Raw genomic sequence first — 911607 nt, 5'->3', positions numbered from 1 at the left:
GGTAGTGCAGTGCGAGGCCATCGCTTTGGTTTTCACCATAGGCGATTGACAGCATGATGGCGCCACCATCCGCATTGACATAGGTGCGGGTCAGGATTTGGGAATACAGGCTCTCTAGCAGTGCGGTTTGCTGTGGGTTGACCACTTGACCCGCAGACTGCTGCAGTTGCCGCCATGGCCCGAAGGTGGCGGGCACGATGGCCTCCAGCTTGGGGTTGCCACGGTTTTGCGCCATCAGCTCAGTGGGCTTGCTGGCGTGTGCAATCCAGGCTGCACACACCATGAGCGCGAGCATCAACAGGCTCTTGAATTGCAGTTTCATGCCATACCCTTTGCTGCTACTTTGCGCTGGCTTTTGAACTGCTCAAAGGTGACCAGTAACCCGTCAAACCCAATGATCAGCAACAAGGCACTTAAAAACAAAACCATGCCGGCGAAGCCGTGCAAAAAGCCTTGTCCGGCCTCGTCGCCAAAGTGGTAGGTGATCAAGCTGAGTGCCATCACGCGAATCACGTTGGCGGTGAACGAAATCGGCACGATCAATATTGCAAGGCCCACGTTACGAAACAATGAATCGCGGCGCACCAAGTTCAGGTACAGCAGGCCCAAGGCCTCTAGGGTCAGCAGCGTGTGCAGGCCCGCGCAGGCGTCTGCCACCAGCAACATGTATTGCCCGATTTGCAAAATCACACCACTGCGGCCGATGGGGTAGCCGACCCAAAACAGCACATGCTCAGCTACATAAGACACGGCCATCTTCATGGGCATGGTCACGGTGTCGACTACAGCGCCGGGCAAGGGCACCATAAACAACATAAAAAACAGCGCAAACCACTGTGCCTTCAGCGCCTTGGGGCCAAAGTTGAGCAGGGCTAGCGCAATCAGCAGCCAGATGACCGAGCCGACTTCAAGAATCAAAATGTCTTGCGAGCGGCCCAGCGCATAGAGCAGCAGCCCGAATACAAACACCGGCCAACCCCAAGCGCTGGGTTGCTCGCCGCGGCTGGCCTCCAGCATTGCGGGCCAGTTGCGGTAAATGAGCCAACATGAAATGCCCAGCACGATGGGCCCGTGCATTTGCTCGTCTTTCGCCCAGATGCCGGTAAACAAGTCGTACAAGCTAGGCAAGTACAGCACCGACAGCCCTAGCATGACGGGTAGCCAGGCCAGTAGCTGTGCAGGTAGCGCGGGTTTGCCAGTGTGAATGTGGTTCATGGTGGAGCTCATGCGTCGTTGAGCACCGAGCCCACCAGCGCAACACCGCTGTCTTGCAAGCGGCGGGCCAGTTGGGTGGCGCGGGGCACCAGGCTCACATGCTGGCGGGCCACCAGCAGGGCGGCGCCGGCGCGGGCGGCGGTGATTTCAGCGTCGGCAAAGTCGCTGCCAGCGGGGGTGTCGATGATGATCACATCAAACTGCTGGCTGGCTGCGCGCAGCAAGTCGCCAAAGGCCGGGCGGCCCAGCAGCTCTTGCGGGTTGGGTGGGGTAGCGCCTGCAGGCAGCACCGCCAAGCCCGGCAGGCCGGGGATGAGTTGTGCGGACTCCAGGCCCGCGCGGTTAGCCAATATGGCAGACAAGCCCGCGCTCTTGCCCAGCTTGAACAGGGCTTGTTGCCCGCGCTCGGGCTTGGAGCGCATGTCGGCATCAATCAACAATGTGCGCTCGCCTTGCTGGGCAAACACAATCGCCAGGTTGGCTGCCACGAAGCTGCGGCCCTCGCCATTGCCGGGGCTCACGATGGCCATGACTTTGCGGGCGGGGTCGGTGTTAAACCAGCGCAGCATGAGCTGGCTGCGCACGGCGCGCAGGTTTTCGCCCACGCGGCTGAAGGGCTTGTAGGCGGCTACCAGCTCGGGGCTGACGCTTTGGTCTTGGTCGCTGAGGTACGAGTAGTCAAACTGCTTGCTGAGTGCAAAGTCGATGTCGTCTTTGCTCAGCACCTTCAGGGCGAGGGCTGCCTCGCCGAATTGCACCTGGTCTTTGCGCTGGCGCTCGACGATGCGGGCCGCGTCTTCCACCGTTAGGCGGCCGGTGGCAACCAGAATGTCGCCGATGGTCTTTGTGCTGTTATTCATTAGCGGACTCCCAAGGCGGTGCGTTTAAACATGCCTGATGCCGAGCTGATGGCGCCCAGCACAGGCAGCTCCAGAGCCTCGACCAGGTCGTCGGTAGAGCGGACTCGGCGATTCATCAACTCCAGCAGAAGTGCCAGGCCAACGCCTAACAACGTGCCCAAAAACACCGATACCAGCACGTTGATAAATACACGAGGCTTCGATGGTGCTGGTGGCGCGCTCGCAGGGTTTAGCACCGCTATATTGGTTTGGTTGGTTTGACTCTCGATATTGGTTTGCGAAGCGCGTTGGCTCACGATCTCGAAAGCGCGCTGGGCGGATTCGATGTCGCGGCGCAGCACATTGAGCTCGTCGCGCTGTTTGTTGAGCTCCAGCACGCGGGCTTTTTGGGCCGCCAGGGCGCCTTGCAGCTGGGCCTCGCGCTGCTTGCCGACCTGGTAGGTGGTGTCGATAGAGGCAGTGATTTTGCGGGTCTCTGCGTCCAGCTGGGCTTTCAGGGTGGCGAGCTCGGCCTCGCTGCGCTGGATTTGCGGGTGGTTTTTGCCGAGGTTGCCGCTGGTTTCGGTGATCTTGGCTTCCAGGCGGGCAATGTCGGCTTTCAGGCCGTTGATCAGCGGGCTTTGCATGACTTCGGCTACGGTGTCGGCTTTGCTGTTTTGGCGTTTGCTTTGGCTGTCAGTCGTCATGGCCTGCACGCCGGTGAGCTGGCTGCTGGTCTCATTGAGTTTGGCGGTTTCAAAGTCCATGCGCTCGTCGGCAGAGGTAATGCCGTTGGCCTGCTGGTAGTCAGACAGGGCTTGTTGCGCTGCCTCGAGGCGGCCGCGGGCGGTTTTGGTTTGCTCTTCAAAAAACGCAGCAAACTGGCGGGCCGGCGCGACACGCAAGTCAAGGTTCACATCCATATACGCCTGGGCGAATGCGTTGGCAATGGCTGCTGCAAACTCAGGGTCTGCGCCGGTGTAGTTGATGTTGATGACGTTGCTCTCGCGGCTGGGCTTGACGTCCAAGCTTTTTTGCAACGCAGTAGCCAGCCAGTCGCGCAGCAAGCCTTTGCCTTGGGTGGCTTCTTGCCACTGGGCTTGCACCGCGGGGCTGCTCTCCATGCGCAGGTTTTTCACCACGGCCTGGGCAACGCGGTCGCTGTTGATGATGTCCACCTGAGTGGCCATGTAACCGGGTGCCATCATGCCTTGCAGCATGAGGCCGCTAACCGGGTCGGGCGAGCGCACGTCGAGCACCACAGCAGCACTGGCGGTGTATTGCTTGGCCATAAGCAGGCTCACGGCCACAGTGGTGGCCACGGTGAGCGCAAAGGCGAGCAGGGCGATCATCCAGCGGGCCCGCAGGATGAGCAGAAATTGTTGGAGTGTCATGGTCAGTGGGGCCCGGTTTAGAAGATGCTTTCTTTGACGTAGAGCACGTCATTTGCTTGCACAGCGTCGGTCAGCTGGGGCTCGATTTGTTGCACGCTGCCATTGGGCAGTTTGCGGTGAAGGCGAAGGCGCTTTTCAGAGCCACGGGCGTTGGGTCCACCGCCTTGGGCTAGGGCCTGCATGATGGTCATGTCACGCTCAATGCGGAACGAGCCGGGGCGCTGCACTTCACCATAGATAAAGAACACCGGTGCGCGGTGCACATAAATGGTGTCGCCGCCCTGCAGCAGCAGGTTGTCTTGGGTCTTGTTGCCCAAGAAGATGTTGGGGATATCAATCTCTTTGCGGAAGGGCTTGCCATCGCGCACGCCACTCACTACCACCACATCGTCGCCACCGGCAGTAGCCCCACCAGCGTTGGCCAGCATGTCGCTCAGGCGGGTGTTAACGGTTTCCAGCGGAAAGCGGCCGGGCCGTGCCACTTGGCCCAGCACAGACACCTGGTTACCGCGGATCTGGATGAGTGCAATGTTGACCTGCGGCTTTTGAATAAAGCCGCCGTTTTGCAGGGCGTCGGCAATTTTCTTTTCAGCCGCGGCGACCGACAGGCCACCTAAGGGAACAGCGCCGATCAGCGGGTAGGTGATAACGCCGCTCTCAGACACGCGGGTCTCGATGGTCAGGTCAGGGTTTTGGAACACTTGCACCCGGATGGTGTCGCCCGCGCCCAAGGGGTAGTCGGCTTTGCCGTCTTGCGCGTGGGCCGTGAGAGCACCCAAGGCCAGCAGGCCGGCGTTCAGGAGTTGTAAAAGCTTGTTCATGGTGGGGGAAACCTCGGGTGGCAGATTTACAGGGCCGTGGGGGCTTATTTCAGGCCGGAGATGCCCTTGTCGATGACGGCTTTGGCCTTGTCATCCACAGCGGGGGCCAGCACGGGCTCTGCGGGCACAGCAGGTGCGGTTGCAGCGGCGGGTGCTGGGGCCGTTGCGGGCGCTGCAGCTTTGTCAAACTCACCCATGTAGCTGATTTTGGTATTGCTGCGCAGTTGCTTGAGGTTGGCGGCCACAGCTTCGCCAGCGCGCTGGTTGGTAAGAAACTGCTCAATGCGGGGGAGTGCAGCGGCTTCAGGCACTGCAGACTGCTGGGACGAAACCACCCGCACCATGGTGATGGCCTGGGGTGCCTCGATCACGGTGGATTGGCCGTCTTTGAGGGCGTGGATTTTGGGCAGCACATCCAGCGGAATTTGCTCAGCCGCGCGGGTGGCGCCACCGCCATTGAATTGGATGTTTTTTGCCTTCAAGGCTGCGGCCATTTCTTCGGCACTTTTGCCGGCGGCTACTAGTTCCTTGAGGGTGGCGGCTACGCCGGGAGCGTTGGGCGCCACGATTTCTTGCACATTGAAAATGCGGCGCTCGCTGAACAGCTGGGGGTTGCTGGTGTAGTAGTTTTTGATGTCTTCGGGGCTGGGCTTGGCCACGCCGGCACTCAGTTGCTGGATATAGGCACGGGCCAGGATGTCGCGGCGGGCGGCCTCGATCTGGGACACCACGTCGGGTGAGCGGTTGAGTTTGTTCTCGGTGGCTTGGTCGACAGCGAGTTGTTGGTCGATCAGCTTCTCGAGCACTTCGCGGCTCATGGCTTGCACTTGCTCGGGGTTGGCGCCGCTGGTGTTGGTGCGGCTCAGAACCTGGTTGATCTGGTGCACCGAGATTTCTTCGCTGCCCACTTTGGCGGCTACCTGGGTGGCTACTTTGGTGTCTTTTTTGTCGCCGCAGGCGACCAGGGTCAGGGCGATGGCGGCTGCCAACACGGTGGCGGTAAAGCGTGTGGTGTTCATGGTGCGGTCCGGTTAGTAGGTGAGTTGTGCGGTAAAAAACAGCATGGTGCTGTCGTAATCGAGGTTGGCTTGGTTCACGCCACGGCTGCTTTGTTGCAGGGATGCGCTTAAGGCCAGTTGTTCGTGGGCCTGCCAGTTCACAGACAAGGTGGTGTCACGGGTAATGTCTTGGCGGTTGCTACTGGCAGTGGTGCTGGGGCTGCCCAAGTAGCTGCGCTGTGCCCAGTCGTTTTTCAGGCGCAAGCCGACTTTGGGGCTGATTTGCCAGCCGGCCGACACACTGATTTTGTCTGTGCTGCTGTAGTTACTGTTACTGGCGGCATAGGCGTCGAGCGTGTGGCTGATGCTGGTGCTGAGGCTGGTTTTGCCGGTCAGGGCCCAGTCGACACCGGCGCCGAAATTAAAGCCGTTGTAGTCACGCTGGCCGTAGCGGGGGTGGGTGCGGTTGATGTGGGTCAGGTTAGCGTTGACCGTGCTGCCTGTGCCCATGAGCCAGCGCAGGCGCAGGTCGTTGTCGAGCTGGGTGTATTGGTCGTCAAACGCGCCAGTGTTGGGCACTGCCCGGTTGAGGTAGCTGCCCTTGTTGGTGCGCATCAGGTAGCTCAAAGAGCTGCCGGTAGCAAATTGATACCGCACGCCGCCGTCTATCGCGTTGGTGGTGAAGTCGCTGCCGGTGACCAGACCGGCTTGGTTTTCTTGGCGGGTGGTGCTGGCACCTGCAATCAGGCGCCATGGCCCGTCGAGCGCGTAGCTGGCGTCAAAGCGGGTGGTGGTATCCAGCCGCAGGTTGCGTTGTTTGACGTTGGTGGAGTCCGTAAAACTATTGAGCGTTTCTTTGCGGTCGGTGCTGAATTTGCCGGTCACTTTGGGGGTAATAGCCCATTCCCAAGAAGCGTTGTAGTTGTTGGCGGTGAAGCTGAGGTAGCTGAAATTTTGATAGCTGTAGTCCACCAGGTTCAGGTTGAGGGCCAGCGTTTGCAGGCTCTGGCGGGTGTTGAACCCCAGCCCGACGGTGGTGACGCCGATGGTTTCAGCAGCACTGCTTTTGCCGATGGTGTTTTGCAGGTTGGCGCTGGAGGGCAGGCGAAAGAGGTTGCTGTCGGTCTGCACTGAGTAGCCCGCGCTCAGGGTCAGCGGGTCTTGCTGAGAGAAAACCGGGGCCGAGCCCAGCAGTGCCAGGCTGGCTGGCAAGAGAAGGTAATGGCTGCGCATGGATTAATAGGCCTGTTGGTCTTTGGCCACCAAGCGCACGGTGCGCAAGATGATATGAATGTCCAGCCGGAGTGACCAGTTGCGGAGGTAGTCAAGGTCGTAGTCGATGCGGCCTTGCATTTTGTCGAGGGTGTCGGTTTCACCGCGGTAGCCGTTGACCTGCGCCCAGCCGGTGATGCCGGGTTTGACCTTGTGGCGGACCATGTAGCCTTTGATGAGTTTGCGGTACAGCTCGTTGTGTGCCACCGCATGAGGGCGGGGGCCCACAATGCTCATGCGGCCTTGCAGCACGTTGATGAACTGGGGCAACTCGTCGAGCGAGGTCTTACGCAAAAAAGCGCCCAAGGGCGTGATGCGGCTGTCGTTTTTGGTAGCTTGGGTGACAACGCCGTCGTCCTCGGTCACGCTCATGGAGCGGAACTTGTAGACCAGAATCTCTTCGCCATCTAGGCCGTAGCGGCGCTGCTTGAAGATGATGGGCCCGGGCGAGGTGAATTTGACCGCAGCAGCAATCGCCAATAGCACCGGCGCAATCAAGATCAAGATACCCATCGAAAACACGATGTCGCTCAGGCGTTTGACGATGCCGTTGGTCCCGCGGAATGGGGTTTCGCAGACCGAGATCACAGGCATGCCGCATACTGCGCCGGGCTGACCCTGGATCAGGTCGGTAACAAACATGTCAGGCACAAAGTAAATGGATGCCGTGGTGTCTTTGAGCTCATCTAGCACTTGCAGGATCCGGGGCTGGGAGGCCATCGGGAGCGACAAGTAAATAACCTGGATGCGGTTGCATTTGGCCAGGGTGGCGAGCTCATCGAGTTTGCCGAGCAGGGGGACGGGGGCGCTGGCGTTCAGGCGGTCAGTGCTGCGGCTGTCGACAAAGCCGGCGAGCTCCACCCTGGAGTAAGGGGAGCTTTTGAGCTTTTCGGCAAGGGCCAGGCCTTGTTCGTTCATGCCGACGATCAAGGCGCGTTGCTTGGGGCCTTGCAGGCTGATGATGATGGGGGCAGCAATGCGCAGGCCGAAGGTGAGTGCAATTTCGGTAGCCGGGGCCGCCCACAACCATGCGGTGAGGGCTTGCAGGTCGAACTGGCGGATGTAGCCGGTGGCGTAGCCGGTGAGCCCAAGCAGGACTGCGATCCAGACCCAGTTGAGGCAGATGTCGAGCACGCTGCCCGACTTGCTGGCTTGCAAGCGGGGCTCGCCGGGAAAGGTGAGTGCGAACGCGAGCACGGCGAGCAGCAGGTAGGCGGGGGGCACGCTGCCCTCGAACCAATACGCCAGCACCCAAAGTGAGCCGACCAGCGCGGTGGGGCAGAGGCAGGTCTCCAGGATGCCGAGCAGGTTGTCACGGCCCATGGAGGCGTGTTCGGTGCTGCGGTTGAACTCTGCCGCTGAAAAAGTAATGTGAGCCTTAGACATGGTTGACCCATGCCCGGAATTTGCCCACGGCTTGGGCGCGGTTAGAGACGTCGAGTTTTTTGAAAACACGCTGCATGTGGTTTTTGACGGTGAACGCGCTGATGTCGAGGATGCTGCCGATTTCGGGGTTGGTTTTGCCCAGTGCGACCCATTTCAGGATTTCGGCTTCGCGCTCGGTGAGGACATCGGGCTCGGGTATTTTTGTTTCTGCTGCCGGGTTGGCAGGGGCTGACGAGCTGACACCGGACTGGTGCGGCAGGTGTTCGACTTGGCGCAGCGCGGTATCTATATAGGGCAGAACCATGGCCATGGCGTTTCGCTCGAGGTCGGTGAACTGCTTGCGGGCGCTGAACACGACATAGACGCAGTCATGGCTGCCACGCTCATCGGTAATGCCGTGGATGGTGGCACTGCGCATTTTGAGCAATGCGCCGCCCAGAGCGCTCTTCAGGCCAAACTCGTCCAGCGAGAAGCCGGAATCGCCGGCATTGAGGCTGAACGGCTTTTTGCCGAACTCAGCCCAGCGGTTGAACAAGCTCACCATGAGCGGCGACAAAAACTCTGACTGCGCTGCATGCGAGCGCACGCCGGACAGGGCGGAGATGATGTCGTGCTGCACATGGCCGCTGCTGAAATCACCCCAGGCTGCGATCAGGATGTCATGTGGCAGGTACTTCTGCATGTCTCCCTGCAGCCAGATGAGCATGTCGAAATGGCTGCGCACCTCCACCGAGTGGGTGACCACGCGGTGGTAGTGATGGAGATCCTCGGTAGAGAGCGAGGGCAACAAAGACATTTTTTGTAACTAAATAACCGAGGGTTATTGCTAGGGTGACAGCGAAGCCGCGATGTTACGTAGTCCAAATGACTAGGCCTATCCCCCAAATGGGTGAATCCACTACTTTTTGACAATTGAAGTTCGTTCGGCGTGAAAAAAGTCACACTTGCCCAGAGAATTTTGGTTTTTGTGTACGCTTTGTATCGTTCCGGTATCGCCTTTTTAGGTACCAGATGTGGGCTGAGAGTGCGCAATTGGGGTCGAAAGAGCTATACCTGAGCCAGTACACTTTTAGGCTGTGAAACACGCGCTTTGTGGAGCGGGTTACATCAGATCACGGGAGTAAAAATGGCAAAAGGAATGATCCTGGCTGCAGGCCAAGGCACACGGGTCCGCCCGCTGACCAAAGACTTGCCCAAACCGATGGTGCCTATTTTGGGCAAGCCGGTGATGGAATATTTGATCGAGCATTTGGCGCGGCATGGCATCCGCGAAATCATCATCAACGTGGCGTACCACCACCAGCGGATTGAGCAGTACTTTGGCGATGGCAGTCGCTGGGGTGTGGAGATCGCTTATTCCTACGAAGGGGTGCGCGAGCATGGCGATATATTGCCGCGCCCCATGGGCTCGGCTGGCGGCATGCGTCGGATTCAGGATTTCAGTGGTTTTTTTGACGAAACCACTTTGGTGCTGTGCGGGGATGCGCTGATCGACCTCGACATCACCGCAGCGATTGCCGAGCACAAAGCCAAAGGCGCGCTGGCCAGCGTGGTGGCCCTCGAGGTGCCGCTGCAAGAGGTGCAAAACTACGGCATGGTTGTTGCGGATGAGGATGGGCGGATTCGCTCGTTTCAGGAGAAGCCCAAGCCGGAGGATGCCAAGTCCACCTTGGCCAGCACCGGCATCTACATTTTTGAGCCCGAGATCCTGGATAAAGTGCCCAAGGACACGATGTACGACATCGGCTCGGAGCTGTTCCCGCGACTTGCGCAGGATGGATCGCCGTTTTATGTACAGAACCGGCCGTTTCACTGGATTGATATCGGCCGGGTGAGCGACTATTGGACGGTGTTGCAGCGGGTTTTGAAGGGCGAGGTGGAAAACATGCCGATGCCCGGCAAACAAGTGCAGCCCGGTGTGTGGGTGGGCCTGAACACCAGCATTCCGTGGGGCAAAGTCAAGATTGAGGGACCGGTGTACATCGGCTCCAGCGTAAAGATTGAAGAGGGAGCCACCATCGTCGGGCCGGCCTGGATCGGGCACGGTAGTGTGATCCGCTCAGGGGCAAGGATTACCCGGGGCATTTTGTTTGAGTACACCCGGATTGCACCGGATATGCATTTCCACGAAATGATTGTTTCGCGCTTGTATTGCGTGAACCGCTATGGCGAGACGCTGTATGCCGGCGATGACACCTCGCGCCTGCGCTGGGGCGATGCCCGCGCTTGATCTTGATTTTTGACTTGTGAAGGATTTGTGATGTTGATTCAACCCGTGGTTTTGTCGGGCGGCTCCGGCACCCGTTTGTGGCCTTTGTCCCGCGAGAAGTACCCCAAGCAATTGTTGCCTTTGATTGGCGAAGATTCGCTGTTGCAAGCCACTGTGCGCCGCGTCGAGGGGATTGCCGGTGTGGAGCTGGCCGCTCCGATGGTGGTGTGCAACGAGGAATACCGTTTTGTGATCGCCGAGCAGATGCGCCTGATGGGCAAGCCGGGGACGGTGGTGTTGGAGCCTTTGGGGCGAAATACGGCTCCAGCCCTCACCATTGCTGCGCACGCCGCTATTAAAAACGGAGCGGACCCGGTGCTGCTGGTGATGCCGGCAGACCACGTGATCATGGATGGCGCGGCTTTCCGTGTCGCGGTGGTGAAGGGCGCGCAGTTGGCGCAAGCGGGTGCGGTGGTGACTTTTGGCATCACCCCGGATGCCCCTGAAACAGGCTACGGCTACATCCAGTCGGGCGCAGATTTTGGTACAGATGGCGCCAAGCAGATTGCACGCTTTGTGGAAAAGCCCGATTTGCAAACCGCGCTGGCGTACCTGGATGAGGGCACGTACTCTTGGAACAGCGGCTTGTTCATGATGAAGGCGTCGGTGTGGTTGGCGGCCATGGAGCGCTGCCGCCCTGATATTGCTCAAGCCTGCGCTACGGCTTGGAGCGAGGGGCGTGCAGACGGTGAGTTTATGCGTGTAGGCAAAGAGGCTTTCAGTGCGTGCCCCAGTGACTCGATTGACTACGCCGTGATGGAGCGGCTCGCGGGCCAAGGCGGTGCGGTGCTTGATGGCCTGCCCACGGGGGTGGTCATTCCCTTGTCTGCCGGTTGGTCGGACGTAGGGGCGTGGGAGGCTTTATGGAACGTGCTCCCCAAGGACGATGCCGGCAATGTGGCGCAGGGCGATGTGTTGATGCAAGACAGTCGCAACACCTTAGCTTTGTCGGAGGGGCGGTTGATTGCCTGCGTGGGCGTGGACGATTTGATTGTGGTCGAGACCGCGGATGCGATTCTGGTCGCCCACAAAAACAAAACCCAGGACGTGAAGAAAATTGTGGACCGCTTGAAACAAGCCGGCCGCAGTGAGGGTCAGGCGCACCGCAAGGTGTTCCGCCCGTGGGGCTGGTACGACAGCATTGACCATGGTGAGCGCTTCCAAGTGAAGCGGATCGTGGTCAAGCCGGGGGCTGCTTTGTCATTGCAAATGCACCATCACCGCGCCGAGCATTGGATTGTGGTGAGCGGCACAGCCAAGGTGACGGTCGGTGACAAGACCCTGTTGCTGTCGGAAAACGAGTCGACTTACATCCCCCTGGGCACGACCCACCGCCTGGAAAATCCGGGCAAGCTCGCTCTGGAAATGATCGAAGTGCAGTCGGGCAGCTATCTGGGTGAAGACGACATTGTGCGGTTCGAGGACGTGTACGGTCGCTGATGCTGCTGAGGGTCAAAAAGTGTGACTTTTTTCACGCTTTTGACCATCTTGTAGTCGGATCGGACTATCGATAGATTGGCGGATGTTTTTGATAATGGGCTTGCGAGCAGCGGCAAATTCTGTCGCTGACGCAATCAACATTACAGGGATAAACATGAACTTCACAAAAACTAGCGTGGCTTTGGCCATTGCTGTGTCCGCCTTGGCAGCTGGCTCCGCACAAGCTGCAACTTTCAATGCTGGCACGATCGGAAAGACTTCGAAATCGTTCATCCATACACCAGGCTCCTTTGAAGACACTATCAACTTCTCTATCGCAGCTCCTTCGAATCTGACGGCTGCTGCGACGAGCCTGACGCTGTCTTTTGCATCGTTCACCTTTTTGGATATCGCCAATTTGACCGTGAACTTGTGGAACAACAGTCACCCTAACGGCAGCGTCAACTACGGCTCGTTTGCTGGCAATGGCACCGGTTACACCTTCAACCTGCCGACTGCTGGCAACTACCACATCGACATCAAGGGCGTTGCGACTGGCATCAACGGTGGTACTTACGGTGTTGCCTTGAGCGCAGCACCTGTTCCAGAACCAGAAACCTACGCCATGCTGTTGGCCGGTTTGGGCGTGATGGGTGCCATCGCCCGCCGCCGCAAGCAAGCTGCTTAATTAGTACGCGCGCTTCATGTAAAAAGGGTCTGTCTTCTGACAGGCCCTTTTTACATGGTGGGTGCGTTGAGCGCAGCTCAGTGGTTGCGCTCCAGCAGTTGGCTGGCGAGGCTGACCAAGCAAGCGGAATATGCATTGGTAGGCAATTGTTTGGCCGCCGCAATGGCGCGCTCAGCTTCGATGCGGGCGGACGCTTTTGCAATATCGAGTGCGCCGGTTTTGTGCACGATAGCTACCACGGCGTCTAGCATGCTGATGTCGCCAGTTTCAATCGCAGTTTGAATGGTGGCGCGCTCTGCGTCGGTGCCGCGCTGCATGGCGGCAATCAGGGGGAGGGTGGTTTTGCCTTCGCGCAAATCGTCGCCAAGGTTTTTGCCCATGACAGCGGCGTCGCCCGCGTAGTCGAGCACATCGTCAATCACTTGAAACGCAGTGCCCATGGCCTGGCCGTATTCGGCGCAGGCGTCCTCCTGTGCAGGTGTGCCGCCCGACAAAATGGCGCCCACACGAGCGCTGGCCTCAAAAAGTTTGGCAGTTTTGGAGCGGATGACTTGCAGGTAGCCGGCTTCATCGAGCGCGGCGTTGTGCATGTTCATGAGCTGCATCACCTCGCCTTCTGAAATGATGTTGGTGGCATCGGCAAGTACCTGCATGATCCGCATGCTTTGGGCTTCAACCATCATCTGGAAAGCGCGCGAGTACAAAAAGTCGCCCACCAGCACGCTGGCAGGGTTGCCAAACCTTGCGTTCGCGGTGGGGGCGCCGCGGCGCAGCTCGGATTCGTCCACCACATCATCATGTAGCAGGGTGGCGGTGTGAATGAACTCGACCACAGCCGCCATGTTGAAGCGCTGGGTGCCTGTGTATCCCAAAGCTCCGCAGCACAGCAGCAGCAGGGCGGGACGCAGGCGCTTTCCACCGGCAGAAATGATGTATTGAGATACGCTGCCCACCAAGGGTACGCCGGAGTCCAATCTGTGAGCGATGACCCCGTCAACTTCGCGCATGTCGGGTTCGACGATGGAGAGCCCCGTCGAAGAAGCAGGAGTAGAGACTTGCAAGGCGTTAGACCGGTTTGTTTTGGTGGATTATAGGGACGCCCGATAGGGCTTGCTCTGCGCTGTTTTGTGCTGCTTTGACGAATTACAAGTAAATGTTATACTCCTAGGCTCTGTAAAAATTCATTTGCAGAATTTCCTAGTCGAAGAGGTCAACATGTACGCGGTCATAAAAACCGGCGGCAAGCAATATCGTGTTGCTGCTGGCGAAAAAATTAAAGTAGAACAGATTGCTGCGGACGTAGGCCAAGAGATCGTGATCGACCAGGTTCTGGCAGTCGGAAACGGCGCTGAACTGAAAGTCGGCACACCCTTGGTGTCCGGTGCGACCGTTACGGTCACAGTAATTTCCCACGGAAAGCACGACAAAGTGCGTATCTTCAAGATGCGTCGTCGTAAGCACTACCAGAAACGTCAAGGTCACCGTCAGCAGTTCACCGAACTGCAAATCGGCGCGATCAAGGCTTAAAGGAATAGGTCATGGCACAGAAAAAAGGCGGCGGCTCTACGCGCAACGGACGTGATTCCAAGCCAAAGATGCTCGGTGTGAAGGCTTTCGGCGGTGAGTTGATCAGCGCTGGTTCCATCATCGTGCGTCAACGCGGTACCAAGTTCCACGCTGGCGACAACGTCGGCATGGGCGTGGACCACACTCTGTTTGCACTGGTGGACGGCAAAGTGTCGTTCGCAGTCAAGGGTGCGTTGAACAAGCACACAGTGAGCATCACTGCAGCGTAATCTGCACTGGCTCCCCCGAGAAACCCTGCGCCTTCCGCGCGGGGTTTTTCATTTCTAACCTCGGTGTACGACCATGAAGTTTGTTGACGAAGCCTACATTGATATCTCCGCGGGAGACGGTGGCGCGGGTTGCGTTTCCTTCCGGCATGAGAAGTACAAAGAATTCGGCGGCCCCAACGGGGGAGACGGTGGCCGCGGCGGCCACGTGTTCGCAGTGGCGGACCCCAACCTGAATACCCTGGTGGACTACCGCTTTGCCCGTCGCTACGATGCCAAGCGCGGCGAGCACGGCATGGGCTCCGACATGTTCGGTGCAGCTGGTGATGACATCACCCTCAAAATGCCGGTCGGGACCATCATTACCGACGCCGAAACCGGCGAAGTGCTGTTTGAGCTGCTGCAGCCGGGCGAGGTAATCACCATCGCCAAAGGCGGTGACGGCGGCTTTGGGAACATGCGTTTTAAAAGCGCAATTAACCGGGCACCACGTCAAAAAACTCCGGGCTGGCCTGGCGAAAAACGCAACCTGAAGCTAGAGCTCAAGGTGCTGGCCGATGTCGGCCTGCTGGGTATGCCCAATGCGGGCAAATCCACCTTCATTTCAGCGGTATCGAATGCGCGCCCGCGTATTGCCGACTACCCCTTCACCACACTGCACCCCAACCTAGGTGTGGTGCGCGTCGGCCCCGAGCAGAGCTTTGTCGTAGCCGATTTGCCCGGTTTGATTGAAGGCGCTGCCGAGGGTGCAGGCCTTGGACATCAGTTTTTGCGGCATTTGCAGCGCACCCGCTTGCTCTTACACGTGATCGATATGGCGCCTTTTGATGAAGGTGTGGATACCGTTGCGCAAGCGAAAGCCATCGTCAATGAGCTTAAGAAATACGACGAAGAGTTGTACAAAAAGCCCCGCTGGCTGGTGCTGAACAAATTGGACATGATCCCCACGGATGACAGGGTTGCGTTGATCAAAGACTTTGTCAAACGCTACAAGTTCAAAGGACCGGTGTTCGAGATTTCTGCGCTGACCCGTGAGGGTTGCGAGCCTCTGATCAAAGAAATTTACAAGCACATCAAGGCACAGCAGATCGCCGAGATGCCGCACGTCGAGATCGATCCGCGATTTGCGCCGGGATCGACAGATTCAGACGCGCCGACGGAGTAATTCTGATCTTCGGATCCTTTGGTTATTGCTACGATATTTATAGCTTCTCACGCATATTCGATTAGGGCTACAGGCATCAATGAATCAAAAATTCAGCTCATCTGTTCTTCGTGATGCACGCCGTGTCGTGGTCAAGGTCGGCTCCAGTCTGGTCACCAATGATGGCCGCGGTTTGGATGAGCAGGCTATCGGTGAGTGGTGCCGCCAATTGGCACATTTGATTCGTGATGGCCGTGAGGTCATCATGGTGTCGAGCGGCGCCATTGCCGAAGGCATGAAGCGTCTGGGCTGGGCAACCCGGCCGAAAGCGGTGCAGGAGTTGCAAGCGGCTGCGGCCGTGGGTCAGATGGGCTTGGCTCAGATGTACGAGACCAAGCTCCGCGCTAACGACTTGGGCAGTGCCCAGGTGTTGTTGACCCACGCCGATCTTGCCGACCGTGAGCGCTACTTGAATGCCCGATCGACCTTGCTGACACTGTTGAAGCTGGGCGTTGTGCCGGTGATCAACGAGAACGACACAGTTGTCAACGATGAGATCAAGTTCGGCGATAACGACACCTTGGGTGCTCTGGTGGCCAATTTGGTGGAGGCGGATGCCTTGGTCATCCTCACCGACCAAAAAGGCCTGTTTACCGCGGATCCCCGCAAAGACCCTGCCGCCACTTTCGTAAGCGAAGCGAAGGCTGGGGACCCCGCCTTGGAGTTGATGGCCGGCGGTGCCGGTAGCAGCATTGGCCGTGGTGGGATGCTGACCAAGATTTTGGCGGCTAAGCGGGCTGCTGGTTCTGGAGCGTCGACCGTGATTGCCTGGGGGCGTGAGCCAGATGCCTTGATCCGTCTGACGCAGGGCGATGCGATTGGCACCTTGCTGATTGCCCAGACCCAAAAGAACCAGGCCCGTAAGCAGTGGATGGCCGACCATCTGCAGATGCGCGGCGCCGTGGTGGTGGATGCCGGTGCAGCTGCCAAAGTGCGGGATGAAGGCAAGAGCTTGCTGCCTATTGGCATGCTGCAGGTTGAAGGCAAGTTTTCGCGTGGCGATGTGATCGCCGTGCGCGACGAAACCGGCCTCGAGATCGCCCGTGGACTGGCCAACTACGCCAGTGCCGAAGCCCGTCTGCTGTGCCGCAAGCCTTCTGCAGAGTTTGAGCGCCTGCTCGGTTACGCAGCAGAGCCCGAAATGGTCCACCGCGACAACCTGGTGCTCACCCGTTAAGGGGCAAGTCTGCCCCGGCTGGCTGGTGCTGTGACTATTGCTCGCTGGGCGCCCGGTAGTTCGGCGAGTTCTTTCCGAATTTCAGTGCATTGAGAATTTCGGCTTTGCTGCCTGCGACCCGCGATTCGCACGCAGCTTGGCGGGCAAATACGCGGGCGTGGGGGGAAGGCAGATTGCCCATCACATCCCGCCAGACAGGTGTACTCACTACGGACCAATTTCCGGATGAGCCTGCTCGGGCGTAGGTTTTAACCTCACCGGTGAGGCAGCGAATACCTTCGTACATCGCATTGCTCGTTCCGCTGGCGTTGGTCATCACCGCTACGTAACGCACCACGCCGTCGCCCCCGACCATGATGGTGGACGGATCAATACCTACTTTGACGGTTACAAAGTTGGGCATATCCAGGGGCAGCACCTTGGACGTGGAAAATGCAGGAGCCGGGGGCTCCTTTTCTTCGGTCCAATCAGGGTTGTCCAGTGTGTTCTGGGCGCCAGCAAAGCCAATGCACCCTCCGAAAATCAGGAAGGCCAGGGCGGATCGCAAGTTAATCATGGTGTGTGGGCGCATTGGTCCCCGGATCCGGCTCGAAAGACGCCCCAGGTGGCAATTCCATATGGTTAGGCTGCAGGCGGTCGAAACCGCTGTCTGCATCGCGCGTGCGATTACCGCCATGCCGCAGATAGCGGTTGCGACTCTCGTGACGCGGCAAGTAGCGAGATAACTCGGTCAGCGCCATTTCATAGACGCCCCGTTTGAATTCCACCACGGCATCCAGCGGAACCCAATAGTCGTTCCACCGCCAGGCATCGAATTCCGGGTGGTCGGTGGCACGCAGGTTCAAATCCCAGTCGTGGCCCACCAGCTGCAGAAGAAACCAGATCTGCTTTTGCCCTTTGTAATGTCCGCGAGCATCTCTGCGGACAAATCGGTCCGGCACCTCGTAGCGCAACCAGTCGCGGGTACGGGCAACAATGCTCACATGCTCCGGTTGGAGACCCACCTCTTCATGCAACTCCCGGAACATGGCCTGCTCGGGAGTTTCCCCCCGGTCAATGCCACCCTGCGGGAACTGCCACGAGTGTGTGCGTATGCGTTTGCCCCAAAATACCTGATTTTTCTGGTTGAGCAGGACGATGCCGACATTGGGCCGAAATCCGTCCCGGTCAAGCATAATCAAACCCCAATTTTTAAACTTCATTCATTATGCACAGCGAATGCGGTGCATCAAGGTCTGAAGCTCCCTGTAGTTCACCGAGCGACCCATGAAAGCCTCCCAATTTCTGATTTCCACCCTCAAAGAAGCACCCACCGATGCCGAAGTGGTGAGCCACAAGCTGATGATGCGTGCGGGCATGATCAAAAAGTTGGGTGCCGGCATTTACAACTACATGCCCATGGGCTTAAGGGTGATCCGCAAGGTGGAAGCCATCGTCCGTGAAGAAATGAACCGGGCTGGCGCCGTCGAATTGACGATGCCCGTGGTCCAGCCTGCGGAGCTGTGGCAAGAGACCGGCCGCTTTGACAAGATGGGCCCTGAACTGCTGCGTATCAAAGACCGCCATGACCGCGACTACGTAGTGCAGCCCACCAGTGAAGAAGTGGTGACGGACATCGCCCGCCAGGAAATCAAGAGCTACAAGCAGCTGCCCAAAAACCTGTACCAGATCCAGACCAAGTTCCGCGACGAGCGCCGCCCCCGCTTCGGCCTGATGCGTGGCCGTGAATTCATCATGAAGGACGCGTACAGCTTTGACCGCGACCAGGACTCTGCCAAGGCCAGCTACCAAGTCATGGCCAAGGCCTACCGCCGCATTTTTGACCGCTTCGGGTTGACGTACCGCGCAGTTGCGGCAGACAGCGGCGCCATCGGTGGGGATTTGAGCGAAGAGTTTCAGGTGATCGCAGCCACCGGTGAAGACGCCATCGTCTATTGCCCGACCAGTGACTACGCTGCCAATATGGAAAAAGCAGAAGCATTGGCGCCTGTAGCGCCCAGAGCGTCTGCGCAAGCTGCTATGGAAAAAGTAGCAACACCCGGAAAGAGCACCTGTGAGGATGTGGCTGCTTTGTTGGGTGTGGCACTGAACACGACCGTGAAGTCTTTGGTGCTGGCGACAGACGAGAAAGATGAGCACGGCGCGGTCAAAAAGACCCAAGTCTGGCTCTTGCTGCTGCGCGGTGACCATGACATGAACGAGGTCAAGGTCGGCAAGTTGCCGGGTCTGGCAGAGTTCCGATTTGCCACCGTGGGTGAGATTGAAGAGCACTTCGGCTGCAAGCCCGGTTACTTGGGCCCCATTGGCCTGAAGCAGCCGCTCAAGATCGTGGCGGACCGGGATGTGGCGGTCATGGCCGACTGGATTTGTGGTGCCAACGAAGAAGGCTTTCACATTCAGGGTGTCAACTGGGGCCGTGATCTGCCAGAGCCCGACATGGTCGCGGATCTGCGCAACGTGGTCGAGGGCGATGCCTCGCCCGATGGTAAAGGCGTGCTGGCGATTGAGCGCGGCATCGAAGTCGGCCACGTGTTCTACCTGGGCACCAAGTACAGCAAGGCGATGAATGCCACCTTCCTGGATGTGAACGGCAAGCCCCAGTTCATGGAAATGGGTTGCTACGGCATCGGGATCACCCGCCTGCCTGCCGCGGCAGTTGAGCAGAACCACGATGACAAGGGCATCATCTGGCCCGACGCACTGGCACCTTTTGCCGTGGTGCTGTGTGCAATTAACCCAGACCGTTTCCCTGACGTCAAGGCAGCCGCCGACAAGCTCTACGAGGAGCTGTTGGCTGCGGGTGTGGATGTAATTCTGGATGATCGCAATGAGCGGCCAGGCGCTATGTTTGCTGACTGGGAGCTGATTGGTGTGCCCCACCGTGTGAACATTGGCGATCGCGGTTTGAAAGAGGGAGTGGTCGAGTATCAGCACCGCCGCGAAAGCGCGGCCACCAGCGTGGCGGTAGCCGATATTGCTGCGCTGTTGCTGGGCAAGTTGAAGGCATGAATAGGCCGGTGGCCGCATCCGGCATTACCCGCCGGATCGGGCTGCAGCGCTTATTTTTATTAGGCGGCTTGCTATCGTTCTCGCAGCAGAAGGCTTGGGCAGGCAAGCAGCTTGAGGAGCCCTTGGTGGACTCGGTGCGAACAGCGCTGTCGTCGGCCATCTCCAACTCAGCGCCGCCGATTCCTGAGTTCCAAGACACTGAGTCGCGCTTGAATTACTTGCGCTGGCTGGGTGCCATGAGCGAGCGACTCAAAAAGAAAAAGCCGGAGTGGGATGTGCGGCGGGAGTTCTTGCAGACCGTCTGGTACGAGAGCAAGCGCGCAGGTCTGGATGTGTCGCTGGTAATGGGCCTGATTCAAGTAGAAAGCAACTTCCGCAAATTTGCCGTGAGCAGCGTGGGCGCCCGGGGGTATATGCAAGTGATGCCGTTCTGGACACGGGTGCTCGGCGACGGTGATGCCGGCAAGCTGTTTCACATGCAAACCAACCTGCGCTTTGGCTGTGTCATCTTGCGCCATTACCTGGAGCGCGAGCGGGGCGATATGTTTTTGGCTTTGGGACGCTACAACGGCTCGCGTGGCAAGGCGCCTTATCCCAATGCCGTCATGGCGAACAAGCGCCTCTGGGATTGGGCCGGTTAGGCCCGGGCGCGCCAATAAGCCTCAAAGTCATCGGCGGGCATGGGCCTGGCATACAGGTAGCCTTGCCCCTGGTTGCAGCCCATGCCACGCAGGGCCTCGGAGGTCGCTTCGTTTTCCACCCCCTCTGCGGTGACCTTGAGTCCCAGGCTGTCAGCCAAATGGATGATGGCGCTGACCATGGCGACGTCTTTTTCGCCTTGCAGCAAGCGGCGAACAAAGGACTGGTCGATTTTGAGCTTGTGAACCGGAAACCGCTGCAAGTACGACAGGTTGGAATAGCCTGTGCCGAAGTCATCAATCGCCAGTCGGATCCCCGAGGACTGAATCCGCGACAGGGTGGCAATGAACTTCTCGGTGTCGGCAATCAGGGTGGACTCGGTGACTTCAAGCTCCAACTGACTGGGGTCCAGACCAGTGGTCTGCAGGGCGTGGGCAATCACCGCTTCAATATTGCCGCGACTGAATTGCACCGGCGAGAGGTTGACCGACACGAACAGCGGGCCTGCGCCCATGGTTCGCCATGCCTGCATCTGGCGGCAGGCCTCGTTGAGCACCCACTGGCCGATATCGACAATCAGGCCGGACTTTTCTGCCAAGGAAATGAACAGCCCCGGCGACACCATCCCCAACTTGGGGTTTTGCCAGCGGACCAGTGCCTCTGCCCCGATGAGCGCTCCGGTGCGCAGGTCCAGCACCGGCTGGTAGTGCAGCACGAACTCTTCTTGCGCAACCGCTTGGCGCAAGCTGGAGATCAGGTGAAGGCTTTCCGTGATGCTGCTGCGAATGTCTTCGCTGAAGATCCGGTAGGTGTTGCGGCCCGCTTTCTTGGCCTCGTACATGGCGAGATCCGCATGCCGCAGCAACTCGTCAAAAGTGGTGCCTTGAGCGGGGTAAATCGCCACACCAATCGAGCACGATGCCAGCACCTCTTCGCCCCGCAGGCGAAAGGGGGCTTGCATTTTGAGGAGCACTTGTTCGCTCACCAGCGCGATATCGTCGGCGCTGGTGAGTTCGGTCAGACCGATCAGAAACTCATCTCCGCCCTGGCGGCACACCACGTCGCTTTGCCGCACCGTCTCGCGCAGGCGCTGGGCGACCTGAACCAGGAAATCATCGCCCGCGGAATGACCCGCCGAGTCATTTACATCCTTGAAGTTGTCCAGATCCACAAAGAGCAGGGCGACATGGGTGCCGTTCAGTGCGGCTTGCCGCATGGCGTCGGTCAGCAGAGCATTGCCCAACAAGCGGTTGGGCAAACGTGTCAGCCCGTCATGCTGCGCAAGGTAGGTGAGGTTTTTTTCTGAGGCATGGAACCGCGCAATCTGCGAGCGCAGGCGGACTAGTGCGTTTTGCATGTCGTAGGTCAGAAACCAGATCAGAAAGCCGTTCACCAGCAAGATCGACAGGCTGTCCGAGAGCCGGTCCATATCGGTGCCCGGGGTGACGCCGGTTCGCCAGCCGTACAGCGTGCCCAGACCGAGGGCCAATACACACGCCAGCATGAGTGCCAGCAGTGCCCAAAAGTGCCGGGGTTTGAGCAACTGGCCGGCGCCGATCAGAATGACCGGGTAACCAAGGAGCGATGAGTCCCGCAGGCCATCGCTGAACCACATAATGCTGAACAAAGACAGGGTCGCGGTGCTCAACACCAGCCCTGCAGCGGTTTCATGATGGCCCCGGTAATTCAGCCACTGGCAGGGAGGCATCATGGCCGCACCCACAGTGAGCGCGATCACTACATCCCAACGGGACTGCATGCTGTACTGGATCGCCGTGCCCGTGAAGGCAATGAAAACCAGCAGCCCGAATTGAAAAACCCGACGGCTGCGAATCTCGATGTCTTCGATCTCGTCGGTGAAGGCGGTAGACACGGCAGACTCCCTGCAACACGCAATAAACCTGCAGTGCCCGGTCTAAGGTGCCGGGCTGTCCGCAGGTGAATTTAGCCGGCTTGGGTGCCCAGCACTTGCACCAGTTCGCCGGATTCGTACATTTCCATCATGATGTCCGAGCCGCCTATGAACTCGCCCTTGATGTAGAGCTGGGGAATGGTGGGCCAGTTGCTGTATTCCTTGATGCCTTGGCGAATGCCGTCGTCTTCCAGCACGTTCACGGTCTTGACGGTTTTGGTGTCCACGCCACACGCCTTGAGGATCTGAATGGCCCGGCCGGAAAAGCCGCACTGCGGGAAGCTGGCGTTGCCCTTCATGAAAAGCAGGATGTCGTTGGATTTCACCAGTTCGTCAATACGTTGTTGTGCGTCGCTCATGTCAGTACTTCCAAGTAGATAGTTAGATACCCCGATTATTTCACCATCGCATTTGCCTGTCGTCGGTACGGGCGAACGATGCACCCCCTTGACCGCTTTTTAGGATAATCAAGTCCATGAACATCACCAAAAACACCGCAGTCACGCTGCAATTCAAGATTTCCGACGCTACCGGCAAGTTGCTGGACCAAAGCCAGGAGCCCATCGCTTACCTGCACGGCGGCTACGGAAACACCTTCCCCAAGATTGAAGAGGCGTTGGAAGGCCAGGCTGCCGGATTTGCCACCACCATCGAGCTTGCACCCGCCGATGCATTTGGTGAGTACAACGAAGCGCTGTTGCAAACCATCCCCAAGACCCAGTTTCCCCCGGGCGTCAAGGTTGGCGGCCAGTTGGAAGGTCGTTCGGAAGATGGCCAGAGCATTGTCTTCAACGTGGTCAAGATCAAAGGGCCGGTCGTGCATTTGGATGGCAACCACGCTTTGGCCGGCAAAACGCTGCGTTTTGCGCTGAAGGTGCTGGAAGTGCGTGCTGCTAGCGAAGAAGAGGTGGCACACGGCCACGTGCATGGTGCGCACGGACACCACCATTGATTGCGGGATTTGAATTGCTGGCCTCCTTGAATTTCTTGAGGGGCTGGTTTGTTGGCACGATCTGCCAATAAATTTTAAAAATAGGCAAACTGCGCAATCGGCTGCCTGACCTGCGGGGCTAAGATACCAGTCTAGATATTGGTGTCATGCCCTTCAGGAGTTTTTGCCGTGTTGTCCAACCCCGCTACCAAATACCGCGCCTTCCCCGCCATTGACTTGCCGAATCGGCAGTGGCCCACGCGCTCTATCACCCAGCCGCCGATCTGGATGAGCACGGACTTGCGGGACGGCAACCAATCCCTGTTTGAGCCCATGAATGCGGAGCGCAAGATGCGCATGTTCCGCACGCTGCTGCAAGTGGGTTTCAAAGAGATCGAGGTGGGCTTCCCCAGCGCTTCGCAAACCGACTTTGACTTTGTGCGCGAATTGATCGAAGGCGGCCATGTGCCCGACGACGTGACCATCGAAGTGCTCACTCAGTCCCGCGAGCACTTGATCCGTCGCACCATCGAGTCCCTCAAGGGCGCCCGCCGCGCTATCGTGCACGTCTACAACGCTACTGCACCCGTGTTCCGCGATGTGGTGTTCGGCATGAGCAAGCCCGAAGTGAAAGAGTTGGCCGTGTCTTCGGTGCGCCTGATCAAAGAGATCACCGCCACCATGCCGGAGACCGAGTGGGTGCTGCAGTACAGCCCAGAGGTGTTCACCAGCACCGAGCTCGAATTCGCCTGCGAAGTGTGTGATGCCGTCACCGCCGAGTGGGGCGCCACGCCCGCCAACAAGGTGATCCTCAATTTGCCGGCCACCGTGGAGGTGTCCACCCCCAACATTTATGCCGACCAGATCGAGTGGATGCACACCCACTTGGCCCGCCGCGACAGCGTCATCTTGAGCCTGCACCCGCACAACGATCGGGGCACCGGCGTGGCCGCGGCTGAACTGGGCATGATGGCCGGCGCCGACCGCGTCGAAGGCTGCCTGTTCGGCAATGGTGAGCGTACCGGCAATGTGGACCTCGTCACCCTGGCCCTCAACATATACACCCAGGGTGTCAGCCCCGGCCTTGATTTTTCGGACATCAACGCCATTGCCCGCACCGTCGAGCATTGCAACCAGTTGCCCATCCACCCACGCCACCCGTATGTGGGTGACCTGGTGTTCACCGCGTTCAGTGGCTCCCACCAGGATGCCATCAAGAAAGGCTTTGCCGCCCAAAAGGCTGCCGGCCCGGATGCGATGTGGAATGTGCCCTACATGCCCATTGATCCAGCCGATGTGGGCCGCAGCTACGACTCGGTGATCCGGGTCAACAGCCAGTCCGGCAAGGGCGGTGTGGCCTACTTGATGGAAGCCGAGTTCGGCGTGGTCATGCCGCGCCGCCTGCAGGTCGAGTTTTCGGGCGAAGTGCAAAGCTACACCGACAGCCATGGCGGCGAAATGAGCGCGCAAAACATTTGGGACCTGTTTGACGCCACCTACCTGAACGCCGCAGACGCCAAAGTGCGCTATGTGGAGCACCACCTGTTTGACCACCCCGGCCAGACCGGCAAGGCCCATGTGCAGGGCATCCGCATCGGCGTTGAGGTGGACGGCCAGCCCATGCTGATCACCGGTGAGGGTAACGGCCCCATCGACGCAGCAGTGCACGCTTTGCAAACCATTGGCGTCAAAGTGCAGGTGCGCAGCTATGAAGAGCGCAGCACCAAAGCCAGCACCGACGCGGGTGATGCACAAGCCTGTGCTTTCCTGGAGCTGGTGGCTACGAACGGCGATACCGGCAAGGGCGGCGAGCGTTTCGGTGTGGGCATGGACACCAACATCGTGACCGCTTCGGTCAAAGCCCTGATCAGCGGCGTGAACCGCCTGGGCTTGGTGGATGTGGATGCTGCGGAGCCTGTCGCGGCCTGATCACGCTCACTGATGAATAGCCGGGGCAGCGAAAGCGCCCCGGCTTTTTTATGCCTTTTTCAGGAAGCAGGCCTTGAGCATGAAGCTGCCGCCGTCCATCTTGCAGTCCACCTCGTGGTCGCCGCCTACCAGCCGGATGCTTTTGACCTTGGTGCCCTGCTTGAGCACGGTGGAGCTGCCTTTGACTTTCAGGTCTTTGATCAGTACCACCGCATCGCCGTCCTGCAGCACCTGACCGTTGGAGTCTTTGACGACTGCGTTGTCTTCGTCATCCGTCGCTGCAACAGCCTGTGGCCATTCAAAGCCGCAGTCGGCGCAGACAAAGTTGCTGCCGTCGGGGTAGGTGTTTGCCAGAGTGCATTGCGGGCAGGCGGGAGTTGTGGGCATGGGTTCTTTCTATTTGCTATCAATTCAGTAGCTGCTAGCGCAATAAATATGAGCGCTAGAGCTCAATTTCTTATAAATCTGGGGCGGTCCACTGCCCGCCGCTGCAGCGCTCGATTCCGGCCAAGTCCTGGCGGCTTTGCACGTTGGCGAAGCCTGCAGCCTCCAAGAGCGCCCGCACATCAGCGGCTTGGTCATAGCCGTGCTCCAGCAGCAGCCAGCCGCCGGGCTGCAGGCGGGTCTTGGCTTGGTCAATGATGGTGTGAATGTCGTTAAGCCCGTCATTGCCCGCGGTGAGAGCCTGGCGCGGCTCAAAGCGCAGGGCGGGCAGGTGTTCGTCGTCCTCGCGTATATAGGGCGGGTTGGAGACGATGGCCTGAAACACGCCCTGTGTGCCACTGAGCCACGATCCTTGGCTGAAGGTCACCGCCAATCCCAGCCGCTGCGCATTGGCTTGTGCGACGGCCAGTGCGGCGTGGCTGTAGTCCACCGCTTCCACCTGCAGCGCAGGCCGCGTAGCCTTGAGTGCCAGCGCAATAGCACCGCTACCGGTGCCCAGGTCTACCACCCGGGCGTCGGGCGTGGGCTCCAACACATCGAGCGCCCAGTCGACCAGCGTTTCGGTGTCAGGGCGGGGTACCAACACATCGGAGTTGACCTGCAGGTTCAGCCCGTAAAACTCCTTGTGCCCCACGATGTAAGCCACCGGCTCGCCGGCTAACCGGCGCGCAACATAGCCCTGTAGCGAGGTGTTGACCGCTTCGCTCACCATGTCGGTGTCGTGGGCCAGCAACCAGGCCCTCCCTGCCCGCGGCTGACCCAGCGCGTGCAACAAGAGCAGGCGGCTGTCCGTCAGATCCAGGCCCCGGGTTTGCAGGGTGGCGATGGTTTGCGAAATGGAGGGCATATTTGCTCTAAATTTGATAGCGAAGGGTGCAGGGGAAACAGGGGCTAAACGCCTAAATGTCCCAAAAACCGGCTTATTCTGCTTTGCGTATGGGGGGCAAACAAAGTACATTGGATTCACAACAACATACAGGCCCATATTGGCCGGAGCACGCGTTGGTGAGGCGCATTTCTTCAGGAATCCGAGTGTATGAGCCTGCTATTGTCTTCCGGCACGTCTGGACCCTGGTCGGGTCGTCAAAGCTTTTCCCTCAATACCAAAATATGCGCGGCCGCCACTGCCTTGGTGGTGGCCAGCCTTGCCATCACCGCCACAGTGATTGGTTTTCGCAGTAGCGCCACCGCCGAGAGTGCCACGATGGAGCTGGCCCGAACGTCAGCGCGGGAGGCTGCGGGCTCTGTGCAGTCGCGGATCAGGGCCAATTTGTATTCGGTGATGGGGCTGGCGGGCGCCATGGCGACGACCAAGGCGGGCAATCTTCCGCTCCTGCGCCCGCAAATCGATGCGATGGTGAAGTCCACGCTGGTCAGTTCGCCGGATTTTGTGGGCGCGGCAGTCACTTGGGAGCCCAATGCCCTCGATGGCAAAGACGCTGAATTCGCCGGCAAAGCGCCCGAATACGACGCCACCGGTCGCCACATGCCCTACTGGACCCGAAAACCGGGCGGCGCCTTCCATGTCGACCCCATCGTGTTTGACCCCGCGCCGGGGGCAAACGACTGGTATGACATACCGAAGAAAACGGGCAAAGTGTTCTTCACAGAGCCATACGTGTACCCGATTGAGGGCAAAGACGTATTGATGGCCTCGCTGGTGTCGCCGATTGTGGTGGACGGCAAGTTCCTCGGCACCGCCAGTGCCGATTTCGCCTTGACCCAACTCAGTACCATCTTGGCGGAGGTGAAAGTGCTGGGTGGGGGCAGCATTGCACTGATCTCCAATGGCGGCCTGTACGCCACCAACCCGGACGCTGCGCTGGTGAACAAAAAGGCCGAAGACATCCCGGCTGCGGGGCTGGAGGCCGTGCAAAAGGGCCAGCCGTATGAGTACACCGATAGCAGCAACGTCAACCACCTGTTGCAGCCGGTTGCGATCTATCCCGACACGGCGCCATGGGCTGTGCGCATGAGCTTTCCGGACAGTGTGGCGACGGCATCTTCCCGGCAGCTGACTTTTTACACATTGGGCGTCGCACTGCTGTGTGCACTCGCCACAGCGGTCATTCTGGTGACCGTGGTGTCGCGCTTAATGCAGCCCCTGCGGGCTCTGAGCCGGGCCATGGCCGAGGTATCCAGCGGCGAAGCAGATTTGCGTACCAAAATCGCGGTTCAGGGCAACGACGAGCTGGCCGCCATCGGCAACGGCTTCAACCAGTTTGTGGGCAAAATTCACGGCGTCTTGGCGCAAGTGCGCGGCAGTGCTGACAGCGTGGCCAATGCCAGCGCCGAAATTGCCCAAGGCAATAACGACCTGAGCGCCCGCACCGAGCACCAGGCCAGCGCGCTGGAGCAAACCGCTGCCAGCATGGAAGAGCTCAACAGCACCGTCAAACAAAACGCCGATAACGCCCGTCAAGCCAATCAGCTGGCCATGAGCGCCTCCACGGTCGCGGTGCAGGGTGGCGAAGTGGTGAGTCAGGTGGTGGACACCATGAAGGGCATCAATGAAGCCAGCCGCAAGATCAGCGACATCATCAGCGTGATCGATGGCATCGCCTTTCAGACCAATATTCTTGCTTTGAACGCAGCGGTAGAGGCTGCCCGCGCGGGCGAGCAGGGCCGCGGCTTTGCGGTGGTGGCGAGCGAAGTCCGCTCACTTGCCGGCCGCAGTGCAGAGGCTGCCAAAGAAATCAAGAGCCTGATCAACGCCAGCGTGGAACGGGTAGAGCAGGGCACTGCCTTGGTCGACAAAGCGGGCGAGACCATGACCGAAGTGGTCAGCAGTATCCGGCGCGTGACGGACATCATGGGTGAGATCAGCGCCGCCAGCAATGAGCAAAGTGCCGGTGTCGCGCAAGTGGGTGAGGCAGTGACTTCGATGGATCAAGCGACGCAGCAAAACGCGGCCTTGGTGGAAGAGATGGCTGCCGCGGCCAGTAGCTTGAAGAGTCAGGCTAACGACTTGGTGCAGGTGGTGGGGGTGTTCAAGCTCTGACTTTTTTGAAAGTCCAAGCGGTTTTGCGATGGACCGATCGCTTGGGCGACATAGCGTTTTGCTCCGTGTCCCCCGCCCGCTTTGCGGGCTCCTCCTTGACCTGCGCAAAACTCTATGTCGCCCAAGCGCTCTCCGTTATTTGCGGTGAGCGCTCAGCCGCCCCAACTCCACCCCTCAAGCAACATCAATTCAAACTGTTTTCCAGCGCAGCCAACTGCTGCGCAGCTTCATAGGCTTGCAGTGCCTCGACTACATCGTCCAAATCACCTTCCATCGCGCGGTCCAGCTTGTACAGCGTCAAGTTGATGCGGTGGTCGGTCAGCCGGCCTTGCGGGTAGTTGTAAGTGCGGATGCGGTCGCTGCGGTCGCCGCTGCCTACCAGGCTCTTGCGTTCTGCTGCGTCTTTGGCGGCGCGCTCGGAGCGGTCTTTTTCATGAATGCGGGCGGTCAGCACTTTCAGGGCCTGGGCCTTGTTGCTGTGCTGGCTGCGGCCATCCTGACATTCGGCCACGATACCGGTGGGGATGTGCGTGATACGCACTGCCGAGTCGGTCTTGTTGATGTGCTGGCCACCGGCGCCGCTGGCGCGATAGGTGTCGATACGCAGGTCGGAGGGATTGATCTTGATGGCTTCCGCCTCGTCCTGCTCGGCCAGCACCGCAATCGTGCAGGCGCTGGTGTGGATGCGGCCCTGGGTTTCGGTGGCGGGCACGCGCTGCACCCGGTGGCCGCCTGATTCAAACTTGAGCATGCCGTAAGCGCCGCAGGAGCCCGCGCTGGTGGTTGTGCTGCCTTCGATGCGCAGCACCACTTCCTTGTAGCCACCCAGCTCGCTTTCAGACGCGCTCATGATTTCGGTGCGCAGCCCTTTGGCGTCGCAGTAGCGGGTGTACATGCGGGCCAGATCCGCGGCAAAAAGGGCGGATTCGTCGCCCCCCGTGCCGGCACGGATTTCCACAAACGCAGGGCGCGCATCATCCGGGTCCTTGGGCAGCAACATGCGCTGCAGCTCGGCCTCTAACTGGGCCATCTCGGCAGTGGCACCGTCAATTTCCTCCTGCGCCATGGCGAGCATGTCTTCATCGCCCGCCGCATCACCCAGCATTTCCTGCCCTGTGGCCAGATCAGCCTCGCGCTGCTGGAAACGCTCCCAACGCCCCGCCACGGCTGCCACATCGGTGTGCTCCCGTGAGAGCTTAAGGAACTGCTCCATGTCTTTCATGATGTCCTCGCGCGAGAGCAAAAACTCCAGCTCCCCTTGGCGGTCTTTGTACTTGGCAAGCTGTTGGCGAAGAAACGGTTTCATGAGAGTGCAATCTGGAAGTCGGGTTACGCAACGCCGGTAAGGCCCAAGTCGAAGCGAAAAAACAAAATGTGGCTGTTAAAGCCCCCCTCTCGCCCTATGGGGGAGAGGGGTTGGGGGAGTGTGGGCGTCCGCGCAGCTAACGCTTATTCCGCAAGAAAAAGTGCGAAATCGCGTTGCCCGCCCGTTCGCGGGCTGCAGCATCTCCGGCGTGCAGCTCGGCCATGGCGCCATGCAGCATCTTCTGGCTCAGACCTTTGGCCAGTGCTTCCAGCACTGCATCCACATCTTCGCCCTTGGCCAGCATCTTGCGGGCGCGGGCCAATTCCACGGCGCGCCATTCTTCGGCTTGGGCGTTGAGCTGCTGGATCAGGGGCACCGCGCTGCGCTGGTCCACCCAGTGCATAAAGCTTTGCACCCCCGCATCCACAATGGCCTCTGCTTGGGCCACGGCGGCTTGGCGGTTGGCTTGGGCGGTTTGCACCACGCCGGCCAGGTCGTCGACGGTGTAGAGGTACACGTCGCCCAAAGCTTTGACTTCGGGCTCGATGTCGCGCGGCACGGCCAGGTCGACCATGAACATGGGGCGGTGTTTGCGTTTTTTCAGTGCGCGCTCTACGGCGCCCAAGCCAATGATGGGCAGGGTGCTGGCGGTGCAGCTGATGACCGCATCAAACTCGTGCAGCCGCTCCGGCAAGTCGGCCAGGCGCATGACTTCACCCCCGAAGCGGCTGGCCAACTTTTCGCCCCGCTCCAGCGTGCGGTTGGCAATCGCGATGGCCTTAGGGTTCTTGGCTGCAAAGTGCGTAGCGCAGAGCTCGATCATTTCGCCCGCACCCACAAACAGCACCTTGACCTTGGCCAGGTCTTCAAACAAATTGCCGGCCAGGCGCACGGCGGCAGCGGCCATGCTGATGCTGTGCGCGCCGATCTCGGTGGAGGTGCGCACCTCTTTGGCGACGGCGAACGAGCGTTGGAAGAGTTGCGAAAGCGTGGTGCCCAAAGCGCCTGCCTCGTCAGCGGCGCGCACCGCGTCTTTGAGCTGCCCCAGGATTTGCGGCTCGCCCAGCACCATGCTGTCCAAGCCACTGGCCACGCGGAAGGCATGGCGGGCGGCTTCCTGGTCTTCCAGGCGGTAGGTGTGGGAGCGCAGTTCGTTGGCCGAGATGCCGCCGCTCTGGGCCAACCACGCGAGGGTGTGGTCCAGTGCGGCTTCATCGCCTGCGCAGTAGATTTCGGTGCGGTTGCAGGTGGAGACGATGGCCGCTTCTGGGGGGCGGGCCATGCTCTGGCGCAGGCCGTGGAGCTGCGGTGCGATCTGGTCACTGGCGAACGCAAACCGGCCCCGCATATCCAGCGGTGCGGTGGTGTGATTGATGCCTAATGCCCAGACTGCCATATGTTTAGACGCCGATTATAAAATCCAGCGTCTACCCACCCCGCCAAAGCCGCACTAAAGCCACACTTGGCCTTTGCAATGACCGCCATGGGCCCACTCGATCTCCTGAACCACCTGTTGAATTTTGCGGCTCCTGCCTTGTTTGTGGGGCTTCTGCTGGCCCTTCTGGCTCCACTTTTGTATAAAAAAGTGCCGCTAGCGCACGGTCTGCGTGCGCAGGTAGCTATCAATTTTGTAGCGGGTCTGGTGGCCTTGGTGGGCGGTCTCGTATTCTTCGGGCGTGACGGCAAGATGCTCAGCTACGCCGCCATGGTGCTGGCCTGTGCCGCCAGCCAGTGGTGGGCCATGCGCCGCTGAAGCGCTGCGGCCTCTTTTTTCTGTTTCTTTTTTCCCCGGAGTTCTATGTCATCACGGTTCAAGGCGGTTTTGTTTGACCACGACGGCACCTTGGTCGATTCCGAGGCGGTGCATCACGCTTTGTGGAACCAGGTGCTCCAGCCCTATGGCGTAGAGATTCCGCGGGACGTGTACATGCAGCATTACTCCGGCGTGCCCGCCTTGGCCAACGGGGAAGATGTGCGGCAGCGCTACGGCTTGTCGCCCAGTGCCGAGGCACTGGCAGAGGCCAAAAACAGCGCGGCAGCGGTGTATCTGCAAACCCACGCCTTCCCGCTGATGCTCGGCGTGCGCGAATCACTGGCTCGCCTGAACGCTGCCGGTCTGCGCAAAGGCGTGGTCACTGGCGCGCGCATGTTTGCCATTGCCGCCACCTTGCGCTCGCACGCCATGGCGCCGGAGTTTGAGGTGGTGGTGTCTGCCGATGAGGTGGTGCACAGCAAGCCGGCCCCCGATTGCTACCTGCTGGCATTGCAGCAGATGGGCCTGCAAGCCAGCGAGGCCGTGGCATTTGAAGACACCGAGCACGGCGTCGCGTCTGCCATCGCTGCCGGTGTGGCGTGTGTGGCTATACCCACCCCGATGTCAGCCGCCCAAGATTTCAGTGCGGCGACTGTGGTGGTCCAGGATATGGCCGCCGCGGTGGACTGGGTGCTTAAGCGGGGCTGAACAAGTCCACCCGGTCGGTGATGATGCCGTCGGTGTGGAGGTCCATCAGTCGCTGTGCGGTGGGCTCGTCGTTCACGGTGTAGCTCAGGGTGCGCATGCCGGCCGCTTTGGCTTGGGTCACTGTGCTGCTGTCCCAGAGCTTGTGGTTGCACACAACGGCCTGGCAGCCCAGACGCAAGGCGGTCTCCAGCCAGCCGCTCCAGAGCGTGTCCAACAGCAGGCCACGGGGCAACTCAGGCTGGGTCGCCAATGCGCCTTCCAGCGCTTCGGGGTTGAACGAGGTCAGCAGTGGCGGCACCGCCTGACCTGCCCACAGGCGGGCGGCGTGCTGGGCCACGACCTCGCCGGTGTAGCGCTCGGTACCCGGCGTGGGTTTGATCTCGATATTGAGCAAATAGCCGTTGCGGATGCAGTACTGCGCAATCGCGTCCAGCGTCGGGATGGTTTCACCCGCATACGCGCGGCTGTGCCAACTGCCGGCATCGAGCAGGCTCAGGGTGGACCAGCTGTGATTGCCCGCAATCGCTTCGTTCGCTACATCTTTGATAGCTACTCGCGCAGATTCCACCTGCGCTAGAGCCTGATTAGATGCATTCGTGGTACGGGTGAGGGTGGCGTCGTGCAGCAAGAACGGCACGCCATCCGCGCTAAGTTTGACGTCGCATTCGAACATGCGGTAGCCGTGGCTGGCGCCCAGGCGGAAGGCGGACAGCGTGTTCTCAGGCGCCAGCTTGCCGGCACCCCGGTGCGCCACCCAGCGGGGGTAAGGCCAAGCGGGGAGGTCGAACACGTTTTCTGCCGTCATACCGACTCCAACCGCTTGCCGGTCGTAGCGTCGAAGTGGTGAATGCGGTCAGCGCGCGGCGTCACATGCAGCGTGGTACCCAGAGCCGGTGCCGGCTGCGACTCTTCGATACGGATGATGACCGTCTCGTCTGCATCCGCGGCGTTCAATTTGTGCGCCCATTTGCCGTAAATCAGGCGCTCGGCGCCCAGCATTTCGACGGCTTCCACCTGCAGGGCCCAGCCGCCGGGGGTGATATCCAGATGCTCGGGGCGGATGCCGGTGATCACACCGGGCTTGGCGTCTGGTGCGTTTTTGAGCAGGTTCATGGGCGGCGAGCCGATGAAGCTGGCCACAAAGGTGCTGGCCGGGCGGGTGTAGACCTCTTCGGGGGTGCCGAACTGCTCCATCACCCCGCCGTTCATCACAATCATGCGCTGGGCCAGGGTCATGGCCTCGACCTGGTCGTGCGTGACAAACAGGCTGGTTATGCCTAGCTCGCGGTGCAGCTTCTGGATTTCCAGTCGCGTCTGGGCGCGCAGCTTGGCGTCCAGGTTGGAGAGGGGTTCGTCAAACAAAAACACCTGGGGCTGGCGCACGATGGCGCGACCCATGGCGACGCGCTGGCGTTGTCCGCCCGACAGAGCCTTGGGCTTGCGCTCGAGGTAGGGCGCGAGTTCGAGAATCTTTGCGGCTTTGTCCACACGGCGCTTGATCTCGTCCATGGGCACATTGGCGATTTTGAGGCCGTAGGCCATGTTCTCGAACACGCTCATGTGCGGGTAGAGCGCATAGTTCTGGAACACCATGGCAATGTCGCGCTCGCTGGGCTCCAGGTCGTTGACCACGCGCCCGCCGATAGAGATTTGGCCTTCGCTCACTTCTTCCAGGCCGGCCACCATGCGCAGGAGCGTGGATTTGCCGCAGCCGCTGGGGCCGACGATGACGATGAATTCACCATCCTGAATTTGGGCGTTCACCCCGTGGATGACTTGGTTGGCCGTTTTGCCGCTGCCGTAGCGCTTGATGATGTTGTGGAGTTCGATGGAAGCCATAAATTACCGTAATTGGGGTTGTAAGAGGGGGCGTCGGTGTGGCGAGGGCTTATTTCTCGGTGTCCACCAATCCTTTGACGAACCACTTTTGCATCAACATGACGACGAGTGCCGGGGGAATCATGGCCAACATGGCCGTTGCCATGACGATGTTCCACTCGGTTTGCGCATCGCCACCAGAAATCATTTGCTTGATGCCGATCACCACGGGGTACATGTTTTCTTCGGTGGTGACCAGCAGGGGCCAGAGGTACTGGTTCCAGCCGTAAATGAACTGGATCACAAACAAGGCGGCAATGCTGGTGCGCGACAGGGGGACCAGAATGTCCTTGAAAAAGCGCATAGGTCCGGCGCCATCGACCCGGGCGGCTTCGACCAACTCTTCAGGCACCGTCAAGAAAAACTGGCGGAACAAAAAGGTGGCGGTGGCGGAGGCAATCAGGGGAACTGTCAGGCCCGCGTAGCTGTTAAGCAGCCCCAAATCTGCCACCACCTGGTAGGTCGGGCCGATACGCACCTCCACCGGCAGCATCAGGGTCACAAAAATGGCCCAGAAGAAACCCATGCGGAACGGGAAGCGGAAGTACACGATGGCAAACGCCGAGAGCAGCGAGATCGCGATCTTGCCGATGGAGATGGTCAAGGCCGTGATCAGGCTGACCACCATCATGCGGCCCACCGAGGCGTGCGACCCAGAGCCTTGACGTTCGCCACCCAACGCGGTGGCGTAGTTGTCGAGCAAGTGGCTGCCGGGCAGCAGCGGCATGGGCGACTGCACCACCGCATCGGCGGTGTGGGTGGAAGCCACAAAAGTGATGTAGATCGGGAATGCCACGATGAGCACCCCGATGATCAGAATGGCGTGCGACAAGAAGTCCAGCCAGGGGCGTCGTTCGACCATCAGTAATTCACCTTTTTCTCTACAAACCTAAATTGCACCACCGTCAGGGCGATGACGATGATCATCAGCACCACAGACTGGGCCGCTGAGCCGCCGAGGTCCATGGCCTTGAAGCCGTCGAAATACACCTTGTAGACCAGGATGGCGGTGTCTTTGCCCGGGCCGCCTTTGGTAGCCGCGTCCACAATCGCAAACGTGTCAAAAAACGCGTACACGATGTTGATGACCAGCAAAAAGAAGGTGGTGGGGGACAACAAGGGGAGCTGTATCGTCCAGAACCTGCGCCAAGGGCGGGCACCATCCATGGAAGCCGCCTCTATCAGCGACTTGGGGATGGACTGCAGGCCCGCCAGGAAGAACAAAAAGTTATAAGAAATCTGCTTCCACACCGCGGCCATCACGATCAGCGCCATGGCGTGGTCACTGTTGAGCAGCGGGTCCCACGACATGCCGAGCTCCCGGATGCCATAGCTGACGATGCCGATGCTGGGCGCAAACATGAACAGCCAAAGCACGCCGGCCACCGCAGGGGCCACGGCATACGGCCAGATCAAAAAGGTACGGTAAACGCCAGACCCTTTGACCACCCGGTCGGCAAAAATGGCCAGGGTGAGCGACAGCGTCAAGCCCAGCACCGCTACCAGCAACGAAAAAATCGCCGTCGTTTTGAAGGAGGCGAGGTAGGAGGCGTCGTTCCAGAGATTGCGGAAATTGTCGAGCCCGACAAATACCACCGAGGTGCCGAAGGCATCGCTTTGCTGCACCGATTGCAGCAGCGCTTGCGCTGCAGGCCAGAAAAAGAAGATAGAGATGACGGCTACCTGCGGTGCGATCAACACCCAAGGCAGCCATGCGGATTTGAAAACGACGCGTTTTTCAGCAGCCATATGTCCCGATCAGAAATGCAAAGTGGCGGCATAAGCCGCCACTTGTGAGGAAGTGAAAAACCTTACTGGTTCGCTTTTTCGAAACGCACCAGGAGTTCATTGCCGCGTGTCACGACGGAGTCCAGCGCTTCTTTGGCAGTTTTTTTGCCAGCCCAAACTTGTTCGAGCTCTTCGTCCTCGATCGCGCGGATCTGGACATAGTTGCCCAAACGGATACCGCGGGATTTGTCAGTGACCTTGCGGATCATCTGGTTCACCGCCACGTCAGTACCGGGGTTCTCTTTGTAGAAGCCCGACTTTTCGGTCAGCTGGAACGCGGCAGTTGTGATCGGCAGGTAGCCGGTACGCTTGTGGCTGGCAGACTGGATTTCAGGCTTGGACAAAAAGTCGAAGAACTTGGCAATGCCTTTGTATTCCTCTGCTTTTTTGCCGGACATCACCCACAGGCTGGCACCACCGATAACGGTGTTTTGCGGGGCGCCGGGGACGTCTTGGTAGTGCGGCAGCGGGGCCAAACCGAAGTTGAACTTGGCGTTCTTTTTGACGTTGCCGTAGAAACCGCTGGAGGTGGTCATCATGGCGCACTCACCGGATACGAAGCTGGCTTCAGGCACGTTACCGCGGCCCTTGTAGACAAAAATGCCTTGTTTGGCCATGTTCGCCAGGTTTTCAATGTGGCGCACATGCAATGGGGAGTTGATTCGCAAGCGTGCATCCAAGCCAGCCAAGCCGTTTTGCTTGGTGGCAAATTCGACGTTATGCCAAGCGGAGAAGCTTTCCAGCTGGGTCCAGCCTTGCCACGCGATGGACAGCGGGCACTTGTGGCCATTGGCCTTGAGCTTGGCGCCTGCCAGTGCGACTTCGGCCCAGGTGGCAGGTGCTTTCTCTGGGTCCAGACCTGCGGACTTGAACGCATCCTTGTTGTAATAAAACACGGTGGTCGAGCTGTTGAACGGGAAGCTCAGCATCTGGCCATTGGGGGCGGTGTAGTAGCCGGCCACTGCGGGCACGTAGACCTTGGGGTCAAACTTGTAGCCTGCGTCGGTCATGACCTTGCCCACGGGCACGATCGCGTTCTTGCTCGCCATCATGGTGGCCGTGCCGACTTCGAAAACTTGCAGGATGTGCGGGGCGTTGCCGGCGCGGAAGGCCGCGACCGCAGCGGTCATGGATTCGTCGTAAGTGCCTTTGAAGGTCGGCAGGATGCGGTATTCCTTTTGGCTCGCGTTGAACTCTTTGGCCAAGTCGTTCACCCATTCGCCGTTGACGGCGGTCATGGAGTGCCACCACTGGATGTCGGTTTGGGCCTGGGCTTGTGTCGGAATGGAGAATGCTGCAGCGGAAATGGCTGCAATAGACAGTGCTCTGCGGGTAATAGACATGGAATCTTCCTGATGAACGAATGAGGCGACTTTATGGGTGCTTCATTTCAATTTTGTGTCACTCTAATTACACACCAAGGTTTCTGACCGATTGGTCAGGGGTTTCCATTAGAAAAGCCCGTGTATAGGCGGTGCGGTACCATCGCAAACCTATCAAAAAAGGCCTTTTTGGGGCCTATGGCAGCAACTACACACCCTGATGAACGCTCCCACCTCGCTCAATCACCTCCTCAGCGCTGCCCAGCCGGGCGCGCATGCGCAAGAGCGCATTCGTGAAATCCCGTACAACTACACGTCGTTCTCTGACCGGGAAATCGTGATTCGTTTGCTGGGTTCTCAAAGCTGGGAGTTGTTGAACCAGCTGCGCGGAGAGCGGCAGACCGGTCGTTCGGCCCGCATGCTCTATGAAGTGCTGGGCGATGTCTGGGTGGTGCAGCGCAACCCCTATCTGCAGGATGACCTGCTGGACAACCCCAAACGCCGCGGCCAGTTGGTCGATGCGTTGAACCACCGCCTTTCGGAAGTCGAAAAGCGCCGTACCCCCGAGGCCGATCCCGAGCGGGACGCCATGGTCGGCCAGCTGCTGGTGGCTGCCCGGGCGGCGGTTAAAGCGTTTGACGCCGCTTTTGTTGAAGTGGCCGCCCTGCGCAAGAAGACCCAGAAGCTGCTCTACAAGCTCACCGCCAAAGACAACGTCAAGTTTGACGGTCTGAGCCGTGTAAGCCATGTGACCGACGCTACCGACTGGCGTGTGGAGTATCCCTTTGTGGTGCTATGCCCGGATTCGGAAGAAGAGATGGCCCGTTTGGTCAAAGGCTGTATTGAGCTGGGGCTGACCATCATTCCACGTGGGGGCGGCACCGGGTACACCGGAGGCGCGATTCCGCTGACCTGGAAGAGTGTGGTCATCAACACCGAAAAGCTCGAAGCCATGACCGAGGTGGAGATGAAGCGCCTCCCCGGTTTGGACCGTGATGTGGCCACCGTGTGGTCTGAGGCCGGTGTGGTCACTCAGCGCGTAGCCGATGCCGCCGAGCGCGGCGGCTATGTGTTTGCGGTGGACCCGACCTCTGCCGAAGCCTCGTGTATTGGCGGCAACATTGCCATGAATGCCGGCGGCAAAAAGGCCGTGTTGTGGGGCACTGCGCTGGACAACCTGGCCAGCTGGCGCATGGTGACGCCGCAGGCCGAGTGGCTGGAAGTGACCCGTATCAACCACAACATGGGCAAGATCCATGACGTGGATGTGGCCAGCTTTGAGCTGCAGTACTACAAGGCCGACGGCAAAACGCCGATCCGCAAAGAGCGCCTGGACATTCCCGGTGCCACTTTCCGCAAAGAAGGATTGGGCAAAGACGTCACCGACAAGTTCCTGAGCGGCTTGCCCGGCATCCAGAAAGAGGGCACTGATGGCCTGATCACCAGCGCGCGCTGGGTGGTGCACAAGATGCCCGCCCACACCCGCACGGTGTGCCTCGAGTTCTTTGGCAATGCCAAGGACGCGGTGCCTAGCATTGTGGACATCAAGGACTTCATGTTCGCTGAGCAAAAACGCAGCGGCGTGTTGCTAGCCGGCCTGGAGCACTTGGACGACCGCTACCTGAAAGCGGTGGGATACGCCACCAAGAGCAAGCGCGGCGGCTTCCCCAAGATGGTGCTGTTCGGTGACATTGCCGGCGACAACGCCGACGATGTGGCCCGCGTCACCAGCGAAGTGGTGCGCTTGGCCAACGGCCGCAGTGGCGAGGGCTTTGTGGCCATCAGCCCCGAAGCGCGCAAGAAATTCTGGCTGGACCGCAAGCGCACCGCTGCCATCAGTAAACACACCAACGCCTTCAAGATCAATGAAGACGTGGTGATCCCTTTGCCCCGCATGGCCGAGTACACCGACGGCATTGAACGCATCAACATCGAGCTGAGCTTGCAGAACAAGCTGGCCCTGTGCGACGCGCTGACCGAGTTTTTCGAGCGCAGCGATTTGCCCTTGGGCAAGACAGATGACGCCAACGACATTCCGTCGGCCGAGCTGCTGGAAGACCGTGTGGCCCAGGCGCTGGACTTGGTCGCGCAAGTGCGTGGCCAATGGCAGGGCTGGCTGGATGGGGTGGAAACCCTGTTCCCTGAGTTGCAAGACCACCGCCTGCGCGCCAGCTGGAAGACACAAATCCGCACGCCGCTACAAGCGATATTTACGGGCGCAGCGTTCGATGCGATCTTGGCGGAGTGCACCGCCATCCACAAGCGCGTGCTCAAAGGCCGCGTCTGGGTGGCGCTGCACATGCACGCCGGCGACGGCAATGTGCACACCAACATCCCCGTCAACAGCGATGATTACGACATGCTGCAAGCCGCCCACGGTGCAGTCAAACGCATCATGGCGTTGGCCCGTAGCCTGGATGGCGTGATCTCCGGCGAGCACGGCATTGGTATCACCAAGCTGGAGTTTTTGAGCGAAGCTGAGCTGGCCCCATTTATTGCCTACAAGGCCAAGGTGGACCCTGAAGGCCGCTTCAACAAAGGCAAGTTGCTACGGAATCAGGAGCTGCCCGCGCAGCCTGGTAGCGGGTTCGCACCACATTTGACCGCAGATGGCTCGGCGATCTATGCCGATTTGACCAACGCCTACACGCCGTCGTTCGGCCTGATGGGGCACGAGTCTTTGATCATGCAGCAGAGCGATATCGGTGCGATTGCCGATTCGGTCAAGGACTGCCTGCGCTGCGGCAAGTGCAAACCGGTGTGCGCCACCCATGTGCCGCGTGCTAACCTGCTGTACAGCCCGCGCAACAAGATTCTGGCCACCTCATTGCTGGTCGAAGCCTTCCTCTATGAGGAGCAGACCCGCCGCGGCATTAGCGTGAAACACTGGGAAGAGTTTGAAGATGTGGCCGACCACTGTACGGTCTGCCACAAGTGCGAATCGCCCTGCCCGGTGAAGATCGACTTTGGCGACGTGACTATGAACATGCGCAACTTGTTGCGCAAGATGGGGCAGAAGTCTTTCCGCCCCGGCAATGCGGCCGCCATGTTTTTCTTGAACGCGACCAACCCCGAGACCATCAAGTTGATGCGCTCGGCCATGGTGGGCGTGGGCTTCAAGGCGCAGCGCTTGGCCAACCAGGTATTGCGCCTGGCCGCCAAAAAGCAGACCGCCAAGCCGCCGGCTACCGTGGGCACTGCGCCCATCAAAGAGCAGGTGATCCACTTCATCAACAAGAAGATGCCTGGTGGCCTGCCTAAAAAGACCGCCCGCGCTTTGCTGGATATTGAAGATGCGGATTACGTGCCCATCATCCGCAACCCGAAGTCGACCACTTCGGAGACCGAGGCGGTGTTCTACTTCCCCGGCTGCGGTTCTGAGCGCTTGTTCAGCCAAGTGGGCTTGGCGACCCAAGCCATGCTCTGGCATGCCGGCGTGCAAACCGTGCTGCCGCCGGGTTACCTGTGCTGCGGTTACCCCCAGCGTGGCTCTGGCCAGGCGGACAAAGCCGAGAAGATGATCACCGACAACCGGGTGTTGTTCCACCGGGTGGCCAACACCTTGAACTACCTGGACATCAAGACGGTGGTGGTGAGCTGCGGTACCTGTTACGACCAGTTGCAGGGCTACGAGTTCGACAAGATCTTCCCCGGCAGTCGCATCATCGACATCCACGAGTACCTGCTGGAAAAGGGCATTACCCTGGTCCCGGAGGGTGGCGCGGGTGCCGGCTATCTGTATCACGACCCCTGCCACAGCCCCATGAAACTGCAGGACCCGATGAAAACGGTCAAGGCCCTCGTGGGTGACGCTGTCTTGAAGAATGACCGCTGCTGCGGCGAGTCCGGCACGCTAGGCGTGACCCGCCCGGACATTTCCACCCAGATCCGTTTCCGCAAGGAAGAAGAGCTGCGCAAAGGCGAAACTGCATTGCGCGCCCTTACCGCGCCCGAGGGACAGTCGGCCAAGGCGGAAGGCAACGTCAAGATCCTCACCAGCTGCCCGAGCTGCTTGCAGGGCCTTAGCCGCTACGGCAACGATCTGAACAACGGCTTGCTGGAGGCCGACTACATCGTGGTCGAAATGGCCAACCAGATTCTGGGCAAGGAATGGTTGCCCGAGTACGTGCAAACCGCCAATGCCGGTGGCATTGAGCGCGTGCTGGTGTAAGGGGGCGCTATGGCAGGTTTGACCGCTGGCGCGCCGACCCCGCAAGACCTCACGGTGCACGGCCAGAGCCGTGTGCTGGAGGTGGGCTTTTCTGATGGGGCTCGGTTTCGCATTCCATTTGAGCTGATGCGCGTTTACTCGCCGTCGGCCGAGGTGCAGGGTCACGGGCCGGGGCAGGAAACCTTGCAAACCGGCAAGCGCGATGTCACGCTGGAAGCGCTGGAGCAAGTGGGCAACTACGCGGTGCAGCCCCGTTTCTCTGACGGCCATGACACCGGCATTTACACCTGGGACTACCTGTATTTTTTGGGTTCCCAGCAGACTCGCCTGTGGCAGGATTACGAAGACAAGCTGAAGGCCGCGGGCGTAGCGCGCGATGCAGTCATGGCCCCCAAGGGTAGTCATGGCTGTGCCAGCCACTGATGCCCCCAGCCGGATTGCTATTGTTTCAGGAGCTACTTGCGCATATTCCATGAGCGCTGGAGCCCAATTGGATTAAAAATATGAGTACTACCCATTTCGGTTTCAAGTCGGTCGATGAGTCGGAAAAGGCCAGTCACGTGCGTGGCGTGTTTGACTCCGTCGCCCCCAAATACGACCTGATGAACGACCTGATGTCGGCCGGCCTGCACCGTGCCTGGAAGGCCTACACCGTGCTGGTGGCCAACCTTAAAGAAGGCGACAAGGCGCTGGACATTGCCGGGGGTACCGGCGACTTGGCTATGGCCTTCTCCAAAAAAGTCGGCAAGTCCGGCCAGGTGGTGCATACCGATATCAACCAGGCCATGCTCTCCACCGGCCGCAACCGCCTGCTGGACGCCGGCATCGTGTTGCCCACGCTAGTGTGTGATGCAGAGAAGTTGCCTTTCCCTGACAACTACTTCAATGTGGTCAGCGTGGCCTTTGGTCTGCGCAACATGACCCACAAAGACGTGGCTTTGGCAGAAATGCAACGCGTCTTGAAACCCGGCGGCAAGCTGTTGGTACTGGAGTTTTCCAAGGTGGCGCCCCCCTTGGAGAAGGTGTACGACTGGTACTCCTTCAAGGTGTTGCCCCGTTTGGGCAAGATGATCGCCGGAGATGACGCGAGTTACCGCTACCTGGCCGAATCCATTCGCATGCACCCGGGCCAGAAAGAACTAAAGACCCTGATGCACAAAGTGGGCTTTGGTCATGTGGACTATCACAATTTGACTGGCGGTATTGCCGCTTTGCATGTTGGAATCAAGTGCTGAAGACAGTTACACCCAGGAGACAACTATGAAATTGTGGGCATTGGCATTGACACTCGCGCTATCCCTTTCGGGCTTTAACGCAGAAGCCGCCAAACGCCTGGGCGGAGGAAAATCGTTCGGCAAGCAGTCCAGCAACGTCACCCAGCGGGACTCAGCAGGTGCGTCACCGGCAAGCCCGGCTGCTCCTGCGCAAAACGTCAACAACACGGCGGCCAAGCCTGCCCCCGCGGCAGCGCCTGCTGCGGCACAGGCGCCCAAACGACCTTGGGGCGCCATGTTGGGTGGCTTGGCAGCAGGTTTGGGCTTGGCTTGGCTGGCGAACTCACTGGGTTTCGGTGAAGCGTTCGGGAATATCTTGATGTTCGGCCTGCTGGCATTGGGCGTCATGATGTTGGTGGGGTGGTTTATGCGCAGCCGCAAGACCTCAGTGCAACAGGCTTCTCCGTTTGCTTTTCAGGGCGCAGGAGTACCCGCAGGTCCGGCGCCGGTGCAGGATTTGAAGCAGTACCGCGCTGAGAATGTCGGCAACGACGCATCGGCTCGGCCATGGGAGCGAAACCATATGGGTTTTGAGGCACCTCAGGCCTCCAGCGGATCGATGATCGGCTCCGCGCTGATGGGCTCCCAGAATTGGGGCGTGCCTGCAGGGTTTGATTCCGAAGGCTTTTTGAAGTCTGCCAAAGCGAATTTTGTGACACTGCAGGCAGCCTGGGATCGGTCGGACGTGGCGGCCTTGCGCGCCATGATGACCGACGATATGACCCGCGAAATCCAGTCCCAGCTCGCCGAGCGGGAAGCCCACACCGGCACGGGTGCCAACCACACCGATGTGGTGATGATTGACGCCCGTTTGCTGGGCATCGAGGAGTTGCCTGACGAGTACATGGCCAGCGTGGAATTCTCCGGAATGATTCGCGAAGAGTTGTCGGCAGGCCCTAGCCCTTTCCGCGAAGTCTGGAACATGACCAAGGCCAAAAACGGCAGCAGCGGCTGGTTGGTGGCAGGGGTTCAGGCCCTGCAGTAAAGCCGGTCATTTTTCAGGCAGATAATGGGGGACTATGGCAACACAGTCCCCTTTTTCTATGCTGGAAGGCCTCTTCCAGAACTTTCCCCTTCCACTGACGCCGCCTGCTTGGGCGATTGAAGAAAGCCACCGTCGTGTGGTGCTTTTGCTCAATCACGTGCTGCAGCAGGAGCCCCAGGCTATCGAGCGGCTGGCGCGACAAAAAGGGCGCGTCATTCACGCGCAATGGCGTGAATTCACCTTCCGGGTTCAGGCGACAGCAGCGGGCCTGCTGGATCTGGCAGACGCTGAAGCCACCCCCGACCTTTCTCTCACGATCACCGAAGACTCCCCCTTTGTGATTGCGCAGGCGGTCATGCAAGGTGCCAAACCTTCGGTGCGGATTGAGGGCGACGTGCAGTTAGCCGCTGAAGTCAACTGGCTGGCTGACCATGTGCGCTGGGATGTGGAAGAGGATCTCTCCAAGATCATGGGCGATGCAGCTGCGCACATGTTTATGCAAACCTGCCGCACCGCCGGCCAGGCCTTGCAGCAGTTCGTAGCCAAACGCGCGCCTGCGGGTTCGACCGGCACCACGCCATGAGCCGCCTCGGCCGCGGGTTTTTTATCGTCTGGGTTGTCCTGCGCTACGGGCTCGACGAGCTGGTACTCACCAGCTTCCAGAAGCCTTGGCTGCGCTTGCTGGCCCGCATTGTGTCGGTCGGTCGCTCTCTCGATGAGCCCCGTGGTCAACGCCTGCGTGAGGCGCTGGAGCGTTTGGGCCCGATTTTTGTCAAGTTCGGCCAGGTCTTGTCGACCCGCCGAGATTTGTTGCCGCTGGATATCGCCAATGAGTTGGCCAAGCTGCAAGACCGTGTGCCCCCATTCGATTCAGCCATCGCGGTGGCCACGATTGAGCGTGCACTGGGCAAACCGGTATCGGAATTGTTTGTGTCGTTTGAGCGCACTCCTGTGGCGAGCGCATCGATTGCCCAAGTGCATTTCGCCGTGCTGCGTGACCGGCAGGGGCGGGAGCGCGCAGTAGCCGTCAAGGTATTGCGGCCTGACATGTTGCGGGTGATCGACAAGGATCTCGCGCTCATGCGCATGATGGCCGGTTGGGTCGAGGGGCTGTCTGCAGACGGCAAGCGCCTCAAGCCCCGCGAGGTCGTGGCAGAGTTTGACAAATACCTGCACGATGAGTTGGACCTGGTCCGCGAAGCCTCCAGCGCGGCGCAGTTGCGCCGCAATATGGAGGGCTTGAACCTGGTGCTGATCCCTGAAATGCACTGGGACTATTGCACCACCGAAGTGCTGGTCATGGAGCGCATGGTGGGTGTGCCCATCAGCCAGATCGATACCTTGCGTGCGGCGGGGGTTGATATTCCCAAGTTGGCGCGGGACGGCGTGACGCTGTTTTTCACCCAAGTGTTCCGGGATGGGTTTTTCCATGCGGATATGCATCCGGGCAACATCCAGGTGAGCTTGGCGTCTGAGACCTTCGGGCGCTATATCTCACTGGATTTCGGCATTGTCGGCACTCTCACCGAGGTCGACAAAGAGTATCTCGCGCAGAACTTTGTGGCGTTTTTTCGCCGCGACTACAAGCGGGTGGCGGAGCTGCACATCGAGTCTGGTTGGGTGCCTGCGGCTACCCGGGTAGACGAGTTGGAAGCGGCGGTGCGGGCTGTTTGCGAGCCGTATTTCGACCGGCCACTCAAGGAAATTTCGCTCGGCATGGTGCTGATGCGGCTTTTTCAGACCTCACGACGATTCCAGGTCGAGATTCAGCCGCAGCTGGTGTTGCTGCAAAAAACCTTGCTCAATATAGAAGGTTTGGGGCGAGATCTGGATCCGGACTTGGACTTGTGGGCCACTGCCAAACCCTTTTTGGAGCAGTGGATGCTGCAGCAGGTGGGTCCGCAAAAATTGCTGCAGGAGCTCAAGGCCCAGGCGCCCCGTTATGCCAAGCTGTTGCCGGAGTTGCCGGGTCTGCTTCACCAGTACTTGCAGCGACCCAACTCCGGCAATGACGCGTTGATCCGCGAGCTGTTGGTGGAGCAAAAGCGCATCAATCGTTTGCTCCAGACGCTGGTGGCGATAGTCATCGGGTTTTCTGTGGGGCTGGTGGTGCTGCAGCTGTGGGCTCGCTTCCGGTGGTTCTGACAGCGCACCTATAATTGAGAGTTTTGCAACTTCAGGTCTGAGCTCTACTTCCATGCCCATTTACGCCTATAAATGCGAGTCCTGCGGGTTTGCCAAGGATGTATTGCAGAAAATCTCTGATGCACCCCTGCAGGATTGCCCTCAGTGCAATGCCCCGGCATTCAAAAAGCAAGTAACCGCCGCCGGTTTCCAACTCAAGGGTTCCGGTTGGTATGTGACCGATTTCAAAGGTGGCAGTGCCCCAGCGACCGGTGTGGCACCTGCCGCCCCGGACAGCGCAGCACCCAAAACCGACGCAAAAACGGACTCGAAATCGGAAGCTCCGGCTGCCGCACCTGCGCCTGCTGCGGCGTCAACACCGTCTACCTCCACCTGAACCGGAGCACCTGTGCCCATTAAAAAATACCTGCTTACCGGCCTGATGGTGTGGTTGCCGTTGGCGATCACGATCTGGGTTCTTTTGTGGTTGGTGGGTTTGCTGGACGCCGTGTTTGCCAGCTTTTTGAGTGGCGTATCGGCGGTCGCACCGACCAGCAGTGCGCCGACCATTGAGCACCTGCACAGCATTCCCGGCTTAGGGGTGGTTTTGGTGTTTGCGGCTCTGCTGGTGACGGGCGCTTTGGTATCCAATGTGGCAGGGCGCTGGTGGGTCAAGCAGTGGGACAAGTTGTTTACCAACATTCCTATTGTTAAATCCATCTACAACAGCGTCAAAAAGGTGTCGGACACCTTGTTCTCCAGCAATGGAAATGCGTTTCGCACCGCGCTGCTGATTCAATACCCCCGCGAAGGCAGCTGGACTATCGGTTTCCAGACTGGTACGCCGGGCGGAGAGGTGGCCTCGCATTTGGGCGATGCTTTTGTCAGTGTGTATGTCCCGACCACGCCTAACCCTACCAGCGGTTTCTTTCTGATGTTGCCGCGTAAGGACGTCATTGAGCTCGACATGAGCGTGGACGAAGCGTTGACTTATGTGATTTCCATGGGCTCTGTGGCCCCCAGTGCACTCCCCGTGAAGCCGGGTAGCGCGCCTCAATAACCCTATTACTAACCCGTCGCAGGCACTGCGACGAATCGAAAGCACTCTATGGCTATGCGTACTCACTATTGCGGTCTTGTGACCGAAGCCCTGTTGGGCCAAACCGTAACCCTGTGTGGCTGGGTGAACCGTCGCCGCGACCACGGTGGCGTGATTTTTGTCGACGTGCGTGACCGCGAAGGCTATGTGCAAGTAGTGTGCGACCCCGATCGCGCGGACATGTTCAAGGTGGCTGAAGAGATCCGCAACGAATATTGCGTGCAAATCAAGGGCTTGGTGCGTGCTCGTCCCGAAGGCACCACCAACGACGGTCTCAAGAGCGGCAAGATTGAAGTGCTGTGCCACGAGCTGACGGTGCTGAATGCGTCGGTCACACCTCCGTTCCAGCTGGATGAAGACAACTTGTCCGAGACCACCCGCTTGACCCATCGCGTGTTGGATCTGCGCCGCCCCTACATGCAAAACAACCTGATGCTGCGCTACCGCGTGGCGATGGAAGTGCGCAAGTTTTTGGACGCCAACGGTTTTGTGGACATCGAAACCCCGATGTTGACCAAGAGCACGCCCGAAGGCGCGCGCGACTACTTGGTGCCAAGCCGTGTGCATGATGGCCAATTCTTTGCGCTGCCCCAGTCGCCCCAACTGTTCAAGCAGTTGTTGATGGTGGCGGGCTTTGACCGCTACTACCAGATCACCAAGTGCTTCCGCGACGAAGACTTGCGCGCTGACCGTCAACCTGAGTTCACCCAGATCGATATCGAAACCTCCTTCCTGACTGAAGAGGACATCCGTGACATGTTCCAGGGCATGATCACCACCGTGTTCAAGAACACCATCGGTGTGGACCTCGGTGAATTCCCGGTCATGACCTACCAGGACGCAGCCCGCTTGTACGGCTCCGACAAGCCTGACTTGCGCGTGAACCTCGAGTTTGCCGAGCTCACCGACGTCATGAAGGATGTGGACTTCAAGGTCTTCTCCGGCGCCGCCACCATGAAGGGTGGCCGTGTGGTGGCCTTGCGCATTCCCGGTGGCTCGGTGGAAGGCGGTGGTATCAGCCGTGGCGAAATCGATGCATACACCGAGTTCGTCAAGATCTACGGCGCCAAAGGCTTGGCCTACATCCGCGTGAACGATTTGTCCAAGGGCCGTGATGGCCTGCAAAGCCCAATCGTGAAAAACATCCACGACGCGGCTTTGGCCGCTGTGCTGGAGCGCACTGGTGCCAAGAACGGCGATCTGATCTTCTTCGGCGCAGACAAAGAAAAGATCGTCAACGACGCGATCGGTGCCCTGCGCCTGAAGGTCGGGCATAGCGAGTTCGGCAAGAAGAACGGTTTGTTCACGGCCGGCTGGCGTCCGATGTGGGTGGTCGACTTTCCCATGTTCGAATTCGACGAGGAAAACGGGCGCTACACCGCCGTGCACCACCCGTTCACTGCCCCCAAGGCCGGTCACGAAGACTGGATGGTCACTGCGCCCGAGAAATGCATCTCGCAAGGCTACGACATGGTGTTGAACGGCTGGGAAATGGGTGGCGGCTCTGTCCGTATCCACCGCGCCGACGTGCAGCAAAAGGTGTTCGATGCCCTGAAGATCACACCGGAAGAAGCCCAGCTCAAGTTCGGCTTCCTGCTCGATGCCTTGCAGTACGGCGCGCCTCCACACGGTGGCTTGGCCTTCGGTTTGGACCGTATCGTGACCTTGATGACCGGTGCAGAGTCCATCCGTGACGTGATTGCTTTCCCCAAGACTCAGCGTGCCCAGTGCTTGTTGACCCAAGCGCCGAGCCCGGTGGACGAAAAGCAGCTGCGCGAACTGCACATCCGCTTGCGCAATGTGGATTTGGCCAAAACAGCCTGAAACGTGGTGGGCCCGTCAGCGGGTCGTGCACAATGAAAGGGCGCCTCTATGGCGCCCTTTTTCATTGCGAGGCCCATGACGTTGCCGTACAAAATTCCTCAGTCGGTCTTGGTGGTGATCTACACGCCCCAGCACGAGGTACTGCTGATACGCCGTGTGGAGTCTGACCCCTTGGCGCCACCCTTTTGGCAATCCGTGACGGGGGCCAAAGACTTTCCAGAGGAGCGCTGGGCCGTCACAGCAGCCCGGGAGGTCTGGGAAGAGACGGGCCTCGACTGCCGACCCGGCGGGCCCTTCGAGCAAGGGCTGGTCGATTGGGGGCTGGAGAACATTTATCCGATTTATCCCCGCTGGCTGTACCGATACGCTCCCGGCGTCACGCACAACACCGAGCGGGTGTTTGGCTTGGGTGTTCCGCATAAGCCCGATGTTCATTTGAGCCCGACGGAGCACACGGACAGCTGTTGGCTGCCGATGGCTGATGCAGCGGACCTCTGCTTTTCTCCTTCCAATGCGGAGGCCGTCTTGATGCTGATGCACTGGGATCGGCTGCCATTGGGGAGGAGCAAAGCATGACAAATTTGCGCGTTGTCACTTACAACATCCACAAGGGTGTCCAGGGTTTTGGTCCGATGCGCCGTTTGGAGATTCACAACCTCAGCCATGCGATGGCCGGCATGGAGGCCGATGTGCTGTGTTTGCAAGAGGTTCGCAAAATGCACCACGGTGAATCCCGGCATTTCCCGCATTGGCCTGAAGCGCCCCAAGCCGACTTTCTGGCCCCCGAGGGCTACCACGCGGTGTACCGCACCAATGCAGTGACTCGCCACGGTGAGCACGGCAATGCCTTGCTGTCACGATGGCCGGTGCTGACGCATCAACACGAAGATATGTCTGACCATCGCTTGGAGCAGCGGGGTCTTTTGCATGTGGAGTTGGATGTGGCGGGCCGCAGTGTGCATGTGCTGGTGGTCCATTTGGGGCTGATCCGGACGAGTCGGGCACGTCAACTGCAGCAGCTGGCTCGCTATGTGGAGCGTGAGATACCGCGGCACTGCCCGCTGCTGGTCGCGGGCGACTTCAATGACCTCGGGCCTTGGGTGGCGAAGCAACTGACAGGTTCTGAACTGCAGGCCCCTGTGACCCGACGATGCGCGACCTTTCCCTCCCGGCTGCCGCTGGTGCAACTGGATCATGTGCTGGGCCGGGGCCTGTTGCCTGCGGCCTCGCATGTGCCGCGCGGCCCGCAGTGGGCGCGCATGTCAGATCACCTGCCCTTGGTGACGGAGTGGAATTTGCCCACGGAGTGGCCGGCATGCTGAAGCCTCCCGAGGTCAGATCAGGCCATGTGCTGCATTTGTTGAGTGGCGGTGATGAGTTTTTTCCGGCACTGGTGGGGGCTATCGACGCCGCCCAACACGAGGTGCGACTGGAGACTTACATTTTTGATTTCAACGGCCAAGGTGCCGATGTGGCCGAGGCCTTGGCCTGCGCAGCGCAGCGTGGGGTTGCGGTATTCGTGGTGATGGATGGTGTAGGCACCCCCTATCTGCCCGCCCATTGGATGGAGCGTTGGCGCCAGTGTGGAGTGCAGTGGCACCGCTACGCACCCTTCGGCTACACGGGGGTGTTGATTCCTGGCCGGTGGCGGCGTCTGCACCGCAAATTGTGTGTGGTCGATGGACAGCGGGCGTTTTGTGGCGGTATCAACATCCTGGATGACTGGCTGGACCCCCACTTTGGCGCACTCAGTGTGCCGCGACTCGATTACGCCGTGGCGGTGACAGGCCCCTTGGTCGCCCAATGCCATGCGGTGATGGCCCGGTTTTGGGCCCGCCTGCAAGCGACCCGGCAGTTGGAGTCTCTTCAGTGGGCCCGCGTGCGTCAGAGCTGGAAGGCCTTTCGGCTTTTGCCTCCGACAAGCGATGCGCCGGGCGCTTCCAAAGGGGATGATGGCAGCGTGCTGGCAGCCTTGCTCTTGCGCGATAACGTGCGCAATCGCACGACGATTGAGCGCAGCTATCTCAAGGCGATTGGTGCTGCCCGCGAACACGTGGTGCTGGCGAATGCCTATTTCCTGCCCGGTGGTCGATTGCGGCGGGCACTGATCCACGCTGTGAAACGTGGTGTGCGTGTGCAGGTCGTGGTGCAAGGTCAATACGAATATTTCATGCAGTACCACGCGGCCCGCCCGGTACTGAGCCTTTTGGCCGCGCGGGGGGTAGAGATCTGTGAATATATGCCCGGTTTTTTGCATGCCAAGGTAGCGGTGGTTGACGGCGTGTGGGCTACTGTTGGGTCGTCCAATCTCGATCCCTTGAGCTTGCTTCTGGCGAGAGAAGCCAATGTGGTGGTGCACGACGAAAAGTTTGCAGGCCGCTTGTCTGGCGCCCTGGAGCAGGTGATTCAGGGTCATACCCGGCCTTGGGATCTGACGGCAGATGCTCACCGCCCCTGGTTTGAACGGGTGTTTGATCGTCTGGCCTACGGGGTGATGCGACTGATCTTGCTATTTAGTGGGCGACGCTATTAAATATATAGCGCTAGGCGCAATGTTTATAAGGGCCTTTTGCTAAAAACATTAAAAGTCAATCACTGGTACCATGGCGAGACTTTCATGACATCAAAATCCCCTATGAGCTCTACAGACGCGCTGGAAGGAACTCCGCTTTCCACTCAAATTCGCCAACGATTGAAAGCCGCCCGCAAGCGCTTTCACGCAAACGACAACATTTCTGAATTCATTCAGCCCGGCGAGCTCGAGACTCTGCTAGATGAGGTCGAAGTGCAAATGCGCGGTGTGTTGAACAGCTTGGTGATTGACATTGAAAATGACCACAACACCGACAACACCGCGCGGCGTGTGGCCAAGATGTACCTCAATGAGGTGTTCCGCGGCCGTTATGTGCCGGCGCCCACGATCACTGAATTCCCCAACGTCGGTCACCTCAATGAGTTGATGATCGTCGGGCCCATTACGGTCCGCAGTGCATGCAGCCACCACTTTTGCCCGGTGATTGGGAAAATCTGGATCGGTGTGATGCCCAATGAGCACACCAATGTGATCGGTTTGTCCAAATACGCGCGTTTGGCCGAGTGGATCATGGGGCGTCCCCAGATTCAGGAAGAGGCTGTGGTGCAACTCGCCGACCTGATCCAGGAAAAGACCCAGCCCGATGGCTTGGCCATCGTGATGGAAGCCAGCCACTATTGCATGGCTTGGCGCGGCGTCAAGGACATGGACAGCAAAATGATCAACTCAGTCATGCGCGGCGTCTTCTTGAAAGACCCCAACCTGCGCCGTGAATTTCTCTCCCTCATTCCCCAGAAAGGCTAATGCCATGTTGGTTCGTTTGCTTTACGCCAGCCGCGCGATTGACTCTAATCCCGACGCGATTGAGGCCATCCTTTCACAATCGCGCAACTACAACCCGACGTGCGGCATTACCGGCATCCTGTGCTACGGGGGCGGTATTTTCTTGCAGGCCATTGAAGGCGGGCGCATGGCCGTCAGTGAGTTGTATGGCCATATCCAAAAAGACACCCGTCACAAAGACGTCGTGTTGCTGCACTACGAGGAAATCACCGAGCGCCGCTTCGGTGGTTGGACGATGGGACAGGTCAATATGTCCAAAATCAACACCAACATTCTGCTGAAGTACGCAGAGCGTCCAGAGTTGGACCCTTACTCGGTGTCTGGCAAAGTGTCTTTGGCACTTTTGGAAGAGCTCATGGCCACGGCTTCCATCATCGGGCGTGCTTGACTCCTGGTTGACGCTTGACAGGCCCGAGGTGGGCTTGTCGCGGTGTTGCATCGACCTGTTGGGATGCCAGCTACTGAGCTAGCCTGAGGGCGTCTTACATATTCGCTTGATGTAGTTGGACAAAGGCGTGGGCCGCTGCCCGGCTACCGCACTTGCAGGCCTTCCCACTTTCTAAATACTCAAGGGCGCAGTTAATAGCTCCGGGGTTCCTATGGGTGTACTGATCGGTTGTGATTTTTCCAGTAGCCCAACCAAGCGCAAAGGTATCGTGTGCGCCAAGGGGGCACAGGCCGGCGGTCGGTTGGTACTGCAGGGTTTGGAGAGACTTGCGTCTCTGGATGAGTTTTCCGCTTACCTTGAGAGTGAGCCGTCGTGGCTTGGTGCCTTTGATTTGCCCTTTGGCTTGCCGCGTGAGCTGGTCGTGGCAATGGGTTGGCCTCTGGACTGGGAAGCCTGCATACGGCATTACGCAGCGTTGGGTCGCGATGACATCCGTACGGCTTTTGCTGCGTTTTGTGACGCACGCCCTGTGGGTGGCAAGTTCGCCCACCGCGCGACCGACTTTCCCGCGCAGTCCAGCCCTTCCATGAAGTGGGTCAACCCACCCGTAGCATTCATGTTGCATGTCGGCGTACCCCGCCTGATGGCTGCCAACGCGTATTTCCCGGGCCTGCAAATACGGCCAGCAGGGGGAGATGCCGATCTCCGGGTTGCGTTGGAGGCTTACCCCGGCTTGATCGCAAAAGCAGTGTTGGGGAGCCGAAGCTACAAGAGTGATGAAAAAGCGAAGCAAACACCCGAAAGGTTGATTGCCCGCAAAGACCTCGTCAACGCGCTCGAAATGGGGCAGACCCGATGGGGCGTTCGTCTTAAGTTAAGCCACGCCCAGCGTGACGCGCTGGTGGATGACCCTAGCGGAGACAGCTTGGATGCCGTGCTTTGCTTGGTGTTAGCCGCTTGGGCAGAGCTGCGCCATGTGGCAGGGGAGCCTCTTTACGGCTTGCCGCCCACCATGGATCCACTGGAGGGTTGGATAGTCTCAGCCTAGCTTGTGCCAGGCCAGCGCAAGTCTTATTCGGCTTTGAGACCCACCGTCTCTTCGACCTTGACTGCCAGTTGAGAAATTGCAAGCGCAGCGGGGCTGCCGGGCATGGCCTGTAGCAACAGCTGACGTCGCATGATTGCCTGACGTACCGCGGGGTCCGCTGGGATGTCTCCCATGTGAACCAATTTCACATGTTTACCGGTGTCGGTGGTGACGAAGCGATCCAGCACCTGCTGCAGTTGGGTCGTGATTGCGCGCCCATCGCCCAAGCGGGCAGTCTGGTTGATGACAAGACGGATGGTCTGTCGTTTCTGCTGCCCCACCAGTACCTTGATGGTGGCATAGGCATCCGTGAGGGACGTAGGTTCCGGAGTAGCTACTACCATCACTTCCGCAGCAAGAGAGACGGCGAACAAGACCACGTCAGAAATCCCGGCGCCGGTATCGAGAATGACAACGTCGTAATGAGGCACCAAGCCATTCATGATCCGCAGAAAGTCGCCCCGTACCTCGGGTGTGAGACGTGAGTACTCCACCATCCCCGATCCAGCCAGCAGTACTGAAAAGCCTCCCGGGGCACGAATGATGGCCTCTTCCAATTTCGCCTTGCCGGTGAACACATCGTGCAAGGTGATTTTGGGGTAGAGGTTTAAAACCACATCAAGGTTGGCGAGACCGAGATCGGCGTCGAGCACCAAGACCCGCTGGCCCCGTTTGGCCATGGCTGCAGCCAAGTTGGCAGATACAAATGTTTTACCGACGCCGCCTTTACCGCTGGTAACCGCGATGACCTTGCCAGATGGTTGCGTCGGCAACCCGGTGTTGCCCTCGGCAGAATGGGGTGGGTTTAATACGTCAGACATCAGAATACCCTCTGCATGGGGCCTGCACCCGTATTGTTGGGTGGTTCATTTGAAACGCTTTCAATCCACGCGGGATCACCCAAAGACAGGTGACCGAACAAGAGATTTTTTTCTTCGGCACTGACATAGATCTCTTGTTGTTGGTCGAGGAAGATACGGTTGCGCCCCTCTTTTTTTGCACGATAGAGTTGCAAATCGGCGCGCTCTGACCACAGTGCGCCCGTAGATCGCACCCATTCAGGGGCGTAAGCACCACCAATACTCACAGTCACTTTGATACTCAGGCCGGGCGCAATTTGAATGGACAAATTTTCAATTTGTGCTCTGATTCGCTCCGCAACGACCTTGCCGTAACCTGTGTGGCAACTCGGCAGCATGACAGAGAACTCTTCTCCGCCCAATCTGGCGACCGTATCCATCGGTCGGACACATCCAGTCAGAGTTTTGGCAATGACTTGGAGCACTTGATCGCCAGCCTGGTGGCCGTAAGTGTCGTTCACCTTTTTGAAGTGATCAATGTCGAGCATCAACAACAGTGCGGGCTCCCCTGAGCGGGCGACTACGTCAATAGACCGCTCCAGAACCCCCGAGAAATGGCGCCGATTGGCCAGTCCCGTCAGTGGATCTCTCAGGGACAGCTCGCACAGGCCATCGATAACAGCCTGCAAATAAGCTTCTGGGGAATCCACTGCTGAGGGGAGTGACACGGTGGTGTCACGCGCAGTATGAAAATGACACGCAAACGCGGTGAGGAATTGATACACCTCGACTAACGTGCCAAGCCATCCGAACCATGGATGGGACTGGCAATGATTACGAACGAGGAGTACATGGAACTCAAGGTTTTAAGGAAGCACAGGCTGAGCTTGCGCGAGATATCGGCGCAAACTGGAATGGCAGTCAACACGGTGCGTAAGTATTTGGAGGGCGGTCCGCCGGCCATGAAGAAACTGCCGGAACGTAAAAGCAAGCTCGATCCATTCAAGGACTACTTGGCTGGACGTATTCAGGCGGCCAAGCCTGATTGGATTCCCGCAACGGTGCTGCAGCGTGAGATTGCCGCACAGGGGTATACGGGCTCCGTGCGCATCCTGCAGGAGTACCTCAAGGAGTTGCGTCCACAGGCGCGCCCGGATCCGGTTGTGCGGTTCGAGACCCAGCCCGGTGAGCAAATGCAGATGGACTGGATCGAGTTCCGCAAGTCTGGGCATAAAGACGGCATGTTGGCGGCGTTTGTGGCAACGCTTGGCCACAGCCGGGCGACCTTCGCGGAGTTTGTCACAGACATGAAGCTGGAGACACTACTGGCGTGCCATGTCAGGGCGTTCGAGAGCTTTGGTGGAGTCACCCGTGAAGTGCTGTACGACAACATGAAGACCGTCATCCTCAAGCGTGACGCCTACGGCAAGAACCTGCACCAGTTCCAGGGTGCCTTTGCTGACTTTGCGCACCACCATGGCTTTGTGCCGCGGGTGTGCAAGCCCTATCGGGCCAAGACCAAGGGCAAAGTCGAACGCATGAATGGCTACATCCGGCGCAGCTTCTGGGTGCCATTGGTGGCGAGTATGAAGCAGCAATGCTTGGTGGTGGACGCGGACACAGCCAATCGGGAAATGCGCACCTGGCTGCGTGACGTTGCCAATGTGCGGATCCACGGAACCACTGGGTGTGTGCCGGCACTGGCTTTGCAACAGGAGCGCACACATCTGCTGGCCATCCCCAGCGCCTACAGTGGGCGAACAGTGCGTCAATTGCAAAAAGTCACCGGTAGCGGCGCAGCAGTCCGGCCAATTCCAGCCGCGGCATGGCGAGGCCTGCAGCATCCTCTGGCGATGTATGACACGCTGGTGCACAACCAAGCCTCAGCAGGAGGACGACCATGAGCCTGCAAATGGAAAGACTGCGTGAACTGTGTGATCAGCTGCGCCTGCTCAACTTACCCGATCAGCTTGCCCACTTGGGGCAAATGGCGGCCAAGAAAGAGCTGGGGTACCTGGAGTTCCTGGAGCAAGCCTTGCGTGGCGAGGCTCTAGCCAGAGTGGAGAGAACACGCGCCATGCTCACGCGCATAGCGGGCTTCCCCGCCATCAAGACGCTTGATGAGTTTGACTTCCAGTTTGCCAGCGGCGTGCCCAAACCCCTGGTACAGGAGCTTGGCAGTCTGGCCTTCGTGGAGCGCAGCGAGAACGTGGTCTTGCTGGGCGCCAGTGGGGTGGGCAAAACCCACTTGGCCATCGCCTTGGGCTACAGGGCAACCCAGGCTGGAATCAAGACGCGTTTCATCACGGCGGCAGATCTGCTGATGACACTGAGCACGGCACTACGGCAGAACACCCTGGAAGAGGCTATCAAACGCATCGTGCGTCCCTACCGGCTGTTGATCATTGACGAGGTCGGGTACCTTCCCATGAATCGGGAACAGGCGAATCTTCTGTTCCAAGTCATTGCCAAACGCTATGAAGTGGGAAGTCTCATCCTGACCTCCAATCTGCCGTTTGGGCAATGGGACCAGACGTTTGCAGACGATGCCACGCTGACAGCGGCGCTACTTGACCGACTGCTCCACCACGCCCATGTGGTCCCGATTTCAGGAGACTCCTATCGCCTGAAAGATAAGCGGCGTGCCGGTGTGATTGCCGCCAGCAGCAATACCCTACTCAAACGAAAACGCAGTCACCTTGATACACAGGAGGAACAGGCAGCCTAAGGGCGCCAAGCAGTCAGTGGCGAGCCACTGACTGCTTGAAAGACAAGCAAAGACAAAACAGACAATCGCCCCACACAACGGTGTATCAAATCCACGCCGCGTTTGCGTTCGACAGCTGTATCAAATCGAAACTGCGTTTGACAGTGGTGTCGTGCTCCAAAAGCGCTCGTGCGTTCTCTAGCCGCAAATGATGCAGCTGTAAGGCAGGGGAGGGGTTTTGTTTTTCCACGATCAGGTTTTGGCGTGATTCAAAGTCTAACAGGAAGCGCTGATTTCCCCGCTCTCCACGGCGAACGCCTTGGGGTTAAAAAGACCGGTTATCTCAGGCTAGTTGTGGCCAATGGAGGTTCCGCAAACAGTGCAAGCGGTATTGCGGGGCAGTCGCATATCGCTCCATTCCATCGACAGTGCATCCAGCAACAAAATCCGGCCAGTGAGGGTGCCCGGAAGCTGTAGCAGCAGTTTGAGCGCTTCAGCCGCTTGCATGGCGCCGATGATTCCGACCAGAGGTGCGAAAACACCCATGGTGGAGCATTGAGTCGCCGGTGGCGCGTCGTCAGGTGGGAACGCGCACGCGTAGCACGGTGCGTTGTGGGTGCGATGGTCAAAAACGGTGATTTGCCCGGCAAACCGGATAGCTGCTCCTGAAACGAGCGGTACCCGATGATGGACACACGCCGCATTAACTGCTTGGCGGGTTTCGAAATTGTCACTGCAGTCCAGCACCACATCCATCTGCGCCACGTGAGCCAACAGCCAGTCGGTATCGGCTCGAATCTGCAAAGGATGAACTTGGGTCAGCGGGTTGATAGCAGCAAGACTGCCGGCCGCAGAAGCCACTTTGGGTCGGCCAATCGCAGCTGATGAGTGGATGATTTGCCGCTGCAAATTGGTCAGGTCTACAACATCGGGGTCTGTCAGTGTGATTTGACCGACTCCCGCAGCCGCAAGATACAGAGCAGCGGGGGCGCCTAGTCCGCCCGCACCCACTATCAAGACATGACTGTCGCAAATCCGGGTCTGTCCTTCGATCCCGATTTCATCGAGCAAGATGTGCCGCGAATACCGCAGCAGTGCCTCGTCCTGCATCGGCGGGTCAGTTGTCTTTGGCTTCTTCTTTGCGCTCCACCTGGGTCTTGCTGACCAAAACAGGCTTGCCCTTCAGGTGGTTGATGGCCTGGATCAGCTGGAAGTCTTTGTCCGAGCCAAACTCAGGCACTTTACGCTCCGAGGCGGGTTTGCGTGACTCTTCCTCCAGGCGCTTCAGTGCCTCCTCACGGGCTTTTTCGCGAGCGGTGTCCTTCTTTTCTTCGCCTTGTCCGCTGGAGAGGTGCTTTTCCAAATCAGCCTCGCGCATACGCAGCGCCGCGAAAGGACTGCCCTCTTCGGTTTCATCCACCATTAGGTCCGGCACGATGCCCTTGGCCTGGATGGAGCGTCCGTTGGGCGTGTAATAACGTGAAGTCGTGATTTTTAGACCAGTGTCAGGGCCCAAAGGCCGGAAGGTTTGCACCGAGCCTTTACCGAATGACTGGCTACCCATGATCGTGGCGCGTTTATGGTCTTGCAATGCGCCTGCCACGATTTCACTGGCGGATGCCGAACCTTCATTGACCAGCACCACCACAGGTACTTTCTTCAATGCAGCAGGCAATGTTTTCAAAGCCTCTGCGCCCGACAGGCCGCGAATATCACTGGCGGAAGCCCGCAGGACTTGCTTGCTTTCCGGGGTCTGGCCGTTGGTGGATACCACCGTCACGTTATCGGGCAAGAAGGCTGCCGACATGGCTACAGCAGCGGTCAGGAGGCCACCTGGGTCGTTGCGCAGGTCCAGCACCAAGCCTTTGATTTTGGGGTCTTGTTTGTAGATTTCGTCTACTTTTTTGGCGAAATCTTCGAAGCTGCGCTCTTGGAATTGACTGACACGTATCCAGGCGTAGCCGGGCTCCACCACTTTTCCACGGACGGATTGCTGCTTGATTTCTTCCCGGATGATCGTGACCGGGAAGGTGCGATTTTCTTCCTTACGGAATATGGTCAGCAGCACTTTGGTATTGGGCTCGCCCCGCATCCGCTTCACGGCTTCGTTCAGGGTCAGCCCTTTGACCGCGGTGTCATCGATTTTGGTGATCAAGTCATTGGTTTTGAGTCCAGCGCGGAAGGCGGGAGATCCCTCAATGGGTGAGACGACTTTGACAAGGCCGTCCTCTTGGGTAATTTCGATGCCGACACCCACAAACTTTCCGGAGGTACCTTCTCGGAATTCTTTGAATGCCTTTTTATCGAAATACTGAGAATGCGGATCCAGACTGGCAACCATCCCAGTGATGGCGTCGGTGATCAGCTTTTTCTCGTCTACAGGTTCCACATAGTCACTCTTGACCATTCCGAATACGGTCGCAAGCTGCTGTAGCTCTTCCAGCGGCAAGGGAGCGAGTGAATTGCGCGCAACGGTTTGCAACGAAACGGTGGTGAGTGCACCAGCAACAACCCCTAATGCAACCCAGCCGGTGATTTTTAGTTTGTGACCCATAGTTTTTCCTGTGTCGTCTCAATATACACCTTGGAGTTGCAACCCTCGTACCAGTTCCGCGAAGACCTGCAAAAACGCCCGCTGTAGCGGGCGTTTAATGAGAATCTCCAGGGATCAGGCCTTGCCCTGAGATGCAACTGCTGCCGCTGCCTTGGCTGCTGCCTCCGCATCGCCGAGGTAGTAGTGGCGAATCGGCTTGAGGTTTTCGTCGAGCTCGTAAACCAATGGAATGCCATTGGGGACGTTGACGCCGACGATGTCATCGTCAGAAATTTTGTCCAAGTACTTGATCAATGCGCGGATCGAGTTGCCGTGCGCTGCCAGCACGATGCGCTTGCCTGCCTTGATGGCAGGGGCAATCGATTCATTCCAGAAGGGAATTACACGGTCTACCGTGTCTTTCAGGCATTCTGTGAGCGGAATTTGTTCTGCAGGGAGCTTGGCGTAGCGGATATCTGAGCGTTCGCTGCGGGGGTCTGTGGCTTCCAGCGCAGGTGGCGGCGTGTCGTAGCTCCGGCGCCATACCAAGACTTGCGCGTCGCCGTACTGTTTGGCCATGTCGGTTTTGTTCAAACCCTGTAAGGCGCCGTAGTGGCGTTCATTCAGGCGCCAGCTGTGCACGACCGGCAGCCATGTGCGGTCCATTTCATCGAGTGTGTGCCACAAAGTGCGGATGGCGCGCTTGAGCACGCTGGTGTAGGCCACATCAAATTCATACCCCTCCGCTTTGAGCAGTCGACCTGCATTTTTGGCTTGTTCAACCCCGGTAGGTGTGAGGTCTACATCGGTCCATCCGGTGAAGCGATTTTCAAGATTCCAAGTGGATTCGCCGTGGCGTACGAGGACTAATTTGTACATGGGTGTGCGTTCAAACGTTGATAAAACCGGCCGGAGTGTCCGTCAGCTGGAGGAGCTCCATTCTAAAATGGCGTCTCCGAGCCAAGTAACCAAGAAGGAACAAAGTGAAATTTTTTATCGATAACTGGATGCTGATCGCGATCGCACTGTCGTCTGGCGGCTTGCTGCTGTGGCCCGTGTTCCAGGGCGCGACTGCAGTGGGCATTGACTCCGGCAAGGCCATTCAGTTGATTAACCGTGAAAAAGCCAACGTGGTGGATGTGTCTGACGCTGCCGAGTTTGCTGCCGGTCACATCGTTGGTTCCAAGAATCTCCCGCTCGCTGAGTTGGAGGCAAAGCTCGCAGGCGCCGTGAAAAACAAAGGCCTGCCCTTGGTGCTGGTTTGCCAAAGTGGTGCGCGGTCTGCCAAGGCAGTCAACATTGCCAAGAAACTGGGTTACGAGCAGGCCCAATCGATGCAGGGTGGGCTGAAAGCGTGGAAATTGGCTAATCTCCCAGTTGAAAAAGCCTGATCCGGGCTGACGATCTAAAGGAATGAGCTCCATGCAAGCCGTGAAGATGTACACCACCGCTGTCTGCCCTTACTGTGTGCAGGCCAAGCGCATTTTGAAATCCAAAGGCGTTGACACGATCGAAGAGATTCGTGTCGACGCCAACCCCGATGAGCGCATGAAAATGATGGAGCTCACCGGACGACGCACGGTGCCCCAAATTTTCATTGGCGATATCCACGTGGGCGGTTGCGATGATTTGATGGCGCTGGACAGCAGCGGCGGCTTGCTGCCTTTGTTGGGTGCTGTAGCCTGACATAATTCTCACCAACGAATTCTGTTTTCGTAGCCCGTCGGCGTTGTGCTGGCGGGCTTCTGTTTATCTAGAGAGACCTCAGACATGGCTGACCAAGATCCCGTTTTCCAGATTCAACGCGTCTACCTCAAGGAGGCGTCGTTGGAGCAACCCAACTCTCCTGCGATTCTGTTGGAGCAAGAGCAGCCATCCGTAGACATCCAGCTCGGCGTTGAGGCAGCTCCCGTCGCAGACGGCGTGTACGAAGTGTGTGTGACTGCTACTGTGCAGACCAAAATCAAAGACAAAACCGTTTTCTTGGTAGAAGCCAAGCAGGCCGGAATTTTTGAAATTCGCAACCTCGGCCAGGAACAACTGAGCCAGATCATGGGCATTGCTTGCCCGCAAATCGTGTACCCCTATTTGCGCGGTAACGTGGCGGACTTGATTCAACGCGGTGGTTTTCCGCCGGTCCATCTCTCGGAAATCAACTTCCAGGCCATGTACGAGCAGCAGCAAATGGAAGCTGCAGGCGCTGCTGCGGGCACTTTGCCGCAATAACGTGGTTCAGAGAGGTTTTGGCCTCTCGCCCACGTTTTATCAGCGCAAGTAGCTATGAAAATCATAGTAATCGGCGCAGGGGCCTGGGGTACGGCGCTCGCCATCAGCGCTGCCCGCAATGAACGGCAAGCGCACGCAGTGACCTTGTGGGCGCGAGATGCCGTTGCGGTGGAGCAGATGACGGCAGAGCGCGTGAATCATCGCTACTTGCCCGGTTGCGGCTTTCCGCCGGCTTTGAATGTCACGAACGAAGACATTTCCACGCTGTTGGCTCCGCCTGATGGTCGCGGCTTTGATCTTGTGATCATCGCTACGCCCATGGCCGGGTTGCGGTCGACCTTGCAACAAGTGGCCCACATGCAGTGCACTGTGGCTTGGTTGTGCAAGGGATTTGAAGCGCCCATGGAGCCGGGTGCGCCCGGTTTGCTGGGGTACGAGGTTTTGCAGGCCGTCGCTCCCCATTTGCAAGCGGGGGTATTGAGTGGACCTAGCTTTGCCCAAGAAGTGGCAGCCGGACAACCAACTGCTTTGGTCGCTGCCAGCCCGCATGAGTCGGTGCGGCGCTTGCTGGTCGAGGCCTTTCACAGCCCTGAACTTCGTGTGTACGCCAATGAAGACGTTGCAGGGGTAGAGGTTGGCGGCGCAGTGAAAAATGTGCTCGCAATCGCAACCGGCTTGTGCGATGGCCTTCATCTCGGGCTGAATGCGCGCGCCGCCCTGATCACCCGTGGATTAGCAGAAATGACCCGGCTTGGCATCGCGCTCGGTGCGAAAGCAGAAACCTTCATGGGCCTGAGCGGCTTGGGAGATTTGGTCCTTACCGCCACGGGTGACCTGTCCCGCAACCGCAAGGTGGGCCAAGCCTTGGCAGCCAACAAAACCCTGGAGCAGGCAGTGGCGGAATTGGGCCATGTGGCCGAAGGTGTGTACAGCGCGCGTACCGTATGGCAGCGTGCCAGCACCTTGGGTGTACCGATGCCGATCACCCAGGCGGTGGTGGGCTTGTTGGACGGGCAGTTAAAAGCCCATCAGGCAGTCGCTGCGCTGATGGGCCGGGGGCCGGTTTCCGAGATTTACTAAGCTCAGGTATCGCTCGCCACTTTGGCGGCGATATGGGCCATGGCCTCTTCGACCTGATCGACCAAAACCAGGCACAACTCTCCGGGCTGGAGTTTGTTCATGGCTGAGTCGATCGCAAGAAACTCCCCGAACACCTCGGATTGTTCTTTGGTTCGCTTGGCGTTGGCCAAGCCTTCGCGCAGCAAGGCAAGGACCTCGCCATCATTGCGGCCCCGTTGGCATTGGTCTTCGAACATCACGACTTCGTCGAAGGCATCGCCCAGGATTTCCGTTTGTTGGCGGATATCTTGGTCGCGGCGGTCGCCAGCGCCACTGATCACGACAGACCTGCGAGTAGCCGGCAAGGCTTGCACCGCTTGGACGAGCGCCAGCATCGCATCAGGGTTATGGCCGTAGTCTGCAATCACCGTCGCACCCCGGTACTTGAACAGGTTGAATCGGCCTGCGGCGTTGTGACTGTCATTGGCGAAATTGGCTAGGCCTTTGCGAATCACATCCCACGAAATACCTAAAGACCAAGCCGCTGCCACACTCGCCATCACGTTGTCGACCTGGAAGCCAATGGCACCGTTCAGGGTGATCGGCACTTCGCTCAGTGCGATCGTTTGCAGCGTGTCGCCCTTGCTGGCCACAATGTTTCCGCCCTCCACGTAGACGACGGCTTGGCCTTGTGCACGGTGGGTGGCCATCACCGGATGGGTAATGTCCGCCGCAAAGAAAATCACTTCTCCTTTGCACTTGGGTGCCATCTTCGCCACGATCGGGTCTGCGGCATTGAGCACTGCGGCACCGGTGGGCGCGACGTTTTGCACAATGACACGCTTGAGCACAGCCAGCTCATTGACCGTCGTAATGAAGTTCAAGCCGAGATGGTCACCGCTACCGATGTTGGTCACCACCGCCACGTCGCAGTGGTCAAAAGCCAAACCTTCCCGAAGAATGCCACCGCGCGCTGTTTCCAACACGGCGGCATCGACGTCCGGGTGTAGCAACACGCTCTTGGCGCTCTTGGGGCCGCTGCAGTCGCCTGAGTCGATGCAATCCCCGTTGACGTAGACACCGTTGGTATTGGTCATGCCGACTCGCATGCCGTTCTGATTCAGCAAGTGAGAAATGAGGCGCACGGTTGTCGTTTTACCGTTGGTGCCGGTCACGGCCACGATGGGAATGCGACCGTTCTGCCCTTTCTTGAACATGCTGCCAATGATGGCTTCGCCCACCGCGCGGCCTTTACCAAAAGAGGGCGACAAATGCATGCGCAAGCCCGGCGCTGCGTTGACTTCCACAATGCCGCCGCCCTGTTCTTCCAGCGGGCGGAGAATGGTGTCACACACCACGTCAACACCGCAGATATCCAAGCCCACCATGTGAGCGGCAGCGATGGCGCGAGCGGCCACGTCCGGGTGCACATCATCGGTCACGTCTGTGGCCGAGCCACCGGTCGAGAGATTCGCGTTATTGCGCAAATTCACTCGCTGGCCCTTGGCAGGCACCGAGTCTGCGTTGAAGCCTTGGTTCGCGAGGGTCGTTTTCGCGATTTCATCAAAGCGGATCTTGGTGAGCGAGGTGGAATGCCCTGAGCCACGCCTTGGGTCGGCGTTCACCTGGGCCACCAGTTCCGCAATAGTGTGCACCCCATCGCCCACCACTTTGGGCGGGTCCCGACGGGCGGCCGCAACCAATTTGTCGCCTACCACCAGCAAACGGAAATCATTGCCCGGCATGAAACGTTCGACCAGAACGTCATCGCGGAATTCTTTCGCGACCTCAAAAGCCCGGATCAATTGTTCCCGGCTGGTGATGTTGACGGTGACGCCTTTGCCTTGGTTGCCGTCGTTGGGCTTGACCACGACGGGCAAGCCGATTTCTTGAGCTGCGGCCCATGCGTCATCCGCATCGACCACAGAGCGCCCACCGGGCACCGGCACACCCGCAGCAGACAACAGCTTTTTGGTGAGTTCCTTGTCTTGCGCGATGGCTTCAGCGATCGCGCTGGTCACATCCATTTCAGCGGCTTGGATACGACGTTGTTTGCTGCCCCATCCGAGGCGCACCATGCTGCCTTCGGTCATGCGGCTGTAAGGGATCCCACGCGCTACTGCCGCGTCCACAATAGAGCCTGTGCTTGGTCCTAGGCGTACATCTTCATCCAGCTCTCGCAGGGCCTCAAGGGCAGCTTGCAAGTCAAAGGGCGTGTCGTGCAGCGCAGAGTTACAGAGTTTTTCTGCCCACTCCATCGCCAAGTGGCCGACTTCCTCTTCGCTGTATTCCACAACCACCTGATAAACGTGTTTGTCGACCGTGGGTGTGGTGCAGCTGAAAGTCACCGGGCAGCCGGCTTGCGCTTGCAGACCCAATGCGACCAACTCCAAAACGCGCGCCAAAGACACGCTCTCCAAGTGTCCTACCGGTTGAAAGGGGCTGACCTCCGGAAAACGAGCGCGGAGTTTGGCCTCAAAGCCCGGGATGGAGGACACGGCGTCCTCTTCTGAGGTGCAAATCACAACCGATTGAATGGCTGTGTGGTGGCTCCACAAGTTGGGGCCGCGTAATGCGCGAATGCGGGTAACTTCCATGGCTGAGCTCAGTAAGGTGTTTTCTTGGGGGTGGACTCGAAGGTGCGCAAACCGGCACCGATCAACTCCACCGGGATGTCGAGTGCCCACGCTGCGCCAATAGCTGCCATGACCATCTCCGGCTTTTCAGCCTTGGCGGGCTTGAGGGTCGATAGTGGGATCATCGAAATATCCTGTTCGCCTTGCGCCAAGACAATCTCGCCGGCGCGCAGAAACACGGTTCGCCCGCCTTTGCTGCGATGCGTTTGTATGGCGGGTGATGTCTCATCCAGGGCATAGAAAATGACCTTGCCGTCACACAGCTCAGCCAGTTCTACTACTTGAGCGTCTGCCGCATTGAGCACCGCAGTTCCGCTGGGCAGCACCACATCCACTTGTGTTCGCGCTACTTTGTACGCCTGCTCCGCGTCCAGGATATCGAACTCCACCAGATCTTGGGTGTTGCTGATGTCCGTCACCACGCCCACGGCACAGCGGTCATAAGCCAAGCCCTCTGCCAATATCATGCGGCTGCTGTTTTCAAACACCGCCGCTTGCACCGAGCGGTTGATCAGTACGCGCTGGCTCGGTTCCCAATGTGCACTATCGCGACTGTCGATTTGACGCCCGTCGAGGTACAGGCCCTCGCTGCACGCCAGGCCCACATGCTTGCCGCTAATGTGCACTAGCCAGGCAATCAAGCGCGCAAGCCTGCCTGTATGTTGGGTGCCGGTGACCCCGATTACAGGAATCCGCGCTTCCGCGTCCGGCGTGAACAGGTGCTCCACGATGGCCTTGCCGACATTGCGTGGAGTACCCACTGCTGGCTTGATGTGAAACAGCAGGCCAGGGCTGGCATTGACCTCGATGACCGCGCCGCGCTGGCTCTTGAGGGGCTTGGAGCAATCCTCCAGCACCATATCAATGCCGGCAATATCCAGGCCCACCACCCGCGCAGCCAGTGCCGCAGCGGCGGCAACTGTGGGGTGCACCTCGTCGGTCACATCCCACGCGACGTTGCCATTGCGCTGGATCAAAACACGTTGCCCACTCGCCGGGACCGACTCGGGTGTCAATCCGGCACGGCGCAACACCAGTTGGACCTCGGGGCTTTTGTCGGGTTCTATGGGGGAGAGTGGCAATTCTTCAGCTTCGCCACGGCGGGGGTCGCTGTTGATTTGGGTGTTCACCAATTGGGTGACGGTGGATTGGCCATCACCTGTGACCCACGCAGACTCTCCACGGGCTGCTGCAACTACCTGCTTGCCCACCACCAACAGGCGATGCTCATCGCCGGGGATGAACTTTTCGACAATCACACTGCCGCTGCTCTGCTCTTTGGCCACATGAAAGGCGGTCTCTACACTGGCTTGGTCGGATAGGTCCAGTGTGACACCCCGCCCATGGTTCCCATCGTAGGGTTTGACGGCGACGGGCAAACCGATGTCTTGAGCCGCTTCCCAGGCTTTTTCAGGGGAGTTCACCAAAGTGCCTTCCGGCACCGGCACACCGCAAGCCTTCAGCAGGCTTTTGGTCAGATCTTTGTCACTGGCGATTTCTTCTGCAATGGCAGACGTCTGGTCGGTTTCTGCTGTCCAGATCCGTCGTTGGGCAATGCCGTAACCCAGTTGCACCAGGTTGCCCTCGGTCAGCCGGATAGATGGAATGCCGCGATCGGTGGCCGCATCCACAATATTGGAGGTACTGGGTCCGAGACACAGGGAGTCGACCATGTCGCGCAACTCGGTCAATTGGGCTTCGAGGGCGTAGGCGGTGTTGTTGATGGCGGCCATGATCAAATCGCGGGCCACCACCAGCGCCTTGCGCCCGATTTGCTCTTGCCGGGTGCGGAAGGCTATTTTGTAGACCCCGGGCTTGGACATCTGGCGCGCTTTGCCAAAACTGGTCTGCATCCCGCTGAGGTTTTGAATCTCAAGGGCCACATGTTCCATGATGTGGGCGGCCCATGTGCCTTCACGCAAGCGCTCCAGAAAGCCGCCGCGCACTCCGGGACTGCATTTGTGCTCAATCAAGCCGGGTAGCCAAGTCGTCAAGCGCTCGTAAAAGCCGGGCAGCGTGTTGGAAGGGAAGTCTTCCAGCTCACCGATGTCCACCCAAGCCTCGATCACCGGGCGATAGGTCCAGATATTGGGGCCACGAAGGTGTGTGACCCGCAGGATTTCAATATTTTTCTTGGCTGTCATGGCTTATTGGGAAAGAGCGGTCCACCATTGTTACGCGCAATGCGTTGAGTATTCTCGCTCACAGAAGCGGCTCGCTTCGACTGCTGTGCGCTTGCGCGTAGTATCGACTGCCTGAAGATGGGCGGCCCGTGAGGCCTGCCACTTTGAAAAACTGACTCAAATTCATCCTTTTTTGCGATCCATGACTTCCGAAGCCTCTGCTTTTTCTGCGCTATCCGGCGATTTGCCTTCTGCCTGGCGGGAAGCGGTTCAAAAACAACTCCGTCCCCATGAGAACGTCTTGGCTGCGCTGGAGGTTGACCTTGACCAACAACTGCACTTTGTGAAGGGGCTGGTGCTGCTCACCAACCAGCGGTTGCTCGCCTGTGAGGGGGCAACGCAGATTTGGTCTGGTTGGGACTTGCAGGCCGGGCAGACGCTGTTGCACCACGATCATGCCGGCGTGGGGCACCTGAACCTGGTGGACGCCAGCGCATTGCGCGGTAGCTGGCGGTTTACCCTGGGACAGAACCTGCAGGCGATTCGCTTGGTCGATCAATTCCATTCCCAGCTGGAGAGCACCGTGTCGGGCAAGCCTCTTGCCCAAGCGCTCACCCAGGTGTGCCCGAGTTGCAAGGCGCCGCTGGACCCTGAGCAGGAAGAGTGCCCGGTGTGCACAAAAGTGGTTCACACGCCGCCCAGCACCTGGACTTTGTTCCGCCTGTGGCGTTTTGCGCGGCCCTACCGCGGGCAGCTCCTCCTCGGCTTTTTCCTGACGCTGTTGGGCACTGCGGCCAATTTGGTCCCGCCGTATCTCACGATGCCCCTGATGGACAACGTGTTGATCCCGTTCCAGAACGGCCAAAAAATTGATCCTATGTTGGTGGGCATGTACATGGGTGGCTTGCTCGGGTCGGCACTGCTGGCGTGGGTGCTGAGTTGGGCCAAGACGTACATCCTCGCGCTTGTCTCGGAGCGTATTGGCGCCGACTTGCGCACGACGACCTACGAACACCTTTTACGCTTGTCGCTCGAATACTTTGGTGGCAAGCGGACCGGGGATTTGATGTCGCGCATCGGCAGCGAAAGTGACCGGATCTGCGTGTTTTTGTCGCTGCATCTGCTGGACTTCGCGACCGATGTGATCATGCTGACGATGACCGCCATCATCCTCTTCTCCATCAACCCCTGGTTGGCGGTAGTGACCTTGGTGCCGCTTCCCTTCATTGCCTGGATGATCCACTTTGTGCGGGATCGCCTACGCACCGGGTTCGAGAAAATCGACCGTGTGTGGGGTGAGGTCACCAATGTACTGGCCGACACCATCCCCGGTATCCGGGTAGTCAAGGCGTTTGCACAAGAGACCCGCGAAGCCAGCCGCTTCCGCGAGGCCAACAAGCACAACTTGGTGGTCAATGACCGCATCAACAAAATCTGGTCGCTGTTTTCGCCCAGCGTTTCGTTTTTGACAGAGCTGGGCCTGTTGGTGGTGTGGGCGTTTGGTATCTGGCAAGTGTCCCAGGGTGAGATCACCGTGGGCGTTTTGACGGCATTCATTGCCTACATCAGCCGCTTTTACGGACGCTTGGATTCCATGAGCCGTATCGTGTCGGTGACCCAAAAGTCAGCCTCTGCAGCCAAACGAATCTTTGACATCCTGGACCACGTATCCAGCGTGCCAGAGCCGGTGAACCCGGTTCCAATGGGCAAGGTCCAGGGCAGCATTGAGGTGCGCGATGTGGGCTTCCGTTACGGCAATCGCGAGGTCAACCGCGGCATCAATCTGAAAATCGCACCCGGAGAAATGGTGGGTCTCGTAGGCCACAGTGGTTCCGGTAAGAGTACGCTGGTCAATCTGATTTGCCGTTTCTACGACGTATCAGAGGGCGCTATTCTGGTGGACGGTGTGGACATCCGCTCGTATGCCATTTCGGACTACCGGCAGAACATTGGCCTCGTGTTGCAAGAGCCATTTTTGTTCTTCGGCACGATTGCGGACAACATTGCATACGGCAAGCCTGATGCGACCCGTTCGCAAATCATCGCAGCAGCCCGCGCGGCCCATGCCCACGAGTTCATTTTGCGTTTGCCCCAAGGGTATGACTCCATGGTGGGGGAGCGCGGCCAAGGCCTGTCCGGTGGCGAGCGCCAACGTATCTCGATTGCGCGTGCGCTGCTGATTGACCCCCGCATATTGATCCTCGATGAGGCCACCTCGTCCGTGGACTCAGAGACCGAGAAAGAAATTCAAAAGGCGCTTGAGAACTTGGTGCAAGGCCGCACCACGATTGCGATTGCGCACCGCCTGTCGACCCTGCACCGTGCGGACCGCTTGGTCGTACTAGATCGCGGCAAGGTGGTAGAGGAGGGCGCCCATGATGCGCTGATGGCGACCGAGGGCGCGTACTTCAACCTGTACCAAGCCCAAGCCCGCAACAACCTGATTGAGGAGGCCGCATGAGCGCGCTTTACACCGTGACCGCCAGCCGCTTTGCACTGGAGCGCACCCCTTTTGGCAAGCTGGTGCTGACCAATGAAGCCGGTGAGCGCTTTGAAGGCGTGGTGCCCGTGCGCGCCTTTCCCATCCAGTCTCCCGAGGACGGTATCTCGATCGTGAGCCAGGACGGCAAAGAGGTAGGCTGGGTGGACCTGCTTGCCGATGTTCCACAACCCGCGCAAGACCTGATCCGCGCGGAATTGGCTACGCGTGAATTCATGCCGGTGATTGAGCGGATCGTGTCGGTGACCAGCTACTCGACGCCCTGCACTTGGTCGGTAGAAACCAACCGCGGGCCGACAGACTTTGTGCTCCGGGGTGATGAGGACATCCGCCGGATTGGCAAAGGCAACGCCTTGCTGATCTCTGATGCACATGGCATTCAATACCTGGTGCGGGACCAGTTCGCCATGGATGCCCAGGGTAAAAAAATACTCGACCGCTTTTTGTGACCGTGCCGACAGCACGATGGCTTGAAGCGGTGGTTGTGCACCGTTTCATCAAATCTTCATAGGCGTTGCACGAATTTGTCGCATTGACTCTTCAGACTCCGGCACCTGTTGCATCAGCTCGGATGCAGCGTAAAAAGTGCATCAATCTGGAGTTTGAAATGTTGAATAAATCTGTCGTTGCAATCGCAGTTGCAACCCTTGCAATGGGCGTTCAGGCGGGCGAACTGGCTACTGACAAAGACGTGAAGTTTGAAGTCAACGTGGACGTTGGCACCTACCACGTCAGCAAGCGCAACGCGGCTGGCCGTGATATCAATGAAGTGATGGGCAAGGGTCTGAACCAAGTCGAAATCAAGGCGACCAAGAACATCAATGAAGACATCTCCATCTTCGGTGAAATCGAAGTGGACTACGACCCCGTTGTCGACAATTCCAACTTTGTGTCTGACGACACCCGCGTAGGCATTGCCAGCAAGAAGTATGGTCGCTTTTCTGCAGGTCAGTTCGACAGCTACATTGAAGACAACGTGATGGAAGTGTTGGGCGTCGGTCACGGTGAAAACGGCTTCATGACTGAGCCGGGCTCTGCCAACAAAGGCCGTCACTTGCAATACAGCCACAAATTGGGTGATCTGACTTTTGCGGTCGACTACACCTCTGCGATTGGCCCCACAACCAACCCAGAGAACTCCAATGGTTTTGCCTTGGCAGCCAGCTACAAATTCGGCAACCTGACATTGGCAGGTGGCTGGAGCGAATTCGCCAAGTACAAGGCGGATGCCTCCAAAACCCAAGGTGAACTCAATACCGACCGCTATGCCACCGGTTTGGCCGCCACTTACCAAATGGGCAACCTCGGCTTGAAGGGCCTGGTCGCTGAAGTGGAAAGCACCACCAAAATCAAGACCAGCTACACCGGCGTGGCATTGACCTACGTGATGGGCCAGTTCGATTTTGGCGTGTCCATGCAAAAAGTGAAGCCAGAGAATGCCAACGGCCGCGATGAGTGGTCCGCAGGCGTTGGCTACACACCGTTCAAGAACATGCAGTTCTATCTGGACTTCGCTGGTTTGGCTAAACCCAAGGGCGAAGGCGATGTGGTGGAAATGGGTCTCAAGTACACCTTCTAAGCGCTTTCAAGGATTCCAAGGTTTTATGCCCGAGCGCAAGCCCGGGCTTTTTTCATGGTGGCCTTGCCGGGCGCCTGGTGAATCAGGCTTTGAGTTTGAACCCCGATAGGTGCTGCGCCAAATGCATGGCATGCGCCTGCTCGTAGTCCGGTTTACCTAGTGTTCCGTAGGCAAAATGCGGTTGGAGCGGTGCCGTCCAGGCGGTAAACGCAGCCATGGCATTTTGTAGCTGGGCCAGTGATGCGGCAGCGGGGGCGTCTGCCGCCAGTGGAGGCGCACCGGGTATGGGCTCTGCAAGGTCGTGGATCATGCGGCCCCGCCATTGAAAAAAGCGGAAGGCTGCAGCGCCAGCCGTGTTTTGGAACACGGCTGACTTGGGCTCCGGAAACCCGGTCATGGAGAACTCAATGCTCTGCGCGCAATGCTCGAGAGTCTGGCTCCAGGACCAAACCGCGTTGGAGTCCAGCGGTGCAGCACTCAACCGCTGGAGCTCGTCTGCCACCTGTTGCAGGGTGCTGAATTGCAGTCCCCGGTCCTCGCCCGCAGCGCACGCTGTCAGAGTGCCGCTGGCCACCAATACAGCCAGCTCGGCGCTGCGCTTCAAGCAACTTCTTCTCTGCAAATCCGGCGATGCGTGCATGGCAGGCGCCCTTTTAAACTTCCATGTTGTCGATGAGGCGTGTGCTACCCAAGCGGGCGGCCGCTAGCACCACTTTGGCATCGCCTGCCTGTGGGGCCTGCAGGTCTGACTGGCGGCGCACAGCCACATAGTCGGGCATCCAACCGGCGGCGCGCAGCGATTGCATGCCGTCGTTTTCCAGCCGCGCGAGGTCGGTCTCGCCGGAGCGCACGGCGTTCACGATGCCGCGCAAGATGCTGGACAACAACAAGGCCTCTTCCCGCTGTGCCGGAGTCAGGTAGCCATTGCGGCTGGAGAGCGCCAGGCCTGCCTCGTTACGCTGGGTCTCACCGCCGACCACGTCGATCGGCAAAGCGAACTGCTTGACCATATTGCGGATCACCATCAGCTGCTGGTAGTCTTTTTTGCCGAACAGGGCGGTACGCGCTTGGGTGACTGCCAACAACTTCATGACCACCGTACACACCCCGATGAAAAAACCGGGGCGGAAGTGGCCTTCCAGAATATCTGCCAGCTCAGTCGGAGGGTGCACCTTGAAAGTTTGTGCCTGAGGGTAAAGCTCGCTCTCTTTGGGGGCAAACACAATATCGCAACCCGCAGCTTCCAGGTGTTGGCAATCTGCTTCCAGGGTCCGAGGGTAGGTATCGAAATCCTCGTGCGGTGCAAATTGCAACCGGTTTACAAAAATGGTGGAAATCGTCACGTCGCCCAGCGGCTTGGCCTGGCGCACCAAGGCCAAGTGCCCGGCATGCAAGTTGCCCATGGTGGGCACGACGGCTGGGTGACGGTACTGGCTGAGTGCCTCGCGTAGCTCAGAAATAGTGTGAATCAGTTGCATCGTTTCTCACCACGCGTGAACAGCGTCTTCCGGAAAGCTGCCGTTCTTGACTGCGGCCACATAGGCTTCCATGGCTCCACGGATACTGGTGGCTTCCAGCATGAAGTTACGCACGAACTTCGGGTTTTTGCCGAGGTTCACCCCCAGCATGTCATGCAGCACCAGCACTTGACCGGCGGTGCCCTTGCCGGCTCCGATACCGATGGTGGCGCACTGCGGCAACTCACGCGTCAGCTCGGCAGACAAGGGAGCTGGCACCATCTCCAGCACCACCATGCTGGCACCCGCGTCTTGCAGTTCGTGGGCCTGCTTTTTCATGATGTCGGCAGCCGCATCACCGCGGCCTTGCACCCGATAGCCGCCGAGGGCGTGCACGGTCTGCGGCGTCAGGCCCAAATGGGCACACACTGGGATGCCGCGCTGCACCAAGAACTGCACTACTTCGGTGGTCCAGCCGCCGCCTTCGAGCTTGACCATGTGCGCGCCTGCCTGCATGAGCACGCTCGCACTGCGGATGGCTTGCTCTTTGGATTCCTGGTAGCTGCCGAAGGGCAAGTCGCCAATCAGCCATGCGGTGCCTTGGGCACGGCGCAGGCCGCGGGCCACGCTCTCGGTGTGGTAAGCCATGTCTTCGAGGGTGACGCCCACGGTGCTGTGGCGCCCCTGGCAAACCATGCCGAGGGAGTCACCCACCAAAATGCACTCCACGCCTGCCGCATCCGCTACCGCCGCAAAGGTGGCGTCGTAGGCGGTCAGCATGGTGATTTTTTCACCCCGGGTGTGCATCTCCTGGATGCGGGGCAAACTGATGGGCTTGCGTGTGGACGGCGCTGACGCAGGGGGCAGCGTGCCGTAGGGAGTCGCGTTGGTTGCGCTAGAGGCTTGTTCACCGGTCGGGTTCAGGGCCATGGGGGACTCCAAAAATCGGGATTACAAATCGGGCTTGCCGAGGGTTTGGCGAAAGTGGGGCGAATACTAACCGCAGTTGCGAGCCCTGAAATAGAGAGCCCGGTTCAGGTAGGTGCATAGGCCAGGCGCACATAGATCGGCGCGAAGGCCTCCGCCTGGGTGATTTCGATCAGGGTTTCTTTCGCCAGCTCCAGCAGGGCGATGAAGGTCACCACCAGCACCGGCGTGCCTTGGGTCGTGTCAAACAAGTCTTCGAAGCCAACGAAACGCTGACCCTGCAGCTTTTTGAGCACGATGCTCATGTGCTCGCGCACCGAGAGCTCTTCGCGGCTGATCTTGTGGTGCTGCACCAGCTTGGCCCGCTTCAAGATGTCACGCCAAGCGCTTTGCAGCTCTTCCACGCCCACATCCGGAAAGCGGGGTTTGAGGCTCTGCTCGATGTAAACGTTGGCTTTTAAAAAATCTCGCCCGTATTGCGGAATCGCGTTCAGCCGGGCGGCTGCCAGCTTCATTTGCTCGTATTCGAGCAAGCGGCGCACCAGTTCCGCCCGCGGGTCTTCTGCTTCTTCGCCCTCAGCCACCTTCTTGGGGGGCAGCAACATGCGCGATTTGATCTCAATCAGCATGGCTGCCATTAGCAGGTACTCGGCCGCCAGCTCCAGGTTGCGCTTGCGGATTTGCTCCACATAAACCAAGTACTGCTTGGTCACGCTCAACATCGGAATGTCGAGGATGTTGAAGTTCTGCTTGCGAATCAGGTAGAGCAACAAGTCCAGCGGCCCTTCGAAGGCCTCCAGAAACACCTCCAGCGCATCCGGCGGGATATAGAGATCCTGCGGCATGGCGAACAAGGGCTCGCCGTACAGGCGCGCCAACGCCACTTGGTCCACCACCTCGGGCATTTGCCCGAGTTCGGCGACTCCGGTGGGTGCGCCGGTGGTGTCGGTTGTCATTTTGCTATCAAATCAGGAGCTGCTGGCGCAGATAAGACGTGCGCTAGAGGCTGATTGGGCTCTTAATCGTGCTTGGTCTGGTAGACGTAGGGCTTTTGCGCAACTTGGGCGCTGCGGAAGCCTTTCCAAGCCATACGGTCCACGACTTTGTCCCACAACAGGGAGCGGCCCTTGCGCTGCTCGGCTTCCAGCGTGGGTTTTGCGACCTTGAGTTGGTCGATGAACTGGGTGGCTTCAGAGCGGTAATCGGGGCGGCGGAAGATGTTCATGGCGGGATCCTTAATGGCGGCATTTTAACGGCAGGGACACCAGACTCCGGCGAGCAGCCGTTACTGGGTGGTCCACACCTGATCCGCGTGGGGGTGCGGAGCCAACGGTTGCGGGAGGGTGCGCTGATTCATGCTGCTCTCCACCACCATCGTGTGCGCAAACATGGTGGGTTGCATATCGTAAGCGCTCGCCTGTTGGAGGGCGCGGCGCCGGCGCACCCGCAGGACCACCAAGCCGATGGCCAGAGCGAACGCGACCGCGATCAAAGCCCAATGTAGTTCACTCAGGCCCCACACCACGCCGGCAAGGCCCGTTTGGCCTGTTTGGGCGAAAACTGTGGCATGCCCAAAGACAGAGGCGGCAGCGAAAAGGGCATTCAAACTGGGAGTCATGCAGGTTTTCCAAAAGGCCGAGTGCGAAGGGGTGGCATTTTGGCACGCTTGTCCCCCTAGCCATCCGGCGCAAGGGTGGCCGGTTATCCTTCGGTGTATGAGCACTTTTGATCTTTCCTCTGCAGACATCGCTGCCCTGGCGCAGACCGATGTGGCTCGCGCCTTGTCTGAAGACGTGGGCGCCGGCGACCTGACCGCCTCTTTGATTGACCCCACCCGCCGGGCCCGAGCGCGGGTGCTGGCCCGTGAGTCGGCTGTCATTTGCGGCGAGCCCTGGGCCACTGCAGCCGTGCGGGCGCTGGATCCGTCGGCCGCTCTGATCTGGCATGTGCGCGAAGGCCAGCGCTGCCAGCAAGACCAAGTGTTGCTGGAGATTGAGGGCAACGCTCAAGCCTTGCTGACGGCTGAGCGCACCGCGTTGAACTTTTTACAGCTGCTGAGCGCAGTAGCCACCAAAACCGCTACCTTTGTGGCGGCGGTGAACGAAGTGCCCGGTAACCGTGCTGCCATCGTGGACACCCGCAAGACCATTCCCGGCCTGCGCTTGGCGCAGAAATACGCCGTTAAAACGGGTGGCGGTACCAACCACCGCATTGGCTTGCACGATGCAGTGCTGATCAAAGAAAACCACATCGCCGCCGCCGGTGGCGTGACTGCTGCCCTGCAACGGGCCACCCAGTTCGCCGCCACTGCCAAGTTCATTGAGGTGGAGGTCGAAACGTTGGAGCAACTGCGCGAAGCGCTGGACTGCGGCGCCAAGATGGTGCTGCTGGACAACATGACGCTGGCTCAATTGATGCAGGCGGTAGCCATCAATGCCGGACGCGCTATTTTGGAAGTCTCCGGCGGTGTGAACCTGGATACGGTGCGGGCGATTGCCTCTACCGGTGTGGACCGCATCTCCATCGGCGCGCTGACCAAAGACGTCAAGGCCACCGACTTCTCCATGCGATTTGAGGACCTGTGATGAGCGCCAGTGATGTGATCGACGTAGAGTACGAGCAACCGGCTTGCTCCACCAAGCATGCCTGGGCCCGTGTGCCTGTGGAGCCCACCCCGATGGAGCGCACCGCGCTCAAAGACAAGATCAAGCGCCTGCTGAAAGAAAAGAACGCGGTCATGGTGTCGCACTATTACGTGCACCCTGATTTGCAGGATCTGGCCGAAGAAACCGGCGGCCTGGTGAGCGATTCGCTGGAGATGGCCCGTTTTGGTCGGGACCACAGCGCACAAACGCTGGTGGTGTCGGGCGTGAAGTTCATGGGCGAGACCAGCAAAATTTTGTCGCCGCACAAGACGGTGCTGATGCCCGACCTGGATGCCACCTGCTCGCTGGACCTGGGCTGCCCCATTAGTGAATTCAACGCCTTTTGCGACGCCCACCCCGACCGCACGGTGGTGGTTTACGCCAACACCAGCGCTGCCGTGAAGGCGCGTGCCGATTGGTTGGTGACCAGCAGCTGTGCGCTGGACATCGTGAAAGCGCTCAAAGACAAGGGCCAGAAGATTCTGTGGGCGCCCGACAAACACTTGGGCGGCTACATCCAGCGCGAAACCGGTGCAGATATGGTGTTTTGGGAAGGCGCCTGCATCGTGCACGACGAGTTCAAGGCCTTTGAGCTGGAAGCGCTGATCCAAGAGCACCCGAAAGCCAAAGTGCTGGTGCACCCCGAGTCGCCCCAAGACGTGGTGGCCCTGGCCCACGCCGTGGGCTCAACCAGCGCCATCCTCAAGGCCGCGCAGACGCTGGACGCCGACACCTTCATCGTGGCTACTGACAACGGCATGCTGCACAAGTTGCGCACGCTCAACCCCGGCAAGACCTTCATCGAAGCCCCCACCGCCGGCAACAGCGCCACCTGCAAAAGCTGCGCCCACTGCCCCTGGATGGCCATGAATGGCCTGGCCGGTGTGGCGCGGGTGCTGGAGCATGGCCTGAATGAAGTCCATGTCGATCACAAACTGATTGTCCGCGCCCGTTTGCCGATTGACCGCATGCTGGCGTTTACCGCAGCACTGAAGAATGGTCAGCCCGTGGGTGGTTTGATTCCGAATATCGGAGCGGCCTGAGGCCGGGCCTGTAGTCCGCTAAAAAGTCACGCCCGACACCAACACCATGTTGGCGTAGGGCGTGCATTCCCCAGTGCGAATGACCGCCCGCGCACGCTGGCAGAGCGCTTTCAGTTCGGCATGGCTGATGGTTTGGATATCAAATCCGGTACGGTTTGCACACCAGACAGGCAGCGCTTTGTCTTCACCCTGCAAGGCTTCGTGGGCGATATAGGCGTGCTCCACCTGCAGCTCCGACAAGACTGCGGTCAGCGTTTGGTCCAGCGAGGGGACGCCGGGGCACAAGGCCAAGTCAATCCGCTGTGGGGCGTTTGGGCCTGTCGGAATCGGCAAGCCCGCATCGCCCACGACCACCATGTCACCGTGTCCCATGCTGGCCACCAGCATCGAGATCTCTGCATTCAACAACACACTTCGTTTCATAAATTTTGCCAATGGGGCGCAGTCAAAGCGACCTCGGTTTGAGCCCGGCTAGGGATGGATGTTTGCGCGCCCGCGGTTTGTACGCACAAACTGGCCGCAGTCATGCCCTGGTGCACGCAATCCGCAAATGGCAGACCCCTGGCCCACGCTGCCACCAAGGCGCCCAAAAATGTATCGCCCGCTGCGGTGGTGTCGACCACGTCGACCCGGGCTGCGGGGTGGTAGGTCACCGCGTCACCGTCCGCAGCGATTGCGCCTGCGCCGCCCAAGGTCAGCACTACCCGGCGGATACCCCACTGCTGAAAATGCCGAATGGCTTGCACGGCGGCATCGTGGCTGGCACCTACATCCAGCCCGCACAAGGCGAGCGCCTCGCTCTCGTTGAGTACCAGCAGGTCCACCAGCGCCCACAAGGCTCCGGGCACCGCTTCTGGCACCGGCGAGGGATTCAGCACCACCAGACAACCGCTGGCCCGCGCCCATTGGGCGGCCTTGAGCACCTCCTGCACCGGCGACTCGAGCTGCAGCACCAAGGCATATGCGCCACGCAAGACAGGCGCAAGGCGCGTGGCAATCCAGCGGAACGCCTGGTTGGCGCCACCCGCCACCACAATGCGGTTCTGCCCTGAGGCCTCCACCAGCACCATCGCCACGCCTGTGGGCTGGTGTGGGTTGGTCTCCACTGCCAGGGTATCGATGCCGTCGGCTTGCAAACTGTCCAGTAGCGCGAGCCCGTGGGCATCAGCGCCGACGCTGCCGACCATGCGTACGCGGGTGCCTTGCCGGGCACACGCCACGGCTTGGTTGGCGCCCTTGCCCCCGGGTGAGTAGCGCAGCGCATGAGCCATGACGGTTTCACCGGCCACAGGTGCGTCGCTCACATCGACACACATGTCCATGTTCAGGCTCCCCAGGCAGACGACGATCGGGGGCGCACTTTGCATATCGACCTGCATTACGCCACCTTCTGCGGGGTGCGCGGTGCCGGCCCGGACGATGCTCGCACCACCAACGTTGGCTGCAACAACACTTGCCGCGATTGCTCCCGCTTGCTTTGGATGCGCTCGAGCAGCATGTCCACCGCCATGACACCCATGCGGTGCTTGGGTTGCACGACGGTGGTGAGGGCGGGGCTGGTGAAATGGGCCAACTCGATATCGTCGAAGCCGACCAGCGACATGTCTTGCGGAATACGGACGCCAGCTTCATGCGCGGCACTCAGGGCACCAATGCCCATCAGGTCGTTGCACACGAACACGGCGGTCGGCTTGAGTTGGGACTGGAGCACCTGTTTCATGGTGTCACAGCCGCCCTGGCTGGTGAAGTCGCTGTGCCAGACCAGCTGGTCGGCGTCTGCTGCAGCGCCGGCTTTGGCAAGCGCATTGCGCCAGCCTTGAATACGCTGTGCGCTGGAGTTCAGGTCCTCAGGACCCGCGATACACGCGATCCGCGTATGCCCCAAGGCCAGCAGGTGTTCGGTCGCCAACATGGCACCTTGCATGTGCGCAGTTTCGACCAGGTCGCATTGCACATGGCTGATTTCACGGTCAAGCAGCACGGCCGGGATCGTCAGCCCTTGTACCAAAGCCAGCAACTCGCTGTCGTTGCCGGTGGAGATGATGATGAGCCCGTCGATCCGCTTCTCGCTCAGCACTTGCAGATACACGCTTTGCCGGTGTGGCTCGTCATCGGTGTTGCACAGAATCAGGGTGTAGCCTGCGCCAAAACAATGGTCCTCCACACTGCGCACAATTTCTGCAAAGTAGGGGTTGGTGCAGTTGGGAATCAACATGCCCAGTGTTTTGGTGGAGTTGCTTTTCAGGCTGCGGGCCACGGCGCTGGGCACATAGCCCAAATTGCGGATGGCTTCTTCCACCTGCTTGCGTGCGGACTCGCTGACAAAGCGGGTGCCATTCACCACATGCGAAACGGTGCTGATGGACACGTTGGCCCTGCGGGCCACGTCTTTGATGGACGACATGGTGGTGGGCTTGCTCTAGTGGCTGGAGGAACGGCGCTGACGTAGCGTGTCAATAATAACGGCCACCACAATGACGCAGCCTGTCACGATGCGCTTGCTGGGGTCGCTGACACCCACCTGCGCCAGACCGGCTTCCAGCACCGCAATGATGAGTACGCCAAACAAGGTACTGATTACCGAGCCACGCCCGCCCATCAGGCTGGTGCCGCCGATCACCACCGACGCAATCACTTGCAGCTCAATGCCCGAGCCGGCGTTCGGGTCCGCCGCCTCAAGGCGAGCGGCTTGCATCAGCCCGGCCAAGCCGGCCAACACACCGGTCATGGCAAACACGGCCACCCGGATCGGGCTGGGGTTAATGCCTGCCAAGCGCATGGCCTCTTCATTCGTGCCAATACCGACCACATAGCGGCCAAACACGGTGCGCGATAGCACCACTTGCGCCACGATGACCAGTGCGATCGCAATGAAAAACGCGGCAGAGACACCGGCTACCCAGGGCTTTGCCAGCTCGGAGATGGCGCCGCCCACATACTGGGTGCGCGAGTCTGTCATCACATAGGCGCCGCCGCGTACGGCTTCGAGCATGCCCAAGGAAACGATAAATGACGGCAAGCGCCACGCCACTGAGATCAGCCCGGTAACCGCGCCGCAGGTCAGCCCCACCAGCAAGCCCAATGCAGACGCCGGCAAGGGGCCCCAGTGCCACACCAGAATGGCATTGGCCGTGGCCGCTGCGGACAGCGCCAGCACCGAGCCCACTGACAGATCGATGCCGGCAATGATCAACACAAACGTCATGCCGATGGACATCACCAACAGGGCCGGAATCTCGTTGGCAATCGCCACAAAGGTGGCCTTGCTCCAGAAATAGTCACTCAGGGCGGAGAACAAAATCACCATGCCGATCAGCACGGCACACAGGCCCAGGTAGGTGCCCATGGCGCTGCGCGAAGTCGCAGTGTTTGGAGAAGTGGTAGCGGTTGTCATATCGTGAGGGGGTAGGGAGTGATGGGTTGGCGCTCTTTAGGCGCAGACGGCGGCTTCTGGGGTGTCTGCGCCGGTCTCGCTGAAGGCAGCATCGAGCAGCGATTTTTCGCTCCATTGGCCGCGCTCCAGCACGGTGACCAAGCGCCCATGGCTCATGACACCGATGCGGTCGCACATCTGCATCAGCTCCCGCAAATCGCTGGAGACCATCAGCACCGCTTTCTGGGCCTGGGTCATGGCTTCGATTTCCGCGTAAATGTCTGCGCGTGCGCCCACATCCACGCCGCGGGTGGGTTCGTCCAGCAAAAGCACTTCGCAGTTCTTGTGCAGCCAGCGCGCAAAAATGACTTTTTGCTGGTTGCCGCCGCTCAAGGTGCCCACCGCTTGGTCCACCGAATGGCTGCGCACCCGCAGGCGCTTCACCATGTCCGAGGCCAGGGTACGCTCCTTCCAAAGGTGCAGCCACCCCCGGCGGGACACGGTGTTCAATGCTCCTAGCGAGGTGTTGACCGCAATTGACTGTGTGAGCAACAGGCCCTGTGATTTGCGGTCTTCCGTCACCAAGCCAATGCCCGCTGCAATGGCCGCTTGCGGCGAGCGCCAGCCGGGCGCCCGCACTTGGAGGGCCGGCCGATGGGCATTGGCAGCCAAGGTGATGTCACCCGTGTCCGCGCGGTCTGCTCCAAAGAGCAGGCGCACCAGCTCGGTCCGGCCACTGCCGACCAAACCGGCCAGGCCAAACACCTCGCCTGCGTGCAGATCCAGGCTGACCGACTTCACGGCCGTGCCGCGCCCCAGGCTTTGGGCCTTGAGCAAACACGGCCCCTGGGGGCGCCGTGGCTTTTGCATGTCCTGCTCCACAGCCCGCCCCACCATGAGGGCGATGATGTCGTCTTCGGTCACGTCATTCATAGGGCAGGTTTTGACCAGCACCCCATCGCGCAACACCGCCAGGGTGTCGGCAATTTTGCGCAACTCCTCCAGCCGGTGCGATACATAAATAATGGCCACGCCCTGCGCCTTGAGGCGTTCAATTTGGGCAAATAAATGTTGTGTTTCCCGCGGCGTCAGCATGGCCGTGGGTTCATCCAGAATCAGAATCTTGGTGCCGTCCTGGAGGTTGCGTGCAATCTCCACCATTTGTTGCTGGCCGATACCCAGCTCGGACACTAGGCAGTCGGGCGCAATGCCCTGAATACCAATTTTTGCCAGCTGCTGGCTGGCCGCTTGGTGCAGTGCTTTGCGGTCAATCCAGTAGGCGCACCAGCGCCCGCGGTTCGGCAAGGCGTCGATCAACAGGTTTTCTGCCACTGTCAGCGTGGAGACCAGACTCAGCTCCTGCATCACCATGCGCACGCCTGCGGCTTCGGCCTCACGGCGATTTTTGGGTGCGAAGCTGCGGCCGGCCAAGTGCATCGTGCCCTCGGTGGCATCGACCAATCCCGCCACGATTTTGGACATGGTGCTTTTGCCCGCACCGTTTTCTCCGGTCAGCGCCAACACTTCGCCGGGACGCAAGCTCAGGCTCACCCCGCTGAGCACATTGCTCGCATAGCGCTTGGTGATGCCCTCCACCGTAAAGATGGGAGCGCCTTGTAGTCCGGGGGCTGTCATGGCTGTGCCTTGCTGAAATGGGAGGTACTTAAAGTGTGACGATGGATTCCCGATCGGCCAGCGCCTTGGCGTGTGCCGATCGGGGTGTTCCCTCAAAGGGCCGTCAATTTACTTGCTGGCTTTGGTGACCAGCACCACATCGGTCTGGATGGCAGCAGGCATGTCGGCTTGCTTTTTCTTCTCGGCCAGTGCCTTCAGTGCAATTTCGATACCGAATACCGCTTGCTTCGCACCAAACTGGTCGGCAGTCGCCAGCATGCGGCCATCGGCCAACATGGGCTTCACCGCGCCAATGTTGTCGTAGCCCACAACCTTGACCTGGCCTTCTTTGCCAGCGGCCTTGACGGCAGCCACAGCGCCCAAGGCCATGTTGTCGTTGCCGACCAACAGGCCCTTCAAGTCGGGATGCTCACGCAGCATGCCGGACGCCACGGTGTTGCCCTTGTCGATTTCCCAGTTGCCAGACTGCACGCCCACCACGGTGGCGCCCACAGCCTTCATGGCGTCCTGGTAGCCCAGGGTGCGCTGCTGCGCATTGAAGGTGGTGGAAACACCTTCGATGATGCCAACCTTATCACCCGCCTTCAGGCCCTTGCCCAGGAAGTCGCCCACCAGCTTGGCGCCGGCACGGTTGTCAGGACCTGCGAAGGGAATCTGGATGCCCTTTTCTTTTTGGGCAGCGGCGTCGAGCTGGTTGTCGATGTTGACGACCAAGATACCCGCATCGATAGCCGTCTTGAGCACGGGCACCAGGGCCTTGGAATCAGCGGGCGCAATCACAATCGCGTCCACCTTCTGGGCCATCATCTGCTCGATCATGCGGATTTGGGCCGCAGTGTCGGTTTCGTTCTTGATGCCGTTGGACACCAGGCTGTACTTGGCCGCGTTGGTCTTGGCATGGGCCTTTGCGCCGTCTTCCATGGTGCGGAAAAATTCATTGGCCAGCGACTTCATCACCAAGGCGACCTTGGGTTTGTCGGCGGCCAGGGCTGGGGTTGCAAAAAACCCAGCCATCAGGCTCAAAGCTAGGGTGGTTTGTACGGTACGGCGATTCAATTTCATGGTCTATCTCCTCTGAGTTGTTAACTTTTCATGCGTAGCAGAAAGGAACGCTGGAGGTCCCATGGCCTCGCCAAAGTACGTTTCTGCTCCTAAATGCTACCGTAGCAAACGTTTGCGCAAACGTTTTTCTCATTGGGAGAAACCCTAGATGTGTGCAAAACGCATCTCGCCCGAAAAGGCAAACCGCTCATGGACTGAACCACCGCTCCCCTTCAAAACCCCTAGATGTAACAACGTCATAAAACCTTCACAAACTAGTCATTCAATCAGCTTTGCCCACCCCGTCCGGGGTGTTTGTTTCCCAGAGGTTGTCATGCGCGTGTCCACCCGGCTGTTTGTGTTGGTTGCCAGTCTGGCGGCTTTGTTATTGGTGATTGGTGGCTTTGGTGTCTACGGTGCAAGGCAGTCCAACGACGCTTTGCGCTCGGTGTACCAAGAGCGCACCGTGCCTGCTGTGACGCTGGGGCAAATAGATGCCTTGACCTTCAGCAGCCGCATGCATGTGGCACAGGCCTTGGCCAACCCCTTGCCGGATGTGATTGCCTCCAGCGTTAAAGAGATCGCCGCTAACCAAAAGCAGATTGCTGAAACCTGGGCGCAGTACCGCGAGCATCCACTCGAGGGCGAGGCTGAAGCCCTAGCCGCTAACTGGGAGAAATCCTTCAAAGCCTATGACGAACAAGGCCTCAAGCCCGCCGTGACTGCTTTGCTAGAGAACGACATCACCACCGCACAAGCCGCCATGGTGGAAAAGATGACGCCCTTGTCTGCGCCCGTGAACCGCAGCATTCAGGCGCTGCAACAACTCCAGATCGAGGGGGCCAAAACCGAGTTTGAGGCTGCGGGCGGCCGCTACCGCACCCAGTGGTGGGGCAGCGTGGGCTTGATCGGTTTCGGGCTGCTTTGTGCCATCACGTTTGGTTGGAGCACGGTGCGCAACCTCACCGCGCAGCTGGGCTGCGAGCCGGCGCAAGCCAACGAGGTCGCACAGCGCCTGAGTGTGGGTGACTTCAGCGCGGAATTGGGTACCGCCGCTGCTCCGCACAGCCTGATGGCGCAGCTGGGCGAAATGCAACACAGCCTGAGCGAGGTGGTGGCGCGCGTGCGGCAGTCGTCTGAGGCGGTGTCGGGCGCGAGTGCGGAAATCGCCTCGGGCAACCACGACCTTTCCAGCCGTACCGAACAGCAGGCCGGCGCCATTCAGCAAACAGCTGCCTCCATGGAGGCACTGGGCGACACGGTGCGGGTGAACGCCCAACGCGCCGCCCGTGCCGATGCACTGGCCCGCACGGCATCAGACGCCGCCAGCCAAGGGGGCGAAGTGGTCGCCAATGTAGTGAGCACCATGCAAGAGATCAACGACAGCTCGCGCCGCATTGTGGACATCATCAGCGTGATTGACGGCATTGCCTTCCAGACCAACATCCTGGCTCTGAACGCTGCCGTAGAGGCGGCGCGCGCCGGCGAGCAGGGGCGGGGGTTTGCGGTGGTGGCCTCCGAGGTGCGCTCGCTGGCTGGGCGCTCTGCGGCCGCGGCCAAAGAGGTCAAAAGCCTGATCGACGCGAGCCTGGAGCGGGTGGAGCGCGGCAACGCGCTGGTGGCTAAAGCCGGGCAATCGATGTCGCAAGTGGTGGGCTCGATCCGCCATGTGACCGACATCATGGGCGAGATCAGCGCCGCCAGCTCCGAGCAGAGCACCGGTGTGCAGCAGGTGGGCCAAGCGATTGCGCTCATCGACCAGACCACGCAGCAAAACGCTGCCATGGTGGAAGAGATTGCCGCGGCCGCCAGCGGCCTGCGGCACGAGGCGCAGCAGTTGGTGGAGTCGGTGGCTTTCTTCAAACTGAGCAACCGCCACCCCACACTGCAAGCGCCTACAGTGCTCGCACTGCGCTGATTGTTCAGACCCTCAAGTCACTATTTCCGTAGGCAGGCCAGCAGCCTGCCAAGCAGCTAAGCCGCCTTCGAGAAAGCGGGCGTTTAGTCCCATCACCTGCAGTGCTGTGGTCAAGCCTTGGCTGATTTCACGTCCGTGGGCACAGTACAAAACCACCGGCAGGTCTTTGGGGACTTTGTCTTTCCAGTCCAGCCAATGGGCCGGGTCCTGCCACTGCGCATGGGCAATTTGGGTGCCATCGGACCGGCGCGCCATGTCGCGCCGCACGTCCAGCAGGGTAAGGGCTTGGCCGTCAGTTTGCAGTTGCGCGAGTTCGTGGCTGGTGATGGAGTTCATAGAGCATTCCTAGCGGATTAATGAGATCAGCACACCGGCAAGCGCACAGGCGGCGATAACGTGGATCACGTTGCGCTTGTAGCGAAACAAAGCAATAGCCGCAACCAAAGCAAGGCCAGCGGCCACCCTGTCAAAGGAGCCGGTGAAGCCCTGCGGCCACAACACGTGGTAACCGAAGAACAGAGCCAGGTTCACGATCACTCCCACGACCGCTGCGGTAATGCCAGTCAGTGGAGCGGTGAACTTCATTTCGTTGTGCGTGCTCTCAACCAGCGGGCCCCCGGCCAGAATAAAAATGAAGGACGGCAGAAACGTGAACCAGGTGACCAAGCCCGCAGCGATGGCTCCGGCAATAAACAAGTGCTCTTGGCCCAGCACCGCGTTCGCGTAACCACCCACGAAAGCCACAAACGCCACCACCATAATCAATGGGCCCGGTGTGGTTTCACCCAATGCCAGTCCGTCGATCATTTGGGTGGGGGTGAGCCAGCCATAGTGCCCGACGGCACCCTGGTAGACATAAGGGAGCACCGCATAGGCGCCACCAAATGTGAGCAGTGCTGCCTTGGTAAAGAACCATCCCATCTGCGTGAAAGTGTGGTTCCAGCCAAGGCTCCAGGTCAGCGCCCCCGTGGGGAGTGCCCATAGCAGGGTGCCTGCCAGCAGCACCAGGCCCAGCCGGCTCCAACGGAAGCGCGCGTGCTCGGGCGTGGCGGTGCGGTCGTCAATCAGTGCAGCGCCATAGTGTTTGGCAGCACCGCCGTGGCCACCCGCGCTATTGAACAAGGCCGGCGCCCATCGTCCGCCGGCATAGCCCAGCAATGCGGCGCCCAGCACGATGAGTGGGAAGGGAACTTGTAGTGCAAAGATAGCGACGAACGAAGCCGCCGCAATGCCCCACAAGGCATTGTTTTTCAGCACGCGTGAGCCGATGCGATGTGCCGCTTGCAGCACGATGGCGGTTACAGCGGGTTTGATTCCATAGAACATGCCGGCTACCCAATCCACATCGCCAAAGGCGATGTAGACCCAGGAGAGCCCCACCAAGATAAACAACGAAGGCAGTACAAACAGCGCACCCGCCACCACACCGCCCAGGGTCCGGTGCATGAGCCAGCCGATGTAGGTGGCAAGCTGCTGCGCCTCGGGGCCGGGCAGCAGCATGCAGTAGTTCAGCGCATGCAGAAAGCGCTTTTCCGAGATCCAGCGGCGCCGCTCCACCAGCTCGGTATGCATGATGGCAATTTGTCCTGCGGGCCCGCCAAAGCTCACAAAGCCCAGCTTGAGCCAGAAGGCGAAGGCCTGCCAGAAGCTCACAGGCGTCGGGCTCTCGGTGGTGTTTAGCGTGTCAGTTGCCATGGGGGGATACGGTGGGGTGTGCGGGTTCAAATTGGTGATGAAGCGCATCAAACACGGCGCTGGCAGCTTGCAGCAGCTCATCGTCATTGGGGATGGTGGCGCGCAAGCCGGCCAGCACGGACTCCACGCCGATGGCCTCAGGGGGCTGCACGCCACCCGCATCCAGAAAGTGCACCAGCGCGCCCAGACGTTGCAGGGCAGGCATTTCCAGCGCAAAGCTGGCAAGCAACACTTCAAAAGTTACGCGGCCATCTAAATGGCTGAAGGTTGCGCCGTCAAAATCAAAGCCCAATGCATCGGCAGGGCAGTCCTGAGGCTGTGCCAGCCACATGAAGCGGGCCTTCGGGTCGATATGGCGTCGGATCAGCCAAGCGCTGGCCAACCGGTCTACCCATGGCCTGGCTCGTGTAGCCCAAATGCGGCCTTGGTACTGCGCGCGCTGCAGCACTGTGATAGATCCAGCGAACGCTTGGGGCTCGTCTGGTGCCGCTGCGCGGGCGATGACGGTTTCCAGGGCCTGCAGTGCCGTGTCGACTTGGCGTTGTGCCTCACCTGGGAAGAAATCAGTGTCCGCCACCTGGACAAAAGCCTTGCGCGCTTTGCGACAGAGCCGCGTGGCTTCGGCCCTGTCGCCCGTAGCTAGTAGGGCCTGAATAGGCGGCAGATCCGCCAGCAGCGTGGCAAAGTCGGCGCTGCGGTCAAACAGGGGGGAGAAACTGGCATTGGCCGGCTCCTGCACGGCCATCACATACGCGCTGCCGCCGCCAGCCAGCACATCGGCGGCGACCGACTCCAGCACGAGCCGGCATGCGGGGCGTTCGGGCATGACATAGACGCCATCTTTCAGCACTGCCGCACCGCTGGCTTTGAGCGCACGCCAAGCGCGCATGCGGGCGGTTGCGTTTTCGGTAGGCAGGCTGGTGATGAGGGTGATCCAAGACATTGGTAGATTATTCTGCAAATTTGTAAAATATTCTACGTATTTATAGGTGGTGTCTGCATGGGCATTGAAATAGACTGCGTGGCACATAGGTAGTGCGCGAGCAGCTATTGTTTTTGTAGTAACCCGGAGCCTTCCTCCATGTCATCTGTCACTGATTTATCCGCCTTTCCCATCACTGCCAGGTGGCCCGCACAACACCCGGACCGCCTGCAGCTCTACTCGCTGCCCACGCCCAACGGCGTAAAGGTGAGCATTGCGCTCGAAGAGCTGGGCCTGCCCTACGAGGCGCACAAGGTCAACTTCCAGACCAACGACCAGACCACGCCGGAGTTCTTGTCCCTCAACCCCAACAACAAAATCCCCGCCATCTTGGACCCGCAAGGCCCCGGCGGCCAGCCGTTGGAGCTGTTTGAGTCCGGCGCCATCCTGATCTACCTAGCCGAGAAAACCGGCAAGCTGCTGCCTGCCGACCCTGCGCAGCGCTACCAAGCCATTCAGTGGCTCATGTGGCAGATGGGCGGCTTGGGGCCCATGTTCGGGCAGCTGGGTTTCTTCCACAAATTCGCGGGCAAGGACTATGAAGACAAGCGCCCCCGCGACCGCTATGTGGCTGAGAGCAAGCGCCTGCTGGCGGTGCTCAACCAGCACCTCGCGGGCCGCTTCTGGATGATGGGCGACGACTACACCGTGGCCGACATTGCCATCTTCCCGTGGGTGCGCAACTTGGTGGGCTTTTACGAAGCGGGCGATCTGGTGGGCTTTGCCGACTTCCCCGAAGTGGCGCGTGTGCTGGCTGCCTTTGTGGCGCGGCCTGCGGTGGTGCGGGGGCTGGCGATTCCGGCATGAGTGCCGGTGTCCCGGAGTTCACCGAAGACCCAGCATTTTCTGGCAATGGTTTTGAATAAAAAAAGCCGCTAGCGCAGGTAATATATGCGCTAGCAGCTCCTGATTTCATAGCATTTCAGCCGGAAATCAATCGTCCACAAAAGCCTCTTCCCGCTTAGCCTTGATGGAAGGCAGCATCACCACGACAAGCAAAGCCAAAGCCGCCAGCAGCAGGGATGCAGACAGAGGCCGTGTCACAAACACACTCCAGTCACCGCGGCTGAGCAACAGCGCCGGGCGCAAATACTCCTCCATCATCGGCCCCAGAATAAATCCCAAGAGCAGCGGTGCAGGCTCAGTACCCAGCTTGATGAACAAATAACCAATGATCCCGAAGATCGCCACCATCCAGATATCGAAGGTGTTGTTGTTGGTCGAATACACACCGATCGCACAGAACAGCACGATAGAAGGGAACAACCAGCGGTAAGGCACGGACAAGAGCTTGATCCAGATACCGATCAAAGGCAGGTTCAGGATCACCAGCATCAGGTTACCGATCCACATCGAAGCAATCAGACCCCAGAAGAGTTCCGGATTGGCTGTCATCACCTGCGGTCCGGGCTGGATGTTGTGGATCGTCATCGCACCCACCATCAACGCCATCACCGCATTGGGTGGGATACCCAGCGTCAGCAGAGGAATGAAAGAGGTTTGGCTGCCAGCGTTGTTCGCCGCTTCAGGAGCTGCTACACCACGGATGTTGCCCTTGCCGAAAGGTACTTCACCGGGCTGGAGCTTGGTCTTCTTCTCAATCGTGTAAGCCGCAAAGGCTGCCATCACTGCACCACCACCGGGCAAGATACCCAACAGTGAGCCCAAGGCAGTACCACGCAGAACAGCAGGCACCATGCGCTGGAAGTCTTGTTTGGTCGGCAAGAGGCCGGAGACAGAAGCGGTAAAGATCTCCCGCTCACCCGCACTCTTGGACAGGTTGCTGATGATCTCGCCGTAGCCGAAGACGCCCATGGCGATCACGATGAAGCCGATACCGTCAGTCAGCTCAGGGATATCAAAGCTGTAACGGGCCACACCGGAGTTCACATCGGTGCCTACCATCCCCAGCAAGAGACCCAAGAGAATCATGGCAATCGCCTTGAGCAAAGAGCCCGAGGCCAGCACCACCGCACCAATCAAGCCCAGAATCATCAGGCTGAAGTATTCGGCAGGGCCGAACTTGAAGGCCAGCTCGGTCAAGGGGCCTGCAAAGGCCGCAAGAATCAAAGTGCCCACACAACCGGCAAAGAAAGAACCCAGACCCGCTGCAGCGAGTGCAGGGCCTGCGCGTCCATTACGAGCCATCTGGTAACCGTCAATCACGGTCACCACCGACGAAGACTCGCCGGGCAGGTTCACCAAGATGGCTGTCGTTGAGCCACCGTACTGGGCGCCGTAGTAAATACCGGCCAGCATGATCAAGGCAGCTACCGGCGGGAGCGCATAGGTAGCTGGCAAAAGCATGGCGATAGTCGCCAAGGGTCCGATGCCGGGCAAAACGCCGATCAAAGTACCAAGCAAACAGCCGATGAAGGCATAAATCAGGTTTTGGCCGGTGAAGGCCACGCCAAAGCCGAGGGCGAGGTTGTCAAAGAGTTCCATGGTGTGCAGTTCCTGTCGATGGTTCAGTCGTGGCTTAGGCGGTGAAGTAAGCAGGCCAGACCGGGAACTGCAGTTTGAGGAGAACGATGAAGGCGACGTAGCTCAGGAGCGCCAGGATGGTGGCCAACACAGCGACTTCCTTGAACTTGTGTTCATCACCGGCGTGGCTGGCGATGTAGGTGAGTAGGTAGATGCCCACGATCAGGCCCAGAGGTTTCAAGCCAATGACTGGCAGTCCGCCGATGCAGGCTCCAAACACGAGGTTGGCGCTGATGATGAAGAACAGCGGCTTCCAGGCGAATTTGCCGACCTTGTCGCCGTCTTCGGTTTCTACTACCAGCGAGGTGAAGGTGACTGCGATGCCAATGATGGCAAGGAGCACTCCGAGCACGAGGGGGAAGTAGCCCGGTCCCATTTTTGCTCCGCTGCCCAGCGTGTACTGGCTGGCGCCGGCAGCAAAGCTGCCTCCCACCACCGTGAACATCAGTCCGGCAAAGAAGTCTTTTTGACTTTGGATTTTCACGTTATGTCTCGCTCATTATTTTTTGAAACGTGAAAGTTCTCAGTCCTTCAAAGAGTTCAGTACCCGGTCGACCATCACGCCAGCTTGACCGAGGTTGTTCATGGGGTCGCAGAAACCCTCCAGCTGTTCGCGGGTGACGTGTTTGTTGATCTCGGGATGCTCAGCCAGCAGCTCAATCAGGTGGCGCTTTTGCTTGAGTGCTTCGCGGCAAATGTCGTAGACCAGATCGTGCGCGTACTCACGGCCGATGTAGGGGCCCATGCCCATCATCACGGCTTCGGACATGACGAGGCCATGGGTCATGTCGATGTTGCTACGCATCTGGGCGGCGTCCACTTCCAGGCCGGCCAAGATGAACTTGGTTTGCTTGAGTGCTCCGGACATCAGGCAGAAGATCTCGGGCATGGCCACCCATTCAATTTCCCACGGGCCGGTGGATCGCTCGTGGTCAGCCACCATGGCGTCCATCAGGGACGCGGCCAACTGGCGCACCACCGAGATGTTGGCGTGGATGTAGAGGCAGGAAATCGGGTTGCGCTTTTGCGGCATGGTGGATGACGAGCCACGGCCGGGAGCATAGGGCTCGAACACTTCGGCTACTTCGGTTTGCATGAGCAGCTTCACGTCCATGGCGATCTTGCCCAGCGAGCCACCTACGATGCCGAGGAAGGCGCCCACTTCTGCAAAGTTGTCACGCACGGTGTGCCAGGAGATCAGCGGTTGGCCCAGACCCAGTTCTTTCATCAATCCGGCCTGGGTTTCCATGGCGCCGGTTTCCAGCGAGGACAAGGTGCCAGATGCGCCGCCGAACTCGCCGACCAACACGCGGGGCTTGAGTTGTTGCAAACGCTCGCGGTGGCGTTCAATGCCCGCCAGGATGCTCGCCATCTTGTAGCCGAAGGTGATGGGGGTGGCTTGTTGCAGGTTGCTGCGGCCGATGATGGGGGTGTCGCGGTGCGCTTTGGCCAACTTGGCCAGCGAACCCGAGATGTCTTTCAAGTCGGCTTCGACCAAGGCCAAAGCTTCACGGATCTGCAGCACGGCGGCTGTGTCGGTGATGTCTTGGGTGGTTGCTCCCCAGTGGCAGTACTCGCCCAGCTTGTCGCGGCAGTTGGCGTTGATCTGGTTGACCACCGCAATGATGGGGTAGCCGATCTGCTCGGTTTTGGCTTTGAGCTTGACCCAGTCGATCTGGCTGGGTTCGCAGTTCTTCACGATCTCGTCCGCCGCTTCTCTGGGGATGATGCCCAACTCGCCTTGCACTTTGGCCAGGGCGCGCTCGATGTCGAGGTACTTGGCCGTGCGGTTTTCGTCCGACCAGACTTGGCGCATCGCGGCGTCGCTGAACATGTCGGTGAAGATCTTGGAGTCGATGATGGTGGAAGACATTTTGTTGTTCCTTCTGTTGAGACGTAATGAATAGGGTTTGGGACGGCTTCAGGCGGCCGCATGTGAAAACTGTTGGAGGTCCAGGATGCGTTGGGCGCGCAGGTAGACAGGTTTGTCCACCATCTTTCCCTGCACCTGGAGCGCACCCGTGGGGCCCTTGCCTGCGTGCGCAGCATCCCAGGCAGTGACAATTTCCTGCGCCCAATCGACCTCCGCAGGCAGCGGAGCCAAGGCGCGGCGAACGCCTGCTAATTGGGCGGGGTGGATGCACATCTTGGCGCCGAATCCGAGGCGCAGGGCGTCTTGCATGTCGGCTTGGGTGTGCTCGGCCAGTACCGAGGGCGTAACGCCTGCCACCGGTGCGGCGAGCCCTGCGGCCCGCGAGGCCAACACCAGCTGAGAGGCTGCCAGCGTGAGCGTAGGGCTGTCGGCGGGGATGTTCAGGTCCACCATCAGATCCAGCGCGCCCAGCGCGAGCCGGGTGACCGATGCGTGGCTAGCGATGGATGGGCAGGCAGCGATACCGGCTGCGGTTTCCACCAAGGCCAGCAACTCTGTGTCAGCTTGCATGGCGTCACGGACCGTTTGCAGGTCTGCAGCGCGTTCTGCTTTTGCCAGCATGACGCCGCAGGCCGGCAGCGTGCGCAGAAGGGCCAGGTCGTCTGCAAAGAATTCGCTGCTAGCGTCGTTGATGCGCACCATCAGCCGCTGGGGTGGCAAGGTGGTGGAGGCGGCGTGCATCCAGGTGTGGATCGCCTGCCGTGCTGCAGCTTTGTCCGCAGGCGCAACCGCATCCTCCAGATCCAGGATGACGCGCTCGGCCTCGCTTGCTGCCGCTTTGGCGAAGCGCTCCGGGCGATTGCCCGGAACGAAGAGGTAGGTGTAGGGGGCCGGCGTGCTCATGCGGCGCTCACACTGCGGCTTCGGTGCGCAGGGCGTTTATCTGGGCTGCGCTGTAGCCCAGGTTGCCAAGAATGGCGGCGGTGTGCTCGCCCAATGCAGGCACCGGGTCCATGCGGGCGGCGCCGTGTTGCCAACTGCCGGGTGGTATCAGGGCAGGGACGGTGCCTTTGGCGGTTTCAACCGTCGTCCAGCGTTGGCGGGCTTTGAGCTGAGGGTGCTCCCACACTTCGGCCATGGTGTTGACTTGTGCATTGGCGATGCCGGCTTCTTCTAAGCGTTGGGCCACGTCAGCTGCTGTGAGGCTGGAGAACGCTTGCAGAATCAAGGCAGACAGTTCCGCCCGCTGTGCACTGCGCTTGCCGTTGCTGGAGAAGCGTTCTTCGCTGGCGAGTTGGGGCTGCAGCAAAACCTTGTCACAGAAGATCTTCCATTCCCGTTCGTTTTGCAGACCGAGCATGACGGTCTTGCCATCTCCGGCGGCAAATGGGCCATAGGGGTAAATGGTGGCGTGGCTGGCACCGGTGCGCGCAGGAGGTGTTGCACCTTCGAACGCGTAGTACAGCGGGTAGTTCATCCACTCGCCCAGAGCCTCGAGCATGGAAATGTCGATGCGTTGTCCTTGGCCGGTTTGCTGGCGGTGCATCAGTGCGCCCAGGATGTTGGTGTAGGCATACATGCCGGCCGCAATATCGGCAATGGATGGGCCGGCCTTGGACGGTGTATCCGGCGTACCAGTGACAGATACGAAACCCGCTTCGCTCTGGATCAACAGGTCATAAGCCTTCTTGTCGCGGTAAGGGCCGTCGCTGCCGTAGCCGGAGATATCGCAGACGATGATGCCGGGCTTGACCTTGGAGAGTGCCTCATACGACAAGCCTAGCCGTGCGGCGGCGCCCGGTGCCAAGTTTTGCACCACGACGTCCGCTTCTTCGACGATCAGGCGCATCAGGATTTTTTGCGCTTCAACGTGTTTGACGTCCAAGGTCAGGCTCTCTTTGGAGCGGTTGGTCCAGACAAAGTGCGAGGCCAGGCCACGCACACGCTCGTCGTAACCCCGGGCAAAGTCCCCGGTGCCCGGGCGTTCAATTTTGATGACACGGGCACCCATGTCGGCCAGTTGTCGGGTGGCAAAGGGCGCTGCAATGGCGTGTTCCAGCGTGACAACGGTGATGCCTTTGAGAGGTTGCATAGCGATGAGATAGAGGGATCAGGGTTTCAGGCAAGCGTCGCCGTGGCATCCATGGTCAGAAACCCTTCGTGGTCTCTGCCCCAGAGGCGCACCGTCTTGCCGTCTGCAGACGGCTCTCCGTGTACGGAGAAGGGGTGGATGTCAAACGTGGGCCGCACGGCCTTGAATTCGAAATTGCGCACCACCGCATCGGGCTTGTTGCTGCGCAACAGGTCCATCAGCAAGGTGGCAATCAGCGGGCCATGAACGATGAGGCCGGGGTAGCCCTCGACTTCGGTGACGTATTTGCGGTCATAGTGAATGCGGTGACCGTTGAATGTCAGCGCCGAGTAGCGGAACAAGAGCACGTCGTCGGGCACGATGTGGCGCTCCCACGCAGAGCTAGCGGGGGACTGTGTGGGTGCGGGCACCACGTCATCCGGCTTGGGGGCATCGCGGTACACGATGTTGTGGTGTTCGGTGAGTGCCGGATAGCCCTCGCCATTGCGGCTAATCTCGTGGCGTACCTTCACAAAGATCAGGTTGCCGGTGCGGCCTGACTTTTCCTTCACATCCATGATGGTGGAGGTGCGGCGAAGCTCATCACCTACCAACAAAGGTGCGTGAAAGGTGAAGTCGCTGCCCGCCCACATGCGGCGGGGTAGGGGCACGGGGGGCAAAAAGCTGCCACGTTTGGCGTGCCCGTCGGCGCCGATTTCTGATTGGGCGTACATCGGCAGGAAATACAGCCAATGCCAGAGGTACGGCAGCGGTGTGCCGGGGGCGGGGCGTTGCCCTGCCAGGGGCGCAGGCCAGTCCAGCGTGGCGGAGAGCGCGGCATACGGGGTAGCGGTGGCAATGTCGTCCACGGTTTCGCTGCGGCCGATCCAATCTTGCAAATTCATACTGTGTGCTCCCCGGCTCAATCGATTTGAATCTTGGCCGCGGTCACCACCGCTTTCCAATGGGCAGCTTCTTTCTTGACGAAGGCTTTGAGCTGGTCTGGGGTGCCTGTTTCGACTTCTGCGCCCTGGTCTTCAATCTTCTTCTCGGTCGCTTTGTCGGTCAGGATGGCGTTCATCTCCTTGTTGAGCTTGTCGATGACGGCCTTGGGTGTTTTGGCGGGTGCAAACATCGCGTACCACTGCGACATGTTCACGTTGGCAATGCCTTGCTCCGCCAGCGTGGGCAGTTCCGGCATCACGATGGAGCGTTTCTCGCCGGCAATGCCCAGTGCGCGCAGCTTGCCGCCCTTGACCTGCGGGTAGGCGGTAAACATGCTGGGGAACATAAGCTGGGTGCTGCCCGCAATGGTGTCCACGACGGCGGGTGCAGAGCCCTTGTAAGGAATGCCCTGCATTTCCAAAGCTGCGGACATCCGGAACAACTCGCCTGCAATGTGAGGTGCGGTGCCGTTTCCTGCGCTCGCGTAGTTGAAAGTGTTGGGTTTCGCTTTGATCAGCTGGACCAGCTCTTTCGCGTTCTTGGCCGGCACGTTGTTGTTCACGACTAGTACGGTAGGGGATGCAGCAATCATGCCGATGGGCTCGAAGTCAGTGACCGGGTCGTACTTCAGCTTTTGCAGGGCCGGGTTGATGCCATGGGTAGCTATGTAGCCGAGCATGATGGTGTAACCGTCTGGCGCAGCTTTGGCCACATGTTCAGAGGCAATGGCGCCGCCGGCACCGGCCTTGTTTTCTACTACTACGGGTTGGCCGAGTTTGGCACTGAGGCCTTGGCCGATGATCCGGGCAATCGCGTCATTGGCGCCGCCCGCAGCCGTCGGGACCACGATGGTGATGGTTTTTTCAGGCCATGCTTGGGCGAGTGCCTGTGAAAGCGGGTTAAACAATGCGCCAAGGGCAACCGTGGCGGTGAGCAAATTCTTCATGGGCATAGCCTTGTCTCCTGATCGTTATGAAGCGGATGTTGCGCTTTGCCGGTCGGTTTGTGAATTGCAACTTTTGCTAGTATTGGTGCATGGCACGCATCAATTTCGATTTGCAGCAACTTCAGGCTTTTGTGGCCGTGGCGGAGCGGGGCAGCTTTCGCGCAGCAGCGGACGAGATCCACCTGTCTTCTCCGGCGTTAAGCCGACGCATCGAGAGGCTGGAAACTATCCTGGGTGCCAAACTGTTTAATTGCACCACCCGCGATGTGAAGTTGACGCCGCTGGGGCGCACTTTTCTCGAGCGCGCCCGCGCGGCACTGGACGATCTGGAAGCCGCTATGCTCGGCATCTCTGACATTGCGGGAAGCCGCATAGGGCGGGTGACTGTGGCCTGCGTGCCCTCAGCAGCGCTGCATTTTTTGCCTTCGGTGGTCAGTTCATTCAGCGAGAAGTTTCCGAAGATCCGCATCCGCTTGATGGATGAGGCCGCCGGCCAAGTGGTGGCCAGTGTGCTGGCGGGTGAGTGCGACTTCGGCATCGCGTTTATGGGCAACCAGGTGCCGGGGGTGGACTTCCTGCCAATCCATGATGACGAGTTTGTGCTGGCCATGCCCCGCGGACACGCCATGGCCAAGCGCCGCTCCGTGGCGTGGGCAGATTTGGCCGATGAAAAGTTGATTGCCGTTGCGCGCAGCAGCGGCAACCGCCAGTTGCTGGACGATGCCTTGGCCCGTGCCGGCTGCAACCCCTCCTACCGCTTTGAAGTCAGCCACATTGCCACGCTGTTGGGCATGGTGGAGGCAGGTTTGGGCATGGCAGCTGTGCCACGGCTGGCTTTGCCCGCAAACCACCCCATGCTGGTGGGGGTGTCATTGCGACAGCCCGCGGTCTCCCGGCAACTGGGCCTCACTACGTTGCGTGGCGCGACCCTGAGTGCACCCTCGCAGGTGTTTTACGAGCACCTGCGCGCAGCGCTTCAGGCCAAGAAAAAGCCTAAGGCGTGAGGGTCGTGGGGACCGCCACATCCAGCATACCGGGGTAGTCGCGGCTGAAGTGCAGGCCGCGGCTTTCGTGGCGGGCTTGGGCGCTTTTCACAATCAGGTCGGCGACCTGCACTAGGTTGCGTAGCTCCAGCAGGTCGCGCGTGACATGGAAGTGGGCATAAAACTCGGCAATCTCGTCTTGCAGCAAGGCAATGCGGTGGGCAGCGCGCTCCAGCCGTTTGTTGGTGCGCACGATACCCACGTAGTCCCACATGAAGCGGCGCAGCTCGTCCCAGTTGTGGGAGATGACCACGCTCTCGTCCGCATCGGTGACGCGGCTGTCGTCCCAGGCGGGCAACTGGCGTGGTGCCTCTGAGCTGCCGCTGGCCAGCTCACTTGCTATCAAAGCGGTAGCGGATCGCGCAAACACCATGCACTCCACCAGCGAATTCGAGGCCAAACGGTTCGCGCCGTGCAAGCCGGTGCAGGCTGTTTCGCCCACGGCGTACAGGCCCTCTACATCGGTGCGGGCGTCGAGGTCGGTGACCACGCCGCCGCAGGTGTAGTGGGCCGCCGGCACCACAGGGATGGGCTGCTTGGCCATGTCGATGCCCAGCTCCAGGCAGCGGGCGTAGATGTTGGGAAAGTGCTCTTGGATAAAGCTCAGCGGCTGGTGTGAGATGTCGAGGTACACGCAGTCAAAGCCGCCTTTTTTCATCTCGAAGTCGATGGCGCGGGCCACCACGTCGCGCGGGGCCAGCTCGGCACGCGGGTCGTGCTTGGGCATGAAGCGCTCGCCGGTCGGCAGCAGCAGGCGGCCGCCTTCGCCACGCACCGCTTCGGTGATCAAAAAGCTCTTGGCGTGCGGGTGGAACAGGCAGGTGGGGTGGAACTGGATGAACTCCATGTTCTGCACCTGGCAGCCCGCGCGCCAGGCTGCGGCAATGCCGTCGCCAGTGGCGGTGTCGGGGTTGGTGGTGTAAAGGTAGACCTTGCCCGCGCCGCCGGTGGCCAAAATGGTGTGGGGCGCTTGGAAGGTGAGCACTTCGTCGGTGTCGTCGTCCAGCGCGTACAGGCCCACACATCGGTTGGGGCCAGCTTGGCCGAGTTTGTTGGTGGTGATCAGGTCCACCAGCGTGTGGTGCTCAAACAGCGTCACATTGGCGCTGGCTTTCACCTTTTCAATCAGGGTCTGTTGCACTGCGGCACCGGTGGCATCGGTCACATGGACGATGCGGCGCGCACTGTGGCCGCCTTCGCGGGTGAGGTGCAGCTGGCCGGCGTGGCCGGCTTCTTCTGAAAACGGCACGCCCAGCTTTTGCAACCAGGCGATGCTTTGGGGCGCGTTTTCCACCACGAACTGCGTGGCTTTGAGGTCGCACAGGCCGGCACCGGCAATCAGGGTGTCGTCCACGTGGGCGGCAAAGCTGTCGTCCTTGTCCCACACGGCAGCTATGCCGCCTTGGGCCCAGCCACTGCTGCCTTCGCGCACCGCGCGTTTGGTGAGGATGGCTACGCGGTATTGCTGCGAGAGCAGCAGCGCCGCACTCAGACCGGCGAGGCCGCTGCCAACGATGAGCACATCAAAGTGCAGCGAAGAGGGGAGTTGAGTAGACATTCGCAGAAAAGAAAAGAGGTCGGTGGCGATCAGCCCAGGGTCTGCGTGTAACGGCGCAGGTCGTTCAAGGCGGGGCGGGCTACCAGGTACAACAGAATCAAGGCCAGGGGCACCGTGGTGACAAAGCCCAGGGAGTTAAAGCCCAGAGCCCCGACCCACGCGCCGAGCACAAAGCTGCCTATCAGCTTGCCGAGCAGGCGGAGTTTGTCGGTGTTGGCCTGGACGGGGGCGGCTTGGGGGTCCAGGTTGAGGTAGACCATCTTACCCAGCTCAATGCCGACATCGGTCACCATGCCAGTCAAGTGGGTGGTGCGGATTTCGGCGCGCGAAATCTTGGTGATCACCGCGTTCTGTAGCCCCATGATGAAGCAGAGCAGGGTGACCGTGAGCGGGGTGAAAAAGTAATAGGCGTAGTTCATAACGCCCCCGAAAATGCCAAACACCAGCAGCAGAGCCGCTTCCAGCAGCAGCGGCAGGCCGTAGGCGACCTGCAGCCGGCAGCGCAAGCCCCAGTTGACCAGCACCGAACTGGCCATGGCGCCGAACACAAAGGCGATCAGCATGGCCATGCCGGTCAGGGCCACCTCGGTGTGGCCCAGCACCACCGAGTCCACCACCGACGAGACGATGCCCGTCACATGGGAGGTGTATTGGTGCACCGCCAGAAAGCCCCCCGCATTGGTGGCCCCGGCCACAAAGGCCAGTGCCATGCCGAGGCGGGTGTTGGCTTCAGGGGTGCGCTCGGTATCGATCCAGCCGTAGGTCCAAGGGAACATGGTGACGAGGCCCGGATCGCGCTGCGTGGGTTCAGTGGATGCGCATGCCAGGCTGGGCGCCGGGCCAAGGGTTCAGGATGTAGATGCCGGGGTTGGTACCTTCATCTGCATGGCTGGCCGCCATGACCATGCCTTCGCTGATGCCGAACTTCATCTTGCGCGGTGCCAAGTTGGCCACCAGCACGGTGAGCTGGCCCACCAGCTCTTCGGGCTTGTACATGCTGGCGATGCCGCTGAACACATTGCGCGTGGTGGGCTGGCCGTCAGCGTTCTTTTCACCCACATCGAGGGTCAGGCGCAACAGCTTGGTGGAGCCTTCCACGGCTTCGCAGTTCACTATTCTTGCAATGCGCAGGTCGATCTTGGCGAAGTCGTCAATGCTGATGGTGGGCGCTAGCGCCTCGCCACCGGGGGCATTGGGGTCGACCGGCACAGCGGCGGGCGCTGACTTTGCTACTTTTTTAGGAGCTGCTTGCGCAGGTTCTGCCTGCGCTAAAGGCTCTTTTGGTTCAAAAAGCGCTTCCAGCTGCTCGGGGGTGACGCGTTGCATGAGGTGTTGGTAGGGCTGGATGGCTTGTACATCGCCGGCCACGGCCCAGGTGTCCATGGGGCGGCCCACAAAGCTTTGCACCGCTTGCGCCAAGCCTGGCAGCACAGGGGCCAAGTAACGGCTCAAGGCGTCAAACGCGTTGATCAGCACCGAGCACACTTGGTGCAGTGCCTCGTTGTTAGCCACGTCTTTGGCCAAGTCCCAAGGCTTGTTCTGGTCCACATAGGCGTTGACTTTGTCGGCCAGCAGCATGACTTCGCGGGTGGCCTTGCTGTACTCGCGGGCCTCGAAATGGGCGGCCAGCGCGTCAGAAGCACTGCGGATTTCAGCCAGCAGTGCACCCCCTTGGGTGCCGAAGTTGCTGGTCAGCTTGCCGTCAAAACGCTTGGTCAAGAAGCCGGCTGCGCGGGAGGCGATGTTGATGAACTTGCCGATCAAATCGCTGTTCACCCGCAGCATGAAGTCTTCGGCGTTGAAGTCGATATCTTCATTGCGCGCCGACAGCTTGGCCGCCAGGTAGTAGCGCAGCCACTCGGCATTCATGCCCAGGCTCAGGTACTTGAGCGGGTCGAGGCCGGTGCCGCGGCTCTTGCTCATCTTCTCGCCGTTGTTCACGGTCAAGAAGCCGTGCACGAACACGTTGTTCGGCATCTTGCGGCCGCTGAACTTCAGCATCGCCGGCCAGAACAGGGTGTGGAAGGTGACGATGTCTTTGCCGATGAAGTGGTACTGCTCGGTGTCTTCAGCCTTGATGTATTCGTCAAAGCTGCGGGCGTCGCCGTGCTTGGCCTTGGGGCCGCCTTTGTCGAACCAGTTTTTGAGCGACGCCAAGTAGCCCACAGGCGCGTCCAGCCACACATAGAAGTACTTGCCCGGCGCATCGGGAATCTCGATGCCGAAGTAGGGCGCATCGCGCGAAATGTCCCAGTCGCCCAAGCCTTCGCTCTGGGTGCCGTCCGGGTTGGTGCGCACGCTGAACCACTCTTTGATCTTGTTGGCCACTTCGGGCTGCAGCTTGCCGTCTTGCGTCCAGTTTTCCAGAAACTCCACGCAGCGCGGGTCGGAGAGCTTGAAGAAGTAGTGCTCAGAATTCTTGAGTTCGGGCTTTGCGCCGGAGAGGGCCGAGAAGGGGTTGATCAGGTCAGTAGGCGCGTAGACCGAGCCGCACACCTCGCAGTTGTCGCCGTACTGGTCTTTGGCGTGGCACTTGGGGCACTCGCCCTTGATGTAGCGGTCGGGCAGGAACATGTTCTTCTCGGGGTCGAAGAACTGCTCGATGGTGCGCACTTCAATCAGACTGCCATCGGCGCGGTCGCGCAGGTCACGGTAAATCTGGCGGGCCAGCTCGGTGTTTTCGGGCGAGTGGGTGCTGTGCCAGTTGTCAAAGCTGATGTGAAAGCCATCCAGATACTGCTTGCGGCCGGCGGCGATGTTGGCCACGAACTGCTCGGGCGTCACGCCAGCCTTTTCAGCCGCAATCATGATGGGCGCGCCGTGGGTGTCGTCCGCACCCACAAAATTGACCGCATTGCCCTGCATGCGCTGATACCGCACCCAGATGTCGGCCTGGATGTATTCCATGATGTGACCGATATGGAAGTTGCCGTTGGCGTAGGGGAGGGCGGTGGTAACGAATAGTTGGCGGGGCATGGGGAATCGACTTTCACAGAGGGACCAGTGATTTTAGTCGGGCTGTGCTCGTGTTCCGTATTTGCGGGGGGATCAGGCGGGCTGGGCGCTTTGCTACGTGTCCCCCGGCCTTCGGCCTCCTCCTTGGCCTACGCAAAACGCCCAGCCCGCCTGATCCTGCGCGGATGGTTCGAGGCACGTTGTGAAAACAGTCAGCCGCCCCACCCCTCAAGTGATGTGACTTGCAAACATACAAAGTTCACCACGCCTCGCTTCGCAGCAGCAGGTTGGGGGTGCGTACCGCAGCGAGGTCAAGGAGGAGCCCGCTGAAGCGGGCGGGGGACACGAGCGGAGGTACGTACCCCCAGCCTGCTGCGAGCCCAGCAAAGACGCAAGCGCGATAAGAAGCTCAGTCCTTAAACACAGGCGCCCGCTTCTGCATGTTCGCGGTCATCGCCTCGGTCAGGTCCTTGCTCATCAGCATGGCGGCGTTCCAGGTGGCGATGTAGTTCAGGCTGTCAGCCACGCTGTGGTCGCGTGCATAAGTGATCATTTCCTTGGTGCCGCGGATCGAAAGTGGGGACTTGGCCGCAATCGTGGCTGCAATCTCTTGCACCCCGGCGTAGAGCGCCTCGCGGCTTTCAAACACGCGGTTCACCAGGCCGATGCTCTTGGCCTCCGTGGCATCCATCTTGCGGCCTGTGTAAGCCAGCTCGCGGGTAATGCCATCGCCCACCAGTTTGGGTAGGCGCTGCAGAGTGCCCACGTCGGCGGTCATGCCGATGTCGATCTCTTTGATGGTGAAAAACGCATCGGCACTGGCATAGCGCATATCGGCGCAGGTCACGAGGTCGATACCACCCCCGATGCAGCCGCCATGGATGGCAGCCAGCACCGGTTTGCGGCAGCGCTCCAGGCTGGTCAGTGTGTCTTGCATGTCCAGAATCATGCGGCGCAGGCTCTCGCGCATGCGGCCGTCGCACTCGTTGGCGATCTGCGGGCCTATGCCCATCATCATTTGCAGGTCGATGCCCGCGCAAAACAACTTGCCGTCGCCTTGCAACACCGCCACCCGCGCCTCGGGCGTGCGGTCCACCCACTCAAAGGCTTGGCGGATCTCTTGCCACATGGTGGCGCTCATGGCGTTGGCTTTGTCGGGGCGGTTCAGGCGGATGGTGGCAATGTGCGCGTCCAGCGTGACCTTCAGGGTTTCAAACTCCATGTGTGTCTCCTTTTATGTGCCAAATAGGCCGCTAGCGCAGGTGAAATGTGCGCGAGCAGCTATTATTTTTATAGTGTTGATGAGTCCGAAATTCAGGTCTTGGCTGGCTTCATCATGGCCATATAGGGCGCCAGTCGCTTGCCCATCTCGTCGCCCAGCGCTTGCAAGCCGCTCATGGGGCGCACCATCACTTCAAAGTCGGTGATCTTGCCCTCGGCGTCGAACTGCACCATGTCGATGCCTTTGAGCTCTTTGCCATTCACCTTGGCGCTGAACTCCAGCACCAGGCTCAGACCATCAGCACTAGCCAGCTCGCGGTGGTATTTGAAGTCTTCAAACACCTGCACCACGTTGGTTAAGATGACTTGTACCGCCTGCGCGCTGGGGTAGGGTGTGTGCGCCATGGGCGAGCGGAACACGGCCTTGCGGTGCAGGATGGTGGGCAGCTCGGCCAGGTTGTTCTCGGCAATCATCTGGTGCCATAGCTTGAGGCTGGCGGCCACCGGTGCAGGCAGGGTTTGCGCCAGCGTGGGGGCAGCCCCTGCTTCTGCCGTTTGAGCTGGCACAGCACCAAAGGCCAAGGCCAGTTCGGTGCCTTGCTTGATGGCGCGCTTGGCGTCCAGCTCGGCAGCCACATCGGCGCCGCCGATCAGGTGCACGTTGACGCCTGCGGCTTGCAGATCAGCCTGCAGCGCGCGCTGAGGGTCCTGGCCAGCGCAGACCACTACGTTGTCTACCGGCAGCACCATGTCCTTGTCGCCTACGGTGATGTGCAGGCCGGCGTCGTCCACCTTGCGGTAGGTCACACCGTTGATCATCTCCACTTCGCGGTTTTTGAGCGATGTGCGGTGAATCCAGCCTGTGGTCTTGCCCAGGCCATCGCCCACTTTGCTGGTCTTGCGCTGCAGCAGGTAGACCTTGCGCGGTGTCTTCTCGATGTGCGCGGGCTTCAAGCCACCAGCGCTGGCATAGGCAGTGTCCACACCCCATTCCGCAAAGAATTTGGCTTGGTCCAGGCTGGGGCTGGTGCCTTCGTGCAGCAGGAATTCGGCGGTATCAAAGCCGATGCCGCCTGCGCCAATCAGTGCCACTGTTTTGCCCACGGGTTTCTTGTCGCGCAGCACGTCCAGGTAGCCCAGCACTTTGGGGTGCTTGATGCCTTCAATCTCAGGCATGCGTGGTGTTACGCCGGTTGCCAGCACCACGTGCTTGAAGCCGGCGGCTGTCAGGTCTTGTGCGCTGACTTTTTGGTTCAGCTGCAGCTTCACGCCAGTCAGCTCAATCTGCTTGCCAAAGTAGCGCAGGGTCTCGTAGAACTCTTCTTTGCCGGGCACCTGCTTGGCCACGTTGAACTGGCCGCCGATTTCGCTAGCCGCGTCAAACAATGTGACCTCAAAGCCGCGCTTGGCCGCTTCCGTAGAAAAGGCCAAGCCGGCCGGGCCTGCGCCCACCACGGCGATGCGCTCTTTGCTGGGGGCCGGGCTGTCCACCATCAGGGTTTCGTGGCAGGCACGCGGGTTCACCAGGCAGCTGGTGATCTTGCCGCCGAAGGTGTGGTCCAGGCAGGCCTGGTTGCAGCCGATGCAGGTGTTGATCTGGTCGGCTTTGCCCTCGGCCGCCTTTTGCACAAACAGCGGGTCAGCCAGGAATGGGCGGGCCATGCTCACCATGTCTGCTTGGCCGCTGCTAAGAATTTGCTCAGCCACCTCCGGCGTGTTGATGCGGTTGGTGGCGATTAGCGGAATCTTCACCTTGCCTTTGAGCTGCTCGGTCACCCAGGCAAACGCTGCGCGCGGCACTTTGGTGGCGATGGTGGGGATGCGTGCTTCGTGCCAGCCGATTCCGGTGTTCAGGATGGTCACACCTGCTTTTTCAAGTTCCTGCGCCAGTTGCACCACCTCTTCTTTGGTAGAGCCGCCTTCCACCAGGTCCAGCATGGAGAGGCGGAAGATGATGATGAAGTTGGCGCCCACCCGAGCGCGCGTCTTGCGCACGATCTCCAGGGCAAAGCGGATGCGGTTTTCATAGCTGCCGCCCCACTCGTCGTCGCGCTGGTTGGTTTGTTTGGCAATGAACTCGTTGATCAGGTAGCCCTCAGAGCCCATGATCTCCACGCCGTCGTAGCCCGCGCTTTGGGCCAGGGCCGCTGCGTTGGCGTAGTCCTCGATGGTCTGGCTCACCTCTTCTGTGGTCAGCGCATGGGGGCGGAAGGGGCTGATAGGCGCCTTCAGCGCACTGGGCGCCACCAGTTCGGGGTGATAGGCATAGCGGCCGAAGTGCAGGATCTGCATGCAAATCTTGCCGCCTGCGGCGTGTACCGCGTCGGTCACTACCTTGTGTTTGTCGGCTTCCTTTTGCGTGGTCATGGCCGCGCCGCCGGGCATGGGGCGGGCGCGGTCATTGGGGGCAATACCGCCGGTCACGATCAGGCCTACACCGCCCTTGGCGCGCTCTGCGTAGAAGGCGGCCATGCGGGTAAAACCGTCTTTGGCTTCTTCCAGGCCCACGTGCATGGAGCCCATGAGCACCCGGTTTTTCAGGGTGGTAAAGCCCAAATCCAGAGGGGCGAGCATGTGGGGGTAGGTGAGCGTGGCAGTCATGGGTGTCTCCTGTTATGTGTTCGGGTGGCCGGCCGGCACCAAGGCACGCGCGGCTATGCAACCAGTTGCAGTGTAGAAGTCTAGCCAGATTTATGCAACTGGTTGCATAGTTAGAGTGCTGCCCTTAGACTCGCCCGCATGTCGCTTGCCCATGCCGTGCTCACATCGTTGATTGAAAAACCGTCCTCAGGGTACGAGCTGGCCAGGCGGTTTGACAAGTCCATTGGTTACTTTTGGCACGCCACGCACCAGCAGATTTACCGCGAACTGGCCCGCATGGAAGACAAGGGTTGGATCGTTTCTGACAGCGCGCCCGACGCGGGTGCTACCCGGAAGCGGGAGTACAAAGTGTTGCCAGCCGGACGGGCGGAACTCGTGCGCTGGACCAGCGAGCCCGCCGAGCCCATGGATTTGCGGGACGAGTTCACCGTCAAAATCCGCGCCGATGCAGCGTTGAATGAAGTGGACTTGAGTGATGAACTCCGCGCCCGCATAGCCCAGCACACCGAGCGGCTGGCGCATTACCGCGCCATCGAGGCCCGGGACTTTGGTAGGGGCGATGCGATGCCGCGGGCCAAGCGGCTGCAGCATCTGATCCTGAAGAAGGGGATCATGTTTGAAGAGGGCAGCATCGCTTGGGCGCAGGAGGCGTTGGGGGTGTTAGAAAGCAGCGATGGCTGACAGCTCGGGTGTTATGACTTGAACGACTAGGCAGCGTCTTTGCAGCGATAGTGGTCATTGAAAAACAACGCACTGAATTTTTGTGGAGCAGTTGAAGCCTGAACAGTGTGTCTTGTCTCATGGAAAGTAAACAAATGTGCGCCTGTTGGTCCAAATGGACTATTCACACTTGCCGCCTGCTTTATTAAATTGCGAAGCTTATTATTTGGGAGCAACTTTATGAAAAAGATTATTTCAGCCCATGTCATTGCATTGGTGGCAGGCTTTTCACAGGCTGGAGAAATTACTTCAGCCGGGACTGTTCTGACCAACACTTTAGGCAACTATGGGAGCGGCTATCCTGAAGTGATTGGAATGACTAACCAGTCTGGTTTGTCAGCAAACTACATCAGCGGTGTGACAGATTTTGATGCGTTCATTGCCTCTGGAGTTACCCACAGCGGTGGGGACCGTAACAGCTGGCTGGGTAGTTCTAGCGTTTTTAGCGGCTCTCTGACATTTGATTTGGGTGCAACTTATAGTATTTCCAAATTTGTAATGTGGAACGGTGCTAGTGGTATCAGTGCCAGTGTCAAAGGCTTCAGTATCACCACGTCCAACGACAGTACATTCAGCACTTTCACCAATGTAGGAAGCTTCACTGGTCAGCAAAACGACTATGCGGCCACTGTCTACGACTTGCTTGACACAACCGCCAGATATGTCAAGTTCAATATTGATGGTAATTTTGGAAACGGTTGCTGTATTGCAGTTGGAGATATCGCTCTTGAAACTTCAGTCACTGCTGTGCCAGAACCCGAAACCTACGCCATGATGTTGGCTGGTTTAGGCATGATTGGCGTCTCCTTCAAACGCCGCAAAGCCAAGCAAGCGTAAAGCAGTTTCAGCCCAAACAGATGGGGGCTTCTGCTCCCATTTTGCTGTGTAGCGAAAGACCACTTCAAGCCTTTAAGAGACTAAGCTTTTAGCCGTTGTGCGCACTCCGTATTCGCTAGAACTCAAACAACAAAGCCCGGCAGAGCCGGGCTTTGTTGTTTTTGCAGCGCCGGTTGATGTGGACCACCGCTGTTTTATCTGTCACTCAGGCAGCCAGCTTGGCAATTCCAATAGCCGCTTCAGCCAGTGCTTCCGCCTTTTTGGAATCGCCCATGGCCACCCCCTCAGCGCGCACAAAGCGCACATCGGTGATGCCCAAAAAGCCGAACACGGTTTGCAGATAGCTCTCTTGGTGTTCCGCAGCACGGCCCCAGTCGTTGGTGGAGTAGACGCCGCCGCGGGTGGACGCCACGATCACGGTTTTGCCACCGGCCAGACCTTGGGGGCCGGTTTCGGTGTACTTGAAGGTGCGGCCGACTTGGGCAACGCGGTCCACCCAAGCCTTGAGTTGGCTGGGGATGCTGAAGTTGTACAGCGGGGCACCCACCACGACCACATCGGCGGCCAGGAACTGGGTCACCAGCGCCTCAGAGATCACGTTCTCGCGCTTCTGCACATCCGTTAGTTCTGCACCGGCAGGGGCGCGGAAGCCCAGGGAGTCGGCAGACAGGTGGCTGGGCGTGTCTACGGCCAGGTCCAGGTACTCTACGGTGGTGTCGGGGTGGTTGTTGACCCATTGGGCGACGGTGTCTTTGGTCAGTTGGCGGGAGACAGAGTGGTCGCCCAAGATGCTGGAGTCGATGTGCAAGAGTTTCATGACAAGTCCTTGAAGGGGGGGGGTCGATAGGACTAGTTTCCAAGAAAGGCGAATGTTTGATAAGTCCGCATATTTGCGTTAGATTGTCCTGGGAATGGGACGATCAAGGGGCGCAAATGCAAGATACCAATGACATGCTGTACTTTGCCGAGGTGGTGGAGCGGGGCGGCTTTGCCGCTGCCGGGCGGCATTTGGGCATTCCCAAATCCAAACTTTCGCGCCGCGTGGCCGAGCTGGAAGCCCGGTTGGGCGTGCGCCTGCTACAGCGCACCACGCGCAAGCTTTCGGTTACCGAAGTGGGCGAGGTCTATTTGCGCCACTGCATTGCCATGCGCGATGCCGCGGAGGCAGCCGCCGAGGCAGTGGAGCAGGTGCAGACCGAGCCGCGGGGCACTATCCGGATTGCCTGCCCGGTGACGCTGGCCCAAAGCACGGTGGGGCCCATCATGGCGCTGTTTTTGGCGCGCCACCCGTTGGTGAAGGTGGACATGCGAATCAGCAACCGCGTAGTGGATCTGGTGGAAGAGGGTGTGGACGTGGCGCTGCGTGTGCGTACCTCGCTGGACGACAGTGGCAGCCTGGTGGTGAAGAAGCTGGGTGAGTCCAACACGGTGCTGGTAGCCAGCCCGCTGCAGTTGGCGCGGCAAGGGCAGCCTGCCTCGATCAATGATTTGGCGCACATGGACACAATTTCCATGTCGGCCATAGATGGCCGTGCCAGCTTGGTCCTGCTGGGGCCGGGTGGCGCCACACACACCTTGGTGCACCAGCCACGTTATGTGGCGGACGACTTGTTAACGCTCAAGTTTGCTGCTTTGCACGGTACGGGCATGTGCTTTTTGCCGGATTACATGTGCCGGCGCGAACTAGAGCAAGGCCGGCTGGTGCATGTGCTGCCGGGCTGGGCGCCGCCACGCGGCATATTCCATGCGGTGTACCCGTCACGCCGCGGCATGGTGCCGGCGGTGCGGCGGTTTTTGGACTTTTTGGGCGAACACACCAGTAATGAGGGCATGCCCGTGCTGCCGGCGGGCTGCCCGTCCATCGACTGAGGCCGTTTTGAGTCAATGCAAGCGCGGTGTGGGCTTGCTTAGTCCGGAACGCTGATACCCATTTCGGCCAGCTTTTTGGCCCAAGTGGCTCTGCGCTTTTCCGCTTTGGCAGCGGTATCCACCGCGGCTTTGATGGCGGCGGGCCCTTTTTTGGCCACGGTCTGGATCAACTCTTGTTTGTGAGCAGCATCGGCTGCGGCGCGGTGGTAAGTGGCCAGCAGACTGGCGGATGCGGAGGATGTGGTCACACGGGCCTCGAAGGCAAAACGCCTATTGTCTACGGTGCGCGACGGCGGGGAGTTACGGCAGGCGCAAGGGGTCTTTACGGCGTTCCACAAATTCTGTGTCGCCCGGTTCCGGGTCATTGTTGGCCGGGTCGTTCCAACCGAAGAACTTGCAAACCTCGGCGCGCTGCTTCTGGGCGTCGGCATATCCCAGCGCCATCAGCTCGGTGGTGTAGCCGCTCTCAAACAGCAGGTAGCTGGCGAGTGCGGCGCCTTTGACGTCGGCCTTGGCGGACGACACGCCCACGCCGCCCAGCATGGTGCGCACCGCATGCGGCAGGTCGCCCACGTGCCGCGAGGCGACCGCATCCAACCGTTGACTCGGCGCAATGACCAGCAGCTCAACCGGCCGCAAAGAGCTGCCCTTGCGCAAGTCCTCAGGAACCAGTTTGATGGTCTGGTTAATGCGCTGCACCCGTTCCACATCCACGGCCAGTGCATCCAAAAAGATATTCGACAAGGCGTGACCGGCGATCTGGGCGATGCTCGGGTAGCTGCTGGTGGTGTGGAGGTGCGCCTCTTCTTTGGGCTCGTACATGCGCCCGGCGCCGATCACCAGTATGCGTTCTGCTCCTAAATGGATAGCAGGTGCCACCGGCGCACTTTGGCGCATGGAGCCGTCGCCAAAGTATTCATCCCGCCCGTTGATGTGCAACTGCGTTGCCGGGAACACAAACGGGATCGCGCTGGATGCGAGCAGGTGTGCATGGGTGATCCGGTCCCGGACGGCGAATCGCTGGGTGCGGAACCAGGGCATGAGGCGCCTGTCACCTTCAAAAAAGGTCACGTGATCGCCGGTGCTGTAGCTGGACGCGGTGACCGCTAGCGCCTGCAAATGCCCTTGGCGTACCAGTTCTGGCAAGCGGTCCAGCGGCACCAGACCCTGCAGAAGTTCACCCAAAGGGCTGTTGTCCAGCAGAGAGCGCGGTTTGACGCGGCGCCATTTGGCCAGCACCCAGCCCAGCGAGAGCAGGGTCATCCAGGTCGCGCCGGAGCGCAACATACTCAGGTGGTCCGCGCGGTACACATCGTGCGCATGGAAGTTTTGCCAGGTGTGCGCGATTTTGCGGACGGTGCCGTCGAAATCATCCGACCCGCAGGCCAGGGCCGACGCGTTGATAGCCCCGGCAGAGGTACCGGCAATGATGGGAAAAGGGTTGGGTTGCCAGCCGGCACCGCAGGCCAGCCGCAAGTCGGCAATCGCTTCCAGGACTCCAACCTGGTAGGCGGCGCGCGCGCCCCCACCGGTCAGCAGCAGGCCGGTCATGGGTACGGGGGACATGGCAACGCTCATGCTCTTCATTATGAAAAGCCCACCGGACTTGTAAATAGCAAAGTGTGCGGGGTTAACCCTTGATTGGTGGCACAGACTTTGCACCTTGGGTAGCGGCGGGTATGCCCCCTTGGATAGACTCGCCCGATTCAGGAGTTTTTATGGCGTTTACCGAACAAGACATTACCCAGGCCCTGCAGAGCCTGATCGACCCGAACACCGGCGCCACGTTTGCCAGCGCCAAAGCTTTCAAAAACATCAAGGTCCAAGGCGCTGACGTGCAACTGGACCTGGAGCTGGGCTACCCCGCCAAGAGCCAATGGCCCGCGCTGGTGGCACTGGTCAGCGAGACCGCACGCACCGTGGCTGGCGTCGGTGCTGTGACCGTGAGCCCCAAGCTCCACATCGTGCCCCATGCGGTGCAGCGTGGTGTGCAGCTGCTGCCGGGTGTGAAAAACATTGTGGCCGTGGCATCCGGCAAGGGCGGTGTAGGCAAGAGCACCACCGCAGCCAACTTGGCGTTGGCCTTAGCCGCCGAGGGTGCACGGGTGGGCTTGCTGGACGCAGACATTTACGGCCCCAGCCAACCCATGATGATGGGCATTGAAGGCCGCCCCGACACAACCGATGGCAAAACCATGGAACCCATGGAAAACCACTGTGTGCAGGTCATGTCGATTGGGTTTTTGGTCGATGGTGACCAGGCCATGATTTGGCGCGGCCCCATGGCCACTCAGGCGCTGGAGCAGTTGCTGCGCCAGACCAATTGGAAAGACCTCGATTACCTGATCGTCGACATGCCGCCCGGCACAGGTGATATCCAACTCACCCTCAGCCAGCGGGTTCCTTTGACCGGCGCAGTGGTGGTGACCACGCCGCAGGACATTGCCCTGTTGGATGCAAAAAAGGGCATCAAGATGTTCGAGAAGGTCGGTGTGCCGATTCTGGGCATCGTCGAAAACATGGCAGTTCATGTGTGCAGCAACTGCGGCCATGTGGAGCACATCTTCGGTGCTGATGGTGGCAAGAAAATGGCGGCCGGCTATGGCATGGATTACCTGGGCGCCTTGCCTTTGGCTTTGCACATCCGTGAGCAAGCAGACAGCGGCACCCCGACGGTGGTGGCTGCACCTGAGAGCGAAGTAGCTGGCCTCTACAAGGGCATTGCCCGCCAGGTAGCGATCAAAATCGCGGCGCAATCCAAAGACTTCTCGAGCAAGTTCCCCACGATCACTATCAGCAAGAACAGCTGATAGCGCGTCGTTGGCATGAATCTGCTTTCGTCTCTGCGCTATCTGGTGGCTCTGGATGAGCACCGGCATTTCGCGCGTGCTGCGCAGGCCTGCCACATTACCCAGCCCGCACTCTCCAATGCCCTGAGGGCATTGGAAGAAGAGTTTGCCGTGGTCATCGTGCGCCGCGGCCGAACCTTTGTGGGTTTCACCCCTGAGGGCGACAAAGTGCTGGACTCCGCTCGCCGCATGTTGCACGAGCACAAGGTGCTTGCCCAATCTTTGCGCAGCACGGTGGACCAGCCTGCGGGCCGTTTTGTGGTGGGGGCAGTGCCGACGGCGGTGCCTATTGCCGCGCGGTTTGCTGCCATGCTCCATGCTCGGCACCCGGAGCTGATGCCGGTGGTGCTTTCGCTGAGTTCCAGCGAGCTTGAAAAGCGGTTGGAAAGCTTGTCCATCGATCTGGCGCTGGGTTACACCGAGCGCATGGATTTGCGGGCGGTGCAGCTGACGGCGTATCCGCAATACAACGAACACTACTTTTTGTTACGAAAATCCCGGACCCCGCATGCGTTCGAATTGCAGATCGCGGCGCCGGAGTCGTGGCTACAGGCGTCCGAGGTTTCTCTGTGCCTGCTGACCTCTGAAATGCACAACCGCACCATCGTAGATGCTTCGTTTGCGGCGGCCGGCTGCACTCCCAAAGTGGTGATGGAAACCAACTCTATTTTGACCATGGCCCTCAGCGTCGTGGCGGGCCAAGTGTGCAGCGTCATGCCCGGCGCGCTGGTGTCCACAGTTCGCGGCTACCGGGAGTTGGAGGCTGTGCCTTTGGTGAGCCCTCAAGTGCTCACCCCCATCAGCTTTATGGCGCAGACGGCGGTGCGGCCATCACGCGCCATGGAGGCAGCGCTGCAACTGGCGCAAGACAGTGCCTGGTTGCGCCATGTGGCGACGCATACGGGACTTTTAACCGCCTTTTAATTTGATTTGAATCAAGAAAATTGGTGTACAAACTGTGAGTTTCAAAGTCTTAAAACTTGCAGGGTCATTAGGTGTTGGACCGGCCATTGCAATCACAGAGAGTGACCTCCCATGCGCTTGTTCAATGGCCCCCAGCGGCGTGTCAATGCCGCTGCCCGAAAGTTTGCTGCAAGCCTGAGCGGTAGCTTTTCGCTGGACCCGCATGCGCGGATCGATGTGCAAGGGCGCTCCATGCCGGCGCTGCGCAACGGGGCTCGCACCCTCAACATGGACTTCGCACTGGCCGATGAGTTCACCCGCGAGACTGGCCTGGTCGCCACGGTGTTTGCAAGGGATGGCAGCGACTTTTTCCGCGTCACAACCTCGATTCGCAAGCAGGATGGTGAGCGCGCGATTGGCACCCCGCTGGACCGCTCCCAGCCCGCCTACACCGACGTGCTGCAAGGCCGCTCCCACACCGGCTATGCGATTGTTTTCGGCAAACAGTACCTCACCCGTTACGAGCCGATCAAGGATGGCCAAGGGCAGGTGATTGGCGTCTTGTTTGTTGGCTTGGACGTGACATCGTCGCCGGGCATGGGGCTGGCAGCATCGATGGCCTGGCGTGTCTCAGCGGTCTATGGCGTGGTGGAGCTGTTGTACCTTGCGGCAAACGGCCAGCTCGGGAGTCTCCAGGAAATGGGCATGAGTGGCTTCATGCTCGCGCTGCTGTGGGTGACCACTTACAGCCTGATGAATCACTACGTGGCCCAGCCCTTGAAGGCCGGTCACTCCGCCTCGCAGCGTATGGCCTCGGGGGATTTGACACGGCAGGTCCATGTCGGTACCAGTGATGACATCGGGCAAGTGCTGATGGCCATGAACAGCATCAACGTGGGTTTGACCCTGCTGATCGGCAAAGTGCGCAATGCCTCTGATGTGGTCGCTATGGGCACCAACGAAATCGCCGATGGCAATGTCGATTTGGCCAACCGCACCGAAAAGCAAGCCGGCGAGGTGAATGCCGCCGCGAGTGCAGTGCATCAACTCACCAGCACCGTAGCCCAGACGGCAGAGCAGACCCACAAAGTCAACCAGTTGGTCACCAGCGTGGCGGGCGTTGCCAGCAGCGGCAGCCAGGTGGTGCAGGATGTGGTGAGCACCATGGGGCAAATATCCACCAGTGCCAACAAGATCAACGACATCATTGCCTTGATTGAAGGCATCGCTTTTCAAACCAACATCCTGGCCCTGAACGCAGCAGTCGAAGCCGCCCGCGCTGGCGAGCAGGGGCGGGGTTTCGCCGTCGTGGCCTCAGAGGTCCGCAACCTCGCCAAGCGTTCGTCCACCGCGGCCCACGAAATCAAGGACCTGATTGCAGCCTCGGTGAGCAACGTATCTGCGGGCAGCCAGCTCGTGGAAAAGACCCGCGAGTCGATGGAAGAAATCACCTCGTCTATTGCCGAGGTGGTCCGCTATATCGAGGGCATCGCTCACGCCAGCCAGGAGCAGAGTGCCGGTATCGAAAGCGTGAACCGGAGTATTTCAGAAATCGACCAGATGACGCAGCAAAACGCCGCGCTGGTCGAAGAGGCCGCCGCTGCCGCCATGCGCATGCGTGATCAATCTCACACGTTGACGGATGCCGTCAACACTTTCAAGACCCCAGCCTAAATGCTGCGCAGCAGCATTTATTTTTTGAATCAATGCATGTGATGAATCCATTGGACTCATCCGGCTTGAACGGTGACACTGCGCCCGCCCCGTTGGACAGCGGTGGGTCAGTGTTTCTCTAAACCCCGAAGGAGACTTAATGTCTGGAATTCTCGACAAGGAACGGATCATCGCTGGTCCCGGCTTTAATCGTTGGCTGGTACCGCCTGCCGCTCTCGCTATTCACTTGTGCATCGGCATGGCTTATGGCTTTTCCGTGTTCTGGTTGCCACTCTCCAAAGCACTGGGCATCAAAGAAGCCATCAAGTGCGGCCCCGAAGTAGGTTTTTGGGCACAGCTCTTCACCACCAACTGCGACTGGCAAATCTCCACCCTCGGTTGGATGTACACCCTGTTCTTCGTGTTGCTGGGTTCCAGCGCTGCGATCTGGGGCGGTTGGCTTGAGCGTTCGGGCCCCCGTAAGGCAGGCGTGGTGTCGGCGGTGTGCTGGTGCGGCGGTATGTTGATTTCCGCCCTCGGTATTTACACCCACCAGTTCTGGCTCATGTTGTTGGGCTCCGGCGTCATTGGCGGCATCGGTTTGGGCTTGGGGTACATCTCCCCCGTGTCCACACTGATCAAGTGGTTCCCGGACCGTCGTGGTATGGCCACCGGCATGGCGATCATGGGCTTTGGTGGCGGTGCCATGATCGGCTCCCCCCTCGCGGCTGACTTGATGAAGTACTTCGCCACCCCCACCGATATGGGCGTGATGCAGACCTTCGTGGTGATGGCGCTGATTTACTTCGTGTTCATGATGGCAGGTGCCTTCGGCTACCGCGTGCCTGAAACCGGCTGGAAGCCAGCAGGCTGGAACCCCCCACCCGCGCAAGTGAACAATGCCATGATCACCCAAAAGCACGTGCATGTGAAAAAGGTCTGGGGCATTCCCCAGTTCTGGCTCATCTGGATGGTGTTGTGCATGAACGTGAGTGCTGGTATCGGCGTGATCGGCATGGCTTCCCCCATGTTGCAAGAAGTGTTCGGCGGCACCTTGATCGGTGTGCAAGCCAAGTTCGGCGAGCTCGACAAAGCCCAGTTGGCAGCGATTGCCACCGTGGCAGCCGGCTTTACTGCGTTGCTCTCGTTGTTCAACATCGGCGGCCGCTTCTTCTGGGCCAGCTTGTCCGACAAGATGGGTCGCAAGATCACCTACATCGTGTTTTTCGTGTTGGGCGGCCTGATGTATTTCAGCGTTCCCGGCAGCGCAGCCGCAGGCAGCATCGTGCTCTTCGTGGGTGCTTTCTGTGTGATTTTGAGTATGTACGGCGGCGGCTTCGCCACAGTGCCTGCGTATCTTGCTGACTTGTTCGGTACCCAGATGGTGGGCGCGATCCACGGCCGTCTTTTGACTGCATGGGCGACTGCCGGCGTGTTGGGTCCAGTGGTGGTGAACTACATGCGCGAATACCAACTCGGCTTGGGCATTCCGCGTGAGCAGGTTTACAACCAGACCATGTACATCCTGGTGGGCATGTTGGTTGTGGGCCTGATTTGTAACCTGCTGGTTCGTCCGCTGGACAACAAGTGGTTCATGACCGACGCTGAGTTGGCTGCTGAAAAGAAACTGGCTCACGAACGTGCTGCCGCTTCTGAAGTCGGCACCAGCACTGGCGGTGCAGACACGATCCCCACCTGGGTGGTGGCATTTGCTTGGGCGGCTGTGGGCCTGCCTTTGGCATGGGGCGTGTACCGCACCTTGCTGAGCGTTGCCAAGTTCTTCGCTTAACGTTCCTAGAACCTCAACAGGAACGCCATGACACCACCCGGCCTCTCTCCGCAGGCCTCCGCCGCGGCGGAGGGCCGGGTGTCGCAAGGCGCAGCGCCTCAAGCGCGCGACCTGTTGACTGAGTCTGCCCCCGCGGCCTGTGCCGCTGCTTGGACGCTGTCTGACATCACCGCGCTGGTGCTGGCAGGCGGCCGTGGCATGCGTATGGGCGGGGTGGACAAGGGCTTGCAGCCCTTCCAGGGTGTGCCCCTGGTGCAGCAGGCCTTGCAGCGCCTCGCTGCGCAACAAGCCGGTGTGCTGGCGGGCGTCATCGTGAATGCCAACCGCAACCCGGATACCTACCTCGCTCTGGGTGAAGCCATTTTTGGCGCCGGGCAGGTGCAGGTCGTACCCGACCGAGATACCGATTTTTCAGGCCCCTTGGCCGGCTTTCAGGCCGGGCTGGACGTGTGCGCCACCCCGTTGATGCTGACCGTGCCTTGCGATAGCCCGTTGTTCCCGCTGGATCTGGCGCAGCGCTTGTTGGCCGCTCTGGTGCAGGCCGGTGCAGATCTCGCAGTGGCAGTGGCCCCGGAGACCGGGCGCGATGGCCAGGTGGCCTTGCGCAGTCAGCCCGTGTTTTGTTTGATGCGCACCTCTTTGGCCCCCAGCCTGCACGACTATCTGCACAGCGGTGGTCGCAAGGTAGAGGCCTGGGCCACCAGTGTCCAAGGGGTGCAGGTTTCTTTCGATGCGCCGGGCGACGACCCGCGCGCTTTTGCCAATGCCAATACGCTGGACGAATTGCGCCAGCTCGAATCCTGATGCACTCGCTGGACGACATCGCCCGCACCCTGCAGGGTTACGACCCGCAGGCCTTGCGCATGGCGGATGCCACGACGTTTATCGACCGCCTGGTAGCGCCCGTGCAGGGCACCGAGGTCTTGCCGCTGCGCCAGTGCTTGGGCCGTGTGCTGGCCGAGGATTTGATTTCCGGCATGGCCGTGCCCGCGCACGATAACTCTGCGATGGACGGCTTTGCGTTCAACGGTGAAGCACTCCAAGGCCAGAGCACCTTGACGCTGCGCATCGCCGGCACCGCACTCGCCGGCAAAGCGTGGGCCGGTAGCTTGCAACCCGGCGAATGCCTCAAGGTGATGACCGGCGCTCTTTTGCCCGCTGGCTTGGACACCGTAGTACCCCATGAAATGACCACCGTGGAAGGTGATCAGGTCCAACTTTCCGCTGGCCGTTTGCGTGCCGGCGACAACCGCCGCCTGCGCGGTGAAGACCTGCAGCTCGGTGGCATAGCGCTATCAAAAGGAGAGCTGCTTGCGCCTGCTGCGCTTGGGCTGGCGGCCAGTTTGGGCCTGCAAAGCCTGACGGTGGTGCGCCGGCTGAAGGTGGCCTATCTTTCTACCGGGGACGAAGTAATGTCTCCCGGCGAGCCGCTGCGCGAAGGCGCAGTGTTTGACAGCAACCGCTACACCATTGCCAGCTTGCTGGAGCGACTGGGCTGCGACGTGATCGAGCTAGGGGTGGTGCGCGATGAGCCGGTGGCCCTTGAAGCCGCCTTCCGCAGCGCAGCCGGGCAGGCCGATGTGATCATCAGCAGCGGCGGTGTGAGCGTGGGCGAGGCCGACTTCACCAAAGCGATGATGGCCAAGCTGGGCGATGTGGCCTTTTGGCGCATTGCCATGCGGCCCGGCCGGCCCTTTGCGCTGGGCCGCATTGGCAGCACCGTGCTGTTCGGGCTGCCGGGTAACCCGGTGGCGGTGATGGTGACTTTTTTGTCGCTGGTGCGCCCGGCGCTGCTCAAGATGATGGGTGCCCACCCGAAGCCGCAGCCCTTGCTGCAGGCCCGCAGTGTGGAGCCCCTGCGCAAAAAAGCTGGTCGTACCGAGTACCAGCGCGGCATCGTGACGGCCAGCCCTGACGGGCAATTGCAGGTGCGCAGCACTGGTAACCAGGGTTCGGGCGTGCTGAGTTCCATGGTGCAGGCCAACGGCCTGATCGTGCTGGGGCATGAGCAAGGGAACTTGGCAGCCGGTGAGCTGGTCAGCGTGATGATGTTTGACGGCGTGATTTGAGGCCGTGCGAGGCCCCTCGTGCTGCAGGCACAAGAGGCTTGCAGGGCAGTAACAGTGTGACTTACGGAGTATCCAATGAGCGAACAAAAAATTGAGTTGTACGACGGCCCGGCCGGTGGTTGGGGCGCATTGCGCAGTGTCGGCAAAGCGCTGCTGCGCCAGGACATTCCGGTCAAAGGCGCCAAAACGCTGCTGTCGGCCAACCAGCCGGACGGTTTTGACTGCCCGGGCTGCGCCTGGCCCGATCGCAACCATGGCTCGACCTTCGAGTTTTGCGAAAACGGCGCCAAAGCCGTGGCGGCAGAAGCCACCGCACGCCGGGTCACGCGTGATTTTTTTGCGCAGCACAGCGTGGCCGAGTTGGCTTTGCAGAGCGACTTTGCCTTGGAAGACCACGGCCGCTTGACCGAGCCTATGGTCTACGACGCGCAGACCGACCACTACCGCCCCATCAGCTGGGACGACGCTTTCGGCCTGATCGCCAAGCACCTCAACGCCTTGCCGGACCCGAACCAGGCCGCGTTCTACACCTCCGGGCGCGCCAGCAACGAGGCGGCGTTCTTGTACCAGTTGTTTGTGCGCCAGTACGGCACCAACAACTTCCCCGATTGCTCCAACATGTGCCACGAGCCCAGCGGCACCGGCATGCGCGAGAGCATTGGCGTAGGCAAGGGCACCGTTACGTTGGACGACTTTACGCAGGCCGAGGCCATCTTTATCTTCGGCCAAAACCCCGGCACCAACCACCCGCGCATGCTGGGTGAGTTGCGCCAAGCCGCCAAGCGCGGCGCACGCATTGTGAGCATCAACCCCATGCGCGAGCGCGGGCTGGAGCGCTTTGCCGACCCACAAGACAAGCTGGAAATGGCCACCCTGGGCGACACCGCCATCAGCAGCCACTACTTCCAGTTGCGCATAGGCGGCGACTTTGCGTTCGTCAAAGGCATGATGAAAGCCTTGGTCGAGTGGGACGATGCCGGGCGCCAGGTGTTGGACCATGCCTTTATTGCCGAGCACACCACCGGTTTTGACTCGCTTCTGCAGGATCTGCGCGCTGAATCCTGGGAGCTGCTGGAGAAAGAGTCCGGCCTGAGTGCTGAGCACATGCGCAGTGCGGCAGATGTGTATGCCAAGGCGGGCAGCACCATTGCGTGCTGGGGCATGGGCATCACCCAGCACCAGAATTCGGTGGCCACGATTCAGATGATCGTCAACCTGCTGCTCATGCGCGGCAACATCGGCCGCCCAGGCGCCGGTCCGTGCCCGGTGCGCGGCCACAGCAACGTGCAGGGCGACCGCACCATGGGTATCTGGGAGCACCCGCCCAAAGCGCTGTTGCAAAACCTCGAGCGCGTGTTCGGCTTTACGCCTCCGCAGGAGCCGGGCCTTGGCACGGTAGACACCATCCGCGCCATGCTGGACGGGCAGGTCAAGGTATTCTTTGCGCTGGGTGGCAACTTCGCCGCCGCTACGCCCGACACGGTGCAAACCTGGAAGGCGTTGCGCCAGTGCGATCTCACCGTGCACGTCACCACCAAGCTCAACCGCAGCCACATCGTGCACGGGCGGGACGCCCTGATCCTGCCCTGCCTGGGCCGCACCGAAATGGACATGCAAGCCGGCGGCCTGCAGGGCGTGACCGTGGAAGACTCGATGAGCATGGTGCACATTTCCATGGGCATCAACCCGCCTGCAGCCCCCGATTTGTTGTCGGAGCCAGCCATCGTGGCCCGCCTGGCGGCAGCGACCCTGGGTGCACGCAGCCAAACCCCTTGGTTGTGGCTGGTAGAAGACTACAGCCGTATCCGCGACAAGATTGCCGATGTGTTTGTGGACTTTGCCGACTTCAACACCCGCGTGAGCGTGCCAGGCGGCTTCCGCCTGCGCAACACCGCGAGCGAGCGGGTCTGGATCACAGGGCCCGGCAAAGCAGTGTTCAAGACCCACGCGGTGCCAGTGGACACCCCCTTGCACCAGGCGCGCCAGCGCAAGGGCGACGCCAAGGTGTTTGCCTTGATGACCACCCGCTCGCACGACCAGTACAACACCACGATTTATGGCGACGACGACCGCTACCGCGGCGTGTTCGGCCAGCGCCGGGTGGTGTTTGCCAACGAGCAAGACATTCGCGACCTCGGCATGAAAGCCGGGGACCTGATTGACTTTGTGACCGAGTGGGCCGGTGGCGATGAGCGCCGGGCCGAGGGTTTCAAGCTGGTGGCCTACAACATCCCCCGTGGTTGTGTCGGTGCCTACTACCCCGAAACCAACCCCCTGGTGCCGCTGGACTCGGTGGCCATCAATGCCGGCACACCCACCTCCAAGTGCATTCCGGTTTTGATGCTCCCTCACAAGGCCGCTGCATGATGTCAGAGCTGCAGCAAACCTTGCTGCTGGCGCTGTATCGCGAGGCCAAGCCGGTCTCGCTGCCCAAGCTGGGCAAGCAGCTGGGCTTGAGCGGCAGTGTGGTGATGCGCGCACTGGCTCCTTTGGGCGATGCGGTTATTGCCGGCCAGCCCGGGCCGGGCTGGGTCCGGTTGGACATGGCCGACGCCCGCTGGACCGCCAGCCTGACCGAGGCCGGGCGGATTCAATGTGCGGAGCACGACCATGCGGCCTGACGATTTGCAGGCACCGTTGCGAAGCTGTGCCGTAGACCGTTGGCCGCAAGACGGCCAAACCACCGATGTGCTCGCTGCCGAAGTGCCGGTGGCGCTAGAGTTCAATGGCATTTCGCACGCGGTCATGCTGGCCACGCCACAGGACCTGGAGGCTTTTGCCCTCGGCTTTGCCTTGACGGAAGGCATTCTGGATTCGGCCGCCCAGTGTTATGGCATCGAGGTCGAGCCGGTGCAGACCGACGCGGTGCAAGGGCTTGCCGTCAAATTGGACATTGCGGCCTCGTGTTTTCAGCGGCTCAAGTCGCAACGCCGCAGTCTTGCCGGCAACACCGGCTGCGGGCTGTGCGGGGTGGAGAGCCTCGCCGCTTTGGGGCCCTCATTGCAAGTCATGCCACCGCAGCCGTGGCTGGCCGGCTTGACAGTCGAGACCTTGCTGCGCGCCTCCCGCGCGCTGCCCGATCACCAACCGCTGAACCGTGCCTGCGGCGCGCTGCATGCGGCCGCGTGGGTCAGCCCGGAAGGGGAGCTATTGGCCGTGATGGAAGACGTGGGCCGCCACAACGCGCTGGACAAGCTCTTGGGCCAGCGCGCCCGCGATAGCCGATTGCAGGAGCCCGGCTTTGTGTTCATGACCAGCCGGGCCAGCCATGAGCTGATCCGCAAATGCGTGCGCATGGGCGTGGGCGCCATGGCCGCTATTTCGGCCCCGACTGACTTTGCGGTGGATATTGCCGCGCGCAGCGGCCTGCAGCTGTGGGGCTTGGTGCGCGGGCAGCGGGCGGTGCGCTACACCCGCTAAAGCGCCGCAGAGGCCTTGCGAACAGAGGGGAAGCAGGGTCTCAGGAATAATGCCGGAGTGTTCGGTGGTGCCGGGAGGCCGTTTTGAAATTATCTTTTTTTGCGCTCGGTTGGCGCACTTTGTGGCGCGATGTGCGCTCCGGCGAACTGCGTTTGCTCATTCTGGCCGTCACACTGGCCGTGGCCGCGTTAACGGCGGTCGGCTTTTTTGCGGACCGGCTGCAGGGTGGCCTGCAGCGCGATGCGCGCCAGCTGCTCGGCGGGGATGCGGTCATCTCCAGCGACAACAAGCCGCCTGCTGCCTTTGAAGATCGCGCCCGCGAACTCGGTTTGCAGGTCGTGCACACCCTGGGCTTTCCCACCATGGCCCGCGCCAGCGATGCCCAAGGCGGGGCCGCCAAGTTGGTGGCACTCAAAACCGTCGAGGCCGGCTACCCGCTGCGCGGCACCCTGCGCATCAGCCCGTCACCCGACACCCCCGATACCCCAACCAAAGATATTCCTGCCCCCGGCCAAGCCTGGGTAGACGCTGCACTGCTGGACGCCATCGGCATTCAGGTGGGCGACCCGATTTTGCTGGGTGATGTGCAACTCAAGGTGGGCGCCATTCTGGTCATCGAGCCTGACCGCGGTGGCGGCTTCATGAACTTCGCGCCCCGTGTGATGTTGAACGAGGCCGATATTGCGGCCACCGGGCTCATTCAGCCTGCCAGCCGCTTGAGCTATCGCATGGCGGTTGCTGGCCCGGAGGCTGCTGTCAAAACGTATGTGGAGTGGGCGGATGCCCAAGTCAAAGGCAGTGTGCGCGGTGTGCGGGTGGAGTCGCTGGAAAGCGGCCGCCCCGAAATGAGCCAAACGCTGGACCGTGCCAACAAGTTCTTGAGTCTGGTGGCGCTGCTGGCCGCTTTGCTGAGCGCCGTCGCGGTAGCCTTGGCTGCCCGCGCCTTTGCCGCCAACCACCTGGACGACTGCGCCATGCTGCGGGTGTTGGGCTTGTCTCAGCGCACCATTGCCAGCGCTTACGCATTTGAGTTTGCGCTGGTGGGCCTGTTTGCCAGCCTCTTGGGTGTGGCCGTGGGCTTTGGCGTTCATTACTTGTTTGTGGCCTTGCTGGCAGGGCTGGTGAGCGCCACCTTGCCGGCGGCATCCATTTGGCCCGCACTGCTCGGTATCGGCATGGGCTTGACGCTGTTGATGGCCTTTGGCTTGCCGCCGGTGCTGCAGCTGGCCCAGGTGCCGGCATTGCGGGTGATCCGCCGCGATGTGGGTAATTTGCGCCCGGCATCTCTGGGAGTGCTGGCGATCGGTGTGGCCGGCTTTGCCGCCTTGCTGCTCACCGTCAGCAGCGATTTGACCCTGGGCCTGATTGCCGTGGGCGGCTTTGCCGGTGCGGTACTGGTGTTTGCAGGCTTGGGCTGGCTGGCGGTGAAATTGTTGCGCAAAGCCGTGAACGAGAGCACCGCGCCTCGCTGGCTGGTGCTGGCCACGCGCCAAATCTCAGCCCGCCCCATGTACACCGTGGTGCAGGTGAGTGCCTTGTCAGTGGGCTTGCTGGCGCTGGTGTTGCTGGTGCTGCTGCGCACCGACCTGATTGCCAGCTGGCGCAAAGCCACCCCGCCCGACGCGCCCAACCGCTTCGTGATCAACGTGATGCCCGAGCAGTCGGATGCGTTCCAAAAGGCGCTGGTCGACAAGGGTGTCGCCAAGTTTGACTGGTTCCCCATGATCCGTGGCCGGCTGGTGGCGGTGAACGACAAAGTCGTCTCCCCTGACGACTACACCGAAGACCGCGCCAAGCGCCTGGTGGACCGCGAGTTCAACATTTCGCACAGTGCCAAAAACCCGCAGCACAACCTGATCGTCGGTGGCAAATGGACCGAAGAAGAGGCCGGCGCCATCAGCGTGGAAGAGGGCATTGCCAAAACCCTGAACCTCAAACTCGGCGACACCCTGCGCTTTGATGTGGGTGGCGTGCAAACCGAAGCCAAAATCACCTCGCTACGCAAGGTGGACTGGGGCTCTATGCGGGCTAACTTCTTTGTGATGTTTCCGGTCAGCACCCTCAAAGACGTGCCCAGCACCTACATGGGCGCCTTCAAAGCGCCAGAGACCAAGGGGTTTGACAACTCCCTGGTGCGCGAATTCCCCAACATCACCAACGTCGACATGAGCAGCACCATCAACCAGGTGCAGCGGGTGCTGGACCAGGTGATCCGGGCGGTGGAGTTTTTGTTCGGCTTCACCTTGGCCGCGGGGCTGGTGGTGTTGTTTGCCGCTGTCACCGCTACCCGCGAAGATCGGGCCCGCGAGTTCGCCATCATGCGGGCGGTGGGCGCGGGCAGCAGCCTGCTGCGCCAGGTGCAGCGCACCGAGCTGGCGGGTGTCGGTTTGTTGGCGGGCTTTTTGGCTTCCATCGTCGCCGCTGCGGTGGGTTGGGCGCTGGCGCGCTTCGTGTTTGAGTTCGACTGGACGGTGCAGCTCTGGGTGCCCCTGGTAGGCGCACTGGCCGGTGCCGTACTGGCGCTGGCCGCCGGCTGGTGGGGTCTGCGCGATGTGCTGCGCCGCCCGGTCGTGGAAACCCTGCGCCGCGCTGCGAGCTGATTGCTCTTATTTTTATAGCAGATGGCGCACGTTCCATGAGCGCCAGAGGCACTTTTCGCTTGTAAGTCATGCAGATTCAAGAACCCAACGCCAAAACCCCGTTTGAATGGATTGGCGGCGAGCCCGTCATCCGCCAGATGGTGGACCGCTTTTATGACCTGATGGACCTGGAGCCCGGCTACGCCGAGCTACGTGCAGCCCACGGCACCGACCTCGACAAGGCGCGCGACCATCTGTTCTGGTTTTTGTGCGGCTGGATGGGCGGGCCGGATTACTTTGTCGAGCGCTTTGGCCATCCGCGCCTGCGCGCGCGGCACATGCCATTCAAGATCGGCATTCTGGAGCGTGACCAGTGGCTGGCCTGCATGGACCAAGCCATGGGCGATGCCGCTATCGACCCGGTGCTGCGCGAGCGGCTCAAGACCTCGTTTTTTCAGACAGCCGACTGGATGCGCAACGTCGGCACCTGAGGCCTGGCCTCAAAGGGGTTTAGCGGGGTTCAGGCCCGGTTCTGGGGCTGGAGCAGCACCACCAGTGCGCCCGCTCCACCCTGGGCCGGCTGGGCTTGCACAAAAGCCACCACCTCGGCTTTTTGCACGAGCCATTTGTGCACCTTCTCTTTGAGCACCGGCGCCTTGCCGGGCGAGCCCAGCCCTTTGCCATGCACCACCCGCACGCAGCGTATGCCGTTGCGGTGCGATTCGCGGATGAAGGCGCCCAGCGCCTCGCGCGCTTCGTCGCTGCGGTAGCCGTGCAGGTCAATCTGCTTTTGAATGCTCCATTTGCCCTTGCGCAGCTTTTGCGTCACATCCGTGCCCACGCCGGGGCGGCGAAAGCTCAGGTGCTCATCAGTGTCCAGCAGGGTGGTGACGTCAATTTCGTCGCTCAGCGCCTCTTGCAGGGCAGCCGCGTCATCCAGCATCTGCTGCTTGGGGATGGGTTTGGGGGGCTCGGGTGTCAGCTTGGCGCGTTGCGGCGGCTCTAGCGGTTTGACCTTGCCAATGGCCGCTTGAAACAGGTTGCTGGCAGCGGCTTTGCGCTTGGCCTCAGCGGCTTTGTGGGCGGCCAACGCAGCTTCGCGTGCGGCTTGGGCTTCGATGGCTTTTTTGACCTGCTTGAGGTCGGAAAGGGCGTTGATTTTCATGACTGCCCTTTAAATGAGTCCGGTCTCGGCCATGGACAGTGCCTGGCCGGGGCCTACGATGATGTGGTCCAGCACCCGCACATCGACCAGTGCGAGCGCTGCTTTGAGTGTTTGGGTCAGCGCCTCGTCGGCCCGGCTGGGCTGCACGCTGCCGCTGGGGTGGTTGTGCGCCAGCACCACGGCGGCCGCACTGTGGTGCAGCGCACGGATCACCACCTCGCGCGGGTACACACTGGTTTGTGTGAGCGTGCCGCGAAACAGCTCCTCCATGGCCAGCAGCTTGTTCTGGCTGTCGAGAAACAGCACCGCAAACACTTCATGCCCCTTGGCGGCCAGGTGCAGCTGCAGGTAGTGCTTCACGGCCTGCGGGTCGGCAAAGACCTCGCGCTCTTGCAGGCGCTGGGCCAAGGCGCGGCGGGCGAGTTCAAGCACCGCCACAATCTCGGCACGCTTGGCAGGCCCCAGGCCTTTGACACGCTTGAGGTCGTCGGACGTGGCGTGCAGCAAGCCGGCTATGCCTCCAAACCCGCCCTGGCCCCCGTCGATATTGCGCGAGGCGCTATCTTTTTTGAGTTGCAATAACTCCTCGGCCATCTGCAACACCCCTTTGCCCGCAATGCCGGTGCGCAACAAAATCGCCAGCAACTCCGCATCGCTGAGCGCCCCGGGGCCGCGCGCAAGCAACTTTTCGCGCGGTTGGGCTTCCAGGGGGAGGTCTTTGAGGGGCATGGGGTGATGTTATCGAGTTGGGATCTGCATCGCTACCGCAGCAGACGCCAAGGGTGCGCTTCGGCGGATGGCTGGCGCCCAGCGAGGGTGGAGTCGATATGTCTGATTTCGACAGCACTTTCGCAGTGGCACAAGTGTGCCATCGCCGGGTTATTCCAGTTGCCCGAAAGGCCATGCTTGGGCGAGCACACCCGGCAAGATGGAGGCTACAAACTCCTCGCCCGAGGCCCCGTCGAACAGGTAGCGGACTTTTCCGTCAATGACCAGATTGGCCATGCCATGGATGGACGACCACACGACAAACAGATCCGCCATGTGGTTATCCGCTTCGTTCTTGCGCCGGGCAATGCTTGCTGCGAAGCCAGACAGCGCAACCGTGCTGGCCTGCGTGTAGCGCGGGTCTTCGCGATTGACGAGGTCGGGGCGGAACATCAGGCGAAAACGCCCGGGATGCGCCAGCGCAAAGCGCACGTAAGAAAGGGCGAGCTGCTGCAGATCCTTGGCAGAGTCCTCGGAGGGGACCACCCCATTGAGCGCCTCCCCCAAGCCGTCATAGCCCAACAAGGCCACTTCGGTCAGCAAGCCGGTGACCGAGCCGAAATGATGGGCAGGCGCGCCTATGGATACCCCGGCACGACGCGCGCACTCCCGCAATGAAAACCCTTCGATTCCCTTCTCCCGAATGATGTCATCGGCGGCAGTGATCAGCGCGGATTTCAAGTTCCCGTGGTGATAGCCCGGTTTGCTCAGGGGTTCTTCGTTGCTCATCTATACAGTGTTCAGTTATCGTGCTATCTTATCGGTGTTCAGATAACGTTTTGAAGGAGAAATTCATATGAAACATTGGCTTATTACCGGCGCCAACCGAGGCCTAGGCCGCGAATTTACACGAGCAGCCCTTGCGCGCGGTGACAAAGTCGCCGCCACGGCGCGAGACCTGACATCGCTTGCCGATTTGGCAGCAGAGTACGGCGATGCTTTTGTGCCACTCACACTGGACGTCACAGACCGGGCGGCCTGCTTTGACGTGGTCAACAAGGCGAAAGCTGCGTTGGGGCAACTGGATGTCGTGGTCAACAACGCAGGCTACGGCCTGTTTGGCATGGTTGAAGAACTCACGGAGCAGCAGTTACGTGACCAGATGGAAGTGAACTTCTTTGGCCTCTTCCACATGACCCAGGCGGTGCTTCCAGTGCTGCGCTCCCAGGGCGCAGGCCACCTTGTGCAGATTTCTACCGTGGGCGGTGTCATGACGTTTCCGGGACTGGGGGGCTATCACGCCTCCAAGTGGGCGGTCGAAGGCTTGAGCGATGCGCTGTCGCAAGAGGTGGCTGGCCTCGGTATCAAAGTAACGCTTGTCGAGCCCGGCCCCTACGCCACGGACTGGGCAGGCGCATCGGCGACCCACGCGGAGAAAAATCCGGCCTATGACCCCGTGCGCGCCGCGTTGGCCGCCCGTCAAATGCCGGCAGAGATGTACGGTGAACCGGTTGCTGTGGGGCCGGCTATCCTTGCCTTGGTGGACGCTGACAAGCCGCCGCTGAGACTGTTCCTTGGCGTTTTGCCGACCCTGCTGGTTCCCGGCGCTTACCAAGCGCGTTTGACGGAATGGGAACAGTGGAAAAGCGTCTCAGTAGCCGCGACCAAGGTGACACCATGACCGGCCGCCAGAACATGGTCGAGTTGGGCCTCACCGCCGTCGTTGCCTTTGTGATGATCGGGGGCGGGGTGGCGCATCTTGCCGCGCCGCAGGGTTTCGCACCCTTGGTGCCTAACTTTTTGCCCGCCATCCCTGTCATTTTGGTGGCGGGCGTGGTCCAGATAGTCATAGGACTGGTAGCTCTCTGGCCACGTACACGCAAGTGGGGCGGGCTTGCCTTTGCTGCGCTGTGCTTGGGCTACCTGCCTTTGCATCTTTGGGATTTTTTCCGGCCTGATCCGGTCTTCGCTCCGCCGGTGGCGGCGACGATACGCGTGCTGGTTCAGTTGCTTTTCATCGCAGCCGGCGTGAGGCTATCGCGCGTATTGCGGGTTCGCACCTGATCTCTAGGGGCCGGGGCTTGACCCGTAAAGGGTGCAAGGGGGAAGCCGCCTTTCTACAATAGAGCCCAGTTCAACGGGATTTCTATGACTAGCACGCTTCCCCGGGTTCAGCCGGGCTCCTTTCTCACCTTGCATTACCGCTTGGGCGGCCCTGCCGGGGACATCATCAACACCTTCGACGGCAAGCCCGCCACCCTGAGCCTGGGTACCGGCGAGTTGTCGCCTGCGGTCGAGGCCTGCTTGATGGACATGGAAGAGGGCGCCCGCGCCACCTTTGAGCTGCCGGCTGGCGCTGCCTTTGGCGAGCGCAACCCCGATATGCAGCAATGGCTGGCCCGCAAGGTGCTGACCCAGATGGGCGACCCGCTCGAAACCTACAACGTGGGTGATGTGGTGCAGTTCCCCACACCCGATGGCCAAGGCCAGTTTGCCGGTGTGGTGCTGCAACTGCGTGGCGAAGGCGCCGAGCGCGCGGTGTTGTTCGACTTCAATCACCCGCTGGCCGGCCAGCCGGTGACCTTTGAAGTGCAGCTGATCGGGGTGCTATGACTGCGCCGGTATTGCCCCAAGAGATTTTGCTGGCCGAGCCGCGTGGCTTTTGCGCCGGCGTGGACCGCGCCATCGAGATCGTAGAAAAGGCACTCGCCAAGTTCGGCCGGCCCATCTATGTGCGCCACGAGATCGTGCACAACACCTATGTGGTGAACGATCTTAAAGAGCGCGGCGCTATCTTCATTGAAGAGCTCGATGACGTGCCCCCGGGTGCCACGCTGGTGTTCTCGGCCCACGGCGTGAGCCAGGCCATCCAGCGCGAGGCGGAGCGCCGCGGCTTCCAGATTTTTGACGCCACCTGCCCATTGGTGACCAAGGTGCACGTGGAAGTAGCCAAGCTGCACAAAGAGGGCTATGAGTTCATCATGATCGGCCACAAGGGTCATCCCGAAGTGGAGGGCACCATGGGGCAGCTCGATAGCGGTATTCACTTGGTGGAAGACGTGGCCGACGTGGCCCGCATCCAGCCCGGTCAGACCGACAAATTGGCTGTGGTAACCCAAACCACCCTGAGCGTGGACGATGCGGCAGAGATTACCGATGCAGTGGTTGCCCGCTTCCCGCTGATCAAAAAGCCCAAAATGCAGGACATTTGCTATGCCACCCAAAACCGCCAGGACGCGGTGAAGGTAATGAGCCCGCAGGTGGATATCGTCATCGTGGTGGGTAGCCCCACCAGTTCCAACAGCAACCGCTTGCGCGAAGTGGCCAAAAAGCTGGGCACCGAGAGCTACATGGTGGACAACGCCGATGAGCTCAAGCCCGAGTGGTTTGAAGGCCGCTCCCGTGTGGGCCTGACAGCCGGCGCCAGCGCCCCCGAGATTCTGGTGAAAGCCGTGATCGACCGCATCAAGGCGCTGGGCGCTGTGTCGGTGCGCAAGATGGACGGCATTGAAGAAACCGTGAAGTTCCCGCTGCCCAAGGGTCTGAAGCTGGACGCATGAGGCTGTGGTGAGTTGCTATGAAATACGTAGCTACTTGCGCAATAAAATAGAGGGCTAGAGCCCGATTTGATTTAAAAGTACGAGAACACCATGTTAGATATCAACCTGCTGCGCAAAGACCTGGATTCTGTAGTTGCACGCCTGCTGACCCGCAAGAGCCCCCAAGTCTTCCTGAATGTGGATGCCTTCAAGGCCCTGGAAGCCGAGCGCAAGACCATCCAAATGCGCACCGAAGAAATGCAAGCCAAGCGCAACGCGGTGAGCAAGCAAATCGGCATGCTCAAAGGCAAAGGCCAACACGCCGAAGCCGACGCTGCCATGGCCGAAGTGGGCACCCTCAAAGCCGAGCTCGAAGCCTCTGCCACCCGTCTGGATGCCATTCAGGCTGAAATGCAAACCATGCTGGAAGCAGTGCCCAACTTGCCGCACGACAGCGTGCCCGTGGGAGCCGACGAGCATGGCAACGTGGTGGTGCGCAGCTGGGGCACCCCCAAGACGTTTGACTTTGACGTCAAAGACCACGTAGATCTGGGTAACCCCCTGGGTCTGGACTTTGAGATGGGCGTCAAGCTCACCGGCTCTCGCTTCACCGTGATGAAGGGCCAAATAGCCCGTTTGCACCGTGCGCTTGCCCAGTTCATGCTGGATACCCAGACCGGCGAGCACGGATACACCGAGTGCTACACACCCTACATCGTCAACGGCGACAGCCTGCGCGGTACCGGCCAGCTGCCCAAGTTTGAAGAAGATCTGTTCGCTGCCAAAAAGGGCGGCCAAGAGGGTGGCGATGACAACACCGCGCTCTACCTGATCCCCACCAGCGAAGTGCCTTTGACTAACTTTGTGCGCGATGTGGTGTCTGCCGAGGCCGACCTGCCTATCAAGCTCACCGCGCACACCCCGTGCTTCCGGTCGGAAGCCGGCAGCGCCGGGCGCGATACACGCGGCCTGATTCGCCAGCACCAGTTTGACAAGGTGGAGATGGTGCAAATCGTGCACCCCGAGAAAAGCTACGAAGCGCTCGAAGACATGGTCACCCACGCCGAAGCTATCTTGCAGAAGCTGAACCTGCCCTACCGTGTGATGAGCCTGTGCACCGGTGACATGGGCTTTGGTGCCACCAAGACCTATGACCTTGAAGTCTGGCTGCCGGCGCAAAACACCTTCCGCGAAATCAGCTCGGTGTCCAACTGCGAAGCCTTCCAGGCCCGCCGCCTGCAGGCCCGCTTCAAAAACGCGCAAGGCAAAAACGAGCTGGTGCACACCCTGAACGGCTCTGGCTTGGCAGTGGGCCGTGCGCTCGTCGCGGTGCTGGAAAACCACCAAAACGCCGACGGCAGCATTACCGTGCCTGAAGTGCTGCGCCCCTACATGGGCGGTTTGGCAGTGCTCAAGGCCTGAACAACCGCGCTCGCTCGAAGCAGGCCTGCGAGCCTGCTAGAATCTCGGCTTCGTTTCGACCGATACGAACTCAGGAGAAGTGGCAGAGTGGTCGAATGTACCTGACTCGAAATCAGGCGTACCGCAAGGTACCGAGGGTTCGAATCCCTCCTTCTCCTCCAAACGATAAAGCCTGCATTCCCACCGGAATGCAGGCTTTTTTCATGGGCGCGGCTTTGTCATGTTGCTGCAACCCAGCTGTCGCATAGTTCGGTTATTCGAGTTTCATGCACAGAGGTGTTGACAATGCGCAGCAAGTTTTTTTCTCGTCGGACGGCTTTGGCAGCTTTGGTTGTGGGCGTGTCCAATGCCCTCCCGGCTTGGGCCCAAGGAAGTTTTCCGGACAGGCCGGTCAAGATCGTCGTGCCCTTCGCCCCCGGCGCTGGCACCGATGCCATGGGCCGCCTGATGGCCCAGAAGCTTGGCGAGGTCATGGGCGGCAGCTTTGTGGTCGAAAACCGCACCGGTGCTTCCGGTGCGATCGGCACCCAATATGTGGCCCAGCAGCCCGCTGACGGTTACACCTTGCTCCTGGTGGCCTCTCCGTTCACCACGGTTGCCGCCTCTTTGCCCACTGCGGGCTACGACCCTCTCAAGAGCTTTACCCCGGTGGGCATGATTGCCAGCGGCCCTCTGGTCTGGGCCACTACGCCGCAAACCGGCATCCAGTCCATGCAGGATCTGGTGGCCAAAGCCAAGGCCCAACCCGGTGCGCTGAATTACGGCTCCGCCGGCGCAGGCGGTGTGAACCATCTGGTGCTGGAGCTGCTCAAGGCGCGCACTGGTACTTTTATTACCCACATTCCTTACCGCGGTGTCGCGCCCGCCACCATGGACATGATCTCCGGCCAGGTGCAGTTGGTCACTGGCACCATTCCCGCCTTGCTGCCCATGATCAAAGACGGTCGCGTCAAGCCACTGGCCGTCACCAGTGCCAAGCGCTCCAGTGTCATGCCGGACGTGCCCAGCATGACCGAGGCCGGGTTCAAGGGTTTTGATGTGCAGAATTTCTTTGCGCTTGCTGCGCCGGCCGGTACGCCCGCTGCAGTGATTGAGAAGCTCAATACCGCCTTGAACAAGGTGGTGGCCTTGCCCGAAGTGCAGGCTCGCTTCAAGGTGGATGCGGTAGAGGCCATGCCCGGCACCCCGGCGGCGCAAACCCGCTTCATCGAGGCCGACTACCAAGCCTGGCGCGACGTGGTGCGCAGCCAGAATTTGAAGATCGATTGAGCCCGCGGGCACGCCGCCCCGTCTAGTGGGCGTGCTGCCGTAAAAATTCTAGGAAGCGCGGGAACACATCGTGTGCCGCGTTTTTACCGATGATCACATCCGCATGGCCGTAGCCCGGGATCACTTCTAACTGGTGGCGGCCCGGTGCAAGCTGCTCTAGGCGCTCATGGCACAGCACATTCGAGTCAAGGAACAGGGCGTTTTCTTGCCCTGCGACCAGCAGCATCGGGGTAGAGATGTCGGCAGCGTCTTGCAGGTAGTTGTCGGGCAGCTGGCGGTAGCGCACATCTTTGGGGTCGAACTTCACGGCGGTGTTGTTGGCGCTCACCATCTTGCGGATGTGGCGGTAGTAGTGCACGCCGCTGCCGCCAAACAGATCTCCAGTGCGGCGGTGGGTCACTTCGTGCAGGTTTTCATGTCGGAACAAGACCGGGTAGCCGTAGCCCCACATGAAGCTGGTCATGTGGCACTCGGGCACATCGCATTCGCGGTGCATCAGGCTCACACCTTTGGCCAAGAGCTTGCCTGGCGAGATGCCGGCCTGCTGGCTCCACTCGGGGTTGAGGTAGTCCACCCCCAGCACCGACTCCGCCAGAAAAGGGCCCACCGCCAGTTTGGCCTGGGCAAAGGTTCCCACCTTGGGTGTGAGTGACACGCCATTCACAATCACGCTGCGCACGCCCTCGATGGCTTTGCCGAACAGGCTCATGGCCACCGACAAGGCACCCAGGCAGTGGCTGATGATGTGGATGCGCGCCTGCGGACCCACCGCGCGGCGCACTACACCCAGTGCGGCCGGGTTGTCGTAAAGCGCCACGTCGTCCACAGTAAAGCGGTGGCGCGTGTGGTTGTAGGGCTGGCGCTTGCTGATGCGGCCGTCGAGCGTCCACACATCGGTAAAGCCCTCATCCAGCAGCACCTGGGTCAGGTTACGGTGCTCGGGCATGATGAACATGTCGCTGGATGCGGTGAGCCCCGGCACCAGCAGTACCACATCCTTGCAGGGCGCGCGCTGGAAGCGCAGCAGGCTGATGCCCAGACCATCACCGGTGCTGGCGTAGTGGGTACTGACCTCGGCGTCTTTTACGCCCTCCAAGCTGTGCAGCGGGATGGTGCGAATGCGTGGTTCGCGCCCGTGGCGGCGCGGCAGGCCATGGGTCTCCCACAGCCTGCCCATAAACAAGCGGCCAAAGCGCTGCACCGCGTGCAGGCGCTCCCCCAGGGTGGGGGCGTCTGCCTGAAAGGTGGTGAGCTGGTGCAAAAAATCGCGCACCTGAATATGCAATATGCCGCTGGCCAGCAAGGTCGCGGCGCCCTCGTCAGCAGCGCTCACATGCCCGGCGTAAAGGTTCACATACAAGGTTGTGGTGTCAGACCAGGTGTCAAAGCCAAAGTCGTCGCGGATGTCTTTGCGGCCGCAGAGCGTGAGCGCATGGCCTGCTGAGTTTTCAAACTTCAGGCGGTACAGCATGGTCTTGCGGTCGGCATCGCCGCTGTCGGCAAACAGGTTGAATTCCCCCGCCAACACCGGTTGCCGCCCACCGATGTAGCTCCCTTCCAGATACCCGACAGCCTGCGCATGGTGCGCCGGGTCGGCAATAAAGGTGTCCAGGTCGTCGATGCGGATGGTGAGGTGAAACATCAGCGCCAGACCGCCGGCTTTGCCCTCGTCATACCCTTGTTGGCAGGTGTGTTGGCCGGGGCTGATGTAGCCCTTCATTTCCTCAGTGAACTGAAAGGCGACCGGTTTAGGCAATGGCTCAGGCATGGGGTACTCCAAGGGTGTCGTCCGGAGCCAGGCCGGTGATGTCTTCTGCAATCCACTCCGCCAGCGCGGTGATGGTGGCGCTCGGGTTGGCCCCGACGCCGGTGGGAAGGATAGAGCCATCCGCCACATACAGGCCGTGGTAGCCGAAGGCTTGCCCCCGCACTCCGGGCAGGCTGCTGACTACACCTTGGGCAGGTTTTTCGGCCAAGGCGCAGCCACCCAAGGGGTGGACCGTGATGTTGTTGCGCACCGGCCAGGCCCAGGTGGGCTGCGGAATGTAGCTCGTCGCCCGGGTGAATTGCTTGAACCGTTCACCACAGGCCACCATGGCGTCGTAGAGCGGGCGGCTGGTGGTTTGTGGCCAGTCCAGCGCTAGCCTGCCGCGCTTCAGGCTGAGGGTGCCGTCGGCAGCGTCCTGCCCCATGAACAGGAGCACGCTGCTCCGGTACGACACATCGCCCTGCAGCACCGCATTGGCATAGGCGACCACCGAGCCGCTCCATTTGCCGGAAAACAGCTGGTCCACCCAACGCTGCTTGAAGATTTTCAGGGTGCGCGCAATCCGGCTGAACACATAGCCGGGGCTGGCGGCGGGGCGCAGTCCTTCGACATACCAGGCAGCAAAAGCGGGGTAGGCCGCGTCTTCCAGCATGAAGGCGGGCTGGCCTGGTTGGGGTTGTTGCAAGCCATAGTCGATGTACTGGGTAATCACCGGGCCGTAGTTGGGGTCGGCATCGCGCTCGCCGCCGGTCACAAACGACAAAAAGTCGCCGTTGCCTGAAAAGCCTTGCCCCAAGCGTTGGCTGAGGCGCGGCAGGGTGCCCAGCGCATCGCGGCAGCGCAGCAGCAGCTCGTTGGTACCCAAAGTGCCGGCGGACACCACCACCCGGCGGGCCAGGGCATGCCGTGCTGTGCCTGCGTCGTCGCGGTAGTCCACCCGGTAGCCGTGGCGGCCATCGGCTGTGCTGTCAGTGTCACCGGCTTCATTGAGGGGGGTGATACAGGTGACCTCGCTGCCGGTTTCTACCAAGGCGCCATGCTGCTTTTCTGCGGCGTACAGGTAGTTCAGGTCGAGCGTGTTTTTGGCGTGTACGTTGCAGCCCACATCGCACTCGCCGCAATAGGTGCACGAGGTTTGCACTGCGCCAAAGCGGTTGCGCTCCTGCTCGCCGATCGGCAAAGGGCCGCTCTGGCGATTCGCGTAGCCATTGCCGAAAAACACACAAATATCGGCAGCCCTGCTGGTGCCGCCATCGGCTTGGGCAAAGTCGGCATACAGACCGGTGCGCTGGATGGTCCGGCGGGCATCGCCTTGAGCCGGCGGCACAGGCCGGGCACCCAGCACACCTTGCGCTATCCGGTAGTAAGGGGCGAGGGTGCTCAGATTGATTTGTGCAGGCCAACGCTCCCCAAACACCCAGGCAGGTGCAGGCATGAACACATTGGCGTAAATCAGCGAGCCACCGCCCAAACCGGCGCTCACCACCGCGTCCATGCGGTGGTAGTTGCGGATATCAAACAAACCATTGAGCTTGCGTGGCTGGCCGGGCTCGGCATCGGCCCAGAGATTGTTGGCAAAGTCATGCGGGCTGCGCGCAAAGCTACCCTTGGGGTAGCGTTTGCCCCGCTCCAGCAGCAGCACCTTGCCAGGCCAGCGGGTGGCCAAGCGGCAGCACATCACGGCCCCGCCAAACCCGCTGCCGACAATGATGGCTTCCAGAAATCGTTTTTGTGTCATGGAATCCCCCTGAAAAGCGTGTCAGCATGGTGGACATGCAACCGCTAGCAGGTTAAGTTAGCACAGCAGGTGGATTTTGGGTACCGCAAAACCACGACCTGCACCACCACAAAATAGCGGTTCAGGGAGTAACACCATGGATCCACACACTTGCCCATTACCTGTTGGTCAGAGCCCGCCGCCTTCTGAGCAGGCGTTGCCTGCCACGCTCAAGCAATTGCTCGGGATCGGCGAGCAGGAGTTGGTGCCCGACGCCAGCCGCCGGAGCAACACCCTGATTTTTACCGTCATCGGCACCTTGACCTTGCTGGTATTCGGAGTTGCCAATGTGCGGGCAGGGCAAGACCACCGGCTGATGGTGATGGGCGTTGTGCAGTTGCTCGAGGTCGCGTTCCTGCTCGTGCCTGCCATCATTCTGGTCAGTCGCCGGGCGCCGCCGGTGCTGTCGGAAAACATGCTGGTGCTGGCAGGGTTTGCCATTTTTGCGTCAAACGCGGTGTTTGGCGGGCAAACCGGAGACGCGCCTTACTGGACCTTTGTGTTCCCTTACCTCGTGTTTTTCTTGCGGGGGCAAAAAACCGGCTGGCTGGTCGGCCTGGCATTTGCAGTGCTGGTGCCCTGCCTCATGCTCTACAGCTCACGGCACTGGGATTTTTGGGTCTACGACGATGCCCACGCCCTCTATTACGGGTTGGCCTATTTCTTTAACGTGGTGACCGCTGCGTATTTCAACCTGCTGCGCAGCCGCTTTCAGGCCCACCTGGCTGACCAGGTGGAGTACCACACCGGCGAGGTGCGCAAGCACATCGGGACCCTGCAGCACAACGCTTTGCACGACCTGTCCACCGGTCTGCTTAACCGGCAGGGGCTGACCGAGCGACTGGATTCCAGCTTGGCAGTGCTGTCAGGCGGGGGCGGGTTTTTGTTGGTGGCCCATGTCCGCTTCTTCAGGGTGCCTGAGTTGGCGAGCATTGTGGGCTCTGCCAAGGTGGACGAGTCATTGGGGCAGTTGGGGCGTGTGCTGCAGCAGCATTTGACCGGGCTGGTGGGGTTGGCACGTATCGGGCAGGACACCTTGGGGGTGGTGCTGCAAAGCGACACGGCCGATGCCAGTGCGGTGCAGCAGCTGCGGGCGATTGCGCACCTCCGCAATGTGACCCATCTCAGTGAATTCGCAGTCCATGTCGAAATGGCTTTGGGTGTGGCGGTGCAAAGGCTGGGCGAGGCGTCTGATGCCGAGGTGCTGATGCGCAACGCCGAGCAAGCCCTGTTGTTTGCGGTAGACCACCGACTGGACCACCAGTTTTTTGATGCCTTGCTGCACAAGCATTTTGTCGATCGCAACCGCCGCTATGAAAAGCTGCGCGAAGCTATTCTGCACAACACCCTGATGCTGCATTACCAGCCGCAGGTGGACCTGAAGACCGGCTTGGTGGTAGGGGCCGAAGCGCTGGCCCGGTGGAACGACCCGCAAGAGGGCATGGTACCGCCGGACAAGTTCATCCCCATCATCGAGTCCACCGGGCTCTTGCACCGGTTCTCGGTCTGGACGGTGGCACGGGCGCTCAGGGATTGTTCTGCGTGGCAAACCCGTTTGCCGGGCGTGAGTGTGTCAATCAACCTGTCGGCAGACGCCCTGCACGATCCGGAAGTGCTGCAAACCGTGGAGCAGCACTTGATGAGCAGCGGCTTGTCACCGGCCTTGGTGGTGATGGAGCTCACCGAGAGCGTGTTGTTGACCTCGCCGGAGACGGCACTTGATTGCATGGCCCGGTTTGTGGCGCTGGGTGTGAAGCTGTCGATTGACGACTACGGTGCCGGTTTCTCGTCGCTGACCTACTTGAAGCAACTACCCGCCCAGGAAATGAAGATTGACAAGTCCTTCATGGAAAACCTGGCTGAGGGCAGCAAAGACAGGGCGATTGTCTTGTCCTCCATTGAGCTGGGCCATGATCTGGGCCTGAAGGTGTTGGCCGAAGGCATTGAAAACGAAGCCACTTGCCATGCCTTGCGCGATGCGGGTTGCGACCTCGGCCAAGGCTGGTGGTTTGCCAAGGCCATGTCTAGCGCAGACTTTGAAAACTGGACGCTGGCACGCAACAGTGCCGCTACCGCGTCCGCCCCTACAGGACAAGACAGCTGATGCCTACAAGCACCCTAGCCCCTGCAATCCAGTGGCCCGCACACTTTCACCCCGACCACGCGCCGGTGCATGTGGTGAACGACTTGTTTATTCCGGCGCCGGCCGAGCACATCTGGGCTTGGCTGATCCGCGCGCCTTTGTGGCCCACGTGGTATGCCAACTCCAAAGTTGATTGGGCCCATGGCCGCAGCCGTGATTTGGCCTTGGGCCTAGAGTTCGAATGGAAGACGTTCGGGGTGCATATCCGCTCGTGCGTGCAAGAGTTTGTTCCGTGTGAGCGGATCGCCTGGAACGGCATCGGCCTCGGGGCCGAGGTCTATCACGCGTGGCTGATCATCCCGCAAGCCGGCGGCTGCAGGGTACTGACCGAAGAAACACAGCACGGCTGGGGCGCGCGCTTGATGCATTTTTTTATGCCCTATCGGATGTACGATGGCCATGCCTTATGGCTAGAAAGCCTGTCGATCCAGGCCACCGGCGGTATGCCACCGGCACTTTGAGGAGCTTGTATGCGTTTTGATTTGGCGTGGATGCCCCGTGCAGGCGTACTGCTCTGGGCCTTGGCGGTGGTGATGCCACTGGCCGCCCACGCGGCCCAGCCGGCCAAAGAGTCGAAGTTGCCTAAGCGGGATCTGACGGTCGAGTTGCGGCAGGTCGAAGAGGGCCGGGAAGACGGTGCCATGCGCATCGGCACCCAGCCGGACACGCCCGTTATGGCGCCCCAAAAAATCCAGGTGCGCAATGGCGAAAAAGGCAGCCTGCGCATGAACCAAGCTATCCCCGTGCAGTGGGTGCAATCCGCCAGCAGCCAAAGCAACAGCGTCAGCTCGGGTGGCACATCGGTCAGCAGCACAGGGGGCGGTGTGGCGCAGTCGGTGCAGTGGTTCGAGGTGGGCCAGAGCATGACCGTGTCCCCGCGCTGGGCGGGGGGCAATCAAGATGCCACGGTAGAGATCGAGCTACAGCAGGCGGACATGGCAGTGCGCCATAACCCTGACATGCCCAGCCAGACCCGCCAGCAACTCAGCACGACGGTTACCACCCCGCTAGGGCAGTGGGTCACGATTGCGGCCACGGGGAATGCGCCCGCCCGGCAAGGCACGTTCAGTAGCAAAGGCAGCACCGAGACCCGCCGCTTGCTGCAAGTGCGGGTGCTGGCACCGTAGGCGGGTTACATCAGGCCTTGGCGGCTTTTTCTTGGGCGGCCAGCGCAGCCGCTTCGGCCAGCGCGACCAGTGCCGCGCTTGCGGCAGTGTGGGCCGCAGTGTCCATGGGTTCGAGCACCTCTGTGAGTGCTGCCAGAGCCGCAGCACCGTCGCGCTGCAACTGTGCAATGGTTTGGCCTGCCACCTTGCCGGAGTCAAACGCCTTGCTTTGCAGTAGCACTTCGCCATCCGCGGCTGCGAGCTTGAAGTAAAACTGGCCGTCTTTTTCGCGGTATTGCTTGAAACTGGCGAGCGCCACCTTGTCTGCCTTGGCTGCTTGGGGCTGGGTGCTGGCACTCAACCGGCGCAGGCCTACCGCGCTGCGCAAGCGGGTCATGAAAGGCGTGGCAATGGCGCGTGCTTTGTCGGCACCGGCAAACAGCAGCGCCTCCACCTTTTCGGGGTGGGCCATGTAGTCTTCATAGGCGGCGCGCATCGGGGCGATTTCTTGGTCAATCCGCTCCAACAAGGTGTTTTTCGCATCGCCCCACGCGATGCCATCGGCATAGGCTTGGCGCAGTGCTGCAGTTTCTTCTTCGGTGGCAAAAGCCTGGTAGATCTGGAAGAGCGCGGAGCCTTCGGTGTCCTTGGGCTCGCCGGGCGCACGCGAGTCGGTTTTGATGCCGGCAATCAACTTCTTCAGTTGCTCGCGGCTGCTGAACAGGGGAATCGTGTTGTCGTAGCTTTTGCTCATCTTGCGGCCATCCAGCCCGGGCAGTGTGGCCACAGAAGCTTCGATCTCGGCCTCAGGCGGCACAAAGTGCTCGCCGTACCGATGGTTGAAGCTGGCGGCCATGTCGCGCGCCATTTCAATGTGCTGGATCTGGTCGCGCCCTACCGGCACTTTGTGGGCGTTGAACATCAAAATATCGGCGCCCATGAGCACCGGGTACATGAACAGGCCGGCGGTCACATCGGCATCCGGGTCCGTGCCAGCCGCGGTGTTTTTGTCGACCGACGCCTTATAGGCATGGGCGCGGTTGAGCACGCCTTTGCCGGTCACGCAGGTCAAAAACCAGCACAACTCGGGGATCTCGGGGATGTCCGACTGGCGGTAGAAGGTCACATGCGCCGGGTCCAACCCGGCTGCCAACCAGCTGGCGGCAATCTCCAGCGTGGAGCGCTGGATGCGCGCTGGATCTTCGGTCTTGATCAGGGCGTGGTAGTCGGCCAGAAAGTAGAAGCTTTCCACCCCAGGCGTTTTGCTGGCGCGGACTGCGGGGCGGATCGACCCGACATAGTTGCCCAAATGCGGTGTGCCGGAGGTGGTAATGCCGGTAAGGAAGCGAACAGTGCTCATGGGTGCAAATCAATCAGACAAAACAAGTGCGGCCTGCAGCTTAGCGCGCCAGCCAGGAAAAAGGAGTGAGGAGCAGGTCGATCAGGTCAAATGTCAAACCCATGACCGGCTGCATCCACACGGTGCTGAGGACGCCGGCAATCACCAGCGCCATCACAATAAAAAACCCCCAAGGCTCCACGCGGGACACAGCCATCGCTTGGCGTATCGGCAGCAAGCCGACCAGAATGCGCCCGCCATCCAAAGGTGGCAGCGGGAACAGGTTGAAGGCAAACATCACCACATTCACCAGCACACCGCCTTGGCACATTTTGAGGAAAAAGGGTTCGGTCACCCCTGCGCCCGACAGCAGGTACAAGCCCGCACCCCAGGCCAGCGCCATGGCCAGATTGGCGCCCGGACCGGCCAAGGCCACCCACACCATGTCGCGCTTGGGGTTGCGCAGATTGCCAAAGCGTACCGGCACGGGCTTGGCATAACCAAAAAGAAATGCGCCTGAGGTCGCGACATAGAGCATCAGCGGCATCAGGATGGTGCCGATCGGATCGATGTGCTTGGCCGGATTCAGGGTGATGCGGCCCAGCATGGCCGCCGTGTTATCGCCAAAGTACCGTGCGGCATAGCCGTGGGCGGCTTCGTGCACCGTAATGGCAAACAGCACCGGCAGTGCGTAAATCGCGATGGTTTGAATCAGGTTGGCAAAGTCCACAGGCGCAAGGTCTCGGTTGGGAATAAAAAAAGGATACGCCGCGAGGCTTAGAGCCCGAGCAGGGCAGGGTCTCCGCCGCCTTGGCGGATCAGCTCGGGTTCATCGCCGGTGAGGTCCACCACAGTGGTTGGCTCCTGGGCACAGGCGCCGGAATCGAGTACGCCGGCAATCTGGTGCTCGTAGCGCTCGCGGATATCGTGGGCGTCGTTGAGCGGTTCAGTCTCACCTTTTGCTATCAAAGTAGTAGCTAGAAGCGCAGATCCGTAGAGGGCTAGCAGCTCCTGGAGCACATGATGCTCAGGCACCCGCAGGCCGATGGTCTTGCGCGAAGGGTGGCTGACCCGGCGCGGCACTTCCTTGCTGGCTTCCAGAATGAAGGTGTAGGCCCCGGGCGTGGCGGCCTTGAGCAGGCGGTATTGTTTGTTGTCCACCCGCGCGTAGTTGGCCAGCTCGCTCAGGTCGCGGCACAGCAGGGTGAGGTGGTGCTTGTCGTCCACACCACGGATGCTGCGCAGCTTGTCGGCAGCCACTTTGTCATCGAGGTGGCAGACCAGCGCGTAGCTGGAGTTGGTGGGGACGGCCAGAATGCCGCCTTTTTCCAGCAGCGCAATCGCTTGTTTGAGCAGGCGGGGCTGCGGGTTGTCGGGGTGAAGCTCGAAATACTGCGCCATGGCATGGCGGCGCCGGGGCGCCGGTCCTCGGTGGTGGGTCGTTAAAAGTTACTGGATGCGGGCGCTTAACAGCTCCCACACCGGCGTCAGGCCGGCGGGCAGCGGGGGCAGGGTGCCCAGTTCGGTGTGGCTTTCGTCCGGGCTGTGGAAATCGCTGCCGCGCGACGCGGCTAGGCCGAATTCTTTGGCCGTGTTTGCGTAAATGCCGAATTCGGCCACCGAGTGGCTGCCTGTCACGACCTCGACGCCTTGACCGCCATGGCCTTTAAATTCGGTGAACAGGGCAAATTCTTCGTTGGGGGTGAATTTGTAGCGCGCCGGGTGGGCGATGATGGCCATGCCACCCGCGCCGGTGATCCAGTGAATCGCGTCTTTCAGCAGCGCCCAGCGGTGCGGCACGTAGCCGGGCTTACCTTCGGTGAGGTATTTGCGGAACACCTCGTTAGTTTCCTTGCACACGCCGCTTTCGACCAGAAAGCGTGCAAAGTGGGTGCGGGAGATCAGCTCGGGGTTGCCCACAAACTTCAATGCGCCCTCGTAGGCGTCTTTAATGCCGACTTTGGCCAAGCCATCGGCCATTTCCATGGCGCGCTCTTGCCGCCCGCCACGGGTACGGCGCAGGCCTTCGCGCAGATCGGTGTTATCGGCATCAAAGCCCAAGCCCACGATATGCACCGTCTGGTGCAAAAAGGTGACCGAGATTTCAGCGCCGGTCAGGTAGCCCATGCCTTGAGATTTGGCAGCGTCGCGTGCGCGCTGTAAGCCGCCGATTTCGTCGTGGTCCGTCAGGGCCCAGAGTTCCACGCCGTTGCCTTTGGCGCGTTCGGCCAGCGCTTCGGGGGTAAGAGTGCCATCGGACACCACAGAGTGGCAATGGAGGTCGGCATTGAGTAGTTGGGTCACCCGGCCATTTTAGGCGCTCACCCCGGGCACTCGCCGCAGGCAGGGCTTAAAAGGGCACCGGCGCGTGGAATTCCATCTGCACGCCGCTCACCGGGTGCGGAATCAACAGGGTGCGGGCGTGCAGCTGAAGCCGGTCGGACAGGGCCAATGCCTCGGGCGTGGCATACAGCGTGTCGCCGAGCATCGGGTGCCCCAAGGCCTGCATGTGGACCCGCAGTTGGTGGGTGCGACCGGTCACCGGCTCGAGCTCCACCCGCGAGCAGTTGCGCACCGTGTCGGCCGCGATGCAGCGCCAGCGGGTCAGTGCCTGCTGGCCTTCCGCATAGTTCACCGTGCGCTTGGGCCGGTTGGGCCAGTCCACTAGCAGGGGCAAGTCGATCTCTTGCCAGGCCTCGCTCGGGGGCAGCAGGCCTGCCACCACGGCTTCGTAGCATTTGTTGACCTGGCGCTTTTCGAAGGCAAGGTTGATCGCGCGCTGCGCCACGATGCCACGCGCCATCACCACCAAACCTGAGGTATCGCGGTCCAGCCGGTGGACGATTAAGGCCTCGGGGTACACATCCTGGGTGCGCTTGCTCAGGCAATCTTGCTTGGCCTCGCCCCGGCCGGGCACGGTCAACAAGCCGGCAGGCTTGTTGAGCACCACCATTGCATCGTCCACGTAAATAACCGGCAGCAGACCGGCGGGGGGCGGGTTGTAAATGTCTTCCGGGCTATGCATCGTGGTGGCTGATCAGGCGCTGCACGGTCTCGCAGAGCTCATTCACATCATTCGGTTTGTAAATCAGGGCGCTGGCGCCCTGTTCGAGGGCCTGTTGCTCGATTTCAGGCGTCACATAGCCGGAGGCCAGTGCCACCGGCAGGTCGGCACGGATGGCCTTGGCATCCCGCAGCAGGTCGAGCCCGCTATAGCCGGGCATGTTGTAGTCGGTCACCAAAAGGTCGAAGCTTTCAGGCTGGCTGCGCAAAGCGGCTTCGGCCTCGTGCGGGTCGCTGAAAACGGTCACTTTGAAGCCTTTGCGTGTGAGCACCCGGTTCACCAGAAACACCAGGGCCTGATCGTCGTCCACATACATCACGTGTTTGCCACGGCCTTCGACCACCTGCACCGGCTCGGGCTCCACAGTGGGGAGTGGCTTGGCGCCTGTGGCCGGGAAATACAGCGTGAACACGCTGCCTTGCCCTGGGGCGCTTTGCACATCAATGCCACCTTGGTGGGTTTGCATGATGCCGTGCACCACAGCCAGCCCGAGGCCCGTGCCCTGGCCGACTTGGCGAGTGGTGAAAAAGGGCTCAAAAATCCGCTCGATCGTTTCCTGCGCCATGCCACTGCCGGTATCACGCACCCGCAAGGTCACGTAGCGCCCCGGCGGTACGCCAATTCGGTCGTTGAACGGCAGCGACAGCTCGGTGGTCCCGAGTTCAATCGTCACAGAGCCTTTGTGCTGGCCTACGGCCAAAATCGCATTGGTGCACAAATTCAGCAGTGCCTGCTCGACCTGCGTTGCATCGGCCAGCACCAGCGGGCAGCCTTCGCTGATCGAGACTCGCAGGTCCACACCCGGCGGAATGGCAACCCGAACCAAGCGCTGGGTTTCTTGAATGACCTCTTTGAGTTGCAGCGGAACCCGTTTGGGCGGCTCGTTGCGGCTGAAGGTCAAAATCTGGCGCACCAGATCGCGCGCACGGCGGCCGGCTTTGTCGATTTCTTCCAGGCTGACCAGCGCGTGCGACCCCGTCGGGGTGTCTTGCTTGGCCAAGTCCACATTACCCAGAATCGCGCTCAGGATGTTGTTGAAATCATGGGCAATACCGCCGGCCATCGTGCCCATCGCCTGCATTTTTTGCGACTCGCGCAACTGGGTTTCCAGCGCAATACGCTGCGCCTCGGCCAGCTTCTTGGAGGTCAGGTCGCGGGCAAAAATAGTGGTGATGGAGCCCTGCCCGCCGGGCTGTCCGCGCAAGGCAATCGCGTTGGGATCGTCCGCCCGAAAGGGGGTGCGGGTGCGCAAGCGGCGCTCCAGCGATACGCTGATTTCCACGTAAATCTGTTTGCCGGACAGCGTGGTGGCGGTGAATTCACCCAGCATGGCTTGTGCCGATACATTGCCACTGCTCAGCGCCTTTTCGACATCCGGCAAAAAACGACCCAAGCTGGTGCCGAAGGCTTGCTCCACAGGGCATTCAAACAGCGCCGTAGCAGCGGGGTTGAAGACCGTGATCAGCTGCTTGTCGTCAATACACAAAATGGCATCGAGCGACGAGTTGATGATGGCGGCCATGCGGTTTTCGCTCAGCAGCAGGTCCTCATTGCGCTGGCGCAGAACCGCTGCGCTCTCCAGCAGCGCGTGGCGCTGGGTGAGCAAGGGGCCTTGGTCGATGATGGCGCAGCTGAAGTGGGCCAGGTCGTCACTGGGGTTCTCAATGCGGGCAATGTGCAGATCGCCGGTGAAAGTGCCTTTAGTGCCGGCAAAAAATTGCACTTCGTTGACCTCTGCCGTGCCTTCCTGGCGCGCACTCGAAAACGCCACTGCTACCTCGTCGGTGTGTTCAGGCCCTACAAAAGGCAGCAAAAAGTTCAGCGGCGGGTCGCTCTCCAGCGGCTGAAACAGGCGCAGTGCCATGGCGTTGCTGGCGAGTACCAAGCCGCCCTCGTCGACCACCATCAGTGCCAAAGGCACGCTGGAGAACAGGGTGGCAAAACGCTCCGAAGCGCCCTCAGCCTCTTGCTGCGAGTAGCGCAGGGCCTTGTTCTGGATTTCGAGTTCTGCCTGGTACTTGCGCAAGTCCTCGATCATTTGCGATGGCGCATAGCCATCAATGATGACGTGCTGGGCATTCGGGCCGCTGGACAGCGGGCCGCCCACCCGGCGGACATTGAAGTGCGGCCGGGGCTTCCGGGACAAAGCGCTCATCAGCGGCGAACGACCTGATCGCCCGGTGCGTAGTCAGCCGCCTTCAAGGGGCTGTTGGCCGCAATGTAGGCCCGCAACACGTCTGCATCCACAAAGCCGGTGTCTCTGTAGCTCGGATGTGCGGTGACCTTGGGGTAGCCATCGCCGCCCGAGGCCACAAAGTTGTTGATGGCAATCCGGTAGGTCGCGGCCGGGTCGATCGGCTTGCCACCCACGCTGGCTTTAACCACCACGCCCTTTTCAATCTCTAGACGAATGCCTGCGAATTGCGGGAATGCGCCCGAGCCTACGGTCATTTTGGCCACGGCAGCCAGGTAGTCCAGCGCCTCTTTGCCACTGAAGTCCACTACAGCGATGGTGTTGCCAAAGGGGTGCACCGTCAGCACATCCTTATAAGTGATTTTTCCGGCAGGCAGCGAGTCCCGCACGCCGCCCGCATTCACCACGGCAAAGTCAGCCTTGATTTTTTCCATCATGGATCGGCCGATCATGACGCCCAGCGCTGCGGGTTGGGCGCGGACTAAGGTGCGGTCACCTTCCAGCCGGGCATCGCTGCTGCCGACTTCGACCATCAGTTTCTGCTGGCCGAACTCTTGGAAGGGTTTGAGCAATTGCAGCATTTCGGGCGATTCGGCAATCTCCGGGCCGTAGTTCACCAGTGTGGTTTTGCCATCAGCCCCTTTGACAGGCCTCTTCAGATTGATGGGTACCAGCGTGTACTTCACCAGCTTGAACTCGCCGTTTTTGAAAGTGAAGTCGGCGCGCCCGACATATTTGCCCCATTCGTGGGCTTGCATGATCCAAGTGCCGTTTTGCTGGTCGGGCTTGCAGGCACTGCCGGGCACATAGGCGCGGTCGAGCACGTTCTCGGCCTTCATGCATGCGGGGTTCTGCGTGTGGCCACCCACCACCATGTCAAGGCCCTTGACAGCGCGGGCCAGCTCCACATCACCCGGTGCTTGGGTGCCGTGCATGCCGTTTTCGTAGTGCCCCATGTGGGTGGCTGCGATCACGATGTCCGCTTTGCTGCGGAGCTCGGGCACCACCTTGGCAGCTTCTGTCTGGACACTGCGGAACTCGACGTTGCGGATGTTGTCGGGGTGCACCATCTTTTGGGTGTCTTCGGTAGTCAGCCCCATGACCGCAACCCGCACGTCCCCCAAGTTGAAAATCTTGTAGGGCTCAAACATGCGCTTGCCATCGCGGTAGATGTTGGCCGACAGCATCGGGAAGGTGGCCAGTGCGCGCTGCATTTGCAGGACCACGGGCGGCTTATCGAATTCGTGGTTGCCCACGGCCATCGCGTCATAGCCTAGCAGGTTCATGCCCCGGAAGTCCGGCACGGCATCTTGCAGGTCGGACTCGGGCACGCCGGTGTTCACATCGCCGCCGTCCAGCAGCAAGCTGTAGCCACCGGCGGCAGCTACCTCTTGGCGAATTTGGTCCACCACGGTTTTGCGGGCCGCCATGCCGTATTCGCCATCGCGGTTCTTCCAGAAACGGCCATGGTGGTCGTTGGTGTGAAGGATGGTGATGGCATATTCCACATCCGCTTTGGGGCCGCCCGATGGCAGGCCTGCGCAGCCGGCCAGAACCAGGGCGCTGCACAAGGGAATCAGTCGGAAACAAAGCTGCATGGGAGGCCTATCGGATGGGTGAATTACGGATCTTGTTTATATCAAACTCAGTCACCGGCGCGGCTGCGTTCCCCCAGCTTTTGCGGATGAAACTCAACACCGCGGCCACCTCTGCGTCGCTCAGGCTGAGCTGGTAGGGCGGCATGCCGTGCGGCTGCGGTTTGCCGGCTGTAGACGGGCCGTAGCCACCGCGCAGCACTATCAGCGTGAGGTTGTTAGTGTTGCTCATTAGCACCGAGCGGTTGCCTGCGAGTGCCGGGTAGGCGTCAGCAACCCCTTCGCCTTGTTTGCCATGGCACTGTACGCATTGGTTCTCGTAAATTTTGGCGCCCAAGGGAGAGGGGGGCGTAGTGTCGGCACTTGCAGGCGATTTGACAGCCGTGGGGCCCGCTGGCGCCAATGTCTGCAGGTACAGCGCGATGGACTCGGCATCTGCGGCGTTCAGGTACTGGGTGCTGTTGCGCACTACCTCCGCCATTGGGCCGGCTATATAGGCCTGCCGCCGCTGCCCGTGTGTGAGCAGCGTGGCAATGTCTGCAGTGTCCCAGCCAGCGAGACCGGCTTCGGTGGTGTCGTTCAGGGCCGGGGCGTACCACAGGCCATCGGGCATCAGCGCGCCGCTCCACGCTTGTGATGAGCGCAGGCCCCCCAGGCGATTGCGGGGGGTGTGGCATTCGGCGCAGTGTCCCAGCCCTTGCACTAAGGCCGCGCCGCGCCGGGCGGAGGGGCTGGTGTCGGCTTCCGGAATACCCGGGCTGTCGGGGGCTTCGGAGAAATGCAGCCATCGCCAGGCTGTCAGCGCGGTTTGTGTGCCCAAAGGCCAGGGGAGCTCGTGGGCCCTGTGCGGGGCTTCCACGGCGGGAAGGCTGCGCAAGAACGCGAACAAGGCATCACTGTCGCTTTGAGTGATGCGGGTGTAGCTGGTGTAGGGAAAGGCGGGGTTCAGCACCCGCCCATCAGGCCGGATGCCTTGGTGCATAGCGCGCCGGAAATCTGCCGCGCTCCAGGCGCCCAGGCCTGTGGTGGTGTGCGGGGTGAGGTTGCCCGGGTACACCCTACCGAATGGGGTGAGCAGGGCATTGCCACCCGCATAGTCAGCGCCGCCACGTGCGGTGTGGCACTGCGCGCAGTTGCCCAGGCGCGCGAGATATGCTCCGCGCTGCACCAAAGCGGTATCGGGCGCCGCGGCAGGGGGCACCGAGGGCGCGCTGCCTTTCCGGACTGCGGGCGCAATGACCTCAGCAACCAGCACAAAGAGCAACAAACAGAGCCCGAGCCCCAGCACGAGCCATTGCCACGGTTTGGTAGCGGTGCGGTTGACAGAGGGTGTTGTTGTCATGGTGCACTCCCACAGTCCGGCAGTGCCAGTGTGCCACGCGGCTGGGCAGGTCGCATGGCTACAGCCGTGCTGTTGGCGGGGACCGGCTGGGAGGACAACCATTGCGAAATGGCGTTCACATCGGCATCGCTCAGGCGTTTGGCAATCGTGGCCATGCAATCGGGGCTATGGGCTTTGCGTTGGCCGGTTTGCCATCCGCCCAATTGGGCATTGAGATAGTCGCGCGGAAGGCCCAGCAACCCGGGCGTGAACGGTTGTACTCCCGTCAAGGCTTGGCCGTGGCAGCTGACGCAGGCCGGAAGGCCGCGTTTGACGTCACCCTCAAGCACCAAGGTTCTGCCGCTTGCCAGTATGGCAGGCGGGGCGGTGGCGGGTGCCGGTGGGGGGTAAGGAATATGCAGCTCTGAAAAATACACCGCCATGGCGCGCAAGTAATCGCGGCTTAGGGGGTCGATCAGGCCTTGCATTAACCCGTATTGGCGACGACCTTGCTGAAAATTCTCCAGCTGGTTGTACAGATAGCCGGCGGGCTTGCCGGCCAGGCGCGGGTAGTAGCCATCCGGCCCTGCCCGGCCTTGGTCGCCGTGGCAGGCTGTGCAGGCGCGGGTGCGCTCTGCCATGGTGTTCTCAAAGGCCAGGCTCGAGGTGGGTAGTGCCCCTAGTGCGAGCCACCCACAAAGTAGCGCCATGAACAGCTTGCGCTTGCGGGGACTGGGATTTGCTTGCATGAAGCAAGCTTACCGTAGCAGCTTCAGCTTGGCTGGTCTGCCCACACGACCTCTCGGTGTTGGTTCAACCACCGGTCATAGGATGGGGCGTATTTCGCTTCGATGCTGGCGCGTTTGACCTTCAGGGTCGGGGTAACCAAACCGTTTTCTGATGTCCATGTCTCTGCCACAGCGATCAGAAAATCCAGCTTTTCATGGGGCTCCAGATGGCTGTTGACCTGCTGCAAGTGCTGCTGGAGACTGGCCTCCAGCGCGTGGCGCCCCGTGACGGATCGGCTCTCCGCGGCCGCATCCGGCGACAGCATGACCAGTGCAAACGGCTGGGCATAGTGGGCGCCGGTGACCACACAGGCCTCGACCGCATCGTGGGCCACGAGCTTGTCTTCGATGGGTGCAGGCGCAATGTATTTGCCTTTGCTGGTCTTGAACAGGTCTTTGACCCGACCGGTAATGCTCAAAAACCCATGGCTGTCCATGACGCCTTTGTCGCCGGTGCGCAGCCATCCGTCCGGGGTGAGTGCAGCGGCCGTGAGCTCGGGTTCGCGGTAATAGGCTTTCATCAAGGCCGGGCAACGCATCTGGATCTCACCAGTGGCCGGGTCCATGCGTGTTTCAACTTCGTCGTAGGCCAAACCGACGGAGCCGGTTTGGCGCGAACCGGGCAGGGTGGAGTGCGAGACCCCGCTGTTCTCGGTCATGCCGTAAACCTCAACCAAGTTCAGCCCCAAGCGGCGGTACCACTGCAGGACATCGGCAGGCATGGGCGCTGCCCCGCCCGCAGCGATGCGGCATTGGTCTAAGCCTAGGCCTTTCAAAATCTTGCGGCGCACTAAATGGCCCACGACGGGCAGGCTGAGCAAAAACCGGAGCTTGGGGGCCGGCACCTTGCTGTGCACCCCTTGTTGAAACTTCACCCACAGCCGCGGGACCGAGAAAAACACCGTAGGCCGCGCACGCTGGAGATCTTGCAAAAACGTGTCCAGCGACTCGGCAAAAAAAATCCGTCCGCCATAGCGCAACGAGGCCTGCACAATCAGCATGCGTTCCGCCACATGGGCCAAGGGCAGGTACGAGATGTAGCGGTCGTTGATATCCATTGGGAAGCGGCGCGTCGCACAGCTCACCCCCCAGGCCATGCTGTTGAAGCTGTGCACTACGCCCTTGGGCGTGCCTGTGGTGCCCGAGGTGTAAATGATGGTGCTGATGCTCTCGCCCGCAGGCTCAGGGCAGGTTTTGAGCGGGCTGGTGGTGTTGATCAACTCCGTCCATTGGTGGGCGTGCATGGAGGGCGCCAAGGGCAGCGCAATCAGGGGTAGGCCGGGCGGCACACCGCTTTGCAGGTTGACGGTGTCATCGAGCTTGCCGATGAAAAGCGCCTTGCTCTCGCTGTGCAGCAGGATGTAGCTCAGGGCCTCGCCATTGAAGGTGGGGTAGATCGGCACCGACACATACCCCGCCATCTGGATTGCCAGATCCGCCAAGATCCAGTGGGCGCTGTTTTTGCCGATGATGGCGACCCTGCTGCCCGCGATCCAGCCCTGGCTTTGCAGCCATTGGGCCATGCGCCGCACCTGGCTGGCCGCTTGCGCCCAGGTCAGGTCCAGTACTTGCCCGCCTCGCATGGGTTGCGAGAGATAGACCGCATCAGGGCGCTCGTGCTCCCAGCGGTACAGGCAAGCCAAAGGAAGGTCGGCAGGCTGCAGTGCAATTTTTTGCATGGACTCCCCTCAATCGTTGAGTCGATTGTTGGGCTCGCACCAGTGCACCCGCAATGGTGGTGACCCTAGGTATCCCGGGGTGATGGGTTAGGGGTTACTGCGGGCTTAAGCCACGCGGGCAAACGGCTGGTCGAGCAGCAGATCGCTCACGGGAACCGCCACACACGGCAGGCACCAGCCTTCGCTCTTTTCATCGGCACTCAGACCCGGCCACTCAATGCGATAGCGCACCCGCCCCGACACCATTTTGCAAAGGCAGGCCCTGCAGGTCCCGTTGCGGCAGGAGCTCGGCAGCTCAACCCCCTGCGCCAAGCCGGACTCCAGCACGCTGCTGATGCCATCGCTCTCAAAATTCAGGCCGTCTGGCAGTACGGATACGGTGTAGATGGTGCTGAGAGGCGCGGTCATAGGCGGGATCTTTGGCGGTGTCAGCAAGCCGGTTTGAGAGGGGTGTGGCGGGCAAAAAATGGGGCCATGGGAGTCGATTCTTGAATGCTGCGACAATCACGCTCTTTTTTTCAATTTTGCTTGAGTTTGCGTTAGACATGTCCAGTACGACTACTTTCAAGGTTCGCCCCGCCACACTACGTGATGCCAAAGCCATCGCTGAGCTCCACAACTCTTCTGTTCGCGAAGCCTTCAAAAGCATGCTGGCCGATACACCGGTTCCCGTGACCCCTTTGGACAAGCGCCAGGCTTACTGGCGCGAAGCGATTGAGTACGCTGAACCCCAGGTTCAAGTGGCTCTGGATGACGACAAGATCGTCGGATTCGTGGGTTTTGACCGCTCGCGTGACAAGGGCACCCCACCGACCATGGGCGAAATTTGGGCGATTTACGTGGCCTCCAGCCACTGGGACAAAGGCGTAGGCCTGGCCCTGTGGGATGCTGCCCGCGAAGGCCTGCTCGAAGAGGGTTGCGCCAACGTGAGCGTGTGGCTGCCGATTGCCAACGAGCGCGCCATGCGCTTCCACGAGCTCGCCGGCTTCAAGCGCGAAATGAACACCGCCAAAACCGTGCAGATCGGTGCCGTCAAGATCGAGGAAATGCGCCTCAAGCGTCCCCTGAACTAAGGGGCGCTGTTCCGAAGCGTCTGGCCTTACAGGCGCTTCACCACCACGCTACCAATCGAGTAGCCTGCTCCGAATGAGCAGATCACTCCCACCTCACCCGCTGCAATGTCAGCGTGGTGGCGGTGGAAAGAGATGATGGAGCCTGCCGACGCTGTGTTGGCGAATTCGTCCAGAATCACCGGCGCATCATCCAGCGTCGCCTCCCGCCCCAAGAGTTTTTTGGCAATCAGCTGGTTCATGCCCAGGTTGGCTTGGTGCAGCCAAAAGCGGCGCACCTGCTGCGGCGCCAGGTCCAGCGAACTCAGGTGCTGCTCGATGTGCTCGGCAGCCATGGGGCACACCTCTTTGAATACCTTGCGGCCTTCCTGGCGGAAAAGCTGGTCACGGTCGTCCGGGTTGCGGTCTTCCGAGCGCGACATGAAGCCGTTGTTGTTGCGGATGTTGTTGCTGAAAGTGCTCAACAGCTTAGTGCCCAGCACCTCAAAGCTGCCGGCGGGTGCGAGGTCCAGCCGCTCCACCAGAATGGCGGTGCACACATCGCCAAAGATGAAATGGCAGTCCCGGTCAATCCAGGCCTGGTGGGCTGATGTGATCTCGGGGTTCACCACCAGCACCGCACGGGCACTGCCACAGCGCACTGCGTTCACCGCTTGCTCCAGCGCAAAGGTGGCGGAAGAGCAGGCCACGTTCATGTCAAAACCGTAGCCCTGCACGCCCAAGGCGGTCTGGATTTCGATAGCCATGGCCGGGTAGGGGCGCTGCATGTTGGCGCTGGCGCAAATCACGCCGTCTACATCGGCGGCGGTTTTGCCGGCAGCTGTGAGCGCGTCCTGACAGGCTTTGACGGCAATTTCAGCCATCAACGACAACTCGCTATCCGGGCGAGGCGTGAAGTGCGGGCGCATGCGCTCGGGGTCCAGCACCCCGGTTTTTTCCATCACATAGCGGCGCTGGATGCCTGAGGCTTTTTCAATGAACTCGACGCTGGAGTCCGTCAGAGCGATGCGGCTGCCAGCAGCTATTTCGTCGGCAAACTGCGCGTTCTGCCGCGCGGCATAGGCGTTGTAGCTGGCGACCAACTCCGCGTTGGTAATGACGTCCGGCGGCGTAAACAGGCCGGTGCTGCTGATGGCAACGCGATGCATAGAAGGGGCTTCTCAGGCTGGTGGGCGCGCGCGGCGGGTTGCCGGCGCCGGCCGGATTATCCGCCGAAGTGGGGCAGTCGCGAGGGTTACAAGCCCCCTGCCGCCGGGTAAGCCTTCGTTGTACCCTGCGGGCTCGCGCGTGCAGGCGCGCCCGCGACACCCCCTATTCAGGAGATTGATATGACCAACTTCCGCGGCTGGGCAGCCCCCGGCAAAAGTGCAGACCTGGAGCGCCTCGACTTCGACCCCGGCACCATGGGGGGTGAAGAGGTAGAGATTGCCGTGGAGTACTGCGGTATCTGCCATTCCGACCTCGCGATGGTCGATAGCGAGTGGTTTCCCACCCAATACCCGGTGATACCCGGCCACGAGGTGGTCGGGACAATTGTGGCGGTTGGCGCACAGGTCAAAGGTCGGGCCATAGGCCAGCGGGTGGGCCTGGGCTGGCACAGCAACAGCTGCCAGCACTGCCAGTTTTGCCAAGGGGGCGAGCAAAACCTGTGCGCGACCCGGCAGCCCACCATCATCGGGCGGCATGGTGGTTTTGCAGACAAGGTGCGCGCCCACTGGAGCTGGGCCTTGCCTCTGCCCGCAGGGCTCGACCCGGCGTCGGCCGGGCCCCTGATGTGCGGGGGCGGTACGGCGTTTTTGCCCTTTGTGATTCACGACATCAAGCCCACCGACCGGGTTGGCGTGGTGGGCATTGGCGGCTTGGGCCACCTAGCAGTCAAGTTTGCCAAGGCATGGGGGTGCGACGTGACCGCGTTCACCTCCAGCCCTTCCAAGCGCGAAGAGGCGCTGGCACTCGGCGCGCACCGGACCGTTTCCAGCGTGGATGTGAAAGAGCTCAAGGCCCATGCCGGCAAGCTCGACTTCTTGCTGGTCACTGTGGGCGCGAGTCTGGAGTGGGACGCCTTGATTGGCACCCTGGCACCCAAAGGCCGGCTGCACTTGGTGGGCATGGTGACCGAGGCCATGAAGGTCCGCACCAGCAGCTTGTTGTCGTGGCAGCGCAGCATCTCGGCATCGCCCACACCGTCGCCAGTGACCTTGATGAAAATGATGGAGTTTTGCGCGCGGCACGGCATTGCACCGCAGGTGGAGCACTTCCCCATGTCGCGAGTGAACGAGGCCGTTGCCCACCTGCGCAGCGGCAACGCCCGGTACCGGGTGGTGCTGGACGCTGATTTTGTGTAACCCCCTGCACAGGTATGCTCTGCCCCCATGCAACGTCCCCGCTTTCTCCCTGACAACTTCACCCTCATCCTGATCGCCGTGGTCACCTTGGCCAGCTTGCTGCCCGCTCGTGGCGCAGTGGCACAGGGTTTTGAGTGGCTCACCACCGCAGCCATTGCCTTGCTGTTTTTTATGCACGGGGCCAAGCTCTCGCGCGCCAATGTGGTGGCGGGCTTGAGCCATTGGCGGCTGCACTTGCTGGTGCTGGCGTTTACTTTTGCTCTGTTCCCTTTGCTGGGGGTTTTGTTAAAACCGGTGTTCGGCTGGTTTTTGAACCCTGAGCTGGCGTTAGGCATGCTGTTTTTGTGCGTCTTGCCGGCCACGGTGCAATCGGCTATTGCGTTTACCGGCATGGGGCGGGGCAATGTGGCGGCGGCGGTGTGCAGCGCGTCAGCCTCCAGCTTGATCGGGGTGTTTTTGACGCCCTTGCTGGTGAGCTGGTTGATAGTGCCCGGAGAAGTGGCGGGCACCAGCACCTGGGATGCGGTGTTGCACATCATGCAGCAGTTGATGTTGCCCTTCGCTCTGGGTCAACTCATGCAGCCTGTGATTGGCAACTTCGTCAAAAAGCACGCCGCTACTTTGCGGATGGTGGACCAGAGCTCGATCTTGCTAGTGGTCTACACCGCCTTCAGTGCCGCAGTGATCGAGGGGCTGTGGACCCGGGTACCCCTGCCCATGTTGCTGGTGCTCACGGTGGCGTGCTGCGTGTTGCTGGCGTTGGTGCTGTGGATTACCACCATGACCAGCCGCAAACTCGGCTTCTCCAAAGAGGACGAGGTCACCATTGTGTTTTGCGGCTCCAAGAAGAGTCTGGCCAGCGGTGTGCCCATGGCCAAGGTGCTGTTCGCCGCCCCGCAGGTGGGCATGATGCTGCTGCCGCTGATGATCTTCCACAAGATCCAGCTCATGGTTTGCGCAGTGCTGGCACAGCGCTATGGGGAGCGGGTAGACTGAAGTTGGGCAACTGATGGGCTAGGACGCGCCCTCTGAGAGGGATGGTGTACCGAAATCAGCCACAAAAAAAACGGGAGCGAATGCTCCCGTTTTTTTAACTCGCGTTTATTTACTTTGACTTTTTCCGTTTGATGGCAACACCCATCAATCCTAGCCCCGCCAGCAACATGGCGTAGCTCTCTGGCTCTGGCACAGCTGTAACGGCTACATCGGTGACCGACAGACCGCGGAACTGAGCTTGTCCGGGAGTGTCGTTCGCGAATTGCTCAAGCATCAGGTGACCGGTACCCGAAAACTGGATGCTGTAGGAGCGCCATGTTCCATCGTTGATCAATTTGAATGGTGTAGCGTAACGGCTGGATGAACCCGCCAGCCAAGTGTGGTTGCCCGGAAAACCTTGGCTGATACCAAAGTACCCACCGCCATCGACGTTGGCGACGCCTCGGTATTGAAAGTTCACGTATCCGTCACTGAAGGTAGCCAGGCTGAAAATGTCACCCGCGCTGTTACGACGACCGAAAGTGAGTACGTTCCCACTCACCATGGCGGAGGAATCCCCCTTGGTAGTCCACGCATTCAGATTGTCAAAGTTTTCGGTGAAGTAGGTTGTCGCAGCCATTGACTGCCCGAGAGCGCCGACCAACAGACCGAGTGTTAACAAGTACTTTTTCATCTAATCCCTTTCAAGTTGGAAAATTAATAGCTCTACAGGTTACAGGCGAGTGGTGGCGTTGGGGTTCATTGTGGCGCTAGTCCATTTGGACTAACGGACGCAAATTTTTTCACTGAGTGTGAATAAATTCACACTTTGACACATCTGTAACCCCAGCCAGGGTAACGGTTGGTAGTGGATTTATAAAAGGTCTACCCGCGCCTCACGACTGTGCTCCAACACCATTTGCGGCACCCCCAACTACTGACCTACGGCAAGTTAGCGATGGTCGTTTCCTACGCTTCCCCGCCAAAGTGCTTAGTCAGGTTGTCGATGTATTGCTCGACCATTTTTTCAAACTCAGCTTCGGCAATGGGGGCTGCCACCATCTTCATCAGGCCGGGCAGGGGCAGGGTGAGTTCGCCTTGGATTTCCAGCACGATATTGGTGGCTTTTTTGTTGTCGGTGATCTTCCAGCTGCCGGCTACCAGGGCGTTGCCTTCGCCTTTGATGGGCGTCCAGCTCACGGTGCCCTTGGCTTTGTTGCTGGTGTATTTAGATGCGTACACCGTTTGCAGCGTGATCGAGGCGATGCCGATTTTTTCCATTTCCCAGCGGTAGGCGCCGCCGCCCAGATCGACCAGCTGATCGACCTTGGGGAAGTGGCTCGCCGAGCTCGGTACATCTGACAGCACCGCGAACACTTCGCTGGCCTTGGCCTTTACGTCAAATTCATAACCCAGGTTGATTTCTACGGTCACGGCCATGGCTACTGTCTCCTTGTGATGTTGGGGGTGGATCGCCTCATGTTACTGCCTAAGACGCCGGTGAACCCGCCCTGATGCGCTGCAGTGTGAGCTGGATCAGCCGCGCATCAGAGCTTGCGCGGTGGCGCTGGGTGCCGCGCTCGCTGGCGATTTGGGCCTTGACGGTGTGCCATTGATCGGCCTCTTCGTCGCTCAGCAGGCTGCGCAGGTTTTCCAGCTTGAAGCGGGGGCTCATGCCAGCGGCCTCAAACAGCACATTGAGCCAAGTGAAGTCGTTGGCCCAGCCGTCGGTGTACACCGTGGTGCCGGCCAGCTGGGCATTGAGCAGCTTGGCCACATCGCGGGCACTCAAGCCGCGCCGCTGGAGCAGCTCGCGGGTGATGCGGTGCAGGCTGGCGGCACCGGCGTCCCAGTGGGTCCAATCGGCCTCGGGCTGCACCAGGGTGCAATAGGCATGGCCGTCCGGGAGCACATAGCCGATCTCGATGGGGTAACTATTGCGCCCCAGGCCGGACGCCTCGATATCCAAGACCGTGGGCGCTGTGAGGTGGGGTTGGCGGTCAACGGTCAAGGTGGGTGGCATAAGTGTCGGAGGCGTGGTTCCATTCTCCAGCAAGCTTTGCGCCAGCTCTGTAAGGGCTTGCCCTGAGCGGCATACGCCAAACGGGTGACAATCGCGGCCTTACCCACTCCAATTAACCACCCTATGGCCAGCAGCCTTCTTGCCCTTTTGGACGACATTGCCACCATCCTCGACGATGTGGCCGTACTCAGCAAAGTGGCGGCCAAGAAAACCGCCGGTGTTTTGGGGGACGACCTCGCCCTGAATGCGCAGCAGGTCACCGGCGTGTCTGCCGAGCGCGAGCTGCCGGTGGTGTGGGCGGTGTGCAAAGGCTCGCTGCTCAACAAAGTGATTCTGGTGCCCGCAGCCCTGGCTATCAGCATCGTGGCGCCGTGGCTGGTTACGCCGCTGCTGATGATTGGTGGTGCCTTTTTGTGTTTTGAAGGCTTCGAGAAGTTGGCCCACAAGTTTTTGCACCGCGCAGAGGACGACGCAGCCCATCAAGCCGAGCTGCTGCAGGCGCTACAGAACCCTGCGGTAGACCTGGTGGCCTTGGAGAAAGACAAGATCAAGGGCGCCATTCGCACCGACTTCATTCTCTCGGCCGAAATCATCGCTATCACTCTAGGCACGGTGCAAGACAGGGTCTGGACGACCCAGTTTATGGTGCTGGCCGGCGTGGCCTTTGCCATGACCGTGGGGGTGTATGGCCTGGTGGCCGCTATCGTCAAAATTGACGATGCAGGCCTGTACCTGACCCGCCGCCCCTCCGCCACGCCCCAAGGTGGCTGGGTACAGGCGCTGGGGCGTGGCTTGTTGTGGGCGGCGCCGGTGTTGATGAAGGTGCTGTCGGTGGCTGGCACTGCCGCCATGTTCCTGGTGGGTGGTGGCATTCTGGTGCATGGCCTGCCGTTTTTGCACCACCTGACCGAGGGGCTGCCCTTGGGCTTTGTGTGGGATGGGCTGATCGGGGTGGTGGCTGGCGCCTTGGTGTTGGCCGCGGTCACGCTGGTGCAGCGGGTGCGCGGCGGTTTGAAGGCAAACTAAGCGGTGGCCGGCGTAGCGCCTGCGCAAGCAGCTCCTCAATCGATAGCAACCGGCGTAGCACTGGCGATCGCCGGTTCGATCGCCTTTAGCGGCAAAGCGATCATCGTCAAACTGGCCTACCGCTACCCCGGGGTGGATGCGGTCAGCCTCATCATGCTGCGCATGCTCATGGCTTTGCCATTTTTTCTGGGCCTGGTGTGGTGGGCCGGCTACCGGGCCCGGAAGGCCGGTGCTGTGGTGGTGCCACTCACGAGTAAAGACAAGCTGGGTATTGTGGGGCTGGGTATTACCGGCTACTACCTGGCCAGCTACCTCGACTTTGCGGGCTTGGCCTATATCTCCGCGTCACTAGAGCGGCTGATTCTTTACCTCAACCCCACGCTGGTCGTGTTGCTGGGCGTGGCCCTTTACGGCAAAAAGGTGAGCCTGCCCCAAGCCGCCGGCATGGCGCTTAGCTATGGCGGCGTGTTGCTGGTCTTCGGGCACGAGGTCAGCTTTGCCGGGGGCAATGCGGCCCTGGGTGCCGCCCTGGTGCTGGGTAGCGCTATCAGCTACGCGCTGTACCTGTCTTACAGCGGGGAGCTGGTGCAGCGCCTGGGCTCGCTGCGCTTGGTGGGGTTGGCCACCAGTGTGGCGTGTGTGCTGTGTATCGCCCAGTTTGTGATTTTGCGGCCGCTGGACACTGCATTTGCGGTGGCACCGGAGGTGTTGTGGCTGTCGCTGCTCAATGCCACCGCCTGCACCGTGGTGCCGGTGATGCTGGTCATGATGGCGATCGAGCGCATCGGCTCGGGGCTGGCGGCGCAGGTGGGGATGGTGGGGCCTATGTCCACCATCCTGATGGGCGTGTTGCTGCTCGACGAGCCGATGAACCTGTGGGTGATCGGTGGCACCATTCTGGTGCTGCTGGGTGTGTATGTGGTGAGTACCCGGCGCTAAAGCGCGGGGGCTTGGATAACTTCAATCGCAAAGGACTGGGTATGGACTTGGGAATCAAAGGCAAATGGGCGCTGGTCTGTGGTGCCAGCAAGGGGCTGGGCCTGGGCTGCGCGCAAGCACTGGCCGCCGAGGGCGTGAACCTGCTGATCGTGGCGCGCGGTGCCGAGGCGCTGGAGGCTTCTGCTACTAATTTGAGAGCGACTTACGCAGCCAAGACGGGCGCTGAGGTGCTATTTTGTGCCCAAGACATCACCACCGTGGCCGGCCGCGAGGCGGTGTTTGCCATGCGCCGTGATTTCGATATCGTGGTCACCAACGCCGGCGGCCCGCCCCCCGGCGATTTCCGCGACTGGGACCGCGAGGCCTGGATCAAGGCGGTCGATGCCAACATGCTCACCCCGATTGAGCTCATTAAGGCCACGGTGGACGGCATGGCCGCGCGCGGGTTCGGCCGCATTGTGAACATCACCTCCAGTTCGGTGAAGTCGCCGATCGACATTCTGGGCTTGTCCAACGGCGCGCGCAGTGGCCTGACCGGCTTTGTGGCCGGCGTGGCCCGCAGCAGCCTGGCCGCCAAGGGCGTGACCATCAACAACCTGTTGCCCGGCAAGTTTGATACCGACCGCATTGCCACCACCGTGAAGGCGGCGGCTGCCAAGTCCGGCAAGTCGGTGGAAGAGGTGCGCGCCAGCCAGCAGGCGCAAATCCCCATGGGCCGCTATGGCACGCCGGCTGAGTTCGGCCAGGTGTGCGCCTTCTTGTGCAGCCAGCAGGCCGCCTACATGACCGGCCAGAACGTGCTGCTCGATGGCGGCGCTTTCACCGGCACGTTTTAAGGCAAGACCGTGCGCCCTGCCGCCTGCTGGCGGTAGGCTTTGGGTGTGACCCCGAAGCGCTGCTTAAAGCAGCGGATGAAATAGCTGGCGCTGGCAAAGCCGCTGCACCAGGCCACTTCTTTGACGGCGGCATCGCCCTCGGTCAGCAGCCGTGCGGCGCGGGCCAAGCGCTGTTGCAAGATGACTTGCCACAGGTGCTCCCCGGTCAGGCTGCTGTACAGGTGCGACAAATAGTCCGCGGTGCAGCCCAGGTCGTGCGCCAGCGCGGCCACCGTCAGGTCGGTTTCGCCCATGCGGTTTTGGATCAACATGCGCAGCTTGCTGAGCACCGGGGGCTCGGCAGACACGGTTTTTTGCGGCGTATCGAGCAAGCGGGCTACGCCGGTGAGGGCGCTGAGCAGCAAGGCGCGTTGCTGCACAGGCCACAGGCCCGCAGTGTCGTCGGGCGGGGGCGTGGCGGCGTCGCGCAGCCAGCCCTCGATGCGCATCGCGTCGGGGTGCTGGCAGGTCTCGAGGTAGAGGCTGGCGGGTACGCCGGGTCGCGCCTCATGGGCCAGGTGGCACGACATGCGCTGGCTGTCCGCCGAGATCACCAGGTTGCAAAAAGCCTGCGCGTCGTGCCCGCTGACCCATTCGTCGTGCAGCAATTTCGGGGGTACTACCAGCACCTGGCCCGGCGTGAGCGCAAGCTGCCCGTGCGGAAAGGTAAACCGCGTCTGCCCCGCCATCTGCAAAAACACCTCGGCATGCAAATGCATATGGCCTGCACCACGGGCTGTGCCGGCAGGTTGCGGCGGTGGGCTCTGCAGCGGCAAGGTGCCTTGGGCCGCTTCGCGGATAAAGCGTGCCACCGCCTCGCGCAGCTGGCGGGCGTAAGCCGGTGCCTCCGGGTGGTCGCAGGCGATGGCGGCCACACACGGCCCGACCCCGTGCACTGCATCTAAGATTTTTACTACTTTTGACATCGGATTGATATTGATCGCCGCCGGCACTACCGCAAAGGCTGGTTACGCTATAGCTATGAATCTGACTATTGTGAATGCAGGGCACCCGGGTGCCAAGCTCTTGTCATCCAAGAATTTCGCTATTTTTAGCGCAGGGGTGTGCCGTGGATAAAGGCTTTGAACATGGCAGCCCCTCGCAAATCCGCCGGGCGATCTGGGCTACCCGGGGCTTGTTTGCACTGCTGGGTGTTTTCAGTGCGGTGTGGGGCGTGCACATTCCATCGGTCAAACAGCGTTACGCCTTGGGCGAGGGCGCGCTCTCGCTGGTGCTGGTGGCTGCGGCGGTGGGCGCCGTGTCTGCGGTGATGTTTGCAGGCCGGGTGATCGGCCGGCTGGGTGCGCGCCAAACGGCCATGCTCTGCGCGGTGGTCATGGCCTGCATGTTGGGCATGGTGTTGCATTGGCCGGGTTTGCCATGGCTGCTGCTGGCAATGCTGTTTTTCGGGGCGTCGCTCAGCGTGTTTGATGTGGCCATCAACACCGAGGGCTCGGCCCTAGAGGTGGCCGGGGGCCAACCCATCATGGGGAGCTTGCACGGCATGTTCAGCTTGGGGGCCATGGGCGGGGCGGCGCTGGCGGCCGGCATGTTGGGTGCCGGGGTGTTGGCTGAGTGGCAGTTACTGGGTGTGGGGGTAGCGGTCGCGGTGGCGATCTGGATCGGTGCACGCTGGATGCTGCCCACGCCACCGCCCACCGACAAGCCCAAAGTCCACTTCACCTGGCCGCGGGGTGCGCTGCTGATCATGGGCCTACTCACATTTGCTGGCATGAGCGCGGAGGGGGTGATGTTTGATTGGTGTGTGCTCTACCTCCAGCAAGAGGTGCGCATGCCCCATGAGCAGGCCGCCATTGGCTACGCCGCCTGTGCCGGTGCGATGGCCGTCATGCGCTTTGCGGCAGACCGGCTGCGGGCGCTCTATAGCGAGCAGCGCTTGCTGCAAGTGAGCGGTGTGGTAACTGCGGTGTCGATGGCCGGTGTCTTGCTGACCGGTCATCCGGTGGTGGCGATCATCGGGTGCGGGTTGGTCGGTGCCGGCCTTGCGATGATCGTGCCGATTTTGTATGGTGCGGCGAGCCGGGTGCCCGGCACCACGCCAGCAGCCGCGATTGCGGCGGTCTCGTCCATCGGCTATGCCGGGTTCATGGTCGGCCCGCCCTTGATTGGCTTCATTGCCCAACACGCGTCGCTCACTGCTGCCATGGGTGTGGTGGTGGTGGCCGCCACGGTGCTTGCGCTCAGCGCACGCTTTGTGCCCGAAAAAGCGGCCTGATGCAGTGGCCGCGCTATTCCCGCCCGGGCGGCTAGGCTACTTGCGCGAAGAAATCACAATACCGGAGACGATCAGCACAAACGCGGCCGCATGGTAGGCGCGTGGTGCTTCACCGATAAAAATAGACGACAGCACCGCAGTGAACAGTGGCGTGAGGTTGATAAAGAAACCCGCAATCGCAGGCCCGGCACGCGAGACGCCTGCACCCCAGCTGCCGTAGGCAATCACCGCAGGGCCCACTGCAATAAACGCCAGTGCCGCAACCAGACCGGCACTCCAGTCGATATGGGCCGGCGTCAGGGCCCACTCGCCGGCCGTGAAGGCCATAGACCAGCCCAAGCCGAACACAATCTGCCCCATCAAAAACGTGGCCCAGTCGGCCCGGATCGCCGCCGACTCCGGCGTGGGGTGGGCCAGTAGCCAGCTGTAGGTCGCCCAGGCGATGGAGGCCAAGAGCACATACAGGTCGCCCGGCACCAAGCGCAGCTGGGTCATGACTTCCCAATCGCCGCGGCCCAGCACCAGCACCACGCCGGCAATCGACAACACCGCCCCCAAAATTTGCCGGCGGCTGACCGGCACTTTGAAGAACAGGCGCCCAATGAGCAACATCCACACCGGCGTGCTCGCGCCGACGAGGGTGACGTTGATCGCCGTCGAGGTGTTAAGCGCCAGGTACAACAGCGCGTTGTAGCCCCCGATGCTGAACAGGCTGAGCAGGGTAAACCGCTTCCACTGGGGCCACAGGTCACTGTTGCGCTGCAGCACCCGGCGGGCCAGGGGCAACAAAATCAAAAACGCAATCCCCCAGCGCAGCAGGTTCAGCGTCATCGGGGAAATGAGGGGGGCGACCAGGCGGCCTACGACTGCGTTGCCGGACCACATCAAGGGGGGAATCACGAGAAGAAGGGCGGCAGTCGGCGTCAGGCGTTGGGTCATCGCGTCGACTGTAACAAGGAAGCGATGCCCCGCGCAGGGCTGCGGGCGCGGCCGATTTCTGGCACCATGCTCCGGATTCATAACAACCCCATCGATGGAGACAAGACCATGCGTTCAGTGACATCCCGCGCCATCCACATCGCCCAGCACGGCGGCCCCGAGCAGCTGCAGCTGGTGCAGGTCACCGTGGGCGAGCCCGGCCCCGGCGAGGTGCGTATCCGCCACCATGCGGTGGGCCTGAATTACATCGATGTCTACCAGCGCAGCGGTCTGTACCCGATGAACCTGCCGGTGCAGTTGGGCATGGAAGCCGCCGGTGTGATCGAGGCAGTGGGCGAGGGCGTGAGCCACCTCCAGGTGGGCGACCGCGCGGCCTATGCCAGCCAACCACCGGGCAGCTACTGCGAAGTGCGGGTGATGCCTGCCAAGTGCGTGTGCAAGTTGCCTGACGGCATCAGCTTCGAGACCGGTGCGGCGATGATGCTCAAGGGCTTGACCGCCCAGTACCTGCTCAAGCGCACCTTGCCCCAGGGCGGCTTGCAGGCGGGTGACTTTGTGCTCTTCCATGCGGCTGCCGGTGGCGTGGGCCTGATTGCCTGCCAATGGGCCAAAGCGTTGGGATTGCGCTTGATTGGCACTGCTGGATCTGATGAAAAATGCGCCCTAGCCCTCGCCAATGGTGCGGAGTTTGCTATCAATTACAGAGCGGGTGATTTCGCGGCCAAGGTCAAGGAGCTGACCGGTGGCAAGGGTGTGAAGGTGGTCTACGACTCGGTAGGCAAAGACACCTGGGACCAGTCGCTCGATTGCATTGCCCCCTTTGGCTTGATGGCCAGCTTTGGCAATGCCTCCGGCCCGGTGGCGCCGTTCTCGCCCGGCATCCTCGGGCCCAAGGGTTCGATTTATGTGACGCGCCAGACTCTGTTCACCCACATTGCCACCCGCGAGAGCACCCAGGCCATGGCGGATGACCTGTTCGATATCGTGTTGAGCGGCAAGGTCCAGATCCATATCGCCCAGCGCTACCGCCTGGAGGATGTGCAGCAAGCCCACCAGGATCTGGAGTCGCGCCGCACCACCGGTTGCACCGTGCTGACGCTGTAAACAAAAAAGGGCACCCGATTCGGGTGCCCTTGGCTTGGCAGGTGTGCTGCGGTTTAGAACAAAAAGCCGGCCGACAAGACCTGCTCGTTCATCCAGATTTCCTGGTCGGCTGTGCCCTTGTAAACCGGCACCTTGCTCAGGCGGCCGTAGGCAATTTTGTTGGTCAGCTCCACATAAATCGCCTTGTAGACCCGGTAGCGCAGGCCCACTTCCACGCCTGCGGTCCAGCCGTTGATCTGCCACCAGTCGTTGCTCTTGAAGCAGCAGATGTTTTCGTTCTTGGGGCCGACCTGGTTGGCGTTGCCAAAAATCACGTTGTCTGCGTGGGGCAGCAAAATGCCTGCGCCCACCCGGCTGATGAGTTGCAGGTCGCCGGCTTTGTGCGCCGGGCCGCGCAAGCGGTGCAGCCAGACGGCATTGACCATGATGTGGTTCAAGCCGTTGTGCAAGGCGTAGTTGAAGTTCTGGGGCGACACTACCATGGAGGAGGTCGCACCCGGGGTGGTCACCGTGCCATCGACCGCCACCGTTTGCCCGTAATCGACGTTGTATTTGCTGTGGTCGATGTTCAGTTCCACTGCGAATGTTTTCTCGTCGTTGAGGAACTTGCCGATGCGGATGTTTTCCTGCGGATCGGTGAAGTCCAGGCTGAGCAGGGACTTGAAAGTGTCCGGCACACTGGACGGGAAGTCGCTGGCTCGCGCTTGGCGGACCGTGAAGTTGTTGCCCAGTTCCGGTTGCGAAACGTGGATGTCGGACGGCGCGTACTGCTGGCGGCTGTAGCCCCAGGAGAAGTACCAGTTTTCGTCCTTGTTGATCGCCTTGTCAAATTGGCCGGACACTGCGTTGGCTGCGGGGGCGGTATCGGCCGCCGGAGTGGCTGCTTGCGCCATCAGGACGCTCTGCGCCAAACTGGCTTGGCAAGCGCCCAAAGTCAAAATAGCGGCCAACAGGCCGCGTCGGAAAAAGGGTGTGCGCATGGTGGGGGTGTCGGTGCGAGACGCAGCGGGGCGCAGAGGGGTGCGCACGCCAAAGACCTCTATTTTAGGCGAGCGCCTTCTGGCGCCCGGCAGTCGCCTTGGAATCAGGTTTTTCGGACCCGCAGGAGTTCGTCGAGGATCAGGCAGATGGCGCCTACGGAAATCGCACAATCCGCCACATTGAAAGACGGGAAATGCATGCCGTTCCAGTGGAAGTCCAGAAAGTCCACCACGTAGCCGTACATCAAGCGGTCAATCACATTGCCGATGGCGCCGCCCAAAATGCAGGCCATGGCAAAGCTGAACAACTTTTGCCCCGGATGGGCGCGCAGCATCCAGATGATCACCGCGGCCGCCACAAATCCGATGCCGGTAAAAAACCAGCGCTGCCAGCCGCCCGCATCCGCCAAAAACGAGAACGCAGCGCCGGTGTTGTGCACCCGCACGACATTAAAGAAGCTGGTGACAAAGGTGCTGTCGCCCAGACGGTAGTTACCCACAATCAGGACTTTGGTGAACTGGTCAATCAACAGCAAGATCAGGGCCAAGCCTAGCCACTGTACCCAGCCGCTTTTGCCGCTGCTCTTGCTGAAGGTTTGTTTACCGCGGGCCATTAGGCAAACGTCCGGGTTTCGCCGGCGCCGTACAGGTTGGTGGTGCAACGGCCGCACAGGGTGGGGTGGGCGGCGTCGCTGCCAACGTCGGCACGGTAGTGCCAGCAGCGCTCGCATTTCACATTGCTTGAGGCTGCGACGCTGATGGATTGTGCGGCTCCAGCGACCAAAGTGATAGCGCTGGTGATGAATACAAACTTCAAGTCTTCGCCCAGGCTGCTGAGGATGGCGAATTCCTCGGCTGGTACCGTGAGTGTCACCTCGGCTTGCAAGGAGGCGCCCACCTGACCTGCAGCGCGCAGGGTTTCGATGTCTTTGTTGACCGCCTCGCGCACTGCGCGGATGCGGGCCCACTTGGCGAGCAAGGCCTCGTCCGGCGCGGCAAAGGTGGAGTAACCATCCAGGAAAATGGAGAGCTTGGTGGCCTCGGGTGTCTTGCCCTCAGCGCCCAACACGGCCCATGCTTCTTCAGCGGTGAAGCTGAGGAACGGCGCCATCCAGCGCAGCATGGCCTGGGTGATCTGCCACAGCGCGGTTTGCGCGGAGCGGCGGGCCAAGCTGTTGGCTGCGGTGGTGTAGAGGCGGTCTTTGAGTACGTCCAGGTAGAACGCGCCCAGGTCTTCACTGCAGTACACCTGCAGCTTGCTCACCACGGGGTGGAACTCGTAGACCTTGAAGTGCGCCAGGATGTCGGCTTGCAGCTGCGCGGCACGGGCCAGCGCATAGCGGTCGATCTCCAACAATTGGTCGACGGGCACCGCGTCTTTGACCGGGTCAAAGTCAGAAACGTTGGCCAGCAAGAACTTGAGCGTGTTGCGCACCCGGCGGTAGGTATCCACCACACGGGCCAGGATCTTGTCGTCGATGTTCAGGTCACCGGAATAATCAGTGCTGGCCACCCACAGGCGCACGATCTCAGCGCCCATCTTGCTCGTGATGGTTTGTGGCTCGACGGTATTGCCCAAGCTTTTGCTCATCTTGCGGCCCTGGCCGTCGGTGGCAAAGCCGTGGGTCAGCAGGCCGCGGTAGGGCGCACGGTCGTAGAGCGCGCAGCCCAGTAAGAGCGAGCTGTGGAACCAGCCGCGGTGCTGGTCGTGGCCTTCCAGGTACAGGTCGGCCTCGGGACCTTCGGCATGAAAGGGGGGCACCGCGTAGGCATCCTTGTGACTGCCGCGCAGCACGTGCTGGAAGGTGGAGCCGGAGTCGAACCAGACTTCCAGGATATCGGTGCTCTTGGTGTAGCTGGGCGCGTCGGCCGCGCCGAGGATGTCTTCCACCGACACGCGGCTCCAGGCCTCGATGCCACCTTGTTCGACGATGTCAGCCGCCTGGTCCAGGATTTCCATGGTGCGGGGGTGCAGCTCGCCACTGTCTTTGTGCAGGAAGAAGGGCACGGGCACGCCCCAGCTGCGCTGGCGGCTGATGCACCAGTCCGGGCGGTTGGCGATCATGTCGCGCAAACGGCTGCGGCCATTTTCGGGGTAGAAGCTGGTGTGCTCGATGGCGTCCAGCGCCAGTTGGCGCAGGGTTTTGGGTGCCTTGTCTTGGGTGAAAACGCCGGGGCCTTCATCCATGCGGATGAACCACTGGGCGGCCGCGCGGTAGATCACCGGCGTTTTGTGGCGCCAGCAGTGCGGGTAGCTGTGGGTGATGCCCACGGTGGCCATCAGGCGGCCGTGCTCACGCAGGGTGTCGATGACGTTCGCGCAGGCCTTCCAGATGTGCTGGCCGCCGAACAGGGGCAGCTCGGTGTCATATACACCATTGCCCAGCACGGGGTTCAAGATCTGGTCGTACTTCAGGCCATTGGCAATGCAGCTGTTGAAGTCGTCTACGCCATAGGCGGGTGAGGAGTGCACGATGCCGGTGCCGTCGCCGTCGCTCACATAGTCTGCCAGGTACAGCGGGGAGAGGCGCTTGTAGCTGTATTCATTGCCGGCTACGTTCACGTCTGCGGGCAAGTCGTACAGCGGGTGGCGGAACACCTGGCCGCGCAGGGCTTCACCCTTGGCGGTGGCCAGTACGGTGCCGGTCAGGCCGAAGCGCTCCAGGCATTTCTCGACCAGGCTGGCGCCCAGCAGCAGCACGCCCTTGGGCGTGTCCACCAGCGCATATTCCAGCTCAGGGTGGGCGTTGAGTGCCTGGTTGGCGGGGATGGTCCAGGCGGTGGTGGTCCAGATGACGGCGAAAGCCTGTTTGCCCGCAGGCAGGGCGCTCAGGCCGAAGGCCTGGGCCAAACCGGCCGCATCGTTGGACTCAAAGGCCGCATCCAGCGTGTCGCTTTTCTTGTCGGCGTATTCGATCTCGAACTCGGCCAAGGACGAGCCGCAGTCAAAACACCAGTACACCGGCTTCAGGCCACGGTACACAAAGCCACGCTCGATCACGCGCTTGAAGGCGCGGATCTGGCCGGCCTCGTTGGCGGGGTTCATGGTTTTGTAGGGGCGCTCCCAGTCACCCAATACGCCCAAGCGCTTGAAGTCTTCGCGCTGCTGGTCGATCTGCTCGGTGGCAAACGCGCGGCTCTTGGCCTGCATGTCGTCGCGGCTCAGGTTGCGGCCATGCAGTTTTTCGATGGCGTTCTCGATCGGCAAACCGTGGCAGTCCCAACCGGGGATGTATTGCGCATCAAAGCCATCGAGCTGTTTGCTCTTGACGATCATGTCCTTCAGGATTTTGTTCAGCGCGTGGCCAATGTGCAGCTTGCCGTTGGCGTAGGGCGGGCCGTCGTGCAACACGAACAGGGGCTGGCCTGCGCGGGCATCGCGCAGTTTTTTGTACAAACCTTCCTCGTTCCAGGTCTTCACCCAGGCCGGCTCGCGCTTGGGCAGGTCGCCGCGCATGGGGAAGGCGGTATCGGGCAGGTTCAGGGTGCTACGGTAATCAACGGGTTCAGTCATGGCCAACTCTCGGTTTGGAGGCTTTGTGCAAGCAATTCGGGTGGGGGGCTACCGGCGCATGGGCCAAGGCAACCCCAGAGGGAGACAGGTGACGCGGGGCAAGGTGCGTCGGGTGGCCGCAGGGGCCAGCCCCGTCAAATTCGGGTGCTGCCCGGCGCGTTGGTGTGCGAGGCGAGCCAGGCACGTGCGTCGTCGCGGTCTTTCTGTATCCCTTGGGTCAGGGCATCCAGGCCGTCGTATTTGAGCTCGTCGTGCAGTTTGTGTAGAAGTTCCACCCGGATGATTTTACCGTAGGCCCCCTCCGGGCCCAGTTCCTCCGGCCAGTCCAGGCAATGGGTCTCCAGCAGCACCCGGCCGCGGTTGACGTCGTTGGGGTCCAGCGAGGGGCGCACACCAAGGTTGGCCACACCTTGCAGGGGTTTGGGCGAGAGGCCGTGCACCAGCACCACAAAAATGCCGCTGGCGGCGGGTTTCCAGTGCGCAAAGCGCAAATTCAGGGTTTTGAAGCCTAAGGTGCGGCCCAGCTTGCGCCCGTGCACCACATGGCCACTGATGCAATAGGGCCGACCCAGCAGGCGAGCGGCATCTTGCATCCGCCCTTGGCCCAGTGCGTCGCGCACCGCAGAGCTGGAGACGCGCAGGCCATGCACCTCGTAGCTGTTCATGCGGGCCACGTCAAAGCCGTGGGCCTCTCCCGCCGCGTCGAGAAGAGCGTAGTCGCCCGCGCGGGCCTTGCCGAAGCGGAAATCGTCACCCACCAGCACATAGCGGGCACCCAGGCCGTCCTGCAGCACCTGCTGGATGAAGTCTTGCGGGCTCTGGTTGGCCAGGCGCGCATCGAAAGGCAGCACGATGGTCTGGTCTACACCGGCCTTGGCCAGGTCGTCCAGCTTGTCGCGCAGGGTGCCTACCCGGGCGGGTGCCAACTCCGGCTTTTGATGGAGTTTGGCGAAATAGTCGCGCGGATGGGGCTCAAAGGTGAGCACACAGCTGGGCACATGGCGCTGCTGGGCCTCGCCCCGCAGCAAGGCCAGCATGGCCTGGTGGCCCCGGTGCACGCCATCGAAGTTGCCAATCGTCACTGCGCACGCCTCGGCAACGCCGGGGTGCTTGAAACCGCGAAAAACCTTCATGGAGTTGTTATCTTTTTGATAGCAGGCTGCGCACATCGCATCGGCGCCTGAAGCCAATTTGTCATGGAAACACGGTATATTGTGACCGAGCAGGGCCCGGGCCGCTCGTCCGGTGCGCACTTGCAGACCTTTGCAGACTTGTGTTGGTGGTTGTTTGAACCGTTGATGGAGGCGTTGCGTGAAAGTCTTGAAGTTGTCGGCCCAAGGGCTGCCCCAATCCTGGATATCGCTTGAACAAGCGGTGATTCATTACGCTGCGGACGAAGTGCGCTGGGAAGCCGGCGGCGAGGTCGCGGTGTTCCACGGCGGCCACAACTCGGTCACCGGGCAGCAATCCATCATCCGGGTCAACAGCATCATTGGCACCCGCGGTGTGCCCCGCATCAATCCCTTTAACTTGCGCCCTGGCCTGACCAACGCCAAGCTGTTCATCCGCGACCGCAATGTGTGCGCCTACTGCGGTGGGCATTTCCATGAACCCGATCTGACCCGGGAACACATCATTCCTTTCGCCCAGCATGGCATCGACACCTGGATGAACGTGGTGACCGCCTGCAAGCCTTGCAATCACCGCAAAAGCCACCGCACCCCGGAGCAGGCCAACATGCCGCTGCTCTACACGCCCTATGTGCCCAGCCTGTGGGAAGACTTTATTTTGCGCAACCGCCGCATCCTGGCGGACCAGATGGAGTTTTTGATGGCGCATGTGCCCGCCTCGTCCCGGCTGGTGCTTTAGCATGCGGGCATGAGTACCAGCCCCGCCCAACGACCCGCCACCCGCACCCCTTCTGAGCGCCCACGCATCGCCCTTATCGCGCACGACCGCAAAAAAGACACCATGGTGGCACTCGCCCGTGAGTTCGCCCCCTATCTGCAAACCTGCACCTTGATGGCCACCGGCACCACCGGCGGCCGCTTGGTCGACGAGGTAGGCCTGAGCGTGGAGCGCATGCTCAGCGGCCCTTGGGGCGGCGACTTGCAGATCGGCGCCCGCCTGGCGGTGGGGGAGGTGGACGCGGTGATCTTCCTGCGCGACCCCATGACCCCACAACCTCACGAGCCCGACATCAATGCCCTGGTACGTGCCTGTGATGTGCATGACGTGCCGTGTGCAACCAACCTGTCCAGCGCCCGCTTGATACTCCAGCAATTGCTCCTGAAAGCATAGCTGCCCACGCATATTCCACGAGCGCTAGAGGCTGATTTGGTGCTTAACCCACCGTCGGCGGCACAAAATAACCCCCGGCGACCTTGCCTGACTCCATGTCACCCAGCGTGAGGCTTAGCTCCTTGAGCTTGCCTTGGCGCCACACGCTCAAGGCCGCTTTGCTGCCCGGCGCGGTGTCAGACACCAGCGGCGGTAGCTCGCTGGACTGGGTGATGGCGGTGCCGTTGAACTTCAAAATCACATCGCCTGCCCGCAAGCCGGCACTGTCGGCTGCGCTGCCCTTGTCCACCGAGCTCACCAGGGCGCCGGTGGGATTCATCAGCCCGAAAGACTCCGCCAGTTCCGGGCTCAGCTCTTGAATCGCCACGCCCAGGCGGCCGCGGCTCACCTTGCCGTGGGCCAGCAGCTGGCCTTCGACCTTCATGGCCACATCGATCGGGATGGCAAACGACAAGCCCTGGTAGCCGCCGCTGCGGCTGTAGATCTGTGAGTTGATGCCGATGACTTCGCCCGCCAGATTGAACAAGGGGCCGCCGGAGTTGCCGGGGTTGATAGCTACATCGGTTTGCAGGAAAGGCACATAGCCTTCGTCGGGCAGGGTGCGCGACTTGGCCGAGACGATGCCCGCAGTGACGGTGTTCTCAAACCCGAAGGGTGAGCCGATGGCTACCACCCATTCGCCCACGCGGCTGTTTTTCGGGTCGCCGATTTTGACGGTGGGCAGGTCCTTGGCATCGATTTTGAGCACCGCCACATCCGACAGTTTATCGATGCCCAGCACCTTGGCCTTGAACTCGCGTTTGTCTTTGAGTTTGACCGTCACCTCACTGGCGTCGGCCACCACGTGGGCGTTGGTGAGCACCACGCCATCGGCTTTCACGATGAATCCGGAGCCGGTGCCACGGGTGGGCGCATTGTCTGCCTCGGCAGGCGGCTGAAAGCGACGAAAGAATTCATAAAACGGATCGCGCGGGTCCAGCTGCGGCCCACCGCTGCGCGCGCTGGTCTTGACCGTGCCCTGCACGCTGATGTTGACCACGGCCGGCCCCTGCTGCTCTGCGATGTCGGCAAAGTTGGCCTGCGCGGCGCCGCGGGCATCGATCGCGCGGCTGATAGGTGTGGGTGTGGCATCGGCCGGTGTGGTGGCCGGGTGGCGCTGCGAGAGCGCATAGCCGCCCAGAAAGCAGCTGGATGCGAGCACGCCGATGAATGTTGCTTTGAGGTAGAGAGAACGCGCGTGGGTTTGCATGGTGTCATCCTTCAAGAAACAGACTAGACCTGCTTCAGATAAGGACGATTTACCCCGAGTTCCAGCGCGGAAATGCAAAGTAATGTGAAGTGCCCCAGGCGCAGGGGCTGCGCCCGGGACGGGGTTCAGAGCGGGTGGCTGACCAGCTTGAAGTCGGCGTCTTCTTCAAAGGTTTTGACGGTGAAGCCGAGGCTGCGCATCAGCTTGAGCATGCCCGGGTTATGGGTGAGCACCAGGCCTTCGATTTCGCTCAGGCCCTTGTCGCGTGCCACATCCATGATGGCCATCATCAGCCGCGAGCCCAGGCCTTTGCCGGCAAAGTCGTCCGCCACCACCAACGAGAACTCACAGCTCGATTTGTCGGGGTTGGTCACATAACGCGACACACCGATGATGCGCTCGGTCTCCAGCATTTCGCCGTCCTCGCCCGCAGTGCGAGTTTTGTGGATGGCCACCAAAGCCATTTCGCGGTCGTAGTCAATCAGCGTGAAGCGCGCCAGCATAGAGGGCGGCAGCTCATGCATGCTGGAGACAAAGCGGAAGTAGCGGCTCTCTTTGGAGAGGCCTTGCACCAGGTCCTGCAGCATCTGCGCGTCGTCGGGTTGCACCGGGCGCACCGTGTATTCGCCGCCACCGCGCATGGGCCACAGCTGCTCGTATTGGGCGGGGTAGGGCAGGATGGACAGGTGGTTGTAGTTGTGCACCCGGCTGCTCACGCCCTGTGGGGCATGGTCAATCACAATGCGCGCATCCACCGCCACGGCGCCGTGCTCGTCCACGATGATGGGGTTGATGTCCATCTCGCGCAGCTGGGGCAGCTCACACACCATCTCGGAGATGCGCAGCAATATCTGCTCCAGCAGGTCGATATTGGCGGGCGGGCTGCCGCGCCATTCGCCCAAGGTCTCGGCCACGCGCGAGCGCTCGATGAGGCGGCGGGCCAAAAACTGGTTCAGCGGGGGCAGCTCCATCGCCCGGTCGTTGATCAGCTCGATCATGGTGCCGCCGGCGCCGAAGGCAATCACCGGGCCGAAGGGGTCGTCGGTCACCAGGCCGATACAGATTTCCCGGCCATGGCGCGAGCGCACCATGCTCTGCACCGTGACGCCGTTGATGCGCGCATCGGGCCGCAGGCGCTTCACGGTTTGCATCATGTCGTTGTAGGTGTCGCGCACGCCGGTGGCGTTCATGATGTTCAGCGCCACGCCGCCCACATCGGATTTGTGGCTGATGTCGGGCGAGTCGATTTTCAGCACCGCTGGAAAGCCCAGTTGGGTGGCAATCATCATGGCCTCGTTGGCGCTGCGGGCCAGGATGGTGCGGGTTACCGGAATATGGAAGGCCGAGAGCAGGGTCTTGGACTCCATCTCGGTCAGCACCTTGCGCCGCTCGGCCAGCACACTCTCGATCACCAAGCGCGCACCTTCAATGTCGGGTTTGGCCAGGGTGGACAGGGGCGGCGGTGTTTGCTGCAAGAGCAGCTGGTTTTGGTAGAAAGAGGCAATGTTGCCGAAGGCGCCCACGGCAGCCTCGGGTGTGCGGAAACTGGGGATCTCGGCCGCCTTCAAGATGCCGCGTGCCGCGATGACACTGCTGTCGCCCATCCAGCAGGAGAGCAGGGGTTTGCCGATGGTTTTTTTGACCTCGGCCAGCGCCTCGGCCACCGCAGAGGAGTCGTGCCCTGCCTTGGGCGAGTAAATCGCCAATACGCCGTCCACACCGCGGTCTTTGCCGGCCGCTTCCAGTGCTGCCTTGAAGTGGCTGGCATCGGCCTCTTCAGACAAATCCATCAAGTCCGTGAGCGAGGCCAGTTCCGGCAAATGCGGCTTCAACGCGGCTGCGCTCTCGGCAGACAAGCGCCCGAGCTGCAGCTGGAGTTCGTTGATCCAGTCGGCGGCCAGCACACCGGGCCCGCCACCGTTGGTCACGATGGCCAGCCGCTTGCCCACCGGCCGGTAGCGCGAGGCCAGGCACTTGGCTGCTGAAAACAACTCGACAAAAGAGCGCACCCGCACGGCGCCTGCGCGGCGCAAGGCGGCGTCGAACACATCGTCGCTGCCCACAATGGCGCCGCTGTGGGTCTGGGCGGCCTCGTTGCCTGCGGGGCGGCGGCCGGCCTTGAGCACCACCACCGGCTTGGCGTTGGCTGCCATGCGCAGGGCACTCATGAAGCGGCGCGAGTCCGAGATCCCCTCCAGGTAGACCACGATGCTCTGGGTCTGCGCGTCATTGGCAAGGTAATCGAGCACATGGGCGATATCAATGCTGGTGTGCGGCCCCAGTGACACCACGCTGGAGAACCCCACCGCATTGTTGGCCGCCCAGTCGAGCATGGAGGCGGTGAGCGCGCCCGATTGGGAAACCAGCGCCAGGGGCCCCCGCTGGGCCAGGGGGCCGGCAGCACTGGCATTGAGCTGCAAGGCTGGTCGCTGGACCCCGAGACAGTTGGGGCCCAGCAGCAAGATCCCCTCGCGTTTGGCAATTTTGGCAAGGGCGCTGGCCTGCGCGGCACTGATACCGCTCGACACGATCAAGGCGGCCCGGCAGGCGATCCGGCCTGCAATTTCGAGGGCCGCGGTCACGTCTTGTGGCGGCAGGGCAATGATGGCCAGATCCGCCCGGGCCTGGGCCAGATCTGCCAGGGTGCCGGTGCTCTGAATGTCGAGAAAGCGCAGCGTGCCGGCAAATTCCTGGCTCTTGAGGGAGGCCACCAGGGTGCGGGCCTGGTGGGTCATGGTTTCGGGCGAATCGGTGCAGCCCGCAAATACGATGATGGATTGCGGTGCGAAGAGGGGGGTGAGATAGTGCTTTTCCATGGTCTCTCCAGATGGGTTTAGTCCGCGCCGATCAAGACTTTGACATGTTCCGCCACACTGCGGGCCAAGGGGTTAAGCACATAGCCGCCCTCCAGGCAGGAGATGATGCGCCCTTGACAATGCCGTTGGGCCACCGCCATCAGTTGCCGGGTGACCCAAGCGTAGTCTGCGTCCACCAGGCCGAGGTTGCCCATATCGTCTTCGCGGTGGGCGTCAAACCCGGCCGAGATGTAAATGAGCTGGGGCGCAAAGGCGTCTAGCGCCGGCACCCACTGGGTGGCCACTGCCTCGCGGAACTTGTCGCTGCCCGAGCGGGCGGGCAGGCCGATGTTCATCATGTTGGGGCCCACGGCTTTCTCACCGGTGTAAGGGTAGAGGCCTTGCTCAAAAATTGAGCACATCAGCACCCGGTCGTCCCCCCGGAAGATGTCTTCGCTCCCGTTACCGTGGTGCACGTCAAAGTCCACCAGGGCCACCCGCTCCAGGCCATGCACATCGAGGGCATGGCGGATTCCCACCGCCACATTGTTGAAAAAGCAAAAGCCCATGGCGGCGGAGCGCTCGGCATGGTGGCCCGGCGGACGCACGTTGCAAAAGGCGCTGGGCACCTGCCCCCCGAGCACCAGATCGGTCGCTTGCACCGCCGCGCCGGCAGCCCGCAAGGCGGCACGTACGGTGTAGGGGTTCATGTCGGTATCGGGATCGACCTTGTGGTAACCCTGGGTGGGTGAGGCGTCGATCAGCTCATTGACATAGTTGGAGGCATGCGCCCGGCCCAGCTGGGCGAGCGTCGCCAAGGGTGCCTCGTAGGTGTTCATGTAGTCCAGCAGGCCACGGATCAGCAACATGTCTTGAATGGCGCCCAGGCGCTCGGGGCATTCAGGGTGGTCGGGTCCCATCTCGTGGCGGGCGCAATCCGGGTGGGATATGAAGGCGGGCAGCATCGTGTCTCCTGCGGGTATGTTTTGCACAGTCTAGGCACCCAAGCTGACACCAGTCTTGATGTGGCGCAATAGGCGTGGGCCCTGGGGGACATCCCCGCAGTCTCTGGGGGTTCGAGCCGCTGCTGGCGCTATTGATACCATCGCGGCACTCATGAATTCCAAGTCCCACTCATCAGGCCCCGTGGCCGCGTTGTCCCGCTATGTGGCCGCCAGCTCTTTTGTGCTGGTCGGGCTGATCTGTTTGACGGTGCTGGTCTATGGCATGTTGCCCGGCCTGTTGGCGGTCTGCCTCGGGTTCATGGTGGCGCAGGCCCTGAGCACCAGCCAGCGCTTGGGGCGGTGGTGCCCCGGCCCGTTTGCTGCGGCTGGATGGGTCATTGTGGTGCCCCTGGTCTTGTTTGCGGTGGTGTTGTCGAATGCCAAGGGCATGGTGATCGGGGCTGGTGGTCAATATGCCGCTTTGCTGCACCATCTTGCCGGTACGGTGCTGGAGATCCGGCAAAAACTGCCGCCCGATCTCGCGGCCCACTTGCCCGATGGCCTGGCGGCTGCCCAGGCGTGGCTGGCGGCGTATTTGCAGAGCCAGGCACGGGCGATCACGGGTTTTGGTTCCGCAGGTCTTCAGGGGTTGTTGCTGGCGTATGTCGGGTTGGTGATCGGTGCCTTGATTGTGGGCACCCCCGGCGTGCCTCACCCCGCACCCTTGCGGGCGGCAGCGCGCACACGGGCGCGGCACTTTATCGGGGCGTTCCGCCAGATTGTGGTGGCGCAGTTCTGGATCGCGTCGTTCAATGCCGTTTGCACCGCCTTGTTTTTGTTCGGTGCGCTGCCCTTGTTTGAGGTTCAGGTGCCGTATTCGGGCATGTTGGTGGCCTTGACCTTTTTTGCAGGCTTGGTGCCGATTGTGGGCAACCTGCTGTGCAATGGTGTCTTGACTCTGGCGGGCATGTCGGTCGCACCCATGGTGGGTTTGGCCTGCCTGATTTTTTTGATCGCGATCCACAAGTTTGAATACGTCATCAATGCCAAGGTGGTGGGCAAACGCACCGGCACTACCGCCTGGGAGCTGCTGACCGTGATGTTTGTGGGCGAGGCGATTTTCGGAGTGGCAGGTTTGGTGGCTGCACCGCTGTATTACGCGTATATCAAGCGCGAGCTGCTGGAAGTCGGGCTGGTGTAGTTAGCCGGCTGGCGTGCTCGCGAAAGGCGCTTGGGTGTGCTCCCAGTCTTTGCGAAACGCCACAAACTCCTGCAGCGGCATCGGCTTGGCCACGATGTAGCCCTGCACCTCATCGCACCCGGCACGCTGGATCGCGTGAAGCTGTTCCGGGGTTTCCACCCCTTCGCAGACGGTGCGCATGCCCAGTGTTTGCGCCAACCCTGTGATCATGTGGACTACGGCCTCGGCGTCTTTCTTTTCGACCAGTTCGATCACAAATGCGCGGTCAATTTTCAAGGTGTCAAACGGAAAACTGCGCAGATACGACAGGGACGAGTAGCCGGTACCAAAGTCGTCCATCGCCAGTTTCACGCCGGTTTTCTTGAGGGTGTGCAGCATGGCCAAGGCCTGGTCGGCACTGTCCAGGAACACGGATTCTGTGAGCTCCAGCTCCAGTTGGGTCGGGTCGACCCGGAACTCTGCGATCGCATCCTGCAAGACCGCCACAAAATTTTCATCCCGCAGTTGAATCGATGACACATTCACCGACACCGTGAGCCCCCGGAGCGCGCTGGAGTGCATGCGGCAGGCTTCTAACAGGGCCCAGCTGCCGAGCGCGGTGATCATGCCGCTTTGCTCGGCGATCGGGATGAACTCGCCCGGGCTGATCCAGCCCAGCACCGGGTGCCGCCAGCGCATCAGGGTTTCTGCACCCACGATGGCGCGTGTGCGAAGGCATACCTTGGGTTGCCAGTAGAGCTGCAGCTCTTGCCGATGCAAAGCTTGCCGCAGGCTGTGCTCGAGGGTGGCGCGGCGCTGGTTGATTGCTCCGAGCTCAGGGGTGTAGGCCACGCACTGGCTGCGACCGGCACCCTTGGCTGCATACAGCGCAATATCGGCCTGGGCCATCAGCTCGTCCAAGGTGATGGGCTCGCCGCGGCTGATGGTAAAGCCCACACTGCCGCCCACGGTCAAGCGGCGTACCGCGAGGTTCAGGGGCTCTTGCAGCAGGTTCACGAGCCGCCGGCCTACCGCCGGTGCTTGTTCGATGTCCTCAGGGGTCCACAGGACCACCGCAAACTCATCGCCGCCCAAGCGCGCCACCATGGCGTCGGGCGCCAATTGCTGCTGCAATCGTTGGGCGATCAGGCGCAGCACCTCGTCCCCTGCGCTGTGGCCATGGCGGTCATTGATGGCTTTGAACCGGTCCAGGTCGATCGCCAAGAGGGCCAAAGGCTGCTGATCCGCCACCCGCTGCGCTAGCGACTCCCGCAGTTTGAAGCGGTTGGTCAGCCCGGTCAGGGAGTCGGTGTGGGCGAGTTGGCGCAACAGGTTGGTGCTTTGCACTTTCTCGGTCACATCAGACACCACGCCACGCCAACCGGAGAGTTGGCCTTGCTCGTCCAGCAGCGCTTTGCCGTTGATCTGGATGTAGCGCTTGCCTGCGGCGCTGTCAAAAGAGAGCGGCAACTCCTTGAACGGCTTGCCGCTGGCCAATGCCTCTGAGAGCGCCACAGCCCCATCCGCATCCATGGGCACAAAAACACCCATCCAGGTGGTGCCCGCTACTTGCGCTTCGCGCAGCTGCAGCAATTCGCACAGCTTGGGGGAGATGTGCACCAGCCGGCCTGCTGCATCGGTTTCCCAAAGGGCATCGCCGGCGTTTTGCTCAAAGTCGGAGAGCAGCACCGAAATCATTTGCTCCTGCCGCTGTGACTGGCTCTCTGCATTCATGAGCGCCGCGGACTTGCGCCAGGCAGACAAGGCGCCGAGCGTCACTAGCGGCGCGTACACACTGATGAAGGCGGCCACCGCGGAATACACAGGGCGATTACCGCTCAGCAAGGCAGCGAGGGTGGATGCACTGAATACCGCCACATAGGCCATGCTGGCCAGCGGTAAGGGGTTCAGCACAAAACCGCCGGCGCCGATCATCCCCGTCAGCAGGGTGGCGATGATCAGTTGTTGGCTGTCACTGGCGCCGGGGAACCAGAACAGTGGAATGAAAGCCCACACACCGCTCAGCAGCATGGCGTGCAGCGTGGCTTTGTGGAGTGTGCTGGGCGAGGCGTGGGTGAACTGCCGGCCCAAGCTCGCGCGCCAGCTGCGCAAGGCAAACAAACATAAAGTCAGGATGCCGGCAAACCAGAGCAGCAACTCCCAGCCGATGTCTGGTGCAAAGGTCCACAAAATCAGGCCGGCACTGCCGATATTGGCCAGCATGGTTTCGGGCGTCAGCCGCACCACCGCCGACACGTGGGCTGCGCGCAGCTTGCCCGCCTGCGGGGTGGTGGCGCTGTACATGTCCACCAAGCCGGCGCGAAAACTGGTGCCTGGTTGGGATGCGGAGCCTTTCAGGGGGGTGGGCACAGGATCAGACAGATGGTGCAGATAGGGTGAGCCACATCCTACACCGGAGGGCGCTTTTTTAAGCCTGAAAAAAAGCCCGGTACTTTGCAGCAACCGGGCTTCTGGGGCAGCGCTGGCGTATCAGGCGAACACGCCTGCCGTGTCCTGCATGCGGGCTGACACTTCACCCAGGTGGTGCAGGGTGTCGCCGAAGCTCATTTCCAGTTCGGTGAGCTTGCGGAAGTAGTGGCTCACGATGTACTCGTCCGTCACGCCAATGCCCCCATGCAGCTGCACCGCCTGCTGGCTGATGAAGCGCATGCTGGTGCCCAGCTGGTACTTGGCGCGGGCCATCGCGGCGCGGCGCTCGGGCGCAGGGGCATTGAGCTTGAGGCTGGCGTAGTAGCTCATGGAGCGGGCCAGTTCCAGCTGCATCTTCATGTCGGCCATGCGATGGCGCAGGGCCTGGAAGCTGCTGATCGCCACACCGAACTGCTTGCGGGTGTTCATGTACTCGGCGGTGATGTCCAGTGTCTTGTCCATCACGCCCACGGCCTCTGCGCAGGTGGCGGCAATGCCGATGTCCACCGCGTGTTCCAGCGCAGCCTGGCCTTGGGTGGTGATCAAGGTGGCAGGAGCATTTTTGAAGGCGACTTCTGCTGCGCGGCCACCGCCCTGGGTGTTGTAGCCCCGGGTGCTGACGCCCGCAGATTCGCGCTCCACCAAAAACAGGCCCATCACGCTGTTGACCTTGGCGGAGACGATGTACGCATCGGCCTTGTCGCCGGCAGCCACTATGCTTTTTGTAGCGTTCAGCACATAGCCACCGGGCGCCTGGTGCGCTTTTCCTGCAATAGCGTCCAAGGCGTAGCGGCTGCCGCGCTCCTGATAGGCCAGTGTCACCAGCTTTTCGCCACTGGCCACACCGGGCAGCCACGCAGCGCGGGTGGCGGCATCCGCATAGCCTGCCAACACGGCACCTGCGATCAGGCTCTGCGCCAGAGGCTCCATCACCATGCCGCGGCCCAGCTCTTCCATCACCACCATGCCTTCAATGGGGCCCATGCCCATGCCGCCATCGTCTTCCGGCACGTAGAGACCGGTCAAGCCCAGCTCTGCTAGCTCGGCATAGGCGGCAGCATCAAAGCCACCGGCTTTCTCGGCCGCGCGACGGCGATCGAAGGTGTAGCCCTTGTCAATGTACTTGCGCACCGCGTCGCGCAGTTGTTCCTGGTCGTCAGAAAAATCAAAGTCCATAACTCTCTCCAATAGTGAGCGAAGCTCTTTCTGGAGCCCCCTTCTGAGAGGGGGCTTGGGGGTGCTCGTCTTGTCGGCTGGGCCCGGGTTGTCCTATGGCGCTAGCCAAGGACAACTTGGGCTACGATGTTGCGTTGCACTTCATTGCTGCCGCCGTAAATGGTGGTCTTGCGCAGGTTGAAGTAAGCGGAGGCCAAAGGCGCATTCCCCACTTCACCACCGGGGAAGCCACCCAGGGCGCCAGCAGCGGCGTCGCCTTGCCAGCCGGCTTCCATGGCTTCGCGGATGAGCGGAAGGGCGAAAGGACCGGCGGCCAGCATCATCAGTTCGCTGTAGCGCTGCTGGATCTCGCTGCCACGGATCTTCAACAGGCCTGCAATGTCCAGCGAGTTCTTGCCGCTCTTCTCAGCCGACAGCACGCGCAGCACCATCATTTCAAGCGCAACGACATCGACCTCCAGCTTGGCGATTTCATCGCGGAAGCGGCTGTCTTCCCACACACCTTCGCGCTTGGCGATGCGCTTGAGGCGCTCCAGCTCGCGCTTGGAGCGGTTGATGTCGGCAATGTTGGTGCGCTCGTGGCTGAGCAGGTGTTTGGCGTAGGTCCAGCCCTTGTTTTCTTCACCGATGAGGTTCTCTACCGGGACTTCCACGTTGTCAAAAAAGACTTCGTTCACCTCGTGGCCGCCGTCCAGCATGATGATGGGGCGCACCGTCACGCCGGGGCTCTTCATGTCGATCAGCAGGAAGCTGATGCCGGTCTGTGGCTTACCTTCATTGCTGGTGCGCACCAGGCAGAAGATCCACTCGCCGTACTGGCCCAGCGTGGTCCAGGTCTTCTGGCCGTTCACGATGTATTTGTTGCCCTGGCGCTCTGCACGCGTCTTGACCGAGGCCAAGTCCGAGCCGGAGCCCGGTTCGCTGTAGCCTTGGCTCCACCAGACTTCGCCGCTGGCAATACCGGGCAAAAAGCGCTGTTGCTGTTCGGCGTTGCCAAAGGCCATGATCACCGGCGCCACCATCACCGGGCCGAAGGGGATGACCCGCGGTGCGCCGGCGAGCGCGCATTCTTCTTCAAACAAATGCTTTTGGATGGCGGTCCAGCCGGGGCCGCCGAATTCCTTGGGCCAGCCGAAACCCAGCCAGCCCTTGGCACCCAAGATCTTGGCCCAGCGCTGATGGTCCTCGCGGGTCAACTCCAGGGCGTTGTGCACCTTGTGGGCGATGTCGGCGGGCAAATGGGCGTGTACCCAAGTGCGCACCTCTTCGCGAAAAGCCTGTTCTTCAGGCGTGAAAGCCAAGTCCATTGCAGTCTCCTCAGTCTAGATATCCGGTTCAGCTGAACGTCATCCCGTGTTTTAGCACGATCGTTCTTTTATTCTTGTCCAGGTTGCGACATTCCGAGTTCGGCGCACAGTTTTTGCACCGTGGCGCGCAGGTCGGCAACCTCGGCCTCGAGTTGGGTGACCCGGGCCTGGAGCTCCGCGCCGGCAGGGCCCGCTGCAGCGCCGGACCGGCTGATGACCGCAGCGCTGGCGTCGACCGGCCCGCACAGCAGGTGGGCCCAGCGCTGTTCGCGGGCACCGGGTGCCCGGTCGAGCTTGATGACCAAGGGGCCGCCTTTCTCTTCACTGCGTTCTTGCAGCTCGTCCAGAAATGCTTCGACCGACGAGGTGTCGGCAAAGCGGTACCAGCGCTCGGCATTCAGCCGCAGCTCGGCAGCCGTCTGCGGGCCGCGCAGCATCAAGAGGCCCAGCAGCACCGCGCTTTGCTCGGGCACACCGATGCCGCGCTGGGCGTTGTGGGTGAACTTGACGGCCCGTCCGCCGCTGGTCTCGTGCACCAGGCCGGCCTCGCGCAAGCTGTCGACAGCGCTGCTGACTTCGGACTCGCTCAGCTCCATCAGCGGCTCCCGGCTGGTCTTTTGGTTGCAGCCCAGCAGCAGGCTGTTCAGGGTCAGGGGGTAGCTGTCGGGCACGGTGCGGGCTTTTTCCATCAGGGTGGCCAGCACGCGGGCTTCGACAGGGGAGAGCAGGAGGGGGGTGGTCATAATTCAGCCAGTTATGAAAAACATTGTGATTTTGATCTCTGGCGGTGGCTCCAACATGGCTGCCATCGTGCGCGCATCCCAAAAAGAAGACTGGGCAAGCCGTTATGGCGCCCGCGTGGCCGCGGTTATCAGCAACAAAGGCACCGCGAGCGGCTTGGTGTTCGGCAAAGAGCAGGGGCTCGATACCCATGTGCTCGACCACAAAACCTATGCCGACCGCGAAGCATTCGATGCCGCGCTGGCTGAGTTGATCAACCGCTACGACACGCCGCAAGCACCGGTGTTGGTGGTGCTGGCCGGGTTCATGCGCATCCTCACCGCGGGTTTTGTGGAGAAATTTGCCGGGCGCTTGGTGAACATTCACCCCTCGCTCTTGCCGGCCTTTGGCGGCTTGCACACCCACCAGCGGGCGCTGGATGCCGGTTGCAAGTTTGCCGGTGCCACCGTGCACCTGGTAACGCCTGAGCTGGACCACGGGCCGATTCTGGAGCAGGCCGTGGTGCCCGTGCTGCCGGGGGACACCGCCGAAACCCTGTCCGCGCGGGTGCTTACGCAGGAGCACCGCATTTACCCCCGCACGGTTGCGGCGTTGCTATCAAATAAGTAGCTTCTTGCGCAGGTAAATAGAGGGCCAGAGGCGTTTTTTGATCAAAACTCCTCTGCCCCAGTTCATTCGTGCCGCAGTGCCTCGATCGGGTCCAGCCGTGCGGCCCGACGGGCGGGCACAAAACCAAACACCACGCCAATGGCCGCCGAGAAGGCAAACGACATCAGGTTCACCCCGAGGTTGAAGCTGTAGGGGATCTGCATCAGCGCGGCCAAGCCCAAAGACGCGACCGTGGCCAGCGCCACCCCCAGCAGGCCGCCCAGCGAGGCGAGCACCACGGCTTCGATCAGGAACTGCAGCAGCACCTCGCGCTCCAGCGCGCCGATGGCCAGGCGCAGGCCGATCTCGCGGGTGCGCTCAGTCACGCTTACCAGCATGATGTTCATCACTCCGATGCCGCCCACCAGCAGGCTCACGGCGGCCACGGCGCCCAAAAGGGTGGTCATGATCTGTGTGGTGCCCGACAGGGTGTCGGCCAGTTGCTTGGTGTCCAGCACGTTGAAGTTGTCTTCCACACCATCGGCCAGCTTGCGCTGCTCGCGCAGCAGCTGGGTAATGCCCGCCTTGATGCGGGTGGCATCGCTGCCCTCGGCCATGGAGACCAGCAGTGTGTTGACCCGGGTGTTGCCGGTGATGCGGCGTTGCAGGGTTTTGAGGGGCACCAGCACCACATCGTCCTGGTCGTTGCCAAAGCTGCCCTGGCCCTTGGAGGCCAGAATGCCTACCACCTCGCACGACACCTGCTTGACCCGCAGGGCCTGGCCCAGGGCCGGGGTGCTGCCAAACATTTCGCGGCGCACGGTTTCGCCAATGATGCAGCTGGCGGCGCCGGCGCGCAGCTCGTCGTCGCTGAACTCGCGTCCCTCCTGGAGCAGCCAGTTGCCAGTGGTGAGCCAGGCATTGCTGCTGCCGACCACGCTCGACGTCCAGTTGCGGCCATTGGCCACCACCGTAGCGCTGCTGCGCGACTCGGGCGCTACCGCCGAGACCCCGCCGATCTGGCCGGCAATGGCGGTGGCATCGGCCTCTTTGAAGGACGGCGCTGCGCCACCCCCAGCACCCGGGCCCATGCGTTGGCCGGGGCGGATTTGCAGCAAGTTGGTGCCCAGGCTCGATATTTGGGTCTGCACCGCCTGTGTGGCGCCGTTGCCCAAGGTCACCATGGTGATGACGGCGCTCACGCCGATCACAATGCCCAGCACCGTGAGAAAGGACCGCATCAGGTTGCGCCGGATGGAGCGCAGGGCCAGCAATATGGTGTTGAGCAGCATCAGTGCACCTCTTGCGGGGCTGCTGCGTGCCGCTGCACAGGGTGGGGGTTGAGCACATCACTCTCCACCAGGCCGTCCACAAAACGCACCATGCGTTTGGCATAGGCCGCCATGTCGGGTTCGTGGGTCACCATGAGCACGGTAATGCCGTGCTGCACGTTCAGGTCTTGCAGCAGCTCCATGATTTCGGCGCTGCGTTTGGTGTCGAGGTTTCCGGTGGGCTCGTCGGCCAGCAGCACGGTGGGTTGGGTGACGATGGCGCGGGCAATCGCCACTCGCTGCTGCTGCCCTCCAGACAGTTCGGCCGGTGTGTGGTGCTCCCAGCCTTGCAGGCCCACCTGGGCCAGCGCCCGTGCTGCGGCCTGGTGGCGCGCTTGTGCCGACTCTCCGCGGTACAGCAAGGGCAGCTCCACATTTTCTTGCGCCGAGGTGCGGGCCAGCAAGTTAAAGCCCTGAAACACAAAGCCCAGGTAGTGGCGGCGCAGGCGTGCGCGCTGGTCGCGGCCCAAGGTTTCGACGTGCACGCCCTGGAACAAGTATTCGCCGGTGGTGGGTGTGTCAAGGCAGCCCAGGGTGTTCATGGCGGTGGACTTGCCCGAGCCGCTGGGACCCATGATGGCCACAAAGTCCCCGGCCTCAATGCGCAGGTTCACCCCTTTGAGGGCCTGCAGGGCGGTAGCGCCTTCGCCATAGGTGCGGGTCACGCCCTTGAGCTCAATCAGCGGTGCCGCACTCATGGTTTGGCCCCGGCGCTGCGCTGGTCGGTGATCACCAGCATATCGGGGGCCAGCTCGCCGCCGGTGACTTCGGTCATGCGGCCGTCGCTGATGCCGGTTTGCACCGGGACGGCGGTGGCCACGCCATCGCGCAGCACCCACACCTGTTTGTTGCCGCCGGCCGCGGTGCCTGCGGTTTTGCGGGCGGTGCCGCCGGGCATACGGGGCAAAAGGCTGCCCACAACGCTGCTGCCACCAGCACCGGCACCTGCACCGGCCTTGCCAGCCGTGCTGCTGGGGCTGTAGCGCAGGGCGGTGTTGGGCACCAACAGCACGTCTTTGCGCTCCGTGGCGGTGATGGTGGCGGTGGCTGTCATGCCGGGGCGCAGGGTCAGGTCGCTGTTGTCGACCTCCAAATAGGTGATGTAAGTGACCACATTCTCAGTCGTGGTGGAGCCATAGGCCACGCGGGTGATGGTGGCGGGAAATCTGCGCGAAGGGTAGGCGCTGACGGTGAAGCTGGCTTTTTGCCCCACTTTCACCGAGCCCACATCGGCCTCGTCCACATTCACCTGCAGGCGCAGCTTGCTCAGGTCTTCTGCCACGCTCAGCAGCGTGACGGCTTGCAGCGATGCGGCTACCGCATTGCCCGGCTCGACAGTGCGGGTGAGCACCACGCCGTCGATCGACGAGCGGATCGACGCCTTCGACAGGTTGGTAGCGTCGCTGGACACACCGGCTTGCGCCTCGATCACACTGGCGCGGGCGCTGGCCTCGTCGGCCTGGGCGCGCTCCAGGGTGGCGCGGGCGCTGTCGAGTTCGGTTTTGGACGGAACCTTGCCGCCCGAGAGGCGGGCCACCTCTTCCAGCCGGGCCAGGCTGAGCTGGGACTCTTTGACGGTGACCACGGTTTGCGCCACTTTGGCCTGGGTGGCACTCAGGGCGGCGCGGCTTTTGGTGAGCTGGTCGTTGAGTTTGGCGGTGTCCAGCTCGACCAGCAGTTGGCCTTTGCGCACACGGTCGTTCACATCCACCAGCACATTGCGTACCGTGCCCGAGAGCTCGCTGCCGATGTTGACCGAGCGGGTGGGCTGCAGCGTGCCATTGGCCGACACGCTGAGGGTGAGGTTACCGCGTTGCACGACCTCGCTCACATAGGTGGGCGCCGCTTGGGCTTGGCGCTGGTTTTGCCACGCATAGGCGCCTGCCAGGGCGAGCAGCACGGCGGCGGCGCTGCCCCACACCACAGGCCGGCGCCACCAGACGGGTGGGGGTGCGGTTTGCAGCAAGGCCTGAATATCGGCGGTGCTGGGCACGGCGGAAGAAATGGGTGCGGTGTCGGTGCTCATGGTTGTCCTGCAGAAAGTGGGGCGGGCGTGGCGGCTTGGGTGGCTGCAGCGTCAGGCTGCCAGCCGCCGCCCAGCGCCTTGTAGAGGCGCACATGGCCGGTGCCCAGGTCGGTCAGGGTGTTGGCCACGCTGTTTTGCGCGCTCAAGAGGGTGCGCTGGGTGCTCAGCACGGTTTGAAAGTCGATCAGCCCGCTGGTGTAGCGCTGGCTGGCTAAGAGTGCGGCCAGCTCGGCTGCACTGGCGGCGCTTTGCAGATGCTGCAGGCGTGCGCGCTGGCCACGCAGGGCGGCCAGGGCGTCTTCCACCTCTTGCAGTGCGGTGAGCACCGTGCTTTGGTAGCTGGCTTGGGCTTGCACCAGTGCGGCCTTTTGGGCCCGCAGGGTGGCGGCATTGGCGCCGCCGTCCAACACCGGCAGCGACACACTGGCCAGCAGGCTGCTGAGCACGCTGGCGCCATTGGTCAGCCCGGCCAAGGTCACTGCGCTCAGCCCTAGCGATCCGCCAATCGAAAACGTGGGGTAGCGCGCTGCATCCGCTACCTCGACACGGGCCAGGGCGGCGGCGATGCGCGCCTCCTCGGCGCGCACATCGGGGCGCTGGCGCAAGGTGTCTGCCGGAAAGGCCATGGCCAACTGCTCGGGCGCACGCGGAATGGGGGCCGCCGTGCCGAGCGGGCTCACTAGCGCGGTAGGGGTTTGCCCGGTCAGCACCGCCAGGCTGTGTTGGCTGGCTGCAATGCTGGCCTGCAGGGTCGGGATCTCGGCCCGGGTTTGCTCAACTGCCGTGCGCGCTTGCGCTACCTCCAGGCTTGTGGTCAGGCCGGCCTGGGCGCGCCAGTCGGTGAGCTGCAAGGTTTCTTGCTGGCTGCTGAGGTTGGTCTGCGCAATCGCCAGCTGGCTTTGCTGGCCGCGCAGTTGCAAATAGGCCAAGGCCACCTCGGCTGCCAGCGAGACCTGGGCATCGGCCAGCGTGGCTTGCTGGGCTTGGGCGTCGCCTTCGCTGGCATTCAGGGCGGCGCGCTTGGCGCCGAAGAGGTCTGGCTCCCAGCTGGCGTCCAGCCCAACTTTGAAGGCGTTGGTGGCCGGCAGCTCGTTGGTCTGGTTGCGCTGGCCGGAGCCGCTGGCGTTCAGGCCGGGCAGCAGGGCACCTTGTTTGGCATCGCGCAGGGCGCGCGCTTGCTGCAGTGCGGCCGTGGCCTTGCGCAGGCTGGGGTTGGCTTGCAGCGCTTGGATGACCAGGGCGGAGAGCTGTGGGTCCTGGAACAGCTCCCACCACCGGGCAAGGCTGTCGGGTGTGGCGCTGCTGGCCTGCGTCCATTGCGACGGTAGCGCCACCGGCGCGGCAGCAGGCACAGCATCTGGCGGATCCATGGTGGCCGCCTGGCTGCCCAGCGCGGCCACGGCCAGCAGGCATGCGGCTGCGCAATGCCGCAGCGGCAAACGACGTGAAGAGGAGGGAAAAGGTGCCATAGGCCGATGGTGTGGTGCTGGGGTGTCGCCTTCATGCTGTGCAGGTAAAGACGGGTAAAGACAGGCCGAGGCAGCAAAAAGGCCGGATCCACCGAAATGGCCCGGCCTTGTATTTGCTATGAATTCAGGAGCGGCAGGCGCAATGAATACCTGCGCTAGAGACCTAAATCATGCGGAAGTACTGAGGGTGCGGGTACTGTCGGTCAGGCCCTCGGCGACCTAGGCGTAGATCTTTTGGGCCAGCTCGGCAATTTGCTGGTTGGTGGTGGTGTTGCCGCTGGCATCGCTGCTGCTGGCTAGGCTGGCGACGGCCTCTTGGAGTTCGCCCACCATGCGTTCCATCTCGGACACGGTGCCGTCCTGGTTGGTGTCCAGCGTGTCGTAAGTGGTGGTGCTGCTGGACTCGGTCTTGCCGGCACCGCCGGGGCCGCCGCTTGGAGGAGGACCGCCCGGGCCGCCCGGACCACCGGGGCCTTGTGCGCCTTGGGGCCCTTGGGCACCCGCGGGCGGCTGGGGCCGGCCGGCATCGAACTCAGCCTGCGACAAAGAGCCGCTGCCATCGGCATCGAGCAGGCTGAAATCCTGGCTGACGTATTGGCCGGACTCTGACTTGATTTTGTCGGTCAGCACTTGCAGCTCGTCCTGGCTGACCGCGCCATCTCTATCCGTGTCGACCTTGCTGAACAGGTCGTCCTGGCTGCCATTGCTGCCGCCCATGCCGCGCGACTGTGCGAAGTCCATGGTCGATGGCGGAGGCATCAGGTCTTTCATGCCCTTGTCCAGCTCGTCGCTGGAGAGGCTGCCGTCGGCGTTGCTGTCCATTTTGGTGAACAACTCTTGACTGTCGCCCAGGCTGGCCCCGGTTTTGCTGGCGACGTCGCTCAACATACTGCTGAGTTCGGTCTGGTCGACGCCGCCACTGCTGTCGGTATCGACCTTGGCGAACATCTTCGCCTGGTGCTGCGCCCGCTGCGCACTGACTGCGGCCCAAGCGCTGCTGGAGCCACTGACCCCGCTGATGCTGCTCATGGTCATTTCCTTTCAAAATAGGTGGTTGGTGTGCCACCCGGAACCACAAGCACCGAGCGACCGCCCCATTCTTGAAAGCGCAGGTATCGCCGGTTTGTCTGCTTTGTACCGGGCCTGATACACAAGGCGGTTTCAAGCGGGGAGATGCGGGCGGCCCACCCGCCATTTCGGGGCTTTGCGGGGCGGGTGGTTTTCTACACTGACCGGGCCGCAGGGACTGTCCATGAATACCAAGATATCCATCCTCATCGTCGACGACGACGCCGAAATCACCGAGCTGCTGGGCGACTACCTCAGTCGCTTTAACTTCGAGGTGCACACCGCCTGTGACGCCGACAGCATGCGCGCCCAACTGGAGCGCCATACCGTGAACCTGGTGGTGCTGGATGTGATGCTGCCGGGCACCGATGGCCTCACGCTGTCCCGCGAAATCCGGGAGCGTTCGCAGATCCCGGTGATCATGCTCACCGCGCGGACCACCACCTTTGACCGCATCATGGGGCTAGAAAACGGGGCGGACGATTACATGGGCAAACCCTTTGAGCCGCGTGAGCTGGTCGCCCGCATCCACACCGTGCTGCGCCGTTCGCAAGGCGCCCACGACGCCGCCCCGAACCTGGCCCGCAGCGACGTGGTTTGTTTTGACGGCTGGGAGCTGCACCGCGAGGAGCGCACTCTGGTGTCGCCCACCGGTTTGGTGGTGGCCCTCTCCAATGCCGAGTTCCGGCTCTTGAATACCTTTTTGCAGACGCCCCGGCGCCTGTTCAGCCGCGACCAGCTGATGGAGCAAGCGCGCGGCCGCGCCATGGACGCGTTTGAGCGCAGCATTGACCTGCTGGTCTCCCGGCTTCGGCAAAAGCTGGCCGATGACCCGGACGAGCCCTCCATGATCAAAACCGTGCGCGGCGCGGGTTACATGTTCAATGTCCAGTCGGTCCAAGGGCGGATGGCATGGCGGGTGTGAGCCTGCTGCACACCTGGAGGGCGCGACTGGCTTCGGGCGCGGAGCGCTGTTTACCGGATAGTTTGTTCGGCCGCTTGGCCATGCTGCTGGCGGTGGCTGTGATCAGCAGCCATGTGCTTGCGCTCACCATGTTGTTTGAGATGCGGCCGGATTTTCCGCCCGGCATGCCACCACCTGGCTTGCCGCTGCCGCCCCACGGGCCACCGCCATTGGAGTTGCTGCTGGACATTGGGGTACGTCTTTCGGCCCTTTTGTTGGCGGCGTGGATCGGTGCCCGTTGGCTGTCAGACCCGGTGCGGCGCCTGGCCGGTGCGGCCCGGGAGCTGGGCCACAACATTCACCGGCCACCGTTGCCCGAGAGCGGCACCCGCGAATGCCGCGAGGCCACCCAGGTGTTCAACCGGATGCAGCAGCGCATCCGGGCCCAGCTGGAAGAGCGCGACCAGTTCGTGGCCGCGGTGTCGCACGACCTGCGCACGCCGCTGACCCGATTGGCTCTGCGCGCCGAATCCTTGAAGGATGCAGCCGACCGCCAGCGCTTTGCCAAAGATGTCGCGGAGATGGACACCATGATCCGGGTCACCCTGGACTATTTGCGGGGTGCCGCCGATGCGGAGCCCTGGGTGCCGATGGACATGGTGTCGCTGGTTGAGAGCCTGGCGCACGACCAGCAGGACTGTGGCCATGATGTGCAGGCCCTGACCCTGCCACCTGTGCCCCCGGTGCGGGCGCAGCCCACCGCGCTGCGGCGGTGCATCAGCAATTTGCTGGACAACGCGGTGCGCTACGGCGGCAGTGCCCGGGTGCACCTCGTACCGGCAGGGCCGATGCTGCGGGTGCTGGTGCATGACGATGGCCCCGGAATCCCTGAGGCCGAGCTCAGCAGGGTGCTGCAGCCCTTTTATCGGGTGGAGGGTTCTCGCAACCGGCACACCGGTGGGGTAGGTCTGGGTTTGGCTGCCGCCCACGATATTGCGCGCCAGCACGGGGGCAGCTTGCAGCTGCGCAACCGGCCCGGTGGGGGCATCGAGGCTGAGCTGGTGCTGCCTTTGGGCTAGTTTTGCTATAAAAAAGAGAGCTGCTTACGCTTACTAAGCGTGAGCTAGGTGGCTTTTTCTTGGGTAATGAGGGTGAAGCGCGGTTGGGTCACACCGTCAATCACCACGGTTTCCAAAAACATGGCGGCCGGGCGCACCCACAGGCCCTGTTCGCCGTACAGCGCGCGGTAAAGGGTCATGGGCTCGCAGGTTTCGCTGTGGCGCACCGTGTCCAGCACTTGGTACATGCCGCCCTTGTAATGGCGGTATGTACCGGGTGGGGTGACAACGAGTGGGGGGAGTTTTTCATCGAACATGGGACAATACTAGGCTATGCATCCAAAAGCTCTGCTTGACGCCTGTTCCGAATTGGTCCGGCTCACTCTCAAATTCGACCATCCCGCAGACGCCATCGTCTCCCGTTTTTTCCGCGACAACCGTGGCTTGGGGCCGCGCGAGCGCGCCACCCTCGCCGAAACGGTCTACACCGTTTTGCGCAAAAAACTGCTGTTTGACCACCTGGCGCCTTCCGGTAGCGGCCCCAAGGAGCGCCGTTTGGCGATTCTGGGTTTTTACGGCCCCGGTGATTTCCTGCGCAGCGCATTGACGGACCAAGAAAAGCGCTGGCTCGACCAGTGCGAAGCCGTCAAGCCCGAAGACTTGATGGAGCGCCATCGCCACAACCTGCCTGAATGGCTGGTGCAGCCCTTGAAAGACCAGTTGGGCGCTGGTTTCTGGCCTTTGGTGGAAAACCTGAACCTCGGCGCAGGCCTGGATTTGCGTGTTAACGCACTTAAAGCCAAGCGCGCCGATGTGCAAAAAGAACTCCAACAAGCGGGTATCAAGGCAGTGCCGACCCCGTTTTCCCCTTGGGGCTTGCGCATTGCGGGCAAACCCGCACTGAACAAGAACGAGGCGTTTTTGCGCGGTGATTTTGAAGTTCAGGACGAGGGCTCCCAGCTGCTCGCCATGTTGGTCGACGCCAAGCGCGGCGAAATGGTGGTGGACTTTTGTGCGGGCGCCGGTGGCAAAACTTTGGCCCTGGGCGCTTCGATGCGCAGCACCGGCCGCCTGTACGCGTTTGACACCTCCGCCCACCGCCTCGATGCGCTCAAACCACGCATGGCGCGCAGCGGTCTGTCCAATGTGCACCCGGCAGCCATCGCGCACGAGCGGGATGACCGTGTGAAACGCCTGACAGGCAAGCTCGACCGGGTGTTGGTGGACGCGCCTTGCACCGGCTTGGGAACTTTGCGCCGTAATCCGGACCTTAAGTGGCGCCAGACGATGGCCGGTGTAGAAGAGATGGCGGTGAAACAGGCCGCGATTCTGCAAAGTGCATCGCGCATGGTGAAGTCGGGTGGTCGCCTGGTGTATGCAACCTGCAGCGTATTGCCGCAGGAAAACGAAGCGATTGCCGAAGCCTTTGCTGCAGCCAACCCAGACTTTGTGCCTTTGTCGGCCGGAGAAGTCTTGGCAGCACAGAAGGTGGAGGGCGCCCCAAGCTTGTGCGCCGGCGGCGAAGACGGGCAGCTTTACCTCCGTTTGTGGCCTCATCGCCACGGAACGGACGGTTTCTTTGCTGCGGCTTGGCAAAAGAAGTGATTGTTTTGACGAAAGTTAATGTTTTTTAACTTCGTTTTGATTTAAGTCGCCCAAAATTGGCTGCCGCGTCTAAAATAGCGGTCTCACAAGGCGGTGTAGGTCGCCGCCTTGTCATAACTAACCAAACCTCGTTGAGAGATTGAGCAAACTATGTTGTTACCTGACTGGGCAGTTTTGAACGCAGCCATCGAGTGGCTGGCCCATGGCACGTGGGATCTGGCTTGGTGGCAAATTGTTTTGTTCACTTTGGCGTTGACGCACATCACCATGATCAGTGTGACGGTCTTCTTGCACCGCCACCAAGCGCACCGGTCTTTGGACCTGCACCCGATCGCGTCCCATTTCTTCCGTTTCTGGCTGTGGCTGACGACAGGCCAAGTTACCAAAGAGTGGGCGGCGATCCACCGCAAGCACCACGCCAAGTGCGAGCAGGCGGAAGATCCGCACAGCCCCCATGTGCATGGCATCAAAACCGTGTTGTTCCGCGGAGCGGAACTCTACCGCGCAGAGTCCAAGAACAAGGAAACTATGGCCCGTTTCGGCCACGGCACGCCCGATGACTGGATTGAGCGCAACCTGTACACCCGCTTCTCTTGGCAGGGCGTGGGTTTGATGATGATCATCGACCTGTTTTTGTTCGGTGCAGCTGGTCTTGCAGTCTGGGCTTTGCAAATGGCGTGGACGCCTATCACCGCTGCCGGCATCATCAACGGCGCGGCCCACTATTGGGGCTACCGCAACTTTGAGGCGACCGACGCTTCCACCAACATCTCTCCTTGGGGCATCATCATTGCTGGTGAAGAGTTGCACAACAACCACCACACCTACCCTACATCAGCAAAGCTGTCGGTGAAGCCTTACGAGTTCGATATCGGCTGGATGTATATCTCCATCATGAGCGCCTTGGGTTTGGCGAAAGTCAAAAAGACACCGCCTAAAGCCGCTTACGGTGATGTCCGCCCTGTGGCTGATGAGAAAACCCTCGAGGCGCTGATCGCTAACCGTTATGAAATCATGGCCGCCTATGCCAACGGTGTGCGCCAGGCAGCACGTGTTGAGCTCGCAGCCATGAAAGCGCGTAGCGCAGATGCCGCTGTGATCCAAGCCGCCAAACGCTGGATGCACCGCGATGTGGAGAAAGTGCCGGCCGCTGAGGCTTCGCAATTGGCTCAGGCCCGTGCAGCCTCGCCGGTTCTGGACAAGATGGTGACGATGCGCGAAGAGTTGCGCCAGTTGTGGCTGAACACTAGCGTCTCTCGCGAGCAGCTGACCAAAGATCTGCAAGCATGGTGCCACCGCGCTGAAGAGAGCGGTATTGCCGCCCTGCGTGACTTCTCTATGAAGCTGCGTGCTGCACGCGTCTAAGCGTTTGCCTTTCAGTATTGAAGCCCGCCTAGTGCGGGCTTTTTTACGCTTGTATGTTTCTCTATAGCGAGAGGTGGTGAGTGCGTCGGCTTTGCGTAGGTCAAGGAGGAGCCCGCAGGGCGGGGGACACGAAGCAAAGCCGGCGCACTCACCACCTCGTTCGGAGCGAAACAGCTCAAAAGTAATGGGCGTAAAAAAGCCCGCTCAAGGCGGGCTTTTCATCAAGGCAAGCGTGAATTACTTCAGCTTGATTTCCTTGTAGTCGACGTGCTTGCGAGCAACGGGATCAAATTTCTTGATCAACATTTTCTCGGGCATGGTCTTCTTGTTCTTGTCGGTCGTGTAGAAGTGACCGGTACCAGCTGTAGATTCCAGCTTGATTTTTTCGCGTCCGCCTTTGGTTGCCATGGTGTTGCTCCTTATGCCTGGCCACGTGCGCGCAAATCTGCGAGCACAACATCGATACCCTTTTTGTCGATCAGGCGCAAACCTGCATTCGAAATCCGCAGGCGAACCCAACGGTTTTCAGTTTCGACCCAGAAACGGCGATATTGCAGGTTCGGCAGGAACCGGCGCTTGGTTTTGTTGTTGGCGTGGGAAACATTGTTTCCGACCATGGGGCCTTTGCCCGTTACTTCACATACGCGTGCCATGTGGACACTCCGATTGATACGGCCAGTGCAAAAGTACACCGACCTCACCTCGCCAAAAAAAGGGTGGCGGTAACCCCCCGTCGATCACCTCAACGGAATCTGCTGAACCCCTTCCAGAAGGGCGGCCCCTCACGGGGCGAATTCAGCAAAGCCTCAGATTATAGCCGGTTCGAAAAATGCAGCCCTGAGGGCTTATTCCTGCTGCTCGAGGAAGCGCTGTGCATCAAGTGCCGCCATGCAACCGGTGCCAGCGCTGGTGATGGCTTGGCGGTAGACATGGTCTTGCACGTCGCCGGCTGCAAATACGCCGGGAATGCTGGTCTGGGTGGCAAAGCCCTTGAGGCCACCATTGGTGACGATGTAGCCATTTTCCAGAGTGAGCTGGCCCTGGAAGATGTCGGTATTCGGTGCATGGCCAATCGCAATGAAACAGCCTTTGAGTGTCACGTCTTCCGTAGAGCCGTCGTGCACGCTTTTCAGGCGAATGCCGGTCACGCCTGTGGAGTCGCCCAAAACCTCTTCCAGCGTTTGGAAGGTCTTCAGCTCGATCTTGCCAGCAGCCACTTTGTCCATCAGCTTGTCCACGAGGATCGGTTCTGCCTTGAATTTGTCGCGACGGTGCACCAGATAAACCTTGCTGGCGATGTTGGAGAGGTAGAGCGCTTCTTCGACCGCGGTGTTACCGCCGCCGACCACGCAGCACACTTCATTGCGATAGAAAAAACCGTCGCAGGTGGCGCAGCCGGATACGCCCCGGCCCATGAAGGCGGACTCCGAGGGCAGGCCCAGGTATTTGGCAGATGCGCCGGTGGCAATGATCAGCGAGTCGCAGGTGTAGCTGTCGGTGTCGCCTTTCAGTGTGAAGGGGCGCTTGCTCAAGTCGACTGCATTGATGTGGTCAAAAATGATTTCTGTTTTGAAGCGCTCTGCGTGCTCTTGGAAGCGCTGCATCAGTTCGGGGCCCTGAACGCCGTTCACATCAGCGGGCCAGTTGTCGACTTCGGTGGTAGTCATGAGTTGGCCGCCTTGGGCGATGCCGGTCACCAGGACGGGGTTGAGGTTGGCCCGAGCGGCATAAACCGCTGCGGTGTAGCCTGCAGGACCGGATCCGAGGATCAAAACCTTGGCGTGCTTGGAATTAGACATGTTGTAACCTTCTTCGACGAAAATCAGAGATCGAGCCGTGTACAGTTCGATCGGACCGCAACCTCATGGGGTTGCGCTTGCGGGTTCTTCTGGGCATTTCAAAGCCCGACCCCCGATTGTAGGAAATCGCATAAAAGCAAGCAGGAGCGCTTATCAATGGCAATGTTGAGTAACCAGGATTTAATCCGCCGAGTCCCTCTTTTCGCCAATTTGACCCTGGAGCAGGTAGAGGACTTGGCTGGCAATGTCACCAAGCGCAAGATCAAGAAAGGGGAGGATGTGGTGCAGCAGGGCGAAATCTCGAACGCCCTCTACCTGATCCTTTCCGGCCGAGCCCATGTCGTAAAGACCGACAGCAAAGGCAAAGAAGTCATCCTCGCGACCTTGAAGGCCGGAGACTACATCGGCGAGATGAGCTTGATTGACAACGAGGCCCACTCCGCTACGGTTCAAGCAGATACGCAAATGGATGTGCTGGTGCTGGGGCGAGAAGACTTTACCCGCGCAGTCAATGCCAACATCACCATCATGGCGGCTGTTATGCGGGGGCTGGTCCAGCGCCTGCGCACCGCCGATCAAAAAATTGTTTCATTGGCCCTGATGGGTGTGTACGGGCGTGTGGCCAACGTATTGCTGGACATGGCCGAGCCGGTAGACAAGAGCGAAATGCTGATCCGCGAAAAAGTGTCGCGCTCGGACCTTTCCAAAATGGTGGGCGCTTCCCGCGAGATGGTCAGCCGTGTCATGAAAGACTTCGAGGACCAGGGCTTTATCAAAACCAACAAGGACGGTGGTATCCGGGTGTGGGAGCGCCGCTCCAAACCCCGCTGATCTACAGCGTCTGCGCAGCCGGATCGGGCTGCGTGTCTGCACATGACCTATTCATTACACACACTTCATTCCCCGACACGTAAAAAGGTTTAAGAGCCCCCCGCGGGTGTGAGTCGCTTTGCGAGCGAAATTGCACTGGTGGTGGGCTTTGTGCTGCTGGCCTTGTGGCTGATCGCGCTGTTCAGCCATTCTGCGCAGGACGCTGCCTGGTCCACTTCGGGCTCGGGCGCGCCGACCAAGAACCATGTGGGGCGCTTGGGTGCCCTGTGGTCAGATCTGAGCTATTTCCTTTTCGGTTTCTCGGTGTGGTGGTGTGTTGCCGCTGCAGCGCGTGGTTGGTTGTCTTTGTTGGCCCAGCGATTGCGTGGAGATGGTCCGCAAGAGCCGGTGGCAGTTGCGCCGGTGAACCGCCGTTGGTTGTTCTGGTGTGGCTTGGCTCTGTTGATGTGTTCCAGCACCTCGCTCGAGTGGGCGCGCCTGTACCGCTTGGAGTTGATGCTCCCGGGTGCCAGTGGCGGTGCCATGGGGCAATTGATCGGGCCTTGGAGCGTGCGTTGGATGGGCTTTGCTGGGTCAGGCTTGGTGGCAATCGTGCTCGGCTTGGTGGGCGTTTCGATGGTGTTTAATTTTTCGTGGCCGCGGGTCGCGGAGCGCATCGGTGCCTTCTTGTATTCCTTGCTGGAGAGTCGCCGCGAGAAGAAAGAGGAAGCCCAAGATCGTGAATTGGGCCAATTGGCGGTTCGCGAGCGTGAAGAGGTTTTCCTCGAGGAGCGTGAGGAGACGGTGGTGTACCAAGCGCCGGCCCCGGTCGTGATTGAGCCTGTGCTGGTGGAGCTGCCGCCTAGCGTGCGGGTCGCCAAGGAGCGGCAAAAGCCTTTGTTCACTGAGATGCCCGATAGCAAATTGCCCCAAGTGGCACTGCTGGATGACCCGCAAGTGCGGCAGGAAACGGTGTCTCCCGAGACGCTGGAAATGACCAGCCGCATGATCGAGAAGAAGTTGAAAGACTTTGGCGTCGAAGTGCGTGTGGTGCTGGCCCAGCCGGGGCCGGTCATTACCCGGTACGAAATCGAACCTGCCACCGGCGTCAAGGGCTCGCAGATCGTGGGCTTGGCGAAAGACTTGGCGCGGAGCTTGAGCTTGGTTTCCATCCGGGTAGTGGAGACCATTCCGGGCAAAAACTACATGGCGCTGGAGTTGCCCAATGCCAAGCGCCAAAGCATCCGCCTCTCGGAGATTTTGGGTTCGCAGGTCTACAACGAAGCCAAGTCCATGCTCACAATGGGCTTAGGCAAAGACATCATCGGCAACCCTATCGTGGCTGATCTCGCCAAGATGCCGCACGTGCTGGTGGCGGGCACTACCGGCTCGGGCAAGTCGGTGGGTATCAACGCCATGATCTTGTCCTTGCTCTACAAGGCCGAGGCCCGTGACGTGCGCCTGCTGATGATCGACCCCAAGATGCTGGAAATGTCGGTCTATGAAGGCATCCCGCATTTGTTAGCCCCCGTGGTTACCGATATGAAGCAGGCGGCACATGGCCTGAACTGGTGCGTGGCCGAGATGGAAAAGCGCTACAAGCTCATGAGCAAGATGGGTGTGCGTAACCTGGCTGGATACAACGTCAAGATCGACGAAGCCAAAGCCAAGGGCGAGTTCATTTACAACCCCTTTAGCCTCACGCCTGAGAGTCCTGAGCCCTTGCAGCGCTTGCCGCACATCGTGGTCATCATCGATGAGCTGGCCGATTTAATGATGGTGGTGGGCAAGAAGATTGAAGAGTTGATTGCGCGGCTGGCCCAGAAGGCGCGAGCGGCTGGCATCCACTTGATTTTGGCCACTCAGCGTCCCAGTGTGGACGTGATTACGGGTCTGATCAAGGCCAACATTCCGACGCGCATCGCGTTTTCGGTAGGCTCCAAAATCGACAGCCGCACCATCCTGGACCAGATGGGCGCAGAGGCTCTGCTGGGTATGGGTGACATGCTCTACATGGCCAGTGGAACCGGGTTCCCGGTGCGGGTGCATGGCGCGTTTGTGAGTGACGACGAGGTGCACCGCGTGGTGAGCTACCTCAAGAGCCAAGGTGAGCCAGACTACATCGAAGGCGTGCTCGAAGGTGGCACGGTCGATGGAGAGGACGGCCCCGGCGGAGAAGAGGGCGGCGGCGAAAAAGACCCGATGTACGACCAGGCGGTTGAGGTGGTCCTCAAGAATCGCAAGGCCAGTATCTCGCTGGTACAGCGGCACCTCAAAATTGGCTATAACCGCGCAGCCCGGCTTGTGGAAGACATGGAAAAAGCAGGGCTGGTCAGTGCCATGAGCGGTAGCGGCCAGCGCGAGATTTTGGTACCGAGTCGTAACGAATAAGGTAGATATGAAGCGTTTTGCTACATTTTTAATAGCTGCTTGCGCAATATCTGCGTGGGCTAGCGGCATGAATGACTTAGAGTCCTTTGTGCGCAATGTCAAATCTGGCAGGGCGGATTTCACGCAGGTGGTCACGGCGCCGCCCCGAGATGGTCAAGTGGCGCGCAGCAAAACCTCCAGCGGGACGTTTGAGTTCGCGCGCCCGGGGCGTTTCAAATTCACTTACAAAAAACCGTTTGAACAACTGATCGTGGCCGATGGGCAAACGGTGTGGCTGTACGACGTGGACCTGAACCAGGTCACTGCCCGCAAGCAAGCGCAGGCCTTGGGCTCCACGCCCGCGGCCTTGATTGCATCATCGGCAGACATCAAGACGTTGCAAAACGATTTCAATCTTGCAGACGCCGCTGACCAGGATGGCTTGCAATGGGTATTGGGATTTCCCAAAGCCAAAGACAACCAGCTGCAGTCGGTGCGGGTGGGCTTTCGCCAAAACCAACTGGAAAAACTTGAAATAGTCGACACTTTCGGCCAAAAATCAGTTATCACCTTCAGCGGATTCCAGACCAACGCCGTTATAAATCCCGAACTGTTTCAGTTCAAGCCGCCTGCAGGGGCGGATGTCGTCCGCCAGTAGGCGGTATCACTATCGGGAGTACAGGTATGAATACGGAAGTTATTTGGAATTTTTTAAGCACCCAAGGTGCGGACTTCGGTTTGAAGCTCATGGGCGCGCTGGCCGCCTGGATTATTGGCCGCTGGCTGATTGGCATGGCACTGCGCCTCTTAGGTGCGGGTTTGCAGCGCGGTGGAAAAGTAGACCAGACACTGGCCAACTACCTGACCTCCATTATTTCGGTGTTGCTCAACATCGTTTTGATTCTCGCGATTCTTGATATTTTTGGTGTCAAAACGACCTCCTTTGCCGCGCTGCTCGCAGGCGCAGGCCTTGCGATCGGTACCGCATGGGGCGGCTTACTGACGCACTTTGCGGCTGGCGTGTTTATGCAAGTCCTTCGTCCGTACAAAGTGGGTGATTTCGTCACGGCCGGTGGTATCACCGGTACGGTGAAAGAGTTGGGCCTTTTCGGGACCACGCTGATCACGCCCGACAACGTGATCACCATCGTCGGAAACAACACCGTATTCTCCGGTTCGATTCAAAACTTCAGCGTGCTGCCGCATCGCCGGGTGGATTGCCTGGCCAAGGTTGCCAACGGTGTGAATGTGCAGGACGCTATTGCCCGCTTGCGCACCGCTGTGGCGGCGATTCCCAATGTGGCCACTTCGCCAGCGCCGGATATCGAAATTCTGCAGTTCACCCCCGAAGGTCCTCTGCTGTGCGTGCGCCCTTACACCCATACAGACCACTACTGGCAGGTGTACTTTGACACGCACAAAGCGGTCGTTGAGACATTTGGTGCTGCTGGCTACCCGGTGCCCGAAACACCCGTTGCACATCGCAACCTGTAATCTGTGAGAGGGCCTGCGCGGCACTGTGGCGACATCAACCAACAAGCACCAGCCGCTGGCTGAGTTACTCCGTCCCAGAACACTGGGGCAGGTGATCGGCCAGCAGCATGTGCTGGGCGAGGGCATGGCCCTGCGCCTTGCGTTTGAGTCAGGCCAGCCGCACAGTTGCATTTTGTGGGGCCCTCCGGGTGTGGGCAAAACCACGATTGCGCGCCTTATGGCCGATGCATTCGATGCCCAGTTCATCACGATCAGTGCGGTTCTGGGCGGTATCAAAGAAATTCGTGAGGCGGTAGACCAAGCCATCCTGGCCCGTGACGGGCTGGAGCAGCGCAGAACCATTGTCTTTGTCGACGAGGTGCACCGCTTCAACAAGAGCCAGCAGGATGCGTTTTTGCCCCATGTCGAGAGTGGCTTGTTTACCTTCATTGGCGCGACGACCGAGAACCCTTCGTTCGAGGTGAATTCCGCGCTGTTGTCTCGTGCCGCGGTCTATGTATTGCAGCCCCTAGATACCAGTAGTTTGAAGGAAATAGTGGAGCGGGCCCAGATGCAGCAAACGCTTCCTGCTATTGAAAGCATAGCAATTGACCGCCTGATTGCCTATGCCGACGGCGATGCTCGGCGCTTGCTCAATACCCTGGAGACCTTGGGTGTAGCGGCACGGCAAGAGCAGATGACCGACATCACCGATGCTTGGTTGTTGAAGGTGCTGGGTGAGCGTATGCGCCGCTACGACAAAGGCGGCGAGCAGTTTTACGACACCATTTCGGCGTTGCACAAAAGCGTGCGGGGTTCTGACCCTAATGCTGCCTTGTATTGGTTTACCCGGATGTTGGATGGCGGTGCTGAGCCCCGTTACCTGGCGCGCCGTTTTATCCGGATGGCGGTCGAGGATATCGGCCTGGCAGACCCCCGCGCTTTGCGCATGGCGCTGGATGCGGCGGATGTCTATGAGCGCCTGGGTAGTCCGGAAGGCGAGTTGGCCTTGGCCGAGTGCGTGGTTTATTTGGCTGTCGCCCCTAAAAGCAATGCGGTCTACAAGGCGTTTAACGAGGCCAAGGCCTTCGTCAAAAAAGACGGGACACGTCCTGTACCCTTGCATTTGCGCAATGCCCCCACCAAGCTGATGAAGGAGCTGGATTACGGCAAGGGCTATCGCTATGCCCACGACGAAGAGGGTGGTTTCGCCGCAGGTGAGCGCTATTTGCCGGAGGGCATGCCGGAAACCGAGTTCTACCGCCCCGTGGAGCGCGGTTTGGAGATCCGGATTGCTGAGAAGTTGCGCGATCTGAAAGCGCGCAATCAGAAGAAAAGCTAATAGTGCATGAAATAGGCCACGAGTTGCCGAATCTGCATAGTTCTCAAGGGTAAACCCACCCTGCACCCCCAAGACCCCTTCGCCCGACCTCGCTAGAATCGCGGCACTGCTTTTGGCCTGCACCGCCAGTGAACCTGACGTGGCAGGCTTATTGCTTTCGATGGTCTAACGCCACCAGTGTTGACGGCCATGGCCGTTCGCATATCAGAACAACGGAGTTTTTTATGGATATTTTTATACAGCAGATCATCAACGGTCTGGTGTTGGGTAGCATGTACGCGCTTATCGCGCTCGGCTACACGATGGTGTACGGCATCATCAACTTGATCAACTTCGCCCACGGTGAAGTGGTGATGGTTGGCGCCTTGACCAGCTGGACCATCATCGGTTTGATGCAGGAATCCATGCCCGGAACCCCTGGCTTTGTGATCTTGCTGATCTCTTTGATCATTGCCTGCGTTGTCGCGGCAGCCTTGAACTTTGTGATTGAAAAAGTGGCCTATCGCCCACTGCGTAACAGCCCCAAGCTCGCGCCCCTGATCACGGCTATCGGCATGTCCATTCTCTTGCAGACCTTGGCCATGATCATCTGGAAGCCTAACTACAAGTCGTACCCGACGCTGCTGCCCGGAGACCCGATCGGTATTGCCGGTGCGGTGATCACACCTACCCAAGTCATGATCTTGGGCGTCACGGCCGTGTCTCTTGCTGTCCTGATGTGGTTGGTCAATTACACCAAGCTGGGTCGTGCCATGCGTGCGACGGCTGAGAACCCACGTGTAGCCGCCCTGATGGGTGTGAAGCCTGATGTGGTGATTTCTGCTACCTTCATCATTGGTGCTGTGCTGGCTGCGATTGCCGGTGTGATGTACGCATCCAACTACGGTACCGCCCAGCACGCCATGGGCTTCCTGCCCGGCCTGAAGGCATTCACTGCTGCGGTGTTCGGTGGCATCGGCAACTTGGCTGGTGCGGTCGTCGGTGCGCTGTTGCTGGGTCTGATTGAGGCCATCGGCGCCGGCTACATCGGTGCACTGACTGGCGGCGTATTGGGCAGCCACTACTCCGATATCTTTGCTTTCATTGTGTTGATCATTGTGCTGACTCTGCGTCCCTCCGGTCTGCTGGGTGAGCGCGTTGCGGACCGTGCCTGAGGAGAACCCGCACATGAACCCCCAAAAACGTCTTTTGACCATGCTGGTGGCTGCCGCCGGCTTGATGATTCTGCCTTTCATCTTGCAGGGCTTCGGCAATGCATGGGTGCGCATTGCCGACATGGCTTTGCTGTACGTCTTGCTGGCGATTGGCCTCAACATCGTGGTCGGTTACGCAGGTTTGCTGGACTTGGGCTACGTAGCGTTCTTCGCTATCGGCGCTTATATGTACGGCCTGATGTCGTCGCCGCATCTGATCGAGACTTTCCCTGCCATCGCAGCCATGTTCCCCGATGGCATGCACACCCCTCTCTGGTTGGTCATTCCGCTCGGCGCTGCGCTCGCAGGGGTGTTAGGTGTGCTGCTAGGCGCACCGACATTGCGTTTGCGTGGTGACTATCTGGCGATCGTGACTCTGGGTTTCGGTGAAATCATTCGCGTGTTCATGAACAACTTGGATCACCCGGTCAACATCACCAACGGTCCTAAAGGTATCAACCAAATTGATCCGTTGCACTTCTTTGGTTTGAATCTCGGCAAGAAGCTGACGATTGGCGACTTTGAAATTGCTTCGGTCACCCTGTACTACTACCTGTTCCTCGCCTTGGTGGTGGTCAGTGTCATCATCTCGCACCGTTTGGAGTTGTCCCGTGTTGGCCGTGCGTGGATGGCGATCCGTGAAGACGAAATCGCCGCCAAAGCGATGGGCATCAACACCCGCAACATGAAACTGCTGGCGTTCGGTATGGGCGCTACCTTCGGTGGTGTGTCCGGTGCGATGTTTGCCTCGTTCCAGGGCTTCATTTCTCCAGAGTCGTTCAGCCTGATGGAGTCGGTGATGATCGTGGCCATGGTGGTGCTGGGTGGCGTGGGTTATTTGCCCGGCGTGATTCTGGGTGCCGTCCTGCTGGCTGCCTTGCCTGAAGTGTTGCGTTATGTTGCAGGACCACTGCAGACTATGACCGATGGCCGTTTGGACGCCTCGATTCTTCGTCAGTTGTTGATTGCCTTGGCGATGATCAGCGTGATGCTGTTGCGCCCCCGTGGCTTGTGGCCAGCGCCAGAGCACGGCAAGTCCCTGCAGAACACCAAGAGCTGAAATTTGTGAGCTTCCTGCCGCGAACCGGCAGGAACCTTCAACTGATTGGATAACCTATGACAGATACAGTATTGAACGTCTCCGGCGTCTCCAAGCGCTTCGGTGGCTTGCAGGCTTTGAGCGATGTGGGCATCAAAATCGAGCGCGGTCAGGTCTATGGCCTTATCGGGCCGAACGGTGCCGGCAAAACCACCTTCTTTAACGTGCTGACCGGCTTGTACACACCGGACAGCGGTAACTTTGAGTTGGCAGGCAAAACCTACCATCCGACTGCTGTGCACACCGTCGCGAAAGCCGGCATTGCACGTACTTTTCAAAATATCCGCCTGTTTGCCGAGATGACAGCGCTAGAGAACGTCATGGTGGGTCGCCATATCCGCACCCACTCTGGCTTGTTGGGCGCGATGTTTCGTACCAGCTCGTTCAAAGCCGAAGAAACTGCCATTGCCAAGCGCGCGCAAGAGTTGTTGGACTATGTCGGCATCGGTAAGTTTGCAGACTACAAGGCCCGCACCTTGAGCTATGGCGACCAGCGCCGTCTCGAAATTGCCCGTGCTTTGGCTACTGACCCCCAGTTGATCGCTCTGGACGAGCCTGCAGCGGGTATGAACGCCACCGAAAAAGTGATGCTGCGCGAGCTGATTGACCGGATCCGCAAAGACAACCGCACCATCTTGCTGATCGAGCACGATGTGAAGCTGGTGATGGGCCTGTGTGACCGCGTCACCGTGTTGGACTACGGCAAGCAAATCGCTGAAGGCACGCCCGCGGATGTGCAGAAAAACGAAAAAGTGATTGAGGCCTATCTGGGCACGAGCGGCCACTAAGGATTGACAAATGACTACTAAGACTCTGCTCAAAGTTAAAGGCCTGAAAGTGGCTTACGGCGGCATTCAAGCCGTCAAGGGCGTGGACTTCGAAGTGCACGAAGGCGAATTGGTGTCCCTGATCGGCTCTAACGGTGCTGGCAAGACCACCACCATGAAAGCCATTACTGGCACCTTGCCCATCAATGCCGGTGACATCGAATACCTCGGCAAAAGCATCAAAGGCCAAGGCCCTTGGGACTTGGTCAAGCAAGGCTTGGCGATGGTGCCGGAAGGTCGCGGGGTTTTCACCCGCATGACCATCACCGAAAACCTGCAAATGGGTGCCTTCATCCGTAGCGACAAAGCCGGTATCTTGGCGGACATCGAAAAGATGTTCACCATTTTCCCGCGACTGCGTGAGCGCAAAGACCAGCTGGCTGGCACCATGTCCGGTGGCGAGCAGCAGATGCTGGCCATGGGTCGTGCTTTGATGAGCCGCCCCAAAGTGTTGCTTCTGGACGAGCCATCCATGGGTCTGTCCCCCATCATGGTGGACAAGATCTTCGAAGTGGTGAAGGACGTGTATGCCCAAGGCGTAACGGTCTTGCTGGTTGAGCAAAACGCCAGCCGTGCTTTGTCTATTGCTAACCGTGGCTATGTGATGGAGTCCGGCATCGTCACGATGACGGGCGACGCCAAAGACATGCTCACGGACCCGAAGGTACGCGCCGCCTACCTCGGCGAGTAAGCTGTCTACCGGCCCCCGGACTGCCCGGCGTGTTCACACGCTTGGCAGTCCGGGGGCTATTTTTTTACATCAGCTATTGGCTTTGTCAGCCTCCGAGGTGAATGCGTCGGCATAAAACTCTTCAGGCGGTAGGCCTGCGTATGCGACAAAATCGCGACGGGCTGACTCCACGACGATCGGTGCACCACAGGCATAGACCTGATACTCGCGCATGTCTTGGAAGTCTTCAAGGGCGGCTTGGTGCACAAAGCCCACGCGGCCGGTCCATTGATCCTCGTCCAGCGCGTCAGATACGACGGGAACGTAGCGCAAGGATGGCATCCTGTTTTGGAGTTCTTTGACCCAGCCATCCATATACAGGTCAGCCGGGCGGCGTCCGCCCCAGTACAGCGCGACCGGACGTGTGGAACCCGCCGACTCCATCTGCTCCAGCAAGGCTTTGATAGGTGCAAAGCCAGTGCCTGAGGCAACCATCACGATGGCTTTGTCGGATTCTTCCCGCAGGTAGAAAGACCCGTGCGGGCCCTCCACACGCAAGATCTCTTTTTCTTTCATGCTGCCGAACACATGGTCGGTGAATTTTCCGCCCGGCATGTGCCGGATGTGCAGTTCTACGCTGTTACCTTGTGGGGCGTTCGCCATCGAGTAGCTGCGGCGCGCGCCATCGCGCAGCAAGAATTCAATGTATTGGCCCGCTTTGTATTGAAAAGAGTCGTTGGCCGGGAGCTGTAGCTGGATCAGCATCACATCAGCAGACACCTTCTGCAGGGAGGTCACTCGGGTAGGCATTTTTTTGATCGGCAGTGCGCCTTCTGCGGAGACCTGGCGCGACTCCAGCACCACGTCAGAGGTCGCTGTGGCACAGCAGGTCAGCACCAAGCCTTGGGACTCCTCTTCGGGGCTCAGGGCTTTTGTTTGGTGGGCGCCATGCACCACGCTACCGGACAGCATCTTGCACTTGCAAGAGCCGCACGCACCGTCTTTGCAGCCATATGGCAAACCCACGCCTTGGCGGATACCCGCGGCCAACAAGGTTTCATCACTTTGCGCGCTGAATTGACGGCCACTGGGCTGCACCGTGATGGAAAAAGGGGCCGCGGCGGAGAGGGTCTCGCTCATCTTGGGTATCCTAGCTAGCTGCTGTGTAGAAAGCCCTCGATTTTGCCCTCAAACCAATCCCCACTTGGCGCGCTCCCCGCGCGCTTCCGTCGTCCGCGTGTTCTGATCATCGGGTGTGGTGATGTGGGGATGCGGGTCGTACGCGCCATGGGCGCGCGCGTTCAGTGGATGGCGCTCACATCCAGTCCAGATCGCGTCCCGGCGCTCCGGCAAGCCGGTGTCAGGCCCTTACTGGGCAACCTTGACCGGCACGTGACGTTGCACCGTTTGGCGGGCTTGGCAGATCGTGTGCTCTACCTGGCACCCCCACCCACGGAGGGCTGGTCGGACCCGCGTATCCTGGAAGCTACCCAGGCCCTGCGCCGACGTAGCCCGCCACGCGCCTTGGTTTACGGGTCCACTACCGGCGTCTATGGCGATTGCCAGGGCCAGTGGGTGACAGAAGAGCGCGTTCTGGCGCCCCAAACTCCTAGGGCGCAACGCAGGGTTCATGCAGAAGCGGTGGTCCGCACGTGGGGCAAAGCCACGGGTACGCCTGTCTCCGTACTCAGAATCCCCGGCATTTATGCGCCGGATCGGGTCGGCGGTACACCGAAAACGCGCCTCCAAAAAGGCACGCCGGTCTTGCAGGCTGACGATGATGTGTACACCAACCACATACACGCAGAGGATCTGGCAGCAGCTTGCTGGCGTGCTCTTTGGAAAGGTGCGCCCCAGCGGGTCTATAACGTCTGCGATGACACCCGCTTGAAAATGGGAGACTACTTTGACCTCGCGGCAGACCTGTACGGGCTGCCCAGGCCACCAAGGGTGCCCCGTGGCACCGCGGTGGAGCAGCTACCTGTGATGCTGCTGACGTTCATGAGTGAATCCCGGCGCATCAACAACAACCGCATGAAAGCGGAGTTGGGTCTGAAACTGCGTTATCCGGATGTAGCCACCGGCTTGGTCTCGTCACCGGACGGCGCGTAAAGTCTGGACAAGACTTTCCAGACCAGCCAGCTGGTCATCAGGGTGATGGGGCCTGCCCACAAAACATCACTGAACCAGTGGGCAACCGCTGACATCCGCGAAAACCCAATGGCCAGGCCAGCGCTGGTTCCCGCTATCAGCCACCACCTGCGGCGACGCGCCTGAATCAGCATGAGGCTGCAGAAAAAGAATCCGCACGCTACATGGCCGCTCACGAAGGAGCAATTGTTGTCGCATTGATCGGTGATCACGGTCGCACGGGTGAACTGCTGAGTGCCACCGAAGATTTCAACCTGGTAAGGCCGCGCACGTTGCCAATTTTCCTTGAAGCCTAGGTTGACCACGGCACCGGGGCCTGCGATACCGGCACACACCACAAACGCCAGAGGCAGCCTCCAGGCTTTGTAACGCGAAAGAAGATGAGAGGTCAGCCAGCCCACAGCAGCCACCAGCAACATGACGCGGAATGCCGCAGGCGCCCATGCGTTGATCCATTCGACCCACCACCAGGTGCGGGAGGCAATGGCCGGTGTGTCGCCCACAAACAAGGCAGCGGCTTGTATATCCAGAGTGGGCCACAGCGTTGGCACCAGAGCGGCCACGATCATGGCAGCGACAAGCTGCCAAAACAGCAGTGGAGTGGAGTTCACAGGGTGCGACATGGCGTGGGCGCGTGCAATTCAAAAACCAAGGATTGTGAATCAAGCCGGCTCCAGCCCCCGGGGTCGCAGGGCTTTCCCGCTTGAGACGCACATAAAGAAAAAGCCGAATGTTCAAAGAACATTCGGCTTTAATCTGGTGCCCAGGGCCGGACTCGAACCGGCACGCCTTGCGGCGGGGGATTTTGAGTCCCCTGAGTCTACCAATTTCACCACCTGGGCAGGTAATTTGTGAAGCTCGAATTATGGCACATTTACGGGATGAAATATCCAACTATTGAAGAAGCAATCGGAAAAACTCCTTTGGTCGCGTTGCAACGCATCCAAAACACGGACAACCAGGCCCGAAATAACGTGGTTTTGGGCAAGCTCGAGGGCAATAACCCGGCCGGGTCTGTGAAAGACCGCCCCGCCTTGTCCATGATCCAGCGTGCCCAGGAGCGTGGCGACATCCAGCCAGGTGACACCCTGATCGAGGCTACCTCCGGTAACACCGGCATTGCCTTGGCAATGGCTGCGGCCGTCAAGGGCTACCGCATGGTGCTGATCATGCCCGAGGACTTGTCGATCGAGCGCGCCCAAACCATGAAGGCGTTTGGTGCCGAACTCATCCTCACGCCCAAGAGCGGCGGCATGGAGTACGCCCGTGACTTGGCCGAGCAAATGCAGCGCGAGGGCAAAGGCCGCGTGCTTGACCAGTTTGCCAATGGCGACAACCCGCGCGTGCATTACGAGACGACCGGCCCCGAGATTTGGGAGCAAACCGGTGGGCGCATCACCCACTTCGTGAGTGCCATGGGGACTACCGGCACGATCACGGGCGTCTCGCGTTTCCTGAAAGAAAAGAACCCGGCGATACGCATCGTCGGCGCACAGCCTTCAGAGGGTTCGCGGATTCCCGGGATCCGCAAATGGCCGCAAGAATACCTGCCCAAAATCTACGATCCCCGCAATGTGGATGAGCTGGTTTACGTCAGTCAGGCAGACGCGGAAGACATGTGCCGCCGTATGGCGCGTGAGGAGGGCATCTTTGGCGGTATCTCGGCAGCCGGCGCTTGCTGGGTCGCGCAAGAAATTGCCAAGCGCGAGCGGGATGCCGTGATTGTGTTTATCGTGTGCGACCGCGGTGACCGTTATTTGTCCACCGGCGTGTTCCCCGCGTAATGCACAGTTTTGAATGAAATAGGCCGCTAGCGCTCTACCCGAGTGCGGCGGAAGCTCCTAAAATAATAGCAAAGGCCGCTATGTCTGCAGTGTTCAAGTTCTGTCCGCAGTGTGCAACTCCGCTGGCCGAGATCACATTGCCTGAAGACGGTGGCGACAAAACACGCTGGCGTTGCACGGCGTGCGACTTCACCCACTGGAACAACCCGACCCCCGTGCTCGCGGCGGTGATTGAGTACAACGGCCAGATCCTGCTGGCTCGCAATGCAGCCTGGCCGGGCAAGATGTACGCCCTCATTACCGGTTTTATGGAGGCTGGTGAGACGCCCGAGGAGGGCATTGCCCGCGAGATTGCCGAAGAAACCAGCCTCAGTACCAGCGCGCTCAGCCTGTTGGGGGTGTATGACTTTCAGCGAATGAACCAGGTCATCATTGCCTACCACGCGGTCTGCCACGGCGAGGTGGCTTTGAGCCCGGAGCTGGTGGATTACCGCCTGTATGACCTGCAGGACGTGAAATGCTGGCCCGCCGGTACCGGCTATGCCCTGGCGGCGTTTTTGCGCTCACGCGGCCATGAGCCCCGGTTCATCGAACCGGTATGGCGCAAAGAGATTGAGCCAGCGGACGACTAAAATCAGCCCAACGCCAGAAAGCAGCCTGCATGAACTTCGACAAAGAAATTGACACCAGCGGTCTGAATTGCCCGCTGCCCATCCTCAAAGCCAAAAAAGCACTCGCGGAGCTGCAAAGCGGCCAAACGCTCAAGGTGGTGGCGACCGACCCCGGCTCGCTGCGGGATTTTCAGGCCTTCACCAAGCAGACCGGGCATGAATTGATTGACCAGCAAACCGCTGGAACTATTTTTATCCATGTGCTCCGCCGCCGTTAAGCCGCTTCACCCATGAAAAAAGCCGGTCTCAGAACCGGCTTTTTTCATGGGGCTGCCGGGGTGAGCGGCAGCATGCGAATGCGCGCAATCAGCCCAAGCGGGCCAGTTGCTCTTTCACCTTTTCCAGCGTGGCAGCAAAGTCCGCCACGCGCTTGCGCTCCTGCTCCAGCACCGCTGCAGGTGCCTTGGCCACAAACGCTTCGTTGCTGAGCTTGACGCTGGCTTTGGTGATTTGCTCTTCCAAGCGGGTCACTTCTTTGCCGAGACGGATTTTTTCAGCCGCTACGTCGACTTCCACAAACAGGCAGACACGCGCCTCACCCACCACCGCCACCGGGGCAGACTGGGCTGCGGCTTGCCAGCTGGCTTCGTCTGCAAACACCTTCACTTCGCTCAGCTTGGCCAAGGCCTGCAGAACGGCCGCAGACGACTGCAGGAACGCGGCCTCTGCGGCGGTTTGGGCCACCACATAAAGCGGCAAGCGGGCCGCGGGTGACACGTTCATCTCGCCGCGCAGGTTGCGGCAGGCATCCACCAGCAACTTCAGTTTGGCGACGTGGGCGATCGAGGCCTCGTCAATGCGCTCGAGCTGGGCTTGTGGATAGGCGGCAATCGACACCGACGGGCCGCTGCGGCCTGCGACCGGTGCCACCTTTTGCCACAGCTCTTCGGTAATGAACGGCGCGATCGGGTGCAGCAGGCGTTGGATGGTTTCCAGCGTGCGGATCAGGGTACGGCGCGTGGCGCGCTTCTGGGCGTCGTTACCGGTGTTGATCTGCACTTTGGCGATTTCCAGGTACCAGTCGCAGAACTCGTTCCACACATAGTCGTAAATCGTGTTGGCCACGTTGTCCAAGCGGTACTCTGCGAAGCCCTTGGCCACTTCGGCTTCGGTTTTTTGCAGCAGGGACACGATCCAGCGGTCGGCTTGGCTGAACTCGAGGTAGCTGCCGCTCGCGCAGGCGGCCGTATCGTGGTCTTGCAAGCCGCAGTCTTGACCTTCGCAGTTCATCAGCACAAAGCGGGTGGCGTTCCACAGCTTGTTGCAGAAGTTGCGGTAGCCCTCGCAGCGCTTGCTGTCGAAGTTGATGCTGCGACCCAGCGAGGCAAGTGCGGCAAAAGTGAAGCGCAGCGCGTCAGCACCGTAGGCGGGAATGCCCTCGGGGAATTCCTTTTGCGTGTTCTTGCGCACCGCAGGCGCGGTCTCGGGCTTGCGCAGGCCGGTGGTGCGCTTGTCCAGCAGGGGCTCCAGCGCAATGCCGTCAATCAGGTCCACGGGGTCGAGCACGTTACCTTCAGACTTGCTCATTTTCTTGCCCTGTGCATCGCGCACCAGGCCGTGGATGTAGACATGTTTGAACGGCACGCGGCCGGTGAAGTGCGTGGTCATCATGATCATCCGGGCGACCCAGAAGAAGATGATGTCGTAGCCGGTCACCAGCGTGCTGCTGGGGAGGTAGAGGTTGTAGTCGTCGGTGGCACCGGTGCCGGCGCCTTCGTTGCCCCAGCCCATGGTGCTGAAGGGCACCAGCGCGCTGGAGTACCAGGTGTCGAGCACGTCTTCGTCACGGCGTAGGGTTTTGCCAGGCGCTTTGGCTTGGGCTTCGACTTCGTTGCGGGCCACGATCACGTTACCGTCTTCGTCGTACCACGCTGGAATCTGGTGGCCCCACCAGAGCTGGCGGCTGATACACCAGTCCTGGATGTTGTTCATCCACTGGTTGTAGGTATTGACCCAGTTTTCGGGCACAAACTTCACGTCACCGCTCTGCACAGCGTCGATGGCTTTCTGGGCGATGGACTTGCCGGTGGCGTCGCCTTTGCCCACCTGGTTCATGGCGACAAACCATTGGTCGGTGAGCATGGGCTCAATGACCTGGCCGGTGCGGGCGCAACGCGGCACCATGAGCTTGTGTTTCTTGACTTCCACCAGGAAACCACCGGCTTCGAGGTCTGCCACCACTTTTTTGCGGGCCACGAAGCGGTCCAGGCCTTGGTATGCAGCGGGGGCGTTCTCGTTGATCTTGGCGTCCAGGGTGAGCACGCAGATCATGGGCAGCTTGTGGCGCTGGCCGACGGCATAGTCGTTCTGGTCGTGCGCGGGGGTGACCTTCACCACGCCGGTACCGAAGGCTTTGTCCACGTAATCGTCCGCAATTACGGGGATGGTGCGGCCGCATAGGGGCAGGGTGACCTGCTTGCCGATCAGCGCGGTGTAGCGCTCGTCTTCGGGGTGCACCATTACGGCCACGTCGCCCAGCATGGTCTCTGGGCGGGTGGTGGCTACGGTGATGTCACCGGAGCCGTCGGCCAACGGGTAGCGGATGTGCCAGAGCGAGCCGTCTTCCTCTTCGCTTTCCACTTCCAGGTCGGACACGGCGCTCATCAAAATCGGGTCCCAGTTCACCAGGCGCTTGCCGCGGTAGATCAGGCCTTGCTCGTAGAGCTGCACAAAGGTCTCGGTGACCGTTTGCGACAGCTTGGGGTCCATGGTGAAGTACTCGCGGCTCCAGTCCACGCTGTCGCCCATGCGGCGCATCTGGGTGGTGATGGTGTTGCCAGACTTTTCTTTCCACTCCCAGACCTTTTTGGTGAAGGCTTCACGGCCCAGGTCGTGGCGGCTGACTTTTTGCTCTTGCAGCTGGCGCTCCACCACGATCTGGGTGGCAATGCCGGCGTGGTCGGTGCCCGGAATCCACGCGGTGTTGAACCCGGCCATGCGGTGGTAGCGGGTCAGGCTGTCCATGATGGTCTGGTTGAACGCATGGCCCATGTGCAGCGTGCCCGTCACGTTGGGTGGCGGCAGCTGGATGGAGAAGTTCTTGCCCTCGGCAGCCGCAGCCGCATCCGGCGCGCTGGTGCCGCGGAAGCCGGCGATGCCGTAGCCGCGCTTTTCCCACTCGGGGCCCCAGTGCGCTTCCAGCGCAGCGGGTTCAAACGACTTGGAGAGGGATTGCAGACCCGGTTGTTCGGGGGCGGTGGGGGCGGCAATGGGGGTGTTGGCGTTGTCAGACATGGAGGTTCTTCTAAGAGCGAGCGGCGATTTTACCGGTGCAGGGCTATACCCCGGTATTTGCTATGCTTTTGATAGCTATTGGCGCATATTCAACGAGCGCTAGGGGCATATTTCATCGGTAATCCTGCGCGGGGCAGCCGGGGGCTGCATCTTCTACACTGTTGCCCAGCATTCCACAGGAGACAAACATGCCCAAGGGTTACTGGATAGGCCGTGTAGAGGTGTTCGATGTTGAGGCCTACAAGGCGTATCAGGCCGCGAACGCCGCGCCGTTCAAAAAATATGGCGCCCGCTTTCTGGTGCGCGCCGGTCGCTTTGAGACGCCCGAGGGTGAGAGCCGCAGCCGCAATGTGGTGATTGAATTCCCCAGCTACCAGGCGGCGGTGGACTGCTGGCATTCACCCGAATACCAAGCCGCAATCGCCCTGCGCAAAGACGTGTCGGTGATTGACCTGATTTTGATCGAGGGCTACGAGGGCGCGCAGCCGGGGGATTAAGCGGCTTGCAGCGCGGTCAGGCGGTGGGCGGGGCGAGGTAGGTGCCCGATTTGCCACCGTGCTTTTCCAACAGCTTCACATCGGTCATGACCATGCCTTTGTCGACCGCCTTGCACATGTCGTAAATGGTGAGCAGGGTGATCTGCACGGCGGTCAGCGCTTCCATTTCCACGCCGGTGCCGCCAGTGGTCTCGGCAATGGCCAGGCACTGGATGGCGGGCAGGGTGGTAGCAGTGGCGTGCACCACTTCAAATTCGATAGCCACGCGGGTCAGCATGATGGGATGGCACAGGGGAATCAGGTCGCTGGTTTTCTTGGCGGCCATGATGCCGGCCACACGCGCCACGCCCAGCACATCGCCTTTGGCGGCTTGCGCGTTCTGGATCAGGTCCAGCGTGTGCTGCTGCATCTGGATGCGCCCGCCCGCTACTGCTTTGCGGTGCGTCAACGGTTTGCCGGCGATATTGACCATGTGGGCATCGCCCTTGGTATCAAAGTGGGTCAGGGCGGAGCCTGCGTCTGCGGGGTTGCTCATGGTGGTGTCCTCGTTCGCAATCAATCATTCGTGTGGCGGGCAGCCTGTGTGCCGGGTGCTGTCTGTGCCTTACAGCCTGCGCAGCGCGCCTTCGATATGCGGCTCGCCGTGTGGCAGCACGTTCAGCACAAACCGTGTGCTGTCCGCCTCTTGCCGGGTATGTAAGGCCACTTCGCCCGGAATCAACAGGGGGCGCTTGAAGCGCAGGTCGATGTGCAGCGGTGCGCAGGCCGGCAGGTCGCGGCAGAGCAGGTCCACACAGCGGGCTGCGCTGAACATGCCGTGCCCGATCGCCCGCGGGTAGCCGAAGAGGCGCGCAGTGATGGCACTCACGTGGATGGGGTTCCAGTCGCCGGAGGGGCCGGCAAAGCGGCGCCCGGCATTGCCCGCCACCCCCCAGCGGGCTACGGGGGCGCCCCAGTCGGGCTGCGCGTCGGGTGGCGCGCGTTTGTCACTGCGGGGCAAGGGGGCCATGAAGGTGCTGGTCTCGGTCCAGACGGTTTCACTGCCCGTGTGCAGACGGGTGTGCAGGGTGAAGGTCTGGCCGCGCTCGGTCGCCTCCATGCCGTGCAGCTGGCAGTCCATGTCCAGCGTCTCGAAGTCGCCGATGGGGCGCAGGCACTGCATGCTGTTGGACAGATGCACTAGGCCCAGCAGGCGCAGGGGAAACTGCGGGTGGCTCATGATCGCCATGTGCAGGGGCATGGCCATGGCGTGCAGGTACAGCGGGGGCAGAAAGCCGGCGTTTGTGAGGCCGCAGACCTCGCGGTACTGCTTGAGGCGTTTGGCGTCGGCCTGGGCGCCATGCCAAGTGGCCTGAATGGCAATGCCGTGTTGTTCAGGCGCAGCCTGCGCCGGGCGGGCCGCCAACAGGCTCCGGAACAAGGCCCCGGCATTGCGGGGCCGGGAAGAAAACGCCAGAGAAATGGGGGGCGACACAGTCAGAGGCATGGTGCCGCCATTGTGCATGGCGGCACCGGCCTCAGCCCTCTGACGAGGGACAATTTTGCGCAGGGCCGACCCCAGCAAAATGCGCCCCCCGGGGGCAGCGACCCGCGCAGCGGCGGAGCGTGGGGGCCTTGTTTACTTCGCGTCAATGAGCGCCTGGATGTTGAGCAGGGTCAGCTCGTTGTCATCCGGCTTGCCCAGTGTGCGGCCGCTGGAGTAAGGGAAGTTGTTGTCGTTCACCACCACGATATGTTTAGCGTCTACCACCGTCAGGCCTTCAGGTCCGAGGTGGGGCAGCACAAAGGTTTCCTCGTTCGGCCCAAGCTTGGCCAAGCGCTGGGGATCAGCGATTTTGGTGAGGTCGATATAGGCCACCTTCTTCACAAAGCCATCGGCGTCCGCTTGGGCGAAGTCGATCTTGTAGACGCGCTTGAACTTGGCAGGGCGGGTGAAGCAGTCGGTGCGCGGCTCGTCCTTACACACGTTGCCGGAGCCTTCGGTCATGTCATCACGCTCAATAACAAGGCCGGTGGTAGCGCTCAGCATCTGGAAGTCGGCAGCCACATTGCCCGCCTCTTCAAACGCGTATTTCCACTGGCGGGTGCTGTAGGTTTTGCTGGCGGCATCCAGTTCCAGAATGCGGGTGTAGGGCTTGCCGTTGCGGCTTTCCTGGGCCTTGGTGGCACCGTCCCACAAGGGCCACTCAAACATGGGGTACAGGGTTTTGCCGTCCAGCGACTTGGCCATGGGCTCAAAGCCACCGCTGCGGCGTGCTTCAAAGCTTGCGTCGCCGGGGTAGTTGGGCAGGCGGCCGTTCATGTAGTGGTCGGGGCTGCGGTAGGCCTTCCCGCCCACCACGGTCTCCACCACGCCCAGCACCTTGCCTTGGGGGGTGACGCGCAGCACATAAGGGCCGAACTCGTCGCCGATCCACCACTCATCGCCCACCACTTGGATGGACTCAGGGTCGAAATCGATGCCGGTCAAAAAGCGCTCAGCGGTGGCTTCGTTCTGGATGGCGAAGGGCACTTTGCGGTCGGGGTCGTGCAGGAAGGTGGTTTTGAGGCGGGTGACTTCGCCCTTGGCCCAATCGGCTTTGACGTTGTGCACCATCAGCAGTGCGTCTTGCGAGTTGAGTTTGCTGCCGAAGCCGTTGTCGGTAAGGGCCAGAAACTCGGCGTTGCCCAAAGAAACGATGCCCGAGAACCCTTGCACTGATTGGCCCTTGATAGGCAGGGTGCCGCCGGATTTACGGGGGTACTTGGCATCGCCCACGAAGGTAACGCCTTCGATGCTGTTCAGCACTTCGGTGCGTTGGCGGTTGGCGGCGTTGAATTTGCCAGCGGTCTCAAAGAAGGGGCCTGCAGCCTTGGGGGCTTCCACCGTGGTGAAGGTAGACAAGGCCGCGTGGCCGGCCAACACGGCGGTCACTTCCGTTTGCGCGGACGCGCTCATGGCAGTCGCTGCCAAGGCGAGTGCAGCAGCGAGACGGGTGGGGGAAAAAGCGATCATGGTGGTCAAGACTCCCTGTTGAAGAAGGCGCCGAGACTAAGCCGCTCATATGAAGAAGCTGTGACGCTCAGCCGGGGCTTGCCACCCGTGCCCTGTGGGTAACCGGCCTTCGCGATAAACTGGCCGGCCCGCCCCGCGCAGTCCCGAATAGCCATGTTGTTTTTGATTTCTCCTGCCAAGTCTCTGGACTACGACACCCCCCTGAACGGCCAGCCACACACCGCGCCGATGTTCGTGAAGCAGTCGGCGGAGCTCATTGGCCTGCTGCGCGCGTATTCGCCGCAACAAATTGCCGAGCTAATGGATCTGAGCGACAAGCTCTCCACCCTCAACGTAGCGCGCTATGAAGCCTGGTCCCCTAAAGCCACCCAGAAGAACGCCCGCCAAGCCGTGCTGGCATTCAACGGCGATGTGTATGACGGGCTGGACGCCAAGACCCTGGGCGCTGAGGACCTGGCTTGGGCGCAAGATCATTTGTGTATTTTGAGTGGCCTCTATGGCGTGTTGCGCCCGCTGGACCTGATGCAGCCTTACCGGCTCGAGATGGGCACTGGCCTCAAGGGCCCGCACGGCAACAACCTTTACCACTACTGGGGCAGCCAGCTCTCGGACTACCTGAACACCCGCCTGAAAGCTGACACCACCCCGGTGGTGGTGAACTTGGCGTCGAACGAGTACTTCAAGTCGGTGGACCTCAAAGCCCTGAAGGGCCGGGTGGTGGAGTGCGTGTTCCAGGAATACAAAGACGGCAAATACAAAATCATCAGCTTTTTTGCCAAAAAAGCGCGGGGCCTGATGGCGCGCTACGCCATCGAGAACCGCCTGAGCACGCCTGAGCAGCTCAAAGGGTTTGATGTGGAGGGCTATACATTTGCCGCTGAAGAGTCCACGCAGGAGCGGTTGGTTTTCAGAAGAAAACAGGGCTGAGCGCCCGTTGATATTGCGCGAGGAGCTATGAAAATAAGAGCAAACGGTATCAATATCGAAGTCGAAGACAGCGCCCAGCGCGACCCCGCTTTTGCCGGCAAACCGGCGGTGCTGCTCATCATGGGGCTGGGTCTGCAGTTGATTGCATGGCCCGCCGATCTGGTGCAGGGTTTGGAGGCCGCAGGCTACCGCGTGATCCGCTTCGACAATCGCGACGTAGGGCTGAGCAGCCGCATCGAAGAGGCGGGCAAACCCAATATTTTTTGGGCCAGCTTGCAGCACAAGTTCGGCTTTACCCCCGCTGCACCTTACAGCTTGAGCGATATGGCGGCGGATGCGCTGGGTGTCCTCGATGCAGTGGGCGTGCAAAAGGCCCATGTCGTGGGCATGAGCATGGGCGGAATGATTGCCCAACGCGTGACCCTTGCAGCGCCTCAACGCGTGTTGAGCCTTACCAGCATCATGAGTAGCAGCAGTGCGAAAGGCCTGCCCGGTCCGGCGCCGGAGGTCTTGCGCGCCATGCTGCGGCGCCCTACTGGCAGCAGCAAAGCCGAGATGGTGGAGCACTCATTGCGCCTGTTTCAGGCGATCGGCAGCCCCGCCTTCCCTACGCCAGAAGACGATTTGCGGGCCCGGATTGCCCGGGGCGTGGACCGCGCTATGTACCCGGTGGGCACCTTGCGGCAAATGCTGGCCGTGGTGGCAGATGGTGCGCGCACCGCGCTATTGCCCCGCATCACGGCGCCCACCTTGGTCATCCACGGCACCGCCGACCCGTTGATTCCTTTTGCCTGCGGTGAAGACACAGCCCGTCGCATCCCGGGCGCGACCCTCTTGCCCATTGAGGGCATGGGCCATGACCTGCCCACCGAGCCTGTGCGCCGCATTCTGGCCGCGCTGCTGGCCCACTTTGACCGGAAACATTGAATGAACACCCCTGAGCAATCCCAACTTGGCAAATCTTCGGCGTATGTCGATCAGTACGACGCTTCGTTGTTGTTTCCTATCCCCCGAGCGGGCAAGCGCGCGGAGATCGGTATTACCGGTGCTGCTCCGTTTTTCGGCGCCGACATGTGGACGGCATTTGAGCTGAGCTGGCTCAACCTGCGCGGCAAGCCCCAGGTCGCGTTGGCGCACTTCACCATCCCTGCTGAGACGCCCAACATCATCGAAAGCAAGTCTTTCAAGCTGTATCTCAACAGCTTCAACAACACCCGTTTTGCCGATGCCTCCGAAGTGCTGGCCCGTTTGCGGGCGGATATTGCGGAGGCGGCGTGGCGGGGCGGCCCGGTGCAATCGGTCGGTGTGCGCTTGATTGCGGCCGAGCAGTTCGACCGCGAGCCGGTGTATGAGCTGGATGGCCTGAGCCTGGATCGCCTGGATGTGGAGTGCACCCACTACCAGCCCGCGCCTGAACTGCTGGTCACGGCGCCGGCGGCAGAAGGCATTGTGACCGAGGTGCTGGTGAGTAACCTGCTCAAAAGCAACTGCCTGGTGACCGGCCAGCCCGATTGGGGCAGTGTGCAGATCAGCTACACCGGTTTGCAGATCCAGCAGGAAGGCTTGTTGCAGTATCTGGTGAGTTTTCGCAACCACAACGAGTTCCACGAACAATGCGTGGAGCGCATCTTTATGGACATCTGGGCCCGCTGCAAGCCCGCCAAATTGACGGTGTATGCGCGCTACACCCGCCGTGGCGGGCTGGATATCAACCCCCTGCGCACCAGCCACCCGCAAGCTTTGCCGGGCAACACCCGCACCGCCCGACAATAAATTTGCTATAAAAAATATAGCTACCTGCGCAATATTTACGAGCGCTAGAGGCTGATTTCTTCAGCATGTAGCGCTTTGATGAATTCAGGGGCTGGCAGCGGTGGCCCGAACAAAAAGCCCTGTTTCAGGTGGCAGCCATGGGCGGAGAGGAAGTCGCGCTGGGCTTCTGTTTCCACCCCCTCGGCCAGCACTTCGAGCCCGAGGTTGTTGCCCATGCCGATGATGGTTTGGATGATGATCGAGTCGGTCGACTGCGAGCCGATATTCCGCACAAAAGACTGGTCGATCTTGAGCTGGTCCAGCGGCAGGCGTGTCAGGTAAGAAAGCGAAGAGTGGCCGGTCCCGAAGTCATCCATCGAGAACCGCACACCTAGGGTTTTGAGCGCGTTCATTTTTTGGATCGTGTCTTCCACGTTATCCAGTACCAGGCTTTCTGTCAGCTCCAGCTTCAAAAGGTCGGCCCGTGCGCCAGTCGCGCGCAAGATCCTGGCCACCCGGTCTACAAAATCCGCTTGCCGGAACTGGCGGGCGCTGACGTTGACCGAGAGCTGCAGGTCACGGCTCCGGGGCTGGCGCTGCCACATGGCCAGTTGCGTACAGGCTTGCTCCAGCACCCATTGACCCATGGGCAGGATGAGGCCGGTTTCTTCCGCGAGCCCGATGAACTGCCCGGGCAGCACCAAGCCGTTATCCAGATGGTGCCAGCGGACGAGGGCCTCGGCACCCACGACCTGGCCCTCTTCATTGACCTGCTGCTGGTAATAAAGCTCGAAATGTTGATCGTCCAGGCTCTTGCGCAGATCGACTTCCAGGCGGGCACGGGCCTCGATGGCGGTCAGCATGCCGGGGTCAAAGAAACAGAACGCGTTGCGCCCGTTGTTTTTGACCTGGTACATCGCAATATCCGCTTGCTTGAGCAGCTCTGCAGCGTCTTGCGCGGTATCCCCGAACAAAGTGGCCCCCAGGCTGCAGGAACTCCGGTGTTGCTTGTCTCCCAGCTCAAAAGGCTCGGCCATCGCCCGCAAAATGTTGTCGCCCACCAGGCGGGCTTGGCGCGCGGCTTCCATGGTCTCGGGGCTCAAGTCCAGCAGCATGACAACAAACTCGTCGCCGCCCAGCCGGGCGACGGTGTCGCCCTCGCGGACACAGGCTTTGATGCGTACAGCAACCTGCTGCAGCAGCATGTCTCCCACGTCATGCCCCGCAGTGTCGTTCAGGGTTTTGAAGTGGTCCAGGTCCATGAACAACAAGGCGCCACGCCGGCCGCTGCGCACGCTGGTCATCAGCGCTTGCTGCAACCGGTCTGACAACAAGCGGCGGTTGGGCAGGCTCGTGAGGGGATCAAAAAATGCGAGTTGCTCAATTTCCGCGCTCGCGCGCCGCAAGCGGGTCACGTCTTGGTAAGTGATGACAACGCCACCACCGGGGGTCGGCCGTTCGGTGATTTCAATGATCCGGCCGTTGGGGAACTCCCGTTCATGGTTATGCACCCCGTGTTGCAGCAACTCCATGCGCGTGGTGACCCACTGCTGCAGGGTTTCGCGGGGCACATCGCCTAGGGTTTCAACAGCGGTAATCATCAGCAGAGCCTCAAACGAGTGCCCCACCCGGATGTGTGGCGCCTGCCACGGGTAGATTTCCAGGTAGCGCCGGTTCCAGGTGATGACCTTGCGCTCGGCATCCAGCAGCAAAAAGCCACTTTCCATCGACTCCAGCGCCTGGTCTGTGGTGGCCTTGGCATGGCTGATCGAGCGCTGGGCACGGCCCATGCTTTCAACATAGCGCAAGCCCGCGTAGCCGGCCGCCGCAATCAAGAAGCTGAACAACAGGCTCAGCATGCCGATCAGCCGTGCCTGAAAGGTCCACTCTTCCAGCGCTGTGTCCATCGGGATGCTGACCGTGATCAGCAGGTCGTTGTAGAGCATGGGCCGTGAAGCGACCAGGGCGGGCCGGTTCTGGATGCGGGAGGGCATGGTCTGCACTGCAAACTGCGACTGGGGGCTCATCACCGGGCTCAAGGCAAGGCCGCTCAAGGACTCTTGGGGCGGCACACTGGCGAGCAGGTAGCCGTTGCTGCGTTCGATCGTGGCTTCGAGCTGGCTGATGTCTGCTCCTTGCACCAACACCGTCGTCAACAGGTTGACCGGAACCTCGGCAATCGCCAACAGCTTGCTGCCATCGGCCAAGGACAAATGGCGGGCAAACAGCAGCACCATTTCTGCACTGCTGGGGCTCAAGAGTGGCCGGCTGATCGCCAACATAGATACGGGGGGCTAAGCGCCTCATTGAGAAAGCCCTCTGGTATTTCCAGTGGCGCATCCGGCGCCGGGCTGCTGGAGCTGGCCAGAACCGTGCCTTGTGCATCGACGAGCCAGACATTGCGCACCAGCAGATTCTGGCGGGTCGCACCTTGAATCAATTTACCCGCCAACGGGCCTTCCAGCCAATCGGCTTGCATGTTCTCCAGACCCAGCAAACTGCCCATGCTCGCCAGCAGCACATCAATGCCCAGCAGGCTCCGGTTCACCGCGGCTTGGGCACCGGTCACAAAGCGGGTCGCCTGGGCTTGGGCTTCAGCGACGGCATTTTTGTGCAAATCACGGATCAGGACCGTGCTGGCTGCCAGAATCGCAAATATCAGCAGGGCGGTCACAGTCACCAAGGCATGGTGGACCTTGAACATGAATTTGGCCATCAGCGGCTGTTCGGAAAAGGCATGTCGCTGGGGACCGATCCGATGGTGCTCTCCCACATGTCGCGGCAGTGCTGATTGCAGCGTTGTTGCCAACGCGGCAAGACCGTGGTTTTGACGAGCTCCCTGACGAGTTTGATGTCGTCGGGGCTGGGGTTGATCTGGGTCATTTTGCCGGGGCGACCATGCTTGCAACTGGGGTCCCCGCGGTTGCAGGCAAGCCCGTCTGCGGTCTCACGTTCGCTGGCATTCCAGATGTCGGTCTCCAGCCTTGCGAGCTCTTTTCTGAGGAGCGCCCTCAGGTCTGAGGGCAGCGCATTCCAGGCCGTCGTATTGGCGCCGAAAATAGCCAGTCCCCAGGTAAACGGCAGGTTGTACATGTGGCTTGTGATGTCAGACAGGCCGATGGTGTTACCCGACATGGTGCCGGTGATGGCGCACTCGGTATGGCCGGATTGCAGGTGCGCCAGCATTTGCCCGAACCCCACCAAAACCGGCACGCCCCCCAAGCCTTGGATCAGGTCTGCCTGGCTGGGCGAGGAGATCCGGACACGCCGCTTTTCCAGCTCGCGGAGGCTGGCCAAGGGTTTTTTGCAGAACAAGATTTGGGCCGGATAGGTGTAAATCGCCAGGGCCTCGACGCCATGTTTTTCGCGCAGTGTTTTTTGCAGGAATGGGCGGAAACTCGTTACATGCCTTTTCAGACTGGCCATGTCCGGATTCAGGCCCGACAGGTCCATGGCGCCGAACATGGGGTACTGTGAAGTGGCGGCACTCAGCAGCGCTGTACCAAAGGGAATGACTCCCAGTGACATCAAGCGCAGCATTTCCTCGGCGGGAATGCCTGACCGGTCGAAGGGTGCAATTTCAGCGCTGTACTTGCCACCGCTCAGTCGCGCCAGCTCCTGCGACCAAAACGGCTCTTCATGTTGAACGTATTGATTTAATCCGGCCAGCCCTCCGACGACCCGGAGCTTGAGCTGGGGTGATGCCGCAGTGGTTATGGGCATCAATGCCATGGCCAACCCGAGGCAGGTCAAGAAAGCCTGGCCCAGCACCCGTGCGGCGTGGCGGCACAACTCAACGTGTAGCGTCAAGGGTGTACTCCTTCAATTCAGTCGAGGCAAGGTGACACCGAAGCGGCTTTGTGTGAGCTTTCATTATGGGGCAGGGAGTTGTATCGCCATGTCTGCCATGAGTGCCTCTGGTGGCACCGGCCTGCCGAAAAAATAGCCTTGAAAGGCATCGCACTGCATGGCCGCCAATGCGTCTCTTTGTTCCGGAGTTTCCACGCCCTCGGCAATGACGGTCAGGCCGAGGCTATGGCCGAGTGCCACCACGGTGCGGGCGATCACCGCGTCGCTCGGGTCGGTGAGCACATCCCGCACAAACGATTTGTCGATCTTGAGTTGTGACAGTGGCAAGCGCTTCAGGTAAGAGAGTGACGAGTAGCCGGTGCCGAAATCATCCAGCGAAAAGTTCACACCCAGTGCCTTGATGTCCATCATCTTCGTGATGATGCCCTCCACATCATTGGCCAGCATACTTTCTGTCAACTCCAGTTTCAGTTGGGTGGCGGGTGCTTGGCTGTGCAGCAAGGCCTTCTTCACGCTTTCTACAAAACCGGGTTGGGCCAGTTGTGCCGCGCTCACGTTGACGGCCAGGGTCCAGTGGGCCGTAGCGGGGTTGCGGCTCCATGCCGCCAACTGTTGGCACGCAGAGTCCAACACCCAGTAACCCAGGGGCAAGATCATGCCGGTTTCCTCGGCCAAGGGAATGAAGTGCGCCGGCGACACCAAACCCCTGACCCGGTGGTTCCAGCGCACCAAGGCTTCTGCCCCGGTGCAGTGGCCGCGGGCGTCAATTTGGACCTGGTAATGCAGCACAAATTCGTTCCGCTCGATACCGACTTTGATCTCCTGCGCCATTGCCGCATGGGTCGCGGCGGCGGCTTGCATCACGGGGTCGAAAAAGCGGGCCGTATTTCTGCCGGCCGACTTGGCCTGGTACATGGCAACGTCTGCTTTCTTGAGCAGCTCGTCAATCGTTTCGTGGTCTTCGAAAAACACCACGATTCCGATGCTGGGCGTGCTGTTGTGCAGGTGTCCGCGCATGCGGTAGGGTTGCGCCAGCAAATCCAGGATCTTGTGCGCCACAAACTCGGCATGGCTCGCCGCTTCGTTGGGGTTGGGGCTCAAGTCCTCCAGCAACACCACAAATTCATCGCCGCCCAGGCGTGCCACGCTGTCGCCCTCGCGGATACACATGCGCAAGCGGGTTGCCACTTGCTGCAAGAGCTCATCGCCCACGTCGTGGCCCAAGGTGTCGTTGAGCAGCTTGAAATGGTCGAGGTCCAGAAACATCAGCGCCCCATGGCGTCCGTGGCGTGCGCTGTTGATCATGGCTTGCCGGACCCGGTCCATCAGCAAGCGCCGGTTGGGCAGGTTGGTCAAGGGGTCATAAAACGCCAGTCGCCGGATTTCTTCCTCGTCGTGGCGTTGTTGGGTAATGTCCCGCAGCGTCACCACAAAGGTTTCGGGTTCTGAAAACGGGATTTTGGAGGCCGACAGGCTGATAGGCCGTAGCGCACCGCCCTTGTCGAGCCCGCCCACTTCAAAGTTGCCGCCTTGCGCGCTTTCTGCCGCATGCAGCAGTTCGAGGTGCCCCTGCCCATCTGCCGGCAGCGTTGTGCCCAAAAGGTCGTTCAGGTGCTGCGGTTGCTCGGTCACCGCATCCAACCCCATCATGCGGCACGCAGCATTGTTGAAGGTGTGAACCTTTCCTGTGCGGTCCACGGTGACAAGCCCGTCCACCATGCTGTCCAGAATGGCTTGCCGGTACAGGCCTGCAGCGACCAATGCGCGTTGGTCCCGCTGGATTTTTCGTTCGTTTTTATCGCTCTCGATCGCCAGGCTCAATAAATAAGCACTGCGTCGCGACGCTTGTAGCTCACTGTCGGTCGGAACGCGGGGCTCCCGGTAATAGTTCGCAAAAGTGCCGAGCACCCGGCCCTTGGTCGAGCGAATTGGCATGGACCAGCAGGCCCTCAGCTGATGCTTTGCGGCCAGTTCCCGATAGTCGGTCCAGAGCGGGTCGTTGGCTATATCGGACACCACCACTTCTTCACCGATGAACGCTGCAGTGCCACAAGACCCGGTGCGGGGACCAATAGGGGTGCCATGGATGGCTTGGTTGTATTCGACCGGCAGGCTGGGCGCTGCGCCGTGCAGCAGATGCCGCTCTTCCTCATCCATCAGCAACACTGAGCCGATAGCCCCCGGAAAGATATGCTCGAAACGTGCAATAAATTCCGACATGATGTCCACCAGAGGCACGCTGGAGGCCAGCATCTCCAGCAGGCTTCTCTCGGCCGCGTTTTGCTGCTGCAACTGGTGCTGCTCGGTGACGTCGATGCTGGTGCCCACCACAAAGGCGGGCTTGCCGGAGGGGTCAAATACCGGCGTCAGCGTTGTTTGGATATGCCGCGCAGAAAACTCGCTTTCCAGCTTGAACAAGTCCTCTTGGGTGATGGTTCGCCCTTGTTGAAAGGCCTGCTGGTCTTGCTCGGTAAAGAACCGGATTTGCTCCGCGTTAAACCCGGTTTGCGGGTTCCCGTTGCCCGCCGGAGCGCCCAGCTGGGTCTGCCACGCCTTGTTGACGTAAATCAGCTCTCCAACGGCGTTCTTGATGAACACCGGCTGTGGGATGGCATGCAGCAGAGCTAACAGCGCATCGTGATCCAGCGTCGCGAGTTTGGAGAAAGGCATATCTTCCAAATCATGGTGGTTTGCATCCCTATGGTAGCTGGAATACCTGGATGGCCCGGGCAACGGAAGCGGTGCTGTCTGTGAGTCCGTCCGCGGAGGCGGCAGACTCCTCGGCCAAGGCGGCGTTTTGTTGGGTCACGGTGTCCAGCTGGGTCACCGCCTCGTTGACTTGGGCGATCCCGATGGCCTGCTCCTTGGCGGCATTGGTGATCATGTTGATGAGGTTGCCCACTTCCTGGACCTGGGCCACCACATGGTCGATGGTTTCGCCGGCGCTGCGCATCTGGTTGGAGCCTTCAGAAATCTGCTCGGACGACTGGGCAATCAGCTCCCGGATTTCTTTGGCGGCTGTCGCGCTGCGCTGGGCCAATGCCCGCACTTCGCTGGCCACCACCGCAAAGCCCCGGCCTTGCTCACCCGCACGGGCTGCCTCAACGGCAGCGTTCAGCGCCAGGATGTTGGTCTGGAAGGCAATCCCCTCGATCACGCCAATGATGTCGCGCATTTTGCTGGAGGAGCGGTCGATCTCTTCCATGGACTGAATCACTTTGTGAACCACCTCGCCGCCGTTGGATGCGGCTTGGGTGCTGCGCGCGCTTTGCTCGGCAACACGGCTGGCGGTGTCTGCGGTTTGTTTGACCGTGCTCGAGAGCTCTTCCATTGAAGCTGCAGTTTCTTCCAGGCTGCTGGCCTGGGATTCAGTACGCCCTGACAAATCCATGCTGCCCGATGCAATCTCGCTGGCAGATTTGGTCAGGATGTCCACCTCTTCGCGCACATCCCCCACCACTGCGCGCAGGTTGATTTGGATCTGGCGCAGCGCACCGATCATGTCGCCCAAAGGCGGCGGATAGTCGCTGTTAACAGAGCTGCGCAGGTTGCAACCAGCAAGGTCATAAGCGAACTGTTGAGCCGCTCCCATTCCTGCGGATAAGCGAACCCTGAACCATGTGAGCACCCCTGTAGCCCCCACGACCAACGAGGCGAGCTGCGCCCAGAACAGCGTGCTGCCTTGTAGGCCCAGGAAATCCGGAACCATGCCAAGGCACACCATCCCGACGAGCGCCAGGCCCAGGCGGGTGGTCAAATTCATCCGGCCCAAGGCACCAGCCCAACCCCTGATTCCACGGTAGCGGACGTGTCCGCCCCGCAAATAGACGGTGGACTTTCCTGACTTTTCTTCATCCCGCAACTGCGCGTAAAGGGCCTCGGCCGCGGCGATTTCCTGACGGCTTGGTTTGACCCGCACCGACATATAGCCCTTGGGCTTGCCGTTTTCCAGAACCGGCGTGACGTTGGCTTGCACCCAATAGTGGTCACCGTCTTTGCGTCGGTTTTTCACCAGGGCGGTCCAAGGGTGGCCGTGGCCAATGGTGTTCCACATATCCCGGTAGGCAGCAGGCGGCATATCCGGATGGCGCACCAGGTTGTGGTTCTGGCCGATGAGCTCTTCGTAGGTGAATCCGCTGGTCTCCACGAAGGCGTGGTTGCAATGGGTGATGACGCCTTTGCTGTCGGTCATCGACACCAGCATTCGATCGGCGGGATAGTCGTACTCGCGCTGAGTCACCGGTAAGTTCACACGCATTGATCATTCCTCCTGGAGCTAGTGGTTTGGCTTCTGTCAATACAGCTTTATTTAGCATCCGTTGACCATTTGAAGTCAATGCAGATAAGCGTTCGATTCACTCGCTTTATGCGTTGACTTGATCTTGGTCAATTTCAAAAGCCGTGCACGCAAATTCCATGCAGCCAAAAGCTAAGATATGTGCTACCCGCAGCAGAACTCGTTAATGAGGTTGGCCAAAGACTGCGGCGTACTCAGTCGAAAAGCCAACCGGTCTCGGGGGTAGCTTCACTCTTCTCTGAAGCGGCGTGCGACGGGTCTAACGCAGCGAGTGCGCCCACTTTTACCCCCAACAGCCTGAGCCGGCGTTGCAGTGGAGCGCGTTTGAGGCATTGGCCGGCAATACGGCGAATTTCTGCCGCGTCGGCGGTGTAGTGCGCGATGGTCATGTCGCGGGTGACGCTCTTGAAGTCGTCAAAGCGCAATTTGATGCCGATGGTTTTACCCACGTAGCCTTTGCGCTGCAGGTCCTCGGCCACCTGCTCGCACAAGTGGGTGAAGATGGCTCCCAGTTCGGCCTTGTCGCGCACCGCATGCAGATCACGGTCAAAGGTCGTCTCGCGGCTCATGCTGACCGGTTCGCTCTCGGTTTCTACCGGCCGGTCGTCTTGCCCGTGGGCCGCGGCGTGCAGCCAGGCGCCGGTGCGGGGCCCAAAGGTGTCCATCAGCCATTGCAAATCTTTGGCGGCCAGTTGGCCAATGGTTTCGACGCCGTGTTTTTTGAGCTTCTCGTCGGCTTTGGGGCCGATGCCATTGATTTTGCGACAGGCCAAGGGCCAAATCATGGTTTCCAGGTCACTCTCCTGGACGATGGCAATACCGTTGGGCTTGTTAAATTCGCTGGCCATTTTGGCCAGCAACTTGTTGGGCGCCACGCCTACCGAGCAGGTGAGGCCGGTGTCATCAAAAATTGCCTTTTGGATCAGCTTTGCCAAGCTCCTTCCCCCTTGGCGCTGGCCGCCGGGCACCTCGGTAAAGTCGATGTACACCTCATCTACCCCGCGGTTTTCCATCACCGGGGCTATCTCGGTGATGATGGCCTTGAATCGTTGTGAGTAGTGCCGGTACTGCGCAAAGTCCACCGGCAACAAAATGGCCTGCGGGCACAGCTTGGCCGCTTTCATCAGGCCCATGGCCGAGCCTACGCCGAACTGGCGCGCGGCATACGTGGCGGTGGTAATGACGCCGCGCCCGGTGTAGCCCTCTAGAAGGGGGAACTCTGCGACCGGAATGTCGTGCAGCGGCGTGTCGGCATGCTTGACCAAGAGTGCGTCATCCGCATGCCGCCGCCCGCCGCCAATCACCACGGGTAGCCCTTTGAGTTGCGGGTAGCGCAGCAACTCGACCGAGGCATAAAACGCATCCATGTCCAGGTGCGCAACACGCCGCACAGATGCGGCAGGCGGGGCAGGGGTGGTCAGATCGTTCGGCATTTCGGCGAGCATAGCAAGCGATGGCGGGGTGCAAACCGCTCAGTGGTCTAATAGAGGGCAGGGAGATCCGGGGCCACTAAAACACAAAAACGCCCCAAGCACTGAAAAAGCGGTGTCGTGATTCCACAGTCTTTTTTGAGTACGCGACGCAGGCGTTTGATAGGCAGCGGTGCGCTTGCCGTGTTCGGCAGCGCTTTTGCCCGGGCCAGCAATGCAGCAGAAGACCGCTTTGCCCGGTTCAGTGGGCAAAGCGTGTCATTTTGTGTGCCTGATCACCCCCACTACGACGCGATGCTGCGTTTGCTGCCCCAGTTCACCGCAGAGACCGGCATCAAGGTGAACGTGGCCCGCGAAAACATCTTGCGCATGAAGCATGTGCAAATGGCGGGAATGGCCAAGCCCCAGTCGGAGTTCGACCTGGTGACTTACATCGTCACCTGGAAGAGCGAGTTTGTGAAAAAGAACCTGTTGTTGCCGCTGGAGCCCTTCTTCAAAGACAAGCAGCTGGCAAACCCCGACTACGCTTTTGGCGACCTGGTGCCGCGCTATGTGCAAAACATCGGGCTGGTGGGCGGCCCCAAGGGCTATTTGCCGGGTCCGGGGGCCCGCCTTTACGGTTTGCCGTATGGCGCTGAAACCTCGGTGCTGGCCTACCGCCGCGATGTTTTTGAAAAGCATGGCTTTGCGCCCCCACGCACTTATGCCGAGCTCTCGGCGCTGCTCGCCCCTTTGCGTGAGCGGACCGGCATGGCGGCACTCACCTCACGCGGGCAGTCCGGCCACAACTGTGTGCACGCGTGGTTGCTGCACCTCAATGCGCTGGGTGGCCAGGTGTTCGACGAGCGCTGGATGCCCCTTTTCCACAAAGCGCCGGGTGTGCAAGCGCTGCAATTGCTCAAACACATTGCAGACACCGGCCCCAAGGGCATGGCTAACTTTTCGTACAACGACATGCTCTCGAGTTTTCTGCAGGGCGAGAGCGCTATGTACCTCGACTCAACGGCCGTGTTCGGCGCGGTGCGCAACTCTCCGGCGTCCAAAATTGACGGCAAAGTCAGCTATGTCTTGCACCCTAAGGGGGTGCAATACGCCTCGCAATCCGGCGGGCTGGGCCTGGCGATTCCCCGCACCTCCGCCCGCTCGGAGGCCTCGTTTTTGCTGATGCAGTGGCTGACCTCCAAGGCCCAGGACAAGGCGGTGGTCAGGCTGGGCGGCGGGCCCACCCGGGTGTCGACGATGGAAGACGTGTCGCTGGTGCGCATGTTCCCTGAGTTCGTGACCCTGAAAGAGCAGCTCCGCTACGCAAGCCCTGATTGGCGCCCCATCATCCCCGAGTGGGACGAAATCAACACCGGCCCCTTGGGCGCCGCGGTGCACCAAGGCCTGACCGGCGCCAAGCCGGCCATCCTTGCGTTAGGTGACATTGTGCGGCGTGTCAACGAAATCATGACTGCAGCGGGCTACCGCTAAGCCGCACGCGCCAGTTTCAGTAGGTGCCCGGCACCAGAATGTTGCGGTCCACGTTTTGGATGTTGGTGTGGCCGCAGAAGGCCATGGTCACGTCCAGCTCTTTGTGGATGATCTGCAGCGCCTTGGTCACTCCGGCCTCGCCCATGGCGCCCAAGCCGTAAACCATCGCGCGGCCGATCATGGTGCCCTTGGCGCCCAGTGCCCAGGCCTTGAGCACATCCTGCCCGCTGCGGATGCCGCCATCCATCCAGACTTCGAGTTGGTCGCCCACGGCCGCCACGATGGCCGGCAGTGCGCTGATGCTGCTGGGGGCGCCGTCCAGCTGGCGGCCGCCGTGGTTGCTCACCACAATCGCATCGGCACCGCTCTGGGCGGCCAACACCGCGTCTTCTACATCCTGAATGCCCTTGAGGATGAGCTTGCCGCCCCATTTCTCTTTGACCCATTTCACATCGTCCCACGACAGGCGGGGGTCGAACTGTTCGTTGGTCCAGGCGGCCAGCGACTTCATGTCGCTGACCGACTCCACATGTCCCACCAGGTTGCGGAAGGTGTGGCGCTTGGTGCCCAACATGCCCAGGCACCAGCGCGGCTTGGTGGCCAGGTTGATGATGTTGCCAATCGTGGGGCGGGGTGGCGCGCTCAAGCCGTTTTTCAGGTCTTTGTGGCGCTGGCCGATGACTTGCAGGTCCAGCGTCAGCACCAGGGCACTGCAGCGCGCGGCACGGGCGCGCTCGATCATTTTGGCCATGGCGTTGCGGTCCCGCATCATGTAGAGCTGGAACCAGAAGGGGGCGCTGGTGTTCTCGGCAATGTCCTCGATAGAGCAAATGCTCATGGTGGACAGCGTGAAGGGAACGCCGAACTTTTCGGCAGCCCGCGCAGCATGGATCTCGCCATCGGCGTGTTGCATGCCGGTCAGGCCCACGGGCGCAATCGCCACCGGCATTTTGGCCGCGGTGCCCACCATGGTGGTGGCAGTGGTGCGGTTTTCCATGTTCACGGCGACGCGCTGGCGCAGCTTGATCTTCTGGAAATCTTCTTCATTGGCACGGTATGTGCCTTCGGTCCAGGAGCCGGAGTCGGCGTAGTCGTAAAACATGCGGGGTACCCGCTTTTGGGCCAGAACGCGCAAGTCTTCAATATTCGTGATCACAGGCATGCAAAGTCTCCTTCATCGTTGCGGCATCGTAGTCCGCAGGCGATGGTTTGCCCGTGAAATCCACCCCGCGGCGCGTGAAATTATTGAAATCACCCGCTTCGCACTAGTCTCGGGCCTGCTGTGGGGCGCCGTGGCGGCCGGTGCCGAGCCGCCTGCGGCAGCATCCCCACCATCACCTTCACCCCGTGTGTCTGAGTTCGCCTGGGTCGGCACCGTGGCTGGGGTGGAGCCCGGCGGCTTGGTGCGCATTGCCTTGCCGGCTGATGCGCTGACCCGCCTGCAAAGTCGCGCCGGCCACGATGTACGGGTGCTCAACGCCGCGGGCGAGGTAATTCCCTATGCCGTGACAGGCGGCGATGCGTCCCAGCGCCCCCGCCACGCGGTGCAGACCCGGGCCTTCCCCTTGTCATCCACGAGCATCCAAGCGATTGCCGACCTGCGCTCCGAGGTGCAGCTGCTCGCGGCCCTGGACCTGAAGGGCGTGTGGCCCCGCAACGCGCTGGTGCATCTGCAGCTAGCGGTCAGCCACAACCTGCAGGACTGGACCCCGGTGCCGGTGAAGGGGCCCGTGTACCGGTTTGACGGTGCCGACTCACCGGTCAACACCGTTCTCGAGTTGGAAGAGCCACTGGCCGCAGAGGGGCGCTACTTGCGGATTACCTGGCCGGGGCACACCGGCGTCAAGCTCGCGAGCCTGACTGGGCGGGTGGCGGGCTTACGCGTAGCAGCCAGCCCGGTGCGCGCCGAGTTAGGCGCAGGTGTTGCCGATGGCACCTCGGGGCTGGTGTGGGCTTTTCCGTTTGCCACACCAGTGAGCGCGGTGCACCTGCACATGCCCCCGGGCGGCGAGCCGGTGCCCCTGCGCATCTCGGCGCGCGTCGACCCTGCGCAGCCGTGGAAGTTGCTGGCCTCCACGGTGGTGTACCGCGATGCGCTGCCGGGCGGGCAAGGCATGAACCCGCCGCAGCCTTTGCCAGAGATGCCGATCGCGCAGATGCGCATAGAGGCGGGCAACGGGGTACCTTTCCCGGCAGGGGGCCTGCGGCTGACCGCCGAGCTGGCGCCCTTGCAGGTGCTGTTTCTGGCCACAGGCCAAGGGCCTTACACCGTGGTGGCGGGCAGAGCTGGCACCGCGCAGGCTGCGGTAGAGCTGGCGAGTCTGATTCCCGGGCCGGCCATGGTGCCTGACATCGTGCCGCTGCGGCCCGTCAAGCAGCTGCGGGCGGTGCTGCCGGGTGCCCCCCAGTTGTGGGCCGCATCGCTCATGCCTGCACAGTGGGTGCTGCGCGGGCCGGTGTTGTGGGCGGCACTTTTGGCGGCGCTGGCAGTGCTTATGGCCGCCGTGTTGGGGCTGTTGCGGCTGGCGCGCCGCCCTTGACGCCGGCGCCCCGCACCTCCAGGCGCACCTGGTCGAGCACCTTGCCTTTGGCGTCCACGATCTGAATCACATGCCGCCCCGGCCAGGGCAGCCACAGGGCGGTGTTGCCTTTGGCGACTTGTTTGCCGTCGATCAGCCAGCGCAAGTTGCTGCCTTCGGCCTCCAGGCTCAGTCGCTGGGCTTGGGGCGGGATGTCGGGGTCCAGCGCGAGGATGGTGCCGTTGGTGGGGGCCGTGATGCGGGCCGTGCCTGGGCCACTGATACTGGAGATTTTTGAATCATTTGGGCCTCTGGCGCTCGTGGAGTATGCGCGAGTAGCTCCTTTTTCCATAGCAAAACTGCTCTGCTCGGTGCCGCTGATGAACCACTCGCTACGGGGCGCTTCACCTTCCACCGTCACCGTTTTTTGTACCAGTCCCGCGGGTGGCTGGGGGGCGCGGCTGTTGCGTTGGCGGTGCAGCTGGTTCATCACCGCTGCCCAGATGGGAGCCGCGCCGGTGGTGCCACTCACGTCCCACATGGGCGCGCCGTTGGCGTTGCCCACCCACACGCCTACGGTGTAGCGCTGGCTGTAACCCACGGCCCAGTTGTCGCGCATGTCTTTGCTGGTGCCGGTTTTGACGGCGGCCCAGAAGCGGGTGGCTAACACGCTGTCGGTGCCGAAGGTACGGGCACGCGCCATCGGGTCACTGAGGATGTCGCCCACGATGAAGGCGGCCCGCGCATCCAGCGCCGGGCTGAAGGGCGGATGCGTGCGGCCCACGGTGAGGCGGGTGGGGCTGGCCCGGCCGCCATTGGCCAGGGTGCGGTAGCTGTTGGTCAGGTTGAGCAGCGTGGTCTCAGCACTGCCCAGGGCCAGGCTGTAGCCAAAAAAGTCGCCGCTCTCTTTGAGCGGCATGCCCAGTCGGGCCAGCTGTTTCTGAAAAGCGTCGGGCGACACCATGACCAGCGTGCGCACTGCAGGCACATTGAGCGAGGCGCCCAGTGCCGTGCGGGCTGACACCCAGCCTTTGAACTGGCGGTCGTAGTTTTGCGGGATGTAAAGGCCACCACTCGTCTGGATCTGGGTAGCAGAGTCTTCGAGCAGGGAGGCGGCGGTGATGCGCCTCTCTGCGAGCGCCTGCCCGTACAAAAATGGCTTGAGCGTGGAGCCGGGCTGGCGCAGCGAGGTCACAAAGTCCACCTCGGGCGCGGCGCTCAAGGGGCCGCTACTGTTGACCCAAGCCAGCACCTCGCCGCTGGCGTTGTCCAGCACCAGGGCGGCTGCATCTTCCACATGGCGACCGGCCAGCTCGCGCAGCTGGGTTTGCAGGGTGAGTTGGGTAAAGCGCTGCAAGGGCGCGCTCAAGCTGCTGCGCACCGTGGTCGGGGCCGAAGCACCCTCGGGGCTTGCCGCACTCGGGGGGCGCAGCAGCTGCCGCGCCACATGGGGGGCCAAGCCCTCGCTGGCGGCAAACTCACGGCGGCTCAGGGTGCCAGACACCATCAGCGCGATGGCGTCGCAGCCGCTGGCCGCGCTGGTAGTTGCTGCTGTCTTTGATGTTGACGTGGATGTTTCGGCAGGGGCCTCCAGGCTGCTGAGTACGCTGCAGGCGCGCTGTGCCACTTGGGTCTCTTTGGCATTGGGGGCGCGAATCAGGGCGGCCGTGATCGCGGCCTCACGGTTGTCCAGGCCATGTGGCGCTTTGCCAAACAGGCTGCGGCTCAGCGCATCAATGCCCACCAGCTCCCCGCGGAAGGGCACCAGGTTCAGGTAGGCCTCCAGAATCTGGTCTTTGCGCCAGCTGCGCTCCAGGCTTTGGGCCGAGAGGGTTTGCCCCACTTTTTGCACCACACTGCGGCCGCCACCACCGCGCCGCAAGTCCTCATCCAGCAAACCCGCCAGCTGCATGGTCAGTGTGGATGCACCGCGTGTGCGGGTGTTCCACAGATTGCCCCAGGCCGCGGCGGACACGGCCCGCCAGTCCACCCCGCTGTGCTCGTAAAAGCGCTTGTCCTCGGAGAGCACCAGCGCCGTGCGCAGGGCGGGCGACACATCGGCCAGCGCCACCCATTGCCCGCGGCGCACCGTGGCATCGGTGCGCAGGCGGTGCAGCACTTCGCCTTGGCGGTCGAGCAGCAAGGTGTCTGAGGGCCTGTAGCCAGCCTTTACTTGCTCAAAAGTGGCGTTGGCGCATGCGGATCCTGCGCTGGTAGCTATCAAAATAGTAGCAATAACCAGGCGCAGCTTGTCTGTAGCCTTGGTGACCTTGGGCACGGTGTGCCGTGGCCGGTCTGCGTAAACTGTGTTGATCTGCAACCCACCCACCTTTTGCTCTTATGTCTAACGCCGCACCCTTGTTCCAGCCCTTTGCCTTCAAAGGCTTGAAGTTGGCCAACCGCATTGTCATGGCACCCATGACCCGTTCTTTCTCGCCCGGCGGAGTGCCTACTCCGGCCGTTACCGAGTATTACTGCAAGCGCGCTGCTGCCGCGGTGGGGCTGATTGTTTCTGAGGGTACGGTGGTGCAGCGGCCGTCAGCCTCTAATGACCCGGATGTGCCGCACTTTTGGGGCGATGCCGCTTTGGGTGCTTGGCAAGACGTTATCAACTCAGTGCACCAGGCCGGTGGCGTGATGGCGCCGCAGCTCTGGCACGTGGGCGCTGCCCGCAACCCCCGCACCACCTGGACTGCGCCACCGCCGATTGACTCGCCGTCGGGCCTGTCCCGCCCCGGAAAAGCCTTTGGCGAGCCGATGACGGACGAAGCCATTGCCGACACCATCGCCGCATTCGCTAAAGCCGCCGGTGCCGCCAAGCGCCTGGGCTTTGACACCATCGAACTGCATGGCGCCCACGGCTATTTGATCGACCAGTTTTTCTGGGAAGGTACTAACCAACGCACCGACAAATACGGTGACGATTTGGTAGCCCGTGGCCGCTTTGCGGCTGAAATTTTGAAGGCCGTGCGCGCCGAAGTGGGGCCCGACTACCCGGTCATCATCCGCCTGTCGCAGTGGAAGCAGCAGGACTACAACGCCCGTATCGCCCAGACGCCTGACGAAATGGCCGCTTGGCTGCAGCCACTGGCGGATGCGGGTGCCGACATCTTCCACTGCTCGCAACGCCGCTTCTGGGAGCCGGAGTTTGAGGGCTCTGACCTGAACTTTGCCGGCTGGGCCAAGAAGCTTACCGGCCGCCCCACCATCACCGTGGGCTCAGTGGGCCTGAGCGGCGAGTTCATTGCCTCGTTTGGTGGCGAAAGCTCCAAGCCTGCTTCGCTGGATGAGTTGATGCGCCGTTTCGACCGCGGTGACTTTGATTTGGTAGCCGTAGGCCGCGCGCTCATCAGCGACCCGGACTGGGCTCTGAAAGTGCGCGACGGCCGCATGTCCGAGCTGTCGGACTTTTCGCCCGCAGCGCTGGCCAGTTTGGTTTAACGGGTACCCGCCCGGGGCTGCAGCCGTAGCGTTGCAGCCCCCGTGCTCACGCGTGGGCTTCTTGGGCGCTTTCCAACACGATGTCAATCGCCTCTGGCTTGTGCAGGTAGTAGCCCTGCACAAAGTCAATGCCGATCTCGCGCACGCGCTCCAGCACCTCGGCCCGGTCTACAAATTCCGCCACGGTTTTCACCCCGACGACTTGGGCCACCGCTGCAAAACAACGGACTGCTGCGTCGTCCAAAGGGTCGTCAATGACGTCGCGGATGAATTGCCCATCAATCTTGAGAAGATCAACGCTCAGGTTCTTCAGGTAGCCAAAGGATGACGCGCCGGCCCCAAAGTCATCCAGCGCAATGCGCAAGCCGAGCTTTTTGGCTTGCTCGACAAACACACTGGCATCCGCCATGTTGGTGACGGCCGCAGTTTCGGTAATTTCGAGGCAGATCCGCTGGCAGATGGCCGGGCCGGCGTTTTGCAGCATCTCAAACGCCTGGCGGTGGAATGCCCTGTCGCCGATAGATTGCCCCGAGAGGTTGACGCACAAGGTGTCAATGCCTGACAAATGCGGCGTCTCCCGCAGGCACTGGATGGCGTGTTTGAGCACCCAACGGTCGATGCGCGAGGCCAGGTGGAATCGTTCTGCCGCGGGCAGGAATGCGCCGGGTTGCACCAGGCTTCCGTCGGTCTCGCGCAAGCGCACCAGCACTTCTGCATGGAGACCATGCACGCCATCGTCCAAGGCGGTGATCCGCTGTGCGTACAAGACGAACCGGTTTTCGTCCAAGGCTTGCTCAAGGCGGGCGGCCCACTGCATTTCGCCATGGCGGGCGTGCATTGCGAGGTCGGTGTCAAACCAGGCGTGCACCCGGTTGCGACCTGCGTCTTTGGCGGCGTAGCAAGAGATGTCTGCAGCCTGCATGGCAGCGGCGACATTGGCCCAGCGGTTGTCCACCGGCACCAGGCCAATGCTGGTTCCGATGCGGAATCGTTTGCCGTCATGGATGAAGCGGAAATCGTCCATGCGCTCACAAATTTGCTGGGCCACGCGTTGCGCATGCTCTGCGGAGCAATGCTCCAAGATCACCCCAAACTCATCACCACCCAAGCGCGCCAATGTGTCACGGGTGCGAACCACCTCGCTCAATAACTTGCTCACTTGCTGCAACAGCTGGTCGCCCACGGAGTGGCCGCAGGCATCGTTGACGAGTTTGAATTGGTCCAGGTCAATGAACAAAAGCGCGTGGTTACTCCGGTCCTCGTGGGCCCGGTTGAGCACATTGCGCAGCCGCGTTTCAAACTCGGTCCGGTTGACCAGGCCGGTGAGGGCATCGTGGGTCGCACGGAAACTCATTTCGCCGCTGAGACGGCGCTGTTCGGTGACATCGTGAAACACCAACACAACGCCCAGAATCTCGCCGCTGTCGCTGCGGATGGGGGCGGCCGAGTCTTCGATACCGTACTCCTTGCCTTCGCGGGAGATCAGAAGAGTTTGGTGTGCCAAGCCGGTGGTTTTCCCTTGGGCAAGGCAGGTGGTCACCGGGTTTTCTGTAGGGGCGCGGGTCTCTTCATTGACGATATGGAACACATGCCCGATGGGCTTGCCCTTGGCTTCGGTGTTCAGCCAGCCGGTCATGCGCTCTGCCACCGGGTTGAGCCAGGTGATCTCGCCTGCTGCGTCGGTGGTGATGACGGCGTCGCCGATGGACTGCAGGGTGACACGCAACAACTCGTGCTGGCGTGCAAGGTCTGCGCTGATGTTGTGCAGTTTGGTGATGTCTTGAAACGTGCCGACCAAGCGCACCGGTGCGCCTTCGTGGAATTCAGCAGCGCCCACGGCGCGCACCCAAATCTCGGTGCCGTTCGCTTGGGTGAAGGGGAGCTCCAGGTCCCAGCCCTGGCCGGTTGCCATCGCCGTCTCGACGGCGGCTTGTATCACCGGCCTGGCTTCTGGCGCGTAGAAGTTGATGGCTGTGGCGACTTCCGGCACAAAGTCAGGGGGCACCCCGTGAATTTCATGGGTCTGGCCTGACCAGACGAGCGTGCCTGTGGCCAGGTCCATCTCCCAGCCGCCCACGCGCGCCACTTGACCGGTGCGCTGCAAGCGCTGCTCGCTTTGGCGCAGCGCGTCGTCCTGGCGTTTGCGTTCGGTAATGTCTTCTACTGAGCCCACATAGCCGGTTACGTGGCCTGACTCGTCTTGATTGGCCCGCGCCCGCGCGCGCACGGTGCGTACTTCTCCGTCGCCGCGCGAGATGCGGAATTCCGCGTCAAACTCAAGCCGCTGCAGGGCGGTTTGTTGCCACTCGGTGAACACCGCACCCTTGTCATCGGGGTGCAGGGCCTGCATCCATCCGTCGCCCAGGCTCTGGTAGTAGTCCAAGCCGTAAATCTCTTGCCAGCGGGAGTTGGTGTAGGTGCAGGCACCTTGCGCATCGGTTGCAAAGACGCCGAGGGGGGACACCTCGCTCAATGCCCGGAAGCGCAATTCGTTCTCGGCCAAGATTTGCGCCGTTTTTTGAGCTTCCAGATGCAGCTGCCGCTCGTGTTCAATGGCACGGCGCCCTTCGAGCGCATGCACGGCGGCGGCGGCCAAGTGGGTCAGAATTTCGCGCTGTTGCTCCGTGAGTTGGCGGGGTACGCGGTCAATCACACAAAAGGTGCCTGCACGGGTGCCGTCACCCAGCCGCAAAGGGGCGCCTGCATAAAACCGGATGTCCGGGTTGCCGGTGACCAAGGCGTTGTCGGCAAAGCGCACATCTGCGGTCGCGTCAGGAACCTCCAAAATCTCATCGGCCAAAATGGCGTGCGCGCAAAACGCGAGTGCGCGCGGCGTCTCCGTGACGCCGGGAAGCCCGACATTGGCTTTGAACCACTGGCGCTCTGTATCGACCAGGCTGATCAACGAGATCGGCACATTGCAGACCACAGCCGCTGCTTGCACCAAGGCGTCGAATGCCTGCTCGGGCGCAGTGTCAAGAATGCCGAGGTCGTGAAGGGCTGCGAGTCGTCGGGACTCGTTGTCCGGAAGGGGGGCTTGTGGCATGTCTGCAGTACTCGGAGAGCGACAACCCGAGGGCGTCGCGTTTGACTAGATTTGCGAATTTAACAATTTTTCAGAGACTTTGGGGGATTGAATGCCGACATCACCTTGAAGCTAGCTCTTTTTGTTTATCGGCAGAACCGCCCCTTCGCTGAAACACAGCGCCGAACTGCTCACAGCCAATAGATGGCTGCTAACCCCAGTACCGCGGGAACAGTCTGGATGTACAAAATCCGCACCATCACCGTCACCGCACCCCACACACCAGCCACCGCCACGCAGGCTAGCCCGAAAGTGGCAAATGCCTTGGCAATCGCCGGGTCAGGGTAGACCAAGCCTAACAAAAGGGCAGCGGCCAAAAAGCCGTTGTAACAGCCCTGGTTGGACATGGCCGCCTTGCGCGACTCCACCTCAGCGGGCGGAATGCCAAATACCTTGACCCCACGGCTCTTGTAGAGCACGGTTTCCAGCAGAAAGATGTACACGTGGATCAGGCAGACCAGCGCGATGAGAACTTGGGCGACTATGGGCATGGAGGTATTCCGGTCGATGGAGTAGATTGATGGAGTGAGTTGGAGAATACATAATCATGTTATGTTTGTAAAGCGCGCCCTTATCATCTTCGCTAGCCATGACTGAAATACCCACCAAACGCGACGGCCGCAAAGAAAACGCCAACGCCACCCAAGCCGCACTGCAAAGCGCCGCGTTGCGCTGGTTCAGCGAGCAGGGCTTTGAAAAAGCACCAGTGGGCAGCATCTGCGCGGATGCCGGCGTGACTGTGGGCGCGCTGTACCACCACTACGGCGACAAAAAAGGCCTGTTTGCTGCGGTGGTGGAGCAGGTGGACGCGCAGCTGGTGCAAGCTGCCATGGCAGCAAGCCAAGCCGTCATTCAAAAGGGTGGCGGTGCTTGGTATGCATTTTTGGCCTCCATCGACACCGTGTTGCAAGCGGGTACGAATGCGCCCATGCGCCGCCTGATGTTGGTGGACGCACCCGCGGTGCTGGGTGCACAGGTGTGGGGTGACATCCGCCAACGGCAGGGTTTAGGCGCCATGCGCGGCAGCATCGCCGCCATACAGGCACATGGCATTTTTCAGGGGCACGATGCAGAGCGCTTAGCCCGCATCGTGTTGGGCGCGCTCTATGGCGGCATGGACTCCCTGCCGGACGATGAAGCTGGGGTGCAAGACGCGTTGGCAGACACCCGGCAATGCCTGGTGGCCATGCTGGAAGGTCTACGAAACAAGGATGCTCTCGCTTAGCCCAACATTTTGAGCACCTGACAGGTCAGAACTGCAAGTACAGAGAGGCAGTGCGTTCAATGTTCGTTGGGTATCTGCTGACTCAAAGTAATTGTTTTCGGTGTGTTTGGTTGTATCCGATAGCAGGATCGTTACTTTTTAGATTGCGGATGAATTCGCTCTCCATTCTTCGAATTTCAAGTTTGTCCATCGATTCGAAGAGGATTTGCTTCCTGAGCACGAAATCTTGAAGTTCAGCTTTGGAGAAATCTTTCTCAACCAGTGAGTTGTCCCAACTACCAAAGTAACTCAGCGAGTGTCCTAAGCCTCCTTCGTCTTTGCCCACATAAATTTTCCCGTTTGGAAAAGTAATTTTGTAAGCCACGTAAAGAAAGAGCCTTGCTTGATCGCATGAATTCATTTCACCCCCACCACTTTTACCCGCGCATTCGGCGCCTCCCCAAACATCTCCGGCGCGTACATCGCTTCCACGCGTGAAGGTGGCAGCGAGAACTCACCCACGTTATTCAAACGGATGGTGTATTCCATCTTCACCACGCCCTTTGGCAAGTATTCGTAATAGCTGCGGAAGGACTCGAAGCTGCGTTCCTCAAATGCCGGCCAACCGTCGCCCTCGCGTTTCTCGCCTTGAGTGGCGATCTCGCTGTCCCGGCCCAGGCCGCTGCCCAGAATCGTGGCGCCGGCGGGCACGGGGTCGGTGATGGCGACCCAGGTCATGTCGGCGCTGGCGTTCACTTCGATGCTGATGCGCAGCACGTCACCGCGCGTGTAGCTGCCGGCGGGGAGGCTCTTGTTGGCCTGCTCCACGGGTGTGATGGTTTTCTTGATCTGGTAGCCCGCAAAGAACGGCGCTTTCAGTTGCACCGCTGCTACGGACTGCAGTGTGAGCCACGGCTTGCCTGCGCCCTGGTGGGTCACGTTCAGCGTGTCTTTGGCTGCAGTTTTGCTCCAGGGCAGGAACATGGTGTTGTTTTTCAGGTTACCCGGAGATGCGGGCGCGCCAAACATCGTGGTCTGGTGCGCAGCGCCGGATGCATCGGTGGTCTTGATGCGTTCTACCTTGCTCCAGTCCACGCTGGCGGTACCCGTGCTCATAGATGCCTTGGTGCTGCCTGCCACCGGCACCGCTTCAAACTTGGAGCTGAATCTCTCCAGTGCCAAGCCGCCCCACAGGTTGGCCGTGGTGGTGTGCCAGGCGCCGTTTTGCTGGCGGCTGATGAAGCCGTTGGCCAGGCGGCCCATGTCGTCTTTCCAGGCCGGGTCGTCGAGCACGCTCAAGATCAGGCGCGCGGTGTTCACGTCGCCGTTTTGCATCAGCCACCACCAGTAGTCGTCCTTCTCGCTGCTGAAGATCATCTTGGTGCCCTGGTAGCTGATGCGGCTGCGCAGGATTTGGTTGGCCTCCGCAATACGCTTGTCACGCTCGGGCACATCGGTCACGCGCTTCAAAATGTTGAGCCAGTCAATCACCGCATGCGTGGGCCACTGGTTGGGTGCGATGGTGATGCTGTTGACCATGCGGCCCTGTGCCTTGCCGTAGCGCGACAGGGCTTCGATAGCTGCCAGCTTGCGCATGTCCAGGTCTTTGCGTGGGCTCCAGAACTCACGCTGGATGCGGCCTTCCACAAAGGCAATCAGGCCACGCTCCATGGGCGCGCGAATTTCGTCGCTCAACGCAAACGCCGGATCAATGCTGGCTGCCTCATGGGTCGCGGCCAGCAGGTAGGCGGTCAGTGTGTCGCTGCCGCGGTTGGCCTCTCCATCGCGCGGCGGGAAGTAGTTTGCCAGGCCGTCGCTGTCCAGGTAGCTCGGTATTTGCGCTGCTACGGTTTGCCACAGCTTGCCGTCGCGCAGGCCCACGCTTTTGCTGGTCTTTTGCTCCAGGCAGGCAAAGGGGTAAAGCGCAAACCAGTCTTTCACGCCCGGCAGGCCTTCGGCCAGCTTGGGCTGCAGCGCCATCTTCAGGCCACCACGGCCGGGCAGGGCGTCGGCAGGCGCGTTGACGTCCATGGTGAGCGGGCCGTCAATTTGCACTAGTGTTGCTTGTTGCACGGTGAGCGGCACGGCTGGAATGATGCGCTGGCGCGCCTTCAGCGCATCGCGCGCGCCGCTGATGGTGTCCTTGGCTTCGATTTCCCACAGGATGGCTTCATTACGCGTCAGTGCAAGCTGGGCCGGTGCGGTCACATTCCATGCAACCTCACGGGCATCTCCCGCAGGTATATCCACGGTTTGTTGCTCTAAATTTAATAGCGTGGCGCGCGGAGTTACCAGTACCTTCATGGCCTGCTTGGTGGTGTTGCGCAGGGTCAGCTGGGCGCGGTACTGGTCGTCTTCGCGCACCAAGGGCGGCAAGCCGCTGATGATCTGCAAATCTTGTGTGGCGCGGATGCTGGTGCTGCCGGTGCCAAACAAGCCGGTGGAGGCATCGGCCACTGCCCCGATTTTGAAAGTGGTGAGCGCATCGTTCAGCGGCACCGTCACTTGGGCTTGGCCATTGGCGTCCAGCTTGACCACCGGCTTCCAGAGCAGCAGGGTCTCCAGCAGCTCACGCGCACCGCTATGGCCGCCACCGCCACCGGGTGCCACGGCCTTGCGGCCATAGTGGCGCCGGCCGATGATTTCCATTTGCGCGGTGGACGTTTCCACGCCCCAGCTGCGCCGCTGCAACATGGCGTCGAGCAGGTTCCAGCTGCGGTTGGGCATCAGTTCCAGCAGGGCCTGGTCTACCGCGGCCACGGCCACTTCGGCGTTGGCAGCCGGTTGGCCGTTGGGCAGCTTGACCGTGATGGTGACCTTGGCCTGGCTGCGCACGGCGTAGCTTTCTTTGTCAGCCTTCACGCTCACCGCCAGCTCATGGGCTTTGGTGCCCACGCGGATTTCGGCTACACCCAAGCGGAAGGCGGGCTTGCTCAAATCCACCAGTGCGGTGGGCGCCACGTACTCCCGCCCCTCGTACCAGAAGCTGGTCCACCATTCTCGCGGGGCCTTGTAGCCCCAGGTGAAAAAGCTGTACCACGGCACCTCGCGCAGGCGGCCGCGCAACACCAGTGCGCTCACATACACATTGGGGCCCCAGCCTTCTTGAATCTTGAGGTGGATGGTCGGGTCCTGGCCGTTGAGCTCCACCACCTCGGTGTGCACAATGCCTTCGCGCTCCACCGCTACCAACGCGGTGGCAAAGCGGAAGGGCATGCGCACCTGGAAGTTGGCCGTCTCGCCAGCTTGGTAGCTTTTCTTTTCGGGCAGCAGGTCGATGCGGTCGTTGTTGTCGCCACCGAACCACAGTTCGCCTTGCTTGGTCACATACACGCTGCTGGCCGCCTGAATGCTGTTGCCCGAACTGTCTTTGGCGGTCACCACCAGCTCGACCTGACCGGCCTCGTTGACCTCGGTTTCGCACAGCAGCAGGCCGCGGGCATCGCTCTTGCCGGAGCAGACGCTACCCAGTTCTTTGGTGCTGGTTTTGTTGTCGTAGGTGTAGAAGCCGCCCACCATGCGCTTGCGCGTGGTGGTGGTGGTGCGGGCGGTAGCTTTCACCTCCAGCGCCACGTCGGCTTGCGGCTTGCCGGACAAGTCCAGGGCCAGTGCGCGGAACTTGATCTTTTGCCCGCTGGAGACCCAGCCCTCGGTCTTGATGCCGGCAATCACGCTGGCAGGCCATAGAGTCTGGGTGCTGCGTATGGTTTGCACTTCGCCGTTGGGGTCGGAGTAGGCGGCTTCCAACAGCAGGTCTTGCGGCTGGCGGCTCTTGGGCACATCGGCAATGGTGAGTTTGCCGCCGCCGTTCTTGTCCAGGGTGATCGGCATTTTGTCGGCGATGACGCGCGCATCAGCGCTGGCAGTGTTTTCTTCTTCGCCTTCATCTGAGCGGGCTTGCTGCCCGGCCTGCGGTGGCGAAAAGCTGAACTCGTTGAAGTCCGCAAAGCTCAGGCCCTTGGCCCGCACCAAGGCCGATACGCGTACCGGCAGGTTGACCGCGCCACCACCGGACACATAGTTGATCTGCACATCCACCGGCACCTGGGTGGCGTTGACCAAGGGCTTTTTCTCGGTGGGGGTGACACGGCCTTCAAGCACCGGCAGGCGGAACTCTTCGACCCGGAATTCGCCGGTGTAAAAGTCCTGCCGCCCATTGCCACGGTTGCTGTTGGTGAGCTGCACCTGGTAGGCGCCCAGCTTGGCGCCTTGGGGGATGGAGAAACTGTTTTCTGCACTCAAGCCCCCGGTGGCGGTTTTACGCCACTCGAGTTGCAGCGCGTATTGCTGGCCGCTGCCCATGTGGGTGATGAGTAGGGTGTCCGGTTTGGCATCCGGCAATCCGAAGCCTTTGCTAGTCTGGGTGCGCAGCACGTGCTTCATGGACACGGTTTCGCCTGCGCGAAGCAGGGTGCGGTCGAAGATGGTGTGGGCGACTTCGTCGGGCAGGGGCTGGCGGCTGGTGGGCACGTTGAAGCGCCAGGGTTCAATGCCGCGGTTCCAGTCGCTCCAGGTAAATGCCAAGTCTTGCACCGTGCCTTTGCCATCGGCCGCAGGCTGGGCGGCGCGAGCGCTCACAAAATAGGCGCTGCTGTAGTAGCCGTCTTCCCCGTTGCAGCGGGGCGCTTGGGGCGACACGCCATTGAGGGTAGCAATGCCCCGGGCATCGGTCTGGCCACGGGCCACTTCTTGGCCCCGGCAATCGGACACCACGACTTGGGCACCGGCCACGGGCTTGCCCTTGTCCAGCGATGTCACCCAGGCGAGCGCATTTTCGCGGCCTAGCTTGAAGTGCACACCCAGGTTGGTCACCAGCGCAGCGGTGCGGACATACATGGTGCGGCTATCGCCATAGCGCGCGTCCAACAGGCTGGTGCCCAGCTTTTGGGAGGCGATCTCCACCACATGGAAACCTGGGGTGAGGGGAATGCCCACCACCTCGAAGGGGCGTGGGTCTTGGCTTTGGGGCTGGGGCAGGTCCAGCGTTTTGGCGCCGGGGCGGCCGTCTAAGAGCGAGAGCATGCGCGTTTGCACATAGTCACGGTCATAAGGGGTAGACGGCTTGGGCAGCTTGGCTCCCAGCTCGCGGGCGGCCTGGCTGCGGGAGATATTGGTTTCGTCGTAGCGCAGCACCTTGCGGTACCAGGCAATGATGTCGGCATCGGTCCCCGGCTGGAAGGTGCGCACCTTGCCGGTAGGCACCTTAGTCGCGGCGCCTTGTGCTGCAGATTTGTCCTGCTCGGCGTTCAGACCCTTGACCTTCAGCGCTGCTTCGATGTTGCGCAAAGTCACCGGCAGCATGGCCACGCCATCGGGCTCGGCAAAGCGCTCCACGATGCCGAAGGGCGAGGCCGCAAACTTGGCCAGCGGCGGCATGGCAGCGGTCGCGGTTTTGAGCGGGAAGCTATCCGCATTGCGCAGGGTGCGGCCGGACGCGTCTTTGAAATCTTTGGGCAGCGTCAGCGTCAGCTGGGCTTGTTCGGGCAGGCCGCCTTCAAAGCGCACGCTGTTGACCACGTTGTCTTCGTCACCGCTGTCTTCTGCCAGCACGGGCTTGAAACTGTTTTTGCCGTCACTCAGGCGAATGGCTTGCAGCAGCTTGGCTGACACGGGCGCATTGAAGCTGAGCTGCAGAGGGCGAATGGGCAGGCAGGCAGCCTGGGCGTTTTCCCGCTCGCAGCTGAAGTTGGCCGCAAAGGGCTCGCGCACCTGGTAGGCAAACTGGCGCTCCACCGTGTTGGGCACACCGGGGGTGGTGCCGTTGGCCGGCGTGGCCACACCCTTGCCGAACATCACACTCACTTTGGCGGATGACGACAGGCGGCGCGCGCAAGTCATGGTCACATACGACAGCGGGTCAGCCTTGGCGTACCCCTCCAATCCTTGGGCCTCCAAGAGCGCCGCGCGCTCTTTGCCCTCAAGCAGGCGGATGCTGATCTTTTCTCCCAGGTCGGATGCCTTGCACCACACATTGGCTTTCACGCTCTCCAGCGTGGCAGGGCCGCTGAGCTGGAGAATGAAAAATTGCTCTTCGTCAATTCGTACCCCTTGGTAGGGCTGGATGCTGCGTACAAAGGGGCCGCCGCTATTGAATTTATAGCTGCTGGCGCTCGTGATATCTGCGCCTTTGGGCGATTTGAACCCTGATTTGACTTGCACCGTGCAGCGCACCCCGGGCGGCAAATCGCGGTCGAAGTCGTAGGCCCACACCCGGTCGTTCACCCAGCGGCCGGTGCCTTGGGTGACTTGGGCGTCGCTGCAGCTCAGGGTGAGCGGGGCTTCGGCCTTGGGGTCGCCGAAGTTGACGGCACTCTCGTCAAACTTGGCTACCAGCTGGCGCACCTGCGCCACTTCGCCCTGTGGCGAAAGGCTGACGATTTGCAGTGCCTGGGCGCTCCAGGCAGAGGCCAGCAAGCCGCAGGCCAGGGCGATGTTTTTTATGTGCATGGTCGCTCCCCGAAAAGTGCGCTCAGCGTAGCCGAAAACAGAGGCTGTCAAGTAACCATCCGGCGCGGTTTGACGGCCGGTTTGGGTTAGATTCAAAATCAGTTGTAACGAGTTGAATCCAAGACGTACTTGGCTGCGTACTGGGCTCAAGAATTCATTTTTTTGTCTGAACCTTCAAACTGGACGCGCCCATGAAACATTTACCCACTGCCATCGCCCTCAGCGCTGCCGCCCTGTGCGGCAGCGCCTTTGCTGACACCGGCAAGCTCTTGCTGACCGGGGGCGTGAGCTCTATTGACGGCGCAGCCGGCGGCGGCCTGACCCCTTGGGCCACCATCGGCACCAACGCCACCGAAGGCGAAATGGGCATCTCTGCCCACGTCAGCCGGGCAACGGTGACCGACTACCAGCTCACCACCATGGGGGTGACGGTTGCTTTTGACGACCGGGTGGAGTTGTCGTACGCGCAGCAAGATTTCAATGCATCGCCCGTCACGGCGCTGAATGGCTTGGGCTTTTCGGTGCAAAACGGCCAGCGCATCAAGATGGATGTGCTGGGTGTAAAGGTCAAGGTCGCGGGCGATGCGGTGCTCAACAGCGACACCTGGATGCCACAAATCGCGGTGGGGGTAGAACAGAAGTCGGTAGATGCCGGCTCCATCAAGCCCGTGCTCGACTTTCTGGGTGCCAAAACCAGCGGTACCGACTTTTATGTAAGCGCTACTAAGCTCTTTCTGGCCAATAGCCTGTTGGTGAACGGCACCTTGCGCTACACCAATGCCAACCAAAACGGTCTGGTGGGCTTTGGCTCCAAAGACCCCGGCACCAACAGCGCCAGCTGGGTGCCCGAAGTGTCGGTGGCGTATTTGCTGAGCAAAAACGTGGCCATCGGCGCCGAGTACCGCGCCAAACCCAACAATCTGCGTGCACTCGGCATGGCTAACAAATTGGACGAGGGACTGCAGGAAGACGCATGGAAAGACCTGTTCATCGCTTGGGCGCCCAACAAGCACACCTCTGTCACCTTGGCCTATCTGGACCTCGGCCGCATCCTGCCGGGTGTGACCTCCAGCCGCAACCAAAGTGGTTACTACCTGTCTGCCCAGTTCGCGTTTTAAGCCGCACCCAAACACACGCAAGGAATCGTTATGAAAACACTCGCAATCGCCGCCCTGGTCGCCCTGAGCAGTTTGGCCACCTTTAACACCCATGCCCAAACTGCAGCCCCCGCTGCAGTGGCCAAAAATGACGCGCTGTACCAGGCACTGGGCGGCAAGCCCGGTCTGCAAGCTTTGATGGATGTGTTTGTGGCCGGTCTCAAGGCCGACAAACGTATCGGCGAACAGTTCAAAGACACCAAGTCTTCCTTCCTGGCCTCTCAACTGGTGGACCAGGTGTGCATGGTGACGGGCGGCCCCTGCAAATACGACGGTGCCGACATGAAGACCGCGCACGCTGACATGGGCATCACCCGTGCCAACTTCAATGCGCTGGTGGAAGTGTTGCAAGTCTCCATGGATGCGCGCAACATTCCTTTCAGCACCCAAAACCAGTTGCTCGCCTTGTTGGCGCCGATGCACCGCGACATCGTGACTGCCAAATAACATGCACATTGCCAAATTCAAGCCGTGCCTCCGGGCCGCAGCGGGTGCCATTTCTTTGCTTTGTGTGGGTCTGGCAGGGGCTGGCACCTTAGAGGTGCTGGTGCTCGACCGTGACGGCAAGCCCACGCCGGACGCAGTGGTCATCGTGCTGCCTGCCGCCAAGGGTGCGCCCCGCAACCCCTTGGCCATGACCGCCGTGGTCAACCAGGAGAAGCAGCAATTCACGCCCGCAGTCACGGTAGTGGGTGTGGGCGCGAAAGTGCGCTTCACCAACAGCGACCCGTGGAACCACCACGTGCGCTTGGGTACACCGGGCGCGCCGGTGGGGGCGTCGGACGGGCAATCGGTCATGCTGGAAGGCAAGCAAGACGGCAAACCGGCGAGTTCGGCGGTTTTCACCATGGACAAGCCGGGCGCCTTGGGCGCAGCCCTGTTGGGCTGCTTTATTCACAGCCGCATGGGTGGCGCCGTGTATGTGGCGGAATCGCCCTGGACCGTTAAAACCAACAGCCAAGGCATGGCCATCCTAGAAGACGTGCCCGAGGGCGCTGCCAGCATCAAGGTGTGGCACCAAGCCCAGTTGGTGGAGAAAGCGCCGCTGCAAGTGAATGTGCAGTCGGCACCCGCAAAGGCTACTTTTCAGCTGGATGTAGCGCCGAGGCGGCGTAGCTAGAGCCTGCTCCCGCATGACCCGCCGCCATAGAGCGGCGGCTCATGCAGTGAACTTGGTGGCGAAGCACCGGTTCACTCTTCAGCAGGCGTGTTGGTATCGAGGTCGTTGCGCACACAGTTACGGCCTGAACGCTTGGCCAGATAGACCGCGCGGTCTGCTTCCATGATGGACTCGGTCAAAGGGCGATGCGCCTTCACCTGCGCGACACCTATAGAGATAGTCACTGGGAGGGGGTCTCGGTTGGACTCCACGGCGATACGGAGTTTTTCGGCCACGATCATGGCTTTCTCGCGGCTGGTTTGCGCCAGGCAGACCACAAATTCTTCGCCGCCCCAACGGATCAAATCGTCGTCTTTGCGAAGCGTGGTTCGCATCAAATGGGCCGTCTTTTGGAGCACGGTGTCGCCCACTGCGTGCCCATAGGTGTCATTGACATTCTTAAAGTGGTCAATGTCGATCAACATCACAAAAGACGCCGGGCCGGTCTCAGACTGGCGCTCCATGCGCCGCTCGATACCGGGCATTGCGTGCCGGTTCATCGCGCCAGTGAGGGAGTCGGTGAGTACCGTGGTTTTGAGCGTTTTGACTTCGGCAGAGGAACTTAGCACCGAAGAAAACAAGTTGCCCAAGGCCTGAAACAGACCCACGCCCATCTGGTCAAAGTAGTCGGGCGTGCCGGTGTAGACCACAAAAATCCCGACCTCTTTGCCGTCTGGGGACGACAGCGGGACAGCGAGTGAATTCGCAATGCCGTACACCGTAGCTGCCTCCCGCCAAGGCGGGAAAGGGGAGTCCGGGGTGATGCTGAATGACTTGATCTGCTGCCCCGTGAGCACCGAGAAGGCGGGGCCGTTCTCGGTTAACGGGTCTCGCAGCACTTTGAGGTTTTTGGCGTATCCGTGGGCCGCACCCGCATAGACCTGCGGGAAGACAAGCAATGAATCCGGATGGCCAAACCAGGTCCACGCCAACAAAATATGCTGGCTGGACTTGCACAGGGTGTCGCAAAAAGCGGCCACCACAGACAACTCACCGCCGAACTGAATCAGATCCGCTGCGCTGGAGATGATGGTCTCCGCAATCGCGGAGCGTTCTGCCGATACGTCTAAGGTCCGGTTCATGGAAAAACCCTGCTTGCAGTTGTCTCGTTTTAGGCCACCTTACAGCATTTTTTGAATCAATGCACCTTTAAAGAGCACCGGGCCGGTCGGGCCGCCTTCACCCGGAACACCACCTTTGGGCTCTAGGCTGATGGCCAGGGTGGGGACGTCGCGCACATCGTTCTCACCGGCAGTCAAGCGCAGTAATTTTTCTCCGCCCAACACACCCAGCGATTTCGGGCCGCTGCCGGGCGGCAAGGCCCAGAGTTGCAGAGATTTGTCGCCCGCTTCCTGGAAGCCGCCGACCCGTTGCAGCGTCAATTTTTTGCTTTTCGGGTCAAAGGTCACCAGCATCGAAGCGGCAGCCTGGTTGTCCGCCAAGACCGCCACGTATTCGATCTGCGGAGTCGCTTGCAGCTGGGTTTGCAGTTTGGCAATCTCGCTGCCCATGTCTTGGCGCAAGTTGACGCCAACTGCAATGGCCGCCACCGTGGCAAACGCACTGGCCGCGCTGATGCCACGCCAGACGGTGAGACTACGCAGCCAGCCTGTGAACAGCCCCGGCTTCTCGTTGGCTTCGGCAGTTGCCGCTGCGGTGCGCCGGGCATAGAGCTGGGCTTGCTCGCGGTCGGCCTTGACGAGGTTGTCAATGCGCGTCCAAACGGCGGAGTCGGGTTGCACACTGGGTTGCAATTCGTTGATGCTGGCAAAGCGGCTTTGCCAAATCAGGGCAGCGGCGCGCACCGGCGCTTGTTCGCGGGCCATGGCCTCAAAGCGGCGGCGTGCACCGCCGCGCAAGGTGCCCAAGGCGTAGCTGGAGGCCAGTCGCTCCAGCAGTTCAGGGTGTTGATGAATTTTCATGGGGTGCCTTCAGGCAAAACGGGCCATGCACGCGCGGAGCTGGTCGAGCCCGCGGCGTATCCATGTTTTAACGGTTCCCAGCGGCAACTGCAGCTGGGTGGCAAGCTCGGAGTGGCTCATGTCGCGGATGTAGGCGAGGTTGACCACTTCCCGTTGCTTGTTTTCAAGGCGACTCAGGCACTGATTCAATGCCCACGCCTGCTCGCTGGCGAGTGCGGTGTCCATGGGCGTGGGGCCTTCACCGTCGAGGGTGTCGGCCAGCACATCGTCAATTTCCTGGGTGAGGTGAGAGCGCTCCGCAGCGCGCCGGCGCAAAAAGTCCAGCGCACGGCTGCGGACGATCAGCCCCATCCAGGCCATGGGCGGGCTCAGGGTGGCTGAATACCCGGGGGCAGATTTCCAGATGTTCAAGAAAGCCTCCTGCAGCACGTCTTCGGCGAATTCGCGCTGGGTGACCACGCGCAGTGCCAAGCCGTAGAGCTTGCCGGCGCATTCGTCATACAGGGCCTTGAGGGCTTGGGCGTCCTGCTGGGCAATGCGTTCCAGCAGACCGATGAGCATGGTGTCGTGGTTGTCAGCATTCATTCCTCCATTGTCAGCTAGAACTCGTTGCGGTTTGTGGCACCCATGTGGATGAGCACCTGTAAACAGTACGCACTAACCCTGAACCCGGATTCACGAAAGTTTTTTTAAAAAAGTTGAATCCGATCCATCAGGCCGGTGCGTATTCGACTCGAGAGCTAGAAATTCTGGTCTCACTGGATTGCACAACCATCAACCGAAAGGAATCCGACATGACTTCCATTATTCAAACTGTGAACGCGACTTCTATTGCATCCCGCCGTGGCTTCCTGGGCCGCACCGGCACCCTGTCCGCAGTAGCGGTGGCTATGTTGGCTGGCAAAGAATCTATGGCTCAAGGTATGGGCGGCGACACCTCCAAGGACGTGAGCATCCTGAACGTGGCACTGGGTCTGGAGCACGAAGCCATCAACGCCTACCAACTGGGCGCTGGCAGCGGCTTGCTGCAGAAGCCGGTGTTGGACGTGGCAGTGCGTTTCCAAGCGGACCACAAAGCCCACCGTGACGCACTGATTGCCACCATCCAAAAGCTGGGTGGCACACCGGTGATGGAAAAGAAGCTCGACGAATACGCCAAAGCCCTGAAGGCAGACACCCTGCGCAACCAAGGCGACGTGCTCGACCTGGCAGCCCGCTTGGAGCTGGGCGCGATCAACGCTTACCTGGGCGTGATCCCTGCGTTTGGCAACAAGGATCTGGCCAAAGTGGCAGGCCGCTTGGCTGCTGACGAGACCATGCACTACATCTTGCTGAACAACGCCATGGGCCGTCCGCTGCCTGCCGGTGCTTTGTCCTTCGGTGCCTAAATGAAAGCGCGCACCCTTTCGATGTGGTGCGCCTTGGCGTGGGCCTTTGCTGGGCCTGCGCTGGCGCAGGCACAAGCAATGGTCCCGTCGGTAAGCCGTGGGCAACAGCTGGTTGAAAGCCGTTGCTTCGGTTGCCATAGTGTGGATTCCAACCGCATTGGTCCCGCATTGGGTGGCGTGGTGGGCCGTAAAGCCGGTAAGGCCGAAGGCCACGACTATTCAAAAGCCCTTGCGGCAGCCACCCATACCTGGACGGTTGCGGGCCTCAAAGCATGGTTAACCGACCCCGAAAAGGTCGTTCCCGGTCAAGAGATGAACTATCGCTTAGACCTTGCGCAGGACAGGGAGGATGTGGTCGCCTACCTCGCCACATTGTCCAAACCCGCCCGTCCCTGATTTTTTAAAACGTTTCTTCTGTCACAGGAATTTTTATGCAAACACGTACCGCTCTCTCCCTGATTGCCTTGGCTGCACTCACCGCTTGCGCCACCCAGCCGATGCGCGCACCTTTTAACCAGGCAGACCTGCCCGCCGCGGTGCAAGTGCCCGCCGGCAACAAAGTGGCCCTGGAGCACGCTGCCGCTGGCGATGTGAATTACCAGTGCCGTGCCAAAAAAGACATGGCTGGCCAGTTTGAGTGGGTGTTTGTGGGGCCTGATGCCGGTCTGAAAGATCGCAACGGCAACATCGTCGGCAAATACTACGGCCCACCCGCCACCTGGGAAGCCAACGACGGCTCCAAAGTGACAGCTACCCAAGTAGCCGTGTCCACGAATGGCACCGCCAACCTGCCATTGCAACTGACCAAGGCCAACCCAGCCACCGGCATGGGAATGATGCAAGGCGTGACCTTTATCCAGCGCGTGGCGACCGTGGGCGGCGCCGCTCCAAGCGCTGCATGCACCAAGGCCAACGAAGGTGCCAACCAGTTGGTGCGCTACACCGCTGACTACATCTACTACAAGGCAATGTAAGTACGTTGCTATCAAAATAAGAGCTGCTGGCGCATATATGTAGTGCGCTAGCGGCTCTTTTTATGCCTGAAAAGAGGGGGCTTGTGTATGTGGAGTTGCCGGGTTTAAGCTGAGGTTTGGCGAACCCAGAAATGCATATCATGCGTTTACCCACCTCACTTCTCAAGCCGAATGTGACGCTGACCAGCAGCGAGCTGAGCATTTTGTTCAGCCGGCTCTTGCGCACGACGACGGCTGCCAGCGTCTTGTACCTGCTGGTGAGCCCCTTGCTCGGCAGCAACATCAACACACTGATTGCGCCAGCGCTCATTTCTATCGCCGGTCTGGTGTGCATCGGTTTGCAGTCCCGGGGCCGGTTCAAGACAGCCATCGCCATGTATGCGTGGATGCTCTGGAGCGTGGTGGCCCTGCAGTCCGCGATTCGTGGCGGGGCACTTAACCCGATACTCAATGTTGATTTGATCGTGATCTTGGTAGCCGGCTGGCTGCTTGGCATGCGCCACGCGCTGCAGTTAGCCATAGCTACGGTGCTGTGGCTCATTGCGCTGCCGGTGCTGCAAGAGGCCGGTTGGATTCACCCGGAGCCCGTGACCAACCCATGGGGCATTTTGTTGGCGCAGGTGGTCATATTGACGGGCGGTTTTTTGTCATTCCGGTTGGTGTTGGGCGCATACCAAGAGCATGTTCAGAATGTGCAGACGCTCAATGCATCACTCGCGGAAAAGTTGGGCGACTTGTCCCGCCAGGAGGCTGCGCTGCGCGAGAGCGAGCAGCGGGTCAACCAAATTTTGCAAGCCAGTCCGCTGCCCATGTTGGTGAGCGAGTTTGAGCAAGGCACCTGCCTCGAGATCAACCCCGCGTGGGAGCGCTCGTTCGAGCGGGCCCGCAAGGATGTGATTGGTCGCACCGCCGTAGAGCTCGGGATGTGGCGTGACGAGTCTTTGCGGCGCGTGTTCAAACAACAGTTTGCCGACAAGGGCCGGGTGGAGGGGTTCGAGGTTCGCCACGACTTGCCCGGTGGTGGGGTACGGACCTTACTGCTTTCGTCCGAGCGTTTTTCGTACGGTGGGCAGTCTTGTGTGCTCACCATTTCTGTAGACGTTACCGAACGCAAGCGGCTCGAGCAAGCGCTCATGGACCTGAATGCCAACCTCGAGCAACGTGTGTCAGAGCGCACCCGTGCCCTGGACGAGGCGAATCAACATCAAACCCAGACCATGGCGAATTTGCAACGCGCGCAAGACGAGCTCATCAGCATCGAGAAGTTGGCTTCTCTGGGGAGTTTGGTGGCCGGCGTTGCGCATGAACTCAACACACCCATCGGTAACGCGCTGATCACCATCAGTGCGTTGCAAGAAAAGAGTGAGCGCGCCAGCCGGGAGGTGATGGCCGGCAGTTTGAAAAAGTCCGCGTTTCAAGAGTTCATGCACAGTTTGGTGGAGGGCACCACACTCTCGCGCCGCTCTTTGGAGCGCGCGGTGAATCTCATTGGCAGCTTCAAGCAAGTCGCGGTGGACCAGGAGTCCGAGCGCCGGCGCACCTTCGATGTCCGCGAGACGGTGCACGAGGTGGTAGACATGCTCAGACCCAGTATGAAATTTCAGCGGCATCAGCTTTCCGTGGAGATACCCGAAGGTTTGCTCGTGGAGAGCTTCCCCGGCCCCCTGGGGCAAGTTGTCATGAATCTGGTCAGCAATGCCATGGTCCACGGTCTGGCAGATCGGGCGGATGGTGCAGTGCAGGTGAGTGCCGCAAGCGCGCCAGACGACAAGTTTTTTGTGTTAACGGTGCAAGACAACGGGTGCGGCATAGCGCCAGAGAATTTAGCCCGCGTGTTTGATCCGTTTTTCACCACACGCTTGGGGCAGGGCGGATCAGGCCTGGGCTTATCGGTCAGCCACCGCATCGTGACCCGCATTTTGGGTGGCCGCATCAAAGTGAGCTCGGTGCTGGGGGAAGGATGTGTCTTCGAAATGACCCTGCCCAAGGTGGCGCCGCAGGTGGTGAATTAAGCCGGTATACTGGTCAAAAAAACAGTATCCCAGCGCACCTAGCGGAGGCTCCATGCTCAACGACACTGCCGCGCCCAACGGGCTTTTTACCGACGATGGCCACACCGCACGTTGCGTCTGGTGCCGCAGCACGGCTGAATACCAGCGCTATCACGACCAGGAGTGGGGTTTTCCGGTGCACAGCGACACGCGCTTGTTCGAGAAGATTTGCCTCGAGGGCTTTCAGGCGGGCTTGAGCTGGCTCACCATACTGAACAAGCGCGAGTCCTTCCGCGCCGCCTTTGCAGGTTTTGACATGGACAAAGTCGCCCTGTTTGATGAAGCGGATGAGAAGCGCCTGCTGCTGGACGCCGGCATCGTGCGCCATCGCGGCAAGATTGCTTCCACCATCAACAACGCCAAAAAGGCTCAGGAGCTGCGAGCAGAGTTCGGCAGTCTGGCGGCCTACTTCTGGGGCTTTGAGCCTGTCAGCGGCAGCCGCCCGGCCACCATTACCCACCAAACGCTCAGCGGAGTGACCACCTCGCCGGAATCAATCGCACTGTCCAAAGACTTGCGCAAGCGCGGCTGGAGCTTTGTGGGCCCCACCACCATGTATGCCTTCATGCAGGCCATGGGGCTAGTGAACGACCACCTGGAAGGCTGCCACGCCCGCGAGCGAGCCCTGCAAGCCAGAGCGGCCTTTGTGCCGCCCCGCAAGGCTTAGGCCGCGGCTCCGGCAATCGCTGCCAACAGGGCGTCGTGGCCGTTGTAGAGCGCGTCGCCACGCACCAGGCGAGCGCCGCTCGCGCCGTGAACCACCATGGCCGGCACGCCTTGTGCGCCATGGGCCTGCATGAGGCGGCGGGCTTTTTGCACGCGGGCATCGTGCTGGAGTTGCAGGTCTGGGTCCTGGCGGGCCAGCAGGTCGGCCGCCGCCGTCAGGCCCTTGGCCCGCAAGATGGCCTCCACCCCTTGTGGCGTGCAGATATCCAGGCCATCCACGTAGCGAGCTTCTTGCAAGACCTTCAGGGTTTTCAGTTCCTCGGCCGGGGCCGTTTGTGCCACCGCAGTCAGGGCGGCAGAGGCAGCGGATGAGTCAAAGCGAGTGCCGTGCTGGCCCAGCACCTGGCTGCGGTAAGCGGCGCTGAAGGTCTGGCCGGTGAGCTTTCCGATGCGTATATCGTTCGACCACGCAAAGTTGGCGAAGTCTGCGCTCATCACGCGCCCGCCCCCACTGAACAAGCCGGTGGGCGCGAGCCCCAGGGTGATCGTCGCTTCCTGCCCCAGGCGCTGGATGGCAGGGGAGGCGCCGTAGCACCAGCCACACAAGGGGTCGAACAAATAGGTCACTGTGGTGGACATGGGGTGGAGTTCTTTCAATGGTTGTTAAGCGTGGCGGCTGCGAGCGCTTGCTCAAAAAGGACGATCTCTTCCTGCAGGCTACCGCGGCTGCGGAAGTGACGGGCGGCGCGGTTGTACCAGTTCTCGGCGTCTTCCAGATCGCCTTCCTGCAGGTGCAAGATGCCGTGCAACCAGGCGCCCAGCATGGAGTCGTCCTTCTGCACCCGGTCATGGGCGGCGTTCCAGCGACCCGCGTTCAGGTCTTGTAAAACTTGGTAAACAAGGGACATGTGGGCTCCTGGGTGCAGGGATGGATGCCATGCCTTACGGCATGGCGACGGGATTTACCACTTCATTTCGCCGGTGTTGACCTTGGCGCCGATGTCCAGCGACAGGCCACCGTCCGTCAGGGCAGGGTAGGCCTGCTTCATGGCGGGGATCAAGGTGGCGCTGGTCTTGTTGGCAGCGAGGTTTTTCTCGAAAGTCTGCAGATAGTCTTTGGTGAAGGCAATGGTGCTTGCGTCTACCTTGGTACCTGCCTTCATGTGGCCGGGAATCACCAGTTCAGGCTTCAAAGCGGCCATTTCGTCCAGCTGGGCTACCCATGCGGCGCGCTCTGCAGCGGTTTGTGTGTCAGCGGTCCAGACGTGCATGTTGCCGAACACGCCGATGTTGCCCACAACTGCCTTAATGGACGGAATCCAGGCATAGGGGCGGTGTGCCAGCAGTCCTTGGGTGCCGCGGATCTCGATGGTCTGGCCTTCCAGCGTCAGGGTGTTGCCTTCCAGCGCGCGGGGCACCATGGGCTTGCGGGGTGCATTGGCACCCATTTTGGGGCCCCAGAACGCGACCTTGCCAGCCAGCTTGGGAGCCAGTTTGCCCAGCACGGCGGGTGTGGTCACCACGTCGGCTTGGGGGAACACTTCTTTCAGGGCTTCCACGCCGAAGTAGTAGTCGGGGTCTGCTTGGCTCACGTAGATGGTGGTGAGTTGCTTGCCACTGTCGAGCACGTTGGCAGCGATGCGCAAGGCGTCGGCACGGGTGAAACCGGCGTCAATGACGATGGCGTCTTTCTGGCCATAAACCAGCGTGGAATTGACGTTGAAGCTGTTGCCGTCGGCGTTGTACACCTTGACGGTGAGTGGCTGCTGAGCATTTGCTGCCCCAGACAGTGAGGTAAACGCGATGGCCAGCGATGCGGCGATAACGGTAGTGCGGATCATGGTGAACTCCTGGTAGTGGTTAGACGCTTAGAGGTCCTCTCATCAGCGTTGGGTTGAACTTTAATTTCAATATCCGCGCAGATAAACCCGATAATTCGGCCATTACTGTTTCTTAAATTGAGCAAATCATGGACCGTTTAACTGCCATGCAAGTGTTTGTGGAGGTGGCGCAGAGTGGCAGCTTCAGCGCCACGGCCGACAAGATGGACATGTCCCGCGCCATGGTGACGCGCTATGTGGGCGAGCTGGAGCAGTGGCTGGGTGCACGCCTCTTGCAGCGCACTACCCGCAGCGTCACGCTCACCGACGCCGGCGAGAGTTGCCTGCGCCGCAGCCAGCAGATGCTGGCGCTCATGGAAAACGTGGAAGAAGAAACCAGCCGCCACGACGGCGCGCTGCGCGGGCAACTGCGGGTGACCTGCAGCATGTCGTTTGCCTATGCGGAAATGGCGGCGGCAATTGCCGATTTTCTGGCGCTCTACCCGCAGCTCAAGATCGATCTCAATGCCAGCGAAGGCGCACTCAATCTGGTGGAGGCGCGCATCGACTTGGCCATTCGCATCAGCGCCGAGCCGGACCCGGCGCTCATCGGCCGTGTGCTGGCGCCGTGTGCCTCGGTGCTGGTGGCTTCGCCCAGTTACTTGGCAAAACACGGCACGCCGCAGCTACCCTCAGACCTGCAGGCCCACCGCTGCCTGAGCTATGCCAATTTCGGCAAAAGTGTGTGGAAGCTGCAGCGCGGCGAGGAGCATGCTGAGGTGCATGTGGGCAGCCACTTCAGCGCCAATGAGGCCACCGCCTTGATGCGGGCTGCGCTCGCGGGTGGCGGTGTGGCCATGCAACCCACGTACCTGGCAAGCCCCCACCTGCATGATGGCAGCTTGCAACAGGTGCTGCCGCAGTGGCAGCTGCCCATGATGTCCATCTACGCGCTCTACCCCTCACGCAAGCACCTCTCGCCGGCAGTGCGGGCTTTGCTGGACTTTCTGGCGGAGCGTTTTGCGAGCGAGCCTTGGAAGCTGCAGCGCTGAGTTGCTATCAATTAAATAGCTACTCGCGCATATTTCACTTGCGCTAGAGGCCGTTTTTATTGAAAAGTCAGCCCAGGTGCTCCACCACCAGTACCGCCTTGGCCATGCCTTTGCCGGTGTTGCTGATGGCGTGCTGTACGTCCACCGCATAGCGCGCGCTGTCGCCTGCCTTGAGCACCTTGCTGCTGTCGGCCGCCTGTACCGTGAGGCTGCCGCTGAGCACCGAGAGGTGCTCTTTCGCGCCCACCTCGTGCGGCTCGGAGGCCAGCACGCCGCCGGGCTCCACGGCTAACTCGTACCACTCCACCCGGCCCGCCAAGGCGATGGGCCCCAGGATGCGCAGGGTGCACTTGCCGTCCGGGCTGGTAGTGACGGGAATGGTGTGGGCTGGCACCAGCTCCACCGTGGGCGTGGCCTTGTCTGCAGTGGTGTTGCCCAGCAGGTCAGTGAGGCTGATGCCCAGTGCCGTGGCCAGACGCCAGAGCACGCCGACTGTGGGGTTGGCCTGGTTGCGCTCCACCTCAGACAGCATGGACTTGGAGACCCCTGCACGTTTGGAGAGCTCGTCCAGCGAGAGCTGTTGCGCCTTGCGGGCGTCTTGCAGTTTGGAGCCTACGGCTGGGGGGCCGTCGACCAAGGGGGTAGGGTGGGGGACTTGCGCCATGGTGGTTTTGGTCGGTAAAATGGATTTTTGTTCGATATACCGGAAATATCCGCTAAAACGATATTACACCGCCATGACCACTTTGCCTACCTCCTTGTCCACCGTTGCACCCGGCCACTATTTGCAATTCGCCAGCGACAACACCTCCGGCATCTGCCCCGAGGCCATGGAGGCGTTCATGGCGGCCAACACCGGCTTTGCAGCGTCTTATGGCAATGACGACGCCACGCGCTTGGCCTGCGACCGCATCCGCGAGGTGTTTGAGGCGGACGCCGAGGTGTTCTTTGTGTTCAATGGCACAGCGGCCAATTCGATCGCGCTGGCCTCCTTGTGTCAGTCTTACCAGGCCGTCATTTGCAGCGATACCGCGCACGTGGAGACCGATGAGTGCGGTGCGCCCGAGTTTTTCTCCAATGGCTCCAAGCTGCTCTCCGCCCCGCACCGCCACGGCAAGCTCACCTCGGCCGGCGTGCTGGAAGTCATCACCCGCCGCACCGATGTGCATTACCCGCGGCCCAAGGTGGTCACGCTCACCCAGTCCACTGAGATGGGCTCGATTTACCAAAAGGGCGAGATCAGCGGCATCAGCCGCATCGCGCAGGAGCACGGCCTGAAGGTGCACATGGACGGTGCCCGCTTTGCCAACGCCGTGGCCGCCCTCAATGTGGCACCGGCCGACATCACCTGGCGCGCTGGGGTGGACGTGCTGTGTTTTGGCGGCACGAAAATGGGCCTGCCGATTGGCGAGGCGATTGTGTTTTTTGACCGCAAGCTGGGGGAAGAGTTTTCCTACCGCTGCAAGCAGGCCGGGCAGCTGGCCTCAAAAATGCGCTACCTCTCAGCCCCCTGGCTGGCCATGTTGACCGACGGCACTTGGCTGCGCCACGCCGCCCACGCCAACGCCATGGCGCACCGCCTCTCAGAGCGTATTGCCGGCATTGCCGGGGCCGAGTTGCTGCTGCCCACTGAAGTGAACGGCGTGTTCGTCAACTTGCCCGAGCCCGCCATTGCCCGTCTCAAGGCATCGGGCTGGACCTTCTACACCTTCATCGGCGGCGGTGCCCGCTTTATGTGTTCTTGGGCTACCACTGAAGAAGCTGTCGATCATCTGGCGGACGATTTGGAGCGGGTGTTGGCGGGCTGACACCGGTGCTATGGTGTTGCACTAACACTGTGGGAGCCTCGCTATGCAAAACAACGTGCGCGTGATTGAAGAAAAGGTGCTGTCCAACAACTGGTACCTGTTGAAGACCACGACTTTTGACCTCTTGCGCCGAGACGGCACTTGGCAGCGCCAGCAGCGCGAGACCTATGACCGGGGCAATGGCGCCACCATCCTGCTCTACAACCGCGCAAAGCAAACGATCATCCTGACCCGGCAGTTCCGGTTTCCCACCTTTGTGAACGGTTCGCCGGATGGCATGTTGGTGGAGGCATGTGCGGGCCTGCTGGACCAGGATGATCCTGTCACCTGCATCCGCCGCGAGGCCGAGGAAGAAACCGGCTACCAGATCAAGGATGTTCGCAAGGTGTTTGAGGCCTACATGAGCCCCGGCTCTGTGACTGAGCGCCTGTACTTCTTTGTGGGTGAATATGCCGACAGCGACAAGGTGTCCGAGGGCGGCGGGCACCACCACGAGGGTGAAGACATTGAGGTGCTGGAGCTCGGCCTGGACGAGGCCCTGGCACAGGTGGCCGCAGGCACCATCTGCGATGGCAAGACCATCATGCTCCTGCAATACGCCAAGCTGCATGGCTTGATGGCGTCCTGAGTATCAGACGCAGCTCTGATTACTAAATTCCCCCTGTGTGCCACAGCAGGGGGTTATTACCCACGACCAGCGCGAGTCGCTGGCAGCTTGCGCTATCCGGTGATGGACTCAGCCCAAGCGGCTGCGATGCCGCGCCACTTGCGCCCGTACCTGCGCCGGAGCTGTACCGCCCAAAATATTGCGGGCGTTGAGCGAGCCACGCAGGCTCAGGCACTCGTACACATCTTTCTCGATGCTGGCGTGGAAGCCTTGCAGCACTTCGAGTGGCAGCTCGGACAGATCGCATGCATGGGACTGAGCGGCCTTCACGGCGTGGGCCACAGTCTCGTGCGCATCGCGGAAGGGCAGGCCCTTTTTCACCAAGTAGTCCGCCAGGTCGGTGGCGGTGGCGTAGCCTTTGAGGGCAGCACGCTCCATGGCTTCGGTATTCACGCTGATGCCGCCGTCTTTTTTTCCGGTCGCTGCATTCACCTGGCCGCCAATCATCTCAGAGAAGATGCGCAGGGTGTCCTTCAGGGTGTCCACCGTGTCGAACAGCGGTTCCTTGTCTTCCTGGTTGTCTTTGTTGTAGGCCAATGGCTGGCCCTTCATCAGGGTGATCAGGCCCATCAGGTGGCCGACCACGCGGCCGGTTTTGCCGCGTGCCAGTTCGGGCACGTCGGGGTTTTTCTTCTGCGGCATGATCGACGAGCCGGTGGTGAAGCGGTCGGCAATTTTGATGAAGCCGAAGTTCTGGCTCATCCAGATGATCAGCTCCTCGCTCATGCGGCTGATGTGGATCATGGTCAGGCTGGCAGCGCTGGTGAACTCGATAGCAAAGTCGCGGTCGCTCACGGCGTCCAGGCTGTTCTGGCACACGCCGTCCATCGCCAGTGTCTTGGCCACGCGCTCGCGGTCCAGCGGGTAGCTGGTGCCGGCCAAAGCGGCGCTGCCCAGCGGCAGGCGGTTGGTGCGGCGGCGCACTTCGCTGAAGCGCTCAGCATCGCGGCTGAACATTTCCACATAGGCCAGCATGTGGTGGCCAAAGCTCACCGGCTGTGCCACTTGCAGGTGGGTGAAGCCGGGCAAGATGACTTCGGCATTGGCTTCGGCCACATCGACCAGCGACTTTTGCAGGTCTACCAGCAGCTCGCCGATCAAATCGATTTCGCCGCGCAGCCATAGGCGCACGTCGGTGGCGACCTGGTCGTTGCGGCTGCGGCCTGTGTGCAGGCGTTTGCCGGCGTCGCCCACCAGTTGGGTCAGGCGTGCCTCGATGTTGAGGTGCACGTCTTCCAGGTCCAGCTTCCATTCAAAGGCGCCGGATTCGATCTCGCCCCAGATTTGCGCCATGCCCTTTTGGATGGAGGCATGGTCATCAGCGCTGATGATGCCTTGGGCGGCCAGCATTTCGGCGTGCGCCAAGCTGCCGGTGATGTCGGCTTGCCAGAGGCGCTTGTCGAAAAACACGCTGGAGGTGTAGCGCTTGACCAAGTCGCTCATGGGCTCGGAAAACAGCGCGGACCACGCTTGGGACTTTTTATCGAATTGGTTTTGTGACATGGAAAGCGCTTTTCAGGAATGGAGTCAAAATCCGGTGGACATGAACGACAACCAAATATTATCGACGTTCCACGAACTCACCCCAACGGTGCCGGCTGCGCAACCTGCGCCGGTGCTGGTGTTTGATGCCTGCCACATCGGTGTGGTGCTGCGCGCGGTGTTGTTTGTGGAAGTGTCGCTTGCGGTGGTCTGTATGTATGGCGCGACCAGCCTGTGGGATTGGGTGGCTCGCGTAGCGCTGGTTACCGGCGCCGCACTGCCGGGCACCTTGGCATGGTTGCTATCGGCCTGTATTGCCAAGCGCTGGTTGGGCGCCATGCCCCGGGCAGCGCAGTACGCGTTGGCAATTACGCTAGGTGGTGTAGCCGGTTTGTATGGCTGCGGGCTACTCGCTTTGACGGGCCTGCTGGAGAGTCCGCCCTGGGTGTCCAGTCTGTTCTCCGGGGCCGTGTTGTCCAGCTTGCTGGTGGCGGCACTGGTGATGCGCGCCAAAGGCCGCACCCCGGCCGATACCGCGGCCCGCCTGGCGGAGCTGCAGTCGCGCATCCGGCCGCATTTTTTGTTTAACACCCTCAATAGCGCGATTGCGCTGGTACGCGCCGAGCCTGCCAAGGCCGAAGCCTTGTTGGAAGACTTGAGTGACCTGTTCCGCCATGCACTCAAAGACCCGAGCAGCTCGGTCACTTTGGGCGAAGAGTTGACGCTGGCACAGCGCTACCTTGCGATTGAGCAAGTCCGGTTTGGCGAGCGCCTGCGGGTGCAATGGGATTTGGACCCGCGGGCAGATCGCGCCCAATTGCCGCCGCTGATTTTGCAACCGCTGGTGGAAAATGCGGTTTGCCACGGCGTGGAGCCGAGCCCTGTGGGCGCTGATATCAAGATATCGACCCGTTGCAAGGGGACGGTGGTGGTGATCAAGGTCACCAATTCGGTACCCGCCGGGCAGGGCGCGCGCGGCCACGGCCTGGCACTGAACAATGTGCAGGAGCGCCTGGCTTTGTTGCATGATGTGCAGGGCCAGTTTAAAAGCGGCCTGATAGACGGGGTGTACCAAGTGCGTATGGAGGTGCCTTTATGACTGCAATGCAGCCTGACAACCCTCTGAGGATCATGCTGGTGGATGACGAGCCTTTGGCGCGGGCGCGCTTGCGCACGCTGCTGGGCGACTGCAACGACCCGGCGGTTCACGTGGCAGCAGAGGCACCCAATGCAGAAGTTGCAGCGCCCTTGCTGCGCGAACACCCGGTAGATGTGGTGCTGCTGGACATCCGCATGCCGGGTGACAGTGGCTTGAAACTGGCCAGCACCTTGCGCAGTTTGCAAAGCCCCCCGGCGATCGTGTTTGTGACTGCCCATGCCGAACACGCGGTAGCCGCGTTTGACCTCGAAGCGGTGGATTACCTGACCAAGCCGGTCCGCCTGGAGCGCCTGCAGCTTGCGCTACAAAAAGCAGAGCGATACGTGCAGGCCAATAGAGGGCTGCAAGCCAATTTGGCCACTGAAGAAGTGCTGGTGATTCAGGAGCGCAACCGCACCGAGCGGGTGCCTCTGTCGCGGGTGCTGTATTTCAAGGCTGAGCTCAAGTACATCACGGTGCGTACCGCTAACCGAAGCTACATCCTGGACGGGGCGCTCAGCGACCTTGAAGAGAAGTTTGGTCAACAATTCATCCGCATCCACCGCAATGCCTTGGTCGCCCGCAAAATGGTGCGGTCCTTGGAGAAGCACTTTGATGCCGAAGAGGGCGAAGGTTGGGCGGTGCGGTTGCAGGGGCTAGATGAGCTGCTGTCCGTATCGCGCAGGCAATTGTCGACCGTCAGAGGGGTGCTTTCTCAATGAGTCTTCGTCGTGCTTTGGTCTTGGGATCGTTAGCCAGTGTTTTGCTGCCAACGGTCCATGCGAAACCAGGCACGATCAAGGTGCAGATTGGCGCCGAAGACGATTGGCGCCCCTACGCCTACACCCTGTCGGGCAAGCCGATGGGCTTTTCGGTAGAGCTGGTGCAGGCCGCTTGGGCGGCTGCCGGCGTCGAGGTGGAGTTGGTGGCCCTGCCGTATGCCCGCTGTATGCGCGAGGTCGAGGCGGGCAAACTCCCGGCGTGTTTCAACACCCTGCGTGATTCGCGCACCGAAGACAAATACCTCTGGCACCGCCATCCCTTGTTTCGCGCCCGGATCGGGATTTACGGTCGCGCAGACGGCCCATCGGAGCCGGTGAATCTGCAAAGCCTCAAGGGAAAGCGCATCGGTGTCACCAACGGCTATGACTACGGTAGCGCCTTTGATGATGACCCTGCCATGGTGCGCGATGTGGCCAACTCGGATCTCACCTCGCTGCGCAAGCTGGTGGCAGGGCGGGTGGACTATGCCTTGGTATACGACCGGGTTGCCAACGAAATCGCGGTGAACAACCAGGCGCTGGGCCAGCAGTTCCGGTTGCGCGGAACGCTGCTGGAAACGGGGCTGTACCTGTCCTTCTCCAAGCGTTTCGAGGGCGCTGCGGCGCTGGTGCAAAGGTTCGATGCCGGTCTGGAGACGATTCGCAAAAACGGGGAATACGCGCGCATCGAAGCCCGCTGGCGTTAGTCGATGCGCCACCCCATAAAAAAAGGGCCCGAGGGCCCTTTTGCTTTTTGTCAAACACCGGTCAGCCGGTGTTGCGCAGTCCGGCGGCGATGCCGTTGATCGAGATGTGGATCCCGCGCTGCACCCGTTCGTCGGCTTTGCCCTCGCGGTAGCGGCGCACCAGTTCGACTTGCAGGTGGTGCAAGGGGTCGATGTACGGGAAGCGGTGACGGATCGAACGCTGCAACGCCGCGTTGTTGGCCAAGCGGTTTTTCTCGCCGGTGATGGTGGCGAGCGCCTGCGCGGTGCTGTGCCATTCGGCTTCGATGGCGCTGAAGATTTTCTTGCGCAGTCGGGCATCGCTGACCAACTCGGAGTAGCGCGAGGCCAGGGCCAAATCGCTCTTGGCCATGACCATGTCCATGTTGGAGAGCAGGGTGCCGAAAAACGGCCACTGCTTGTACATTTTTTGCAGGAGCGCGACGCGTTCTTTTTGCTCTGCGGCCGTGCCGGAGCCCACGAACTTTTGCACCGCCGAGCCAAACCCGAACCAACCGGGCAGCGTCAAGCGGCATTGGCCCCAGCTGAAGCCCCAAGGAATCGCGCGCAGGTCTTCAATCCGCTGTGAGGCCTTGCGCGAGGCCGGGCGCGAGCCGATGTTGAGTTCGGCAATTTCGCGCAAAGGCGTGGAGCTGAAGAAGTATTCGGTGAAACCGGGGGTTTCGTACACCAGGGCGCGGTAAGCCGCCATGCTGTTGCTGGAGAGCTCTGCCGCCGCTTCCAGGAAGGCCTTGGTGGCCGACTTGGTGGGTTGCAGCAAAGTCGCTTCCAGCGTCGCTGCGACCAAGGTTTCGAGGTTGCGCCGGCCGATTTCAGGGTTGGCGTATTTGGAGCCGATCACTTCGCCTTGCTCGGTCAAGCGGATCTGGCCACGCACGGTGCCCGGGGGCTGGGCCAAGATGGCCTGGTAGCTCGGGCCGCCGCCGCGACCCACGGTGCCACCGCGGCCGTGGAACATGCGCAACTGGATTTTGTGCTGGGCCGCCAGCACATCGAACAATTCGACCAAGGCGATCTCGGCGCGGTACAGCTCCCAGTTGCTGGTGAAAATGCCTCCGTCTTTGTTGGAGTCGGAGTAGCCCAGCATGATGTCTTGCTCGCCACCGCTGCGCTTGACCAAATCGGCCACACCCGTCAGCGCATAGAACTCACGCATGATGGGCGCGGCATTGCGCAGGTCTTCAATGGTTTCGAACAGGGGCACCACGATCAGGTCGGAAATACCCGCCGCATCCAGGGTGCCGCGCATCAGGCCGACTTCTTTCTGCAGCAGCAGCACCTCGAGCAAGTCGCTCACTGTTTCGGTGTGGCTGATGATGTAGTGCCGGATCGCCTCGACGCCAAAGCGCTCGCGCATGACCTTCGCCATGGCAAAAATGGCGAGCTCGCCTTGGGCGTGTGCCGAGTATTCCGCGCCGTGGACCCGCAGCGGACGCGCGTCGTTGAGCAGGCCCATTAGCAGGGCACGCTTGGCGTCTTCTGACAGGCTGCTGTAGTTGGCGTGCACACGGGCAGTGGCCAGCAGTTCCGCCACCACTTCTTCGTGTTTGTCAGAGCTTTGGCGCAAATCAACCGTGGCCAGATGGAAGCCAAACACTTCCACTGCGCGGATCAGGGGGTGCAGCCGCTGTGCCGTCAATGCACCACCATGGTTTGCCTTCAGGGAGGTTTCAATCACCCGCAAGTCGGCCACAAAGTCTTCGGCCAACAGGTAGGGGTTTTGCGGTGCCACCGCGTGGCGGGCTGCTTCTGTGCCGGTCAGGTCGGACAAGGTGGCGGCCAGGCGCGCATACATGCCGGTGAGTGCACGGCGGTAGGGCTCGTCTTTGCGGTGGGCGTTCTGGTCCGGGGAGCGCTCAGCCAGCGCTTGCATTTCGGGGGTGCAGTCGGCCAGCATCGCGGAAATGGAGAGCTCACCGCCTAGGTAGTGCACCTCGGTCAGGTAGTGGCGCAGTGCCACTTCGGCTTGGCGGCGCAAGGCGTATTCCAGGGTCTGGGCGCTGACGTTGGGGTTGCCGTCGCGGTCACCACCAATCCACTGGCCCATGCGCAAAAAGCTGTGCACCGGCTGGTTACCCAGCATGCTTTCGAGCTCGGCATACAACTTGGGAATCTCGCGCAAAAACGTGGATTCGTAATAGCTCAGGGCGTTCTCGATCTCGTCGGCCACGGTGAGCTTGGAAAAGCGTAGCAAGCGGGTTTGCCAGAGCTGCATCACGCGGGCGCGCATCTGGGCTTCGTTGGCGGCCAGCTCTTTGGGGGTGAGTGCGTCTTTCTTGCTGTCGACGGTACCGGCGCGCTGTTTGATCTCGTCGCGCTGGGTCAGCAGCTGGGCGATGTCGCGCTCTGCATCCAGAATGCTTTTACGTTGCACTTCGGTGGGGTGGGCGGTGAGCACCGGAGACACAAAGCTTTGGGCCAAGGTGTTCGAAATCGCTTTGGGTGCAATGCCGGCCCAGCGCAGGCGGGACATGGCGACTTCGATGCTGCCCTCTTGGGTATCACCCGCACGCTCGTGCACCGCACGGCGACGGATGTGGTGGCGGTCTTCGGCCAGGTTGGCCAGGTGCGAGAAATACGTAAAAGCGCGAATCACGCTCACAGTCTGGTCGCCAGAGAGGCTCTTGAGCAATTTTTTGAGGGCCTTGTCGGCTTCCTGGTCGGCATCGCGACGGAAGGCGACGGACAGCGTGCGGATTTTCTCAATCAGCTCGTAGGCATCCACACCTTCTTGCTCTCTAATTACATCCCCCAAAATGCGCCCGAGGAGGCGGATGTCTTCTACCAAGGGACGCTCGTTGTCTTTTGTGCGCTTGGCCGTTTCTGCGGCAGGTGCTTTATTCATAGGTCTGGGAGTGGGGTGGGGGAGGCTTCAGGTGAAGCAAGGAACGCGCCCATGCTAGCATCGAAGCCATATTTTGGATTACAGCCGAGTTACGATTTTGCCCACATTTACGATCGCCACCCGAGAGAGCCGATTGGCACTTTGGCAGGCTGAACATGTTCAGTCTTTATTAGAAAAAAACGGGTCAACGGTGGCCCTCTTGGGAATGACCACCAAAGGCGATCAGATCCTCGATCGCTCGCTCAGCAAAGTCGGTGGCAAAGGCCTGTTCGTCAAAGAGCTGGAGGTCGCCCTCGAAGAAGGCCGTGCCGACCTTGCGGTCCATTCCCTCAAAGATGTTCCGATGGAGCTGCCCGAAGGCTTTGTGCTGGCCTGCGTGATGGAGCGGGAAGACCCCCGCGATGCCTGGGTGTCCAGCACCTACGCCAGTGTGTTGGATCTGCCAACCGGCGCCGTCGTCGGGACCTCGAGTTTGCGACGTGTGGCCTTGTTGCGCGCCATGCGCCCCGATCTGAAGATTGAGCCTTTGCGTGGCAACCTCGACACCCGATTGCGCAAGCTCGACGATGGCCTGTACGACGGCATCGTTCTGGCGGCAGCTGGCTTGAAGCGTTTGGGTTTGGAGGCGCGTATTCGCGCGGTCTTTGAGCCTGAGCAGATGCTGCCCGCGGCCGGGCAAGGCGCCTTGGGCATCGAAATCCGGAGCGACCGTGCAGACGTGGCAGGCGCCTTGCAGCACCTGGTGCACATACCCACTTGGCTGGCGGTGTCCGCCGAGCGGGCGGTGAGCCGCATGATGGGCGGGAGTTGCTCGATGCCGTTGGCGGCGTATGCCCAGTTTGATGGTGAGCAATTGCGTATTCGGGCGGCTTGGGGCGATGCCGATGGCGTCCAGCCTGTGGTGTACGCCCACGCCAGTGGCCGTGTGGCCGACACCGCGTCGGCCATCGCGTTGGGTGAACAGGTCGCGCTTGCATTGCAAGAAGGCGTGCGGGCGCAAACCGCCTAAGGCCGCGATGCGCGTCGTCATCACCCGGCCTCAATCGGAAGCTGCGCCGTGGCTCAAGGCACTTGCGGACGCCGGCTTTCACGCCGAATCCTTGCCCTTGATTGATATCCAAGCTGCGGCAGCAGTTGCGCCGCTCAGCGCGGCCTGGGAGCGCTTGGGCAGCTTTGATGCCGCCATGTTTGTCAGCCGAAATGCAGTGCACTATTTTTTCGAACAAAAAACAATGGTGGCGCCCGTATTTACTGCGGATGCAGCTATCAAAACAAGAGCATTTGTGACGGGGCCCGGCAGCTACTCTGCGCTGCTGAAAGTCGGCGCCCATGCAGCATGCATTGATGCGCCGGACCATGACGGCGGCCAGTTCGACTCCGAGGCCTTGTGGGACGTGGTGTCCACTCAAGTGGTGCCCGGTTACCGCGTGCTGGTGGTTCGCGGCACCACGGTGGATGCAGGCGCCAGCGATGAAGGGTTTGGCCGGGATTGGTTTGCCCGCCAAGTGAAAAGCGCCGGAGGCGAGGTCGAGTTCGTCGTTGCCTACCAGCGACAACGCCCGGTGTGGGATGCTGATGCATTGGCCTTTGCGAAGCGCGCCGCCGCAGACGGCACAGTGTGGGTGTTTAGCAGCTCGGAAGCAGTGCGCAATTTGCAGGCCTGCTGCCCGCACGGGGATTGGAGCCAAGCCAAAGCCGTAGTAACCCATGCTCGGATTGAAGCTGCAGCCTTGGAGGCTGGTTTTGGTCAGGTTTTGCAGGCGAAACCTGTGCTGGGCGCACTGTTGGCCTCGATAGAATCCCTGCAATGAACTCTGAAGCCCCCGAGCCTTTTGCCAAGGATGCCGCACCTGCGGTTGGAGTGACTCCGATTGCGAAGCTGGCGGAGCCCCACCGTTGGTTGGGGGTTGTCGCCTTGGTGGCAGCCGCCGGCGCCATCGGCAGCGGGATGTTGTGGCAGAAGCTCGGCCATGTCCAAGAGCAGTTGGCCCGCCAGACGGCGGACTCCGGCGCGCAAGCCGGCGAAGCGCGGAGCACCGCCAAGCAGGCGCAAGAGCTGGCGATTGAAACCGCTGCCAAGATTGCCGTGCTGGATGCGCGCTTGAGCGAGGTGACACTGCAGCGCACGCAACTCGAAGAGCTGATCCAAAGTCTCTCGCGCTCACGCGACGAAAACCTGGTGGTCGACATGGAGTCGGGCTTGCGCCTTGCCCAACAACAGGCCCAGCTCACCGGGAGCGTCGAGCCTTTGTTGACGGCGCTGAAGTCCGCGGAACAGCGGGTCAACCGCGCCGCGCAGCCGCGCCTGGCACCGATCCAACGCGCTATTGCCAAAGACATCGCACGTATCAAAAACACTGCGCTCTCAGACACCCCGGCCATGCTGCTCAAGCTGGACGAGTTGGTGTCTTTGGCGGACGAGATTCCGGTCAGCAATGCGCTGCCCTCAACCAAAACCCCGCCGGTTTTAGAACGGCAAGCCCAAGAGTCTCTGCCAGGTTGGTGGGGGCGTGTCGGTGTCGTCATCCGTGACGAGGTACGGGGCCTGGTGCGGGTGAGCAAGATCGATAGCCCGGATGCCGCCTTGTTGTCCCCGGAGCAAGCGTTCTTCGTGCGCGAAAACTTCAAGCTGAAGGTGCTGAACGCGCGCTTGGGTTTACTGGCCCGCCAAACCGAAGCTGCCCGTGCCGATTTGTCCGCAGCGTCTGGTTCGCTGACCCGGTTTTTTGATGGCTCGTCCCGCAAAACACAGGCGGCCCAGGCAGCCTTGCAGGTGCTGCAGTCTCAAATGCGCACCCTTGAGGTGCCGCGGGTGGACGACACCTTGGCCGCCTTGGCTACGGCAGCGGCGGGGCGCTGATCATGCGGTTTGCGCTTTGGTTGATCGCCCTCTTTTGCGTGGCTGTGGTGTCTGCACTTTTCGCAGGAAATAACCATGGCACGGTCACCTTGTTCTGGCCGCCCCACCGTATCGATGTGTCGTTGAACCTCGTGTTGCTCGGCCTGGCGCTGCTTTTTGTGACCTTGCATCTGGCCTTGCGTGCCTTGTCGGGTTTGTTCAGCATTCCGCAGCAGGCCCGTCGCTGGCGGCTCTCGTACAAAGAGCGGAGCATTTACTCCGGCCTGCTCGACACCATTTCCCATTTGGTGGCGGGCCGGTTTGTGCGGGCCCGCAAAGCCGCGGAAGTGGTGGTGGCGATTGAAGACGCCATGCTGGCCAGTGGTGATGCCTTGCCGGATGCCGCGCGCTTGCGCACATTGGCGCACCTTCTGGCTGCCGAGAGTGCCCATGCCCTGCAAGACCGAAGCCTCCGTGAGGCGCACTTTGAAAACGCACTGGCAGAGGCCAGCAGCAAAGAGGCCGGTGACTTGCGGGATGGGGTTCAGTTGCGTGCAGCGCGTTGGGCTCTGGAAGATCGCGATTCAGCCGGTGCCGTGCGCTGGCTGGAGCAATTGCCCGTCGGCACGGCTCGGCGCACCATTGCGCTGCGGTTGCGCTTTAAAGCAGCGCGCCAGGCCCGAAATACCCGCGTGGCACTGGATGCAGCCAGAGTGCTGACCAAACACCGGGCATTCTCGGAAGTGGCGGGAGCAGGCATCGTGCGTGGGCTGGCCCTTGAGATGCTGCGCAACGCGCACGATGCTGCGCAACTGTCGCAGGCGTGGGCGTCTTTGGAATTGTCCGAGCGACAGCAGCCGGACGTGGCGCTGGAGGCTGCGCAACGCTTGCTTAGCGTTCAAGGTGATCCTGCGGTGGCGCGTCTCTGGGTGTTGCCACTGTGGGAGTCGCAAGGCCATAGCCTGACCACCGATCAACGGGTGCGGCTGACCGGTATTTTGGAAACCAGTTTCGGTGCCAGCGAGGCCGTGCCGGACGCGGCTTGGCTTGCCCGCATCGAGCAGGCGCAAATGGCGCTGCCTGGTGACCCCTTGCTGCAGTATCTGGCCGGCGTGATGTGTGTTCGCTTGTCGCTGTGGGGCAAAGCGCAGGCTTTGTTGAAACAGTCCATCCCGCTGCTCAAGGATGCCAGTTTGAAGCGTCGGGCCTTGTTGGCCTTGGCCGATCTGGCCGAACACCGCATGGATACCAAAGCGGCGGCAGAGGCTTACAAAGCGGCTGCAAGGGCGTAAACCCATGGTGACGCCGCAAGGCGTTGGGGCTATTATGGTTTCATGGCCTCACTTATTGAACACCTCATCAAGCTCACGGACCACCGCGACCGCGATCTGCTGGAGCTCACCCTCTCCAAAGCCCTGATTGACCTGGTGCCTATCCAGCGGGTGCTGGTATCCAAGGTCGTCAGCGAGGAGGGCGTCAAACGCTGGATGGATGTCACCGTGCTCGATGCGCGCGGTGGTGGTAAGGTGGTAGATCCCTTGCGCGTGGACTTTCAAACCCTGCCTTTGCTGGAGGACAACCGGGACCGTTTGCATTGCATCCAACGCCGCGAACGGGTCGAAATTGCCTGGGCGGGCGAGGACGGGCCGCGAATTACCTATTTGCCGCTATTTGCTGACCCGGTGGCCGACGTGGAGGGTGTACTGGAGATCCATTCGGCCAGTGCGCTGCTCGACGACCAACTCATGGTGATTGCGGATGTGTCGCGTGTTTTTCGCAATATGTACCGGTTGCTGGCCTACAGCGATCGGGATGCCTTGACGGGTCTGCTCAACCGCAAGTCTCTGGATGACACGTTTTACAGCGCCGTCCTCGAAGAGTTGGGCGAGATGCAGGACGCGGCAGCCGAGGCCCGCCAGATCGTGTTAGCGGCGGGGCAGGAGCGCCGGCATCGGGTGCCTCCCAACTATTGGCTGGGCACCATCTGTGTAGATAACTTCGGCACGATCAACGACCATCATGGGCACCTGATTGCGGAGGAGGTGCTGCTGCTGGTCGCGCGCATCATGAACAACACCTTCCGCACCTACGATCGTTTGTACCGTTTCGGGGGGGAGCAGTTCGCGGTGTTGATGCATTGCCCCGATGAGGCCTTGGTGCTGGCCGCATTTGAGCGGTTCCGGGCCAATATCGAGAAATTCAATTTCCCGCAGGTGGGGCATTTGACGATTTGCGGCGGCCTCACCCGGGTGACGCCTGATGACTCACCCAATACCGCCTTGGAGCGGGCAGAGCGCGCGGTTGACTATGGGCAGCACCACGGCCGGAACAAGGTGTTCAGCCATGCGGAACTCGTGCGCAAAGGCTTTTTTGCTGAGGCCCTGAAAATCGGCGCGGTGGATATTTTTTAGTGAGATCTTGCCGGTAATCCGGCATAAAAAAAGGGCACCTCGGTGCCCTTTTTTTATGAACAGTCACCGCGCATGGCGGTGACTGGACTGGCGGCTTAAGCCGTTTGATCGTTCTCAAACGGTAGCTTCATGTCACGCAGATCGCGACGGGTCTCGACCAACACCAAGGGGCGGTCGTCAAGCTCCACCGGGGCAGGACGCTCGCGGGGGATGTGCACCGGCTTGGGTTCGGCGGCAATCGCGGCTTGCACGGCTGCGATTTTGTCTGCATCCGAGTTCACCCATTGCAGGCCAGAGCTGTTGGCCACTTCCACCAAGGCAGCGGTCGGCAGGCTGTAGCCTGCCACTTTGGGCATGCGGCCGGCAGGTGCCGCATCCGCTAACGGGGCGGGCGCTGGAGCTACGGGTGCTGCGACAGGCGCTGCAGCTACCGGTGCGGGTGCGCTTACCTCAGCGGCCACGAGTGCGGCGGCTTCCGGTGCCACAGTCACGGCCACGGCTTCTGGCGCAGCACTCGCCTCGGGCGCCACTGCTGCGGCTTCTGCACCGTCGATCGCGATGCGCTGACCATTTTCACCACGGGGGCCGCGGTTACCACGGTCACGACCGTAGCGGTCACGCGAGCGGCGTTCACGCGGCTCCTGCGCAGCACCGTTGTCGGCGGCAACTTCGCCAGTAGCGACAGCTTCAGCGACTTCGTTGCCGGTGGCTTCAGTCCCGGCTGCTTGTGGCGCTTGACCTTCGTCCTGGCGTGGCGCCCGGTCGTTGCGGCGTCCACGGCCACGGCCATTGCGGCCTTCGCGTGGTTCGCGTCCTTCAGCGCTTGGGTCTGCTGCGGGCACTGCGCCCTCTGTCAGCGCTTGGGGCGCTACTACTTCGCTGGTGGGCTCCGTAGCGCGTACGTCCGTGCGCTCGCCGTTGCGCGGTCCGCGGTTACCGCGTTCGTTGCGGTTGCCGCGCTCCTGGCGACCTTCGCGGGGCTGCTGTTGGCTACCTTGGTCGGCTTGGACGCTGACCTCAGGGTTGACCGCTTTGGCTTGTTCGGCGTCCATGCGATCTTGGCGGGGGGCTTGGTTGCGTTCGCCGCGCTCATTGCGGGCACCCCGTTCGCCACGCTCAGGGCGCGCATTGCGGTCACCGCGCTCATTGCGGTTGCCACGGTCATTGCGCTCGCCGCGGTTATCCGGGCGGGCATCGGCACGCGCTTCGCCACGGCCTTCTGCATTGCGCTCGCCACGCTGGTTGCGGCCGCCGTTACGGCCACCGTCGCGGCTTGGACGGGCTTCGCGCTTCTCTTCCGTCTTGACTGGAGTCGGGGCCACAGGGGCTGGAGCGGCAGCGGGAGCTGCAAACAAAGACTTGAGCCAAGCAAAGAAGCCTGTAGGTTCCGGCGCTGCTGCAACGGGAGCTGCGGGCGCTGCTACAACCTTGACGGGCTCTGGCTTAGGAGGCGCGATGGGTGCGGGGGCATCAGGCAACACACCCTTGATCACAGGCGTTTGCTTGTTAGTCGGCTCTTGGGAGCGACGTGTCACGCCGGTGCCTTCTTCCATGTCGTCAGCCATCTTGTAGCTGGCTTCGATGTGGTCGAGGCGTGGGTCGTCGTGTTTCAAGCGCTCAAGTTTGTAGTTGGGCGTTTCCAGGGTCTTGTTGGGCACCATCAACACATTGATGCGTTGCTTCAACTCGATCTTGGCGATTTCAGTGCGCTTTTCGTTCAACAGGAACGAAGCCACTTCCACGGGAACCTGGCACAGCACCGAGGCGGTGTTGTCCTTGAGGGACTCTTCCTGGATGATGCGCAAAATCTGCAAGGCGCTGGACTCGGTATCACGGATGTGGCCAGAACCACCGCAACGCGGGCAGGGGATGGACGCACCTTCGGACAGGGCCGGGCGTAGGCGCTGGCGGCTCATTTCCATCAAACCGAACTTGGAGATGGTGCCGAACTGCACACGGGCACGGTCTTGGCGCAGCGCATCGCGCAAGCGGTTTTCCACTTCGCGGCGGTTGCGGGACTCTTCCATGTCGATAAAGTCGATCACGATTAAGCCACCCAAGTCGCGCAGGCGCATCTGGCGGGCCACTTCGTCAGCGGCTTCTAGGTTGGTGCGGGTGGCGGTCTCTTCGATGTCGCCGCCCTTGATGGCGCGGGCCGAGTTCACGTCCACCGAAACCAATGCTTCGGTGTGGTCGATCACGATGGCGCCGCCGGAAGGCAATGTCACGGTGCGAGCGTAGGCGGATTCGATTTGGTGTTCGATCTGGAAGCGGCTGAACAACGGCGCGTCGTCACGGTAGCGCTTTACGCGGGCAGCATGCTCAGGCATCACGTGGGCCATGAACTGCTGAGCCTGCTCGTACACGTCGTCGGTGTCGATCAGGATGTCGCCGATGTCGTTGTTGAAGTAGTCGCGGATGGCGCGGATCACCAGGCTGGATTCCTGGTAAATCAGGAAAGCGCCCTTGGCACCCTTGGCAGCGCCGTCGATGGCACCCCAGAGCTTCAACAGGTAGTTCAGGTCCCACTGCAGTTCGGGCGCGCTGCGGCCGATGCCGGCTGTGCGGGCGATGATGGACATGCCGTTGGGGTATTCCAACTGGTCCATGTTCTCTTTGAGTTCTGCACGGTCGTCGCCCTCGATGCGGCGGCTGACGCCACCGCCACGGGGGTTATTGGGCATCAGCACCACGTAGCGGCCGGCCAGAGAGATGAAGGTGGTCAGGGCTGCGCCCTTGTTGCCACGCTCCTCTTTTTCGACCTGAACCAGCAGTTCCTGGCCTTCGCGGATCGCGTCCTGGATGCGGGCATTGCTCGCAGACACGCCTTGCTGGAAATACTGTTTGGAGATTTCCTTGAAGGGCAGGAAGCCGTGGCGGTCTTCACCGTAGTCCACAAAACAGGCTTCTAGGGAGGGCTCTACGCGGGTAACGACCGCTTTGTAGATGTTGCCTTTGCGTTGTTCGCGGCCTTCAATTTCGATTTCGTAGTCGAGGAGTTTTTGTCCGTCGACGATGGCCAAGCGGCGTTCTTCAGCCTGCGTGGCGTTGATCAGCATCCGTTTCATGGATTGCATCCTTCTTCAATTAGTACATGCCCGGTGGGGGCTCACGAAGTCGGACTGACGAATTGAAGTGAGGAGGAATTGCCGGAGAACTTCAGGTCACACGAGGTGTCGAAGCGTAGGCGCGTGGATGGGGACGAGGGAATGCGTTTGTGAACTCGCTACAAAAATGCTAGCTGGTTGCGCAGGTAGTACCGGGGCTGCAGGCCGATTTGTGCCACCAAACGGGGCGTAAACGCTCCGCAGGCACAAGGTGATCAGGCTTAGCAACACAAACATCTCGTTTCATTCCGCCCGCCAACCGTGGGTTGGCAGACTTGGGGTATTCCGTATCAGGGTTTCAATTCGTCGGCTTGACCGTGTGGTGTCGCTGCCATCACAGGCAGGTGGCGTGTGATTTACAGCTGGCGCCAAACGGGGACTTCGACCTTCCAGCGCTGCGTTCAGTGGGGTGTGGACTAAACTCCAGACAAATCAACCACTTACGGCGCGTCGCTAGTGAAACACATTATAGGGGGCAAAGAGCCCTCAACGGCCCCCCTGGCTAACACCCAAGTCAAATCCGTGACGGTGGATGAAGACAGCGCTGGCCAGCGCCTCGACAACTTTCTGATGCGGGAGCTCAAGGGCGTCCCCAAGACCCACGTTTACCGCATCATCCGCAGCGGCGAAGTCCGCGTGAACAAAGGCCGCGCCAGCGCCGACACCCGGATTGCCGCGGGCGATCTTATCCGCCTGCCACCGGTGCGCACGTCCGAGCGTGCGGACCAAAAAACAGCTGCGATGGCCGAGCAGGCCCACCGCTTTGTGCCGGCCAAGGACTTCCCCGTGCTGTTTGAAGACGACCATTTTCTGGCGGTAAACAAACCGGCAGGCGTGGCGGTGCATGGCGGTTCAGGGGTGAGTTTTGGCGTGATTGAGCAATTGCGCATGGCACGCCCCAAGGCGACGTTTCTGGAGCTGGTGCACCGGCTGGACCGGGAAACCAGCGGCATTCTGCTGGTTGCCAAGAAACGCAGCGCCCTGAAAAATTTGCAAGACCAATTCCGCGAGCGCGAAACCGGCAAAACCTATCTGGCTCTCGTGGCAGGGCAGTGGCCGGCTAATAAGAAGGTCTTGGACAAGTCTTTGCAGAAATACCTGCTGCCGGATGGCGAGCGCCGTGTCCGCGTGGTGGCCAAAGACCATGCGGACGCCATGCCGTCCTTGAGTTTGGTCAAGGTGCATTCGGTCACGCCCGCGGCTTGCGTTGTGCAAACGCCGCAGCAAAAGGCCTATTCCTTGTTGGAGGTGACCATCAAGACCGGTCGCACCCACCAGATCCGGGTGCACTTGGCCTCGGAAGGCATGGGCATTGTGGGCGATGACAAATATGGCGATTTCGAGCTAAACAAGGCGCTGGCCCGTGACGAAGGGCTTGTGCCGCTCAAGCGCATGTTTTTGCACGCCTGGCGATTCCAGTGCAACCACCCGGCGACCGGTGAGCGCGTGGCCCTGCAGACCGACCTGCCGCCCGAACTTGCCCGTTTTCTGCTGCAGGCCATTCCTGAAGAACCGGGCGCGATGGCACCGGTTCAGGGTTAAATCGAGGCATGAATTCCACCGCTTTCCGCCCCCGCCGTTTTGACCTGATCGCATTCGATTGGGATGGCACTTTGTTTGACTCCACCGCCCTCATCACCCGTTGCATCCAGCTGGCGGTTCAGGATGTAGGGGGTACCGTACCCAGCGACAAGGATGCCTCCTATGTCATTGGCATGGGCCTGATGCAAGCATTGGCCCATGCCGCGCCGGATGTGCCTGCTGACAAATACCCGCTGTTAGGTGCGCGCTACAAGCACCACTACAGCGTGCACCAGAACGACATCACCCTGTTTACAGGTGTGCTGGAGATGCTGGATCGGCTCAAAGCCCGCCAGCATTTGCTGACTGTGGCCACTGGCAAGAGCCGTGGCGGCCTGAATGAAGCGTTGCGCGATGTGAACCTGCAAGGCATTTTTGATGGCTCCCGCACGGCGGACGAAACCGCCGGCAAGCCCCACCCCCTGATGCTGCAAGAGCTGATGATGGAGTTTGGGGTGGAGGCTGACCGGGTACTGATGATCGGCGACACCACCCACGACCTGCAAATGGCGGTGAACGCCGGATGCGCCAGCGTGGCCGTGAGCTACGGCGCGCATGAGCCGGACAGCTTCGAGGCGCTGGGGCCCTTGGCGATTGCCCACTCTGTGGCGGAGTTGGACGCCTGGTTGCAGGCCAACGCCTGACTTTGACACGCCAGATCAGGAGCCACCATGCCAGACACCCTTCCCGACACGCCCGGAATTGCCTTGTGCAACTCCGCTGATTTGGTGGATAGCGGGCTGGCGGTGCCTTTTGATGTGATCTATTGCGGGCAGACTTGTTACGCCTTTGCGATTCGCTATGCGGGCAAGGTGTATGCCTATTTGAATCGTTGCTCGCACGTTCCCATGGAAATGGACTACCAGCCCAACCGGTTCTTTGATTTGACCGGTCATTGGTTGATATGTGCTACCCATGGCGCCATGTACAGCCCCCAAACCGGCATGTGCCGCACCGGCCCGTGCCGAGGCGGGCTGGTCTCGATCGCATTGTCTGAGGTGGATGGCGTCGTCCACTGGCATACTTCCTCCCATCTCCAACCGGTAGTGTTTTAAATGACGGAACCCCATATGCCGACAGGTATGCCTGAAGATCCAAATATGCCTGTAGCCGGCAATGAGTCTGCGCAAGCAGCTCCTGAAAAGATAGCGAGCACCGCCAAAAATTCTGACGCGGGCTGGGAGCGCGCTACGCTTGAAAAGCTCGCAACCGCAACCTTGGTCGAGCAACGCAGCGCGCGCCGGTGGCGCAATGGCATCCGGATTGCCTGGCTGGTGTTTCTGTCGGTGGTGGTGTGGATGGGCTTGCAGCAAAGCGGCGCGCCCGCCGATATCGCCACACCCCATACGGCGGTCGTGAGCATCCGGGGCGAAATTGCGTCAGGCAATGAAGCCAGTGCCGATGTGGTCGTAGCCTCCATGCGCTCAGCCTTTGAAGATCAGGGGGCGAAGGCCGTGGTCTTGTTGATCAACTCCCCGGGAGGTAGCCCGGTGCAAGCCGGCATCATCAATGATGAGATCCGGCGTCTGAAAGCGCTGCACAACAAACCGGTCTATGCAGTGGTCGAAGAGACCTGTGCTTCCGCCGCGTACTACATCGCTGTAGCAGCCGATGAAATCTATGTCGACAAGGCCAGCATCGTTGGCAGCATCGGAGTGCTGATGGACGGTTTTGGTTTCACCGGCTTGATGGACAAGCTCGGTGTGGAGCGCCGTTTGATGACGGCAGGGGAGAACAAGGGTTTGCTCGATCCGTTCAGCCCCCAGACCGAGAAGCAACGTGCCTTCGCCCAGTCCATGTTGGACCAGATTCACCAGCAATTCATTGCCGTGGTGAAAGAGGGCCGCGGCAAGCGGCTCACCGAGACCCCGGAGATATTCAGCGGTTTATTCTGGACCGGTCAGCAGGCGATCGACCTCGGCTTGGCCGACAAGCTGGGCAATATTGATTACGTGGCCCGTGAAGTCGTGAAGGCCGAAGAGATCGTGGACTACACCCGCAAGGAAAATGTGGCCGAGCGGCTTGTCAAGCGTTTTGGTGCCTCGATCGGCGACGGTGCAGTGAAGGCGCTGCGCTCGTTGCCAGCGCTTCACTGAACGGGGGGGGCTAGCGGCCGAGGGCGAACACAGTTGGCGTGGCGTTGTCCAAGGCCCAGCCGCTGTGTTTCCAGTGCTTGACGGTCTGGCTATGGGTGCAAGCGGTTGCCAGTGTCAGGCCGCTGGAGGTGGCTAGCCGGGTGTTGGTTTGCAGCGTTTGCAGCAGGCTCTGCAGCAGGGCGGTGTTGCGGTAGGGCGTCTCGATAAAAATCTGGGTCTGCCCGGATTTAAGCGCCAAGGATTCCAACTCTTTGATGCGCTTGACCCGTTCTGAGGGTTCAGACGGCACATAGCCGACAAACGCAAAGTTCTGGCCGTTCAACCCACTGGCAGCCAGAGCCAGCAAAAGCGATACCGGTCCCACCAAGGGCACCACCGGAATCCCCAACTCATGGGCAGCACGCACCACCGACGAGCCCGGGTCGGCAATGGCAGGCATACCGGCTTCGCTGACCAGCCCAACGTCATGGCCTTGCAAAGCAGCGGCGAGCAGGGGTTTGGCGTCGAAGCCGCCAAGGTGGTCGCCTTTTTTATGCACCTCCCTAGGGAGCTCCTGGAGCTGCATGTCTTGAATCGTTGTATTCAAAGGGTGAGATTCACCCACGCGCTTGAGGTAGGCCCGGGTGCTTTTGGCGTTCTCGCAAATCCAGTAGCGCAAGGCGGCCGCACGCTGCAGGGTTTGCTGCGGCATGCTGTCGGAGAGGGCGCTTTGGCTTGCGCAGCCGAAATCCAGCGGCGCCGGCACCAAATACAGGGTGCCGGTCATGTTGCTTGCTCCCACAGGTTCAAGCCGGCTGCACGCAGCATGCGGCAGGTGCGAATCAGCGGTAGTCCGACCAGCGCCGTAGGGTCGTCGTTGTCAATCGCTTCCAGCAGGCTGATGCCCAAGCCTTCGCTCTTGGCGCTGCCTGCGCAGTCATAGGGCGTTTCCGCGCGCAGGTATTGTTCGATTTCTGCATCGCCCAAGTCCCTGAACTGCACCCTCACAGGTGCCAGGTCCTCTTGCACAAAGCCGCTGGCTTTGCACACCACGGCCACTGCAGTTTGAAAAATCACCGTTTGACCGCGCATGGCCTGCAACTGAGCCACGGCACGGTCATGCGTGCCCGGCTTGCCCAAGGGCTGGCCGTGCAGGTCGGCGACTTGGTCTGAGCCGATCACAATGCAATCGGGGTGCGTGTCTGCGACCGCGCGGGCCTTGGCCAGGGCGAGTCGGCGGGCAAGGGCAGCGGGTGCTTCGCCGGGAAGTGGTGTTTCATCTACATCAGGTGCCGCAACGATAAAAGGCAGGCGCAATCGCGCCAGGAGTTCGCGCCGGTATACCGAGGTGGAGCCTAGGACGAGTTTTCTGGAAGGGGAGCTTTGCATGTAGCGATTCTCTTACACTGCGCGGATGAAACATGAATACGTACCCCGCAGCCTTCCTGTCAAAGCCTTCGCACAAGCTTCAGGCGCATTGGAGGGCAGCGTCCCGTTGGCGGAAATGGAGCGTTTGCGCGAGGAATCCCTGGGCCCGATCGAGGGAACATTGGTGAGCTTCTCCGCGGACGGAGAAATGCAAGAAGATGCCGTCGGCCAGCCTGAACCATGGCTCCATCTAGAGGGTTCCACCACTTTGGTGATGACTTGTCAGCGTTGTTTGGGGCCGGTTGCAACGGAGGTGTCTTTCGAGCGTTCTTTCCGTTTTGTTGCCAGCGAGGCACTCGCTGAGGTGGAAGACGAAGAATCAGAGGAAGACGTCTTGGTGCTCAGCCGTGAATTCAATCTGCTGGAGCTGGTCGAGGACGAACTATTGATGTCAGTCCCGCCGGTTCCCAAGCATGAGGAGTGCCCCGCGCCGGTCAAGCTTCAGGCGGCAGACGCTGATTTCGTCGATGCGCCCACGGAAAAGCCGAATCCTTTTGCGGTGTTGCAGCAGCTCAAAAAGTAGGGGTTGGAGGCTGCGCGAAGTTTGGGCTATAATCTGAGGCTCCGCGTGCCAGACCTGCCGCGTTTTACTAACCCCAACCGTGTTGCCGCCTGCGCAGCACCTTTGCCCAGGAGCCGATCATGGCAGTTCAACAAAACAAAAAATCTCCTTCCAAGCGCGGTATGCACCGTTCGCACAATGCACTGAACGTGCCCGGTATCGCAGTGGAACCCACCACCGGCGAAATTCACTTGCGTCACCACATCAGCCCCACCGGTTTCTACCGCGGTCGCAAGGTGTTGAAGACAAAATCTGAAGCCTGATTCACCTGAATCCCGCAAAGCCCGAAGCTACAGTTTCTGTAGCGACGGGCTTTTGTCATTTTGGGGTCAGATAATTGCCCGCTTTATTGTTGTTGGATTGAATTGCGCATGATTACGATTGCCGTTGATTGCATGGGCGGAGACCATGGCCCAGAGGTAACGCTACCTGCTTGTCGTGAGTTTCTGGATCGTCATCCGGATGCTGCGTTGGTCTTGGTGGGCTTGGCCGATGCGCTGAAGGGCTTTTCCCATCCGCGCGCGACCGTGGTGGTCACCACAGAAGTGGTCACCATGGACGATGCCCTTGAGGTCGCCTTGCGCAAGAAGAAAGACTCTTCCATGCGGGTGGCGATTCAGCAAGTGAAAGACGGGGCAGCGCAAGCGGCTGTGTCTGCGGGAAACACCGGCGCGTTGATGGCTATCTCCCGCTACATCTTGAAAACGCTGGATGGTATCGAGCGGCCGGCAATTGCCGGACAAATCCCCAATGCGAAGGGTGGTGCAACCACGGTGCTGGATCTGGGGGCCAATGTGGATTGCTCGGCCGAACACCTGCTGCAGTTTGCGGTCATGGGCTCGGCGCTGGTGTCGGTGCTCAGCGGCGATGAGTCACCGTCGGTGGGCTTACTCAATATTGGTGAAGAGGTCATCAAAGGCAACGAAGTCATCAAAAAAGCAGGTGAACTTCTGCGAACAGCCGCGAAAACGGGTGATCTGAACTTTGTGGGTAATGTGGAAGGCAACGACATCTTCAAAGGCACTGCTGCGATCGTCGTGTGTGACGGTTTTGTGGGCAATGTGGCGCTCAAAACCAGCGAAGGCCTGGCCTCGATGTTTGGCACGTTTTTGAAGGCTGAGTTTTCACGCAATATCTTGACAAAAATGGCGGCTATTGCTGCTTATTCGGTTCTAAATGCGTTTAAAAACCGCTTTGATCATCGTCGTTACAACGGTGCAGCCCTTTTGGGCTTGCGCGGTCTGGTGTTCAAGAGCCATGGTTCTGCCGACAGTCTGTCGTTCGGCAATGCCTTGAACCGCGCGTATGATGCAGCCCGAAACAACTTGCTGGACCGCGTTCAGGTTCGCATTGCCAAGGCTGCACCACTTTTAGCGGTTGCTGAAGCAGAGGCTTAGTCTGAACGGGTGCACGCTACAACACCCATGACACGTTATTCCCGAATTACAGGCACAGGTAGCTATGTGCCTCCCCGCCGGTTGACCAACGCGGACCTGGCGGCGCAGCTGGCAGCCCAAGGGGTTGAGACCTCTGATGAATGGATCGTGGAGCGCACCGGTATTCGCGCTCGCCACTTTGTGGAAGCTGGTGTTTACAGCAGCGACTTGGCGCTGGAGGCCTGCAAAAGCGCTTTGAGCGCAGCGGGCTTGCAGGCGCAAGACATTGACTTGATCATCGTCGCCACCTCCACGCCGGACATGGTGTTCCCCTCCACCGCATGTATCTTGCAAAACAAGCTGGGTGCCAACGGATGTGCCGCTTTTGATGTGCAGGCCGTTTGCAGCGGCTTCGTTTACGCGCTGACAGTGGCTGACGCGATGATTCGCACCGGCGGTGCGAGCAAAGCGCTTGTCGTGGGGGCCGAAGTGTTTTCCCGTTTGCTGGATTTCACCGACCGTACGACGTGTGTGCTGTTTGGCGATGGTGCGGGTGCCGTGGTCTTAGAAGCATCGGAAACCCCGGGTATCCTCGCCAGTGACTTGCATGCGGATGGTAAGCATGTCGGTGTTCTTTGTGTGCCCGGACATGTATCAAACGGACACATTCTGGGCGACCCCTTGCTCAAGATGGATGGGCAAGCGGTATTCAAGTTGGCGGTTGGCGTGCTGGAAGATGCAGCACGGGCGACGCTGGCGAAAGCCGGCAAGACCGAAGCGGATATCGATTGGTTGATTCCTCACCAAGCCAATATCCGCATCATGCAAAGCACCGCCAAGAAGCTGAAGCTGCCCATGGACAAAGTGGTGGTGACGGTGGATCAACATGGCAATACCTCGGCGGCCTCTATTCCGCTGGCATTGGACTCTGCGGTACGTGCCGGTCGGGTCAAGCCGGGCCAGAACCTGATGCTGGAAGGCGTAGGTGGTGGCTTCACCTGGGGTGCGGTGCTCCTGACTTTGTAGCGCGTCGTGCAAGCAGAATCAAGGCTAGAGCTCAATTTGACGAAGAATTTTCTATGAAACCATTTGCTTTTGTATTTCCCGGTCAAGGCTCCCAATCGGTGGGCATGCTGGATGCATGGGGCGCACACCCCATCGTGTTGGAAACCTTAAAGGAAGCGTCTGACGCCTTGGGCGAAGATGTTGCCAAGCTGATTCACGAAGGACCCAAAGAGGCATTGGCTCTCACGACCAACACCCAGCCGGTGATGTTGGTGGCTGCAGTGGCGGCGTATCGGGTTTGGATGTCAGAAACCGGCGTAGCGCCCCAAGTGGTAGCGGGCCATTCACTGGGTGAGTACTCGGCATTGGTTGCTGCAGGTGCCTTGACCTTGGCGCAGGCAGCGCCGTTGGTGCGCTTGCGTGCCCAGGCGATGCAAGAGGCGGTACCGGTAGGTGTAGGCGCGATGGCAGCCATTTTGGGTATGGATGCTACGAAAGTGATAGCGGGTTGCGCAGAAGCTACGGCGGCTATGGCTGGTTCTGGCTCTGAAGTCGTCGAAGCTGTGAACTTCAACGACGCAGGTCAAACCGTTATCGCGGGTAGCAAGGCGGCGGTGGACAAGGCGTGTGAAATTTTGAAAGCAGCAGGTGCCAAGCGCGCTTTGCTCTTGCCGGTGTCGGCCCCGTTCCACTCCAGCCTGATGAAGCCAGCGGCAGAAAAGCTCAAGGCGAGCCTGGAAGAGATAGAGATTGCCGCCCCGCAGATTGCGCTGGTGAACAACATTGACGTCGCTGTTGAAATGGATGCAGACCGCATTCGCGATGCGCTGTACCGTCAGGCTTTCGGGCCGGTGCGCTGGGTGGAATGTGTCCAGGCCATCAAGGCGCGTGGCTTGACCACGGTGGTCGAGTGTGGCCCCGGCAAGGTGCTGGCCGGTATGGTCAAGCGGATTGACGCAGAAATGACAGGGGCTGCCCTGTTTGATCCTGCGACACTGGAAGAAGTGAAAGGATTGTTGGCATGAGCGAAATCAAGTTTGAGGGCCAAGTGGCGCTGGTGACCGGTGCCTCGCGAGGCATCGGCGCATCCATCGCATTGGAATTGGCGCGCAAAGGCGTCAAGGTGATCGGTACTGCCACCTCGGACGCTGGTGCGGCAAAAATCCGTGAGGCCTTGTCAGGCTTTGCAGGCTGTGATGGTCGCACTTTGGATGTGAATGATGGCGCTGCGGCTGAGGCGTTGGTAGATGCGATCGCCAAAGAGTTCGGTGGCTTGCATGTTCTGGTGAACAACGCCGGCATTACCCGCGACACACTGGCCATGCGCATGAAAGATGACGACTGGGATGCGGTGGTTGACACCAATCTCAAGGGAGTGTTTCGCATGAGCCGCTCTGTGTTGCGCACCATGATGAAGCAACGGTATGGCCGCATCATCAGCATCACCTCGGTGGTCGGAGCGTCCGGCAACCCCGGTCAGGCCAACTACGCAGCCGCCAAAGCGGGCGTGGCGGGCATGACCCGTGCGCTGGCCCGGGAGCTTGGCTCGCGCAACATCACCGTCAATTGTGTGGCGCCCGGATTTATTGAAACCGACATGACGGCCGGCCTGCCGGAAGAGCAACAAAAAGCCTTGCTGGGCCAGATTCCCCTCGGGCATTTGGGCAAACCCTCGGATATTGCGCACGCGGTGTGCTACCTTGCGTCCCCTCAGGCGGGCTATGTCACGGGGCAGGAAATGCACGTGAATGGCGGCATGTACATGTAAGAAAAAAACCGCCGATGTGTCCGAACGGCGACCCGGTTAGAGACTTGTCTCTAGGGCGGGTAAAATCTCGGATTCTTTTACAACCCTTAGAGGGAACCCATGAGCGATATCGAAGTCCGTGTCAAAAAAATCATTGCTGAACAACTCGGCGTGGAAGAGTCTCAAGTTACCAGCGAAAAGTCCTTTGTGGCAGACCTGGGTGCTGACTCCTTGGACACAGTGGAACTGGTGATGGCTTTGGAAGATGAGTTCGGAATTGAAATCCCGGACGAAGACGCAGAAAAGATCACTACCGTGCAAAACGCGATCGATTACGCGAACACCCACAAAAAGGCCTAATAGCCTTGGGCAATGCGCTAGTGCGCTTTGCCAACCCGGCCGGCAACCGCAGGATCATCGCCTGCAGGTGTCCGGCCGGTTCCTCCCCTATTCTCTGTATCGCCGCTATGGCGGTACTTCTTTGACGAACTATTGAATCCAGGTTTCTATGTCCCGTCGTCGCGTTGTTGTCACTGGTTTAGGTTGTGTCAGTCCCGTAGGTAATACGGTGACAGAGGCTTGGTCCAATTTGCTGGCAGGTAAGTCCGGTATTGATGTCATTTCCAAGTTCGACGCATCTGCTTTTGCCTGCAAGATCGCCGGGGAAGTGCGTAACTTCGAGTTGGAGGCGTACATCAACTCCAAAGAAGCCCGCACCATGGATACCTTTATCCACTACGGTATCGCGGCTGCCATGCAGGCAGTGGTCGACTCCGGTCTTAAGACCGGCGATGCCCTGAGTGACGAAGAGTCCACGCGCATTGGTTGCGTGATCGGCTCTGGCATTGGCGGCCTGCCAATGATCGAAAACACACACGCGGAGTACACCAACCGCGGTCCGCGCCGGATTTCTCCATTTTTTGTGCCGGCTTCTATCATCAACATGACTGCTGGCCATGTGTCCATGCGCTACGGCTTCAAAGGCCCGAACATTGCCATCGTCACAGCGTGCACGACCGGTTTGCATTGCATTGGTGAAGCGGGCCGCATGATTGAGTACGGTGATGCGGACGTGATGGTTGCTGGTGGTTCTGAAGCGACCGTATCCCCCTTGGGTATTGGTGGTTTCGCTGCCATGCGCGCCCTGAGTACCCGCAATGACGACCCGACAACCGCCTCCCGCCCTTGGGACAAAGATCGTGATGGCTTTGTTTTGGGCGAAGGCGGCGGCGTAATGGTGCTCGAAGAGTACGAACACGCCAAGGCACGCGGGGCCAAGATCTACGCTGAATTGGCCGGTTTTGGTATGAGTGCAGATGCTGGGCACATGACAGCCCCCAATATGGATGGCCCCCGTCGTGCCATGTTGAGCGCCATGCGCAATGCAGGTGTCAATGCCGACCAAGTGGATTACCTCAATGCCCACGGCACCTCCACGCCGCTGGGCGATGTGAATGAATCCAATGCCATCAAGGCCGCTTTGGGTGATCACGCCAAACGCGTGGTGGTGAACTCCACCAAGTCCATGACCGGGCACCTTTTGGGTGGCGCAGGTGGCTTGGAGTCGGTGTTCACGGTATTGGCTTTGCACCACCAAAAGAGCCCGCCAACCATCAATATCTTTAATCAAGATCCGGAATGCGATCTTGATTACTGCGCCAACACGGCCCGCGATATGAAGATCGATGTCGCTGTCAAAAACAACTTCGGGTTTGGCGGTACCAACGGCACGCTGGTGTTCAAACGCATTTAATACACACGGCCAGTCACACTGACCCTCCATGCAACGTCCACCGGCGACAAGTCTGCAGGTTTCGCGGTCAAAAAGGTTGGGCTGGCTTTTTGCCGGCCTGATTTTTTTGTTCTTGTGCGCGCCGCTCTACAGCGTTTGGAGTGGCCAAGCATGGGACCGAACGCTGGCTGTGTGGGCCGCTTGGGGCGTCCTGAGTGCAAATTTAGTGCTCTCGTGGCGTCGTATGCCTGAAGGGCGGTTGCGTTGGGATGGTGAGACTTGGTATTGGGGGAGCCTGTCCCAACCCATCAAGGCTGTGCGCATTCAGTACGACTTTCAGCGCACCTTGTGGGTGCTGTTGCAACCGGAGCATGGTCAGCAATTTGGTGTGTGGTTGGAGGCCGATGCTCTGAATCCCGAGCGTTGGCGCTCCGTCCGGCGTGCCTTGGTCTGGTGTGAGGAAACAGCTTGGGGCGCGGAGGTGTCAGTTGCGCCCGCGGTGGGGATGCACCCATGACAGACATCGTGGAACCCGCTCCCGACGCTGATTGGCCCTTGGTCGAACGCACGATCGCAGGTGATCAACGTGCGTATGGCCTGCTGGTCCTGAAATACCAGCGGCGTATCCAGCGGCTGGTTGGGCGCATGGTCCGGGATGTGGATTTGGTGGAAGACATCACCCAAGAAACCTTTATCCGTGCCTACCGGGCGCTTCATCAATTCCGCGGCGATGCGCAGTTCTACACTTGGCTGTACAGAATTGCCGTCAACACGGCCAAAAAGTCGTTGTTGGAGCTGAAGAGAGATCGCACTATTTCGGAGTCTTTCTTTGCCCGTGATGAAGAAGATGAAACTTCTTTCCGCCAAAACGAACCAAGTAACGAAGAAACACCCGAAACCGTGCTGGCCGCCAAGGAAATTGCCGGTGTGGTGAATGCTGCGATGGAGGCTTTGCCGGATGAGCTCCGGCAGGCTGTCGTACTCCGGGAAATCGAAGGTTTGAGTTATGAAGAAATTTCACTCTCTATGGCATGCCCGATCGGAACTGTCCGATCACGGATCTTCCGTGCTCGTGAAGCGATTTCTGCAAAGTTGAAACCTCTTTTGGATAAACAAACCGGCAAGCGTTGGTAAGTCATATGGATCGCCTTTCCCAAAATCAAATGTCTGTTCAGGAGCAACTGTCTGCGCTGGCAGACGGTGAACTCGACTCCACGGAGTTGGGGGCTTTGCTGGATGCCTTGGAGCGGGATCCGGCGCACTATGCCGCATGGACAGGCCTGCACGCTGGCGCGGCAGCTACGCGCGGTGAACCGCTATCCGGCGCCTCCGGCGATCTGGCGTTCTGGCAATCCATCCAGGGAAAAATCGCCTCCGAATCAATCTTGCAAGCCCAGTCGATGCCGACTGTTGGCGTGCAGGGCGCAGCGTTGCGCAGCGCGCCACCTGCTAACGCCTCTTTTTGGAAGGCACGTCGCTTTGCGTCGATCGCCTTGGTGTTGGCGGTGGGCGGTGTCGCCTCTTTGCTTTGGCCTATTGCCGGTACAGGCCCTTCCGACATGAGTGCGGCGCCCGCAGGGCCGGCACTGGCCGCAGCGACTACCGACGCGGGTGTCATGTTGCGCGATCCCCAGCTTGACGCCTTGATGGAAGCCCACCAGCAGATGGGCGGACATTCTGCTTGGCAAGGGCCTTCGGGCTTTCTGCGCAATGCGACCTACGAAAGGCCTTCCCGGTGAACTGGGTGCGTAGCTGCCGGCTGTTGTCACGTGGGCTCGTGCTGGCCTGTGTTTTGGGCCTGCAGGCTTGGGTGCCTGCGATAGCCCAAGAGAACTCTGTGAGTGCCTGGCTGACGCGTCTTCATGAGGCCTCCAAACATCGCACCTACACCGGCACTTTTGTGGTGTCTGCCGGTACGCAAATGGCAAGTGCCAAAATCTGGCATGTGTGTGAAGGCGAGCAGCAGTTAGAGCGTATTGAGCCATTGAGTGGTACGCCCCGCACCACCTTCCGGCGTAACTCCGAGGTGTTGACGCTCTTCCCGACGGCCAAGGTCGGTATTGCCGAGACGCGTGAGGCGACTAGCTTGTTCCCGGGGCTGTTGAAGTCCAAAGGGGCAGATCTTGATGAGTTCTATTCGCTCAAGACGATGGCATCGGAGCGCTTGGCTGGAGTGGATGCAGATGTGGTTCACATTCAGGCCAAAGATGGCCTCCGTTACGGATACCGGGTGTGGAGTGAGAAGAAAACTGGTCTGGTGATCCAGCTGCAAACACTGGATGTCGACGGAAAAACGCTGGAGCAGTCCGCATTCTCAGAGCTCAACATGGATGCCCAAGTGAGCTCTGCCAAGCTCAACCAAATGATGGGGCAAACCGAGGGTTATCGCATTGAGCGGCGCACCACGGAGAAAACGAGCGCCGCTGCCCAAGGATGGGCTATGAATGGGGGGGTGCCCGGATTCAAGCCCGGCGGTTGTTACATACGCCCGGTGGCCTTGTTGGCAGGTGCTTCCGGCAAAACAGATACCTCCATGCAATGGATGTTCTCCGACGGTTTGGCGACCGTGTCTCTGTTTGTTGAGCGATTTGATCCTAGCCGCCACGTACAAGTTGGCGCGGCAGATTTGGGCGGCGCTACCCGGACGCAAACACGCAAGCTCGGCAATTGGTGGATCACTGCGGTAGGCGAGGTGCCCGCTGGGACCTTGGCCGTGTTCACCCAGGCGCTTGAGCGCAAAAAATAAGACCCTATCTTTGTCTCATCAGTTTTTTCAGGAAACGTTCCACATGACACATCACATCTTTTCAATCCGGCGTTGGGGCCTAGCGGTCATGTTGGGTGCATGTGCCGCATCGTTTTTGCCTTTGTCGGCGGCCCACGCGCAAGTCCGCGGATTGCCGGATTTCACCGACCTCGTGGATCAGGTGGGCCCTTCGGTCGTGAATATCCGTACCTTGGAAAAGGTCAGCGCTCGCGCACAACAGGGCGGACCGAATGAAGAGGAAATGTTGGAGTTCTTCCGTCGTTTCGGCTTGCCGATTCCCAACATGCCGAAACAGAACCCTCGCCAAAACCGCCCACAGCAGCAAGAAGAAGAGCAGCCACGTGGTGTCGGTTCAGGTTTCATCTTGACTAGCGATGGCGTGATCATGACCAATGCGCACGTGGTGGACGGGGCAGACGAAGTCATTGTGACGCTCACCGACAAGCGGGAATTCAAAGCCAAGATTCTGGGGGCGGACAAACGCTCCGATGTGGCGGTGGTCAAAATTGACGCGACCGGTTTACCAGCAGTGAAGGTGGGTGATGTGAACCGCCTTCGGGTGGGCGAATGGGTCATGGCGATCGGTTCTCCGTTCGGGCTGGAAAACACCGTCACCGCCGGTATCGTGAGCGCCAAACAGCGTGACACCGGTGATTTCTTGCCTTTCATACAGACCGACGTGGCCATCAACCCAGGAAACTCTGGTGGTCCTTTGATCAATATGCGAGGCGAGGTGGTCGGGATCAACAGCCAGATCTATTCACGCTCCGGCGGTTTTATGGGAATTTCTTTTTCCATCCCGATGGACGAAGCGGTCCGGGTGAGTGACCAATTGCGCGCGTCGGGTCGCGTGTCTCGCGGGCGCATCGGTGTGCAGATCGATCAGGTGAGTAAAGAGGTTGCGGAATCTATTGGCTTGGGCAAACCCACCGGTGCCTTGGTTCGCGGCGTAGAGTCTGGATCCCCGGCTGAAAAAGCTGGCGTGGAGGCGGGCGACATCATCACCCGCTTTGACGGAAAGGCCATCGAAAAATCCAGCGACTTACCGCGCATTGTGGGTGGCACCAAGCCCGGAACCAAAAGCACTCTGACCGTATTCCGCCGCGGTGGCAGCAAAGAACTGCAAGTGGTGATCGCTGAAATTGAAGCGGACAAACCCGTTGCAAAAGCCCCCGCGAAAGAGGAACGTCCGGCGGCATCGATTGCCACCCAGGTGTATGGCTTGGCAGTGACCGCACTCACAGACGCCCAGAAAAAAGAAGCGGGTGTCCGTGGAGGCGTGCGCATAGAAGCTGCTACGGAAGCGGCGGCTCGCGCCGGCTTGCGTGAGGGGGATGTGATTTTGCAAGTAGCCAACGTCGAAGTGTTAACCGTGAAGGAATTCGAGGCAGTGCTGGGCAAACACGACAAAACCAAGGCTTTGAATGTGTTGTTCCGGCGCGGTGATTGGACGCAGTTCGCCGTGATCCGGGCTGGCCGATAGGCCAAGCAACCCTAAAGCACAGCAGGCTATGGGGTTGTTTGCAGCATAAAAAAGCCTGACTCATGGATTTTGCCGCCTAGCTTTGATGGGGGTGGGGGCCTAAATCCATGGGCTTTTTTAAAGCGGTGGTTAGAATACGGGCGGTCGATGGATCAAAGCAGGTATATGGAACTTGCGATAATCCATCATGTGGGAATCGATAGATTGCCCCACAGGCCTTCCACAGCTCTCCCACAAGTTGTTCAGCGGCGTCAAACACAATCTGTGGATAACTTGTGAATATTTGTGCTGTTGCCGTGTAGCAACGACCCCCGGTCCGGATTTTTCGGCTGTGCTTTTTGGACTTTTTGCCTACAATGAACGTCCAACTATCGCAGTTGCCAAAAGATTGTTGGTTCGGGGCGCGTCTCACCATGACGCGCCCTTTTTTCATGGCTGATCCTTTTAATTCAATTACTTGAAGCGCGTCGTTGATGAATCACATCCGAAATTTTTCCATCATTGCCCACATTGACCACGGCAAATCCACGCTGGCCGATCGCTTGATTCAGCGTTGCGGCGGACTGGAAGCGCGCGAGATGGAGGCACAGGTTCTGGACTCGATGGACATCGAGAAAGAGCGTGGGATAACCATCAAGGCGCAGACCGCCGCGCTGCAATACAAGGCGAAGGATGGCCAGGTTTACAACCTCAATTTGATTGACACACCTGGTCACGTGGACTTCTCTTATGAAGTGTCGCGATCGCTGTCGGCGTGCGAAGGTGCGTTGCTGGTGGTCGATGCCTCCCAAGGCGTTGAGGCTCAGACGGTGGCCAATTGCTACACCGCGCTGGACCTCAATGTGGAAGTGTTGCCGGTACTCAACAAGATTGACCTGCCCAATGCCGACCCTGACAACGCGCGCAGCGAAATCGAAGACGTGATTGGTATCGACGCGACCGACGCGATTGTCTGCTCGGCCAAGACGGGATTGGGCATCGACGACATTCTGGAGTCCATCGTCGCCAAGATCCCCTCGCCACGCGGCAATCCCGATGGCCCATTGCGCGCCATGATCATCGACAGCTGGTTTGACCCTTACGTGGGTGTCGTCATGCTGGTGCGCGTGGTGGATGGTCGTCTGGCCAAGGGCGAGCGTATCAAGATGATGGCATCGGGTGCCACCTACAACGCGGATAACCTGGGTGTGTTTACTCCAGCGAATCAGCCGCGGCAGTCGCTTGAGGCGGGTGAGGTGGGTTACATCATTGCTGGTATCAAAGAATTGCAGGCCGCCAAAGTGGGCGACACGGTGACGCTGATCAAGCCCGGTACAGGTGGCGCTTCCGCCACGGCGACTGAGGCGCTGCCTGGCTTCAAGGAAATTCAGCCCCAAGTCTTTGCGGGCTTGTACCCCACCGAGGCCAGTGAGTACGACTCCCTGCGCGACGCTCTCGAGAAACTGAAGCTCAACGACGCATCCTTGCACTATGAGCCGGAAGTTTCCCAGGCCCTTGGCTTCGGTTTCCGCTGCGGATTTTTGGGTCTGTTGCACATGGAAATTGTTCAGGAGCGCTTGGAGCGCGAGTTCGATCAGGACTTGATTACGACAGCCCCCAGTGTGATCTACCAAGTGGTCAAGAACGACGGCGAAGTGGTGATGGTGGAGAACCCGTCAAAGATGCCTGAGATTGGCAAGACCGCCGAAATTCGCGAGCCCATCGTCACCATGCATCTCTACATGCCGCAGGAATATGTGGGTGTGGTGATGACGCTTGCCAACCAAAAGCGCGGCGTGCAAATGAATATGGCTTACAAGGGTCGCCAAGTTGTGCTGACCTATGAGATGCCACTGGCCGAAATCGTGCTCGACTTCTTTGACAAGCTCAAGAGCGTGAGCCGGGGTTATGCGTCCATGGACTACGAGTTCAAAGAATACCGTGCGGCTGATGTCGTCAAGGTAGACATTTTGTTGAACTCTGAGAAGGTGGATGCGTTATCCATCATGCTGCACCGTGCCCAAAGCCAGTACAGGGGCCGCGCTGTGGTCGCCAAAATGCGCGAAATTATTTCCCGCCAAATGTACGACGTGGCGATCCAAGCGGCCATCGGCGCCAACATTATTGCGCGTGAGACAATCAAAGCGCTGCGCAAAAACGTGTTGGCCAAGTGCTATGGCGGCGACATTTCCCGTAAGCGCAAGCTGCTGGAAAAGCAAAAAGCCGGTAAAAAGCGTATGAAACAAATCGGCTCTGTGGAGGTGCCGCAAGAAGCCTTCCTCGCCATTCTCCAAGTGGAAGATTAATGCAAGCATTCACAGCAGCGGTATTGGGCGCCTTTGTTGCCTATGGAGCCTCTTGGTATTTCGGTTTGGTCGATGGCAACTTTGCGCTGCTGCTGTTCCTGGCCAGCGTAGTAACCGGTGTGTATTGGTTGGCTGAGCGCTTTTACTTTCTGCCCCAGCGCCAGCGTGCAGTGGCGGAACTGGAAGCACAAGACGCCAAGCGCCGCGAGGGCTTGGCCCAAATGGGGATCACCCAGGTCGACGGCGATATCCAGGAGGCCAAAGTCAAGTTGCTGATGCAACCTTGGTGGCTGGATTGGACCGCGGGTTTGTTTCCCGTCATCATCGTTGTGTTTTTGTTGCGCTCATTTTTGTTTGAGCCTTTCAAAATACCTTCGGGTTCCATGATTCCGACGCTGTTGGTCGGTGACTTGATCCTGGTGAATAAATTCACCTACGGCGTCCGCTTGCCGGTCATCAACCTCAAGATCACGGAAGGCAACAAACCCCAGCGCGGTGACGTGATGGTGTTTCGCTACCCGCCCAAGCCGAGCCTCGATTACATCAAGCGTGTCGTGGGTGTGCCCGGGGATACCGTGGCCTACTTGAACAAGCGACTCACGATCAATGGCAAGCCGGTGGAGACCAACGCCTTGCCGGATTTCCTGGATGAAGACGCAAGCCAATACTTCAAGCAATTTGAAGAGACCTTGGGCGAGAAGCCGCATCGGTTGTTGAACGACGCTCGCCGTCCGGCCTTTATTGCCGGCATCGAGAAGTTTGATGGCATGGAGAATTGCAGCTACACCGTCGAAGGCGTCACCTGCACAGTCCCCGAAGGTCAGTACTTCATGATGGGTGACAATCGCGATAACTCGCTGGACTCCCGTTACTGGGGTTTCGTGCCGGATAAAAATATCGTCGGCAAAGCGTTTTTTGTGTGGATGAACTTTACCAATCTGAAGCGGATTGGCGCATTCCACTGAGTGTTTCACCAACCAGCGTCCGGAAAATTCACTATGCCCAGCAAAGCTCAACAGCGCGGAATTTCTTTTATTGGCCTCTTGTTTGTGGGCGCCGTGCTCGCGATGACGGGCGTAGTCGCCGCGCAAGCCTTCCCAACCGTGATTGAGTATTTCGCGGTTGAAAAGGCGGTGCAGCGCGCCTCCACAGGGCAGTCGGTCGTGGAAGTGCGTGCGCTGTTCGACAAGCAGGCCGAAGTGGACACCATCAAGTCCATTACCGGCAAGGACCTCGAAGTCACCAAGGTGGGCGACAAAGTGGTAGTCGGTTTCGCGTACGAGCGCGAAATCCATTTGGCCGGCCCGGCCTACCTCACCCTTAAATACGCAGGACGATCCAAGTAAGTGACAGATGGTTTGACCGCGCTGCAGCAGCGACTGCAGCACCAGTTCTCGAATATTTCATTGCTGTCGAGGGCCCTGACCCATCGCAGCTTCTCTGCTGACCACTACGAGCGCTTGGAGTTTCTGGGCGACTCGGTACTGGGGTTGGCGATCTCCGATTTGCTCTACACCCGCTTGGGCAGTTTGCCTGAGGGCGATCTGTCGCGGGTACGTGCCAATCTCGTCCGCCAGGAAACCCTGCATGAGCTGGCCCTGAAACTCGGGCTCCCTGACGTGCTCAAGCTGGGTGAGGGGGAGATGCGCTCCGGCGGCCCCAAGCGGGCGTCTATCTTGGCGGATGCACTCGAAGCCATCATTGGCGCGGTGTATCTGGATGCCGGGTTTAACACCGCGCAGGCACTGGTCCACCGCTTGTTTGAGGCAGTGGAAATCAATCCGCATATGCAGGCTATCGGCAAGGATGCCAAGACCGAGTTGCAGGAGTGGCTCCAGGGTCGCAAAATGAAGGTGCCGGTCTACACCGTGGTGGGCACCACCGGTGCCGCACACAAACAAAGTTTTGACGTGGAGTGCGAAGTCCCTGAGCTGCGCCTGTCGGAACGCGGTATCGGCGGATCCCGCCGCGCCGGAGAACAAGCAGCGGCTGCGGCCATGCTGCAAACCATTAAAGCAAAGGTCAAATCATGAATGCTCCTAAAAAAGTAGCTGCTCGCGCAGAATCCACGGGCGCTAAGGGGCAAAAAGACTCTCAAACTCCAGTAGAGGCCGTCGAGGTGCAATCAGACTTGGACGCGATGCTCGAAGGCTTGCTCAAGAGCACGCCCAAATTGGCCACCCCTGGTACCGATGGTGCGGGTCAGCGATGCGGCTTGGTCGCGATCGTGGGCAAGCCCAACGTGGGCAAGTCCACCTTGCTCAACGCCCTGGTGGGGCAAAAGATCAGCATTACCTCGCGCAAGGCGCAAACCACACGCCACCGCATCACCGGCATGCGCACCGAAGGGCAGACCCAGTTTGTGTTTGTGGACACCCCCGGCTTCCAGACCATTCACGGCAACGCGCTGAACAAGTCTTTGAACAAAGCGGTGCAGGGCGCAGTGTCCGATGTGGACCTGGTGCTGTTTGTGGTGGAGGCCGGCAGCTTTACGTCGGCAGACGAAAAGGTATTGAAGCTGCTGGGAACAGGCATTCCGGTCGTGTTGGTCGCCAACAAGCTGGACAACGTGAAGGAGCGCGCTAGCCTGGCCCCCTGGTTGCAAGCCATGCAGGCCCGCGCCAAATTCACCGAAATGATTCCGCTGTCGGCCAAGAACGCCAAGGATATTGAGCGCTTGCTGGGTATCTGCGAGAAGTTCTTGCCCGAGCAAGCCTGGTGGTACTCGGAAGACGAGTTGACCGACCGCAGCGAGAAATTCCTGGCCAGCGAGTTGGTCCGCGAAAAGCTGTTCCGCCTGACCGGTGACGAGCTGCCCTACACCTCCACGGTGGTGATCGACAAGTTCGAAGAAGAGCCACCCCAGAAAAAGGGCCAGAAGCGCTTGTTGCGCATTGCCGCCACCATCGTGGTGGAGCGCGATGGCCACAAGGCCATGGTGATCGGTGACAAGGGCGAGCGCATCAAGCGCATCGGCATGGAAACCCGTGTGGAACTTGAAAAGCTGGCAGACGCCAAGGTGTTTTTGGAGCTGTGGGTCAAAGTGCGCTCCGGCTGGGCCGATGACGAAGCGCGCGTGCGCAGCTTCGGGTATGAGTAAATTCACCCCTAGGCTTCGCGCACTGCGTGTCGCTTCGCCACCCCCCTTGCAGGGGGCAACGCCTGCGGTCTGGCGGAGCCAGTCCCGCGGCGTTCGCTGGGTTTAGGCCCTCGCACACCTACGATTCATGGCGACCAAACGGATTGCGGACGAGCCGGCGTTTGTATTGCATCGCTACGACTGGAGCGAGAGCAGCTTGATTCTGGAAGTGTTCACCCGCCATTACGGTCGGGTAGCACTGGTCGCCAAAGGGGCGAAAAAGCCCACTTCGAGTTTCCGCCCCATCCTGCTGCCGCTGCAGCCACTGCACGTGGCCTTTGGAGGCGATGCCGAGATCCGCACTTTGCGCAGTGCGGAGTGGCAGGGAGGGCATGTGATGCCGACCGGGGATGCCCTTCTGTCTGGCTACTACCTCAACGAGTTACTCATCACCTTGTTGGCGCGGGACGACCCGCATGCCGCGCTGTTTGACATCTATGCCCAAGTGGTCCGCGTCATTGCCAGCGAGCACGACGAAGTGCTGCAGGCGGCCCTGCGGACCTTCGAGTTGCTGTTGCTGCGTGAGGTGGGTTTTCTGCCCCAGCTCGATGCACAAACCATGACGCTGGCGCCTTTGCATGCCGATGTGCGTTATGTGCTGGTGCCTGAGGGCGGACTTCGGCAGGCAGGGCCTGACGACCGTGTCGGCCTGCTCGGAACCCAGTGGGTGGCACTGCAAGATGCGATCGCGGACGACGCCCCCTTCACCACCACCCTACGGGCTTGCGCCGAGGTGATGTCGGAACTCAAACCTCAGCTACGGGCGCTGCTGCACTACCATTGCGGCGTCAAGACGCTGCGCACGCGGCAGATGATGATTGATATTCAAAACCTATGAAAACCCATCTCTCCGTCAACCTGAACAAAGTAGCGCTGGTGCGCAACACCCGCCACCTCGGCATTCCCAACGTCACCCGCGCAGCGACTTTGTGCCTGGAGGCGGGCGCAGCCGGAATCACGGTGCACCCGCGCCCTGATGCCCGCCACATCCGCGCGCAGGATGTATTGGACTTGGCGGAGCTGCTCAAAGCCTGGCCCGATCGTGAGTTCAACGTCGAAGGCAACCCATTTCACAACCTGATGGACTGCGTGCGCGACCTGCGCCAGCGCGGCTTGCCGGTGCACCAAGTGACGTTCGTACCCGACTCGGAAGGTCAATTCACCAGTGACCACGGCTGGAGCTTCCCCACGGATGCTGCACGCTTGCAACCCTTGATTGCCGAAGCCCACGCCCTGAACCTGCGCGTGAGTTTGTTCATGGACGCAGACCCGGCGGCCATGGCGGCTGCCAAAGCGGTGGGTGCTGACCGCGTTGAGCTCTACACCGAGCCGTTTGCCGCTGCTTGGGGCACCGCGGATCAGCAAGCGCAATTGGATCGCTTTGCCGCTGCTGCCCAAGCGGCACTGGACGCGGGCCTCGGCGTGAATGCGGGCCATGATTTGAACCGTGACAACCTCGCTGCGTTTGCGCAGCAGGTGCCGGGATTGCAAGAAGTGTCCATTGGCCACGCTTTAATAGCTGATGCGCTGGAGCTGGGCTACACCGCCACTATCAAGGCCTATCTGGCTTGCCTCGGGCAATAAAGGCGCGCCTTGATATACGGCATTGGCACTGACATCTGCGATGTGCGCCGCATACGCGCCAGCGTAGAGCGCCATGGCGAGCGATTTGCGGCCAAGGTGCTGTCCGACGCGGAACTGGCTACCTGGAAGGCCCGCAGCGCCCGCTGGCCCGAGCGCGGCTTGCGTTACCTCGCCACCCGCTTCAGTGCCAAAGAGGCCTTCAGCAAGGCCATCGGGCTGGGCATGCGCATGCCCATGAGCTGGAAGCTGTGCGAGATTGCCAACGAGCGCAGTGGCAAGCCGGTCATCGTGTTGCATGGTGAGCTGAAGACCTGGTTTGAAGCCCAAGGGCTGCAGGCCCACATCACTGTGACGGACGAAACCGACTATGCCGCCAGCTTCTGTGTAGTGGAAACCCGCTGAAAATATGAATAAAAATAGCCGCTGGCGCTCATAGAATATGCGCGAGTAGCTCCTGAATTGATAGCAATAAACACTATGACATTCCACGCCCCTCTGATCATCGATATCGCCGGCACCAGCCTCACCGCCGTAGACCGCAAGCGCTTGAAGCACCCGCTGGTGGGGGGCATGATTTTGTTTGCCCGCAACTGGCAAAACCGCGAGCAACTCACCGCGCTGTGCCGCGACATCAAGAAAGTGCGCGCGGATTTGCTGATCTGCGTGGACCATGAAGGCGGCCGTGTGCAGCGTTTCAAGACCGACGGCTTCACCCACTTGCCGCCCATGCGCGCCTTGGGTGAGATGTGGATGCGTGACATCGTGCCCACCACCTCCGCCAAGAAGGCGGGCGCCTTGGACGCTACCAACGCGGCCACCGCTACCGGTTATGTGATGGGCGCCGAGTTGCGCGCCTGTGGCGTGGATATGAGCTTCACGCCGGTGCTGGACCTCGACTACGGCGAGAGCAGTGTTATCGGCGACCGCGCGTTTGCGCGCGACCCGCGTGTGGTGAGCATGCTGGCCAAGAGCCTGATGCACGGTTTGCAAAAAAGCGGCATGGCCAATTGCGGCAAGCACTTCCCCGGCCATGGCTTTGTGAAAGCCGACTCGCACATCGACATCCCCGTAGACAAGCGCAGCCTAAAAGCCATTTTGGCGGACGACGCCGCACCGTACCGTTGGCTCAACACCGTGACCAGCAGCGTGATGCCTGCCCACGTGATTTACCCCAAGGTCGACAGCCGCCCTGCGGGCTTCTCGAGCGTGTGGTTGAACGACATCCTGCGTGGCCAGTTGGGCTTTACCGGCGCCATTTTCAGTGACGACCTGTCCATGGCCGGCGCCCGCTTGATCGACGGTAAAACCGTGAGCTACACCGAAGCGGCTGTGGTGGCGTTAAACGCAGGCTGCGACTTGGTGCTCTTGTGCAACCAGTCCATGGCCAATGCCGAGGGCGGTGGCAAAGCGGTGGACGAATTGATCGACGGCCTGACCGAAGCCCAGCTTAAAGGTCAGTGGCAGGCACTGGAGGCGAGCGAAGCCCGCCGCCGCGCATTGCTGCCTACCAGCCCTGCCATGGCGTGGGACGACCTCATGGTGCACCCCGACTACATGCAGGCACTGGACTGGATCGCCTGAAAGCCTGATCCGCGCCGGCCATGGACTTCGCCGCGCTGATCTATCACCGCCAGGCATTTCTGGATGGCCAGTGGTGGCTGCCGTTCACGGCACAGCTGGTGCACTTCAATCTTGCGCACGGCATGTCCAATGCGATGGTCGCGCTGTTGTTGGCCGCGCTATTCCGGCCGATGCTGGTTTGGGCACAGCAGTGCGCCTTGATTTTGGGAAGCGCATTCGCCGTTGCTATGGTCGTGGTGTCTGATGCGAACTGTGCCTACTACGCGGGTGCCTCTGGCGCGCTGTACGGGTGGGCCGCGGGCGGGTGCATGATGACGATTTTTTCCGAGAGCGTCACTTCCCAACCCCACCGGCGGATCGCACTTTTTGTGTTGTGCCTGTTGCTGGTGCGCTTGGTGGCGATGCAGTGGGCCGGGGTTGGCGCTACAGCGTGGGGCTTTCCAGTCTATCTACCCGCCCATTGGGCAGGGCTTGTTGGCGGACTTGCAATGGCGAGTTTCTTCATGCGCAGGAAGACGACGCCTGCGCAGACCACGCATCGCCAGCAAAGCGACGAGCGCTAGCTCCCATCCCGACATCGTGCCGCCCCCGCCACCCCCTCCGCTGCTACTTGCGGTGGCAAGGGTCGCGGAGTTGATGGTGAGCGTGACCGTTTGCGGCATGCCTGAGCGGCTGGTATCGCTGGGGGTGACGGTGAAGCTATAGGTTCCGAGCACGGGGATACTCCAACGGAAGCGGCCTGTGCTGCTGAGTGTCGCCCCTGCGGGTAACCCGGAGCTGGAGAACGTGACCGTATCCGAGTCTGCATCAACGGCGGTAAAGTCAAATTGGAGGTCGATGCCTTCGGTACCAGTTTGCGTGGGCGCCGACGTCATGGAAGGTGGAGTGTTTGACGCAGAGCCCTCACTCACCTGCAAGGCCTTCACCGCTGCAAAGGCATCCAACATGCCGGTGCCGCAGGTGGTCAATGATGCGCAAACAGTCCCCGACCGGAAGGGGCGCGTGTTGTTCTTCAACAGCGCTGCAATTTGTGCTGGTGTCAGGGTTGGCTTGATTTGCAGCAGGAGTGCGGCGGCCGCGGCAACATGCGGCGCAGCCATGCTGGTGCCGCTTTTGAGCAAGATCGCATCGCTCTGAGGCGTGGTCCGGCCCGTGTTGTCGGTGGAAAAAATGCTGGACCCGGGTGCACTGAGGGCGACTTGCGCACCGACGTTGGCGAAGCTTGATTTCTCCCCCGTGATGGTGTGGGCGGTAACCGCAATCACGCCGCTGCAATTCGCCGGCGAGGAGACGGGGCCCCCGTCGTCATTCCCGGCCGACACCACCACGGTGGTGCCTGCCGTCACAACTGCGTTGACGGCATCCCTATACGAGTCGGAGCAGCTTCCCGTGCTACCCAGGCTCATGTTGATGACTTTGGCGATATTCGGGTTGGTGACGCCATTCACTTGGCGAAGGCCTGCAGCCCAATACATTCCTTCCTGGATATCCGATGAGTAACCACCGCATACCCCCAACACCCGAACCGGCAGTATCTTGGCGCCGAAAGCACCCCCGATAACGCCGCTGCTGTTATTGGCAACTGCGGCAATGGTTCCTGCGACATGGGTACCGTGCCAGCTGGAGTCCTCCACTGCGCAATCGCTCACGTTGGAATTCCAGTCTCCGGGGTCTGTGGGGTTATCGTCACGCCCATCTCCGTCATTCGCCGTTGTAAACGTGGTGTTGATGGGCGGGTTATCGGCTGAAATGAAATCGTAGCCCTGCAACACGTTGGCTGCCAAGTCCGGATGGGGGCGATACCCCGAGTCCAACACCGCCACGATCACCCCCGCACCCGTCACCGGGGTGCTGGATCCGATCATCCGATCCCATGCGAGCTGGAAATTGGCCCCGCCGACCGCCCCAGCAGGTGATTTGAGGTTCCATAAGCTGCTGAAAAACGTATCGTTCGGCGTCAGGTGCGCTTGCACGCGCTCATCAATCTCGACATACTCCACCGCAGGGTCTTTGGCCAGCTTGGCGATGACCGACTGCATTTCCGGCCGGGTCAAGGGGGCGCCGGTACTCGCCACCTGGATGCCGTTGTAGATGGTTTTCAGGTGGCGCAGGTTCAATTCGTGCCCAGCCACAGTGCTGGCCGCGCGCTCTTTCAAACCTTGAACACGTTCCCTGTCGCTGGTCTCTGCGAAGAGGTGAGCGGCTTTGGACTCTTTGGGGGTCTTGAATTTGATGATCAACCGGCTGTACGTCGCCCCCTCCAGGGAGGCGGCGGAGCGGGCGACTTTGGCCGGTGGGCCCTCAGAGAGGGGCAGCGCAGCAAGCGCGGGTATCGCTCCGAGGGCAAGGGCGCTAAGGGTGGCGTTTTTGAGTAAACGCAAATAAGGTCTCATCGCAAGTGTCCCTCATTTCGCATGGCTTTGGCATCCAACTCGGCATACCGCACTCCGGGGGCCTTTGCGAGTTTTGCCACAAGGTCTTGGGTCGTCTGCCCGGGTTGTGGAGTGATGGCGAGCAAACAGCTGGTCGCTGATATCTTTGACACAAATACGATGGATGCGGCACCGGTGGATGCAGAGAGGCTACGCACCAGTGCTGTGGGATCCTCAGGGATGGCTTCGTGAGTGCCCACCATCAAGCGTACCGCTTGGGTGGCGACAGGTGTCGTTGCTGAGGCGACGCTTGGACTCATGGACGGGCCCAATCCGCAGCCTGAGAGGGCCGTTAAAAGCGCCAAAAAAATGCCAAAAGTGAACAGCTTCACAATGCTCCCTCGCATGTGCCGAAACAGAGTGGAATGCGTGAGTCTGCGGGCAGACATCACTTTTTCACATTGTAGGCACGGCCTGAAAGGGCGGCGAAAGACTAAGGAAAGCGGCCCGGTTGTCCGCCGAGTATCAGGGTGAGCGGTGCAGCCGGGGCGCCGAGAGGGCGACGATCTGGTCCCGGGTCGCTTCGTCGATCAGGCGGTGCTTGAGCAGGCTGCCGTCTGCGGTCATGAGCGCCCGCAGTTGTTGCAGGTCTTTGACGGTCGGGGCGACCTTGATCTGTGCAAGCGCAGCCTGGCTGTTGTTGCCTTTGATGAGTGCTGCCACTTTGGTGGCCCAAACGCTGGGACGAGACATGTGATTAAGTGGCCAACTTTGATAAAGAGGGTTATTTTCGCACAGCACCGCCAGAAACGCTTCATGGATTGCTACGAAAACAATAGCGCCAATGCGACCGTTGACCGCGATCCCTACATTCCTCCTGCTGGAATAGACCACGCCGATCCGGTACCATCGCCGGCTATGACTCAAGCACATACCGGTTTTAGAGCGTTGACGCGCAGCACCATGTTGGCCTGCACCCTTGGGCTGGCCCTTTGGAGTCCATCTGTGATGGCGCAAGAGGCCCGCAGTGGGACGTTTAAAACTGTGCAGGGCGGTGTCAAGGTGGTCCAAGGCGATGCCCAGCGCGCAGTCATTCCCGGTGCCGGTGTGCAAGAGGCAGAAAGAGTCCAAACCGATGCAAGCGGTTCTGCGGTGCTGATGCTGCGCGACGGTACCTCGATTGCCATTGGCCCGAACACCACCGTCGATATCAGCCGCTTTCAGTTTGACGGCACCACCCAGCAAGGCAGCCTCGCAGTCCGGGTGCTGCAGGGCACGATCCGGATGGTGACCGGCCTGTTAGGCAAGGTGCAACCAGACAACGTCAAAGTGACAACGCCCGCCACAACCGTCAGTGTGCGCGGCACGGATTTCATTGTGGAGGTGCTATGAGCGTGCGTTACCTAGTTGTTGTCGCATTGCTCGGCCTGCAAGCGTGTGCCCCTGTAAGCCGTGTTATTTTGTTGCCGGACAGTGCGGGCCGGTCTACCGCAGTCCAGGTGAGCAATGCCGGCGGAGTAGTGGATCTGACCCAGCCCTATCAAACCGCAGCGTTGCAGCAGGACGGCCGCTTGGAAGCAGGCGTACTCAGTGCTGAGGAAGTTCAAGATAAATACAAGGGGCTGCTGGCGTTGCCGATGCCCACAGCGTCTCAATTGACATTGCGGTTTGAGCCCGGCACATCCAATTTGACGGCGGAGTCTCAGGGCCAGCTCCCCGAGATCATTGCGTTGGCTTCAAAGCGGGCCGGCGGTGAAATTCTGGTGGTAGGTCATACCGACCGCACAGGGAGCCCGCAGGCCAACGACACTTTGTCATTGCAGCGAGCGCAAGCGGTGCGTGAGCTGCTGGTACAGCGCGGCTTTGCGCCTGAGCGGATTGAGGCGATTGGCCGTGGCGAGCGTGAGCCGGTGGTCCCGACCGAAGCCAACGTGAATGAACCCCGCAACCGCCGCGCAGAAATCATCATTCGCTGAGCGCGTTTGGGTCTTTGATGGTGAAAAAAACGCTCTCTGATCTTGGTGGTTTGGTGTATTCGACCGAGGTGGGGCGCACCTGTCCGGTGTGCCGTCAAGCCATTGCTGAATGCATGTGCCACACGCCCAAGCGACCTGCTGGCGATGGCATTGTCCGCGTGTCCCGCGAAACCAAAGGTCGGGCAGGCAAAGGTGTAACGCTGGTGAAGGGTGTCCCGCTGGACGATGAGGAGTTGATGGCTTTGGGCAAAAAACTCAAGGCGGCCTGTGGCTCCGGCGGTACCGTCAAAGACGGCGTGATTGAAGTGCAGGGCGACCATGTCGAGAAAGTCATGTCGGCTCTGGTCGCGCAAGGTTTCACCGTCAAGCGCGCGGGTGGCTGATGCAGGCAGAAGACCTGCAAAAGCTGGTTGAGCGCCCCATGCCTTTCGGTAAATACCAAGGGCGCTTGATTGCGGATTTACCCGGCGACTACCTGAACTGGTTTGCGCGCACGGGTTTTCCTAAAGGGGAGATGGGTCGCTTGTTGCAGCTGATGCATGAGATTGACCACAACGGCTTGAGCGATCTGCTCACGCCACTGCGCCAGCGCTAACGGCTAGAGCCCCAGCAATGCCGAGCGCAGCTCCGGTTTTCGAGCTTTGGGGTCCAGCCAGATTTTGAAAAATGCTTCGCTGAAGGTGGCGTCCGCGGTTTCACCCAGGAGCTTGCCGTTCAGGAAAAAGCGGGCGCCCGCACCGGGCACATGCACGCCCAGCAAACGGTCGCCGGATTTCACATCGACAAACAAGCCCGTCATGAAGTTGGACCAGGTTTGCACCTGCTCTGGCGTTGCAGCGCTGATGCGGGATATCTCAATCAGCGAAGTGTTGTTGATGTCGCTGGCTTTGACCGAGGTGTTGTACACAATCTCCAGGGCAAAAGTCCGGCTGAAGCTGAAGTCTCCTCCGCTTGCCGCGGGCAACCACAGCGTAGCGTCATACGCCTTGAACCCGAAGAACTTCAAGGGGCCGCTGCCCTTGGGCAGCCAGTTCGCACCATAGGCGCTTAGCGCGGCTGGGGCGCGGCTGGCAGGGGGCTGCTCTTGCGCCCAGCCGGGCACGCTGAGCGCCCCTAGCAAAGCAGCCATTACCAGCGGTCGTCGTCGCACTGCAGTAGTGTTGAAGGTGGTGGGGGCCATAGGGTTCAGTGCGTCGGACATGGCATGATTTTGGCTGAAGCGCGCAATAAAGCAACCCACTCGGATAAAAAAAGACTGAGTGGTATTTTTTGCGCTAACGGGCTATCCGGCTGATGCCGAAGCTTCTCGCCAAACTCCGGGTTGCAGGTTGTCCAAATGGTGCGGGCCAATGGCTGCACGTATCAGCCGCAGGGTGGGGTAGCCCACCGCGGCAGTCATACGTCGCACCTGGCGATTGCGCCCCTCGCGGATCACCAGCTCCACCCAACTGGTCGGGATGGATTGGCGAAAGCGCACCGGTGGGTTGCGCTCCCACAAGCCTTCGGGCGCCTGAATGCGCTGCGCGCGCGCCGGCAGGGTGATGCCGTCGTTGAGCTTCACGCCTTGGCGTAGCGCTGCCAAGGCGGCCTCGTCAGGTTCACCCTCCACTTGCACCCAATAGGTCTTTTCCATCTTGAAGCGCGGGTCGCTGATGCGGGCCTGCAGCTTGCCGTCGTTGGTGAGCAGCAGCAGGCCTTCGCTGTCGGCGTCCAACCGTCCTGCGACGTAGACCCCGGGCAAATCAATGAAGTCTTTGAGCCCGCGCCAGCGCCCTTCGGGCGTGAACTGGCTGAGCACGCCGTAGGGTTTGTTAAAGCAAATCAGGCTGGAGGGGCGCAGCATGGCTTACTCCGCCTCAGTCCAGAGCCGTTGGCCAGTCGCCTCCAAGTGGGTGAGGTAAATGCGCACCTCAAACTCCAGCTGGTGGTAGGCGGGCTCCATGTGGGTACAGAGCTTGTAGAAGGCCTTGTCATGCTCGCGCTCGCGCAGGTGGGCCAGCTCGTGCACCACGATCATCTTGAGAAAGGGCTCCGGCGTGTCCTTGAACAGGCTGGCCACCCGGATCTCGCGTTTGCTTTTGAGTTTGCTGCCCTGCACCCGCGAGATAGTGGTGTGGGTGCCTAGCGCGTTCTTGACGACATGCAGTTTGCTGTCGAAGGCCACTTTGGAGAGCGGCTCGGTGCTGCGCAGGTAGTCGGCCTTGAGGTCTTGCACATAGTCGTACAGCACCTTGTCGGTCCGCACGCCGTGCGCCTGCGGGTGGCGCTGGGTCAGCCAGCTGCCCACCCGGCCCTCGTCCAACATGCGCTGCACTTGGGCCAGCGTGTCTGCGGGGTAGCCATTCAGGTAGCGCAGCGCAGGCGTTGCTACCATTTTCATAGCTACTTGCGCAGATTCCGCCTGCGCTAGGGGCCTGTTTGGCTTCAAATCTGAATCAGATTTCGCGGCGGAGCGCGGGGAACAAAATCACGTCGCGGATGCTGGCGCTGTCGGTCAGCAACATCATCAGGCGGTCGATGCCGATACCGCAGCCGCCGGTGGGGGGCATGCCGTATTCCAGGGCGCGCACAAAGTCGTGGTCGAAGTGCATGGCCTCGTCGTCGCCGCTGTCTTTGGCGGCCACTTGGGCGTGGAAGCGGGCGGCCTGGTCTTCGGCGTCGTTCAGCTCGCTGAAGCCGTTGCCGAACTCGCGGCCCGTGATGTAGAGCTCAAAACGCTCGGTCACTTCAGGGCGGTCGTCATTGGCGCGGGCCAGCGGCGAGATTTCGGTGGGGTGCTCCATGATGAAGGTGGGGTTCCACAACTTCTCTTCCACCGTCTCTTCAAAGTACAGCACCTGCAGGCTGGCCAAGCTGCGGCCTTCCAAGCGGTTTTTGGCTTCGGTCAAGCCCAGCTTCTTCACCGCGTTGGTCAGCCAGGTGGCATCAAACACGTTGTCGCCAGCGTCGGTGTACTTCTGGATGGCTTCAACGATAGTCAGGCGCTCAAACGGCTGCTCCAGATCGACAGGCTTGCCAGCGTATGTGAGTTGCAAGCCTCCGGTGGCCTTCTGGGCGGCGTCGCGGATCAGCTTTTCGGTGTAGTCCATCAGGTCCTGGTAGTTCCAGTAGGCCGCGTAGAACTCCATCATGGTGAACTCGGGGTTGTGGCGCACCGAGATGCCTTCGTTGCGGTAGCTGCGGTTGATTTCGAACACACGGTCAAAGCCACCCACGATCAGGCGTTTGAGGTACAGCTCAGGCGCAATGCGCAAGAACATCTCCTGGTCCAGCGCATTGTGGTGGGTTTTGAACGGCTTGGCGTTGGCACCACCGGGGATCGGGTGCAACATGGGCGTTTCCACTTCCAGAAAGTCGTGGCCCACCATGAACTCCCGCAGGGCACTCACGGCTTTGCTGCGTGCCACGAAACGCTTGCGCGACTCCACATCGGTCATCAGGTCCACATAGCGCTGGCGGTACTTGGTTTCCTGGTCCGCCATGCCATGGAACTTGTCCGGCATGGGACGCAGGCTCTTGGTCAGCAGGCGAATGCTGGTCGCGTGGATGGACAGCTCACCGGTCTTGGTTTTGAATAGCGTGCCTTCGGCCGCTACGATGTCGCCCAAATCCCAGTGCTTGAAGGCGGCGTACAGGTCCACACCCACGTCTTCACCGCGCACATAGAGCTGGATGCGGCCACCACTGGGGCCGAAGGACGAGTCCTGCAGGGTGCAGAAGCTGGCCTTGCCCATGACGCGCTTGAGCATCATGCGGCCGGCAACCTTGGCGGTGGCGCCCAAGGCTACCAACTCTTCTGCGGTCTTGTCGTTGTGGGCCGCGAACAAGGCTTCTGCTTTGTCTTCGGGTTGGAAGTCGTTGGGGAAGGCAACGCCTTGACCAGCGGCCTGCTGCTCGCGCAGTGCCTTGAGCTTTTCACGGCGCTCTTGGATCAACTGGTTTTCGTCTTGCGGTGCGGGAGCTGCTTGGTTTTGGTCAGACATGGAGTGACTTGTGGGTTCGGTAGGAGAAATCGGCAAACCTCAAGGGGTTTTGGCCGCAACCCTCCATTGTAAGAGGGCAGGCTGCCGCTATGATGCGCTCGCACTTTACTTGGATCGCCCATGCTCTACAAAATCGTTGTTCTCTTGTTGGAAGTGGTGACCGGCTTGTTGACCACCACCTGTTTGTTGCGCCTGTACATGCAGCAACAGCGCATACCTTTATCTGCCCGCTCGGGGAACCCGCTGGGGCGTTTTGTGTTTGCTTTGACGGACTGGATCGTGCTGCCCCTGCGCCGCGTCGTGCCGGCATTGGGCCCTTGGGACATGGCCAGCCTGGTTGCCGCATTCTTGATCCAGCTGGCGCATTTCGGGGTGCTCTGGGCCCTGAACGGGTTTGGTGTGACGCCGCTGTCGATCGTGGTGCTGGCCTTGCTGGGCCTGGTGCGCCTGAGCTTGTCGGGTTTGACCGCGTTGGTATTGGTCTACGCCGTGTTGAGTTGGGTGCAGGCGCAGTCGTTTTTTTCAGAGCTCATCGGTCGGCTGGTAACGCCGGTGCTGGCACCCATCCGCAAAGTTGTGCCTCTGGTGGGCGGGGTGGATTTGTCGCCCCTGGTGCTATTGGTCTTGCTACAGATTTTGACGATTGTGCTGGGTGACCTGCAATACACCATGCTCTCAGCAGTAGCCGGATAAAAAAAGAGGCCCGATGGGCCTCTTTTTTTGGGGCGGAGCCGGATTCTCAGATCACGGCATCTGCAGGCTGGCGCTGCAGCATCGCCAAGGTCTCCGCAATGGTTTTGCGCAGTTCGCGGCGGTCAGAGATGAAATCAATCGCGCCCTTGGTCTGCAAGAATTCCGAGCGCTGAAAGCCTTCCGGCAGAGTCACTCGCACGGTAGATTCAATCACCCGGGGGCCCGCGAAGCCGATCAAGGCTTTGGGCTCTGCAATCACCACATCGCCCAGGAAAGCAAAGCCCGCGCTCACCCCACCCATGGTGGGGTCGGTCAGCACGCTGATATAGGGCAAGCCTTTTTTGGCCAGACGGGTGAGCGCTGCATTGGTTTTTGCCATTTGCATCAGGCTCAGCAAGCCTTCTTGCATACGGGCTCCACCGGTCGCGGTAAAGCAGACAAACGGCACTTTTTGTTCGATGGCCGTTTCCACGCCACGCACAAAGCGCTCGCCCACCACAGAGCCCATGGAGCCGCCCATGAATTCAAATTCAAAGCAGGCTGCCACCAAGCTGACGCCGTGCACTGCGCCACCCATGACGATCAATGCGTCTGTCTCGCCCGTGTTTTCGAGGGCTTCTTTCAGGCGCTCAGGGTATTTGCGGCTGTCTTTGAATTTCAAGGCATCCACTGGCAGCACTTCCTGACCAATCTCGAAGCGGCCTTCGTTGTCCAAAAAGGCATTCAGGCGTGCACGGGCACCGATACGGTGATGGTGGCCACAGCTGGGGCACACATTCTGGTTTTGCTCCAGGTCGGTTTTGTAGAGCACCGATTCGCAGCTGGGGCACTTGATCCACAGGCCTTCGGGTACGCTGCGGCGCTCCGTAGGGTCGGTGTGTTGAATCTTGGGGGGTAGCAGTTTTTCCAACCAACTCATGGGATTTCTCCAGTGCAGTGCCCGAATGGGCGTCCAACAGACAGGGGGTGATTATCCGTCAAACCGCCCCCGCCGTTTTTCAGGATCAGCCTTGGTCTAACGCGGTGCGGATTTCCTGCAGGAAGGCTTGCGCCACCGGCCCCACTTGGGCGCGTGGAGCGTCTTCCAGCAATTGGATGATCTTGCTGCCTATCACCACCGCATCTGCCACCTTGGAGATGGTCTTGGCGGTCGCGGCGTCGCGAATGCCGAAGCCCACGCCTACAGGGGTGCTGATGTGCTGGCGGATGCGGGGCAACATGGCTTCTACGGCATTGGTGTCCAAAGCGCCGGAGCCCGTTACGCCCTTGAGCGACACGTAATACACATAGCCGCTGGCTACGCGGGCCACTTGCTGCATGCGCTCATCGGTGCTGGTGGGTGCCAACAGGAAAATCAAGTCCATGTTGTGAGCCCGCAGGTCGGCGGCAAAGGCCTCGCATTCTTCGGGTGGGTAGTCCACGATCAGCACGCCGTCGACGCCGGCTTCCGAGGCGTCTTTCACAAACGCGCTGGCGACGCCGGGGCGGGCTTGTTTTTGGTCGTAGCGCTCTACCGGGTTCGCGTAGCCCATTAAAACCACCGGCGTGGTGGCGTTGGTTTTGCGGAACTCGCGCACCATGGCAATCACCTGCACCAAGCCGATACCGAAGGCCAAGGCTTTGTCGCCAGCCTTTTGGATCACGGGGCCGTCCGCGCTGGGGTCTGAGAAGGGCACGCCCAGCTCGATCACATCCGCACCGCCTGCGACCATCGCGTGCATCAGCTCGGGCGTAACGTCGGCATAAGGGTAGCCTGCGGTCACAAACGGAATGAGCGCTTTGCGGCCTTGGGCCTTCAGCGCGGCAAAGGTGGCGTCAATACGGCTCATGCTGCACCTCCTGCTTTGACTAACTGCACGGGCTGTTCGCCCCCTTTGACCGATTGGCCGCGGCAGCTGGGTCGGCAGTAAAAGTCGGCATTGCTCAGGTCGGCCACGGTGCCGATGTCTTTGTCACCACGGCCGGACAGGTTGACCAGAATGCTCTGGTCGGGGCGCATGGTTTTGGCCATCTTCATCGCGTAGGCCACGGCATGGCTCGATTCCAGCGCGGGGATGATGCCTTCGGTGCGGCACAGGTAGTGGAAAGCGTCCAGCGCCTCCTTGTCGGTAATGCCCACATATTCTGCGCGGCCGATGTCAGACAGGAACGCGTGCTCAGGCCCCACGCCAGGGTAATCCAGCCCGGCGCTCACACTGTGGGTCTCGGTGACCTGGCCGTTGTCGTCTTGCAGCACGTAGGTGCGGTTGCCATGCAGCACGCCGGGGCTGCCCTTCTGGATCGACGCGGAGTGTTTGCCGCTTTCCAGGCCTTCGCCAGCGGCTTCCACCCCGATCAGGCGGGTTTGGTCGTGCTGGATGTAGGGGTGGAAAATACCCATCGCGTTGGACCCGCCGCCCACGCAGGCAATCACAGCGTCAGGCTGTTCTGTATTGCAGCCGGCAGTGGCCAGCATTTCGGGCATTTGCACCAGACACTCGTTGCCGATCACGCTCTGAAAGTCGCGGACCATCATGGGGTAGGGGTGTGGGCCTGCCACGGTACCGATGATGTAGAAGGTGTTGTCCACATTGGCGACCCAGTCGCGCATCGCTTCGTTCAAGGCATCTTTCAGTGTCTTGCTGCCGCTCTCTACCGGCACCACGGTGGCACCCAGCAGCTTCATGCGGTAGACGTTAGGGCTTTGGCGTTTCACGTCTTCGCTGCCCATGTACACCACGCATTCCAGGCCATAGCGGGCGCAGATGGTGGCGGTGGCCACACCGTGCTGGCCGGCGCCGGTTTCGGCAATCACGCGGGGCTTGCCCATGCGCTTGGCGAGCATGGCCTGGCCGATGGTGTTGTTGACCTTGTGGGCGCCGGTGTGGTTCAGGTCTTCGCGCTTCAAGAAGATTTGTGCACCACCCATTTCGCGGCTCATGCGGGCCGCGTGGTACACGGGGGAAGGGCGGCCTACAAAGTGGGCCAGTTCTGATTGGAACTCCGCGAGGAACTCGGGGTCGTGCTGGTACTTGGCGTAGGCGTCTTTGAGCTCGTTGATGGCGTGGGTCAGCGTCTCGGAGACAAAACTGCCGCCGTACTGGCCAAAGTGGCCTTTGGCATCGGGTTGTTGGTAGTCGAACATGGTGTTTACATTCCTGCAAGATGCCGGTCCGCCGCGCGCACGGCGGCAACGAACTGGCGGATTTTTTCGGGGTCTTTGATGCCCCTGAGGGGCTTGCCGTGAGCGTCTTCGGCTTCGACGCCGGAGCTCACGTCCACAGCCAGCGACTTACAGCGCGGCCGTACCGACGTGATGCCATCGCCCACGTTTGCACTGGTGAGTCCACCACTCAAGACGAGGTGAGCGTTGACGCTTGGAGGAAGAAGTGACCAATTGAATGTTTTGCCACCGCCACCGTAGCCGTCCACATGGGCGTCTAACAGAATGGCTTGGGCGTTCGAATAATCGTGGGCAAATTGTACGAGGTCAAACGCTTGTGCGTCGTCGCCCAGCGGAATCCGTGCGGCGCGCAGGTAGGGGCGGGCAGCGTCTGCGGTGGCCGTCTGGCATTCGTGTGCCGTTTCATCTCCATGAAATTGCACGGTAGCGCCGGCCACCATTGCGCAAGCAGCTCCTATTTCTGTAGCGTCTGCATTCACAAACAACAAAACAGGGGTCACGAAAGGGGGGAGTCTTTTGGCCAGTTCTGCTGCCCGCTCAGGCGTGACTGCGCGGGGGCTTTTGGCGTACAGCACAAATCCAATCGCGTCTGCGCCAGCGGAGACGGCGGCGTCAATGTCCTGCTCGCGGGTCAGGCCGCAAATTTTGATTCGGGTACGGGGGTAGGTGTCGGTGTGCGTGGTGCGTGCGTTCATGGCAACGCATCATACGCAGGCGTGCGGTCCGGTATGCCCCACTGGGGGTCATAGCGGGGGCCCAGAAAATACAAGCCGTCTGGAGAGAAGGTGGGTGCCGCCACCTTGCGGTTGCGGGCCGCCAGTACCTCGGCCATCCACTCCGGCGGTTTTTTGCCTTGCCCGATCTGCACGAGACAACCCATGATGTTGCGGATCATGTGATGCAAAAACGCGTTGGCTTCAAATTCAATGCGCCAGTAGGCCCCGCGTTTGTGCAGCTCGATGCGCATCAAGTTTTTGACCGGGCTCAGTGCCTGGCACTGGGCCGCCCGGAAGGAGCTGAAATCATGCTCGCCCACTAGAAAGTCGGCGGCCTGCCGCATGGCGGCTTCGTTGAGTGTGTTGAATGTCCAGCCCACGCGCCCCGATTCCACGCTGGGCCGTATTTGAGACTCCAGCAGCACATAGGCATAACGACGGGACAAGGCAGACGCCCGGCAATGAAAATCTGTCGTGGTTTGCACCGCCCATTGCACGGCGATGTCTTTGGGGAGATTGGCGTTCGTGCCGCGAATCCAGGAGTAGGTGTCGCGTTCTAGGAGGGTGTCAAAGTGCACGACCTGCATCAAGCCGTGTACCCCAGCGTCGGTGCGCCCTGCGCAGAGGGTGGATACGCGTTGGGCCGTAAACGTGCCCAAGGCGTGTTCCAACTTGTCCTGGATCGTCAGGCCGGAAGACTGGCTTTGCCAGCCTTGGTATCCCTGCCCGTTGTAACTAAGGCCTAAAACTATCCGCACGATATCCAGAACCTCGATGTCTCATTGCACAAAGCGCAGCCGCTTAGCTCAGCTGCGCCAGTGCTTTCTGTGCTTTGGCCCGCATATCTCCGGTCGCTTCCGCCACCACTTCTTCGATCAAGGCGCGTGCACCGTCTTCATCTCCGATAGAGATGAACTCTTCCGCCAGCGCAAGCTTGGTGCCCAGAGGATCGTCGCTCAGGTTGTCAGGAGCCGAGGTGGGGGCTTCTGTAGGGGTGCCCAAATCCATGGACAGAGACTCGAGGTCAAACTCCATCAAGCCACCATGTGCGGTAGTTTCAGCAGCAGGCTCCTCCACAGGTGCGGGGCTCGTCGCCTCAAAGCGCATCGGCGTGGAGTTGCCCGTGTCCAACGGAACTTCCAGGTCGTCGAGCGAAAGCGAAATTTCCGGCATTTGGCTGACAGGCTCAAAACTCGGTGGCACCGTGGCCGGCATGTCGTCCGAAAGATCAAAATCCATGTCCAGTGAGTTACTGGCAGTCGACTTGGGTTCGGGCTGGCTCGCAATGGCCGTGCCGGTCACGTCGCTAATCGCGCTTGCTGCCGGCTCGTCGTCCAACGAAAAGTCGAGGTCTAGGTCGAGGTCCACGCCGCCCGCTGTCGCGTCGAGTTCTGCGTGTGCAGACTGTGGCACTGTGTTGTCGCCAAACGTCGAAGCCACGGCAGCGGCCGCAACCGCACCGGCAACCGGCATGGCGGGGATTCCACCCGGCTGGTACAGCGGATTGCTAGGGTCAATGCTGAGGCCCATTTCGCAAATGCGCGCCCAGTCGTTGCTTTCCGAGCCGGTGAGTTTGAAGGCTTGAGTCGCAGTGCTTTCAAAGCTGCGTGTGTCGCGGCGTTTCGCAAAAATTTCCAAGAGCTTGGTGTGGATGGCCAGTCGACCCGGGTTGGAGCGTACTGCTTCCTTCAAGATCTCTTCAGCTTGCAGATCGCGACCATAGGCCAGATAAACGTCTGCCTCGGCCACAGGATCCACGTCGTCGGCTGCATCCAGTTGACTGGCGGAGTACACCATCGAGGACGCGCTGGCCGAGCCGTTTTGGTTGGTATCCACACGCTGACCGCCGCTTGCACCAAAAAATGAATCCGGTTGCAGGCGGCTTTCCAGGAACGAGCTATCAATTTGAGCTGCATTCTTTTTGCGCTGACGCAAGCGGTACAAGCCAAAGCCACCCAGCAACGCAAGCAGGCCTGCTGCTCCGACGGGAATGGCAGGGTCCTCCATCAGGGTGTCCAGTAGCGTTGGCTCGTCGACGGTTGGTATTGGCGCAGGGGCCGCCATTTTTGGCGGTGCGGCAACAGTTGCGTCAGACGCGACAGGTGCCGGGACAGAGGCGGCCGCCACTGGAGCAGAAGCTGCTGTAGTCGGAGCTGCACTTGCCGCTGGTTCTGGCGGGGTGACCGCGGCCACCGGCACGGCTGGTGCTATGGCAGGAGTCGGGGTGCTGGCCGCAACAGCTGGCGCTGCAGCGGGAGGCGGTGTTGCTTTGTCTTTCAGCTGGTTGAGCTGGCTGATGGTTTTATTCAGTTCGGCTGCGCGTGCTGCGGCATCTTTTGCCTCGCGCTCCAAGGCAATCTTGGCTTCATCCGGTTTGGTGTTGATGGCGCCTTTGGACAGCGTCAGTTTGTCTGGCGCGGGTGCTGCCGGCTTCTTTTCATCCACCGTGGTGTCGATGCTGCCGCTGGCTTTGCGGTCAGCCGCGCTGACATTGGCTTGCGGAACGCTACCTGCCAAATTGCGTCGGAAATCGTTGAAATCTTTGCTCTGAGCCAAGACCGTTTTGCTGGCCTCTGCTGTGGATATGCTGGTGGCCTCTTGCGCTCCGGGCAGTGCCATAACCGCACCGGCACGCACACGATTCAGGTTCCCGTTCACAAAGGCATCAGGGTTCGAGCGCAGCAGGGCTACCAGCATCTGGTCCAGCGAGACGCCTGCAGGCTTGTTGGCGATGGCAATCTTGCTGGCGGTGTCGCCAGACTTCACGGTAATGCGACCATTCTCAGCATCAGGGGCTTTGGCTGCTGGAGGCGTTGCAGCCACTGGCGGCAGTGCCCGGGGAGCAGGCGCTGGGCGAACTGGCGCCTCATTACTTGGTCTGGGGGTTGGCTGTGGGGTCGTTGCAGGCACCGAGGGGGCTGGTGCTATTTGCGCAAGTGTTGGTGCAGGTGCCGTCTTCTTGAGGCTTGGTGGATCCAAGAGCAAGGTGTAGTCGCGCACAATGCGACCGGAGGACCAAGTGGCCTCCAGAATCAGGTCGACAAAGGGGTCATTGACTGCACGGTCGCTGGTAAGTCGCAAGTAGGCTTTACCGTCTGCCCGGCGCGCCAATCTGGCTTGTAAGCTGGTGAGGGCTGGGCTGTACTCCAGCCCGGCAGCGGTGAACGCCTCTGGCTGGGCCACTGCCGCTCTCAAAGAGGAGGCCTCTTCGGCGGTAATTTCAGGGATTTCCACTTCGGCTCGCAGGGGCTCACCGAGTGCGGACTGCACAGTCAAGCGCCCGAGTGAAAGCGCATACGCACCGGATCCCGACAAGCTGAGCAGCGCGAAAGATGCAGCTGCGACAGCCGTCCTCTGCCAACGATGTGACTTAACGATCAATTTAAAGGCCTCCGGTGCTCAGGGGGAGCTGCGATGTACTTCTCATTTCCCAGGCCAACGCCTGAGCTAGAAAACAAAAAAGTACCTTAACATCAATATCTTAGGCAGACAAGCTAAGGAAGCGCTTAACTTCCAAAGCCCGTCTAGAGGCCCTATTGTCGCTGTGACGCTTGTTGCCTTGCGACAACGAAGCGTAACTCTCTGTTACGCGTCCAGCAAGATGCGCAGCATCCGACGCAGGGGTTCAGCCGCTCCCCACAGCAGCTGATCGCCGATGGTGAAGGCACCCACGTATTCAGGCCCCATCGCCAGCTTGCGGATACGGCCCACGGGAATCGTCATGGTACCGGTCACTGCCACGGGTGTCAGATCCTGAATGGTGGCTTCACGGGTGTTGGGCACCACTTTGACCCACTGGTTGTCGGCCGCGATCATGGCTTCGATGTCTGCCACGGGCACGTCTTTTTTCAGCTTGAAGGTGAGGGCTTGGCTGTGGCAGCGCATAGCGCCCACGCGTACGCAGAAACCATCCACGGGGATCGCGGAGCTGCCGAAGCCTTCGCCCATGCCCAAAATCTTGTTGGTTTCGGCCATGCCTTTCCACTCTTCTTTAGACATGCCGTTACCCAGATCTTTGTCGATCCAAGGAATCAGGGAGCCGCCCAGTGGCACGCCGAAGTTGGCGGTTTCAGCGCCGGTCAGTGCGCGTTGCTTGGCGATGACCTTGCGGTCGATTTCCAGAATGGCGCTCTTGGGGTCGTCGAGCAAAGCTTTCACTTCCGCGTTCAGGGTGCCGTATTGGGTCAGCAGTTCGCGCATGTGTTGTGCGCCGCCGCCAGACGCAGCTTGGTAAGTCTGGGTGCTCATCCATTCGACCAAGCCAGCCTTGTACAGTGCGCCCACACCCATCAGCATGCAACTTACGGTGCAATTGCCGCCCACCCAGTTCTTGCCGCCTTTGGCGAGAGCGTCCTTGATGACGGGCATGTTGACCGGGTCGAGAATGATGACCGCATCTTTTTCCATGCGCAGTGTGGAGGCTGCGTCGATCCAGTGGCCGTTCCAGCCGGCTGCGCGCAGCTTGGGGAACACCTCAGTGGTGTAGTCGCCGCCTTGTGCGGAAATGATGATTTCGCAACGCTTCAGGGCGTCGATGTTGAAAGCGTCTTGCAGCGTGGTTTCGTTTTTGGCCCAAGCCGGTGCTTTGCCACCCGAGTTTGAAGTGGAGAAGAAAAGAGGTTCGATCAAGTCGAAATCCTTTTCCTGTTCCATGCGATCCATCAACACTGAGCCGACCATGCCGCGCCAGCCGACCAAACCTACCAACTTGCTCATATCAACGCCCTTTCAATGTAAACAAACGATGCCCGACCTGGGCTGTTTGCTCCGGCTCGTCTGGCCGGGGGGCGCACGACGATACCGGAGCTGGATCAGCCCTTAATGGTCGTGGTTTTGGAAATGATTGCGCGCGCGGCCATGACTGCCATGGAGGCAGTCAACAAGTTCAAAGAGAAGGGGCGGGCGGCAAACATGGATTTATTGTAGCGCAAAACAAGAATTTTTTGCTCCGCGCGGACTGAAATGATTTTGAAGTGCGAGGCGATATTGCGTGATATCGCCTCGCATTCCGGTCTTATGCCAGAGCCTTCAGCACGGCATCGCCCATTTCTTTGGTGCTGACGCGTTGGGTGCCTTCACTGTAGATGTCGGCCGTGCGATAGCCTTGCGCCAGTACCTTTTGCACAGCCGCTTCAATGCGCTGTGCGGCAGCTTCCTGGTTCAGGCTGAAGCGCAGCATCATGGCGGCACTCAGGATGGTGGCCAGCGGGTTGGCGATGCCTTTGCCGGCGATGTCCGGTGCGCTGCCATGGCTGGGCTCGTACAGACCCTGGTTGCTACTGTTCAAGCTGGCAGAAGGCAGCATGCCGATGGAGCCGGTCAGCATGGAGGCTTCGTCTGACAAGATGTCACCGAACATGTTGCCGGTGACCAGCACGTCAAACTTCTTAGGCGCTTTGACCAGTTGCATGGCGGCGTTGTCCACCAGCATGTGGTCGAGTTCCACGTCGGGGTACTGCTGGCCGACTTCGACCATCACGTCTTTCCACAGCTGTGAGGTTTCCAGCACGTTGTTTTTGTCGACACTGGTGACGCGCTTGTTGCGCTTCTGGGCTGCCTGGAACGCGACGTGTGCAATGCGCTCGATCTCAGGGCGGCTGTAGCGCATGGTGTCGAACGCTTCTTCCGCACCGGGGAAGTGTCCATCGGTGGCGATGCGGCGGCCGCGGGGCTGGCCGAAGTAAATGTCGCCAGTCAGTTCACGGATGATGAGGATATCCAGGCCCGCAATCAGCTCGGGCTTGAGGCTGGAGGCGCCCACGAGCTGCTCGTAGCAGATGGCAGGGCGGAAGTTGGCAAACAGGCCGAGGTTTTTGCGTAAGCCCAGAATGGCCTGCTCGGGGCGGAACTGGCGCTCGAGCTTGTCGTACTTCCAGTCGCCTACGGCGCCGAACAACACGGCGTCGGCTTCCTTGGCCAGCTTGAGAGTGGCTTCGGGCAGGGGGTGGCCGTGGGCATCGTAGGCGACGCCGCCCACCAAGGCCGTTTCCATTTCCAGAGGGAGGGCCAGCGCGTTCAATACCTTGACTGCTTCTGCCACGATTTCGGTGCCAATGCCGTCACCCGGCAACACTGCAATTTTCATGATGTCCTTTGAATACTATGAATTTGATAGCTGCTCACGCAGACATCGTGTGGGCTAGCCACGGTTTTGTTGCCAAACGCTGGGCTTCGAAGGCCTTTATTTTGTCGGCATGGCGCAGGGTCAAGCCAATGTCGTCAAAGCCGTTGAGCAAGCAGTACTTGCGGAAGGCTTGCACCTCAAACGGGATCTCTTCACCCTGCGGCTTCACGATGACCTGGCGCTCTAGATCAATGGTGAGCTGATAGCCGGGGAAAGCCAATGCTTCGTTGAACAGCTGGTCCACCTGCGCTTCGCTCAGCTGGATCGGCAGCAGACCGTTTTTGAAGCAGTTGTTGAAGAAGATGTCTGCGTAACTGGGCGCGATGATGGCGCGAAAGCCATATTGGTCAATCGCCCAGGGCGCGTGCTCGCGGCTGGAGCCGCAGCCGAAGTTTTTGCGGGCCAGCAGGACCGAGGCGCCGGCATAGCGGGGCTGGTTCAGCACAAAGTCCGGGTTGGGTTTGCGGCTGGCTGGGTCCTGGCCGGGGTAGCCCGCGTCCAGGTAGCGCCACTCATCAAACAGATTCTGGCCGAAGCCGGTTTTGCGGATGGATTTGAGGAATTGCTTGGGGATGATCGCGTCGGTGTCGACGTTTTCGCGGTCCATGGGCGCAACCAGCCCTTGGTGAACGGTAAAGTTTTTCATTTCTTGGCAGCGCCTTCAATTTTTTCGCCTGCTTTTTGCAGGTCCTGACCCATGCCTTTGACCGTGTTGCAGGCAGACAGCAACAGCAGGGTCGCGGCGCATGCGGCGATAAGTGCGGTTTTCATATTCAGTCCTTTCAATGGGTCAGGCGAATTTGCGGATGTCGACAAAGTGGCCGTGGATGGCAGCAGCAGCAGCCATGGCGGGGCTCACCAAGTGGGTGCGGCCACCGGCACCTTGACGACCTTCAAAGTTGCGGTTGCTGGTGGAGGCGCAACGCTCACCGGGCTCGAGGCGGTCGGCGTTCATGGCCAGGCACATGGAGCAGCCGGGCTCGCGCCACTCAAAGCCGGCGGCCTTGAAGATCTCGTGCAGGCCTTCGCGCTCGGCCTGTTCTTTCACCAAGCCGGAGCCGGGCACGACCATGGCCAGCTTGATGTTCTTGGCTACTTTCTGGCCCAGCTTCTTCACCACGGCGGCGGCCTCGCGCATGTCTTCGATGCGGCTGTTGGTGCAGGAGCCGATGAACACCTTGTCCACGAACAGATCGTTCAATGCCTTGCCGGGCTCCAAGCCCATGTAGGTGAGTGCCCGCTCAATGGCGCCACGCTTGTTGGCGTCCTTTTCCTTGTCCGGGTCCGGCACGATGGCGTCCACGCCCAGCACCATTTCGGGTGAGGTACCCCAGGTGACTTGCGGCACGATTTGGGTGGCGTCCAGCTCGACCACGGTGTCGAAATGCGCGCCAGCGTCGGAGTGCAGGGTCTTCCAGAAGGCAACCGCTTGGTCCCATTCCACCGCTGCGGCTTCAGGGGAAGCTGCGTTGGCGCCGGGTGACAAGGGGCGGCCCTTGACGTACTCGATAGTTTTTTCATCCACGGCCACCAGACCGGCGCGGGCGCCGGCTTCAATGGCCATGTTGCACACGGTCATGCGGCCTTCCATGCTCAACGCGCGGATGGCGGAGCCGCCGAATTCGATGGTGTAGCCGGTGCCGCCCGCGGTCCCGATTTTGCCGATGATGGCCAGCACAATGTCTTTGCCGGTGATGCCAGGGGCCACATGGCCTTCGACCTTGACCAGCATGTTCTTGGCCTTTTTGGCCAGCAGGGTTTGCGTGGCCATGACGTGCTCGACCTCGCTGGTACCGATGCCGTGCGCCAGTGCACCAAATGCGCCGTGGGTGGAGGTGTGGCTGTCACCACAGACCACCGTCATACCCGGCAGGGTGGCGCCGTTTTCAGGTCCCATGACGTGCACGATCCCTTGGCGCTTGGACAGGAAAGGGAAGAACGCGGCAGCACCGAATTCCTTGATGTTGCTGTCCAGCGTGGTGACCTGTTCTTTGCTGGTCGGGTCGGTGATTCCGTCGTAGCCCAGCTCCCAACCGGTGGTCGGGGTGTTGTGGTCGGCGGTGGCTACGATGGAGCTGATACGCCAGACTTTGCGACCTGCTTCACGCAGCCCTTCAAACGCCTGAGGGCTAGTCACTTCATGGACCAGATGGCGGTCGATGTAGAGGATGGAGGTGCCATCGTCTTCGGTGTGGACGACGTGGTCGTCCCAGAGTTTGTCGTAGAGCGTGCGTGCCATGAGGTTGCTTCCTTTAGAGATTTGATTTTAGGTGGTCGACCAGCAAGCGCGCGCTGCGTGGCAGGGTCGAGAAGTCGCGGGCCACCAGCTCAATGTGCCGGTGCGCCCATGGGTCGGTAAGGGGGACTGCGGTCAGCGTACCGGTGCTGTGCATCAGCGCAAAAGCCCGTTGGGGCATGACCCCCACGCCCAAGCCGTTGTGGATCATGCGGCACATGGCGTCCAGGCCGGTGACCTGAATGCGTAGCTTGATGTTTTGTCCCAGCGCCGCCGCTGCCTGCCGCATCGCCGTGTAAATGGAGCTGTTGGAGTGCAGGCCCACGTGGTCTAGAGCCAAAGTGTCGGCGAACGCCACTGACGATTCGCGCGCCAGCGCGTGGGTGCTGGGCACGATCAGGACTAATTGGTCCTGGCGGTAGGGCAGCGTCTGCAACTCACCCGCGCCATCTGCGGTGTTGCACACGCCGAAATCGGCGGCGCCCTCCTGCACGGCGCGGATGACTTCGCTGCTCAGGTGTTCTTCAAGGTCAATCCGGATGCCTTGGTGTGCGCGGATAAATGCGCCCAGGTCTTCCGGAAGAAACTGCACGGTAGCCGAGATGCTGGCATGCACCCGCACTTGGCCGCGCGCTCCGTCGGCGTATTCATGCAGCTCGGTGTGCATCCGATCTAAGGTGAACAGCACGCTGCGCGCATGGTGCAGCAAGCTTTGTCCGGCGGGAGTCGGGTGCACGCCGCGGGAGTGGCGTTGCAGGAGCGGACTGCCCAGGGTTGCTTCCAGATCGCTCAAGCGCTTGCTCAGGGCCGAGGCTGCTATGAACTCCCGCTCAGCAGCCTTGCCAATACTTCCGCACTCGCACACGGCCACGAACATCTGTAGCGATGCGAGGTCTATGCGGCGGGAAAAGTGACGGTCCTGAAGGAGCATGGTGTTGAGACATCGCGTTACTCGATGTCTATTCATATTTTCCCACTGCTTTGAGTGTTTGTCATCGCAATTGGCGATGCCAAGGGTCTTGGAAGGGCACGTGGACAGGCTGCTGAGCATTACCCAGTTGGTGGGGATGGATGGGTGCTATTATTTTTATATCGTCATACGCAGTCTCTGTTTGGGCTAGCACCCCAAAAGCCATAAAAAAACCCCGCGACCCTTTCGGGTGGCGGGGTTGATGCGCAGGCTAGGGCTTAGCGCTGGTCGAGCGGCTTGACGTCGCGCTTGACGGAACCGGTGAACAGCTGGCGTGGGCGGCCGATCTTGTACTCAGGGTCGCCGATCATTTCGTTCAACTGGGCAATCCAGCCAACGGTACGAGCCAATGCGAAGATACCGGTGAACAGGTTCACAGGGATGCCGATGGCGCGCTGCACGATGCCGGAGTAGAAGTCCACGTTGGGGTAGAGCTTGCGCTGGACGAAGTAGTCGTCTTCGAGGGCGATCTTTTCCAACTGCTTGGCCAGCTTGAACAGCGGGTCGTTTTCCAGTCCCAAGGCTTCCAGCACTTCATTGCAAGTCTCTTGCATGAGCTTGGCACGGGGGTCGTAGTTCTTGTACACGCGGTGACCAAAGCCCATGAGCTTGACGCCGGAGTTCTTGTCCTTGACCTGTTCCATGAACTGGCCGACCTTGGACACACCGCCTTGACGCTGGATGTCTTCCAGCATATTCAGGCAGGCTTCGTTCGCACCGCCGTGGGCAGGGCCCCACAAGCAAGCCACACCGGCTGCGATAGCAGCAAAGGGGTTGGTGCCGGAGGAACCGCACAGGCGAACGGTGGAGGTGGACGCGTTTTGTTCGTGGTCTGCGTGCAAGATGAAGATGCGGTCCATCGCACGTTCGATTACGGGGTTGACCTTGTACTCTTCGCAAGGAGTGCCGAACATCATGCGCAGGAAGTTGCCGGAGTAGCTCAGGTCGTTCTGCGGGTACATGAAAGGCTGGCCTACGCCGTACTTGTAGGCCATAGCCACGAGCGTAGGCATCTTGGCGATCAGGCGGATCGCTGCAATTTCGCGGTGCTCAGGGTTATTGATGTCAGTGCTGTCGTGGTAGAACGCAGACAGGGCGCCCACCAAGCCGGTCAACACAGCCATAGGGTGTGCGTCACGGCGGAAGCCACGCAAGAAGAACTGCATCTGCTCGTTGACCATGGTGTGGTTGGTCACAAGTTTGTGGAAGTCCACGCGCTCTGTGGCGTTGGGCAGTTCACCCTTCAGCAAAAGGTGGCAGGTGTCCAGATAGTCGACATTGGTGGCCAACTGCTCGATGGGGTAGCCGCGGTACAGCAATTCACCCTTGTCGCCGTCGATATAGGTGATGCCGGACTGGCAAGAAGCGGTTGAGAGAAAACCGGGGTCATAAGTGAACATGCCGGTCTGGGCGTAAAGCTTGCGGATGTCGATCACATCCGGTCCGATGTTGCCCTGGTAAACGGGCATTTCCACGCTGGGGCTGCCGTTACTGAACGACAGGGTGGCTTTGTTATCAGCTAGTTTCATCTTTCGCCTTTCAGAGAGGTTCTCTCAACATTTTCAAAACTTCATGGACGTCTGCGCGATCGAGGGCAGCGTCCACCTGCAACAGCGTTTTTCGTGCCAAGTGCACGTCGAGCAAGTCGTTGTCGCTCAGGTCCATGAGCGCAGACAGGGCGTCGGCATGGCGAACCGTCAAGGTGTCGCTGTACCGGCGGAAAAAGCGCTCGATGAACAAGTCGTTTTCCAGCAGACCGCGACGGCAGCGCCATTGCAGTTTGCTCAAACCTCGTTCATCGATTTTTTCGTCTGTCATGCGCGTTTACCGTAGCTTGCGTTAAACCGCACGCAGAACCATCATTTCCTTGATCTTGCCGATGGCCTTGGTGGGGTTCAATCCCTTGGGGCAGACGTCGACGCAGTTCATGATGGTGTGGCAACGGAACAATCGGTAAGGGTCTTCCAGGTTGTCCAGGCGCTCACCGGTCGCTTGATCGCGGCTGTCCGCAATAAAGCGGTAGGCCTGCAGCAAGCCTGCTGGGCCAACGAACTTGTCGGGGTTCCACCAGAAGCTGGGGCAGCTGGTTGAGCAGCTGGCGCACAAGATGCACTCGTACAGGCCGTTGAGCTCTTCGCGCTCTTCAGGCGACTGCAGGCGCTCTTTTTCGGGCGGCACGGTGTCGTTGATCAAGTAGGGCTTGATCGAGTTGTACTGCTTGAAGAACTGGGTCATGTCCACGATCAAGTCGCGGATCACGGGCAGGCCGGGCAGGGGTTTCAACACAATCTTGCCAGGCAAGGTCAGCATGTTGGTCAGGCAGGCCAGACCGTTTTTGCCGTTGATGTTCATCGCGTCCGATCCGCACACGCCTTCGCGGCAGGAGCGGCGGAAGGAAATGGTCGGGTCAATGGCCTTGAGCTTCATCAGGGCGTCCAGCAGCATGCGTTCGGAGCCATCGAGTTCGACCTCGATGTCCTGCATATAGGGCTTGGCGTCCTTGTCCGGATCGTAGCGATAGATGGAGAAAGTGCGTTTGGTCATGATCTTGATCTCGCTTTAGAACGTACGAACCTTGAGTGGCACCGAGTCCACGGTCAAAGGCTTCATTTGAACCGGCTTGTAAGAAAGGCGATTGCCTTCGCTGTACCACAGCGTGTGCTTGTGCCACTCTTTGTCGTTACGGCCGTTGGGGTGCTCGGCTGTATCGCCGTAGTCGTCCACCGTGTGGGCGCCGCGGCTCTCGTGACGCGCAGCGGCGGACACGATAGTTGCTTCTGCTGCCTCGATCAGGTTTTCCACCTCGAGGGCTTCAATACGTGCGGTATTGAAAACCTTGGATTTGTCCTTGAGGTTGAGCGCCTTGACCCGTTCGCGCAGTTCAGCGATTTTGACCACGCCTTCGTCCATGCTCTTCTGGGTGCGGAACACGCCAGCGTGTTGCTGCATCGAGGCGCGCAGGTCGTTGGCCACGTCTTGCGCGTATTCGCCGCTCTTGGCGTTGTCCAAGCGGGACACACGCTCGAGGGTGCGGTCTGCAGCGTCTTTGGGCAGAGGCTTGTGCTCTTTGCTGCCCTTGATGTAGTTGACGATGTGGTTGCCGGCTGCACGGCCGAAGACCAACAAGTCCAACAGAGAGTTGGTACCCAGGCGGTTGGCACCGTGCACCGAGACGCAGGAGCATTCGCCCACTGCGTACAAGCCGTTGACGACCTGGTTGTGCACGTCGCCGTTTTGCACCACGACCTGACCATTGACGTTGGTGGGGATACCACCCATTTGGTAGTGGATGGTGGGCACCACAGGGATCGGCTCTTTGGTGATGTCGACGTTGGCGAAGTTCACGCCGATTTCGTACACCGATGGCAGGCGCTTGTGGATGGTTTCAGCACCCAGGTGGTCCAGCTTCAAGAGCACGTAGTCCTTGTTCGGGCCGCAGCCGCGGCCTTCCTTGATTTCCTGGTCCATGGAGCGGGACACGAAGTCGCGCGGGGCCAAATCTTTCAGGGTAGGCGCATAGCGCTCCATGAAGCGTTCGCCGTTGCTGTTCAGCAAAATAGCGCCTTCTCCACGGCAACCTTCGGTCAGCAACACGCCCGCACCGGCCACGCCGGTGGGGTGGAATTGCCAGAACTCCATGTCTTCCAACGGGATGCCAGCGCGTGCTGCCATACCCAAGCCGTCGCCGGTGTTGATGAATGCGTTGGTGGAGGCGGCAAAGATGCGGCCTGCGCCACCGGTGGCCAGCAAAGTGGTTTTGGCTTCCAGAATGTGGATATCGCCAGTTTCCATCTCCAGCGCCGTAACACCGACCACGTCGCCTTCCGCGTCGCGGATCAGGTCAAGGGCCATCCACTCCACGAAGAAGCTGGTTTTGGCTGCCACGTTTTGCTGGTACAGCGTGTGCAACATGGCGTGGCCGGTACGGTCAGCCGCTGCGCAAGCGCGTTCCACGGCCTTTTCGCCGTAGTTAGCGGTGTGGCCGCCGAAGGGGCGCTGGTAAATCGTGCCGTCAGGGTTACGGTCGAAGGGCATGCCCATGTGCTCCAGGTCGTACACGACCTTGGGGGCTTCACGGCACATGAATTCGATAGCGTCCTGGTCGCCGAGCCAGTCGGAACCCTTCACGGTATCGTAGAAGTGGTAGTGCCAGTTGTCGTCGTTCATGTTGCCCAGGGAGGCACCGATGCCGCCTTGCGCTGCCACGGTGTGGGAGCGGGTGGGGAACACTTTGGACAGCACTGCCACGTTCAAACCGGCGCGAGCCAGTTGCAGGGATGCGCGCATGCCGGAGCCGCCGGCTCCCACGATGACGACGTCGAATTTGCGTTTAGAAACGGAGTAAGACATGAATTAGTGCCTGTTGGAAGGGATCAGAGACGCCACAGAACTTGGATAGCCCAGCCGGCGCAGCCAACTAGCCAAACGATAGAGAACACCTGCAAGGACAAGCGGATAGAGACCGGTTTGACGTAATCCATCCAGATGTCACGCACGCCTACCCACACGTGGTAGAGCATGGCGATGATGACCGCAAAGGTCAAAAACTTCATCCACTGCGTGGAAAAGATGCCAGCCCATTTGTCGTAACCGATAGGGCCTTTGGACAAGAGCACTTGCGCCAGCAAGACCACGGTAAAAAGTGCCATCAGCACCGCGGTGACGCGCTGAGCCAACCAGTCGCGCAGGCCGTAGTGAGCGCCAACAACGACGCGTTTGGATCCGTAATTAACTGCCATGAAGTGGTTCCTTTTTAGTTGTTGCTTAGTAAACGCCGAACAGCTTGAGTCCCAAGGCCAGCGTCAGCAAGCTGCCCAGGCTCAGGGTCACGATGGCGGAGCTGCGACCGAACTCTTTGCTCACTGCGTGGTTGATATCCATCCACAGGTGGCGCACGCCAGCGATGAAGTGGTGCAAATAAGCCCAGATGAGGGCCAGAGCTACGAGTTTCATGAACCAGCCGGGGATAAAGCCCACGCCGAGGCTAAACACACTGGTGAACTTTGCAAATGAGATTTCCGAGGATACGGAGGTGTCGAACATCCAGATAATGAGTGGCATCAGGATAAACATGATGGCGCCGCTGATCCGGTGGAGGATCGATACCCAACCCGCCGGAGGGAGGCGATACGTTGGGAGGTCGCTGAGCGCATTGATGTTGCGGAATTCAGGCCGCGCGCGTTTGGAGGAGGAGTTGAGCTCAGTCATGGATGGGCTTTCTTGGATGTAACGTGTTTGTAATTCTGGAAATCGCAGGCCAAAATTCTATTGCACCGCACCAATCTGACATTGGTCTTTCATGGTGCAACGCATCAATTTAGCGCATTTCGATAGTAGTGTGTGTCGGTCAGGTACAAGCCCCGACGGAGCTCCATGGGTAAATCGTTGTATGTGAACGCAGTTCGCTCCACGCTCAATAATGGCGTTTGAGCACCGGTTTGGAGCAGCCCGCGCTGTTCCGGATCGGGGAGGACTGCTTTGATTTTTTCTTCCGCCCGCACCATGCGGACGCCGAATTCTGTTTCAAAAAGCGCATACATCGCGCCGTTGTAGCTGTTCAGTCGCTCTGCCGTCAGCCCTTTGAAAGGACCGCCGGGGAGCCACAAATCTTCCAGAATGGTGGGTGTGCCGGCAAATGACAAGACCCGCCGCACTTGAAGTACCGCGTCTCCCGCCCGGAGCGACAGTGCGCGCGCGACATCCGCCGTTGCACGGGTGCGTTTGCAGTCAATGATGCGGCGCTCGGCCGGGCCTTCATTGGCTTGCTCGCCGCCTTCGGGTACCAGTCGCAGAAACCGGTACTGGGTGTGGCGTTCGGCATGGGTGGCCACAAATGTGCCTTTTCCCTGGCGGCGCACTACCAGGTTCTCTGCGGCCAGTTCGTCGATGGCTTTGCGCACTGTGCCTTGGCTCACCCGGTAGCGACCGGCCAGTTCTTGCTCGCTGGGGATGGCGGTACTGGGCTTCCATTCGCCGCTCTGCAGGCTTTGGAGAATGAGCGCTTTGATCTGCTGGTACAGCGGGCTGAAAGCCGGTGTGACAGCCGGGCCCGGCACCATGCCCTGATCGGCAGTCGCGCCAATGGCGCTGTCGTTCGATGGAGGGGTGTTTGCGGGCATGTAGAGGGCGTGAATGTCAGCTGCGAGTCAGACTCAAAATAGTCCCTAATCATATCTTATATAAGACATAAGACAAATTGACTGGGCGTCAAATTCGAGGGTAAACTCGGAGGCAATCTGCAGCGCAGCATGGCTTGTTGCGGGCGCTGCTTAGTCGCCGTTTTCTCAACACTTCCTGGAGTTTTACCATGAGCAAGAAACCCGTCCGCGTTGCCGTTACAGGTGCAGCAGGTCAAATCGGTTACGCACTTCTGTTTCGCATCGCCTCTGGCGAAATGTTGGGCAAAGACCAGCCCGTGATCTTGCAATTGCTGGAAATCCCCGACGAGAAGGCCCAGAACGCGCTTAAGGGCGTGATCATGGAGTTGGAAGACTGCGCATTCCCGCTGTTGGCTGGTATCGAAGCCCATTCCGACCCCATGTCCGCATTCAAGGACACCGACTACGCATTGTTGGTCGGTTCCCGCCCACGCGGCCCCGGCATGGAGCGTGCTGAACTGCTGGCCATCAATGGCGCCATCTTCACCACCCAAGGCAAGGCACTGAACGCGGTGGCTTCCCGCAACGTCAAGGTGCTGGTGGTGGGCAACCCTGCCAACACCAACGCCTACATCGCCATGAAGGCTGCGCCGGATCTGCCAGCCAAGAACTTCACCGCCATGCTGCGTCTGGACCACAACCGCGCTGCCAGCCAGTTGGCTTCCAAGACCGGCAAGGCCGTGGCGGACATCGAGAAATTGGCCGTTTGGGGCAACCACTCTCCCACCATGTACGCCGACTACCGTTTCGCCACCATCGCTGGCCAGTCTGTGAAAGACATGATCAACGACGAAACCTGGAACCGCGAAACATTCCTGCCCACCGTGGGCAAGCGTGGTGCAGCCATCATTGCTGCACGTGGTTTGTCCTCCGCAGCATCTGCTGCCAACGCGGCTATCGACCACATGCGTGACTGGGCTTTGGGCACCAACGGCAAGTGGGTCACCATGGGCATTCCTTCCAACGGCGAATACGGCATTCCCAAGGAAGTCATGTTCGGTTACCCCGTGACCTGCGCGAATGGCGAATACAAGATCGTCGAAGGCCTGGAAATTGACGCGTTCTCGCAAGAGTGCATTAACAAGACCTTGGCTGAACTCCAAGGCGAACAAGACGGCGTGAAACACTTGCTGTAATCCTTGGCCCACGCACCGGCGCCCACCGTGAAGCACCCTCGCGACATCCTTTTAGGTGCGCAGGGCGCTGCCGGCATGTTGCCGGTGTGTGACCATTACAGCGGTGTAGAAGCCCGCATGGTCAAGAGCCTGCAGCTGCAGGCGGACATGACCCAAGAGTTCGGCGCTTGCGTCTTTGACGTTACGCTGGACTGCGAAGACGGTGCGCCCGTCGGCGGCGAGCTGGACCATGCCAATATGGTTGTAGCCCTCGCCAAGTCTGCGCAAGACACTCCTGATTTGATAGCAAATGGCTTGCACCGTCGTGTAGGCGCGCGCTTGCATGCTGTCGACCATTCTGCGTTTTTGCAGGATGTTGAGTGTGTGGTCGGTGGTGCTGCCCACGCTTTAAGTTACATCATGCTGCCCAAGGTGGAGTCCGCAGCGGATGTTGATGTCGCGGTGCGAGCCATGGATGCCCTTGGCGCTAATGCCGCTGCAATTCCCTTGCATGTATTGATTGAGTCGCCGGCAGCCGTGCATCGCGCTTTTGAGATTGCCGCTCACCCGCGCGTCCAATCTATCAGTTTCGGTTTGATGGATTTTGTGTCCAGCCACGGTGGCGCCATTCCCGCCTCTGCGATGGGTGTGCGCGGCGCATCCGATGCGGCCACCTTGGACCAATTTCACCACCCCTTGGTGGTGCGCGCCAAAACAGAGATCGCCAGTGCCTGCCATGCCTTCGGCAAAGTGCCGTCGCACTGTGTGGTGACGGAATTCAAAGACGTTTCCGCTCTGGCCCGCTCTGCGCGCTTTGCGTCTCAAGCCCTGGGCTACACCCGGATGTGGAGCATTCACCCCGATCAAATCCGCCCCATCGTGCAGGCTTTTTCGCCTGACCGTCGGGCAGTGGACGAGGCGGCCCGTATTCTGGAAGCGGCAGCCGCTGCGCAGTGGGGCCCCGTGTCGGTGGGGGGGGTGCTACATGACCGGGCGAGTTACCGGTTTTTTTGGCAGTTGTTGGAGCGGGCGCACGCCACAGGCGTCGCGCTGCCGGACACGGTTGCCGCCTACTTTGTGTCTTCTTCCGTTCTGGAGGTGATGTGATGTTCCTGCGTCGTGCGTTGCTCGCTTTTTGGGGTCTAGGGTTGGTTGCCGCAACGGGCATGGCTTGGGCCAACCCTGTGGTCCGGGATGTTGCCGCCAAGCCCCCGGCGGGAATGTCGCCCGGAAAAATGCAATCTAAAGCAGTGCCCCTCACAGACGAGCAAATGGCGCTGGTTGGCGGTGTTACCACCGGGCAGTTGCCTTGCGAGTTGGCCCAACGGGTTTCGGTCCGTCCCCATTCGGCATGGCCGGGGCATTTTGATGTGCAAGCCGGCGCCCACAAATTTGTCATGGTGCCCGTGGCTACCACCACTGGTGCCATTCGTTTAGAAGATGCAGCCCGCGGTGCGGTGTGGCTGCAACTGGCCAACAAGTCCATGTTGATGGATCAGCGCAAGGGCCGCAGACTCGCCGATGCCTGCATGAGTCCGGCGCAAGAAGCCGTTGCACTGGCGATGCAGCAGAACCCAGCCCCCCACTTGTTGGACCCTGCGCTCGCGCCTGGCGGTCCGGAGTTGAGTGCTACTAAATAAATAGCAGCCTGCGCATATTTGGCGAGGGCTAGAGTCGGTTTATTGTTTTTGTGAAGGAGAGTGAAGATGTTGCAAGCTTACCGTGACCATGTGGCTGAACGCGCTGCGTTGGGCATTCCCCCCCTGCCTTTGTCTGCCAAGCAGACAGGCGAATTGATCGAGTTGCTCAAGGCGCCCCCCGCTGGCGAAGAAGCAACGCTCGTCGAATTGATTACCCACCGCGTGCCTGCTGGTGTGGACGATGCCGCCAAGGTCAAAGCCAGCTACCTGGCTGCTGTGGCCCACGGTACTGAAAAATGCGCCCTGATCTCCCGCGCCCGCGCCACCGAACTGTTGGGCACCATGCTGGGCGGCTACAACATCAGCCCCATGGTCGATTTGTTGGACGACGCGGCAGTGGCTGCGGAAGCCGCTGAAGGCCTGAAGAAAACTTTGCTGATGTTCGATCAGTTCCATGACGTGAAGGAAAAGGCTGACAAGGGCAATACCTTTGCCAAGGCTGTGCTGCAAAGCTGGGCCGATGCCGAGTGGTTTACCAGCCGCCCTGAAGTGCCCAAGTCCATCACCGTCAGCATTTTCAAGGTTGCTGGTGAGATCAACACCGACGACCTGTCTCCTGCGCCCGACGCCTGGAGCCGCCCTGACATTCCTTTGCATGCTTTGGCAATGCACAAGAATGCCCGCCCCGGCATTACCCCCGAAGAAGATGGCAAGCGTGGCCCGGTCAAGTTCCTCGAAGACCTGCGCGCAAAGGGCAATCTCGTAGCCTACGTGGGCGATGTGGTGGGCACTGGTTCGTCGCGCAAGTCTGCGACCAACTCCGTGCTGTGGTTCACCGGCGAGGACATTCCGTTTGTCCCCAACAAGCGTTTCGGTGGAGTCTGCTTGGGCGGCAAAATCGCCCCGATTTTCTACAACACCATGGAAGACTCCGGCGCGCTGCCGATTGAGTTAGATGTGAGCCAAATGGCCATGGGCGATGTGGTGGAACTGCGTCCCTATGACGGTAAAGCTTTTAAGGACGGCAAAGAAATCGCATCTTTCGAAGTCAAGAGCGAAGTGCTGTTTGATGAAGTGCGCGCTGGTGGCCGTATCCCCTTGATCATCGGCCGTGGCTTGACTGCCAAAGCCCGTGAAGCTTTGGGTCTGAAGCCTTCCACATTGTTCCGCCTGCCCCAGAACCCAGTGGATACCAAGAAGGGTTTTAGCTTGGCCCAGAAGATGGTTGGCCGTGCTTGCGGTTTGCCTGAAGGTCAAGGTGTGCGCCCTGGTACCTACTGCGAGCCCAAGATGACCTCCGTCGGCTCCCAAGATACTACCGGCCCGATGACCCGCGACGAGCTGAAAGACTTGGCTTGCCTGGGCTTCTCTGCCGACTTGGTGATGCAGTCTTTCTGCCACACCGCGGCTTACCCCAAGCCCGTGGATGTGAAGATGCACCACGAGCTGCCTGACTTCATCAGCACCCGCGGCGGCATCAGCTTGCGCCCCGGTGACGGTGTGATCCACTCTTGGCTCAACCGCCTGTTGCTGCCTGACACCGTAGGCACCGGTGGCGATAGCCACACCCGTTTCCCTATCGGTATCAGCTTCCCCGCAGGTTCCGGTTTGGTGGCGTTTGCTGCTGCGACCGGCGTGATGCCTTTGGACATGCCTGAGTCGGTATTGGTGCGCTTCAAGGGCAAGATGCAGCCCGGCGTGACCTTGCGCGATTTGGTGAACGCGATTCCCTTGTACGCCATCAAGGCCGGCCTGCTGACTGTCGAGAAGAAGGGCAAGAAGAACATCTTCTCCGGCCGCATCCTCGAAATCGAAGGTTTGCCAGACCTGAAGGTTGAGCAGGCGTTTGAGTTGTCCGACGCGTCTGCTGAGCGCTCTGCCGCAGGTTGCACCGTGCACCTGAACAAAGAGCCGATCCAAGAGTACGTCAACAGCAACATCACCATGATGAAGTGGATGATTGCCAATGGTTACTCTGATGCCCGCACCTTGGCCCGCCGTATCGCAGCCCAGGAAGCCTGGCTCAAGAACCCCGAGTTGCTCAAGGGCGACGCGGATGCGGAGTACGCAGCTGTTATCGAGATCGACCTGGCCGACATCCACGAACCTATCGTGGCATGCCCCAACGATCCGGACGATGTGAAGACATTGGCTGAAGTTGCTGGTGCCAAGATCGATGAAGTGTTCATCGGCTCCTGCATGACCAACATCGGCCACTTCCGTGCAGCGTCCAAGCTGATGGAGGGCAAGCGCGATATCCCGGTCAAGCTGTGGATTGCACCGCCCACCAAGATGGACGCCAAGCAACTCAGCGACGAAGGCCACTACGGTGTGCTGGGTGGCGCAGGTGCCCGCATGGAAATGCCGGGCTGCAGCTTGTGTATGGGTAACCAGGCGCAGGTGAAAGAGGGCGCTACCGTGTTCTCTACGTCCACCCGCAACTTCCCCAACCGTCTGGGCAAGAACAGCAATGTGTACCTCGGCTCTGCGGAGTTGGCGGCTATTGCGTCCAAGCTGGGCCGCATTCCTACCAAGGAAGAGTACTTGGCGGACATGGGCGTGCTGACTGCCGCTAGCGACAAGGTGTACCAGTACCTGAACTTTGACAAGATCAGCGACTACACCGAGTCCGCTGCAACTGTGAAGTAATCAGACCCCTAGGCGCTCCGGCGCCATGGAACACAAAAGCCTCGCAACTCCGGTTGCGGGGCTTTTTTTATGAGGTGTTTTGGTGGTCTTGAGGGTGGGTCTAACGCCCTGCAAACCGTAGGGCTGTAGGCGGTTAAACTCGTGGGCATTCTTCAATTAGTCACAAGACTGTCATATTTAACCGTTAGGAGCCCCCCGCATGTTCTTTGGAAAGCTGTTGCCTCGCGAAGGAAATTTTTTTGAGATGTTCAATCAGCATGCTGATCGCATCGTGGAGGCGGCTCAGGCGTTTTCCAAGTTGGTCGCCAATTACAGCGACGCGGATCTGCGCGCCAAATACAACCAGGAAGTCGACGACGCAGAGCGTGCCGCAGACCGTGTGACGCACGAAGTCAACAAAGCGATCCACATCACGTTCATCACGCCGATCGATCGCGAACAGATCCACTCCCTGATCAACACTATGGATGACGTGGCAGACCTGATTCAGGACTCTGCGGAGACGATGGCGCTGTATGACGTGCGCGTCATGACCGAAGAAATTGTTCGACTCACCGATTTGAGCGTCAAATGCTGTGAGCGCTTGCGGGATGCGGTGCGATTGCTGTCGGATATTGCGGACCATGCCACCGCAGAAGCTGCGCTGAAGACCTGCGAAGAAATCGACCGCTTGGAGTCAGATGCCGATCGCGTGATGCGCACCGCCATGAGCAAGTTGTTCCGTGAGCAAGAGGATGTGCGTGAACTCATCAAGCTCAAGGCCATTTACGAGCTGCTGGAAACCATCACCGACAAGTGTGAAGACGTGGCCAATGTGATCGAGGGCATCATCCTCGAGAACTCCTGATCGACAGCGCGGGTTCATAACGATGGAACAAGTCCAGACAGCCTTATGGGTGGTAGCTCTGTTGGTGGCGCTCGCCTTGGCGTTCGACTTCATGAATGGCTTTCATGATGCGGCGAACTCGATTGCCACAGTGGTCTCCACCGGCGTGCTCAAGCCGGGCCAAGCGGTCATTTTTGCCGCATTTTTCAACTTTATTGCGATCTTTATCTTCCACCTGAGCGTTGCTGCGACCGTGGGTAAGGGGATCGTGCAGCCCGGTGTGGTGGACACCCATGTGGTGTTTGGTGCCCTGGTCGGTGCGATCACATGGAACGTCATTACTTGGTACTACGGCATTCCCAGTAGCTCATCCCACGCCTTGATCGGCGGCATCGTCGGCGCAGTCATTGCCAAGGCCGGTGCTAGTGCACTGATATCAGCGGGGATTATGAAAACCGTGGCGTTCATTTTTGTCTCGCCGCTCCTGGGCTTTACGTTGGGCTCCGTGATGATGGTAGTGGTCGCTTGGACCTTCAGGCGCATGCGTCCGTCAAGGATCGACAAGTGGTTCCGTCGCTTGCAGCTGGTGAGTGCGGGCGCGTATAGCTTGGGTCATGGCGGTAACGACGCCCAAAAAACGATTGGCATTATTTGGATGATGTTGATCGCCACAGGCTATGTGCTGCCGACGGAGAGTGCGCCGCCTACATGGACCATCGTGTCCTGCTACGCAGCCATTGGGGCTGGCACCATGTTTGGTGGCTGGCGCATTGTGCGAACCATGGGGCAAAAAATCACCAAGCTCAAGCCGGTAGGGGGCTTTTGCGCGGAGACCGGCGGCGCTTTGACACTGTTTCTTGCAACCGCATTAGGCGTGCCGGTTTCCACCACGCACACCATTACAGGGGCGATTGTGGGTGTGGGTTCAACGCAGCGCGCGAGTGCGGTGCGTTGGGGTGTGGCAGGAAACATCGTGTGGGCGTGGGTGCTGACGATTCCTGCCGCTGCATTTGTTGCAGCTATTGCCTACTGGGTCAGTCTGCAGATTTTTTGACCGCAGCGGTGGGTGGCGTGCTCTGGCTAGGCTGCATCTGGTATTCAAAAGAGCGCTGAATGCCGAATGCCAGAGTCGCCATTAGCACCGTAGTCCCTAGGCCCAGAGCCGCTACCAGCCCTACCACCGTCATCCAATGGGTCTCACCTTGGGGTGCGTCAGGTGCCTGTGGATTGAATCGTTGATTCCATTTTTCAGCACTCATCAGCCCGTACACAATGGCATTGAGAGCACAGGCCGCGAGGGTGAGGCCTAGCAGTGGCATCAACAACCAACTCCCCTGGTCGTCTACCCCAAAGCTACGTGCCCGCCACACTCCGTAACTACCCAGCAAGGTGGGCAGGGGCAGTAGCTTGGCCCAAACGTCATATCGGCCGAGGTAAAGCCGGTGCAGGCCTAACGCGCCGACGGTCAGGGTCAGCCAAACAGCCCAGGTTTTGCTTTTCATACGCGGACGTCTACCGGTGCAGTAGAGTTCCCAGCGCCGATGCTTTTTTCCATGAGGACAATGTCCAGCCAACGTTCGAACTTCCAACCGCAAGCCTCGATCACACCCGCATGCCGGTAGCCGCAACTGGCGTGCACGCCAATCGATCCGCGGTTCTCAGAGTCGCCGATAACGGCGATCAACTTGCGAACGCCACAGCGCTCCGCCTGAGCCATAAGTTCGGTGAGCAATAACTTGCCCAGCCCTTTGCCGTGGGCCTCAGGCGCGAGGTAAATCGAGTCCTCCGCGGAGAAGCGATAGGCGGGCCGTGGTTTGAACCAGTTGCAATAGGCAAACCCTATGACTTTGCCATCGACTTCTGCAACCAGGTAAGGGAGTGCTTTGGATAGCACATCCGCGCGACGCCCCTTCATGTCTTCTTCGGTGGGTGGAGTGGTTTCGAAAGTCCCTGTTCCCGTCAGCACATGGTGCGCATAAATGGAGGTAATCGCGGAGATATCGGCTTCAGTGCTGGGGCGGATTTTGGTCATGAGTTGGAAAACGTTATAATGGAAGGCTATTCAGAGTGTCACTGGCCGGGTGGTCAGTTGCGTGTCTCAAGCTCTGAGTTCAAGGCTGAATTCTCTCAGCTACCCAAAGGATAAATCATGGTCGTCATTCGACTCGCTCGTGGTGGTGCAAAAGCTCGCCCGTTTTTCAATATTGTGATTGCTGACAAGCGTAGCCGCCGCGACGGCCGCTTCATCGAGCGCATCGGGTTCTACAACCCTATCGCCAAGGCAAACGAAGAAAGCATTCGTATTGCGCAAGACCGCTTGACCTACTGGCAAGGCGTTGGCGCACAAGCTTCTCCTACCGTGGAGCGTTTGATCAGCCAAGCTGCTAAAAAAGCCGCTTAATGATCACACCGGTGCGCTGCTGTGAAGCGGAGCACCGGTAGATACCTCTCATGACTATGCTCCCCGGACTCGAAGCCGCTAGCCTGCCAGCAGACGCTATTGAAGTCGGGCGGATTGCAGATGCGTGGGGTATCAAAGGCTGGTTCAAGGTCCTGCCCTACAGCGCAAACCCTGAGGCGTTGTTCGCCGCACGCCAATGGTTTTTATTGCCGACTGAAAAAGGCCCACAGCCTTTTACCGGTGCTGCAAGCATCGCAGTCAAAGAATCCAAAGTGCACTCTGATTCCGTGGTCGCTTGCGTCCAGGGCATTGGCGACCGCACCGATGCCGAAGCCTTGAAAGGTTCGCGCATCTTTATTTCCCGTGCCGCATTTCCTGCCGCCGCTATCGATGAGTTTTACTGGGTCGATTTGATGGGCCTGGAGGTCATCAACCGCGAGCAAGAGAGCTTGGGCACGGTCAAAGAGTTGCTATCCACGGGGCCACAAACGGTGCTGGTCATTGAGTCGGTTCAAGACGGTAAACCCGTTGAACGTATGATCCCCTTTGTGTCAGCCTACGTCGATGATGTGAGTCTGCCGACTAAGACCATTCGCGTGGACTGGCAACTGGACTATTGAGGCGCCCGACGTGCGCTTCGATGTCATCACTCTTTTTTCCGAGCTGTTCGCCCCGCTGTTGACGGCGGGTATCACCCGCCGGGCTTATGAAAGTGGCCTCGTCGAGGTGTGCTTGCACAACCCCCGGGATTTCGCGCAAGGTAACTACCGCCGCGTAGACGACAGGCCATTTGGTGGCGGTCCGGGCATGGTCATGATGGCCGAACCCTTGGAGGCCACACTCCTGCATATCCGGGCCCAGCGCTCGGATCAGGCGCCTGTGGTGCTGTTTTCTCCGATTGGCTCCCCGCTGAAGCACGAGGGTGTGGAGGCGTGGTCGCAGAGTTCGGGCGCTATTCTTCTCTGCGGGCGCTACGAAGGCATAGACCAGCGCTTTATTGACCGCTATGTCGACCAGCAAATCAGTTTGGGAGACTTCATATTGTCCGGTGGCGAGATTGCTGCCATGGCTTTGCTGGATGCAGTGGCACGTTTGCAGCCCGGTGTGCTCACGGATGCCCAAAGTCATCACCAAGACAGTTTTAACTCTGCTCTGGACGGCCTGCTGGATTGTCCGCATTACACACGCCCGGAAGTATGGTCAGGTGCCCCGGTGCCGGACGTGTTGCTATCAGGGCATCACGCCCGTATTGAAGCGTGGCGCCGTCAGCAGCGGCTGGAGCTTACGGCGAATCACAGGCCCGACATACTGGAACAAGCCCGCAACAAGGGTTTGATTACCAAGGCCGATGAGCGGCTTTTGCAGGCCAAAAACTGAACTTGCTATAATAGCTGGCTAACCGATCCTCTGCCCGGCCAGATAGCTAGCCTTTAGGCTTTGATATTGGCACCAATTCCGGTGCCGGCGCGAGCAAGATCACGAAGGAAACCATGAGCAACATCATTCAAGCGCTCGAGCAGGAAGAAATCGCCCGTCTCGGAAAAACAATCCCCGAATTCGCCCCTGGTGACACCGTCATCGTGAGCGTGAACGTGGTTGAAGGTACACGCAAGCGCGTACAGGCTTACGAAGGCGTGGTTATCGCCAAGCGTAACCGTGGCCTGAACAGCGGCTTTATCGTGCGCAAGATCTCCAGCGGCGAAGGCGTGGAACGTACGTTCCAAACCTACTCCCCTCTGATCGCCAGCATCGAAGTCAAGCGCCGCGGTGACGTGCGCCGTGCCAAGCTGTACTACCTCCGTGACCGTAGCGGCAAGTCTGCACGTATCAAGGAAAAACTGCCAGCGAAGAAGACAGCAGCGTAATCTGCCGTCCGTCTTCATGAGAGCCGCCCCGGTGACAAGCTGTGGCGGCTTTTTTCTTGCCTGCGTTGTATGAGTTTAAAAGCCAAAACATTGCCATCATTTGATCCGCAGCTGGTGCCTGTGGTGGGTGTCGACAGTCACCTGAAAGCGGTAGACGCAGAGGCGCTGACACCGCAAGCGCTGCGCCAGCGTTTTCTACGTCAGCCCGAGTGGTCGCCAGAGCTGCGCTCTGAACATCAATTTTCAGAGCGGGTTCCGTCGCATGCATCGGTACTGATTCCGGTGATGATGAGGGCAGAGCCCACTGTGTTGTTGACGCAGCGCACGGCACATTTGTCGAATCATTCCGGGCAAATTGCATTTCCCGGCGGCAAGGCGGATCCCTTTGATGCGGATGCGATCGCCACAGCTTTGCGCGAGGCGAACGAAGAAATCGGGCTGGAACCCCAGTTTGCTGAAGTGCTGGGCACCCTGCCGCACTACACCACGGGCAGTGCCTTTATCGTGACCCCTGTCATCGCCCTGATTTCACCGGAGGCTCGACTTTGCGCGAATCCGGACGAGGTGGCGCATGTGTTCGAGGTGCCCTTGGCATTCCTGATGGATCCGGCCAACCACCGTCGTCATCAGGTGGAGTGGGATGGTGCCACCCGCGAATGGTTTTCGATGCCATTCCGAGACTCACAAGCCGAGTGGTTTATTTGGGGGGCAACAGCGGGCATGTTGCGCAACCTCTACCGCTTCCTCCGTGCTTGAAACCGCTTCGCGCTGGGTATGATTGCTCCATGAGTTTTATCTCCATATTGTTGGCACTCTTGCTGGAGCAAGCGAAGCCCTTACCCCAAGTAAACCCGGTGCACAACGCAGTGCGCAATTGGGTGCGCTGGGTGATCAAGAACTTCGATGCCGGTGCCTCCAAACATGCGTGGCTGGCCTGGATTTTGGCGGCAGCCGGGCCTACGCTGATCGTCTTGGCGGTTCACTGGGCCTTGGTGTGGCAGTGGGGTTGGGCGGCCGCTGCCGTTTGGAATGTGCTGGTGTTGTATGCGACCCTGGGTTTCAGGCAATTCAGCCACCATTTCACCCAAATCCGCGATGCCCTGTTGGCCGGCGACGAAGAGGCAGCACGCGCTGCGTTAGCGCAATGGAAACGCATTGACGCCAGTGAGTTGCCTCGCAGTGAAATCGTGCGACACGTCATTGAGCACTCGGTGTTGAGCGCGCACCGCCATGTCTTCGGTGTGTTCGTCTGGTACTCGATGTTGGCTGCTTTGGGGTTGGGGCCTGCAGGCGCGGTGTTTTACCGGGTGAGCGAGTATCTGGCTTTGTTCGCCAAAAGAGCGCCCCGGCCGGAACTGCCGCCGGTAAGTGACGCCGTTCGCGCCCAGGCCTTGCGTTGCTGGGAATTGGTGGATTGGCTGCCCGCGCGCGTGACTGCATTGAGTTTTGCCTTTGTCGGCAGCTTTGAAGATGCGGTCGACAGTTGGCGCCGCCATTCCGCAGCACATCCGTTAGACAACGACGGAGTGGTTCTTGCCGCAACGGCCGGAGCTGTCAATGTCCGCTTGGGAGAGGAGGGCATCACCGAGGGCCTGACGCCGGAGCCTGCCCACCTGCGCGCGGTGGTTGGCTTGGTATGGCGCACCGTCGTGATGTGGATGGTGTTCCTGGCCTTGTTGTCCCTGGCGCGGTTGATCGGCTAGGCCGCTGTTGCCTGGCCGGCCACGCTGGCCGCCAGATTCAATAGCGGGTTTGCGACAGCTCTTCAAACAAATCGCTATAAATTTTGTAGCGATTTGCGGTGATTCCGCCAAGGCTGAAGGCCTCTTTGGTTTGTAAAAGCACGCCACAGCCCGGTTCGTGGAGATGGCTGCAGTTATAGAACTTGCAATTGCCTGCGTGGACCTTGATGTCGGGCATCAGGCCTGCCAAGTGCATCGGGTCAATGTGGTTCAGACCGAACTCCTGAAATCCTGGCGAATCAATCACGGCAGTGGTTTTTGCCGCATCCACCCAATACAAGCTGGTACTTGTGGTGGTGTGCTTGCCCGAGTTCAAGGCGGTGGAAATCTCGTTGGTGAGCACGTCCGCGTCCGGCAGCAAGCGATTGATGAGCGTGCTTTTGCCGGAGCCAGAGGGGCCGAGCACCAGTGTCGTTTTTCCTTCCATGAGCTCCAGCAATACGCTCAGCTCGGTGGCGTCCAATCCCTCTGCTTTGGGCTTGAGCGCCAAGGGGACCAGGGTGTAGCCCATGTCACGGTAAATGGTGAGCCGATCCCACGCCCGCCCGAAAGGCCCAGCCAGATCACTCTTGTTTAGGGCAATGATGGGCTTGATGCGCTCCGCTTCCGCTGCGATCAGGGCGCGTGAGAGCTGGCTCTCGGAAAACTCGGGTTCTGCCGCGATCAGGATCAGCACCTGGTCCAGATTTGCCGCAAAAGACTTGGTGCGAATCTCGTCCTGCCGGTAAAAAAGGTTGCGTCGTGGCAGCACTTTTTCAATCGTGCCCTCGTCTTGGGTGGCTTGCCAGAGTACCTGGTCTCCCACCACCGTCACACTTTTTTTGCCACGCGGGTGGCAGATCAGTCGGCGTCCATCCGGTGTTTCTACCCAGACATGACGACCATGTCCGGCCACCACAAGGCCGGGCTCCAAGCCGGGGCGGCTCAAGGGGCAACTTTCATGCGGAAGGGCCTGCAGGCGCGTAAAGCGCATCTACGAGAGCCGCGCACTCAAAGTCGGAGCGCGAGACGCCCTGCACATCATGGGTGTTGAAGCGGACGCTGCACGTGCTGTAGGTCAGCAAGAGTTCAGGGTGATGGTCTTGCTGTTCTGCAAGGTAGGCGATGGCGTTGACAAAGGCCATGGTTTTGAGGAAGTTCTCAAACTTATAGGTCTTTTCAATGGCGAGATCTGCGCCATCACCGTGCAGCTTCCAACCTTCGGTTTTGGCGAGGCTTGCTATGATTTGTGTAGCGCTTAGCGCAGTTCTGACGGTGGCTGATTGCATTTTTTAGGTCTAGACAGTGGTGGCTATTGGGTGAGCCTGTGGCATTCGGGCCAAACGCTCGGGCGCCGGTGGATGCGAATAATAGAACTTTACGTACACAGGGTCCGGGGTGAGTGTCGACGCATTGTCCTTGTAGAGTTTGAGCAGCGCTGACGACAGTGCCGCGCCATTGGCGTGGGCTACGGCGAAAGCGTCGGCTTCAAACTCGTGTTTACGGGAAAGCTGCGCGAACAGGGGCCCGGTAAAGCTGCCTGCCAAGGGCAATACCATCATGAACAGCAACAGTGACAAAGCCTCGTTGCCGCCTGCCATATTCGGGCCTACCCCGAGTCCGGTGTAGAACCACGCCTGCTGGCTCACCCAGCCCAGCAGCGCGAACGCGGCCAAGCTCAATGCGAACAAGGACGCCATGCGCTTGCGGATGTGCCCGTGCTTGAAATGCCCCAGTTCGTGTGCCAATACGGCGTCTACTTCGTCCGGGCTGAGTTGGGCGAGCAGGGTGTCATAAAAAACGACCCGCTTGGAGGCACCGAAGCCGGTGAAATAGGCATTGGCGTGGGCGCTTCGCTTGCTGCCGTCCATCACGTAAAACCCCTTGGAGGTAAACCCGCAGCGCGTCATCAGCGCGGCGACGCGGTCCTTGAGCGCGACATCCTCAAGAGGCTTGAACTGGTTGAACAAAGGTGCGATCCACGTGGGGTAGACCCACATCATCAGCAGGCTGAACCCCATCCACAGGCTCCAGGTCCATAGCCACCAGAGCGTCCCGGTCGTCGCCATGACCCACAACGCGCCAGCTGCCAGCGGCAAGCCAATCAAGGCGCTGAATGCCAGACCCTTCAGACCATCGATCAGCCACAGGCGCGGTGTCATGCGGTTAAAGCCAAAGCGCTGCTCCAAAACAAACGTGCGGTAGAGCGAGAAGGGCAGGTCCACGACCGAGCCAATCACCGAAAAGCAGACCAGCAATGCCAGTTGCTGCAGAAGGCTGCTTTCCATCGGGGCGTCAAACCACCCCAGCAGGGCCTGATTCAAGGCGTGCAGCCCTCCCAGCAGCGTCCAGCCCAAGATCACCACGGTGCCCCACACCAATTCGAGCAGGCCCAATCGGGCTTGCGCCATGGTGTAGTCCGCCGCTTTTTGATGATCTGCCAAGGCAATATGGCTCGCGAATGCGAGGGGTACGGTTTCCCGGTGTTGTGCGACATGGCGCACTTGCCGGGTGGCGAGCCAGAATTTGAGCGCTACGCTGGCTACCAGCGTGAGGGCGAACAGGCTCGTCATCCAAAGGGACGGTGTGAATTCAAACGCGGTGTCTTGCATGGCGGGAGAGTTTAGGTCATCGGCGACAATCCCCCCATGGACGAATCAAACACCCCCATCCCCGCCACGCTCATCAAATCTGACAAAAACTTGGTCTGGTTGGACTGTGAAATGACGGGTCTTGAGCCTGAACGCGACCGACTTTTGGAAATTGCAGTGATCGTCACGGACCCCCACCTCGGCCAGCGGGTAGAGGGCCCCGTGTTTGTGATTCATCAATCGGACGCGCTGCTCAATGGCATGGATGCCTGGAACAAAGGTACCCACGGCAAAAGCGGCTTGATCGACAAAGTCAAAGCATCTACCGTCACCGAGGCAGAGGCAGAAGCGGCATTGATTGCTTTCTTGAGCCCTTATGTGCCTGCGGGCGCATCACCCATGTGCGGCAACTCGATCGGCCAGGACCGCCGCTTTCTGGTGAAGTACATGCCCAAACTGGAAGCGTTCTTTCACTACCGCAATGTGGACGTCAGCACGCTTAAGGAGCTGGCCAAACGCTGGAAGCCCGGGGTTGCCGAGTCCTTCAAAAAGCAGCAAAAGCACACCGCTTTGGCCGACGTCACTGAGTCCATCGAAGAGCTAGCACACTACCGTGAGCACTTTCTCAAACTAAATTAGGTATAAACCCGAATTCATGCCATAATCGAGGGCTTCGCAGGTAACGCCATGATGGCGGCTTGCGAGATTTGTACATCTCCCTTCATTCACCGGGCACGCTTTTTCAAGCGATATACGCCCCCAGCACTGAGAAACCCCTTGGCGGGTCAGAGCAGGTTCCGTTTGATGGTTGATGTTTTTTAACCATTGACGGAGCAGCCGCACAACCTGCGGCGCTTTCGTGTGAGAAAAAATATGACTGACGCTTTTGAAGTGACAGGCGAATTCGCGCCTGCCGAAAACCTTTCCGTTTCCGCAACATCCGTGGAAACTTCCATCGAGTCCGAAGCTGTAGAAGCTGCGGCACCTGAGGTCCCTAACGGTTTCGTCGAGCTCGGATTGGCGCCCGCTTTGGTGCAGGCGTGTAAAGACCTGGGCTACACCCAGCCCACCACCGTGCAGCAAAAGACCATTCCCATGGCCATGGCAGGTGTGGGCTCCGACAAGGTCGGTAAATTTGTTGACCTGATGGTGTCCAGCCAGACCGGTTCCGGCAAGACTGCCGCATTCTTGTTGCCTGTGTTGCACACCTTGTTGACCCAGCAAGCCGAAGCTGAAGAAGCTGAGCGCGCTGAGTATGAACAAGCGTGCGCTGATGCAGCCGCCAAGGGCGAACCCGCTCCCAAGCGTGCCAAGCGCAAAGACCCTACCAACCCCCGCAACTTCAAGGCTCCTACTCCTGGCGCCCTGATCGTTTGCCCTACCCGCGAACTGGCCCAGCAAGTGGCGCACGACGCGATTGATTTGGTGCAACACTGCCGTGGCCTTCGCGTAGCCAACATTGTGGGTGGCATGCCTTACCAGTTGCAAATTGCCAAGCTGCAAAACGCCAACTTGGTGGTGGCTACTCCTGGCCGTTTGTTGGACCTGCAACGCTCCATGCAAATCAAGCTCGACCAAGTCCAGTTTCTGGTGGTGGACGAAGCCGACCGTATGTTGGACCTCGGCTTCTCCGATGACCTGGCTGAAATCAACCAGCTCACCATCGACCGCAAGCAGACCATGATGTTCAGCGCCACTTTCGCACCCCGCATCCAGCAACTGGCTGCCCGTGTGATGCGCGAACCCCAGCGCGTGACGATCGACAGCCCGCAGGAAAAGCACGCCAACATCAAGCAAGTGCTGTTCTGGGCTGACAACGCCCAGCACAAGCGCAAGCTGCTGGACCACTGGCTGCGTGACACCACTATTAACCAAGCGGTTGTGTTTGCCAGCACCCAGATCGAGTGCGATGGCTTGGCCAACGACTTGCAGCAAGACGGCTTCTCCGCTGTGGCCCTGCACGGCGCTTTGAGCCAAGGCTTGCGTAACCGCCGCCTGATGGCTTTGCGCCAAGGTCAGGTGCAGATTCTGGTGGCTACCGATGTGGCTGCTCGCGGTATCGACGTGCCCACTATCACCCACGTGTTCAACTTCGGTTTGCCGATGAAGGCTGAGGACTACACCCACCGTATCGGTCGTACCGGTCGTGCAGGTCGTGATGGTTTGGCCGTGACATTCGCCGAGTTCCGCGACCGTCGCAAGATTTTTGATATCGAGGCTTACAGCCGTCAGCCGATCAAGCCAGAGACGATTCCCGGCTTGGAACCCCAGCAGCGCGCTCCTGAGTCGCGCCCCAGCTTCGGTGGCCGTGGCCGCGGTGGTGACTTCCAGCCTCGCGAACGCAAGTTCGGTGGCCCACGTGAAGGCGGCTTCGGTGGCGGACAGCGTGATGGCGCTCCCCGTGAAGGTGGCTACGGTGCGGTGCGCGGTTTCGGCGGACGCCCTGAAGGCGGCGGCAACCGTGGTTTCGGTGAAAACTCCCGTGATTTCGGTGGCGCTTCTCGTGAAGGCTTCAGCTACGAGCGCAAGGGTGGTTTCAATGATCGCTTTGCCGGTCAAGGCGCGCCCCGTGGCGATGCACCCCGCGGTGATGCACGTCCTCCGCGTGGTGACTTCCAACCCCGTGGCGACTTCGGCGCACCTCGCGGTGACTTTGGTGCCCCGCGTGGCGACTTCGCAGCCCGCAAGCCTGCTGGCTTTGCCAAGCCTGGTAACGGCGGCAAGGTTTTCGTGCCCCGCGATGCCAAGAAGCGTCCCGCACGCAACTTCGACTAATCTGCCAAGCGGTAGATAACAAAAAGCCCCGCGGCGTGAGTCGGCGGGGCTTTTTTACGTCGGTACTGGGCGTTGTGTAGACCGGTGATGGTGGTGTTTCAGGACATGCCGTTGCGGCTGGCCAACTCCACAAACAAGCCGGCGTGGTCCAGGTCGGACAGGCCGTGCTCGATGCCTTCGGCATACAACTTTTCAAACAACGTAGTAATCGGCGCATCAAAGCCGACTTCAGAGGCCGTGGCCAAGGCGTTACGCAGGTCCTTGATTTGCACCGTCATGCGGGCGCGGGGTGCAAAGTCGCGGTCCACCATGCGCTGGCCGTGGACCTGCAGGATGCGGCTGTCCGCAAAGCCGCCGGTGATTGCTTCTTTCACCTTGCCCATATTGGCACCGCCGCGTTCACAGAGCAGCAGGGCTTCTGCCACGATGCCGATGGTGGCGCCTACGATCATCTGGTTGGCAAGCTTGGTAAGTTGGCCGGAGCCGATGGGCCCCACATGGGTGGGGCGGCCGAAGATTTTGAGCACCGGCATAGCCCGCTCGAAGTTGGTGGCCTTGCCACCGGCCATGATGGCCAGCGTACCTTGCTCGGCCCCCAGCGTGCCGCCGGAGACAGGCGCATCCAGGTAGTCCACACCGCGCTCGCTCAGGCGGGCGGCATGATCGCGGGCTTCTACGGGCTTGATAGAAGACATGTCCACCAGCAAGGTGCCCTGCTGAATAGCGTCTGCCGCGCCCAATTCAAACAGCACATGGCTGACGATGCCGCCGTGGTCCAGCATGGTGATGACCATGTCAGCTTCAGCAACGGCATGGGCGGCGGTGGGATGAACGATGGCGCCGAAGGCGATGAGGCGTTCCGCTTTGGCGGGGGTACGGTTCCAGACGTGGACAGTGTGGCCGGCTTCACAAAGGCGGCGCCCCATGGGGAACCCCATGAGACCGATGCCGAGAAGTGCTATTTTCATGGTGTCAGTGTGCTCCTGCACCTGAGAATAGCGCCGCCCCGTGAGGGGGGAGAGGGTTTGTACCGTGAAGGCTGTCGAGGTGCTGACAGCCTTCACGGCAGGGGCTTACATCAGCAGGTGCTCGCCCGCGTTGTCGCCGCCCAGGGTCACGTAGTTCACCTTGCGGATGTCCATGAGCTTCTTGCCACCGGCATAGCTGATGGAGCTTTGCACGTCCTGCTCCATTTCAATCAGCGTATCGGCCAGCTTGCCCTTGATTGGCTCGAGGATGCGCTTGCCTTCGACGTGCTTGTATTCGCCCTTGTTGAAGTCGCTGGCCGAGCCGTAGTACTCCTTGAACATGGCGCCATCGACTTCCACGGTCTTGCCGGGCGACTCTTCGTGACCAGCAAACAGGGAGCCGATCATGACCATGCTCGCGCCGAAGCGGATGCTCTTGGCAATGTCACCATGGCTGCGGATGCCGCCGTCCGCAATGATGGGCTTGGTCGCCACACGGGCACACCACTTGAGCGCGCTGAGCTGCCAGCCGCCGGTGCCGAAACCGGTCTTGAGCTTGGTGATACACACCTTGCCCGGGCCCACGCCGACCTTGGTGGCGTCCGCACCCCAGTTTTCCAGGTCGATCACCGCCTCGGGTGTGGCCACGTTGCCGGCGATCACAAAGCTGCCGGGCAGGTGTTTCTTGAGGTAAATAATCATGTCGCGCACGCTGTCGGCATGGCCGTGGGCGATGTCGATAGTGATGTACTCGGGTGTCAGGCCCAGAGCCACCAACTGGTCTACCGTGGCGTAGTCCGGCTTCTTCACGCCCAACGAGATGGAGGCAAACAGGTCCTTGGCGTGCATCTCCTGCACAAACTTCACGTTGTCCAGGTCAAAGCGGTGCATCACGTAAAAGTAGCCATTGCGCGCCAGCCATTCGCAGATGGACTCGTCCACCACGGTTTTCATGTTGGCGGGTACTACCGGCAGGCGGAATTTGCGGCTGCCCAGCTCGACGCCGGCATCGCATTCAGAACGGCTCTCCACCCGGCATTTGCGGGGCAGCAAGAGGATGTTGTCGTAGTCAAAAATTTCCATGGTCCAAGCTCCTATCCAAAGTTTCAATACAAAACACTGAGCACTTGGACTGGCACCGGCCATAAAAAAACCGGGTGCCAATTGCTTGGGCCCGGTGCTTGATTGTAGAAAGGTTGCGGCTGGCCCGGTATATGAATTTGCTTATGGCGGCCAAAACGTAGTGCGCAGGGGAATCGTCTTCCGTGCAGTTGGGGAGCCGCGGCCTTTCTACAATCGGAGCATGCATTCTTTCGCCGCCGCTGGCACCACTCCCCCCCTGTTACACAACCTGAACCCGGAGCAGCTGGCCGCTGTGACCCTGCCCGCCGAGCACGCGCTCATTTTGGCGGGGGCCGGTTCCGGCAAAACGCGGGTGCTGACCACGCGCATTGCTTGGCTGTTGCAGAACGGCTATGTCTCACCCGGCGGCATCTTGGCGGTCACTTTTACCAACAAGGCGGCCAAGGAGATGAAGACACGTCTTTCCGCCATATTGCCAGTGAATGTGAGCAGCATGTGGATAGGCACCTTCCACGGCCTGTGTAACCGGTTTTTGCGTGCGCATTACAAAAATGCGGGCTTGCCGCAGGCCTTTCAGATTCTGGACACGCAAGATCAGCTCTCCGCCCTCAAGCGGCTGTGCAAGCAGTACAACATCGACACCGAGCGCTTTCCGCCCAAGCAGTTGGGCTGGTTTATCGGTAACTGCAAGGAAGAGGGCCTGCGCCCCAAAGATGTGGTGGCCAGCGATCCGGACACGCGCAAGAAGATTGAGGTTTACCAGCTCTACGAAGACCAGTGTCAGCGTGAAGGCGTGGTGGACTTTGGCGAGCTGATGCTGCGCAGCTACGAGCTGCTGCGCGACAACGCGCCCATCCGCGAGCACTACCAGCGACGCTTTCGCCACATCCTGATCGACGAGTTTCAGGACACTAACAAGCTGCAATACGCTTGGATCAAGATGATTGCCGGCGTAGGGCAGGGCGGCAGTGACGGTGGCTCGGTGCTGGCGGTGGGCGATGACGACCAGAGCATTTACGCCTTCCGCGGCGCGCGCGTAGGCAACATGACTGACTTTGTGCGCGAGTTCGCGGTGCGCCAGCAGATCAAGCTGGAGCAGAATTACCGCAGCTACAGCAACATTCTGGACAGCGCCAACGCGCTCATCAGCCACAACAGCCGCCGCCTGGGCAAAAACCTGCGCACCGAGCAGGGCGCCGGCGAGCCGGTGCGCGTGTACGAGGCGCCCAGCGACTTTGCTGAGGCGCAGTGGATGGTGGACGAGATGAAGCAGCTCATCCGCGACGATGTGCCTCGCTCGGAGATTGCCGTGCTCTACCGTAGCAACGCGCAAAGCCGGGTGATTGAAACCGGGCTGTTCAATGCTGGCATTCCGTATCGCGTGTATGGTGGCCTGCGCTTCTTCGAGCGGGCTGAAATCAAGCACGCGCTGGCGTACCTGCGCCTTCTGGAGAACCCCAACGACGACACCAGCTTTCTGCGGGTGGTGAACTTCCCGGCACGCGGCATCGGAGCGCGCAGCATCGAGCAATTGCAAGACTTGGCCCGCGCCACCGGCTGCTCGCTGCACGATGCAGTGAGCACACTCACTGGCCGCCCTGGCGCCGTGATTGCAGGTTTTGTGGCCAAGCTCGACGTCATGCGTGAGCAGACTGCCAACCTGAACCTCAAAGACATCATCAAGCTCATGCTGGAGCACAGCGGCCTGCTGGAGCACTACCGCAACGAGCGCGAAGGCGAAGACCGTGTCGAGAACTTGGATGAACTGGTCAACGCCGCCGAAAGCTTTGTTATGCAAGAGGGCTTCGGTCGCGAAGCCCCCGGCATGGCGCCGCTGGTCAGCAGCCCTGAGGCCTTGCTGAGCCAGAGCCCGGCCAGCCAGGGCTTGAGCGGCGATGCCCTGAGCACCGGCCCTGAAGTGGCACCCGATGAATTCGGCGACACCGGCGAAACTCTCTCGCCCCTGCAAGCCTTTTTGACCCATGCCGCACTCGAAGCGGGCGACAACATGGCCGCCGCCGGGCAGGACGCCATCCAGCTCATGACCGTGCACTCCAGCAAGGGCCTGGAGTTTGACTGCGTGTTCATCACCGGCATGGAGGAGGGCTTGTTCCCCCACGAAAACTCGATGAGCGACCACGACGGTCTGGAGGAAGAGCGCCGCCTGGCCTACGTGGCCATCACTCGCGCGCGCAAGCGCTTGTACCTTAGCCATTCGCAAACCCGGATGCTGCACGGGCAGACGCGCTTCAACCTCAAGAGTCGCTTTTTTGACGAGCTGCCCGAGGAATGCCTGAAGTACCTCACGCCCAAGCAGCAGGCCATGCCTGCAGGTGGTGGCATCGGGGGCAGTTTTGGCGGTGGAAGCTATGGCGGCGGGTCCGGCAACAGCTGGGGTGGTGGTGGCTATGCTACAAATTCAGGAGCTGCTCGCGCATATTCTACGGGCGCTGGAAGTGCATTTGGCTCGTATTCGGCCCCGCAAAAAGAGGTGGTGCGCAAAGAGGAGCCCACCGGCCTGCGCAAGGGGCAAAAGGTGTTCCACGCCAAGTTCGGCGAGGGCACCGTGCTCACGTTGGAAGGCGCGGGCGACGATGCGCGCGCCCAGATCAACTTCCCCCGCCACGGCACCAAGTGGCTCGCCCTGAGCGTGGCCAAACTCACGCCGTTGCCTTGACTTTCTGGAGACCGCTATGAGCTTGGACATTGCGAACACCCCACCGGCGCCGTACTACGCCGTCATCTTCACCAGCCTGCGTACCGCCGTCGATGAGGGCTATGGCGACATGGCCGAAAAGATGGTGGCGCTCGCCGCGCAGCAGCCCGGTTTTCTGGGCGTGGAATCTGCGCGCGACGGGCTAGGCATTACCGTGTCGTACTGGAAAGATCTCGAGTCCATCCGCGCCTGGAAGGCCCATGCCGAGCATCAGGTGGCCCAGCAACTGGGCCACGAAAAATGGTACGCAGCCTTCAAGACCCGTATCGCCAAAGTGGAGCGGGATTACAGCCTTTAGCGCTCTCTGCGCCGGAAATAAAAAAGACCTGTCAAAGACAGGCCTCTCGCAATAAACAGCAATCGCAGCGGTTAGCGTGCTTTGCGTCGACGTGCTACCGCACCCATCAGGCCAAGGCCTGCCAGCAGCAGCGCATAGGTTTCTGGCTCAGGCACAGCGCTCACCGAAATGTTATCGAGTGCAGGGCCCGCAGGACCACTGGTCATGCTGGAGAAGCTCAGGGTCGTGCTAGTGCTCACAGCGGCAAACTGGGTGGTGTAGGTGGTCCAACCCATGTTGGAATAGGACTTCCCGGTGGTGTCAAAGGTGTAGGTGCCAGTAGGTCCCACGTTGACCGACAAGCCTTTGATGACATCGCCAGCGGCACGGTTGCCAGCCAGGTCAAAAGACAGGGTGTAGGTCTGGCCGATCACGGTGTGCAGCACCTGCGAAATCACGCCCTTGCCGAGGCCGTTCAGATCGAGGCTGTTCTGGCCATTTGAAGCGGCCCACAAAGTGCTCACTAGGTCCACCGAACGAAGATTCACGGTCCAGCCAGTCAGCCCCTGCCCTGCGGATGTAAATGTGTCAAAACCAATCCCCGTGTTCACAACGGATTGGGCTTCGAAGCTACCGTTCGCCACCAAATTGGCGGATTGGGCGTGGGCCGAGCCAGCTGCCAGTGCAACTGCCAGAGCGATCGAATGTAAATTTTTCATATGGGTCCCTGAGTTTTTGGTAGGCGCTTAGACCGAAGCAGCGTTGCGCTTGCGGCGCACTGCGGCGCCGATCAGGCCCAAGCCTGCAAGCAACATGGCAAACGACTCTGGCTCCGGAACTGCGGAGACCGAGATGTTGTCCAGCGCTACGCCGTAAGCAGACTCTTGCAATCCGGTGAAGTGCAAAGTACTTTGGCCGGTAACCGCTTGGAAGACAAAGGACTTGGTAGTCCAGCCCATGTTGGTGTGGCTTCGGCCGGTAGTGTCGAACTCGTAAATCGGCAAATTGCTCAGGCCGACTTGCAGATACTTAACTTTATCGCCGTCGTCCGGGTTGCCGGCCATGTCGAAAGACACCTTGTATGTTTGACCGACTACGGTTGCAAAACTCTGAGAGATCGTGCCATCGGTTTCGCCGCTGAGGTCAAGGCTGTAGTGGCCTTGGGAGGGGTTCCAATAGGTATTGATCAAGTCCACAGAACCTGAAGTGATATTCCAACCAGTCAATGCATTGCTGCCCGCGGCCAGAGTGCTGAAGCCGCCAGTAAAGTTGATGCTGTTGGCCTCGAAACTGCCGTTGACAATCAGGTTAGGCGCTGCAGATGCCAAAGGTGCCAGCGTAACAAAGGCCAAGCCAGCCAACCATTTTTTAGTAGTGTTCATCGGTTATCCCTGAAAAGATGAGCAGCCGGCGGCCGCTTTTCCACCCTCCTATTGTCGGGCCGGTAGCACCCTGTTGGCGATAGTCCGTCTGGACTACCTTTTGATGGGTTGTATCTTTACGCGCTGCAGATAAGCGTGTGTAGCTATAAAAAAAATAGCGACCTGCCGGATGGCAGGTCGCTATTTTTGGACTGCAGGGTCGCTCGCAGCCCTATGGATGTTGTAGCTTAGCTACCGATCACGCCGCCGTCTTTCTTGGTGATCACGATGGTGGCAGAGCGGGGGCGCTTGCCGGCGCCGTAGCCCGCATTGGCAGGCCACTGGCTGGTGTACTTGGCGGGGTTGCCAATGTCAGCCATCGGTGTGTTTTCGCCGGGGTGTTGGATGTTGATGAACAACGCCTTGCCGTCCGGTGTTTCGCACAGTCCGGTGATTTCGCAGTCCACGGGGCCGACGAGGAAGCGCTTGAGGATGTCAGGCGACTGGGACTTGCCCATGTAGGTATCAACACGCTTTTCGCTGCCGTCAGGGCGCTTGTAGCTCAGAGACTTCTTGCCGCCATCGCCCACCTTGCCGGGGATGCCGGCCAGCAACATGCAGTTGGTCTTGTCGGTGTAAGCACTGTCATCGGTTTGGATCCAGCACAGGCCGGTAGCAGGGCTGAAAGCCAAGCCATCGGGAGCAGACATGTCGTTCTCGTCGGTCAGGTTGGACAGGTTGACCTTGGTCTTGTCGGCATCAGCCTCCGACGCGAACAAGTAGATGTCCCACTTGAAGGCGGTGTCAGCCGGGTTGGCTTGCGCCACGCGGATGATGTGGCCGTTGACGTTGCCCTTGCTTTCCTTGCCGTTCTTCATGTCACTGTAAACGCGGGGGTTGGCAGCGTCTGCACCCATGTCGCCGTCTACGGTGCGGTTGCTGTTGTTGGTCAGCGTCATGTAGAAGTCGCCAGTGCGTGGGTTGATGCCACCCCACTCAGGGCGGTCCATCTTGGTTGCGCTGACCGCGTCGGCAGCCAAACGGGTGAAGATGGCCACGTCAGCGTCGGACTTGAATTCGAAGTCGGGGTTGGCAGCAACGATCGGGTTGTTCATGGACAACTCAATCCAGGTGCCAGTGCCGTCGTCCTTGAAGCTTGCGACAAACAAGGTGCCCTTGTCGAGGTACTTGTCGCCCACAGCGATGCGGTTGCTGGCGTTGGCGTCAGCAGCGTCCCACTTGGCTGCGGACACAAACTTGTACATGTATTCACCGCGGGAATCGTCACCCATGTAGGCCACGATAGGTTGGCCAGACACGGCCTTGGCAAAGCTCACGCTCTCGTGGGCGAATCGGCCCAAGCCGGTGCGCTTGCGCACCAATTGCTGGCCGTCGTAGGCGTCCATTTCCACCACGAAGCCGAAGGTGTTCATTTCGTTGCGGTAGTCGGCTTTGGCGTTGGCGGCCAACGCACCGTTGTTCCAGCGCACAAATTTGTCGTCAGCGCCTGCGCTCTCCCAGCCATGGCGGCTGGCAGCACCGGCAGGGCGGCCGTAGCGCACCAAGCCAGTGACTGCTTTGTCCTTCTTGCCACGGCGATCATCATCCTTGGCATCGCGGTGGAAGTAGCCGAACCAGTTTTCTTCGCCGGACACAAAAGTGCCCCAAGGTGTCTTACCGGTACCGCAGTTGTTCAGGGTGCCACGAGCGCGGGTAGCGTCTGGGCTGAATTTGGTTACCAGGTGCTCGCTGCCTTTGGCGGGACCGCTGATGATGACTTCGGTAGTGGGGGTGATGCGGCGGTTGTAGCTGGAGGCTTGCTTGTAGCTCCACTGGCCGGCTTTGGCTTCAATTTCCACGACCGACAGGCCGTGGATGGACAATTCTTTTTCTACTTCCGCAGCGGGGCGGGGCAGGGTGCTCACACCGCCGTTGGTGTGAATGAAGAAGGAGCTCAGTTTCTGATCGGTGGTGGCTTCGTGGTTCACCGCCAACAGGCCGCGGCTGATGCCGTTGGCAGAAGGCTTGCCGTTGGAATCCAAACCAAAGTACTCCATGCCGTCATGGTGGTCGCCAGCCCGGTTGTCCCAGTCGGTGTCAGTGCCGTCATTCTTGAACGCGGCGGTGCCAGCCTTCAGCGGGTCGCCCAGCGCGTAAATCACTTGCACGTCATAGCCAGCAGGCACCACCACTTTGTCGGCCAAGCTCTTGGCGACAGCAGTAAAGCCCAAGGTGTTCAGGGGTGCAGTCATGGCAGCTGCAGTACCCGCGCCGGTGGACGCTGTAGCGCAACCGGTCAGCGCGCCAGCACCAAAGAGCGATGTGGCTGCTGCGCCCATGCCGCCCAGCAGCAGGCCGCGGCGGTTCAGGCGGGCCGACATGATCTGCTCGATATGCGGGTTCGCGGTGGTGTTGGAGTCTTCGTTGTTGAAAATGTCGCTGGAGGAGCGGGTGTTGTCGGTCATGCTAGGTGCCTCAAGTTAAATTAGCTCCGTTAATGTGCGACGTTGATGTTTCAGCTTTGTGACACATCCACCTGTGCTCGGGTATTCCAAAATGGCTACATTGGAATTCCCCTTTCTGTTGGAGCACTCATGAAAAAGTTGTTGTTGGCAATGCTGTTGGTTAGCGGCTTCGCACAAGCCGCAGATACCCCTGTGATGAACGTACCCACCGTCAATCAGCGCATGAAAGCGGCGCGGGATGCTATTGCCAAATCGGATTGGCGGACCGCCAAGTTCGAAACCCAAAACGTGGTGTCAGAAGAGCCCGGTAACGCGGATGCTCACAACTTGCTGGCGTTTTCGTACCGCAAGCAGGACAAGCCAGACCTTGCCAAGGCCTTTGAGCACTACAAGATCGCGCTCAAGCTCAATCCCCAGCACAAGGGCGCCCATGAGTACATCGGAGAGGCCTACCTGATGGACCGCAAGCCCGCACAGGCTGCGCAGCATTTGGCCGATCTTGAAAAGATATGTGGCAATCGCTCGTGCGAGGAGTACCAAGACTTGGAGAAAGCCATCGCGGCTTATCGCAAGGCCAACCCTTGAGCCTTAGGTCCGGCAGGGAGGCCTGGCCCCCTGCCGTGTTGCCCTCATTTGAGCGAGAGAGCGTTAGAAATACGACTCAGGCCCCGGGTTCCGGCTCAGTCGTAGCGGGTGCTTCAAAGCAATCCCGGAAGGTGAAGTAAAACGAGGTGAAAAACATGGTCGCCAAGGCGAGGCCAGCCGGGAACATGATGGCGTTGATCAGGGCGGGGCTACCTAGCAAACTCACCAAAATCGCCACGCTCATGGCGACCCCGAGAAACGCGGCCATCCAAACCAAGCCGAAGACCGTAAAGGCCCAAAAGTTTCGCAAGCAGGCGACGGCACTGAAAAACAGGCTCTTCATGGGGGTGATGCCATGCCAATGCACCAACGCCGGCGCATGCCAAAACAGCAAGGACAAGGGCAGATACAGCACCATGGCCACCAAGGCGGCAGACTGAAAATCGCCTTGCAGCACGACCTCGGGAGACAGCTCACCGCCCAGCAGATACACGCGGGCAAACTGCCCGCCGTCCACCGTGGCAGAAATGCCCATGACCAATATAAAACCCACGGCATAGAGCACGCCCAACACCACCATGGAGCGCAGCCGGTCTTTGCCTGCGCGGAAGCCTGCGATCAGCACTTGGGGCATCGGGAATTGCCCTTGCTCCGCGATCTGCGTGGCTGCCATGAGCCCAAGGGTAGCTGCCGGCAACAGGGCCAGCGCCAAAGGTGTTCCGATCACCGGCAAAAGGCTCAAGAGCGATACCGCTGCCATGAACATAAAAAACAGGCCGGTGAACGCCAGTGGCTGCCGCAAAAAGGTGCGCACCCCTTGTTTGAACCACAGGACACCTTGGCGGGGAGGGACGATCTGGAGTTTCATGCGGTGTGCGGCTCTGGATTCATTAAAGTGGACAGCGTGAGGGGCGACGCAATACGTTGCTTCAGAACCCGCTCAAAGTGGGTCGGGTCGTGGGGTTTGAGCATCGAGGCTTCGCGCGGCAGGTACCAATCCCACAGGCGCGAGAGCCAAAAGCGCAGTGCGCCGGCCCGCAACATCGCGGGGAACAGTTCGCGCTCTTGGGGTGTCAAGGGGCGCACGCTTTCGTAGGCTTGGACAAAAGCGCGGCTACGCTCCAGATCGGCGACTCCGGTGGGCAGGTCTATGCACCAGTCGTTGAGGCACACCGCCAGATCGAACAGCCAGGCATCGGTGCCGGCAAAGTAAAAGTCAAAGAAACCGCTCAGGCGGGGTTCGCCATTCACCTTGTCAAACATCACGTTGTCGCGGAACAAGTCTGCGTGGATAGCGCCGCGCGGCAGTGCGGTGTAGGCGCTCTGTGCGGCGACATGGTTCTGGTAAGCCAGCTCACTCTGGATCAGCGCAGCTAGGGGCGCTTCAAGGTGTGGCAGCACAACCGGTACCGTCTCATTCCACCACGGGAGCGCACGCAGGTTGGGCTGTTGCATGCCGAAGTCGCGCCCTGCGAGGTGCATGCGTGCGAGCATGGCGCCGACTTGCTGGCAGTGGTCAACACCCGGGGCAAGTTCACTTTTGCCTTTAAGGCGGTTCACCACGGCGGCAGGTTTGCCGTTCAGGCTGTGCAACACATCGCCATCGCGGTTGGCGGCCGGGTCCGGCACGGGGATGCCATGGAACGCCAAGTGCTTCATCAGCCGCAGGTAAAACGGCAACTGCTGCGCCGTCAGCCGCTCGAACAGGGTCAGCACATAGGGCGCCTGGTCGGTAGTGACAAAGTAGTTGGTGTTCTCAATGCCGCCGGAGCAGCCCTCCATGGTTTGGAGAGTGCCCAATTGCAGGGAGGAAAGAAAAGTGCTGGCCTCGTCAAGCGAGACCTCTGTGTAAACCGCCATGGCGCAATTGTAGGGTGGCGGGGCACTCCGGCTTGGGGGAGACCTTGCCCGGCGCGGGGCACAACATCCGCCGCCGGGCCGCCCCAAGGCGGATGCGCCCCCTCGGGGGGCAGCGACCCGCAAAGCGGCGGAGCGTGGGGGCACAATACTATTTATGACCGAACCCAAGAAAACCCTGCTGCTGGTGGATGGCTCCAGCTATTTGTATCGCGCCTTTTTTGCCGGCGGGGACAGCATGAGCGTGACGCTGCCGGACGGCACCGTCCAGAAAACCGGCGCAGTGCGCATCATGATCAACATGATGAACAGCCTGCGCAAGGAATACCCGGCCGACTATGTGGCCTGCGTTTTCGATGCCAAAGGCCCGACCTTCCGCGACGAGATTTACCCCGAGTACAAAGCCCACCGCGACCCAATGCCCGACGATCTGCGCAGCCAGATCGCGCCCATCCACGAAATCGTGCGCCTGCTGGGCTGGACGGTGCTGGACGTGCCCGGTGTGGAAGCTGATGACGTGATCGGGACACTGGCTGCCACCGCCGCCTCGCAAGGCATTGAGGTGATTGTGAGCAGCGGCGACAAGGATTTGGCGCAGCTGGTGAACGAGCACATCACCATCATTGACACCATGAATGGCAAGCGCCGCGACTTGGCCGGTGTGGAAGCCGAGTTCGGCGTGCCCGCCCGCCTGATGCTGGACTACCAGACCCTGGTCGGTGACACGGTGGACAACGTGCCCGGCGTGGCCAAGGTCGGCCCCAAGACGGCGGTGAAATGGCTGCAGCAGTACGGCTCGCTGCAAGGCGTGGTGGACAACGCTGCCCACATCGGCGGTGTGGTGGGCGAGAACCTGCGCAAGGCGCTGGACTGGCTGCCCACCGGCCGCACGCTGCTGACCATCAAGACCGACTGCGACCTCACAGGTTGGGTTGATGGTCTGCCTGCTATGGATTCGATAGCTGCTGGCGCACAGGATACGCGGGCTCTGCGTGCTTTTTATGAGAAATACGGTTTCAAGGGGCTGGCCAAGTCGGTAGGTGGCGCTGAAACTTCGGCTGCCGCTCCAGCGCCCTCTGCGCGCACAGCCGAGCCGGGCTTGTTTGACGAGCCAGCTGGCGACGCTGCGGCACCCGCATCGCGCGTGAGCAAGGTGGAATACGAAACCATCTTTTCGTATGAGGCGCTAGACGCCCTGATCTCGCGCATTCAAGCGGCCCCGCTGACGGCTTTGGATACCGAAACCACCTCGCTGGATGAAATGCGTGCCGAGATCGTGGGCATTAGTTTCAGCACCGAGCCGGGCAAAGGCGCCTACATCCCGGTGGCGCACCGTTACCCCGGCGCGCCCGAACAGTTGGACCGCGACGCGGTGCTGGCCAAGCTCAAGCCCTGGCTGGAGAACCCGCAAGCCTTGAAGCTGGGCCAGCACATCAAATACGACCGGCATGTGTTTGCCAACCATGGCATCGAAGTGCAGGGCTACGCCCACGACACCATGCTGCAGAGCTATGTGCTCGAAGCCGACAAGCCGCACGGGCTGGCCAGCCTGGCCGAGCGCCACCTGGGGCGCAGCGGTATCAGCTTTGAAGACCTCTGCGGCAAGGGCGTAAACCAGATCAGCTTTGACCAGGTCGACATTGCCAAAGCCGCCGAATACGCCTGCGAAGACTCGGACCAGACACTGGATGTGCACCTGGCACTCTGGCCGCAGATCGAGGCCAACGAAAAGCTGAAGTTCATTTACGAGCTGGAAATCGCCAGCAGCGAAGCGCTGTACCGCATTGAGCGCAACGGCGTGCTGATCGACGCACCCACGCTGGCGGCCCAAAGCCACGAACTGGGCCAGCGCATCCTGCAGCTGGAAACCGAGGCCTATGAGATTGCCGGCCAGCCTTTCAACTTGAGCAGCCCCAAGCAGCTGGGCGAAATCTTCTTCGACAAGCTAGGCATGCCGGTGGTGAAGAAAACCGCCACCGGTGCGCGCAGTACCGATGAAGAGGTGCTGGAGAAACTGGCGGAAGACTATCCGCTACCCGCCAAGCTGCTGGAGCACCGCAGCCTTGCCAAGCTCAAAGGCACCTACACCGACAAGCTTGCCCAGCTGGCACTGCCACGCACCGGCCGTGTGCACACGCACTACGCGCAAGCCGTGGCGGTGACCGGGCGATTGAGCAGCAACGACCCCAACCTGCAAAACATTCCGATCCGCACCGCCGAAGGCCGCCGCGTCCGCGAGGCCTTTGTGGCACCTGCAGGCAGCGTGATTGCCAGTGCCGATTACAGCCAGATTGAGCTGCGCATCATGGCGCACATCAGCGGTGATGAGGCACTCTTGGGCGCCTTTCATCAGGGGCTGGATGTGCACCGCGCCACGGCGGCCGAGGTTTTTGGCGTGCCGGTGGATCAGGTGAGCAGCGAGCAGCGCCGCTACGCCAAGGTGATCAATTTCGGGTTGATCTACGGCATGAGTGCCTTCGGGCTTGCGCGCAATCTGGGTATCGACAACACCGCTGCCAAAAACTACATCCAGCGCTACTTTGAGCGTTACCCCGGCGTGAAAACCTACATGGAATCCACCCGCGAGCTGGCCAAGCGCCAAGGCTATGTGGAAACGGTGTTTGGCCGCCGGCTACAGCTTGCCGGCATCAAAAACGCGAAGGGCGCCCAATTGGCGGGGCTGGAGCGAGCGGCTATCAACGCACCTATGCAGGGCACCGCGGCAGATTTGATCAAGTTGAGCATGGTCAAAGTGCAGCAGGTGCTGGATGCGCAAAATAAGTCCACCAAGATGATCATGCAGGTGCATGATGAATTGGTATTCGAGGTGCCCGAAGCAGAGGTGGAATGGGTTCGCACCGAAACCCCTGCGCTGATGGCCGGGGTGGCGGCACTCAAAGTGCCTTTGTTGGCGGAAGTAGGGGTTGGTCCCAATTGGGACAAGGCGCATTAATGCCGAGGATACTGACAGCGGGTATTTACTAATTTATTGTTGCAAATGTTAAATTTGCCGCGATAATTGAATTGTTTAATAAAACGGGGCGTCGTATGGGACTCAGTGGAATGAAGATTGCAACCAAGTTGTGGTCATTTATCGTGTTGATCATTGTGGCCATTTGCATGGTGGCGGTGATCGGCTTGATGCGCAGCAACTCCATCTTGAATGACGGGCGGCAAAAGCAAGCGCTCGCCCAGGATTTGGTGCAACTTGCCACTGAGTGGAATGGGCTGACCAGCACCAATTCCGCGCGCAACACCGCCATCTTGATCAGCAGCGGCACGGCGGTCGCTGACACGTTCAAGGACGTGGTGACATCGACCTCGGCCGAAATCACCGAGCTGCAGAAAAAAATTGAAAGCATGGCCCAAACCGACGAGGACAAGGCCCAGCTCAAAAAAGTAGCTGACGCCCGCAAATTGGTTCTTTCCAGCCGCGAAAAGGCACGTGACCTTAAAAAAGCCGGCCAGGATGCAGAAGCGCTGCAGGCGATGACCGGCGAATACGAGCCGGCGCTGAAGGTGTACCTTGCCGAGCAACGCCGCTTTGTCGAGCTGCAAAAGCAGGAAATGGCCACTCTCCAAGCCGAAATCGTGGCCAAGCGGGCTATGAACACCACCGGCATTCTGGTGAGCTTGGCTGTGATTGTTGCGATCATTTTTGCGGGCACCACCTGGCTGGTGCGCTCGATTCGCGAACCCCTCACCATGGCCAACGAGTTGGCGGCCCGTATTGCGCAGGGTGATCTGACGCACTCGGTCCATTCCGAGCGGACCGATGAGTTCGGCCAGTTGCTGCACTCGCTGGAAGCCATGAATGTGTCCCTCGGCCGGATGGTGTCTGAGATCCGCGGTGGTACCGATAGCATCGCGATTGCGAGTGCCGAAATCGCCACTGGCAACAACGATTTGGCCCAGCGCACCGAGCACACCTCCAGCAACTTGCAGGCTACGGCCTCCAGCATGGACGGTTTGACCCAAATCGTGCAGCAGAGCACCGACAACGCCCGCCAGGCCAGCGCGCTGGCAGCCAGCGCATCCACTGTGGCGCAGCGCGGCAGCGAAGTGGTGACCCAAGTGGTCAGCACCATGCAGGAAATTGACGCCAGCAGCAAGAAGATCGCCGACATCATCAGCGTGATTGACGGCATTGCCTTCCAGACCAACATCTTGGCGCTGAACGCAGCGGTAGAGGCCGCACGCGCCGGTGAACAGGGGCGTGGCTTTGCAGTGGTGGCGTCTGAAGTGCGTTCGCTGGCCGGCCGCAGTGCAGAGGCTGCGAAAGAGATCAAGGCCCTGATCGGAACCTCGGTGGACAAAGTCGAGTCGGGTACCCAATTGGTGACCGATGCAGGCTCCACGATGGAGGAAATCATGCAATCAGTGCGCCGCGTGGCTGATGTGATCGGTGAGATTACCTCGGCCGCCAATGAGCAAAGCACCGGCATTGCAGGCGTTAACTCTGCCATCGGCAATCTCGACCAGATGACACAGCAAAACGCGGCATTGGTCGAGGAAAGCGCGGCCGCAGCCGAAAGTCTGCGCGAGCAAGCAGACCGCATGAAACAGGCTGTGGCCGTGTTCAAGGTTACAGGCAGCATGTCGGGCCCTTCGTTGGCACCGGTACCTGTGCGCTCGGGTAAACCCAGCACCGCTTTCAAAGGGCCTGAGCGCCGCACCGGCGATGCTGCCGGCCCCCAAGCCCGCACCACTGCATCGGCAAAAGCCAGCCCGCGCAAGCCCGCACCCGCACCGAAACCCGCTGCTGCCCCGATGCCAAGCTTGCAAAAACCTGTCGTGACTGCCTCAAACCGCTCAACACCTGCAGGTGGAGACGACGATTGGGAAACGTTCTAATAGTGGGCTGCCCTGATTTCCTGTAGTCTGCTTGTTGCGTCGCAAGGGTAGGTAATTGCCTACACTTGCGCTTGCGCTTCAAAAACTATGGAGACACCCATGCTGGAAAATTTAAAGAACGAATTGGACTCTTTGCGCCCCGGTCGCACCACAGAAGCAGGCGCCACACGCCGCACCGCTATCATGGCGGCACTCGGTGTCGGTTACGCGGCCACCGCGATGCCCATCATGGCGCAAACCGCAATCAGCACACCTGCTGACGGACTTGTCACCGGTTCCGAGATTTACGACGTGGCGGGAGAGAGCGTTCCCTTCTACTACGCCGCACCCGCCGACAAGACCGACTTGCCCATCGTGTTGGTGGTGCAAGAAATTTTTGGTGTGCATGAATACATTGCCGATACTTGCCGCCGTTTTGCCAAAGCTGGCTACTTGGCCATCGCGCCAGACTTGTATGCCCGCCAAGGCGATGCGTCGCAATACACCGACATCGGCAAATTGCTGGCCGAAGTAGTTTCCAAGGTGCCTGACGAGCAAGTCATGGCTGATTTGGATGGCGCATTGGCATGGGCGGCTGACAACGGTGGCAACACTAAAAAAGTGGCGGTTACCGGCTTCTGCTGGGGCGGTCGCATCACCTGGTTGTACGCAGCGCACAACAAGGACGTCAAGGCCGGTGTGGCCTGGTACGGTCGCTTGGTGGGTACCCCTTCCGAGTTGACTCCCAAGAATCCAATTGATCTGGCCGAGAGCCTGAATGCACCTGTTTTGGGCCTGTATGGCGCCAAAGACACGGGCATTCCTGTCACGACAGTCAACGACATGAAAAAGGCTTTGGCTGCTGCGGGCAAAAAGGGCAACAAAGCTGCCAAGGGTTCGCAGTTTGTGGTGTATCCCGAAGCCGGGCACGCCTTCCACGCGGACTACCGTCCGAGCTACCGTGCCAAAGAAGCTGCTGATGGCTTCAAGCGCACATTGGCCTGGTTCAAGGCAAAGGGCGTTGTTTGATTCTTCTGGCAATTGTGGCCGGCACATTAGTGGCCGGCATAGGGAGTGTGTGGTTGGCAGCGGCACTGAGCTTCGGTGCACTGGCCCGTTATACCCAGCATATGTTGAGTCTGGCGGCAGGGGCCTTGTTGGCCACTGCCTTCATGCATCTGCTCCCTGAAGCGTTCGAGAGCCAGGCTGGTGCCCATGACCTGTTCATGGTGCTGCTCATCGGTCTGGTTTTTTTCTTTCTCTTGGACAAAGCGGAGCTCTGGCACCACGGCCACGAGCATCACCATGGTCCTGCGGCGCATAGCCATGAGGCTCATCACGACCACGATCATGGTCACCATGCACACCACCACGGGCACAGCCATGGGGCGGATAAACCGGTCGGCAGTTGGGCCATTCTCACCGGCGACAGCGTGCATTGCTTTGGGGACGGTGTGCTGATCGCGTCTGCCTTTGTGGCGGATTTGCGCTTGGGTGCCATCGCGGCCTTGGCGGTGCTAGCCCATGAGGTGCCCCACCACATGGGGGACCTGATGGTGCTGCGCAATGGCTCTACCAACAAGCAGGCGGCGCTGATCAAGGTCACTTTGGCGGGTGCGGTGACCGCGTTGGGCGGCATCGTCGGCTATTGGCTGGTCGACCAGCTGCAGGACTATTTGCCTTACTTTTTGGCGGTGGCGTCTAGCAGTTTCATCTATGTAGCGCTGGCGGACCTGATTCCCCAGTTGCAAAAGCGCTTAAGCGCACGCGAAACGGCTGCGCAAATTGCCTGGCTGGGTGTGGGTATCGGTCTGGTGGCCTTGGTTAGCAGCCTCGGGCACGGGCACTGAGCGCGTCGGCCTGTATGGAGCCGCAAACCACCTTCGAGATGGAGTTTGCGGATTCCGAGATCCGCCAAGCCCTCTGGCAGGGTGATGATCTACATGTGCTGTTTTCCGCCGTGGCAGCGACCCGCCATACGCCCGGTGACACTTCGATCAGCGGCTTTTTGCAGGGCGTGGAGTTGGTGTTGCGCCAGTGCACGCCTGTGCACACCGCAGCCTTGTTCGGTCGCGTGCGGAGTGGGGCGTTACGCCTGGGAGGGCAGCCTTCCATCCTCAGAATTTCCGTGCCATCCACGTGGGATCAGCCACTCGCTTTGGAGCTTGAGCCCGCACAGAATGGCTTTCTGTTGCTACAGGCGCAGGGCATGGAGTGCCGCTTGCAGGCGGGTGGCGTCTTCCGTGAATCCTTGTTTTGCTGAGACTAAACCCTCTCTGTCATCATAGTTTAATCAAACGTTTGATTTATATGCTTAGAATCGGCACCTATGTCGATTCCTTTGTCTGAGACTATTTCCCCCAAGCCCACCCGCAGTGACGGGGTCGAGGCGCGCAACCGTCTGCTGGACGCTGCGTTGCAACTGTTTGCGGAGCAGGGCTTTGCCAAGACCTCCATCCGCGAGATTGCCCTAGCCGCGCAGGCCAATGTGGCGTCCATCAGCTATTACTTTGGTGACAAGGCCGGGTTGTACCGCGCCGTGTTTTCTGACCCGCGCACCAATCCGCCATTGCCCCCCGAGGCCTTAGAGGGCACCGACGTCACGCTGGAGCAGGCGATCCGCGGTTTGTTGTCCAGCTTTTTGGAGCCGCTCAAGCAGGGCCACGTCACCCAGCAGCAGTACATGAAGCTCTGCTTTCGCGAAATGCTGGAGCCCACCGGCGCCTGGCAGCACGAAATTGACGCCAACATCGCTCCCGCTCACATGGCCCTGACCCGCGGGCTCTGCCGCCATGTCGGGCTCGCTGAAGCAGATGACGATATCCACCGGCTCGCCTTCACCATCAGTGGCTTGGGCGTCATGCTTCATGTGGGCAATGACCTGTACACCCAGATCCGCCCCGGCCTGGTCAATACGCCGCAGGCCCTAGATGCCTATCTGGACCGTCTGGTGTCCTATGCCCTGGTGCTGGTGGATGCTGAAGCGCTCCGGCGCAGCGCCAAGGCTCCGGCTTCCGCCCATTTCCCTGAATCCACCTCACTTCAAGCCCCATGAACCCCATGCATTTACGAACCCCCAAGCCCGCCTATGTGGCACTGGCGCTCACACTGATGTTGAGCGGATGCGCCATCGTCATGCCGCCAGCCAAAGTCGATGCTGCTCCTGCCTTGCAATGGCAGGCTCCTTTGCCCCACCAAGGGGCCGTAGGCTCGCTGGCCCAGTGGTGGCAGAAGCAGGGCGACCCGCTGTTGGTGGAACTGATCGATGCCGCACAAGCCGTCAGCCCCAATGTGGCCCAGGCACTGGCGAGGGTGGAGTCCGCCCGCGCGCAGCGCACCACCGCCAACGCCGCTTTGCTGCCCAAGCTGGATGCGAGCGTCAGCGCCAGCCGTGGCGTGAGCCAGCCCGATGTGCCAGTGGCCACCACCCAATCGGTAGGTCTGCAAGCCAGCTGGGAGCTCGATCTGGTGGGCGCCAACCGCGCCGTCAGCAATGCGGCAGACGCGCAGTTTCAGGGCACCCAGGCCCAGTGGCACGACGCCCGTGTGTCAGTAGCCGCTGAAGTGGCCACCACTTATTTCAGCTACGCCACCTGCACCCAATTGCTGGGTGTGGCGCGCAAAGACGCAGCCTCCCGCCAGGAAACCGCACGTCTGACCGAGCTCAATGCCAAAGCCGGTTTTGCAGCGCCCTCGGTGGCCGCACTGGCCCGCGCCAGCGCAGCCGATGGCAGCAGCCGCGTGACCCAACAACAAACAGCATGCGATCTTGACGTCAAAGCCCTGGTAGCTCTGACCGGCCTGCCTGAGCAGGATTTGCGTAAAAAACTGGCTGTAGCGCCCATGGAACGTGCGCAAGCAGCTCCTGTTTCCATAGCAAGTGTGCCCGCTCAAACCCTGACACAACGCCCTGATGTGTTTGCAGCTGAGCGCGACGTGATCGTCGCCAGCGCCCAAGTGGGCAGTGCCAAAGCCCAGCGCTACCCACGCCTGACCCTGAGCGGTTCGGTGGGTGCGCTGCGCTACAGCAGCATGGGGCGCGAGACGAATCTGGACACCTGGTCCTTTGGCCCTTTGGCTGTCACATTGCCACTCTTTGACGGCGGCCAGCGCAAGGCCAATGTGGTGTCTGCGGAAGCGGCGTATGCGCAAAGCGTGTCGGTCTACCGTGGCAAGGTGCGCCAGGCCGTGCGCGAAGTAGAAGAAGCACTGGTCAACCTGCAAAGCACTGATGCCCGCAAGCTAGAAGCCGCTGTGGCCACCGCCGGCTACGCCGAGTCGCTCGCAGCCACCCAGGCCCGCTACGGCCAGGGCTTGGCCAGCTTGGTGGAGCTGGAAGACGCACGTCGCAATGCGCTGGCAGCGGAATCAGCCCAGCTCTCGCTGGGACTGGAACGCAACCGCGCCTGGGTGTCGCTCTACCGCGCCTTGGGCGGCGGCTTTGAGCCGGACCGCTTAAACGCGGACGCCACCTCAAGCGCCGCCGATCAGCCACGCCCCTAACTCCCGCATACCTCCCGCACAACTCCCCGATTTTTTGTTGTCACCTCTTTGAGAGCAAAACCATGAACCAATTTCACTTCAAACCCCTGACCCTGGGTCTCCTGACCGCCAGTGTGCTGACCCTTGCCGGCCTCGGCCTGTTTGCCACCCGCACCCAGGCGGCCGATGCCCCCAAGGCCGCTGCTGCGCCCAAAGCTGCGCTGACCGTGTCTACCGTGCAGGCCAAGAGCAGCCAGCTGCCTGTCAAGCTCTACGCCAACGGCGGTGTCGCCGCCTGGCAGGAAGCCAGCGTGGGCTCAGAGGCCAGCGGCCTGCGCGTGGCTGAGCTGCACGCGGGTGTGGGCGACAGCGTGAAGCGCGGCCAGGTGCTGGCGACCTTTGCCTCTGAAAGCGTGCAGGCCGATGTGGCGCTGGCGCGTGCCAGCCTGAACGAGGCGCAGGCCAATGCGGCCGAAGCGCTGGCCAACGGCGACCGCGCGCGCGCCGTGCAGGGCACCGGCGCCATCAGCGCCCAGCAGATCAACCAGTACCTCACGCAAGAGGCCACCGCCAAGGCGCGCGTGGCGTCTGCCCAGGCTCAGCTGGACGCCCAGCTGCTGCGCTTGAAGCAAACCCAATTGCTCGCGCCCGACAGTGGCATCATCTCTGCCCGCAGTGCCAGTGTGGGTGCGGTGGTGGGGGCTGGCACCGAAATGTTCAAGCTCATCCGCCAAGGGCGGCTGGAGTGGCGGGGTGAAGTGACCTCGGCGGAGTTTGCCCGTATCAAACCCGGCATGACGGTGCTGGTCACCTCGCCCGGTGGCGTGCAGGCCAAAGGCAAGGTGCGCATGCTTGCGCCCACCGTGGACGCTGCCACCCGCAATGGCTTGGTGTATGTGGACTTGTTGGCAGCATCGACGGCCGGCCAGTCGCTGGGTGGCGCGTTCAAACCCGGCATGTATGCCCGTGGTGAGTTCGAGCTGGGCAGCACCGGGGCACTTACCGTGCCGCAAACCGCAGTCCTCGTGCGCGACGGTTTCAGCTACGCGTACCGCGTGGGCAGCGACAACCGGGTGAGCCAACTCAAGGTGCAGACCGGCCGCGTGGTGGGTGAGCAGATCGAAATCCAAAGCGGCGTGAAGCCGGAAGACAAGCTGGTGGCCAGCGGCGGCAGTTTCCTGAGTGAAGGCGACATCGTGAAGGTGGTGGACGCTGCAGATTCCAAGCCAAAAGCGGCTGTAGCGCCTGTAGCGCCTGCGCAAGCAGCTACGAAATAAGGAGCAAAACCGATGAATGTCTCCTCGTGGTCGATCAAAAACCCCATACCGGCGGTTATGCTCTTTGTGATGCTGACCTTCGCCGGCATGCTGGCTTTCAACAGCATGAAGGTGCAGCAGTTCCCTGACCTGGAGCTGCCCAACATCACCATCTCGGCCAGCCTGCCCGGTGCAGCGCCGGCCCAGCTGGAAACCGAAGTGGCCCGCAAGCTGGAAAACGCGATTGCGTCCATCCAAGGTCTGAAAAACATCTACACCAAGGTGCAGGACGGTGGCGTTTCCATTACCGCCGAATTCCGCCTGGAGAAGCCTACGCAAGAAGCGCTGGACGAAGTGCGCAGCGCCGTGCAGGGCGTGCGCAGTGAGCTCCCTAGCGACGTGCGCGACCCGGTGATCAACAAGGTGAACCTGTCGGGCGCGCCGATTCTGGCGCTCACCATCCGCTCCGAAAAGATGGATGACGAAGCGCTGAGCTGGTTTGTGGACAACACCGTCTCGCGCCGCCTGCTGGGCGTGAAGGGCGTGGGCTCGGTGGTACGCGTGGGCGGGGTCACCCGCGAGGTGGAGGTCGCCCTCGACCCCATGAAACTGCAAGGCCTGGGCGCTACCGCGGCCGACATTTCGCGCCAGCTCAAACAGGTGCAAACCGAGAGCGCAGGCGGCCGTGCCGACCTGGGCGGCAGCGAGCAGCCGATGCGCACATTGGCCACTGTCAAGACCGCCGAAGAGCTGGCCAATCTGGAGCTGACGCTGTCCAACGGCCAACGTGTGCGCCTCGACCAAGTGGCCACCGTCAAAGACACCATCGCTGAGCCGCGCGCTGCCGCGCTACTCAACGGTGTGCCGGTGGTGGGGTTTGAGATCACCCGCAGCAAAGGTGCCAGCGAGGTGGAAGTCGGCGCTGCAGTGAATGCAGCGCTCGAAGAGCTCAAAGCCCAGCACCCTGATATTGAACTCACCTACGCGTTTGACTTTGTGAAGCCCGTGGCCGAAGAGTTTGATGCGTCCATGACCATGCTGTACGAAGGTGCGGTGCTGGCGGTGATTGTGGTGTGGCTGTTCCTGCGCAACTGGCGTGCGACCTTCGTGTCGGCGGTGGCTTTGCCTTTGTCTGCGATTCCCGCCTTCATCGGCATGGCCTACCTGGGCTTCTCCATCAACACCGTAACGTTGTTAGCGCTCTCGCTGGTGATCGGCGTGCTGGTGGACGATGCGATTGTGGAGGTCGAGAACATCGAACGCCACCTGAACATGGGCAAGACACCCTTTCAGGCCGCGATGGAAGCGGCCGACGAAATCGGCCTGGCCGTGGTGGCGACCACCTTCACCCTGATTGCGGTGTTTTTGCCGACCGCATTCATGAGCGGCATTCCCGGCAAGTTTTTCAAGCAGTTCGGCTGGACGGCAGCACTCGCGGTGTTTGCCTCGCTGGTGGTGGCACGGGTGCTCACGCCCATGATGGCTGCCTACATCATGAAGCGCAGCCCGCGCGAACACAAAGAGCCGTTTTGGATGGGTGCCTACATTCGCGCCAGCCGTTGGGCGCTGCGCCACCGCTGGATCACCATGGGTGCGGCGGCTTTGTTCTTTGTGGGCTCCATCATGCTGATCCCCTTGTTGCCCACCGGCTTCATTCCGCCGGACGACAACTCGCAGACGCAGGTCTACATCGAACTGCCGCCGGGCTCGACCTTGAAACAAACCCGCGATGCGGCGGAGCATGCCCGCCAGTTGCTGGGCAAGGTCGATCACATCCAGAGCATTTACACCACCATCGGTGGCGGTGCGGCGGGCTCCGACCCGTTTGCGCCTGCAGGTACCACCGAGGTTCGCAAAGCCACCCTCACGGTGTTGTTGACCGAGCGCGGCCAGCGCCCGCGCAAGCAGGGCATTGAAAACGCCATCCGCGCGGCGATGTCCGAAGTGCCCGGCATCCGCAGCAAGGTGGGCTTGGGCGGAAGCGGCGAGAAGTACCAATTGGTGCTGACCGGCGAAGACCCCCTGGCCCTGGCCAGTGCGGCCGCTGCGGTGGAGCGTGACCTGCGCACCATCCCCGGCTTGGGCAGCATCACCTCCAGCGCGAGCTTGATCCGCTCTGAAATTGCAGTGCGCCCCGACTTTGCCAAAGCAGCTGACTTGGGTGTGACCAGTGCCGCCATTGGCGAGACCCTGCGCATTGCGACGGTGGGTGACTACGACACGTCGCTGGCCAAGCTCAACCTTAGCCAGCGTCAAGTGCCGATTGTGGTGAAGCTGGATGACTCCGCGCGCCAGGACCTGGAGCTGCTGGGCCGCCTATCAGTGCCCGGCGTCAAAGGCCCGGTCATGCTCAGCCAAGTGGCGACGCTCGAAGTGGCTGGTGGCCCTGCGGTGATCGACCGCCTGAACCGCTCGCGCAACATCACCTTTGAAGTGGAGCTCTCCGGCGCGCCACTGGGCGATGTGACCGAGGCGGTGCAAAAGCTGCCCTCAATCACCAACCTGCCACCCGGAGTGAAACAACTCGCGCTGGGTGACGCCGAGGTCATGGGCGAGCTGTTTGCCAGCTTCGGCCTAGCCATGCTGACCGGGGTGCTGTGCATCTACATCGTGCTGGTGCTGTTGTTCAAGGACTTCTTGCAGCCTTTCACCATTCTGGCGGCGCTACCGCTGTCCTTGGGTGGCGCGTTTGTGGGCTTGCTGGTGGTGAACCAGAGCTTCTCCATGCCGTCCCTCATCGGGCTCATCATGCTCATGGGCATTGCGACCAAGAACTCGATTCTGTTGGTGGAGTACGCGATCTTGGCGCGCCGGGGTAGCGATGGCAGTGATGGTCACCCCGTGGCAGCTCCCATGAGCCGGTTTGACGCGCTCATTGACGCCTGCCACAAGCGTGCTCGGCCGATTGTGATGACCACCATCGCCATGGGCGCCGGCATGGTGCCACTGGCCGTGGGCTGGGGCGCTGCAGACAGCAGCTTCCGCAGTCCGATGGCGGTCGCGGTCATCGGCGGGCTGATCACGTCCACCGTGCTCAGCCTCTTGGTGATCCCATCGGTGTTCACGGTGGTGGACGATCTGGAGCACCTGTTGGGCCGATTCAAGCGCTGGGTGTTGCGCGAGAAGCCGGCTGCGGAGGCCTTGCCCTTACAATAGCCACTCTGTCATTGGGGAGTAGCCTCTCTTGCACCGCAAGAGGCTTGCGTCAACACACTGGGTCCGAAGACCCTGGCGCCAGCAGTTCAGTCTTGGCAAGACCTTTGACCACCGCACATCCGCCTTGGCCGGTGATGTGCCGTGGTCATTTGTCTTTTACCGGCCTTGGAACTCGTGCTCATGGAATCCCTTCTCGTCTCTACCGGTGTGGTCGCTCTGGCCGAAATCGGTGACAAAACCCAACTCCTCGCCTTCATCCTCGCGGCACGCTTCAAAAAGCCTTTGCCCATCGTGCTGGGCATTCTGGCTGCCACTATCGTGAACCACGGCCTGGCCGGTGCCTTGGGCGCTTGGATCACCTCCGCCATCAGTCCCGAAGTGTTGCGCTGGGTGCTCGGTGCATCCTTCCTGGGCATGGCGATCTGGACGCTGATTCCCGACAAGATTGAAGACGAAGAAACCCAGATTGCAGGCCGCTTCGGGGTGTTCGGCGCGACACTGATCACCTTCTTTTTGGCCGAAATGGGCGACAAGACCCAGATTGCGACTGTGGCCATGGCCGCCCACTACGCTGCGCCGGTGATGGTGGTCATCGGTACCACTCTGGGCATGTTGATTGCCGACGTGCCGGCAGTGTTTGCCGGAGACAAGCTCGCCAACAAGATCCCGATGAAGCTGGTGCACTCGATTGCGGCGGCCATCTTCGCGGTGCTGGGCGTGGCAACTTTACTGGGCGCGGGTTCCCGCTTCGGGTTTTAAAACCCGGGTGCGCCGGGCTACCCTGCGTCTTCTTCAGGGGTAGGTTGGGGCGCGGTCAATGGCAAGGTGATGGTGACCGTCGTACCTTGCCCGACCGTCGACTGCACCTCGAGGCTGCCACCCAAGGTGGCTTTTACGAGGTTTTCAACGATCGACATGCCCAGGCCCGTGCCCCCTTGGCCAATGCGGGTGCTGAAAAACGGCTGGAACATTTTTTCCAGCGTCTCCGGCGCAATGCCGCGACCGTTGTCGCTGATTTGCAGGGTCACCGTGGTGGTGCTCGGCGTTGCCTTGATGTGCACTTCGCCATGTTCCATGCCATCAAAGGCGTGCAAATAGGCGTTGTTGATCAGGTTGATGATGACCTGCCCGATGGGGCCGGGGTAGCTCTCCATCTCGATGCCGTCCGGGGCATCCAAATGCACCTTGTGGCTATGGCGCTTCAGGCTGGGTGCCAAGGTGGCCAGCACTTCTTGTAGACCCTGGCGCAAATCGAAGCTGCGGCGTTGCTCGCTGGCTTGGTCTGCGGCCACTTGGCGGAAGTTTTTCAACAAGGCCACGGCGCGCTCCAGGTTGCGCATAAGCAAGGTATTGCCGTCTTTGACGCCCGCCACGAAGGCGTTGAGCTCCGAGCGCCGCAAATTGCCAGCGGCCAGTTGCGCATCAAACTGCACCGCCTGCGCCATCAGCGTGCTGGCCGTCATCATGCTGTTGCCCATGGGGGTGGCCATTTCGTGCGACACGCTGGCGATCAAGGTGCCCAGGGTGGCACGCGCCTCGCTGCGGGCCAGTGCCTCTTGCATCTGGGCCTCGAGTGAAGCGTTCAGGGCATGGATCCGGATTTCCGCTTCTTTCTGCTGGGTGACTTCCAGGTTGATGCCTGCCACTTTGGTGACCACTCCGTCGGCATTTCGCTCAACCACGTGCGCCAGTGATTGCACCCACATCCATTGCCCGTTTTTCTGCCGCATCCGGTACTCGTACTCGAAGCGGTCGCTCCCCACTTCGCTCAAAGTTGCAAACCGGTTGGTGATCAACGGCCTGTCATCGGGGTGGACTAACGTGTACCAGGTATCGAAAACGTTCTCGCCCAACTCTTCTCGGGTGTAGCCGCTCACCACATGCCAGCGATCACTCACGCTCAGGTAGCGGCGGGTCAGGTCGTATTCCCAGATCGCCACACCGGTGCTCTCCACCACCTCTTTGAGGCGGGATTGTTCGGCCAGCAACTCATCGCGCAGCAGCTTTTCCTGCTCGGTAGCTTCCTCTGTTTGCCGCCGGCTTTGTTGGCTGCGGGCGAGCAAGAAGGTGAGCAGCGCGGTCAGCACCAACCCCACCACCAAGGCCAGTGTTTCGCGGTGCAGCGGGCCGGCGGCTTTTTCATCCACAGGGTGGATCAATACCTGCCAGTTTCTGCTGCCAAAGCTCAACTCCAGCAGGTGATCGGCCTTCTCGGGGCGTAGGCCTTCGTCATCATGCCCTGCGCGATGTTCAGGGTCACTCAGGCCGGAGTACACCTGTAGGTTGCGGTCTTCCTCGCTGCGTTCTGTGATCAGCAGTTCAGAGGCTGCGGACTTGGCTTGGAAGGTGGCGTGCCGGCTCAGCTCGGTGGTGTCGATCAAGGCATTGATAAAGCCGATGTGGCGGTTGGTGCCCGCGACTCCCGGCACTCGCTCGTATACAGGGACCGTCAGTGCAACGCCAGTCCGGGAGGTTTCCGGCAAAGCAAAAGGGCCGGTCGCGATCGGCGTGCCCACAATACGGGCGTCTTTTTGTGCCTCTTCCAGTTGCCCGGCAGCCCGCCCGGTCCAGCCCGAGCGGTTGGGCGGAAAAATGTAGCCACCATTGCTGGTGAACCGCTCCCACTGGAGTGAGGCAATCGAGGAGTGAATCCCCTGCAGTCTGCGGGCGTAGGCCTCAAACTGGAGGCCGGTCATGCCGGGCATCATTTCTGCGAGCAGCGCTGTACCGCGCACCGCCTCTAAGGTTGCCGTGGCGTCCCGGTCCAGGGCCGCGACTACGGTTTCGGCAAGTGCATTGCGCCGCTCGAAGCTTCGCAGCAGATCCGCCTCGCGGAGGTAGTCGTACACCGTAGCGGTCATCAATAGACCTGCCGATGCCAAGGCCACACACATGACCACATCGGTGGCCATGCGCTGTGCGGGAAGGCTGAGTTTGAGCAGGCTCATGGCGGCTCAGTGTAAGCCGTGGTTCAGCCTTGCGCTACCGGGAAGCCCGGCCGGTTGCACCACTCGCTCCAGCTGCCGGCAAACAAGGCACTACCCGGCAGGCCGGCAATTTCCATGGCGAGGATGTTGGGCACTGCACTCACACCGCTACCGCAATGGTGCACCACATGTTCCGGCTGGCGCTGGCCCAGCAGAGCCTCGAACTCGGCGCGCAGCACAGCTGCCGGCTTGAAGAAACCATCGGCGCCCAGGTTATTGCTGAACACCCGGTTCAAGGCGCCGGGAATGTGCCCAGCGACTGGATCAATCGGCTCAACTTCACCGCGGAAGCGAGGCGCGCCGCGGGCATCCAGCACCTGTTGGGTGGGCTTGCCTAGGTTGGCCAGCACCTGATCGCTGCTGCGCAAAGCGACCAGCGCATCGGCGACCGCAAAGGTGCTTGGTGTGCGCGCTGGCTCTTCGCCGCTGGCCACTGCACCGCCTGCGGCCTGCCAGGCCTGAAAGCCACCGTCCAGCACCGCCACGTTGGCGTGACCCAGCCATTTGAGCATCCACCACAGGCGGCCGCAGTAGTTGGCGCCCTGGCGGTCGTACACCACCACCTGGTCGGTATTTTTCAGGCCCACGCTACCCAGCCACTGGGCGAACTTTTCACGTGCGGGCAGCGGGTGGCGCCCGCCCGACTGTGCGCCGGTAACCTCCGGGTCGCCCTTGGCGCTCAAGTTGTTGTCCAAATGTGCGTAGAGCGCGCCTGCAATATGACTCTCGGCATATTGGGCCGGGCCTTGTGCAGGCTGCATCAGGTCGCAGCTGCAGTCAAAGACGACTGCGGGCGTAGCGCTGGCTTGCAGGGCTTGGAGTTGGGCGACGGAGATCAGGGTGGTGTAGGCCATGTCAGTGTTCTTCGGCTGGGGTGTGGGGCATCAAGCGAGTTCGCAGGATGGTAGCCAATATGCCGCTAGAGACTATCACTGCAATGCCGACCCAGCCCAGCACAGGGATTTGGTCGCCAAACAGCACCAAGCTGAAGATCACGCCAAACACAATGCCTGAATACTGCATGCTGGCCACCACCAGCGTGGCGCCCTTGCGGTAGGCGCGGGTCATGCACCACTGCCCCATGGACGCCAGAATGCCGATTGGCACCACCCAAGCGGCGTCTTGCCACGCGACTTCACTCCAGGGGGTGACGCCGGTAAAAATCATGCCGGCTGCACCCACCAACGCGCTGCCGACTGAAAAGTAAAACACGGTGCGCTCTTCGGGCTCGCCGGCTTTGCCCAACGCCGTGACTTGCATATAGGCCAAGGCAGCGCCCAGCCCCGACAGCAGGCCGATCAGCCCGGCAAACAGCTGGTTCTGGTCGATGGTGGGGCGCAGGGTCATGACCACACCCACAAAACCCATCAGCACGGTACCCAGGAGCGCGCCCTGGGGTTGCTCTTTGCCGTAGAGCAGCGCACCACCCACCACAAAGGCAGCCACCCACACACCGCTCATGTAGTTCAGGGTCATGGCAGTGGCCAGGGGCAAGTGCGCGATGGCGTAAAACCAGCTGCCCAGAGACACCACACCGATGGTGCTGCGCCACACATGCATCATGGGCACCGGGGTGCGCAGGCTGGAGCCGCTGGCCCGCACCACAATGCCCATGAACACAATGCTCACTAGGCCCCGGTAAAACACCAGCTCAAAGGTGCCGAAGCTGTTGGAGGCATATTTGATGCCCACCGCCATCAGCGCGAACCAGAACGAAGCCAGAACCATCCAGAGAGCTTGCATAGGTGTTTAGCAATAAAAAGAGCTGCTGGCGCTCATGGAATGTGCGCGAGCAGCTATGTTTTTGATAGTAAGTGTTCAGCCGCCGACCGCGCTGCCCAGCTTGCCCCGGTACCACTCGTGGAAGTGCTGCATGCCGTCTTCCATAGGGCTTTGGTAGGGGCCAACTTCGTTGTCGCCGCGGTCAAACAAGGCGCGGCGGCCTGCGTCCATGCGTTCGCCGATCTCGTCGTCTTCGATGCAAGTTTCCATGTAAGCGGCCTGCTGGGCTTCCACGAACTCGCGCTCAAAGGCGGCAATTTCTTCGGGGTAGTAGAACTCCACCATGTTCATGGTCTTGTTCACGCCCATCGGGAACAGGGTGGACACGGTCAACACATGCGGGTACCACTCCACCATGATGTGGGGGTAGTAGGTGAGCCAGATGGCGCCGTACTGCGGGGGCACGTTGTTGCGGTAGCCCAGCAGGGCCTTGTGCCAGCGCTCATAGGTGGGGCTGCCGGCCTTGCCGAGGCGGTTGGCCACGCCCACGGTCTGCACCGAGTAGTTGTCCTTGAACTCCCAGCGCAGGTCGTCGCAAGTCACAAACTGGCCCAAGCCGGGGTGGAAGGGGCCTACGTGGTAGTCCTCGAGGTACACCTCAATAAACGTCTTCCAGTTGTAGTTGCACTCGTGCATTTCCACCTTATCGAGCACGTAGCCCTCAAAGCTCAGGTCGGCACGCGGGCCCATGTTCGCGAGTTGGGCGGCCACATCCACACCGCCGTTGGCGCGGTGGTCTTCAAACAGCAGGCCGTTCCACTCTTGCAACTTGTAGTTGTTGAGGTTCAAGCATGGGTCGTGGGCGAAGTGGGGCGCACCGATCAGCGTACCGCTTTGGCTGCCGTTCTGGCCGGCGTGGGCGCCGCTGTAGGTCCAGCGATGCAGCGGGCACACAATGTTGCCGCTTTGCACTTGGTTGCCGCTGTGGGTGAGTGAGCCACGCCCCTTGAGCATCACAGCTTGGCGGTGGCGGCAGACATTAGAGATCAGTTCAATGCCACCGGCATTGCGCACGAGGGCCCGGCCTTCTTTTTCTTGGGGCAGGGCGTAGTAGTCCCCCACGTTGGGGACGCTCAAAGAGTGCCCCACATAACGGGGCCCTTGCTGAAAGATACTTTGCATTTCAAGCGCGTAGAGCGCCGGGTCAAAGTAGCTTGAAACTGGTAGTTGGCTGTTCGCCTGCTGCAGTTGAAGACTTAAATCAGACATGGGTGACCTGACCTAAAGACTCCCCACAGGGGGATGCACCATAGTGCGCGGTGAATGGGAGCCGGCCAGCCCAGATGCGGGTGGCCGGAAGCGGGAGGGGCGATTGTACCCATCCTCCGCGCTAGGCGGCTGTCTCTAGTTCCGTTGGCGGCAGTCTGATGCGCCTAAAATTGCACTTTGATTACAAGTACCTCTTTCATGCCCAAGGCCAGTACCCCCTCTCACGAAGCCCTGAAGCTGCCCCTCCCGGATACCTATGAAGCGTCCATGTTGGAGCTCGAAGCGTTGGTCGGCCGGCTCGAGTCCGGCGACCTGCCTTTGGACCAATTGCTCACCAGCTACCAGCGCGGTGCCGCGCTGCTACAGCACTGTCGTGACAAGCTGCAAGCCGTGGAGGAGCAAATCAAGGTCCTCGACGACGGGGTCTTGAAGCCCTGGAAGCCGCAATGAGCGCAGAGGCCAAACCCTTGAACCCTTTTGACCTGGACCTGTGGATGCGCGAGCGTCTGGACCGCGTGGAGCGCGCGCTGGACACCTGGATCACCGCAGAGGTGCCCCAAGGCGAAGACCATGGCGCGCCGGCCGCGCTGGTGGACGCCATGCGCTACGCGGTGCTCGATGGCGGCAAGCGCTTGCGCCCACTGCTTGTTCTGGCCGCCCACGAGGCCGTAGCGCCGCTGGGGCACCAGTGTGATGCGGGTGCCTTGCGGGCTGCCTGCGCGGTCGAGCTGATTCACGCGTATTCGTTAGTACACGACGACATGCCTTGCATGGACAACGATGTGTTGCGCCGCGGCAAGCCCACGGTGCATGTGCAGTTTGGTGAAGCCAGTGCCTTGTTGGCTGGTGACGCCTTGCAGGCCTTAGCCTTTGAGTTCCTGACCCCGCAAGACGGATCGGTGCCCTGTGTGGTGCAGGCCCGTTTGTGCGGTTTGCTGGCCCGCGCGGCTGGCAGTGCGGGCATGGCAGGCGGGCAGGCCATCGATCTGGCGAGTGTGGGTTTGCCCCTCACCGAGAGCCAGTTGCGTGAAATGCATCAGCTCAAAACCGGTGCCTTGCTGCAGGGCAGTGTGGTGATGGGTGCGCAGTGCGCGCAACCCCCGGCGAATGTGCTGGCCGCACTGGAGGCCTATGGTGCTGCCATCGGCTTGGCGTTCCAAGTGGTCGATGACATTCTGGATGTGACGGCCGACTCGGCCACCCTGGGTAAAACCGCTGGCAAAGACGCAGACAACGACAAGCCCACCTATGTCTCCCTGATGGGGCTGGAAGCCAGCCGCAATTACGCACGCTCCCTCCATGAGCAAGCGCTGCAGGCGCTGCAAACCAGTGGTTTGCACAACACCGCAGCGTTGCAAGCCTTGGCCGGCATGGTGGTGGACCGGGCTTATTGAATATGTAAAAAATGCCTCTGGCGCTCATGGAGTGTGCGCAAGTAGCTACTAAAAGAATAGCAAATGTCACCAAATAATCTCTCTGCAGCGCCCCTGTTGTCCACGATCAACGACCCCGCTGCCATGCGCCGTTTGCAGCGCCCGCAGCTGCAAGCCCTGGCCGACGAGCTGCGCCAGTTTCTGCTGCATAGCGTGGCCGGTACCGGTGGGCACCTGAGCTCCAACCTCGGTACTGTGGAGCTCACCGTCGCCCTGCACTATGTGTTCAACACGCCGAATGACCGGATCGTGTGGGATGTGGGCCACCAGACCTATCCGCACAAAATCTTGACCGGCCGGCGCGACCGGATGCAGAGCCTGCGCCAGTTCGGCGGGCTCTCGGGTTTCCCGCGCCGCGAGGAGAGTGAATACGACACCTTCGGTACCGCCCACTCCAGCACCTCGATTTCTGCGGCGCTGGGCATGGCGCTGGCCTCCCGCATCAAGGGCGAAGACCGCTACTCCGTCGCCGTGATCGGCGATGGCGCCATGACGGCTGGCATGGCGTTTGAGGCCATGAACAATGCAGGTGTGGAAGACTGCCGCCTGCTCGTGATCTTGAACGACAACGACATGAGCATCAGCCCGCCGGTGGGCGCGCTCAATCGCTATCTGGCCCAACTGATGAGCGGCCAGTTTTATGCAGCCGCCAAAAATGTGGGCAAGAGCGTGCTCAAGGGCGCGCCCCCCTTGTTTGAGCTGGCCAAGCGGCTGGAAGAACACGCCAAGGGCATGGTGGTCCCAGCGACTTTGTTTGAGAAGTTCGGGTTCAACTACATCGGCCCGATCGATGGCCACGACCTCGACTCTCTGATCCCGACGCTGGAAAACATCAAGCACCTCAAGGGACCCCAGTTCCTGCACGTGGTGACCAAGAAGGGCCAAGGCTACAAGTTGGCCGAGGCCGATCCGGTCGCCTACCACGGCCCCGGCAAGTTTGATCCTGCGGTGGGGCTGGTCAAACCCGCCACACCGGGCAAAACCACGTTTACCCAGGTTTTCGGCCAGTGGCTGTGCGATACCGCAGCGGCCGACGAGCGTTTGGTAGGCATTACCCCCGCCATGCGCGAAGGCTCCGGCATGGTTGAGTTTGAAAAGCGCTTTCCTGCGCGCTATTTCGATGTCGGCATTGCGGAGCAGCACGCGGTGACCTTTGCCGGCGGGCTGGCGACTGAAGGGCTCAAGCCGGTGGTGGCGATTTACTCCACCTTTTTGCAGCGCGCTTATGACCAGCTGATCCACGACGTGGCCCTTCAAAACCTGCCGGTGGTGTTTGCACTGGACCGCGCAGGCTTGGTGGGTGCCGATGGGGCAACCCACGCGGGGGCGTATGACATTCCGTTTTTGCGCTGCGTTCCCAACATGAGCATTGCCTGCCCGGCCGACGAAAACGAGTGCCGCCAGCTCCTTAGCACCGCGTTTGCCCAAAATCACCCGGTAGCCGTGCGCTACCCGCGCGGCAGTGGTGCCGGTGTGCCGGTGTCGCCGTCTTTGGAAGGCTTGCCTTTCGGCAAAGGTGAAATCCGCAAGCAGGGCAGCGAGATCGCGATTCTGGCCTTCGGCACCTTGCTCCACCCGGCTCTGGCTGCCGCAGAGGCGCTGGGCTTGACGGTGGTCAACATGCGCTGGGCCAAGCCCTTGGATGTCGATTTGTTGCTGCAAATCGCAGCCACCCACAGTGCGCTGGTCACGGTGGAAGAGGGCGCCACCATGGGGGGCGCAGGCTCTGCCGTGATGGAAGCCCTGCACGCCGCCGGTGTGACCTTGCCAGTGCTGCAACTAGGCCTGGCCGACGAGTTCATTGAGCACGGCGACCCGGCGCATTTGTTGCGTTTGCAGGGCTTGGATGCGGCAGGTATTCAGGCGTCCATCCGCCAGCGTTTCGGTCCTTTGCTGACCCATTTGGTGGGTATCGTGTAAGTTGGCCGTCATCTCCACGCACGAGGGTCGTCGCCAGGCTTGCAAGAAGCTGAAGACCCCGTGTGCCGAGGGCACTTGCCGAGGGAAAACCCCCACGATTGACGGCACCCGCCTTCCTACAATCGCGCTTGACTATCAGAGTCCTTGAGGGGCGACACTATTGCCCCCCAAGCTGGTTACAACACAATTACCGGAGTAAAGCGAATGGATCGTCGTTCAATTATCAAAAACGCAGGCATCGCCGGCGTCTTGGCTGCAGGCGCAGCCCCCGCAGTGCATGCGCAGGCCGCCATCCGTTGGCGCCTGGCTTCCAGCTTCCCTAAGGCGCTGGACACTATTTTTGGCGCAGCAGATGTGTTCGCCAAAAAAGTGGGCGAAATGTCGGGCGGCAAGTTCACCATCACTACCCACGCAGGCGGCGAGTTGATGCCCGCATTCGGCGTGGTAGACGGTGTGCAGAACGGCACCGTGGAAATGGCCCACACCGCTCCTTATTACTTCTTCGGCAAGGACGAAACCTTTGCCTTGGGTTGCGCGATTCCTTTCGGCCTGAACAGCCGTCAAATGACCGCCTGGATGTACGAAGGCAACGGCGGCAAGCTGATGCGCGAGTTCTACGCCAAGTACAACATCGTCAACTTCCCTGGCGGCAACACCGGCGCGCAAATGGGCGGCTGGTACCGTAAAGAAATCAAGTCTGCAGCAGACATCAAAGGCTTGAAGTTCCGCGTGGGCGGCTTCGCCGGTAAAGTGATTGAACGCATGGGCGGTGTGCCACAAAACATCCCCGGTGGCGAAATCTACACCGCGCTGGAAAAAGGCACGATTGACGCGGCAGAGTGGGTCGGTCCTTACGATGACCAGAAGCTGGGCTTCGGCAAAGTGGCTCCGTTCTACTACTACCCCGGCTGGTGGGAAGGCGGTCCCCAGTTGGACTTCTTCATTAACGACAAAGCCTTTGCTGCCCTGTCGCCTGAAAACAAGGCCATCGTCGAAACAGCTGCAGCCTACGCGCACGTGGAAATGCAAGCCAAGTACGACGCCCGCAACCCCAAGGCTCTGAAAGAGCTGGTGGGTGCCAAAGTCAAGGTCATGCCTTTCCCGAAAGACGTGCTGGACTTGGCGTTCAAAGAGTCCATGGCTCTGTACGCAGAAATCAGCGCCAAGAACCCCAACTGGAAAAAGGTCTACGACGACTACGCAGCCTTCCGCAAGGACCAGAACCTGTGGTTCCGCTTCACTGAAGCGCGTTTCGACAGCTTCATGCAGGCACAAAAGCTGTAATCCAGCTCGCGTTTGACCCGCTCCAAAAGCCCCGCTCTGCGGGGCTTTTTTTTGTCTGGTGGGGGCGACTGCTGCTACCAAAGTCACTGGGGTCCACCATGCCGTATGCGGGGCACGGGTTGGAGTGTTTGGCGCAGAGTTGCCTGAATGATTGCCCGCGTGTGGCGATCAGGTTATCTACGTAGTGCTGGTGTGTGTAAGCCTCAGCGCTGACCATTGCCCGGCCAGAGCCAGAGCCAGAGCCAGAGCCAGAGCCAGAGCCAGAGCCAGAGCCAGAGCCAGAGCCAGAGCCAGAGCGCAGCAGCTTGAAGCGGCGGGGTCTGGTAGCAGGGAGCAGGGAGCAGGGAGCAGGGAGCAGGGAGCAGGGAGCAGGGAGCAGGGAGCAGGGAGCAGGGAGCAGGGAGCAGGGAGCAGGGAGCAGGGAGCAGGGAGCAGGGAGCAGGGAGCAGGGAGCAGTTCCGGGACCCCAGTGATAGCAGAGCCTGATGGGCGCCCATGAAAAAGGCCGGAGCAGCGTGCGCTGCTCCGGCCTTGGGGGTTTGTGCTTCAGGGTGCGTTACGGCTTCTTCGCAGCGTCCTTGGCAGCATCCTCGAGTGCTTTCATCGGATCTTCTTCCGCAGCAGCATCAGCAGCAGGTGCTGCTGGTGCATCCTTGGCACCGGTGTCCATGCCGGCCAATGGGTCTGATGCTTCTTCCGCTTTCGGTGCATCAAGCTGTTCCATGATCTGGTCAGCGCTCAGTGACTCGACTTTCTCGATACCACCGGTCACCAAGGTCGGGAATGCAATCACCGCCACCACCATGATCAACTGCAAGATGATGAAGGCGATCGAGCCTTTGTAGATCTCGATGGTCTTGACCGACGGAATCAGTTTGCCGGTCACACGGTCTTTGTAGTCGAACTTGGCGGCCACGCTGCGCAAGTAGAACAACGCAAAACCGAACGGTGGCGTGAGGAACGAGGTCTGCAGGTTCATCGCGATGATCACACCAAACCAGATCATGGCCTGGTCAGGTGTCATGCCGGGCACCAAGCCGGGCAAGATCTTCTCGGCCACCGGTGCCAGCAACGGGATCACGATGAAGGCGATTTCAAAGAAGTCGATGAAACAGCCCAAGATGAACACCAGAATGTTCACCACCACCAGGAAGCCCCAGGCGCCGCCTGGAATCTTGTCAAACAAGTGCTCGACCCAGATGTGACCGTCGGCCGCGTTGAAGGTGAAGCTGAATACGGTGGAGCCGATCAAAATGAACAACACGAACGATGCGAGCTTGGCGGTGTTTTCCAGCGCTTGCTTCAACAGCGGTGTGTCGAGGCGCTTCTTGCCGAAGGCCAGAATCAATGCGCCCAAAGCACCCATCGCGCCACCTTCTGTGGGAGTGGCAACGCCCAAGAAGATCGTGCCCAGCACCAAGAAGATCAAGATCAGCGGAGGCATCAGCACAAAGGTGACCTGCTCTGCCAGTTTGGACAACAGGCCTAATTTGGTAACACGGTTGATGATGGCCAATGCCAAGCCGGTCAAAGACGCCAAAGTCAGCGACAGGATGACGATTTCATCGCCGGCAGAAGGGGTTGCACGCTCGAGCCACTTGGTCAGCAGGCCGTCATGCACTTGCGCCCATGCGTAACCCACACCAGCACAGACCAGCACCAGGGCCAGCAAAGACTTGTGGCCGGAGGCGCCGTTGTCTTCCTTGTACAGCAGGGCTTCAGGAGGCAATGCGGGCACCATGTCCGGCTTGAAGATGGCCACCGCAACAATGAAGGAAATGTACAAGCCCACCAGCAGCAAACCAGGAATCAAAGCGCCGGAGTACATGTCGCCCACCGAGCGGCCCAACTGGTCGGCCAGTACGATCAACACCAGTGACGGTGGAATCGCTTGGGCCAAAGTGCCCGAGGCGGTGATCGTGCCAGTTGCAATTGTGCGGCTGTAGCCGTAGCGCAGCATCACGGGCAAGGAAATCAAGCCCATGGAAATCACAGCAGCAGCCACCACACCGGTGGTAGCCGCCAACAAGGCGCCCACCAGAATCACGGCAATCGCCACGCCACCGCGCACGGGGCCGAACACCTGGCCTACGGTTTCCAGCAGGTCTTCTGCCATGCCGGAGCGTTCCAGAATAATCCCCATGAAGGTGAAAAACGGAATCGCCAGCAAGGTGTCGTTTTGCATGATGCCGAAGATACGCAGCGGCAAGGCCTGGAACAAGGCGGCCGGGAAAATGCCGGCCTCGATACCCACAAAGCCCAGTGCCAAGCCCGTAGCGGCCAGGCCGAAGGCCACAGGAAAGCCGGTCAACAGAACGATGAACAGCGTGATAAACATCAGGGGCACAAACTGTTGTGCCAAGAGCGTGGTTTGCATTTATTTGTCTCCAGCCAACAGCTTGGCGGTTTGGGCTTCGAGCTCTTCGAGCTTCTTCTGGTCGTCAGATTTGGAGTCTTCGCTGCTCAAGACATCGGGGCCGTTGCCGGTGAGGAATGCGAGACGCTTGATCAGTTCCGACACACCCTGCAGCATCAGCAGCGCAAAGCCCAGCGGAATCAACACATAGGCGGGCCAGCGGATCAGGCCACCGGCGTTTTGCGACATTTCACCGCTCGCCAAGGCTTGCATGAAAAACGGCCAGCCGAGCGAGATGCTGATGGCGCAGAAGGGGAACAGAACCAAAATGATTCCGCCCACATCGACCCAGTTGCGGGTGCGGTCACTCAGTTTGGTGGAGATGAAGTCGATGCGGACATGCGAGTTCTTCAACAAGCCATAGCCTGCGCCCAACATGAAAACAGCCGCAAACAGGTACCACTGGATTTCCAGCAAACCGTTGGAGCTGACGTTGAAGAACTTGCGGACCAGTGCGTTGCCAGCGCTGATCAAGGTAGTGGCCAAAATCAGCCACATGGTGAGTTTGCCGACCCAGGTGCTGACCATATCGATCAGCCTGGACAGTGAGAGCAGGGCTGCCATGGTGTCTCCGTTTGTAGTTATCCCAATGCCGTGCGCGGGCAAGCACAGGCGCGTATCAAGAACCTACGGAGTCTAAGCCTTACCCCCCCTTTTGCGGCTGAACAAACCCTGACAGACAGGCTAGGGGTAAACGATGGGGTAGCGGTGCCGACGAGGCACTGGATGGGGCTGGCGGTGCGCGTGTGCCAGCGCCGTCTTTTTCAATCAAAAGCAGCTGTAGCGCCCGAAAATCATGCGCGGGTAGCTATAAAAAATGTAGCGGTGCGCAGGCCGGCCAGTGTCAGGGCTAAAGAGCCCAGCAGGTGAATTGCCGCCGTGCCCAAGGCGAGCAGGTAGCGCTGTTGGCCGAGCATGGCCACCACCTCTGCAGAGAAGCTGGAGAAGGTGGTGAGTGCCCCCAAAAAACCGGTGACGAGCGCCAGGCGCCACGCCGGGTCCAGCTGTGGCATGGCTTGAAAGACGGCCACACAAATGCCGATCAAATACCCGCCGATCAGGTTGGCAGCCAGGGTGCCCCAAGGCAGCACCGTGCCCGCCGTGGCAACCGGGTTCAGCCAGAGGCCGAGTTGCCAGCGCGCCAGCGCACCGGTGCATGCACCCAGACAGATAGCGACTACCGACAACATCATTTCTCTGGCGCAGTAAAAGCGGCGCCGTTGACCGTCAGCCCTTGGCTGGACAGTTTGGTCGCAGTTGGCGGCTTGATGCCTTTGACCCGGGCCATGAAGTCGCCCCAGTCATGAAAGGCGCCGCTCTCACGGGCTTTCAGAATGCGGGCGGTGCTGCTGGGGCCGAGGCCGCGCAGGCCATCGAGTTGTGCCTCGGTGGCCTGGTTCAGTTCCAGTGCGTGGGCTGCGCTCGTTCCCATCAGCAACACCGTTAGCAAGCTGAGCGCTCCGCGCTGAAGGCGGGTGCGTGTGGGCAAGTGGCTCATCAGCAGTTCCAGTGCGGTTGTCAGGCTTTGCGGCTGGCGAGCCAGTCCACATACCGGCTCACGCCGGTTTGCACATCGGCGAAGGTGTGGTCGCAGCCGGTCGCGCGCAGAGCGGTCAGGTCGGCCTGGGTGTAGCACTGGTATTTGCCGCGCAGCGCATCAGGGAAGGGCACGTATTCCACCAGCCCTTGCTGGGCGATGTCATCCAATGGCAATGCGGATTCGCCGCGCAGGCGTCGCATGGCATTGACCACCGAGCTGGCTACGTCGTTGAACGGTTGTGCGCGGCCGGAGCCGAGGTTGAAGATACCGCTTTGGGCCGGATGGTCGAAGAACCAGAGGTTGACCGCCACCACATCGTCAATGAACACAAAGTCGCGCATCTGGCCGCCTTGCGGGTAGCCACCGTATTCGCCGAAGAGCTTGACCTTGCCTTCTGCGTTGAACTGGTTGAATTGGTGGAATGCCACACTGGCCATGCGGCCCTTGTGCTGCTCGCGGGGGCCGTAGACGTTGAAATAACGGAAGCCCACCACCTGGTGGGTGCGGCCAGCCTTGGTGCGCTCAAAATTCGCACCACACTCGCGGCGCATGCGTTGGTCGAACAGCAGCTTGGAATAGCCATACACATTGAGCGGCGCCTCAAAGGCGGGGTCTTCGCGGAAGGTGTCGGAGCCGCCATAAGTGGCGGCACTCGATGCATACAACAGCCGGGCGCCACGCTTCTGGCAGGCTTGGAACAGGTGCCAAGACAGCGTGTAGTTGTTGGCCATCATGTACTTGCCGTCTTGTTCCATAGTGTCGCTGCAGGCTCCTTCATGGAACACCGCTTCGACCTGGCCGTAGTGGCCGGCGGCGAACTCGTCGTAAAAGGTATCCATGTCGACATAGTCGGCAATCTTGAGGTCGACCAGATTGCGGAATTTGTCGCCTTGCTTGAGGTCGTCGACCGCAATGATGTCCGTCATGCCGCGGGCATTGAGCCCGGCAATGATGTTGCTGCCAATGAAACCGGCCGCGCCGGTGACCACGATGCGTGTCATACAAAAAGCTCCTCATAAGACACCGTTGCGGTGCCGAATTTACCCACCACAATGCCGCCCGCCCGATTGGCAAGGGGCACGGCGTCGCGCAAGCGCATGCCTGCGCCCACCAGGGTGGCCATGGTGGCGATCACGGTATCGCCTGCGCCGGTGACATCAAATACTTCCCGCGCTTGGGCGCTGACATGCAGATGGCCGTCGGCATCAAACAGGGTCATGCCCTCTTCGCTGCGGGTGAGCAACACGGCATCGAGTTGCAGTTGCTGGCGCAAGGCGTGTACTTTGGTGTGCAGCTCGTCTTCGGTGGCCCACGCGCCGATCACTTGTTGCAACTCCGCGCGGTTGGGCGTGATCACCGTCGCCTGCTGGTAGCGCGAATAGTCGCTGCCCTTGGGGTCGATAAAAATCGGCTTGCCTGCCGCACGGGCTCCGGCAATCATGTCGCTCACGTGGGCGAGGCCGCCCTTGCCGTAGTCGGAGAACAAAATTGCATCGTGCTCTGCCAACAGCCGGGTGAAGGTGGCGGTCTGGGTCGCCAGTACTTCGTTTTTCGGGGTGTTTTCAAAATCGAGCCGGATCAGTTGTTGCTGGCGCCCGATGACCCGCAACTTGACCGTGGTCTTGAGGTCGGAGTCCCGCCCGAAGTGGGTGCGGATACCGGTTTTGGCGACCAGGGCCTCCAACTTGTGGCTGGCTTCGTCATTGCCCACAACGGTCAACAGCGAGGCCTGTGCGCCTAGGGTGGCGGCATTAAAGGCCACGTTGGCGGCACCGCCACAGCGCTCTTCTTCATGGGTGATGCGCACCACGGGTACCGGAGCCTCGGGGGAGATGCGATCCACGGCGCCGTACCAATAGCGGTCCAGCATCACATCGCCAACGACCAGCACGCGGGAGGCGGAGAGTTTGTTTTTTGTCATGCTCATAGGGTTAAAGCTCTTCGACTCGCCGTGCCGGGTAGCTGTCCCAAGCTTGGCAGCCCGGGCATTGCCAGAAGTGCACCTTGGCTTCGAAGCCGCAGGCGGCACAGCGGTAGCGGGTCAGGGGTTTGACGGCGTGGTCCAGCGCCCGTTGCACCTGGGGGTGAAAGGCTTCGCGCTCCAGTTTTTCACCGGCAATCCATTTGGTGGCTGCGACCAGTGAAGGCTCTTTTTCGAGGTGGCGGGCATACCAGTCGCGTGCGGTAGGGGTGAGTTCGCTGCTGCTCGCTTCCAGGGTCACGATGGCGTCCAGCACATCGAGCGATGGCACGTCAAGGTAAGTGCTTTTGAGCAGGGCCAGCGTGGCTTCGCCTTCGCCGGCTGCCAAGGCGCTTTGCGCCAGCAGTGGCGCAATCAAAGGGATGGCCGAGGGAGCTGCGTACAAAGCCTCTGTGAGCGTTTTGCAAGCCTTGGCAGCCTGTCCTGAGCGCGTCCACAGCGCTGCCAAATCCATCCGCGGGCGGGGAACCTGAGGGGCACTCGCAATGGCCTGCTCGAGCAGTGCGCGGGCGGATGACTCGTCGCCTTGGGCGAGCAGGGTGGCCGCCTGTTCGCAGAGGTAGTGCGCCAAGCGACCGGTGAAGCTGCCTTGGCCGGACGCTTCGAGCTTGCGTGCAATGCCGGCGGCGTGTTCCCAGTCGCGCGAGCGTTCGTAATTGGCCAAGAGCGCCAAGCGGGCTTGAGCCTCAAAACGGGTGCCTTCGAGTTTGAGCAGGGCCTCTTCCGCGCGATCCAGCAGGCCGGCTTTCAGGTAGTCGAGCGCCAGGGCGTGTTGGGCGCGGTGCTGGTCGTCCTGGCTCAAGTCGCCACGGGACAGCAGGTGCTGGTGCACACGCACAGCACGCTCATACTCGCCCCGGCGGCGAAACAAGTTGCCCAAGGCAAAGTGCAGTTCCGAGGTGTCAGGGTCGCTTTGGACCGCCTCAATGAAGGCGTCAATCGCCTGGTCTTGCTGTTCGTTGAGCAGGAAGTTCAAGCCTTTGAAATAGGCTTTGGGGGCTTGCCGGTTTTCGATGCGCAATTGGCGCAAATCCAAACGGGAAGCGAGCCAGCCCAGCACGAAGGCAATAAGCAGGCCGATCAGCAGTAGCGAAATATCAAAGTCCATGCGGGGGCACTAAAGGCAGTGCATTGGATTCGGCGGCAAGCGTGGCGCGTGCGGAGTCTGCATCAGAGCGGGCCCGGCGGGCCGCTTTGCGGTGCCGCCACCAGCGGGGCACCATACCCAAGACACCGATCAACAAACCGGCTGCAAAGGCACACAGCACGACGAGCACCATGGGCGCTGTCCATCGCGTACCGAAGAAAAAATACACGGTCACATCGCCTTGGTTATTCAGGGCGAAAGCGAACAGGGTAAAAAAAATGGCCGCTTTAAGTAGCCACTTAAAGAGCCATGCGATCTGTTTCATTGATCTCCTCGTTGTCGAGGGATTCTACTCAGGGTTTTGCCTTGGATTCCAGCTCTGCGGTACGGGTATCCACCGCTTCGCGAAGCGCTTTGCCCGGCTTGAAGTGAGGGACTCGTTTTTCAGGAATGGCAACGCTCTCGCCACTGCGCGGATTGCGGCCCATGCGGGGCGGGCGGCGATTGATGGAGAAGCTGCCAAATCCGCGGATTTCGATGCGGTGACCTCGAACCAATGCGTCGTTCATCGCATCCAGAATAGCCTTGACGGCGAATTCAGCGTCGCGGTGCGTCAATTGCCGGAAGCGGTCGGCCAGTTCTTCAACAAGGTCGGAGCGGGTCATAGCGGTTTACACAGAATATACGAAGAAAAAACGACCGGTGCAGTGAAGCAACCGGTCGTTCAATCAGGTCAGCAACAACAGATTAGTTGTTGTTGTCCAGCTTGGCGCGCAACAAAGCGCCCAGGCTGGTGGTACCAGCGGAGCCGGTGTTCTGGTTCAGGGATTGCATGGCTTCGTTCTGGTCAGCCATGTCCTTGGCCTTGATGGACAACTGGATGTTGCGGGTCTTGCGATCCACGTTCACCACCACAGCAGTCACTTCGTCGCCTTCTTTCAGCACGTTGCGAGCGTCTTCAACGCGGTCGCGGCTGATTTCGGAAGCGCGCAGGTAGCCCAGGATGTCGTCGCCCAGATCGATTTCAGCGCCCTTGGCGTCCACGGTCTTGACCTTACCGGTAACGGTCTGGCCCTTGTCGTTCACGGACACGAAAGTGGTGAAAGGATCGGAATCCAACTGCTTGATACCCAAGGAGATGCGCTCGCGGTCCACGTCCACGGCCAACACGATGGCTTCAACTTCCTGGCCCTTCTTGAATTCGCGCACGGCGGTTTCGCCGGATTCGTTCCAAGACAGGTCAGACAGGTGCACCAGGCCGTCGATACCGGCAGCCAGACCCACGAACACGCCGAAGTCGGTGATCGACTTGATCGGGCCCTTCACGCGGTCGCCGCGCTTGGTGTTCTGAGCAAATTCTTGCCATGGGTTGGCCTTGCACTGCTTCATGCCCAAGGAGATACGACGCTTGTCTTCGTCGATTTCCAGAACCATGACTTCGACTTCGTCACCCAAGGCAACGATCTTCGAAGGAGCAACGTTCTTGTTGGTCCAGTCCATTTCGGAGACGTGCACCAAGCCTTCGATTCCGGGTTCGAGTTCCACAAACGCGCCGTAGTCGGCGATGTTGGTGATCTTGCCGAACATGCGGGTACCTTGTGGGTAGCGGCGGTTCACGCCCATCCATGGGTCGTCGCCCATTTGCTTCAGACCCAGAGACACGCGGTTCTTTTCGGTGTCGAACTTCAGGATCTTGGCAGTGATTTCCTGACCGGCTGTCACCACTTCGGATGGGTGACGGACGCGGCGCCATGCCATGTCAGTGATGTGCAACAGGCCGTCGATACCGCCCAGGTCCACGAACGCACCGTATTCGGTGATGTTCTTGACCACGCCTTGCACCACAGAACCTTCTTTGAGGGTGTGCATCAGCTTGGCGCGCTCTTCGCCCATGGAGGCTTCCACCACAGCGCGGCGGCTCAGCACCACGTTGTTGCGCTTGCGGTCCAGCTTGATAACCTTGAATTCCAAGGTCTTGTTTTCGTACGGAGACAGGTCCTTGGTGGGACGTGTGTCGACCAAGGAACCGGGCAAGAATGCGCGGATGCCGTTGACCAGAACGGTCAGGCCGCCTTTGACCTTGCCGGAAGTGGTACCGGTCACGAATTCGCCGGATTCCAGGGCCTTTTCCAGGCTCATCCAGGAAGCCAAACGCTTGGCCTTGTCACGGGACAGGATGGTGTCGCCGTAGCCGTTTTCGACGGAGTCGATAGCCACCGACACGAAGTCGCCCACTTGGACTTCGATTTCGCCCTTGTCGCTCTTGAATTCTTCGATTGGCACGTAGGCTTCAGACTTGAGGCCGGCGTTGACAACGACGAAGCTGTGCTCGATGCGGACGACTTCAGCGGTGATCACTTCACCGGTGCGCATTTCCGAGCGTTGTAGCGATTCTTCAAATAGGGCTGCGAAAGATTCAGACATGTGTTTTGCGGTTTGCACCGCGGGGTTAAGTTGTTGAACCCCGTCGCTCTTGGTGTGAACCGGTGCGCTGGCGCGCGATGAAAGCGATGGGGGCCAGTTTGCTTTTCAGGCCGGGGCTAGAAAGGCTGTTTGCTCTGCCACCAGTCCAGCACGGTTTGAACAGACGTATCGACTGTCAATTCCGAGTTATCAAGCAACAAGGCATCTTGTGCCGGCTTCAAAGGGGCGACGGTGCGGGAGGAGTCCCGTGCGTCGCGAGCCTCTAGGTCAGCGCGAAGACTGTCGAGTGTAGCTGGAATCCCCTTTGAAATCAACTGTTTAAGCCTGCGCTCCGCACGGCATGCGGCGCTGGCGGTGAGGTAGACCTTCAAAGCGGCTTCCGGGAAAATTACGGTACCCATGTCACGGCCATCCGCCACCAAGCCGGGCAGCTGCCGGAAATTGCGCTGCAAATCGATGAGTGCCGACCGTACCGCTGGGAACGCCGAGACCTTGGAAGCGTTCATGCCGGCTTCTTCGGTCCGGATCAGCTCGCTGACGTCTTCGTTGCCGAGCCAGATATGGCTGCCTTCGAAATGAATCGGCAATGTGTTGAGCAGGGTCACAATCGCGGCTTCGTTGGCGATGTCCAGGGTAATACCCGCGCGGGTGGCGGCCAACCCAGTGATTCGGTAGAGCGAGCCGGAGTCCAAAAAGTGGTAACCCAGCTTCTCAGCCAGTACCGCAGCCAAAGTGCCTTTGCCGGATGCGGTAGGGCCGTCGACACAAATTACCGGAATGGAGGATGTGGCGGATGACGCTACCGAGAACAGGGTTTCAAAATAATCAGGGAAGGTCTTGGCGACGCATTTCGGGTCTTCAATGCGCAGTTGCACGCCGGCAGGATTAAATGCTGCCAGTGAAAAACACATGGCCACGCGGTGGTCGTCATAGGTGTGGATGCTGGCGGGTTTCCAGTCTTGCAAGCTTGCAGGTGGGGTGACCTGAATAAAGTCAGCACCTTCGACCACGCTGGCGCCGAGTTTGCGCAGCTCTGTGGCCATGGCGGCGATGCGGTCGGTCTCTTTAACGCGCCAGCTGGCAATGTTGCGCAGGGTGGTGGTGCCGTCGGCATAGAGCGCCATCACGGCCAGGGTCATGGCGGCATCGGGGATGTGGTTGCAGTCGAGGTCGATGGCTTTCAGGGGCCAAGCGCCGCGTTGGATATGCAGCCAATTCGGGCCGCTGTCGATTTTTGCGCCCATGGCTTGGGCGGCTTCCATGAAGCGGATATCGCCCTGAATGGAGTCCGCTCCGACGCCTTGCACCTTGATGCCATTTTGGCTATTGGCCGCCGTGGATATTGCGCCTAGTGCTATGAAATAGCTAGCGCTAGAGGCGTCTGCTTCGACATGGATGTCTCCGGGCGAGCCCAGCTTGGCGCCTGCAGGAATGGTGAAACGCTGCCACTCGTCACGTTGGACCTGCACGCCAAAGCGCGCCAGCAGGTTCAAGGTGATCTCAATGTAGGGGCGGGAAATCAGCTCGCCCACCACTTCAATCACGATGTCTTTGGTGGCGACCAAGGGGAGTGCCATCAAGAGGGCGGTCAAAAACTGGCTGGACACATCGCCGCGCACCTTGATGGGTGCATCAAGCTTCAGTGCAGGCTTGCCTAGCTTGAGCGGTGGATAACCTTCGTTGCCCATATAGTCGATGGCGCAGCCCAGTTGGCGCAGTGCGTCCACCAGATCGCCGATGGGCCGCTCGTGCATGCGCGGCACGCCGCTGAGTTCAAAGTCGCCGCCGACCACCGCCAGAGCAGCGGTCAATGGCCGCATGGCGGTACCTGCATTGCCTAAAAACAGTTTGGCGGAGCCATTGGGGAGCTTGCCTGCCAGTCCGGTGATGCGCACGGTGGTGCCCGACTCTTCCACCAGGCACCCGAGGGTGCGCAGGGCGATCAGCATGACGCGGGTGTCGTCCGAGTCCAGCAGGTCGTGAATTGTGGTGGTGCCCTCGCTCATGGCGGCGAGCAGCAGCACGCGATTGGAGATACTTTTCGAGCCGGGGAGGGTGACCGCGCCGGCGGCATGGACCAAGGGGGGCAGGTCGAGGAAAACGGTAGAGAACATTATTTGTTGAGCTTGGTGGCCATGGTCCAGTTGGCGCGTGTGTGGCTGGCTTGTTCAATCAGCCCCTCAAGTGCGTCCGCATTGCCGCTGGAGATCATCAGCTCCATGGCCTGGAGTGTGCGTTGGAAGATTTTGCTTTGTTCGAGCAACTCTTCGCGGTTGGAGATCATGATGTCGCGCCAAATTTTGGGATCGCTGGCCGCAATGCGGGTGAAGTCGCGAAAACCGGGCCCGGCCAAGGATAAATAGTCTTTGCCCTGCGGCTGTCCTTGGATGCCGTTCATCAAGGCAAATGCAATCAGGTGGGGCAGGTGGCTCACGGCGGCAAACGCAGCGTCATGCTGTTCGGGAGACATCTTCAAAACCCTGCACCCCAGTGCAGACCAGACATCGACCGCCTTTTGCAGTTGGGTGGTCAGGGTGCGTTCTATGGGGGTCAGAATGATTTGCTTGCCGGCGTACAGGTCGGGGTCGGCATGTTCCACACCGGAGAGCTCTTTGCCGGCAATCGGGTGGGCCGGCACGAACGAGCCGATGTGCTCGCGCAAGCCGCGGCGGCCGGCATCGATTACATCGCGCTTGGTGGAACCCACATCCATGATCAGCATGTTGGGGGTGACCAAGTGCTTGATGGCCTTGAAGGTCGACTCAGTCGCCGACACGGGGACCGCAATCAGCACAATGTCGGCACCGGACACGGCCAGCAGAGCCGAGGGCGCTTCGATGTCGATCACGCCCAACTGGCGCGCACGTTCGGTGGTGGAGGGGGATTTGCTGTAGCCCACCACCCGTTTGACGAGTCCGGCCCGCTTCAACGCCAGGGCGAACGAGCCGCCCATCAAACCGCAACCAATCAGACCGAGTTGTTCAAACATAAATGGTGTCCTGCAGTCAGCTCAGTCTGCCAAGGGGTAGGTGCCCAGCACCTTGTAAAAAGCGCAAAGTCCGGCAAGGTCTTTCAGCGCAGCAGTCACATGCGGCTGCGATGGGTGGCCCTGCAAATCGATGTAGAAGTAATACTCCCACTGGCCGCTGCGGGCCGGACGGGACTCGAACCGGGTCATGGAAACACCATGCTGCTTGAGCGGCACCAACATGTCGTGCACTGCGCCCGGCTTGTTGGGCACCGAAACTACCAAGCTGGTGCAGTCTTTGCCGGAGGCCTGCGGCGCGGGCAACACGCTGGGCAGGCAGACCACCACAAAGCGGGTCCGGTTGAAGGCTTCGTCTTGAATGGCGTGTGCTGCAGTGTGCAGGCCGAATTCGGAGCCTGCACGCTCACTCGCGATGCCTGCCCAAGCGGGGTTGGTGGCAGCCAGGCGAGCACCCTCGGCATTGCTAGACACCGCGCGGCGTTCCGCATGGGGTAAGTGGGTGCTGAGCCATTGTTGGCATTGGGCCAAGGCTTGCGGGTGCGCGAGCACCACTTCAATGCCCTCCAGCGAGGCAGTGGTGCGCAGCAGGTGGTGGCGCACCAGCAGGCTGATTTCGCCCACGATATGCAGCGGCGAGTTCAGCAGCAGATCCAGCGAGCGGGTCACGACGCCTTCCGTGCTGTTTTCCACGGGCACCACGCCAAACTCGGCAGAACCTGCGGTGGCGGCGTGGAATACCTCGTCAAAGTTGGCACAGGGTACGTGGGTGATGCTGGAGCCGAAAAAGCGCAGGGCGGCTTCTTCACTGAACGTGCCTTTGGGGCCCAAGTAGGCCACACGCTGCGGTGCTTCCAGCGCCCGGCAGGCCGACATGATTTCGCGCCAGATCACCGCGACGCTGCTGTTCTTGAGCGCGCCGTCGTTGGCGGATTGCAGGGTCTGAATGACCTGGGCTTCGCGCTCGGGGCGGAACACCGCAGAGCCTTCCACCTTTTTGACTTCACCCACCTCGTTGGCCAAGGCCGCACGGCGGTTCAGCAGGGTGAGGAGCTCGATGTCCAGGGCGTCGATCAAGACGCGGAGTTCGGGGAGTGTTCGTGCCATGGTGCGCCTCAGCCGTGGGTGCGTTCAAACTCTTGCATGTACTGGACGAGTGCCTGCACGCCCTCGAGCGGAATCGCGTTATAAATGCTGGCACGCATGCCACCAACCGACTTGTGCCCCTTGAGTTGCAAAAGGCCGGCCTCTTTGGCGCCTGCGAGGAAGGCGTCGTTCAGGCTCTCGTTGCGCAAGAAGAAAGGTACGTTCATGCGGGATCGCGCATTGCGTGCCACGCCGTTCATGTAGAAGCCGGTCGCGTCAATCGCACCGTACAGCAACTTGGCTTTGGCGATGTTGCGGGCCTCCATGGCGGCCACGCCCCCTTGGCGCTTGAGCCACTTGAACACCAACCCGGCGATGTAGATCGAATAGGTAGGCGGGGTGTTGTACATCGAGCCGTTGTCGGCCACGGTTTTGTAGTCAAACGCACTGGGGCAGATCGACAAGGCATGGCCTAGCAGGTCTTCGCGCACTACCACGAGGGTGAGTCCGGCGGGGCCAAGGTTCTTTTGGGCCCCCCCAAACGCTAGGCCCACGCGGCTCCAGTCCACCGGACGCGACGCGACATGGGAGGAGAAGTCCATCACCAGTTCGGCTTTGGAGCCCAGTGCCTTCAGATCAGGCAGGCTCTGGAATTCGATGCCGTGGATGGTTTCGTTGCTGCAGATGTGCACATAGCTGGCGTCATCACGCAACTCCCAGCTTGCGGCAGGAGGGATGGCGGTAAAACCATCTGCCTTGCTGCTGGCCGCAATGTGGTTGCTGCAGTACTTGCCAGCTTCCTTGAACGATTTTTCACTCCAACTGCCCGTCAACACAAAGTCGGCAGCGCCTTGGCCATTGCCGGCGCGCAGTCCGCTCAAATTCAGCGGAACGATGGCGTTTTCGGCCAATCCACCGCCTTGCATGAACAGGATCTTGAAGTTGGCTGGTACCGCCAACAACTCGCGCAGATCCGCTTCAGCAGCTTCGTAGATGCTCAGGAACTCTTTGCCGCGGTGGCTCATTTCCATGACGCCCATGCCGCTCAAACGACCTTGGGCATCGGGCCAATTCAGCATTTCGGCGGCGGCTTGTTCCAGCACTTCAGCCGGCATGGCGGCCGGTCCGGCCGAAAAGTTGTAAGGGCGTTGCATCAGTGGCTTATCAATAAAATCGGGCTCTAGCGCTTATAGAACGTGCGTGGGTAGCTATCAAAATGATAGTCACTCGGCGGCGGGTGCGTCTCCGTCTGTACCGTCTGCTGCATCTTCCGCACCCTCTGCAGTGGCATCGGATGGGTTGGCGTCGTTTTCCACGATGCGTTGCAGTCCGCTAAGCTTGGAGCCTTCATCCAAGCCGATCAGGGTCACGCCCTGGGTCGCACGACCCATTTCGCGGATCTCGCTGACCCGGGTGCGCACCAGCACACCCTTGTCGGTGATCAGCATGATTTCGTCGTCGGCATGTACCAAAGTTGCCGCCACGACCTTGCCGTTCCGTTCGGATTGCTGGATGGCAATCATGCCCTTGGTGCCACGGCCATGGCGGGTGTATTCGGTGATGTTGGTGCGCTTGCCGAAGCCGTTTTCGGTGGCGGTCAACACACTTTGCTGCTCGTCTTCAGCCACCAGCATGGCGATCACGCTCTGGCCATCGTCTAGCATCATGCCTCGCACACCCCGGGCGTTACGACCCATGGGACGCACATCGTTTTCGTCAAAGCGCACAGCCTTGCCGCCGTCACTGAACAACATCACGTCGTGCTTGCCGTCGGTCAGTGCTGCGCCGATCAGGAAGTCGCCTTCGTCCAAGTCCACGGCGATGATGCCGGCCTTGCGCGGGTTGCTGAATTCGTCGAGCGCCGTCTTTTTGACCGTACCCATGCTCGTGGACATGAACACATACTGGTCGGCAGGGAAGGTGCGTTTCTCGCCGGTGAGTGCCAGCACCACGGTGATTTTTTCGCCTTCTTGCAAGGGGAACATGTTCACGATAGGGCGACCGCGCGAGCCACGCGAGCCCTGAGGCACTTCCCACACCTTGAGCCAGTACAAGCGGCCGCGGTTCGAAAAACACAGGATGTAGTCGTGCGTGTTGGCCACAAATAGCTGGTCTACCCAGTCGTCTTCCTTGGTGGCTGTGGCTTGTTTGCCCCGGCCGCCGCGCTTCTGGGCACGGTATTCGTGCAGGGGCTGGCTCTTGATGTAGCCGCTGTGGCTCATCGTGACCACCATGTCAGTGGGTGTGATCAGGTCTTCGGTGGACAGATCGAACGAAGAGTGCTCAACCAGGCTGCGGCGCGCGCCGATCTTGGTCTGGCCGAATTCCTGTTTCACATGGCCCAACTCTTCACCGATGATCACTGCCACGCGGGCTGGCTTGGCCAAGATGTCCAGCAGGTCTTCGATCTCTGCCATCACGTCTTTGTACTCGGCGACGATCTTGTCTTGCTCCAGCCCGGTCAGGCGCTGGAGGCGCATTTGCAGGATTTCCTGCGCTTGCGTTTCAGACAGCCGGTACAGGCCGTCGTTGCCCATGCCGAATTCTTTTTCCAAGCCGTCGGGGCGGTAGTCATCCGCATTCACCACGCCGCCGTCGGCACGGGTGCGCGTGAGCATTTCGCGCACCAGCTTGCTGTCCCAAGGGCGGTTCATCAGCTCCAGTTTTGCCACAGGGGGGGTGGGTGATTCACGGATGATGCGGATGAAGTCATCAATATTGGCCAGCGCCACCGCTAAGCCTTCCAGCACGTGGCCACGCTCGCGGGCTTTGCGCAGGTTGAACACGGTGCGGCGGGTCACTACTTCACGGCGGTGGTCCAGGAAGACTTCGATCAAGTCTTTGAGGTTGCACAGCTTGGGCTGGCCGTTCACCAAGGCCACCATGTTGATGCCGAAGGTGTCTTGCAGCTGGGTTTGCTTGTACAGGTTGTTGAGCACCACCTCGGGCACTTCGCCGCGCTTGAGTTCGATGACCAAGCGCATGCCGGACTTGTCGGACTCGTCCTGGATGTGGCTGATGCCTTCAATTTTCTTTTCGTGCACCAGCTCTGCCATGCGCTCTTGCAGAGTCTTTTTGTTGACCTGGTAGGGCAGCTCATCCACGATGATGGCCTGACGCTGGCCTTTGTCGATGTCTTCAAAGTGGCAGCGTGCGCGCATAACCACGCGGCCGCGGCCCGTGCGGTAGCCATCTTTCACACCTTGAATGCCGTAAATGATGCCGGCGGTCGGGAAGTCAGGTGCCGGAATGATGTCCATCAGCTCGTCGATGGAGGCTTCCGGGTTCTTCAGCAAGTGCAGGCAGGCGTCCACCACTTCGTTTAAGTTGTGGGGCGGAATGTTGGTGGCCATACCCACCGCGATACCGCCCGAGCCGTTGACCAACAGGTTGGGGATGCGGGTGGGCATCACCAGAGGTTCTGATTCGGAGCCATCGTAGTTGGGGCCGAAGTCGACTGTTTCTTTATCCAGATCGGCAAGCAACTCGTGGGCGATTTTCGCCAAACGGATTTCGGTGTATCGCATGGCCGCCGCACTGTCGCCGTCCACGGAGCCGAAGTTACCTTGGCCATCCACCAGCATGTGCCGCATAGAAAAATCTTGCGCCATACGGACGATGGTGTCGTACACCGACTGGTCGCCGTGCGGGTGGTACTTACCGATGACGTCGCCCACAATACGCGCCGACTTTTTGTAGGCACGGTTCCAATCGTTGTTGAGCTCATGCATCGCATAGAGCACACGGCGGTGCACGGGTTTTAAGCCGTCTCGTGCATCGGGCAGCGCCCGACCCACGATCACGCTCATGGCGTAGTCGAGGTAGCTGCGGCGCATTTCCTCTTCAAGACTGATGGGCAGTGTTTCTTTGGCGAACTGGGTCATAGTTGGTGTCTGTCTATCAATGTCGAGGACAACCTTGGATTCTACGGCCGCGCGGGTGTAGCACGATTGCAACAGCTTCAGTCATCGTTTGTGAATACCGGAACTAGTTGGCAAGGGCATTTATCTGGTTCCCCACGGTATGGCACAATCAGATCAACGTCTTCGGCGCTAAAGGCCTTGGGGCGTCACCAATCAATCGCAGCTCGCTGCAGTTACTGCCTAAATAAGGAAGGTTCTATGAAACAATTGAATAAAGTTGCAGCCCTGATCGCTACCGCTGTGTTGGCTTCTGCCGCTGGCGCACAAGAAATTCACAACTGGCGTAGCGCCGCTGGCGACGTTTGGAAGAACGTTGACGGCCAGTGCTGGCGCGATGCCAGCTGGACTCCAGCAACTGCTGCAGCTGGTTGCGACGGCGCAATCGTTGCTCCTGCTGCAGCACCTGCACCCGCAGCAGCTCCCGCTCCTGTTGCTGCTCCTAAGCCCGCAGCAGCACCTGCACCCGCAGCAGCTCCAGTCGCCGCTGCAAGCAAAGTAACTTACGCTGCAGACGCATTCTTTGACTTTGACAAATCCGTGTTGAAGGCCGAGGGCAAAGCTAAGCTGGACGACCTCGTGTCCAAAGTGAAGGCCATCAACCTGGAAGTCATCATTGCTGTGGGTCACACTGATGCCACTGGCGCTGACGGCTACAACCAAAAGTTGTCCGTTGCACGTTCTGAAGCTGTGAAGGCTTACTTGGTGTCCAAGGGCATTGAGAAGAACCGTGTTTACACAGAAGGCAAGGGCGAGAAGCAACCTGTTGCTGACAACAAGACCAAAGAAGGCCGTTCTAAGAACCGCCGCGTGGAAATCGAAGTGGTTGGCACTCGCGCACAATAATCAGTTCTTCTGAATGATTAGAAAAAACCCGCTCCGGCGGGTTTTTTCTTGCCCCTACATAATCACGCCATGACATCCACTATCAACGCCGACCCCGCCGAACTGGCTAAATTCTCCGAGCTTGCCCATCGATGGTGGGATTTGGAGAGCGAGTTCAAGCCGCTCCATCAAATCAATCCCCTGCGTTTGGGGTGGATCCGGAGTTTTGTGCCCTTGGCGAACAAGCGCCTGGTAGACATTGGTTGTGGCGGTGGAATATTGGCTGATGCTGCTGCACGTCAAGGTGCTGAAGTGTTGGGCATCGACCTGTCGACCAAAGCCCTGCGTGTCGCTCAGCTCCATGCGATGGAGGCTGAAACTACCGGGGTGACTTACCGCGAGGTCAGCGCAGAAACGCTCGCCATGGAGGCTCCTGCGGCATTTGATGTTGTGACCTGTATGGAAATGTTGGAGCACGTGCCTGACCCGGCCTCGGTAGTGATGTCGTGCGCACAGATGGTCAAACCGGGTGGGTGGGTATTTTTCTCGACCTTGAACCGCAACCCTATGTCGTTCATTCAGGCGATTGTGGGGGCTGAGTATGTACTTAAGCTTCTGCCAAAAGGAACCCACGAGTACGCCAAAATGATTCGTCCTAGCGAGCTGGCGCACTTTTGTCGGGCAGCCGGTTTGGACCTAAAAGCCACCAAGGGTCTTGGGTATAACCCCATCACCGGTAAATATTCACTTAACAACAGTACGCAGGTCAACTATTTGTTCGCTACCCAAAGGCCTTTCGAATGACCTTGCGTACATCGCGCGGCAACATCAAGGCAGTTCTTTTTGACTTGGATGGGACGCTTATTGACAGCGCTCCGGATTTGGGTGCCGCAGCAGACAAGATGCGCATGGATCGTGGCCTCTCATCTCTGCCCGATGAGGCCTATCGCCCCATGGCCGGTGCCGGTGCCCGTGGCATGCTGCAAGTTGCATTTGGCATGACGCCGGATGCGCCTGATTTTGCGGAAATGCGTGAGGAGTTTTTCCAGAACTATGAGAAAAGCATGACTGCGCGCACCTATGTGTTCGCCGAGGTTCAGGCATTGCTTGAGCAAATCAGTGCTGCCGGGTGCTTGTGGGGTGTGGTGACCAACAAGTCCAAGCGGTTTACCGAGCCACTGGTCGCCCAGCTGCCTTTGTTCTCCGAGGCTTCGGTAGTGATCAGTGGGGACACCACGCCGCATGCCAAACCGCACCCTGAGCCTTTGCTAGAAGCTGCCCGGCGCCTTGGGCTGACTCCTGCTGATTGCATTTATGTAGGCGATGATGAGCGCGACATCCAAGCCGCTCGCGCGGCTGGCATGTTCTCTGTTGCTGCATGTTATGGCTATTTGGGAGCTCAGGCCGACACGGGCAAATGGGGCGCGGACATCGAAATTAAATCACCCTTAGAGCTCTTGCAATCTCTCACAACCGCCTAAAATAGGACCCGAGGGGCTGCACTGGTTTCGACACGGGTTCGGACGCGCAGCAGGGCATGTCGAGCTGAATGCGCTCGTAAAACAGATTCAAACAAACTAACTGCAAACGACGAACGTTTCGCACTCGCCGCTTAATTGCGCGTGAGGCTCACAACAGCAAGCCGATAGGCTGGGCAAGGGTGGCGCAAGCTGTCCAGGCTGTGGGCTAATTTCATTCGGCTGGACTTGCCTTGGGTGACTTAGGGCAGGTCGAGACAATAGGTTACTGGCGTCTTGCATAGCGTGCCACTGCGCGATGTAAGGTGCGAGATTCAAATCAGATGGCTACACATGTAGAACTGTTCGAAGAAGGCTTGTGGACGGGGGTTCAAATCCCCCCAGCTCCACCATATGCGGGGGGACAGATTTTCTCTGTCCCCCTTTTCATGCCCGGAAAGCCCTGTATCAGCGGGCTTCCGCGTTTTGCCTTGTGGACGCGGCGGGGCACATTTCTCTAGTTTTTGGCCTCAGAGTCCGAATTTCTCTCTTTTTTCTCTGTTGCCTTGTGGACGTGTCCATAAGCTGGACACAGTATTCATGCGGGTTCCAGCGATTGGGTTGGACCATGTCAGTGGCCAAGCATAGGGGAGTTGAACCGGATAAATGTCGATCTCAGGCTGATTGCTGTCAGTTGGTTTCGAAGCACCAATGTCTGCTGCTACCGGCAACAGTCATCGAGCGGCTGGCCAGCTTGTAAGATATGCCATGAACAAGCCAGACCCAAAGGTCAGGGCAACACCCAGAGCCCTCCGTATCGCCTACGTGTTGGAGGACGGTGTCGATGCGCATGGCTGGCTCGATGCGATATTCGCCGACTGTTTTGGCCGCGATGGCGGACGTCAGTCGCTTGTCGTGCCATTGGTGAACGGAGCCATATCCGAGCCATTTCAGACATGGCTTCGCCTGCTTGATCCGGACTTTGTGCTGCTCCTGACGTACGATAACGCCGCCTTGGTGCCAGGATTGATGGCACTTCTAGCCGATACAACGCTGCTCGAACGGAAACGAGACCGTGCCACGCCTGAGCAACATCCACGGGTGGATCTCGAACGGCTATCTGGCCTCACATCACTATCGTGGCTGCCGTTCCTTAAAACCGTATCTGGTCTCCATAGCGCGGCGCCATCTCACATTCTGGATCGCTACCCAGCCTGGAATGACGATGGCCTCATCAAGGACAACTTCGGAACCCTTTTTGGCAGCGTGAACCCCTTCCCGCTGCATCAGCAGATCGGTGTGCGCGGCATGATGTTGACCCCTGAAAACCCGCCGGACAACCGCTGGCACTTTCGCCCCCTGGAGGGGGATGAGGTGCACGATTCCTATACAGTTCTGGAGAATCTTGGGAATCGTGGCGGCATAGCGACGCTCGGTCAACTCTCGAATCTTCGTGGCCAACCGCACAGACCAGAACACCGCTGGACGGATGGCTTCTGCCTCGTTGTTGGAGATACGCTCGAAGACCGCATTGCGTGCTGGAATGCGGGTCTGCTCTTCGATGACGCACGCAGTCAGCGCTACAAAACTCTTCGCATTCCAGCCGAAGCAGTCGTCAGCGTCGAAAAGGTCGACAAGATCGGCGCGTTTCTAAAGACCGGTAATTGGTTGGGGAGCAGCAACGGCCCAGCGCGGGTGTTCGTACGTTCCCGTTCGCTCGACGCGGCAACCCTTGAGGGATTTGTTAAGCGCCTGCAAGAATCGTCACGCGCGATCGTTACCTTTGATCCTATTGCCTCGATCGACGACTGTTGCCCGCCCGACGCTGCGCGGGTCTGGCGTGCCTTGCCTAGCATGACCGATGGCACGCCTACTGTAGAGACTGCAATTGCCGGTCCCAAAGTGGCAGTCAGTGTTCCCCAACCTTTGCAGCTCGCGTATTGTGCGGGCCTGCACCCGATCTTCACCCAAGGGGCTTGGTACATCGACTTGTCCGTCGACCGGTTGCACGACATAGGCCGCTTCAGCAACGTACGCGAAGCCTGGGCGCTGCCCAAGCGGCGGCAATTGGTGCGCCACTTCTCCGGCGAGAACGGCGCTCGCATTCGAGCAGGCGGTGGACTGGCGGTGCCGGTCAATATTGAGACTCGGACGGTCGAAATAAAGCAACCCGACGACAGCAATGTCTTCCAGAGCCTCATCACTGAGAACTCACGCTTTGACTATGGCGACCTGCGCGGCTTACACGCCAAGGCGGCACTCTACCGCTACACCAAGCCATCCGACAAAGGCAGCTACCTTCAAGGGTTGATTGGGATGTTTGGTTCACTGAGCGACATCGAGCACACAATGGAGACGCACTTCTGGCGTGCGCAGTTCGGAAAAATGGCCGCGCCTGCGCAAAGCCAGCATGACGAGGTCATTAGAGACATTCAACAGCGCATGCACGCGGCCGACGGAAGGCTTGTCATCGAAGACGACGCTGGATGGCAGAAACTAGCGCAGCGAATCGTACAGAAGGCAAGCAGACTGAAAGTTCCTCGACTTCGAACGCGCTACTCGCATCTCCTGAACGACTGGACCGAAGAGCTTACCGCCGCGATCGAGAAGGACCCTAATCTGAAACAACGCCAGGACGAGATCCTGGGTGAGCGCGAGGATGACCTCAAGAGGTCCTTGAGCTTCTTCTTTGAACGCGGTGTGATGTATCGCGGCCACGAATGGAGTTGTAGGGAGTGTCGGCATAGAAACTGGGTCGGGGTCGAAGCGTTGAAAGACGTGATGTCTTGCGATGTATGTGGTCGAGAGCATCAACTTCCCATTGATGTCGCGCTCGACTTTCGGATGAACGAATTCTTCGCCACCTGCCTTCGCGAACACGACACGATCTCAGTTGCGTGGGCGATCAGCGCCCTGAGACAACAGGCCAAGCACTCTTTCATGTTTGCCCCGCAGACGGCACTCTATCGGGATTACCCAGAGAATCAGGCCCAGCGAATCGACCGTGAGGTCGACCTACTTTGCATCATGGATGGACGACTTGTGATCGGTGAGGTCAAGGCTCGCTCTGAACTGATCACTAAATCGGATATCACGGACTTAGCTGCGGTAGCCCAAGAATTGGGCGCCGACTTAGCCGTTCTGGCTGCTGTAATGGGACAGCCCGCGGCCATGGAGGCGAAAGTTACGGAGCTTCGCGCCTTGCTCCCGGCGGGCATCAACGCCGAATTTCTGCTTTCGGATTGGAGCGATGAGCCGTCGAGCTTCCTTTGAATGCACTGTGCGAGTGTTGGTCGTTTCCGAATTTTGTGTAAGCGGGGCGGACTTTAGCTTGTGGCGAGACGCCGCGATGACCGCTTCCTGGATGAGACAGTGATCTGAAGGCGTGGCAGCAACTGACAGCAATCGCTGCACTCCGGTCGGCCGGTTTGGCAATGGCAACTGCAGGCTGGTTGCCGTCGCTCACGATGGGTACTGACGCAGGCGCACCCCACTACCGTTAATCGCCCTTTTTATGCTTGTGAGGCTTGAGGTCAGGCGTATTCTTTGGCGTTTCCTTGTTGTCACGTCGACGCTTATCAGGTTTGCCCGTTGATTTGGCAATTGGTTTGGGCCCAGGCTTGATTGGCATATCTGTCCTCCTTTAGCTTGAAGAAATGCTCTCCGAGTTTGGCCGCCCTACGTTAAGGCAAGTGGATACCGCAGTCAACTCGCGCAGCGACTTTCCTAGGCTTAGGAGGTATGAATCTTCAGGTGCGACAACATTGTCACGCGCAGTATGAAAATGACACGCAAACGCGGTGAGGAATTGATACACCTCGACTAACGTGCCAAGCCATCCGAACCATGGATGGGACTGGCAATGATTACGAACGAGGAGTACATGGAACTCAAGGTTTTAAGGAAGCACAGGCTGAGCTTGCGCGAGATATCGGCGCAAACTGGAATGGCAGTCAACACGGTGCGTAAGTATTTGGAGGGCGGTCCGCCGGCCATGAAGAAACTGCCGGAACGTAAAAGCAAGCTCGATCCATTCAAGGACTACTTGGCTGGACGTATTCAGGCGGCCAAGCCTGATTGGATTCCCGCAACGGTGCTGCAGCGTGAGATTGCCGCACAGGGGTATACGGGCTCCGTGCGCATCCTGCAGGAGTACCTCAAGGAGTTGCGTCCACAGGCGCGCCCGGATCCGGTTGTGCGGTTCGAGACCCAGCCCGGTGAGCAAATGCAGATGGACTGGATCGAGTTCCGCAAGTCTGGGCATAAAGACGGCATGTTGGCGGCGTTTGTGGCAACGCTTGGCCACAGCCGGGCGACCTTCGCGGAGTTTGTCACAGACATGAAGCTGGAGACACTACTGGCGTGCCATGTCAGGGCGTTCGAGAGCTTTGGTGGAGTCACCCGTGAAGTGCTGTACGACAACATGAAGACCGTCATCCTCAAGCGTGACGCCTACGGCAAGAACCTGCACCAGTTCCAGGGTGCCTTTGCTGACTTTGCGCACCACCATGGCTTTGTGCCGCGGGTGTGCAAGCCCTATCGGGCCAAGACCAAGGGCAAAGTCGAACGCATGAATGGCTACATCCGGCGCAGCTTCTGGGTGCCATTGGTGGCGAGTATGAAGCAGCAATGCTTGGTGGTGGACGCGGACACAGCCAATCGGGAAATGCGCACCTGGCTGCGTGACGTTGCCAATGTGCGGATCCACGGAACCACTGGGTGTGTGCCGGCACTGGCTTTGCAACAGGAGCGCACACATCTGCTGGCCATCCCCAGCGCCTACAGTGGGCGAACAGTGCGTCAATTGCAAAAAGTCACCGGTAGCGGCGCAGCAGTCCGGCCAATTCCAGCCGCGGCATGGCGAGGCCTGCAGCATCCTCTGGCGATGTATGACACGCTGGTGCACAACCAAGCCTCAGCAGGAGGACGACCATGAGCCTGCAAATGGAAAGACTGCGTGAACTGTGTGATCAGCTGCGCCTGCTCAACTTACCCGATCAGCTTGCCCACTTGGGGCAAATGGCGGCCAAGAAAGAGCTGGGGTACCTGGAGTTCCTGGAGCAAGCCTTGCGTGGCGAGGCTCTAGCCAGAGTGGAGAGAACACGCGCCATGCTCACGCGCATAGCGGGCTTCCCCGCCATCAAGACGCTTGATGAGTTTGACTTCCAGTTTGCCAGCGGCGTGCCCAAACCCCTGGTACAGGAGCTTGGCAGTCTGGCCTTCGTGGAGCGCAGCGAGAACGTGGTCTTGCTGGGCGCCAGTGGGGTGGGCAAAACCCACTTGGCCATCGCCTTGGGCTACAGGGCAACCCAGGCTGGAATCAAGACGCGTTTCATCACGGCGGCAGATCTGCTGATGACACTGAGCACGGCACTACGGCAGAACACCCTGGAAGAGGCTATCAAACGCATCGTGCGTCCCTACCGGCTGTTGATCATTGACGAGGTCGGGTACCTTCCCATGAATCGGGAACAGGCGAATCTTCTGTTCCAAGTCATTGCCAAACGCTATGAAGTGGGAAGTCTCATCCTGACCTCCAATCTGCCGTTTGGGCAATGGGACCAGACGTTTGCAGACGATGCCACGCTGACAGCGGCGCTACTTGACCGACTGCTCCACCACGCCCATGTGGTCCCGATTTCAGGAGACTCCTATCGCCTGAAAGATAAGCGGCGTGCCGGTGTGATTGCCGCCAGCAGCAATACCCTACTCAAACGAAAACGCAGTCACCTTGATACACAGGAGGAACAGGCAGCCTAAGGGCGCCAAGCAGTCAGTGGCGAGCCACTGACTGCTTGAAAGACAAGCAAAGACAAAACAGACAATCGCCCCACACAACGGTGTATCAAATCCACGCCGCGTTTGCGTTCGACAGCTGTATCAAATCGAAACTGCGTTTGACAACATCTTCCGAAAGGGTCATAGAACGACAGCTTAGGGCGCCAATCCTGTTCGACAGCTTCTGCCAAGAATCGCTAACCAGCAAATGTGAGCCGCTGACGGCTCCCGCTGCATACCGGAAATGGGACTGAAGAGTGAATCGCTTGCATCCTGTCAAAACGCCACTTTTCGTAAAACCAAGCCATGGCCGCGAAATTGGCTGAAGGTCGCACGGAGCATTATGAATCCCTTCAGGCGGCTTGCTGTGACATGAATTGCTCATGCCACAGGTTCGGTAGTGCGTTTCTGGTGAACCACATCATGTTGGCTTCATGAGGTGGCTTTCCCCCAAGGATGTCCATCACCAGGGCAGGGTCCAGCAGCGTCAGTCGCAGCAGCTCATTGACCGTGCTCGGATCTAGGCCCTCCAATTGGGCGATTTCAGAGCCGCTCTTGACCTCTCCGGTGTCGAGCAGCCACTGCCAGTAATGGGCCCTGGCCAGCCCGTGGAACAAGGCGACGTGGGTGCTCTTGGCTAACACCGCACCCATCTGTTGGCCTTCTGGCGCGTCCTGGGCCAGTACCAGGGTTTTGATGCCTGGGCGGCGTTTGAGCTTGAAGGGCTTGCGTGTGGAGATCCTAAGACCTTCGCCTTCCTTGCTGATTGTCATCTCGCTCATGCTGGCATCTCCATCTCCAGCATCTCTGCGCCGATTGTCCCGGGCTTCATTGCCTCCAGCAGAGCCAGCCAGTCAGTGGTGCGCCAGCTGACCTCGATCGTGTCGTCATCGTGCAGCGTGACTCGTTCGACCAAGCTGCGGATGATGTGGCTTTTGAGCTCATCGAAGTAGCTGTCCCAGATTTCCGCTGTGCGCTGAAGCACCAAATTCACAGCTTGGGCCTCGGGGATGCCGGGGTTGAGCTGCTGGATCTGGTGCCAGTATTGATTGAGCATCGTGCCCGAGCACAGGAAATCGAGTACCTGCCGGGTGACCTCCTGTTCCACCGGCTCGGCAGGCTGGTTGGCGACGGTGCTCTGGCTGGCGCCCTCGTGCATTTTCTTGTTGTGCACGTAGTAGCGGTAGACCTTGCCAGATTTCTTCTGACAGGCCATCGGAAGATACAGATCGCCTGCAGGGGTGTAGATCAAGCCGCGCAACAGAAACTGGGTCCGGGCCTTCAAGGACCAAGTGGCCTGGGTCTTCTCTTCGGGTTTGCGCGCAAGCATTTTCTGCACCTTGTCCCACTGGTCCTGATCGATCAGGGGCTTGTGGGCACCAGGGTAGAAATTGCCCTTGTGCGAGAGCATGCCCAGGTAGACGCGGTTTTGCAGCACCTTGTACAGCGACTGCTTGCAAAAATGCCGCCCCGTTTTGGTCAGGAGGTTTTGCTCCTTCATTTGCTGGACCATCTGCGTGGTCGATCCTGTGCTGGCGTAGGTGTCGAAGATCCAGTTCACAGTTTCCGATTCTTTCGGGTGGATCAGTAACTGGCGATCTTCCACACGGTAGCCCAGCGGCACCACGCCACCCATCCACAGCCCCTTGCGTTTGGAGGCGGCAATCTTGTCTCGGATGCGTTCGCCGGTCACTTCGCGTTCGAACTGAGCAAAAGACAGCAGCATGTTGAGCATCAGGCGACCGTTGGAGGTCGAGGAATTGATCTGCTGGGTGACGGAGCTGAAGCTGACCGTGTGCTGGTCAAAGACCTTCATCATCTGGGCAAAGTCGGCCAGCGAGCGCGAGAGGCGGTCGATCTTGTAGACCACCACCATGTCAACCTTTCCGGCCTTGATGTCTGTCATCAGGCGTTTGAAGCCGGGGCGTTCCATGTTGCCGCCGGAGAACCCGGGGTCTTCGTAGGTGTCCTGCACGGGCACCCAGCCTTCTGTGCGCTGGCTCATCACAAAGGCCAAGCCTGCTTCGCGCTGGGCATCGATGGAGTTGAATTGTTGGTCCAGGCCTTCATCAGAGGACACGCGGCAGTACACAGCGCAGCGTTTGATGGTCACTTCAGTCATACGGCCACCATATTTTTTACGCCAAAAAATGCGGGTCCGGACCAATGCGTGCCGGTGATGTTCTTGGCGATCGCCGATAGGCTGCGGTAGATCTTCTGGTTGTACTCGTAGCGGCCGTCGGCCAAAACCTCCACCCTGAACTCTTTGCCTTCGAACTCACGCACCAGTGTGGCCCCGGGCATGGCCACCGCTTTGGCCGGGGTCTTGGTCTTGATTTTGGAGAGGTTTTGGCCGTAGTCGACCAAGCGCTCGCGTGTGGACTGGGGCAAGGTGCCAAAGGCCAATTCCTGAATCCGGTAGCTCAAGCGTGAGGTCAGATATTTGCGGTTGGGGTGTACCGGGCGGCTTGCGAAATGCAGATCCCACACTTTCCAAAGATCGGGCATCTTCATTTCATGCAGGGCAGCCACTTCGCGTTGGACGGCATTGAGCTTTTCCAGACTGCGCTGCTCGCGCGGGGTGATGGATCGTGGCTTCATGGGTGAACTCCTTGTTCTGTAGACGGGTTCACATTCACGCTCTGCCAGGCATTGAAGTCCACGAACTCGTCCAGTTCAGTGGCGTAAACCTGACTGCTGTGGATTTCGGTGAGCTTCTGGTGTTGACTGAGGGCGCCTTTGGCCATCAGTGCGCTGATCTGTTCAAGGCAGAGGTAGCCACTCTTTTCCGAGCGATTGCCCAGGGGGCTTGTGGATTGGTTCAGGTGGACTTTCATGGGGAGGAATTGATTGAGAAAACCGTCCACAAATCGTATGAATGAACCCCTCCAGAAGTAACGTGTTTTGGCGGGCCAATGAGGTCCTTGAGTTGGAGAGCCGCATAAATCCTGGGTTTCTGAGACACCGGCCAGCATTCAAGCGGCCTGCAGCGGTGGCTTTGACAAACTTGCCAAAAGCTGTATATTTATCCAGCAATCCGGCAAAACCTCAACCCAAGCCCCCGGTCAACAGACTGGGGGTTGAGACGCCTCATTGCCGAAACAAACAACAACAAAGGAGACCCAAATGAGTCGAGCTCAGACCTACGCCGACATCCTGCTGAACTTGCCTGTCGACGACACCCTCAAAACATTCATGGAGCGCCATGCCTTGCCACTGCCCGAGGGCTGGTCATGGAACGACTCCGTTCAAACGTCCAAAGGCCTGATTGGCTTGATCCAGTCCCACCCTGTGGCTGCCATGCGTGACCGCATCGTGGCGGGTTTGCACGCCAGCACGCTGCTGGCTCACCCTTTGGGCAAGCAGGCCATGTTCCAGGCGGCGCATGATCGACCCTCCGAGTTGATGGGCCTGATTGGCTGCAAGAGTGACCTGCAGCGGGCGTTCTGGCTGTATGTTCACCACCCCGCGCTGTTTGAGGCGGCGGCCGAAATCGAATACCTAGACCACCATGGGCAGCAGGCCCAACAGCATGACCTTGGCATCAAGAGAGCCATACAACGAGACGAGGCCTCGATAGCTGCGTTCAGCGATGCCATCAAGGGGTTCTACCAGCGCGAGCTAGGCTGCGGTGAGGTGTGTGTGGTCAATGTGCTCGAACGTGCCCGGGGCACACAGCTCATCTCAATTCACGCCAAGGATCTGGCGACGGCCAAGCTCGAATTCGAGGGCAGCCAACTGCAGCGGCGCGTGGGCAGTCCCAATATCCACATGGTGCTGGAATATGCCCAGGCAACCGGTGTGGCACGCACCATCATCCGAGGTGGGGCCAAGTACCACGCCATGCTCTGTGAGGCCTTTGCCAGGCATTTGCTGGGTGTGGACGCGGATGCACAGCGCATTCAGACGCCTCGCCTGAACCTTACCTCCCTGCGCCTGGGCATGAACATCCCGGAAGCGATCGAGGACGGCTTCGTGGGCCTGCAGGTCAAAAGCGTGACCGTGGTCAGTGGCTGTGGACGGCTCAAGCTTGAATGCACCGCCAGTGCATCCAGCGATCAGCGCTGCGTGACCGATTTGCTGGCCAGCTATTTCAACTCGGAGAATCCACTCACTCGTGGTTGGATGATCCAGGCAGCGGTGCTCAATTTCTACCTCGCACCCATGCAGGGCAAAAGCCGCTGTCCGGTGGTCAGTGTTGAGGTTACGAGCAAGGGGCGGCTGAACCTGCACAAGTTCGATGAAAAACTTCGGACCCAGCTGGAAGGCTATCTGGTGCAGCTGGGCATCCTGCAAGGCCAGCAGGTCCTCTTGCCTGATCCAGAAAGTGCAGGGCAAGGGGTGCTCGCTGGTGGTTTGTTTGAGTGAGGGCTGTGAATGGAGATCACGCAGAACCAGCAAGCCATCAATCTGGCAGCCCTGTTGTTTGTGAGGGGCGGCTTTTCGCTCGAAAGCGGCCTGCACGACGGAGAAATTTCAGCTCTGCATGTACTCAAGCAGGTTAAGGCGGTGATTGCGGGCCAGGTCAACGCCAGCTGATGCCATGTGCGCTTTCTGTGGCTTGTACCGAGGTCCTATATTCCGAAGTGATGACGGCCTCATGGTGCAGTGCCCTGACTGCGGTCCGTTTCGGTTGGATCCGGCCAGTCAGCGCAGTTGGCAGCTGGACGACGAATGGCTGATCCGCAAGTTGCGCGGCGCACTGGGCATTGCGTCGCAGGTCTCAATCACCTGTATCGTCGATGGTGTGTGGGACATCGGCCGCTACAGGAAGCGACCGGTGGTGGTGGCACGGCGGATTGATCTGGTGGAGCGCCATGGGCTGCAGATATTTCACGGACACGAGCCTCGTACCCAAAGCTGGGTGATCACGCCCAGGCCTTTGGGGCGGATGCCGCAGGATCCGCTGGCGGGGGTGGCCACCTGGTGGCATCTCGAGGATCGATTTGCCTTGCATGGTATGGCGCTGCGTCTGCTCGACGATGTGCATGAAGATGCTGGCGATGTTTTGAGAGACGCCATCCCTGTGGCCATTAATGGGCCGTTCAGCGACGATTTCCAGTGGGTGTATCTGGATGACTGGCCGCATGGCCCCATCCGCTTGACCGAAGCTCAGGCGAGGTTGTTTGCTGCGCTCTGGAAGCATCGAAACCAAGCCCAACCAGCTGAATTCCTCATGAGGGCAGCTGGTCTATCCAGCGAAAAGCCAATGGATGTCTTCAAGATCAAGGCCGCAAATCGCGGGGATCCGTTGTACCTAGGGCCGCTCCAAGCTTATGAGCAACTGGTTAGCCGACAGCGCCGGTTGGGTTTGTACCAGCTGGCCTGGGATCAGAAGTAATTCCTGCGAGGTGCTCATCTAACAGGAAATCTGACTTCTAACATCGGCAATGTTGTATCAAGCCATGACCGCGCTATTTTCCGGTTCATGCGCGCCGCGACAGGTTGCGGAACGGCTGCTTATTGGATGTCGCTTTTGAATGCAGGCTTGAAGTCATTGAGTTCGTGCGCCTGCAGTCCAACCTCTGCTGAGGTCGCCACATCTCTCCATTGCTTGACTGCTGCGGCCACCTCTTCAAGGGTGGATTGCGCTTGGGGCTGAGACAACTCGAAGCGGGCGGCTTGACCCAACAGTTGCTGGATCGAGGTGATCGGTCCACTGTCTTCACTGAGCCAGGTTTTAGATTCCGACTCCTTGTCGGGAAAAGGGTTCAAATCAAAAGCAGGTGCCAGTCGCCACTGGTTGTTTCCGCTGTACAAGAACCCGATGTTCTGCAAGTGATCATCCACGTTCGTGATCATGTGATTGAACACCAACCGTCGCCACAACTGCCTAGCGTCATCCATGAAGTTCTCGCATTTGGAGCGCATCACATCGATGATTTCCGTGTACGAATGCTCGTCGTCGCGGTTGGCTTGTAGCAGCGTGGCGCCTGAGATGTAGGGGATGCGATTTTGTTCGGATGTGCGGTCAAAGCGGCGAATCATGGCAACCGGCTGGTCCTGAACCATCACGATCCGTGCTTGCGCACTGTCGATGCCTGCCAGCTGGGCCAGTCGCAGTGCCAACACCTCGCCACGCGTGATAGAGCGCTCATCGTTCACGCTTGGAAACTTGCCAAGCGACAAAGCACCATCTGAATCCAGGATGGTGCATTTGGGGCGCATGCCGCCCAGGGATGTTCCTTTGCCCTGAAGGTAGGCCAGGTCTTCGGCCGTTTCTTTGCTCACTTCCACTGCGCGGGATGCGAGGAGGATTTTTTCCAGCTCCAAAAATGCAGGCGTTGACCGCGCACCATCGGCCACGCTGCGCAGGTAGTGCCCGCTCTCATCTCGCAGCCGCAGTGCGCCCACTCGGCTGAAATCATCCACGCAAGCGAGGTAGTCTGCTTCGGTCAGTGGCCCAAGCGACGCATCTTTGGCACGGGCCTTGGCATGTGCGCGTGCGATCACTCGCCGTCCCCATGCATCCGGCTCGGTATCGGCCAAGGCCAAGAAGAAACAGGTGTCGTTCTTGGTCGGAGGCTTGCGCAGTTGGTAGCCGCTTTGGCGGTTGAGGTCGGGAGAGACATCGAAGAACTGGGCATCTGCCAGCCAATCTTCGCTGTAGGCGAATTGAGAAAACTCCCGCTGGCCGTCCTTGACGAAGATGAGCCGTCCCAGAGGCTTCTCCGCTTTGCCCAGAAAGACATCCATCTGGGTGCGGGTGGGGGCTGGCCTGGCGGCGGGTTTGACAGCAGGTTTTGTGGCCATCAAAACGCTCCGGACTCTGGTGATTTGCGGGACTTGCGCACGCGTTGGGGCAATTTTTCATCCATCAGGGTCAGGCCGATGGTGTCTTGAGGCGTGTCGAGCAACTGATTGAGCTTGTCCAACTCCCCGAACACCTGCAAGGCCCTGGCGAGATGAACCATGGCGGTGCCCGGGTGGCCCGCTTCCATCCGTCGCACGGTGTGAGCAGATGCACCAATCCGCTGCGCAAGATCTTCTTGTGTCAGGTGTCTGCGCCGACGCGCAAGCGAAATTGCCTGACCGAGTCGGGTCAGGCTGCGTGCAACTGGCAGTGGTGGCGGGGATAGGGATTTCATTTAAAGCGCATTTTATGGCGTTCTAAAAATTTTAGCAACGCATATATGAGTGCTTATTTTCCCATGGCTATGAAATTTACTCTGCTATTGGCAGGTGCTCGATCCAACGCGTCCAGCTCATCGAGCACCAGGTCGGGATTAAGGAACTGGAGATATCGCCAAAGTTCCTTGATCAGTTCCTTATCAGTTCCCCATTGATTTTCTGAAATAGCAGCGTTGTCCCTCAACTCTCTGAAAGGAGTGACCCATGCTGCTAGCAACACCAGCACGTTCAACGCTTAACCCTTTGAGCGCCATGGCCCCAGAGCCACATATGCCCCCACGGCAAGTCCTGAGCGAGGCCGATCTGGCCTCGCGTTGGGGTATGAGCCCCAAGACCCTTCAACGCTGGCGAATGGAGGGGCGCGGACCTCACTACTTGAAGCTCGGCAAGCGGGTGAACTACCCACTCAATGCCGTGATCGCCTTTGAGAACTGCGTCCAGCACGTCTCCACCTCGCAACGTTCCACCACCTGAGGAGTCCTCCATGAACCACCTTCAATTGCAACAGGCGGCGTTGCCCGACCTCTCCGAGAACCAGATCAGCCGTCTGCCCAAAGACCAGCTGGCTCACTTCAGCAACGCGGTGCAGCAGCTCCATGACTGGACGTTGCAGATGCGCGGCCGAATCAATCGGGGCATGGAAATCCGCTACGCCGACCAGGTCCGTCATGCCACAACGCTTGGTCAGGAAGAAGCTGCCAGATTCCGCATCGACGACGGTGACCTGCAGATCGATGTCTCGCAGCCTAAAGAAATCGTCTGGGACCAGAAGCACCTGTCTGAAATCGCAGAACGAATGGTCGTTGCCGGTGACCGCGTACAGGACTTCATGCAGGTCCAGTTCTCGGTGGCCGAGCAGGACTACGCCCGCTGGCATCCACTGTTGCGTGCGGCATTTCAGCCCGCCCGCAAGGAACTCATCACCGAGCCCACCTTCCAGATCCGCTGGGTAGGCGATGTTCAGCTCTGAGCGCCCAAAGCCTTCATCTTCACTCAAACACCACCAATCAAAGGAGATTTCTCAATGAACCTCGACAACTACTACCAGGCCGCTTGGTCTGATTTCAATGACGCCGATGCCCAGCAAGGCGAGTTCAACCTGATCCCCAAAGGTACCCAGGCCCTGGTGCGAATGACCATAAAACCCGGCGGCTATGACGACGCCAGCAAGGGCTGGACAGGCGGCTATGCCACGGCGTCGGACGAAACAGGCGCAGTGTTTTTGTCCTGCGAGTTCGTGTTGCTCACAGGCCCGTTTGCCAAACGCAAGATCTGGAGCAATGTCGGTCTGCATTCCAACAAGGGGCCGACTTGGGCGCAGATGGGGCGCAGTTTCATCAAGGCGGTACTCAACAGCTCGCGCAATATCCACCCGGATGACAACTCACCTGAAGCACAGCGTGCTCGTCAAATTCGCAGCTTCGGTGACCTGGATGGCGCCGAGTTCGCAGCCCGGATCGGCATTGAGAAGGATGGCCAGGGCGAGTACCGCAACATCATCCGTCTGGTGATGGAGCCTGACCACAAAGAGTACGCAGAACTGATGCAGGCCAAGCTGCAACGCGATGGTGGCATAGGTGGGGGCCACGGCTCCGGTGGTGCTCCTGCAACTGCGGTTCCCGCAGCAGCGGCGCCAGCCCCCCAGTCGGGGACCAGCTACACCCCGCGCCCCAGTAATGCGCAGGGTCGACCTGCATGGGCGCAGTGATGGCGAGGTTGCATGAAATGCTGGGTGTGTTTTCGTCAAGCCAAAGGCTTCGGTCATGTGGATCTGCGCTTCAAGGTGGGGCACCCCAAGCGGTATCCCATCGACTGGATCTTCTGCTCGCTGCGCTGCCAGGCCTGTTTCCACCGGCTGTACGCGGTTGGTGTGCGCTACCTCGAGCGCGAGGGACAGCTGCCAACGGGAGCAGACGTGATTGATCCATCCGACGCAGAACTGACCGCCATGCAGCAGTGTCTCAAGCCGCTGGGCGAGGCGGCCAGCGAGATCGGTATGGACCGAGCGCTGTCGAGCTACACCCAGCAAGAGGCCCTTGCATTGATCAATGCCGTGGTCACGACTTATGTCGAGGCCATGGTGCAGGAACACGAACGCAGCAAGTATCCGCCCGTTCGCATGCAACTGGATGCGCCGCCAATGAACTGAGTTCGGCGGAGCGTTTTCTTAATCTTCAAAAACCAACCGATGCGGGCGGCGAAAGCCGCCTGCAGGGAGGACTGTTTTCATGAACAACACCAATCCAACGATTTCTTCAACGCCGCAGCCAGTTCAATCGGTCGGCGATTTCACAGATGAGCCATTCGTGACGGCCGAGCAGGCCTCGACAGCACTGAATCTTCCCCTGTACTACTTCATCGATGCTCGCAAACGAGCTGAGATGGGGATCCCGTTCTACCTGATCAGTCGCATGGTGCGCTATCGCATCCGCGAACTGCACAAGTGGCAAGTTGGGTACGCAGCAAGACAAGCCGGGCATACGAGCACAACCCAGAAGGGAGGTGCACATGCTTGACTTCAATGATGCCCCCGGTGGTCACGCCCGCAAGGTGGCAGGGGACGGTGCTGACGCTGCCCGAGAGAAGGATGAAATCCGCGCAGCCTTGAATGACCAGCTGCCCTTGCTGGCTCTGGATATCTGGCCCTCAGGAAAGCGCCGCCAGAACAAATACCTGGTGGGCGATGTGATGGGAGGGCCGGGCGACAGCCTGGAGCTTTTGCTCTCTGGTCCTAAGGTGGGGCTGTGGACCGACCGCGCCACGGGTGAGGGCGGAGACATCCTCGACCTCATCGCCCGCTACTACAACCTCGATGTGCAGGCCCAGTTTCCCCAGGTGCTCGAACGGGCTAAAGGCTGGCTCGGACGCGTCTCGGCTATGCCCGCCAGCGCGGTGGCCGCGAGCAAAGCCAAAGCCCCTGCCGTGGATGAGCTGGGGCCTGCAACAGCCAAGTGGGATTACCAGGATGCCAGCGGAAAACTCATCGCCGTGGTGTACCGCTACGACCCAGAGCCGGGCCGCAAGGAGTTCAGGCCATGGGATGTGCGCCGCCGCAAGATGGCTCCACCTGAGCCGCGTCCGCTGTACAACCAGCCCGGCATGCTCAAGGCTGAGCAGGTCGTGATGGTGGAGGGCGAAAAGTGCGCTCAAGCATTGATTGATCTGGGTGTGTGCGCCACCACGGCCATGCACGGCGCCAACGCACCGGTTGAGAAAACTGACTGGTCCCCCCTGTCTGGCAAGCACGTCCTGATCTGGCCAGATCGTGACAAACCTGGCTGGCAATATGCCGACCATGCGTCGCAGGCCATCATGCAGGCTGGTGCCAAGTCCTGCGTCATCTTGCAGCCCCCAGCAGAAAAGCCCGAGGGCTGGGATGTGGCCGATGCGGTGCAAGACGGCTTTGACATAGCTGGCTTTCTTGCCGTGGGCGAGCGCGTGCCGGTCGTGCATCAGATTGACGCGCACACGCCCATGCAGCTGGTCGATGGGATCGACTACACGAACGAGGATGGCCTGGCCATGGCCTTTTCTCACCAGTTCGCCGAGGAATGGCGCTACTGCGCACCATGGAGCAAATGGCTTGTGTGGAACGGCGTGCGCTGGAACATCGACAAGGCCTTGTATGTCATGCACCTATGTCGCCTGATTTGCCGGGCAGCTTCAGTGCATGCCGATGGCACCAAGCTCAAAGGTCGCTTGGCCAGCTCTGGAACCATCTCGGCGATCGAGCGCATTGTGCGCTCCGAGCCGCGCCACAGCGCCTCGGTCGATGAGTGGGACTCAAGCGTTTGGCTTCTCAACACGCCTGGTGGCATCGTGGATCTTCGCACTGGTGCGCGTGGTCCGCATGACCGCGAGCGCCGGATGACCAAGGTGACCACGGCCACCCCTCAAGGGGATTGCCCGGTTTGGCGAAATTTCCTGGTCAACGTCACAGGGGGTGATGACGAGTTGCAGGACTATCTGCAGCGAGTGGTGGGTTACTGCCTGACAGGCGACATCAGCACCCACGCACTGTTTTTCTTGTACGGCACTGGTGCAAACGGCAAGTCGGTCTTCGTGAACGTGATCTCCACGGTGCTGGGCGACTATGCCGCCAACGCTCCTATGGACACCTTCATGGAGTCGCGCTCGGACCGGCACCCCACCGATCTGGCAGGTCTGCGTGGTGCACGCTTTGTATCGGCAACTGAGACAGAGCAAGGCAGGCGCTGGAACGAATCCAAGATCAAGGCGATCACGGGTGGGGACGACATCACGGCGCGCCTGATGCACCAAGATTTCTTCACCTACAGACCGCAGTTCAAGCTCTTGATTGCCGGTAACCACAAGCCTGCGATCCGAAACATCGATGAGGCCATGCGCCGCCGCATGCACCTGATCCCTTTCACGATCACGGTCCCTCCAGAAAAGCGCGATCCGCTCCTGACCGAAAAGCTGCTGGCTGAGCGCGACGGAATCATGGCCTGGGCCGTCCAGGGCTGCCTGCTTTGGCAAAGCCAAGGTCTGAGCCAGCCCAAGTCTGTGGTGAGCGCGACCGAGGAGTACTTCGAGGCTGAGGACGCTATGGGGCGGTGGATGACTGAGCGCTGCAATCTGGGCGTCAATCACAAGGCATTGACGGCCACGCTCTTCAACGACTGGAAGCAGTGGGCCGAACTCAGTGGTGAGTACATAGGCACGCAGCGCCGGTTCTCAGACGCCTTGTTGGCCAGACGCTTTGACAAGTGGCGCAACTCCATGGGTGTGCGTGGCTATCAGGGGATCGACCTCAAACAGCCCACCTCTTTGCCTGCCCGGTCCTATCCGTACAACGATGATTGAGAGGAAATTTCAATGAAAAAGATTTCAGATATTGGCTCTTTGACGCAACTGACGAGTCATTACATTGGTTCTTTACGCGGGCGCGTAGACGCGCATAAAGAGAAGGAGTGTTTTGTACCGTCAAAAGCGTCAGACCCATTGTCAAAACCGGACAAGTCCGTTTTTGACTTCCCAGCGGCGCATCGGAATATTTCGTTTGGAGGGCAGGTATGAAGATCCCTCCAGCACGTTATCCATCGCCCCTTGGGCGCATGCAGGCCACTCCCATGGACGTCGAGGCGGCCAAGCGCCAGGGGTGGCGCGAGCAGCACATCCTGGTCGTCTCGGAAGAAGACGAGCGGCTTGACTTCCTGGAGCGCCAGCTCATCCGTTCCATTGGCGAGCGACTATATGGCGATCGGCTTTCTGGCCAGCAGCCTGTGCAGACCAGAGGAGGTGGCCATGGTTGAAGCCTGGACAGTCGAGACGGTGGCAGACCGATTTGTCGATGCGGCCAGAACGGCCAGGCGCCTGCCACGCGTGATGGTGCAGGGCTACGCCAGCACCTGGCCCATCGTGATCCTGCCAAGTGATGCCTACCCGGATCCGCACAAGGTGTACCGATTGCCGCCCCCGTCCCCTCAGGATGTGGAACGCATGCTCGAAGTGATGCGCTGGGTGCAGATGCTCGAGCTCGATGAGCGGCACCTGGTGTGGATGCGGGCCAAGCGCTTTGACTGGGTGGAGATCAGCAAGCGCTTTGCCTGTGACCGTACGACGGCGTGGAGACGCTGGAAGCGGGACATGCAGGTGGTGGCTGATCTGCTCAACAGGCAGGCAGCGCAACCCAAGCAGTGAGGATTCGAACCAGAGAGGAAATTAGCGTGTTTTGGCGTGCATGCGCGGCGCAATTCAATCTGAAAAGTGAATGCGCGGTTTTTGAGGCCAAAACACGCTGCAACATTTCGGCGATTTGCAGCTACATTTTCATCTACGGTGGACAAACGAGTGCAGAGACAGTGATGACAGTCACACACAGTCGATGACACCCCCGAAACTTCCCCGAAACAGTCGAGGAATAGTCAAAGACAGTCGATGACATCGACGTCTACTGACTGTTGTCCGACTCCTATCGATGAACTTCGATTTCTCCTGCTGCCTCGTACTCCGCCAGCTTTTCCAGTGGCAGGTACACAGTCGGTTTTCCCTCGCGGAGAATTTCCAGACGGCTATGAATTTCTGATCCCACTTCGTAGGTCCCAGCAATCAGCGGCGTAAAGCCTGCTCCGGATGCTGTGGCCTCAGTCGGGCTTTTGCGGGCCAGAACCCCGCGAACTACTTTGATTTGCACTGCAGAACATTCTCGTTTTGCGGTCGATTTTACCGGTCACCCCTATGAATCATCCTGAGATCCGAATGGTCCCAGTGGACGCGCTCGTCCCCTACGCACGCAATGCCCGAACCCACAGCGATGCCCAAGTGGCACAGATCGCGGCCTCGATCACCGAGTTCGGCTGGACCAACCCGATCCTCACGGACGGTGCCAAGGGCCTGATTGCTGGCCATGGTCGCTTGATGGCTGCGCGCAAGCTCGGCCTCAAGGAGGTGCCGGTCATTGAGCTGGGGCACCTGACGCCCGAGCAGAAGAAAGCCTACATCCTGGCCGACAACCGGTTGGCCGAGAACGCTGGCTGGGATGACGAGCTCTTGAAACTCGAGTTGGCCGAGCTCAAAGCGGCCGACTTCGATCTGGATCTGATGGGTTTCACCGACAAGGAGCTCGAAGAGCTGCTCAACGGTGACGAATCAGGCGGTGGTTTGACTGAAGATGATGCAATCCCAGAAGCACCAGTAGATCCTGTTTCCAGACCTGGGGACTTGTGGATTCTCGGCAACCACCGCCTCCTTTGTGGCGACTCAACGGTCCTCTCGGATGTGGAGCGCCTCATGGGCGGTCAACTGGCCGACATGGCCTTCACCGATCCACCCTACAACGTGGACTACGGCAACAGCGCCAAGGACAAGATGCGCGGCAAAGACCGGCGCATCATGAACGACGATTTGGGTGAGGGGTTCTTCCAGTTCCTCTACGACGCCTGCCTGAACCTGCTCCTGGTCACCAAAGGCGCCTGCTACGTGTGCATGAGCTCCTCGGAGCTACACACCCTGCAAAAGGCCTGGATCAAAGCGGGCGGTAAATGGTCCACCTTCATCATCTGGTCCAAGAACACCTTCACGCTCGGACGCGCGGATTACCAGCGCCAGTACGAGCCGATCCTTTACGGATGGAAGCAGGGATCGGACCATTTCTGGTGCGGCGACCGGGACCAGTCGGATATCTGGAACTACAACAAACCCCGAGTCAATGACCTGCACCCGACCATGAAGCCGGTCGAGCTGGTCGAGCGAGCCATCAAGAATTCCTCGAAGAGCCGGGACATTGTTCTGGACCTGTTTGGAGGTTCCGGCACCACCCTGATCGCCAGTGAGAAGACTGGGCGTCAGGCTCGACTCATTGAGCTCGATCCCAAGTTTGTGGATGTGATCATCAAGCGCTGGGAGGAATATACCGGTCAGCAGGCCATGCGCGAGGACGATGGTGTGAAATTCGGTGAGCTGGCCATCAGTGCAGCTATTGCACAGGGGCAGGATGCCCCTGCGGTGGCTAGTGCCTGATCTCAGTTGCCCGAGAAATTCGGGTACAGGTCGCCACTCGTTATGTCGGCGTTGTAGGTGAGCTTGTCATACTCGCCGCGCTCGTCGGCCAGGTACACGCCACCGACCGATTGAATGGCCACCCCGTATTTGCGGGTGAGGGCGGTCAGTTCGGCGATGAAGCGGTCGTAGTTGTTTTCGACTTGCGTTGTGGTGTTGATGGCTGCCATTTGGTTCTCCTTGTTGCGATGACTGTATGAACGCTCTACCTGCGTGAAAAGTAAAGCGATTCATCCAATCTTTTCTGATCAGTTGCTTATTTGTGACTGATCAGCCCAGACGCGCGAGGTAGCGAACGCTGTCTCCTCCGGATGGATCGATGAACAAGTAGGGGCGACCAGGTGCGTGCACCATCACGCACAACCGGCCATCCCAGTAATCGCCTCCCTTGCCCTTGAGCCAGTCGCGAGACTTGCCCAGGTTCAACTTGAAGCCATCAAATTCTTCGGGGTCCATCTCCCGGATCTCGGTCACGTAGACCGCCTCGACGCCGCAAGCGGCAATGTCGGAGATGTCTGTAGGCTTGCGGCCAAAGGGCAGCGGGATGCTGAGCTTTTGAACCTGCAACTCGCGGCCATCGAAGTTGATGGTCGTGGGCTTGGATTCGATGGTGATGGTGATGGGGTTCATGAGGTCCTCAAACGGTTGTGGTGGTGATGCGGTAAACGCGGTCTGTGCCGGTCTGCTTCTCTGAGGTGATCTCCAGCCCCAGCTTCTTTTTGAGCGCGCCTGCCATCGCGCCGCGCACCGTGTGGACCTGCCATCCTGTGGCCTCGGTCATCTGAGGCAACGTGGCGCCCTCGGCGCGCTTGAGCAACTCGATCAGCACGGCCTGCTTGGTGCCTTCACGTGTTGTGTATGGTGGCTGCGTGGTGAAGCCGATCTCTTGCAACCCTGTGGCTGTGGCCACGTACACCTCGGGCTCTGACGCGCTGGCCTCAATCAACTGTGCGTTGCGCATGGCCGTGAGCACCTTGATGCGTGCGCCACCCTTTAGGGTGTCGGGGAAGTTGGTCAGTTTCTTTTGTGGATGCTTGGCAGCGGCTTCGAGCAGCGCGCGTTGTGTGTCCGCGATTTTCATTGTTTGCCTTTCGATGTTGTTGATTTGTTTTGTGTTGCTGCAGTGGCGGCAGCGTGGCCTGCGGCGTAAGCAGCCTCCAGTGCGCTCTTGACAGCCCAGACTGAGACGTCGTGGAAGTCCAGTCGGTCGCTGTGTTGTGTCTCCAGCGTTTCGATAAAGAAATGCTTCAGAGCGATCTGCTCAAAGAGCTTGTTGAGGTCCTTGTTTTGTTTCATCGGTTGACTCCTTTCGTTGATCCAATGTGATGCATTGACGCTCTGAATCAAGATGAAGCCAAGTCAATTTTTCGAGCTGTCGCTTATTCCTTGAAAGCCGATTGAGATGCCGCGAAGTGCGCCTACTCCATGCAGATATCCGGGTTGTGCGCAGGTGCTTAACGTGCCCGGCTACTGCACCAATCACCAGCCCCAAGTGCACCGTGAGTACGGGCGTGCACGGCGTGGGTTCGACACCGAGCTGGGCTTCTATCAATCGGCCAGGTGGCGCAACACACGTGCAGCGGTGCTTCGGGATAACCCGCTTTGCTGCAGGTGCCAGGCCAAGGGCTTGTTGCAACCAGCCAAGGTGGTCGATCACATCGTTCCGGTGAAGCTTGGCGGTGAGCGCTTTGAACGAGTGAACCTTCAGAGCCTGTGCGTGCCCTGTCACAACGCCAAGACCGCCTCAGAGACGGCATCCCTGCGCAACCAGGCCCCGTCCTGAGGGGGTAGGGGGTCTGAATCTCTACAGACTGGCGCCCAAGATGCGTGGGCTTGCGCGAATTTTTGTGCGTGCAAATTGAACAAGGGGGGGTATCTCCCAAACCTGCGCAGCAAAGGCCGTGCATCAGATGAACATCAAACCAAGCGGGTGATTTATGGGCGGACGCAAGCCACTGCCGACTCAAGTCAAGCAGATCAAGGGGACCTTGCAGCCATGCCGGACCAATTACCACGAGCCCGTCCCAGAGGGCTTGCTGGTCGAGCCCCCGGACTACATGCCTGAGGGTGCCAAGGCTGCCTGGCGCTACGCGCTTGAATGTGCGCCGCCCACCCTGATTCGCAAGCTGGACATGTCCGTGCTGGAAATCTGGGCCTGCGCGGCAGACCTGTACCGACAGGCCCAGGCGGGTATCGGCAAAACGGGGCTCTTGGTGAAGGCGCCCCACAGCGGTGTGCCCATGCAGTCGCCGTACCTGGCCATTGCCAACAAGCAGGCACAGATCATGACCAAGGCTGCGATCGAGATGGGGTTCACGCCTGCATCGCGTTCGCGCATCTCCATTCCAAACGAGCGACCGGGCAAAGAGCTCGATCTCTGGGAGGACATTGTTGGGTAGAACCGATGAGCACATACGCTGCGAGCGCCAAACAATATGCACAGCGCGTCGTATCGGGAGAGATCCTGACCTGTGAGTGGGTTCAGAAGGCCTGCAAGCGTCAACTTGATGACCTGATCCGCTTCAAACGCAAGAGCAGCATCTACCAGTTCAACCCGGAGCTGCTTGACCGGTACGGCAGGCCTTACAGACCAGCCGACAACTTGTGCGCTTTCATTGAGCGCCTGCCTCACGTCAAAGGGCCACTGGCCAGTCAGATGATCGTTCTGGAGCCCTGGCAGGTGTTCATCCTGTCCACGGTATTCGGATGGGTCAAATCGGACGGCAAGCGCCGTTTCAGGCGGTCCTACATCGAGGTGCCACGGGGCAATGCCAAGTCCACGCTGTCATCGGCGGTGGGTCTGTACATGCTCGCGGCCGACCGAGAGGGCGGCGCTGAGGTTTACTCGCTGGCCACCACCCGCGATCAGGCTCGCATCGTCTTTGGCGATGCCCAGACCATGGCGCGCCTGAGTCCGGGATTTAGGAACCGGTTCGCGGTGAACGTCGGTGCGCACAACATGCATGTCTTGCAAACCGGCTCCAAATTCGAAGCGCTCTCAGCTGAGGGCTCGACGCTGGACGGCCTGAACATCCACTTCGGTTGTATTGACGAGCTGCACGCCCACAAGACCCGAACGGTCTATGACGTTGTGGAAACCGGCACCGGCAAGAGGGACAACTCCCTGCTGTGGGTGATCACCACGGCTGGCAGCAACCGCTCAGGGATTTGTTACGAGGTCAGGAGCTTTGTCACCAAGCTGCTCAACCGAGTGTTCGAAGACGACTCTCAGTTCGGGATCATTTACGGCCTCGATGAAGGGGACGACTGGACGATCAAGGACTCCCTTATCAAGGCCAACCCCAACTGGGGCATCTCGGTGCGCGAGGAGATCCTGGTGCCCCTGCAGGCAAAAGCCATGCAGTTGCCCAGCGCGGTCAACAACTTCAAGACCAAGCACCTCAATGAATGGGTGAGCGCGGACAAGGCCTGGATGGACATGCGGGCCTGGGACGCGGGCACCAACCCCGATCTGGAGTTGGACCAGTTTCTCGGGCAACCCTGTTGGGTGGGCCTGGATCTGGCCAGCAAGACGGACATTGCGGCACTGGTCATGGTGTTCCGGCACCCTGACACACCAGACGCATATGCGGTGTTTGGCAAGTACTACCTGCCCGAGGACACGGTCCAGGCTGCGGGCAACAGCCAGTACGAGGGCTGGTCCCATACCGGACGCCTGTCTGTGACGCCGGGCAACGTGATCGACTTCAGCTGGATCGAGGCCGATCTGCTGGACATCGCGTCCCGGTTTTCGGTGGAGGCCGTGGCTTTCGATCCGTTTCAGGCCACACAGCTGTCCACCCGGATGCTCTCCGAGGGCCTGCCCATGATCGAAGTGCGTCCCACGGTGCTGAATTTCAGCGAACCGATGAAGACGCTTGAAGCCCTGGTCCTGCAAAAGAAGCTCGTCCATGACGGCGACCCGGTATTGGCCTGGATGGCCAGCAACGTGGTGGCCCACACGGACGTCAAAGACAACATTTACCCGCGCAAGGAGCGAGCAGAAAACAAGATCGACGGCATCGTGGCACTGATCATGGCCCTTTCACGGGCGATAAAACCGGGGGACTCGGTGGTGCTGGGATCCGACTACGAGCTGATGCTGCTCTAACGAGACGGCAGGCGCGTTTTCTGACACTACCGATGGGAATCTTCAACCTCTTTGACCGATTCAAAGCTTCCACAAGTGATCGCTCCCCATGGGGCGATTTCTTTTTTGAGCCTGTATCGGTGCGCAGTGTCTCGGGCATGCGCGTCTCGGCCGATTCGGCCATGCGCCTGGCAGCCGTCTATGCCTGCGTGCGCATCCTGTCTGAGACCATGGCCTCGCTGCCACTGGTGGTCTACCGCGCTCGAGCAGATGGCGGCAAGGACAGGGTGACGGACCACTGGCTCTACCGGTTGCTGGGCAAGAAGCCCAATCGGTACCAGAACCCGTTCGAGTGGCGCGAGATGCTGCAGGGGCACCTGGCCCTGCGTGGCAATGCCTTCTGCCAAATCCTGGCCAACGGCCGGGGCGAGATCACCGAGCTGATTCCCATCCATCCGGACCGGGTGCGAATGGAACTGCTCACTGAAGGTGACTACCGATATCGGATTCAGAACCAAGCAGGCCATGAGCTGGTCCTGCCCCGGGGCGAGGCCTGGCACCTGCGGGGCTTGTCCTCGGACGGTCTGTTGGGCCTGAGTCCCATCGAGCTTTCCCGCGAGAGCCTGGGCATGGCATTGGCCGCGCAGGACTATGGCGCCCGGTTCTTCAACAACGATGCCAAACCCACAGGGGGCTGGATCGAGTTCCCGGGCAACTTCAAGGATGCCGAGGCCAAGCGAGTGTTCAGGGAGTCCTACCAGGCCGCCCAATCCGGAGCGAACCGGGGCAAGGTGCTGGTGCTGGAAAACGGCATGAAGTTCCATGAGGTGGGTGTCACGAACAAGGATGCCCAGTTTCTGGAGCTGCGCAAGTTCCAAATAACAGATATTGCCCGATTGTTCCGTGTGCCACCGCACATGATTGCCGATTTAGATCGGGCGACATTCTCGAACATCGAGCAGCAGAGCCTGGAGTTCGTCATGCACACCATGACACCTTGGGCCGAACGCTGGGAGGCTTCGATCGAAGCGGACCTGATGCTGGACGGTGATGAGCTCGAAATCGAATTCGACTTCGCCAACCTGATGCGCGGTGACGCGGCCAGTCGCTCGGCCTACTACCAAAGCGGCATCCAAAACGGCTGGCTCACCCGCAACGAGGCCCGCATCGCCGAGAACCTCAACCCGATCAAAGGGCTCGATCAACCGCTCAGGCCGCTGAACATGGTTGAAGAAGAGGACGCCGAGGAGCAGGAGCCGCAAGATGAAGGGGAAGACCCGGCAGACGCAGCCGACGCAGACATGCAGGTCGAGCCAGATCAAGAGATGAGCCAGCGGTTGCGCAAGCTCATTGAAGCCAACGCCCAGCGCCTGGCCCGGCGCATCAGCAAGAAGGGTCGCCTGGACGCTCAGGAAATCGCCCTGATCGCCCAAGCCCTGGGCTTGCAAGAGCCCGAGGTGCGCGCCTGGGCGCTATCTCAACCCTCTACCGATGAACCAGTGCTGCTCAAGGCGCTGATCCAACTTGGAAACTCCAAATGAACAAACACCTTCTTGTCTCTGAATTCCTGACCACGCCGTGGGCGCTCATGCCCGAGCGTCTGCAGGCCTTGACTGCCGTACTCACTCGCTGGTCCTCGGATGAACCGCCAAGCGAAGAGGCCCTGTTTCAGATCAATGCGGACCGGGTCTTGCGTGACACGCGCAAACAGTTCGCCTCAGATCGCGCGGCCTCCAGTGCTGGTTTGGGCATCGTGGTCTTGCCCCTGTATGGGGTGGTCACGCAGCGCGGCAACATGGTCGATGACATCTCGGGGCCGGGCAGCACGAGCACCCAGAAATTCACAAGCGCATTGCGCCAAGTCCTGGCGGATGACACTGTGGGCCAGATCCTGATCGACATCGACAGCCCCGGCGGTAGCGTCTACGGCGTGGCCGAGCTGGCCACCGAGATCGTCAAGGCCCGTGCCCAAAAGCCCGTGGTGGCCGTGGCCAACAGCCTGGCCGCCTCGGCCGCCTATTGGATCGGTTGCTCGGCCGGTGAGTTCTATGTCACCCCGGGTGGCGAGGTGGGCTCAATCGGTGTCTGGCAGGCCCACTTTGATTACTCGAAGGCGCTGGAAGAGGAGGGGGTCAAACCCACCCTGATTTCGGCAGGCAAGTTCAAGGTCGAGGGCAACCCGTATGTGCCGCTGGATCCTGAGGCGCAGGCCTTCATGCAGTCCCGCGTGGACGACTACTACAACGCCTTCATCAAAGCCGTGGCCAAGGGCCGAGGCGTCTCTGTCGCCGATGTGCGTGACGGCATGGGCGAGGGGCGGGTGCTGGGTGCCGATGCGGCGCTTGCTGCCAAGATGGTGGACGGCATTGCCACCTTCGACGATGTCCTGGCCAAGATGCAAAAGACCGCCGTCTCTCAAAAGCCACCGGGCGCTTCCCGGCTTGGCCAGGCACGTGCAGCTCTTGCACTGATCTGATTCTTTTTCCCAAATTCAGCAGTCCTCCGTTGAGGGCTGCCGATCACCTGCGACCCGTTGGTCGCGCCTCAAACCGCCGCCCTGTGCTTGCTGCCTGGGCGGTTTTTTCATTTCTGGAGCAACACCAATGAGTAAGCAATTGCGCGAGCTTCAAGCTCGCAAAGCCACCCTGGTCAAGGACGCCCGTGCCCTGACCGATATCGCCGCTGCACAAGAGCGCGACATGACCGATGAAGAGCTGGCCGCCTTCAACGCCCTCAAGGCCAAGATCGAGGCGGCATCGGCTGCCATTGACCGCGAGGCTGCCCTGATCGCCGAAGAGGCGCACATAGCCAATGTCGCCCACTCGGCTCATTCGACTATCTCCCATGGCCAGATGGCCACGGTGATTTCCGTGACCGACAACCTCGAGGCCGATCCCAAGCATGGCTTCAAGAGCGTGGGTGACTTCCTCAAGACCGTGCGTCAGGCGCAAAACCCCGGTGCCGCGATCGATGATCGTTTGCTGATTGGCTCCGGCCGAAGTGCTGTGGCTCCTGCCTCGTTTGGCAGTGAAGGCTCGGCGCAGGATGGCGGCTTTCTTGTGCCCCCGCAGTTCGCGCAGGAAATCTTCCAGCTCTCGCTGGGCGAGGACTCCCTGCTGCCCATGACCGACAACGTCGAGATCACGGGCAACACGATGGCCTTCCCCAAGGACGAAACCACGCCCTGGGGCACCAACGGCATCCGAGCCTACTGGCAAGGTGAAGCCGCATCGGCCGTGGGTACCAAGCCTGTCCTGGGTCTGTCGACTCTGCGCCTCAAAAAGCTCATGGCGCTGGTGCCGGTGACGGACGAGCTGCTAGATGACACCAATGCGCTCTCCACCTACCTGCCCGACAAGATCGCCACCTCCATTCGCTGGAAGACCAACGAGTCGATCTTGTTCGGCTCGGGCACGGGCCTGCCTGTGGGCTGCATGACCAACGCCACCACGGTGACGGTGGCCAAGGAATCGGGCCAGACCACGCAGACCTTGCTGGCGCAGAACTTGGCCAAGATGATCTCGCGCCTGCCGCCGGGCTCGTTTGGCAAGGCCGTGTGGATCGTCAACAACGATGTGCTGCCCGCGCTCTTCACCCTGACGCTGGGCAACTACCCGATCTACCTGCCCACGGGCATGAACCCGGGTGGCATTCAGGTCTCGCCCTACGGCATGCTGCTTGGCCGCCCAGTCTTCGTCTCGCAACACGCCAACACCTTCTCGTCTGCGGGTGACGTGCTGCTGGCCGATCTGTCGTACTACCAGACCATCACCAAAGCCGGTGGCATGCAAACGGCCACCTCCATGCACTTGTACTTCGATGCGGACCTGACGGCTTTCCGCACCACGTTCCGCATGGACGGCCAATCCAAGATCGCTGCGCCGATCTCCCCCGCCAAGGGCAGCACGACCATGTCGCCCTTTGTCCAACTGGGCGCACGTTGATCGTCCCCGCAATCTGAAGGAGAACTCTGATGTTTCCCAATGCAAAAGGCAGCGAACTGTTCTCGGTTCTGGCCACCATCGATCCCGCCAGCCAGGCTGTGGGCACTGTCACCACCGGCTGGATTTCGGCGGGCAACCACCACACCCTGCTGGCGCTCGTGCAAAGCGGCGTCCTTGGCACCGGTGCCACGTTGGATGCAAAGCTGCAGCAGGCCACTGACGCCTCTGGCACGGGTGCCAAGGATGTGACGGGTAAAGCTATCACCCAGATCGTCAAGGCCACAGGTGACAACAAGCAGGCCCTGATCAACCTGCGCCCGGACGACCTGGACGTCACCAACGGCTTTGCCTATGTGCGCCTGTCGCTGACGGTGGCTGTGGCCGCCAGCCTGACTGCGGCGCAGTTGCTGGGTTTCAACCCCCGCTTCGCTCCGGGGGATGCCAGCAACCAGGCTGCGGTCGCGCAGGTGGTCTGAGCCTGAGGGTGGAGCCATCACATGCCCATGCAGTTGATCACTCCACCCGCAGGGGAGCCCATCTCGCTTGCCGAGGCCAAGCTCCACTTGAGGGTAGATTTTGATGACGACGACAGCCTGATCCAGGTCCTGATCTCGGCGGCCCGCCAGGCGGCCGAGACCCTGACCAACCGGCAATTCGTCACCGCGCGCTGGCGGATGGTGCTCGACAGCTTTCCCGGACCCAGCCTGATGGGGGTGCCCGCAGGGCAGACCTTCACGCTGCCCGGGCATGCTGTTCTGCTGCCCAAGTCGCCCGTGGCCTCGGTGGTGGAAATCCGCTATCTGGACATGGCGGGTGCCTGGCAGGTCATGCCAGCAGCGAACTACACCGTCGACAACGCCTGCGAGCCTGCCCGCATCACGCCCGTGTTCGGACAGATCTGGCCAATTGCCCTGCCTCAGATCGGGGCTGTGAGCGTGATCTTTGATGCAGGGTATGGCAATGCTTCAGCAGTGCCCGAAGGCATCAAGACCTGGATCAAGCTACGCGTGGGCTCTCTGTACGTACACCGCGAGGAGGTGGCATCGATGACACGAGGGCGTATTGACCCCTTGCCTTTCATCGATGGCCTGCTCGATCCCTACAAGGTACCCCTGATATGAACCCCATCGGAGCTGGAACGCTAGCTCGCCGCATCAAGATCCAGCGGCCCAGTACGGTCAAAGACAGCTTGGGCGCCCCCAGCCGTACATGGATTGATGTGGCCACCGTGTGGGCTGACATCCAGCCCCTGTCCGGCCGCGAAGCCGTGATCGCCAGCCGCATCTCGGCCGAACTCACGCACCAGATCACGGTGCGCTACCAGAGCATCTTTGACAACCCCCAGCAAGTCGCCCAGTACCGGGTGCTCTACCGGTCGCGGATCTTCAACATCCATTCGGCCCTGAACGAGGACGAGAAACGCGTCCTGGTAGTTCTGCTTGCCAGCGAGGGTCTGGACGATGGCTAAACACGAACGCTTCAAGGTCGAGGGCCTGGCTGAATTGGCCAAAGCCCTGCGGGAGTTGCCGGACAAAGTGGCCAAGAACGGCCTGCGTGTCTCGGTCTATGCCGGAGCCAAGGTCATCCGCGATGAAGCCCGTATGCGCGCGCCCAAAGCAGCCGAGGTCTTGGGACCCAATCAGCCGCCTCCCGGAACGCTCAGGCGCTCGGTGATCATGAAACAGATCCCCGAACTCTCCAGTCTCACGCGCCAGACCTTCTTTGTGACGGTGCGTCACGGCAAGAAGTACCGCAAGCAGGGCAAGAAGGGCAACCTGTCCCAGGACGCCTGGTACTGGCGCTTCGTGGAGTTTGGCACTCGCAAGATGCGCGCGCGGCCATTCCTGCGGCCAGCCCTGGAAGCCAAACGGCGCGAAGCGGTGCAGGCCATGAAGGACAGGCTGAGTGAGCGCGTTGAGCAGGAAGCCAAGAATCTCTACAGGAAATAGCCATGCAGGACTTCTTTGATGTCATCAAGGATCTGGCCGGTGGTGAGGTCTACGCGCTTGTCGCTGCAGAAAACACTCAGTACCCGGCCATCGTCTACACGCCCATCGTGCAAGAGCACATCTTTGGCATTGATGGGCCGCATGGCTTGCAGCGCGTGCGCGTGCAGGTCGACACCTATGCCAGAACGTACCAGGAGGCCTTGCACCTGCAAGACCAAGTCCTGACTGCGCTTCTGGCCGACAAGAGCACCGTCGCCGATGTGCGTATGGGGCTGTCCGAATTTGAAGATCAGGCCCGGCTGTACCGGGTGAGCGTGGACTACACCTACCACCGGCCGGTGGGTTCACCATGAAACAAGGAGCACGTGCATGAGCAGCACCGCAATCACCGCGCAGGGCATTGCCATTGCCCGGTTTGGCACCACCGCCTTTGAAACCATCCCCAACGTGGTCTCGTTCCAAGGCCCTGGCGGGCAGGCCGCCGTGATCGATGTCACCAATCTGGCCTCCACCGCCAAGGAAAAACGCGTGGGCCTGCGTGACGAGGGTCAGTTGTCTCTGACCCTGCACTACAACCCCGACGATCTGGTGCACCAAGGCCTGAGAACCGATCGTGCCAACCGGGTACGACGTCAGTTCAAGATCACTTTCACCGACACCAACCCTGCCACCTGGACCTTCTACGGCTATGTCACGCACTTCAGCGTGCAAGGCGGTGTGGATGCGGTTGTGCAGGCCTCTGTGACCATCGAAATCGATGGCGACATCACCGAAGCTTAAAGAGAGATATCCCCATGTTGACCCGTGAACAAATCCTGCAGAGTGACGATCTGCCCCGTGAAACTGTCCAAGTCCCTGAGCTGGGCGGTGAGGTGCAGGTTCGCACCATGACCGGTACCGACCGCGACGCCTTTGAGGCCAGCTTGATTGGCAAAGAGGGCCGCCTTGAGAACGTCCGTGCCCGCCTGGTGTCCCTGACCCTGTGCGACGAGACGGGCAGCCGCCTCTTCAGCGATGGAGACATCACAGCCCTGGGAGGCAAGAGTGCCAAGGCGCTGGACCGGGTGTTTGCCGTGTCACAGCGTCTGAACGGCATTGGCGCCGATCAGGTGGATGCCGCAAAAAACGCCTGATCGCCCATCCCTCGCGGCGCTTTGTGTTCCGGCTGGCGCTGGCTTTGGGCCTGCCGGTGCGCGAGATGCTCGCATCGATGGGCTCGGATGAGCTGACCGAGTGGATGGCGTACTACCAGCTCGAGCCCTTTGGGGACTACCGGGCCGATTACAGGAGCGGTGTGGTGGCCTCCACGTTTGCCAATGCCCACCGGGCCAAGGATGCCGGGCCATTCAGGCCTGAGGACTTCATGCCTTTCCTGGACAAGCCCAAGGCGACCCAACCCCAAGATGAAACCCAGCTCAATGTGGCCCGATTCAAGGCCATGTTCGCGCACAAAGTGCGTGCATAAGGTGATGAAACATGGCTGATATCGGCTCCCTGGTGATCAAACTCGCAGCGGAAACGGCCGATTTCCGGGAGGATTTGGGCAAGAGTGCGCTGCTTTTGGAGCGCCACGCCGAATCCATGCGTGGCTCCCTTGAGAAGGTGGCCGAAGTCGCCAAAACCACCTTTGCCATCGCCATTGGCGTGGAATCGGTGGGGGCACTCAAGGAGTTGGTGGCCCACACGCTGGAAACGGTGGCCGCCCTGCAGGATCTGGCCGAGCAGACCGGGGCGAGCGCCACAGCCCTGTCCGGCTTTGCGCCGGTGGCCACCATTTCAGGTGTTGCCATGGAGCAGATCGGGGTGGGCCTGACCAAGCTCTCCAAGGGGCTGGCCGGGGTGGACGATGAGACCAAAGGGGCCTCACAGGCCCTGCAGTTTCTGGGCATCAAGGCCAAGGATGCGGGTGGCAACCTGCGCGATCCTGCCGAGGTCATGAATGACATTGCCCTCAAGCTCTCGAACTTCGAGGACGGGGCGGGCAAGACGGCCATTGCGCTTGAACTGTTCGGCAAGTCTGGGGCAGGGTTGCTGCCTTTCCTCAAGGACCTGGCCGCCAACCAGGATCTGAACATCCGGCTGACCGAGGCTGAAATCGAGTCGGCCGAGAAAGCCTCCAAGGCCATGGGCCGGATGCGCGCCGAGCACAACTTCGTGGCCCAGACCATCGTGACGGCGGCGCTGCCTGCGCTCGAAGAACTGGTGGGTGAGCTCAAGGCCGTGATGCTGGGTACGCACAACACCGCTGATGCCATGGTCAAGCTGCGCGACGATGGCACGCTCAAGACCTGGGCGCAGGACACGGCCTACGGCATTGCGATCGTGATCGATGCGCTGCGCGGTGTGATCCAGATGGCCAAGGCGGTCATGGGTAGCTTCGAGGCGGTCTGGGCCGATATCGAGTTGCTCGGCACCTTTTTGGCCGGTGGCAAGGGCTTGAACCCGTTCTCCGAGGAGAACCAGGCCACCCTCAAGACCGCACTGGAAAAACGCAATGCGATCGTCGAGAAGGCCAACCAGACCTACGTTGACTTGTGGAGGATGCCGCTCCTGGCCGACGCGGTCAAGGAACGGTTCGATGCCATCAACCGGGGGGAGACCGAAGCAGCCGGTGAGGCGGCCAAGCCCAAACTGAACTACAACTCGGCCACTGGCGCGCTCACAGCTGCGGCCATGGCCAAGATCGAGAGCGACATCAAGCAGCTGCAAGGGCTGACGGATGTCGAGACGGGCCTCCTGAAGGACCGGCAAAAGATCATCGACCTGTACGAGGGCCAGGGTTACATCAGCTACAAGGAAGCCAGTGAAGCTCGCCTGAACGTTCAGCAGGAATTCACGGACCGTCTGGGCGAGTTGTATGCCCAGGAAGAGTCGATCTTGAAACGGGGCTTGGCCACTGTGGCCAAGACCACCCAGGACAAATTGAAGCTCCAGGACAAGCTCTCGGAGATCACCCTGCGCCGGGAAAAGCTCGAGCGCGAGGCGCAGCAGTCGAACCTCGAGCGCGAGATCAAGCTGCCCGGCGAAACGCTCAAGGACCTGCAGGAGCAGGTGGCCAGAAGCCAGGGCCAGTTGCGCTCGACCGAAGAGCAGATCAAGGTCCTGCGCGAGACCGGCTCGATCAGCGAGATCGATGCCCTGCGACGACTATCCGCTGCGCGCAAATCCAGTGCGGATGAACTGGCCGATTTCGCGGCAAAGGCCCGGGAATTGGTGGAGGCCACCCCGGGCAATGACAAGTTGGCCGAATCCTTCCGACGCATCGAAGAAGCTGCCCGTCAGGCGGCCGATGGCGCGAAGCTACTGGGTCAACGGGCGCTGGAGTTGTCAGACCCAGGCGCTGGATTTGCCAAGGCGCTGCGCACCCTCGGTGAAGAAACTGAGCAGGTGGGCAAGCAGATGGAGGCGGTGACCACCAAGGCCTTCAACGGCATGACCGATGCGCTCACCAATTTTGTGATGACGGGCAAGCTGGATTTCAAGTCGTTGGCCACCTCCATCATCTCGGACCTGATCCGCATCCAGATCCAGCGCGCGGTCACGCTGCCCATGGCCAAGGCGCTGGGCAGTCTGTTTGGATTTGCCGATGGCGGGGTCATGACTTCTTCGGGCCCTTTGCCGCTGCGCGCGTATGCCAGTGGCGGTGTGGCCACCACGCCGCAGTTGGCGGTCTTTGGCGAGGGCTCCATGGCCGAGGCCTATGTGCCGCTGCCCGATGGCCGCTCCATCCCCGTGACCATGAACCAGTCCTCATCCGGGGGCGGGGACGTATTCAACATCTCGGTCAATGTGGCCGAAGGGGGAGTGACCAGCAGTGCCGGTCAGGGTAAAGACCTGGGCCGGGCGATTTCCAGCGCGGTGCGCCAAGAGTTGCTCAACCAAAAGCGTGCGGGTGGTCTGCTGGATCCGCGTCGGCAGTGATGTGTTGAAGGATTTTTCATGGCGACATTTACGTGGATCGCCTCAATCGGGGCATCCCTCACCGTCAAACCCAATGTCCGCAAGGTCTCCTTTGGGGATGGTTATGAGCAGCGCGTGGCCTATGGCATCAACACGCAGCCCGAGGTCTGGTCGCTCGAGTTCCGGGGCAAGTCCACGGTAGAGGCTGCTGCGATCGACAACTTTCTGCGCGCACGGGGCGCGGTGCAGTCCTTTGACTGGATCACCCCGAGCGGCATTGCTGGCAAGTTCCTCTGTGAGGAGTGGAGCCGCAGCATCGATGAACCTAATCTGGAAAACATCCACGCCACCTTTCGGCAGGTGTTTGATCTGTCATGACCAGCCAAGCGATTACCTCGGAAATTCAGAAGCTGGCCCCGAGTGCGGTCATCGAGCTCTTTGTTCTGGACCTGTCTCTCTTCAGCGAGGGGGTGGTGCGGTTTCACGCAGGCACCAATGAACTGCGCCGTCAGGTGGTCTGGCAGGGCAACACCTTCGAGCCGTTTCCCATTCAAGCCGAAGGCTTCGAGTTCAACGGCAACGGTCAGGTGCCGCGCCCCAAGCTCAAGGTGGCCAACGTCACAGGCAGCATCACCGCGCTCATCCTGTCCTACCAAGACCTGGTCGGGGCCAAGGTCACCCGCAAGCGAACGCTATTGAAGTACCTGGACGCGGTGAACTTCGCCTCAGGCGCCAACTCCACGGCCGATCCTTCAGCCGAGTTTGCCGACGATGTGTATTTCATTGACCGCAAGTCGCGTGAAACCCGGGATGTGGTCGAGTTTGAGCTGGCCGCCGCTTTTGATCTGGAAGGGGTGTCTCTGCCCCGGCGGCAGATCGTGCAAAACGTCTGCCCTTGGCTCTACCGTGGCTCTGAATGTGGTTACACCGGCACCGCGTACTTCAATGCTAATGACGAAACCGTGAGATCCCGAGCGCAGGACGCCTGCGGTAAGCGCTTGGTGTCCTGCCAGAAGCGCTTTGGCGTGAACGCCGAGCTGCCCTTTGGCGGGTTTCCTGCAGCGGGGTTGATCCGGTGATGCTCGAAACCAACCAGACGCTGGCGCTGGCCCATGCTGCTCGGGAGTTTCCCCGCGAAGCCTGTGGCCTGCTTGTCATTCACAAGGGCAGGGAGATCTATGTCCCGTGCCGCAACATTGGCGTGGGGACCGATCAGTTCGTGATCCACCCCGAGGACTATGTGCGCGCCGACCAACTCGGCGAGATCGTGGGGGTGTTTCACTCTCACCCGAACCTGCCCGCCGAACCCAGTCAGGCGGACAGGGTGGCCTGCGTAGCCACGGCGCTGCCCTGGTTCATCGTGAGTTTCCCCTCCGGGAAATGGACCGAACTGCAGCCGCAAGGCTATGCCGCACCGCTGGTCGGCCGCGAATGGTCCCATGGTGTGCTCGACTGCTACTCGCTGATCCGGGACTGGTATGCCCAGGAGCGCGGCATCGATCTGCCCGATTTCCCCCGCTTTGACGAGTGGTGGAAGCGCGGCGGGAATCTGTACATGAACAACTTCGCTGGCGCAGGTTTTCATGCAGTGGAGCCCTCCGACATGAATCCGGGAGATGTCCTGCTGATGCAGGTCGCATCGCCTGTACCTAATCACGCTGCCATTTACCTGGGCGACGGACTCATCTTGCACCACCTGCAGGGCAGGCTTTCCAGTCGCGATGTCTATGGCGGCTACTGGCAAAAGATCACCACCCACACCCTGAGACATCAACTTCTGAATGGTCACGATTCTTCTACTCGGTGAATTGGGCAAGCGCTTCGGGCGACGCCACAGGATGGCAGTGGCCTCAGCGGCTGAAGCCGTGCGCGCCCTGTGCGCCAACTTCCCCGGCTTCGAGCGAGAACTGGTTGCCTCGGGCGAACGTGGGGTGGGCTACCGGGTGTTGGCCGGGCGTGACGCCTTGAGCCTGGACCAGTTGCACGAGCCCAGTGGCCAGCAACGCATCACCATCGCCCCGGTCGTATCCGGTGCCGGTGGCAATGGCTTGGGCCAGATTCTTTTGGGTGCTGCCCTGATCGCAGTGTCTTGGTGGAACCCAATGGGCTGGGCCGCAGCGGGCTCGTTCCTGTCTCAGGCCACTCTGTATTCGGTGGGCACTTCGATGATTTTGGGTGGTGTGGCCCAGATGATTGCTCCAACGGCCAAGGCGCAGGATCCGTCCGAGCGACCAGAGAACCAGCCCAGTTATGTCTTCAACGGGGCGGTCAACACCACGGCGCAGGGTCATCCTGTGCCAGTGGGCTATGGCCGTCTCATCGTCGGTTCTGCCGTGATCAGCGCGGGAATTGATGTGGACGAGATCGCAGTATGAACACCCCTGAGTCTGGATTGATCATTGGCGCAGGCGGTGGCGGCAAGGGTGGAGGCGGCAGCGCCCGTGTGGCGCAGGAAGCGCCGGACAGTCTGCGCTCCAAGGCTTATGCCCGGGTGGTGGACCTGGTCTGCGAGGGGGAAATTGAAGGGCTGGCCGCTGGCCTGCAGTCGGTGTACCTGGATGACACCCCCATCAAGAACCCTGACGGCAGCTACAACTTCACTGGCGTCACGCTCGAAACCCGACCCGGCACCCAGCAGCAAAGCTACATCCCCGGCTTTTCCTCAGTTGAAAACGAGGTAGCCGTGGGGGTTGAATGCAAGGCCAACCAGCCGGTGGTGCGATCCATCAACGACCCTGATGTGGATGCCGTGCGCATCAAGGTCAGCATCCCGACCCTGACGCTGCAAGACACCACCAACGGAGACCTCAACGGAACCTCGGTCAGCTACGCGATCGACGTGCAGGCGCGCGGAGCCGGGTATGTGCAGGTTCTGGCGGACACGGTGTCCGGCAAGACCACCTCACGCTACCAGCGCAGTTACTACATCCCTTTGACTGGCACTGGCCCCTGGGATGTGCGTCTGCGCCGCATCACTGCCGACTCGACCCAGACCAGCCTGCAGAACAAGACGTTTCTGGAGTCCTACACCGAGGTCATCGAGAGCAAGCTGCGCTACCCCAACAGCGCCCTGATGGCCCTGCGGGTGGATGCCTCTCAGTTCACCTCAATTCCTCGGCGCAGCTATGACCTCAAACTCCTGCGCGTTCGGATTCCCTCGAACTACTTTCCCGAGACCCGCTCGTATGCCGGGGTTTGGGACGGAACCTTCAAGGTGGCCTGGACGGACAACCCTGCCTGGTGTTTCTATGACCTGGTGACAAACACACGCTACGGGCTGGGCAGTTTCATTCCCGAGTCGCAGGTGGACAAGTGGGCGCTGTACCGGGTGGCCCGCTACTGTGACGAGCTTGTCCCCAATGGGCTGGGCGGCTATGAGCCGCGCTTTACCTGCAACCTGTACCTGCAAAGCCGAGAGCAGGCCTACAAGGTGGTGCAAGACATGGCCTCGATCTTTCGGGGCATGGCTTATTGGTCTGGCGGAGCAATCACTGTCACGCAGGATGCGCCCCAGGATCCTGTCTACCAATTCACGGCTGCAAATGTTCTGGGTGGCGAGTTCGCCTACCAAGGATCGTCCGCCAAGGCTAGGCACACCGTGGCTCTGGTCAGCTGGGTGGACCCTGATGATTTCTACCGCCAGAAGGTGGAATACGTCGAAGACATGGTAGGCATTGCACGTTATGGCGTGGTGCAGGCCGATGTGGTGGCCATGGGCTGCACGTCACGGGGCCAGGCCAACCGGGTCGGCAAGTGGCTGCTGTATTCGGAGCAGTCCGAATCGGAAATCATCACTTTCCGCACGGGGCTGGAAGGCGCTGTTGTTCGTCCCGGCGATGTTATCAAGGTTGCAGACAGCAGCCGGGGTGGCCTACGCTTGGGTGGACGCATCGCTGCGGCAACCACGGTAAGCGTCACGCTGGACCAGGACCTTCCCGCCGGTTCGTGGCGCATCTCAGTGCTGCTGTCCACGGGCGCGGTGGAGGAACGCCAAGTCGGATCCCTGTCTGGCCGAACGGTTGGTGTGACCACCGCATTCTCTTTGGCACCTCAGGTGGGTGCCATCTGGGTGCTGGCCTCCACCCAAGTGGAGACGCAACTGTTTAGGGTGGTGCAGATCGCGGAGAGCGAGCCAGGCGTCCATGAGGTCACGGCACTGGCCCATAACCCGAGCAAGTACGACGCAATCGAGCGTGGGCTGGCACTGCAGCCGCGCGACATCACGGTGCTTTCAACTACGCCGGTGGCCCCTACGGGTCTCACACTCACTGAGAGTCTTTACCGGGTCAAGGATCAGGCGCTGGTGCTCATTCAGGTGGGCTGGGAGCAAGTCTTCGGGGCCCTGGAGTACCAGGTGAGCTACCGGGTCAATGGTGGCAACACCGTCACGCTGCCCCGAGTCTCGGCAACCTATCTGGAGATCCGCAACGCCGACGCTGGGGACTATGTGTTCACCGTGCGGGCCATAGGGGTGTCCGGCAAGCTTGGGGCATCGGCCACGCTGAGTCAAACCATCTTGGGCAAGTTGCAGCCGCCCGACGATGTGCAGGACTTTGTGGTGCTGCGTCGCACGACCGATCTGCTACTTCGTTGGAGCGCCAATACCGATGCCGATCTGGCAGGGTACGAGGTTCGCGTGGGCACGGGCTGGGATGCGGGCACGCTGGTTGGGCAGACCGCTGGCACCCAGCTCGTGCATGACCAAAGCGAATCTGGCCAGTACAACTACTTCATCCGGGCCTTCGACACCTCGGGCAAGTACAGCCAGCATGTCACCACTTTTTTGTTGACTCTGCTGGCACCTGCTGCGGTTCGACAGTTCGATGTGGTGCAGTCTGCCAACCGGTTGGAGTTTCGGTGGCTGCCCAATGCCGAGCCCGAGGTGGTGGCCTATGAGCTGCGCGAAGGCACGGCCTGGGACACCTCGATCTTCATCGCGGAGGTCAAGTCCAGCAGCTTCACACTGCCCTCCGGTTTTGACGGAGAGCGCAGTTTCTGGATCAAGGCGATCGCATCGCCCGGCATCTATTCCGATGAGGCCACCTTTGTCTCTACCGTGGTGGCACAGCCGCAAAACGCCAACCTGCTGGTCACCATCGATGCCCAGGCCACCCGGTTCCCCGGGGTGAAGCACTTTGCATCGGTCGAGTCGGTCAACAGTGAGGATGTGCTGCGCATGGACAGCGGGGTGACGCAGTCGGAGTACCTCTTCGAGGTGAATCTACCGACCAGCTACCGGGCGCAGAACACGCTGCTGGCCAGCATCGGGGCCACTTTGGACGATCGAGAGACCTGGTCAACGACGAACTATGTCTGGAGCAGCAATGCGGCCAAGCGGCAGTGGACCTACGACGGTGCGCTCAAGAGCATCGAAGCCCGCTTTCAGATGGCGCGCGAAGACACGCTGCAGGCGGGTGAGCTATATGGCTGGCGTCTCAATGGGGCGCTGGCAGGCTATGGAAGTCCCGCCAGCGGTGAGGCCGTCGGTGTGAGCTATGGCGACGGTCGCTACGGCAGTGGGGTACTCATCAAGGACACAACCCGGATCTCCTGGGGTGTGAGCATTCCGGGGGTGTTCCATGTGAGCTTCTGGTTCATCCCGAACCAGATCACCACTTCGGTGATCTGGTCAGCTACTGGAGCCGCAGTGAGCTTGCTTGTCGGGTTTGATGCGGTGACAGGTAGCTTCTTTTTGGAAGACCACTTGTTCAACCGGATCGTAGTGCAATACCCTGTGAACGTGAGCGATCGAGTTTGCATTGGCGTGTGCCAGACAGCCACCGAGCGCAGGCTCTTTGTCGGAAAGATGGGCGCAGAAGTTCAAAGCGCAAGCAGTCCTCTGCTCCCCGCAACTGGGTACACGGCGCTCAAGCTGTACTGAACCAAAACTTAGTTCTCATTCCCACTATCCCGGGCGTTGTATCGAAAGGTGCAGCGCCCGTTTTGTTTAAAGAAACGGAAAACTCCATGATTGAAGAAGGCATGAGCATCAAGGGCTCGATCACGTTGCTGCTGGCCAAGCCCACGGGCGATGTCGAGGTGGTGCACAAGGACAACATCATCGTCAACGGCGGCTTTGACTTCGTGGCCGATGCCATTGGCAACTCGGCCAGTCGTCCTGGAGTGATGGGTTGGATCGCAATGGGTACTGGCACCACTGCTGCCGCTGCCACGCAGACTGCGCTGGTCACCGAGATCAAGCGCAATGCGGCCACCTATGCACACACGGCTGGGACCAAGGTGTTCACCTTCACAGCCAGCTACCCGGCCGGTGACGCTACTGGAGCGCTCACGGAAGCAGGTGTTTTCAATGCCGCTTCGGTGGGCATCATGTTTGACCGGGTTGTGTTCCCGGTGGTGAACAAGGGTGTGGACGACAGCCTCACGGCCGTCTTCACCTTCACCATGAGCTGATCGGGCGCCTGAGATGGCCGAGACCGTCAACGTCTCCAGCTCCCCAGGGGCCAACTACAGCTGGACCTCTGGCACGTTCACCTGGGGCAGTGCCACGGCAGGCAAGAACTGGTCAACGGCTTACCCGGCCGTCTACGCGCTGAGCGTGGCTACGGACCTGAGCTTTGCAGAGCTCGCCCAGAAGCTGGGTATCAAGCGAAGTTCCGAGACCCTGGCCTTGGCTGAAAAGCCCAGCCGGGCGCTCACTCTCAGCAAGTTCGAGACCCTGAGCTTCGTGGAGACCTACACCGACCTGATCGCCTTTGTGCTGCGCTTTGTGGAGTCGCTGACCTTCTCGGAGAAGTACGCCCGCTCCGGTACCAAGGCAGTATTCGAGGTGTTTCAGGTGGCCGAAGGTCTGGCCAGGCAACTGGCCCTGCGCAAGTACGAAACGCTGGCGCTGGCTGAGACCTACACGGACCTCATTGCCTACGTCCTGCGCGTCGCGGAAAACCTGAGCTTTGCAGAAAAGCCTTCCAAGGCCATGACCAAGCCTCAAAGCGAGAGCTTTGGGATGAGTGATGCGCTGGCCCGCTCAAATGTCAAACGGGTGGCCGAAGCCTTCTCGTTTGCTGAAAGCCTGGGCCGAACGGTTGCTTATCGGTTGGCCATCAGCGAAGGCTTTGCCATCGCCGAGGCGTTTCGCCGGGCCCAGACCCTGAAGCTCAGTGAAGCCCTGAGCTTGGCCGAGCAGTACCGGCGCCGGGCCAATGGTGTCATCAGCGACATGATCGTTGCCAGCACCGAGATCACCGAGCAAGACTTTATGGACATTCTGGAGTCAGGTCATCCCCCCGGGTACACCAACTTCCGGGATTTCATCCAGGGCGACTACACCTACCAGCGCGCGCTTTTCAGGGCGATTCTGACTTCCAGCAATGCCGACCGTGGCTACATCGATGGCCTGAGGGTGACGGTGGACGTGCCCGATGTCTTTGACCGGGGCACTGCGCAGGTGGTCACAGCCGCCAATGGCGTGACCGTAGTCTTCACCAGGCAGTTTCGTGTGGCACCGGAAGTCACGTTGACCTTCAAAGGCGGCACCACCATCGCCATTCCCCGAATCCTCGGTTCAGTCTCTTCCACCGGCTTCACCGCCATTCTTGAAAACACCTCTGGAACCCGCATAACGGGAGCCATTTCTTGGGTTGCCCAAGGGTATTGATAGGGTACTAAATGCAAAACTACACCGAAATTCCTTCCACGACGACGCTCTCGGACTCGCTGTCGCAGATCCTGAACAATGACAAGACGGCGTTGTCACTCTCCAGTGGAACGGCATTCCCAACTGTGAATCTGCAGCTGGGTATGCCGTGTTTCAGGACCGATGAGCAAAAGCTCTACATCCTCACCGTGGTCAGTCCCGTCACGTGGAAGATGGTCATTGACCTGTCGGCCACGGTGGGCAAGGTGGCCAATGCAGATCTGCTGGACGGCATTGACTCCACCGGATTTGCACTGAGTGGACACAACCACGATGCCGCATATGCGGCGCTGGGGCACAACCACAACACGACATACCTGGGTATCACGGCCAAAGCCGCCGACGCTGACAAGCTCGATGGTTATGACTCCACAGCCTTTGTGCGCTCAGTCAATGGCAACGCACCGGATGCCACTGGCAACGCCACCGTACCAATCGATTTGTCGAGTCGATTGGCCAAAGCCGGTGACACGATGACAGGTCATCTGTACATGGGCACTGGTGCAGTGATTTATTCGTCACAGTCTGGGGCGGCGGACAACGCTCGCAACACCGGCTATCGCATGAACGATGGTCAGGACATTGGCGAGATGGGACGCAGCAACCAGTACTACGACGATCTGGCAGGCAACTGCAACGGCATCTTGCCGACAGGAAACTGCGCAAGCAATACGTATTGGAAACCCTCCAATACCAACTGGTGGACCTGGGGTTTGGGGTTTAACTACTGTGCCAACTCGGCCCAATACGACGGCGCTGGAGGAACGACTTACGCCTACAACGCTGTGCCCAGCACCGGCTACAACTACGACGCCTACTACCTGGCCCAAGACGAAATTGGCGGGGGCGAGTATCACCGCTGGTACCGAGCCTGCAATTGCAACTGCAACTGTGGCAGCTACACCAACTGCAACTGCGGCAACACGGCCTTCAACTGCCGCACAAATTGCAATTGCAACTGTGCCTGTTGTGGTTGCTGCTGAAGGAGATGCACATGAAAGTCTTTCTTGTGCGCGCTGGCAAGCTCTCGACCACACTGGACTACGCCATCCATCTCCTGATCGACAAGACCGCCGAGCAGGTACGCATGCGTTTTGGTTTGCGTCACAGGCCTGATTCGGGACTGACCCCAGACTTTGAAGTCAATGGCAACTCCTACCAGGTGGTGGCAGAGCAGGTTTTCACTTATCGCGAACTGCGCAACAACCGAGGCTGGTCCGATCGCCAGTCCTTCATGACGGGTTACCGCTGGGCAGAAAAACGCCTCATCGACCCCTTGCCGCTGTACGTCTACACACTGTCCACGCGGTTCACCGCGCCTGAGGCTGCCGGGCATGTCTGGAACGGCAACTTTCTGACCGGTTTCAATGTGCCTTTTGCTGACAGCCCGTTTGACGAGTGCTTTGTCACAGTGAATCTGCATCCGACGCTCGGTGGCTGCCTGGTCGAAGGGGTTGATTCTTCGGATGTGGAGCAGACCGACTACCAGTCCTCGGCTCAGGTGCGTGAAATGCAGTTCCCGGACCTGCGGGTCACGGCCCCAACATCTGTGAAAGCAGGAGATCCGGCCGTGTTTACGGTCCACATGCTCGATGGCATTGGTGACGTGAGCACCCGCGATGCGGAAGTGTTCCTCGAAAGCATCAATGGCTACCTGCCCATCAGCCGTCGCCAGACACAGAGTGGCACCACAACCGCAACGGTCCTGACCACGGGACTTGCAGCAGGCGACACAGTGCGCCTCAAGGCTGGCTTTAAGTTCTACCCCGGATGCGCCGACGCGCAGGTGACGCTTTCATGATCCGCGAACTGTTTTCTGCAAGGATCTTCCAGGGATACCTGCACCTCGGTGATGTACAGCGCGATCAAATGATCGAAGTTGCCATGGGATTTCATGAAAGGCTCAATCGGGATGGACAACCCTGGGCGCGAAAGAGCCGAGAGTCGCTCATCGGAAACACCACTTGGCCTGATGCCTTGGACCCACTCATGGTTCGGGTTCATGCGGCCATCGAGCAAACCTTTAGCTGCGTTCCTGTCTGGCAAACAGCCCGTGAGGTGATCACCCAGCCTGGGCAATTCATCCCGCTGCATGCCGAAGACACGGACCTGTCGGCCATTTACTGGGTAGATGGCGATGCCAAACCTGATCCGGCGCGGCAGGACTATTCCGGGGCTTTTGTGTTGATCAACCCCAGCGGCGCCTACGGCAGCCGCAGGTTGCCATGGGAAGGCTGGCGATCGGAAATCATACATCCCAAGCCCGGGATGCTGCTGGTGTTCCCAAGCTATCTGGCCCACCACTCTTACCCCTACAACGGCACGCGAGCAAGCGTGGAAATCCATTTCGAGTTCCGTGTTGAAGCTATTCCCGGAGAACACCATGCGCATAGTTGACGACCTGATTTCACCGGAGCTGGCCTCCGAGTGTCGGCAGTGGTTGCTGAGCCAGACCCTGGTGTTCGGCTGGAAGGCCCATACTGAAGCCCCTGGTGTGTTCTGGCATCGCAACTTCGTGCTGCCTGGCACCCGCAAGCACCACTACGACCCGGGGGCCTGGCGTCCGGAGCTGACGTTCGATGCGTTTGTGGCCCGAGGTGGTCCCATGGCGATGGCAGCGCAGCAGGTCAAGGAGCGCTTTTTTCCTGACAGCTCGATAACACGGCTATGGGTCAATGTGCAGGCCTTCGGCGACGAGGCATCGCTGCACAGGGACTTCCCGGCCGAATTCCTGCAAACGGCCAGATCCGTGATCTGGTACCCCGTGGCCGAGTGGGATCCGGGCTGGGGCGGGGACCTGGTCGTGCTCGATGCACAGGGCGAGATCGAGTCAGCCGTGCTGGTCAAACCAAATCGGATGGTGGAGCTCAATGGCTGCATGGCGCATGCCGCGCGTCCCATGTCCCGTTACTGCAACGCTCTGCGCATCGCGGTGGCTTTTGGTTCGGAGGTGGGTGTCGGGTCGGGATCGGGAGGTGCAACTTGATTGACTACCTGTGGCCCACCCCGGTCCTGAAAGACACCGCGCCCTGGACGCCTGACGAGATGGATGCGCTTCGGCGCTTCACTGTCGAGCGGTTTCATAACCATAAGGCTAACCCGCCCGAGCACGGGTTGCCGGATGTGGATGTGCGGCTGCGCGTGCAGCTGAACCTGTTTCATGCCGAGCATGAATCGCATGCGCCCCCGGTCTGGCATCGGTTTCGGCGTTGGGTGGAAGACACCTACCGCGACTACCTGCTGGGAGCACATGGGGTGCGCAATGCCAGGGATCTCAGGATCGAGGCGCGCTGCATCCCCGTGCACTACCAGCCTGGCATGCGCGCGCAGCCCCATTACCACCATACCTGTGACCATGTGCTGTGCCTGTACCTGGACTGCGGTCAGGGGCGAAGTCCTCCCAGCGCACGCGACTGGACCGTCGGTGACGGTGAACTCATCTTGCAGGACCCCCGCCCGATGGCGGGGTTTCCATTTTGGGAAAAGGTTCACTACATCGAAACCGAACCAGGCCTGGTTGTCCTGCATCCCTCGCGCCTCTGGCACGAAACCAATCCCTTCAACGCTAAGGGGGAGCGAACCCTTCTGGTGGTCACCCTGCGGGTGGCCTCGCACAACTATGTTGACCTCTACACCGAGCTTAAAGGAGAGATCTCATGAATCTGAATCTGCAAACCCGGCCTGGCTATGACGTCGATGTCGTCCAGCTCGATGACAGCAATCTGCGCATGACGGTGCTGGTGACTAATCCCGATGGAAAGGTCTCCGGTCGTCATGTTTTTAACCTCAAGACGATGGCTGGCGCAGATCCTGCGCAGGTATTTCGCGAGGCATATCCAATCGCATTCGAGGAGCTCCTGGCATGAAATTCAAACTCACTCTCAATGGCAATGTCACGCGCAGTATGAAAATGACACGCAAACGCGGTGAGGAATTGATACACCTCGACTAACGTGCCAAGCCATCCGAACCATGGATGGGACTGGCAATGATTACGAACGAGGAGTACATGGAACTCAAGGTTTTAAGGAAGCACAGGCTGAGCTTGCGCGAGATATCGGCGCAAACTGGAATGGCAGTCAACACGGTGCGTAAGTATTTGGAGGGCGGTCCGCCGGCCATGAAGAAACTGCCGGAACGTAAAAGCAAGCTCGATCCATTCAAGGACTACTTGGCTGGACGTATTCAGGCGGCCAAGCCTGATTGGATTCCCGCAACGGTGCTGCAGCGTGAGATTGCCGCACAGGGGTATACGGGCTCCGTGCGCATCCTGCAGGAGTACCTCAAGGAGTTGCGTCCACAGGCGCGCCCGGATCCGGTTGTGCGGTTCGAGACCCAGCCCGGTGAGCAAATGCAGATGGACTGGATCGAGTTCCGCAAGTCTGGGCATAAAGACGGCATGTTGGCGGCGTTTGTGGCAACGCTTGGCCACAGCCGGGCGACCTTCGCGGAGTTTGTCACAGACATGAAGCTGGAGACACTACTGGCGTGCCATGTCAGGGCGTTCGAGAGCTTTGGTGGAGTCACCCGTGAAGTGCTGTACGACAACATGAAGACCGTCATCCTCAAGCGTGACGCCTACGGCAAGAACCTGCACCAGTTCCAGGGTGCCTTTGCTGACTTTGCGCACCACCATGGCTTTGTGCCGCGGGTGTGCAAGCCCTATCGGGCCAAGACCAAGGGCAAAGTCGAACGCATGAATGGCTACATCCGGCGCAGCTTCTGGGTGCCATTGGTGGCGAGTATGAAGCAGCAATGCTTGGTGGTGGACGCGGACACAGCCAATCGGGAAATGCGCACCTGGCTGCGTGACGTTGCCAATGTGCGGATCCACGGAACCACTGGGTGTGTGCCGGCACTGGCTTTGCAACAGGAGCGCACACATCTGCTGGCCATCCCCAGCGCCTACAGTGGGCGAACAGTGCGTCAATTGCAAAAAGTCACCGGTAGCGGCGCAGCAGTCCGGCCAATTCCAGCCGCGGCATGGCGAGGCCTGCAGCATCCTCTGGCGATGTATGACACGCTGGTGCACAACCAAGCCTCAGCAGGAGGACGACCATGAGCCTGCAAATGGAAAGACTGCGTGAACTGTGTGATCAGCTGCGCCTGCTCAACTTACCCGATCAGCTTGCCCACTTGGGGCAAATGGCGGCCAAGAAAGAGCTGGGGTACCTGGAGTTCCTGGAGCAAGCCTTGCGTGGCGAGGCTCTAGCCAGAGTGGAGAGAACACGCGCCATGCTCACGCGCATAGCGGGCTTCCCCGCCATCAAGACGCTTGATGAGTTTGACTTCCAGTTTGCCAGCGGCGTGCCCAAACCCCTGGTACAGGAGCTTGGCAGTCTGGCCTTCGTGGAGCGCAGCGAGAACGTGGTCTTGCTGGGCGCCAGTGGGGTGGGCAAAACCCACTTGGCCATCGCCTTGGGCTACAGGGCAACCCAGGCTGGAATCAAGACGCGTTTCATCACGGCGGCAGATCTGCTGATGACACTGAGCACGGCACTACGGCAGAACACCCTGGAAGAGGCTATCAAACGCATCGTGCGTCCCTACCGGCTGTTGATCATTGACGAGGTCGGGTACCTTCCCATGAATCGGGAACAGGCGAATCTTCTGTTCCAAGTCATTGCCAAACGCTATGAAGTGGGAAGTCTCATCCTGACCTCCAATCTGCCGTTTGGGCAATGGGACCAGACGTTTGCAGACGATGCCACGCTGACAGCGGCGCTACTTGACCGACTGCTCCACCACGCCCATGTGGTCCCGATTTCAGGAGACTCCTATCGCCTGAAAGATAAGCGGCGTGCCGGTGTGATTGCCGCCAGCAGCAATACCCTACTCAAACGAAAACGCAGTCACCTTGATACACAGGAGGAACAGGCAGCCTAAGGGCGCCAAGCAGTCAGTGGCGAGCCACTGACTGCTTGAAAGACAAGCAAAGACAAAACAGACAATCGCCCCACACAACGGTGTATCAAATCCATGCCGCGTTTGCGTTCGACAGCTGTATCAAATCGAAACTGCGTTTGACATAGGCAGGGGGCAGCAGTTGACCCGACAAAGCTTAGACTGGAGAGGGCAGGCTTGTCTACATTACCGGGAGCAGTCAAGCGGTGGATTGGAGTTCAATTCCCTCGACCGGATTTGAACTTGTGTCGGTGACGTGTGTCGATGTAAGATTTCCACATCGGTTGGGTCTAAGTCTCTACCTCGCATTCACGCTCTAGTAGCCGCTAGCATGATTGAGTGCGAATAGAAAGTTCCCGAGTGGTCAACCACCCACCACCATTACCTCTGACAAAGGCCGCTAGCTAGAGATAGTTAGTGGCCTTTTTCTTTGGGAAATCAAGCACTTACAGTGCAGCGTAGTACAAAGCGCTCTATTGACTGCTACTCTAAAGCGTCGTCCCTGCAAAATTCACTTCAAGCCACCCCCCAGCGCCGATCTGAGCCTTGCAGTCGGTTGAGGCCGATGATTTTGGCCAATTTCTCAAACAAGCCCGTCAAACCGCTCACCTGCAGCAGGCACAACAAAAGGCCCAGGCCTTTCCGGGCGATCATCCGCAGCAGCCAGCGGATGTTGTAGCCCGCCGCGCACAGCACCGCGTGCAGTGCATCGCCTGCTGAGCCTTTGAGGTGGCAGCGGTCCATGCGGTGATCCGCTTTGAGGTGCCCGATGATCGGCTCGATCGCTTGGCGCCGTTTGAGCAGTCTGCGCTCTTCATCGGTCAACCGCTTGTCCTTGCCCCGGTGTTTGATCTCAATGTCCGGGTTGTCTTTGTCCACACCCCGGTAGCCCAAGTCTGCGTACACCACCTCGGGCTTGACCCCCAAGCCTTGCATCAGGATAGCGCTTTGCTCGATCTGCTCGTGCATGGTGTGCCCGTCATACGGGTTACCGGGAAAGCTCCTGGCTCCCACGATCAAATTGCCCTTGAGCGTCATGGCCAGACCCACCTTCACGCCGAACTCGTACGGATTGCGGCTCTTGCCTTTTGAGATGCACTCCACCTCGGGCGCATGCCAGCTGTAGAGCTTGGCGCGGTTGTCCACTGCCTTGCGACTGCCGGTCTGCGTGACCAAGCGTTTGGCCTTGTCCAAGGTCTGGCCCAAGGTCTCTTGTATGGCTTGGCTGAGCGTGGTCATCTTGCGAGCCACCTCGCGCTGCAGCCGTCCAACGATGGTGCGCTGGCGTTTGATGGCTTTGCGCATGCGCTTGAACTGGCGGGCATGGGCATAGCGCCCAGCCTTGTAGCCCAGCAGTTGGCCTTCTTTGGCGTAGGTCTGTTTGAGCTCGATGCCATTGGCTTTGGCCAACTCGACCACCTTGGATCGGGCGGTCTCCAGCAGCTTGCTGTCGGTGGGATGTGCCACAGCTTTTTCTTGCACCGTGGAGTCCACGATCATGCGGGTCAATTCTTTCTTGGCAATCAGCTTGAGGGTGACCGCCACTTCCATGGTGCGGGCCAGCAGTTCTTCCACGCCTTCTTCGCCCAGAGCTTTACGAAAGCGCCCCAGTTGTGTCGGGTCGCACGGCCACTGGTGTTCAAAGTATTCGTTGCCAGAAAAGTACTGCCAAGTGGGGGTCTCACCCCAGCGCTGGATCACGTCCTCGTCGCTCTCATTGAACGCATGCTTGAGGTACAGCAAGGCAACCATTAACCGGGTGGGCAGACGGGGACGGCCGGCATTGGAGACGCCGCCACCGGCAACGGCCGAGACCGGACCAAACAAGTCCAAGTCTTCTATCTTCTTGCCAGACTTGACCTGGCGTGCCCAGCGCTGGACGAGGGAGGCTTCGATCTCTTGCCAAGGCATGCGGTTAGCAAGCACCGCCAGAGGGTGGCGCAAATCGATCATCTGATCCAGGCGGTTGCGGAAAAAGTCATCGGTCATGGCGCTGCTTTCAAAAACTCCCAGAAAACAGACTCCATTGAATATCTATTTGAGAGTTCTGACCATCCGGAATCACCCCAGATCACAAGCGTTCATGCGGGTTGCAGGGGTTTTGCAGGGACAACTAAAGCGGGGGTGCAAATGGGGGGAGATTCCGGAAAAACGGGGGGATTTTGACCCTGTACCCCCAAAAACCGTACCCCCATTGGGAGCCGTACCCCCATGCTGACTGATGTGCAGTGCAAAAACGCCGTGTGCCCGGCAGACAAAAAGCAAGCTAGGTTTGCAGATTTGGGTGGTATGTACCTACAGGTCAGCCCCATGGGGTCTAAGCGCTGGTTTTTGAAGTACCGGATTGACGGGAAAGAAAAGCAGCTCGCATTAGGTAGCTAGTCGTCCCTGCAAAATTCACTTCAAGCCACCCCCCAGCGCCGATCTGAGCCTTGCAGTCGGTTGAGGCCGATGATTTTGGCCAATTTCTCAAACAAGCCCGTCAAACCGCTCACCTGCAGCAGGCACAACAAAAGGCCCAGGCCTTTCCGGGCGATCATCCGCAGCAGCCAGCGGATGTTGTAGCCCGCCGCGCACAGCACCGCGTGCAGTGCATCGCCTGCTGAGCCTTTGAGGTGGCAGCGGTCCATGCGGTGATCCGCTTTGAGGTGCCCGATGATCGGCTCGATCGCTTGGCGCCGTTTGAGCAGTCTGCGCTCTTCATCGGTCAACCGCTTGTCCTTGCCCCGGTGTTTGATCTCAATGTCCGGGTTGTCTTTGTCCACACCCCGGTAGCCCAAGTCTGCGTACACCACCTCGGGCTTGACCCCCAAGCCTTGCATCAGGATAGCGCTTTGCTCGATCTGCTCGTGCATGGTGTGCCCGTCATACGGGTTACCGGGAAAGCTCCTGGCTCCCACGATCAAATTGCCCTTGAGCGTCATGGCCAGACCCACCTTCACGCCGAACTCGTACGGATTGCGGCTCTTGCCTTTTGAGATGCACTCCACCTCGGGCGCATGCCAGCTGTAGAGCTTGGCGCGGTTGTCCACTGCCTTGCGACTGCCGGTCTGCGTGACCAAGCGTTTGGCCTTGTCCAAGGTCTGGCCCAAGGTCTCTTGTATGGCTTGGCTGAGCGTGGTCATCTTGCGAGCCACCTCGCGCTGCAGCCGTCCAACGATGGTGCGCTGGCGTTTGATGGCTTTGCGCATGCGCTTGAACTGGCGGGCATGGGCATAGCGCCCAGCCTTGTAGCCCAGCAGTTGGCCTTCTTTGGCGTAGGTCTGTTTGAGCTCGATGCCATTGGCTTTGGCCAACTCGACCACCTTGGATCGGGCGGTCTCCAGCAGCTTGCTGTCGGTGGGATGTGCCACAGCTTTTTCTTGCACCGTGGAGTCCACGATCATGCGGGTCAATTCTTTCTTGGCAATCAGCTTGAGGGTGACCGCCACTTCCATGGTGCGGGCCAGCAGTTCTTCCACGCCTTCTTCGCCCAGAGCTTTACGAAAGCGCCCCAGTTGTGTCGGGTCGCACGGCCACTGGTGTTCAAAGTATTCGTTGCCAGAAAAGTACTGCCAAGTGGGGGTCTCACCCCAGCGCTGGATCACGTCCTCGTCGCTCTCATTGAACGCATGCTTGAGGTACAGCAAGGCAACCATTAACCGGGTGGGCAGACGGGGACGGCCGGCATTGGAGACGCCGCCACCGGCAACGGCCGAGACCGGACCAAATGTCACGCGCAGTATGAAAATGACACGCAAACGCGGTGAGGAATTGATACACCTCGACTAACGTGCCAAGCCATCCGAACCATGGATGGGACTGGCAATGATTACGAACGAGGAGTACATGGAACTCAAGGTTTTAAGGAAGCACAGGCTGAGCTTGCGCGAGATATCGGCGCAAACTGGAATGGCAGTCAACACGGTGCGTAAGTATTTGGAGGGCGGTCCGCCGGCCATGAAGAAACTGCCGGAACGTAAAAGCAAGCTCGATCCATTCAAGGACTACTTGGCTGGACGTATTCAGGCGGCCAAGCCTGATTGGATTCCCGCAACGGTGCTGCAGCGTGAGATTGCCGCACAGGGGTATACGGGCTCCGTGCGCATCCTGCAGGAGTACCTCAAGGAGTTGCGTCCACAGGCGCGCCCGGATCCGGTTGTGCGGTTCGAGACCCAGCCCGGTGAGCAAATGCAGATGGACTGGATCGAGTTCCGCAAGTCTGGGCATAAAGACGGCATGTTGGCGGCGTTTGTGGCAACGCTTGGCCACAGCCGGGCGACCTTCGCGGAGTTTGTCACAGACATGAAGCTGGAGACACTACTGGCGTGCCATGTCAGGGCGTTCGAGAGCTTTGGTGGAGTCACCCGTGAAGTGCTGTACGACAACATGAAGACCGTCATCCTCAAGCGTGACGCCTACGGCAAGAACCTGCACCAGTTCCAGGGTGCCTTTGCTGACTTTGCGCACCACCATGGCTTTGTGCCGCGGGTGTGCAAGCCCTATCGGGCCAAGACCAAGGGCAAAGTCGAACGCATGAATGGCTACATCCGGCGCAGCTTCTGGGTGCCATTGGTGGCGAGTATGAAGCAGCAATGCTTGGTGGTGGACGCGGACACAGCCAATCGGGAAATGCGCACCTGGCTGCGTGACGTTGCCAATGTGCGGATCCACGGAACCACTGGGTGTGTGCCGGCACTGGCTTTGCAACAGGAGCGCACACATCTGCTGGCCATCCCCAGCGCCTACAGTGGGCGAACAGTGCGTCAATTGCAAAAAGTCACCGGTAGCGGCGCAGCAGTCCGGCCAATTCCAGCCGCGGCATGGCGAGGCCTGCAGCATCCTCTGGCGATGTATGACACGCTGGTGCACAACCAAGCCTCAGCAGGAGGACGACCATGAGCCTGCAAATGGAAAGACTGCGTGAACTGTGTGATCAGCTGCGCCTGCTCAACTTACCCGATCAGCTTGCCCACTTGGGGCAAATGGCGGCCAAGAAAGAGCTGGGGTACCTGGAGTTCCTGGAGCAAGCCTTGCGTGGCGAGGCTCTAGCCAGAGTGGAGAGAACACGCGCCATGCTCACGCGCATAGCGGGCTTCCCCGCCATCAAGACGCTTGATGAGTTTGACTTCCAGTTTGCCAGCGGCGTGCCCAAACCCCTGGTACAGGAGCTTGGCAGTCTGGCCTTCGTGGAGCGCAGCGAGAACGTGGTCTTGCTGGGCGCCAGTGGGGTGGGCAAAACCCACTTGGCCATCGCCTTGGGCTACAGGGCAACCCAGGCTGGAATCAAGACGCGTTTCATCACGGCGGCAGATCTGCTGATGACACTGAGCACGGCACTACGGCAGAACACCCTGGAAGAGGCTATCAAACGCATCGTGCGTCCCTACCGGCTGTTGATCATTGACGAGGTCGGGTACCTTCCCATGAATCGGGAACAGGCGAATCTTCTGTTCCAAGTCATTGCCAAACGCTATGAAGTGGGAAGTCTCATCCTGACCTCCAATCTGCCGTTTGGGCAATGGGACCAGACGTTTGCAGACGATGCCACGCTGACAGCGGCGCTACTTGACCGACTGCTCCACCACGCCCATGTGGTCCCGATTTCAGGAGACTCCTATCGCCTGAAAGATAAGCGGCGTGCCGGTGTGATTGCCGCCAGCAGCAATACCCTACTCAAACGAAAACGCAGTCACCTTGATACACAGGAGGAACAGGCAGCCTAAGGGCGCCAAGCAGTCAGTGGCGAGCCACTGACTGCTTGAAAGACAAGCAAAGACAAAACAGACAATCGCCCCACACAACGGTGTATCAAATCCACGCCGCGTTTGCGTTCGACAGCTGTATCAAATCGAAACTGCGTTTGACACAAACAAGTCCAAGTCTTCTATCTTCTTGCCAGACTTGACCTGGCGTGCCCAGCGCTGGACGAGGGAGGCTTCGATCTCTTGCCAAGGCATGCGGTTAGCAAGCACCGCCAGAGGGTGGCGCAAATCGATCATCTGATCCAGGCGGTTGCGGAAAAAGTCATCGGTCATGGCGCTGCTTTCAAAAACTCCCAGAAAACAGACTCCATTGAATATCTATTTGAGAGTTCTGACCATCCGGAATCACCCCAGATCACAAGCGTTCATGCGGGTTGCAGGGGTTTTGCAGGGACAACTAGCTACCCGGCAGTCAGTCTTTCTGAGGCACGAAAGGCGCGTGACGCTGCAAAGCTTAAAAAGTCAGAGGGCGTCGATTCCGTGCAGGCGCGCAAGCTGGACAAGCTGAAAAATACCCGCTCCACTGGTGACACGTTTAAGGCTATTGCACTTGAGTGGTACCCAAGGCAGGCACCAAAATGTAGCGCATGCCGCGCCTATCGAACGCTGCGCCAATTGGAGCACGATCTCTTCCCGTTGCTTAGTTAGCGCCAGATCGCTGATATTAGTTCTATGGAGCTTTTGAGGACGCTTCACAGACTAGAGGGGGCGCGGAAACGTGCAGAGGACAGCAGCCCGGACGGTGCATTTGGATAGTTCCAAGTTGCAGGATCGGCAGAAATCTTTAAATTTCTTTCTATGAGAATTTGACTAACGCAGATTAGTTAATTGACTCGGTTCTGACTCAGAGTTAAGCAGAATAGGTCAACCGTTACAGATGCAATTTATATCAATTACTCACATACAGCGATTGCTCCCGCCTCTTGCTCCAAGTAAACCCAGTCTACGATGTTGTCGCTTGGGATGTATCCAGAGACAAGCTTCTGCATTATCGAGCGGATCATTTTTACTTCATTGTTACGCAGCGCCACTTCTAAGGCGCTGAGCGCGCCCTCGAATTCGGACCATGGAATGAATTCCTCATGGGCCTTTATAATGCGTACATGCGTTGTGGGCTCGGGGTTGTCGCCGATTAGCAGCTCTTCATAGAGCTTTTCACCCGGGCGTAGGCCTGTGATAGCGATTTCGACATCGCCTTCAGGATGCTCTTCATCTCTAATTGTCAAGCCCGAGAGTTCGACCATTCGCCGTGCCAAGTCCATGATCTTTACGGGCTGACCCATGTCTAACACAAATACATCTCCTCCTTTAGCCATGGCACCGGCCTGAATAACCAGTTGGGCCGCCTCTGGGATGGTCATGAAATAGCGCACAACCTCAGGGTGCGTGAGAGTTATTGGCCCTCCATTTCGAATTTGTTGTCGAAATTTAGGAACTACCGAACCCGAAGACCCAAGTACGTTGCCAAAGCGCACCATGCTGAACTTGGTATCGCGGTCTGAATCGGGCTGGTTGGCAGCAAGTGCTTGAAGTGCCATTTCGGCGAGACGTTTGCTGGCGCCCATTATGTTGGTAGGCCTTACGGCCTTGTCAGTACTGATCAGCACAAAATCAGACACACCATTTTGGGAGGCAGCTTGGGCTGTCCGCAGAGTGCCGATTACGTTGTTCTTGATACCCGCTGCTGGATTGTGCTCTACCAGTGGGACATGCTTATATGCTGCAGCGTGGTAAACCGTTTCCGGATGCCAAGTAGACATAATTTCGAGCATCCGGTCATAGTCATGTACGGACGCCAGAAGTGGGACTAGGACAGGCATTATGTCGCAATTCAGCCCCGCGAGCTTTTCTTCCAGCTCTTGATGTATTGCGTAGAGGGCATATTCATTTTGCTCTATCAGCAATAGCTTCGTCGGGTGGACCACCAAAATTTGTCGGCATAACTCACTTCCTATAGACCCTCCCGCGCCGGTCACCAACACCACTTTGTTTGCGATATTCTTCGCCAGCAATAATTGGTCGGGGGATACTGGTTCGCGCCCCAGCAGATCGTCTATGTCCAGTTCCCTTAGGTCTGAGATTTTGACCTTACCTTGTGCTAGGTCGGTAACGCTGGGCAGCGTTCGCACGGCCACGTGAGCTACGCGGATCTGACTCAATATTTCATTGCGGCGCCTGCGAGACAGCTTCGGCATGGCCAGCAGCACGTTGCTGATGTTCAGCGTTGAGACCAAGTTATTCAATTCGCTCAGGTTATAAACCCGCTGACCGTTGAGCACTTGTCCGTGCAGGCGCTTATCGTCATCTAGGAAGCCTGCCACTTGCATTTCGTGGCTGTTGTTCATAGCAGCGGCTAGCTGGCGACCGGTTGTGCCTGCGCCGTAGATGAGCACCTTTGGGCGTGAAGCGTGCTTTAAAATATTTTGGTAATCCTCGCCAAGCCAGACCCGAGCTAGCGCTCGTGAAGCACCGACGAACAGGAGCAGAAGCATGGGTTGGATAATGCCCACCGTGCGGGGCACCCCGACTACACCAATAGCTGTAAAGATAGATGCATAAAGCAGGCCGTAGATGCTTACTGCACGGGCAACAGCCAGCAAGGCAGGCCAGCCGCTGTAGCGAAAAATGGCTCGATATAGGCCTGACATAGCAAAAATGGGGAGAGCCATACCCACAGAGGTAGCCACTGCCAATAACGCCGTGCCATCAAGAGTGACAAGCTCACCCAGTCGCAAATAGTAAGCCAGCCATACTGTTAGGACGCACAGCCCCATATCAACTGAAAGAGCTACAAGTCGTTTCGCCGGTCGCGGCAGAGCCAAAATCGGGACTTTTAGGCTAGACCTAGACTGTTTCATAAAGCATGGCATTTACAAGAGCTTCGTACTTCGGCGCTTCTTTAATTTCTCTCAATGTGACACTCCATCCCTTGCTACAACCTTCAACAGCGTCATCCAAAGTATCTTCATGTCGAAAGATAGAGACTGATGCTTTAAATATTCCAAGTCAAATTGCACTTTTTGTGAGATTGGGATTTCATCCCGGCCATTGACTTGAGCCCACCCAGTCAAACCGGGCATTAGTTCATGCACACCCTTTTCCGTGCGGAGGCCTATCAGATCCTCTTGGTTGAAGAGCGCTGGGCGCGGGCCAACGAAACTCATATCTCCCTTCAGAATGCTCCATAGCTGAGGCAGTTCGTCCATACTCGATTTGCGCAAAAAAGAGCCTATGGGTGTGAGATACAGTTCTGGTTGATGCAGCAGGTGTGTGGCTACCACTGGGGTGTCGATGCGCATGCTGCGGAATTTGGGCATTTTGAAAATCTTATTGTGTCGACCCATTCGGTCGCTCCAATAGAGTGCGGGTCCGGGGGAAGTGAGTCGGATGCTTAGCGCCAGCAGCGCTATAGGCAGAGCCAGTAACATAGCCGCGATGAGCGCTAGTGTCAGGTCAGTCAAACGTTTCATAGGCGGTAGCCCTCAGCTGCGCGACGCAGACCCTCTTGCACCGACACTGGCGGGGTCCAGCCCAATAATTGTCGGGTTTTTGTAATGTCGAGCTGCAATGAGCCGCATAGACGCTGATAGGTGCTTGGTCGGTTCAAAAGTATTGTGCCCAGCTTTAACAGCGCAGATGGCAGATAAAACAGGCGTGCAGGTTTTCCCATTTCGGCCCCCATGCGCTCAAGTAATTGAGCTGTTGAAAGGTCTTCACCGTCAGATACCAGAAACGTTTGATTTGCGGCGTTAGGACTGTTCAAACAAGTCATTATCAAGTGCACGAGGTTGTCTAGAGCCACCAAGCTTCGGCGATTTTTAGTTATCGCAGCTAGTGGGATCGGAAGACCCATAGACAACCAGTGCATCATAGATTCAAAGTTGGCTTTCACCCCAGGTCCGTACACCAACGGCGGACGAATAATCACAACTTCCATGCCCGTTTCAGAAGCAATCGCCTGGAGTATTTTTTCTGCCTCGTATTTGGAAATTCCATATGGGTCCTCCGGCCGGGGCGCATCGTTGGCTGTGAAGGGTTGTCCCGATTCTGAATATTCGCCGTTTACTTTGATAGAACTCAAAAAGATGAAGCGCTTCACCCCAGCAGCAGCAGCCTGTCGTGCAAGTACGGCGGTCCCTTCGACATTTACACGGCGAAACTCAGTCATCGGGTCTGAGCTCTTCTCGTTCATCACGTGCACGCGAGCTGCCAGATGGATCACCACTCCGCACTTTTTTAAGGGTTCTTCCCAATTCGTTTCTGGTCCAATGTTTCCAACCACCACTGCATCTGCCTGTTCCTTACGAACTGCGCGGACTATTTCATGGCCTTTATGGCTCAATGCTTTTGCGACTGCCTGACCTACAAATCCGGATGCTCCTGTGATCAGTACCCTCATGATTGAAGGAGTCTTTCATAAACCTGTAGTGTCTGCAGGCAGACGATCGACGAAGCGAATTCGGTCGCTGCCATGGATCTACCTCGATTACCCATTTGGAGGCGTAGTTGAGGATTCAAGATCAACCGATGCAAGGCGTCAGCCAAGGCTTGATAATCCCTGGGGGGAACCAACAAACCATTTTTCCCGTCAATTACAGCCTCACGACATCCCGGCACATTGGTCGTCACGCATGGTAACCCAGCGGCCATACCTTCTAACAGAGCCTTTGGCAAGCCTTCTCTGTAAGACGGCAAGCAGACGATATCTGCTTGTTCCAGTACTTGAGGCATATTTGAGCAGAAACCCCAAAGTTCAACATCTGCTTCAGTCTTCCATTGCGCCAATACAGCAGGGGGGATACTGGCCCGGTTGTCAGTGTCCTCGCCCCCAGCGATCACAAAACGGGCGTTGACTTTACGATTGCGTAGCAAGCGCGCTGCCGCGACAAATTCGCCGAGACCCTTATCCCACAATAACCTTGCAGGTACCACGACCAATGGAGTTGAGTTTGTAGTCGATCGGTTTGGGTAAAGATTGAGATTGACTCCTGCACCCCTAATAAGTACCGCAGCGTTCGGGTGTACCTGTCGTGATTTGATGGACAGGGCCATATCGTCCCTGTTTTCGAAGACAACACAGCTCCTTGGTGGATTCAGGAGTAAGCGCATAGCTACTCCAATAACTGAACGAAGAAATGGCATAAAGGGCGACGTAGATGTATAGGTGTAGCCGCCTCCAACAACAGCATTAACTACTCGCTGTACACCAGCAATACGCGCCGCAATCCCCCCCAGCAAAATGGGTTTGATAGCCACTTGGTGAAGGATATCGGGATTTTCTTCTTTGAAGATAGTAACTAATTGCTTTACTGTTCTAAAAGCAGATATAAGACCTAAGCTTCGGCGATCAATGCCTAAGTCGATAACACGTAATCCTGCATCTGCAATATTCGAACGATGCCTCTCAATCGACGTGACTACAACTACTTCATAGCCAACATTTTGTGCTGCTTTGGCCCGCTCCAAAAAGTGGGAGCAAAAAAACCAGTCCACGGCTACAAAGAAAATCAACTTCCTAGAGTTGCATCGCATAAATAGTTCAATTATTCAATGGGCGATGCCCATAAGTCGGTGAGATTTTAACAAAGTACAATTCAAGGGCGATTCGCCAAAAAGATGCACTTTCCAACACTGACCGCAACTCCGACAAGCCAGCGGACATCTTTTGTAAGCAAAAGCTGTCGTAACTGAGCTCCTGCTACGTTAGCGTAAGCCGCTCTTGACCTTCGAGCCTGGCCGTTAGGGGAAATGTTATACGACAACAAAGGTAAGGGTAGGTTGGCGAATCTCCATCTATGCCCCATAGCAAGTCTGAGCCACAGGTCGTAGTCTTCTGCGTTTTTGCCGCCCAAGTAAGCTCCCTCAGCTAGCACGGCATCGCGGCGCAGCATCACCGAGGGGTGGCATATGGGGTTACCAAACCGTAAAGCTTTGCGAATCTCTTGATTGGTTTCAGGTAGATCTACTTTTCCATGGACATAATTGTCATTATCAATTAAAAAATATGAAGAGCCGAGGACCGCGACATCGTCGTTAGCTTCCATGTAGGCAAGTTGCATTTCCAGCCGCTTGGGATCTGCGACATCATCTGCATCCATGCGAGCTATAAATGGTGAGCGTGCTAAGTGGAGGCCTAAGCTAAGGCTGAAATTCAGTAAGTGAATTGGAGTTCCGTCAACCTTGACACGTTTGTCGTGGGCGAAGGCTTTGGTTAGTTTTGGCACGATTTCATCTGCATTTGGTCCGTTCACGATCAAATGTAAATCGAAGTCAGTCATGGTCTGAGTCAGACACGACTGTATTGCTCGATACAAGAGTTCATCTTCACGATGGGTGCAAATGAGCCATGCAGCACGAGGAGCTCGATCACTCATAGTACCCATATTCAATATTTCTCCTAGTCTAGTATTGTTAACGAATGGACAGACTGCATCGCACTTCCTAGATTCGCAAAGAATGACAAACCACCTTCAGGCATATAAAGGTTTGGCAGGATCCGAGCTCTTTCGAAAAGCTTCTCAGTTGAGTAGGTAGCAGCGCTGCACCGGGAAAACACAAACTGGTGAATTAGCACGACATGCTGCCAGCATTGGCGTCACGAAAAATTCGATGCAAAGGGATGATTGGGTCAAGTTGGCGGATCTAAAAATAGTTATTTCTTCGTTCCCTAAGCTAAAAGAAAACTAAGTATTCGTATATTTTCGAAATCAATTCAATTGCTTGGTTTTGAGGAGGATGCTAATTTCTAGTTAGTCTGCTTTATTAAAAAAATGACGCGACGGCGAAAAAATGCATGAGCGTTTTAGTTTGAAAGTAACTGGTATTTCTTTATCGTTACTAAGGCCTTAGCAATTGTTGGTAGCGTTGAACGATCTGGCTCCAAGTAAAACCCTTGTTCCAAATGGATGTTCTTGCGGACTCACCCATTTTTCGGAGTTTTTCTCTGTCGGCTAACATATTTTCCAGCTCGTGCATTAATCTGTCGATAGATATCTCGGATGAGTTTTTTCGGGCTTTGGGTAGCACAACCCCACCTCCTGTCCAGTCGGCAATCTCTTGGCTGTTGCCCGCGTCACTTGAAATGAACGGCGTCCCCGAAGCCGCAGATTCAAAGAGAACCAAAGGGGAATACTCCACATGCGAAGCTGAGATAAAAAGGTTGGCTGCCTTGTAGAGATTCACCACATCAGCACGCGATAAGTCCACGATCAACAAACGTTTACGTGTTTGGGTGAGATTACACCACCAAGCCAGACAGGGCAGGGGCAAGCGTCCCTGAATGAGGTGCTTGATAGTGCGTTTTATTTTTTCAGTGAAAATTTTCCCTGGCTCGTTCGCATTAATAACCAATACTGCTGGGCGACACAGTTTTGCTTTGTTGAAAGCTTGAACAACTTCCCAGTGTCCTTTATTTTTAATGCGGCTCCCGACGCTCAGTAGAAGATCATGCTCGGGATCAATTCCTAGTTGCTGACGGATATTCCCAGGGTTGAGGTCTTGGAACTCACGCTCGTCGACACCATTGGGCACGAAATAGAGGTTGGAAAGGCCATGAGCCTTAGCAAAAGCGATGTCTTGGTATTCGTGAGTATAAAATATCAGTCCATCAAACCATCTAAGCCATTGCGGCATTTTTGTAAAATAATCCCAATAAAGAGAATTATGTAAGCCTGAGAAGCCACAGGGGATGAAAAGTTTACGGCATTTTAAAATGGGGAGGATATCTATTGTTGCATCGAAGGTCCACTGCTGAGCAGCCTTGATCATCACTGTGTCGAAGTTATCTTGTAGCAAAAAGCGTTTGTATTCCTCGACCTGACCATGCATCCCTGTGGCCCAATTGCCAGTAATCTCAAAGGATACTACTCGCACCTCGTTTCTTATTGTGTCTGAGGTTCGGTCGGGATGTGGGCTCGTGGCGACAGTCACATCTATCCCTGCAGTCGCTAGACGCTCTGCGATCTGGCGGATAACTTCCTGAACGCCGCCGACGCTGGGAGGGTAGTGCTCACAACAAAGGAGTACGCGAAGTCTATCGCTCATCTCAAAGGTCCCGTCTTCCATGAAGCCGTCCACAGCTTGATTTTTGCCTTCAACCAGCGCGCGGGCTCATGTCTAAATTTTAAGTCGCGAAAATAGTGATTGGCGTTGGGCAAATTAAGGGCTAATGCATAACTGCCTAGCAGATACCCAAAATTACTTCGGGCACGATCGCGGTACCTCGGCGGCAGTAGAGTTATTTGACGTCTAAAAAGATTCCGCTGATGATCAAATTGCCGCGCGTTAAATATGCTGATCTGATCTGAGCCAACACAATAAGTGCCTAGTATTGCTGGCACATAGTGAAATCGCGCACCTCTTGCTGCGAGGCGCAGCCAAGCGTCAAAGTCTTCCACTAGCCCCGGGCTTTCGTCGAATCCACCGATCGCCATCATGAGCTCGCGTTTAACCGTTGTGCCTGAGGTGGGCAAGGGGTTGCCAAACCGGATCATGTGCATGATGGGATCGTTGGAGCGCAGTTGTTCGCCAATCTTGCCGGTATGGGGCGGCTTAGCTGCTGTGTCGAGGTCTGCCCGTTCAACCCGCAAAGAGTGGTAGACGATATCTCGGTCTTCAGTGAGCTGCGCTTTTAGATCAGCTATCCGCGATTTGTACCACCAGTCGTCTGAGTCCAGGTAACTGATCCAACGTGTCGTGGCAGCTTTGGTTGCCACGTTGCGCGGTCGTGCAGGTCCCCCCGAGTTATCAATCCGTAGCAAGCGCAGGCGAAGTTGGCTGTAGAAGCCGCCGATTGCGGCGGCTATATCCTCTGTGGAGCCATCATCACAAACGACAACATCAAACATATTGTCCGTTTGAGTCGCCAAGCTACTCAAGGCTCGAACAAGTTCCTCACTCCGATTGAATGTAGGGATAACCACAGTCAAATCTTGAGGGTTGTCGTTCTTCATGTTTTTATCCTGCCATCCGAATCCATCGCGCAGGAATAAGATCGGGAGTGGGTCTATCCACTGCATACCATTGCTCGGGAGCAATCACGATCTGATTTGCACTACGCGACAGCCATGCACCCCACCAGCTAAAGCTGCTGTTGGCTAAGATATGGTGCTTACATTTAGACATCATTCGCAAATCTTGAAATGCTTGTTCGGGGCGGTTGTGATCGACGAAATGAGTGGGATACGGTGATCGCAGGTTGGCTTTGGTCCATTCGGGATCGTCTGAGAAGACGAATAAAGTAGGAGAGTGAAGTCGCTCAGCCATTCGCTCAATCGCCTTCCGGTAGTATGCCAGTGAGCACAGACCATGATATTGCGATGCTGATGCCAAACTTACATAGTCACCACGGCGGACATGCACACAAACAGATTCGCTTTGCTCCATTTGCTCCATCAGAGTTAGATCTGCCGGCCCAGGAGGATCCAGCGGTGTTAGTTCGGTCAATAGTTGCTCACGAATCCCGGCGAAATATGCCTCGCTCTGCCAGAATCCTACCAAGTAGCTCTTGGGCGGTGCCGTAAATACATTGCTGTTGATACCGAAGCCCTCCTCGTGTATCACTTTCATCGATTGCAATGGCTTAAGGTACCGCCCCCAGCGCGAGCGGATCGGTGCCCAGCGAAATAATTCTGATCGTGTAGCCAAACGCATTCCCAATGGGTATCGCGTAAGCTCCAATGGGCGCGGCGTTTCACCTGGCCCGGGATGATCAAACCAGTGATGGTCAACAACTAACGCACACTTATGCTGCATAGCAAGACGTCGAGCGGCAGCGTATTGAAACAGCTGATTACCCAACCCCCCTTGTGCCTTAAAAGCAATCATTTAGGTATTTTCTTTCTCAGATGAAGTTTTAAGTCGGCAATCGCTTTATAAAGTGGAAGCATCCACAACCGTAACGTTGCTTTCCAGCTAATCGGGGGTCTGCTTGACGAATCAATCCCTCCGTGGCGCCATCGTCCGGAATAAGGGCAAACTCGACTAGTTCGAGTTCGGGAAACATCTCCAGCACCTGCTCATAGGTGTAGATACGATGTGCGTTGAACTCAATTCGCGCTTGACCACTGACTGGCACCACAAACAATAACGTGCCCCCGGGTGCCACCACTCGGACCAACTCGCGCGCCGCCTTGAGGTCTCCGTCGTAGTCCAAGGGATCACCATAGCGGCCTAGACCGATATGCTCGACTACATGCATGCAGGACAAAGATTCCACGCTATTGTTGGTGAAAGGCAGCTGCATCAACGTACCAGCGTCGCTGACCAAGCCAGAAAGGCCTAAATTTGCCGGGCGGAAGTCGATAAACTTTGTTAGCACAAAGGCGGACACCGAACTGACGAAATAGAGTGAACTTGCAATATCAATATGCTGGGCGGGGCGCAAATCGGCAACTACTCTAATAGCCCAAGCGGTATGGAAAACATAGTGTCTATCAAATCCGGTTGTAGCTGTAGCGTCTCGCAAATGCAACCATCGGTATTTCCAAGCCAACGAAAATCTAGGTCTTTCGTTGGCTTGAAGCTTACGAAATTGCATCAAAGCGGTAAAAAACTGTTGAAAAAGGACAAATGCACGGCGCGCTTTGTGCGAAAAATGTTTAATAAATTTGTACATAGATAATGTTATCTCTAGCATCCTTTTACGCTTATTGTTGGCTGGTCTTAAACCACCAAAGAATGCCTAGCATAAGTTGCGCTAGCGAGGTGGTGATCCATATGAAAGCTCCAAGCATGACTCCTCCGTCAGTTCCGTAGAGATATACCACCAATAAAGCTGAAGCTAGTGAAATAAGATTGAATTGCAAAATCTTGTGCGACTGTCCCTTGGCGACGATGACTTGATAAATGCAGCCATAGAGGCTGTTCAATACAACCGCAAAAAGCAGAAGCCGAAATGGGGCAGTGCCCAAGCTTACAACTGTTAGGTCTTGTAACCATAGTTCAAGAATTTGTGGCGCAAACCAGCAAGTCATTAACGCGGGCAAAATACAAATAACCAGAGTGCCGCCCACCAGGCGCTTCATGTGGGCGGCTGACACTTGCCCGTTAGTTTGAATATTCTTGACAATCACCGGGAAGTAAGCTCGCGTTACCGGTGCCTGCAATTGCAGAAAGGCAAAGGCAAAAGTTGATACGACTGTGTATATACCAAACTCCGCTACGTCTATCGTTCTGCTGAGAATTATTCGGTCGAGTTGGCTCACTAATAGGCCGACGAGAATGCCTGCTGAGAGAATAGACACCTCTTTCAACAGTAGGCCTAAAGTGATCTTATCCTGAGAGGCGGTGTCAGGCCCACGCCCGAGCAGGCGCCGCACGCTGACGGCGTTTACAGTGACCTCCAAAAAAGCGATAGAAGCGAAGGCTAGTGTGTACATCCATGCTTCCGGTACCAGGAACTGCAAGGACAGTAGGGCCGTCAAGTGCTTCAGAGTCCCGAAGCCGCAAGCCCTAAAGTTTGCGAGTACTTGGTGTTGTAGGCCGTGCCAGAGTCCAATGTGCAGATTGTTGAAGAATTGGAAAAAGAATTGAAGGCTAACAATGCGAATGGCCATCTCAAGCCCATCCATGCTTTCAGCGGGGACTTTAAACCAGCGGTGGGCCAAGTAGCCTGCGGATGCCTGCAATGTCAGAAACATCGTGAGGCCGAGGCAGATGTATATGCGCCGAAAAACTATCACATATTGGCGTAAACGTGCGGGATGATTTGCTACTAACGCTACCCATCTAGGTAGGATTTGGCTGAAGCCAGAATCGATAAAGTTCGAAAGGATTTGGAGGCTAGCACAGGCCGCGACTAGGCCCCACTCTGATACGCCCAGTAGACGAATATAGAAGGGAATCATGAGCATGGAAAGCAAGCTCAGCCAAGCTAGGGCGACAAAACTAGAAGCCGCATTGCGAGCGGTTAGGGACGCTAACAAGGTGGGCAGCCTTGCAATTGAAGACAGCAAGTTTCCTAAGCGGATCATAAAGCTTTGCTAAATACTGGCGCACAGTAACAAATTGTATTTTGGAGGCCTGAATCCAAGGTGATTGTGGGCTCCCAGTCGAGCGTCTTTTTGGCTAGCGTGATGTCGGGTTGCCGCTGCTTTGGGTCATCTGCAGGCAATAGATAACATACCAGTTTCGAGCTCGAACCGGTTAATTCAATGATGAGTTCACCCAGTTGGCGTATTGTGAACTCGCAAGAACTACCTAGATTCATGGGGCCTGGAAAACAGGGGTGGCCGTTCTCTCCAGCAGACATATCCATGAATCGCAAAAATCCTTCAATAAGGTCGTCCACGTAACAAAAGCTGAGTGTCTGCCCGCCATCACTATATAGAGTGATATCTTCGTCATTTAGTGCTTGTACTACAACGTTACTCACTGCACGGCCGTCGTTAGGGTGCATGCGAGGACCATAAGTATTGAAGATCTGAGCGAAACGGATGTCGAAGTTATGTTGTCGGTAATAATCAGAAAATAAAAATTCTGCATATCGTTTGCTTTCGTGATAACAGCTTCAGGGCCAATCGAATTTACATTGCTCCAGTAACTCTCTGGCTGTAGGTGAACAGAGAGATTCCCATATATTTTGCTCGTACTCGCTCGGAATATACGGGCACGAAGTCGTTTGGCCAAGCCAAGCATATTTATCGCGCCATGTACGCTAGTTTTTGTAGTTTGGGCTGGGTCGTACTGGTAATGAATAGGGCTCGCCGGGAATGTCAAGTTGTATATTTTATCCGCTTCGATATGCAAAGGGAACGTTACGTCGTGCCTGAGAAATTCGAATCGAGGGTGAGAGGTTAAATGTTCGATATTATATTTCGTGCCTGTAGAAAAGTTATCTGTGCAAACTACTTCATCGCCACGCTCAAGTAGTATTTTGATGATATGTGAGTCCAAAAAATATGCTCCACCGGTCACGAGGCTCTATTTCTCGATTTGTATTGTCGTAGGCTTTGCATATCTATGCTAATAGTTTGGTCTAAAAAATGTGTCTATAGACTCGTCAACATTATCCAACATGGAGGTGTGTGGGTTGGCAGCAAAGCAATGTGTACATTTAAAGGTCGCTACATTAACCCAAGCTCTTAAATCTCTCATAATTGGTATCGGACTTGAGTTCGATAGCTCGCAGTGCAGGGCACAGGTTTGCGAAATCGCCTAATCTAATCAAACACACAGGCGCGTGACTGTTCCGGAATTTGATGAGCTTTTGTTGCTGAGCATTCGATCTTGACCAAACTAAAGAATTATTCTATCCCTGAGTCACCTCAGAACTCGCCAGCTCGATACATTCAGTATGTGATGCATTGTTTCTAAAGCCGTTGCTGAATATTCCAGTTAGTGTACGGGCTACCTTGGTAAGTGCGATGCAGCAGCACTGTCGTTTTACTCATAGCCACACCGCAATTTTCAAGACATCTGGCGCCAGTCGCTAGGTCGTGTTGCCTTGCATCGAGCAGTCGCCAATTCAACGCGGGTGCAGGTCTAATACAGCCGCGCCATAACGCCCGCCGCCAGCTTTCTAGTTTTGGCTGAGTTACGAGACACGCTACGGCAGGGTCCATCGGCCTCGGCTGGGCGGTCAAAAACCTTATTAGTCGTCCCTGCAAAATTCACTTCAAGCCACCCCCCAGCGCCGATCTGAGCCTTGCAGTCGGTTGAGGCCGATGATTTTGGCCAATTTCTCAAACAAGCCCGTCAAACCGCTCACCTGCAGCAGGCACAACAAAAGGCCCAGGCCTTTCCGGGCGATCATCCGCAGCAGCCAGCGGATGTTGTAGCCCGCCGCGCACAGCACCGCGTGCAGTGCATCGCCTGCTGAGCCTTTGAGGTGGCAGCGGTCCATGCGGTGATCCGCTTTGAGGTGCCCGATGATCGGCTCGATCGCTTGGCGCCGTTTGAGCAGTCTGCGCTCTTCATCGGTCAACCGCTTGTCCTTGCCCCGGTGTTTGATCTCAATGTCCGGGTTGTCTTTGTCCACACCCCGGTAGCCCAAGTCTGCGTACACCACCTCGGGCTTGACCCCCAAGCCTTGCATCAGGATAGCGCTTTGCTCGATCTGCTCGTGCATGGTGTGCCCGTCATACGGGTTACCGGGAAAGCTCCTGGCTCCCACGATCAAATTGCCCTTGAGCGTCATGGCCAGACCCACCTTCACGCCGAACTCGTACGGATTGCGGCTCTTGCCTTTTGAGATGCACTCCACCTCGGGCGCATGCCAGCTGTAGAGCTTGGCGCGGTTGTCCACTGCCTTGCGACTGCCGGTCTGCGTGACCAAGCGTTTGGCCTTGTCCAAGGTCTGGCCCAAGGTCTCTTGTATGGCTTGGCTGAGCGTGGTCATCTTGCGAGCCACCTCGCGCTGCAGCCGTCCAACGATGGTGCGCTGGCGTTTGATGGCTTTGCGCATGCGCTTGAACTGGCGGGCATGGGCATAGCGCCCAGCCTTGTAGCCCAGCAGTTGGCCTTCTTTGGCGTAGGTCTGTTTGAGCTCGATGCCATTGGCTTTGGCCAACTCGACCACCTTGGATCGGGCGGTCTCCAGCAGCTTGCTGTCGGTGGGATGTGCCACAGCTTTTTCTTGCACCGTGGAGTCCACGATCATGCGGGTCAATTCTTTCTTGGCAATCAGCTTGAGGGTGACCGCCACTTCCATGGTGCGGGCCAGCAGTTCTTCCACGCCTTCTTCGCCCAGAGCTTTACGAAAGCGCCCCAGTTGTGTCGGGTCGCACGGCCACTGGTGTTCAAAGTATTCGTTGCCAGAAAAGTACTGCCAAGTGGGGGTCTCACCCCAGCGCTGGATCACGTCCTCGTCGCTCTCATTGAACGCATGCTTGAGGTACAGCAAGGCAACCATTAACCGGGTGGGCAGACGGGGACGGCCGGCATTGGAGACGCCGCCACCGGCAACGGCCGAGACCGGACCAAACAAGTCCAAGTCTTCTATCTTCTTGCCAGACTTGACCTGGCGTGCCCAGCGCTGGACGAGGGAGGCTTCGATCTCTTGCCAAGGCATGCGGTTAGCAAGCACCGCCAGAGGGTGGCGCAAATCGATCATCTGATCCAGGCGGTTGCGGAAAAAGTCATCGGTCATGGCGCTGCTTTCAAAAACTCCCAGAAAACAGACTCCATTGAATATCTATTTGAGAGTTCTGACCATCCGGAATCACCCCAGATCACAAGCGTTCATGCGGGTTGCAGGGGTTTTGCAGGGACAACTTATTAGCAATCGTGTTGCTTTGGCATCGGTCCTTCGCTTGTCCGAGACGCTTCGGGCATGTGCGCAATGACTACCCCCACATTAGGGGTCTGATCCTATGTAAGCCGCAGCTGTGTCATAAGGCCAGAAATTTGTCTTATTCGACGTGCACGATAGCCCCGATCGCTGCCTGTGGAGCTTTGACGCAACAGAGTGCTTATGGCTTCATCGGTTATTTATTCCTAGGCGATGTAGGTCGTGGCGCTTTTCAAGATGCTGCGCTCTATCTTGAGCGTAGGTTTTTCTTCGTGCAACCTACTAATTCTGGCTTGCTCAGTCTTCATGGCGCCCTTGCTAGGAAAAGCCTGCTGGGGCCCTTACGGTAGCACTGACATCCAGCGGCATAGAAGCATTTTCAAATCCAAATCCCTTTCTGCTTGGCTGGCGCCGACATCCTGTTCCGTTGTCCCCCGTGAATCATCAACCTTGAATCCCCGCCTGAACTGCCTTCTTGTTGCGATTGGCAATTTCTTGGTTCATTGCCGTCATGACTATGTGGCTTTGAAACCGGCAGGAGGCCAATTCGACGGAAATTTGGCTCAGTTTGACGCTGCACTAAACTGATTGATTTGAGAGTCTTTATGGAACACAGAGCGCAGGATTCCGCACTCGCGAACAAAGATCAAGGCTGACTGGACTGCATCGCCTCTAATTTCAAGTGACAACTGCATCTTCCGACCGATTTTTTGTTATTCCAGTCGATTCCCTCGCAACTGCTTTAACCTGCTGTGTATCGACTTCGATTCCAACCGGCGTTGGCGCGAGGCGTAAGTTGGCTTAGTGGCCTTGCGTAGAAGCGGTTCAATTGCAGCTGCCTCAATGATCCCGCGCAGGCGAGTATATGCATCTAGCCGGTTGAGTTCATGGGTCCGGTGTTGCTGTGCTTTGAGGACCAATACGCCGTCACGGCTAATGCGGTTGTCGGGGCTCGCCAACAGCCGCTCTTTGATCGCTTCAGGCAGAGATGATGCATGAATATCAAACCGCAAATGAATAGCGCTGGATACCTTATTGACATTTTGTCCGCCGGCACCTTGCGCGCGGATAGCTATCAACTGTGCTTCTGCGGCAATGCGATCAAAAAGAAATGCCACGATGTGTGCGTGTGAAGGTTAGACTGCCTTCAACCATAACACTCTCGTACAAGGACTCTCCTAATGGCCAAAGGTCAACAGAAATCAAATAAAGAGTCTAAAAAGCCCAAAAAAGACAACGCAGCCCCCAAGCCCTTATCGGGGGGGGGGACCCTGTGCGCCCCATGGTAACGACCGCAGTGATGCCGCGTGGAAAATTGAAAAACAAGGCCTGATATTCAAGCCTTGATGAGGCCTCAAAGAAGCGCCTGGGTTTCTTCGTAGGTTGGAGGTTGGCAACCTGCCCGTGCGCAATTTATCGCTGCGGCCTGCATAGCCTCAGTTAAGGTTTGCCGCACTCTGTCTTGTCCGTTTACGTTCAGGACCCAATCCCCAAGGCAGTTACCCCAGAACGTGTCTCCGGCGCCCACCGTATCAACCACCCGGGTCACCGGCACATCCGCCTCAGCATAGGCGCCATCGACTTCTAGCCACGCACCGTCGCCGCCGAAAGTGAGAGCGATTCGGCGTGCACCGTGGTCTCGGAACATGGCGGCAATATCTCTGCCTTTTTCACGGCTTGGCGCTTGAACACCCAGCAACTCCAAGTCCTCATCGCTGGCCTTGATCCAGTCAGCCAATTTGGCGACCTTTTTGACTGCCTCAACGTAGGCCCCCAAATCGGCTGCGAGCTTGGGGCGTAGATTGACATCCACGCTGATAGTCCAACCCATGTCTTTTGCACCCTGCAAGATCGACATTACCTTGGTGTGCTCTGGGGGCACCAGCAGCAATGACCCGGTATGCAGCACCCCCGGCGGATGGCCTTTGAGCATGGTCAGCACGCTGTCGACGGTGTAATCCCGGTCTGCGATACCTTCGCGGTAAAAGCCGTAGCTGGGTTGCCCATCTGTGATCTGCACCACCGCCAAAGAGGTGGGCAAGCGGCTCTCGCCAGCCAGGACCTGTACACCGTCTTTCAGCAATTGCTGGCCCAGTTGCTGTCCAAAGCGGTCGGTAGAGAGCGGGTTTACATAGCCCACAGGTGCTCCGCGCAACGCCGCTGCGCGAGCCATGTTGTAAGGGCTGCCTCCTATGAAGGGGCGCAGTGTTCCATCGGGCTGCGAGAGGCAGTCCATCAGCGCTTCGCCGAGTACCCAAATAGATGTGGTCATTTTTTCAAGAGTCGTTGACGACGGATCACATCAATCCAAACAGCCAAAATCACCACCGCGCCGATGGCCATCATCTGCTTGAACTGCGAAATCTCCATCAGGTTCATGCCATTGCGGATCATGGTGATCAGTACGGCACCCAAAAGGCTGCCCCAGATACTTCCACGTCCGCCAAAAAGTGAGGTGCCGCCCAAGATGACTGCCGCAATGGCATCCAACTCGAACATTTGGGCCATCTTGCCGCTAGATGAGTCCATGCGTGCCATCAGTACCAGTGCACCCAGAGCGCAGCTTAAACCCGACACCACATACACGCCTAACTTGTACCAGCGGATGTTGATACCGACTTGACGCGCACCCATTTCATTGGAGCCCATCGCATACACATAGCGGCCCAGTTTGGTGCTCGACAAAATAAAAGCCATGGCGACAAAGAAGACGCCGGTGATCCAAATGGGCATCGGAACGCCGAGGAACTGGCCGTAGCCGATAAAGGGCAGGGGATCCGGCATTCCGGAGTTGTCAAAGCCACCAGTGGATTCGAAAGCAAGACCCCGCCACAGAGTCAAGCCACCCAAAGTCACGATGAATGAAGGAATACCCACAAAAGCAACCAGGTAGCCGTTGAACAGTCCAACAGCGGCACCGATGGCAAAAGCGGCTGCGATACAGAGGTAGGGGTCAACGCCCAATTTGACCATCATGTGGCCGGCAACAGCACCTGCCAGCGCAGTCAAGGCGCCCACTGCGAGGTCGACACCACCAGTCAAAATCACAAATGTTTGGCCGCCTGCCAGCAGGGCAATTACAGAGGCCTGCACCAGAATGTTGGACAAATTGCCAGTGGTCAGAAAATAGGGTGATGCTGCACTCAGCAAGGCCCCCAAAACCAAAACGGCCACTAAGGCTCCATACCATTCTTGGCGGGTGATGGACTTCATGAAATCAATTCCTCAAATAAAAAAATGACGACCGCTCTGCAGCGGTCGTCCGGGCCCGGTGGTCACCCACTGGGCGGGTGCAAAAACTTATTTCACTTTCATGAACTGCGCCACGCCAGAGTCTTTGGCGAACTGGTCCACGTTGGATGGCAGCACTAGGAATGAACCGGTATCGATGCGAGCGTCTACCTTTTTGCCTTCAGCAGCGGCAATCGCTGTTTCGACACCTACTTGGCCGATTTTGGCCAACATTTGCGCAGCGTTGGCAGACTGCCAGCCTTGCTTCATCATGTCCAGACCGCCGGGGGAGCCGTCAAAACCAGCGATCTTGACGTCGCCGGCTTTCTTGCCTGCAGCCATCAGGGCTGCTTTGGCACCGAGCGCGCCGCCGTCCCAAGCACAGGCAATCACCTTGACGCCGGGGTTAGCGCGCATCGCAGTCTCAACGCCGTTTTGCGCCATGGTTTGATCCCATGTTGTAGAGACCTCTACCACTTTTACGTTCTTGCGCTTGGCATTCAGGCCGTCCAGAAAGCCCTTTTTGCGCTCTTGACCTGTCGATTGACCCAAATCGCCTGTGATGTAGATCACGGTGTCGCCGTCTTTGACCTGCTCGGCAGTCCAGTCACCTTGCACCATCGCGGCCTTGATGTTGTCGGTCGCCACATAGGAAGTGATTTTGGCGCCGGAAATGCCAGTGTCCACCGCCACCACCTTGATGCCGGCCGCCAGCGCTTTGTTGATGGCCGGTGCAATGCCTGCGCTGTCCACCGGAGCAATTGCAATCGCGTTCACTTTGCGAGTGATCATGTCCTCAACAATGGCCAACTGCTTGGAGAGTTCGCCTTTTTCTGCTGCCAATTCAATGAATTTCACGCCGGCCTTTTGACCGGCCTTCTTAGCGCCACCGTTGATCAGGGTCCAACCTTCGTTGGTATTGCCATTGGTGATGTAGGCAATAGTGGTTTCTGCGGCAGCGGCAGACATCAGGCCGGCGGTGGCCATCGCGATGGCCAAGCGGCCCAGCATGCGTTTGGTGATCATTCGTTATCTCCGTTGTGGTTTGAATTAGCAGCTGTGGTGGATTCCACGGCTTGCTGGAGCCAAATTACAGCAGAGTTTTATTTAATTAAATCTAGTAGTTTTACTAATACGATTCCGTGTCGGGTTCTGGCATGCTTGCACCCAATTTCCTGAAACAAGTCCACCATGACATCCAAACAACCAGTTCTGCAGATTACCAATCTGACCAAGCATTACGGTGGCGTGAAGGCCCTGACCGATGCCAGTTTCCGCCTGCTACCCGGCGAGCACGCCGCGATCGTCGGTGACAACGGTGCCGGCAAAAGCACTTTTGTTCGCTTGATCACCGGCGTAGAGCAGCCCAACTCGGGCGACATCAATCTGGACGGCCAAAGCGTCCACTTCAGCTCTCCCTTGGATGCACGCGACCAGGGTATTGAAACGGTGTACCAGACACTGGCCCTCGCCGAAGACCTTGACGTTCCCGCCAATATCTTTTTGGGCCGTGAAATCACGCGCTTGGCACTCGGGCCCTTGTCGGTTTTGAATCACAAGGCTATGCGGGAACAGTCCGCCTCGATGTTGTCAACAACCGGCGTCAAGATTCAAGACATGTCCGAGAGCCTTCGGGGCATGTCGGGCGGCCAGCGTCAATGTGTGGCGATTGCCCGTGCCGCCGGTTTTGCGAAGAAGCTCATCATTCTTGATGAGCCTACTGCCGCATTGGGGGTCGCGGAGACTGCGCGGGTCGAACAGATCATCAAGGGCCTGAAGCAACAAGGCATACCGCTGATCATCATCAGCCACAACTTGCGCCAGGTGTTCGATTTGGTGGACCGGATCTGGGTGTTCCGTCAGGGTCGCATCATTTGCAGCCGCTTGACCAGAGAGACCAATCCGGAGGAAATTGTGGGCCTCATCACAGGCGCTATTGATCCGGCCACACTGCAATCCGCGGAGGCCGTCGCATGCTGAAAGGTCTGGATTCCTTGTTGACCCCCGAGTTGCTGATGCACCTGTCTGCAATGGGGCACGGTGAGTGGGTTGCGGTGGTGGACGCCAATTTCACCGCAGATTTCTTGGGCAAAGGCAAAGCGCTAGTCCGCTTGCCCGGGCACAGCTTGGAGAGGGTAAGCAAAGCCGTTTTGTCGGTTTTCCCCTTGGCTGAGGACGTCGCTTGTCCCGCTGCTTATATGCAGGTTTGCCACAGCCCGGAAGGTCACCAGACCGCTGCACAGGCTTCTGTAGTGGCTTTGTTATCTCAGGATGGGCTGCCCGCCAGCAGGGTCGAGGCGGTAGAGCGCTTTGCGTTTTACGAGAAGATCAAAGGCGCCAGCGTCATCGTCCAAAGCGGCGAAGCCACTGCGTATGGAAATGCCATGTTCTGCAAGGGCGTTATCCTTTGAGTGCGAGCTGGCACCGCCAGCGCTCAGGGCAACTACCGTATGACTAAAATTTTTCTCGACTCCGCGCGCGCGGAATCGTGGGCTCTCCCGGCGGGGTGTCCACCGGTGCAAGGGGTCACTACGAACCCCAGCTTGGTGTTTCAAGCGGGGCTTCCGGTCACTCTCGCTACCTATGTAGGCTTGATTTCAGCTGTCGCAGACCACGGTTTCGCGGAACTGATGGTTCAGTTGCCCTACAGCCAACCGGAGCAGGCAAGAGAATGGCTCAAAGTGCTACAGCCGGCGGCGCAGGCCCGGGGCATTCAATTGACGATCAAGCTGCCCTGCGCACCGGATTGGGAGGCATGTATCGACGCAGTTCGGGCTGAGCAGCAAGACGTGTTGCTCACGGGGCTCTCCAATGCAGTGCAGCTCTTGTGGGCAAAACACAAAGGTGTGCAATATGTGGCGCCCTATGTGGGCCGCCTTGCGAACGATGGCCGCAATGTGTGGGCGCTGATGGAGGCATGCGTGGCAGTGCAAGCCAAGGGCCCGCAGCTTCTGGCCGCGAGTATCAAAACGCCCGAAGTGTTGGGCCAGCTGGTAGCCGTAGGCGCAGCCGCAGTGACTTTGCCTCCAGCGAGTCTCATTGCGTGGTGCACAGACGCACTGACCCAAAGCGCCATAAAGCAGTTTGATCTCGATATCCAATCCAGTCTCAAAATCGGACAACACTGATTGCTTTAGTGGGGCATAGCCCCACAGCCTGCTCAAGCGCGGGCGATTCGCGATACTCGCCACCCAGCTATGTTGCTGGGGCGCAGCATCCGGGTTTATGTCGTACAGCGTAGTTTGGTTCAAAAAAGATCTCCGACTGCATGACCACGCTGCTTTGCAGCAGGCTTTGGCGACTGGCCCAGTCTTATGTGTCTTCTGCGTAGAGCCCCGCCTGTGGCGCCAAGCGGATGCTTCAACTCAGCATTACCGGTTTGTGATCGAGTGTTTGCGCGATCTCTGGTCCGAACTTCGATCGGTGGGCCTGAAACTCCATGTGGTGACCGCAGATGCTCCCGATTTTCTGGCGCGACTTTTCGCGGCGTCGCCTTTTAAAAGGCTTTACTCCCACCAAGAAACAGGCAACGGTGCGAGTTTCCAGCGGGATATCGCCGTCGCTCGTTGGTGCCGCGCAAATGGAGTGGCGTGGCACGAGGTACCACAATTCGGAGTTCAACGCGGTAGCGCCAACCGTGACGCTTGGAGTCGCCACTGGCATGGCCATATGAGCCTGCCGCAGTCGACTTTGCCCACCGCGTCTGCGCATGACACTGTGCCATTGCCCTGGGTAGAGCCGCCTCCGCCAGATGCCCTCACCCTGGGCTTGCAGCAACCCGATAAGTCTCGTCGTCAAGCGGGCGGCCGTGCCATCGCGCTGCAGTTGCTACGCAGTTTCATTGCGGACAGGAGCCGGCAATACCGCGGTGGAATCTCTTCGCCGCTCAGAGCCGTGGATGCTTGCTCCCGCTTGTCGCCCTACCTGACTTGGGGTTGCCTCAGTGTGCGCGAGGTGTGGCAAGCGGTGCAGTACCGTCGAGCCAGTGAGGCGCCACCAGCGCCCAAGCACCTTGCGGGGCTGAATGCGTTTGGCAGCCGTCTGCATTGGCATTGCCACTTCATTCAAAAGCTCGAGTCTGAGCCCGGCATCGAGTTTCACAACATGCACCGTGGGTACGACGGGCTGCGCGAGAGCGAGCACAAGCCCGAGCATTTTGCGGCGCTTGTCTCCGGGCGCACTGGCTGGCCCTTGGTGGATGCCTGTGTTGCAATGCTTCGCGAGACCGGCTGGATCAATTTCCGGATGCGCGCGATGCTGGTGTCCGTCGCAGCGTATCCGCTGTGGTTGCATTGGCGTCCGGTGGGCGAGTGGTTGGCTACCGAGTTTTTGGACTACGAGCCAGGCATCCACTGGAGCCAAATGCAAATGCAGTCGGGCACCACGGGGATCAACACTGCGCGCATCTACAACCCGATTAAACAAGCACGCGACCAGGATCCGGAAGGCCGTTTTGTGCGTGAGTGGTTACCGGCGATGCGCAAGGTGCCCGACACCTGGTTATTTGAGCCCTGGCGCATGCCTGCGGAGATGCAACTGCGTTGCGGGCTCCGTGTGGGCGGTCCGGATGCGGACATTCCGACCCCATTGGTCGACTTGGAGCGCGCCACCCGGTTGGCAAAAGTCCGCTTGTTTGCGCTGCGGGCACAGCCGGAGGTTAAAGCTGCAAAAGCTGCCATTGTTCGACAGCACGGATCGAGGACGTTTGTTCGCAAACGGGGAGGCAAAGCGCCGCCGGTTGCGGTCCCTGCTCAATTGGAGTTGCTATGAAAATGCGAAAGAAAAGTGATTTGCCATCCAAGCAGTGTGCGACCTGTGGCCTGCCGTTTCAATGGCGCAAAAAATGGGAAAAGGTCTGGGCGGAAGTGAAGTACTGCTCTGAGCGCTGCAAGCGCGGCGGGCGGTGAGCACGGTGCAGCATATGACTCCTTCTGTGCCTCTTGTTTATTGGTTTCGCAGCGATTTGCGGCTGCGCGACAACCCTGCATGGGTCCAAGCATGTGCCTCGAATCAGCCACTCTTAGCTGTCGTGTTCGAGCCGCACATGGCCTCGACGGAGCAGCGTTGGGGTTGCTTGCAACCCCAGGCCCACCGGCTTGCATGGTGGCACGCTAATGTGCGGGCTTTGCAACTGGAGCTTGCGCAGCACGGCGTAACGCTGTTGGTGTTGTGTGGCAAGGCTGTCGAGGTTTTACAAACTGTCGCCAACAAGGTCGGGGCAGTGGCCATCCACTGCGAAGAGATTGCCGCGCCCTATGAGCGCGCAGAGGTGCAAGCTTTACAACACGCCGGCTTTGAGGTGCACACCTATTGGGGCAGTACCTTGTTTGAAGAGCAGCAACTCCCTTTCGCTGTGGACGAGTTGCCTGCTGTTTTCAGCCAATTCCGCAATTTGGTGGAGCGTGCCCGCACGCCGGTGCCCGTGCCTTTGGCAGCCCCGCAGCATGTCCATGGTTTCTTCATAGCTTCAGAAACAGCGGCTTCATTTGCGCCATGGGCTGCAATATCCCCTGCGGAGCAGCTCTATATCGACGCCCGTTCTGCATTTATTTGGGGCGGGGAGACTGGCTCAGCCGTACGAGCCGGGAATGCGGGTGCACGCGCCTATCTTGAGGCGTATTTTTCCTCAGATCGGGTGGCGCAATACAAGGCTACACGCAATGGCTTGATCGGGATGGCGTACTCCAGCAAGTGGTCTCCCTGGCTGGCTGTAGGCGCGGTCTCGGCTCGCGAGATTTTGGAGGCGCTGCGGGCCTACGAGCAGCGCCAAGGCGCAAACGACGGCAGCTATTGGCTCTGGTTTGAATTGTTATGGCGTGAGTATTTCCGGTGGTTGCACAAGCAGTACGGCGATGCGCTGTACCGAGGCCGCGGCTTGTCGGAAATAGCCCGGCCGGTGGTCGCTACCAAGCACCAGCGCGCTTTTGCGCATTGGACCCAAGGCCGCACCGGCTGCGAACTGGTTGATGCCGGAATGCGGGAATTGGCAGAGAGCGGCTATAGCTCTAACCGGATGCGTCAGATTCTGGCGAGCTATTGGATTTACGATCTTGGCGGAGACTGGCGTGCCGGCGCAGCGTGGTTCGAGGCGAATCTGGTGGACTATGACGTGTACTCCAACCAAGGTAATTGGCTCTACATTGCTGGCTTGGGTACAGACCCGCGAGGCGGGCGCAGGTTCAACGTGGCCAAGCAGACCGCAGACCATGACGCTGACGGGCAGTACCGGAATTTATGGAGTGCCTCGCCATGATGCAAAACACTGAAGTGACACATACCGTCCGGCTGATTTTGGGCGACCAGCTCAACCCCTTGCACAGTTGGTTTTCTGACGTCGACCCCCAAACGCTCTATCTGATGATGGAGATGCGCCAAGAGACCGACTATGTGCGCCACCATGCCCAAAAGGTGATCGCCATTTTTGCGGCTATGCGGGCGTTCGCGACTGCATTGCGGGAGCGCGGTCACCGGGTGCACTATCTCCAGATTAATGAGGCCGACAGTAAGTTGCCGATGGCAGAGAGTCTCGATGCAGTGATGGCCCGCACAGGTGCGTCTGTGCTCGAGTACCAGGAGCCGGATGAGTGGCGATTAGATGCTCTGCTCAAGGAGCACATGGCGCAAGCCGAGGCGTCTGGCAGCTATTCCGGGCGCATGGTCGCTAGCGAGCATTTTTATACCGAGCGTCATCAAGCGCAGTCCATGTTCAAGCCAGGCAGCCGTTGGCTGATGGAGACTTTTTATCGGCAAATGCGCAAACGCCATGCAGTCTTGTTGGACGCGAAACGGGAGCCCGAAGGTGGCCAGTGGAACTTTGACAGCGAAAACCGAAAGGCGTGGAAAGGCGTTCCTCCTGAGCCTGAAGACTTCCGGCCACAGCACGATCACACCTTGCTTTGGGCGCAAATTCAACGAGCGGGGGTGCAAACATTTGGTAACCCGTCGGCCCAGAGTTTCCGTTGGCCGCTAGACCGCGCAGAGGCGCTGGCGCAGTTAGAAACTTTTGCTACAGATGTGCTCCCGTACTTTGGCGATTTTCAAGATGCACTCAGCGGAAAAGCGCGGCGGCTGTTTCATTCGCTGCTCTCATTCGCTTTGAATACCAAAATGCTGTCGCCACAAGAGGTCGTCGAGCGAGCTGCTCGTGCCTGGCGCGACGGCGGGGTTCCCTTGCCTGCGGCAGAGGGTTTCATACGCCAGATCTTGGGTTGGCGCGAGTATGTCCGTGGGGTGTATTGGGCAGCGATGCCCGGCTATGAGGCGCACAACTTCTTTGATCATCAAGCGGACTTGCCTGACTGGTTCTGGACAGGCAAGACCCATATGGCGTGTGTGTCTTCGGCTATCACCCAATCCTTGGACATGGCACACGCCCACCATATCCAGCGTTTGATGGTGATTGGTAATTTCGCGTTGCTGGCCGGTCTTAATCCCAACGCCTTGCACCAGTGGTACCTGGGCATTTATATCGATGCCTTTGAATGGGTGGAACTGCCCAACACGGTAGGCATGAGCCAGTTTGCGGATGGCGGCGGACTGGCCACCAAACCCTATGTATCCAGCGCTGCGTATCTCGACCGCATGGGCGATCATTGCGCCGGTTGTCGCTACGACAAAAAGCAAAAAACCACGGCTGACGCGTGTCCGTTCAATGCCTTGTACTGGGAGTTCTACGACCGGCACACTCGATTGCTGAGCCACAACCCACGCATCGGGATGGCTTATCGGCAGCTCGAGAAAATGCAACCTGGGGCGAAAGAGGCGCTCTTCGACAAAGCCCGGAGTCTGCGCGCCAACTTGAATGCGTTGTAGTTCTCAGGCTTGCATCAGAGCTTGTCCATCCGGCTATCCAGCGGCGTGACAAAAGAGTTGAGTTCCCAACCGGAAGCGAGCCGGCTTTCCGGATGGCTTGCTAGGGGGCTGCTTGCGGTATCAGTCAGGTCCGGCCCCTTGCTCATCCGGCGGCGGTGAACGGCGGCATGCAAATGCTCCCGCATATTCTGGAAGCGGGTGTCGAGGGGCTTGTCTGCCGCGAGCATGGCCGCGTGTTCGCCTAGAAAAGCAGTCCTTATTTGCGTCAGGTGCGGCAGGTTGTCGGGGTCTACCACCCAGTAACGCACATCACATTGCTCCAGCAGCGAGTGTTTCAGTGTTTGATTGCCCAGCGAAAGCCCGGATGCCCCGGGTACATCGACACACCCGATGACTGTTCCATCCGGGCTACACACGGTAAACGTGCAATAAACACCGTTCAACAAACGGTACCAGTGTGCGGCTTCTGATTGCTCGGACGGAATCGTGAAGCGGGTCACTGGCAGCTTAATCAGCACCTGTTGGTCAAACATGACTTTGGTGAGCCACAACCACACCTTGCGCTCTCTGCTGTTGACGAGGCGGCGCACTTGAAGCGGCCACACGGACGGGATTCTGCGGCGTTGTTTGGCCCGGTAGTTTTGGAGCCCGTAAACGAAGCAAACCCCTAGTAAAAGCCCGCCAAGAAAATAAAGAAACATTGCTGCGCCCTGAATGTGTGGTCTCTGGATGGACCTTTTTTCACAAAGTTTATCGGGCTTTTGCAACGGGCGCTATGGCCCACACAGACCAACGGAGGGTCTGGTCAGACTATTGACCCGCGCTTATTCGCCCGTTTTCAGGGCTGCTGGTAAAGCGCTTTGACGGCTTCCACCTGGTCTTGGAGCCGCTGCACCAATTCCGGATCGAAGTGTTTGCCTTGTTCGTGGAACACATAGTCCAAAGCCTGATGGAGATCCCAGGCCGGTTTGTAGGGGCTGGCAGATACGAGCGAGTCCAACACATCGGCCAAGGCTGCAATCCGGCCCACCAGGCTGATCTCGTTTCCCTTTAAGCCGGCCGGGTAGCCGCTTCCATCCCAACGCTCATGGTGTTCTTGGGCGATTTGGGCTCCCATGGCATGCAAGCGTGAGCTCGATCGGGATAGCAAGGTGTGCCCCAAGGTCGGATGCGTGCGCATGACCGCCCATTCCTCTGCCGAAAGCGGGCCGGGTTTGCCCAAAATCTGATCGGGGATGCCCGCTTTGCCCACGTCGTGCAAGGTGGACGCTACCCGGATCATCTCGATCTCCGCATCGCTGCAACCACTGGCGCGGGCGAGCAGAGCCGCCAGTTCCCCCACGCGCTCTATGTGGCGGGCGCTCTCTGTGCCCCGGCGCTCGATGGCGCCACTCAAGGTGGCGATCGTGTCCCGTTGGGTGTTTTGGGTTTCTTCCCGCAACAGCAGGCTGTCGTAAGTGCTGGCCACATTGCGTGAAAAGAGTTCGAGCAGTTCGCGCGCCTGATTCGTAATCGGCTCCGGAAACTCCATGTAAATCAAACTCTCGCTGCCCGCCTTGGTTCGAAAGTAGCCCGCGTAATAGCGCTCACCATGGCGGCTCACTTTTTCGCCCAGCGACTGCAATATGGCTGTTCTTACGACTTCTGGCAGGTTTTCTACTTCATCTTCGAGCATCAGCTCCGAAAATGCATCTGTTGCTGCGAGTACCTTCAGCTTGCCATGCCCTGCGTTGGCGGTGTAGGCAGACAAGCGGCTGGCGCACAGGCCTTCGCCCTGCAGATCCAGAAGGTGGTTTAACTGCGAAAGCACGGCCGATGCGAAGCTGCGCAAACTGTGGGAGTCGCCCACCTCGCTGATGGCTTCTATCGACCGCACCAAGCCCCTTCGGGCGTTTTCAAGTCGCATCAGATCCCGATAAGCCCTTAAGCCCGCGTAAAAGACGGTAATCAACTTGCGACGGGTCAGGTCGGTTTTTTCTTTGTAGTCGTTGATGTCGTAATCGCGGATCACCTGTTCTTCGGGGGCCTGGCCGGGTTGACCGGTGCGCAGCACGATGCGCACATTCAGGTTGCCCAAGTCCTCGCGAATGTATTTGGCGAGGTCCAAGCCTGCGTGCTCAGACTCCATCACCACATCCAGCAAGATCAGGGCAATATCGTTGCGCTGGCCCAGCAAGGTGCGGGCTTCGGCGGCGCTGTAGCAATGGGTGAACTCCAGCCGTCGTCCATCCATTTCGAAATCGGACATGACCAGCTTGGTGACCTCGTGAACCGCAGGTTCATCGTCCACCACCAGAACCTGCCAAGGCTTGGCTGTGTGGCCGTGCGTCTGCTCTGCCTCTTGTTCATCGCTGAAAACCAAATCATCTGTCATGACACGGGTCCCGGTTGGAATCGAATCACAGCAGTCTACTGGAAGTGACTGCGATACTACGTCTATGCAGTTACAGGAAATACTCTATACCCAAGGGTTTGGCACCCGCCGTGTGTGTGCCGGATTGGTTCAGCAGGGCTTTGTGCAGGTTTTTATGCCGGAACAAGACTCAGCGCCCGTCACCATTACGCAAGCAGCTATGGAATTTGTAGCGGAAGGGTTGCGCTTCCGGGTGCAGGGCGTCGACTGGCCCTACGCTGAACGCGCCTATTTGATGCTCAACAAGCCGGCCGGTACCGAGTGCTCGCAAAAGCCCTCGACCTATCCCAGCATTTACACCTTGCTCCCCAGCCCGCTGCGCTTGCGGCCGCAAAAGGCAGCGGTGCAGGGCGTTCAAGCCGTGGGTCGACTGGATCAAGACACCACCGGCATGCTTTTATTGACCGACGATGGCAAATTCATTCACCGGATGAGTTCACCCAAGCACCATGTCCCCAAGGTGTATGAAGTCACGGTCAAGCATCCGCTCGATGAAAAGCAGGTCAGCAAGCTTTTGAGTGGTGTGGTGCTGGATGACGACCCCAAGCCCGTCCGGGCTGCCGCTTGCGAGGCGGTGAGTGAATTCCATCTGCGCATGACCCTCACCGAGGGCAAATACCACCAAGTGAAGCGCATGGTGGCCGCTGTCAGCAATCGGGTGGAGGGCTTGCATCGCTCCAGCATCGGTGGCGTGTCGCTCCCCGCGGACTTGCCCCCCGGCGGCTGGCGTTGGCTCACTGCCGACGAAATCGTGGCAGTGCAAACCAAGGTGTGATGCGATGAACGCCGTACTTGATGCTTTCTGGCGTTCCGTGGCCTATTGCCTGCATCCCAAAGTCATCTTGTGGTCGTTTCTGCCACTGGTCTTGATGGTGGGGGTGACGGCCGGGCTGGGGTATTTTTACCTTGACAGCCTGCTGAGCCAAGTGAACCTGCTGTTGGAGTCTATGGACTGGCTGCAAATGCTGTGGTCGTGGCTCGAATCCATGGGCGCCGGAAAGCTCAAGACGGTCTTGGTTCCGCTGCTGGTGATTCTGGTGCTGACGCCGCTCGTCGTAGTCGCCTGCTTATTGGTGGTGGCCACCTTGATGACCCCCATGTTGGTGCGCCTGGTTGCTCAGCGCCGCTTCCCCTTGCTTGACAAGCAAGGCTCCGGCTCTTTTCTGTTGAGCGCCGGATGGGCCCTGGGCTCGACAGTGGCTGCATTGTTTGCCTTGGTGGTGTCGCTGCCACTGTGGTTGATTCCGCCGCTTGTGCTGGTCATTCCACCCTTGATTTGGGGCTGGTTAACTTACCGGGTCATGGCTTTTGATGCGTTGTCCGACTTTGCCTCCCGTGCTGAGCGGCAAGAACTATTCAAACGCTATCGCTTGCCTTTGCTGGCGATGGGCGTATTCGCAGGCTATCTCGGTGCGGCCCCCAGTCTGGTCTGGTCATTCGGGTTTGTCGCGGTCGCTTTGGCCCCCATTTTGGTTCCGGTGTCGATTTGGCTCTACACCCTGTTGTTCGCCTTTTCGTCGCTGTGGTTCACCCATTTCGGTCTGAAGGCCTTGCAAGATTTGCGTGCAGAGCAAGCGATTGCAACCAAGGTACCAGACACACCGCTGAATGTGGTTGACGTGGAGATCTTATGAAGTTTGGCGCGATCATCATTGGGGATGAAATTCTTTCCGGCAAGCGTGCTGACAAGCACTTAGCCAAAATCATTGAATTGCTGGGTGCCCGTGGCATCCCATTGGCCTACGCGCATTACGTTGGCGATGATCCACAGCGTATTACAGCGACGCTGAGCGACGCATTCACTTCGGGCGACACCGTCTTTTCCTTCGGTGGCATTGGCGCCACGCCCGACGATCACACCCGGCAATGCGCCGCATTGGCGTCGGGCAAAGCCTTGGTGCTCAGTGACGCCGCACGGGATTTGATCCAAGAGCGCATCTTGGACGTTGCCCGGGAGCAAGGCCTGCCCTATGAGCCCGAGCGCCCAGACAATCTGCACCGCTTGCAGATGGGCATGTTCCCGGAGGGCTCCGCTTTGATACCCAATCCGTACAACAAAATTCCGGGTTTCAGTTATCCCGGTGTTGGGCAAGGGCGGGTCCACTTTGTGCCGGGCTTCCCCGTGATGGCCTGGCCGATGGTGGAGTGGGTTCTCGATAGCCAGTGCGCTCAATGGTTTCAGCAGGATGTGTGGCGCGAGCAATCGGTGATTGTCTTTGGTGCCATGGAGTCGATGCTGACCCCACTGATGGAGCAGCTGGAGCGGAGCCATCCGGTCAAGGTCTTCAGCCTGCCGAGCGTGGACCATCCACAATACGGCCGGCACATTGAATTGGGCGTGAAAGGGGATCCCGCTGTGCTGGCAGCCGCATATGCAGACCTGATGGTGGGCCTCAAGGCGCTGGACATGTCATTGGGCCCTGAATTGGTGCGATAACAAATTGCACCAATAAAGTGCGTCATTGATTGGTGCACCTTGGTGGTGCACCTTGGTGCGTTCATTGGGCTCTCACCCGTGACTTTCCGTATTTCGTGCTCGAATTGCCCGTTTAACGATGCAAAATAGAGTGGTTTGCCGAAATGCCTTTGGTGCGTGCTTTGGCACAAAAGCTGCATTAACTGCAGCGCAAATCTTTTTACAACCGTGCAACAGGAGTATTTGATGGCCAAGACCGTCGCAGATGTGATGAAGATGGTGAAAGAAAACGAAGTCAAGTTTGTTGACTTCCGTTTCACCGATACCCGTGGTAAGCAGCAGCACACCACCGTGCCTGTCTCGCATTTTGATGAAGACAAGTTCACCTCCGGCCACGCGTTCGACGGCTCTTCCATCGCCGGCTGGAAGGGAATCGAAGCTTCCGACATGTTGTTGATGCCCGATCCGGCCACCGCCAACATCGATCCGTTCTTCGAAGAAACCACCATCATCATGAACTGCGACGTGGTGGAGCCTGCTGACGGCAAGTCTTACGACCGCGATCCACGTTCCATCGCCAAGCGCGCTGAAGCCTACTTGAAGGCCTCCGGCATGGGCGACACCGCTTACTTCGGCCCTGAGCCAGAATTCTTCATCTTTGACGGCGTGCGTTGGTCCACAGAACCCAACAACACCTTCTACGAAATCGAAGAGTACGAAGCTCCCTGGAACACTGGTTCCAAGCTCGAAGGCGGCAACCGCGGCCACCGTCCTACTGTCAAGGGCGGCTACTTCCCAGTGCCCCCAGTGGACAGCACGCAAGACATGCGCGCTGAAATGTCTCTGATTCTCGAATCGTTGGGCATTCCAGTTGAAGTGTTCCACCACGAAGTGGCGGGCGCTGGCCAGAACGAAATCGGCACACGCTTCTCCACTCTGGTTGAGCGCGCTGACTGGACCATGTTGCAAAAGTACGTGATCCACAACGTGGCCAACGCCTACGGCAAGACCGCCACTTTCATGCCCAAGCCTTACCACGGCGACAACGGTTCCGGCATGCACGTGCACCAGTCCGTGTGGAAAGACGGCAAGAACCTGTTTGCTGGCGACGGCTATGCAGGTCTGTCTGACTTCGCGCTGTACTACATCGGCGGCATCATCAAGCACGCACGTGCCCTGAACGCCATCACCAACCCTGGCACCAACAGCTACAAGCGTCTGGTTCCTCACTTTGAAGCTCCGGTCAAGTTGGCATATTCCGCCAAGAACCGTTCCGCTTCGATCCGCATTCCTTTTGTGGCGAACCCCAAAGGCCGTCGCGTGGAAGCACGTTTCCCCGATCCATTGATGAACCCTTACCTCGGCTTCGCAGCCTTGTTGATGGCAGGTCTGGACGGCGTGGAAAACAAGATCCATCCCGGCGAAGCCGCCACCAAGGACCTCTACCATCTGCCTCCCGAGGAAGATGCAAAGGTACCAACCGTGTGCCACAGCTTGGATCAAGCCTTGGAGCACTTGGACAAGGACCGCGCGTTCCTGACCAAGGGTGGTGTGTTCACTGACTCCATGATCGATGCCTACATCGACCTGAAGATGCAGGAAGTGACCCGCTACCGCATGTCGGTACACCCTGTCGAATACGACATGTACTTCAGCCTGTAATCCCGGCGCTGCAAAGCACTGTGATGAGCAAAAAAGGACGGCGTGAGCCGTCCTTTTTTTATGGAACACTTGGACACATATCGCCACCTGAACCTCGGGGATACTCAGGGCCTTTGTTCCGGGGCACTTTTTGACGGATACTGAATCACAGCGCTTACCAAACCGAGCGTAGTTACTGACACAGCATGAAACCCACACTCCTGATTCTTTGCTTGACCGCCGGCACGTCGCTAGGAGCCTCGGCGCAGGAGCGTATCTACCGGTGTGGCAATGAGTACACCAATACCGTGACCGAAGCGCAGGCCAAGACCTGCAAGCTTGTCTCGGGCGGCAATGTCACGGTGGTGCAGGGTCAGAAACCCGCAGCAGCAGCGCCTGGTGTGAAGGTGGCATCGGCGCCGCCCGCAAGTAGCGCGCCGCGTATAGATAGCGCGGATCAAAAAGCCAAAGACTCTGATGCCCGTTTGATTCTCGAAGCCGAGCTCAAAAAGGCCGAGGCCCGTCAGATCGAGCTGAACAAAGAGTACAACAACGGAGAGCCTGAAAAGCTGGGCCCCGAGACGCGTAATCATCAAAAATACCTGGACCGGGTTTCCGAGCTCAAAGCAGCGCTGTCCCGCAACGAAAGTGACATATCGGGCATTAGGCGGGAGCTTGGTCGTTTGCCGGGCAGTAGCTCCAAGCAATAAGGCCCGGGCAAGTGCACGCCTTTCCGGGCGGAGCCATGGACCCGGTTAATCAATTTCCTTTTTCCGCGGACAAGCCTCATGGAGCGATTCCATTCTTTTGACCTGCTAGCGACCTTGGTGGCAGTGGTCACGGCCGACGCGTCTGTGCAGTTCTCCAATGCGGCACTGGAAGATGCCTTGGGCATTTCGCGCAGGACCATCATCGGCTCCAACTTTGCCGACGTCTTCACCGAGCCTGCACAGCTGCACAGCGCCCTCGAAGGTGCGTTGGACAATGCGTTTGCAGCACTGCGCTACGACGCGTGGCTCAAGCGTGCCGGGCTGGAGTCCATGCCGGTGCACGTCATCGTGACTCGGACGGAGGCATCCAACGACATCATTGTGGAAATGGTGCCCCAGGAGCAGCAGACCCGCCAGGACCGCGAGGAGCGCCTCGCCGAGCAGGCCCAGACTAACAAAGAACTCATCCGCAACCTCGCCCACGAAATCAAAAACCCTTTGGGTGGCATTCGTGGCGCGGCGCAGTTGCTCGAGATGGAGATGGAGTCGCCCGAGCTCACCGAGTACACGCAGGTCATCATCCATGAAGCGGACCGGCTGCAGAGCCTGGTGGACCGCTTGCTGGCACCGCACCGTCGGCCGCACCTGGTGGGCGATGTGAATATCCACGAGGTGTGTGAGCGGGTGCGCTCGCTCATCCTTGCCGAGTTCCCCAAAGGCCTGCGCGTGGTGCGGGACTATGACATCTCCATCCCCGAATTCCGGGGCGACCGCGAGCAGCTCATTCAAACCGTGCTGAACATTGCCCACAATGCCTGCCAGGCGCTGGCAGAGCGCATTGCGGCGGGTGACGGTTGTGTGACATTCAAGACCCGGGTGACACGGCAGATCACCTTTGGCAAACAGCGTTACCGGTTGGCATTGGAATTGCATGTCATCGACAACGGACCTGGCGTGCCAGATTCGATCAGAGACCGCATTTTTTACCCGTTGGTATCGGGCAGGGAAGGTGGTTCCGGACTGGGGCTCACACTGGCGCAAACCTTTGTTCAGCAACACCACGGTTTGATTGAAGTGGACAGCGTGCCGGGCCGTACGGACTTCAAAATCTTGATTCCGTTACCGTAACAGACCGACAAAAACATAGGGTGCCACACAACATGAAGCCGATTTGGATCGTAGATGATGACCAGTCCATCCGCTTCGTGCTGGAAAAGGCACTGCTGCGTGAGCACCTGCCCACACGCAGCTTTTCCAATCCACGCGATGTACTGACTGCGCTGAGCACCGCAGCAGACGATGAAGGCCCGCAAATCCTGGTCAGCGATATCCGCATGCCCGGTGGCTCCGGCTTGGATCTGCTCGAAAAGGTCAAAGCCAAACACCCCGGCCTGCCCGTCATCATCATGACGGCCTTCTCGGACCTGGACAGCGCGGTCAGTGCTTTCCAGGGCGGCGCTTTTGAATACCTTCCCAAACCCTTCGACCTGCCCAAAGCGGTGGAGCTGATCCGCCGTGCAGTGGAAGAAAGTCAGCGCGAAGAAGTGGCCGAAGAGCGCATGGCCGAGTCCCCCGAAATGCTGGGCCAGGCGCCCGCCATGCAGGACGTGTTCCGTGCCATTGGCCGTTTGAGCCAGAGCAATGTCACGGTGATGATCACCGGCGAATCCGGCTCCGGCAAAGAGCTGGTGGCCCGTGCCTTGCACAAGCATTCCCCGCGCGCGGACGGCCCGTTTGTGGCCATCAACACCGCAGCCATCCCCAAAGACCTGTTGGAGAGCGAACTCTTTGGCCACGAGCGCGGTGCATTTACCGGCGCGCAAACCATGCGCCGCGGTCGCTTCGAGCAGGCCGATGGCGGCACGCTATTTCTGGACGAAATCGGCGACATGCCGTTTGAGCTGCAAACCCGTTTGCTGCGGGTCTTGAGCGACGGCCACTTCTACCGCGTGGGCGGGCACAGTGCCGTCAAATCCAACGTGCGCGTGATTGCGGCTACTCACCAGAACTTGGAGCAGCGCGTCAAAGACGGCGTGTTCCGCGAAGACTTGTTCCACCGCCTGAACGTGATCCGCCTGCGCCTGCCCGCGCTGCGCGAGCGCAAGGAAGACGTGTCTATGCTGACCCGTCACTTTTTGCAGCAAAGCGCCAAGCAGCTTGGGGTGGAGCCCAAGCGTATTTCTGATTCCGCATTGGCCTGGCTGGAGGGCTTTGGCTTTCCCGGCAACGTGCGTCAGCTGGAAAACATTTGCCACTGGCTGACCGTGATGGCGCCGGCCCAGGTGATTGAGCGCAAAGACTTGCCCCCCGAGGTCAATCTGGGGCGTGCGGAAGCCGGCGATTCATTGCTGGCCAAGCCGGTGTTTGCCGCCACGCCCGAGGCGCATCTCAAAGAGTTGCCCCTCGATTCGCACGCCTCGGCGTCTTTGTCGCATGAGGGCAGTGAAGACCTGTCGCACGTATTGGCCCGTGCCGCCGCCGCCCAAGGCCCTTTGGAAGGCTGGGAGGCCGAGCTCGAAACAGAGGCGATTGCGCTACTCGGCTCCGGCAAAGCCGATGTGTGGGACACACTGACCCGGCGTTTTGAGTCCCGCTTGATTCTGGCGGCCTTGGCGAACACCAAAGGCCGTCGTATCGAAGCGGCTCAAAAACTGGGTATCGGCCGCAACACGATTACGCGGAAGATCCAGGAGCTGGGGCTGGGCTGATCTCTACCACCACCGGCGCGTGATCGCTGGGGCGCTCATTTTTGCGGGGCGTCTTGTCAATCACGCAGCCGGTAACCCGCGGTTTGAGCGCCTGGCTCACCAGAATGTGGTCAATGCGCATACCCCGGTTGCGGCGAAAGCCCGCATCCCGGTAGTCCCACCAACTGAAGCTTTTGGGCGGGTAGGGGAACAACCGGTAGCTGTCGCACAGGCCCAATGCCACCAGGGCGCGCAGGTGGTAGCGCTCTTCCTCGGTGCAGTGGATGGTGCCTTCCAGGTTCACCGGGTCCCACACATCGTCCTCGTCAAAAGTGATGTTGTAGTCGCCCATCAGCACCAGGTTCGGGTGCGCGGCCAGCTCGTCCTTCACCCAGCGGCGCAGGGCGGTGAGCCACTCCATCTTGTACTCAAACTTGTCGCTGCCCGGCTCTTGCCCGTTGGGGAAGTAAGCGCCAATCACGCGTATCCCCTGTGTACCGGAGGTGTCGCCTTCCGGCGCCACGGTGCCGGTGATCACGCGCGACATGTCGTCGTCAAAACCAGGGATGTTTTTGACTACGGCATCCGCCGGAGTCCGCGTTAGCAGAGCCACGCCGTTATAGGTCTTTTGGCCAAACCACTGCGCGTGGTAGCCGATGGCTTCAAACGCATCCGCGGGAAATTTGTCGTCAGTCAGCTTGAGCTCTTGCAGGGCAAGCACATCTACCGGGTTGGCTGCCAGCCACTCCAGCACTTGCGGCAGGCGCACGCCCAAAGAGTTGACGTTCCAGGTGGCGAGTTTCATAGGTGATTCAGAAAAAATAGATGCTGCGGTGCAGAGACCCGAGATTTTCTCACCGCTCCCGCCATTTGCGGGCCTTGCGAGGATGCCCCGAACGCAAAAAAGCCCTGCACTCTGGGAGAGGTGCAGGGCCCCTGTCTGACCGAGTCAGACGACGCAGCTTACGGTCGCACGGTGATCTCGTTCTTCACGGCCTTGACGCCCATGACGCTCCAAGCCAGGGTCGCTGCGGTGGATTTTTCATCCGGGCTTTTGGCGAATCCGGACAGCATCACGGTCCCGTTGAGGGTTTCCACGCTGATGGCGGCGGCGTCCACGATTTTGTTTTCGACGAAGCGGCTCTTGATGCTGGTGGTAATGGCGGTGTCATCGACATACGCCCCCACGGTAGATTGGCCACGCTGTACAGCGCAGCCAGTAGCGGTCAAGGCAAGGAGGGCGGCAAAAGCCAAGGCGAAGAGGGTGCGAATGTTCATGGTGAGTTTCCAGTAGTGAGGTGAATGGGAAGGAGAAGGGGGCGCTGTTTATTTCTTCCGGATGAATCCGAACAGGTAGCTCAGCACCGCGAGCACCAGGAAGACGAAAAACAAAATCTTGCCTATCTCTACGGCGCTGGCGGCAATGCCACCAAAACCGAAAAGCGCCGCAATCAGGGCAATTACAAAAAAAACAACGGCGTAATGCAACATCAGGGTTCCTTCAACAGATGCCCTAGTGTGCGTTTTCGCACACAGTGCGGCCATCAGCCACCTTGCCGTGTGGCCGTGGGTTAAAGGCGCGCCCGCTTGTAGGACGCCTCCGACACCCTCACCCCGCGTCTGTGGAGAGTGGTGGAAACTTGGCCAGAATTTGGGTGCCCTGCCCGGGGCGGGACTGAAGCTGCAAGCTTCCGCCTTCTGCTCCGACCCGGAAGCGCATGCCGACCAGCCCGTAGGCGGAAGTGGGCTTGGTGCTGGTGTCAAAGCCCACACCATCGTCGCGGACCGAGACTTCCACCTGGCCTGCACGGGTGCAGAGTTCAATCCAAATGTTGCGGGCCTGCGCATATTTGGCGATGTTGGTGATGGCCTCCTGCACGAGCCGGTACACCACCAGTTCCGCGGAGGGCCGCAATGCCACCGGTTCCAATTGGCAGTGAACGGCTACCCCGGACGGTGCCGCGTACTCGCGCGCCAGAATTTCAAGCGCAGCGACCAAGCCCAGGTTGCTGAGCGAAGAAGGGCGCAGGTCCTCAATAATGCGGCGGCCCAGCGCAATCCCAGTATTCAGGGTGCCGACCAGGTGAGCCAGCAAATCCAACGCCTCGGGTGCGGCCACCGCGATGCGTGATTTGATGCGCGCTGCATCCAGCTTGGCGGAAGTCAGCAAGGAACCCAGATCATCATGCAGGTTGCGGGCAAGGCGTTGGCGCTCGTCCTCGCGTGCGGTTTGCAAGTGCTGGGCCAGCTCGATCAGCTCCGCAGTCCGATTGGCAACCTCGACCTCCAGTCGGTCACGCTCCAGTTGCACCACCCGTTGCAGCTCCATTTGCTGGAGCTTGAGCGCCTGCGACTGGCGCAGGTACAAAAACAAAGCCAACAGGCTCACGAGACTGAGCACCGCCACACCCAACCGGTCCAACACCAGGGTGCTGATCAGCGCAGAGCGGCTCTCGCTGACTGCCCGGGTTTGGTAGGCCAACAACTCGGCGCTGGTCGCGCGAATGGCGTCCATCTTTTCGCGGCCGATATCGGTCATCAAAATCTCGCGCCCGGCTTTGCCGCGGCCTTCGTCAAACAGCTGCAGCGTCAAGGCCAACTCGGAGAGCTTGGTCTCTGTCAATGTGTGCAAGCGTTGCAGCAGCGCTTGTGACTCCGGATCACTGCCGTAATACGCATCCAACACCTTATAGGCATCTTCGATGCGAAGCAGCGCCGTGGCATAGGGTTCGAGGTACTCCTTGCGTTGGGTAAGCAGGTAGCCGCGCTGGCCTGTTTCGGCATCCAGCATGCTGCGCTCCAGCGTCTGGATTTGGGTGCGCGCTATGCCCATTTCGGTCAATTCTTGCAGTGTGGTGGTAGACCGCCAGTAAGAAGCCTCGCTCACAAACAGCACGGCTCCCGCGGCTGCGAGAGCGCAGGCAATGACCAGAGGGTGGCGCTGGAGGGCTGTGATTTTTTTCATGTGAAGGACCTGCTGAGAACTGTGGGATCATGGCGGATGACTATCTCTATGCGCCCATGATCAGGATTGCCATTGTTGATGACCACGCGATGGTGCGAGCCGGGCTGCGCCAGTTTTTTGCCGACCAGCCGGACTTTCAGGTCGTGGCCGAGGCGGTGAATGGCCGAGATGCGTTGGACATCGTGCGCCAGGGTGAGGTGGATGTGATGGTGATGGACATTTCCATGCCCGACCACAGTGGCGTCGACGCGTTGGTAGCCATCAAGGCGCGTGCACCCGACCTGCCGGTGTTGATTTTGAGTGGGTTTGCCGAAGTTCATTACGCCACGACTCTGCTGCGCCAGGGGGCCAGTGGGTACCTGAACAAAGATTGCGATCCCGAAGACATCGTCAAAGCCATTCGCACCGTGCACCGTGGACGCAAATACATCACCCCCGGCGTGGCAGAGTTGTTGGCAGACGGGTTGGGCGATGATGCGGACAAGCCTTTGCACACCCAGCTCTCTGAGCGCGAGTTGCAGGTTTTTTTGCGGCTGGCCCGCGGTGAGACGGTGGGGCATATTGCTACCAGCATGTCACTCAGTGTGAAAACCGTCAGCACCTACCGCACTCGGGTGATGGAGAAAATGCGCCTCGAATCGAACAGCGATTTGACCTATTACGGACTCAAAAACGGCCTGATCCAGTAGCTGCATCAAGCAGCTGGAGCAGGCTGCATGCCGCTTGCTGCCAGCGTTTGGCAGTAGAGAATCAGCGCGTCTATCTCGGTTGATTTATCAAATACCTGCTGTGCCCCCAGTGCCATGCAGGTGGCGCGCACGTCAGGGGTGGCGTAATTGCTCAACACCACCATATGCCGTGGTGGCTTGTTTTGTTGTGCTCCCCGCAGCACGCCGACGCCGGAGCCGCTGCGCAAAAAAATATCCACGATGACCAGCTCCGCCTCGTGCGCAGGGTCCGCAAGCCATTGCAGCGCAGCTTGCTCGTCCGCTGCCATGCCAACGACGGCCACAGGGGTGAGTTCTTGCAGCGTGGCAATCAGGCTTTGCTGAATGACCGGGCTGTCTTCGACGAGATAGGTGGTGAGCACGGTCATATCGTTGGTGGTGGGGTTGGGTTGTAGTGTGCCTGCGAACATACGCGTTCGCCATGGGCCATCCACCCGAATGTATGTAGGACTGTACCTACACGCCTTTGCGGCGCTGTCTGCTACCCAGCGCACACAAGCCTGCAGATACTTCGACCATCACATTTTGTTGATCAGAAAAAGGTCGTTCCATGAAAAATACATCCACTTCCCTCCGTAGCACCGCAGTCGTGTTGGCCCTCTTGGTTTTGAGCGGCTGCGCCGGTATGACTACCCGCGAGAAGAACACCGCCGTTGGCGCGGTGATTGGTGGCGTCGCGGGCAACGTGATCGGTGGCGGCGTGCTGGGTACAGCAGCAGGTGCAGCCGCAGGTGGCGTGATCGGCCACCAATCCAGTAAAAAATAAGCGCTTGCCTGCTTAGCGGCGGGTGTAGGTCACCAGGCTGAACCCCAGCCCGCTGGCTGCCGTATGGCGCTCGCGGGCCGTTTCCAGCCACGCCTCACCCAAGTGGGGGGCGTAGGCATCCCCCGCAAAGTCTTGCTCAATCTCCGTCACCACCGCGGTGGTGGCCAGTGGCTCGGCCAAGGCATAGAGCTGGGCACCGCCAATCACCCAAACGTCTGCAGCTTGCTCACAAATTTGTAGCGCCTCGCGCATGTCAGACGCGCGCTGGGCACCAGTTTCGTTCCAATCCGGCTGGCGGGTGACAACGATGTTGGCACGGCCCGGCAGGGGGCGGAACTTCGGGGGCAGTGAGTCCCAAGTCTTGCGCCCCATGATGACCGGGCAGCCCAGCGTGGTCCGCTTGAAGTGAGCCAAGTCCTCGGGCAAATGCCAGGGTAGGGTGCCGTTTGCACCGATCACGCCATTCGCAGCGCGGGCGTAAATCAAGTGAAGGCGGGGGAGTGTGGCGGTGGTGCTCATGGTGCCTGCCATCACACCGCAACCGGTGCCTTGATGGCGGGGTGGCACTCGTAGCCCTCGACCTCAAAGTCTTCAAACTGGTAGTCGAAGATGCTTTCAGGCTTGCGCTTGACATGCAGCGTGGGGTAGGCCATAGGCGCGCGGCTCAGCTGCAGTTCCACCTGCTCGCGGTGGTTGCTGTAGATGTGGCAGTCGCCACCGGTCCAGATAAAGTCGCCCACCTCCAGATCGCACTGCTGCGCCACCATGTGCGTGAGCAGGGCGTAGCTGGCAATGTTGAAGGGCACGCCCAAAAAGATGTCGGCACTGCGCTGGTACAGCTGGCAGCTGAGGCGGCCTTTTCCGCCTTCAGTTTCGGCGGGTGCCACATAAAACTGGAAGAACGCGTGGCAGGGCATCAGCGCCATCTTGCTCAACTCCGCCACGTTCCAAGCGCTCACGATAATGCGGCGGCTGTCAGGGTTGCTCTTGAGGGTTTTGATGACGTCGGCAATCTGGTCGATGTGGCCGCCATCCGGCGTGGGCCAGCTGCGCCACTGCACGCCGTAGACCGGGCCCAGGTCACCGGTTTCGGGGTTAGCCCATTCGTCCCAGATGGTGACGCCGCGCTCTTTGAGCCAATTGTTGTTGCTCGACCCGGTCAGAAACCACAGCAGCTCTTGGATGATGCTGCGCAGGTGCACTTTTTTGGTGGTGACCAGGGGAAAGCCTTCGTTCAGGTCAAACCGCATCTGGTGCCCGAACACGCTGGTAGTGCCTGTGCCCGTGCGGTCTGGTTTGAACACACCCGTCGTGTGCACATGGCGCATGAAGTCTTCGTACTGGCTGCGCACAGGGCGCTGGGGAGTAGGGCTGGTCATGGTTGAAATTGTAGGGTGGGCGGGGTATGTCTGCCCTGCATACGGTGAAGACATTTCCGCATGGAATTTGCCCATATTTTGCTGGCCGCGGGCGGGCAACACGCGCAGAATCTGGCGCTCCGCCGCCTTTGGCCTATTTTCACCGCGCTCACCGCGCCGCTTGCATGTCCCTCATCGAAACCCAGATGGCCGCCCCCACCGCAGCGGGCGCCGAGCAATCACCACAAGGCCAGGCTGCTGAAGCTGCCTTCAATCTGCACGAAGCCGCGCTGGCCTACCACCGCGCCCGTGATTCAGACGACATCGGCGGCAAGATTGAGATCCATGTCACCAAGCCCGTGGGCAGCCAGGACGACCTGTCCTTGGCCTATTCGCCCGGTGTGGCTGTGCCCTGTCTGGAGATTGAGCGAGACCCCGAGCTCGCTTACCAATACACCGCCAAAGGCAACCTGGTGGCTGTGATCACCAACGGCACCGCGGTGCTGGGCCTGGGCAACATCGGTGCGCTGGCCGGCAAGCCGGTGATGGAAGGCAAGGCCGTGCTGTTCAAGCGCTTTGCCGGCATCGATGCGTTTGACATCGAGATCGACGAGACCGACCCGCAAAAGCTCATCAACACCATCGCCAGCTTGCACCCTACTTTTGGCGGCATCAATCTCGAAGACATCAAGGCGCCTGAGTGCTTTGAGATCGAGCGAGCGCTGCGGGCCCGCTTGTCGATTCCCGTGTTCCATGACGACCAGCATGGCACCGCCATTGTGGTGGCTGCCGGCTTGATCAATGCGCTGCGCCTGCAAGGCAAAACCCTGGAAGCTGCGACCCTGGTGTGCAACGGCGCGGGTGCCGCTGCCAACGCCTGCCTGGAGTTGCTGGTCAGCCTGGGTGCCAAAAAATCCAACATCGTGGTGTGCGACTCCAAGGGCGTAATTTACGTAGGCCGTGGCGCCAAGGGCGATGACGGCGAAAAAGCCGCTTGGGCCCGCGACACTGCCGCCCGCACCCTGGCCGATGCGCTGCAAGGTGCCGATGTGTTTCTGGGCCTGTCCGGCCCTGGTGTGGTCAGCCAAGACATGGTGCGCAGCATGGCCGCCAAGCCGGTGGTGTTTGCGTTGGCCAACCCTGAGCCTGAAATCCGCCCCGAACTGGTCATGGCCGCCGCGGCAGACGCCATCACCGCCACCGGCCGGTCAGACTACCCCAACCAGGTCAATAACGCGCTGTGCTTCCCGTACCTGTTCCGCGCTGCGCTGGACGTGGGTGCGCCGCAAATCAATGAAGACATGAAGAAAGCCGCAGTGCTGGCGCTGGCCGATCTGGCGTGTGAAGACGCCGCCTTCAGCAAAGACAAGCTGCTGCCCACCTTGCTTGACAAGCGCTTGCTGCAAACCGTGTCTCTGCGGGTGGCGCAAGCCGCGGTGAACAGCGGCAGCGCCCGCCGCCCGTTTGATGCAGTGAGCTACCAAGCCCGCTTGGAGCAACTGGCCCGCAAACTGGCACGGACCTGATTGCTATAGGCCGGGTCAGGTCATCCGGTCCAGCGCTGCAGCCAGTACCAGCAGCGCCAGCAGGATGACCACTACTACCGGCATCACCGCGCCCAAGCCGGCCCAGGTAGCCAGCAACCCGAAACCTGCGGGAATGACCGAGCCACCGGCGTAGGAAAAGGTCATTTGCCGGCCAATGACGGTGCGGGCCACGTCCTCCGGAAAGCGGCGCGCGGTTTCGTGCATGAGCGAGGGGAATACCGGCGCGCAGCCCAATCCCATCAACACCAATCCGAAGCTGGCCGCACTGCCAAACACGCTGGGCAAGGCAAACACCAGCGCACCCGTCGCAGCCACCCAAATGCCCAGCCGCACCAGCCGGCGGTTGCCCAGCCGGTTGGCGATCAGCCCCACTGCAAAACGCCCGGCGGTGATAGAGCCGAAATACACTGACACCCAGATGCCGGCCTGCGCCTGCGCGAGGCCACGGTCGGTCACCAGAATACTGGCCGCCCACAGGCCGGTGCCCATCTCAGCCGCTACATAAAGCAAAAACAAGGTGGGCGCCAACCAGGTAGCCAGTGGGCGCACGGGTTTGAACGCCGCCTCGCCATGCGCATCGTCACCGGCGGGTGGCTTGGCGTGTTCTTTGGCCCAGAGCGCCAGCGTGGCAAAAAGTGCCACAGCGAGCGTCAGTTGCATCAGCCCGATGCTGCGCACCCCAAGCGCCCAGCCGCCACTGCTGGCCAGTGCCAAGCCCATGATCAATGGGCCGGTGGTGGCGCCCACGCCCCAGAAGCCATGCAGCCAGTTCATGTGGCGGGACGAATAATGCGCCGCCACAAAGTGGTTCAGGCTGGCATCCACCGCGCCAGCACCCAAGCCCAGCGGCACCGCCAGTGCAACCAGCCAGCCGAAAGAGGGCGCGATCGAAAAGCCCAGCAGCGCTAGCGCCGTCATCAAGCAACTGGTAGCCACCACGGCACCGGTGCCCATGCGCTTGGCAATCGCCCCCGCAAAAAAGCTTGCGGTAGCCGAACAGATGGTCATGGTGATGGTGATCGCACCTACCGCCGCCAAGGGCTGGCCCATGTCGGTTCGGATGGCAGGCCACGCTACACCCAGAATGCCGTCCGGCAGCCCCAAACTGATGAAGGACACATACACAATGCCCAAAAGAATCAAATGCGCCACAGGCTAGTCAACAGATAGCACCCGGCCCGGGTTCAACAGGTTGTGGGGGTCCAGCGCGCCCTTGATGGCGCGCATGGCGCCCAAGGCCACGGGTGATTTGTGGTGGGCCAGCTTTTCGCGCTTTAGGCTGCCGATGCCGTGCTCTGCCGAAATCGAGCCGTTGTAACGGTCCACCACTTCGTAAACCAGCGCGTTGATCGGGCCTTCCTGATCACGCAAAAACGCTTCGGCATCCGCGTTGTCAGGGGCCTGCACGTTGTAGTGCAGGTTGCCGTCGCCCAAATGGCCGTAGTTGACCAACCGCGCACCGGGAAAGTGTTGTTCCAGCAGCGTATCGGTTTCTGCCACAAAGGCCGGAATGCGTGACACCGCAATCGAGATATCGTGCTTGATGTTCAGGCCCTCTTGGGCCTGGGCTAGCGGAATGCTCTCGCGGATGTGCCACAGCGCGCGGGCTTGGGCGATGTTCTCGGCCACCACGGCGTCGAGCACACAGCCTTGCTCGAGTGCTGCTTCCAGCAAGCGCTCGAATTGTTCGCGGGCATGGCTTTCTGACTCGTGATCGGAGTTCTCGAGCACCACGCAATAGGGGGATAGGCCACCAAACGGCACGTTTTGCTGCGGAAAGTGTTTGCGCACCAGGCCCAGCGCAAAGTCGCCCATGACCTCAAAGCCGGTAAGTCCAGCGTTCAGGTGTTTGTGGGCCAAGCCCAGCAACTCCACCGCAGCATCTAGCGAGGGCACGGCCGCAAACGCGGTGAGCTGCGAAGCCGGCATCGGGTACATGCGCAAGGTGGCCGCGGTGATCACACCCAGCGTGCCTTCGGAGCCAATAAACAGGTGGCGCAGGTCGTAGCCGGTGTTGTCTTTGCGCAGGCCGGTCAGGCCGCTCCAGATTTCGCCTTGCGCAGTCACCACCTCCAGGCCCAGGCACAGTTCGCGGGTGTTGCCGTAGCGCACCACTTGGGTACCGCCGGCATTGGTGGCCAGGTTGCCACCAATGGTGCAGCTGCCCTCGGCAGCCAAGCTCAGGGGGAACAAAAAGCCTTCTTTTTCGCACGCCTCTTGCAGGGTTTGCAGCACGCAGCCGGCCTCTACCGTCACGGTCAGGTTGGCCGCGTCGATGGTGCGGATGCGGTTCAGTCGCTGCAGGCTCAACAGCACTTGGGTGCCGCTGGCATCGGGGATCGAGCCCACCACCATGCCGGTGTTGCCGCCTTGCGGCACCAAGCTCACACCGGCTGCCGCGCAGGCTTTGACCACTGCGGCAACCTCTTCAGTGGTGCCGGGGCGCACCACGGCCAAGGCGTGCCCGCGCTCGCGTTTGCGCCAGTCTTGTTCGTAAGCGGTGAGGTCGCCCTCGGTGAGTACATGCGCTTCGCCCACGAGGGTGCGCAGGGTGGCGCGCAAGGTATCGCGCAAAGTGTCAGTGGCAGTCATACAGAGGGGGAGGGGGGTTGGGTCGTATTGTCAAGAGCGGGTTGCAAGGCTTTGCCCGCCTTCAGCCGCAAACGGATATGGAAAGTGCAGGCTACAAACAGCACGATGCACAGTGCCACCTCGATCAAGGCCAGCCAATTGCCCGGCGCCTTGTCGCTCCAAGCGCGCACTACGCCCTCGGTGAAATACAGCCACACCATCAGGCTCAGCCACCGGTAGGTGTACATGCGGCTTTTGAGCAAGCCCGCCAGCGGGATGCACAGGGGTAGCACCTTCAGCGCCAGCGTGCCGCGGCCGGTGGGGGCCAGCCACAGTTCCCACACAAGGCCCAGCACGATCAGGCCGATCAGGCTGGCAACAGCAGCCCAGCGGGCAGCAACAACATAGGGAGCAGGGGTAGCAGCAGTCACGGGGCGCACCGATTCGTGTGGAGGCGCGTAGCTTAAGCCAAATGGCGCCGCCGCTTGGCGCAAGTGGGCTTGTTTGCCGTTGGTGGCACGCCCTATTGCCAGAGCTCCCCCACTGGTTTACGGTACGGGCAGCCTGATAGTCGGGCCTAGGGGTTTCATGGGGTTTGCCAAATGCATTTTTTACGCGGTGTTGGCCTGTGGGGGGCTGACCATGGGCGTTGCCGCGCACGCACAGTGCACCCGCATGGTGGTGGCGGCAGACCCGACCTACCCGCCATTGCATTGGTATGACGGCGAAACCCTGCAAGGCGCCAGCATCGAAATCGCAAAGCGGGTACTCACCGATTTAAAAATCGACTTTGAAATCCGCAGCCCGGGCCCTTTCCCACGGGTGATGGCGTTGGCCGAGCGTGGCGAGGTCGACATGGTGGCCACGCTCAAGAAAACCCCCGAGCGCGAAGCCTTTTTGCTGTACCCCAAAACGGTAGTGCTGCAAAACCCGGTGGCGGCTTTTACTTTGCGCAACCTGCCGTGGGTCTACCGCGACCGCGCTGACCTGATCGGCCGGCGCGGCGCCATTGCACGCGGCAACGTATTCGGCGGGGGGCTGGATGAATACATCCACGAAAAACTCACCGTGCAAGAAGTCAGCCGGCCCGAGGCCAGCTTCGGGCTCATGGAGCTCGGGCGCGTGGAGTACTTTATAACTGGCTACTACACCGGCATGGCCCTGCTCTGGAAGCGGGGCGACAACACCGGCTTTGTGGCCTTGGAGCCCTTTTTGGTAGATACCCCCAACTACCTAGCCCTGACCCGCAAAGGCAACTGCGCCGACAAACTCGAGCAAATTGACGCACGCCTGGCCGTGCTCAAAAAGGCCGGTGTGTTGGATGAGATTTTGCGCGCCAGCATCCAGCGGTGGAAGGCCCGCCCGGTGATGGTGGAGCGATAGCCTGCCGGCCGGTGGCATGATTCGGCCCATGCAAGCCAAACCCCTGTTTACCTCTTGGTTAAAAGACATCGCAAGCATTCCGTGGCGAGACGCAGCCGTCATGCTGCGCGAGCGTTTTCGTGAGGACCGGCTCGGCCTCACCGCCAGCAGCCTGACCTTTACCACCACGATTGCGCTGGTGCCCCTGATCACGGTGGCACTGGCGGTGTTTACCGCTTTCCCGATGTTTGCCAAGTTTCAGGATGTGCTGCAGCGCTGGCTGATCGAGAGCCTGGTGCCCGACAACATTGCCCGCCAAGTGCTGGGCTACCTGAACCAGTTTGCCGGCAAGGCCAGCCGACTGGGCGTGGCCGGGCTGGCGATATTGCTGGGCACCGCGTTGGCGTTGATATTCACCATCGACCGCACACTCAACAGTATCTGGCGCGTGAAAAAGCGCCGCCCGTTTGGTCAGCGTGTGTTGGTCTACTGGGCTGCTGTGACCCTGGGGCCCCTGTTGCTGGGGGCCAGCCTGTCGATTACCTCATATGCCATCACGGCCTCCAAGGGGGTGGTGGGTGGCCTGCCGGGGGGCATCACATTCTTGCTCGATAGCCTGCAGTTCGGGCTGGTGGCGGCTGGCACCGCGGCCATGTTCCATTACGTGCCCAACACCTATGTGCGCTGGGGCCACGCGTGGATGGGGGGGCTGTTTGTGTCCGCCGGCATGGAGCTGGCGCGCAAGGGGCTGGCCATGTACCTCGCCAAGGTGCCCACGTATTCGGTGGTGTACGGGGCGTTTGCCACCGTACCAATTTTGCTGATCTGGATCTATGTTGCCTGGGTCATCGTGCTGCTGGGTGCCGCACTCACCGCCTATTTGCCCAGCCTCTTGGCCGGTGTGCCACGCCGCAAGCTGGGCCATGGCTGGCAGTTTCAGCTGGCGCTGGAGGTGCTGCAGATGCTGGACACGGCCAAAGGCGCCGAAGACCGCGGGCTGACCTTGTCGACCCTGCGCTTGGCCCTGCGCGTGGACTCGCAACGCCTGGAGCCGGTGCTGCAAACCCTGCAAGAGCTGGACTGGGTAGGCCAGCTGCAAGAGTCCACCGACCGCGATGGCCAAGCCCGCTATGTATTGCTAGCCGATCTGGGCCAAACCGTGCTGGAGCCCCTGATGCAGCGCCTGCTGCTGACGCCCGAGCCGTTTACCGAGAATTTATGGAAATTAGGCCGCTGGCGCACGACTAGTGTGCGGGAGGCGCTACAGAAAGAGTAGCAAGCGGGGGTGTATTGAGTGCGCCTTTGAAGATGAGCAACCCTTGTCGTGCGTAGAGAAGAATCGGAAGCGGAGGTTCGCAGATTCACCCGAACAGGGGATATTCATAGATCGATATGAACGTAAGAATTGACCAATGTTCGCGCTATTGTCCTGGCGGAGTCCGCTGAGTTTGGAGAGGGATCATGAAATCCACGTTGGTATCGTTCAACTTGAGTTTGTTCATCATTGGAGCGGTTGTGAATGCAGTCGCCTCATACAGAGCTGAGAACTTTCACGTCGCCATCGGAACAGGCATGGCGGCCTTCTTTTTATTCTTGGCAGCGTTTAAGACATACAGGTCGCTGCGCCGCAAAAGTATGGAAGTGCCCAGCCGTGAAAGATGATTTTTTACTCGAACGGATCGCCTGCGGTGTCCGGTTACTTTTAGGTCGAGGCGCATGAAATCACGCTTCGCAATCGTTGCCGCAGCTAGTTTTTTGCTATGCATTGCATTCGCAAGTGGAGCATTCACGGCGATCAAACGTGGTTGGGGCTCACCAATGGTGTCTGTATCCATCAAAAACGATACCAAGTTGCCTGTTGGGCCAATAGCTCTTCGTTATTCCAGTTGCGGCGTTACCAACGCACTTACTGCACAACGTCTTGCACCGGGAAGTGATCACACTTTCTATTTCATGGTTTGCGGTGAAAGCGGTTACGAGGTCTCGGCCACACTCAATGACGGGAGCATTCTTTCGTCTGGCGCCTATGTCGAAAGCGGGTATGCAATCTTGGAGCAAATTGAACCAACGGAGATTCGCTCTTCGTATCGGTCCTACTGAGCAAGATTGTGCATAGTGCTACTAAAAATATAGCAAATTACTCTCGCGAGTCGAACCTAATTCGGTTCAGAACTTGATCTTCCCTGTCCAGATATCCGCATACATGCGCCAGTCGCCCATCAGGCTGTAGAGCGGGCGCTTGAAGCTGGCGGGCTTGTTTTTTTCAAAGCCAAAGTGGCCCAGCCACGCAAAGCCGTAGCCGCACAATAGCGCGTAAACAAAATATTGGGGCTTGCCCGTGATGAGCAGCATCGCCAGGCAGGCCAAGCTCAGCGTGGAGCCCACAAAGTGCAGGCGGCGGCAAGTGGTGTTGCTGTGCTCGCGTAAGTAAAACGGATAGAACTCGGCAAAGCTCTGGAAACTGCGAGGGTCCACGGATGTGTCGGTTGGCATGGGGGCTCCGGTGTCAATATGGTCTCCATGTTCCCCTGCCCGGGCATGCCGGGCAAGAGGGTGTGCCCCAGGGTTTCAGACGCTGCCGACCCGGTAAAAGTGCTTGGCATAAATCATCCAGCGGCCCTCGTGTTTCATGATGTTCAGGTGGTCTTCCATGATGTTGTTGAACAGGTGCAGGCGCACTTTCAGCACCGCCATGGTGGGCGACAAAAAGTCCACCAACAACAATTCTTCCTGGCGCGGATAGTTGCCCTTGGCCGGTGCCTCGCGCCCTTGCACCATGTCTCGGTAAGCGGCAAAGGGGCGGGTGACTTGTACGCCGTCTTGTTGGGAGAACAGCACGCAATCTTTGTGGAAGACGCGCTCAAAGAGCGCCATGTCTTGGGTTTGCAGCACTTCAAAATAGTCGTTCAGGAATGCGCGGATTTCATCGATGGGCATGGAATGCTTTCTGGTTTGTTTGAGGGAATAAGCGTCTTGTGGACGTGTTTGCAGTCTAGAAAAACAGGCCCTACCCATGTGCTAACCTTTTTCGCAGCTACAGCGAAATAAATTCACATGACAAGTCGCACACCTCCATTGCCCAGCTTGCGCGCGTTTGCTGCGTTGGTGCGACTGGGCTCCGTGAGTGCGGTGGCAGAAGAGTTGAGCCTGACGCCTGGTGCTGTGTCTCACCAGATCAGGGCACTAGAGAGTTTTTTGGAGGTTGCGTTGGTGGAGCGCACCGGGCGCCGCCTGGTGCTCACCGAGCAGGGGCGCATCTATGGCTATCAGGTGCGCCAGGCGCTGGACGATATTTCAGACGCCACTGAAAACACCCGCCGCCGCAGCCGGCAACGCAAGGGCGAAAAGTTGTTGCGTGTATCGGTGCTGCCATCGTTTGCACATGGTTGGTTGCTCCCCCGACTGCAAGACTTTTGCCGGCTCTACCCCGACATTCGTGTGGTGATACACGGCTCCATGGAGTATGTGGACTTGAATGCTGGCACGGTGGATTGCGCCATCCGCTTCGGACATGGCAATTGGGCTGATGCGCTCATCCAACCCCTGATGCCAGATTCTTTGTTGCTGGTGGCTTCCCCAGCGCTGCTGGGCAAACGCAAGTCTCATACGCTGGCGCAACTCATGCAGCTGCCACTGTTGCACTCCATCGAAAACTGGGCGGCTTGGGTGTCTTCCATGCCTGACGCTGAGCCGCAGTTTCAGCGGCCACCCACCCGCATGGAATTCACCGATTCGACGCATTTGCTGGAGGCCGCTAGGCAAGGCTTGGGCGTGGCTTTGACCCGCCGCTCGATTGCCGACAATTTGCTGCAACGTGGCGAGCTGGTGCAGGCGTTTGCCCATGTCTGCCCGCATGCATCTCACTACTATGCGCTGCAGCCCTCGGCGGTGGAGGCCAGTGAGTCGGTTGCGCAATTCTTGGGCTGGTTGCAGGTAGAGTGCGCTCGCTTTGCTTACAGCCTCAAGGTCTGAGATTTGTAAGAAATAGGCCACTAGCGCAGGTGGGATATGCGCAAGGCGCTACGAAATGTGTAGCGCCTTGCTTGTGTATCAGGGTTTGCCCAAAAACTGTCCCAGGGCCGACAGGGTTTCCTCTGGCGCCTCGGTCATCTGGTGGTGGCCTACCTCAATCCGCACGGTCTCTGTGCGCACGCCTGCGGCCTTGGCTGCCTGAACCAGCGTCTGCGCGGCTTTGGGCGATGTCATCTGGTCCTGATCACCCAGCACAAACAGCACCGGGCATTGCACTTTTGCCATGGCCGATTCGCCACCAGCGTAGCTGTCGCAAGCCTTGAAGCCGCGGTGGAACACATTGACAGCCGTGTTGCTGGCCAGCACCCGGCGGCCGAGTGCCATGCTGGCGCCATAGACCCAGGTGCCCGGGCCTAGCGCTGAGGGAGGCGCCGCCAGCGTGCTGCGCGAAAACACGTTGATCATGGTGAGCGCCTTTATGGGCTCTTGCAGCGAAGTCTCCAGCAGGGCGGGGGACACTTTCATGGGGTAGGCGGTGCCCACCATCACCAGGTGGGTGGCGCGTGCGCCGAGTCGGCTGGCGGCCTCCAGCGCAATCAGCGAGCCCCAGCTGTGGCCTACCAAAGCGGCTTTCTCTATGCCCGCCGCATCCAGCAGGGCCACGATGAAAGTGGCGGCTTGTTCCACGGTCTCCGGCGCCTCACCGCCGCTGCGGCAGTGGCCGGGCAGGTCCACGGCCAGCACGTTGTAGCCGTGGTGAGCAAGGTAGCGGCTTTGCAAAATCCAGACGCTGTGGTCGTTGAGCACACCGTGGATGAAGACCACCGTAGGCTTGGTCGCATCGAAAGGTTTGCCGCCGGTGTAGCAGTAGGCGTTGGCGCCGTTGACTTGGATTTCCATCACGCACCTGCCTTTTCTGCGGCTTTGAGCGCGCGCTTGAGGTCGTCAATCAGGTCGTCCGGGTCTTCCAGCCCGATGGACAGGCGGATGGTGCCCTGCGTGATACCGCCCGCGGCCAGCGCCTCATCCCCCATGCGGAAATGGGTGGTGCTGGCCGGGTGGATGACCAGGCTGCGGCAGTCGCCCACATTGGCCAGGTGGCTGAAGACCTTGAGGGTTTCAATGAATTTTTTGCCTTGCTCGCGGTTGCCCTTGAGGTCGAAGCTGAACACCGAGCCTGCACCTTTGGGTAGCAGCTTTTGCGCCAATTGGTGGCTGGGGTGGCTCTCCAGCAGCGGGTGGCCTACGCGGCTCACAAAGGGCTGGCTGGCCAGGAACTGCACCACCTTTTCGGTGTTGCTGATGTGGCGGGCCATGCGCAGGCTCAGGGTCTCTATGCCTTGCAGAATCAGCCAGGCGCTGTGCGGGCTCATGCAAGCACCGAAGTCGCGCAGGCCTTCGCGCCGGGCGCGCAGCAAGAAGGCGCCCACGGTGCTTTCCTCGCTGAAATTCATGTTGTGAAAGCCCTCGTAGGGCGCGGCTAGCTCGGCAAATTTGCCGCTGGCTTCAAACGCGCGCGCCCAGTCAAAGCTGCCACCGTCCACCACCACACCGCCAATCACCGTGCCATGTCCGCTCAAGAACTTGGTGGCCGAGTGGTAAACCAGATCGGCCCCTTGGGTAAAGGGCTGCACCAACCAAGGTGAGGTAAGGGTGGAGTCCACCAGCAGCGGCACCCCGGCTTCATGCGCGATTTGCGAAATAGTGGGGGTGTCCAGCACATCCAAGCCGGGGTTGCCCACGGTTTCCCCGAAAAACAGGCGGGTGTTGGGCCGCACCGCAGCGCGCCAGGCATCCACATCGCCGGGCTTCACAAAGGTGGTTTCAATGCCGAAGCGGGACAAGGTGTAGTGCAGCAGGTTGTGTGAGCCACCATACAAGGCGCTGGACGACACAATGTGCCCGCCCGCGCCCATGAGGGTGGCAATGGCCAAGTGCAGAGCGGCTTGGCCGCTGGCGGTGGTGATGGCGCCTATGCCGCCCTCCAGCGCGGCGACCCGCTGCTCCAGCACCGCGTTGGTGGGGTTGCTGATGCGGCTGTAGACATGGCCTGCGCGCTCCAGGTTGAAGAGGGACTGCGCATGTTCGCTGGACTCGAACACAAACGAGGTGCTCAGGTGGATGGGTACCGCCCGTGCGCCGGTGGTGGGGTCGGGGGCGGCACCTGCATGGAGTGCAAGGGTGTCAAAGCCCGGGTCAGCGTAACCAGCCATAGATGTCTCCAGTGATGAAACCTTGATGAAACCGCAATGAAACCCGCGCATTGTGGGCTATATTTGCTATACAAATTCAACCCCAGTGTCACGAGGAAGTCCCCATGAAAGTCAGCGATATCCTGCGCGTAAAAGGCGGAACGCTTTACACGACCACGCCGGAGGACTCTCTGGCCGATGCGGCCCAGCTGATGGCGGAGAAAGACATCGGCTCACTGGTGGTCATCTCGCACGGCCTGGTAGTGGGCATGCTGACCTTCCGTGAAGTGATTCAGGCGGTGGTCAAAAACGGTGGCACCTTCGGCACCACCAGCGTGTACCGCGCGATGGATCCCGGCCCGCTGACCTGCACCCTGGAAACCGAAATGGATGAAGTGCGCCGCATGATGCTGGAGCGCCACGCCCGTTACATGCCGGTGATCGACAACCGCATGTTGCAAGGCGTGATCAGCTTCTACGACGTGGCCCGCGCCGTGGTGGACAGCCAGAACTTCGAGAACAAAATGCTCAAGGCCTACATCCGCGACTGGCCCGAAGGCGAGGCCGAAAAGCCCGAGGCAGAGAACACCTAGCCTTCGCTGGAGTGAATCATCTCCCGCACCCGCGGGTAGATTTGCTGGTTCCACTTGCGACCACTGAACACACCATAGTGCCCCACACCGGTCTGCACATGGTGTGTTTTTTTATAGGGGCGGATGCTGCTGCACAGGTCTTGCGCAGCTACGGTCTGCCCCACGGCGCAGATGTCATCGCGCTCTCCCTCCACAGTCATCAACGCGGTGCGGCGGATGGCAGCTGGGTTGACCAGTCTGCCGCGGTAGCTGAGCTTGCCCAGCGGTAAGTCGTAGGTCTGGAAGACCTTCTCCACCGTCTCGAGATAGAACTCTGCGGGCAGGTCATTCACCGCCAGGTACTCGTCATAAAACACGCGGATCACATTGGCCTTTTCCACATCGCCATTCACCAGGTGCTGGTACAGGTCTTTGAACGACTGTTTGTGCCGCTCGGGGTTCATGCTCATGAACGCGCTAAGCTGCACAAAGCCCGGGTACACGCGGCGCATATAGCCCTTGTGGGGCAGGGGCACGTGGCTGATCAGGTTTTTCTCAAACCAGTCGATTGGCTTGCTCACCGCCAACTTGTTCACCTCGGTGGGGTTGACCCGGCAGTCCACCGGGCCGGCCATCAGCGTGAGGCTGCGGGGCTGGGCGGGGTCGTCGTCTTCGGCCATCAGGGCGGTGGCAGCCAGCGCTGCCACGCAGGGTTGGCACACGGCCACCAGGTGAGCGCCGGGGCCAATCGTCTGGGTGAAGCGGATCATGTGGTCGATGTAATCGTCTAGCCCGAACGGGCCGTGGCGCAGCGACACGTCTCGGGCGTTGTGCCAGTCGGTGATGTAGACATCATGGTGCTGCAGCAGAGTGCGGGCAGTTTCGCGCAGCAGGGTGGCAAAGTGACCCGACAGCGGAGCTACCAGCAGCACTTTGGGCTGGGGTTCCGCCAGAGCGGTGGTTTTGCGGAAGTGCAGCAGGCTGCCGAAGGGCAGGCTCAAGACTGTTTCTTCTTCAATCGGGTGGACCTCGTCGTCCACCGTCACAGAGTCAATGCCGTAGTCGGGCCGCGAATGGGTCAGGCGCATGCGGGAGATCACCTCCATGCCGGCGGACATTTTGCGCAGCCAGCTGCCCTCGGTCTGGTTCATCCAGAGCATGGCACTCATGCCCTGGGCCATGAGGCGCAAGGGGGAGCTCAGGTCGGTTTGGTTCTGGTAGGCCTGGTACAGCATGGGAGTCCTGTCTTGGTGCGGCAAAAGCCTGGTGATGTTCTCTAGGCAATTTGCGCGCCAAGACCGCTGATCAGGCTAGGGCCACAGCGCTTGGCACAACCCTTGCACGGTATGGGGCACACCGACAACCCCGAAAGCAGCACCATGGCCAAAGCGATTCTTACCATCAGCAGCAAAAACTACGGTGCTTGGGCTCTGCGAGGGTGGCTGATGGCCAAGCTGGCGGGGCTGGATTTCTCGGAAAAAGTGATCTCCCCGGACGACCCGGCCATGCGCGCCGAAATGCTGCTGCTGTCCAGCAGCATGCTGGTGCCGTTTTTGCAGCACGACGGTGTGACGGTGTGGGACACCCTGGCCATCGGCGAATACCTGAACGAAATCAAACCGAAAGCTGGCCTGTTGCCTGCCGACATTAAAGCGCGTGCCCATTGCCGCGCTGTCAGCGGCGAAATGCATTCCGGCTTTGCCTCCATGCGTGGTGCATTGCCCATGAACATCAAGGCGCATTTCCCCGACTTCAAGGTCTGGTCCCGAGCGCAGGCCGATATCGACCGGGTGCTGGCCATTTGGAAAGACTGTCTGGAAAACTACGGCGGGCCCTACCTCTTCGGCAAGCAGCCCTGCATTGCCGACGCCATGTATGCACCGGTGGTCACCCGCTTCATGACCTATGACGTCAAGCTGGACAAACAGGCCGCTGCGTACTGCAAGCTCATGATGGCCTTGCCGGCCATGCAAGAGTGGGTGGAAGCCGCCCGGGCGGAGCCGGACGAGATTGACGAGTTGGACGCCGAGTTTTAAGTCTTGGCGCCCTGCGTCTTCAGGCTGCCTTTTGCTCCGGCCATGGGGTTGGCGCAGGGATCTCGCAGACCGGCTCCACATCAATCGATTTGAAGTCCGCCGGGGACACGATTTCCAGGTACTCCATGTCGGGGGAATAGTCGAACAGGTAGTGGCGGATGCCGGGGCGCTGGTGAATCACATCGCCCGCCTGAACCAACGTTTCCTTGTCTTCGTACATGAAGCGCGCCCAGCCTTTGGTCATGATGACGATTTGAAAGTCCGCCTCATGCCGGTGCCAGCCGGTGCCTTTTTCTGGTGCCATATTGGCTTTGACCAGGTGCGCAATCACTTTTCCGTGCGTGGCTTTGGCGATGCCCAGATCCCGGTACAGGAAAAAATCACGCAGGCCCCCGGACACAAATTGCGTGTCTTCAGGTTTGACATGGGAGAACTTGGTTGCAGTGCGGTCTAGCATGGCTCACTCCTGGTTCAAAAAAGCGGTGAAACACTGAAATGGTGCACTGCAGCACGATGCATAAACTGTTCCAGCCCGGTTACCGGGTCCGGCAGTCGCGTCAGGGATAATCGGAGCACTATGAGCGGCAATACCTTCGGACACACATTCACGGTCACCAACTTTGGTGAATCCCACGGCCCGGCCATCGGCTGCATCATTGACGGCTGCCCCCCGGGCATGGAGCTCTCAGAAGCTGACATCCAGATCGATTTGGACCGCCGCCGCCCCGGCACCAGCCGCCATGTGACCCAGCGCAATGAACCGGACGCGGTGCAGATCCTGAGCGGTGTTTATCAAGGCAAAACGACCGGTACCCCCATTGCGCTGCTCATCCAGAATACCGACCAACGCAGCAAGGACTACGGCAACATCCTCGACACCTTTCGCCCTGGCCATGCAGACTACGCTTACTTTCAAAAGTACGGCATCCGCGACCCGCGTGGCGGTGGTCGCTCTAGCGCTCGCCTGACAGCGCCCATGGTGGCCGCTGGTGCAGTGGCCAAGAAATGGCTTAAAGAGAAATTCGGCACCGAGTTCCGCGGCTGCATGACGCAAGTGGGCGAATTGCCCATTGCCTTCGAGTCTTGGGACCACGTGCCCAACAACCCTTTCTTCGCGCCAGTAGCCGATGTGCAGGCCCTAGAGGACTACATGGATGCCCTACGCAAAGCCGGCGACTCCTGCGGTGCCCGCATCCGCGTCACCGCGAGCAATGTGCCGGTGGGTTTGGGTGAACCTTTGTTTGACAAGATGGACGCCGACATCGGCTACGCCATGATGGGGATCAATGCCGTCAAGGGTGTCGAGATTGGCGCCGGCTTTGCCAGCGTGGCCCAGCGCGGAACCACCCATGGCGATTCATTAACGCCTGAAGGCTTTGCCACCAACAACGCAGGTGGTGTGTTGGGCGGCATTACCACCGGGCAGGACTTGGAGGTGAGCATTGCCATCAAGCCCACCAGCTCCATCATCACGCCCCGCGCCTCGATTGACTCCCAAGGCAACCCTACCGAGGTCGTGACCAAAGGCCGCCATGACCCCTGCGTCGGCATTCGCGCCACGCCGATTGCCGAGGCCATGTTGGCTTTGGTGGTGATGGACCACGCCCTGCGCCACCGCGCCCAATGCGGCGATGTGGTGCCCACACTCAAGCCGATTGCCGGCAGCGCTTAGTTCGTAGCCAGCTCGCTGTTGGTGACTGGCTTGATGAAAGAAGCAAGCCGGTCTTCAAACTCCCGGGCCGATACCGGCTTGCTGAACAAATAGCCCTGGTAGGCGCGGCACCCTTGCTGCGCCAGGTAGCGCATTTGTTCGGCAGTTTCCACGCCCTCGGCAATCACATTCAGGCCCAAGCTGTTGGCGAGCGCCACGATCATGTTGACGATGGCGGCGTCGTTGCTGTCGACCAGCACATCGCGCACAAAACTCTGGTCAATCTTCAAGACATCAAGCGGTAGCCGCTTGAGGTAGGTGAGGGATGAGTAGCCGGTGCCGAAGTCGTCCATCGCAAAGCCGACACCGTGTTGCTGGAGTTCCTCCATCCGCGCGATGACCTCATCGACATTCGAGATCAACATGCTCTCGGTGATCTCAATCTTCAGGCACCGTGGCGGCACTGCAGAGCGCTCCAGCTCCGCCAGCACCTGCTGCACAAAGTCCGGTTCGTGGAATTGCTTGGCACTCACGTTGACCGCAATCGTGAGGTGCGCCAAGTCGGGCACCGTGCTCCACTGCGCGAGCTGCTTGCAGGCGGTGCGTAAGACCCATTGCCCGATTGGAATGATCATGCCGCACTCTTCCGCAATACCGATGAACTCCACCGGTCCGATCAGCCCGCGGGTGGGGTGCTGCCAGCGGATGAGCGCCTCGGCACCGGTCACCCGTGCCACGCCGTTCTGGCTGGAGATCTGCGGTTGCAGATACAGAACAAACTGCTCTTGCTCGAGCGCTTGGCGCAAAGCTGCTTCCAGCTCTGAGCGCAATGTGACTGCCGCCTGGGTTTGGGGGTCAAACATGCGGGCGGTGTTGCGGCCCGCCGCTTTCGCCTGGTACATGGCGAGGTCTGCGCGCTTGAGCGGCTCGTCAATCAGCTCATCCTGGTCTCCGAACAAGGTGATTCCCACGCTGGGGGTGCTTCTGCGCACCGCAGACCCGAGCTCATAAGGCACATTCAGTGCAGCCATGACCTTTGCCGCGACTTGCTCGGCTTGCCTGGCGGCGTCGGGGCGGTTGTCGCTCAGGCCCTCCAGCATCACCACGAATTCATCGCCGCCGAGGCGGGCGACGGTGTCTGCCCCGCGCACGCACGCTTGCAAGCGCTCTGCCACGAGTTGCAGCAGCCTGTCGCCCTGGTGGTGGCCCAGCGTATCGTTCAAGGTTTTGAAATCATCCAAATCCACAAACAACAGCGCGCCCAAACGCTGTTGGCTCAGCGCAGTGTGCAGCGCGGTGGTTAGACGGTCCATCAGCATGCGCCGGTTGGGCAGCATGGTGAGCGCGTCGTAGTACACCAGTGTTTTGATCTCGTTCTCAGCCGCTTTGCGGGAGCTGAAGTCAGAGAGGTTGGCCACATAGTGCGTCAGTTGCCCTGAAGCGCTCTTGACGGCGGTGATGGTGCTCCAGGCGGGGAAGGTTTCGCCGTTGCTCCGCTTGTCCCACACTTCGCCTTGCCAGCTACCGTGGGCTTTGATGGTTTCGTCCATCGTGTCGTAAAAGTCTTGTCGCTGCAGGTTGGAGCCCAGCAAATCGCGGGGTGTTTTGCCGACGGCGTATTCCGGGGTGTAGCCTGTCACTCGCTCAAAAGCACGGTTGACTTGCAGGATGCGCCACTGGGCATCGCACACAAACATCACATCGTTGGACTCAAAGGCGGTGGCGGCGATGCGCAAAGCATCCTTGGACTGCAGCAGCTCGCTTTCGCGCTGCTGCAGGGTGTCCAGCATGTTGTTGAACTCACGCGCCAGGCTTGCAGCCTCATCGGTGCCCCGCATGCTCACCCGCTGGCTGGTATCGCCGGTGCGCACCGCCTCGGCGACCCGGCTGATCGCACTCAGGCGGCGGGTGAAATAGCGGCCGGTCACCGACGCAAAAAACACAATCATCAAGGCGCCACTGAGCAAATAAATCAGACCGCTTTTCAGCAGCTCTTTGATGCGTGTGTCCAGTTGGGTGCGCCCAATCCCGATTCGCACCCAGCCCAAATGCTCCTGGTCCAGCATGACGGGGCTGGCCAGATCCAGGAGCGAGCTGGCATTCTGAATAATCGTGGTCTCGGCACTGGCGCTTGCCGGGAGATCGGGCATAAATTTGCCTAGAAACGCGGGGTCCGAGTGCGCCAGCACTTGGCCTTGCCGGTCCAGCAAAATCACAAAGCGCACATCCGGGTAGCCCGCTGAGTTAGTGGCGATCTCCTGGAGGCCGGCCACATCGCGCGAGGCAACCCAGACACTAGATGACAGCGCAATGCTCTCTGCCAAAGCGATGGCTTGCTCGGTTTGTTGGTTTTTGAGGTCGGCGTGCTGTCTGGCTGCCCACTGCCACACCAACATGGCCATCATCAGGCTGACGACGATCCCCATACCGGCCATGAGTTGACGCCGCAGACTGCCCAGCAACAGTGTGCGTAACGAGAAATGGCGGCTCATCAGGGCGTTGGCAGCATCACGGGCCGCACGGTTGTCTCGAACTCTTGCAGGTAATTGCGAACCACTTCGTAGCTCCGATCATCGGCTGCGGCAAACACCGCAGTCTCCAGGGACTGCAAGATCTGTTTGCCTTCCGGGGACTGGTTCAAGCCAAACAACAGGGCTTGCACCTCTTTGGCCAGCTTTTCGGGTACACGCGCATGCACCATAACCGAGTTGTTGATCAGGTGCGGTGTTTCCCATATTTGTTGCAGCTGGGCAGCTTCTTCTGGATGGTCTTTTTGGAAAACTCTCCAAGGCGGTGGCCAAGTGGCTGCGGCCGCTGAGGTGCCCATGTAGGTGTTCAAAATCGCAGACTCTTGGGAGCCGACGTATTGGTTCTCTATGTCTTGCATGACACGCAAGCCCTGGCTGTGCAAAAACGCCTGAGGCATGATCGCGGCCGCCAAAGCGGTGGGGGAGGGGTAGCTCACTGCCTTGCCTTTCAGGTCCTCAGGCTTGCGGATGCCCGAGTCTTTGCGAACGATGAAGATCCCTTTGAAGTCCTTCGGGTCGCCCGCCATGGCGATGACCCGGTAACCCGATTGCTGCGCCAGTAGAGTTTGCAAGGGGTTGGGTAGCAAGAAGGCGGGCCCAGCGTTGCGTATCTTTGCCTCATACGCGGCGTAGTCGCGGGACGCCTCGACCTCCATACGCACCCCAGGGATCCGGGCGTTGAGGTAGTTGATCAGGGGGCGATAAATTTCGGTCAGCTTGTGGGGGTTGTACAGGGGGTGCACTGCCAAACGGTAGACCGGCGCGCTGTCGGCGGGTGGTGTGTCAACGTAGGTCAGGGGGCGCTCGGTATCCGCAGGGGAGCACCCCATTAGCCCGCCCACAACGGTGAACATAAAGACTAGCCAAACGGAAACCCTGCGCATGAAGACTCCTTGGACCAAGCGCTAATTTAGCACTGCCCTCGCGGAAATGCCTAGAAATCAGCAGTTTGGGTCTTCAGGGCACGATGGTGGTGAACAGGTAGGTTGCCAGTAGCACCAGGTGCACGGTGCCTTGTAGCACCGTGGTGCGGCCGGTGCTCAAGGAGAGGCTGGTCACAAACAGTGACAAAAGCAGCAGCACCACCGACTTCAGATCAAGCCCCAGCGTGAGCGTCCAGCCCGTGGCCAAAGAAACAATCGCAACGGCCGGAATTGTCAGGCCGATGCTCGCCAATGCTGAGCCCAGTGCCAGGTTCAAACTGGTCTGCAGGCGGTTGGCTTGGGCTGCGCGGTAGGCTGCCAGCCCTTCAGGGAGCAGCACCACCATGGCAATGATGATGCCCACCACCGCCTTGGGCGCACCAGCGTGGGCCACTGCCGCCTCGATGGTGGGCGCCAGGCCCTTGGCAAGCAGCACCACGGCGACCAGGCCCACGATTAGCAATAAACCGCTCGCCGCCGCTATCCGGCCCGAGGGCGGGGGGGCATGGCTGTCAGAGTCGGCTTGGGCCGGCAAAAAATAATCGCGGTGGCGCACGGTTTGCACCAGCACAAAAGTGCCATACAGCACGAGCGACACAATCGCCACAAACGCCAATTGGCTGGCCGTGTAGACCGGCCCGGCAATGCTGGTGGTGTAGTTGGGCAAGACCAGCGTGAGCACCGCGATCGCAGCCAGTGTGGTGAGCGATGCACTGACGCCCAGTTGCCCGAAGGTCTGTTCCCGGTGGCGGCTGCCGCCGGCCAACAGGCAAATGCCCACAATGCCATTCAGAATCAACATCACAGCCGCAAACACCGTGTCGCGGGCCAGCGCGGTGGTGGCAGGGCCTCCGGCCAGCATCATGGACACGATCAGTGCCACCTCGATGATCGTGATCGCCAGCGCCAGCACCAGCGTGCCGTAGGGCTCACCCACCTTGTGGGCGACCACCTCTGCATGGTGCACTGCCGCCAACACTGCACCCACCAAGCCCACGGCCATGAGCCCGATGTAGATGCTGCCCGTCATGCCCGCGGCCTGGCCTGCTAGAAGCGCCCAGGCAACTAAGGGCCAAGCAATCGTCCAGTAGGGAAGGGCGGGTGTGGAAGTGGGCATGGGCGCAGCGTCGGGTTGGGTCAATAGCGAGAGGGTAGGACCCCTCGAATTTACCTGCTTATCGCGCGCGCCCTGCAAAACTGCGGTTTATCCATTCAGCCGCTCGGGAGTAACGGGTTTCAGCCCGGGCCCCCGGTGGTTGGGGGCCCAGCGTTACCCCCTGTTTTGCTGCGCTGGTTAGCGGAACTTGTAGCCGATACCCACGCTGTACACGTTCTCTTGCAGGCTGGCAGTGGTGCCATTGTTGTAGGTCACATCGCGGAATTTGTTCAGGTCGTAACCGGCCTGCACGTACAGATTTTTGTCCAGCATCTTGCGCACGCCGACACCGTAGACCACGCCTTGCACATCGTGGTTGTTGACGCCGTCGCTGGAAGCCGCGTTACCGTAAATCGAGGAGACCTTGCCGAACAACTGAATGTCGTTGGACAGGGCTACCGTGGGCACGATGTCAATCGAATAGCGGTTGTTGATGCTCGCTGCAGTGCCGTTGGCGTAGCTGCCGAACGCATGGTTGCCGGTGCTGTAGCTGGCGCCCAGGCCGACTGCGAAGGTGGGCGTCAGGGCCCAGTCGTAGCGGGCATTAATGCCGGCACTGGTGGTGGCCCCGCCGTCCGAGCTGCCGTCGTTGGCCGTCACGCTGCCGCGAGAAAACTCGGCATTGGTGCCGATGCTGAAGCCGGACAGGTCCGGGGCTGCCGTGGGGCCTGCGGCAAAGGCAGAGCCTGCTGTCAAAGAGCCGAGAACAAAAGACGTGATCAACAGTTTTTTCATGGAGAGGTTCCTAAGTGAAGGGACCTTCATGGTGCGCGTCGGCTGTGAAGCGCGTTTGCAGCTTTGGCAAACCTGGGTAAAGCTTTGTAATCTGCTTGCAAGCAGATGTTTGTTACACAGTGCTTATGCATCAAAAGTGCCTGTAGCGCCCATTTCTTGTGTGCATCCAGCTATCTATTTGATAGCAATCGGTGTGTAGGCGGCGCAGGGGGACTGTCGCGCTACAGTCGTACTTTGGTAAAGCTCTCCCCTCGCTCGTATGCAACGCAAACACATTCTGGTTCTGTTGGCCGTCATCCTCGTCGCGCTGGGCGCGGTGCTGTTGCTGCCGCACGGCGAGCTGGTGCAAACGCTGGCGGCCGTGCCCATCTTCGGCGCGCTGTCGGCGGTAGTGGTGGACATCCTGCGCGAGCAAGCCAAGCGCCAGCAGGAGAACCAGCTCGCTGAAACCCAGCAGCGGTTTTCTCTGGCTGCAGGCTCGCACATGGCGTCTATCGCTTTCGACAAGCACGTGGCCTTTTGCGAGGAATATGTGGCCGAAGTCTTGTCCGCATTGCGCACCTTGTTCCGCGAAGGCCCCACGCAGGAAGCCTTGGACCACTCCGACCGACTCCTGCAGATCAAACAGAAATATGTGCTCTGGATCACCCGCGATGTGGAGGCACGTCTGGAACCCTTTGAGCGGGCCCTGCGCCGTATAGGCGCCAACGACCGCGCCGAGCGCTTGTTCCCCGAAGGCGAGGGCAGTGTGCAGCGCATGACAGAAACCTATCGCCAGTTTGCCGAAGTGCTGGGCACCGAGCACATGGGTACCGAGTGGGAAGGCGAACCCATCACCGATGTAGCCGCCGTCAGCCGCGTCGTGGCCCAGCTGCGCGACATATTGGGTGTGGAAGAGCTGACGCGCTTGCGCACCGCCATCGTGCGCAACGCGCTGGCCTGATCTGCGGCCTCAAGGCCAGTCGCTCGCTGCGCTACACGCGCCCACATGCACGATGCCGGCTCGGCTGTCGTTGGGCACAAACACTTGGGTTTGGGCTGTCTTGGGGTAGATGCTGCCATCGGCACACTGCGCGCTTTGGGTGGTGCCTATCACCAGCTGGCTGCCGGGCCGCACCTGGCAGGACACCACCTTGTTCAAAGGGCTCCACTCCGGGCAGATGGCGTTATCCGCCCGGTATTGCTCTTTGGTGCCCGAAGGTGGCTGCAGGGACCACCAGCCGCCCCATTGGGTGTACGGCTTGTCGGCATCAAACACCCGGTACAGCGCCACCGGTGCGGTGACGGCCAGCACCTTGGCTTCGCACACGCCGCCCTTGTCGCTGGGCAATCGGGCCACGGCCAGCAATGCCGGGTTGTCCGAGGCCTGTACGCCTTGCGCAGGTACCTGCGGGGTGCCTACGCACGCCACGCCATCGACCCCCACAGACCCGTCGAGTGCGCTGGTTGGCAGGCTCGCACAGCCCGTCAAAACAACGGCTGTCGTTAACGCAAACAACGTACTTTTGAGCATGACCTAACTCCCTTGAAGTAAACAGGAATTGTGCCCTCGCCAGGGCGCTCAGTCGCTGCCGATCAGCACTCCACGATGTTCACCGCCAGCCCGCCGCGGGCCGTCTCTTTGTATTTGGTTTTCATGTCCGCGCCGGTTTCGCGCATGGTCTTGATGACCTTGTCCAGGCTCACGAAGTGGCTGCCGTCGCCGCGCAGCGCCATGCGGGCGGCGTTGATGGCTTTGACCGATGCAATGGCGTTGCGCTCGATGCACGGAATCTGTACCAGCCCGCCCACCGGGTCGCAGGTCAGGCCCAAGTGGTGCTCCATGCCGATTTCGGCGGCGTTCTCCACCTGCTCAGGCGTGCCGCCCATCACCGCGCACAAGGCGGCAGCAGCCATGCTGCAGGCCACGCCTACTTCGCCTTGGCAGCCCACCTCGGCGCCGCTGATGGAGGCGTTCTCTTTGTACAAGATACCGATGGCCGCAGCGGTCAGCAAAAAGTCGATCACACCGGCATCACTCGCGCCCGGCACAAAACGGCTGTAGTAGTGCAGCACAGCGGGGATGATGCCGGCTGCCCCGTTGGTGGGTGCGGTGACGACGCGGCTGCCGGCTGCGTTTTCTTCGTTCACAGCCAGGGCATAGAGGTTGACCCAGTCCAGCACCTGCAGCGGATCACGCAAGGCCTCCTCAGGTTTGGACACCAGCGCATCACGCAGGGCCTTGGCACGGCGCTTGACCTTGAAGCCGCCCGGCAGCACGCCCTCGGTCGCACAGCCGCGCTTCACGCAGTCTTGCATCACATTCCAGATACGCAGCAGGCCGGCGTCAATCTCCGCATCGCTGCGCCAGTGCTGTTCGTTGCGGCGCATCACCTGGGCAATGCTTAAGTCCTCGCGGCGTGCCACCTCCAGCAGCATTTCGCCACTGGTGAAGGGCAGGGGCAGCACGGTAGCGTCTGGAGCAATCACCTTTTGGCGACTGCCGTCGGCGGCTACCTCGTCACTCACGATAAAGCCGCCGCCTACGGAGTAGTACACCCGGTTGGCCAGCTCCTGACCTGCAGCATCCAGCGCCACCAAACGCATTCCGTTGGCATGGAAGGGCAGGGGCGCGCGCATGAAGAGCAGGTCGTCTTTTTCGTTGAAGGCAATCGTGTGCTGCCCCGCCAGCTGGATGCTTTTGTTGCCGCGTATGTCGGCCAGCGTGGGCGCAATCTGCTCCACCTCCACCGTGTCGGGTTCCAGCCCGGAGAGGCCCAACAGCACCGCTACATCGCTGGCGTGGCCCTTGCCCGTAGCGCCCAGGGAGCCATGCAGCCAGCAGCGCACGGTGGCGGTGCGGGCGAGCAGCCCCTCATGCAGAAGGCGGCCCACAAACAGGCGGGCGGCCCGCATGGGCCCCACCGTGTGCGAGCTGCTGGGACCGATGCCGATTTTGAACAGGTCGAATACGGAGACTGCCATGGTGGTTTCCTAAGGGCGGTGAGAAATGGTAGTTCAGGCCGGCAGCTGCTGGTGCACATGCCCAGCCAACTGGTGGGCGGTGATGGCCGAGAGCGTCCAGCCCAAGTGGCCGTGGCCGGTGTTGTAGAACACGTTGTTGCGCTTGCCGCGGCCCACGCGGGGCATCATGTTGGGCATCATGGGGCGCAGGCCGGCCCAGGGTTCGCAGCGGCGGGTGTTCACACCGGGGAAGAGCTGGTTCACCCAAGCAATTAGCGGGCGGATGCGGTCGGCGCGGATGTCGTAGTCAATGCCGTTGTACTCGGCGGTGCCTGCCACGCGGAAGCGGTCCGCGCCCAAGCGGCTGGTGACCAGCTTGGTCTCGTCGTCCAAGAGGCTGACCCAAGGCGCGGCTTGCTGGCTGGATTCGTCGTTCAGTTGCACGGTGATCGAGTAGCCCTTGACCGGATAGATGTTCAGCCGGTCGCCCAGTTGCGCCGCAATGCCGCGGCCGTGCACACCGGCGCACACCACCACGCCGTCAAACCGGTGGGTCTCTGTGCCGCCCTCGTGTTGCAACTCCAGGGTGGCAACCGTGCCGTCGGTGCTGGCGCCGGCGACCTGGTGGCCGTAAAGCGTGGTTACACCGAGGCGCGCACAGGCTTGCGACAGACCGTGGGTGAACTTGTGAATGTCGCCGGTGGAATCGCTCTCGGTGTAGTAGCCGCCGTAGTAACTGCCTTGCAGGGTGGGCTCGATGTAGCGCATTTCCTCCGGCGTGACAGTGCGGCGCGAGAGGCCACCGGCTGCCAGCATGGTGGAGACCTTGCCCGCGTGTTCAAAACCCGCCTTGTTGCGGTAAATGTGCAGGATGCCCTTGCGCTGGTGGTCGAAGTCAATGCCTTCGGCCTGCGCCCAGGCAAACAGGTGTTCGCGGGCCGCAATGGCCAAGCGGGTGGTGGCTTCGGTGTTCTCGCGGTACTTCGGGATGGAGGCCACAAATTCGGTCATCCAGCTCAGCTTGTGCCAGGTGGGCGCGGGGTTCATGAGCAAGGGCGCGTCCTTGGTGAACATCCATTTCAGCCCCTTCACGAGGGTGCTGGGGTGTGTCCAGACCTCGGCGTTGGAGGCCGAGAGTTGGCCGCCGTTGGCATAGGACGTTTCCATGCCCGCGTAGCGGTTCTTCTCGATCAGGGTGACCTTGTAGCCGGCCTTGGCCAGGGTGTAGGCGCTGGTAACGCCGGTGATGCCGCCGCCGATGATGGCTATGTGTTTCATGAGAGCTCTTTCAGGTGTGTCGCAAACAAGGGAACACGCCTGTGCACACTGCGTGCCAGGCGAGCCCCCTCTGTTTGAGACCTGAGAGATTCACCCGCTGCCTGGTGGGCAGCCGGCTTGCTCCTGCGGTGTGCCGGCGGACAAATGCGCGGCAGCTCTTCAGAGTGCAAACGATCACAGCGGTCCTGGGTGCCTGAGAGTTTCCGGGGTGGTTGCTCCTTCGGCGCTGCTGCCCGGGTGGGCGGCAGGCTCTCCCGCTGCAATGCCGGGGCCAGCCCGGCAAGGGCGGCGGCATGCAATGCACAGCCGCCCTGAAAACCATGGTTAGTGGTGTGAGACCTTCCTTTATGCGCTGGCGTAATCCGCCACTGGCACGCAGCTGCAGAACAAGTTGCGATCGCCATACACGTTGTCCACCCGGCCCACCGTCGGCCAGTACTTGGCCGCCTTCAGGGTCGCTACGGGGAAGGCACCGACCTCACGGCTGTAAGGGCGGTCCCACGCGGCGCCAATCACGCTGGCAGCGGTGTGGGGAGCATGCTTCAAGGGGTTGTTGTCCTGTGGCCAGACACCGCCCTCGACTTGCGCAATTTCGCCACGGATGGCGATCATGGCGTCGATGAAGCGGTCCAGCTCGGCCAGCGTTTCGCTCTCGGTGGGCTCTACCATCAAGGTGTTGGGCACGGGGAAGGACAGCGTGGGCGCGTGGAAGCCATAGTCCATCAGGCGCTTGGCCACGTCTTCGGCCATGACGCCGCAGGTTTCCTTGAAGTGGCGCAAATCCAGAATGCACTCGTGGGCGACGTGCCCGTTGGCAGATGCGTACAGCGTGGGGTAGTGGTCGGCCAGGCGGGCACTGATGTAGTTGGCGCTCAGGATGGCGACTTCGGTCGCTTGCTGCAGGCCGTCCGGGCCCATCATGCGGCAGTACATCCAGCTGATCGGCAGCACGGCCGCGTTGCCCAATGGAGCTGCGCTCACCGCGCTGGTGCCGGGCACACCGCCGGTGGCATGGCCGGGCAGGTAGGGCACCAGGTCTTCCACCACGCACACCGGGCCCACGCCGGGGCCGCCACCGCCGTGGGGGATGCAGAAGGTCTTGTGCAGATTCAGGTGGCTCACATCGCCGCCGAACTCACCGGGGGCGGCTGTGCCCACCAGCGCGTTCATGTTGGCGCCGTCCACATACACGCGGCCGCCGTGCTGGTGCACCAAGGCGCACAGTTCCTTGACCGAGGTTTCAAACACGCCGTGGGTGCTGGGGTAGGTGATCATCACGGCCGCCAAATTGGCGCTGTGCTGCTCGCACTTGGCAGAGAGGTCGGCCATGTCCACGTTGCCGTTGTCGTCGCACTTTGTCACCACCACGGTCATGCCGACCATCATGGCGCTGGCAGGGTTGGTGCCATGCGCGCTGCTGGGAATCAGGCAGATGTTGCGGTGGCCCTGGCCACGGGCCTCGTGGTAGGCCTTGATGACGAGCAGACCGGCGTATTCGCCTTGGCTGCCGGCGTTGGGCTGCAGGCTGATGCCCGCATAGCCGGTGGCGGCGCACAGCCAAGCGCGCAACTGTGCGTCGAGCTCGGCATAGCCTTCGCGCTGGTCAGCCGGTGCGAAGGGGTGGATGTTAGCGAACTCGGGCCAGGTGATGGGGATCATCTCGCTGGTGGCATTGAGCTTCATGGTGCAGGACCCCAGCGGAATCATGCTGCGGTCTAGCGCCAAATCCTTGTCACTCAGCATGCGGATGTAGCGCAGCATGCCGGTCTCGGAGTGGTGGGTGTTGAACACCGGGTGGGTCAAGAATGCACTGGTGCGGCGCAGCGCAGCGGGGATCAAAGGTTGTGCGCCGGCTTGGAGTGCTTCGACCGTGGGCAACGTCTGGCCCGGCTGCGCGAAAAGGCTCCACAGCAGCGCGACATCGTCGCGGGTGGTGGTCTCATCCAGTGAGACGCAGATGTAGTCATCCCAAGCAATTCGCACGTTAACGCCCGCAGATACTGCACGAGAAGCTATGGATTTAGTAGCGCCATCCGTTTTGAGGCACAAGGTGTCGAAGGTTTCGGGGCGACCGGTGTTGATGCCCAGTTGCTCCAGGCCCTTGGCCAGAATGGCGGTGAGGGTGGCTACGCGGGTGGCGATGCGCTTGAGCCCCTCCGGCCCGTGGTACACGGCGTACATGCTGGCCACCACTGCCGGCAGCACCTGCGCGGTGCAGATGTTGGAGGTGGCTTTTTCGCGGCGGATGTGCTGCTCGCGGGTTTGCAGGGCCAGGCGGTAAGCGGGGTTGCCGTGGGTATCGATGCTCACGCCCACCAAGCGGCCGGGCATGGAGCGTTTGAACTCGTCACGGCAGGCCATGTAAGCGGCGTGCGGGCCGCCGTTGCACAGCGGCATGCCAAAGCGCTGGGTGGTGCCCACCACAATGTCGGCCGCGCCTGTGGGGTCGCCCGCCCCCCACTCGCCCGGGGGGACTAGCAGGGTGAGGGCCAGCAGGTCAGCGGCCACGATGTAGGCGCCGCCCTTGCGGTGCACAGTTTTAACATCCTCGCCTTCTTCGCCCAAGCGGCCGCTGGTAGAGGGGTATTGCTCCAGCACGGCAAAGTAGTCGTCGCCGGCAATCAGTGCATCCCATTCTTCCTGGGAATTGGCCAGCTTGACGGTGATGCCCAGCGGTGCTGCGCGGGTTTGGATGACCTCAATGGTTTGCGGGTGCGCATCGCCCGCCACCACGAACACATTGCCTTTGGCCTTGACCGAGCGGCGGGCCAGCGTCATCGCCTCAGCTGCAGCTGTGGCTTCGTCGAGCATGGAGGCGTTGGCAATCGGCATGCCGGTCAGGTCGCACACCATGGTCTGGAAGTTCACCAGCGCTTCCATGCGGCCCTGGCTGATCTCGGCCTGGTAGGGCGTGTAAGCGGTGTACCAGGCGGGGTTCTCCAAGATGTTGCGCAGGATGACGCCGGGGGTGTGGGTGCCGTAATAGCCTTGGCCGATGAAGCTCTTGAGCACCTTGTTCTTGCCCGCAACCGCCTTCAGCTCCGCCAGTGCAGCCGCCTCGGTGATAGCCGCCGGAATCGCCATAGTGCTCTTGCGCGCAATGCTGGCGGGCACGATGCTGGCAATCAGGTCGCTGCGCGACTTTTCGCCGATGACCTGAAGCATCAGCGCTTCATCGTCAGCAAAGATGCCGATGTGGCGGGCCTGGAATTCGCTGGCGTTTTCCAGCTGGGCCAAGGTGGGCGTGGAGGTGGTAGCAGAAGTGGGCATGGCGGTAGCGTTCGGTGGTGGGCAGTTCACACAAACGGGTAGCCTGCTGGTTCAGGGCCGGCTCCCGAGGACTTTGCAGGCTGGGCCTGCAAAGCGGCTTTAAGCGTTGGCGGCGAAAGCGGTGTAGCTGGTTTCGTCCATCAGGCCTTCGAGTTCGGCCGGGTTGGACAGCTTGACTTTGAAGAACCAGCCGGCACCCAGCGGGTCGGTATTGGCCAGCGAAGGGTCGTCGCGCAGGGTTTCGTTGACTTCGGTGATTTCGCCGGTGACGGGCATGTACACGTCGGCAGCCGCCTTCACGGACTCGACCACGCCGGCCACGGCCTTGGCGTCAATGCTGGCGCCCACGGCGGGCAGATCCACAAACACCACGTCGCCCAGCGCATCCTGCGCGTGGTGGGTGATGCCGACGGTGGCGATATCGCCTTCGACTTGGAGCCATTCGTGATCGGCTGTGTATTTGATAGACATAACGTTCTCCTGAAACTAAAGATTAGGGTTTGCGGTAAAGGGTTGAACCACCGGAACTAGAACCTGCCAGACGCCACTGTAGCGGCTGAATCTGCGGTTTCCGGCTCGGTGGTGTCTCGGATCAGCCGCGGTAGTAGTTCGTAGGCACAAAGGGCATGGCGCTCACGACCATGGGCACCGGTTTGCCGCGGACTATGGCCACCACTGAGGTGCCCAAAGCCGCCAACGATGCGTCGATGTAACCCATGGCCACGCACTGGTTGATGGTGGGACCGAGCAGACCGCTAGTGACTTCGCCGATACGGTTGCCCGCGCCGTCTTGCAGTTCGGTGTGCTCCCGCACCGGAATGCGCTCTTGAGCAACCAGGCCCACCCGCTTTTTGGTGCCTTTTGTGCCGCTGGCGCCCGTGGAATCTGCGAGAGCAGCTAGGATTTTTGTAGCGCCAGGGAAGCCGCCTTCGCGTGCGCCACCGGTGCGGCGCACCTTTTGGATGGCCCAGTTCAGGCTCGCTTCGACCGGTGTGGTGCTGGTGTCAATGTCGTTGCCATACAGGCACAGGCCCGCTTCCAGGCGCAGGGAGTTGCGGGCGCCCAGCCCGATGGGCTGCACTTCGGGCTGCGCCAAGAGTGCGCGGGCCAGGGCTTCGGCATGATCGTTATGGACCGAGATTTCGAACCCGTCTTCGCCGGTGTAGCCGCTACGCGTGAGGAACACGTCAATTTTTTGGTTGCCGGTGTCGACCGTGAAGTCTCCACCCGTCATGAACACCAGCTTTTCCACGCCGGGCGCCAAGCGGGCCAGCGCCGTCACTGCTTGGGGGCCTTGGAGGGCCAGCAGCGCGTAGTCGGGCAGGGGGGTGACCTGACAGCGGCTGCCAATCTGGGCTTGGATGTGGGCGATATCCCCCGCCTTGCAGGCACCGTTGACGATAACGAAGAGTTCGTCTTGCGCTTTCTTGAAGAACATCAGGTCATCGATGATGGTGCCCTCTTCGGTGAGCAACAGGCCGTAGCGTTGCTTGCCCACGGGCAGGTCGATCACGTCCACCGGCATCAGGCTCTCAAACGCCGCGCAGGCGTCCAGGCCGCTCAGGCGCAGCTGGCCCATGTGGGACACGTCAAACAGGCCAGCAGCTTTGCGGGTATGGTGGTGTTCGGCCATCAGGCCTGCGGGGTACTGAACCGGCATGGAGTAACCGGCGAACGGCACCATGCGGGCGCCCAGCTCGATGTGCAGTGCATTGAGTGGCGTGGTCAACAAGGTTGTGTCAGAAGCGGACATGGCGGCGATCCAAACAATCCCGGCGCAAGGCGCCGAAGGGGCAATCCAAACCCGGATGCACGCAAGTCTGCGCCCATCCGGTGCTGCCCCCGCTGTCCGCTTTACCTGAGAGATTCGCCGGGCCTGCGTGCACGGTGAGGGGTGCGCAGACTGCGGGTTGCTCCTTCGGTGGTTTGCAAGCCGCTGTGCGGTGCAAACTCTCTCCAGTGGGGTGTTGCTGGCTATGCGTGCATGGCCAACACTTGTCAGTCCTTTTGCCTGAGCGTTCAGACCGCTGCAATCAGCCGTCCTGCGCCTTCGGCGGCCCCATGAAAGGGCTCTCTCCTGAACGGGCCAGATTCTAAACCAGCCATGGTCATTGGGAAGCTACTTGTTACCATTCGGCAGGCATTTGCCACATTTCACCTCCTTCGCATGCTCTATCTTTTACGGCTGGTGCTCATCAGCATCCAGTTTTTGTTGGCCTCTGTGGTCAACCTGCTGATCTGTTTTTCGCGGCCTTTCAATCCCGATAATTCGCGGCTCTCCGGATACACGTTTTCAGTCCCGGCGCTGAAGATACTGGGCTTGAAGATGCGGCTGGAGACGGCAGACTTTCAATCCCAGCCCAACCCGTTTGTTGTGGTGGCCAACCACCAGTCCAATTGGGACTTGTTTGTGCTGGGCTGCTCCGTGCCGCGCCGCACGGTGTCGCTGGGTAAGAAGAGCCTGAAGTGGATTCCCTTTTTCGGCCAGATTTACTGGCTGGCCGGCAACATCCTGATCGACCGGGGCAATGCTGTGAAGGCCAAAGCCGCCATGCTGCACACCACCAAGGTTATGCAGGAGCAGGACACTTCGATCTGGGTGTTTGCCGAAGGCACCCGCAACCTCGGCAAGGGTTTGCTGCCCTTCAAGAAAGGTGCATTCCAGATGGCCATCAACGCCGGCGTACCTATCGTGCCCCTGTGTTGCAGCAACTTTAAGCGCACCATGCGACTGAACCGCTGGAACAGCGGCAACATCATCATCAAGACGCTGGAACCCATTCCCACTACCGGCATGACGCTGGATGACATGCCAGCCTTGATGGACCTGTGCCGGTCGCGCATGGAAGCTTGTATCGCCGAGCTGGACGCCCGCGCCGCAGCCCTGTGAGTTCAGCGGGCGGTCTGGTGTTCGCCGAACCAGCGGAGCAAGTCGTCCCACAAAGGCTGTGCCTGTCTGCGGAAGTAGCCCATGTGGCCAATGGGCCCTATGCCCAACTGACCGGGGTGGATGTCCACCTTGCGCACCGTGGTGTTGCTGTAGCCGGCCATGAAGGCATCGCGTGACGCGGGTGGTGCCCAGAGGTCGTCGGTCGCATTGGCCGCGATGATGGGGGTGCGCACACGGGCGAACAGGCCCGCCACTTGGGGCATGCCGGGGTCGTCAAAGAAGTAGCGCGGAAACTTGCACCAGCGCTTCCAGTCCCGGTAGACGCCTAATGGCAAGTCCTCGCCCATCTGGAGCTTGCTCCAGGCGAGATAGCCCTTCCAGCGAGTGAGCAGCGGGCCGATGACGTGCCACATCAGCAGCACTTTGACTTGCTCGGCGCGCGGCATCCAGCCGTGCCAGCCCGCCCCGGTGGCGAAGGTATAAAACCGCGCGACCTTGTCGTGGTTGGGGAGCAGGCCAAACGCATGGCCACCGAACGAGTGCCCCACCATGAAAAGAGGAATGGTGTCACAAGCCATCGCATCCACTGCGGCCGCAACATCGTGAAAAGCCCAATCCAGGTAGTTCATCTCAAAGCCCCGCAGATTGGCGGGTTTGGAGAGGCCAATGCCGCGGTAATCCACCGTGAGGGTGGTGTAACCCTGTTGTGCGGCAAAGAGCGCGAAGTTTTTGTAAAACAGCTGCGGCACACCGGTGGCACCTGCAACCACCAAGTGCCCGCGCAATGGGCCCGTTGCGGGGTAGCGCAGGGCCTGCAAGGCGTAGCCGTCGCGGGTCGTTAGGGTCACGGCTTCTGGTGTGTTCATGGGCTGCCTCGATATCTAAAAAAACGGGACCCTGAGGTCCCGTTTGTGCTTTCAAGCGTGTTTTACATGCCCGCGTAGTTAGGGCCGCCGCCGCCTTCGGGCGTGACCCAGACGATGTTCTGGGTCGGGTCCTTGATGTCGCAGGTCTTGCAGTGCACACAGTTTTGGGCATTGATCTGCAAGCGGTCGGTGTTGTCTTCGTTCTTGACGTACTCATACACGCCCGCGGGGCAGTAGCGGGCTTCGGGGCCGGCGTACTTGGCGAGGTTGATGCTCACCGGCACCGAGGCGTCCTTGAGCGTCAAGTGGGCGGGTTGCTGCTCTTCGTGGTTGGTGTTGCTGATGAACACGCTGCTCAAGCGGTCGAAAGTGAGCTTGCCATCGGGCTTGGGGTAGACGATGGGCTTGCACTCGGCCGCGGGCTTCAGGTAGGCGTGGTCGGGCTTGTCACGGCGCAGGGTCCAGGGAATATGCCCGCGCAGCACGAATTGCTCGAAACCGTTCATCAGTGTGGCGGTGGTCAGGCCGTATTTGAACCAGTTCTTGAAGTTGCGGTCTTTGTTCAGTTCGGTGTGCAGCCAGCTCTTCTCAAAGGCTTCGGGGTAAGCGCTCAGCTCGTCGTGCTGGCGTCCGCCCACTACGGCATCAAAAGCGGCCTCAGCGGCCAGCATGCCGGTTTTGATAGCAGCGTGGCTGCCTTTGATGCGACCCACGTTCAGGTAACCCGCGTTGCACCCAATCAGGCAGCCGCCGGGGAATACGGTTTTGGGCAGGGCGTTGATGCCGCTGGCATTGATTGCGCGCGCGCCGTAGCCCAAGCGCTTGGCCGTGATTTCACCTTTCTCGTTTTCGAAGTAGTAGCGCACGTTCGGGTGTGTTTTCCAGCGCTGGAACTCTTCAAATGGGCTGAGGTAGGGGTTGCTGTAGCCCAAGCCGGTAACAAAGCCCAGAGCCACTTTGTTGCCTTCTAGGTGGTACAAAAAGGCGCCACCGTAGGTGTCTGATTCCATGGGCCAGCCGGCGGTGTGCATCACAAAGCCGGGCTTGTGGCGGCTGGGGTCAATTTCCCACAGCTCTTTGATGCCGATGCCGAAGCTCTGCGGGTCACGACCGTCGTCGAGCTTGTACTTGGCGATAACCTGTTTGCCCAGGTGGCCGCGCGCACCTTCCGCAAACACGGTGTATTTGCCCAACAGCTCCATACCGAGCTGGAAGCTTTCCATCGGCTCGCCGTCTTTGCCCACACCCATGTTGCCGGTGGCTACACCTTTGACTGAGCCGTCGTCGTTGTAGAGCACTTCAGCGGCTGTGAAGCCAGGGAAAATTTCTACGCCCAAGCTCTCTGCTTGCTCGGCCAACCATTTGGTGACAGCGCCCAAGCTGATGATGTAGTTGCCGTCGTTGTGCGCGAAAGGCGGCAGCACCATGTTGGGCACGCGGAAGCCGGATTTTTCGCTCAGAAAAATGTAGGCGTCGTCGGTCACTGGCTGGTGCAGTGGGGCACCCAGTGCGTTCCAGTCGGGAATCAGTTCGGTCAGCGCTTTGGGGTCCATGATGGCGCCGGACAGGATGTGTGCTCCAGGCTCAGAGCCTTTTTCGAGAACGACCACCGATATGTCGGTGCCTTTCTCTGCGGCCAGTTGCTTGAGGCGGATCGCCGTTGCCAAGCCGCCGGGGCCGCCGCCAACGACGACCACGTCGTATTCCATGGATTCACGGGGGCCGAATTGAGCCAGTATTTCCTGGTTTGTCATGGGGTGTCTCGCTTAATAATGGGTGGTCTTCTTGTCAGCGTTCGCGCGCCAGAGCGCACGCGAGCGGCACCAGATTTTATTCGCTGATTTTATAAAAAAGAACGACCGTTCTTTTTTAATTTGTGGAGGCACTCTAAATGGCTTATAGCATCGATCTTTCCGGGCGAATTGCATTCATCACCGGTGCATCTGGCGGGCTGGGGGCGCAGTTTGCCCGCACCTTGTCGGCCGCTGGTGCCGCGGTGGTGCTGGCCAGCCGCCGCATTGACAAGCTCAAGGACTTGCGTGCCGAAATCGAGGGGCAGGGCGGCGATGCTCATGTCATCGAACTGGATGTGACAGACCACGACTCCATCAAGTCGGCGGTAGCCCACGCCGAAACCGAGGTGGGCTCCATCGACATCCTGATCAACAACTCGGGAGTGAGCACCACGCAGCGACTGCAGGACGTCAGCCCTGAGGATTACGACTTCATCTTTGATACCAACGTCAAAGGGTCGTTTTTTGTGGCGCAAGAGGTCGGCAAGCGAATGATTGCGCGCGCCAAAGGTGCGGCACCCGGCAGCTACACCGGCGGACGCATCATCAACATTGCCTCGATGGCGGGCCTGCGTGTCTTGCCGCAAATCGGGACCTATTGCATGAGCAAGGCAGCCGTGATCCAAATGACCAAAGCGCAGGCGCTGGAGTGGGGCAAGTTCGGCATCAACGTCAACGCACTGTGCCCGGGCTATATCGATACCGAGATCAATCACGAACATTGGCATACCGATGCAGGGCAAAAACTGGTGCAGATGCTGCCGCGCAAGCGGATCGGTCGCCCGGCAGATCTGGATGCCATTTTGGTGACTTTGTGCTCTGATCAGAGTCACTTTATCAATGGAGCAGTCATTGCGGCTGACGATGGATTTGGAATTTAAGCGGCGTTTGACAAGCGGGTTTGGGTTGTCGGTTTTGGTGAAGTTTTGCTGAGCGGCGTGATGGCCGGCCTGGCGGCGGGCGCCTTGTGGGGTTTGGTCTTCGTAGCGCCGGCTCTGGCGCCCGGGTTGTTGCCTGTTGATCTCGCAGCGGGCAGGTTTGCGGTTTTCGGGCTGGTTTCGATCTTGATCGTCAGCGTGGGCTATCTCCGGGGCCGCTCGCGGATGCCGACGTGGCGCCAAGCCGGGGCCGCGGCCTTGCTCAGTGCACTCGGCTTCTCAGGCTATTACTTGTTGTTGGTGTATGCCATCCGTGATGCAGGCGTGGCAGTGCCCACCATGATCATTGGCACGGTTCCGGTGTGGGTGATGTTGCTGGGCAAGCCGGTTGGTTTGCGGTGGCGGAGCTTGATTCCCGGTTTGTTGCTGACACTCATTGGCGTCGCTTTGATGATGGCGGCAGATAGCGCCAGCGGCACCGACGCGCAGCCCCATGGCTGGGTGTTTTGGCGTGGGGTGTTGTACGGTTTGCTGGCGATGGCGAGTTGGGTCGTTTTCGCGATTCTGAACTCGGCCTGGTTGAAGCGGCATACCGGGGTCCAGCTTGCTGATTGGACCAGTTGGATGGGGGTGAGCTCAGGAGTCGCCGCCGTGGCCCTCTGGGGGCTTATGGGTACCCCGCTGGAATTGCTTCTGGCCCACACGGATATTGCGCGAGCAGCTATGGTTTGTATAGCAACGGGAGTCGGCTCTGCATGGGTAGCAACCATGCTTTGGAACTTCGCGAGTCGTCGCTTGAGCGCGAGCTTGTGCGGTCAACTCATCGTGTCAGAAACGCTTTTCGCACTCTTTTACGCATTTCTCGTGCACGGTGACTGGCCGCACCCTTTGCAGTGGTGGGCCAGTGGCATTTTCTTGTTGGGTCTGGTGGCTTCGGTACGTGCGCATCGCTAAGGTGCGGCGTCCCTTGGACGTCGCACCTGTTTGAGTGATGGGCTGGCTTTACTTCGGAGCGAGTCGGATCGCGCCGTCCAAGCGGATCACCTCGCCGTTGAGCATGTCGTTTTCAAAAATATGAACGGCTAATTTGGCGTAATCCTGCGGAGTTCCCAAGCGCGAAGGGAATGGAACACCTGCTGCCAGCGCGTCTTGCACATCTTGGGGCATGCTGAACAACATCGGCGTGCCGAAAATCCCGGGGGCAATGGTCATGTTCCGGATGCCGTTCCGGGCAAGGTCGCGTGCAATGGGCAGTGTCATGCCCACCACGCCGCCTTTGGATGCACTGTAGGCTGCTTGACCGATCTGTCCGTCATAGGCGGCCACCGAGGCGGTAGAAATCATGACGCCGCGCTCGCCGGTCGCTTCAGGTTCGTTTTTGCTCATGGCCTCGGCGGCGAGACGGATCATGTTGAAGCTGCCGATCAAATTGACGGTGATCGTTTTGCTGAAAGATGCGAGTGCGTGCGCGCCGTTTTTGCCCACCGTCTTCTCGGCAGGAGCAATGCCTGCGCAGTTCACCAAGCCCATCAGCTTGCCCATGGAGACTGCTTGGGCCACGACGGCTTGCCCGTCAGCTTCGTTACTGACATCGCACTTCACGAATGCGCCGCCCAGTTCTCGGGCAATGGCCTCGCCTTTTTCTGCCTGCATGTCTGCAATGACGACCTTGCCGCCTTTGGCTGTCAGCATGCGGGCAGTGCCCTCGCCGAGGCCAGATGCGCCGCCGGTCACGATAAAGACTTTTCCTGCGATTTCCATAGATTGCTCCTTGTAATGGGGATGGATTGACGTTTACGTAAACGTCAATTATGGCGTAGCGGTCTTTTGATCTATTTGAACTTTTTTCGGGCTTTTTCAAAAGAAGCGCATTTTTATGCTGCTATACTTCGGCCTCACGGATAAATGTAGGCGCATAGCTCAGCTGGTTAGAGCACCACCTTGACATGGTGGGGGTCGTTGGTTCGAGTCCAATTGCGCCTACCAACATTTTCCTTTAAGGCTTCATCTAGGGTATTCCTAGGTCGGTGCCAAGCGGTCTCTCTCTAGAATGTGCTGCACTGCAACACTTACTTGGCTCACACACCCGGTGCAGAGCGATCGACATGCAAAAAACTTCCAGTAAAGATTCCAAGGCTTCTCAGCGGGTCATCAAAAAATACCCCAACCGGCGTTTGTACGACACCGACACGTCGACTTACATCACGCTGGCGGAAATCAAGCAGCTGGTGATGGATAGCGAGTCTTTTGCGGTGGTGGATGCGAAATCGGGTGAAGACCTGACGCGAAGCATCTTGCTGCAGATTATTTTGGAAGAAGAGGCCAATGGGTCTCCAATGTTCACCGCGCCCGTGTTGTCCAACATCATTCGCTTTTATGGTCATGCCATGCAGGGCATGATGGGTGGTTACCTTGAGAAAAACATGCAAGCGCTGATGGATATGCAGGCGCCCATGGTGCAGGGCGTAATGGGTAACAACATGTTCCAGCAGATGCAGGAACATATGCAAAAACAAACTGAGCAATTCCTCGGTACTTTCGGCATCAAGCGTTGAGCTGGTTGGCGGGTCTCTGAGGGGCGGGCTCTGGAACTTCACACTATGACTGAAATTTTGAACTCCGTCCCGGCTACGAATGCTGCCCCCAAGGTAGGTTTTGTGAGTTTGGGTTGCCCCAAGGCGCTGACAGATTCCGAGCTCATCTTGACCCAACTGAGCGCCGAGGGATATCAAACCTCAAAGACCTTCCAAGGCGCTGACTTGGTCATCGTCAATACCTGCGGATTTATCGATGATGCGGTAAAAGAAAGCCTGGACACCATTGGAGAGGCGCTGGCGGAAAATGGGCGCGTCATCGTTACGGGTTGCCTTGGTGCCAAGACCACTGAAGGTGGTGAGAACATGGTTCGCCAGATGCACCCGAAAGTGCTCGCGGTGACCGGTCCCCATGCGACCCAGGAGGTGATGGATGCTGTGCATACCAATCTGCCAAAACCGCACGACCCATTTTTGGATCTGGTTCCGCAATCTTTTGGTGTGGCAGGTATCAAGCTTACGCCGCGCCATTACGCGTATTTGAAAATCAGTGAGGGTTGCAATCACCGTTGCACCTTCTGCATCATCCCCAGCATGCGCGGCGACTTGGTGTCCCGCCCGATTGGCGATGTTCTGAGCGAAGCGCGTGCCTTGTTTGAGGGTGGTGTGAAAGAGCTGTTAGTTATCAGCCAAGATACTTCGGCGTATGGCGTCGACGTGAAGTACCGCACCGGATTTTGGGATGGCAAGCCCGTGAAGACCCGTATGTTGGAGCTGGTGCAGGCGCTTGGTGATATCGCTGAGCCTTATGGCGCCTGGGTCCGGTTGCACTATGTCTACCCCTACCCCAGTGTGGATGAAATTGTGCCGTTGATGGCGACAGGTCGTGTGCTGCCTTACCTAGATGTTCCTTTGCAACACAGCCATCCTGATGTGCTGCGCCGGATGAAGCGGCCTGCCAGTGGTGAAAAAAACCTAGAGCGTTTGCAGCAGTGGCGCGAAGCTTGCCCGGAGTTGGTGGTGCGCAGTACGTTTATTGCGGGCTTCCCCGGTGAGACTGAAGAAGAGTTTGAGCACCTGCTCGACTTTGTGCGAGAAGCCCAGATTGACCGTGCAGGTTGCTTTGCCTACAGCGCAGTAAATGGCGCAACCGCCAATGACTTGCCTGGCATGTTGCCGGTGGAAGTTCGCGAGGAGCGTCGCGCCCGATTCATGCAGGTGGCTGAAGAAGTATCTGCAGCTCGCTTGCAGCGCCGTGTCGGATCCGTGATGCAAGTGCTGGTGGATTCTGCGCCAGCGTTGGGTCGCAAAGGTGGAGTCGGCCGTAGCTACGCGGATGCTCCAGAAATTGATGGCGTGGTTCGTTTGTTACCGCCCGAAAAAATCAGCAAGACGTTGAAAGTGGGTGAGTTCACCAAGGCGCGAATTGTGAGTGCGCAAGGTCACGATTTGGTCGCACTTCCCATCTGATTTTTAGCCACTGACCGATGCATCTAACGGTCAGTGGCACGAATCACACAGGCAAAAAAAAGCCGCTGTTTTCACAGCGGCTTTTCATTAACTACATTACCATTGTTGGTGCCCAGAAGAGGACTCGAACCTCCACGATGTTACTCGCTAGTACCTGAAACTAGTGCGTCTACCAATTCCGCCATCTGGGCATCTCAGGAAAGAGAGAAGTATATCAAACATTTAGGCCAAAACAGCAATTTGCTGGAAGAAGTTGAAGGAATTGTTCAAGGGCATCGGGATGGACATGGTTTTGTGTCCCGCGACGACGGTGCTCCTGATATTTATCTTCCCCCTAACGAAATGCGGGCTGTGCTGCACAAAGACCACGTCAAGGTCCGTATCGTGCGCAGTGACCGCAAAGGTCGCCCCGAGGGGCGTGTTGTTGAAATCACCGAGCGCTCTAACCAACCGATCATTGGCCGGCTTTTGCAGGAAAGCGGTGTTTGGCTAGTTGCGCCAGAAGACAAACGCTACGGCCAGGATGTGTTGATTCCGAAGGGCGCTACCAGTGTGGCAAAGCCCGGCCAGGTGGTGGTCGTTGAACTGATTGAGCCGCCTGCGCTGTTCGGACAGCCTGTGGGGCGCATCAAAGAAGTACTGGGTGAAGTTGATGACCCCGGTATGGAGATTGAAATCGCCGTGCGCAAATACAGCGTGCCGCATGAGTTTTCTGACGCTTGTGTAGCGATGGCGCGCACATTACCGGACAAGGTGCGTCCGCAAGACAAGCTGCAACGTATTGATTTGACAGACATTCCGTTGGTCACCATCGATGGTGAAGATGCCCGGGATTTTGATGATGCGGTGTATTGCGAACCCGCAACCAAAGGGCGTGGCAAGACGGCGCTCAAAGGTTGGCGTTTGTTGGTGGCAATTGCCGATGTCAGTCACTACGTGGAAACGGGCAATGCCATCGATGTGGATGCGTATGACCGTGCCACCAGCGTGTACTTTCCGCGCCGTGTCATTCCTATGCTGCCGGAAAAACTGTCTAACGGTTTGTGCTCGCTAAACCCGGAAGTCGAACGGCTGTGCATGGTGTGCGATATGTTCGTCACCGAGGATGGCGAGGTCGATGCCTACCAGTTTTACCCTGCAGTGATGTGGAGCCACGCTCGGTTCACTTACACCGAAGTGGCGGCCATCCTTGGCAATACACGAGGGCCTGAAGCTAGCAAGCGCAAAGATCGAGTGCAGGATCTCTTGAACTTGCATGGTGTTTACCAAGCATTGCTCAAATCCCGCCACAAGCGGGGTGCGGTGGATTTCGAGACTACGGAGACACAGATTGTTTGTGATGAAAACGGTCGGATCGAAAAGATCGTGCCGCGTACTCGCAACACAGCGCATCGGTTGATTGAAGAGGCCATGCTCGCAGCGAACGTCTGCAGTGCGGACTTCATTGCCCAGAACAAGCACCAGGGCCTGTTCCGAGTGCATGAGGGTCCGACGCCTGAGAAGCAGGAGATATTGCGTAGCTATTTGAAGGCCAGTGGCATTGGCATGACGATCAGTGACAACCCCGCACCGGGGGAGTTTCAGGCGATTGCTGAGGCGACTAAAGACCGACCCGACGCGCAGCAGATCCACTCGATGTTGTTGCGTTCCATGTCGCAGGCTATTTACACGCCGATCAATAGCGGACATTTCGGCTTGTCGTTTGAAGCCTACACGCACTTCACCAGCCCGATCCGGCGCTACCCGGATTTGTTGGTACACCGTGTGATCAAGGCCATTCTTGCCAAGACCAAATACCAACTCCCGGCACTACCTAAGCCCGGTGAAGCGCATGCCAAGCTGGCAAGGCGTCTGGAAAAAAATCTGGTTTCGAGGGTGAGCAATCCGGAAACCAAGCCCAAGAAGCTCAATGCGGAAGGCACTGCCTGGCAAGCGGCTGGTCTGCATTGCAGTGCCAATGAGCGCCGGGCGGATGAGGCCAGTCGGGATGTGGAAGCCTGGCTCAAATGCAAGTACATGCGCGAGCACTTGGGTGAGGAGTATTCAGGGGTTGTATCCTCAGCGACCACGTTTGGTTTGTTCGTGACGCTCGATGCGATGTATGTAGAGGGCTTGGTTCATATCACCGAGTTGGGCGGGGAGTATTTCCGTTTCGATGAAGCCCGTCAGGAGCTACGCGGTGAACGGACAGGTATCCGCTATGCGATCGGTACCCGGGTTCGTATCCAAGTGAGTCGTGTGGATTTGGATGGTCGCAAGATCGATTTCCGATTGGTCCAAGAAGGTCAGGGTCCTCTCCCCAAGATGCCTGCCGACAAAGGGCATTCCCGTGATTCAAAATCGGGGCGCGCTGAATTCGGTGATCGCCCAGATCTGGATCCGCCGCACTCGCCGATCTTCAAGGGCAAAGTCAGGCAGCAACGGTCAGCAGCAAAAGCGACCAAGAGTAGCCGTTCTGCAGACAAAATAGCACCTTCGGTGAAAAAAACGGCGAAGAAACGGCGATAAGAGCCGCTTACAACGCTGCTATAAAAATAGGAGCTGCTAGTCCTTGTTAAATGGGGGCGAGCAGCTTTTTTTTATAGGTGTTCGATCAGGCGACTGGCAGTCAAGGTTGTTTGCTGTGGCCATTGGTCTGCCAACAGCCCATGGATATAGCAAGCTTCTGACGCAGCTTCCCAAGCCGTGCTGCGCTGTGACAAGAGTGTGCCGGTCAGGCCCGCAAGTACATCGCCCGTTCCGCCAATGGCGAGACGGCCATTTCCTGTGGGGTTGATGCGTGGCTTTCGACCAGGGGCTGCGATCACACTGCCAGACCCTTTCAGTATGACCGTGCATTGAAACGTTTCCGCCAATCTCTGGGCCGCGTCTAGCCGGTTGGCTTGGATCTGGGTGGTCTTGCACCCAAGTAAGCGCGCGGCTTCCAGCGGGTGAGGCGTTATCACCGTGGTGTCGGCGCTGCGCTGGACAAGTGCCTGTGCAAGGTCTGGTCTGATTGCAATCGCATTCAGTGCGTCAGCATCGATGACCAAGCGCTCTGCAAGCTCTAGCCAGTGGGGTAACTGGTGGCTGATGTCGTGCCCACCCCCGCAGCCCGCAACGACCGTAAGGCCTTGGTGTGGCAGCGTGTTGTGGCTGCGCAGCATGATATCGGGCGGGATACCCAAGCCTTGTAGTCCTTCGCTGTTCAAGCAAGCGAGAAAGACCCGGCCGGCACCTGCGTGCAAGGCGGCGCAAGCCGCCAAAACTGCGGCACCTTGCATGCCAAGTGCCCCGCCCACGATCGCGACATCTCCAAAGCTTCCCTTGTGACTTGCGTGGGGTCTGGGGAGGGGCTTGGGTGTCGGGTTCAAGGTGCACCGGATGTGTTCAGTCGTGCTCTCCGTCCCTAGTTTGTGCAGCCAGATGTCACCGCATACATCCCGACCTTGGTGGGTAAACAATCCCGGTTTCAACCCAACAAGGCTCAAAGTGGCAGACGCTTGCACCACCGGTTCGAACGTAGAACCGGTGTCGGCATCCAGGCCGCTCGGGACGTCAATCGCAAAGGTGGGCTTTGCTGCTTGATTGATGCGTTTGATCCACTCCGCATAAGGTGGCTCAGGGTGGCGTTGAAGTCCGATGCCGAGGAGGGCGTCTATACAAACATCCCAGCTATCTGGCGCCTCATGGTGCACTGCGATACCTTCAGCGACCAAACGGGCCCAAGCCCTGGACGCATCAGCAGGAGCGCTTTTTGGGCTTTTGACAGCACTTACATAGACGGTTTTGCCCCAGCGATGGAGATGGATGGCAGCTTCAGCGCCATCTCCACCGTTATTGCCGTTGCCACATGCGATCCAAAAAAATTGCGCGTGTGGGGCTTGAGCGAGTACCCAGCGCGCAATCGCTAGTCCGGCTTGCTCCATCAAGCCAGGTTGACCAATGACCGGCTCGGTAGATGCTTCGATAGCACGTATCTCCGCGCTGGAGAGCAAAGGTATTTCTGTGGTCGGTTTGGCGCTTTGGTGGCTTGCGATCCACTCAAAACTCATAGGTATCACCTTCGCGAGCCAATCGTATGTCAAGCCCTTGTTGGGGTGCGCCGCGTTGGCTCAGTGCTTTTGCGAAGGCACTTTCCAGCGCATCATCGCTACGAGTGGGTTCGTGATGGGTGCAGAAAAGCACTTGGACTCCAGCCTGCTGGGCGAGTTCAATGCTTGTGGCGAAGGTGCCATGTCCCCAGCCTTTTTTGGCAGGGTATTCCTCTGCGGTGTACGAGGTGTCTGCGATCAGCACATCTACGCCGCGAATGGCCCCGACGATTGCACGGTTCTTTTCGTCCACAAGGCTCTGATAGGCCGCGTAGCCTTCATCTTGAGGGTCGTAGATGTTGTAGGGGGGTTCGTGGTCACCGGTAAAAAAGACCGATTTACCGTTGCAATCGATCCGATAGCCGAAATCCACTACCGGGTGATTGAGAAGACAAGGCGTTACCGTCGCGCTGCCGACTTGTACCGGCTCCCCCGGGGACAGGGTCACGTATTCAATCCGCCCTTTCATTTCCTCTTCGCGGACAGGGAAATAGCTGTATTGCAACTGAACAGACATCACTTGCTCAATGCCTTTGCCCGATACGGGGTCAAAGCCGCCGTGAAGGCGCAATGTATTCCCGGGGATGAAATTCGGGATAAAGAAGGGCAGCCCCTGGATGTGATCCCAATGTGAGTGGGTAATCAGCACGTTGGCCGTAATCGGCATCTCGGCGAGCAGTGTTTGCGACAAGGGGAAGATACCGGTGCCCGCATCCAGAATGATCAGCTCATTGTTGTCGGTGCGAATTTCAATGCAGGTGGTATTTCCGCCGTAGCGCACTGTGTGAGGCCCCGGCGAGGCAATGCTTCCCCGCACGCCCCAAAACCTGACTTTCATACGCGAGTCCTTTTACAACGTTGCGAACACTTGCGCCTCTTCGAAGATCACCCTCGGGTCGCCTAATGATGCTATGACTTCATCCAGTGTTCCACCCAGTCGCTTTTGCAGCGCTATGGGAAGTTCATCGATACGGTGATTTCCTGCAAATCCAAAGGCCAAGCGCTTACTAATTTGGTTGGCAGCAAATACACAGGCAATCATGTCAGTGTCTTTGAAGTCGTGGGGCGACAAATGCCTGATTGTTTCAACCAGTGCGGGGGCGAAGCGCCATTTCTCTGCCAGCATGGCGCCCACGATGGAATGGTCTGCCCCGATCGTGGCTTGCAACGCGGTATGCAATGAAGAACCATCATTTGCACTTCGCTCCAAGGCGAGTTTAAATTCTTCAGGCATAAATTGCGCAAAAACGACTTTCCCAAAATCGTGCAGCAGGCCGGCGATAAAGCAATCCATCGGATCAGCGTCCTGAACCCTGCTGGCGAGTTTCTTTGCGAGACCTGCCGTCGCAAGTGAATGGAGCAGGTAAGCCTGCGCATCAAACCCCGCCTTGTTTTCTTGTGGAAGCATTCCGATGGCCGCAATGCTAAGGGCAAGGTTCTTGATAGTGTTGAAGCCCAAATAGACGACCGCATGCCCGATGGAGGTCACTTGACGAGGCAGGCTGTAGTACACCGAGTTCACGACCTTTAGGACTTTGACGGTAACAACCGGGTCTTTGTCGATGACATCAACCAGATCCTTCGGTGTGCTGTCCACGTTGCGAGTGAGCACCAAGATTTTTTCAACGCTTTTGGGGAATGCGGGCATTTTGTCCACAGCCGCGGTGAGCTTTTGCGTAAGTTCCGGGCTCATGCGTTTCCCCTATGGTGTCTATCTTGTTGAGAGATTGGAAGCAATCGATTAGCGGTTGAACCTCAGCGGGTGAAGGAAATCGCCCGAAAGGCTGGCTGGACGCCCCTCTATCTGTTCGCATAGTAATCGAGCGGAGCCGCTTGCCATTCCCCAGCCATTGGCACCGTGCCCCAGGTTGATCCAGAGTCCCGGTGCACCTGCGTTCCCAACCAAGGGGAGACCATCTGGTGTGTATCCACAACTTCCGCGCCACACCTGACTGCCACCCGCATAGTTTGCGGCTCCAGGGAAGTATTGGTCCAGCGCGTTAAAAAGTCGAGCAATCACCCGTTTGTCATGGTCGCCTGCGCTGCCCCGATTGAGCTCTGCACCACCGCAGACGCGCAAGCGCTTGCCGAGTCTGCTGATGGTGATTCCAGTCTTGTGGTCCTGTACCGCACTTTTCGGAGCGTTCAGCGGCTCTCGAATGCCAACGCTCAGGGCGTAGGCGCTGAGCTCTGCAATGGCGCTGAGTGCAGGTGTTCTCAGAGTGATCTTGTTTCGCGCAGAGGACGTGCACAACACCACATGATCGAACACATGCTGCTCACCGCTTGCAAGCCGGAGCATGGGCTGGGCTCCTGCGACTACTTCCGTGACCTCGCTTTGGAATGCGAGTTTGCCACCAGCTTGGGTGAGTTGCTGCTTGATGGCTAAGACAAATTGCCGACAGTTCATGACGCGGTCTGTGGGCAAGCGGATAGCTTTGCGGATGTGGCCGTGGTTATGTAGCGAGGGCTCGGCAACCTCAAGTTCAGATGCCTCTAGCACTTGGTACGGCATCTCCAGCGCTTTCATACTGTCCAAAACTCTGTGGAATGTGTTGAGCTCTTCGTCATTCCGCAGAAGAATCAATTGCCCATCACTTTGTTCCAGCTCTAGCATGCCGTCTTTGATAGTGGCGTCGTTGATTTCGATGCTGCTTTGAATCAATTGTTGAGCGAACCGAATGCGACTTGCAACCGTCTCTTCGGACCCATGGCTGGAGGCCTGCCACAACCAGCGCAAGTCCGGTAATGAACCTTTGCGGAGCCGCGTGAGCTTTCGGGTAAGTTGGCTAAACCTGCTCAAGTGGTTCCCTGAAGCTCCTACGCCTGAAAAAGGAAGCGCGTACGCCGGGCTGCAAATGCCACCATTCGCAAAGGTGCTGCCTTCACCCGCGGCTCCGTTTTTGTCAAAAACGGTAACTTCGTGTCCCCGATTGCAGAGCTCATGCGCTGCTGCGAGGCCAACCACACCTGCTCCCACTACCGCAATTTTCATTTCAGCTTTCGACTTGTGAATCTCTTGTCCAGATCCTGTATTTTTTCATAGCTTTACTGAATTTTCCGCTGCAAACGCCGCCAAATTGCGATCGTTCTTGCGGCTGTTCGCACAGGGCGAGCAGGCTATTTATGGGTGCTGCATGCTATACTCGACGGGCTTAGGGGGTAAGTGCCCACTAAGTAATCACAAATCGCCCCCCAAAGGTGTTGTGCCAGCGAGTAGCTGCGCAATCAGCGGGGCGGATTTCAGACCCAACCTTCGGAGTTAAATATGGCAGTAACAATGCGCGAAATGTTGGAAGCAGGTGTCCACTTTGGTCACCAAACCCGCTTCTGGAACCCGAAGATGGCACCGTTCATCTTCGGTCACCGTAACAAGATTCACATCATCAACCTGGAAAAGTCTTTGCCGATGTTCCAAGAGGCAGCGAAGTTCGTTCGCCAATTGTCCGCAAAGCGTGGCACCATTTTGATGGTTGGCACAAAGCGTCAGGCCCGTGAAATTGTCTCCGCAGAAGCTCAGCGCGCTGGCGTTCCCTTTGTGGACCAGCGTTGGTTGGGTGGCATGTTGACCAACTTCAAAACCGTCAAGACTTCCATCAAGCGCCTGAAGGACATGAAAGTCCAGCAAGAAGCCGGTTTGGACAGCATGAGTAAAAAAGAGCAGTTGATGTTCGCTCGTGAGCTGGAAAAATTGGAAAAAGACATCGGCGGTATTCAAGAAATGAATACCTTGCCAGATGCGATTTTTGTGATCGACGTTGGTTACCACAAGATCGCTATCGCTGAAGCTCGCAAGTTGGGCATTCCATTGATCGGCGTTGTGGATTCCAACCACTCCCCCGAAGGCATCGACTACGTGATTCCCGGTAACGACGACTCTTCGAAGGCGGTTACTTTGTACGCCCGCGGAATCGCGGACGCGATTCTGGAAGGTCGCGCAAATGCCGTGGACGACGTGGTCAAGGCCGTTGCCGCTGAAGGCAATGATGAGTTCGTTGAAGTGAGCGAAGCTTCCGCTTAAGCCCTTCTGCACCCGGAAAAGGGGGCTTTGTTGCCCCTTTTTTTAGCCTTTATTTAAACTGTTTAGATTCGGAGAATACAAATGGCAGCAATTACAGCGAGCATGGTGGCAGAACTGCGCGGCAAGACCGATGCTCCAATGATGGAATGCAAAAAAGCACTTACTGAAGCCGAAGGCGATATGGCCAAGGCGGAAGAGATTTTGCGCGTCAAATTGGGTAGCAAGGCTGGTAAAGCCGCTGCCCGTGTGACGGCTGAAGGTGTTGTTGCCTCCAGCATTGCCAATGGCGTTGGCGCGTTGATCGAAGTGAACTGCGAAACTGACTTTGTGACCAAGAACGACAGCTTCTTGGCATTGGCTGCAGCCGCAGCGTCACTCGTTGCCCAGCACAACCCGGTTGACGTGGCTGCATTGAGCGCTTTGGCTTACGAGCAAGACGGCTTTGGTCCTACACTCGAAGACGTACGCAAAGGCTTGATCGGCAAGATCGGCGAAAACATGACCTTCCGTCGTTTCAAGCGATTCGACGGCTCTGCCAAACTGGCCTCCTACCTGCACGGCACCCGTATCGGTGTGGTTGTTGAGTTCGATGGCGACGAATCCGCTGCGAAAGATGTGGCGATGCACGTTGCTGCCATGAAGCCCGTGTCCTTGTCTGCAGACCAAGTTCCTGCTGAGCTGGTGGAGCGTGAGCGTTCCGTGGCTGCTGCAAAGGCTGCAGAAGATGCTGCAGTCGCAACTGCAGCGGGCAAGCCTGTTCAATCTGCAGAGATCGTGGCTAAGCGCATCGAGGGCGGTGTTCAGAAGTACCTGAAAGAGGTTTCTTTGTTCAACCAGCCTTTCGTGAAAAACGACAAGCAAACTGTGGAACAGATGTTGAAGTCCATCAATACAACCGTGAAGGGTTTCACGCTGTACGTAGTGGGCGAAGGCATTGAAAAGAAGGTCGATGACTTTGCTGCAGAAGTAGCAGCGCAAGTTGCGGCCGCCAAGCAGTCCGCTTAATTCCACAACACGAATCGTCCACCGAACGGGAGTCATCTATGAGTCAATCCAAACCTGCTTACAAGAGAATTTTGCTTAAGCTGTCAGGCGAGGCCTTGATGGGTGACGACCAGTTCGGTATCAATCGCGACACCATCGTCCGCATGGTGGATGAGATTGCGGAAGTGACGCGCTTGGGTGTTGAAGTGGCCGTTGTGATTGGCGGGGGTAATATTTTCCGTGGGGTAGCTGGTGGTTCGGTCGGCATGGACCGCGCAACAGCCGACTACATGGGGATGCTTGCTACAGTTATGAATGCACTGGCTTTGGGCGACACCATGAACAAAGCGGGTTTGACGGCTCGCGTGATGTCTGCGATCGGGATTGAACAGGTTGTTGAGCCTTACGTTCGTCCAAAGGCGCTGCAATATCTCGAAGAGGGTAAGGTCGTCATTTTTGCTGCCGGTACAGGTAATCCCTTCTTCACAACCGATACTGCAGCTGCGTTGCGCGGCGCGGAAATCGGAGCTGAAATGGTCTTGAAGGCGACGAAAGTGGATGGTGTTTACACCGCGGATCCGAAAAAGGATCCGGCTGCAACGCGCTATTCCAAAATCACCTTTAACGACGCGATGACCCAAAATCTGGGGATCATGGATGCCGCAGCGTTTGCCCTGTGCCGTGATCAAAAACTGCCAATTAAAGTCTTCTCAATCTTCAAGCATGGCGCTCTTAAACGTGTTGTGATGGGCGAAGACGAAGGCACCTTGGTGCACGTTTGAGCATTGGGTTGTAGATAGATACTGAGCGAGGAAAAAATGTCCGTTGCTGAAATCAAGAAAACGCTGGATACCAAGATGGAGCAGTCCATCGCAGCTTTGAAAAACAACTTGACGAAAATTCGCACCGGCCGTGCGAATCCTGCGTTATTGGATACAGTCCATGTGGACTACTACGGCTCCATGGTGCCCCTGAGCCAGGTTGCCAACTTGTCTCTCATCGATGCGCGGACTATCAGCGTGCAGCCTTGGGAAAAGAACATGGCCCAGAAGATCGAGAAGGCGATTCGTGACAGCGATCTCGGTTTGAATCCTTCCAGCTTGGGCGAGTTAATTCGCGTTCCATTGCCGGCGATGACAGAAGAGCGACGCAAGGAACTCACGAAGGTCGTGCGCGGAGAAGGTGAGGCGAGCAAGGTCGCCATTCGCAATCTGCGCCGTGACGCCAACGAAGCGGTGAAAAAGCTAGTTAAAGACAAACTCGCTTCCGAAGATGATCAAAAACGTTGTGAAGCTGATGTCCAAAAAGTGACAGACAAGCACATCACGGAAGTCGACCGTTTGGTAGCGTCCAAAGAGCAAGATTTAATGGCCGTTTAAGGCCTTGCAGATGTCATCATCCGGAAATCCATCTGGACTCCATGTCGCCATCGTGATGGATGGAAACGGCAGGTGGGCATCGAAGCGTTTTTTGCCGCGTTTAGCAGGTCACAAGCAAGGGGTAGAGGCGTTGAAGCGCACAGTCCGGGCTTGTCCATCACGAGGCATCGCGGCACTGACAGTGTTTGCGTTTTCCTCAGAGAACTGGAGTCGACCCGCTGATGAGGTTTCCGGCTTGATGGACATTCTCGTCGGTGCGCTCACCCGCGAGGTCGCTCAGCTGAGTGCAGAGGGCGTTCGAATCCGTTTTGTTGGAAGTCGCGCTGGTCTCTCTGAGAAGGTTCAGCAAGGCTTGAGCCAAGCGGAATTGGACACCTCAGGCAACACCTCACTGGACCTCAACATTTGCTTCAACTACGGCGGGCGATGGGATATCGTGCAAGCGGCGAATGCCTTGGTTGCCCGTGGTGCCGCAATTACGGAGCAAACTATGGGCGAGGCCATGGCATTGGCTCCGTCAACTGACCCGGACTTGCTTATTCGGACCGGCGGTGAATTCAGGATTAGTAATTTCTTGTTGTGGCAGTCCGCCTACTCCGAGCTCATCTTCAGCCCGAAGTTATGGCCTGATTATGCGGAAGCGGATTTGGACGCCGCGCTGGAGGAGTTTGCCTCTAGAGAGCGTCGCTTCGGCAAAACCTCGGCTCAGATTGCGTAGTCTCTAAGCCTCTCTTACCAGGGTACCTATGTTGCGCCTACGCATTTTTACGGCAGTAGCGTTACTTGCTGTGCTTCTTCCTGCGGTTTTTTATCCTCATCCCGCAGCGTTTGCCGTGGTCGCAGGTGTCCTGATGGCCTGTGGGGCATGGGAATGGTTTCGGCTGAATCAATCTTCTGATTCGGGGGCTCTTGCAGCGGGCGTCGCCTGTGCTGCGGTTTGTTTCCTATTCTGGTTCTTTCCATTGCCGGCAAAGGCCATGAGCGTTATTTGGTCGTTCTCGGCGCTTGCATGGGTGGTCGGTGGTGGTATTTTGTTGAAGGCGGGTGTTCCTGCGTGGTCCTTGATTCCATCGGCATTGCGTCAGCTGTTGGGTTTCGTGCTTTTGTGTTTTGCATGGCTGGCTGTCGTCAAAGCCAGGGCTCTTGGCATCAACTTCTTATTTTCTGCAATGGCTCTCGTTTGGGTCGCTGACATTGCAGCGTATTTCGCGGGCCGCAGATTCGGTGGACGTTTCTTTTCCGATAAGTTGGCACCAAGTATCAGTCCCGGGAAAACGCGCGAAGGTGCTATCGGTGGCTTGATTGGCGTGGTGCTCCTCGCCTTCGGCTGGTGCATAGCTGACCAGCATTTCTTGATGGACTCCAAAAGCATCTTCTCGATATTGGCCGAGCGTCATTGGCTGTTTATGCTGCTGGGCGCCATTTTCCTAGGGTTGATGAGTATCTGTGGTGACTTGTTGGAGTCTCTGGTCAAGCGTTCTGCAGGTGCCAAAGACAGCAGTCAGCTGTTGCCTGGCCACGGAGGAGTTCTGGACAGAGTCGATGCACTTCTGCCAGTCATTCCACTTGCCATGCTTTTGCAAGCGTTTTAGTTCGGGGCTTCCATGCAACAGGTTTCAGTTTTGGGGTCGACCGGTTCGATTGGTGTCAACACATTAGATGTATTGCGCAGACACACTGACAGGTTTCAGGTTTTTGCGTTAACAGCATCCACGCGCGTAGACCAGATGGTGGAGCAGTGTCTGGAATTCCGGCCGCGCTACGCTGTGATGGTGGATTCCTTGAGTGCCACTACTTTGCAGTCACGCTTAAGGGCTGAGGGCATGAGCACGGAGGTGTTATCGGGCGCCCATGCTTTGAGTGAAGTGGCATCTCACCCAGACGTTCACATAGTCATGGCCGCCATTGTGGGGGCGGCAGGACTAGAGTCTTGTATTGCTGCTGCGCTTGCTGGTAAGCGGCTGTTGTTAGCTAACAAAGAGGCCTTGGTAGTAGGCGGCAACGTCTTTATGTCAGCGGTGGAGCGAGGTGGCGCCACATTACTACCGATTGATAGCGAACACTCCGCGATTTTCCAGTCCTTGCCGGCTGACAAAAGCCTCTGGAAAGCGTCGGTGGACAAACTCATCTTGACAGCGTCAGGTGGTCCTTTCAGGACATGGTCACCCTCACAGATCACAGCTGCAACTCCTGAGCAGGCCTGCGCGCACCCAAACTGGGTTATGGGGCGCAAAATTTCGGTGGACTCCGCCACCATGATGAATAAAGCCTTGGAAGTGATCGAGGCTAAATATTTGTTCAGTGTCTCACCTCGTCAAATTGATGTCTTGATTCATCCTCAAAGCGTAATCCATTCAATGGTTCAGTATGTGGACCACTCTGTGGTTGCTCAGTTGGGTACTCCGGATATGCGCGGGCCCATAGCCTACGGTCTGTCGTGGCCTGAGCGCGTGGAGTCGGGAGCGGCGCCCTTGGACTTTTCGACCATGTCGTCGTGGACGTTCGAATCGATCCGAGATGAACAGCACCAAAGCCGCTTTCCCGGACTTTTCTTGGCCTGGGAAACTTTAGAGGGGCAAAGTGGCTCAACAGCCGTACTGAATGCTGCCAATGAAGTCGCCGTTGCAGCATTTTTGAACCGTGAGATACGCTTTGATCAGATTTATGCGGTAAATCGTGCAACCCTTAACGCTTTGTCCTACACATCACCTGACGATTTGGCTGCGCTTTTGGCGCTTGATGCTGAAGCGCGCGCGGTGGCTACCCAGCACTGCCGCGCACTCTCGACCTGAAATAAGAGGAAATCCATGCAAACCATAGTCGCCTTCCTTGTTGCGATAGGCCTATTGGTTGCTGTGCACGAGTGGGGGCACTACATCGTTGCGCGTGCCTGTGGGGTCAAGGTTTTGCGGTTTTCAATCGGCTTTGGCCCTAGGCTCTGGAGCAGGGTGAGCTCTCGGAGCGGTACAGAATTCGCCGTGAGCCTGATTCCTTTGGGCGGATACGTAAAAATGCTCGACGAGCGCGAAGCAGAAGTGGACCCTGCGGATCGCCATCAAGCATTCAACACCCAGTCCCTCAGCAGGCGAAGCGCCATCGTGGCTGCAGGTCCGTTGGTTAATCTGGTCTTCGCAGTATTGCTGTACTCCTTGCTGAATTGGCAAGCGACTCCGGCGGCTGCGCCTGTCTTGCCAGTCCCGGTCACGGGTTCTCAAGCGGAAATGGGGGGGTGGACTGGCGGCGAGCGCGTATTACGCGTTGGGACCTCACCGGATGCACTCGAACCAGTTCAAACTTTTGATGAATTTCGCTGGCGCCTGACATCGGCGGCACTGGCGCAATCGACACTTTTTATTGAAACCGTACCGGGCCAGGAAAAAACGTCTGGCTCACCGGTTGTCCGGCCGCTCAGTTTTGGCCAAACATCGACTAACGCAGCAGATGCGTCTATGTTTCAGAGAATTGGGTGGGTATCTCCTTTTTCCAAGCCGGTGTTGGGGGACGTAGCGCCTGATTCGCGCGCAGCTTTGGCGGGTTTGCAGTTCAATGATTTGGTCACATCGGTCAACGGAACTTCCATTGCTGATGCATCTACATTGCGTACGATGATTCGCTCCTCCCCTGAAAAGGCGATGGAGTGGGTCGTCGTCCGAGGCTCCGACAGCTTGAGTCTGTCCGTTACTCCTGCGCTTGATCGCTCTGGCGGGCAACCGATAGGGAGGGTAGGGGCCTTTGTGGGCTCGATACCTGAAATGGTGGAGGTTCAGTACGGGTTCTTCGAGGGCATATCGCGCGCCGTAAAAAAGACCGGCGATATCGCATGGATGTCGCTCACAACCATGGGGCAAATGCTGACGGGTCAGGTATCGCTGACCAACCTGAACGGGCCCCTGGCAATTGCGGACTATGCGGGTAAGTCAGCTGCACTGGGTTTTGTCTCTTTTGTAGGATTTCTCGCTTTGGTGAGCATCAGCTTGGGGGTGCTCAACCTTCTACCTCTGCCTGTCTTGGATGGCGGGCACCTGATGTATTATCTTTGGGAAGGTGTCACCGGTCGTCCGGTGCCTGAAAAGTGGTGGGAACGACTGCAACGACTCGGAATTGCGTTGTTGTTGGTGATGATGTCGGTTGCCTTGTACAACGACATCCAACATATCTTGGGTTAGGCCACCGTCGTGGCAACCTAGACCCTCGGAGATTCAAATTGAAATTAATGAAATCAAGCAGCCGCAAGGTCCGTTTTGCGGCCGTGGGTGGTCTTTTGGCGTTCCTGATCCAAAATGCTTGGGCCGTCGACCCATTTCCGGTGAAAGACATCCGTGTCGAAGGCTTGCAGCGTGTCGAAGCAGGTACCGTTTTTGCGTCTATCCCGGTCCGCGTGGGGGACACCTATACCGATGAAAAGGCAGCGGCGTCCATACGCGCTTTGTTCGCCTTGGGTTTATTCAAGGACGTGCGCATCGAGAGTAACAATGGCGTAGTCGTTGTGATTGTGGAAGAGCGTCCCAACGTGGCGGACGTCGATTTCTCTGGAAATCGGGAGTTCGACAAGGACGTTCTCAAACGCGCCTTGCGCGATATTGGGCTGTCGGATGGTCGCCCCTTTGACAAGGCGCTTGTCGATCGCGCTGAGCAGGAGTTAAAACGGCAGTACATCAGCAAGAGCATGTATGCCGTAGAAATTGTCACCACAGTCACGCCGATTGAGCGCAACCGGGTAAACGTGAGCTTCGCTGTCACGGAAGGTGAAGTTGCCAAAATCAGTGAGATTTCGTTCGTTGGCAATAAATCGTTTTCTTCAAGCACGCTGCGTGGTCTGTTCGATTCAGACACGGGGAATTGGCTGAGTTGGTACACCAAATCCAACCGGTACACGCGTACCAAATTGAACGCGGATGTAGAGACACTCCGTTCATATTATTTGGCGCGTGGTTTTTTGGAGTTCAAGGTGGACTCTACCCAAGTGGCCATCTCCCCGGACAAAAAAGACATTGCGATCACGCTCAGCATGACTGAAGGAGAGCAATTTGCGGTATCCAACATCAAGCTGGCTGGCAATTTTTTGGGTAAGGAAGCCGAATTTCAGTCCTTGGTAACGATCAAGGCAGGTGAGCCTTACAACGCGACAGACGTGGCTCAGACAACAAAGGGGTTCACTGATTATTTTGCGAATTTTGGCTATGCTTTCGCTCGTGCTGAAGCTCGCACAGAGATCGATCGCACTACCAATCGCGTGGAAATTACTCTCGTGGGCGAGCCCTCACGCCGTGTATACGTGCGGCGTATCAATGTTGCGGGTAACGACCGGACTCGCGACGAAGTGATTCGCCGCGAATTCCGTCAGCTTGAAGCCGCTTGGTACGACGGTGAAAAAATTCGCTTGTCCCGAAATCGTGTTGATCGGCTGGGCTACTTCACCAATGTGGGCATCGAAACCCAAGAGGTAGCAGGTGCTCCTGATCAGGTAGACCTCACCATTTCTGTGGTGGAAAAGCCTACAGGAAGCATCAGTTTGGGGGCAGGTATTTCGAGCGCTGACGGCTTGGGACTGTCTTTCGGATTCAAGCAGGAGAATGCTTTCGGGTCCGGCAATTCCCTCGGCATTGAAGTCAATACGAGCAAGTCCAACCGCACTGTAGTGCTCAGCACTTCAGATCCGTACTTTACGGATGACGGTGTGTCGCGAACCTTTGATCTGTATCAGCGGACCTCGCGCCCTTACGACGATGCATCCACCTACGCGATTGAGACTACGGGTATCGGTGTCCGTTTTGGGGTTCCATTTTCCGATTCAGACACCGTGTTTTTCGGGTTGGGTGCGGACAAGACGCGAATCATTCCAGGGACACTTCTACCCACGGTCTATCAAGACTATGCCAACGAGTTTGGTTACAGCGCAACTGCGGTGCCTGTGACGATAGGTTGGTCGCGTGACACCCGTGACAGCGCATTGGTGCCCAGTACCGGTCGGGTGATTCGCACCAACGGTGAATGGAGTGTGGGCGGTGACATGCGCTACGTTCGCGGAACGGCGCAGTACCAGCAATTTGTGCCCGTTACCCGCAGAGTGACCGCGGCTTTCAATAGTGAGCTGTCCATCGGAGCTGCGACTGGTTCCGGTTCCTATCCGATTTTTAAAAACTACTACCTGGGTGGACTCGGCTCGGTCCGTGGCTTCGAGCAGGGAAGTCTCACGACAGCAGCTCAACGAGCCGCTTCGTTGACTTCGACAGGCGGTGCGAAGAAAGTAGTGTTCAACGCGGAGCTATTGTCTCCGTTGCCCGGTGGTGGGAATGACCGTACCTTGCGCGGCTTTGCCTTCGTCGACGCGGGTGGCATCTACGCGCCTAATGAGGCTATTCAGCTCTCTGAAATGCGTTCTTCTTTCGGTGTGGGTATTAGTTGGATTTCACCGGTTGGACCTTTGCGTTTGGCTTTTGCCCGGCCATTATCCAAATTTGACGCAGATAAAATGCAGTCCATTCAATTTCAAATTGGAACCACTTTTTAATGAAAACAGCACAAATCAAATGGGTGTTGGTAGCTGCGATGGCTTTGACGGCCACCGGCGGTTTTGCCCAAGAGTCCAAGGTCGGTTACATCAATACACAACGCATTACGACAGAGTCTGCGCCCGCCAAGGCCGCACAGGCGAAGTTGGAGGCGGAGTTTTCCAAGCGCCAGAAAGATCTCGCGGACGTTCAGCAGTCGCTGAAGTCTATGAGCGACAAGTTCGAGCGCGACGCGCCGGCTATGTCCGAGGCTCAGCGGACCACGCGTCAGAAAGAATTTGCGGAGCAAAATCGCGACTTCCAGCGCAAGCAGCGTGAATTCCAAGAAGACTTGAATGGCCGCCGTAATGAAGAGTTGCAACAGGTGTTGGACAAGGCGAACAAGGCAGTGAAACAAGTTGCTACGGACGAGAAGTACGACATCGTGATCCAAGAAGTGGTCTACAGCAGCCCACGTCATGACATCACCGAGAAGGTGCTGAAAATCCTCAACCAAAGCGCCAAATAAACTTTGTCGCAAGCGTTATCTCATGTGAGTTCCCATTCGCTTTCCTCCTTGGTATTGAACCTTGGTGGAGAGCTTATCGGTCCGGGCGATGTCATGATTTCAGGCCTTGCGCCTTTGGAATCAGCCACGGCGCAAGACATCAGCTTCCTCAGTAACCCGAAGTACCAGCAACAGCTGTCTCTGAGTCGAGCAGGCTGCGTGATCGTGAGCCCGGCCATGGCGGCAGACGGCGCTCGTCGCGGCCCCTGTATCGTCTCGCCCAATCCTTATCTGTATTTCGCGCGATTGACGCAGCTTTGGCGGCAGCTAACAGCGCGCCCCATCGGTAACGAGCCCCTGGTTCACCCCAGTGCAGTGGTGCACCCAGATGCCCATATTGCGGCAACAGCTCGCATCGGCCCTTTGTGCGTCATCGAGGCGGGTGCTCGTGTCGGCGAACACACGGTATTGAAGTCACGGGTCACAGTGGGCGAGGATTGCCACATTGGTGATCGTTGTATCGTGCATGCGGGCGTGGTCATCGGTGCTGATGGTTTTGGCTTCGCTCCTGACGGTGCTCGCTGGGAAAAAATTGAGCAATTGGGCGCTGTCAGAATTGGCAATGACGTAGAAATCGGTGCCAACACCTGCATCGACCGTGGTGCCTTGCAAGACACGGTGATTGAGGATGGGGTCAAGCTGGACAACCTGATTCAGATTGGCCACAACGTCCGCATCGGCGCACACGCGGCAATGGCGGGTTGCGTTGGCGTTGCCGGATCTGCCACTATCGGCACGGGCTGCACGGTGGGTGGGGGGGCGATCATCCTCGGCCATCTGTCCTTGGCCCCAGGAGTGCATGTTTCTGCAGCCACTGTAGTGAGCAAGTCGATACACAAGCCGGGTCAATATACGGGGATTTTCCCTCTGGATGAAAACGCCAATTGGGAGCGCAATGCGGCTTCATTGAAGCAACTGCACAGCCTGCGCGATCGAATTAAAACCTTGGAAAAAGAGAAGAAGCCATGATGGATATCCATAAAATTTTGAAGCAATTGCCGCACCGTTATCCATTTTTGTTGGTGGATCGCGTGCTTGAGTTGGAAAAAGGCAAAACCATCAAGGCGCTGAAGAACGTCACGATCAACGAGCCGTTTTTTGAGGGGCATTTCCCTCACCGCCCCGTGATGCCGGGTGTGTTGATGTTGGAAGCACTGGCCCAAGCCGCCGCCTTGCTGGCTTTCGATGCGCTGGATACCTCTCCTAACGACCAGATGGTCTACTACTTTGCAGGGATCGACGGCGCACGCTTCAAGCGCCCGGTAGAGCCGGGCGACCAGCTCACGCTCAACGTGGAAATGCTGCGTATGAAAGCCGGAATCTTTAAATTCAAAGCCAGTGCCATGGTCGGGGATGAGTTGGCCTGCGAGGCCGAGTTGACCTGCGCCATGCGCGCCATTAGCTAAGGGCTAGACGTGTCAAACGTACATCCCACCGCCATCGTTTCGCCCGGTGCTGAGCTCGACAGCTCGGTCACCGTCGGTCCATACACTGTGATCGGCCCGCATGTGCGTATCGGTGCCGGCACGACGGTCGGCCCGCATTGCGTGATCGAGGGGCACACCACGATCGGGCAAGACAACCGGATCTTTCAGTTCAACTCTTTGGGCGCGATCCCGCAAGACAAGAAATATGCGGGTGAGCCTTGCGAACTGATGATTGGTGACCGCAATACGATCCGCGAGTTCTGCACCTTCAATATCGGTTCGCCGGGCGATGCCGGTGTGACCCGCGTGGGCAACGACAACTGGATCATGGCCTATGTGCACCTTGCGCACGACTGTGTGGTGGGCAATCACGTTATCTTCGCCAACAACTCCCAGTTGGCAGGTCATGTGCATGTGGACGATTGGGTCATTCTCGGTGGGTTTACCGTGGTCCACCAGTTCGTGCGTTTGGGCGCGCACAGCATGAGCGCTATGTGCTCTTTGTTGTTTGCCGATTTGCCGCCCTTTGTGATGTGCCAAGGGCAACCGGCCGCTGCGCGGTCGATGAACTTTGAAGGTTTGCGCCGCCGGGGTTGGACGCCGGAGCGTATCTCGGGCATCAAAGCGATCCACAAAGCGCTCTATCGCGATGACCTTGCGCTGGAGCAAGCCAAGGAACGCATCGCGCTCATGGCCGCAGAACGCCCTGAAACAGCCCCAGACGTCGCCATGATGAACACCTTCCTCGCTGGCGTGTCCGCGCAGCGCGGTATCGTGCGCTAAGCGCGTTTTTTGCTGGATGGCCATGGCGAGGAGTACGTGCCCCGGTTCAGAGCCATCCCTCGCGCTCGTTGCGGGCGAGGCTTCCGGCGATCTGCTAGCTGGCTTGCTGCTTGCCGGCATGCGTGCACGCTGGCCTGCCGCCACGTCGGGCGGAATCGGCGGCCCGCAGATGGCCAAGCAAGGCTTCGACGCCTGGTGGCCGCACCACAAATTGGCGGTACACGGATTCAGCTGGGAGTTGCTGCGGCGCTACCGCGAGATCGTGGGGATTCGTGCATCCTTGGGTGATCGATTGCTGGCGGACAAGCCGGATGTATTCATCGGCGTTGATGCCCCGGATTTCAACCTGGCCCTCGAAGCCCGGCTCAAACAGCACGGTGTCAAAACGGTGCATTTCGTTTGTCCCTCGATCTGGGCCTGGCGGCCGGAGCGGGTGGAAAAGCTGCGCCAGAGCACAGACCATGTGCTGTGCATCTTTCCTTTCGAGCCTGCATTGTTGGCGTCCCACGGCATAGCGTCTACCTATGTGGGACACCCGCTGGCAAACGTCATTCCTATGGACCCTGACAAAGCCGCCGCACGACACGCCTTGGGCTTGCAGCCGGAAGATGAGGTGGTGGCTATCTTGCCGGGTAGCCGTCAATCCGAGATCCGGCACCTCGCCTTGCGATTCTTTAAGGCTGCAGCCCTCATGCTGAATGCGCGAGCTGCTATCAAATTTATAGTGCCTGCAGTACCCGGCTTGTTACCCGAAATCACCGCTATTGCAGAGCGCAGCGGAATCGGCAGCCGCTTGCAGTTGTTGACCGGGCAGAGCCATACGGCCTTGGCTGCATGCGACGTCACCTTGATTGCCAGCGGTACCGCCACCCTGGAGGCCGCTCTGTTCAAGCGGCCCATGGTGATCGGCTACCACATGTCCTGGTTATCGTGGCAAATCATGCGGCGCAAACGCTTGCAGCCGTGGGTAGGCCTGCCCAATATTTTGTGTCGGGATTTCGTGGTGCAAGAGATCCTGCAAGACGACGCAACCCCTGCTGCATTGGCGCAGGCCACGCTCCAGTGGCTGGACGCGGCGCGCAGCGAGCCTGCCAAAATAGCGGCCCTTCAATCCACTTTCCGCACGCTGCACACTGATTTGCGGCGTGATACCGCCACCCTTGCGACCGATGCCATCGAAAAAGTCCTCCAAAGCTAAAGTTGCTGTGCCCGGGGTGCAGCAAGTAGCCTTCAGTTGGGACCTGCCCGGGCTCATGGCTGGTGTGGATGAGGCCGGCCGTGGTCCGCTGGCTGGGCCTGTAGTCGCCGCGGCGGTCATTCTGGATGACTTGCGTCCTATCGCCGGGTTGAATGACTCCAAAAAACTGACGGCAGCCCGTCGCGAAAAGCTGTTTGACGAAATCCGCGCCAAGGCTCTGTGCTGCTCGATTGCACAGGCCTCTGTCGAGGAGATCGATGAAATCAATATCCTGCAAGCCACCTTGCTGGCCATGCGCCGTGCGGTGGAGGGCTTGCGCTTGAAGCCTGCCAAAGTGCTGGTCGACGGCAACCGCTTGCCGGTCCTTGACGTGTTGGCCGAGGCAATCGTCAAGGGGGATGCAACCGTGCCTGCGATCTCAGCCGCCTCCATTCTCGCCAAGGTGACCCGTGACCGCTGGTGCGCTGAGCTGGATGCTCAGTATCCCCAGTACGGTTTCGCCGCCCACAAAGGCTATGGGACCGCGGTGCATCTTGCCGCCCTTGAGGCCCATGGTGCGTGTCCCGCGCACCGTAAAACTTTTGCGCCGGTCACCCGGGTGCTCTAAACCGCTATGACCGAACCTGTATTCATCAGCTCCCGTGAGAACGCACTTCTTAAAGAATTGCGCAAACTCAGCACCGACAACACCGCCTATCGCAAAGCCGGGCGATTCTGGATCGAGGGAGACCACCTGTGCGGAGCCGCCTTGACCCGTGGTGTGAAGCCTGCAGTGTTGGTGGCTTCTGAGTCATTTTGGCCTCTAGCCCCCGTCGAATATGCGCGAGCAGCTATCAAAATCGTAGTGATTCCGGATGGGGCGTTCCACGAGATCAGTGGCTTGGAGTCGCCGGCCCGTGTTGGCTTTGTGGTCGATTTGCCGGCCGCTGCCGCCATAGACCCCGATGCCGCCACCGTCATTCTCGACCGGGTGCAAGACGCGGGGAATGTGGGCTCCATCCTGCGCAGTGCGGGCGCATTCGGCTTTCGCCAAGTGTTGGCGCTCAAAGGGGCGGCCGCTTTATGGAGCCCCAAAGTTTTGCGCGCTGGCATGGGTGCACATTTCGGACTCCAATTGGTCGAGGGCTTGGAACTGGCAGACCTAGATGCCCTGCGTGTGCCCTTGGTGGTGACCAGCTCACACCAAGGGGATTTGGTGCAGCGACTTGATTTGCCGCATCCCTGTGCCTGGGCGATGGGGCATGAAGGGCAGGGTGTCTCTGAGGCCCTGATGGCGCGCGCCACCGTCTTTGCCCGCATTGGCCAGCCGGGGGGCGAGGAGTCTCTCAATGTGGCCGCAGCAGCAGCCATTTGTCTGCATGCCAGCAGTTTGAAGCTTGCCTGAAACTGAATTCGGGTTTGCCCTCGGTTATAATCAGAGGCTTTCCAGAAAACAGCCGTCCCAAGCGCAACTCTGCACATTCCCTCGTAAAAAGCATCCGCAAGGACTCACATCCTGCGCGGCACCCGCCAAGAGCCTGTCTTGAGCGCGTTTGGGCGTACCCGTAAAACATTCGGAGAAACCAGTGCTTTTGTCTCTCAAGGGAACTACCCCACCCGCCATCCTGGCGCTCGCAGACGGCACGGTCTATATTGGCAATTCCATTGGGGCCGCAGGCTCCACGGTCGGCGAGGTTGTGTTCAACACCTCCATGACCGGCTATCAGGAAATCCTCACGGATCCTAGCTACTGCCAGCAGATCGTCACCCTCACTTACCCCCACATCGGCAACTACGGTGTCAACCCCGAAGACGTGGAGTCCCACAAAGTCTTTGCGGCAGGTTTGATCATCAAAGACCTGCCCTTGGTGGCAAGCAATTTCCGTAAAACCCAAACGCTGACCGAGTACTTGGTGGCAGAGGGCACGGTGGCGATTGCCAATATCGATACCCGTCAGTTGACCCGCCAGCTGCGTACCCAAGGTGCGCAAAACGGCTGCATCATGGCACTGGCGGCCGGCGAATCGGTCACCAAAGAGGCGATCGAAAAAGCCGTCGCTGCGGCCAAAGGTGCGCCCAGCATGGCTGGCCTGGATTTGGCTAAAGTGGTCTCCAGCCAAGAGAGCTATGCCTGGACCGAAGCCGAGTGGACGCTGGGCCAAGGCTATGGCCAGCAAACCGCTCCCAAGTTCCATGTGGTGGCCTACGACTTTGGCGTCAAGAAAAACATCCTGCGCATGTTGGCCCAGCGGGGTTGCAAGGTCACGGTCGTGCCGGCGCAAACGCCAGCAGCCGATGTGCTCAAGCTCAACCCCAACGGTATTTTCCTGTCCAACGGCCCCGGTGACCCGGAGCCTTGCGATTACGCCATTGCAGCAGCCAAGGAATTGATCGAAACCGGCACGCCGACCTTCGGTATTTGCTTGGGCCACCAGATCATGGCGTTGGCCAGCGGTGCCAAAACCTTCAAGATGAAGTTCGGTCACCACGGTGCCAACCATCCGGTCAAAGACCTCGACAGCGGCCAAGTGTCTATCACCAGTCAAAACCACGGTTTTGCGGTGGATGAAAAAACCTTGCCTGCCAACCTGCGTGCCACCCATGTCAGCTTGTTTGACGGAACCTTGCAAGGCTTGGAGCGCACCGACAAACCAGCGTTCTGCTTCCAAGGGCACCCTGAAGCCTCTCCAGGTCCGCACGACATCGGGTACCTGTTTGACCGGTTCATTCGCGAGATGGAAAAGAAAGCAGCCTGAGCACCATGAGCTTCTATGGCGTGACTGACCTCTGGACCTATGTGGTGGGCGCTTTGGGCATCATTTTGTTGCCCGGGCCTAACTCATTGTTTGTCTTGTCAGTCGCGACCGTGCGGGGCGTCAAAGCCGGCTACCAAGGCGCCATGGGCGTTTTTGTGGGCGACACCATATTGCTGTTGCTCACGGCGCTTGGAGCTGCTGGTTTGTTGCGTACTTATCCCGCGCTATTCATGGTGGTGAAATACGCAGGTGCCGCGTACCTCACCTGGGTCGGGGTGAATCTGGTGATCGCCGCGATCCGCAAGTGGCGCAGCCACCAGCCCATGCAAGCTGCCGCAGATGGCGCTGTGGCAGAGGCCTCGGCCCATTTGCAGCAGCCTTTCAAGCGGGCGTTGGTCATCAGCCTGCTGAATCCCAAGGCGATTCTTTTTCTGCTGTCGTTTTTTGTGCAGTTCATTGACCCTGCCTACGAAACGCCTGCGGTGCCTTTCTTGATATTGAGCGCCATCATCATGGTGTTCAGTGCTGTGTATCTTTCTGCCCTGATTTTTGCAGGTGCCCGACTGGCCCAGGGTTTCAGCCGCCGCAAGCGGCTGAGTGCCACCCTGTCCAGTGCCGTGGGCGGCCTGTTCGTCTGGTTCGGTGCCAAGCTGGCAACAGCCAGCCTGAACTGAATCCGATTGATTTGATTAAAAACTAAAAAGCCCTAAAGCTAAGAGTCCACCATGCCAAAACGTACCGACATTAAAAGCATTCTCATCATCGGCGCCGGCCCCATCATCATCGGGCAGGCCTGTGAGTTCGACTACTCCGGCGTGCAAGCGTGCAAAGCTTTGCGTGAAGAGGGCTACAAAGTCATTCTGATCAACAGCAACCCCGCGACGATCATGACCGACCCTGCCACCGCCGATGTAACCTACATCGAGCCTATTACCTGGCAAACGGTCGAAAAAATCATCGCCAAGGAAAAGCCTGACGCGATTCTGCCCACCATGGGTGGCCAGACTGCGCTGAACTGTGCGCTGGACCTGTGGCACCACGGCGTGTTGGACAAGTACAAGGTCGAGCTGATCGGTGCAACGCCCGAGGCCATCGACAAGGCGGAAGACCGCTTGAAGTTCAAGGACGCCATGACCAAAATCGGTCTGGGCTCCGCGCGCTCCGGTATCGCCCACAGCATGGACGAGGCGTGGGCGGTGCAAAAGACGTTGGGCTTCCCCACCGTTATTCGCCCCAGCTTCACTTTGGGCGGTACTGGCGGCGGTATTGCCTACAACTCCGAGGAGTTTGAAACCATTTGCAAGCGCGGCTTGGAAGCCTCGCCCACCAATGAGCTGCTGATCGAAGAATCGCTTTTGGGCTGGAAAGAGTACGAGATGGAAGTGGTGCGCGACAAGGCGGACAACTGCATCATCGTGTGCTCGATCGAAAACTTGGACCCCATGGGCGTGCATACCGGTGATTCCATCACTGTGGCGCCTGCACAGACCTTGACCGACAAGGAATACCAGATTCTGCGGAACGCCTCTTTGGCGGTGCTGCGTGAAATCGGTGTGGACACTGGTGGCTCTAACGTGCAGTTCTCGATCAACCCGGTCGACGGCCGCATGGTGGTGATCGAGATGAACCCGCGCGTGTCTCGCTCTTCCGCTTTGGCTTCCAAAGCCACAGGCTTCCCGATTGCCAAGGTCGCAGCCAAGCTGGCCGTGGGCTTCACCCTCGACGAGCTGCGTAACGACATCACCGGTGGTGCTACCCCCGCGTCGTTCGAGCCTTCCATCGATTACGTGGTCACCAAGATTCCGCGTTTCGCGTTTGAAAAATTCCCTGCAGCCGACAGCCGCCTGACCACCCAAATGAAGTCGGTGGGCGAGGTGATGGCCATGGGCCGTACTTTCCAAGAGTCCTTCCAGAAAGCCCTGCGCGGCCTGGAAGTGGGCGTGGACGGCATGAACGAAAAAACCCAGGACCGCGAAGTGCTGGAAAAAGAGCTGGGCGAGCCCGGCCCCGAGCGCATCTGGTACGTGGGTGACGCTTTCGCCCAGGGTATGAGCGTGGACGAGGTGTTTGCGCTGACCAAGATCGACCCTTGGTTCTTGGTTCAGATCGAGCAGATCGTGAAGCTGGAGCTCGAAATCGAGCGCCTGCCCCAGCCCGCCAGCGGCTCTGCGCTAGACAAGATCGATGCGCCTACGCTGCGCGCATTGAAGCAAAAAGGTTTCTCGGACCGCCGCCTGGCACGCCAGTTCAAGACCACCGACAAGGCGGTGCGCGAGAAGCGCCGTGCTTTGGGTGTGCGCCCGGTCTACAAGCGCGTGGACACTTGCGCCGCCGAATTTGCGACCAACACGGCTTACATGTATTCCACCTACGAGGCCGATGGCTCCGAGTGTGAAGCTGCGCCTACCGATAAGAAAAAGATCATGGTGCTGGGCGGTGGCCCCAACCGTATCGGCCAGGGTATCGAGTTTGATTACTGCTGTGTGCACGCCGCTTTGGCCATGCGCGAAGACGGCTACGAGACCATCATGGTCAACTGCAACCCTGAGACCGTGTCCACCGACTACGACACCTCTGACCGCCTGTACTTCGAACCCTTGACGCTTGAAGACGTGCTGGAAATTGTCGACAAGGAAAAGCCGGTCGGCGTGATCGTGCAGTACGGTGGCCAGACGCCTTTGAAGTTGGCGCTCGACCTCGAGGCCAACGGCGTGCCCATCATTGGCACCACGCCTGACATGATCGATGCGGCTGAAGACCGTGAGCGCTTCCAGAAACTGTTGCACGCCCTGAACCTGCGCCAGCCGCCGAACGCGACCGCCCGCACCGAGCCCGAAGCGCTGGAAAAGGCCGCTGCCTTGGGTTACCCCCTCGTAGTGCGCCCCAGCTATGTGTTGGGTGGCCGCGCGATGGAAATCGTGCACGAGCAGCGCGACCTGGAGCGCTACATGCGCGAAGCCGTGAAGGTGAGCAACGACAGCCCCGTGCTGCTGGACCGCTTCTTGAACGATGCGATCGAGTGCGATGTGGACTGCATCCGCGATAACACTGGTGCGACGTTCATTGGTGGTGTGATGGAGCACATTGAGCAAGCTGGCGTGCACAGCGGTGACTCTGCCTGCTCGCTGCCACCTTTCAGTCTGCATGCGGACACGGTCGCCGAAATCAAGCGTCAAACCAAGGCCATGGCGGGTGCTTTGAATGTAGTCGGATTGATGAATGTGCAGTTTGCCATCCAAAACGTTGACGGCAAAGATGTCATCTACGTGCTGGAAGTGAACCCCCGCGCAAGCCGGACTGTGCCGTTTGTTTCCAAGGCGACTGGCATTCAGTTGGCCAAGGTTGCTGCGCGTTGCATGGCAGGCCAGTCATTGGCAAGCCAAGGCATTAGCAAGGAAGTGACCCCGCCTTACTTCAGCGTCAAAGAAGCGGTGTTCCCCTTCGTGAAGTTCCCCGGTGTGGACACCATCCTCGGACCTGAGATGAAGTCTACGGGTGAAGTCATGGGCGTGGGCAAGACCTTTGGCGAAGCGTTTGTGAAGAGCCAACTCGGCGCAGGCGCCAAGCTCCCACGCGGCGGCAAGGCGTTTATCTCGGTAAAACAAGCGGACAAGCCCCGTGCGGTGGAAGTCGCACGCAAGCTGGTCGGCCTGGGCTTTGAAGTCGTGGCTACCAAAGGCACCGCCGCGGCTATCAACGCAGCGGGTGTGGCCTGTGGCGTGGTGAATAAGGTCACCGAAGGTCGCCCGCATATTGTGGATACCATCAAAAACGAAGAAATTTCGATGGTGGTGAACACGGTGGAAGAGCGCCGCAATGCGATTGCAGACTCCCGCCTGATTCGCACTTCCGCATTGCTGGCCCGTGTCACCACGTACACCACGATTGCGGGTGCAGAAGCAGCCGTCGAAGGCATGAAGTACCTCGACAACCTGGGTGTGATTTCTGTGCAGGAGATGCACGCAGAACTCCTGGCCTAAAAGCCCTCAATCGTTGGCATAATCGTGTCAACCGCAAAGGACAGTGCCGCGCGCAAGCGCCGCACTGTCCTTGTACTTTGAGGCTCTGTAAAACCTAGCTAGAGACACCATGGCAACCTATCCCATTACCAAGCGCGGCGCTGAAATGCTCAAAGCCGAACTGCACAAGCTCAAAACCGTAGAGCGTCCTTCGGTGATCCAAGCTATCGCTGAGGCCCGTGCCCAAGGCGATTTGAGCGAAAACGCCGACTACGACGCTGCCAAAGAGCGCCAGGGCTTTATTGAAGGTCGTATCCAGGAAGTGGAGGGCAAATTGTCCGCTGCGCAGGTGATTGACCCCGCGTCGATCCAAGCGGATGGTCGTGTCGTTTTCGGTGCGACCGTGAAGTTGGAAGATGAAGAAAGTGGCCAGCAGGTCAAGTACCAGATCGTGGGTGAAGACGAGGCAGACCTCAAGCAAGGCCTGATCAACATCAGCAGCCCTATTGCCCGTGCCTTGATCGGCAAAGAGGTGGGTGACACCGCAGTAGTACTCGCACCCGGTGGTGAGCGTGCCTACGAGGTCGTGGCCGTCGACTACATCTGATGCGGCAACTCCCTGTCTGGTTGGCGGCTGCGTGGGCCATGAGTCTGAGCATGTTGGGCTTGCTGGTCGTGCCTATGTTATTTGTGCACTTGCCCACACCCGCCATGGCCGGGCAAATGGCGGCTAAGTTGTTCAGCGCCCAGACATGGATCTCCGTGGCCTGTGGCGCGATGTTGCTGATTGCATTTCGGTCAAATCGGCGCCTGGTGCCCGTGGAATCCGCGCAGTCTGCTACGCTTTTTGTAGTGGGCGGGGTTCTGTTGGCACTCATGGTCGAACTGGCCATTGCCCCGCGCATCGTGGCGCGGGAGAACCTTGCCTTGTGGCACCGCTTGGGCACCGGCCTGTTTGTGGTCCAGTGGATTTGCGCCTTGGTGGTCCTGCGCCAAATGGTCGCTGCACTATCGGGCAGCCGCGATACACCGGACGCGCAGGCATAAAAAAACCGGAGCTTGAGGCTCCGGTTGTCAGTTTTCTTTGGGTATCAGGTCTGGCTGCGTTTTTTGACGCTGGTCTGTGGCTTCGGCTTGGCGCGCTTGATGTTGCCGCCGGGCGTGAGGCGCTGGTTGCCCAGAACGCGCAGTGTCTTGACTTCGGGGCGGGTGCCGGGACGGCCGAACTTCAACACCTTGAAGTCGCGGGGGCCGGGCATGCGGTCTTCGTCAACCGCTTTTTCCTTTGTGGCCTTGGGGCGCCAGAGCACCAGCAATTTGCCGATGTGCTGGATGGGTGCAGCATTGAGCTCATCCGCCAGGGTTTTGAACATCTCGTCGCGGGCTACGCGGTCGTCCGAGAACACGCGGACTTTGATGAGTCCGTGGGCATTCAGGGCGGCGTCGATTTCTTTTTTTACGTTGGCAGTCAGGCCATCGCCACCGACCATAACAACAGGGTCAAGGTGGTGGGCTTCAGCGCGGTGATCTTTGCGCTGAGCGGGTGTCAATTGGATTTGAGGCATGTGGGTATTATCAACGCAATGAAAACGCAGAGCAAAAGTAACAAGCCCGATAACAAGGCCGGCAACAAAAAGGTCAATAAAGCGTGGTTGCACGACCATATTAACGACCCCTATGTGAAATTGGCCAACAAAGAGGGCTACCGCGCGCGCGCGGCCTACAAGCTCAAAGAGATCGATGAAACCCTGCACTTGGTCAAACCGGGGCAGTTGGTGGTGGATTTGGGGTGCACCCCCGGTGCCTGGAGCCAGTACCTACGGCGGCGCATGTCCCCTCAGGGGGCGGCGGCAGGGGCCCTGAACGGCACCTTGATCGGCTTGGACCTGCTTCCTATGGAGCCGATTGAAGGGGTGACCTTTATTCAAGGCGATTTCCGGGAGGCCGAAACTTTGACGAAGCTGGAGGCCGCGCTGGGCGGGCACAAGGCAGATCTGGTGGTCTCGGACATGGCGCCCAACCTGTCGGGCATTTCATCTGCGGACGCGGCCCGCATTGAGTACCTCGTTGAACTGGCCATCGAATTTGCCCAAAACCACATGAAACCCCAAGGCGCACTCGTCGCCAAAGTGTTTCATGGCGGGAGCTACAACGCCGTGGTGCAAAAGTTCAAAGAGGCCTTTGTCACCGTGAAGCCCTTGAAACCCAAAGCATCACGAGACCGGTCTTCTGAAACCTTCCTGATTGGTATGGGCCTGAAGGGCTTTTGAGACTTAGTTGATCAAACCCATGCTATTTCTATGGATGTCCGCAAGCAAAAAAGTATGCGACATCCTTGAAAGGCCTAAAATGGTTGCCATGTATGCGGGGCAAGGGCCCTCGCGTCCTGAATGGAGCTTCGCTTGAATAATCAGTGGTTTTCTAAAGTTGCAGTGTGGTTGGTGATCGCCTTGGTGCTTTTCACCGTGTTCAAGCAATTTGATTCGCGCGCCTCTGCGTCTGGCATGGTCGGCTATTCCGACTTCCTGGAGCAGGTCCGCAACAACCAGATCAAAAGCGCCATCATCCAAGAGGGGCAAGGCGGCACAGAAATTCTGGCCATCACCTCTGATGACCGCAAAGTCCGCACGACAGCGACTTATCTCGACCGCGGCCTGGTGGGCGATCTGATTGCCAACAACGTCAAATTCGATGTCAAGCCCCGCGAAGAAGGCTCCTTGCTCATGACCTTGCTGGTGAGCTGGGGCCCGATGCTGCTGTTGATCGGCGTGTGGGTGTACTTCATGCGCCAAATGCAAGGCGGCGGCAAGGGCGGAGCTTTTAGCTTCGGCAAGAGCAAAGCCCGCTTGCTTGACGAGAACACCAACACCGTGACCTTCGCCGACGTGGCAGGTTGCGACGAAGCCAAAGAAGAAGTCAAGGAGGTGGTTGACTTCTTGAAGGACCCCAGCAAGTTTCAAAAGCTGGGCGGCCGTATCCCCCGCGGTTTGTTGCTCGTGGGCCCTCCCGGTACCGGTAAAACGCTGCTGGCCAAGTCGATCGCCGGTGAAGCCAAAGTGCCGTTCTTCAGTATTTCCGGTTCTGACTTTGTCGAAATGTTTGTGGGCGTGGGTGCATCCCGCGTGCGCGACATGTTCGAGAACGCCAAAAAGAACGCGCCGTGCATCATCTTTATCGATGAAATTGACGCTGTCGGCCGTCAGCGTGGTGCTGGCCTCGGCGGTGGCAATGACGAGCGCGAACAAACTCTGAACCAGATGCTGGTGGAGATGGACGGCTTTGAAACCAATGTCGGCGTGATCGTGGTAGCTGCTACCAACCGCCCTGACATCTTGGATGCCGCTTTGCTGCGCCCCGGCCGTTTTGACCGCCAGGTGTATGTGACGCTGCCCGATATCCGTGGCCGTGAACAGATTCTGAACGTGCACATGCGCAAAGTGCCCTTGGGCCAGGACGTGAGCGCCAGCGTGATCGCCCGTGGTACTCCCGGTATGAGCGGTGCCGATCTTGCCAACCTGTGCAACGAAGCAGCCCTGATGGCAGCCCGCCGCAATGCGCGCTTGGTCGAAATGCAGGACTTCGAGAAGGCCAAGGATAAGATCATCATGGGACCGGAGCGCAAGTCCATGGTCATGCCCGAGGAAGAGCGCAAGAATACGGCTTACCACGAAGCCGGCCACGCCCTGATCGGCAAAATGCTGCCCAAGTGCGATCCGGTGCATAAAGTGACCATCATTCCCCGTGGCCGTGCCTTGGGGGTGACCATGAGCCTGCCTTCGCAAGACCGCTACTCCTATGACAGCGAGTTCATGCTAAACCAAATCAGCATGTTGTTCGGTGGCCGCATCGCCGAAGAAGTGTTCATGAATCAAATGACCACCGGCGCGTCGAACGACTTTGAGCGCGCTACCTCGATCGCCCGTGACATGGTGACCCGCTACGGTATGACCGACGCCTTGGGCCCTATGGTGTATGCCGAAAACGAAGGCGAAGTGTTTCTGGGTCGCAGCGTAACCAAGACTACCAGCATGAGCGAGCAAACCATGCAAAAGGTGGACTCAGAGGTGCGCCGCATCATTGACCAGCAATACACCCTGGCACGCAAGCTGATTGAAGACAACCAGGACAAGATGCATGCGATGGCCAAGGCCTTGCTGGAGTGGGAAACCATCGACAGCGACCAGCTGGACGACATCATGGCCGGCCGCGAGCCCCGTCCACCGAAGGACTGGACCCCTCGCACTCCGCCCAACAGCGGCGGTGGCGGTGGTGCAGCAGCAGTTGCTGCAGAACCAGCGCCAAACGCGGCGTAACTAAATCGCGTTTGTGTGAAAAACAGGGCCCTCGGGCCCTGTTTTCATTGGGGATAATGGTGTTCTATGCATTGGCAGACCTCCCGCTTTTCGATTGACCTCAGCCGTCCCCGAGTCATGGGGATTGTCAACGTCACTCCGGATTCGTTTTCGGATGGTGGTCAGCATGCCACCAGCTCTGCAGCCATGGCGCACTGCGAAGCGTTGCTCCAGGATGGGGCGGATATTCTCGATATTGGCGGAGAGTCCACCCGCCCGGGCGCGCCACCGGTGAGCTTGGAGGAAGAGCTTGCCCGGGTATTGCCGGTCATCCGTCATGCAGTGACTTTGGGTGTGCCGGTGTCGGTGGATACCTACAAGCCAGCGGTGATGCAAGCGGCGTTGGACTTGGGTGCAGACATCATCAACGACGTGTGGGCTTTGCGTTGGCGTGGTGATGCGAGCGGCAAGACTGGACAAGACGTGGTGGCGGCTCACCCGAACTGCGGGGTGTGCCTGATGCACATGCATCGTGATCCGCAGACCATGCAGTCGGCGCCGATGGCGGGTGATGTCGTTCCCCAGGTGCTTTCATTTTTGCAGCAGCTCGCGCTTGATTTAAAAGGGCTGGGAGTCGATTCGACACGTATTTGTCTGGATCCGGGCATAGGCTTCGGCAAAACAGTGGCTCAGAATTTTTCACTGCTCGCACGCCAGGCGGAGGCCGTGCCGCAAGGCTATGCGGTGCTGGCGGGCTGGTCGCGCAAATCGTCACTGGTGGCGGTGACCCAAACGGGTTCGCCGCAGGGGGCAGGGCTCGGTATCGAACAGCGCCTTGCACCTAGCGTGACGGCGGCGGTGCTGGCAGTCCAAAACGGCGCGCATGTGGTGCGGGTGCATGATGTGCGCGAGACCATCAGCGGACTCCGGGTGCTGGCTGCCATGCAGGCAGAGCAGGTTCCTCAGGCGCCAGCCCGGGACCTCGGCAGCTAGTCCATTCATTTTTCACTGGTATTTGCCGGTGGCTGATTCATCAATTACAAAACCAACAGAAAGAACCTATGGGAAGACAATATTTCGGCACTGACGGCATTCGCGGCACGGTGGGCCAAGCGCCCATTACCCCCGACTTCGTGTTGCGCCTCGCGCATGCAGTGGGCCATGTGCTCAAGGAAACCGAGGCGCGCCCCACGGTGCTCATCGGCAAGGACACCCGGATTTCCGGTTACATGCTGGAGAGTGCCCTGGAGAGTGGCTTTAACTCCGCAGGGGTGGATGTGGTGCTATTGGGCCCGCTGCCCACGCCGGGGGTGGCCTACCTGACCCGCGCCCAGCGCGCGTCGTTGGGCGTGGTCATCAGCGCCAGCCACAACCCGTTTGCAGACAACGGCATCAAGTTCTTTAACGCCAAAGGCAGCAAGTTGCCCGACGCTTGGGAGCTGGCTGTTGAGGCGGAACTCGAGAAACCCCCGGTGTGGGTGGACTCCGCCAGTCTGGGCAAAACCCGCCGCTTGGAAGACGCTGCCGGCCGCTACATCGAGTTTTGCAAAAGCACATTTGCCAACGACCTGACCCTGAAGGGCATGAAGCTCGTGGTCGACGCAGCACACGGCGCGGCGTATCACATTGCCCCCAAGGTGTTCCATGAGTTGGGCGCTGAAGTGATCGCTATCGGCTGCACGCCCGATGGCCTGAACATCAACAAAGGCGTGGGAGCCACCCACCCCGAAGCGCTGGTGAAGGCGGTCCAAGAGCACAAGGCCGACTTCGGCATTGCGCTGGACGGCGACGCTGACCGCCTGCAACTGGTGGATGCCGATGGCCGCCTCTACAACGGTGACGAGCTGCTATACCTGATGGCCGACGACCGCTTGGGCCGTGACGAGCATGTGCCCGGCGTGGTGGGCACGCTCATGACCAACATGGCGGTGGAAGTCGCCCTCAAATCCCGCGGCGTGCAGTTTGTACGTGCCAAGGTTGGCGACCGTTATGTGCTCGAAGAGCTGGAAAAGCACAAATGGATTTTGGGTGGTGAAGGCTCGGGTCACCTGCTAGCGCTGGACAAGCACACCACCGGCGATGGCTTGGTGTCTGCCCTGCAGGTGCTGCAAGCCTGTGTCCGCAGCGGCAAAACCATGGCCGAGTTGTTGGCCGGCGTCACGCTGTTTCCGCAGACCCTGATCAATGTCCGTCTGACCCCCGGTCAGGATTGGAAGAGCAACACCCGCATGGCCGAAGAAACCAAGGCTGCCGAAGCTGCACTGGGCGACAGCGGCCGCGTACTCATCCGCGCCAGCGGCACCGAGCCTTTGGTGCGCGTGATGGTGGAAGCCCGCGATGCCACTATGGCGCAAAGCTGCGCGCAGCGCATTGCCGACACTTTGAAAGCGTGAGGCCATGAGCACAGCCATTCGAGTGACGCAGGCGGATTACGCCAACCCGGTCCATGCAGCCGCCTTGGTCATGCTCTTGGACGCCTATGCCAGCGACCCCATGGGCGGCGGCGAGCCCTTGAGCGACTTTGCCAAAGGGCACATCGTGCCCTCGCTGGCCGCGCGCCCGCAGGCCTACAGCGTGCTGGCGTTTGCGTCTGCAGACGACTCGGTACCCGTGGGCTTGGTGAATTGCATCGAAGGTTTTTCCACCTTCAAGTGCAAGCCACTGGTCAATGTGCACGATGTGGCGGTGCTGGCGGGTTACCGCGGCCAGCGCATCGGTGAACAGATGTTGGCCTTGGCCGAGGCCATCGCGCGCGAGCGCGGCGCCTGCAAGCTCACGCTGGAAGTGCTCTCGGGCAACACCGGCGCCGAAAAGTTGTATCGCCGCGTAGGCTTTGCCTACTACGAGCTGGACCCTGCGATGGGGCAGGCCGGCTTCATGCAAAAGTGGCTGGACTGAGCAGCCAAGCGCTGAATGGAAGAGGGCTCCCCATGTTCAAAATCTACTGGACCGACACCGAAGGTCAATCCCACGGTGCAGAAACCGCAGACCTGGTGCAGGCCTTGCAGATCACCAAGGAAAAGCGCGATGCCGGCTACACCTTTGTGACCATGGCCAGCGAGAACCCGCAAAACGTGGGCAAGCAGGGCGTGGACGCCGTGGTGGACGGCAAAACCCCGGACGGCCAGGACTACGATTGGTCCAAAGCCGGTCGCGCGGGCAAGCCGCGCAGGGGTGACAAGGTCATCACGAACAAAGACCACTGAGCGCTGCACCTCTGATGTCCAACAGCCAATCGTTGACCGTGGCGGATGCTTTGAAGTCCCTGCAGGACGCGGTACAGGCTGAAAACACCCTCATCGCCAGCAGAGTGACCTGGTACGTGACCTCGCAGGCTTTTTTGCTGACTGCCTACGCCACGTCTTGGAATGCCAACTTCGGCTGGCCCGGTTTCTTTCATTGGGCCCTACCGATTGCCGCCATCGTGCTGTCGGGGATCATCTTCACCTCCATTTACGCAGCCACCTGGGCGCAAGACGTTTATCTGCGGGAACAGACCCACCTCATTCGCCGTGCTCGTGGTGAGCTGGGGCTATCTGCTGCCGAGTTATTGGCGCTCGATGTCTACGAGCGCACCACCGTGCCGCAGCGCACGAACGCCCGTGGCCATATCGTTGGTGCCCGCGTGCACGGGCTGGTGCGCATCACACCTTTGCTGCTCCCTGTTGGATTCAGTCTGATCTGGCTCTACGCCTTGGTGCTGGCGCCAAGACTCGGCTGAGCGATGGCATCAGCCTGAAAGCGTTTTTTTCTATGCAACTGTTGTTTGCCCTCTACACACTCGCCAGCCTCACGCACTTCGCGCACAACGCCGAATACATCGCGTTCTATCCTGGCTTGCCGGTGTGGATGACGCGGGAGTCGGTGTATCTGGCCTGGTTGGCGGTAGCTGCGGTGGGTGGCCTGTCCTTGATCGCCAGCAGACTGGGTTGGTCTCGGTCGGCATGTGCTTTGTTGGTGGCTTATGGTTTGCTGGGCGCAGACGGACTGTTGCACTACACCCTGGGCCTGTGCTCGGAACACACACTGGCAACTAACCTCACGATCTGGGCGGAAGTGCTGCTCGGGGTGACACTGGCTTGTGCGGCAGCGCTACGCTTGAACCGGCTGGGTTTCCGCAAGGCGGCTGCCAATTTTTGAGTAAGAACTGCCTCTAGCGCTCGTGGAATATGCGCGAGCAGCTATTCTTTTTATAGCGTAGTCAATTTGCCAAGCGCAGCAAGGCCCACCGGCCGCTCGGCCATCCAGGGCACGACATAGCCGTGCTGTGACAGACCGTGGGCAATCCGGTTCATCTGCTTTTCTTCTCCGGCGAGTCGTGCAGCTAACAGCGGATCGCGGGTGCCTGCCGCGGCCATGCTTTTGTTGATGACCCAAGCGTAAGGCTCAATCTTGGCGCGGCGCAGGTCGTCTTGCAGCGCGGCCGCTTGCGACACGGGCGTGATTTCGGGCAGTGTGACCAGCACGATCTTGGTGTGGTCGGGGTCTTGCAGGCGCATCAGCGGGGTGACAAGGCGGCCGGGGTTGGCGTCGCCGTACTCACGCAGCATCTGGCGGTGATAAGCGCCGGTAGCGTCCATCAGCAGCAGGCTGTGGCCGGTGGGAGCCGTATCCAGCACCACGAAAGCACTGCGCGCCTCACTCACGATGCGCGAGAACGCGTGGAACACGGCCACCTCTTCGGTGCAGGGTGACTGCAAGTCTTCGCGCAGCAGGGCAATGCCCTCAGCATCCAGGCCCGGGGATTTGGCGGCCATCACCTTGGCGATGTACTTTTCAGTCTCGGCCTTGGGGTCTATGCGGTCCACCTTCAGTCCGGGCAGGCTGCCGTGCACGGTCACTTGCAGGTGGTCGGCGGGGTCGGTGGTGCTCAGGTGCACCGAGTGACCACGTTGCACCAAGCCCGCAGCGATGGCAGCCGCGATGGTGGTTTTTCCCACACCGCCTTTGCCCATGACCATGATGAGCCCGCGGCCTGGTGCGGCCAGGGCGTCGGTGAGTGCGGAGAGGGTATGGGTAGGGTGGATGCCTGCATGCTCCGGTGCCGGTTGCACGTGATCTACGGGTTCTTCGGTGGACAGGAGTGCGCGCAGAGCAGACAGGCCCACCGTGTCAAACGCCCGCAGGGCAATTCGGTCTTGCGGCAAGGCCTGCAAGTGCGTGGGCATAGCGGCCAAGGCTTGAGCGCCCAGTGCTTCAAAAGCAGTAGCGACCGCATCGCCCGCCACGCTGGCGTGGAACACGCCGTTGATAGCCAGTCGCTGGTTGTGCAGCCCCAAGTCTTGTAGCTCCAGCGAGGTGCGCGCGGCCTCGGCAATCGCACCCACATCCGGCCGGGTAACCAGCACCACGGTGGTTTGCGCCGGGTCACTCAAGGTCTGCAGCGCTTGGGCAAAGCGAGCCTCTTGCATCTTCAGGCCCGAGTGCGGCCCGAGACAGGACGCGCCGCGGTCGTTGTCCGCCAGAAAGCCGGTCCATGCTTTGGGAAGGCTCAAGAGCCGCAGGGTGTGGCCGGTGGGCGCGGTGTCAAACACCACGTGGTCAAAGCCCGCAGCGTCGCCACTGAGCAGGTTGGCGAATTCGTCAAAGGCGGCAATCTCGGTGGTGCAGGCACCGGACAGCTGCTCTTGCACCTGGCTGCGCTCGGCCTCCGTACTGGTAAGGTCCATCTGCGCCAGCACGCGGGCGCGGTAGCTTTGGGCCGCGTTGTCGGGGTCGATGTTGAGCACCGACAAGCCGGGCACACCGGGCACCGGCACCGGGGTGTTGGCCAAGGTGATGCCCAGCATCTCGTCCAGGTTACTCGCCGCATCGGTGCTGACCAGAAGCACTTTTTTGCCGCTGTCGGCCAGTGCAATCGCGCAGGCGGTGGACAGCGAGGTTTTGCCCACTCCCCCTTTGCCGGTGAAGAACAGGTGGCGGGTGGGTTGCTGCAGGAGCTGGAGTGGGTTCATGGCTTAAAGGCTACGCTGATTCACCCGCTTCATCAGTTGCTCAGCGCTCTCTTTGCGTTCGCTGTAGCGGTCCACCAGGTAGTCAGACGCATCGCGGGTGAGCAGGGTGAACTTCACCAGCTCTTCCATCACATCGACCACGCGGTCAAAGTAACTTGACGGCTTCATGCGGTCGTCGTCGCCGAATTCCATGAAGGCCTTGGCGACCGAGCTTTGGTTGGGGATGGTGACCATGCGCATCCAGCGGCCGAGCACGCGCATCTGGTTGACCGCATTAAAGCTTTGCGAGCCGCCGCTCACCTGCATCACCGCCAGCGTTTTGCCCTGGGTGGGACGCACCGCGCCGCTGTTGAGCGGTATCCAGTCGATCTGCGCTTTCATGATGCCGGTCATGGCACCGTGTCGCTCGGGAGATGTCCAGACCATGCCCTCAGACCACTGCGTCAGTTCGCGCAGCTCTTGCACCTTGGGGTGTGTGTCGGGCGCGTCGTCGGGCAGGGGCAGGCCGCTGGGGTTGAAGATGCGGGTCTCGGCGCCCATGGCCTGCAGCAGGCGGGCGGCTTCTTCGGTCAGCAGCCGGCTGAAGGACCGGGGCCGAAGCGAGCCGTAGAGCAGCGCTATGCGCGGCGCATGGGTGGAGGTTGCCGGGCGCAGCGCGGCGGCATCCGGCAGGCGAAAGTGCGCGGCCTCCAGTTGGGGCAGGTTGGTGGTCAGCTCAGACACGTTGGCCCTTGTCGTTCACCACCGCTTCGCCGTCTTCTTTGGTGAAGGCAGCTTGCTGGGCCTGGGGCAAGATGTCCAGCACCAGCTCGGACGGGCGGCACAGGCGGGTGCCCAGGGGCGTTTCCACCACGGGGCGGTTGATGAGGATGGGGTGGGCCAGCATGAAGTCCAGCAGCTCGTCGTCGGTCCACTTTTCGTTCGCCAGATCCAGCTCGGCATAGGGCGTGCCTTTTTCGCGCAGCAAGGGGCGGGGGCCGGTGCCCATGGCGGCCAGCAGTTCTTGCAGGCGGGCCTTGGTGGGTGGGGTTTGGAGGTACTCGATGACCGTAGGCTCCACGCCGCTGTTGCGGATCATGGCCAGTGTGTTGCGCGAGGTGCCGCAGGCGGGGTTGTGAAAAATGGTGATGGTCATACAGAGGTCTTTTTGGGGGAAAGTGCTTGGGCCAAGGCTACGCCCAGCGCAGCGCCTACGGTTTGCGCCAGCACAAAGCCGAGCGCACTGGCCGGTGCAATACCGGCAAAGGTGTCGCTGAACATGCGGCCCATGACGGCCGCCGGGTTGGCAAACGAGGTGCTGGCGGTGAACCAGTAGGCTGCGCCGATGTAGCAGGCCACCAGCGCGGGGGCTTTTCCTTCAGGCGCGCGCAGAATGGTGAACAGAAGCCCGCCGGTGGCCACGGCTTCTGCCACCCACTGGCCCCAGCCGGTGAACTGGCCGGTAGCGTCCCAGCCGCCGCGCAGGTGCTGGCTGAAGTGCAGCAGGGGCAGCTCGAACATGGCGTTAGCCAGCGCTGCACCCGCCACGGCTCCAGAAAGTTGGGCTGCTATAAAAAGAGTAGCTGCTCGCGCACTATTGGCGAGCGCTAGCTGCCCTTTTGACCACATAACGAGCGTAACCAGCGGGTTGAAGTGGGCGCCGCTGATGGGCCCCAGGCTTTCGATCAGCACATAGAGCGCGAACACGGTGGCCAGGGTGTTGGCCAAGAGCGCTACGCCGTCGTTGCCGCCGCTGATGCGCTGGGCCATGATGCCCGAGCCAATGACGGCGCAGAGCAGGGCGGCGGTGCCTGTGAACTCTGCAAGCAGTTGCTTGGGCAGTGGAGTCGGTTCGCTCATGCTGTCGCCAGGTCTTTCGCGGTTTGCTGGAGGGTCATGGCTTCTAGCTTGTCAGCGGGCAAATTCACCAGCAGGTCCAATCGGCGGCGGATGGCGTGCAGGGTGTGCTTGAAGGCTTCGGCCTTCTCTTCGTCGCTGCCATCGCCGGCAGAAGGGTCGGCATAGCCCCAGTGGGCGGTGGCAGGTTTGCCGGGCCAGAAGGGGCAGACTTCGCCGGCGGCGTTGTCGCACACGGTGATGATCAGGTCCATGTGCGGTGCGTCGGGCAGGGCGAATTCGTCCCAGCTTTTGCTGCGCAGGCCCTCGGTGCTGATACCGGCATTGCGCAGGGTTTGCAGGCCGATGGGGTTGGGTTGCTGGTTCTCTCGCGGGCTGCTGCCGGCCGAGAAGCCTTGAAAGCGGCCGCCACCGATGTGGGTGAGCGTAGCCTCAGCCAGGATGCTGCGGGCCGAGTTGTGGGTGCACAAAAAAAGCACATTGATGGGTTTGGCAGACATGGTGGGTTCCTTGGTGAGTGGAAAGTGATGTGAAGTTTTTGCTATGAATTTAGTAGCTGCTTGCGCAATATCTATGAGCGCTAGAGGCCGATTTGGTGCCGATCCTGCTAGCAGCTGGTGCAAGCACCGGCTGTGGGGCTCACTTCGCAGCTAGCGCCTTGGCAGCAGTGCTCGGTCAGGTAGGCCAGCAGCCCGTTCATCCGGGCGAAGTTGGCGCGGTAAATCAGGTTGCGGCCGCGCTGTTCGCTGTCAATCAGGCCGGAGTGCGCCAGCTCTTTGAGGTGAAACGACAAGCCGCTGGGTGTGGAGCCGAGTTGCTCAGCCAGCACGCCGGGGGTTAAGCCGTCCTGCCCGGCAACCACCAATGCTTTGAAGATGCGCAAGCGTTGGGCTTGGGCGAGGGCGGTCAAGGCCTTCAGGGTCAGGGCTTCGTCGGCAGTAGTTTCGGTGGCTTGGTCCATATTTCAATATTACTTGAAATATTGAAATAAAAGCCGTGGCGGGTGGCATGTCACGAAAACTTCATGCAACTGCCACGGTCGGGTCACGGCGGTTTTCCACACTTCAGGCTCATTGAAACCGCACTCACAGAAGGGGAGAACAATGACACACCTCGCCGCCGCCCAGACGACACCCACCCTCGCTTCCCCCACCATTCAGGCCCCTGCCATCGCGGCAGTGATGTCGCCTGTCGCCCCGCTGGTCATCCGCAGCGCTGCGCCGCAAGAGCGCTCGGCCTCCGGTATTGAAGTGCAGTGGGCGCGCCACCAGGATGAAGTGCGCGCGGCCCAACGCCTGCGGTTTGATGTGTTTGCCGGCGAAATGGGCGCCCGCTTGAACACCCCATTGCCCGGCCACGATGTCGATTTGTTTGACAACTATTGCGAGCATTTGCTGGTGCGCGACCAGGCCACCGGCCAGGTGATTGGCACCTATCGGGTGCTGACGCCGACCCAGGCCAAGCGCGTGGGCAGCTTTTATAGCGATACCGAGTTCGACTTGACCCGCCTGCGCTCTTTGCGTGAGCGCATGGTCGAGCTGGGGCGCAGCTGTGTGCACCCGGATCACCGCCATGGCGGCGTCATCATGGCGCTGTGGGGCGCATTGGCTGAGTTCATGGTGCGCAACCAGCTGGACACCATGATCGGCTGCGCCAGCATCCCGATGCTGCACAACGGTGTGGTCAGTGGCGATGTGGCGGCCAGCATCTGGCGCCAAGTGCAGGCCACGCACCTGGCACCGATTGACTTCCATGTGCGCCCGCGTCTGCCACTGCCGATCGACCAGCTCGACAGCACCCTCGATGTGGAGCCACCCGCACTGATCAAGGGCTACCTGCGCTTGGGCGCCAAAGTGCTGGGCGCTCCCGCCTGGGACCCGGATTTCAACACCGCCGATCTGCCGATGCTCATGCGCATTGCCGACCTCCCGGCCCGTTACCGCAAGCACTTTCTGGGGGCATGATGCGCAGCACCTTCGACGCCATGGGAGCCAACATCCACGGATTGGTGACAGGCGCCGAAGGCCCTGACACCGATGACGATGTAGGCCACCGCCGTTACCGCGCGGTGTTTGTGTCCGACATCCATCTCGGCACCGCGGGTTGCCAGGCCAAGCCGCTGCTGGATTTTTTGAAGCACCACCCCAGCGACCACCTGTACCTGGTGGGCGACATCATCGACGGCTGGCAACTGCGCCGCCGCTGGTTCTGGCCGCAATCCCACAACGACGTGGTGCAGAAGCTGCTGCGCCGCGCCCGCAAAGGCTGCCGGGTAGTGTTCATCCCGGGTAACCATGACGAGTTTGCCCGTGCATTCGTCGGGCAGCAGTTCGGTGGCATTGAGGTGCACGACGACACGGTGCACACCACCGCCGATGGCCGCAGGCTGTGGGTCACCCACGGCGACTACTTTGACGCCGTGATCCAGCGCGCCAAGTGGCTGGCCTACACCGGCGACTACGCTTACGAGTTCACCCTGCGGATGAACCGCCACTTGAACAATTTCCGCGCGCGGCTGGGGTTGCCGTATTGGTCGCTCTCGGCCTACCTCAAACACAAGGTCAAGATGGCGCTGAACTACGTGACCGACTTTGAAAAGGCGGTCGCCCAAGAGGCCCGTAACCGGGGCCACGATGGGGTGGTGTGCGGCCATATCCACCGCGCCGAAATGCGCACTATCGACGGTACCCTGTATTGCAACGATGGCGATTGGGTGGAGAGCCGCACAGCGCTGGTCGAGCACCTCGATGGCCACCTGGAGCTGGTGCACTGGGGAACCCAGCCTGCACAACCAGCAGCCGCTTTGCTACCCGCCTCTTTGCAGGAAACCCACGCATGAAACTGGTACTGGTGACCGATGCATGGCTGCCGCAGGTCAATGGTGTAGTTACGACGCTGGTCGAATTGGTGCGCGAACTCGAGGCACTGGGCCACGCCGTGCAAGTGATTCACCCCGGCCTGTTTCGCACCCGCCCGTGCCCCGGCTATGCGGGGATCGACATTGCGGTGCGTCCGGGCAAAGCCCTGGCGGCCTTGCTGGATGCGTCGGGTGCGGATGCGATCCATTTGGCGACCGAGGGGCCCTTGGGCTGGGCTGCGCGCAGCTACTGCCGCAAACACCAGCTGGCGTTCACCACCGCGTATCACACGCGCTTCCCCGAAATATTGAAGGCGGCCTTGCATATCCCGCTGTGGATCGGCTACGCGCTGTTCAGGCACTTTCACAAACCATCGTCCGGGGTGATGGTGCCGACTTCGAGCATGCTGCGCCTGCTGCATGGCAAGGGTTTCGGCCGCCTGCGCAGCTGGACCCACGGGGTCGACACCCGTCTGTTTCAATACGCCGAGACGCCGCAGCCGTACCCTGCGTGGGGTGCCTTGGCGCGGCCGGTGTCGTTGTTCGTGGGGCGGGCGTCTTACGAGAAAAACATCGAGGCTTTTTTGAAGCTGGATGTCCCCGGTACCAAAGTTGTCTGCGGCGTCGGGCCGCTAGAGAAAGACTTGCGCGAGCGCTACCCCACGGTCCGTTGGCTGGGGGTGTTGCCCCGGGCCGAGTTGGCGCAGGTGTATGCCGCTGCGGATGTCTTTGTAATGCCGAGCCAGCACGAGACCTTTGGCCTGGTCATGCTCGAATCCATGGCCTGCGGGACCCCGGTGGCGGCCTATCCGGTAGAGGGGCCGACCGAGGTGATTGGCGTGCCGGCCGAGGGCGGTGTGACCGATTCTGACCTGCACAAAGCGTGGTACCGTGCACTCAGTGTGCCGCGCCACGAGGCCCGCCAACGCGCCATGCAATTCAGCTGGTCCTATGCCAGTTTGATGTTCGCAGGCCACTTGGTGCCAGCCCGCCCGGGCGCGTCGTTCCAGACCGCGCGCACCGTGGAGCAGAATGTCATAAATGCGTCATCTGCGCAGTCAAGAATCTGACATCGATACGTCATCATTGAGACTTTATGTGGACATCTTTTCAGGATCGGGCCTCCCTGGCTGACCCTCGCCTGCTGGACCGGGATCTCAGCCTGTTGGCATTCAATGAGCGGGTGTTGGACTGGGCGGTGCGCGAAGACGTGCCGCTCTTAGAGCGCCTGCGCTTTCTGTGCATTGTGTCCAGCAACCTCGACGAATTTTTTGAGGTGCGGGCTGAGCCGCATTTGAGCGCTGCACAAGCCAAAGACAGCAAGGGCCAGTACTCGGTGGCCAGCTTCGAGCGCTTGGCCCTCGCCCTGCACAAGTTGGTGGAGCGGCAGTACACGTTGTACAACGAGCAACTGATGCCGGCGTTTGAAGCCTTGGGCATTCATATCTTGTCGCACGGTGAGCGCAACGCCGCTCAACGGGCTTGGGTGCAGCAGTACTTTGAAAAAGAAGTGCGCCCCTTGTTGATTCCGGTGGGGCTGGACCCGTCTCATCCGTTCCCGCAGGTGGCCAACAAATCGCTCAACTTTATTGTGCGACTCAAGGGCAAAGATGCCTTCGGCCGCGAGAACGATATCGCCATCGTGAAGGTGCCCCGGGTGCTGCCGAGGCTGATACGCCTGCCGGACAAACTGGCCGGCGGCAAGGCCTTGTTTGTGTCATTGTCCAGCGTGATCCGCGCGCACTTGGCTGAGCTGTTCAGTGGCCGTGAGGTGTGGCAGTTCTCGCAGTTCCGCGTCACACGGCACTCGGATCTGGCGGTCGATGAAGACGATGTGCAGAACCTGCGCATGGCCTTGCGCCAAGGGCTGGAGCACCGGCATTACGGGCAGGCGGTCCGTCTTGAAGTGTCTGCAGGCTGCTCGGAGTATTTGTCAGAGTTTTTGCTCAAGCAGTTCGGGCTGCCCGCGCGGTCTTTGTACCGGGTGCACGGACCGGTGAACCTCGTGCGCTTGACGCAGCTGATTGATTTGGTGAATCGGCCGGACCTGTGCTTTGTGCCGTATGTGCCGAACTTTCCGGTGCAGATGCACCCCGGCCGTTCGGTGTTTGAGCAGCTGCAAGAGCGTGACATCCTGATCCACCAGCCCTATGAGAGTTTTGACGGCGTTTTGTCCTTTTTGCGTCAGGCGGTGCACGATCCCAAAGTACTGGCTATCAAACAGACGATCTATCGCACCGGTGCCGACTCCGAGTTGATGGAGTTGCTGCGCGAGGCGGTGCGCAGGGGCAAAGAGGTCACCGTGGTGGTGGAGCTCAAGGCCCGCTTTGACGAAGAGGCCAACATCAACTGGGCGGAAATGCTCGAGTCCATCGGCGCGCAAGTGGTGTATGGGGTGGTGGGCCTCAAGACCCACGCCAAGATGATGCTGATCACCCGGCGCGAGGGCAAGTCGCTCAAGCGCTATGGGCATCTTTCTACCGGCAACTACAACCCGCGCACAGCTAAGCTGTACACCGACATCAGCCACCTGACGGCGGATGCCGGCATTACGGCTGAAATGGACCAGGTGTTTGTGCACTTGGCCAGCCAGAGCAAGCTGCCGCGCATGCGCCATTTGTGGATGGCGCCGTTCCATTTGCATCGCAATTTGATTGCCAAAATCGATGCGCTGGGCCGCGCCGCAGAGGCGGGCAAAGACACCCGCATCGTAGCCAAAATGAACTCCTTGACTGACGAGGCTTTGGTCCGCAGCCTGATTGCTGCGGGGCAGCAGGGCGTCAAGATCGATTTGATCGTGCGCGGAGCGTGTGTGCTGCCTGCGCAAGTGCCGGGTTATACCGACAACATCCGGGTGCGCTCGGTGATCGGGCGCTTGCTCGAGCATTCGCGGGTGTTTTACTTCCGCCTCGAAGAGACCGACGAGCTGTACCTCTCCAGCGCAGACTGGATGAACCGCAACATGGTCCGGCGCGTGGAGCTGGCTTGGCCGGTCACCGATGCCGGCTTGCGCCAGCGCCTGGTGGACGAGTGCCTGGTGGCCTATTTGCACGACGGTATCGATGCCTGGGACATGGGCGCAGACGGCGCGTATGCGCATGTGGCCCCCAAAGAGCATCAGGTAGCCCATGGGGCCCAACGGGCCCTTATGGAGCGCTACGGCCGCTTTGAAAAACGCTAGGGGAGAACCAAGCCATGGACTTGATTTTGTGGCGGCACGCAGAGGCCATTGACGTAGAGATGGTGGGCGACGACATGTTGCGCTCACTCACTGGTAAAGGGGAGAAGCAGGCCGCTCGCATGGCTGCTTGGCTGGACCGGCAGTTGCCCGAAGGGGCCAAGATTTGGGCGAGTCCGGCATTGCGCACCGAGCAAACCGCCAAGGCCCTGCAACGGAAATTCAAAACCCATGCGGCATTGGCCCCGCTGAGCGGGGTGGATGATTTGCTGGGGCTGGTGCAGTGGCCGAATGCCAAAGGCTGCTTGGTTGTCGTTGGCCACCAACCGACGTTGGGGCAAACCATATCCAAGCTGCTGGGCTTGAGCGAGAGCGAGTGCGCCGTGAAGAAGGGCGCACTCTGGTGGCTACGCTACCGCGAGCGCGATGGCATCGGGCAAACCGTGGTGGTCACGGTTCAGTCGCCCGAGGTGTTGTAGAGCCTCCGGGAAGAGGCCCAACATCAGGCCTTCTTGCCTTTGGCAGGGCGGCCGGTTTTCAGGCTCGGCACTGCAGCCAGAGCGGCCTTGAGCGCGGCATCGGTGAATGCAGCAATCGCCTTCATGCCGGCGCGGACCAATTCGGTCTTTTTCACAGGCAAACCCATTTTCGCGGCGCGCAGCTTCAAGGCAGCGAGCACGTCGTATTCATTTTTGGGGATGGTGAAGCTGTCGCGCACCATCTTTGGCTTCTTCGCTTTTTCGACCTTGGCTGCGACCGGCTTGGCCACCGTTTTTGCAGCAGGCTTGGCGATGGTCTTGGCTGCGGGCTTGGCGGCTGGCTTCGCTGCGGCTTTCACTGCAGGTTTGGTGGCTGCGCTTTTGGCTTTTTCTGCAGGCTTGGCTGCGGCTTTCGGTGCTACTTTGGCTACAGGCTTGGCGGCCGGTTTGGCAGCTGGTTTTGTTTCAGCCTTTTTGGCAGGCTTTGCGGCCTTGGCAGCGGTGCTTGGCTTTTCGCTGGCGGCCACAGGTGCCGGTGCTGCAGGTTTGGCCACGGCCTTGGCGGCTACCTTGCTCTTGGCTTGTGGTGCGGCTTTGGCGGCAGGCTTGCTGGCAGCGGATTTGGTCGCTGTGGCTGCGCTCGGCGCGGGAGTTGTGGCAGCAGGCGCGGCTGCAGGGGTGGCAGCTGCCACGGTGGTTTCAGGGGTGTCGGTGGGGGTCGCGGTATTGGACATGAAGGTCACTCCTTTTATTAAACGGTATATATAGTTTATACCGTTTAAATTCTTTCAGAATTGTGTCATCCAGATGTCACGTTGGCTGGGCAAACTGGCGTCCCTTTTGTCGTTTGGAAGCTCGCCATGTCATCAATTCCTTTGAGATTGGTTCAGGGCAGTGTGCCTAAAAATAGCGGGCCAAGACCCCTCAAGGCGGTATTGCAGAACAAGTCGCTGTACCCGGTTTTTCAACCCATCGTCAAACTCGACGATGGGTCGGTGTACGCCCATGAAGCCTTGATACGCGGCCCGCAAGGCACCGCGCTTCACACCCCCGATGCCCTGCTGCGCGCTGCAGACGAGGAGGGCTTGGGCTATGAATTTGAAACTGCCTGCGTCAGATCCACCCTGCGCTCGTGGGGGCGCATGCAAACGGCTGGTCGCTTGTTTGTGAACGTCAGCGCGGAAGCGCTGATTACCGCTTACGAGGGGCGCGGCCAGCAGGGGCTGCTGGAGTGGATCCAGGACTTCCATGTCACGCCCCGTATGCTGGTGCTCGAGATCACCGAGCACGAGCGGGTGGATAACATGGACCGTCTCGCAGAAGTGGTGCAAGAGGTCCGCGCCGCCGGTTTGGCTCTGGCACTGGATGATTTCGGAGATGGCCGCTCCAGCTTGCGGCTCTGGTCGCAGATCAAGCCCGAGGTGGTGAAGATCGACAAGTACTTCACCCGCAACATCAGCGCCCATGGCGACAAGCTTAAAACCATTCAGGCCCTGCAACACATTGCCACCATCTTTGGTACCGCGCTGGTTGCTGAGGGTATTGAAACGGCAGAGGACCTGCGGGTGTTGCGCGATGTGGGCATCGAGTACGGCCAAGGCTATTTTCTCGGCCGGCCGGATGCCGTGCCCCTGCAGTGGCTGCCGGCACTGCCTAAACAGGTGCTGCAAGAGCGCCAGGTAGCGGTGTTTCCGGAGCTGGGGCGCTTGTCGCAAGGCGGGCATTTGCGCAGCCTGTCGCTGGTGCGCGCACCCACGGTGAGCCCTGAAACCCACAATGACACGCTGGCCCGGATTTTTCTGGACAACAGTAATTTGCATGCGGTCGCGGTGGTGGAAGGGGAGCGCCCGGTTGGCATCATCAACCGCGCGCACTTCATGAACGAATACAGCAAGCTGTATTACCGTGAGGTGTGGGGCCGCAAGCCTTGTGTGGTGCACGCCAACATGGAGCCCCGCCTGATTGAGCGTGAACACAGCGTGGACGAGTTGGTCGGCATTCTGACCTCGCAGGATCAGCGCTACCTGAGCGACGGATTCATTGCCACAGACAATGGCCGCTATGTGGGGATCGGCACCGGCGACCAACTGGTCCGGTCGGTCACCGAAACCCGGATTGAGGCAGCCCGCCACGCCAACCCCCTGACGTTTTTACCGGGCAACATCCCCATTACCCAGCACATCGAGCGCTTGTTGAAAAAGCAGGCGTGCTTTGTGGCGTGTTATGCCGATCTGAACCATTTCAAGCCTTACAACGACTATTACGGGTACTGGCGGGGCGACGAGATGATCCGCCTTTTGGCGCGCATTGCCATGGAGCAGTGCGATGCCCAGCGCGACTTTTTGGGCCATGTGGGCGGTGACGACTTCATTTTGCTGTTTCAAAGCGAGGACTGGCGGGCTCGCTGTGAGCGCTTGGTGGCCGAATTCGGAGAGCGCGCCCGCGCCTTATTTGATGAAAACGCGCGTCAGGCGGGGGGCATTGAAGCCGAAGACAGGCACGGTGTGCGCCGCTTTTTCCCTTGCACCACCTTGTCGATCGGTGCGGTGGTGGTCGATGGCCACCAGTTCACCCGTGCGGAGGATGTGGCCAACCTGGCGGCCATGGCCAAGCATGACGCCAAGTTGTCCCCCACCGGGTTACACGAAACGGTGCTGGCTTAAATCCCGCTGATATGCAGGGTCCACGGGGCCTTTTGCCACGCCAGCTCTTCTTCCCGCAAAAGGTGCGCACTTTGGGGGTAGGCGACTGCCCAGCTGGTGCGGCAGGCCAGATGCAGGCGGTGTGTGCCCTGCGGGCCGGTGGTGAGCGCCATGCCCTTTAGGTCGGGGTCCCGCCGCGCATGGCACAAGATGACTGCCAGGCGCAGACAAATCAGTTGCAGTACCAGATCGTCTTGGGACAGTGCCGCTTCCAGTTTGCGCAATTTGCCTCGGTGCCCCAGCACCAGCAAGCTCAGGCGGTGCATTTCTGAGAGCGAGAAGCCTGCAGCGTCTGCATTGTCCAAAATGTAGGCGCCGTGCTTGTGGTAGTCGCTGTGGGCAATATGGCTGCCGATTTCATGGAGCTCAGCCGCCCAACCCAGCTTGCGCATCAAGCGCTCGGGGTCTGCGGTTTCATAGGTGCCCAGCACCTGTTTGAGCAGGTGTGTTGCCACTTTGCTGACCCGCGCGCTTTGCACCAAGTCCACGGAAAACTTGGTGGCCAGCCGCTGCACGCTCTTGGCGCGCAAGTCGCCATAGTCGCGGGCACCGCCGGTCAGGTCGCAAATCAGGCCGTGGCGCAGGCCGCCGCTGGCCTGTTGCATCTCGGTAATGCCCAGCAGGCTGAAAATCGCCCGCATCACGCTCAGGCCACCGCCGATGATGGCGCGGCGGTCTTCGCGCATGCCGGGCATGCGGACACGGTCCGCGCTTTGGGCGGCAATCAGGCGTTCCAGCAACCAGTCCAGTCCCTCTTGTGTCAATACACCCTCGGGCCAGCCGGCCGCAACCAGCACATCGCCGATAGCGCTTACGGTGCCTGCAGAGCCGTAGGCCGTGTCCCAGAGGTCGGGGTGATAGGCATCAAACGCCTCATCGAGGACCGCTTTGGCTGCGACCTCTGCAATCTCGAACGCCTTGGCGGTGAATTGCCCGTCTGGGAAATACCGTTTGGACCAGGCAATACTGCCGACCCGGTATGACTCCATGGTGCCGGGCGTCATGCCTTGCCCCAAAATCAGCTCGGTCGAGCGGCCGCCCACATCGATCACCAAGCGGCGCTCTGTGGTCACCGGCAGCATGTGTGCAACGCCTTGGTAGATCAGCCGGGCCTCTTCACGGCCGGAAATGACGTCGATCGGAAAGCCCAGTACTGCGTTGGCCTTCTCCAAAAACACATCGCGGTTACGGGCCTCGCGCAGGGTTTGGGTGGCGACTGCCTTGACCTCATGCGGCTTGAAGCCGGCCAGCCGCTCGCCGAAGCGGGCCAGGCATTCCCAGCCGGCTTGCATGGCGGCCGGTGTGAGGTTGCGGTCTTCGTCGAGGCCGCCGCCCTGGCGTACGGTCTCTTTGAGGTATTCGGTGCGTTGAAATTCGCCGTGGTCTACCCGCCCGATTTCGAGCCTGAAGCTGTTGGACCCTAAGTCCACGGCAGCCAGGCGGTTTCCATTTGTCATGTGTGTGTCAGGTGAGAAGTTGTTCGGCTTAGATTGCATGGTACCCCCGCTGCAATGAGGGGCTTCGGCTTACCCCACTATTTTGCCGTCTGCGCCGAGCATGCTTTGGGTCACGAGCACGCTGGTGCGCTTGCGCGTGTCGGGGTTCAGGCGCAGCCCTGCGAGATCGACAGCGTTTCGTTTGCTGAAGGCTAGCATGGCATTGTTACGGGTGATGTTGCCCTCTACGCCCTGCAGCACTTCGGCGCAGTAGCGTGCGGAAATAAAGCCGGCCAGGCTCTGGGCGGTAGGCGGCTCGTCATACAGCCGCCCCATGACGTCGCGGTAAGCCCGCACCAGCGGGAGGTTGCTATTGACAGGCGGCACACTTTGCGTAGAGATGACCGGGCTGAAGCGCGAAACGCCGAGCTGCTGCAGGGCCACCACATTGACATCAGACATGGCGACCAGGTAGCGCTGGGCGGCCTGCTTTTCGATACCCTGGGCAAATTGCGCCAGCTCGGGCGTGCCACCCAAAAAAATAAGAATCCGCGGGCTTTGGGCGTTCAGGGTGCCGGCGAGCTTGTCGAGTGAGGTGCTGGGCGAATAAGTGTGCAATTTGAGCTGCAGCTCGGCCGCTGCCCGGTCCATGTCTTCGCGGTACAGCGCCATCTCGAGGGGGCTGGCGTATACCGCACCGACATGCTGCACGCCCATGACGGCGAGGGACTTGATGGCATAGGCGATTTGCTCTTGGCGGGTCGCAAAAATGCCGAAGGTGTTGTCGCTGCCATCTCCCGGGTTGTGTAGCCAGGGGGCGACATGAGGGAGCTCGGGCATTTCGCGCCTCAGGATGGCGGCCAGCTGACCAGCTGTTTTGTCGCCCACGGTGCCCACTGCTGCGACACATTCGGGCATGGCCTTGAGGGTGTCTGCGACCCCGCGGAGGGCCTTGGGGCTGCCATCCACTTCGAGGACCAGATGCCGCACTGGCTTGCCCCGCAGGCCACCGCGGGCATTGAGGTCTTGCCACGCCGCACGCGAGCCCACCAAAAAGTCTTTGGACACGTCGATTTGTGTGGGCGACGTATCCACGATCTGCACCACGGTGGCTCCGGCCACCACTGCGCCCGCTTTGCCCGTCTGGGAGAACGCGGACGTGGTACTCAAGGCGAAGCCACCCCATGCGAGTTGGCGAAGGGTGGTCCGGCGGGTTTGGCACAACGACGTGAAGGGCATGGTATTTTTTGTAATGCTATAAAAATAATAGCTTCTAGCGCACTATTTATGTGCACTAGCAGCTGATTTGATTGAAGGCGTGGGGCGCTTATTTCGCCGGGGCAGGGGGCAGCAGGACGGTGTCCACCACATGCACGACGCCGTTGGTCGCGGAGATGTCTGCGGTGGTGACGGTGGCTGTTTCCACGATCACAAAGGTACCGGCCTTGGCGAGGGCCAGGTTGGATCCCTGCACGCTCTTGACGTTGCTGTTTTTGACGTCGGCGGCCATCAGTTTCCCGGGGACTACGTGGTAAGTGAGCACCGCCTTGAGCTTGTCAGGGCTGGCGGCCAGTTCATCGAGGGTTTTGGCAGGAACGGCCTTGAATGCCTCGTTGTTGGGCGCGAAGACGGTGAAAGGGCCTGCGGACTTCAGGGTTTCGGTCAAGCCTGCCTTGGTGACCAGGCTGTTCAGGGTGCTGAGCTCGGGTGTGCGGGCAATGGTGTCGGCCACATTGCTGGGTTGGGACACGGTGGCGCAGCCACTCAGAGCAGCTACGAGCGCAGCTGCGACCAACAGAGAACGGCGGGGGTGTGCAAAAGCAGACATGGTGAACTCCTAGGTTGAAAGCGGCAAAGCGTAGGAATTTTTTATGACGGAAATATGACAAATTTGTGCAAAATACCGCGTCAGTTCGTGCCGCCAGCGCTTCTTGGATTGGCGTCACAAACTTGTCACAAAAGGTTCTTAAAGTTCAACCTGTCTGAGTTTTCCCAAACCTGCTTTTAAAGGCTTCCCATGACAATGACTTTCCACCGAATCGCTCTGGCAGTCGCTGCCGGCACCCTGTTGACCACCGCTGGCTTTGCTGGCGCCCAAGAAATCACCGGTGCCGGTGCGTCGTTTCCTGCGCCTCTTTACTCCAAGTGGGCTTCGGACTACAACAAAGCTACAGGCGTGAAAGTGAACTACCAGTCCATCGGCTCCGGTGGTGGTATCAAGCAAATCGACTCCAAGACTGTGGATTTCGGCGCTTCTGACGCTCCATTGACAGACGAAGTCTTGAAGTCCAAAGGCCAAATGCAATTCCCCACGGTGTTGGGTGGCGTGGTGCCGGTGATCAACGTGAAGGGTATTGAGCCCGGCCAGTTGAAGCTTACAGGTCAAGTGTTGGGTGATATTTACTTGGGCAAGGTTGCCAAGTGGAACGACCCAGCGATCAAGTCGCTGAACCCCAGCCTGAACCTGCCTGATGCGCCGATCGCCCAAGTGCGCCGCGCAGACGGTTCCGGCACTACCTTCATTTTCACCAACTACCTGAGCAAGGTGAATGCTGAGTGGAAATCCAAAGTCGGTGAAGGTACAGCCGTGAACTGGCCCGTGGGTGCCGGTGGCAAGGGTAACGAAGGCGTTGCTGCATTTGTGGCCCGCTTGCCCAACTCCATGGGTTATGTCGAGTACTCGTACGTCAAACAAAACAAGCTGAACTACGCCATCATGCAAAACTCTGCAGGCAACTTTGTGAAGCCTGATGACGAAACATTCAAGGCTGCAGCCGCAGGCGCTGACTGGGCTAAGAGCTTCTACCAAATCCTGACGAACCAGCCCGGCAAAGATGCATGGCCCATCAGCGGCGCGACTTTCATCTTGATGCACCTCAAGCAAGACAAGCCTGCCAATGCAGCTGAAACCCTGAAGTTCTTCAACTGGGCCTATGCCAACGGCGCCAAAGCAGCTGCTGACCTGGACTATGTGCCCATGCCTGCACCCGTGATCGCCGCTATCCAGAAATCCTGGGGCGAGATCAAAGACGGCGCTGGCAAGCCCATTGCGTTCAAGTAAGCCCTTGTTGAATCGATCTTGACGGAGGAAATCCCCATGTCATCTACACTCGTTCGTGGGGATTCCCCGAGTCAAACGATTGTTCAACCGCCTTCCCGTGCCATGACCACACCACCACCGATAAAGAGAGCCCGCTCAGGGCCGATGGCAGACCGTTTATTTGGCTATGCAGCCAAAGCGTCTGCACTCATCACCCTGATTTTGCTCGTAGCTATCCTCGTCACCCTCACCATGAGCGCGTGGCCGGCCATCAGCAAATATGGCTTGTCTTTCCTCACCAGTACCACTTGGGATCCTGTGCAGGAAGACTTTGGTGGCTTGGTCATGATCTACGGCACCTTGGCGACCTCGCTGATTGCGCTCTTGATTGCAGTGCCGGTTAGTTTTGGTATCGCCCTGTTTTTGACAGAGTTGTCGCCCGCTTGGCTCAAGCGCCCTCTGGGTACCGCTATTGAATTGCTGGCTGCTGTGCCATCGATCGTGTACGGCATGTGGGGCCTGCTGGTGTTTGGCCCGGTGCTCGCAACGTATGTGCAGCAACCGATCCAGGCAATGACTGCAGGCGTGCCCTATGTGGGCGCGTTTTTCTCGGGCCCACCGGTCGGTATCGGCATTCTGTCGGCCGGCATCATCTTGGCCATCATGATCATTCCGTTCATCGCATCGGTGATGCGTGACGTGTTTGAAGTAACCCCACCCATGCTCAAAGAGTCTGCGTACGGCTTGGGCGCAACAACCTGGGAAGTTGTCTCCAAGGTAGTGTTGCCTTACACCAAGACCGGCGTTATCGGCGGCATCATGCTGGGTCTGGGGCGTGCGATTGGTGAAACCATGGCGGTCACTTTTGTGATCGGTAACTTCAACCAGTTGGATTCACTCAGCCTGTTCCAGGCTGCAAACAGTATTACCTCTGCACTCGCCAACGAGTTTGCGGAAGCCGGCGAGGGGCTCCACCAGGCTGCCCTGATGTACCTCGGCTTGGTGCTGTTCTTCATCACCTTTGTGATTCTGTCTTTGTCTAAAGTTCTTTTGGCGCAATTGCGCAAATCGGAAGGTGCCAAGTCATGAGTGCCACACTCGCCCAAACCCGCTCCGCACGTTTCGCTCAGCGCAAGCGCGTCAACGTGCTGGTCACTGGCCTGGCGCTGGCCGCCATGGCATTCGGACTGTTCTGGTTGTTCTGGATTTTGTGGGAAACCGTCCGCTTGGGTCTTGGTGGCTTGTCGATTGCCACGCTGACCCAGATGACACCTCCACCCAATGAAGCCGGTGGCTTGGCCAACGCGATTTACGGCTCGTTTTTGATGGTGTTTCTGGCCACCTGCTTGGGTACGCCCATCGGTGTGATGGCTGGTATTTACCTCGTCGAGTTCGACAGCAAGAGCTGGCTGGCAGCCACCGTGCGGTTTGTGAACGACATTCTGTTGTCTGCACCTTCCATCGTGGTCGGTTTGTTCGTCTACGCAGTGGTGGTATCGCGGTTCAAATCCTTCTCAGGCTACGCTGGCATTTTGGCGTTGTCCCTGATCGTGATTCCGGTGGTGATCCGTACCACGGAGAACATGCTGCAACTGGTACCTGCCGGTTTGCGCGAAGCGGCCTACGCCTTGGGTGCCCCGAAGTGGAAAGTGATTTTGAGCATCACCCTCAAGGCGGCCCGTGCCGGTGTGATTACCGGTGTGTTGTTGGCTGTGGCCCGTATTGCTGGTGAAACCGCGCCGCTGCTGTTTACTGCTTTGAGTAACCAGTTCTGGACATCGTCGTTGAGCGAACCCATGGCTAGCTTGCCGGTCACGATCTTCAAATTTGCCATGAGCCCGTATGAGAACTGGCAGCAACTTGCCTGGGCAGGGGTCTTCTTGATCACCCTGACTGTGCTCGGATTGAACATTCTGGCGCGGGTACTGACCCGTTCCAAGGCCTGATGCGCGCAGCGCACTGACGTTTAAAGGATTACTTGTATGTTGAACACACCTAGCGCCCCGACCAAGTCCAAGATTTCCGTCAAGGACCTGAACTTCTACTACGGCAAGTTCCACGCCCTCAAAGGCATCAACATGGAAATCCCCGAGAAGCGCGTCACCGCCTTCATCGGCCCCTCCGGTTGCGGCAAGTCCACTCTGTTGCGTATCTTCAACCGCATGTTCGAGTTGTATCCCGAGCAGCGCGCTGAAGGTCAAATCCTGCTGGACGGCCAGAACCTGCTGACCAGCAAAGAAGACGTGGCCTTGTTGCGCGCCAAGGTCGGTATGGTGTTCCAGAAGCCGACACCGTTCCCGATGTCTATTTACGACAACATTGCCTTCGGTGTGAAGTTGTTCGAAAAGCTCAGCGCCACCGATATGGAAGAGCGCGTGGAATGGGCGCTGCGCAAGTCGGCACTGTGGACTGAAGTGAAAGACAAGTTGCACCAGAGCGGCTCCAGCCTGTCGGGCGGCCAACAGCAGCGTTTGTGTATCGCCCGCGGTATCGCGATCAAGCCTGAAGTCTTGCTGCTCGATGAGCCTTGCTCGGCGCTCGACCCGATTTCGACTGCGAAAGTGGAAGAGTTGATCGTCGAACTCAAGAACGATTACACCGTGTTGATCGTGACCCACAACATGCAGCAAGCCGCTCGTTGCAGCGACTACACCGCTTACATGTACCTGGGCGACCTGGTGGAGTTTGGCCCGACAGAGCAGATGTTCTTCAAGCCGACACGCAAAGAAACAGAAGACTACATCACCGGCCGTTTCGGCTAAGCAAGGAGAGGACGATATGCCCGATAAACATCTTTCTACGCAGTTCGACAGCGAACTGACTTCGGTTTCCTCGCAGGTGATGGAGCTTGGTGGCTTGGTGGAGTCACAAATCCGCCAAGCGATTTACGCCTTGTCCCAATTCAGCGTGGAAGTGGCCGATGAGGTGACTGCTCGCGAGGCTCGCGTCAATGCGATGGAGTTGGAGATTGACCGCGACTTGTCCAGCATCATTGCGCGTCGCCAGCCGACTGCCCGTGATTTGCGCCTGTTGATTGCGATTTCTAAAACCACCGCCAACCTGGAGCGTGTCGGTGACGAGGCAGAAAAAATCGCCCGCATGGTGCGCTCCATCATCCACAGCGGTGCACCACGCTCCCTGCCATCGTTGGAGTTGCGGGTGGCGGCCGACTTGGCCTCCGGGCTGCTCAACAAGGCGTTGGATGCATTTGCGCGTCTGGATGTGAACGCAGCGGTCTCGATTCTCAAAGAAGACGACTTGATCGACGCAGAGTTTGACGGTTTCGTCCGCAAGCTGGTGACCTACATGATGGAAGATCCCCGCATGATTTCGCCAAGCCTTGACTTGCTGTTCTTGGCCAAAGCCATTGAGCGCATTGGTGACCACTCCAAAAATATTGCAGAGTTCATTATCTATGTGGTGAAGGGCGAAGATGTGCGCCACTCCACGATGGAGAAAATTGAGTCGGTTGTGAAATGAAAAATATGCCCGCCGTGCTGGTGGTCGAGGACGAGTCGGCCATCGCTGAATTGATCGCCGTCAACCTGCGACATAACGGGTTCCGCCCGCGATGGGCGATGGACAGTGACTCCGCTCAGCGCGAGATTGATGACGGAGTCCCCGATCTCATTTTGCTGGATTGGATGTTGCCTGGTGAGAGTGGCTTGGTGTTGGCCAAGCGCTGGCGCGCGGATCCCCGGACCAAAGAAGTACCCATCATCATGCTGACGGCGCGTGGCGATGAGGCAGACCGGGTTGCCGGTCTGGATGCGGGTGCTGACGATTACATTGCCAAGCCATTTTCAACGAAAGAGTTGTTGGCGCGGGTGCGTGCGGTCTTGCGTCGTCGCACTCCCGAGAGCACGGGCGAGGCGCTGACGATTGCCGGTTTGACCCTAGATTCATCGACCCATCGTGTGTCGTTTGAGGGCGCTGCGCTCAAACTCGGACCCACAGAGTTCAAACTGCTGCACTACCTGATGGGTCATGCCGAGCGGGTGCATAGCCGTGCCCAGTTGTTGGACAACGTGTGGGGCGATCACGTCTATATTGAAGAGCGGACCGTAGACGTTCATGTGAAGCGTCTCCGGGAAGCCTTGTCCCATGCCGGCGTAATGGTGGAAACCGTGCGGGGTGCTGGTTATCGCTTGACTGCCAAGCCTGCAATGCCGATTGTTTCTTCACAACCCTCAGCTGATCGCGCCAGCGCCTGAGGCGTCACGGTTTCTGCATGTTTCTTCGTTTCGCTTCTTTCCTGTTGTTGCAGGGGCTGGGTGGTATTTCCGGCTATTTTTTAGTCCAACGGTTCGAGCCGCTCTGGGGTGCTTTGGCTGGGGCGCTCGCAGGCGGTTTCCTGTGGATGCTCTTGGACTCCGCACGCGGTTTTCGCCTGATGCGATGGTTACAGGCCGGTGAGTCGACCGAACTGCATTTGGGTTTTGGCTTTTGGGGCGAAGTCGCGGACCGTACGCGCCGGCAAATGCGCTCACGGGAGCGCCGCGTCGCTGAAGGTGACACCAAGCTCCAGGACTTTCTGGCCGCGTTGCAGGCCTCGCCCAACGGGGTGGTGTTGCTAGATGCTGCCGGTCGTATCGAGTGGTTCAACCAAATGGCGGGCCAACACTTCGGTTTTGATGCACGCCGTGACATGCTGCAGCATTTCGGCAATCTGGTGCGTGATCCGGGCTTTGCCAGCTATTACGCGGGTCAGGAATTCAGCCACGGGCTTGTGATGCCCGGGCGGGAAAACACAGGTTCCAAGCCTGTTCAGTTGTCGGTGCATTTGCACCCCTACGGCGAAGGTCGCAATCTGCTGCTGTCACGCGACATCACCGCCCTCGAGCAAGCGGAGGCCATGCGCCGAGATTTCGTGGCGAACGTATCCCACGAGATTCGCACCCCCTTGACGGTCTTGGCGGGTTTTGTTGAAACGCTGCAGACTTTGCCCTTGGACGAGACTGAGCAGGGGAAGTACCTCGGCTTGATGTCTCAGCAGGCCACGCGCATGCAGAGTCTGGTGGACGATTTGCTCACACTGTCGCGCTTGGAAGGAAGCCCCGCACCTTCGGGCGCTGATCTGGTCGACATGGTGCAGCTCTTGCAGCAGTGCAAGCAGGAAGCCCACAACTTGTCGGTGCTGCTGTGGGGCAGAGCCCAGGACATCCAGTTCACAGTAGCGGATGCAGTGGCCGTGACAGGTTCTGCGACCGAAATTCACAGCGCGGTGTTCAACTTGATCGGCAATGCGATCCGGTATACCCCCGCAGACAAAACCATCGTGGTGCAATGGCGCAAAACTGGTGACGGGGAAGCAGAGCTGTCAGTGCAGGACACCGGCCCCGGCATTGCGCCTGAACATCTGCCCCGCCTGACCGAACGTTTCTACCGGGTGGACCGGAGCCGTTCACGCGACACAGGCGGCACGGGACTTGGCTTGGCCATCGTGAAGCATGTTGCCCAGCGGCATGGCGCAGAGCTCTTGATTGAAAGCGTGCCGGGCCGTGGTTCTACATTCCGATTGCGTTTCAAGGCAGCCCGTTTACGCATGCACTGAGTGGGTCGCACCCCTCGGTGTCATTGCCGTTTCAGAATCCAGAACATTTCGGAACCCGCTACCGGGTGCTGTACCAAGGTGTGAGCACCCCAAATAGTGCGATCAACGCCTGCGGGCATTTCTGAATTTCGGGCAGGTTCGGTCAACATCCATTGACAGGCTTTGGTGGTGTTGATCGGCTGGAGATCGATGCCACCATACCAACCTAAGGCGGCGGTTTGCGCTGGGTCCAGGTTCAAAACGATGGCACATTCTCCGGCTTGAATCGTGGCCCGTGTCTGTTTCACCATGGTCTTGGCACTTTGCGCATAGTCGAGTAAAGGCATCCAGAGGGTCATCAGCAACAGCCAGCACAAGGACGCGCCGCTTGCTGGCAGGACGAGACTTTTCCAGATGGCAGCGCGGTGCCTGCCGGCGCGCCACCGCACCAGCCAACCCCAGGCTAAGGTAGCCAACACGGCAAAGGCAAAGGGCAAGATCTGGAACTCGGCTTCATAGCCTGGTGCCAACCGGGCCACGTTGGCTGCCGGTTGTGGCGGAGTACCTGTTTGCATGGCAATCCATACGACCCAAATCACAATACCGCAGCCGGTAAAGAACAAGAGGGTGAACCAGTCAATCAGGGCGGCGACTTGGCGTCGAAGAGTGGGCAAAGCGAATGCCGCCATTGCCGCAAAGGCCGGCAGTGCCAGCAGCAGCGTGCGGTCGGGTGCGCCGGAGAGCAACATGGTGCCTACGCTGGTCACAATAAACCAAGCTGGCAAGGACAAATGGCGGCTGATGTTCAGGTTGAAGAGGTGCTTGCGCCAGCGCCATGCGCTGTAGAGCGCCAAAGGCCATGCGGGCCAGGTAAACCAAAGCAGCAGCTGGATATGGCCGTTCCAATAGTCCCAAGTCAGGGTGGGCCACTCGACTTTCCACACCCATAAGCCCAAAATTTTTGCGATCCAGGCGACTGCAAGGGCCATCACCAGCAACAGGGCTGCGTCCAGGGTCTGATGGCGGAGCGGGTTGCCCTCATCATTCGCAGAGCGACGGTCCACACCGTGGATGCAAGCGCCGCCAACTCCGAACATCAGGGCCAGTGCTGGTGCTCCGCTCAAGCTCATGCCGAGCATCCCCAGTCCCGCGCAGAACATGGGTGCGGCCCGATGGTAGGGCAATGCACTCAGCGCATAAAACAGGAGCGCACTGAACCCCAACTGGGCCAATGCGGGGGTGGTCTCGTGGCTGAGTTGCGCGAGCCCCAGCGAGGCCATGAAGGCGAGCAAACCGCCGTCCGCCATGGCGCGGGCATAGTCGGTGGGGTGGGCTTCGCCGCCAAAGGCGAAAGCCACTGGTTGCGCCGCGGGTGTGCGGGCGAGGTAATAGCTGCCATACCAGGTGCTGACAAAGGCTAGGGTCAGCAAAAGAATAAAAGGAATACGGACCCAGAAGTCTGAGTTGACTCCCGGCGGTGCGAGTTGCAACGCCCATGCGCCCAGCCAATAGGGCAGTAGCGAGGGGAAGTCAGGGGCAACTCCCAGCATCGTGGGATACCACCAGGAGGCTTCACCATGGCTTAGGGCGGCCATAAAGCCCAGTGCACTGAGATCCGCGCTTCGCCATGCGTCCCGACCGATGAAGCCCGCTGCAATGAACGCAAGACAAAGCAGTAGCAACGCGAGGCGGGGAAGGCGCCTGACAGAGGTTTGCGCCACGATAGCAGGTGTCGGATGGTTCACGCGGATCTTGAGAGGTTGAGAACAGTGATCAAAAAAAAGCAGCCCGGATGTCCGTGCTGCTTTTATACCAACCCAGGCCAAAGCCTGAACGGCGATTACTTCGCTGCGGTCTTGCCGAAACGGTTGCGGAACTTTTCCACGCGTCCGCCCATGTTGTCCACCGACTTTTGGGTGCCGGTGTAGAAGGGGTGGGATTCGCTGGTGGTATCGAGCTTGAAGAGGGGCAGCTTACGGCCATCTTCCATGTCGATCATTTCCTTGGTGTTTGCGCAAGAACGTGTCACGAACTTGAAGCCGTTGGACATATCCTGGAAGCAAACTTCGCGGTAGTTGGGGTGAATGCCTTCTTTCATACTCTTCTCCATCAGTTGCGCTAGCCGCGCCGGTCCTTGCGCAAACCCTGCGCAATATAAAAACTCGGCGTACTTGTCGCGAAAACCCTAAATTATAGCCTATCGACTTCAGCCGCCTCGACGCATCATGTCGAAGAACTCGCTGTTGTTCTTGGTGGCCCGCATTTGCTTGAGCACCATCTCCATGGATTCGATTTCATCCATGTTGTAGAGGAACTGCCGCAGGATGCGAGTCTTTTGCAGAATTTCCGGTTGCAGCAGCAACTCTTCACGGCGGGTACCGCTGCGGTTGAGTTGGATGGACGGGAAAATTCGCTTCTCATAGAGGCGACGGTCCAAGTGCACTTCGCTATTGCCTGTGCCCTTGAACTCTTCAAAAATCACTTCGTCCATGCGGCTGCCGGTATCGATCAGCGCAGTGGCAATGATGGTGAGCGAGCCACCTTCTTCTACGTTACGGGCTGCACCGAGGAAGCGCTTGGGGCGCTGCAAAGCGTTGGCATCGACACCGCCGGTCAACACCTTGCCGGAGGAGGGCACCACGTTGTTGTAAGCGCGGGCCAATCGCGTGATGGAGTCCAGCAGGATGACCACATCCTTTTTCAATTCCACCAAGCGTTTGGCGCGTTCAATCACCATTTCGGCCACGTGTACGTGGCGTGCAGCCGGCTCGTCGAACGTAGAGGCAATCACCTCGCCCTTGACGGTGCGCTGCATTTCGGTCACTTCTTCGGGGCGCTCATCTACCAGCAAGACCATCATGTGGCTGTCAGGGTAGTTGGCAGAAATGGCGTGGGCGATGTGCTGCATCATCACGGTCTTGCCGCTCTTGGGCGGTGCGACCAGCAAGGCGCGCTGGCCTTTGCCGATAGGCGCAATGATGTCGATCACGCGGCCGGTGATGTTTTCGTCGGTCTTGAGGCCATCCTGCTCCAGGCGCATCTGCACCTTGGGGAACAAAGGCGTCAAGTTTTCGAACATGACCTTGTGCTTGTTACCTTCAGGGGGGCCGCCGTTGACCTTGTCGAGCTTGTTCAGTGCGAAGTAGCGCTCGCCGTCTTTGGGGGTGCGCACTTCGCCTTCAATCATGTCACCTGTGTGCAGGTTGAAACGACGTACCTGGCTGGGGCTGATGTAGATGTCGTCGGTGCTGGCGGTGTAGCTGGTGTCCGGGCTGCGCAGGAAGCCGAAGCCATCCGGGAGAATTTCCAAAACACCGTCGGCAATGATTTGCTCGCCGGCACGCGCCCGCTTCTTGATGATCGCGAACATCAACTCCTGCTTGCGCATGCGGCCCGTGTTTTCGATCTCAAGTTCTTCAGCTTGCTTGAGCACTTCAGACACGTGCAGTGCTTTAAGTTCGTTTAAATGCATGGAGTGGGTCCCGTCAGGGCGTTAACCGGAAATCGGCAAAAAACCAGAGTGGTCTAAAAATTCAGGGGAGTGGGGATTGAGGCAAGACCGTGAGCTTGGCCTCGGTGTCCTGAGCCTGATCTGGCTAACCGCCTTCAATCTGGCGGGTGGACACAATGATTATGACAGGAAATTGCAACCGCACTGCAGCGGCGCGGTTGCAATGGTTTATGGGCGGATCAGGCCAGTTGCTGGTCGATGAAGGCAATGAGCTGAGCCTTGCTCAACGCACCGACCTTGGTGGCAGCCAATTGACCGTCCTTGAAAAGCATCAAGGTGGGGATGCCGCGGATGCCGAATTTGGCAGGAATGTCGCGGTTTTCGTCCACATTCATCTTGGCGATTTGGAGCTTGCCTTCGTAGGCGGCAGACACCTCATCGAGAATCGGGGCGATCATTTTGCAGGGGCCGCACCACTCTGCCCAGTAGTCCACCAGAATGGGTTGTGCAGATTGCAGAACGTCGGCTTCGAAAGTCGCGTCTGTGACGTGTTTGATGAGTTCGCTAGCCATGGTGATTCCTTTGGAAGAGTGCTAATGCAGCTAAAGTTGCGGCATTGTGACAGAAACCAAGCCCCCCCATGATGCCCCGCCGGCTATCGAATCCATAGCCAAAAACGATGCAGCCCGTGGGCTGCGGGCCTTTTCTTATCCACCCACCCATCCGGCTATGGCCCTGTGGTGCGCGCCTGAGATGGGCTTGTTGGACCGTCTCGCCATCTGGATGCAGGCCTGCAGCGCCCACCCCGGCCGCACGCTGGTGTTGCTGCCTTATGCCCAGCTCTTGCCGCTCGCGCGGCGCTTGTGGTCTGACCGTTACCCCCAAGGCTTTGCGCCCCGGTTTGAGACCACATCGAACTGGCTGGCCTCTTTGGGCGTGGCAGAGCTGCAAGCCACTGATATCAGCCACGACATGGCGCTCGACAGCCTGACTGCCCAGCAGCTATTGGTCCACAGCGGCATGGCCGACCGCGCTTCTTTGGCGGACTTGCTGGCCCAGACCGCCCAGCAGCTAGCCCCCTGGGCGGCGGCGGCGGGCCCGCAAGGTCGATCGGCCTGGGCCGCCAGTGCCCGAAGCGCAGTCGGGATCGGTATGGAGTCCCAGGCCGTGGCCTGGGAGGCACAGGTCATGCGGGTTGCTGTCGAGTGGGCCGCCGTGTCGGCTTACAACACCGATGGGCTGTTTGCCCCGGACGTCTTGGAGCCATGGGACGCGGTGGCTTGGGTCCAGGGCATTTCAGCCGACCCTTTGGCGGCCGCCTTGCAGGCGCACTGGGGCGACAAAGCGCAGCTTTTCCGGCTGGACGAATCGATCCACGACGAAGCGGCTCAAGGTAGCGCGATACCGCAGGCCGACAGCCTGTGGCAGCTGCATGCCTGCGCCGATGCAGAAGACGAGGCCCAGCGGGCCGCGGCGTGTGCCGTAGCTCACGTGCTGGCCGATCGCTACCCCGTTGCCCTGGTGTCGTCTGACAGGGCCTTGACCCGCCGCATGCGCGCCATGCTGGAGGCAGCTGGCATTGCCATGCGGGATGAAAATGGTTGGAAGCTCTCCACCAGCCTGGCCGGTGCCGGGCTGATGGCCTTGTTGCGCGCAGCGGCCTGGAATGCCAGCACGGACGAGGTGCTGAACGCTTTCAAACTCGCCCCCGCCTTTGCCCCAGAGATGCCGGCGCTGGAGCAGGTGCTGCGCCGCGCCCAGATCCGCGACTGGCGGCACGCGGTGAGCTGCCCGCCGGTGCAAAAAGTACCGGCATTGCAGGGCTTGTGTAGCCGTATCGAGTCGGTGCGCAGCACCTTGTCGGGCAATCGCCCATTGCCGGCCTGGCTGGCTGCACTGCAGGCAGCACTCCACGCCACCGACGCGTGGAATGCGCTGCAAGCCGATGAAGCGGGCGCCGTCATGCTGGCCGCCCTGCGCTTGTTACCTGCGGAGCCGCAGGTGTGGGCTGATTATTTGGATGCCGCCCTGTGGGCGGGCACCCGTTTGGATGCCAGCGACTTCACCGCCTGGGTGAATCAGGTTCTGGAGTCGCAAAGCTTTCAGCCGGCATACCCGGACGAAGAGCAGGTAGTCATTCTCCCCATGAGTCAGATGCTGGCCCGCCCGTTTGCCGCGGTAGTGTTGGCCGGGTGCGACGAGGTGCGCTTGAACCCTTCTCCCGAGCCGCCCGGGGTTTGGACACCTGCACAACGCGAGGCTTTGGGATTGCCTTCCCGCGCAGTGCTGGAAGCCCGGTTGCGCGCCGCCTGGTGGCAAGCTTTGCGGGCGCCGGTGTGTGATGTGCTCTGGCGCACCAGTGACGACGCCGGCGAGCACATGGCACCCAGCGCGCTGGTGCAGTGCCTGTCATGGGCCGGCGAGGGGGCAGCCCACACAGCCAGCGACCCCCGGCTCGACCAGCGAATCGCCCTGGCACCCTTGTTGCCGCCGCAGCCCCAGGGGCAAGCGCTGCCTTTGAAGCAGCTGTCTGCCAGTGCCTATGAAGACATGCGCACCTGCCCTTACCGGTTTTTCGCGTTGCGCCAATTGGGTTTGAGTTCGGTTGATGAGTTGGAGGCTGAGGTTGACAAGCGCGACTTCGGCGTCTGGCTGCACGCGGTGTTGGCGGCCTTTCACGCTGAATTGCAGGCTGCTCCCACCAGCGATGCAGCGCATCGCAGCGCGCTGCTGCAGTCAGCCGCAGATGCGGTGACCGCGTCGATGGAACTACCGGACGGCGAGTTCTTACCCTTTGCGGCCGCTTGGCCTGCCGTGCGCGATGGCTATCTTGTCTGGTTGCGCAAACACGAGGGCCAAGGCTGGGCGTTTGCAAGTGGTGAGACCTCGCACACCCAGGCCGTGGGGCCGGTCACCCTGGCGGGGCGTATCGACCGCACCGATACCGGGCCGGAGGGCGCTATTTGCGTGCTGGACTACAAAACCGAACCCTTGGGGAAAACGAGGGAGCGGGTGAAGAACCCGATGGAGGACACGCAAATCGCCTTCTACGCTGCCCTGTTGCCGTACGACACGGTGCATGCGGCCTACATCAATATCGGCGAGCGCGAGGGTACGCAGCCCCAAGTGCAGACCCATATTGTGGAAGCGCGAGATGCCTTGATCGAAGGTATTGCCCATGACATGCAGCGGGTGGCCGAGGGCCATGCGCTCCCCGCCTTGGGCGATGGCCCGGCCTGCGACTATTGCCAGGCACGGGGCCTATGCCGCAAAGATTTTTGGAGTCCCTTATGACGGCGCGGATGGATGCAGCCTACGAAATCAACGGCCGTCACGTCGATCGGGCTGACTTTTATGCGGTGGCTTGCGACCCGCGACGCAGCGTGGCAGTCGAGGCCTGTGCCGGTGCCGGTAAGACCTGGATGCTGGTGTCGCGCATGGTGCGTGCCTTGTTGGATGGGGCCGCCCCGCACGAGATTCTGGCGATTACTTTCACCAAAAAAGCGGCCGGTGAAATGCGCGAGCGCTTGCAGGAGTGGCTGCGCGACTTCGCGCAGGCGGACGACGCTACCTTGCGCCGCGAGCTGCAGCTGCGCGGCGTCCGCACCGAAATCACCGAGGCCCAGCTCCAGACCCTGCGTGGCCTGCATGCTGCGCTGCTGACCACCGGCCGGCCGGTGCAGGTGCGCACCTTCCACAGTTGGTTCGCCGCCTTGTTGCGCAGCGCCCCTCTGGGCTTGCTGCACCAGCTGGGCTTGCCCACCACCTACGAGCTGCTGGAGAACGATGCCAAAGCCATTGCCCAGGTGTGGCGCCGGTTCCATACCCGGATTGCGCAAGACCAGGCAGCGCGGGCCGACTACCTCGAGGCCGTTGCCGTCTACGGCAGGCACGGCACCCTGAAGGCCCTGGAGGCCGCGATCCACAAGCGCACCGAGTTTGCGTTGGCAGATGCGCAGGGCGTGGTCGATGCGTCGGTGGCGCACTTCACGGTGCAGTTTCCGGCCATGGCCGCGTGGGCGCACCCCGATGACCGGCTCCAGAGCGAGCCGGTGCAGGCGTTGCTCTGGGCTAGTGCCAAAGCCTTGGGCGGAAGTACGCTCAAAACCTGTGTGGAAGCCGGTGCAGTGCTGGAGCAGGCGCTCAGCGCTGCAGATACCGCAGGCATCTACAAGGCACTGTTTACCGAGAGCGGGAGCCCACGCAAGCTCAGCGAGAAAGTCGTGGGCATCGCCACCGTGCGAGAGGCCCAGGCCCTGCTGGTCGACACCCGTGCTGCGCTGGAGCAGCATCAGGCCTGGCTGCACCAGCAGCGCATGGCCCGCCTCAGCCGCGGGGTGCTGCAAGACTATGCGGCGCTTAAGCGCGAGCGCGGCTGGATTGATATGGCCGACCTCGAGCAAACCGCATTGCGCTTGCTCTCTGACGAGACCGTATCCGGTTGGGTGCAGGAGCGGCTCGACGCGCGCATCAAACACCTGCTGATTGACGAGTTTCAGGACACCAACCCCCTGCAGTGGCAGGCCCTGCTTGCCTGGCTGGAAGGCTACGGCGGCAACGGTGCCAAGCCCGGGGTGTTTGTGGTGGGGGACCCCAAGCAAAGCATTTACCGCTTCCGGCGTGCCGAGCCGCAGGTGTTTGAAGCGGCCAAAAACTTTGTGCGCGATGGCTTGCAAGGCGATGTGCTCAGCTGTGACCATACCCGCCGCAATGCGCAGGCCATCATCCAGCTGGTCAACACCGCGATGCTGGGGGCGCAGGCGGCGGGCGAGTTCAGTGACTACCGGGCCCATACCTCCGAGTCTGCAGACACCGGTGCGGTGCTCAAGCTGCCGCGCATTGCGCGGGCTGCCAAGGCAGCAGAGGGTGAGGAGGATGCTTCTTGCGAATGGCGAGACAGCCTCAGCACCCCGCGCCACGAGGCTGAGGACACCATCAAAACCCTGGAGTGCCGGCAGGCCGCGGCCTGGTTGGCCGGGCAGCTGGTGGCTCAAGGGGGGCCTTGGCGGCCGCAAGACATCATGGTGCTGGCGCGCCGCCGCGAGCGCTTGGGGCTGATGCAACAAGAGCTGGCCGCCTTGGGCATTCCTGCCCAGCAGCCGGAAAAAAATGAACTCGGCGACATGCCCGAGGTGCAAGACCTGGTGGCGCTGCTAGATGTGTTGGTGTCCCCCGCCCATGACCTGTCTTTGGCGCGGGTGCTCAAGTCCCCGGTTTTCGGGGCGACCGATGCCGATCTGGTGGCTCTGGCCCTGGCGCACCGCCGTGCCCGAAGCGAAGCCCGCGCCACAGACCCCGAGGCGGTGGTACCTGCGTGGTTGGCCGTGCTGTGCCAGCCACTTTCGCCTTGGCACGCAGACAGTGTGCTCGCCGCCGCAGCTGCGCAGTTGCAACAGTGGCAAACCCGCGTGCTCACCCAGCCGGTGCACGATGCGCTGAGTGCCATCTACGAAGAAGGCGCCGTGCTGGCCCGCTATGCGGCGGCCAGCCCGCCGGTGTTGCGCGAGAGTGTGTTGGCCAATGTGCGGGCGCTGCTCAATGCGGCGCTGCAAGTCGATGGCGGGCGCTACACCACCGCCTACAGCCTGGTGCGGGCCTTGCGGCAAGAGGGCAACAAAGCGCCGGTGCGTGCAGACGCCGCTGCAGTGCGCTTGCTGACCATCCATGGCGCCAAAGGGCTGGAGGCCCCATTGGTGCTGATGCTCGACACCGATGCCGAAAGCGCCCGCCCTGAGAGCATGGGCATCCTGGTCGACTGGCCCGGTGAAGACGCCTACCCGCGCAAGCTGGTGTTCATGGCCAGCGAGTCGCGCCCGCCTGCGTGCGCAGCCGCAACGCTGGCCATCGAGCAAGCGGCCCGGCAGCGGGAAGAGCTCAATGCGCTGTATGTGGCGCTGACCCGCACCCGCCAAACCCTGGTGCTCTCCAGTGTGGAGCCCCACCGTGAGCGCGAAGGCAGCTGGTGGAAGCGCCTCGAGGCCTTGTCCACGGCCTGCACCTTGCCCGAGCCAGGTGCGGCCGGTGGGCTGCCAGGCGAAATAGTGGAGCAGGGCGCGGAGCCCAAGGAGGTCTTGCTGAAAGTGCTTCCGTCGCTTGGTTTGCAGCAAAATATGCCTGTAGCGCCCGCTAATAGTGCGCGACCAGCTATACATTTGGTAGCGAAAACTGCGGCGGAGGCAACAGACTCTCTCGAATCCCGGGTCGGCCAGGCCATGCACCGGCTGCTGGAGTGGGTGCCGCTGCAAGAAGGTCCCCAGCGTTCGGAGTCGCGTTGGTCTGCAGCGCAACGCGCCCAGGTCGCACGCGCCTTTGGTTTGGGGCCGGATGATGTGGCCCGTGCCGAGCGCATGGCGCAAGGCATACTCGCAGGCGAAGCAGCGTGGGCCTGGCAACGGCCGTCCGTGGTGTGGCATGCCAACGAAGTGGCGCTGGCCCACGCGGGGCGCACCTTGCGACTGGACCGCCTGGTGCAACACCGGGCGACCCGGGCGTGGTGGGTGCTGGACTTCAAGTCCACCGCCACCCCGCAAGACCAGCCCGATCTGTGCGACCAGCTGCGCGAGTACCGCACCGCACTGCAGCTGATCCAGCCGGGCAGCCAGGTGCACATTGCCTTTTTGACGCCGCAAGGCCGACTCATTGAACTTTTTGATTGACTACTTTGACTGAACTGAATTCTTCCGCCGCTCCTGTTTCTGCTCTGCCTCCCTTGACGGTGGACGTGGCCATCATCGGCGGTGGGCCGGCCGGCTTGATGGCTGCACAGGTGCTGTGCGATGCCGGCGTTGCCGCCCATGTGTTTGACGCCATGCCCTCGGTGGGCCGCAAGTTCCTGCTGGCGGGCAAGGGGGGGCTGAACCTGACCCACTCCGAGGGGGCTGATACTTTTGCCGGCCGCTATGGAGCGCGCCGCAGCGCCATCGAATCTTTGCTGGCCGGGCTCGATGCCACCGGCTTGCGCGCCTGGGCCGAATCGCTGGGGGTGGAGACATTTGTGGGCAGTTCCGGCCGGGTGTTTCCGGTGGACATGAAAGCAGCGCCCCTGCTGCGGGCCTGGTTGCACCGGCTGCGCCACCCGGCAGAGGGTCACGGGGTGCAGTTTCATATGCGCCACCGCTGGACCGGTTGGACCGATGCAGCAGCAGGCCAGGCCACCTCCGCACTGGTGTTCGAGACGCCGTCCGGGCAGCGGCTTGTGCACGCCCGTGCCGTGGTGCTGGCCTTAGGCGGCGGCAGCTGGGCGCGGCTGGGTTCCAACGGTGCCTGGGTGCCCTTGTTGGCCGCCAAGGGTGTGGCGGTCGCGCCGTTGCTGCCCGCTAACTGCGGTTTTGATGTGCAAGGCGGTTGGACCCCGTTTTTCAGCGACAAGTTTGCCGGGCAACCGTTCAAATCGGTGGCCATCTCGGTCAGCCATGCGAACGGTGTTGCGTTTCAGCGCAAGGGCGAGTTTGTGGCCACTGCCACCGGCGTGGAAGGCAGCTTGATCTACGCTGCCTCGGCCTTGCTCCGCGACGACATATTACGCACCGGCAGCGCCACGATCCATCTCGATCTCTTGCCCGATATGTCTGCCGAAAAGGTGTTGGCTGAGGTGCGCCACCCGCGTGGCACCCGCTCCCTGAGCAGCCACCTGAAGAGCCGCCTGCACCTGGAAGGCATCAAAGCCGCCATGCTGTACGAGCGCCTAGGCAAAGAGGCGGTCAACGATCCTGTGCAACTGGCTGCTGCCATCAAAGCGCTGCCCATTACCCTGCAGGCAGCACGCCCGATTGACGAGGCCATCAGCACCGCCGGTGGAGTGTTGTTTGAGGTGCTGACACCGCAGCTGATGCTGGAGCAACTCCCCGGCGTGTTCTGCGCCGGCGAAATGCTGGACTGGGAAGCTCCTACCGGGGGCTATCTGTTGCAAGCCTGTTTTGCCAGTGGCAAGGCGGCGGGGCAGGGCGTAGTGGAATACCTGCGTTCAGCATAAAAAGTGCCGTTGGCGCAGGATTTACCTGCGCTAGTAGCTCCTGATTTAATAGCAATTAGGGCCGTGTCTGTGGCCGGGGCTCAGACCGAGTCAGTGGCCTCGGTCTTGCGCAGCCGGGGAGATGCGGCCCGCACACAGTTGCGGCCGCTGTGCTTGGCCTCGTAGAGCGCGCGGTCCGCATCGCCCACGAATTGCGAGGGCGTGAACAGCATGTCGGGGACCGCACTGGCGACGCCGAAGCTGGCGGTAAAGCGCAGGGTGCGGCCTTCAAATGGCACTTCCAACGCTGCTATATCGGACCTGAATTCTTCGGCCAGCTCCAGCGCGTCGCCCAGGGTGCTGTTGATCAGTAGCACCACAAATTCCTCGCCGCCGTAGCGGGCCAGCAAATCGCCGGCGCGCTGCACTTGTTGCCGCATGAGCTGCGCCAGCGCCTGTAAACAGGCATCGCCCGCGGGGTGGCCATAGGTGTCGTTGATGGCTTTGAAGTGGTCAATGTCCAGCAGTACCAGGGCCAGTGGTTGCTTCAAGCGGCTGGCGCGCTTGTGCTCGGTGACCAGAGACTGGTCGAAAAACGCCCGGTTGCCGACCTGGGTCAGGCTGTCTGTCATGGAGAGGCGCTGCAATTGCTCGTTGGCCAGGCGCAGCTGATCGAGGGTCAGGTTCAGCTCGGTGGTGCGCTCGCGCACCCGCTCTTCCAGTGCACGGTTCGCGTCGGCGGTGGCGTCGAGCAAGGCCTGCTGCGAGGCGCGGGCTTTTTTGGCGTGCGCGAGCGCCGCGCTTTGAGCATCAATCCGCAGGCCGCGGTCGGTGTTGATCCGGTCGGCCAAGGTGAGCGACAGCAGCACCACCAGCATCAAGATACCGATTTGCGAGGCGTTGTCGACGAGAAAGTTGCTCGGCAGCCAGCCGAATTTACTGATGGTCAGCACGCTGACCCCCACAAAAAGTGCGGTCCACGACAGGCAATAAAAGCGGGCGAACCGCGCGCCCAGCCACCAACGCCAATAGCCGATCGAGAGTGCGGCAACGGACACCACCAAGATGAAACCCGACGTGACCCGGATCACCCAGCTGTAGGGCAGCACAAACGCGCTCAATATCAGGCCCACGCTGATCCAAGCCATGCCCATCACCAGCCGGTGGGTGGTCGGCGAAAAGCGCTCCAGCTTCAAAAAGCTCGCGGCAAACAGGCTGGCCGACAAGCAAGCGCTCGCAATGGCCACCGGAACTGCCACACTGTTCCAGCGAATCGCTTCGGGCCACACATAGGCAAATGCATAGCCATTGAGCGTTCCCCAAAACATGAGGTAGCTGGCGACAAAGAAGATGTAGTGCAGGTAGCTCCGGTCGCGGGTGGAGAGATACACAAACAAGTTGTAAACAATCATCACCACCAACATGCCGAACACGGCGCCTGACATCAGGTGCCCGAGGGCAGATGCTTCATAGAATGCCGCCGGCTGCCACAGGCGCAGTGGGGCTTCTACCGTGCCACTCGATGCGATCCGCAGCACCAAGAGGTTGCGCCCGGGCTCCAAGTTCAGCGGCATCACAAAGTTTTGGTGCTGGACCGCCCGTTGCACATAAGGCTGCTCATCGCCCAGCGCATAGCGGTTGACCATGCGGCCCTCCGACAGGTGAAACAACCGCACGTCATCCAAGAAGGGGCGCGGTAGTTCCAGAACGCGTGCCATGGGCTTGGCCGTCTGGTTGTCCAGTACCAAGCGGAACCAGTACGCATGGTTGGTAAAGCCGAAGTTCGGGATGGTGCGGGCCACCGGCATCCAAGGCTGGCCCTCCGCCATGGCTTGATCGAGTTGGAGCTGGCGGCTGTCATCCAGCAGATAGGCCACATTCGCGCCGATGTCCACGGAGGTCGGGCTGTCGGCAGTGAGGGGAATAACGGGGAGCGTGGCAGAAACGCCGGCAGGTTGGGCACCTGCAGACCCGCTCAGTACAACACAAAGGGCAAGGGCCCATCGCAGGAAACCCAAAACCATGGTGGCGTGGCCGACTGAGTTTAAGAAAGGGTAGTTGACGAGCCTGACCCCGGCACTGGCTCCACAGTTAGGGCTGCTTGGTTCCCCACCTGACCCGGTTGGCCGCTTCACCATGCGGGAAGGCCCGTCAGCGACTATTGTAACCCTGCCGAGACCTTAGAATCCCCTCATGTCTTATCTCGTGCTCGCCCGCAAGTACCGCCCCCGCAATTTCACAGAAATGGTAGGGCAGGACCACGTGGTGCAGGCCTTGACCAACGCACTGACGACGCAGCGTCTGCATCACGCGTATCTGTTTACCGGCACGCGTGGTGTCGGCAAAACCACCGTTTCCCGCATTCTGGCCAAATCCTTGAATTGCCAAGGTGCTGACGGGCAGGGCGGTATCACGGCGACCCCGTGTGGCGTGTGCCAAGCATGTACCGACATCGATAGCGGCCGTTTTGTCGATTACACCGAGCTCGACGCGGCGTCCAATCGTGGCGTCGATGAAGTGCAGGCCTTGCTGGAGCAAGCGGTTTACAAACCGGTGCAAGGGCGCTTCAAGGTTTTCATGATCGACGAGGTGCACATGCTCACCAACACCGCGTTCAACGCGATGTTGAAGACGCTCGAAGAGCCGCCCGAGTACCTCAAGTTCGTGTTGGCCACCACCGACCCGCAAAAAGTGCCGGTGACCGTGTTGTCGCGCTGTCTGCAGTTCAACCTGCGCCCCATGGCGCCGGAAACCATCCGCGAGCACTTGACCAAAGTGCTGGATGTCGAGCAAGTGCACTCCGAAACCCAGGCCCTGCGCCTGTTGGCCCGTGCGGCGCGCGGCTCCATGCGTGATGCCCTGAGTCTCACCGACCAGGCGATTGCATTTGGCTCCGGGCAGTTGCAAGAGGCTGCGGTGCGCCAGATGTTGGGCAGCGTGGACCGCTCTTACGTGTTCCGCCTGATTGAGGCGCTAGCGGCCGGTGACGGGAAAACGGTGGTCGACACCTGCGAAACCCTGCGGATGAATGGATTGAGTGCGGCCTCTACCCTGGAGGAAATGTCCTCGGTGCTGCAGCGGATGGCGGTGGCACAAGCCACCGGGCATTCCGGCTTGGACGACAGCGATCCGGAGGCTGCCGAAACTGCCCGCCTGGCCCAGGCGATGCCGGCAGACGAGACCCAGTTGCTCTACAGCATGTGCCTGCATGGCCGTGCGGATCTGGGTTTGGCTCCTGATGAATACGCAGCGTTGACGATGGTCTTGCTCCGTTTGTTGGCCTTCAAGCCCGCGGCTGAAAAAAAAACTCTAGCGATTCCTGAACGCCCGGCAGTGCCAGTGCCTGCAGCCGCAGCTGTAGTGGCACCCGTAGTTTCTTCGGTACCTGTAGCCTCGGCAGCACCGGTGCCCGCTGCTGTGGCGCCTGCCATCCCCGTTCGTGTGGTACCTGCTCCACAACTGCAGACGCCTGCAGCGTCCCCGGCTGCTGAGTTGCCGCCTGGCCGATCTGCAACTCCGCCTCCAAGCAAGGTGGTTGTCCAGCCTTGGGAGGATGCGCCGGTACCGGCTCATTCGCCTGTATTGGCGCCTGCGGGGGCGGCTCCAGCCTCTACAGCTTTTGCAGCAACGCCTTCAGTGATTCCCCCGGGGCAGGTGCTCGCGGTGCGTGACAGCAGTCCCGTATCTGCGACGATCGATTCCTCGGACAACGAAGACATCGTGGACATAGACCCCGCAGAGGACGATGCCTATGAGGCGCCGTGGGTCGATGATGTTGACGAAGATTATGACCAAAATGCGCCTCTAGCCCCGTTGAATAGCGCGCCAGTAGCTACAAAAATTGTAGCGATACCCGTGCAGGAAATTCAGGAAAGCTCGCTGGATGAGCCCCCGGCTGCGGTCGGCTTTGAGCCGACCGAAGAAGGTGATTTCTGGCATCAAACGGTGCAGCACTTGATTGCGACGGAGGCGATCACCGCGATGGTGCGGGTCCTGGCTTTGCAGTCGCAACTGATAGCGCGTGACACCGACCAGTGGCACCTCCGGCTCGAGCGGGAGTCTTTGAACCAGGCCAGCACCCGGGAGCGTTTGACGCAGGCCTTGCACACCGCTGGCTATCCGGTGCAACTTGCCATCGAGGTCGGCCGGGTGGTGGATAGCCCTGCGCGGCGCAACGCGGCGGCCACGGCGGAAAAGCAACACGCCGCGGAGCAGATAATCCTGCAGGAACCATTTGTACAGGCCATGATGCGCGACTTCGGCGCCAAGATTGTGCCCGGCTCTATCAAGCCGCTGTAAGCGGCCTCCCCATTTTCAATCCAACTCTTTTTAAGGAAAACCATGTTCAACAAAGGACAACTCGCAGGCCTGATGAAACAAGCCCAGACCATGCAAGACAACATGAAAAAGGCCCAGGACGAGTTGGGCAATATCGAAGTGACCGGCGAGTCCGGCGCTGGGCTGGTCAAAGTCACCATGACGTGCAAGCATGACGTGAAGCGCATTGCGATTGACCCTAGCCTGCTGGCGGACGACAAAGACATGCTCGAAGATTTGGTGGCTGCCGCCTTCAATGCCGCAGTGCGCAAGGCGGAAGAAACGTCTGCTGAAAAAATGGGCAAGATCACAGCCAGCATGCCCGGTTTGCCCGGCGGTATGAAGTTCCCGTTCTAATCATCGGCGCCGCACCGCATGTCTGACCTGAACGCCCTTGACACCTTGATCCAGGCCCTGCGCGGCTTGCCGGGCGTGGGCGTGAAGTCAGCGCAGCGCATGGCTTTCCACCTGTTGCAGCACGACCGGCCTGCCGCGCAGTTTCTCTCCAGGGCTTTGAAAGAGGCGGCGGACGCGGTGCACCACTGCGAGCGGTGCCATACCTTCACGCAAGATGCTGTATGCGCCACCTGTCTCGACGATCGCCGCGACCGCACGCAGCTCTGTGTGGTGGAAACGCCTGCGGACCAGAGTGCGATGGAGCGCACCGGCGCCTACAAAGGCCTCTACTTTGTGTTGATGGGCAAGCTCAGCCCCCTGGATGGCGTTGGACCCAACGACTTAGGTTTTAAAAAGCTTTTTGACCGTGCTTGCGATGGCTTGGTACAAGAGGTGATCCTGGCGACCAACTTCACCGCAGAGGGGGAGGCCACCGCCTATGTGATCGCCGAAGGACTCAAGGCTCGCGGCTTGCGCCCGACCCGGCTGGCACGCGGTGTACCGGTGGGCAGTGAGCTGGAATATGTGGACCTGGGCACCATCGCCCACGCGCTGGTAGACCGACGCTAGCGCATTTTTAAATTCATTTGAAAGACAGTTTGTTCATGCAATTCGCCCACTTCACCGTCGCTTATTGGTGTGTTCTGATTGCGGCGCTTTTGCCCATCGTATGTGCCGGAATTGCCAAGTCCGGCCGGATCGGAGTAGCCCGCAGCAAAGGCGGCTACGACAACGTGAATCCCCGCGAGTGGTTGGCGCGCCAGACCGATTGGCGGGCCCGTGCCAACGGTGCCCAGGCTAACAGTTTCGAAGCGCTGCCCTTTTTTATTGGCGCGGTCATCATTGCCCACCAACTCGGCGCCCCGCAAGCCCGGTTGGACGTGCTGGCATTTCTGTTCATTGTCCTGCGCTTGCTCTACATCATGATGTATGTCGCAGGCATGGGCAACTTGCGCTCAGCGGTGTGGTTTGCCGCCTTGGCAGTGAACGTCGGTATCTTGTTGGTCGGCTACCGCTAAGCGCTTATCCCTGCTTTTTGCTCGGGGCCTTCGTGGCCCCTTTTTTTGCGGGTGTGCTGGGCTTGGCGGCCTTTTGGCCGCTGCTTGCTTTTGACTTTGCCGCAGCGGGCTTTGCCGCCTTCGAGGTAGTAGGCGCTGCTTTGGTACTTTTAGCCTGTGGCGGCAGCATCAACATAACAGACTGACCCGGCTTGAAGCGGGCACTGGCAGATACCTTGTTCCACTCTGCGACTTGCGCGGGATTGGTTTTGTAGCGGCGGGCAATGCTGGCCACCGTATCGTTTTTACCGGCTTTGACGGAGACCCGCTTCAGTACGATCTCGGGGGCGACAGACAGTTGGCTGTTGTCTGCCACCTTGATGGGCACGTCTGGCATCTGGTGACTGCGCGGTACCAACAGAGTGGAGCCTGCCCTGACGACCATTCGGGGCGGGATGTTGTTCATGCTGCGCAGGTCGGACTCGCTCATGCCCACTTTTTTCGCAACCTCGGCCGGGCGCATGGTGCTGGGGACCACCCAGGCTGTCCAGCTGGCAAGGCGCCCGCTGTAGCTCTCCAGGTTCGATTGGAAAACCTCTGCATTGTCCCAAGGCAAAAGAATTTGCGGGGTGCCGGCGGCCAAGATGACAGGGCGATTCAGCGACGGGTTCAAGGCTTTGAAATCGTCCACGCTGACCTCGGCAAGCCTGGCTGCCAGCGCAACGTCGATGTCGCGCCGGATTGTCACGCTTTGAAAATAGGGGTGGTTTTCAATCAGGGGAAGCTTGGAATTGAATTGCGCCGGGTTCGACACAATGTTCTTGACCGCTTGGAGTTTGGGCACGTAAAAGCGGGTTTCCATGGGCATGTTGAGGTCGGGGTAACCCGTTGGCAAGCCCGCGCGCTGATTTTTTGCAATCGCCCGTGACACGCTACCTTCGCCCCAGTTGTAGGCGGCGAGCGCCAAATGCCAGTCGCCGAACATGCGGTGGAGCTTTTGCAGGTAGTCCAGCGCAGCACGCGTGGAGGCGAGTACGTCGCGCCGGTCATCCCGGAAGCTGTTTTGCTTCAGTTCGAAATATTTGCCGGTGGCAGGCATGAATTGCCACATACCAGCCGCTTTGGCGCTGGACACGGCTTGGGGGTTGAAGGCACTTTCAATAAACGGCAGCAGGGCCAACTCCGTCGGCATGTTGCGGACTTCCAATTCCTCCACGATGTGGAACAGGTATTTTTTGGAGCGCTCTGTCATCCGGAAGATGTAGTCAGGGCGACGGGAGTACCAGACCTCCCGGTCTTGTACCAGTTCGCTTTGGAGGTCATTCATGCCGTAGCCGCGGCGGATACGCTCCCACAGGTCTACAGGAGGGGCAACGGCAGCCACGCTCCGGGAGCTTCTTCCGAGCTCTATCGAGGTCAGTGGAACCGTCTCGCCCGGCCGAGCTGTGCTGGCAGCCGGCGGCGCCTTGATGGGGGCGCCAGGGCGTGCAATTTCTCGACTCGGACGCAGGATCAGGTTGTTTGGATCGTTAGGAGTGGCTTGCGCAGCATTACTTGCGGCGGGAGATGGAGCCGGTGAGTGCAGCCCGTCTTGTGGCATCGGGCTGTTGAGTGTGCCTGCACATCCTGATAGGAGGGCGACGACACCCACTGCAAATAGGTGAAAACGGATCATTAAAAATTGTTTTTCCATTGGCGCAGAGTGGCAAAAACGCCCTCTGCGGAGACTCCTTGGGCGTCATGCCTGATGACTTCGTGCATGACGCTGTCCAAGTGAGTGCGTAAAAAAGGGTTGATTAGCCGTTCCCGGGCAATGGTGCTCGGGAGTGTGGGCTGACCGGCGTTGCGCAATTGCTGGCAATGGGTTTGGTACTCTGCGATCGCTTCGTTGCCAGGTTCGACAACCCGGGCAAAGCGCAAGTTACTCAAAGTGTACTCATGGGTGCAGCAAACCCGTGTCTCGGGGGGCAAGTCTGCCAAGCGACTTAAAGACTCCAACATTTGTGCGGGCGTTCCTTCGAACAAGCGGCCGCAACCTCCGCTGAACAAGGTGTCGCCACAAAAAAGCAAAGGAGGTTCGCCTGAAGGACTGGCGAAAAAAGCGATATGTCCGCTGGTGTGTCCGGGCACATCCATCACTGTGAAATTTATCCCAAGAGCGAATACTTGATCTCCGTCACTCAGGCGTTCAATCGGCTCCGGCATTTTTTCACGCGCCGGCCCGTAGACACGGGCTCCGGTGGCTTCGCGCAAAACATTCACGCCGCCGGTATGGTCGGCATGGTGATGGGTGACTAGAATGCAGCGCAACGTCAGGGAGTTGCGTTGCAGGGCCTCCAGCACAGGTTGCGCGTCCCCCGGGTCTACCACCAGTGCGTCATGCCCGTTGTGCAACATCCAGATGTAGTTGTCAGTGAAAGCGGGTAGTGGTAGCAAGGTCATGAGCGATCAAATTATAGGTTTGCAGGAATGGTTCAAGTCTCCGGCAGGCAGCTATCTGCTGGAATGGGAGCAGGCGCAACTGGATGAGGCGGTTGCAGACCTTTTTGGCTACCATGCTTTGCAGTTGGGCGTGCCGGAGCTTCAGGCATTGCAGCTCAATCGCATGCCGCATCGATGGCTTGCCACCGCAGGGCCGGATCCCCGATATGGGGTCGTCGCGTTTCACTCCGACTTTACGGCCCTGCCTTTCCCCGCGAACAGCCTTGATCTTGTGATCCTGCCCCATGCCTTGGAGTTCAGTCCGGATCCGCACGCCACACTGCGCGAGGTGGAGCGCGTCTTGGTTCCAGAGGGCAAAGTGGTGATTTGTGGCTTGAATCCTGTGAGTCTGTGGGGCTTGCGCCAACGGCGAAGCTGCTGGTACCACCGCGCGGGCTGGGGTCAGGTTTTTTTACCTGAGTGGGGTGACTTGATTGGCTACTGGCGTTTGCGGGATTGGTTGCGCTTGTTGAGTTTTGAGGTGGAGGTCGGCCGATTTGGTTGTTACCGCCCTGCGGTGGAGTCTGCGGATTGGCTAAGGCGATTTGCCTGGATGGACCGCGTCGGGCCGAGGTCATGGCCGATTTTTGGCGCCGCGTATTTCGTGGTGGCGACCAAGCGTGTGCGCGGCATGCGGCTGTTGGGAGCGCATTGGAAGTTGTCGACCAAGCGCAGCGCCGCCGCAGTGCCGGTGGCGCAGCAAACGCATGCCTCGGTGAATGAGAGAAATGGGAAGGAAATCGTGTGACAGAGTTGATGGCGAAAGTAGTGATTTACACCGATGGGGCCTGCAAGGGCAATCCGGGGCCCGGGGGCTGGGGTGTGCTGCTCCGGTCTGCCGACGGCGCTGAAAAGGAGCTGTCAGGCGGCGAGCTGGGTACCACCAATAACCGCATGGAAATGATGGCAGTGATCGAGGCGTTGACCGCCTTGAAGCGCCCCTGCGACGTGACCTTGCATATTGACAGTCAATATGTCCTGAAAGGCATCACGGAGTGGCTGCAAGGCTGGAAGGCCAAGGGCTGGAAAACAGCTTCCAAGCAACCCGTAAAAAATGTGGATTTGTGGCAGCGCCTCGACACCTTGGTGAGTACTGCAGGCCACAAAATTGATTGGCGCTGGGTCAAAGGGCACGCCGGAGATCCGGGTAACGAACGTGCCGATGGATTGGCCAACCGTGGCGTAGAGCAGGCGCTGCGCCAGCGGAGCTAGCCTCCGATATAGCTCATCTCGACGCGGCGGGTGGCCGTACCGGCCCCTGTGGACTCGGCCCCCCGTTGTGCGGAATACTGGTCTTTTCGCGCGCCCCACACGCGGGCAATGGCGTCTTGTAGCTGCTGGTCATCCGCTCCAGAGCGCAATAGTGACCGCAAATCATGGCCTTGGCCGGCAAACAGACAGAGGTAGAGTTGCCCTTCGGTAGAGAGGCGCGCCCGGTTGCAGTCCCCGCAGAACGCTTGCGTTACGCTGCTGATAAAGCCCACCTCACCGGCTGTCGCGTCGTGCCGTCCGGCGGCATCTGTGTAGCCCCAACGCTGCGCGGTTTCGCCCGACTGTGTGCTCTCAAGGGCGATGAGGGGCATCTCTGCCTGAATTCGCTTTAGCACTTCGTTGCTCGGCACTACCTGGTCCATTTGCCAGCCATTGGTTGCACCGACATCCATGTATTCGATGAAGCGGAGTGCAACACCTGTGCCCTTGAAGTGCCGTGCCATGGGCAAGATCTCTTGTTCATTGGTGCCGCGCTTGACTACCATGTTCACTTTGATTGGACCCAAGCCCGCTTTTTGCGCTGCTTCAATGCCCAAGAGGACATCCCGGACCGGGAATGCCACGTCATTCATGGCTTGGAAGACGTGGTCATCCAGACCATCGAGGCTCACGGTGACTCTTCGCAGGCCCGCACGCTGTAGCGAAGCGGCTTTCTTTGCAAGCACAGAGCCATTGGTGGTGAGGGTGATGTCCAGGGGCTGGCCCGATGGAGTGGGTATGGCCGCCAGTTGTTCGATCAGCGCTTCGAGATTTTTACGCAAGAGCGGCTCTCCGCCCGTCAGGCGTAATTTTTGAACTCCCAGTGCCACGAACTGTCGGGCGACTCGCGTGATCTCCTCAAAATTCAGCAGATCGTGGTGGGGGAGGTAAGGGTAATCTTTGTGAAATACTTCCTTCGGCATGCAATAGCTGCATCTGAAGTTGCAGCGGTCAGTGACGCTTATTCTCAGGTCCCTCAGCGGCCGGCCGAGGGTATCCAAGGTCGGTGCTGCAGTCGCCGCCCGGGGTGTGCCAGCGGGTTGCAACGGCATGGGGAGCCCGAGGGTTCGTTTGTCAATCAGAGGGAAAACGCGTTGGGTAGAGCTTGCCATGCGGTTTGTAGGAATGTTCGTCAAAGTCGCCGTAATCAGGGCAAAATCTGCTGCAGAAAGAATAGCAACCGTTGTTGGATCGAACACCATGAAGCCATCTATCACCGTAATGTTACTGACATTGGTATCCCCTTGGGTTGCTGCAGAGCAAACCGGACCCGTGGCGGTGTCCGAACGTGATTTCATGAGTGATATTCCGGTCGTTTTATCGGTATCCCGCCTCGCACAGCCGGTGGACGAAGCGCCTGGCGCAGTGACTATCTTGGACCGCCACTTCATCCGTATTTCGGGCGCGCGCGACATTACGGATTTGCTGCGCCTCGTTCCGGGTTTCCAGACGACTACATCGTTTGAAACGGATGCGCCCATGGCCAGCTACCACGGTCGCAATGACGACTGGGCCAACCGCATTCAGGTATTGGTCGACGGCCGTTCGGTGTATTCGGGCCACCTGCAAGGCTCGGCAGGTCTGGGTCTGCAGGCATTGGCTATGGACGATATCGAGCGCATTGAGATACTGCGGGGTTCCAATTCCGCCGCCTATGGTGCGCGCGCGTTTTTAGGCGTGATCAACATTATTTCTCGCGATGTTCGCGAAACAGCCGGATCACGAGCGAGGGTGACTGCAGGGGACAGCGGTGTGGCAGACGCATTTGTCAGCACCGGTTGGGGCGATTCAGACCATGCATATCGTGTGTCCGCGGACACGCGGGGTGACATGGGCTTGCGTTCGGCCTACGGGGTGAACCGTGTCTCAAGGGTGAATGTCACTGGTGCGCTGGCCCTCGAAAGCGGTTTGGAGTTGGAGTTACGAGCAGGCAGTGCAGGGATAGATGCCGGACGCGGAAATGCGGACTCGCCCGGCAACGCAGAGCGTAGTCGATTTATCGGGGCGCAATTTGTGCAAGCAGATTGGCACAAAATTTTGACACCCGAGCAGGATTTGAAAGTTTCGCTTTCCCATACCGAAAACACCCACAGGGATGTTTTTCCTTATCTCAGTAACAACGCGGGGACCAATTACTTCGGGATTCCGGTGGACTTTAGTGGCTACGAAGTAAACCAAGCGGTCTCCCTTCAGCACACCACCGTGTTGAATCCGCAATGGAGATCGGTATGGGGGGCTGAGCTCCGCAAGGAAGTTTTGACATCCCCGTCGACCTTTGATGGTAGGGGTAGCGTCTCTACAGACTTCCAACGCCTGTTTGGCAACTTGGAGTGGAAGCCCTTGCCTGCCTGGATACTCAATAGCGGGGTCATGTTGGAGCAAAGCGAACTCGGCGGGAAAACCGTGTCTCCGCGCTTGATGCTGAACTGGCATGTATCTCAAGGGCATACCTTGAGGGCCGGCGTGTCCACTGCGTTCCGGCCCCCCAGTGCTTTCGAGAAATATGCTGCCGTTCGGTACTATGACCAGAGCGGGAAAAACCCGATCACTACCGTGTTGAGCAGCGGCAATGTGGGGCCCGAGAAAATTGAGAGTCGTGAACTCGGATACAACCTGGCACTGCCTGCACGCGGGTTGTCTGGAGACGTGAGGGTTTTTGATGAGCGGATTACCGACGGTATAGAGCGGCCAAGGCTGGTAGGTCAACCGGATGACTTCGTAAGTCCCAATGACCATTTGAATATCCAAAACTATCGCATCCAAGGGTTGGAACACCAGCTTCAATGGAAGCCATCGGCCCCCTCCTTCCTCATGGTGACCCAGACCTGGACCCATATTTCCGGGGTAGAGCAGCTGCGGGTCCTTCGAGGTGCCGCACGGTATGCTATGTCTTTGACCGGGAGCTACTCCCTAGGCAATGGCTATGTGGTCTCACTGATGCACGCCCAGTCAGAAGATATTGCCCTGATGTCCGACAACAAGCGGCTCTACAACATCGTCCGGACAGATCTACGGATTGCAAAACCCTTTCGCTTGTCCGGCCGCAAGGCCGAACTATCCCTGGTGATCCAAAATCTGGATCAGCCAATTCGTGATGGAGATCAGAAGTTTTTCTTCGATCGTCGGGCGTTCGTAACCGTGAAAACCGAGCTCTGAACATATGGGTTTGCGCGTTATTCGCTGGATCGTTGGCTGGGTTCTTTCGATCAGTGTGTTCGCGCAGGTGCAAGCGGCTGATTTGGTCATCGTCAGCAGTGAAAAGACGGCAGGCCATGTAGAAACTGCCCAAACTATTGCGCTTGAATTTACGCGCGCTTACCCTGAGCGCGCCCAGCCGTCGATCACTTACCTTAGCGATAGCCGCCTGCAAGAGGCTGAGCTTCTTCAGGGTGCACGTGTTGTCATGACGTTAGGCAGCGATGCTTTGGCCAGCGTTTTGGCGCTCGATGTGCGGATACCTGTGGTGGCCTCGCTGATTCCGCGCGCTGGCATGGAGCGTATCTTGCGGGAGGCACCCTCCAAATCGCAAGCCTCTGTCAGCGCGGTGTACCTGGATCAGCCTTTCAGTCGTCAAGTCGAGTTGATGCGTCTTGCGCTCCCCAATACAAGAAGGGTGGGCGTTCTGTTCGGTTCGGAGTCCAGTCAACAGAGCCCGACACTACATTCGGCTCTGCAATCAAAGGGCATGGAGTTGGTCAGTGGCTATGTTGGTGGCTCGGGAACTCTGTTTTCCGCTTTGAAGGCGGTTTTGGACGATACCGATGTGCTATTGGCTGTTCCTGACTCCAAGGTGTCACGCGCAGTATGAAAATGACACGCAAACGCGGTGAGGAATTGATACACCTCGACTAACGTGCCAAGCCATCCGAACCATGGATGGGACTGGCAATGATTACGAACGAGGAGTACATGGAACTCAAGGTTTTAAGGAAGCACAGGCTGAGCTTGCGCGAGATATCGGCGCAAACTGGAATGGCAGTCAACACGGTGCGTAAGTATTTGGAGGGCGGTCCGCCGGCCATGAAGAAACTGCCGGAACGTAAAAGCAAGCTCGATCCATTCAAGGACTACTTGGCTGGACGTATTCAGGCGGCCAAGCCTGATTGGATTCCCGCAACGGTGCTGCAGCGTGAGATTGCCGCACAGGGGTATACGGGCTCCGTGCGCATCCTGCAGGAGTACCTCAAGGAGTTGCGTCCACAGGCGCGCCCGGATCCGGTTGTGCGGTTCGAGACCCAGCCCGGTGAGCAAATGCAGATGGACTGGATCGAGTTCCGCAAGTCTGGGCATAAAGACGGCATGTTGGCGGCGTTTGTGGCAACGCTTGGCCACAGCCGGGCGACCTTCGCGGAGTTTGTCACAGACATGAAGCTGGAGACACTACTGGCGTGCCATGTCAGGGCGTTCGAGAGCTTTGGTGGAGTCACCCGTGAAGTGCTGTACGACAACATGAAGACCGTCATCCTCAAGCGTGACGCCTACGGCAAGAACCTGCACCAGTTCCAGGGTGCCTTTGCTGACTTTGCGCACCACCATGGCTTTGTGCCGCGGGTGTGCAAGCCCTATCGGGCCAAGACCAAGGGCAAAGTCGAACGCATGAATGGCTACATCCGGCGCAGCTTCTGGGTGCCATTGGTGGCGAGTATGAAGCAGCAATGCTTGGTGGTGGACGCGGACACAGCCAATCGGGAAATGCGCACCTGGCTGCGTGACGTTGCCAATGTGCGGATCCACGGAACCACTGGGTGTGTGCCGGCACTGGCTTTGCAACAGGAGCGCACACATCTGCTGGCCATCCCCAGCGCCTACAGTGGGCGAACAGTGCGTCAATTGCAAAAAGTCACCGGTAGCGGCGCAGCAGTCCGGCCAATTCCAGCCGCGGCATGGCGAGGCCTGCAGCATCCTCTGGCGATGTATGACACGCTGGTGCACAACCAAGCCTCAGCAGGAGGACGACCATGAGCCTGCAAATGGAAAGACTGCGTGAACTGTGTGATCAGCTGCGCCTGCTCAACTTACCCGATCAGCTTGCCCACTTGGGGCAAATGGCGGCCAAGAAAGAGCTGGGGTACCTGGAGTTCCTGGAGCAAGCCTTGCGTGGCGAGGCTCTAGCCAGAGTGGAGAGAACACGCGCCATGCTCACGCGCATAGCGGGCTTCCCCGCCATCAAGACGCTTGATGAGTTTGACTTCCAGTTTGCCAGCGGCGTGCCCAAACCCCTGGTACAGGAGCTTGGCAGTCTGGCCTTCGTGGAGCGCAGCGAGAACGTGGTCTTGCTGGGCGCCAGTGGGGTGGGCAAAACCCACTTGGCCATCGCCTTGGGCTACAGGGCAACCCAGGCTGGAATCAAGACGCGTTTCATCACGGCGGCAGATCTGCTGATGACACTGAGCACGGCACTACGGCAGAACACCCTGGAAGAGGCTATCAAACGCATCGTGCGTCCCTACCGGCTGTTGATCATTGACGAGGTCGGGTACCTTCCCATGAATCGGGAACAGGCGAATCTTCTGTTCCAAGTCATTGCCAAACGCTATGAAGTGGGAAGTCTCATCCTGACCTCCAATCTGCCGTTTGGGCAATGGGACCAGACGTTTGCAGACGATGCCACGCTGACAGCGGCGCTACTTGACCGACTGCTCCACCACGCCCATGTGGTCCCGATTTCAGGAGACTCCTATCGCCTGAAAGATAAGCGGCGTGCCGGTGTGATTGCCGCCAGCAGCAATACCCTACTCAAACGAAAACGCAGTCACCTTGATACACAGGAGGAACAGGCAGCCTAAGGGCGCCAAGCAGTCAGTGGCGAGCCACTGACTGCTTGAAAGACAAGCAAAGACAAAACAGACAATCGCCCCACACAACGGTGTATCAAATCCACGCCGCGTTTGCGTTCGACAGCTGTATCAAATCGAAACTGCGTTTGACAAAGGTCTACAACGGATCTACTATCTCCAATGTGTTGCTGGCGACTTATCGGGCTCGTGTGCCGGTCATTGCTTTTTCGCCGGCCTATGTGCGGGCCGGGGCACTCATGTCTTTGCACAGCACGCCGCGGCAAATCGGAATTCAAGCTTTTGCAATAGCCAAAACACATTTGACTGGCAATACCGGAATTTCGCTGCAATATCCGACGGATTTCACCGTTGTATTGAACGAGCAAGTCGCCCGTTCGCTGGACCTGGTGCTGGACGAGCGCTCTTTGACAGAGCGGCTCAAGCGTTCGGAGCGTCGCCCATGAGATTCCAGGGGATCCGCTTTCGCATGCTGCTGGCAGCCATCACCCCTGTGTTCCTGGTGGTGTTGGCCTTGATGGCCGTTTTTTGGACGACCCGTGTCTCTGATCTGGATTCGGCGCACACCACCCGTGCGCGATTGATCGTTCAACAACTGGCGCGGGCCAGTGAGTATGGTTTGTTCTCCGGGAATGCTGCGAGTCTGCAAGCTATTGCGAACGGTTTGAAAACCGAGCCGGATGTCCGCTCGATTGCTATTTTCAATGGCAACGGGCAGGTCTTGGCGAGGGCGGGGGAGACCCGCTATGCAGAGCTGCCCGAGGCTATGGGGGCCAATTACATTGCGCGCCAGAAGCGGCTCGGGGTCGATGTGTTCTGGGAGCGGGTGTGGCCGAGCAATGTCGCGTTGGATGACTTTTATTCCGGGCCGACACAAGGGTTGAACAGCAACGTTTTGGGATACGTGGTGCTGGAGGTGTCACGGGATCGACTGGATCAAAGCGGCCAAGAGACTTTGCTGGTCGCACTCGGTATCGGGCTGGTGGGGTTGATGCTGGGCGGCTGGTTGGCCTCCCGACTTGGGGAGGGGGTGATCGGACCCGTGATGCGTGTGTCGCGCGCGATTGAGCGCATCGGCGAGGGTGATTTGAACCCGAGCTCTGAGGCGCTGCCTTCAGACCCTTTGTTCGATTTGCAGACCCGTCTCAATCAAATGGCCCAGCGTTTGGCTTGGGGACGCGAGGAGTTGGAATACCGCGTGGAAGTCGCGACCCGCGAGCTGCGACTCAAGAAAGAAGAAGCGGAAAGCGCCACCCTGGCCAAATCGCGCTTTTTGGCCGCAGCAAGCCACGACCTGCGCCAACCCACGCACGCATTGGGCATGTTTGTCGCTCGCTTGGGTCAATTGCCCTTAGATATATCTGCCCGCCAGGTCGTAGACAGCCTGGAAGCGTCGGTGTCTTCCATGCAGGATTTGTTGGATGGGTTGCTGGATGTATCCCGTTTGGATGCGGGGGCTGTTCAGGTGCACCGCACCGAGTCGCCCTTGGACAAGCTGTTTCAGGCAGTGCACAAGGCTTTGATTCCGTTGGCCAGCAGCAAAGGGCTGCGCTTGCGCATTCGGCCCACGCAGGAGTGGTTTCTCAGTGACCCCGTTCTTTTGCAGCGGGTGGTGATGAACCTTGCCAACAATGCGGTGCGCTACACCGAGCAAGGCACTGTGTTGGTGGCATGCCGGGTGATCGATGGCGGTAGCAATTTACGGATCGATGTGGCAGACAGCGGTATCGGTATTTCGCCTGAGCACCAGCAAGAAATCTTCCGGGAGTTTTACCAAGTCGGCAATAGCGGCCGCGACCGTACACAGGGCTTGGGCCTCGGCCTGAATATTGTGGAGCGTACCGTCAAGCTACTGGGCCACAGCATCAGTCTGCGTTCTGATTTGGGCTGCGGGACCCGGTTTTCCATCGTCTTGCCAAGGGCTCTGCCGCAAGAGTTCTCAGCTCCTGCGCCACTAACGCTTTCTGCCCAAGGGGGTGAGCTCGAGGGGATGCGGATCCTGATCGTTGAGGACGATGGCTTCGCACTGGAGGCGCTGCAGAGCTTGCTGCAATCCTGGGGCTGCGTGGTCAATGCGGCGGCCAACGTTCAGCAGGCATTGGATTTTGTGAACGCCTACCCGGCGCCTGACTTGGTCTTGTCGGATTTCCGCTTGGGCGAAGATCGCAACGGGATGGACGTTATCGATATGGTCCGCGCACATTCGCGCAGGCCGATTGCCGCTTGCCTCATGAGTGGCGATACCGACGCCAATTTGTTGCATGCAGCCAAAGCCCGTAACTTGACCCTATTGCACAAGCCCGTGCGGCCGGCCAAGCTTCGCAGCTTGATGCGTCGTTTGGCGATTAGCAATGCCTCGGACGCCGAGGCCAGCACTCAAGAGCTGGTGGCAGGGCGGTAGCCGCTGCGAGCTGCTGCAACGACAGCTTGCGTCCGGTTTTGCACATCAAAATAGCGCAAGATGGCTGCCACGTGGGTTTTGACCGTTTCGTCGGATACGTTCAAGCTTGTTCCGATCTCTTTATTGGAGCGGCCATCCAATAGCTCGCGCAACACCAGCTCTTGACGTTGCGTCAGGGGCGGCTTGTTGTTGAGGTCTTCCTGCAGGACCACCGCTGGAGGTGCGTCCAATTCTCGTGGGGAGTACACATCGCCATTCAGTACCAAGCGGACGGCGTGGAGCAACTCGTCGCTCAAAGTGGATTTGGTCACGAAGCCGGAAGCACCGTTTTGTAGTACTTGCCGCATGATTTGTGTATTCGCGGAGCCGGACAGCATCACGATCGGGAGCTCAGGGTGGCGCTTTCCGAAGATGTCGAGCGCAGCCAAGCCTGTCATGTCGGGCAGGTGATAGTCCAACAAAACCAGATCCAAATCGGCATGTTCTGCAGATAACTCGAAACCGCGAGCGCAAGTACCCGCTTGGAGCACCACGGCGTCCTCGTCCAGTCCCTTCAGAACCTGATGCAGTCCTTCACGCACCAAGGCGTGGTCGTCGATCACAAGAATTTTCACTTCAGTCTCTTCGTCGATGCTTAAATTGGTTCCCTTTACATATTAGCGCAAGGTAGGCATCTGCCTGTCTCTTGAAGAACAGTTTTGCGCAGAGCAACACAGGTATCCAATATCAACCGCCGTGTATTTTCATCATCAAAGGGACGATCAGTAAAGCGACGATATTGATGATCTTGATCAGCGGGTTAATGGCAGGACCAGCGGTGTCTTTGTAGGGGTCGCCGACGGTGTCTCCGGTAACGGCAGCCTTGTGCGTTTCGGAGCCCTTGCCTCCGTGATGCCCGTCTTCGATGTATTTTTTGGCGTTATCCCAGGCGCCACCGCCGGTGCACATGGAGATGGCCACGAACAAGCCGGTCACGATGGTTCCCATCAGCAAGCCGCCCAAGGCCTCGGGCCCCAAGGCCAAGCCAACCACAATGGGTGCTACCACCGGTAAGAGAGACGGGATCATCATCTCTTTGATAGCGGCGGTGGTGAGCATGTCTACGGCCGTGTCGTATTCGGGTTTGCCGCTACCGTCCATGATGCCCTTGATCTCTTTGAACTGGCGGCGAACCTCGACCACCACCGAGCCTGCCGCCCGCCCGACCGCCTCCATGGCCATAGCGCCAAAAAGGTAGGGGATCAGCCCACCGATAAACAGCCCGATGATCACCATGGGGTTGCTCAGGTCAAAGCTGATGTGTTTGCCATAGGCATCCAGCTTATGAGTGTAGTCGGCAAACAGCACCAGTGCGGCCAAGCCTGCGGAGCCGATGGCGTACCCCTTGGTGACCGCTTTGGTCGTGTTGCCGACAGCGTCCAGTGGATCTGTCACATCGCGTACGCTGGCGGGTAGCTCCGCCATTTCAGCAATACCGCCTGCGTTGTCGGTGATGGGGCCATAGGCATCCAAGGCCACCACAATGCCGGCCATGCTGAGCATGGAAGTGGCTGCGATGGCAATGCCATACAACCCCGCCAGCACATAAGCCGTGTAGATCGCGATACACACAAACACCACCGGCCAGGCCGTAGAGCGCATGGACACGCCCAAGCCCGCAATGATGTTGGTGCCGTGGCCGGTCGTCGAGGCCTGTGCAATGTGCTGCACCGGCGCGTATTGTGTGCCTGTGTAGTACTCGGTGATCCAGACCAGCGCTGCGGTCAATACCAAGCCGACCGCACAGGCGCCAAAGAGTTTGCTGGCAGCCCCGGTGCCGCCCAAGGCGTTGTCTGCAATCATTGATTGGGTCACAAAATAAAACGCAATCAGCGACAACGTGCCGGCAACGGCCAAGCCCTTGTACAGGGCAGGCATCACGTTTTTCATGGCCGGTGACGCTTTGACAAAGAAGCAGCCGATGATGGAAGCCACAATGGACACTGCCCCCAAAACAAGTGGGTATAAAACAGCGTTCGCGCCCGCACCGCTTGCGAGGAGTGCTCCTAAAACCATAGTAGCGATCAGCGTAACCGCATAGGTCTCAAACAGGTCGGCGGCCATACCTGCACAGTCACCGACGTTGTCTCCCACATTGTCGGCAATCACGGCGGGGTTGCGCGGGTCGTCTTCCGGGATACCCGCTTCCACCTTGCCTACGAGGTCGGCGCCGACGTCAGCGCCTTTGGTGAAAATTCCACCACCAAGGCGCGCAAAAATGGAAATCAGCGACGAGCCGAATGCGAAGCCGATCAGCGGATTGAGCTTGGCCGCAGTCACTGCACCATCCGGCACCAAAAACCAATAGAAACCGGTCACCCCCAGCAGCCCCAAGCCCACCACCAGCATGCCGGTGATGGCGCCACCCCGGAAGGCCACTTCCAAAGCCGGGCCTATGCCACGGGTGGCTGCCTGTGCAGTGCGTACATTGGCCCGCACGGACACGTTCATCCCGATAAAGCCACACGCTCCCGAGAGCACGGCACCCAGGACAAAGCCGATCGCCGAAAGACTGTCCAGAAAAACACCGATGAGGATCGCCAGCGCCACGCCAACCCACATGATGGTCTTGTATTGGCGTGCAAGGTAAGCGGCCGCGCCGGTTTGGATAGCGGCTGCAATCTCTTGCATGCGCGCATTTCCCGGGTCTTGGGAAAGAATCCAGCGTCGTGCCCAGATCCCGTAAATCACGGCAATCAGGCCAGAGCCAAACGCCAGTACCAGCGCAGTGTTGCCTGTCATGTAGAGCACTCCTTGATGGCTGAGTCGCAAAGGTGGGAGCAACGCCAGGGTTGTCCCCGCTGCGTTGCTTCCTCATTGCGCCTGGACGGCAGGTCAAGGGGCGTTGATTGGCCAACGGGGTCAATGTAGCGCGCTTTGGGGCCGCTGGGGCAAAAACGAAAGTGCCAAGTCAGTAAAATCCGTGTTAATCCACCCGTTTCCTGTTTCAACTCAAACAAAGAGAGATTGCATGTCCTTAGACAACGTGACCCCCGGTAATAAAGTCCCTGATTCGTTCAACGTGATCATCGAGATCTCGATGAACGGCGACCCCATCAAATACGAAGTGGACAAGGCCTCCGGCTGCATCTTTGTGGATCGTTTCATGAACACCGCGATGCATTACCCCACCAACTACGGCTATGTGCCCAAGACCATCGCCGGTGACGGTGACCCGGTCGATGTGTTGGTGATCACCCCGGTTCCCTTGCCTCCAGGCGTCGTGGTGCCTTGCCGCGCTATCGGCATCTTGAAGATGGAAGACGAAGGCGGCATGGACGGCAAGGTGTTGGCCGTGCCCACCGACAAGATCCTGCCCCTGTACTCCCGCTGGCAATCGCTGGAAGATTTGAACCCGATGCGCCTGAAGGCGATTGAGCACTTCTTTGAGCACTACAAAGACTTGGACGCCGGCAAATGGGTCAAGGTGCAAGGTTGGGGCGGCAAGGACGAGGCCCACAAAGAAATTCTGGACGGCATTGCCGCATACAACCAGCAATAAGCCTGTTCACTCCCGCGTAAACGACGCGGGGTGCTACTAAAAAAATAGCGCCCCACAGAGTGATCTGTGGGGCGCTATTTTTTATGGCGTTGACCTGCACACGCGGCGCAGGGTGTCAATTACCAGGCGCTCAGCTGCCGCTGTATTCCAGCGAAGAGTGGTGCAGCGTGATGCGCAGTTTGCCTGCGTCGTCTCTCACGTAGCCCCAGGTCTTATCCACGGTGGTGACTTTGCCGTCCTTGCCGGTGAAGCTCACTTTGCCCATGCTGGTCGCGCTGTTGCCCGTGATGAAAATGCCGGCATTGGAGATTTCACACTGGGTCCAGCCTTTGAGGGCAAATCCGGTGTCTTTGGGGTACGCAGCATCCCCGCCTACAAAATAGGCCAATGCCCCAGCCCGGGTCGTGCGGAAGGTTTGCGGATTGACCGTCAGGGTGGGTTTGAACAGCACGGCACCCATTTGGTAGCCGTAGGCGGAGTTGATCACTTTTTCAGCCAGTGCTTTGGCGGCGGGTTGGCCGCTGGTGGCGTGTGTCTTGCTGATGTCGACCAAGGCCTTGCACCACGCCTGCTGTGCGGCTTGTACTTCGGTGGGACTGATGGTCTGGTTCACGATGGCGATTTGCGCCTGGGCGGTGCCAGCCAACATCAGGGCGCTGATACCTGTCAAAAGCATGGTTTTCATAAAGCAACTCCGGTTATGTTCAAAAAATGGTGCATGTTGCAGCGCCTTACGCTGCCACGGAGTGATTGGAGCCCCACCACTTGAAACCGGTCTGACGGTCAGATGAGCAATCGCTGACGCTGAGATGAACGCCAGATGAACACCACCTCGCATCCCCGCCATCGCTGACAATTCCGGCATGTTCCGGCGCCGTCTTACTCTTGTTCTCTCTCTTTTTGCGTCCATCGTGGTGTTTGCCGCGCTGTTGGCGGCGGCTTCGCTGGCAGTGAGCGAGCGGCAAGTGCTGCGCGGCCGTGTGGCTAGTGATATCGCCACGGGGTTTATTCAACTGTCGGCGCAAAAGCAGCGTCTGCGGACCTGGGTCGCCCAAGTTCAGCTGGGTGTCAAGGTGGACGACGGAGCCCGTGCTGAGTTGCAATCCGCCATGCAAGGGACATTGCAGCGCTTGAAAGTTCTCACCGTGCAGGCGATGGAGCTCGACAGCGGCAGCTTTGCAGTCGACGAATACCGGCGCCGATCAGCGGCCTTGGCCAAGCTGGAAGAAAGCATTGCAGAGCTCGGTCGCACAGCCGCCAAGGCCCAGGCACAAGTCACTGGCCGTGAGTTGCTATTGGGCCAGGACAGCCTCATGTTGGCCCGGGTTTTTGACATGGCAGACGATGGGGAGATGCGCATGTTGATTGCCGAAAACATCGCCCGGGAGGGGGCTGCCGTGCAACGCGAGCGTGCCGCTGCTGACACCACCCTGGCGTGGGTGCGCTGGTTGTGGTTGGGCGCTGCGGCGGTGCTCGCGGGGGCCACACTGATCGCTGCGGTCTACTTTGGCCGCGCATTGCGCTACCCCTTGCTGCAGCTCAATGAGGGGGCGCAAGCCCTTCAGAGTGGAAAGCTGTCTCACCGCATACCCCTGGTGGGACACGACGAATTTGCCAGCGTGGCTCAAAGTGTGAATGCCCTGGCCGCAGAGCTGGAGCAGCATCGCGAGCGTGAGTCGGTGCAACGCCAGCGACTCGAAGACTTGGTCGCAGCCCGCACGGCTGAATTGGCCGACGCGTTGGCGTCCTTGCGCAAGGTCGATAGCCAGCGGCGCCGGCTATTTGCTGATATCAGCCACGAGCTGCGCACGCCCACTACCGTGATCCGCGGGGAGGCGGAGATCACCTTGCGCGGTATTGACAAGCCTGCCAGCGAATACCGCGAAGCTTTGGGCCGAATCGTCAGCACTGCCCGACAGTTGGGGGCGGTGATTGACGATTTGCTGGCCATGGCGCGCAGCGATATGGACGGCTTATCCTTGGTGCGCGAGGCCGTAGACATGGATGAACTGGCGGCCGATGCACTGGCGCAGGTGAGCGCAACAGCCACCCGGTTGGGCCTTCGGCTGGGCCCGCCACCGGCTTCGACTGGGCAGCACATCGTGTCAGGTGACTCGCTGCGCCTGCGTCAGCTTTTGGGTGTCTTGCTGGACAACGCCACGCGCTACTCACGCCCCGGCGGGCATGTCACCCTGATGGTGGAGTCTGAAGCTGACAGTGCGGGCCATACCAGTGCGGTGCAGGTGGTGGTGTCGGACGATGGGATTGGTATCCCGCCCGACGAGTTGGGGCGGGTGTTTGAGCGCCGCTTTCGCGGGACCGCTGCGCGCCAGCATTCGCCGGATGGAAGCGGACTGGGCTTGTCGATTGCCCGGTCTTTGGCCGATGCCCACGGCGGCCAATTGCAGTTGCACAGCACCAAAGCGGGGACCCGGGCGGTGTTGCGTTTGCCGCTGGCCTCGCAAGCGTTGATGGGTGGGCCTTTGGTATGAATATTTTTGTGATTGAAGACGATCCCCGGATCGCAGATTTTTTGAGCCGTGGCTTGCGCGCTGAAGGGCACAGGGTCGAGGTCGCATCGACGGGCCCCGAGGGCTTGGAGCTGGCGCGCCGGGTCGCACGCGAGCGGAACGCTCACGGCCCTTCTTGTGTATTGGTTTTGGATTTGATGCTGCCCGGCATGAGCGGCCTCGAGATCTGCCAGACCTTGCGGGCAGAGGGTGTGGCACTACCGATCCTGATGTTGTCGGCACTGGGGGCCGTCGAAGACCGGGTGGCCGGCCTGCGCTTGGGTGCGGATGACTATCTGGCCAAACCTTTCGATTTCGATGAATTGTTGGCCCGCTTGGAGTCCCTATCACGTCGGGGGCGGGAAGTCGTGCCTGCTGTGAGCGCTCGGCTGGTAGTGGGGGACTTGGTGTTTGACCGGGAGCGCATGCAAGCCAGCCGGAGCGGGCAGATCCTGGCGCTCACTGCACGCGAACTGGCCCTCTTGGAGCTGATGATGAGTGCACCGGGCCGCCTCTTCAGCCGGGAGCGCATTCTCTCGAATGTGTGGGGGGCCAGCGAGGATCCGCTGACCAATGTGGTGGACGTCTACATTCGCCGCTTGCGCAGCAAAATTGACGACGGCCATGCAGATCCGATGATTCACACCGTTCGCGGTCTGGGGTACCGATTGGAGTCGCCAGCCGTTAGTCCCACGGGGCACAGGCCTGCTGGCTGACAGAGTATCTGCCAACCACGCTCCTGACACGGATAGCGCGATTCACACGGCTTCTTTTGCTTTAGGCGCTAGGGCAACGGTCGATATGAACACGAACGTGATGCGTCAAGCTTTCCAAGATTTTGTCTCCGGTGTATCATAAAACAAAATATTTGTTAAAAAACATTTAAATTAAATTTGGGGTTTTATGGATGCGACGCTCACTCACACCCTGACGCAGGGAGCCGGCCCGGTTTTATCGGGCGAGTATTTGACCCTGCGCTTGGGCACCGAGGAATATGCGATCGATATCCGGCAAGTGCAGGAGATTCGCTCCTATGAAATGCCGACCAAGATGGTCCATTCCCCGAGCTTCGTCAAGGGCGTGATAAACCTCAGGGGTGTCATCGTGCCCATCGTCGACTTGCGATTGAAGCTGCAACTCCCGACAGTGGCCTATAACGACGCCACGGTGGTGGTGATCTTGAACATCTTGGGCAGCACCATGGGCGCTGTAGTGGACGGCGTGTCGGACGTGGTGAATCTAGAGCGAGAGTCGGTGAAGCCCGCGCCGCAATTTGACGGGGCCATGGAGGCTCCGTTCATTGTCGGGCTGGTGACTTTGCACGAGCGGATGCTGATCGTGATGAACATAGAGACACTCATGGGCCACAGCGGCCTCGCGGTATTGCCAAAAATGGTGTGAATTGGCGCGCAGTGCGTTAAATTGCGGCTCAGCAAGCTGCTTAAACAAGAACGGAGTAAGCGATGTCCTTTGTGTTTTTGAACTCATTGCGCGGGAAGATTGTGGCCCTGGTAGGGCTCCTGGTGTTTCTGGGCTTGGCGGCACTCTCGATCACCAATGTCCAGACCGCACGCTCCCACGCATTGCGCACCTTGGACAGCCAGACCGGCGCGCTCGCCAAGGCCCACGCCTCGGAGATCGCCGAATGGGTTGCAGGGCGTCACCAGATCGTCAAATCTTTCGGTTTTGCGGTGAGTGAGCCGGATCCGCTCAAGTATCTGGTACAGGCCAAGGTGGCAGGGGGTGTGGATTCTGCCTACATCGGCTTTCCTGACAAGCGCACGGCATTCTCAGAACAGCAAAATCTCCCGCCGGACTACGATCCTACCGCTCGCCCGTGGTACCAATTGGCGGCCGCAGCGCAAGGGCCAGCACTGACGCCGCCTTATGTGGATGCGGGGTCCAAAAAATTGGTGATTACCTTCTCCGCGGCGGTGCGGGAGGGCGGGGCCATCAAAGGCGTGACGTCGGTCGACGTCTTCATGGATGCCGTGGTGCGCAATGTGGCATCCATCCGCCCCACGCCAGGGACTTATGGATTTATCGCGGACAAATCCGGAAAAATCATGGTCCATGAGGACACCGCCAAGGTCCTCAAGCCGGTGACTGATATTGCGCCTGACCTCGGTGGTGGCGCGTTGGAGGCCTTGAGCAAATCGGGATCTGTGCGTGACATGACGATCGCCGGAGAGCGCCGTTTGGCGTTTGCGACACCGATTGCCGGTACCGACTGGATGCTGGTGATCGCCTTGAATCGCGACGAGGCACTGAGTGGCATTTCTGCGATGGTGTGGTCGTCGATTGTGGGTGGAATCGTGATTGCCGTGATTGCGGTGGTGCTCATCAGTGGCGTGTTGACCCGCTTGTTGGGCCGCCTGGTGTTGCTGAAAGATGCCATGCAAGACATTGGCTCCGGTCAAGGAGACCTTACCCGCCGTATCGAGGCGGGCGGTTCGGATGAGCTCGCGGTCATTGCCACGGGCTTCAACCAATTCGTCGAAAAAACGCAGGGTGTTTTGCGGCAGGTGCGCTCTAGCGCCGATGCGGTGGCGACCGCCAGCTCAGAAATCGCGCAGGGCAATCATGACCTTAGTGCCCGTACCGAGAGCCAAGCCAGTGCTCTCGAAGAAACCGCGGCCTCGATGGAGGAGCTTGGCTCCACCGTCAAACAAAACGCGGACTCCGCCCGCCAGGCCAACCAACTGGCGATGAACGCCTCTACCGTGGCCATTCAAGGCGGTGAGGTCGTGGGCCAAGTCGTGGAAACCATGAAGGGCATCAACGAGGCCAGCCGCAAGATTGCCGACATCATCAGCGTCATTGACGGAATTGCTTTTCAAACCAACATCCTAGCCCTCAATGCTGCCGTAGAAGCCGCCCGTGCTGGCGAGCAAGGCAGGGGTTTTGCCGTGGTGGCCTCGGAAGTGCGCTCTTTGGCCGGGCGCTCTGCGGAAGCCGCCAAAGAGATCAAGACACTTATCAATGCCAGCGTCGAGCGTGTTGAGCAGGGCAGCACCCTGGTCGACAAGGCTGGTGAAACCATGACCGAAGTGGTCAGCAGCATCCGCCGGGTGACCGACATCATGGGTGAAATCAGCGCGGCCAGTAACGAGCAAAGCGCCGGGGTGAACCAGGTCGGTGAAGCGGTTACCCAAATGGACCAGGCCACTCAGCAAAACGCAGCCTTGGTGGAGCAGATGGCAGCAGCAGCCAGCAGCCTCAAGAGCCAGGCTAACGACCTGGTGCAAGTGGTGGCGGTCTTTAAGCTAGGCAATGAAGGCCACACCGGTGGCTACAGCGGCGCAAGCCATCTGGCAGCGCCAGCCAAACCAGCTGCAGTGCGCAGCAACCCTCCAGAGCAAAATAATTTTGCCGGACCGGAGCGGCGCGCCGTCACGCACACCACCCCAAAAGCCTCAACTGCCAAGCCAGCGGCTGCACCAGCCGCCAAACGGCCTCCTGCCAAAGCACCCCCTGTCTTGGTAGCGCATGCGCCGACCCCGCCCAAAACCAGCAGCAAGGTCACCCCTGCTGGCGGGGATGATGATTGGGAAACTTTTTAAGGCGACTGCTTGAGGGGGCTGCGGTGCTCGAGGTGCTCTAGGTACTGGGCAATGCCGTCCCCCTCGCGCTCCAAAAAGCGCTGCACGGCATCCGCAAAAGCCGGGTGTTGCAACCAGTGGGCACTGCTGGTCCGGGTGGGGAGCAGGGCGCGGGCCATTTTGTGTTCGCCTTGTGCGCCACCTTCAAACCGCCGGTAGCCGTTGGCAATACACCATGCAAGCGGTTGGTAGTAGCAAGCCTCAAAGTGGAGGCAATCCACCTGTTCCATGGCCCCCCAATAGCGCCCGTAGGCCACACGGTGTTGAGGCTCAAATGTGCCATCAGCGCTCATGGATGCTGCACCAATTGCTATCAAACTGCTAGCAATTGGCTGCCCGTCTCGCTCCGCCACAAACAAGAGCCAATGCTCCGGCAGCTGCGTAGCCATGCGCTGAAAGAAGTCTGGCGTCAGGTAGGGTGGGTTACCGTGTTCCCTGTAAGTATTGGCATAGCAGCGGTAGAAAAAAGCCCAATCTTCAGGGCTGATCTCAGCGCCACGGCTGTGCCTGAACTGCACGCCCGCTTCTGTTACCTTGCGGCGTTCTTGTTTGATTTTTTTGCGCTTCTCCTGGTTCAGGCTGGCCAAAAAATCGTCAAAGTCGGCATAGCCCTCCGCACGGTTGTGCCAGTGGAATTGCACGGTGTGCCGCTGCATCCAGTGGGCGGAGTCTGTGGCTTGCAGATCAGCCTCGGCACCGAACAACATGTGCGCTGACGAAATATGCTGCTCTGCGCACCAGCGCTGCACCGCTTGGGTCAGGGCAGCTCTGGCGTGTGCGTCTTTGGCGAGCAATCGGCTGCCCGGCACCGGGGTGAAAGGCACCGCAATCACTGCTTTGGGATAGTAGGGAAGGCCATGCTGTTCATAGGCACTGGCCCACGCCCAGTCGAACACGTATTCCCCGTAGGAATGGTCTTTGAGGTAAACCACGCAGGCGCCTGCCAGCTCCGCGCCTTGGTGCAGGGTGAAGAAATGGGGGCGCCAGCCGGTGGCAGGTGTTGCGCTGCCACTGTCATGCAAGGCTGCCAGGTAGGCGTGCCGCATGAATGGCGTCGGGTGGCTTTGGCTGAATAGCAGGGCGTCCCATGCGGACGCGTTGACCGCAGAGGGCGCTTCTGACACCCGGATGACATAATCAGCGTTACCCATTTAGCGCTCCGCGCGGCAGCCGCAAAGGGTCTGCAATGCAGGCCTGGCTGTGAACTTCCTTCTGCTGGTTCATGACTCTCAAACTGTGCGTTGCGCAACTCAATTTCATCGTCGGTGACCTGAACGGTAATGTCATAAAAATCGTCGATGCGGCCAACCGGGCTTATGCGGACGGCGCGCGCTTGCTATTGACGCCAGAGCTTTCCATCTGCGGTTACGCCGCGGAAGATCTGTTTTTGCGCCCCGCATTCATGCAGGCCTGTGATGATGCCGTGAAATCGGTCGCGCAGCAGCTTGCCGGGTTAAAAGGGATGGCGGTGGTGGTGGGGCATCCAACGGGGGGTGATAGCCGCACACGTTCTGTTGCCGTGCAAAGCCGCTTCAATGCAGCTTCGGTGCTTTGCGAGGGGCAGGTCGTTGCCACTTACGCCAAGCGCGAATTACCCAATTACCAGGTGTTCGATGAGCGCCGCTACTTCACGCCGGGTCAGGGTGTGTGTGTGTTTGAAGCGGGCGAGGGCGAAGACCGCGTCAAAGTAGGTCTGCTGATTTGCGAGGATGCCTGGTTTGAAGAACCCGCCCGCCTAGCCCAAGAGGCGGGCGCTGAGTTGCTGGCGGTCATCAACGCGTCTCCTTTTCATGTGGGCAAGGGTTACGAGCGCGAGGCCCGCATGGGCGAGCGTTGCAGGGCTACCGGTTTGCCCATGGTCTACGCACATCTGGTAGGTGGGCAAGACGAGGTGGTTTTTGAAGGCCACTCCTTCGCCTTGAATGCAGACGGCTCCGTCGCTGGCCGGGCACCGAGTTTTCAAGAGAATGTCTTTCCGGTAACCGTAGATAGAGCGGGTAGTGCTATTCAATTAATAGCATCTATTGAGCCTGAGCGCTCTGCGGAGGCTGATCTGTGGGATGCCTTGGTGTTGGGCGTGCGCGATTACATTGGCAAAAATGGTTTTCCCGGCGCTTTGTTGGGCCTGTCTGGTGGCATTGACTCGGCCCTGGTCTTGGCGATCGCAGTCGATGCGCTCGGTGCCGACAAGGTGCGCACGGTCATGATGCCTTCTCCGTACACCGCGGACATCAGCTGGATCGATGCCCGGGACATGGCGGCCCGCATGGGCGTGCGGTACGACGAAATTTCCATCGTGCCGGAGTTCGAGGCTTTCAAGGCCTCATTGGCTTCAGAGTTTGCGGGGCGTGCAGAAGACACGACCGAAGAGAACATCCAGGCACGCATCCGTGGGACCTTGCTGATGGCCTTGTCCAACAAATTCGGCAGTATTGTGCTGACGACTGGAAACAAGTCCGAGATGGCGACCGGCTATTGCACGCTCTACGGAGACATGGCGGGCGGCTTCGCAGTCATCAAAGACCTGGCCAAAACCACGGTGTTCAAGCTCGCGTGGTGGCGTAATACCCATGACCCTTACGGCACCGGTCTGGCCCCGATTCCAGAGCGCATCATCACCCGTCCGCCCAGTGCCGAGCTGCGGCCTGACCAGAAAGACCAGGACAGTCTGCCACCCTATGAGGTGCTGGATGGCATTCTGGAGCGCTACATGGAAAATGACGAGAGCATCGAGGGGATCATCGCCGCTGGCTACCGTGTGGAAGATGTAGAGCGGGTGACTCGACTCATCAAAATCAATGAATACAAGCGCCGCCAAGCGCCTGTCGGAATCCGCGTGACGCACCGCAGCTTCGGCAAAGATTGGCGTTATCCTATTACCAACCGTTTTCGGGCCTGATTTTTTAACTGGACAAGCAGATGAAACAAATTACCGCAGTCGTCAAACCTTTCAAACTAGAAGAGGTCCGTGAAGCTTTGGCTGAATGCGGCGTGACAGGTTTGACAGTGACGGAAGTCAAAGGCTTTGGTCGCCAAAAAGGTCACACCGAGCTGTACCGTGGCGCTGAGTATGTTGTCGACTTTCTGCCCAAGATGAAGGTGGAAGTGGTGGTGAAAACCGAAGATGTGGATCGCTGTGTAGACGCCATTGTGAAAGCCGCGCATACCGGCAAGATCGGCGACGGAAAGATCTTCGTCACGAGTGTAGAGCGAGTAGTGCGTATTCGTACTGGCGAACAGGACGAGTCCGCCGTCTAAGTTTTCAGCTCAAGTGAGGCGCAAAGCGCGCCCACAGAGCGGCACCCCATATCGCGGCGCACAGCAACAAGCTCAGCAACACTGCAGCGCTGCCGATATCCTTGGCCCGTTTGGACAGCGAATGCCATTCGGGGCCGACGCGGTCGACAACAGACTCGACCGCCGTATTGAGCAATTCCACGACCATCACTGCGACGACGCTGGCCGCTAAAACTGCGCATTCAACCCAAGTTTGCCCGATAAAAAATGAGGCGGGCAGAAGCACCAACGCAAGGATGCACTCCTGCCTGAATGCTGTCTCGTTCCACCCCGCCTGCAATCCGGCCCATGAGTAGCGGGTAGCGTGAAGCACGCGGCTTAAACCCCGGCGAAGCTTCTGAGGATTTACCGCAGGATCAACAGGGGGCAGGGATGGGGCTGGCATAGATGGATGTCTTTGTATTCAGCGGCTCATGGGCGCGGAATGGACCAGGCGAGTGCCCGCCAGCACATCGTGCCAGAACTGGTTTTGGGGGTGAAAGCGACTCAAAATCGCCCAGACGGCTACCCAGCCTATGCAGATCACCGTAATCTCTGGGCCAGACAGTTGAAATGGATACACCGCTGCCAACGGTGGCAAAAACCAGACCCAGCTCAATACGTAGCGCCCCAGTGCCCGCAGCTGGGTGATTTTTTGGCCATCGACACCCACCACGCGGATGTTCCAGGTTTTCATCGCGAGCGTTTGGCCGTGCGCCCAAAACCACACAAAGTAAATACCCAGCACAAGGAACAAAAAGCCTTGAAGGGCATGGCGGTTGTCCAGTGCATACCGGGTCTGGCTCAGAGTACCAAAAATGTAACCCGCCAAAAACACCACGCCGAACAACAAGATACCCTCATAAATCCAGCAAGCCATGCGTCGCCAGAGTCCTGGGGTTATCGCACCATTGATCATCCCGAGCCCGTTCTGTTTTCAAAGAAGCTGCGATTGTAGGCAGGCGCAAGCACCAAAGAGCAGCAGCTGGATCAAACCGCTAATTTGCGCTGCTTGTTTTGGAAGCTGGGGCGAGGGGCAGGAGTGTGTTGCGATCAACGGGCTGCTGAGCAGCCAGTCGTTCCCGGTGGGTTTCCGGTGAATTCCGGGTCACGGGTACAGGCGTTAACTTCTGGGGCGGAGGCGCTTTGGCGGCTACCGCTGCACCTGCTGGTTTGGCAGCCCCTTTGCGCGCTAGAGCGTCTTTTTCCTCTTGGCTCAGTGCTTGGTAGGCTTCCCAGTTGGACAGTCGGTCCGCTGCAGGTGTCTTCTTTGTTTCAGCAAAATTTAACCGTGCTTGCTGCCGTTCCTTCGGCTTCAGTGCTGCCCATTCGGCCATCCGGCTGTGCAGTGTCTCTTTGTCTGCCGCGGACATGGCAGAAAAATTTTGCGACAAGGCGATCCACTTCCTGCGGTGTCCGTCGGCCAAGGTGTCCCAGCTATCCTTTAGAGGAGCTAGTGCAATTTTTTGTCCCGCACTCAAGGCCGTCCAGTTCAAATTGGTCGAAGCGGGCACACTCGGCAGCACTGATGCGGTCTGACCATGGGCGGGAGCGCTGATACCCAGGCAAGTTGCTACGAGACATGCAGCGATCAAGCCCACAGGTATGAGGTTGAGTTTGCTGGAGAAGTGCTTCATAAAGAGTCGGGTGCTCTCTGACTTATTTTTCTTGGTTCGTACGTAAAAATTGTGCAAAACCCGGGTCGGTGTAGGCCGCCGGAGGCAAAGGATCTGTCAGCAGTTGAATGTCCACATCGGCGATTTCCTGGGCGCTGAACTCGTCTTGCAAGGTGTCGATGACCAACATGCCGGCGATCAAAGCGAGCAAAGGCAACCAAGAACCCAACTGCATCCAAAGATTTTTGAATCCGGATCCCATCTGCATGCCGGCTTGCCCGGCAGACGCCAATACAGCTTGGCTGGCTGATACTGGTTCGAGAACGATTTTGCGTTTTGCCACCGCTTGAACACGGGCCGCTTTGAGCCGCTCTGTAATGTCGTGAGGCAGGTCTTGTGCGCCCTCATGGAGGCGCGAAGCAATTGCACGGGCCACGGCTTTCTCAATATCAGCACCGGAACGGTGCGCTACAGTTTTTTTCATAGCCGGATTCCCTTTCCTCTTAACGCATTGCCCAAGGCTTGCACCGCTCGGGAACAGTGTGTTTTTACGCTGCCTTGTGAACAGCCCATCGCAGTCGCAGTTTCCGCGACATCCATATCCTCCCAATAACGCATCAGGAAGGCTTCCCGTTGACGGGGCGGCAGTCGTAAAACCTCTTCTTCAATAGATCTTAGGGTTTGTGCCCGTTCTGTCTGGGTCTCTGTGCTCTCTGCCTGTTCGCCGCCTTGGTCGGTGACCAGAGATTCGAGTAGATTGAAATCTTCGTCTTCAGTTCCTGATTCAAAGTCACTGAGCGTCGAAAACAATGCGCTATAGGTCTTTTGCCGGCGAAACCAGTCGAGGGTGCTGTTGGACAGGATACGTTGAAACAGCATAGGCAGCTCTTCCACGGGCTTGTGTCCGTAGTGTTCAGCCAGTTTCATCATGCTGTCTTGAACAATGTCCAGGGCGGACTCATCGTTGCGGACATGGTATGCCGCACGTTTGAAGGCCCGTTTTTCAACACTCTTCAAAAAGTCGGAAAGTTCTTTTTCGGTTGCCAATTGACAAGGCCATTGCTGGCAAAAAAGGGGGCGCACCGTGCACTTGGAGCGTGCATTCGGCGGCATCTACGTCGCAGATTATTGCACTTCAAGCTTGTCTGCTCGTTGCCTTCTCAGGGATGGGGTGCCAGCAATGCCATAATAGGGGTGCAATTAAAAGGCAAACGGGTCCTGGTCCGGCGCAACATTCAATGCGCTCATGGCTTTGATCTTAAGTCCCGACGCGACTCCACAAGTGTTTGCGAAGGGGCACCCAAGGTTTTTCGTCAGAGAAATTCACAAAGGTTCATCATGGAAATTTCTAAAGCCGAAATCGCTTCGGCAGCATCCGCATCCAAATCCGCCGCTGTTCCCGAGTTGAGGGGCGCGGAAGTCCTCGTCAAAGCGCTTCAAGCCGAAAACGTCAAGTACATCTGGGGCTACCCCGGTGGTGCAGTTCTTCACATTTACGACGCTTTCTACAAACAAGACACCATTCAGCACGTCCTGGTACGTCACGAGCAAGCAGCTGTGCATGCTGCAGACGGCTATGCCCGTGCGACCGGTGATGTCGGCGTGGCGCTGGTGACATCCGGGCCGGGTCTGACCAATGCAGTGACCGGTATTGCTACCGCTTACATGGACAGCATCCCCATGGTGATTATTTCCGGTCAGGTGCCTACGCACGCGATCGGACTGGACGCATTCCAAGAGTGCGACACCGTCGGTATTACGCGCCCCATCGTGAAGCACAACTTCTTGGTGAAAGACGCCAAGGACATGGCGGACGTGATGAAGAAGGCTTTCCACATCGCGCGCAGTGGCCGTCCCGGCCCTGTGGTGGTGGATATTCCGAAGGATGTGTCCTTCAAGAAGGTGCCCTACCATGGTTACCCCGAGAGCGTGGAAATGCGCTCCTACAACCCGGTGCGCAAGGGCCATGGCGGACAAATCCGCAAGGCCTTGCAACTGTTGTTGGCGGCTAAGCGTCCTTACATCTACACCGGTGGCGGCGTGTTGCTGAGTAACGCTTCCAACGAACTCCGCACGCTGGTGGACATGCTGGGCTACCCCTGCACCAACACTTTGATGGGCTTGGGCGCGTACCCGGCGAGCGACCGTAAGTTTCTCGGCATGCTGGGCATGCACGGTACCGTCGAGGCCAACAACGCGATGCAGAACTGCGATGTGCTGCTGGCTGTCGGTGCACGCTTTGACGACCGCGTGATTGGCAATCCCAAGCACTTTGCCCAGAACGAACGCAAGATCATCCATATCGATATCGACCCATCCAGCATCTCCAAGCGGGTGAAGGTGGATATCCCGATCGTGGGCGACGTTAAAGACGTGCTCAACGAAATGATCGCCATGATCCGCGAGGGTTCCACCAAGCCTGACGCGAACGCATTGGGCGGTTGGTGGGACACGATTGAAGGCTGGCGCAAGCGCGATTGCATGAAGTACAACCCCGGCAATGGGGATGTGATCAAGCCCCAGTTCGTGGTGGAAACGCTTTGGAACATGACCAAAGATGCGGACACCTACATCACGTCCGATGTGGGTCAGCACCAGATGTGGGCTGCGCAGTACTACAAGTTTGACGAGCCACGTCGCTGGATCAATTCCGGTGGTCTGGGAACCATGGGCGTGGGCATTCCCTATGCCATGGGCATCAAACTGGCCAAGCCGCAAAGCGAGGTGTTCTGTATTACCGGCGAAGGCTCGGTGCAGATGAATATCCAGGAGCTTTCCACCTGCCTGCAGTACAACACGCCGATCAAGATCTGCTCTTTGAATAACCGCTTCCTCGGGATGGTGCGTCAGTGGCAAGAGGTGGAATACGAAGGCCGCTACAGCCACAGCTACATGGACGCACTGCCGAACTTTGTGAAGTTGGCGGAAGCTTACGGTCACGTCGGTATGTTGATTGAGCGCCCTCAAGATGTGGAGCCCGCTCTGCGCGAGGCCCGCAAACTGAAGGACCGCACGGTGTTCATGGACTTCCGCACGGACCCGACTGAAAACGTGTTCCCCATGGTCCAGGCCGGCAAGGGCATCACAGAGATGCTGCTTGGTTCTGAGGACCTTTAAGCGGATTTACGTCAAATAGTGCTCTAGCGCACACCCCGTGTGCGCGAGCTGCTATCATTTTTGAAGAATCTATTGTCTGCCAAGCTGTGCGGTTACCGCCGTACGGGGAGGGCAGCGAAAAGAGGAATCGGTATTTATGAAACACATCATTGCAGTTTTGCTGGAGAACGAGCCAGGCGCCTTGTCGCGTGTCGTGGGTTTGTTTTCGGCCCGTGGTTACAACATTGAATCCTTGACCGTGGCTCCCACGGAAGATCCGAGCTTGTCGCGCATGACGATCCAGACCCATGGTTCGGACGACGTGATCGAACAAATTACCAAGCACCTGAATCGCCTGATTGAAGTGGTGAAGGTGGTGGACCTGACGGAAGGCGCCTACATTGAGCGTGAACTCATGATGGTGAAGGTCCGTGCGGTGGGCAAGGAGCGCGAAGAGATGAAGCGTATGGCGGACATCTTCCGTGGCCGCATCATCGATGTGACTGAAAAGAGTTACACCATCGAGCTCACAGGCGATCAATCCAAGAACGATGCGTTCCTGGAAGCTATCGAGCGCACCGCCATTCTGGAGACGGTGCGAACCGGCTCCAGTGGCATCGGTCGCGGCGAGCGCATTCTGCGGGTTTGATGAAGGTTTTCCTGTGTGCGCTTCGGCTGGCTCAACACACAGGGATTGTTTGGCGACAGTGTTTACCGTTCGCCCCGAGCTTAGGTAGTTTTTGCAACAGGGCGCTTTTCGCCAATATTTATTTCGGAGAGAAAAATGAAAGTTTTTTACGACAAGGATTGTGACCTGAGCCTGATCAAGGGCAAGACAGTTGCCATCATCGGTTACGGCAGCCAAGGCCACGCACACGCGCAAAACTTGAACGACAGCGGCGTGAAGGTCGTGGTCGGTCTGCGCAAGGGCGGAGCTTCTTGGGACAAAGTCGGCAAAGCCGGCTTGACCGTGATGGAAGTGAACGATGCAGTCAAGGCGGCTGACGTTGTCATGATCTTGTTGCCTGATGAGCAAATCGGCGAGGTGTACACCAACAACGTCGCTCCTAACATCAAGCAGGGCGCTTCTTTGGCCTTTGCCCACGGTTTCAACGTGCATTACAACCAAGTCGTGCCCCGCGCCGATCTGGACGTCTGGATGGTGGCTCCCAAGGCTCCCGGCCACACTGTGCGTAACACCTACACCCAAGGTGGTGGCGTGCCTCACTTGGTCGCTGTCCACCAGGACAAGTCCGGTAAAGCCCGTGACTTGGCTCTGAGCTACGCGATGGCCAACGGTGGCGGCAAGGCCGGCATCATTGAGACCAACTTCAAGGAAGAAACTGAAACCGACTTGTTCGGTGAGCAGGCTGTCTTGTGCGGTGGCGCTGTCGAGTTGATCAAAATGGGTTACGAGACTCTTGTGGAAGCCGGCTACGCACCTGAAATGGCGTACTTCGAGTGCTTGCACGAACTGAAGCTGATCGTGGACCTGATCTACGAAGGCGGCATTGCCAACATGAACTACTCCATCTCCAACAATGCGGAGTTCGGTGAGTACGTGACAGGCCCTGAGGTCATCAACGAAGAATCCCGCAAGGCTATGCGCAACGCTTTGAAGCGTATCCAGAACGGTGACTACGCCAAGATGTTCATCCAGGAAGGCCGCTTGAACTACCCAAGCATGACCGCACGTCGTCGTAACACTGCTGATCATTCGATCGAAGTGGTGGGTGCGCAGTTGCGCGCCATGATGCCTTGGATCGCCAAGAACAAGCTGGTTGACCAGACCCGCAACTAAGCCGCTGTGGCTTAACGCAAAAGGCCACTTCGGTGGCCTTTTGCTTTGGGGGTTCTTCTATGGATGGATCGCGCACTGGCTTACACTGCGTGCCTGACTTTGTTCCGGTTGTTTTGGAACGTATTGGGCCTCAAAGGCCCTCCCTGGAGATGGCATGCATGATGGAATAGAAACCCAAGGTTCGACCGGTAATGGTGGCGGTGTTAAAAACCGGCGCAAAGGCATCTATGTGCTGCCGAACCTGTTTACTTTGGCCGCCTTGTTCGGTGGCTTTTACGCCATTGTCATGGCAATGAATGGGCGCTTTGATCTTGCTGCTGCAGGTATTTTTTGCGCGATGGTGCTCGACAGCTTAGACGGCCGGGTTGCCCGGATGACCAATACCCAAAGCGCTTTTGGTGAGCAAATGGATTCGCTCTCCGACATGGTGTCTTTCGGCGCTGCACCTGCGTTGATTTCCTATGAGTGGGCGTTGCGGGGGCTCGGGCGTTGGGGCTGGTTTGCTGCCTTTGTTTATTGCGCTTGCGCGGCACTCCGTCTGGCCCGCTTCAATGTCAACACGACGGTCGTGGACAAGCGTTACTTTCAGGGCCTGCCGTCTCCAGCAGCTGCAGCGTTGGTAGCGGGTTTTATCTGGGTTGCTACAGACCAAGGTATATCGGGCCCATCGGTGGCTTGGCCGGTATTCGCATTAGCCTTGTATGCGGGTCTGACCATGGTGACCAACGTTCCGTTTTACAGTTTCAAGGACGTGCAAATGAAGCGCAGTGTCCCATTTGTCGTGATTGTTTTGATCGCTCTGGGCATTGCGGTGATCAATATCCACCCGCCGATTGTGATGTTCGGCGTATTCGTGGTCTACGGATTTAGCGGCTACGTGGTGTATCTGGTGCGTCGCGCCCGTGGTGTGCGAACCAGCGTGATCAGCACGTCGACCGACGAGCCTGAAGAGCGCGGCTTGCATCGATAAACAGAGGGGAATTTCCATGTCTGACAAACTGATTATTTTTGACACCACTTTGCGCGATGGCGAACAGTCGCCCGGCGCCTCGATGACCCGTGACGAGAAGTTGCGTATTGCCCGTCAGCTGGAACGCTTGCGCGTGGACGTGATCGAGGCCGGTTTTGCTGCAAGTTCAAATGGTGATTTCGAGGCAGTGCAGCTGATTGCCAACTCGATCAAGGATTCCACCGTGTGCTCGCTGTCGCGTGCAAACGACCGTGATATTGCCCGAGCTGCCGAGGCGCTCAAGGGCGCCAACAGCGCGCGAATCCACACCTTTATTGCGACTTCTGCACTGCATATGGAGAAAAAGCTCCGCATGTCGCCTGAGCAAGTGCTGGAACAGGCCAAACAGTCCGTGCGCTTCGCGCGTAACCTGGTCGCTGATATCGAGTTCAGCCCGGAAGACGGTTACCGCAGCGACCCTGACTTTTTGTGCCGCGTTCTCGAAGCTGTGATTGCTGAGGGGGCCACCACCATCAACGTACCCGATACGGTCGGTTATGCGGTGCCTGAGCTGTATGGCAACTTCATCAAATCATTGCGCGAACGCATTCCGAACTCCGACAAAGCGATCTGGTCGGTGCACTGCCACAACGACTTGGGTATGGCGGTCGCCAACTCCTTGGCCGGGGTGAAAATTGGAGGAGCTCGTCAGGTGGAGTGCACCGTGAATGGCTTGGGTGAGCGGGCCGGAAATTGCAGTCTGGAAGAGATTGTGATGGCCGTCAAGACCCGTAAAGACTATTTCGGGCTGGAACTAGGTATTGACGCGACGCACATCCTCGCAGCAAGCCGCATGGTGAGTCAGACCACCGGTTTTGTTGTACAGCCCAATAAAGCGGTGGTCGGTGCCAACGCGTTTGCCCATGCCTCTGGCATTCACCAAGACGGCGTTTTGAAGGCCCGTGATACCTATGAAATCATGCGCGCGGAAGATGTGGGCTGGACGGCCAACAAAATCGTGCTGGGCAAGCTGAGCGGCCGCAATGCTTTCAAACAACGTCTGCAGGAGTTGGGGGTCCAACTCGGCAGCGAGACTGAGATCAACGCAGCGTTTTCCCGTTTCAAGGAACTGGCCGATCGTAAAAGCGAAATTTTCGACGAAGACATCCTTGCGCTGATTGGCGACGAGAGTGTGTCGTCGGAGATCGAGCAATATGGTTTCGTTTCATTGTCTCAGCACAGTGAAACAGGGGAGCGGCCCCAAGCCACGATTGTGTTTACCTCTGGAGGCAAGGAGATGAAGGGTGCTTCTGATGGCAATGGCCCCGTCGATGCGTCGCTGAAAGCGATCGAGTCTCTGGTGCAAAGTGGGGCTGAGATGGTCTTGTACTCGGTGAACGCGATCAGCGGGTCGACGGAAAGTCAAGGCGAAGTGACAGTACGACTGCAAAACAGCGGTCGTGTGGTCAACGGAGTCGGGTCTGATCCGGACATCGTGGTGGCGTCGGCGAAAGCTTACTTGAGTGCTTTGAATAAGCTGCAAAGCAAGTCAGACCGTGTTGCGGCACAGGGGTGAGCGAGTTAAGTTGAAAATAGTTGAGGTTCAGCGCGCAAGTATTTGATCTATTTGAAGTTTTTTGATTAAACTGGCGGGGAACACTATAAAAAGCGTCTGCAAATGCATTGCAGGCGTTTTTTTCAAAGGAACTATGTTGAAACGCATCATTATTCAACTCAGCGCCGCAGGTCTTATGGCTTCCGTGCTGCTACTTCCTTTCTCAGCACTTGCCACAACGCAGAGCAAGAAAGCTACAGCCAAAACTTCGCAAGTGAAGGCTTCGCAAAGCAAAAAGGTGGCAGTCAAGGCGGTACGCAAACAAAAGGCGGTTCCCGCTACCAAGCGGGTCTCAACCAAAAAGCCTGTAGCCAAAAATATCAAAAAGGCCGTAGTCGCCGTCGCTCCGAAACCTTCTTACGGGCAGCTCGCAGGCTTGCATGGCAAGCAAGACGCCTTGGACTTGAAGTCGAGCGTCGCCTTCGTGGTGGACCAAGACACCAAGGAAGTGCTTTTCAGTAAAAACGAGAACGCAGTGCTTCCGATCGCGTCGATCACTAAATTGATGACCGGAGTGCTCATTAGCGAAGCACGGCTTCCGATGGAAGAGTCCATCGAAATTACCCAAGCTGATGTAGATACCGAGAAAGGCAGCTCCTCGCGTTTGCGCGTAGGCACTGAGTTGTCACGCGGTGAGCTACTTCACCTTGCCTTGATGGCGAGTGAAAACCGAGCTGCGCATGCACTGGGCAGGACGTACCCTGGTGGCTTGCAGCATTTTGTCAGCTTGATGAACCGCAAAGCCAAGCTATTGGGCATGGCAGACACGCAGTATGTGGAGCCCACAGGGCTGAGCAGCCGCAATCAGTCCAGCGCCAAGGATTTGGCTACTCTGGTGAGTTATGCCTACAGCGATCAAACTTTGCGTGAACTGTCTACCTCAACCGGCTATCAAGTTGAAGTGGGCAACCGTACCTTGCAATACAACAACACCAATCGCTTGGTGAAAAACCCTGCGTGGGAAATCGGACTGCAAAAGACGGGCTACATTGCTGAAGCAGGGCAGTGTTTGGTGATGCAAGCAAAAATATCAGGCCGAAAACTTATCATGGTTTTTCTGGACTCTGCGGGTAAGCTGACGCGAATTGCTGACGCGGAACGTGTGCGCAAGTGGGTGGAAACAGGTCACCCAGTCGCTACGAAAGGCTCACCGCTCGCCCTCAAAGGATTCGATAGTCGTATCGCGACAAACTGATAACAAAAAAGCCTGCTCTTGCAGGCTTTTATCTTTGGGGGGATCTAAACCCCAATGTCTCCGAGATGTGTCGCGCGGTCTCTTTGAGTTTGGGTAGCCAGTCGTCTTCCAAGCGACCGGAAGGCGCAGAAATGGATAGGCCCGCGATCAGCTTGCCTTGATCGTCGTAAATGCCTGCAGCCATGCAGCGGACGCCGAGTTCGAGTTCTTCATTGTCACTTGCCTGGCCATACTGACGGACCTTGGAGAGCTCACGCTCCAACACGTCCAAGTCGGTGATGCTGTTTTTGGTGTGGCCTTGCAGGCCTGTTCTGGTGGCATAAGAACGAATGCGCAGCGGATCATCAGCGGCCAAGAACAATTTGCCCACTGAGGTGAGGTGTAGCGGTGCGCGTCCGCCAATCGCCCTGACAACCTGCATGCCGCTACGTTCACTGTAGGCACGCTCGACATAGATGATTTCATCGCCCTGGCGCATGCTCAGGTTAACGGGCTGCTGAATTAACTTGTGCAGCTCGCGCATAGGCCCCAGCGCCGCGTCACGGACGTTTAGGCGGGCCTTCACAAGATTACCCAGCTCCAACAGGCGCATCCCGAGGCGGTAGCTGCCTGATTGGGGGCGATCGACAAACCGCCCGGACACCAGGTCATTCAAGATCCGGTGCGTTGTAGAGGGATGCAGACCAGCGCGTTCACTGATCTCTTTCAGCGGGATCGCCTCTTCTCTGGAAGCGAGAACGTCAATCAACGTGAACATGCGCTCCAGCACTTGAACTGCGGGGGCGGATTGGGGGTCGTGTTCTTTTTTAGTCATGGTGCTTCTTGGCCGATGTTAACCCGTCAAAGCCCCTACACCTGTGGGTTCAATAGCCCTGTTGCATTCCAGTTGCCATTCACCAAAATTTCATGCGGTTTGAAGTTGGCCTTGTATTGCATCTTCGGGCTGCTCTCAATCCAATAGCCCAAGTAAACATAAGGCAGGCCAAGCTGTTTGGCCTGCTCAATCTGCCACAGCACATTGAAGGTTCCATAGCTGGCGCCTTCATCAGGAGCAAAAAACGTGTACACCGCGGATAGGCCGTTGTCCAGGACATCCAAAATGGACACCATTTTGAGTGCACCCAAGCTTTGCTGGCTATCTGTCGCTTCCCGAAACTCAACCAAGCGGGAGTTCACGCGACTCTGCAGCAGAAACTGCACATACTGATCGATGCTGTCCTCATCCATACCGCCTCCGGCATGTCTGGCGAGTTGGTAGCGCAGATAGAGGTCGTAGTGTTCTCTCGAAAAGCCGAGGTTTAGTACGCGGGCCTGCAAGTTGGTGTGTTGTCTTGCCGCTCTTTTCTGGCTCTTGTTGGCTTGGAATTGTTCCACCGGAATGCGTAGCGGGGTGCAGGCCTGGCACCCATCACAGTAAGGGCGGTAGGTGAACATGCCGCTGCGCCGGAAGCCCCTCTCAACGAGGCTGGAGTAGGTCGCCGTGTCAATGATGTGGCTGGGAGTGGCTACTTGGGAGCGGGCTTGTCGGTCCGAGAGGTAACTGCAGTCGTACGGCGCAGTGGCATAAAACTGCAGTGTTTGGATGGGGAGATCCGTCAGATCGGTCATGGCAGAGTTTCGCAAGCTGACTACAAGTAATTCCAGTATAGGCTGTCAAAGTCCCACTGGATGGGCGGCTTCGGTATGGCGGAGTCTAGGCACTGCTGGAATGCCTTTTTGTCGATCGGCCGTGCGCCCATGAAGGCCAGATGTGAGGTGACCTGCTGGCAATCAATCCATGCGACCTTGTGGTAGCGGGCAATCGCCATTAATGCGGCCAAAGCCAGTTTGGATGCGTCGGTTCGCCTTGCAAACATCGATTCGCCAAACACGGCGTGACCGATGCAGACGCAGTACAAGCCGCCAACCAATTCACCATCTTGCCAAGTCTCAATGCTGTGTGCATGTCCTGCATGGTGCAAGCGCAGATATGCCGCCCGGATTTCCGGCAGTATCCATGTGCCATTTTGTCCATCGCGAGGGGTCAAAGAGCAGGCTTCAATGACTTTTTCGAAAGAGCTGTCCACCCGTATTTCAGAACCCGGGGTGTCCCGGAAACGCCGGATGGTTTTCTTGAGTGACCTGTGGAGCCGGAACTCATCCACCCACAACGTCATCCGTGGGCTAGTGCTCCACCAAAGTGTGGGTTGGCCTTCGTTGTACCAGGGAAAGATGCCATTGGAGTAGGCGCGGAGCAATGTCGCGGGCTCCAGATCGCCGCCGGCTGCGAGCAAGCCTGGGGCAGGTGAGTCCTCTCCCCAAGCTGCAGAGGTACTCGGAAATGATTCGCCGGGTTCCAACCAAGGCAGCAGGGGTGACGATGTAGGCATGGAGGGGAGGTGCAAAAAAACGATGACGAAGCTGGAAACAGCAGTTTTATCAGGTTAGAATACCAGCTGTCGGGGTGTAGCGCAGCCTGGTAGCGCATCTGCTTTGGGAGCAGAGGGTCGCGAGTTCGAATCCCGCCGCCCCGACCACTTTTTAAAAATCAAAGGCTCTGAAGTTTTAACGCTTTGGGGCCTTTGTTCTTTGTGCCCGTAGCTCAGTCGGATAGAGCAACAGCCTTCTAAGCTGTGGGTCGGGGGTTCGATCCCCTCCGGGCACGCCAAGTCGCTCTCTTTCCCTAAATCCTCAATTCATGCGCGGTATCTGAGATCCCGAGCCAGTGCTCAGCCGCACGGGCTAATGTTTGTGGATCGCCAGTGCTGTGGAAGTCAATCCGGCCTGCATCGGGAGATTCTTGGGTCTGCAGAAGATCGGCTTTTGCTAGCAGTCGTCGTGTCTGGCGAGCGACCGGTGCGCCGCCTTCCAGATAGCGCACCTTGTCTCCGGTTCCCATGCGCAGTGGAGACTCGGCAAATGGGTAGTGTGTGCAGCCCAATACCAAGGTGTCCATCTCGCCAGTTTGAGTGCCAAAAGTGCCCATGGCCCCCGTAAATGTTGCGCAGGCCGCTCCTGTTTTTGTAGCGTCTAGCTGTTCGATGGCCAGTGCAAGTCCGGGGCAGGGTTGAAGAACAAATCGTGCTTGGCCTTGCAGGCTGGCCAGCAAACGTTGGAACTTCTCGCTCTTCAGGGTGCTTGGCGTTGCCATCACCCCGATCACGCCTGTTTGGCTCGCTGCCACGGCGGGTTTGAGTGCCGGCTCAATGCCGATGATGGGCAAGCCAGGGTGCTCTGCCCGCAGCACATGGATGGCTGCCGCAGTTGCCGTGTTACAGGCTACGACCAGTGCTTTGATCTGGTGCTGACTTTGCAGCCAGCGGCTGATCGTGCCGGACCGATGGATGAGGTAATCGTCATCCCTCTCACCATAGGGCGCATGGCCACTGTCGGCGACATAGACAAACCTCTCGAGCGGCAACTCGGCCCTGAGCGCCCGCAGGACGCTCAGGCCACCCAGGCCGCTGTCAAACACCCCGATGGGGTGCATGCTCTCGATCGGCAATGGCTTAACGCGAGGTGACAGGAATGGACTTGAACTCGCCGGTAGCGATCTTCTTTTTCCACTCCTCAGGCCCTGTGATGTGGGCACTGGTGCCACCAGCGTCCACCGCTACGGTAACAGGCATGTCAACGACGTCAAACTCGTAAATCGCTTCCATGCCCATGTCTTCAAAACCGACCACTTTGGCGGTTTTGATGGCCTTGGACACCAGGTAGGCCGCACCGCCCACCGCCATCAGGTAGGCGCTCTGGTGTTTCTTGATTGCTTCGATGGCAACGGGGCCGCGCTCTGCCTTGCCGATCATGGCAATCAGTCCGGTTTGCGCCAGCATCATCTCCGTGAATCCATCCATGCGGGTGGCGGTTGTCGGACCGGCGGGGCCCACGGCTTCATCGCGAACCGGGTCAACGGGTCCCACGTAATAGATCACCCGGTTGGCAAAGTCCACAGGCAGTTTTTCGCCCTTGGCCAGCATGCCCTGGATGCGTTTGTGCGCGGCATCACGGCCGGTGAGCATCTTGCCGTTCAACAACAAAGTCTGGCCTGGTTTCCAGCTGGCGACTTCTTCCTTGGTCAGGGTATTGAGGTCCACTTTTTTGCTGGTCTCGTAGTCGGGTGTCCAGTTGACGTTGGGCCAGAGGTCCAAGCTGGGTGGATCCAGATACACAGGGCCGCTGCCGTCCAACACAAAATGGGCGTGGCGGGTGGCGGCGCAGTTCGGGATCATGGCGACCGGTTTGCTGGCTGCGTGGGTCGGGTACATCTTGATCTTGACGTCCAGCACGGTGGTCAATCCGCCCAAGCCCTGTGCGCCAATGCCCAGCGCATTGACCTTCTCCATCAGCTCCAAGCGCATTTTTTCCACATTGTTGAGTTCGGCGCCGGTTGCGGCTTTGGTCTGCAGTTCATACATGTCCAAATCGTCCATCAGGCTCTCTTTCGCCATCAGGACTGCCTTTTCAGCGGTGCCGCCGATGCCGATGCCCAGCATGCCGGGCGGGCACCAGCCAGCGCCCATGGTGGGAACGGTCTTCAAGACCCAGTCCACCACCGAATCGCCGGGGTTCAGCATGACCATTTTGCTTTTGTTCTCGGAGCCGCCGCCTTTGGCTGCCACGGTCACTTCGACCGTATTGCCGGGCACGATTTCCGTGAAGATCACCGCCGGGGTGTTGTCTTTGGTGTTCTTGCGCAAAAACTCAGGGTCCGCAACCACCGAGGCGCGCAAAGTGTTGTCGGGGTGGTTGTAGCCTTGGCGCACACCTTCGTTGATGGCGTCGTCCAAGCTTCCGGTGAAGCCCTCCCATCGCACATCCATACCGACTTTGAGGAACACGTTCACGATGCCGGTGTCCTGGCAAATGGGGCGGTGGCCGGTCGCGCTCATTTTGCTGTTGGTCAGGATTTGGGCGATCGCGTCTTTGGCGGCCGGGCTCTGCTCGCGCTCGTAGGCGCGGGCCAGGTGGGCGATGTAGTCGGCGGGGTGGTAGTAGCTGATGTACTGCAGCGCGGCAGACACGGATTCGATCAGGTCAGCCTGGCGGATAGAGGTGGTCATGGTCGGTCTTTTCAGAGATTGGATAGCAGTGAAGGGCAAACCCGCTGAGTTTATCGAATCACACCTGCACCAGCCTGACGGCGGGCCTTGACCGATATCAGTCAGTGATTTGTAAGTGCATGGGATAACCATGCGCGCAGTTTTCAAAAAATCCGAGGAGACAAACCTGTGAGCGCATCATCTTCTGCTATCGAGTCCATGTTGGTTGAAAACCGGGTGTTCCCACCCAGTGAAGCCACGGTCAAAGCGGCCCGCATCTCCGGCATGGAGGGCTACAACGCCCTTTGCGCCGAAGCCGAGAAAGACTTCGAAGGTTTCTGGGCCCGCTTGGCCAAGGAAAACGTGGTGTGGAACAAGCCTTTCACCCGCACTTTGGACGAGTCCAACGCACCGTTTTACAAATGGTTTGATGACGGCGAGTTGAATGCGTCCGCGAACTGCCTGGACAAGCACATCGGCACGCCCACCGAAAACAAAGTGGCAGTCATTTTTGAGGCCGATGACGGCACTGTCACCAAAACCACCTACAAAGAGCTGTTGGCACGGGTCAGCCAGTTTGCCAATGCACTCAAGGCAGACGGCATCCAAAAGGGCGACCGGGTACTGGTGTACATGCCCATGACCCTTGAAGGCGTGATTGCGATGCAGGCCTGCGCCCGTATCGGCGCCACCCACAGTGTGGTGTTTGGCGGCTTCTCGGCCAAGGCTTTGCAAGAGCGCATCATTGACGCAGGTGCGGTGGCGGTGATCACCAGCAACTACCAGATGCGCGGCGGCAAAGAGTTGCCCTTGAAGTCCATCGTGGACGAGGGCATTGCCATGGGTGGCTGCGAGTCCATCAAGAATGTGTACGTGTACCAACGCACCAAAACGGCTTGCAACATGGTGGCAGGGCGCGACAAAACGTTTGATGAAGCACTTGCCGGCAAAAGCACCGACTGCGCACCGGTGCCCGTGGGCGCTGAGCACCCCTTGTTCATCCTCTACACCTCGGGTTCTACCGGCAAGCCCAAGGGCGTACAGCATTCCACAGGCGGCTATTTGCTGTGGGCCAAGCTCACCATGGATTGGACCTTTGACTTGAAGCCTGAGGACGTGTTCTGGTGCACGGCTGACATCGGCTGGATCACGGGCCATACCTATGTGGCATACGGCCCTCTGGCTGCTGGCGCTACCCAGATCATTTTTGAGGGTGTGCCCACCTTCCCGAACGCCGGTCGCTTCTGGCAAATGATTGAGCGCCATAAGTGCACCATCTTCTACACGGCGCCGACTGCGATCCGTTCGCTGATCAAGGCCGCTGAGAGCGATGCCTCTGTGCACCCCGACCGCTCCGACCTGTCGAGCCTGCGCATTCTCGGCTCGGTGGGTGAACCCATCAACCCCGAAGCATGGATGTGGTATTACAAAAACGTCGGCCATGAGAAATGCCCCATTGTGGACACCTTCTGGCAAACCGAAACCGGTGGCCACATGATGACCCCGCTGCCTGGTGCCACGCCGCTGGTTCCCGGTAGCTGCACACTGCCCCTGCCCGGAATCATGGCTGCCATCGTCGATGAAGTTGGCAATGACATTGCCAATGGAACCGGTGGCATCTTGGTCGTCAAGCGCCCGTGGCCTTCCATGATCCGCACCATCTGGAATGACCCTGAGCGTTTTAAAAAGGCCTATTTCCCCGAGGAGATGGGCGGCAAGCTTTACCTGGCCGGCGACGGCGCGGTGCGCAGTGCAGACCGTGGCTATTTCCGTATCACCGGCCGTATTGATGACGTGCTCAACGTGTCCGGCCACCGCATGGGAACCATGGAAATTGAGTCCGCGCTCGTGTCCAAGTCCGATCTGGTCGCAGAAGCTGCCGTGGTCGGCCGCCCCGATGATTTGACGGGCGAGGCAATTTGCGCTTTTGTGGTGCTGAAGCGGGCCCGCCCCAGCGGCGACGAAGCCAAAGCGATCGCCAAAGAACTGCGCGACTGGGTTGCCAAAGAAATTGGACCTATCGCCAAGCCCAAAGATATCCGCTTTGGTGAAAACCTGCCCAAGACCCGTTCCGGCAAGATCATGCGCCGCTTGCTGCGCTCCTTGGCCAAGGGTGAGTCCATTACCCAGGACACCAGCACCCTGGAGAATCCAGCCATCCTGGACCAACTGGGCCAAGCTTACTAAGCCAGCTTAGTTTTTCGATACGGTGGGCGCCTGTGGCGCCTGCCCATAAAAAAAGCCGCTAGTTTTTAGCGGCTTTTTTCGTGGTGAGTGACCAGCTTAGTTCAGCGAGAGAACCCAAGCCGCCAATTTCTTGGCCTCGGCTTCACTGACCTGCGAATTCGCCGGCATGTAAGCGGTGCCCCAGGCGCCGCTACCACCTTTCATGATCTTGGTGGCAAGCCGGTCTGCGGCTGTCTTGTCCCCCTTGTACTTGGTGGCCACGTCTTTGAACGCAGGGCCGAGCACTTTTTTGTCCATCATGTGGCAGGTCATGCAGTTTTTGGACTTGGCCAAGCCCTGATCCGCCCAAGCGAGGGGGCTGAGCAACACCAAGGAGAGCACCCAACTACGCGATAGAAAATGATTCATCTGAAGCCTCTGTTGTTTCGCTAACATCTCTACAACGGGATTGTAGTAACGCAGGTTGACCCCCCCAATAGAAACAGGGGCAACACATTGGAGCAAATACTATGTATTTTCTGGGTTTGGGTTTGATTCTTCTGGCCATGAAATACCTGCTGATCGAGCCGGTAGCCGCGTGGGCTTGGTGGCAGGTTCTGGTGCCTTTTGCACTGGCAATTGCCTGGTGGGCGTGGGCGGACAGTTCCGGCTACACCAAACGCAAGGCCATGGACAAGGAAAATGCCCGCAAGCAGGCCCGCATAGACCGCCAGCGGGAAGCCATGGGGCTGCAGGGGTCTAAAAAACGTCGCTGAGGGGCTGGAGGATAATCTCTGGCGCCCCCACTCTGTTCAACCGAATATCTATTTCACACCATGCCAGCTTACCGTTCCAAGACCTCCACTGCCGGCCGCAACATGGCCGGTGCACGCTCTTTGTGGCGCGCGACCGGCATGAAGGATGCTGACTTCAGCAAGCCCATCATCGCCGTCGTGAATTCGTTCACCCAGTTCGTGCCGGGCCACGTGCACCTCAAAGACTTGGGTCAGTTGGTCGCGCGCGAGATCGAGGCAGCGGGCGGTGTTGCCAAAGAGTTCAACACGATTGCCGTGGACGACGGTATCGCCATGGGCCATGACGGCATGTTGTATTCGCTGCCTAGCCGCGACATCATTGCTGACAGCGTGGAATACATGGTTAACGCGCACTGCGCCGATGCCATGGTGTGTATCTCCAATTGCGACAAGATCACCCCCGGCATGTTGATGGCCGCTATGCGCCTGAACATTCCCGTGGTTTTTGTGTCCGGCGGCCCGATGGAGGCCGGCAAGGTCAAGTTGCTCAACCCCACGACCCAGAAAATTGAGTTCCGAAAGCTCGACTTGGTCGATGCCATGGTCATGGCCGCAGACGACAAGGTCAGCGATGCGGATGTTGCGGAAGTCGAGCGCTCTGCCTGCCCCACCTGCGGCTCTTGCTCTGGCATGTTCACCGCCAACTCCATGAACTGCCTGACCGAAGCTCTGGGCTTGTCTTTGCCCGGTAACGGTACCGTGTTGGCAACCCACGCCGACCGCGAGCAATTGTTCAAGCGTGCGGGTCATCTGGTGGTGGAGCTCTGCAAGCGTTACTACGAAGAGGAGGACAGCAGCATCCTGCCGCGCTCCATGGGCTTCAAGGCCTTCGAGAACGCGATGGCGCTGGACATTGCCATGGGCGGCTCCACCAACACCATCTTGCACATTCTGGCCATTGCCCAGGAAGCGGAAATCGACTTCACCATGGCCGATATCGATCGCATGTCCAAGATCGTGCCGCAGCTGTGCAAAGTCGCCCCGAACACGGACAAGTACCACATTGAAGACGTGCACCGCGCAGGCGGCATCATGGGCATTCTGGGTGAACTGGACCGCGCGGGCCGTTTACACACCGACTTGGCTACTGTGCACAGCAAAACCATGAAGGACGCGCTCGACCAGTGGGATATTGCCCGCAACCCGTCGGACGCGGTCAAGACCTTTTACAAGGCTGGCCCCGGCGGGATTCCTACCCAGGTGGCGTTCAGCCAGGCCGCCCGTTGGCCCAGCCTCGACACCGACCGCGCTACAGGCTGCATCCGCTCTGTGGAGCACGCCTTCAGCAAAGAAGGCGGTTTGGCGGTGCTGGTCGGCAATATTGCGCTCAATGGTTGTGTCGTCAAAACCGCGGGCGTGGATGACAGCTTGCTGGTGTTTGAAGGCCCTGCCCACGTGGTGGAGTCGCAAGACGAAGCGGTCGCCAATATTTTGGCCGACAAGGTGGTAGCGGGTGACGTGGTCATCGTGCGTTACGAAGGCCCCAAGGGCGGCCCCGGCATGCAAGAGATGCTGTACCCCACCAGCTATATCAAGTCCAAGGGCTTGGGCAAGGCCTGCGCGCTGTTGACCGATGGCCGCTTCTCTGGCGGTACCTCAGGTCTGTCCATCGGTCACGCTTCGCCTGAAGCGGCTGCGGGTGGTGCTATCGGCCTGGTTCGCAATGGCGACCGTATCCGCATCGACATCCCCAACCGTTCGATCAACGTGCTGGTTTCGGATGAAGAGTTGGCAGCCCGCCGCGTAGAGCAGGACAAGCTGGGCTGGAAGCCTGCCCAACCACGCCCCCGCAAGGTGACAGCCGCTCTCAAGGCCTACGCCAAGTTGGTCATGTCTGCCGACAAGGGCGCCGTGCGCGACCTCTCGTTGCTCGATTAAGCAGCCCGCACACCGGGGCAGTAGGCTGCTCCGGTGTGCTTTTTAGGTTTTCATGCTGATTCATCCTCAAATTGACCCGATTGCGCTGCAATTGGGCCCGGTCGCTGTGCATTGGTACGGCCTGACCTACCTCGTCGCTTTTGGGCTATTCCTGTACTTGGGCGCGCGCAGGCTGCGTCAGCCTGCATTTGCGGCAGGGCAGGGTGCTTGGTCGTTCAAGGACATTGAGGACATTTTGTTCCTCGGTGTTATGGGCGTGGTGCTCGGTGGGCGCATAGGCTACTGCCTGTTCTACAAGCCCGGCTACTACGCCAGCCATCCGCTGGAAGTCTTGTACGTCTGGCAAGGCGGCATGAGTTTCCATGGCGGCATGCTCGGGGTGATCGGCTCCATGTTGTGGTTTGCCCACTCGCGCAAAAAGTCCTTCTGGCAAGTCGCAGATCTGGTGGCTCCCTGTGTACCCACCGGGCTGGCCTTGGGGCGGGTCGGCAACTTCATCAACGGGGAGTTGTGGGGGCGGGTGGCGGACCCCACGTTGCCATGGGGAATGGTGTTCCGCGATGGGGGCCCGCTGCCGCGCCATCCATCGCAAATTTATCAGTTCCTGCTGGAGGGGCTGCTGCTCTTCGTGTTGCTCTGGTGGTATGCCAACAAGCCGCGCAAGCAAGGGCAAGTGGCTGCGGCATTTTTGTTGGGCTATGGCGTGTTCCGTTTCATTGCCGAGTTCTTCCGGGAGCCGGATGCCCACCTTGGTTTACTGAGTCTGGGCATGAGCATGGGGCAGTGGCTCTGTGTGCCGATGATTCTGGGTGGCGCAGCCTTGTGGCTTTGGGCAGATCGCCGTAAAGCCTGATTTCACGGTCTACTGACCGAAGAACTCCACTTAAGCACCCCACGGGTAAGTACCGGGGGTGCTTTTTTGTTTTGCGCTCTATGATTTTTCGTAATTACCGGTAATTATGAAAAATTGCCGGCTTGGAAATGTTCCTCAGGAGTGTGTCTGCCGATGCGTGCTGTTCCCAATTCCTTGCATGACGACGTAGCCGACCGGCTGCGGCATCGCATTTTTGAAGGGGCATTGCCGGCGGGCGCTTATGTGGATGAGGTTGCACTCTGCACCGAATGGTCCATCTCACGCACGCCCTTGCGCGAGGCGCTCAAGGTGCTGGCGGCCGAAGGGCTGATCCGGCACGAACCGCGGCGCGGTAGTTTTGTCAGCGAGGTCACCGAGCGGGACTTGGACGACATATTTCCGGTCATTGCCTTGCTGGAAGGCCGCTGCGCCTTCGAGGCGGCGCGCAAGGCCACGGCGGCAGACTTGGCGGCCCTTGAGGCACTGCACCTGAATTTGCAGGCGCACGCTGCGGCAGGGCGGATCCCCGACTACTACGCTACCAACTACACGATCCACGAGGCCATCATCACCCTTGCGGACAACCGGTGGCTGGCCCAGTCGATCGCGGATCTTCGAAAAATTCTCAAGCTCGCGCGCTTGCAGCAGTTGCGTGCCCCCGGGCGCTTGGAGCAGAGCCTCAGTGAGCATCTTGCTGTGTTTGCCGCCATCCGCGCAGGTGACGCAGAGGCCGCCGATGCCGCCATGCGCAACCACTTGCTGCGCCAGCGTGAAGCTTTGCGGGAATTGGCTCATTACGGAAAGAGCAGGTTATTGGCATGACACAAGATTCCTGGATCAACCGCAACGTCGTGCGGCTACTGCCGCGGGGTTTTAAGCAAAATGTGCCGCAGGCGCCCGTAAATAGTGCGCAAGATGCTCCTGATTTGATAGTGGTGAAGGCGGCATCCAGCGTTTTCAAAGGGCGCCCGCAGGTGCGCAGCACCCGTGAGCGTTTGCAGGGAACGCTGCGCCAAAGTAACGAGGCCTTGTCGCCCAGGGTGCTGCGTCGCATTTTGCAAGAGCTCCAGGCGGTGATTGACGGGCGGGTGAGCGAGGTTGAAGGCGGGCGTCGGGCAGCGGCCCTGATGGCCTGGTATGCCGGCGCCACCCTGCCACGCCGCCTCGATATGTGGCTGCTGATGAGTGAAATGTTTGTGGCGGACCCGGTGAAAGCCCAAGCGGCGCAGGCACAGTTTGCTGCGGCGCTCGGCACCCCTGATGAAGCCGCCGCCGAAGTCCACTACCGCCGGGCCACGGTGTCGCCGCGCCGGCGCTTGCTGCAGCGCTTCAGCGCCGATGCGGCCGGCATCCGCTTTCTGGTGAATCTGCGGGCGGAAATGCAGAGCGCATTGAAGTCCGACAAGCGGCTGCAGGCGCTGGATGTGGAGATGGAGTACATGTTCTCCACCTGGTTCGACGTGGGCTTTCTGGAGCTACGCCGCATCAGCTGGGACTCTCCGGCCTCCCTCGTCGAGAAACTCATCAAATATGAGGCGGTGCACGACATCAAAAGTTGGGCCGATGTGAAAAACCGGCTCGACTCTGACCGCCGGTGCTACGGTTTCTTTCATCCCCGCCTGCCCGATGAGCCGCTGATTTTTGTGGAAGTGGCTTTGGTGGATGCGCTGGCGGACTGCATCACCCCACTGCTGGACGAGTCTGCGGATGCGGTGGATTTGAATGCGGCCACCACGGCGATTTTTTACTCCATCAGCAACACGCAGGATGGCCTGCGGGGTGTCAGCTTTGGCGACTCGCTCATCAAGCGTGTGGTGGAAACACTTAAAACCGAGTTTCCCCGCCTTAAGACCTTTGCCACGCTGTCCCCGATTCCCGGCTTCAGGAGCTGGCTGCAAAAAAACGCGGCTGCGCAGTTAGAGCGGCTTGACGCCTCTGCGCGCGAAGAGCTGGGCCGCGCGGTCGGCTTTGAGCCGGTCACCGCGGCCCATTTTCTGGCGGCCTGCGAGACCCCCTTGGCGCTGAAGCCGACGTCGGCAGTGCGCCTGATGCTCATGCGCTGTGCCGCCCAGTACCTTGGCCGCGAAACGCTGCACGACAAGCCCTTGGACCCGGTTGCCCGGTTCCATTTGGGCAACGGTGCACGGGTGGAGCGCCTCAATTGGGCCGGTGACCCTTCGGGCAAGGGCCTGAAGCAGTCCTACGGGCTGATGGTCAATTACCTCTACGACCTGCAGCGGCTCGACAAATACCGGGAAGGCCTGGCCCATGGCCGGATTCCGGTGGCTAGTGCAGTGAGTACCTTGTATTTTTAGTCAGCGACAGTGTGTAACCCCAACAATAAGCAGGAGACAGACATGGCACATGAAAAAGACTTTTCCACCCCCGACCAGGCTTGCGGCACCAGTCGCCGCCGTATCTTGGGCGCCGGCTCGGCCCTGGCGGCTGCATGGGCGTTGGCCCCTGCAGGCGCTCTGGCACAGTCCAAATGGCCGGCCAAGCCGGTGACGCTGGTGGTGCCGTTCCCGGCAGGTGGCGGCACCGATGCCTTTGCCCGCCCGATGTCGGCCCAGTTTGCCAAGCTCACAGGCACCCAGCTGGTGATTGACAACCGCGGCGGCGCCGGTGGCACCTTGGGGGCCGGTATCGCGGCCAAGGCCGCGCCCGATGGCTACACCTTGTTTATGGGTGCGGTGCACCACGCGATTGCGCCCAGCATGTACCCCAAGTTGGACTACGACATTGAAAAAGACTTTATCCCCTTGGCCCTAGTCGCCAACGTGCCGCAAGTGCTCGTGGTGAATCCCAAGAACGTGCAAGGCGACTTCAAGGCATTTTTGGCGCAGGTCAAGGCCAACCCGGGCAAACTCAACTACGGCTCCGCAGGTGGCGGCACCTCGCACCACCTGGCAGGTGAGCTGTTCAAACAGCAGACCGGCACCTTCATCACCCATATTCCCTACCGCGGGGCCGGCCCTGCGCTGCAAGACCTGATGGCGGGCAGTGTGGACATGATGTTTGACGGCCTGGGTTCTTCCGCTGCGCACATCAAGGGCGGGCGTATCAAGGCCCTCATGGTGTCCGGCAGCAAGCGCAGCCCGGCGTTTCCCGATGTGCCCTGCGCGGCCGAGTTGGGGCTGCCCAACTACACCGTGACCACCTGGTACGGGCTGTGGGCTCCCAAAGGCACACCGGCTGACATTCAGGCGCGTGTGGTGGAAGAGGTGAACCGCATCTCCATGGCGGACGACATCAAAACCAGCTGGGCCAACAACGGCGCCGAATTCGGCAAACTCACTCCGGCGCAGTTCGGCGGCTTTGTGAGTGCCGAGGTCAAGCGCTGGGCCACAGTGGTCAAGGCCTCGGGCGCCAAACTCGACTAAGGAGCACCATGGCAGGCGGGATTGCAATCGAGCGGGATGCCTACGGAACACCCGGTGTATGGGCTCTGACCCTCACCCACACCGGCAAATTCAACGCCATGTCCCGCAGCATGTGGGCGGAGTTGAAAGCAGTGTTCGAGGCGGTGCAGGCGGACCCCGGCGTGCGCTGTGTGCTGCTGCGTGGCGACCAGGGCCACTTCTGTGCCGGCGGCGATATTGCCGAGTACCCTGGCTTCCGTTTCGATGCCGCCCAATTGGAGCACTTCCATGAGCGGGAGGTGTGGGGTGGTTTGCAGGCCATGCTCGATTGCGACGTTCCCATCATCGCCCTGATCGAGGGCAACTGCATGGGGGCGGGCATGGAGATCGCCAGCTGTTGCGATCTGCGCCTGGCAGCCGACACCGCCCGTTTTGGCGCCCCGATTGCCCGCTTGGGTTTTCCGATGGCGCCGCGCGAGGCCGCACTGGTGGGGCGGGTGGCCGGAGCCACCGTCGCCCGCGCCATGCTGCTGGCCGCCGAGGTGTTTGATGCCCCGGCCATGCTCGTACACGGCTTCCTCACCCGCGTGTGCATGGCAGCAGAGCTGGGCAGTGCGGGCCATGAGTTGGCCGTGCGCATCGCGGGGCTGGCCCCACAAGCAGCCCGCTTGAACAAGCAAACACTTCGTAGGCTAAATGAGCCTGTAGCGCCCGCAGAATATGCGCATATAGCTCCTGATTTGATAGCAAGTGAGCTGCGAGATCCCTACGCCTATGCCGACTCTTCCGAGCACCGCGAAGGCATCACTGCCTTTCTCGACAAGCGCAAGCCGGTGTTTTGACCGGCTCCTCTTTTCCTTTTGATTTCACGCACCCTATGAGCAACAACAAAACCCTTGCGGCACCTGACGCGAATTTGTTCACCGCATTGCGCGCAGCTTTTCCGGCCGACATGACCCGCACCGCGGTAGAGACTGATAGCGGTTTGCACTACTCCTGGCGCGACCTCGACGAGGCCACCGCCATGGTGGCCAATCTATTCGGATTCTTGGACCTAGCACCCGGCAGCCGGGTGGCGGTACAGGTGGACAAGTCGGTCGAGGCCTTGGTCTTGTATCTCGCAACGTTGCGTGCCGGGCTCGTTTACCTGCCGCTGAACACCGCCTACCAAAGCGCGGAAATGGAATATTTCTTGGGCGATGCCAAACCCGCGGTGCTGGTGTGCGCAGGCCGCAACTTTGGCTGGCTCAGCAAGATGGCTTTCCTGGCCGGCACCCGGCATGTGTTTTCGCTCAATGACGATCGCACCGGGACGCTGCTGGAGCGCGCCTCGCACTACCCGCGCACCCACACACCGGTACCGCGGGCCCCGGACGATCTGGCCGCCATCATTTACACCAGTGGCACCACCGGCCGCAGCAAAGGTGCGATGCTGAGCCATGGCAACCTGCTGAGCAATGCGCAGGTGCTGCAGCAACACTGGGACTGGAAGGCTGGCGACGTGTTGATCCATGCACTCCCAATATTCCATGTGCATGGATTGTTTGTGGCCATTCACGGCGCGCTCATTAACGGCAGCACCATGCTTTGGTGCGCCAAGTTCGAGCCCGCCACCGCCTTGCGGCTCATGGCGCGGGCGACTGTGTTCATGGGCGTGCCCACCCTGTATGTGCGCTTGCTGGCCGAGGCAGGGCTGGACGCCCAGTCCACCCGCCACATGCGCCTGTTTATCTCGGGCTCTGCACCCATGCTGGTCGACACGCACCGCCAATGGCAGGCGCGCACCGGGCACACGATTCTGGAGCGCTACGGCATGTCAGAGACGGTGATGCTGACCTCTAACCCGTGCAAATCGGCAGACGGTGAGCGCATGGTGGGCACCGTGGGCCGGCCCTTGCCCGGCGTGCAGCTGCGGGTGCGGGATGAGGCGGGGCAGCCTGTGCCCACCGGAGAGACCGGCGGCATCGAGGTCAAGGGCTCCAACGTGTTTCAGGGCTACTGGCAAATGCCCGAGAAAACGGCCCAGGAGTTCACTGCAGACGGCTTCTTCAAAACCGGTGACGTGGGCTTTGTGGATGCCAAGGGCTATGTCACGATCGTCGGGCGCAGCAAAGACTTGATCATCAGTGGGGGCTACAACGTTTACCCGGCCGAGATCGAGGGCTACATCAACAACCTGCCCGGCGTAGAAGAGAGCGCGGTTGTGGGCGTGCCGGATGCCGATTTCGGCGAAGTGGGCGTGGCCGTGGTGGTGCCGCTCAAAGGGCACACCCTGGACGGCCCGGCAATGGTCACCACGCTCAAAGGCATGCTGGCGAACTTCAAGGTGCCCAAGCGCTGTGTGATCGTGGATGCGCTTCCCCGCAACGCCATGGGCAAAGTCCAAAAAAATCTTTTGCGTGAGCAGTACAAAAAATCATAAAATACGAAAAATATGTTTTTAATAGTATTTGTGTGATTTTGAGTAAAGCTCTGTAGGCTGGCGTATCATCCGACCTGGCTTCAGATGAACCCCCAAGGGAGCGCCGGTATGGATATTTTTCAAACCACGACGCAAGGCGGAATTCCTGACCCCTCTGGTCTGAATGCCTTGGCCGCCTTTAAGCCCACATGGGTGCTCGCTTTCGGGCCTGAGCCGCTTTTGCGCCAGGCCCACGCCGCCTTGCTCCAGGCGGTGCCGGGTGCTGTGGTGATGGGTTGCAGCACTGCTGGCGAAATTTCTTCGGGCGGGGTGGGTGACGATTCCTTGACTCTCTCAGCCGTGCGCTGGGTGAATGTGCGCACCCTGCAGTCATCCACCGAACTCCGCGACATGGACGACTCGTTGGATGCAGGCATCCGCCTGGCAGGCGGCCTTCCGCGCGCCGGGCTGCGGGCGGTGGTGGTGCTGGCCCAAGGTGTCAAGATGAATGGTACTGCGCTGATCGCGGGCATGACACGGGTGCTGGGCGACCAAGTGCCGCTGGTGGGGGGCATGGCCGGCGACGGCGGGGCGTTTCAGCAAACGGTGGTCATGGACAACCAAGGCGTGAGCGACAACCGGCTGGTCTGTGCCGGCCTTTACGGCGACGGTTTGTCGGTTTCGCATGGGGTCTTTGGTGGTTGGAGTGCCTTTGGCCCCACCAGGCGCGTCACCCGCGCTGACCGCAATGTGCTGTATTCGCTGGATGATGAGCCGGCCTTGAGCACCTACAAACGGTATTTGGGCGATTACGCCAAAGACCTGCCGGCTTCCGGCCTCTTGTTCCCTTTTTCTGTGGTGGCTGCGGACCAGGCGGCGGACGGCTTGTTGCGCACTATTTTGAGTGTGGATGAATCGGCTGGCAGTATCACTTTGGCGGGCGAGGTCGAGGAGGGGAGTTACGTGCGCATGATGCAGGCTGGCACGGATGCGCTGGTTCAAGGGGCAGAGCAGGCGGCGCAAAGCCTGGCGGTGGCCCAATGCCCCGGGCTCGCGTTGATGGTGAGCTGCGTCGGTCGCAAAGTCGTGATGGGTGGTCGGGTCGAGGAAGAAATCGAGGCGGTTGCCTCGGTACTGGGTGATGAGGCCACATTGGCCGGCTTTTATTCGTATGGCGAAATCAGCCCGGCGCACAATGGGGCAGCCTGTTTGTTGCACAACCAAACCATGACGATCACCTATTTCTCGGAAGCGGCATGACTGAGGCCTCCCGCCCCCTGCAACACAAATTATTGGCGCGCCAGGTCAAGCGCCACTTCGGGCTGGACGGAGATGCTTGGCCCGCTGTCCAGCAGGAGCTCGAGGCGCTGGCAAGCGCAGGGGGCGTTTCCCCAGCGGTTGCGAAGGTTCTGAGTGGCTTAGGCCCGTTGATGAGCCGGGTGGAGGACGCTTACCGGCAAAACGACCGGGACTTGGCCCTCAAGGCCCTGAGCCTGGAGCTCAGCTCCCAAGACCTGACAGCCAGCAATACCCGCCTGCGCAACGAGCTGGAAAGCCGCACCCGGGCTATGGACTCCTTGCGGGCCACCGCCACCGAGCTGATGCTCCAGTTGGATCCGCATCACCCGCCCTTGAAGGGCGACTCGCTTGAAGATTTGTCCGAGCTGATGGGGACACTGGTGCGCCAAAAGGAGGAAAGTCAAAAAGACCTCCAGTTCGCACTCACCGACCTTGCCAACCAGAAATTTGCACTCGACCAACACGCCATCGTCAGCACTACCAATGCGGCGGGCGACATTCTGTATGCCAACGACCGCTTCTGCCAGATCAGCGGTTACACCCGGGCGGAGTTGATCGGTCAGAACCACCGCATGATCAACTCCGGGACGCAAGATCAGGTGTATTTCACCAACTTGTGGGGTGTCATTTCCGCTGGACGGGTCTGGCGGGGCGAGATTTGCAACCGCGCCAAAGACGGGCACTTGTACTGGGTCGATGCAACGATTGTTCCGCTCAAAGATGAGTCCGGTACCCCGACCATGTATATCGCGATCCGCACCGATATTTCGGCGCGCAAACGCATGGAAGTGAATATCAAGGCCGCTGAAGCCCGGCTGCGCCACATTACCAACACCTTGCCCGGTGTGGTGTTCCGTGTGCACGTGAACGACAAGGGCATGCACTACACCTTTGTGAATGACAAGGTGATGGAGGTGCGTGGCTTCAGCGTGGATGAACTGCTGGCAGACCCCCATGTGGCGACGCGCCAGGTCTTGGCCGAGGACTGGCCCGTGGTGCGCGATGGCATTCACCAAGCGGCCCAGGAGCGGCAGCCGTGGCAGGGCGAATACCGCATTTGCATGCCGGACAAGTCGATACGCTGGATCCGCACAGAAATCAGCCCGGAACCCGATGACGACCCCAACGGCGACCGCGTATTCACCGGCATCTGGCAGGACGTGACGCGTGCGAAAGAGGCCGATGAGCGGCTCAAAGAGGTGACCCGGCAAATCCCGGTGGCGGTGTTTCAGTACTACGTCACCAAGGGTGGTTTGTTCCGGATTCCGTTCATCAGCCAGGCGGCGGAGAGCATGACGGGCGTTCGCCCCGAGACCATGGCGGAGGACTCCAACATCTTCTTGCAGTCAGTGCATCCGGATGACCGGGACGAGGTAGCCCAGTCGCTGATTGCGGCGTCCCGCTCCGGCGCACCCTGGGGCATGGACTTCCGCATGATGAATATCGAGACCATGGAGATCACCTGGGTGCGCGGGGAGTCGCAGCCCCAGTACAAGCCCAATGGCCATATCGTCTGGAACGGCTTTCTGACTGATATCACCCAGGCCCGTCACATCTCGCAGGAGCTGCAAAAAGCCAAGGATGCTGCCGAGGCGGCCAACCGCGCGAAATCAGACTTTCTTGCCAACATGAGCCACGAAATCCGCACCCCGATGAACGGGGTGATCGGCATGACGGAGCTACTGCTCGACACCACGCTGGACGCCGAGCAACAGGAGTACCTGAATATCGTGAAGTCCTCGTCCGAGGCCTTGCTCCGGGTGATCAACGATATTCTGGATTTCTCCAAAATCGAAGCGGGCAAGATGGACATTGAGGCCATCCCGTTCAACCTCGAGCGCACCATCGCCGACACCCTGAAAGCGGTTGCATTGCGCGCCCACGACAAGGGCTTGGAGGTCGTGTGGGATGTGGCCCCCGATGTCCCCAGGGCCTTGGTCGGGGACCCGGGCCGCTTGCGGCAGGTGCTGGTCAACATTCTCGGCAATGCCATCAAGTTCACAGCCAAAGGCGAGGTGGTGCTGCGGGTGCGTCAGTCGAAAACGCCGGAAGGCCAGCCTTTGCTCCATCTGGCGGTGAGCGACACCGGTATCGGTATCCCGGCTCACAAGCTGAGCAGCGTGTTTGATGCGTTCTCTCAGGAAGACAGCTCCACCACCCGCAAATACGGCGGTACCGGCCTCGGGCTCACCATCTGCGCCCGCCTGGTGGAAGGGATGGGCGGTGCGATCTGGGTGGAAAGCACGCCGGGAGTAGGGAGTACCTTTCATTTCACCGTGGCGCTGGTCCCTGACTTGGCCGCGCCCCTTGAGCCGACCGCCGCCATACGTTTGGATGGCTTGCACCTGCTGGTGGTCGACGACAACCAGGTCAACCGTGAAGTCTTGTGCGGTCTATTGGCCTCGTTTGGCGCCCGCACTTCCCAAGCCGAATCGGGCAGTGCCGCCATTGCGTGGTTGCAGGCCCAGGACACAGCGACTGGCACCGCTGCGTGCGACTTGATTCTGCTCGATGCCCAGATGCCGGAATTGGATGGGTTTGCGACGGCTGCGCGCATCAGAGCGCTGGCGCATTGCCAGGAGCTGCCCATGGTGCTGCTGTCCTCAGCGGGGCTCAAGGGCGATGGCCAGCGTTCGCGCGAAGCGGGTATTGCGGGGTATCTCTCCAAGCCGATTGCCCGTGATGACTTGCTGCAACTGCTGTCAGATGTGTTGAAGCTGCACAAGGTGCGGCCGGAGGTGCTGGTTACCCGCCACTCGATCCGAGACACCCATCCGATGCTGGACATTTTGCTGGTCGAAGACCATGCGATTAACCAAAAACTGGCGGTGACTTTGCTGGAGCGTTGGGGGCACCGGGTCGATGTAGCTGACAACGGCCAGATTGCCCTGCAGATGCTGCCCCAGCGTCACTACGACCTCGTGTTGATGGACATGATGATGCCGGTCATGGACGGCCTGGAGGCCACCCGGCGCATCCGTGCGGGGGAGCTCGGGCGGCGGATTCCCATCATCGCCATGACTGCGAACGCTATGGAGTCTGATCGCAATTTATGCCTTGCGGCGGGTATGGACGACTACGTCTCCAAGCCGATACGGTCTGAAGAGCTCCAGCAGAAGATCACCGAGTTGACGTTTTTGGCTTCGGCGAAAACTGATCCCGCGCCTCTGAGCCCTGAGACTGAGGTAGCCGTGTTGGCGCCACAAGCTACCCGTTTCGACTATGCCGCTGCGCTGACACAGGCTGACCAGGAGATGGTGGATATCGTGGCCGATGTGTTTTGCGAGCAGTGGGAGCAAGACAAGGCCCGTCTGGAAGCCGACCTTGCTGCGGGTGATTTCCACGGCATGTTGCACGCGGCCCATGCCCTGAAGGCGACTTTGTCCTTGTTTGAAGCGCAACCGGCCAGTGCGCTGGCTCAGCGTCTGGAGAGCATGGCCGCTTTCCGGGATGCCGCAGCTGTCGCGGCGCTGATCCCCTCCCTGGTGCGCGAAGTCGAGTCTCTGGTGCAAGCGCTGCGCCAACGTGCCGGCAGCTACGGACAGAATATTTAAGGCCATACTGTGACCATGCAGGACGTACTCATCATCGACGACACGGAAATCAACCTGATTCTTTTCAGTGCGTTGATCAAAAAGCTGGATAACTGCCGCAGCCACAACTTCGAGAGCCCCCTGCAGGCACTGGATTGGGCAGCGACCAAGCAGCCTGATCTGGTCATCGTGGATTACATGATGCCGGGCATGGACGGTTTGGAGTTCATCCAGCGCTTCCGGTCGCTGGAGGGCTGCGAGGAAGTGCCTATCCTCATGATTACCGCCAATGATCAAAAGCAAGTGCGGTATCGCGCCCTGGACTCCGGCGCCAACGACTTTTTGGCCAAGCCGGTTGACAAGGTGGAGTTTCTGGCGCGCGCCAAGAACATGCTGAGTTTGAGCGCTGCGCGCCGCAAGCTCGCTGATCGCGCGGAGTGGCTGGACTCTGAGGTCAAAAAAGCCACCGCAGTGATTGTGCAGCGCGAGCAGGAGACCGTATTCAGGCTGTGCAAGGCAGCGGAATATCGCGACCCCGAAACGGGGGCACACATTCTGCGAATGGCGCACTATTCCCGCTTGATTGCGAAACACCTGGGGTTGCCGGAGGCGGATCAGGATTTGATTTTGCAGGCCGCACCGATGCATGACATTGGCAAGGTGGGCATTACCGACAATATTCTGCTCAAGCCCGGGCGGCTGACCGGCCCCGAGTTCGAGATCATGAAGCAGCACGCTGAATTTGGATATGAGTTGCTACACGGAAGTACCTCCAAGGTGCTGCAGGCAGGTGCTGAGATTGCACGCGGCCACCACGAAAAATTCGACGGGAGCGGTTACCCCCAAGGCAAGAAAGGCGAGGAGATACCGCTGTTCAGCCGCATCGTGGCGGTTGCTGATGTTTTTGATGCCTTGACCTCCGAGCGCCCGTACAAAAAAGCGTGGACGCTGGAGCAAGCCGTTGACTTTTTGAATACCGGGGCAGGTACCCATTTCGATCCGGCGTGTGTTCAGGCCTTCTTGAATGGATTCGATGAAGTCCTCGAGATCCGGGACCGGTACCAGGAAGAGGAAGAGGCTCCTAGCCCGCAGCTATAGCTATATTTTTAATAGCTACTAGCGCAATGAATACCTGAGCTACAGCCTCTTTTGATCTAAAAATTACTTCAAAACCAGCACCGGCACGGTGGCGTGGGTCAGCACATGTTGGGTCTCGCTTCCCAAGAGCAGCCGCTTAATGCCCTTGCGCCCGTGAGAGGCCATCACTACCAAGTCGCAGCCTTGTTTTTTGATGGTGCTGAGAATCGCGTCCGACACCACATCCGAGCGCACCACTACCGCCTTGGTTTTGATGCCGGCATCCTCTGCCGTTTTTTTGACGGCGTTCACCACCTTCTGGGCGGCATCTCCCCAGGTTTTTTCGACCTGTTTCACATCTTCGCCCACCAAGGCCATCCCGCCTTCAAAGTAGGACTGGGGGTAGCGCTGCACGACTTTGAGTGCGACCAGCTCCGCGCCGGTGAGTCCGGCCAGTTTGATCGCTGTAGCTATTGCTTTTTGGGAGAGCTTGCTGCCGTCGGTGGTGACCAGAATGCGTTGGTACATAGAGTTGCTCCTATAGGTTCGTAGGCCTTCAGATTACGCCGCCCATTGCGGTCTGTCTTGATGTGTATCAAGGTTTATTGCGGACAGGGATCGCAGAATTCCGGCCATGCCTTCCACGCCTATTCCATTGCCTGTCGCATCCCCTTGGGAGGCGGATACCCTGAGCGTGGTGGACCATGCGGCCGAATGGAGTGCCTTCAGCCGCGAGGACCCTGCAGCCCCCGGTCACTGGGAGTCCAACCTGGTGATCGAGGGCATGCACTGCGCAGCATGTGCCTTGACCATTGAAGATGCCTTGCTCAAGGTGCCGGGTGTGGAGTCGGCGCGGGTGAGTGCGGCGAACCGCCGCGCCCGCGTGCGCTGGGCGCAGGACAGGGTAGTGCCCTCCCAGTGGATGCAGGCCCTTCAGAGCGCGGGCTACCGCGCGGTCCCGGCCAACGATGTGTTTGCTGCCGAGCGCCGCAAGGCCGAGTCCCGCAAGGCCTTGTGGCAATGGCTGGTTGCCAGCCTTTGCATGATGCAAGTGATGATGTACGCCTGGCCGGCCTACCAAGCCCGCCCGGGGGATCTTGCGCTGGAGTACGAGCAGCTGTTGCGCTGGGCCTCTTGGGTTTTGTCTTTGCCAGTGGTGCTGTTTTCGTGCGGGCCTTTCTTTCGCAAGGCCTGGTCTGATGTGCGCCATTTGCGGGTCAGCATGGACCTGCCGGTAGCACTGGGCATGCTGATCACCTTTGCGGCCAGCACCGCGGGCACCTTTGATCCTGCAGGCATGTTTGGCCGGGAGGTGTATTTCGACTCGCTGACCATGTTTGTGTTCTTTCTTCTGACCGGGCGTTGGCTGGAAGCCCGCTTGCGTGACCGCACCGCAGGAGCGCTGGATGCATTGATGAACCGCATGCCTGACAGTGTGTTGCGGCAAACCCCGGACGGCGGCTGGGAGCGGGTGGCGGTGCGCCGTTTGCTGGTGGGTGACCTGATGCAGATCCGGGCCGGAGAGGCCTTTGCCGCAGATGGGGTGATCGTGCAGGGCCGCACCTGCGTGGATGAGTCTTTGCTGACGGGTGAATCCGAGGCTCTGGCCCGCAGCGTGGGCCAGTCGGTGATTGCGGGCAGCCACAACCTCGAGGGCACGGTACAGGTGAGGGTGGTCGCATTGGGCGAGGCCACCCGCTTTGCCCAGATTCTGGCCTTGATGGAGGGAGCCTCGCTTTCCAAGCCGGGTGCCGCATTGCTGGTCGATCGTTGGGCCAGCCCTTTCTTGATCGGCGTGCTGCTGGCGGCTGGGGCTGCAGCGGTGTGGTGGTGGCCGCAGAATCCGGCCCATGCGGTCATGGTGGCGGTGTCGGTGTTGATCGTGACCTGCCCTTGCGCTTTGTCCCTCGCCACCCCCGCGGCCATGCTGGCCGCCGCAGGCAACCTCGCGCGGCAGGGTTTGCTGGTGCGCAGTCTGCCCTCGCTCGAGAGCTTGGCTGCTGTCGATACGGTGGTGTTTGACAAAACCGGCACGCTCACGCGCGATGCCATGACATGTAAGGCGGTACACACCCGCCCCGGCGTGTCGCGCGAAGCCGCGTTGGCCTGCGCAGCCGGGCTGGCAGCGCATTCGCTGCATCCACTTTCCCGGGCGATTGGACAGCTCGCTGTGCAAGAAGGGGTGACACCGGTGGCGGTGCAGGCGCCTCAGGAAATAGCCGGGCAGGGCGTGCAAGCCCAAGCGCTGCCGCTCGCGGGATCGGCAGAAGGCTCCGCCGGCATCTCTGAAGGCCGTATGCGCCTGGGGTCGGCCACTTTCTGCGGCGCTGCACCGGACGCGCCCGACGCCACTGCCCCAACCGGACCTGTCGTCCACCTGCAGGATGCGCAGGGCTGGTTGGCCAGTTTCTACTGGCAAGAAGAGTTGCGCAGCGATGCCCTGACCGTGATTGCGGCCTTGCAAGCGCAGGGGGTGGCGGTGCATTTGCTCTCGGGCGACCGCGTTGCCGCTGCAAGAGCGATGGGGCAACGTCTTGGCATCACGCACGTGGCGGGCGGCTGCTCGCCGGTGGACAAGTTGGACTATGTGCACCAGTTGCAAGGTCGCGGCCACGTGGTGGCCATGGTCGGCGATGGACTGAATGACGGCCCGGTGTTGGCGGGGGCCCATGTGTCCTTTGCATTCGGGCGGGCGGTGTCGATCACGCAGTCCCGTGCCGATTTTGTGGCACTCGGAGACCAGTTGCACAGCGTGTACACCGCGCTGATGCTGGCCCGCAAAACACTCCGGGTGGTGCGGCAAAACCTGTGGTGGGCACTTGCCTACAACGTGGCGTGCATACCGTTGGCGATCGCCGGCTATTTGCCTGCATGGCTGGCCGGTCTGGGTATGGCGGCCAGCTCTTTGCTGGTCGTGCTCAACGCCTTGCGCCTGTCATCCGGCAGCAGCCTGCAGACCTCGGGCAGCGGTCTGCTGCCAGCGGTCACTTTTTCAACCCGGGGGGCGTGATGGACATCCTGTATTTGTTGGTGCCGCTGTCGGTGGTGCTGGTGTTTTTCATTCTGGCCGGTCTCTGGTGGGCCATAGACCGGGGGCAGTTTGAAGACATCGAGTCTGAAGGGGAGCGCATTTTGCGCGAACCCTGAAAAAGGTTCCCCGCTTTTTCTCCGCCGGTTGATGTGGGTCAACTCGCTCAAGTAAAGCCCGACAGACACTCGCTGTGAAGCAATCCAAGAAGAGGTAAATATGGCATTTCCAAATCAGCAGGCGACGGCGTACAACGATACCGTTGTGCGCCAGTTCGCCATCATGACGGTGGTCTGGGGAGTGGTCGGCATGTTGGTGGGCGTGATCATTGCCGCCCAACTCGCCTGGCCCGAACTCAACTTCGGTATCCCCTGGCTCAGCTACGGGCGGCTGCGCCCCCTGCACACCAACGCGGTGATTTTTGCGTTCGGCGGTTGCGGCTTGTTCGCCTCGGCCTACTACGTCGTGCAGCGCACCTGTCACGTGCGCATCTTCAGCGACAAGCTGGCAGCATTCACCTTCTGGGGCTGGCAGTTGGTCATTCTGGCCGCCGCCATTTCCTTGCCCCTGGGGTACACCTCCGGCAAGGAATACGCCGAACTGGAGTGGCCGATTGACATCCTGATCACCCTGGTCTGGGTGTCGTTTGCCGTGGTGTTTTTCGGTACCGTGGGTACCCGTAAGGTCAAGCACATTTATGTGGCCAACTGGTTCTTTGGCGCCTTCATCATTGCGGTAGCCATCCTGCACTTGGTGAACAGTGCTGCGATTCCTGCAGGCTTGATGAAGAGCTACTCGGCTTACGCCGGTGTGCAAGATGCGATGGTGCAATGGTGGTACGGCCACAACGCGGTGGGCTTCTTTTTGACGGCCGGCTTCCTGGGCATGATGTATTACTTCATTCCCAAGCAGGCGGAGCGGCCTGTGTACAGCTACCGCCTGTCGATCGTCCACTTCTGGGCGCTGATCTTCACCTACATGTGGGCGGGCCCACACCACCTGCACTACACGGCGCTGCCTGACTGGACGCAGTCAGTGGGCATGGTGTTCTCGCTGATTCTCTTGGCGCCCAGCTGGGGCGGCATGATCAACGGCATCATGACCCTGTCGGGTGCTTGGCACAAGCTGCGCGACGATCCGATTCTGCGTTTCCTGATCGTGTCCCTGTCCTTCTACGGCATGTCCACCTTCGAGGGCCCGATGATGTCCATCAAGACGGTCAATGCCCTGAGCCACTACACCGATTGGACTGTGGGCCACGTGCACTCCGGCGCTTTGGGTTGGGTGGGTCTGGTGACCATGGGTTCGATGTACTACCTGATTCCCCGCCTGTTCGGCCGCAAAGAGATGTACAGCGTCAAAGCGATTGAGCTGCACTTCTGGACTGCCACGATCGGCATCGTGATCTATATCGCGGCGATGTGGATTGCCGGTGTGATGCAAGGCCTGATGTGGCGCGCTATCAACCCTGACGGCACTTTGACCTACACCTTCGTTGAGTCGGTGAAAGCGACCTATCCCTTCTATGTGCTGCGTTTGTTGGGTGGACTGCTGTACCTGGGCGGCATGTTGATCATGCTCTGGAACACCCTGATGACGGTCACTGCCGGACGCGCCAACACGGTGGCGATCCCCGCGGCAGCCCACGCTTAAAAGGAAATTTGTATGGCAAACGAAAAAAGTGCATCCGGTCTGTCGCACGAGAAGATCGAGACCAGCAACTTTCTGATGATCGTGTTGATCCTGCTGGTGTTGCTTGCAGGCGGCATGGTGGAGATTGTTCCGCTGTTCTTTCAAAAGTCGACCACGGAGCCGATCAAGGGTATCCAGCCTTACACCGCACTGCAGCTGGCTGGGCGTGATGTGTATATCCGCGAGGGTTGCTACAACTGCCACTCGCAGATGATCCGGCCATTCCGCGCCGAGACACTGCGCTACGGCCACTACTCGGTGGCTGGCGAGTCGGTATATGACCACCCATTCCAATGGGGCAGCAAGCGCACCGGCCCGGACCTGGCTCGTGTGGGCGGCAAATACAGCGATGAGTGGCATCGCATCCACTTGGTGAACCCGCGTGATGTGGTGCCTGAGTCCAACATGCCGGCCTACCCCTGGTTGGAGAAAAACCTGGTGGACGCGGAAAGCCTGCCATCGCACCTGCGCGCCCTGCGCAAGGTGGGCGTGCCCTACACCGACGAGCAGATCGCCAAGGCGTCTGAAGAGGTCAAGGGCAAGACTGAACTCGAAGCCACGATCGCGTATTTGCAGGTCTTGGGCCTGGCGCTGAAATAAGGGGATTCACATGGATATGGATGTCAACACCCTGCGCTCCGTCACCACGGTCATCAGCTTCGTGGTCTTTATCGCGATTGTCCGTTGGGCCTGGTCGAAGAGCCGTGCCCACGACTTTCAGGACGCCGCCAATCTGCCGTTTGAGCAGGACTGAGCCTCGTAAGGAATCAAAATGAGTGACTTCACAAGCAACTTCTGGTCGGTCTATGTGACCGCCGTTACGGTCATCGGCATTGCAGCCTGCCTGTTCCTCTTGTGGTTCAGTGGCAAAGCCAAAGCCATGACCGCCCACGACAACACCACCGGCCACGTGTGGGACGGTGACCTGCGCGAGATGAACAACCCTTTGCCACGCTGGTGGGTCGGGCTGTTCGTTATCACGATCATTTTTTCGGCGATTTACCTCGCTTTCTACCCGGGCCTCGGCGCTTCAGCCGGCAAACTCGGCTGGACCTCTACCGGTCAGTTCCAAGCGGAGATCGCCAAGGGGGAGGCCGACATTGCGCCGATTTATGCGCGCTTTGACGCCATGTCTGCAGAGGACATCGCCAAAGACCCGCAAGCCCATGCGATTGGCGAGCGTTTGTTCATGAATAACTGCTCCCAGTGCCATGGCTCGGATGCCCGGGGTTCCAAGGGCTTTCCCAACCTGACCGATGCCGATTGGCTGCATGGTGGTTCGCCCGAGAAAATCATGGAGACGCTGAACCAAGGCCGTGTCGGCCAGATGCCTCCCATGGCGGCGGCAGTGGGTTCGGGTGATGACGTGAAAAACCTGGCCAACTACGTGTTGAGTTTGTCGGGCAGTCCGCACGATTCGGTGCGGGCCAACTTGGGCAAATCCAAGTTCGCAGCTTGCGCGGCCTGCCACGGCTCCAACGGAAAAGGCAACCCTGCGTTGGGTGCGCCCAACCTGACCGATGACATCTGGCTCCATGGCTATGGCGAGAGCGCCATCATCAATATCGTGACCAACGGCAAGGTCAACCAGATGCCTGCACAGGCGCAGAAGCTCTCGCCCGCGCAAATCAAGGTGTTGTCGTCCTATGTATGGGGCTTCTCCAACACCGGTGCGGTCAAGTAACGCTGGCTGAACCCTGAAGGATATTCCTTGAACGCACCTGCCTCCACTGCTGAGAAGAAGATCATCCCGATCGTTGCGTCACCGGACAAGGGGCCTATCGCCCCCCCACCTGGTGCCGACGAGGAGACGATTGCCCTGTACGAAGCGCATCAAAAGATTTACCCGCGCAGCGTATCGGGCTACTTCTCGAAGTGGCGGTGGGCGCTGGTGTTTCTGACCCAGCTGGTGTTTTATGGATTGCCGTGGCTGGAGTGGGGGCAGCGCCAGGCGGTGCTGTTCGATCTCGGGGCACGGCGGTTCTATATCTTCAACCTCGTGTTGTATCCCCAGGACTTTGTATACCTCACCGGTATTCTGGTGATCTCGGCACTGTCTTTGTTTTTGTTTACGGCGGTGGCCGGGCGTTTGTGGTGTGGCTACGCCTGCCCCCAAACGGTGTACACCGAAATTTTTCTCTGGCTGGAGAAGCTGGCCGAGGGAGACCGGTCTGCCCGCATGCGGCGTGACGCGGGCCCATGGAATGTCGACAAGGTCTGGCGCAAAACTGCCAAGCAGCTCATGTGGATTGCTGTGGGCTTGTGGACCGGTTTTACCTTTGTGGGCTACTTCACCCCCATACACAGTCTGGCCGGTGCGGTCATGGCCATGTCCATGGGGCCGTGGGAGACCTTCTGGGTACTGTTTTACGGCTTTGCCACCTATGGCAATGCCGGCTACATGCGTGAGCAGGTCTGCAAATACATGTGCCCGTATGCGCGCTTTCAGAGTGCCATGTTTGACAAAGACACCCTGATCGTGACCTATGACGAATTGCGCGGGGAACCCCGTGGCGGGCGCTCCAAGAAAGCCGATCTCTCCACCCTCAAGCTGGGCGCGTGTATCGACTGCAGCTTGTGTGTGCAGGTCTGCCCGACCGGTATTGATATCCGCAAGGGGCTGCAGTACGAGTGCATAGGCTGTGGTGCCTGTGCCGATGTGTGCGACACCGTCATGGACAAAATGGGCTACGCCCGTGGCCTGGTGAAGTACTCGACCCAGAATGCAGTGAACCAGCGCTGGAGCGGCGCCGATATCTTGCGCCATGTGCTGCGCCCCCGGGTGCTGGTGTACAGCAGTGTCCTGCTGGCGGTGGTGCTGGCGATGCTGGTCAGCCTTTGGATGCGCGCGCCTTTCAAGGTGGACGTGGAGCGCGACCGCAGCACACTGGCCCGCATCGTGTCGGGCGGCCGGCTGGAGAATGTGTACCGCCTGCAGATCATGAATGCCCGGGAGACCCCGCAAACTTTTGAGGTCAGCGCCGAGGGCTTGCCGGGCCTGACGCTTTCCACCGATTCCAGCATGGAAGTCGGCCCGACCGAATCCCGCTGGATTGCGATTCGCGTGCAGCTGCCGTATGAAGGTGCAGCTCCGGGATCGCATCCCATCCATTTCACGGTGAAATCGGCCCCTGACGCTGCAGTGGTGACCGAGAAGTCCGTATTCATAGTTCCGCGTTAAGAAAGCCACTGTATGACCAACCCGACAAGCTCATCTACCCCCGCAGCCCCCTGGTGGAAGTTCGGCCATGTGTGGCTGGTGGTGTCCGGCCCGCTGATCGTGGTGGTGGCGAGCTTCCTGACTTTTTATCTGGCCGCCCGCGGTATGGACCCGGTCGTCGATGAAAACTATTACCAGACGGGCCTGGACATCAACAAGACCCTGGCCACCCAACCAGAAAGCCTGGCACCCGCCATGCAGGCCCGCAACCATGCAGCTACTGGCATCGTGCCAGCCGCTGCGCCTGCCCGTTAAGCGGTTGGCAAGGAGCAATGTGATGCCAAGAGCCCCATGGATGGCTGTCGTGTGGCCCGCTTTTCTGGCGGCAGGCGTGCTGGAAATCGTGGTGTTCGCATTCATAGACCCCCACGATCTGCATTGGAACGACGCGGCTTTGCCGCTGTCACGCCAAGGGATTTACACCGTTGCGTTTTTTGTATTCTGGGGGGTGACGCTGGCTTCCAGCGCGCTCACGGCTTTGCTCGCCATGAGCGCTGCAGACGTCAACAACTAGCGAGCGTGGTCTCGCTCAGTTGCAGACTTTGGGGTTGACGATGTCTTTGAGGGCATCGGTGTTCAGGATGCGCACGTGCCGTTGCTTGACTTCCACAATTCCGTCGTCCACGAACTTGGAGAAGGTGCGGCTCACGGTTTCGAGCTTTAAGCCCAAGTAACTGCCGATTTCTTCACGCGTCATCCGCAGCACCAGTTCTGACTGCGAGAAGCCGCGGGCGTGCAGGCGTTGCACCAGGTTCAGCAGAAATGCGGCGAGTCGCTCTTCGGCCCGCATGCTGCCCAAGAGGAGCATGACGCCGTTTTCGCGCACGATTTCGCGGCTCATGATTTTGTGGACATGGCGCTGCAGCGAAGTCACCTCGCGCGACAGCTCTTCAATCCGGTCAAAGGGCATGACGCAAACCTCTGCGTCTTCCAGAGCCACGGCATCGCAAGTGTGGTGGTCGTTCACGATGCCATCGAGTCCGACGACCTCTCCCGCCATTTGAAAACCGGTGACCTGGTCGCGCCCGTCTTCAGACGCTACGCAGGTTTTGAAGAAGCCGGTGCGGATGGCATAGAGGCTGGTGAACTTTTCACCGTTGCGAAACAGGGTTGCGCCGCGTTTGATTTTGCGGCGGCTGGCGACCACGTCGTCGATTTTCTCGAGCTCGGTAGGGCTCAGGCCCAAAGGCATGCACAGTTCGCGCAGGTTGCAGTTGGAGCATGCGACCTTGATGGTGTGGGAATTCAATGCCCCGGCTCCCACCGGCGTGATGGCGATAGAAGCGTGGGCGTCCTGAGACTTGGCGGTAGGCATTGCGTGTTCGAGCATGGTGTTCCCCTGATGCAAGTCAATTATGGTCCGGGTCATCCTGAAACTCCTTGATGTAAATCAAGGAGCCTGAAGGCTGTTTCGTTCACAGTCTGTGCGCTAGCTTGGAGTATTCATGAACGCAGCCCTTGGTTCCGCACCCATTTCAGAACAACTGTTGACCCGCTTCGATGTTTCCGGGCCACGTTACACCTCGTATCCGACCGCGGACCGCTTTGTAGAGGCGTTCAGCGCGGACGATTACTCCCAAGCACTATTGCAACGCCGCTCCGGTGCTGCCGCGCTGGCCTTGCCTTTGTCTTTGTATGTGCACATTCCGTTTTGCGAATCGCTGTGCTACTACTGCGCTTGCAACAAAATTATCACCAAGCACCATGACAAAGCGGCCACGTATTTGCGCTACTTGACGCGGGAGGTGGAGTTACACACCCGGCTGATGGGTACCGGCCAGTCCGTCAGCCAGTTGCACCTCGGGGGCGGGAGCCCTACCTTTTTGAGTGACACAGAGCTGCGGGAGCTGATGGCGATGCTGCGCCGCAACTTCAGCTTTGTCGCGGGTGGTGAATACTCCATTGAGGTTGACCCCCGGACGGTAGACGCCGCGCGCCTGGATACCCTGGCCGAACTCGGCTTCAACCGCCTGAGCTTTGGGGTGCAAGATTTTGACCCTGCGGTGCAAAAAGCAGTTCACCGGGTACAACCTGCCGAGCAGGTGTTTGCCTTAGTGGAAGCGGCGCGCGCACGCGGGTTTGAGTCCATCAATGTGGACCTGATATACGGCTTGCCCCGTCAGAGCCCCGAGTCCTTTGACCGCACATTGGCCCAAGTGAACGCCTTGAGGCCGGACCGTATCGCGCTATATGCCTACGCCCATTTGCCTGAGCGCTTCAAACCTCAGCGCCGTATTGCGACCGTGGAGTTGCCGGGTGCGGCTTCCAAGGTCTCCATGTTGGCGCATTCGCTGGCGTCTTTCATGGGAGCGGGCTATGTCTATGTGGGCATGGACCACTTTGCGCTGCCAGACGATTCGTTGGCAGTGGCGAAGCGGCAAGGGCGCCTGCACCGTAACTTTCAGGGCTACAGCACCCAGCCCGACTGCGACTTGATCGCTTTGGGCGTCTCTGCCATCGGCCGCATTGGCGCCACCTACAGCCAGAACGCCAAAACGCTGGAAGAGTATTACGACTACCTGGACCAAGGCCGCTTCCCCATCGTGCGGGGAATGGCGGTTACGCGGGACGATCTGGTTCGTCGTGCGGTGATCATGGCGCTGATGTGTCAGGGACATTTGCAGTTTGAGTCGATCAATCTTGCCTATTTGCTGGACTTCAAAAGCTACTTTGCCGCCGAGCTCGAAACCTTGCGGGGGCTGGAAGAGCAGGGGTTGGTGTCCTTGGACGACACGGGAATCCAGGTCACCAGCCAAGGCTGGTTTTTTGTGCGGGCTGTGGCCATGGTGTTTGACCGTTATCTCCAGACGGACCGCACCCGCGCACGCTTCTCCAAAATCATTTGAAGCGTCCGGATGCAATCTTCTCTGGCAGTAACCGCGTTGCTGATGGGCCTGGTGGGAGGCCCTCACTGCGTTGCCATGTGCGGGGCTGCGTGCGCCGGCATCGGGCAGGCCGCTGGACCCCGGCGGACACCGGCCATGCTGAGCTTTCAGGCCGGCAGGGTCATTGGCTATGCCGCACTCGGTGCCTTAGCCGCAGCATCGGTGCAGGGCCTGGGTTGGCTCACCGTGCAGTCTGCTGCGCTCCGGCCAGTGTGGTCTTTGCTTCATGTGGCCGCCACTGTATTGGGCTTGGTGCTTTTGTTTTCAGGGCGTCAGCCTCTGTGGCTACAGGCAGGGGCGCGTAGCGTCTGGGCCGGGGTGCGCAAAGCCGGGGCAGGGGGCGTGTTGGCTGCGCCCCTGGGGCTAGGGGTGGTGTGGTCCCTGTTGCCTTGCGGCTTACTGTATTCGGCGTTGCTGCTGGCATCCCTGTCGGGCGAGCCCTTGTCCGGTGCAGCAACCATGGCACTTTTCGCCCTCGGCACCTCGCTGACCATGATGGCGGGGCCTTGGTTGTGGCTGCGTTGGGGTTTGTCCCGCATGGGCGATGGAACATGGGGTATCCGCCTGGCCGGCGCGGCCTTGGCACTAGCCTCAGGGTGGGCTTTGTGGATGGGATTGGTGCACAATAAAGCTCCGTGGTGCGCCACCGGCTAGCCCTGAACAACACCGGTTTCAGGCGGCCGACTGCTTACGCAGACCCAACGAAAGTCCGCCTGCATGCTAGACCCCTCCCACTCGGATGAGAAGCTTCGGATCGAAGACCTGCGCAGCTTCAAGATTCTGGATACCCCTGCTGAGCAGGCCTATGACGATGTGGTCAAACTGGCCTCTTACATTTGCGACACGCCGATCGCCCTGATCTCCCTGATCGATGAAGACCGCCAGTGGTTCAAGGCCCGTGTGGGCCTGAATGCGATGGAAACGCCGCGTGGCCAGGCTTTTTGTGCCCACGCCATCATGGATCCGGACCGGGTCATGGAGGTGCCGGATACCCAACAGGACGCGCGGTTTGTGGACAACCCGCTGGTGACTGGTGACCCCGGCATCCGTTTTTATGCCGGTGCGCCACTACTCACCCCTTCGGGTGCAGCACTCGGCACGGTATGCGTGATCGACAGGGTGCCCCGCAAATTGACCGAGCGCCAGTCAGAGGCCTTGCAGGCCCTCTCCCGCCGGGTGGTGCAATTGTTGGCGTTGCGCCGGGTGAATGCTGAGCTGGAGCTTGTGACCAAGGCGCAGACCTTGCGCCACCAGCAACTGGAGAACCAGCAGCGCCGCATTGAAGAGCTTAACCATGACCTGCAGGAGCAAACCCTGACGGATCCATTGACGGCTTTGAAGAACCGCCGCGCTTTTGATACCTTGTTGTCCCATGAGTTTGCGCGTTCCCTGCGCTCCAAATCGCCGCTGTGCCTGTTGATGGTGGATGCAGACCATTTCAAAGCCTACAACGATGCGTTTGGCCATGTGGCGGGCGATCAGGCCTTGATGTTCATTGCACTGGCGATCAAAAGCCAGGCGCGTGCCTATGACCATGTGGCCCGCTATGGCGGCGAGGAGTTTTGCGTCATCCTGCCCGATACCCAGCTGAACGAAGCGCTGGTGGTGGCCGAACGCATCCGGGATTCGATCAAGTCCATCCATGGCCTGCGCCGGCCCATGTCTGCCAGCATTGGGGTGGCGTATTCCGAAGGCATCAGCAGCCCCAAGCGGCTGGTCGAGCTGGCGGACCGCGCCATGTACCTGGCCAAGCAGGGCGGCCGTGACCGGGTAGAGATTTTTCTGCCTCCGACCTGAACCCGCGGCAGGGTGGGCGCGGGGCTGGGATAATCCGGCCATGCCCGCTTTAGAAAACAAGTCTGCTATGCCGGACACGATGTGGCGCCTGTCCGTAGCGCCGATGATGGACTGGACCGATAGACATTGTCGCTATTTCCACCGCCTATTGAGCCGCCACGCGCTGCTGTACACCGAGATGGTGACCACCGGCGCGCTCATCCATGGCGATGTTCCGCGCCATTTGCGCTTTAACGCCGAAGAACACCCCGTCGCCTTGCAGCTGGGCGGGAGCGAGCCTGCTGATCTGGCGCGTGCTGCCAAGCTGGGCCAGGACTGGGGTTATGACGAGATCAACATCAACTGCGGCTGCCCGTCCGAGCGGGTGCAGCGCGGCGCATTTGGCGCCTGCCTGATGAACGAAGCCCCGCTGGTGGCGGACTGCGTGAAGGCCATGGTGGACGCGGTGGATGTGCCGGTGACCGTGAAGCACCGCATTGGGATCGACAAGGAAGAGAGCTACGGCTTCGTCCGCGACTTTGTAGGCACCGTGGCAGATGCCGGTTGCACTGTGTTCATTGCCCACGCGCGCAACGCGTGGCTCAAGGGCCTGAGCCCCAAAGAGAACCGCGAAATCCCGCCCCTGCGCTATGAGCTGGTGTACCAGCTCAAAAAAGATTTTCCGCACCTCACCATTGCCATCAACGGTGGTATTACCAAGACAGCCGAAGTGGCGGGCCATCTGGAGCACGTGGACGGCGTGATGCTGGGGCGCGAGGCGTACCACAACCCCTGGTGGTTGGCCGAATGGGACAGCGCGTTTTGCGGCGCCACTGAGCGGGACATTACCCGCGAGACGGTGGAAGCCCAGATGGTGGACTACATGGAGCGCGAGGCCGCGCAACACGGTACCCACTGGTACAGCATTGCGCGCCATATGCTGGGTTTGCGCCACGGCCTGCCCGGCGCCCGGCGTTGGCGGCAGGTGTGGACGGACCACCGCCTCAAGCACCTAGGTGCCCGCGAGGTGATGGCCCTGGCCCACGATTCAGAGTCAAATCGGGCTCTGGCGCCCGTCTGATATGGGCAGGGTGCTACTAATTCAGTAGCGTCTCAGCCAGTTCCATCGGTTGGGTGCCGGCCAGGATGGACTTGGCCCGCGCCACTTCGTCGTCGCTGCCGTGCACCATCAGCACGTATTTGTCGGCCTTGAGGGCTGTCTCGTATACGATGACTTGGTCCTTGGGAACACCCAGCTGGCTCAGGGCTGCGCCCACGGCCGAGAGGCCCCCAACCAGCACCGCGCCTTCGAGCGCGCTGATGACTACCGACACAATCGGCCCTGCCATGGCGATCATGCCCAAGGGCGGCAGCATGAAGACGGCAGGTGCCATCAAAATGCCCCACATGCTGCCCCAGAATGCGCCGGTGCTACCCCATGCGCGGATTTTGTCGCCGGTGCTGTAGAAGCCCACCGGGTGCTCTTCGCTGTGGTAGCCCTTGCCGATGAGCGAGAGTTTTCTCACATCAAAGCCGAACTTCTTGAGCGTCTGGATGGCGGTCTCTGCCTCCTCGTGGGAGTTGCAGATGGACACCGAGGCGTTGGTATGGGCTTGCATGTGCTGCCCTCAGAAGGTCATGGTCATTTTGTCGACCACGCTGGTCACACCGGGCGTGCTCCAGGCGGCTTCTTTGGCGGTGTCGCGCTCGGTCCAGTTGCTGACATTGCCGGTCAAGGTGAGGGTGCTGCCGTCAATGTCGATGTTGATCTTGCCGGCGTCCGTGTGGGCGCGGCGCACCAGCGCGGCTTCAATGTCGGCTTTGGCTGCGCTGAGCTTGGTACCGGGCTGCAGAATGATCTGGTTGGACACCCCATTCACGCCCATCAGGTAGCGCACCGCCACCGCTGCGGCCAGCTTCTGGAACTGCCATTCGGTTTGCCCGGTCAAGGTGATCCAGCCTTTTTCGACGGTGACGTTCACCTTGTTGCCCAGTGGGGTGGACATCCATTGCAGCGCGTTTTTGGCGGAGTTGGCAATGTCGCTGTCGTTGCGGATGCCGCTGGAAGCCAGCTTCACATCAATTTCCACCGCCAGGGCGCGCACGCCCACTACGCGGCGCGCGGCTTTCTCGGCGTGGTATTTCTCTTGGTAAGTCATCACATGGCCGGCCAGGGTGACGACGCCGTCTTTGGCTTCCACGCCGATGTTTTCGGCGTGGACCGAGGGTTCCCAGTGGAGTTCAGCCAGCACGTCTTGTTGGAGTTGGAGATCGGTTTTCATGGGTTTCCTTGGGTGGTTGGAGGAGGGGGCAAGGTCAGGAGGTTCAGTAGTGGTAGCGCAGGCCGAGCTTGGTGGCGCTGATGCGGTCGGTGCTGCCGCCGGGGAACTTCATGGTGTGCTCCTCGTACATCAACACGCCGGACCATTGGGCTGCCAGCTGCAGCTCCACGCCCAAGCCATAGCTCCAGCCAAAATCACGCTCGCTGCCGGACTGCACGCCGGACGTGGGCGCGCTGCTGACATCGGTGCGGCCATAGGTGGTGCCCACCTTGCCCAGCAGGTTCCAGGCGGGGTTGAGCGGCATGCGGCCGATCAGGTTCAGGTTGATGCCATCCGCAGTAGTGCGGCCGCCGGCACGGTTCACCGAGCCGAAGTCGGTGTAACCCACCTCCAGACCCCAGTTGGGGCTGAATACATAGTTGCCCATGCTGACGCTGTAGGCGGTGGCCCGTTGGTCGTTGTCGAAAATGCCGAACCCGTTGCTGGGTTTGGAATAGTCGGATGAGCCGACACTGATGTCGACATAGCCCGGGCTGTAGGCGTTGCCGCGGGCGGGTGACATCTGGGCGGCGGCGGGCGCCATGGCAAACGGCGCGGCAAGACACAAGGCCAGTCCTGCCAACGTGGCGCCTCGAGCGCGCGGGGTGTGGCGGGGGGCGGGGATACGGGGTGTGTGCATAGTGAGCAGCCTTTAAAGAGAAAAAAACCGGATCACTCCGGGAGACAACCTCACTGTGGGCGACTTAAGCGCCGCCATCTGTGCGCAAGCGCGCCTAGGCAGCACGGATCCGGTAAATCGACACACCCGTGACAGGCGGCTGCCAACAGGTGCGGCACTATGTACTTTGCAGCTGGTGATTTTTAAGCCAAATTGGCATGTGGCGCAGGCAGAATATGCGCGAGTAGCTATTAAAAAAGGAGCAAATTCCGATGGCAGATAACCCGCAGAAACCCGCGTTCGATGGCGACATGGCGGCCTACACCGCATTGGGCGGCGCGGTGTACCGTGCATCTGCGCTCACGCGCGGCCCCTGGCACCCGCAGCAGCAACATGCCGGCCCGCCGATCGCCTTGGTGAGCCACGCCTTGGAAGCCGCGGCCCAAGCGCATGGGCTGCACCACCTGGCCCGCTTGACTGCCAATTTGTTACGCCCCGTGCCGATTGCCGATATCGAAGTGAGGGTGCAAGAAGACTATGTGGGTCGTAATGCCGGCCACTTCTCTGCGGTCGCACTGGCGGATGGCAAAGAGCTGATTCGCGCCACCGCGCTGTTTCAGCGCGAGGACGAGGTAGGCCTGCCCGATGGCCTGCCCGGTCACCCCTTGCCGCTGGCACCGAACCAGCCGGATGCGTCGCCCGTGCAGCGTTTCCCGTTTGCGCACCATGAATGGGGCTACCCCGATCTGGTGGAAACGCGCATGGCCCAGGGCCGCATGTTTGCCGGCCCGAGTGCGGTGTGGTTTCGCATGAGCCATCCGCTGGTGATGGGTCAAACGCCCAGCGCCTACCAGCGCGTAGCGGTGGCGGCTGACTCGGGCAACGGCATCAGCGCGATTCTGGATTTGTCGACCCATGTGTTTGTGAACTCCGACCTCACCATCAACCTGCTGCGCAAACCGGTGGGTGAGTGGGTGTGCCTCGATGCCCGCACCCATTTGTCCAGCCACGGCGGGGGGCTGGCGGAGTCGGCTCTTTACGACGAGCAGGGCCTGATCGGGCGGGCGACGCAGAGCTTGTTTGTGAGGCGTCGCTAAGCGAGGGGTGTGTTGGTTTGCGGATGACTGGAGACAAATGATGCAAATGCGTCGGCTGGCATGGGCCTTGCAAAGAAAAAGCCCTGCGCCTCATCGCACCCGAAGCGTTGCAACAACTTGACGATGTCGGGGGTCTCCACCCCCTCTGCGATAGTTTTTAAGCCCATACTTTTGGCCATCTGGATGATGGCATTCACGATGGCGGTGTCTTCGGGGTCGGCTACGAGGTCCCGGACAAAACTCTGGTCGATTTTGAGTTTGTCGATGTCAAATCGTTTCAGGTACGACAGGCTCGAATAGCCTGTGCCGAAATCGTCAATCGCCAGCTGCACGCCTAGCCCTTTCAGGCGCTTGAGGGCGGCTAGTACGTGGTCCACATTTTGAATCAACAGTGACTCGGTGAGTTCCAACTCCAGGTTCTGCGGATTCATTCCGGACTCGAGCAAGACCTTAACCAACGCCTCTTCCAGGTTGCCACGGTTGAATTGCGCCACAGACACGTTGACCGCCATGAGCAGAGCGGGCAGGCCTTGCCGGTACCATGACATAGCCTGGCGACAAGCTTCAGACATCACCCAGTCACCAATAGGAACAATCAAGCCGCTATCCTCGGCAACCGGTATGAATCGGGCCGGCGAGACCATGCCCAGGTCGGGGTGGTTCCAGCGAATCAGAGCCTCGGCCCCAAAAATCCGACCCGTGGGCAAGTCGATTTGGGGTTGGTAATGGAGAACCAATTCATTGCGTTCCAACGCGCGACGCAAGCCGTTTCGCAGGTGCAGATGTTCCTTGGCCTCCGCGTTCATGGCTTCGTTGAAGTACCGGTAGGTGTTCCGCCCGGCTTCCTTGGCGCGGTACATGGCCATATCCGCCTTTTTGCGCAAGGTATCGAAGTCTTGGCCGTCATCCGGGTACACCGTAACTCCGATGGAGGCGGAGGTCGCGAGTTCGTGCCCATCGGTGTAGAACGGCTCGTCGAGCCGATCCAGCAATTTGGCAATCACCGGGAGTGCGGCGTCTTTGTCTTTCAGGGCATTCAGCAGCACTACAAACTCATCGCCACCCTGGCGGCTGATGGTGTCACTCTCGCGCACGCAAGTGCGCAGCCGCTGCGCCACTTCTTGCAGCAGGCTGTCGCCGACGGCGTGCCCCAGCGTGTCGTTGATGCGCTTGAAGTTGTCCAGATCCAGAAACAGCAAGGAAACCTTGGTCTTTGCGCGGTCTGCTTGCGCCATGGCGACCTCCAGGCGGTCCTCCAGAAGTTGTCGGTTGGGCAATCCGGTCAGTGCATCGTGGTAGGCCATGAAGGCCACCTTGCGTTCGTTGGCTTTTCTTTCGCTGATGTCCGAGGCCATAGTCAGCACGCCATAGGCCTGGCCGGCCTGGCCTTGCAAAGCCACGATGTTCAAGCTCAATTCCAAGGCCTGCCCGCCGGGCAGATTCAGCTGCAGTTCGGTGTTGACTACTTTGCCTCCCTCAAACGCTTGCTCGCGCAGTGCTTGCAGCTCGGGGGTCTCCAAGCGCTGCGAAAAAACGGATGGGTCGTCGAGCGTCTCTTGGCGCAGCAGGTTGAACATTTTTTCTGCAGCCGTGTTCCAGCTCAGGACGCGGCCTTGCTGGTCTTGGGTGTAAATGGCCAGCGTGGAGCTGTCAATCACCACCTGCATGCGCTGGTGCGCATCCTGCAATTCGCGGGTTCGCTCTTCTACCCGTTGCTCCAGCACCTGATGGGCTTGCAACAAAGCGTCAGCCGCAGCCTTCTTTTCACTGATGTCTTCCGTAATCCAGATGGTGGTCCGGTTATCGGCGGTTGTGGTCACCGCTTTCGCCAGGTGTCGGCACCAGACTTGGCTCCCATCCTGGCGGCTGTTCAGCCACTCTGCCTCCATGAGTGCGCCGGACGCCAGCGTGGCTCCTGCATGCTCGGCAAACGCCTGATGGTCCTCGTCGGAACTGAAAAACACGCGTGTTTTCTGCCCTAGGAGTGCACCGGGGGGCCAACCAAGGATCGCATCAAAGCGTGGATTCGTCAGCTCTATCAGTCCGTTACGGGTGAACATGATGCCCACCGAAGCGTTTTCTAGTATCGCGTCCTGCCGGTGGATCAGCTGTTGCAGCGCGGATTCTGCTTTCTTGCGCTCGGTGATGTCTTCAAAAATCCAGATCGTGCCTTCTGCCGAGTTATGGGGGTTCACCGGCTTGATGCGCATGTGGCAATCGATGGGTGTGTCATCTTTGCGCCGCATGGTGAATTCAAGACTCACGGGCTCCCCACGCGTCAGGCGCGGGCCTGCCACTTCGCCCATGCGGGTGTAGTCGGTGTCACTCAAGTAGAAAACCCGGCCGGGTTGTCCTTGCAATTCGCCCTCGGCGTAGCCAAATATCTCGTTGAAACGCGGGTTGCAGTGCAGAACCTTGCGGTCCCGGGTGAACAGAATTCCGACCGACGCATTCTCCAGAATCGCGCGGTATTCCAGCAGAGTTTGTTGATCCAGCGAAAGGGACATCAAGCGATCAGCCATGCCCCATTCTAGGGAGTTCAGGTGGCCGCTTCGAGCCCGTTGGCAAAGTGTTCAGCCATACGCTGTGCGGTGAGCGCAGGGTCGCGTGCCGCCAGGGCGTCCATGATGGCACGGTGTTCAGCCAAGGACTCTTCGATGCGCCCGGTCTTGAGCAGGGAGTTGTGACGGTTGAGTTTCATGACCTTGCGCAGGTCGGCCACCATCTGGTCGCGCCAGCGGTTGTTGGCAATCTCCAGCAGGCGCATGTGGAACTTCTCATTCACCGCAAAAAACTGGTCGGTGGTCGCGGTTTTGTCTTTGCCGTGCTTGGCCGCTGCCTCCAGCGCTTTGTGCAAAGCCTGCAGTTCCTTGATTTCTGCATCGGTGGCCTTGGTGGCCACTACGCCGGCCGCGTCGCTCTCCAACAAGCTGAGCAAGTGGTAGACGTTGGCTAGATCCTGCTGCGACACCTCGGTCACATAGGCGCCGCGGCGCACCTTCATGGTCACCAGGCCTTCGGCAGCCAGCACTTTCAGGGCCTCGCGCAGGGGGGTGCGGCTGATGCCGAACTCTTCGGCAATCTTCAGCTCGTCAATCCAGCTGCCGGGCTCCAACTCGCGCTTGAAGATGCGCTGGCGCAGCAGCTCGGCCACTTCCTCATACAGAGGGCGGGGGGCCAGCGATAAAGCGGGGCGGGCATCAGACATCAAGGCGGACATGCGGTAGGGGTCAAAAAGTGGGTGGATTGTAAGCTGCAACCAATATTCTGAATCAATAATTATGAATAATGTAGACTTGTTGCGCTGACCACGCCACCGGTAACCCCCTTTGATCGACTTCGATTGCGACCCCGCCATGACCGACAAGACGCCTGAATTTCAATCCGCCACACTGGAAGCCTGGGCCAAGGCTGCAGCCAAATCCGCCCCCGGCGGCAATGTGGACGCGCTGAACTGGATCACCCCCGACGGCATCGCGGTCAAGCCCCTTTACACCGCAGCAGATACGGCAGACCTGAAGCACGCCGACACGCTGCCAGGCTTTGAGCCTTACCTGCGCGGCCCGCAGGCCACCATGTATGCGGTGCGCCCCTGGACCATCCGCCAATACGCCGGCTTCTCCACCGCTGAAGAGTCCAATGCGTTTTACCGCAAGGCATTGGCAGCCGGCGGGCAGGGCGTGTCTGTCGCGTTTGATTTGGCCACCCACCGTGGCTACGACTCCGATCACCCCCGCGTAACGGGCGATGTGGGCAAGGCCGGCGTGGCGATTGATTCGGTCGAGGACATGAAGATCCTGTTCGACCAGATTCCGCTGGACAAGGTATCCGTCTCCATGACGATGAACGGCGCGGTGCTGCCGGTGTTGGCCGGCTACGTGGTCGCCGCGGAAGAGCAAGGCGTGAGTCAGGACAAGCTCTCCGGAACGATTCAGAACGACATTCTGAAAGAGTTTATGGTGCGCAACACCTACATTTACCCGCCTGCGCCCAGCATGCGCATCATCGGCGACATCATTGGCTACACCGCCAAGAACATGCCGAAGTTCAACTCGATCAGTATTTCGGGTTACCACATGCAAGAGGCGGGCGCCAACCAGGCGCTGGAGTTGGCCTTCACGCTGGCCGACGGGAAAGAATATGTGAAGACCGCCATCGCCTCAGGGTTGGACGTGGATGACTTTGCCGGGCGCCTGAGCTTCTTCTGGGCGATTGGCATGAACTTCTATCTGGAGGTGGCCAAAATGCGGGCCGCGCGCCTGCTGTGGTGCCGCATCATGAAGGGCTTTGACGCCAAGGCGCCTAAGAGCCTGATGTTGCGCACCCACTGCCAGACCAGCGGCTGGAGCCTGACCGAGCAGGACCCCTACAACAACGTGGTGCGCACCACCATCGAGGCGATGGCCGCCGTGTTTGGCGGCACGCAGAGCTTGCACACCAACAGCTTTGACGAAGCCATCGCGCTGCCCACCGAGTTCAGCGCGCGCATTGCCCGCAACACGCAGCTCATCATCCAGGAAGAAACCCACATCACCAACGTGATCGACCCCTGGGCCGGCAGCTACATGATGGAGAAGCTGACGCAGGACATGGCGGACGCGGCCTGGAAGATCATCGAAGAAGTGGAAGCCATGGGCGGCATGACCAAGGCCGTGGACAGTGGCTGGGCCAAGCTCAAGATTGAAGCTGCGGCTGCTGAGAAGCAGGCGCGTATCGACAGCGGCCAGGACGTGATCGTGGGTGTGAACAAGTACAAGCTCAAGAACGAAGACGTGATCGAAGCCCGCGACATCGACAACGTGGCCGTGCGCGAAAGCCAGATCGCCCGCCTTAAAGATATCAAGGCAAAACGCGACTCCGCGCTCGTGGAATCTGCGCTGGCTGCTATCACTTCTGCAGCAGAGTCCGGTAGCGGAAACCTGCTGGACTTGTCCATCAAAGCGATCCGCCTGCGCGCCACGGTGGGCGAGGTGAGCGATGCGCTGGAGAAAGCATTCGGTCGCCATCGCGCCGATACCAATAAGGTCAGTGGCGTGTACGCCGCTGCCTACGACAGCGCCCAAGGAGACACCATGGAGTATTGGAATGCCTTGAAGGCCGACATCGCCGGATTTGCCGACAAACAGGGCCGCCGCCCCCGCGTGATGATCAGCAAGCTGGGCCAGGACGGCCACGACCGCGGCGCCAAGGTGGTAGCCACCGCGTTTGCCGACTTGGGTTTTGACGTGGACATGGGCCCGCTGTTCCAGACCCCCGAAGAATGCGCCCGCCAGGCGATCGAAAACGACGTGCACGCGGTCGGCGTATCGACGCTGGCCGCAGGTCACAAGACACTGGTGCCCGCCATCATCGCCGAGCTCAAAAAGCAGGGCGCGGACGACATCATCGTTTTCGTAGGCGGTGTGATTCCGCGACAAGACTACGACTTTTTGTACGCCGCAGGCGTCAAAGGCATTTACGGCCCGGGCACGCCGATACCGGTGAGTGCTCGTGATGTACTGAGCCAGATCGAAAAGGCGCTCGGGTGACCCCTGAAGCCGTGCAGGCCGGTCTGCTGGGGGGCGAGTCCCTCCTGCAGCGCAGGTCAATAGCCAAAGCCATTACCCTGCTGGAGTCCACCCGTGTGGACCACCGGGCGCAGGGCGACACGCTGCTCACCGCGCTGCTTCCCCACACCGGCAAGTCGTTCCGGCTGGGCATCAGCGGTGTGCCGGGCGTGGGCAAGAGCACCTTTATTGAAGCGCTGGGCTTGTACCTGATTGGCCAAGGCCACCGCGTGGCGGTGCTGACGATTGACCCCTCCAGCTCGGTGTCCGGTGGTTCCATCCTGGGTGACAAGACGCGCATGGAGCATTTGTCCATGCACGAGAAAGCCTTCATTCGCCCCAGCCCGTCCAGCGGTACGCTGGGTGGTGTGGCCGAGAAAACCCGCGAGGCCATGCTGGTCTGCGAGGCTGCGGGTTACGACATCGTGATTGTCGAAACCGTGGGCGTGGGCCAGAGCGAGACAGCGGTGCAGGGCATGACCGACATGTTCGTCTTGATGCAGTTGCCCAATGCGGGCGACGACCTGCAGGCCATTAAAAAAGGCGTGATGGAGCTGGCTGATCTGGTGGTTATCAACAAGGCCGATATTGACGCCGATGCCGCCACCCGCGCGCAAGCCCAGATAACCTCCAGCCTGCGCTTGCTGGGCATGCACGGGAATCCGAATGATCCGCACAGCGACAAGCACTGGGCGCCCAAAGTGATTTCACTGAGTGCGTTGCTAGGGCAGGGCGTGGACACCTTCTGGAAAGCCGTGTGTGAATTCCAAACTCTGCAAACTGCCAACGGCCTGTTCAGCCAGCGCCGCCAGAACCAATCGCTGGCATGGATGTGGGAGCGGATTGACGCAGGACTGAAGCAAGCCTTCAAGCAAAACCCGGCGGTGCGCGAGCAGCTACCCCAGCTCACCGCGGCGGTGCAGGCCGGTCAGTTGGCCGCCAGCACTGCAGCACGAAATCTGCTCTCAGCGCTCGAATTTACTGCGCAAGCAGCTCCTAAATAGATAGCAAATAGCAACCCATTTTCTGACCTGAAGGAAGACAAGCATGCAAGACATCCTCGTACAACTGGAAGCCAAGCGCGAGCTGGCCCGCATGGGCGGTGGGCAAAAGCGCATCGATGCGCAGCACAAAAAAGGCAAGCTCACAGCGCGCGAGCGCCTGGAAGTGCTGCTGGACGAAGGCACGTTTGAAGAGTGGGACATGTTTGTCGAGCACCGCTGCGTGGACTTCGGCATGGACGAGCAGAAGATCCCCGGCGACGGCGTGGTCACCGGCTACGGCATGATCAACGGCCGCCTGGTGTTCGTGTTCAGCCAGGACTTCACGGTCTTTGGTGGTGCGCTGTCCGAAGCCCATGCCGAGAAAATCTGCAAGGTGATGGACCAGGCCATGAAAGTGGGCGCTCCGGTCATCGGCCTCAACGATTCGGGCGGTGCCCGCATTCAGGAAGGTGTGGCCTCTCTGGGCGGCTATGCCGATGTGTTCCAGCGCAATGTGATGGCTAGCGGTGTGATTCCGCAGATCAGCATGATCATGGGGCCCAGCGCCGGTGGCGCGGTGTACAGCCCTGCGATGACCGACTTCATCTTCATGGTGAAAGACAGCTCCTACATGTTTGTCACCGGCCCCGAAGTGGTGAAGACCGTGACGCACGAAGAAGTGACCGCTGAAGAGCTGGGCGGCGCACTCACCCACACCACCAAGAGCGGCGTGGCCGACCTGGCGTTTGAGAACGATGTGGAGGCGCTGCTGATGCTGCGCCGTCTCTACAACTACCTGCCCCTGAGCAACCGCGAGAAGGCGCCGGTGCGCAAGAGCGGCGACCCTATCGACCGCAAGGACCTGAGCCTGGACACGCTGGTGCCCGACAACCCCAACAAGCCCTACGACATGAAGGAGCTGATCGTCAAAACCGTGGACGATGGCGACTTCTTCGAGATTCAGCCCGAGTACGCCAAGAACATCATCATCGGCTTCGCGCGCATGGACGGCCAGACCATCGGCATCGTGGCCAACCAGCCGCTCGTTTTGGCAGGTTGCCTGGACATCAAGAGCTCCATCAAGGCTGCGCGTTTTGTGCGCTTCTGCGATGCGTTCAATATCCCCGTGGTCACGTTCGTGGACGTGCCCGGCTTCATGCCCGGTACCTCGCAAGAGTACGGCGGCATCATCAAACACGGCGCCAAGTTGCTCTACGCGTACGCCGAGTGCACCGTGCCCAAGATCACCGTCATCACCCGCAAGGCCTACGGCGGCGCGTATGACGTGATGGCCTCCAAGCACCTGCGCGGCGACGTGAACCTGGCGTGGCCCAACGCAGAAATTGCGGTGATGGGTGCCAAGGGCGCGGTGGAAATCATCTTCCGCGAAGACAAGGGCGATCCTGCGAAATTGGCGGCCAAAGAGGCCGAATACAAAGCCCGCTTTGCCAACCCCTTTGTGGCTGGTGCGCGTGGCTTTATCGACGACGTGATCCTGCCGCACGAAACCCGCAAACGCATCTGCCGTTCGCTGGTCATGCTCAAGGACAAGAAGCTGGAAAACCCGTGGCGCAAGCACGGGAACATTCCACTCTGATCGCCGAAGAACAAGAAAAGGACAAGCACCATGTTCACCAAAATCCTGATTGCCAACCGTGGCGAAATTGCCTGCCGCGTCATTGCTACCGCCAAGAAAATGGGCATCAAGACGGTTGCCGTCTATTCGGACGCCGACAAGGAGGCCCGCCACGTGGCGCTGGCGGATGAGGCCGTCAACATCGGCCCCGCACCTAGCCGCGAGAGCTATTTGCAGGCCGAGAAAATCATTGCTGCTTGCAAACAAACCGGCGCACAAGCCGTGCACCCCGGCTACGGCTTCTTGAGCGAGAACGAAGCCTTTGCCAAGCGCTGCGAAGATGAAGGTATTGCCTTCATCGGCCCCAAGGCGCATTCCATTGCCGCCATGGGCGACAAAATTGCCTCCAAAAAGCTGGCCAACGAGGCCAAGGTCAACACCATCCCCGGCTACAACGACGCGATTGCGGGCCCGGAGCAGGCGGTTGAGATTGCCAAGGGCATTGGCTACCCCGTGATGATCAAGGCCTCGGCCGGCGGCGGTGGCAAGGGCCTGCGCGTTGCCTTCAACGACAAAGAGGCTTTTGAAGGCTTCTCCAGCTGCCAGAACGAAGCCCGCAACAGCTTTGGCGATGACCGCATCTTCATCGAGAAGTTTGTGCAGGAGCCGCGCCACATCGAGATCCAGGTGCTGGGCGACAGCCATGGCAATGTGATCTATTTGAACGAGCGCGAGTGCTCCATCCAGCGCCGCCACCAGAAGGTGATTGAAGAGGCGCCAAGCCCCTTCATCAGCGATGCCACCCGCAAAGCCATGGGCGAGCAGGCGGTGCAACTGGCCAAGGCCGTGAAGTACCAGAGCGCCGGCACCGTGGAGTTTGTGGTCGGCAAAGATCAGGACTTCTACTTCTTGGAAATGAACACCCGCCTGCAGGTGGAGCACCCGGTCACCGAATGCATCACCGGCCTCGATTTGGTAGAGCTGATGATCCGCGTGGCGGCCGGCGAAAAGCTGCCGCTGACGCAAGCCGACGTGAAGCGCGATGGCTGGGCCATTGAGTGCCGTATCAACGCCGAAGACCCGTTCCGCAACTTCTTGCCGTCCACCGGCCGCTTGGTGCGCTTTGCGCCGCCTGAGCAGACCATGTGGCAGGGCGACACCGAGCACTTGCAAGGCGTACGCGTGGACACCGGCGTTCAGGACGGCGGCGAGATCCCCATGTTCTACGACTCGATGATTGCCAAGCTCATCGTGCACGGCAAGGACCGCAATGACGCGATTGCCAAGATGCGCGAGGCCCTTAATGGCTTTGTGATCCGCGGTGTGTCGAGCAACATTCCGTTCCAGGCAGCTCTGCTTGCCCACCCCAAGTTTGTGAGCGGCGATTTCAACACCGGCTTCATCGCCGAGAACTATGGCAAAGGCTTCTTTGCGGAAGACGTGCCGCATGACGATGCAGCGTTCCTGACCGCGCTGGCCGCCTTTGTGCGCCGCAAGTCGCGCGAGCGTGCAGCGGGCATGTCCGGCCAGTTGCCGGGCTATGCCGTGGATGCGGGCAAAGACTATGTGGTGGTGACGCTGGATGCTGCGGGCAACAATAGCTACACCGCAGTGCATGTGGATGAGTTTGAAGGTGAAACCGGCTCCGCCCAAGTGCGGGTGGGCGCGAGCAGCTATGTTATTCGTAGCAAATCACGCTTGAACGACATCGCCATTACCGGCACGGTGAACGGCAAAGCCTTCACGGCCCAGGTGGAGCGCGGCACCCCCAAGAACCCGTTGGCCTTGCGTGTGCAGCACAACGGCACCCGCATCGACGCACTGGTCATGTCCCCCCGCATGGCTGAGCTGCACACGCTGATGCCGCACAAGGCGCCACCCGACATGAGTCGCTACGTGCTCTCGCCCATGCCCGGCTTGCTGGTCGATGTGGCAGTGGTGCCCGGCCAAAAGGTGCAGGCCGGTGAGCGTGTGGCCGTGATCGAAGCCATGAAGATGGAAAACGTGCTGTTTGCCGCCGCAGACGGTGTGGTGGGCAAGGTGCTGGCCGCCAAGGGCGAGAGCCTGAGCGTGGACCAAGCCATCGTGGAGTTTGTATGACCGGTTCTGCAGCGAAACGCCCCTTCAAGGTCTTGGGTATCCAGCAGATCGCCATTGGCGGTCCCGACAAGAAACGTTTGCAAACTCTGTGGGTGGACATGCTGGGCCTGGAGGTCACGGGGACCTTCCAAAGCGAGAAAGAGAACGTGGACGAGGACATCTGCGCCATGGGCTCCGGCCCGTACAAGGTGGAAGTTGACCTGATGCAGCCCATGGACCCCGACAAAAAGCCAGCGGTGCACACCACGCCCTTGAATCATGTGGGCCTGTGGATCGACAACCTGCCGGTGGCGGTAGATTGGCTCACTGCCAAAGGCGTGCGCTTTGCCCCCGGCGGCATCCGCAAAGGGGCAGCGGGCTACGACATCACTTTTTTGCACCCCAAAAGCAATGACGAATTCCCGATTGCAGGGGAGGGCGTGCTCATCGAGCTGGTGCAGGCCCCCGCTGAAGTGATCGCGGCATTGAGCTGACCCGCGCTCTTGGCGTGGCAGTTTGAGGGGAAACACGGGGGGCAAAGCCCCCCTTTTTTCTACCATTTATCCGTGAAAAAGCGATAAAGTCAAAGCAGTTGAAGAATTTCCAAGGAACGCCCGTTATGAGCTTTGTGAAGTTTCTGTACCCCGGCATGTGGGGCATGCGCAAGATGCGTTTTGGTGCCAAGCTGGCCATCGTGTTCCTGGTTGCTTTGCTCCCCATGATCTTGATGGTTTCGCAGCTGCTGCGGCAAACGCTGAGCGATACCGCAATCATTCGGGCCGAGGTTGACGGCGTGGTGGTGGTGGAGCAAGCGACCGATTTGATCCGCTTGATTCAGTCGCACCGCGGTCAAACCAATATGCTGCTGCTGGGCAATGCAGCAGCCCAGACCCCCCGTGACAAAACACGCACCCAACTCGCAGAGGCGCGTACCGAGTTGGAAAAAGTGATGGGCGAGAAGCTCGCACTGGACGTGCCCAATGAATGGGCAGATTTGCGCAGCCGTTTGGATGCCCTGTTTGCCAGCCTTGACGGCAAAGATGCGCCCCAAGCGTTTGCTGTCCACACCGCATTGGTTGAAGACTTGACCCGGTTCGTTTACGGCGTGGCCGACAAATCTGGCTTGCTCTATGACCCCGTGCCAGTGACTTATTTGCTAATGGATATGTCGGTGTCACGCTTGATCCCCCTGCGTGAGCAGATCGGCCGTTTGCGCGGCGCGGGAGCCGGTTTCCTGAGCCAACCCACGGTCAGCGACACCGCGGTTGCGCGGGTCAATGTGTTGGCTGATGCCCTGTCAGCTTGGATGCGGGATGTGCAGTATTCGCAAAAAATTCTTGCCGGTGTCGGTTTCAAGAACGCAAGTGGTGACGCCGCTGAGTCCGCGGTGAACGCGTTTGTCGCCCTCACTAAAGAGCGGTTCAAGCCGGGTGCTGCCAGCGGGGACTCCGAGGCGTATTTTGCTGCCGGTACCCAAGCTATCGATGCCATTGGCGCCTATCACAAGGCCGTCAATACAGAAATGGTGCGCCAACTCCGTGAGCGCGAGGCCGACCTGAACACCTCGCTCTACCTGTTGATCGCCGGGAGTGCATTTGCACTCACGATGCTGATTTACCTGATGCTCTCGTTCAATCTGAGTTTTCTCTCCGATTTGCGCCAGGTGCTGTTGTTCATGCAAGAGACGGCCAGTGGCAACTTGCGCCACCGGGTTCGTATCCGGGGCAATGACGAGCTCTCAGACATGTCCCATTCGATGGATGTGATGGTGAACAACATCTCGGTGATGGTCGCCAGTGTGCGGAGCAATTCGGCGCTGGTTGCCAATTCAGGTGAAGTGCTGGTCATGGGTAATCGCAACCTGTCTGACCGCACCGAGCAGCAAGCCGCGAATCTGGAAGAGACCTCTGCCAGCGTTCAAGAGCTAGCGTCGACCGTCCGGGACAACGCCAACTCTGCGCAAGAGTCAGACCGGGTGGCACAGGGTGTGCGCCAAACCGCAGAGCAAGGCGCCGTCGGCATGAGTCAGGCCATTGCGTCGATTGAGGCGATTGAAGCCAGTACCCGCCGGATGGATGAAATCGTCGGCGTGATTGACGGCCTGGCCTTCCAGACCAACATCCTCGCGTTGAATGCGGCGGTGGAGGCTGCGCGCGCCGGGGAGTCTGGGCGGGGCTTTGCGGTGGTGGCAACCGAGGTGCGCTCCTTGGCGCAACGGTCTGCAGCCTCTGCTAAAGAGATCCGGCAGCTCATTTCCACTTCGTCACAGCAAGTGGCCGCCGGGGTGCAACAGATCCGGGCAGCTGGCAGCAATATCTCCGCGATCGCAGAAGGCGTGCGTGGTGTGGCAAGTCACATGTCGCTGATTTCAGCGTCCAGTTCAGAGCAGAGCGCGAGCTTGACGGAAATCACCACGGCCATCCGTCAACTCGATGAGATCACTCAGCAAAACGCATCGATGGTCGAGCAGGCCGTGGGGCAGGCCACCGCGTTGCAAGACCGGGCCAGTGTGCTAGCCGATGCGGTTGCGGTGTTCAAACTCCAACAAGGTTCTGCCGATGAGGCCCGCCAGCTGGTAGATAGGGCCTTGGAAGTACGGCGCAGCCACAGCGGGCGCGATTCCTTTGTGCGAGAAGTCACCGCGCAACACACCGGCCTGTTCGATCGGGATATGTATGTTTTCGTGCTGGACCGCAGTGGCCAGTATCTGGCTTTTGCCGGCAATCAGGCCAAAGTGGGCACGCGGGTGCAAGACGTGGCGGGTATTGATGGCAACGCGCTGATCGCCGCCATCGTGAACCAGGCGGACCATGCACCAGGCTGGGTGGAGTACGAGATCGCGAACCCGCTGACGGGCTTGGTACAAACCAAGATGTCTTATGTGGTGAAGGTGGACGATATGTACGTGGGCTGCGGCGTCTACAAGAGCCTGATGGCCAGCGTCTAATTCCTTTGTGCTCTCACTGGGCGGCAGGGCGACTGGTAGATTCAGTCAGCCTTGCCAGCTTGTCGAGCCCGGGCCTTGGCGAGCACGGCTTGAATGACCGCACGTTTTTGGTCTAACACCGCTTCATCGGTGTGTTGGGAATGGGTGGCCATATCTGCCAGCTTCATGCGCGCTTTGGCTTCCAACGCTTGGGCGTGCTCTTCAGCCTCGCGGGCCTGCCGCACTTGGCGGCTTTCGTAGCGCTGGCGCGCCTTCAAGGCGTCTTCCACGCTCCAGGCATCCCACCCGGTGCGATCGCCTGAGACAGTTTCCACCAACATGCAATCCACAGGGCATACCGGCAGGCACAGGTTGCAGCCGGTGCAGTGTGCCTCGATCACCGTGTGCATGCGCTTGTTGCTGCCGATGATGGCATCGGTCGGGCAGGCCTTGATACACAGGGTGCAGCCTATGCACCAGTCTTCATCAATAAAGACGACGGTGCGCGGCCCTTCCTGCCCGAACTCCGGGTTCAGGGGAATGACGGGATTACCGGTGATGGCCGCCAGGCGCGCAATACCCTCTGCGCCTCCGGGCGGGCACTGATTGATGGGGGCTTCGTTACGCGCCATTGCGCCGGCATAGGCGGCGCAATCGGGATACCCGCAGCGGGTGCACTGGGTTTGCGGCAGCGCGTCCAGCAGCTGCTGCGCCAGCAGAGGCGCAGCCTCCAGGACCGTACTCACTTGGTAGTGCTGACCCGCTTGCGTGCTACCTTTTTAGTAGCTGCTGGCGCAGTCTTTACGGGCGCTGGAGTCGCTTTTGGCTCTGAAATGGCGGCAGGCGCGGCTGCAACAGCCTCTACGACAGCAGTCTCTACCACAGCCGTCTCTGTAGACGCAGGTGCACTCGCTTGGCTGTTGTGGCTCTTGATGAAAGCCTTGACCTGCGGGTACACCATCTCGCGCCAGCGGCGGCCGGAGAAGATGCCATAGTGCCCGGCACCCATGGCCTCGTAGTGCTTTTGTAGCGATTTGGGCACGCCACTACAGATGTCGTGTACCGCGCGGGTCTGGCCGGAGCCGGAGATATCGTCCAGCTCGCCTTCCACCGACAGCAGGGCGGTGGTGGTGATGTCGGCAGGCTTGACGCGTTCGATCTTGCCGTCTTCACCCCGCACATCCCAGGTGCCGCTGACCAGCGCAAAGTCCTGGAACACCACCCGGATGGTCTCGAGGTAGTAGTCCGCGTCCATGTCTAGCACCGCGTTGTACTCGTCGTAGAACTTGCGGTGGGCTTCGGCCGATGCGTCGTCGCCCTTGATCAGGTCCTTGAAGTAGTCGTAATGGCTCTTGGCGTGGTGGTCGGGGTTCATGGCCACAAAGCCGGTGTGCTGCAAGAAGCCGGGGTACACGCGGCGCCCGGAGCCGGGGAAGTTGCTGGGCACACGGTAAATCACGTTGTTTTCGAACCAGCTATGGCTCTTGTTCATGGCCAGGTTGTTGACCGCGGTGGGGGATTTGCGGGCATCAATCGGTCCGCCCATCATGGTCATGGTCAGAGGCGTAGTCTCACCGCGGCTTGCCATCAGCGACACCGCGGCCAGCACCGGCACGGTGGGCTGGCAGACGCTCATGACGTGGCAGTTGCCGTACTTGCCTTGCACGTGGCGGATGAACTCCTGCACGTAGTTGACGTAGTCGTCCAAATGGAATTCGCCGTCCGACAAGGGCACTAGACGGGCATTTTTCCAGTCGGTGATGTAGACCTTGTGGTCTTTCAACATGGTCTTGACCGTGTCGCGCAGCAGGGTGGAGTAGTGGCCCGAGAGGGGTGCCACGATTAGCACCACCGGCTGGCCCTTGATTTTTTCCAGGGTTGCGGTGTCGTCGGTAAAGCGCTTGAAACGGCGCAATTCGCAGAAGGGTTTGCTGAGTTCTACCCGCTCATGGATCGCGATGTCCACGCCATCCACGTCAATAGTGCGCAGGCCGAATTCGGGCTTTTCGTAGTCCTTGCCGAGGCGGTGCATCAGGTCGTAGCTGGCGGACAGGCGTTGGGCAAAGGGGTTTTGTCCGGCCACGGACAGCGGGTTGCTATACAACTTGGCCGCCGCCAGTGCCAGATCGGAAAACGGCTCCATCAGGGAGCGTTGGGTTTCGTAGAGCTGGTACAGCATGAGAGGCTCGCTTTCGGGAAAATGTTGCAGTGCAATATAACAGGAGTGCGCAAATCAGCGGTTACTTGCCTTGAGAATCCCTCGGACCGCATTGCGGCTGTGGGCGCCGAAGTTGGCGAGCAACTCCGCGACGAGCGCGTCCAGCCGGAGTTTGGCCTCGGTGGGGACGTTCACCAGTTCCTTCACCAAAGTCACCCGTTCTTCATTGGCGCCGAAGTCGTAATTCGGGTCGGACACGAATCCCGGGGGCATGCTGTCCACGAGTGTTTGGGCGATGCGATTGCCATACGAGGCCGCCTGTGCAGACACCACGTTGCGAAGGTACAAGTCGTGCCATTCGGGGTAGCTGGCGTCTTTGTCTATTTGACGCAGGGCCTGATCAATCGGGGTGTCTTGCTTGGCCAGCGCGGAGTTCAGCAGTACTTCAGACTGGTATTTTTCCAGTGCCAAGTGCCGGTTCGACAGCAAGGTCACCATGTCGTTTTTCATGCCGGAGAGCCCCGCCATGGCCATGGCGTTGATGGCGAGCAGTTTCAGCGTCGAGTCGCCGGGCGACAGGCTCGCGTGGTAAGGCTGGGTCAGGTCCTGGATGTAGTGAAGTGCCAGGCCGGTAAAGCGCCAACCCCAATAAGGGTGGCCGGTGCGGAAGGCCAGCGAGGCGAGGGTGGAGTACTGGTACACCCGCAACTGGGGAAAGGTCCGCTTGATGAAGGGCGCCGCGGTGTACAGCACCTTGTTTTCATGCATGAAACCCATGTGGAATGGCGCTTGGCTGCCATACACCAGCAAGGGGTTGCCGAAGGGAAGGGTGCCGAAGCCGTACATCTTGCCCCACTCGGAGGGGCTGTCTTCAAACAGGTTGATGTCCAGCCCGTAGTCCGGCTCGTCAGCGGCACTGGCGGCAACCGCCAAGGGCGCTACGGTGTCACCCACCTTGAGGGGTTGAAATTTTTGGCTGGCATTGCCCAGCATGGGCAAGGTGGTGACAGTCTCCGAGGCCAAGCGTGGTGCGGGCGAGGCGTTGAGCTTCGGGTCGGGCTGAATGAAAAGTGCAAACCGGCTATTAGGGGCGATTCGCAAGGCATGGGTAAATGCCAAGCGGCGCGCTTCGTCACTTCGATTAGGGTTGGCAACAAAAGCCAGCTTGGAGGGGCGGGGTGGGTAACTTTGCAGATTGGCCGCCGCCCAAGCCTCATGGCTTGCCAGCAAGGCCTCGATGGTCTTTTCTTCGGCCTTGAGGAAGCTTTCCAGGGCCTCAACAGTCACAGGCGCCGCGTTGGCGACTTCGGGCATCGCCTCCAGTGCCCGGTAGGCTGCGAGGGTGTGGTTGCCCCATGCACCTGCGGTGGTGGAAATCAGCCCAAGCAGGGCTCCCAACGCATAGGCTATTTTCTTCATGCACTTGTCTCCATTGACGCCCGTGGAATATGCGCAAGCAGCTATCAAAAAGATAGCTGCTTCAGCGGAGCATCCGCCCCGCATAGGGTCTTAGACGACCTTGGCGATCGCCTGGCAGACGTAGTCGATGTTCTTGCTGTTCAGGGCAGCCACGCACATGCGGCCGGTGTCGGTGCCGTACACGCCAAACTCGGAGCGCAGGCGCACCATCTGGTCCTTGGACAGGCCGGAATAGCTGAACATGCCGATCTGGGTGGTGATGAAGGACATGTCCTTGGTGACTCCAGCAGCCTTCAGGCCGTCCACCAGTTTCTGACGCATGGCCTTGATGCGCACACGCATTTCGCCGAGTTCCTGTTCCCACTGGGCACGCAGCTCGGGGTTGTTCAGCACCGCAGCCACGATGGCGCCACCGTGGGTGGGTGGGTTGGAGTAGTTGGTGCGGATGGCGATCTTCAGTTGGCTCAGGACGCGGTCAGTTTCTTCCTTGCTGCTGCCGACCACGCTCAGGGCGCCCACGCGTTCGCCGTACAGGCTGAAGCTCTTGGAGAAGCTGGTGGACACAAAAATGTTCAGCTCAGCGGCCACAAACTTGGCGATCACGGCGCCGTCTTCAGCGATGCCGTAGCCGAAACCTTGGTAAGCCATGTCGAGGAAGGCGGTCAGCTTGCGGGCCTTGACAACAGCGATCACCTGGTCCCACTGGGCGGGGGTGATGTCGTAACCGGTAGGGTTGTGGCAGCAAGCGTGCAGCAGCACGATGGTGCCTTCTGCGGCGCCGTTCAACTTGGCCAGCATGCCGTCAAAGTTGATACCGCCCAAACCGCCGTTGGCGCTTTGGTCGAAGTAGGGGTAAGTGTCCACGGCGAAGCCGGCGTTGGTGAACAGCGCGCGGTGGTTTTCCCAGCTGGGGTCCGAGATCAGCACGGTGGCGTTGGGGCTGATTTTCTTCAGGAAGTCAGCGCCGATCTTCAGGCCGCCGGTGCCTCCGATGGCTTGCACGGTGGCCACGCGGCCGCTCTTGACTACGTCAGAGTCTGCGCCGAATACCAAGGCTTTCACTGCTGCGTCGTAGGCTGCAATACCGTCAATCGGCAGGTAGCCACGGGCAGTGGGCTTGTCCATCATGGTCTTTTCAGCGGCTTGCACGCACTGCAGCAGGGGTAGCTTGCCGTTGTCGTCGAAATACACGCCCACGCCGAGGTTCACTTTGCTGGGGTTGGTGTCAGCGTTGAATTGTTCGTTCAGACCCAGGATAGGGTCACGGGGAGCCATTTCGACGGCAGTAAAAAGAGACATGAATAAGTCCTGAACGGAGGGGGCGATGAACGGTTCTGTGGAGAGCCGCGGAGGAAATGCGTATTTTAAACGGCACCGAGATGGTGCCCGCTCTTACGATGCGATCGTGTCAAAGCCTTTGGCGAGCCTGCGGGTGGTGTCCGCTGCGGATTCGCTCAAGCAGCCTTGCATGTTGGTGCCGGCCCACAAGGGGCTGAAGTCGTCCGAGCCGGCTGCCTCGGCACGGGCCCTAAGCGGGGCCATCGCCGCCGTGGCCAGCGGAAATGCGGGTGCCTCAGGGTTCATGGGGCCCAGGCTTTGCATGGCGTGGTTCACGATGCCGCGGGCTGGCCTGCCGGTGAAAATGTTGGTGAGCGCGGTGGTGCGCGGTGGTGTCGCTTGGAGTGCCCTCCGGTGCAGCGCGCTGGTCGTAGCCTCGTGACAGGTCAGATAGGCTGTACCTACCTGCACACCCGCAGCGCCCATGGCCATCGCTGCGGCGACATCGGCATCGTTTGCAATGCCGCCCGCAGCTAGCACCGGGACGCGCAGTGATTGGACCAATGTCGGCAGCAATTCCGCCAAGGGGCGCTGGGTACTGAGGTCTGTATGCAAGAACACCCCCCGGTGCCCACCCGCCTCCAGACCCTGTGCAATCACGATGTCGGCACCGTGGTTCTGCAACCAGAGACCTTCTTCCACTGTGGTGGCGGACGACATCACCAAGCTACCCATGGCTTTGACCCGCGCGAGCAACGCAGGAGCCGGCAGGCCAAAATGAAAGCTGACCACTGCGGGCCGAAACGAGTCTAGCACCTCAGCCATGGTCTCTGAAAAAGGTGCCCGGCCCGGCCCGGGCACCATGTCTTGGCCGGTCAACTGCCATTGCTGGTAATGCGGATGCAGGGTTTCCATCCAATGCGCCTCGGTAACCGGGTCCGTTACAGGTGGCGAGTGGCAGAAGAAATTGACATTGAATGGGTGTGGTGTGAGCGCGCGTAGCCCGGCGAGCTCGCGCTCCAGCGACTCAGGTGTGTGCATGGCCGCTGGCAAAGAGCCCAGTGCGCCTGCGTTGCAGACGGCAGCGGCCAAGGCGGCACCTTGTGCGCCCGCCATGGGTGCCTGAACAAGGGGTAGCCGTACCCCGGGAAACAAAGTGCTTTGCAAGTCAAACCCCCTACAGTTGCGCAGCTAGTCTACAGTCTTGGGTTTCGTGCTTTTTCTGCTGTCCGGACCTACTCTCATGCCTGCCTCCAAAAATCCCGTGCCCCTCGCCGTCGTGGAAAACGATGATTCGGCGCAAGTGCGTACCGGTACCTTTGTCAGTTTCCCGGGGTCGCCTTTTGAGCTGTACCAGCCCTATCCGCCTGCGGGGGACCAGCCGGAAGCGATTGATCAGCTGGTGAGTGGTGTGGAAGATGGCGAGGTTTTTCAAACCTTGCTGGGCGTGACCGGGTCGGGCAAGACGTTCACCATGGCGAACGTGATCGCCCGTTTGGGTCGTCCTGCGATCGTGTTTGCCCCGAATAAGACACTTGCCGCCCAGCTGTACAGCGAGTTTCGCGAGTTCTTTCCGAAGAATGCGGTGGAGTATTTCGTCAGCTACTACGACTACTACCAGCCCGAGGCCTATGTGCCGCAGCGCGATCTCTTCATTGAAAAAGACAGTGCGATCAACGAGCACATTGAACAAATGCGCCTGAGTTGCACCAAGAGCATCATCGAGCGGCGGGATGTGGTGATTGTGGCGACTGTGTCGGCCATTTACGGTATCGGCAAGCCAGAGAGTTACCACCAGATGGTGATGACCCTGCGCACCGGCGACCGTATGGGCCAGCGCGACATGATTGCCCAATTGGTGCGCATGCAGTACCAGCGCAATGACATGGATTTCAGCCGGGGTGCCTTCCGGGTGCGGGGTGACACCATCGATATCTTTCCGGCCGAGCACAGCGAGATGGCGATCCGCGTCGAGCTGTTTGACGACGAGATTGAGAGCCTGCAGTTGTTTGACCCGCTGACAGGGCGCATCCGCCAGAAAATCCCCCGCTTTACCGTCTACCCCAGCAGCCACTACGTGACGCCCCGCGACCAAGTACTGGCAGCGGTGGAGACTATCAAAACCGAGTTGGCGGGTCGCTTGAAAGAGTTCGTCGGCATGGGCAAGCTGGTCGAGGCGCAGCGCCTTGAGCAACGCACCCGCTTTGACCTGGAAATGCTTAGCGAGGTGGGGCATTGCAAAGGCATTGAAAACTACTCGCGCCATTTGAGCGGGTCTGCCCCTGGCGAGCCACCGTCGACCTTGACCGACTATTTACCCAAAGACGCGATGATGTTTTTGGACGAGAGCCATGTGTTGATCGGTCAGTTCGGTGGCATGTACAACGGCGATCGGGCGCGCAAAACCACGCTGGTGGAGTACGGATTCCGCTTGCCCAGCGCCTTGGATAACCGGCCGCTCAAGTTTGAAGAGTTCGAGACCAAAATGCGGCAGGTCGTGTTCGTGTCAGCTACGCCTGCTCAATGGGAAAACGAGCATGCCGGGCAGGTGGTGGAGCAGGTGGTGCGCCCCACGGGCTTGGTGGACCCTGAGGTCGAGGTGCGTCCGGCGGGTAGCCAAGTAGATGATGTGCTGCAGGAAATCCGGATCCGGGTCGACAAAAACGAACGCGTGTTGATCACGACCCTGACCAAACGGATGGCGGAGCAGCTCACCGATTACTTGACCGATAACGGCGTAAAGGTGCGTTACCTGCATAGCGATGTGGACACCGTAGAGCGGGTTGAAATTTTGCGCGACCTGCGTTTGGGCACGTTTGACGTACTTGTGGGGATCAACCTGCTGCGGGAGGGATTGGATATCCCGGAGGTCTCGCTGGTCGCAATTCTGGATGCCGATAAAGAAGGCTTTTTGCGCTCCGAGCGTTCATTGATCCAGACCATCGGCCGTGCTGCCCGGAATCTGGAAGGCAAAGCCATCTTGTATGCCGACAAGATCACGGACTCCATGGCGCGCGCCATCGGCGAAACCGAGCGTCGCCGCAAAAAGCAAATCGCCCACAACCTGGAGCGAGGCATTACGCCAAAAGCCATTGTCAAAAAAGTACGCGACCTGATTGATGGCGTCTACAGCGAAAAAGCGGGCAAAGAGGCCGAGCGCCTGGAGCGCGATGCCCATCAGCGTGCCCAAGTGGAAGACATGAGCGAGAAGGATGTGTCGCGTGAAATCAAGCGCTTGGAGAAGCTCATGATGGAGCATGCGCGCAATCTCGAGTTCGAAAAAGCAGCACGGGTACGCGACCAATTGACCATCCTGAAAGAGCAGGCTTTTGGCGCGCCAGGGACAGACAACATCGTCAATCTGTAAAGTTGATTATTCCTATCGGGTAAATAGACTGATCAGTCTGCTTACCCGACTGATATGCGGGGTTTAGTGCTATACTTGAGTCCGCTAGTCAACAACCCTGCCACCAAGGAGCAAGCGATGCGTCTCACCACCAAAGGCCGTTTTGCGGTCACCGCGATGATCGATCTGGGCCTGCGTCAAAGCTCGGGGCCTGTGACTCTGGCTGCGATCAGCCAGCGCCAACAAATTTCCCTCTCTTACCTTGAGCAGCTGTTCGGCAAGCTGCGTCGCCACGATTTGGTAGAGTCCACCCGCGGCCCCGGCGGCGGTTACACCCTGGCCCGCAAGGCGTCTGACATTACTGTGGCAGAGATCATCACGTCGGTAGACGAGCCGATCGACGCCACTCAATGCAGCGGCAAAGAAAACTGCTTGGGCGAAGGCGCCCGCTGCATGACGCACGACCTCTGGGCCTCTTTGAACACCCGTATGGTGGAGTTTTTGGACTCAGTCACCTTGCAAAAGCTGGTGGATGATCAACTCGCCAAGGGTTTGCAAATCGAAGACAAGCCGAGCATCAAGCGCGCAATTTCTGCAATGCCAGTGGTTAAGCCGATTCGGGTGAATGCGCCGAATTCGGTGTTCGCCCTAGGCAATGCTTTCTCTAAATCCTGATTTTTTACTGCAGCCAGCACTGAGCCAGCTATGGACACAACACCTCATTTCCCGATCTACATGGACTACAGCGCAACCAACCCCTGCGACGAGCGGGTGGTGGATGCCATGGTCCCTTGGCTGCGTAATCACTTCGGCAATCCAGCCTCCAGAAGCCACGCCTGGGGCTGGGAGGCCGAAGCTGCTGTCGAGAAGGCCCGCGAGCAAGTCGCATCTTTGATCGGTGCGGATCCTCGTGAAATCGTCTGGACCTCGGGTGCCACCGAGTCCAACAACCTTGCAATCAAGGGTGCCGCACAGTTCTACAAGACCAAAGGCAAGCACATCATCACGGTGAAAACCGAGCACAAGGCGGTGCTGGACACCTGCCGCGAGCTGGAGCGCCAAGGGTTTGAAGTCACCTACCTTGATGTGCAGGACGATGGGCTGGTCAACCTCGACACGTTCAAAGCCGCCATCCGCCCCGATACCATTCTGGCGAGTGTGATGTTTGTGAATAACGAGATCGGCGTGATCCAGGACGTAGTGGCTTTGGGCAACGCATGCCGCGAAAAGGGCGTGATTTTCCATGTGGATGCAGCGCAGGCTACCGGCCGCGTGGACATTGACATGACCCAGTTGCCCATCGATTTGATGAGCCTGACCTCCCATAAGACCTACGGCCCCAAAGGTATTGGTGCCTTGTTTGTTCGTCGCAAGCCGCGCATCCGTCTGGAAGCCCAAATGCACGGCGGTGGCCACGAGCGCGGTATGCGCAGTGGCACCTTGCCTACCCACCAGATCGTGGGTATGGGCGAGGCGTACGCCATTGCCAAGGCCGAGATGCATGAAGAAAACAAGCGAATCAAGGCGCTGCATGACCGCATGTTGGCGGGCTTGGAAGGCATTGAGCAAGTCTTTATCAACGGTCATAAAGAAAAGCGCGTTCCCCATAACTTGAACATGAGCTTCAACTATGTGGAAGGCGAGTCCTTGATCATGGGTATCAAGGGCTTGGCAGTCTCCAGTGGTTCGGCTTGTACTTCCGCATCCTTGGAGCCCAGCTATGTGTTGCGTGCTCTGGGGCGCAGCGATGAGTTGGCGCACAGCAGCTTGCGCATGACGATCGGCCGATGGACCACCGAGGCGGACATCGACTACGCAGTCGACACCATCAAGCAAAACGTGGCCAAGCTGCGTGATTTGAGCCCGTTGTGGGACATGTACAAAGAAGGTATTGACCTGTCCACTATCCAGTGGGCGGCGCACTGATCAAAGTTACGAGGTATAGCAAATGGCATATTCAGACAAAGTCGTTGATCACTACGAAAACCCCCGCAACGTTGGCTCCTTTGACAAGGGCGATGACTCGGTGGGTACCGGCATGGTGGGTGCGCCCGCCTGTGGTGACGTGATGAAACTGCAAATCAAGGTGAACGCTGAGACCGGTGTGATCGAAGATGCACGATTCAAAACCTACGGATGCGGCTCTGCGATTGCGTCCAGCTCCCTGGTGACCGAATGGGTCAAAGGTAAAACGCTGGACGAGGCTGCGGCCCTGAAAAACAGCCAGATCGCTGAAGAATTGGCGCTTCCACCGGTCAAGATCCATTGCTCGATCCTTGCGGAAGATGCGATCAAAGCAGCCGTGGACGACTACAAGAAAAAGCACCTGAACTGATATGGCCGTCACCCTGACAGAGGCCGCTGCTCGCCACGTGACCCGCTACCTGACCAAACGTGGAAAGGGAGTGGGGGTGCGCTTGGGCGTAAAGACCACAGGCTGCTCCGGACTGGCATATCAGCTGGAGTACGTGGATGAGTTGGCGCCGGAAGATATCGTGTTTGAAGGCCATGGCGTGAAAGTCCTGGTCGATCCCAAGAGCTTTGCCTATATTGACGGTACCCAGCTGGATTTTGTCCGCGAGGGTTTGAACGAAGGTTTTCGCTTCAATAACCCCAACGAGCGCGACAAGTGTGGGTGTGGTGAGTCCTTCCGCGTGTGAACCTGCAAGACGATGACTTTGCCCTCTTCGGTTTGACTAGGGCGTTCGCGCAGGATCGTGCCTCCATCGATGCGCGCTGGAAGGAGCTTCAGAGGGAAGCCCATCCGGATAAATTTGCATCTCATGGTCCTGCAGCCCAGCGGGTGGCATTGCAATGGTCTGTCAGGGTCAACGAGGCCTACCAACGCTTAAAAGATCCCCTGAAGCGTGCTGCCTACTTGTGTGAGTTGGCCGGAAAGCCCATTCAGGCGCACAGCAACACCGCCATGCCCGCTGCATTTCTTATGCAGCAGATGGAGTGGCGCGAGGCGCTGGATGATGCGAATGGCGCAAGCGCACTGGAGGCTTTATTGGCCAAGGTGCAACAAAGCCGGCAGGAGCTGCGGGGCGCCTGCGAGACTGCGTTGGACCAAACAAAAGACTTTGAAGCCGCGGTGAGTCACGTGCGGGCTTTGATGTTTATCGATAAGTTCGCGCTCGACCTGCATCAGCGTTTAGATCAATTTGAATAGTGTGAGATGTCATGGCGCTTTTGCAAATTTCAGAACCCGGCCAATCCCCCAATCCGCATGAGCGCCGTATTGCCGTTGGTATCGATTTAGGGACCACCCACTCCTTGGTGGCCGCAGTGCGCAGCGGTGTGGCGGAGTGCCTGCCTGACGCGCAGGGCCGGGTGGTGTTGCCCAGTGTGGTGCGGTATCTGGATGCCGATCGCCGGCAGATCGGCTTTGACGCCTTGGCGAATCAAACCACCGACCCGGGGAACACGATTGCATCTGCCAAGCGCCTGATGGGGCGCGGTTTTGCGGATATTGCGCACGCCGACAAGCTGCCGTTTGCCTTGGTGAACGAGCCGGGGATGGCCCGAATCCGCACGATTGCAGGGGTGAAGAGCCCGGTGGAAGTCAGTGCTGAGATCCTGGCGACCTTGCGGTTTCGGGCTGAAGACAGCTTCAATGATGACATTTACGGTGCCGTCATCACGGTACCGGCGTATTTTGATGATGCACAGCGCCAAGCCACCAAAGACGCTGCCCAACTTGCGGGCCTGAATGTCTTGCGTTTGATCAACGAGCCGACTGCGGCCGCCATTGCTTATGGTTTGGACAATGCCTCGGAAGGGGTCTACGCCATTTATGACTTGGGCGGCGGTACCTTCGATATTTCTATTCTTCGTTTGTCGCAAGGCGTTTTTGAAGTGTTGGCCACCGGCGGCGACTCCGCCTTGGGGGGCGATGACTACGACCGCGCATTGGCGGAGTGGTTGCTGCAAACTTCCGGCCTTGCAGCCCCCACCCCTGAGGACCAGGCGGTGTTGATGGCAGAGGCACGCTCTTGCAAAGAAGCCTTGTCGGCTGAAGAAATTGCCAGCGTGGAAGTGGATCTGTCAGCAGGCGCTATCGATCTGGGTGTCCGGCGTGAGGATTTCGAGGCGGTCACCAAAGACCTGACGGCGCGCACCTTGCAAGCCGTACGCAAGGCTTTGCGAGATGCGTCGCTCAGCAAAGAAGATGTTCAGGGTGTGGTTCTGGTGGGCGGCTCTACGCGCATGCCCCAGATCAAGGCTGCCGTGCAGGCCTTTTTTGGTCAAGAGCCGTTGACCAATTTGAATCCGGATGAGGTGGTGGCGCTGGGTGCCGCCATTCAGGCTAACCAGCTGGCAGGCAACAACCCCGGTGGAGATTTATTGCTGCTGGACGTGATTCCCTTGTCGTTGGGGGTGGAAACCATGGGGGGCTTGGTCGAGCGCATTGTGCCGCGCAACCAAACCATCCCTACTGCCATGGCGCAGGATTTCACAACCTACAAAGACGGCCAGACCGCATTGGCCTTGCATGTCGTCCAGGGTGAGCGGGACCTCGTCGCCGATTGCCGCAGCCTGGCGCGGTTTGAGCTACGAGGCATTCCCCCCATGGCAGCAGGCGCAGCCCGCATCCGGGTGACCTTCACCGTGGATGCCGACGGCTTGTTGAACGTCTCTGCCAAAGAGCAAGTCAGCGGTGTGGAGGCCCGGATTGATGTGAAGCCGTCTTACGGACTCACTGATGATCAAATTGCCGCCATGCTCAAAGACAGCTTTGCCACTGCCGAGGCCGATATGCGAGCCCGCGCCTTGGTGGAAGCCCGGGTGGACGCCGATCGCTTGATCATGGCGACGCGCAGTGCGTTGGAGGCGGATGGTGAGCTTCTCAATGCCGCAGAGCGCACTGCCATTGATGCCGCAATTGCCGATGTGACCGCTGCCACGCAGGTTACTGACCCTGCCGTGATTGAAACCGCGATCAAGGCGCTGGCCGATGTGACAGAGCCCTTTGCCGCCATGCGGATGAACAAAGGTATTTCAGAAGCACTGGCCGGCAAAAGCATTGAATCCATTTGAAGTGAACTGACCATGCCTATCATCAAAATTCTGCCGCACCCTGAGTATTGCCCTGAAGGGGTTGAGTTAAAAGCGGCACCCGGCACTTCCATTTGCGAGGCGTTGCTGGAAAACGGTATCCAGATTGAACATGCGTGCGACATGAGCTGCGCCTGTACTACCTGCCACGTGATCGTGCGCGAAGGTTTGCAAAGCTTGAATGCGGCGGAAGAAACAGAAGAAGACCTGTTGGACCGCGCCTGGGGCCTGGAGCCACAGTCCCGATTGAGTTGCCAGGCTTACCTGGCGCAGCAAGACCTGGTGGTACAGATTCCCAAATACACCATCAACCACGCCCGCGAAAACCACTGAGACAGACCATGCGCCAGATTGTTCTTGACACGGAAACCACCGGTTTTTACGCCAACCATCCGGACCATCCGGACCGCATGGTGGAAATCGGCTGCGTGGAACTCGTCAACCGCAAGCTCACCGGGAACAATCTGCACTTTTACCTGAACCCTGGGCGGGACAGCGACGAGGGTGCGTTGCGGGTCCACGGGCTGACAACCCAGTTTTTGAGCGACAAGCCCCGCTTTGAGGAGATTGCCCAAGAGCTGGTGGACTATGTAGCGGGCGCCGAAATCATCATCCACAACGCGCCTTTTGACCTGTCCTTTCTGGACATGGAGCTCAAGCGCACTGGCAAGAAGCCGTTCAAGAGTTTTGTCGGCAGTGTCTTGGACACCTTGGTGATGGCCAAGGAAATGTTTCCGGGCAAACGCAACAGCCTGGATGCTTTGTGCGATCGCTTGGAGGTAGACAACTCAGGGCGCACCTTGCACGGGGCGCTGTTGGATGCCGAGCTGCTGGCCGACGTTTACATCAACATGACCCGGGGCCAAGATGCCTTGTTGATGGAGAGTAGCGATACCCAAGAGCCCGGCTTGGTAGTGGAGCAGTTGGACTTGCGTACCATGCAACTGCCAGTCTTGGAAGCGAATGCCCAAGAAATGGCCGCGCACGATGATGTTTTGGCCCAGTTGGACAAATCTAGCGGCGGAAAAACGGTCTGGAAGCAAATGGCCTAAAAAATGGTATATAATTTGAGGCTTCCTTGATACGGGATCACAGTTTCAAGGGCGATTAGCTCAGGGGTAGAGCACTGCATTCACACTGCAGGGGTCGCAAGTTCGAAACTTGCATCGCCCACCAGATAAAAAGCCTTCCAAGTTCGCTTGGAAGGCTTTTTTGTTTGTCAGGACGGCGTGCGCAGGCGTTCGGGCTAGGCCCCGGTGTTCACCAAATAGTGCAGCCGCACGATGTCCTCGGCGCTCAGTTGCTGAAACGCCAAACCCACAATCCAATGGTCGAGGCCCGTGGGGCGGCTGTGATGGCATATTTTGGCTTGCAGCTCCAGCTGGACGAGTGTGGACCCCACCTGGGCCACCAGCTTCCAGGCGATGGTGTCGCCTACACTGCCCAATGCCTCCGCGCTCAGAACCATGGAGCCGTAAGGGCTCAAATCCGCTAGGGTGACAGGGCGGAATGCACCCTCCGATGCGCTGCGCACCTGCGCAGGCCAAGCAACTTTGGTTCGCATGGACTGGCGTACCCGTTTGGCATCGACTTGCGCAGGGTAGGCCAGCAACGCGTAGGCAAAGGGCGCCTCAAAAGTCTGCAGGACTTTGCTGATGAAAGAAAACTCGTACTGCCCCGTGAAGCCTCGCACGATGCACACCTCGCCAGTGGTCAGCCCGGTTTGCACCGCATCCGAGTTGGCGGGCCCTACCATCACGCCCTTGCCCTCGATCGCACCAAAAAACTGGGCCTCTGTTTTGCTGGTGCCTTCTACCAAGCGCCGAGTCTGCAGCGCCATGCCGGAGCGCAGGCCCAGTTGGCGCAGCGGCAGGCGCAAAACCTCGGGGGTATCGCCGGTGGTGGGGGCCTTGGCTGTCATGTCAGGTGTCATGGTGCAAGCGGGCCGAGTGTGGCGACCCATTGAAGAATGCTTTGTGCCATAGGGGCGGTGGCTGCCGGGGCCCGGATCTCGCCTGCCAGTACATGCTGGCCTTTGGCTTCGCTGTAGTCGACTTTTACCAGATTTTTGTTGCTTGAACTGAAGCGGTCCAACGCGGCTTGCGAGAGGCGGGGTTCTACCGTTTTGTCGTCGGCGCTGTACAGCATCATGACGGGCGCCGAGAAGCGCTCCAGCGGGCTCTCGCGGGTGGCTTTGACCAGTGCCATCATGGGAAACAGGCTGCGGGTCGGGTAGCTGCTGGTCCAGGCTTGGCTTTCAGCATCGCTGGCGGGCGTGTGGGTACGCTCCTGGCCGAGCAAGGCAAAAGCGATCTGGTGGCCCCATGGGCCGTTGATCAGATCTGCGCGCTCGTCTTTAGGCCCGAAGTTGGGGGATACAAACACATGTCCGGCTACACCGGTTTTGGGGCCGTTGACTTCGAGCCAGGTCGCCAGCGTTGCACCGGTAGAGCAGCTGATGACCAACACCCGATCGCCCAACTGACGCCCGATATTCAGCGCTTCTTGTGCGTCTGCCAGCCAGTCTTGCACCTTGGCGTCGCCCATGGCTGCGCCAGGCACGCCATGGCCCGTCAGACGGGTGTAGAACACGTTGGCGCCCAGACCCTGCGCCACTTGTCCGGTGAGGGGGGCGGTTTCCAGCCTGCTGGCAGAGAAACCGTGCAGGTAGACCACAGCCCACGGTGTTTTCTGGCCGGGGTTTTTCGCCCAAACGATGCCCTTGGCATTTCCCGTTTTGATACCGGGCACGGTGGCCTCTTGTACTGCCAGCCAGGCATCCAAAGCGGCCAAGTCCTGGGGGGCTTGGGCGCGCGGTGTCGCTGTTGGGGCACCAAATTCGTTGCGGGGGCCCACCAGATAGACCGCCACCAGCACGGCCAAAACAGCGAGTGTCCCGGTGATCGCTTTGAACCAACCTTGCTTGGCAAAAGCAGGAGCCACGGCCGTCGCGGCTGAATGGGCAGATGGATAAGCAGGCTTCAAGAAAAGGTCTCCTGGGTACGGGGGGAGCTCGCGGCGCGGGAAATGCCCTGTCAGATCCGCGCTTTTGTCAGGGTCAGAGCCGCGCTGCGTCGCTAAGATAGTACAACGGCTCCTCGTTGGCCGGACTGAAGGAATGACGATGCAATTTACCCTGGGGCCACAGCTGATGCGCGTTTGCCGAGTGCTCGCCACCCTCGGGATGGCGGCGTGGCTCACCGCTTGCGCCTTGGTAGAGCACGTGGGGTGGCGCCTTGTCACAACCCCACGGCCTGCATTGTTGCAAACCGGAGGGCAGCGCTTGGAGGGCGTGGTGAGTTTGCGGCCCGACCGCACGGGCGATATGAGCCTTTCCGGCACGGGCAGCATCGCCAGCTGTGCCGGCTCGCTCCGGTTTACCAGCGTCACCGGGGGTTCCATGGACATGCGCTGCAGCGATGGTGCGATGTTCTCCATGCAGTTTGTCATGGTCAATGAAGTCAAGGGCTACGCCTTTGGGCTTCATGGTGAGGCCACCGCCGCCTTGACATTCGGTATGGATGCCAACGAAGCACAGGCCTACTTGTCGCGCGCCACTCCACCCGCGAGCCCCTAAAACGATGGAGCGCGTAGATTGCGTGGTGGTGGGGGCGGGCGTTGTAGGCTTAGCAGTCGCGCGGGCTATTGCCCAAACCGGGCGGGATGTGTGGGTGCTTGAGGCCTGCGATGCGATAGGCACCCAGACCAGTTCGCGCAGCAGCGAGGTGATCCACGCCGGCATCTACTACCCCAGTGGCTCGCTCAAGGCACGGCTGTGTGTTCAAGGCAAACAGCAGCTGTACCACTATCTCGAAGAGCGGCAGTTGCCTTTTCAGCGGTGTGGCAAGTTGATGGTGGCGACCCGGCCGGAGCAGATGCTGCAGCTGGAGAGATTGCACCGGCAGGCAATTGCCAATGGCGTATTCGACCTTGAGTTTTTGAGTGCCGCACAGGCAAGCGCCAGGGAGCCCCATCTTCACTGTGTGGGTGCCTTGTGGTCACCCAGCACCGGCATTCTGGATAGCCATGCGCTGATGGTGTCTTTGTGGGGCGATCTGGAGGCGGCGGGCGGTGTTGTGGCATTGAATTCGCCCTTGGCCGGCGCAATGTATGCGCATGGCGCTATAAATTTGGTAGCAAATGATGGCACTGAATTTCAAGCCGCGCTGGTCATCAATGCGGCGGGTTTGCAAGCCTGTGCGGTAGCTCGCCACTGCAAAGGAATGTTGGTCGACACCATCCCACAAGCACGTTACGCCAAGGGCAACTATTTCACCCTGGCAGGGCGCAGCCCCTTCACCCATCTGGTGTACCCGATGCCGGAGGCGGCGGGCCTAGGCGTGCACCTCACCCTGGACCTCGGCGGGCAAGCCCGCTTCGGGCCGGATGTCCAGTGGGTGGATGATCCTGCGGATTTGGACGTGGAGCCCGGCAGAGGCGAGGCTTTTTACCAGGCGATTCGCAGCTATTGGCCGGCTTTGCCTGATGGTGCCCTTCAGCCCGCGTATGCCGGAATGCGACCCAAGATTTCCGGTCCCGGTGAGCCCGCTGCTGACTTTTTGATCCAGACCGCGGAGGTACACGGCGTGCCCGGTTGGATCAATTTGTTCGGCATCGAGTCCCCGGGCTTGACCAGTGCACTGGCAATCGCCGACCATGTGGTCGGACTGATTCACGCAACCTGAGCCACAGCGCTATTGCGCCGGCCAGGGCTTTTTTCACCCACAGAAAGGACCCATTTCATGAAAATATCGCCCACACTGCGCCGCAGCGCGTTAGCCGGTAGTGCGTTTATCGCCTTAGCCTTGAGCGGATGCACCGCGATGCAAGAAGGCGCCGGCACGCCGAGCAAAGAAACCTTGCAAGTGGTGACTGACAAGCTGGAGCTCTTGACGCTCAATGCCGGCCAGCCGACCAAGGTCTTGAAGCGGGTGCAGCTCTCCGGGCTGGCCACGGGCGATACCCTGGTCGGGATCGACTACCGCATCGCCAAAGGGGTGCTGTTTGCGTTGGCCAAGTCCGGCCGGCTCTACACCGTGGATACCGCTACCGGCGTTTTGAAGCCGGTGGGTGCGGCGCCAGCGGTGGCCTTACAGGGCGACGCCATCGGCATGGATTTCAACCCGGTGGCCGACCGTGTGCGGGTCATGAGCACCAGTGGCCAGAATGTGCGGCTGCACCCCGACACCGGTGCCCTGGCCGCGACAGACCCTGTGCCGTTTTATGCCGCAGGCGACCGGCGTGCAGGTGTGAAGCCAGAGGTGGCCGCAGCGGCCTACACCTACAACAAAAAAGACGACAAGCTGACCACCAACTTTGCGATCGACCGCAACGGAGGCTTCCTGGTCACCATGGGTAGCGCGGAAGGCGTGCAGCCCGTGGTGTCATTCAACACGGGCCAGCTCTACACCGTGGGTGCCCTCGGTGTGACCGACATGTCGGATGCGAGCATGGACATTGCAGACGTCAGCGGTGCCGCATTTGCGGCAGTGCGCCTGAAGTCCCACGCCACCACACGCCTATACAGCGTAGATTTGCAGACAGGCAAAGGCACCTTTATCGGCACCATCGGAGATGGAGCCAGGGTCTTGGGCTTGGCCGTCGAGCCCTGATTTGCTATGAAAAATATAGCTGCTGGCGCACGCGGAACGTGCGCTAGCGGCTTATTTCTTTAAGTTTTTGATGGCCACGGCTACGTCTTTCACCAGCTGCGGTCCGGAGTAGATCAAACCGGTGTAGATTTGCACTGCATCCGCACCCGCTTTGATTTTGCTCACCGCATCGGCTGCGCTCATGATGCCGCCCACCCCGATGATCGGGAAGTCTTTGCCCAGCGCTGCACGCAGTTGGCCAATGACAGCGTTGCTTTTCTCCAGCACCGGCGCGCCTGACAGGCCGCCTGCCTCGTCGCAGTGAGGCATTCCCTTGACGGCTTCACGAGACAAAGTGGTGTTGGTGCCGATCACACCCCAAGCATTGTTGACCTTGCCACTGCTGTCAGTGCCATAGCGTTGGAGGGTGGCGGCGATCACGGCGACTTGGTCGGCCTCCAGATCCGGGGCGATTTTCAAAAAGACGGGTTTGCGCTGGCCATGCTTCTGGGCCAGTTGCTCACGGCGTTCGGCAATGGCGCCCAGCAGGGCGTCCAGCGCCTCGTCGCTTTGCAGGCTACGCAGGTTCTTGGTGTTGGGGCTGGAGATGTTGACGGTGATGTAGTCCGCATGAGGGTACACACCGTCCAGACAGATCAGGTAATCGTCGGTGGCTTTTTCGATCGGGGTGGCTGCGTTTTTGCCGATGTTCAGGCCCAGCAGCAGCGACGGATTTTTGCTCTGGCGCAGGGCAGAACGCTGCACATTCGCAATGAAGGCATCCAAGCCGTGGTTGTTAAAGCCCAGGCGGTTGATGAGCGCGTTGGCCTCTGGCAGACGGAACATGCGGGGCTTGGGGTTGCCCGGCTGGGCCAGCGGGGTGACGGTGCCCACTTCCACAAAGCCGAAGCCCATGGCGCCCAGGCCGTCAATGCAGCGGGCGTTTTTGTCCAGGCCGGCGGCCATGCCTACGCGGTTGGGAAACTTCAAGCCGGCGATGGTGACAGGGTCGTCCACCCGGCTGTTGCAGTAGGCCAGTTTGAGAGGGTTACCCTGGCTGGCAGCGAGGCCTGCCATGGTGATGTCGTGGGCGACTTCGGGGTCCAGATTGAACAAAACGCGGCGGGCGAGGGCGTAGGGCACCAGAGACATCGGATAATTCCTGCTTTCAGATTTCAACTTCCCCGATTGTCCGTCAGGACGCGCTCATCACTTACCGCCATGACCACATCCACACCCCCCGCACTGACCCAAGACGAACTCAAAACCCTGGTAGGCCAGGCCGCCCTGCAGTACGTGGTGCCCGGCGAGATCGTGGGCGTGGGCACCGGCTCCACCGTGAACAAGTTCATTGACGCGCTGGCCACCATCAAAGACCAGATCAAGGGCGCAGTATCCAGCTCTGTGGCCAGCACCGAGCGCTTGCAGGCGCTGGGTATCCAGGTGTTTGACAGCAACGAGGTGGACAAGCTATCGGTCTACATCGACGGTGCCGACGAGATCGATGGCGCCGGCAATATGGTCAAGGGCGGTGGTGCTGCACTGACTCGCGAAAAAATTGTGGCCGCCCAAAGCGCCAAGTTCGTGTGCATTGCCGACGAGTCCAAGCTGGTGCAAACGCTGGGCAAGTTCCCCTTGCCGGTGGAAGTCATTCCCATGGCGACACAGCGTGTCATCGCCCAGTTCGCGGCCCAAGGCGGCAAGGGCGCCATCCGCCTGAAAGACGGCAAACCGCTGGTGACCGACAACGGCCAGTACATCGTGGATGTGACCGGACTGCAGATCACCGACCCGCTGGCGTTTGAGGCCGAAGTCAGTCAGTGGCCTGGCGTGGTGACGGTGGGTGTGTTTGCCTACCAGCGCGCCCAGGTGTGCTTGCTAGGCACTGCCACTGGCGTCAAAACGTTGTCGTTTGAGTAAAACGCGGACGTTTTAAACCGCGGGCGCAGACATCATGCGCTCCACATAGCGCGCCACCGTATCAATCTCCAAATTGACGCGGCTGCCTTGGGCGAGAGTGCCCAAGGCAGTGTTTTCCACCGTGTGGGGGATCAGATTGATACTTATCTCGCATCCACCGGGCAAGTCCGCTACGCGGTTCACCGTCAGGCTCACACCATTGACCGTGATCGAGCCTTTGTAGGCCAAGTACTTGGCCAAACTAGGGGGCGCCATCACCCGCAGCTCCCAGCTTTCACCCACTTGGGCAAAGTGGCTGATGCTGCCCATACCGTCCACATGGCCCGACACGATGTGCCCGCCCAAGCGATCGTTGGCGCGCAAGGCCTTCTCAAGGTTGACGGTGCCCAGCCCGTCGAGGCCCGCTGTTTTATCGAGGGACTCGGCAGAAATGTCGATGGTGAATTTTTGCGCCGCTACATCAAAGGTGGTGACGGTCATGCAGGCGCCGTTGAGCGCAATGCTGTCGCCGAGGCCCACATCGTCGAGGTAGCCTACCGGCGCCTCGATCGTCAAGCGCTTGCCATGGGTGGTGGATTCGCCCAGAGCTTGGACGGCGGAAATGCGGCCTACGCCGGTAATGATGCCTGTAAACATGCCTGCATTTTGGCAGGGAAAGGGCAGGGCCGAGATGGCCCCACCCGCAAAACCCTAGAACCGGTCGCGCCCTTGCACCCGCGCGACTACGCGCAAGTCAGGGCCCACCATATCAGTAGACTTGAATTCCAGTTCTACGCCTTGACCCAACTCGCTGAGTGGGCCGATATGGAACATTCCAGCGCCCTGGCCCAGCAGTTTGGGCGAAAGATACACCACAAACTCGTCTACCAAACCAGCGCGGACCAGCGAGCCATTGAGTTTGAAGCCAGCTTCTGCATGCAGCTCGTTGATTTCGCGGCGGCCAAGGTCAAACATCATGGCCGCTAGGTCGACTTTGCCCGTGAGCGCGCCTTCGGAGTTGCGCTCCGGCATATCCACGATCGTTGCGCCAGCCTGCTCTAGAGCGGCTCTTTTAGAGGCGTTTTGGCCGTTGGTGTAGATAAATACTGCACGACCCGCTATAAAAAACGGAGCATCCGGCGGCGTTTCCAACTTGCTGTCCACCACCACGAGATGCGGCTGCCGCGGGGTGTCCACGAGGCGGACATCCAATCGGGGCCGGTCTGCCAACACGGTGCCTATGCCGGTGAGTATGGCGCACGACCGGGCACGCCATGCATGGCCGTCCGCCCGCGCATCAGGCCCGGTGATCCATTGGCTTGCGCCATTGTCGAGCGCGGTAGTGCCATCCAATGACGCAGCCACCTTCATGCGCACCCAAGGGGTCTTGCGGATCATTCGGCTGAAAAACCCGATATTCAATTCGCGGGATTGAATTGCCAGCGGATGGTCAGGTGTTAGCACTTCGACCTCAACACCCGCCGCGCGCAGCTTTGCAAAGCCGTTGCCCGCCACCAAGGGATTGGGGTCCAGGTTGGTAGCCACCACTTTTTTGATACCCGCCTGTATCAGCGCATCGCAGCAAGGGCCGGTGCGGCCATGGTGGGAGCAGGGCTCAAGAGTGACGTAAGCGGTGGCCCCTTGGACTGAGTTGCCTCTTTCAGCCGCGTCGCGCAAGGCCATGACTTCGGCGTGGGGGCCACCGGCTTTCTGGGTGTGGCCCTGGCCGACTGCTGAGCCATCTGAGCTTGTAAGCACGCACCCTACTCGGGGATTGGGGCTGGTGACCCAAAGTGAGGGGAGCGACGCTACAAGTGCAAGTTCAATCAAACAAACTCCAAACTGTCATTTTTCTCTGAGAAATCTCTGTTACGGGCGCACTTATCTCATCGTCCCCAGCAATCAAGTGTTTGAGCCGCACGTGATACACCAGCAGTGTTTGGGTCAGTTCCATTGCTTGCTCTTAGATTACGTTCATTCAATGCAAGCACGCCGCACCTATCATTGACCTGAGAACCTGCGGGGGTAGCTTGTAATGTGTAAGTTGCGTTGCCAAGAGAGTTTGCGACAAAAGTAATGTTGTATCTAGCAGCACCCGCTGTGGGGGATTGATTTAAACCCCATATGGTTATCATCGCGTCGTCAATAGCTACACCATCTTGTGTTTGATCATAGCGGCCTGATAACGTGTAATTCTGCTCAAGTCTTTGAGCTACTGACAGTAACAAATTCTTCGCGTCAGCGCGAGCAGCACGTCTCGAGTACTCTGTGTAGCCAGGAAGCGCTATCCCCACCAGAATTCCGACAATGGCTACAGCGATTATTAACTCGATCAGAGTAAAACCCTTTTGTTTGGTTTTATAGAAATTCATTTGAATTACCGTGTGAGAATTTGTCGCCAAGAATACCTGCCGGCTGGACTGCCGGTGGAATTTAAGGTTGGCGGAATACTCCGCTGACAATCGGGCTGATTACAGACAATAGTTTGTCTGTTGTTCGTGTCTGTGTACGTGTTACTCACCTTCAAGATGCCCGAGGCCGACACACCGTAGCCACCCACGTTAACTTTATTTGCACCTTGGCCGACTGTTATTCCACCAATGTCACCTGAACAAACTTTTACCGCCATAAGGTAACCAGAGCTACCGGCCACACACAAGTCCCCACTAGGCCTTGCTGTACCAAATAGAACGGCACCCGTATCCGGAGGCAATGACGGGTTTGACAGGACGCGCTCCCCGGCAACTAAATTAAGCTTCCAGCCTTTTTTCCCTGACATGCTCGGGGTAGACCAATTTCTAACCGTACCTGCAATTACAGTGGAAGTGGTTGGTGTGATTTCTGCAAGGCTACTTGAAGAGACGGTTAGAGCACTTGAGGTTCCACCATCCAATACGCTGAAAAATGCATTCGTATCTGTATTGGTGAAGTCGGCGTTCTCATTGAGCTTCCCAGTTCCAAACATTACTTGCCATCCACTATTTCCGTTGCATGCTTGGGTAACCACAGGCGCTGCGGTCACTGGTCGTCCTGCCTCGTAAACCGCACCGATGTGACGCCAAACTCCATTTGCATCACCAGAAGAGGCTAAAACAAAGTTTGTGTTGGATGCATCTGGCTTTGAGAACTGAAACTTGTGCATACGTCCCCGAATATCTCCTGCATATACGGTGTCTATCAAGCCGTCTCCGTCTGTATCTACTGGTGTTGGTGACGACAAGCCATTATCCCCGGAGCCGCTACTGGTGGCAGTCATCTTGGTTGCAACTGCACCAGTCTCAGTGTTGAGAAGAAATAAGACAGCGTTGTTTCCAGTAGATCCATAACCATTATTTAAAATGGCTCTCCAGACGCCAGTAGCTACAGAGCTGCTGGCCACTTTAGCAATCTGATTGAACCGCCCTGTTATAGAGTCAATCGACGGCTCATAGTACGTGTAGCCCAAATCGCTATCTTGTGCCGATGTGAATTCCCACATTGGAATATTCGCTAACTGGGCTTCAGTCATATTCGAAAACTTTTCGCCAGCCAGGTTGGCTGTTTGGCGTGAGATATCCAGAGCGTAATAAGCCTTGCCACCGCCACCTAGGCCACCAATCAGCATAGTCCTCCATGGATTGTTGGTATCGCCTGTTTGGGTGTCACCAACCATCGCAGTAGCGTCAACCAAGTACTCATGAGAAAAGCTATTGCTGGTTAGTCCGGGCAGTTTTGAATAGACCGAGCCGGGTATATAGGCCCATAATTCTTTGCCGTTTGTTCCGTCAAAGGCATGGAGCATTCCATCGTTGGTACCTACGTAGACTACGGGCTCTCTTGTCGCATTTGCAGCTCGGTAAGTGGCATGACCACTGAAATTAGTACCTTTGAGTAGGGGACCAGAACCCGCAAGATAGGTAACGTTCGAGTTGACCACATCGGCGAGAAGACCATCGCCACGCTTCCTAAACTTGCTTGTTTCATGAGTCCTGCTACCTCGGAGATAACTCAATCGGTCAGCCCCATCGGAATCACTGGAGTTGAGTGCTTGAGTTTGGCTTGCTTCCAGTGAACCCCAAATAAACGCTGATTTGCTAAAAACGCCAGCGTTATTAACTGATGTAAAAATTTTACGAGTCGAGTTTGTAAGCTTTGGGGTAGCACCTGCGGTGTAGTTCGCGTTAAACCAGCGTGAGGCTTCCCATGTGGGTGAGGCGTCGCATTGAGCCGAGTTTTGACCCGGTGAACAAGCTCGAATCGACCCTGTCCAGTCTTTTGGGTTGTATCCAGCGTATATGATCTGGCTACTTGATGTCTGGCGATTGGATGTAACTGCAGCACTGGATGCAGAGCTATCATCCGCTCGGGCCAAAATATCAGCGAATGCTGCGCGAAGTCCAGCTTTGAGTGCTTGCGGATTATTACCCGCAAACAAAGTGTCTGGTACTCCGCGGCCAGGAGCTCCTACCGCATCTTTATCCCAAGAGGCCCGCGCGTCGTTTGGGTTCACACTGTTGCTTGGCAAGAGATCCTGCCGAAAGCCACCATATTTTGTGGCCAGCCAATACTGCGATCGTGCCCCAATTCCTTGGCCACCATTGTTATTTTCTAGTACGTCGACCCAGTATGTCGAAATGGTTTGCTTGCCCGTGAGGTCTGATCGAATATCGGTAGTGTTCGCCCACCAAGCGAGGCCCGCCATATATGGGCGGCCTCCAGTAGAGCCTCCGACCCACGTGGTGTCATTTTCCATCGTAGTTATGCTATCCCATAAACTGGAGGTGTTGATGGATGAATCGCCGGGATTAGGATTGTTATTGCAAGTGCCTGCCCCGTTGTTTGGGGAGTTCGGTAGATTGCCATCGCAATGCGTATAGATGTCTCCCAGCCCAAGAATAAAGTTCTTTTGACAACTCCGGATTATTGGATCAGCTGGGGATGTGATCACAGGAAATCCATCTTTCCTGCTGGTTGTTAAATCATCAGTGTACTGCGAAGGAAACGGGATATTTCTAAAATATAACTGAGCTGCATAATAGAGCTCACCGACTGGGTCATTTCCTTTGTATCCCGATGTATACCCAAATTTATTCAAATAATTAATAACGCCTGATTGACTAACCGAGGAGTTTGTTGCATCTGTTGGGTCGGGATTTGAAACCAAAGTGCCATCGTCATTCCATTCCCTATTGGTGTTAGTTATACCGTTTTCGCCAATTTTGATCGCGCCAACGCTCTTCATGCGAGCCCTGAGTACCCCGCCATCGCGGACTTGCCCGTCCTGATTTAGATAGCCCATCGCACCAAAGCGAATAGAGTTGGAGTATTCCTGAATCAAGCCTTGAGGCTTGTAATAGGTGTTGGGCGACGTACCATAAGGGCCGACACAGTTACTCTCCCTATCAACTGCAGGCGAATTTCCAGTTGCCGGCACTGCTACACAAACTTCCACACGGACATTAAAGCACGCATGGTTAGCGATGGGTGAGTCACTGCATCTTTGAAGTCTCGTGGCGTTATCTCCATTGTTCGATGGGTCCTGGCCAGCGGTATCATGAACATAGAACTTCGAACCATTTCCGCCGGACCGAGCAATCCTGCCGTTAAATGCGGTTGGAATGCCGGGCCAAGCACTGTTCAAAGTTTTTTGTGTGAAATAACTATTTCGATCGCTGAATGATCGTATGAGTACCGTTTTGGCACTGGCTCCAACAGTATCGCCTGGTTGTGAGGCGTTCATTGAAGAAAAATTGTCACGTGTTCCGCCTGTCATGACGCTTCGGAATTGATCCAAGTTGGTCATGGTCATCCAATTCAAAACATTACCGCTCCAGTGGTCGATATTTGGGCACGCAGTTGTATTGGTTAGTCCAGAAGTTGGCTTGAATATTTCATTGCTAGTCTGGTACTCATAGCATTTTCGATTGTCGAAATATCCTTCGTAACTAATATTTACATCGTATCCTCCAGAGTAAGATCCCTGTAGTCCGGTTGGAAACTCAACAGAAAGTGCAAGCAGCATATTGCCAGGCACTGACTGTGTTTCTGCAGGTTTCCTGCTTGCGTCAAAAGCCCACGAAGAAAAGGGGTGAGCAATTGAGAAAATAATCAGAGTTGCTGCGAATAAATAATGGTATTGAAGAATCTTATTTGGGGTTGTCATATGAGACCTCATGCTTTTTTCTAAAGGGCAGAGAACACGGATTGCAGTGTCACTGAAGTAGCGTTGCCATCATCTTTTGCAGATCTTCCAAATCCAACGGCAGTCACTCGGAAAAACACCTTGTTGGAAGCCGAAATCCCAAGATCACTTGCTTCAAAGACTTCGATGAGATAGCGAGGTAGTCGTGTTCCATTTGGAAAAATATCGGCTCCAGTTGGAGCGCCTGTAAAGCTGCCGTACACCACAGTTCTTACCACGGATGAACCGTCGGTGCATTTTTTTGCTGCCGGTGGGGTATCTGTATCCCAGTCCGCCGCAGACCACAACGGCTTACCGCATGCGCTAGTGGCTCCGCGTCCCTCGTATACACCAATGTTGGTAAGGTTTGGGGCAGTCGGTCGCGCACTCGAAGTTGGAGCAATCGCATAAACATTGTTTACGGACGAGTTGGAAGCAATCCAAAAATTACCCGCCTCAGTTGCATCGGCTGGTCTGGTTCCTGCAATTCGTTTGTTACCACCGCAAGTACTGGCAGCGATTCCAGCTGGGGCGCAGTAAGTATTATCAAAGCGTAGTCCACGTATGTCTAATTCAGCGTCACGTAGAGCCATTTCTGCGGCCTCTTGGGCAAGAATTTGATCTTTCTGGTTCCCTGAAATTTGCTCATCAAAAATAGAACCGCGCATCGCTGCGAGAGAAATTATTGTGAGTACTACTAAAAAAATCAAGGCCGTTATCAGCACGAATCCACGATTCTTTGTGGTATTAGGTTGGCGCAAGCGCCGGAATTCATGGCACTTCATGTTTAGGAAGAAAATGCATAAATTGCATTTTTAACGGCAATGGTGTATGTGAACCGTTTCCAGAGTCTTAGGTCTCCGGCAGCACGATTTATGTTGTTATTGAATGCGCCAGCGTTAGTACGAGTGCAGGTGGGGCGAGTTGGTTGCAACTGCGCTGTACCAATTGCTGCGGGGCCTTTTGTCTGAGGCGTGGCCACAATGATGCAGAGCTCTACTGCACTCACGCCGGGCCAGCCTACTGGATCCGCAGCTACTTGTGTAGCATTAAGAAACTGTGACTTTACTCCGCCCGCACTTACGATGGCGGCCGATCCTGCTTGTGCGATTTGGTACCGTACGACGAATTCCTCAACGCCTCTCGCAATGGGTTGTGTTACCGTATTGCCGGATCCCGAGCAGTAAAGTTCATTGGTATTGTCGCCGGCGTTAAGTTGCATAAAAAATCTGTTTATTACGATGCCGCCTGTCGCTTCGGCCGGAAGTTCCTGTTGTAAGCAGTCACGACCTTCTCCCGTGTTGCCGTTAGATGCAACTAAACTATTTACGGTACTTGAATTGGTACTGCTTGGAATAGCTTGATAGGCAACTTGTAAAGTGTGTTGGGTATTACTCACGGCTGCTGAGCAACCTAATGCAAGGGGAGGTGTTCCTCTAGATAGAGCATTGGGTGTGCTATTCATTGCGCCGTTACATCCAAAAACTGGGAATAGTCCTGGCACAACGCGCTGCAACGGAGTAATTGGTGTGGATATAGTGGTGTTTCTTACAAATGTATTTTGGAAATCAGGGTTATCTAACCTGAAGATTTGGCTTCCGTAAGAATTGCCGCCTGGCGCATCCATCAAATCCACGTATCCTGCTTGGGCAACGTTTGTTCTTATCAAGCTTGACACCATCTTCATAGGGTCATTTACTTCGTTGTAATCCTCTCGCTGGCGCTGGATAGATGTTGAAGTTTGATAAACGGTGCCAATTGCAACCATGATCACTAATCCAATTGAAATACTCACGAGTATCTCAATGAGCGTGAATCCTGATTCCGACTTGAATCGAAAATTAGTCATGGATTCACCGCAAGTGTTAAGCATCGAACTCCGGCTACTCTTGGAGCAGGACAATTGGTGTCCGTGGGAGCCGCGCCGACGTTGTCATCAGAGTCTTTGGGCTTTTCCATCCACATGATGATTAACCGACGCCCGGTAGGGCTGGTTAGTGCCCCGCTAGCGATGGGCTGTATAGCTCCCCGACCGCCCGGTAACTCTTGTTGCAGCGCCTGACGCCATTCTCGCAAATCTCGTTGCGCTGATTGGGCCGCGGTACAGGCGGCCCCTCCAAAGCCGCAAGCGGGGTCAGCGGGGATAGTCGCGGCAGCGGCATAGGCATTATTCGCACGGTAGGCTGACGAGTCATCCGCTTCGGCCAATGCTGATGTGTTTGCCTTGATTCTTTCAGACATCGTTTGGCCTAGATTTGCTGCAGCGTCTCTAAAAACTGATGCTTGGGAGTATCTAATGGAAGTCAGTTGCATTCCTGCAATCCCTAGCAAAGCGAAAGAAACTATTAGCATGGTCACCAATATTTCTACTAGGGTGGCGCCTTGCTGTCTAAATAATGACTTTTGCTTGTTATGGATGACTTTGATCATACTTATTCACAATCATTGTTTGGTAATGAGAGATATTGGTCTTCATTAAAAACTCTAGCGCGTCCGGTACGCGCGATGCATATGTATCTGGTAAGGTTGTCGCGAGGGTCCTGAGCATCTTCCATCACAGTAATTCTCATGCCTGCAAAGTTGCCTATTGGCACACCATTTGGTAGATAAGTAATTGCAGCAGCATTGGCCTTATTGGACGTCATGGTTAGTCGTCTCAAAGGAATATAGTCTGCAATAATGCGGTCACCAGCAACCCATGCTGTCGTCCCGGTTTTTATGATCCAGCCTCCCTCGTAAGCGGAGGTCGCTGTGCATGCAGTGCCTGTCGAGCTTGGGCATAACGTTACTTGCCTGTTTTGTTTAATTGCTTCAGACTTTGTGCGTTGTAGCGCGAATGTCCAGTCATTAACTCCACTGCGAATTTCCGCACTGATAAGGAACTGTTGCAAGTTAGGGACTGCAATTGCCGACACAATCGCAATCAATGCGATAACGACGAGCAATTCGATAATACTGAAACCTTTTTCAGTAAATAGGCCGTAGCCGCTGGGAAAGTTCGTCATGCGGGTCATCCTAGCCTACATTGAACTGTGCGGTGACTTTTGCCGACCAACGTTCGTTTGAGGTGGATGATCGGGTGTTAACGACTCACCTCATCCACCAGCGTCTTGAATTCGTCAATGTCTTCAAAGCTGCGGTAGACGCTGGCAAAGCGCACATAGGCTACCTTGTCCAGTTTCTTGAGTTCGCGCATCACGAGTTCACCGATGCGAGTGCTCTGGACTTCGCGCAGGCCCAGATTCAGGAGTTTTTCTTCGATGCGCTCGATGGCGCTGTCGATCTGCTCGGTACTCACTGGCCTTTTGCGCAGGGCCAGGTTCATCGAGGCCAGTAGTTTGGCGCGCTCGAATTCGATACGACGGCCATCTTTCTTGACGATGGCCGGAAAGTTGACGTCCGGCCGCTCGTAGGTGGTGAACCGTTTGTCGCAGGAGCCGCATTGACGCCTGCGACGGATGAAGTCCCCGTCTTCAGAAATTCGTGTCTCCACCACTTGGGTTTCGGAATGGCTGCAGAAGGGGCACTTCATCGTAAATACTGACCTTGCTTACTTGTAAACCGGGAAGCGTGAGGTCAGGGCATGGACCTTGGCGCGAACGGCAGCAATGTTGGCTTCGTCGCGGGGGTTGTCCAGCACATCGGCAATCAGGTGAGCCGTGGCGCGGGCTTCTTCGTCTTTGAAGCCGCGTGTGGTCATGGCAGGGGTGCCTACCCGGATACCACTGGTCACCATGGGCTTTTCGGGATCGTTGGGAATGGCGTTCTTGTTGATCGTCATGTGGGCAGCGCCCAAGACCGCTTCAGCTTCTTTGCCAGTAATGCCCTTGGAGCGCAGGTCCACCAGCATCACATGGCTTTCAGTACCGCCGCTGACGATACGCAGGCCACGTGCAGTCAAGGTTTCTGCCACGATCTTGGCATTGCGCACCACTTGAGCTTGGTAAGCCTTGAACTCGGGGGTCAGGGCTTCTTTGAAAGCTACAGCCTTGGCGGCAATGACGTGCATCAAAGGGCCACCTTGCAGGCCTGGGAAGATTGCGCTGTTGATGGCCTTCTCGTGCTCTGCCTTCATCAAGATGATGCCACCACGGGGACCGCGCAGGCTCTTGTGAGTGGTGGAGGTCACTACGTCAGCGTAGGGTACTGGGTTGGGGTAAACGCCTGCGGCAATCAGGCCGGCATAGTGGGCCATGTCTACCATGAAGATGGCACCCACGTCTTTTGCCACTTTGGCGAAGCGAGCAAAGTCGATGGCCAAGGAGTAGGCAGATGCGCCGGCAATGATCAGCTTGGGCTTGGTTTCGTGGGCCTTGCGCTCCATGGCTTCGTAGTCAATGGCTTCATTAGCGTCCAAGCCGTAGGACACGACGTTGAACCACTTACCACTCATGTTCAGAGGCATGCCGTGGGTCAAGTGACCGCCTTCAGCCAAGCTCATGCCCATGATGGTGTCGCCAGGCTTCAAGAACGCCAAAAACACAGCTTCGTTGGCTGATGCGCCGCAGTGGGGCTGTACGTTGGCTGCATCCGCGCCAAAGATTTGCTTGATGCGATCGATAGCCAGTTGTTCGGCTACATCGACGTGCTCGCAGCCACCGTAGTAGCGGCGGCCGGGGTAGCCTTCGGCGTATTTGTTGGTCAGCTGGCTGCCTTGGGCGGCCATGACGGCGGGCGAGGCGTAGTTTTCGCTGGCGATCAGCTCGATGTGGTGTTCCTGGCGAGCGTTTTCAGCCAGGATGGAGTTCCAGAGTTCGGGGTCGGCTTGTTCAACAAGAATGTTGCGGTCGTACATGGCAGTCCTTTGAGGAGATCGGGCCTGTGGGTCAATGGTGACAACAGGGCTGCCCAGGCGAACGGCTGATCGCACAAACCGTGAAGGTCGTGCGGCACGCTTCCCAGTGGTGTCCCACGTCAGCAACCGACTTCCTGAGGAAGACGGCGCCTATCGCCAGTCGCGTGCGGGTAAGAGTTTAACCGACTCGGGGCGCCCCCCGCGTCTGGTCAGGAAGGTTGAGTCAACGCCGCCACATTCTCAACGGAGGGTGGAGCGGAGGGTTCAACTACGGGTGTTATTACCGCCGGGTTAGGCTGAATGCTCTGGATAGGTTTGCCGGACACGACACTTTGTAAGCGCGCGTATTCGGCCAAAACTTTGGCTGTATAGCCGCCATCTGATTCCATGTTGCCGGCTCCTACATACAGCTTGAGGCCACCCTCGACCGAGCCAGCGCGGGCTATGCACTCTTTCAAAACCTTGGCACCAACCCGCAAATTGGAAACAGGATCGAACGCTGCCAACTTGCCGCCATAGCCCTCGTATTTTTCGCTGTGTACTTTGGTCATGACCTGCATCAGGCCTTGGGCGCCTACATGGCTTTGTGCGAAGGGGTTGAAGCCTGATTCCACCGCCATGACCGCCAGAATCAAAGTGGGGTCCACCTTGGCTCGTCGACCTGTTTCAAAGGCTTCTGCCACCAGTGCACTCAGGGGTTCCGGTGCAACGCCATACTTTTTGCTTAACCAAAATGCAACTGCTGCCTGTTGTTTGGGCAGTTCTTGGGGGTTGGTGGCTGTTGCACGCTCGATAGCCTCTGGCTCCAAGTTAACGCTGGCTGTTGGCGCGTGGCGGTCTTGGAGCCAGCCCATCAGGCGAACTTCGCTTTCGGTGCGGATTTCGGGGTGTGCAACCAAAGTAATGATTGCGAACATGACGGCTAAGCCAAGAAGTGCAAAACCGTTGTGTGTAATTTCAAAAAAACCTTGGGCGATGTCGTTCGCAACAGTGCGAATGCCTTTGGTGATGCGGGTAGTCGCTGTCATAGCTCTTCCTTCTTTGGCGGGGGTGGCCGGCCAGGTTTGCCAAGTCGGCAAGTCCTTGCAGGTCCCCTCGTTTGGGTTGGTACGCTATCAATATCCTGCGGCGTCGTCTCGACATGTGCAGCGATTTGAATATGCCGGGTTCGGCAGCGGGGCGGGTAATCCCTAGGCGGGATTTGAATTGGGCGGATTCTATGGGTGCTTTATATGCCAAGTCAACCATATCAATCTTATTTGATATGGTTGACAGATTCTAAAAGACCGATTTTTCTCCGTTTTTTGGCTTGGATCTACCTTGGGGCAGGGTACTTGCAATGCAAGTCCAAAGGGTGCAAGAAAGGCTTTGCTTTTTCATCGGGTGTGTTTCTGGCGACCTATGCAGCATCTATATATAGAGCACCCGCCGCTGCAGTGCACTTACCCCAAGGGGAGGTCGGAGTGTCCGAATGATGCCGCCACCCCTTTGCATTTTTGGTCTGCAAAAACTCACGCCTAAGGCACGCTCTTCGGTCAAGAGAGGAGGGGCAAAACATGCTGTCGTCGAGGACTTGCTCCCCGGCTTTTTCGGTTCCTGCGTGCAATGCGCCAAAAACAATGCGGATTGTGTTGAAAACGCAGCGAAAATACGAGGTTGCTTATTTCATACCCACTTTACTCTGAGCTCGCTGTGACGTCGAACCAATCTGCTAAAAACACTGATATCGCCTCTCTGGACCGTCTGACTGGCGGAGCCTTTACCGCTGCCACTGCGGGGGAGCGTGCGTCCCGCATTCGTGACTGGTTGTTGACCCAGCCGGGCCACGAACAGTTGGCCGACGTCTTCAAAGAGCTCAGCGTGAAAGACAAGGGCGCCGCCAAATTGGTGCGAGAAAAGCTCGATGAGGCCCGCCGTGCCAAAGGTCAGGAAGCACTGGGTGCTGAATGGTCTGCCAAAGCGCAAGCCCTGATCGACACCGCCAAACTCAATATTGCAGACGCCCTTGCTTGGCAACGTGATGCCGCCAAAGCGGGTGCACCGTTGAGTAAAGAGCCATTGCTCACCCTGAAGGGGCAGCTTTCTGAGCGTGTAAAAGGGATCGAAGACCTGCAACACCAGGTGCAGGTCCAGCGCGAAGCGGCAGTATTGCTGGCTCAGCGTATTGAAGTGCTGTCCACCAAAGCATTGGCAGATGCTCAAACGGCAGTTGATGCCCTGCGCACCGATGTGCAGCATTGGCAGAGCCAAGCCGAAACCTTGGTATCCAACAGCAACTGGGTAAGTGTGGATGCCAAATTCCCGGCTTTGCTGGATGCGTCCAAAGGCCAGTTGTTGGTGGTGTGGGACGCTTTCCAGGCCGCATTGGCACTCGCCCTGACTGCGGCGCAAGATGCGGCGGCACCTTTGCCTCCAGTGCCGGTGTGGGCCGACGAGATCCGTGCGCTGCGCGGCGTCCCGGCAGAGGTGGCCCCCAAGGTTTCCAAGCCCAAGGTAGATCCCGAGTTGCGCGCACAAGCGCAAGCTGCGGTCAAGGCAGCGTTGGCCACCGTTGAGCAAGAAGTGGGCGAAGGCCATGGCAAAGCCAGCGCCGGTGCCGCTGCAGGCTTGCGCAACGCCCTGAAAGAATTCGGCAAGCTGATTGATGCCAAGCTTGAAAACCACGCCCACGCCGCTTTGTCGGCCGCGGGTGAGTTGGAGGGTTGGCAGCGCTGGCGTGCAGACCAGATCCGTGAGGAGCTCGTGGGCAAGGCTGAAGGCCTGCTCAAGCGCCCTGATGGTCAGGCGATCGGCGGCCGCAAGATGCAAGAAACCTTGCGCAGTCTTCGTGACCAGTGGAAGCAAACCGACCAAGGCGGTGTGCCCAACCATGCGCTTTGGAAGCGTTTTGACGAAGCCTGCAACGAAGCCTACAAAGTGGTGGAGAGCTGGTTGGAGAAGGTCAAGGCGGAGTCTGCCGAGCACCGTGCCCAACGATTAGCACTTATTGACGAGGTGAAGGCATGGGCTGCGGCAAACCGCACCGCATTGGATGACGACTGGAAAGGTTTCAATCGCATCCTGTATCAGTTTTCCGATCGCTGGCGTGAAGCAGGCCATGTGGGCGAAAAAATGTTTGCGGAGCTGCAACCCTTATGGAAAGCTGCTTTTGCAGAAGCCGCGGCTCCACTGGAGGCGGTTCAGGCACAAAGCCTTGCAGCCCGCCAAGCGATGATCGAAGAGGCCAAGCAGCTTGGTGCCATGCCGGTACTGCGGATCGATGCGGTCAAATCCTTGCAGCAACGCTGGCAAGCCCAGGCCCACGCGATCCCGGTCGATCGCCGCCAAGAGCAAAAGCTGTGGGATGCCTTCCGTAAGCCCATTGACGATGCCTTTAATCGCAAAAGTGCTGACCGTGAAAAAGCAGAGGCTGCCTTGGGTGCGCGCGACCGTGCGGTGCTTGATGCAGCCAAGGCGTTGGAAGCTGCTAACGCCTCTGGCGATGCAACCGCCATCCGCGCAGCCATGACAGCGCTCGACGCTGCGCTGCATGGTCAAGCCCAAGCCCAGGCGGATGTGGCCGCGGCAGGCGCCGGTGAACAGGCAGCACAAGGCTTGATTCAACAAGAAAATCCGGTGTCTACCCAGGCGGAATCTGCGTCGGTAGCTATCGAAAGTGTAGCAATCGAAGCAGCTGCTGAAGAGGGTGAGTCCTCGGCCGCCATAGCGCCTGTGGTCGCTCCCAAGCCAGCGCCCAAGCCGGTGGTGGCGGTGCGCGGAGATGACCGTCCCGGTATGAAGAAGGAAACTCCTGCAGATCCCCGCGCGTCCAAATTTGGCGACCGCAAAGATGCAGGGCGCGGTGGGCGTGATGCCGGCAAGCCCGGGTTCGGCGACCGTACGCCTCGTCGCGATGACCGCGCCGGCATGGGCGACCGCAATCGTGCGCCCATGAGCAGCGCGCCACGTTTGGGTGACACCGCTTTCCGTGCGCAACGCGAAGCGATGGAAAACGCCCAATTCGCGCTCAAAAAGCTGGCAGCCCAAGCTCATGGCGAGGCCTTGGTGCAGTTGTTGTCTGCGTGGGAAAAGCGCGATGCTGCGTTGTTGCCTACGGCTCAAGACCTGGGTGGCCGTGCCGCGGGTCAGGCCCGTAATGCATGGGTGAAGGCTGTCAGTGCCTCGGCTGCTGTGAAGTCCGAGGTGGCTTCGCAACACTTGTTGCGCCTGGAAATGGCAGCGGAGGTGCCGACTCCCGCCGAGCATTTGGATGCCCGACGCGGCATGCAGTTGCAACTGTTGACCCGTCGCAATGACCCCGCACCAGCTCAAACCTGGGCTGAAGATACCGCCCAAGTATTGGCAGCAGCGTACGACGCGACACAAGCGCGCCGTTTGCAAAATGTGTTGAAAGTTCTGTTGAAGCGTTAAAGAAGCGGATCCGTGCCGCTCAGCTCTGCGGCACGGAGAGCGCTACGAGCCTGCCTGATTGATCAGCAGGCGTTGTGCGGGGCGAGGCGGGTCCACATGAGCGAGTCCGAGATCGGCTGCAGCTCTAGCCTCAGCACCTCTGCTCTGTCACTAGCTTTCCCCTGGATGTGCCAGTCGCTCAGGACCCAGCGCTGTGTTCCGTGTTCCATTTCGTGGGTCGCAGGCTTGTGCGTGTGGCCGTGGATGAGATAGGTTGCGTCGGCGGACGCGAGCGCCTCTTGCGCTACGGAGTGGTCCACATCTGCGTAGCTGGCCACTTCTTTCTTTTTTTCACTCTGCAATCTGATGTCGCTCGCGATGGCCCTGCGTTCCGGTAGCGGGCGCTTCAGAAAGTTGGCTTGCCAGTCGGCAGACCTTACGGTGCGGCGGAATGCTTGGTAATCCACATCATCCACACACCAAGCATCTCCATGGGTCAACACAATCCGGTGAGATGCGAAAGTCAGCGTAGTAGGGTCGGGCAAGAGCTGAGCTTGTGCCGCAGCAGAGAACGTTTGGCTGAGCAAAAAATCGCGATTACCGACGATGCAATACACCGGTATCCGCGCTGCGGTGCTGCGAATAGTCGATACACAAGCAGACTCAAAACTCTGTGCATCCGTGAGGGTGTCATCGCCCACCCAGACTTCGAACAAATCGCCGAGGATGAAGAGTGCGTCTGCTTTGGTGTCCCGCATATAGCGGGCCCAAACTGCGTGTGTTTGGGGCTCGCTGGAGTGCAGGTGGAGATCCGAGATGAAATCCACCCGCCGCCAGTGGGGCTGTGCAATCAGTTCCACTGGCATTTTTCCATTTACAGCGCCACGGCTTTTTCGATGATCACGTCCTCTTTAGGCACGTCATCATGGAAGCCTTTTTTGCCGGTTTTGACAGCCTTGATTTTGTCAACCACTTCAGAGCCGGCGATCACTTTGCCGAACACAGCGTAGCCCCAGCCTTGCATGCTGGGTGCGGTGTGGTTCAGGAAGCCGTTATCCGCGACGTTAATAAAGAACTGTGCAGTCGCAGAGTGCGGGTCGCCAGTGCGCGCCATAGCCAGGGTGTACGTCGAATTCTTCAAGCCATTGTTGGCTTCATTTTCGATGGGAGCGTCGGTTGGCTTCTGGGCCATTCCCGGCTCCATGCCGCCGCCCTGGATCATGAAGCCCGGAATCACGCGGTGGAAAATCGTGTTGTTGTAGTGGCCTTTGTTCACATACGCCAAAAAGTTGGCGCTGGACTTGGGGGCTTTCTCTTGGTCCAGCTCGATGGTGATAACGCCGTAGCCGGTGATGTGGAGTTCGACTTGAGGATTGCTCATGATTTAAGGGGCCAAAGTGGCCGAGTTGATAACGACAGGGGTTTGTGGCACATCTTGGTACATGCCTGCATTGGTGGTCGGAACACCACGAATTTTGTCAATCACATCCATGCCCTGGACGACTTTGCCGAAAACAGCATAGCCATGGCCATCAGGGCGAGGTGCATTCAGGTTTTGATTGTCCACCACATTGATAAAGAACTGCGCGGTCGCGCTTTGCGGGTTGGCTGTGCGCGCCATCGCGATAGTGCCCCGGTCATTCTTCAAACCGTTGTTGGCTTCCAGGGGGATCGGGTCCCGGGTCGTTTTTTGCTGCATATTGGCCGTAAAGCCGCCGCCTTGCACCATGAAATTGGGGATAACGCGGTGAAAGACAGTGCCGTTGTAATGCTTGTCTTTCACATACCGCAGAAAGTTTTCGACGGTCTTGGGTGACTTGTCTGGATAAACCTCCACCGTGAAATTGCCTTGGGTCGTTTGAAACACGACTTTAGGGGCAACATCCTGCGCCACCGCTGCTTGTTGCAAGAGCAGGGCGGTGCAAACGGTCAGGGCCTTGAGTCCTCGTTGAATCCACACGTGCATCAGAGTATTCCTTCGTAAAAAATTTTCCATTGACCATTCTGGTAGCTCCAGTACTGCCGCTTTGTCCAGCCAATACGGGAGCCTTCGGCCACCTCGCCGAAGGTGGTCACCATGGTTTCGTTGCTATCAATCCAGTGGAGGTAAGAGACATCCTTTAGCTGGATCGTTCTTCCCCTGATTTTTTCCATCTCTCCGCGCAACAAAGGAGTCCATTGCTGGAGCGTTTTCCCGTTGCTGTTGAAGTCCGGGGTGTAGAAACTCAGCACCTGCTGTACATTGCCGCCGGTTTTCGCATTGCGCCAGGCGAGAAGGGCACTTTCAAATCCCTTCGCGGCGTTTTTTGCGTTCACTGCCGGCACCCATTGCAGTTGCGGCGCGATGACGACCGGTGTTGCCCGGATCGCGACTGTTTTGATGATGCGCTCCAAGTCCGGATTTGCAAGGACGATACAGCCATCCGTTGCCAGGGGGGCACGGGCGAACTGGGTGGGCGGGGTTCCATGCAGCCAGATGCCACTGCCGGTTTTCCCGCGTTTCGTATCCAAAACATTCGGATAGTTGATGGGGAGAGCACCGGACCCGTAAAAGTCTTTGAGTGTCTTGGGGTCCAAATTGCTGGTGATGTAGTAGACGCCTAAAGGCGTTCTCTGGTCACCCTCTACGGCTTTGGAGATTCCCGCTTTTCCGACAGAAATGTAATAGTCCGCAATCAGCGTTAAGCCGTTCCCTGCGTTCTCAAACAAATACAGGCGTGACCGGGAGGCGTCGACTGCAATCGCGTGGCGGGTGGTCGGAGCGAGTTGCAGAAACTGCGCAGGAACCATGCCTGTCGGTGGCCGTTCTTTCAGCGCCTTCACCCGCTTGCTGGATTCCTCACGCAGTTCTTTGAGCGCTTCGCTCGCGCTTTTGGCCATCGCAGGCGGAACGTCGCCCAGCGTGGTCACCTGCCGTACCCGTGAAGCCAGCAGGTCGCCGTAGACCAGTTGTGCAAGCTGGAAAGTGGGGAAGTCGGCCGCAAGGCGTTCTGCTTTAAGAAGCGCCGACCGATTTTCACCCCGCCCTATGAGGCCGTAGACCTCAATCAGCCGTGCTTCTGCAGCGCCAGTGTCGTCCTTGGCAGGATTTTTAGAAGCTGGGCTAACTGCCGGCTTTTGGGCCGGAATAGTCTTAACAGGATTTGCCGATGCATCGCCTGGATACAAACCCAGTCCTGCGGCAAACAACGGGAGGGTCCACAGAAAGGCGCGGATATGGGGCACATTGGATTTCAATGTGCGCAAAAGGCTATCGAACACGTTCCGACAGTGCTCCGACGCCTCAGTTGCCAACAGATTCGCGAACAATCAGCCAGCGATCACCAGTTTTGGTGAGCTCCAGAACTTTCCGGCTGGACACTGCCAGCTCGTTGGCTTTGTAATCTTGGCGAAATTTCGCGGTCGCCTTCGAGCCGTTAACAGTGATGTTGAGGTTGCTGACCGTAACCGTGATTTTTGACTTTCCGGTAATGCGTTGGCGACGCTCTTCTTCCCAGGCAGACCGCTTCACACCACCCGGTGTATCGAAGTCCCGTCCGTAGGCTGACAAGTAGCCTTTCATATCGCGGGCAGCCCACGCTTTCGCCCAATTCCGTATAGCAGTTTCGACGTCTTTGCGTGCATCGGTACCTGATGCTGGTTCGGCTTTAGGTTGGGCAGCAGGGGCGGCTGCCGCTGTTGCCGTCTGCGCCGGTGTTGCGTTCGCTGCCGACACAGCGGGGGTTGCGGGCTTGCTGGCTACAGGCTCTGGGGCCGGCTTTGCCGGCGCTGCCACGGGTGGAGGCGCCGCGGGTGCCGGGGTAGACAGTGTTGACGCCGGACGCTGGCCTTTGGATGTAGCCGGATTAAACAGTTCGCGGATCAGAGCGAGCTTTGGCGGCACCGCCGCGTTGTTCGCATCGAGTTGCAATGCTTTCCCGTACGCTTGGCTAGCCAACTTGGCATACACATCCCCCAGGTTCTCGTGGGCCGTGGTGTAGCTGGGGTTGGTGCGGATCGCCATTTCAAGGGCCGTACGCGCTTTGTCAAATTGACTTTGACCGGCGTACAGGACTGCCAAGTTGTTATAGGGCTCCGGGAGCTCAGGATAGTCTTCAGTTAACCGTGTGAAGGTTGCGATCGCCTCGGTGTTTTTGCCGGAATCACGTTGGATCACGCCCTTCAGGAAGCGCATTTGTGGGTCACGGGGCTTGGCTGCAAGATACTGATCCGCCTTGGCCATGGCCTCCGGGAGCTTTCCATTGCGCACCAGTTGCGCAACATCTGTGTAGTCGTCGGCATGGGCTACTCCAAACGACAAGGTAGCGGCCAGTGCAACCCAGCGGATTGCGGAAAAAAGCGGGGATGGGGCTTGCTTCATAGTGCCTTTGAAAACTTGCTCGGTGAGTCACCCTCGGCGCAGGGCTTTATACTGCGGGCATTGTAGCCGAGGGGTTAGCGTGCAGCCCCGAGGACATCCCCCCCAATTTGATTGTTTGCGAGCCCTCTTTGCGTCCTTCTGTGATGTAGCGGGCTCGTTGTTTTTGTGTTCAGGTTTTTGATACCCATGAGTTTGCGCATTTTCAACACGCTTACGCGTTCGTTGCAACCCTTCACTCCTCTTGAGCCCGGTCACGTGCGCATGTATGTCTGTGGCATGACGATCTATGACCTGTGTCATATCGGTCACGCACGGATGATGATGGCTTTTGATGTGGTTCAGCGGTGGCTGAAGGCCAGCGATTTGAAGGTGACGTATGTGCGAAACATCACAGACATCGATGACAAGATCATCAGGCGTGCTCTGGAGCGCGGCATCACGATCCGCCAGTTGACTGATGAAATGATCGAAGCCATGCATGCCGACATCGGCGCGCTGCGCATTGAGGCGCCTACGGTGGAGCCTCGCGCCACTGAATATGTGCCGCAAATGCTGTCACTGATTGGCGAGCTGGAGGCCAAGGGCTTGGCTTACCGCTCGGGCAATGGCGATATGAATTACTCCGTCCGCAAGTTTGAAGGCTACGGAAAGCTGTCCGGCAAGTCTCTGGATGAACTGCGCGCCGGTGAGCGAGTGGCGGTTCAAGACGGAAAAGAAGACCCCTTGGACTTTGTGCTCTGGAAGTCTGCCAAACCCGAAGAGCCACCTGAGGCGAAGTGGGAGAGTACTTTTGGTACAGGCCGACCCGGTTGGCATATTGAATGCTCGGCCATGAGCTGCGCCACGTTGGGCAAGACCTTTGATATTCACGGTGGCGGCGCGGACTTGCAGTTCCCCCACCACGAAAATGAAATTGCGCAAAGCGAAGGCGCCCACGGCCAGCCGCTGGCGCAGTTTTGGATGCACAACGGCTTTGTGCGCGTGGACAACGAAAAGATGAGCAAGTCGCTCGGAAACTTCTTCACCATCCGCGACGTCTTGAAGCAATACGATGCTGAAACCGTTCGCTTTTTCATCGTGCGGGCCCACTACCGTAGTGCCCTGAACTACAGCGACGCGCATTTGGATGATGCCCGCCAGGCACTCAAGCGCCTGTATACCGCACTGACCGTCGCTGCACCGTTGGACATGGCCATTGATTGGGCCAACCCCTTCGCAGCCCGTTTCAAGGCTGCGATGGACGAGGATTTTGGGACCCCTGAAGCCATTGCTGTGCTTTTCGATTTGGCGGGCGAGGTCAACCGCACACGCTCGGTGGAGAGTGCTTCGCTCCTCAAGGCGTTGGGCGGCTGCATCGGCCTGCTGCAAGCGGACGCCAAAGCGTACTTGCAATCCGGAGCAGGGCTGGACGAGGCGACCATTGCGCAGCGAATCGCGGAGCGCGCCGCTGCGAAAGCCGCGAAGGACTTTGCGTTGGCAGACACGATCCGCAAGGAGCTGCTCGCCCAGGGCATTGTGCTGAAGGACTCCGCCGCAGGGACGACTTGGGAGGCGGCAGCGTAATGGCGGTTGCAATTCCTGCGACTGCCGAAGCAGTCATTACCCCCTATTTTTGGGAAGAGGCCTGCAAACACCTGATGAAAAAGGATCGGGTTATGAAGCGCCTGATCCCGCAATTCGGGGATGCGTGCCTCCAAACCCGGGGCGACGCCTTTGTGACCTTGGCGCGCAGCATCATCGGTCAGCAGATTTCGGTGAAAGCTGCCCAAACCGTGTGGGACCGGTTTAGCCTGTTGCCCAAGAAGCTGACGCCCGCCAATGTCTTGAAGCTCAAGGTGGATGACATGCGCGCCGCCGGCCTCAGTGCCCGCAAGGTCGAATATCTGGTGGACCTGGCTTTGCACTTTGACAATGGTGCCTTGCACGTCAAAGATTGGGACAGCATGGACGATGAAGAAATCATCGCAGAGCTGGTATCCATACGCGGTATAGGCCGCTGGACGGCAGAGATGTTCATGATTTTCCACCTCATGCGTCCCAATGTGCTGCCATTGGATGATGCCGGTTTGATCACTGGCATCAGCCAGAACTATTTTTCGGGTGATGTGGTGAGCCGCAGTGATGCACGCGAAGTCGCGGCAGCCTGGGCGCCATATTGCAGTGTTGCAACTTGGTATATTTGGCGGTCTCTCGACCCCTTACCGGTCGCGTACTAACGGGTGGGGCGCTTGGGCGCTCGTACCGCAAGAAGGAGAAAAACGTTGGCAAAAAAGACTTTCCTCGATTTTGAGCAGCCCATTGCGGAGCTCGAAGGCAAGATTGAAGAGTTGCGCTACGTGCAAAACGAGTCCGCGGTCGATATTTCTGCGGAAATCGACCAGCTGAGCAAAAAAAGCCAGCAGCTGACCAAAGACATTTACAGTGACCTGACCCCTTGGCAGATCACCAAAATCGCTCGCCATGCAGAGCGCCCCTATACCCTGGACTATGTGGGCGAAATCTTCACCCACTTCGTGGAGCTCCATGGTGACCGCCATTTCGCGGACGATCTGAGTATCGTGGGTGGCTTGGCCCGGTTCAATGGCACGCCTTGCATGGTGGTCGGCCAGCAAAAAGGGCGTGACACCAAAGAGCGCGGCTTGCGCAACTTCGGGATGAGTAAGCCCGAGGGATACCGCAAAGCTTTGCGCCTCATGAAGCTGGCGGAAAAATTCAAACTCCCGGTCTTCACCTTCGTCGACACACCCGGTGCCTATCCGGGGATTGATGCCGAGGAGCGTGGACAGTCCGAGGCGATCGGCCGCAACATTTTTGAAATGGCGCAGCTCGAAGTCCCGATCATCACGACCATCATCGGCGAGGGCGGTTCAGGCGGTGCACTCGCGATTTCGGTGGCCGACCAGGTCATCATGCTGCAGTACTCGGTGTACTCGGTGATCAGCCCTGAAGGATGCGCCTCGATCCTCTGGAAAACCTCTGAAAAGGCGCAAGAGGCGGCTGACGCATTGGGCATTACGGCCCACCGCCTCAAGGCATTGGGCTTGGTGGACAAAATTGTGAATGAACCAGTAGGCGGCGCTCACCGCGATACCAAGCAGGCAGCCGCTTTCTTGAAGCGGGCGCTGGCCGATGCCTATCGCCAAATCAGTGACTTGAAGGTCAAAGAGCTGCTGGATCGCCGTTACGAGCGTCTCCAGAGCTACGGCCGATTCACCGACACCAAGGCTACTGGGAAGTAAATGCCTGGCCGTGTTGCATGACACATGACACAGTCTCTTGAACACGCAATGCGGGCCTTCGGGCCCGCATTGCCTTTGGGGGTAGCCTATAGCGGAGGCGCAGATTCCACCGCGCTGCTGTTGGCGTGTGTAGCGCGGTGGCCGGGGCAGGTGGTCGCAATTCATGTGAATCATGGCCTGCAGTCTGCAGCGCAACAGTTTGAACAGCATTGCCAAGAAACCTGTGCGCGTCTGGCGGTGCCTTTGCACATTGCGAAGGTGGCCGCCCATCCGGCACTGGGTCAAAGTCCTGAAGATGCAGCCCGCATCGCCCGGTATAAGGCTTTTGAGTCTCTAGCCGGCACCAGGATCGCGGGAGATACTATTCAATCGATAGCGCTGGCTCAACATGCGGATGACCAGGTCGAGACCATGCTGCTGGCGCTGAGCCGCGGGGCGGGCATGGCAGGCCTCAGTGGAATGCCGGCACACTGGCAGCGTGGCGGTTTGCATTTTCACAGGCCGCTGCTTCAGGTCGCCGGCAAGACACTGCGTGAGTGGTTGGCGCAGCAAGGCGAGTCATTTGTAGACGACCCCACCAACGCGGATGTCCGTTACACCCGCAACCACATCCGGGCCCAAGTGATGCCGGCACTGGAAGCGGTGTTTCCGCAGTTTCGCGATACCTTCACCCGCAGTGCGCGACACGCTGCGCAAGCGAACACGCTTTTGGAGGAGCTGGCATCTGAAGACTGGAGCCAGATTGCGCACGCCGAGATGCAATTGCCGCTGATCCGGCCTTTGCAAGCCATATCTGTTGCGCGCCAAGCCAATGTCATTCGCCATTGGCTTAAAACGCTGTATGGCGAGATACCGCAAGCGGCACAGCTGTCCGAGCTGTTGCGTCAGATCAAGGCCTGCACCACCCGAGGCCATCGCATTCATTTGAAGGTCGGCTCTGGCCACGTCCTGCGGCGGGGAAGCATGTTGGTCTGGTTGAAAGAGCTTGAATAGGTCCTTGTGCGCCGATGAAATGTGGCTCTCAGGCAAGCTTTTGTGATGAAGGTACGCGAGTTTGGAAAAAAGCGCCCAGACTCATGCGATAATTCTGGCTGCTAGGAAACGTGACCGAGTGGCCGAAGGTGCTCCCCTGCTAAGGGAGTATGGGGTGTAGAGCCTCATCGAGGGTTCGAATCCCTCCGTTTCCGCCAAAAATGAAAAAAGCCCATGTCAATCATGGGCTTTTTTTTGTCCGAAATTCCGGATGGCAGGAGGTATTCACCATGCGCATTATTTTTCTGGACTTCGATGGCGTACTCCACAAAGCGACAGAGATCGTCGATTGGCCGACCTCCGGGCTCAGCCTGAGTGCGTTTTCAGAACGGTTGCAGCTCTTTTATTGGGTGCCGCATCTGGCCGGGCTCTTGGAAGCGCACTCTGAGGTGCAAATCATCATCCACTCCACCTGGCGCAAACAGTGCTCTGTGGAGCAAATGCAGGTCTTGTTGGGCCCACTGGGCCCCCGTGTGTTGGGAATGACCCACCGTGGATTGTTGCGGGTGGAGTCGATAACTGACGCCATCAAACGCCACGATATTCGGGACTACCTTATCCTGGACGATGACGCAGGCGCCTTTCCCGGGGGCACGACCGGTTTGGTTCTGTGTGACCCACTCACCGGTGTTTCAGATCCTCACACTTTGGCGCGCATCGAAGCCTGGTTGAAACGCGCATAGCGCTTCTCCGGCAGCGATGCCGGCATTCAGCCGAGGTTTTGCCGGCTACTTTTAAAAGGTGATGCCTGCCGGGTTAGAGGGGGAGGGCGCCGTTGGTCTCGGCGCTACTTCCGGCTCCACGGGAGGCTTGGCCGCTTCAGGCGCTTTCGCCGGTGCTGCTTTCTGGATGCTCACCAGAGGCGTAGCTGCTGGATAGCGGTAGGTTTTTGGCAGGATGGAGTCTTTCGGATAGCCTGCCGCATCCAGATATTGCACCCATTCCGCGTCTGAATAGCCTTTGAGTTTTTGCCCACCGATGGTGGCAAACGGCAACGTGGATTCGCCTGAGAGCCGTTGCAACGCCTCGTTGTCTTCCGCGTTGGAGACGGTTTTTTCGTTGAAGGGAACACCGCGGGACTTCAGCAAGGTGCGGCCAGAGTCACACGGAGCACATTGTGCAGAGGTATACAACGTGACAGGGAATTTGGCCACGATCTGGCGCAGTTCATAAGGCAGGCCTGCGGTGCCAGCCGCTCCCCCCGCATTGGCCGCTTGTACATTTGCACCACTTGCTGCCTGTGCTGCGCTGGGGGGCTTGTCGGAGAAAGTCACCTTGCCATCCGGCCCCACAATTTTGTACACCCCTTGTGCCTGTGCCAGTCCGGTTAAAGACACGGCGATCAATCCGATGGCGATGGTAGTTCGAGTCTGCATGATCGTATAGGGCATCAAAAGGTGTAAAAAACTAAAAAGGCAACAGGGGAGCGGTGTTTACTGTACGGACATTCCTTGGTGCCGCAACAGCGCATCGATGGACGGCTCCCGCCCCCGGAATGCTTTGAAGGACTCCATCGCCGGGCGACTTCCACCGGCTTCCAGGATCGCGGTGCGGTAGCGTTCGCCAGTTTTGGGGTCGGCTGTTCCATCCTCCGCAGCGGTTTCCTCGAAAGCCGCATAGGCATCTGCACTGAGCACTTCCGCCCACTTGTAACTGTAATAGCCCGCAGCGTATCCGCCCGCGAAGATGTGACTGAATGTGTGCGCCGAGCGGCTCCAGCTCGGGGAATGCAGCACTGCGACTTCGGCGCGCACCTGCTGCAGCAAGGGCATGATGTCGTCGCCGGGTGTGTGCTGCGAGTGCAGCAGCATGTCGAACAGTGCGAACTCGATCTGGCGTAGCGTCTGCATGCCACTTTGGTAGTTCTTGGCGGCCAACATCTTGTCAAACAATGCGCGGGGCAATGGTTCACCAGTGTCGACGTGGGCAGTCATGTGCTGGAGCACATTCCATTCCCAGCAGAAGTTTTCCATGAACTGGCTAGGTAGTTCCACGGCATCCCACTCGACACCGCTGATGCCTGACACATCGCGCTCGTTCACCTGGGTGAGCATGTGGTGCAGTCCATGACCGAACTCGTGGAACAGGGTGGTCACGTCGTCATGTGACAGCAAAGCCGGCTTTTTGACGCCATTCACTTCAACACCATCGGCAAAGTTGCAGACCAAGTGGGCCACCGGGGTTTGCAGGGTGCCGGTGTCCGGGCGCAGCCAACGGGTGCGCACGTCGTCCATCCAGGCGCCACCGCGCTTGCCGCTGCGGGCGGTCGGGTCCAGGTAAAACTGGCCGATCAGGCTGCGGCCTTGTGGGCCGACGCGTTCCATGCGGTAGAACTGGACGCCGGGATTCCACACCGGTGCGGTGTCAGGGCTGATTTCTACATCGAACAGCGTTTCGATGATTTTGAACAAGCCGGCCAGCACTTTAGGGGCGGTGAAGTACTGTTTGACCTCCTGCTCGCTGAAGGCGTAACGGGCTTCTTTGAGCTTTTCCGAGATGTAGGGCCAGTCCCAGGGTTGTGGGTCGTTCAGCTGCAACTCATCTTTCGCAAACGCGCGCAGGTCGGCCACATCTTTTTCGGCGAACGGACGGGCCTTTCGGGCCAAGTCGCGCAGGAACTGAATCACGGTCTCTGGGGAGTCCGCCATCTTGGGCACTACTGACAGCGTGGCAAAGTCGGGGTAGCCCAGCAACTGGGCCTCTTCTTTGCGCAGGGCCAGGATGCCGTTAATGACCTCGGTGTTGTCGAACTTGCGGAATTCCTCGGCCGCTTCTTGGGACGCACGGGTTGCATAGGCCCGGTACAGCATGCCCCGCAGTGCGCTGCTGGTAGCAAACTGCATGACCGGCAGGTAGCACGGCATTTTGAGCGTGAGTTTGTAGCCTTCCTTGCCTTCGGCTTCTGCGGCACTGCGGGCGGCTTGCACCACATCGGCCGGTACACCATCGAGCTCTGCCAGGTTGGCGTAGTAGCTGAAGGCGTCGGTGGCATCGAGTGTGTTCTCGCTGAACTTTTGGCCCAGTTCTGCCTGCTTTTCCTGGATTTCAGCAAAACGTTCACGCGCTGCGCCTTGCAGGTCCGCGCCGCCCAGTACAAAGTTGCGCACTGCGTTTTTGTGGGCCTGCAGTTGCTCTGGATTCAAGGTGGCTTTGTCAATGGCCTTGTACTTGGCAAACAGGCGCTCGTCTGCACCCAGGCGCGTCCAGAACTCGGTCACTTTGGGCAGCGCCTCGTTGTAGGCCGCGCGCAGCTCAGGGCTATCAGCGACGCTGTTGAGGTGGCTCACGGCGCCCCAGGACAAACCCAAGCGCTCGGTAGCGACATCGAGTACCGATGCGATAGCTTTCCACTCGGCAGGAAAGTCGTCTGCTGTCACCTGCTGCAACGCCGCGTCGGCCTGTGCCAGCAGCGCATCCACCGCAGGGCCGACTTCCGCCGGGGCGATGCGGTCAAAAAGGGGCAGGGGCGCGTTTTGGAGCAGTGAATTCATGGTGCCAGTGTGTGTAAAGTGAATACGGGTTAGATGCGGGCGAGGGCGGATTAAACAAGCCCCCGTACAGCCGCATCCCGCTCGGCCGACTCCATGGTGTTGACGAGCAGCATGGTGATGGTCATCGGGCCGACGCCGCCGGGCACCGGGGTGATATGGCTGGCGATGGTGCTCACGCCGGCAAAGTCGACGTCGCCGCAGAGCTTGCCTTCGTCGTTGCGGTTCATGCCCACATCGATCACCACTGCGCCGGGTTTGACCATATCGGCAGTCAAAACATTGCGTTTGCCCACGGCAGCCACCACCACGTCGGCCTGCAGGGTCATGGCTTTGAGGTCGGGTGTCGCGCTGTGGCAGATGGTGACGGTGGCATTTTTTTGCAGCAACATCATGGCCATGGGCTTGCCCACGATATTGGAGCGGCCGATGACCACGGCATGCTTGCCGCGCAGGTCGTAGCCGATGCTCTCGAGCATCTTCATGCAGCCATAGGGCGTGCAAGGCCAGAAACCGGGCTGACCGACCATCAAGGCGCCAGCGCTGGCGATGTGGAAGCCGTCCACATCTTTGGCGGGGGCAATGGCTTCGATCACCTTGTTCGCATCAATATGGGCGGGGAGTGGCAGTTGCACCAAGATGCCGTGGATAGCGGGGTCGTTGTTCAAGGCTTCGACCCGCGCCAGCAACTCGGCTTCGGTCATGGTGGCCTCGTATTTTTCCAGCACCGAGTGCAAGCCTGCGTCTGAGCAGGCTTTGACCTTGTTACGCACATAAACCTGGGAGGCCGGGTTGTCACCGACCAGCACTACAGCCAGTCCGGGCGTGAGCCCCTTGGCTTTGAGCGCTTCGGTGCGGCGCGCGACATCTGCGCGGAGTTGAGCGGCGAGGGCGTTGCCATCGATGATTTGGGCAGTGTGGGAGGTGGTCATTCCGGATCTTGAAGTAAAAACGCCCGCAGCGGAGGCAGAGCGGGCGCGAGTGGCTATAAAAATAATAGCGTCAAGTTTTGGGGGCGTTTTGGCCGAGTGCGATTTTCAGCAGATCGGCCACGGTGTTGGCACTGAGCTTTTCCATGATGTTGGCGCGGTGCGCCTCCACCGTCTTGATGCTGATGCCCAGGTCGTCGGCGATTTGCTTGTTCAGGCGACCCGCAACAATGCGCTCTAGCACTTGGCTTTCACGCAAGGTGAGTTTAGCCAGCAGGGCGTCGCGGTTCACGGCCAACTGGTAGTCGGCAAAGGTGTCTTTGGCGTGTTCCAGCATGCGCTCAACCAAGCCCACCAGCTGCTCTTCATTGAACGGCTTCTGGATAAAGTCCATGGCGCCTTTTTTCATGCTGTCGACCGCCATGGGAACGTCGCCGTGGCCGGTAATGAACACGATAGGCAGAGGCGACTTGGTCTCGATCAGGCGGGTTTGCAGCTCCAGCCCGGTCATGCCGCCCATCCGGATGTCGACAATCAGGCAGGCGACTTCGCGCGCGTCGTAGCGGCTCAAAAAAGATTCTGCGGAGTCGAAGCAACGTACCCTGTACCCCTTGCCCTCCAGCAACCATTGCAGCGAATCGCGCACTGCTTCGTCATCATCGACTACGTAAACCGTTCCTTTTTTAGGGATCAAGCTCATTCAGTTATCCGAGGTTGGGTTGGGAGGGCGGCTCCGAGAAAGTCAGCGTGCCGTTGTCGTTCAAGGGCACCCAGAAAGAGAATCTGCAGCCCACAACGTCGGAGCCATTGTAGATGTTCTCCGCCGTCATTCGGCCCAGGTGCGACTCCACGATGGAGCGACACAAAGACAGCCCGATCCCCATGCCATCGGCCTTGGTGGAGTAGAAGGCTTCGTACAGCCGCGCCATGACTTCCGGTGCCAAGCCCTTGCCGGTGTCCTGGACCGAAAACTCGACCACAGGCTTGCCCTCAATGCGCTTGGGCCCGACCCGCAACTCGACGATGCGGTCGGATGTTTGGCGCAGGGCCGAGTCAATCGACTCTGCCGCGTTGCGCAGCAGGTTGACCAGCACTTGCTCAATCAAAATCGGGTCCACCATCACCATGGGGATGCGGGCTGCGACATAGGGGTTGAGCCGGACGTTGAAGCGACGCAACTCAATTTCAGCCAACTCCACCGCCTCCGCCACCATGGTGGTGACCTCGGACAAAGTGCGGTTGGGCTCGCTGCGTTTCACAAAGCTGCGGATGCGCTGAATGATTTGCCCGGCTCGCTGGGCTTGCTTGGCGGTCTTTTCAAGGGCGACCAACAGATCCGGCTCCGAGATCTGTTTGTCTTTGATGCGGGAAACCATCCCGTTGCAGTAGTTGTTGATCGCGGTGAGTGGTTGGTTGAGCTCGTGGGCCACACTGGAGGCCATCTCGCCCATGGTGATCAGGCGGCTTGCGGTTTGTGCCCGTTCAGTCTGGATGGCGGCTTGCTCTTCGGCCAAGCGACGCGTTGTGATGTCGGTGGCAATCACCATTTGGGCAAGGCGGCCATCGACCCAGCTCAGGTAGCGGGTGCGCACCTCCAGCCATTTCCCAAGGGCGGTGATAAAAATCTCGGCGCTTTCGGAGTCGCTGTCTTGCAGGGTGGTGGTGGGCAGGCCCGCAAAAGAGTCCACGCTGTCGTCGGAGTCGTGATTGGTCGGGCTGCTGGGCATGCCTGCTTCCGCCACCAATTGCAAATGCCCGCCGGCCTGCACGCCAAACCATTGGCGGTACAGCTTGTTGGCAAACAGCAGCTCATCACTGCCCAAGGGGGCGACCGAGATGGAGGCGTCCAAGGCTTCCAGCACCGTGGTGAACCGCTGGTGCGAGGCGGTAAGTTGCTCGCGCACCCGGTTTGGCTCGGTGATGTCGGTCATCGATGTCACCCAGCCGGTCTGGGTGCCAATGGCATCAATCAGCGGGGAGACATAAAGCCGCGCATCAAACAAGCTGCCGTCTTTGCGCTTGACGCGCACTTGGATGCCGCCCGGGGTGGCGTTTCCGGTCAGCTCTTCCTCCAAGCGGGCTGCCACGTGTTCACGTTCGCTATCCGGCCAGTAGGGGAACGGCGCGGTGCGCCCGACCAGATCGGACTCTGTCCAGCCGGTCATCTGGCAGAAGGCCGCATTCACATAGGTGATGCGTCCCTGCAAGTCCATGGCCCGCATGCCGGTCAGCATCGAGTTCTCCATGGCGCGGCGGAAGTTGGTTTCCGACATCAAGGCTTGCTGGGCCTGCAAGCGGCGGCGGGTGTGGCGCCAGTTGGCGATCAACATCCAAGCCGTCAAGATACTCAGGGCACTCACCAGCCAAAAAAGTCCGCTGCCGATGACGCCCAGAGAAGCGCGGTAGGCCTGCGCCCGGATCACCAGGCCGGACCCGACAGGCGAGACCGGCATGGAGTACTCGTTGCTCGGGGCAGCCCAAGGCAAGAACCGGCTGACCAGCTTGCGGGTGGGGATGCTGGTTCCAGCCAAAAGGCGACCGCTGGAGTCTTGGAGGGAGATCGCGTAGCGGGCAGACACCTCAGACGGAACGCCGTAACGGTACAAGCCATCGACCGAGTACTCGGTAATCAACACGCCCGAAAAACGATTTTTGGCATTCAGCGGGATCAGCAGCTGTAGCAGAGGCCCTTCGTCTTTGTTCTGAGGCGGCTGCACATACAGCAGCTGGTTCAGCTGGCGGGCGAGTGTGTAGCCGGCATCGCGGTCTTCCTTAAGCAAGACATCACCCGGCATTTGGTAAGGACCTGACGAGTTAGCGCCCATGCCCAAGCTGGCACGGGTGCGCTTTCGGTCGTCCACCCAGGCGAGTGCTTGCACTTCCGGGTACTGGTCTACCAGGTTGGATGCGCGGGATTTGAATTCCGAAACATCCAGTTCTCCGGTACTGATTTCTTGCGCGATTCGGCTGATTTGTTCTTGCCGCTCCAGGAGCCGCAGGCGCAAGCGCTGCTGGGTGTATTCGACATCGCGTTGAACGGCCTCTTGCTCGCGGTCCATCTCTTCGAGCCGCAGGTAGCCCAAGGCGGCAACGATGGCCGCAAAAAACAACATCACAGCGGCCAAAGGGGCCAGCATGGCGACCCGGTCTTGGCGGTGGGGTGTTAGCCGGTGCCACCAGCGTTTGGCGCCATCCACCGTCGGGATGCTGAGCGGTTTGGGTAAAGAAATCACTTTGGAAAAAGGCATTTCCCGAGTGTAGGGGAGGGGGCTGGCGTGACACGTAAGCAAGTGCTGCAAAGCAGCATAAATATTTCAACAGGTGAAACGCATGGGCATGATTTGAAATCATGGCGTAAATATGCGAAACTAGATAACTCGCACTAAATTACGCCAAGCATTAGGAGGCATCGATGGCAGCAGTTCCCCAGAATCCTTTGGGCGTGTCCGATATGGACAGCCAGGAAACCCGCGAATGGATGGATGCGCTCAGCGCTGTCATCGAGGCCGAAGGCCCCGAGCGCGCGCACTTCCTGCTGGAGCAACTGCTCGAGCACGCACGTCAGAAGAGCATCGACATGCCTTTCTCGGCCACCACCGGTTATGTGAACACCATCGAGCCCCAGGACGAAGAGCGCTCCCCCGGCAACCTCGAAATTGAAGAGCGCCTGCGCGCCTACATGCGCTGGAACGCCATGGCCATGGTCGTAAAGGCCAACCGCCACAACCCCGCAGATGGTGGGGACTTGGGTGGTCACATCGGCTCTTTTGCCTCGCTGGCCAGCCTGTTCGGCGCCGGCTTTAACCACTTCTGGCACGCTGAAAGCGAAAACCACGGTGGCGACTGCCTCTACATCCAGGGCCACGTGTCCCCCGGTGTGTATGCCCGCGCGTACCTTGAAGGCCGCCTGACGGAAGAGCAGCTGCTCAACTTCCGCCAGGAAGTGGATGGCAAGGGTCTGTCGAGCTACCCGCACCCCAAGCTGATGCCCGAGTTCTGGCAGTTCCCCACTGTGTCCATGGGTCTGGGCCCATTGATGGCGATCTACCAAGCCCGTTTCCTGAAATACCTGCACGCCCGTGGCATTGCCAACACCGAAAACCGCAAGGTGTGGGTGTTCTGTGGCGACGGCGAAATGGACGAAGTGGAGTCTTTGGGCGCGATTGGCCTGGCGGCCCGCGAAGGCTTGGATAACTTGGTGTTCGTGATCAACTGCAACTTGCAACGCTTGGACGGCCCGGTGCGCGGTAACGGCAAGATCGTGCAAGAGCTCGAAGGCGAGTTCCGCGGTGCTGGCTGGAACGTGATCAAGCTTCTGTGGGGCTCCGGCTGGGACGCCTTGTTGGCGCGCGACAAGGATGGCGCGCTCAAGAAGATCATGATGGAAACCCTGGACGGCGACTACCAGGCCATGAAGGCCAACGATGGTGCCTACGTTCGCAAGCATTTCTTCGGCAAAGACCCCCGCACCCTGGAAATGGTGTCCAAGATGTCGGACGAAGAAATCTTCGATCTGCGCCGTGGCGGCCACGATTCCAAGAAGGTGTACGCCGCCTTCCACAAGGCCGTGAACCACAAGGGCGAGCCGACTGTTTTGTTGATCAAGACCGTCAAGGGCTTCGGCATGGGCAAGGCCGGTGAAGGCAAAAACACTGTTCACCAGACCAAAAAGCTGACTGACGAAGACATCAAGGCCTTCCGCGACCGCTTCAACATCCCTGTGCCGGACAGCGAATTACCCAAGGTGCCGTTCTACAAGCCCGCAGACGACACCCCGGAAATGAAGTACCTGCACGAGCGCCGCAAGGCCTTGGGTGGCTACCTGCCGCACCGCCGTACCAAGGCGGACGAGAGCTTCACCGTGCCTTCACTCGAAGTGTTCAAGGCCGTCATGGAGCCGACCGCCGAAGGCCGTGAGATCTCCACGACCCAAGCCTATGTGCGTTTCTTGACCCAGTTGCTGCGCGACCAGGCCTTGGGCCCACGCGTGGTGCCAATTCTGGTGGACGAGGCCCGTACCTTCGGTATGGAAGGCTTGTTCCGCCAAGTGGGTATCTACAACCCCGCAGGCCAGCAGTACACCCCGGTCGACAAAGACCAGGTCATGTACTACAAGGAAGACAAAGCCGGTCAGATCCTGCAAGAAGGTATCAACGAAGCCGGCGGCATGAGCAGCTGGATTGCAGCGGCGACTTCCTACTCCACCAGCAACCGCATCATGGTGCCGTTTTACGTGTACTACTCGATGTTCGGCTTCCAGCGCATTGGCGACTTGGCCTGGGCGGCTGGCGACATGCAAGCCCGCGGTTTCTTGTTGGGCGGCACTTCCGGCCGTACCACCCTGAATGGTGAAGGTTTGCAGCACGAAGACGGCCACAGCCACATCATGGCCGGCACCATTCCGAACTGCATTTCTTACGACCCGACCTTCGCCCACGAAGTCGGCGTGATCCTGCACCACGGTTTGAAGCGCATGGTTGAGAAGCAAGACAACGTCTTCTACTACCTGACCCTGTTGAACGAAAACTACCCCATGCCCGGCCTGCAGCCTGGCACGGAAGAGCAGATCATCAAGGGCATGTACCAGTGCAAGGCCGGCCCTGCGCTCACCGCCAAGGCACCTCGCGTGCAGTTGCTGGGCTCCGGCACCATCTTGCGCGAAAGCATTGCAGCGCAAGAATTGCTGGAAAAAGACTGGGGCATCGGCGCTGACGTCTGGAGCTGCCCAAGCTTTAACGAACTGACCCGCGACGGCCAGGACGCTGACCGCTGGAACCTGTTGCACCCGCTGGAAACACCACGCGTGCCTTTCGTGGCCGAGCAACTGAACAAGTCCACCGGCCCTGTGGTGGCATCCACCGATTACATGAAAGCGTACGCCGAGCAAATCCGTCCGTTCGTGCCCAAGGGCCGTACCTACAAGGTGCTGGGCACCGACGGCTTCGGTCGCTCTGACTTCCGCAGCAAGCTGCGTGAGCACTTCGAGGTGAACCGCCACTACATCGTGGTTGCCGCCCTGAAGGCCCTGAGCGAAGACGGTACCGTGCCCGTGGCCAAGGTGGCGGAAGCCATCGCCAAGTACGGCATCAACACCGACAAGGTCAACCCCCTGTACGCCTAAGAACTCCGGAGACAACAACATGGCATTGGTAGAAGTAAAAGTCCCGGATATCGGTGACTTCGACGAAGTCGCAGTCATCGAACTGCTGGTCAAAGTGGGCGACACCGTCAAGGTCGAGCAGAGCCTGATCACCGTGGAGTCTGACAAGGCCTCCATGGAGATTCCTTCCAGCACCGCCGGTGTGGTCAAGGAAATCAAGATTGCGCTGGGCGACAAGGTCAAGCAAGGCTCCGTGGTCGTCATGGTGGAAGCCGCTGGTGCTGCTGCAGCTCCGGCTGCAGAGCCAAAAGCGGCTCCAGCGCCCGCAGCATCTGCGCCAGCAGCTCCTGTTTCTGTAGCAACTGCTCCGGCGGCGGCACCGGCGGCCTCCGGCCCCGTGAATGTGCTGGTGCCTGACATCGGCGACTTCAAAGATGTGGCCGTTATCGAACTGCTAGTCAAGGTTGGCGACACCGTAAAGGTGGAGCAGAGCCTGATCACGGTGGAGTCTGACAAGGCCTCCATGGAGATTCCATCCAGCACCGCCGGTGTGGTCAAAGAAATCAAGGTCAAGCTGGGTGACACCGTGAACATCGGTGACTTGGTGGTGATTCTGGAAGGCGTGGCTGGTGCCGCAGCCGCCCCTGCTGCGGCACCCGCAGCGGTTGCCGCCGCGCCGGCTGCTCCCGCCGCAGCTCCGGCACCTGTGGCTGCCGCCGCAGCAGCACCCGCCGCTTTGGCTGTGCCCGCGCACGCGCCCGGTGGCACCACGCTTGGTTTGCCTCATGCATCGCCTTCTGTGCGCAAGTTCGCCCGCGAACTGGGCGTGCCTTTGAACGAAGTCAAGGGTTCCGGCTTGAAGGGCCGTATCACCGAGGCGGACGTGCAAGGCTTTACCCGCTCCGTGATGAGCGGAGCGGTGCAAACCTTGGCCATTGCAGCGCAAGCCAAGGCTTCCGGCAGCAACGACGGCGCAGGCTTGGGCCTGATCCCTTGGCCGAAGGTGGACTTTGCCAAGTTCGGCCCGATCGAGCGCAAGGAAATGTCCCGCATCAAGAAGATCAGCGGTGCCAACCTGCTGCGCAACGCGGTCATGATTCCGGCCGTCACCAACCACGACGACGCCGACATCACCGACCTCGAAGCCTTCCGCGTCTCTACCAATAAAGAGAACGAGAAGTCGGGCATCAAGGTCACCATGCTGGCCTTCCTGATCAAGGCCTGCGTGGCCGCGCTCAAGAAGTTCCCCGAGTTCAACAGCTCGTTGGACGGCGATGCGCTGATCTACAAGCAGTATTACCACATCGGCTTTGCGGCTGACACGCCCAACGGTTTGGTGGTGCCCGTGATCAAGGACGCCGACAAGAAAGGCATCTTCCAGATCAGCCAGGAAATGGGTGAGCTGGCCAAGAAGGCCCGCGACGGCAAGCTCGGCCCTGCCGACATGAGCGGCGCGACCTTCACCATCTCTTCATTGGGTGGCATTGGTGGCCGTTATTTCACGCCCATCATCAACGCGCCTGAAGTCGCCATCCTTGGCGTCTGCAAGAGCCAGATGGAACCTGTGTGGGACGGCAAGGCCTTCCAGCCACGCCTGATGCTGCCCTTGTCGCTGACTTGGGACCACCGCGTGATCGACGGCGCAGCTGCGGCGCGCTTTAACGTGTACCTGGGCCAAATCCTGGGTGACTTCCGCCGCGTGCTGCTCTAAGACAGGAACCTCAATATGGCAATCGTAGAAATCAAGGTTCCGGACATCGGTGACTTCGACGAAGTCGCGGTCATCGAGTTGCTGGTTAAGGTTGGCGACACCATCAAGCCCGAGCAAAGTCTGATCACCGTGGAGTCCGACAAGGCCTCCATGGAGATCCCGGCTAGCCACGGCGGTGTGGTGACCGAACTCAAAGTCAAAATCGGCGACAAGGTCAAGCAAGGCTCTGTGGTCGTGATGCTCGAAGCTGCTGGTGCAGTTTCTGAAGCAAAACCGGCTGCAGCGCCCGCAGCGTCTGCGCCAGCAGCTCCTGTTTCTGTAGCAGACCCGGCGGCTCCGGCCCCTGTGGCCAGCAGCTTTGGCGGCAGTGCAGACCTGGAGTGCGACGTGGTCGTCATCGGTGGCGGCCCCGGCGGTTACTCCGCAGCTTTCCGGGCTGCGGATTTAGGCCTCAAGGTCATCGTGGTCGAGCGTTACGCGACTCTGGGCGGCGTGTGCCTGAACGTGGGTTGCATTCCCTCCAAGGCCTTGCTGCACGTGGCAGCCGTCATGGACGAAGTCAGCCACATGGCGGACTTGGGTGTGGACTTCGGCGCGCCCGTGGTCAACATCGATAAGCTGCGCGGCCACAAAGAAAAGGTCATCGGCAAGTTGACCGGCGGCTTGGCCGCCATGGCCAAGATGCGCAAGGTGACGACTGTGCGCGGCTACGGCAACTTTGTGGGTGCCAATCACCTCGAAGTCGAAGAAACCAGCGGCACAGCCCAAGAGAAGACCGGCAGCAAGAAGGTCATCGCCTTCAAGCGCGCCATCATTGCGGCCGGTTCACAAGCCGTGCGTCTGCCTTTCATGCCCAACGATCCGCGCGTGGTCGATTCCACGGGCGCCTTGGAGCTCAAGGAAGTGCCCAAGCGCATGTTGATTTTGGGTGGCGGCATCATCGGCCTGGAAATGGGCACCGTTTACAGCACGCTGGGCGCCCGCCTGGACGTGGTGGAAATGATGGACGGCCTGATGCAAGGTGCCGACCGCGATCTGGTCAAGATCTGGCAGAAGATGAACGCCAAGCGCTTCGACAACATCATGCTCAAGACCAAGACCGTGTCCGCACGCGCCTTGCCTGAAGGCATTGAAGTGACGTTTGCGCCAGCGGAAGAGGGCGGTACCGCCCCCGCACCGCAGGTGTACGACCTGGTGCTGCAAGCCGTGGGCCGCACGCCCAACGGCAAGAAGATCAGCGCCGAGAAAGCCGGTGTGGCGGTGACCGACCGTGGCTTCATCAACGTCGACATCCAAATGCGCACCAACGTGCCGCACATCTTCGCCATTGGCGACATCGTGGGCCAGCCCATGCTGGCGCACAAGGCGGTGCACGAGGCACACGTGGCGGCAGAAGTAATTGCAGGTGAACTGCAAGGCAACAAGGAACTTGCCGCTGCGGCGTTCAACGCCCGCGTCATTCCAAGCGTGGCCTACACCGACCCCGAAGTGGCATGGGTGGGTCTGACTGAAGACCAGGCCAAGGCCCAAGGCATCAAGGTCAAGAAGGGCTTGTTCCCCTGGACCGCATCAGGCCGCGCCATCGCCAACGGCCGCGACGAAGGCGTCACCAAACTGCTGTTTGATGACTCCCCGGAAGCACACGGCCACGGCAAGATCCTGGGCGGCGGCATGGTCGGCACCCACGCGGGCGACATGATCGGCGAGATCGCTTTGGCGATCGAGATGGGCGCAGACGCGGTGGACATTGGCAAGACCATCCACCCGCACCCCACACTGGGCGAGAGCATCGGCATGGCGGCGGAGATTGCGCACGGCAGCTGCACGGATGTGCCGCCGCAGAAGAAGTAAGCCAAACTAATTGCTACCAAATCAGTAGCTAGCCGCGCAGATCCCGTGAGGGCTGTGCGGCTTTTTTACATAAACAGAGCTGCTTTGATTCCAACTGACACAGCGATTCAGGTTCACACTGAACTGCGAGCAACAATCTTGGTAAGGGGCAGATAAGGCCAACAAAAAGGGCACCGAAGTGCCCTTTGTAGCCTCTTGCAGAAGTAGCTTACTGTTGCTTGCGGCGCCGCGCAACCGTACCCAACACGCCAAGCCCTGCCAGCAGCATGGCAAAGGTCTCTGGTTCCGGAACGGCAGCCACCGTGGCAGAGAAGTAAGCTTTGGCACCTGCGGGTGCTCCATTTTGAGCGTTGGAGCTCCAAATCCACTGGGCAGAAGGTGAGTTGTTTGTCCGGTTTCCCCATGGGCTCACACCATTGGCGCCGCCAGAAATCACCGCTGGTGAAAAAGCTCCGCTAAACCCAGTAGTGCTCACTTTCCAATCACTCGCGTTCGTAGTGAGTGTGTTCGTGCCATTCGCAAACTTGAAATTGGAGTCGGAGAGCGAGAAACTGCCAAGAAAGCCAGCGGGACCGCCCAAGTTAGTACCGACAACGTGGATGTAGTTCGTTACGCCGTTAGTTAGGACAGCATCAAATGTATAGGTGTATTCCCAGCCTTGTGCGCTTCCCACCAATGTACCCAATTGGGAGTCGTCTGTACTGATATACAAACTGAACTTGTCGTCAACATTGAGTGATGAGCTTAAAGTTGTGGCGTGAGCAAGATTGCCCGCACCTGCAGTGAGAAGAAGTGCGGCGACTAAAGCGTTGATTTTCATGTGTTCCTCGTGGATCGATGCGATTGACTCCCGATTAGTCAATACATGTGTAAATTTTCACTGCCTGCGCTGTTCTAGCCAATAGTTCATTGGAACTAATCGTCCAAGATAAAGCGTGACATTTTCCGCACTTTTTATTCTGGAAAAGCCTAAGCGTCGGCGCCCGCAACCGCTCGGGTTCATCTCGGATGTTGGCCTTAGATCCGAACTGGAGATTTGGGCTGTGTAGACTTCATATAAATGCAGTAGCCTGCGGGTAAGACGTTGGCCAGCGCGACGACCACACCCTAGTCTTTGGCGGTGGCTTCTACCTCCGCTTTGCAATACTCTGCGTTCGCTTCCCTTGACCGGTTAATCAGGTCTGCCCGGCCGCGCGATTGCCAACGGCCGCGACGAAGGTGTTACCAAACTGCTGTTTGATGACTCCCCCGAAGCACATGGTCACGGCAAGATCCTGGGCGGCGGCATGGTCGGCACCCATGCGGGCGACATGATCGGCGAGATCGCTTTGGCGATTGAGATGGGCGCAGACGCAGTCGATATCGGCAAGACTATCCACCCGCACCCGACGCTGGGCGAGAGCATCGGCATGGCGGCGGAGATTGCGCACGGCAGCTGCACGGATGTGCCGCCAGCCAGGAAATAAGCAAAGCTTAGTCAGCTAAAGAAAAAGCCCGGACCGACAACGGTTCGGGCTTTTTTTCGTCCGGCAGCCTGAAAGTGATATCAGCGTTAGCGGCATGCAAATAGCATCACGCGAAAAGCCTTAAAACAAGGTGGCTTCGTTTACGCTTTAGTAGCTAGCCAGCGGGGCCAGCTGAGTGTTCTTGAACGTAAACACGGTAATGGGGGCTTGCTTCATGTTGCCCTTGTCATCGTAGACGTAGTTCGCAGCTACGCCTTTGTAGCTGCCTTTCCGCATTTCCATGGACACTTTTTCGGGCTCGATGGAGCCCGCTTTGCTCATGGACTGGGCCACAAACATGGCTTGGTCATAGAACGAGGCAGCGTATACATCGGCATCTTGGTTGAAGCGCTTCTTGTATTTGGCCTTGAATGCCGGGCCGTCGGTGGACTTGTCCAGCATGGCGCCGCCTTGGGCACAGAACACCATGTCGTTGATCGCCTCACCACCGATCTTGCCCATTTCGGGGCTGCATAGGGTATCGCCACCCAGCATCTTGGCTGTCACGGCGAGTTGCTTCATCTGGCGCACCATCGGAGCCGCTTGCGGAGCGTAGCCACCGTAAAAGATCACTTCGGGCTTTTTGGCTTTGATGCTGGTCAAGATGGCAGAAAAGTCAGTCGATTTGTCCGTGGTGTACTCTTGCGCCACGACGGTAAGGCCTTGGTTTTTGGCTTCCTTCATGAACTCAGCAGCTAAGCCTTGGCCAAACGCGGTGCGGTCGTCAATGACGGCCACCGTCTTGGCTTTGAGTACTTTGGCGGCATAGGTTGCCATACCAGTGCCGATTTGGTTGTCTCCAGCCACGATCCGGAAAATATTTTTGTAGCCGCCATCCGTCACCTTGGGGTTGGTGCCCACAGTGGAGACCAACACACTGCCGTCGTCATATACGCGCGAGGTCGGAATCGCAACGCCGGAGCAGTAAGGCCCCATGACGTATTTGATGCCGCTGTCCACCATTTTTTGTGCCACAGAGACCCCGGACTTAGGGTCGCACTGGTCATCTTCAGACACCAGCTCGAACTTCAGGGTTTTGCCAGCCACCTTGATCTTTTTGGCATTGAGCTCTTCTACGGCCAGGCGGGTGCCGTTTTCGTTGTCTTTGCCGGCAAAGGCATTGGGACCGGAGAGGGGGCCTGTTTGGCCGATCTTGATGACCTGTTCTTGTGCAAAGGCACTGCCGGCCAAAGTCAGCATGATTGCTGCGAGCACGGGGGATGACGTAAGGTTACGTTTCACTGTCTTATCCTTGTGAGATGGTGTGTTTATGAAAAGAAAACTGCATGGTTATGCGTTTTCCTGCGCACACGCGCTGCCGTAACTTTGTGGGCTCTGACAATCTGCGCGTCGCATCGGGGATGGTAGCAAACGAGAACCTCACTTTTTCGAAGCGCAAGGGACGACTGCACAGTCTTCACCGCCCAGCAGTCACCGCAGGCTCTTAACTAAATCTAGACCATTGCTATTGATTCAGTAGCTAGCTGCGCATATTCCGTCTGGGCTGTACGGTTTTTTTATGATCCGATGACCGGAACTTGTGCGGGGCTTCTTGTCCCTGCGCGGGTCGTCGGCGGTGTTGTACGCCGATCATTGCTCTGCTTCGATCGACGACAATAGTGGGCCTTCGGCGCGCTCTGCGCAACGCACTGACCTTCTGAGCGAGAACCACCGCCCCATGACCCCTCTGATCCGCGAATTAGCCCACACCGAGTTGTTGTGCAATTTGCCTGACGCTGTTCTGGAGCAGGTGGCCAAGCATGCGAGCCCCCGTTTGCTGGCACTCGGAGAAGTGTTGTTGGCCCCAGAGCAAAACAATGAGCATGTGTTCGTGCTGCTGAGCGGTGCACTGACCATCCATTTTGGAACCGCGGACTCTCCGGTGATCCGCGAGGTGGCTCCGGGTGGGTCGGTGGGGGAAATGTCTGTGATTGATGGCACCCGTCCGTCTGCTTATGTGGTGGCCAAAATGCCGAGCCGTGTACTGGGTATCCACCGCGATTTGATTCAGGCTTTGGTGGCACAAACCCAGTCGGTGGCGGGCAACCTGCTCAAGCTGCTCACCCGTTGGATGAAAGAGAACACGCACCGTATCGTCAGCGACCGCTTGCAGATTGAGGAGCTGAGCGACCACGTTCATGTGGACGCATTAACGCGGCTCTACAACCGGCGCTGGCTGGACAATGCACTGGAGCGGCTGCTTGCGCAAGCCATCAAAGCGCAGCAGGGTCTTGGCGTCTTGCTCATCGATGTGGACTACTTCAAGCAATACAACGATACCCATGGGCACCCGGGGGGCGATCAAGCGCTGGTGGCCTTGAGCAATGTGCTCAAAACCACTCTGAGGCCCTATGACTTCGCCACCCGCTACGGTGGCGAAGAGTTTTTGGTGCTGCTACCTCACACGACGGAGGAAGAGGCCATCGCGACTGCGCAGCGCCTTTGGGACGCTGCGCGAGGCGTCGCCATCGTTTCGCCGACGGGCACAGCACTCCCGGGTATTACTGTATCCATCGGTGTGGCGGTGAGCGATGTCCACTCCACAGTACATTCGCTGGTCGCTGCGGCGGATGAAAAACTCTACCTAGCCAAGAACTCAGGCCGCAATTGCGTGAAGTTTTGAATTCGCAGGTTCTTTTGGAGGGCGGTAAGCCCTGTTGTGCATGTCATTTTTTACCCGCCCTCGAAATGTGTTTCTGCTTGCAGGCCTGTGTTGCCTGCTGTGGGGGAGTGCCTATCCGGCCATCAAGCAGGGCTATGCTTTGTTGGAGATCAGTCGCAGCGACTTGGCTGCGCAGATTTTGTTTGCGGGCTACCGGTTTGTAGGGGCTGGCGCTTTGCTCCTGATGTTCGCCAAGCTCACTGGTAAGGACTTGCGATTGCAACGTGCGCAGGTGGGTGAAATGGCTGCACTGGGGGTGTTCCAAACCACGCTGCAGTACATCTTTTTCTACATCGGCGTAGCCAACACCACGGGGGTGAAGGCATCCATTCTCAACACCTCCGGCGTGTTTTTCAGTGTGCTGCTGGCGCATTTTCTGTACCACAACGACACCCTGACTTGGCGCAAGATGTCAGGTTGCGTGCTGGGCCTCGCAGGGGTGCTGGTAGTGAACGCGGGCGGGCTGCTGGGTGATGTCCATCCGGCCGACACAGGTTTCTCCTGGCTGGGAGAAGGCTTTGTGGTGCTCGCCGCGCTGGTGTTGTCGTCCGCATCCCTCTACGGAAAGCGGCTTTCACAGCGTATGGACTCGGTGGTCATGACAGGCTACCAACTCGGTATCGGCGGGGTGGTGCTGGTTGCCATAGGGTTGGGCGCTGGCGGCCAGATCGTTGGCTTTACGTGGCCAGCGAGCTTGCTGCTGGTCTACATGGCGTTTTTGTCGGCGGTGGCATTTGCACTCTGGGGCGTGCTACTCAAACACAACCGCGTGAGCACGGTGGCTTTGTATAGCTTCCTGGTGCCGGTGTTTGGGGCAGGCCTGTCCGCACTCTTTTTGGGCGAGTCACTTCTCGAGTGGAAGTACCTCGCCGCTTTGGTGCTGGTGAGCCTGGGCATCTACCGCGTTACCCAAGAGGCCTGAACACCGCCATCGAAATCACTCGAGGGTGGCGCCAGACACCTTGACAACGCGCTCCCACACCGGTGCGTCTTTCTTGAACTGAGCGTTGAACTGTTCGGGGCTGCTACCCACGGGGATAAAGCCCATCTGCAAGATGCGGTCACGCACATCGGGCAGCGCCAGGATGGCTTGCACCTCTGTGCCCAGGCGGGCCACCACCTCGGGCGGCGTTTTGGCCGGCGCGCTCATGCCCAACCAACCGGTGACCTGAAATACCTCGTCCTTGATGCCTTGTTCGGCCATGGTGCTGACTTTGGGCAGTGCGTCCATGCGCTGGCCACCGGTAACGGCCAGCGCTTTGAGCTTGCCTGAGTCAATATAGGGTCGGGCAGACTGCAAGCTGGCAAAAGCCATCTGGAACTGGCCGCCCACCAAATCTTGCAACATCGGGGCCTCGCCCTTGTAGGGCACATGGTTCATGTCCGCCTTGAGCTTGTCAGACAGCCAAGCACCGGCGAGGTGAGAGTAAGAGCCCATACCCCACGACCCGTAAGCCACCTTGTTTTTGTTCTTCTCAATGTAGGCCAACAACTCGGGTGCGTTGGACACCTGCAGCTGCGGGTTCACCAGCAATACGACCGGGGCCAGGGCGATTTGCGTGATCAGCGCTTGGTCTTTTTGCGGGTTGTAGGGCAGCTTTTCGTACAGGTACTGGTTGATGAGCATCGTTGTGCCCAGTGACAGCAGCAAGGTGTGGCCGTCTGCAGGGGATTTGAGTGCCGCATCGGTGCCGGTAACGCCGCCGGCACCGCCACGGTTGTCTACCAGCACCGGTTGGCCCAAGCGGGCTGACAGCTTTTCGCCGATCGCTCGGGCCGTGATGTCAGTCGCACCACCGGCTGCGTAGGGCACGATTAGTTTGATGGGTTTGCTAGGCCAGCTTTGAGCCAAGGCGGTGCCCGCGTGCCCGAGAGTGGCCAGTGCTGTTGCAGCCACCAGGGCGGTAACCAGTGTGCGGCGTGGGATGGGTGTTGTCATGTCGATGTCTCCTCGTTGTGGTTTGGGTGAAAGGGTTTTATTCGGGTAGCGTCAGCACACCCCGGGCACGCAGCGCCTCCAGTTGGGCGTCGGTCATGTGTAGCAGTTGCGTCAGCACCTCGCGCGTGCCTTCGCCCAGGGTGGGCGGCGCATTCCGGATCGGCAGGCGCTGCCCGTCCAACCGGTAGGGCGGCGCAAATACGTGGGTGGTACCTGCCACAGGGTGCGGCATGTTCTGCACCAGCCCGCCACGTTGGGTGCGCTCGCTGGTGAGCGCTTCGTGCAAGCCAGCCACCTTGCCGCAGGGGATCCCCTGGGCCATCAAGCGCTCCAACAGCACGTCGCGCGGGAACTGGCAGATCAGCTCGGTGAGCAGGGGAGCCAAGGCCACCCGGTTGCGGGCACGTTCCACGTTGGTGGTAAAGCGGGGGTCTTCGACGATGTCAGGTCGCATCACCACCTGGCGGCAGAATTTGTCGAACTGGCTGTTGTTGCCCACGGCAATGATCAACGGGCCGTCGGCCGCTTCAAACATGCCATAGGGCATGATGGACGGGTGGGCATTGCCATAGCGGGCAGGGTCTTTGCCCAAGATCAGCGCGTCCAGACCGTAGTAACCGGTGACCATCACGCCGCAGTCGTAGAGCGCCATCTCGATCAGCTGGCCTTTGTGCGTGCGCTCACGGCGGAACAATGCGGCCAGCACGGCCTGTGCAGCGTACATGCCGGTCATCATGTCTACCACTGCCACGCCGAACTTCAGTGGCGGCATGCCGGAGTCGCCATTTAAAGCCATCAAGCCGGCCTCGCCTTGAATAACGAGGTCGTATCCCGGGCGCTTGGCCTCGGGGCCGCTCGTGTCGTAGCCCGCGATGGCGCAGTAGATCAGGTCTGGCTTGATGACCTTGAGCTGCTCAAAGCCCAGGCCCAACTTTTCGGCACCACCGGTCTTGAAGTTGTGGATGACCACATCGAACTGCGGCAGCATCTCCCGGACGATGCTGATGGCCTCGGGGCTTTGCAGGTCCAGGGTGATGGACCGCTTGTTGCGGTTCATGCCGTTGTAGTACGTGGTCTCGGTTTTGCCAATGCGAATACCCCAGTCCCGGGTGTCGTCGCCGCGACCGGGGTGCTCCACCTTGATAACTTCGGCGCCAAAGTCGGCTAACACCTGGCCGCACAGTGGCCCGGCAAATACGCGTGAGAGGTCCAGCACCCGCACGCCGCTTAAGGGCAGGTCGGGTTGGTCAGTGCCGGGGTTTGGTAGGGTGGGTTCCATGTCGGGTCAGGTACTCAGTAGGTTCAGGCCGCGGGGCTGCGCAGTTTGACGAAATCGGCGGTGCGCTTGTCAAGAGCGGCACCGATGCCCCGGTAGAACTCCGGGGTCAGCGCGTTGCGGGCTGCCGGGTTGTGGTTTGACAGAATGAGCACCGCCCCTTCACGGCGGGTCAATAGGGCGTGGGTCATGATCGTCATGGCTTAAGCGCAGACAGCTGCCTGCCCTAGAGCGATAAAGCGGGCCAGGTGATGGTCTTCGTCGCCAAACTGGTGGTCGATCATCACCAGGCGTTTGGCATAGTGCGCCAGTGGCAGCTCCCAAGTCATGCCGATACCGCCATGCATCTGGATGCTTTCTTCCGCCACCAGTGTGCCGATGCGGCCTACGCTGTATTTCGCGGCAGACAAGGCTCTCTCGCGTGTGGTGCGATCGGTGTCGTCCACCGCTGCGGCGGCGTTGATCACCGCCGAGCGGGCTTGCTCCACTTCCAGCAGCAAGTCGGCCATGCGGTGCTGCAGCGCCTGGAAGCTACCGATCGGTACCCCAAATTGTTTGCGGGTGCGTAGGTATTCCAGTGTCTGGTCTTTGGCCATGTCCATGGCCCCCAAGCTTTCAGCTGCCAGCGCTAACAGCGCGTAGCCACTGATGCGTTCCAGCACAGCCAGGCCTTGGCCCGGTGCGCCTAGCAGGGCGCTGGCATCTACCGCCACGTTTGTAAATGTCAACTCGGCGGTGCGGCCGCCGTCGATGCGGCCGTTCCCACGCCGGCTCACACCCGGAGCATCGCCCTGAACAAGGAACAGGCTGATACCGTCGGCGTCCAGCGGCTGCCCCGCGGTGCGGGCGGACACCAACAGCAGGTCGGCCGCATCGCCCATGGGTACCACCGCCTTGCGGCCATTCAGCACCCAGTCGCCGGCTGAAGGGTCGGCCGCTGGGGTTGCGCTCAGGGTGACATGGCTCAGTTCGTAATGGCTGCCGGGCTCCTCGTGCGCCAGTGCCGCAACGCTCGTGCCCGCCATGATGGATTCCAGAGCGGCCCGCTGTGCGTCGGTGCCCGCTGCGATCAGGGCTTGCCCGACCACCAGCGCGCCCAGCAAGGGCTCTACCGCTAGGTTACTGCCCAGGCATTCAAACACCACGCTCACGTCAAAACCGGTGCCGCCAAAGCCACCCGCATCTTCCGGAAACAGCGCGCCGATGGTGCCCAATTCCGCCAGACCGGCATAGACCTCTCGGGAAAAGCCAAGCGCGCTGCCAGCGCTCTGGTGGCGGATCTCGATGCCATTTTTTTCCGACAGAAAGCGATTCAGTGAATCCGCCAGCATGTGGCGGTCTTCGGTGTGTTGGAAGTTCATGGGTGAGTCCCTCTCGCCAAGGCTCAAAGGCCCAAAATCATCTTGGAGATGATGTTTTTCTGGATTTCGTTGGAGCCACCGAAGATCGACAGCTTGCGGTAGTTGAAGTAGTGGGCCGCTGCGGTAGCCGCCTCGGGCTCGCCCAGCAGGGGCTCGGCATAGCCGGCGTATTGGGCTTCTTCTTCAAATGGAAGGGCATAGGGCCCCATGGCGCGGCGGATGAGCGACAGGATTTCTTGCCGGATCTCGGTGCCGCGGATCTTGAGCATCGAGCTCTCCGCGCCAGGCACACCACCGCTGGCGGCAGCGGCAATGACCCGCAGATTGGTGGTTTTCATGTTCTCGAGATCGATGTCTACACGGGCCATACGGGCTGCGAACAGCGGGTCTTGGTCGAGGGGTTTACCGTTTTTCAAGACCCGCGCGGCAATCACCTTGAGCTTGACCAGCGCCGCAATACAAAAGCCCACGCCCGCGATACCGGTGCGCTCATAGGTGAGCAGGTATTTGGCGTAAGTCCACCCCTTGTTTTCTTCACCGACCAAGTTTTTGGCGGGCACTTTCACGTTGGTGAAAAACACCTCGTTCACCTCGCAGTCGCCATCCAGCGTGCGGATAGGGCGCAAATCCACACCCGGTGAATTCATATCCATCAGCAAGAAGCTGATGCCTGATTGGGCTTTGGCCTCGCGGTCGGTGCGCACTAGGCAAAAAATCATGTTGGCGTGCTGGCCTTGGGTGGTCCAGGTCTTCTGGCCGTTGACGATGTAGTGATCGCCACTTGCATCGGTGACCCGGACCGCAGTGGTCTTGACCGATGCCAGGTCTGAGCCCGCGCCGGGCTCGGAGTACCCCTGACACCACCAGTCTTCGCCGCTCAGGATGCGCGGCAGCCAGTGCGCTTTTTGCTGCGCATTGGCATATTTGATGAGCACTGGGCCCAGCATATTCACGCCAAACGGCACGATGCGCGGGCCACCCGCCAGTGCGCATTCGGTATCGAAAATAAACTTCTGCACGGTGCTCCACCCGGGGCCGCCATGGGCCTCGGGCCAGTGGTTGGCCAGCCAGCCGCGGGCGTTGAGGATGGCGTGCCATTCTTCCTGGTCGGCTTTGCTCAGGCGTTGGCCGGCTTTCACCTGGTTGGCAATGCGGGCGGGCAGTTGGTCTTTCAGGAAGGCCCGCACATCGTCGCGGAAGGCTTGCTCTTGGGGGGTGAATTGGAGATCCATATCGATGCTTCGGCTAGCCTGCTCAGAAAATTTCAAACAGTCCGGCGGCACCCATGCCACCGGCAATGCACATGGTTACCACGCCCCATTTGACGCGCTGGCCCTCTGCATTGCGGCGGCGGCCTTCCAGCAAAATGTGACCTGCCAGCCTTGCACCTGTCATGCCAAAGGGGTGACCGATGGCGATGGCACCGCCGTTCACGTTCAGGCGGTCGGCCGGAATATCCAGCGTTTGCTGGCAGTAAATGGCTTGTGAGGCAAATGCCTCGTTCAGCTCCCACAGGTCGATGTCGTCCACCGTCAGGCCGTGGCGCTTCAGTAGTTTGGGCACGGCATAGACCGGGCCGATACCCATTTCATCCGGCTCGCAACCCGCTATGGCCATGCCACGGAAGGCACCCAGCGCTTGCAGCCCCAGGCGCTCGGCCTCTCCAGCCTCCATCAGCACGCAGGCGCTGGCACCGTCGGACAGTTGCGAGGCATTGCCGGCGGTGATGAACTGGTCCGCCCCTTTCACAGGCGCCAGTTTGACCAGGGATTCGTAGGTGGTGCCCGCGCGGTTGCAGGTGTCCCGGTCGACCTTAGCCTCGCGTTGGCTTACCGTGCCGGTGTCTTTGTCCGTCACTGCCATGGTGGTGGTGATGGAGACAATTTCATCGGCATACCGGCCGGCGGCTTGCGCTTGGGCCACTTTGCGCTGGCTTTCGACCGAGAAACGGTCTTGCGCTTCGCGGCTGATGTGGTATCGGCGGGCCACGATATCGGCGGTGTCGATCATTTCCATGTACAGCGCGGGTTTGTGCTCCTGGATCCACGGGTCCAGGCCGCTTTGGCCATCCTGGCGCGAGCGGATGCCTGAAATACTTTCCACACCACCGGCAATCATGGCCGGTGCTCCGTCCACCACGATGCGCCCGGCAGCGATCGCAATGGCTTGCAAGCCCGATGCGCAGAAGCGGTTCACCGTGGTGCCGCCGATGGACAAGGGCAGTTGCGAGCGGATGATGGCCTGGCGTGCCACATTGCGCCCGGTGATGCCTTCGGGGTAGCCGCAGCCCAGAATGGCGTCCTCGATCAGCGCGGGGTCAATCCCTGCGCGGTCGACCGCAGCACGGACCGCAAAGCTGGCTAGCGTGGGGCCCGGCGTGATGTTGAGCTCGCCACGGTGCGATTTGGTCAGTGGCGTGCGAGCGGTCGAGACGATAACGGCCTGGCGCATAAAAAGGGTCTCCTCAGGTGCGGTGCGATGTGGGGGCAGGGGGGGTGAGTGTGTTGGCTGCAATCAAGTGGGCAGCTGGTTCAGGCTCGCGAAATCTTGGCCCTTGGCCACCAGTTTTTCCAGCAAGGGTGCGGGCTGCCAGAACAGCGGGTCTTCTTGGGCGAAGGCCCGTATATCGGCCAGGATGTTGGCAAGACCCACGGTGTCGGCGTATTTCATGGGGCCGCCCCGAAAGCGTGGGAAACCGTAGCCGTAAAGAAACGTCACATCAATGTCCAGCGGCCGCAGTGCGATCCCATCGGCCAGCACCTTGGCTCCCTCGTTAACCATGGCGGCCATGTAGCGGCGCATGATTTCCTCGGGGGTGAAGCTGCGTGGAGTGATGCCTTTTCTGGTGCGTTCGGCGTCCACAATGGCGAGCACCTCCGGATCAGGCTGGCCGGTGCGGGCGCCTTGCGGGTAAAGGTAAAACCCGCGGCCGGTTTTCTGGCCGAACCAGCCGCGCTCGCAGATGCGGTCAGCGATTTCGACATAACGGGCTTTCGGGTCGCGTGTGGCTGCACGGCGTTTGCGGGTGGCCCAGCCGATGTCTCCACCGGCCAGATCGGTCACTTGGCACGGACCCATGGGGTAGCCGAAAGCCCGCACTGCCGCATCGATCTCGTAGGGGCTGGCACCGTCTTCCATCATGTAATCAGCTGCCTGCTTGTAGCTCGCTAGGATGCGGTTCCCGATAAAACCGTCGCAGACCCCTGCGCGGACCGGCACTTTTTTCATGCGTTTGGCCAGTTCAAAGGCCGTGACCACCACATTCGGGCTGACGCGGGCGGGCACAACAATTTCCAGCAGCTTCATGATATTTGCCGGGCTGAAAAAGTGCAGACCGATCACGTCTTGTGGGCGGCGGGTTGCTGCAGCGATGGCGTCGATATCGAGGTACGAGGTATTGGTTGCCAGCACCGCGCCGGGCTTGCACACCGCGTCCAGTTGCTGGAAAACGGCTTTTTTGACTTCCAGGTCTTCGAACACTGCTTCGATCACCAGGTCGGCGGCTGCAAGGTCGGCAAAGTCAGTACTGGGCCTGAAGCGGGCGAGGGTGGCCATCTTGTGCGCCTCAGTGAGGCGGCTTTTGGCGATCAAACCGTCGTAGACCTTGGTCACATTGACGACGCCACGGGCAAGCGAGTCCGCATCGCGCTCCACCATGGTCACCAGCAGTCCGGCATCCAGCGCCGCCACGGCAATGCCTGCGCCCATGGTGCCCCCGCCGACGACAGCCACGCTATCCACTGTGCGTGGCGCGGCGCCACGGGCTTCGGGCACTTTGCTCACCTCGCGCTCGGCGAAAAATGCGTGGATCAGACCTGCACGTTGCGGGCTGTCGATGCAGCCCATGAACAAACGGCGCTCCAGGCTCAGTCCCTCGTCAAACGGCAGCTCTACTGATGCGCGTACCGCTTCAAGGATCTTGAGTGGTGAGAACAGCCCGGGCGACTTTTTGGCCGTATCTTGTTCCAGAGCACTCAGCTCTGACAGGGCGATCTTAGGGTTGGTAATTGCGATATCGCGCACACGCCGTACCGGCGCACCTTGGGCCAGCAGTTCGTTGGCATAGGCCAAGCCGGCATCCAGGGCGGTGAGGCTGCTATCCGTGACGCGGTCCACCAAACCGGCTTCAAGTGCGGCGTGCGCGTCCACCGGTTTGCCACTGAGCATGAACGCCGAGGCAGCTTTCGCGCCCATGAGGCGGGGCGCGCGTTGTGTGCCACCGGCGCCGGGCATCAGGCCTAGGTCGACCTCCGGCAAGCCCACTTTGGCGCCGGGCAGGGCTAAGCGGTAGTGCGCACTCAGCGCTACTTCCAGGCCACCACCCAATGCGGCGCCTTGCAGGGCAACCACTACTGGTTTGCTGCACGCCTCGATGCGGTTGCATACGTCGGGCAGCGACGGTGACACGAGGGGCTTGCCAAATTCGCGGATGTCTGCGCCGGCGATAAAAGTTTTGCCCTCGCTCACGATCAATACCGCGCCCACCTCCGGCTGGGCCTCGCCCTGTTCGATGGCGTCAAACAGGCCCAGGCGCACCGCTGCGCTCAGCGCGTTGACGGGCGGGTTGTTGACGGTGATGACCCACACGCGGCCATGCCGGTGGCCGGTCACTGCGGGTGACGCGTTGTCGTGCTCCATGCGTTTGTCTCCGTTGTTGTTGTTGTCGTGAGAGCAAAGGCTATTCTTTTGGAGCGGCTCTTTTTTTACAATCACAAAATTTATTGACAAACTGTCAAATATGATTTGACGCTTTGGCCATCGGATGACCCGTATGCTGTTTAACGCCACCACACCAAGATACCGGCAGGTCCATGAGTCTTGACCTTTCTTCCCTGACCCTGCTGGTGGAAATCATCGACGCGGGCAACCTGAGCCAGGCGGCCCGCAAGCTCAAGATGACGCGGGCCAATGTGAGCTACCACTTGAGCCAACTTGAGAAAACAGTGGGCCTGCAACTGGTGCACCGCACGACCCGCAGGGTGGAGCCCAACGAGGTGGGCTGGCGCCTCTACGAGCACGGCCGCGCCATCAGCAACGAGATCCTTGCCGCCAAAGAAACCATCAGCAACTTGGGACAGGAGCTGCAAGGGCGGGTGGGCCTCAGCATGCCCAGCGGCTTCGGGCAGATGGTGATGTCGCACTGGCTGATCGAGTTCAAGGGGCTGTACCCCGGCATCGTGCTCGATGTGGTGTTCGAGAACCGGGTGGAAAACCTGCGCGACGAGGTGGACATTGCCATCCGCATCCTGCCCGAGCCCCCTCAACAACTGGTTGCGCGTGACATGGGCACCGTGCGCTACTTGGCGTGTGCATCCCAAAGTTATGCCCAAACCCATGGCCTGCCGACCCAGCTGGACCAACTGCGCACGCTCCCAGTGATTACCGCCAATGTGGTGGGGCGGCAGCTTTCATTGCGCGGCTACAAAGACAACGAACGGCACGATGTGCTGTTGGCCCCCACCTTGATCTCAGACCATTACCCGTTTTTGCGGCAAGGCGTTCTGGCGGGCTTAGGCATCGGACTGGTACCGGACTATGTGGTGCAGGATGTGATCGCCAGTGGCGAGGTGGTGACCGCGCTCGATGACTACCGCCTGAGCATATTCGGCACCCAGATGTACCTTTTGTACCTTCCGAACCGCCGCCAGACGCGCGCAGTGCGCACCTGCATTGACTTTCTCTTGGCCAAAGCGAATGGAAGCGCTGAGTGAGGTGTGAGGCCCTTGATAGGGTTACTCCACGCCTAGGAGTTTCCCTTAGCTACTAGGCCCGGAGCTCACTTCTATGAGACCTATTTGCGCTGTCAGCGTCTCGTCAGGCTGTTATGGGCGCCGAGTGGGCGGGGCTTTTTGACGGTCGCTTTTTCAGCACTTTTTCGAGCGGGATAACAGCATCGCCCCGGTACATTCAGGGGTTTGGATGCGACGTGCTTGCTCCATAGAATCCGCCGAATTGACTTGATCAAGGAATCGGAAGCTATGTTGTTGACCGTCGTCATTGCAAAAAGTCTGGTGGAGCTTTCGCTGATGTTCATCATCGGAAGATTCGTTTTGGGGCTCCTGGCCGGCCCCAAGCGGGACCACAACGTTTTCTGGCAGTTGCTGGATGTGGCATCCAAACCGGCCTTGTGGCTGACTCGCAAAGTCAGCCCGAGGTTGATTCTTGATCAACACATTCCCTTGGCAGCCAGCAGCTGGCTCCTGATCGCCTGGGTGGCGCTGGTGCAACTGAAGGTTGACATGTGCCTGCAGATGGGAGCCAACGTATGCCAATAAAAGCAGGCTCCCTTGCGGCTCAGCCCCGCAGTGCAACGCGCGCCACGCTGCTCCTGTTGAGGCTGAAAGCCAAAGCATTACTCGTCCTGGGTTTGCGCAGTTCCGCCCGGGCCGTGTTTGAAGAGATCGCGACGCTCTTTCCTTCGGATGTCTTGGCGCTCAATAGCTTGGGTTACGAAGCACTCAATACTGGCGACCTTCAGACAGCTCTGACCTATTTTGAAAAAACTGTGCAGCTCACGCCAGCGAGCACCCACGCCCACTTCAACCATGGCTTTGTGCTCGAGGCCCTGGGCCGCAGCGAGCAGGCGGAGCGGGCGTTCCGGCAGTCTTTGCATCTTGACGACAAGATGGACCGTGCCTGGTACGGCTTAGGTCTTGCCTTGGTCCGTCAGCGTCGCTTTGTGGAGGCCATCGAGGCCTTCAAACGCAATACCACCTTGCAGTCCATGAGCCCCTTTGCCTGGTACCAGATGGCACGGGTTTATATGGAAATGAATCAACCCGACGAGGCCTTGACGGTGATGCGGCACCTGAATGGATTCGAGCCGAAAGTGGCCGCACAGCTGGAAAGGGAAACCGGGTTGAGCTTGAGCGCAGTGCATTAGCGGAGGGGCTTCGCAGTTGCTGCGCCAGGTGAAGGAGCGAGAGAAGGTCAATCTAACTTCAACAAGAAGGAGACAAGGATGCAACTCACTGAAAAGCACCGGGAATACTGGCGCAAAAACCTAAAGATCACGGGAGCCTTGTTGCTCTTGTGGTTCTTTGTCACGTTTGTTTTGGGGTATTTCGCCCGAGATTTGACGTTCAGCTTTTTTGGCTGGCCGTTCTCTTTCTGGGTGGCAGCGCAAGGCGCCCTCGTGGTGTATTGCCTGATTATTTGGTTCTACGCCCGCTACATGAATAACCTGGACAAAGAGTACGGGGTCGCCGAAGGAGAATCCACATGAGCATTTTTGCTGGCGCTGGCCAAACCCAAAGCCAATTTCAAAAATCCCTGAACAAAGTCTTCATTTGGTACGGAGGTGGTTTCGCCGCTTTCGTCCTGGTGCTGGCTTTCCTTGAGCAGATGGGCATGCCCAAGGAGTACATCGGCTACGCCTTCTTGGCCGCCACCGTGCTGTTGTATGGCGGCATCGGTGTGATGAGCCGTACCAATGATGCGGCCGAGTATTACGTCGCGGGCCGTCGCGTTCCAGCCATGTACAACGGCATGGCCACGGGCTCCGACTGGATGTCTGCGGCCTCGTTCATCGGCATGGCAGGTACCCTGTACCTGACCGGCTACGGCGGCTTGGCCTTCATTCTGGGCTGGACGGGCGGCTACTGCCTGGTGGCGCTGTTTCTGGCTCCTTACTTGCGCAAGTTTGGCCAGTTCACCATCCCAGACTTTTTGGGGGCCCGCTACGGCGGCAACATGGCACGCCTGATCGGCGTGTTTGCGGCCATCCTGGTGTCTTTCGTTTACGTGGTGGCTCAGATCTTTGGTGTGGGCTTGATCACGGCACGTTTGACCGGCCTGTCGTTTGACGTGGGTGTGTATGTGGGCTTGGCCGGGATCCTGGTGTGCTCGTTCCTGGGTGGCATGCGGGCAGTGACCTGGACCCAAGTGGCCCAGTACCTGATCCTGATCGTGGCCTACATGATTCCGGTGGTCTGGCTGTCGGTGAAACACACCAATATGCCCGTGCCACAGGTGTCCTATGGCTACCTGTTGGAAAAAGTGTCTGCCAAGGAAGAGCTGTTGCTGAAGGACCCCAAGGAACTCGAAGTCCGTGGCATCTTCAAGGCACGCTCCGACGAAGCGGTTGAAAAGCTGAAGGATGTTCCTGCTGCCATGGCTGCCGACAAAGCGGCTGCGACCAAGAAGTTGGAAGACCTGAAAGCGGCCAACGCGCCAGCATCAGATATCAAGGCGGCAGAAACAGCATTGGCTGCACTGCCTAAAGATGAGGCTGCCGCCAAAGCTGCTTACACAGCTGCACGGACCTCCAATGCAGCCCGGGCCGCACCACCTTTGCGCCATGCTGAACCTTTCCCCGGTAAAGATGATGCAGCGCGCGATGTTGCTCGCAAGAACTTCCTGGCGCTGGTGTTCTGCTTGATGATTGGTACGGCCGCCTTGCCGCACATCCTGATGCGCTTCTACACCGTGCCCTCGGTGCGTGAAGCGCGTGAATCGGTGGCGTGGTCATTGTTCTTCATCTCACTGCTGTACTTCACAGCGCCTGCCTTGGCGGTGTTGGTGAAATTTGATATCTACACCTTGTTGGTCGGCACGCCGATGGATCAGCTCCCGGGCTGGATCGCGCGCTGGAACGTGGTGGACCCGACGCTGATGGCGGTGTCTGACATCAATAAAGACGGCATTCTGCAACTGGCAGAAATCCGCTTGGGTGGAGACATTGTGGTGCTGGCTACGCCAGAGATCGGTGGCTTGCCATTTGTAATCTCCGGGCTGGTGGCTGCGGGTGGTTTGGCTGCGGCTTTGTCCACAGCGGATGGCTTGCTGCTCACCATCGCCAACGCCTTGTCACACGACGTGTACTACAAGGTGGTGGATCCCAATGCTTCTGCCACTCGCCGTGTGGCTATTTCCAAGTCCATCCTGGTAGTAGTGGCGTTGGCAGCAGCCTATGTGGCGGCGTTGCGCATGGCGGACATTTTGTTCCTCGTGTCTGCAGCGTTCTCGTTTGCTGCGGCTGCGTTCTTCCCCGCTTTGACACTGGGTATCTTCTGGAAACGCGCTAACAAGTGGGGTGCATCGCTGGGCATGTTGGCGGGCTTGGGCATATCGTTCTATTACATGGTGCAAACCCATCCATGGATGTACGGCCTGTTCCACGATCATGCAATCACCCCTGAGATTCTGAAGGCCAACACCTGGTGGGACATCGCCCCCATCTCCGCCGGCATCTTTGGTGTACCGCTGGGTTTTGCCGTGATCATTGTGGTGTCCCTGCTCACCAAGGCACCTGAGAAGGAAGTGCAGGACCTGGTGGAGCATGTTCGCTTCCCCAGTTTTGACGGAACCACTTCGCAAGGCAGTGCGGCGCATTAAGTAGCCCCATAGAGGATTGCGGCGCCGTGCCGCATCTTCCTGTATTCGACATAAGCCCCGCTGTCTCCCGACTCCGGGGCTTTTGTGTTGGTGAGTACCGATCCGCCTCAGGAGTCGCTGGACGCAGACTGTCGGTGGATTGGCCTGCGCGGGCCAAACCTATCGGCAGAACGGTGCCACCATCGCTTCGCTTTGCTCCCACAAACTGCGCGCTGCGCTGCCATCAGCATCCTGAAAACGCAGTGGCATGGGTTTGGTTTTGTTGTACATCTCACCGGGTTCCCAGTCGGTACCGGGCTGTCCTTCGGCAAGCGCAGTCAGGCGCTGCCCGCTGGACTCCGGGCTGATGGTGAAGAGGTATTTCAAGGGGGTGTGGTACAGCACCCGCATGAGGTGGCTGGTCTCGCTGGCAAAGTTGCTGCGCACCACGCCGGGGTGAAATGCCACTGCCGCAATACCGTCGGCACCATGCCGGCGCTGGAGTTCGCGGGTGAAGAGAATGTTCTCCAGCTTGCCGTTGCCATAGGCCTGCTCCGGCCGGTAGTGGCGTTCGTTGTTCAGGTCGTGGATATCAAAGCTGCCGCCAAAGACATTTGCCGCAATACTGGCGGTTTGAATCACTTTGGCTTTGCCCGCTATCAGCTGCGGCATCAGCAGCTTGGTTAAAAGGAAGTGGGCAAGGTGGTTCACTTGAAAGGTCTTTTCGAACCCGTCCTGGGTGAGCTCCCGCGGGCCCATGATGCCGCCAGCGTTATTGGCCAGCACCTCGATGCGCGGGTGATGTGCAAGCTCTAGGGCCAGCCGCTGCACATCGGCAAGTCGGGTGAAATCGGCCACATGAAATGGCGCCCCCAGCTCGCGGGCCAGCGTTTCGGTTTTGTCGCGCGAGCGGCCCACGAGGATGACGTGGTGCCCTTTGGCCTTGAGCTGCCGTGCACTGGCGGCGCCGATGCCATCGCTGGCGCCGGTGATAAGAATGGTGTTCATGCACTCACTGTGCCACAAGCGCAAGGTGGCCCATGGGCGTGTTCAAGCGTCACCGGTGGCTAGCGCAAAGCCTTCATCCAGCCAGCCGGTGATGCCACCGGCCATGATCTTGACCGGTCGTCCCAAGCGCGCCAGCCTGAGCGCGCCACGGGCGGCACCATTGCAGTGGGGCCCGGCGCAGTAAGTCACAAACAGCGTGCCCTCCGGCCACTGGGCCATCTTGCTCTCTACGATCTTGCCGTGGGGCAGGTTGATGGCGCCCGGCACATGCCCGCGTGCAAACAGGGCAGGGGAGCGCACGTCTAGCAACACAAAGTCGGCGCCTTGTGCCAGGGCATCGTGCGTATCCCAGCAGTCGGTCTCAAAGGTCAGTTCGGCAGCAAAGTGCGCCTCGGCAAGAGTGGAGCTGGCGGCGGGTATAGCGGTCACTGCGGTGGGCATGGAGTTCTCCGGTGTGTTGTAAGAGCCTCTATGGTGCAAACAGGCGCAAATTTCTACAATTGGCGTAAAAGACATATATGACAAAAATCGCGCCAAACTCTGCCCGCTCAAACTCAAGTGCGTCTTGGTCAACCACCGGGCCGCTGGTAGTGGTGCCCGTGTATGACGGCCTGTGTACTTTTGAGTTTTCTATTGCGGCCGAGATCTTTGGCCTTTCCCGGCCTGAAATGGGTCCTGGCTGGTACCGCTTTGCCAGAGCGGCCATCGAGCCCGGCCCGCTGCGCGCGCACGGAGGATTGCAAGTTACGACCGATGGCGATGCCCGTTTGCTGGAGCAGGCGGACCTGATCGTGATGGCCGGCTGGAAGGGTGCCCTGGTGCCTGTGCCTGATGCACTGGCTCAGCAGTTGCGGGCTGCATGGCAACGCGGCGCGCGGCTGGCGTCTATTTGCTCAGGCGCTTTTGTGCTGGCCGCTACCGGCTTGCTCGATGGCCACCGCGCAGCCACCCATTGGCGCTACGCCAAAGCGCTGCAAGCCCAACACCCAGGGGTGGAGGTGGACGCCAGCGTGCTGTATGCCGAGGGCGATCGCGTCTACACCTCTGCCGGTAGCGCCGCTGGCATTGACCTGATGCTGCACATTGTGCGCAGTGACTTTGGGGTAGAGGCTGCCAACAGCGTGGCGCGCCGGCTGGTCATGCCACCGCACCGCAGCGGGGGACAAGCCCAGTTTATGGAACGCCCGGTGCCGCAAGAGGGTGACTATCGCTTGGTGCAACTGCTGGACGACGTGCGCAACGATCTGCAAGCGCCGTGGACGGTGCAGCACATGGCCGATCGCGTTGCCATGAGTCCGCGCACATTTTTGCGCCGCTTTGCCGAACTCACCGGCCAGTCCCCCGGCCAGTGGGTGGTGGCTGAACGGGTAGAGCATGCCAAGCGCCTGCTGGAGGGCAGTGCGCTGCCGGTAGAGCGCATCGCCACCGAGGTGGGTTTGGGCAGCATGCAGGCCCTGCGCCACCACTTTCAGCAGCAGCTGGGTTTATCGCCTAGGCAGTATCGGGCGATGTTTTTAGGTTAAATCGGCCTATAGCGCTCGTATTGATTGTGCGATTAGCTATTGATTTGATAGCAATTCGAATGGCGACTGAGGGCTTCCAGTGGGTGACAGCTGGCTCTCCGGTGTCTTAACCGCAGATGGAGTTTCGCGAGCTGAACACCGCTGCTAGCGCACTGCACGGCGTGGGCGGGAACTTTTGCTGGCCCCGCGATTCCGATACGCACTTTTGCTTCACCACCCAAAACGCCTATGCACCCACCTCACTCCCGCCGGTCCCTGTTGGTTCGTGGTGCCGGCATGCTGGCTGCCACCGGTGCGCCGGCCTGGCTTGCGCCAACGGTTGCACAAGCCCAGTCGGTTTTGCGGCCCACACCCCGGCAGACCGAGGGGCCGTTTTATCCGGTAGCACTGCCCGGCGACCAAGATTTTGACCTGCTGCGCAATGGGGGTGCGGTGTACTCCAAAGCCCAGCCGGTCTGGGTCGAGGGGCTGGTGATGGACACCCGTGGCATGCCAGTCGCTGGCGCGGTGGTTGAAATCTGGCAATGTGACCACGAAGGGCATTACCACCACCCACAAGACGGCGGCAAAGCGGACCCAAAGTTCCAGGGCTTTGGCCGGGTGGCGGTGGGCAAAGATGGCCGCTACCGCTTTCGGACCATGCGGCCGGCCCCCTACAGCGGGCGCACGCCTCACATCCATGTGAAAGTCAAGTTAGATCGTAAGGAGCTGCTCACGACGCAACTTTATGTGGCGGGCGATCCGGGTAACCCGCGCGACGGGCTCTGGCAGCGCCTGGATCTGCAAGACAGGGCGGCGCTGACCCGCGAGTTCAGTGCTTCAGCGGATGGGCTGCGTGTCGACTTTCCCATCGTGGTACAGGTCTAAGCGCTAAAGCCAACTCTGCAATGGATTCTTTAACCCAGATAGCGCTTGGTTCAGCGGTGTGTGTGGCCGTCATGGGCCGGCGCACCGCGGTGTGGAAATCCGCTTTGTGCGGGGCAGTGGCCGGCACCTTGCCGGATTTGGATGCCCTCATCGACCATGGGGATGCCATTTCCAATATGGTGCTGCATCGGGCGGAAAGCCACGCCTTGTTCTTTCTGACTCTGGCGGCCCCTGTGTTTGCCTGGTTGGTGGCGCGGGGGCGCGACTTTATGCGCTGGTGGCTGGCACTTTGGCTGGTGTTGGTGACCCATCCCTTGCTAGACACCATGACGGTGTACGGCACCCAGTTGCTGCAGCCGTTTTCCAATTACCCCTTCGGGGTAGGTAGCGTGTTCATCATCGATCCGGCTTACACCTTGCCGCTGATCCTTGGGGTGGCGGCGGCCTGGCGCTGTAGAGATCTGGCGCGCGGGCTTCGGTGGAACATGGTGGGCTTGGCCTTGTCGACAGCCTACCTGGGCTGGAGTGTGTTGGCGCAACAGCATATCGAACAACGTGCGCGCGCATCCTTGAGTGAACAGGGTGTGTCTGCCCAGCGGGTGCTGGTGACGCCGGCGCCCCTGCAAACCTTGCTCTGGCGGGTGGTCGCCTTGCCAGACGATCCGGCTGATCCGAAGTTTCATGAAGCTTATGTATCGGTGCTGGACGGCCAGTCCCCGGTGCAATGGGAAGCGCATGCGCGGGGCAGCGAACTGCTGATCGAACACGCAGCCTCCGCACCGGTGGCGCGTTTGACGGCGTTCAGCCACGGGTTCGTGAAGGGCGCAATCGCGCCTGACGGACAGCTGCGGATTACGGACCTGCGCATGGGGCAGGAGCCGCACTATGTGTTCAGCTTTGACCTAGGACTGCCTGAGGCCGTCGGCCAGACGCCCGCCACACAGGTCAGTGCCCGCCCGCCCGTAGGTCCTACGCTGCGTTGGATCGGACAGCGGATGTGGGGGCCAGCAGCACGGCAATAGTGCTTGGGTCGATCAAGGACATCAGGCGGCGCACCAACGCAGTCAACTTCTGTCCGCGGCAGCTATGATGCAGCCAACGATGGAACCAAAGATTGCCCCGCATCTCACGCCGGTCAGCAGGAGTGACGAAGAGGTCTACCGACCCGTTACTTGGGAGCCTTCTTTTTCTTTTCTCAAAGCCGCAGTGGTCGCCATCTTTCTGAGTGGTGTGCTGGTTACTGCGGCAATCTATGTCTTCATCCCCCATGGCCTGAGCGCAGCGCTGCGCACCAGCACTATCCTGCTAGTGGGCGCTGCGGGATGGTTCTTCTTGTGGCGGAAGAGATTGCAGACCACGGTTACCGCTCTGGGTGTGGGCATGTGGCTTTACGTTGCCTTGATGATGTTTGTGGGCGGCGGGATTACCGCACCCGTTCAGTTTGTGTTTCCGCTGATCATTTTCATGCTGGGTTGGCTGGTCAGTACCCGGGTCGCGCTCATCGTCGCGGCCCTGACGGCGGGTGTCACCATCCTTACTGTTGTCGCCACAAAAGGCGGGTGGCTGCCGCAATCCGCCGACTCCCCCCCTTGGTTGCATGCGCTGGTGCAGATTTGCGTGTTTTTGATGGCGGCAGTTTTGGTGCATTTTCTGGTCCTGGCTTATCAGCGCCGATTGCGTGAGCTGGATCTGACCAATATCCGGATCGCTCTGCGAAGTCGTGATTTGGAGTTTGCAAAGTTGGAGTTGCACCAAGCGCAAGCGCAAGCCCAGGTCGGGAGCTGGGTGTACACGGTCGAGTCCGACACGATGCAGCTGTCTGATGAGGCCTGCCGGATTTTCGGATTACCGAATGGCGCTACGTTGAGCCGTGATTCGTTCCTCGACCTGATACCGGTCGACGAGCGTGAGGCCGTCTTTGCCCTCTGGCGTGACGCGGCACGGACTCAGCCTGTCTTTGAGGCTGAGCACCAGGTCAGGGTGCATCGGGGGCTGCACTGGGTTCTGCAAAAAGCGAGATTTGAGCGGGATGACCAAGGTACCGTGTTCCGGGTGACCGGTACCACCCAGGACATTCACACCCGTAAATTGGTGGAGCTGAACCTGCGGCAGTCTGAGCAAAAGTTCGCGACTGCATTTCAATCCAGTCCGGTGGCGGCTTCGATTGCGACGCTGGCGGAAGGGCGATTCGTTGAGGCCAACGAGAAATACCAGCGTGACTTCGGTTGGGCCCGTGCCGAGTTGTTGGGCAAGACCGCGCTGGAGATGGGCTTCTGGCCTGAGAGCGAGATGCGGCTCCAGTGGCTGCGCGCGCTGAAGGCCAGGGGCAGTGTGGTGGACTACGAGACGAGCTGGGTGCACAGGAATGGCGATATCCGCAAGGTCAGCATTTCGGGGGAAATCATTGACCACAGTGGCGTCCCGTGCATATTGGCTTTTGTCACTGACATTACGGAGCGCAAGGCGGCCGAGGCCCAGATACACAGCTTGGCATTTTTTGACGCACTGACAGGTCTGCCGAATCGCAGACTGTTGCTCAACCGGCTGGAGCTCGCGCTGGTAACGACCCAGCGCAACCACCGATTGGGGGCGTTGCTGTTTATTGATCTCGACAACTTCAAAACACTGAACGATACCTTTGGGCATAACAAGGGGGACCAGCTATTGCGGCAGGTTGCGGAGCGCCTGGTCGCCGCAGTCCGTGACGGCGATACGGTGTCGCGTTTGGGGGGCGATGAGTTCGTCATCTTGCTCGATGACTTGGCGGACGACGCGTTGCTGGCCGGCCGGCAAGCCGAGGTCATTGCAGGAAAAATTCTGCTGGAGCTTGACCGCAGTTACGAGATTGGAGAGATCCAGTTTCACAACACGCCCAGCATTGGCGTGACCTTGTTCGGGGACCGGCTTGAAGGCACTGAAGAGCCACTCAAGCGGGCGGATACGGCCATGTATCAGGCTAAGTCTGCGGGCCGAAACACGGTGCGGTTTTTTGATCCGATGATGCAAGCCGCTGTTTCCGCCCGCCTGCAGCTGGAGACGGACTTGCGGTCCGCCATGGGCGGGGCAGAGCTTTTTTTGCTGTACCAACCTCAGGTCGATGAGCGCGGCCTGATCATTGGCGCGGAGGTGTTGGCACGCTGGGAGCACCCGCAACGTGGGTTGATTTCGCCGGTTGACTTTATTCCCGTGGCAGAGAGCAGCGGGCTGATTCTGCCCTTGGGGGAGTGGATCATTCGCAGCGCGTGTGAACAGCTGAGGTTGTGGGCCGATCAGCCCGACCTAGCATCACTGGAATTGGCTGTAAATGTCAGCGCCCGGCAGTTTCGGGATCCGGAGTTCGTGCCCATCGTTCTGAGGATCCTGCAAGAAACGGGCGTCAATCCCCAGCGCCTCAAGCTGGAGTTGACCGAAAGCATGCTGATTGAAGGTGTTGATTTGGTGATTTCCAAAATGAAGCTGCTCAAGGCCCATGGGCTGGGCTTTGCTCTCGACGATTTCGGCACGGGCTACTCTTCGCTGGCCTATCTCAAGCAGTTACCTTTTGACCAGATCAAGATCGACCAGAGTTTTGTGCGCGACGTGCTGGATGACCCGAACGACGCGGCCATCGCCCGCATGGTGATTGTGTTGGCGGAAACGCTGGGCCTGAAGGTGATCGCGGAGGGGGTAGAGACCCAAGCGCACTGCGCACTGTTGATGGAGCTGGGGTGCAAGGGTTTTCAGGGCTTCTATTTCAGCCACCCGGTGAGCGCCAGTGCGATGGAGCAGGTCATGCGCCATCCACGGCTGTCATGAGCAACTCTTTCTAGCTGGCACCATTTCCGTTTTTTATGCGCTGAATGGCCAGCGCTTGCTCCACGTCAGCTGAAAAACTTTTGTTCCCTCGGACCCAATATGCGCTTGAGAGCCTGCCTCTGGCAAAGTAGGCGAAAATAGAGGGCTTTTCGTAACCGGCACTACCGGCATTCATTTCCGGCCGGGTTTATTCATCTTTTGCCCACCCCAAGCTTGTCCATGCACGACGTAAATTCCTCGAAGATCTCTGTTGAGAAGATCGGCGGCACCTCGATGACCGCCTTTGGTGATGTGCTGCGCCACATCATGCTGCACAACACCGCACGCATTTACGGCCGTATCTACGTGGTGTCTGCCTACTCCGGCGTGACTAACCAGCTGCTGGAGCACAAGAAAACCGGCGAGCGCGGCATCTACGCCCTGTTCGCTGAGGGCAAGGGCTACCAGGACGCACTGACCGGTTTGGCAGCCAGCCTTAAAAAGCTGAATGCCGCCTACGCCGACATTGGCTTGCCTTTAGCGGTGGCAGATGCCTTTATTGACCAGCGTATTGCCCAGGCGCGCGAGTATTTGGGCGCCATGCACCATGTGCTGGCCAGCGGCTACCTGAGCCGCAAGGATGTGCTTTTGGCTGCCCGCGAAGTGCTGGCCTCCATCGGCGAATCGCACAGCGCGTTCAACTCGGTGGAAATCCTCAAGGCCAATGGCGTAAACGCGGTCTTGATGGACCTCGCCGGTTTCGACGACAACGAAGCCTGGAGCATCGATGAGCGCATCGCTCACAGCTTCAAAGACCTGGACCTGGCCAACAACGTGATTGTGGCCACCGGTTACACCAAGGGCACCGAAGGCATCATGCGAGAGTTCGACCGCGGCTACTCTGAGGTTACCTTCAGCAAGATCGCGGTGGAAGTGCGCCCCGCCGAAGCGGTGATCCACAAAGAATTCCACCTGTCGTCTGCCGACCCCAACCTCGTGGGTCTGGAAAACGCCATCGTGGTGGGTGCCACCAACTACGACGTGGCTGACCAGCTGGCTGACGTGGGTATGGAAGCCATCCACCCCAAGGCGGCCAAGCCCATGGAGTTGGCCGGTATCCCGATCCGCCTGAAAAACACGTTTGAGCCAGACCACCCCGGTACTTTGATCACCAAAGACTTCGTGGGTGAGCGAGCCCGCGTGGAGATCGTGACCGGCACGGACAAGGTCACGTTGATTGAGATCCATGACCCCAGCATGGTGGGCACGGTCGGCTTTGACGCCAGCTTGATGCAGGTGTTCTGCAAGCACGACATCAGCTACATCCTGAAAGCCACCAACGCCAACTCTATTGCTCACTTGGTGTGGGACAACCAGGTCACCCCTGAACTCGTGGCCGAGTTGGAAGAGCTGTACCAGGTGGTCACCGTGAAGCCCAGTGCGATCGTCTGCACCATCGGCTCCAACATCGGCATTCCCGGTGTGCTGGCCAAGGCAGCCCAGGCATTGGCGGACGCACAGGTCAACGTGAACTGCGTGTCGCAAACCCTGCGCCAAGTGAACATGCAGTTTGTGATTGAGCGTGCAGACTACAAAACCGCCGTGATCGCGCTCAACATGGCGCTGTGTGTTAACTCGGGTACGCCAGTACCTCGCGTTTAATCACATTTCAATTCGCTATATATTTAATAGCAAGCTGCGCAGCTCTGACAAGGGCTGCGCAGCTTTTTTGCGGGTCAGGTGAAAACCCGTTCCCAGACCCAGTAGGCGGCCAGTGCGAACAGTGCGATAGACCCGCCGCGCACCACCACGCTGCCGTACCAAGCTTGCCGCACAAATAGTTGGGACACAGCAACCCACAGCAACACGGCTAGTAGTTGACCGGCTTCGACTCCGAGGTTGAATCCAAACAAGGCCCAGCCCAAGAGGGCAGAGGGTGCCGCCGCTTCGGTGAGCAGGCCCGCAAACCCGTAGCCATGAATCAGCCCGAAGCCCAACGCAAGCCGCCATGGGCTGAACACTTTTACCGGAAACACGTTCAGCAGTGCAGTCACGCCGATAGAGGCGGCAATAACGGGCTCCACCCATTCTGGTGATGCGGACGTGATGCCCAAACTAGCCAACGCCAGCGTGATGGAGTGCCCGACTGTGAAGGCTGTGATAGTGCACAGCAAAGCCCACCACGGTTTGGTATCGGTCAGCTGCCCTGGGGCAGCTTTGCGGCCCAGAACAAGCTGTAGTGGCAAAACCAGCGCGAGCAAAAACGCAAGGTGGTCGTAGCCCTCCAGCAGGTGGTGCATGCCTAAGCCAAAGTAGCTCAGCACAGTCTGACCTACGCCGGTAGGTGCCGCTTGGCTCGCTTCATTGCGACTCACCAGCATGATGGGCTCGGCTTGCTGGGGGGAGGCGGTCGTCAGCAGGTCACGCCCGTTGACCTTGCCGCTCACGAGCAGGCGGTGGTTTTCGTCTTCGTTTTTGAAGAGCGTGTAGCGGATGCTTTCTAGCGCTGCACAGTTTGCTGTGCTTTCAAGCTTGATATAGGCCCCGTCGCTGTAACGTTCCAGTCCTGCATATCGCCATTGCAGCGGGCAGCCCCCGCTGGCTCCCTGGATCAATGCGTTGCTTTGGATGAGAGCTTCCACCGCAGGCGTGGCATCTTGTACTTCACCGAAGGTGACGAGTCCGTCTGCATTGGCGTCCACGGGTAACACGACATCCAGGTCTTTGATGGCCACTGCCAGTTGCAGTGTCACTTGATCAGCGGTCTGCTTCATATCGAGGTAGGCATCACTACCCTTATGCGCCAAGGCGGGTAGGGCGATGAGCGCACTGCACAAGAAAGCGATCAGGTGCTTCATGATTTTTCTCCCTGGACGCGCGCATCCACAATGCCAATGCGTTGCATCTCACCGCGCAAGCGGGCCAGAGCAGGCAGGTCGCTGGCGGCACGTGCACTCTGGATAGCTACCCACCAGTCAATCGGCTCTCTTTGCAGGTCAAGGTTTCGCTCAGCCATCGTCACAGCGCCCGCGAAATCTTCATCCAGCCACAGGGCTACCAAGGCCTCTTCCCGGCCATGAAGTTCCAGTTTGTCACCGCGTCGCTTCAGCTCGGCCTGCCGCTCGCGCAATGTTTGCCGTAACTCTGTCCAGGTTGGGTCACCCGCCCGCTTTTTCGCAGTCGCTTGCCTGAGCAGGACTGCGTCTGTTGCAGGCAGGCCTGTTAGAACCTTGAGTGCATCTTGGTGTTTTCCGGTGCGCAGCAGCAAATCAGACAGTGCGATGCTGGTGTACAGGTCAGATTCTTGTTTCAGGCTGATTTGGTAGGCCTTGAGGGCTGCGCCATCCTTGCCAGCGCGCTCTTCGCTCTCTGCCAAGAGCGACAAGAGCCAGCTGCGGGTTGATGCGTTATCGGCGGCAGAAATCAGCGTTTGCAGACCCGCGCGCGCCTCGTTGGTTTTGCCTTGGAGCGACTGGGTTTCCAATTGGCAAGCCTGGGCGTACAGCGCTTGTCCAGCCTGGCCCACTGCCTCGCAAGCCTGCAGCGCACGTGCATAGTTGCCGGCGAGCCGCTCAAGGGTCGCCAGATTGAGCCAGCCCTGAGCTTGCGCGGGGTTGAGTTTGAGCGCTCGCGTCAGGACACTGCGGGCTTCGCTGAATTCATGGCGGCCTTGCTGAATAGTGGCTTGCAGCACCATTAGATCGGTGGGGGCATCTGGCTTGTTCCACCATGGCGTCAGCATGGCTTGGGCGCGGCCCCAGTAGCGGGTGTCGCCCGTCTGGCGCGCGGCCGTGATCAGCTCGCGGGCTGCTGATGCTGCAGCCTCAGGGTTGGCCGAGGTGGCCGTCTGGCTAGCGGCCCGGTTTTTGGTGATGAGAGGCAGCTTTTCAATGACCTGATCACGCTGCGTCGCGGTGATCGGTGTTGCGGCATGCGCCGCGTGCAGTGTCACGACAGCCCCTAGGCAAACCCACCAAATCTTGTTCATCTGAAGACTCCCTGAAGTCGCACACACATTGTGGTTTGAAATGAAAACGGGAACAAGAAGTTCCCGTGACGCAGGGCACAGCGTGTGCTGTGCCCTGGTGATTTGAGTGCACTCAGTGCATCAAATGTCGGCAGGTTCGTCGGTGTCGCTGGTTGCCAGTGTTACCGAGCCCAGCGCTGCAGGTTCGGATGTGTCGTCGGTGCTCGTTGCAATTAGCCGTTGAGTTTCTGAAATGACGACCGCTGTGTTTACTTCTACGCCTGCGAGGATATCTGCTCCGGGTGCGTTCTGAGTCAATGGATCCACACTGCTACCGCCTCCGCCACAAGCACCCAGCAAGCCGAGAGCCACAACAGCGGATAACGCCCATTTGTTAATACGCATGGTCTTAACTCCTTAGTTCACTGCGCCTGGGTTTGGCGTATTGAGGTAGGGAAAGCCGGACAGGAACGGCACGGTAGCTTGGTCTACAGCGTCGTGGATCTTGGCTGAGTCAGCACCGAGCGGCACGCTGGAGGGCTTGCACTGGGAGGTCAGGCTAGGCACCCCGGGAACCCCGTTCAAGCCCAGTGCATTAGAGTCACCGTTGATCACGCACAAGCCACCCAAGACCGCGACCAAGGCGATGTCAACCACGTCGTCCTTGGGGCGACGGCCATTCGGGAATCCGGCGTTGTCAGTACCACCTGGCGTCAGTGCATTCCCAGCTACACCCAAGCGGTTTTGGTCCGCAAAGGGCACAGGGGCCTTGCTGGTGTCCAATCGCAGCATCTCGGAAGGTGTGACATTGGTCGGCTTGTTGATGCCGTTGATACCGGTCAAGAAGACAGTCGCTAAATCTGTGCGGGGCAGATTGGTCGGCGCCACAGCCGTATCGCTGCCCTTCAACACACGGCCTAGCAACGCTGGCAATGTGGGGTTGGTGACATACGTCAAAAACTGTGTGTCGTCCTGCGGCTTGGAGGCATTGAACGCGTCTTTGTCTTTCACACCAATGACCAGTTCGTTGACGAGCGGGTTACCCAAGCGGGACACCTGCACCCAAGCGCCACCGGCCTTTTCGCTTGCCTGATGGCCAGAGGCAGGCTTGCCGTTGAGCAAGCGGGCTTGGCGCATGCTGGCGGTAGTCCAGCCGCCGATGACAGGGTCTGTGCCGGCAGTCAAACAGCTCTTATGGATTTCCATCGCGATGCTGGTGACGTTTGACTTTTGGATGATGTGGTTACCACCCATACCTGCGGCATCTTTGTTGGCGGGGTTCAGCAAAACGCCCGTCGTCGAATTCACCAGGTCAAAAACGGTGCCAAGGTTGACCGCAAAGCCCTCCTGCCGCTGACCGACGAAGACTTTGCCCGGTGTGTTGCAGCCTGGAATCGTCATCTCGTGGATGTGCTTGTTGGCGTATGTTTCGTAGCTGGATTTTGTACCCAGTGTTTTTTCACCAATGTAGTCGACTGGTTTTTCGAAAGTTGCGCTACCACCGCTGGCCTTCACGATCGACGAGGAAGTGCCCTTGCGACGGTCTCCGCGGACTACTTTAACTGTGTAGGTTTCGTTCAAGTTGAGGTTGGCATCGTTGACGTTTGCCACTGTGCCGGCCTGAATGAGGGGAATCGCGACATTTTTGGCGCTGCCGATATCCAAGCCGACATTGTTGAGCTTGTTGTTGAACTTGAACTGGAAGGTCAAGTCCTCTTTGGCGTCACCGTTGTTGTCGATGTGGATTTCGTACAGCGCGTTCGGATCCATCGAGAAGTAGTTGGGGCCGCCATACGGTGTCTGCAGGGGCTGGTAGTTGGCAATCAGCGTGACATAGTCAGAGCGACCCCCGGTCCCGTTAGCGGCCACACCTTCGTAGCTGCGGAACATATAAAAGTCCGTGCCATCCACTTTGGGGCTGGTGGTGATGAAAGGCGCTTCACGATGGCTGGAGGCCATTGCGCTGCCTGCTACTGTGGCCATTAAGCAGGCCATGACGATGCTGCTGCGTTTGAATTTCATGCGTTGCTCCGGTGTGTTAGACGAGTTCGTGCCGACTGGCACACTGGATACGCGACACGCAGCGTAGTGGATTCAGCTTTTTGTTACATGAGCCAAAAAAGATTTTTTTGGTAGCACAAACCGTCACTGAGCCACTGGCTTCGTATTTCGACCAGTTGGCTCAAATATACCGTTTATTTGTGATTTGTGTTTGAAATTGTTAAAAAATCAAACTCTGTGCTTTTCCAGTTTCCGGCTGAGTGTCCGCCGGTGCATGCCAAGTCGCCGGGCTGCTTCGGAAATATTGAAATCACTCTCGGCCAGCACTTCGTGGATGCGCTCCCATTCCAAGGTCTTGATTGAGCTGGACCGGTTGGTCAGGGCCACCTCGGTGTTGCCTTCGTCCAGACCAAAGGCGGCCTCAATGTCATCGGTATTGGAAGGTTTGGCCAGGTAATGGCTTGCGCCCAGTTTGATCGCCTCGACGGCCGTGGCGATGCTGGCAAATCCGGTGAGCACCACAATGCGCATGGCCTCGCTGTGGGCGTGAAGCGCGCGGACACAGGCGAGCCCGCTGGCCTCGCCTTTGAGCTTGAGGTCGACCACAGCAAACTCCGGGGTGTGTGCAGCTAGCAAGACCTCCACGCCCTGAAGACCATCCGCACGCAGCACCCGGTAACCGCGTCGCTCGAAAGAGCGGGTCAGGGTGCGGGCAAAGGCTTCGTCGTCTTCAACGATCAGGAGCAGGCGGTCAGTGTCCATGGGGTACTTCGGTTACGGTTTCGGGCATGGAGAGTTCGTTCATTGACAGCGTAATCGTGACGCGGGCACCGCCGGACGGTAGGTTTTCGGCGCGCAAGCTGCCGCCCAAGGTGCGTGCGACATTCATGGACAAAAAGAGCCCCAGTCCGCCGCCTGGCTTGCCCTTGGTGGATTGGTAGGGTTGCCCAAGTTGGGATAGCACATGGGCGTCAAAGCCGGGTCCGCGGTCGGTAATGGTGATGCACAGCACATCTGCATCGCGGCTGGCATGGAGTTGCACCCAGTGGGGCGAAGCATCGCGCGCGTTGTCCAGCACGTTGAACACCATTTGCTCAAAGGTGGTGTCCGCGACCATGGCCGCGTTGTCGTTGATCAGGTTGTCGTACACAAAGGTCCCGACATTGCGGGTGGCTCGCCACTCGCGCACCAAGTGATCCAGGAATTCGCGTGCAGTGGTTTGGCTGGAGTGCTCGCCACGCGTTTCGCCTGCAGAGAGCAAGATGCCGCTCACAATGCTTTTGCAGCGTTGCACCTGGGCCTCCATTTCGGCAATGTCTTCCTTGAGGCTTGTATCCCGTATGACGGCGGGCATGTGCTTCCAGTCCCCCAGGATCACGGCGAGGGTGGCTAAAGGGGTGCCCAACTCATGGGCGGCGCCGGAGGCGAGCAATCCCATGCGAACAATGTGCTCTTCCTCAGCGGCGCGTTGCCGGGCTGCAGCCAGGCGCGCATCGCGGCGACGCAGGTTGGTGTTGATGCGGGTGATAAACACCACTACAAGCACTGCGTTGAGCAGAAAGCACACCAACAAGCCCAGCACGTAGGGGCTGGACAATCCATCCTGCAAGTTCGGTGCAAGTGGCAACGGCAGGCTGGAGGTCGCCAAAAACGCGACGCAGGCCGATGCGATCGCGACGATGGAGCCGATATACCCACCCCTGAGCAGCATCGCCCCCACCGCGATTTGCAGCAGATACAAAAAGACGAATGGGTTGCTGATGCCTCCGCTCAAATAGAGCTGGGCGGTCAGTGCCGCTACATCGACCAGCAGCCCGATGAACAGCTCCACCTCATGCACCGCTTGTCGGGTGTGCCAGCGCAGCAAACAAGCGAGATTGAAAAACGCCATGGCTCCCACGATGGCCAGCATGGGCTCCACCGGGATTTTCATGCCCAGGCTGTAATGCGTGGCTTGAATGGTGAGTAGCTGTCCGGCTGCAGCAATCCAGCGCAGCTGTATCAGCTGGTGGAGGTTTCTCAGGCCGGCGTAGGCATCGTTGCGCGGGGAGGGCGCGGTCGGCGCTGCGGTGGGGGAATTAGCGCGGGTATCCATGGGCGGTATTGTGGCCCCCGCGGCGCAAGCGCCGCTCATAACGGACCACAAACCCTCCAGCCACCATCACCATCAGTGCCAGACCGAACCAAGTGATGGCGTATACCAAGTGGCTGTTGCTAAAGCGAACTACTGTCAACCCTTCCCGCGGCCATGGGCCAGCGGAAGAGGGGCGGGCTTCAAGGTTGCTATTCAGGGTGGTATCTGGCAAGCCGGAATCCAGGAAAAACGGCGCAGGACCTTTGAGTTGTTGCGCTTGGGCAATCGCGGTAACGTCGCGTGAAAACCAGCGTTGCGACGCAGGGTCGTTTTTCCGCAAAAAGCCACCGTCGGGTTCTGATTTGCGCAGCAAGCCCTGAATGTTGACATTCCCCACAGGGGCACCGCTCGCACCGGAAGGTGGCTGCCACTGCGCGCGTTGGGCGGCAGGAATGAAGCCCCGGTTCACCAGCAGGCTAGACCCGTCTGATAGAGCCAGCGGGGTCAGGACCCAAAACCCGGAGCCCAGCGCGGTGGTAGCTTGCGTTAGCACCGTTTTGTCAGTTAGCCATTGGCCAGTGGTTTTGACATAAAGATATTCAAAGTCAGCCGGTTGAAGGCCAGCCCACTGTCGGCTGTCGGGCAAGGCCAGAGGGGGTTGCTGCAAGCGCTGAGTCACCTGCTCGATCAGCGCCAGTTTCCAGGTGCGGCGCTCCAGTTGCCAGGTTCCCAGCCGCAATAAGCCCACTACAAGCACGAGGCATAGCACTGCCACCAAAGCCAACCGCCACCTTGAGCGTTCGCCGACCTGCGGTTGAAGCGGCGAATCACTCAAGATGCGGTTCTTGGGTTAGGTTTAGAGGCCGGTCTTGGGCGCTGCGGCTGGTGCCGCTTGCTCCATCGCTGGCATGTCGGTGTGGCTCGGCATCATGTTGGTGTTCATGTGGAACATGACCCACAGAGTGCCCGCAATCGCGATGGCGACGAACACCACGGTGAAGATGGTGGACAGCAAGGTCCAACCGCCCTCCACCTTGCCGTTCATGTGCAAGAAGTAGAACATGTGCACCAGAATTTGAATGACCGCAAAGCCACCCAGCACCATGACAGCAGTGGGGCGGTCGGAGATGACCTTGGCCATGACCAACCAGAACGGTATAGCCGTCAGGATGATGGACAGCAAGAAACCCGTCATGTAGCCCGAAAAGGTGCTGTGGGGTTCATTGGCATCGTGGCCGCCGTGCGCGTGGTCATCGTGCCCGTGCGACGCATGAGAATTGTGTGCGCTCATTTACAGCACTCCCATCAAGTAAACGAAAGTAAAGACACCGATCCAGATCACGTCCAAGAAGTGCCAGAACATGGACAAACACATGAGGCGCCGGTTGTTGGCTGGTGTGAGGCCGTGCTGCTTGATCTGGATCATCAGAACGACTAGCCATACCAAACCGAACGCCACGTGGAGGCCGTGGGTACCCACCAGGGTGAAGAAGGCCGACAAGAATGCGCTGCGTTGCGGTGTAGCCCCTTGGTGAATCAAGTGATAAAACTCGTACAACTCCAGAGCCAGGAAGCACAGGCCGAAAAGGCCCGTCACTGCTAGCCAAATCAGGGTTCCTTTCACATCGCCGAGTTGCTTGCGCAGCATGGCAAATCCGAAGGTGATGGATGAGAGCAGCAGGAACGCCGTGTTGATGGCTACCAGCGTCAGGTCAAACAGCTCCGCTCCGGTAGGGCCGGCCGCATAGCTGCGGCCCAGGACGCCGTAAGTCGCGAACAGGGCTGCGAAGATGAGACAGTCGCTCATCAGGTACAGCCAGAAGCCTAGGGCCGTTCCGTTTTCAGGATGAGGCTCATGGGCCAGGTGGTACTCGCGGGGCGAGAGCGCGCCGGCAGCGGCGCCGTGTGAGTTGTTCATGTTAGACATGGCGGGCCAATTGGAGTGTGCGGGCTTCTTCGGAGGCATTCACTTGCGCAGCCGGGATGTAGAAGTCACGCTTGTAGTTGAAGGTGTGGGCGATGGATACCAAGAGCAGCGCAGCAAACGATGCACCGGCGAGCAACCACATATGCCAAATCAAGGCGAAGCCGAATACCAGAGACAAAGCAGAGATCACAACGCCTGCAGCGGTATTGGCCGGCATGTGGATCGGCTCAAAGCCACTCAGAGGGCGCTTGTAAGCGTGCTTCTTCATGTCCCACCAGGCATCAATTTCGTGCACCACGGGTGTGAATGCAAAGTTGTAGTCAGGTGGTGGAGATGAGGTCGCCCATTCCAAGGTGCGGCCACCCCATGGGTCGCCGGTCCAATCCCGCAGTTCTTCGCGCTTGAGGTAGCTCACCAGCAGTTGGATGAGGAAGCAGGCGATACCGCCGGCAATCATGGCAGCGCCGACAGCTGCGATCACAAACCAGATCTGTAGGGATTGGTCTTCGAAGTGGTTCGCGCGGCGGGTAACACCCATCAGGCCCAGCACATAGAGCGGGGTGAATGCTACCCAGAAACCGACGACCCACAGCCAGAAGGAGCGGACACCCCACTTGTGGTCGAGTTTGTAGCCAAAGGCCTTGGGGAACCAGTAGTTGATGCCTGCGAACATGCCGAACACCACACCGCCGATGATCACGTTGTGGAAGTGTGCAATCAGGAACAAGCTGTTGTGCAACACAAAGTCAGCGGGTGGCACAGCCAACAACACGCCAGTCATGCCGCCCAGGGCAAAGGTGATCATGAAGGCAACCGTCCACATCATGGGCAACTCGAAGCGGATCCGCCCCTTGTACATGGTGAACAGCCAGTTGAAGATCTTCGCGCCCGTGGGGATCGAGATGATCATGGTCGTGATACCGAAGAAGGTATTCACGCTTGCGCCGGAGCCCATGGTGAAGAAGTGGTGCAGCCACACAACGTAAGACAGGATCGTGATACACACCGTCGCGTACACCATGGAGGTGTAGCCGAAAAGGCGCTTTTTGCTGAAAGTAGCCACGATTTCCGAGAACACACCGAAAGCCGGCAGGATCAGGATGTAGACCTCTGGGTGGCCCCAGATCCAAATCAGGTTCACGTACAGCATGGGGTTACCGCCCAGCTCGTTGGTGAAAAAGTTGGTGCCTACGTAGCGGTCTAGGGACATGAGCACCAAAGCCGCTGTCAGGACCGGGAACGATGCCACGATCAAGGCGTTGGTGCAAAGTGCTGTCCAGGTGAACACGGGCATGCGCATCAAGGTCATGCCGGGGGCGCGCATTTTGATGATCGTGACGATCAAGTTGATGCCGGAGAGCGTGGTCCCGACCCCTGCAATCTGTAGCGCCCAGATGTAATAGTCCAAACCGGTGCTCGGGCTCTGTGCACCCAAGTTGGAGAGAGCCAACCATCCGGAAGTAGAGAACTCACCCAAGAACAGCGAAAACATCACAAGAATGGCTCCGGCGGTCGTCATCCAGAAGCTGAAATTGTTCAGGAATGGGAACGACACGTCCCGCGCGCCGATTTGCAGCGGAATCAGGTAGTTCATGAGCCCGGTGACCAAAGGCATGGCCACGAAGAAAATCATGATCACACCGTGGGCGGTGAAGATCTGGTCATAGTGATGCGGCGGCAGGTAACCCATGTTGTCGCCGAAGGCCATGGACTGTTGCAACCGCATCATCACGGCATCTGCAAAGCCGCGCAATAGCATCACCAAACCGAGCACCATGTACATGATGCCGATCTTTTTGTGGTCGATGCTACAAACCCAATCGCGCCAGAAAGGGCCCCAAAGGCGGAACTTGGTCATCAGGGCAAACACGCCCAAACCACCCAATACGACCATGATGAACGTCCCCAAAATGATGGGGTCATGCGTCATGGGCACGGCATCCCAGCTCAGCCGGCCTAGCGCCCAGTGGGTATCAGTCAAAGTTTGTGAGGACATATAAAGTCTCTTTAGCAATGCACCCGTGGCCACAATAGGCCACCGGAGCGAAAGTTATTGTTGGATGACGGCGCGGTTGGCGTTGCGTGTCTCGAGTGCCGCGATCACTTGGTTCGCGTTTTGCACGGTGCAAACATCTTGCGGCATGCTCAGCCCCATGGCTTTCACGTAGGTCTGGCCACCACGGGCGTCGATCGCCATCATGTGGTGCATGCACATTTTTCCGTCTTCGACACAACGGTTCAGCACCTTGTCATACAGGCCGGCTTCGACGCTGGCAAAGCGCTGCACCGGGTCACGTTCGCTGGGCTTGACCAAGTTTTGGTAAGTGGCGCGATCCAAAGCCTTGCCTTCGGTTTTGGCTTTGTTCACCCACTGCGCAAAGTCTTCATTGCTCAAACCGTGAAATTTGAAAGTCATCCCCGAAAAGCCAGCGCCGCTGTAGTGCGAAGACATGCCTTTGAAGACGCCAGGGCGGTTGATCACAGCGTTCAATTCGGTTTGCATGCCGGGCATGGCGTAAATCATGCCGGCCAGATCCGGCACATAAAACGCGTTCATGGTCGATGTGGACGTCAGCTTGAACAGAATGGGTCGGTCCACAGGTGCAGCGAGCTCGTTCACCGTGGCAATGCCTTGCTCGGGGTAGAAGAACAACCATTTCCAGTCCATCGCCACCACTTGCACTTCCATGGGCTTGACGTCAGCCGGCAGGGCGCGCTGTGCGTCAATACGGTCCAAGGGACGGTAAGGGTCGAGTTTGTGGGTGCCGATCCAGGTCAAGGCGCCCAGCGCGATGATGATCAAGAGGGGAACTGTCCAGATCACAAGCTCCAAGGAAGTGGAGTGGTGCCAATCGGGCTCGTATTCCGCCTCGGTATTGCTCTGGCGGTACTTCCAGGCAAAAAACAAGGTCAGGAAGATGACCGGAACGATGATGATCAGCATCAGCAAGGTGGCTGTGATCACCATTTGACCTTGCTGCGCTGCAATATCTCCAGCGGGGTTCAGCACTACAGCCTTGCTGCAGCCCGAGAGCGCAGCGGCCATTGCAATGGTCGCCAGCGCAGAGCACCTTTTCAATGCTTTGATTTTGAACATGTTGTTAATGCCTGGGTGAGGCACCCTTGTTAAACACTTTATTGACAGCTTCTGACTGTAATTTCGTTAACAAATTTGTCCATTGGACATTTTGTCCAAGGTCAACCGATCCGCTTTTGAAGTTGCAATCAGGGTTTTCCTGAGGAGGAGATTAGTGCAAGCCGAGGTTTTCTGCCTCGCGCGGGTGTAAAACATGGCCGTAGAAGTTGATTTAAGGACGGCATCATGTACACACCAGCATCCACAGCCCCCAGCGGGCACGGGTTCGAGAGCTCGGTATCGCTTTCAGGAGCACACACCGACGAAGATGTCACTCCAGGTGAGATTGCGGTAGGCGTCATCATCGGGCGAGCATCTGAGTATTTCGACTTCTTTGTATTCGGCATCGCCTGTGTGCTGGTCTTCCCGGGATTGCTATTCCCGCAGATGGCGCGCTTGGATGGCACATTGATGGCCTTTGCCATTTTTTCTCTGGCATTTGTTGCGCGGCCGGTCGGCACAGCGCTCTCCATGGCCATCCAGCGGCGCTGGGGTCGGGGCACCAAGCTCACGATTGCACTCTTTTTACTGGGATCCAGCACCGCTGGCATGGCCTTCTTGCCAAGCTATGCAGACGCCGGGCTCACCGCTATCGCCGCCATTGTGATTTTGCGGATCGGCCAGGGGCTGGGCATGGGCGGCTCGTGGGACGGATTGCCCTCTCTGTTGGCCATGAGCGCACCCAAGGAGCGCAGGGGCTGGTTCTCGATGGTGGGCCAACTGGGCGCGCCCGTAGGTTTCATCTTGGCAGCGGGCTTGTTTGCCTATCTGCACAGCAGTCTGACACCGGCAGAGTTCCTGAGCTACGGCTGGCGCTATCCGTTTTTTGTCGCGTTTGCCATCAACGTCGTGGCGCTGTTTGCCCGCTTGCGCTTGGTAGTGGGGCAGTCTTATGCCGAACGCTTGCAAGAGTTGGAGCTTCAGCCGGTGAGCGTGCGGCATGTGTTGCGCGATGAAGGGGGCAACGTGGTCTTGGGCGCATTTGCCGCGCTGGCCAGCTTTGCACTGTTCCACTTGGCGACGGTATTCCCCTTGTCGTGGATTGCCATGTACTCGGAGCAGGCTATCGGCGACGTGCTGCAGATCCAAATCATCGGGGCTATTTTGGCTGCTGGCGCTATCGTGTTTTCCGGTTGGTTGGCTGACCGTATCGGACGCCGCAACCTTTTGGGCACCATGGCCCTGTTGATCGGTCTTTTCAGCTTCGTGACCCCATGGCTATTGGGTGCCGGTGAAGTCGGCAACAACCTCTTTTTGCTGACCAGTTTCGTGTTGTTGGGGCTCTCCTATGGCCAAGCCTCCGGCACGGTGACATCCAACTTTTCTCCCAAGTACCGTTACACCGGTGCAGCCTTGTCGGCTGACCTAGCGTGGTTGCTGGGTGCGGGCTTTGCACCGTTGGTGGCGCTGGGGCTCTCTGCCAAGTTCGGTCTGGGTGCGGTATCTTTGTACCTGCTGTCGGGAGCGATCTGCACGCTGTTGGCTCTGCGCATTAACCGCCTGATTGAACAAAAAGAGTAAGCCACACACCCCGGTTGGCGCGTTCAACGCAGACATTTTTGTGTTGAATAGGCCCGGCACCTCCAGGTGGCCGGGCCTTTTTGTTGGTGACGGCAGGGGCGCGCAAACTTATTGGGTAGAAATAGACAACAAAAAAGGGAGTTTCTATGCCGCAATATCGTTTCGGGGCGGGTGAGCCGCCCCACCAACGCTGGCCTGTCGCTTGGTACAACCCCGCCGTACTGCTGCAATCTGCGCGTGAGTTGGTGTCCAGCTCCGATGTGATTCGCAATGCGGATCCCCGGGAGCTGTGGACCGGTGTGTTTGAAGCGGTAGATCACACCGCAGAGGTCGGGCCGGATGGCGAGTTCTGGTTCGACTTTTTGTCCGATACCGGCGATGGCGGCAATGCAACCTATACCGTTGCGCGAGCCGTGCAGACTGAAGCCATGGACGATGGCGAAGGCGAGCTCTGCCCCCGGGGCCGCGTGTTGTTTTTGGGTGGCGATCTCAGCTACCCGGGCGCCAGCGCCTATGAATATCAATATCGTTTTCTGGAAGTGTTCGAGGGCGCCCGCGCCACGCCTGGCTCAGACACCGCTGGCCGCAGCAGCTATGCGATTGCGCAAAACCACGATTGGTTTGACAGCCTTTCCACCTTCAAACGCTACTTTGTAGACCGTGACAATGGCGAAGTCTTCGGACTGCGCACGCCACAAAAGCGCTCGTATTTCGCCACACGCCTTCCGCAAGGATGGTGGGTATTGGGGTTTGACTTTGCCTTGACGGGTGACCTGGACCGCGGCCAGTACGAGGCCTTCCGGCGACTGGCGGGCGACACAATCAACGGAGCGGCCAATCCTAACCATGTGATGGCTCCCGGTGATCAGCTGATCCTGATCTACCCTGAGCCGTATTGGACGAGACCGCTGGGCGATGGTGCTCCCGAAGGCTACCCCAAACGCTACCAGCGGCTGGAGGCCATTCTGGAGGCCAAAGGTCTGCACATCCGTATGCGTATCGCGGGGGACGTGCATCATTACTGCCGGGAGGCATCTCCCAGTCCCGATCCCACAGCGGCCGATCTGCTGGTGACCTGTGGCGCAGGCGGGGCGTTTTTGCATCCCACGCACGCGGTATCTTTGTCGCAGCCCAAGGTTCGCCAAGCGCTCCACGACCCGAATGCCATCAGCCCCGAACTGGGGCACGCGACCTGCATCGGCACGGTTCCGTCAGAGCGCGATGCAGCTTCCGCCTATGCAGCCCAGTGCCGCTATCCCGCACCGGACGTCTCGCGCGCCTTGGGGCGCCAGATTTGGTGGTCGTTGTTCAAGTTCGCTTGGAACAGTCTCGACCCGCGAGGCGGCTCTTTGCTGCGCGGTGTAGGGCAGGGCAACCTGATGTTTCCTTTGGTGCTCGGCCTGGCGTATGCCGCCACCTTCTGGCTCGCGTGTTCAGACGGTGCCCGGCTGGCCGTGTGGGCGGCAATCGTTGCGATGTGCTTCAGCTTGTCTAAAGACGAGCCGGGCAAGCTCGCGCGATGGGGGTCGCCAGTGATCCACGCAGCCCTCCAACTGGGCGCTATATGGTGGGTCACGCAATTGGTGTCAGACCTCGGCTGGCGAGGTTCCGCCGCCAGGGTCTGTTCAGCACCGGGCGTATCGGATCTCTTGGCCGCGCTCTGTTGTGCAGTTTTAGGCACGGTCGCAGGCGGGCTGATTGCGGGGGTGTACTTCTGGGCCATGGCGCGGTGCGGTCTGATGTGGAACAACGCCTTTTCACCGCTGGCCTGCGGAGACTACAAAGGCTTTCTGCGTTTTCGCCTGGATGCCAGGGGTGACCTGACGGGCTACTTTTTCGGGTGCGACGAAGTGCCCAAGCAATGGGCCTTGAACCGGGCGAACCCCGGCGATCTGCCCGGCCAGGCCCGCCCGGTCTGGGTAGAAGCTGCCGGCACACCGCCCGCGCGTTGGAAAGTGGTGGATCGGTTCACCCTTCGCCGTCACACCGCACGCTAGGCTGCCACCCCGCGCGGGTTGGGCCGTGTCCAAGTGGTCTGGCTTGAGTGCATAAAGTGGCTCCTATGGCGCAGCCTCATTGGGGGTATCGTAGGGGCCACTTTCTACTCCAGTCGCGCACAACCCACTTGGGCACTACCCTATGACAAAGCTTGACACTTCTTCGCCTTGGCACGCCCGGGCCGCCGCACTGCAACCCGATGGTCGCTTGTTTATCAATGGCGCTCGTGTGGCAGCGGCAGATGGCCAGACCTTTGACAAGCATTCCCCGCTAAATGGACTTCGCCTCGGCACCGTGGCTCGGGGTCAAAAGGCCGATGTGGATGCCGCCGTCGCCGCGGCGCGGAGCGCATTTGCCGATCGCCGGTGGGCCGGTAAACCCCCGCGTGAGCGTAAACGCATCATGCAGCGCTGGTCGGAGTTGGTGTTGGCGGCGCGTGACGAGCTGGCGCTTCTGGAAACGCTGGATATGGGCAAGCCGATCGGGCACAGCCTTGCGGTTGACGTGCCTGCCACCGCCAATTGCCTGGCCTGGTATGGCGAGGCCGTCAACAAGCTGTACGACGAAATTGCCCCTACGGCAGATACCGCGCTGGCCTTGATTACCCGAGAGGCAATGGGCGTGATCGGTGCCATCGTGCCGTGGAATTACCCCCTCATCATGGCCGCCTGGAAGCTGGGCCCCGCCTTGGCGTCGGGCAACAGCGTGGTGCTCAAGCCCAGTGAAAAGTCTCCCTACACCGCCTTGCGATTGGCCGAGCTCGCAGTAGAAGCCGGCATTCCTGAAGGGGTGTTCAACGTGGTGCCCGGCTTCGGCCACGAAGCAGGCGAGGCACTCGCGTTGCACATGGATGTGGATGCCATCGGGTTTACCGGCTCCACCCGTATCGGCCGGCGGATGCTGGCCTGCGCCGCTGAGTCCAACCTCAAGCGGGTGTACAACGAGTTGGGTGGCAAGTCTGCCTTTGTGGTGTTCAACGACGCCAAAGACGTGGCTGCCGCGGCCCGCGCGGCTGCAGGCTCGGTTTTCTACAACCAAGGGGAGTCGTGCAACGCCCCCACCCGCCTGCTGGTGCAGCAAGACGTAGTGCCCGAATTCATGGCCGCGCTGCAAGACGAGGCGCGCAAATACCTGCCCGGCGACCCGCTGGATGCGGCCACCGAGATGGGCGCTTTGGTAGATGCGGGGCAAATGAGCACCGTGCTGGGCTATATCCACCAAGGGCAGGCGGAGGGCGCAAACCTGGCGTTCGGCGGTCGCCGTGTGCGCACTGAAACCGGTGGCTATTTTGTGGAGCCCACCATTTTTGAAGGCGTGCGCAACGACATGAAAATCGCACGCGAAGAGATTTTCGGCCCCGTGCTGGGGGTGATTCCGTTTACCACCGAAGCCGATGCCCTGACGCTGGCCAACGACAGTGTCTACGGGCTCCAGGCCAGCGTGTGGAGCGGGCAGATCGATCGTGCCCACCGCGTAGCGCGCGGGCTCAAGGCTGGCACGGTTCATGTCAACCAATATGACGAGGACGACATCACCGTGCCCTTCGGTGGCTTCAAGCAGTCTGGCAATGGCCGCGATAAATCGCTGCACGCCTTCGACAAATACACCGAGCTTAAGACGACTTGGTTGCGCATCGACGCCTAACGTTCTGCAAAGGTTTTGCCCATGTCTCAGTCTGTCCATGCGGCGGCACCGCCCGCGCACGCTCCTTCTTACTACGCAGCGAGTGGGCTGCCCCAACCTCAGCGCGCTCCTCTGGGGGGCAGCGTGGAGGCGGATGTGGTGGTCATCGGCGCCGGCTACACCGGTCTGTCGTCCGCTTTGCATCTGGCGGAGGCCGGCTTCAAAGTGGTGGTGCTGGAGGCTGCCAAAGTAGGTTGGGGCGCATCCGGCCGCAACGGTGGTCAATTGGTGCACAGCTACTCGCGGGACATGGACGTGATTGAGGCGCGCTATGGCGCCACCACCGCCCAGGCCTTGGGCAGCATGGCCTTTGAGGGCGCCAAAATCATCCGCGAGCGGATTGAGAAGTACCAGATTGACTGTCACTTCAAGCCGGGTGGCATGTTTGCCGCCATCACTGCCAAGCAGGTCAAGCAGTTGGAGCACCACAAACAGCTCTGGGAGCGCTACGGTCACCAGCAGCTGAGCCTGTTGGATGCGACTGAAAGCGAAGCCGCCATCGGCACAGGGCGCTACCGCGCCACTTTGCTCGATCACAGTGCCGGACACATGCATCCACTGCGCTTGGCACAAGGCGAAGCTGCTGCATTCGAGTCACTGGGGGGTGTCGTGCACGAAGGATCGCCGGTGCTGCGCATTGAGCGCGGCGACCCTGCCGTGGTGCATACCGCACAGGGACAAGTCAAAGCGCGTTTTGTGATCGTAGCCTGCAACGCCTATATCGGCGGGCTGGAGCCGCAACTGGCCTCACGGTCCATGCCCTGCGGCACCCAAGTGATTGCGACGGAGCCCCTGGGCGATCGCTTCCCTGAAATCCTGCCCACCGACTACTGCGTCGAGGACAGCAACTTTCTGCTGGACTATTTCCGCCTCTCCGGTGACCGGCGCCTGCTGTATGGCGGTGGCGTGATTTACGGCGCCCGGGACCCGCAGCATGTGGAGTCCATCATCCGACCCAAGCTGCTGAAAACATTCCCTCAACTGAAAGACGTGCGCATTGACTATGGCTGGACGGGCAACTTCCTGCTGACCCTGTCGCGCCTGCCGGAAGTGGGGCGCTTGAGTTCCAACATTTACTACTCGCAAGGCTGCTCAGGTCATGGGGTTACTTTCACCCATTTGATCGGGCGCGTACTCAGCGAGGTGATTCAAGGGCAAGCCAACCGCTTCGATGCCTTTGCCAATCTGCCGCATTACCCCTTCCCGGGCGGGCGCTGGTTCCGGGTGCCGCTCACCGCGCTGGGCGCCTGGTACTACGACCTGCGGGACAAACTGCAAATCTAGAGCTTCACGGCGATGCGGGAGTGGCCCGGGCCACGAGGCGGAACTTGATCTTCACCGTGTCCTGCACCGTCAGCGCCCCCATGGCGATGCTCAAGGGGGTGATGCCGAAATCCGACTGTCGGATCTCAAAACTGCCCTGTACCACCAAAGCGCCTTCTGCCTCAGACAGGGTGATGGGCAGTCGGACCTCGCGGGTCTGGTCTTTGATGCGCATGCTGGCCACCACATCTGGGCTGGCGGTGTTTCCGGTGATGCGGGTGGCGCGAATGCTGATCTCCGGGTAGCGCTCGCCGTCTAGCAGGGTGGGGCGCAGCATGTTGGCCTTGGTGCCCGCTTTGGCATCCTCACTCACGTTGAGGGGAAAGTCTTCTCCCTCGTCGGCCCGGGCAGCGTTGTCATCCACGATCAGGGTGTTCACAGGCACCGCAATCTCAAAACCTGAGCTCTCTGCAGTGGCACCACGCCATATTTGCCCCTGCAGGTCGGCAGAGCTGATGACATGGTTGTGCCCCAGCCGCGCCATGGTGCCGCCCCGGAACACCAGAATGCGCACGCTGGATTGCTGCGGGTCCACGCGATAACGTGTCGCCAAAGTTGCGTAGGGTGCTGCAGCAGCCGGACGCGCTTGGGTGGCATCCGCAGACACCGGTGTCCTGGGCGGCACACGATCCGGCCCGCCCGAACAGGCGCCCAGTAACAGCGCTAGCGCCATGGGTGAGGCCGCGCGTCGCAGCAGCGAGGGCACAGAGATAGCGCTACCGCAGTGGCTCGAATGGGGGGGCTTGTTAGGATTCATGGGCAGCTCCTTGACGTTGGCAGCAGCGTAGCAGGATTGTCTGGCTGCGCTATTTTGCTATGAGTTTAGGAGCTGCTAGCGCATATTCCATGAGCGCCAGAGGCAGATTTGACTACAAATCCAGCACCAAACGCGCGCTCTTCGACCGCGAGCAGCAGGGCAGAAACTGGTCGTTCGCCGCCTGTTCTTCGGGCAGGAGGTACTGGTCGCGGTGGTCAGGCATGCCGGCTTTGACGCGGGTGAGGCAGGTGCCGCACACGCCTTGCTCGCATGACATGGGGATATCGATACCGCCTGCATGCAGCGCTTCCAGCGCTGTCTGGTCGGGCAGCACCTTGATGACCTTGCCAGTGCTGGCTATCTCCAGCTCAAAGCTGCCGTCGTCTGCTTTGGCGGTGGGGGCGGCACCAAAGTACTCGCGGTGCAAGCGTTCTTCGGGCCAGCGGGCGGCGCGGCCTGCGCTGAGCACCGCGTCCATAAAGCCTTGCGGGCCGCACACATACAGGTGGGTGCCTGCGGGGGCGCTTTGCAGGGTGGCGGCAATGTCCAGCTTTTGGGCCGCATCGCCATCGTCAAAGTGGTGGTGGCTGTGTGCTGCAAATGGCGCTGCAGCCAGCCGCTCCACAAACGCCGTGCGCGCTTGGCTGCGGTTGCAGTGGTGCAGGGTGAAAGCGCCGCCGGTCGCCGCCAGATGTTCCGCCATCGCCAGCATGGGCGTGATGCCAATGCCCCCGGCCAGCAGCAGGTGGTGGGGTGCCGCGCCGTCCAGGGGGAACAGGTTGCGCGGGGTGCTGATGGTGAGCGTGCTGCCCTCGGCCACCAGGTCGTGCACGGCGGTGGAGCCGCCGCGTGACGCCGCATCGCGCAGCACGCCAATCACATAGCGCTTCGTTTCGCTGGGCGCGTTGCTCAGCGAATACTGGCGCACCAGTTCATTGGGCAGGTGCACATCAATGTGCGCACCAGCGGTAAAGGCGGGCAGGGTGCCGCCGTCTGCGGCCACCAGCTCCAGGCTGCAGATGTCCTGCGCTTCAGTGCGCTTGGCCGCTACCTTGACCTGCAACGTTGCAGGCGTGCTCACTGGGGTCTGGGTGGGCCCGCTCATGCCGCCGCCTCTGCCTCAGCCAGGTTGCGCTCTGCGGCCACCACGCGGTCAATCACCTTGCGGGATTGCACGCCGCCGGTGTCGATGTTGAGCATCAACAATTTGCGCTCGGGGTAGGCCAGCAGGTTTTGTTGCTGGCGCTCCAGCATTTCCTGGTCTTCCGCAAAAATCTTGCCTTGGCCTTCGCGGATTTGCGCGGTCAGCTCGGCGTCTTGCGGCTTGAACTTGCGCGCCATGCCCCAGAAGTAGTGGATGGATGTGTCTGTTTCGGGGGTGATGAAGTCCACCACCCAGCTGGCGGCCTTGAACTCGTCCGGCGCTTTGTAGCCGCCATGACCATGCAGCGCCACACCTACCTCAATCATGATGTGGCTGGGCGGCGTGAAATGGCAAATCTGCCAGCGGTCCACCAACTGGTCGTCGGGCAGGCCGTTCATGCGCAGCGCCATCTTCCAGAAAGGGGGCGCCTCAATGCCTTGCATGTGGCGCTCGGTGATCACATGGTCGCCGTCCACGCGGGTTTGGCAGGGCACTTCGTCAATTTCCTTCTGGCCGATGCTGGTGCTGTGCACATAGGTTTCGTGCGTCAGGTCCATCAGGTTGTCGATCATCAGGCGGTAGTCACAGGCAATCTCGTACAAGCCGCCGCCGTAGCCGAACTGCGGATTGCCCAGCCATTCGAACTTGGGGATGCTGGCCACATCGGCCTGGGCAGCGTCGCCGGGCCACACCCACACAAAACCATGCTCCTCATGCAGCGGGAAGCTGCGGTTGGCCGGAAAGCCGCGCACGCGCTGGCAGGGCATGGACACGGTTTTGCCGTCGCAGCCCATGGCCAGGCCGTGGTAGCCGCAGACCAGCGTGTCGCCCTCTACTTTGCCCAGCGAGAGCGGGGCGCCCCGGTGCGGGCAAAAGTCTTCCACCGCGGCGGGCACGCCCGCGCTGTTGCGGAACAGCGCCATGGGGATGTTGCAAATGCGGCGGCCCAAGGGGCGGTCGGAGGGGATCTCTTCGCTGCGGGCGGCAACGTACCAGGTGTTGAGAGGAAACATGGCTTGGCTCCTTGGATGGAAAATCTTCATTCAGTATGCTGAATGACGCAAATCATAGACCGAAGTCAATTCCACGGCTAGGAGCTGGGGATGAGGGTTTTCCCTTGAAATGGGATGTATCCGACGGCTGGTCGGGGTTGGGGTCGGGGGGCTTGGGCTATGCGCTGTTGGATGGCTGGTCAGGCGTATCGGCGTGGTCTTCTGGGGCTGGCGTGTTCAAGTGGACAAACTTGCGCAGCAGGCGCAAAAACTCCGCGCGCTCTGCGGGCTCCAGCGCGTCCAGCAACTGCCCGTACATGGGCGCTACGCGCGGCAGCATCTCGGCCAGCACCGCTTCGCCCTCAGGCGTGAGGCGAAGGGCGCGCTGGCGGCGGGGCAGCAGCTCTCGCACGATCCAGCCCTTGGCATCCAGCCGCGCAGCAATGTCGGCAGTGGTCGATGTGTCCAGAGCCACCCGGTCCGCCAGCGTCACTTGGTCCATGCCCGGAGTGTCCTGCAAGGCCCGCAGCACCGCGTATTGCACTGGCGTGATCTGCTTGCCATGCGTCTTGGCAAAGGTACCCACCGCCAACTGGTGCGCCCGCCGGATCAGGTGGCCGGGTTCGGCCTGCAGGGGGATGGAGGAGGGTGGAGTCTTGGCGGAAGAGGTCATGGAAAGAACAAAAAATCAGGGCATCGGATCTTGTTAACTGGGTTATCCGCAGTTTGTTGTCGGTTTAGCTGAGAACTCAATAAATCGTTGAATATTCAGTGTGAATTTGCGACTAAGTTTCTGATGGTTAGCAAGTGCAAGGTAAATCGCCGACATGGCCTCCTTGGTGATGTCCGCTTCGATGTATCTGTCCTCATGGGAATCTAGATGCTTGATGCTGTTTTTTAACGCAACCGAAGCAGTCCAAAGTTCTTTTTGTGTAGTGTTTGCAGCGCCGTCAGCACGCGCAATTACTTCCGCCAATTGAATCAATCCACTTTGTGAGTTTTGACCTCCGCACAGGCGGATGTGTTGCCCATACAACTCTTCTGCAACACAGGCTAGATTTAGTGCCACAAAGAAATGTTTTGATTCAATCAACGACTGAATGGCTGAATCAAGCATCTCGTCCGCAATGTCGAGCTTGTCGTGAGTTTCGTACATAAGAGGCTTAACAACTTTCTAGACTTGAAGTTCGTTGGCATTCTATGGATCTTCGTTGCTATTTTTTCAGTAGCTGCTGGCGCATATTCCATGAGAGCTAGGTGCTAATTTGATACCTAAACGCCTTCCACCCGGCTCCCGGTCCGGCCCCAGCGCCGCGCAGCTTCTTCGGGCGTTTGGCCTTGCGTCATGAGCGCGCCCAGTGGCGCAAGCAATGCTTGCAAGTCGGCCTCGTCAAATTTGGGCGCTCCTTCAGCGTCGTGGCCGAGCACGCTGTCGGACAGGGCGAGCTTGCGCATCTGCAGTTCCAGCATGCGTTCTTCGATGCTGCCTTCCACCACCAGCTTGTAGACGAACACCGGTTGGTCTTGGCCGATGCGGTGGGCGCGGGCGGTGGCTTGTTCTTCCACGGCAGGGTTCCACCACGGGTCCATGTGGATGACGGTGTCGGCGGCGGTGAGGTTCAGGCCTACGCCGCCTGCTTTCAGGCTGACCAGCAGCACCGGCACCTCCAAGTCCTGAAAGCGCTTCACGACTTCGCCGCGCTGGACGGGGCGGGTGTTGCCGGTCAGGCTCAAGAACGGCAGGCGCAGCGCGGAGAGCGCATCGGCAATCAGCTCCAGCAGCTCGGTGAACTGCGAGAACACCAGCACGCGGCGGCCCTCATCGACTAGCGGGACCAAAAGGTCTGTGAGCGCATGCAGTTTGGCGCGCTCCATGTCGGCCCCAATCTCACTGCCCTTCACCAGATGGGGGTCGCAACACACCTGCCGCAGCTTGAGCAGGGCATCGAGGATGCTGATCTGCGCGCCTGCAAAGTTCTGGCGTTGCAGCACTCGGCGCACCTGTTTGTCGGCGGCCACGCGCACGCTTTCGTACAGCTCGCGCTGGCGACCCTGCAGTTGCACGCGCTGGATGACTTCGGTGCGCGGAGGCAGCTCGGTGGCCACCTCTTGCTTGCGGCGGCGCAGGATGAAGGGGCGCACGCGCTGGGCGAGCAGGGCGGCGCGCACGGTTTCGCCGTTCTCTTCAATCGGCTTGCGCCAGCGGGCGGCGAAGCTGCGCTGGTCGCCCAGAAAGCCGGGCATCAGCCAGTCGAACTGCGCCCAGAGTTCGCCCAGGTGGTTTTCCAGCGGCGTGCCGGTCAGGCACAGGCGGTGGCGGCTTTGCAGTTGGCGCAGGGCGCGGGCGCTGCGGCTGGCCGCGTTTTTGACCATCTGCGCCTCATCCAGAATGACCAGATGAAAGGGCTGGGCGGCCAGAGCTTCGATATCGCGCCACAGCAGCGGGTAGGTGGTGAGCACCAGGTCGTGCGCGGGCATGTCGGCAAACAAGGCGGCGCGGTCCGGGCCGTGCAGGTTCAGCACCCGCAAATCCGGCGCCATGCGCTTTGCCTCGGCCTGCCAGTTGAACAGCAGCGAGGTCGGCAGCACCACCAGCACCGGGCGGTCAAGCCGGCCAGCCTGTTTCTCCAGTAGCACATGGGCCAGCGCCTGCGCGGTTTTGCCCAAGCCCATGTCGTCGGCCAAGATGCCGCCCAGATGTTGCGCGCCCAGGTATTGCAGCCAGGCCAAGCCTTCCAGCTGGTAGGGGCGCAGCTGCACTTGCAAGCCGGCGGGTGCCTTTACCGGCTGGGGTTGGCCTATGCTGTGCAGGCGCTTGGCGAGAGCGGCCAAGCCCGCATCGCCCTCTAACTGCCAGCCTTGATGGGCGCCCACGCGCGAGGCGTCCAGCAGGCTGGCGCGCAGGGCGTTGATGCGGCGGGCTTCCCACGCGCCCAGTTGGATGGGGCCCTTGGGCGCCATGCGCTGCGGGTCGGTCAGCAAATCCACCATGGCGCCGACGATGGCTTTGAGCGGGCCTGCCTCGGCGTCGATGCGCTTGCCACCCGGCGCGCGCAGCGACACCGTGGCCAAGTCGTCCAAGGTGTCGAGGTAGTTGCGGATCAGCCAGCGCGGGTCGCGCTTGATGAGGTTGGCCAGCATGGGGGCGAGGTCCAGCGTTTCGCCGTCAATCTCAATCCCCAAGCTCAGCAGCCATTCGCCCTCGCGCCCGGGCAGGGCCAGCTTTTCCACGCCGCGTGCGGGTTTGACGAGCGGGCTGTCCAGCTCCTTGCCCAGCACCTCCCCGGTGTCGGGGCTGAGGATGAGCTTCCAGCGCTCCACGGGCACGCTTTCGTGCGCAAAGCCGGGTTGCACCACCACCGTCCAGCCTTGGGCTTGAAGTTGGGGCACCTGGTCGGCCCAGAAGTCGCCAAAGTGGTCTTCCTGCGGCAGCGTCCACACGCTGCCCAGATGCGGGCGCTGCTTCTGGCTGCGCCACTGGAAGGTGGCGTCTGCCAGCGGCACAAAGCCCATGTCCCACACCGCGTCCATGGCGTCGGCCTCGGCCACGAGGTTGCGTTGCAGGCGCAGCACCGGGCCGCCGGTGTCGAACAACTCTTCAAACTCCGCCGGGCGGCTGTTGAGGATGGAGCTGGGGGCGGGCGTTTCCCAGCGGTCGCCGGCCGGGGTGCGGTAGGTCCAGTCGAACTGCGCCAGCGTCACGCTGTCGCCACGCGGGCCCAACTTGCCCTGGGGCTTGAGGCCCAGCAGCCCCTCGCCCCGGCCCAGCGTCATCAGCGTGATGCGGGGGCGGAACTGGCCGATGACGGCGCCATCAGCGTCGGACTCATAGTCGCTTGGGTCGGCAGGCAGAGGCGATGTGCGCTTGCGGTTCATGGTCAAAATGGCTGCTAGCGCTCGTGGAATTTACGCGAGTAGCTATCAAAAGAAGAGCAAATCTTCGTCAACACCCGCAGGTTAAAGGCCCATGCTCTGCAGCGTGACCAGGCCTTTGGGCGTCTTGAGGGTGGCGCTCAGGTTGGCCGGGCCCTCCGTAATGGCCACGCCTTCCAGACCGATGGCTGCATAAGCCGCTTGCAGTTTGGCCGCACTCGGGTGGCTCACCGCGATGCTGTCCAGGCTCACGCGGCTGCGCGGCAGGCTGTTGCGCGGGTGCAGGCGCAGGGGTTCGGCGTCGTCCGGTTTGCCCCATTGGATGAGCGTGGGCAGGCAGCCTTCAAACAGGCGGTAGCCGTCTTCCCGCACGGTGATTTGCCAGTGCAGCACGCCTTTGCGCGAGTGGCGGCTGGCCGGCATCGCCGGGCCGCGGTCGATGCCCAGGCCCTTGAGTGCGATGCGGGCGGGCAGCATCTCGTCGGTGCCGGCCACAAAGTGCACCAAGCGCGGCTCCTTGCCTACTGCTGCACGCAGCTCAGGGTTGTCCAGGTCAAACCAGCGCTTGGCGTTGGGGTTGGCCGGGCCCTTGGCGCCGGGGTTGATGGCAATGATCTCTAAATACGCCAGCGGGTGGGCCGGCGTGGCGATCTTGAAGAGTTTGTTATGGGTGCCGAACTGGCTGTGTTCGCCGCCGCCTTCCGGGGTGATGCCGAGCGTGGCTTCGCACCACTGCACACCCTGCTCCAGGGTGTGGGCTGCAACGACGAGGTGGTCTATCTGTGTTTTCATCGCCGCACGATACCACCCCGGCGCCGTCTCAAACCTCTAGCGGCTGACCCACTTAACCAAGAAGTTCAGCAGTTTGGTGCGGCCTGCCGTGTAGGGCGGGAAGAACATGCGGATGCTGGGCAGCCAGCCGCCCTTGAGAACCGCACGTTCATGCGAGAAGGCCTTGAAGCCGTAAATGCCGTGCGAGCTGCCGATGCCGGAGTTGTTGACCCCGCCGAAGGGCAGGTTGCCGTGGGCCACGTGCAGCACGCAGTGGTTCACACAGGCGCCGCCGGAGCTGGTGTTGGTGAGCACGGTGTCAATGTTGCTCTCATTGCTGCTCCAGATATACAGGGCCAGCGGCTTCTGGTCGGCGTTGATCGAGGCAATCACCCGCTGCAGGTCGGTGTAGGGAATGATGGGCAGCACCGGGCCGAAGATTTCCTCCTGCATCAGGGTGGAGTCCATGGGCACGTTATCGACCAGTGTGGGGGCGATGTAGTTGCCGGCGGTGTCCACCTCGCCGCCACTCAGCACCCGTGCACCGCGCGACGTGGCGTCTTTGAGCAGGCCTTCGATGCGCTGGGTGTGGCGCTGGTTGATGATGTGGGTGAAGTCCGCGTTGCTGCGCTGGCTTTGGGCGCTGTCGCCATAGCGGGCCTTGATGACAGCCTGGCAAGCGGCCACAAAAGCATCGCGCACCGAGGCGTGCACATACAGGTAATCCGGCGCCACGCAGGTCTGACCGGCGTTGACGAACTTGCCCCACATGATGGTTTCAGCCGCTTTTTGCAGGTCGGCGGTCTCGTCCACGATGGTGGGGGACTTGCCGCCCAGCTCCAGGGTCACGCTGGTCAGGTTCTTGGCCGCAGCCGCCATCACCACCTTGCCCACGGCGGGTGAGCCGGTAAAGAAGATGTGGTCAAACGGCATGGCGAGCAGGGCTTGCGAGGTGGCTAGGGCCCCTTCAAACAACGCCACTTCATGCGCCGGAAACGCCTTGGCCACAATACTGGCCAGCACCTGGGCCACGCGCGGCGCCATCTCCGAGGGCTTGAGGATGGCGGTATTGCCAGCCGCCAAGGCGGACACCAGCGGGCTGAGCATCAGGTACAGCGGGTAATTCCAGGGCGCGATGATCAGGCAGCGGCCGCGGGGTTGGTACTGCACATGGGCGCTGTTGCCCATGGTGAGTTCGGTGGCGCGAATGCGGGTAGGGCGCATCCAGCCCTTGAGGCATTTGATGTTGTGGCGGATTTCGTCCAGGCTGGGCACGATTTCGGTGCCATCGACTTCAAAGCGGGACTTGTGGAAGTCGGCGGCAAAGGCTTCGTAAAGCGCCTCTTTGTGGGCCAACAGGCTGGTGCGCAGCCGCTCCAGACGTTCAATCCGCTCGGCCGCGGTGGACTGGCGCCAGGCCAGCGCAGTGGCCCGCTGAGCCTCGAAGGTGGTTTGCATCAGTTGCGGGTCGGCGTCTTGATTGGCTTGGCTCATGCGATGGCTCCTGGCTGTAGAGGGGATGGGCGCGTGCACTTATTGTGTGGCGCCGCGCCTTGGCAGCAGGCATTGTGGGGGCAAGTGCAGGGGCATGCTGTCGCTGGGGCGCAGTTTTGAGCCGCCACTCCAAACCAGATGGGGGTTGACCCTAGGCCGCTTGGCGAAACGTCAGGTTGATGCGGCAAGCGCCCGTCACGGTGTGGTTGCCATGCGGCACAGCGCGCACTCCGTGGTAGCGCAGCCGGGCAGGGCCACCCCAGACCAGCACATCGCCGTGGTGCAACAGCACGGTTTGCACCGGCTCCCCCCGCTCCAGCCCGCCCAACTCGAACACGGCCGGAAGACCCAGCGACACCGACACGATGGGCGCCCCGTAATCCACCTCGTTTTTGTCCTGGTGCAGGGTCATGCGGGCGCCGGGTGCATAGCGGTTGATCAAACACGCATCCGCCTCAAAACCGGGGTAGCCAGCAAGCGCTGCCATGCGGCTTGCCAATGTTTGGAAGACAAGTGGCATGGCCGGCCAAGGCGCGCCGGTGAGCGGGTCAAGGTGCTGGTACCGATAGCCCGCTGCATCGCTCACCCATCCCCAAGGTCCGCAATTGCTCATGGCCACTGACATGCGAAGCCCGCCCGGCGTGCTGAGGTGTCGCCACGGGCTGATTTGGGTGATGCGTTGTACCTCAGCCCACAATGAAGATGCCTCTGAAACGGCCATGCCGGCCAAGGCGTAAGCGCCAGGGCAGAGCATGTGGGGCGGTGCAGAGGGGGGCGACGAGTCGCCAAATAGATCGAGGTTCATGGTGAACCTAACCAAGGTGCGCCGATGTGGCGACTTCACTTTTCAGGGCTGCTGCTCGGTGTTGACCCGGCGGGCGCCGTCAAAGCGCTTTGCCCAATAGCTGATGCCCATGTCTTCCACCCGCACTTCGGCACCGGGCTTGGGGGCGTGGATGAATTTGCCGTTGCCGACATAAATGCCGACGTGGCTGAAAGTACGGCGCATGGTGTTGAAGAACACCAGATCGCCGGGTTGCAATTCGTGTTTGTCAATTTTTTGAGTGGCCGCAGCTTGCTCAGAGGCTTGGCGTGGCAGCAGCAAACCCGCAGTTTGCTGGTAGATCGCGCGCACAAAGCCGCTGCAGTCAAAACCGATGTCGGCCTCGGTGCCGCCGCGCTTGTAGGGCACACCCAGAAACGCCATCGAGTTCATCACCAGTTCGGTGGCACGGGTACCAACTTTGTTGCCGACATCACCAATCCGGGACAGCAAGCCGCGCTCCGCCAATAAGCGGGACATGTCGTCGCTGGGGGCAGGGGATTGTTGGGCATGGGCGACGCTCAAAGTGAGCATCAGGGCACAGGCAAGGAAAAAACGCATCGGCGCACTCTAGTGGGGGAGGGCCAGTGTGTCAAGCGGTCTGACACATTTGATTTCAGCTCTAACGCATTGATTCGCTTGGATATTCTGTAGGGGACGGGGTATCCCGAAGGGCCTGAGTGCTCGGCAGGTTATGCTCGCGCTACGTTTTTTGAGAAGGATTTCGCTATGTTGATGGATGTCGACACAAGCCAGTTGGTGCTGGTGGACTACCAGGCGCGTTTGATGCCCGCCATGTTTGAATCTGAGTTGGTGCTGGGCAATGCGGTGCGTTTGGCCAAGCTGGCGGCTTTGATGGAAGTGCCTGCTTTTTATACAGAGCAAAACCCGGGCGGCCTGGGTCATACGGTGCCGGATTTGGCAGCCGCGCTGGCCGACGCGCGCGCCAAGGTGCTGAACAAAATGCAGTTCAGCGCGATTGAAGAGGGCTTGGGCGAATGGTTGCGCCCACCGGCCAAGCCGGTGCAGGGTAACGCCCGCAGCCTGCCCAAGCATTTGCAGAAGCCGCCGGCATCTGAGCGCGGTGCCATTGTGATTGCCGGCTGTGAAGCCCATGTGTGTTTAATGCAAACCGCGCTCGATCTGCTGGAAGACGAGTTTGAAGTGTGGGTGGTGACCGATGCCTGCAGCTCACGCACTGAGCGCAATCGTGACGCCGCCTTCGACCGCCTGGCCGGCGCCGGTGCCGAACTGGTAACCACTGAAATGGTGGTCTTTGAATGGATTCGTACTGCGGAGCACCCGGTATTCAAAGAGGCGCAAGCGCTGATCAAGTAACGGGCGCAGCACAGCGCTTTGGATGCCCGGCAAAGGCGGACCCACCAGCGTGGGCCGCCTTTTTTTATGGCCACACGGCTAGCGGGGCTTGGGCGGAACCGGAGTCAGCTTGCCGCAAGTTGCTTATCCATAATTATGAATTCAGTTTTACGGACCCGACTGGAGACAAACAATGACAGGCTACGCCGATTTTTACCGCCGTTCCATCGATGACCGCGATGGCTTTTGGTCTGAACAAGCCGGGATGATCGACTGGCGCACCCAGCCCACCCAAGTGTGCGACTACAGCCGCCCCCCCTTCGCCAAATGGTTTGTCGGCGGAACCACCAATCTCTGCCACAACGCGGTCGACCGGCACCTGATAACCCGCCCGGACCAGCCTGCGTTGATTGCCGTCTCTACCGAAACCAACACCGAGCAGGTGTACTCGTTTGCGCAACTGCACGCGGAAGTGCAGCGCATGGCTGCCGCATTGCAAGCCTTGGGCGTCAAGCAGGGTGACCGGGTTCTGATCTACATGCCCATGATTGCCGAGGCATCGTTTGCCATGTTGGCGTGTGCCCGGATTGGTGCGATCCACACGGTGGTGTTTGGCGGCTTTGCTGCAGGCTCGCTCGCTTCACGCATTGAAGACGCTTCACCGGTGGTGATTGTGAGCGCAGATGCCGGGTCACGCGGTGGCAAAGTGGTGGAGTACAAGCCCTTGCTGGATGAGGCGATTGCAACCTCCAGCCACAAACCCGCTGCGGTGCTGATGGTGGACCGCAAGCTGGCCCCGATGCAGCTGGTCGCCGGGCGGGATCACTTATGGGCTGATTTGCGCCAAGCCCACTTGGAAACCCAAGTTCCGTGCGTCTGGCTGGATTCAGCCCACCCCAGCTACACCTTGTACACCAGCGGCACCACCGGCAAACCCAAGGGGGTGCAGCGCGACACCGGGGGCTACGCAGTGGCCCTGGCGGCCAGCATGAAGCATATTTTTTGCGGCAACCCGGGGGAAACCTTCTTTTCCACCAGCGACATCGGGTGGGTGGTGGGGCACAGTTACATCATTTATGGCCCCTTGATTGCCGGCATGGCAACCATCATGTACGAAGGCCTGCCGACCCGGCCCGACGGTGGAGTGTGGTGGAGCCTGGTCGAGAAATACAAGGTGACCGTCATGTTCAGCGCGCCTACCGCGGTGCGGGTGCTAAAGAAACAAGATCCAGCGCTTTTGAGCAAATACGACCTGTCAAGCCTGCGGGCCTTGTTTTTGGCCGGTGAGCCGCTCGATGAGCCGACCGCCCAGTGGATCAGCCAGAGCCTGGGTAAGCCCATCATCGACAACTACTGGCAAACAGAGACCGGCTGGCCGATCCTGACGATTGCGAACGGGGTTGAAAAAGCACCGAGCAAGTTCGGCAGCCCAGGTGTCGCCATGTATGGCTACAACATCAAGCTGATCGATGAAAACACCTCGGAAGAGCTCACCGGTCCTGACCAAAAAGGCGTGGTGGCGATTGAAGGCCCCTTACCGCCAGGGTGTATGCAAACCGTGTGGCGTGATGACGAACGTTTCGTGAAAACGTACTGGAGCAGCATTCCCGGCAAGCAGCTTTACAGCACCTTCGACTGGGCTGTTCGTGACAAGGATGGCTACTTCTTTATTCTGGGTCGCACCGACGATGTGATCAACGTGGCGGGCCACCGTTTGGGCACCCGGGAGATTGAAGAAAGCATTTCCAGCCATCCCAATGTGTCTGAAGTTGCCGTGGTGGGGGTGGCAGACGCGCTCAAGGGGCAGGTAGCGGTGGCCTTTGTGGTGGTGAAAGATGCCAGTGGCTTGGGCAATGAGGCTGCGAAACTCAAGCTGGAAGGCGACATCATGAAAGTGGTGGATCAGTCGATTGGTGCCGTGGGGCGCCCGGCGCGGGTGCGGTTTGTCTCGGTTCTCCCCAAAACCCGTAGTGGCAAGTTGCTGCGCCGCGCCATCCAAGCAGTGTGTGAGGGTCGCGACCCCGGTGACCTGACCACCATGGAAGATCCCGGCGCACTGCAGCAGATCCGCGAGCTGTTGGCATAAATCGGCATGAGGGTATGCACGAAGTGCATACCCTCGCCAAGTCTTTACTATCCCTCAAAATCATTCAGTGGCACAATTCGCGCTGCAATGAAGGCCCTTCCCATGCCACAGTCGCATCCGCCAACCGGTTCAGCCGTGTCGCGGAAGGTTAATTAACCAGCTTTAACCAGCTTATGTTCCCTGAAGGGGAACGGAGGTCAGCGCAAGATGAGTGATTCAAACTCCAAAGGGGCGAACACGGGTTCCACCGTGTACCAAACCTATCAAAACAACACCTACCTGTTTGGTGGCAATGCTCCTTACGTCGAAGAGATGTATGAGAACTACCTGGCCAATCCCGGTAGCGTTCCCGACACCTGGCGCGATTACTTCGACGCGCTGCAACACGTTCCCGCTTCTGACGGCAGTACAGCCAAAGACGTAGCCCACATGCCCGTGATCAACGCATTTGTTGATCTGGCCAAAAAAGGCGTCAAGCAGACCGTGGTGGCCACCGGTGCCGATTCCGAAATGGGTCGCAAGCGCACTGCAGTGCAGCAGTTGATCGCGGCCTACCGCAATGTGGGCGCACGTTGGGCTGATTTGGACCCTTTGAAGCGCATCGAGCGCGATGACATCCCCGAACTGGAGCCCTCGTTCTACGGCTTCAGCGATGCAGACCAGGAAACGGTCTTCAATATCAGCAACACATTCTTCGGCAAAGAATCCATGAGCCTGCGTGAGCTCATGAACGCTTTGCGCGAGACCTACTGCGGCACCATCGGTGTGGAGTACATGTACACCACCGATCAGAACCAGAAGCGCTGGTGGCAGCAAAAGCTGGAGGCAACCCGTAGCAAGCCCCAGTTCAACGCAGAAAAGAAAAAGCACATCCTCGAGCGCCTGACTGCAGCTGAAGGCTTGGAGCGCTACTTGCACACCAAGTACGTGGGCCAGAAGCGCTTCTCCCTGGAAGGTGGCGAGAGCTTTATTGCCGCCATGGACGAGCTGATTCAGCAAGCCGGCGCCAAGGGCATCCAGGAAATCGTGATCGGCATGGCCCACCGCGGCCGCCTGAACGTGCTGGTCAACACCCTGGGCAAGATGCCTGCGGACCTGTTCGCTGAGTTTGACCACACCGCCCCTGAAGACCTGCCTGCCGGTGACGTGAAGTACCACCAAGGTTTCAGCTCGGACGTGTCCACTGCTGGCGGCCCCGTTCACCTGTCCTTGGCGTTCAACCCATCTCACCTGGAAATCGTGAACCCGGTGGTCGAAGGTTCTGTACGCGCCCGTATGGATCGCCGTGATGACCCCAAGGGTTCCCAAGTGCTGCCGGTGCTGGTGCACGGCGATGCGGCCTTCGGCGGCCAAGGTGTCAACCAGGAAACATTGGCTTTGGCCCAGACCCGTGGCTACACCACTGGCGGTACGGTTCACCTGATCATCAACAACCAGATCGGTTTCACCACTTCCGACCCCCGCGACATGCGCTCCAGTGCGTTCTGTACTGACATCGTGAAGATGGTCGAGTCGCCCGTGTTACACGTGAACGGTGATGACCCGGAAGCCGTGGTGCTGGCGACCCAACTGGCATTGGAATTCCGTATGGAATTCGGCCAAGACGTGGTGGTGGATATCACTTGCTATCGCAAGCTGGGCCACAACGAGCAGGACACACCGTCCCTGACACAGCCTTTGATGTACAAAAAGATCGGCGCCCACCCCGGCACCCGCAAGTTGTACGCAGACAAGCTGGCTGCCCAAGGTCTGGGTGCAGACCTTGGCGACTCCATGGTCAAGGAATACCGTGCTGCCATGGATGCCGGCAAGCACACCGTAGACCCCGTGCTGACCAACTTCAAGAGCAAGTACTCGGTGGACTGGTCTCCGTTCCTCGGAAAGAAGTGGACGGACGCTGGCGACACCGCCATTCCATTGACCGAGTGGAAGCGCCTGTCCGAAAAGCTGACGACCATTCCTGAGAGTGTTACCCCCCACCAGTTGGTGAAAAAGGTCTACGACGACCGCGCAGCCATGGGCCGCGGCGAAGTCAATGTGGACTGGGGCATGGGCGAGCACATGGCCTTTGCATCCTTAGTGGCCAGCGGCTACCCTGTGCGTTTGTCGGGCGAAGATTGCGGACGCGGTACCTTTACCCACCGCCACGCCGTGATTCACGACCAGAAGCGTGAGAAGTGGGATGCCGGTACCTACGTGCCTTTGCAAAACGTGGCCGACAACCAGGCTCCGTTTGTCGTGATCGACTCCATCCTGTCCGAAGAGGCTGTGTTGGGCTTTGAGTACGGCTACGCATCCAACGACCCGAACACCTTGGTGATCTGGGAAGCCCAGTTCGGCGACTTCGCCAACGGCGCTCAGGTGGTGATCGACCAGTTCATCGCGTCCGGCGAAGTGAAGTGGGGCCGTGTGAACGGTATCACTTTGATGCTGCCGCACGGCTATGAAGGCCAAGGCCCTGAGCACAGCTCGGCGCGTCTGGAGCGTTTCATGCAATTGGCGGCTGATACCAACATGCAGATCGTGCAGCCGACTACGGCCAGCCAGATCTTCCACGTGTTGCGTCGTCAGATGGTGCGCAACCTGCGCAAGCCGTTGATCATCATGACGCCCAAGAGCTTGTTGCGTAACAAGGACGCGACATCTCCGCTGTCCGAGTTCACCAAGGGTGCGTTCCAAACCGTCATTCCTGAGAGCAAAGAGCTCAAGGGCGACAAGGTCAAGCGCGTGATCGCCTGTTCCGGCAAGGTGTACTACGACTTGGTCAAGAAGCGCGAAGAAAAGGGTGACACCGATGTCGCCATCATCCGTGTGGAGCAGCTGTACCCGTTCCCGCACAAGGCATTTGCGACCGAGCTGAAAAAGTACCCCAATGCCACCGACGTGGTGTGGTGCCAGGACGAGCCGCAAAACCAGGGCGCGTGGTTCTTTGTGCAGCATTACATCCACGAAAACATGTTGGACGGCCAAAAGCTGGGCTACTCCGGCCGCGCTGCTTCTGCATCGCCGGCAGTGGGCTATTCCCACCTGCACCAAGAGCAACAAAAGGCTCTGGTCGAAGGCGCTTTCGGCAAGTTGAAGGGCTTTGTTCTGACGAAGTAAGTCAGCAGCTCTTCACACCTACAACACATTACGGAAAGAATTTGATATGGCAATCGTAGAAGTCAAAGTCCCACAGCTGTCTGAATCTGTGGCGGAAGCAACTTTGTTGCAGTGGAAGAAAAAGGTCGGTGACGCGGTCGCGGTCGATGAGATCCTGATCGAAGTGGAAACCGACAAAGTGGTGATGGAAGTCCCCGCACCCTCCGCCGGCGTGCTGGTCGAATTGGTAGTGGCCGACGGCGCTACCGTGGCTGCCGAGCAGCTGATCGCTCGCATTGACACTGCTGCAGTGGCCGGTGCTGTGGCACCCGCTGCGGCTCCTGCTGCTGCGCCCGCAGCTGCTGCTCCGGTGGCTCCTGCTGCGGCGAACAACTCCAAGGCAGGCGTTGCCATGCCGGCTGCAGCCAAGTTGCTGGCCGACAACGGCATTGCGGCTTCGAGCGTTGAAGGCACAGGCAGAGACGGCCGCATCACCAAGGGTGACGTGTTGGCTGCTGCCGCTGCTCCTAAGGTGGTAGCAGCTGCCGTAATCCCCACAGGCGCTCCCACCAAGTCTTTGCCTCAAGTGGCTGCACCTTCTGTGAATCTGGGTGACCGTCCTGAACAGCGCGTGCCCATGAGCCGTTTGCGTGCGCGCGTGGCTGAGCGTTTGCTGCAGTCCCAGTCCACCAACGCCATCCTGACCACCTTCAACGAAATCAACATGGCTCCGGTCATGGACATGCGCAAGCGCATGCAAGAGCGTTTCGAGAAGGAACACGGCTGCAAGCTGGGCTTCATGAGCTTCTTCGTCAAGGCCGCTGTGCACGCCCTGAAGAAGTTCCCGGTGCTGAACGCGTCTGTCGATGGCACCGATATCGTGTACCACGGCTACTTCGACATCGGTATCGCCGTGGGCTCGCCCCGTGGCTTGGTGGTGCCCATTCTGCGCAACGCAGACCAAATGAGCTTCGCCGATATCGAGAAGAAGATTGCCGAGTTCGGCCAGAAGGCCAAGGACGGTAAGCTGGGCATTGAAGAAATGACCGGCGGTACCTTCTCTATATCCAACGGCGGCACTTTCGGTTCCATGATGTCTACCCCCATCATCAACCCGCCCCAGTCCGCCATTTTGGGTGTGCACGCAACCAAAGACCGCGCCATGGTCGAGAACGGCCAAGTGGTGGTTCGCCCGATGAACTACTTCGCCATGTCCTATGACCACCGCATCATCGACGGCCGCGAAGCCGTTCTGGGCTTGGTGGCCATGAAGGAAGCGCTGGAAGATCCTGCACGCTTGTTGTTTGACATCTGATCGGGTTCACCCCCGGGCGGCTTTGCCGCTTCCCCCTTGCAGGGGGCAACACCAGCGGCCCGGCATAGCCGGTTCCGCGGTGTTTCTGGAAGCAGGCACTGTGGTCCTGCTGAATCTCTGGAACTAGAAGCGAGAAATTCATGAGCAAACAATTTGACGTGGTCGTCATTGGCGGTGGCCCCGGTGGCTACATTGCCGCTATTCGCGCTGCCCAGCTGGGCTTCAATGTGGCCTGTATCGACGAGTGGAAGAATGCCGCTGGCGGCCCCGCTCCCGGCGGTACCTGCACCAACGTGGGCTGCATTCCTTCCAAGGCTTTGCTGCAATCTTCTGAGCACTTCAACCACGCCAACCACCACTTTGCCGAACACGGCATTACGGCTACCGGCGTGAGCATGGATGTGGCCAAGATGCTCGCCCGCAAGAACACCGTGGTTAAGCAAAACAACGACGGCATCTTGTACTTGTTCAAAAAGAACAAGATTGCGTTTTTCCACGGTCGTGGCTCTTTCGTCAAAGCCGCTGAAGGTGGCTACGAAATCAAGGTGGCCGGCGCTGCCGAAGAAACCATCACCGGCAAGCAAATCATCATCGCGACTGGCTCCAATGCCCGCGCATTGCCCGGTACGCCTTTTGATGAAGTCAATGTGTTGTCGAACGACGGCGCTTTGAACATCGGCGAAGTGCCCAAGAAGTTGGGCCTGATCGGCTCCGGCGTGATCGGTCTCGAAATGGGTTCCGTATGGAAGCGTTTGGGTTCCGAAGTCACTATTTTGGAAGGTCTGCCGACCTTCCTTGGTGCCGTGGATGAGGGCGTGGCGAAGGAAGCCTTCAAAGCTTTCACCAAGCAAGGGCTGAAGATTGAGCTGGGCGTGAAAGTCGGCGAGATCAAAAACGGTAAAAAGGGCGTGTCTGTTGCTTACACCAACGCCAAGGGCGAAGCCCAGACACTGGATGTCGACAAACTCATCATCTCTATCGGCCGCGTGCCCAACACCATCGGTCTGAACACTGAGGCAGTGGGCTTGGCGCTGGACGAGCGTGGCGCGATCGTGGTGGATGGCGACTGCAAAACCAATCTGCCCGGTGTTTGGGCGGTAGGAGACGTGGTGCGTGGCCCGATGTTGGCGCACAAGGCGGAAGAAGAGGGCGTTGCCGTGGCTGAGCGCATTGCCGGTCAGCACGGACACGTCAATTTCAACACTATCCCTTGGGTGATCTACACCAGCCCTGAAATCGCATGGGTCGGCCGCACAGAGCAACAGCTCAAGGCAGATGGCGTGGCTTACAAGGCCGGTCAGTTCCCATTCTTGGCGAATGGTCGCGCACGCGCGTTGGGCGACACGACCGGTTTCGTGAAGTTCCTGGCCGATGCCACGACCGACGAGATCCTGGGCGTTCACATCGTTGGCCCGCAAGCCTCTGAGCTGATCTCTGAAGCCGTGGTGGCCATGGAGTTCAAGGCCAGTGCGGAAGACATCGCACGCATCTGCCATGCGCACCCCTCCTTGAGTGAAGCCACCAAGGAAGCGGCGTTGGCCGTGGACAAGCGTACGCTGAACTTCTGATCGGTTTTTTTGCCAAATAAGCTGCTAGCCCGCATGAATAGTGCGCTAGCAGCTTCTCTTTTTGTAGCATACCGGAGTAAGCCTTGAGCGTTAAAGAAGCCTACGAGGCGGAGTTGAAGGTCCGTGGATACACAGCCGACCCCGCACAGTTGCGTGCCGTGGAGGCTCTGGAGCGCTGTGCCAGCGATTGGGCTGCTTACAAAGCCAAGCGCTCGAATGCCCTCAAGAAGCTGATCAATCGGCCCGAGATCCCAAAGGGCGTGTATATGTTCGGTGGGGTAGGGCGGGGCAAGAGCTTCCTGATGGATTGCTTTTTCAATGCCGTTCCGCTCAAGCGCAAAACCCGCTTGCATTTCCATGAGTTCATGCGCGAGGTACACCACGAACTGGTGAACCTGCAAGGCACGGTGAATCCGCTGGATGAGCTGGGTAAGCGCATGTCCAAGCGTTACCGCTTGATTTGCTTTGACGAGTTCCACGTGGCGGACATTACCGATGCCATGATCCTTCACCGTTTGCTCAACGCCTTGTTCGACAACGGCGTAGGCTTTGTGACGACCTCGAATTTCAAGCCGGATGACCTCTACCCCGGCGGCCTGCACCGGGACCGCATCTTGCCGGCCATTGCTTTGTTGAATGCGAAGCTGGAGGTGCTCAACGTGGATAACGGGACCGATTACCGCCGGCGCACCCTAGAGGATGCCAAGCTTTACCACGTGCCCAATGGCCCGGTGGCAGATGCCGCGATGACGGCCACCTTCAATGCATTGGCCGAGCAGCATGATGAAGACCCTCTGCTGCATATCGAGTCGCGCCAGATCGGCGCGGTGCGCAAGGCAGGGGGCGTGGTGTGGTTTGACTTCAAGACCTTGTGTGGTGGTCCCCGCTCGCAAAATGATTACCTCGAAATCGCTTCACGTTTCCACACCGTCTTCCTGAGTGGTGTACCGCACATGCCGGTGCGTATGGCCTCCGAGGCAAGGCGCTTTACTTGGTTGGTGGATGTGCTGTACGACCGCCGCGTGAAACTAATCATGTCTGCAGATGTGGCCCCGGAGCAGTTGTATACCGAAGGCCCTATGTCGCATGAGTTTCCGCGCACCGTGTCCCGCTTGACAGAAATGCAGTCCAAAGAGTTTTTGGAGCTTGAGCGTCGTACAGTGGATACCCGATTGACATGAAAATTTTGTCCTTCGTGATCCGCTTGGTCTTGCTGCAGGCAGTTTTCTTACCCGCCTTTGCTGACTCGCTGGAGGCAGTAGAGGCAGAGCGACAGCAGTTGCAGTTCGAAGGTTCTCGTATCGAGTCGGCGTGCTATGACCGGTTTGCGGTCAATGCCTGCTTGTCAAAGTGGGGCGCCGAACGGCGTGCTCGCGCTGCCGCCTTGCGCAAGCGTGAACTCGCTTTGCGTGATGCAGAGCGGACGGAGCGTACACGCGAACAGCTGGAACGGCTTGAAGACAAGAAAACCGAGCAAACCAAGCGGCTGGAAGAAATGGCCAAGGACCCTGTCGCGGAGCGCGTACCCAAAACAGCGCCAGTGCCACAGCCCGTCGACCGATCAGAGGTGAATGATTCATCGTCTGCGATCAGCCCGGAGCAAGCCCAAGCCAATCGCGCTGCGTTCGAAGCCAAACTGGAAGAAGCCGCACGCCGCAAAGCCGAGGTAGAGAAGCGCATCCAAGACAAGCCCGACAGGGCAGAGCCGCTTCCGATCAATCAGTGACCTCGAAGGCCGGTCAAGAACCCCTCTTAATGCTGAAGGGTTTCGACTTTGACAATCACGACAGACAAGTTATCACCGCCGCCATGGGCCCGAGAACGCGCTTTCTCGATCAAAAACTCGGTAGCCTCGCGGGCGGAGAGTGTGGAGAGCACGGAGCCCAGTTCGCCATTGTTGAAGTAGTGCCAAACTCCGTCGCTGCACGCCATGAGTACATCACCAGCCCGGAGCTGCGGGATAAAGTGAAAATCGATGGGTGGATCGTTATCAGTACCGAGGCAGCCCATCAAGATATTGGACTGGGGGTGGGTAGCGGCCTGTTCTTCCGTGATTTCCCCACGATTGATCAAGGCCTGCACGTAAGAATGGTCCATGGTTCGTTTAACGAACCGGTTTCCATGGAACTGGTAAACCCGGGAGTCGCCGGTATGGGCCCAATGACAGTCGCCGCCGGGATTGATCAAGAATGCTGCAAGGGTACTGTGCGGCTCTTCTTCTGAGGAAATCGCGGTCAACTTGATCACGATATGCGCTTCTTCCACCACTTGGCGCAATGTAACGGCCGCGTCGTCTGTTGCGGGATCGTAGCGCTCAAAGAGCTGCTTCGCTGTGAGCATGACTTGGTCTGAGGCTTTCCTGCCGCCACTTCGTCCACCCATGCCGTCAGCCACGATCGCCAAAATGCATCCGTTCACCCTCGGATGCTTGAATAGCGAGACTTGGTCCTGCTGATATTCGCGGTCACCCTTGTGGATGCCGGTAGAGGCGCTGAGGCGGTAACCAGAGGACATGGAGTGGTGCTTGCGAAAAAATCGGTCGTGTGCCGGTATGGCAGGCCGTATTATCGAGCGGCCGTTGCTTCTGGCGGTCAGTTTAACCACCTTGTCGGCCGCTTTTACCTTTGGAAACTAATCTACATTCACCTGAGCGTCGGCTCATTGAGCTCCGTATGGCGCACAGCGATCTTGACGCATGCATTGATCTTGCATCCTCGCAAGGTGGCATCAAAGATGAGTTGCTGCTTCAGCGCCTCAAGAAACGGCGCTTGGGGTTGCGCGATGCCATTTTCCAGCTGCAGCGCAGTTTGGGTCCGAACGAATCCGCCTGATGTCTCAAGTGGTTGCTGCCGTTGAGGCTGTGTTCAGTGATGTGGGCGCGCTCGCACAATCCGTCCCGGAGTACATGCCTCGCGTAGGGCAGATCCAAATGGCGCGAGCGGTCGCTCAAACTATGGAAACCGGCGGAACACTTGTTGTGGAAGCCGGCACGGGGATTGGTAAGACCTATGCCTATCTCGTTCCCTCGCTGCTCAGCGGGCATAAGGTGTTGATATCCACCGCTACCAAAGCGTTGCAGGACCAGTTGTTTGGTCGCGATATTCCGGCGGTCATAGCCATGCTAAAAAGTCCGGCCAGAGTGGCACTGCTCAAAGGTCGTAGCAGTTATCTTTGCCTGCACCGGCTGACTAATGCGCGGCATGACGGCATGCTGCAGACCGCGGCACCGTTGCGTTTGTTGGGGCAAGTGGAGCAGTGGGCGGTATCTACCCGTTTCGGGGATGTTGCCGAGGTGCCTGCTTTGGAGGAGTCTGCCCAAGTTTTACCGTTAGTGACCTCCACCCGGGAAAACTGCGGAGCATCCAAGTGCCCCCGTTACACCGATTGTTTTTTGTACAAAGCGCGGCGTGACGCCATGAATGCCGACATGGTGGTGATCAACCACCATTTGTTTTTTGCTGATGCGAATGTGCGTGAGTCCGGAGTGGCCGAATTACTGCCCACCGTAAACACGGTGGTCTTTGATGAAGCACATCAACTCAATGACATCGGTGTTCAGTTTTTGGGGCGTCAATGGTCTACAGGCCAGGCCTTGGCCTTGGGGCGGGATATGGTCTTTACCGGTGCACAGTGCGCGCGCGGACTTGCCGATTGGCCATACCTGGTCGAGCAGATGGAAATGGCCGTAGTTGCTTTGCATGCGGTGTTCACGGAGCAAGGGGGTGCGCCGCAGCGTGCCTTGTGGGCGCTGGGAGTTCCAGACGGTTTGTCCCCTGCGATTTGGACTTCGCGGATGGCTCGCTTTGTGGACACTATCCGGACGCTCACGATGGCGCTCCAGGGGGTGTGCGATGCGCATCCTGATTTGCGAACCCTTTTTGAACGTGCAAGTGCGCTCTTGGAGCAGGTCGAGCGTGCGCTTCTTCCGGTTCAGGACGGGCTGATTCGCTGGGTGGAGTCGGGTGCACGTTTGCGGTGCGTAGAGTCTCCGATGGATATCTCTGAGGCGATGCAAGCCAAGGTGGTCTCTGGTGGTGGGGTTGATTCGCTCAAGTCGTGGGTCTTTACATCGGCCACCTTGGGTGTGGGCAACGACTTGGACTGGTTTCTTGCATCTAGCGGATTGCAAGATGCGGCTTGCTTGCGGATCCCGAGCCCATTCAACTATCCGGAACAAGCGGCTTTGTATGTTCCCAAGTCGTTTGCGCTTCCGTCCTCTCAACAACACAGCAGCGCCGTAGCGGCACTGGTGGCGCAGTCGGCGCAGTTGCTCGGGGGGCACACGATGGTACTGACCACCACATTACGTGCCATGCGACACATCGCAGACAGCATACGCAAGCTGTTGCCTGCGCACCTTGATATTCGTGTGATAGTGCAAGGCGAAGCTTCAAAGCGTGACTTGCTCAATCACTTTCAGTCAAAGCATGGGTCTGGTTTGATCTTGGTGGGGTCGGCTACGTTTTGGGAAGGCGTCGATATTGCCGGGCGCGCTTTGCAACTGTTGGTCATCGACAAAATTCCATTTGCACCGCCCGACGACCCTTTATTGCAGGCGCGCTGCGCCAAGGTGGAGGTCGAAGGGGGAAGCTCGTTCAATGAGGTTCAGCTGCCGATGGCAGGAATCGCCCTAAAACAAGGGGTCGGCCGCTTGATACGCCGGGAATCCGACCGTGGCGTTTTGGTGGTCTGTGATCCCCGCTTGCGCACGATGGCGTATGGTCGAAAGCTGCTCTCTGCTTTGCCCGCCATGCGCCCCTTGTCTGAAGAGGCGCAGTATTACGCAGCGCTTGGTGAACTTACCAAAGCTTCCACCACGGATTGGAGTTAGCTTTTCCGCCGCCAGCAACAAATTCCGATTGCGGGTAGTTTTTGTCGAGGATTCGCTTCGCATCGTCCCGCAACTGGACCATGCCGAGCGCGTCGTACGATTTGTACAAAATAAACAATGCTTCTTCGGTGGCGGGCACATCCCGGTAATCTGTCAGGCATTGTTGGGCGCGGTTTGCGGCTGCCAGATAGGCGCCCCGCTTGTAGTAGTAGCGTGCCACATGCACTTCAGACTGTGCCAGCGAGCCCACGATGTAGTTCATGCGTTGGCGTGCATCGGGGGTGTATTTCGAGTCGGGAAAGCGTGAGGTCAATTCTTTGAAAGATTCGAACGATTCTTTGGCCGCTTTTTGATCACGTTCTGCCAGATCCTGGCGAGTAACCGCCGATAGCAGGCCCAAATCATCGTTGAAGTTCACGATGCCCTTCAAATAGATCGCATAGTCCAAAGCCGGGCTGGCTGGGTGGAGTTTTATAAATCGCTCTAGTGTGGCGAGAGACTGCGCCTGTTCGCCAGCCTTGAAGTGCGCGTAGGCTTTGTTGAGCTGGGCTTGCTGTGCCAATGGAGTTCCTGCTGCGCGCGCTTCCAGCTTCTCCAGTAAGGGCACCGCTTTGTCCCATTGTGAGGAGCCCATTTCGTCTTTTGCTTCCGCGTACAAGCGATTCGGGCTCATGCCTGCGGTTTTGTCGACGGGAGCACTGGAGCAGGCCACGAGCAGACTGGCCAAAGCCGCCAGCATGGGGGCATAAACGACCGATAATTTCGCACGCAGCATTTTGGGGACCTTCTTGATACAAACCACGAGAATTATATCGACGCACTCTGCGGAACAAGAGGCGGAAGACCCCTCGGATATCGCGGGTGAAACGGAGCTGCGTCACCTCGTTTTCTCGGCGGATGTCCATGGCGAGCGCTTGGATCGCGCGCTCGCTTTTCATGTGGAAGAATTCTCGCGCAGCTATTTGCAGCAGCTGATAGAGCTGGGGTTGGTGCAACTGAATGGTCGCGTGGTCTTGAAGACTTCAGTCAAGGTCAAGGTAGGCGACTCTGCAGTGATTGAACTGCGCCCCACACCTCAAAGCCAAGCTTTCAAGCCTGAGTCCATGTCTCTGGATGTGGTGTACGAGGATGAGCATGTTCTGGTGATCAACAAACCACCCGGTTTAGTGGTTCACCCGGCGCCGGGCAACTGGAGTGGAACTTTGTTGAACGGCTTGCTGGCTTACAGTGCTCACGCGGCTTTGGTTCCGCGTGCCGGTATTGTCCATCGCTTGGACAAGGACACCAGTGGCTTGATGGTGGTGGCGCGCACACGGCTTGCCATGGATTTTTTGGTGAAGGCAATTGCAGCCAGGGAGGTCAGTCGCCAGTATTTCGCGATCGCCCACAAGGCATGGCCTTGGCAGGGACTAAAGACTGTCAGCGCGCCGATCGGTCGGGATCCGCGAAACCGGTTGAGAATGGCGGTGGTGGATTTGGGTTTACACGCGGGCAAAGAAGCCAGAACGGACTTTGAATTGCTGTCAACCAGTCAGGTCGCTTGCTGGGTTCGCTGTATTCTGCACACCGGCCGCACGCACCAGATCCGGGTCCACATGGCGCACCTCGGGCACCCTTTGGTCGCTGACCCGGTTTATGGTGGTGCCCCAGCGGCGGATATGGGTCGACAAGCCTTGCATGCCTGCCGACTGGCATTTCAGCATCCTGTCACAGGGGCCAATTTGACTTTTGAGTCGCCACCGCCGCCCGATTTCTTGGCACTTTCTGTTCAATTGGGGCTCGGTTACAATCCGTCCACCAAACCGGGAGGTTTGTAACTACGTTTCACGTAGGGTAGTCGATCCAAGCAAGCAGCTTCTCCTACCTAGTGCGGTTGACTCCGGTCCGCAACAAACACCGGTTTCCATCTTTGAGTCCAGACTATGAACATGGTCGATGCCAAGCGTGTGCTCGAAACCGCTTTGATTTGTTCACCTCAGCCTTTGACGGTTCGCGTGCTGAGAGAGCTATTTGCCGATGAAATCGGTGCAGATACGGTCAAGTCCCTGTTGCTGGAACTCCAGATGGAGTGGGCTGAGCGCGGTGTAGAGTTGATGAGTGTGGCGTCTGGCTGGCGATTTCAGAGCCGTCCCGAGATGCGGGAGTTTCTGGACAGGCTCCATCCGGAGAAGCCCCCCAAGTACACCCGTGCGACGCTGGAGACTTTGGCCATCATCGCTTACCGGCAACCGGTTACGCGCGGGGACATGGAAGACATTCGGGGAGTCACGATCAGTTCACTGTTGATCAAACAGTTGGAGGATCGGGGTTGGGTAGAAGTTATCGGGCATCGTGAGGCGCCCGGGAGACCGGCGCTCTATGCGACAACGCGGCAGTTTTTGGACGATTTGGGCTTGAGCTCGTTGGATCAGCTTCCTTTGTTGGAGTCGCCAGATCGCGGCACAGACCCCGTGAAGGATTTTGGCGATATGTTGGGGGTTGCGGATCAGGCCTCCATGAAAGCCGAACCGACCGAAGGTCAACAGTTAACTATGCCATTGCAAGCGACTTCGCATGCAGTGGAAAACGGAACATCACTATGAACGATAACGACAATATCAATGACGCTGAAGCTTCTCATGCCATTGAAGCCCCAGCTCCATCGGAAAGCACTTCTGTGAAAGTGGGAGGGAACCGCTTTGATGATGTGATCTCCGGCCAATTCGATGCAGATGAAGCCGCAGAAGATGTCAGCTTGCCCAAGCGGGTCTTGGCGCCGCTCGCCGAGACCCCGAAGTTGCATAAAGTACTTGCCCAGTCGGGGATGGGGTCGCGGCTTGAAATGGAGCAGCTGATTCTCGAAGGGCGGATTTCGGTGAACAACGAACCTGCCCACATCGGGCAGCGGATTCAGTTTGGTGACAACATCAAGGTCAACGGTAAGCCGATTCGCTTTCGAATCGATCCGCCACCCGCACGCGTGATTGCTTATCACAAGCCAGTCGGTGAGGTAGTGACTCATGATGACCCCCAAAATCGGCCCACCGTGTTTCGCCGTTTGCCAAAGCTCCACCAAGGGAAGTGGCAATCCGTCGGGCGATTGGATTTGAATACAGAAGGCCTGTTGTTGTTTACTAGCTCGGGCGAGTTGGCTAACAATCTGATGCACCCGCGATTCGGCTTGGAGCGCGAATACGCAGTGCGTGTTTTGGGCGCCCTCACGAAAGAGGAAAAGCAAGCCCTGATAAGCGGCGTTCAGCTGGACGACGGAATTGCACAATTCGGCTCTATTGAAGACGGCGGTGGTGAAGGATCCAACTGTTGGTACCGCGTTACCATTTCTGAAGGCCGTAACCGCGAGGTTCGCCGTATGCTGGAGTCTGTCGGGCATGCGGTAAGCCGACTCATCCGCATTCGCTACGGCGCCATGGTGCTTCCACGGGGTCTTAAGCGCGGTGCTTGGATGGAATTGGATGAATCTGACATCCGCTTGCTGATGCAGGCAGCCGGAACACCCAAACCCCGTCTCCATGAAGACGCGGCTGCCGGTGGTGGCGGTGCGCGCTCGCGTGGGCGCGGGGGGCGGCAGGGCGGGCGTGGTCCGGCGTATCCGAGGGATGCTGCGCCACCAACACCTCCAGCCCGTCAAGGACGGGGAAAACCCCCTCGTCAAGCCACACGCCAAGAGGGTAGTGGTCAACCTGATCCGATGAAAACATCTTTAGGTTACATCGGTGCAGACAGCTTTTCGCGACAGCGGCAAGAGGCAAGCGGCCGAGGTCGCCCGGGTGGCGGTCAGCGCCGTTCGGGCGGCAGAAGTCGTTAATGCGAGTGTTAAACTCGCCGGCTTTGTCCATCTAGGGCAAATACAATTTTTTTCTAATCGGGAATTACTATGGCAATCGAACGCACACTCTCTATCATCAAACCTGACGCAGTCGCCAAGAACGTGATCGGTCAGATCTACGCTCGTTTTGAAGCCGCTGGACTGAAGGTTGTGGCTGCACGCATGGCACACCTGTCGCGCGGCGAAGCAGAAGCTTTTTACGCTGTGCACAAAGAGCGTCCTTTCTTCAAGGACTTGGTGGACTTCATGGTCTCCGGTCCCGTGATGATCCAAGCCTTGGAAGGCGAAGGCGCAATCGCTAAAAACCGCGACCTGATGGGCGCAACTGACCCTAAAAAGGCTGCTGCAGGTACCATCCGCGCTGACTTCGCTGACAGCATCGATGCCAATGCAGTGCACGGCTCTGACGCTCCAGAAACTGCAGCGGTGGAAATCGGCTTCTTCTTTGCCGGTATGAACGTTTACTCGCGTTAATTCAGTATGGCGGTCAACCTGCTCGATTTTGACCTCGAGGGTCTGGCCGCCTTCTGCGAAAGCTTAGGCGAGAAAAAGTTTCGCGCAACTCAACTATTTCGTTGGGTCCATCAAAAAGGCGCAGACCAATTTGATGACATGAGCGACCTCGCCCGATCTCTCAGAGACAAATTAAAAGGCAATGCTGAAATCACCGCATTGCCAGTAATGACGCAGCATATATCTGCTGACGGAACCATCAAATGGCTGTTTGATGTCGGTGGTGGTGACGCTGTCGAAACAGTTTTTATCCCGGAGTCCGATCGAGGAACGCTTTGTATTTCCTCGCAGGCGGGTTGTGCGGTGGGTTGTCGTTTTTGCTCGACAGGCCACCAGGGATTCAGTCGAAATTTGAAGACGTGGGAGATTTTGGCGCAGCTGTGGTTTGCTGAGCACTTCCTGCGCAAACATCTCGGGGTTCAAGAGCGCGTCATCTCCAATGTGGTGATGATGGGCATGGGGGAGCCGCTCCAAAATTACGCCGCCTTGGTGCCTGCACTGAGGACCATGTTGGACAACCATGGTTACGGTTTGTCGCGACGGCGAGTGACGGTCTCAACCTCTGGCGTGGTTCCAATGATGGATCGTCTCAAAGACGATTGTCCAGTGGCGTTAGCCGTGTCTTTGCACGCACCTACAGATGTACTGCGCGACAACTTGGTGCCCTTGAACAAGAAGTATCCCCTGGTGGAGCTTCTGAGCGCATGCAAGCGTTACCTCGAAAGAGCGCCGCGCGATTTCATTACGTTTGAATATTGCATGCTCGATGGCGTTAACGACAGCCCCGAACACGCGCGAGCCTTGCTGACACTGGTTCGCGAGGCTGATGTTCCCTGCAAGTTCAATCTGATTCCGTTTAACCCTTTTCCAGCGTCGGGGCTTTTGCGCTCGAAGAACAATGTGGTCCAGGAGTTCGCTCGGATTTTGCTGGATGGTGGTCTTGTGACTACGGTTCGCAAAACGCGGGGGGATGATATCGACGCGGCGTGCGGACAGCTCGCCGGTGACGTCAAAGATCGCACGAATGTGAGCAACCGGATAAGCAAGCAACGCACGATCATGCTGCAGCAAATCGGTGAGCAAAAAAACTTCAATTGAAATGGGGCCCGCGATGACTGAAAGTAGGCAATCGACGGTGAAAGTCGCTGCACGTAAGCTCGCCCTTATGTTGGGGGGGGCTTTGGCGATTGCTGTGTTGGGTTTCCTTCAAGGCTGCTCATCCGCTCCCTCCATTTCACCGGGTACGGACATTGCAACCGATTCCGACGAGACGCCAGCCCGCAAGCGTGCCAAGATTCGATTGGAATTGGCGGCTGGCTACTACAGCAATGGTCAAACGCGGGTTGCGCTTGACGAGATCAAGCAGTCCATTGCTGCCGATCCGGGAATCTACGAAGCGCACAATTTGCGCGGTTTGATTTACATGCAACTCAATGATTTTGGGTTGGCAGATGAGAGCTTTAGGCGTGCGCTTCAGTTAAGCCCGCAGGCGGCAGCTGTTCAGCACAATTATGGTTGGATGCTCTGTCAGCAAGGGCGGATGCCAGAGGCCTACGCTAATTTTTCTGCAGCAATTAACAACCCCTTGTACCAAGAGCGCGCCAAATCGTGGATGGCGCTTGGCGTTTGTCAGAAAACTGCGGGCTTGCGAGACGAGGCACTGGTCAGTCTCACTCGGGCTCTCGAGCTGGAGCCGGGCAATCCGGTTGCAGGCTACAACTTGGCTCTGTTGTTTGTCCTGCGCGGAGATTTATCGAGAGCGCAATCTCAGATCCGTCGCGTGAATAACAGCGAGTTTGCGAATTCTGAGACGCTATGGCTGGGCGTAAAGATTGAGCGCAGGTTAGGGAACCGAGATTCTGCGGCCCAGTTGGGCACACAGTTGGCGAAAAGGTTCCCAGTATCTAAAGAGGCAAGTTTGCTTGAGCGAGGGGCGTTTGATGAGTGAAGCGGGTGGCGAGGCGGCAGAGCAGGGCAGTGTTGTGACCAACAATCTGCCCAGTGCCGGTGAAATGCTGCGCAATGCGCGCGAAGCGGCTGGGTTGCACATCGCTGCGCTTGCTGTTTCCATGAAGGTTCCAGTCAAGAAGTTGGAGGCGCTGGAGTCAGACCGGATAGATTTGTTGCCAGATGCGGTATTCGTGCGGGCTCTGGCCTCCAGTGTTTGTCGTGCGCTGAAAATTGATCCGGCCCCCATTCTTGAGCGCTTGCCGCATGTGGTGGCTCCCCAGTTTCAAGTGGCGGATCGAGGAATTAACGAGCCTTTTAAAGATCAACAAAATTGGGTCAAATCTTCGATGCTGGATATCGTGAAGAGACCGAGTGCATTGTTGGTACTTGGGCTGTTGACATGTGCGGTGTTGGTTTTTGCTATTCCAAGTGTGCAGTTGCCCGGCTGGCTCACCACTTCGGAGACTGAGCCCACAGAGCTGATGCCTCCTGCGGATTCAGTACCTGGCATGAGTGCACCAAAGCAAGAGTCCAACGATAAGGCGGCTAGCGTTGAAGTTGTTCCAAGTGCTGCTGTTCCCCCGCAAAACACGGCAAGTCAGGTAGCGGCAGTTGCGCCCGAGCCGATAGTTCCTGCCAGCGGTAGTCAAACCGGCGAGGATTTTTTACTCGTCCGTGCCAAGGGAACTACCTGGGTACAAGTGGTTGATGCCAATGGTGCGGTTTTATTGCGCAGGACATTGCAAGGTGGTACTACCACTGCAGTGAATGGAGTACCGCCTTTGGCAGTTGTTGTGGGTAAAGCAGACCTTGCAGAGGTCGAAGTTCGGGGTAAGCCGTTTGTGATGACGGATGTTTCAAAAGATAACGTTGCTCGTTTCGAGGTGAAGTAGTGGACCAAGGATTACCTATTGCATTAGCGCAGCCCTTGCCTCGCAGGAGTTTGCAGTCAGAGGTCAGGTGGGGCAGTCATGTCGTCACTGTGGGCGGCGCTGCTCCTGTGCGTATTCAATCCATGACGAATACCGATACCGAAGATGCGATCGGTACAGCGATTCAGGTGAAAGAGCTGGCAGCGGCGGGCTCAGAGCTAGTCCGAATCACGGTGAACACACCCGAAGCAGCCCAAGCAGTGCCTCATATTCGGGCGCAATTGGATCGTATGGGTGTCAATGTCCCGTTGATCGGTGACTTTCATTTCAACGGTCATCGGTTGTTGACTGACTACCCGGAATGTGCCGAGTCGTTGTCCAAGTATCGTATCAATCCCGGGAATGTGGGTAAGGGTGACAAACGTGACCGTCAGTTTGCACAAATGATCGAAGCGGCTATCCGTTGGGACAAGCCGATCAGAATCGGAGTGAACTGGGGTAGCTTGGATCAAGAGCTCTTGGCATCTTTGATGGATGAAAACAGCCGCAGGTCTCAGCCCTGGGATGCCAAGCAGGTCATGTATGAGGCCCTGATTACCTCGGCCATTACTTCCGCAGAGAAAGCCGAAGAGATCGGCTTGCCCGGGCATCAAATTATGTTGTCCTGCAAGGTCAGTGGTGTGTCCGATCTGGTCGCTGTGTATCGGGAGCTCGCCCGACGCTCAAAGTATGCGTTGCACCTGGGGTTGACCGAAGCCGGAATGGGCACCAAAGGTACGGTGGCCTCTGCCACGGCCTTGGGTATTCTTTTGCAAGAGGGCATTGGCGACACCATTCGTGTATCACTGACACCCGCTCCCGGTGAAGCGCGGACTCAGGAAGTGATCGTCGCTTCCGAGATCATTCAATCACTCGGTTTGCGTAAGTTTGTGCCCAGTGTTACGGCCTGTCCGGGTTGCGGCAGGACCACTAGCACCACATTCCAAGAGCTCACCAAGCAGATCGACGATTTTTTAAGAGATCAGATGCCTGTTTGGCGCAAAGAGTATCCTGGTGTCGAAAACATGAAGGTGGCCGTGATGGGCTGCATTGTCAACGGGCCAGGAGAGAGTAAGCACGCTGATATCGGCATCAGTCTTCCTGGCACTGGCGAGGCCCCCGCGGCCCCGGTTTACATCGACGGTGAAAAGAAAATGACCTTGCGCGGGGATTCCATCGCCAGCGAGTTCCAAACAGTTGTTGAGAATTACATCAAGGCGCGCTTCACGCCTCCATCCCCTCAAGCTTGAGAATTTATGTCAGAGAAAAATAGTCCACGCAAGGTGGACAAAATCGTTGCAGTCAAAGGCATGAACGATATTCTCCCGCCGCAATCTGCGTCGTGGGAAGCGCTGGAGTCATTGGTTCGCAACGTGATGCGCAGGTTTGCTTTTGAAAACATTCGCACCCCCATCGTCGAGCCCACCGCATTGTTTGTGCGTGGGCTAGGCGAAGTGACGGATATTGTTGAAAAGGAAATGTATTCATTCGAGGATCGCTTGAATGGTGAAGCGCTGACTTTGCGCCCTGAAAACACCGCAGGTGTTGTGCGCGCTGTGGTCGAGCATTCTTTGCTCTACAACGGTCCCAAACGCTTGTATTACATGGGCCCTATGTTCCGGCATGAACGCCCGCAGCGGGGTCGCTACCGTCAATTCCACCAGATCGGCGCCGAGGCCCTAGGTTTCGGCGGACCTGAGGTGGATGCAGAGGTCATCCTCATGGCGCACATGCTATGGCAAGAGCTGGGTCTGACAGGTATCGAGTTGCAGATCAACAGCTTAGGCCAGCCGGAGGAGCGACACCGGCATCGAGCGGCACTCATTGAGCATTTTGAGGCTCATATGGACGCTCTTGATGAGGAGGCCAAGCGCCGTTTGCACTTGAATCCACTGCGTCTGTTGGACTCCAAGAATCCTGCTATGCAGCCCGTGATTGAGGCCGCGCCCAAGTTGATTGATTTTCTTGGCAGCGCTTCCAAGGCACATTTAGATTCGGTCCTCCGACTCCTAGAAAGCCACGGTGTTCCTTACACCATCAATCCTCGCTTGGTCCGCGGTATGGACTATTACAACTTGACTGTTTTTGAGTTCGTGACAACCAAACTCGGATCACAGGGGACTGTCTGTGCCGGCGGTCGCTACGACTACTTGATTGAACAAATAGGCGGCAAGCCGGCTCCCGGCGTGGGCTGGGCCATGGGGGTCGAACGCGTCCTGGAGCTGATTCAAGAATCTGCGCGCCCACTTCCGACGCCTGTCTTGGATGTGTTTGCGGTCATTCTGGACTCTGACTATTTGCCGTCTGTGATGCCGGTTTTGTCGTCGCTGCGCCAGGCTGGTTTATCAGTACAGATGCAGGCCAGCACGCCAGAGGGCATGCCCAGTCTCAAGTCTCAATTCAAGCGTGCAGACAGTTCTGGGGCGCGCTACGCATTGGTATTCGGGCCCGATGAAATATCCTCGGGACAAGTCACTATCAAATCACTAAGAAACGCGGATGTTCCGCAAGTCACTATTGCGCTTACTGAACTGGCGCAATGGGCGTCGCATCAAGCGTCATAAGCATAAACAGGCACACCATGGCAAACCATTTAGATCTCGAAGAACAAGAGCAACTTGACCAGTTCAAGCATTTTTGGAAGCAGTACGGCAATGCAATCACTTGGGTGTTGATCGCAGTCCTCGGGAGCTTCGCCGCATGGAACGGATACCAGTGGTGGAATAAGCGCCAAGCGGAGCAAGCATCAGCAATGTATGAAGAGGTTGAACGTCTGATCGGAACAGGAGATCTGGTTGCGTCTACCCGTGCCTTTGATGATATGAAGCAACGCTTCCCTTCTGTTTTTTACACCCAGCAATCTGGTTTGAATTTGGCCAAAGTGGCCTATCTTTCCGGCAAGCCGGACGTAGCGAAAACTGCCTTGACTTGGGTTGCAGGTAGCAAGGCAGATGCCGGTCTTGCCGCTTTGGCTAAAGTGCGTCATGCGGGTCTGTTAATCGAGTCGAAAGAGTTTGATGAAGCGGGTAAGTTGTTGTCTACCGACTTTCCGTCCGAATTCGGCGGATTGGTCGCTGACAAACGAGGGGACTTGGCGCTATCTCAAGGAAAGAGTGACGATGCGGCCCAAAGATTTAATGAAGCGCTCAAGCTATTGCCCCAGCAAGACCAGTATCGGCGCTTGGTTGAGGTCAAACTCGCAGCGCTAGGCTCTACCGAAGCGAAGTGAAACGTATGGTCAAGCGGTATTCCCCTCTCAGTCTCACCATCGCGCTTATCAGTTGCGTGGTGTTGTCGGCCTGTTCTGGTCCGACCAAGCAAAAGCCAGCTGAGCTCGCGCCCTTGGTTCCCTCTTTGGGTGTCAAGAACGTCTGGAAGGGCGCCGTTGGTGAAGTTTCTTTTCCCTTGGAACTCAAAAGTTCAGGGAGCGAGATCTACTTGGCTACTACCGCGGGCTCGGTTGTTTCCTTAGACGGAGAAAGTGGTGCAGTGCGCGCAACCGGCAATGCCGGAGCAAGGATTTCTGCAGCCATTGGGGCCGGCGACGGACGTGTTGCGCTCACCACGGTCACGGGTGAGGTGGTTGTAATGCAGGGTGGCAAGTCTCTCTGGCGGCAGAATCTAGGTGCGGTGGCAATCACTCCGCCTTTGGTTGCCGGTGGGCGCGTGTTTGTGATGACACCTGATCGCACCCTGTCTGCCTTTGATGGCGAAACTGGAAAGCGGCTGTGGCAACAGCAGCGTGGCGCGGACACGCTGGTTTTGGATCGGCCGGGTGTTTTGTTTCCCGTCGGAGACACGTTGGTCGTCGGGCTCGGCGGTCGCCTCGTGGGACTCAATCCCAGTAACGGGAGCCAGAAATGGGATGTGCCTGTAGCACTGGGGCGCGGTACCAATGAGGTAGAGCGCTTGGTGGATGTTGTCTCCGGCATAAGCCGCAGGGGTGCCAGTGTCTGCGTCCGAGCTTACGCGAGCGCTGTGGCCTGCGTAGACACAGGGTCGGGTAAATCTGTGTGGTCCAAGACCGCCAATGGATTTACTGGCATTGGTGGCGGAGACACTGCGGTCTTTGGTTCTGAATCCGACGGTACGCTCATTGCGTGGAGTCGCAAGGACGGTGAGAGGCTTTGGCAATCCGATAAGTTCAAGTGGCGTGAGTTGGGCACTCCTGTCCTGTTGGGCTCTACACTCGTTGTCCCGGATAATGCAGGTCTGTTGCATCTGCTCTCTGCCGCAGATGGTGCGATAGTCGGGCGCCTTCAGCTCGACGGTTCGCCACTTGCCGCTACGCCAGTCCTTTCAGGCAATACCCTGGTCGCAGTGACTCAAAAGGGGGGCGTATTTGCCTTCCGTCCCGAATAAAAAAGGTCATTCATGAAGCCAGTTATCGCCCTCGTTGGTCGTCCCAACGTCGGTAAATCCACACTATTTAACCGCCTGACCAAAACGCGTGATGCGATCGTGGCCGACTTTGCGGGTCTTACCCGCGATCGCCACTATGGCAACGGCAAGCACGGCAAACACGAATTTATCGTCATTGATACCGGGGGCTTCGAGCCTGACGCCGGCAGTGGCATTTTTAAAGAAATGGCCAAACAAACGCGCCAAGCGGTTGCAGAGGCTGATGTTGTGGTGTTTGTGGTTGATGCGCGTGCCGGCTTGTCTGCGCAAGACCATGACATCGGGAACTATCTTCGTAAGCTGGGCAAACCTTGTCTGGTGATTGCGAATAAAGCAGAGGGCATGAAGGCCGGAGCCCAGCTCTCGGAGTTTTTTGAACTCGGGCTGGGTGAGGTCTATCCCGTCTCCGCAGCCCACGGTCAGGGCATGCGATCACTGATCGAACTGGCCCTCGATGCCTTGCATTTGGAGGAGCCCGAAGACGACCCAGAGGCGGCCGACCCCAGCATTATCAAACTCGCTGTTGCAGGCCGGCCGAATGTTGGTAAGTCGACGTTGATCAATACGTGGCTGGGTGAGGAGCGACTGGTTGCCTTTGACATGCCAGGTACCACTCGTGATGCCATCTCGGTACCCTTTGAGCGCAACGGGCAAAAGTTTGAACTCGTGGATACAGCCGGTCTTCGTCGCAAAGGGAAGGTCTTTGAAGCGATAGAGAAATTCTCAGTGGTGAAGACCCTGCAGGCCATCGAGTCCGCCAGTGTCGTGTTGCTGCTGATCGATGCCGAGCAGGGCGTGACAGATCAAGACGCCCATATTGCGGGATACATCCTAGAGTCGGGACGTGCGGTGGTTGTTGCTGTGAACAAATGGGATGCAGTGGATGAATATCAGCGCGAATTGGTAAAAAGATCCCTCGAAACCAGATTGGGGTTTTTGAAGTTCGCGTCTTTGCATCTGATCTCTGCCAAAAAACGGCAAGGGCTCGGTCCTGTATGGGATGCCATTGCCCAGGCCCACAAGGCCGCTAATTGCAAAATGCCGACGCCGGTGTTGACGCGTTTGTTGTTGGAAGCCGTTCAATTTCAAACGCCAAAGAAAACTGGTGCCTATCGCCCCAAGCTTCGTTATGCCCACCAAGGGGGGATGAATCCTCCCATCATCGTGGTGCACGGAAACTCACTGGAGCACGTCACAGAGGCTTACAAGCGCTTTTTGGAAGGTCGTTTCCGTAAGGAATTCAATCTTGTGGGTACGCCCCTGAGAATCGAAATGAAATCGTCGGCGAATCCTTTTGCTGATAAGGATTAAAGGGTTTCCTTACCCTTAAGAAGCGAATAGCTTGGCCAAATAGGCTCCGCACTTATGTGTGGTATCGTCAAACCCTCATCATTTTTGAACACGGAGAATATCGTGAGCAACAAAGGCCAACTCCTCCAAGACCCATTCCTGAACGCATTGCGTCGGGAGCATGTGCCGGTCTCCATTTATTTGGTAAACGGCATTAAGCTGCAGGGTCAAATCGAATCCTTTGATCAGTATGTTGTGCTCTTGCGCAACACGGTGACACAAATGGTTTACAAACACGCAATCTCTACGATTGTTCCAGGCCGCGCGGTGAATCTGTCTGCTGTCGCTGAGGATGCACCAGCTGCTTGAGGCCGGGTGTACGGGCCAAGTTCCGCTTGGCCCTTTTAACTTTTGAAAACTACTTCCGCTTTTGAGTAATTCGATGGACAGTCAATCGGCTCCGACTATTTTGGTGGGGGTCGATTTAGGTTTGCCCAATTTCGATGCCGAGTTGGAAGAGTTGGGTCTGCTCGCCCAAACCGCCGGTTTACAGCCGGTAGGGCGTGTGGTTTGCAAGCGCAGAGCACCGGATGCCGCCTTGTTCGTGGGGTCCGGCAAGGCAGAAGAAATCCGCCAGTTGGCTCTGCAAACGGGTGCGACCGAGATCCTTTTCGATCAAGCCCTGAGCCCCGGGCAGCAGCGCAACCTTGAGCGCCACATGCAGATGCCGGTCAATGACCGGACATTTTTGATCCTTGAGATTTTTGCTCAGCGGGCCAGAAGCCACGAGGGTAAGCTGCAGGTAGAGCTTGCCCGCTTGCAGTACCTGAGCACGCGTTTGGTGCGACGCTGGTCTCACTTGGAGCGTCAGCGCGGTGGTATCGGGACGCGCGGTGGTCCCGGAGAGACTCAGATTGAGCTGGATCGCCGGATGATCAGTGAGAACATCAAGCGAACCAAAGAGCGCCTGAGCAAGGTCAAGCGCCAACGACAAACCCAGCGGCGTCAGCGTGAAAGACGCGATGCTTTCAATATCTCCCTGATCGGCTATACGAATGCAGGCAAGTCAACGCTTTTCAATGCGTTGGTAAAAGCGCGTGCCTATGCCGCTGACCAACTGTTTGCTACGTTGGACACAACGACCAGACAGCTCTACCTTGGAGAGGCCGGGCGATCAGTGTCGCTGTCGGACACCGTCGGTTTTATTCGTGATTTGCCACACGGCTTGGTTGACGCATTTCAAGCGACTTTGCAAGAAGCCATTGACGCAGATTTGTTGCTGCACGTGGTCGATGCAGCGAACCCCGAGTTTGCCGAGCAAATAGCCCAGGTCCAGATGGTTTTGAAAGAAATCGGCGCGGCTGATATTCCGCAGCTTTTGGTATTCAATAAGGTGGATGCCATCGCGTTAGAGGCACAGCCTATTCGAATCGATGATTTTTATGAGATCGAAGGGGTTCAAACTCCGCGCCTATTTGTGAGTGCGCGGACGCTGGAGGGAATGCCCTTGCTACGTCAAAAGCTGGCTGAAATCGCGAAACCTGAGCCTGAATTGATCCAGAATTCGGCTATTCACCCTGAGCCCCTAGGGGATGAGACCTGAATTGGCACAATGCGCCTAACTGCACTTAAGAAAAAACCATGAAACTTACTGCGATCCGTACGAAAAACCGGGACTTCATGTCCTGGCTGCGCGTGGTTCTCAATCTCAACGATTCCCGTTGGGGGCGTGGAGACGACAAGCAAGAGCCACCAAGTACAGAAGGTGGCCCCAAGCCTGAGAGTGACATCGACAGACCGTCAAACCAACCGGGATCGTATGGGCGGCCCCCAAAGAATACCGCGCAGTCCGGCCCCCCTGACCTCGACGAGTTGTGGAGGGATTTCAATCGCAAACTTGGCGGCTTGTTTGGTGGCGGCCAGAAGCCGCCCGCAGGTAATGGTGGAGGCGGTGGATTTCAGCCAGATATGAAAAATGCCGGCATTGGCGCGGGATTGATCATTGGGGTTGTGGCGCTGATTTGGTTAGGCACTGGTTTTTTCATCGTGCAAGAAGGTCAGCAAGCGGTCATTACGCAGTTCGGCAAATACAAATCGACGGTGAACGCCGGTTTCAATTGGCGCTTGCCGTATCCGATTGAAAAGCACGAGTTGGTGTTTGTGAGCCAGATCCGTTCTGTGGATGTAGGGCGTGACGTGGTCATGAAAGCCACCGGGCTCAAAGAGTCCGCCATGCTGACGGAAGATGAGAACATTCTGGATATCAAGTTTGCAGTCCAGTACCGTTTGAGTGATGCCCGGGCTTTCTTATTTGAAAGCAAGAATCCGAGCGAGGCAGTGGTGCAAGCCGCAGAAACGTCTATCCGCGAGGTCATGGGCAAAATGAAGATGGACGCAGCACTCTCTGAAGAGCGCGACCAGATCGCACCGCGTGTGCGTGCATTGATGCAAACCATTCTGGACCGTTACAAGGTCGGTATTGAAGTGGTGGGTGTGAACCTGCAGCAGGGCGGTGTTCGTCCTCCCGAGCAAGTGCAGGCATCTTTTGACGACGTACTGAAGGCTGGCCAAGAGCGTGAGCGCGCCAAAAACGAAGCGCAGGCTTACGCCAACGACGTGATTCCGCGCGCTGTGGGTTCTGCCTCCCGACTCAAGGAAGAGGCGGATGCTTACAAAGCACGCGTTGTGGCTCAGGCCCAAGGTGATTCGCAGCGTTTCCGCTCGGTGTTTGCCGAGTACCAAAAGGCGCCTCAGGTCATGCGCGATCGCATGTACCTCGACACCATGCAACAGATCTACAGCAACGTAACCAAGGTGATTGTGGATTCAAAGCAGGGTTCCAACATGCTGTACCTGCCTTTGGACAAGGTCTTGCAAATGACAGGCTCGCAAGCTTCCGGTGACGGTCCTGCAGCGAACCCTGCCGCCGGTGGCGCTGCTCCTGCAGCACCCGCTGCAGCTACCGGTGCAACGATTACTCCAGACCCCCGTAGCCGTGATGCGGCCCGGACCCGCGAACGCGATGTGCGCTAGGACATGACTATGAACCGCATTGGATTGATTTTTTCTTCGCTATTGGTGCTTTTGGCACTGGCGAGCTCGACCTTGTTTGTGGTGGACCAGCGCCAGTTTGGTGTGGTCTATGCACTGGGCCAGATTAAAGACGTGATTACCGAGCCTGGTCTGAACTTCAAGCTGCCGCCACCATTTCAAAATGTGTCGTACATCGACAAGCGCTTGCTGACTCTCGACAGCACAGATGCGGAGCCGATGTTGACCGCTGAGAAGCAGCGCGTCGTCATCGACTGGTATGTGCGTTGGCGCATCACTGAGCCTTCGGAGTACATCCGCAATGTGGGCTTGAATGAAGGTGCTGGTGCCAGTCAGCTCAACCGTGTGGTGCGCAACGCATTCCAGGAAGAGATCAACAAACGCACCGTGAAAGAGCTGCTCTCGCTCAAGCGCGAAGATTTGATGGCAGACGTCAAGGCAGAAGTGCTCGACAAAGTCCGCGGTGCCAAGCCTTGGGGCGTAGATGTGGTGGATGTTCGCATCACCCGTGTGGACTACGTAGAGGCTATTACGGAATCGGTTTACCGCCGGATGGAGGCTGAGCGCAAACGCGTCGCCAACGAACTGCGCTCAACGGGTGCCGCCGAAGGCGAAAAAATCCGTGCTGACGCTGACCGTCAGCGTGAAATTACGATCGCCAATGCCTACCGCGATGCGCAGAAAATCAAAGGCGAGGGCGATGCAGAGGCCGCGCGCGTGTATGCCGAGTCGTTTGGTAAAGATCCGCAATTCGCACAGTTCTATCGCAGCCTCGAGGCCTACAAATCCACTTTCGCCAACAAGAGCGACGTGATGGTGCTGGATCCGAACGGTTCTGAATTCTTCAAAACCTTCCGCAATGGGGGCGGTAGCGCTCCAGCAGCCAAGAAGTAAACGTGAGTGGAGACACGTTGTGGGTAGCACTAGCCCTTGTGCTAGTGCTAGAAGGTTTGTTTCCTTTTGCGTCACCCCGCGGGTGGCGCAAGCTGTTTGAGCAGCTCTTGCAGTTGCAGGACGGACAGATCCGCTTCTATGGCTTGTGCAGCATCGTTGTGGGTTTAGTCAGCATTTGGTGGATGCTCTCCTGAAATTTAGGGCTCAAGGCCGGTAAAATCTCCGTTTTAACAGCCTCCCCTCAATTCCATGTCCGCTTGGGTCCTCCCGGATCACATTGCCGATGTACTGCCGTCCGAAGCACGTCACATCGAAGAAATACGTCGAGATCTCCTGGACATGGCCCGTTGCTATGGCTACGAGCTCGTGATGCCTCCGTTGCTGGAGCACTTGGAGTCTCTGCTGTCCGGTACCGGCAAAGCGCTGGATCTGCAGACCTTCAAGTTGGTGGATCAGCTCTCCGGTCGCACTATGGGCTTGCGGGCTGACACCACGCCGCAGGTTGCCCGGATTGATGCACATTTGCTGAACCGCCGCGGTGTTACCCGCTTGTGCTATTGCGGGCCGGTGTTGCATACGCTGCCTGCAGTGCCTCATGCCACCCGTGAGCCTTTGCAGTTCGGTGCGGAAATCTATGGTCACGCAGGCCTGGAGGCTGACCTCGAAATTTTGACCCTGGCTTTGGATAGCCTCAAGGCGAGCAAGGTAGGCAGCCTAACTGTGGACATGGCCGATGCGCGCATCGTCAGCAGCTTGCTTGCCGAGTCGGGTCTGAACAGCAGCCAACGTGCCGACGTTCTGGCTGCCCTTGCATCTAAAGACAGCAGTGCTTTGAGCGAACTCACAGCGGCTTGCCCAGCCCCTATTTCTGCGGCGCTCAAGTTGTTGGTGACGCTGTACGGCGGGGCCGGTGTGTTGGCGCAGGCCCGTGCAGCACTCCCTCAATTGCCCGGTGTGCTCGAGGCCCTTGACCATCTCGAATGGATGGCCGGTCACCTTGATGGTGTCAAAGTCACTTTTGATCTTGCGGATTTGCGTGGCTATGCGTATTACACCGGCATGCGTTTTTCCGTTTACGCCCAAGGTGCAAGTGATGCGTTGGCCCGTGGCGGGCGTTATGACGAAGTGGGCTCGGTCTTCGGTCGCAAGCGCCCGGCGGTCGGCTTCAGTCTGGATGTGAAAGTTCTAGCCCATGCGGCACAGGTGCGGCCACTGCGGGCTGCCATCCGTGCCCCATGGGGCGAGGCCACGGCCTTGCGAGCAGCGATTGCGGGTTTGCGCCAACAGGGTGAAACCGTAGTGTGTGTCCTCCCCGGGCACGAAAGTGAAGTCGATGAGTTCCATTGCGACCGTGAGCTGGTGCAAGCCGCTGGTCAGTGGGTCGTAACAGCAATTTAATCCTGAGCGAAATGAATACAACCAAAGGTCGAAATGTAGTGGTCGTCGGCACCCAGTGGGGTGATGAGGGCAAGGGAAAACTGGTCGATTGGCTCACCGAAAGCGCCCAAGGCGTGGTGCGCTTTCAAGGCGGACACAACGCGGGCCACACCCTGGTGATCAACGGTGTGAAAACCGCGTTGCACCTGATCCCCTCCGGCATCATGCGCCCCGGCGTCAAGTGCTACATCGGTAACGGTGTGGTGCTGTCGGCTGCCAAGTTGTTCGAGGAAATCGAAGGCCTGGAAAAGGCAGGCGTAGAGGTTCGCTCCCGCCTGCGTGTGAGCGAAGCCTGCCCGTTGATCCTTCCATTCCATGTGGCATTGGATGTCGCGCGGGAAGCCTTCCGTGAAAAAGGCGGTACCGCCAAGATCGGCACTACCGGTCGCGGTATTGGCCCGGCTTACGAAGACAAGATCGCACGCCGCGCGTTGCGTGTGCAGGATCTCAAGCACCCTGAGCGTTTTGCTGCCAAGCTGCGCGAGCTCCTCGATTTGCACAACCACGTTCTCGCGACCTACTTGGGGTCTGAGGCGTTTGACTTCGGTCCTCATCTGGCGCCCTTCATGGCCAACGGCCGGGTTCAGTTTGAACCCGTGTTCCAGCAAGCGATGGAACACGCGGCGCTGCTCAAAACCATGATTGCCGACGTGTCCCGCGAGTTGAACGAAGCCAATCTGGCTGGTGCCAATCTGCTGTTTGAAGGTGCTCAGGGCACCTTGCTGGATGTGGATCATGGCACCTACCCCTATGTGACTTCCAGCAACTGCGTCGCTGGCAATGCGGCGGCTGGCTCGGGCGTTGGTCCCGGCATGCTGCACTACATCCTGGGCATCACCAAGGCCTACTGCACCCGTGTCGGCGGCGGCCCGTTCCCCACCGAGTTGGATTGGGAAGTGCCCGGTACCCCCGGATACCACATGAGCACCATTGGCGCCGAAAAGGGCGTGACTACCGGTCGCTCACGCCGTTGCGGCTGGTTTGACGCGGCGTTGCTTAAGCGCTCCGCCCAGGTCAACGGTTTGTCGGGCTTGTGTATCACCAAGCTCGATGTGCTCGATGGCCTGAAAGAATTGATGCTCTGCACCGGGTACGAGGTGGACGGCGAAAAAATCGACATCTTGCCCATGGGCGCCGATGAGATTGAGCGCTGCAAACCCATCTACGAAGTGATGGAAGGTTGGAGTGACAGCACCGTGGGTGTGACCCAATACGACAAGCTGCCGGTAGCGGCCCGCTTGTATCTGCAGCGTATCGAACAAGTGACTGGCGTGCCGATTCACATGGTGTCTACCAGCCCGGACCGGGACCACACCATCATGATGCGCCACCCTTATTTGCCTGAGTAAGCTGTTTTATGCATTTTGTGCCTCTAGCCCACGTAAATACTGCGCAAGCAGCTATCCTTTTAGGAGCAATTTGATGTTGACTGAAGACGGTAAACACCTCTATGTAAGCTACGACGAGTACCACAACCTCATCGAAAAGCTGGCTATCAAGGTCTTCCAGTCCGGCTGGGAATTCGACACTATTTTGTGTCTGGCCCGCGGTGGCATGCGTCCTGGGGACATTCTTTCCCGGGTGTTTGACAAGCCTTTGGCCATCATGTCGACCAGCTCTTACCGCGCGGAAGCCGGCACCCAGCAAGGCAACCTTGATATCGCCCGCTACATCACCACGCCCAAGGGTGAGATCGCAGGCCGGGTGTTGCTGGTGGATGACTTGGCTGACTCCGGTCATACCCTGAATGCGGTGATTAACCAGCTGCGTAACAACTACGCCCCGATCACTGAGCTGCGTAGCGCGGTAATTTGGACCAAGGCCGTCAGCGTGTTCACACCTGACTACTCGGTCGAGTTTCTGCCGACCAACCCTTGGATTCACCAGCCGTTTGAGAGCTACGACTCTTTGCGTCCACAGCAGCTGATTCAAAAGTGGAGCGTTTGACGCATTGTTTGTTGCTGGCGTAGTTGCATGACCGACCGGATTACTCACCTCATTCACCATCCTTATCAGCCGCCGGCTGGTTTTGAGGCGCCCCAACCGGGTGTGTTCAAGGCCTCGACGGTTTTCTTCCCGAGCGTGGCTGCCATGCGCAGTCGCGAATGGAAAGACAAATCGGCGTATACCTACGGGCTGCATGGCACGCCCACCAGCTATGCGCTGGAGGAGCGCCTCGCCACCCTGGAGGGGGGCGACGAATGCCTGTTGGTTCCCAGTGGCCTGGCTGCACTGGGTTTGGTGGCCATGTCGCTGCTCAAAAGTGGCGATGAAGTGTTGGTTCCGGACAATGCGTATGGCCCCAACAAGGCCATCGTAGAAGGCGAGCTGCAAGGTTGGGGCATTACCCATCAGTACTACAACCCGATGGACCCGGAAGACTTGGAGGCCCAAATCTCCAGTCGTACCAAGCTGGTGTGGTTGGAGGCTGCAGGGTCCGTCAGCCTTGAGTTTCCCCATTTGGTGGAGATGGTGCGCATCTGCCAGCGGCGCCGGGTAAACACTGCACTCGACAACACCTGGGGCGCCGGCCTGGCGTTCTGCCCGTTTGATTTGGTGCCGGGTGCGGCGGAGCGGGTCAGCGTCGATATCTCGGCCCATGCACTGACCAAATACCCCAGCGGGGGTGGCGACGTCCTCATGGGCAGTGTGATCACCCGCAATCCGGGCCTGCACCTCAAGCTCAAGCTCACCCATATGCGGTTTGGAATCGGTGTGGGCATGAATGACGTGGAGATGGTGCTCCGCTCATTGCCGACCATCGACCTGCGGTACAAAGCCCACGATACCGCTACGCGTTCTCTGGCGGCCTGGGCACAGACCCAAGCCGAGTTTGTGCAAGTGCTGCATCCTGCATTACCGGAGTCGCCCGGTCATAGCTATTGGAAGGCGCTGACCGGAGGCGAGGTCGGCACCGCCGCTGGCCTGTTCAGTGTCATGCTGGATCCACGCTTCACCCAAGCCGAGGTGGATGCCTTCTGCGATGCGCTGCGCTTGTTCAAGCTGGGTTACAGCTGGGGCGGGCCTATCAGCTTGGTAGTGCCCTATGAGCTGGAAACCATGCGCTCCGGTTGGCCCGAGCATCTGCTGCGCGGCACGCTGGTTCGCTTTTCGGTTGGTCTGGAAGACGTGGCTGATCTACAAGCCGACATTGCACAGGCGCTCGAGGTATTGCGCTAACTGCGTGTTTTCCTGAGTAGGCAAGGCATGGAGGAGGGCGTACGCTGCTCCCATGACCTCGCCGCTTGATGCCGAACCGGCACCCTACATTCCACCGCCGTCTGAGGCGCCCCGCAAGTCTGTGGCGACCTTGGCATGGGGCGAACCCTTGCAATGGTTGTTGCGCGGTCTGCAGGACATGCAGGCCCATCCCGGAATCGCCTTGTTTTATGGCGTCGCATTCACCACCATGGCCTTGGTGCTGGGTGCCGTATTCCGCAGCAGCCCCGAATACACCATGACGATCGCTTCGGGCTGCTTGCTGGTCGGCCCCTTTCTAGCTATGGGCTTGTATGAAGTCAGTCGCCGGCGTGAGGCGGGTACACCCGCCTCCTTGGGTGGCTCCATCACCTGCTGGGACCAGCATCTGGGCAGTATGGCGATGCTGGTTCTTGTGTTGATTGTGCTGGAGCTGCTGTGGGGGCGAGCCTCTTTGGTGGTGTTTGCCGTGTTTTTCAACACCGGCATGCCATCGACGACAGGCGTAGTCCAAGCGGTGTTCAACCCGGACAATCTCGAGTTCGTGCTGGCTTATGGGGTTGTCGGTGGCGGGTTCGCCTTGCTGGTGTTCGCCTTGAGCGTTGTGTCCATTCCCATGATTCTTGACCGCGACACCGATGCGGTGTTTGCTGCGATCACCAGCATCGAGGTGTTTCTGTGTAACCTGGGCGTCATGCTGTGGTGGGGGGCCTTGCTCAGCGGTTTGTTGGTGGGGGCGCTGATGCTTCCGTGGCATGCGGGCTTGTTGGTCGTGGGGCCCTTGTTGGGCCATGCAACATGGCATGCCTATCGTGCGTCGGTGCAGTGGCCGGGGCAGGAAAGCCCGAGTGATAGCCTCGAAAACAGCAGCCCGCCTGCGTGAGCGCAGGCCGAGGTGGTAAAGTGGCTCCAATTAACGAAAGCACACTTTGGCAACACCCAACTACGGATACGAAAAACGTCAGAAAGAACTGGCTAAAAAGAAGAAAAAGAGGAAAAGCTCAAGCAGAAAGCCGAGCGCAAGACAGGTGATGAGCCTGAGTTAACGCCCAACGAGGCTGCTGAATTGGCCGCTGCTGATGGTGCAGCTCCTAGCGCCGAAACTCCAGCGGCTTGAGTTTGGCGGCATCGCCGCCCGATCCCGGACAACCTCCCCAAGTGCACGTCATTTGAGGAGGTTTTTTATTGCCGGCCACATGGTGTTCAGAATCGTGGGGTGTGCTTCTTCCCGCGGGTGAATCCGGTCCGCTTGAAACATGGCCGCAGCGTTGGGGCCGTCGGCCACGCCTTTGAGTAAAAACGGCACCAAGGCCGCCTTGGTGCTCTTGGCAACCGTGGCAAAGGTCTCGCTGAATCGTTTGGTGTAGTCCTGCCCGTAGTTGGGCGGCACCTGCATCCCTGCCAATAAAACTTTGGCGCCCGCCTGTTGGGCTGCGCGCGTCATTGCGGTCAGGTTGTCCTGGGTCATGGTGAGGGGCAGGCCGCGCAATGCGTCATTTCCCCCTAACTCGATAACCACCACGGTAGGTTTGTGCTGGGCCAACAGCGCCGGCAGGCGCGAGCGCCCTCCGGAGGTGGTGTCGCCGCTGATGCTGGCGTTCACCACGGTCGCGGCCAGCTTTTCCTGACCCAAGCGCTGCTCCAGGAGTGCCACCCAGCCGGTGCCGCGTTTGAGGCCATATTCGGCACTCAAGGAGTCGCCCACAATCAGGATCTTGGCGCCGTTGGCTGCCCGGGGTGCCGCATCCTTTGCCATCGCCGGGTTTAGCCCTGCAAAAGAGGCCAGAATGAGTACCGCGATACAGTGTCTACGAACTAGAGAGAGCCCCATGAGTGATTCTGTCAAACGCAGTTTCGATTTGATACAGCTGTCGAACGCAAACGCGGCGTGGATTTGATACACCGTTGTGTGGGGCGATTGTCTGTTTTGTCTTTGCTTGTCTTTCAAGCAGTCAGTGGCTCGCCACTGACTGCTTGGCGCCCTTAGGCTGCCTGTTCCTCCTGTGTATCAAGGTGACTGCGTTTTCGTTTGAGTAGGGTATTGCTGCTGGCGGCAATCACACCGGCACGCCGCTTATCTTTCAGGCGATAGGAGTCTCCTGAAATCGGGACCACATGGGCGTGGTGGAGCAGTCGGTCAAGTAGCGCCGCTGTCAGCGTGGCATCGTCTGCAAACGTCTGGTCCCATTGCCCAAACGGCAGATTGGAGGTCAGGATGAGACTTCCCACTTCATAGCGTTTGGCAATGACTTGGAACAGAAGATTCGCCTGTTCCCGATTCATGGGAAGGTACCCGACCTCGTCAATGATCAACAGCCGGTAGGGACGCACGATGCGTTTGATAGCCTCTTCCAGGGTGTTCTGCCGTAGTGCCGTGCTCAGTGTCATCAGCAGATCTGCCGCCGTGATGAAACGCGTCTTGATTCCAGCCTGGGTTGCCCTGTAGCCCAAGGCGATGGCCAAGTGGGTTTTGCCCACCCCACTGGCGCCCAGCAAGACCACGTTCTCGCTGCGCTCCACGAAGGCCAGACTGCCAAGCTCCTGTACCAGGGGTTTGGGCACGCCGCTGGCAAACTGGAAGTCAAACTCATCAAGCGTCTTGATGGCGGGGAAGCCCGCTATGCGCGTGAGCATGGCGCGTGTTCTCTCCACTCTGGCTAGAGCCTCGCCACGCAAGGCTTGCTCCAGGAACTCCAGGTACCCCAGCTCTTTCTTGGCCGCCATTTGCCCCAAGTGGGCAAGCTGATCGGGTAAGTTGAGCAGGCGCAGCTGATCACACAGTTCACGCAGTCTTTCCATTTGCAGGCTCATGGTCGTCCTCCTGCTGAGGCTTGGTTGTGCACCAGCGTGTCATACATCGCCAGAGGATGCTGCAGGCCTCGCCATGCCGCGGCTGGAATTGGCCGGACTGCTGCGCCGCTACCGGTGACTTTTTGCAATTGACGCACTGTTCGCCCACTGTAGGCGCTGGGGATGGCCAGCAGATGTGTGCGCTCCTGTTGCAAAGCCAGTGCCGGCACACACCCAGTGGTTCCGTGGATCCGCACATTGGCAACGTCACGCAGCCAGGTGCGCATTTCCCGATTGGCTGTGTCCGCGTCCACCACCAAGCATTGCTGCTTCATACTCGCCACCAATGGCACCCAGAAGCTGCGCCGGATGTAGCCATTCATGCGTTCGACTTTGCCCTTGGTCTTGGCCCGATAGGGCTTGCACACCCGCGGCACAAAGCCATGGTGGTGCGCAAAGTCAGCAAAGGCACCCTGGAACTGGTGCAGGTTCTTGCCGTAGGCGTCACGCTTGAGGATGACGGTCTTCATGTTGTCGTACAGCACTTCACGGGTGACTCCACCAAAGCTCTCGAACGCCCTGACATGGCACGCCAGTAGTGTCTCCAGCTTCATGTCTGTGACAAACTCCGCGAAGGTCGCCCGGCTGTGGCCAAGCGTTGCCACAAACGCCGCCAACATGCCGTCTTTATGCCCAGACTTGCGGAACTCGATCCAGTCCATCTGCATTTGCTCACCGGGCTGGGTCTCGAACCGCACAACCGGATCCGGGCGCGCCTGTGGACGCAACTCCTTGAGGTACTCCTGCAGGATGCGCACGGAGCCCGTATACCCCTGTGCGGCAATCTCACGCTGCAGCACCGTTGCGGGAATCCAATCAGGCTTGGCCGCCTGAATACGTCCAGCCAAGTAGTCCTTGAATGGATCGAGCTTGCTTTTACGTTCCGGCAGTTTCTTCATGGCCGGCGGACCGCCCTCCAAATACTTACGCACCGTGTTGACTGCCATTCCAGTTTGCGCCGATATCTCGCGCAAGCTCAGCCTGTGCTTCCTTAAAACCTTGAGTTCCATGTACTCCTCGTTCGTAATCATTGCCAGTCCCATCCATGGTTCGGATGGCTTGGCACGTTAGTCGAGGTGTATCAATTCCTCACCGCGTTTGCGTGTCATTTTCATACTGCGCGTGACAATTCCATTATTTCGGTTGAGCATGTTTTCAAGGCGGTGACTGATTCCACCGGCACGCTGGAGATCCTGCGTGACATCGATTTTGCACTCAATACCCGTGAGACCGCAGCCATTGTGGGGGCATCGGGTTCCGGCAAGAGCACCTTGCTCTCCATCATTGCGGGCTTGGATACACCGACCGGCGGCACCGTGCGGGTCGCCGGGCAAGACATTTTTGCGCTGGATGAAGACGCCCGTGCTGCACTGCGCGCCCGCCAGGTGGGTTTTGTGTTTCAGAGCTTTCAGTTGCTGGGTAACCTCACCGCGCTGGAGAACGTCATGCTACCGTTGGAGCTCGATGGCCGTAAAGACGCCCGATCTGCGGCAACCGAAATGCTCTCACGCGTAGGCCTGTCGCAGCGCTTGAACTCTTACCCCAAGGTCCTGTCCGGCGGCGAACAGCAGCGGGTGGCGCTGGCCCGTGCGTTTGTAGTCAAGCCCGCAGTCTTGCTGGCCGACGAACCCACCGGCAGTCTGGATTTCGCCACCGGCGAAAAAATCATGGAGCTGATGTTCGACCTCAACCGCGAGCAGGGCACCACACTGGTCTTGGTGACGCACGACCGCAGCATTGCAGCCCGCTGTGACCGGCGGATTTTGATCGAAGCCGGCCGGGTCGTTCCTGAGGCGGTGGCCGCCTGATGGGCGGACTTTGCGCCGACACGCCCGCCGCGTAAGCGCCTACGCCGGCAGCCGTTTGCTATAAAAAATATAGCTAATTGCGCAGATCAAACGTGCGCTAGAGCCCGATTTTCCTTAAATGTCCCCTTGGGGGATCTCGATAGACACCACCGTGCCTGACTGCGGTGTGCTTTCAATGCTGAGTCGGGCCTTGTGCAGGTCTGCAATCAATTTGGCGGTGCTCAAACCTAGCCCGAAGCCGGGGTGTTTGCCCGAACTGTCTGCCCGGTAGAAGCGCTCGAAGATGTGCTGTTGCACCTCGTGGGTCATGCCTTGGCCGTGGTCTTGCACGCGTATCCGTACACCACCCGGGTTTTCAGCGTCGTCGTTCAGCGGCCCTACGGTCAGGGTGACCTGCGTGCCCTGTGGGCTAAAGGCATAGGCGTTATGCAGCAACTCGTTGACTGCCGTGGTGATCGCGACCGGGTCAACACGGCACCAAGGGATCGGGTCGTGGTGGACCAGCACCGGCGGCTCACGCCCATCGGGCAGGTCGAGAAGGCGCGCGGCAGTGGCACACAGGGCTCCGAGGTCGGTGTTGCGGGTGCGCTTCACATCGAGGCCGTTCAGATCCATCTCTGACAAGTCCAGCATGCGCTGCAGCAATTGGTTCAGGCCCTGGGACTTGCGCAAGATGTGCTGGCCCATCTCTTTCGCCATGGCGGCACTTTGCTCACGCGTGGCCAGCAGGTCTGCGTAACCGTGGATCACCGTCAGTGGAGTGCGAATTTCGTGGGCGGCAAACGACATGAATTGCGACTTGGAGCGTTCGAGTTGTACCTCCGGCGTGGTGTCGTGCAGCAGCACGATAGTGCTCAGCTGGGGGTCTTCAAACGCATGGATGCGCATGTCCAGGTAGCGGGCAGGCAAGTCCGCTCGGGCCGGTATCAGATCCCGGTACACATGGTGTTGCTTGTGGTTGCGCACGCTGAGCATGCTCTGGGTGACGGACAGCGCCTGGGCCTGGGCCAGTTGAAAATTGCGCCCGATATGGCGTGCCACCGTGACATAGCTCTGCCGGTCCTCGCCGGCGGGCAGGGCGATCAGCTCAAACCCTTTGTCATTGCCTAGTACCAGCAGGCCGTCAGCATCAAAGCCCATGTAGCCCTGATTGGTAGCCTCGAGTACCGATCGCAGTTGCACCGATTGCTGCTCCAGGCGCAGGTTGGTGTGCTGCAGCGCGGCGTCTGTGGCCTGCAATTCCCGGGTGCGCCTTTCAACCGCAAGGGTGAGCAACTGGGTAGAGCCACTGAGCACTAAGCTGGCTGCGAGCGTCACCCAGGTGAAAAAGATGCCCACCGCCATCGCAAGAAACGGGGTTTTGCTGAGTTGCTGACGCCAGAAGTGCCCACTGGGTTGGGCCTCGAAGCGGTATTGGCGGTCGCTGAACGACAGCACCTCGGCACTGGGCCCCGGTGCCGGTAGCGCCAATAAGGGCCAGGTGTGCAAGGGGTTGCGGATGGGCAGCGCCAGCACGGCGCTGTCTTCAAAAAGAAGTTGACCGTTGGCAGAGGGCGTTTGGTCGACAAAGCGGTAGGCCACCACTTCCGGGCCGTTTGCGCCGCCATCCGGCACCCTGAATTGGCTAAATCGCAGCGCGGCAATCACGCTGCCCACCAGGCTTTCCATGCGCAACACCGCCACAGCAAAGCCGACCGGCAAGCGCGTGCCGGCCCCGGGTGCCGCGTCGTACAGTGGGCTCAGGTACAGCGCACCCCATGACTTGCCGTGTTCTTGGGCGAGCTGAACCCGGGCCGTTGTGGCAGGCCGGCCTGTGGCAATCGCCTGGTCGATGGCGTCGCGGCGCACCGGGTTGGCATGGATATTCAAACCTAGCGCTGGTCGGTTGAGCTCGAGCGGGGCGATGTGCTCCACTGCCACATAGAAAGCTGCCTGCACGCTGGGCACCAGAGTGCCCTCTGCCGTGCGATCCCGCAAACCGGCGTCCGGGCCATAGGCCTTGCGAAGGCGCGCCTCGAACGGCGCTCGGTCAGCATCGGCAATCAGCGGGTTCCAGCTCAGGGCCTGCACATGGGGGGAGCCGGTGCGGATGGCGGCTGCCATGTCCGCAAAATCGTCGGGTTGCGTCCGCAAGCTGGTTCGCAAATGGCTTTGCAAGATACCTACAGAGGTTTCGACACTGTGCAAATCGGTGGTGATACGTTGGGCTAGGGCGGTGTTGGAGTCTTGCAAGCGGGCCAAGGTCAACCGCTCATCGGTCCACAGCGCCCGGGCGGTGAGTGCCAGTGTCAAGCCGGCGGCTAATCCCACCAAGAAGGTGACGCGCCATTTGCGCGCTTCGCGCCAGCTGTCATCCTGGAGCCAAAGAATGGTCATGGGCAACACAATCGCAATGCCCGCCCATTCAGGCAACAACAGGGCAGCCGCCTGCAGGCCCCAGTGGCTGACCGAGGGGGCGGTGGGCAGAAAGACCAGACCCAGCAGATAAACCCCGGTGCCGATACCGGCACCCAGCAAGCCAGCGCCGGCAATCTGCATGCTCTTGCGCAAACGACGCAATTTGCTGGGCAAAATTTGCAGGATCAGCACCGCCAGCCTTGCCACTTCGGTCTGGATCACCAGCGCGGTGGCCCCCAACGCCGCCAGCCAGAGTGCTTGGTGATCCGGGTTGCCGTCGTTCAGGCACAAGTCCCAGGCAAAGCGAGCGAGCCACAGGCCGGGCAACACTTGGCGACCGCACATCAGCGCACCCGCTACCGCCACCCCCGCTGCCGCTGAGCCCGCAACCGGGAGGGGATGCGGCAGCGCAAACAGCAGGTGCATGAGCACCGCTACCACCAAGTAGCTCAATGCGCACACACCATTGGCGGCCCAGGGGGGCAAACCCATGAGCCAAGCAGCGGGCTTACTCACCGTGAGCGCGGAGATGTCGGAGTAGGGCATGGATTTTGTTTTAAATTTTTATCACATTAAAACATTTTAAATAATAAAAATGAATCTTTTTCTGTTGAAATTCTGCGGGTCTGGTCGGAGCGTCAGGCGGCGATGCGAAGGCATTCGGGCGCCACCCCCGATAATCGGGGGATGTCATCTCCCAAAGTTCTATTCGGCTTTCACGCCGTCGGTGTGCGTTTGAAGACCGCGCCCAAGTCCATCGTTGAAATTTATTACGAGCCCACCCGCCGTGATGCCCGCATGCGCCAGTTTCTGGAGCGGGTGGCTGAGGCAGGCGTGCGTGTGATTGAAGCCGATGGCATGCGCCTGGCCAAACTCGCCGGCAGCCACGGCCACCAAGGTGTAGCCGCGCGGGTGCATGAGCTCAAACAAGTGCATTCGCTGGATGAACTGCTCGAAAACCTCGAAGCCGCCAACGCCGAACTCCCGCCGGAGCAACGTACCCAGCCCCTGATTTTGGTACTGGACGGCGTGACAGACCCCCACAACCTGGGTGCCTGCCTGCGGGTGGCTGATGGCGCCGGCGCCCACTGCGTGATTGCCCCCAAGGACCACGCCGCCGGCATCAACGCCACGGTCGCCAAGGTCGCCAGTGGAGCCGCCGAGACGGTGCCTTACTTCATGGTGACCAACCTGGCGCGCACGCTCAATGAGCTCAAGGAGCGCAACATCTGGATCATCGGCACCAGCGACCAGGCCCCCAGCAACCTGTACCAGGCCGATCTCAAAGGTCCGGTGGCTCTGGTGCTGGGTGCCGAGGGCGACGGCATGCGCCAGCTCACCGCCAAGACGTGCGACCAGTTGGTCAGCATTCCGATGCAAGGCGCGGTAGAGAGCCTGAATGTGTCCGTGGCCAGCGGCGTGTGCTTGTACGAGGCGCTGCGTCAGCGCTCTGTGGCAGCCCCTGCATTTTCTAAACCGGGAGTGTGACGATGTTTGCTACTAAATTGAGAGCAGCTTGCGCAGTTTTAATGGGCGCTGCGCTCTTATTTGGCTTGGCCGCCTGTACCCAGGAGCAACAAAACAAGCTGGGTCGCGAGATCCAGAACTGGACCGGCACCAATGGCGTGTTGGAGTTCTACGCCGGGGACAAGCTGGTGCGTCGTTTCATCAAAATCGACAAGCTCAGTACCGCCATGGGAACCGACGACGGCAAGCCACGGCCTTACCGCTTTGGCTATGGGGTGCTGGACGAAAACCTGAACTTCATCGCGGACAGCGGCGAGAAGAAGGTGTATTTTGAAATCAGCGACTACGGCTCCAACTACCTGTTCTTTGAGAACCCGCGCTAAATCCAGCCCATCCACCCGGCTATGGCACCTGCACCCAGCAGCCATAGCAAGTGGATCTTGGTTTTCCACACCAGGAGGGTGCTCACCGCCGTGACGGCCCATAGCGCCAGGTGGTGGGTGTCGGCTTTGTGGTTGGCCGCCAGAATCCAGCCGGTGGCCACCAGCAGCGCAATGACCAGGGGCGCCATGCCCTGCTTGAAGGCGCGCACGGCGCGCAGCTCCCGGTTGCGGTGACCCCATCGGGATGCTGTGAACGTGAGGATGCTGCTGGGCAGCATGATGCCCAGCATCGACAAAAATACGCCCAGCATGGCCAAGCCCAAGCCATACCAGCCGGCGCCGAGGCCGCCTGCGGCGTTAAGGCCGATAGTCCAGCCCAATAGCGGCACAAACAAAATATTGGGCCCCGGCGCCGCTTGTGCGAGCGCAATGCTGTTGCTGAACTGCTCGGCGTCCAGCCAACCCTTCTCGACCACCAGAAAGCGCTGCATATCCGGTGCCGTGGTGATCGCACCGCCCACCGCAAGTAGCGAGAGCGAGGCGAAGTGCGTGAAGAGCTCGAACCACTGGGCAGCAGTCAGGGTGATGCTCATGAGGCCTCCTTTTGGGCCGTCAGACGGCCTAGGCATCGGTAGGCCCAGATGCATCCCCAGCCGCCCAAGCCCAGCAAGACCCAAATAAGCGGTACGCGCAGCAAGGCCACGGCTATAAAGGTGGCCGCCATTAATGCAAGGCAAGCGCCGAGGCCCATGACATTGCTTTTGAGGGCCGGCACCAGGCGCAGGCCGGCGGCGATGATGAGTCCGGCCGCTACCGCGCCCATGCCGCGCAGTGCGCCTTGGGCTTGCGGGTTATCGGCCACACCGGCAAAGGCGGCGGCCAGTATCAGCACCAGAACCAGCGGAAAGCTCAGCATGCCCGCCACACCGGCCAGCGCGCCGCGCCACCCGAAGTAGCGGTCGCCCAGCATCAGCGAGAGGTTCACCACATTGGGGCCGGGCAGGATCTGGGCCACGGCCCAGTCTTCCACAAACTCTTCGGCGGTAAGCCATTGTTTGCGATCGACCAGTTCGCGCTGGGCGACTGCGAGCACGCCGCCAAAACCCTGTAAGGCGAGCAGCGAGAAAGAAACAAACAGATCCGTTTTAGAGCGGGGTGCCGCGCGCGAGGTGGGGCTTGGGGTGGTGGTCGGGCTGGGCGGCATGCAGGCGGGTTAGGTGGGTTGCCCCACCACAGTGAACTGGGAGCTATTGTCGCGCAGCCACTGTTCCGATCGGGCGCCATCCTGCTGGCCCGGGTGAAAGTCTTCGCGCAAATACTCGCGCCATTGCGCGCGGTTGCTGCGGATAAGCCCCCGGGCGCCAAACAAAAAGCTGGCAGCACTGCGCCAGGTACTCCAGCGGAACAAGGCCTTGTCGTGCCAGAGGTTGCGCACGGTTTGCCGCGCCACATCACTGAAAAAGGTGATCGTGATGTAGCGGAACAGGCGCAGCCGCCATTCATGGTTGCCACCGATCGCGTGGTACACATCAAACGCGGTGCTGCGGTGTTCACTTTCTTCAGCGCTGTGCCAGAGCCACAGGGTTTTGAGGCGCTCTTCGCTGCCCTCCAGGGCCTCGGGGTGGCTCAGCATCCAGTCGGCAAAGATGGCCGTCAGATGCTCGGTGGCCGCCGTGGCCGCCACATGGATGCGAACATCGCGGTGGGCATTGGCCTCCAAGCGCCGGGTGGCGCGCCGCTCCAGCGCATTGTCAAAACCCTGCTGGGTCAGTTGCGCATTGAATAGGCTGTGGATGCGGCGGTGGGTGGCCTCTTGGCCCACAAAGCCCTGCACCTCGGTGGCAAAACGTGCACGCTCGTCCTCGGGCAGGGTTTTGAGGCCGGCGCGGACCGAGTCCATAAAGTACTGCTCACCCAGCGGGAAGCTCATGGACAGCGCATTAAAAAACGCACTGCGAAATGCGTCGCCCCCATTCCAGCGCACCGCAAACGGGGTGTTGAGGTCGATCAGAATTCTGCGGACAGTCAGGTCGGTCATACGGTGGCTTCAGAGGGTGTGGGTTGTGCGGGCAAGTCGTGGAGCTGGGTGGCCACCCAGTCCATCACGGCAGGTGTGCTCACCATTTGCACATGGCCGATGGCGTCGAACACCACCGGCTTCACACCGGGCAAGACCTGTGCCCGCTGGGGAAACACAATGTTGTCTTGCGGGGTGAGCGCAATCCGGATCAAGGCGCGCCGATCAGGGGTTTCAGATTCCGCCAGGCCTTGCAGCCAGGCGCTGTCAAACAGCATTTGGCGGCCGTTGAGGGTCGTGGCCTTTTTGGCGGCTTTGGTGCCGGCATGGGGCGTTCCCAACGTCAGGACACGGGCCACCCGCTCACTGCCGTGTTGCCGCATCCAAGCCCGAATCGCCAGACCGCCCATGCTGTGGCCGACCAAGGCCACCTGTGTTTGGCCGCTGTGCTGCAACAGGTGTTGAACTGACTTCTCGATGTGGGCCGCATAGTGGTCTATGGAGACAAACAAAGGCTCCAGATTGATCGCCAGCACGGTGTGCCCTTGGGCCTGCAGGCGGGGGGCTATATCGTCCCAGAGCCGGTGATTGCACAAGTAGCCATGCACCAGCAGCACCGGCACCCGAGTGGGGCCCGGGTCTGCAGGCAACAGGGGCGGGCGCTTGTCAGCCCAGGGTTGGCGCAGCACAAAGGTGCGGAAGTTGGCAACGGTCTCGCCCCACCAGGCCCGGTAAAACGCGCCGGCCGGTTCCGCCGGGGCGCGGCTCTTCAACATGGTGTACGCCGTGCTCAGCACCACGGCCAGCCATGGCAAAAGCACAGTGGCAATGAGCATATCGCCCGTAGCTCCATGCCAGAGCATGGCCAGACCCACGCCGGCAATCACCAAAGCGAGTAAAAAACGTTGCAGCAGTTTGGCGAGCATGGGTAGGTGGTTTTACGGTTGTCAGTACACCGGCTCGAAGCGCCGGATGGCGGCGCGCACATCATCGCTCAAGGCAAAACCGCCTCCGAATTGTGTGGCCAAAGCGGCCGCCCGAGTCTCAAATGTGTCGATGCCCATGCCATAGATGAACTGCATGGCGCCACCGGTCCACGCCGGGAAGCCGATGCCGAAGATTGAACCGATGTTGGCATCGTGCACGCTGGTCAGCACGCCCTCGACCAGGCAGCGCGCTGTCTCCACCGCTTGGCGGTAGAGAAGACGATCCTTGAGGTCGGTGATGTTCCAAGAGACGTCGGGCTTTTCAAACAGGCCTTTGAGTTCGGGCCAGAGGAACTTCTTGGCACCTTTCTCAGAAGGGTATTCGTAAAAGCCTGCACCACCGGCGCGGCCGGGGCGGTTGTGCTGCTTCACCATTTTCTCGACCACGAGTTCACCAGGTGTGGCGACGTAGGTCTTGCCCTCGGCCTCAAAGTCCTTTTTGGTCTGGTCCATCACGTGCAGGCTCAAGGTGAGGGCGGTTTCGTCCAGCACGGCCAATGGGCCCACCGGCATGCCGGCCTGTATGCCTGCGTTCTCGATCGCCGCAGCGGGAATGCCTTCACCCAGCATGGCCGCACCTTCCATCACAAAGGTACCGAACACGCGGCTGGTGAAGAAGCCCCGCGAGTCGTTCACTACGATGGGGAACTTGCCCAGTGCCTGCACGTAGTCAAAAGCGCGGGCCACGGTCTCATCGTCCGTGGATTTGCCTTTGATGATTTCGACCAGCTTCATCTTGTCGACCGGGCTGAAAAAGTGGATGCCGATGAATTTCTCGGGTTTGGCGCTCGCTTTGGCCAGACCAGTAATCGGCAAGGTAGATGTGTTGGACGCAAAAAATCCACCCGGTGCCAAAAGCGGCTCGGCCTCTTGGGTGACCTTGGCTTTGAGTTCGCGGTTCTCAAATACGGCCTCGATGATCAAGTCGCAGCCTTGCAGGTCCGCCACGCTGCCGGTGGGGTGGATCAGGTCGAGGATCTGTTGCTGGGCCTCGGCTTTCATGCGGCCCTTGTCGACACGGCCTTGGGTGATTTTGGCGCTGTAGCTCTTGCCGAGGTCGGCCTTTTCCTGGCTTACGTCTTTGAGCACGGTGGCGATGCCTTTGCTGGCCTGGCTGTAGGCAATGCCGGCACCCATCATGCCGGCTCCCAGCAGGCCCACTTTGGTGGGTTTGAAGCGGGGCACGCCAGCCGGGCGGCTCTGGCCGCTCTTGATGGCGTTCAGGTTGAAGAAGAAGGTGTTGATCATGGCCTTGGCCTGTGGGCCGGACATGAGCTTGGCCAGGTACCGGCTTTCAATGCGCAACGCGGTGTCGAGGTCCACCTGCAAGCCCTCGACCATGCAGGCGATGATGGCTTCGGGCGCGGGGTACAGGCCCCGGGTGTTTTTCTTGATGACCGCGGGCGCAATCGGCAACATGCCTGCCACTGCCGGGCTGCTGGGCAAGCCGCCGGGCACTTTGTAGCCCTTGGCCTCCCAGGGGTGTTGGGCTGTCGGGTTGGCGGTAATCCAAGCCAAAGCCTTGGCGCGCATCTCGCCTGCGGCGTCGGGGCCGGGCGCTACCAGCTCGTGCACTAGCCCCAGGCCTTTGGCCTCGGTGGGGTTGAAGGTTTTGCCTTCCACCAAATAAGGCTGTGCGCCCATCAGCCCCAGGTGGCGCGTCATCTTGGTCACGCCACTGGCACCGGGCAGCAAGCCCAAGGTGACTTCGGGCAGGCCGAACTGGGTTTTGCGGTCGTCCACGGCGATGCGGTAGTGGCCCACCAGCGCCACCTCCCAGCCGCCGCCCAAAGCCGTGCCGTTGAGCAGGCTGACCACGGGCTTGCCCAGGGTCTCAATGGTGCGGAAGTTGCGCTTCACCCGCTCTATTTCTTCAAAGATGCGCGGCGCATCCGCCGGGGTCAGGCGCATGGCCGCTTTGAGGTCCGCGCCGGCGAAGAAGGTGCTTTTGGCAGACGCCAGCAGGATGCCGGTGATGCTGTCTTTGTCCTGCAGCACCTGTGCGGCCACGGCATCCATGTCCTGCAGCCATTGCAGGCACATGGTGTTGACGGGGGAGTCCGGTTCATCAAAGGTGATGGTGGCAATACCGTGGTCCAGGGAGTAGCGAATGGTTTTCATGGTGTGGGTGAAAATGCTATGGAATTAGGAGCTGCTCGCGCAATATCGATGGGCGCTAGAGGTCGAAAAGACTTCAAAGTCTCTCGACGATGGTGGCAATACCCATGCCACCGCCCACACATAGGGTGGCCAGCCCGTAGCGCAATTTGCGGCGGTGTAGCTCGTCAATCAGCGTGCCCAGAATCATGGCGCCCGTAGCTCCCAGCGGGTGGCCCATCGCAATGGCGCCACCGTTTACGTTGACCTTGTCGTGCGGCACCTTCATCTCTTTCATGAAGCGCATCACCACCGCGGCAAAGGCTTCGTTCACTTCAAACAGGTCGATGTCGTCCACAGTGAGCCCGGCTTTGGCCAGCGCCTTGCGTGTGGCGGGCATGGGGCCGGTGAGCATGATGGTGGGGTCAGCGCCGCTCAAGGCCGTGGCCACGATGCGGGCGCGCGGGGCAAGGTTGTGGGCTTTGGCAGCGGCTTCATTGCCGATCAGCACTGCAGCTGCACCATCCACAATGCCCGACGAGTTGCCGGCGTGGTGCACATGGTGAATGCGCTCCACCTGCGGGTAGCGGGTCAGCGCCACGGCGTCAAAGCCCATGCCGCCCATGTCACCAAAAGCAGGCTTGAGGCCGGCCAGGCCTTCGAGGGTGGTGCCGGGTTTGATGAACTCATCGCGCGCCAGAATGGTCTGGCCCAGGCTGTCTTTGACCGGCATGACAGAGCGGTCGAAGTAACCAGCAGCTTGTGCCTTGGTGGCGCGGCGTTGCGATTCGAGCGCATAGGCATCCACATCCGCGCGGGTAAAGCCTTCCAGCGTGGCGATCAGGTCGGCGCCTATGCCTTGGGGCACGAAGCAGGTCTGGCTATTGGTTTCGGGGTCCATGGCCCAGGCACCGCCGTCGGAGCCAATAGGCACGCGGCTCATGCTTTCCACGCCGCCGGCCACCACCAGGTCTTCCCAGCCGGAGCGCACTTTTTGCGCGGCCATGTTCACCGCCTCCAGGCCGGAGGCACAGAAGCGGTTGATCTGCACACCCGCGCACTGGAAGTCCCAGCCGGCTTTCAGGGCAGCCACTTTGGGCAGCACAGCGCCCTGGTCACCTACCGGGGACACCACGCCCATCACCACATCGTCCACCTGCGCGGTGTCGAACTGGTGGCGCTGTTGCAGGTCAGTCAGCAGCCCTGCGAGCAGGGTGACGGGTTTGACTTCATACAGGCTGCCGTCTTTTTTGCCCTTGCCACGGGGCGTGCGGATGGCGTCAAACACATAGGCTTCGGTCATGGGGTCTCCGGTGTTGTCTGGGGAATGCGGGTGCGCACGCTGGCGCCTGCAAGCTGTTTTGCAGTATATTGTTTTTACCAAGCAAACGCTTTGTAAAAATAACTAATGACTTTCCCTAGGTGACACCATGATCGAACGCACCCTGTTCACCCCGGACCACGAATCTTTCCGCGATAGCTTCCGCCGCTTCATGGAAAAGGAAATCGCGCCTTTCCATGCAGATTGGGAAGAGCAGGGCTATGTCGCCCGCGAGGTGTGGAACAAGGCCGGCGAGAACGGCTTTTTGTGCATGACCATGCCGGAGGAGTACGGCGGCTCCGAGGCGGACAAGCTGTATTCGGTGATCCAGATGGAGGAGCTGGCCCGCGGCGGCTTTACCGGCATCGGCTTCGGGCTGCATAGCGAAATCGTGGCGCCATACATCCTGCACTACGGCACGCCCGAGCAAAAAGCCAAGTACCTGCCCAAGCTGGCCAGCGGCGAGATGGTGGGCGCGATTGCGATGAGCGAGCCGGCGGCCGGCTCGGACCTGCAGGGCATCAAGTCCACCGCCATCCAGCAGCCTGACGGCAGCTACCTGCTCAATGGCAGCAAGACCTTCATCACCAATGGCTGGCATGCCGACCTCGTGGTGGTGGTGGCAAAAACCAACCCGGCGGCCGGCGGCAAAGGTACCAGCTTGCTGCTGGTGGAGCGCGGCATGCCCGGATTCAGTGTGGGCCAACGCCTCAAGAAAATGGGCATGAAAGCCCAAGACACTTCCGAGCTGTTTTTTGACAATGTGCGCGTACCCGCCGAGAACCTGCTGGGCGGTGCGGCCTATGAAAACAAAGGCTTCATCTGCCTGATGGAGCAGTTGCCCTGGGAGCGTTTGCAGATTGCGATCGGTGCGGTGTCAGCGTCCCAGGCGGCCATCGACTGGACGGTGGACTATGTGAAAGAGCGCAAGGTGTTCGGCCAGCCTGTGGCCAGCTTCCAGAACACGCGCTATGTCCTGGCCGAACTGCAAACCCAAGTGCAAGTGGCACGTGTGTTTGTGGACAAATGCTGCGAGCTGATCGGCAAAGACCAGCTCGACACGGCCACTGCCAGCATGGCCAAGTACTGGACCACCGACCTGCAGTGCAAGGTGATGGACGAATGTGTGCAACTCTTCGGCGGCTACGGCTACATGTGGGAATACCCCATCACCCGCGCCTATGCCGATGCCCGGGTGCAGCGCATCTACGGCGGCACCAATGAGATCATGAAAGAAGTGATCACCCGGTCCATGGGGTTGGGCGGCAAGTAAGGCCGAATACGGGAGGGCGCCACTATCATCTGTGCATGACATTTGATGCACTGTTTCTGCTGGCCGGCTTGGCTGCTTTTCTGGTCGGCTCGTCCAAAGGGGGGTTGCCTGCGGTCGGCATGTTGGCGGTGCCTATTTTGTCCATGGCGATGTCGCCGGTTCAAGCCGCGGTGTTGTTACTGCCCATTTTTGTGATTTCGGACGTCGCTGGCGTATGGCTGTACCGGCGTGAATTCAGTGCACCGAATTTGAAAATTCTCATCCCTGCAGGAATCTTGGGAGTCGGTGTTGGTTGGGCTACGGCGTCCATGGTGTCGGACCGCGCGATCATGTTGATGATCGGCTTGGTGGGGGTGGGGTTCTGTCTCAACCTCTGGCTGCGAAACCAGAATGCAGCCATCGCACAGCCACCGCACCTGGCCAAGGGCTGGTTCTGGGGGACTTTGGCCGGCTTTACCAGTTTTATTTCACACGCCGGTGCGCCGCCATATCAGGTGTACATGCTGCCCCAGAAGTTGCCGAAGGCTGCGTTTGCAGGCACCTCCACCATCGTGTTTGCAGTGATCAATGCTGCCAAAATCATTCCGTACCAAAACTTGCGGCCCTATTCGACCGCATCGTTGCATTACGCCGCGTGGCTGGTACCGTTTGCGCTGGTGGGGGCGCTCGCAGGCGCTTACCTGACACGGCGCTTGGCTGACCAGTGGTTTTATCGCATCGTGCAGGTCAGTTTGTTTGTGGTGTCGGTCAAGCTCATTGCCGATGCGGTGTGGATGGCGGCGTGACCTATGTTGCCATCCACTGAATATCAAAAGCCCGCTCGATAAACCACACCAAAGCCAGCAACAAGGTGAGTACAGAGCCTCCGATAAACACGCCTTGCTTGTAAAAGCGCGTCTTGCGCATGACGTAGGCAAGTGGCAAAAAGACCACCACGATGGCCAGCTGCCCCAGCTCCACGCCCACGTTAAACCCGACCAGGCTTAAGACCAGGGCATGGCTTGGCAGGCCCAAGTCTGCCAGCACACTCGCAAAGCCAAAGCCGTGGATCAGCCCGAACACAAAGGCTGCGACCCACCGCCGCTCGCCGACCATCGGGTAAATGTTGTTCAATGCCGCCAACACTACCGAGAGTGCAATCACCGACTCCACCCAGCGCGAAGGCAACTCAATCAACTGCAAAGCCGCGAGTGACAGGGTGATCGAATGGGCGATGGTGAAGGCGGTTACGACCCACAGTACTTCACGACTCGCATCCCGGAAGCGGGCGACCGGCACCCAACGCTTTCCCTCCCGAACCAGCACCACAGGCAAGAGCAATGCGAGCAAGAAAAGAATATGGTCAAACCCGATCCAGATATGCCATACCCCCTGCACCAAAAATCCGCCTAACTGGCGCAGACCGGAGAGGGCTTTGGGCTTGAACTGCTGCTGGGGTGTTTCCGGCGAAAAGATGGAGGAGGTGGTTTCCCCATCCAGATCCAGGCGAAGTAGGCCGCGATGCAGGGCATCCACACCAAACAGCAGCCGGTAGTTCACCGACACGTCGGCATCCGCTGCAGGGCACTCCCCCTGCAAACGCATGACCGCATAGGCGCCATCGGTATGCTCATCAATCAAGTGCTCGGTCACGCGCAGTGGGCAGCGCCCGCCACGCTCCACGGTCAGTGCATTGGTGCTCCAGGCGTCGATTTCGCCGTGTTTGGCTCGCACTTCACCCCACGTGATGTCGCCATCCCCATTGGCATCGAGACCCAGGGCAAAGTCGATGTCGCGCAGTGCAATATCCCACTGTCCGCTGACCTGGCTACCGTCTACCTTGAGTGCCAGATAGCTATCGCTGGCTTTGTGAGCCTGTGCCGGGAGCCAGCCAAGGCTCAGCAGCAAAACAAGAATCAAGCGCCACTTCATTTCAGCTCCTTGGCGAGTTGCTTCATCCGGAGGTCTCCGAAATTACTGGCGCTCAACCAGTCCACAACAGGTTGGGCCGCTGGGGCTTGCTTAGCCACCACAGCGGCCTCCAGCAACACCCGCGCATCCCGGGGTTCGCGCTGGTACGCATAGTTTTCTTGGGCCAAGCGCAGGGCTGTGGGTGCATCTTTGCGGACCTGTAGCTCGAACCGTGATTCTTCGGCGAGGTGGGTGGTATCGCCCCTTGCGCGGGCCGCGGCGAAGCGGTCGGCCAGCATCTTGACGTGGACAGCAGCCTTGGGGCTACCGGTCAGTGTTTCCGCAATAGCAAGGCGGACCAGCAAGCTGTCGGCTGACTCCCAGGTAGACAACAGCTTGACAACGTCGGCAGCCTGACCGTTGTCCAGCAAAAAGTCGGACCAGGCGGCCAGCAGGTAAATATCGTCCTGACCCAGTGCCAGCGCTTGCTGGTAATGCTGCCGGGCGATGGCCGTCTGCCCTTGCCAGGCGGCTACTTCGCCCATTCTTGTCAGCAGCCACAACTGGCTAGCCGTCGAGCGGGCCTGCGCGAGCGCTTGGCGCAAAGTTTCGTACCCTGCTGGCAGATCACCGGAGTAACTTTGGGTTAAGCCTAAGCAGGCGCCGTGCAGGGCGTCGCGGCCGAGTTGCTTCAAGGCGGTGCATTCTTTGCGGGCGGCGCTGTAGTCTGCTTGCACCAGATAGATGGCGCCCCGCCAGGCGTGGGCTTGGGCGTAGCTCGGGTCTAAGGTCAGCGCCTGGGCAAAATCCTGCAGGGCTCCTTGAAAATCATGTCGGTACTGGCGCAATACGCCTTTCAAGGTGAGCAATTCGGGGCTCAGGGGGCCTGCGAACGCAGACACCACCGCATCGGCGTAACCGATGTAGCGCGGGTCACCCTGCGCATTGGCAAGGTCCACATAGCGCTGTACCAACGCAGCTTGGGTGGCCGGGTCTTTGGGGCGCTGGCTTGCGGAGCTGCGCAGGGTGGCCAGCTCTTTTGCAACCGGGTCAGCGGCACGAGCCGGCAGCTTTTGCAGCACTTGGTTGTCGGAGGTCGGGACAAAGGGGGCTGCTATTGCCGCCTGACTTGCCAAACCGCCCGCGAGGACTGCAGACCACATCCATACCGTTATTTGTATTAGCTTAGGCAAATTTTTCATAAGTGGCGTATATTTGGCAGGCCATCTATCCCGGTGGTTCAAAACCTGTCATTGGAGTCTAACCATGAACAAGATTTTTAGCGTAGTAGTTGCTTCCGTCCTTGCCACAGCCTCTTTCGGTTCTTTCGCTGCCTCCCACGGCGGTGCCATGAAAGACGACAAAAAAATGGAAGAGTGCAAGAAGATGGACGCTGCCAAAGCCGACGACAAGATGAAGGCAGAGTGCAAAGCCATGATGGAGAAGAAGTAAACCCTCTGCGGTGTTTGCTTTCCAAAACGGGCCTTCGGGCCCGTTTTTGTTGGGTGGCTTGTCTCGGTTGAGCGGGCTACACTCGGCCGGCTGCTTGAATTTCCGGAGTCCGTTATGTCGATTTCGTCACCCGCTTACCCCTTGCTTCTTGAACGCACCTTGGCCGCGCCACGCGCTGCGGTGTGGCGCTGCTGGACAGAGCCAGAGCTCCTGTGTCAGTGGTTTTGCCCGAAACCCTGGGGCGTTAGCCATGCTGAGATGGAGCTGTTCCCCGGCGGCCGGTTTTTCACCCACATGGTGGGCCCCAACGGAGAGCAGGTGCCGAATCCCGGTGTTTTTTTGACGGTAGATGCGGGGCGCCAACTGGTTTTCACCGATGCGTTTGTGAGTGCATGGGTTCCCAGTGCGAAGCCGTTCATGGTAGGTGACATCGCCTTTGCGGATAGCGCAGACGGCGGCACCCACTACATCGCCCGTGCCCTGCATTGGACGGAGTCAGACCAAAAACAGCACGAGGCCATGGGTTTTCATCAAGGGTGGGATGCAGCTACCAAGCAGCTCGAGGCCCTTGCCGCCTCGCTGTGAGTACGTTTACTTTTCCAGTCCGGGTGTATTGGGAAGACACCGACGCGGGTGGCGTTGTGTTTTATGCCAACTACCTGAAGTTTTTTGAGCGGGCCCGCACCGAATGGTTGCGCGCAGCCGGCGTGGAGCAGCAGCGCTTGCGTGACGACACCGGCGCCATGTTTGTGGTTGTCGAGGTGCAAACCCGCTATCTGGCGCCAGCCCGTCTGGACGACTTGCTGCACGTAACGGTGCGTGTCGAAGAGCAAGGTGCTGCCAGCATGGTGATCGTGCAAGAGGCATTTCGGGGCGACATGTTGCTAGCCAAGGGCCGCATTCGGATCGGTTGTGTGCATGCTGAAAGCCTGAGGCCCTGCCGAATACCGGCAAGGGTTGTCAACGCCTTAGCCGGGCCAAGCGGCGACTAATTAGGTCGTACCGGCGGTGCGTCGGGATGAGGCGCTTGAGGTGGGGCAGGGGCGTGTGTCATCTTCGACAGTGCGGTGGCCAGCCAGGTTTGTACCAGTCCGGACGCCAAACCACGGGTGAGCAGGGACGGGCCGAGTGCGCTGAGCACGGGATGCTTGAAAGTCCAGCGCCATGGTCGAGCCCATACCAAGGTGGCGCCAAGCGCTAATGCGGTGGCCACGGCAGCCACCGGGTGGCGTTGAACCATCGGACGCACCCAAGCTTGGATGACGTCACCTACCAATTCGCTGCTGGTGTGCAAGGGGTGTTGTTCCCACCAGTGCCTCAAGCTCGGGCCGACTGCATCCCACAGCATAGTGCCGCCAGGCAAGATGGTTTTTAAAGCGTCAAAGAGTCCGGGGCTGGCGGCATCGCTGCGTCTGTTGGCATCGCTGGTGCTGCTTGTCGCGAGTGCTGCCCGAAGGCACTCGCGCGAAATGGTCAGCTTCTCTACGGCACTGAGTGTGGCGTTGTTCATGTCGGCAAACTACGGAGCAAGGCGATATCGGCCTGCGCTTGGCGGCGCAGTTCGGCAAATGCCGGTTCAGTGCGAACGTTCAACAAGATCACGCCACACACTGCCGCCATGACAGCCGGCACTGCGGGTACCGACGCCAGTACCCACAAGGTCGCCGATGGATTGGCATTCATTTGGGTGATCCAGAACATCATGGCAACGCCAGCCAGCACCACTGACACACACAGCAGGCCCAGCATGACCGCACCGAGCAGTGCCCGGCGTATCCAAGCGGTGCTTTGGAGCGCCAGCTCGGTGCCGATGAGTTCACTGTAGGCCTGCGCATGGTTGCCCAAGAGCTGTGGCTGGTTGGCGATTAAATGAAATATCGGGTGCAGCATGTTGGGTCTGAACGTTGCGCAGGTGCGTTCAATGGCTGCGCGAGCGGCTTAGTAGGCTGATCACACCCATCAGTACCGCGCCTGTTGCAGCAGCCAGCAATACCGACTTCACCGGTTCTTGCTGGATGTATCGCACTGTGGCTTCGCCTGTACGACTGGCTTTCTCGCGCAGTTGCAGCGCACCGTCCTGCACGGCGTGCAGGCCGCGTTGGGTTAACGCGTTAGCTTCGTCTGTTGCACGGTGCAGCAAGGGGGCCACCTGGTCCGCTGCATTTTGGATAGAGGTGGTGATGGATTCTGTTTTCATGGATTTCCTGAGGTAGTGGCGTTGGAGTCGCCGGGTTTTTTGACAGCGCCCAGTGTGCGACGGTCTGGCAATACGAGGCATCGGCCAGTCGCTCGACATGCTGCCGGTAAGGACGCTGCAGCGATGTAGGAGGGCACTGACAGGTGCTGATGACGTAGGAGAGGGACTACGGGAACTAGCGGTCTCGGCCGCTTCGCAACAGGGTGCTAGGGCATCAAGCTTCATTCATCGCAACACCGCTCTTCGCAGTGTTGTTTATTACCACCCACAGGGGGCCACGAGCACCCGGTCTACCGGAGATAACACCATGACATTCCACCTCACATCCCACCCCACATCCCGTTTACTGCTGATTGCCGCTCTGGTTGCAACAGCCGGCGCGGGCTGCGCCAACCAGCCCCAAACCAGTGCCACTGCACAAATAGCCGTGTCTCGCGAGGCGGTCAGCAACGCGGCCGGCGCTGATGGGATGCAGTTTGCACCCGCTGAAATGACGGCAGCCCGTGAAAAGCTAACCCGTGCTAACAAGGCCATGGTCGACCGCGACTACCAAGCGGCCTCGGAGCTGGCAACCCAGGCGCAAGCGGACGCCAAGTTTGTCACGCGCAGTATGAAAATGACACGCAAACGCGGTGAGGAATTGATACACCTCGACTAACGTGCCAAGCCATCCGAACCATGGATGGGACTGGCAATGATTACGAACGAGGAGTACATGGAACTCAAGGTTTTAAGGAAGCACAGGCTGAGCTTGCGCGAGATATCGGCGCAAACTGGAATGGCAGTCAACACGGTGCGTAAGTATTTGGAGGGCGGTCCGCCGGCCATGAAGAAACTGCCGGAACGTAAAAGCAAGCTCGATCCATTCAAGGACTACTTGGCTGGACGTATTCAGGCGGCCAAGCCTGATTGGATTCCCGCAACGGTGCTGCAGCGTGAGATTGCCGCACAGGGGTATACGGGCTCCGTGCGCATCCTGCAGGAGTACCTCAAGGAGTTGCGTCCACAGGCGCGCCCGGATCCGGTTGTGCGGTTCGAGACCCAGCCCGGTGAGCAAATGCAGATGGACTGGATCGAGTTCCGCAAGTCTGGGCATAAAGACGGCATGTTGGCGGCGTTTGTGGCAACGCTTGGCCACAGCCGGGCGACCTTCGCGGAGTTTGTCACAGACATGAAGCTGGAGACACTACTGGCGTGCCATGTCAGGGCGTTCGAGAGCTTTGGTGGAGTCACCCGTGAAGTGCTGTACGACAACATGAAGACCGTCATCCTCAAGCGTGACGCCTACGGCAAGAACCTGCACCAGTTCCAGGGTGCCTTTGCTGACTTTGCGCACCACCATGGCTTTGTGCCGCGGGTGTGCAAGCCCTATCGGGCCAAGACCAAGGGCAAAGTCGAACGCATGAATGGCTACATCCGGCGCAGCTTCTGGGTGCCATTGGTGGCGAGTATGAAGCAGCAATGCTTGGTGGTGGACGCGGACACAGCCAATCGGGAAATGCGCACCTGGCTGCGTGACGTTGCCAATGTGCGGATCCACGGAACCACTGGGTGTGTGCCGGCACTGGCTTTGCAACAGGAGCGCACACATCTGCTGGCCATCCCCAGCGCCTACAGTGGGCGAACAGTGCGTCAATTGCAAAAAGTCACCGGTAGCGGCGCAGCAGTCCGGCCAATTCCAGCCGCGGCATGGCGAGGCCTGCAGCATCCTCTGGCGATGTATGACACGCTGGTGCACAACCAAGCCTCAGCAGGAGGACGACCATGAGCCTGCAAATGGAAAGACTGCGTGAACTGTGTGATCAGCTGCGCCTGCTCAACTTACCCGATCAGCTTGCCCACTTGGGGCAAATGGCGGCCAAGAAAGAGCTGGGGTACCTGGAGTTCCTGGAGCAAGCCTTGCGTGGCGAGGCTCTAGCCAGAGTGGAGAGAACACGCGCCATGCTCACGCGCATAGCGGGCTTCCCCGCCATCAAGACGCTTGATGAGTTTGACTTCCAGTTTGCCAGCGGCGTGCCCAAACCCCTGGTACAGGAGCTTGGCAGTCTGGCCTTCGTGGAGCGCAGCGAGAACGTGGTCTTGCTGGGCGCCAGTGGGGTGGGCAAAACCCACTTGGCCATCGCCTTGGGCTACAGGGCAACCCAGGCTGGAATCAAGACGCGTTTCATCACGGCGGCAGATCTGCTGATGACACTGAGCACGGCACTACGGCAGAACACCCTGGAAGAGGCTATCAAACGCATCGTGCGTCCCTACCGGCTGTTGATCATTGACGAGGTCGGGTACCTTCCCATGAATCGGGAACAGGCGAATCTTCTGTTCCAAGTCATTGCCAAACGCTATGAAGTGGGAAGTCTCATCCTGACCTCCAATCTGCCGTTTGGGCAATGGGACCAGACGTTTGCAGACGATGCCACGCTGACAGCGGCGCTACTTGACCGACTGCTCCACCACGCCCATGTGGTCCCGATTTCAGGAGACTCCTATCGCCTGAAAGATAAGCGGCGTGCCGGTGTGATTGCCGCCAGCAGCAATACCCTACTCAAACGAAAACGCAGTCACCTTGATACACAGGAGGAACAGGCAGCCTAAGGGCGCCAAGCAGTCAGTGGCGAGCCACTGACTGCTTGAAAGACAAGCAAAGACAAAACAGACAATCGCCCCACACAACGGTGTATCAAATCCACGCCGCGTTTGCGTTCGACAGCTGTATCAAATCGAAACTGCGTTTGACAAGTTGGCACAAAGCAAGGCCAACACGGCCAAGGCTCAGGGGGTTGCCAATGCGCTACAGGACGATATACGCGTGCTGCGCGACGAGTTGGACCGCGCTAACGCCGCCAAATAAATGGCTCACAAAGCCCACCCCGAATTTTCAATTCCATCAAAGGACACCCCCATGAAACACCACTACCTGACCCCCGCTGCATTGGCCATTGCTATTTTGTTGGGTGCCTGTGCGTCTGCGCCGACCAGTACTTCCTTGCTGGAGAGTGCCCGCAGCGATTACGCCCAAGCCCAGCGTAACCCCAACGTGAACAACTTCGCCCCGCTGGAAATGAAGCAAGCCAGTGACGCGATGCAAGAGGCCAATCTCGCTGCAATGCAAAGCGCTGATTCCGATAAGGTCGACCAATTGGCCTATGTGGCCCGACAAAAAATTGCGATCACCCAGGAGGTCGTCAAACAAAGAACGGCCGAGGTAGATATGGCTCGAAGCGGCCGGGAGCGCGATCAGTTGCAGCTCACCCAACGCACCAACGAGGTCAATCAGGCCAACGCCAATGCGCAGCAGGCCCAAGTCAACGCCGACATGGCGCAACGCCAAGCCAACAACGCCGAGCGCCAAGCGATGGATGCGCAGCGTGCCACGGATGCGGCCCGCCAAGCCACGACAGATGCCAACCGCCGCACCGCGTTGTTAGAGAGCCAACTCGCCGATCTGGCTGCGAGGAAGACGGACCGTGGCATGGTGATCACTCTGGGCGATGTTCTTTTCGGTAGCGATAAAGCCAGTCTCACCGCCGGCGGTCTGCGTAGCGCGCAGAAGCTGGCCGAAGTGCTGCAGCAAAACCCGACGCGCAATGTGCTGGTCGAGGGCTTTACGGACAGCACGGGTGCAGACCCTTACAACCAACAGTTGTCAGAGCGTCGCGGTCAAACCGTACGTGATGCACTTTTGCAAATGGGCGTAGGTAGCGAACGCATCACCGTGCGTGGCTATGGCGAGTCATATCCTGTGGCTTCCAATGACACCGCCGCTAATCGACAGCTCAACCGCCGTGTGGAGATTGTGCTGTCCGACGAAACCGGAAAAACACCTCAACGCTGAATAAATTTGCTATCAAATAGATAGCTAACTATGCAGGATTTAAGGGGGCTAGCTGCCCCTTTTTTCTATGGATTGATGATCCGCTTTCAATCGGGCCAACTCGGTGTCTTTGGTGCGCCACAACTCGGCAACCCAAGCGGAGAATCCCGCTCGGAACTCGGCGTCCTCACCGTAGTTTCCGTTGAGCAGTTCCGGAGGAATTTCGATAGACCGGGCGCGCACCACCACGCGGCGCATACGCCCGCACAGAAAGTCTCCAAAAGTGGGAATGCCATCGGGGTAGTAAATCGTCACGTCCAGAACACTGTGAAACTTGTCACCCATCGCCTGTAACGCGAGGGCCAATCCCCCCGCTTTGGGTTTGAGCAAGTGGGTGTAGGGGGATTGTTGCTGGGCGTGTTTGGCCGGCGTCATACGTGTGCCCTCCAGAAAGTTCATGACGCTGGTGGGGATGAGTGCAAACTTTTCACAGGCTTTACGGGTGGTTTCCTGGTCTTTGCCACGCATTTCCGGGTGCTTTTTCAGATAGGCCTCGCTGTGGCGGCGCATAAACGGGAATTCGAGCGCCCACCATGCCAGGCCCATCACCGGGACCCAGATCAGCTGTTGCTTGAGAAAGAACTTGAGTAAGGGAATGCGCCGGTTTAGCAGGTGCTGCAACACAAAGATATCGACCCAGCTCTGGTGGTTGCTGCTCACCATGTACCACTGGTCGGGGCGCAGGCCCTCAAGGCCTTGCACATCCCAAGTAGCGCGCTGGGTCAGCTTCATCCAGCCACTGTTGCCACTGATCCAATTTTCAGCGATGGACAGAATGACGGGGTCTATGCGAAGGCGCACTGCCTTGAATGGAAGTACCAGTTTGATGATCGCAAAGACCAACAGGATCGGCACCCAAAACAGGATGTTGATGGTCAGGAGGAGTCCAGCGATCAAACCCACCAAAGCAGAAGGAAGAAAATTCAACATACGATTCAATGTCTCAGGGTAGGGGGCCGCTGACGTGCCAAGAGCCCGCCTAAGCGGCTCTCGTGGGGGTGTCGGGCGCAGTATCTTCGTAAAACCACACGTTGTTGCGCCCTTTTTGCTTGGCAACATACATGGCAGTGTCGGCGTTCTTCAGCAGGTCTGCCGGGGAGTGGGTCTCACCCAAGAACAAACAGACGCCAATACTCGGCGTGGTGCGGTAAGTGGTGTCCGGTAGCTCGTAGGGCTCATTGAGGCTTGACAGTACTTTGAAGGCCACGATGGAGGCGTGTTTGCGCGCAGCGGTTGCGTCTTCCCCGACGTCTTGGAGCAAGAGCACAAATTCATCCCCGCCGATACGCGCAATGGTGTCCACCTGCCGGACAATTTTTTGCAAGCGACGGGCCACTTCTTGGAGGAGGAGGTCGCCCACGTCGTGCCCGAGGGAGTCGTTCAGGCGCTTGAAATGGTCCAGGTCCATGAACATCAAGGCCCCGTGCTCTTTGCTGCGCTGGCTGTAGGCAATCGCGCTGTGAAGCCGATCGGTCAGGAGCCTGCGATTTGGCAAACCGGTCAGGGGGTCATGGAATGCCAGATGGCGGATCGCTTCCTCCGCTTCTTTGCGCTCGGTGATGTCGCGCGCAATCGCAATACAGCGTATTTCTTCGTCGGTCACGGTGGGCTTGCGAACCACTGAGAGCTCAAACCATTGGCGGCTACCGTGACGGTCGAGGTAGTACTGGACTCCGCTTGAGCGACCTTTTTGAATGGCTTGCGAGAGTGCGGCCATACAGGCGGTGGCAGCTTCCTGGGGCAGGACCTCTTGGATGCTGCGGCCTATCAAAAAGTCTGGCTCCACGAAAAGTGCATTTTTGTTTCCGCTGTGCACCGCTCGGTAATGGCCTTTTTCACCGATCTCGAACAAAAGGTCGGGTAACGCATCAAGGGTGGCTTGCAATTCGACCTGGGCGGCGCGCAGCGAGTCTTCCGTTTGCTTGCGCGCGGTGATGTCCATCAGGGTACCGACCATACGCAGGGGTGTGCCGTCTTGGCTGGTCTGCACCACTTTGCCGCGGCTGCTGAGCCAGATCCAGCGACCATCGGCGTGCCGGGCCCGGTACTCCGCCCGGAAGGAGGTGCTGTGCCCCTTGAGGTGCCGTAAAACCGCCACACCGAGAGGTGCCAAGTCGTCCGGGTGAATGAATTCGCTCAAAGAGCGGGGGGATTGGGCATCGCCCGGCATATAGCCCAGCATGGCGAATGCACGCAAATCCATCATGTACCCCGGCTCTTGCCGCAGGTCATGGTCCCAGCGCCCAAGATCTGCCCCCATGATGGCCAACTCGAGTTGCTCGGTGGTGTCGCGCAACATCGCTTCTGCGTCTTTGCGGTCCTGGATGTTGCGCGAGACACCGAGAACACCGATGGTCTTGCCTTGCGCATCCCGCATGGGTGTTTTATGGACTTCGAAGGTGGCGCCGCTCGGGTTGATTTTGGTGGCGCTGCCTTCTTCAAACGTGACGGTCTTGTCGCTTTTTAACGCCCATTGGTCGGACAGCGCGAATGCTTCGGCCGCTGAGTCTTCGACCCAATTGGCATCGCGGGTGCCGATGATGTCTTCGGCCTGTACGCCGAGTGCCTGGGCAAATGCGTCGTTGCACAGAAGATAAACGCCTTGGAGGTCCTTGACCCATATCTGGTCGGGGATGGTTTGCAGCACATTGCGGAGCATCACCTCGTTTTTGCGCAGCGCTACGCGGGCGTTGCGTTCACGGGTGATGTCTTCAATCGTGCCTTCAAAGGCAACGACCTGCCCCAGTTTGTCATGGAGGGCGTGGGCGTGTTCCCGCACCCAGATTCGCTGTCCTCCTTGGAGTCGGAACATTTCCGACACAAAGTCTTTGACTTTGCCGTGCCTGCGCATCTCATCGAGGAAGTCTTTGCGACGCTGGGGCTGAACGTAAGGGTTGAGGCTTCGGGCCTGGAGCAGCTGGCCGAGCTCCTCTTCATTTTCGCAACGGTGAAGCCGCAAAAAAGCGTTGTTGGCTTGGAGAATGCGGCCGTCCAAAGCTGCGCGATAAGCACCTATCGGAAGGTGCTCAAAAAGGGTGGAGTTGTTGCCTTTGGAAGTCACAACTGCAGCCGCGCAGTGTTATTTCAAACTGCCCGAGAGAAACTGCGCCAGTCGTTCGCTCCGGGGGGCTGTCAGGACTTGCGCGGGATGCCCTTGTTCTTCAATCAAGCCCTTGTGCAAAAAGATCAGGTGATTGGAAACTTCACGCGCAAAGCCCATTTCATGGGTCACTACCACCATGGTGCGGCCTTCTTCGGCCAGGCTCTTCATAACCCGGAGTACCTCCGACACCAACTCGGGGTCTAGCGCGCTGGTCGGTTCGTCGAACAACATCACCTCGGGTTCTACGGCCAAGGCACGGGCAATGGCGACTCGCTGTTGCTGGCCCCCGCTCATGTGGGCCGGGTAGCGATCTTCCACCCCGGTCAAGCCGACTTTGGCGAGGTATTTTTGTGCGGTTGCAACCGCCTCATCTTTGGGGACGCCCAGCACATGCACTGGCACCTCAATGATGTTCTGCAACACCGTCATGTGGGCCCAGAGATTGAAATGCTGAAAGACCATGGCCAACTTGGTGCGCAAGCGTTGCAGTTGCTTGGCATCTTTGGCCATCAGTTCGCCGGTCGGGCCGGCAATCAGTGCCAGCTCTTCACCTGCAACATTGATGCGCCCTTGGTTGGGCTTTTCCAGCATGTTGATGCAGCGCAAGAAAGTACTTTTGCCGGAGCCGGAACTTCCGATGATGCTGATCACATCGCCGGCATGGGCGGACAGCGAAACGCCTTTAAGCACTTCGTTGCCGCCGAAGCGCTTGTGGATGTTCTCAACCTGGAGTTTCAGGGGCTTGTTATCGGTCATGTTCTGAGCAGTCGTATCAGGTTCAGTAGCGGGCGATCGGGCAATTAAGCGCCCAGGAGTTCGCCCGTCCGGAATGCAGTGGCACCGGCAATCTTGCCGATTTCGGCACCGGCGTGGGCGTAGCGATCGCGCACCCGGGCATAAAACACACCGGCCACGCCAGCGTAAATCGGATGGCTGGTGTTGTCGATGGGATTAATGACTTCGGCGACAAGGTCGCCTTTTTGCAGGGTCTGGCCCACATCGGCGATATACGCCACCACACCGGGGCAGGGGGTATGGAGTGTTTCAGAGCCCGCCAAAGGGGTCGCTTGGGCCAAAGCCGCAGGTACCTGAACTGGTGTCGCTGAATGCACCGCGCCGGCAATGCACAAAAAGTCAAAAACAGCCTGCGCATCTGCCTTGGCCCAAGCGTGGGACACGTCAGACTCGCCGCGCAGCTCCACCGTCGTGCTGTTGCAGCCTTGTGGCAAGGGCACCTCGATGCCATCTTGCTTCAGCCGGTCGGCAAGTTGCCACCATGCGCCGGACAGGCATTCATCAAACGGACCGCTGCCCGAGTTGCGCGCCAGCAAAATGGCCCGCGATTGCAGCAAGTGCGAGAGTGGCTCCAGCTGTGGCCAGCAAGGCTCCTCGGTATAGAAGTGCATCACGCCTTCACAGTCGCAATGCAGGTCGATCACATGGTCCGCATCGTGCGATAGCAGCAGCAGCGTACGGCGCAGGCTTTGCAACTCGGTATCTGGTTTCCACTGGTCCAGAAACTGGCCTATGGCCTTGCGCACCGCCTTCACGTTTGCGGTAGGGTCTGAAACCATCAATGGTTTGATGGTGTCGTATACGGCCTTGGCCAGGTCCGGGTAATGGCGGTTGAAGTTCTCCGAGCTGTCGAGCTCAAAGCGGCCCATGGGTTTGTGGTCGATGCGCTGCGCCAGTCCGATCGGGTTGGCCACAGGTACCAGAACGACTTCGCCGCGTAGCCGGCCGGCTGCCTCAGCCTGGTCCAACAAGGCACGCAAATGGAATGCGGCCAACATGCCGGGCAGTTCTTCGGCGTGCAGGCTCGCCTGCACATACACCTTGGGCCCCTGGCCTGGCGTACCGTAGTGAAAGCTGCTCAGGGTGCGTAGGCTGCCCAAACTGTTGGACAGCAGGGGGTGGTCTTTGCGTTGCATGGTGGTCAGTGTTTACGGGGGGCAAGGTATGCCAAAAAGTGCTTCTCTGCCAAGCGGAACAAACCAATCAGGCAGAACGACGCTACCAGATAGATGGCTGCGGCCGCAAGGTAGGCCTCAAAAGGCAGGTAGTAGTCAGAGTAAATCCGGCTCGCTGCGGCAGTGACATCGAGCATGCTCGGTACGGCACTTGCCAGACTGGTACTCTGGAGCATCATCACCACTTCGTTGCTGTAAGCGGGCAGGGTGCGGCGCAACGCACTGGGCAGCACAATGCGGCGCATGGCTTGAAAGCGGCTCATGCCGTAAGCCTGTGCCGCTTCAATCTCGCCCGCAGCCGTTTCACGGATGGCGCCCGCCAACATTTCGGCGGTGTAACCTGCAGTGTTCAAGCTGAAAGCAAGCAAGGCGCAGAAGAATGGCTCTTTGAAGTGCGTCCAGGGCCAGACGTCATCCCAGCGTGCCTGAATCCATTCGAGCTGGCCCAAGCCGTAGTAAATCAAGTACACCTGAATCAAAAGCGGCGTGCCGCGAATCACGTAGGTGTAGGCGCCGACGATCCAGCGCAGAACAGCCCAGCGGCTGGTCAGCGCCAGCGCGAATAGCAACGCCAATACGGCCCCAATGGCCAAGGACGACAAAAGCAGCCCCAAAGTGGTGCTGATACCGGTCAGGTAGAGCTGCAGGTTCTGCGGCTCAAAAATCACGTGCCATTTCATAGTTCACCCCGCTTGGTACCGAGGCTGTAACGGGTATTGATTTTGCGCAGCACGAACAAGGAAATGCTGGTGTAGATCAAAAACAAGGCTGCAGTGAACAGGAAAAATTCGAAAGGCGAGCGTGTCGCAGCGCTGGCTTGTTTGGAGAGATAGGTCATCTCCTTGAGGCCGATCAGGCTGACCAGCGCAGTGGCCTTGATGAGCACCAACCAGTTGTTGGTGAAGCCCGGCAAGGCGTAGCGCACCATTTGCGGTGCCGTGATGCGCACAAAAGCTCGGACACGTCCCATGCCGAAGGCCCAAGCAGCCTCCATTTGGCCTTTGGGAATGGACAGGATGGCCCCCCGGAAGGTTTCTGTCATGTAGGCGCCGTAGATAAAGCCGATCGTAAGTACGCCGGCCAGAAAGGGATTGATGTCGACGGTTTTTTTGCTACCAGCGAGTTCCAGCAAGTGGTTCAGACCTATCGTGCCACCGTAAAACACCAGAAGCATCACGACCAGATCGGGTACCCCCCGGATGACGGTGGTGTAGGTCGTGGAGATGGCGACGAGCACGGGACGACCGGAGAGCTTGGCCGCCGCGCCCAGCAGACCGAGAACAATGGACACCAGCAGGGCACACAGCGAAACTCCAACCGTGAGTACCGAGCCCTGCAATATGGCGACGTAATAAGAATTCATGAAAGCCTGTGGGCGCATGGAACGCAAAGGGGCGCACTACTGCGCCCCGATGCGTGGGTTTTACAAGATTTATTCGCCGTAAACGTCGATGTTGTACTTGGCAAAGTACTTGTCGTTCAGGGTCTTGTAAGTGCCATTGGCGCGGATGGCCTTGATGGCTTCGTTCAACTCGCCCTTGAGTTGGTCTTCACCCTTACGCAGGGCAATACCAGCGCCGTAACCGAAGTACTGGGGCATTTTCAAGTCAGGGCCCACCAATTCGTATTTGGCGCCTTCAGGCTTGGACAAGAAGCCACCGGTGACTTCCATGTAGTCAGCCACGGTACCGTCCAGACGGCCGGACTTGATGTCCAGGTACACCTGGTCTTGCGCTTCGTAGGAGTTCACGATCACGCCAGCAGGCTTCAGGTCGCCCATGGCGTATTTTTCTTGGGTGGAACCCTTCAAAACACCGATCTTTTTGCCCTTGATGGAGGCTGCGTCGGTGAACTTGACGCCCTTTTTCAGAACCAAGCGGCTGGGGGTGTTGTAGTACTTGTCGGTGAAGTCCACTTCCTTCAGGCGGTCATCGGTAATGGACATGGAGGAGATGATGACGTCGTACTTCTTGGCGTTCAGGCCGGGGATCATGCTGTCCCAGACTTGTTCCACGAACTCGCACTTGCGCTTGATCTGCTCGCACAGGGCGTTGGCGACATCGACGTCAAAGCCGGTGGGCTGGCCGTCTGCAGACTTGAAGGTGAAGGGTTCGTAGGTCGGATCAATCGCGACCTTCAGGGGACCTACTTCTGGCGCAGGAGCGGCTGCAACGGGTGCGGAAGCAGGAGCAGCGGGTACTGCGGGAGCGGCTTCTTCTTTTTTGCCGCAGGCGGCCAAAACGGAGGTTGCTGCCAGTGCCAGCAGGAGTTTCTTCATGGAAAAGTCCTTTGATGTACCGGACAGAGCCGGTGGTTGCGTAAAGAAAAAATCATTCTACGGGGTAACCACAGCAAATTTGATGCCGCCCCTTCATGGGGCATGGGGGTTTGTACCGGTAAAAAACATGCTTTTGGCGGTTTCGGAAGCTGTTGAGCAAGGAAATTTCCGAATGCGCACAGTCCCGCTGGAGACTCGCTCTTCAAAATCGGAATTGCCAGTGGGGCGAAGAAGCCCCACCTAGTGCGCTGGGAAGCGCAAAACCTTACACTTACGGGTTATCCCCCGGACTCCCATGAACGCTCCCCTCGACGTCTCTTTCTTCGCGCGCGCCGCCAAACCGATCACCAGCTACCGCAAGTACTGGGCATCGCGCTTCGGCACGGCCCCTTTCCTGCCCATGAGCCGTGCAGAAATGGACAAACTCGGTTGGGACAGTTGCGACATCATCATCGTCACGGGCGATGCTTATGTGGACCACCCGAGTTTCGGCATGGCGGTGATCGGCAGGATGCTCGAGTCGCAGGGTTTCCGGGTGGGCATCATTGCCCAGCCTGACTGGACCAGTGCTGAGGCCTTCAAGGCCTTGGGTAAACCCAATCTCTTCTGGGGTGTGACCAGCGGCAACATGGACTCCATGATCAACCGCTACACCGCAGACCGCAAGATCCGCAGTGACGACGCCTACACCCCGGGCGATGTGGGCGGCAAGCGCCCCGACCGTGCGGCCATCGTCTACAGCCAGCGTTGCCGTGAGGCCTTCAAAGACACGCCGATCGTGTTGGGCGGTATCGAAGGCAGCCTGCGCCGAATCGCGCATTACGACTACTGGAGCGACAAGGTCCGCCGCAGCATCGTCGTAGATGCCAAGTGCGACCTGCTGTTGTACGGCAATGCTGAGCGTGCGATCGTGGAGATTGCCCACCGCCTGGCGGCCAAAGAGCCTGTGGAGCAAATCACCGATGTCCGGGGCACCGCTTTTGTGCGTCGCCCTGATGACGAGTCCGCCAAAGACTGGTTCGAGATCACGTCGACCACGGTGGATGAGCCCGGCCGCGTGGAGGCCCATGTCAACCCCTACATGACGACCAGCGAGTTAGCTGCCGAGAACGGTGCCACTTGCGCCAAAGATGACGAGGCCCAAGCGACTGCGGCAGCAGCTGAGGCAGCTGGTGCTATGAAATCAGGAGCTGCTCGCGCAGATTCCACGAGCGCTACAGGCCAAAAAGACGCTAAACCCGAAGTCAATGCGTCTATTGCACCGTTGACCTTCTTCGCCAACCCTGCGCTGTCGAGTGGCAAAGGCAAGCTCAAAGTGCCACCGCGCGAGCGCTCCGTGATCCGTTTGCCCAGCTATGAGCAGGTGAAAAGCGACCCGGTGCTCTATGCACACGCCAACCGGGTGCTGCACCTGGAGACCAATCCCGGTAATGCACGGGCCTTGGTGCAGGCGCACGGGGAGGGCGTGACCGCGCGTGACGTGTGGATCAACCCGCCACCGATCCCGCTCACCACTGCGGAGATGGACTTTGTGTTCGACCTGCCGTATGCCCGCAGTCCCCACGCAGCCTATGCCGATGAAAACGGCGGCCATGACGGCGCAACCAAGATCCCGGCCTGGGAGATGATCCGCTTCAGCGTGAACATCATGCGCGGCTGTTTTGGCGGCTGTACCTTCTGTTCTATTACTGAGCACGAGGGCCGCATCATCCAGAGCCGCTCCGAAGAGTCCATCATCAAAGAAGTGGAAGATATCCGCGACAAGGTGAAAGGCTTCACCGGCACGATTTCTGATCTCGGTGGCCCCACCGCCAATATGTACCGCTTGGGCTGCCGCAGCCCCGAGATTGAAGCGGCCTGCCGCAAGCCCAGCTGTGTGTACCCCGGCATCTGCCAGAACCTGACCACCAACCACGACCCGCTCATCAAGATCTACCGCCGCGCCCGTGCGCTCAAGGGCATCAAGAAAATTTTGATTGGTTCCGGCCTGCGTTATGACCTCGCGGTGAAGAGCCCAGAGTATGTGAAAGAGCTGGTGCAGCATCACGTGGGCGGCTATCTGAAGATCGCGCCTGAGCACACCGAGCAGGGCCCGCTCACCAAGATGATGAAGCCGGGCATCGGCAGCTACGACAAATTCAAACAGCTGTTCGAGAAGTTCAGCGCCGAAGCCGGCAAAAAGCAGTACCTGATTCCGTATTTCATCGCAGCCCACCCCGGCACCAGTGATGAAGACATGATGAACTTGGCCATCTGGCTCAAGAAAAACGGTTTCCGTGCCGACCAGGTCCAGACCTTCTACCCGAGCCCGATGGCCACGGCCACGGCCATGTATCACTCCGGCCGCAACACCCTGAAGCGTGTGCATCGCACCGCCCAGAGCGAAGAGGAAACCGTGGACATCGTGCGGGGTGAAAAGCGCCGCCGTTTGCACAAGGCGTTTTTGCGCTACCACGATGCCAACAACTGGCCGCTGTTGCGCGAGGCGCTCAAGACCATGGGCCGCTCCGACCTGATTGGTAATGGCAAGCATCACTTGATTCCGACCTTCCAGCCGCTGGTGGATGGTGGCTATCAGAGCGCCCGTAAAAAGAACTCCACCGTGGCGCCGGTCAAGGCGGCTGCGGGGCGGGTACAGCCTTTGGGTAAGGCCGCTGCACCGGTCAAGGGCCGATTGCTGACACAGCACACCGGGCTGCCCCCGCGCGACACAGGTGCGCCGAAGCCGGCGTTTAAAGCGGCCCGTAAGCCGCGCTAATACGGAGTCAGGCGATTTTCTTCAGGTCTTTTGGGGTGCTGGCCCCCGCTAAGCTTGCGCAAGTTGCTCTACTTTTTATAGCGCTTTTCGCAGGTTTAGCCTTTGTCGCACGGGATGCTCGTGCCCAGGACGGGCTCGTTGATTGCCCGCCAGAGAGCAAGCCCTTGAGCGCCGAGATGTTCGCTGCATCCCGGGCGCAGGCGCGGGATCGCGGATTTCTCTGGCGCCTTACTCGGGACGGACACAGCTCTTATCTCTACGGCACCTTGCATGTAGGTCGCGACAACTGGTTGGCGGCAGGCCCTGCGATGGCAAGCGCTTTGCAGAACGCAAGCACCTTGGCGCTGGAGCTTGATCCTCTGGATCCTGACAACGCCCGTCGCATGGGGGTAGCGCTGGCGCAGGCGCCATCGTGGCCACTCGCCCCTGAGTTGCGGCAGCGTTTGGTTCGCCAGCTGCAAATGCAGTGCCTGCCGGTGAATTCGGTGGGTACGAGCCCGTCGGAACTGCTGTTGTCGGGCGTCGCCTTGGCGTTGGCACGCCGGGATGGGTTCGAAGCGCAGTTCGGATCCGAGACATACTTATCGCTTTTTGCCCGGCAACGTGGCATGCCCGTGGTATCCCTGGAAACCGTCGAGCTGCAGTTACAAGCTTTGCTGTCCGCTAACGCAGCAGAAGCTCACGGGATGCTGGAAGACGGTTTACGAGAGCTCGAGGCCGGTACCGCGCGTCAGAGCCTGCGGGACCTGGTGCGCATGTGGGAGTCCGGCGATCAGCAGCGCCTCGACACCTACCAGCAATGGTGTGAATGCGTGGTAACTCCGATGGAGAAGTTACAGATGCAGCGGCTTCTAGACAAACGAAACCCCGCCATGGCGCAGCAGATTGACGCCATGCACCGTGCAGGACAGCGCGTGTTTGCTGCGGTCGGGAGTTTGCACATGGCGGGAGATCGGGGTTTGCCCGCAGTGTTAGGCCGAATGGGCTATCAGGTCGAGCGTTTACCCTGATTGGCAAGCCTTTTTAGAGGCAACTCAGCCTTCACAATGTTGGTAACTCTTGGTGGTAACGGTTACAAAATTCCGCTTTTGGTGCGGCTTGCCATCCGGTGACCGGTTTTTTGCAGACTTATGCAATAAGCTGTGATTTAAACCAATGACAAGCCCGCGGACTCGCCACGGGTGAATGTGAGAGACATATGCTGACAGACCACGACCTGGGTGCCTTGATGCGGGCCCAACATGCCGATCCTTTCAGCATTCTCGGGCCCCATACCGTTGAGGGCGGTGTGCAAATCACTGCGCTGTATCCCGCTGCGCGCACGGTCCGCGCTATGGATCGCGTGTCGGGCCAACTGCTGGGCGAATTGCAAAGGCACGAAGGCACGGATGTCTTCTCACTGGTGCTGCCTGGCGCAGCGTCTTTCCCTGATTACCGCCTGGAGGTCTCTTGGCAGGATCCAGAGGCGGGCGTTTCCTTGCTGGAGGATGCTTACCGCTTTCCGGTGGTCCTCCAGGACATGGATTTGTGGCTGCTGGCGGAAGGCACCCACCTGCGCCCCTACGAGTGCCTCGGTGCCCATCCGGTCCAGATGTGCGGTATTGACGGCACTAGCTTCGCGGTATGGGCGCCGAATGCCCGGCGTGTTTCGGTGGTCGGCTCCTTCAATGGGTGGGACGGGCGCCGTCATCCGATGCGCTTGCGCCGCGAATGCGGTGTGTGGGAAATCTTTGTGCCCCATGTCGGCAAGGGCGATGCCTACAAATTTGAACTGTGGAACGCACAAGGCGCGATCACCACCAAGGCCGATCCGTTTGCATTTGCAGCCCAACTCCGGCCTGATACCGCCAGCATCGTCGCAGGTTTGCCGCCCCAGTTGCCGATGCGCGTAGACCGGCAAAAGGCCAATGGGTTGCACCAGCCCTTGAGTGTGTACGAGGTGCACTTGGGCTCCTGGCGCAAAGCCGACGGCTGGCGGTGGCTGAGCTACCGTGAGTTAGCGGACACCTTGGTGCCCTATGCGCGCGAGATGGGATTCACCCACCTGGAGTTGTTGCCGGTCAGCGAGCACCCCTTTGACGGATCCTGGGGCTACCAGCCCTTGGGCCTTTTCGCACCCACGTCGCGCTTCGGGTCGCCTGAAGACTTTCAGTACTTTGTGGATGCGGCGCATCACGCGGGCCTCGGTGTGATTTTGGATTGGGTGCCTGCGCATTTCCCTAGTGATGCCCACGGACTGGCCGAATTTGATGGCACCCACCTGTATGAGTACGCCGATCCCAAAGAAGGTTTTCACCAGGACTGGAACACCCTGATCTACAACTTCGGCCGTACCGAAGTGCGCAACTTTTTGGTGAGCAATGCTTTGTACTGGCTGGAGCGCTTCGGCATCGATGGTCTGCGGGTGGATGCGGTCGCCTCCATGCTTTACCGCGACTACAGCCGCGCCGCAGGGCAGTGGATACCCAATAAACACGGCGGTCGCGAGAACCTGGAGGCGATCGAGTTTCTGCGCCGCATGAACCATGTGGTGGGCACTGAGCGGCCGGGCGCCATCACCTTGGCAGAGGAGTCCACCGCCTTCCCCGGCGTGAGTCGGCCGCCATCGCCGGGCTTGCAAAGTGGCGGCTTGGGCTTTCACTACAAATGGAACATGGGGTGGATGCACGACACCCTGCAATACGCTTCCATGGACGGCGTGCACCGTAAGTACCACCAGAACCAGCTCACCTTCGGGCTGATGTACGCCTTCACAGAAAACTTTGTACTGCCACTCTCTCACGACGAGGTAGTGCACGGCAAAGCGTCTTTGCTAGGCAAGATGCCCGGTGATGAGTGGCAAAAATTCGCCAATCTGCGCGCGCTGTACGGTTTCATGTGGGCCTACCCCGGCAAGAAATTGCTGTTTATGGGCGGTGAGTTGGCCCAGCCCACCGAATGGGCCGATGGCGCCCAGTTACCGTGGCATCTGGAGCAGGACCCTCGGCATCAGGGCGTGCAAAGGCTGGTGCGTGATCTGAACCGGGTGTATCGCGCATTCCCTGCGATGCATGAGCAAGATATCGAGCCAGACGGCTTTGCCTGGATTGCCCACGACGACGCAACCCAATCCGTCATTGCCTTCCAGCGCCGTGCCCTGGACGGTCGGGTCGTGGTGGTGGTGTGCAATTTCACGCCCGTGCCCCGGCCGGGCTACCGCATCGGTGTGCCGGTGGCCGGCGCGTGGCGCGAAGTCATCAACACCGACAACGGGGTTTACGGCGGTAGTAGCCTGAGTTCGGGTGCTCGCAGCACCGAGCTGGTAGCGGCGCACCACCATGGGCAGTCACTGGTCATCACTTTGCCGCCCTTGGCATGCCTTGTGCTCTTTCCCGGAGAAGAATGAGTCTTTCTATGCCTTTGACGACTTTGTTGCCGGGCTCTGCCCCTGCGTGGGGCGCGAGCTTCACTGCAGACGGTGTGAACTTCGCGTTGGCTGCACCAGATGCCACTCGCGTGGAGCTGTGCCTGTTTGATGACACCGGCACCACCGAGCTGCAGCGCATCGCGTTGCCGGCGCGCACCGGGCCGGTCTGGCATGGGTTATTGCCCGGCGCAGGGGCAGGGCAAGTGTACGGATACCGGGTTCACGGCCCTTGGGCTCCCACGCAGGGACACCGGTTCAATCCGGCCAAGTTGTTGCTCGACCCCTATGCCTGGGAGGTCGTGGGCCGTTACGACGGGTCCGACCTGCACTGGGCCCACACCCCTGAAAGCGCACGCGGCGTGCAGCAACCCGACCCACGGGACAACTCAGCTACCGCGCTCAAGGCGCGGGTGGTGAGCGCCTTGCCGCCCGCAAGTGCAGGGCCAAAGATTGATCCCGCGCAGCGGGTGCTGTATGAACTGCACGTCAAGGGCTTCACCCAGTTGCACCCCGAAGTGCCGCTGCACTTGCGTGGCACCTATGCCGGCTTGGCGCATCCGGCAGCCATTGCACATTTGAAAGCCTTGGGCATTACCACCGTGAGTGTGATGCCGGTGGCCGCGCGCGCCGACGAAGAGCGCTTGCAGCACCTGGGGCTCAGCAATTATTGGGGCTACAGCCCCATTGCCTGGAGCGCGCCTGAGCCTCGCTATTGGAGCGGCACACCGGGCAGCAGCCCGCGCTCGGAATTCCGCGCCATGGTCGATGCTTTGCACGCTGCAGGCTTGGAGGTGATTCTTGATGTGGTCTACAACCACACGGCTGAGACCGATGAGTTCGGCCCACTGCTGAGCTTGCGCGGAATAGCCAACGCCACCTATTACCACCTGGAGCCCGAAGATCCTGCCCGCTACATCAATTGGACAGGCTGCGGCAACTGCGTCAATCTCAACCACCCGATCGTGCTGCGCACCGTGATGGATAGCTTGCGCACCTGGGTGCAGGACTTCGGGGTTGATGGTTTTCGCTTTGACCTTGCGCCCGTCATGGCGCGTGGCACCCAAGAGGCCGGCTACCGCTTTCAGCCCCACGCCCCGTGGTTGTTGGCTGTGGCCCAAGACCCGGTGTTGCGCAATCGCCTGATGGTGGTGGAGCCTTGGGACATCGGGCCCGGTGGCTACCAGCTGGGCGCTTTTCCGCACGGGTGGCTGGAGTGGAACGACCGTTTCCGCGATACCCAGCGCAGCGCATGGCTGCGACATAGCGCCAGCCGTGGTGCCTTGGCCCATCACTTGGCCGGCTCAGCCGATGCATTTGCCCACGGGCAGCGTGCTGCGCACAGCAGCGTGAATTTTGTGACAGCCCACGATGGCTTCAATTTGATGGACGTCGTGAGCTACTGTGAACGCCACAACCAGGCCAACGGCGAGCACAACCGCGATGGCCATGGCCACAACTTGAGCGTGAACCACGGCGTCGAGGGCGCCAGCGACCTGCCTGCGGTGCAAGAGGCCCGAGCCCGGCACCGCCGCACCTTGCTGGCAGCCACGGTTTTGTCCCTGGGCACCCCCATGCTGCTGGCGGGCGACGAGCTCGGCCACACCCAGGGCGGCAACAACAACGCCTATTGCCAAGACAATGCCACGACCTGGTTGCGCTGGGACGCCTTGGCCCACCATGAAACTGCTTTCTGGGCCCGCGCGATTGCCTTGCGCCGGCAACTGCCGGCATTGCAAGCCAGTGGTTGGTGGCGCAGTAGTGCAGAGTCCACTGGTTGCGGCCAGGTAGCTACTTGGGCCTTGCCGGACGGCCGCACCTTGCAGCCCGCTGATTGGGACGCGCCCCACGGCGGCGCCATGGCGGTCGCCCGTCAGGCCGGCACGCCGGATGCGGTGTTGCTGCTCCTTAACCCCAGTCCCCACGAGCAGGTGTTTTGCCTACCGCAAGGCGCGTGGCGCGTGGTGTTGGATTCCGCCGTTCCGGAGTTGCCCTCAGAAGGCGTCCCGGTGGTTAGCACTGTCATAACGCTGCAGGCAGATAGCCTCATGCTTTTGACTTGGTAACCATTTTTTTAACCGTATTTCCACCTCTGTCACACCACCATGCCACGCATCACACTGCCCACTTCGCCCTTTGATGGCCAGCGCCCCGGTACTTCAGGTTTGCGCAAAAAAGTCACCGTCTTCGAGCAGCCCCGTTATCTGGAAAACTTTGTGCAGGCACTGTTTGATGTGTTGCCGGATGCAGCCGGACAGACGTTGGTGGTGGGGGGAGATGGCCGCTTCTACAACCGCGTAGCCATTCAAACCATTCTGCGCATGGCAGCCGCCAAGGGCTATGCCCGGGTGCTGGTGGGGCAGGGCGGCATTTTGTCGACACCCGCAGTCAGCGCTGTCATCCGCCGCCATGGCGCCAGCGGCGGCATCGTGCTGTCGGCCAGCCACAACCCCGGCGGTCCGGATGGCGACTTCGGCATCAAATACAACGTAGCCAACGGCGGCCCCGCGCCTGAAAAAGTCACCAACGCCATCTACGAGCGCACCAAGCTGGTCCGCGAGATCCGCACCATGAGCACGGCGGATATCAGCCTGGACACTCTGGGCAGCCAGCACATCGGCAGTACCGAGGTGGTGGTGATCGACCCCGTGTCGGATTACTCCGAGGTCATGCGCGGCTTGTTTGACTTTGACGCCATCCGCAAGTTGTTTGCAGGCGGCTTCACCCTGCGCTATGACGCCATGTGCGCCGTGGGTGGCCCCTACGCTAAAGCCTTGCTGGAGGGCGAGCTGGGTGCTCCCGCAGGCACGGTGGTCAATGGCACCCCACTCGAAGATTTCGGTGGTTTGCACCCGGATCCGAACCCGGTGAATGCCGAAGACCTGATCGCTCATTTGTTTGCCACCGACGCACCCGACATGGGCGCCGCGAGTGATGGCGATGCTGACCGTAACATGATCGTCGGCCGCAAGTTTGTCGTGTCGCCCAGCGACAGTCTGGCTGTGATCGCTGCTCATGCCACCTTGGTGCCGGGCTACCGCTCTGGCATTGCCGGTGTGGCCCGCTCCATGCCCACCTCTACCGCGGTGGACCGCGTAGCCAAGGCGCTGGGCATTCCATGTTTTGAGACGCCTACCGGCTGGAAGTTTTTCGGTAACTTGATGGATGCCGGCAAAGTCACTTTGTGCGGCGAAGAAAGCTACGGCACAGGCTCCAGCCATGTCCGTGAGAAAGACGGCTTGTGGGCGGTGCTGTTCTGGCTCAACCTGATTGCCGCCAGCGGCAAATCGGTGGAGGCGCTGGTGCGTGAGCTCTGGGCGCAATACGGCCGCTGCGTATATTCGCGCCACGACTATGAAGGCATTCCCATTGAGCAGGCCGACGCGCTGATGCGCGACCTGCGTGCGTCTTTACCCACCTTGGGTGGCACCACCATCGCCGGATTGCCGGTGGCCTTTGCGGATGACTTTGCCTACACCGATCCAGTGGATGGCAGCGTGAGCCAGAAGCAGGGCGTGCGCATTGTGCTGACCGATGGTTCGCGCGTAGTGTTCCGCCTCTCTGGCACCGGCACCGAGGGGGCCACCTTGCGCGTCTACCTGGAGCGCCACGAACCGGACGCCAGCCGCCAGGACATCCCGGCCCAAGAGGCACTGCAACCCCTGATTGCCTTGGCTGAAATGGTGGCCCGCATCCGCCATTTCACCGGCATGAACCAGCCCACCGTGACGACCTGAGCCACAGAAGCACAGGCCCTAATTTTTTCAAAAAAACCTAAGCGACAGGAGACAAACCCATGAGCACCACAGACAACACCCGTAACCTCGCGCTTCAAGAGCGCCACATGCAGCCCCACATGCTGGTGCGCCGCACCATCGCCTTGGTGCTGGCCGGTGGCCGCGGCTCCCGCCTCAAGCAGCTGACCGACCGCCGCGCCAAGCCGGCGGTGTACTTTGGCGGCAAGTTCCGTATCGTTGACTTTGCGCTCTCCAACTGCGTGAACTCCGGCATTCGCCGCATCGGCGTCATCACCCAGTACAAATCGCACTCACTGCTGCGCCATTTGCAGCGTGGCTGGAGCTTCTTGCGTGCCGAACTCAACGAGATGGTGGATTTGCTGCCCGCCCAGCAGCGGGTGGACGAAGAACACTGGTACCGCGGCACGGCCGATGCGATCTACCAGAACCTGGACATCATCCAAAGCAGCAAGCCCGAGTACGTGGTGGTGCTGGCCGGCGACCACATCTACAAGATGGACTACTCGCTGATGCTCAAAGACCACGTGGAGAGCGGCGCAGGCTGCACCGTGGGCTGTATCGAAGTGCCCCGCGACGAAGCCAGCGCTTTTGGTGTGATGGCCGTTGATGGCAGCCGCAAGATCACCGAGTTTGTGGAAAAGCCCGCCAACCCACCTGCGATGCCCGGCAACGACGCGGTGTCCCTGGCCAGCATGGGCATCTACATTTTCGATTCCAAATATTTGTACGACTTGCTCGAAGACGATTTGGCCAACCCCGAGTCCAGCCACGACTTCGGCAAAGACGTGATTCCCCGCGTGGTGCGCGAGGGCAGGGCGGTGGCCCATCCCTTCTCCATGTCCTGTGTGTCGTCCACCCCGGACGCCGTGCCCTACTGGCGCGATGTGGGTACCATCGACGCCTTTTGGGAAGCCAACCTCGACCTTGCTTCAGTCACCCCGGAGCTGGATATTTACGACACCAACTGGCCCATCTGGACCAGCCAGCGCCAGTTGCCACCTGCCAAGTTTGTGCAGGACGCCGATGGCAAGCACGGCCAGGCCATCAACACCATGGTGTCGGGCGGCTGCATTGTGTCGGGCTCCATCGTCAGCAACTCGGTGTTGTTCAGCAGCGTGCGCATCCATTCGTTCTGCGTGATTGACCAGGCAGTGCTTTTGCCGGAAGTCACCATCGGCCGTGGCTGTCGCCTGAGCCGTGTGGTCATTGACCGGGGTGTGGAAGTGCCTGATGGCTTGGTCATCGGTGAAGACCCGGTGGCAGATGCGGCACGCTTTGAGCGCACCGACAACGGCGTGGTGCTGGTCACCAAAGACATGCTGAAGAAGTTAAGCACCCCCTGAGCCGCTGCGCGTCTCCCCCCTCTCTCGCCTCTGGCGGGAGGGGGGCGCACCCAGCAGCCCGGCAAAGCCGGTTCTGCGGGTGCCCTGAGGCGGGGCAGCAATATTAAAAATGATTGTGAAGAAAGAGCGTATGCGCATCCTGCAAGTCAGTGCCGAAATTTTCCCTCTGCTCAAAACCGGAGGGCTGGCTGACATTGCCGGTGCGCTGCCGGCGGCTTTGCATGAAGCAGGCTGCGATGTGCGGGTGCTGCTGCCGGGTTTTCCGGCCATCGTGGCGGGCCTGCGCAACCCCAGCCCGGTGGGTGCGTTTGTGATGCCTTGGGGCGAAATGGTGGAAGTTGTCTATGGCGACTTGCCGGCACTCGCCCGCGGTGACATGCAGCAGGGCGCTTATGTGCTGATCGCGCCTGGGCTCTACGAGCGCCCCGGCAACCCGTATGAAGATGCCAACAAGCAGCCCTATGGCGACAACCACCGCCGTTTCGCAGCGCTAGGCCAAGCCGCAGCCCATCTGGCGCATGGCATGGACAGCCTGTGGCGCGCCCAACTGGTGCACAGCCACGACTGGCACGCAGGTTTGGCCAGTGCTTACCTCAAACTCTGGGCCGATCGCGGCGCCACGCGGGTACCTTCGGTATTTACCGTGCACAACCTGGCGTACCAAGGCGTATTTGGCCCGCAGTATTTCGGCGATTTGGGTCTGCCGGGCGAGGCTTTTCACGTGCAAGGCATGGAGTTTCATGGCCAGCTCTCCTTCATGAAGGCCGGCTTGTTTTATGCCAGCCACATCACGACTGTGAGCCCCACCTACGCCCGCGAAATCCAGACGCCTGAGCAGGGCTGCGGGCTGGATGGCTTGCTGATGGCAAGGCGTGATGCCTTGAGCGGCATCCTGAATGCAGTGGATGACACGGTTTGGAACCCGACCAGCGACGCCTTGCTAGAGCAAAATTTTGACGCCCGCCACATGGCAGGCAAAGCAATTAACAAGGCCATGCTGCAAGGCACCATGGGCCTGGCTATCGAACCTGATGCGCCGCTGTTCGCCGTGGTGAGCCGCCTCACTGAACAAAAAGGTCTGCCGCTGGTGCTGGCCGGGCTGGACGAAATAGTGTCGCGAGGTGGCCAATTGCTGGTGCTGGGCAGTGGCGACACCTGGATGGAGCAGGCCTTCACCGAGCGCGCCAAAACCCACGCCGGCCGGGTGGCCGTGAAACTGGGCTATGACGAATCCTTTGCCCACCGGGTATTCGCCGGCAGTGACGTAACCCTGGTGCCCTCGCGCTTTGAGCCCTGTGGCTTGACCCAGATGTATGGCCTCAAATACGGCAGCTTGCCTTTGGTGCGTCGCGTAGGCGGCTTGGCTGACACCGTGGTGGACAGCGACCTCGAAACCCTCGAAGACCGCACCGCCACCGGCTTTGTATTCGATGTGTTTGACGAAACCGCCTACCGCAAGGCGGTGCGCCGCGCATTTGCCCTCTACCACCGCAAGGCGGAATGGAACCGCGTGCGCCAAACCGGCATGAAGCTTGCCTTCGACTGGGCTACCGCCGCCGGACACTACACCCACCTTTACCAAAGGTTGATTCAAGAATGACCAACACCTCTTCCCCTACTGCGAGTGCCCCTGTGACTTTTGAATTTGATGCGCCCGGGCGCGACCTCGAATCCCTGAAACGCTCCATCGCCAACAAACTGATGTTTGTGGTGGGCAAAGACCCTGAAGCTGCGCGCCCTGAAGACTGGTTGCACGCCGCCGCCTATGCCGTGCGCGACCAGCTGGTCGAGCGCTGGATGACCACCACCCGCGCCCAGTACGCCCAGGATGCCAAGCGGGTGTACTACCTCAGCATGGAGTTTTTGATCGGCCGCACCTTTAGCAACGCCATGCTCGCCGTGGGCCTGCGCGAGCGGGTCAAGCAAGCCTTGGCGGACTTTGGGGTGGACATCGACGCGGTGACCGAGCTGGAGCCCGACGCTGCGTTGGGCAACGGTGGCTTGGGCCGCCTGGCCGCTTGCTTTCTGGACTCCATGGCCACGTTGAACATTCCCGGCTTTGGCTACGGCATCCGTTACGACTACGGCATGTTCAAGCAAACCATTGTGGATGGCCGCCAAGTGGAAGTGCCGGACTACTGGCTCACCCACGGCAACCCGTGGGAGTTTCCGCGCCCCGAGGTGAACTACCGCGTGCAGTTCGGCGGCCATGTGGTGAAAGTGGGCGACGTCTACCAATGGGTGGACAGCCACGACGTGCAGGCCATGGCCTATGACACCATCATTCCCGGCTACGCCACCAAAGCCACCAACACCTTGCGACTGTGGTCCGCCAAGGCTACGCAAGAGATTGATTTGGGCGCCTTTAACCGCGGCAACTACTTTGCGGCAGTAGAGACCAAAAACCACTCCGAGAACGTGTCCCGCGTGCTGTACCCGGACGACTCCACCGCATCCGGCAAAGAGCTGCGCTTGCACCAGGAGTATTTCTTCTGCAGCGCTAGCGTGCAAGACTTGTTGCGCCGCTACCTGCGCACCCACGACAACTTTGAGAATCTGCCCAACAAGGTCAGCATCCACCTGAACGACACCCACCCCGTGTTGGCCATCCCCGAGCTGATGCGCTTGCTGCTCGACGAGCACCACCTGTCCTGGGCCGACGCTTGGCGCCTGTGCCAGGGCGTGTTCAGTTACACCAACCACACCCTCATGCACGAGGCGCTGGAGACCTGGCCGGTGGAAATGATGGGCCGCATCCTGCCGCGTCACCTGCAAATCATTTACGACATCAACGCCCAGTTTTTGCACCAGATCTCGCTGCGCGGCGGCAGCCCCGAGCTGTTGCGCAAGGTCAGTTTGGTAGACGAGGGCGGAGAGCGCCGTGTGCGCATGGCCTATTTGGCCGTCATCACCAGCCACTCGGTGAACGGCGTGTCGGCGCTGCACTCGGAGCTGATGAAAGAAAGCATCTTCTTCGACTTTGCCAACCTCTGGCCCGAGCGCTTCAACAACAAAACCAACGGCATCACCCCGCGCCGCTGGTTGGCGCAGGCCAACCCCGCTTTGTCGGCGGTGCTGGACAAGCAGGTCGGCACCGGCTGGCGCCGTGACCTGACGCAGCTCAGCGGCCTGAACGCAGTGCTGACGCAGCCCAAAGTGATCGAAGCATTCCAGGGCGCCAAGCTCGCCAACAAGCAGCGCCTGGCTGACTGGGTGCAGGCGAACATGGGCCTGACCATTCCCACGGATGCGCTCTACGACGTGCAAGTTAAGCGAATCCACGAATACAAACGCCAGCTGCTCAATGTGCTGCACGTGGTGACCCGCTACTTGCGCATCATCAACAACCCCGGCTCGGTGACCGTCCCCCGTGTCGTAGTGTTTGCGGGCAAGGCCGCTTCGGCGTATCACATGGCCAAGCAGATCATTCACCTGATCAATAACGTGGCCAGCGTCATCAACAACGACCCGCGCGTGGGTAACCTGCTCAAGGTGGTGTTCATCCCCAACTACAGCGTGAGCTTGGCAGAGCGCATCATCCCTGCGGCCGATTTGTCGGAGCAAATCTCCACCGCGGGTACCGAAGCATCCGGCACCGGCAACATGAAGTTCGCCCTGAACGGTGCGCTCACCATTGGCACGCTGGACGGCGCCAACGTCGAAATCCTGGAGAACGTGGGTGCCGACAACATCTTCATCTTCGGCCTGACCACGCCGCAGGTGGCCGCCACCCGCGCCGCTGGCTACCAGCCACGCGCCATTGCCGAGGGCAACGCTGAGCTGACTGCGGTGCTGGAAGCCGTTCGCGATGGTGTCTTCAGTCCCGACGAGCCCGGCCGCTTCCAGAGCATTTACGACCTGCTGGTGAACTGGGGTGACCACTACCTGCTGCTGGCTGACTACGCTGCCTACATCACGGCGCAAGAGCAGGTGGACGTGGCCTACCAGAACAAAGAAGCGTGGTCCGTCAAAGCCCTGCGCAACGTAGCCGCCATGGGCCTGTTCTCTGCCGACCGCACCATCGGCGAATACGCCGACAAGATCTGGAAGAGCAAGCCGCTGGAGTTGGCTTCCTGATAGTGTTTTAGAGGCGGATTTAGGTCAAATCTGCCTCTAGCGCCCGTGGAATGTGCGCGAGTAGCTATGAATTCAGGAGCGATTTGATCCGGTCCCAGAACACGTAGGCGACCAGTGCAGCGAGGTGCGCCCACACCGTCAGCCAATACATCGCCTGAAAACCGGGCTTGACGGTCTTGTGTCGCAACACCTGCTGCGCCAGTCGCGCGGCGGGCCAGCCGCCGGCAAGGGCCAGCAAGTGCATGGTCTTTTCTTGAATGCGCCATTGGCGGGCGCGGGCAGCGCGCTTGTCCAACCAGTAAGCGACAAAGGTCGCGACATTTAGCGCAAGAGCGAGCACCAAAACCAAGGGCGGCAGGCGGTGTTGGAAGATGCCCCAACCCAGCCCCGCCGCCCAGAGTGCCGCCAGAGCGGCGGCAGTTAGCTGCTTCAACCCGCCAGCGCCACGTACACGTTTTGCACGTCGTCGTTGCCGTCGATGGCGGCCAGGAAGGCTTCCACTTCTTCCAGCGCTTCGGCGCTCAGGCTGGTGGGGTCGACAGGATTTTTGGCCTTGTAGCCCAGCTTCATCGACAGCACGTTGAAGCCGAAGTTGGGCAGGGCGCGGGCCACCAAGTCCAGGTCGGCGGGGTCGGTGTAGAACACGGTGTTGCCTTCTTCGTCACCGGCTTCAAAGTCTTGTGCGCCGGCTTCAATAGCGGCCACTTCAGCGTCCGAGTCGGCCGCGGTAGGGGAGGCTTCGATCATGCCCAGGTGGTTGAAGTCCCATGCCACCGAGCCACTGGTGCCCAGCTGGCCTTTGCGGAACAACACGCGCATTTCAGGGGCGGTGCGTTTCACGTTGTCGGTCAGGCACTCCACCATCACCGCTACCTGGTGAGGCGCAAAGCCTTCGTAGATAACGTGTTCGTAGTTGATGACCTCGCCTGTCAGGCCGGCACCTTTTTTGATGGCGCGCTCCAGCGTTTCTTTGGGCATCGAGACCTTGCGGGCCTGTTCGACCACCAGGCGCAGTTTGGCGTTGGCAGCCGGGTCGGGGCCGCCGCGGGCGGCTACCGTAATTTCTTTCACCAGTTTGGTAAACAGCCGGCCTTTGGCATCGGCCACCAGGGCCTTGCCCTTTGCTTTCCATTGCGCGCCCATAGCGAGTCTTTCTAGATGTTGAAGGGATAGATTTTACTTGGCGCTCTGAGGCGCTACGCCGCTGCCAGGCGCACTGCGCCAGAGGGCGATGCGTTGTTCCACCTGGGTATGAAACAAATGGCTGGTACCCAGCGCCACCAACCAGCTGGCGGCCATGAACAAGAGGGCAGCATCGCCATCGTCGGAGCCTATTTCGGCCCAAGCGGCATTGGCCAGTAAGAGCACGCCGTAGTGGACCAAAAAGAGCGCATACGACGTGCGGCTGAGCAGGCTCACTGCCGCATCGAGCCAGCGCGGCAGGCGCAGTTGCCAGGTGCCGAAGCTGGCCAGCAAGGCCGACACACTGATGGCGAGGGCAATACGCTCGCGAAAATTGATGGCCAGTGACGCCAATCCGACGCTGAGGGCCGTGGCGTACAGCGCCACGGCATACCAGCCGTGCCGTGCGCGCAAACCTGCCCACCAGGCCAAGGCGCCCAAGCCGTAGGCCCCGAAAAAGTACACCGACCAGATGTCCCAATCCGCATCGGCATTGAACCAAGTGAGGGATGCGGCACACAGCAAGGCCACCAGCGCAAGGCTCAGCCAGCGCTTGCCACCGCCCAGCCACAGCACCAGGGCCAGGGTGGCGTAGAGCTGAAAGTCGATGGCCACATACCAGACACCGGCAGACAGAGACTCGACATTCAACACGCTGTGCAACAGGCTGGCATGGGCGAGCAACTGGGGCAGGGTAGGCGCAGCCGGCACCACCTCGGCCGGCAGGTAAGGCCGGGCGATGGCCGCGCAGACCACCGTGAGCAGCAAGGCTGCGACAAAGGGAAGTGCGAGACGCTGGTAACGCTGCCAGATCGCGCTGAACACGCTACTGGCCGGCCGCTTGGTGAGGGCGAAGCTGCGGGCGGCCAGATAGCCGGCAATCACCAGAAACACTTGCACCGCGATGCGGGCGTTGTCGTACAGCCACTCAAATACCTCGGGCAAGGCACTAGAGGCTGCTTCTGACAGCGGGCCATAGGCCGAAAAGTGGTGCAGCACGATGCATTGGGCTGCAATCACTTTCAAAATATCAATCAGCCGGAACGAGGTAAGAGCGGGTAGGCGGGCAACAGTCATCAGGTCTGGCAAAGTGGGCTGCGCCAGCCCGAGAGGCTCAAGCCAGCGTGAACAGCGGTATATCTTGGGTGTGTGCAAGCAGGTCTAGCTGCTCGCGGGTTTGGCCGGCCACAAAGGCGGCCACAGTGGCGTGGGCCTCTGGGGTCATCATCGCCAAGGGGTGCGATTGTCGCAGACCAGCCGCCGCGCCCAAGCGGCCCGAAAAATGGGGCTCCAAAGCCGCCATGGCGACCCTTCCGTCTTTGCAGGGGTAGACCCGGTATCCGGCATGGCCACCACCCACGGCGGCACCCGTTTGGGTCAAGCCCCAGCTGCGCGGCAGCGCGAGGTAGCCCGCAGCATCAGAGAGCGCGATTTCAAGGAAGACCCCTTTCCCTTTGGCTTGGCTGAGGATGCGGGTTTGCAGCACGGCCTCGCTGGTCATCAGTGAGCCGCCCATGTCTGCATAGAGGGTGGGGGGCATTTCCAGGCCGGTGACGAGGTCGTTTTCAGCCAGGTAGGTGAGGTCGTGCCCGGGCTCTTCTGCGCGGGCACCCGGTGCCCCGACGATGGCGACCATTGATAGCTCGGGGTATTGTTTGCGCAGGGCTTTCCACTCCAGCCCCAGTTTTTTGAGGGCGCTGGGGCGGAAGGAGGTGAGCAGCACATCCGCCTTGACCAGCTCTTTGTGCAGGGCGCGCTGACCGGCTTCGGTCTTCAAGTCCGCGGCAACCACCCGCATGCCCTGGTGCATGACGTCATAAGCCTTGCGGTTGTAAAGCCCCATCGGATCGCCGGAAGCGCCTGCCCGTGAGCCTGCCGGTGCGGGCGGCTCCAGCTTGATGCAAGTCGCCCCCATGTCGCGACAGCGCATCAGCGCCGCAGGCCCGGGCAGATTGAGCGCAAGGCTCAGGATGCGGGTGCCTTTGAGGGGACGCAGGCGCTGTGCAGGGGATGCGGCTTGGAGGTGCATGGTTTGCTATCAAAAAAGAAGCTAGAGGCGCTTATTTTGCCTGCGCTAGCGGCATATTTGTTACTTAAGTGTCGCCCACTCGACCGTCCAGCTCTGGAGCCAGGCCACGGCATCGTCTTCTGGGGTCATGGTTTCCATGGCGTCGAGCACACAGATGTCGCCCATTTTGCGGGCACCCAGGTCTTGCAGCTTGGCGTCGAATTGTTTGCCGCCGCCCAAAAAGCTGTCGCCATAGCTGCTGTCGCCCAGCGCAACCAGGCCGTAGCGCACGTGCCCGAGGTATTTGGCTTGTGCATCCAGGCTACTGAGCAAGCCCACTGCATTGCCCGGCACGTCACCGGCGCCGGTGGTGGAGGTGCAGATGATGAAGGTGCCGGGCGTGTCGAATACGCTGATGTCGAGGCCGTCCATCGGCAGGACATCGATGGTGGCGCCGATATCGTCGGCACAAAACTGGAGCGCCTCGGCCACGCTTTGGGCGTTGCCATTGACGGTGCCGACAAGAATAGTGATTTGCATAGCGAGATTCAGAGGGTCTTCAAGAGGGTGCGAGGGATGATAGGGGCAATAATGTCGGCCTCTCCCGGCAACGGGATTCCCGTTTTTCTCAGGCGCACCGTGACCCAAGCTTTTAACCCCCAACTCGGCTTCGCTTTTTTGGCTGATCTGCCCACGTTGGACCTCGATCCACCCAAACGCGCCAGTCGCAGTCCCAAGGCTTCGGCCGCCAAAAGGCCCAAAGCAGTGCCCGCCACTCAGGCCCCCTTGATGGACGCCGAGGCTATGGCCCGCGCCCTCGAGGCCCATGCCGATTACAAGGTGCAGCGCCGTCTAAAGCCATGCTTGCAGTGGCCCGGCGAGGCGCACAGCGGCGTGAAAACCATCCTGGTGCTGGATACAGAAACCACCGGCCTGGATCAGGCCAAAGAAAAAATCATCGAACTCGCGCTGCTGCGGGTTTCGGTCGATACCGAAACCGGGCTGCCGGTCGGGCCCGTGCAGGTGTATGACGGTTTGGAAGACCCGGGCAAGCCGATTCCCCCTGAGATAGTTGCCATCACCGGTATTGAAGATGCCCAGGTGCAAGGCCAGGCACTGGACGAGGCCCGCATTGCCGATATGCTGCAGGGCGTGGATGTGGTGATCGCCCATAACGCAGGATTTGACCGCCCGTTTGTGGAGGCGCGGCTACCGGCGTTTGCCGGGCTGGCGTGGGCATGCTCTTTTGCTGACATCGATTGGAAAGCCCAAGGACGCGGGTCTGCCAAGCTGGAGAGCCTGGCGGCGGAGCTGGGCCTGTTTTACGACGCTCACCGTGCGGAGATGGATTGCCATGCGCTGTTGGCAGTGCTGGCTGCCCCTTTGCCAAAGGCCGCTGCAGACACCACCCAGACTGGCCTTGCACACCTGCTCTATGCCGCCGGCAACCCTAGCTATCGATTGAGCGCGACCAACGCCCCTTTTGAGGCGAAAGACCTGCTCAAGGCCCGCGGCTATCGGTGGAACGGAGACCAGCGTGTGTGGGCCACCCGCCTGAGCGACGATGCCGCGCTGCACACCGAGTTCGACTGGCTCCGCCAGCAGGTGTATGCCGGCCGCCATGCGGCGGTACAGGTGGAGCAAATGGACGCCAAAACCAAGTACTCCAGCCGCAGCGGCCACACGGTGTACCAGCAACTCTAAAGGGCCCGGTCATGACGCGACAGCTGCTCAGTGTTCAGGTGGGGCTCGCCCGCAAGGTGCAGATCCAGGGTCGCAGCATCTTGACGGCGATTCACAAAACCTCGGTTGACGGACCCACCCCGGTGACGCCGCTGGGTTTGCTGGGAGATGAGCAGGCGGACCCCTCAGTGCACGGCGGGCTGGACAAGGCGGTGTATGCCTACCCCTCGGAGCACTACGGTTTTTGGCAAGAAGCGCGCCGGGCGGCTGGCGCCAGCGGTTTCGATGACAGCTTGCCCTTTGGCTCTATGGGCGAGAACCTGACGCTGGCAGGCCTCTTAGAAAACGAGGTGTGGGTGGGCGATGTGCTGCGATTTGGCGATTGCGCGCTGCGGGTGGTGCAGCCGCGGGAACCTTGTTTCAAGTTCAATGCGGCCATGGGTTTTGCAGGCGCTGTCAAAGCCATGGCGCTGAGTGGCCACTGTGGCTTTTATCTGGCGGTTGATGAGCCCGGGCAGCTGCGTGCCGGTGAGCCGTTTGAGTTGGTGCCCGGTTCACGGCAGACCTCGATCGCCGAGCTGTTCAAGGCCCGGCTTTACAAGCACTTGCGCTAGCCCCTGCAGCGGTTGCGGCCCTGAAATCAGCCCCGGCTCAAGGTGGTGCTGATGGCGTCGGCCAGCTCGTGGGGCTCAAACTTGGCGACATAGGCGTCAGCGCCCACGCCGGTGGCATGGCCTTCGCTGGCACTGCCGGTCAGGGATGAATACACAATCACCGGAATACCCGCGAACCGGTTGTCGTTTTTAATACTGCGGGTAAGGGTAAAGCCGTCCATTTCGGGCATTTCCAGATCGGTCAGCACCAACGCGACTTTGTCGCTGGCCCGCTTACCGTGGGCGACCGCATCGCTGTGAATCTGGGCCAGACGGTCCCACGCTTCTTTGCCGTTTTTGACGGCGACGTAAGACACTCCCATGGACTTGAGGCTTTCCTCCACCAGCATGCGGGCGATGGCGGAGTCGTCGGCAAACAGGATGGTGGAGCCTTCGGGCAGCTTGATTTTCTGGATGTTGCTTGAGGACTCTGTTTGGCTGTTGGGGAACACGTTGCGGATGATTTGCTCCACATCGAGGACCTGTGCCAAGCGGGAGTCTGTGGCATCGCCATCGATACGGGCAACGCCTGAGAGCAAGCCGGAGCTGTTGTTGTCAGAGGCGATCAGGTGTTTCCAGTCGAGCTGGATGATTTCGACCACTTCGTCCACCAAAAACGCCTGGGTTGTGCGGGCAAACTCGGTCACGAGCACGATTTTGGAGTCGGTTTTCGGGACACAGCCCGCGAGTGCAGGCAGGTTGATCACCGGAATCAATTGCCCGCGCACATTGGCCAGCCCGAGGGCGTGTTGTGGTGCATTCACGATGCTGGTGATTTCAGGCGCCACCACGATTTCGCGCACCTTGAACACATTGATGCCGAATAGCTCGCTGCGCTCGCTGCCGGTCGAGTCCCCGAGGCGGAACAGCAGGAGCTGGAATTTGCTCTCAGCCGCCTGGCTGCTGTGTGTAGATGGTTTGCTGTTGAGTTGGGGGCTCATGGTCTCGCCGGAAAAGGGGTTGAGTGTCCCTCACTTTACCCCTTATCGTGGGGGTACTACAAGGAGCGGAGCCCGAGTCCGAAATTTTGGCAAGAGCGGGGCAGAATACCCCGATTGTGTGATGTGTTAACCAAGGAATGTCATGAAGCTTGTTCGTTATGGTGCACCCGGGCAGGAAAAACCGGGCTTGCTGGATGCGGCAGGGCGTGTGCGGTGCTTGTCAGAGCACCTGACTGATGTCGGCGGCTTGGCCCTTGCGCCTGAGACTCTTGCGCGTTTGGCGCTGCTGGAGGTGGAACAGCTACCCACGGTGCCGGGCGTGCCCCAAAAGGATTTCCGATTGGGGGCTTGTGTGAGTGGGGTGGGCAAGTTCATATGCATTGGTCTCAATTATTCAGACCATGCCGCCGAAAGTGGAATGCAAGTTCCACCGGAGCCGGTGGTGTTTAGCAAGTGGACTAGCGCCATCACAGGGCCCAATGACCCGCTGCAGATCCCTCCTTGGTCGCGCAAAACCGATTGGGAGGTCGAGCTAGGCGTCGTGATCGGAAAAGGGGGGCGCTATATCGACGAGTCTGATGCTCTGTCTCACGTTGCCGGGTACTGCGTGGTCAACGATGTCTCCGAGCGCGAGTATCAATTGGAGCGAGGCGGCACCTGGGACAAGGGTAAAGGGTGTGATTCTTTCGGCCCACTTGGCCCGTGGTTGGTAACGACTGACGAGGTGCCAGACCCGCAAGCGCTCTCCATGTGGCTGGATGTGGATGGCAAGCGTTTTCAAAACGGCAGTACCGCCACCATGGTGTACGGGGTTCGTTTTTTGATTGCTTATCTGAGCCGCTTTATGAGCTTGCAGCCCGGTGATGTGATCTCGACTGGCACCCCCCCTGGGGTGGGGATGGGGCAAAAGCCGCCCGTCTATTTGCGTGCCGGGCAAACGGTTTGTGCCGGTATCGATGGCCTCGGTATCCAGACGCAAATTACCATTCAGGTGTGAGCGGGCTCTACCTCAGCCGCGGACGTTGCATTCGCGGCGCACTAACGCCACTGCATCGTTGAAGGTGTAGTCGTGGTCACTCGCTAGGGTGGCGCTCGACTCTTCGATAAAGTTGTTCCACAGGCTTGCGTAGTCTTCCAGGTGTTCAGCAGGCGCGTTGGCTTCGATGAACTGCAAGGGCAGGGCGGGCTGCAATCCAGATTTCCGGATCTTCTTTACCAAGGTCGAGGCTGCCTTTTCGGTAAGCACTGTTTTGGCCGGGCTACCAGCGGCCATGCACAAGAACAGGGTGAGCAAGGAGCTTTCGTCATCATTGCCACCGGTGGCCTTGGCCCAAGCCTTGGAAACATTCTTGTCGAATTGATCCACCTCTAGGATGGCGTCCTCGAGCCAAAAATACCGGCCCATGAATGCGGGCGTCTGGTCAAACAGCTTGCGCACCGACAGGTCAGATTCCAGCCATTTGACGGAGTCTGCCCAGACTGAGTCGCGTATGGACTCCACCAGTTCTGTCCATTCGGCAGGAAGATCGGCGGGCACGGTCAACGGCAACTTGCCAGGTTTGGCCAGATAGCGCTTGCGCAAGGCCAGAATCATTTTTTCGAAAGTAACCCAGTCGGGCAGGCTGCTGCGTTTGCAGGCGCGGGCCAATAAGGCGGTGCGGATGACGGCTTCTGCGTCTTTGCCAGCCTCTTCGAGTTCTTCAACATCCATGCCCATTTGCCCGGCCATCCAGATGGCCGCATCCACCACCGCGGCAGCCCGGCTCCGGCTAGCCAACTCCATCTGGTATTCGGTCAGGGTTTTGAGGCTCCATTTGGCGAGCAGGGGAATGTGCTCATCGCGAAAGCCGCTGCGCTCGTTCATCCCGAAGTGGGTCGTCTGCGGCATGGTGATCAGAGCTTTGAGCATGTCGGAGCCCGCTTTGGAGCGGGAGAGAAAGCTGTGGTCCCGCAGCAGCTCGGCCGCACGGTGGAGGTCGCCCTCAGTGCTATGGGCCAGATGCAGACTGACCAGGTTGACGATGCGGTCTCTGGCAAGCTCCAATTCGGGCCGCAAGTACTCGGTCCCGAAATAGCGCGCGATCTGCACCATGCCCTTGGGCGCATCGGCCCGGATGGCATCGAGTTTGTCTTGCCCGATCAGGCCGTGTTCTATGCCATGCGTGAGCGCCTTTTCAAAGAAAGGGCGGCTATCAAACAGGGATACGGATTGGGGTGCAACGGACATGGCGCTGGAGCAAATGGATTAAATGGCGGACTCTTCGTCGTCTTCGCGGGCAGCGGGTGTGGCTTTGCCGCGGTCGGTGTCACCGGTTTCGACTTTGCCGTCGTCTTCCTCTTCGGCCACTTCTTCTTCGTCAAGGCCCAGGTCAAACGCACGGGCCTTGGCTCGCAACACAATCAGCATTTCGATGAAAAGGTCGGGGAGCTCATGGCGTAGCAGCCAAGCCATTTGCATCCAGTCCTGGTCCGCCACCTCATCCAGATCGACGCGCGGGCGCACGTAGGCAGATTGGTACAGCGCCTGCTCCGACAAGATTTCGCCGTCATCTTCGACGGTGTCAAACGTGCCACTGCGGGCAAACGCCTCCACGCGGCTCCACTTTTCAGTGAAGTAATCGGCCAGCGCTTCGCTGCCACCTTCCAGATCACCGATAGCCGTCAAAAACTCAATGGCATCCACCGCGTCATCCCGGAAGATCACCGAGTTCATCATGCCGCGCAAGTGGGTGCGCGTCAGGTCTTTGTATTGCTTTTCGATGACTACCGCATGCGCAAACTGCTGCGGTGTGATGAGCAAATTCACGATGGATTCTTTGGAGTCGTCGTACTCGCGGATCACCGCCAGAATGTCTTTGGCAGGCAGCTGCTCCAGCACCACCATCAGGGCGCCGTCGCCCTCAGAGTCGGCAAGCTCCGTCAACACGGACTCAGCCCCCACGATATCGCCGGCAGCGATCAGGGCTTGGGTTTTTTCAATCAGGGCTAATTGGCTCACAGGGGCGTCCTCTTGGTGCGGGCTCGGGTTTTATTCTTTGTGGTCGAAGCCTTGCTCGACCATCCAGGCAGCGCCTTCTTCTTCGTTCACACGGCTTTGGCGTTCGTCTTCGTCCATGCCTTCGGGGTCACGCTCGATGTCGTCGCGGTCATCCTCTTCGTCATCAGATTCGTCCGCTGCAGCGAATCGCGCATCTGGCTTGTTCAGCAGATATTCCAGTGCGGCCGCCACGCTCATAAACCAGGCGCCTGCTGGTTGTTGCAGCACCTGCTGGGCCAAGGTGTGGGCCCATGGGGCGAGCTCTACAGCGTCGGCCAGCGAGTCCCATTCCGGCAGGTCCTCCGACTCCTGGCGTACCAGTTCTTCCATCACAGCAGGGCGCTTGAAACGGAAGCCCTGATGGAACACAACTGCCACCATCTCAGGGCTCAACTCCAGCATGCTCAACAAAAACTTCAGTTCTTTGCGGCGCTCTGCCAGTTTCTTGGCCAGGATGTTGCTGCCTTCGGAGTCCGAGGTCAGGTCGTCCAGTTCGGCTTGGTAGGCGCTGCGCAGGTGATGAAAGAAGGGGGAGAGGCTCATGCTATTTGCCTTTTCAAAGAATGCGGGAGAAATAGGTGGACCAGATGTCGCGTGCAGTGTCCAGGGGGTTGTCGAGCAAGCCTCGTCTGCGATTGTCGTCATAGGCCTGACGCTTGTCGGTGTCCGAGAGCACATCGTAGGCTTCTTGGACTTCACGGAAATAAGCGCCCGCGTTGGGATCTGGATTGCGGTCGGGGTGATACTGCGCAGCCTTTTGACGGAAGGCTTTTTTGATGTCAGCCAGTGTGGCTGCACTGTTCAATCCGAGACTGGCGTAATGGTCTTTCATGCAGCACGTTTCCTGCCGGAAAAGAAAAAACCCCACTGCGATCGCAGCGGGGTTTTTAAAGACCCTTGCGGGTTAATTTGGCTCCTCAACCTGGGCTCGAACCAGGGACCTACGGATTAACAGTCCGGCGCTCTACCAACTGAGCTATTGAGGAATGAAGCCTCAAATTATAGCGTGTTTTTTAAGTGATTTTAGAAACACGCTAAATTTTTAGATTCTGTCGCTAACTTTTTTCTTGGGTTCCAACACCGAGAAGCTGATGCAATCGCGGGCTCGTGGTGGTGTACTGCAAGAGCACTTTTTTCTCGGGAGAAATAAAGGCCATCGCTGCGAAAGTCGCTAGTGTAGCCTCATGAAAGCCACTCAAAATCAATTTTCGCTTTCCTGGATAAAAATTTATATCGCCGACTGCAAAAATTCCTGGAATTTCGCTCTGGAAGGTCTCTGTACTCACCGGCACCTGCTTGCGCTCAAGGGTCCAACCCCAGTCGGCAATCGGTCCCATCTTTGGTGAAACTCCCAAGCGCACCAGCACATGATCAGCGGCCACAGATATCTCGGTGCCTTCCGCCGTCAATACGCGCAATGAATTCAAGCGCGAACCATCAGTCCCGCATCCGGTGACCTGCGCTGGCAAAACCCGGATGGTGCCGCTCGCGCGAGCGGCATCGAGTTGCTGCAGTGTGGCGGGCTCACCCGTGAAAACATCGCGCCGGTGGATCAAGGTCACACTGGCAGGACGATGGGCATCCACTGGCGCATGTGCCGCTTGCAAAGCCGCAGCAACGGCTGATTCATCACCACCGAGTACCACGACGTGGGCACCCTGCAAACTGCCTTCCGGCAGGGCGGCGTCGTGGGGGTAATGCACCTGGAGGTTCTCGAAAGGCTCAAGCTCCGGAACAGCCGGTTTGCGCGGGACGAAAGCACCTACACCGGCGGCTACAAACAAGGCTTTGGTGATGAATGTGGTGCCTGCGTCGGTGACCACGTGCAAACGACCATTCTCCAAACGGGTGACCGATTCGACCAACTGGGAGAAATGCATTTGCGCCTGAAAAGGCGCTATCTGCTGCAGCAGACTTTGCGTGAGGCCGCGGCCGGTGGTGACCGGTGTGCCGGGGATGTCGTAGATCGGCTTGTCGGCATAGAGCTCCATGCATTGGCCGCCAGCGTAGGGCAGGGCATCAATGACATGGGCCTGCACTTC

Annotated in this window: 849 protein-coding genes, 9 tRNA genes, 2 other RNA genes, 10 pseudogenes and 6 riboswitches (2 of these 876 running past the window's edge); of the genes and pseudogenes, 472 read left to right on the top strand and 398 right to left on the bottom strand. The window is 59.5% G+C overall.

What is annotated here, in order from left to right; translation table 11 throughout:
• The 9 genes in view from epsI to epsA are tightly spaced (at most 44 nt apart) and all read right to left on the bottom strand, a layout consistent with a single transcriptional unit that may run on beyond the window.
• Positions 1-322, bottom strand: the start of a protein-coding gene (epsI, locus tag RAE21_RS11150) for an exosortase-associated protein EpsI, B-type (RefSeq protein ID WP_313881430.1). It extends 356 nt beyond the left edge of the window; the window shows 322 of its 678 coding nt (coding positions 1-322); its start codon is at positions 320-322; the stop codon falls past the left edge of the window.
• Positions 319-1215 (bottom strand): exosortase B, encoded by an 897-nt coding sequence (xrtB, locus tag RAE21_RS11145; protein WP_313881429.1) that lies wholly within the window; start codon positions 1213-1215, stop codon positions 319-321. Before xrtB ends, epsI begins: the two co-directional genes overlap by 4 nt.
• 8 nt (positions 1216-1223) lie before the next feature.
• Positions 1224-2075, bottom strand: a complete 852-nt coding sequence (gene epsG, locus RAE21_RS11140) for a chain length determinant protein tyrosine kinase EpsG (protein ID WP_313881428.1) — start codon at positions 2073-2075, stop codon at positions 1224-1226.
• Positions 2075-3448: a chain length determinant protein EpsF gene (epsF, locus tag RAE21_RS11135; RefSeq protein WP_313881427.1), complete on the bottom strand. Its 1374-nt coding sequence runs from the start codon at positions 3446-3448 to the stop codon at positions 2075-2077. The genes epsG and epsF overlap by 1 nt, the downstream gene beginning before the upstream one ends.
• 17 nt (positions 3449-3465) lie before the next feature.
• Positions 3466-4269 carry a polysaccharide export protein EpsE gene (gene epsE, locus RAE21_RS11130; RefSeq protein ID WP_313881426.1) on the bottom strand — a complete coding sequence of 268 codons (804 nt, stop codon included), beginning with the start codon at positions 4267-4269 and terminating at the stop codon, positions 3466-3468.
• Between the two features lie 44 nt (positions 4270-4313).
• Positions 4314-5288: an EpsD family peptidyl-prolyl cis-trans isomerase gene (locus tag RAE21_RS11125; protein WP_313881425.1), complete on the bottom strand. Its 975-nt coding sequence runs from the start codon at positions 5286-5288 to the stop codon at positions 4314-4316.
• Between the two features lie 12 nt (positions 5289-5300).
• A complete protein-coding gene (gene epsL, locus RAE21_RS11120; protein ID WP_313881424.1) occupies positions 5301-6500 on the bottom strand; it encodes an XrtB/PEP-CTERM-associated polysaccharide biosynthesis outer membrane protein EpsL in 1200 nt (399 codons plus the stop codon).
• 3 nt (positions 6501-6503) lie between these two features.
• On the bottom strand, positions 6504-7925 hold the full coding sequence (locus RAE21_RS11115) for an undecaprenyl-phosphate glucose phosphotransferase (protein ID WP_313881423.1): 1422 nt from the start codon (positions 7923-7925) through the stop codon (positions 6504-6506).
• Positions 7918-8721 carry an XrtB/PEP-CTERM-associated transcriptional regulator EpsA gene (gene epsA, locus RAE21_RS11110; protein WP_313881422.1) on the bottom strand — a complete coding sequence of 268 codons (804 nt, stop codon included), beginning with the start codon at positions 8719-8721 and terminating at the stop codon, positions 7918-7920. The genes RAE21_RS11115 and epsA overlap by 8 nt, the downstream gene beginning before the upstream one ends.
• A gap of 330 nt (positions 8722-9051) precedes the next feature.
• On the opposite strand from epsA, the gene RAE21_RS11105 reads away from it, so the two are divergent.
• From RAE21_RS11105 to RAE21_RS11095, 3 genes are all read left to right on the top strand, one after another.
• Positions 9052-10155, top strand: coding sequence for a nucleotidyltransferase family protein (locus RAE21_RS11105; RefSeq protein WP_313881421.1), 1104 nt, complete (start codon positions 9052-9054; stop codon positions 10153-10155).
• A gap of 30 nt (positions 10156-10185) precedes the next feature.
• Positions 10186-11634, top strand: a complete 1449-nt coding sequence (locus tag RAE21_RS11100; protein ID WP_313881420.1) for a mannose-1-phosphate guanylyltransferase/mannose-6-phosphate isomerase — start codon at positions 10186-10188, stop codon at positions 11632-11634.
• A gap of 154 nt (positions 11635-11788) precedes the next feature.
• Positions 11789-12301, top strand: a complete 513-nt coding sequence (locus RAE21_RS11095; RefSeq protein ID WP_313881419.1) for an FxDxF family PEP-CTERM protein — start codon at positions 11789-11791, stop codon at positions 12299-12301.
• 77 nt (positions 12302-12378) lie between these two features.
• Here the strand turns inward: RAE21_RS11095 and RAE21_RS11090 are convergent, their stop codons facing one another.
• Positions 12379-13308 carry a polyprenyl synthetase family protein gene (locus tag RAE21_RS11090; protein ID WP_313882698.1) on the bottom strand — a complete coding sequence of 310 codons (930 nt, stop codon included), beginning with the start codon at positions 13306-13308 and terminating at the stop codon, positions 12379-12381.
• Between the two features lie 208 nt (positions 13309-13516).
• Here RAE21_RS11090 and rplU point away from each other — a divergent pair, with 208 nt between their 5' ends.
• From rplU to proB, 4 genes are all read left to right on the top strand, one after another.
• Positions 13517-13828, top strand: a complete 312-nt coding sequence (gene rplU / locus RAE21_RS11085; protein ID WP_087496570.1) for a 50S ribosomal protein L21 — start codon at positions 13517-13519, stop codon at positions 13826-13828.
• An 11-nt stretch (positions 13829-13839) separates the two neighbouring features.
• Positions 13840-14097, top strand: coding sequence for a 50S ribosomal protein L27 (gene rpmA, locus RAE21_RS11080; protein WP_087496571.1), 258 nt, complete (start codon positions 13840-13842; stop codon positions 14095-14097).
• 73 nt (positions 14098-14170) lie between these two features.
• A complete protein-coding gene (gene cgtA / locus RAE21_RS11075; protein ID WP_313881418.1) occupies positions 14171-15259 on the top strand; it encodes an Obg family GTPase CgtA in 1089 nt (362 codons plus the stop codon).
• A gap of 79 nt (positions 15260-15338) precedes the next feature.
• A complete protein-coding gene (gene proB / locus RAE21_RS11070) occupies positions 15339-16475 on the top strand; it encodes a glutamate 5-kinase (protein WP_313881417.1) in 1137 nt (378 codons plus the stop codon).
• Between the two features lie 34 nt (positions 16476-16509).
• Here the strand turns inward: proB and RAE21_RS11065 are convergent, their stop codons facing one another.
• Both RAE21_RS11065 and RAE21_RS11060 read right to left on the bottom strand, forming a co-directional pair.
• Positions 16510-17031, bottom strand: a complete 522-nt coding sequence (locus RAE21_RS11065; RefSeq protein ID WP_313881416.1) for a CNP1-like family protein — start codon at positions 17029-17031, stop codon at positions 16510-16512.
• On the bottom strand, positions 17024-17650 hold the full coding sequence (locus RAE21_RS11060) for an RNA pyrophosphohydrolase (protein WP_313876239.1): 627 nt from the start codon (positions 17648-17650) through the stop codon (positions 17024-17026). Before RAE21_RS11060 ends, RAE21_RS11065 begins: the two co-directional genes overlap by 8 nt.
• A 91-nt stretch (positions 17651-17741) precedes the next feature.
• On the opposite strand from RAE21_RS11060, the gene RAE21_RS11055 reads away from it, so the two are divergent.
• On the top strand, positions 17742-19484 hold the full coding sequence (locus RAE21_RS11055) for a proline--tRNA ligase (protein ID WP_313881415.1): 1743 nt from the start codon (positions 17742-17744) through the stop codon (positions 19482-19484).
• Positions 19481-20125, top strand: a complete 645-nt coding sequence (locus RAE21_RS11050) for a lytic transglycosylase domain-containing protein (RefSeq protein ID WP_313881414.1) — start codon at positions 19481-19483, stop codon at positions 20123-20125. The genes RAE21_RS11055 and RAE21_RS11050 overlap by 4 nt, the downstream gene beginning before the upstream one ends.
• On the opposite strand, the gene RAE21_RS11045 is transcribed toward RAE21_RS11050, so the two are convergent.
• Positions 20122-21996, bottom strand: coding sequence for a putative bifunctional diguanylate cyclase/phosphodiesterase (locus RAE21_RS11045; RefSeq protein WP_313881413.1), 1875 nt, complete (start codon positions 21994-21996; stop codon positions 20122-20124). The two genes, RAE21_RS11050 and RAE21_RS11045, sit on opposite strands and share 4 nt — an antisense overlap.
• A gap of 71 nt (positions 21997-22067) precedes the next feature.
• Positions 22068-22394, bottom strand: a complete 327-nt coding sequence (grxD, locus tag RAE21_RS11040) for a Grx4 family monothiol glutaredoxin (RefSeq protein ID WP_313875365.1) — start codon at positions 22392-22394, stop codon at positions 22068-22070.
• Positions 22395-22510: 116 nt separating this feature from the next.
• Here grxD and RAE21_RS11035 point away from each other — a divergent pair, with 116 nt between their 5' ends.
• Both RAE21_RS11035 and leuA read left to right on the top strand, forming a co-directional pair.
• Positions 22511-22987 carry an FKBP-type peptidyl-prolyl cis-trans isomerase gene (locus RAE21_RS11035; RefSeq protein ID WP_313881412.1) on the top strand — a complete coding sequence of 159 codons (477 nt, stop codon included), beginning with the start codon at positions 22511-22513 and terminating at the stop codon, positions 22985-22987.
• Between the two features lie 168 nt (positions 22988-23155).
• A complete protein-coding gene (gene leuA / locus RAE21_RS11030) occupies positions 23156-24895 on the top strand; it encodes a 2-isopropylmalate synthase (RefSeq protein WP_313881411.1) in 1740 nt (579 codons plus the stop codon).
• Positions 24896-24943: 48 nt separating this feature from the next.
• Here the strand turns inward: leuA and RAE21_RS11025 are convergent, their stop codons facing one another.
• Together RAE21_RS11025 and prmC are read right to left on the bottom strand one after the other, a co-directional pair.
• Positions 24944-25282, bottom strand: a complete 339-nt coding sequence (locus RAE21_RS11025; RefSeq protein WP_313881410.1) for a zinc ribbon domain-containing protein YjdM — start codon at positions 25280-25282, stop codon at positions 24944-24946.
• A 70-nt stretch (positions 25283-25352) separates the two neighbouring features.
• On the bottom strand, positions 25353-26186 hold the full coding sequence (gene prmC, locus RAE21_RS11020) for a peptide chain release factor N(5)-glutamine methyltransferase (RefSeq protein ID WP_313881409.1): 834 nt from the start codon (positions 26184-26186) through the stop codon (positions 25353-25355).
• A gap of 189 nt (positions 26187-26375) precedes the next feature.
• Between prmC and RAE21_RS11015 the strand changes: the two genes are divergently transcribed.
• Entirely contained in the window at positions 26376-28340 is a 1965-nt protein-coding gene (locus RAE21_RS11015) for a methyl-accepting chemotaxis protein (RefSeq protein ID WP_313881408.1), read from the top strand.
• A gap of 184 nt (positions 28341-28524) precedes the next feature.
• On the opposite strand, the gene prfA is transcribed toward RAE21_RS11015, so the two are convergent.
• Entirely contained in the window at positions 28525-29646 is a 1122-nt protein-coding gene (gene prfA / locus RAE21_RS11010; RefSeq protein ID WP_313881407.1) for a peptide chain release factor 1, read from the bottom strand.
• 136 nt (positions 29647-29782) lie between these two features.
• Entirely contained in the window at positions 29783-31042 is a 1260-nt protein-coding gene (gene hemA, locus RAE21_RS11005) for a glutamyl-tRNA reductase (RefSeq protein ID WP_313881406.1), read from the bottom strand.
• 66 nt (positions 31043-31108) lie between these two features.
• On the opposite strand from hemA, the gene RAE21_RS11000 reads away from it, so the two are divergent.
• Both RAE21_RS11000 and RAE21_RS10995 read left to right on the top strand, forming a co-directional pair.
• Positions 31109-31399, top strand: coding sequence for a hypothetical protein (locus tag RAE21_RS11000; protein ID WP_428984019.1), 291 nt, complete (start codon positions 31109-31111; stop codon positions 31397-31399).
• A 45-nt stretch (positions 31400-31444) separates the two neighbouring features.
• Positions 31445-32107, top strand: a complete 663-nt coding sequence (locus tag RAE21_RS10995) for an HAD family hydrolase (RefSeq protein WP_313881405.1) — start codon at positions 31445-31447, stop codon at positions 32105-32107.
• Here RAE21_RS10995 and ugpQ read toward each other — a convergent pair.
• The 5 genes from ugpQ to ugpB all read right to left on the bottom strand — a co-directional run bounded on the left by ugpQ (position 32094) and on the right by ugpB (position 37116).
• Positions 32094-32912: a glycerophosphodiester phosphodiesterase gene (gene ugpQ / locus RAE21_RS10990; RefSeq protein WP_313881404.1), complete on the bottom strand. Its 819-nt coding sequence runs from the start codon at positions 32910-32912 to the stop codon at positions 32094-32096. The genes RAE21_RS10995 and ugpQ overlap by 14 nt on opposite strands.
• Positions 32909-33946, bottom strand: coding sequence for a sn-glycerol-3-phosphate ABC transporter ATP-binding protein UgpC (ugpC, locus tag RAE21_RS10985; RefSeq protein WP_313881402.1), 1038 nt, complete (start codon positions 33944-33946; stop codon positions 32909-32911). Before ugpC ends, ugpQ begins: the two co-directional genes overlap by 4 nt.
• Before the next feature lie 49 nt (positions 33947-33995).
• Positions 33996-34847 carry a sn-glycerol-3-phosphate ABC transporter permease UgpE gene (gene ugpE / locus RAE21_RS10980; RefSeq protein WP_313881401.1) on the bottom strand — a complete coding sequence of 284 codons (852 nt, stop codon included), beginning with the start codon at positions 34845-34847 and terminating at the stop codon, positions 33996-33998.
• On the bottom strand, positions 34847-35734 hold the full coding sequence (gene ugpA / locus RAE21_RS10975; RefSeq protein ID WP_313875377.1) for a sn-glycerol-3-phosphate ABC transporter permease UgpA: 888 nt from the start codon (positions 35732-35734) through the stop codon (positions 34847-34849). The genes ugpE and ugpA overlap by 1 nt, the downstream gene beginning before the upstream one ends.
• Before the next feature lie 62 nt (positions 35735-35796).
• A complete protein-coding gene (gene ugpB / locus RAE21_RS10970; RefSeq protein ID WP_313881399.1) occupies positions 35797-37116 on the bottom strand; it encodes a sn-glycerol-3-phosphate ABC transporter substrate-binding protein UgpB in 1320 nt (439 codons plus the stop codon).
• A 199-nt stretch (positions 37117-37315) separates the two neighbouring features.
• On the opposite strand from ugpB, the gene RAE21_RS10965 reads away from it, so the two are divergent.
• The 16 genes from RAE21_RS10965 (at position 37316) to RAE21_RS10895 (ending at position 53384) form a co-directional block, all read left to right on the top strand.
• Positions 37316-41266 (top strand): FAD/FMN-binding oxidoreductase, encoded by a 3951-nt coding sequence (locus tag RAE21_RS10965; RefSeq protein ID WP_313881398.1) that lies wholly within the window; start codon positions 37316-37318, stop codon positions 41264-41266.
• A gap of 9 nt (positions 41267-41275) precedes the next feature.
• Positions 41276-41689, top strand: a complete 414-nt coding sequence (locus tag RAE21_RS10960) for a gamma-butyrobetaine hydroxylase family protein (RefSeq protein ID WP_313881397.1) — start codon at positions 41276-41278, stop codon at positions 41687-41689.
• Positions 41690-41769: 80 nt separating this feature from the next.
• Positions 41770-42501 (top strand): bifunctional demethylmenaquinone methyltransferase/2-methoxy-6-polyprenyl-1,4-benzoquinol methylase UbiE, encoded by a 732-nt coding sequence (ubiE, locus tag RAE21_RS10955; protein WP_313881396.1) that lies wholly within the window; start codon positions 41770-41772, stop codon positions 42499-42501.
• Between the two features lie 25 nt (positions 42502-42526).
• Entirely contained in the window at positions 42527-43525 is a 999-nt protein-coding gene (locus tag RAE21_RS10950) for a Tim44 domain-containing protein (RefSeq protein ID WP_313881395.1), read from the top strand.
• 34 nt (positions 43526-43559) lie between these two features.
• Positions 43560-44108 carry a hypothetical protein gene (locus RAE21_RS10945; RefSeq protein ID WP_313881394.1) on the top strand — a complete coding sequence of 183 codons (549 nt, stop codon included), beginning with the start codon at positions 43560-43562 and terminating at the stop codon, positions 44106-44108.
• Complete coding sequence (gene ubiB, locus RAE21_RS10940; protein ID WP_313881393.1) at positions 44105-45670, top strand: ubiquinone biosynthesis regulatory protein kinase UbiB; 1566 nt, start codon at positions 44105-44107, stop codon at positions 45668-45670. The genes RAE21_RS10945 and ubiB overlap by 4 nt, the downstream gene beginning before the upstream one ends.
• Before the next feature lie 52 nt (positions 45671-45722).
• Positions 45723-46046: an FmdB family zinc ribbon protein gene (locus RAE21_RS10935; protein ID WP_313875384.1), complete on the top strand. Its 324-nt coding sequence runs from the start codon at positions 45723-45725 to the stop codon at positions 46044-46046.
• Positions 46047-46064: 18 nt separating this feature from the next.
• A complete protein-coding gene (locus RAE21_RS10930) occupies positions 46065-46709 on the top strand; it encodes a DUF502 domain-containing protein (RefSeq protein ID WP_313876240.1) in 645 nt (214 codons plus the stop codon).
• Between the two features lie 48 nt (positions 46710-46757).
• Positions 46758-48572, top strand: a complete 1815-nt coding sequence (gene aspS / locus RAE21_RS10925) for an aspartate--tRNA ligase (protein ID WP_313881392.1) — start codon at positions 46758-46760, stop codon at positions 48570-48572.
• Positions 48547-48651, top strand: a complete 105-nt coding sequence (locus RAE21_RS19345) for a hypothetical protein (RefSeq protein WP_428984016.1) — start codon at positions 48547-48549, stop codon at positions 48649-48651. Before aspS ends, RAE21_RS19345 begins: the two co-directional genes overlap by 26 nt.
• Complete coding sequence (gene nudB, locus RAE21_RS10920) at positions 48648-49148, top strand: dihydroneopterin triphosphate diphosphatase (RefSeq protein ID WP_313881391.1); 501 nt, start codon at positions 48648-48650, stop codon at positions 49146-49148. Before RAE21_RS19345 ends, nudB begins: the two co-directional genes overlap by 4 nt.
• Entirely contained in the window at positions 49145-49894 is a 750-nt protein-coding gene (locus RAE21_RS10915; RefSeq protein WP_313881390.1) for an endonuclease/exonuclease/phosphatase family protein, read from the top strand. Before nudB ends, RAE21_RS10915 begins: the two co-directional genes overlap by 4 nt.
• Positions 49888-51105, top strand: a complete 1218-nt coding sequence (gene clsB / locus RAE21_RS10910) for a cardiolipin synthase ClsB (protein WP_313881389.1) — start codon at positions 49888-49890, stop codon at positions 51103-51105. Before RAE21_RS10915 ends, clsB begins: the two co-directional genes overlap by 7 nt.
• A 102-nt stretch (positions 51106-51207) precedes the next feature.
• On the top strand, positions 51208-51909 hold the full coding sequence (gene folE, locus RAE21_RS10905) for a GTP cyclohydrolase I (protein WP_313875389.1): 702 nt from the start codon (positions 51208-51210) through the stop codon (positions 51907-51909).
• A 4-nt stretch (positions 51910-51913) separates the two neighbouring features.
• Positions 51914-52336 carry a BLUF domain-containing protein gene (locus RAE21_RS10900; protein ID WP_313875390.1) on the top strand — a complete coding sequence of 141 codons (423 nt, stop codon included), beginning with the start codon at positions 51914-51916 and terminating at the stop codon, positions 52334-52336.
• Positions 52337-52547: 211 nt separating this feature from the next.
• Positions 52548-53384, top strand: coding sequence for a DUF429 domain-containing protein (locus RAE21_RS10895; RefSeq protein WP_313881388.1), 837 nt, complete (start codon positions 52548-52550; stop codon positions 53382-53384).
• Between the two features lie 23 nt (positions 53385-53407).
• On the opposite strand, the gene RAE21_RS10890 is transcribed toward RAE21_RS10895, so the two are convergent.
• Together RAE21_RS10890 and RAE21_RS10885 are read right to left on the bottom strand one after the other, a co-directional pair.
• A complete protein-coding gene (locus tag RAE21_RS10890; RefSeq protein ID WP_313875392.1) occupies positions 53408-54244 on the bottom strand; it encodes a MinD/ParA family protein in 837 nt (278 codons plus the stop codon).
• Entirely contained in the window at positions 54244-54951 is a 708-nt protein-coding gene (locus RAE21_RS10885) for a GGDEF domain-containing protein (RefSeq protein WP_313881387.1), read from the bottom strand. Before RAE21_RS10885 ends, RAE21_RS10890 begins: the two co-directional genes overlap by 1 nt.
• 102 nt (positions 54952-55053) lie before the next feature.
• Between RAE21_RS10885 and istA (RAE21_RS10880) the strand changes: the two genes are divergently transcribed.
• Together istA (RAE21_RS10880) and istB (RAE21_RS10875) are read left to right on the top strand one after the other, a co-directional pair.
• A complete protein-coding gene (gene istA / locus RAE21_RS10880) occupies positions 55054-56127 on the top strand; it encodes an IS21 family transposase (RefSeq protein WP_428984048.1) in 1074 nt (357 codons plus the stop codon).
• Positions 56124-56951: an IS21-like element helper ATPase IstB gene (gene istB, locus RAE21_RS10875; protein WP_313879687.1), complete on the top strand. Its 828-nt coding sequence runs from the start codon at positions 56124-56126 to the stop codon at positions 56949-56951. The genes istA (RAE21_RS10880) and istB (RAE21_RS10875) overlap by 4 nt, the downstream gene beginning before the upstream one ends.
• 327 nt (positions 56952-57278) lie before the next feature.
• Here the strand turns inward: istB (RAE21_RS10875) and RAE21_RS10870 are convergent, their stop codons facing one another.
• From RAE21_RS10870 to gpmA, 3 genes are all read right to left on the bottom strand, one after another.
• Positions 57279-58040 carry a HesA/MoeB/ThiF family protein gene (locus RAE21_RS10870; protein WP_313881386.1) on the bottom strand — a complete coding sequence of 254 codons (762 nt, stop codon included), beginning with the start codon at positions 58038-58040 and terminating at the stop codon, positions 57279-57281.
• 7 nt (positions 58041-58047) lie between these two features.
• Positions 58048-59484, bottom strand: a complete 1437-nt coding sequence (locus RAE21_RS10865; protein ID WP_313881385.1) for a S41 family peptidase — start codon at positions 59482-59484, stop codon at positions 58048-58050.
• Positions 59485-59598: 114 nt separating this feature from the next.
• The gene (gene gpmA / locus RAE21_RS10860) at positions 59599-60342 is read right to left on the bottom strand and encodes a 2,3-diphosphoglycerate-dependent phosphoglycerate mutase (RefSeq protein WP_313881384.1); all 744 of its coding nucleotides are present in this window, start codon (positions 60340-60342) and stop codon (positions 59599-59601) included.
• Positions 60343-60446: 104 nt separating this feature from the next.
• On the opposite strand from gpmA, the gene RAE21_RS10855 reads away from it, so the two are divergent.
• The 4 genes from RAE21_RS10855 to RAE21_RS10840 all read left to right on the top strand — a co-directional run bounded on the left by RAE21_RS10855 (position 60447) and on the right by RAE21_RS10840 (position 62769).
• Positions 60447-60854 carry a rhodanese-like domain-containing protein gene (locus RAE21_RS10855; protein ID WP_313881383.1) on the top strand — a complete coding sequence of 136 codons (408 nt, stop codon included), beginning with the start codon at positions 60447-60449 and terminating at the stop codon, positions 60852-60854.
• Between the two features lie 31 nt (positions 60855-60885).
• A complete protein-coding gene (grxC, locus tag RAE21_RS10850; protein ID WP_313882696.1) occupies positions 60886-61149 on the top strand; it encodes a glutaredoxin 3 in 264 nt (87 codons plus the stop codon).
• 84 nt (positions 61150-61233) lie between these two features.
• Positions 61234-61689 (top strand): protein-export chaperone SecB, encoded by a 456-nt coding sequence (gene secB, locus RAE21_RS10845; RefSeq protein WP_313875397.1) that lies wholly within the window; start codon positions 61234-61236, stop codon positions 61687-61689.
• 54 nt (positions 61690-61743) lie between these two features.
• A complete protein-coding gene (locus tag RAE21_RS10840; protein ID WP_313881382.1) occupies positions 61744-62769 on the top strand; it encodes an NAD(P)H-dependent glycerol-3-phosphate dehydrogenase in 1026 nt (341 codons plus the stop codon).
• A 2-nt stretch (positions 62770-62771) separates the two neighbouring features.
• Here the strand turns inward: RAE21_RS10840 and cphA are convergent, their stop codons facing one another.
• The gene (gene cphA / locus RAE21_RS10835; RefSeq protein ID WP_313881380.1) at positions 62772-65345 is read right to left on the bottom strand and encodes a cyanophycin synthetase; all 2574 of its coding nucleotides are present in this window, start codon (positions 65343-65345) and stop codon (positions 62772-62774) included.
• 8 nt (positions 65346-65353) lie between these two features.
• Positions 65354-67528, bottom strand: a complete 2175-nt coding sequence (locus RAE21_RS10830) for a cyanophycin synthetase (protein ID WP_313881379.1) — start codon at positions 67526-67528, stop codon at positions 65354-65356.
• A gap of 181 nt (positions 67529-67709) precedes the next feature.
• On the opposite strand from RAE21_RS10830, the gene RAE21_RS10825 reads away from it, so the two are divergent.
• The 3 genes from RAE21_RS10825 (at position 67710) to RAE21_RS10815 (ending at position 71586) form a co-directional block, all read left to right on the top strand.
• Positions 67710-69968: a cyanophycin metabolism-associated ABC transporter gene (locus RAE21_RS10825; RefSeq protein ID WP_313881378.1), complete on the top strand. Its 2259-nt coding sequence runs from the start codon at positions 67710-67712 to the stop codon at positions 69966-69968.
• A complete protein-coding gene (locus tag RAE21_RS10820; RefSeq protein ID WP_313881377.1) occupies positions 69965-70456 on the top strand; it encodes a cyanophycin metabolism-associated DUF1854 family protein in 492 nt (163 codons plus the stop codon). The genes RAE21_RS10825 and RAE21_RS10820 overlap by 4 nt, the downstream gene beginning before the upstream one ends.
• 158 nt (positions 70457-70614) lie before the next feature.
• Positions 70615-71586: a porin gene (locus tag RAE21_RS10815; protein WP_313881376.1), complete on the top strand. Its 972-nt coding sequence runs from the start codon at positions 70615-70617 to the stop codon at positions 71584-71586.
• 82 nt (positions 71587-71668) lie between these two features.
• On the opposite strand, the gene RAE21_RS10810 is transcribed toward RAE21_RS10815, so the two are convergent.
• From RAE21_RS10810 to RAE21_RS10785, 6 genes are all read right to left on the bottom strand, one after another.
• Complete coding sequence (locus RAE21_RS10810) at positions 71669-72190, bottom strand: DUF1569 domain-containing protein (protein ID WP_313881375.1); 522 nt, start codon at positions 72188-72190, stop codon at positions 71669-71671.
• Positions 72191-72239: 49 nt separating this feature from the next.
• On the bottom strand, positions 72240-73064 hold the full coding sequence (gene panC, locus RAE21_RS10805; RefSeq protein ID WP_313881374.1) for a pantoate--beta-alanine ligase: 825 nt from the start codon (positions 73062-73064) through the stop codon (positions 72240-72242).
• Positions 73065-73070: 6 nt separating this feature from the next.
• Positions 73071-73973, bottom strand: coding sequence for a 3-methyl-2-oxobutanoate hydroxymethyltransferase (panB, locus tag RAE21_RS10800; RefSeq protein WP_313881373.1), 903 nt, complete (start codon positions 73971-73973; stop codon positions 73071-73073).
• A gap of 104 nt (positions 73974-74077) precedes the next feature.
• Positions 74078-74926: a segregation and condensation protein A gene (locus RAE21_RS10795; RefSeq protein ID WP_313875405.1), complete on the bottom strand. Its 849-nt coding sequence runs from the start codon at positions 74924-74926 to the stop codon at positions 74078-74080.
• 62 nt (positions 74927-74988) lie between these two features.
• A complete protein-coding gene (locus RAE21_RS10790) occupies positions 74989-75195 on the bottom strand; it encodes a DUF3460 family protein (protein ID WP_313875406.1) in 207 nt (68 codons plus the stop codon).
• 60 nt (positions 75196-75255) lie between these two features.
• Positions 75256-75588, bottom strand: coding sequence for a hypothetical protein (locus RAE21_RS10785; protein WP_313881372.1), 333 nt, complete (start codon positions 75586-75588; stop codon positions 75256-75258).
• A gap of 97 nt (positions 75589-75685) precedes the next feature.
• On the opposite strand from RAE21_RS10785, the gene nadC reads away from it, so the two are divergent.
• Both nadC and nadA read left to right on the top strand, forming a co-directional pair.
• On the top strand, positions 75686-76555 hold the full coding sequence (nadC, locus tag RAE21_RS10780; protein ID WP_313881371.1) for a carboxylating nicotinate-nucleotide diphosphorylase: 870 nt from the start codon (positions 75686-75688) through the stop codon (positions 76553-76555).
• Entirely contained in the window at positions 76555-77658 is a 1104-nt protein-coding gene (nadA, locus tag RAE21_RS10775; protein ID WP_313881370.1) for a quinolinate synthase NadA, read from the top strand. The genes nadC and nadA overlap by 1 nt, the downstream gene beginning before the upstream one ends.
• Positions 77659-77676: 18 nt before the next feature.
• Here nadA and rbsD read toward each other — a convergent pair whose 3' ends face one another.
• The 6 genes from rbsD to RAE21_RS10745 all read right to left on the bottom strand — a co-directional run bounded on the left by rbsD (position 77677) and on the right by RAE21_RS10745 (position 83728).
• A complete protein-coding gene (gene rbsD, locus RAE21_RS10770) occupies positions 77677-78081 on the bottom strand; it encodes a D-ribose pyranase (protein ID WP_313881369.1) in 405 nt (134 codons plus the stop codon).
• Positions 78078-79037 (bottom strand): ribokinase, encoded by a 960-nt coding sequence (locus RAE21_RS10765; protein ID WP_313881368.1) that lies wholly within the window; start codon positions 79035-79037, stop codon positions 78078-78080. The genes rbsD and RAE21_RS10765 overlap by 4 nt, the downstream gene beginning before the upstream one ends.
• Positions 79037-80062: a LacI family DNA-binding transcriptional regulator gene (locus RAE21_RS10760; protein ID WP_313881367.1), complete on the bottom strand. Its 1026-nt coding sequence runs from the start codon at positions 80060-80062 to the stop codon at positions 79037-79039. Before RAE21_RS10760 ends, RAE21_RS10765 begins: the two co-directional genes overlap by 1 nt.
• Before the next feature lie 15 nt (positions 80063-80077).
• Positions 80078-81052 (bottom strand): ABC transporter permease, encoded by a 975-nt coding sequence (locus RAE21_RS10755; RefSeq protein ID WP_313881366.1) that lies wholly within the window; start codon positions 81050-81052, stop codon positions 80078-80080.
• Between the two features lie 36 nt (positions 81053-81088).
• Positions 81089-82666: a sugar ABC transporter ATP-binding protein gene (locus RAE21_RS10750; protein ID WP_313881365.1), complete on the bottom strand. Its 1578-nt coding sequence runs from the start codon at positions 82664-82666 to the stop codon at positions 81089-81091.
• Between the two features lie 108 nt (positions 82667-82774).
• Complete coding sequence (locus RAE21_RS10745) at positions 82775-83728, bottom strand: sugar ABC transporter substrate-binding protein (protein WP_313881364.1); 954 nt, start codon at positions 83726-83728, stop codon at positions 82775-82777.
• Positions 83729-84041: 313 nt separating this feature from the next.
• Here RAE21_RS10745 and RAE21_RS10740 point away from each other — a divergent pair, with 313 nt between their 5' ends.
• A complete protein-coding gene (locus RAE21_RS10740; protein ID WP_313881363.1) occupies positions 84042-85625 on the top strand; it encodes a methyl-accepting chemotaxis protein in 1584 nt (527 codons plus the stop codon).
• A 12-nt stretch (positions 85626-85637) separates the two neighbouring features.
• Here the strand turns inward: RAE21_RS10740 and RAE21_RS10735 are convergent, their stop codons facing one another.
• The 3 genes from RAE21_RS10735 to RAE21_RS10725 are packed head-to-tail and all read right to left on the bottom strand — an operon-like array spanning position 85638 to position 88263.
• Positions 85638-85961, bottom strand: a complete 324-nt coding sequence (locus RAE21_RS10735; protein ID WP_313881362.1) for a rhodanese-like domain-containing protein — start codon at positions 85959-85961, stop codon at positions 85638-85640.
• 9 nt (positions 85962-85970) lie between these two features.
• Positions 85971-87320, bottom strand: a complete 1350-nt coding sequence (gene chrA, locus RAE21_RS10730; RefSeq protein WP_313881361.1) for a chromate efflux transporter — start codon at positions 87318-87320, stop codon at positions 85971-85973.
• On the bottom strand, positions 87310-88263 hold the full coding sequence (locus RAE21_RS10725; RefSeq protein WP_313881360.1) for a chromate resistance protein ChrB domain-containing protein: 954 nt from the start codon (positions 88261-88263) through the stop codon (positions 87310-87312). The genes chrA and RAE21_RS10725 overlap by 11 nt, the downstream gene beginning before the upstream one ends.
• 138 nt (positions 88264-88401) lie before the next feature.
• On the opposite strand from RAE21_RS10725, the gene RAE21_RS10720 reads away from it, so the two are divergent.
• Positions 88402-89109 carry a glutathione S-transferase N-terminal domain-containing protein gene (locus RAE21_RS10720; protein WP_313881359.1) on the top strand — a complete coding sequence of 236 codons (708 nt, stop codon included), beginning with the start codon at positions 88402-88404 and terminating at the stop codon, positions 89107-89109.
• Positions 89110-89235: 126 nt separating this feature from the next.
• Here the strand turns inward: RAE21_RS10720 and RAE21_RS10715 are convergent, their stop codons facing one another.
• From RAE21_RS10715 to RAE21_RS10685, 7 genes are read right to left on the bottom strand one after another with little or no spacing between them, the layout of a single operon-like run.
• A complete protein-coding gene (locus RAE21_RS10715) occupies positions 89236-90747 on the bottom strand; it encodes a tripartite tricarboxylate transporter permease (protein WP_313881358.1) in 1512 nt (503 codons plus the stop codon).
• Between the two features lie 34 nt (positions 90748-90781).
• Positions 90782-91270, bottom strand: coding sequence for a tripartite tricarboxylate transporter TctB family protein (locus RAE21_RS10710; protein WP_313881357.1), 489 nt, complete (start codon positions 91268-91270; stop codon positions 90782-90784).
• A 39-nt stretch (positions 91271-91309) separates the two neighbouring features.
• Entirely contained in the window at positions 91310-92659 is a 1350-nt protein-coding gene (locus tag RAE21_RS10705; RefSeq protein ID WP_313881356.1) for a class-II fumarase/aspartase family protein, read from the bottom strand.
• Between the two features lie 48 nt (positions 92660-92707).
• Positions 92708-93562 carry an HpcH/HpaI aldolase/citrate lyase family protein gene (locus RAE21_RS10700; RefSeq protein ID WP_313881355.1) on the bottom strand — a complete coding sequence of 285 codons (855 nt, stop codon included), beginning with the start codon at positions 93560-93562 and terminating at the stop codon, positions 92708-92710.
• Positions 93563-93569: 7 nt separating this feature from the next.
• Positions 93570-94751 (bottom strand): CaiB/BaiF CoA transferase family protein, encoded by a 1182-nt coding sequence (locus RAE21_RS10695; RefSeq protein WP_313881354.1) that lies wholly within the window; start codon positions 94749-94751, stop codon positions 93570-93572.
• A gap of 26 nt (positions 94752-94777) precedes the next feature.
• A complete protein-coding gene (locus RAE21_RS10690; RefSeq protein WP_313881353.1) occupies positions 94778-95635 on the bottom strand; it encodes an HTD2 family dehydratase in 858 nt (285 codons plus the stop codon).
• Positions 95636-95652: 17 nt separating this feature from the next.
• The gene (locus RAE21_RS10685; RefSeq protein WP_428984062.1) at positions 95653-96621 is read right to left on the bottom strand and encodes a Bug family tripartite tricarboxylate transporter substrate binding protein; all 969 of its coding nucleotides are present in this window, start codon (positions 96619-96621) and stop codon (positions 95653-95655) included.
• Between the two features lie 89 nt (positions 96622-96710).
• On the opposite strand from RAE21_RS10685, the gene RAE21_RS10680 reads away from it, so the two are divergent.
• Positions 96711-97625 carry a LysR family transcriptional regulator gene (locus tag RAE21_RS10680; RefSeq protein ID WP_313881351.1) on the top strand — a complete coding sequence of 305 codons (915 nt, stop codon included), beginning with the start codon at positions 96711-96713 and terminating at the stop codon, positions 97623-97625.
• Here RAE21_RS10680 and nadB read toward each other — a convergent pair.
• The 5 genes and pseudogenes from nadB to RAE21_RS10655 form a co-directional block, all read right to left on the bottom strand.
• On the bottom strand, positions 97615-99222 hold the full coding sequence (gene nadB / locus RAE21_RS10675; RefSeq protein ID WP_313881350.1) for an L-aspartate oxidase: 1608 nt from the start codon (positions 99220-99222) through the stop codon (positions 97615-97617). The two genes, RAE21_RS10680 and nadB, sit on opposite strands and share 11 nt — an antisense overlap.
• A 29-nt stretch (positions 99223-99251) precedes the next feature.
• On the bottom strand, positions 99252-99998 hold the full coding sequence (locus RAE21_RS10670) for a YoaK family protein (protein WP_313881349.1): 747 nt from the start codon (positions 99996-99998) through the stop codon (positions 99252-99254).
• 31 nt (positions 99999-100029) lie between these two features.
• Complete coding sequence (gene metG / locus RAE21_RS10665) at positions 100030-102198, bottom strand: methionine--tRNA ligase (RefSeq protein ID WP_313881348.1); 2169 nt, start codon at positions 102196-102198, stop codon at positions 100030-100032.
• Positions 102199-102586: 388 nt separating this feature from the next.
• The gene (locus tag RAE21_RS10660) at positions 102587-103399 is read right to left on the bottom strand and encodes a crotonase/enoyl-CoA hydratase family protein (protein WP_313881347.1); all 813 of its coding nucleotides are present in this window, start codon (positions 103397-103399) and stop codon (positions 102587-102589) included.
• A 581-nt stretch (positions 103400-103980) separates the two neighbouring features.
• A pseudogene (locus RAE21_RS10655) lies at positions 103981-105999 on the bottom strand (oxidoreductase); the annotation flags it as partial.
• A 138-nt stretch (positions 106000-106137) separates the two neighbouring features.
• Here RAE21_RS10655 and RAE21_RS10650 point away from each other — a divergent pair.
• Positions 106138-106680: a PadR family transcriptional regulator gene (locus RAE21_RS10650; protein WP_313881346.1), complete on the top strand. Its 543-nt coding sequence runs from the start codon at positions 106138-106140 to the stop codon at positions 106678-106680.
• A 219-nt stretch (positions 106681-106899) separates the two neighbouring features.
• Positions 106900-107556: an FxDxF family PEP-CTERM protein gene (locus tag RAE21_RS10645; RefSeq protein WP_313881345.1), complete on the top strand. Its 657-nt coding sequence runs from the start codon at positions 106900-106902 to the stop codon at positions 107554-107556.
• Between the two features lie 205 nt (positions 107557-107761).
• Here the strand turns inward: RAE21_RS10645 and RAE21_RS10640 are convergent, their stop codons facing one another.
• Entirely contained in the window at positions 107762-108373 is a 612-nt protein-coding gene (locus tag RAE21_RS10640; RefSeq protein WP_313881344.1) for an FMN-dependent NADH-azoreductase, read from the bottom strand.
• A gap of 116 nt (positions 108374-108489) precedes the next feature.
• Here RAE21_RS10640 and RAE21_RS10635 point away from each other — a divergent pair, with 116 nt between their 5' ends.
• Positions 108490-109425 carry a LysR family transcriptional regulator gene (locus tag RAE21_RS10635; protein WP_313881343.1) on the top strand — a complete coding sequence of 312 codons (936 nt, stop codon included), beginning with the start codon at positions 108490-108492 and terminating at the stop codon, positions 109423-109425.
• A gap of 38 nt (positions 109426-109463) precedes the next feature.
• On the opposite strand, the gene RAE21_RS10630 is transcribed toward RAE21_RS10635, so the two are convergent.
• Together RAE21_RS10630 and RAE21_RS10625 are read right to left on the bottom strand one after the other, a co-directional pair.
• The gene (locus tag RAE21_RS10630) at positions 109464-109673 is read right to left on the bottom strand and encodes a hypothetical protein (protein ID WP_313881342.1); all 210 of its coding nucleotides are present in this window, start codon (positions 109671-109673) and stop codon (positions 109464-109466) included.
• A gap of 52 nt (positions 109674-109725) precedes the next feature.
• Positions 109726-110991 (bottom strand): patatin-like phospholipase family protein, encoded by a 1266-nt coding sequence (locus tag RAE21_RS10625; RefSeq protein ID WP_313881341.1) that lies wholly within the window; start codon positions 110989-110991, stop codon positions 109726-109728.
• A 152-nt stretch (positions 110992-111143) separates the two neighbouring features.
• Between RAE21_RS10625 and apbC the strand changes: the two genes are divergently transcribed.
• The 11 genes from apbC to RAE21_RS10570 all read left to right on the top strand — a co-directional run bounded on the left by apbC (position 111144) and on the right by RAE21_RS10570 (position 125178).
• Positions 111144-112235, top strand: coding sequence for an iron-sulfur cluster carrier protein ApbC (gene apbC / locus RAE21_RS10620; protein WP_313881340.1), 1092 nt, complete (start codon positions 111144-111146; stop codon positions 112233-112235).
• A gap of 15 nt (positions 112236-112250) precedes the next feature.
• Positions 112251-113198, top strand: coding sequence for a LysR family transcriptional regulator (locus RAE21_RS10615; protein WP_313881339.1), 948 nt, complete (start codon positions 112251-112253; stop codon positions 113196-113198).
• 111 nt (positions 113199-113309) lie between these two features.
• Positions 113310-114851 carry a methyl-accepting chemotaxis protein gene (locus RAE21_RS10610; protein WP_313881337.1) on the top strand — a complete coding sequence of 514 codons (1542 nt, stop codon included), beginning with the start codon at positions 113310-113312 and terminating at the stop codon, positions 114849-114851.
• 139 nt (positions 114852-114990) lie between these two features.
• Positions 114991-116619, top strand: a complete 1629-nt coding sequence (locus RAE21_RS10605; RefSeq protein ID WP_313881336.1) for an OFA family MFS transporter — start codon at positions 114991-114993, stop codon at positions 116617-116619.
• A 27-nt stretch (positions 116620-116646) separates the two neighbouring features.
• Complete coding sequence (gene mobA, locus RAE21_RS10600; protein WP_313881335.1) at positions 116647-117423, top strand: molybdenum cofactor guanylyltransferase MobA; 777 nt, start codon at positions 116647-116649, stop codon at positions 117421-117423.
• A complete protein-coding gene (moeA, locus tag RAE21_RS10595; RefSeq protein ID WP_313881334.1) occupies positions 117423-118688 on the top strand; it encodes a molybdopterin molybdotransferase MoeA in 1266 nt (421 codons plus the stop codon). The genes mobA and moeA overlap by 1 nt, the downstream gene beginning before the upstream one ends.
• Positions 118689-118763: 75 nt before the next feature.
• Complete coding sequence (locus RAE21_RS10590; protein WP_313881333.1) at positions 118764-121055, top strand: FdhF/YdeP family oxidoreductase; 2292 nt, start codon at positions 118764-118766, stop codon at positions 121053-121055.
• The gene (locus RAE21_RS10585) at positions 121052-121309 is read left to right on the top strand and encodes a hypothetical protein (RefSeq protein WP_313881332.1); all 258 of its coding nucleotides are present in this window, start codon (positions 121052-121054) and stop codon (positions 121307-121309) included. The genes RAE21_RS10590 and RAE21_RS10585 overlap by 4 nt, the downstream gene beginning before the upstream one ends.
• Positions 121299-122108, top strand: a complete 810-nt coding sequence (gene fdhD, locus RAE21_RS10580) for a formate dehydrogenase accessory sulfurtransferase FdhD (protein WP_313881331.1) — start codon at positions 121299-121301, stop codon at positions 122106-122108. The genes RAE21_RS10585 and fdhD overlap by 11 nt, the downstream gene beginning before the upstream one ends.
• Positions 122109-122191: 83 nt before the next feature.
• On the top strand, positions 122192-124708 hold the full coding sequence (locus RAE21_RS10575) for an ABC transporter permease (RefSeq protein WP_313881330.1): 2517 nt from the start codon (positions 122192-122194) through the stop codon (positions 124706-124708).
• Between the two features lie 68 nt (positions 124709-124776).
• The gene (locus tag RAE21_RS10570; RefSeq protein WP_313881329.1) at positions 124777-125178 is read left to right on the top strand and encodes a group II truncated hemoglobin; all 402 of its coding nucleotides are present in this window, start codon (positions 124777-124779) and stop codon (positions 125176-125178) included.
• 29 nt (positions 125179-125207) lie between these two features.
• Here the strand turns inward: RAE21_RS10570 and RAE21_RS10565 are convergent, their stop codons facing one another.
• The 3 genes from RAE21_RS10565 to RAE21_RS10555 all read right to left on the bottom strand — a co-directional run bounded on the left by RAE21_RS10565 (position 125208) and on the right by RAE21_RS10555 (position 127349).
• A complete protein-coding gene (locus RAE21_RS10565; protein WP_313875447.1) occupies positions 125208-125852 on the bottom strand; it encodes a Smr/MutS family protein in 645 nt (214 codons plus the stop codon).
• A gap of 9 nt (positions 125853-125861) precedes the next feature.
• Complete coding sequence (gene radC, locus RAE21_RS10560; RefSeq protein WP_313881328.1) at positions 125862-126581, bottom strand: RadC family protein; 720 nt, start codon at positions 126579-126581, stop codon at positions 125862-125864.
• Between the two features lie 150 nt (positions 126582-126731).
• Positions 126732-127349 (bottom strand): TetR/AcrR family transcriptional regulator, encoded by a 618-nt coding sequence (locus RAE21_RS10555; protein WP_313881327.1) that lies wholly within the window; start codon positions 127347-127349, stop codon positions 126732-126734.
• Between the two features lie 67 nt (positions 127350-127416).
• Here RAE21_RS10555 and RAE21_RS10550 point away from each other — a divergent pair, with 67 nt between their 5' ends.
• From RAE21_RS10550 to RAE21_RS10520, 7 genes are all read left to right on the top strand, one after another.
• A complete protein-coding gene (locus RAE21_RS10550; RefSeq protein ID WP_313881326.1) occupies positions 127417-128241 on the top strand; it encodes an SDR family NAD(P)-dependent oxidoreductase in 825 nt (274 codons plus the stop codon).
• Positions 128238-128624, top strand: coding sequence for a hypothetical protein (locus tag RAE21_RS10545; protein WP_313881325.1), 387 nt, complete (start codon positions 128238-128240; stop codon positions 128622-128624). The genes RAE21_RS10550 and RAE21_RS10545 overlap by 4 nt, the downstream gene beginning before the upstream one ends.
• Before the next feature lie 84 nt (positions 128625-128708).
• Positions 128709-129173 (top strand): FKBP-type peptidyl-prolyl cis-trans isomerase, encoded by a 465-nt coding sequence (locus RAE21_RS10540; protein WP_087496686.1) that lies wholly within the window; start codon positions 128709-128711, stop codon positions 129171-129173.
• Positions 129170-130120: a 4-hydroxy-3-methylbut-2-enyl diphosphate reductase gene (gene ispH / locus RAE21_RS10535; RefSeq protein WP_313875449.1), complete on the top strand. Its 951-nt coding sequence runs from the start codon at positions 129170-129172 to the stop codon at positions 130118-130120. The genes RAE21_RS10540 and ispH overlap by 4 nt, the downstream gene beginning before the upstream one ends.
• Positions 130121-130210: 90 nt before the next feature.
• A complete protein-coding gene (serS, locus tag RAE21_RS10530; protein WP_313881324.1) occupies positions 130211-131521 on the top strand; it encodes a serine--tRNA ligase in 1311 nt (436 codons plus the stop codon).
• A 73-nt stretch (positions 131522-131594) separates the two neighbouring features.
• A tRNA-Ser gene (locus RAE21_RS10525) sits at positions 131595-131682 on the top strand.
• A gap of 157 nt (positions 131683-131839) precedes the next feature.
• On the top strand, positions 131840-132790 hold the full coding sequence (locus RAE21_RS10520) for a tripartite tricarboxylate transporter substrate binding protein (RefSeq protein WP_313881323.1): 951 nt from the start codon (positions 131840-131842) through the stop codon (positions 132788-132790).
• Between the two features lie 22 nt (positions 132791-132812).
• Here RAE21_RS10520 and RAE21_RS10515 read toward each other — a convergent pair whose 3' ends face one another.
• Together RAE21_RS10515 and RAE21_RS10510 are read right to left on the bottom strand one after the other, a co-directional pair.
• Positions 132813-134558, bottom strand: a complete 1746-nt coding sequence (locus RAE21_RS10515; RefSeq protein ID WP_313881322.1) for an alpha/beta fold hydrolase — start codon at positions 134556-134558, stop codon at positions 132813-132815.
• Positions 134551-136296, bottom strand: coding sequence for a GMC oxidoreductase (locus RAE21_RS10510; protein ID WP_313881320.1), 1746 nt, complete (start codon positions 136294-136296; stop codon positions 134551-134553). The genes RAE21_RS10515 and RAE21_RS10510 overlap by 8 nt, the downstream gene beginning before the upstream one ends.
• Before the next feature lie 136 nt (positions 136297-136432).
• On the opposite strand from RAE21_RS10510, the gene RAE21_RS10505 reads away from it, so the two are divergent.
• The 3 genes from RAE21_RS10505 to RAE21_RS10495 are packed head-to-tail and all read left to right on the top strand — an operon-like array spanning position 136433 to position 139605.
• Positions 136433-138439: a putative bifunctional diguanylate cyclase/phosphodiesterase gene (locus tag RAE21_RS10505; protein WP_313881318.1), complete on the top strand. Its 2007-nt coding sequence runs from the start codon at positions 136433-136435 to the stop codon at positions 138437-138439.
• Positions 138439-138939 (top strand): SRPBCC family protein, encoded by a 501-nt coding sequence (locus RAE21_RS10500; RefSeq protein WP_313881317.1) that lies wholly within the window; start codon positions 138439-138441, stop codon positions 138937-138939. Before RAE21_RS10505 ends, RAE21_RS10500 begins: the two co-directional genes overlap by 1 nt.
• A gap of 9 nt (positions 138940-138948) precedes the next feature.
• Complete coding sequence (locus RAE21_RS10495) at positions 138949-139605, top strand: hypothetical protein (RefSeq protein WP_313881316.1); 657 nt, start codon at positions 138949-138951, stop codon at positions 139603-139605.
• A 10-nt stretch (positions 139606-139615) separates the two neighbouring features.
• On the opposite strand, the gene RAE21_RS10490 is transcribed toward RAE21_RS10495, so the two are convergent.
• The 11 genes from RAE21_RS10490 to RAE21_RS10440 all read right to left on the bottom strand — a co-directional run bounded on the left by RAE21_RS10490 (position 139616) and on the right by RAE21_RS10440 (position 151972).
• Positions 139616-140944, bottom strand: a complete 1329-nt coding sequence (locus RAE21_RS10490) for a tryptophan--tRNA ligase (protein WP_313881315.1) — start codon at positions 140942-140944, stop codon at positions 139616-139618.
• A gap of 40 nt (positions 140945-140984) precedes the next feature.
• Positions 140985-141653, bottom strand: coding sequence for a site-2 protease family protein (locus RAE21_RS10485; RefSeq protein ID WP_313881314.1), 669 nt, complete (start codon positions 141651-141653; stop codon positions 140985-140987).
• 47 nt (positions 141654-141700) lie between these two features.
• Positions 141701-142324, bottom strand: a complete 624-nt coding sequence (locus tag RAE21_RS10480; protein ID WP_313881313.1) for an L-threonylcarbamoyladenylate synthase — start codon at positions 142322-142324, stop codon at positions 141701-141703.
• 48 nt (positions 142325-142372) lie between these two features.
• Positions 142373-143227, bottom strand: a complete 855-nt coding sequence (locus RAE21_RS10475) for a 3',5'-nucleoside bisphosphate phosphatase (protein WP_313881311.1) — start codon at positions 143225-143227, stop codon at positions 142373-142375.
• 46 nt (positions 143228-143273) lie between these two features.
• On the bottom strand, positions 143274-143948 hold the full coding sequence (locus tag RAE21_RS10470) for an RluA family pseudouridine synthase (RefSeq protein ID WP_313881310.1): 675 nt from the start codon (positions 143946-143948) through the stop codon (positions 143274-143276).
• Positions 143941-146142, bottom strand: coding sequence for an ATP-binding protein (locus RAE21_RS10465; RefSeq protein ID WP_428984015.1), 2202 nt, complete (start codon positions 146140-146142; stop codon positions 143941-143943). The genes RAE21_RS10470 and RAE21_RS10465 overlap by 8 nt, the downstream gene beginning before the upstream one ends.
• Complete coding sequence (gene ushA / locus RAE21_RS10460) at positions 146142-147779, bottom strand: bifunctional UDP-sugar hydrolase/5'-nucleotidase UshA (protein ID WP_313881309.1); 1638 nt, start codon at positions 147777-147779, stop codon at positions 146142-146144. Before ushA ends, RAE21_RS10465 begins: the two co-directional genes overlap by 1 nt.
• 7 nt (positions 147780-147786) lie before the next feature.
• Positions 147787-149118, bottom strand: a complete 1332-nt coding sequence (locus RAE21_RS10455) for a c-type cytochrome (RefSeq protein ID WP_313881308.1) — start codon at positions 149116-149118, stop codon at positions 147787-147789.
• Positions 149115-149846, bottom strand: a complete 732-nt coding sequence (locus tag RAE21_RS10450; RefSeq protein WP_313881307.1) for a c-type cytochrome — start codon at positions 149844-149846, stop codon at positions 149115-149117. Before RAE21_RS10450 ends, RAE21_RS10455 begins: the two co-directional genes overlap by 4 nt.
• Positions 149847-149869: 23 nt before the next feature.
• Positions 149870-151564, bottom strand: a complete 1695-nt coding sequence (locus RAE21_RS10445; protein WP_313881306.1) for an AMP-binding protein — start codon at positions 151562-151564, stop codon at positions 149870-149872.
• A gap of 105 nt (positions 151565-151669) precedes the next feature.
• Positions 151670-151972, bottom strand: a complete 303-nt coding sequence (locus RAE21_RS10440; RefSeq protein ID WP_313881305.1) for a 2Fe-2S iron-sulfur cluster-binding protein — start codon at positions 151970-151972, stop codon at positions 151670-151672.
• Positions 151973-152109: 137 nt separating this feature from the next.
• Between RAE21_RS10440 and RAE21_RS10435 the strand changes: the two genes are divergently transcribed.
• Positions 152110-152637, top strand: a complete 528-nt coding sequence (locus tag RAE21_RS10435) for a GNAT family N-acetyltransferase (RefSeq protein WP_313875467.1) — start codon at positions 152110-152112, stop codon at positions 152635-152637.
• Positions 152638-152663: 26 nt separating this feature from the next.
• Here the strand turns inward: RAE21_RS10435 and RAE21_RS10430 are convergent, their stop codons facing one another.
• Positions 152664-153782, bottom strand: coding sequence for a beta-ketoacyl-ACP synthase III (locus tag RAE21_RS10430; RefSeq protein WP_313881304.1), 1119 nt, complete (start codon positions 153780-153782; stop codon positions 152664-152666).
• A 180-nt stretch (positions 153783-153962) separates the two neighbouring features.
• Between RAE21_RS10430 and ahr the strand changes: the two genes are divergently transcribed.
• On the top strand, positions 153963-154979 hold the full coding sequence (gene ahr, locus RAE21_RS10425; RefSeq protein WP_313881303.1) for an NADPH-dependent aldehyde reductase Ahr: 1017 nt from the start codon (positions 153963-153965) through the stop codon (positions 154977-154979).
• Between the two features lie 27 nt (positions 154980-155006).
• Complete coding sequence (locus RAE21_RS10420) at positions 155007-155975, top strand: bile acid:sodium symporter family protein (RefSeq protein WP_313881302.1); 969 nt, start codon at positions 155007-155009, stop codon at positions 155973-155975.
• A 109-nt stretch (positions 155976-156084) separates the two neighbouring features.
• Here the strand turns inward: RAE21_RS10420 and RAE21_RS10415 are convergent, their stop codons facing one another.
• From RAE21_RS10415 to RAE21_RS10405, 3 genes are all read right to left on the bottom strand, one after another.
• The gene (locus RAE21_RS10415) at positions 156085-156648 is read right to left on the bottom strand and encodes a PEP-CTERM sorting domain-containing protein (protein WP_313881301.1); all 564 of its coding nucleotides are present in this window, start codon (positions 156646-156648) and stop codon (positions 156085-156087) included.
• Positions 156649-156923: 275 nt separating this feature from the next.
• A complete protein-coding gene (locus tag RAE21_RS10410; protein WP_313881300.1) occupies positions 156924-157394 on the bottom strand; it encodes an SRPBCC family protein in 471 nt (156 codons plus the stop codon).
• 49 nt (positions 157395-157443) lie between these two features.
• Positions 157444-157977, bottom strand: coding sequence for a 3'-5' exonuclease family protein (locus RAE21_RS10405; protein WP_313881299.1), 534 nt, complete (start codon positions 157975-157977; stop codon positions 157444-157446).
• 123 nt (positions 157978-158100) lie between these two features.
• Here RAE21_RS10405 and RAE21_RS10400 point away from each other — a divergent pair, with 123 nt between their 5' ends.
• Genes RAE21_RS10400 through RAE21_RS10390 form a run of 3 tightly spaced genes read left to right on the top strand, consistent with a single transcriptional unit; the run spans position 158101 to position 160778 of the window.
• Positions 158101-159003 (top strand): DUF808 domain-containing protein, encoded by a 903-nt coding sequence (locus RAE21_RS10400; RefSeq protein ID WP_313881298.1) that lies wholly within the window; start codon positions 158101-158103, stop codon positions 159001-159003.
• Between the two features lie 3 nt (positions 159004-159006).
• Positions 159007-159942, top strand: coding sequence for a DMT family transporter (locus RAE21_RS10395; RefSeq protein WP_313881297.1), 936 nt, complete (start codon positions 159007-159009; stop codon positions 159940-159942).
• Positions 159943-159983: 41 nt separating this feature from the next.
• Positions 159984-160778 (top strand): SDR family oxidoreductase, encoded by a 795-nt coding sequence (locus RAE21_RS10390; protein ID WP_313881296.1) that lies wholly within the window; start codon positions 159984-159986, stop codon positions 160776-160778.
• Here RAE21_RS10390 and RAE21_RS10385 read toward each other — a convergent pair.
• The gene (locus RAE21_RS10385) at positions 160775-161743 is read right to left on the bottom strand and encodes a helix-turn-helix transcriptional regulator (protein ID WP_313881295.1); all 969 of its coding nucleotides are present in this window, start codon (positions 161741-161743) and stop codon (positions 160775-160777) included. The genes RAE21_RS10390 and RAE21_RS10385 overlap by 4 nt on opposite strands.
• Positions 161744-161886: 143 nt before the next feature.
• On the opposite strand from RAE21_RS10385, the gene RAE21_RS10380 reads away from it, so the two are divergent.
• The gene (locus RAE21_RS10380) at positions 161887-163053 is read left to right on the top strand and encodes an MFS transporter (RefSeq protein ID WP_313881294.1); all 1167 of its coding nucleotides are present in this window, start codon (positions 161887-161889) and stop codon (positions 163051-163053) included.
• 36 nt (positions 163054-163089) lie between these two features.
• Here the strand turns inward: RAE21_RS10380 and RAE21_RS10375 are convergent, their stop codons facing one another.
• Positions 163090-163992, bottom strand: coding sequence for a DMT family transporter (locus RAE21_RS10375; RefSeq protein ID WP_313881293.1), 903 nt, complete (start codon positions 163990-163992; stop codon positions 163090-163092).
• A gap of 108 nt (positions 163993-164100) precedes the next feature.
• On the opposite strand from RAE21_RS10375, the gene RAE21_RS10370 reads away from it, so the two are divergent.
• A complete protein-coding gene (locus RAE21_RS10370) occupies positions 164101-165096 on the top strand; it encodes a quinone oxidoreductase family protein (RefSeq protein ID WP_313881292.1) in 996 nt (331 codons plus the stop codon).
• 53 nt (positions 165097-165149) lie between these two features.
• Here the strand turns inward: RAE21_RS10370 and RAE21_RS10365 are convergent, their stop codons facing one another.
• The 4 genes from RAE21_RS10365 to RAE21_RS10350 all read right to left on the bottom strand — a co-directional run bounded on the left by RAE21_RS10365 (position 165150) and on the right by RAE21_RS10350 (position 170723).
• The gene (locus RAE21_RS10365; RefSeq protein ID WP_313881291.1) at positions 165150-166076 is read right to left on the bottom strand and encodes a hypothetical protein; all 927 of its coding nucleotides are present in this window, start codon (positions 166074-166076) and stop codon (positions 165150-165152) included.
• Between the two features lie 104 nt (positions 166077-166180).
• Entirely contained in the window at positions 166181-166690 is a 510-nt protein-coding gene (gene lspA / locus RAE21_RS10360; protein ID WP_313881290.1) for a signal peptidase II, read from the bottom strand.
• Complete coding sequence (gene ileS, locus RAE21_RS10355; RefSeq protein ID WP_313881289.1) at positions 166690-169590, bottom strand: isoleucine--tRNA ligase; 2901 nt, start codon at positions 169588-169590, stop codon at positions 166690-166692. Before ileS ends, lspA begins: the two co-directional genes overlap by 1 nt.
• Before the next feature lie 134 nt (positions 169591-169724).
• Entirely contained in the window at positions 169725-170723 is a 999-nt protein-coding gene (locus tag RAE21_RS10350; RefSeq protein ID WP_313881288.1) for a bifunctional riboflavin kinase/FAD synthetase, read from the bottom strand.
• A 178-nt stretch (positions 170724-170901) separates the two neighbouring features.
• Between RAE21_RS10350 and RAE21_RS10345 the strand changes: the two genes are divergently transcribed.
• Positions 170902-171459 carry an HNH endonuclease gene (locus tag RAE21_RS10345; RefSeq protein WP_313875484.1) on the top strand — a complete coding sequence of 186 codons (558 nt, stop codon included), beginning with the start codon at positions 170902-170904 and terminating at the stop codon, positions 171457-171459.
• Between the two features lie 9 nt (positions 171460-171468).
• Entirely contained in the window at positions 171469-171891 is a 423-nt protein-coding gene (locus RAE21_RS10340) for a methylglyoxal synthase (RefSeq protein ID WP_313881287.1), read from the top strand.
• A gap of 43 nt (positions 171892-171934) precedes the next feature.
• Here the strand turns inward: RAE21_RS10340 and RAE21_RS10335 are convergent, their stop codons facing one another.
• From RAE21_RS10335 to RAE21_RS10325, 3 genes are all read right to left on the bottom strand, one after another.
• Positions 171935-173140, bottom strand: a complete 1206-nt coding sequence (locus RAE21_RS10335; protein ID WP_313881286.1) for a Do family serine endopeptidase — start codon at positions 173138-173140, stop codon at positions 171935-171937.
• Positions 173141-173265: 125 nt separating this feature from the next.
• The gene (locus RAE21_RS10330; RefSeq protein ID WP_313881285.1) at positions 173266-175956 is read right to left on the bottom strand and encodes a bifunctional acetate--CoA ligase family protein/GNAT family N-acetyltransferase; all 2691 of its coding nucleotides are present in this window, start codon (positions 175954-175956) and stop codon (positions 173266-173268) included.
• A gap of 17 nt (positions 175957-175973) precedes the next feature.
• The gene (locus RAE21_RS10325; protein ID WP_313881284.1) at positions 175974-176900 is read right to left on the bottom strand and encodes a histone deacetylase family protein; all 927 of its coding nucleotides are present in this window, start codon (positions 176898-176900) and stop codon (positions 175974-175976) included.
• Positions 176901-177051: 151 nt separating this feature from the next.
• Between RAE21_RS10325 and RAE21_RS10320 the strand changes: the two genes are divergently transcribed.
• Positions 177052-178080, top strand: a complete 1029-nt coding sequence (locus tag RAE21_RS10320) for an AI-2E family transporter (RefSeq protein ID WP_313881283.1) — start codon at positions 177052-177054, stop codon at positions 178078-178080.
• Here RAE21_RS10320 and RAE21_RS10315 read toward each other — a convergent pair whose 3' ends face one another.
• The 4 genes from RAE21_RS10315 to RAE21_RS10300 all read right to left on the bottom strand — a co-directional run bounded on the left by RAE21_RS10315 (position 178081) and on the right by RAE21_RS10300 (position 183715).
• A complete protein-coding gene (locus RAE21_RS10315) occupies positions 178081-180429 on the bottom strand; it encodes a putative bifunctional diguanylate cyclase/phosphodiesterase (protein WP_313881282.1) in 2349 nt (782 codons plus the stop codon). It abuts the gene before it with no gap.
• A 120-nt stretch (positions 180430-180549) separates the two neighbouring features.
• Positions 180550-181665, bottom strand: a complete 1116-nt coding sequence (locus RAE21_RS10310; RefSeq protein ID WP_313881281.1) for an acyl-CoA dehydrogenase family protein — start codon at positions 181663-181665, stop codon at positions 180550-180552.
• Positions 181666-181766: 101 nt separating this feature from the next.
• A complete protein-coding gene (locus RAE21_RS10305) occupies positions 181767-182972 on the bottom strand; it encodes an acyl-CoA dehydrogenase family protein (RefSeq protein ID WP_313881279.1) in 1206 nt (401 codons plus the stop codon).
• 68 nt (positions 182973-183040) lie between these two features.
• Positions 183041-183715, bottom strand: coding sequence for a YceH family protein (locus RAE21_RS10300; RefSeq protein ID WP_313881278.1), 675 nt, complete (start codon positions 183713-183715; stop codon positions 183041-183043).
• A 13-nt stretch (positions 183716-183728) separates the two neighbouring features.
• On the opposite strand from RAE21_RS10300, the gene purN reads away from it, so the two are divergent.
• Positions 183729-184322, top strand: a complete 594-nt coding sequence (purN, locus tag RAE21_RS10295) for a phosphoribosylglycinamide formyltransferase (protein WP_313881276.1) — start codon at positions 183729-183731, stop codon at positions 184320-184322.
• Between the two features lie 62 nt (positions 184323-184384).
• Here the strand turns inward: purN and RAE21_RS10290 are convergent, their stop codons facing one another.
• The 5 genes from RAE21_RS10290 to xopAW all read right to left on the bottom strand — a co-directional run bounded on the left by RAE21_RS10290 (position 184385) and on the right by xopAW (position 190156).
• Entirely contained in the window at positions 184385-185593 is a 1209-nt protein-coding gene (locus RAE21_RS10290) for an ABC transporter permease (RefSeq protein ID WP_313881275.1), read from the bottom strand.
• On the bottom strand, positions 185593-186330 hold the full coding sequence (locus RAE21_RS10285) for an ABC transporter ATP-binding protein (protein WP_313881274.1): 738 nt from the start codon (positions 186328-186330) through the stop codon (positions 185593-185595). The genes RAE21_RS10290 and RAE21_RS10285 overlap by 1 nt, the downstream gene beginning before the upstream one ends.
• A complete protein-coding gene (locus RAE21_RS10280) occupies positions 186327-187658 on the bottom strand; it encodes an efflux RND transporter periplasmic adaptor subunit (protein WP_313881273.1) in 1332 nt (443 codons plus the stop codon). Before RAE21_RS10280 ends, RAE21_RS10285 begins: the two co-directional genes overlap by 4 nt.
• A complete protein-coding gene (locus RAE21_RS10275; RefSeq protein WP_313881272.1) occupies positions 187655-189127 on the bottom strand; it encodes an efflux transporter outer membrane subunit in 1473 nt (490 codons plus the stop codon). Before RAE21_RS10275 ends, RAE21_RS10280 begins: the two co-directional genes overlap by 4 nt.
• Before the next feature lie 219 nt (positions 189128-189346).
• Positions 189347-190156 (bottom strand): XopAW family type III secretion system calcium-binding effector, encoded by an 810-nt coding sequence (gene xopAW / locus RAE21_RS10270; RefSeq protein ID WP_313881271.1) that lies wholly within the window; start codon positions 190154-190156, stop codon positions 189347-189349.
• Between the two features lie 223 nt (positions 190157-190379).
• Between xopAW and RAE21_RS10265 the strand changes: the two genes are divergently transcribed.
• Both RAE21_RS10265 and RAE21_RS10260 read left to right on the top strand, forming a co-directional pair.
• Complete coding sequence (locus RAE21_RS10265; RefSeq protein WP_313881270.1) at positions 190380-191120, top strand: response regulator; 741 nt, start codon at positions 190380-190382, stop codon at positions 191118-191120.
• Positions 191108-192178: an ATP-binding protein gene (locus tag RAE21_RS10260; protein ID WP_313881269.1), complete on the top strand. Its 1071-nt coding sequence runs from the start codon at positions 191108-191110 to the stop codon at positions 192176-192178. Before RAE21_RS10265 ends, RAE21_RS10260 begins: the two co-directional genes overlap by 13 nt.
• 44 nt (positions 192179-192222) lie before the next feature.
• Here RAE21_RS10260 and RAE21_RS10255 read toward each other — a convergent pair whose 3' ends face one another.
• Complete coding sequence (locus tag RAE21_RS10255) at positions 192223-192474, bottom strand: DUF1653 domain-containing protein (RefSeq protein WP_313881268.1); 252 nt, start codon at positions 192472-192474, stop codon at positions 192223-192225.
• Between the two features lie 16 nt (positions 192475-192490).
• Here RAE21_RS10255 and RAE21_RS10250 point away from each other — a divergent pair, with 16 nt between their 5' ends.
• Both RAE21_RS10250 and RAE21_RS10245 read left to right on the top strand, forming a co-directional pair.
• Positions 192491-193762, top strand: coding sequence for an RsmB/NOP family class I SAM-dependent RNA methyltransferase (locus RAE21_RS10250; protein ID WP_313875494.1), 1272 nt, complete (start codon positions 192491-192493; stop codon positions 193760-193762).
• A gap of 150 nt (positions 193763-193912) precedes the next feature.
• Positions 193913-195127 (top strand): DesA family fatty acid desaturase, encoded by a 1215-nt coding sequence (locus tag RAE21_RS10245; protein WP_313881267.1) that lies wholly within the window; start codon positions 193913-193915, stop codon positions 195125-195127.
• A 237-nt stretch (positions 195128-195364) separates the two neighbouring features.
• On the opposite strand, the gene rpmG is transcribed toward RAE21_RS10245, so the two are convergent.
• The 3 genes from rpmG to trxB form a co-directional block, all read right to left on the bottom strand.
• Positions 195365-195535 carry a 50S ribosomal protein L33 gene (gene rpmG / locus RAE21_RS10240; RefSeq protein WP_087496788.1) on the bottom strand — a complete coding sequence of 57 codons (171 nt, stop codon included), beginning with the start codon at positions 195533-195535 and terminating at the stop codon, positions 195365-195367.
• A gap of 11 nt (positions 195536-195546) precedes the next feature.
• On the bottom strand, positions 195547-195780 hold the full coding sequence (gene rpmB, locus RAE21_RS10235) for a 50S ribosomal protein L28 (protein WP_105260014.1): 234 nt from the start codon (positions 195778-195780) through the stop codon (positions 195547-195549).
• A gap of 192 nt (positions 195781-195972) precedes the next feature.
• Positions 195973-196926 (bottom strand): thioredoxin-disulfide reductase, encoded by a 954-nt coding sequence (gene trxB / locus RAE21_RS10230; RefSeq protein ID WP_313881266.1) that lies wholly within the window; start codon positions 196924-196926, stop codon positions 195973-195975.
• Between the two features lie 156 nt (positions 196927-197082).
• Here trxB and RAE21_RS10225 point away from each other — a divergent pair, with 156 nt between their 5' ends.
• The 9 genes and pseudogenes from RAE21_RS10225 to RAE21_RS10185 all read left to right on the top strand — a co-directional run bounded on the left by RAE21_RS10225 (position 197083) and on the right by RAE21_RS10185 (position 206731).
• On the top strand, positions 197083-197757 hold the full coding sequence (locus tag RAE21_RS10225; RefSeq protein ID WP_313881265.1) for a Crp/Fnr family transcriptional regulator: 675 nt from the start codon (positions 197083-197085) through the stop codon (positions 197755-197757).
• Between the two features lie 42 nt (positions 197758-197799).
• Positions 197800-200127: pseudogene (locus tag RAE21_RS10220) on the top strand (DNA translocase FtsK).
• A 7-nt stretch (positions 200128-200134) separates the two neighbouring features.
• Positions 200135-200764 carry an outer membrane lipoprotein periplasmic chaperone LolA gene (gene lolA / locus RAE21_RS10215; RefSeq protein ID WP_313881264.1) on the top strand — a complete coding sequence of 210 codons (630 nt, stop codon included), beginning with the start codon at positions 200135-200137 and terminating at the stop codon, positions 200762-200764.
• A 26-nt stretch (positions 200765-200790) separates the two neighbouring features.
• A complete protein-coding gene (locus RAE21_RS10210; protein WP_313881263.1) occupies positions 200791-201600 on the top strand; it encodes a mechanosensitive ion channel family protein in 810 nt (269 codons plus the stop codon).
• A gap of 25 nt (positions 201601-201625) precedes the next feature.
• Complete coding sequence (locus tag RAE21_RS10205; protein WP_313881262.1) at positions 201626-202921, top strand: replication-associated recombination protein A; 1296 nt, start codon at positions 201626-201628, stop codon at positions 202919-202921.
• A 224-nt stretch (positions 202922-203145) separates the two neighbouring features.
• Positions 203146-204075 carry a branched-chain amino acid ABC transporter permease gene (locus RAE21_RS10200; protein ID WP_313875502.1) on the top strand — a complete coding sequence of 310 codons (930 nt, stop codon included), beginning with the start codon at positions 203146-203148 and terminating at the stop codon, positions 204073-204075.
• A gap of 13 nt (positions 204076-204088) precedes the next feature.
• A complete protein-coding gene (locus RAE21_RS10195) occupies positions 204089-205174 on the top strand; it encodes a branched-chain amino acid ABC transporter permease (protein WP_313875503.1) in 1086 nt (361 codons plus the stop codon).
• 56 nt (positions 205175-205230) lie between these two features.
• Complete coding sequence (locus RAE21_RS10190) at positions 205231-206001, top strand: ABC transporter ATP-binding protein (RefSeq protein WP_313875504.1); 771 nt, start codon at positions 205231-205233, stop codon at positions 205999-206001.
• A 10-nt stretch (positions 206002-206011) separates the two neighbouring features.
• A complete protein-coding gene (locus RAE21_RS10185; protein WP_313875505.1) occupies positions 206012-206731 on the top strand; it encodes an ABC transporter ATP-binding protein in 720 nt (239 codons plus the stop codon).
• 69 nt (positions 206732-206800) lie between these two features.
• Here the strand turns inward: RAE21_RS10185 and RAE21_RS10180 are convergent, their stop codons facing one another.
• A complete protein-coding gene (locus RAE21_RS10180) occupies positions 206801-207850 on the bottom strand; it encodes a CDP-6-deoxy-delta-3,4-glucoseen reductase (protein ID WP_313881261.1) in 1050 nt (349 codons plus the stop codon).
• A gap of 42 nt (positions 207851-207892) precedes the next feature.
• Here RAE21_RS10180 and RAE21_RS10175 point away from each other — a divergent pair, with 42 nt between their 5' ends.
• Positions 207893-208822: an SDR family oxidoreductase gene (locus RAE21_RS10175; protein ID WP_313881260.1), complete on the top strand. Its 930-nt coding sequence runs from the start codon at positions 207893-207895 to the stop codon at positions 208820-208822.
• On the opposite strand, the gene RAE21_RS10170 is transcribed toward RAE21_RS10175, so the two are convergent.
• Together RAE21_RS10170 and RAE21_RS10165 are read right to left on the bottom strand one after the other, a co-directional pair.
• Positions 208774-209484 carry a phosphatase PAP2 family protein gene (locus tag RAE21_RS10170; RefSeq protein WP_313881259.1) on the bottom strand — a complete coding sequence of 237 codons (711 nt, stop codon included), beginning with the start codon at positions 209482-209484 and terminating at the stop codon, positions 208774-208776. The genes RAE21_RS10175 and RAE21_RS10170 overlap by 49 nt on opposite strands.
• Before the next feature lie 134 nt (positions 209485-209618).
• Positions 209619-209703 (bottom strand) — tRNA-Leu (locus RAE21_RS10165).
• A 39-nt stretch (positions 209704-209742) separates the two neighbouring features.
• Between RAE21_RS10165 and cysM the strand changes: the two genes are divergently transcribed.
• The 3 genes from cysM to RAE21_RS10150 all read left to right on the top strand — a co-directional run bounded on the left by cysM (position 209743) and on the right by RAE21_RS10150 (position 211534).
• On the top strand, positions 209743-210645 hold the full coding sequence (gene cysM / locus RAE21_RS10160) for a cysteine synthase CysM (RefSeq protein WP_313875509.1): 903 nt from the start codon (positions 209743-209745) through the stop codon (positions 210643-210645).
• Between the two features lie 80 nt (positions 210646-210725).
• Positions 210726-211277 carry an NUDIX domain-containing protein gene (locus RAE21_RS10155; protein WP_313881258.1) on the top strand — a complete coding sequence of 184 codons (552 nt, stop codon included), beginning with the start codon at positions 210726-210728 and terminating at the stop codon, positions 211275-211277.
• Positions 211278-211306: 29 nt separating this feature from the next.
• Positions 211307-211534: a sulfurtransferase TusA family protein gene (locus tag RAE21_RS10150; protein WP_313875511.1), complete on the top strand. Its 228-nt coding sequence runs from the start codon at positions 211307-211309 to the stop codon at positions 211532-211534.
• Between the two features lie 88 nt (positions 211535-211622).
• Here the strand turns inward: RAE21_RS10150 and RAE21_RS10145 are convergent, their stop codons facing one another.
• Positions 211623-214550, bottom strand: a complete 2928-nt coding sequence (locus tag RAE21_RS10145; protein WP_313881257.1) for a valine--tRNA ligase — start codon at positions 214548-214550, stop codon at positions 211623-211625.
• Between the two features lie 188 nt (positions 214551-214738).
• Here RAE21_RS10145 and RAE21_RS10140 point away from each other — a divergent pair, with 188 nt between their 5' ends.
• Positions 214739-215047 carry a DUF1330 domain-containing protein gene (locus tag RAE21_RS10140; protein WP_313881256.1) on the top strand — a complete coding sequence of 103 codons (309 nt, stop codon included), beginning with the start codon at positions 214739-214741 and terminating at the stop codon, positions 215045-215047.
• Between the two features lie 16 nt (positions 215048-215063).
• On the opposite strand, the gene moaC is transcribed toward RAE21_RS10140, so the two are convergent.
• The 3 genes from moaC to RAE21_RS10125 form a co-directional block, all read right to left on the bottom strand.
• Positions 215064-215582: a cyclic pyranopterin monophosphate synthase MoaC gene (gene moaC / locus RAE21_RS10135; RefSeq protein ID WP_313881255.1), complete on the bottom strand. Its 519-nt coding sequence runs from the start codon at positions 215580-215582 to the stop codon at positions 215064-215066.
• Positions 215583-215651: 69 nt separating this feature from the next.
• On the bottom strand, positions 215652-216551 hold the full coding sequence (locus tag RAE21_RS10130; protein ID WP_313881254.1) for a MaoC family dehydratase: 900 nt from the start codon (positions 216549-216551) through the stop codon (positions 215652-215654).
• 114 nt (positions 216552-216665) lie between these two features.
• Complete coding sequence (locus tag RAE21_RS10125; protein WP_313881253.1) at positions 216666-218042, bottom strand: esterase-like activity of phytase family protein; 1377 nt, start codon at positions 218040-218042, stop codon at positions 216666-216668.
• Positions 218043-218195: 153 nt separating this feature from the next.
• Here RAE21_RS10125 and yaaA point away from each other — a divergent pair, with 153 nt between their 5' ends.
• The 3 genes from yaaA to queF are packed head-to-tail and all read left to right on the top strand — an operon-like array spanning position 218196 to position 220742.
• The gene (yaaA, locus tag RAE21_RS10120) at positions 218196-218969 is read left to right on the top strand and encodes a peroxide stress protein YaaA (protein ID WP_313881252.1); all 774 of its coding nucleotides are present in this window, start codon (positions 218196-218198) and stop codon (positions 218967-218969) included.
• A gap of 27 nt (positions 218970-218996) precedes the next feature.
• Positions 218997-219896 (top strand): alpha/beta fold hydrolase, encoded by a 900-nt coding sequence (locus RAE21_RS10115; RefSeq protein WP_313881251.1) that lies wholly within the window; start codon positions 218997-218999, stop codon positions 219894-219896.
• On the top strand, positions 219897-220742 hold the full coding sequence (queF, locus tag RAE21_RS10110) for an NADPH-dependent 7-cyano-7-deazaguanine reductase QueF (protein ID WP_313881250.1): 846 nt from the start codon (positions 219897-219899) through the stop codon (positions 220740-220742).
• A gap of 44 nt (positions 220743-220786) precedes the next feature.
• Here queF and RAE21_RS10105 read toward each other — a convergent pair whose 3' ends face one another.
• From RAE21_RS10105 to dinB, 6 genes are all read right to left on the bottom strand, one after another.
• The gene (locus RAE21_RS10105; protein ID WP_313881249.1) at positions 220787-223003 is read right to left on the bottom strand and encodes a bifunctional diguanylate cyclase/phosphodiesterase; all 2217 of its coding nucleotides are present in this window, start codon (positions 223001-223003) and stop codon (positions 220787-220789) included.
• Positions 222976-223437, bottom strand: coding sequence for a hypothetical protein (locus RAE21_RS10100; protein WP_313881248.1), 462 nt, complete (start codon positions 223435-223437; stop codon positions 222976-222978). Before RAE21_RS10100 ends, RAE21_RS10105 begins: the two co-directional genes overlap by 28 nt.
• A complete protein-coding gene (locus RAE21_RS10095) occupies positions 223437-224531 on the bottom strand; it encodes a TRAP transporter substrate-binding protein (RefSeq protein WP_313881247.1) in 1095 nt (364 codons plus the stop codon). The genes RAE21_RS10100 and RAE21_RS10095 overlap by 1 nt, the downstream gene beginning before the upstream one ends.
• 63 nt (positions 224532-224594) lie before the next feature.
• Positions 224595-227201 (bottom strand): sensor domain-containing protein, encoded by a 2607-nt coding sequence (locus RAE21_RS10090; RefSeq protein WP_313881246.1) that lies wholly within the window; start codon positions 227199-227201, stop codon positions 224595-224597.
• Positions 227202-227229: 28 nt separating this feature from the next.
• Positions 227230-228789 carry a methyl-accepting chemotaxis protein gene (locus tag RAE21_RS10085; protein ID WP_313881245.1) on the bottom strand — a complete coding sequence of 520 codons (1560 nt, stop codon included), beginning with the start codon at positions 228787-228789 and terminating at the stop codon, positions 227230-227232.
• A 233-nt stretch (positions 228790-229022) separates the two neighbouring features.
• Positions 229023-230273: a DNA polymerase IV gene (gene dinB, locus RAE21_RS10080; protein WP_313881244.1), complete on the bottom strand. Its 1251-nt coding sequence runs from the start codon at positions 230271-230273 to the stop codon at positions 229023-229025.
• 105 nt (positions 230274-230378) lie between these two features.
• On the opposite strand from dinB, the gene RAE21_RS10075 reads away from it, so the two are divergent.
• On the top strand, positions 230379-231731 hold the full coding sequence (locus RAE21_RS10075; protein ID WP_313881243.1) for an ABC transporter substrate-binding protein: 1353 nt from the start codon (positions 230379-230381) through the stop codon (positions 231729-231731).
• Positions 231732-231747: 16 nt separating this feature from the next.
• On the opposite strand, the gene RAE21_RS10070 is transcribed toward RAE21_RS10075, so the two are convergent.
• Positions 231748-232893, bottom strand: a complete 1146-nt coding sequence (locus RAE21_RS10070) for an alpha-hydroxy acid oxidase (RefSeq protein WP_313881242.1) — start codon at positions 232891-232893, stop codon at positions 231748-231750.
• On the opposite strand from RAE21_RS10070, the gene RAE21_RS10065 reads away from it, so the two are divergent.
• Positions 232892-234271, top strand: a complete 1380-nt coding sequence (locus RAE21_RS10065) for a DUF3999 family protein (RefSeq protein WP_313881241.1) — start codon at positions 232892-232894, stop codon at positions 234269-234271. The two genes, RAE21_RS10070 and RAE21_RS10065, sit on opposite strands and share 2 nt — an antisense overlap.
• On the opposite strand, the gene pbpC is transcribed toward RAE21_RS10065, so the two are convergent.
• Positions 234225-236498: a penicillin-binding protein 1C gene (gene pbpC, locus RAE21_RS10060; RefSeq protein ID WP_428984061.1), complete on the bottom strand. Its 2274-nt coding sequence runs from the start codon at positions 236496-236498 to the stop codon at positions 234225-234227. The two genes, RAE21_RS10065 and pbpC, sit on opposite strands and share 47 nt — an antisense overlap.
• 92 nt (positions 236499-236590) lie before the next feature.
• On the opposite strand from pbpC, the gene RAE21_RS10055 reads away from it, so the two are divergent.
• Positions 236591-237691, top strand: coding sequence for an NADH:flavin oxidoreductase (locus RAE21_RS10055; protein WP_313881240.1), 1101 nt, complete (start codon positions 236591-236593; stop codon positions 237689-237691).
• A gap of 46 nt (positions 237692-237737) precedes the next feature.
• On the opposite strand, the gene RAE21_RS10050 is transcribed toward RAE21_RS10055, so the two are convergent.
• Together RAE21_RS10050 and RAE21_RS10045 are read right to left on the bottom strand one after the other, a co-directional pair.
• Positions 237738-240737 carry an EAL domain-containing protein gene (locus RAE21_RS10050; RefSeq protein ID WP_313881239.1) on the bottom strand — a complete coding sequence of 1000 codons (3000 nt, stop codon included), beginning with the start codon at positions 240735-240737 and terminating at the stop codon, positions 237738-237740.
• 170 nt (positions 240738-240907) lie between these two features.
• Complete coding sequence (locus RAE21_RS10045) at positions 240908-241267, bottom strand: DUF1304 domain-containing protein (protein ID WP_313881238.1); 360 nt, start codon at positions 241265-241267, stop codon at positions 240908-240910.
• 98 nt (positions 241268-241365) lie between these two features.
• Between RAE21_RS10045 and RAE21_RS10040 the strand changes: the two genes are divergently transcribed.
• The gene (locus tag RAE21_RS10040; RefSeq protein ID WP_313881237.1) at positions 241366-242001 is read left to right on the top strand and encodes a TetR/AcrR family transcriptional regulator; all 636 of its coding nucleotides are present in this window, start codon (positions 241366-241368) and stop codon (positions 241999-242001) included.
• 82 nt (positions 242002-242083) lie between these two features.
• Here the strand turns inward: RAE21_RS10040 and RAE21_RS10035 are convergent, their stop codons facing one another.
• Positions 242084-242365, bottom strand: a complete 282-nt coding sequence (locus tag RAE21_RS10035) for a GIY-YIG nuclease family protein (RefSeq protein WP_313881236.1) — start codon at positions 242363-242365, stop codon at positions 242084-242086.
• 32 nt (positions 242366-242397) lie between these two features.
• Positions 242398-248427 (bottom strand): alpha-2-macroglobulin family protein, encoded by a 6030-nt coding sequence (locus RAE21_RS10030; protein WP_313881235.1) that lies wholly within the window; start codon positions 248425-248427, stop codon positions 242398-242400.
• Between the two features lie 191 nt (positions 248428-248618).
• On the opposite strand from RAE21_RS10030, the gene RAE21_RS10025 reads away from it, so the two are divergent.
• Genes RAE21_RS10025 through RAE21_RS10015 form a run of 3 tightly spaced genes read left to right on the top strand, consistent with a single transcriptional unit; the run spans position 248619 to position 250704 of the window.
• Positions 248619-249545, top strand: a complete 927-nt coding sequence (locus RAE21_RS10025; RefSeq protein WP_313881234.1) for a DUF3034 family protein — start codon at positions 248619-248621, stop codon at positions 249543-249545.
• A 30-nt stretch (positions 249546-249575) separates the two neighbouring features.
• Positions 249576-250031, top strand: coding sequence for a group I truncated hemoglobin (locus RAE21_RS10020; RefSeq protein WP_313881233.1), 456 nt, complete (start codon positions 249576-249578; stop codon positions 250029-250031).
• Between the two features lies 1 nt (position 250032).
• Positions 250033-250704 (top strand): cupredoxin domain-containing protein, encoded by a 672-nt coding sequence (locus RAE21_RS10015; protein WP_313881231.1) that lies wholly within the window; start codon positions 250033-250035, stop codon positions 250702-250704.
• Between the two features lie 71 nt (positions 250705-250775).
• On the opposite strand, the gene RAE21_RS10010 is transcribed toward RAE21_RS10015, so the two are convergent.
• Genes RAE21_RS10010 through RAE21_RS10000 form a run of 3 tightly spaced genes read right to left on the bottom strand, consistent with a single transcriptional unit; the run spans position 250776 to position 253250 of the window.
• Positions 250776-251825 (bottom strand): sensor domain-containing diguanylate cyclase, encoded by a 1050-nt coding sequence (locus RAE21_RS10010; RefSeq protein ID WP_313881230.1) that lies wholly within the window; start codon positions 251823-251825, stop codon positions 250776-250778.
• 39 nt (positions 251826-251864) lie between these two features.
• Entirely contained in the window at positions 251865-252665 is an 801-nt protein-coding gene (locus RAE21_RS10005; protein ID WP_313881229.1) for an anti-sigma factor, read from the bottom strand.
• Positions 252666-252674: 9 nt separating this feature from the next.
• A complete protein-coding gene (locus tag RAE21_RS10000; protein ID WP_313881228.1) occupies positions 252675-253250 on the bottom strand; it encodes an RNA polymerase sigma factor in 576 nt (191 codons plus the stop codon).
• Positions 253251-253459: 209 nt separating this feature from the next.
• On the opposite strand from RAE21_RS10000, the gene RAE21_RS09995 reads away from it, so the two are divergent.
• The 5 genes from RAE21_RS09995 (at position 253460) to RAE21_RS09975 (ending at position 257745) form a co-directional block, all read left to right on the top strand.
• On the top strand, positions 253460-254053 hold the full coding sequence (locus RAE21_RS09995) for a ferritin-like domain-containing protein (RefSeq protein ID WP_313881227.1): 594 nt from the start codon (positions 253460-253462) through the stop codon (positions 254051-254053).
• Complete coding sequence (locus RAE21_RS09990) at positions 254054-254449, top strand: c-type cytochrome (protein WP_313881226.1); 396 nt, start codon at positions 254054-254056, stop codon at positions 254447-254449.
• Between the two features lie 35 nt (positions 254450-254484).
• Positions 254485-255027 carry a DUF3455 domain-containing protein gene (locus RAE21_RS09985; protein ID WP_313881225.1) on the top strand — a complete coding sequence of 181 codons (543 nt, stop codon included), beginning with the start codon at positions 254485-254487 and terminating at the stop codon, positions 255025-255027.
• 140 nt (positions 255028-255167) lie between these two features.
• Entirely contained in the window at positions 255168-257039 is a 1872-nt protein-coding gene (locus RAE21_RS09980; protein WP_313881224.1) for a sensor histidine kinase, read from the top strand.
• A gap of 52 nt (positions 257040-257091) precedes the next feature.
• Positions 257092-257745, top strand: a complete 654-nt coding sequence (locus tag RAE21_RS09975; protein WP_313881223.1) for a DNA-3-methyladenine glycosylase I — start codon at positions 257092-257094, stop codon at positions 257743-257745.
• Here the strand turns inward: RAE21_RS09975 and RAE21_RS09970 are convergent.
• From RAE21_RS09970 to RAE21_RS09960, 3 genes are read right to left on the bottom strand one after another with little or no spacing between them, the layout of a single operon-like run.
• A complete protein-coding gene (locus RAE21_RS09970; protein ID WP_313881222.1) occupies positions 257742-258383 on the bottom strand; it encodes a DsbA family protein in 642 nt (213 codons plus the stop codon). The genes RAE21_RS09975 and RAE21_RS09970 overlap by 4 nt on opposite strands.
• A gap of 14 nt (positions 258384-258397) precedes the next feature.
• A complete protein-coding gene (locus RAE21_RS09965; RefSeq protein ID WP_313881221.1) occupies positions 258398-258652 on the bottom strand; it encodes a hypothetical protein in 255 nt (84 codons plus the stop codon).
• Positions 258653-258706: 54 nt separating this feature from the next.
• On the bottom strand, positions 258707-259585 hold the full coding sequence (locus RAE21_RS09960) for an MBL fold metallo-hydrolase (RefSeq protein ID WP_313881219.1): 879 nt from the start codon (positions 259583-259585) through the stop codon (positions 258707-258709).
• A 128-nt stretch (positions 259586-259713) separates the two neighbouring features.
• On the opposite strand from RAE21_RS09960, the gene RAE21_RS09955 reads away from it, so the two are divergent.
• The gene (locus RAE21_RS09955) at positions 259714-260616 is read left to right on the top strand and encodes a LysR family transcriptional regulator (protein ID WP_313881218.1); all 903 of its coding nucleotides are present in this window, start codon (positions 259714-259716) and stop codon (positions 260614-260616) included.
• Between the two features lie 67 nt (positions 260617-260683).
• On the opposite strand, the gene RAE21_RS09950 is transcribed toward RAE21_RS09955, so the two are convergent.
• Positions 260684-261280: a helix-turn-helix domain-containing protein gene (locus RAE21_RS09950; protein ID WP_313881217.1), complete on the bottom strand. Its 597-nt coding sequence runs from the start codon at positions 261278-261280 to the stop codon at positions 260684-260686.
• Between the two features lie 73 nt (positions 261281-261353).
• Here RAE21_RS09950 and RAE21_RS09945 point away from each other — a divergent pair, with 73 nt between their 5' ends.
• Together RAE21_RS09945 and nudK are read left to right on the top strand one after the other, a co-directional pair.
• A complete protein-coding gene (locus RAE21_RS09945) occupies positions 261354-262424 on the top strand; it encodes a threonine aldolase family protein (protein WP_313881216.1) in 1071 nt (356 codons plus the stop codon).
• A gap of 43 nt (positions 262425-262467) precedes the next feature.
• A complete protein-coding gene (gene nudK, locus RAE21_RS09940) occupies positions 262468-263052 on the top strand; it encodes a GDP-mannose pyrophosphatase NudK (protein ID WP_313881215.1) in 585 nt (194 codons plus the stop codon).
• 108 nt (positions 263053-263160) lie between these two features.
• On the opposite strand, the gene argH is transcribed toward nudK, so the two are convergent.
• Positions 263161-264594, bottom strand: coding sequence for an argininosuccinate lyase (gene argH, locus RAE21_RS09935; RefSeq protein WP_313881214.1), 1434 nt, complete (start codon positions 264592-264594; stop codon positions 263161-263163).
• Between the two features lie 40 nt (positions 264595-264634).
• On the opposite strand from argH, the gene RAE21_RS09930 reads away from it, so the two are divergent.
• The 3 genes from RAE21_RS09930 to RAE21_RS09920 are packed head-to-tail and all read left to right on the top strand — an operon-like array spanning position 264635 to position 267179.
• Positions 264635-265672 (top strand): sensor histidine kinase, encoded by a 1038-nt coding sequence (locus tag RAE21_RS09930; protein ID WP_428984060.1) that lies wholly within the window; start codon positions 264635-264637, stop codon positions 265670-265672.
• On the top strand, positions 265669-266433 hold the full coding sequence (locus tag RAE21_RS09925; RefSeq protein WP_313881212.1) for a LytR/AlgR family response regulator transcription factor: 765 nt from the start codon (positions 265669-265671) through the stop codon (positions 266431-266433). Before RAE21_RS09930 ends, RAE21_RS09925 begins: the two co-directional genes overlap by 4 nt.
• Entirely contained in the window at positions 266430-267179 is a 750-nt protein-coding gene (locus RAE21_RS09920; protein ID WP_313881211.1) for a substrate-binding periplasmic protein, read from the top strand. The genes RAE21_RS09925 and RAE21_RS09920 overlap by 4 nt, the downstream gene beginning before the upstream one ends.
• A gap of 61 nt (positions 267180-267240) precedes the next feature.
• Here the strand turns inward: RAE21_RS09920 and ppc are convergent, their stop codons facing one another.
• Complete coding sequence (gene ppc / locus RAE21_RS09915) at positions 267241-270063, bottom strand: phosphoenolpyruvate carboxylase (protein ID WP_313881210.1); 2823 nt, start codon at positions 270061-270063, stop codon at positions 267241-267243.
• A gap of 97 nt (positions 270064-270160) precedes the next feature.
• On the opposite strand from ppc, the gene hemC reads away from it, so the two are divergent.
• The 5 genes from hemC to RAE21_RS09890 are packed head-to-tail and all read left to right on the top strand — an operon-like array spanning position 270161 to position 275313.
• Positions 270161-271072: a hydroxymethylbilane synthase gene (hemC, locus tag RAE21_RS09910; protein WP_313881209.1), complete on the top strand. Its 912-nt coding sequence runs from the start codon at positions 270161-270163 to the stop codon at positions 271070-271072.
• A gap of 7 nt (positions 271073-271079) precedes the next feature.
• Complete coding sequence (locus RAE21_RS09905) at positions 271080-271874, top strand: uroporphyrinogen-III synthase (RefSeq protein WP_313881208.1); 795 nt, start codon at positions 271080-271082, stop codon at positions 271872-271874.
• Complete coding sequence (locus RAE21_RS09900) at positions 271871-272923, top strand: uroporphyrinogen-III C-methyltransferase (RefSeq protein ID WP_313881207.1); 1053 nt, start codon at positions 271871-271873, stop codon at positions 272921-272923. The genes RAE21_RS09905 and RAE21_RS09900 overlap by 4 nt, the downstream gene beginning before the upstream one ends.
• A 2-nt stretch (positions 272924-272925) precedes the next feature.
• A complete protein-coding gene (locus RAE21_RS09895) occupies positions 272926-274194 on the top strand; it encodes a heme biosynthesis HemY N-terminal domain-containing protein (protein ID WP_313881206.1) in 1269 nt (422 codons plus the stop codon).
• 42 nt (positions 274195-274236) lie between these two features.
• Positions 274237-275313: a GGDEF domain-containing protein gene (locus tag RAE21_RS09890; protein WP_313881204.1), complete on the top strand. Its 1077-nt coding sequence runs from the start codon at positions 274237-274239 to the stop codon at positions 275311-275313.
• A gap of 95 nt (positions 275314-275408) precedes the next feature.
• Here RAE21_RS09890 and RAE21_RS09885 read toward each other — a convergent pair whose 3' ends face one another.
• On the bottom strand, positions 275409-278381 hold the full coding sequence (locus RAE21_RS09885) for an Rne/Rng family ribonuclease (protein WP_313881203.1): 2973 nt from the start codon (positions 278379-278381) through the stop codon (positions 275409-275411).
• 495 nt (positions 278382-278876) lie between these two features.
• Between RAE21_RS09885 and RAE21_RS09880 the strand changes: the two genes are divergently transcribed.
• Genes RAE21_RS09880 through RAE21_RS09865 form a run of 4 tightly spaced genes read left to right on the top strand, consistent with a single transcriptional unit; the run spans position 278877 to position 282097 of the window.
• A complete protein-coding gene (locus RAE21_RS09880; RefSeq protein WP_313881202.1) occupies positions 278877-279962 on the top strand; it encodes an RluA family pseudouridine synthase in 1086 nt (361 codons plus the stop codon).
• Between the two features lie 8 nt (positions 279963-279970).
• Entirely contained in the window at positions 279971-280645 is a 675-nt protein-coding gene (locus RAE21_RS09875; RefSeq protein WP_313881201.1) for an HAD family hydrolase, read from the top strand.
• 27 nt (positions 280646-280672) lie between these two features.
• A complete protein-coding gene (locus tag RAE21_RS09870) occupies positions 280673-281056 on the top strand; it encodes a Rieske (2Fe-2S) protein (protein WP_313881199.1) in 384 nt (127 codons plus the stop codon).
• Positions 281057-282097, top strand: a complete 1041-nt coding sequence (locus RAE21_RS09865) for a S49 family peptidase (RefSeq protein WP_313881198.1) — start codon at positions 281057-281059, stop codon at positions 282095-282097. It begins immediately after the preceding gene.
• A 10-nt stretch (positions 282098-282107) separates the two neighbouring features.
• On the opposite strand, the gene RAE21_RS09860 is transcribed toward RAE21_RS09865, so the two are convergent.
• The gene (locus RAE21_RS09860) at positions 282108-282863 is read right to left on the bottom strand and encodes an SAM-dependent methyltransferase (RefSeq protein ID WP_313881197.1); all 756 of its coding nucleotides are present in this window, start codon (positions 282861-282863) and stop codon (positions 282108-282110) included.
• Complete coding sequence (locus RAE21_RS09855; RefSeq protein WP_313881195.1) at positions 282860-283465, bottom strand: Maf family nucleotide pyrophosphatase; 606 nt, start codon at positions 283463-283465, stop codon at positions 282860-282862. Before RAE21_RS09855 ends, RAE21_RS09860 begins: the two co-directional genes overlap by 4 nt.
• 25 nt (positions 283466-283490) lie before the next feature.
• Between RAE21_RS09855 and RAE21_RS09850 the strand changes: the two genes are divergently transcribed.
• The 23 genes from RAE21_RS09850 (at position 283491) to RAE21_RS09740 (ending at position 303328) form a co-directional block, all read left to right on the top strand.
• The gene (locus RAE21_RS09850) at positions 283491-284027 is read left to right on the top strand and encodes a YceD family protein (protein WP_313881194.1); all 537 of its coding nucleotides are present in this window, start codon (positions 283491-283493) and stop codon (positions 284025-284027) included.
• Between the two features lie 119 nt (positions 284028-284146).
• Positions 284147-284329 (top strand): 50S ribosomal protein L32, encoded by a 183-nt coding sequence (gene rpmF, locus RAE21_RS09845; RefSeq protein WP_293662562.1) that lies wholly within the window; start codon positions 284147-284149, stop codon positions 284327-284329.
• Positions 284330-284437: 108 nt separating this feature from the next.
• The gene (gene plsX / locus RAE21_RS09840) at positions 284438-285463 is read left to right on the top strand and encodes a phosphate acyltransferase PlsX (RefSeq protein ID WP_313881193.1); all 1026 of its coding nucleotides are present in this window, start codon (positions 284438-284440) and stop codon (positions 285461-285463) included.
• Between the two features lie 27 nt (positions 285464-285490).
• Positions 285491-286468 (top strand): beta-ketoacyl-ACP synthase III, encoded by a 978-nt coding sequence (locus RAE21_RS09835; protein ID WP_313881192.1) that lies wholly within the window; start codon positions 285491-285493, stop codon positions 286466-286468.
• A gap of 53 nt (positions 286469-286521) precedes the next feature.
• Positions 286522-287472: an ACP S-malonyltransferase gene (fabD, locus tag RAE21_RS09830; RefSeq protein ID WP_313881191.1), complete on the top strand. Its 951-nt coding sequence runs from the start codon at positions 286522-286524 to the stop codon at positions 287470-287472.
• Positions 287469-288215: a 3-oxoacyl-ACP reductase FabG gene (gene fabG, locus RAE21_RS09825; protein ID WP_313875581.1), complete on the top strand. Its 747-nt coding sequence runs from the start codon at positions 287469-287471 to the stop codon at positions 288213-288215. Before fabD ends, fabG begins: the two co-directional genes overlap by 4 nt.
• Before the next feature lie 99 nt (positions 288216-288314).
• Positions 288315-288554, top strand: coding sequence for an acyl carrier protein (acpP, locus tag RAE21_RS09820; protein WP_296508934.1), 240 nt, complete (start codon positions 288315-288317; stop codon positions 288552-288554).
• A gap of 148 nt (positions 288555-288702) precedes the next feature.
• A complete protein-coding gene (gene fabF, locus RAE21_RS09815; protein WP_313881190.1) occupies positions 288703-289947 on the top strand; it encodes a beta-ketoacyl-ACP synthase II in 1245 nt (414 codons plus the stop codon).
• A gap of 223 nt (positions 289948-290170) precedes the next feature.
• Positions 290171-290443, top strand: a complete 273-nt coding sequence (locus tag RAE21_RS09810) for a hypothetical protein (protein WP_313881189.1) — start codon at positions 290171-290173, stop codon at positions 290441-290443.
• Positions 290440-291060, top strand: coding sequence for an RNA polymerase sigma factor RpoE (gene rpoE / locus RAE21_RS09805; RefSeq protein ID WP_313881188.1), 621 nt, complete (start codon positions 290440-290442; stop codon positions 291058-291060). The genes RAE21_RS09810 and rpoE overlap by 4 nt, the downstream gene beginning before the upstream one ends.
• A gap of 5 nt (positions 291061-291065) precedes the next feature.
• Complete coding sequence (locus RAE21_RS09800; protein ID WP_313881187.1) at positions 291066-291665, top strand: sigma-E factor negative regulatory protein; 600 nt, start codon at positions 291066-291068, stop codon at positions 291663-291665.
• A 23-nt stretch (positions 291666-291688) separates the two neighbouring features.
• A complete protein-coding gene (locus tag RAE21_RS09795) occupies positions 291689-292672 on the top strand; it encodes a MucB/RseB C-terminal domain-containing protein (protein WP_313881186.1) in 984 nt (327 codons plus the stop codon).
• 88 nt (positions 292673-292760) lie between these two features.
• Entirely contained in the window at positions 292761-294176 is a 1416-nt protein-coding gene (locus RAE21_RS09790; RefSeq protein WP_313882693.1) for a Do family serine endopeptidase, read from the top strand.
• A gap of 473 nt (positions 294177-294649) precedes the next feature.
• Complete coding sequence (gene lepA / locus RAE21_RS09785) at positions 294650-296461, top strand: translation elongation factor 4 (protein ID WP_313881185.1); 1812 nt, start codon at positions 294650-294652, stop codon at positions 296459-296461.
• A complete protein-coding gene (gene lepB / locus RAE21_RS09780; RefSeq protein ID WP_313881184.1) occupies positions 296461-297426 on the top strand; it encodes a signal peptidase I in 966 nt (321 codons plus the stop codon). Before lepA ends, lepB begins: the two co-directional genes overlap by 1 nt.
• Positions 297427-297459: 33 nt before the next feature.
• Positions 297460-297807, top strand: coding sequence for a DUF4845 domain-containing protein (locus RAE21_RS09775; protein WP_313875589.1), 348 nt, complete (start codon positions 297460-297462; stop codon positions 297805-297807).
• The gene (gene rnc, locus RAE21_RS09770) at positions 297808-298494 is read left to right on the top strand and encodes a ribonuclease III (protein WP_313875590.1); all 687 of its coding nucleotides are present in this window, start codon (positions 297808-297810) and stop codon (positions 298492-298494) included. It begins immediately after the preceding gene.
• A 107-nt stretch (positions 298495-298601) separates the two neighbouring features.
• On the top strand, positions 298602-299561 hold the full coding sequence (era, locus tag RAE21_RS09765; RefSeq protein ID WP_416221282.1) for a GTPase Era: 960 nt from the start codon (positions 298602-298604) through the stop codon (positions 299559-299561).
• A gap of 127 nt (positions 299562-299688) precedes the next feature.
• The gene (recO, locus tag RAE21_RS09760; protein ID WP_087496867.1) at positions 299689-300438 is read left to right on the top strand and encodes a DNA repair protein RecO; all 750 of its coding nucleotides are present in this window, start codon (positions 299689-299691) and stop codon (positions 300436-300438) included.
• Positions 300435-301184 (top strand): pyridoxine 5'-phosphate synthase, encoded by a 750-nt coding sequence (locus RAE21_RS09755; RefSeq protein ID WP_313881181.1) that lies wholly within the window; start codon positions 300435-300437, stop codon positions 301182-301184. The genes recO and RAE21_RS09755 overlap by 4 nt, the downstream gene beginning before the upstream one ends.
• A 9-nt stretch (positions 301185-301193) precedes the next feature.
• A complete protein-coding gene (gene acpS, locus RAE21_RS09750; protein ID WP_313881180.1) occupies positions 301194-301586 on the top strand; it encodes a holo-ACP synthase in 393 nt (130 codons plus the stop codon).
• Positions 301587-301661: 75 nt separating this feature from the next.
• Positions 301662-302765, top strand: coding sequence for a beta-N-acetylhexosaminidase (gene nagZ, locus RAE21_RS09745; protein ID WP_313881179.1), 1104 nt, complete (start codon positions 301662-301664; stop codon positions 302763-302765).
• Positions 302766-302785: 20 nt separating this feature from the next.
• The gene (locus RAE21_RS09740) at positions 302786-303328 is read left to right on the top strand and encodes a rhomboid family intramembrane serine protease (RefSeq protein WP_313881178.1); all 543 of its coding nucleotides are present in this window, start codon (positions 302786-302788) and stop codon (positions 303326-303328) included.
• Here RAE21_RS09740 and RAE21_RS09735 read toward each other — a convergent pair.
• The 3 genes from RAE21_RS09735 to RAE21_RS09725 all read right to left on the bottom strand — a co-directional run bounded on the left by RAE21_RS09735 (position 303215) and on the right by RAE21_RS09725 (position 305890).
• Complete coding sequence (locus tag RAE21_RS09735) at positions 303215-305158, bottom strand: S8 family serine peptidase (RefSeq protein ID WP_313881177.1); 1944 nt, start codon at positions 305156-305158, stop codon at positions 303215-303217. The two genes, RAE21_RS09740 and RAE21_RS09735, sit on opposite strands and share 114 nt — an antisense overlap.
• On the bottom strand, positions 305155-305457 hold the full coding sequence (locus RAE21_RS09730; protein WP_313881176.1) for a hypothetical protein: 303 nt from the start codon (positions 305455-305457) through the stop codon (positions 305155-305157). Before RAE21_RS09730 ends, RAE21_RS09735 begins: the two co-directional genes overlap by 4 nt.
• A gap of 205 nt (positions 305458-305662) precedes the next feature.
• Complete coding sequence (locus RAE21_RS09725) at positions 305663-305890, bottom strand: hypothetical protein (RefSeq protein WP_296508917.1); 228 nt, start codon at positions 305888-305890, stop codon at positions 305663-305665.
• Positions 305891-306055: 165 nt separating this feature from the next.
• On the opposite strand from RAE21_RS09725, the gene RAE21_RS09720 reads away from it, so the two are divergent.
• From RAE21_RS09720 to RAE21_RS09705, 4 genes are read left to right on the top strand one after another with little or no spacing between them, the layout of a single operon-like run.
• Positions 306056-306529: a FecR family protein gene (locus tag RAE21_RS09720; protein ID WP_313881175.1), complete on the top strand. Its 474-nt coding sequence runs from the start codon at positions 306056-306058 to the stop codon at positions 306527-306529.
• Positions 306526-307113 (top strand): OmpA family protein, encoded by a 588-nt coding sequence (locus tag RAE21_RS09715; protein ID WP_313881174.1) that lies wholly within the window; start codon positions 306526-306528, stop codon positions 307111-307113. Before RAE21_RS09720 ends, RAE21_RS09715 begins: the two co-directional genes overlap by 4 nt.
• Before the next feature lie 17 nt (positions 307114-307130).
• Positions 307131-307496: a translation initiation factor Sui1 gene (locus tag RAE21_RS09710; protein ID WP_313881173.1), complete on the top strand. Its 366-nt coding sequence runs from the start codon at positions 307131-307133 to the stop codon at positions 307494-307496.
• A complete protein-coding gene (locus tag RAE21_RS09705; RefSeq protein WP_313881172.1) occupies positions 307496-307708 on the top strand; it encodes a DUF3820 family protein in 213 nt (70 codons plus the stop codon). Before RAE21_RS09710 ends, RAE21_RS09705 begins: the two co-directional genes overlap by 1 nt.
• Positions 307709-307711: 3 nt before the next feature.
• Here the strand turns inward: RAE21_RS09705 and RAE21_RS09700 are convergent, their stop codons facing one another.
• The 4 genes from RAE21_RS09700 to lysS form a co-directional block, all read right to left on the bottom strand.
• Positions 307712-308314, bottom strand: a complete 603-nt coding sequence (locus RAE21_RS09700) for a chalcone isomerase family protein (RefSeq protein ID WP_313881171.1) — start codon at positions 308312-308314, stop codon at positions 307712-307714.
• A gap of 81 nt (positions 308315-308395) precedes the next feature.
• Positions 308396-308956, bottom strand: coding sequence for an rRNA large subunit pseudouridine synthase E (locus tag RAE21_RS09695; RefSeq protein ID WP_313881170.1), 561 nt, complete (start codon positions 308954-308956; stop codon positions 308396-308398).
• A 3-nt stretch (positions 308957-308959) separates the two neighbouring features.
• Positions 308960-309493, bottom strand: a complete 534-nt coding sequence (locus RAE21_RS09690; RefSeq protein WP_313881169.1) for a YgjP-like metallopeptidase domain-containing protein — start codon at positions 309491-309493, stop codon at positions 308960-308962.
• A gap of 55 nt (positions 309494-309548) precedes the next feature.
• The gene (gene lysS, locus RAE21_RS09685) at positions 309549-311096 is read right to left on the bottom strand and encodes a lysine--tRNA ligase (protein WP_313881168.1); all 1548 of its coding nucleotides are present in this window, start codon (positions 311094-311096) and stop codon (positions 309549-309551) included.
• Between the two features lie 120 nt (positions 311097-311216).
• On the opposite strand from lysS, the gene RAE21_RS09680 reads away from it, so the two are divergent.
• Positions 311217-311789, top strand: coding sequence for a YggT family protein (locus RAE21_RS09680; RefSeq protein WP_313875607.1), 573 nt, complete (start codon positions 311217-311219; stop codon positions 311787-311789).
• Between the two features lie 46 nt (positions 311790-311835).
• Here RAE21_RS09680 and accD read toward each other — a convergent pair whose 3' ends face one another.
• The 19 genes from accD to RAE21_RS09585 all read right to left on the bottom strand — a co-directional run bounded on the left by accD (position 311836) and on the right by RAE21_RS09585 (position 331057).
• The gene (gene accD, locus RAE21_RS09675; RefSeq protein WP_313875608.1) at positions 311836-312708 is read right to left on the bottom strand and encodes an acetyl-CoA carboxylase, carboxyltransferase subunit beta; all 873 of its coding nucleotides are present in this window, start codon (positions 312706-312708) and stop codon (positions 311836-311838) included.
• 85 nt (positions 312709-312793) lie between these two features.
• Positions 312794-313618: a tryptophan synthase subunit alpha gene (gene trpA, locus RAE21_RS09670; protein ID WP_313881167.1), complete on the bottom strand. Its 825-nt coding sequence runs from the start codon at positions 313616-313618 to the stop codon at positions 312794-312796.
• Positions 313615-314913, bottom strand: a complete 1299-nt coding sequence (gene trpB / locus RAE21_RS09665; protein WP_313881166.1) for a tryptophan synthase subunit beta — start codon at positions 314911-314913, stop codon at positions 313615-313617. The genes trpA and trpB overlap by 4 nt, the downstream gene beginning before the upstream one ends.
• A 5-nt stretch (positions 314914-314918) precedes the next feature.
• Complete coding sequence (locus tag RAE21_RS09660) at positions 314919-315647, bottom strand: phosphoribosylanthranilate isomerase (protein ID WP_313881165.1); 729 nt, start codon at positions 315645-315647, stop codon at positions 314919-314921.
• A complete protein-coding gene (truA, locus tag RAE21_RS09655) occupies positions 315644-316426 on the bottom strand; it encodes a tRNA pseudouridine(38-40) synthase TruA (protein ID WP_313881164.1) in 783 nt (260 codons plus the stop codon). Before truA ends, RAE21_RS09660 begins: the two co-directional genes overlap by 4 nt.
• Before the next feature lie 43 nt (positions 316427-316469).
• On the bottom strand, positions 316470-318983 hold the full coding sequence (locus RAE21_RS09650; protein ID WP_487392462.1) for a motility hub landmark protein FimV: 2514 nt from the start codon (positions 318981-318983) through the stop codon (positions 316470-316472).
• A 270-nt stretch (positions 318984-319253) separates the two neighbouring features.
• On the bottom strand, positions 319254-320384 hold the full coding sequence (gene asd, locus RAE21_RS09645; protein ID WP_313875614.1) for an aspartate-semialdehyde dehydrogenase: 1131 nt from the start codon (positions 320382-320384) through the stop codon (positions 319254-319256).
• A 298-nt stretch (positions 320385-320682) separates the two neighbouring features.
• Positions 320683-321753: a 3-isopropylmalate dehydrogenase gene (gene leuB / locus RAE21_RS09640; RefSeq protein WP_313875615.1), complete on the bottom strand. Its 1071-nt coding sequence runs from the start codon at positions 321751-321753 to the stop codon at positions 320683-320685.
• Positions 321754-321787: 34 nt separating this feature from the next.
• Positions 321788-322438, bottom strand: a complete 651-nt coding sequence (leuD, locus tag RAE21_RS09635; RefSeq protein ID WP_313881162.1) for a 3-isopropylmalate dehydratase small subunit — start codon at positions 322436-322438, stop codon at positions 321788-321790.
• Positions 322435-322563 carry an entericidin A/B family lipoprotein gene (locus RAE21_RS09630; RefSeq protein ID WP_296508898.1) on the bottom strand — a complete coding sequence of 43 codons (129 nt, stop codon included), beginning with the start codon at positions 322561-322563 and terminating at the stop codon, positions 322435-322437. The genes leuD and RAE21_RS09630 overlap by 4 nt, the downstream gene beginning before the upstream one ends.
• A 19-nt stretch (positions 322564-322582) precedes the next feature.
• Complete coding sequence (gene leuC, locus RAE21_RS09625; protein ID WP_313881161.1) at positions 322583-324031, bottom strand: 3-isopropylmalate dehydratase large subunit; 1449 nt, start codon at positions 324029-324031, stop codon at positions 322583-322585.
• Positions 324032-324044: 13 nt separating this feature from the next.
• Positions 324045-324959, bottom strand: coding sequence for a LysR substrate-binding domain-containing protein (locus RAE21_RS09620; RefSeq protein WP_313875619.1), 915 nt, complete (start codon positions 324957-324959; stop codon positions 324045-324047).
• A gap of 257 nt (positions 324960-325216) precedes the next feature.
• Positions 325217-326527 carry a citrate synthase gene (locus RAE21_RS09615; RefSeq protein ID WP_313881160.1) on the bottom strand — a complete coding sequence of 437 codons (1311 nt, stop codon included), beginning with the start codon at positions 326525-326527 and terminating at the stop codon, positions 325217-325219.
• Positions 326528-326537: 10 nt separating this feature from the next.
• The gene (locus RAE21_RS09610) at positions 326538-326816 is read right to left on the bottom strand and encodes an FAD assembly factor SdhE (protein ID WP_313875621.1); all 279 of its coding nucleotides are present in this window, start codon (positions 326814-326816) and stop codon (positions 326538-326540) included.
• Between the two features lie 21 nt (positions 326817-326837).
• Complete coding sequence (locus RAE21_RS09605; RefSeq protein WP_296508893.1) at positions 326838-327542, bottom strand: succinate dehydrogenase iron-sulfur subunit; 705 nt, start codon at positions 327540-327542, stop codon at positions 326838-326840.
• Between the two features lie 15 nt (positions 327543-327557).
• Positions 327558-329348: a succinate dehydrogenase flavoprotein subunit gene (gene sdhA, locus RAE21_RS09600; RefSeq protein WP_313881159.1), complete on the bottom strand. Its 1791-nt coding sequence runs from the start codon at positions 329346-329348 to the stop codon at positions 327558-327560.
• 23 nt (positions 329349-329371) lie between these two features.
• On the bottom strand, positions 329372-329737 hold the full coding sequence (sdhD, locus tag RAE21_RS09595; RefSeq protein WP_313875623.1) for a succinate dehydrogenase, hydrophobic membrane anchor protein: 366 nt from the start codon (positions 329735-329737) through the stop codon (positions 329372-329374).
• Between the two features lie 25 nt (positions 329738-329762).
• The gene (gene sdhC, locus RAE21_RS09590) at positions 329763-330206 is read right to left on the bottom strand and encodes a succinate dehydrogenase, cytochrome b556 subunit (RefSeq protein ID WP_313875624.1); all 444 of its coding nucleotides are present in this window, start codon (positions 330204-330206) and stop codon (positions 329763-329765) included.
• A 104-nt stretch (positions 330207-330310) separates the two neighbouring features.
• The gene (locus RAE21_RS09585) at positions 330311-331057 is read right to left on the bottom strand and encodes a GntR family transcriptional regulator (protein ID WP_313882692.1); all 747 of its coding nucleotides are present in this window, start codon (positions 331055-331057) and stop codon (positions 330311-330313) included.
• 248 nt (positions 331058-331305) lie between these two features.
• On the opposite strand from RAE21_RS09585, the gene RAE21_RS09580 reads away from it, so the two are divergent.
• The 6 genes from RAE21_RS09580 to RAE21_RS09555 all read left to right on the top strand — a co-directional run bounded on the left by RAE21_RS09580 (position 331306) and on the right by RAE21_RS09555 (position 338440).
• A complete protein-coding gene (locus RAE21_RS09580) occupies positions 331306-332292 on the top strand; it encodes a malate dehydrogenase (RefSeq protein ID WP_087496903.1) in 987 nt (328 codons plus the stop codon).
• A 75-nt stretch (positions 332293-332367) separates the two neighbouring features.
• Positions 332368-333378, top strand: coding sequence for an HpcH/HpaI aldolase/citrate lyase family protein (locus RAE21_RS09575; protein ID WP_313882691.1), 1011 nt, complete (start codon positions 332368-332370; stop codon positions 333376-333378).
• Positions 333378-333911 carry a hypothetical protein gene (locus RAE21_RS09570; RefSeq protein ID WP_313881158.1) on the top strand — a complete coding sequence of 178 codons (534 nt, stop codon included), beginning with the start codon at positions 333378-333380 and terminating at the stop codon, positions 333909-333911. Before RAE21_RS09575 ends, RAE21_RS09570 begins: the two co-directional genes overlap by 1 nt.
• Positions 333912-333977: 66 nt before the next feature.
• Positions 333978-336560, top strand: a complete 2583-nt coding sequence (acnB, locus tag RAE21_RS09565) for a bifunctional aconitate hydratase 2/2-methylisocitrate dehydratase (protein ID WP_313881157.1) — start codon at positions 333978-333980, stop codon at positions 336558-336560.
• Positions 336561-336759: 199 nt separating this feature from the next.
• A complete protein-coding gene (locus tag RAE21_RS09560; RefSeq protein WP_313881156.1) occupies positions 336760-337407 on the top strand; it encodes a DUF47 domain-containing protein in 648 nt (215 codons plus the stop codon).
• A gap of 22 nt (positions 337408-337429) precedes the next feature.
• Complete coding sequence (locus RAE21_RS09555) at positions 337430-338440, top strand: inorganic phosphate transporter (RefSeq protein WP_313881155.1); 1011 nt, start codon at positions 337430-337432, stop codon at positions 338438-338440.
• On the opposite strand, the gene RAE21_RS09550 is transcribed toward RAE21_RS09555, so the two are convergent.
• Both RAE21_RS09550 and RAE21_RS09545 read right to left on the bottom strand, forming a co-directional pair.
• Positions 338421-338888, bottom strand: a complete 468-nt coding sequence (locus RAE21_RS09550) for a TM2 domain-containing protein (RefSeq protein WP_313881154.1) — start codon at positions 338886-338888, stop codon at positions 338421-338423. The genes RAE21_RS09555 and RAE21_RS09550 overlap by 20 nt on opposite strands.
• Complete coding sequence (locus RAE21_RS09545; protein ID WP_313881153.1) at positions 338885-339418, bottom strand: GNAT family N-acetyltransferase; 534 nt, start codon at positions 339416-339418, stop codon at positions 338885-338887. The genes RAE21_RS09550 and RAE21_RS09545 overlap by 4 nt, the downstream gene beginning before the upstream one ends.
• A 117-nt stretch (positions 339419-339535) precedes the next feature.
• Here RAE21_RS09545 and rpsP point away from each other — a divergent pair, with 117 nt between their 5' ends.
• From rpsP to RAE21_RS09515, 6 genes are all read left to right on the top strand, one after another.
• On the top strand, positions 339536-339787 hold the full coding sequence (gene rpsP / locus RAE21_RS09540) for a 30S ribosomal protein S16 (protein ID WP_313875632.1): 252 nt from the start codon (positions 339536-339538) through the stop codon (positions 339785-339787).
• Positions 339788-339837: 50 nt separating this feature from the next.
• The gene (rimM, locus tag RAE21_RS09535; RefSeq protein ID WP_313881152.1) at positions 339838-340407 is read left to right on the top strand and encodes a ribosome maturation factor RimM; all 570 of its coding nucleotides are present in this window, start codon (positions 339838-339840) and stop codon (positions 340405-340407) included.
• A 10-nt stretch (positions 340408-340417) separates the two neighbouring features.
• Positions 340418-341164: a tRNA (guanosine(37)-N1)-methyltransferase TrmD gene (gene trmD / locus RAE21_RS09530; protein ID WP_313881151.1), complete on the top strand. Its 747-nt coding sequence runs from the start codon at positions 340418-340420 to the stop codon at positions 341162-341164.
• A 113-nt stretch (positions 341165-341277) separates the two neighbouring features.
• Positions 341278-341652: a 50S ribosomal protein L19 gene (gene rplS, locus RAE21_RS09525; protein WP_296508876.1), complete on the top strand. Its 375-nt coding sequence runs from the start codon at positions 341278-341280 to the stop codon at positions 341650-341652.
• Between the two features lie 69 nt (positions 341653-341721).
• Positions 341722-342408, top strand: coding sequence for a CoA pyrophosphatase (locus RAE21_RS09520; protein WP_313881150.1), 687 nt, complete (start codon positions 341722-341724; stop codon positions 342406-342408).
• A gap of 29 nt (positions 342409-342437) precedes the next feature.
• Complete coding sequence (locus tag RAE21_RS09515; RefSeq protein WP_313881149.1) at positions 342438-343355, top strand: cobalamin biosynthesis protein; 918 nt, start codon at positions 342438-342440, stop codon at positions 343353-343355.
• A gap of 37 nt (positions 343356-343392) precedes the next feature.
• Here RAE21_RS09515 and rsgA read toward each other — a convergent pair whose 3' ends face one another.
• From rsgA to RAE21_RS09500, 3 genes are read right to left on the bottom strand one after another with little or no spacing between them, the layout of a single operon-like run.
• Entirely contained in the window at positions 343393-344367 is a 975-nt protein-coding gene (rsgA, locus tag RAE21_RS09510; protein WP_428984009.1) for a ribosome small subunit-dependent GTPase A, read from the bottom strand.
• Entirely contained in the window at positions 344333-344662 is a 330-nt protein-coding gene (locus RAE21_RS09505) for a 4a-hydroxytetrahydrobiopterin dehydratase (protein WP_313881147.1), read from the bottom strand. Before RAE21_RS09505 ends, rsgA begins: the two co-directional genes overlap by 35 nt.
• Before the next feature lie 9 nt (positions 344663-344671).
• Entirely contained in the window at positions 344672-345985 is a 1314-nt protein-coding gene (locus tag RAE21_RS09500; RefSeq protein ID WP_313881146.1) for a M48 family metallopeptidase, read from the bottom strand.
• A 36-nt stretch (positions 345986-346021) separates the two neighbouring features.
• Here RAE21_RS09500 and orn point away from each other — a divergent pair, with 36 nt between their 5' ends.
• Together orn and RAE21_RS09490 are read left to right on the top strand one after the other, a co-directional pair.
• Positions 346022-346603 carry an oligoribonuclease gene (orn, locus tag RAE21_RS09495; RefSeq protein WP_313881145.1) on the top strand — a complete coding sequence of 194 codons (582 nt, stop codon included), beginning with the start codon at positions 346022-346024 and terminating at the stop codon, positions 346601-346603.
• Positions 346604-346837: 234 nt separating this feature from the next.
• Positions 346838-348739 carry a DEAD/DEAH box helicase gene (locus RAE21_RS09490; RefSeq protein ID WP_313881144.1) on the top strand — a complete coding sequence of 634 codons (1902 nt, stop codon included), beginning with the start codon at positions 346838-346840 and terminating at the stop codon, positions 348737-348739.
• A gap of 98 nt (positions 348740-348837) precedes the next feature.
• On the opposite strand, the gene RAE21_RS09485 is transcribed toward RAE21_RS09490, so the two are convergent.
• Together RAE21_RS09485 and RAE21_RS09480 are read right to left on the bottom strand one after the other, a co-directional pair.
• Entirely contained in the window at positions 348838-349707 is an 870-nt protein-coding gene (locus tag RAE21_RS09485) for an NAD(P)-dependent oxidoreductase (RefSeq protein WP_313881143.1), read from the bottom strand.
• A gap of 105 nt (positions 349708-349812) precedes the next feature.
• Positions 349813-350790, bottom strand: coding sequence for a GMP reductase (locus tag RAE21_RS09480; protein ID WP_087496927.1), 978 nt, complete (start codon positions 350788-350790; stop codon positions 349813-349815).
• Between the two features lie 220 nt (positions 350791-351010).
• On the opposite strand from RAE21_RS09480, the gene RAE21_RS09475 reads away from it, so the two are divergent.
• Entirely contained in the window at positions 351011-353467 is a 2457-nt protein-coding gene (locus RAE21_RS09475; RefSeq protein ID WP_313881142.1) for a UvrD-helicase domain-containing protein, read from the top strand.
• Positions 353468-353489: 22 nt separating this feature from the next.
• Positions 353490-353804 carry an antibiotic biosynthesis monooxygenase family protein gene (locus RAE21_RS09470; RefSeq protein WP_428984059.1) on the top strand — a complete coding sequence of 105 codons (315 nt, stop codon included), beginning with the start codon at positions 353490-353492 and terminating at the stop codon, positions 353802-353804.
• Between the two features lie 71 nt (positions 353805-353875).
• Here RAE21_RS09470 and RAE21_RS09465 read toward each other — a convergent pair whose 3' ends face one another.
• The 3 genes from RAE21_RS09465 to RAE21_RS09455 all read right to left on the bottom strand — a co-directional run bounded on the left by RAE21_RS09465 (position 353876) and on the right by RAE21_RS09455 (position 357609).
• Positions 353876-354502, bottom strand: coding sequence for a choice-of-anchor C family PEP-CTERM protein (locus tag RAE21_RS09465; RefSeq protein ID WP_313881140.1), 627 nt, complete (start codon positions 354500-354502; stop codon positions 353876-353878).
• 27 nt (positions 354503-354529) lie between these two features.
• A complete protein-coding gene (locus tag RAE21_RS09460) occupies positions 354530-355165 on the bottom strand; it encodes a choice-of-anchor C family PEP-CTERM protein (RefSeq protein WP_313881139.1) in 636 nt (211 codons plus the stop codon).
• Positions 355166-355392: 227 nt separating this feature from the next.
• Positions 355393-357609: a PhoX family protein gene (locus RAE21_RS09455; RefSeq protein WP_313881138.1), complete on the bottom strand. Its 2217-nt coding sequence runs from the start codon at positions 357607-357609 to the stop codon at positions 355393-355395.
• A 129-nt stretch (positions 357610-357738) separates the two neighbouring features.
• Between RAE21_RS09455 and RAE21_RS09450 the strand changes: the two genes are divergently transcribed.
• Positions 357739-358194, top strand: a complete 456-nt coding sequence (locus RAE21_RS09450; RefSeq protein WP_313881137.1) for a tetratricopeptide repeat protein — start codon at positions 357739-357741, stop codon at positions 358192-358194.
• Between the two features lie 76 nt (positions 358195-358270).
• On the opposite strand, the gene RAE21_RS09445 is transcribed toward RAE21_RS09450, so the two are convergent.
• The gene (locus RAE21_RS09445) at positions 358271-359062 is read right to left on the bottom strand and encodes a BPSS1780 family membrane protein (protein ID WP_313881136.1); all 792 of its coding nucleotides are present in this window, start codon (positions 359060-359062) and stop codon (positions 358271-358273) included.
• A complete protein-coding gene (locus RAE21_RS09440; RefSeq protein WP_313881135.1) occupies positions 359059-360054 on the bottom strand; it encodes a homoserine kinase in 996 nt (331 codons plus the stop codon). Before RAE21_RS09440 ends, RAE21_RS09445 begins: the two co-directional genes overlap by 4 nt.
• A gap of 154 nt (positions 360055-360208) precedes the next feature.
• Here RAE21_RS09440 and polA point away from each other — a divergent pair, with 154 nt between their 5' ends.
• From polA to RAE21_RS09390, 10 genes are all read left to right on the top strand, one after another.
• Positions 360209-363004 carry a DNA polymerase I gene (gene polA, locus RAE21_RS09435; protein WP_313881134.1) on the top strand — a complete coding sequence of 932 codons (2796 nt, stop codon included), beginning with the start codon at positions 360209-360211 and terminating at the stop codon, positions 363002-363004.
• 110 nt (positions 363005-363114) lie between these two features.
• Positions 363115-364905, top strand: a complete 1791-nt coding sequence (locus RAE21_RS09430; protein ID WP_313881133.1) for a methyl-accepting chemotaxis protein — start codon at positions 363115-363117, stop codon at positions 364903-364905.
• A 99-nt stretch (positions 364906-365004) separates the two neighbouring features.
• Complete coding sequence (locus RAE21_RS09425; protein ID WP_313881132.1) at positions 365005-365913, top strand: dienelactone hydrolase family protein; 909 nt, start codon at positions 365005-365007, stop codon at positions 365911-365913.
• Positions 365910-366734: a ZIP family metal transporter gene (locus RAE21_RS09420; protein ID WP_313875651.1), complete on the top strand. Its 825-nt coding sequence runs from the start codon at positions 365910-365912 to the stop codon at positions 366732-366734. Before RAE21_RS09425 ends, RAE21_RS09420 begins: the two co-directional genes overlap by 4 nt.
• A 14-nt stretch (positions 366735-366748) precedes the next feature.
• Positions 366749-367147 (top strand): hypothetical protein, encoded by a 399-nt coding sequence (locus RAE21_RS09415; RefSeq protein ID WP_313881131.1) that lies wholly within the window; start codon positions 366749-366751, stop codon positions 367145-367147.
• 66 nt (positions 367148-367213) lie between these two features.
• Entirely contained in the window at positions 367214-367939 is a 726-nt protein-coding gene (locus tag RAE21_RS09410) for a CerR family C-terminal domain-containing protein (RefSeq protein ID WP_313881130.1), read from the top strand.
• A 5-nt stretch (positions 367940-367944) separates the two neighbouring features.
• Positions 367945-369387 (top strand): efflux transporter outer membrane subunit, encoded by a 1443-nt coding sequence (locus RAE21_RS09405; protein ID WP_313881129.1) that lies wholly within the window; start codon positions 367945-367947, stop codon positions 369385-369387.
• A 62-nt stretch (positions 369388-369449) separates the two neighbouring features.
• Positions 369450-370643, top strand: coding sequence for an efflux RND transporter periplasmic adaptor subunit (locus tag RAE21_RS09400; protein ID WP_313881128.1), 1194 nt, complete (start codon positions 369450-369452; stop codon positions 370641-370643).
• 12 nt (positions 370644-370655) lie between these two features.
• On the top strand, positions 370656-373778 hold the full coding sequence (locus RAE21_RS09395) for an efflux RND transporter permease subunit (RefSeq protein ID WP_313881127.1): 3123 nt from the start codon (positions 370656-370658) through the stop codon (positions 373776-373778).
• A 1-nt stretch (position 373779) separates the two neighbouring features.
• Positions 373780-373952: riboswitch (yybP-ykoY riboswitch) on the top strand.
• Positions 373953-373958: 6 nt separating this feature from the next.
• Entirely contained in the window at positions 373959-374537 is a 579-nt protein-coding gene (locus RAE21_RS09390) for a TMEM165/GDT1 family protein (protein WP_313881126.1), read from the top strand.
• Positions 374538-374554: 17 nt separating this feature from the next.
• Here RAE21_RS09390 and RAE21_RS09385 read toward each other — a convergent pair whose 3' ends face one another.
• The 4 genes from RAE21_RS09385 to RAE21_RS09370 form a co-directional block, all read right to left on the bottom strand.
• Positions 374555-376726, bottom strand: coding sequence for an ATP-binding protein (locus RAE21_RS09385; RefSeq protein ID WP_313881125.1), 2172 nt, complete (start codon positions 376724-376726; stop codon positions 374555-374557).
• A gap of 23 nt (positions 376727-376749) precedes the next feature.
• Positions 376750-377619, bottom strand: a complete 870-nt coding sequence (locus RAE21_RS09380) for a sulfurtransferase (protein WP_313881124.1) — start codon at positions 377617-377619, stop codon at positions 376750-376752.
• A 1-nt stretch (position 377620) separates the two neighbouring features.
• On the bottom strand, positions 377621-378508 hold the full coding sequence (locus tag RAE21_RS09375; protein ID WP_313881123.1) for a DMT family transporter: 888 nt from the start codon (positions 378506-378508) through the stop codon (positions 377621-377623).
• A gap of 75 nt (positions 378509-378583) precedes the next feature.
• Positions 378584-379756, bottom strand: coding sequence for an aromatic ring-hydroxylating oxygenase subunit alpha (locus RAE21_RS09370; RefSeq protein ID WP_313881122.1), 1173 nt, complete (start codon positions 379754-379756; stop codon positions 378584-378586).
• 198 nt (positions 379757-379954) lie between these two features.
• Between RAE21_RS09370 and xseB the strand changes: the two genes are divergently transcribed.
• The 4 genes from xseB (at position 379955) to RAE21_RS09350 (ending at position 384393) form a co-directional block, all read left to right on the top strand.
• A complete protein-coding gene (gene xseB / locus RAE21_RS09365) occupies positions 379955-380206 on the top strand; it encodes an exodeoxyribonuclease VII small subunit (protein WP_313876249.1) in 252 nt (83 codons plus the stop codon).
• Positions 380203-381150, top strand: a complete 948-nt coding sequence (locus RAE21_RS09360) for a polyprenyl synthetase family protein (RefSeq protein ID WP_313881121.1) — start codon at positions 380203-380205, stop codon at positions 381148-381150. The genes xseB and RAE21_RS09360 overlap by 4 nt, the downstream gene beginning before the upstream one ends.
• Before the next feature lie 63 nt (positions 381151-381213).
• Positions 381214-383109: a 1-deoxy-D-xylulose-5-phosphate synthase gene (gene dxs, locus RAE21_RS09355; protein WP_313881120.1), complete on the top strand. Its 1896-nt coding sequence runs from the start codon at positions 381214-381216 to the stop codon at positions 383107-383109.
• Positions 383110-383313: 204 nt separating this feature from the next.
• Entirely contained in the window at positions 383314-384393 is a 1080-nt protein-coding gene (locus RAE21_RS09350) for a TRAP transporter substrate-binding protein (protein WP_313881119.1), read from the top strand.
• Between the two features lie 556 nt (positions 384394-384949).
• On the opposite strand, the gene RAE21_RS09345 is transcribed toward RAE21_RS09350, so the two are convergent.
• The 15 genes and pseudogenes from RAE21_RS09345 to gyrA all read right to left on the bottom strand — a co-directional run bounded on the left by RAE21_RS09345 (position 384950) and on the right by gyrA (position 401797).
• On the bottom strand, positions 384950-386770 hold the full coding sequence (locus RAE21_RS09345) for a TRAP transporter large permease (protein ID WP_313881118.1): 1821 nt from the start codon (positions 386768-386770) through the stop codon (positions 384950-384952).
• Positions 386771-387373, bottom strand: coding sequence for a TRAP transporter small permease subunit (locus tag RAE21_RS09340; protein WP_313881117.1), 603 nt, complete (start codon positions 387371-387373; stop codon positions 386771-386773).
• 230 nt (positions 387374-387603) lie between these two features.
• Positions 387604-387999: a fluoride efflux transporter CrcB gene (gene crcB, locus RAE21_RS09335; protein ID WP_313875673.1), complete on the bottom strand. Its 396-nt coding sequence runs from the start codon at positions 387997-387999 to the stop codon at positions 387604-387606.
• A complete protein-coding gene (locus tag RAE21_RS09330) occupies positions 387999-388307 on the bottom strand; it encodes a ComEA family DNA-binding protein (RefSeq protein ID WP_313881116.1) in 309 nt (102 codons plus the stop codon). Before RAE21_RS09330 ends, crcB begins: the two co-directional genes overlap by 1 nt.
• Positions 388308-388327: 20 nt before the next feature.
• Positions 388328-389350 (bottom strand): ADP-glyceromanno-heptose 6-epimerase, encoded by a 1023-nt coding sequence (gene rfaD, locus RAE21_RS09325; RefSeq protein WP_313881115.1) that lies wholly within the window; start codon positions 389348-389350, stop codon positions 388328-388330.
• The gene (gene rfaE1 / locus RAE21_RS09320; protein ID WP_428984008.1) at positions 389347-390270 is read right to left on the bottom strand and encodes a D-glycero-beta-D-manno-heptose-7-phosphate kinase; all 924 of its coding nucleotides are present in this window, start codon (positions 390268-390270) and stop codon (positions 389347-389349) included. Before rfaE1 ends, rfaD begins: the two co-directional genes overlap by 4 nt.
• Before the next feature lie 10 nt (positions 390271-390280).
• Positions 390281-391438, bottom strand: a complete 1158-nt coding sequence (gene lapB, locus RAE21_RS09315; RefSeq protein WP_313881114.1) for a lipopolysaccharide assembly protein LapB — start codon at positions 391436-391438, stop codon at positions 390281-390283.
• Positions 391428-391742, bottom strand: coding sequence for a LapA family protein (locus tag RAE21_RS09310; RefSeq protein ID WP_313875678.1), 315 nt, complete (start codon positions 391740-391742; stop codon positions 391428-391430). Before RAE21_RS09310 ends, lapB begins: the two co-directional genes overlap by 11 nt.
• A gap of 28 nt (positions 391743-391770) precedes the next feature.
• Positions 391771-392082, bottom strand: coding sequence for an integration host factor subunit beta (locus RAE21_RS09305; protein ID WP_313875679.1), 312 nt, complete (start codon positions 392080-392082; stop codon positions 391771-391773).
• Between the two features lie 82 nt (positions 392083-392164).
• Positions 392165-393865: pseudogene (gene rpsA / locus RAE21_RS09300) on the bottom strand (30S ribosomal protein S1); the annotation flags it as partial.
• A 92-nt stretch (positions 393866-393957) separates the two neighbouring features.
• Positions 393958-395955 carry a bifunctional 3-phosphoshikimate 1-carboxyvinyltransferase/cytidylate kinase gene (locus RAE21_RS09295; protein ID WP_313881113.1) on the bottom strand — a complete coding sequence of 666 codons (1998 nt, stop codon included), beginning with the start codon at positions 395953-395955 and terminating at the stop codon, positions 393958-393960.
• A complete protein-coding gene (locus RAE21_RS09290; RefSeq protein WP_313881112.1) occupies positions 395955-396830 on the bottom strand; it encodes a prephenate dehydrogenase in 876 nt (291 codons plus the stop codon). Before RAE21_RS09290 ends, RAE21_RS09295 begins: the two co-directional genes overlap by 1 nt.
• Before the next feature lie 21 nt (positions 396831-396851).
• Entirely contained in the window at positions 396852-397934 is a 1083-nt protein-coding gene (gene pheA, locus RAE21_RS09285) for a prephenate dehydratase (protein WP_313875681.1), read from the bottom strand.
• A gap of 8 nt (positions 397935-397942) precedes the next feature.
• Positions 397943-399067, bottom strand: coding sequence for a 3-phosphoserine/phosphohydroxythreonine transaminase (serC, locus tag RAE21_RS09280; protein ID WP_313881111.1), 1125 nt, complete (start codon positions 399065-399067; stop codon positions 397943-397945).
• Positions 399068-399136: 69 nt separating this feature from the next.
• Complete coding sequence (gene gyrA, locus RAE21_RS09275) at positions 399137-401797, bottom strand: DNA gyrase subunit A (RefSeq protein WP_313881110.1); 2661 nt, start codon at positions 401795-401797, stop codon at positions 399137-399139.
• Between the two features lie 237 nt (positions 401798-402034).
• On the opposite strand from gyrA, the gene ompA reads away from it, so the two are divergent.
• From ompA to RAE21_RS09250, 5 genes are all read left to right on the top strand, one after another.
• Entirely contained in the window at positions 402035-402679 is a 645-nt protein-coding gene (ompA, locus tag RAE21_RS09270) for an outer membrane protein OmpA (protein WP_313881109.1), read from the top strand.
• 69 nt (positions 402680-402748) lie between these two features.
• On the top strand, positions 402749-403462 hold the full coding sequence (gene ubiG / locus RAE21_RS09265) for a bifunctional 2-polyprenyl-6-hydroxyphenol methylase/3-demethylubiquinol 3-O-methyltransferase UbiG (RefSeq protein ID WP_313881108.1): 714 nt from the start codon (positions 402749-402751) through the stop codon (positions 403460-403462).
• Entirely contained in the window at positions 403459-404139 is a 681-nt protein-coding gene (gene gph, locus RAE21_RS09260) for a phosphoglycolate phosphatase (protein ID WP_313881107.1), read from the top strand. Before ubiG ends, gph begins: the two co-directional genes overlap by 4 nt.
• 12 nt (positions 404140-404151) lie before the next feature.
• Positions 404152-404528: a transfer-messenger RNA gene (gene ssrA / locus RAE21_RS09255) on the top strand.
• 355 nt (positions 404529-404883) lie between these two features.
• Positions 404884-407388, top strand: coding sequence for a hypothetical protein (locus tag RAE21_RS09250; protein ID WP_313881106.1), 2505 nt, complete (start codon positions 404884-404886; stop codon positions 407386-407388).
• A gap of 226 nt (positions 407389-407614) precedes the next feature.
• Here the strand turns inward: RAE21_RS09250 and RAE21_RS09245 are convergent, their stop codons facing one another.
• Positions 407615-407746 carry a hypothetical protein gene (locus RAE21_RS09245; protein WP_313881105.1) on the bottom strand — a complete coding sequence of 44 codons (132 nt, stop codon included), beginning with the start codon at positions 407744-407746 and terminating at the stop codon, positions 407615-407617.
• A 231-nt stretch (positions 407747-407977) separates the two neighbouring features.
• On the opposite strand from RAE21_RS09245, the gene istA (RAE21_RS09240) reads away from it, so the two are divergent.
• Complete coding sequence (istA, locus tag RAE21_RS09240; protein ID WP_428984048.1) at positions 407978-409051, top strand: IS21 family transposase; 1074 nt, start codon at positions 407978-407980, stop codon at positions 409049-409051.
• Positions 409048-409875: an IS21-like element helper ATPase IstB gene (gene istB / locus RAE21_RS09235; RefSeq protein WP_313879687.1), complete on the top strand. Its 828-nt coding sequence runs from the start codon at positions 409048-409050 to the stop codon at positions 409873-409875. Before istA (RAE21_RS09240) ends, istB (RAE21_RS09235) begins: the two co-directional genes overlap by 4 nt.
• Positions 409876-410246: 371 nt before the next feature.
• Here the strand turns inward: istB (RAE21_RS09235) and RAE21_RS09230 are convergent, their stop codons facing one another.
• The 4 genes from RAE21_RS09230 to RAE21_RS09215 are packed head-to-tail and all read right to left on the bottom strand — an operon-like array spanning position 410247 to position 412730.
• Positions 410247-410675 (bottom strand): hypothetical protein, encoded by a 429-nt coding sequence (locus RAE21_RS09230; protein WP_313881104.1) that lies wholly within the window; start codon positions 410673-410675, stop codon positions 410247-410249.
• A complete protein-coding gene (locus RAE21_RS09225; RefSeq protein ID WP_313881103.1) occupies positions 410672-412015 on the bottom strand; it encodes a recombinase family protein in 1344 nt (447 codons plus the stop codon). Before RAE21_RS09225 ends, RAE21_RS09230 begins: the two co-directional genes overlap by 4 nt.
• Complete coding sequence (locus RAE21_RS09220) at positions 412012-412494, bottom strand: DUF2924 domain-containing protein (protein WP_313881102.1); 483 nt, start codon at positions 412492-412494, stop codon at positions 412012-412014. Before RAE21_RS09220 ends, RAE21_RS09225 begins: the two co-directional genes overlap by 4 nt.
• Entirely contained in the window at positions 412491-412730 is a 240-nt protein-coding gene (locus RAE21_RS09215) for a hypothetical protein (protein ID WP_313881101.1), read from the bottom strand. Before RAE21_RS09215 ends, RAE21_RS09220 begins: the two co-directional genes overlap by 4 nt.
• Positions 412731-413019: 289 nt before the next feature.
• Between RAE21_RS09215 and RAE21_RS09210 the strand changes: the two genes are divergently transcribed.
• From RAE21_RS09210 to RAE21_RS09200, 3 genes are all read left to right on the top strand, one after another.
• Positions 413020-414261 carry a hypothetical protein gene (locus RAE21_RS09210; RefSeq protein ID WP_313881100.1) on the top strand — a complete coding sequence of 414 codons (1242 nt, stop codon included), beginning with the start codon at positions 413020-413022 and terminating at the stop codon, positions 414259-414261.
• 9 nt (positions 414262-414270) lie between these two features.
• Entirely contained in the window at positions 414271-414432 is a 162-nt protein-coding gene (locus RAE21_RS09205; RefSeq protein ID WP_313881099.1) for a hypothetical protein, read from the top strand.
• A gap of 61 nt (positions 414433-414493) precedes the next feature.
• A complete protein-coding gene (locus RAE21_RS09200; RefSeq protein ID WP_313881098.1) occupies positions 414494-415234 on the top strand; it encodes a hypothetical protein in 741 nt (246 codons plus the stop codon).
• Positions 415235-415353: 119 nt separating this feature from the next.
• Here RAE21_RS09200 and RAE21_RS09195 read toward each other — a convergent pair whose 3' ends face one another.
• From RAE21_RS09195 to RAE21_RS09185, 3 genes are read right to left on the bottom strand one after another with little or no spacing between them, the layout of a single operon-like run.
• Positions 415354-416646: a type II toxin-antitoxin system HipA family toxin gene (locus tag RAE21_RS09195; protein ID WP_313881097.1), complete on the bottom strand. Its 1293-nt coding sequence runs from the start codon at positions 416644-416646 to the stop codon at positions 415354-415356.
• Entirely contained in the window at positions 416646-416981 is a 336-nt protein-coding gene (locus RAE21_RS09190; RefSeq protein WP_313881096.1) for a helix-turn-helix domain-containing protein, read from the bottom strand. The genes RAE21_RS09195 and RAE21_RS09190 overlap by 1 nt, the downstream gene beginning before the upstream one ends.
• Positions 416982-417034: 53 nt before the next feature.
• Complete coding sequence (locus tag RAE21_RS09185) at positions 417035-417256, bottom strand: hypothetical protein (protein WP_313881095.1); 222 nt, start codon at positions 417254-417256, stop codon at positions 417035-417037.
• Between the two features lie 38 nt (positions 417257-417294).
• Between RAE21_RS09185 and RAE21_RS09180 the strand changes: the two genes are divergently transcribed.
• From RAE21_RS09180 to RAE21_RS09140, 9 genes are all read left to right on the top strand, one after another.
• Entirely contained in the window at positions 417295-417498 is a 204-nt protein-coding gene (locus RAE21_RS09180) for a helix-turn-helix transcriptional regulator (RefSeq protein WP_313881094.1), read from the top strand.
• Positions 417499-417508: 10 nt separating this feature from the next.
• The gene (locus tag RAE21_RS09175) at positions 417509-417994 is read left to right on the top strand and encodes a hypothetical protein (protein WP_313881093.1); all 486 of its coding nucleotides are present in this window, start codon (positions 417509-417511) and stop codon (positions 417992-417994) included.
• Positions 417995-418048: 54 nt separating this feature from the next.
• Positions 418049-418732, top strand: a complete 684-nt coding sequence (locus tag RAE21_RS09170) for a hypothetical protein (protein ID WP_313881092.1) — start codon at positions 418049-418051, stop codon at positions 418730-418732.
• A gap of 12 nt (positions 418733-418744) precedes the next feature.
• On the top strand, positions 418745-419173 hold the full coding sequence (locus RAE21_RS09165; protein WP_313881091.1) for a DUF6511 domain-containing protein: 429 nt from the start codon (positions 418745-418747) through the stop codon (positions 419171-419173).
• A 79-nt stretch (positions 419174-419252) separates the two neighbouring features.
• Positions 419253-419540 (top strand): hypothetical protein, encoded by a 288-nt coding sequence (locus RAE21_RS09160; protein WP_313881090.1) that lies wholly within the window; start codon positions 419253-419255, stop codon positions 419538-419540.
• Positions 419533-421851: a phage/plasmid primase, P4 family gene (locus RAE21_RS09155; protein WP_313881089.1), complete on the top strand. Its 2319-nt coding sequence runs from the start codon at positions 419533-419535 to the stop codon at positions 421849-421851. The genes RAE21_RS09160 and RAE21_RS09155 overlap by 8 nt, the downstream gene beginning before the upstream one ends.
• 12 nt (positions 421852-421863) lie before the next feature.
• Positions 421864-422064 (top strand): hypothetical protein, encoded by a 201-nt coding sequence (locus tag RAE21_RS09150; protein WP_298596264.1) that lies wholly within the window; start codon positions 421864-421866, stop codon positions 422062-422064.
• Positions 422061-422300: a hypothetical protein gene (locus RAE21_RS09145; RefSeq protein WP_313881088.1), complete on the top strand. Its 240-nt coding sequence runs from the start codon at positions 422061-422063 to the stop codon at positions 422298-422300. Before RAE21_RS09150 ends, RAE21_RS09145 begins: the two co-directional genes overlap by 4 nt.
• Complete coding sequence (locus tag RAE21_RS09140; RefSeq protein ID WP_313881086.1) at positions 422293-422688, top strand: DUF6362 family protein; 396 nt, start codon at positions 422293-422295, stop codon at positions 422686-422688. Before RAE21_RS09145 ends, RAE21_RS09140 begins: the two co-directional genes overlap by 8 nt.
• 271 nt (positions 422689-422959) lie before the next feature.
• Here the strand turns inward: RAE21_RS09140 and RAE21_RS09135 are convergent, their stop codons facing one another.
• The gene (locus RAE21_RS09135) at positions 422960-423181 is read right to left on the bottom strand and encodes a hypothetical protein (RefSeq protein WP_313881085.1); all 222 of its coding nucleotides are present in this window, start codon (positions 423179-423181) and stop codon (positions 422960-422962) included.
• A gap of 44 nt (positions 423182-423225) precedes the next feature.
• Here RAE21_RS09135 and RAE21_RS09130 point away from each other — a divergent pair, with 44 nt between their 5' ends.
• Positions 423226-424506, top strand: coding sequence for a site-specific DNA-methyltransferase (locus tag RAE21_RS09130; protein WP_487392460.1), 1281 nt, complete (start codon positions 423226-423228; stop codon positions 424504-424506).
• Positions 424507-424508: 2 nt separating this feature from the next.
• Here the strand turns inward: RAE21_RS09130 and RAE21_RS09125 are convergent, their stop codons facing one another.
• The 4 genes from RAE21_RS09125 to RAE21_RS09110 all read right to left on the bottom strand — a co-directional run bounded on the left by RAE21_RS09125 (position 424509) and on the right by RAE21_RS09110 (position 425841).
• Positions 424509-424715: a hypothetical protein gene (locus RAE21_RS09125; protein ID WP_313881083.1), complete on the bottom strand. Its 207-nt coding sequence runs from the start codon at positions 424713-424715 to the stop codon at positions 424509-424511.
• Positions 424716-424815: 100 nt separating this feature from the next.
• Positions 424816-425175 (bottom strand): hypothetical protein, encoded by a 360-nt coding sequence (locus RAE21_RS09120; RefSeq protein ID WP_283224930.1) that lies wholly within the window; start codon positions 425173-425175, stop codon positions 424816-424818.
• A 7-nt stretch (positions 425176-425182) separates the two neighbouring features.
• Complete coding sequence (locus RAE21_RS09115) at positions 425183-425626, bottom strand: DUF3489 domain-containing protein (protein WP_313881082.1); 444 nt, start codon at positions 425624-425626, stop codon at positions 425183-425185.
• Positions 425623-425841, bottom strand: coding sequence for a DUF6900 domain-containing protein (locus RAE21_RS09110; RefSeq protein WP_313881081.1), 219 nt, complete (start codon positions 425839-425841; stop codon positions 425623-425625). The genes RAE21_RS09115 and RAE21_RS09110 overlap by 4 nt, the downstream gene beginning before the upstream one ends.
• Positions 425842-425947: 106 nt before the next feature.
• Here RAE21_RS09110 and RAE21_RS09105 point away from each other — a divergent pair, with 106 nt between their 5' ends.
• The 30 genes from RAE21_RS09105 (at position 425948) to istB (RAE21_RS08960) (ending at position 451971) form a co-directional block, all read left to right on the top strand.
• Positions 425948-426328: an HNH endonuclease gene (locus RAE21_RS09105; protein WP_487392458.1), complete on the top strand. Its 381-nt coding sequence runs from the start codon at positions 425948-425950 to the stop codon at positions 426326-426328.
• A 154-nt stretch (positions 426329-426482) separates the two neighbouring features.
• The gene (locus RAE21_RS09100; protein ID WP_313881079.1) at positions 426483-426944 is read left to right on the top strand and encodes a phage terminase small subunit P27 family; all 462 of its coding nucleotides are present in this window, start codon (positions 426483-426485) and stop codon (positions 426942-426944) included.
• Positions 426945-426949: 5 nt separating this feature from the next.
• The gene (locus RAE21_RS09095; RefSeq protein ID WP_313881078.1) at positions 426950-428656 is read left to right on the top strand and encodes a terminase large subunit; all 1707 of its coding nucleotides are present in this window, start codon (positions 426950-426952) and stop codon (positions 428654-428656) included.
• Positions 428657-428688: 32 nt separating this feature from the next.
• Complete coding sequence (locus tag RAE21_RS09090; RefSeq protein WP_313881077.1) at positions 428689-430176, top strand: phage portal protein; 1488 nt, start codon at positions 428689-428691, stop codon at positions 430174-430176.
• On the top strand, positions 430173-431111 hold the full coding sequence (gene sppA / locus RAE21_RS09085) for a signal peptide peptidase SppA (RefSeq protein WP_313881076.1): 939 nt from the start codon (positions 430173-430175) through the stop codon (positions 431109-431111). The genes RAE21_RS09090 and sppA overlap by 4 nt, the downstream gene beginning before the upstream one ends.
• Positions 431112-431238: 127 nt before the next feature.
• On the top strand, positions 431239-432579 hold the full coding sequence (locus RAE21_RS09080; protein ID WP_313881075.1) for a phage major capsid protein: 1341 nt from the start codon (positions 431239-431241) through the stop codon (positions 432577-432579).
• Positions 432580-432608: 29 nt separating this feature from the next.
• Positions 432609-433055: a hypothetical protein gene (locus RAE21_RS09075; protein WP_313881074.1), complete on the top strand. Its 447-nt coding sequence runs from the start codon at positions 432609-432611 to the stop codon at positions 433053-433055.
• A 21-nt stretch (positions 433056-433076) separates the two neighbouring features.
• Entirely contained in the window at positions 433077-433700 is a 624-nt protein-coding gene (locus tag RAE21_RS09070) for a head-tail connector protein (RefSeq protein WP_313881073.1), read from the top strand.
• Positions 433697-434047 carry a phage head closure protein gene (locus tag RAE21_RS09065; RefSeq protein ID WP_313881072.1) on the top strand — a complete coding sequence of 117 codons (351 nt, stop codon included), beginning with the start codon at positions 433697-433699 and terminating at the stop codon, positions 434045-434047. Before RAE21_RS09070 ends, RAE21_RS09065 begins: the two co-directional genes overlap by 4 nt.
• On the top strand, positions 434040-434528 hold the full coding sequence (locus RAE21_RS09060) for an HK97-gp10 family putative phage morphogenesis protein (RefSeq protein WP_313881071.1): 489 nt from the start codon (positions 434040-434042) through the stop codon (positions 434526-434528). The genes RAE21_RS09065 and RAE21_RS09060 overlap by 8 nt, the downstream gene beginning before the upstream one ends.
• A gap of 2 nt (positions 434529-434530) precedes the next feature.
• Positions 434531-434881: a tail completion protein gp17 gene (gene gp17 / locus RAE21_RS09055; RefSeq protein ID WP_313881070.1), complete on the top strand. Its 351-nt coding sequence runs from the start codon at positions 434531-434533 to the stop codon at positions 434879-434881.
• A gap of 16 nt (positions 434882-434897) precedes the next feature.
• Complete coding sequence (locus RAE21_RS09050) at positions 434898-435308, top strand: phage tail tube protein (protein WP_104801492.1); 411 nt, start codon at positions 434898-434900, stop codon at positions 435306-435308.
• 14 nt (positions 435309-435322) lie between these two features.
• Entirely contained in the window at positions 435323-435661 is a 339-nt protein-coding gene (locus RAE21_RS09045; RefSeq protein WP_313881069.1) for a hypothetical protein, read from the top strand.
• Between the two features lie 23 nt (positions 435662-435684).
• A complete protein-coding gene (locus RAE21_RS09040) occupies positions 435685-435993 on the top strand; it encodes a phage tail assembly protein T (RefSeq protein ID WP_313881068.1) in 309 nt (102 codons plus the stop codon).
• A gap of 11 nt (positions 435994-436004) precedes the next feature.
• Positions 436005-438449, top strand: a complete 2445-nt coding sequence (locus RAE21_RS09035) for a phage tail tape measure C-terminal domain-containing protein (protein WP_313881067.1) — start codon at positions 436005-436007, stop codon at positions 438447-438449.
• An 18-nt stretch (positions 438450-438467) separates the two neighbouring features.
• A complete protein-coding gene (locus tag RAE21_RS09030; RefSeq protein ID WP_313881065.1) occupies positions 438468-438806 on the top strand; it encodes a phage tail protein in 339 nt (112 codons plus the stop codon).
• Positions 438803-439507, top strand: coding sequence for a phage minor tail protein L (locus tag RAE21_RS09025; RefSeq protein ID WP_313881064.1), 705 nt, complete (start codon positions 438803-438805; stop codon positions 439505-439507). Before RAE21_RS09030 ends, RAE21_RS09025 begins: the two co-directional genes overlap by 4 nt.
• Positions 439507-440235, top strand: a complete 729-nt coding sequence (locus RAE21_RS09020; RefSeq protein ID WP_313881063.1) for a C40 family peptidase — start codon at positions 439507-439509, stop codon at positions 440233-440235. The genes RAE21_RS09025 and RAE21_RS09020 overlap by 1 nt, the downstream gene beginning before the upstream one ends.
• Positions 440210-440803, top strand: coding sequence for a tail assembly protein (locus RAE21_RS09015; protein WP_313881062.1), 594 nt, complete (start codon positions 440210-440212; stop codon positions 440801-440803). The genes RAE21_RS09020 and RAE21_RS09015 overlap by 26 nt, the downstream gene beginning before the upstream one ends.
• The gene (gpJ, locus tag RAE21_RS09010; RefSeq protein ID WP_313881061.1) at positions 440800-444309 is read left to right on the top strand and encodes a TipJ family phage tail tip protein; all 3510 of its coding nucleotides are present in this window, start codon (positions 440800-440802) and stop codon (positions 444307-444309) included. Before RAE21_RS09015 ends, gpJ begins: the two co-directional genes overlap by 4 nt.
• 86 nt (positions 444310-444395) lie before the next feature.
• On the top strand, positions 444396-444842 hold the full coding sequence (locus tag RAE21_RS09005; protein WP_313881060.1) for a hypothetical protein: 447 nt from the start codon (positions 444396-444398) through the stop codon (positions 444840-444842).
• Between the two features lie 13 nt (positions 444843-444855).
• Complete coding sequence (locus RAE21_RS09000) at positions 444856-446046, top strand: H-type lectin domain-containing protein (RefSeq protein WP_313881059.1); 1191 nt, start codon at positions 444856-444858, stop codon at positions 446044-446046.
• An 11-nt stretch (positions 446047-446057) separates the two neighbouring features.
• Complete coding sequence (locus tag RAE21_RS08995; protein ID WP_313881058.1) at positions 446058-447068, top strand: hypothetical protein; 1011 nt, start codon at positions 446058-446060, stop codon at positions 447066-447068.
• Positions 447069-447079: 11 nt separating this feature from the next.
• Positions 447080-447886 carry a hypothetical protein gene (locus RAE21_RS08990; RefSeq protein WP_313881057.1) on the top strand — a complete coding sequence of 269 codons (807 nt, stop codon included), beginning with the start codon at positions 447080-447082 and terminating at the stop codon, positions 447884-447886.
• Positions 447883-448482, top strand: a complete 600-nt coding sequence (locus RAE21_RS08985; protein ID WP_313881056.1) for a putative 2OG-Fe(II) oxygenase — start codon at positions 447883-447885, stop codon at positions 448480-448482. Before RAE21_RS08990 ends, RAE21_RS08985 begins: the two co-directional genes overlap by 4 nt.
• On the top strand, positions 448469-449071 hold the full coding sequence (locus RAE21_RS08980) for a 2OG-Fe(II) oxygenase (RefSeq protein WP_313881055.1): 603 nt from the start codon (positions 448469-448471) through the stop codon (positions 449069-449071). The genes RAE21_RS08985 and RAE21_RS08980 overlap by 14 nt, the downstream gene beginning before the upstream one ends.
• On the top strand, positions 449068-449745 hold the full coding sequence (locus tag RAE21_RS08975) for a putative 2OG-Fe(II) oxygenase (RefSeq protein ID WP_313881054.1): 678 nt from the start codon (positions 449068-449070) through the stop codon (positions 449743-449745). Before RAE21_RS08980 ends, RAE21_RS08975 begins: the two co-directional genes overlap by 4 nt.
• A complete protein-coding gene (locus tag RAE21_RS08970) occupies positions 449742-449951 on the top strand; it encodes a hypothetical protein (RefSeq protein WP_313881053.1) in 210 nt (69 codons plus the stop codon). Before RAE21_RS08975 ends, RAE21_RS08970 begins: the two co-directional genes overlap by 4 nt.
• Positions 449952-450073: 122 nt before the next feature.
• Positions 450074-451147 carry an IS21 family transposase gene (gene istA, locus RAE21_RS08965; protein WP_428984048.1) on the top strand — a complete coding sequence of 358 codons (1074 nt, stop codon included), beginning with the start codon at positions 450074-450076 and terminating at the stop codon, positions 451145-451147.
• Complete coding sequence (istB, locus tag RAE21_RS08960) at positions 451144-451971, top strand: IS21-like element helper ATPase IstB (protein WP_313879687.1); 828 nt, start codon at positions 451144-451146, stop codon at positions 451969-451971. The genes istA (RAE21_RS08965) and istB (RAE21_RS08960) overlap by 4 nt, the downstream gene beginning before the upstream one ends.
• Before the next feature lie 534 nt (positions 451972-452505).
• Here the strand turns inward: istB (RAE21_RS08960) and RAE21_RS08955 are convergent.
• Complete coding sequence (locus tag RAE21_RS08955) at positions 452506-453978, bottom strand: IS5 family transposase (protein WP_313880209.1); 1473 nt, start codon at positions 453976-453978, stop codon at positions 452506-452508.
• 222 nt (positions 453979-454200) lie between these two features.
• Here RAE21_RS08955 and RAE21_RS08950 point away from each other — a divergent pair, with 222 nt between their 5' ends.
• Positions 454201-454371, top strand: coding sequence for an Arm DNA-binding domain-containing protein (locus tag RAE21_RS08950; protein WP_313881052.1), 171 nt, complete (start codon positions 454201-454203; stop codon positions 454369-454371).
• A 20-nt stretch (positions 454372-454391) separates the two neighbouring features.
• Here RAE21_RS08950 and RAE21_RS08945 read toward each other — a convergent pair.
• A pseudogene (locus RAE21_RS08945) lies at positions 454392-455699 on the bottom strand (IS5 family transposase); the annotation flags it as partial.
• 97 nt (positions 455700-455796) lie between these two features.
• Between RAE21_RS08945 and istA (RAE21_RS08940) the strand changes: the two are divergent.
• Both istA (RAE21_RS08940) and istB (RAE21_RS08935) read left to right on the top strand, forming a co-directional pair.
• Entirely contained in the window at positions 455797-456870 is a 1074-nt protein-coding gene (istA, locus tag RAE21_RS08940; protein WP_428984048.1) for an IS21 family transposase, read from the top strand.
• Positions 456867-457694 carry an IS21-like element helper ATPase IstB gene (istB, locus tag RAE21_RS08935; RefSeq protein WP_313879687.1) on the top strand — a complete coding sequence of 276 codons (828 nt, stop codon included), beginning with the start codon at positions 456867-456869 and terminating at the stop codon, positions 457692-457694. Before istA (RAE21_RS08940) ends, istB (RAE21_RS08935) begins: the two co-directional genes overlap by 4 nt.
• A 144-nt stretch (positions 457695-457838) precedes the next feature.
• Here the strand turns inward: istB (RAE21_RS08935) and RAE21_RS08930 are convergent.
• The 17 genes and pseudogenes from RAE21_RS08930 to RAE21_RS08850 form a co-directional block, all read right to left on the bottom strand.
• Positions 457839-458006 (bottom strand): annotated as a pseudogene (locus RAE21_RS08930) (IS5/IS1182 family transposase); the annotation flags it as partial.
• 620 nt (positions 458007-458626) lie between these two features.
• Positions 458627-460591 (bottom strand): polysaccharide biosynthesis protein, encoded by a 1965-nt coding sequence (locus RAE21_RS08925; RefSeq protein WP_313882690.1) that lies wholly within the window; start codon positions 460589-460591, stop codon positions 458627-458629.
• Between the two features lie 51 nt (positions 460592-460642).
• Positions 460643-461203: a sugar transferase gene (locus tag RAE21_RS08920; protein ID WP_313881051.1), complete on the bottom strand. Its 561-nt coding sequence runs from the start codon at positions 461201-461203 to the stop codon at positions 460643-460645.
• Complete coding sequence (locus tag RAE21_RS08915; RefSeq protein ID WP_313881050.1) at positions 461200-462132, bottom strand: UDP-glucose 4-epimerase family protein; 933 nt, start codon at positions 462130-462132, stop codon at positions 461200-461202. Before RAE21_RS08915 ends, RAE21_RS08920 begins: the two co-directional genes overlap by 4 nt.
• Entirely contained in the window at positions 462129-463265 is a 1137-nt protein-coding gene (locus RAE21_RS08910) for a glycosyltransferase family 4 protein (protein ID WP_313881049.1), read from the bottom strand. Before RAE21_RS08910 ends, RAE21_RS08915 begins: the two co-directional genes overlap by 4 nt.
• 62 nt (positions 463266-463327) lie before the next feature.
• Positions 463328-464107: a glycosyltransferase gene (locus RAE21_RS08905; RefSeq protein ID WP_313882689.1), complete on the bottom strand. Its 780-nt coding sequence runs from the start codon at positions 464105-464107 to the stop codon at positions 463328-463330.
• 463 nt (positions 464108-464570) lie between these two features.
• Positions 464571-465809 (bottom strand): glycosyltransferase family 4 protein, encoded by a 1239-nt coding sequence (locus RAE21_RS08900; RefSeq protein ID WP_313881048.1) that lies wholly within the window; start codon positions 465807-465809, stop codon positions 464571-464573.
• Entirely contained in the window at positions 465773-466684 is a 912-nt protein-coding gene (locus tag RAE21_RS08895) for a glycosyltransferase family 2 protein (RefSeq protein ID WP_313881047.1), read from the bottom strand. Before RAE21_RS08895 ends, RAE21_RS08900 begins: the two co-directional genes overlap by 37 nt.
• Positions 466685-466688: 4 nt before the next feature.
• Positions 466689-467558, bottom strand: coding sequence for an alpha-1,2-fucosyltransferase (locus RAE21_RS08890; RefSeq protein ID WP_313881046.1), 870 nt, complete (start codon positions 467556-467558; stop codon positions 466689-466691).
• Between the two features lie 28 nt (positions 467559-467586).
• A complete protein-coding gene (locus tag RAE21_RS08885; RefSeq protein ID WP_313881045.1) occupies positions 467587-468348 on the bottom strand; it encodes a DUF268 domain-containing protein in 762 nt (253 codons plus the stop codon).
• 31 nt (positions 468349-468379) lie between these two features.
• The gene (locus RAE21_RS08880; RefSeq protein WP_313881044.1) at positions 468380-469705 is read right to left on the bottom strand and encodes a lipopolysaccharide biosynthesis protein; all 1326 of its coding nucleotides are present in this window, start codon (positions 469703-469705) and stop codon (positions 468380-468382) included.
• A pseudogene (locus tag RAE21_RS08875) lies at positions 469702-470648 on the bottom strand (UDP-glucuronic acid decarboxylase family protein). Before RAE21_RS08875 ends, RAE21_RS08880 begins: the two are co-directional and overlap by 4 nt.
• A gap of 700 nt (positions 470649-471348) precedes the next feature.
• The gene (locus RAE21_RS08870; RefSeq protein WP_313880209.1) at positions 471349-472821 is read right to left on the bottom strand and encodes an IS5 family transposase; all 1473 of its coding nucleotides are present in this window, start codon (positions 472819-472821) and stop codon (positions 471349-471351) included.
• A gap of 854 nt (positions 472822-473675) precedes the next feature.
• Positions 473676-474083, bottom strand: coding sequence for an alternative ribosome rescue aminoacyl-tRNA hydrolase ArfB (gene arfB, locus RAE21_RS08865; RefSeq protein WP_428984058.1), 408 nt, complete (start codon positions 474081-474083; stop codon positions 473676-473678).
• 233 nt (positions 474084-474316) lie between these two features.
• Positions 474317-475234 carry a PfkB family carbohydrate kinase gene (locus RAE21_RS08860; RefSeq protein WP_313881042.1) on the bottom strand — a complete coding sequence of 306 codons (918 nt, stop codon included), beginning with the start codon at positions 475232-475234 and terminating at the stop codon, positions 474317-474319.
• Positions 475231-476175 carry an ABC transporter permease gene (locus RAE21_RS08855; RefSeq protein ID WP_313881041.1) on the bottom strand — a complete coding sequence of 315 codons (945 nt, stop codon included), beginning with the start codon at positions 476173-476175 and terminating at the stop codon, positions 475231-475233. Before RAE21_RS08855 ends, RAE21_RS08860 begins: the two co-directional genes overlap by 4 nt.
• 87 nt (positions 476176-476262) lie before the next feature.
• On the bottom strand, positions 476263-477219 hold the full coding sequence (locus RAE21_RS08850) for a sugar ABC transporter substrate-binding protein (RefSeq protein WP_313875724.1): 957 nt from the start codon (positions 477217-477219) through the stop codon (positions 476263-476265).
• A 165-nt stretch (positions 477220-477384) separates the two neighbouring features.
• Between RAE21_RS08850 and RAE21_RS08845 the strand changes: the two genes are divergently transcribed.
• The 8 genes and pseudogenes from RAE21_RS08845 (at position 477385) to RAE21_RS08810 (ending at position 484005) form a co-directional block, all read left to right on the top strand.
• Positions 477385-478173 (top strand): ATP-binding cassette domain-containing protein, encoded by a 789-nt coding sequence (locus RAE21_RS08845; RefSeq protein WP_313875725.1) that lies wholly within the window; start codon positions 477385-477387, stop codon positions 478171-478173.
• The gene (locus RAE21_RS08840) at positions 478167-478604 is read left to right on the top strand and encodes an RbsD/FucU family protein (protein ID WP_313881040.1); all 438 of its coding nucleotides are present in this window, start codon (positions 478167-478169) and stop codon (positions 478602-478604) included. Before RAE21_RS08845 ends, RAE21_RS08840 begins: the two co-directional genes overlap by 7 nt.
• A gap of 39 nt (positions 478605-478643) precedes the next feature.
• Positions 478644-479321, top strand: a complete 678-nt coding sequence (locus tag RAE21_RS08835; protein WP_313881039.1) for a transaldolase family protein — start codon at positions 478644-478646, stop codon at positions 479319-479321.
• Between the two features lie 97 nt (positions 479322-479418).
• Positions 479419-479787: pseudogene (locus RAE21_RS08830) on the top strand (deoxyribodipyrimidine photo-lyase); the annotation flags it as partial.
• A 75-nt stretch (positions 479788-479862) separates the two neighbouring features.
• Positions 479863-480963 (top strand): FAD-binding domain-containing protein, encoded by a 1101-nt coding sequence (locus RAE21_RS08825; protein ID WP_313882688.1) that lies wholly within the window; start codon positions 479863-479865, stop codon positions 480961-480963.
• Positions 480960-481100 carry a DUF2256 domain-containing protein gene (locus RAE21_RS08820; RefSeq protein WP_313875729.1) on the top strand — a complete coding sequence of 47 codons (141 nt, stop codon included), beginning with the start codon at positions 480960-480962 and terminating at the stop codon, positions 481098-481100. Before RAE21_RS08825 ends, RAE21_RS08820 begins: the two co-directional genes overlap by 4 nt.
• Positions 481101-481114: 14 nt before the next feature.
• Positions 481115-482446, top strand: a complete 1332-nt coding sequence (locus RAE21_RS08815) for a DASH family cryptochrome (protein ID WP_313881038.1) — start codon at positions 481115-481117, stop codon at positions 482444-482446.
• Positions 482443-484005 carry a cryptochrome/photolyase family protein gene (locus RAE21_RS08810; protein ID WP_313881037.1) on the top strand — a complete coding sequence of 521 codons (1563 nt, stop codon included), beginning with the start codon at positions 482443-482445 and terminating at the stop codon, positions 484003-484005. The genes RAE21_RS08815 and RAE21_RS08810 overlap by 4 nt, the downstream gene beginning before the upstream one ends.
• Before the next feature lie 14 nt (positions 484006-484019).
• On the opposite strand, the gene RAE21_RS08805 is transcribed toward RAE21_RS08810, so the two are convergent.
• Entirely contained in the window at positions 484020-484706 is a 687-nt protein-coding gene (locus RAE21_RS08805; protein WP_313881036.1) for a hypothetical protein, read from the bottom strand.
• Positions 484707-484843: 137 nt separating this feature from the next.
• Positions 484844-486379, bottom strand: coding sequence for a DUF3369 domain-containing protein (locus RAE21_RS08800; protein ID WP_313881035.1), 1536 nt, complete (start codon positions 486377-486379; stop codon positions 484844-484846).
• 64 nt (positions 486380-486443) lie between these two features.
• Between RAE21_RS08800 and RAE21_RS08795 the strand changes: the two genes are divergently transcribed.
• From RAE21_RS08795 to ntrC, 7 genes are all read left to right on the top strand, one after another.
• Positions 486444-487193 (top strand): 16S rRNA pseudouridine(516) synthase, encoded by a 750-nt coding sequence (locus RAE21_RS08795; RefSeq protein WP_313881034.1) that lies wholly within the window; start codon positions 486444-486446, stop codon positions 487191-487193.
• A 4-nt stretch (positions 487194-487197) separates the two neighbouring features.
• Positions 487198-488052 (top strand): EI24 domain-containing protein, encoded by an 855-nt coding sequence (locus RAE21_RS08790; protein WP_313881033.1) that lies wholly within the window; start codon positions 487198-487200, stop codon positions 488050-488052.
• A complete protein-coding gene (locus RAE21_RS08785) occupies positions 488049-488855 on the top strand; it encodes a competence/damage-inducible protein A (protein WP_313881032.1) in 807 nt (268 codons plus the stop codon). The genes RAE21_RS08790 and RAE21_RS08785 overlap by 4 nt, the downstream gene beginning before the upstream one ends.
• Positions 488856-489080: 225 nt before the next feature.
• Entirely contained in the window at positions 489081-490496 is a 1416-nt protein-coding gene (gene glnA, locus RAE21_RS08780; protein WP_313881031.1) for a type I glutamate--ammonia ligase, read from the top strand.
• A gap of 185 nt (positions 490497-490681) precedes the next feature.
• Positions 490682-491185, top strand: coding sequence for a hypothetical protein (locus tag RAE21_RS08775; RefSeq protein WP_313881030.1), 504 nt, complete (start codon positions 490682-490684; stop codon positions 491183-491185).
• A 78-nt stretch (positions 491186-491263) separates the two neighbouring features.
• Positions 491264-492313, top strand: coding sequence for a nitrogen regulation protein NR(II) (gene glnL, locus RAE21_RS08770; protein ID WP_313875739.1), 1050 nt, complete (start codon positions 491264-491266; stop codon positions 492311-492313).
• 32 nt (positions 492314-492345) lie between these two features.
• Positions 492346-493893, top strand: a complete 1548-nt coding sequence (gene ntrC, locus RAE21_RS08765) for a nitrogen regulation protein NR(I) (protein ID WP_313881029.1) — start codon at positions 492346-492348, stop codon at positions 493891-493893.
• On the opposite strand, the gene RAE21_RS08760 is transcribed toward ntrC, so the two are convergent.
• The 4 genes from RAE21_RS08760 to RAE21_RS08745 all read right to left on the bottom strand — a co-directional run bounded on the left by RAE21_RS08760 (position 493859) and on the right by RAE21_RS08745 (position 496837).
• A complete protein-coding gene (locus RAE21_RS08760) occupies positions 493859-494677 on the bottom strand; it encodes an exodeoxyribonuclease III (protein ID WP_313881028.1) in 819 nt (272 codons plus the stop codon). The genes ntrC and RAE21_RS08760 overlap by 35 nt on opposite strands.
• Positions 494678-494835: 158 nt before the next feature.
• Positions 494836-495150 (bottom strand): BON domain-containing protein, encoded by a 315-nt coding sequence (locus RAE21_RS08755; protein ID WP_313875742.1) that lies wholly within the window; start codon positions 495148-495150, stop codon positions 494836-494838.
• Between the two features lie 48 nt (positions 495151-495198).
• On the bottom strand, positions 495199-495363 hold the full coding sequence (locus tag RAE21_RS08750) for a DUF1328 domain-containing protein (protein WP_313881027.1): 165 nt from the start codon (positions 495361-495363) through the stop codon (positions 495199-495201).
• A gap of 118 nt (positions 495364-495481) precedes the next feature.
• Positions 495482-496837, bottom strand: a complete 1356-nt coding sequence (locus RAE21_RS08745) for a CHASE3 domain-containing protein (protein WP_313881026.1) — start codon at positions 496835-496837, stop codon at positions 495482-495484.
• 56 nt (positions 496838-496893) lie between these two features.
• On the opposite strand from RAE21_RS08745, the gene RAE21_RS08740 reads away from it, so the two are divergent.
• Positions 496894-497526, top strand: coding sequence for a response regulator (locus RAE21_RS08740; protein WP_313876250.1), 633 nt, complete (start codon positions 496894-496896; stop codon positions 497524-497526).
• A 5-nt stretch (positions 497527-497531) separates the two neighbouring features.
• On the opposite strand, the gene RAE21_RS08735 is transcribed toward RAE21_RS08740, so the two are convergent.
• Positions 497532-497975 (bottom strand): response regulator, encoded by a 444-nt coding sequence (locus tag RAE21_RS08735; protein ID WP_313881025.1) that lies wholly within the window; start codon positions 497973-497975, stop codon positions 497532-497534.
• A gap of 140 nt (positions 497976-498115) precedes the next feature.
• Between RAE21_RS08735 and RAE21_RS08730 the strand changes: the two genes are divergently transcribed.
• Positions 498116-498331, top strand: a complete 216-nt coding sequence (locus RAE21_RS08730; RefSeq protein WP_313881024.1) for a YMGG-like glycine zipper-containing protein — start codon at positions 498116-498118, stop codon at positions 498329-498331.
• Positions 498332-498343: 12 nt separating this feature from the next.
• Here RAE21_RS08730 and RAE21_RS08725 read toward each other — a convergent pair whose 3' ends face one another.
• Entirely contained in the window at positions 498344-498850 is a 507-nt protein-coding gene (locus RAE21_RS08725; RefSeq protein WP_313881023.1) for a dihydrofolate reductase, read from the bottom strand.
• An 11-nt stretch (positions 498851-498861) separates the two neighbouring features.
• Positions 498862-499710: a thymidylate synthase gene (locus RAE21_RS08720; protein WP_313881022.1), complete on the bottom strand. Its 849-nt coding sequence runs from the start codon at positions 499708-499710 to the stop codon at positions 498862-498864.
• A 185-nt stretch (positions 499711-499895) separates the two neighbouring features.
• Here RAE21_RS08720 and RAE21_RS08715 point away from each other — a divergent pair.
• A pseudogene (locus tag RAE21_RS08715) lies at positions 499896-501212 on the top strand (malic enzyme-like NAD(P)-binding protein); the annotation flags it as partial.
• Positions 501213-501230: 18 nt separating this feature from the next.
• Here RAE21_RS08715 and RAE21_RS08710 read toward each other — a convergent pair.
• The 3 genes from RAE21_RS08710 to RAE21_RS08700 are packed head-to-tail and all read right to left on the bottom strand — an operon-like array spanning position 501231 to position 504238.
• A complete protein-coding gene (locus tag RAE21_RS08710; protein ID WP_313881021.1) occupies positions 501231-502388 on the bottom strand; it encodes an MFS transporter in 1158 nt (385 codons plus the stop codon).
• 3 nt (positions 502389-502391) lie between these two features.
• Positions 502392-503828, bottom strand: a complete 1437-nt coding sequence (locus RAE21_RS08705) for an FAD-binding oxidoreductase (RefSeq protein ID WP_313881020.1) — start codon at positions 503826-503828, stop codon at positions 502392-502394.
• Positions 503825-504238 carry a DUF2069 domain-containing protein gene (locus tag RAE21_RS08700; protein WP_313881019.1) on the bottom strand — a complete coding sequence of 138 codons (414 nt, stop codon included), beginning with the start codon at positions 504236-504238 and terminating at the stop codon, positions 503825-503827. Before RAE21_RS08700 ends, RAE21_RS08705 begins: the two co-directional genes overlap by 4 nt.
• Before the next feature lie 157 nt (positions 504239-504395).
• On the opposite strand from RAE21_RS08700, the gene RAE21_RS08695 reads away from it, so the two are divergent.
• Together RAE21_RS08695 and RAE21_RS08690 are read left to right on the top strand one after the other, a co-directional pair.
• A complete protein-coding gene (locus RAE21_RS08695; protein WP_313881018.1) occupies positions 504396-505190 on the top strand; it encodes a substrate-binding periplasmic protein in 795 nt (264 codons plus the stop codon).
• Positions 505191-505218: 28 nt separating this feature from the next.
• Positions 505219-506445: a YihY family inner membrane protein gene (locus RAE21_RS08690; RefSeq protein WP_313881017.1), complete on the top strand. Its 1227-nt coding sequence runs from the start codon at positions 505219-505221 to the stop codon at positions 506443-506445.
• 274 nt (positions 506446-506719) lie between these two features.
• On the opposite strand, the gene RAE21_RS08685 is transcribed toward RAE21_RS08690, so the two are convergent.
• The 3 genes from RAE21_RS08685 to RAE21_RS08675 form a co-directional block, all read right to left on the bottom strand.
• Complete coding sequence (locus RAE21_RS08685; RefSeq protein WP_313881016.1) at positions 506720-507004, bottom strand: hypothetical protein; 285 nt, start codon at positions 507002-507004, stop codon at positions 506720-506722.
• 331 nt (positions 507005-507335) lie between these two features.
• A complete protein-coding gene (locus RAE21_RS08680; RefSeq protein WP_313881015.1) occupies positions 507336-507662 on the bottom strand; it encodes an Mpo1-like protein in 327 nt (108 codons plus the stop codon).
• 75 nt (positions 507663-507737) lie between these two features.
• On the bottom strand, positions 507738-508106 hold the full coding sequence (locus RAE21_RS08675; protein WP_313881014.1) for a nuclear transport factor 2 family protein: 369 nt from the start codon (positions 508104-508106) through the stop codon (positions 507738-507740).
• A gap of 117 nt (positions 508107-508223) precedes the next feature.
• Here RAE21_RS08675 and RAE21_RS08670 point away from each other — a divergent pair, with 117 nt between their 5' ends.
• A complete protein-coding gene (locus RAE21_RS08670; protein WP_313881013.1) occupies positions 508224-509141 on the top strand; it encodes a LysR substrate-binding domain-containing protein in 918 nt (305 codons plus the stop codon).
• A gap of 78 nt (positions 509142-509219) precedes the next feature.
• Here RAE21_RS08670 and RAE21_RS08665 read toward each other — a convergent pair whose 3' ends face one another.
• Positions 509220-510041: an alpha/beta fold hydrolase gene (locus RAE21_RS08665; protein WP_313881012.1), complete on the bottom strand. Its 822-nt coding sequence runs from the start codon at positions 510039-510041 to the stop codon at positions 509220-509222.
• Positions 510041-511354 carry an O-acetylhomoserine aminocarboxypropyltransferase gene (locus RAE21_RS08660; RefSeq protein ID WP_313881011.1) on the bottom strand — a complete coding sequence of 438 codons (1314 nt, stop codon included), beginning with the start codon at positions 511352-511354 and terminating at the stop codon, positions 510041-510043. Before RAE21_RS08660 ends, RAE21_RS08665 begins: the two co-directional genes overlap by 1 nt.
• Positions 511355-511458: 104 nt before the next feature.
• Here RAE21_RS08660 and RAE21_RS08655 point away from each other — a divergent pair, with 104 nt between their 5' ends.
• Entirely contained in the window at positions 511459-511926 is a 468-nt protein-coding gene (locus RAE21_RS08655) for a CBS domain-containing protein (protein ID WP_313875762.1), read from the top strand.
• Here RAE21_RS08655 and RAE21_RS08650 read toward each other — a convergent pair.
• Positions 511923-513140: a polyhydroxyalkanoate depolymerase gene (locus tag RAE21_RS08650; RefSeq protein WP_313881010.1), complete on the bottom strand. Its 1218-nt coding sequence runs from the start codon at positions 513138-513140 to the stop codon at positions 511923-511925. The genes RAE21_RS08655 and RAE21_RS08650 overlap by 4 nt on opposite strands.
• A gap of 144 nt (positions 513141-513284) precedes the next feature.
• On the opposite strand from RAE21_RS08650, the gene RAE21_RS08645 reads away from it, so the two are divergent.
• Positions 513285-513941: a glutathione S-transferase gene (locus RAE21_RS08645; protein ID WP_313882687.1), complete on the top strand. Its 657-nt coding sequence runs from the start codon at positions 513285-513287 to the stop codon at positions 513939-513941.
• Between the two features lie 19 nt (positions 513942-513960).
• Here RAE21_RS08645 and RAE21_RS08640 read toward each other — a convergent pair whose 3' ends face one another.
• The gene (locus tag RAE21_RS08640; RefSeq protein WP_313881009.1) at positions 513961-514398 is read right to left on the bottom strand and encodes a cupin domain-containing protein; all 438 of its coding nucleotides are present in this window, start codon (positions 514396-514398) and stop codon (positions 513961-513963) included.
• A gap of 120 nt (positions 514399-514518) precedes the next feature.
• Between RAE21_RS08640 and aroC the strand changes: the two genes are divergently transcribed.
• On the top strand, positions 514519-515613 hold the full coding sequence (aroC, locus tag RAE21_RS08635; protein WP_313881008.1) for a chorismate synthase: 1095 nt from the start codon (positions 514519-514521) through the stop codon (positions 515611-515613).
• On the opposite strand, the gene RAE21_RS08630 is transcribed toward aroC, so the two are convergent.
• The 4 genes from RAE21_RS08630 to RAE21_RS08615 all read right to left on the bottom strand — a co-directional run bounded on the left by RAE21_RS08630 (position 515610) and on the right by RAE21_RS08615 (position 520934).
• Positions 515610-518084 carry an EAL domain-containing protein gene (locus RAE21_RS08630; RefSeq protein WP_313881007.1) on the bottom strand — a complete coding sequence of 825 codons (2475 nt, stop codon included), beginning with the start codon at positions 518082-518084 and terminating at the stop codon, positions 515610-515612. The two genes, aroC and RAE21_RS08630, sit on opposite strands and share 4 nt — an antisense overlap.
• Positions 518084-518974, bottom strand: coding sequence for a phosphate/phosphite/phosphonate ABC transporter substrate-binding protein (locus tag RAE21_RS08625; RefSeq protein ID WP_313881006.1), 891 nt, complete (start codon positions 518972-518974; stop codon positions 518084-518086). The genes RAE21_RS08630 and RAE21_RS08625 overlap by 1 nt, the downstream gene beginning before the upstream one ends.
• Before the next feature lie 103 nt (positions 518975-519077).
• Entirely contained in the window at positions 519078-520160 is a 1083-nt protein-coding gene (locus tag RAE21_RS08620; RefSeq protein ID WP_313881005.1) for a calcium:cation antiporter, read from the bottom strand.
• Positions 520161-520337: 177 nt separating this feature from the next.
• The gene (locus RAE21_RS08615; protein WP_313881004.1) at positions 520338-520934 is read right to left on the bottom strand and encodes an outer membrane beta-barrel protein; all 597 of its coding nucleotides are present in this window, start codon (positions 520932-520934) and stop codon (positions 520338-520340) included.
• Between the two features lie 259 nt (positions 520935-521193).
• Here RAE21_RS08615 and RAE21_RS08610 point away from each other — a divergent pair, with 259 nt between their 5' ends.
• Positions 521194-521877, top strand: coding sequence for a hypothetical protein (locus RAE21_RS08610; RefSeq protein ID WP_313881003.1), 684 nt, complete (start codon positions 521194-521196; stop codon positions 521875-521877).
• 9 nt (positions 521878-521886) lie between these two features.
• Here RAE21_RS08610 and RAE21_RS08605 read toward each other — a convergent pair whose 3' ends face one another.
• The 6 genes from RAE21_RS08605 to gcvT all read right to left on the bottom strand — a co-directional run bounded on the left by RAE21_RS08605 (position 521887) and on the right by gcvT (position 530178).
• Positions 521887-522447 carry a hypothetical protein gene (locus RAE21_RS08605; RefSeq protein WP_313881002.1) on the bottom strand — a complete coding sequence of 187 codons (561 nt, stop codon included), beginning with the start codon at positions 522445-522447 and terminating at the stop codon, positions 521887-521889.
• 62 nt (positions 522448-522509) lie between these two features.
• The gene (locus RAE21_RS08600) at positions 522510-523898 is read right to left on the bottom strand and encodes an L-serine ammonia-lyase (RefSeq protein WP_313881001.1); all 1389 of its coding nucleotides are present in this window, start codon (positions 523896-523898) and stop codon (positions 522510-522512) included.
• A gap of 33 nt (positions 523899-523931) precedes the next feature.
• Complete coding sequence (locus tag RAE21_RS08595) at positions 523932-525155, bottom strand: D-amino acid dehydrogenase (RefSeq protein ID WP_313881000.1); 1224 nt, start codon at positions 525153-525155, stop codon at positions 523932-523934.
• A 60-nt stretch (positions 525156-525215) separates the two neighbouring features.
• Positions 525216-525325: riboswitch (glycine riboswitch) on the bottom strand.
• A riboswitch (glycine riboswitch) is annotated at positions 525326-525422 on the bottom strand.
• Between the two features lie 78 nt (positions 525423-525500).
• Entirely contained in the window at positions 525501-528425 is a 2925-nt protein-coding gene (gene gcvP, locus RAE21_RS08590; protein ID WP_313880999.1) for an aminomethyl-transferring glycine dehydrogenase, read from the bottom strand.
• A 99-nt stretch (positions 528426-528524) separates the two neighbouring features.
• A complete protein-coding gene (gcvH, locus tag RAE21_RS08585) occupies positions 528525-528896 on the bottom strand; it encodes a glycine cleavage system protein GcvH (protein WP_313880998.1) in 372 nt (123 codons plus the stop codon).
• Positions 528897-529017: 121 nt separating this feature from the next.
• Positions 529018-530178 carry a glycine cleavage system aminomethyltransferase GcvT gene (gene gcvT, locus RAE21_RS08580; RefSeq protein ID WP_313880996.1) on the bottom strand — a complete coding sequence of 387 codons (1161 nt, stop codon included), beginning with the start codon at positions 530176-530178 and terminating at the stop codon, positions 529018-529020.
• A gap of 82 nt (positions 530179-530260) precedes the next feature.
• A riboswitch (glycine riboswitch) is annotated at positions 530261-530395 on the bottom strand.
• A 19-nt stretch (positions 530396-530414) separates the two neighbouring features.
• Positions 530415-530515: riboswitch (glycine riboswitch) on the bottom strand.
• A 77-nt stretch (positions 530516-530592) separates the two neighbouring features.
• Between gcvT and RAE21_RS08575 the strand changes: the two genes are divergently transcribed.
• On the top strand, positions 530593-531315 hold the full coding sequence (locus RAE21_RS08575) for a 1-acylglycerol-3-phosphate O-acyltransferase (protein WP_313880995.1): 723 nt from the start codon (positions 530593-530595) through the stop codon (positions 531313-531315).
• Between the two features lie 2 nt (positions 531316-531317).
• On the opposite strand, the gene RAE21_RS08570 is transcribed toward RAE21_RS08575, so the two are convergent.
• Positions 531318-532181 (bottom strand): alpha/beta hydrolase family protein, encoded by an 864-nt coding sequence (locus RAE21_RS08570; protein WP_313880994.1) that lies wholly within the window; start codon positions 532179-532181, stop codon positions 531318-531320.
• A 62-nt stretch (positions 532182-532243) separates the two neighbouring features.
• On the bottom strand, positions 532244-533935 hold the full coding sequence (locus RAE21_RS08565) for an electron transfer flavoprotein-ubiquinone oxidoreductase (protein WP_313880993.1): 1692 nt from the start codon (positions 533933-533935) through the stop codon (positions 532244-532246).
• A gap of 137 nt (positions 533936-534072) precedes the next feature.
• Here RAE21_RS08565 and RAE21_RS08560 point away from each other — a divergent pair, with 137 nt between their 5' ends.
• Positions 534073-534855, top strand: coding sequence for an SDR family oxidoreductase (locus RAE21_RS08560; protein WP_313880992.1), 783 nt, complete (start codon positions 534073-534075; stop codon positions 534853-534855).
• 60 nt (positions 534856-534915) lie between these two features.
• Positions 534916-535806: a DMT family transporter gene (locus RAE21_RS08555; RefSeq protein WP_313880991.1), complete on the top strand. Its 891-nt coding sequence runs from the start codon at positions 534916-534918 to the stop codon at positions 535804-535806.
• A gap of 48 nt (positions 535807-535854) precedes the next feature.
• On the opposite strand, the gene RAE21_RS08550 is transcribed toward RAE21_RS08555, so the two are convergent.
• Positions 535855-536613, bottom strand: a complete 759-nt coding sequence (locus tag RAE21_RS08550; RefSeq protein ID WP_313880990.1) for a 3-hydroxyacyl-CoA dehydrogenase — start codon at positions 536611-536613, stop codon at positions 535855-535857.
• A 148-nt stretch (positions 536614-536761) separates the two neighbouring features.
• Between RAE21_RS08550 and RAE21_RS08545 the strand changes: the two genes are divergently transcribed.
• The 3 genes from RAE21_RS08545 to rimO all read left to right on the top strand — a co-directional run bounded on the left by RAE21_RS08545 (position 536762) and on the right by rimO (position 538856).
• Positions 536762-536838, top strand: a tRNA-Val gene (locus RAE21_RS08545).
• A gap of 119 nt (positions 536839-536957) precedes the next feature.
• On the top strand, positions 536958-537407 hold the full coding sequence (phaR, locus tag RAE21_RS08540) for a polyhydroxyalkanoate synthesis repressor PhaR (RefSeq protein WP_313875782.1): 450 nt from the start codon (positions 536958-536960) through the stop codon (positions 537405-537407).
• Positions 537408-537452: 45 nt separating this feature from the next.
• Positions 537453-538856, top strand: coding sequence for a 30S ribosomal protein S12 methylthiotransferase RimO (gene rimO / locus RAE21_RS08535; protein WP_313880989.1), 1404 nt, complete (start codon positions 537453-537455; stop codon positions 538854-538856).
• Between the two features lie 106 nt (positions 538857-538962).
• Here the strand turns inward: rimO and RAE21_RS08530 are convergent.
• Positions 538963-539047: transfer RNA gene (locus RAE21_RS08530), tRNA-Leu, on the bottom strand.
• A gap of 49 nt (positions 539048-539096) precedes the next feature.
• Between RAE21_RS08530 and rnr the strand changes: the two genes are divergently transcribed.
• Complete coding sequence (gene rnr, locus RAE21_RS08525) at positions 539097-541364, top strand: ribonuclease R (protein WP_428984004.1); 2268 nt, start codon at positions 539097-539099, stop codon at positions 541362-541364.
• Between the two features lie 71 nt (positions 541365-541435).
• Here rnr and RAE21_RS08520 read toward each other — a convergent pair whose 3' ends face one another.
• The 4 genes from RAE21_RS08520 to RAE21_RS08505 are packed head-to-tail and all read right to left on the bottom strand — an operon-like array spanning position 541436 to position 545924.
• Positions 541436-542890 carry an NAD(P)H-hydrate dehydratase gene (locus RAE21_RS08520; protein ID WP_313880988.1) on the bottom strand — a complete coding sequence of 485 codons (1455 nt, stop codon included), beginning with the start codon at positions 542888-542890 and terminating at the stop codon, positions 541436-541438.
• Positions 542880-543767 (bottom strand): MBL fold metallo-hydrolase, encoded by an 888-nt coding sequence (locus tag RAE21_RS08515; protein WP_313880987.1) that lies wholly within the window; start codon positions 543765-543767, stop codon positions 542880-542882. Before RAE21_RS08515 ends, RAE21_RS08520 begins: the two co-directional genes overlap by 11 nt.
• 12 nt (positions 543768-543779) lie before the next feature.
• The gene (locus tag RAE21_RS08510) at positions 543780-544622 is read right to left on the bottom strand and encodes an HDOD domain-containing protein (protein ID WP_313880986.1); all 843 of its coding nucleotides are present in this window, start codon (positions 544620-544622) and stop codon (positions 543780-543782) included.
• A 48-nt stretch (positions 544623-544670) separates the two neighbouring features.
• Positions 544671-545924 (bottom strand): FAD-dependent oxidoreductase, encoded by a 1254-nt coding sequence (locus tag RAE21_RS08505; RefSeq protein ID WP_313880985.1) that lies wholly within the window; start codon positions 545922-545924, stop codon positions 544671-544673.
• Positions 545925-546197: 273 nt separating this feature from the next.
• Between RAE21_RS08505 and rpsB the strand changes: the two genes are divergently transcribed.
• From rpsB to RAE21_RS08400, 21 genes are all read left to right on the top strand, one after another.
• Positions 546198-546950 carry a 30S ribosomal protein S2 gene (gene rpsB / locus RAE21_RS08500; protein WP_313875787.1) on the top strand — a complete coding sequence of 251 codons (753 nt, stop codon included), beginning with the start codon at positions 546198-546200 and terminating at the stop codon, positions 546948-546950.
• Between the two features lie 81 nt (positions 546951-547031).
• The gene (gene tsf / locus RAE21_RS08495; protein WP_313880984.1) at positions 547032-547955 is read left to right on the top strand and encodes a translation elongation factor Ts; all 924 of its coding nucleotides are present in this window, start codon (positions 547032-547034) and stop codon (positions 547953-547955) included.
• Positions 547956-547993: 38 nt separating this feature from the next.
• Positions 547994-548716, top strand: coding sequence for a UMP kinase (gene pyrH, locus RAE21_RS08490; protein ID WP_313875789.1), 723 nt, complete (start codon positions 547994-547996; stop codon positions 548714-548716).
• 36 nt (positions 548717-548752) lie between these two features.
• Positions 548753-549313 carry a ribosome recycling factor gene (frr, locus tag RAE21_RS08485; protein WP_313875790.1) on the top strand — a complete coding sequence of 187 codons (561 nt, stop codon included), beginning with the start codon at positions 548753-548755 and terminating at the stop codon, positions 549311-549313.
• Between the two features lie 10 nt (positions 549314-549323).
• The gene (gene uppS, locus RAE21_RS08480; RefSeq protein ID WP_313880983.1) at positions 549324-550031 is read left to right on the top strand and encodes a polyprenyl diphosphate synthase; all 708 of its coding nucleotides are present in this window, start codon (positions 549324-549326) and stop codon (positions 550029-550031) included.
• Between the two features lie 28 nt (positions 550032-550059).
• Positions 550060-550905, top strand: a complete 846-nt coding sequence (locus RAE21_RS08475; RefSeq protein ID WP_313880982.1) for a phosphatidate cytidylyltransferase — start codon at positions 550060-550062, stop codon at positions 550903-550905.
• Between the two features lie 12 nt (positions 550906-550917).
• The gene (gene ispC / locus RAE21_RS08470) at positions 550918-552105 is read left to right on the top strand and encodes a 1-deoxy-D-xylulose-5-phosphate reductoisomerase (RefSeq protein ID WP_313880980.1); all 1188 of its coding nucleotides are present in this window, start codon (positions 550918-550920) and stop codon (positions 552103-552105) included.
• A gap of 15 nt (positions 552106-552120) precedes the next feature.
• Entirely contained in the window at positions 552121-553479 is a 1359-nt protein-coding gene (gene rseP / locus RAE21_RS08465; RefSeq protein WP_313880979.1) for an RIP metalloprotease RseP, read from the top strand.
• A gap of 47 nt (positions 553480-553526) precedes the next feature.
• Positions 553527-555824, top strand: a complete 2298-nt coding sequence (gene bamA / locus RAE21_RS08460; protein WP_313882685.1) for an outer membrane protein assembly factor BamA — start codon at positions 553527-553529, stop codon at positions 555822-555824.
• Entirely contained in the window at positions 555824-556333 is a 510-nt protein-coding gene (locus RAE21_RS08455) for an OmpH/Skp family outer membrane protein (protein WP_428984003.1), read from the top strand. Before bamA ends, RAE21_RS08455 begins: the two co-directional genes overlap by 1 nt.
• Positions 556334-556357: 24 nt before the next feature.
• Positions 556358-557341: a UDP-3-O-(3-hydroxymyristoyl)glucosamine N-acyltransferase gene (gene lpxD / locus RAE21_RS08450; protein ID WP_428984002.1), complete on the top strand. Its 984-nt coding sequence runs from the start codon at positions 556358-556360 to the stop codon at positions 557339-557341.
• The gene (fabZ, locus tag RAE21_RS08445) at positions 557338-557778 is read left to right on the top strand and encodes a 3-hydroxyacyl-ACP dehydratase FabZ (protein WP_313880977.1); all 441 of its coding nucleotides are present in this window, start codon (positions 557338-557340) and stop codon (positions 557776-557778) included. Before lpxD ends, fabZ begins: the two co-directional genes overlap by 4 nt.
• Positions 557779-557787: 9 nt before the next feature.
• A complete protein-coding gene (gene lpxA, locus RAE21_RS08440; RefSeq protein ID WP_313880976.1) occupies positions 557788-558582 on the top strand; it encodes an acyl-ACP--UDP-N-acetylglucosamine O-acyltransferase in 795 nt (264 codons plus the stop codon).
• A gap of 22 nt (positions 558583-558604) precedes the next feature.
• Complete coding sequence (gene lpxB, locus RAE21_RS08435; protein ID WP_313880975.1) at positions 558605-559780, top strand: lipid-A-disaccharide synthase; 1176 nt, start codon at positions 558605-558607, stop codon at positions 559778-559780.
• A 55-nt stretch (positions 559781-559835) separates the two neighbouring features.
• Entirely contained in the window at positions 559836-560387 is a 552-nt protein-coding gene (gene rnhB / locus RAE21_RS08430) for a ribonuclease HII (protein ID WP_313876257.1), read from the top strand.
• A 6-nt stretch (positions 560388-560393) separates the two neighbouring features.
• Complete coding sequence (locus RAE21_RS08425; protein WP_313880973.1) at positions 560394-561164, top strand: TrmH family RNA methyltransferase; 771 nt, start codon at positions 560394-560396, stop codon at positions 561162-561164.
• A 181-nt stretch (positions 561165-561345) separates the two neighbouring features.
• Positions 561346-562515, top strand: a complete 1170-nt coding sequence (carA, locus tag RAE21_RS08420; protein ID WP_313880972.1) for a glutamine-hydrolyzing carbamoyl-phosphate synthase small subunit — start codon at positions 561346-561348, stop codon at positions 562513-562515.
• A 5-nt stretch (positions 562516-562520) separates the two neighbouring features.
• Positions 562521-563189 (top strand): leucine efflux protein LeuE, encoded by a 669-nt coding sequence (gene leuE, locus RAE21_RS08415; RefSeq protein WP_313880971.1) that lies wholly within the window; start codon positions 562521-562523, stop codon positions 563187-563189.
• Positions 563190-563240: 51 nt separating this feature from the next.
• On the top strand, positions 563241-566495 hold the full coding sequence (carB, locus tag RAE21_RS08410) for a carbamoyl-phosphate synthase large subunit (protein WP_313880970.1): 3255 nt from the start codon (positions 563241-563243) through the stop codon (positions 566493-566495).
• A 109-nt stretch (positions 566496-566604) separates the two neighbouring features.
• Entirely contained in the window at positions 566605-567081 is a 477-nt protein-coding gene (greA, locus tag RAE21_RS08405; RefSeq protein WP_313875802.1) for a transcription elongation factor GreA, read from the top strand.
• Positions 567081-567521: a DUF4149 domain-containing protein gene (locus tag RAE21_RS08400; RefSeq protein WP_313880969.1), complete on the top strand. Its 441-nt coding sequence runs from the start codon at positions 567081-567083 to the stop codon at positions 567519-567521. Before greA ends, RAE21_RS08400 begins: the two co-directional genes overlap by 1 nt.
• A gap of 44 nt (positions 567522-567565) precedes the next feature.
• Here the strand turns inward: RAE21_RS08400 and RAE21_RS08395 are convergent, their stop codons facing one another.
• Positions 567566-568039 carry a YhbY family RNA-binding protein gene (locus RAE21_RS08395; protein ID WP_313880968.1) on the bottom strand — a complete coding sequence of 158 codons (474 nt, stop codon included), beginning with the start codon at positions 568037-568039 and terminating at the stop codon, positions 567566-567568.
• An 18-nt stretch (positions 568040-568057) separates the two neighbouring features.
• On the opposite strand from RAE21_RS08395, the gene RAE21_RS08390 reads away from it, so the two are divergent.
• The 8 genes from RAE21_RS08390 to RAE21_RS08355 all read left to right on the top strand — a co-directional run bounded on the left by RAE21_RS08390 (position 568058) and on the right by RAE21_RS08355 (position 574906).
• Entirely contained in the window at positions 568058-568744 is a 687-nt protein-coding gene (locus RAE21_RS08390; RefSeq protein ID WP_313880967.1) for an RlmE family RNA methyltransferase, read from the top strand.
• A gap of 132 nt (positions 568745-568876) precedes the next feature.
• Positions 568877-570787, top strand: coding sequence for an ATP-dependent zinc metalloprotease FtsH (ftsH, locus tag RAE21_RS08385; RefSeq protein ID WP_313880966.1), 1911 nt, complete (start codon positions 568877-568879; stop codon positions 570785-570787).
• Positions 570788-570853: 66 nt separating this feature from the next.
• Entirely contained in the window at positions 570854-571759 is a 906-nt protein-coding gene (folP, locus tag RAE21_RS08380; RefSeq protein WP_313880965.1) for a dihydropteroate synthase, read from the top strand.
• A 68-nt stretch (positions 571760-571827) separates the two neighbouring features.
• Positions 571828-573159 carry a phosphoglucosamine mutase gene (glmM, locus tag RAE21_RS08375; protein WP_313880964.1) on the top strand — a complete coding sequence of 444 codons (1332 nt, stop codon included), beginning with the start codon at positions 571828-571830 and terminating at the stop codon, positions 573157-573159.
• Positions 573160-573163: 4 nt separating this feature from the next.
• A complete protein-coding gene (locus RAE21_RS08370; protein WP_313880963.1) occupies positions 573164-573664 on the top strand; it encodes a GNAT family N-acetyltransferase in 501 nt (166 codons plus the stop codon).
• Between the two features lie 32 nt (positions 573665-573696).
• Entirely contained in the window at positions 573697-573972 is a 276-nt protein-coding gene (locus RAE21_RS08365; RefSeq protein ID WP_087497056.1) for a hypothetical protein, read from the top strand.
• Between the two features lie 14 nt (positions 573973-573986).
• Positions 573987-574487, top strand: a complete 501-nt coding sequence (locus tag RAE21_RS08360) for a hypothetical protein (RefSeq protein ID WP_313880962.1) — start codon at positions 573987-573989, stop codon at positions 574485-574487.
• 32 nt (positions 574488-574519) lie between these two features.
• Entirely contained in the window at positions 574520-574906 is a 387-nt protein-coding gene (locus RAE21_RS08355) for a hypothetical protein (protein ID WP_313880961.1), read from the top strand.
• A 50-nt stretch (positions 574907-574956) separates the two neighbouring features.
• Here RAE21_RS08355 and arsA read toward each other — a convergent pair whose 3' ends face one another.
• From arsA to RAE21_RS08325, 6 genes are all read right to left on the bottom strand, one after another.
• Positions 574957-576720, bottom strand: a complete 1764-nt coding sequence (gene arsA / locus RAE21_RS08350; protein ID WP_313880960.1) for an arsenical pump-driving ATPase — start codon at positions 576718-576720, stop codon at positions 574957-574959.
• 3 nt (positions 576721-576723) lie between these two features.
• Entirely contained in the window at positions 576724-577443 is a 720-nt protein-coding gene (gene arsH / locus RAE21_RS08345; RefSeq protein ID WP_313880959.1) for an arsenical resistance protein ArsH, read from the bottom strand.
• Complete coding sequence (gene arsC / locus RAE21_RS08340; protein WP_313880958.1) at positions 577436-577855, bottom strand: arsenate reductase (glutaredoxin); 420 nt, start codon at positions 577853-577855, stop codon at positions 577436-577438. Before arsC ends, arsH begins: the two co-directional genes overlap by 8 nt.
• The gene (locus RAE21_RS08335; protein ID WP_313880957.1) at positions 577852-578559 is read right to left on the bottom strand and encodes an aquaporin; all 708 of its coding nucleotides are present in this window, start codon (positions 578557-578559) and stop codon (positions 577852-577854) included. The genes arsC and RAE21_RS08335 overlap by 4 nt, the downstream gene beginning before the upstream one ends.
• A complete protein-coding gene (locus RAE21_RS08330) occupies positions 578556-579056 on the bottom strand; it encodes an arsenate reductase ArsC (protein ID WP_313880955.1) in 501 nt (166 codons plus the stop codon). Before RAE21_RS08330 ends, RAE21_RS08335 begins: the two co-directional genes overlap by 4 nt.
• Positions 579057-579163: 107 nt before the next feature.
• Positions 579164-579517 carry an ArsR/SmtB family transcription factor gene (locus tag RAE21_RS08325; protein WP_313880954.1) on the bottom strand — a complete coding sequence of 118 codons (354 nt, stop codon included), beginning with the start codon at positions 579515-579517 and terminating at the stop codon, positions 579164-579166.
• 220 nt (positions 579518-579737) lie between these two features.
• Between RAE21_RS08325 and RAE21_RS08320 the strand changes: the two genes are divergently transcribed.
• From RAE21_RS08320 to RAE21_RS08300, 5 genes are read left to right on the top strand one after another with little or no spacing between them, the layout of a single operon-like run.
• Positions 579738-580520 (top strand): GNAT family N-acetyltransferase, encoded by a 783-nt coding sequence (locus RAE21_RS08320; protein ID WP_313876259.1) that lies wholly within the window; start codon positions 579738-579740, stop codon positions 580518-580520.
• On the top strand, positions 580520-581395 hold the full coding sequence (locus RAE21_RS08315; RefSeq protein WP_313882682.1) for a UDP-2,3-diacylglucosamine diphosphatase: 876 nt from the start codon (positions 580520-580522) through the stop codon (positions 581393-581395). The genes RAE21_RS08320 and RAE21_RS08315 overlap by 1 nt, the downstream gene beginning before the upstream one ends.
• On the top strand, positions 581392-582483 hold the full coding sequence (locus tag RAE21_RS08310) for a glycosyltransferase family 4 protein (protein WP_313880953.1): 1092 nt from the start codon (positions 581392-581394) through the stop codon (positions 582481-582483). The genes RAE21_RS08315 and RAE21_RS08310 overlap by 4 nt, the downstream gene beginning before the upstream one ends.
• 26 nt (positions 582484-582509) lie before the next feature.
• Positions 582510-584594: a polyphosphate kinase 1 gene (ppk1, locus tag RAE21_RS08305; protein ID WP_313880952.1), complete on the top strand. Its 2085-nt coding sequence runs from the start codon at positions 582510-582512 to the stop codon at positions 584592-584594.
• 14 nt (positions 584595-584608) lie between these two features.
• Positions 584609-585070 carry a SixA phosphatase family protein gene (locus RAE21_RS08300; protein WP_313880951.1) on the top strand — a complete coding sequence of 154 codons (462 nt, stop codon included), beginning with the start codon at positions 584609-584611 and terminating at the stop codon, positions 585068-585070.
• A gap of 23 nt (positions 585071-585093) precedes the next feature.
• Here RAE21_RS08300 and RAE21_RS08295 read toward each other — a convergent pair whose 3' ends face one another.
• Complete coding sequence (locus tag RAE21_RS08295; protein ID WP_313880950.1) at positions 585094-585804, bottom strand: hypothetical protein; 711 nt, start codon at positions 585802-585804, stop codon at positions 585094-585096.
• Between the two features lie 126 nt (positions 585805-585930).
• Between RAE21_RS08295 and RAE21_RS08290 the strand changes: the two genes are divergently transcribed.
• On the top strand, positions 585931-587733 hold the full coding sequence (locus tag RAE21_RS08290) for a phosphodiesterase (RefSeq protein ID WP_313880949.1): 1803 nt from the start codon (positions 585931-585933) through the stop codon (positions 587731-587733).
• On the opposite strand, the gene RAE21_RS08285 is transcribed toward RAE21_RS08290, so the two are convergent.
• From RAE21_RS08285 to RAE21_RS08275, 3 genes are all read right to left on the bottom strand, one after another.
• Positions 587730-589229, bottom strand: coding sequence for a Ppx/GppA phosphatase family protein (locus tag RAE21_RS08285; protein ID WP_313880948.1), 1500 nt, complete (start codon positions 589227-589229; stop codon positions 587730-587732). The genes RAE21_RS08290 and RAE21_RS08285 overlap by 4 nt on opposite strands.
• Before the next feature lie 69 nt (positions 589230-589298).
• Entirely contained in the window at positions 589299-590378 is a 1080-nt protein-coding gene (locus RAE21_RS08280) for an ABC transporter substrate-binding protein (protein ID WP_313880947.1), read from the bottom strand.
• Positions 590379-590535: 157 nt separating this feature from the next.
• Positions 590536-591036, bottom strand: coding sequence for a fasciclin domain-containing protein (locus RAE21_RS08275; RefSeq protein ID WP_313880946.1), 501 nt, complete (start codon positions 591034-591036; stop codon positions 590536-590538).
• Between the two features lie 189 nt (positions 591037-591225).
• On the opposite strand from RAE21_RS08275, the gene pstS reads away from it, so the two are divergent.
• The 7 genes from pstS (at position 591226) to phoR (ending at position 597802) form a co-directional block, all read left to right on the top strand.
• Positions 591226-592269, top strand: coding sequence for a phosphate ABC transporter substrate-binding protein PstS (gene pstS / locus RAE21_RS08270; protein WP_428984001.1), 1044 nt, complete (start codon positions 591226-591228; stop codon positions 592267-592269).
• Positions 592270-592371: 102 nt separating this feature from the next.
• Positions 592372-593337, top strand: a complete 966-nt coding sequence (pstC, locus tag RAE21_RS08265; RefSeq protein WP_313876262.1) for a phosphate ABC transporter permease subunit PstC — start codon at positions 592372-592374, stop codon at positions 593335-593337.
• Positions 593334-594194 carry a phosphate ABC transporter permease PstA gene (pstA, locus tag RAE21_RS08260; protein ID WP_313880945.1) on the top strand — a complete coding sequence of 287 codons (861 nt, stop codon included), beginning with the start codon at positions 593334-593336 and terminating at the stop codon, positions 594192-594194. Before pstC ends, pstA begins: the two co-directional genes overlap by 4 nt.
• 36 nt (positions 594195-594230) lie before the next feature.
• Positions 594231-595010 carry a phosphate ABC transporter ATP-binding protein PstB gene (pstB, locus tag RAE21_RS08255; RefSeq protein ID WP_313875827.1) on the top strand — a complete coding sequence of 260 codons (780 nt, stop codon included), beginning with the start codon at positions 594231-594233 and terminating at the stop codon, positions 595008-595010.
• A 16-nt stretch (positions 595011-595026) separates the two neighbouring features.
• Positions 595027-595728: a phosphate signaling complex protein PhoU gene (gene phoU, locus RAE21_RS08250; RefSeq protein ID WP_087497078.1), complete on the top strand. Its 702-nt coding sequence runs from the start codon at positions 595027-595029 to the stop codon at positions 595726-595728.
• Entirely contained in the window at positions 595725-596462 is a 738-nt protein-coding gene (phoB, locus tag RAE21_RS08245) for a phosphate regulon transcriptional regulator PhoB (RefSeq protein ID WP_313875828.1), read from the top strand. The genes phoU and phoB overlap by 4 nt, the downstream gene beginning before the upstream one ends.
• Before the next feature lie 17 nt (positions 596463-596479).
• Positions 596480-597802 carry a phosphate regulon sensor histidine kinase PhoR gene (gene phoR, locus RAE21_RS08240; protein ID WP_313880944.1) on the top strand — a complete coding sequence of 441 codons (1323 nt, stop codon included), beginning with the start codon at positions 596480-596482 and terminating at the stop codon, positions 597800-597802.
• A 20-nt stretch (positions 597803-597822) separates the two neighbouring features.
• Here the strand turns inward: phoR and RAE21_RS08235 are convergent, their stop codons facing one another.
• The 4 genes from RAE21_RS08235 to trxA all read right to left on the bottom strand — a co-directional run bounded on the left by RAE21_RS08235 (position 597823) and on the right by trxA (position 601804).
• Entirely contained in the window at positions 597823-599526 is a 1704-nt protein-coding gene (locus RAE21_RS08235) for a hypothetical protein (protein ID WP_313880943.1), read from the bottom strand.
• Between the two features lie 95 nt (positions 599527-599621).
• Positions 599622-599879: a type B 50S ribosomal protein L31 gene (locus tag RAE21_RS08230; RefSeq protein WP_138516054.1), complete on the bottom strand. Its 258-nt coding sequence runs from the start codon at positions 599877-599879 to the stop codon at positions 599622-599624.
• Positions 599880-599987: 108 nt separating this feature from the next.
• Positions 599988-601253 (bottom strand): transcription termination factor Rho, encoded by a 1266-nt coding sequence (rho, locus tag RAE21_RS08225; protein ID WP_313875831.1) that lies wholly within the window; start codon positions 601251-601253, stop codon positions 599988-599990.
• Between the two features lie 218 nt (positions 601254-601471).
• Positions 601472-601804 (bottom strand): thioredoxin TrxA, encoded by a 333-nt coding sequence (gene trxA, locus RAE21_RS08220; protein ID WP_313875832.1) that lies wholly within the window; start codon positions 601802-601804, stop codon positions 601472-601474.
• Positions 601805-601961: 157 nt separating this feature from the next.
• On the opposite strand from trxA, the gene RAE21_RS08215 reads away from it, so the two are divergent.
• From RAE21_RS08215 to RAE21_RS08205, 3 genes are read left to right on the top strand one after another with little or no spacing between them, the layout of a single operon-like run.
• Positions 601962-604526, top strand: a complete 2565-nt coding sequence (locus tag RAE21_RS08215; RefSeq protein WP_313880942.1) for a PD-(D/E)XK nuclease family protein — start codon at positions 601962-601964, stop codon at positions 604524-604526.
• Positions 604523-607888 carry a UvrD-helicase domain-containing protein gene (locus RAE21_RS08210; protein WP_313880941.1) on the top strand — a complete coding sequence of 1122 codons (3366 nt, stop codon included), beginning with the start codon at positions 604523-604525 and terminating at the stop codon, positions 607886-607888. Before RAE21_RS08215 ends, RAE21_RS08210 begins: the two co-directional genes overlap by 4 nt.
• A gap of 5 nt (positions 607889-607893) precedes the next feature.
• Positions 607894-609204, top strand: a complete 1311-nt coding sequence (locus RAE21_RS08205) for a TIGR03862 family flavoprotein (protein WP_313882680.1) — start codon at positions 607894-607896, stop codon at positions 609202-609204.
• 80 nt (positions 609205-609284) lie between these two features.
• On the opposite strand, the gene RAE21_RS08200 is transcribed toward RAE21_RS08205, so the two are convergent.
• Positions 609285-611207, bottom strand: a complete 1923-nt coding sequence (locus RAE21_RS08200) for a sensor domain-containing diguanylate cyclase (RefSeq protein WP_313880940.1) — start codon at positions 611205-611207, stop codon at positions 609285-609287.
• 33 nt (positions 611208-611240) lie between these two features.
• Positions 611241-611336, bottom strand: an RNA gene (ffs, locus tag RAE21_RS08195) — signal recognition particle sRNA small type.
• Positions 611337-611376: 40 nt separating this feature from the next.
• Here ffs and dnaX point away from each other — a divergent pair.
• Genes dnaX through RAE21_RS08175 form a run of 4 tightly spaced genes read left to right on the top strand, consistent with a single transcriptional unit; the run spans position 611377 to position 614915 of the window.
• Positions 611377-613482 carry a DNA polymerase III subunit gamma/tau gene (gene dnaX, locus RAE21_RS08190; RefSeq protein WP_313880939.1) on the top strand — a complete coding sequence of 702 codons (2106 nt, stop codon included), beginning with the start codon at positions 611377-611379 and terminating at the stop codon, positions 613480-613482.
• 42 nt (positions 613483-613524) lie between these two features.
• Positions 613525-613857 (top strand): YbaB/EbfC family nucleoid-associated protein, encoded by a 333-nt coding sequence (locus RAE21_RS08185; protein WP_313875837.1) that lies wholly within the window; start codon positions 613525-613527, stop codon positions 613855-613857.
• An 18-nt stretch (positions 613858-613875) separates the two neighbouring features.
• Positions 613876-614466 carry a recombination mediator RecR gene (gene recR, locus RAE21_RS08180; protein WP_313875838.1) on the top strand — a complete coding sequence of 197 codons (591 nt, stop codon included), beginning with the start codon at positions 613876-613878 and terminating at the stop codon, positions 614464-614466.
• 35 nt (positions 614467-614501) lie between these two features.
• On the top strand, positions 614502-614915 hold the full coding sequence (locus RAE21_RS08175) for an MAPEG family protein (RefSeq protein ID WP_313875839.1): 414 nt from the start codon (positions 614502-614504) through the stop codon (positions 614913-614915).
• 4 nt (positions 614916-614919) lie between these two features.
• Here RAE21_RS08175 and RAE21_RS08170 read toward each other — a convergent pair whose 3' ends face one another.
• The gene (locus tag RAE21_RS08170) at positions 614920-616569 is read right to left on the bottom strand and encodes a transglycosylase SLT domain-containing protein (protein WP_313880938.1); all 1650 of its coding nucleotides are present in this window, start codon (positions 616567-616569) and stop codon (positions 614920-614922) included.
• A complete protein-coding gene (gene gloB / locus RAE21_RS08165; RefSeq protein WP_313880937.1) occupies positions 616569-617336 on the bottom strand; it encodes a hydroxyacylglutathione hydrolase in 768 nt (255 codons plus the stop codon). The genes RAE21_RS08170 and gloB overlap by 1 nt, the downstream gene beginning before the upstream one ends.
• On the opposite strand from gloB, the gene RAE21_RS08160 reads away from it, so the two are divergent.
• Both RAE21_RS08160 and rnhA read left to right on the top strand, forming a co-directional pair.
• Entirely contained in the window at positions 617335-618123 is a 789-nt protein-coding gene (locus RAE21_RS08160; RefSeq protein WP_313880936.1) for a class I SAM-dependent methyltransferase, read from the top strand. The genes gloB and RAE21_RS08160 overlap by 2 nt on opposite strands.
• A gap of 8 nt (positions 618124-618131) precedes the next feature.
• Positions 618132-618587 carry a ribonuclease HI gene (rnhA, locus tag RAE21_RS08155; protein ID WP_313882679.1) on the top strand — a complete coding sequence of 152 codons (456 nt, stop codon included), beginning with the start codon at positions 618132-618134 and terminating at the stop codon, positions 618585-618587.
• On the opposite strand, the gene moaA is transcribed toward rnhA, so the two are convergent.
• Positions 618584-619678: a GTP 3',8-cyclase MoaA gene (moaA, locus tag RAE21_RS08150; RefSeq protein ID WP_313880935.1), complete on the bottom strand. Its 1095-nt coding sequence runs from the start codon at positions 619676-619678 to the stop codon at positions 618584-618586. The genes rnhA and moaA overlap by 4 nt on opposite strands.
• Before the next feature lie 58 nt (positions 619679-619736).
• On the opposite strand from moaA, the gene RAE21_RS08145 reads away from it, so the two are divergent.
• The 6 genes from RAE21_RS08145 to RAE21_RS08120 all read left to right on the top strand — a co-directional run bounded on the left by RAE21_RS08145 (position 619737) and on the right by RAE21_RS08120 (position 626822).
• Complete coding sequence (locus RAE21_RS08145; protein ID WP_313880934.1) at positions 619737-621782, top strand: TonB-dependent receptor plug domain-containing protein; 2046 nt, start codon at positions 619737-619739, stop codon at positions 621780-621782.
• A gap of 4 nt (positions 621783-621786) precedes the next feature.
• Positions 621787-622434, top strand: a complete 648-nt coding sequence (locus RAE21_RS08140) for a hypothetical protein (protein WP_313880933.1) — start codon at positions 621787-621789, stop codon at positions 622432-622434.
• An 80-nt stretch (positions 622435-622514) separates the two neighbouring features.
• Positions 622515-623588: an IS21 family transposase gene (gene istA / locus RAE21_RS08135; RefSeq protein ID WP_428984048.1), complete on the top strand. Its 1074-nt coding sequence runs from the start codon at positions 622515-622517 to the stop codon at positions 623586-623588.
• Positions 623585-624412, top strand: a complete 828-nt coding sequence (gene istB / locus RAE21_RS08130; protein ID WP_313879687.1) for an IS21-like element helper ATPase IstB — start codon at positions 623585-623587, stop codon at positions 624410-624412. The genes istA (RAE21_RS08135) and istB (RAE21_RS08130) overlap by 4 nt, the downstream gene beginning before the upstream one ends.
• A 35-nt stretch (positions 624413-624447) precedes the next feature.
• Positions 624448-624867, top strand: coding sequence for an ABC transporter substrate binding protein (locus RAE21_RS08125; protein WP_313880932.1), 420 nt, complete (start codon positions 624448-624450; stop codon positions 624865-624867).
• Positions 624864-626822 (top strand): hybrid sensor histidine kinase/response regulator, encoded by a 1959-nt coding sequence (locus RAE21_RS08120; RefSeq protein WP_313880931.1) that lies wholly within the window; start codon positions 624864-624866, stop codon positions 626820-626822. The genes RAE21_RS08125 and RAE21_RS08120 overlap by 4 nt, the downstream gene beginning before the upstream one ends.
• On the opposite strand, the gene RAE21_RS08115 is transcribed toward RAE21_RS08120, so the two are convergent.
• Together RAE21_RS08115 and RAE21_RS08110 are read right to left on the bottom strand one after the other, a co-directional pair.
• Positions 626798-627436 (bottom strand): response regulator, encoded by a 639-nt coding sequence (locus RAE21_RS08115; protein ID WP_313880930.1) that lies wholly within the window; start codon positions 627434-627436, stop codon positions 626798-626800. The genes RAE21_RS08120 and RAE21_RS08115 overlap by 25 nt on opposite strands.
• A 112-nt stretch (positions 627437-627548) precedes the next feature.
• Positions 627549-629603, bottom strand: coding sequence for a sodium-translocating pyrophosphatase (locus RAE21_RS08110; RefSeq protein WP_313880929.1), 2055 nt, complete (start codon positions 629601-629603; stop codon positions 627549-627551).
• Between the two features lie 229 nt (positions 629604-629832).
• On the opposite strand from RAE21_RS08110, the gene ppa reads away from it, so the two are divergent.
• Entirely contained in the window at positions 629833-630363 is a 531-nt protein-coding gene (gene ppa, locus RAE21_RS08105) for an inorganic diphosphatase (protein WP_313875849.1), read from the top strand.
• Between the two features lie 130 nt (positions 630364-630493).
• On the opposite strand, the gene RAE21_RS08100 is transcribed toward ppa, so the two are convergent.
• The gene (locus tag RAE21_RS08100; protein ID WP_313880928.1) at positions 630494-631048 is read right to left on the bottom strand and encodes a hypothetical protein; all 555 of its coding nucleotides are present in this window, start codon (positions 631046-631048) and stop codon (positions 630494-630496) included.
• A gap of 178 nt (positions 631049-631226) precedes the next feature.
• On the opposite strand from RAE21_RS08100, the gene RAE21_RS08095 reads away from it, so the two are divergent.
• The 4 genes from RAE21_RS08095 (at position 631227) to RAE21_RS08080 (ending at position 636436) form a co-directional block, all read left to right on the top strand.
• Entirely contained in the window at positions 631227-632855 is a 1629-nt protein-coding gene (locus RAE21_RS08095) for a sensor histidine kinase (protein ID WP_313880927.1), read from the top strand.
• Positions 632852-633589 carry a response regulator transcription factor gene (locus RAE21_RS08090; RefSeq protein ID WP_313880926.1) on the top strand — a complete coding sequence of 246 codons (738 nt, stop codon included), beginning with the start codon at positions 632852-632854 and terminating at the stop codon, positions 633587-633589. The genes RAE21_RS08095 and RAE21_RS08090 overlap by 4 nt, the downstream gene beginning before the upstream one ends.
• A gap of 187 nt (positions 633590-633776) precedes the next feature.
• Complete coding sequence (locus tag RAE21_RS08085) at positions 633777-634274, top strand: chemotaxis protein CheW (protein WP_313880925.1); 498 nt, start codon at positions 633777-633779, stop codon at positions 634272-634274.
• 62 nt (positions 634275-634336) lie between these two features.
• Complete coding sequence (locus RAE21_RS08080; protein WP_313880924.1) at positions 634337-636436, top strand: methyl-accepting chemotaxis protein; 2100 nt, start codon at positions 634337-634339, stop codon at positions 636434-636436.
• On the opposite strand, the gene RAE21_RS08075 is transcribed toward RAE21_RS08080, so the two are convergent.
• The gene (locus RAE21_RS08075; RefSeq protein ID WP_313880923.1) at positions 636433-637626 is read right to left on the bottom strand and encodes a GNAT family N-acetyltransferase; all 1194 of its coding nucleotides are present in this window, start codon (positions 637624-637626) and stop codon (positions 636433-636435) included. The two genes, RAE21_RS08080 and RAE21_RS08075, sit on opposite strands and share 4 nt — an antisense overlap.
• Before the next feature lie 71 nt (positions 637627-637697).
• Here RAE21_RS08075 and RAE21_RS08070 point away from each other — a divergent pair, with 71 nt between their 5' ends.
• Entirely contained in the window at positions 637698-639374 is a 1677-nt protein-coding gene (locus RAE21_RS08070) for an NAD+ synthase (protein ID WP_313880922.1), read from the top strand.
• A 20-nt stretch (positions 639375-639394) separates the two neighbouring features.
• Positions 639395-639733 carry a P-II family nitrogen regulator gene (locus tag RAE21_RS08065; protein WP_296508564.1) on the top strand — a complete coding sequence of 113 codons (339 nt, stop codon included), beginning with the start codon at positions 639395-639397 and terminating at the stop codon, positions 639731-639733.
• Between the two features lie 4 nt (positions 639734-639737).
• Here the strand turns inward: RAE21_RS08065 and RAE21_RS08060 are convergent, their stop codons facing one another.
• From RAE21_RS08060 to RAE21_RS08040, 5 genes are all read right to left on the bottom strand, one after another.
• Positions 639738-640157, bottom strand: coding sequence for a diacylglycerol kinase (locus RAE21_RS08060; protein WP_313875857.1), 420 nt, complete (start codon positions 640155-640157; stop codon positions 639738-639740).
• 18 nt (positions 640158-640175) lie between these two features.
• Positions 640176-640670 (bottom strand): RDD family protein, encoded by a 495-nt coding sequence (locus RAE21_RS08055; RefSeq protein WP_313880921.1) that lies wholly within the window; start codon positions 640668-640670, stop codon positions 640176-640178.
• A 79-nt stretch (positions 640671-640749) separates the two neighbouring features.
• Entirely contained in the window at positions 640750-641388 is a 639-nt protein-coding gene (locus RAE21_RS08050; RefSeq protein ID WP_313880920.1) for a DUF3106 domain-containing protein, read from the bottom strand.
• A gap of 22 nt (positions 641389-641410) precedes the next feature.
• Positions 641411-641851, bottom strand: coding sequence for a DUF3619 family protein (locus RAE21_RS08045; RefSeq protein ID WP_313880919.1), 441 nt, complete (start codon positions 641849-641851; stop codon positions 641411-641413).
• The gene (locus RAE21_RS08040; protein ID WP_313880918.1) at positions 641848-642414 is read right to left on the bottom strand and encodes an RNA polymerase sigma factor; all 567 of its coding nucleotides are present in this window, start codon (positions 642412-642414) and stop codon (positions 641848-641850) included. The genes RAE21_RS08045 and RAE21_RS08040 overlap by 4 nt, the downstream gene beginning before the upstream one ends.
• Positions 642415-642705: 291 nt before the next feature.
• On the opposite strand from RAE21_RS08040, the gene RAE21_RS08035 reads away from it, so the two are divergent.
• The 6 genes from RAE21_RS08035 (at position 642706) to RAE21_RS08010 (ending at position 650023) form a co-directional block, all read left to right on the top strand.
• Complete coding sequence (locus RAE21_RS08035; RefSeq protein ID WP_313880917.1) at positions 642706-644484, top strand: acetolactate synthase 3 catalytic subunit; 1779 nt, start codon at positions 642706-642708, stop codon at positions 644482-644484.
• A 136-nt stretch (positions 644485-644620) separates the two neighbouring features.
• Positions 644621-645112 (top strand): acetolactate synthase small subunit, encoded by a 492-nt coding sequence (gene ilvN, locus RAE21_RS08030; RefSeq protein WP_296508555.1) that lies wholly within the window; start codon positions 644621-644623, stop codon positions 645110-645112.
• A gap of 135 nt (positions 645113-645247) precedes the next feature.
• Positions 645248-646264, top strand: a complete 1017-nt coding sequence (gene ilvC / locus RAE21_RS08025) for a ketol-acid reductoisomerase (RefSeq protein WP_296508553.1) — start codon at positions 645248-645250, stop codon at positions 646262-646264.
• 154 nt (positions 646265-646418) lie between these two features.
• A complete protein-coding gene (pssA, locus tag RAE21_RS08020; protein WP_313880916.1) occupies positions 646419-647234 on the top strand; it encodes a CDP-diacylglycerol--serine O-phosphatidyltransferase in 816 nt (271 codons plus the stop codon).
• A 16-nt stretch (positions 647235-647250) separates the two neighbouring features.
• The gene (locus tag RAE21_RS08015) at positions 647251-648789 is read left to right on the top strand and encodes a 2-isopropylmalate synthase (protein ID WP_313880915.1); all 1539 of its coding nucleotides are present in this window, start codon (positions 647251-647253) and stop codon (positions 648787-648789) included.
• Positions 648790-648922: 133 nt separating this feature from the next.
• Entirely contained in the window at positions 648923-650023 is a 1101-nt protein-coding gene (locus RAE21_RS08010; protein WP_313880914.1) for a serine hydrolase, read from the top strand.
• A 28-nt stretch (positions 650024-650051) separates the two neighbouring features.
• Here the strand turns inward: RAE21_RS08010 and RAE21_RS08005 are convergent, their stop codons facing one another.
• Genes RAE21_RS08005 through aat form a run of 3 tightly spaced genes read right to left on the bottom strand, consistent with a single transcriptional unit; the run spans position 650052 to position 652392 of the window.
• Positions 650052-650837 (bottom strand): IclR family transcriptional regulator, encoded by a 786-nt coding sequence (locus tag RAE21_RS08005; protein ID WP_313875866.1) that lies wholly within the window; start codon positions 650835-650837, stop codon positions 650052-650054.
• A gap of 35 nt (positions 650838-650872) precedes the next feature.
• On the bottom strand, positions 650873-651631 hold the full coding sequence (locus RAE21_RS08000) for an arginyltransferase (RefSeq protein WP_313880913.1): 759 nt from the start codon (positions 651629-651631) through the stop codon (positions 650873-650875).
• Positions 651632-651651: 20 nt separating this feature from the next.
• Positions 651652-652392, bottom strand: a complete 741-nt coding sequence (gene aat, locus RAE21_RS07995; protein WP_313880912.1) for a leucyl/phenylalanyl-tRNA--protein transferase — start codon at positions 652390-652392, stop codon at positions 651652-651654.
• A gap of 70 nt (positions 652393-652462) precedes the next feature.
• Between aat and RAE21_RS07990 the strand changes: the two genes are divergently transcribed.
• Positions 652463-652539 (top strand) — tRNA-Pro (locus tag RAE21_RS07990).
• A 54-nt stretch (positions 652540-652593) separates the two neighbouring features.
• A tRNA-Arg gene (locus tag RAE21_RS07985) sits at positions 652594-652670 on the top strand.
• Positions 652671-652685: 15 nt separating this feature from the next.
• Here RAE21_RS07985 and murI read toward each other — a convergent pair.
• Positions 652686-653492, bottom strand: coding sequence for a glutamate racemase (murI, locus tag RAE21_RS07980; RefSeq protein WP_313880911.1), 807 nt, complete (start codon positions 653490-653492; stop codon positions 652686-652688).
• 19 nt (positions 653493-653511) lie between these two features.
• A complete protein-coding gene (locus RAE21_RS07975; RefSeq protein ID WP_313880910.1) occupies positions 653512-655065 on the bottom strand; it encodes a fumarate hydratase in 1554 nt (517 codons plus the stop codon).
• Positions 655066-655233: 168 nt separating this feature from the next.
• Between RAE21_RS07975 and acs the strand changes: the two genes are divergently transcribed.
• Complete coding sequence (acs, locus tag RAE21_RS07970; RefSeq protein WP_313880909.1) at positions 655234-657231, top strand: acetate--CoA ligase; 1998 nt, start codon at positions 655234-655236, stop codon at positions 657229-657231.
• Positions 657232-657327: 96 nt separating this feature from the next.
• Here acs and RAE21_RS07965 read toward each other — a convergent pair whose 3' ends face one another.
• Positions 657328-657639 (bottom strand): c-type cytochrome, encoded by a 312-nt coding sequence (locus RAE21_RS07965; RefSeq protein WP_313880908.1) that lies wholly within the window; start codon positions 657637-657639, stop codon positions 657328-657330.
• Between the two features lie 101 nt (positions 657640-657740).
• Here RAE21_RS07965 and RAE21_RS07960 point away from each other — a divergent pair, with 101 nt between their 5' ends.
• The 11 genes from RAE21_RS07960 (at position 657741) to RAE21_RS07910 (ending at position 672449) form a co-directional block, all read left to right on the top strand.
• Positions 657741-657986 carry a TIGR04438 family Trp-rich protein gene (locus RAE21_RS07960; protein WP_313875873.1) on the top strand — a complete coding sequence of 82 codons (246 nt, stop codon included), beginning with the start codon at positions 657741-657743 and terminating at the stop codon, positions 657984-657986.
• A 60-nt stretch (positions 657987-658046) separates the two neighbouring features.
• Positions 658047-659903: a dihydroxy-acid dehydratase gene (gene ilvD, locus RAE21_RS07955; RefSeq protein WP_313880907.1), complete on the top strand. Its 1857-nt coding sequence runs from the start codon at positions 658047-658049 to the stop codon at positions 659901-659903.
• A 52-nt stretch (positions 659904-659955) separates the two neighbouring features.
• Positions 659956-660756, top strand: a complete 801-nt coding sequence (lgt, locus tag RAE21_RS07950; protein ID WP_313880906.1) for a prolipoprotein diacylglyceryl transferase — start codon at positions 659956-659958, stop codon at positions 660754-660756.
• Positions 660757-660909: 153 nt separating this feature from the next.
• Positions 660910-661578 carry a GntR family transcriptional regulator gene (locus tag RAE21_RS07945; protein ID WP_313875876.1) on the top strand — a complete coding sequence of 223 codons (669 nt, stop codon included), beginning with the start codon at positions 660910-660912 and terminating at the stop codon, positions 661576-661578.
• Complete coding sequence (locus tag RAE21_RS07940; protein ID WP_313880905.1) at positions 661575-663071, top strand: malonyl-CoA decarboxylase domain-containing protein; 1497 nt, start codon at positions 661575-661577, stop codon at positions 663069-663071. The genes RAE21_RS07945 and RAE21_RS07940 overlap by 4 nt, the downstream gene beginning before the upstream one ends.
• A 42-nt stretch (positions 663072-663113) precedes the next feature.
• Positions 663114-664139 (top strand): Bug family tripartite tricarboxylate transporter substrate binding protein, encoded by a 1026-nt coding sequence (locus RAE21_RS07935; RefSeq protein WP_313880904.1) that lies wholly within the window; start codon positions 663114-663116, stop codon positions 664137-664139.
• An 8-nt stretch (positions 664140-664147) separates the two neighbouring features.
• Positions 664148-664960 carry an enoyl-CoA hydratase/isomerase family protein gene (locus RAE21_RS07930; protein WP_313880903.1) on the top strand — a complete coding sequence of 271 codons (813 nt, stop codon included), beginning with the start codon at positions 664148-664150 and terminating at the stop codon, positions 664958-664960.
• Positions 664961-664995: 35 nt separating this feature from the next.
• Positions 664996-666540 (top strand): malonate--CoA ligase, encoded by a 1545-nt coding sequence (locus RAE21_RS07925; protein WP_313880902.1) that lies wholly within the window; start codon positions 664996-664998, stop codon positions 666538-666540.
• Positions 666541-666648: 108 nt separating this feature from the next.
• Positions 666649-667779, top strand: coding sequence for an FIST signal transduction protein (locus RAE21_RS07920; RefSeq protein ID WP_313880901.1), 1131 nt, complete (start codon positions 666649-666651; stop codon positions 667777-667779).
• Complete coding sequence (locus RAE21_RS07915) at positions 667776-671372, top strand: response regulator (protein WP_313880899.1); 3597 nt, start codon at positions 667776-667778, stop codon at positions 671370-671372. The genes RAE21_RS07920 and RAE21_RS07915 overlap by 4 nt, the downstream gene beginning before the upstream one ends.
• Before the next feature lie 15 nt (positions 671373-671387).
• A complete protein-coding gene (locus tag RAE21_RS07910) occupies positions 671388-672449 on the top strand; it encodes an HD domain-containing phosphohydrolase (protein WP_313880898.1) in 1062 nt (353 codons plus the stop codon).
• 63 nt (positions 672450-672512) lie between these two features.
• Here RAE21_RS07910 and RAE21_RS07905 read toward each other — a convergent pair whose 3' ends face one another.
• Positions 672513-672956: a universal stress protein gene (locus RAE21_RS07905; RefSeq protein WP_313880897.1), complete on the bottom strand. Its 444-nt coding sequence runs from the start codon at positions 672954-672956 to the stop codon at positions 672513-672515.
• Between the two features lie 106 nt (positions 672957-673062).
• Here RAE21_RS07905 and RAE21_RS07900 point away from each other — a divergent pair, with 106 nt between their 5' ends.
• The 9 genes from RAE21_RS07900 to RAE21_RS07860 all read left to right on the top strand — a co-directional run bounded on the left by RAE21_RS07900 (position 673063) and on the right by RAE21_RS07860 (position 680882).
• On the top strand, positions 673063-675438 hold the full coding sequence (locus RAE21_RS07900; protein ID WP_313880896.1) for a heavy metal translocating P-type ATPase: 2376 nt from the start codon (positions 673063-673065) through the stop codon (positions 675436-675438).
• Positions 675438-675575 (top strand): cbb3-type cytochrome oxidase assembly protein CcoS, encoded by a 138-nt coding sequence (gene ccoS, locus RAE21_RS07895; protein ID WP_087493533.1) that lies wholly within the window; start codon positions 675438-675440, stop codon positions 675573-675575. The genes RAE21_RS07900 and ccoS overlap by 1 nt, the downstream gene beginning before the upstream one ends.
• A gap of 100 nt (positions 675576-675675) precedes the next feature.
• Positions 675676-677109, top strand: a complete 1434-nt coding sequence (gene ccoN / locus RAE21_RS07890) for a cytochrome-c oxidase, cbb3-type subunit I (protein ID WP_313880895.1) — start codon at positions 675676-675678, stop codon at positions 677107-677109.
• A gap of 12 nt (positions 677110-677121) precedes the next feature.
• Positions 677122-677748 (top strand): cytochrome-c oxidase, cbb3-type subunit II, encoded by a 627-nt coding sequence (gene ccoO, locus RAE21_RS07885; protein ID WP_313880894.1) that lies wholly within the window; start codon positions 677122-677124, stop codon positions 677746-677748.
• A gap of 10 nt (positions 677749-677758) precedes the next feature.
• Positions 677759-677902 carry a cbb3-type cytochrome oxidase subunit 3 gene (locus tag RAE21_RS07880; protein ID WP_313875888.1) on the top strand — a complete coding sequence of 48 codons (144 nt, stop codon included), beginning with the start codon at positions 677759-677761 and terminating at the stop codon, positions 677900-677902.
• An 18-nt stretch (positions 677903-677920) separates the two neighbouring features.
• Positions 677921-678832, top strand: coding sequence for a cytochrome-c oxidase, cbb3-type subunit III (ccoP, locus tag RAE21_RS07875; protein WP_313880893.1), 912 nt, complete (start codon positions 677921-677923; stop codon positions 678830-678832).
• A 27-nt stretch (positions 678833-678859) separates the two neighbouring features.
• A complete protein-coding gene (ccoG, locus tag RAE21_RS07870) occupies positions 678860-680329 on the top strand; it encodes a cytochrome c oxidase accessory protein CcoG (protein ID WP_428983999.1) in 1470 nt (489 codons plus the stop codon).
• A gap of 12 nt (positions 680330-680341) precedes the next feature.
• Entirely contained in the window at positions 680342-680623 is a 282-nt protein-coding gene (locus RAE21_RS07865; protein WP_313880892.1) for a FixH family protein, read from the top strand.
• Positions 680624-680645: 22 nt separating this feature from the next.
• Positions 680646-680882: a hypothetical protein gene (locus tag RAE21_RS07860; RefSeq protein WP_313875891.1), complete on the top strand. Its 237-nt coding sequence runs from the start codon at positions 680646-680648 to the stop codon at positions 680880-680882.
• Between the two features lie 15 nt (positions 680883-680897).
• On the opposite strand, the gene fnr is transcribed toward RAE21_RS07860, so the two are convergent.
• Positions 680898-681617, bottom strand: coding sequence for a fumarate/nitrate reduction transcriptional regulator Fnr (gene fnr, locus RAE21_RS07855; protein WP_313882677.1), 720 nt, complete (start codon positions 681615-681617; stop codon positions 680898-680900).
• 196 nt (positions 681618-681813) lie between these two features.
• Between fnr and hemN the strand changes: the two genes are divergently transcribed.
• From hemN to dusA, 4 genes are all read left to right on the top strand, one after another.
• Positions 681814-683214 carry an oxygen-independent coproporphyrinogen III oxidase gene (gene hemN, locus RAE21_RS07850; RefSeq protein WP_313880891.1) on the top strand — a complete coding sequence of 467 codons (1401 nt, stop codon included), beginning with the start codon at positions 681814-681816 and terminating at the stop codon, positions 683212-683214.
• A gap of 9 nt (positions 683215-683223) precedes the next feature.
• Entirely contained in the window at positions 683224-683907 is a 684-nt protein-coding gene (locus RAE21_RS07845; RefSeq protein ID WP_313880890.1) for a sulfite exporter TauE/SafE family protein, read from the top strand.
• 63 nt (positions 683908-683970) lie between these two features.
• Positions 683971-685050: a GGDEF domain-containing protein gene (locus tag RAE21_RS07840; protein WP_313880889.1), complete on the top strand. Its 1080-nt coding sequence runs from the start codon at positions 683971-683973 to the stop codon at positions 685048-685050.
• Positions 685051-685090: 40 nt separating this feature from the next.
• Positions 685091-686110: a tRNA dihydrouridine(20/20a) synthase DusA gene (gene dusA / locus RAE21_RS07835; protein ID WP_313880888.1), complete on the top strand. Its 1020-nt coding sequence runs from the start codon at positions 685091-685093 to the stop codon at positions 686108-686110.
• A 16-nt stretch (positions 686111-686126) separates the two neighbouring features.
• On the opposite strand, the gene RAE21_RS07830 is transcribed toward dusA, so the two are convergent.
• From RAE21_RS07830 to RAE21_RS07820, 3 genes are read right to left on the bottom strand one after another with little or no spacing between them, the layout of a single operon-like run.
• Positions 686127-686648, bottom strand: coding sequence for a DUF1269 domain-containing protein (locus RAE21_RS07830; RefSeq protein WP_313880887.1), 522 nt, complete (start codon positions 686646-686648; stop codon positions 686127-686129).
• A gap of 9 nt (positions 686649-686657) precedes the next feature.
• Positions 686658-687311, bottom strand: a complete 654-nt coding sequence (locus RAE21_RS07825; RefSeq protein WP_138515929.1) for a BON domain-containing protein — start codon at positions 687309-687311, stop codon at positions 686658-686660.
• A 43-nt stretch (positions 687312-687354) separates the two neighbouring features.
• Positions 687355-687990, bottom strand: coding sequence for an outer membrane beta-barrel protein (locus tag RAE21_RS07820; RefSeq protein ID WP_313880886.1), 636 nt, complete (start codon positions 687988-687990; stop codon positions 687355-687357).
• A 251-nt stretch (positions 687991-688241) separates the two neighbouring features.
• Between RAE21_RS07820 and RAE21_RS07815 the strand changes: the two genes are divergently transcribed.
• Positions 688242-689066, top strand: coding sequence for a thioesterase family protein (locus RAE21_RS07815; RefSeq protein ID WP_313880885.1), 825 nt, complete (start codon positions 688242-688244; stop codon positions 689064-689066).
• Here RAE21_RS07815 and RAE21_RS07810 read toward each other — a convergent pair.
• Positions 689063-691588 (bottom strand): sensor domain-containing protein, encoded by a 2526-nt coding sequence (locus tag RAE21_RS07810; RefSeq protein WP_313880884.1) that lies wholly within the window; start codon positions 691586-691588, stop codon positions 689063-689065. The two genes, RAE21_RS07815 and RAE21_RS07810, sit on opposite strands and share 4 nt — an antisense overlap.
• Before the next feature lie 17 nt (positions 691589-691605).
• Positions 691606-692286 (bottom strand): GntR family transcriptional regulator, encoded by a 681-nt coding sequence (locus tag RAE21_RS07805; RefSeq protein ID WP_313880883.1) that lies wholly within the window; start codon positions 692284-692286, stop codon positions 691606-691608.
• Positions 692287-692422: 136 nt separating this feature from the next.
• Here RAE21_RS07805 and scpA point away from each other — a divergent pair, with 136 nt between their 5' ends.
• The 6 genes from scpA to RAE21_RS07775 all read left to right on the top strand — a co-directional run bounded on the left by scpA (position 692423) and on the right by RAE21_RS07775 (position 702197).
• Positions 692423-694594, top strand: coding sequence for a methylmalonyl-CoA mutase (gene scpA / locus RAE21_RS07800; RefSeq protein ID WP_313882676.1), 2172 nt, complete (start codon positions 692423-692425; stop codon positions 694592-694594).
• Positions 694591-695616 (top strand): methylmalonyl Co-A mutase-associated GTPase MeaB, encoded by a 1026-nt coding sequence (gene meaB, locus RAE21_RS07795; RefSeq protein ID WP_313880882.1) that lies wholly within the window; start codon positions 694591-694593, stop codon positions 695614-695616. The genes scpA and meaB overlap by 4 nt, the downstream gene beginning before the upstream one ends.
• A 43-nt stretch (positions 695617-695659) precedes the next feature.
• The gene (locus RAE21_RS07790; protein WP_087493582.1) at positions 695660-697192 is read left to right on the top strand and encodes an acyl-CoA carboxylase subunit beta; all 1533 of its coding nucleotides are present in this window, start codon (positions 695660-695662) and stop codon (positions 697190-697192) included.
• A gap of 30 nt (positions 697193-697222) precedes the next feature.
• Complete coding sequence (locus RAE21_RS07785) at positions 697223-699271, top strand: acetyl-CoA carboxylase biotin carboxylase subunit (RefSeq protein WP_313880881.1); 2049 nt, start codon at positions 697223-697225, stop codon at positions 699269-699271.
• A complete protein-coding gene (locus RAE21_RS07780; protein WP_313880880.1) occupies positions 699268-699744 on the top strand; it encodes a VOC family protein in 477 nt (158 codons plus the stop codon). Before RAE21_RS07785 ends, RAE21_RS07780 begins: the two co-directional genes overlap by 4 nt.
• 125 nt (positions 699745-699869) lie before the next feature.
• Positions 699870-702197, top strand: coding sequence for a methyl-accepting chemotaxis protein (locus RAE21_RS07775; RefSeq protein WP_313880879.1), 2328 nt, complete (start codon positions 699870-699872; stop codon positions 702195-702197).
• A 41-nt stretch (positions 702198-702238) separates the two neighbouring features.
• Here RAE21_RS07775 and rsxB read toward each other — a convergent pair whose 3' ends face one another.
• The 5 genes from rsxB to RAE21_RS07750 form a co-directional block, all read right to left on the bottom strand.
• On the bottom strand, positions 702239-702922 hold the full coding sequence (rsxB, locus tag RAE21_RS07770) for an electron transport complex subunit RsxB (RefSeq protein WP_313880878.1): 684 nt from the start codon (positions 702920-702922) through the stop codon (positions 702239-702241).
• Positions 702919-704355: a polyhydroxyalkanoate depolymerase gene (locus RAE21_RS07765; RefSeq protein WP_313880877.1), complete on the bottom strand. Its 1437-nt coding sequence runs from the start codon at positions 704353-704355 to the stop codon at positions 702919-702921. Before RAE21_RS07765 ends, rsxB begins: the two co-directional genes overlap by 4 nt.
• Before the next feature lie 54 nt (positions 704356-704409).
• Positions 704410-705753 (bottom strand): hypothetical protein, encoded by a 1344-nt coding sequence (locus RAE21_RS07760; protein ID WP_313880875.1) that lies wholly within the window; start codon positions 705751-705753, stop codon positions 704410-704412.
• Between the two features lie 90 nt (positions 705754-705843).
• A complete protein-coding gene (locus tag RAE21_RS07755; protein ID WP_313880874.1) occupies positions 705844-707052 on the bottom strand; it encodes an amino acid aminotransferase in 1209 nt (402 codons plus the stop codon).
• A gap of 93 nt (positions 707053-707145) precedes the next feature.
• Positions 707146-708198 (bottom strand): NAD(P)H-dependent flavin oxidoreductase, encoded by a 1053-nt coding sequence (locus tag RAE21_RS07750; RefSeq protein ID WP_313880873.1) that lies wholly within the window; start codon positions 708196-708198, stop codon positions 707146-707148.
• A 76-nt stretch (positions 708199-708274) separates the two neighbouring features.
• Between RAE21_RS07750 and uvrB the strand changes: the two genes are divergently transcribed.
• The 10 genes from uvrB (at position 708275) to RAE21_RS07700 (ending at position 716611) form a co-directional block, all read left to right on the top strand.
• Positions 708275-710398 carry an excinuclease ABC subunit UvrB gene (gene uvrB, locus RAE21_RS07745; RefSeq protein ID WP_313875917.1) on the top strand — a complete coding sequence of 708 codons (2124 nt, stop codon included), beginning with the start codon at positions 708275-708277 and terminating at the stop codon, positions 710396-710398.
• Between the two features lie 117 nt (positions 710399-710515).
• Positions 710516-711052, top strand: coding sequence for a Fe-S cluster assembly transcriptional regulator IscR (iscR, locus tag RAE21_RS07740; protein WP_313875918.1), 537 nt, complete (start codon positions 710516-710518; stop codon positions 711050-711052).
• Positions 711053-711082: 30 nt separating this feature from the next.
• On the top strand, positions 711083-712303 hold the full coding sequence (locus RAE21_RS07735; RefSeq protein ID WP_313875919.1) for an IscS subfamily cysteine desulfurase: 1221 nt from the start codon (positions 711083-711085) through the stop codon (positions 712301-712303).
• 22 nt (positions 712304-712325) lie between these two features.
• The gene (iscU, locus tag RAE21_RS07730) at positions 712326-712712 is read left to right on the top strand and encodes a Fe-S cluster assembly scaffold IscU (RefSeq protein ID WP_313875920.1); all 387 of its coding nucleotides are present in this window, start codon (positions 712326-712328) and stop codon (positions 712710-712712) included.
• A 1-nt stretch (position 712713) separates the two neighbouring features.
• Positions 712714-713037 (top strand): iron-sulfur cluster assembly protein IscA, encoded by a 324-nt coding sequence (gene iscA / locus RAE21_RS07725; protein ID WP_296508458.1) that lies wholly within the window; start codon positions 712714-712716, stop codon positions 713035-713037.
• Positions 713034-713549: a Fe-S protein assembly co-chaperone HscB gene (gene hscB / locus RAE21_RS07720; RefSeq protein WP_313880872.1), complete on the top strand. Its 516-nt coding sequence runs from the start codon at positions 713034-713036 to the stop codon at positions 713547-713549. The genes iscA and hscB overlap by 4 nt, the downstream gene beginning before the upstream one ends.
• An 11-nt stretch (positions 713550-713560) precedes the next feature.
• On the top strand, positions 713561-715417 hold the full coding sequence (gene hscA / locus RAE21_RS07715) for a Fe-S protein assembly chaperone HscA (protein WP_313880871.1): 1857 nt from the start codon (positions 713561-713563) through the stop codon (positions 715415-715417).
• 12 nt (positions 715418-715429) lie between these two features.
• Positions 715430-715768, top strand: coding sequence for an ISC system 2Fe-2S type ferredoxin (gene fdx / locus RAE21_RS07710; protein ID WP_313880870.1), 339 nt, complete (start codon positions 715430-715432; stop codon positions 715766-715768).
• Between the two features lie 8 nt (positions 715769-715776).
• Positions 715777-716487 (top strand): DNA polymerase III subunit epsilon, encoded by a 711-nt coding sequence (gene dnaQ / locus RAE21_RS07705; protein ID WP_313880869.1) that lies wholly within the window; start codon positions 715777-715779, stop codon positions 716485-716487.
• Between the two features lie 49 nt (positions 716488-716536).
• Positions 716537-716611: transfer RNA gene (locus tag RAE21_RS07700), tRNA-Val, on the top strand.
• A 70-nt stretch (positions 716612-716681) separates the two neighbouring features.
• Here the strand turns inward: RAE21_RS07700 and RAE21_RS07695 are convergent.
• A complete protein-coding gene (locus tag RAE21_RS07695) occupies positions 716682-717368 on the bottom strand; it encodes a hypothetical protein (RefSeq protein ID WP_313880868.1) in 687 nt (228 codons plus the stop codon).
• On the bottom strand, positions 717365-718420 hold the full coding sequence (locus RAE21_RS07690) for an alpha/beta hydrolase (RefSeq protein ID WP_313880867.1): 1056 nt from the start codon (positions 718418-718420) through the stop codon (positions 717365-717367). The genes RAE21_RS07695 and RAE21_RS07690 overlap by 4 nt, the downstream gene beginning before the upstream one ends.
• 139 nt (positions 718421-718559) lie before the next feature.
• Between RAE21_RS07690 and RAE21_RS07685 the strand changes: the two genes are divergently transcribed.
• Genes RAE21_RS07685 through RAE21_RS07675 form a run of 3 tightly spaced genes read left to right on the top strand, consistent with a single transcriptional unit; the run spans position 718560 to position 721047 of the window.
• Positions 718560-719012, top strand: coding sequence for a hypothetical protein (locus RAE21_RS07685; RefSeq protein WP_313880866.1), 453 nt, complete (start codon positions 718560-718562; stop codon positions 719010-719012).
• Between the two features lie 4 nt (positions 719013-719016).
• Complete coding sequence (locus RAE21_RS07680; RefSeq protein WP_313880865.1) at positions 719017-720120, top strand: NAD(P)/FAD-dependent oxidoreductase; 1104 nt, start codon at positions 719017-719019, stop codon at positions 720118-720120.
• A 57-nt stretch (positions 720121-720177) separates the two neighbouring features.
• The gene (locus tag RAE21_RS07675) at positions 720178-721047 is read left to right on the top strand and encodes a DUF4394 domain-containing protein (RefSeq protein ID WP_313880864.1); all 870 of its coding nucleotides are present in this window, start codon (positions 720178-720180) and stop codon (positions 721045-721047) included.
• Between the two features lie 51 nt (positions 721048-721098).
• Here the strand turns inward: RAE21_RS07675 and RAE21_RS07670 are convergent, their stop codons facing one another.
• Entirely contained in the window at positions 721099-722178 is a 1080-nt protein-coding gene (locus tag RAE21_RS07670; protein ID WP_313880863.1) for a quinone-dependent dihydroorotate dehydrogenase, read from the bottom strand.
• Between the two features lie 69 nt (positions 722179-722247).
• Here RAE21_RS07670 and rpiA point away from each other — a divergent pair, with 69 nt between their 5' ends.
• Entirely contained in the window at positions 722248-722946 is a 699-nt protein-coding gene (gene rpiA / locus RAE21_RS07665) for a ribose-5-phosphate isomerase RpiA (RefSeq protein WP_313880862.1), read from the top strand.
• A 12-nt stretch (positions 722947-722958) separates the two neighbouring features.
• Here rpiA and RAE21_RS07660 read toward each other — a convergent pair whose 3' ends face one another.
• The 11 genes from RAE21_RS07660 to RAE21_RS07615 all read right to left on the bottom strand — a co-directional run bounded on the left by RAE21_RS07660 (position 722959) and on the right by RAE21_RS07615 (position 734908).
• Positions 722959-723582, bottom strand: a complete 624-nt coding sequence (locus RAE21_RS07660) for a riboflavin synthase (protein ID WP_313880861.1) — start codon at positions 723580-723582, stop codon at positions 722959-722961.
• Between the two features lie 54 nt (positions 723583-723636).
• Positions 723637-724755 (bottom strand): bifunctional diaminohydroxyphosphoribosylaminopyrimidine deaminase/5-amino-6-(5-phosphoribosylamino)uracil reductase RibD, encoded by a 1119-nt coding sequence (gene ribD / locus RAE21_RS07655; protein ID WP_313880860.1) that lies wholly within the window; start codon positions 724753-724755, stop codon positions 723637-723639.
• 56 nt (positions 724756-724811) lie between these two features.
• Positions 724812-725297 carry a type IV pilin protein gene (locus tag RAE21_RS07650; protein ID WP_313880859.1) on the bottom strand — a complete coding sequence of 162 codons (486 nt, stop codon included), beginning with the start codon at positions 725295-725297 and terminating at the stop codon, positions 724812-724814.
• A gap of 5 nt (positions 725298-725302) precedes the next feature.
• Positions 725303-729067 (bottom strand): pilus assembly protein, encoded by a 3765-nt coding sequence (locus RAE21_RS07645; protein ID WP_313880858.1) that lies wholly within the window; start codon positions 729065-729067, stop codon positions 725303-725305.
• Between the two features lie 20 nt (positions 729068-729087).
• Entirely contained in the window at positions 729088-729870 is a 783-nt protein-coding gene (locus tag RAE21_RS07640) for a pilus assembly PilX family protein (RefSeq protein WP_313880857.1), read from the bottom strand.
• Between the two features lie 2 nt (positions 729871-729872).
• Positions 729873-730934, bottom strand: a complete 1062-nt coding sequence (locus RAE21_RS07635) for a PilW family protein (protein ID WP_313880856.1) — start codon at positions 730932-730934, stop codon at positions 729873-729875.
• Positions 730931-731515 (bottom strand): type IV pilus modification protein PilV, encoded by a 585-nt coding sequence (gene pilV / locus RAE21_RS19340; RefSeq protein ID WP_428983998.1) that lies wholly within the window; start codon positions 731513-731515, stop codon positions 730931-730933. Before pilV ends, RAE21_RS07635 begins: the two co-directional genes overlap by 4 nt.
• Positions 731516-731517: 2 nt before the next feature.
• Positions 731518-732090, bottom strand: a complete 573-nt coding sequence (locus RAE21_RS07630; RefSeq protein ID WP_313880855.1) for a GspH/FimT family pseudopilin — start codon at positions 732088-732090, stop codon at positions 731518-731520.
• 77 nt (positions 732091-732167) lie between these two features.
• Entirely contained in the window at positions 732168-732617 is a 450-nt protein-coding gene (gene nrdR, locus RAE21_RS07625; RefSeq protein ID WP_313880854.1) for a transcriptional regulator NrdR, read from the bottom strand.
• Positions 732618-732635: 18 nt separating this feature from the next.
• A complete protein-coding gene (gene glyA / locus RAE21_RS07620; protein WP_313880853.1) occupies positions 732636-733880 on the bottom strand; it encodes a serine hydroxymethyltransferase in 1245 nt (414 codons plus the stop codon).
• Positions 733881-733924: 44 nt separating this feature from the next.
• Positions 733925-734054, bottom strand: a riboswitch (ZMP/ZTP riboswitch).
• Between the two features lie 35 nt (positions 734055-734089).
• Positions 734090-734908, bottom strand: a complete 819-nt coding sequence (locus RAE21_RS07615) for a lytic transglycosylase domain-containing protein (protein WP_313880852.1) — start codon at positions 734906-734908, stop codon at positions 734090-734092.
• 664 nt (positions 734909-735572) lie between these two features.
• Here RAE21_RS07615 and RAE21_RS07610 point away from each other — a divergent pair.
• Positions 735573-738290, top strand: a complete 2718-nt coding sequence (locus RAE21_RS07610) for a DUF349 domain-containing protein (protein ID WP_313880851.1) — start codon at positions 735573-735575, stop codon at positions 738288-738290.
• Between the two features lie 62 nt (positions 738291-738352).
• Here the strand turns inward: RAE21_RS07610 and RAE21_RS07605 are convergent, their stop codons facing one another.
• The 5 genes from RAE21_RS07605 to RAE21_RS07585 are packed head-to-tail and all read right to left on the bottom strand — an operon-like array spanning position 738353 to position 742629.
• Positions 738353-739129 (bottom strand): UDP-2,3-diacylglucosamine diphosphatase, encoded by a 777-nt coding sequence (locus RAE21_RS07605; RefSeq protein ID WP_428983997.1) that lies wholly within the window; start codon positions 739127-739129, stop codon positions 738353-738355.
• A gap of 14 nt (positions 739130-739143) precedes the next feature.
• The gene (locus RAE21_RS07600) at positions 739144-739650 is read right to left on the bottom strand and encodes a peptidylprolyl isomerase (RefSeq protein ID WP_313875945.1); all 507 of its coding nucleotides are present in this window, start codon (positions 739648-739650) and stop codon (positions 739144-739146) included.
• Between the two features lie 3 nt (positions 739651-739653).
• A complete protein-coding gene (locus RAE21_RS07595) occupies positions 739654-740235 on the bottom strand; it encodes a peptidylprolyl isomerase (RefSeq protein ID WP_313880849.1) in 582 nt (193 codons plus the stop codon).
• The gene (locus RAE21_RS07590; protein ID WP_313880848.1) at positions 740235-741530 is read right to left on the bottom strand and encodes a L,D-transpeptidase family protein; all 1296 of its coding nucleotides are present in this window, start codon (positions 741528-741530) and stop codon (positions 740235-740237) included. Before RAE21_RS07590 ends, RAE21_RS07595 begins: the two co-directional genes overlap by 1 nt.
• A gap of 22 nt (positions 741531-741552) precedes the next feature.
• Complete coding sequence (locus tag RAE21_RS07585; protein ID WP_313880847.1) at positions 741553-742629, bottom strand: nuclear transport factor 2 family protein; 1077 nt, start codon at positions 742627-742629, stop codon at positions 741553-741555.
• A gap of 186 nt (positions 742630-742815) precedes the next feature.
• Between RAE21_RS07585 and cysS the strand changes: the two genes are divergently transcribed.
• The 6 genes from cysS to RAE21_RS07555 all read left to right on the top strand — a co-directional run bounded on the left by cysS (position 742816) and on the right by RAE21_RS07555 (position 747583).
• Positions 742816-744192, top strand: coding sequence for a cysteine--tRNA ligase (gene cysS / locus RAE21_RS07580; protein ID WP_313880845.1), 1377 nt, complete (start codon positions 742816-742818; stop codon positions 744190-744192).
• Complete coding sequence (locus RAE21_RS07575) at positions 744192-744845, top strand: DNA-3-methyladenine glycosylase family protein (RefSeq protein WP_313880844.1); 654 nt, start codon at positions 744192-744194, stop codon at positions 744843-744845. Before cysS ends, RAE21_RS07575 begins: the two co-directional genes overlap by 1 nt.
• A 45-nt stretch (positions 744846-744890) precedes the next feature.
• On the top strand, positions 744891-745868 hold the full coding sequence (locus RAE21_RS07570; RefSeq protein ID WP_313875950.1) for an acetyl-CoA carboxylase carboxyltransferase subunit alpha: 978 nt from the start codon (positions 744891-744893) through the stop codon (positions 745866-745868).
• Positions 745869-745892: 24 nt separating this feature from the next.
• A complete protein-coding gene (gene tilS / locus RAE21_RS07565) occupies positions 745893-746861 on the top strand; it encodes a tRNA lysidine(34) synthetase TilS (protein ID WP_313880843.1) in 969 nt (322 codons plus the stop codon).
• 104 nt (positions 746862-746965) lie between these two features.
• Positions 746966-747058 (top strand) — tRNA-Ser (locus RAE21_RS07560).
• A gap of 72 nt (positions 747059-747130) precedes the next feature.
• Positions 747131-747583, top strand: coding sequence for an HAD domain-containing protein (locus tag RAE21_RS07555; RefSeq protein WP_313880841.1), 453 nt, complete (start codon positions 747131-747133; stop codon positions 747581-747583).
• 51 nt (positions 747584-747634) lie between these two features.
• Here RAE21_RS07555 and RAE21_RS07550 read toward each other — a convergent pair whose 3' ends face one another.
• The 5 genes from RAE21_RS07550 to RAE21_RS07530 form a co-directional block, all read right to left on the bottom strand.
• Positions 747635-748276 (bottom strand): glutaredoxin domain-containing protein, encoded by a 642-nt coding sequence (locus RAE21_RS07550; protein ID WP_313880840.1) that lies wholly within the window; start codon positions 748274-748276, stop codon positions 747635-747637.
• 57 nt (positions 748277-748333) lie between these two features.
• A complete protein-coding gene (locus RAE21_RS07545; RefSeq protein WP_313880839.1) occupies positions 748334-750391 on the bottom strand; it encodes a M3 family metallopeptidase in 2058 nt (685 codons plus the stop codon).
• Positions 750392-750441: 50 nt separating this feature from the next.
• Complete coding sequence (folD, locus tag RAE21_RS07540) at positions 750442-751320, bottom strand: bifunctional methylenetetrahydrofolate dehydrogenase/methenyltetrahydrofolate cyclohydrolase FolD (RefSeq protein ID WP_313880838.1); 879 nt, start codon at positions 751318-751320, stop codon at positions 750442-750444.
• 70 nt (positions 751321-751390) lie between these two features.
• The gene (locus tag RAE21_RS07535) at positions 751391-752017 is read right to left on the bottom strand and encodes a response regulator transcription factor (RefSeq protein WP_313875956.1); all 627 of its coding nucleotides are present in this window, start codon (positions 752015-752017) and stop codon (positions 751391-751393) included.
• A gap of 4 nt (positions 752018-752021) precedes the next feature.
• Complete coding sequence (locus RAE21_RS07530) at positions 752022-754565, bottom strand: PAS domain-containing sensor histidine kinase (RefSeq protein WP_313880837.1); 2544 nt, start codon at positions 754563-754565, stop codon at positions 752022-752024.
• A 164-nt stretch (positions 754566-754729) separates the two neighbouring features.
• Between RAE21_RS07530 and aceE the strand changes: the two genes are divergently transcribed.
• The 3 genes from aceE to lpdA (RAE21_RS07515) are packed head-to-tail and all read left to right on the top strand — an operon-like array spanning position 754730 to position 760979.
• Positions 754730-757438, top strand: coding sequence for a pyruvate dehydrogenase (acetyl-transferring), homodimeric type (gene aceE / locus RAE21_RS07525; protein WP_313880836.1), 2709 nt, complete (start codon positions 754730-754732; stop codon positions 757436-757438).
• Between the two features lie 19 nt (positions 757439-757457).
• Positions 757458-759128 carry a dihydrolipoyllysine-residue acetyltransferase gene (gene aceF / locus RAE21_RS07520; protein WP_313880835.1) on the top strand — a complete coding sequence of 557 codons (1671 nt, stop codon included), beginning with the start codon at positions 757458-757460 and terminating at the stop codon, positions 759126-759128.
• A gap of 15 nt (positions 759129-759143) precedes the next feature.
• Positions 759144-760979 carry a dihydrolipoyl dehydrogenase gene (lpdA, locus tag RAE21_RS07515; RefSeq protein WP_313880834.1) on the top strand — a complete coding sequence of 612 codons (1836 nt, stop codon included), beginning with the start codon at positions 759144-759146 and terminating at the stop codon, positions 760977-760979.
• A gap of 208 nt (positions 760980-761187) precedes the next feature.
• Here the strand turns inward: lpdA (RAE21_RS07515) and RAE21_RS07510 are convergent, their stop codons facing one another.
• Positions 761188-761799, bottom strand: coding sequence for a PEP-CTERM sorting domain-containing protein (locus RAE21_RS07510; protein WP_313880833.1), 612 nt, complete (start codon positions 761797-761799; stop codon positions 761188-761190).
• A gap of 367 nt (positions 761800-762166) precedes the next feature.
• Between RAE21_RS07510 and RAE21_RS07505 the strand changes: the two are divergent.
• Positions 762167-762445: pseudogene (locus tag RAE21_RS07505) on the top strand (dihydrolipoyl dehydrogenase); the annotation flags it as partial.
• Between the two features lie 147 nt (positions 762446-762592).
• Here RAE21_RS07505 and RAE21_RS07500 read toward each other — a convergent pair.
• Positions 762593-763684, bottom strand: coding sequence for a branched-chain amino acid ABC transporter substrate-binding protein (locus RAE21_RS07500; RefSeq protein WP_313880832.1), 1092 nt, complete (start codon positions 763682-763684; stop codon positions 762593-762595).
• A gap of 478 nt (positions 763685-764162) precedes the next feature.
• Here RAE21_RS07500 and RAE21_RS07495 point away from each other — a divergent pair, with 478 nt between their 5' ends.
• Positions 764163-765107 (top strand): GGDEF domain-containing protein, encoded by a 945-nt coding sequence (locus RAE21_RS07495; protein WP_313880831.1) that lies wholly within the window; start codon positions 764163-764165, stop codon positions 765105-765107.
• Between the two features lie 40 nt (positions 765108-765147).
• Positions 765148-766068 carry a DMT family transporter gene (locus RAE21_RS07490; RefSeq protein WP_313880830.1) on the top strand — a complete coding sequence of 307 codons (921 nt, stop codon included), beginning with the start codon at positions 765148-765150 and terminating at the stop codon, positions 766066-766068.
• Between the two features lie 15 nt (positions 766069-766083).
• On the opposite strand, the gene RAE21_RS07485 is transcribed toward RAE21_RS07490, so the two are convergent.
• The 7 genes and pseudogenes from RAE21_RS07485 to RAE21_RS07455 form a co-directional block, all read right to left on the bottom strand.
• The gene (locus tag RAE21_RS07485; RefSeq protein ID WP_313880829.1) at positions 766084-767085 is read right to left on the bottom strand and encodes a Bug family tripartite tricarboxylate transporter substrate binding protein; all 1002 of its coding nucleotides are present in this window, start codon (positions 767083-767085) and stop codon (positions 766084-766086) included.
• Between the two features lie 37 nt (positions 767086-767122).
• Positions 767123-768364 carry a CaiB/BaiF CoA transferase family protein gene (locus tag RAE21_RS07480; RefSeq protein ID WP_313880828.1) on the bottom strand — a complete coding sequence of 414 codons (1242 nt, stop codon included), beginning with the start codon at positions 768362-768364 and terminating at the stop codon, positions 767123-767125.
• A gap of 53 nt (positions 768365-768417) precedes the next feature.
• A pseudogene (locus RAE21_RS07475) lies at positions 768418-768552 on the bottom strand (enoyl-CoA hydratase); the annotation flags it as partial.
• A 12-nt stretch (positions 768553-768564) separates the two neighbouring features.
• Positions 768565-769722, bottom strand: coding sequence for an acyl-CoA dehydrogenase family protein (locus tag RAE21_RS07470; RefSeq protein ID WP_313880827.1), 1158 nt, complete (start codon positions 769720-769722; stop codon positions 768565-768567).
• Between the two features lie 23 nt (positions 769723-769745).
• Positions 769746-770954, bottom strand: coding sequence for an acyl-CoA dehydrogenase family protein (locus RAE21_RS07465; protein WP_313880826.1), 1209 nt, complete (start codon positions 770952-770954; stop codon positions 769746-769748).
• A gap of 22 nt (positions 770955-770976) precedes the next feature.
• Positions 770977-772173, bottom strand: coding sequence for an acetyl-CoA C-acyltransferase (locus RAE21_RS07460; protein ID WP_313880825.1), 1197 nt, complete (start codon positions 772171-772173; stop codon positions 770977-770979).
• A 63-nt stretch (positions 772174-772236) separates the two neighbouring features.
• Positions 772237-774360: a 3-hydroxyacyl-CoA dehydrogenase NAD-binding domain-containing protein gene (locus tag RAE21_RS07455; RefSeq protein ID WP_313880824.1), complete on the bottom strand. Its 2124-nt coding sequence runs from the start codon at positions 774358-774360 to the stop codon at positions 772237-772239.
• Positions 774361-774533: 173 nt separating this feature from the next.
• On the opposite strand from RAE21_RS07455, the gene RAE21_RS07450 reads away from it, so the two are divergent.
• The 5 genes from RAE21_RS07450 (at position 774534) to RAE21_RS07430 (ending at position 779058) form a co-directional block, all read left to right on the top strand.
• Positions 774534-775433 carry a LysR family transcriptional regulator gene (locus tag RAE21_RS07450; RefSeq protein ID WP_313880823.1) on the top strand — a complete coding sequence of 300 codons (900 nt, stop codon included), beginning with the start codon at positions 774534-774536 and terminating at the stop codon, positions 775431-775433.
• A gap of 267 nt (positions 775434-775700) precedes the next feature.
• A complete protein-coding gene (locus RAE21_RS07445) occupies positions 775701-775997 on the top strand; it encodes a hypothetical protein (RefSeq protein ID WP_313880821.1) in 297 nt (98 codons plus the stop codon).
• A complete protein-coding gene (locus RAE21_RS07440; protein ID WP_313880820.1) occupies positions 775988-776605 on the top strand; it encodes a tetratricopeptide repeat protein in 618 nt (205 codons plus the stop codon). The genes RAE21_RS07445 and RAE21_RS07440 overlap by 10 nt, the downstream gene beginning before the upstream one ends.
• A 78-nt stretch (positions 776606-776683) precedes the next feature.
• Positions 776684-776947 carry a DUF4212 domain-containing protein gene (locus tag RAE21_RS07435; RefSeq protein WP_313880819.1) on the top strand — a complete coding sequence of 88 codons (264 nt, stop codon included), beginning with the start codon at positions 776684-776686 and terminating at the stop codon, positions 776945-776947.
• Positions 776944-779058, top strand: coding sequence for a sodium:solute symporter family protein (locus RAE21_RS07430; RefSeq protein WP_313880818.1), 2115 nt, complete (start codon positions 776944-776946; stop codon positions 779056-779058). Before RAE21_RS07435 ends, RAE21_RS07430 begins: the two co-directional genes overlap by 4 nt.
• Positions 779059-779217: 159 nt before the next feature.
• Here RAE21_RS07430 and RAE21_RS07425 read toward each other — a convergent pair whose 3' ends face one another.
• Together RAE21_RS07425 and RAE21_RS07420 are read right to left on the bottom strand one after the other, a co-directional pair.
• Positions 779218-780045, bottom strand: coding sequence for an SDR family NAD(P)-dependent oxidoreductase (locus tag RAE21_RS07425; RefSeq protein WP_313880817.1), 828 nt, complete (start codon positions 780043-780045; stop codon positions 779218-779220).
• 42 nt (positions 780046-780087) lie between these two features.
• Positions 780088-780486, bottom strand: coding sequence for a rhodanese-like domain-containing protein (locus tag RAE21_RS07420; protein ID WP_313880816.1), 399 nt, complete (start codon positions 780484-780486; stop codon positions 780088-780090).
• Positions 780487-780563: 77 nt separating this feature from the next.
• Between RAE21_RS07420 and ftrA the strand changes: the two genes are divergently transcribed.
• The 5 genes from ftrA to RAE21_RS07395 all read left to right on the top strand — a co-directional run bounded on the left by ftrA (position 780564) and on the right by RAE21_RS07395 (position 787871).
• Entirely contained in the window at positions 780564-781568 is a 1005-nt protein-coding gene (gene ftrA / locus RAE21_RS07415) for a transcriptional regulator FtrA (protein WP_313880815.1), read from the top strand.
• Positions 781569-781796: 228 nt separating this feature from the next.
• Positions 781797-782435 carry a protocatechuate 3,4-dioxygenase gene (locus RAE21_RS07410; protein ID WP_313880814.1) on the top strand — a complete coding sequence of 213 codons (639 nt, stop codon included), beginning with the start codon at positions 781797-781799 and terminating at the stop codon, positions 782433-782435.
• 20 nt (positions 782436-782455) lie between these two features.
• Positions 782456-783457: a metal-dependent hydrolase gene (locus tag RAE21_RS07405; RefSeq protein WP_313880813.1), complete on the top strand. Its 1002-nt coding sequence runs from the start codon at positions 782456-782458 to the stop codon at positions 783455-783457.
• A gap of 79 nt (positions 783458-783536) precedes the next feature.
• Positions 783537-786230 carry a putative bifunctional diguanylate cyclase/phosphodiesterase gene (locus tag RAE21_RS07400; RefSeq protein WP_313880812.1) on the top strand — a complete coding sequence of 898 codons (2694 nt, stop codon included), beginning with the start codon at positions 783537-783539 and terminating at the stop codon, positions 786228-786230.
• A gap of 219 nt (positions 786231-786449) precedes the next feature.
• Positions 786450-787871 (top strand): aspartate kinase, encoded by a 1422-nt coding sequence (locus tag RAE21_RS07395; RefSeq protein ID WP_313880811.1) that lies wholly within the window; start codon positions 786450-786452, stop codon positions 787869-787871.
• 74 nt (positions 787872-787945) lie between these two features.
• Here the strand turns inward: RAE21_RS07395 and RAE21_RS07390 are convergent, their stop codons facing one another.
• The 11 genes from RAE21_RS07390 to cyoA all read right to left on the bottom strand — a co-directional run bounded on the left by RAE21_RS07390 (position 787946) and on the right by cyoA (position 799275).
• Positions 787946-789067: a HupE/UreJ family protein gene (locus RAE21_RS07390; RefSeq protein ID WP_313880810.1), complete on the bottom strand. Its 1122-nt coding sequence runs from the start codon at positions 789065-789067 to the stop codon at positions 787946-787948.
• On the bottom strand, positions 789064-790197 hold the full coding sequence (locus RAE21_RS07385; protein WP_313880808.1) for a tetratricopeptide repeat protein: 1134 nt from the start codon (positions 790195-790197) through the stop codon (positions 789064-789066). Before RAE21_RS07385 ends, RAE21_RS07390 begins: the two co-directional genes overlap by 4 nt.
• A 120-nt stretch (positions 790198-790317) precedes the next feature.
• Positions 790318-790581, bottom strand: a complete 264-nt coding sequence (locus RAE21_RS07380) for a hypothetical protein (protein WP_313880807.1) — start codon at positions 790579-790581, stop codon at positions 790318-790320.
• 12 nt (positions 790582-790593) lie between these two features.
• Positions 790594-792198: a DUF4331 domain-containing protein gene (locus RAE21_RS07375; protein ID WP_313880806.1), complete on the bottom strand. Its 1605-nt coding sequence runs from the start codon at positions 792196-792198 to the stop codon at positions 790594-790596.
• Positions 792199-792405: 207 nt separating this feature from the next.
• Positions 792406-792939 (bottom strand): response regulator transcription factor, encoded by a 534-nt coding sequence (locus RAE21_RS07370; RefSeq protein WP_313880805.1) that lies wholly within the window; start codon positions 792937-792939, stop codon positions 792406-792408.
• On the bottom strand, positions 792929-794272 hold the full coding sequence (locus RAE21_RS07365; RefSeq protein WP_313880804.1) for an ATP-binding protein: 1344 nt from the start codon (positions 794270-794272) through the stop codon (positions 792929-792931). Before RAE21_RS07365 ends, RAE21_RS07370 begins: the two co-directional genes overlap by 11 nt.
• The gene (locus RAE21_RS07360) at positions 794256-795086 is read right to left on the bottom strand and encodes an SURF1 family protein (RefSeq protein WP_313880803.1); all 831 of its coding nucleotides are present in this window, start codon (positions 795084-795086) and stop codon (positions 794256-794258) included. Before RAE21_RS07360 ends, RAE21_RS07365 begins: the two co-directional genes overlap by 17 nt.
• A gap of 21 nt (positions 795087-795107) precedes the next feature.
• Complete coding sequence (gene cyoD / locus RAE21_RS07355; protein ID WP_313880802.1) at positions 795108-795542, bottom strand: cytochrome o ubiquinol oxidase subunit IV; 435 nt, start codon at positions 795540-795542, stop codon at positions 795108-795110.
• Positions 795543-796178, bottom strand: a complete 636-nt coding sequence (cyoC, locus tag RAE21_RS07350) for a cytochrome o ubiquinol oxidase subunit III (RefSeq protein WP_313880801.1) — start codon at positions 796176-796178, stop codon at positions 795543-795545.
• Entirely contained in the window at positions 796171-798174 is a 2004-nt protein-coding gene (gene cyoB / locus RAE21_RS07345; RefSeq protein ID WP_313880800.1) for a cytochrome o ubiquinol oxidase subunit I, read from the bottom strand. The genes cyoC and cyoB overlap by 8 nt, the downstream gene beginning before the upstream one ends.
• A gap of 54 nt (positions 798175-798228) precedes the next feature.
• Positions 798229-799275 carry a ubiquinol oxidase subunit II gene (cyoA, locus tag RAE21_RS07340; RefSeq protein WP_313880799.1) on the bottom strand — a complete coding sequence of 349 codons (1047 nt, stop codon included), beginning with the start codon at positions 799273-799275 and terminating at the stop codon, positions 798229-798231.
• Positions 799276-799500: 225 nt separating this feature from the next.
• On the opposite strand from cyoA, the gene RAE21_RS07335 reads away from it, so the two are divergent.
• From RAE21_RS07335 to RAE21_RS07320, 4 genes are all read left to right on the top strand, one after another.
• Positions 799501-800835, top strand: a complete 1335-nt coding sequence (locus RAE21_RS07335; RefSeq protein WP_313875987.1) for an MFS transporter — start codon at positions 799501-799503, stop codon at positions 800833-800835.
• A 146-nt stretch (positions 800836-800981) separates the two neighbouring features.
• Entirely contained in the window at positions 800982-802832 is a 1851-nt protein-coding gene (locus RAE21_RS07330) for a hypothetical protein (protein WP_313880798.1), read from the top strand.
• A 142-nt stretch (positions 802833-802974) separates the two neighbouring features.
• Positions 802975-804477 (top strand): aldehyde dehydrogenase, encoded by a 1503-nt coding sequence (locus RAE21_RS07325; RefSeq protein WP_313880797.1) that lies wholly within the window; start codon positions 802975-802977, stop codon positions 804475-804477.
• A 21-nt stretch (positions 804478-804498) separates the two neighbouring features.
• On the top strand, positions 804499-805800 hold the full coding sequence (locus RAE21_RS07320; protein WP_313880796.1) for an NAD(P)/FAD-dependent oxidoreductase: 1302 nt from the start codon (positions 804499-804501) through the stop codon (positions 805798-805800).
• Between the two features lie 4 nt (positions 805801-805804).
• Here the strand turns inward: RAE21_RS07320 and RAE21_RS07315 are convergent, their stop codons facing one another.
• The 10 genes from RAE21_RS07315 to RAE21_RS07270 form a co-directional block, all read right to left on the bottom strand.
• A complete protein-coding gene (locus tag RAE21_RS07315) occupies positions 805805-806596 on the bottom strand; it encodes a YceI family protein (RefSeq protein WP_313880795.1) in 792 nt (263 codons plus the stop codon).
• A 112-nt stretch (positions 806597-806708) separates the two neighbouring features.
• Positions 806709-807701, bottom strand: coding sequence for a PDR/VanB family oxidoreductase (locus RAE21_RS07310; protein WP_313880794.1), 993 nt, complete (start codon positions 807699-807701; stop codon positions 806709-806711).
• A complete protein-coding gene (locus RAE21_RS07305; protein WP_313880793.1) occupies positions 807698-808753 on the bottom strand; it encodes an aromatic ring-hydroxylating dioxygenase subunit alpha in 1056 nt (351 codons plus the stop codon). The genes RAE21_RS07310 and RAE21_RS07305 overlap by 4 nt, the downstream gene beginning before the upstream one ends.
• Positions 808754-808910: 157 nt before the next feature.
• Positions 808911-809405 (bottom strand): MarR family winged helix-turn-helix transcriptional regulator, encoded by a 495-nt coding sequence (locus tag RAE21_RS07300; RefSeq protein ID WP_313880792.1) that lies wholly within the window; start codon positions 809403-809405, stop codon positions 808911-808913.
• Positions 809406-809447: 42 nt separating this feature from the next.
• Positions 809448-809888: a hypothetical protein gene (locus tag RAE21_RS07295; protein WP_313880791.1), complete on the bottom strand. Its 441-nt coding sequence runs from the start codon at positions 809886-809888 to the stop codon at positions 809448-809450.
• 116 nt (positions 809889-810004) lie between these two features.
• Positions 810005-812608 (bottom strand): DEAD/DEAH box helicase, encoded by a 2604-nt coding sequence (locus RAE21_RS07290; RefSeq protein ID WP_313880790.1) that lies wholly within the window; start codon positions 812606-812608, stop codon positions 810005-810007.
• Positions 812609-812689: 81 nt separating this feature from the next.
• Entirely contained in the window at positions 812690-813397 is a 708-nt protein-coding gene (locus tag RAE21_RS07285) for a VOC family protein (RefSeq protein WP_313880789.1), read from the bottom strand.
• Positions 813398-813433: 36 nt separating this feature from the next.
• Positions 813434-814870 carry an aldehyde dehydrogenase family protein gene (locus tag RAE21_RS07280; protein WP_313880788.1) on the bottom strand — a complete coding sequence of 479 codons (1437 nt, stop codon included), beginning with the start codon at positions 814868-814870 and terminating at the stop codon, positions 813434-813436.
• A 151-nt stretch (positions 814871-815021) separates the two neighbouring features.
• Positions 815022-815675, bottom strand: coding sequence for a DNA oxidative demethylase AlkB (gene alkB, locus RAE21_RS07275; RefSeq protein WP_313880787.1), 654 nt, complete (start codon positions 815673-815675; stop codon positions 815022-815024).
• A 42-nt stretch (positions 815676-815717) separates the two neighbouring features.
• Positions 815718-816254: a C40 family peptidase gene (locus tag RAE21_RS07270; protein WP_313880786.1), complete on the bottom strand. Its 537-nt coding sequence runs from the start codon at positions 816252-816254 to the stop codon at positions 815718-815720.
• Positions 816255-816422: 168 nt separating this feature from the next.
• On the opposite strand from RAE21_RS07270, the gene RAE21_RS07265 reads away from it, so the two are divergent.
• The 7 genes from RAE21_RS07265 (at position 816423) to RAE21_RS07235 (ending at position 826786) form a co-directional block, all read left to right on the top strand.
• Positions 816423-817031 (top strand): isochorismatase family protein, encoded by a 609-nt coding sequence (locus RAE21_RS07265; protein WP_313880785.1) that lies wholly within the window; start codon positions 816423-816425, stop codon positions 817029-817031.
• 172 nt (positions 817032-817203) lie between these two features.
• Positions 817204-819096: a propionate--CoA ligase gene (locus RAE21_RS07260; RefSeq protein WP_313880784.1), complete on the top strand. Its 1893-nt coding sequence runs from the start codon at positions 817204-817206 to the stop codon at positions 819094-819096.
• A 207-nt stretch (positions 819097-819303) separates the two neighbouring features.
• Complete coding sequence (locus RAE21_RS07255) at positions 819304-822198, top strand: 2-oxoglutarate dehydrogenase E1 component (protein ID WP_313880783.1); 2895 nt, start codon at positions 819304-819306, stop codon at positions 822196-822198.
• Positions 822199-822244: 46 nt separating this feature from the next.
• Positions 822245-823492 carry a 2-oxoglutarate dehydrogenase complex dihydrolipoyllysine-residue succinyltransferase gene (odhB, locus tag RAE21_RS07250; RefSeq protein ID WP_313880782.1) on the top strand — a complete coding sequence of 416 codons (1248 nt, stop codon included), beginning with the start codon at positions 822245-822247 and terminating at the stop codon, positions 823490-823492.
• 140 nt (positions 823493-823632) lie between these two features.
• Complete coding sequence (gene lpdA, locus RAE21_RS07245; RefSeq protein WP_313880781.1) at positions 823633-825060, top strand: dihydrolipoyl dehydrogenase; 1428 nt, start codon at positions 823633-823635, stop codon at positions 825058-825060.
• Positions 825061-825143: 83 nt separating this feature from the next.
• On the top strand, positions 825144-826241 hold the full coding sequence (gene zapE / locus RAE21_RS07240; RefSeq protein ID WP_313876012.1) for a cell division protein ZapE: 1098 nt from the start codon (positions 825144-825146) through the stop codon (positions 826239-826241).
• Entirely contained in the window at positions 826238-826786 is a 549-nt protein-coding gene (locus RAE21_RS07235) for a hypothetical protein (protein ID WP_313880780.1), read from the top strand. Before zapE ends, RAE21_RS07235 begins: the two co-directional genes overlap by 4 nt.
• A gap of 26 nt (positions 826787-826812) precedes the next feature.
• Here the strand turns inward: RAE21_RS07235 and RAE21_RS07230 are convergent, their stop codons facing one another.
• Positions 826813-827574 (bottom strand): PP2C family protein-serine/threonine phosphatase, encoded by a 762-nt coding sequence (locus tag RAE21_RS07230; protein ID WP_313876014.1) that lies wholly within the window; start codon positions 827572-827574, stop codon positions 826813-826815.
• Positions 827575-827732: 158 nt separating this feature from the next.
• On the opposite strand from RAE21_RS07230, the gene RAE21_RS07225 reads away from it, so the two are divergent.
• Both RAE21_RS07225 and yoaA read left to right on the top strand, forming a co-directional pair.
• Positions 827733-827891, top strand: coding sequence for a YdcH family protein (locus RAE21_RS07225; protein WP_428983995.1), 159 nt, complete (start codon positions 827733-827735; stop codon positions 827889-827891).
• On the top strand, positions 827891-829891 hold the full coding sequence (yoaA, locus tag RAE21_RS07220; protein ID WP_313880779.1) for a DNA repair helicase YoaA: 2001 nt from the start codon (positions 827891-827893) through the stop codon (positions 829889-829891). Before RAE21_RS07225 ends, yoaA begins: the two co-directional genes overlap by 1 nt.
• Here the strand turns inward: yoaA and RAE21_RS07215 are convergent.
• Positions 829860-830666 carry an outer membrane protein assembly factor BamD gene (locus RAE21_RS07215; RefSeq protein WP_313880778.1) on the bottom strand — a complete coding sequence of 269 codons (807 nt, stop codon included), beginning with the start codon at positions 830664-830666 and terminating at the stop codon, positions 829860-829862. The genes yoaA and RAE21_RS07215 overlap by 32 nt on opposite strands.
• Positions 830667-830679: 13 nt before the next feature.
• On the opposite strand from RAE21_RS07215, the gene RAE21_RS07210 reads away from it, so the two are divergent.
• From RAE21_RS07210 to RAE21_RS07105, 22 genes are all read left to right on the top strand, one after another.
• Positions 830680-831708 carry an RluA family pseudouridine synthase gene (locus RAE21_RS07210; protein WP_428983994.1) on the top strand — a complete coding sequence of 343 codons (1029 nt, stop codon included), beginning with the start codon at positions 830680-830682 and terminating at the stop codon, positions 831706-831708.
• A gap of 105 nt (positions 831709-831813) precedes the next feature.
• Complete coding sequence (scpB, locus tag RAE21_RS07205; RefSeq protein ID WP_313880777.1) at positions 831814-832473, top strand: SMC-Scp complex subunit ScpB; 660 nt, start codon at positions 831814-831816, stop codon at positions 832471-832473.
• Complete coding sequence (locus RAE21_RS07200; protein ID WP_313880776.1) at positions 832470-833696, top strand: pseudouridine synthase; 1227 nt, start codon at positions 832470-832472, stop codon at positions 833694-833696. Before scpB ends, RAE21_RS07200 begins: the two co-directional genes overlap by 4 nt.
• Positions 833697-833765: 69 nt before the next feature.
• Positions 833766-834191: a nucleoside-diphosphate kinase gene (gene ndk, locus RAE21_RS07195; protein ID WP_313876022.1), complete on the top strand. Its 426-nt coding sequence runs from the start codon at positions 833766-833768 to the stop codon at positions 834189-834191.
• Between the two features lie 6 nt (positions 834192-834197).
• Entirely contained in the window at positions 834198-835328 is a 1131-nt protein-coding gene (rlmN, locus tag RAE21_RS07190) for a dual-specificity RNA methyltransferase RlmN (RefSeq protein ID WP_313880775.1), read from the top strand.
• Positions 835306-836178 carry a type IV pilus biogenesis/stability protein PilW gene (gene pilW / locus RAE21_RS07185; RefSeq protein WP_313880773.1) on the top strand — a complete coding sequence of 291 codons (873 nt, stop codon included), beginning with the start codon at positions 835306-835308 and terminating at the stop codon, positions 836176-836178. Before rlmN ends, pilW begins: the two co-directional genes overlap by 23 nt.
• A complete protein-coding gene (locus RAE21_RS07180) occupies positions 836171-837073 on the top strand; it encodes a helix-turn-helix domain-containing protein (RefSeq protein ID WP_313880772.1) in 903 nt (300 codons plus the stop codon). Before pilW ends, RAE21_RS07180 begins: the two co-directional genes overlap by 8 nt.
• Positions 837073-838341: a flavodoxin-dependent (E)-4-hydroxy-3-methylbut-2-enyl-diphosphate synthase gene (gene ispG, locus RAE21_RS07175; protein ID WP_313880771.1), complete on the top strand. Its 1269-nt coding sequence runs from the start codon at positions 837073-837075 to the stop codon at positions 838339-838341. Before RAE21_RS07180 ends, ispG begins: the two co-directional genes overlap by 1 nt.
• Positions 838342-838374: 33 nt before the next feature.
• Positions 838375-839655, top strand: a complete 1281-nt coding sequence (gene hisS, locus RAE21_RS07170) for a histidine--tRNA ligase (protein WP_313882674.1) — start codon at positions 838375-838377, stop codon at positions 839653-839655.
• 17 nt (positions 839656-839672) lie between these two features.
• Positions 839673-840320, top strand: a complete 648-nt coding sequence (locus RAE21_RS07165; protein WP_313880770.1) for a YfgM family protein — start codon at positions 839673-839675, stop codon at positions 840318-840320.
• Positions 840321-840325: 5 nt separating this feature from the next.
• Positions 840326-841453: an outer membrane protein assembly factor BamB gene (gene bamB / locus RAE21_RS07160; protein WP_313882673.1), complete on the top strand. Its 1128-nt coding sequence runs from the start codon at positions 840326-840328 to the stop codon at positions 841451-841453.
• Between the two features lie 12 nt (positions 841454-841465).
• Positions 841466-842803: a ribosome biogenesis GTPase Der gene (gene der / locus RAE21_RS07155; protein WP_313880769.1), complete on the top strand. Its 1338-nt coding sequence runs from the start codon at positions 841466-841468 to the stop codon at positions 842801-842803.
• Between the two features lie 102 nt (positions 842804-842905).
• Positions 842906-843151 carry an RNA chaperone Hfq gene (gene hfq / locus RAE21_RS07150; protein ID WP_322562236.1) on the top strand — a complete coding sequence of 82 codons (246 nt, stop codon included), beginning with the start codon at positions 842906-842908 and terminating at the stop codon, positions 843149-843151.
• Between the two features lie 73 nt (positions 843152-843224).
• Positions 843225-844385 (top strand): GTPase HflX, encoded by a 1161-nt coding sequence (gene hflX / locus RAE21_RS07145; RefSeq protein WP_313880768.1) that lies wholly within the window; start codon positions 843225-843227, stop codon positions 844383-844385.
• Between the two features lie 38 nt (positions 844386-844423).
• Positions 844424-845815: an FtsH protease activity modulator HflK gene (hflK, locus tag RAE21_RS07140; protein ID WP_313880767.1), complete on the top strand. Its 1392-nt coding sequence runs from the start codon at positions 844424-844426 to the stop codon at positions 845813-845815.
• A 9-nt stretch (positions 845816-845824) separates the two neighbouring features.
• Positions 845825-846727: a protease modulator HflC gene (gene hflC / locus RAE21_RS07135; protein WP_313880766.1), complete on the top strand. Its 903-nt coding sequence runs from the start codon at positions 845825-845827 to the stop codon at positions 846725-846727.
• Positions 846728-846729: 2 nt separating this feature from the next.
• Positions 846730-846921 carry a DUF2065 domain-containing protein gene (locus RAE21_RS07130; protein ID WP_313876032.1) on the top strand — a complete coding sequence of 64 codons (192 nt, stop codon included), beginning with the start codon at positions 846730-846732 and terminating at the stop codon, positions 846919-846921.
• Positions 846922-846976: 55 nt separating this feature from the next.
• The gene (locus tag RAE21_RS07125) at positions 846977-848125 is read left to right on the top strand and encodes an ATP phosphoribosyltransferase regulatory subunit (protein ID WP_313880765.1); all 1149 of its coding nucleotides are present in this window, start codon (positions 846977-846979) and stop codon (positions 848123-848125) included.
• An 11-nt stretch (positions 848126-848136) separates the two neighbouring features.
• Entirely contained in the window at positions 848137-849513 is a 1377-nt protein-coding gene (locus RAE21_RS07120) for an adenylosuccinate synthase (RefSeq protein ID WP_313880764.1), read from the top strand.
• Positions 849514-849586: 73 nt separating this feature from the next.
• Complete coding sequence (locus RAE21_RS07115; RefSeq protein WP_313876035.1) at positions 849587-850111, top strand: phosphoribosyltransferase; 525 nt, start codon at positions 849587-849589, stop codon at positions 850109-850111.
• 27 nt (positions 850112-850138) lie between these two features.
• Positions 850139-851344: a PLP-dependent transferase gene (locus RAE21_RS07110; RefSeq protein WP_313880763.1), complete on the top strand. Its 1206-nt coding sequence runs from the start codon at positions 850139-850141 to the stop codon at positions 851342-851344.
• A gap of 52 nt (positions 851345-851396) precedes the next feature.
• Complete coding sequence (locus RAE21_RS07105) at positions 851397-852245, top strand: DUF2189 domain-containing protein (RefSeq protein WP_313880762.1); 849 nt, start codon at positions 851397-851399, stop codon at positions 852243-852245.
• A gap of 282 nt (positions 852246-852527) precedes the next feature.
• On the opposite strand, the gene RAE21_RS07095 is transcribed toward RAE21_RS07105, so the two are convergent.
• The 3 genes from RAE21_RS07095 to istA (RAE21_RS07085) all read right to left on the bottom strand — a co-directional run bounded on the left by RAE21_RS07095 (position 852528) and on the right by istA (RAE21_RS07085) (position 855243).
• Positions 852528-853193, bottom strand: coding sequence for an arylesterase (locus RAE21_RS07095; RefSeq protein ID WP_428984057.1), 666 nt, complete (start codon positions 853191-853193; stop codon positions 852528-852530).
• A 152-nt stretch (positions 853194-853345) separates the two neighbouring features.
• The gene (gene istB / locus RAE21_RS07090) at positions 853346-854173 is read right to left on the bottom strand and encodes an IS21-like element helper ATPase IstB (RefSeq protein WP_313879687.1); all 828 of its coding nucleotides are present in this window, start codon (positions 854171-854173) and stop codon (positions 853346-853348) included.
• Positions 854170-855243, bottom strand: coding sequence for an IS21 family transposase (gene istA / locus RAE21_RS07085; RefSeq protein ID WP_428984048.1), 1074 nt, complete (start codon positions 855241-855243; stop codon positions 854170-854172). Before istA (RAE21_RS07085) ends, istB (RAE21_RS07090) begins: the two co-directional genes overlap by 4 nt.
• A 45-nt stretch (positions 855244-855288) precedes the next feature.
• Here istA (RAE21_RS07085) and RAE21_RS07080 point away from each other — a divergent pair, with 45 nt between their 5' ends.
• Positions 855289-856020 (top strand): ABC transporter ATP-binding protein, encoded by a 732-nt coding sequence (locus tag RAE21_RS07080; protein WP_313880760.1) that lies wholly within the window; start codon positions 855289-855291, stop codon positions 856018-856020.
• Positions 856021-856134: 114 nt separating this feature from the next.
• On the opposite strand, the gene RAE21_RS07075 is transcribed toward RAE21_RS07080, so the two are convergent.
• Positions 856135-858963, bottom strand: coding sequence for a CHASE domain-containing sensor histidine kinase (locus RAE21_RS07075; protein WP_313880759.1), 2829 nt, complete (start codon positions 858961-858963; stop codon positions 856135-856137).
• Between the two features lie 141 nt (positions 858964-859104).
• Between RAE21_RS07075 and rlmB the strand changes: the two genes are divergently transcribed.
• Together rlmB and RAE21_RS07065 are read left to right on the top strand one after the other, a co-directional pair.
• The gene (gene rlmB, locus RAE21_RS07070; protein WP_313880758.1) at positions 859105-859905 is read left to right on the top strand and encodes a 23S rRNA (guanosine(2251)-2'-O)-methyltransferase RlmB; all 801 of its coding nucleotides are present in this window, start codon (positions 859105-859107) and stop codon (positions 859903-859905) included.
• 2 nt (positions 859906-859907) lie between these two features.
• A complete protein-coding gene (locus RAE21_RS07065) occupies positions 859908-860267 on the top strand; it encodes a hypothetical protein (protein WP_428983992.1) in 360 nt (119 codons plus the stop codon).
• On the opposite strand, the gene RAE21_RS07060 is transcribed toward RAE21_RS07065, so the two are convergent.
• From RAE21_RS07060 to RAE21_RS07035, 6 genes are all read right to left on the bottom strand, one after another.
• A complete protein-coding gene (locus tag RAE21_RS07060) occupies positions 860264-860860 on the bottom strand; it encodes a chromate transporter (RefSeq protein ID WP_313880757.1) in 597 nt (198 codons plus the stop codon). The two genes, RAE21_RS07065 and RAE21_RS07060, sit on opposite strands and share 4 nt — an antisense overlap.
• The gene (locus tag RAE21_RS07055; protein ID WP_313880756.1) at positions 860857-861471 is read right to left on the bottom strand and encodes a chromate transporter; all 615 of its coding nucleotides are present in this window, start codon (positions 861469-861471) and stop codon (positions 860857-860859) included. The genes RAE21_RS07060 and RAE21_RS07055 overlap by 4 nt, the downstream gene beginning before the upstream one ends.
• A gap of 9 nt (positions 861472-861480) precedes the next feature.
• Positions 861481-862305, bottom strand: coding sequence for a metal-dependent hydrolase (locus RAE21_RS07050; RefSeq protein ID WP_313880755.1), 825 nt, complete (start codon positions 862303-862305; stop codon positions 861481-861483).
• Complete coding sequence (locus tag RAE21_RS07045; RefSeq protein ID WP_313880754.1) at positions 862302-863210, bottom strand: esterase/lipase family protein; 909 nt, start codon at positions 863208-863210, stop codon at positions 862302-862304. Before RAE21_RS07045 ends, RAE21_RS07050 begins: the two co-directional genes overlap by 4 nt.
• Before the next feature lie 21 nt (positions 863211-863231).
• Positions 863232-865391, bottom strand: a complete 2160-nt coding sequence (locus RAE21_RS07040) for a 3-hydroxyacyl-CoA dehydrogenase NAD-binding domain-containing protein (RefSeq protein WP_313880753.1) — start codon at positions 865389-865391, stop codon at positions 863232-863234.
• A gap of 73 nt (positions 865392-865464) precedes the next feature.
• Positions 865465-866670 (bottom strand): acetyl-CoA C-acetyltransferase, encoded by a 1206-nt coding sequence (locus tag RAE21_RS07035; protein ID WP_313880752.1) that lies wholly within the window; start codon positions 866668-866670, stop codon positions 865465-865467.
• Between the two features lie 127 nt (positions 866671-866797).
• Here RAE21_RS07035 and RAE21_RS07030 point away from each other — a divergent pair, with 127 nt between their 5' ends.
• Positions 866798-867961, top strand: a complete 1164-nt coding sequence (locus RAE21_RS07030; protein ID WP_313876049.1) for an acyl-CoA dehydrogenase family protein — start codon at positions 866798-866800, stop codon at positions 867959-867961.
• Between the two features lie 35 nt (positions 867962-867996).
• Positions 867997-868746 (top strand): sulfite exporter TauE/SafE family protein, encoded by a 750-nt coding sequence (locus RAE21_RS07025; protein ID WP_313880751.1) that lies wholly within the window; start codon positions 867997-867999, stop codon positions 868744-868746.
• 1 nt (position 868747) lies between these two features.
• Here RAE21_RS07025 and RAE21_RS07020 read toward each other — a convergent pair whose 3' ends face one another.
• Both RAE21_RS07020 and RAE21_RS07015 read right to left on the bottom strand, forming a co-directional pair.
• On the bottom strand, positions 868748-869872 hold the full coding sequence (locus tag RAE21_RS07020; RefSeq protein WP_313880750.1) for a HupE/UreJ family protein: 1125 nt from the start codon (positions 869870-869872) through the stop codon (positions 868748-868750).
• Positions 869869-871014, bottom strand: coding sequence for a tetratricopeptide repeat protein (locus RAE21_RS07015; protein ID WP_313880749.1), 1146 nt, complete (start codon positions 871012-871014; stop codon positions 869869-869871). Before RAE21_RS07015 ends, RAE21_RS07020 begins: the two co-directional genes overlap by 4 nt.
• A gap of 103 nt (positions 871015-871117) precedes the next feature.
• Between RAE21_RS07015 and RAE21_RS07010 the strand changes: the two genes are divergently transcribed.
• The 3 genes from RAE21_RS07010 to ybgC all read left to right on the top strand — a co-directional run bounded on the left by RAE21_RS07010 (position 871118) and on the right by ybgC (position 872295).
• Entirely contained in the window at positions 871118-871303 is a 186-nt protein-coding gene (locus RAE21_RS07010) for a hypothetical protein (RefSeq protein WP_313880748.1), read from the top strand.
• A 114-nt stretch (positions 871304-871417) separates the two neighbouring features.
• Complete coding sequence (locus RAE21_RS07005) at positions 871418-871888, top strand: SRPBCC family protein (RefSeq protein ID WP_313880747.1); 471 nt, start codon at positions 871418-871420, stop codon at positions 871886-871888.
• Positions 871885-872295, top strand: coding sequence for a tol-pal system-associated acyl-CoA thioesterase (gene ybgC / locus RAE21_RS07000; protein ID WP_313880746.1), 411 nt, complete (start codon positions 871885-871887; stop codon positions 872293-872295). Before RAE21_RS07005 ends, ybgC begins: the two co-directional genes overlap by 4 nt.
• Here ybgC and RAE21_RS06995 read toward each other — a convergent pair.
• The 3 genes from RAE21_RS06995 to RAE21_RS06985 are packed head-to-tail and all read right to left on the bottom strand — an operon-like array spanning position 872292 to position 873500.
• Positions 872292-872813: a hypothetical protein gene (locus RAE21_RS06995; protein WP_313880745.1), complete on the bottom strand. Its 522-nt coding sequence runs from the start codon at positions 872811-872813 to the stop codon at positions 872292-872294. The genes ybgC and RAE21_RS06995 overlap by 4 nt on opposite strands.
• Positions 872810-873193 (bottom strand): hypothetical protein, encoded by a 384-nt coding sequence (locus RAE21_RS06990; RefSeq protein ID WP_313880744.1) that lies wholly within the window; start codon positions 873191-873193, stop codon positions 872810-872812. The genes RAE21_RS06995 and RAE21_RS06990 overlap by 4 nt, the downstream gene beginning before the upstream one ends.
• A gap of 28 nt (positions 873194-873221) precedes the next feature.
• Positions 873222-873500 (bottom strand): hypothetical protein, encoded by a 279-nt coding sequence (locus RAE21_RS06985; protein ID WP_313880743.1) that lies wholly within the window; start codon positions 873498-873500, stop codon positions 873222-873224.
• A 307-nt stretch (positions 873501-873807) separates the two neighbouring features.
• On the opposite strand from RAE21_RS06985, the gene RAE21_RS06980 reads away from it, so the two are divergent.
• The 4 genes from RAE21_RS06980 (at position 873808) to RAE21_RS06965 (ending at position 877332) form a co-directional block, all read left to right on the top strand.
• Complete coding sequence (locus RAE21_RS06980) at positions 873808-874158, top strand: DUF4398 domain-containing protein (RefSeq protein ID WP_313880741.1); 351 nt, start codon at positions 873808-873810, stop codon at positions 874156-874158.
• Positions 874159-874194: 36 nt separating this feature from the next.
• Complete coding sequence (gene istA, locus RAE21_RS06975) at positions 874195-875268, top strand: IS21 family transposase (protein ID WP_428984048.1); 1074 nt, start codon at positions 874195-874197, stop codon at positions 875266-875268.
• Positions 875265-876092 carry an IS21-like element helper ATPase IstB gene (gene istB / locus RAE21_RS06970; RefSeq protein ID WP_313879687.1) on the top strand — a complete coding sequence of 276 codons (828 nt, stop codon included), beginning with the start codon at positions 875265-875267 and terminating at the stop codon, positions 876090-876092. Before istA (RAE21_RS06975) ends, istB (RAE21_RS06970) begins: the two co-directional genes overlap by 4 nt.
• A 307-nt stretch (positions 876093-876399) precedes the next feature.
• On the top strand, positions 876400-877332 hold the full coding sequence (locus RAE21_RS06965) for an OmpA family protein (protein WP_313880740.1): 933 nt from the start codon (positions 876400-876402) through the stop codon (positions 877330-877332).
• A gap of 48 nt (positions 877333-877380) precedes the next feature.
• On the opposite strand, the gene yihG is transcribed toward RAE21_RS06965, so the two are convergent.
• From yihG to RAE21_RS06930, 7 genes are all read right to left on the bottom strand, one after another.
• The gene (yihG, locus tag RAE21_RS06960; protein ID WP_313880739.1) at positions 877381-878301 is read right to left on the bottom strand and encodes a 1-acylglycerol-3-phosphate O-acyltransferase, YihG family; all 921 of its coding nucleotides are present in this window, start codon (positions 878299-878301) and stop codon (positions 877381-877383) included.
• 49 nt (positions 878302-878350) lie between these two features.
• Positions 878351-880432 (bottom strand): diguanylate cyclase domain-containing protein, encoded by a 2082-nt coding sequence (locus tag RAE21_RS06955; protein ID WP_313880738.1) that lies wholly within the window; start codon positions 880430-880432, stop codon positions 878351-878353.
• A gap of 18 nt (positions 880433-880450) precedes the next feature.
• Entirely contained in the window at positions 880451-881230 is a 780-nt protein-coding gene (locus RAE21_RS06950) for an ABC transporter ATP-binding protein (protein WP_313880737.1), read from the bottom strand.
• 44 nt (positions 881231-881274) lie between these two features.
• Positions 881275-882405: a succinylglutamate desuccinylase/aspartoacylase family protein gene (locus tag RAE21_RS06945; RefSeq protein ID WP_313880736.1), complete on the bottom strand. Its 1131-nt coding sequence runs from the start codon at positions 882403-882405 to the stop codon at positions 881275-881277.
• Between the two features lie 5 nt (positions 882406-882410).
• Positions 882411-883124, bottom strand: coding sequence for an ABC transporter permease (locus RAE21_RS06940; protein WP_313880735.1), 714 nt, complete (start codon positions 883122-883124; stop codon positions 882411-882413).
• Positions 883121-883807, bottom strand: coding sequence for an ABC transporter permease (locus RAE21_RS06935; RefSeq protein ID WP_313880734.1), 687 nt, complete (start codon positions 883805-883807; stop codon positions 883121-883123). The genes RAE21_RS06940 and RAE21_RS06935 overlap by 4 nt, the downstream gene beginning before the upstream one ends.
• 69 nt (positions 883808-883876) lie before the next feature.
• Positions 883877-884722, bottom strand: coding sequence for an ABC transporter substrate-binding protein (locus tag RAE21_RS06930; protein WP_313880733.1), 846 nt, complete (start codon positions 884720-884722; stop codon positions 883877-883879).
• Here RAE21_RS06930 and RAE21_RS06925 point away from each other — a divergent pair.
• The 9 genes from RAE21_RS06925 to RAE21_RS06885 all read left to right on the top strand — a co-directional run bounded on the left by RAE21_RS06925 (position 884721) and on the right by RAE21_RS06885 (position 900061).
• Entirely contained in the window at positions 884721-884966 is a 246-nt protein-coding gene (locus tag RAE21_RS06925) for a hypothetical protein (RefSeq protein ID WP_313880731.1), read from the top strand. The genes RAE21_RS06930 and RAE21_RS06925 overlap by 2 nt on opposite strands.
• Before the next feature lie 51 nt (positions 884967-885017).
• Entirely contained in the window at positions 885018-887480 is a 2463-nt protein-coding gene (locus RAE21_RS06920; RefSeq protein WP_313880730.1) for a YgiQ family radical SAM protein, read from the top strand.
• Positions 887481-887656: 176 nt separating this feature from the next.
• Positions 887657-888490 (top strand): TraB/GumN family protein, encoded by an 834-nt coding sequence (locus RAE21_RS06915; protein ID WP_313880729.1) that lies wholly within the window; start codon positions 887657-887659, stop codon positions 888488-888490.
• A 188-nt stretch (positions 888491-888678) separates the two neighbouring features.
• The gene (glgB, locus tag RAE21_RS06910) at positions 888679-890865 is read left to right on the top strand and encodes a 1,4-alpha-glucan branching protein GlgB (RefSeq protein ID WP_313880728.1); all 2187 of its coding nucleotides are present in this window, start codon (positions 888679-888681) and stop codon (positions 890863-890865) included.
• A gap of 8 nt (positions 890866-890873) precedes the next feature.
• Positions 890874-892949 (top strand): glycogen debranching protein GlgX, encoded by a 2076-nt coding sequence (gene glgX, locus RAE21_RS06905; RefSeq protein WP_313880727.1) that lies wholly within the window; start codon positions 890874-890876, stop codon positions 892947-892949.
• Positions 892950-892988: 39 nt separating this feature from the next.
• Positions 892989-894620 (top strand): alpha-D-glucose phosphate-specific phosphoglucomutase, encoded by a 1632-nt coding sequence (locus tag RAE21_RS06900; RefSeq protein ID WP_313880726.1) that lies wholly within the window; start codon positions 892989-892991, stop codon positions 894618-894620.
• 59 nt (positions 894621-894679) lie between these two features.
• Entirely contained in the window at positions 894680-895984 is a 1305-nt protein-coding gene (gene glgC, locus RAE21_RS06895) for a glucose-1-phosphate adenylyltransferase (protein WP_428983991.1), read from the top strand.
• A 130-nt stretch (positions 895985-896114) separates the two neighbouring features.
• Positions 896115-897584 carry a glycogen synthase GlgA gene (gene glgA / locus RAE21_RS06890; protein WP_313882670.1) on the top strand — a complete coding sequence of 490 codons (1470 nt, stop codon included), beginning with the start codon at positions 896115-896117 and terminating at the stop codon, positions 897582-897584.
• Positions 897581-900061 (top strand): glycogen/starch/alpha-glucan phosphorylase, encoded by a 2481-nt coding sequence (locus RAE21_RS06885; protein WP_428983990.1) that lies wholly within the window; start codon positions 897581-897583, stop codon positions 900059-900061. Before glgA ends, RAE21_RS06885 begins: the two co-directional genes overlap by 4 nt.
• A gap of 64 nt (positions 900062-900125) precedes the next feature.
• On the opposite strand, the gene RAE21_RS06880 is transcribed toward RAE21_RS06885, so the two are convergent.
• From RAE21_RS06880 to RAE21_RS06860, 5 genes are read right to left on the bottom strand one after another with little or no spacing between them, the layout of a single operon-like run.
• A complete protein-coding gene (locus RAE21_RS06880) occupies positions 900126-900494 on the bottom strand; it encodes a DUF1294 domain-containing protein (RefSeq protein ID WP_313880724.1) in 369 nt (122 codons plus the stop codon).
• Entirely contained in the window at positions 900491-901204 is a 714-nt protein-coding gene (locus RAE21_RS06875; RefSeq protein ID WP_313880723.1) for a YebC/PmpR family DNA-binding transcriptional regulator, read from the bottom strand. The genes RAE21_RS06880 and RAE21_RS06875 overlap by 4 nt, the downstream gene beginning before the upstream one ends.
• Positions 901205-901237: 33 nt before the next feature.
• Positions 901238-902320, bottom strand: coding sequence for an acyltransferase family protein (locus tag RAE21_RS06870; protein WP_313880722.1), 1083 nt, complete (start codon positions 902318-902320; stop codon positions 901238-901240).
• 37 nt (positions 902321-902357) lie between these two features.
• Positions 902358-903272 carry a CoA transferase gene (locus RAE21_RS06865; protein ID WP_313880721.1) on the bottom strand — a complete coding sequence of 305 codons (915 nt, stop codon included), beginning with the start codon at positions 903270-903272 and terminating at the stop codon, positions 902358-902360.
• A 60-nt stretch (positions 903273-903332) separates the two neighbouring features.
• Positions 903333-903791: a flavodoxin domain-containing protein gene (locus RAE21_RS06860; protein ID WP_313880720.1), complete on the bottom strand. Its 459-nt coding sequence runs from the start codon at positions 903789-903791 to the stop codon at positions 903333-903335.
• 99 nt (positions 903792-903890) lie between these two features.
• Between RAE21_RS06860 and RAE21_RS06855 the strand changes: the two genes are divergently transcribed.
• Positions 903891-904955 carry a 3'-5' exonuclease gene (locus tag RAE21_RS06855; RefSeq protein WP_313880719.1) on the top strand — a complete coding sequence of 355 codons (1065 nt, stop codon included), beginning with the start codon at positions 903891-903893 and terminating at the stop codon, positions 904953-904955.
• A gap of 11 nt (positions 904956-904966) precedes the next feature.
• Positions 904967-905548, top strand: a complete 582-nt coding sequence (locus RAE21_RS06850) for an MOSC domain-containing protein (RefSeq protein ID WP_313880718.1) — start codon at positions 904967-904969, stop codon at positions 905546-905548.
• A 26-nt stretch (positions 905549-905574) separates the two neighbouring features.
• Here RAE21_RS06850 and RAE21_RS06845 read toward each other — a convergent pair whose 3' ends face one another.
• The gene (locus RAE21_RS06845) at positions 905575-906528 is read right to left on the bottom strand and encodes a chemotaxis protein (RefSeq protein WP_313880717.1); all 954 of its coding nucleotides are present in this window, start codon (positions 906526-906528) and stop codon (positions 905575-905577) included.
• A 142-nt stretch (positions 906529-906670) separates the two neighbouring features.
• On the opposite strand from RAE21_RS06845, the gene RAE21_RS06840 reads away from it, so the two are divergent.
• Complete coding sequence (locus tag RAE21_RS06840; RefSeq protein ID WP_313880716.1) at positions 906671-907525, top strand: fumarylacetoacetate hydrolase family protein; 855 nt, start codon at positions 906671-906673, stop codon at positions 907523-907525.
• Positions 907526-907537: 12 nt separating this feature from the next.
• Here RAE21_RS06840 and RAE21_RS06835 read toward each other — a convergent pair whose 3' ends face one another.
• From RAE21_RS06835 to RAE21_RS06810, 6 genes are all read right to left on the bottom strand, one after another.
• The gene (locus tag RAE21_RS06835; RefSeq protein ID WP_313880715.1) at positions 907538-908755 is read right to left on the bottom strand and encodes a hypothetical protein; all 1218 of its coding nucleotides are present in this window, start codon (positions 908753-908755) and stop codon (positions 907538-907540) included.
• A gap of 18 nt (positions 908756-908773) precedes the next feature.
• Positions 908774-909526, bottom strand: coding sequence for a hypothetical protein (locus RAE21_RS06830; protein ID WP_313876091.1), 753 nt, complete (start codon positions 909524-909526; stop codon positions 908774-908776).
• Positions 909527-909556: 30 nt separating this feature from the next.
• Positions 909557-910108: a hypothetical protein gene (locus RAE21_RS06825; protein WP_313880714.1), complete on the bottom strand. Its 552-nt coding sequence runs from the start codon at positions 910106-910108 to the stop codon at positions 909557-909559.
• A 13-nt stretch (positions 910109-910121) separates the two neighbouring features.
• Positions 910122-910397, bottom strand: coding sequence for a DnaJ domain-containing protein (locus RAE21_RS06820; RefSeq protein ID WP_313876093.1), 276 nt, complete (start codon positions 910395-910397; stop codon positions 910122-910124).
• Between the two features lie 78 nt (positions 910398-910475).
• Positions 910476-910551 (bottom strand) — tRNA-Asn (locus tag RAE21_RS06815).
• Positions 910552-910620: 69 nt separating this feature from the next.
• Positions 910621-911607: the 3' portion of an NAD(P)/FAD-dependent oxidoreductase gene (locus RAE21_RS06810; protein ID WP_313880713.1), read on the bottom strand. It continues 87 nt past the right edge of the window; only the last 987 of its 1074 coding nucleotides appear in the window; its start codon lies beyond the right edge, outside the window; the stop codon is at positions 910621-910623.

Source organism: Rhodoferax potami, from assembly GCF_032193765.1.
Lineage (GTDB): Bacteria > Pseudomonadota > Gammaproteobacteria > Burkholderiales > Burkholderiaceae_C > Allorhodoferax > Allorhodoferax potami.
The sequence above is the reverse complement of the archived record's forward strand: the minus strand, read 5'-3'. Positions and strand labels throughout refer to the sequence as shown.

Bases quoted from the DNA above. Each gene is read 5' to 3' on its own strand.
- RAE21_RS07015 (WP_313880749.1), bottom strand. From the start codon at position 871,014: ATGTGGTCTGCAGTCCTCGCGGGCGGTTTGGCAAGTCAGGCGGCAATA.
- RAE21_RS09430 (WP_313881133.1), top strand. From the start codon at position 363,115: ATGAAGATTGCAACCAAGTTGTGGTCATTTATCGTGTTGATCATTGTG.
- glnL (WP_313875739.1), top strand. From the start codon at position 491,264: ATGGAGCGATTCCATTCTTTTGACCTGCTAGCGACCTTGGTGGCAGTG.
- pyrH (WP_313875789.1), top strand. From the start codon at position 547,994: ATGAGTCAATCCAAACCTGCTTACAAGAGAATTTTGCTTAAGCTGTCA.
- RAE21_RS09230 (WP_313881104.1), bottom strand. From the start codon at position 410,675: ATGAGCGAGATGACAATCAGCAAGGAAGGCGAAGGTCTTAGGATCTCC.
- radC (WP_313881328.1), bottom strand. From the start codon at position 126,581: ATGCCCCTCAAAGACCTCCCCCTGGAAGCCCAACCGCGCGAAAAGTTG.
- RAE21_RS08815 (WP_313881038.1), top strand. From the start codon at position 481,115: ATGACTCCTTCTGTGCCTCTTGTTTATTGGTTTCGCAGCGATTTGCGG.
- plsX (WP_313881193.1), top strand. From the start codon at position 284,438: ATGATTACGATTGCCGTTGATTGCATGGGCGGAGACCATGGCCCAGAG.
- ugpE (WP_313881401.1), bottom strand. From the start codon at position 34,847: ATGGTCGAACGACGCCCCTGGCTGGACTTCTTGTCGCACGCCATTCTG.
- RAE21_RS07365 (WP_313880804.1), bottom strand. From the start codon at position 794,272: ATGGATACCCGCGCTAATTCCCCCACCGCAGCGCCGACCGCGCCCTCC.
- RAE21_RS08625 (WP_313881006.1), bottom strand. From the start codon at position 518,974: ATGTTCACCGTTGTGGGCGGGCTAATGGGGTGCTCCCCTGCGGATACC.
- RAE21_RS10430 (WP_313881304.1), bottom strand. From the start codon at position 153,782: ATGCATCGCGTTGCCATCAGCAGCACCGGCCTGTTTACGCCGCCGGAC.
- RAE21_RS09905 (WP_313881208.1), top strand. From the start codon at position 271,080: ATGCGCGTCGTCATCACCCGGCCTCAATCGGAAGCTGCGCCGTGGCTC.
- RAE21_RS07265 (WP_313880785.1), top strand. From the start codon at position 816,423: ATGTTGATGGATGTCGACACAAGCCAGTTGGTGCTGGTGGACTACCAG.
- RAE21_RS06900 (WP_313880726.1), top strand. From the start codon at position 892,989: ATGCCACGCATCACACTGCCCACTTCGCCCTTTGATGGCCAGCGCCCC.
- RAE21_RS09865 (WP_313881198.1), top strand. From the start codon at position 281,057: ATGACGGAACCCCATATGCCGACAGGTATGCCTGAAGATCCAAATATG.
- RAE21_RS10725 (WP_313881360.1), bottom strand. From the start codon at position 88,263: ATGTCTTGGATCACCCTCATCACCAGCCTGCCTACCGAAAACGCAACC.
- RAE21_RS08610 (WP_313881003.1), top strand. From the start codon at position 521,194: ATGCAACGCAAACACATTCTGGTTCTGTTGGCCGTCATCCTCGTCGCG.
- RAE21_RS07075 (WP_313880759.1), bottom strand. From the start codon at position 858,963: ATGCCCTACTCCGACATCTCCGCGCTCACGGTGAGTAAGCCCGCTGCT.
- rnhA (WP_313882679.1), top strand. From the start codon at position 618,132: ATGGCGAAAGTAGTGATTTACACCGATGGGGCCTGCAAGGGCAATCCG.
- RAE21_RS07680 (WP_313880865.1), top strand. From the start codon at position 719,017: ATGGAGCGCGTAGATTGCGTGGTGGTGGGGGCGGGCGTTGTAGGCTTA.
- ubiE (WP_313881396.1), top strand. From the start codon at position 41,770: ATGAGTACTACCCATTTCGGTTTCAAGTCGGTCGATGAGTCGGAAAAG.
- RAE21_RS08645 (WP_313882687.1), top strand. From the start codon at position 513,285: ATGGCCAAAGCGATTCTTACCATCAGCAGCAAAAACTACGGTGCTTGG.
- ccoN (WP_313880895.1), top strand. From the start codon at position 675,676: ATGGCATTTCCAAATCAGCAGGCGACGGCGTACAACGATACCGTTGTG.
- RAE21_RS07125 (WP_313880765.1), top strand. From the start codon at position 846,977: ATGTCCGCTTGGGTCCTCCCGGATCACATTGCCGATGTACTGCCGTCC.
- RAE21_RS09730 (WP_313881176.1), bottom strand. From the start codon at position 305,457: ATGAGTCCAAGCGTCGCCTCAGCAACGACACCTGTCGCCACCCAAGCG.
- RAE21_RS08085 (WP_313880925.1), top strand. From the start codon at position 633,777: ATGGATGCGACGCTCACTCACACCCTGACGCAGGGAGCCGGCCCGGTT.
- RAE21_RS09890 (WP_313881204.1), top strand. From the start codon at position 274,237: ATGGCCTCACTTATTGAACACCTCATCAAGCTCACGGACCACCGCGAC.
- RAE21_RS08170 (WP_313880938.1), bottom strand. From the start codon at position 616,569: ATGATCCGTTTTCACCTATTTGCAGTGGGTGTCGTCGCCCTCCTATCA.
- RAE21_RS09515 (WP_313881149.1), top strand. From the start codon at position 342,438: ATGAGTTTTATCTCCATATTGTTGGCACTCTTGCTGGAGCAAGCGAAG.
- RAE21_RS06875 (WP_313880723.1), bottom strand. From the start codon at position 901,204: ATGGGCGCGCAATGGAAAGCAAAGGGCAAGGCCCTGGTGGCCGATGCC.
- epsF (WP_313881427.1), bottom strand. From the start codon at position 3,448: ATGACACTCCAACAATTTCTGCTCATCCTGCGGGCCCGCTGGATGATC.
- RAE21_RS10500 (WP_313881317.1), top strand. From the start codon at position 138,439: ATGCCTACAAGCACCCTAGCCCCTGCAATCCAGTGGCCCGCACACTTT.
- RAE21_RS09855 (WP_313881195.1), bottom strand. From the start codon at position 283,465: ATGCAAAGCTCCCCTTCCAGAAAACTCGTCCTAGGCTCCACCTCGGTA.
- RAE21_RS10145 (WP_313881257.1), bottom strand. From the start codon at position 214,550: ATGTCTGACAACGCCAACACCCCCATTGCCGCCCCCACCGCCCCCGAA.
- RAE21_RS09460 (WP_313881139.1), bottom strand. From the start codon at position 355,165: ATGAACACTACTAAAAAATGGTTGGCTGGCTTGGCCTTTGTTACGCTG.
- der (WP_313880769.1), top strand. From the start codon at position 841,466: ATGAAGCCAGTTATCGCCCTCGTTGGTCGTCCCAACGTCGGTAAATCC.
- RAE21_RS10015 (WP_313881231.1), top strand. From the start codon at position 250,033: ATGCACATTGCCAAATTCAAGCCGTGCCTCCGGGCCGCAGCGGGTGCC.
- pstC (WP_313876262.1), top strand. From the start codon at position 592,372: ATGACCACACCACCACCGATAAAGAGAGCCCGCTCAGGGCCGATGGCA.
- polA (WP_313881134.1), top strand. From the start codon at position 360,209: ATGACCGAACCCAAGAAAACCCTGCTGCTGGTGGATGGCTCCAGCTAT.
- RAE21_RS08685 (WP_313881016.1), bottom strand. From the start codon at position 507,004: ATGGATACAGACACCATTGGTGAGCCCCAACCACGTTTGATCGCCGTG.
- RAE21_RS10210 (WP_313881263.1), top strand. From the start codon at position 200,791: ATGAATACGGAAGTTATTTGGAATTTTTTAAGCACCCAAGGTGCGGAC.
- RAE21_RS08010 (WP_313880914.1), top strand. From the start codon at position 648,923: ATGTTGAAACGCATCATTATTCAACTCAGCGCCGCAGGTCTTATGGCT.
- RAE21_RS08455 (WP_428984003.1), top strand. From the start codon at position 555,824: ATGAAAACAGCACAAATCAAATGGGTGTTGGTAGCTGCGATGGCTTTG.
- gph (WP_313881107.1), top strand. From the start codon at position 403,459: ATGACCTTGCGTACATCGCGCGGCAACATCAAGGCAGTTCTTTTTGAC.
- RAE21_RS08230 (WP_138516054.1), bottom strand. From the start codon at position 599,879: ATGAAAGAAGGCATTCACCCCAACTACCGCGAAGTTTGCTTCCAGGAT.
- RAE21_RS09945 (WP_313881216.1), top strand. From the start codon at position 261,354: ATGACCACTTTGCCTACCTCCTTGTCCACCGTTGCACCCGGCCACTAT.
- RAE21_RS10310 (WP_313881281.1), bottom strand. From the start codon at position 181,665: ATGGACTTTGATTTTTCTGACGACCAGGAACAACTGCGCGACGCGGTG.
- RAE21_RS09450 (WP_313881137.1), top strand. From the start codon at position 357,739: ATGAAAAAGTTGTTGTTGGCAATGCTGTTGGTTAGCGGCTTCGCACAA.
- RAE21_RS08505 (WP_313880985.1), bottom strand. From the start codon at position 545,924: ATGAAAATTGCGGTAGTGGGAGCAGGTGTGGTTGGCCTCGCAGCAGCG.
- RAE21_RS07845 (WP_313880890.1), top strand. From the start codon at position 683,224: ATGCAATCTTCTCTGGCAGTAACCGCGTTGCTGATGGGCCTGGTGGGA.
- RAE21_RS09580 (WP_087496903.1), top strand. From the start codon at position 331,306: ATGAGCAAGAAACCCGTCCGCGTTGCCGTTACAGGTGCAGCAGGTCAA.
- RAE21_RS08565 (WP_313880993.1), bottom strand. From the start codon at position 533,935: ATGACAAACCAGGAAATACTGGCTCAATTCGGCCCCCGTGAATCCATG.
- RAE21_RS10265 (WP_313881270.1), top strand. From the start codon at position 190,380: ATGAATACCAAGATATCCATCCTCATCGTCGACGACGACGCCGAAATC.
- RAE21_RS06920 (WP_313880730.1), top strand. From the start codon at position 885,018: ATGAACGCTCCCCTCGACGTCTCTTTCTTCGCGCGCGCCGCCAAACCG.
- RAE21_RS11015 (WP_313881408.1), top strand. From the start codon at position 26,376: ATGAGCCTGCTATTGTCTTCCGGCACGTCTGGACCCTGGTCGGGTCGT.
- RAE21_RS07235 (WP_313880780.1), top strand. From the start codon at position 826,238: ATGAAAATTTTGTCCTTCGTGATCCGCTTGGTCTTGCTGCAGGCAGTT.
- RAE21_RS07455 (WP_313880824.1), bottom strand. From the start codon at position 774,360: ATGGAGCACGACAACGCGTCACCCGCAGTGACCGGCCACCGGCATGGC.
- RAE21_RS10825 (WP_313881378.1), top strand. From the start codon at position 67,710: ATGACTTCCGAAGCCTCTGCTTTTTCTGCGCTATCCGGCGATTTGCCT.
- RAE21_RS10340 (WP_313881287.1), top strand. From the start codon at position 171,469: ATGAGTACCAGCCCCGCCCAACGACCCGCCACCCGCACCCCTTCTGAG.
- RAE21_RS07595 (WP_313880849.1), bottom strand. From the start codon at position 740,235: ATGCACGTGTGGATTCAACGAGGACTCAAGGCCCTGACCGTTTGCACC.
- RAE21_RS07530 (WP_313880837.1), bottom strand. From the start codon at position 754,565: ATGCCTTTTTCCAAAGTGATTTCTTTACCCAAACCGCTCAGCATCCCG.
- RAE21_RS10470 (WP_313881310.1), bottom strand. From the start codon at position 143,948: ATGCATAGCCCGGAAGACATTTACAACCCGCCCCCCGCCGGTCTGCTG.
- RAE21_RS06950 (WP_313880737.1), bottom strand. From the start codon at position 881,230: ATGACCGATAACAAGCCCCTGAAACTCCAGGTTGAGAACATCCACAAG.
- RAE21_RS09715 (WP_313881174.1), top strand. From the start codon at position 306,526: ATGAGCGTGCGTTACCTAGTTGTTGTCGCATTGCTCGGCCTGCAAGCG.
- RAE21_RS08520 (WP_313880988.1), bottom strand. From the start codon at position 542,890: ATGAGTTTTGAGTGGATCGCAAGCCACCAAAGCGCCAAACCGACCACA.
- lepB (WP_313881184.1), top strand. From the start codon at position 296,461: ATGCAAGCATTCACAGCAGCGGTATTGGGCGCCTTTGTTGCCTATGGA.
- RAE21_RS09095 (WP_313881078.1), top strand. From the start codon at position 426,950: ATGAGCACATACGCTGCGAGCGCCAAACAATATGCACAGCGCGTCGTA.
- RAE21_RS10555 (WP_313881327.1), bottom strand. From the start codon at position 127,349: ATGAGCAACGAAGAACCCCTGAGCAAACCGGGCTATCACCACGGGAAC.
- RAE21_RS10670 (WP_313881349.1), bottom strand. From the start codon at position 99,998: ATGTTCCCTTGGACCTACGGCTGGATCGATACCGAGCGCACCCCTGAA.
- aroC (WP_313881008.1), top strand. From the start codon at position 514,519: ATGAGCGGCAATACCTTCGGACACACATTCACGGTCACCAACTTTGGT.
- RAE21_RS06965 (WP_313880740.1), top strand. From the start codon at position 876,400: ATGAAACACCACTACCTGACCCCCGCTGCATTGGCCATTGCTATTTTG.
- RAE21_RS07860 (WP_313875891.1), top strand. From the start codon at position 680,646: ATGCCAAGAGCCCCATGGATGGCTGTCGTGTGGCCCGCTTTTCTGGCG.
- RAE21_RS07585 (WP_313880847.1), bottom strand. From the start codon at position 742,629: ATGAAGCAAGCCCCATCCCCGCTTTTTTCCGCAATCCGCTGGGTTGCA.
- RAE21_RS08855 (WP_313881041.1), bottom strand. From the start codon at position 476,175: ATGAAGTCCATCACCCGCCAAGAATGGTATGGAGCCTTAGTGGCCGTT.
- rsgA (WP_428984009.1), bottom strand. From the start codon at position 344,367: ATGCGCTTTACGCGCCTGCAGGCCCTTCCGCATGAAAGTTGCCCCTTG.
- RAE21_RS10895 (WP_313881388.1), top strand. From the start codon at position 52,548: ATGGGTGTACTGATCGGTTGTGATTTTTCCAGTAGCCCAACCAAGCGC.
- RAE21_RS09005 (WP_313881060.1), top strand. From the start codon at position 444,396: ATGATTGAAGAAGGCATGAGCATCAAGGGCTCGATCACGTTGCTGCTG.
- RAE21_RS10745 (WP_313881364.1), bottom strand. From the start codon at position 83,728: ATGAAATTGAATCGCCGTACCGTACAAACCACCCTAGCTTTGAGCCTG.
- RAE21_RS08980 (WP_313881055.1), top strand. From the start codon at position 448,469: ATGCGCATAGTTGACGACCTGATTTCACCGGAGCTGGCCTCCGAGTGT.
- RAE21_RS07305 (WP_313880793.1), bottom strand. From the start codon at position 808,753: ATGTTTCCTCTCAACACCTGGTACGTTGCCGCCCGCAGCGAAGAGATC.
- ubiG (WP_313881108.1), top strand. From the start codon at position 402,749: ATGACATCCACTATCAACGCCGACCCCGCCGAACTGGCTAAATTCTCC.
- RAE21_RS09070 (WP_313881073.1), top strand. From the start codon at position 433,077: ATGCCCATGCAGTTGATCACTCCACCCGCAGGGGAGCCCATCTCGCTT.
- RAE21_RS10255 (WP_313881268.1), bottom strand. From the start codon at position 192,474: ATGTTCGATGAAAAACTCCCCCCACTCGTTGTCACCCCACCCGGTACA.
- RAE21_RS07255 (WP_313880783.1), top strand. From the start codon at position 819,304: ATGAGTGATTCAAACTCCAAAGGGGCGAACACGGGTTCCACCGTGTAC.
- RAE21_RS10820 (WP_313881377.1), top strand. From the start codon at position 69,965: ATGAGCGCGCTTTACACCGTGACCGCCAGCCGCTTTGCACTGGAGCGC.
- lpxB (WP_313880975.1), top strand. From the start codon at position 558,605: ATGGCGAGGAGTACGTGCCCCGGTTCAGAGCCATCCCTCGCGCTCGTT.
- RAE21_RS07670 (WP_313880863.1), bottom strand. From the start codon at position 722,178: ATGTCTCTGGTGCCCTACGCCCTCGCCCGCCGCGTTTTGTTCAATCTG.
- RAE21_RS07545 (WP_313880839.1), bottom strand. From the start codon at position 750,391: ATGAATTCACTGCTCCAAAACGCGCCCCTGCCCCTTTTTGACCGCATC.
- iscR (WP_313875918.1), top strand. From the start codon at position 710,516: ATGCGTCTCACCACCAAAGGCCGTTTTGCGGTCACCGCGATGATCGAT.
- RAE21_RS07640 (WP_313880857.1), bottom strand. From the start codon at position 729,870: ATGAAGTGCCATGAATTCCGGCGCTTGCGCCAACCTAATACCACAAAG.
- RAE21_RS10025 (WP_313881234.1), top strand. From the start codon at position 248,619: ATGAAACATTTACCCACTGCCATCGCCCTCAGCGCTGCCGCCCTGTGC.
- RAE21_RS07315 (WP_313880795.1), bottom strand. From the start codon at position 806,596: ATGAATCCTAACAAGCCCCCCCATTCGAGCCACTGCGGTAGCGCTATC.
- RAE21_RS10450 (WP_313881307.1), bottom strand. From the start codon at position 149,846: ATGCAAGCAAATCCCAGTCCCCGCAAGCGCAAGCTGTTCATGGCGCTA.
- panC (WP_313881374.1), bottom strand. From the start codon at position 73,064: ATGCAACTGATTCACACTATTTCTGAGCTACGCGAGGCACTCAGCCAG.
- RAE21_RS07975 (WP_313880910.1), bottom strand. From the start codon at position 655,065: ATGACCACCTCTATCCGCCAGGCTGACCTGATCGAATCCGTGTCTGCC.
- RAE21_RS09680 (WP_313875607.1), top strand. From the start codon at position 311,217: ATGCTCTACAAAATCGTTGTTCTCTTGTTGGAAGTGGTGACCGGCTTG.
- RAE21_RS08570 (WP_313880994.1), bottom strand. From the start codon at position 532,181: ATGAACACACCAGAAGCCGTGACCCTAACGACCCGCGACGGCTACGCC.
- cgtA (WP_313881418.1), top strand. From the start codon at position 14,171: ATGAAGTTTGTTGACGAAGCCTACATTGATATCTCCGCGGGAGACGGT.
- RAE21_RS09105 (WP_487392458.1), top strand. From the start codon at position 425,948: ATGCCGCGAAGTGCGCCTACTCCATGCAGATATCCGGGTTGTGCGCAG.
- RAE21_RS09950 (WP_313881217.1), bottom strand. From the start codon at position 261,280: ATGGCGCAAGTCCCCCACCCTACCCCCTTGGTCGACGGCCCCCCAGCC.
- RAE21_RS07095 (WP_428984057.1), bottom strand. From the start codon at position 853,193: ATGGGGCTCTCTCTAGTTCGTAGACACTGTATCGCGGTACTCATTCTG.
- RAE21_RS10045 (WP_313881238.1), bottom strand. From the start codon at position 241,267: ATGCCCATAGTCGCCCAAGTTCTCATCGCGCTGGTCTGCCTGATCCAC.
- RAE21_RS07550 (WP_313880840.1), bottom strand. From the start codon at position 748,276: ATGCAGACTCGAACTACCATCGCCATCGGATTGATCGCCGTGTCTTTA.
- RAE21_RS07495 (WP_313880831.1), top strand. From the start codon at position 764,163: ATGACCCCTCTGATCCGCGAATTAGCCCACACCGAGTTGTTGTGCAAT.
- RAE21_RS09175 (WP_313881093.1), top strand. From the start codon at position 417,509: ATGAACCACCTTCAATTGCAACAGGCGGCGTTGCCCGACCTCTCCGAG.
- RAE21_RS10420 (WP_313881302.1), top strand. From the start codon at position 155,007: ATGCAACGTCCCCGCTTTCTCCCTGACAACTTCACCCTCATCCTGATC.
- RAE21_RS07300 (WP_313880792.1), bottom strand. From the start codon at position 809,405: ATGACCTCTTCCGCCAAGACTCCACCCTCCTCCATCCCCCTGCAGGCC.
- RAE21_RS09375 (WP_313881123.1), bottom strand. From the start codon at position 378,508: ATGCAAGCTCTCTGGATGGTTCTGGCTTCGTTCTGGTTCGCGCTGATG.
- RAE21_RS08615 (WP_313881004.1), bottom strand. From the start codon at position 520,934: ATGAAAAAACTGTTGATCACGTCTTTTGTTCTCGGCTCTTTGACAGCA.
- RAE21_RS08310 (WP_313880953.1), top strand. From the start codon at position 581,392: ATGAAACTGGTACTGGTGACCGATGCATGGCTGCCGCAGGTCAATGGT.
- RAE21_RS08015 (WP_313880915.1), top strand. From the start codon at position 647,251: ATGTCTGACAAACTGATTATTTTTGACACCACTTTGCGCGATGGCGAA.
- RAE21_RS07905 (WP_313880897.1), bottom strand. From the start codon at position 672,956: ATGTACCAACGCATTCTGGTCACCACCGACGGCAGCAAGCTCTCCCAA.
- RAE21_RS06980 (WP_313880741.1), top strand. From the start codon at position 873,808: ATGACATTCCACCTCACATCCCACCCCACATCCCGTTTACTGCTGATT.
- RAE21_RS08290 (WP_313880949.1), top strand. From the start codon at position 585,931: ATGTCATCAATTCCTTTGAGATTGGTTCAGGGCAGTGTGCCTAAAAAT.
- aspS (WP_313881392.1), top strand. From the start codon at position 46,758: ATGGCTATGCGTACTCACTATTGCGGTCTTGTGACCGAAGCCCTGTTG.
- RAE21_RS08295 (WP_313880950.1), bottom strand. From the start codon at position 585,804: ATGTCCAATACCGCGACCCCCACCGACACCCCTGAAACCACCGTGGCA.
- leuC (WP_313881161.1), bottom strand. From the start codon at position 324,031: ATGGCACGCACGCTCTACGACAAACTCTGGGACGACCACGTCGTCCAC.
- rho (WP_313875831.1), bottom strand. From the start codon at position 601,253: ATGCATTTAAACGAACTTAAAGCACTGCACGTGTCTGAAGTGCTCAAG.
- RAE21_RS07685 (WP_313880866.1), top strand. From the start codon at position 718,560: ATGCAATTTACCCTGGGGCCACAGCTGATGCGCGTTTGCCGAGTGCTC.
- RAE21_RS06945 (WP_313880736.1), bottom strand. From the start codon at position 882,405: ATGCAACGCAAAGACCACCCCCTGCTGTCCAACAGTTTGGGCAGCCTA.
- RAE21_RS07880 (WP_313875888.1), top strand. From the start codon at position 677,759: ATGGATATGGATGTCAACACCCTGCGCTCCGTCACCACGGTCATCAGC.
- RAE21_RS08885 (WP_313881045.1), bottom strand. From the start codon at position 468,348: ATGTACAAATTTATTAAACATTTTTCGCACAAAGCGCGCCGTGCATTT.
- gcvP (WP_313880999.1), bottom strand. From the start codon at position 528,425: ATGCCCACTTCTGCTACCACCTCCACGCCCACCTTGGCCCAGCTGGAA.
- RAE21_RS07440 (WP_313880820.1), top strand. From the start codon at position 775,988: ATGCCAATAAAAGCAGGCTCCCTTGCGGCTCAGCCCCGCAGTGCAACG.
- RAE21_RS08515 (WP_313880987.1), bottom strand. From the start codon at position 543,767: ATGAAAGTCAGGTTTTGGGGCGTGCGGGGAAGCATTGCCTCGCCGGGG.
- rpsP (WP_313875632.1), top strand. From the start codon at position 339,536: ATGGTCGTCATTCGACTCGCTCGTGGTGGTGCAAAAGCTCGCCCGTTT.
- alkB (WP_313880787.1), bottom strand. From the start codon at position 815,675: ATGAACCTCGATCTATTTGGCGACTCGTCGCCCCCCTCTGCACCGCCC.
- RAE21_RS10625 (WP_313881341.1), bottom strand. From the start codon at position 110,991: ATGTCCCCCGTACCCATGACCGGCCTGCTGCTGACCGGTGGGGGCGCG.
- RAE21_RS09215 (WP_313881101.1), bottom strand. From the start codon at position 412,730: ATGAAAGTCCACCTGAACCAATCCACAAGCCCCCTGGGCAATCGCTCG.
- RAE21_RS11100 (WP_313881420.1), top strand. From the start codon at position 10,186: ATGTTGATTCAACCCGTGGTTTTGTCGGGCGGCTCCGGCACCCGTTTG.
- RAE21_RS07285 (WP_313880789.1), bottom strand. From the start codon at position 813,397: ATGAAAACACAGATAGACCACCTCGTCGTTGCAGCCCACACCCTGGAG.
- RAE21_RS08120 (WP_313880931.1), top strand. From the start codon at position 624,864: ATGAGATTCCAGGGGATCCGCTTTCGCATGCTGCTGGCAGCCATCACC.
- RAE21_RS08275 (WP_313880946.1), bottom strand. From the start codon at position 591,036: ATGTCTGCTTTTGCACACCCCCGCCGTTCTCTGTTGGTCGCAGCTGCG.
- RAE21_RS07005 (WP_313880747.1), top strand. From the start codon at position 871,418: ATGTCGATTTCGTCACCCGCTTACCCCTTGCTTCTTGAACGCACCTTG.
- RAE21_RS07810 (WP_313880884.1), bottom strand. From the start codon at position 691,588: ATGGCTGATCGCTTGATGTCCCTTTCGCTGGATCAACAAACTCTGCTG.
- RAE21_RS08835 (WP_313881039.1), top strand. From the start codon at position 478,644: ATGACTAAAATTTTTCTCGACTCCGCGCGCGCGGAATCGTGGGCTCTC.
- RAE21_RS09885 (WP_313881203.1), bottom strand. From the start codon at position 278,381: ATGAAACGGATGCTGATCAACGCCACGCAGGCTGAAGAACGCCGCTTG.
- ilvN (WP_296508555.1), top strand. From the start codon at position 644,621: ATGAAACACATCATTGCAGTTTTGCTGGAGAACGAGCCAGGCGCCTTG.
- pilV (WP_428983998.1), bottom strand. From the start codon at position 731,515: ATGATCAAAGTCATCCATAACAAGCAAAAGTCATTATTTAGACAGCAA.
- RAE21_RS07480 (WP_313880828.1), bottom strand. From the start codon at position 768,364: ATGGAACCCACCCTACCAAACCCCGGCACTGACCAACCCGACCTGCCC.
- RAE21_RS10995 (WP_313881405.1), top strand. From the start codon at position 31,445: ATGTCATCACGGTTCAAGGCGGTTTTGTTTGACCACGACGGCACCTTG.
- sdhC (WP_313875624.1), bottom strand. From the start codon at position 330,206: ATGACTGAGCTCAACTCCTCCTCCAAACGCGCGCGGCCTGAATTCCGC.
- mobA (WP_313881335.1), top strand. From the start codon at position 116,647: ATGACACCACCCGGCCTCTCTCCGCAGGCCTCCGCCGCGGCGGAGGGC.
- RAE21_RS06825 (WP_313880714.1), bottom strand. From the start codon at position 910,108: ATGAGCCTCTCCCCCTTCTTTCATCACCTGCGCAGCGCCTACCAAGCC.
- RAE21_RS10935 (WP_313875384.1), top strand. From the start codon at position 45,723: ATGCCCATTTACGCCTATAAATGCGAGTCCTGCGGGTTTGCCAAGGAT.
- RAE21_RS10170 (WP_313881259.1), bottom strand. From the start codon at position 209,484: ATGTCGCACCCTGTGAACTCCACTCCACTGCTGTTTTGGCAGCTTGTC.
- accD (WP_313875608.1), bottom strand. From the start codon at position 312,708: ATGAGTTGGTTGGAAAAACTGCTACCCCCCAAGATTCAACACACCGAC.
- RAE21_RS09970 (WP_313881222.1), bottom strand. From the start codon at position 258,383: ATGTCCACCACAGTGACCTATTTGTTCGACCCCTTGTGTGGCTGGTGC.
- RAE21_RS07600 (WP_313875945.1), bottom strand. From the start codon at position 739,650: ATGAGCAATCCTCAAGTCGAACTCCACATCACCGGCTACGGCGTTATC.
- istA (WP_428984048.1), top strand. From the start codon at position 450,074: ATGATTACGAACGAGGAGTACATGGAACTCAAGGTTTTAAGGAAGCAC.
- RAE21_RS08620 (WP_313881005.1), bottom strand. From the start codon at position 520,160: ATGCCCACTTCCACACCCGCCCTTCCCTACTGGACGATTGCTTGGCCC.
- RAE21_RS07535 (WP_313875956.1), bottom strand. From the start codon at position 752,017: ATGAGCTTGATCCCTAAAAAAGGAACGGTTTACGTAGTCGATGATGAC.
- RAE21_RS10275 (WP_313881272.1), bottom strand. From the start codon at position 189,127: ATGGCACCTTTTCCCTCCTCTTCACGTCGTTTGCCGCTGCGGCATTGC.
- RAE21_RS09835 (WP_313881192.1), top strand. From the start codon at position 285,491: ATGACACGTTATTCCCGAATTACAGGCACAGGTAGCTATGTGCCTCCC.
- RAE21_RS10000 (WP_313881228.1), bottom strand. From the start codon at position 253,250: ATGAATGCTGACAACCACGACACCATGCTCATCGGTCTGCTGGAACGC.
- ugpQ (WP_313881404.1), bottom strand. From the start codon at position 32,912: ATGACGGCAGAAAACGTGTTCGACCTCCCCGCTTGGCCTTACCCCCGC.
- RAE21_RS10370 (WP_313881292.1), top strand. From the start codon at position 164,101: ATGCGTTCAGTGACATCCCGCGCCATCCACATCGCCCAGCACGGCGGC.
- RAE21_RS10055 (WP_313881240.1), top strand. From the start codon at position 236,591: ATGTCTAACGCCGCACCCTTGTTCCAGCCCTTTGCCTTCAAAGGCTTG.
- RAE21_RS10605 (WP_313881336.1), top strand. From the start codon at position 114,991: ATGTCTGGAATTCTCGACAAGGAACGGATCATCGCTGGTCCCGGCTTT.
- RAE21_RS09305 (WP_313875679.1), bottom strand. From the start codon at position 392,082: ATGACCCGCTCCGACCTTGTTGAAGAACTGGCCGACCGCTTCCGGCAA.
- RAE21_RS10615 (WP_313881339.1), top strand. From the start codon at position 112,251: ATGAATCTGCTTTCGTCTCTGCGCTATCTGGTGGCTCTGGATGAGCAC.
- RAE21_RS07430 (WP_313880818.1), top strand. From the start codon at position 776,944: ATGAGCATTTTTGCTGGCGCTGGCCAAACCCAAAGCCAATTTCAAAAA.
- RAE21_RS07390 (WP_313880810.1), bottom strand. From the start codon at position 789,067: ATGAAGCACCTGATCGCTTTCTTGTGCAGTGCGCTCATCGCCCTACCC.
- RAE21_RS09505 (WP_313881147.1), bottom strand. From the start codon at position 344,662: ATGCAATCAGCCACCGTCAGAACTGCGCTAAGCGCTACACAAATCATA.
- RAE21_RS11090 (WP_313882698.1), bottom strand. From the start codon at position 13,308: ATGCGCGAAGTTGACGGGGTCATCGCTCACAGATTGGACTCCGGCGTA.
- RAE21_RS07775 (WP_313880879.1), top strand. From the start codon at position 699,870: ATGAGCTTTGTGAAGTTTCTGTACCCCGGCATGTGGGGCATGCGCAAG.
- RAE21_RS07695 (WP_313880868.1), bottom strand. From the start codon at position 717,368: ATGACACCTGACATGACAGCCAAGGCCCCCACCACCGGCGATACCCCC.
- RAE21_RS09740 (WP_313881178.1), top strand. From the start codon at position 302,786: ATGGACTTCGCCGCGCTGATCTATCACCGCCAGGCATTTCTGGATGGC.
- pstS (WP_428984001.1), top strand. From the start codon at position 591,226: ATGACAATGACTTTCCACCGAATCGCTCTGGCAGTCGCTGCCGGCACC.
- RAE21_RS07485 (WP_313880829.1), bottom strand. From the start codon at position 767,085: ATGACAACACCCATCCCACGCCGCACACTGGTTACCGCCCTGGTGGCT.
- rpiA (WP_313880862.1), top strand. From the start codon at position 722,248: ATGACCACATCCACACCCCCCGCACTGACCCAAGACGAACTCAAAACC.
- serS (WP_313881324.1), top strand. From the start codon at position 130,211: ATGTTAGATATCAACCTGCTGCGCAAAGACCTGGATTCTGTAGTTGCA.
- RAE21_RS08755 (WP_313875742.1), bottom strand. From the start codon at position 495,150: ATGAACATTCGCACCCTCTTCGCCTTGGCTTTTGCCGCCCTCCTTGCC.
- RAE21_RS09455 (WP_313881138.1), bottom strand. From the start codon at position 357,609: ATGACCGACAACACCCGCTCCTCCAGCGACATTTTCAACAACGAAGAC.
- RAE21_RS19345 (WP_428984016.1), top strand. From the start codon at position 48,547: ATGTGGATTTGGCCAAAACAGCCTGAAACGTGGTGGGCCCGTCAGCGG.
- RAE21_RS07055 (WP_313880756.1), bottom strand. From the start codon at position 861,471: ATGCCGCCCAGCCCGACCACCACCCCAAGCCCCACCTCGCGCGCGGCA.
- RAE21_RS09690 (WP_313881169.1), bottom strand. From the start codon at position 309,493: ATGAAAATGGTAGCAACGCCTGCGCTGCGCTACCTGAATGGCTACCCC.
- pstA (WP_313880945.1), top strand. From the start codon at position 593,334: ATGAGTGCCACACTCGCCCAAACCCGCTCCGCACGTTTCGCTCAGCGC.
- RAE21_RS10465 (WP_428984015.1), bottom strand. From the start codon at position 146,142: ATGAGCGCTTTGTCCCGGAAGCCCCGGCCGCACTTCAATGTCCGCCGG.
- RAE21_RS08675 (WP_313881014.1), bottom strand. From the start codon at position 508,106: ATGCCCATCGATGAAATCCGCGCATTCCTGAACGACTATTTTGAAGTG.
- RAE21_RS07940 (WP_313880905.1), top strand. From the start codon at position 661,575: ATGACACAAGATTCCTGGATCAACCGCAACGTCGTGCGGCTACTGCCG.
- RAE21_RS09925 (WP_313881212.1), top strand. From the start codon at position 265,669: ATGACTGCAATGCAGCCTGACAACCCTCTGAGGATCATGCTGGTGGAT.
- gcvT (WP_313880996.1), bottom strand. From the start codon at position 530,178: ATGTCCGCTTCTGACACAACCTTGTTGACCACGCCACTCAATGCACTG.
- cyoB (WP_313880800.1), bottom strand. From the start codon at position 798,174: ATGTCCTCACAAACTTTGACTGATACCCACTGGGCGCTAGGCCGGCTG.
- scpA (WP_313882676.1), top strand. From the start codon at position 692,423: ATGACCGACAAGACGCCTGAATTTCAATCCGCCACACTGGAAGCCTGG.
- RAE21_RS10720 (WP_313881359.1), top strand. From the start codon at position 88,402: ATGTCATCTGTCACTGATTTATCCGCCTTTCCCATCACTGCCAGGTGG.
- nudB (WP_313881391.1), top strand. From the start codon at position 48,648: ATGACGTTGCCGTACAAAATTCCTCAGTCGGTCTTGGTGGTGATCTAC.
- RAE21_RS10840 (WP_313881382.1), top strand. From the start codon at position 61,744: ATGAAAATCATAGTAATCGGCGCAGGGGCCTGGGGTACGGCGCTCGCC.
- rplS (WP_296508876.1), top strand. From the start codon at position 341,278: ATGAGCAACATCATTCAAGCGCTCGAGCAGGAAGAAATCGCCCGTCTC.
- RAE21_RS07330 (WP_313880798.1), top strand. From the start codon at position 800,982: ATGCCGCAATATCGTTTCGGGGCGGGTGAGCCGCCCCACCAACGCTGG.
- RAE21_RS07915 (WP_313880899.1), top strand. From the start codon at position 667,776: ATGACTGAGGCCTCCCGCCCCCTGCAACACAAATTATTGGCGCGCCAG.
- RAE21_RS09980 (WP_313881224.1), top strand. From the start codon at position 255,168: ATGCGTTTACCCACCTCACTTCTCAAGCCGAATGTGACGCTGACCAGC.
- RAE21_RS09755 (WP_313881181.1), top strand. From the start codon at position 300,435: ATGAAAACCCATCTCTCCGTCAACCTGAACAAAGTAGCGCTGGTGCGC.
- RAE21_RS09165 (WP_313881091.1), top strand. From the start codon at position 418,745: ATGAAATGCTGGGTGTGTTTTCGTCAAGCCAAAGGCTTCGGTCATGTG.
- epsE (WP_313881426.1), bottom strand. From the start codon at position 4,269: ATGAACAAGCTTTTACAACTCCTGAACGCCGGCCTGCTGGCCTTGGGT.
- ispH (WP_313875449.1), top strand. From the start codon at position 129,170: ATGACTGCGCCGGTATTGCCCCAAGAGATTTTGCTGGCCGAGCCGCGT.
- RAE21_RS08320 (WP_313876259.1), top strand. From the start codon at position 579,738: ATGTCGCCTGTCGCCCCGCTGGTCATCCGCAGCGCTGCGCCGCAAGAG.
- RAE21_RS06985 (WP_313880743.1), bottom strand. From the start codon at position 873,500: ATGAAAACAGAATCCATCACCACCTCTATCCAAAATGCAGCGGACCAG.
- RAE21_RS10385 (WP_313881295.1), bottom strand. From the start codon at position 161,743: ATGTCAAAAGTAGTAAAAATCTTAGATGCAGTGCACGGGGTCGGGCCG.
- RAE21_RS09575 (WP_313882691.1), top strand. From the start codon at position 332,368: ATGTTGCCGGTGTGTGACCATTACAGCGGTGTAGAAGCCCGCATGGTC.
- istA (WP_428984048.1), bottom strand. From the start codon at position 855,243: ATGATTACGAACGAGGAGTACATGGAACTCAAGGTTTTAAGGAAGCAC.
- greA (WP_313875802.1), top strand. From the start codon at position 566,605: ATGGCAACCTATCCCATTACCAAGCGCGGCGCTGAAATGCTCAAAGCC.
- RAE21_RS07490 (WP_313880830.1), top strand. From the start codon at position 765,148: ATGTCATTTTTTACCCGCCCTCGAAATGTGTTTCTGCTTGCAGGCCTG.
- RAE21_RS10900 (WP_313875390.1), top strand. From the start codon at position 51,914: ATGTTGGTTCGTTTGCTTTACGCCAGCCGCGCGATTGACTCTAATCCC.
- RAE21_RS08175 (WP_313875839.1), top strand. From the start codon at position 614,502: ATGCAATTCGCCCACTTCACCGTCGCTTATTGGTGTGTTCTGATTGCG.
- RAE21_RS09790 (WP_313882693.1), top strand. From the start codon at position 292,761: ATGTTGGGTGCATGTGCCGCATCGTTTTTGCCTTTGTCGGCGGCCCAC.
- RAE21_RS07650 (WP_313880859.1), bottom strand. From the start codon at position 725,297: ATGAATTTCTATAAAACCAAACAAAAGGGTTTTACTCTGATCGAGTTA.
- phoU (WP_087497078.1), top strand. From the start codon at position 595,027: ATGCCCGATAAACATCTTTCTACGCAGTTCGACAGCGAACTGACTTCG.
- phoR (WP_313880944.1), top strand. From the start codon at position 596,480: ATGTTTCTTCGTTTCGCTTCTTTCCTGTTGTTGCAGGGGCTGGGTGGT.
- RAE21_RS09220 (WP_313881102.1), bottom strand. From the start codon at position 412,494: ATGAAGCCACGATCCATCACCCCGCGCGAGCAGCGCAGTCTGGAAAAG.
- RAE21_RS09140 (WP_313881086.1), top strand. From the start codon at position 422,293: ATGGTTGAAGCCTGGACAGTCGAGACGGTGGCAGACCGATTTGTCGAT.
- RAE21_RS08315 (WP_313882682.1), top strand. From the start codon at position 580,520: ATGCGCAGCACCTTCGACGCCATGGGAGCCAACATCCACGGATTGGTG.
- fabG (WP_313875581.1), top strand. From the start codon at position 287,469: ATGAGCGAAATCAAGTTTGAGGGCCAAGTGGCGCTGGTGACCGGTGCC.
- RAE21_RS09395 (WP_313881127.1), top strand. From the start codon at position 370,656: ATGAATGTCTCCTCGTGGTCGATCAAAAACCCCATACCGGCGGTTATG.
- RAE21_RS09480 (WP_087496927.1), bottom strand. From the start codon at position 350,790: ATGGAAATTTTTGACTACGACAACATCCTCTTGCTGCCCCGCAAATGC.
- RAE21_RS10510 (WP_313881320.1), bottom strand. From the start codon at position 136,296: ATGACACAAAAACGATTTCTGGAAGCCATCATTGTCGGCAGCGGGTTT.
- RAE21_RS09705 (WP_313881172.1), top strand. From the start codon at position 307,496: ATGCAGGCAGAAGACCTGCAAAAGCTGGTTGAGCGCCCCATGCCTTTC.
- RAE21_RS07840 (WP_313880889.1), top strand. From the start codon at position 683,971: ATGCTAGACCCCTCCCACTCGGATGAGAAGCTTCGGATCGAAGACCTG.
- RAE21_RS08325 (WP_313880954.1), bottom strand. From the start codon at position 579,517: ATGGACCAAGCCACCGAAACTACTGCCGACGAAGCCCTGACCCTGAAG.
- moaC (WP_313881255.1), bottom strand. From the start codon at position 215,582: ATGAGCAACCCCGCAGACGCAGGCTCCGCCCTGACCCACTTTGATACC.
- RAE21_RS09605 (WP_296508893.1), bottom strand. From the start codon at position 327,542: ATGACCAAACGCACTTTCTCCATCTATCGCTACGATCCGGACAAGGAC.
- glyA (WP_313880853.1), bottom strand. From the start codon at position 733,880: ATGTACGACCGCAACATTCTTGTTGAACAAGCCGACCCCGAACTCTGG.
- RAE21_RS09290 (WP_313881112.1), bottom strand. From the start codon at position 396,830: ATGTTTGAACAACTCGGTCTGATTGGTTGCGGTTTGATGGGCGGCTCG.
- RAE21_RS08080 (WP_313880924.1), top strand. From the start codon at position 634,337: ATGTCCTTTGTGTTTTTGAACTCATTGCGCGGGAAGATTGTGGCCCTG.
- RAE21_RS08890 (WP_313881046.1), bottom strand. From the start codon at position 467,558: ATGATTGCTTTTAAGGCACAAGGGGGGTTGGGTAATCAGCTGTTTCAA.
- RAE21_RS07400 (WP_313880812.1), top strand. From the start codon at position 783,537: ATGGAACCAAAGATTGCCCCGCATCTCACGCCGGTCAGCAGGAGTGAC.
- RAE21_RS09570 (WP_313881158.1), top strand. From the start codon at position 333,378: ATGTTCCTGCGTCGTGCGTTGCTCGCTTTTTGGGGTCTAGGGTTGGTT.
- istA (WP_428984048.1), top strand. From the start codon at position 455,797: ATGATTACGAACGAGGAGTACATGGAACTCAAGGTTTTAAGGAAGCAC.
- RAE21_RS10540 (WP_087496686.1), top strand. From the start codon at position 128,709: ATGACTAGCACGCTTCCCCGGGTTCAGCCGGGCTCCTTTCTCACCTTG.
- RAE21_RS07920 (WP_313880901.1), top strand. From the start codon at position 666,649: ATGGATATTTTTCAAACCACGACGCAAGGCGGAATTCCTGACCCCTCT.
- RAE21_RS06820 (WP_313876093.1), bottom strand. From the start codon at position 910,397: ATGAAAGACCATTACGCCAGTCTCGGATTGAACAGTGCAGCCACACTG.
- RAE21_RS08870 (WP_313880209.1), bottom strand. From the start codon at position 472,821: ATGACCGATGACTTTTTCCGCAACCGCCTGGATCAGATGATCGATTTG.
- RAE21_RS10150 (WP_313875511.1), top strand. From the start codon at position 211,307: ATGAACTTCGACAAAGAAATTGACACCAGCGGTCTGAATTGCCCGCTG.
- RAE21_RS10280 (WP_313881273.1), bottom strand. From the start codon at position 187,658: ATGAGCACCGACACCGCACCCATTTCTTCCGCCGTGCCCAGCACCGCC.
- RAE21_RS09550 (WP_313881154.1), bottom strand. From the start codon at position 338,888: ATGAAAAGCAAAACCTGGGCTGTTTGGCTGACCCTGACCGTCGGCGCG.
- lysS (WP_313881168.1), bottom strand. From the start codon at position 311,096: ATGTCTGACCAAAACCAAGCAGCTCCCGCACCGCAAGACGAAAACCAG.
- RAE21_RS07765 (WP_313880877.1), bottom strand. From the start codon at position 704,355: ATGCTGTACCAGCTCTACGAAACCCAACGCTCCCTGATGGAGCCGTTT.
- RAE21_RS09995 (WP_313881227.1), top strand. From the start codon at position 253,460: ATGACTTCCATTATTCAAACTGTGAACGCGACTTCTATTGCATCCCGC.
- gyrA (WP_313881110.1), bottom strand. From the start codon at position 401,797: ATGACCCAGTTCGCCAAAGAAACACTGCCCATCAGTCTTGAAGAGGAA.
- RAE21_RS09415 (WP_313881131.1), top strand. From the start codon at position 366,749: ATGGAGCCGCAAACCACCTTCGAGATGGAGTTTGCGGATTCCGAGATC.
- ugpB (WP_313881399.1), bottom strand. From the start codon at position 37,116: ATGTCTATTACCCGCAGAGCACTGTCTATTGCAGCCATTTCCGCTGCA.
- RAE21_RS10245 (WP_313881267.1), top strand. From the start codon at position 193,913: ATGTTGTTACCTGACTGGGCAGTTTTGAACGCAGCCATCGAGTGGCTG.
- fabZ (WP_313880977.1), top strand. From the start codon at position 557,338: ATGATGGATATCCATAAAATTTTGAAGCAATTGCCGCACCGTTATCCA.
- purN (WP_313881276.1), top strand. From the start codon at position 183,729: ATGAAAAACATTGTGATTTTGATCTCTGGCGGTGGCTCCAACATGGCT.
- ccoP (WP_313880893.1), top strand. From the start codon at position 677,921: ATGAGTGACTTCACAAGCAACTTCTGGTCGGTCTATGTGACCGCCGTT.
- nadC (WP_313881371.1), top strand. From the start codon at position 75,686: ATGAGCACTTTTGATCTTTCCTCTGCAGACATCGCTGCCCTGGCGCAG.
- RAE21_RS10325 (WP_313881284.1), bottom strand. From the start codon at position 176,900: ATGCTGCCCGCCTTCATATCCCACCCGGATTGCGCCCGCCACGAGATG.
- RAE21_RS07815 (WP_313880885.1), top strand. From the start codon at position 688,242: ATGGCAGATAACCCGCAGAAACCCGCGTTCGATGGCGACATGGCGGCC.
- RAE21_RS07370 (WP_313880805.1), bottom strand. From the start codon at position 792,939: ATGGACACTGACCGCCTGCTCCTGATCGTTGAAGACGACGAAGCCTTT.
- RAE21_RS08090 (WP_313880926.1), top strand. From the start codon at position 632,852: ATGAATATTTTTGTGATTGAAGACGATCCCCGGATCGCAGATTTTTTG.
- RAE21_RS08915 (WP_313881050.1), bottom strand. From the start codon at position 462,132: ATGAGGGTACTGATCACAGGAGCATCCGGATTTGTAGGTCAGGCAGTC.
- RAE21_RS09475 (WP_313881142.1), top strand. From the start codon at position 351,011: ATGCATTCTTTCGCCGCCGCTGGCACCACTCCCCCCCTGTTACACAAC.
- RAE21_RS08005 (WP_313875866.1), bottom strand. From the start codon at position 650,837: ATGACTAAAAAAGAACACGACCCCCAATCCGCCCCCGCAGTTCAAGTG.
- ppa (WP_313875849.1), top strand. From the start codon at position 629,833: ATGTCCTTAGACAACGTGACCCCCGGTAATAAAGTCCCTGATTCGTTC.
- ilvD (WP_313880907.1), top strand. From the start codon at position 658,047: ATGCCAGCTTACCGTTCCAAGACCTCCACTGCCGGCCGCAACATGGCC.
- rpsB (WP_313875787.1), top strand. From the start codon at position 546,198: ATGGCAGTAACAATGCGCGAAATGTTGGAAGCAGGTGTCCACTTTGGT.
- RAE21_RS10005 (WP_313881229.1), bottom strand. From the start codon at position 252,665: ATGAAAATTCATCAACACCCTGAACTGCTGGAGCGACTGGCCTCCAGC.
- RAE21_RS08970 (WP_313881053.1), top strand. From the start codon at position 449,742: ATGAATCTGAATCTGCAAACCCGGCCTGGCTATGACGTCGATGTCGTC.
- RAE21_RS07865 (WP_313880892.1), top strand. From the start codon at position 680,342: ATGACCAACCCGACAAGCTCATCTACCCCCGCAGCCCCCTGGTGGAAG.
- RAE21_RS07615 (WP_313880852.1), bottom strand. From the start codon at position 734,908: ATGACAGCGACTACCCGCATCACCAAAGGCATTCGCACTGTTGCGAAC.
- RAE21_RS09800 (WP_313881187.1), top strand. From the start codon at position 291,066: ATGGATCGCCTTTCCCAAAATCAAATGTCTGTTCAGGAGCAACTGTCT.
- sdhA (WP_313881159.1), bottom strand. From the start codon at position 329,348: ATGTCTTACTCCGTTTCTAAACGCAAATTCGACGTCGTCATCGTGGGA.
- RAE21_RS10455 (WP_313881308.1), bottom strand. From the start codon at position 149,118: ATGACAACAACACCCTCTGTCAACCGCACCGCTACCAAACCGTGGCAA.
- RAE21_RS09065 (WP_313881072.1), top strand. From the start codon at position 433,697: ATGAACCCCATCGGAGCTGGAACGCTAGCTCGCCGCATCAAGATCCAG.
- RAE21_RS09615 (WP_313881160.1), bottom strand. From the start codon at position 326,527: ATGAAACTAGCTGATAACAAAGCCACCCTGTCGTTCAGTAACGGCAGC.
- RAE21_RS07450 (WP_313880823.1), top strand. From the start codon at position 774,534: ATGAGTCTTGACCTTTCTTCCCTGACCCTGCTGGTGGAAATCATCGAC.
- lspA (WP_313881290.1), bottom strand. From the start codon at position 166,690: ATGGCCCGCGGTAAACAAACCTTCAGCAAGAGCAGCGGCAAAAGCGGC.
- RAE21_RS08215 (WP_313880942.1), top strand. From the start codon at position 601,962: ATGGCCCTGTGGTGCGCGCCTGAGATGGGCTTGTTGGACCGTCTCGCC.
- RAE21_RS07410 (WP_313880814.1), top strand. From the start codon at position 781,797: ATGCACCCACCTCACTCCCGCCGGTCCCTGTTGGTTCGTGGTGCCGGC.
- RAE21_RS08070 (WP_313880922.1), top strand. From the start codon at position 637,698: ATGACTCTCAAACTGTGCGTTGCGCAACTCAATTTCATCGTCGGTGAC.
- RAE21_RS08050 (WP_313880920.1), bottom strand. From the start codon at position 641,388: ATGAAGCACTTCTCCAGCAAACTCAACCTCATACCTGTGGGCTTGATC.
- pstB (WP_313875827.1), top strand. From the start codon at position 594,231: ATGTTGAACACACCTAGCGCCCCGACCAAGTCCAAGATTTCCGTCAAG.
- RAE21_RS09660 (WP_313881165.1), bottom strand. From the start codon at position 315,647: ATGAACGCACGCACCACGCACACCGACACCTACCCCCGTACCCGAATC.
- RAE21_RS09160 (WP_313881090.1), top strand. From the start codon at position 419,253: ATGAACAACACCAATCCAACGATTTCTTCAACGCCGCAGCCAGTTCAA.
- RAE21_RS10795 (WP_313875405.1), bottom strand. From the start codon at position 74,926: ATGACAACCGACACCACCGGCGCACCCACCGGAGTCGCCGAACTCGGG.
- RAE21_RS10645 (WP_313881345.1), top strand. From the start codon at position 106,900: ATGAAAAAGATTATTTCAGCCCATGTCATTGCATTGGTGGCAGGCTTT.
- ntrC (WP_313881029.1), top strand. From the start codon at position 492,346: ATGAAGCCGATTTGGATCGTAGATGATGACCAGTCCATCCGCTTCGTG.
- RAE21_RS10585 (WP_313881332.1), top strand. From the start codon at position 121,052: ATGATGTCAGAGCTGCAGCAAACCTTGCTGCTGGCGCTGTATCGCGAG.
- RAE21_RS08110 (WP_313880929.1), bottom strand. From the start codon at position 629,603: ATGACAGGCAACACTGCGCTGGTACTGGCGTTTGGCTCTGGCCTGATT.
- RAE21_RS10495 (WP_313881316.1), top strand. From the start codon at position 138,949: ATGCGTTTTGATTTGGCGTGGATGCCCCGTGCAGGCGTACTGCTCTGG.
- RAE21_RS08365 (WP_087497056.1), top strand. From the start codon at position 573,697: ATGTTCAAAATCTACTGGACCGACACCGAAGGTCAATCCCACGGTGCA.
- RAE21_RS09735 (WP_313881177.1), bottom strand. From the start codon at position 305,158: ATGAGACCTTATTTGCGTTTACTCAAAAACGCCACCCTTAGCGCCCTT.
- RAE21_RS10490 (WP_313881315.1), bottom strand. From the start codon at position 140,944: ATGAGCACTGTTCGCTTCCTTACCGGCATTACCACCTCCGGCACACCG.
- RAE21_RS11035 (WP_313881412.1), top strand. From the start codon at position 22,511: ATGAACATCACCAAAAACACCGCAGTCACGCTGCAATTCAAGATTTCC.
- RAE21_RS08990 (WP_313881057.1), top strand. From the start codon at position 447,080: ATGAAAGTCTTTCTTGTGCGCGCTGGCAAGCTCTCGACCACACTGGAC.
- RAE21_RS10250 (WP_313875494.1), top strand. From the start codon at position 192,491: ATGCATCCAAAAGCTCTGCTTGACGCCTGTTCCGAATTGGTCCGGCTC.
- RAE21_RS10180 (WP_313881261.1), bottom strand. From the start codon at position 207,850: ATGAGCGAGACCCTCTCCGCCGCGGCCCCTTTTTCCATCACGGTGCAG.
- RAE21_RS08850 (WP_313875724.1), bottom strand. From the start codon at position 477,219: ATGATCACCAAACGCATGCTGGGCCGCTTGGCCATCGCGATGGCCACC.
- metG (WP_313881348.1), bottom strand. From the start codon at position 102,198: ATGCCCCGCCAACTATTCGTTACCACCGCCCTCCCCTACGCCAACGGC.
- leuB (WP_313875615.1), bottom strand. From the start codon at position 321,753: ATGAAAATTGCAGTGTTGCCGGGTGACGGCATTGGCACCGAAATCGTG.
- iscU (WP_313875920.1), top strand. From the start codon at position 712,326: ATGGCATATTCAGACAAAGTCGTTGATCACTACGAAAACCCCCGCAAC.
- RAE21_RS09195 (WP_313881097.1), bottom strand. From the start codon at position 416,646: ATGGCCACAAAACCTGCTGTCAAACCCGCCGCCAGGCCAGCCCCCACC.
- ubiB (WP_313881393.1), top strand. From the start codon at position 44,105: ATGAGCCGCCTCGGCCGCGGGTTTTTTATCGTCTGGGTTGTCCTGCGC.
- RAE21_RS09150 (WP_298596264.1), top strand. From the start codon at position 421,864: ATGAAAAAGATTTCAGATATTGGCTCTTTGACGCAACTGACGAGTCAT.
- RAE21_RS08100 (WP_313880928.1), bottom strand. From the start codon at position 631,048: ATGAAAACCATGCTTTTGACAGGTATCAGCGCCCTGATGTTGGCTGGC.
- RAE21_RS10100 (WP_313881248.1), bottom strand. From the start codon at position 223,437: ATGGCCAAATTCATGTTCAAGGTCCACCATGCCTTGGTGACTGTGACC.
- asd (WP_313875614.1), bottom strand. From the start codon at position 320,384: ATGAGCAAGTTGGTAGGTTTGGTCGGCTGGCGCGGCATGGTCGGCTCA.
- folE (WP_313875389.1), top strand. From the start codon at position 51,208: ATGAGCTCTACAGACGCGCTGGAAGGAACTCCGCTTTCCACTCAAATT.
- folP (WP_313880965.1), top strand. From the start codon at position 570,854: ATGCATTGGCAGACCTCCCGCTTTTCGATTGACCTCAGCCGTCCCCGA.
- RAE21_RS10435 (WP_313875467.1), top strand. From the start codon at position 152,110: ATGTCCAGTACGACTACTTTCAAGGTTCGCCCCGCCACACTACGTGAT.
- RAE21_RS10590 (WP_313881333.1), top strand. From the start codon at position 118,764: ATGAGCGAACAAAAAATTGAGTTGTACGACGGCCCGGCCGGTGGTTGG.
- hemA (WP_313881406.1), bottom strand. From the start codon at position 31,042: ATGGCAGTCTGGGCATTAGGCATCAATCACACCACCGCACCGCTGGAT.
- RAE21_RS10865 (WP_313881385.1), bottom strand. From the start codon at position 59,484: ATGGGTCACAAACTAAAAATCACCGGCTGGGTTGCATTAGGGGTTGTT.
- RAE21_RS09100 (WP_313881079.1), top strand. From the start codon at position 426,483: ATGGGCGGACGCAAGCCACTGCCGACTCAAGTCAAGCAGATCAAGGGG.
- rpoE (WP_313881188.1), top strand. From the start codon at position 290,440: ATGACAGACATCGTGGAACCCGCTCCCGACGCTGATTGGCCCTTGGTC.
- RAE21_RS09700 (WP_313881171.1), bottom strand. From the start codon at position 308,314: ATGTCCGACGCACTGAACCCTATGGCCCCCACCACCTTCAACACTACT.
- RAE21_RS09875 (WP_313881201.1), top strand. From the start codon at position 279,971: ATGAATTCCACCGCTTTCCGCCCCCGCCGTTTTGACCTGATCGCATTC.
- RAE21_RS10735 (WP_313881362.1), bottom strand. From the start codon at position 85,961: ATGAACTCCATCACCAGCCACGAACTCGCGCAACTGCAAACTGACGGC.
- RAE21_RS09710 (WP_313881173.1), top strand. From the start codon at position 307,131: ATGGTGAAAAAAACGCTCTCTGATCTTGGTGGTTTGGTGTATTCGACC.
- RAE21_RS09225 (WP_313881103.1), bottom strand. From the start codon at position 412,015: ATGACTGAAGTGACCATCAAACGCTGCGCTGTGTACTGCCGCGTGTCC.
- ushA (WP_313881309.1), bottom strand. From the start codon at position 147,779: ATGCAGCTTTGTTTCCGACTGATTCCCTTGTGCAGCGCCCTGGTTCTG.
- fdx (WP_313880870.1), top strand. From the start codon at position 715,430: ATGCCTATCATCAAAATTCTGCCGCACCCTGAGTATTGCCCTGAAGGG.
- scpB (WP_313880777.1), top strand. From the start codon at position 831,814: ATGAACATGGTCGATGCCAAGCGTGTGCTCGAAACCGCTTTGATTTGT.
- RAE21_RS09620 (WP_313875619.1), bottom strand. From the start codon at position 324,959: ATGCTCCTTCAGGACCGTCACTTTTCCCGCCGCATAGACCTCGCATCG.
- RAE21_RS07645 (WP_313880858.1), bottom strand. From the start codon at position 729,067: ATGACAACCCCAAATAAGATTCTTCAATACCATTATTTATTCGCAGCA.
- RAE21_RS07065 (WP_428983992.1), top strand. From the start codon at position 859,908: ATGTTTGCTACTAAATTGAGAGCAGCTTGCGCAGTTTTAATGGGCGCT.
- RAE21_RS07335 (WP_313875987.1), top strand. From the start codon at position 799,501: ATGTACACACCAGCATCCACAGCCCCCAGCGGGCACGGGTTCGAGAGC.
- cyoA (WP_313880799.1), bottom strand. From the start codon at position 799,275: ATGTTCAAAATCAAAGCATTGAAAAGGTGCTCTGCGCTGGCGACCATT.
- folD (WP_313880838.1), bottom strand. From the start codon at position 751,320: ATGACCACCTCCCACACTGCCCAAATCATCGATGGCAACGCCCTCGCC.
- RAE21_RS10650 (WP_313881346.1), top strand. From the start codon at position 106,138: ATGTCGCTTGCCCATGCCGTGCTCACATCGTTGATTGAAAAACCGTCC.
- RAE21_RS07215 (WP_313880778.1), bottom strand. From the start codon at position 830,666: ATGCTGCGTGCGAAATTATCGGTCGTTTATGCCCCCATGCTGGCGGCT.
- bamA (WP_313882685.1), top strand. From the start codon at position 553,527: ATGAAATCAAGCAGCCGCAAGGTCCGTTTTGCGGCCGTGGGTGGTCTT.
- RAE21_RS10565 (WP_313875447.1), bottom strand. From the start codon at position 125,852: ATGAAAATCAACGCCCTTTCCGACCTCAAGCAGGTCAAAAAAGCCATC.
- RAE21_RS07030 (WP_313876049.1), top strand. From the start codon at position 866,798: ATGATCGAACGCACCCTGTTCACCCCGGACCACGAATCTTTCCGCGAT.
- RAE21_RS11125 (WP_313881425.1), bottom strand. From the start codon at position 5,288: ATGAACACCACACGCTTTACCGCCACCGTGTTGGCAGCCGCCATCGCC.
- tsf (WP_313880984.1), top strand. From the start codon at position 547,032: ATGGCAGCAATTACAGCGAGCATGGTGGCAGAACTGCGCGGCAAGACC.
- RAE21_RS08510 (WP_313880986.1), bottom strand. From the start codon at position 544,622: ATGAGCCCGGAACTTACGCAAAAGCTCACCGCGGCTGTGGACAAAATG.
- RAE21_RS11115 (WP_313881423.1), bottom strand. From the start codon at position 7,925: ATGTCTAAGGCTCACATTACTTTTTCAGCGGCAGAGTTCAACCGCAGC.
- arsC (WP_313880958.1), bottom strand. From the start codon at position 577,855: ATGACCATCACCATTTTTCACAACCCCGCCTGCGGCACCTCGCGCAAC.
- RAE21_RS07945 (WP_313875876.1), top strand. From the start codon at position 660,910: ATGCGTGCTGTTCCCAATTCCTTGCATGACGACGTAGCCGACCGGCTG.
- proB (WP_313881417.1), top strand. From the start codon at position 15,339: ATGAATCAAAAATTCAGCTCATCTGTTCTTCGTGATGCACGCCGTGTC.
- moeA (WP_313881334.1), top strand. From the start codon at position 117,423: ATGCACTCGCTGGACGACATCGCCCGCACCCTGCAGGGTTACGACCCG.
- RAE21_RS08800 (WP_313881035.1), bottom strand. From the start codon at position 486,379: ATGACAGATGATTTGGTTTTCAGCGATGAACAAGAGGCAGAGCAGACG.
- istA (WP_428984048.1), top strand. From the start codon at position 874,195: ATGATTACGAACGAGGAGTACATGGAACTCAAGGTTTTAAGGAAGCAC.
- RAE21_RS10685 (WP_428984062.1), bottom strand. From the start codon at position 96,621: ATGAAGAATTTGCTCACCGCCACGGTTGCCCTTGGCGCATTGTTTAAC.
- carB (WP_313880970.1), top strand. From the start codon at position 563,241: ATGCCAAAACGTACCGACATTAAAAGCATTCTCATCATCGGCGCCGGC.
- RAE21_RS07270 (WP_313880786.1), bottom strand. From the start codon at position 816,254: ATGCGTTTTTTCCTTGCCTGTGCCCTGATGCTCACTTTGAGCGTCGCC.
- RAE21_RS09035 (WP_313881067.1), top strand. From the start codon at position 436,005: ATGGCTGATATCGGCTCCCTGGTGATCAAACTCGCAGCGGAAACGGCC.
- RAE21_RS11095 (WP_313881419.1), top strand. From the start codon at position 11,789: ATGAACTTCACAAAAACTAGCGTGGCTTTGGCCATTGCTGTGTCCGCC.
- RAE21_RS10390 (WP_313881296.1), top strand. From the start codon at position 159,984: ATGGACTTGGGAATCAAAGGCAAATGGGCGCTGGTCTGTGGTGCCAGC.
- RAE21_RS09015 (WP_313881062.1), top strand. From the start codon at position 440,210: ATGGTCACGATTCTTCTACTCGGTGAATTGGGCAAGCGCTTCGGGCGA.
- RAE21_RS08045 (WP_313880919.1), bottom strand. From the start codon at position 641,851: ATGAAAAAAACTGTAGCGCACCGTTCCGGTGCTGATATTGAGAAAGCC.
- RAE21_RS09020 (WP_313881063.1), top strand. From the start codon at position 439,507: ATGCTCGAAACCAACCAGACGCTGGCGCTGGCCCATGCTGCTCGGGAG.
- lgt (WP_313880906.1), top strand. From the start codon at position 659,956: ATGCTGATTCATCCTCAAATTGACCCGATTGCGCTGCAATTGGGCCCG.
- RAE21_RS10480 (WP_313881313.1), bottom strand. From the start codon at position 142,324: ATGGCGCAGTATTTCGAGCTTCACCCCGACAACCCGCAGCCCCGCCTG.
- RAE21_RS10140 (WP_313881256.1), top strand. From the start codon at position 214,739: ATGCCCAAGGGTTACTGGATAGGCCGTGTAGAGGTGTTCGATGTTGAG.
- RAE21_RS10335 (WP_313881286.1), bottom strand. From the start codon at position 173,140: ATGCAAACCCACGCGCGTTCTCTCTACCTCAAAGCAACATTCATCGGC.
- RAE21_RS08760 (WP_313881028.1), bottom strand. From the start codon at position 494,677: ATGAAACTCGCCACCTGGAACGTCAACTCTTTGGGCGTGCGCCTGCCG.
- RAE21_RS06935 (WP_313880734.1), bottom strand. From the start codon at position 883,807: ATGAATTCTTATTACGTCGCCATATTGCAGGGCTCGGTACTCACGGTT.
- RAE21_RS09930 (WP_428984060.1), top strand. From the start codon at position 264,635: ATGAACGACAACCAAATATTATCGACGTTCCACGAACTCACCCCAACG.
- lolA (WP_313881264.1), top strand. From the start codon at position 200,135: ATGAAGCGTTTTGCTACATTTTTAATAGCTGCTTGCGCAATATCTGCG.
- yaaA (WP_313881252.1), top strand. From the start codon at position 218,196: ATGTTGTTTTTGATTTCTCCTGCCAAGTCTCTGGACTACGACACCCCC.
- RAE21_RS10870 (WP_313881386.1), bottom strand. From the start codon at position 58,040: ATGCAGGACGAGGCACTGCTGCGGTATTCGCGGCACATCTTGCTCGAT.
- ppc (WP_313881210.1), bottom strand. From the start codon at position 270,063: ATGAATAAAGCACCTGCCGCAGAAACGGCCAAGCGCACAAAAGACAAC.
- recO (WP_087496867.1), top strand. From the start codon at position 299,689: ATGGCGACCAAACGGATTGCGGACGAGCCGGCGTTTGTATTGCATCGC.
- RAE21_RS08720 (WP_313881022.1), bottom strand. From the start codon at position 499,710: ATGACCAGCCCTACTCCCCAGCGCCCTGTGCGCAGCCAGTACGAAGAC.
- ppk1 (WP_313880952.1), top strand. From the start codon at position 582,510: ATGTGGACATCTTTTCAGGATCGGGCCTCCCTGGCTGACCCTCGCCTG.
- RAE21_RS08055 (WP_313880921.1), bottom strand. From the start codon at position 640,670: ATGATCAATGGTGCGATAACCCCAGGACTCTGGCGACGCATGGCTTGC.
- RAE21_RS10700 (WP_313881355.1), bottom strand. From the start codon at position 93,562: ATGAGCACGCCGGCCCCCTACACCTACCTCTTCGTTCCGGGCAATCGC.
- RAE21_RS07045 (WP_313880754.1), bottom strand. From the start codon at position 863,210: ATGCTCGCCAAACTGCTGCAACGTTTTTTACTCGCTTTGGTGATTGCC.
- RAE21_RS07785 (WP_313880881.1), top strand. From the start codon at position 697,223: ATGTTCACCAAAATCCTGATTGCCAACCGTGGCGAAATTGCCTGCCGC.
- rpmG (WP_087496788.1), bottom strand. From the start codon at position 195,535: ATGGCAACCAAAGGCGGACGCGAAAAAATCAAGCTGGAATCTACAGCT.
- gp17 (WP_313881070.1), top strand. From the start codon at position 434,531: ATGCAGGACTTCTTTGATGTCATCAAGGATCTGGCCGGTGGTGAGGTC.
- RAE21_RS08630 (WP_313881007.1), bottom strand. From the start codon at position 518,084: ATGAGCCGCCATTTCTCGTTACGCACACTGTTGCTGGGCAGTCTGCGG.
- hflX (WP_313880768.1), top strand. From the start codon at position 843,225: ATGGACAGTCAATCGGCTCCGACTATTTTGGTGGGGGTCGATTTAGGT.
- RAE21_RS07110 (WP_313880763.1), top strand. From the start codon at position 850,139: ATGACCGACCGGATTACTCACCTCATTCACCATCCTTATCAGCCGCCG.
- RAE21_RS06885 (WP_428983990.1), top strand. From the start codon at position 897,581: ATGACCAACACCTCTTCCCCTACTGCGAGTGCCCCTGTGACTTTTGAA.
- RAE21_RS07735 (WP_313875919.1), top strand. From the start codon at position 711,083: ATGGACACAACACCTCATTTCCCGATCTACATGGACTACAGCGCAACC.
- grxD (WP_313875365.1), bottom strand. From the start codon at position 22,394: ATGAGCGACGCACAACAACGTATTGACGAACTGGTGAAATCCAACGAC.
- arsA (WP_313880960.1), bottom strand. From the start codon at position 576,720: ATGAACCCACTCCAGCTCCTGCAGCAACCCACCCGCCACCTGTTCTTC.
- nrdR (WP_313880854.1), bottom strand. From the start codon at position 732,617: ATGAAGTGCCCCTTCTGCAGCCATTCCGAAACCCAAGTGGTGGAGACA.
- RAE21_RS09370 (WP_313881122.1), bottom strand. From the start codon at position 379,756: ATGTCTGATTTAAGTCTTCAACTGCAGCAGGCGAACAGCCAACTACCA.
- RAE21_RS09860 (WP_313881197.1), bottom strand. From the start codon at position 282,863: ATGACCGGCACCCTGTATTTGGTGCCGGCGCCGCTGGATTTCGGCTGC.
- chrA (WP_313881361.1), bottom strand. From the start codon at position 87,320: ATGGCAACTGACACGCTAAACACCACCGAGAGCCCGACGCCTGTGAGC.
- RAE21_RS10505 (WP_313881318.1), top strand. From the start codon at position 136,433: ATGGATCCACACACTTGCCCATTACCTGTTGGTCAGAGCCCGCCGCCT.
- RAE21_RS09180 (WP_313881094.1), top strand. From the start codon at position 417,295: ATGCCCCCACGGCAAGTCCTGAGCGAGGCCGATCTGGCCTCGCGTTGG.
- RAE21_RS09585 (WP_313882692.1), bottom strand. From the start codon at position 331,057: ATGGTGCCGGGCCCGGCTGTCACACCGGCTTTCAGCCCGCTGTACCAG.
- RAE21_RS08555 (WP_313880991.1), top strand. From the start codon at position 534,916: ATGGCCGGCCTGGCGGCGGGCGCCTTGTGGGGTTTGGTCTTCGTAGCG.
- dnaX (WP_313880939.1), top strand. From the start codon at position 611,377: ATGTCTTATCTCGTGCTCGCCCGCAAGTACCGCCCCCGCAATTTCACA.
- epsG (WP_313881428.1), bottom strand. From the start codon at position 2,075: ATGAATAACAGCACAAAGACCATCGGCGACATTCTGGTTGCCACCGGC.
- RAE21_RS10785 (WP_313881372.1), bottom strand. From the start codon at position 75,588: ATGACTCCCAGTTTGAATGCCCTTTTCGCTGCCGCCTCTGTCTTTGGG.
- RAE21_RS07225 (WP_428983995.1), top strand. From the start codon at position 827,733: ATGGCGCACAGCGATCTTGACGCATGCATTGATCTTGCATCCTCGCAA.
- RAE21_RS08795 (WP_313881034.1), top strand. From the start codon at position 486,444: ATGCAGTTACAGGAAATACTCTATACCCAAGGGTTTGGCACCCGCCGT.
- rnhB (WP_313876257.1), top strand. From the start codon at position 559,836: ATGGCTGGTGTGGATGAGGCCGGCCGTGGTCCGCTGGCTGGGCCTGTA.
- RAE21_RS08140 (WP_313880933.1), top strand. From the start codon at position 621,787: ATGGGTTTGCGCGTTATTCGCTGGATCGTTGGCTGGGTTCTTTCGATC.
- RAE21_RS06840 (WP_313880716.1), top strand. From the start codon at position 906,671: ATGAAGCTTGTTCGTTATGGTGCACCCGGGCAGGAAAAACCGGGCTTG.
- RAE21_RS08985 (WP_313881056.1), top strand. From the start codon at position 447,883: ATGATCCGCGAACTGTTTTCTGCAAGGATCTTCCAGGGATACCTGCAC.
- istB (WP_313879687.1), top strand. From the start codon at position 56,124: ATGAGCCTGCAAATGGAAAGACTGCGTGAACTGTGTGATCAGCTGCGC.
- glgX (WP_313880727.1), top strand. From the start codon at position 890,874: ATGCCTTTGACGACTTTGTTGCCGGGCTCTGCCCCTGCGTGGGGCGCG.
- RAE21_RS10545 (WP_313881325.1), top strand. From the start codon at position 128,238: ATGACCGGCCGCCAGAACATGGTCGAGTTGGGCCTCACCGCCGTCGTT.
- RAE21_RS09775 (WP_313875589.1), top strand. From the start codon at position 297,460: ATGCCCAGCAAAGCTCAACAGCGCGGAATTTCTTTTATTGGCCTCTTG.
- RAE21_RS10400 (WP_313881298.1), top strand. From the start codon at position 158,101: ATGGCCAGCAGCCTTCTTGCCCTTTTGGACGACATTGCCACCATCCTC.
- yoaA (WP_313880779.1), top strand. From the start codon at position 827,891: ATGTCTCAAGTGGTTGCTGCCGTTGAGGCTGTGTTCAGTGATGTGGGC.
- RAE21_RS07470 (WP_313880827.1), bottom strand. From the start codon at position 769,722: ATGAACTTCCAACACACCGAAGACCGCCACATGCTGGCGGATTCACTG.
- RAE21_RS08400 (WP_313880969.1), top strand. From the start codon at position 567,081: ATGCGGCAACTCCCTGTCTGGTTGGCGGCTGCGTGGGCCATGAGTCTG.
- RAE21_RS07510 (WP_313880833.1), bottom strand. From the start codon at position 761,799: ATGAAAATCAACGCTTTAGTCGCCGCACTTCTTCTCACTGCAGGTGCG.
- panB (WP_313881373.1), bottom strand. From the start codon at position 73,973: ATGGCCCTGAACCCGACCGGTGAACAAGCCTCTAGCGCAACCAACGCG.
- istA (WP_428984048.1), top strand. From the start codon at position 55,054: ATGATTACGAACGAGGAGTACATGGAACTCAAGGTTTTAAGGAAGCAC.
- RAE21_RS10610 (WP_313881337.1), top strand. From the start codon at position 113,310: ATGCGCTTGTTCAATGGCCCCCAGCGGCGTGTCAATGCCGCTGCCCGA.
- RAE21_RS07395 (WP_313880811.1), top strand. From the start codon at position 786,450: ATGCACGACGTAAATTCCTCGAAGATCTCTGTTGAGAAGATCGGCGGC.
- RAE21_RS10415 (WP_313881301.1), bottom strand. From the start codon at position 156,648: ATGAAAAAGTACTTGTTAACACTCGGTCTGTTGGTCGGCGCTCTCGGG.
- RAE21_RS08910 (WP_313881049.1), bottom strand. From the start codon at position 463,265: ATGCGATGCAACTCTAGGAAGTTGATTTTCTTTGTAGCCGTGGACTGG.
- RAE21_RS09210 (WP_313881100.1), top strand. From the start codon at position 413,020: ATGAGTCGAGCTCAGACCTACGCCGACATCCTGCTGAACTTGCCTGTC.
- RAE21_RS10375 (WP_313881293.1), bottom strand. From the start codon at position 163,992: ATGACCCAACGCCTGACGCCGACTGCCGCCCTTCTTCTCGTGATTCCC.
- cysS (WP_313880845.1), top strand. From the start codon at position 742,816: ATGAGTTTGCGCATTTTCAACACGCTTACGCGTTCGTTGCAACCCTTC.
- RAE21_RS10225 (WP_313881265.1), top strand. From the start codon at position 197,083: ATGGCAATGTTGAGTAACCAGGATTTAATCCGCCGAGTCCCTCTTTTC.
- RAE21_RS06870 (WP_313880722.1), bottom strand. From the start codon at position 902,320: ATGACTGTTGCCCGCCTACCCGCTCTTACCTCGTTCCGGCTGATTGAT.
- RAE21_RS10570 (WP_313881329.1), top strand. From the start codon at position 124,777: ATGCAGATTCAAGAACCCAACGCCAAAACCCCGTTTGAATGGATTGGC.
- lpdA (WP_313880834.1), top strand. From the start codon at position 759,144: ATGGCAATCGTAGAAATCAAGGTTCCGGACATCGGTGACTTCGACGAA.
- RAE21_RS07280 (WP_313880788.1), bottom strand. From the start codon at position 814,870: ATGAGCCAAGCCAATCAAGACGCCGACCCGCAACTGATGCAAACCACC.
- RAE21_RS09555 (WP_313881155.1), top strand. From the start codon at position 337,430: ATGGAACAAGTCCAGACAGCCTTATGGGTGGTAGCTCTGTTGGTGGCG.
- RAE21_RS09720 (WP_313881175.1), top strand. From the start codon at position 306,056: ATGACTCAAGCACATACCGGTTTTAGAGCGTTGACGCGCAGCACCATG.
- clsB (WP_313881389.1), top strand. From the start codon at position 49,888: ATGCTGAAGCCTCCCGAGGTCAGATCAGGCCATGTGCTGCATTTGTTG.
- RAE21_RS10640 (WP_313881344.1), bottom strand. From the start codon at position 108,373: ATGAAACTCTTGCACATCGACTCCAGCATCTTGGGCGACCACTCTGTC.
- hflC (WP_313880766.1), top strand. From the start codon at position 845,825: ATGAACCGCATTGGATTGATTTTTTCTTCGCTATTGGTGCTTTTGGCA.
- RAE21_RS10740 (WP_313881363.1), top strand. From the start codon at position 84,042: ATGCGCGTGTCCACCCGGCTGTTTGTGTTGGTTGCCAGTCTGGCGGCT.
- istB (WP_313879687.1), top strand. From the start codon at position 409,048: ATGAGCCTGCAAATGGAAAGACTGCGTGAACTGTGTGATCAGCTGCGC.
- RAE21_RS08730 (WP_313881024.1), top strand. From the start codon at position 498,116: ATGAAAAATACATCCACTTCCCTCCGTAGCACCGCAGTCGTGTTGGCC.
- RAE21_RS09345 (WP_313881118.1), bottom strand. From the start codon at position 386,770: ATGCAAACCACGCTCTTGGCACAACAGTTTGTGCCCCTGATGTTTATC.
- RAE21_RS08665 (WP_313881012.1), bottom strand. From the start codon at position 510,041: ATGGAAATCCAAGTCAACGGCGCCAACGCCTACTGCTACACCGGCGGC.
- glmM (WP_313880964.1), top strand. From the start codon at position 571,828: ATGGGAAGACAATATTTCGGCACTGACGGCATTCGCGGCACGGTGGGC.
- RAE21_RS09490 (WP_313881144.1), top strand. From the start codon at position 346,838: ATGACTGACGCTTTTGAAGTGACAGGCGAATTCGCGCCTGCCGAAAAC.
- uppS (WP_313880983.1), top strand. From the start codon at position 549,324: ATGTCATCATCCGGAAATCCATCTGGACTCCATGTCGCCATCGTGATG.
- RAE21_RS08360 (WP_313880962.1), top strand. From the start codon at position 573,987: ATGTCCAACAGCCAATCGTTGACCGTGGCGGATGCTTTGAAGTCCCTG.
- recR (WP_313875838.1), top strand. From the start codon at position 613,876: ATGTCTGACCTGAACGCCCTTGACACCTTGATCCAGGCCCTGCGCGGC.
- RAE21_RS07465 (WP_313880826.1), bottom strand. From the start codon at position 770,954: ATGGATCTCCAATTCACCCCCCAAGAGCAAGCCTTCCGCGACGATGTG.
- cphA (WP_313881380.1), bottom strand. From the start codon at position 65,345: ATGGAAGTTACCCGCATTCGCGCATTACGCGGCCCCAACTTGTGGAGC.
- RAE21_RS09960 (WP_313881219.1), bottom strand. From the start codon at position 259,585: ATGATCCGCACTACCGTTATCGCCGCATCGCTGGCCATCGCGTTTACC.
- rbsD (WP_313881369.1), bottom strand. From the start codon at position 78,081: ATGAAACGAAGTGTGTTGTTGAATGCAGAGATCTCGATGCTGGTGGCC.
- dnaQ (WP_313880869.1), top strand. From the start codon at position 715,777: ATGCGCCAGATTGTTCTTGACACGGAAACCACCGGTTTTTACGCCAAC.
- RAE21_RS07425 (WP_313880817.1), bottom strand. From the start codon at position 780,045: ATGAACACCATTCTTATCACCGGCGCCAGCGATGGCATCGGCGCCGCC.
- RAE21_RS07040 (WP_313880753.1), bottom strand. From the start codon at position 865,391: ATGAAAACCATTCGCTACTCCCTGGACCACGGTATTGCCACCATCACC.
- RAE21_RS10285 (WP_313881274.1), bottom strand. From the start codon at position 186,330: ATGAGTGCGGCACCGCTGATTGAGCTCAAGGGCGTGACCCGCACCTAT.
- RAE21_RS09485 (WP_313881143.1), bottom strand. From the start codon at position 349,707: ATGAAAATAGCACTTCTCGGCATCGGTCTCATGGGGTTCCCCATGGGG.
- trpB (WP_313881166.1), bottom strand. From the start codon at position 314,913: ATGTTCGACTACCAACAACCCGATGCCAAAGGCCACTTTGGCCAGTAC.
- fabD (WP_313881191.1), top strand. From the start codon at position 286,522: ATGAAACCATTTGCTTTTGTATTTCCCGGTCAAGGCTCCCAATCGGTG.
- RAE21_RS08925 (WP_313882690.1), bottom strand. From the start codon at position 460,591: ATGAAACAGTCTAGGTCTAGCCTAAAAGTCCCGATTTTGGCTCTGCCG.
- RAE21_RS09850 (WP_313881194.1), top strand. From the start codon at position 283,491: ATGAAACATGAATACGTACCCCGCAGCCTTCCTGTCAAAGCCTTCGCA.
- RAE21_RS10305 (WP_313881279.1), bottom strand. From the start codon at position 182,972: ATGGACTTGGCTTTCACGCCTGAAGAACAGGCTTTTCGCGAAGAGGTG.
- RAE21_RS07445 (WP_313880821.1), top strand. From the start codon at position 775,701: ATGTTGTTGACCGTCGTCATTGCAAAAAGTCTGGTGGAGCTTTCGCTG.
- RAE21_RS07635 (WP_313880856.1), bottom strand. From the start codon at position 730,934: ATGACTAATTTTCGATTCAAGTCGGAATCAGGATTCACGCTCATTGAG.
- gpmA (WP_313881384.1), bottom strand. From the start codon at position 60,342: ATGTACAAATTAGTCCTCGTACGCCACGGCGAATCCACTTGGAATCTT.
- RAE21_RS08680 (WP_313881015.1), bottom strand. From the start codon at position 507,662: ATGCCAACCGACACATCCGTGGACCCTCGCAGTTTCCAGAGCTTTGCC.
- RAE21_RS08390 (WP_313880967.1), top strand. From the start codon at position 568,058: ATGAAAACGCAGAGCAAAAGTAACAAGCCCGATAACAAGGCCGGCAAC.
- RAE21_RS10405 (WP_313881299.1), bottom strand. From the start codon at position 157,977: ATGCCACCCACCTTGACCGTTGACCGCCAACCCCACCTCACAGCGCCC.
- rpmB (WP_105260014.1), bottom strand. From the start codon at position 195,780: ATGGCACGCGTATGTGAAGTAACGGGCAAAGGCCCCATGGTCGGAAAC.
- trxA (WP_313875832.1), bottom strand. From the start codon at position 601,804: ATGGCTAGCGAACTCATCAAACACGTCACAGACGCGACTTTCGAAGCC.
- fabF (WP_313881190.1), top strand. From the start codon at position 288,703: ATGTCCCGTCGTCGCGTTGTTGTCACTGGTTTAGGTTGTGTCAGTCCC.
- RAE21_RS09090 (WP_313881077.1), top strand. From the start codon at position 428,689: ATGGGAATCTTCAACCTCTTTGACCGATTCAAAGCTTCCACAAGTGAT.
- RAE21_RS08785 (WP_313881032.1), top strand. From the start codon at position 488,049: ATGAAGTTTGGCGCGATCATCATTGGGGATGAAATTCTTTCCGGCAAG.
- RAE21_RS10350 (WP_313881288.1), bottom strand. From the start codon at position 170,723: ATGAAGGTTTTTCGCGGTTTCAAGCACCCCGGCGTTGCCGAGGCGTGC.
- ndk (WP_313876022.1), top strand. From the start codon at position 833,766: ATGGCAATCGAACGCACACTCTCTATCATCAAACCTGACGCAGTCGCC.
- RAE21_RS07435 (WP_313880819.1), top strand. From the start codon at position 776,684: ATGCAACTCACTGAAAAGCACCGGGAATACTGGCGCAAAAACCTAAAG.
- RAE21_RS08605 (WP_313881002.1), bottom strand. From the start codon at position 522,447: ATGCTCAAAAGTACGTTGTTTGCGTTAACGACAGCCGTTGTTTTGACG.
- RAE21_RS07575 (WP_313880844.1), top strand. From the start codon at position 744,192: ATGGCGGTTGCAATTCCTGCGACTGCCGAAGCAGTCATTACCCCCTAT.
- RAE21_RS09895 (WP_313881206.1), top strand. From the start codon at position 272,926: ATGCGGTTTGCGCTTTGGTTGATCGCCCTCTTTTGCGTGGCTGTGGTG.
- RAE21_RS09965 (WP_313881221.1), bottom strand. From the start codon at position 258,652: ATGTCCCTTGTTTACCAAGTTTTACAAGACCTGAACGCGGGTCGCTGG.
- RAE21_RS09125 (WP_313881083.1), bottom strand. From the start codon at position 424,715: ATGGCAGCCATCAACACCACAACGCAAGTCGAAAACAACTACGACCGC.
- RAE21_RS07165 (WP_313880770.1), top strand. From the start codon at position 839,673: ATGGCAAACCATTTAGATCTCGAAGAACAAGAGCAACTTGACCAGTTC.
- xseB (WP_313876249.1), top strand. From the start codon at position 379,955: ATGCCCAAGGCCAGTACCCCCTCTCACGAAGCCCTGAAGCTGCCCCTC.
- RAE21_RS08095 (WP_313880927.1), top strand. From the start codon at position 631,227: ATGTTCCGGCGCCGTCTTACTCTTGTTCTCTCTCTTTTTGCGTCCATC.
- RAE21_RS10300 (WP_313881278.1), bottom strand. From the start codon at position 183,715: ATGACCACCCCCCTCCTGCTCTCCCCTGTCGAAGCCCGCGTGCTGGCC.
- RAE21_RS07025 (WP_313880751.1), top strand. From the start codon at position 867,997: ATGACATTTGATGCACTGTTTCTGCTGGCCGGCTTGGCTGCTTTTCTG.
- RAE21_RS07035 (WP_313880752.1), bottom strand. From the start codon at position 866,670: ATGACCGAAGCCTATGTGTTTGACGCCATCCGCACGCCCCGTGGCAAG.
- RAE21_RS07755 (WP_313880874.1), bottom strand. From the start codon at position 707,052: ATGTCTCTTTTTACTGCCGTCGAAATGGCTCCCCGTGACCCTATCCTG.
- RAE21_RS08860 (WP_313881042.1), bottom strand. From the start codon at position 475,234: ATGACCACATCTATTTGGGTACTCGGCGAAGCGCTGATGGACTGCCTC.
- RAE21_RS09050 (WP_104801492.1), top strand. From the start codon at position 434,898: ATGAGCAGCACCGCAATCACCGCGCAGGGCATTGCCATTGCCCGGTTT.
- rlmB (WP_313880758.1), top strand. From the start codon at position 859,105: ATGTCATCTCCCAAAGTTCTATTCGGCTTTCACGCCGTCGGTGTGCGT.
- ccoS (WP_087493533.1), top strand. From the start codon at position 675,438: ATGGACATCCTGTATTTGTTGGTGCCGCTGTCGGTGGTGCTGGTGTTT.
- rfaE1 (WP_428984008.1), bottom strand. From the start codon at position 390,270: ATGACAAAAAACAAACTCTCCGCCTCCCGCGTGCTGGTCGTTGGCGAT.
- prfA (WP_313881407.1), bottom strand. From the start codon at position 29,646: ATGAAACCGTTTCTTCGCCAACAGCTTGCCAAGTACAAAGACCGCCAA.
- RAE21_RS06860 (WP_313880720.1), bottom strand. From the start codon at position 903,791: ATGCAAATCACTATTCTTGTCGGCACCGTCAATGGCAACGCCCAAAGC.
- odhB (WP_313880782.1), top strand. From the start codon at position 822,245: ATGGCAATCGTAGAAGTCAAAGTCCCACAGCTGTCTGAATCTGTGGCG.
- RAE21_RS09400 (WP_313881128.1), top strand. From the start codon at position 369,450: ATGAACCAATTTCACTTCAAACCCCTGACCCTGGGTCTCCTGACCGCC.
- RAE21_RS10440 (WP_313881305.1), bottom strand. From the start codon at position 151,972: ATGACCGCGCCTCTCAGCACCATCTACACCGTATCCGTACTGCCAGAC.
- RAE21_RS10070 (WP_313881242.1), bottom strand. From the start codon at position 232,893: ATGCCTGTGATCACGAATATTGAAGACTTGCGCGTTCTGGCCCAAAAG.
- RAE21_RS09955 (WP_313881218.1), top strand. From the start codon at position 259,714: ATGGACCGTTTAACTGCCATGCAAGTGTTTGTGGAGGTGGCGCAGAGT.
- RAE21_RS09110 (WP_313881081.1), bottom strand. From the start codon at position 425,841: ATGAAACAAAACAAGGACCTCAACAAGCTCTTTGAGCAGATCGCTCTG.
- RAE21_RS10635 (WP_313881343.1), top strand. From the start codon at position 108,490: ATGCAAGATACCAATGACATGCTGTACTTTGCCGAGGTGGTGGAGCGG.
- orn (WP_313881145.1), top strand. From the start codon at position 346,022: ATGGACGAATCAAACACCCCCATCCCCGCCACGCTCATCAAATCTGAC.
- RAE21_RS07010 (WP_313880748.1), top strand. From the start codon at position 871,118: ATGAACAAGATTTTTAGCGTAGTAGTTGCTTCCGTCCTTGCCACAGCC.
- RAE21_RS09410 (WP_313881130.1), top strand. From the start codon at position 367,214: ATGTCGATTCCTTTGTCTGAGACTATTTCCCCCAAGCCCACCCGCAGT.
- RAE21_RS10115 (WP_313881251.1), top strand. From the start codon at position 218,997: ATGAAAATAAGAGCAAACGGTATCAATATCGAAGTCGAAGACAGCGCC.
- RAE21_RS10190 (WP_313875504.1), top strand. From the start codon at position 205,231: ATGACAGATACAGTATTGAACGTCTCCGGCGTCTCCAAGCGCTTCGGT.
- lepA (WP_313881185.1), top strand. From the start codon at position 294,650: ATGAATCACATCCGAAATTTTTCCATCATTGCCCACATTGACCACGGC.
- RAE21_RS10155 (WP_313881258.1), top strand. From the start codon at position 210,726: ATGTCTGCAGTGTTCAAGTTCTGTCCGCAGTGTGCAACTCCGCTGGCC.
- RAE21_RS07050 (WP_313880755.1), bottom strand. From the start codon at position 862,305: ATGACCGACCTGACTGTCCGCAGAATTCTGATCGACCTCAACACCCCG.
- RAE21_RS07460 (WP_313880825.1), bottom strand. From the start codon at position 772,173: ATGCGCCAGGCCGTTATCGTCTCGACCGCTCGCACGCCACTGACCAAA.
- RAE21_RS08905 (WP_313882689.1), bottom strand. From the start codon at position 464,107: ATGAGTGATCGAGCTCCTCGTGCTGCATGGCTCATTTGCACCCATCGT.
- RAE21_RS10410 (WP_313881300.1), bottom strand. From the start codon at position 157,394: ATGGCCGTGACCGTAGAAATCAACCTGGGTTATGAATTTGACGTAAAG.
- rimM (WP_313881152.1), top strand. From the start codon at position 339,838: ATGACTATGCTCCCCGGACTCGAAGCCGCTAGCCTGCCAGCAGACGCT.
- RAE21_RS10020 (WP_313881233.1), top strand. From the start codon at position 249,576: ATGAAAACACTCGCAATCGCCGCCCTGGTCGCCCTGAGCAGTTTGGCC.
- RAE21_RS09000 (WP_313881059.1), top strand. From the start codon at position 444,856: ATGGCCGAGACCGTCAACGTCTCCAGCTCCCCAGGGGCCAACTACAGC.
- RAE21_RS08655 (WP_313875762.1), top strand. From the start codon at position 511,459: ATGAAAGTCAGCGATATCCTGCGCGTAAAAGGCGGAACGCTTTACACG.
- RAE21_RS07910 (WP_313880898.1), top strand. From the start codon at position 671,388: ATGCAGGACGTACTCATCATCGACGACACGGAAATCAACCTGATTCTT.
- RAE21_RS07960 (WP_313875873.1), top strand. From the start codon at position 657,741: ATGTATTTTCTGGGTTTGGGTTTGATTCTTCTGGCCATGAAATACCTG.
- rfaD (WP_313881115.1), bottom strand. From the start codon at position 389,350: ATGACACGCATCGTGGTCACCGGCGCGGCCGGTTTCATTGGCAGCAAC.
- pssA (WP_313880916.1), top strand. From the start codon at position 646,419: ATGCATGATGGAATAGAAACCCAAGGTTCGACCGGTAATGGTGGCGGT.
- RAE21_RS08750 (WP_313881027.1), bottom strand. From the start codon at position 495,363: ATGTTGCATTACGCCGTTGTTTTTTTTGTAATTGCCCTGATTGCGGCG.
- istB (WP_313879687.1), top strand. From the start codon at position 451,144: ATGAGCCTGCAAATGGAAAGACTGCGTGAACTGTGTGATCAGCTGCGC.
- RAE21_RS06915 (WP_313880729.1), top strand. From the start codon at position 887,657: ATGTTCGCTGCATCCCGGGCGCAGGCGCGGGATCGCGGATTTCTCTGG.
- RAE21_RS07780 (WP_313880880.1), top strand. From the start codon at position 699,268: ATGACCGGTTCTGCAGCGAAACGCCCCTTCAAGGTCTTGGGTATCCAG.
- RAE21_RS10680 (WP_313881351.1), top strand. From the start codon at position 96,711: ATGGCACGCATCAATTTCGATTTGCAGCAACTTCAGGCTTTTGTGGCC.
- RAE21_RS07310 (WP_313880794.1), bottom strand. From the start codon at position 807,701: ATGAGCGGGCCCACCCAGACCCCAGTGAGCACGCCTGCAACGTTGCAG.
- prmC (WP_313881409.1), bottom strand. From the start codon at position 26,186: ATGCCCTCCATTTCGCAAACCATCGCCACCCTGCAAACCCGGGGCCTG.
- RAE21_RS08640 (WP_313881009.1), bottom strand. From the start codon at position 514,398: ATGCTAGACCGCACTGCAACCAAGTTCTCCCATGTCAAACCTGAAGAC.
- RAE21_RS08790 (WP_313881033.1), top strand. From the start codon at position 487,198: ATGAACGCCGTACTTGATGCTTTCTGGCGTTCCGTGGCCTATTGCCTG.
- hscA (WP_313880871.1), top strand. From the start codon at position 713,561: ATGGCGCTTTTGCAAATTTCAGAACCCGGCCAATCCCCCAATCCGCAT.
- RAE21_RS10755 (WP_313881366.1), bottom strand. From the start codon at position 81,052: ATGACAACCGCTACCACTTCTCCAAACACTGCGACTTCGCGCAGCGCC.
- RAE21_RS09200 (WP_313881098.1), top strand. From the start codon at position 414,494: ATGGTGCAGTGCCCTGACTGCGGTCCGTTTCGGTTGGATCCGGCCAGT.
- RAE21_RS09060 (WP_313881071.1), top strand. From the start codon at position 434,040: ATGGCTAAACACGAACGCTTCAAGGTCGAGGGCCTGGCTGAATTGGCC.
- RAE21_RS08210 (WP_313880941.1), top strand. From the start codon at position 604,523: ATGACGGCGCGGATGGATGCAGCCTACGAAATCAACGGCCGTCACGTC.
- RAE21_RS07385 (WP_313880808.1), bottom strand. From the start codon at position 790,197: ATGAACAAGATTTGGTGGGTTTGCCTAGGGGCTGTCGTGACACTGCAC.
- moaA (WP_313880935.1), bottom strand. From the start codon at position 619,678: ATGCCGTTGCAACCCGCTGGCACACCCCGGGCGGCGACTGCAGCACCG.
- RAE21_RS09205 (WP_313881099.1), top strand. From the start codon at position 414,271: ATGGAGATCACGCAGAACCAGCAAGCCATCAATCTGGCAGCCCTGTTG.
- acnB (WP_313881157.1), top strand. From the start codon at position 333,978: ATGTTGCAAGCTTACCGTGACCATGTGGCTGAACGCGCTGCGTTGGGC.
- RAE21_RS07405 (WP_313880813.1), top strand. From the start codon at position 782,456: ATGGATTCTTTAACCCAGATAGCGCTTGGTTCAGCGGTGTGTGTGGCC.
- dxs (WP_313881120.1), top strand. From the start codon at position 381,214: ATGTCACCAAATAATCTCTCTGCAGCGCCCCTGTTGTCCACGATCAAC.
- ftrA (WP_313880815.1), top strand. From the start codon at position 780,564: ATGACAAAAATCGCGCCAAACTCTGCCCGCTCAAACTCAAGTGCGTCT.
- RAE21_RS09500 (WP_313881146.1), bottom strand. From the start codon at position 345,985: ATGCAAGACACCGCGTTTGAATTCACACCGTCCCTTTGGATGACGAGC.
- RAE21_RS09975 (WP_313881223.1), top strand. From the start codon at position 257,092: ATGCTCAACGACACTGCCGCGCCCAACGGGCTTTTTACCGACGATGGC.
- RAE21_RS07120 (WP_313880764.1), top strand. From the start codon at position 848,137: ATGAATACAACCAAAGGTCGAAATGTAGTGGTCGTCGGCACCCAGTGG.
- rimO (WP_313880989.1), top strand. From the start codon at position 537,453: ATGACTGAAATTTTGAACTCCGTCCCGGCTACGAATGCTGCCCCCAAG.
- RAE21_RS08285 (WP_313880948.1), bottom strand. From the start codon at position 589,229: ATGACAAATGGAAACCGCCTGGCTGCCGTGGACTTAGGGTCCAACAGC.
- RAE21_RS09120 (WP_283224930.1), bottom strand. From the start codon at position 425,175: ATGAACCCCATCACCATCACCATCGAATCCAAGCCCACGACCATCAAC.
- RAE21_RS08065 (WP_296508564.1), top strand. From the start codon at position 639,395: ATGAAACAAATTACCGCAGTCGTCAAACCTTTCAAACTAGAAGAGGTC.
- RAE21_RS08370 (WP_313880963.1), top strand. From the start codon at position 573,164: ATGAGCACAGCCATTCGAGTGACGCAGGCGGATTACGCCAACCCGGTC.
- pheA (WP_313875681.1), bottom strand. From the start codon at position 397,934: ATGGCACGAACACTCCCCGAACTCCGCGTCTTGATCGACGCCCTGGAC.
- RAE21_RS09190 (WP_313881096.1), bottom strand. From the start codon at position 416,981: ATGAAATCCCTATCCCCGCCACCACTGCCAGTTGCACGCAGCCTGACC.
- RAE21_RS08160 (WP_313880936.1), top strand. From the start codon at position 617,335: ATGAGCGATCAAATTATAGGTTTGCAGGAATGGTTCAAGTCTCCGGCA.
- RAE21_RS06925 (WP_313880731.1), top strand. From the start codon at position 884,721: ATGGAAAAGTCCTTTGATGTACCGGACAGAGCCGGTGGTTGCGTAAAG.
- frr (WP_313875790.1), top strand. From the start codon at position 548,753: ATGTCCGTTGCTGAAATCAAGAAAACGCTGGATACCAAGATGGAGCAG.
- RAE21_RS10915 (WP_313881390.1), top strand. From the start codon at position 49,145: ATGACAAATTTGCGCGTTGTCACTTACAACATCCACAAGGGTGTCCAG.
- cyoD (WP_313880802.1), bottom strand. From the start codon at position 795,542: ATGAGCGCACACAATTCTCATGCGTCGCACGGGCACGATGACCACGCG.
- RAE21_RS10550 (WP_313881326.1), top strand. From the start codon at position 127,417: ATGAAACATTGGCTTATTACCGGCGCCAACCGAGGCCTAGGCCGCGAA.
- tilS (WP_313880843.1), top strand. From the start codon at position 745,893: ATGACACAGTCTCTTGAACACGCAATGCGGGCCTTCGGGCCCGCATTG.
- RAE21_RS06990 (WP_313880744.1), bottom strand. From the start codon at position 873,193: ATGCTGCACCCGATATTTCATTTAATCGCCAACCAGCCACAGCTCTTG.
- RAE21_RS10040 (WP_313881237.1), top strand. From the start codon at position 241,366: ATGACTGAAATACCCACCAAACGCGACGGCCGCAAAGAAAACGCCAAC.
- RAE21_RS06865 (WP_313880721.1), bottom strand. From the start codon at position 903,272: ATGCACCTCCAAGCCGCATCCCCTGCACAGCGCCTGCGTCCCCTCAAA.
- RAE21_RS10195 (WP_313875503.1), top strand. From the start codon at position 204,089: ATGAACCCCCAAAAACGTCTTTTGACCATGCTGGTGGCTGCCGCCGGC.
- argH (WP_313881214.1), bottom strand. From the start codon at position 264,594: ATGTCACAAAACCAATTCGATAAAAAGTCCCAAGCGTGGTCCGCGCTG.
- RAE21_RS07660 (WP_313880861.1), bottom strand. From the start codon at position 723,582: ATGTTTACAGGCATCATTACCGGCGTAGGCCGCATTTCCGCCGTCCAA.
- RAE21_RS08560 (WP_313880992.1), top strand. From the start codon at position 534,073: ATGGCTTATAGCATCGATCTTTCCGGGCGAATTGCATTCATCACCGGT.
- RAE21_RS07060 (WP_313880757.1), bottom strand. From the start codon at position 860,860: ATGAGCATCACCCTGACTGCTGCCCAGTGGTTCGAGCTCTTCACGCAC.
- RAE21_RS07230 (WP_313876014.1), bottom strand. From the start codon at position 827,574: ATGTCCTCTGGTTACCGCCTCAGCGCCTCTACCGGCATCCACAAGGGT.
- hemN (WP_313880891.1), top strand. From the start codon at position 681,814: ATGAACGCAGCCCTTGGTTCCGCACCCATTTCAGAACAACTGTTGACC.
- dusA (WP_313880888.1), top strand. From the start codon at position 685,091: ATGCCCGCTTTAGAAAACAAGTCTGCTATGCCGGACACGATGTGGCGC.
- RAE21_RS10185 (WP_313875505.1), top strand. From the start codon at position 206,012: ATGACTACTAAGACTCTGCTCAAAGTTAAAGGCCTGAAAGTGGCTTAC.
- RAE21_RS08335 (WP_313880957.1), bottom strand. From the start codon at position 578,559: ATGAGCGAACCGACTCCACTGCCCAAGCAACTGCTTGCAGAGTTCACA.
- RAE21_RS11060 (WP_313876239.1), bottom strand. From the start codon at position 17,650: ATGCTTGACCGGGACGGATTTCGGCCCAATGTCGGCATCGTCCTGCTC.
- RAE21_RS07760 (WP_313880875.1), bottom strand. From the start codon at position 705,753: ATGAAGAAAATAGCCTATGCGTTGGGAGCCCTGCTTGGGCTGATTTCC.
- RAE21_RS07900 (WP_313880896.1), top strand. From the start codon at position 673,063: ATGCCTTCCACGCCTATTCCATTGCCTGTCGCATCCCCTTGGGAGGCG.
- RAE21_RS08690 (WP_313881017.1), top strand. From the start codon at position 505,219: ATGCAAGCCAAACCCCTGTTTACCTCTTGGTTAAAAGACATCGCAAGC.
- RAE21_RS11025 (WP_313881410.1), bottom strand. From the start codon at position 25,282: ATGCCCACAACTCCCGCCTGCCCGCAATGCACTCTGGCAAACACCTAC.
- RAE21_RS08575 (WP_313880995.1), top strand. From the start codon at position 530,593: ATGCTCTATCTTTTACGGCTGGTGCTCATCAGCATCCAGTTTTTGTTG.
- RAE21_RS11065 (WP_313881416.1), bottom strand. From the start codon at position 17,031: ATGATTAACTTGCGATCCGCCCTGGCCTTCCTGATTTTCGGAGGGTGC.
- RAE21_RS10965 (WP_313881398.1), top strand. From the start codon at position 37,316: ATGAACGCTCCCACCTCGCTCAATCACCTCCTCAGCGCTGCCCAGCCG.
- RAE21_RS09380 (WP_313881124.1), bottom strand. From the start codon at position 377,619: ATGGCCTACACCACCCTGATCTCCGTCGCCCAACTCCAAGCCCTGCAA.
- RAE21_RS10105 (WP_313881249.1), bottom strand. From the start codon at position 223,003: ATGTTGGCGATCAGCCGGCCACTCTTGAGCCCCAGCAGTGCAGAAATG.
- RAE21_RS09445 (WP_313881136.1), bottom strand. From the start codon at position 359,062: ATGAAACTCCAGATCGTCCCTCCCCGCCAAGGTGTCCTGTGGTTCAAA.
- RAE21_RS08475 (WP_313880982.1), top strand. From the start codon at position 550,060: ATGTTGCGCCTACGCATTTTTACGGCAGTAGCGTTACTTGCTGTGCTT.
- RAE21_RS09920 (WP_313881211.1), top strand. From the start codon at position 266,430: ATGAGTCTTCGTCGTGCTTTGGTCTTGGGATCGTTAGCCAGTGTTTTG.
- RAE21_RS10705 (WP_313881356.1), bottom strand. From the start codon at position 92,659: ATGTCTTCCACCATCATCGACTCCAAGATCTTCACCGACATGTTCAGC.
- RAE21_RS08425 (WP_313880973.1), top strand. From the start codon at position 560,394: ATGACCGAACCTGTATTCATCAGCTCCCGTGAGAACGCACTTCTTAAA.
- RAE21_RS08185 (WP_313875837.1), top strand. From the start codon at position 613,525: ATGTTCAACAAAGGACAACTCGCAGGCCTGATGAAACAAGCCCAGACC.
- RAE21_RS07420 (WP_313880816.1), bottom strand. From the start codon at position 780,486: ATGCCCACCGCAGTGACCGCTATACCCGCCGCCAGCTCCACTCTTGCC.
- RAE21_RS08950 (WP_313881052.1), top strand. From the start codon at position 454,201: ATGCTGACTGATGTGCAGTGCAAAAACGCCGTGTGCCCGGCAGACAAA.
- RAE21_RS08660 (WP_313881011.1), bottom strand. From the start codon at position 511,354: ATGGCTGGTTACGCTGACCCGGGCTTTGACACCCTTGCACTCCATGCA.
- RAE21_RS10830 (WP_313881379.1), bottom strand. From the start codon at position 67,528: ATGACAGCCAAGAAAAATATTGAAATCCTGCGGGTCACACACCTTCGT.
- aceE (WP_313880836.1), top strand. From the start codon at position 754,730: ATGGCAGCAGTTCCCCAGAATCCTTTGGGCGTGTCCGATATGGACAGC.
- RAE21_RS10010 (WP_313881230.1), bottom strand. From the start codon at position 251,825: ATGAACCGGACCTTAGACGTATCGGCAGAACGCTCCGCGATTGCGGAG.
- RAE21_RS08300 (WP_313880951.1), top strand. From the start codon at position 584,609: ATGGACTTGATTTTGTGGCGGCACGCAGAGGCCATTGACGTAGAGATG.
- gpJ (WP_313881061.1), top strand. From the start codon at position 440,800: ATGAACACCCCTGAGTCTGGATTGATCATTGGCGCAGGCGGTGGCGGC.
- RAE21_RS08145 (WP_313880934.1), top strand. From the start codon at position 619,737: ATGCGGTTTGTAGGAATGTTCGTCAAAGTCGCCGTAATCAGGGCAAAA.
- RAE21_RS09725 (WP_296508917.1), bottom strand. From the start codon at position 305,890: ATGTCTCGTCCCAGCGTTTGGGCCACCAAAGTGGCAGCACTCATCAAA.
- ileS (WP_313881289.1), bottom strand. From the start codon at position 169,590: ATGACTGAACCCGTTGATTACCGTAGCACCCTGAACCTGCCCGATACC.
- RAE21_RS08820 (WP_313875729.1), top strand. From the start codon at position 480,960: ATGAAAATGCGAAAGAAAAGTGATTTGCCATCCAAGCAGTGTGCGACC.
- RAE21_RS09045 (WP_313881069.1), top strand. From the start codon at position 435,323: ATGTTGACCCGTGAACAAATCCTGCAGAGTGACGATCTGCCCCGTGAA.
- glgC (WP_428983991.1), top strand. From the start codon at position 894,680: ATGAGCACCACAGACAACACCCGTAACCTCGCGCTTCAAGAGCGCCAC.
- RAE21_RS11105 (WP_313881421.1), top strand. From the start codon at position 9,052: ATGGCAAAAGGAATGATCCTGGCTGCAGGCCAAGGCACACGGGTCCGC.
- RAE21_RS10125 (WP_313881253.1), bottom strand. From the start codon at position 218,042: ATGATCGCTTTTTCCCCCACCCGTCTCGCTGCTGCACTCGCCTTGGCA.
- RAE21_RS07675 (WP_313880864.1), top strand. From the start codon at position 720,178: ATGAAAATATCGCCCACACTGCGCCGCAGCGCGTTAGCCGGTAGTGCG.
- RAE21_RS09295 (WP_313881113.1), bottom strand. From the start codon at position 395,955: ATGTTCTCTACCGTTTTCCTCGACCTGCCCCCCTTGGTCCATGCCGCC.
- rpmA (WP_087496571.1), top strand. From the start codon at position 13,840: ATGGCACAGAAAAAAGGCGGCGGCTCTACGCGCAACGGACGTGATTCC.
- RAE21_RS10950 (WP_313881395.1), top strand. From the start codon at position 42,527: ATGAAATTGTGGGCATTGGCATTGACACTCGCGCTATCCCTTTCGGGC.
- RAE21_RS07500 (WP_313880832.1), bottom strand. From the start codon at position 763,684: ATGCTGACTTTGGCCGGCAGTGCCTTTGCACAAGAACAGGTCATCAAG.
- RAE21_RS08395 (WP_313880968.1), bottom strand. From the start codon at position 568,039: ATGCCTCAAATCCAATTGACACCCGCTCAGCGCAAAGATCACCGCGCT.
- cyoC (WP_313880801.1), bottom strand. From the start codon at position 796,178: ATGTCTAACATGAACAACTCACACGGCGCCGCTGCCGGCGCGCTCTCG.
- aceF (WP_313880835.1), top strand. From the start codon at position 757,458: ATGGCATTGGTAGAAGTAAAAGTCCCGGATATCGGTGACTTCGACGAA.
- glnA (WP_313881031.1), top strand. From the start codon at position 489,081: ATGGCCAAGACCGTCGCAGATGTGATGAAGATGGTGAAAGAAAACGAA.
- istB (WP_313879687.1), top strand. From the start codon at position 623,585: ATGAGCCTGCAAATGGAAAGACTGCGTGAACTGTGTGATCAGCTGCGC.
- RAE21_RS08740 (WP_313876250.1), top strand. From the start codon at position 496,894: ATGATCAGGATTGCCATTGTTGATGACCACGCGATGGTGCGAGCCGGG.
- RAE21_RS09900 (WP_313881207.1), top strand. From the start codon at position 271,871: ATGAACTCTGAAGCCCCCGAGCCTTTTGCCAAGGATGCCGCACCTGCG.
- RAE21_RS06835 (WP_313880715.1), bottom strand. From the start codon at position 908,755: ATGTCCGTTGCACCCCAATCCGTATCCCTGTTTGATAGCCGCCCTTTC.
- queF (WP_313881250.1), top strand. From the start codon at position 219,897: ATGAACACCCCTGAGCAATCCCAACTTGGCAAATCTTCGGCGTATGTC.
- RAE21_RS07320 (WP_313880796.1), top strand. From the start codon at position 804,499: ATGTCTCAGTCTGTCCATGCGGCGGCACCGCCCGCGCACGCTCCTTCT.
- lapB (WP_313881114.1), bottom strand. From the start codon at position 391,438: ATGGACTTTGATATTTCGCTACTGCTGATCGGCCTGCTTATTGCCTTC.
- RAE21_RS10790 (WP_313875406.1), bottom strand. From the start codon at position 75,195: ATGAACATCTTCCGCCGCCCCGATTACCGCTCTGAAGCCACCCAGTTC.
- RAE21_RS09330 (WP_313881116.1), bottom strand. From the start codon at position 388,307: ATGAGCCACTTGCCCACACGCACCCGCCTTCAGCGCGGAGCGCTCAGC.
- dinB (WP_313881244.1), bottom strand. From the start codon at position 230,273: ATGCTCGCCGAAATGCCGAACGATCTGACCACCCCTGCCCCGCCTGCC.
- xrtB (WP_313881429.1), bottom strand. From the start codon at position 1,215: ATGAACCACATTCACACTGGCAAACCCGCGCTACCTGCACAGCTACTG.
- RAE21_RS09145 (WP_313881088.1), top strand. From the start codon at position 422,061: ATGAAGATCCCTCCAGCACGTTATCCATCGCCCCTTGGGCGCATGCAG.
- RAE21_RS10760 (WP_313881367.1), bottom strand. From the start codon at position 80,062: ATGTCGTCCATCAAAGACGTGGCCCGCAGGGCCAACGTGTCCATCAGC.
- RAE21_RS10750 (WP_313881365.1), bottom strand. From the start codon at position 82,666: ATGACAGCCCCCGGACTACAAGGCGCTCCCATCTTTACGGTGGAGGGC.
- RAE21_RS10765 (WP_313881368.1), bottom strand. From the start codon at position 79,037: ATGCAGGTCGATATGCAAAGTGCGCCCCCGATCGTCGTCTGCCTGGGG.
- RAE21_RS09025 (WP_313881064.1), top strand. From the start codon at position 438,803: ATGACCAGCCAAGCGATTACCTCGGAAATTCAGAAGCTGGCCCCGAGT.
- rplU (WP_087496570.1), top strand. From the start codon at position 13,517: ATGTACGCGGTCATAAAAACCGGCGGCAAGCAATATCGTGTTGCTGCT.
- RAE21_RS10260 (WP_313881269.1), top strand. From the start codon at position 191,108: ATGGCGGGTGTGAGCCTGCTGCACACCTGGAGGGCGCGACTGGCTTCG.
- ugpA (WP_313875377.1), bottom strand. From the start codon at position 35,734: ATGGCTGCTGAAAAACGCGTCGTTTTCAAATCCGCATGGCTGCCTTGG.
- RAE21_RS09695 (WP_313881170.1), bottom strand. From the start codon at position 308,956: ATGCTGCGCCCCTCCAGCCTGATTTGCTTTAACAAACCCTACGGCGTG.
- gloB (WP_313880937.1), bottom strand. From the start codon at position 617,336: ATGACCTTGCTACCACTACCCGCTTTCACTGACAACTACATCTGGATG.
- RAE21_RS07200 (WP_313880776.1), top strand. From the start codon at position 832,470: ATGAACGATAACGACAATATCAATGACGCTGAAGCTTCTCATGCCATT.
- RAE21_RS10065 (WP_313881241.1), top strand. From the start codon at position 232,892: ATGCAAAGTCTCCTTCATCGTTGCGGCATCGTAGTCCGCAGGCGATGG.
- RAE21_RS06850 (WP_313880718.1), top strand. From the start codon at position 904,967: ATGACGCGACAGCTGCTCAGTGTTCAGGTGGGGCTCGCCCGCAAGGTG.
- trpA (WP_313881167.1), bottom strand. From the start codon at position 313,618: ATGAGCCGTATTGACGCCACCTTTGCCGCGCTGAAGGCCCAAGGCCGC.
- istB (WP_313879687.1), bottom strand. From the start codon at position 854,173: ATGAGCCTGCAAATGGAAAGACTGCGTGAACTGTGTGATCAGCTGCGC.
- phaR (WP_313875782.1), top strand. From the start codon at position 536,958: ATGCAAAAAACTTCCAGTAAAGATTCCAAGGCTTCTCAGCGGGTCATC.
- RAE21_RS09250 (WP_313881106.1), top strand. From the start codon at position 404,884: ATGAACAAGCCAGACCCAAAGGTCAGGGCAACACCCAGAGCCCTCCGT.
- aat (WP_313880912.1), bottom strand. From the start codon at position 652,392: ATGCCTACATCGTCACCCCTGCTGCCTTGGTTGGAACCCGGCGAATCA.
- RAE21_RS08200 (WP_313880940.1), bottom strand. From the start codon at position 611,207: ATGGTTTTGGGTTTCCTGCGATGGGCCCTTGCCCTTTGTGTTGTACTG.
- RAE21_RS07290 (WP_313880790.1), bottom strand. From the start codon at position 812,608: ATGAACCGCAAGCGCACATCGCCTCTGCCTGCCGACCCAAGCGACTAT.
- RAE21_RS06995 (WP_313880745.1), bottom strand. From the start codon at position 872,813: ATGAACAACGCCACACTCAGTGCCGTAGAGAAGCTGACCATTTCGCGC.
- RAE21_RS07630 (WP_313880855.1), bottom strand. From the start codon at position 732,090: ATGACGAACTTTCCCAGCGGCTACGGCCTATTTACTGAAAAAGGTTTC.
- RAE21_RS08805 (WP_313881036.1), bottom strand. From the start codon at position 484,706: ATGTTTCTTTATTTTCTTGGCGGGCTTTTACTAGGGGTTTGCTTCGTT.
- ccoO (WP_313880894.1), top strand. From the start codon at position 677,122: ATGGCAAACGAAAAAAGTGCATCCGGTCTGTCGCACGAGAAGATCGAG.
- RAE21_RS10660 (WP_313881347.1), bottom strand. From the start codon at position 103,399: ATGGAGTTTGAAACCCTGAAGGTCACGCTGGACGCGCACATTGCCACC.
- RAE21_RS08550 (WP_313880990.1), bottom strand. From the start codon at position 536,613: ATGGAAATCGCAGGAAAAGTCTTTATCGTGACCGGCGGCGCATCTGGC.
- nudK (WP_313881215.1), top strand. From the start codon at position 262,468: ATGCAAAACAACGTGCGCGTGATTGAAGAAAAGGTGCTGTCCAACAAC.
- istA (WP_428984048.1), top strand. From the start codon at position 407,978: ATGATTACGAACGAGGAGTACATGGAACTCAAGGTTTTAAGGAAGCAC.
- RAE21_RS08695 (WP_313881018.1), top strand. From the start codon at position 504,396: ATGGGGTTTGCCAAATGCATTTTTTACGCGGTGTTGGCCTGTGGGGGG.
- RAE21_RS08895 (WP_313881047.1), bottom strand. From the start codon at position 466,684: ATGAAGAACGACAACCCTCAAGATTTGACTGTGGTTATCCCTACATTC.
- RAE21_RS08000 (WP_313880913.1), bottom strand. From the start codon at position 651,631: ATGACCGATCTGACGGATCTCCCCATCCAAACACTGCAGTTTTATGCC.
- RAE21_RS09405 (WP_313881129.1), top strand. From the start codon at position 367,945: ATGCATTTACGAACCCCCAAGCCCGCCTATGTGGCACTGGCGCTCACA.
- secB (WP_313875397.1), top strand. From the start codon at position 61,234: ATGGCTGACCAAGATCCCGTTTTCCAGATTCAACGCGTCTACCTCAAG.
- RAE21_RS07020 (WP_313880750.1), bottom strand. From the start codon at position 869,872: ATGAAGTGGCGCTTGATTCTTGTTTTGCTGCTGAGCCTTGGCTGGCTC.
- RAE21_RS06940 (WP_313880735.1), bottom strand. From the start codon at position 883,124: ATGAAATGGCACGTGATTTTTGAGCCGCAGAACCTGCAGCTCTACCTG.
- RAE21_RS10320 (WP_313881283.1), top strand. From the start codon at position 177,052: ATGAATTCCAAGTCCCACTCATCAGGCCCCGTGGCCGCGTTGTCCCGC.
- hflK (WP_313880767.1), top strand. From the start codon at position 844,424: ATGAAACTTACTGCGATCCGTACGAAAAACCGGGACTTCATGTCCTGG.
- gcvH (WP_313880998.1), bottom strand. From the start codon at position 528,896: ATGTCTATCAAATACACAGCCGATCACGAATGGCTCCAAGTCGAAGGC.
- RAE21_RS07820 (WP_313880886.1), bottom strand. From the start codon at position 687,990: ATGCACACACCCCGTATCCCCGCCCCCCGCCACACCCCGCGCGCTCGA.
- bamB (WP_313882673.1), top strand. From the start codon at position 840,326: ATGGTCAAGCGGTATTCCCCTCTCAGTCTCACCATCGCGCTTATCAGT.
- RAE21_RS08735 (WP_313881025.1), bottom strand. From the start codon at position 497,975: ATGTTCGCAGGCACACTACAACCCAACCCCACCACCAACGATATGACC.
- RAE21_RS08670 (WP_313881013.1), top strand. From the start codon at position 508,224: ATGACAAGTCGCACACCTCCATTGCCCAGCTTGCGCGCGTTTGCTGCG.
- RAE21_RS08355 (WP_313880961.1), top strand. From the start codon at position 574,520: ATGCAACTGTTGTTTGCCCTCTACACACTCGCCAGCCTCACGCACTTC.
- RAE21_RS08725 (WP_313881023.1), bottom strand. From the start codon at position 498,850: ATGAGCACCACCGCCACACTCCCCCGCCTTCACTTGATTTACGCCCGC.
- RAE21_RS10890 (WP_313875392.1), bottom strand. From the start codon at position 54,244: ATGTCTGACGTATTAAACCCACCCCATTCTGCCGAGGGCAACACCGGG.
- RAE21_RS09155 (WP_313881089.1), top strand. From the start codon at position 419,533: ATGCTTGACTTCAATGATGCCCCCGGTGGTCACGCCCGCAAGGTGGCA.
- RAE21_RS08995 (WP_313881058.1), top strand. From the start codon at position 446,058: ATGCAAAACTACACCGAAATTCCTTCCACGACGACGCTCTCGGACTCG.
- RAE21_RS09310 (WP_313875678.1), bottom strand. From the start codon at position 391,742: ATGAAACAGATCGCATGGCTCTTTAAGTGGCTACTTAAAGCGGCCATT.
- RAE21_RS08840 (WP_313881040.1), top strand. From the start codon at position 478,167: ATGCTGAAAGGTCTGGATTCCTTGTTGACCCCCGAGTTGCTGATGCAC.
- xopAW (WP_313881271.1), bottom strand. From the start codon at position 190,156: ATGAGCAGCATCAGCGGGGTCAGTGGCTCCAGCAGCGCTTGGGCCGCA.
- RAE21_RS07115 (WP_313876035.1), top strand. From the start codon at position 849,587: ATGTTGACTGAAGACGGTAAACACCTCTATGTAAGCTACGACGAGTAC.
- RAE21_RS09630 (WP_296508898.1), bottom strand. From the start codon at position 322,563: ATGAAAACCGCACTTATCGCCGCATGCGCCGCGACCCTGCTGTTGCTG.
- RAE21_RS09990 (WP_313881226.1), top strand. From the start codon at position 254,054: ATGAAAGCGCGCACCCTTTCGATGTGGTGCGCCTTGGCGTGGGCCTTT.
- lpdA (WP_313880781.1), top strand. From the start codon at position 823,633: ATGAGCAAACAATTTGACGTGGTCGTCATTGGCGGTGGCCCCGGTGGC.
- apbC (WP_313881340.1), top strand. From the start codon at position 111,144: ATGGCGTTTACCGAACAAGACATTACCCAGGCCCTGCAGAGCCTGATC.
- trxB (WP_313881266.1), bottom strand. From the start codon at position 196,926: ATGTCTAATTCCAAGCACGCCAAGGTTTTGATCCTCGGATCCGGTCCT.
- RAE21_RS07555 (WP_313880841.1), top strand. From the start codon at position 747,131: ATGCGCATTATTTTTCTGGACTTCGATGGCGTACTCCACAAAGCGACA.
- ahr (WP_313881303.1), top strand. From the start codon at position 153,963: ATGACCAACTTCCGCGGCTGGGCAGCCCCCGGCAAAAGTGCAGACCTG.
- rpmF (WP_293662562.1), top strand. From the start codon at position 284,147: ATGGCAGTTCAACAAAACAAAAAATCTCCTTCCAAGCGCGGTATGCAC.
- rseP (WP_313880979.1), top strand. From the start codon at position 552,121: ATGCAAACCATAGTCGCCTTCCTTGTTGCGATAGGCCTATTGGTTGCT.
- RAE21_RS10090 (WP_313881246.1), bottom strand. From the start codon at position 227,201: ATGCCTTTCTCCAAACTCGCGACGCTGGATCACGATGCGCTGTTAGCT.
- istB (WP_313879687.1), top strand. From the start codon at position 456,867: ATGAGCCTGCAAATGGAAAGACTGCGTGAACTGTGTGATCAGCTGCGC.
- nagZ (WP_313881179.1), top strand. From the start codon at position 301,662: ATGACATTCCACGCCCCTCTGATCATCGATATCGCCGGCACCAGCCTC.
- RAE21_RS10330 (WP_313881285.1), bottom strand. From the start codon at position 175,956: ATGGAAAAGCACTATCTCACCCCCCTCTTCGCACCGCAATCCATCATC.
- RAE21_RS09385 (WP_313881125.1), bottom strand. From the start codon at position 376,726: ATGAGCCTGCTCAAACTCAGCCTTCCCGCACAGCGCATGGCCACCGAT.
- RAE21_RS08075 (WP_313880923.1), bottom strand. From the start codon at position 637,626: ATGGGTAACGCTGATTATGTCATCCGGGTGTCAGAAGCGCCCTCTGCG.
- RAE21_RS08880 (WP_313881044.1), bottom strand. From the start codon at position 469,705: ATGATCCGCTTAGGAAACTTGCTGTCTTCAATTGCAAGGCTGCCCACC.
- RAE21_RS08650 (WP_313881010.1), bottom strand. From the start codon at position 513,140: ATGCTGTACCAGGCCTACCAGAACCAAACCGACCTGAGCTCCCCCTTG.
- RAE21_RS07965 (WP_313880908.1), bottom strand. From the start codon at position 657,639: ATGAATCATTTTCTATCGCGTAGTTGGGTGCTCTCCTTGGTGTTGCTC.
- acpP (WP_296508934.1), top strand. From the start codon at position 288,315: ATGAGCGATATCGAAGTCCGTGTCAAAAAAATCATTGCTGAACAACTC.
- RAE21_RS08745 (WP_313881026.1), bottom strand. From the start codon at position 496,837: ATGAAAAAAATCACAGCCCTCCAGCGCCACCCTCTGGTCATTGCCTGC.
- RAE21_RS08845 (WP_313875725.1), top strand. From the start codon at position 477,385: ATGACATCCAAACAACCAGTTCTGCAGATTACCAATCTGACCAAGCAT.
- murI (WP_313880911.1), bottom strand. From the start codon at position 653,492: ATGCACCCCATCGGGGTGTTTGACAGCGGCCTGGGTGGCCTGAGCGTC.
- RAE21_RS09340 (WP_313881117.1), bottom strand. From the start codon at position 387,373: ATGGCAGCCCTGCTCTCACTGTCCAGGCTGATCGATATGGTCAGCACC.
- RAE21_RS08775 (WP_313881030.1), top strand. From the start codon at position 490,682: ATGAAACCCACACTCCTGATTCTTTGCTTGACCGCCGGCACGTCGCTA.
- RAE21_RS08035 (WP_313880917.1), top strand. From the start codon at position 642,706: ATGGAAATTTCTAAAGCCGAAATCGCTTCGGCAGCATCCGCATCCAAA.
- RAE21_RS09610 (WP_313875621.1), bottom strand. From the start codon at position 326,816: ATGACAGACGAAAAAATCGATGAACGAGGTTTGAGCAAACTGCAATGG.
- RAE21_RS10365 (WP_313881291.1), bottom strand. From the start codon at position 166,076: ATGCGCACACCCTTTTTCCGACGCGGCCTGTTGGCCGCTATTTTGACT.
- RAE21_RS10960 (WP_313881397.1), top strand. From the start codon at position 41,276: ATGGCAGGTTTGACCGCTGGCGCGCCGACCCCGCAAGACCTCACGGTG.
- epsA (WP_313881422.1), bottom strand. From the start codon at position 8,721: ATGTCTTTGTTGCCCTCGCTCTCTACCGAGGATCTCCATCACTACCAC.
- glgB (WP_313880728.1), top strand. From the start codon at position 888,679: ATGCTGACAGACCACGACCTGGGTGCCTTGATGCGGGCCCAACATGCC.
- ugpC (WP_313881402.1), bottom strand. From the start codon at position 33,946: ATGGCTTCCATCGAACTCCACAACATCATCAAGCGCTACGGCAGCGGC.
- ilvC (WP_296508553.1), top strand. From the start codon at position 645,248: ATGAAAGTTTTTTACGACAAGGATTGTGACCTGAGCCTGATCAAGGGC.
- RAE21_RS06845 (WP_313880717.1), bottom strand. From the start codon at position 906,528: ATGAGCCCCCAACTCAACAGCAAACCATCTACACACAGCAGCCAGGCG.
- RAE21_RS09985 (WP_313881225.1), top strand. From the start codon at position 254,485: ATGCAAACACGTACCGCTCTCTCCCTGATTGCCTTGGCTGCACTCACC.
- RAE21_RS10050 (WP_313881239.1), bottom strand. From the start codon at position 240,737: ATGCCACAAGCCCCCCTTCCGGACAACGAGTCCCGACGACTCGCAGCC.
- RAE21_RS10200 (WP_313875502.1), top strand. From the start codon at position 203,146: ATGGATATTTTTATACAGCAGATCATCAACGGTCTGGTGTTGGGTAGC.
- RAE21_RS07930 (WP_313880903.1), top strand. From the start codon at position 664,148: ATGGCAGGCGGGATTGCAATCGAGCGGGATGCCTACGGAACACCCGGT.
- RAE21_RS09350 (WP_313881119.1), top strand. From the start codon at position 383,314: ATGGATCGTCGTTCAATTATCAAAAACGCAGGCATCGCCGGCGTCTTG.
- RAE21_RS07260 (WP_313880784.1), top strand. From the start codon at position 817,204: ATGACAGGCTACGCCGATTTTTACCGCCGTTCCATCGATGACCGCGAT.
- cysM (WP_313875509.1), top strand. From the start codon at position 209,743: ATGAAATATCCAACTATTGAAGAAGCAATCGGAAAAACTCCTTTGGTC.
- leuD (WP_313881162.1), bottom strand. From the start codon at position 322,438: ATGAAAAACTTTACCGTTCACCAAGGGCTGGTTGCGCCCATGGACCGC.
- RAE21_RS07105 (WP_313880762.1), top strand. From the start codon at position 851,397: ATGACCTCGCCGCTTGATGCCGAACCGGCACCCTACATTCCACCGCCG.
- nadB (WP_313881350.1), bottom strand. From the start codon at position 99,222: ATGTCTACTCAACTCCCCTCTTCGCTGCACTTTGATGTGCTCATCGTT.
- RAE21_RS09115 (WP_313881082.1), bottom strand. From the start codon at position 425,626: ATGAAAATCGCGGACACACAACGCGCGCTGCTCGAAGCCGCTGCCAAG.
- RAE21_RS10715 (WP_313881358.1), bottom strand. From the start codon at position 90,747: ATGGAACTCTTTGACAACCTCGCCCTCGGCTTTGGCGTGGCCTTCACC.
- istB (WP_313879687.1), top strand. From the start codon at position 875,265: ATGAGCCTGCAAATGGAAAGACTGCGTGAACTGTGTGATCAGCTGCGC.
- ispC (WP_313880980.1), top strand. From the start codon at position 550,918: ATGCAACAGGTTTCAGTTTTGGGGTCGACCGGTTCGATTGGTGTCAAC.
- RAE21_RS10445 (WP_313881306.1), bottom strand. From the start codon at position 151,564: ATGCAAAAAATTGCACTGCAGCCTGCCGACCTTCCTTTGGCTTGCCTG.
- RAE21_RS09870 (WP_313881199.1), top strand. From the start codon at position 280,673: ATGCCAGACACCCTTCCCGACACGCCCGGAATTGCCTTGTGCAACTCC.
- RAE21_RS11055 (WP_313881415.1), top strand. From the start codon at position 17,742: ATGAAAGCCTCCCAATTTCTGATTTCCACCCTCAAAGAAGCACCCACC.
- RAE21_RS08060 (WP_313875857.1), bottom strand. From the start codon at position 640,157: ATGCCAGCCCCATCCCTGCCCCCTGTTGATCCTGCGGTAAATCCTCAG.
- RAE21_RS08705 (WP_313881020.1), bottom strand. From the start codon at position 503,828: ATGACTGCCACTGACACTTTGCGCGATACCTTGCGCGCCACCCTGCGC.
- RAE21_RS07825 (WP_138515929.1), bottom strand. From the start codon at position 687,311: ATGAAAACCGATCTCCAACTCCAACAAGACGTGCTGGCTGAACTCCAC.
- serC (WP_313881111.1), bottom strand. From the start codon at position 399,067: ATGCAACGCCCTTACAACTTTTCGGCCGGACCGGCCGCCATGCCGGCT.
- RAE21_RS10690 (WP_313881353.1), bottom strand. From the start codon at position 95,635: ATGAATTTGCAAGATTGGATCGGCCGCAGCGAAACCGTGGACGACATT.
- istA (WP_428984048.1), top strand. From the start codon at position 622,515: ATGATTACGAACGAGGAGTACATGGAACTCAAGGTTTTAAGGAAGCAC.
- RAE21_RS07805 (WP_313880883.1), bottom strand. From the start codon at position 692,286: ATGTCCGCCTTGATGTCTGATGCCCGCCCCGCTTTATCGCTGGCCCCC.
- RAE21_RS08920 (WP_313881051.1), bottom strand. From the start codon at position 461,203: ATGAAACGTTTGACTGACCTGACACTAGCGCTCATCGCGGCTATGTTA.
- RAE21_RS09440 (WP_313881135.1), bottom strand. From the start codon at position 360,054: ATGGCGGTTTACACAGAGGTCTCGCTTGACGAGGCCAGCACTTTTCTT.
- RAE21_RS07325 (WP_313880797.1), top strand. From the start codon at position 802,975: ATGACAAAGCTTGACACTTCTTCGCCTTGGCACGCCCGGGCCGCCGCA.
- nadA (WP_313881370.1), top strand. From the start codon at position 76,555: ATGAGCGCCAGTGATGTGATCGACGTAGAGTACGAGCAACCGGCTTGC.
- phoB (WP_313875828.1), top strand. From the start codon at position 595,725: ATGAAAAATATGCCCGCCGTGCTGGTGGTCGAGGACGAGTCGGCCATC.
- RAE21_RS09360 (WP_313881121.1), top strand. From the start codon at position 380,203: ATGAGCGCAGAGGCCAAACCCTTGAACCCTTTTGACCTGGACCTGTGG.
- leuE (WP_313880971.1), top strand. From the start codon at position 562,521: ATGAGCTTCTATGGCGTGACTGACCTCTGGACCTATGTGGTGGGCGCT.
- yihG (WP_313880739.1), bottom strand. From the start codon at position 878,301: ATGTTGAATTTTCTTCCTTCTGCTTTGGTGGGTTTGATCGCTGGACTC.
- RAE21_RS09425 (WP_313881132.1), top strand. From the start codon at position 365,005: ATGCTGGAAAATTTAAAGAACGAATTGGACTCTTTGCGCCCCGGTCGC.
- RAE21_RS09810 (WP_313881189.1), top strand. From the start codon at position 290,171: ATGCCTGAAGGGCGGTTGCGTTGGGATGGTGAGACTTGGTATTGGGGG.
- RAE21_RS09520 (WP_313881150.1), top strand. From the start codon at position 341,722: ATGAGTTTAAAAGCCAAAACATTGCCATCATTTGATCCGCAGCTGGTG.
- RAE21_RS10030 (WP_313881235.1), bottom strand. From the start codon at position 248,427: ATGCACATAAAAAACATCGCCCTGGCCTGCGGCTTGCTGGCCTCTGCC.
- epsL (WP_313881424.1), bottom strand. From the start codon at position 6,500: ATGCGCAGCCATTACCTTCTCTTGCCAGCCAGCCTGGCACTGCTGGGC.
- RAE21_RS07375 (WP_313880806.1), bottom strand. From the start codon at position 792,198: ATGAAATTCAAACGCAGCAGCATCGTCATGGCCTGCTTAATGGCCACA.
- RAE21_RS10515 (WP_313881322.1), bottom strand. From the start codon at position 134,558: ATGCCTGAGCCATTGCCTAAACCGGTCGCCTTTCAGTTCACTGAGGAA.
- uvrB (WP_313875917.1), top strand. From the start codon at position 708,275: ATGCCTGCCTCCAAAAATCCCGTGCCCCTCGCCGTCGTGGAAAACGAT.
- RAE21_RS10290 (WP_313881275.1), bottom strand. From the start codon at position 185,593: ATGCTGCTCAACACCATATTGCTGGCCCTGCGCTCCATCCGGCGCAAC.
- RAE21_RS09245 (WP_313881105.1), bottom strand. From the start codon at position 407,746: ATGCCAATCAAGCCTGGGCCCAAACCAATTGCCAAATCAACGGGCAAA.
- sppA (WP_313881076.1), top strand. From the start codon at position 430,173: ATGAACAAACACCTTCTTGTCTCTGAATTCCTGACCACGCCGTGGGCG.
- RAE21_RS10130 (WP_313881254.1), bottom strand. From the start codon at position 216,551: ATGCACAATGGCGGCACCATGCCTCTGACTGTGTCGCCCCCCATTTCT.
- RAE21_RS08595 (WP_313881000.1), bottom strand. From the start codon at position 525,155: ATGAAACACATAGCCATCATCGGCGGCGGCATCACCGGCGTTACCAGC.
- RAE21_RS08810 (WP_313881037.1), top strand. From the start codon at position 482,443: ATGATGCAAAACACTGAAGTGACACATACCGTCCGGCTGATTTTGGGC.
- RAE21_RS09560 (WP_313881156.1), top strand. From the start codon at position 336,760: ATGTTCTTTGGAAAGCTGTTGCCTCGCGAAGGAAATTTTTTTGAGATG.
- RAE21_RS11050 (WP_313881414.1), top strand. From the start codon at position 19,481: ATGAATAGGCCGGTGGCCGCATCCGGCATTACCCGCCGGATCGGGCTG.
- ompA (WP_313881109.1), top strand. From the start codon at position 402,035: ATGAAACAATTGAATAAAGTTGCAGCCCTGATCGCTACCGCTGTGTTG.
- RAE21_RS10815 (WP_313881376.1), top strand. From the start codon at position 70,615: ATGTTGAATAAATCTGTCGTTGCAATCGCAGTTGCAACCCTTGCAATG.
- era (WP_416221282.1), top strand. From the start codon at position 298,602: ATGCTCGAAGGCTTGCTCAAGAGCACGCCCAAATTGGCCACCCCTGGT.
- sdhD (WP_313875623.1), bottom strand. From the start codon at position 329,737: ATGGCAGTTAATTACGGATCCAAACGCGTCGTTGTTGGCGCTCACTAC.
- RAE21_RS07380 (WP_313880807.1), bottom strand. From the start codon at position 790,581: ATGCGTATTAACAAATGGGCGTTATCCGCTGTTGTGGCTCTCGGCTTG.
- rlmN (WP_313880775.1), top strand. From the start codon at position 834,198: ATGGCGGTCAACCTGCTCGATTTTGACCTCGAGGGTCTGGCCGCCTTC.
- RAE21_RS09545 (WP_313881153.1), bottom strand. From the start codon at position 339,418: ATGACCAAAATCCGCCCCAGCACTGAAGCCGATATCTCCGCGATTACC.
- RAE21_RS10945 (WP_313881394.1), top strand. From the start codon at position 43,560: ATGGCAACACAGTCCCCTTTTTCTATGCTGGAAGGCCTCTTCCAGAAC.
- RAE21_RS07180 (WP_313880772.1), top strand. From the start codon at position 836,171: ATGAGTGAAGCGGGTGGCGAGGCGGCAGAGCAGGGCAGTGTTGTGACC.
- RAE21_RS07935 (WP_313880904.1), top strand. From the start codon at position 663,114: ATGGCACATGAAAAAGACTTTTCCACCCCCGACCAGGCTTGCGGCACC.
- RAE21_RS08330 (WP_313880955.1), bottom strand. From the start codon at position 579,056: ATGTCTGCCAAACCCATCAATGTGCTTTTTTTGTGCACCCACAACTCG.
- RAE21_RS06930 (WP_313880733.1), bottom strand. From the start codon at position 884,722: ATGAAGAAACTCCTGCTGGCACTGGCAGCAACCTCCGTTTTGGCCGCC.
- RAE21_RS09130 (WP_487392460.1), top strand. From the start codon at position 423,226: ATGAATCATCCTGAGATCCGAATGGTCCCAGTGGACGCGCTCGTCCCC.
- RAE21_RS07295 (WP_313880791.1), bottom strand. From the start codon at position 809,888: ATGTACGAAACTCACGACAAGCTCGACATTGCGGACGAGATGCTTGAT.
- glgA (WP_313882670.1), top strand. From the start codon at position 896,115: ATGCGCATCCTGCAAGTCAGTGCCGAAATTTTCCCTCTGCTCAAAACC.
- RAE21_RS09170 (WP_313881092.1), top strand. From the start codon at position 418,049: ATGAACCTCGACAACTACTACCAGGCCGCTTGGTCTGATTTCAATGAC.
- iscA (WP_296508458.1), top strand. From the start codon at position 712,714: ATGGCCGTCACCCTGACAGAGGCCGCTGCTCGCCACGTGACCCGCTAC.
- RAE21_RS08825 (WP_313882688.1), top strand. From the start codon at position 479,863: ATGAGCCTGCCGCAGTCGACTTTGCCCACCGCGTCTGCGCATGACACT.
- RAE21_RS10085 (WP_313881245.1), bottom strand. From the start codon at position 228,789: ATGCGTGTGAACTTACCGGTGACTCAGCGCGAGTACGACTATCCCGCC.
- RAE21_RS09075 (WP_313881074.1), top strand. From the start codon at position 432,609: ATGTTTCCCAATGCAAAAGGCAGCGAACTGTTCTCGGTTCTGGCCACC.
- RAE21_RS09465 (WP_313881140.1), bottom strand. From the start codon at position 354,502: ATGAAAAATTTACATTCGATCGCTCTGGCAGTTGCACTGGCAGCTGGC.
- RAE21_RS07790 (WP_087493582.1), top strand. From the start codon at position 695,660: ATGCAAGACATCCTCGTACAACTGGAAGCCAAGCGCGAGCTGGCCCGC.
- RAE21_RS10695 (WP_313881354.1), bottom strand. From the start codon at position 94,751: ATGCAACCTCTCAAAGGCATCACCGTTGTCACGCTGGAACACGCCATT.
- RAE21_RS09030 (WP_313881065.1), top strand. From the start codon at position 438,468: ATGGCGACATTTACGTGGATCGCCTCAATCGGGGCATCCCTCACCGTC.
- RAE21_RS07830 (WP_313880887.1), bottom strand. From the start codon at position 686,648: ATGCAAGCCCATACCAACGCCTCGGTGTCCATCTGCAACTCCCACGAG.
- fdhD (WP_313881331.1), top strand. From the start codon at position 121,299: ATGCGGCCTGACGATTTGCAGGCACCGTTGCGAAGCTGTGCCGTAGAC.
- RAE21_RS08955 (WP_313880209.1), bottom strand. From the start codon at position 453,978: ATGACCGATGACTTTTTCCGCAACCGCCTGGATCAGATGATCGATTTG.
- grxC (WP_313882696.1), top strand. From the start codon at position 60,886: ATGCAAGCCGTGAAGATGTACACCACCGCTGTCTGCCCTTACTGTGTG.
- RAE21_RS07925 (WP_313880902.1), top strand. From the start codon at position 664,996: ATGAGCAACAACAAAACCCTTGCGGCACCTGACGCGAATTTGTTCACC.
- RAE21_RS08600 (WP_313881001.1), bottom strand. From the start codon at position 523,898: ATGGCAGTCTCCGTATTCGACCTGTTCAAAATCGGCATCGGTCCCAGC.
- RAE21_RS09390 (WP_313881126.1), top strand. From the start codon at position 373,959: ATGGAATCCCTTCTCGTCTCTACCGGTGTGGTCGCTCTGGCCGAAATC.
- crcB (WP_313875673.1), bottom strand. From the start codon at position 387,999: ATGTTGTCGGTAGTCGCTATCTGTCTGGGTGCATGCACCGGTGCGCTG.
- RAE21_RS09080 (WP_313881075.1), top strand. From the start codon at position 431,239: ATGAGTAAGCAATTGCGCGAGCTTCAAGCTCGCAAAGCCACCCTGGTC.